The 914,366-nt window shown below is 63.8% G+C and carries 871 protein-coding genes, 5 tRNA genes, 7 pseudogenes and 1 riboswitch (2 of these 884 only partly in view); of the genes and pseudogenes, 419 read left to right on the top strand and 464 right to left on the bottom strand.

Features of this window, described 5'->3' with window-relative positions; genetic code table 11:
- The 6 genes from dapF to EB231_RS05170 all read left to right on the top strand — a co-directional run.
- Positions 1-536, top strand: partial view of a diaminopimelate epimerase gene (gene dapF / locus EB231_RS05195; RefSeq protein ID WP_172352815.1) — the 3' portion only. 349 nt of this gene lie to the left of the window's left edge; only the last 536 of its 885 coding nucleotides appear in the window; the start codon falls outside the window, past its left edge; the stop codon is at positions 534-536.
- The gene (mtaB, locus tag EB231_RS05190; protein WP_172347889.1) at positions 536-1,876 is read left to right on the top strand and encodes a tRNA (N(6)-L-threonylcarbamoyladenosine(37)-C(2))-methylthiotransferase MtaB; all 1,341 of its coding nucleotides are present in this window, start codon (positions 536-538) and stop codon (positions 1,874-1,876) included. The genes dapF and mtaB overlap by 1 nt, the downstream gene beginning before the upstream one ends.
- 895 nt (positions 1,877-2,771) lie before the next feature.
- Entirely contained in the window at positions 2,772-3,782 is a 1,011-nt protein-coding gene (ftsY, locus tag EB231_RS05185; RefSeq protein WP_445299298.1) for a signal recognition particle-docking protein FtsY, read from the top strand.
- A 44-nt stretch (positions 3,783-3,826) separates the two neighbouring features.
- Positions 3,827-4,501, top strand: coding sequence for a septation protein A (locus EB231_RS05180; RefSeq protein ID WP_140776098.1), 675 nt, complete (start codon positions 3,827-3,829; stop codon positions 4,499-4,501).
- 81 nt (positions 4,502-4,582) lie between these two features.
- Positions 4,583-5,203, top strand: coding sequence for a pyridoxamine 5'-phosphate oxidase family protein (locus EB231_RS05175; protein ID WP_172347888.1), 621 nt, complete (start codon positions 4,583-4,585; stop codon positions 5,201-5,203).
- A gap of 37 nt (positions 5,204-5,240) precedes the next feature.
- Positions 5,241-5,774: an NADPH-dependent FMN reductase gene (locus tag EB231_RS05170; RefSeq protein WP_172347887.1), complete on the top strand. Its 534-nt coding sequence runs from the start codon at positions 5,241-5,243 to the stop codon at positions 5,772-5,774.
- A gap of 112 nt (positions 5,775-5,886) precedes the next feature.
- Here EB231_RS05170 and EB231_RS05165 read toward each other — a convergent pair whose 3' ends face one another.
- Together EB231_RS05165 and EB231_RS05160 are read right to left on the bottom strand one after the other, a co-directional pair.
- Positions 5,887-6,093 (bottom strand): tautomerase family protein, encoded by a 207-nt coding sequence (locus tag EB231_RS05165; RefSeq protein ID WP_013892236.1) that lies wholly within the window; start codon positions 6,091-6,093, stop codon positions 5,887-5,889.
- A gap of 159 nt (positions 6,094-6,252) precedes the next feature.
- Entirely contained in the window at positions 6,253-7,173 is a 921-nt protein-coding gene (locus EB231_RS05160; protein WP_172347886.1) for an SMP-30/gluconolactonase/LRE family protein, read from the bottom strand.
- 295 nt (positions 7,174-7,468) lie between these two features.
- Here EB231_RS05160 and EB231_RS05155 point away from each other — a divergent pair, with 295 nt between their 5' ends.
- Complete coding sequence (locus tag EB231_RS05155; protein WP_081850415.1) at positions 7,469-7,633, top strand: hypothetical protein; 165 nt, start codon at positions 7,469-7,471, stop codon at positions 7,631-7,633.
- A 183-nt stretch (positions 7,634-7,816) separates the two neighbouring features.
- On the opposite strand, the gene EB231_RS05150 is transcribed toward EB231_RS05155, so the two are convergent.
- From EB231_RS05150 to ccmA, 4 genes and pseudogenes are all read right to left on the bottom strand, one after another.
- Positions 7,817-8,392, bottom strand: a complete 576-nt coding sequence (locus EB231_RS05150) for a DsbE family thiol:disulfide interchange protein (protein WP_172347885.1) — start codon at positions 8,390-8,392, stop codon at positions 7,817-7,819.
- Positions 8,389-8,562 carry a heme exporter protein CcmD gene (ccmD, locus tag EB231_RS05145; RefSeq protein WP_172347884.1) on the bottom strand — a complete coding sequence of 58 codons (174 nt, stop codon included), beginning with the start codon at positions 8,560-8,562 and terminating at the stop codon, positions 8,389-8,391. Before ccmD ends, EB231_RS05150 begins: the two co-directional genes overlap by 4 nt.
- 161 nt (positions 8,563-8,723) lie before the next feature.
- On the bottom strand, positions 8,724-9,389 hold the full coding sequence (gene ccmB, locus EB231_RS05140; RefSeq protein ID WP_172347883.1) for a heme exporter protein CcmB: 666 nt from the start codon (positions 9,387-9,389) through the stop codon (positions 8,724-8,726).
- Between the two features lie 116 nt (positions 9,390-9,505).
- Positions 9,506-10,108: pseudogene (ccmA, locus tag EB231_RS05135) on the bottom strand (heme ABC exporter ATP-binding protein CcmA); the annotation flags it as partial.
- Between the two features lie 285 nt (positions 10,109-10,393).
- Between ccmA and acnA the strand changes: the two are divergent.
- Positions 10,394-13,084, top strand: coding sequence for an aconitate hydratase AcnA (acnA, locus tag EB231_RS05130; RefSeq protein WP_172347882.1), 2,691 nt, complete (start codon positions 10,394-10,396; stop codon positions 13,082-13,084).
- A 136-nt stretch (positions 13,085-13,220) separates the two neighbouring features.
- On the opposite strand, the gene EB231_RS05125 is transcribed toward acnA, so the two are convergent.
- Positions 13,221-13,904, bottom strand: a complete 684-nt coding sequence (locus tag EB231_RS05125; protein ID WP_172347881.1) for a ceramidase domain-containing protein — start codon at positions 13,902-13,904, stop codon at positions 13,221-13,223.
- A gap of 179 nt (positions 13,905-14,083) precedes the next feature.
- On the opposite strand from EB231_RS05125, the gene EB231_RS05120 reads away from it, so the two are divergent.
- Positions 14,084-14,869, top strand: coding sequence for a DUF1223 domain-containing protein (locus EB231_RS05120; RefSeq protein ID WP_172347880.1), 786 nt, complete (start codon positions 14,084-14,086; stop codon positions 14,867-14,869).
- A gap of 516 nt (positions 14,870-15,385) precedes the next feature.
- Positions 15,386-15,769 (top strand): DUF2794 domain-containing protein, encoded by a 384-nt coding sequence (locus EB231_RS05115; protein WP_172347879.1) that lies wholly within the window; start codon positions 15,386-15,388, stop codon positions 15,767-15,769.
- Between the two features lie 114 nt (positions 15,770-15,883).
- Here EB231_RS05115 and EB231_RS05110 read toward each other — a convergent pair whose 3' ends face one another.
- The 4 genes from EB231_RS05110 to EB231_RS05095 all read right to left on the bottom strand — a co-directional run bounded on the left by EB231_RS05110 (position 15,884) and on the right by EB231_RS05095 (position 20,859).
- Positions 15,884-16,465 (bottom strand): GNAT family N-acetyltransferase, encoded by a 582-nt coding sequence (locus EB231_RS05110; RefSeq protein ID WP_172347878.1) that lies wholly within the window; start codon positions 16,463-16,465, stop codon positions 15,884-15,886.
- Positions 16,466-16,588: 123 nt separating this feature from the next.
- Positions 16,589-17,362, bottom strand: coding sequence for a Bax inhibitor-1/YccA family protein (locus EB231_RS05105; RefSeq protein ID WP_056574542.1), 774 nt, complete (start codon positions 17,360-17,362; stop codon positions 16,589-16,591).
- Between the two features lie 252 nt (positions 17,363-17,614).
- On the bottom strand, positions 17,615-20,164 hold the full coding sequence (locus EB231_RS05100; RefSeq protein ID WP_172347877.1) for an ABC transporter permease: 2,550 nt from the start codon (positions 20,162-20,164) through the stop codon (positions 17,615-17,617).
- Positions 20,164-20,859 carry an ABC transporter ATP-binding protein gene (locus EB231_RS05095; protein ID WP_172347876.1) on the bottom strand — a complete coding sequence of 232 codons (696 nt, stop codon included), beginning with the start codon at positions 20,857-20,859 and terminating at the stop codon, positions 20,164-20,166. The genes EB231_RS05100 and EB231_RS05095 overlap by 1 nt, the downstream gene beginning before the upstream one ends.
- Before the next feature lie 87 nt (positions 20,860-20,946).
- Between EB231_RS05095 and EB231_RS05090 the strand changes: the two genes are divergently transcribed.
- Positions 20,947-21,591: an arylesterase gene (locus EB231_RS05090; protein WP_172347875.1), complete on the top strand. Its 645-nt coding sequence runs from the start codon at positions 20,947-20,949 to the stop codon at positions 21,589-21,591.
- Between the two features lie 127 nt (positions 21,592-21,718).
- Positions 21,719-22,315, top strand: coding sequence for an RNA 2',3'-cyclic phosphodiesterase (gene thpR, locus EB231_RS05085; protein WP_140776123.1), 597 nt, complete (start codon positions 21,719-21,721; stop codon positions 22,313-22,315).
- Here thpR and EB231_RS05080 read toward each other — a convergent pair.
- Positions 22,219-22,734, bottom strand: a complete 516-nt coding sequence (locus EB231_RS05080; protein WP_172347874.1) for a low molecular weight protein-tyrosine-phosphatase — start codon at positions 22,732-22,734, stop codon at positions 22,219-22,221. The two genes, thpR and EB231_RS05080, sit on opposite strands and share 97 nt — an antisense overlap.
- A gap of 105 nt (positions 22,735-22,839) precedes the next feature.
- Here EB231_RS05080 and EB231_RS05075 point away from each other — a divergent pair, with 105 nt between their 5' ends.
- The 3 genes from EB231_RS05075 to EB231_RS05065 all read left to right on the top strand — a co-directional run bounded on the left by EB231_RS05075 (position 22,840) and on the right by EB231_RS05065 (position 24,416).
- Complete coding sequence (locus tag EB231_RS05075; RefSeq protein ID WP_081295064.1) at positions 22,840-23,136, top strand: 4a-hydroxytetrahydrobiopterin dehydratase; 297 nt, start codon at positions 22,840-22,842, stop codon at positions 23,134-23,136.
- 138 nt (positions 23,137-23,274) lie between these two features.
- A complete protein-coding gene (locus EB231_RS05070; protein WP_127278702.1) occupies positions 23,275-23,637 on the top strand; it encodes a YkvA family protein in 363 nt (120 codons plus the stop codon).
- A gap of 275 nt (positions 23,638-23,912) precedes the next feature.
- Positions 23,913-24,416: an invasion associated locus B family protein gene (locus tag EB231_RS05065; RefSeq protein ID WP_172347873.1), complete on the top strand. Its 504-nt coding sequence runs from the start codon at positions 23,913-23,915 to the stop codon at positions 24,414-24,416.
- A 65-nt stretch (positions 24,417-24,481) separates the two neighbouring features.
- Here EB231_RS05065 and EB231_RS05060 read toward each other — a convergent pair whose 3' ends face one another.
- Positions 24,482-25,837, bottom strand: coding sequence for a chloride channel protein (locus EB231_RS05060; protein WP_172347872.1), 1,356 nt, complete (start codon positions 25,835-25,837; stop codon positions 24,482-24,484).
- Between the two features lie 172 nt (positions 25,838-26,009).
- On the opposite strand from EB231_RS05060, the gene rlmN reads away from it, so the two are divergent.
- From rlmN to EB231_RS05040, 4 genes are read left to right on the top strand one after another with little or no spacing between them, the layout of a single operon-like run.
- Entirely contained in the window at positions 26,010-27,242 is a 1,233-nt protein-coding gene (gene rlmN / locus EB231_RS05055; RefSeq protein ID WP_172347871.1) for a 23S rRNA (adenine(2503)-C(2))-methyltransferase RlmN, read from the top strand.
- On the top strand, positions 27,239-27,676 hold the full coding sequence (locus EB231_RS05050) for a hypothetical protein (RefSeq protein ID WP_172347870.1): 438 nt from the start codon (positions 27,239-27,241) through the stop codon (positions 27,674-27,676). The genes rlmN and EB231_RS05050 overlap by 4 nt, the downstream gene beginning before the upstream one ends.
- Positions 27,673-28,122, top strand: coding sequence for a hypothetical protein (locus EB231_RS05045; protein ID WP_172347869.1), 450 nt, complete (start codon positions 27,673-27,675; stop codon positions 28,120-28,122). Before EB231_RS05050 ends, EB231_RS05045 begins: the two co-directional genes overlap by 4 nt.
- Positions 28,119-28,601, top strand: coding sequence for a hypothetical protein (locus tag EB231_RS05040; protein ID WP_172347868.1), 483 nt, complete (start codon positions 28,119-28,121; stop codon positions 28,599-28,601). Before EB231_RS05045 ends, EB231_RS05040 begins: the two co-directional genes overlap by 4 nt.
- Here the strand turns inward: EB231_RS05040 and EB231_RS05035 are convergent.
- Complete coding sequence (locus tag EB231_RS05035; RefSeq protein WP_172347867.1) at positions 28,573-29,214, bottom strand: LysE family translocator; 642 nt, start codon at positions 29,212-29,214, stop codon at positions 28,573-28,575. The two genes, EB231_RS05040 and EB231_RS05035, sit on opposite strands and share 29 nt — an antisense overlap.
- 208 nt (positions 29,215-29,422) lie before the next feature.
- Here EB231_RS05035 and EB231_RS05030 point away from each other — a divergent pair, with 208 nt between their 5' ends.
- Complete coding sequence (locus EB231_RS05030; RefSeq protein WP_172347866.1) at positions 29,423-30,646, top strand: argininosuccinate synthase; 1,224 nt, start codon at positions 29,423-29,425, stop codon at positions 30,644-30,646.
- Between the two features lie 2 nt (positions 30,647-30,648).
- Positions 30,649-31,152, top strand: a complete 504-nt coding sequence (locus EB231_RS05025) for a hypothetical protein (protein ID WP_172347865.1) — start codon at positions 30,649-30,651, stop codon at positions 31,150-31,152.
- A 396-nt stretch (positions 31,153-31,548) separates the two neighbouring features.
- Here EB231_RS05025 and EB231_RS05020 read toward each other — a convergent pair whose 3' ends face one another.
- The gene (locus EB231_RS05020) at positions 31,549-32,346 is read right to left on the bottom strand and encodes a lytic murein transglycosylase (protein ID WP_172347864.1); all 798 of its coding nucleotides are present in this window, start codon (positions 32,344-32,346) and stop codon (positions 31,549-31,551) included.
- 145 nt (positions 32,347-32,491) lie between these two features.
- Here EB231_RS05020 and EB231_RS05015 point away from each other — a divergent pair, with 145 nt between their 5' ends.
- From EB231_RS05015 to EB231_RS04980, 8 genes are all read left to right on the top strand, one after another.
- Positions 32,492-33,739 (top strand): flavin monoamine oxidase family protein, encoded by a 1,248-nt coding sequence (locus EB231_RS05015; RefSeq protein ID WP_172347863.1) that lies wholly within the window; start codon positions 32,492-32,494, stop codon positions 33,737-33,739.
- Between the two features lie 92 nt (positions 33,740-33,831).
- Positions 33,832-34,929 carry a zinc-binding metallopeptidase family protein gene (locus tag EB231_RS05010; protein WP_172347862.1) on the top strand — a complete coding sequence of 366 codons (1,098 nt, stop codon included), beginning with the start codon at positions 33,832-33,834 and terminating at the stop codon, positions 34,927-34,929.
- A 63-nt stretch (positions 34,930-34,992) separates the two neighbouring features.
- On the top strand, positions 34,993-35,598 hold the full coding sequence (locus EB231_RS05005; RefSeq protein WP_172347861.1) for a DUF1236 domain-containing protein: 606 nt from the start codon (positions 34,993-34,995) through the stop codon (positions 35,596-35,598).
- 173 nt (positions 35,599-35,771) lie between these two features.
- Positions 35,772-36,725, top strand: a complete 954-nt coding sequence (locus tag EB231_RS05000) for a CPBP family intramembrane glutamic endopeptidase (protein WP_172347860.1) — start codon at positions 35,772-35,774, stop codon at positions 36,723-36,725.
- Positions 36,726-37,108: 383 nt separating this feature from the next.
- Positions 37,109-38,722 carry a signal recognition particle protein gene (gene ffh / locus EB231_RS04995; protein WP_172347859.1) on the top strand — a complete coding sequence of 538 codons (1,614 nt, stop codon included), beginning with the start codon at positions 37,109-37,111 and terminating at the stop codon, positions 38,720-38,722.
- A gap of 7 nt (positions 38,723-38,729) precedes the next feature.
- The gene (locus EB231_RS04990; protein ID WP_019862096.1) at positions 38,730-39,056 is read left to right on the top strand and encodes a chorismate mutase; all 327 of its coding nucleotides are present in this window, start codon (positions 38,730-38,732) and stop codon (positions 39,054-39,056) included.
- A gap of 53 nt (positions 39,057-39,109) precedes the next feature.
- A complete protein-coding gene (rpsP, locus tag EB231_RS04985; RefSeq protein ID WP_010912392.1) occupies positions 39,110-39,511 on the top strand; it encodes a 30S ribosomal protein S16 in 402 nt (133 codons plus the stop codon).
- A gap of 92 nt (positions 39,512-39,603) precedes the next feature.
- Positions 39,604-40,449: an acyl-CoA thioester hydrolase/BAAT C-terminal domain-containing protein gene (locus EB231_RS04980; protein WP_172352813.1), complete on the top strand. Its 846-nt coding sequence runs from the start codon at positions 39,604-39,606 to the stop codon at positions 40,447-40,449.
- 49 nt (positions 40,450-40,498) lie between these two features.
- On the opposite strand, the gene EB231_RS04975 is transcribed toward EB231_RS04980, so the two are convergent.
- The 4 genes from EB231_RS04975 to EB231_RS04960 all read right to left on the bottom strand — a co-directional run bounded on the left by EB231_RS04975 (position 40,499) and on the right by EB231_RS04960 (position 42,923).
- Positions 40,499-40,762 (bottom strand): YMGG-like glycine zipper-containing protein, encoded by a 264-nt coding sequence (locus EB231_RS04975; protein WP_172347858.1) that lies wholly within the window; start codon positions 40,760-40,762, stop codon positions 40,499-40,501.
- 116 nt (positions 40,763-40,878) lie between these two features.
- On the bottom strand, positions 40,879-41,406 hold the full coding sequence (locus tag EB231_RS04970) for an SRPBCC family protein (protein WP_172347857.1): 528 nt from the start codon (positions 41,404-41,406) through the stop codon (positions 40,879-40,881).
- Positions 41,407-41,475: 69 nt separating this feature from the next.
- Positions 41,476-41,886, bottom strand: a complete 411-nt coding sequence (locus tag EB231_RS04965; RefSeq protein WP_172347856.1) for a DoxX family protein — start codon at positions 41,884-41,886, stop codon at positions 41,476-41,478.
- Positions 41,887-42,017: 131 nt separating this feature from the next.
- Entirely contained in the window at positions 42,018-42,923 is a 906-nt protein-coding gene (locus EB231_RS04960; RefSeq protein WP_172347855.1) for a bestrophin family protein, read from the bottom strand.
- 182 nt (positions 42,924-43,105) lie between these two features.
- Here EB231_RS04960 and EB231_RS04955 point away from each other — a divergent pair, with 182 nt between their 5' ends.
- Positions 43,106-43,519 carry an ACT domain-containing protein gene (locus tag EB231_RS04955; protein WP_172347854.1) on the top strand — a complete coding sequence of 138 codons (414 nt, stop codon included), beginning with the start codon at positions 43,106-43,108 and terminating at the stop codon, positions 43,517-43,519.
- 4 nt (positions 43,520-43,523) lie between these two features.
- Here the strand turns inward: EB231_RS04955 and EB231_RS04950 are convergent, their stop codons facing one another.
- Together EB231_RS04950 and EB231_RS04945 are read right to left on the bottom strand one after the other, a co-directional pair.
- The gene (locus EB231_RS04950) at positions 43,524-43,976 is read right to left on the bottom strand and encodes a GNAT family N-acetyltransferase (protein WP_172347853.1); all 453 of its coding nucleotides are present in this window, start codon (positions 43,974-43,976) and stop codon (positions 43,524-43,526) included.
- 189 nt (positions 43,977-44,165) lie between these two features.
- Entirely contained in the window at positions 44,166-45,200 is a 1,035-nt protein-coding gene (locus tag EB231_RS04945; RefSeq protein ID WP_172347852.1) for an aspartate-semialdehyde dehydrogenase, read from the bottom strand.
- A 608-nt stretch (positions 45,201-45,808) separates the two neighbouring features.
- Between EB231_RS04945 and EB231_RS04940 the strand changes: the two genes are divergently transcribed.
- Together EB231_RS04940 and EB231_RS04935 are read left to right on the top strand one after the other, a co-directional pair.
- Positions 45,809-47,674 (top strand): DEAD/DEAH box helicase, encoded by a 1,866-nt coding sequence (locus EB231_RS04940; RefSeq protein ID WP_172347851.1) that lies wholly within the window; start codon positions 45,809-45,811, stop codon positions 47,672-47,674.
- A gap of 278 nt (positions 47,675-47,952) precedes the next feature.
- Positions 47,953-48,657, top strand: coding sequence for a DUF805 domain-containing protein (locus EB231_RS04935; RefSeq protein ID WP_172347850.1), 705 nt, complete (start codon positions 47,953-47,955; stop codon positions 48,655-48,657).
- Between the two features lie 217 nt (positions 48,658-48,874).
- Here EB231_RS04935 and EB231_RS04930 read toward each other — a convergent pair whose 3' ends face one another.
- From EB231_RS04930 to leuD, 7 genes are all read right to left on the bottom strand, one after another.
- Positions 48,875-49,363, bottom strand: a complete 489-nt coding sequence (locus EB231_RS04930) for a GNAT family N-acetyltransferase (protein ID WP_172347849.1) — start codon at positions 49,361-49,363, stop codon at positions 48,875-48,877.
- A gap of 4 nt (positions 49,364-49,367) precedes the next feature.
- Positions 49,368-50,471: a 3-isopropylmalate dehydrogenase gene (gene leuB, locus EB231_RS04925; protein WP_172347848.1), complete on the bottom strand. Its 1,104-nt coding sequence runs from the start codon at positions 50,469-50,471 to the stop codon at positions 49,368-49,370.
- Positions 50,472-50,557: 86 nt separating this feature from the next.
- A complete protein-coding gene (locus tag EB231_RS04920) occupies positions 50,558-50,908 on the bottom strand; it encodes a VOC family protein (RefSeq protein WP_172347847.1) in 351 nt (116 codons plus the stop codon).
- Complete coding sequence (locus EB231_RS04915; RefSeq protein WP_172347846.1) at positions 50,905-51,288, bottom strand: RidA family protein; 384 nt, start codon at positions 51,286-51,288, stop codon at positions 50,905-50,907. Before EB231_RS04915 ends, EB231_RS04920 begins: the two co-directional genes overlap by 4 nt.
- A 33-nt stretch (positions 51,289-51,321) precedes the next feature.
- Positions 51,322-51,813: an ester cyclase gene (locus tag EB231_RS04910; protein WP_172347845.1), complete on the bottom strand. Its 492-nt coding sequence runs from the start codon at positions 51,811-51,813 to the stop codon at positions 51,322-51,324.
- A gap of 51 nt (positions 51,814-51,864) precedes the next feature.
- Positions 51,865-52,803 (bottom strand): hypothetical protein, encoded by a 939-nt coding sequence (locus tag EB231_RS04905; protein ID WP_172347844.1) that lies wholly within the window; start codon positions 52,801-52,803, stop codon positions 51,865-51,867.
- 63 nt (positions 52,804-52,866) lie between these two features.
- On the bottom strand, positions 52,867-53,472 hold the full coding sequence (gene leuD, locus EB231_RS04900; protein WP_056574414.1) for a 3-isopropylmalate dehydratase small subunit: 606 nt from the start codon (positions 53,470-53,472) through the stop codon (positions 52,867-52,869).
- Between the two features lie 239 nt (positions 53,473-53,711).
- On the opposite strand from leuD, the gene EB231_RS04895 reads away from it, so the two are divergent.
- From EB231_RS04895 to EB231_RS04880, 4 genes are read left to right on the top strand one after another with little or no spacing between them, the layout of a single operon-like run.
- Positions 53,712-54,023: an ArsR/SmtB family transcription factor gene (locus EB231_RS04895; RefSeq protein WP_056576380.1), complete on the top strand. Its 312-nt coding sequence runs from the start codon at positions 53,712-53,714 to the stop codon at positions 54,021-54,023.
- Positions 54,023-54,469 carry an SRPBCC family protein gene (locus EB231_RS04890; protein WP_172347843.1) on the top strand — a complete coding sequence of 149 codons (447 nt, stop codon included), beginning with the start codon at positions 54,023-54,025 and terminating at the stop codon, positions 54,467-54,469. Before EB231_RS04895 ends, EB231_RS04890 begins: the two co-directional genes overlap by 1 nt.
- Before the next feature lie 43 nt (positions 54,470-54,512).
- Positions 54,513-55,004 (top strand): SRPBCC family protein, encoded by a 492-nt coding sequence (locus tag EB231_RS04885; protein ID WP_172347842.1) that lies wholly within the window; start codon positions 54,513-54,515, stop codon positions 55,002-55,004.
- A gap of 52 nt (positions 55,005-55,056) precedes the next feature.
- Entirely contained in the window at positions 55,057-55,803 is a 747-nt protein-coding gene (locus EB231_RS04880) for a DUF72 domain-containing protein (RefSeq protein ID WP_172347841.1), read from the top strand.
- A gap of 57 nt (positions 55,804-55,860) precedes the next feature.
- Here the strand turns inward: EB231_RS04880 and EB231_RS04875 are convergent, their stop codons facing one another.
- The 5 genes from EB231_RS04875 to EB231_RS04855 form a co-directional block, all read right to left on the bottom strand.
- Positions 55,861-57,027, bottom strand: a complete 1,167-nt coding sequence (locus EB231_RS04875; RefSeq protein WP_172347840.1) for an NAD(P)/FAD-dependent oxidoreductase — start codon at positions 57,025-57,027, stop codon at positions 55,861-55,863.
- Positions 57,028-57,094: 67 nt separating this feature from the next.
- The gene (locus EB231_RS04870; protein ID WP_172347839.1) at positions 57,095-58,693 is read right to left on the bottom strand and encodes an ATP-binding protein; all 1,599 of its coding nucleotides are present in this window, start codon (positions 58,691-58,693) and stop codon (positions 57,095-57,097) included.
- Positions 58,684-59,376, bottom strand: coding sequence for a response regulator transcription factor (locus EB231_RS04865; RefSeq protein ID WP_172347838.1), 693 nt, complete (start codon positions 59,374-59,376; stop codon positions 58,684-58,686). The genes EB231_RS04870 and EB231_RS04865 overlap by 10 nt, the downstream gene beginning before the upstream one ends.
- Positions 59,377-59,379: 3 nt before the next feature.
- Complete coding sequence (locus tag EB231_RS04860) at positions 59,380-60,927, bottom strand: DUF4153 domain-containing protein (RefSeq protein WP_172347837.1); 1,548 nt, start codon at positions 60,925-60,927, stop codon at positions 59,380-59,382.
- Positions 60,924-61,091 carry a hypothetical protein gene (locus tag EB231_RS04855; protein WP_172347836.1) on the bottom strand — a complete coding sequence of 56 codons (168 nt, stop codon included), beginning with the start codon at positions 61,089-61,091 and terminating at the stop codon, positions 60,924-60,926. Before EB231_RS04855 ends, EB231_RS04860 begins: the two co-directional genes overlap by 4 nt.
- Positions 61,092-61,258: 167 nt before the next feature.
- Here EB231_RS04855 and EB231_RS04850 point away from each other — a divergent pair, with 167 nt between their 5' ends.
- Both EB231_RS04850 and EB231_RS04845 read left to right on the top strand, forming a co-directional pair.
- Positions 61,259-62,149, top strand: a complete 891-nt coding sequence (locus tag EB231_RS04850) for an HpcH/HpaI aldolase/citrate lyase family protein (protein ID WP_172347835.1) — start codon at positions 61,259-61,261, stop codon at positions 62,147-62,149.
- A 36-nt stretch (positions 62,150-62,185) separates the two neighbouring features.
- Positions 62,186-62,392, top strand: coding sequence for a DUF1737 domain-containing protein (locus EB231_RS04845; protein ID WP_027047555.1), 207 nt, complete (start codon positions 62,186-62,188; stop codon positions 62,390-62,392).
- 19 nt (positions 62,393-62,411) lie between these two features.
- Here EB231_RS04845 and EB231_RS04840 read toward each other — a convergent pair whose 3' ends face one another.
- Positions 62,412-62,834, bottom strand: a complete 423-nt coding sequence (locus tag EB231_RS04840; RefSeq protein WP_027055474.1) for a metallopeptidase family protein — start codon at positions 62,832-62,834, stop codon at positions 62,412-62,414.
- A gap of 171 nt (positions 62,835-63,005) precedes the next feature.
- Here EB231_RS04840 and EB231_RS35065 point away from each other — a divergent pair, with 171 nt between their 5' ends.
- From EB231_RS35065 to EB231_RS04830, 3 genes are read left to right on the top strand one after another with little or no spacing between them, the layout of a single operon-like run.
- Complete coding sequence (locus EB231_RS35065; protein WP_246740881.1) at positions 63,006-64,061, top strand: ImuA family protein; 1,056 nt, start codon at positions 63,006-63,008, stop codon at positions 64,059-64,061.
- On the top strand, positions 64,003-65,478 hold the full coding sequence (locus EB231_RS04835; RefSeq protein ID WP_246740880.1) for a DNA polymerase Y family protein: 1,476 nt from the start codon (positions 64,003-64,005) through the stop codon (positions 65,476-65,478). The genes EB231_RS35065 and EB231_RS04835 overlap by 59 nt, the downstream gene beginning before the upstream one ends.
- Positions 65,475-68,810: an error-prone DNA polymerase gene (locus EB231_RS04830; RefSeq protein WP_172347833.1), complete on the top strand. Its 3,336-nt coding sequence runs from the start codon at positions 65,475-65,477 to the stop codon at positions 68,808-68,810. Before EB231_RS04835 ends, EB231_RS04830 begins: the two co-directional genes overlap by 4 nt.
- A 263-nt stretch (positions 68,811-69,073) precedes the next feature.
- Here the strand turns inward: EB231_RS04830 and EB231_RS04825 are convergent, their stop codons facing one another.
- From EB231_RS04825 to EB231_RS04810, 4 genes are all read right to left on the bottom strand, one after another.
- The gene (locus EB231_RS04825) at positions 69,074-69,316 is read right to left on the bottom strand and encodes a Trm112 family protein (protein ID WP_172347832.1); all 243 of its coding nucleotides are present in this window, start codon (positions 69,314-69,316) and stop codon (positions 69,074-69,076) included.
- Between the two features lie 93 nt (positions 69,317-69,409).
- A complete protein-coding gene (locus EB231_RS04820) occupies positions 69,410-70,081 on the bottom strand; it encodes an LON peptidase substrate-binding domain-containing protein (protein WP_172347831.1) in 672 nt (223 codons plus the stop codon).
- A gap of 122 nt (positions 70,082-70,203) precedes the next feature.
- Complete coding sequence (trxA, locus tag EB231_RS04815; RefSeq protein WP_172347830.1) at positions 70,204-71,214, bottom strand: thioredoxin; 1,011 nt, start codon at positions 71,212-71,214, stop codon at positions 70,204-70,206.
- A gap of 84 nt (positions 71,215-71,298) precedes the next feature.
- The gene (locus EB231_RS04810; protein WP_172347829.1) at positions 71,299-71,796 is read right to left on the bottom strand and encodes a prolyl-tRNA synthetase associated domain-containing protein; all 498 of its coding nucleotides are present in this window, start codon (positions 71,794-71,796) and stop codon (positions 71,299-71,301) included.
- A gap of 210 nt (positions 71,797-72,006) precedes the next feature.
- On the opposite strand from EB231_RS04810, the gene EB231_RS04805 reads away from it, so the two are divergent.
- Together EB231_RS04805 and EB231_RS04800 are read left to right on the top strand one after the other, a co-directional pair.
- Positions 72,007-72,081 (top strand) — tRNA-Gly (locus tag EB231_RS04805).
- 194 nt (positions 72,082-72,275) lie between these two features.
- Complete coding sequence (locus tag EB231_RS04800) at positions 72,276-72,839, top strand: type 1 glutamine amidotransferase domain-containing protein (RefSeq protein WP_172347828.1); 564 nt, start codon at positions 72,276-72,278, stop codon at positions 72,837-72,839.
- 102 nt (positions 72,840-72,941) lie between these two features.
- On the opposite strand, the gene EB231_RS04795 is transcribed toward EB231_RS04800, so the two are convergent.
- A complete protein-coding gene (locus EB231_RS04795) occupies positions 72,942-73,745 on the bottom strand; it encodes a SapC family protein (RefSeq protein ID WP_246740879.1) in 804 nt (267 codons plus the stop codon).
- A gap of 35 nt (positions 73,746-73,780) precedes the next feature.
- Between EB231_RS04795 and EB231_RS04790 the strand changes: the two genes are divergently transcribed.
- Positions 73,781-73,915: an invasion associated locus B family protein gene (locus EB231_RS04790; RefSeq protein ID WP_246740878.1), complete on the top strand. Its 135-nt coding sequence runs from the start codon at positions 73,781-73,783 to the stop codon at positions 73,913-73,915.
- A gap of 93 nt (positions 73,916-74,008) precedes the next feature.
- Positions 74,009-75,250 carry a M24 family metallopeptidase gene (locus tag EB231_RS04785; protein WP_172347826.1) on the top strand — a complete coding sequence of 414 codons (1,242 nt, stop codon included), beginning with the start codon at positions 74,009-74,011 and terminating at the stop codon, positions 75,248-75,250.
- A gap of 208 nt (positions 75,251-75,458) precedes the next feature.
- Here the strand turns inward: EB231_RS04785 and EB231_RS04780 are convergent, their stop codons facing one another.
- The 5 genes from EB231_RS04780 to EB231_RS04760 form a co-directional block, all read right to left on the bottom strand.
- Positions 75,459-76,895, bottom strand: coding sequence for an amidase (locus tag EB231_RS04780; protein WP_172347825.1), 1,437 nt, complete (start codon positions 76,893-76,895; stop codon positions 75,459-75,461).
- Positions 76,896-77,082: 187 nt separating this feature from the next.
- A complete protein-coding gene (locus tag EB231_RS04775; protein ID WP_172347824.1) occupies positions 77,083-78,171 on the bottom strand; it encodes a Gfo/Idh/MocA family protein in 1,089 nt (362 codons plus the stop codon).
- A gap of 75 nt (positions 78,172-78,246) precedes the next feature.
- Complete coding sequence (locus EB231_RS04770) at positions 78,247-79,410, bottom strand: ABC transporter substrate-binding protein (protein ID WP_056574356.1); 1,164 nt, start codon at positions 79,408-79,410, stop codon at positions 78,247-78,249.
- Positions 79,411-79,480: 70 nt separating this feature from the next.
- Positions 79,481-80,323, bottom strand: coding sequence for an ABC transporter permease (locus tag EB231_RS04765; protein ID WP_056574354.1), 843 nt, complete (start codon positions 80,321-80,323; stop codon positions 79,481-79,483).
- A complete protein-coding gene (locus EB231_RS04760) occupies positions 80,320-81,153 on the bottom strand; it encodes an ABC transporter ATP-binding protein (protein WP_172347823.1) in 834 nt (277 codons plus the stop codon). The genes EB231_RS04765 and EB231_RS04760 overlap by 4 nt, the downstream gene beginning before the upstream one ends.
- Positions 81,154-81,464: 311 nt before the next feature.
- Here EB231_RS04760 and EB231_RS04755 point away from each other — a divergent pair, with 311 nt between their 5' ends.
- The 6 genes from EB231_RS04755 to EB231_RS35490 all read left to right on the top strand — a co-directional run bounded on the left by EB231_RS04755 (position 81,465) and on the right by EB231_RS35490 (position 89,307).
- Complete coding sequence (locus tag EB231_RS04755) at positions 81,465-82,409, top strand: MurR/RpiR family transcriptional regulator (protein WP_172347822.1); 945 nt, start codon at positions 81,465-81,467, stop codon at positions 82,407-82,409.
- Between the two features lie 24 nt (positions 82,410-82,433).
- Positions 82,434-84,224: a flavin-containing monooxygenase gene (locus EB231_RS04750; protein ID WP_172347821.1), complete on the top strand. Its 1,791-nt coding sequence runs from the start codon at positions 82,434-82,436 to the stop codon at positions 84,222-84,224.
- Positions 84,225-84,507: 283 nt separating this feature from the next.
- Positions 84,508-84,966, top strand: a complete 459-nt coding sequence (locus EB231_RS04745) for a (2Fe-2S)-binding protein (RefSeq protein ID WP_172347820.1) — start codon at positions 84,508-84,510, stop codon at positions 84,964-84,966.
- A gap of 88 nt (positions 84,967-85,054) precedes the next feature.
- Positions 85,055-86,332, top strand: coding sequence for a c-type cytochrome (locus EB231_RS04740; protein WP_246740877.1), 1,278 nt, complete (start codon positions 85,055-85,057; stop codon positions 86,330-86,332).
- The gene (locus EB231_RS04735; RefSeq protein ID WP_172347818.1) at positions 86,325-88,625 is read left to right on the top strand and encodes a xanthine dehydrogenase family protein molybdopterin-binding subunit; all 2,301 of its coding nucleotides are present in this window, start codon (positions 86,325-86,327) and stop codon (positions 88,623-88,625) included. Before EB231_RS04740 ends, EB231_RS04735 begins: the two co-directional genes overlap by 8 nt.
- 100 nt (positions 88,626-88,725) lie before the next feature.
- Positions 88,726-89,307: a CatB-related O-acetyltransferase gene (locus tag EB231_RS35490; protein WP_172347817.1), complete on the top strand. Its 582-nt coding sequence runs from the start codon at positions 88,726-88,728 to the stop codon at positions 89,305-89,307.
- A gap of 28 nt (positions 89,308-89,335) precedes the next feature.
- Here the strand turns inward: EB231_RS35490 and EB231_RS04725 are convergent, their stop codons facing one another.
- Together EB231_RS04725 and EB231_RS04720 are read right to left on the bottom strand one after the other, a co-directional pair.
- Positions 89,336-90,571, bottom strand: coding sequence for an amidohydrolase/deacetylase family metallohydrolase (locus tag EB231_RS04725; protein WP_172347816.1), 1,236 nt, complete (start codon positions 90,569-90,571; stop codon positions 89,336-89,338).
- Positions 90,572-90,602: 31 nt separating this feature from the next.
- On the bottom strand, positions 90,603-90,968 hold the full coding sequence (locus EB231_RS04720; RefSeq protein ID WP_027047560.1) for a RidA family protein: 366 nt from the start codon (positions 90,966-90,968) through the stop codon (positions 90,603-90,605).
- A gap of 215 nt (positions 90,969-91,183) precedes the next feature.
- On the opposite strand from EB231_RS04720, the gene EB231_RS04715 reads away from it, so the two are divergent.
- Positions 91,184-91,669, top strand: a complete 486-nt coding sequence (locus EB231_RS04715; RefSeq protein WP_172347815.1) for a hypothetical protein — start codon at positions 91,184-91,186, stop codon at positions 91,667-91,669.
- A gap of 22 nt (positions 91,670-91,691) precedes the next feature.
- On the opposite strand, the gene EB231_RS04710 is transcribed toward EB231_RS04715, so the two are convergent.
- Together EB231_RS04710 and EB231_RS04705 are read right to left on the bottom strand one after the other, a co-directional pair.
- Positions 91,692-92,747: a peptidase C39 family protein gene (locus EB231_RS04710; protein ID WP_172347814.1), complete on the bottom strand. Its 1,056-nt coding sequence runs from the start codon at positions 92,745-92,747 to the stop codon at positions 91,692-91,694.
- 37 nt (positions 92,748-92,784) lie between these two features.
- On the bottom strand, positions 92,785-93,414 hold the full coding sequence (locus tag EB231_RS04705; protein WP_206681893.1) for an aminotransferase class III-fold pyridoxal phosphate-dependent enzyme: 630 nt from the start codon (positions 93,412-93,414) through the stop codon (positions 92,785-92,787).
- A gap of 254 nt (positions 93,415-93,668) precedes the next feature.
- Between EB231_RS04705 and EB231_RS04700 the strand changes: the two genes are divergently transcribed.
- The 9 genes from EB231_RS04700 (at position 93,669) to EB231_RS04660 (ending at position 103,983) form a co-directional block, all read left to right on the top strand.
- Positions 93,669-94,316, top strand: coding sequence for a TetR/AcrR family transcriptional regulator (locus tag EB231_RS04700; protein WP_172347812.1), 648 nt, complete (start codon positions 93,669-93,671; stop codon positions 94,314-94,316).
- Positions 94,313-95,236, top strand: coding sequence for a LysR substrate-binding domain-containing protein (locus EB231_RS04695; protein ID WP_172347811.1), 924 nt, complete (start codon positions 94,313-94,315; stop codon positions 95,234-95,236). The genes EB231_RS04700 and EB231_RS04695 overlap by 4 nt, the downstream gene beginning before the upstream one ends.
- 176 nt (positions 95,237-95,412) lie before the next feature.
- The gene (locus EB231_RS04690) at positions 95,413-97,545 is read left to right on the top strand and encodes an acetate--CoA ligase family protein (protein ID WP_172347810.1); all 2,133 of its coding nucleotides are present in this window, start codon (positions 95,413-95,415) and stop codon (positions 97,543-97,545) included.
- Between the two features lie 20 nt (positions 97,546-97,565).
- Positions 97,566-98,741, top strand: coding sequence for an acyl-CoA dehydrogenase family protein (locus EB231_RS04685; protein WP_172347809.1), 1,176 nt, complete (start codon positions 97,566-97,568; stop codon positions 98,739-98,741).
- Complete coding sequence (locus tag EB231_RS04680) at positions 98,738-99,619, top strand: ABC transporter permease (protein ID WP_246740876.1); 882 nt, start codon at positions 98,738-98,740, stop codon at positions 99,617-99,619. The genes EB231_RS04685 and EB231_RS04680 overlap by 4 nt, the downstream gene beginning before the upstream one ends.
- Positions 99,616-100,416 carry an ABC transporter permease gene (locus EB231_RS04675; protein ID WP_172347808.1) on the top strand — a complete coding sequence of 267 codons (801 nt, stop codon included), beginning with the start codon at positions 99,616-99,618 and terminating at the stop codon, positions 100,414-100,416. The genes EB231_RS04680 and EB231_RS04675 overlap by 4 nt, the downstream gene beginning before the upstream one ends.
- Positions 100,413-101,525: an ABC transporter ATP-binding protein gene (locus EB231_RS04670; RefSeq protein ID WP_172347807.1), complete on the top strand. Its 1,113-nt coding sequence runs from the start codon at positions 100,413-100,415 to the stop codon at positions 101,523-101,525. The genes EB231_RS04675 and EB231_RS04670 overlap by 4 nt, the downstream gene beginning before the upstream one ends.
- Positions 101,518-102,570, top strand: coding sequence for an ABC transporter substrate-binding protein (locus tag EB231_RS04665; RefSeq protein ID WP_172347806.1), 1,053 nt, complete (start codon positions 101,518-101,520; stop codon positions 102,568-102,570). The genes EB231_RS04670 and EB231_RS04665 overlap by 8 nt, the downstream gene beginning before the upstream one ends.
- Positions 102,571-102,678: 108 nt before the next feature.
- A complete protein-coding gene (locus EB231_RS04660; RefSeq protein WP_172347805.1) occupies positions 102,679-103,983 on the top strand; it encodes an NAD(P)/FAD-dependent oxidoreductase in 1,305 nt (434 codons plus the stop codon).
- A gap of 27 nt (positions 103,984-104,010) precedes the next feature.
- On the opposite strand, the gene EB231_RS04655 is transcribed toward EB231_RS04660, so the two are convergent.
- On the bottom strand, positions 104,011-104,646 hold the full coding sequence (locus tag EB231_RS04655) for a methyltransferase family protein (protein ID WP_172347804.1): 636 nt from the start codon (positions 104,644-104,646) through the stop codon (positions 104,011-104,013).
- Between the two features lie 265 nt (positions 104,647-104,911).
- On the opposite strand from EB231_RS04655, the gene EB231_RS04650 reads away from it, so the two are divergent.
- From EB231_RS04650 to EB231_RS04630, 5 genes are all read left to right on the top strand, one after another.
- Positions 104,912-105,169: a hypothetical protein gene (locus EB231_RS04650; RefSeq protein WP_172347803.1), complete on the top strand. Its 258-nt coding sequence runs from the start codon at positions 104,912-104,914 to the stop codon at positions 105,167-105,169.
- Positions 105,170-105,311: 142 nt separating this feature from the next.
- Positions 105,312-106,106, top strand: a complete 795-nt coding sequence (locus EB231_RS04645; protein WP_172347802.1) for a COG4705 family protein — start codon at positions 105,312-105,314, stop codon at positions 106,104-106,106.
- Positions 106,107-106,211: 105 nt separating this feature from the next.
- Positions 106,212-106,895, top strand: coding sequence for a winged helix-turn-helix domain-containing protein (locus EB231_RS04640; RefSeq protein ID WP_172347801.1), 684 nt, complete (start codon positions 106,212-106,214; stop codon positions 106,893-106,895).
- Positions 106,892-108,262, top strand: a complete 1,371-nt coding sequence (locus tag EB231_RS04635) for a sensor histidine kinase (RefSeq protein ID WP_172347800.1) — start codon at positions 106,892-106,894, stop codon at positions 108,260-108,262. The genes EB231_RS04640 and EB231_RS04635 overlap by 4 nt, the downstream gene beginning before the upstream one ends.
- A gap of 22 nt (positions 108,263-108,284) precedes the next feature.
- Entirely contained in the window at positions 108,285-108,398 is a 114-nt protein-coding gene (locus EB231_RS04630; protein ID WP_172347799.1) for a DUF1344 domain-containing protein, read from the top strand.
- A 51-nt stretch (positions 108,399-108,449) separates the two neighbouring features.
- Here EB231_RS04630 and EB231_RS04625 read toward each other — a convergent pair whose 3' ends face one another.
- On the bottom strand, positions 108,450-108,593 hold the full coding sequence (locus EB231_RS04625) for a hypothetical protein (RefSeq protein ID WP_172347798.1): 144 nt from the start codon (positions 108,591-108,593) through the stop codon (positions 108,450-108,452).
- A gap of 130 nt (positions 108,594-108,723) precedes the next feature.
- The gene (locus tag EB231_RS04620) at positions 108,724-109,152 is read right to left on the bottom strand and encodes an Lrp/AsnC family transcriptional regulator (RefSeq protein ID WP_172347797.1); all 429 of its coding nucleotides are present in this window, start codon (positions 109,150-109,152) and stop codon (positions 108,724-108,726) included.
- 122 nt (positions 109,153-109,274) lie between these two features.
- Here EB231_RS04620 and EB231_RS04615 point away from each other — a divergent pair, with 122 nt between their 5' ends.
- A complete protein-coding gene (locus EB231_RS04615) occupies positions 109,275-110,378 on the top strand; it encodes a saccharopine dehydrogenase family protein (protein WP_172347796.1) in 1,104 nt (367 codons plus the stop codon).
- 147 nt (positions 110,379-110,525) lie between these two features.
- Here EB231_RS04615 and lpdA read toward each other — a convergent pair whose 3' ends face one another.
- The 4 genes from lpdA to EB231_RS04595 form a co-directional block, all read right to left on the bottom strand.
- Positions 110,526-111,920: a dihydrolipoyl dehydrogenase gene (gene lpdA, locus EB231_RS04610; RefSeq protein ID WP_172347795.1), complete on the bottom strand. Its 1,395-nt coding sequence runs from the start codon at positions 111,918-111,920 to the stop codon at positions 110,526-110,528.
- 319 nt (positions 111,921-112,239) lie between these two features.
- Complete coding sequence (locus EB231_RS04605; RefSeq protein WP_172347794.1) at positions 112,240-113,571, bottom strand: dihydrolipoamide acetyltransferase family protein; 1,332 nt, start codon at positions 113,569-113,571, stop codon at positions 112,240-112,242.
- A 1-nt stretch (position 113,572) separates the two neighbouring features.
- Positions 113,573-114,586 (bottom strand): alpha-ketoacid dehydrogenase subunit beta, encoded by a 1,014-nt coding sequence (locus EB231_RS04600; RefSeq protein WP_172347793.1) that lies wholly within the window; start codon positions 114,584-114,586, stop codon positions 113,573-113,575.
- Positions 114,587-114,589: 3 nt separating this feature from the next.
- Positions 114,590-115,822 carry a 3-methyl-2-oxobutanoate dehydrogenase (2-methylpropanoyl-transferring) subunit alpha gene (locus tag EB231_RS04595; RefSeq protein ID WP_172347792.1) on the bottom strand — a complete coding sequence of 411 codons (1,233 nt, stop codon included), beginning with the start codon at positions 115,820-115,822 and terminating at the stop codon, positions 114,590-114,592.
- A gap of 539 nt (positions 115,823-116,361) precedes the next feature.
- Between EB231_RS04595 and holA the strand changes: the two genes are divergently transcribed.
- Positions 116,362-117,405, top strand: coding sequence for a DNA polymerase III subunit delta (gene holA, locus EB231_RS04590; RefSeq protein ID WP_172347791.1), 1,044 nt, complete (start codon positions 116,362-116,364; stop codon positions 117,403-117,405).
- 366 nt (positions 117,406-117,771) lie between these two features.
- On the opposite strand, the gene EB231_RS04580 is transcribed toward holA, so the two are convergent.
- The 5 genes from EB231_RS04580 to mnmE form a co-directional block, all read right to left on the bottom strand.
- The gene (locus EB231_RS04580; RefSeq protein WP_172347790.1) at positions 117,772-118,659 is read right to left on the bottom strand and encodes a ParB/RepB/Spo0J family partition protein; all 888 of its coding nucleotides are present in this window, start codon (positions 118,657-118,659) and stop codon (positions 117,772-117,774) included.
- Between the two features lie 65 nt (positions 118,660-118,724).
- Positions 118,725-119,525 carry a ParA family protein gene (locus EB231_RS04575; RefSeq protein ID WP_172352811.1) on the bottom strand — a complete coding sequence of 267 codons (801 nt, stop codon included), beginning with the start codon at positions 119,523-119,525 and terminating at the stop codon, positions 118,725-118,727.
- A 54-nt stretch (positions 119,526-119,579) separates the two neighbouring features.
- Positions 119,580-120,212, bottom strand: coding sequence for a 16S rRNA (guanine(527)-N(7))-methyltransferase RsmG (gene rsmG / locus EB231_RS04570; RefSeq protein ID WP_172347789.1), 633 nt, complete (start codon positions 120,210-120,212; stop codon positions 119,580-119,582).
- Positions 120,209-122,098 carry a tRNA uridine-5-carboxymethylaminomethyl(34) synthesis enzyme MnmG gene (gene mnmG / locus EB231_RS04565; protein ID WP_172347788.1) on the bottom strand — a complete coding sequence of 630 codons (1,890 nt, stop codon included), beginning with the start codon at positions 122,096-122,098 and terminating at the stop codon, positions 120,209-120,211. The genes rsmG and mnmG overlap by 4 nt, the downstream gene beginning before the upstream one ends.
- 259 nt (positions 122,099-122,357) lie before the next feature.
- Positions 122,358-123,689 carry a tRNA uridine-5-carboxymethylaminomethyl(34) synthesis GTPase MnmE gene (mnmE, locus tag EB231_RS04560; protein WP_172347787.1) on the bottom strand — a complete coding sequence of 444 codons (1,332 nt, stop codon included), beginning with the start codon at positions 123,687-123,689 and terminating at the stop codon, positions 122,358-122,360.
- Positions 123,690-123,755: 66 nt separating this feature from the next.
- On the opposite strand from mnmE, the gene EB231_RS04555 reads away from it, so the two are divergent.
- Positions 123,756-125,774 carry a thioredoxin domain-containing protein gene (locus tag EB231_RS04555; RefSeq protein ID WP_172347786.1) on the top strand — a complete coding sequence of 673 codons (2,019 nt, stop codon included), beginning with the start codon at positions 123,756-123,758 and terminating at the stop codon, positions 125,772-125,774.
- A gap of 71 nt (positions 125,775-125,845) precedes the next feature.
- On the opposite strand, the gene rho is transcribed toward EB231_RS04555, so the two are convergent.
- The 3 genes from rho to hemE form a co-directional block, all read right to left on the bottom strand.
- Positions 125,846-127,111 carry a transcription termination factor Rho gene (gene rho, locus EB231_RS04550; RefSeq protein WP_081294988.1) on the bottom strand — a complete coding sequence of 422 codons (1,266 nt, stop codon included), beginning with the start codon at positions 127,109-127,111 and terminating at the stop codon, positions 125,846-125,848.
- Positions 127,112-127,328: 217 nt separating this feature from the next.
- Positions 127,329-127,865, bottom strand: coding sequence for a protoporphyrinogen oxidase HemJ (gene hemJ / locus EB231_RS04545; protein ID WP_172347785.1), 537 nt, complete (start codon positions 127,863-127,865; stop codon positions 127,329-127,331).
- Entirely contained in the window at positions 127,865-128,896 is a 1,032-nt protein-coding gene (gene hemE, locus EB231_RS04540; RefSeq protein WP_172347784.1) for a uroporphyrinogen decarboxylase, read from the bottom strand. The genes hemJ and hemE overlap by 1 nt, the downstream gene beginning before the upstream one ends.
- A 404-nt stretch (positions 128,897-129,300) precedes the next feature.
- Between hemE and EB231_RS04535 the strand changes: the two genes are divergently transcribed.
- The 5 genes from EB231_RS04535 to dnaQ all read left to right on the top strand — a co-directional run bounded on the left by EB231_RS04535 (position 129,301) and on the right by dnaQ (position 133,086).
- Positions 129,301-130,122 (top strand): pyruvate, water dikinase regulatory protein, encoded by an 822-nt coding sequence (locus EB231_RS04535; RefSeq protein ID WP_140776340.1) that lies wholly within the window; start codon positions 129,301-129,303, stop codon positions 130,120-130,122.
- Positions 130,123-130,257: 135 nt separating this feature from the next.
- Complete coding sequence (locus tag EB231_RS04530) at positions 130,258-130,857, top strand: Maf-like protein (protein ID WP_172347783.1); 600 nt, start codon at positions 130,258-130,260, stop codon at positions 130,855-130,857.
- On the top strand, positions 130,850-131,692 hold the full coding sequence (locus EB231_RS04525) for a shikimate dehydrogenase (RefSeq protein ID WP_172347782.1): 843 nt from the start codon (positions 130,850-130,852) through the stop codon (positions 131,690-131,692). The genes EB231_RS04530 and EB231_RS04525 overlap by 8 nt, the downstream gene beginning before the upstream one ends.
- Entirely contained in the window at positions 131,689-132,282 is a 594-nt protein-coding gene (gene coaE / locus EB231_RS04520; protein WP_172347781.1) for a dephospho-CoA kinase, read from the top strand. Before EB231_RS04525 ends, coaE begins: the two co-directional genes overlap by 4 nt.
- Positions 132,283-132,357: 75 nt before the next feature.
- Positions 132,358-133,086 (top strand): DNA polymerase III subunit epsilon, encoded by a 729-nt coding sequence (gene dnaQ / locus EB231_RS04515; protein WP_172347780.1) that lies wholly within the window; start codon positions 132,358-132,360, stop codon positions 133,084-133,086.
- A gap of 3 nt (positions 133,087-133,089) precedes the next feature.
- Here the strand turns inward: dnaQ and EB231_RS04510 are convergent, their stop codons facing one another.
- From EB231_RS04510 to EB231_RS04500, 3 genes are all read right to left on the bottom strand, one after another.
- The gene (locus EB231_RS04510; RefSeq protein ID WP_172347779.1) at positions 133,090-134,040 is read right to left on the bottom strand and encodes an alpha/beta hydrolase; all 951 of its coding nucleotides are present in this window, start codon (positions 134,038-134,040) and stop codon (positions 133,090-133,092) included.
- A gap of 18 nt (positions 134,041-134,058) precedes the next feature.
- Positions 134,059-134,739 carry an isochorismatase family protein gene (locus EB231_RS04505; RefSeq protein ID WP_172347778.1) on the bottom strand — a complete coding sequence of 227 codons (681 nt, stop codon included), beginning with the start codon at positions 134,737-134,739 and terminating at the stop codon, positions 134,059-134,061.
- Positions 134,740-135,076: 337 nt separating this feature from the next.
- Entirely contained in the window at positions 135,077-136,381 is a 1,305-nt protein-coding gene (locus EB231_RS04500; RefSeq protein WP_172347777.1) for a M24 family metallopeptidase, read from the bottom strand.
- Positions 136,382-136,649: 268 nt separating this feature from the next.
- Between EB231_RS04500 and EB231_RS04495 the strand changes: the two genes are divergently transcribed.
- Entirely contained in the window at positions 136,650-136,889 is a 240-nt protein-coding gene (locus tag EB231_RS04495) for a hypothetical protein (RefSeq protein WP_172347776.1), read from the top strand.
- A 42-nt stretch (positions 136,890-136,931) separates the two neighbouring features.
- Positions 136,932-137,219: a hypothetical protein gene (locus EB231_RS04490; RefSeq protein ID WP_206681892.1), complete on the top strand. Its 288-nt coding sequence runs from the start codon at positions 136,932-136,934 to the stop codon at positions 137,217-137,219.
- 50 nt (positions 137,220-137,269) lie between these two features.
- Here the strand turns inward: EB231_RS04490 and EB231_RS04485 are convergent, their stop codons facing one another.
- The 5 genes from EB231_RS04485 to EB231_RS04465 all read right to left on the bottom strand — a co-directional run bounded on the left by EB231_RS04485 (position 137,270) and on the right by EB231_RS04465 (position 143,146).
- A complete protein-coding gene (locus EB231_RS04485) occupies positions 137,270-138,238 on the bottom strand; it encodes a GlxA family transcriptional regulator (RefSeq protein WP_172347774.1) in 969 nt (322 codons plus the stop codon).
- A 265-nt stretch (positions 138,239-138,503) separates the two neighbouring features.
- A complete protein-coding gene (locus EB231_RS04480) occupies positions 138,504-139,685 on the bottom strand; it encodes a trans-sulfuration enzyme family protein (protein WP_172347773.1) in 1,182 nt (393 codons plus the stop codon).
- Positions 139,682-141,121, bottom strand: a complete 1,440-nt coding sequence (locus tag EB231_RS04475; protein WP_172347772.1) for a pyridoxal-phosphate dependent enzyme — start codon at positions 141,119-141,121, stop codon at positions 139,682-139,684. Before EB231_RS04475 ends, EB231_RS04480 begins: the two co-directional genes overlap by 4 nt.
- Positions 141,122-141,300: 179 nt before the next feature.
- The gene (locus EB231_RS04470) at positions 141,301-142,644 is read right to left on the bottom strand and encodes an FAD/NAD(P)-binding protein (RefSeq protein WP_172347771.1); all 1,344 of its coding nucleotides are present in this window, start codon (positions 142,642-142,644) and stop codon (positions 141,301-141,303) included.
- A 25-nt stretch (positions 142,645-142,669) separates the two neighbouring features.
- On the bottom strand, positions 142,670-143,146 hold the full coding sequence (locus EB231_RS04465) for an RrF2 family transcriptional regulator (RefSeq protein ID WP_172347770.1): 477 nt from the start codon (positions 143,144-143,146) through the stop codon (positions 142,670-142,672).
- 389 nt (positions 143,147-143,535) lie between these two features.
- On the opposite strand from EB231_RS04465, the gene EB231_RS04460 reads away from it, so the two are divergent.
- Positions 143,536-143,673, top strand: coding sequence for a hypothetical protein (locus EB231_RS04460; protein WP_246740875.1), 138 nt, complete (start codon positions 143,536-143,538; stop codon positions 143,671-143,673).
- A gap of 143 nt (positions 143,674-143,816) precedes the next feature.
- Here the strand turns inward: EB231_RS04460 and EB231_RS04455 are convergent, their stop codons facing one another.
- Positions 143,817-143,993: a hypothetical protein gene (locus EB231_RS04455; protein WP_172347769.1), complete on the bottom strand. Its 177-nt coding sequence runs from the start codon at positions 143,991-143,993 to the stop codon at positions 143,817-143,819.
- Between the two features lie 309 nt (positions 143,994-144,302).
- Here EB231_RS04455 and EB231_RS04450 point away from each other — a divergent pair, with 309 nt between their 5' ends.
- The 4 genes from EB231_RS04450 to EB231_RS04435 all read left to right on the top strand — a co-directional run bounded on the left by EB231_RS04450 (position 144,303) and on the right by EB231_RS04435 (position 147,639).
- On the top strand, positions 144,303-144,671 hold the full coding sequence (locus tag EB231_RS04450) for a septal ring lytic transglycosylase RlpA family protein (protein ID WP_056574162.1): 369 nt from the start codon (positions 144,303-144,305) through the stop codon (positions 144,669-144,671).
- Between the two features lie 283 nt (positions 144,672-144,954).
- Positions 144,955-146,232: a polyhydroxyalkanoate depolymerase gene (locus tag EB231_RS04445; protein WP_172347768.1), complete on the top strand. Its 1,278-nt coding sequence runs from the start codon at positions 144,955-144,957 to the stop codon at positions 146,230-146,232.
- A gap of 159 nt (positions 146,233-146,391) precedes the next feature.
- Positions 146,392-147,012 (top strand): transglutaminase-like cysteine peptidase, encoded by a 621-nt coding sequence (locus EB231_RS04440; RefSeq protein WP_172347767.1) that lies wholly within the window; start codon positions 146,392-146,394, stop codon positions 147,010-147,012.
- Positions 147,013-147,393: 381 nt separating this feature from the next.
- On the top strand, positions 147,394-147,639 hold the full coding sequence (locus EB231_RS04435) for a hypothetical protein (RefSeq protein ID WP_172347766.1): 246 nt from the start codon (positions 147,394-147,396) through the stop codon (positions 147,637-147,639).
- Positions 147,640-147,730: 91 nt separating this feature from the next.
- Here EB231_RS04435 and EB231_RS04430 read toward each other — a convergent pair whose 3' ends face one another.
- The 4 genes from EB231_RS04430 to EB231_RS04415 form a co-directional block, all read right to left on the bottom strand.
- On the bottom strand, positions 147,731-148,099 hold the full coding sequence (locus EB231_RS04430) for a helix-turn-helix domain-containing protein (RefSeq protein WP_172347765.1): 369 nt from the start codon (positions 148,097-148,099) through the stop codon (positions 147,731-147,733).
- A 25-nt stretch (positions 148,100-148,124) separates the two neighbouring features.
- Entirely contained in the window at positions 148,125-148,655 is a 531-nt protein-coding gene (locus EB231_RS04425; RefSeq protein WP_172347764.1) for a Smr/MutS family protein, read from the bottom strand.
- Complete coding sequence (mltA, locus tag EB231_RS04420) at positions 148,652-149,752, bottom strand: murein transglycosylase A (RefSeq protein WP_172347763.1); 1,101 nt, start codon at positions 149,750-149,752, stop codon at positions 148,652-148,654. The genes EB231_RS04425 and mltA overlap by 4 nt, the downstream gene beginning before the upstream one ends.
- Positions 149,753-149,878: 126 nt before the next feature.
- Positions 149,879-150,586 (bottom strand): Tim44/TimA family putative adaptor protein, encoded by a 708-nt coding sequence (locus tag EB231_RS04415; RefSeq protein WP_172347762.1) that lies wholly within the window; start codon positions 150,584-150,586, stop codon positions 149,879-149,881.
- Positions 150,587-150,784: 198 nt separating this feature from the next.
- Here EB231_RS04415 and EB231_RS04410 point away from each other — a divergent pair, with 198 nt between their 5' ends.
- From EB231_RS04410 to EB231_RS04400, 3 genes are all read left to right on the top strand, one after another.
- Entirely contained in the window at positions 150,785-151,285 is a 501-nt protein-coding gene (locus tag EB231_RS04410; RefSeq protein ID WP_172352810.1) for an FxsA family protein, read from the top strand.
- Positions 151,286-151,463: 178 nt separating this feature from the next.
- Positions 151,464-151,967: a protein-export chaperone SecB gene (gene secB, locus EB231_RS04405; protein ID WP_140776400.1), complete on the top strand. Its 504-nt coding sequence runs from the start codon at positions 151,464-151,466 to the stop codon at positions 151,965-151,967.
- 291 nt (positions 151,968-152,258) lie between these two features.
- A complete protein-coding gene (locus tag EB231_RS04400) occupies positions 152,259-153,899 on the top strand; it encodes an ABC transporter substrate-binding protein (protein WP_172347761.1) in 1,641 nt (546 codons plus the stop codon).
- A 323-nt stretch (positions 153,900-154,222) separates the two neighbouring features.
- Here EB231_RS04400 and EB231_RS04395 read toward each other — a convergent pair whose 3' ends face one another.
- Both EB231_RS04395 and EB231_RS04390 read right to left on the bottom strand, forming a co-directional pair.
- Positions 154,223-154,369: a hypothetical protein gene (locus tag EB231_RS04395; RefSeq protein WP_172347760.1), complete on the bottom strand. Its 147-nt coding sequence runs from the start codon at positions 154,367-154,369 to the stop codon at positions 154,223-154,225.
- Positions 154,366-154,794 (bottom strand): hypothetical protein, encoded by a 429-nt coding sequence (locus EB231_RS04390; RefSeq protein ID WP_172347759.1) that lies wholly within the window; start codon positions 154,792-154,794, stop codon positions 154,366-154,368. Before EB231_RS04390 ends, EB231_RS04395 begins: the two co-directional genes overlap by 4 nt.
- 87 nt (positions 154,795-154,881) lie before the next feature.
- On the opposite strand from EB231_RS04390, the gene EB231_RS04385 reads away from it, so the two are divergent.
- On the top strand, positions 154,882-156,549 hold the full coding sequence (locus tag EB231_RS04385) for an ATP-dependent nuclease (protein WP_172347758.1): 1,668 nt from the start codon (positions 154,882-154,884) through the stop codon (positions 156,547-156,549).
- A gap of 41 nt (positions 156,550-156,590) precedes the next feature.
- Here the strand turns inward: EB231_RS04385 and lepA are convergent, their stop codons facing one another.
- Complete coding sequence (gene lepA, locus EB231_RS04380) at positions 156,591-158,396, bottom strand: translation elongation factor 4 (protein ID WP_172347757.1); 1,806 nt, start codon at positions 158,394-158,396, stop codon at positions 156,591-156,593.
- 206 nt (positions 158,397-158,602) lie between these two features.
- On the opposite strand from lepA, the gene EB231_RS04375 reads away from it, so the two are divergent.
- The 4 genes from EB231_RS04375 (at position 158,603) to msrA (ending at position 162,069) form a co-directional block, all read left to right on the top strand.
- Positions 158,603-159,739, top strand: coding sequence for a TadE/TadG family type IV pilus assembly protein (locus tag EB231_RS04375; RefSeq protein ID WP_172347756.1), 1,137 nt, complete (start codon positions 158,603-158,605; stop codon positions 159,737-159,739).
- A gap of 143 nt (positions 159,740-159,882) precedes the next feature.
- Positions 159,883-160,587, top strand: coding sequence for a DUF1223 domain-containing protein (locus EB231_RS04370; RefSeq protein ID WP_172347755.1), 705 nt, complete (start codon positions 159,883-159,885; stop codon positions 160,585-160,587).
- A gap of 84 nt (positions 160,588-160,671) precedes the next feature.
- Positions 160,672-160,938 (top strand): hypothetical protein, encoded by a 267-nt coding sequence (locus tag EB231_RS04365; RefSeq protein ID WP_172347754.1) that lies wholly within the window; start codon positions 160,672-160,674, stop codon positions 160,936-160,938.
- 405 nt (positions 160,939-161,343) lie between these two features.
- The gene (msrA, locus tag EB231_RS04360; RefSeq protein ID WP_172347753.1) at positions 161,344-162,069 is read left to right on the top strand and encodes a peptide-methionine (S)-S-oxide reductase MsrA; all 726 of its coding nucleotides are present in this window, start codon (positions 161,344-161,346) and stop codon (positions 162,067-162,069) included.
- A 59-nt stretch (positions 162,070-162,128) separates the two neighbouring features.
- On the opposite strand, the gene EB231_RS04355 is transcribed toward msrA, so the two are convergent.
- From EB231_RS04355 to EB231_RS04345, 3 genes are all read right to left on the bottom strand, one after another.
- The gene (locus tag EB231_RS04355; protein WP_172347752.1) at positions 162,129-162,629 is read right to left on the bottom strand and encodes a hypothetical protein; all 501 of its coding nucleotides are present in this window, start codon (positions 162,627-162,629) and stop codon (positions 162,129-162,131) included.
- A 72-nt stretch (positions 162,630-162,701) separates the two neighbouring features.
- On the bottom strand, positions 162,702-162,926 hold the full coding sequence (locus EB231_RS04350; protein WP_246740873.1) for a hypothetical protein: 225 nt from the start codon (positions 162,924-162,926) through the stop codon (positions 162,702-162,704).
- A 43-nt stretch (positions 162,927-162,969) separates the two neighbouring features.
- Entirely contained in the window at positions 162,970-163,242 is a 273-nt protein-coding gene (locus tag EB231_RS04345; protein WP_172347750.1) for a DUF4242 domain-containing protein, read from the bottom strand.
- Positions 163,243-163,488: 246 nt separating this feature from the next.
- Between EB231_RS04345 and EB231_RS04340 the strand changes: the two genes are divergently transcribed.
- Positions 163,489-166,077, top strand: a complete 2,589-nt coding sequence (locus tag EB231_RS04340; RefSeq protein ID WP_172352809.1) for an ATP-binding protein — start codon at positions 163,489-163,491, stop codon at positions 166,075-166,077.
- 37 nt (positions 166,078-166,114) lie between these two features.
- Here EB231_RS04340 and EB231_RS04335 read toward each other — a convergent pair whose 3' ends face one another.
- From EB231_RS04335 to EB231_RS04325, 3 genes are all read right to left on the bottom strand, one after another.
- Complete coding sequence (locus EB231_RS04335) at positions 166,115-167,119, bottom strand: cytochrome d ubiquinol oxidase subunit II (RefSeq protein WP_172347749.1); 1,005 nt, start codon at positions 167,117-167,119, stop codon at positions 166,115-166,117.
- Between the two features lies 1 nt (position 167,120).
- Positions 167,121-168,482, bottom strand: a complete 1,362-nt coding sequence (locus tag EB231_RS04330) for a cytochrome ubiquinol oxidase subunit I (protein ID WP_172347748.1) — start codon at positions 168,480-168,482, stop codon at positions 167,121-167,123.
- A 176-nt stretch (positions 168,483-168,658) separates the two neighbouring features.
- Positions 168,659-169,147: a MarR family winged helix-turn-helix transcriptional regulator gene (locus EB231_RS04325; protein ID WP_172347747.1), complete on the bottom strand. Its 489-nt coding sequence runs from the start codon at positions 169,145-169,147 to the stop codon at positions 168,659-168,661.
- A gap of 60 nt (positions 169,148-169,207) precedes the next feature.
- Between EB231_RS04325 and EB231_RS04320 the strand changes: the two genes are divergently transcribed.
- From EB231_RS04320 to EB231_RS04310, 3 genes are all read left to right on the top strand, one after another.
- Positions 169,208-170,185: a quinone oxidoreductase family protein gene (locus tag EB231_RS04320; RefSeq protein WP_172347746.1), complete on the top strand. Its 978-nt coding sequence runs from the start codon at positions 169,208-169,210 to the stop codon at positions 170,183-170,185.
- A gap of 149 nt (positions 170,186-170,334) precedes the next feature.
- The gene (locus tag EB231_RS04315; protein ID WP_172347745.1) at positions 170,335-171,261 is read left to right on the top strand and encodes an ABC transporter ATP-binding protein; all 927 of its coding nucleotides are present in this window, start codon (positions 170,335-170,337) and stop codon (positions 171,259-171,261) included.
- On the top strand, positions 171,258-172,037 hold the full coding sequence (locus EB231_RS04310; RefSeq protein ID WP_172347744.1) for an ABC transporter permease: 780 nt from the start codon (positions 171,258-171,260) through the stop codon (positions 172,035-172,037). The genes EB231_RS04315 and EB231_RS04310 overlap by 4 nt, the downstream gene beginning before the upstream one ends.
- 46 nt (positions 172,038-172,083) lie before the next feature.
- On the opposite strand, the gene EB231_RS04305 is transcribed toward EB231_RS04310, so the two are convergent.
- Complete coding sequence (locus EB231_RS04305) at positions 172,084-173,121, bottom strand: phosphatidylglycerol lysyltransferase domain-containing protein (RefSeq protein WP_172347743.1); 1,038 nt, start codon at positions 173,119-173,121, stop codon at positions 172,084-172,086.
- A 427-nt stretch (positions 173,122-173,548) separates the two neighbouring features.
- On the opposite strand from EB231_RS04305, the gene EB231_RS04300 reads away from it, so the two are divergent.
- The 3 genes from EB231_RS04300 to EB231_RS04290 all read left to right on the top strand — a co-directional run bounded on the left by EB231_RS04300 (position 173,549) and on the right by EB231_RS04290 (position 175,990).
- Positions 173,549-174,736: a flavin-containing monooxygenase gene (locus EB231_RS04300; RefSeq protein ID WP_172347742.1), complete on the top strand. Its 1,188-nt coding sequence runs from the start codon at positions 173,549-173,551 to the stop codon at positions 174,734-174,736.
- Between the two features lie 91 nt (positions 174,737-174,827).
- Positions 174,828-175,313 carry a MarR family winged helix-turn-helix transcriptional regulator gene (locus EB231_RS04295; protein ID WP_172347741.1) on the top strand — a complete coding sequence of 162 codons (486 nt, stop codon included), beginning with the start codon at positions 174,828-174,830 and terminating at the stop codon, positions 175,311-175,313.
- Positions 175,310-175,990: a GNAT family N-acetyltransferase gene (locus EB231_RS04290; protein WP_172347740.1), complete on the top strand. Its 681-nt coding sequence runs from the start codon at positions 175,310-175,312 to the stop codon at positions 175,988-175,990. The genes EB231_RS04295 and EB231_RS04290 overlap by 4 nt, the downstream gene beginning before the upstream one ends.
- 22 nt (positions 175,991-176,012) lie before the next feature.
- Here EB231_RS04290 and EB231_RS04285 read toward each other — a convergent pair whose 3' ends face one another.
- A complete protein-coding gene (locus EB231_RS04285) occupies positions 176,013-176,237 on the bottom strand; it encodes a hypothetical protein (protein ID WP_172347739.1) in 225 nt (74 codons plus the stop codon).
- Between the two features lie 232 nt (positions 176,238-176,469).
- Positions 176,470-178,473, bottom strand: a complete 2,004-nt coding sequence (locus EB231_RS04280; protein WP_172347738.1) for a PhoX family protein — start codon at positions 178,471-178,473, stop codon at positions 176,470-176,472.
- A gap of 272 nt (positions 178,474-178,745) precedes the next feature.
- Here EB231_RS04280 and EB231_RS04275 point away from each other — a divergent pair, with 272 nt between their 5' ends.
- Entirely contained in the window at positions 178,746-179,333 is a 588-nt protein-coding gene (locus EB231_RS04275; RefSeq protein WP_172347737.1) for a hypothetical protein, read from the top strand.
- A 99-nt stretch (positions 179,334-179,432) separates the two neighbouring features.
- On the opposite strand, the gene EB231_RS04270 is transcribed toward EB231_RS04275, so the two are convergent.
- Positions 179,433-180,095, bottom strand: a complete 663-nt coding sequence (locus EB231_RS04270; RefSeq protein ID WP_172347736.1) for a response regulator — start codon at positions 180,093-180,095, stop codon at positions 179,433-179,435.
- Positions 180,092-181,483, bottom strand: a complete 1,392-nt coding sequence (locus EB231_RS04265; protein WP_172347735.1) for a sensor histidine kinase — start codon at positions 181,481-181,483, stop codon at positions 180,092-180,094. Before EB231_RS04265 ends, EB231_RS04270 begins: the two co-directional genes overlap by 4 nt.
- A gap of 172 nt (positions 181,484-181,655) precedes the next feature.
- Here EB231_RS04265 and EB231_RS04260 point away from each other — a divergent pair, with 172 nt between their 5' ends.
- The 3 genes from EB231_RS04260 to EB231_RS04250 all read left to right on the top strand — a co-directional run bounded on the left by EB231_RS04260 (position 181,656) and on the right by EB231_RS04250 (position 183,282).
- Positions 181,656-181,994 carry a hypothetical protein gene (locus EB231_RS04260; protein WP_172347734.1) on the top strand — a complete coding sequence of 113 codons (339 nt, stop codon included), beginning with the start codon at positions 181,656-181,658 and terminating at the stop codon, positions 181,992-181,994.
- Between the two features lie 27 nt (positions 181,995-182,021).
- On the top strand, positions 182,022-182,723 hold the full coding sequence (locus EB231_RS04255; RefSeq protein ID WP_172347733.1) for a phosphatase PAP2 family protein: 702 nt from the start codon (positions 182,022-182,024) through the stop codon (positions 182,721-182,723).
- Between the two features lie 283 nt (positions 182,724-183,006).
- Entirely contained in the window at positions 183,007-183,282 is a 276-nt protein-coding gene (locus EB231_RS04250; protein ID WP_172347732.1) for a helix-turn-helix domain-containing protein, read from the top strand.
- A 111-nt stretch (positions 183,283-183,393) separates the two neighbouring features.
- On the opposite strand, the gene EB231_RS04245 is transcribed toward EB231_RS04250, so the two are convergent.
- The 3 genes from EB231_RS04245 to EB231_RS04235 form a co-directional block, all read right to left on the bottom strand.
- Complete coding sequence (locus EB231_RS04245; RefSeq protein ID WP_172347731.1) at positions 183,394-184,020, bottom strand: DNA-3-methyladenine glycosylase; 627 nt, start codon at positions 184,018-184,020, stop codon at positions 183,394-183,396.
- Entirely contained in the window at positions 183,999-184,379 is a 381-nt protein-coding gene (locus EB231_RS04240; RefSeq protein ID WP_172352808.1) for a nuclear transport factor 2 family protein, read from the bottom strand. The genes EB231_RS04245 and EB231_RS04240 overlap by 22 nt, the downstream gene beginning before the upstream one ends.
- 107 nt (positions 184,380-184,486) lie before the next feature.
- Complete coding sequence (locus EB231_RS04235) at positions 184,487-185,347, bottom strand: SMP-30/gluconolactonase/LRE family protein (protein WP_172347730.1); 861 nt, start codon at positions 185,345-185,347, stop codon at positions 184,487-184,489.
- A 114-nt stretch (positions 185,348-185,461) separates the two neighbouring features.
- Between EB231_RS04235 and EB231_RS04230 the strand changes: the two genes are divergently transcribed.
- On the top strand, positions 185,462-186,262 hold the full coding sequence (locus EB231_RS04230; RefSeq protein ID WP_172347729.1) for a helix-turn-helix domain-containing protein: 801 nt from the start codon (positions 185,462-185,464) through the stop codon (positions 186,260-186,262).
- A gap of 110 nt (positions 186,263-186,372) precedes the next feature.
- Here the strand turns inward: EB231_RS04230 and EB231_RS04225 are convergent, their stop codons facing one another.
- Genes EB231_RS04225 through EB231_RS04215 form a run of 3 tightly spaced genes read right to left on the bottom strand, consistent with a single transcriptional unit; the run spans position 186,373 to position 188,649 of the window.
- Positions 186,373-187,179: a YiiX/YebB-like N1pC/P60 family cysteine hydrolase gene (locus tag EB231_RS04225; protein ID WP_172347728.1), complete on the bottom strand. Its 807-nt coding sequence runs from the start codon at positions 187,177-187,179 to the stop codon at positions 186,373-186,375.
- 55 nt (positions 187,180-187,234) lie between these two features.
- Complete coding sequence (locus EB231_RS04220) at positions 187,235-188,179, bottom strand: CHAD domain-containing protein (protein WP_172347727.1); 945 nt, start codon at positions 188,177-188,179, stop codon at positions 187,235-187,237.
- Entirely contained in the window at positions 188,176-188,649 is a 474-nt protein-coding gene (locus EB231_RS04215; protein ID WP_172347726.1) for a CYTH domain-containing protein, read from the bottom strand. Before EB231_RS04215 ends, EB231_RS04220 begins: the two co-directional genes overlap by 4 nt.
- A gap of 90 nt (positions 188,650-188,739) precedes the next feature.
- Between EB231_RS04215 and EB231_RS04210 the strand changes: the two genes are divergently transcribed.
- The 4 genes from EB231_RS04210 to EB231_RS04195 are packed head-to-tail and all read left to right on the top strand — an operon-like array spanning position 188,740 to position 192,465.
- Positions 188,740-189,465, top strand: coding sequence for a CerR family C-terminal domain-containing protein (locus EB231_RS04210; RefSeq protein ID WP_172347725.1), 726 nt, complete (start codon positions 188,740-188,742; stop codon positions 189,463-189,465).
- Positions 189,462-190,415, top strand: coding sequence for an HlyD family secretion protein (locus EB231_RS04205; protein ID WP_172347724.1), 954 nt, complete (start codon positions 189,462-189,464; stop codon positions 190,413-190,415). Before EB231_RS04210 ends, EB231_RS04205 begins: the two co-directional genes overlap by 4 nt.
- On the top strand, positions 190,412-191,332 hold the full coding sequence (locus EB231_RS04200) for an ABC transporter ATP-binding protein (protein ID WP_172347723.1): 921 nt from the start codon (positions 190,412-190,414) through the stop codon (positions 191,330-191,332). Before EB231_RS04205 ends, EB231_RS04200 begins: the two co-directional genes overlap by 4 nt.
- Positions 191,329-192,465, top strand: a complete 1,137-nt coding sequence (locus tag EB231_RS04195) for an ABC transporter permease (RefSeq protein ID WP_172347722.1) — start codon at positions 191,329-191,331, stop codon at positions 192,463-192,465. The genes EB231_RS04200 and EB231_RS04195 overlap by 4 nt, the downstream gene beginning before the upstream one ends.
- A 294-nt stretch (positions 192,466-192,759) precedes the next feature.
- Here EB231_RS04195 and EB231_RS04190 read toward each other — a convergent pair whose 3' ends face one another.
- Positions 192,760-193,743 (bottom strand): threonine/serine dehydratase, encoded by a 984-nt coding sequence (locus EB231_RS04190; protein WP_172347721.1) that lies wholly within the window; start codon positions 193,741-193,743, stop codon positions 192,760-192,762.
- A gap of 223 nt (positions 193,744-193,966) precedes the next feature.
- Positions 193,967-194,287: a hypothetical protein gene (locus EB231_RS04185; RefSeq protein WP_056576330.1), complete on the bottom strand. Its 321-nt coding sequence runs from the start codon at positions 194,285-194,287 to the stop codon at positions 193,967-193,969.
- A 176-nt stretch (positions 194,288-194,463) separates the two neighbouring features.
- Here EB231_RS04185 and mbfA point away from each other — a divergent pair, with 176 nt between their 5' ends.
- Positions 194,464-195,447, top strand: coding sequence for an iron exporter MbfA (gene mbfA, locus EB231_RS04180; protein ID WP_172347720.1), 984 nt, complete (start codon positions 194,464-194,466; stop codon positions 195,445-195,447).
- A gap of 20 nt (positions 195,448-195,467) precedes the next feature.
- Here mbfA and EB231_RS04175 read toward each other — a convergent pair whose 3' ends face one another.
- Both EB231_RS04175 and EB231_RS04170 read right to left on the bottom strand, forming a co-directional pair.
- Positions 195,468-195,812 carry an antibiotic biosynthesis monooxygenase family protein gene (locus EB231_RS04175; RefSeq protein WP_172347719.1) on the bottom strand — a complete coding sequence of 115 codons (345 nt, stop codon included), beginning with the start codon at positions 195,810-195,812 and terminating at the stop codon, positions 195,468-195,470.
- Positions 195,809-196,141, bottom strand: a complete 333-nt coding sequence (locus EB231_RS04170; RefSeq protein ID WP_140771034.1) for an NIPSNAP family protein — start codon at positions 196,139-196,141, stop codon at positions 195,809-195,811. Before EB231_RS04170 ends, EB231_RS04175 begins: the two co-directional genes overlap by 4 nt.
- Positions 196,142-196,315: 174 nt before the next feature.
- Here EB231_RS04170 and EB231_RS04165 point away from each other — a divergent pair, with 174 nt between their 5' ends.
- Complete coding sequence (locus tag EB231_RS04165; protein WP_172347718.1) at positions 196,316-196,990, top strand: ArsR/SmtB family transcription factor; 675 nt, start codon at positions 196,316-196,318, stop codon at positions 196,988-196,990.
- Positions 196,991-197,021: 31 nt separating this feature from the next.
- On the opposite strand, the gene ligD is transcribed toward EB231_RS04165, so the two are convergent.
- Together ligD and ku are read right to left on the bottom strand one after the other, a co-directional pair.
- Positions 197,022-199,520 carry a DNA ligase D gene (gene ligD / locus EB231_RS04160; protein ID WP_172347717.1) on the bottom strand — a complete coding sequence of 833 codons (2,499 nt, stop codon included), beginning with the start codon at positions 199,518-199,520 and terminating at the stop codon, positions 197,022-197,024.
- Between the two features lie 8 nt (positions 199,521-199,528).
- Positions 199,529-200,398: a non-homologous end joining protein Ku gene (ku, locus tag EB231_RS04155; RefSeq protein WP_172352807.1), complete on the bottom strand. Its 870-nt coding sequence runs from the start codon at positions 200,396-200,398 to the stop codon at positions 199,529-199,531.
- A gap of 357 nt (positions 200,399-200,755) precedes the next feature.
- Here ku and EB231_RS04150 point away from each other — a divergent pair, with 357 nt between their 5' ends.
- From EB231_RS04150 to EB231_RS04130, 5 genes are all read left to right on the top strand, one after another.
- A complete protein-coding gene (locus EB231_RS04150; RefSeq protein WP_013892047.1) occupies positions 200,756-200,896 on the top strand; it encodes a hypothetical protein in 141 nt (46 codons plus the stop codon).
- 179 nt (positions 200,897-201,075) lie between these two features.
- Positions 201,076-201,549, top strand: coding sequence for a thiol-disulfide oxidoreductase DCC family protein (locus EB231_RS04145; RefSeq protein WP_172347716.1), 474 nt, complete (start codon positions 201,076-201,078; stop codon positions 201,547-201,549).
- A gap of 59 nt (positions 201,550-201,608) precedes the next feature.
- On the top strand, positions 201,609-201,857 hold the full coding sequence (locus EB231_RS04140; RefSeq protein WP_172347715.1) for a hypothetical protein: 249 nt from the start codon (positions 201,609-201,611) through the stop codon (positions 201,855-201,857).
- On the top strand, positions 201,845-202,213 hold the full coding sequence (locus tag EB231_RS04135) for a YciI family protein (protein ID WP_172347714.1): 369 nt from the start codon (positions 201,845-201,847) through the stop codon (positions 202,211-202,213). The genes EB231_RS04140 and EB231_RS04135 overlap by 13 nt, the downstream gene beginning before the upstream one ends.
- Positions 202,214-202,238: 25 nt before the next feature.
- Positions 202,239-203,483, top strand: a complete 1,245-nt coding sequence (locus EB231_RS04130) for an RNA polymerase sigma factor (RefSeq protein ID WP_172352806.1) — start codon at positions 202,239-202,241, stop codon at positions 203,481-203,483.
- A 104-nt stretch (positions 203,484-203,587) separates the two neighbouring features.
- Here the strand turns inward: EB231_RS04130 and EB231_RS04125 are convergent, their stop codons facing one another.
- From EB231_RS04125 to hrcA, 6 genes are all read right to left on the bottom strand, one after another.
- Positions 203,588-204,214: a glutathione S-transferase family protein gene (locus EB231_RS04125; RefSeq protein WP_172347713.1), complete on the bottom strand. Its 627-nt coding sequence runs from the start codon at positions 204,212-204,214 to the stop codon at positions 203,588-203,590.
- Between the two features lie 140 nt (positions 204,215-204,354).
- On the bottom strand, positions 204,355-205,335 hold the full coding sequence (cysK, locus tag EB231_RS04120) for a cysteine synthase A (RefSeq protein WP_172347712.1): 981 nt from the start codon (positions 205,333-205,335) through the stop codon (positions 204,355-204,357).
- A gap of 197 nt (positions 205,336-205,532) precedes the next feature.
- Complete coding sequence (locus EB231_RS04115; RefSeq protein WP_172347711.1) at positions 205,533-206,150, bottom strand: LysE family translocator; 618 nt, start codon at positions 206,148-206,150, stop codon at positions 205,533-205,535.
- Between the two features lie 135 nt (positions 206,151-206,285).
- On the bottom strand, positions 206,286-207,653 hold the full coding sequence (locus EB231_RS04110; protein ID WP_172347710.1) for a PQQ-dependent sugar dehydrogenase: 1,368 nt from the start codon (positions 207,651-207,653) through the stop codon (positions 206,286-206,288).
- A gap of 98 nt (positions 207,654-207,751) precedes the next feature.
- Positions 207,752-207,949, bottom strand: coding sequence for a hypothetical protein (locus tag EB231_RS04105; protein ID WP_013892036.1), 198 nt, complete (start codon positions 207,947-207,949; stop codon positions 207,752-207,754).
- A gap of 40 nt (positions 207,950-207,989) precedes the next feature.
- On the bottom strand, positions 207,990-209,072 hold the full coding sequence (gene hrcA / locus EB231_RS04100) for a heat-inducible transcriptional repressor HrcA (RefSeq protein WP_010912575.1): 1,083 nt from the start codon (positions 209,070-209,072) through the stop codon (positions 207,990-207,992).
- Between the two features lie 179 nt (positions 209,073-209,251).
- Between hrcA and rph the strand changes: the two genes are divergently transcribed.
- Genes rph through EB231_RS04075 form a run of 5 tightly spaced genes read left to right on the top strand, consistent with a single transcriptional unit; the run spans position 209,252 to position 212,558 of the window.
- Positions 209,252-209,968, top strand: coding sequence for a ribonuclease PH (rph, locus tag EB231_RS04095; RefSeq protein WP_172347709.1), 717 nt, complete (start codon positions 209,252-209,254; stop codon positions 209,966-209,968).
- Between the two features lie 15 nt (positions 209,969-209,983).
- Positions 209,984-210,394, top strand: a complete 411-nt coding sequence (locus tag EB231_RS04090) for a VOC family protein (protein WP_172347708.1) — start codon at positions 209,984-209,986, stop codon at positions 210,392-210,394.
- Entirely contained in the window at positions 210,394-211,056 is a 663-nt protein-coding gene (gene rdgB / locus EB231_RS04085; protein ID WP_172347707.1) for an RdgB/HAM1 family non-canonical purine NTP pyrophosphatase, read from the top strand. Before EB231_RS04090 ends, rdgB begins: the two co-directional genes overlap by 1 nt.
- 11 nt (positions 211,057-211,067) lie before the next feature.
- On the top strand, positions 211,068-212,231 hold the full coding sequence (gene hemW, locus EB231_RS04080) for a radical SAM family heme chaperone HemW (RefSeq protein ID WP_246740872.1): 1,164 nt from the start codon (positions 211,068-211,070) through the stop codon (positions 212,229-212,231).
- 3 nt (positions 212,232-212,234) lie between these two features.
- Positions 212,235-212,558, top strand: a complete 324-nt coding sequence (locus tag EB231_RS04075; protein WP_172347705.1) for a low molecular weight protein tyrosine phosphatase family protein — start codon at positions 212,235-212,237, stop codon at positions 212,556-212,558.
- On the opposite strand, the gene EB231_RS04070 is transcribed toward EB231_RS04075, so the two are convergent.
- Genes EB231_RS04070 through EB231_RS04060 form a run of 3 tightly spaced genes read right to left on the bottom strand, consistent with a single transcriptional unit; the run spans position 212,500 to position 213,564 of the window.
- Complete coding sequence (locus tag EB231_RS04070) at positions 212,500-213,126, bottom strand: hypothetical protein (protein ID WP_172347704.1); 627 nt, start codon at positions 213,124-213,126, stop codon at positions 212,500-212,502. The genes EB231_RS04075 and EB231_RS04070 overlap by 59 nt on opposite strands.
- A gap of 56 nt (positions 213,127-213,182) precedes the next feature.
- Positions 213,183-213,371 (bottom strand): hypothetical protein, encoded by a 189-nt coding sequence (locus EB231_RS04065; protein ID WP_172347703.1) that lies wholly within the window; start codon positions 213,369-213,371, stop codon positions 213,183-213,185.
- A 7-nt stretch (positions 213,372-213,378) separates the two neighbouring features.
- Positions 213,379-213,564, bottom strand: coding sequence for a hypothetical protein (locus EB231_RS04060; RefSeq protein ID WP_172347702.1), 186 nt, complete (start codon positions 213,562-213,564; stop codon positions 213,379-213,381).
- Positions 213,565-213,733: 169 nt separating this feature from the next.
- Between EB231_RS04060 and rsmI the strand changes: the two genes are divergently transcribed.
- Together rsmI and EB231_RS04050 are read left to right on the top strand one after the other, a co-directional pair.
- A complete protein-coding gene (rsmI, locus tag EB231_RS04055; protein ID WP_172347701.1) occupies positions 213,734-214,645 on the top strand; it encodes a 16S rRNA (cytidine(1402)-2'-O)-methyltransferase in 912 nt (303 codons plus the stop codon).
- Complete coding sequence (locus EB231_RS04050; RefSeq protein ID WP_172347700.1) at positions 214,638-215,015, top strand: YraN family protein; 378 nt, start codon at positions 214,638-214,640, stop codon at positions 215,013-215,015. The genes rsmI and EB231_RS04050 overlap by 8 nt, the downstream gene beginning before the upstream one ends.
- A gap of 181 nt (positions 215,016-215,196) precedes the next feature.
- On the opposite strand, the gene EB231_RS04045 is transcribed toward EB231_RS04050, so the two are convergent.
- On the bottom strand, positions 215,197-216,003 hold the full coding sequence (locus tag EB231_RS04045) for an undecaprenyl-diphosphate phosphatase (RefSeq protein WP_172347699.1): 807 nt from the start codon (positions 216,001-216,003) through the stop codon (positions 215,197-215,199).
- 160 nt (positions 216,004-216,163) lie between these two features.
- On the opposite strand from EB231_RS04045, the gene EB231_RS04040 reads away from it, so the two are divergent.
- The 12 genes from EB231_RS04040 to EB231_RS03985 all read left to right on the top strand — a co-directional run bounded on the left by EB231_RS04040 (position 216,164) and on the right by EB231_RS03985 (position 227,925).
- Positions 216,164-216,856 (top strand): glutathione S-transferase family protein, encoded by a 693-nt coding sequence (locus EB231_RS04040; RefSeq protein ID WP_010912586.1) that lies wholly within the window; start codon positions 216,164-216,166, stop codon positions 216,854-216,856.
- Entirely contained in the window at positions 216,837-217,991 is a 1,155-nt protein-coding gene (queG, locus tag EB231_RS04035) for a tRNA epoxyqueuosine(34) reductase QueG (RefSeq protein ID WP_172347698.1), read from the top strand. The genes EB231_RS04040 and queG overlap by 20 nt, the downstream gene beginning before the upstream one ends.
- Positions 217,988-218,887 (top strand): SDR family oxidoreductase, encoded by a 900-nt coding sequence (locus EB231_RS04030; protein ID WP_172347697.1) that lies wholly within the window; start codon positions 217,988-217,990, stop codon positions 218,885-218,887. Before queG ends, EB231_RS04030 begins: the two co-directional genes overlap by 4 nt.
- Positions 218,888-218,952: 65 nt before the next feature.
- Positions 218,953-220,026 (top strand): penicillin-insensitive murein endopeptidase, encoded by a 1,074-nt coding sequence (gene mepA / locus EB231_RS04025; protein ID WP_172347696.1) that lies wholly within the window; start codon positions 218,953-218,955, stop codon positions 220,024-220,026.
- A 188-nt stretch (positions 220,027-220,214) separates the two neighbouring features.
- A complete protein-coding gene (locus EB231_RS04020; protein WP_172347695.1) occupies positions 220,215-221,240 on the top strand; it encodes a glucokinase in 1,026 nt (341 codons plus the stop codon).
- Between the two features lie 138 nt (positions 221,241-221,378).
- On the top strand, positions 221,379-223,235 hold the full coding sequence (locus EB231_RS04015; RefSeq protein WP_172347694.1) for an ABC transporter ATP-binding protein: 1,857 nt from the start codon (positions 221,379-221,381) through the stop codon (positions 223,233-223,235).
- Positions 223,232-224,053 carry a 4-hydroxy-tetrahydrodipicolinate reductase gene (gene dapB, locus EB231_RS04010; RefSeq protein ID WP_172347693.1) on the top strand — a complete coding sequence of 274 codons (822 nt, stop codon included), beginning with the start codon at positions 223,232-223,234 and terminating at the stop codon, positions 224,051-224,053. The genes EB231_RS04015 and dapB overlap by 4 nt, the downstream gene beginning before the upstream one ends.
- Before the next feature lie 38 nt (positions 224,054-224,091).
- Positions 224,092-224,712, top strand: a complete 621-nt coding sequence (locus EB231_RS04005) for a 2,3-bisphosphoglycerate-dependent phosphoglycerate mutase (RefSeq protein ID WP_172221636.1) — start codon at positions 224,092-224,094, stop codon at positions 224,710-224,712.
- 138 nt (positions 224,713-224,850) lie between these two features.
- A tRNA-Leu gene (locus tag EB231_RS04000) sits at positions 224,851-224,935 on the top strand.
- Between the two features lie 152 nt (positions 224,936-225,087).
- Positions 225,088-226,782: an FAD-dependent oxidoreductase gene (locus EB231_RS03995; protein WP_172347692.1), complete on the top strand. Its 1,695-nt coding sequence runs from the start codon at positions 225,088-225,090 to the stop codon at positions 226,780-226,782.
- Between the two features lie 60 nt (positions 226,783-226,842).
- Positions 226,843-227,151 (top strand): UBP-type zinc finger domain-containing protein, encoded by a 309-nt coding sequence (locus EB231_RS03990; protein WP_023777710.1) that lies wholly within the window; start codon positions 226,843-226,845, stop codon positions 227,149-227,151.
- 234 nt (positions 227,152-227,385) lie between these two features.
- A complete protein-coding gene (locus tag EB231_RS03985; RefSeq protein WP_172347691.1) occupies positions 227,386-227,925 on the top strand; it encodes a cytochrome b in 540 nt (179 codons plus the stop codon).
- Between the two features lie 23 nt (positions 227,926-227,948).
- On the opposite strand, the gene EB231_RS03980 is transcribed toward EB231_RS03985, so the two are convergent.
- The 5 genes from EB231_RS03980 to EB231_RS03960 form a co-directional block, all read right to left on the bottom strand.
- Positions 227,949-228,242 carry a hypothetical protein gene (locus EB231_RS03980; protein ID WP_172347034.1) on the bottom strand — a complete coding sequence of 98 codons (294 nt, stop codon included), beginning with the start codon at positions 228,240-228,242 and terminating at the stop codon, positions 227,949-227,951.
- A 62-nt stretch (positions 228,243-228,304) separates the two neighbouring features.
- Entirely contained in the window at positions 228,305-228,787 is a 483-nt protein-coding gene (locus EB231_RS03975) for a DUF2127 domain-containing protein (protein WP_172347690.1), read from the bottom strand.
- Positions 228,788-228,895: 108 nt separating this feature from the next.
- A complete protein-coding gene (locus EB231_RS03970) occupies positions 228,896-229,276 on the bottom strand; it encodes a YkvA family protein (RefSeq protein WP_172347689.1) in 381 nt (126 codons plus the stop codon).
- A 78-nt stretch (positions 229,277-229,354) separates the two neighbouring features.
- On the bottom strand, positions 229,355-229,534 hold the full coding sequence (locus tag EB231_RS03965; RefSeq protein WP_172347688.1) for a hypothetical protein: 180 nt from the start codon (positions 229,532-229,534) through the stop codon (positions 229,355-229,357).
- 147 nt (positions 229,535-229,681) lie between these two features.
- Positions 229,682-231,706, bottom strand: coding sequence for a transcriptional regulator (locus EB231_RS03960; RefSeq protein WP_172347687.1), 2,025 nt, complete (start codon positions 231,704-231,706; stop codon positions 229,682-229,684).
- Between the two features lie 216 nt (positions 231,707-231,922).
- Here EB231_RS03960 and EB231_RS03955 point away from each other — a divergent pair, with 216 nt between their 5' ends.
- The 3 genes from EB231_RS03955 to EB231_RS03945 all read left to right on the top strand — a co-directional run bounded on the left by EB231_RS03955 (position 231,923) and on the right by EB231_RS03945 (position 234,937).
- Positions 231,923-233,011 (top strand): PLP-dependent cysteine synthase family protein, encoded by a 1,089-nt coding sequence (locus EB231_RS03955; RefSeq protein WP_172347686.1) that lies wholly within the window; start codon positions 231,923-231,925, stop codon positions 233,009-233,011.
- A gap of 13 nt (positions 233,012-233,024) precedes the next feature.
- Complete coding sequence (locus EB231_RS03950) at positions 233,025-234,512, top strand: pyridoxal phosphate-dependent decarboxylase family protein (protein WP_172347685.1); 1,488 nt, start codon at positions 233,025-233,027, stop codon at positions 234,510-234,512.
- 68 nt (positions 234,513-234,580) lie between these two features.
- Positions 234,581-234,937: a hypothetical protein gene (locus EB231_RS03945; RefSeq protein ID WP_172347684.1), complete on the top strand. Its 357-nt coding sequence runs from the start codon at positions 234,581-234,583 to the stop codon at positions 234,935-234,937.
- Positions 234,938-234,949: 12 nt separating this feature from the next.
- Here EB231_RS03945 and EB231_RS03940 read toward each other — a convergent pair whose 3' ends face one another.
- Positions 234,950-236,467, bottom strand: coding sequence for a winged helix-turn-helix domain-containing tetratricopeptide repeat protein (locus tag EB231_RS03940; RefSeq protein WP_172347683.1), 1,518 nt, complete (start codon positions 236,465-236,467; stop codon positions 234,950-234,952).
- Positions 236,468-236,696: 229 nt separating this feature from the next.
- Between EB231_RS03940 and EB231_RS03935 the strand changes: the two genes are divergently transcribed.
- The 5 genes from EB231_RS03935 (at position 236,697) to EB231_RS03915 (ending at position 243,070) form a co-directional block, all read left to right on the top strand.
- Positions 236,697-236,945, top strand: coding sequence for a DUF1127 domain-containing protein (locus EB231_RS03935; RefSeq protein WP_246740871.1), 249 nt, complete (start codon positions 236,697-236,699; stop codon positions 236,943-236,945).
- Between the two features lie 127 nt (positions 236,946-237,072).
- Positions 237,073-237,444, top strand: coding sequence for a hypothetical protein (locus EB231_RS03930; protein WP_172347681.1), 372 nt, complete (start codon positions 237,073-237,075; stop codon positions 237,442-237,444).
- Between the two features lie 121 nt (positions 237,445-237,565).
- Positions 237,566-238,192 carry a CDGSH iron-sulfur domain-containing protein gene (locus EB231_RS03925; RefSeq protein ID WP_172347680.1) on the top strand — a complete coding sequence of 209 codons (627 nt, stop codon included), beginning with the start codon at positions 237,566-237,568 and terminating at the stop codon, positions 238,190-238,192.
- 328 nt (positions 238,193-238,520) lie between these two features.
- Positions 238,521-240,563, top strand: coding sequence for a hydantoinase/oxoprolinase family protein (locus EB231_RS03920; protein ID WP_172347679.1), 2,043 nt, complete (start codon positions 238,521-238,523; stop codon positions 240,561-240,563).
- Between the two features lie 335 nt (positions 240,564-240,898).
- Complete coding sequence (locus EB231_RS03915) at positions 240,899-243,070, top strand: malate synthase G (protein ID WP_172347678.1); 2,172 nt, start codon at positions 240,899-240,901, stop codon at positions 243,068-243,070.
- 255 nt (positions 243,071-243,325) lie between these two features.
- Here the strand turns inward: EB231_RS03915 and EB231_RS03910 are convergent, their stop codons facing one another.
- A complete protein-coding gene (locus tag EB231_RS03910) occupies positions 243,326-243,601 on the bottom strand; it encodes a GNAT family N-acetyltransferase (protein WP_172347677.1) in 276 nt (91 codons plus the stop codon).
- Between the two features lie 212 nt (positions 243,602-243,813).
- Between EB231_RS03910 and EB231_RS03905 the strand changes: the two genes are divergently transcribed.
- Positions 243,814-244,467, top strand: coding sequence for an outer membrane protein (locus EB231_RS03905; protein WP_172347676.1), 654 nt, complete (start codon positions 243,814-243,816; stop codon positions 244,465-244,467).
- A 91-nt stretch (positions 244,468-244,558) separates the two neighbouring features.
- On the opposite strand, the gene efeO (EB231_RS03900) is transcribed toward EB231_RS03905, so the two are convergent.
- From efeO (EB231_RS03900) to EB231_RS03880, 5 genes are all read right to left on the bottom strand, one after another.
- Positions 244,559-245,374: an iron uptake system protein EfeO gene (gene efeO / locus EB231_RS03900; protein WP_172347675.1), complete on the bottom strand. Its 816-nt coding sequence runs from the start codon at positions 245,372-245,374 to the stop codon at positions 244,559-244,561.
- A gap of 38 nt (positions 245,375-245,412) precedes the next feature.
- Complete coding sequence (efeB, locus tag EB231_RS03895) at positions 245,413-246,711, bottom strand: iron uptake transporter deferrochelatase/peroxidase subunit (RefSeq protein WP_172347674.1); 1,299 nt, start codon at positions 246,709-246,711, stop codon at positions 245,413-245,415.
- Entirely contained in the window at positions 246,708-247,883 is a 1,176-nt protein-coding gene (gene efeO, locus EB231_RS03890) for an iron uptake system protein EfeO (protein WP_172347673.1), read from the bottom strand. Before efeO (EB231_RS03890) ends, efeB begins: the two co-directional genes overlap by 4 nt.
- A complete protein-coding gene (gene efeU / locus EB231_RS03885; protein WP_172347672.1) occupies positions 247,880-248,725 on the bottom strand; it encodes an iron uptake transporter permease EfeU in 846 nt (281 codons plus the stop codon). The genes efeO (EB231_RS03890) and efeU overlap by 4 nt, the downstream gene beginning before the upstream one ends.
- A gap of 236 nt (positions 248,726-248,961) precedes the next feature.
- Positions 248,962-249,534: a TetR/AcrR family transcriptional regulator gene (locus EB231_RS03880; protein WP_172347671.1), complete on the bottom strand. Its 573-nt coding sequence runs from the start codon at positions 249,532-249,534 to the stop codon at positions 248,962-248,964.
- Between the two features lie 100 nt (positions 249,535-249,634).
- On the opposite strand from EB231_RS03880, the gene EB231_RS03875 reads away from it, so the two are divergent.
- A complete protein-coding gene (locus EB231_RS03875) occupies positions 249,635-250,018 on the top strand; it encodes a DUF4267 domain-containing protein (RefSeq protein WP_172347670.1) in 384 nt (127 codons plus the stop codon).
- Positions 250,019-250,081: 63 nt separating this feature from the next.
- On the opposite strand, the gene EB231_RS03870 is transcribed toward EB231_RS03875, so the two are convergent.
- From EB231_RS03870 to EB231_RS03855, 4 genes are all read right to left on the bottom strand, one after another.
- Positions 250,082-251,614: a YifB family Mg chelatase-like AAA ATPase gene (locus tag EB231_RS03870; protein WP_172347669.1), complete on the bottom strand. Its 1,533-nt coding sequence runs from the start codon at positions 251,612-251,614 to the stop codon at positions 250,082-250,084.
- Between the two features lie 183 nt (positions 251,615-251,797).
- Entirely contained in the window at positions 251,798-252,739 is a 942-nt protein-coding gene (gshB, locus tag EB231_RS03865; RefSeq protein WP_172347668.1) for a glutathione synthase, read from the bottom strand.
- Positions 252,740-252,897: 158 nt separating this feature from the next.
- The gene (locus tag EB231_RS03860; protein WP_172347667.1) at positions 252,898-253,272 is read right to left on the bottom strand and encodes a GtrA family protein; all 375 of its coding nucleotides are present in this window, start codon (positions 253,270-253,272) and stop codon (positions 252,898-252,900) included.
- A gap of 4 nt (positions 253,273-253,276) precedes the next feature.
- Positions 253,277-254,281, bottom strand: coding sequence for a glycosyltransferase (locus tag EB231_RS03855; RefSeq protein WP_172347666.1), 1,005 nt, complete (start codon positions 254,279-254,281; stop codon positions 253,277-253,279).
- A 164-nt stretch (positions 254,282-254,445) separates the two neighbouring features.
- On the opposite strand from EB231_RS03855, the gene EB231_RS03850 reads away from it, so the two are divergent.
- The 8 genes from EB231_RS03850 (at position 254,446) to EB231_RS03815 (ending at position 263,993) form a co-directional block, all read left to right on the top strand.
- Positions 254,446-256,239, top strand: coding sequence for a GtrA family protein (locus EB231_RS03850; RefSeq protein ID WP_172347665.1), 1,794 nt, complete (start codon positions 254,446-254,448; stop codon positions 256,237-256,239).
- A 211-nt stretch (positions 256,240-256,450) separates the two neighbouring features.
- Positions 256,451-257,800 (top strand): putative bifunctional diguanylate cyclase/phosphodiesterase, encoded by a 1,350-nt coding sequence (locus EB231_RS03845; protein WP_172347664.1) that lies wholly within the window; start codon positions 256,451-256,453, stop codon positions 257,798-257,800.
- A gap of 256 nt (positions 257,801-258,056) precedes the next feature.
- Positions 258,057-258,824 carry an SDR family NAD(P)-dependent oxidoreductase gene (locus EB231_RS03840; RefSeq protein ID WP_172347663.1) on the top strand — a complete coding sequence of 256 codons (768 nt, stop codon included), beginning with the start codon at positions 258,057-258,059 and terminating at the stop codon, positions 258,822-258,824.
- On the top strand, positions 258,821-259,774 hold the full coding sequence (locus EB231_RS03835) for a 2-dehydro-3-deoxygalactonokinase (RefSeq protein ID WP_172347662.1): 954 nt from the start codon (positions 258,821-258,823) through the stop codon (positions 259,772-259,774). The genes EB231_RS03840 and EB231_RS03835 overlap by 4 nt, the downstream gene beginning before the upstream one ends.
- Complete coding sequence (locus EB231_RS03830) at positions 259,771-260,409, top strand: 2-dehydro-3-deoxy-6-phosphogalactonate aldolase (protein WP_172347661.1); 639 nt, start codon at positions 259,771-259,773, stop codon at positions 260,407-260,409. The genes EB231_RS03835 and EB231_RS03830 overlap by 4 nt, the downstream gene beginning before the upstream one ends.
- Entirely contained in the window at positions 260,409-261,290 is an 882-nt protein-coding gene (locus tag EB231_RS03825; RefSeq protein WP_172347660.1) for an SMP-30/gluconolactonase/LRE family protein, read from the top strand. The genes EB231_RS03830 and EB231_RS03825 overlap by 1 nt, the downstream gene beginning before the upstream one ends.
- A 245-nt stretch (positions 261,291-261,535) precedes the next feature.
- Positions 261,536-262,609: a D-alanine:D-lactate ligase-like protein gene (locus tag EB231_RS03820; protein WP_172347659.1), complete on the top strand. Its 1,074-nt coding sequence runs from the start codon at positions 261,536-261,538 to the stop codon at positions 262,607-262,609.
- Between the two features lie 115 nt (positions 262,610-262,724).
- Positions 262,725-263,993 carry a low temperature requirement protein A gene (locus EB231_RS03815; RefSeq protein WP_206681891.1) on the top strand — a complete coding sequence of 423 codons (1,269 nt, stop codon included), beginning with the start codon at positions 262,725-262,727 and terminating at the stop codon, positions 263,991-263,993.
- Positions 263,994-264,008: 15 nt separating this feature from the next.
- On the opposite strand, the gene EB231_RS03810 is transcribed toward EB231_RS03815, so the two are convergent.
- The 9 genes from EB231_RS03810 to dnaK all read right to left on the bottom strand — a co-directional run bounded on the left by EB231_RS03810 (position 264,009) and on the right by dnaK (position 271,483).
- Positions 264,009-264,425 carry a GFA family protein gene (locus EB231_RS03810; RefSeq protein WP_172347658.1) on the bottom strand — a complete coding sequence of 139 codons (417 nt, stop codon included), beginning with the start codon at positions 264,423-264,425 and terminating at the stop codon, positions 264,009-264,011.
- 43 nt (positions 264,426-264,468) lie between these two features.
- Positions 264,469-264,933 (bottom strand): SRPBCC family protein, encoded by a 465-nt coding sequence (locus tag EB231_RS03805; RefSeq protein WP_172347657.1) that lies wholly within the window; start codon positions 264,931-264,933, stop codon positions 264,469-264,471.
- Positions 264,930-265,250, bottom strand: a complete 321-nt coding sequence (locus EB231_RS03800; RefSeq protein WP_056573871.1) for an ArsR/SmtB family transcription factor — start codon at positions 265,248-265,250, stop codon at positions 264,930-264,932. Before EB231_RS03800 ends, EB231_RS03805 begins: the two co-directional genes overlap by 4 nt.
- 309 nt (positions 265,251-265,559) lie before the next feature.
- The gene (locus EB231_RS03795; RefSeq protein ID WP_056573865.1) at positions 265,560-265,847 is read right to left on the bottom strand and encodes a DUF1330 domain-containing protein; all 288 of its coding nucleotides are present in this window, start codon (positions 265,845-265,847) and stop codon (positions 265,560-265,562) included.
- A 179-nt stretch (positions 265,848-266,026) separates the two neighbouring features.
- On the bottom strand, positions 266,027-266,725 hold the full coding sequence (gene pyrF / locus EB231_RS03790; protein ID WP_445299312.1) for an orotidine-5'-phosphate decarboxylase: 699 nt from the start codon (positions 266,723-266,725) through the stop codon (positions 266,027-266,029).
- A 26-nt stretch (positions 266,726-266,751) separates the two neighbouring features.
- Positions 266,752-267,348 (bottom strand): NADPH-dependent FMN reductase, encoded by a 597-nt coding sequence (locus EB231_RS03785; RefSeq protein ID WP_172347656.1) that lies wholly within the window; start codon positions 267,346-267,348, stop codon positions 266,752-266,754.
- A 144-nt stretch (positions 267,349-267,492) separates the two neighbouring features.
- Positions 267,493-268,098, bottom strand: a complete 606-nt coding sequence (gene pmtA, locus EB231_RS03780; RefSeq protein ID WP_172347655.1) for a phospholipid N-methyltransferase PmtA — start codon at positions 268,096-268,098, stop codon at positions 267,493-267,495.
- 114 nt (positions 268,099-268,212) lie between these two features.
- Entirely contained in the window at positions 268,213-269,343 is a 1,131-nt protein-coding gene (gene dnaJ / locus EB231_RS03775) for a molecular chaperone DnaJ (RefSeq protein WP_172347654.1), read from the bottom strand.
- A gap of 223 nt (positions 269,344-269,566) precedes the next feature.
- Positions 269,567-271,483: a molecular chaperone DnaK gene (dnaK, locus tag EB231_RS03770; RefSeq protein WP_056573851.1), complete on the bottom strand. Its 1,917-nt coding sequence runs from the start codon at positions 271,481-271,483 to the stop codon at positions 269,567-269,569.
- A gap of 207 nt (positions 271,484-271,690) precedes the next feature.
- Here dnaK and EB231_RS03765 point away from each other — a divergent pair, with 207 nt between their 5' ends.
- From EB231_RS03765 to EB231_RS03745, 5 genes are all read left to right on the top strand, one after another.
- Complete coding sequence (locus tag EB231_RS03765) at positions 271,691-273,946, top strand: hypothetical protein (RefSeq protein WP_172347653.1); 2,256 nt, start codon at positions 271,691-271,693, stop codon at positions 273,944-273,946.
- 10 nt (positions 273,947-273,956) lie between these two features.
- The gene (locus tag EB231_RS03760) at positions 273,957-277,823 is read left to right on the top strand and encodes a DUF7929 domain-containing protein (RefSeq protein WP_172347652.1); all 3,867 of its coding nucleotides are present in this window, start codon (positions 273,957-273,959) and stop codon (positions 277,821-277,823) included.
- Between the two features lie 220 nt (positions 277,824-278,043).
- Entirely contained in the window at positions 278,044-278,721 is a 678-nt protein-coding gene (gene rpe, locus EB231_RS03755; protein WP_172347651.1) for a ribulose-phosphate 3-epimerase, read from the top strand.
- 453 nt (positions 278,722-279,174) lie between these two features.
- Entirely contained in the window at positions 279,175-279,918 is a 744-nt protein-coding gene (locus EB231_RS03750; protein ID WP_172352803.1) for a GntR family transcriptional regulator, read from the top strand.
- Positions 279,919-280,087: 169 nt separating this feature from the next.
- Complete coding sequence (locus EB231_RS03745; protein WP_172347650.1) at positions 280,088-281,602, top strand: malonate--CoA ligase; 1,515 nt, start codon at positions 280,088-280,090, stop codon at positions 281,600-281,602.
- A 19-nt stretch (positions 281,603-281,621) separates the two neighbouring features.
- Here the strand turns inward: EB231_RS03745 and EB231_RS03740 are convergent, their stop codons facing one another.
- From EB231_RS03740 to EB231_RS03720, 5 genes are all read right to left on the bottom strand, one after another.
- Positions 281,622-283,685 carry an ABC transporter ATP-binding protein/permease gene (locus EB231_RS03740; RefSeq protein ID WP_172347649.1) on the bottom strand — a complete coding sequence of 688 codons (2,064 nt, stop codon included), beginning with the start codon at positions 283,683-283,685 and terminating at the stop codon, positions 281,622-281,624.
- A 128-nt stretch (positions 283,686-283,813) separates the two neighbouring features.
- Positions 283,814-284,986, bottom strand: coding sequence for an N-acetylglucosamine-6-phosphate deacetylase (nagA, locus tag EB231_RS03735; RefSeq protein WP_172347648.1), 1,173 nt, complete (start codon positions 284,984-284,986; stop codon positions 283,814-283,816).
- Entirely contained in the window at positions 284,983-286,017 is a 1,035-nt protein-coding gene (locus tag EB231_RS03730) for an SIS domain-containing protein (protein WP_172347647.1), read from the bottom strand. Before EB231_RS03730 ends, nagA begins: the two co-directional genes overlap by 4 nt.
- Positions 286,014-286,796, bottom strand: a complete 783-nt coding sequence (locus EB231_RS03725) for a GntR family transcriptional regulator (protein ID WP_172347646.1) — start codon at positions 286,794-286,796, stop codon at positions 286,014-286,016. The genes EB231_RS03730 and EB231_RS03725 overlap by 4 nt, the downstream gene beginning before the upstream one ends.
- On the bottom strand, positions 286,793-287,674 hold the full coding sequence (locus tag EB231_RS03720; RefSeq protein ID WP_172347645.1) for an N-acetylglucosamine kinase: 882 nt from the start codon (positions 287,672-287,674) through the stop codon (positions 286,793-286,795). Before EB231_RS03720 ends, EB231_RS03725 begins: the two co-directional genes overlap by 4 nt.
- A gap of 198 nt (positions 287,675-287,872) precedes the next feature.
- Here EB231_RS03720 and EB231_RS03715 point away from each other — a divergent pair, with 198 nt between their 5' ends.
- The 6 genes from EB231_RS03715 to EB231_RS03690 all read left to right on the top strand — a co-directional run bounded on the left by EB231_RS03715 (position 287,873) and on the right by EB231_RS03690 (position 294,433).
- On the top strand, positions 287,873-288,823 hold the full coding sequence (locus EB231_RS03715; protein ID WP_172347644.1) for an N-acetylmuramic acid 6-phosphate etherase: 951 nt from the start codon (positions 287,873-287,875) through the stop codon (positions 288,821-288,823).
- A 117-nt stretch (positions 288,824-288,940) separates the two neighbouring features.
- Positions 288,941-290,200 (top strand): ABC transporter substrate-binding protein, encoded by a 1,260-nt coding sequence (locus EB231_RS03710; RefSeq protein ID WP_172347643.1) that lies wholly within the window; start codon positions 288,941-288,943, stop codon positions 290,198-290,200.
- Between the two features lie 252 nt (positions 290,201-290,452).
- Entirely contained in the window at positions 290,453-291,436 is a 984-nt protein-coding gene (locus EB231_RS03705) for a carbohydrate ABC transporter permease (protein WP_172347642.1), read from the top strand.
- A gap of 10 nt (positions 291,437-291,446) precedes the next feature.
- A complete protein-coding gene (locus EB231_RS03700; RefSeq protein ID WP_172347641.1) occupies positions 291,447-292,286 on the top strand; it encodes a carbohydrate ABC transporter permease in 840 nt (279 codons plus the stop codon).
- A gap of 70 nt (positions 292,287-292,356) precedes the next feature.
- Positions 292,357-293,418 (top strand): Gfo/Idh/MocA family protein, encoded by a 1,062-nt coding sequence (locus tag EB231_RS03695; RefSeq protein ID WP_172347640.1) that lies wholly within the window; start codon positions 292,357-292,359, stop codon positions 293,416-293,418.
- Between the two features lie 16 nt (positions 293,419-293,434).
- On the top strand, positions 293,435-294,433 hold the full coding sequence (locus EB231_RS03690; protein ID WP_172347639.1) for an ABC transporter ATP-binding protein: 999 nt from the start codon (positions 293,435-293,437) through the stop codon (positions 294,431-294,433).
- 78 nt (positions 294,434-294,511) lie between these two features.
- Here EB231_RS03690 and EB231_RS03685 read toward each other — a convergent pair whose 3' ends face one another.
- The 7 genes from EB231_RS03685 to EB231_RS03655 all read right to left on the bottom strand — a co-directional run bounded on the left by EB231_RS03685 (position 294,512) and on the right by EB231_RS03655 (position 305,683).
- Positions 294,512-295,357 (bottom strand): fumarylacetoacetate hydrolase family protein, encoded by an 846-nt coding sequence (locus EB231_RS03685; protein WP_172347638.1) that lies wholly within the window; start codon positions 295,355-295,357, stop codon positions 294,512-294,514.
- 203 nt (positions 295,358-295,560) lie between these two features.
- Complete coding sequence (locus EB231_RS03680; protein WP_140770858.1) at positions 295,561-296,292, bottom strand: SDR family oxidoreductase; 732 nt, start codon at positions 296,290-296,292, stop codon at positions 295,561-295,563.
- A gap of 189 nt (positions 296,293-296,481) precedes the next feature.
- Positions 296,482-298,854, bottom strand: coding sequence for an aldehyde dehydrogenase family protein (locus EB231_RS03675; protein ID WP_172347637.1), 2,373 nt, complete (start codon positions 298,852-298,854; stop codon positions 296,482-296,484).
- 45 nt (positions 298,855-298,899) lie between these two features.
- A complete protein-coding gene (gene deoC, locus EB231_RS03670; RefSeq protein ID WP_172347636.1) occupies positions 298,900-299,955 on the bottom strand; it encodes a deoxyribose-phosphate aldolase in 1,056 nt (351 codons plus the stop codon).
- Between the two features lie 88 nt (positions 299,956-300,043).
- Complete coding sequence (locus EB231_RS03665; RefSeq protein WP_172347635.1) at positions 300,044-303,202, bottom strand: efflux RND transporter permease subunit; 3,159 nt, start codon at positions 303,200-303,202, stop codon at positions 300,044-300,046.
- Positions 303,202-304,347, bottom strand: a complete 1,146-nt coding sequence (locus tag EB231_RS03660) for an efflux RND transporter periplasmic adaptor subunit (protein ID WP_246740870.1) — start codon at positions 304,345-304,347, stop codon at positions 303,202-303,204. The genes EB231_RS03665 and EB231_RS03660 overlap by 1 nt, the downstream gene beginning before the upstream one ends.
- Positions 304,348-304,855: 508 nt before the next feature.
- On the bottom strand, positions 304,856-305,683 hold the full coding sequence (locus EB231_RS03655) for a ferredoxin--NADP reductase (protein WP_172347633.1): 828 nt from the start codon (positions 305,681-305,683) through the stop codon (positions 304,856-304,858).
- A gap of 220 nt (positions 305,684-305,903) precedes the next feature.
- On the opposite strand from EB231_RS03655, the gene EB231_RS03650 reads away from it, so the two are divergent.
- The 4 genes from EB231_RS03650 to EB231_RS03635 all read left to right on the top strand — a co-directional run bounded on the left by EB231_RS03650 (position 305,904) and on the right by EB231_RS03635 (position 311,830).
- The gene (locus EB231_RS03650) at positions 305,904-307,988 is read left to right on the top strand and encodes a hydantoinase/oxoprolinase family protein (RefSeq protein WP_172347632.1); all 2,085 of its coding nucleotides are present in this window, start codon (positions 305,904-305,906) and stop codon (positions 307,986-307,988) included.
- Between the two features lie 16 nt (positions 307,989-308,004).
- Complete coding sequence (locus tag EB231_RS03645; RefSeq protein WP_172352802.1) at positions 308,005-309,747, top strand: hydantoinase B/oxoprolinase family protein; 1,743 nt, start codon at positions 308,005-308,007, stop codon at positions 309,745-309,747.
- 123 nt (positions 309,748-309,870) lie between these two features.
- Complete coding sequence (locus EB231_RS03640; RefSeq protein WP_172347631.1) at positions 309,871-310,647, top strand: ABC transporter substrate-binding protein; 777 nt, start codon at positions 309,871-309,873, stop codon at positions 310,645-310,647.
- Positions 310,648-310,699: 52 nt separating this feature from the next.
- Positions 310,700-311,830, top strand: a complete 1,131-nt coding sequence (locus tag EB231_RS03635; protein WP_172347630.1) for an aminomethyltransferase family protein — start codon at positions 310,700-310,702, stop codon at positions 311,828-311,830.
- 246 nt (positions 311,831-312,076) lie between these two features.
- Here the strand turns inward: EB231_RS03635 and EB231_RS03630 are convergent, their stop codons facing one another.
- The 3 genes from EB231_RS03630 to EB231_RS03620 all read right to left on the bottom strand — a co-directional run bounded on the left by EB231_RS03630 (position 312,077) and on the right by EB231_RS03620 (position 314,753).
- Complete coding sequence (locus EB231_RS03630) at positions 312,077-312,733, bottom strand: methionine ABC transporter permease (RefSeq protein ID WP_172347629.1); 657 nt, start codon at positions 312,731-312,733, stop codon at positions 312,077-312,079.
- The gene (locus tag EB231_RS03625) at positions 312,714-313,811 is read right to left on the bottom strand and encodes a methionine ABC transporter ATP-binding protein (RefSeq protein ID WP_172347628.1); all 1,098 of its coding nucleotides are present in this window, start codon (positions 313,809-313,811) and stop codon (positions 312,714-312,716) included. Before EB231_RS03625 ends, EB231_RS03630 begins: the two co-directional genes overlap by 20 nt.
- Positions 313,812-313,898: 87 nt before the next feature.
- Positions 313,899-314,753, bottom strand: a complete 855-nt coding sequence (locus EB231_RS03620) for a MetQ/NlpA family lipoprotein (protein ID WP_172347627.1) — start codon at positions 314,751-314,753, stop codon at positions 313,899-313,901.
- 441 nt (positions 314,754-315,194) lie between these two features.
- Here EB231_RS03620 and hpaR point away from each other — a divergent pair, with 441 nt between their 5' ends.
- The 8 genes from hpaR (at position 315,195) to EB231_RS03580 (ending at position 323,713) form a co-directional block, all read left to right on the top strand.
- Positions 315,195-315,590: a homoprotocatechuate degradation operon regulator HpaR gene (gene hpaR, locus EB231_RS03615; protein WP_246740999.1), complete on the top strand. Its 396-nt coding sequence runs from the start codon at positions 315,195-315,197 to the stop codon at positions 315,588-315,590.
- A gap of 183 nt (positions 315,591-315,773) precedes the next feature.
- The gene (locus EB231_RS03610) at positions 315,774-316,868 is read left to right on the top strand and encodes a transporter substrate-binding protein (protein WP_172347626.1); all 1,095 of its coding nucleotides are present in this window, start codon (positions 315,774-315,776) and stop codon (positions 316,866-316,868) included.
- Positions 316,865-317,482, top strand: a complete 618-nt coding sequence (locus EB231_RS03605; RefSeq protein ID WP_172347625.1) for an ANTAR domain-containing response regulator — start codon at positions 316,865-316,867, stop codon at positions 317,480-317,482. The genes EB231_RS03610 and EB231_RS03605 overlap by 4 nt, the downstream gene beginning before the upstream one ends.
- The gene (locus EB231_RS03600; protein ID WP_445299297.1) at positions 317,460-318,368 is read left to right on the top strand and encodes an ABC transporter permease; all 909 of its coding nucleotides are present in this window, start codon (positions 317,460-317,462) and stop codon (positions 318,366-318,368) included. The genes EB231_RS03605 and EB231_RS03600 overlap by 23 nt, the downstream gene beginning before the upstream one ends.
- On the top strand, positions 318,365-319,285 hold the full coding sequence (locus tag EB231_RS03595; RefSeq protein ID WP_172347624.1) for an ABC transporter permease: 921 nt from the start codon (positions 318,365-318,367) through the stop codon (positions 319,283-319,285). Before EB231_RS03600 ends, EB231_RS03595 begins: the two co-directional genes overlap by 4 nt.
- 51 nt (positions 319,286-319,336) lie before the next feature.
- Positions 319,337-320,980: an ABC transporter substrate-binding protein gene (locus EB231_RS03590; RefSeq protein WP_172347623.1), complete on the top strand. Its 1,644-nt coding sequence runs from the start codon at positions 319,337-319,339 to the stop codon at positions 320,978-320,980.
- Positions 320,970-321,914, top strand: coding sequence for an acetamidase/formamidase family protein (locus EB231_RS03585; RefSeq protein WP_172347622.1), 945 nt, complete (start codon positions 320,970-320,972; stop codon positions 321,912-321,914). The genes EB231_RS03590 and EB231_RS03585 overlap by 11 nt, the downstream gene beginning before the upstream one ends.
- Positions 321,911-323,713, top strand: a complete 1,803-nt coding sequence (locus EB231_RS03580) for an ABC transporter ATP-binding protein (protein ID WP_172347621.1) — start codon at positions 321,911-321,913, stop codon at positions 323,711-323,713. Before EB231_RS03585 ends, EB231_RS03580 begins: the two co-directional genes overlap by 4 nt.
- 87 nt (positions 323,714-323,800) lie before the next feature.
- On the opposite strand, the gene EB231_RS03575 is transcribed toward EB231_RS03580, so the two are convergent.
- The 3 genes from EB231_RS03575 to EB231_RS03565 are packed head-to-tail and all read right to left on the bottom strand — an operon-like array spanning position 323,801 to position 329,513.
- Positions 323,801-327,307 (bottom strand): glycoside hydrolase family 99-like domain-containing protein, encoded by a 3,507-nt coding sequence (locus EB231_RS03575; protein ID WP_172347620.1) that lies wholly within the window; start codon positions 327,305-327,307, stop codon positions 323,801-323,803.
- A gap of 36 nt (positions 327,308-327,343) precedes the next feature.
- Complete coding sequence (locus tag EB231_RS03570; RefSeq protein WP_172347619.1) at positions 327,344-328,648, bottom strand: rhamnan synthesis F family protein; 1,305 nt, start codon at positions 328,646-328,648, stop codon at positions 327,344-327,346.
- The gene (locus tag EB231_RS03565) at positions 328,638-329,513 is read right to left on the bottom strand and encodes a glycosyltransferase family 2 protein (protein WP_246740868.1); all 876 of its coding nucleotides are present in this window, start codon (positions 329,511-329,513) and stop codon (positions 328,638-328,640) included. The genes EB231_RS03570 and EB231_RS03565 overlap by 11 nt, the downstream gene beginning before the upstream one ends.
- A gap of 158 nt (positions 329,514-329,671) precedes the next feature.
- Here EB231_RS03565 and EB231_RS03560 point away from each other — a divergent pair, with 158 nt between their 5' ends.
- Genes EB231_RS03560 through EB231_RS03535 form a run of 6 tightly spaced genes read left to right on the top strand, consistent with a single transcriptional unit; the run spans position 329,672 to position 334,500 of the window.
- Positions 329,672-329,911 carry a hypothetical protein gene (locus tag EB231_RS03560; protein ID WP_172347617.1) on the top strand — a complete coding sequence of 80 codons (240 nt, stop codon included), beginning with the start codon at positions 329,672-329,674 and terminating at the stop codon, positions 329,909-329,911.
- Entirely contained in the window at positions 329,908-331,116 is a 1,209-nt protein-coding gene (locus EB231_RS03555; RefSeq protein ID WP_172347616.1) for an ABC transporter substrate-binding protein, read from the top strand. The genes EB231_RS03560 and EB231_RS03555 overlap by 4 nt, the downstream gene beginning before the upstream one ends.
- A 12-nt stretch (positions 331,117-331,128) precedes the next feature.
- Positions 331,129-331,908, top strand: coding sequence for an ABC transporter ATP-binding protein (locus tag EB231_RS03550; protein WP_172347615.1), 780 nt, complete (start codon positions 331,129-331,131; stop codon positions 331,906-331,908).
- Positions 331,901-332,611: an ABC transporter ATP-binding protein gene (locus tag EB231_RS03545; protein WP_172347614.1), complete on the top strand. Its 711-nt coding sequence runs from the start codon at positions 331,901-331,903 to the stop codon at positions 332,609-332,611. The genes EB231_RS03550 and EB231_RS03545 overlap by 8 nt, the downstream gene beginning before the upstream one ends.
- 7 nt (positions 332,612-332,618) lie before the next feature.
- Positions 332,619-333,506, top strand: a complete 888-nt coding sequence (locus tag EB231_RS03540) for a branched-chain amino acid ABC transporter permease (RefSeq protein ID WP_172347613.1) — start codon at positions 332,619-332,621, stop codon at positions 333,504-333,506.
- 22 nt (positions 333,507-333,528) lie between these two features.
- A complete protein-coding gene (locus tag EB231_RS03535; RefSeq protein WP_172352799.1) occupies positions 333,529-334,500 on the top strand; it encodes a branched-chain amino acid ABC transporter permease in 972 nt (323 codons plus the stop codon).
- Between the two features lie 83 nt (positions 334,501-334,583).
- On the opposite strand, the gene EB231_RS03530 is transcribed toward EB231_RS03535, so the two are convergent.
- The gene (locus EB231_RS03530) at positions 334,584-335,438 is read right to left on the bottom strand and encodes a DMT family transporter (protein WP_172347612.1); all 855 of its coding nucleotides are present in this window, start codon (positions 335,436-335,438) and stop codon (positions 334,584-334,586) included.
- A gap of 141 nt (positions 335,439-335,579) precedes the next feature.
- Between EB231_RS03530 and EB231_RS03525 the strand changes: the two genes are divergently transcribed.
- Positions 335,580-336,161 carry a TetR/AcrR family transcriptional regulator gene (locus tag EB231_RS03525; RefSeq protein ID WP_172347611.1) on the top strand — a complete coding sequence of 194 codons (582 nt, stop codon included), beginning with the start codon at positions 335,580-335,582 and terminating at the stop codon, positions 336,159-336,161.
- 84 nt (positions 336,162-336,245) lie between these two features.
- On the opposite strand, the gene EB231_RS03520 is transcribed toward EB231_RS03525, so the two are convergent.
- From EB231_RS03520 to EB231_RS03490, 7 genes are all read right to left on the bottom strand, one after another.
- Positions 336,246-337,226 carry a 2-dehydropantoate 2-reductase gene (locus EB231_RS03520; RefSeq protein ID WP_172347610.1) on the bottom strand — a complete coding sequence of 327 codons (981 nt, stop codon included), beginning with the start codon at positions 337,224-337,226 and terminating at the stop codon, positions 336,246-336,248.
- 2 nt (positions 337,227-337,228) lie between these two features.
- The gene (locus tag EB231_RS03515; RefSeq protein ID WP_172347609.1) at positions 337,229-338,749 is read right to left on the bottom strand and encodes an acyl--CoA ligase; all 1,521 of its coding nucleotides are present in this window, start codon (positions 338,747-338,749) and stop codon (positions 337,229-337,231) included.
- 196 nt (positions 338,750-338,945) lie between these two features.
- Positions 338,946-340,532, bottom strand: a complete 1,587-nt coding sequence (gene ggt / locus EB231_RS03510) for a gamma-glutamyltransferase (RefSeq protein ID WP_172347608.1) — start codon at positions 340,530-340,532, stop codon at positions 338,946-338,948.
- 48 nt (positions 340,533-340,580) lie between these two features.
- On the bottom strand, positions 340,581-341,381 hold the full coding sequence (locus EB231_RS03505; protein ID WP_172347607.1) for an ABC transporter permease: 801 nt from the start codon (positions 341,379-341,381) through the stop codon (positions 340,581-340,583).
- Complete coding sequence (locus tag EB231_RS03500) at positions 341,378-342,301, bottom strand: ABC transporter permease (RefSeq protein ID WP_172347606.1); 924 nt, start codon at positions 342,299-342,301, stop codon at positions 341,378-341,380. Before EB231_RS03500 ends, EB231_RS03505 begins: the two co-directional genes overlap by 4 nt.
- Positions 342,298-343,383, bottom strand: a complete 1,086-nt coding sequence (locus EB231_RS03495; RefSeq protein WP_172352798.1) for an ABC transporter ATP-binding protein — start codon at positions 343,381-343,383, stop codon at positions 342,298-342,300. Before EB231_RS03495 ends, EB231_RS03500 begins: the two co-directional genes overlap by 4 nt.
- A gap of 91 nt (positions 343,384-343,474) precedes the next feature.
- Entirely contained in the window at positions 343,475-344,515 is a 1,041-nt protein-coding gene (locus EB231_RS03490; protein ID WP_172347605.1) for an ABC transporter substrate-binding protein, read from the bottom strand.
- 232 nt (positions 344,516-344,747) lie between these two features.
- Between EB231_RS03490 and EB231_RS03485 the strand changes: the two genes are divergently transcribed.
- Positions 344,748-345,449, top strand: coding sequence for a GntR family transcriptional regulator (locus EB231_RS03485; protein ID WP_172347604.1), 702 nt, complete (start codon positions 344,748-344,750; stop codon positions 345,447-345,449).
- A 62-nt stretch (positions 345,450-345,511) separates the two neighbouring features.
- On the opposite strand, the gene EB231_RS03480 is transcribed toward EB231_RS03485, so the two are convergent.
- From EB231_RS03480 to EB231_RS03470, 3 genes are all read right to left on the bottom strand, one after another.
- Positions 345,512-345,688 carry a hypothetical protein gene (locus EB231_RS03480; protein WP_172347603.1) on the bottom strand — a complete coding sequence of 59 codons (177 nt, stop codon included), beginning with the start codon at positions 345,686-345,688 and terminating at the stop codon, positions 345,512-345,514.
- A 7-nt stretch (positions 345,689-345,695) separates the two neighbouring features.
- Positions 345,696-345,902 (bottom strand): hypothetical protein, encoded by a 207-nt coding sequence (locus tag EB231_RS03475; protein ID WP_172347602.1) that lies wholly within the window; start codon positions 345,900-345,902, stop codon positions 345,696-345,698.
- Between the two features lie 102 nt (positions 345,903-346,004).
- The gene (locus EB231_RS03470) at positions 346,005-346,763 is read right to left on the bottom strand and encodes an SDR family oxidoreductase (RefSeq protein WP_172347601.1); all 759 of its coding nucleotides are present in this window, start codon (positions 346,761-346,763) and stop codon (positions 346,005-346,007) included.
- A gap of 913 nt (positions 346,764-347,676) precedes the next feature.
- On the opposite strand from EB231_RS03470, the gene EB231_RS03465 reads away from it, so the two are divergent.
- On the top strand, positions 347,677-348,426 hold the full coding sequence (locus EB231_RS03465; RefSeq protein WP_246740867.1) for an outer membrane protein: 750 nt from the start codon (positions 347,677-347,679) through the stop codon (positions 348,424-348,426).
- A 1,176-nt stretch (positions 348,427-349,602) separates the two neighbouring features.
- On the opposite strand, the gene EB231_RS03460 is transcribed toward EB231_RS03465, so the two are convergent.
- Both EB231_RS03460 and EB231_RS03455 read right to left on the bottom strand, forming a co-directional pair.
- Positions 349,603-349,679 (bottom strand) — tRNA-Arg (locus tag EB231_RS03460).
- A 273-nt stretch (positions 349,680-349,952) separates the two neighbouring features.
- Complete coding sequence (locus tag EB231_RS03455; RefSeq protein ID WP_172347599.1) at positions 349,953-351,440, bottom strand: ATP-binding protein; 1,488 nt, start codon at positions 351,438-351,440, stop codon at positions 349,953-349,955.
- 279 nt (positions 351,441-351,719) lie between these two features.
- On the opposite strand from EB231_RS03455, the gene rpmH reads away from it, so the two are divergent.
- From rpmH to EB231_RS03435, 4 genes are all read left to right on the top strand, one after another.
- Complete coding sequence (gene rpmH / locus EB231_RS03450) at positions 351,720-351,854, top strand: 50S ribosomal protein L34 (protein ID WP_008833937.1); 135 nt, start codon at positions 351,720-351,722, stop codon at positions 351,852-351,854.
- 14 nt (positions 351,855-351,868) lie between these two features.
- Positions 351,869-352,222: a ribonuclease P protein component gene (gene rnpA, locus EB231_RS03445; RefSeq protein ID WP_056573647.1), complete on the top strand. Its 354-nt coding sequence runs from the start codon at positions 351,869-351,871 to the stop codon at positions 352,220-352,222.
- Positions 352,223-352,236: 14 nt separating this feature from the next.
- Positions 352,237-354,048: a membrane protein insertase YidC gene (yidC, locus tag EB231_RS03440; RefSeq protein ID WP_172347598.1), complete on the top strand. Its 1,812-nt coding sequence runs from the start codon at positions 352,237-352,239 to the stop codon at positions 354,046-354,048.
- A 193-nt stretch (positions 354,049-354,241) separates the two neighbouring features.
- Entirely contained in the window at positions 354,242-354,802 is a 561-nt protein-coding gene (locus tag EB231_RS03435) for a fasciclin domain-containing protein (protein WP_172347597.1), read from the top strand.
- Between the two features lie 195 nt (positions 354,803-354,997).
- On the opposite strand, the gene EB231_RS03430 is transcribed toward EB231_RS03435, so the two are convergent.
- From EB231_RS03430 to EB231_RS03420, 3 genes are read right to left on the bottom strand one after another with little or no spacing between them, the layout of a single operon-like run.
- A complete protein-coding gene (locus EB231_RS03430; protein ID WP_172347596.1) occupies positions 354,998-356,545 on the bottom strand; it encodes a DHA2 family efflux MFS transporter permease subunit in 1,548 nt (515 codons plus the stop codon).
- A complete protein-coding gene (locus tag EB231_RS03425; protein ID WP_172347595.1) occupies positions 356,542-357,843 on the bottom strand; it encodes an HlyD family secretion protein in 1,302 nt (433 codons plus the stop codon). Before EB231_RS03425 ends, EB231_RS03430 begins: the two co-directional genes overlap by 4 nt.
- Positions 357,836-358,300: a MarR family winged helix-turn-helix transcriptional regulator gene (locus EB231_RS03420; RefSeq protein ID WP_140770769.1), complete on the bottom strand. Its 465-nt coding sequence runs from the start codon at positions 358,298-358,300 to the stop codon at positions 357,836-357,838. Before EB231_RS03420 ends, EB231_RS03425 begins: the two co-directional genes overlap by 8 nt.
- A 200-nt stretch (positions 358,301-358,500) precedes the next feature.
- Between EB231_RS03420 and EB231_RS03415 the strand changes: the two genes are divergently transcribed.
- From EB231_RS03415 to yihA, 3 genes are all read left to right on the top strand, one after another.
- A complete protein-coding gene (locus tag EB231_RS03415; RefSeq protein WP_244494109.1) occupies positions 358,501-358,791 on the top strand; it encodes a hypothetical protein in 291 nt (96 codons plus the stop codon).
- A gap of 122 nt (positions 358,792-358,913) precedes the next feature.
- On the top strand, positions 358,914-359,552 hold the full coding sequence (locus EB231_RS03410; protein WP_172347594.1) for a CatB-related O-acetyltransferase: 639 nt from the start codon (positions 358,914-358,916) through the stop codon (positions 359,550-359,552).
- On the top strand, positions 359,549-360,208 hold the full coding sequence (gene yihA / locus EB231_RS03405; protein WP_056573631.1) for a ribosome biogenesis GTP-binding protein YihA/YsxC: 660 nt from the start codon (positions 359,549-359,551) through the stop codon (positions 360,206-360,208). Before EB231_RS03410 ends, yihA begins: the two co-directional genes overlap by 4 nt.
- A 40-nt stretch (positions 360,209-360,248) precedes the next feature.
- Here the strand turns inward: yihA and EB231_RS03400 are convergent, their stop codons facing one another.
- A complete protein-coding gene (locus tag EB231_RS03400) occupies positions 360,249-360,992 on the bottom strand; it encodes a TetR/AcrR family transcriptional regulator (protein ID WP_172347593.1) in 744 nt (247 codons plus the stop codon).
- 126 nt (positions 360,993-361,118) lie between these two features.
- On the opposite strand from EB231_RS03400, the gene EB231_RS03395 reads away from it, so the two are divergent.
- On the top strand, positions 361,119-362,306 hold the full coding sequence (locus EB231_RS03395) for an HlyD family secretion protein (RefSeq protein WP_172347592.1): 1,188 nt from the start codon (positions 361,119-361,121) through the stop codon (positions 362,304-362,306).
- A 72-nt stretch (positions 362,307-362,378) separates the two neighbouring features.
- Positions 362,379-363,974, top strand: coding sequence for a DHA2 family efflux MFS transporter permease subunit (locus EB231_RS03390; RefSeq protein ID WP_172347591.1), 1,596 nt, complete (start codon positions 362,379-362,381; stop codon positions 363,972-363,974).
- Between the two features lie 120 nt (positions 363,975-364,094).
- Here the strand turns inward: EB231_RS03390 and msrB are convergent, their stop codons facing one another.
- The 4 genes from msrB to EB231_RS03370 all read right to left on the bottom strand — a co-directional run bounded on the left by msrB (position 364,095) and on the right by EB231_RS03370 (position 366,864).
- Positions 364,095-364,598, bottom strand: coding sequence for a peptide-methionine (R)-S-oxide reductase MsrB (gene msrB / locus EB231_RS03385; protein WP_172347590.1), 504 nt, complete (start codon positions 364,596-364,598; stop codon positions 364,095-364,097).
- 224 nt (positions 364,599-364,822) lie between these two features.
- On the bottom strand, positions 364,823-365,380 hold the full coding sequence (locus EB231_RS03380; protein ID WP_172347589.1) for a fasciclin domain-containing protein: 558 nt from the start codon (positions 365,378-365,380) through the stop codon (positions 364,823-364,825).
- 225 nt (positions 365,381-365,605) lie between these two features.
- A complete protein-coding gene (locus EB231_RS03375) occupies positions 365,606-366,328 on the bottom strand; it encodes an anti-sigma factor (protein ID WP_172352797.1) in 723 nt (240 codons plus the stop codon).
- Positions 366,325-366,864, bottom strand: a complete 540-nt coding sequence (locus EB231_RS03370) for a sigma-70 family RNA polymerase sigma factor (protein WP_172347588.1) — start codon at positions 366,862-366,864, stop codon at positions 366,325-366,327. The genes EB231_RS03375 and EB231_RS03370 overlap by 4 nt, the downstream gene beginning before the upstream one ends.
- Before the next feature lie 138 nt (positions 366,865-367,002).
- Here EB231_RS03370 and EB231_RS03365 point away from each other — a divergent pair, with 138 nt between their 5' ends.
- Positions 367,003-368,502: an amidase gene (locus tag EB231_RS03365; protein ID WP_172347587.1), complete on the top strand. Its 1,500-nt coding sequence runs from the start codon at positions 367,003-367,005 to the stop codon at positions 368,500-368,502.
- A gap of 101 nt (positions 368,503-368,603) precedes the next feature.
- Positions 368,604-369,497 (top strand): acetylglutamate kinase, encoded by an 894-nt coding sequence (gene argB / locus EB231_RS03360; RefSeq protein WP_172347586.1) that lies wholly within the window; start codon positions 368,604-368,606, stop codon positions 369,495-369,497.
- 7 nt (positions 369,498-369,504) lie between these two features.
- On the opposite strand, the gene bchE is transcribed toward argB, so the two are convergent.
- Entirely contained in the window at positions 369,505-371,067 is a 1,563-nt protein-coding gene (bchE, locus tag EB231_RS03355; RefSeq protein ID WP_172347585.1) for a magnesium-protoporphyrin IX monomethyl ester anaerobic oxidative cyclase, read from the bottom strand.
- 117 nt (positions 371,068-371,184) lie between these two features.
- Positions 371,185-371,661: an Lrp/AsnC family transcriptional regulator gene (locus EB231_RS03350; RefSeq protein ID WP_023810775.1), complete on the bottom strand. Its 477-nt coding sequence runs from the start codon at positions 371,659-371,661 to the stop codon at positions 371,185-371,187.
- A gap of 137 nt (positions 371,662-371,798) precedes the next feature.
- On the opposite strand from EB231_RS03350, the gene phhA reads away from it, so the two are divergent.
- Complete coding sequence (gene phhA / locus EB231_RS03345) at positions 371,799-372,635, top strand: phenylalanine 4-monooxygenase (RefSeq protein WP_172347584.1); 837 nt, start codon at positions 371,799-371,801, stop codon at positions 372,633-372,635.
- 274 nt (positions 372,636-372,909) lie between these two features.
- Here the strand turns inward: phhA and EB231_RS03335 are convergent, their stop codons facing one another.
- From EB231_RS03335 to EB231_RS03325, 3 genes are all read right to left on the bottom strand, one after another.
- The gene (locus EB231_RS03335; protein ID WP_172347583.1) at positions 372,910-374,349 is read right to left on the bottom strand and encodes a GMC oxidoreductase; all 1,440 of its coding nucleotides are present in this window, start codon (positions 374,347-374,349) and stop codon (positions 372,910-372,912) included.
- The gene (locus EB231_RS03330; RefSeq protein ID WP_172347582.1) at positions 374,346-374,528 is read right to left on the bottom strand and encodes a hypothetical protein; all 183 of its coding nucleotides are present in this window, start codon (positions 374,526-374,528) and stop codon (positions 374,346-374,348) included. Before EB231_RS03330 ends, EB231_RS03335 begins: the two co-directional genes overlap by 4 nt.
- 183 nt (positions 374,529-374,711) lie before the next feature.
- The gene (locus EB231_RS03325) at positions 374,712-375,473 is read right to left on the bottom strand and encodes a GGDEF domain-containing protein (protein ID WP_140770739.1); all 762 of its coding nucleotides are present in this window, start codon (positions 375,471-375,473) and stop codon (positions 374,712-374,714) included.
- Between the two features lie 161 nt (positions 375,474-375,634).
- Here EB231_RS03325 and EB231_RS03320 point away from each other — a divergent pair, with 161 nt between their 5' ends.
- Positions 375,635-376,339, top strand: a complete 705-nt coding sequence (locus tag EB231_RS03320) for a pyrimidine 5'-nucleotidase (protein ID WP_172347581.1) — start codon at positions 375,635-375,637, stop codon at positions 376,337-376,339.
- 91 nt (positions 376,340-376,430) lie between these two features.
- Here EB231_RS03320 and EB231_RS03315 read toward each other — a convergent pair whose 3' ends face one another.
- Positions 376,431-377,276, bottom strand: a complete 846-nt coding sequence (locus EB231_RS03315) for an LOG family protein (RefSeq protein WP_172347580.1) — start codon at positions 377,274-377,276, stop codon at positions 376,431-376,433.
- A 226-nt stretch (positions 377,277-377,502) separates the two neighbouring features.
- On the opposite strand from EB231_RS03315, the gene dapD reads away from it, so the two are divergent.
- From dapD to EB231_RS03295, 4 genes are all read left to right on the top strand, one after another.
- Positions 377,503-378,357: a 2,3,4,5-tetrahydropyridine-2,6-dicarboxylate N-succinyltransferase gene (gene dapD, locus EB231_RS03310; RefSeq protein WP_172347579.1), complete on the top strand. Its 855-nt coding sequence runs from the start codon at positions 377,503-377,505 to the stop codon at positions 378,355-378,357.
- A 72-nt stretch (positions 378,358-378,429) separates the two neighbouring features.
- Positions 378,430-378,783 (top strand): DUF805 domain-containing protein, encoded by a 354-nt coding sequence (locus tag EB231_RS03305; protein WP_140770733.1) that lies wholly within the window; start codon positions 378,430-378,432, stop codon positions 378,781-378,783.
- Positions 378,776-379,153 (top strand): DUF805 domain-containing protein, encoded by a 378-nt coding sequence (locus tag EB231_RS03300; protein ID WP_172347578.1) that lies wholly within the window; start codon positions 378,776-378,778, stop codon positions 379,151-379,153. The genes EB231_RS03305 and EB231_RS03300 overlap by 8 nt, the downstream gene beginning before the upstream one ends.
- Positions 379,154-379,277: 124 nt before the next feature.
- Positions 379,278-380,051: a hypothetical protein gene (locus EB231_RS03295; protein ID WP_172347577.1), complete on the top strand. Its 774-nt coding sequence runs from the start codon at positions 379,278-379,280 to the stop codon at positions 380,049-380,051.
- Here EB231_RS03295 and EB231_RS03290 read toward each other — a convergent pair.
- Positions 379,954-381,024, bottom strand: coding sequence for a 2-dehydropantoate 2-reductase (locus EB231_RS03290; RefSeq protein ID WP_172347576.1), 1,071 nt, complete (start codon positions 381,022-381,024; stop codon positions 379,954-379,956). The two genes, EB231_RS03295 and EB231_RS03290, sit on opposite strands and share 98 nt — an antisense overlap.
- 126 nt (positions 381,025-381,150) lie before the next feature.
- On the opposite strand from EB231_RS03290, the gene dapE reads away from it, so the two are divergent.
- Positions 381,151-382,344 carry a succinyl-diaminopimelate desuccinylase gene (gene dapE, locus EB231_RS03285; RefSeq protein ID WP_172347575.1) on the top strand — a complete coding sequence of 398 codons (1,194 nt, stop codon included), beginning with the start codon at positions 381,151-381,153 and terminating at the stop codon, positions 382,342-382,344.
- Positions 382,345-382,349: 5 nt separating this feature from the next.
- On the top strand, positions 382,350-382,982 hold the full coding sequence (locus EB231_RS03280) for a transporter (RefSeq protein WP_172347574.1): 633 nt from the start codon (positions 382,350-382,352) through the stop codon (positions 382,980-382,982).
- Positions 382,983-383,019: 37 nt separating this feature from the next.
- Here the strand turns inward: EB231_RS03280 and truA are convergent, their stop codons facing one another.
- The 4 genes from truA to def are packed head-to-tail and all read right to left on the bottom strand — an operon-like array spanning position 383,020 to position 385,784.
- Positions 383,020-383,769, bottom strand: coding sequence for a tRNA pseudouridine(38-40) synthase TruA (truA, locus tag EB231_RS03275; protein WP_172347573.1), 750 nt, complete (start codon positions 383,767-383,769; stop codon positions 383,020-383,022).
- A gap of 23 nt (positions 383,770-383,792) precedes the next feature.
- A complete protein-coding gene (locus EB231_RS03270) occupies positions 383,793-384,299 on the bottom strand; it encodes a GNAT family N-acetyltransferase (RefSeq protein WP_172347572.1) in 507 nt (168 codons plus the stop codon).
- Positions 384,296-385,249: a methionyl-tRNA formyltransferase gene (gene fmt / locus EB231_RS03265; protein WP_172347571.1), complete on the bottom strand. Its 954-nt coding sequence runs from the start codon at positions 385,247-385,249 to the stop codon at positions 384,296-384,298. The genes EB231_RS03270 and fmt overlap by 4 nt, the downstream gene beginning before the upstream one ends.
- A gap of 4 nt (positions 385,250-385,253) precedes the next feature.
- On the bottom strand, positions 385,254-385,784 hold the full coding sequence (gene def / locus EB231_RS03260; protein WP_172352796.1) for a peptide deformylase: 531 nt from the start codon (positions 385,782-385,784) through the stop codon (positions 385,254-385,256).
- A 103-nt stretch (positions 385,785-385,887) separates the two neighbouring features.
- Here def and EB231_RS03255 point away from each other — a divergent pair, with 103 nt between their 5' ends.
- Complete coding sequence (locus EB231_RS03255) at positions 385,888-387,159, top strand: DNA recombination protein RmuC (RefSeq protein ID WP_172347570.1); 1,272 nt, start codon at positions 385,888-385,890, stop codon at positions 387,157-387,159.
- An 89-nt stretch (positions 387,160-387,248) separates the two neighbouring features.
- Here EB231_RS03255 and EB231_RS03250 read toward each other — a convergent pair whose 3' ends face one another.
- From EB231_RS03250 to EB231_RS03235, 4 genes are all read right to left on the bottom strand, one after another.
- Entirely contained in the window at positions 387,249-388,061 is an 813-nt protein-coding gene (locus EB231_RS03250) for a class I SAM-dependent methyltransferase (RefSeq protein ID WP_172347569.1), read from the bottom strand.
- 80 nt (positions 388,062-388,141) lie between these two features.
- Positions 388,142-388,546 carry a GFA family protein gene (locus EB231_RS03245; RefSeq protein ID WP_172347568.1) on the bottom strand — a complete coding sequence of 135 codons (405 nt, stop codon included), beginning with the start codon at positions 388,544-388,546 and terminating at the stop codon, positions 388,142-388,144.
- Positions 388,547-388,622: 76 nt separating this feature from the next.
- Positions 388,623-389,576 (bottom strand): cation diffusion facilitator family transporter, encoded by a 954-nt coding sequence (locus EB231_RS03240; RefSeq protein WP_172347567.1) that lies wholly within the window; start codon positions 389,574-389,576, stop codon positions 388,623-388,625.
- Between the two features lie 120 nt (positions 389,577-389,696).
- Positions 389,697-390,506, bottom strand: a complete 810-nt coding sequence (locus EB231_RS03235) for a transglutaminase-like domain-containing protein (RefSeq protein WP_172347566.1) — start codon at positions 390,504-390,506, stop codon at positions 389,697-389,699.
- A gap of 212 nt (positions 390,507-390,718) precedes the next feature.
- Between EB231_RS03235 and EB231_RS35485 the strand changes: the two genes are divergently transcribed.
- Both EB231_RS35485 and sugE read left to right on the top strand, forming a co-directional pair.
- The gene (locus EB231_RS35485; protein WP_081294966.1) at positions 390,719-390,844 is read left to right on the top strand and encodes a hypothetical protein; all 126 of its coding nucleotides are present in this window, start codon (positions 390,719-390,721) and stop codon (positions 390,842-390,844) included.
- A 206-nt stretch (positions 390,845-391,050) separates the two neighbouring features.
- Positions 391,051-391,365 carry a quaternary ammonium compound efflux SMR transporter SugE gene (gene sugE, locus EB231_RS03230; RefSeq protein WP_172347565.1) on the top strand — a complete coding sequence of 105 codons (315 nt, stop codon included), beginning with the start codon at positions 391,051-391,053 and terminating at the stop codon, positions 391,363-391,365.
- Positions 391,366-391,509: 144 nt separating this feature from the next.
- On the opposite strand, the gene EB231_RS03225 is transcribed toward sugE, so the two are convergent.
- A complete protein-coding gene (locus tag EB231_RS03225; RefSeq protein WP_172347564.1) occupies positions 391,510-391,938 on the bottom strand; it encodes a DUF6481 family protein in 429 nt (142 codons plus the stop codon).
- A 306-nt stretch (positions 391,939-392,244) separates the two neighbouring features.
- Between EB231_RS03225 and EB231_RS03220 the strand changes: the two genes are divergently transcribed.
- The 4 genes from EB231_RS03220 to EB231_RS03205 all read left to right on the top strand — a co-directional run bounded on the left by EB231_RS03220 (position 392,245) and on the right by EB231_RS03205 (position 396,628).
- Positions 392,245-393,306 (top strand): LLM class flavin-dependent oxidoreductase, encoded by a 1,062-nt coding sequence (locus EB231_RS03220; RefSeq protein ID WP_172347563.1) that lies wholly within the window; start codon positions 392,245-392,247, stop codon positions 393,304-393,306.
- A gap of 113 nt (positions 393,307-393,419) precedes the next feature.
- A complete protein-coding gene (locus EB231_RS03215) occupies positions 393,420-394,589 on the top strand; it encodes an AI-2E family transporter (protein ID WP_172347562.1) in 1,170 nt (389 codons plus the stop codon).
- Positions 394,590-394,655: 66 nt separating this feature from the next.
- On the top strand, positions 394,656-395,657 hold the full coding sequence (locus EB231_RS03210; RefSeq protein WP_172347561.1) for an LLM class flavin-dependent oxidoreductase: 1,002 nt from the start codon (positions 394,656-394,658) through the stop codon (positions 395,655-395,657).
- A 176-nt stretch (positions 395,658-395,833) separates the two neighbouring features.
- Positions 395,834-396,628 (top strand): inositol monophosphatase family protein, encoded by a 795-nt coding sequence (locus EB231_RS03205; protein WP_172347560.1) that lies wholly within the window; start codon positions 395,834-395,836, stop codon positions 396,626-396,628.
- A gap of 15 nt (positions 396,629-396,643) precedes the next feature.
- On the opposite strand, the gene EB231_RS03200 is transcribed toward EB231_RS03205, so the two are convergent.
- Entirely contained in the window at positions 396,644-397,663 is a 1,020-nt protein-coding gene (locus EB231_RS03200) for a LacI family DNA-binding transcriptional regulator (RefSeq protein ID WP_172352795.1), read from the bottom strand.
- A gap of 220 nt (positions 397,664-397,883) precedes the next feature.
- On the opposite strand from EB231_RS03200, the gene EB231_RS03195 reads away from it, so the two are divergent.
- From EB231_RS03195 to EB231_RS03185, 3 genes are read left to right on the top strand one after another with little or no spacing between them, the layout of a single operon-like run.
- Positions 397,884-399,470: a sugar ABC transporter ATP-binding protein gene (locus tag EB231_RS03195; protein ID WP_172347559.1), complete on the top strand. Its 1,587-nt coding sequence runs from the start codon at positions 397,884-397,886 to the stop codon at positions 399,468-399,470.
- Positions 399,467-400,786 (top strand): ABC transporter permease, encoded by a 1,320-nt coding sequence (locus EB231_RS03190; protein ID WP_172347558.1) that lies wholly within the window; start codon positions 399,467-399,469, stop codon positions 400,784-400,786. The genes EB231_RS03195 and EB231_RS03190 overlap by 4 nt, the downstream gene beginning before the upstream one ends.
- Positions 400,783-401,751, top strand: a complete 969-nt coding sequence (locus EB231_RS03185; protein WP_056568429.1) for a substrate-binding domain-containing protein — start codon at positions 400,783-400,785, stop codon at positions 401,749-401,751. The genes EB231_RS03190 and EB231_RS03185 overlap by 4 nt, the downstream gene beginning before the upstream one ends.
- 47 nt (positions 401,752-401,798) lie before the next feature.
- On the opposite strand, the gene EB231_RS03180 is transcribed toward EB231_RS03185, so the two are convergent.
- From EB231_RS03180 to EB231_RS03155, 6 genes are read right to left on the bottom strand one after another with little or no spacing between them, the layout of a single operon-like run.
- Positions 401,799-402,260 carry a MarR family winged helix-turn-helix transcriptional regulator gene (locus tag EB231_RS03180; protein WP_172347557.1) on the bottom strand — a complete coding sequence of 154 codons (462 nt, stop codon included), beginning with the start codon at positions 402,258-402,260 and terminating at the stop codon, positions 401,799-401,801.
- Positions 402,257-402,841 (bottom strand): amino acid synthesis family protein, encoded by a 585-nt coding sequence (locus tag EB231_RS03175; RefSeq protein ID WP_172347556.1) that lies wholly within the window; start codon positions 402,839-402,841, stop codon positions 402,257-402,259. Before EB231_RS03175 ends, EB231_RS03180 begins: the two co-directional genes overlap by 4 nt.
- Positions 402,834-403,718, bottom strand: a complete 885-nt coding sequence (locus EB231_RS03170; RefSeq protein WP_172347555.1) for a UPF0280 family protein — start codon at positions 403,716-403,718, stop codon at positions 402,834-402,836. The genes EB231_RS03175 and EB231_RS03170 overlap by 8 nt, the downstream gene beginning before the upstream one ends.
- Entirely contained in the window at positions 403,718-405,259 is a 1,542-nt protein-coding gene (locus EB231_RS03165) for a 6-hydroxynicotinate reductase (protein WP_172347554.1), read from the bottom strand. The genes EB231_RS03170 and EB231_RS03165 overlap by 1 nt, the downstream gene beginning before the upstream one ends.
- Positions 405,256-408,090, bottom strand: a complete 2,835-nt coding sequence (locus tag EB231_RS03160; protein ID WP_172347553.1) for a molybdopterin-dependent oxidoreductase — start codon at positions 408,088-408,090, stop codon at positions 405,256-405,258. Before EB231_RS03160 ends, EB231_RS03165 begins: the two co-directional genes overlap by 4 nt.
- Entirely contained in the window at positions 408,087-408,947 is an 861-nt protein-coding gene (locus tag EB231_RS03155) for an FAD binding domain-containing protein (protein WP_172347552.1), read from the bottom strand. Before EB231_RS03155 ends, EB231_RS03160 begins: the two co-directional genes overlap by 4 nt.
- A gap of 274 nt (positions 408,948-409,221) precedes the next feature.
- Between EB231_RS03155 and pncA the strand changes: the two genes are divergently transcribed.
- A complete protein-coding gene (gene pncA, locus EB231_RS03150; protein WP_172347551.1) occupies positions 409,222-409,836 on the top strand; it encodes a bifunctional nicotinamidase/pyrazinamidase in 615 nt (204 codons plus the stop codon).
- Positions 409,837-409,885: 49 nt separating this feature from the next.
- On the top strand, positions 409,886-411,295 hold the full coding sequence (locus EB231_RS03145) for a sodium:proton antiporter (protein ID WP_172347550.1): 1,410 nt from the start codon (positions 409,886-409,888) through the stop codon (positions 411,293-411,295).
- On the opposite strand, the gene EB231_RS03140 is transcribed toward EB231_RS03145, so the two are convergent.
- The 8 genes from EB231_RS03140 to gcvA (EB231_RS03105) form a co-directional block, all read right to left on the bottom strand.
- Positions 411,296-412,030: an ABC transporter ATP-binding protein gene (locus tag EB231_RS03140; protein WP_172347549.1), complete on the bottom strand. Its 735-nt coding sequence runs from the start codon at positions 412,028-412,030 to the stop codon at positions 411,296-411,298.
- Positions 412,027-412,752: an ABC transporter ATP-binding protein gene (locus tag EB231_RS03135; protein WP_172347548.1), complete on the bottom strand. Its 726-nt coding sequence runs from the start codon at positions 412,750-412,752 to the stop codon at positions 412,027-412,029. The genes EB231_RS03140 and EB231_RS03135 overlap by 4 nt, the downstream gene beginning before the upstream one ends.
- Positions 412,749-413,711, bottom strand: coding sequence for a branched-chain amino acid ABC transporter permease (locus tag EB231_RS03130; RefSeq protein ID WP_172347547.1), 963 nt, complete (start codon positions 413,709-413,711; stop codon positions 412,749-412,751). The genes EB231_RS03135 and EB231_RS03130 overlap by 4 nt, the downstream gene beginning before the upstream one ends.
- Positions 413,708-414,589 carry a branched-chain amino acid ABC transporter permease gene (locus EB231_RS03125; RefSeq protein WP_172347546.1) on the bottom strand — a complete coding sequence of 294 codons (882 nt, stop codon included), beginning with the start codon at positions 414,587-414,589 and terminating at the stop codon, positions 413,708-413,710. The genes EB231_RS03130 and EB231_RS03125 overlap by 4 nt, the downstream gene beginning before the upstream one ends.
- Positions 414,590-414,753: 164 nt before the next feature.
- Positions 414,754-416,055 carry an ABC transporter substrate-binding protein gene (locus EB231_RS03120; RefSeq protein ID WP_172347545.1) on the bottom strand — a complete coding sequence of 434 codons (1,302 nt, stop codon included), beginning with the start codon at positions 416,053-416,055 and terminating at the stop codon, positions 414,754-414,756.
- Positions 416,056-416,207: 152 nt separating this feature from the next.
- A complete protein-coding gene (locus tag EB231_RS03115) occupies positions 416,208-417,641 on the bottom strand; it encodes a hypothetical protein (RefSeq protein WP_172352794.1) in 1,434 nt (477 codons plus the stop codon).
- Positions 417,642-417,701: 60 nt separating this feature from the next.
- Complete coding sequence (gene pncB, locus EB231_RS03110; RefSeq protein WP_172347544.1) at positions 417,702-419,006, bottom strand: nicotinate phosphoribosyltransferase; 1,305 nt, start codon at positions 419,004-419,006, stop codon at positions 417,702-417,704.
- Between the two features lie 125 nt (positions 419,007-419,131).
- On the bottom strand, positions 419,132-420,106 hold the full coding sequence (gene gcvA, locus EB231_RS03105; RefSeq protein ID WP_172347543.1) for a transcriptional regulator GcvA: 975 nt from the start codon (positions 420,104-420,106) through the stop codon (positions 419,132-419,134).
- 211 nt (positions 420,107-420,317) lie between these two features.
- On the opposite strand from gcvA (EB231_RS03105), the gene speB reads away from it, so the two are divergent.
- The 4 genes from speB to EB231_RS03085 all read left to right on the top strand — a co-directional run bounded on the left by speB (position 420,318) and on the right by EB231_RS03085 (position 423,583).
- The gene (speB, locus tag EB231_RS03100) at positions 420,318-421,379 is read left to right on the top strand and encodes an agmatinase (protein WP_172347542.1); all 1,062 of its coding nucleotides are present in this window, start codon (positions 420,318-420,320) and stop codon (positions 421,377-421,379) included.
- Between the two features lie 87 nt (positions 421,380-421,466).
- The gene (locus EB231_RS03095) at positions 421,467-422,276 is read left to right on the top strand and encodes a transporter substrate-binding domain-containing protein (RefSeq protein ID WP_172352793.1); all 810 of its coding nucleotides are present in this window, start codon (positions 421,467-421,469) and stop codon (positions 422,274-422,276) included.
- 6 nt (positions 422,277-422,282) lie between these two features.
- Positions 422,283-422,939: an amino acid ABC transporter permease gene (locus EB231_RS03090; protein WP_172347541.1), complete on the top strand. Its 657-nt coding sequence runs from the start codon at positions 422,283-422,285 to the stop codon at positions 422,937-422,939.
- Complete coding sequence (locus EB231_RS03085) at positions 422,936-423,583, top strand: amino acid ABC transporter permease (protein ID WP_172347540.1); 648 nt, start codon at positions 422,936-422,938, stop codon at positions 423,581-423,583. The genes EB231_RS03090 and EB231_RS03085 overlap by 4 nt, the downstream gene beginning before the upstream one ends.
- Before the next feature lie 54 nt (positions 423,584-423,637).
- Here EB231_RS03085 and EB231_RS03080 read toward each other — a convergent pair whose 3' ends face one another.
- Positions 423,638-425,041: an MATE family efflux transporter gene (locus tag EB231_RS03080; RefSeq protein WP_172347539.1), complete on the bottom strand. Its 1,404-nt coding sequence runs from the start codon at positions 425,039-425,041 to the stop codon at positions 423,638-423,640.
- A gap of 252 nt (positions 425,042-425,293) precedes the next feature.
- Here EB231_RS03080 and EB231_RS03075 point away from each other — a divergent pair, with 252 nt between their 5' ends.
- From EB231_RS03075 to EB231_RS03050, 6 genes are all read left to right on the top strand, one after another.
- A complete protein-coding gene (locus EB231_RS03075; RefSeq protein ID WP_172347538.1) occupies positions 425,294-426,211 on the top strand; it encodes an AraC family transcriptional regulator in 918 nt (305 codons plus the stop codon).
- A gap of 239 nt (positions 426,212-426,450) precedes the next feature.
- Complete coding sequence (locus tag EB231_RS03070; protein ID WP_172347537.1) at positions 426,451-427,725, top strand: ABC transporter substrate-binding protein; 1,275 nt, start codon at positions 426,451-426,453, stop codon at positions 427,723-427,725.
- Between the two features lie 130 nt (positions 427,726-427,855).
- Positions 427,856-428,722, top strand: coding sequence for a carbohydrate ABC transporter permease (locus EB231_RS03065; RefSeq protein WP_172347536.1), 867 nt, complete (start codon positions 427,856-427,858; stop codon positions 428,720-428,722).
- Positions 428,719-429,531: a carbohydrate ABC transporter permease gene (locus EB231_RS03060; protein ID WP_172347535.1), complete on the top strand. Its 813-nt coding sequence runs from the start codon at positions 428,719-428,721 to the stop codon at positions 429,529-429,531. Before EB231_RS03065 ends, EB231_RS03060 begins: the two co-directional genes overlap by 4 nt.
- A gap of 15 nt (positions 429,532-429,546) precedes the next feature.
- Positions 429,547-430,593, top strand: coding sequence for an NAD(P)-dependent alcohol dehydrogenase (locus EB231_RS03055; protein ID WP_172347534.1), 1,047 nt, complete (start codon positions 429,547-429,549; stop codon positions 430,591-430,593).
- Between the two features lie 2 nt (positions 430,594-430,595).
- Positions 430,596-431,681, top strand: a complete 1,086-nt coding sequence (locus tag EB231_RS03050) for an ABC transporter ATP-binding protein (RefSeq protein ID WP_172347533.1) — start codon at positions 430,596-430,598, stop codon at positions 431,679-431,681.
- A gap of 8 nt (positions 431,682-431,689) precedes the next feature.
- Here the strand turns inward: EB231_RS03050 and EB231_RS03045 are convergent, their stop codons facing one another.
- The 9 genes from EB231_RS03045 to gcvA (EB231_RS03005) form a co-directional block, all read right to left on the bottom strand.
- A complete protein-coding gene (locus tag EB231_RS03045) occupies positions 431,690-433,276 on the bottom strand; it encodes an FGGY-family carbohydrate kinase (protein WP_172347532.1) in 1,587 nt (528 codons plus the stop codon).
- Positions 433,273-433,956 carry an HAD-IA family hydrolase gene (locus EB231_RS03040; RefSeq protein WP_172347531.1) on the bottom strand — a complete coding sequence of 228 codons (684 nt, stop codon included), beginning with the start codon at positions 433,954-433,956 and terminating at the stop codon, positions 433,273-433,275. Before EB231_RS03040 ends, EB231_RS03045 begins: the two co-directional genes overlap by 4 nt.
- Before the next feature lie 15 nt (positions 433,957-433,971).
- Positions 433,972-435,450, bottom strand: a complete 1,479-nt coding sequence (locus EB231_RS03035; RefSeq protein ID WP_172347530.1) for a mannitol dehydrogenase family protein — start codon at positions 435,448-435,450, stop codon at positions 433,972-433,974.
- 153 nt (positions 435,451-435,603) lie between these two features.
- Positions 435,604-436,374, bottom strand: coding sequence for an L-iditol 2-dehydrogenase (locus tag EB231_RS03030; protein WP_172347529.1), 771 nt, complete (start codon positions 436,372-436,374; stop codon positions 435,604-435,606).
- Positions 436,371-437,375, bottom strand: a complete 1,005-nt coding sequence (locus EB231_RS03025) for an ABC transporter ATP-binding protein (protein ID WP_172347528.1) — start codon at positions 437,373-437,375, stop codon at positions 436,371-436,373. The genes EB231_RS03030 and EB231_RS03025 overlap by 4 nt, the downstream gene beginning before the upstream one ends.
- A 70-nt stretch (positions 437,376-437,445) precedes the next feature.
- Positions 437,446-438,270 (bottom strand): carbohydrate ABC transporter permease, encoded by an 825-nt coding sequence (locus EB231_RS03020; protein WP_172347527.1) that lies wholly within the window; start codon positions 438,268-438,270, stop codon positions 437,446-437,448.
- An 11-nt stretch (positions 438,271-438,281) separates the two neighbouring features.
- Entirely contained in the window at positions 438,282-439,154 is an 873-nt protein-coding gene (locus tag EB231_RS03015; protein ID WP_056568526.1) for a carbohydrate ABC transporter permease, read from the bottom strand.
- A 123-nt stretch (positions 439,155-439,277) separates the two neighbouring features.
- A complete protein-coding gene (locus EB231_RS03010; RefSeq protein ID WP_172347526.1) occupies positions 439,278-440,588 on the bottom strand; it encodes an ABC transporter substrate-binding protein in 1,311 nt (436 codons plus the stop codon).
- 223 nt (positions 440,589-440,811) lie between these two features.
- The gene (gcvA, locus tag EB231_RS03005; protein ID WP_172347525.1) at positions 440,812-441,717 is read right to left on the bottom strand and encodes a transcriptional regulator GcvA; all 906 of its coding nucleotides are present in this window, start codon (positions 441,715-441,717) and stop codon (positions 440,812-440,814) included.
- Between the two features lie 110 nt (positions 441,718-441,827).
- Between gcvA (EB231_RS03005) and EB231_RS03000 the strand changes: the two genes are divergently transcribed.
- Positions 441,828-442,013, top strand: coding sequence for a hypothetical protein (locus EB231_RS03000; RefSeq protein ID WP_172352792.1), 186 nt, complete (start codon positions 441,828-441,830; stop codon positions 442,011-442,013).
- 67 nt (positions 442,014-442,080) lie between these two features.
- On the opposite strand, the gene EB231_RS02995 is transcribed toward EB231_RS03000, so the two are convergent.
- Complete coding sequence (locus EB231_RS02995) at positions 442,081-443,040, bottom strand: sugar-binding transcriptional regulator (RefSeq protein ID WP_172347524.1); 960 nt, start codon at positions 443,038-443,040, stop codon at positions 442,081-442,083.
- A 245-nt stretch (positions 443,041-443,285) separates the two neighbouring features.
- Between EB231_RS02995 and EB231_RS02990 the strand changes: the two genes are divergently transcribed.
- A complete protein-coding gene (locus EB231_RS02990) occupies positions 443,286-443,918 on the top strand; it encodes an HAD family hydrolase (protein WP_172347523.1) in 633 nt (210 codons plus the stop codon).
- Here EB231_RS02990 and EB231_RS02985 read toward each other — a convergent pair.
- From EB231_RS02985 to ureC, 8 genes are all read right to left on the bottom strand, one after another.
- On the bottom strand, positions 443,915-444,682 hold the full coding sequence (locus EB231_RS02985; RefSeq protein ID WP_172347522.1) for a class II aldolase and adducin N-terminal domain-containing protein: 768 nt from the start codon (positions 444,680-444,682) through the stop codon (positions 443,915-443,917). The two genes, EB231_RS02990 and EB231_RS02985, sit on opposite strands and share 4 nt — an antisense overlap.
- 87 nt (positions 444,683-444,769) lie before the next feature.
- Entirely contained in the window at positions 444,770-445,411 is a 642-nt protein-coding gene (gene ureG / locus EB231_RS02980; protein ID WP_056568543.1) for an urease accessory protein UreG, read from the bottom strand.
- On the bottom strand, positions 445,408-445,848 hold the full coding sequence (locus EB231_RS02975) for a DUF3995 domain-containing protein (protein ID WP_172347521.1): 441 nt from the start codon (positions 445,846-445,848) through the stop codon (positions 445,408-445,410). Before EB231_RS02975 ends, ureG begins: the two co-directional genes overlap by 4 nt.
- Entirely contained in the window at positions 445,845-446,516 is a 672-nt protein-coding gene (locus EB231_RS02970) for an urease accessory protein UreF (protein WP_172347520.1), read from the bottom strand. Before EB231_RS02970 ends, EB231_RS02975 begins: the two co-directional genes overlap by 4 nt.
- The gene (gene ureE, locus EB231_RS02965) at positions 446,509-447,111 is read right to left on the bottom strand and encodes an urease accessory protein UreE (RefSeq protein WP_172347519.1); all 603 of its coding nucleotides are present in this window, start codon (positions 447,109-447,111) and stop codon (positions 446,509-446,511) included. Before ureE ends, EB231_RS02970 begins: the two co-directional genes overlap by 8 nt.
- Entirely contained in the window at positions 447,108-447,713 is a 606-nt protein-coding gene (locus EB231_RS02960) for a glutathione S-transferase family protein (RefSeq protein ID WP_172347518.1), read from the bottom strand. Before EB231_RS02960 ends, ureE begins: the two co-directional genes overlap by 4 nt.
- 43 nt (positions 447,714-447,756) lie before the next feature.
- Positions 447,757-448,350 (bottom strand): hypothetical protein, encoded by a 594-nt coding sequence (locus tag EB231_RS02955; protein ID WP_172347517.1) that lies wholly within the window; start codon positions 448,348-448,350, stop codon positions 447,757-447,759.
- A 95-nt stretch (positions 448,351-448,445) separates the two neighbouring features.
- The gene (ureC, locus tag EB231_RS02950) at positions 448,446-450,158 is read right to left on the bottom strand and encodes an urease subunit alpha (RefSeq protein WP_172347516.1); all 1,713 of its coding nucleotides are present in this window, start codon (positions 450,156-450,158) and stop codon (positions 448,446-448,448) included.
- 166 nt (positions 450,159-450,324) lie between these two features.
- On the opposite strand from ureC, the gene EB231_RS02945 reads away from it, so the two are divergent.
- Entirely contained in the window at positions 450,325-450,714 is a 390-nt protein-coding gene (locus EB231_RS02945) for a hypothetical protein (RefSeq protein ID WP_172347515.1), read from the top strand.
- A 114-nt stretch (positions 450,715-450,828) separates the two neighbouring features.
- A complete protein-coding gene (locus EB231_RS02940; RefSeq protein WP_172347514.1) occupies positions 450,829-451,323 on the top strand; it encodes a hypothetical protein in 495 nt (164 codons plus the stop codon).
- Between the two features lie 98 nt (positions 451,324-451,421).
- Here EB231_RS02940 and EB231_RS02935 read toward each other — a convergent pair whose 3' ends face one another.
- The 5 genes from EB231_RS02935 to EB231_RS02915 are packed head-to-tail and all read right to left on the bottom strand — an operon-like array spanning position 451,422 to position 453,784.
- On the bottom strand, positions 451,422-451,727 hold the full coding sequence (locus EB231_RS02935) for an urease subunit beta (RefSeq protein ID WP_172347513.1): 306 nt from the start codon (positions 451,725-451,727) through the stop codon (positions 451,422-451,424).
- A gap of 6 nt (positions 451,728-451,733) precedes the next feature.
- Positions 451,734-452,321, bottom strand: coding sequence for a HupE/UreJ family protein (locus EB231_RS02930; protein WP_172347512.1), 588 nt, complete (start codon positions 452,319-452,321; stop codon positions 451,734-451,736).
- Between the two features lie 34 nt (positions 452,322-452,355).
- A complete protein-coding gene (locus EB231_RS02925; RefSeq protein ID WP_140770598.1) occupies positions 452,356-452,610 on the bottom strand; it encodes a DUF1272 domain-containing protein in 255 nt (84 codons plus the stop codon).
- Between the two features lie 15 nt (positions 452,611-452,625).
- A complete protein-coding gene (locus tag EB231_RS02920; RefSeq protein ID WP_056568583.1) occupies positions 452,626-452,928 on the bottom strand; it encodes an urease subunit gamma in 303 nt (100 codons plus the stop codon).
- A 13-nt stretch (positions 452,929-452,941) separates the two neighbouring features.
- Positions 452,942-453,784, bottom strand: coding sequence for an urease accessory protein UreD (locus EB231_RS02915; protein WP_172347511.1), 843 nt, complete (start codon positions 453,782-453,784; stop codon positions 452,942-452,944).
- Between the two features lie 202 nt (positions 453,785-453,986).
- On the opposite strand from EB231_RS02915, the gene EB231_RS02910 reads away from it, so the two are divergent.
- The 3 genes from EB231_RS02910 (at position 453,987) to EB231_RS02900 (ending at position 456,336) form a co-directional block, all read left to right on the top strand.
- Complete coding sequence (locus EB231_RS02910; protein ID WP_056568590.1) at positions 453,987-454,241, top strand: acyl carrier protein; 255 nt, start codon at positions 453,987-453,989, stop codon at positions 454,239-454,241.
- Positions 454,242-454,245: 4 nt separating this feature from the next.
- Positions 454,246-455,454, top strand: a complete 1,209-nt coding sequence (locus EB231_RS02905) for a beta-ketoacyl-[acyl-carrier-protein] synthase family protein (protein ID WP_172347510.1) — start codon at positions 454,246-454,248, stop codon at positions 455,452-455,454.
- 177 nt (positions 455,455-455,631) lie between these two features.
- Positions 455,632-456,336: a glutathione S-transferase family protein gene (locus EB231_RS02900; protein ID WP_172347509.1), complete on the top strand. Its 705-nt coding sequence runs from the start codon at positions 455,632-455,634 to the stop codon at positions 456,334-456,336.
- 49 nt (positions 456,337-456,385) lie between these two features.
- Here EB231_RS02900 and EB231_RS02895 read toward each other — a convergent pair whose 3' ends face one another.
- The 5 genes from EB231_RS02895 to EB231_RS02880 all read right to left on the bottom strand — a co-directional run bounded on the left by EB231_RS02895 (position 456,386) and on the right by EB231_RS02880 (position 460,505).
- Positions 456,386-456,703, bottom strand: coding sequence for a hypothetical protein (locus tag EB231_RS02895; protein WP_172347508.1), 318 nt, complete (start codon positions 456,701-456,703; stop codon positions 456,386-456,388).
- Positions 456,704-456,796: 93 nt separating this feature from the next.
- A complete protein-coding gene (locus tag EB231_RS02890; protein WP_172347507.1) occupies positions 456,797-457,408 on the bottom strand; it encodes a nucleoside triphosphate hydrolase in 612 nt (203 codons plus the stop codon).
- Positions 457,409-457,507: 99 nt separating this feature from the next.
- A complete protein-coding gene (locus EB231_RS02885; RefSeq protein WP_172347506.1) occupies positions 457,508-458,608 on the bottom strand; it encodes a hypothetical protein in 1,101 nt (366 codons plus the stop codon).
- 83 nt (positions 458,609-458,691) lie between these two features.
- The gene (locus EB231_RS35055) at positions 458,692-458,916 is read right to left on the bottom strand and encodes a hypothetical protein (protein WP_246740865.1); all 225 of its coding nucleotides are present in this window, start codon (positions 458,914-458,916) and stop codon (positions 458,692-458,694) included.
- Between the two features lie 161 nt (positions 458,917-459,077).
- Complete coding sequence (locus EB231_RS02880) at positions 459,078-460,505, bottom strand: methyl-accepting chemotaxis protein (protein ID WP_246740864.1); 1,428 nt, start codon at positions 460,503-460,505, stop codon at positions 459,078-459,080.
- Positions 460,506-460,710: 205 nt separating this feature from the next.
- On the opposite strand from EB231_RS02880, the gene EB231_RS02875 reads away from it, so the two are divergent.
- The 3 genes from EB231_RS02875 (at position 460,711) to EB231_RS02865 (ending at position 463,236) form a co-directional block, all read left to right on the top strand.
- Positions 460,711-461,604 carry a D-alanyl-D-alanine carboxypeptidase family protein gene (locus EB231_RS02875; protein ID WP_172347505.1) on the top strand — a complete coding sequence of 298 codons (894 nt, stop codon included), beginning with the start codon at positions 460,711-460,713 and terminating at the stop codon, positions 461,602-461,604.
- 349 nt (positions 461,605-461,953) lie between these two features.
- Entirely contained in the window at positions 461,954-462,883 is a 930-nt protein-coding gene (locus tag EB231_RS02870) for a DUF1003 domain-containing protein (RefSeq protein ID WP_172347504.1), read from the top strand.
- A 276-nt stretch (positions 462,884-463,159) separates the two neighbouring features.
- A tRNA-Arg gene (locus tag EB231_RS02865) sits at positions 463,160-463,236 on the top strand.
- Between the two features lie 743 nt (positions 463,237-463,979).
- Here EB231_RS02865 and EB231_RS02860 read toward each other — a convergent pair.
- Complete coding sequence (locus tag EB231_RS02860; protein ID WP_172347503.1) at positions 463,980-464,735, bottom strand: SDR family NAD(P)-dependent oxidoreductase; 756 nt, start codon at positions 464,733-464,735, stop codon at positions 463,980-463,982.
- A 111-nt stretch (positions 464,736-464,846) separates the two neighbouring features.
- Here EB231_RS02860 and EB231_RS02855 point away from each other — a divergent pair, with 111 nt between their 5' ends.
- Complete coding sequence (locus EB231_RS02855; RefSeq protein WP_206681930.1) at positions 464,847-465,773, top strand: LysR substrate-binding domain-containing protein; 927 nt, start codon at positions 464,847-464,849, stop codon at positions 465,771-465,773.
- A 344-nt stretch (positions 465,774-466,117) separates the two neighbouring features.
- Here EB231_RS02855 and EB231_RS02850 read toward each other — a convergent pair whose 3' ends face one another.
- From EB231_RS02850 to EB231_RS02815, 7 genes and pseudogenes are all read right to left on the bottom strand, one after another.
- Entirely contained in the window at positions 466,118-466,339 is a 222-nt protein-coding gene (locus EB231_RS02850; RefSeq protein ID WP_172347501.1) for a hypothetical protein, read from the bottom strand.
- A gap of 28 nt (positions 466,340-466,367) precedes the next feature.
- Positions 466,368-466,526: a DUF1127 domain-containing protein gene (locus tag EB231_RS35700; RefSeq protein WP_172347500.1), complete on the bottom strand. Its 159-nt coding sequence runs from the start codon at positions 466,524-466,526 to the stop codon at positions 466,368-466,370.
- 124 nt (positions 466,527-466,650) lie between these two features.
- Entirely contained in the window at positions 466,651-466,947 is a 297-nt protein-coding gene (locus EB231_RS02840; protein ID WP_056595260.1) for a nickel-binding protein, read from the bottom strand.
- A gap of 193 nt (positions 466,948-467,140) precedes the next feature.
- The gene (locus tag EB231_RS02835) at positions 467,141-468,940 is read right to left on the bottom strand and encodes a winged helix-turn-helix domain-containing protein (protein WP_172347499.1); all 1,800 of its coding nucleotides are present in this window, start codon (positions 468,938-468,940) and stop codon (positions 467,141-467,143) included.
- A 200-nt stretch (positions 468,941-469,140) separates the two neighbouring features.
- A complete protein-coding gene (locus EB231_RS02830) occupies positions 469,141-469,356 on the bottom strand; it encodes a helix-turn-helix transcriptional regulator (RefSeq protein ID WP_172347498.1) in 216 nt (71 codons plus the stop codon).
- A gap of 78 nt (positions 469,357-469,434) precedes the next feature.
- Positions 469,435-470,049: pseudogene (locus EB231_RS02825) on the bottom strand (Ti-type conjugative transfer relaxase TraA); the annotation flags it as partial.
- A 605-nt stretch (positions 470,050-470,654) separates the two neighbouring features.
- Positions 470,655-471,659 carry a LacI family DNA-binding transcriptional regulator gene (locus EB231_RS02815; protein ID WP_172347497.1) on the bottom strand — a complete coding sequence of 335 codons (1,005 nt, stop codon included), beginning with the start codon at positions 471,657-471,659 and terminating at the stop codon, positions 470,655-470,657.
- A gap of 162 nt (positions 471,660-471,821) precedes the next feature.
- Here EB231_RS02815 and EB231_RS02810 point away from each other — a divergent pair, with 162 nt between their 5' ends.
- The 7 genes from EB231_RS02810 to iolG (EB231_RS02780) all read left to right on the top strand — a co-directional run bounded on the left by EB231_RS02810 (position 471,822) and on the right by iolG (EB231_RS02780) (position 479,619).
- A complete protein-coding gene (locus EB231_RS02810) occupies positions 471,822-472,664 on the top strand; it encodes an SDR family oxidoreductase (RefSeq protein ID WP_172347496.1) in 843 nt (280 codons plus the stop codon).
- Entirely contained in the window at positions 472,636-474,165 is a 1,530-nt protein-coding gene (locus tag EB231_RS02805; RefSeq protein ID WP_172347495.1) for a sugar ABC transporter ATP-binding protein, read from the top strand. The genes EB231_RS02810 and EB231_RS02805 overlap by 29 nt, the downstream gene beginning before the upstream one ends.
- 109 nt (positions 474,166-474,274) lie before the next feature.
- Positions 474,275-475,183, top strand: a complete 909-nt coding sequence (locus EB231_RS02800) for an ABC transporter permease (protein WP_172347494.1) — start codon at positions 474,275-474,277, stop codon at positions 475,181-475,183.
- On the top strand, positions 475,180-476,151 hold the full coding sequence (locus EB231_RS02795) for an ABC transporter permease (RefSeq protein ID WP_172347493.1): 972 nt from the start codon (positions 475,180-475,182) through the stop codon (positions 476,149-476,151). The genes EB231_RS02800 and EB231_RS02795 overlap by 4 nt, the downstream gene beginning before the upstream one ends.
- Positions 476,152-476,331: 180 nt before the next feature.
- Complete coding sequence (locus tag EB231_RS02790) at positions 476,332-477,360, top strand: autoinducer 2 ABC transporter substrate-binding protein (protein ID WP_172347492.1); 1,029 nt, start codon at positions 476,332-476,334, stop codon at positions 477,358-477,360.
- A 62-nt stretch (positions 477,361-477,422) separates the two neighbouring features.
- The gene (locus EB231_RS02785) at positions 477,423-478,595 is read left to right on the top strand and encodes a Gfo/Idh/MocA family protein (protein WP_172347491.1); all 1,173 of its coding nucleotides are present in this window, start codon (positions 477,423-477,425) and stop codon (positions 478,593-478,595) included.
- Positions 478,596-478,620: 25 nt separating this feature from the next.
- Positions 478,621-479,619 carry an inositol 2-dehydrogenase gene (gene iolG / locus EB231_RS02780; protein ID WP_172347490.1) on the top strand — a complete coding sequence of 333 codons (999 nt, stop codon included), beginning with the start codon at positions 478,621-478,623 and terminating at the stop codon, positions 479,617-479,619.
- A 218-nt stretch (positions 479,620-479,837) separates the two neighbouring features.
- Here the strand turns inward: iolG (EB231_RS02780) and EB231_RS02775 are convergent, their stop codons facing one another.
- Positions 479,838-480,635, bottom strand: coding sequence for an IclR family transcriptional regulator domain-containing protein (locus EB231_RS02775; protein ID WP_172347489.1), 798 nt, complete (start codon positions 480,633-480,635; stop codon positions 479,838-479,840).
- 200 nt (positions 480,636-480,835) lie between these two features.
- Here EB231_RS02775 and iolD (EB231_RS02770) point away from each other — a divergent pair, with 200 nt between their 5' ends.
- The 13 genes from iolD (EB231_RS02770) to EB231_RS02710 all read left to right on the top strand — a co-directional run bounded on the left by iolD (EB231_RS02770) (position 480,836) and on the right by EB231_RS02710 (position 495,137).
- Positions 480,836-482,683, top strand: a complete 1,848-nt coding sequence (iolD, locus tag EB231_RS02770) for a 3D-(3,5/4)-trihydroxycyclohexane-1,2-dione acylhydrolase (decyclizing) (RefSeq protein WP_172347488.1) — start codon at positions 480,836-480,838, stop codon at positions 482,681-482,683.
- Entirely contained in the window at positions 482,683-483,519 is an 837-nt protein-coding gene (locus EB231_RS02765) for an NAD-dependent epimerase/dehydratase family protein (RefSeq protein WP_172347487.1), read from the top strand. Before iolD (EB231_RS02770) ends, EB231_RS02765 begins: the two co-directional genes overlap by 1 nt.
- A gap of 11 nt (positions 483,520-483,530) precedes the next feature.
- Positions 483,531-484,508, top strand: coding sequence for a hydroxyacid dehydrogenase (locus tag EB231_RS02760; RefSeq protein ID WP_172347486.1), 978 nt, complete (start codon positions 483,531-483,533; stop codon positions 484,506-484,508).
- Positions 484,498-485,268: an HpcH/HpaI aldolase family protein gene (locus EB231_RS02755; RefSeq protein WP_172347485.1), complete on the top strand. Its 771-nt coding sequence runs from the start codon at positions 484,498-484,500 to the stop codon at positions 485,266-485,268. Before EB231_RS02760 ends, EB231_RS02755 begins: the two co-directional genes overlap by 11 nt.
- Before the next feature lie 58 nt (positions 485,269-485,326).
- On the top strand, positions 485,327-486,463 hold the full coding sequence (locus EB231_RS02750) for a Gfo/Idh/MocA family protein (RefSeq protein ID WP_172347484.1): 1,137 nt from the start codon (positions 485,327-485,329) through the stop codon (positions 486,461-486,463).
- Positions 486,460-487,380: a TIM barrel protein gene (locus tag EB231_RS02745; RefSeq protein ID WP_172347483.1), complete on the top strand. Its 921-nt coding sequence runs from the start codon at positions 486,460-486,462 to the stop codon at positions 487,378-487,380. Before EB231_RS02750 ends, EB231_RS02745 begins: the two co-directional genes overlap by 4 nt.
- Positions 487,377-488,246 carry an SMP-30/gluconolactonase/LRE family protein gene (locus EB231_RS02740; RefSeq protein WP_172347482.1) on the top strand — a complete coding sequence of 290 codons (870 nt, stop codon included), beginning with the start codon at positions 487,377-487,379 and terminating at the stop codon, positions 488,244-488,246. The genes EB231_RS02745 and EB231_RS02740 overlap by 4 nt, the downstream gene beginning before the upstream one ends.
- A gap of 77 nt (positions 488,247-488,323) precedes the next feature.
- On the top strand, positions 488,324-489,634 hold the full coding sequence (gene hisD, locus EB231_RS02735) for a histidinol dehydrogenase (RefSeq protein ID WP_172347481.1): 1,311 nt from the start codon (positions 488,324-488,326) through the stop codon (positions 489,632-489,634).
- A 40-nt stretch (positions 489,635-489,674) separates the two neighbouring features.
- On the top strand, positions 489,675-490,439 hold the full coding sequence (locus EB231_RS02730; protein ID WP_172352790.1) for an SDR family NAD(P)-dependent oxidoreductase: 765 nt from the start codon (positions 489,675-489,677) through the stop codon (positions 490,437-490,439).
- Positions 490,440-490,613: 174 nt separating this feature from the next.
- Positions 490,614-491,609: an inositol 2-dehydrogenase gene (gene iolG / locus EB231_RS02725; RefSeq protein ID WP_172347480.1), complete on the top strand. Its 996-nt coding sequence runs from the start codon at positions 490,614-490,616 to the stop codon at positions 491,607-491,609.
- A 582-nt stretch (positions 491,610-492,191) separates the two neighbouring features.
- Positions 492,192-493,136 carry a substrate-binding domain-containing protein gene (locus EB231_RS02720; protein ID WP_172352789.1) on the top strand — a complete coding sequence of 315 codons (945 nt, stop codon included), beginning with the start codon at positions 492,192-492,194 and terminating at the stop codon, positions 493,134-493,136.
- Positions 493,137-493,226: 90 nt separating this feature from the next.
- Positions 493,227-494,300: an ABC transporter permease gene (locus EB231_RS02715; protein ID WP_172347479.1), complete on the top strand. Its 1,074-nt coding sequence runs from the start codon at positions 493,227-493,229 to the stop codon at positions 494,298-494,300.
- Positions 494,301-494,309: 9 nt separating this feature from the next.
- On the top strand, positions 494,310-495,137 hold the full coding sequence (locus tag EB231_RS02710) for an ATP-binding cassette domain-containing protein (RefSeq protein ID WP_172347478.1): 828 nt from the start codon (positions 494,310-494,312) through the stop codon (positions 495,135-495,137).
- Between the two features lie 250 nt (positions 495,138-495,387).
- Here EB231_RS02710 and EB231_RS02705 read toward each other — a convergent pair.
- The 8 genes and pseudogenes from EB231_RS02705 to EB231_RS02670 form a co-directional block, all read right to left on the bottom strand.
- A pseudogene (locus tag EB231_RS02705) lies at positions 495,388-495,991 on the bottom strand (tyrosine-type recombinase/integrase); the annotation flags it as partial.
- Between the two features lie 68 nt (positions 495,992-496,059).
- Positions 496,060-496,599, bottom strand: coding sequence for an NADH-quinone oxidoreductase subunit B family protein (locus tag EB231_RS02700; RefSeq protein WP_172347477.1), 540 nt, complete (start codon positions 496,597-496,599; stop codon positions 496,060-496,062).
- A 19-nt stretch (positions 496,600-496,618) separates the two neighbouring features.
- On the bottom strand, positions 496,619-498,136 hold the full coding sequence (locus tag EB231_RS02695) for a hydrogenase large subunit (protein WP_172347476.1): 1,518 nt from the start codon (positions 498,134-498,136) through the stop codon (positions 496,619-496,621).
- Between the two features lie 19 nt (positions 498,137-498,155).
- Entirely contained in the window at positions 498,156-499,607 is a 1,452-nt protein-coding gene (locus tag EB231_RS02690) for a hydrogenase 4 subunit F (RefSeq protein WP_172347475.1), read from the bottom strand.
- The gene (locus EB231_RS02685; protein WP_096448857.1) at positions 499,604-500,266 is read right to left on the bottom strand and encodes a hydrogenase-4 component E; all 663 of its coding nucleotides are present in this window, start codon (positions 500,264-500,266) and stop codon (positions 499,604-499,606) included. Before EB231_RS02685 ends, EB231_RS02690 begins: the two co-directional genes overlap by 4 nt.
- Positions 500,266-501,222 carry a respiratory chain complex I subunit 1 family protein gene (locus EB231_RS02680; protein WP_096448855.1) on the bottom strand — a complete coding sequence of 319 codons (957 nt, stop codon included), beginning with the start codon at positions 501,220-501,222 and terminating at the stop codon, positions 500,266-500,268. Before EB231_RS02680 ends, EB231_RS02685 begins: the two co-directional genes overlap by 1 nt.
- Positions 501,213-503,234 (bottom strand): hydrogenase 4 subunit B, encoded by a 2,022-nt coding sequence (gene hyfB, locus EB231_RS02675; RefSeq protein WP_172347474.1) that lies wholly within the window; start codon positions 503,232-503,234, stop codon positions 501,213-501,215. The genes EB231_RS02680 and hyfB overlap by 10 nt, the downstream gene beginning before the upstream one ends.
- A complete protein-coding gene (locus tag EB231_RS02670; RefSeq protein ID WP_172352788.1) occupies positions 503,231-503,545 on the bottom strand; it encodes a helix-turn-helix domain-containing protein in 315 nt (104 codons plus the stop codon). Before EB231_RS02670 ends, hyfB begins: the two co-directional genes overlap by 4 nt.
- 270 nt (positions 503,546-503,815) lie before the next feature.
- Between EB231_RS02670 and EB231_RS02665 the strand changes: the two genes are divergently transcribed.
- Positions 503,816-504,562 (top strand): fused MFS/spermidine synthase, encoded by a 747-nt coding sequence (locus EB231_RS02665; protein WP_172347473.1) that lies wholly within the window; start codon positions 503,816-503,818, stop codon positions 504,560-504,562.
- A 32-nt stretch (positions 504,563-504,594) separates the two neighbouring features.
- Here EB231_RS02665 and EB231_RS02660 read toward each other — a convergent pair.
- Together EB231_RS02660 and EB231_RS02655 are read right to left on the bottom strand one after the other, a co-directional pair.
- Positions 504,595-505,344: pseudogene (locus tag EB231_RS02660) on the bottom strand (YoaK family protein); the annotation flags it as partial.
- A gap of 132 nt (positions 505,345-505,476) precedes the next feature.
- Positions 505,477-505,749 (bottom strand): helix-turn-helix domain-containing protein, encoded by a 273-nt coding sequence (locus EB231_RS02655; protein WP_172347471.1) that lies wholly within the window; start codon positions 505,747-505,749, stop codon positions 505,477-505,479.
- A gap of 129 nt (positions 505,750-505,878) precedes the next feature.
- On the opposite strand from EB231_RS02655, the gene EB231_RS02650 reads away from it, so the two are divergent.
- Both EB231_RS02650 and EB231_RS02645 read left to right on the top strand, forming a co-directional pair.
- Positions 505,879-506,061, top strand: a complete 183-nt coding sequence (locus EB231_RS02650) for a hypothetical protein (protein WP_172347470.1) — start codon at positions 505,879-505,881, stop codon at positions 506,059-506,061.
- Positions 506,058-506,270, top strand: coding sequence for an alkylphosphonate utilization protein (locus EB231_RS02645; RefSeq protein ID WP_056568696.1), 213 nt, complete (start codon positions 506,058-506,060; stop codon positions 506,268-506,270). The genes EB231_RS02650 and EB231_RS02645 overlap by 4 nt, the downstream gene beginning before the upstream one ends.
- 243 nt (positions 506,271-506,513) lie before the next feature.
- Here the strand turns inward: EB231_RS02645 and EB231_RS02640 are convergent, their stop codons facing one another.
- A complete protein-coding gene (locus EB231_RS02640) occupies positions 506,514-506,993 on the bottom strand; it encodes a CGNR zinc finger domain-containing protein (protein ID WP_172347469.1) in 480 nt (159 codons plus the stop codon).
- Between the two features lie 66 nt (positions 506,994-507,059).
- On the opposite strand from EB231_RS02640, the gene EB231_RS02635 reads away from it, so the two are divergent.
- Entirely contained in the window at positions 507,060-507,212 is a 153-nt protein-coding gene (locus EB231_RS02635; protein WP_172347468.1) for a hypothetical protein, read from the top strand.
- A gap of 53 nt (positions 507,213-507,265) precedes the next feature.
- On the opposite strand, the gene EB231_RS02630 is transcribed toward EB231_RS02635, so the two are convergent.
- Complete coding sequence (locus tag EB231_RS02630) at positions 507,266-508,369, bottom strand: LacI family DNA-binding transcriptional regulator (RefSeq protein ID WP_172347467.1); 1,104 nt, start codon at positions 508,367-508,369, stop codon at positions 507,266-507,268.
- 604 nt (positions 508,370-508,973) lie between these two features.
- Here EB231_RS02630 and EB231_RS02625 point away from each other — a divergent pair.
- From EB231_RS02625 to EB231_RS02600, 6 genes are all read left to right on the top strand, one after another.
- Positions 508,974-509,936 (top strand): sugar-binding protein, encoded by a 963-nt coding sequence (locus EB231_RS02625; protein WP_140770502.1) that lies wholly within the window; start codon positions 508,974-508,976, stop codon positions 509,934-509,936.
- Positions 509,937-510,052: 116 nt separating this feature from the next.
- Positions 510,053-511,591, top strand: coding sequence for a sugar ABC transporter ATP-binding protein (locus EB231_RS02620; RefSeq protein ID WP_172352787.1), 1,539 nt, complete (start codon positions 510,053-510,055; stop codon positions 511,589-511,591).
- Positions 511,592-511,689: 98 nt separating this feature from the next.
- The gene (locus EB231_RS02615; RefSeq protein ID WP_172347466.1) at positions 511,690-512,685 is read left to right on the top strand and encodes an ABC transporter permease; all 996 of its coding nucleotides are present in this window, start codon (positions 511,690-511,692) and stop codon (positions 512,683-512,685) included.
- An 86-nt stretch (positions 512,686-512,771) separates the two neighbouring features.
- On the top strand, positions 512,772-513,551 hold the full coding sequence (locus EB231_RS02610; RefSeq protein ID WP_172347465.1) for an SDR family NAD(P)-dependent oxidoreductase: 780 nt from the start codon (positions 512,772-512,774) through the stop codon (positions 513,549-513,551).
- Positions 513,548-514,159 carry an SDR family oxidoreductase gene (locus EB231_RS02605; RefSeq protein WP_246740863.1) on the top strand — a complete coding sequence of 204 codons (612 nt, stop codon included), beginning with the start codon at positions 513,548-513,550 and terminating at the stop codon, positions 514,157-514,159. The genes EB231_RS02610 and EB231_RS02605 overlap by 4 nt, the downstream gene beginning before the upstream one ends.
- Positions 514,143-515,042 carry an aldose 1-epimerase gene (locus tag EB231_RS02600; RefSeq protein WP_172347464.1) on the top strand — a complete coding sequence of 300 codons (900 nt, stop codon included), beginning with the start codon at positions 514,143-514,145 and terminating at the stop codon, positions 515,040-515,042. Before EB231_RS02605 ends, EB231_RS02600 begins: the two co-directional genes overlap by 17 nt.
- Here EB231_RS02600 and EB231_RS02595 read toward each other — a convergent pair.
- The 4 genes from EB231_RS02595 to EB231_RS02580 form a co-directional block, all read right to left on the bottom strand.
- Positions 515,039-515,800, bottom strand: coding sequence for an SDR family NAD(P)-dependent oxidoreductase (locus EB231_RS02595; RefSeq protein WP_172347463.1), 762 nt, complete (start codon positions 515,798-515,800; stop codon positions 515,039-515,041). The two genes, EB231_RS02600 and EB231_RS02595, sit on opposite strands and share 4 nt — an antisense overlap.
- Positions 515,797-517,359: a sugar ABC transporter ATP-binding protein gene (locus EB231_RS02590; protein ID WP_172347462.1), complete on the bottom strand. Its 1,563-nt coding sequence runs from the start codon at positions 517,357-517,359 to the stop codon at positions 515,797-515,799. The genes EB231_RS02595 and EB231_RS02590 overlap by 4 nt, the downstream gene beginning before the upstream one ends.
- Before the next feature lie 56 nt (positions 517,360-517,415).
- Complete coding sequence (locus EB231_RS02585; RefSeq protein WP_172347461.1) at positions 517,416-518,390, bottom strand: sugar ABC transporter substrate-binding protein; 975 nt, start codon at positions 518,388-518,390, stop codon at positions 517,416-517,418.
- Positions 518,391-518,453: 63 nt separating this feature from the next.
- Positions 518,454-519,464, bottom strand: coding sequence for an ABC transporter permease (locus tag EB231_RS02580; protein ID WP_172347460.1), 1,011 nt, complete (start codon positions 519,462-519,464; stop codon positions 518,454-518,456).
- 236 nt (positions 519,465-519,700) lie between these two features.
- Between EB231_RS02580 and EB231_RS02575 the strand changes: the two genes are divergently transcribed.
- Complete coding sequence (locus EB231_RS02575) at positions 519,701-520,738, top strand: LacI family DNA-binding transcriptional regulator (protein ID WP_172347459.1); 1,038 nt, start codon at positions 519,701-519,703, stop codon at positions 520,736-520,738.
- On the opposite strand, the gene EB231_RS02570 is transcribed toward EB231_RS02575, so the two are convergent.
- From EB231_RS02570 to EB231_RS02555, 4 genes are read right to left on the bottom strand one after another with little or no spacing between them, the layout of a single operon-like run.
- The gene (locus tag EB231_RS02570; protein WP_172347458.1) at positions 520,739-521,917 is read right to left on the bottom strand and encodes a mandelate racemase/muconate lactonizing enzyme family protein; all 1,179 of its coding nucleotides are present in this window, start codon (positions 521,915-521,917) and stop codon (positions 520,739-520,741) included.
- 9 nt (positions 521,918-521,926) lie between these two features.
- The gene (locus EB231_RS02565; protein ID WP_172347457.1) at positions 521,927-522,916 is read right to left on the bottom strand and encodes a transketolase family protein; all 990 of its coding nucleotides are present in this window, start codon (positions 522,914-522,916) and stop codon (positions 521,927-521,929) included.
- On the bottom strand, positions 522,913-523,761 hold the full coding sequence (locus EB231_RS02560; RefSeq protein ID WP_172347456.1) for a transketolase: 849 nt from the start codon (positions 523,759-523,761) through the stop codon (positions 522,913-522,915). The genes EB231_RS02565 and EB231_RS02560 overlap by 4 nt, the downstream gene beginning before the upstream one ends.
- 4 nt (positions 523,762-523,765) lie before the next feature.
- Positions 523,766-524,560 carry an SDR family NAD(P)-dependent oxidoreductase gene (locus tag EB231_RS02555; RefSeq protein ID WP_172347455.1) on the bottom strand — a complete coding sequence of 265 codons (795 nt, stop codon included), beginning with the start codon at positions 524,558-524,560 and terminating at the stop codon, positions 523,766-523,768.
- A 119-nt stretch (positions 524,561-524,679) separates the two neighbouring features.
- On the opposite strand from EB231_RS02555, the gene EB231_RS02550 reads away from it, so the two are divergent.
- The 11 genes from EB231_RS02550 (at position 524,680) to EB231_RS02500 (ending at position 538,066) form a co-directional block, all read left to right on the top strand.
- Positions 524,680-525,900 carry a mandelate racemase/muconate lactonizing enzyme family protein gene (locus EB231_RS02550; protein WP_172347454.1) on the top strand — a complete coding sequence of 407 codons (1,221 nt, stop codon included), beginning with the start codon at positions 524,680-524,682 and terminating at the stop codon, positions 525,898-525,900.
- 138 nt (positions 525,901-526,038) lie between these two features.
- The gene (locus EB231_RS02545; RefSeq protein WP_246740997.1) at positions 526,039-528,432 is read left to right on the top strand and encodes a thiamine pyrophosphate-dependent enzyme; all 2,394 of its coding nucleotides are present in this window, start codon (positions 526,039-526,041) and stop codon (positions 528,430-528,432) included.
- 34 nt (positions 528,433-528,466) lie between these two features.
- A complete protein-coding gene (locus EB231_RS02540; protein WP_172347452.1) occupies positions 528,467-529,477 on the top strand; it encodes a C-terminal binding protein in 1,011 nt (336 codons plus the stop codon).
- Positions 529,474-530,202, top strand: a complete 729-nt coding sequence (locus EB231_RS02535; RefSeq protein ID WP_172347451.1) for an E3 binding domain-containing protein — start codon at positions 529,474-529,476, stop codon at positions 530,200-530,202. Before EB231_RS02540 ends, EB231_RS02535 begins: the two co-directional genes overlap by 4 nt.
- Before the next feature lie 183 nt (positions 530,203-530,385).
- Complete coding sequence (locus tag EB231_RS02530) at positions 530,386-531,156, top strand: GntR family transcriptional regulator (RefSeq protein WP_172347450.1); 771 nt, start codon at positions 530,386-530,388, stop codon at positions 531,154-531,156.
- 262 nt (positions 531,157-531,418) lie between these two features.
- Positions 531,419-532,483, top strand: a complete 1,065-nt coding sequence (locus tag EB231_RS02525) for a substrate-binding domain-containing protein (protein WP_246740862.1) — start codon at positions 531,419-531,421, stop codon at positions 532,481-532,483.
- A gap of 63 nt (positions 532,484-532,546) precedes the next feature.
- On the top strand, positions 532,547-533,614 hold the full coding sequence (locus tag EB231_RS02520) for a substrate-binding domain-containing protein (RefSeq protein WP_172347449.1): 1,068 nt from the start codon (positions 532,547-532,549) through the stop codon (positions 533,612-533,614).
- Positions 533,615-533,682: 68 nt separating this feature from the next.
- On the top strand, positions 533,683-535,185 hold the full coding sequence (locus tag EB231_RS02515) for a sugar ABC transporter ATP-binding protein (protein ID WP_246740861.1): 1,503 nt from the start codon (positions 533,683-533,685) through the stop codon (positions 535,183-535,185).
- Between the two features lie 27 nt (positions 535,186-535,212).
- Positions 535,213-536,217, top strand: coding sequence for an ABC transporter permease (locus EB231_RS02510; RefSeq protein WP_246740860.1), 1,005 nt, complete (start codon positions 535,213-535,215; stop codon positions 536,215-536,217).
- Positions 536,214-537,182 carry an ABC transporter permease gene (locus EB231_RS02505; protein ID WP_172347446.1) on the top strand — a complete coding sequence of 323 codons (969 nt, stop codon included), beginning with the start codon at positions 536,214-536,216 and terminating at the stop codon, positions 537,180-537,182. The genes EB231_RS02510 and EB231_RS02505 overlap by 4 nt, the downstream gene beginning before the upstream one ends.
- A gap of 2 nt (positions 537,183-537,184) precedes the next feature.
- Positions 537,185-538,066 carry an SMP-30/gluconolactonase/LRE family protein gene (locus EB231_RS02500; protein ID WP_172347445.1) on the top strand — a complete coding sequence of 294 codons (882 nt, stop codon included), beginning with the start codon at positions 537,185-537,187 and terminating at the stop codon, positions 538,064-538,066.
- Positions 538,067-538,075: 9 nt separating this feature from the next.
- On the opposite strand, the gene EB231_RS02495 is transcribed toward EB231_RS02500, so the two are convergent.
- The 15 genes from EB231_RS02495 to EB231_RS02425 all read right to left on the bottom strand — a co-directional run bounded on the left by EB231_RS02495 (position 538,076) and on the right by EB231_RS02425 (position 552,486).
- A complete protein-coding gene (locus EB231_RS02495; RefSeq protein ID WP_172347444.1) occupies positions 538,076-538,768 on the bottom strand; it encodes an amino acid ABC transporter permease in 693 nt (230 codons plus the stop codon).
- A gap of 3 nt (positions 538,769-538,771) precedes the next feature.
- Positions 538,772-539,437, bottom strand: coding sequence for an amino acid ABC transporter permease (locus EB231_RS02490; protein ID WP_172347443.1), 666 nt, complete (start codon positions 539,435-539,437; stop codon positions 538,772-538,774).
- 67 nt (positions 539,438-539,504) lie between these two features.
- On the bottom strand, positions 539,505-540,314 hold the full coding sequence (locus EB231_RS02485) for a transporter substrate-binding domain-containing protein (protein ID WP_172347442.1): 810 nt from the start codon (positions 540,312-540,314) through the stop codon (positions 539,505-539,507).
- Positions 540,315-540,539: 225 nt separating this feature from the next.
- The gene (locus tag EB231_RS02480; protein WP_140770451.1) at positions 540,540-541,349 is read right to left on the bottom strand and encodes a transporter substrate-binding domain-containing protein; all 810 of its coding nucleotides are present in this window, start codon (positions 541,347-541,349) and stop codon (positions 540,540-540,542) included.
- 332 nt (positions 541,350-541,681) lie between these two features.
- Positions 541,682-541,897 carry a hypothetical protein gene (locus EB231_RS02475; RefSeq protein ID WP_172347441.1) on the bottom strand — a complete coding sequence of 72 codons (216 nt, stop codon included), beginning with the start codon at positions 541,895-541,897 and terminating at the stop codon, positions 541,682-541,684.
- A complete protein-coding gene (locus EB231_RS02470) occupies positions 541,894-542,649 on the bottom strand; it encodes a COG4280 domain-containing protein (protein WP_172347440.1) in 756 nt (251 codons plus the stop codon). Before EB231_RS02470 ends, EB231_RS02475 begins: the two co-directional genes overlap by 4 nt.
- A 184-nt stretch (positions 542,650-542,833) precedes the next feature.
- Positions 542,834-543,463 carry a phosphonate metabolism protein/1,5-bisphosphokinase (PRPP-forming) PhnN gene (gene phnN, locus EB231_RS02465; RefSeq protein WP_172347439.1) on the bottom strand — a complete coding sequence of 210 codons (630 nt, stop codon included), beginning with the start codon at positions 543,461-543,463 and terminating at the stop codon, positions 542,834-542,836.
- A complete protein-coding gene (locus tag EB231_RS02460; RefSeq protein WP_172347438.1) occupies positions 543,460-544,599 on the bottom strand; it encodes an alpha-D-ribose 1-methylphosphonate 5-triphosphate diphosphatase in 1,140 nt (379 codons plus the stop codon). The genes phnN and EB231_RS02460 overlap by 4 nt, the downstream gene beginning before the upstream one ends.
- Positions 544,600-544,635: 36 nt before the next feature.
- Positions 544,636-545,343: a DUF1045 domain-containing protein gene (locus tag EB231_RS02455; RefSeq protein WP_172347437.1), complete on the bottom strand. Its 708-nt coding sequence runs from the start codon at positions 545,341-545,343 to the stop codon at positions 544,636-544,638.
- A gap of 153 nt (positions 545,344-545,496) precedes the next feature.
- Positions 545,497-546,309, bottom strand: coding sequence for a 5-deoxy-glucuronate isomerase (iolB, locus tag EB231_RS02450; RefSeq protein ID WP_172347436.1), 813 nt, complete (start codon positions 546,307-546,309; stop codon positions 545,497-545,499).
- Between the two features lie 3 nt (positions 546,310-546,312).
- The gene (locus tag EB231_RS02445; protein WP_172347435.1) at positions 546,313-546,531 is read right to left on the bottom strand and encodes a DUF3329 domain-containing protein; all 219 of its coding nucleotides are present in this window, start codon (positions 546,529-546,531) and stop codon (positions 546,313-546,315) included.
- Between the two features lie 43 nt (positions 546,532-546,574).
- Positions 546,575-547,492 carry a myo-inosose-2 dehydratase gene (iolE, locus tag EB231_RS02440; protein WP_172347434.1) on the bottom strand — a complete coding sequence of 306 codons (918 nt, stop codon included), beginning with the start codon at positions 547,490-547,492 and terminating at the stop codon, positions 546,575-546,577.
- A 106-nt stretch (positions 547,493-547,598) separates the two neighbouring features.
- Positions 547,599-549,449: a 3D-(3,5/4)-trihydroxycyclohexane-1,2-dione acylhydrolase (decyclizing) gene (gene iolD / locus EB231_RS02435; protein WP_172347433.1), complete on the bottom strand. Its 1,851-nt coding sequence runs from the start codon at positions 549,447-549,449 to the stop codon at positions 547,599-547,601.
- A gap of 32 nt (positions 549,450-549,481) precedes the next feature.
- Entirely contained in the window at positions 549,482-551,416 is a 1,935-nt protein-coding gene (locus EB231_RS02430; RefSeq protein WP_172347432.1) for a bifunctional 5-dehydro-2-deoxygluconokinase/5-dehydro-2-deoxyphosphogluconate aldolase, read from the bottom strand.
- 224 nt (positions 551,417-551,640) lie between these two features.
- A complete protein-coding gene (locus tag EB231_RS02425) occupies positions 551,641-552,486 on the bottom strand; it encodes a MurR/RpiR family transcriptional regulator (protein WP_172347431.1) in 846 nt (281 codons plus the stop codon).
- A 239-nt stretch (positions 552,487-552,725) separates the two neighbouring features.
- Here EB231_RS02425 and EB231_RS02420 point away from each other — a divergent pair, with 239 nt between their 5' ends.
- On the top strand, positions 552,726-553,835 hold the full coding sequence (locus EB231_RS02420) for a Gfo/Idh/MocA family protein (protein WP_172347430.1): 1,110 nt from the start codon (positions 552,726-552,728) through the stop codon (positions 553,833-553,835).
- Positions 553,836-553,847: 12 nt separating this feature from the next.
- Here EB231_RS02420 and EB231_RS02415 read toward each other — a convergent pair whose 3' ends face one another.
- On the bottom strand, positions 553,848-554,543 hold the full coding sequence (locus EB231_RS02415; RefSeq protein ID WP_172347429.1) for a helix-turn-helix transcriptional regulator: 696 nt from the start codon (positions 554,541-554,543) through the stop codon (positions 553,848-553,850).
- 129 nt (positions 554,544-554,672) lie between these two features.
- Between EB231_RS02415 and EB231_RS02410 the strand changes: the two genes are divergently transcribed.
- Positions 554,673-555,308: a LysE family translocator gene (locus EB231_RS02410; protein ID WP_172347428.1), complete on the top strand. Its 636-nt coding sequence runs from the start codon at positions 554,673-554,675 to the stop codon at positions 555,306-555,308.
- Positions 555,309-555,355: 47 nt separating this feature from the next.
- On the opposite strand, the gene EB231_RS02405 is transcribed toward EB231_RS02410, so the two are convergent.
- The 8 genes from EB231_RS02405 to EB231_RS02370 all read right to left on the bottom strand — a co-directional run bounded on the left by EB231_RS02405 (position 555,356) and on the right by EB231_RS02370 (position 564,055).
- Positions 555,356-556,447, bottom strand: a complete 1,092-nt coding sequence (locus EB231_RS02405; protein ID WP_172347427.1) for a 3-deoxy-7-phosphoheptulonate synthase — start codon at positions 556,445-556,447, stop codon at positions 555,356-555,358.
- Between the two features lie 474 nt (positions 556,448-556,921).
- On the bottom strand, positions 556,922-557,716 hold the full coding sequence (locus EB231_RS02400; protein ID WP_172347426.1) for an SDR family oxidoreductase: 795 nt from the start codon (positions 557,714-557,716) through the stop codon (positions 556,922-556,924).
- A gap of 37 nt (positions 557,717-557,753) precedes the next feature.
- Positions 557,754-558,749, bottom strand: coding sequence for an inositol 2-dehydrogenase (gene iolG / locus EB231_RS02395; RefSeq protein ID WP_172347425.1), 996 nt, complete (start codon positions 558,747-558,749; stop codon positions 557,754-557,756).
- A gap of 122 nt (positions 558,750-558,871) precedes the next feature.
- Positions 558,872-559,639 (bottom strand): ATP-binding cassette domain-containing protein, encoded by a 768-nt coding sequence (locus EB231_RS02390; RefSeq protein WP_027040720.1) that lies wholly within the window; start codon positions 559,637-559,639, stop codon positions 558,872-558,874.
- A gap of 2 nt (positions 559,640-559,641) precedes the next feature.
- Positions 559,642-560,718, bottom strand: a complete 1,077-nt coding sequence (locus tag EB231_RS02385; protein WP_140770395.1) for an ABC transporter permease — start codon at positions 560,716-560,718, stop codon at positions 559,642-559,644.
- 109 nt (positions 560,719-560,827) lie between these two features.
- Positions 560,828-561,769, bottom strand: coding sequence for a sugar ABC transporter substrate-binding protein (locus tag EB231_RS02380; RefSeq protein WP_172347424.1), 942 nt, complete (start codon positions 561,767-561,769; stop codon positions 560,828-560,830).
- 369 nt (positions 561,770-562,138) lie between these two features.
- Positions 562,139-562,933 carry a hypothetical protein gene (locus EB231_RS02375; RefSeq protein WP_172347423.1) on the bottom strand — a complete coding sequence of 265 codons (795 nt, stop codon included), beginning with the start codon at positions 562,931-562,933 and terminating at the stop codon, positions 562,139-562,141.
- A gap of 90 nt (positions 562,934-563,023) precedes the next feature.
- On the bottom strand, positions 563,024-564,055 hold the full coding sequence (locus EB231_RS02370; RefSeq protein WP_172347422.1) for a LacI family DNA-binding transcriptional regulator: 1,032 nt from the start codon (positions 564,053-564,055) through the stop codon (positions 563,024-563,026).
- Positions 564,056-564,222: 167 nt separating this feature from the next.
- Here EB231_RS02370 and EB231_RS02365 point away from each other — a divergent pair, with 167 nt between their 5' ends.
- From EB231_RS02365 to EB231_RS02350, 4 genes are all read left to right on the top strand, one after another.
- A complete protein-coding gene (locus tag EB231_RS02365) occupies positions 564,223-565,314 on the top strand; it encodes a fatty acid desaturase family protein (protein ID WP_172347421.1) in 1,092 nt (363 codons plus the stop codon).
- 118 nt (positions 565,315-565,432) lie between these two features.
- On the top strand, positions 565,433-565,747 hold the full coding sequence (locus EB231_RS02360) for a MocE family 2Fe-2S type ferredoxin (protein WP_140770385.1): 315 nt from the start codon (positions 565,433-565,435) through the stop codon (positions 565,745-565,747).
- Positions 565,748-565,764: 17 nt separating this feature from the next.
- Complete coding sequence (locus EB231_RS02355) at positions 565,765-566,982, top strand: NAD(P)/FAD-dependent oxidoreductase (RefSeq protein WP_172347420.1); 1,218 nt, start codon at positions 565,765-565,767, stop codon at positions 566,980-566,982.
- Between the two features lie 40 nt (positions 566,983-567,022).
- Positions 567,023-567,226 (top strand): hypothetical protein, encoded by a 204-nt coding sequence (locus EB231_RS02350; protein ID WP_172347419.1) that lies wholly within the window; start codon positions 567,023-567,025, stop codon positions 567,224-567,226.
- A gap of 25 nt (positions 567,227-567,251) precedes the next feature.
- Here EB231_RS02350 and EB231_RS02345 read toward each other — a convergent pair whose 3' ends face one another.
- The 5 genes from EB231_RS02345 to hslV form a co-directional block, all read right to left on the bottom strand.
- Positions 567,252-568,226, bottom strand: coding sequence for a DUF1402 family protein (locus EB231_RS02345; RefSeq protein ID WP_172347418.1), 975 nt, complete (start codon positions 568,224-568,226; stop codon positions 567,252-567,254).
- A 172-nt stretch (positions 568,227-568,398) separates the two neighbouring features.
- A complete protein-coding gene (hslU, locus tag EB231_RS02340; RefSeq protein WP_172347417.1) occupies positions 568,399-569,709 on the bottom strand; it encodes an ATP-dependent protease ATPase subunit HslU in 1,311 nt (436 codons plus the stop codon).
- A 4-nt stretch (positions 569,710-569,713) separates the two neighbouring features.
- Entirely contained in the window at positions 569,714-570,313 is a 600-nt protein-coding gene (locus EB231_RS02335; RefSeq protein ID WP_172347416.1) for a DUF2585 domain-containing protein, read from the bottom strand.
- 3 nt (positions 570,314-570,316) lie between these two features.
- Positions 570,317-570,886: a GNAT family N-acetyltransferase gene (locus EB231_RS02330; protein WP_172347415.1), complete on the bottom strand. Its 570-nt coding sequence runs from the start codon at positions 570,884-570,886 to the stop codon at positions 570,317-570,319.
- Positions 570,887-570,936: 50 nt separating this feature from the next.
- The gene (gene hslV / locus EB231_RS02325; protein WP_172347414.1) at positions 570,937-571,488 is read right to left on the bottom strand and encodes an ATP-dependent protease subunit HslV; all 552 of its coding nucleotides are present in this window, start codon (positions 571,486-571,488) and stop codon (positions 570,937-570,939) included.
- Positions 571,489-571,750: 262 nt separating this feature from the next.
- Between hslV and hisB the strand changes: the two genes are divergently transcribed.
- The 9 genes from hisB to coaA are packed head-to-tail and all read left to right on the top strand — an operon-like array spanning position 571,751 to position 577,493.
- Entirely contained in the window at positions 571,751-572,350 is a 600-nt protein-coding gene (gene hisB / locus EB231_RS02320; RefSeq protein WP_172347413.1) for an imidazoleglycerol-phosphate dehydratase HisB, read from the top strand.
- Positions 572,351-572,354: 4 nt separating this feature from the next.
- The gene (locus EB231_RS02315; protein ID WP_172347412.1) at positions 572,355-572,831 is read left to right on the top strand and encodes a DUF2628 domain-containing protein; all 477 of its coding nucleotides are present in this window, start codon (positions 572,355-572,357) and stop codon (positions 572,829-572,831) included.
- 1 nt (position 572,832) lies between these two features.
- Positions 572,833-573,483: an imidazole glycerol phosphate synthase subunit HisH gene (gene hisH, locus EB231_RS02310; RefSeq protein WP_172347411.1), complete on the top strand. Its 651-nt coding sequence runs from the start codon at positions 572,833-572,835 to the stop codon at positions 573,481-573,483.
- A gap of 3 nt (positions 573,484-573,486) precedes the next feature.
- Entirely contained in the window at positions 573,487-573,777 is a 291-nt protein-coding gene (locus EB231_RS02305) for a DUF1330 domain-containing protein (RefSeq protein WP_172347410.1), read from the top strand.
- A 3-nt stretch (positions 573,778-573,780) separates the two neighbouring features.
- A complete protein-coding gene (gene hisA / locus EB231_RS02300) occupies positions 573,781-574,530 on the top strand; it encodes a 1-(5-phosphoribosyl)-5-[(5-phosphoribosylamino)methylideneamino]imidazole-4-carboxamide isomerase (protein ID WP_172347409.1) in 750 nt (249 codons plus the stop codon).
- On the top strand, positions 574,527-575,363 hold the full coding sequence (locus tag EB231_RS02295; RefSeq protein WP_172347408.1) for an arginase family protein: 837 nt from the start codon (positions 574,527-574,529) through the stop codon (positions 575,361-575,363). The genes hisA and EB231_RS02295 overlap by 4 nt, the downstream gene beginning before the upstream one ends.
- Complete coding sequence (gene hisF, locus EB231_RS02290; RefSeq protein ID WP_172352784.1) at positions 575,360-576,154, top strand: imidazole glycerol phosphate synthase subunit HisF; 795 nt, start codon at positions 575,360-575,362, stop codon at positions 576,152-576,154. The genes EB231_RS02295 and hisF overlap by 4 nt, the downstream gene beginning before the upstream one ends.
- 32 nt (positions 576,155-576,186) lie before the next feature.
- Entirely contained in the window at positions 576,187-576,510 is a 324-nt protein-coding gene (locus EB231_RS02285) for a phosphoribosyl-ATP diphosphatase (protein ID WP_172347407.1), read from the top strand.
- Between the two features lie 23 nt (positions 576,511-576,533).
- Positions 576,534-577,493 (top strand): type I pantothenate kinase, encoded by a 960-nt coding sequence (gene coaA, locus EB231_RS02280; protein WP_172347406.1) that lies wholly within the window; start codon positions 576,534-576,536, stop codon positions 577,491-577,493.
- Positions 577,494-577,552: 59 nt separating this feature from the next.
- Here coaA and EB231_RS02275 read toward each other — a convergent pair whose 3' ends face one another.
- The 4 genes from EB231_RS02275 to EB231_RS02260 all read right to left on the bottom strand — a co-directional run bounded on the left by EB231_RS02275 (position 577,553) and on the right by EB231_RS02260 (position 582,187).
- Entirely contained in the window at positions 577,553-579,094 is a 1,542-nt protein-coding gene (locus tag EB231_RS02275) for a DegQ family serine endoprotease (RefSeq protein ID WP_172347405.1), read from the bottom strand.
- 254 nt (positions 579,095-579,348) lie between these two features.
- Entirely contained in the window at positions 579,349-580,068 is a 720-nt protein-coding gene (locus EB231_RS02270) for an MBL fold metallo-hydrolase (protein WP_172347404.1), read from the bottom strand.
- Positions 580,068-581,234, bottom strand: a complete 1,167-nt coding sequence (locus EB231_RS02265; RefSeq protein WP_172347403.1) for a diphosphate--fructose-6-phosphate 1-phosphotransferase — start codon at positions 581,232-581,234, stop codon at positions 580,068-580,070. Before EB231_RS02265 ends, EB231_RS02270 begins: the two co-directional genes overlap by 1 nt.
- A 185-nt stretch (positions 581,235-581,419) precedes the next feature.
- Positions 581,420-582,187 carry a L,D-transpeptidase gene (locus EB231_RS02260; protein ID WP_172347402.1) on the bottom strand — a complete coding sequence of 256 codons (768 nt, stop codon included), beginning with the start codon at positions 582,185-582,187 and terminating at the stop codon, positions 581,420-581,422.
- Between the two features lie 238 nt (positions 582,188-582,425).
- Here EB231_RS02260 and EB231_RS35480 point away from each other — a divergent pair, with 238 nt between their 5' ends.
- Complete coding sequence (locus EB231_RS35480; protein ID WP_080680899.1) at positions 582,426-582,548, top strand: hypothetical protein; 123 nt, start codon at positions 582,426-582,428, stop codon at positions 582,546-582,548.
- 157 nt (positions 582,549-582,705) lie between these two features.
- Complete coding sequence (locus EB231_RS02255) at positions 582,706-583,329, top strand: LysE family translocator (RefSeq protein ID WP_172347401.1); 624 nt, start codon at positions 582,706-582,708, stop codon at positions 583,327-583,329.
- Positions 583,330-583,360: 31 nt separating this feature from the next.
- Here the strand turns inward: EB231_RS02255 and EB231_RS02250 are convergent, their stop codons facing one another.
- Positions 583,361-586,138, bottom strand: coding sequence for an autotransporter family protein (locus tag EB231_RS02250; RefSeq protein ID WP_172347400.1), 2,778 nt, complete (start codon positions 586,136-586,138; stop codon positions 583,361-583,363).
- Between the two features lie 225 nt (positions 586,139-586,363).
- Here EB231_RS02250 and EB231_RS02245 point away from each other — a divergent pair, with 225 nt between their 5' ends.
- Both EB231_RS02245 and xylB read left to right on the top strand, forming a co-directional pair.
- Positions 586,364-587,686: a tetratricopeptide repeat protein gene (locus tag EB231_RS02245; protein ID WP_172347399.1), complete on the top strand. Its 1,323-nt coding sequence runs from the start codon at positions 586,364-586,366 to the stop codon at positions 587,684-587,686.
- Between the two features lie 81 nt (positions 587,687-587,767).
- Positions 587,768-589,222, top strand: coding sequence for a xylulokinase (xylB, locus tag EB231_RS02240; RefSeq protein WP_172352783.1), 1,455 nt, complete (start codon positions 587,768-587,770; stop codon positions 589,220-589,222).
- Positions 589,223-589,254: 32 nt separating this feature from the next.
- On the opposite strand, the gene EB231_RS02235 is transcribed toward xylB, so the two are convergent.
- Positions 589,255-589,617, bottom strand: a complete 363-nt coding sequence (locus tag EB231_RS02235) for a nuclear transport factor 2 family protein (protein WP_172347398.1) — start codon at positions 589,615-589,617, stop codon at positions 589,255-589,257.
- A gap of 107 nt (positions 589,618-589,724) precedes the next feature.
- Between EB231_RS02235 and xylA the strand changes: the two genes are divergently transcribed.
- The 3 genes from xylA (at position 589,725) to EB231_RS02220 (ending at position 592,001) form a co-directional block, all read left to right on the top strand.
- Positions 589,725-591,050, top strand: a complete 1,326-nt coding sequence (xylA, locus tag EB231_RS02230; protein ID WP_172347397.1) for a xylose isomerase — start codon at positions 589,725-589,727, stop codon at positions 591,048-591,050.
- Between the two features lie 90 nt (positions 591,051-591,140).
- A complete protein-coding gene (locus EB231_RS02225) occupies positions 591,141-591,620 on the top strand; it encodes a GNAT family N-acetyltransferase (RefSeq protein ID WP_172347396.1) in 480 nt (159 codons plus the stop codon).
- Positions 591,621-591,797: 177 nt separating this feature from the next.
- The gene (locus EB231_RS02220; RefSeq protein WP_172347395.1) at positions 591,798-592,001 is read left to right on the top strand and encodes a hypothetical protein; all 204 of its coding nucleotides are present in this window, start codon (positions 591,798-591,800) and stop codon (positions 591,999-592,001) included.
- Here the strand turns inward: EB231_RS02220 and EB231_RS02215 are convergent.
- Positions 591,998-592,978 carry a GlxA family transcriptional regulator gene (locus EB231_RS02215; protein WP_172347394.1) on the bottom strand — a complete coding sequence of 327 codons (981 nt, stop codon included), beginning with the start codon at positions 592,976-592,978 and terminating at the stop codon, positions 591,998-592,000. The genes EB231_RS02220 and EB231_RS02215 overlap by 4 nt on opposite strands.
- Before the next feature lie 79 nt (positions 592,979-593,057).
- Here EB231_RS02215 and EB231_RS02210 point away from each other — a divergent pair, with 79 nt between their 5' ends.
- The 7 genes from EB231_RS02210 to EB231_RS02180 all read left to right on the top strand — a co-directional run bounded on the left by EB231_RS02210 (position 593,058) and on the right by EB231_RS02180 (position 600,874).
- Complete coding sequence (locus EB231_RS02210) at positions 593,058-593,975, top strand: BKACE family enzyme (RefSeq protein ID WP_056570308.1); 918 nt, start codon at positions 593,058-593,060, stop codon at positions 593,973-593,975.
- A gap of 17 nt (positions 593,976-593,992) precedes the next feature.
- Complete coding sequence (locus EB231_RS02205; RefSeq protein ID WP_172347393.1) at positions 593,993-594,622, top strand: HD domain-containing protein; 630 nt, start codon at positions 593,993-593,995, stop codon at positions 594,620-594,622.
- On the top strand, positions 594,619-595,713 hold the full coding sequence (locus tag EB231_RS02200) for a carnitine 3-dehydrogenase (RefSeq protein WP_140770327.1): 1,095 nt from the start codon (positions 594,619-594,621) through the stop codon (positions 595,711-595,713). The genes EB231_RS02205 and EB231_RS02200 overlap by 4 nt, the downstream gene beginning before the upstream one ends.
- 4 nt (positions 595,714-595,717) lie before the next feature.
- Positions 595,718-596,881, top strand: coding sequence for an acyl-CoA dehydrogenase family protein (locus EB231_RS02195; protein ID WP_172347392.1), 1,164 nt, complete (start codon positions 595,718-595,720; stop codon positions 596,879-596,881).
- A gap of 85 nt (positions 596,882-596,966) precedes the next feature.
- Positions 596,967-599,045: an acetate--CoA ligase family protein gene (locus EB231_RS02190; RefSeq protein WP_172347391.1), complete on the top strand. Its 2,079-nt coding sequence runs from the start codon at positions 596,967-596,969 to the stop codon at positions 599,043-599,045.
- Positions 599,038-599,820, top strand: a complete 783-nt coding sequence (locus EB231_RS02185) for a carnitinyl-CoA dehydratase (protein ID WP_172347390.1) — start codon at positions 599,038-599,040, stop codon at positions 599,818-599,820. The genes EB231_RS02190 and EB231_RS02185 overlap by 8 nt, the downstream gene beginning before the upstream one ends.
- A gap of 124 nt (positions 599,821-599,944) precedes the next feature.
- Positions 599,945-600,874, top strand: a complete 930-nt coding sequence (locus tag EB231_RS02180; RefSeq protein ID WP_172347389.1) for an alpha/beta hydrolase — start codon at positions 599,945-599,947, stop codon at positions 600,872-600,874.
- 435 nt (positions 600,875-601,309) lie between these two features.
- Here EB231_RS02180 and dapA read toward each other — a convergent pair whose 3' ends face one another.
- The 9 genes and pseudogenes from dapA to EB231_RS02140 form a co-directional block, all read right to left on the bottom strand.
- Entirely contained in the window at positions 601,310-602,215 is a 906-nt protein-coding gene (gene dapA, locus EB231_RS02175; protein ID WP_246740995.1) for a 4-hydroxy-tetrahydrodipicolinate synthase, read from the bottom strand.
- On the bottom strand, positions 602,103-602,681 hold the full coding sequence (locus EB231_RS35050; protein WP_246740859.1) for a hypothetical protein: 579 nt from the start codon (positions 602,679-602,681) through the stop codon (positions 602,103-602,105). Before EB231_RS35050 ends, dapA begins: the two co-directional genes overlap by 113 nt.
- Positions 602,682-602,718: 37 nt before the next feature.
- A complete protein-coding gene (locus tag EB231_RS02170) occupies positions 602,719-602,940 on the bottom strand; it encodes a hypothetical protein (protein ID WP_246740858.1) in 222 nt (73 codons plus the stop codon).
- Positions 602,941-602,956: 16 nt separating this feature from the next.
- Entirely contained in the window at positions 602,957-603,148 is a 192-nt protein-coding gene (locus tag EB231_RS02165; protein ID WP_172347386.1) for a hypothetical protein, read from the bottom strand.
- Between the two features lie 201 nt (positions 603,149-603,349).
- A complete protein-coding gene (locus EB231_RS02160; RefSeq protein WP_172347385.1) occupies positions 603,350-605,008 on the bottom strand; it encodes an FAD-binding dehydrogenase in 1,659 nt (552 codons plus the stop codon).
- Positions 605,009-605,085: 77 nt separating this feature from the next.
- Entirely contained in the window at positions 605,086-606,072 is a 987-nt protein-coding gene (locus EB231_RS02155; RefSeq protein WP_172347384.1) for a Gfo/Idh/MocA family protein, read from the bottom strand.
- Positions 606,073-606,173: 101 nt separating this feature from the next.
- Positions 606,174-606,749, bottom strand: a complete 576-nt coding sequence (locus EB231_RS02150; RefSeq protein ID WP_172347383.1) for a YceI family protein — start codon at positions 606,747-606,749, stop codon at positions 606,174-606,176.
- Positions 606,750-606,819: 70 nt separating this feature from the next.
- On the bottom strand, positions 606,820-607,398 hold the full coding sequence (locus EB231_RS02145) for a cytochrome b (RefSeq protein WP_172352782.1): 579 nt from the start codon (positions 607,396-607,398) through the stop codon (positions 606,820-606,822).
- A 95-nt stretch (positions 607,399-607,493) separates the two neighbouring features.
- A pseudogene (locus EB231_RS02140) lies at positions 607,494-608,382 on the bottom strand (LysR substrate-binding domain-containing protein).
- Positions 608,383-608,478: 96 nt separating this feature from the next.
- Here EB231_RS02140 and EB231_RS02135 point away from each other — a divergent pair.
- Positions 608,479-609,474, top strand: a complete 996-nt coding sequence (locus tag EB231_RS02135; protein WP_172347382.1) for an aldo/keto reductase — start codon at positions 608,479-608,481, stop codon at positions 609,472-609,474.
- A gap of 146 nt (positions 609,475-609,620) precedes the next feature.
- Here the strand turns inward: EB231_RS02135 and EB231_RS02130 are convergent, their stop codons facing one another.
- From EB231_RS02130 to infC, 8 genes are all read right to left on the bottom strand, one after another.
- The gene (locus EB231_RS02130; protein ID WP_172347381.1) at positions 609,621-610,223 is read right to left on the bottom strand and encodes a nucleotidyltransferase family protein; all 603 of its coding nucleotides are present in this window, start codon (positions 610,221-610,223) and stop codon (positions 609,621-609,623) included.
- Positions 610,224-610,306: 83 nt separating this feature from the next.
- Positions 610,307-612,715, bottom strand: a complete 2,409-nt coding sequence (pheT, locus tag EB231_RS02125; RefSeq protein WP_172347380.1) for a phenylalanine--tRNA ligase subunit beta — start codon at positions 612,713-612,715, stop codon at positions 610,307-610,309.
- Positions 612,712-613,134 (bottom strand): GFA family protein, encoded by a 423-nt coding sequence (locus EB231_RS02120; RefSeq protein WP_172347379.1) that lies wholly within the window; start codon positions 613,132-613,134, stop codon positions 612,712-612,714. The genes pheT and EB231_RS02120 overlap by 4 nt, the downstream gene beginning before the upstream one ends.
- Positions 613,131-614,228, bottom strand: coding sequence for a phenylalanine--tRNA ligase subunit alpha (gene pheS / locus EB231_RS02115; protein WP_172347378.1), 1,098 nt, complete (start codon positions 614,226-614,228; stop codon positions 613,131-613,133). Before pheS ends, EB231_RS02120 begins: the two co-directional genes overlap by 4 nt.
- A gap of 142 nt (positions 614,229-614,370) precedes the next feature.
- A complete protein-coding gene (gene rplT, locus EB231_RS02110) occupies positions 614,371-614,772 on the bottom strand; it encodes a 50S ribosomal protein L20 (protein ID WP_006201247.1) in 402 nt (133 codons plus the stop codon).
- Between the two features lie 88 nt (positions 614,773-614,860).
- On the bottom strand, positions 614,861-615,064 hold the full coding sequence (rpmI, locus tag EB231_RS02105) for a 50S ribosomal protein L35 (protein WP_006201248.1): 204 nt from the start codon (positions 615,062-615,064) through the stop codon (positions 614,861-614,863).
- 183 nt (positions 615,065-615,247) lie between these two features.
- Positions 615,248-615,874, bottom strand: coding sequence for a methyltransferase family protein (locus tag EB231_RS02100; protein WP_056568993.1), 627 nt, complete (start codon positions 615,872-615,874; stop codon positions 615,248-615,250).
- A 224-nt stretch (positions 615,875-616,098) separates the two neighbouring features.
- Positions 616,099-616,635 carry a translation initiation factor IF-3 gene (infC, locus tag EB231_RS02095; RefSeq protein ID WP_010912915.1) on the bottom strand — a complete coding sequence of 179 codons (537 nt, stop codon included), beginning with the start codon at positions 616,633-616,635 and terminating at the stop codon, positions 616,099-616,101.
- 221 nt (positions 616,636-616,856) lie between these two features.
- On the opposite strand from infC, the gene EB231_RS02090 reads away from it, so the two are divergent.
- From EB231_RS02090 to EB231_RS02075, 4 genes are all read left to right on the top strand, one after another.
- Complete coding sequence (locus EB231_RS02090) at positions 616,857-617,627, top strand: alpha/beta hydrolase (RefSeq protein ID WP_172347377.1); 771 nt, start codon at positions 616,857-616,859, stop codon at positions 617,625-617,627.
- A gap of 2 nt (positions 617,628-617,629) precedes the next feature.
- Positions 617,630-618,772 carry a benzoate/H(+) symporter BenE family transporter gene (locus tag EB231_RS02085; RefSeq protein WP_172347376.1) on the top strand — a complete coding sequence of 381 codons (1,143 nt, stop codon included), beginning with the start codon at positions 617,630-617,632 and terminating at the stop codon, positions 618,770-618,772.
- Between the two features lie 117 nt (positions 618,773-618,889).
- A complete protein-coding gene (locus tag EB231_RS02080) occupies positions 618,890-619,372 on the top strand; it encodes a DUF2852 domain-containing protein (RefSeq protein WP_027047647.1) in 483 nt (160 codons plus the stop codon).
- Between the two features lie 200 nt (positions 619,373-619,572).
- Positions 619,573-620,331, top strand: a complete 759-nt coding sequence (locus tag EB231_RS02075) for a M48 family metallopeptidase (RefSeq protein WP_140770283.1) — start codon at positions 619,573-619,575, stop codon at positions 620,329-620,331.
- On the opposite strand, the gene EB231_RS02070 is transcribed toward EB231_RS02075, so the two are convergent.
- A complete protein-coding gene (locus EB231_RS02070) occupies positions 620,332-620,550 on the bottom strand; it encodes a hypothetical protein (protein ID WP_172347375.1) in 219 nt (72 codons plus the stop codon).
- A 132-nt stretch (positions 620,551-620,682) separates the two neighbouring features.
- Between EB231_RS02070 and EB231_RS02065 the strand changes: the two genes are divergently transcribed.
- From EB231_RS02065 to EB231_RS02045, 5 genes are all read left to right on the top strand, one after another.
- The gene (locus tag EB231_RS02065; protein ID WP_172347374.1) at positions 620,683-621,342 is read left to right on the top strand and encodes a phosphoribosylanthranilate isomerase; all 660 of its coding nucleotides are present in this window, start codon (positions 620,683-620,685) and stop codon (positions 621,340-621,342) included.
- A 33-nt stretch (positions 621,343-621,375) separates the two neighbouring features.
- Positions 621,376-622,626 carry a tryptophan synthase subunit beta gene (gene trpB / locus EB231_RS02060; protein ID WP_172347373.1) on the top strand — a complete coding sequence of 417 codons (1,251 nt, stop codon included), beginning with the start codon at positions 621,376-621,378 and terminating at the stop codon, positions 622,624-622,626.
- 62 nt (positions 622,627-622,688) lie between these two features.
- Positions 622,689-623,528: a tryptophan synthase subunit alpha gene (gene trpA, locus EB231_RS02055; protein ID WP_172347372.1), complete on the top strand. Its 840-nt coding sequence runs from the start codon at positions 622,689-622,691 to the stop codon at positions 623,526-623,528.
- 96 nt (positions 623,529-623,624) lie between these two features.
- Positions 623,625-624,551, top strand: coding sequence for an acetyl-CoA carboxylase, carboxyltransferase subunit beta (accD, locus tag EB231_RS02050; RefSeq protein WP_172347371.1), 927 nt, complete (start codon positions 623,625-623,627; stop codon positions 624,549-624,551).
- Between the two features lie 182 nt (positions 624,552-624,733).
- Complete coding sequence (locus EB231_RS02045) at positions 624,734-626,059, top strand: bifunctional folylpolyglutamate synthase/dihydrofolate synthase (protein ID WP_172347370.1); 1,326 nt, start codon at positions 624,734-624,736, stop codon at positions 626,057-626,059.
- Positions 626,060-626,089: 30 nt separating this feature from the next.
- On the opposite strand, the gene EB231_RS02040 is transcribed toward EB231_RS02045, so the two are convergent.
- The 13 genes from EB231_RS02040 to EB231_RS01980 all read right to left on the bottom strand — a co-directional run bounded on the left by EB231_RS02040 (position 626,090) and on the right by EB231_RS01980 (position 644,147).
- On the bottom strand, positions 626,090-626,371 hold the full coding sequence (locus tag EB231_RS02040; RefSeq protein ID WP_056569023.1) for a cupin domain-containing protein: 282 nt from the start codon (positions 626,369-626,371) through the stop codon (positions 626,090-626,092).
- 198 nt (positions 626,372-626,569) lie between these two features.
- The gene (gene trxA / locus EB231_RS02035; protein ID WP_115141308.1) at positions 626,570-626,896 is read right to left on the bottom strand and encodes a thioredoxin; all 327 of its coding nucleotides are present in this window, start codon (positions 626,894-626,896) and stop codon (positions 626,570-626,572) included.
- A 76-nt stretch (positions 626,897-626,972) separates the two neighbouring features.
- The gene (gene addA, locus EB231_RS02030) at positions 626,973-630,485 is read right to left on the bottom strand and encodes a double-strand break repair helicase AddA (protein ID WP_172347369.1); all 3,513 of its coding nucleotides are present in this window, start codon (positions 630,483-630,485) and stop codon (positions 626,973-626,975) included.
- On the bottom strand, positions 630,482-633,616 hold the full coding sequence (gene addB, locus EB231_RS02025; protein WP_172347368.1) for a double-strand break repair protein AddB: 3,135 nt from the start codon (positions 633,614-633,616) through the stop codon (positions 630,482-630,484). Before addB ends, addA begins: the two co-directional genes overlap by 4 nt.
- Positions 633,613-634,287, bottom strand: coding sequence for a nucleotidyltransferase family protein (locus EB231_RS02020; RefSeq protein WP_246740994.1), 675 nt, complete (start codon positions 634,285-634,287; stop codon positions 633,613-633,615). The genes addB and EB231_RS02020 overlap by 4 nt, the downstream gene beginning before the upstream one ends.
- 47 nt (positions 634,288-634,334) lie before the next feature.
- Positions 634,335-635,846 carry a tRNA (adenosine(37)-N6)-threonylcarbamoyltransferase complex ATPase subunit type 1 TsaE gene (gene tsaE / locus EB231_RS02015; protein WP_172347367.1) on the bottom strand — a complete coding sequence of 504 codons (1,512 nt, stop codon included), beginning with the start codon at positions 635,844-635,846 and terminating at the stop codon, positions 634,335-634,337.
- A gap of 8 nt (positions 635,847-635,854) precedes the next feature.
- Positions 635,855-638,410, bottom strand: coding sequence for a sensor histidine kinase (locus EB231_RS02010; protein WP_172347366.1), 2,556 nt, complete (start codon positions 638,408-638,410; stop codon positions 635,855-635,857).
- 199 nt (positions 638,411-638,609) lie between these two features.
- Entirely contained in the window at positions 638,610-640,010 is a 1,401-nt protein-coding gene (ahcY, locus tag EB231_RS02005) for an adenosylhomocysteinase (protein ID WP_172347365.1), read from the bottom strand.
- A 181-nt stretch (positions 640,011-640,191) separates the two neighbouring features.
- A complete protein-coding gene (locus EB231_RS02000) occupies positions 640,192-640,488 on the bottom strand; it encodes an HPr family phosphocarrier protein (protein ID WP_056569043.1) in 297 nt (98 codons plus the stop codon).
- Entirely contained in the window at positions 640,485-640,886 is a 402-nt protein-coding gene (locus EB231_RS01995; protein WP_010912939.1) for a PTS sugar transporter subunit IIA, read from the bottom strand. Before EB231_RS01995 ends, EB231_RS02000 begins: the two co-directional genes overlap by 4 nt.
- A gap of 164 nt (positions 640,887-641,050) precedes the next feature.
- Positions 641,051-641,497 carry an HPr kinase/phosphorylase gene (locus EB231_RS01990; protein WP_172347364.1) on the bottom strand — a complete coding sequence of 149 codons (447 nt, stop codon included), beginning with the start codon at positions 641,495-641,497 and terminating at the stop codon, positions 641,051-641,053.
- An 81-nt stretch (positions 641,498-641,578) separates the two neighbouring features.
- Positions 641,579-643,363 carry a sensor histidine kinase gene (locus EB231_RS01985; protein WP_172347363.1) on the bottom strand — a complete coding sequence of 595 codons (1,785 nt, stop codon included), beginning with the start codon at positions 643,361-643,363 and terminating at the stop codon, positions 641,579-641,581.
- 82 nt (positions 643,364-643,445) lie between these two features.
- Positions 643,446-644,147 carry a response regulator transcription factor gene (locus EB231_RS01980; RefSeq protein WP_010912942.1) on the bottom strand — a complete coding sequence of 234 codons (702 nt, stop codon included), beginning with the start codon at positions 644,145-644,147 and terminating at the stop codon, positions 643,446-643,448.
- A 343-nt stretch (positions 644,148-644,490) separates the two neighbouring features.
- Between EB231_RS01980 and EB231_RS01975 the strand changes: the two genes are divergently transcribed.
- The 4 genes from EB231_RS01975 (at position 644,491) to EB231_RS01960 (ending at position 648,018) form a co-directional block, all read left to right on the top strand.
- A complete protein-coding gene (locus tag EB231_RS01975; protein WP_172347362.1) occupies positions 644,491-646,101 on the top strand; it encodes a phosphoenolpyruvate carboxykinase in 1,611 nt (536 codons plus the stop codon).
- A gap of 81 nt (positions 646,102-646,182) precedes the next feature.
- The gene (arfB, locus tag EB231_RS01970) at positions 646,183-646,620 is read left to right on the top strand and encodes an alternative ribosome rescue aminoacyl-tRNA hydrolase ArfB (RefSeq protein ID WP_056569055.1); all 438 of its coding nucleotides are present in this window, start codon (positions 646,183-646,185) and stop codon (positions 646,618-646,620) included.
- An 89-nt stretch (positions 646,621-646,709) separates the two neighbouring features.
- The gene (lysM, locus tag EB231_RS01965) at positions 646,710-647,174 is read left to right on the top strand and encodes a peptidoglycan-binding protein LysM (protein ID WP_172347361.1); all 465 of its coding nucleotides are present in this window, start codon (positions 646,710-646,712) and stop codon (positions 647,172-647,174) included.
- Positions 647,175-647,400: 226 nt separating this feature from the next.
- Complete coding sequence (locus EB231_RS01960) at positions 647,401-648,018, top strand: alpha-ketoglutarate-dependent dioxygenase AlkB family protein (protein WP_172347360.1); 618 nt, start codon at positions 647,401-647,403, stop codon at positions 648,016-648,018.
- A gap of 134 nt (positions 648,019-648,152) precedes the next feature.
- On the opposite strand, the gene EB231_RS01955 is transcribed toward EB231_RS01960, so the two are convergent.
- The 8 genes from EB231_RS01955 to EB231_RS01920 form a co-directional block, all read right to left on the bottom strand.
- Entirely contained in the window at positions 648,153-649,682 is a 1,530-nt protein-coding gene (locus tag EB231_RS01955) for a hypothetical protein (protein ID WP_206681890.1), read from the bottom strand.
- 282 nt (positions 649,683-649,964) lie between these two features.
- Positions 649,965-651,434 (bottom strand): nucleotidyltransferase family protein, encoded by a 1,470-nt coding sequence (locus EB231_RS01950; RefSeq protein WP_172347358.1) that lies wholly within the window; start codon positions 651,432-651,434, stop codon positions 649,965-649,967.
- Positions 651,434-652,111 (bottom strand): glycosyltransferase family 2 protein, encoded by a 678-nt coding sequence (locus EB231_RS01945; RefSeq protein ID WP_172347357.1) that lies wholly within the window; start codon positions 652,109-652,111, stop codon positions 651,434-651,436. The genes EB231_RS01950 and EB231_RS01945 overlap by 1 nt, the downstream gene beginning before the upstream one ends.
- 1 nt (position 652,112) lies before the next feature.
- Entirely contained in the window at positions 652,113-652,865 is a 753-nt protein-coding gene (locus tag EB231_RS01940) for a glycosyltransferase family 2 protein (protein WP_172347356.1), read from the bottom strand.
- On the bottom strand, positions 652,862-653,911 hold the full coding sequence (locus EB231_RS01935; RefSeq protein ID WP_172347355.1) for a serine kinase: 1,050 nt from the start codon (positions 653,909-653,911) through the stop codon (positions 652,862-652,864). The genes EB231_RS01940 and EB231_RS01935 overlap by 4 nt, the downstream gene beginning before the upstream one ends.
- A 33-nt stretch (positions 653,912-653,944) precedes the next feature.
- Positions 653,945-654,376, bottom strand: coding sequence for a PqqD family protein (locus EB231_RS01930; RefSeq protein WP_172347354.1), 432 nt, complete (start codon positions 654,374-654,376; stop codon positions 653,945-653,947).
- Between the two features lie 143 nt (positions 654,377-654,519).
- Positions 654,520-655,620: a hybrid-cluster NAD(P)-dependent oxidoreductase gene (locus EB231_RS01925; RefSeq protein ID WP_172347353.1), complete on the bottom strand. Its 1,101-nt coding sequence runs from the start codon at positions 655,618-655,620 to the stop codon at positions 654,520-654,522.
- 20 nt (positions 655,621-655,640) lie between these two features.
- The gene (locus tag EB231_RS01920) at positions 655,641-656,888 is read right to left on the bottom strand and encodes an aromatic ring-hydroxylating oxygenase subunit alpha (protein WP_172347352.1); all 1,248 of its coding nucleotides are present in this window, start codon (positions 656,886-656,888) and stop codon (positions 655,641-655,643) included.
- A 116-nt stretch (positions 656,889-657,004) separates the two neighbouring features.
- Positions 657,005-657,205, bottom strand: a riboswitch (cobalamin riboswitch).
- A 494-nt stretch (positions 657,206-657,699) separates the two neighbouring features.
- Here EB231_RS01920 and EB231_RS01915 point away from each other — a divergent pair.
- The 3 genes from EB231_RS01915 to EB231_RS01905 all read left to right on the top strand — a co-directional run bounded on the left by EB231_RS01915 (position 657,700) and on the right by EB231_RS01905 (position 658,481).
- The gene (locus tag EB231_RS01915) at positions 657,700-657,900 is read left to right on the top strand and encodes a DUF680 domain-containing protein (protein WP_056569087.1); all 201 of its coding nucleotides are present in this window, start codon (positions 657,700-657,702) and stop codon (positions 657,898-657,900) included.
- Between the two features lie 72 nt (positions 657,901-657,972).
- Positions 657,973-658,176, top strand: coding sequence for a DUF680 domain-containing protein (locus tag EB231_RS01910; RefSeq protein ID WP_140770226.1), 204 nt, complete (start codon positions 657,973-657,975; stop codon positions 658,174-658,176).
- 68 nt (positions 658,177-658,244) lie between these two features.
- A complete protein-coding gene (locus EB231_RS01905) occupies positions 658,245-658,481 on the top strand; it encodes a DUF680 domain-containing protein (protein WP_172347351.1) in 237 nt (78 codons plus the stop codon).
- 73 nt (positions 658,482-658,554) lie between these two features.
- Here EB231_RS01905 and EB231_RS01900 read toward each other — a convergent pair whose 3' ends face one another.
- From EB231_RS01900 to EB231_RS01880, 5 genes are all read right to left on the bottom strand, one after another.
- Positions 658,555-659,667, bottom strand: a complete 1,113-nt coding sequence (locus EB231_RS01900; protein ID WP_172347350.1) for an ABC transporter ATP-binding protein — start codon at positions 659,665-659,667, stop codon at positions 658,555-658,557.
- A gap of 32 nt (positions 659,668-659,699) precedes the next feature.
- Positions 659,700-661,364 carry a beta-galactosidase BglA gene (gene bglA, locus EB231_RS01895; RefSeq protein ID WP_172347349.1) on the bottom strand — a complete coding sequence of 555 codons (1,665 nt, stop codon included), beginning with the start codon at positions 661,362-661,364 and terminating at the stop codon, positions 659,700-659,702.
- 4 nt (positions 661,365-661,368) lie between these two features.
- Positions 661,369-662,523 (bottom strand): carbohydrate ABC transporter permease, encoded by a 1,155-nt coding sequence (locus EB231_RS01890; RefSeq protein WP_172347348.1) that lies wholly within the window; start codon positions 662,521-662,523, stop codon positions 661,369-661,371.
- A gap of 1 nt (position 662,524) precedes the next feature.
- Positions 662,525-663,538: a carbohydrate ABC transporter permease gene (locus EB231_RS01885; RefSeq protein ID WP_172347347.1), complete on the bottom strand. Its 1,014-nt coding sequence runs from the start codon at positions 663,536-663,538 to the stop codon at positions 662,525-662,527.
- 213 nt (positions 663,539-663,751) lie between these two features.
- Positions 663,752-665,107: an ABC transporter substrate-binding protein gene (locus EB231_RS01880; protein ID WP_172347346.1), complete on the bottom strand. Its 1,356-nt coding sequence runs from the start codon at positions 665,105-665,107 to the stop codon at positions 663,752-663,754.
- A gap of 363 nt (positions 665,108-665,470) precedes the next feature.
- Here EB231_RS01880 and EB231_RS01875 point away from each other — a divergent pair, with 363 nt between their 5' ends.
- Positions 665,471-666,493: a substrate-binding domain-containing protein gene (locus EB231_RS01875; RefSeq protein ID WP_246740857.1), complete on the top strand. Its 1,023-nt coding sequence runs from the start codon at positions 665,471-665,473 to the stop codon at positions 666,491-666,493.
- Positions 666,494-666,659: 166 nt separating this feature from the next.
- Complete coding sequence (locus EB231_RS01870) at positions 666,660-668,006, top strand: NAD(P)/FAD-dependent oxidoreductase (protein ID WP_172347344.1); 1,347 nt, start codon at positions 666,660-666,662, stop codon at positions 668,004-668,006.
- Positions 668,007-668,100: 94 nt separating this feature from the next.
- On the opposite strand, the gene EB231_RS01865 is transcribed toward EB231_RS01870, so the two are convergent.
- From EB231_RS01865 to puuE, 14 genes are all read right to left on the bottom strand, one after another.
- Entirely contained in the window at positions 668,101-669,549 is a 1,449-nt protein-coding gene (locus EB231_RS01865) for a S8 family serine peptidase (protein ID WP_172347343.1), read from the bottom strand.
- Entirely contained in the window at positions 669,539-670,207 is a 669-nt protein-coding gene (locus EB231_RS01860; RefSeq protein WP_172347342.1) for an anti-sigma factor, read from the bottom strand. The genes EB231_RS01865 and EB231_RS01860 overlap by 11 nt, the downstream gene beginning before the upstream one ends.
- Positions 670,204-670,770: a sigma-70 family RNA polymerase sigma factor gene (locus EB231_RS01855; protein WP_172347341.1), complete on the bottom strand. Its 567-nt coding sequence runs from the start codon at positions 670,768-670,770 to the stop codon at positions 670,204-670,206. Before EB231_RS01855 ends, EB231_RS01860 begins: the two co-directional genes overlap by 4 nt.
- 283 nt (positions 670,771-671,053) lie before the next feature.
- Positions 671,054-671,893 carry an alkaline phosphatase family protein gene (locus EB231_RS01850; protein WP_206681889.1) on the bottom strand — a complete coding sequence of 280 codons (840 nt, stop codon included), beginning with the start codon at positions 671,891-671,893 and terminating at the stop codon, positions 671,054-671,056.
- A gap of 97 nt (positions 671,894-671,990) precedes the next feature.
- Positions 671,991-673,580 carry an ABC transporter substrate-binding protein gene (locus EB231_RS01845; RefSeq protein WP_140770201.1) on the bottom strand — a complete coding sequence of 530 codons (1,590 nt, stop codon included), beginning with the start codon at positions 673,578-673,580 and terminating at the stop codon, positions 671,991-671,993.
- A gap of 165 nt (positions 673,581-673,745) precedes the next feature.
- Positions 673,746-675,401 carry an ABC transporter ATP-binding protein gene (locus EB231_RS01840; RefSeq protein ID WP_172347339.1) on the bottom strand — a complete coding sequence of 552 codons (1,656 nt, stop codon included), beginning with the start codon at positions 675,399-675,401 and terminating at the stop codon, positions 673,746-673,748.
- Complete coding sequence (locus EB231_RS01835) at positions 675,401-676,225, bottom strand: ABC transporter permease (protein WP_056569126.1); 825 nt, start codon at positions 676,223-676,225, stop codon at positions 675,401-675,403. The genes EB231_RS01840 and EB231_RS01835 overlap by 1 nt, the downstream gene beginning before the upstream one ends.
- Positions 676,226-676,235: 10 nt before the next feature.
- Entirely contained in the window at positions 676,236-677,195 is a 960-nt protein-coding gene (locus EB231_RS01830; RefSeq protein ID WP_027055608.1) for an ABC transporter permease, read from the bottom strand.
- 16 nt (positions 677,196-677,211) lie between these two features.
- A complete protein-coding gene (locus EB231_RS01825) occupies positions 677,212-678,798 on the bottom strand; it encodes an ABC transporter substrate-binding protein (protein WP_140770197.1) in 1,587 nt (528 codons plus the stop codon).
- Positions 678,799-678,953: 155 nt separating this feature from the next.
- Entirely contained in the window at positions 678,954-680,939 is a 1,986-nt protein-coding gene (locus tag EB231_RS01820; RefSeq protein ID WP_172352780.1) for a CocE/NonD family hydrolase, read from the bottom strand.
- A gap of 95 nt (positions 680,940-681,034) precedes the next feature.
- On the bottom strand, positions 681,035-681,646 hold the full coding sequence (locus tag EB231_RS01815) for a nucleoside deaminase (RefSeq protein WP_172347338.1): 612 nt from the start codon (positions 681,644-681,646) through the stop codon (positions 681,035-681,037).
- A 46-nt stretch (positions 681,647-681,692) separates the two neighbouring features.
- Positions 681,693-682,184: an ureidoglycolate lyase gene (locus EB231_RS01810; protein WP_172347337.1), complete on the bottom strand. Its 492-nt coding sequence runs from the start codon at positions 682,182-682,184 to the stop codon at positions 681,693-681,695.
- Between the two features lie 11 nt (positions 682,185-682,195).
- Positions 682,196-683,059 carry a bifunctional allantoicase/(S)-ureidoglycine aminohydrolase gene (locus tag EB231_RS01805; RefSeq protein WP_172347336.1) on the bottom strand — a complete coding sequence of 288 codons (864 nt, stop codon included), beginning with the start codon at positions 683,057-683,059 and terminating at the stop codon, positions 682,196-682,198.
- Between the two features lie 9 nt (positions 683,060-683,068).
- Entirely contained in the window at positions 683,069-684,487 is a 1,419-nt protein-coding gene (puuE, locus tag EB231_RS01800; RefSeq protein WP_172347335.1) for an allantoinase PuuE, read from the bottom strand.
- Between the two features lie 183 nt (positions 684,488-684,670).
- Between puuE and uraH the strand changes: the two genes are divergently transcribed.
- From uraH to EB231_RS01775, 5 genes are all read left to right on the top strand, one after another.
- Complete coding sequence (gene uraH / locus EB231_RS01795; protein ID WP_172347334.1) at positions 684,671-685,045, top strand: hydroxyisourate hydrolase; 375 nt, start codon at positions 684,671-684,673, stop codon at positions 685,043-685,045.
- A 3-nt stretch (positions 685,046-685,048) separates the two neighbouring features.
- The gene (gene xdhA, locus EB231_RS01790; RefSeq protein ID WP_172347333.1) at positions 685,049-686,530 is read left to right on the top strand and encodes a xanthine dehydrogenase small subunit; all 1,482 of its coding nucleotides are present in this window, start codon (positions 685,049-685,051) and stop codon (positions 686,528-686,530) included.
- A complete protein-coding gene (gene xdhB / locus EB231_RS01785) occupies positions 686,530-688,875 on the top strand; it encodes a xanthine dehydrogenase molybdopterin binding subunit (RefSeq protein ID WP_172347332.1) in 2,346 nt (781 codons plus the stop codon). The genes xdhA and xdhB overlap by 1 nt, the downstream gene beginning before the upstream one ends.
- A gap of 62 nt (positions 688,876-688,937) precedes the next feature.
- Complete coding sequence (xdhC, locus tag EB231_RS01780) at positions 688,938-689,975, top strand: xanthine dehydrogenase accessory protein XdhC (RefSeq protein WP_172347331.1); 1,038 nt, start codon at positions 688,938-688,940, stop codon at positions 689,973-689,975.
- A gap of 92 nt (positions 689,976-690,067) precedes the next feature.
- Positions 690,068-690,904 (top strand): PhzF family phenazine biosynthesis protein, encoded by an 837-nt coding sequence (locus tag EB231_RS01775; protein ID WP_172347330.1) that lies wholly within the window; start codon positions 690,068-690,070, stop codon positions 690,902-690,904.
- A gap of 11 nt (positions 690,905-690,915) precedes the next feature.
- Here the strand turns inward: EB231_RS01775 and EB231_RS01770 are convergent, their stop codons facing one another.
- The 3 genes from EB231_RS01770 to EB231_RS01760 all read right to left on the bottom strand — a co-directional run bounded on the left by EB231_RS01770 (position 690,916) and on the right by EB231_RS01760 (position 694,212).
- Positions 690,916-692,163: an LLM class flavin-dependent oxidoreductase gene (locus EB231_RS01770; protein ID WP_172347329.1), complete on the bottom strand. Its 1,248-nt coding sequence runs from the start codon at positions 692,161-692,163 to the stop codon at positions 690,916-690,918.
- Positions 692,160-693,170, bottom strand: a complete 1,011-nt coding sequence (locus tag EB231_RS01765) for an LLM class flavin-dependent oxidoreductase (protein WP_172347328.1) — start codon at positions 693,168-693,170, stop codon at positions 692,160-692,162. The genes EB231_RS01770 and EB231_RS01765 overlap by 4 nt, the downstream gene beginning before the upstream one ends.
- Before the next feature lie 121 nt (positions 693,171-693,291).
- On the bottom strand, positions 693,292-694,212 hold the full coding sequence (locus tag EB231_RS01760; RefSeq protein ID WP_172347327.1) for a LysR family transcriptional regulator: 921 nt from the start codon (positions 694,210-694,212) through the stop codon (positions 693,292-693,294).
- A gap of 241 nt (positions 694,213-694,453) precedes the next feature.
- On the opposite strand from EB231_RS01760, the gene EB231_RS01755 reads away from it, so the two are divergent.
- The 4 genes from EB231_RS01755 to EB231_RS01740 all read left to right on the top strand — a co-directional run bounded on the left by EB231_RS01755 (position 694,454) and on the right by EB231_RS01740 (position 698,830).
- Positions 694,454-695,671, top strand: coding sequence for a urate hydroxylase PuuD (locus EB231_RS01755; RefSeq protein ID WP_056569160.1), 1,218 nt, complete (start codon positions 694,454-694,456; stop codon positions 695,669-695,671).
- A gap of 2 nt (positions 695,672-695,673) precedes the next feature.
- The gene (gene guaD / locus EB231_RS01750) at positions 695,674-696,987 is read left to right on the top strand and encodes a guanine deaminase (protein WP_172347326.1); all 1,314 of its coding nucleotides are present in this window, start codon (positions 695,674-695,676) and stop codon (positions 696,985-696,987) included.
- 77 nt (positions 696,988-697,064) lie between these two features.
- Positions 697,065-697,568: a heme-degrading domain-containing protein gene (locus tag EB231_RS01745; protein ID WP_172347325.1), complete on the top strand. Its 504-nt coding sequence runs from the start codon at positions 697,065-697,067 to the stop codon at positions 697,566-697,568.
- Positions 697,565-698,830 carry a glycerate kinase type-2 family protein gene (locus tag EB231_RS01740; RefSeq protein ID WP_172347324.1) on the top strand — a complete coding sequence of 422 codons (1,266 nt, stop codon included), beginning with the start codon at positions 697,565-697,567 and terminating at the stop codon, positions 698,828-698,830. The genes EB231_RS01745 and EB231_RS01740 overlap by 4 nt, the downstream gene beginning before the upstream one ends.
- A 9-nt stretch (positions 698,831-698,839) precedes the next feature.
- Here the strand turns inward: EB231_RS01740 and EB231_RS01735 are convergent, their stop codons facing one another.
- From EB231_RS01735 to EB231_RS01720, 4 genes are all read right to left on the bottom strand, one after another.
- Positions 698,840-700,306 (bottom strand): UdgX family uracil-DNA binding protein, encoded by a 1,467-nt coding sequence (locus EB231_RS01735; RefSeq protein WP_172347323.1) that lies wholly within the window; start codon positions 700,304-700,306, stop codon positions 698,840-698,842.
- Between the two features lie 2 nt (positions 700,307-700,308).
- Positions 700,309-701,544: a putative DNA modification/repair radical SAM protein gene (locus tag EB231_RS01730; RefSeq protein WP_172347322.1), complete on the bottom strand. Its 1,236-nt coding sequence runs from the start codon at positions 701,542-701,544 to the stop codon at positions 700,309-700,311.
- A gap of 87 nt (positions 701,545-701,631) precedes the next feature.
- Positions 701,632-703,032: a glutamine synthetase family protein gene (locus EB231_RS01725; RefSeq protein ID WP_172347321.1), complete on the bottom strand. Its 1,401-nt coding sequence runs from the start codon at positions 703,030-703,032 to the stop codon at positions 701,632-701,634.
- 11 nt (positions 703,033-703,043) lie between these two features.
- Positions 703,044-704,426 carry an aspartate aminotransferase family protein gene (locus tag EB231_RS01720; RefSeq protein WP_172347320.1) on the bottom strand — a complete coding sequence of 461 codons (1,383 nt, stop codon included), beginning with the start codon at positions 704,424-704,426 and terminating at the stop codon, positions 703,044-703,046.
- A 160-nt stretch (positions 704,427-704,586) separates the two neighbouring features.
- On the opposite strand from EB231_RS01720, the gene EB231_RS01715 reads away from it, so the two are divergent.
- Complete coding sequence (locus EB231_RS01715; RefSeq protein WP_172347319.1) at positions 704,587-705,039, top strand: hypothetical protein; 453 nt, start codon at positions 704,587-704,589, stop codon at positions 705,037-705,039.
- Positions 705,040-705,052: 13 nt separating this feature from the next.
- Here EB231_RS01715 and EB231_RS01710 read toward each other — a convergent pair whose 3' ends face one another.
- From EB231_RS01710 to EB231_RS01705, 3 genes are all read right to left on the bottom strand, one after another.
- A complete protein-coding gene (locus tag EB231_RS01710) occupies positions 705,053-706,027 on the bottom strand; it encodes a WD40 repeat domain-containing protein (protein ID WP_172347318.1) in 975 nt (324 codons plus the stop codon).
- A gap of 313 nt (positions 706,028-706,340) precedes the next feature.
- Positions 706,341-706,451: a hypothetical protein gene (locus EB231_RS35695; protein WP_445299311.1), complete on the bottom strand. Its 111-nt coding sequence runs from the start codon at positions 706,449-706,451 to the stop codon at positions 706,341-706,343.
- 85 nt (positions 706,452-706,536) lie between these two features.
- Entirely contained in the window at positions 706,537-707,595 is a 1,059-nt protein-coding gene (locus EB231_RS01705) for a CobW family GTP-binding protein (protein WP_172347317.1), read from the bottom strand.
- A gap of 435 nt (positions 707,596-708,030) precedes the next feature.
- On the opposite strand from EB231_RS01705, the gene EB231_RS01700 reads away from it, so the two are divergent.
- Entirely contained in the window at positions 708,031-708,501 is a 471-nt protein-coding gene (locus tag EB231_RS01700; RefSeq protein WP_032933964.1) for a MarR family winged helix-turn-helix transcriptional regulator, read from the top strand.
- An 8-nt stretch (positions 708,502-708,509) separates the two neighbouring features.
- On the opposite strand, the gene EB231_RS01695 is transcribed toward EB231_RS01700, so the two are convergent.
- On the bottom strand, positions 708,510-709,382 hold the full coding sequence (locus EB231_RS01695; protein WP_172347316.1) for an AraC family transcriptional regulator: 873 nt from the start codon (positions 709,380-709,382) through the stop codon (positions 708,510-708,512).
- A 53-nt stretch (positions 709,383-709,435) separates the two neighbouring features.
- Here EB231_RS01695 and EB231_RS01690 point away from each other — a divergent pair, with 53 nt between their 5' ends.
- The 5 genes from EB231_RS01690 (at position 709,436) to EB231_RS01670 (ending at position 713,494) form a co-directional block, all read left to right on the top strand.
- A complete protein-coding gene (locus EB231_RS01690) occupies positions 709,436-709,843 on the top strand; it encodes a DUF2000 family protein (RefSeq protein ID WP_172352779.1) in 408 nt (135 codons plus the stop codon).
- Between the two features lie 140 nt (positions 709,844-709,983).
- On the top strand, positions 709,984-710,925 hold the full coding sequence (locus EB231_RS01685; RefSeq protein ID WP_081295048.1) for a DMT family transporter: 942 nt from the start codon (positions 709,984-709,986) through the stop codon (positions 710,923-710,925).
- 78 nt (positions 710,926-711,003) lie between these two features.
- Positions 711,004-712,026, top strand: coding sequence for a LacI family DNA-binding transcriptional regulator (locus EB231_RS01680; RefSeq protein WP_140606744.1), 1,023 nt, complete (start codon positions 711,004-711,006; stop codon positions 712,024-712,026).
- Complete coding sequence (locus EB231_RS01675; RefSeq protein WP_172347315.1) at positions 712,023-713,006, top strand: 2-hydroxyacid dehydrogenase; 984 nt, start codon at positions 712,023-712,025, stop codon at positions 713,004-713,006. Before EB231_RS01680 ends, EB231_RS01675 begins: the two co-directional genes overlap by 4 nt.
- An 86-nt stretch (positions 713,007-713,092) precedes the next feature.
- Positions 713,093-713,494, top strand: a complete 402-nt coding sequence (locus EB231_RS01670) for a hypothetical protein (protein WP_172347314.1) — start codon at positions 713,093-713,095, stop codon at positions 713,492-713,494.
- Here the strand turns inward: EB231_RS01670 and EB231_RS01665 are convergent, their stop codons facing one another.
- Positions 713,495-714,286: a gamma-glutamyl-gamma-aminobutyrate hydrolase family protein gene (locus tag EB231_RS01665; protein ID WP_246740856.1), complete on the bottom strand. Its 792-nt coding sequence runs from the start codon at positions 714,284-714,286 to the stop codon at positions 713,495-713,497.
- 246 nt (positions 714,287-714,532) lie between these two features.
- Here EB231_RS01665 and EB231_RS01660 point away from each other — a divergent pair, with 246 nt between their 5' ends.
- Positions 714,533-715,642, top strand: a complete 1,110-nt coding sequence (locus EB231_RS01660; protein WP_172347313.1) for a TRAP transporter substrate-binding protein — start codon at positions 714,533-714,535, stop codon at positions 715,640-715,642.
- A gap of 91 nt (positions 715,643-715,733) precedes the next feature.
- Here EB231_RS01660 and EB231_RS01655 read toward each other — a convergent pair whose 3' ends face one another.
- The 4 genes from EB231_RS01655 to EB231_RS01640 form a co-directional block, all read right to left on the bottom strand.
- Positions 715,734-716,762, bottom strand: coding sequence for a zinc-dependent alcohol dehydrogenase family protein (locus tag EB231_RS01655; protein WP_172347312.1), 1,029 nt, complete (start codon positions 716,760-716,762; stop codon positions 715,734-715,736).
- A gap of 13 nt (positions 716,763-716,775) precedes the next feature.
- Positions 716,776-718,563 carry a TRAP transporter large permease gene (locus EB231_RS01650; RefSeq protein WP_172347311.1) on the bottom strand — a complete coding sequence of 596 codons (1,788 nt, stop codon included), beginning with the start codon at positions 718,561-718,563 and terminating at the stop codon, positions 716,776-716,778.
- Positions 718,563-719,147 carry a TRAP transporter small permease subunit gene (locus EB231_RS01645; RefSeq protein ID WP_172347310.1) on the bottom strand — a complete coding sequence of 195 codons (585 nt, stop codon included), beginning with the start codon at positions 719,145-719,147 and terminating at the stop codon, positions 718,563-718,565. The genes EB231_RS01650 and EB231_RS01645 overlap by 1 nt, the downstream gene beginning before the upstream one ends.
- A gap of 190 nt (positions 719,148-719,337) precedes the next feature.
- Positions 719,338-720,243, bottom strand: coding sequence for a branched-chain amino acid ABC transporter permease (locus EB231_RS01640; RefSeq protein ID WP_172347309.1), 906 nt, complete (start codon positions 720,241-720,243; stop codon positions 719,338-719,340).
- A gap of 148 nt (positions 720,244-720,391) precedes the next feature.
- On the opposite strand from EB231_RS01640, the gene EB231_RS01635 reads away from it, so the two are divergent.
- The 10 genes from EB231_RS01635 (at position 720,392) to EB231_RS01590 (ending at position 732,452) form a co-directional block, all read left to right on the top strand.
- The gene (locus tag EB231_RS01635; protein ID WP_172347308.1) at positions 720,392-721,003 is read left to right on the top strand and encodes a CGNR zinc finger domain-containing protein; all 612 of its coding nucleotides are present in this window, start codon (positions 720,392-720,394) and stop codon (positions 721,001-721,003) included.
- A complete protein-coding gene (locus EB231_RS01630; RefSeq protein WP_172347307.1) occupies positions 720,996-721,529 on the top strand; it encodes a hypothetical protein in 534 nt (177 codons plus the stop codon). The genes EB231_RS01635 and EB231_RS01630 overlap by 8 nt, the downstream gene beginning before the upstream one ends.
- Before the next feature lie 215 nt (positions 721,530-721,744).
- Positions 721,745-725,224 (top strand): indolepyruvate ferredoxin oxidoreductase family protein, encoded by a 3,480-nt coding sequence (locus EB231_RS01625; protein WP_172347306.1) that lies wholly within the window; start codon positions 721,745-721,747, stop codon positions 725,222-725,224.
- A 91-nt stretch (positions 725,225-725,315) separates the two neighbouring features.
- The gene (locus EB231_RS01620; RefSeq protein ID WP_172347305.1) at positions 725,316-727,631 is read left to right on the top strand and encodes a putative bifunctional diguanylate cyclase/phosphodiesterase; all 2,316 of its coding nucleotides are present in this window, start codon (positions 725,316-725,318) and stop codon (positions 727,629-727,631) included.
- A gap of 146 nt (positions 727,632-727,777) precedes the next feature.
- Positions 727,778-728,548: an N-acyl amino acid synthase FeeM domain-containing protein gene (locus EB231_RS01615; protein ID WP_172347304.1), complete on the top strand. Its 771-nt coding sequence runs from the start codon at positions 727,778-727,780 to the stop codon at positions 728,546-728,548.
- Positions 728,549-728,712: 164 nt separating this feature from the next.
- The gene (locus tag EB231_RS01610) at positions 728,713-728,862 is read left to right on the top strand and encodes a DUF3096 domain-containing protein (RefSeq protein WP_019862764.1); all 150 of its coding nucleotides are present in this window, start codon (positions 728,713-728,715) and stop codon (positions 728,860-728,862) included.
- Positions 728,863-729,026: 164 nt separating this feature from the next.
- Positions 729,027-729,251: an aa3-type cytochrome c oxidase subunit IV gene (locus EB231_RS01605; RefSeq protein WP_172347303.1), complete on the top strand. Its 225-nt coding sequence runs from the start codon at positions 729,027-729,029 to the stop codon at positions 729,249-729,251.
- Positions 729,252-729,347: 96 nt separating this feature from the next.
- Positions 729,348-730,628: a Re/Si-specific NAD(P)(+) transhydrogenase subunit alpha gene (locus tag EB231_RS01600; RefSeq protein WP_172347302.1), complete on the top strand. Its 1,281-nt coding sequence runs from the start codon at positions 729,348-729,350 to the stop codon at positions 730,626-730,628.
- On the top strand, positions 730,628-731,053 hold the full coding sequence (locus tag EB231_RS01595) for a proton-translocating transhydrogenase family protein (protein WP_056570342.1): 426 nt from the start codon (positions 730,628-730,630) through the stop codon (positions 731,051-731,053). Before EB231_RS01600 ends, EB231_RS01595 begins: the two co-directional genes overlap by 1 nt.
- Before the next feature lies 1 nt (position 731,054).
- Positions 731,055-732,452 (top strand): NAD(P)(+) transhydrogenase (Re/Si-specific) subunit beta, encoded by a 1,398-nt coding sequence (locus tag EB231_RS01590; protein ID WP_056569240.1) that lies wholly within the window; start codon positions 731,055-731,057, stop codon positions 732,450-732,452.
- 91 nt (positions 732,453-732,543) lie between these two features.
- Here EB231_RS01590 and EB231_RS01585 read toward each other — a convergent pair whose 3' ends face one another.
- From EB231_RS01585 to EB231_RS01570, 4 genes are all read right to left on the bottom strand, one after another.
- On the bottom strand, positions 732,544-733,461 hold the full coding sequence (locus EB231_RS01585; protein WP_172347301.1) for a hypothetical protein: 918 nt from the start codon (positions 733,459-733,461) through the stop codon (positions 732,544-732,546).
- A 300-nt stretch (positions 733,462-733,761) separates the two neighbouring features.
- A complete protein-coding gene (gyrB, locus tag EB231_RS01580) occupies positions 733,762-736,233 on the bottom strand; it encodes a DNA topoisomerase (ATP-hydrolyzing) subunit B (RefSeq protein WP_172347300.1) in 2,472 nt (823 codons plus the stop codon).
- A gap of 161 nt (positions 736,234-736,394) precedes the next feature.
- Positions 736,395-739,013, bottom strand: a complete 2,619-nt coding sequence (locus EB231_RS01575; protein WP_172347299.1) for a caspase family protein — start codon at positions 739,011-739,013, stop codon at positions 736,395-736,397.
- Between the two features lie 87 nt (positions 739,014-739,100).
- The gene (locus EB231_RS01570; RefSeq protein ID WP_172347298.1) at positions 739,101-739,670 is read right to left on the bottom strand and encodes an NADPH-dependent FMN reductase; all 570 of its coding nucleotides are present in this window, start codon (positions 739,668-739,670) and stop codon (positions 739,101-739,103) included.
- Positions 739,671-739,868: 198 nt separating this feature from the next.
- Between EB231_RS01570 and EB231_RS01565 the strand changes: the two genes are divergently transcribed.
- Positions 739,869-741,236, top strand: coding sequence for a cytochrome P450 (locus EB231_RS01565; RefSeq protein ID WP_172347297.1), 1,368 nt, complete (start codon positions 739,869-739,871; stop codon positions 741,234-741,236).
- A gap of 169 nt (positions 741,237-741,405) precedes the next feature.
- Here the strand turns inward: EB231_RS01565 and EB231_RS01560 are convergent, their stop codons facing one another.
- The 7 genes from EB231_RS01560 to EB231_RS01530 form a co-directional block, all read right to left on the bottom strand.
- Entirely contained in the window at positions 741,406-742,383 is a 978-nt protein-coding gene (locus EB231_RS01560; RefSeq protein ID WP_172347296.1) for a complex I NDUFA9 subunit family protein, read from the bottom strand.
- A 110-nt stretch (positions 742,384-742,493) separates the two neighbouring features.
- Positions 742,494-742,946 (bottom strand): DoxX family protein, encoded by a 453-nt coding sequence (locus EB231_RS01555; protein WP_172347295.1) that lies wholly within the window; start codon positions 742,944-742,946, stop codon positions 742,494-742,496.
- A gap of 342 nt (positions 742,947-743,288) precedes the next feature.
- Entirely contained in the window at positions 743,289-744,290 is a 1,002-nt protein-coding gene (locus EB231_RS01550; protein WP_172347294.1) for an Ldh family oxidoreductase, read from the bottom strand.
- Between the two features lie 151 nt (positions 744,291-744,441).
- A complete protein-coding gene (locus tag EB231_RS01545) occupies positions 744,442-745,251 on the bottom strand; it encodes an ABC transporter permease (protein WP_172347293.1) in 810 nt (269 codons plus the stop codon).
- A complete protein-coding gene (locus EB231_RS01540) occupies positions 745,251-745,916 on the bottom strand; it encodes an ABC transporter permease (protein ID WP_056569260.1) in 666 nt (221 codons plus the stop codon). Before EB231_RS01540 ends, EB231_RS01545 begins: the two co-directional genes overlap by 1 nt.
- Positions 745,917-746,121: 205 nt before the next feature.
- Positions 746,122-746,919: a transporter substrate-binding domain-containing protein gene (locus tag EB231_RS01535; RefSeq protein ID WP_056569263.1), complete on the bottom strand. Its 798-nt coding sequence runs from the start codon at positions 746,917-746,919 to the stop codon at positions 746,122-746,124.
- Positions 746,920-746,973: 54 nt separating this feature from the next.
- On the bottom strand, positions 746,974-747,789 hold the full coding sequence (locus EB231_RS01530; protein ID WP_445299296.1) for an ABC transporter ATP-binding protein: 816 nt from the start codon (positions 747,787-747,789) through the stop codon (positions 746,974-746,976).
- A 216-nt stretch (positions 747,790-748,005) separates the two neighbouring features.
- Between EB231_RS01530 and EB231_RS01525 the strand changes: the two genes are divergently transcribed.
- The 3 genes from EB231_RS01525 to EB231_RS01515 all read left to right on the top strand — a co-directional run bounded on the left by EB231_RS01525 (position 748,006) and on the right by EB231_RS01515 (position 751,399).
- Entirely contained in the window at positions 748,006-748,854 is an 849-nt protein-coding gene (locus EB231_RS01525) for a dimethylarginine dimethylaminohydrolase family protein (protein WP_172352777.1), read from the top strand.
- Positions 748,851-750,455, top strand: coding sequence for a 5-guanidino-2-oxopentanoate decarboxylase (locus EB231_RS01520; RefSeq protein WP_172347291.1), 1,605 nt, complete (start codon positions 748,851-748,853; stop codon positions 750,453-750,455). The genes EB231_RS01525 and EB231_RS01520 overlap by 4 nt, the downstream gene beginning before the upstream one ends.
- Positions 750,456-750,691: 236 nt before the next feature.
- Positions 750,692-751,399: an SDR family NAD(P)-dependent oxidoreductase gene (locus EB231_RS01515; protein WP_172347290.1), complete on the top strand. Its 708-nt coding sequence runs from the start codon at positions 750,692-750,694 to the stop codon at positions 751,397-751,399.
- A gap of 89 nt (positions 751,400-751,488) precedes the next feature.
- On the opposite strand, the gene rpsA is transcribed toward EB231_RS01515, so the two are convergent.
- From rpsA to aroA, 3 genes are all read right to left on the bottom strand, one after another.
- Positions 751,489-753,186, bottom strand: coding sequence for a 30S ribosomal protein S1 (gene rpsA / locus EB231_RS01510; RefSeq protein ID WP_056569274.1), 1,698 nt, complete (start codon positions 753,184-753,186; stop codon positions 751,489-751,491).
- A 207-nt stretch (positions 753,187-753,393) separates the two neighbouring features.
- Positions 753,394-754,044 (bottom strand): (d)CMP kinase, encoded by a 651-nt coding sequence (cmk, locus tag EB231_RS01505; RefSeq protein WP_172347289.1) that lies wholly within the window; start codon positions 754,042-754,044, stop codon positions 753,394-753,396.
- A gap of 278 nt (positions 754,045-754,322) precedes the next feature.
- On the bottom strand, positions 754,323-755,681 hold the full coding sequence (gene aroA / locus EB231_RS01500) for a 3-phosphoshikimate 1-carboxyvinyltransferase (protein ID WP_172347288.1): 1,359 nt from the start codon (positions 755,679-755,681) through the stop codon (positions 754,323-754,325).
- Between the two features lie 206 nt (positions 755,682-755,887).
- Between aroA and EB231_RS01495 the strand changes: the two genes are divergently transcribed.
- The gene (locus EB231_RS01495; protein ID WP_056569283.1) at positions 755,888-756,274 is read left to right on the top strand and encodes a TIGR02300 family protein; all 387 of its coding nucleotides are present in this window, start codon (positions 755,888-755,890) and stop codon (positions 756,272-756,274) included.
- 172 nt (positions 756,275-756,446) lie between these two features.
- Positions 756,447-756,522, top strand: a tRNA-Ala gene (locus EB231_RS01490).
- Positions 756,523-756,869: 347 nt separating this feature from the next.
- Here the strand turns inward: EB231_RS01490 and EB231_RS01485 are convergent.
- From EB231_RS01485 to EB231_RS01470, 4 genes are all read right to left on the bottom strand, one after another.
- Positions 756,870-757,616: an SDR family NAD(P)-dependent oxidoreductase gene (locus tag EB231_RS01485; RefSeq protein ID WP_172347287.1), complete on the bottom strand. Its 747-nt coding sequence runs from the start codon at positions 757,614-757,616 to the stop codon at positions 756,870-756,872.
- Positions 757,617-757,677: 61 nt separating this feature from the next.
- A complete protein-coding gene (locus tag EB231_RS01480) occupies positions 757,678-759,189 on the bottom strand; it encodes a UxaA family hydrolase (RefSeq protein WP_172347286.1) in 1,512 nt (503 codons plus the stop codon).
- 255 nt (positions 759,190-759,444) lie between these two features.
- On the bottom strand, positions 759,445-759,774 hold the full coding sequence (locus EB231_RS01475; protein ID WP_172347285.1) for an L-rhamnose mutarotase: 330 nt from the start codon (positions 759,772-759,774) through the stop codon (positions 759,445-759,447).
- 24 nt (positions 759,775-759,798) lie between these two features.
- Complete coding sequence (locus EB231_RS01470) at positions 759,799-760,473, bottom strand: GntR family transcriptional regulator (protein ID WP_172347284.1); 675 nt, start codon at positions 760,471-760,473, stop codon at positions 759,799-759,801.
- A 324-nt stretch (positions 760,474-760,797) separates the two neighbouring features.
- On the opposite strand from EB231_RS01470, the gene EB231_RS01465 reads away from it, so the two are divergent.
- The 7 genes and pseudogenes from EB231_RS01465 to EB231_RS01430 all read left to right on the top strand — a co-directional run bounded on the left by EB231_RS01465 (position 760,798) and on the right by EB231_RS01430 (position 766,920).
- Complete coding sequence (locus EB231_RS01465; RefSeq protein ID WP_172347283.1) at positions 760,798-762,303, top strand: sugar ABC transporter ATP-binding protein; 1,506 nt, start codon at positions 760,798-760,800, stop codon at positions 762,301-762,303.
- The gene (locus EB231_RS01460; protein WP_246740855.1) at positions 762,300-763,298 is read left to right on the top strand and encodes an ABC transporter permease; all 999 of its coding nucleotides are present in this window, start codon (positions 762,300-762,302) and stop codon (positions 763,296-763,298) included. Before EB231_RS01465 ends, EB231_RS01460 begins: the two co-directional genes overlap by 4 nt.
- Positions 763,298-764,293 carry an ABC transporter permease gene (locus tag EB231_RS01455; RefSeq protein WP_172347282.1) on the top strand — a complete coding sequence of 332 codons (996 nt, stop codon included), beginning with the start codon at positions 763,298-763,300 and terminating at the stop codon, positions 764,291-764,293. Before EB231_RS01460 ends, EB231_RS01455 begins: the two co-directional genes overlap by 1 nt.
- A complete protein-coding gene (locus tag EB231_RS01450) occupies positions 764,290-765,225 on the top strand; it encodes a sugar ABC transporter substrate-binding protein (RefSeq protein WP_172347281.1) in 936 nt (311 codons plus the stop codon). The genes EB231_RS01455 and EB231_RS01450 overlap by 4 nt, the downstream gene beginning before the upstream one ends.
- A gap of 384 nt (positions 765,226-765,609) precedes the next feature.
- A pseudogene (locus EB231_RS01440) lies at positions 765,610-765,693 on the top strand (acyl-CoA dehydrogenase); the annotation flags it as partial.
- 61 nt (positions 765,694-765,754) lie between these two features.
- Positions 765,755-766,315: an FMN reductase gene (msuE, locus tag EB231_RS01435; RefSeq protein WP_172347280.1), complete on the top strand. Its 561-nt coding sequence runs from the start codon at positions 765,755-765,757 to the stop codon at positions 766,313-766,315.
- Between the two features lie 119 nt (positions 766,316-766,434).
- The gene (locus tag EB231_RS01430) at positions 766,435-766,920 is read left to right on the top strand and encodes a hypothetical protein (protein WP_056569331.1); all 486 of its coding nucleotides are present in this window, start codon (positions 766,435-766,437) and stop codon (positions 766,918-766,920) included.
- A gap of 6 nt (positions 766,921-766,926) precedes the next feature.
- Here EB231_RS01430 and EB231_RS01425 read toward each other — a convergent pair whose 3' ends face one another.
- The 6 genes from EB231_RS01425 to EB231_RS01400 form a co-directional block, all read right to left on the bottom strand.
- A complete protein-coding gene (locus EB231_RS01425) occupies positions 766,927-767,469 on the bottom strand; it encodes a hypothetical protein (protein ID WP_172347279.1) in 543 nt (180 codons plus the stop codon).
- On the bottom strand, positions 767,462-770,347 hold the full coding sequence (locus EB231_RS01420) for a sarcosine oxidase subunit alpha family protein (RefSeq protein ID WP_172347278.1): 2,886 nt from the start codon (positions 770,345-770,347) through the stop codon (positions 767,462-767,464). The genes EB231_RS01425 and EB231_RS01420 overlap by 8 nt, the downstream gene beginning before the upstream one ends.
- On the bottom strand, positions 770,344-770,610 hold the full coding sequence (locus tag EB231_RS01415; protein ID WP_172347277.1) for a sarcosine oxidase subunit delta: 267 nt from the start codon (positions 770,608-770,610) through the stop codon (positions 770,344-770,346). The genes EB231_RS01420 and EB231_RS01415 overlap by 4 nt, the downstream gene beginning before the upstream one ends.
- Positions 770,611-770,630: 20 nt before the next feature.
- Positions 770,631-771,884: a sarcosine oxidase subunit beta gene (locus EB231_RS01410; RefSeq protein ID WP_172347276.1), complete on the bottom strand. Its 1,254-nt coding sequence runs from the start codon at positions 771,882-771,884 to the stop codon at positions 770,631-770,633.
- 82 nt (positions 771,885-771,966) lie between these two features.
- The gene (locus EB231_RS01405) at positions 771,967-774,378 is read right to left on the bottom strand and encodes a GcvT family protein (RefSeq protein WP_172347275.1); all 2,412 of its coding nucleotides are present in this window, start codon (positions 774,376-774,378) and stop codon (positions 771,967-771,969) included.
- Between the two features lie 163 nt (positions 774,379-774,541).
- Entirely contained in the window at positions 774,542-775,201 is a 660-nt protein-coding gene (locus EB231_RS01400) for a TetR/AcrR family transcriptional regulator (RefSeq protein ID WP_172347274.1), read from the bottom strand.
- A 275-nt stretch (positions 775,202-775,476) separates the two neighbouring features.
- On the opposite strand from EB231_RS01400, the gene EB231_RS01395 reads away from it, so the two are divergent.
- From EB231_RS01395 to EB231_RS01385, 3 genes are all read left to right on the top strand, one after another.
- Positions 775,477-776,916 carry an aldehyde dehydrogenase family protein gene (locus EB231_RS01395; RefSeq protein WP_172347273.1) on the top strand — a complete coding sequence of 480 codons (1,440 nt, stop codon included), beginning with the start codon at positions 775,477-775,479 and terminating at the stop codon, positions 776,914-776,916.
- A 55-nt stretch (positions 776,917-776,971) separates the two neighbouring features.
- Positions 776,972-777,547: a DUF1349 domain-containing protein gene (locus tag EB231_RS01390; protein ID WP_172347272.1), complete on the top strand. Its 576-nt coding sequence runs from the start codon at positions 776,972-776,974 to the stop codon at positions 777,545-777,547.
- A gap of 95 nt (positions 777,548-777,642) precedes the next feature.
- Positions 777,643-778,641, top strand: coding sequence for a hypothetical protein (locus tag EB231_RS01385; protein WP_172347271.1), 999 nt, complete (start codon positions 777,643-777,645; stop codon positions 778,639-778,641).
- Here EB231_RS01385 and EB231_RS01380 read toward each other — a convergent pair.
- The 6 genes from EB231_RS01380 to EB231_RS01355 all read right to left on the bottom strand — a co-directional run bounded on the left by EB231_RS01380 (position 778,624) and on the right by EB231_RS01355 (position 786,357).
- Positions 778,624-780,198 (bottom strand): glycosyltransferase, encoded by a 1,575-nt coding sequence (locus tag EB231_RS01380; protein WP_172347270.1) that lies wholly within the window; start codon positions 780,196-780,198, stop codon positions 778,624-778,626. The two genes, EB231_RS01385 and EB231_RS01380, sit on opposite strands and share 18 nt — an antisense overlap.
- The gene (locus EB231_RS01375; RefSeq protein WP_246740854.1) at positions 780,195-781,223 is read right to left on the bottom strand and encodes a glycosyltransferase family 4 protein; all 1,029 of its coding nucleotides are present in this window, start codon (positions 781,221-781,223) and stop codon (positions 780,195-780,197) included. The genes EB231_RS01380 and EB231_RS01375 overlap by 4 nt, the downstream gene beginning before the upstream one ends.
- 364 nt (positions 781,224-781,587) lie before the next feature.
- On the bottom strand, positions 781,588-783,117 hold the full coding sequence (locus tag EB231_RS01370; RefSeq protein WP_172347268.1) for a mercuric reductase: 1,530 nt from the start codon (positions 783,115-783,117) through the stop codon (positions 781,588-781,590).
- Positions 783,107-784,456 (bottom strand): glucoamylase family protein, encoded by a 1,350-nt coding sequence (locus EB231_RS01365; RefSeq protein WP_172347267.1) that lies wholly within the window; start codon positions 784,454-784,456, stop codon positions 783,107-783,109. The genes EB231_RS01370 and EB231_RS01365 overlap by 11 nt, the downstream gene beginning before the upstream one ends.
- Before the next feature lie 236 nt (positions 784,457-784,692).
- A complete protein-coding gene (locus tag EB231_RS01360; protein WP_172347266.1) occupies positions 784,693-785,439 on the bottom strand; it encodes an SDR family NAD(P)-dependent oxidoreductase in 747 nt (248 codons plus the stop codon).
- A gap of 108 nt (positions 785,440-785,547) precedes the next feature.
- The gene (locus EB231_RS01355) at positions 785,548-786,357 is read right to left on the bottom strand and encodes an IclR family transcriptional regulator (protein ID WP_172347265.1); all 810 of its coding nucleotides are present in this window, start codon (positions 786,355-786,357) and stop codon (positions 785,548-785,550) included.
- Between the two features lie 218 nt (positions 786,358-786,575).
- Here EB231_RS01355 and EB231_RS01350 point away from each other — a divergent pair, with 218 nt between their 5' ends.
- Genes EB231_RS01350 through EB231_RS01325 form a run of 6 tightly spaced genes read left to right on the top strand, consistent with a single transcriptional unit; the run spans position 786,576 to position 793,276 of the window.
- The gene (locus EB231_RS01350; RefSeq protein ID WP_445299310.1) at positions 786,576-787,556 is read left to right on the top strand and encodes an ABC transporter permease; all 981 of its coding nucleotides are present in this window, start codon (positions 786,576-786,578) and stop codon (positions 787,554-787,556) included.
- Entirely contained in the window at positions 787,556-788,398 is an 843-nt protein-coding gene (locus EB231_RS01345; protein WP_172347263.1) for an ABC transporter permease, read from the top strand. Before EB231_RS01350 ends, EB231_RS01345 begins: the two co-directional genes overlap by 1 nt.
- 3 nt (positions 788,399-788,401) lie before the next feature.
- Positions 788,402-789,475 (top strand): ABC transporter ATP-binding protein, encoded by a 1,074-nt coding sequence (locus tag EB231_RS01340; RefSeq protein ID WP_172347262.1) that lies wholly within the window; start codon positions 788,402-788,404, stop codon positions 789,473-789,475.
- Positions 789,472-790,509, top strand: coding sequence for an ABC transporter ATP-binding protein (locus tag EB231_RS01335; protein WP_172347261.1), 1,038 nt, complete (start codon positions 789,472-789,474; stop codon positions 790,507-790,509). Before EB231_RS01340 ends, EB231_RS01335 begins: the two co-directional genes overlap by 4 nt.
- Before the next feature lie 40 nt (positions 790,510-790,549).
- Positions 790,550-791,821 (top strand): CaiB/BaiF CoA transferase family protein, encoded by a 1,272-nt coding sequence (locus tag EB231_RS01330; protein WP_246740852.1) that lies wholly within the window; start codon positions 790,550-790,552, stop codon positions 791,819-791,821.
- Positions 791,822-791,839: 18 nt separating this feature from the next.
- Entirely contained in the window at positions 791,840-793,276 is a 1,437-nt protein-coding gene (locus EB231_RS01325; protein ID WP_172347260.1) for an NAD-dependent succinate-semialdehyde dehydrogenase, read from the top strand.
- Between the two features lie 72 nt (positions 793,277-793,348).
- Here the strand turns inward: EB231_RS01325 and EB231_RS01320 are convergent, their stop codons facing one another.
- Together EB231_RS01320 and otnK are read right to left on the bottom strand one after the other, a co-directional pair.
- Positions 793,349-793,987: a class II aldolase/adducin family protein gene (locus EB231_RS01320; protein ID WP_172347259.1), complete on the bottom strand. Its 639-nt coding sequence runs from the start codon at positions 793,985-793,987 to the stop codon at positions 793,349-793,351.
- Complete coding sequence (gene otnK / locus EB231_RS01315) at positions 793,987-795,363, bottom strand: 3-oxo-tetronate kinase (protein WP_172347258.1); 1,377 nt, start codon at positions 795,361-795,363, stop codon at positions 793,987-793,989. The genes EB231_RS01320 and otnK overlap by 1 nt, the downstream gene beginning before the upstream one ends.
- Positions 795,364-795,479: 116 nt before the next feature.
- On the opposite strand from otnK, the gene EB231_RS01310 reads away from it, so the two are divergent.
- Positions 795,480-796,217, top strand: coding sequence for a GntR family transcriptional regulator (locus EB231_RS01310; protein WP_172347257.1), 738 nt, complete (start codon positions 795,480-795,482; stop codon positions 796,215-796,217).
- Between the two features lie 34 nt (positions 796,218-796,251).
- On the opposite strand, the gene EB231_RS01305 is transcribed toward EB231_RS01310, so the two are convergent.
- From EB231_RS01305 to EB231_RS01290, 4 genes and pseudogenes are all read right to left on the bottom strand, one after another.
- Positions 796,252-797,481 carry an aminotransferase class III-fold pyridoxal phosphate-dependent enzyme gene (locus tag EB231_RS01305; protein ID WP_172347256.1) on the bottom strand — a complete coding sequence of 410 codons (1,230 nt, stop codon included), beginning with the start codon at positions 797,479-797,481 and terminating at the stop codon, positions 796,252-796,254.
- Positions 797,482-797,601: 120 nt separating this feature from the next.
- Positions 797,602-799,164, bottom strand: coding sequence for an ABC transporter substrate-binding protein (locus tag EB231_RS01300; RefSeq protein WP_172352774.1), 1,563 nt, complete (start codon positions 799,162-799,164; stop codon positions 797,602-797,604).
- A gap of 84 nt (positions 799,165-799,248) precedes the next feature.
- Positions 799,249-801,418 (bottom strand): annotated as a pseudogene (locus tag EB231_RS01295) (alpha-ketoacid dehydrogenase subunit alpha/beta).
- A 244-nt stretch (positions 801,419-801,662) separates the two neighbouring features.
- Complete coding sequence (locus EB231_RS01290; protein WP_172347255.1) at positions 801,663-802,442, bottom strand: helix-turn-helix transcriptional regulator; 780 nt, start codon at positions 802,440-802,442, stop codon at positions 801,663-801,665.
- A gap of 165 nt (positions 802,443-802,607) precedes the next feature.
- On the opposite strand from EB231_RS01290, the gene EB231_RS01285 reads away from it, so the two are divergent.
- The 5 genes from EB231_RS01285 to EB231_RS01265 all read left to right on the top strand — a co-directional run bounded on the left by EB231_RS01285 (position 802,608) and on the right by EB231_RS01265 (position 809,833).
- Entirely contained in the window at positions 802,608-804,695 is a 2,088-nt protein-coding gene (locus tag EB231_RS01285) for a hydantoinase/oxoprolinase family protein (RefSeq protein WP_246740991.1), read from the top strand.
- A 14-nt stretch (positions 804,696-804,709) separates the two neighbouring features.
- Positions 804,710-806,914 carry a hydantoinase B/oxoprolinase family protein gene (locus tag EB231_RS01280; RefSeq protein ID WP_172347253.1) on the top strand — a complete coding sequence of 735 codons (2,205 nt, stop codon included), beginning with the start codon at positions 804,710-804,712 and terminating at the stop codon, positions 806,912-806,914.
- Complete coding sequence (locus EB231_RS01275) at positions 806,911-807,396, top strand: acetone carboxylase subunit gamma (protein ID WP_056569396.1); 486 nt, start codon at positions 806,911-806,913, stop codon at positions 807,394-807,396. The genes EB231_RS01280 and EB231_RS01275 overlap by 4 nt, the downstream gene beginning before the upstream one ends.
- Positions 807,397-807,472: 76 nt before the next feature.
- The gene (locus EB231_RS01270; RefSeq protein WP_172347252.1) at positions 807,473-808,300 is read left to right on the top strand and encodes an SDR family NAD(P)-dependent oxidoreductase; all 828 of its coding nucleotides are present in this window, start codon (positions 807,473-807,475) and stop codon (positions 808,298-808,300) included.
- 222 nt (positions 808,301-808,522) lie between these two features.
- A complete protein-coding gene (locus EB231_RS01265; protein WP_172347251.1) occupies positions 808,523-809,833 on the top strand; it encodes an O-antigen ligase family protein in 1,311 nt (436 codons plus the stop codon).
- 236 nt (positions 809,834-810,069) lie between these two features.
- Here the strand turns inward: EB231_RS01265 and EB231_RS01260 are convergent, their stop codons facing one another.
- The gene (locus EB231_RS01260) at positions 810,070-811,329 is read right to left on the bottom strand and encodes a polysaccharide biosynthesis/export family protein (RefSeq protein WP_172347250.1); all 1,260 of its coding nucleotides are present in this window, start codon (positions 811,327-811,329) and stop codon (positions 810,070-810,072) included.
- An 84-nt stretch (positions 811,330-811,413) separates the two neighbouring features.
- Positions 811,414-812,091 (bottom strand): sugar transferase, encoded by a 678-nt coding sequence (locus EB231_RS01255; protein ID WP_172347249.1) that lies wholly within the window; start codon positions 812,089-812,091, stop codon positions 811,414-811,416.
- A gap of 601 nt (positions 812,092-812,692) precedes the next feature.
- Here EB231_RS01255 and EB231_RS01250 point away from each other — a divergent pair.
- On the top strand, positions 812,693-812,968 hold the full coding sequence (locus EB231_RS01250) for an exopolysaccharide production repressor exox (RefSeq protein WP_172347248.1): 276 nt from the start codon (positions 812,693-812,695) through the stop codon (positions 812,966-812,968).
- Positions 812,969-813,028: 60 nt separating this feature from the next.
- Here EB231_RS01250 and EB231_RS01245 read toward each other — a convergent pair whose 3' ends face one another.
- The 6 genes from EB231_RS01245 to EB231_RS01220 form a co-directional block, all read right to left on the bottom strand.
- Entirely contained in the window at positions 813,029-814,873 is a 1,845-nt protein-coding gene (locus EB231_RS01245; RefSeq protein ID WP_172347247.1) for an ABC transporter ATP-binding protein, read from the bottom strand.
- Between the two features lie 8 nt (positions 814,874-814,881).
- Complete coding sequence (locus EB231_RS01240) at positions 814,882-815,898, bottom strand: serine kinase (protein WP_172347246.1); 1,017 nt, start codon at positions 815,896-815,898, stop codon at positions 814,882-814,884.
- Positions 815,895-817,838, bottom strand: coding sequence for a lasso peptide isopeptide bond-forming cyclase (locus EB231_RS01235; protein ID WP_172347245.1), 1,944 nt, complete (start codon positions 817,836-817,838; stop codon positions 815,895-815,897). The genes EB231_RS01240 and EB231_RS01235 overlap by 4 nt, the downstream gene beginning before the upstream one ends.
- Positions 817,835-818,245 (bottom strand): lasso peptide biosynthesis B2 protein, encoded by a 411-nt coding sequence (locus tag EB231_RS01230; protein ID WP_246740851.1) that lies wholly within the window; start codon positions 818,243-818,245, stop codon positions 817,835-817,837. Before EB231_RS01230 ends, EB231_RS01235 begins: the two co-directional genes overlap by 4 nt.
- 91 nt (positions 818,246-818,336) lie before the next feature.
- Positions 818,337-818,636 carry a PqqD family protein gene (locus EB231_RS01225; RefSeq protein ID WP_172347243.1) on the bottom strand — a complete coding sequence of 100 codons (300 nt, stop codon included), beginning with the start codon at positions 818,634-818,636 and terminating at the stop codon, positions 818,337-818,339.
- Positions 818,637-818,766: 130 nt separating this feature from the next.
- Entirely contained in the window at positions 818,767-818,919 is a 153-nt protein-coding gene (locus tag EB231_RS01220) for a lasso peptide (protein WP_010913078.1), read from the bottom strand.
- A 516-nt stretch (positions 818,920-819,435) separates the two neighbouring features.
- Here EB231_RS01220 and EB231_RS01215 point away from each other — a divergent pair.
- The 8 genes from EB231_RS01215 (at position 819,436) to EB231_RS01180 (ending at position 827,894) form a co-directional block, all read left to right on the top strand.
- Complete coding sequence (locus EB231_RS01215; protein WP_172347242.1) at positions 819,436-820,566, top strand: nucleotidyltransferase family protein; 1,131 nt, start codon at positions 819,436-819,438, stop codon at positions 820,564-820,566.
- Between the two features lie 65 nt (positions 820,567-820,631).
- Positions 820,632-821,654: a glycosyltransferase family 2 protein gene (locus tag EB231_RS01210; RefSeq protein ID WP_172347241.1), complete on the top strand. Its 1,023-nt coding sequence runs from the start codon at positions 820,632-820,634 to the stop codon at positions 821,652-821,654.
- Between the two features lie 288 nt (positions 821,655-821,942).
- A complete protein-coding gene (locus EB231_RS01205) occupies positions 821,943-822,344 on the top strand; it encodes a hypothetical protein (protein ID WP_172347240.1) in 402 nt (133 codons plus the stop codon).
- A 150-nt stretch (positions 822,345-822,494) separates the two neighbouring features.
- Entirely contained in the window at positions 822,495-823,358 is an 864-nt protein-coding gene (locus EB231_RS01200) for a family 16 glycosylhydrolase (RefSeq protein WP_172352773.1), read from the top strand.
- 67 nt (positions 823,359-823,425) lie between these two features.
- On the top strand, positions 823,426-824,757 hold the full coding sequence (locus EB231_RS01195) for a UDP-glucose dehydrogenase family protein (protein WP_172347239.1): 1,332 nt from the start codon (positions 823,426-823,428) through the stop codon (positions 824,755-824,757).
- Positions 824,758-824,842: 85 nt separating this feature from the next.
- Positions 824,843-826,285, top strand: coding sequence for a GMC oxidoreductase (locus EB231_RS01190; RefSeq protein ID WP_172347238.1), 1,443 nt, complete (start codon positions 824,843-824,845; stop codon positions 826,283-826,285).
- Positions 826,286-826,298: 13 nt separating this feature from the next.
- The gene (locus tag EB231_RS01185; protein ID WP_172347237.1) at positions 826,299-826,748 is read left to right on the top strand and encodes a hypothetical protein; all 450 of its coding nucleotides are present in this window, start codon (positions 826,299-826,301) and stop codon (positions 826,746-826,748) included.
- Positions 826,749-826,814: 66 nt separating this feature from the next.
- Positions 826,815-827,894, top strand: coding sequence for a glycosyltransferase (locus tag EB231_RS01180; protein ID WP_172347236.1), 1,080 nt, complete (start codon positions 826,815-826,817; stop codon positions 827,892-827,894).
- Positions 827,895-827,937: 43 nt separating this feature from the next.
- On the opposite strand, the gene EB231_RS01175 is transcribed toward EB231_RS01180, so the two are convergent.
- From EB231_RS01175 to EB231_RS01160, 4 genes are all read right to left on the bottom strand, one after another.
- The gene (locus EB231_RS01175) at positions 827,938-828,960 is read right to left on the bottom strand and encodes a phosphoribosyltransferase family protein (protein WP_172347235.1); all 1,023 of its coding nucleotides are present in this window, start codon (positions 828,958-828,960) and stop codon (positions 827,938-827,940) included.
- Positions 828,961-829,013: 53 nt separating this feature from the next.
- A complete protein-coding gene (locus EB231_RS01170) occupies positions 829,014-830,510 on the bottom strand; it encodes a lipopolysaccharide biosynthesis protein (protein ID WP_172347234.1) in 1,497 nt (498 codons plus the stop codon).
- Positions 830,511-830,726: 216 nt separating this feature from the next.
- Positions 830,727-831,515 (bottom strand): family 16 glycosylhydrolase, encoded by a 789-nt coding sequence (locus tag EB231_RS01165; protein WP_172347233.1) that lies wholly within the window; start codon positions 831,513-831,515, stop codon positions 830,727-830,729.
- Positions 831,516-831,789: 274 nt separating this feature from the next.
- Positions 831,790-833,079, bottom strand: coding sequence for a glycosyltransferase family 4 protein (locus EB231_RS01160; RefSeq protein WP_172347232.1), 1,290 nt, complete (start codon positions 833,077-833,079; stop codon positions 831,790-831,792).
- 481 nt (positions 833,080-833,560) lie between these two features.
- On the opposite strand from EB231_RS01160, the gene EB231_RS01155 reads away from it, so the two are divergent.
- The 6 genes from EB231_RS01155 to EB231_RS01130 all read left to right on the top strand — a co-directional run bounded on the left by EB231_RS01155 (position 833,561) and on the right by EB231_RS01130 (position 841,257).
- Positions 833,561-834,733: a glycosyl transferase family 1 gene (locus EB231_RS01155; protein ID WP_172347231.1), complete on the top strand. Its 1,173-nt coding sequence runs from the start codon at positions 833,561-833,563 to the stop codon at positions 834,731-834,733.
- A 15-nt stretch (positions 834,734-834,748) separates the two neighbouring features.
- Positions 834,749-835,738, top strand: a complete 990-nt coding sequence (locus EB231_RS01150; RefSeq protein ID WP_172347230.1) for a glycosyltransferase family 2 protein — start codon at positions 834,749-834,751, stop codon at positions 835,736-835,738.
- On the top strand, positions 835,738-836,688 hold the full coding sequence (locus EB231_RS01145; RefSeq protein WP_172347229.1) for a glycosyltransferase: 951 nt from the start codon (positions 835,738-835,740) through the stop codon (positions 836,686-836,688). Before EB231_RS01150 ends, EB231_RS01145 begins: the two co-directional genes overlap by 1 nt.
- Positions 836,678-837,661, top strand: a complete 984-nt coding sequence (locus EB231_RS01140) for a glycosyltransferase family 2 protein (protein ID WP_172347228.1) — start codon at positions 836,678-836,680, stop codon at positions 837,659-837,661. Before EB231_RS01145 ends, EB231_RS01140 begins: the two co-directional genes overlap by 11 nt.
- Before the next feature lie 74 nt (positions 837,662-837,735).
- Positions 837,736-838,632 carry a UTP--glucose-1-phosphate uridylyltransferase gene (locus EB231_RS01135; RefSeq protein ID WP_172347227.1) on the top strand — a complete coding sequence of 299 codons (897 nt, stop codon included), beginning with the start codon at positions 837,736-837,738 and terminating at the stop codon, positions 838,630-838,632.
- A gap of 237 nt (positions 838,633-838,869) precedes the next feature.
- Positions 838,870-841,257, top strand: a complete 2,388-nt coding sequence (locus EB231_RS01130) for a polysaccharide biosynthesis tyrosine autokinase (protein WP_172347226.1) — start codon at positions 838,870-838,872, stop codon at positions 841,255-841,257.
- 348 nt (positions 841,258-841,605) lie between these two features.
- Here the strand turns inward: EB231_RS01130 and EB231_RS01125 are convergent, their stop codons facing one another.
- Positions 841,606-842,688 carry an acyltransferase family protein gene (locus EB231_RS01125; protein ID WP_172347225.1) on the bottom strand — a complete coding sequence of 361 codons (1,083 nt, stop codon included), beginning with the start codon at positions 842,686-842,688 and terminating at the stop codon, positions 841,606-841,608.
- A gap of 134 nt (positions 842,689-842,822) precedes the next feature.
- The gene (locus EB231_RS01120; protein WP_172347224.1) at positions 842,823-844,730 is read right to left on the bottom strand and encodes a propionyl-CoA synthetase; all 1,908 of its coding nucleotides are present in this window, start codon (positions 844,728-844,730) and stop codon (positions 842,823-842,825) included.
- A gap of 733 nt (positions 844,731-845,463) precedes the next feature.
- Here EB231_RS01120 and EB231_RS01115 point away from each other — a divergent pair.
- From EB231_RS01115 to EB231_RS01105, 3 genes are read left to right on the top strand one after another with little or no spacing between them, the layout of a single operon-like run.
- A complete protein-coding gene (locus EB231_RS01115; protein WP_172347223.1) occupies positions 845,464-845,748 on the top strand; it encodes a PqqD family protein in 285 nt (94 codons plus the stop codon).
- A gap of 39 nt (positions 845,749-845,787) precedes the next feature.
- On the top strand, positions 845,788-846,222 hold the full coding sequence (locus EB231_RS01110; protein WP_172347222.1) for a lasso peptide biosynthesis B2 protein: 435 nt from the start codon (positions 845,788-845,790) through the stop codon (positions 846,220-846,222).
- A complete protein-coding gene (locus EB231_RS01105) occupies positions 846,219-847,205 on the top strand; it encodes a serine kinase (protein ID WP_172347221.1) in 987 nt (328 codons plus the stop codon). Before EB231_RS01110 ends, EB231_RS01105 begins: the two co-directional genes overlap by 4 nt.
- Positions 847,206-847,213: 8 nt before the next feature.
- Here EB231_RS01105 and EB231_RS01100 read toward each other — a convergent pair whose 3' ends face one another.
- From EB231_RS01100 to EB231_RS01030, 15 genes are all read right to left on the bottom strand, one after another.
- Positions 847,214-848,236: a nucleotidyltransferase family protein gene (locus EB231_RS01100; protein WP_172352772.1), complete on the bottom strand. Its 1,023-nt coding sequence runs from the start codon at positions 848,234-848,236 to the stop codon at positions 847,214-847,216.
- Positions 848,237-848,306: 70 nt separating this feature from the next.
- Positions 848,307-849,293, bottom strand: a complete 987-nt coding sequence (gene dhaK, locus EB231_RS01095) for a dihydroxyacetone kinase subunit DhaK (protein WP_172347220.1) — start codon at positions 849,291-849,293, stop codon at positions 848,307-848,309.
- 32 nt (positions 849,294-849,325) lie between these two features.
- Entirely contained in the window at positions 849,326-849,751 is a 426-nt protein-coding gene (locus EB231_RS01090; protein ID WP_172347219.1) for a hypothetical protein, read from the bottom strand.
- 11 nt (positions 849,752-849,762) lie between these two features.
- Positions 849,763-851,337: a phosphoenolpyruvate--protein phosphotransferase gene (gene ptsP, locus EB231_RS01085; protein ID WP_172347218.1), complete on the bottom strand. Its 1,575-nt coding sequence runs from the start codon at positions 851,335-851,337 to the stop codon at positions 849,763-849,765.
- A gap of 41 nt (positions 851,338-851,378) precedes the next feature.
- Positions 851,379-851,681 (bottom strand): HPr family phosphocarrier protein, encoded by a 303-nt coding sequence (locus EB231_RS01080; RefSeq protein WP_140769963.1) that lies wholly within the window; start codon positions 851,679-851,681, stop codon positions 851,379-851,381.
- Between the two features lie 19 nt (positions 851,682-851,700).
- A complete protein-coding gene (gene dhaM / locus EB231_RS01075) occupies positions 851,701-852,090 on the bottom strand; it encodes a dihydroxyacetone kinase phosphoryl donor subunit DhaM (RefSeq protein ID WP_172347217.1) in 390 nt (129 codons plus the stop codon).
- Positions 852,087-852,689: a dihydroxyacetone kinase subunit DhaL gene (dhaL, locus tag EB231_RS01070; RefSeq protein ID WP_172347216.1), complete on the bottom strand. Its 603-nt coding sequence runs from the start codon at positions 852,687-852,689 to the stop codon at positions 852,087-852,089. The genes dhaM and dhaL overlap by 4 nt, the downstream gene beginning before the upstream one ends.
- A 72-nt stretch (positions 852,690-852,761) precedes the next feature.
- Positions 852,762-854,405 (bottom strand): dihydroxyacetone kinase subunit DhaK, encoded by a 1,644-nt coding sequence (locus tag EB231_RS01065; protein WP_172347215.1) that lies wholly within the window; start codon positions 854,403-854,405, stop codon positions 852,762-852,764.
- Between the two features lie 71 nt (positions 854,406-854,476).
- Positions 854,477-855,490, bottom strand: a complete 1,014-nt coding sequence (locus tag EB231_RS01060; protein WP_172347214.1) for an ABC transporter ATP-binding protein — start codon at positions 855,488-855,490, stop codon at positions 854,477-854,479.
- Positions 855,483-856,595 (bottom strand): ABC transporter ATP-binding protein, encoded by a 1,113-nt coding sequence (locus EB231_RS01055; protein ID WP_172347213.1) that lies wholly within the window; start codon positions 856,593-856,595, stop codon positions 855,483-855,485. The genes EB231_RS01060 and EB231_RS01055 overlap by 8 nt, the downstream gene beginning before the upstream one ends.
- 2 nt (positions 856,596-856,597) lie before the next feature.
- The gene (locus tag EB231_RS01050) at positions 856,598-856,804 is read right to left on the bottom strand and encodes a hypothetical protein (protein ID WP_172347212.1); all 207 of its coding nucleotides are present in this window, start codon (positions 856,802-856,804) and stop codon (positions 856,598-856,600) included.
- The gene (locus EB231_RS01045; RefSeq protein ID WP_096453068.1) at positions 856,801-857,751 is read right to left on the bottom strand and encodes a carbohydrate ABC transporter permease; all 951 of its coding nucleotides are present in this window, start codon (positions 857,749-857,751) and stop codon (positions 856,801-856,803) included. The genes EB231_RS01050 and EB231_RS01045 overlap by 4 nt, the downstream gene beginning before the upstream one ends.
- Entirely contained in the window at positions 857,748-858,695 is a 948-nt protein-coding gene (locus EB231_RS01040; protein WP_027040434.1) for a carbohydrate ABC transporter permease, read from the bottom strand. The genes EB231_RS01045 and EB231_RS01040 overlap by 4 nt, the downstream gene beginning before the upstream one ends.
- A 219-nt stretch (positions 858,696-858,914) precedes the next feature.
- Positions 858,915-860,246: an ABC transporter substrate-binding protein gene (locus tag EB231_RS01035; RefSeq protein WP_172347211.1), complete on the bottom strand. Its 1,332-nt coding sequence runs from the start codon at positions 860,244-860,246 to the stop codon at positions 858,915-858,917.
- A gap of 234 nt (positions 860,247-860,480) precedes the next feature.
- Complete coding sequence (locus EB231_RS01030) at positions 860,481-861,179, bottom strand: PIG-L deacetylase family protein (protein WP_172347210.1); 699 nt, start codon at positions 861,177-861,179, stop codon at positions 860,481-860,483.
- Between the two features lie 27 nt (positions 861,180-861,206).
- On the opposite strand from EB231_RS01030, the gene EB231_RS01025 reads away from it, so the two are divergent.
- The 5 genes from EB231_RS01025 (at position 861,207) to nhaA (ending at position 867,915) form a co-directional block, all read left to right on the top strand.
- The gene (locus tag EB231_RS01025) at positions 861,207-862,097 is read left to right on the top strand and encodes a DMT family transporter (RefSeq protein WP_172347209.1); all 891 of its coding nucleotides are present in this window, start codon (positions 861,207-861,209) and stop codon (positions 862,095-862,097) included.
- Between the two features lie 57 nt (positions 862,098-862,154).
- Positions 862,155-864,614 carry an ATP-dependent helicase HrpB gene (gene hrpB, locus EB231_RS01020; RefSeq protein ID WP_172347208.1) on the top strand — a complete coding sequence of 820 codons (2,460 nt, stop codon included), beginning with the start codon at positions 862,155-862,157 and terminating at the stop codon, positions 864,612-864,614.
- 118 nt (positions 864,615-864,732) lie between these two features.
- The gene (locus EB231_RS01015) at positions 864,733-866,064 is read left to right on the top strand and encodes an ActS/PrrB/RegB family redox-sensitive histidine kinase (RefSeq protein WP_172347207.1); all 1,332 of its coding nucleotides are present in this window, start codon (positions 864,733-864,735) and stop codon (positions 866,062-866,064) included.
- 64 nt (positions 866,065-866,128) lie between these two features.
- Entirely contained in the window at positions 866,129-866,692 is a 564-nt protein-coding gene (locus EB231_RS01010) for an ActR/PrrA/RegA family redox response regulator transcription factor (RefSeq protein ID WP_010913121.1), read from the top strand.
- A 29-nt stretch (positions 866,693-866,721) separates the two neighbouring features.
- On the top strand, positions 866,722-867,915 hold the full coding sequence (nhaA, locus tag EB231_RS01005) for a Na+/H+ antiporter NhaA (protein WP_172347206.1): 1,194 nt from the start codon (positions 866,722-866,724) through the stop codon (positions 867,913-867,915).
- A 29-nt stretch (positions 867,916-867,944) separates the two neighbouring features.
- On the opposite strand, the gene EB231_RS01000 is transcribed toward nhaA, so the two are convergent.
- Together EB231_RS01000 and cueR are read right to left on the bottom strand one after the other, a co-directional pair.
- On the bottom strand, positions 867,945-868,445 hold the full coding sequence (locus EB231_RS01000) for an MmcB family DNA repair protein (protein WP_172347205.1): 501 nt from the start codon (positions 868,443-868,445) through the stop codon (positions 867,945-867,947).
- A gap of 652 nt (positions 868,446-869,097) precedes the next feature.
- On the bottom strand, positions 869,098-869,511 hold the full coding sequence (cueR, locus tag EB231_RS00995; protein WP_172347204.1) for a Cu(I)-responsive transcriptional regulator: 414 nt from the start codon (positions 869,509-869,511) through the stop codon (positions 869,098-869,100).
- A gap of 227 nt (positions 869,512-869,738) precedes the next feature.
- Between cueR and EB231_RS00990 the strand changes: the two genes are divergently transcribed.
- Positions 869,739-870,356 carry a L,D-transpeptidase gene (locus EB231_RS00990; RefSeq protein WP_172347203.1) on the top strand — a complete coding sequence of 206 codons (618 nt, stop codon included), beginning with the start codon at positions 869,739-869,741 and terminating at the stop codon, positions 870,354-870,356.
- Positions 870,357-870,519: 163 nt separating this feature from the next.
- On the opposite strand, the gene EB231_RS00985 is transcribed toward EB231_RS00990, so the two are convergent.
- The 8 genes from EB231_RS00985 to EB231_RS00950 all read right to left on the bottom strand — a co-directional run bounded on the left by EB231_RS00985 (position 870,520) and on the right by EB231_RS00950 (position 880,850).
- Positions 870,520-871,089 carry a NifU family protein gene (locus tag EB231_RS00985; RefSeq protein ID WP_056570395.1) on the bottom strand — a complete coding sequence of 190 codons (570 nt, stop codon included), beginning with the start codon at positions 871,087-871,089 and terminating at the stop codon, positions 870,520-870,522.
- 276 nt (positions 871,090-871,365) lie between these two features.
- The gene (locus EB231_RS00980; protein WP_172347202.1) at positions 871,366-871,857 is read right to left on the bottom strand and encodes a universal stress protein; all 492 of its coding nucleotides are present in this window, start codon (positions 871,855-871,857) and stop codon (positions 871,366-871,368) included.
- Positions 871,858-871,961: 104 nt separating this feature from the next.
- The gene (gene trpS, locus EB231_RS00975; protein WP_140769925.1) at positions 871,962-873,029 is read right to left on the bottom strand and encodes a tryptophan--tRNA ligase; all 1,068 of its coding nucleotides are present in this window, start codon (positions 873,027-873,029) and stop codon (positions 871,962-871,964) included.
- A gap of 453 nt (positions 873,030-873,482) precedes the next feature.
- Entirely contained in the window at positions 873,483-875,081 is a 1,599-nt protein-coding gene (murJ, locus tag EB231_RS00970) for a murein biosynthesis integral membrane protein MurJ (RefSeq protein WP_172347201.1), read from the bottom strand.
- 172 nt (positions 875,082-875,253) lie between these two features.
- Positions 875,254-878,055 carry a [protein-PII] uridylyltransferase gene (locus EB231_RS00965; RefSeq protein WP_172347200.1) on the bottom strand — a complete coding sequence of 934 codons (2,802 nt, stop codon included), beginning with the start codon at positions 878,053-878,055 and terminating at the stop codon, positions 875,254-875,256.
- A gap of 164 nt (positions 878,056-878,219) precedes the next feature.
- Complete coding sequence (locus tag EB231_RS00960) at positions 878,220-879,017, bottom strand: glycosyltransferase family 25 protein (RefSeq protein ID WP_172347199.1); 798 nt, start codon at positions 879,015-879,017, stop codon at positions 878,220-878,222.
- Complete coding sequence (locus EB231_RS00955; RefSeq protein WP_172347198.1) at positions 879,014-879,820, bottom strand: glycosyltransferase family 25 protein; 807 nt, start codon at positions 879,818-879,820, stop codon at positions 879,014-879,016. Before EB231_RS00955 ends, EB231_RS00960 begins: the two co-directional genes overlap by 4 nt.
- A gap of 226 nt (positions 879,821-880,046) precedes the next feature.
- Positions 880,047-880,850, bottom strand: coding sequence for a glycosyltransferase family 25 protein (locus tag EB231_RS00950; protein WP_172347197.1), 804 nt, complete (start codon positions 880,848-880,850; stop codon positions 880,047-880,049).
- A 208-nt stretch (positions 880,851-881,058) separates the two neighbouring features.
- Here EB231_RS00950 and EB231_RS00945 point away from each other — a divergent pair, with 208 nt between their 5' ends.
- The 3 genes from EB231_RS00945 to EB231_RS00935 all read left to right on the top strand — a co-directional run bounded on the left by EB231_RS00945 (position 881,059) and on the right by EB231_RS00935 (position 884,950).
- Entirely contained in the window at positions 881,059-883,575 is a 2,517-nt protein-coding gene (locus EB231_RS00945) for a heavy metal translocating P-type ATPase (protein WP_172347196.1), read from the top strand.
- Between the two features lie 43 nt (positions 883,576-883,618).
- Positions 883,619-884,011 carry a CopM family metallochaperone gene (gene copM / locus EB231_RS00940; protein WP_172347195.1) on the top strand — a complete coding sequence of 131 codons (393 nt, stop codon included), beginning with the start codon at positions 883,619-883,621 and terminating at the stop codon, positions 884,009-884,011.
- Positions 884,012-884,104: 93 nt separating this feature from the next.
- Positions 884,105-884,950 carry an aldo/keto reductase gene (locus EB231_RS00935; protein ID WP_172347194.1) on the top strand — a complete coding sequence of 282 codons (846 nt, stop codon included), beginning with the start codon at positions 884,105-884,107 and terminating at the stop codon, positions 884,948-884,950.
- On the opposite strand, the gene mutS is transcribed toward EB231_RS00935, so the two are convergent.
- Positions 884,951-887,638 (bottom strand): DNA mismatch repair protein MutS, encoded by a 2,688-nt coding sequence (mutS, locus tag EB231_RS00930; RefSeq protein WP_246740990.1) that lies wholly within the window; start codon positions 887,636-887,638, stop codon positions 884,951-884,953. It lies immediately after the preceding gene.
- Between the two features lie 256 nt (positions 887,639-887,894).
- Here mutS and EB231_RS00925 point away from each other — a divergent pair, with 256 nt between their 5' ends.
- On the top strand, positions 887,895-890,174 hold the full coding sequence (locus EB231_RS00925; RefSeq protein ID WP_172347192.1) for an NADP-dependent malic enzyme: 2,280 nt from the start codon (positions 887,895-887,897) through the stop codon (positions 890,172-890,174).
- Positions 890,175-890,202: 28 nt separating this feature from the next.
- Here EB231_RS00925 and EB231_RS00920 read toward each other — a convergent pair whose 3' ends face one another.
- Positions 890,203-890,904 (bottom strand): antitoxin Xre/MbcA/ParS-like domain-containing protein, encoded by a 702-nt coding sequence (locus EB231_RS00920; protein WP_172347191.1) that lies wholly within the window; start codon positions 890,902-890,904, stop codon positions 890,203-890,205.
- A 342-nt stretch (positions 890,905-891,246) separates the two neighbouring features.
- Entirely contained in the window at positions 891,247-892,239 is a 993-nt protein-coding gene (locus EB231_RS00915; protein WP_172347190.1) for an adenosine kinase, read from the bottom strand.
- A gap of 228 nt (positions 892,240-892,467) precedes the next feature.
- On the opposite strand from EB231_RS00915, the gene EB231_RS00910 reads away from it, so the two are divergent.
- Both EB231_RS00910 and EB231_RS00905 read left to right on the top strand, forming a co-directional pair.
- Entirely contained in the window at positions 892,468-893,370 is a 903-nt protein-coding gene (locus EB231_RS00910; RefSeq protein ID WP_172347189.1) for an EamA family transporter, read from the top strand.
- Between the two features lie 89 nt (positions 893,371-893,459).
- Positions 893,460-894,161: a sulfate transporter family protein gene (locus EB231_RS00905; RefSeq protein WP_172347188.1), complete on the top strand. Its 702-nt coding sequence runs from the start codon at positions 893,460-893,462 to the stop codon at positions 894,159-894,161.
- A 15-nt stretch (positions 894,162-894,176) separates the two neighbouring features.
- Here the strand turns inward: EB231_RS00905 and EB231_RS00900 are convergent, their stop codons facing one another.
- The 6 genes from EB231_RS00900 to EB231_RS00875 form a co-directional block, all read right to left on the bottom strand.
- On the bottom strand, positions 894,177-895,175 hold the full coding sequence (locus EB231_RS00900; protein WP_172347187.1) for a proline racemase family protein: 999 nt from the start codon (positions 895,173-895,175) through the stop codon (positions 894,177-894,179).
- Between the two features lie 13 nt (positions 895,176-895,188).
- Positions 895,189-895,992: an isocitrate lyase/PEP mutase family protein gene (locus EB231_RS00895; protein ID WP_172347186.1), complete on the bottom strand. Its 804-nt coding sequence runs from the start codon at positions 895,990-895,992 to the stop codon at positions 895,189-895,191.
- A 74-nt stretch (positions 895,993-896,066) separates the two neighbouring features.
- Positions 896,067-896,921: a hypothetical protein gene (locus EB231_RS00890; protein WP_172347185.1), complete on the bottom strand. Its 855-nt coding sequence runs from the start codon at positions 896,919-896,921 to the stop codon at positions 896,067-896,069.
- A gap of 73 nt (positions 896,922-896,994) precedes the next feature.
- Positions 896,995-897,654: an HAD family hydrolase gene (locus EB231_RS00885; RefSeq protein ID WP_172347184.1), complete on the bottom strand. Its 660-nt coding sequence runs from the start codon at positions 897,652-897,654 to the stop codon at positions 896,995-896,997.
- Positions 897,654-898,139 carry a dUTP diphosphatase gene (gene dut, locus EB231_RS00880; protein WP_140769890.1) on the bottom strand — a complete coding sequence of 162 codons (486 nt, stop codon included), beginning with the start codon at positions 898,137-898,139 and terminating at the stop codon, positions 897,654-897,656. Before dut ends, EB231_RS00885 begins: the two co-directional genes overlap by 1 nt.
- Positions 898,140-898,235: 96 nt before the next feature.
- The gene (locus EB231_RS00875) at positions 898,236-898,706 is read right to left on the bottom strand and encodes an Lrp/AsnC family transcriptional regulator (protein WP_172347183.1); all 471 of its coding nucleotides are present in this window, start codon (positions 898,704-898,706) and stop codon (positions 898,236-898,238) included.
- Between the two features lie 111 nt (positions 898,707-898,817).
- Here EB231_RS00875 and EB231_RS00870 point away from each other — a divergent pair, with 111 nt between their 5' ends.
- The 4 genes from EB231_RS00870 to EB231_RS35040 all read left to right on the top strand — a co-directional run bounded on the left by EB231_RS00870 (position 898,818) and on the right by EB231_RS35040 (position 900,724).
- Complete coding sequence (locus EB231_RS00870) at positions 898,818-899,066, top strand: DUF6356 family protein (RefSeq protein ID WP_172352771.1); 249 nt, start codon at positions 898,818-898,820, stop codon at positions 899,064-899,066.
- Positions 899,067-899,081: 15 nt separating this feature from the next.
- On the top strand, positions 899,082-899,882 hold the full coding sequence (locus EB231_RS00865; RefSeq protein ID WP_172347182.1) for a class II glutamine amidotransferase: 801 nt from the start codon (positions 899,082-899,084) through the stop codon (positions 899,880-899,882).
- A 154-nt stretch (positions 899,883-900,036) separates the two neighbouring features.
- Complete coding sequence (locus tag EB231_RS35045) at positions 900,037-900,489, top strand: amidase family protein (protein WP_246740850.1); 453 nt, start codon at positions 900,037-900,039, stop codon at positions 900,487-900,489.
- Positions 900,490-900,511: 22 nt separating this feature from the next.
- The gene (locus tag EB231_RS35040; RefSeq protein WP_246740849.1) at positions 900,512-900,724 is read left to right on the top strand and encodes a hypothetical protein; all 213 of its coding nucleotides are present in this window, start codon (positions 900,512-900,514) and stop codon (positions 900,722-900,724) included.
- 46 nt (positions 900,725-900,770) lie between these two features.
- Here EB231_RS35040 and EB231_RS00855 read toward each other — a convergent pair whose 3' ends face one another.
- Positions 900,771-901,844, bottom strand: a complete 1,074-nt coding sequence (locus EB231_RS00855) for an NAD(P)/FAD-dependent oxidoreductase (RefSeq protein ID WP_172347181.1) — start codon at positions 901,842-901,844, stop codon at positions 900,771-900,773.
- Positions 901,845-901,970: 126 nt separating this feature from the next.
- Between EB231_RS00855 and EB231_RS00850 the strand changes: the two genes are divergently transcribed.
- The 3 genes from EB231_RS00850 (at position 901,971) to EB231_RS00840 (ending at position 905,167) form a co-directional block, all read left to right on the top strand.
- Positions 901,971-902,567 (top strand): TetR/AcrR family transcriptional regulator, encoded by a 597-nt coding sequence (locus tag EB231_RS00850; RefSeq protein ID WP_172347180.1) that lies wholly within the window; start codon positions 901,971-901,973, stop codon positions 902,565-902,567.
- A complete protein-coding gene (locus EB231_RS00845) occupies positions 902,564-903,475 on the top strand; it encodes a haloalkane dehalogenase (protein ID WP_172347179.1) in 912 nt (303 codons plus the stop codon). Before EB231_RS00850 ends, EB231_RS00845 begins: the two co-directional genes overlap by 4 nt.
- 99 nt (positions 903,476-903,574) lie before the next feature.
- Positions 903,575-905,167 carry a peptide chain release factor 3 gene (locus EB231_RS00840; RefSeq protein WP_172347178.1) on the top strand — a complete coding sequence of 531 codons (1,593 nt, stop codon included), beginning with the start codon at positions 903,575-903,577 and terminating at the stop codon, positions 905,165-905,167.
- 182 nt (positions 905,168-905,349) lie between these two features.
- Here the strand turns inward: EB231_RS00840 and EB231_RS00835 are convergent, their stop codons facing one another.
- The gene (locus tag EB231_RS00835; RefSeq protein ID WP_140769881.1) at positions 905,350-905,817 is read right to left on the bottom strand and encodes a VOC family protein; all 468 of its coding nucleotides are present in this window, start codon (positions 905,815-905,817) and stop codon (positions 905,350-905,352) included.
- 265 nt (positions 905,818-906,082) lie between these two features.
- Between EB231_RS00835 and ilvD the strand changes: the two genes are divergently transcribed.
- Positions 906,083-907,927, top strand: coding sequence for a dihydroxy-acid dehydratase (ilvD, locus tag EB231_RS00830; RefSeq protein WP_172347177.1), 1,845 nt, complete (start codon positions 906,083-906,085; stop codon positions 907,925-907,927).
- A 125-nt stretch (positions 907,928-908,052) separates the two neighbouring features.
- Here ilvD and EB231_RS00825 read toward each other — a convergent pair whose 3' ends face one another.
- Positions 908,053-909,807: an ABC transporter ATP-binding protein gene (locus tag EB231_RS00825; RefSeq protein ID WP_172352770.1), complete on the bottom strand. Its 1,755-nt coding sequence runs from the start codon at positions 909,805-909,807 to the stop codon at positions 908,053-908,055.
- Between the two features lie 205 nt (positions 909,808-910,012).
- On the opposite strand from EB231_RS00825, the gene EB231_RS00820 reads away from it, so the two are divergent.
- Both EB231_RS00820 and EB231_RS00815 read left to right on the top strand, forming a co-directional pair.
- A complete protein-coding gene (locus tag EB231_RS00820) occupies positions 910,013-911,293 on the top strand; it encodes an amidohydrolase family protein (protein WP_172347176.1) in 1,281 nt (426 codons plus the stop codon).
- Positions 911,294-911,401: 108 nt separating this feature from the next.
- Positions 911,402-912,325 carry a DMT family transporter gene (locus EB231_RS00815; protein ID WP_172347175.1) on the top strand — a complete coding sequence of 308 codons (924 nt, stop codon included), beginning with the start codon at positions 911,402-911,404 and terminating at the stop codon, positions 912,323-912,325.
- A gap of 18 nt (positions 912,326-912,343) precedes the next feature.
- Here EB231_RS00815 and EB231_RS00810 read toward each other — a convergent pair whose 3' ends face one another.
- The gene (locus tag EB231_RS00810) at positions 912,344-913,246 is read right to left on the bottom strand and encodes a phosphotransferase family protein (RefSeq protein ID WP_172347174.1); all 903 of its coding nucleotides are present in this window, start codon (positions 913,244-913,246) and stop codon (positions 912,344-912,346) included.
- A gap of 105 nt (positions 913,247-913,351) precedes the next feature.
- Between EB231_RS00810 and EB231_RS00805 the strand changes: the two genes are divergently transcribed.
- Positions 913,352-913,984 (top strand): class I SAM-dependent DNA methyltransferase, encoded by a 633-nt coding sequence (locus EB231_RS00805; RefSeq protein WP_172352769.1) that lies wholly within the window; start codon positions 913,352-913,354, stop codon positions 913,982-913,984.
- A gap of 94 nt (positions 913,985-914,078) precedes the next feature.
- On the opposite strand, the gene EB231_RS00800 is transcribed toward EB231_RS00805, so the two are convergent.
- A protein-coding gene (locus EB231_RS00800) for a GcvT family protein (RefSeq protein WP_172347173.1) crosses the window boundary here: on the bottom strand, positions 914,079-914,366 show its 3' portion. Its footprint extends 2,154 nt past the window's final position; 288 of the gene's 2,442 nt are visible here — the last part of the coding sequence; its start codon lies beyond the right edge, outside the window; it ends in the stop codon at positions 914,079-914,081.

Raw genomic sequence — 914,366 nt, 5'->3', positions numbered from 1 at the left:
TCGACATGGGCACGCCGCGTTTCGGCTGGCAGGAGATTCCGCTCGCCGAGGAGTTCCGCGACACCCGCATGATCGAATTGCAGATCGGCCCGATCGATGCGCCCGTGCTGCATTCGCCTTCGGCCGTCTCGATGGGCAATCCGCACGCCATCTTCTGGGTCGACCGCGACGTCTGGTCCTATGAGCTTGACCGCTTTGGCCCGCTGCTCGAGAACCACCCGATCTTCCCCGAGCGCGCCAACATCACCATTGCCCAGGTCACGTCTCCCGAGAGCATGATCATCCGCACCTGGGAGCGCGGCGCCGGCCTGACCAAGGCCTGCGGCTCGGCGGCCTGCGCCGCGGTGGTGGCAGCAGCGCGCACCAAGCGGACCGGACGCAGCGTCAGCCTGTTGACCCCCGGCGGCGGCACGCTGCATGTCGAATGGCGCGATGACGATCACGTCATCCTGACGGGTGCGGCCGAGTGGGAATTTTCCGGCAGCTTCGATCCTTCGACCGGCACCTGGGCCCGCGACACCGAAAGCGCGGCCTGATGTCGGTTGCTCTGCCCAGGAGCTCTCATGTCGACGGCTCCCTTTCCGAGGCCCCCAGCCGCATTGACGTGGTGACCTTCGGTTGCCGGCTGAACACCTATGAATCCGAAGTGATGCGGCGCGAGGCCGAGAGCGCCGGTCTTGGCGCGCTGGACGGTGGCGCTGTCATCTTCAACACCTGCGCCGTCACCGGCGAGGCGGTGCGCCAGGCCAAACAGGCGATCCGCAAGGCGCGCCGCGACAACCCGCAGGCGCGCATCATCGTCACCGGCTGCGCCGCGCAGACCGAGCCGGAAAAATTCGCCGCCATGGACGAGGTCGATCTCGTGCTCGGCAATGAAGAGAAGCTCAAGGCGCATTCCTACCGCGCGCTGCCCGATTTCGGCGTCAACGACACCGAGAAGGCCCGCGTCAACGACATATTCTCTGTGCGCGAGACCGCCGGCCATATGGTCGACGCCATCGAGGGCCGCGCCCGCGCCTTCGTCCAGGTGCAGAATGGCTGCGACCACCGTTGCACCTTCTGCATCATTCCTTACGGTCGCGGCAATTCGCGCTCGGTGCCGATGGGCGCCGTGGTCGAACAGGTCAAGCGGCTCGCCGGCAACGGCTATGCCGAGATCGTGCTGACCGGTGTCGACATGACCAGCTTCGGCGCTGACCTGCCGGGCTCGCCCAAGCTTGGCAGACTGGTGAAGACCATTCTCAGGCAGGTGCCCGACGTGAAGCGGCTGCGGCTATCCTCGATCGATTCGATCGAGGCCGACGAGGAATTGCTCGAAGCCATCGCCACCGAATCCAGGCTGATGCCGCATCTGCATCTGTCGCTGCAGTCGGGCGACGACATGATCCTGAAGCGCATGAAACGCAGGCATCTGCGCGACCAGTCGATCCGTTTCTGCGAGGATGTGCGCAAATTGCGCCCTGCGATCGTCTTCGGCGCCGACATCATCGCCGGCTTCCCGACCGAGACCGACGCCATGTTCGAGAACTCGATAAAAATCGTCGAGGAATGCGGCCTGACCCACCTTCACGTCTTCCCGTTCAGCCCGCGCGAAGGCACGCCCGCCGCGCGCATGCCGCAGCTGCGCCGCGAGGTGGTCAAGCAGCGCGCCGCCCGGCTGCGCGCCGCCGGCGAAGCTGCCTACCGGCGCCATTTGTCATCGCTTGCGGGAACCCGGCAATCGATCCTGATCGAGCGTGACGGCCTCGGCCGCACCGAAGGATTCACACTCGCCGCACTCGGCACCGGCGCGCCGGGCGAGATCGTCGAAGCGACAATTACTGGCCACGATGGTATCCGGCTGATCGCAGCCCCGCTTGCCGCACGCGCCGCCTGAGAAACGCAAAGCATGGCTGGTTTTTTCAAGAAGATATTTTCGTTCGGCAAGAAAGAGGTTGTCGAGGAGCGCGTCGACGAGACCGCTCCGCTGCCCCCGATCAAATGGGACCAGCTCGATGCGCTGAAACCGGCGGCCGAACAGGTCGTTCCAGAGTTCTTGAAGCGCGACGAGCCGCAGCCCGAGGCGGAGGTGGTGCCGGCACCAGCGGTCGAGCCTGTTGTAGCACTGCAGCCGGAACCGGCGCCTGTCGAACCGGCTCCGACCATCCCACCGATGCCTGAGCCGACTGTTCCGTCCAAGCCGGAACCGCTGCAGGAGCCCGCGCCGGAAGAAGAACCCGCGCCTGAAAGGCCTGTCGAGCCGCCGCCACCCGAGGAAATTCCGCTTCCCCCGCCTGCTCCGGAGCCCGCCCCCGAACCGCAGCCGCAAGAAGTCCCTGCTCCCGCTGAGCCGGAGATTGCGCCGCCGCGCCCCGAACGGCAGCCGGAACCAGCACCGATCGAAGTGCCGGCCCCACCCGCCGAGGTTCCAGCCGAACAACCCGCGCCGGTCGAAGTGCCGCCACCGGCCGTGCCTTCCACACAGCCGACTTCCGAGGTCAGCGCCGCCCCTCATCCGCCTGCCGGCACCTTCTCCCCGTATAGTGACGGGGAGAAGGAAGAATCTCACCCTCCCTCGATGGGGAGGTCGACGCAAACGTCGGGTGAAGTGACAGCGCCGACGCCAGCGCCAGTCACCCACCCCCACCCCACGCTTCGCTTGGGACCTCCCCATCGAGGAGGAGGTAAAGCGCACGCCGCCCGAAGCTGCACCCGCGCCGGTCGCGCCGCAGCCCGTTATTGCCGAGATCGCGCCCGAGCCGCAGCCCATCCCGCCACCGGCCCCACAACCCTTGCCTGAGTCGAAACCCGCTCCCGGCAAGGTGACGGTGGCGAAAAAGGTCGAGCAGAAGGCCGAGCCGGTGAAGGCGCCGGAGCCGGCGCTGCGGCGCTCCTGGTTCCAGCGCATGCGGGACGGGCTGGCCCGCTCGTCGCGCGAGCTCACCGGCAACATTGCCGGCGTCTTCACCAAGCGCAAGCTGGACGAGGAAACGCTGCAGGACCTGGAGGATGTGCTGATCCGCGCCGACCTTGGCATGGAAACCGCGCTTCGCATCACCGACGCGCTGGCCGCCAGCCGCTATGGCAAGGACGTCTCCGATACGGACGTGCGCACCGTCATGGCGGCCGAGGTGGAGAAGGTGCTGACCCCCGTCGCCCGGCCGCTGGAACTCGACCTCTCGCACAAGCCGCATGTCATCCTGGTGGTCGGCGTCAACGGCACTGGCAAGACCACCACCATCGGCAAGCTGGCGGCAAAACTGACCGATGGCGGCCTGTCGGTGATGCTCGCCGCCGGCGACACCTTTCGCGCCGCCGCGATCGAACAATTGAAAATCTGGGGCGAGCGCACGAAGTCGCCTGTCATCGCCTCCAAGATCGGCGCCGATGCCGCCGGCCTCGCCTATGACGCTTTCGAGAAGGCGAAAGAGGCGGGCTCCGACGTGCTTATCATCGACACCGCCGGCCGGCTGCAGAACAAGACCGAGCTGATGGCGGAACTGGAAAAGATCGTCCGCGTGCTCGGCAAGCTCGATCCGGAAGCGCCGCACACGGTGCTGCAGACGGTCGACGCCACCACCGGCCAGAACGCGCTCAACCAGGTCGAGATCTTCCGCAACATCGCCGGCGTCAACGGCCTGGTGATGACCAAGCTGGACGGCACGGCGCGCGGCGGTATTCTGGTGGCGATCGCGGCAAAGCACAAATTGCCTGTCTATTTCATCGGCGTCGGCGAACAGGTCGACGACCTCGAGCCTTTCTCGGCAAGCGAATTCGCCAGGGCGATCGCTGGAGTGGCGTAACGGCATGATCCCTTTGAACGGGATCGTGCGTAAGAAGGAAGATCATGAACCCACCCATTCTCGAACGCGATCCGTCCGACCCGCAGAAAGAGAAGAAGGAAGGCGTCAATCCCCTGCTCAAGCTGGTGCTGGAGCTTGGGCCGCTGCTGGTCTTCTTCTTCGCCAATGCGCGCGGCGAATGGCTGGTGCAGAAATTCCCGGTCCTGGGCGAATTCGGCGGCCCGATCTTCGTCGCCACCGGCCTGTTCATGGCCGCCACGGCCATCGCGCTGATCGCCTCATGGCTGCTGACGCGCACCTTGCCGATCATGCCGATGGTTTCGGGCGTCGTCGTCTTCATCTTCGGCGCGCTGACGCTCTATCTGCAGGACGACATCTTCATCAAGATGAAGCCGACCATCGTCAACACGCTGTTCGGCGGCGTGCTGCTCGGAGGCCTGTTCTTCGGCAGGTCGCTGCTCGGCTATGTCTTCGATTCAGCCTTCAAGCTGGATGCCGAAGGCTGGAAAAAACTCACGTTCCGCTGGGGCCTGTTCTTCCTGTTCCTGGCCGTCGTCAACGAAGTGGTGTGGCGCAATTTCTCCACCGATGCCTGGGTTACCTTCAAGGTCTGGGGCATCATGCCGATCACGCTTTTGTTCACCTTCAGCCAGATGCCGCTGATCCTGCGCCATTCCCTGGACGACAAGGCGAGCGGGGAAGAGAAGGCAGGCAAGTAGGACCTGCAAGTAGAGCAATTCCAGGAAAGGCGCGTAGCGCTCTCCCTGGGGAATTGCGTCAAAACAAAGAGGGGGAGAGCCATGGAATTCGTCACCACGCGTGAAGAGCTTCGGACGATCTACAAGACGCCGCGCCCGACCGACGGCTCGATCCGCAAGGAGCTGAAGGCGCTCGACGGCCATTGCCGTTCCTTCATCGGCAAGAGCCCCTTCGTGCTGATCGGTTCGTCCGACGGCGCCGGCAATGCCGACGTGACGCCGAAGGGCGACAAGCCAGGCTTCGCCGCCATTCTCGACGACCGCACCATCGCCATTCCCGACCGGCCAGGCAACAACCGGCTGGATACGCTGGAGAACATCCTGCGCAATCCCTCGGTCGGACTGCTCTTCCTCATCCCCGGCATGAACGAGACGCTGCGCGTCAACGGCGATGCCCGCATCACCGTCGATGCAAATCTGCGCGAGCGCCTGGCCGTCGACGGCAAGGAGCCGCAAAGCGTCATCGTCGTCGCCGTCAAGGCTGCCTACATGCATTGCGCCAAGGCCTTCATGCGCTCCGATCTGTGGAAGCCGGAGAGCTGGTACGACCGTGCCACTCTGCCGACACTCGGCCAGATCCTGCGCGATCAGCTGGCGCTCGCCGATTCGGCCGAGGCGACCGACCGCTGGCTCGACGACGATTACAAGCAGACCATGTGGTAGGTTTCCCAGCGATTCGTCCGAACTGGCCTCGCCGACTGTGCTGAACATCCTTGCCATCTCCGGCAGCCTGCGGGCGGCCTCCACCAATTCGGCCTTGCTCGCGGCATTGGCGCGCAACGCGCCGCCTGGCTGCCGTGTCACTGTCCATGATGGGCTCGGCCGCTTGCCGATCTTCAATCCGGACGATGAGGGCGAGCGCACGCCGTCCGAAGCCTCCAGGTTGATCGACGCCGTCACTGGCGCCGACGGCCTCATCGTCTCCTGTCCCGAATATGCCCATGGTGTGCCGGGCGGGCTGAAGAACGCGCTCGACTGGCTGGTCTCGCGCGACGCCGCCGTCGCCAAGCCGGCCATGCCAGTGCACGCCTCGCCCCGCTCGCTATTTGCGCGTGCCGCTTTGGCCGAGATCATGCGGACCATGTCGTTCGCGATGTATGAGGACAGGTTGGAGATTGCGTTGTTGGGGAAGAAGCCGCCGGAGGTGGCGGCTATTTTGGCTGACGAGGCGAATGTGCTGGCGATGCGCGACGCCGTGCAGGCCTTCGCGGACTTTATTCGCAGGCAAACATAGGGTCGTCATCCTAGGGTCTCCGCGACGTCGCTTCGCGACTGCTTCGCCCTAGGATGACGAAGTTGAGAGCTTCGACCAATCTCTAACGTTGAGGGTTGCCACTCTCTCCGCCCTAACCCTTCCGCAGGGTCTCGACATCGGTCTTGCCGACATACCAATCGCGGGCGTTGACCTCTTCGAAAACCACCCAGACATCGTCATTGCCGAGCCCGGTGGCATCCATGATGGCCGCCGTGACTTTCTTGGCGATATCAGCCTTCTTGCCTGCCGGATCGGCGGCGATCACTTCCTTGACGATGCGGATGTTGACGAATGGCATGACGCTCTCCCCTTGGGTTTTTCTGCTTTCCGGCAAGAAGCTGCTTTGAAAGCCTCTCCGACGGACTGAATGGTGGCCGCTTCGGCAACTTCGGCGCGGCGGGCACCCCTTTTATGCGCAGGAGCGCCATCAAAACCCGCCAAATAAGAGTGTCCAGCCTCAATAGGTCTTGGCCCCGTTCACCATCAGCCGCACCGAATAGAGCGAGGTGGTGCCCGCGATGTAGAGACAGTTCAGCTTGGCGCCGCCGAACACGCAGTTGGCGGTCACCTCGGGCACCTTGACCTTGCCGATCAGCGTCCCGTCCGGATCGTAGCAATGGATGCCGTCAAAGGCGCTGGTCCAGATGCGTCCGTCGGCGTCGAGCCGGAAGCCGTCGAACAGGCCGGCCGTGCAGTCGGCGAAGACCTTGCCGCCCGAAACCTTCTTGCCGTGCTTGCCGACGTTGAACACCCGCATATGCGCCGGATTCTCGGCGCCATGCGTGCGGCCGGTGTCGACGACATAGAGCAGGCTCTCGTCGAGCGAGAAGGCAAGCCCGTTGGGCCTGACCATGTCGGTGATGACGGCCTCGACGTCCCCGCTATCGGGATCGACCCGGTAGACGTGGCAGGCGCCGATCTCGCTCTCGGCCTTGTCGCCCTCATAGTCGGTGTCGATGCCGTAGGTCGGGTCGGTGAACCAGATCGAGCCGTCGGATTTCACCACCGCGTCGTTGGGCGAATTCAGCCGCTTGCCCTTCCACTTGGCCGCGATGGTGGTGACCGAGCCGTCATGCTCGGTGCGGCTGACGCGGCGGCCCGAATGCTCGCAAGTGACCAGCCGGCCCTGCCGGTCGACGGTGTTGCCATTGGAATTGCCCGAGGGCTGGCGGAAGACGCTGACACTGCCGTCCGTCTCGTCGTAACGTAGCATGCGGTTGTTCGGAATGTCGGACCAGACGACATAGCGGCCGGCGGCGAACCAGGCCGGCCCTTCCGCCCAGCGGCATCCGGTGAACAGCTTCTCCACCTGCGCGCTGCCATTGAACAGGCGCGCGAAGCGCGGATCGAGAACTTCATAATAATCTGCGGCCGCCATGCATTTCCTCCCGGCATCACGTGACGGCAGATCAAGCCAGCCCGCGATCGATCTGGCAAGACGGCGCCTTCGCAATTTGTATGACAAAACGGAGAGGAAGCTGCCATGCGGCTCCGCTGCCCCGCGACCGTGCGGCCAAGACGCGCCTTAGGACTCGATTAACCGGCTATGCGCTGCGTGCAATGGTGCATTGCAACATCTTCTTTTTGCAATGCACCATTACTATGTCATGTTCCGTATTGACCAAGGGAGGAAGAACCGGCCGCCAGAATGCGGCATAGAAGGAACCCTTGCTATGATCTTCGATCTCATGAACCGCGCTCGCAGCAGCATCGCCAAGCGCAAGCACTACAACCGCCTCGTCGCCGAAATCGACAGCTTCTCCAGCCGCGATCTGGCCGACATGCGCGCCGACCGCTCGGAAATGCTCTACCAGATCCACAAGCAGATCTACGGCTAATCTCAAGTCTCGTGACACGCGCCACCCAGGCGCGCTGAGATTCAGGTCAGGTCGAATCGAAAACGGTGGATTCCGAGAACCGGAGCGGAGCGTACTTTCCGGACGTGAGCTCAGTTCTACTGCGACGCAGTGGAACGGGGAAGCGCAGGAAGCCGCCGTTTGCAGGCCGGCATCACCTGAATATCAATGCGCCGCCAGCGCCTTCTCGATCTGCGGCAACAGCAGCGTCTGCGCCGACTCCGCCGTCAGCGGGCCGACATGCTTGTAGGCTATCTTGCCGTCCTTGCCGATAACGAAGGTTTCCGGCACGCCATAGACGCCCCAGTCGATCGCCGTACGGCCGGCTTCGTCGACGCCGATCGCCTGGAACGGATTGCCGAGATCGCCGAGGAACCGGCGGGCGTTTTCCGGCCGGTCCTTGTAGTTCAGCGCTGTCATTACGAAGCGCTTGTCCTGCGACAGCGCCAGAAGCACCGGGTGCTCTTCCCGGCACGGCGCGCACCATGACGCAAACACATTGACCAGCGTGACCTTGCCGGCGAACGCCTTGGAGTCGAGTCCCGGCAGGTTTGATCCCTCCAACGCCGGCAGATTGGTCTGCGGCGCCGGCATCCCGATCAGCGCCGAAGGCACTTCCGAGACATCGCGTCCCGACAAAAGCTGCGACAGGAACAGGCCGGCAAGGCCGAGAAAGACCAGGAGCGGCAATAGCACGAACAGGCGGCGCCCGCGCGTCGGGGTTTCGGTTTCGCTGCTCACGGCTTCTCAGCCTCCGCCTTGTCGGAACGTCGCCGCACGCCTGCTGCTTCCAGTTCGGCAAGATCCCGCTTGCGCCCCCTTTGGTCGAGCAGGATCCAGCCGATCAGCCCGGCCAGAACGACCGCCGTGATGCCATAGGCGGCCGTGACATAGAGTGCATGCGCACTCATGCCTGCCGCTCCATCGGCGCGCCTCTTTCCAACCTTCCGCCTCGTTCGATCATTCTTCCCCTTAACGGCCTGCCTACGGCTGTGCAACGCACCGTGGTTTCAAACATACGTGGCCACCGTGCCGCGGCCCTTGATGTCGCGCAAACCATGGCCAACCTCGCTCAATCGGTTCCATGCCGCAGTGCCAGCGCCGCCGAGGCCGGCCCCAGCACGGCAAGAAACAAGGTCAGCGCGGCAAGAATGAGGAAGGGCTGCAGGAACGGATCGGGATTTGCGGTCGCGCCATAGCTCGCCGAAACGCCGAAGATCAGCACCGGGATGGTCAGCGGCAGCACCAGCACGGAGATCAGAAGTCCACCGCGCGGCAGCGCCACCGCCACCGCCGCACCTGCCGCGCCAATGAAGGTGATGGCCGGCGTGCCGACCAGAAGCGTGAGCGCCGTGGCGCCGATGGCGAGCGGCTCCATGTTCATGAACAGGCCGAGCAGGGGCGCGGCGATGACCAGCGGCAGCACGCTGCCCGCCCAATGCGCGAGGCACTTCACCAGCACCGTCAGCGCCAGCATGTGCCGGTCGTTGCCGAGCACCAGGAGATCGAGCGAGCCGTCCTCGCGATCGGCCTGGAACAGCCGGTCGAGCCCGAGCAGGCAGGCGAGCAGAGCCCCGATCCACAGGATCGCCGGGCCGATACGGGCAAGCAGCTTCAGGTCCGGCCCGACACCGAAGGGGATGGTGGCGATGACGGCGAGGAAGAAGATGACGCCGGTCAGCGCGCCGCCGCCGGCGCGGATGTTGAGGCGGATGTCGCGGGCGAAGAGGGCTAGCACTTCACCGTCCCTTTGTGGGAGGGTCGGCGCGCAGCGCCGGGGTGGGGAGCGGCGGCCATCACAAGAGATCCCCCCCGCTCCGCTTCGCGGATCGACCCTCCCCACAAGGGGGAGGGTGAATGCCCCATCACCAATTCCTTCGCCCCCTCGATCCCCAGCGGCAGATGCGTCGCCGCTACAATCATCCCACCAGACCGGCAATGCCTTGTCATCAACCCAGCGAATCGCTCCTCCGAAGCCTTGTCCAGCCCCGCCGTCGGTTCATCGAGCAGCCACACTGGCCGGTGACTGACCAGGAGTTTCGCGATCGCCGCGCGGCGCCTTTGCCCGGTCGACAGATAGCCGAACGGCAGATGCCCGATGCCATCAAGCCCGACCGTTTCCAGCGCCTCTTCGACCCCGGCATCTCCATCGCCGTTGAAGTCGTGCCAGAAGCGCAAATTTTCCGTGACGCTCAGCGCGGTCTTCATCGCATTCTGGTGACCGAGATAATGACAGGCCGAAGCAATCGACGGAAAGTCATCGCCGCCGTCTTCGATCAGCAATCGACCTTCCGCCTTCGGCAGCAGCCCGGCGATGATCCTGAGCAAGGTTGATTTGCCAGATCCATTCGGTCCGGTGACGACCAGCGCCTGGCCATCGCCGAGGGCGAAGCCAATGCCGGAAAATACCGCCTCGCCGCCGCGTTCGCCGCCCAGATTTTCGGCGATAAGCCGCATTCCTCGCCTGCCCTGAAAACAATGTTTCGCGAGCGCTGCCGCATCGCACAAATTTGCTCTCCAACTGTCTAGAACTATTCCAGAAAATTCTCTATATGCGGTGCATCCGTGCCAGCGGTCGGCTCGGGAACAGAATTTGCGCCGAACCAGCGCACGCGCCGCCTTGAACGGCTCGGGTTGCTTGGGAGCGGACAGCGGAAATGGCCGTACCCGCACCTTTGCGCGTGATTGCATGCCATCGGCGTCCGTTCCCTTTCAGGCTGAACAGACAAGGACGGATCGCACGTGTCAAAATCCCTCGATAGTTTCAATTGCCGCCGCACACTGACCGCGGGCGGCACCGAATATGTCTATTTCGACCTTGTCGAGGCCGAGAAGAACGGCCTCACCGGCATTGCCCAGCTGCCCTATTCGATGAAAGTGCTGCTGGAAAACCTGCTTCGCAACGAGGACGGCCGCTCCGTCACCAAGGAATCGATCCAGGCGGTCGCCGGCTGGCTGACCGACAAGGGCACCGCCGGCGTCGAGATCGCCTATCGCCCGGCCCGCGTGCTGATGCAGGATTTCACCGGCGTTCCGGCCGTGGTCGACCTTGCCGCGATGCGCGACGCCATGGCTTCGCTTGGCGGCGATCCGCAGAAGATCAACCCGCTGGTCCCGGTCGACCTCGTCATCGACCACTCCGTCATCGTCGACGAGTTCGGCACGCCAATGGCCTTCGCCCGCAACGTCGAGCTCGAATACGAGCGCAACGAGGAACGCTACAAGTTCCTGAAATGGGGCCAGCAGGCATTCCGCAACTTCCGCGTCGTGCCGCCCGGCACCGGCATCTGCCACCAGGTTAACCTCGAATATCTCGGCCAGGTCGTGTGGACCAACACCGAGGACGGCGAAACCACGGCCTATCCTGACACCTGCGTCGGCACCGATTCGCACACCACGATGATCAACGGCCTTGGCGTGCTCGGCTGGGGTGTTGGCGGCATCGAAGCCGAGGCGGCCATGCTCGGCCAGCCTGTCTCCATGCTCTTGCCCGAGGTCATCGGCTTCCGCCTCACCGGCAAGCTCAAGGAAGGCGTCACCGCCACCGACCTCGTGCTCACCGTCACCCAGATGCTGCGCAAGAAGGGCGTCGTCGGCAAGTTCGTCGAATTCTTCGGCCCGGGCCTGTCCAACATGACGCTGGCCGATCGCGCCACCATCGGCAACATGGCGCCGGAATATGGCGCCACCTGCGGCTTCTTCCCGGTCGATTCGGAAACCATCCGCTACCTGACAATGTCGGGCCGCGAGGAAAGCCGCATCGCGCTGGTCGAAGCCTATGCCAAGGCGCAAGGCATGTGGCGCGAGGCGGGCTCCGCCGACCCGGTCTTCACCGACCTGCTCGAACTCGAGCTGAGCAGCGTGGTGCCGTCAATGGCCGGCCCCAAGCGTCCCGAAGGCCGTGTCGCGCTGGAAGGCATCCCGGACGGCTTCGCCAAGGCGATGGAGACCGAGTACAAGAAGGCGGCGGAAATCTCCAAGCGCTACGCCGTCGAAGGCACGGACCATGACCTCGGCCATGGCGACGTCGTCATTGCAGCCATCACCTCCTGCACCAACACCTCGAATCCAAGCGTGCTGATCGGCGCGGGCTTGCTCGCCCGCAACGCCAACCGGCTGGGCCTCAAGCAGAAGCCATGGGTGAAGACCTCGCTGGCCCCCGGCAGCCAGGTGGTCGCCGAATATCTGGAGAAGTCCGGCCTGCAGAAGGAACTCGACCAGATCGGCTTCAACCTGGTCGGCTTCGGCTGCACCACCTGCATCGGCAATTCCGGCCCGCTGCCGGCGCCGATCTCCAAGACCATCAACGATAAGGGTTTGATTGCCGCCGCGGTGCTCTCCGGCAACCGCAACTTCGAAGGCCGCGTCTCGCCCGACGTGCAGGCAAACTACCTCGCCTCGCCGCCGCTGGTCGTGGCGCACGCGCTGGCTGGAACCGTGACGAAGGACCTCACCACCGAGCCGCTCGGCGAGGACAAGAACGGCAATCCGGTCTACCTCAAGGACATCTGGCCAAGCTCGGCCGAGATCCAAGAGTTCATCGAGAAGAACGTCACCCGCGAGCTGTTCGCGCGCAAATATGCCGACGTCTTCAAGGGCGACGAGCATTGGCAGAAGGTGCAGGCGCCAGAAGGCCAGACCTACGCCTGGGACGACAACTCGACCTATGTGCAGAACCCGCCCTATTTCGCCGGCATGACCGCCGGTTTCGGCAAGATCGGCGACATCAAGGGCGCCCGCGTGCTCGGCCTGTTCGGCGACAAGATCACCACCGACCACATCTCGCCGGCGGGTTCGATCAAGGCCGCCTCGCCGGCCGGCAAGTACCTCACCGACCATGGCGTCGGCGTCGCCGACTTCAACCAGTACGGCACGCGGCGCGGCAACCATGAGGTGATGATGCGCGGCACCTTCGCCAACATCCGCATCCGCAACCACATGCTGGGCGAGAACGGTCGTGAGGGCGGCTACACCATCCACTACCCGTCGAAGGAAGAGGAATCGATCTACGACGCGGCGATGGAATACAAGAAAGAAGGCGTGCCGCTGGTCATCTTCGCCGGCGTCGAATACGGCAACGGCTCGTCGCGCGACTGGGCGGCCAAGGGCACCAACCTGCTCGGTGTCCGCGCCGTCATCGCCCAGTCCTTCGAGCGCATCCACCGCTCGAACCTGGTCGGCATGGGCGTCATCCCCTTCGTGTTCGAGGAAGGCACCTCGTGGGCATCGCTCAACCTCAAGGGCGACGAACTGGTCGAGATCGACGGCCTGAGTGCCATCAAGCCGCGCCAGACGATGACCGCCAAGATCACCTATGGCGACGGCTCGGTGAAGAACGTGCCGATCATCTGTCGCATCGATACGCTGGATGAACTCGACTACTTCAAGAACGGCGGCATTTTGCAGTACGTGCTGCGCGACTTGGCGGCATAGTCGCAAGGGAATAAGGCAGCAGGGCAGTAATGGAGCAGGGCAAGGAAGTCATCTCCCTACTGCCCTACTGCCCTACTGCCCTACTGCCCTACTGCCCTACTGCCCTACTGCCCTACTGCCCTACTGCCCTACTGCCCTACTGCCCTACTGCCCTACTGCCCTTCGGCGCGCCATAGCGCGCCGCGGCGGCCAGCAGCACGCCCAGCATCAGCCCGTTGAAGATGTGCCACAGGAAGTGCGTGCCGAGCGGAAAGCCGGTGCAGACCATCGGGTCGATCATGCGCAAGATGACGGACACCACGAAGATCGCCGACCCGGTAAGATTGTACCAGCCGGCCCGGTTGCCGCTCACCGTCACCCAGACACCGAAGAAGGCAAGCGCCAGGAACGGCGGCAGGTAGCCCGTCGTGCCGTTTGACGCCTGACGCAGCCAATCCGGCACGGCGAAACTTACCGCCCCGGCCACCGCATAGAAGACGACGAAGACCGCAATCGCCTTGCCCCATTCCATCCCCAGGAAGCGGCGCAGGTTGAACAGCGTGTAAGCCAGTGTGAAGCCGGCGATCGGCAGCACGTCAATCCAGACCGTGCCCTTGGTGGCGAAGGTATGGAAGATCGTCGAGCCGATGCCGATCGCCACGACCCACCAGGCCAGCACTTCGGCGAAGGTCCCGGTTTTCAGTCGGCGTACTTCCCGTACACCCCATAGTCCCGCGACAATGAAAGCAAGGTTAGTCAAAGCATTCGTCGGCTCGGCCCAAAGTCCAGGTCCGGTCCGCTCACAATAGAGATCGACAGGGGTCAGGAGAGTTTGCCACATGGTGATGATGCCATCCCCGAATCGAACCACGTCATGAAATGCAATGTCTCTCCTATTGCGCCCTTACCTTCGGTTGCAATGGCAAAAATTTCACCGCAACGTGACTTCCCGTTGACTTCCGCTTCTGCCACATATTTCAGCTAATCAGAACAAAGCCGGCGCCACCGGCGGGAATTGGAATGGTCATGGCCTGGCGAAGATCACTGTGGCTGGCAGCCTTTGCGCTGGCCTTCTCGGCTTTTGCCGATGCCGGCCATGCCGGCGAGTCCGAAAGAGTCCAGGCCGAAAAAGCCCAGCCCGACAAGCCGCTCGGCGTGGTCGAACTGTTCACCAGCCAGGGCTGCAGTTCCTGTCCGCCGGCCGACGCGTTTTTCGCCGAACTTGCCACCAGGGAAGACATTGTCGCGCTCTCCTACCACGTCGATTATTGGGACTATCTCGGCTGGAAGGACACGCTGAGCCGCAAGGAAAACACCGAGCGGCAGAATGACTATATGCGCGCCTTCGGCAGCCGCTCCGTCTATACGCCGCAGGCAGTCCTCAATGGCCGTGTGCATGTCAACGGCGCCAATCGTGGCGAGGTCAACGGCGCGCTCGCCCGCATGGCGAAATCCGGCGAAGGCATGCATGTGCCCGTCAAGATCAGCCGTACCAGCGACCGCGTGATCATCGATGCCGGCGACGCCGGCACCGGCCCCAACGATGCCCATGTCGTGATCGTCTATTTCGAGCCGCCCCAGACGGTCAAGATCGCCCAGGGCGAGAACTCCGGCCGCAAGATGACCTATTGGAACGCCGTCACCAGCATCCAGACCGCCGGCATGTGGCACGGCAAGGCGCAGCGCTATGAACTGCCGTTGAGCGAGATCACAAAGAAGGGCGGCTGCGCCGTCCTGCTGCAATCGGTCGGCAAGGACGGCATGCCGGGCCCCATCCTCGGCGCTGCTTTCATCCACAAGCCTTAACGAAAACAGCCGAAACGACCCTGCCTTCGTTATCTCCGGGCGAAGTTCCGTCGCGGCCCCAGGCCTAGTTCCTCGGCCACTTCGCGTCCTTCCGCCCCTGGAATGACGACGGCTTGGCGGCATCACTTTCGACCGGCGCATGAAAAAACCGACGTCAGCTTGCTTCTGACGCCGGTCATTTAGGTTTTGGGATCGTCGCACCCGATTCTTCCGGGGAAAAACCGAGGTTGGTTCGATCCGACGCAGACCCGTGGGCGGGGGGCTTGGGGTTTACGAGCCGGTGCCGGACCGAACCGTCTCAGGCAACGCCGGTAAATTCGTCGGACATTGGGGCATGAGCGCGGATAAAAAAAGGCAGAAATGTGGCGAAGCATCACCAATTCCAACATGCGTTTCGCAAACGTGACTGGACGTGACGAAAAAGGCGCGCCCCTGCAGTCGCTTCGCCGGCTCTTGCAATTGCGGCGCGAAGGGGCCAATTTTGGTTGGCAAAGATTCATTTTGAAGGATCGAGGCATGAGCGATGACAGCGGCGGGACGGGGGATGGTGACGCATCCGCAATATTGATCCCGCTGCACGAGGCGCGACGCGAGCGCCTCGAGCCGGTGCGGTTCGACCGGCGTGAACTGGACCAGATCCTCAGACTCTACGGACGCATGGTCGCCGCCAATGAATGGCGCGACTACGCCATCGATCATCTCACCGACAGGGCGGTGTTTTCCGTCTTCCGCCGCGCCAGCGAAGTGCCGCTGTTCCAGATCGTGAAGGATCCGAAACTGGCGCGCAAGCAGGGCGCCTTCGCCGTTATCGCCGCCGGCGGCCGCATCCTCAAGCGCGGGCAAGAACTCGGCCGCGTGCTCGGCGTCTTCGACAGCAAGCTGAAAGTGGTCGAGGCGTGAAGGGGCAACTGAGGAACTGAGGAACTGAGGAACTGAGGAACTGAGGAACTGAGGAGAATAGGCGCTAAACGCCTGATATTATTTTATTTTCTTTTTCTTCAGTTCCTCAGTTCCTCAGTTCTTCAGTTCCTCTTCCCCCCGAAACTTCCGCTCAGGCAGCGAGGCCGGGTCAGGCGGCAACGACGCGCCGCCATTCAGTGAGAGCTGCATGAACACCGTGTCCAGCCAGCGCCCGTGCTTGTAGCCGGAGCCTTCGAGCCGGCCTGAGTGGCGGAAGCCGAGCTTTTCATGCAGCTTGACCGAGGCGCTGCCTGGATGGCCGTCGCCGATCACCGCGACGATCTGGCGGAAGCCTGCCGCCTCGGCCGCCGCGATCAGGCTGCGCATCAGCATGAGGCCGACACCCTGGCCCTTGGCCTCGGGCGCGACATAGACCGAATCCTCGACGATGAAGCGGTAGGCCGGGCGCGGCCGGAAGGCGCCGGCATAGGCATAGCCAAGCACAGCGCCGTCCTTTTCCGCCACCAGATACGGGAAGCCGCCGGCCGTGAGCGTGGCGAATCGCGTGCCCATCTCCGCGCGGCCTGGCGGCTGCAGCTCATAGCTCGCCGTGCCATGGGTCACCGCGTCGGCATAGATTTCGGTGATGGTGTCGAGGTCGGCCGAAGTCGCCGGCCGTATCACGATAGTGCACATTCTTCATGCAAGCCTTCTGCCTGCTTCCGATAACAGCAAACGCCGGCACAAAAGGAAAGAGCGGCCCTTGGGCCGCCCTTTCCAAACCCGATGGTCCAGTCAGACCATGAAGCGGACCGTGCCTTAGCGGCGGTCGCCCATGAACTGAAGCAGGAACATGAACAGGTTGATGAAATCGAGATAGAGCCTCAGCGCGCCCATGATGGCCTTGCGGCCGGCGACATCGGAAACATCGCCCTCGAAATACATCTCCTTGATCTTCTGCGTGTCGTAGGCGGTCAGGCCGGCGAAGACCAAGACGCCGATCGCCGACACGGCAAAGGACAGCGCCGACGACTGCAGGAAGATGTTGATCACCGACGCGATGATGATGCCGAACACGCCCATGATCAGGAACGAGCCCATCGCCGTCAGATCGCGCTTGGTCGTGTAGCCGAACAGCGACAGCGCACCGAAAGCAGCGGCCGTGGCGAAGAAGGTCTGCGAAATGCTGGCCGTGGTGTAGACCAGGAAGATCGACGACAGCGACAGGCCGACGAGACCGGCATAGACCCAGAACGTGGTCTGCGCGGCGGCGACGCTCATCGACTGAATCCTGAACGACAGGAAGAACACGGCGGCCAGCGGCGCCAGCATCACCACCCAGCGCAGCGGCGACCCGAAGATCGCATAGCCGAAGGACGTCAGCATCTCGCCGCTCGGCAGCGTTGCGACAGCCGAGGCCGGATCGGTGGTGGTGGCCAGCATGATCGTGCCGACGGCGGCAAGGCCGGTGATGAGGAGGCCAAGCCCCATCAGATTGTAGACCTTGATCATATAGGCGCGCAGGCCCTGATCGATGTCGGCGCGGACGCCGGGCACCGCCGACGTCTGATAATTGCGAATGGGATCAGCCATTGGAATCCTCTATTGCTTCTGCCCCGTCCGGTGTCGGGCCTCTTGCGGACCCAGGCGCCGCTGGCGGGACTCCAGCATGCCTGTGGCGAAATATGATGGTTATTCGCGTCAAGAACAAGACCGTAACCGGATGTAACGGTTCGTGAGAGGCCGAAATGCCGATTCTCCGGGCTTCCGGGCCGGCATCCTTACCAAGATTTAATTGCAGAGGGCCCGCTCCGCCCCCCAGGGATTGGAGAGTCCGGCCAGGGACTACAGGTCGCGCAGCACCGGCGCCGCCTTGTGGCCGAGCACCCGCCAGGTACCGGCAAGACCGATGCCGACCGTGATGACCAGCGCAAAGACGATGGTCGCCACGGCCACCTCCGGCATGAAATGCGATGGCAGCGTCATGATGCGCGCGACAATGTACCAGGCCGCGATGCCGCCGGCGGCCAGCGCGAAGATCGCCGTGGCCAATCCGATCAGCATATACTCCAGGGAAAATGCCGTTATCAGCGTCCTCCTGGTCGCGCCGAGCGTCTTCAGCACCACGGCGTCGTGGATGCGCGCCCGGTTGCCGGCGGCAAGCGCGCCTGCCAGCACCAGCACCGAAGCGATCAGCGCCACACCGGCCGCGGCCCGGATCGCCGTGCCGAGCTGGCCGACCAGCCGGTTGACGACATCGAGCGCGTCCTTGACGCGCACCGTCGTCACCGCCGGGAAGGCGCGGGTAACGGCATTGAGGATGCGGGCATCGTCGGCCGTCGAGGCACTCTTTTCAGTCAGCGTCGCCATCCAGCCATGCGGCGCGCCCGCGAATGTGTTGGGCGAGAACACCATGACGAAATTGATGCCCATCGTCTCCCACTCGACCTGGCGGAAGTTCGCGATCCTGGCCGTCACGTTGCGGCCAAGCACATTGACGGTGACGGTGTCGCCGAGCTTCAGCCCGATCTCCTTGCCTTCCTGCGCCGAGAAGGAGACCAGCGGCTCGCCGGCATAATTGTCCGGCCACCATTCGCCCTCGGTCAGCGTCGCGTTTTCCGGCCGCCTGGCGTCATAGGTCAGGCCGCGATCGCCTTTCAGCACCCAGGCGCCCTCGGCCGGCACCTTGACCTTGTCGACGGCGACGCCGTTGAGCGCCATCACCCGGCCGCGCAGCATCGGCACCTTGACCAATGTCCCTTGCGGCGCCTCCTTGCCGACCAGGGCCGAGAACGCATCGACATCGCTGCTCTGGATGTCGACGAAGAAGAAATTCGGCGCCCGCTCCGGCAGGCTGCCTGAGATCTGCCGCCGCAGATTGCCGTCGATCAGCGCCAACGTCACCAGCAGCGTCAGCCCGAGCCCCAGCGACAGCACCACCGATGGCGTCAAGGCGCCTGGTCGATGGATGTTGCCGACGGCGAGGCGGAGCGCCACGGAGCGCACGCGCGGGCTCTTCCTTGCCACCCATTGCACCAACGCTCCGACCAGACGCAGCACCAGGAAGGAAAAGATGGTGGCGCCGACGAAGATCGAGGCGATGCGCTGGTCGCCGGACAAGAGGATGGCCAGAACCGCCAGCAGCAACGCGATGCCGACAGCGGAGGCAGTATAGACAAGGCGCGGAAAGCCGCGGCCTTCCAGGCCCATCTCCCGAAACAGCGCCGTCGCCGGCACGTCGCGGGCGCGTCCGAGCGGCAGCAGCGCGAAGGCCAGCGTCACCAGCAGCCCGAACAGCGCCGCCATGCCGAGCGCGCCGGGATAGAAGCCGCCTTGCGCCGGCACCGGAATGACGGATTGAAGCGCCGCACTTGCGGCAAAAGGCATCAGCGCGCCGAGCACCAGACCGGCAGCGATACCGAGTGCCGCTATGATCAGGATTTGCACGAGATAGACGGTGAAGACAAAGCCGCCGGAAGCACCGAGACTCTTGAAGGTGGCGATGACGCCGCGCTTGCCGTCGAGATAGGCGCGCACCGCATTGGCGACGCCGACACCGCCGACCACCAGCGCCGTCAGCCCGACCAGCGTCAGGAACTGCGAGAAGCGCTCGATGTTGGACGACAGAGCGGGGGCGGCGTTGCCGCGCGTGCGGATCGACCAGCCAGCTTCCGGAAAATCCCTGGCCGCCTGATCCTGTATGGCCTTGAGCCGTGCCTCGTCGGCGTCGGCGGGCAGCCGGATCTTGTAGGCGTTTTCGACCAGGCTGCCCGGCTGCACCAGCCCGGTCGCTCCCAGGCCCTCTGTCGAGATCATCAGCCTTGGCGCGAAGCCGAAACCGTCGGACACGGCATCCGGCTCGGTGACCAGCCTGGCGCGCAGTTCAAAGGTGGCGGTGCCGAGCTTCAGCCGGTCGCCGAGCTTGAGATGCAGCCGTTCGAACAGAAGATCGGGCGCCGCCGCGCCAAACACGCCGAATTCTTCGCCGAACAATTCCTGCTCTGTCAGCGCCGGCTCCGTCTCCAGCGCGCCATAGAGTGGATAGGCATCGTCGACCGCCTTGGCCTCGACCAGCGCCTGGTCGGAGCCGTCCGCCAGACGCGCCATCGAGCGCATGCTGACGGTGCGTGAGACAACGCCCAGCCCGTCGAGGAAGCCATGTTCGGCCTGGCTGGCATCGCGCTGGTTGATCTGGAAGCGAAGATCGCCGCCAAGCAGCGTCTGGCCCTGGTTGGCGACGCCGGCACTGATCGAACGGGCAACCGAATTGACACCGCCGATCGCCGCGACGCCGAGCGCGATGCAGGCGAGAAAGATCAGGAAGCCGGACAAGCCGCCGCGCATCTCACGCAACGAAAAGCGGACGGCGAGCTTCAGCGTCCGTGCCAGCGGCATCAGGCGGTGACCTTCAATGGGGTCGGCGCCTCGATACGGCCGGAGCGCATCGACACCTGGCGCGCGCAGCGCGCCGCGAGTGCGGGATCATGTGTAACCAGCACCAGCGTCATGCCGCGCTCGGCCGCCTTGGCGAACAGGAGGTCGGCGACCTGCCGCCCCGTAGCCTGGTCGAGATTGCCGGTCGGCTCGTCGGCGATGAGAATGCGCGGCGAGGGTGCCAGCGCCCGGGCGATCGCCACGCGCTGCTGTTCGCCCCCGGATAGTTCGCCGGGGTAATGGGTGACGCGGTCGCTGAGGCCCACCGCCGCCAGCTCGCGCGCCGCCACCGAAAACGGATCGGCATGACCGGCCAGCTCCAGCGGCACCGCGACATTTTCAAGCGCGGTCATGTTGGGGATGAGGTGGAAGGACTGAAAGACGATGCCAATGTTTCGGCCACGAAACGAAGCGATCTGATCCTCGCTTTTGCCATTCAGGAGTTCGCCGGCGATTCGTACCGTACCCGAATCGATCCGTTCCAACCCCGCCAGCACCATCAGCAAGGTCGACTTGCCGGACCCCGACGGACCGACGATGCCGGTCGCCTCGCCGCGCGCCACCTCGAGGCTGACGCCCTTCAGCACATGGACTGACGACGCGCCTTCGCCGAGCGTCAGGGATACGTCTTTCAGCGCGATGACGGCTTCTGTCAAAATGAAAGCGTCCTATATCAGGGATGATGGCTCTGCTCGCCGGAGGCCGTCGCCGGAAGAATTCCTTGGTCATATGGGGCCTGCCGCATGTCTTTCAAACGCCAGATAGCCGCAGGCTTGGTCCTTTTCCTCGCCATTTGCGGCGCCATTTCGTCGGCGCGTGCCGAGCCCTTCAAGATCGTCGGCTTCGGTGACAGCTTGATGGCGGGCTTCGGGCTTGGGCCCGACCAAGGCTTTACCGACAAATTGCAGGCAGCGCTGCGTGCCAAGGGCCATGACGTGACCGTCGCCAATGCCGGCGTTTCCGGCGACACCACGAGCGGCGGGCTGGCGCGGCTCGATTGGTCGGTGCCGGACGGCACGCAGCTGGTCATCCTCGAACTCGGCGCCAACGATATGCTGCGCGGCATCTCGCCCGACATCACCAGGAAGAACCTCGACGAGATGCTCGGCAAGCTCAAACAGCGCAAGATCGCTGTGTTGCTCGCCGGCATGCGCGCCGCGCCCAATCTCGGCGCCGACTACCAGAACGCCTTCGACGCCATCTTTCCGGACCTGTCTGGGAAATACGATGTCGCGCTCTATCCGTTCTTCCTCGACGGCGTCGCCGGACAGCCCGGCCTGCAGCTCGAGGACGGCATGCATCCGAACGCAAGCGGTGTCGACCGGATGGTCGAGCGCATCCTGCCGACGGTCGAGAAGACCATCGCGGCGGTGCCAGGCGGCTCATGAGGCTGGATAAACTGCTTTCCCTTGCGGAAACTTTTGGCAAAGCCTGTGGCCAATAAACCTCTTGCTCCATTCGACTATCGATGATTCGCTATGGATGACAGTTCGATTCGAGGAAGGGAGGCTCTTCATGCCGCGTCTTTTCACCGCCCTCGAAATTCCGCGTGACGCCGCTCTTTCGCTGTCCCTGCTCCGGGGCGGCCTGCCCGGGGCGCGCTGGATCGATGTCGAAAACTACCATCTGACGCTGCGCTTCATCGGCGATGTCGAGGGCCATGTCGCCGACGAGATCGCCAATGCGCTGGACCGCGTCCACCGGCCCTCTTTCTCGCTGACCCTGTCCGGTGTCGGCGCCTTTGGCCAGAAGAAGCCGCATGCGGTGTGGGCCGGCGCTTCCGCCTCGCCCGATCTGGCCGGGCTTCAGGGCGAGATCGACCGCATCTGCCAGCGGCTCGGCATTCCCGCCGATCCCCGCAAGTTCATGCCGCATGTGACGCTGGCGCGGCTGCGCAATTCGAGCCCGCTGGATGTCGCCCAGTATCTTTCGGCTCGTGGCAATTTCTCCACGCTGCCTTTTCGTATCGGCCGCTTCGTCCTGATGTCGTCGCGCGATTCGGTCGGCGGCGGCCCTTATATCGTCGAGGAGGCCTGGCCGCTGTCGGGCACCGACGCCCGCGCGGCCAGCCGTGTCGCCAGCGCCTCCGACGCCTCGCGGATCATGCGATAGACCTCGGCAAAGGCCTCCGGCCCGTCATAGTAGGGATCGGGCACGTCGCGCGCCTGTCCGTGCGCGAACTCCAGGAAGAGCTGCACCCGGTCCCGCGCGGCCGGCGCCAGCGCCCTCAGGTCGGCGACATTCGAGCGGTCCATGCCAAGGACCAGGTCGAAACGGGAGAAATCCTGCGGCGTGATCTTGCGCGCCCTCTGTCCGGAAATATCGACGCCATGACGCATCGCAACCGCGATCGATCGTGGATCGGGGGGCGAGCCGACCTCCCAGCCGCTGGTCGCCGCCGAATCGAGCCGGATATCGCGGCCCCAGCCGCGCTCGGCCCAAACGGCGCGAAAAACGCCCTCTGCCAGCGGCGACCGGCAGATATTGCCGAGGCAGACGAAAAGGATGGAATTTATGGGCGTTACGCTCATTCGATATGCGCCGTTTGTGCATTTGGAACCCCAAAACCGCAAAACACTTTTGGGCGACTTGCAGTATGGTGAGGGTCGAAATTCGAAATAGCACGGGAAATCATCATGACGAGAGAAAAACTCAGCAAGGACGCCATCACCGCTGCCCTTGCCGAACTCGGCGGCTGGTCGCTGGCCACGGACGGCGCCTCGATCAGGCGCGGCTTCGTCTTTAACAATTTTTCCGAAGCCTTCGCCTTCATGACCCGAGTCGCGCTGGCAGCCGAAAAGATGGACCATCATCCCGACTGGTCGAACGTCTACAAGACCGTGGACGTGACGCTGAACACCCATGACGCCGGTGGCGTAACCGCGCTCGACATTGAACTGGCGAAGAAAATGAACCGCTTTGCCGGTGGTTGATGCCTGGTATCGCACGGTCGCCAAGGCAGCGGAGAATCCCAAATCGGTACCGGCATCTTGCACCGGGGTTCACCTTTCACCACATTTTCCCTCGCGAGGCATGCGCCAGGACGCGCGTGAGACCGCTAGGAGTGATTGATGGCGCAACAACCCGGTTTTGATTTCTTCGGCTTTGGCGACAGGCTGGGCGGCGAGGGCGAAGTGCGCGAGAAATTCTGGCGCACGGCCAAGAAGGCCGCGCGGCAGATCCCCTTCATGGAAGACGTCGTCGCCGCGTATTACTGCGCCATGGACAAGAACACGCCATTGCGCGCCAAGGGCATATTGGTGGCGGCGCTCGGCTATTTCGTCCTGCCGGTGGACCTCATTCCCGACTTCATCTTCGGCCTCGGTTTCACCGACGACATCGCCGTGCTGACCGCCGCGATCACCGCCGTCAGCGCCCACATCACGCCGGCGCATCGCCAGGCCGCCAAGGACGCCATCGCCGACAAGGGCTGATCGTCTTCACGTGGCGCGCATCTTGTGGATGGAGGCGTTCGCGGGCCCGCTTGAAAAGTCAAACTCTTGCCGCTTTCGTGCCCTCCAAGTCGCCGAAGGGACGTCGCGCCGGCTGCTGACAAGGGCGGCGGCGCGGGAATGGCGGCGGTTTCCTGGGGTGAGCGTCCTTTTGTTGAGGGAAATTCACCGTTTGGTAACCCAGATTAAATCAAAATGAAGCGACGGCAGGACGCCAGGCGGCCCGCCTCCGCACCATTTGGAATACGGGAAAGACGATGCGCGGATTGATAGCACTAGTTTCGAGCCTGGTCCTGGCGGCCTCAGCAGCGCCGGCACTGGCGCAGCAGGCGACCAAGATCGGCCAGCACAATGCCTGGGGCACCTACAGCTATCAGGCGCAGGGCGGCAAGGTCTGCTACGTGCTGACCGTGCCGACCGACAAGCAGCCGCCGACGCTCGACCATGGCGATATGTTCTTCTTCGTCAGCCAGCGGCCCGGCCAGCAGGTGTCCTATGAGCCGCAGTTCATTGCCGGCTACAATTTCCAGGAAGGTTCCAAGGCAACCGTCACCATCGACAAGAAGTCGTTCTCGATGTTCACGCGCGGCAAGTCGGCCTGGGTCGAGAACGCCGCCGAGGAACCCGTGCTGATCGCCGCCATGAAGACCGGTTCGGACATGAAGGTGACGGCGAAATCCGGCCGCGGCAATCCCACCTCCTATGTCTTCTCGCTGAAGGGCATTTCGGCTGCGCTGTCGTCGATCGCCAAATGCAAGTAGGATGCGAGTAGGCAGAGCTTCGCTTTGACGCAAAGGCCGGGCCGTAAAGCCCGGCCTTCTGCTTTTCAGGCATGACCGGATTCCGGCGCTGCCTCCGCCCGCCGACGCCGGATCGCCTCGGCGATGAAGACACGCGACAGCGCGTGATAGAGCGGTTCGTGCGAGATCATCCGCGCCGTGCCGTAGCCCAGCATCGAGGCCAGCATCAGCGCTATGACATTATCGTGATTGCCGGTCATCTCCAGGATGATGACGAAAGCCGTCATCGGCGCCTGCACCACACCGGCGAAATAGCCGGCCATGCCGAGCAGCGCGGCGGCTCCCGCGCTGGCGCCGAACAAAAGGCCGAGCGAACTGCCGATACCGGCGCCGACCGCCAGCGAGGGCGCAAAAATGCCGCCCGGAATGCCCGAAACCATGGATAGCAGCCCGGCCAGGAATTTTTCCACGAAGAAGAGCCACGGCAGCGGCATACCCTCCACCGCGCCGCGCGCCTGCGCGTAGCCGGTGCCGAAGGTCAGCCCGCCCGACGCAATGCCGATCACCGCCACGCCGAGCCCGCAGAATGCGGCCACCAGCAGCGCGCGAGCCAGGGGCTGCTGCGTGTGCCAGCGCCGGATCCGCCGCGTGATCTTCAGCGCCAGCAGCGAGAACAGCGCGCCGAAGCCACCCCCGATGACGCCGCAGGCAAGCACCAGCGGCCACTCGGCGGCGAACGAGATCGTGTCTCTGGAGATGCCGAAATAGGTGTAGTTGCCGAGCAGGCCGAGCGATGCGAGGCCGGCCAGGATTACCGCCGTCAGCACCAGCCCGTTGGTGCGCGCTTCATAGGTGCGACCCATTTCCTCGATGGCGAAGACGATGCCGGCCAGTGGGGTGTTGAAGGCGGCCGCGATGCCGGCGGCCGACCCGGCCAGGATCAGGCCCCGCGCCTGCGCCATGCCGCCCCAGCGCGCCGCCTGCAGCATTAGAGAGGCGCCGACCTGCACGGTCGGGCCTTCGCGACCGATGGAAGCGCCGCAGAACAGGCCAACGATGGTGAGCGCGATCTTGCCGGCCGCCAGCCGCAATGAGAGCAGGTGGTTGCGATCGTCGTCGTCACGCAAATGGCGCGCGGCGATCGCCTGCGGAATGCCGCTGCCTTGCGAGCCCGGAAAGAAAGCCTGGGCCAGCCAGGCGCACAGCACGAAGCCAAGCGGCGTGACCATGAGCGGCAGATAGAAGCGCCAGCCGCCGCCATCACCGATCATGACATGGAACAGCGCCTGCGCCTTGTCGGCCAGCACCGCGAACAGCACGCTGATGACGCCGATCGAGACCGCTCCCGCCCAGAACACCAGGCGCGGCTGCCACACGCGCCGGGAGCCCCACATCGCGCGCGAGCGCCGCAGCATGGGATATTTTCGTGATGTGCCGGCCATGTCTGTCCTCGGGAGGGGAGGATCGAGCCCTAACACGGCGCCGACGCATACGGCCAGCCCGGCACGCGAGGGCTCCCCGCATGACTCTGCCCTCAACCTGTGCTATGCGCCGCGCTTCAGTTCCCGGCACGATGGATGAAATCGGCCGCAAACCGCTTATATCAGTGCGACCATGACCCTTTCCTTCGACCTCACCACTGCGGGTGCCCGTGACGCGTTGCGCGCCCGCGCCGCGCCCGAGAAGCCATCGCTGATCGGCCTGACGCGCGCAGAGCTTGGCGAGGCGCTCGTCGCGTCCGGCATCGTGCCCGAGCGCCAGGCAAAGATGCGCGCCCAGCAGCTCTGGCACTGGATGTATGTGCGCGGCGTTTCCGACTTTGCCGGCATGTTCAACATCTCCAAGGATCTGCGCGCCGAGCTCGACAAGCATTTCACCGTCGCGCGGCCCGAAATTGTCGAGGAGCAGATTTCTTCCGACGGCACCCGCAAATGGCTGTTCCGCTTTCCGCCGCGCGGCGCCGGCCGGCCGGTCGAGATCGAGACCGTCTATATTCCCGAAGAGGGCCGCGGCACGCTCTGCATCTCCTCGCAGGTCGGCTGCACGCTGACCTGCTCCTTCTGCCACACCGGCACGCAGAAGCTGGTGCGCAATCTCACCACTGAGGAAATCCTCGCCCAGTTGCTCACAGCGCGCGACCGGCTGGGCGATTTCCCCGACCGCGACACGCCGGACGGCGCCATCGTGCCGGCGGAGGGCCGCAAGGTGTCCAACATCGTCATGATGGGCATGGGTGAGCCGCTCTACAATTTCGAGGCGGTGAAGAAGGCGCTGCTGATCGCCTCCGACGGCGACGGGCTTTCCTTGTCCAAGCGGCGAATCACGCTGTCTACCTCCGGCGTCGTGCCGGAAATCTTCCGCACCGGCGAGGAGATCGGCGTCATGCTGGCGATCTCGCTGCATGCCACCAATGACGATCTGCGCGACCTGCTGGTGCCGATCAACAAGAAGTATCCGCTGAAGGAACTGATCGCCGCCTGCCGCGCCTATCCTGGCCTGTCGAACGCCAAGCGCATCACCTTCGAATATGTGATGCTGAAGGACGTCAACGATTCCATCGAGGACGCCAAGGGCCTGATCAAGCTGCTCAAGGGCATTCCGGCCAAGATCAACCTGATCCCGTTCAACCCATGGCCGGGCACCAACTACCAGTGCTCGGACTGGGAGACGATCGAGAAATTCGCCGACTACATCAACAATGCCGGCTATGCCTCGCCGATCCGCACCCCGCGCGGCCGCGACATCCTGGCCGCCTGCGGTCAGCTCAAGTCGGAATCGGAGCGCATGCGCAAGGTCGACCGGCTGGCGCTGGAAGCCATGATGATCGCGGGGCACGGCGAAGCGTGAGCTTTTCTTGGCGACTGGCGGCTGTCGCCATTTCCTATGCATCAGCCTCGCTCGTCATGCCCCTTGTGTTTCTTTTGTACGAAGACGCTTCCATCTTTTGGCGCAGCGGCCGGCTTTTCTTCGATCTGAAAGACCAGGTGGTGGCCTTGGTCGCTGGCACGATAATAGCCGCCATTTATGGCGCGCTCCCCGCGGTACCGTTGATTGTGGTATCGGAACTGACGGGGCGCCGGGGGTGGAGACTTTCGATCCTCGGCGGCGCCCTTGTGGGAACCGTTATGTTCGCGATCATGCAGATCTATCCGATGGCGCGGACGCGGCCCGCGCTCGATTTGCTGATTGCCCTGATCGTTGCGGGTAGCCTGGGCGGCGCCGTCTACCGACTGGCCATGGGACTGCTTCCGAGCGACACGCGCATCAGGACGGCCCGATGAACCGTCCCCTTGCCGGGCTCAAGCGCTTCGTCATCATAGCAGTCGGTTATGTCGCCGCTGTGCTGACATCAATCCTGGTGCCTGTGCTGCTGATCACCCTTCTGGAAGGGATCGAATACGGCAACTGGTCCCTGGTCTTCACATTCGACTGGCTGGGTTCGTTCCCGCTCGCCGTGTTGACCGTGGCGATCTGCGCGCTGCTGATCGTCGGCCCCGCGATCTTGCTTGCCGAACGGCTGTCGCTGCGAGGATGGTTCTATTTCGCGGTCACGGGTGCGATCACCTCCATCGCATTTGGCGTTTTTGTTCCCGGCTCGGCTGGAGGCTTTGTTTTCAATCCGGGCTTTCTCGGGTTCCTGGCCACCGCCGGCACCGCCGCCGGGTCGGTCTACTGGCTTCTGGCGGGGCGCAAGTCTGGCCGTCCCATACAGCGAGATGCGGGATGAACCGTCTCGTCGCCTATATCGTGCGCCTTGCCATCATCCTGTTCGGCTATGCCGTCGCGTCGCTGGCGGCGAGCGCCTTCCTCAACATCCTGTTCCTGGCCTCGCTCGGCTATGCGCCGCAGCATGCGCAGCCGGTCGCAACCGCCTCGCTGTATTTCTCGATTCCCTTCGTCGCCCTGTTCGTCGCCTATTTCGCCTTCATGCCAGCGGCGATCGTCATCCTGGTTGCCGAAATCCTCGGCCGGCGCGACTGGTTGTATTATGCGCTGGCCGGTGCGGTGGTGGCGGCCGCCTTCCTTGGCCTGGTCGATCACGCCCAAGAGTCCATCTTCGCCGTGACCGACACCAGCGCCATCATGGCCGTCATCGGCGGCGGCATGGTCGGCGGCATCTTCTACTGGCTGAGCGCCGGGCGCTGGGCCGGAAGCTGGTGGAAGGACAGGGACGCCCCTACTTCGCCTGGGCGGTCAGGATCCTGAGCGCGAAGGCCGAGAACACGCCGGAGAAGAGATAGTCGACCACCCGCGTGACGCGCGGGCTGGCCTTCATCGCCGCCGAAAACCTTTCCGCCGCCAGCACCATCGGCACTGTCACCGGGATCGACAGCACGATGAACATGACGCCGAGGAAGAACAGCTTTCCGGGCGCGTTGGGATCATGCGCGGAAACGAATTGCGGCAGGAAGGTCATGAAGAACAGGATGATCTTCGGGTTGAGCAGATTGACGCCGAGCCCTGACGCCCAGCTGCGCAATAGCGAGATCCGCGGGCCCGTCTTCTTTTCCGGCGAAAAGGCCGAGCCCTTGGCGATCGCCTGCCAGGCCAGGAAGACGAGATAACCGGCGCCGAAGATCTTCAGCACGAAGAAGGCCATCGGCGAGGCGACGATCAGCGCCGAGACGCCGACTACCACCAGCGTGGTGTGGATCAGCGTGCCGCATAGCGCGCCGGCCATCGAGGCAAAGCCGGTGACGCGCCCCTGGCTCAGCGTGCGCGAGACGAACAGCGTCATGTCGGGGCCGGGGGTGATCGCCAGGATCACGGTGGCGACGGCGAACTGGATCAGCGTGGTGGTGTCGGGAATGAAGGACATGGAAGGCCCCTGGGAATGCACAGCCTATACAAGATGCGTCGCGCCGGCGCCAGATGCGAGGCTGGCGCACCCTCCGGCAGGACGGAGAGCAGCGCTGGATCATCAGTCTGGCGCCGCGCGTGCTTGCTCGCTTTGCCGTTCCTGCTAAAAGGCGCTCCGACAATGCGTGACGCCCGTGCTTCAAGCGTCCGCCATCGACGGAGCCGAAATGTCCAAGACCAAAGACGTCAAGAAAGTCGTGCTCGCCTATTCCGGCGGCCTCGACACATCCATCATCCTGAAATGGCTGCAGACCGAACTCGGCGCCGAGGTCGTCACCTTCACCGCCGATCTCGGCCAGGGCGGCGAGCTGGAGCCGGCACGCAAGAAGGCCGAGATGATGGGCATCAAGGACATTCGCATCGTCGATGTGCGCGAGGAATTCGTCTCCGACTTCGTCTTCCCGATGTTTCGCGCCAACACCGTCTATGAAGGCACCTATCTGCTCGGCACCTCGATCGCGCGGCCGCTGATCTCCAAGCATCTCGTCGAGATCGCCAAGGAGACCGGCGCCGATGCGATCGCGCATGGCGCCACCGGCAAGGGCAACGACCAGGTGCGCTTCGAGCTGTCGGCCTATGCGCTGAACCCCGACATCAAGGTCATCGCACCGTGGCGCGACTGGTCGTTCAAGTCGCGTACCGACCTGATCAATTTCGCCGAGCAGCACCAGATCCCGGTGGCCAAGGACAAGAGGGGCGAGGCGCCGTTCTCGGTCGACGCCAACCTTCTGCATTCGTCTTCCGAGGGCAAGGTTCTCGAAGATCCGTGGAGCGAGCCGCCGGAATTCGTCCACCAGCGCACCGTTTCGCCGATGGATGCGCCCGACAAGGTCACCGAGATCGAGATCGAATTCCTGAAGGGCGACCCGATCGCGCTCAACGGCAAGAAGCTGTCGCCGGCGACAATGCTGGCGGCGCTCAACGATCTTGGCCGCGACAATGGCATCGGCCGGCTCGACCTGGTCGAGAACCGCTTCGTCGGCATGAAATCGCGCGGGGTCTACGAAACCCCAGGCGGCGCCATCCTGATCGTGGCCCATCGCGCCATGGAATCGATCACGCTCGACCGGGGTGCGGCGCACCTCAAGGACGAGTTCATGCCGCGATATGCCGAACTCATCTACAACGGCTTCTGGTTCTCGCCCGAGCGCGTGATGCTGCAGGCGATGATCGACAAGAGCCAGGAAGACGTCGAGGGCACGGTGCGCCTCAAGCTCTACAAGGGCAATGTCATGGTCACCGGCCGCAAGTCGAAAAAGACGCTCTATTCCGATGCGCTGGTCACCTTCGAGGACGACCGCGGCGCCTACGACCAGAAGGACGCCGCCGGCTTCATCCGCCTCAATGCGCTGAGGCTGCGCACGCTGGCCGCGCGCAACCGCAACAAATAGGCATGCGCCGTCTCGGCCTGGTGCCGCTGGTCCTTCTGGCGGCACCGGCCATGGCCGGGGATTTCGATCCCGCCTCTCTCGACCTCGCCGCGCTCATCGAATGCAGGGCCGGCGTGCCGACCTATAACGGTTTTGCCCTTTGGCTGACCGGCGAGCCCAGGACCGTTGAGCAACTGGGCTGGAAAGAGGTTGCATCAGGCAATCCATTCCTCGGCCAGTATCAATTGCCCGCGCCGGTCCATGTCTTCGGGCGTGAGACGGCGACAATCGTCTTCACCGCGACAGGACCGATGGCCGTGCTTGACGGCATCGCCGCGCCCGACCTCGCCCGGCAGCTCGACATCCCGGCGACGGTCTCGACACCGGACAAATTCCTCGGCGAGAAAGTCGTGGCCGAAAGCACCGAGGAGAACCTTTCCACGCGCGTCACGCTCAATGTCTCGACCGTCGATAGCCATCCCGGCAAAGTGCTGGCCGGCTGCTCCTATGTTATTGATGTGAAATAGAAATCCAGCATTGCACCGAGTTGATTGAGTCAGGTGAAATACGCCCCGGCTAAGGAATTTGACCGACGCATTGGTGAACCCGCATACCTTGGCGGTTAGCCGGGAACACCACCGCTTCGTCATCCACGGGCGGAGCAAGGAGCGTAGCGACGCGGCGCAGACCCGAGGATCCATGCCGGGACTCCAACGCTTCGCCACGGTGCAGAATCCTGCTCCGCTGCACTCCACGGCCGAGGTCACGGAATGGATCCTCGGGTCTCCGCGACGCCGCTATGCGGCTGCTCCGCCCGTGGATGACGAAGTTAGAGGTCTCGGCCAACTCCGAACATCCGCGACGCTCCCGCGCAACAAAAAGCCCGGCGCGTGGCCGGGCTTTTGCTCGAACAGAGCGTTCAATCAGTTGGCATCGATCGCGTCGGCGATGCGCGCGATGGCCTGCTGATAGACGTTTGCTGAATTCCAGCCGGCAATCGCGCCCATATTCGCGCTCGCGCTCGCGCCGGCCCGCCAGCCATGACCCTTGAGGTAGTTGGCGGTGGAAGCCAGCGCGGTGGCCTTGTCGCGCAGGTTTCCGTTGCCGACCGCATATTTCAAGACATTTCCGGGCAGGAACTGCGTGTGGCCGACCTCGCCATGCATGGCGCCGACCGACGAGGAGGTCAACGCGCCGCGATCGACCAGCTTCAGGGCCGCGATGGCATGTGGGTGGAAGTAGTCCGGGCGGCGGCAATCATAGGCAAGCGTCAAAATGGCGGAGACCGTATTCTGGTTGCCCATGGAGGCACCGAAGCCGGTCTCCATGCCCCAGATGGCGAGCAGCACGCCCGGCGACACGCCGTAGTTCCGTTCGATCTGGTTGAACAGCGCCGCGTTCGATTTCTTCAGCGACCGGCCCTTGGAAATGATCGCCGCCCCGCCACGGCGCTTCATGAAATCGTCCACCGAGCCGCTGAAAGCCTTGTGGATGGCGCGGTCAGCGGAGATCGTCCTTGTTGCGTAGGTCGCGCCGGCCAGAGCGGCCAGGCCCTTGGAGCCCACACCTTCGGCCTTGGCGTCCGCGGCAAAATCCTGCTTCCAGGCATCGAAGCCGGCGCCGGTCTTGCCGCAACTCCCCGCCGCTTGCGCGCCCGTCGCCAGCCCAAGCACCGCCACCAGTGCGGCCGCTAAAATCCTACCCTTGGCAAGTAATGCCATGTCGTTCTCCTGGTTGCCTGATTCACGTCCCGGCGGGAATTTGCCAGCGAAACGCGCCTTTGTCACCGTCCTGTGGCGAGATGCTGGCGAATGCCGGGGAATTTGCTTACGATCAAGTGATTATTGTGGCGGGGTCGAAATAGCCATGGAAGACGTTGATGTCGTGATCATCGGCGCCGGCTCGGCGGGGCTGTCCGCGGCCAGGACCTTGCAGGCAGCGGGCCTCTCCTTCAAGCTGCTCGAGGCCATGGACCGCGTAGGCGGCCGCGCCTGGACCAGCGACCGGCATTTTGGCGTGCCTTTCGACATCGGCTGCGCCTGGCTGCATGCCGCCGACCGCAATCCGTATTTTCCCGAAGCTAGGAGTGCCGGCTGGACCCTGCACCACCACGACATGAACGTCGACCACCTTTACTACCGCGAGCGCAAGGCGAGCGAAGCGGAGGAAGCCGAGATGAAGGCAGCCGATGCGAAGCTGTTCGAATTGCTGGCGAAACATGAGGTCGGGGAAGGCGACGACGACCGCCTTTCCGCATTGCTGGTAAAGGGCCATGCGCCACGCGCGGCGGCCACGTTCGCCGGGCCGATGGATTTCGGTGCCGATGAGGACGAGATCTCGATCCGCGACTTTCAGGCCGCCGCCGATCTCGACCCCAATTATTTCAGCAAGGAGGGTTTTGGCGCGCTGGTCGCGCGTTTCGGCGCCGGCTTGCCGGTCGAACTGTCGACGCCGGTGCGCCAGATCCTCTGGGACGTACCAGGCGTCGCCTGCGTCACCGACCGCGGCACCATCCGCGCCAAGGCGGTGATCGTCACCGCCTCGCCGGCGGTGCTTGCCTTCGAGGAGATCGCGTTTTCGCCTGCCCTGCCCGACACCCATTCCGGCGCCTTCTTCGACCTGCCCATGGGCATGCTGACCAAGCTGCCGGTCGAAATCTCGGGCACGAGGCTCGGCCTGCAGCCTTTCGACGACCTTTTGATCGAACGCATGGCCAGGCACGACATCTATTTCCTGTGTTTCCCATTCGACCTCGACCTGATGGTCGGTTTCGTTGGCGGCGATTTCGCCTGGGAGATGTCGGCCGCGGGCGAGGCTGCCGGCATCGACTTCGTCATCGACCGGCTCTGCGGGATTTTCGGCGGCGATACGCGCAAACATGTCGGGCGCGCCATGATGACCAATTGGGGCGGCGAACGCTTCGTGCGCGGCGCCTATGCGGCTGCCCGCCCCGGCCGCTCGCAAGCGCGGGCGGCGCTGATGCGGCCGGTCGCGGAAAAGATCTTCTTTGCCGGCGAGCATGTCGCCGGCCCGCTGATACAGACTTGCGGCGGCGCGCGGCTGTCGGGCGAGGCGGTTGCCAGGCAGGTCGTTGCCCAGCTTGCGGCGAAATAGTCTCGATGGAATGCGGAACGCCAGCCGGCGGTTCGCGTTTGGGCACGGGCCGCCATGAACACCGTGCCTCCCCCTGGTGAATCGAGACAGACATGAAACTCTTCGACTGCCCGCATTGCGGCCACCGTCTCTATTTCGAGAACGCGCAGTGCCTGAACTGCGGGAGCCTCGTGCTCTACGATCCAGAACATGCCCGCTTTGCCCTGTCGGGCGCGGACGGCACCTTTCAGTGCACCAATGCCGATGAATGCGCCTGCAACTGGATGGCCGAGCCGGGCCAGGTTTTTTGTCGTGCCTGCGGGCTGAACCAGCTGATCCCCGACCTCTCCGTCGATGGCAACCGCCGCCGCTGGATCCGGGTCGAAGCGGCGAAGAAGCGTGCCATCTATTCGCTGCTCGCCTTTGGCCTCCCGGTGGCGCCCAAGCAGGCGCCCGCGGACGAGGCTGGCCTCGCCTTCGACTTCCTCGCCGATCCGATCGGCGGCGGGCCCGGCGGCGAACGCATCCTCACCGGCCACGACAATGGTCTGATCACCCTCAATGTCGCCGAGGCCGACTCCGCCGAGCGCGAGAAGCGCCGCGTCGAGATGGGTGAGAACTATCGAACGCTGCTCGGCCATTTCCGCCACGAACTCGGCCATTATTACTGGGATCGCCTGATCCGCGACGATCCCCGGCGGCTGGATGCTTTCCGCGCCTTGTTCGGTGACGAGCGCGCCGATTACGAACAGGCGTTGAAGACTTACTACGCCAACGGCGCTGCGCCCGACTGGCAGCAAGACCACATCTCGGCCTACGCCACCTCGCATCCCTGGGAGGACTGGGCCGAAACCTGGGCTCACCACCTGCACATCACCGACACGCTGGAGATGGTCCATGCGCTGAACTTCCCGCTCGGCCGGCTGGAGACGGTGGAAGCCAACGATTTGCCGCGGGGCGACACGGGCGGCGAACCGCAGGCGGCGCCTTCGGAGCCTGCCAACACGCCCGAGCCCTTCGAGAGGATTCTTGTCCGCTGGCTGGTGCTGTCGGAAGCCTCCAATTCGATCAACCGCTGCATGGGTCTGCCCGATCTCTACCCCTTCGTCATTTCGGACGTGACGGGGCGAAAACTGGCCTTCGTTCACGACCTTTTGACCAGTCTGCCGAAAGACGCGGGAACAAATCGTGACGTGACGCGGGCGTTTTAGCCGGAACGCATGTGCCGCTGCCCCGTTTTCACCCCCGAGGGACCATGAAAACGGAGAGAAACCATGAAATCCGTATTGTTTCCCGCAATCGCCGGGATGATGACCGTGATGTCGGGTACCGCGTTTGCCGACACCGCCGTCTCCGCCGTCACCGATCTCAACGTGCGCGCCGGCCCCGGCCCCCAATATCCTGTCATCGGCGTGCTCGCCGCCGGCCAGTCGGCGACGCTCAATGGCTGCATCGAAAACAGCAAATGGTGCACCATTGCCGAAGCCGGCGGCCAGGGCTGGGTCTATTCCGACTATGTGACGGCCGATTTCAGCGGCAGCCGGGTGGTGCTGACGCAGCGTCCGCACGGCTCCAGCGTTGCTGTCGTCTCACCGCCGAAAGACATCGGCGACTATTCGACCGACTATACCGGGGCGATCGTCGCCGGCGAGCCGGTCGAGGATGCCTTTCCCCCGCCTCCGGCCGAAGTCCGGACCTATGTCGATACGCATCGCCTCGACCCCGTCTACCTCGACGGCGAGGTGGTGACCGGCGCCACCTTGCCCGACACGGTCGAGTTGCGCGAAATTCCCGACTACAACTACCGCTACGTCTATGTGAACGGTCAGCCCGCGCTGATCGATCCGCAGACGCGGCGCATCATGTACGTGGTGCGTTGAAAAAAATCAGCGGTCGCCGAGGCGGCCGCTGACGACTAGCGGGACAGTCGGTCCCGCGACGCCTGGGTGCCGCGTTGCGCTTGTTTGCGCATCGATGCCCGACGAATAGCGATTCCGATTCCCGAGGCCATCGGCTAGACCAACAGAGGATGGATTCGGGCAGAGGAACCAGCGTGACGATCGACGACACCGCATTCGAACGCTACCGCCACGCGCCGAACGCCAGGACGACCTTGCCGCGTCTCTTCCTCGGAACGCTGATCGTCGTCCTGCTCTGGGCCGTCACCACCGCGGCCGTGCTGTTCGGCGGCACCTATGCTTACTTCGCCTGGCAGGCGAATGCTTCGCCATCCGGCATGCAGGATTTCCTCGCCTCGCCGATCGGCATCCTCAGCGCCCTCGCGTCCTTCGCCGGCGTCTGGATCGGCCTGTGGATCGCCATGCGCTGGGTGCATGGCGAACCGCTCTCGGCGCTGCTTGGCGTCAGCCGGCGCGTCTCGTGGCCGGACTTCCTCAAGGGACTGCTCGCGGTGCTGATCACCTCGGCTCTGTCCGAAATCCTGCTCTACCTGCTGCAGCCGGAGATCGCGCGCGGCATGATCAGCCTGTCCTCCTGGCTGCTGTTTCTGATCCCGATCGTCGCGCTCACTCTGCTGCAAACCTCGTCGGAGGAGGTGCTGTTTCGCGGCTACCTGCTGCGTGGCCTGGCCAACCGGTTCAGGAGCCCGCTCATCTGGGCGCTGCTGCCGGGCCTGCTGTTCACCTCGCTGCATTGGAGCAGCGCTTCGTCACTCGCCATCAACGCTTGCGTGCTGGTCTCGATCGCCGCTTTCGCGCTGCTTCTGACGCTCGTGGTCTATGTCACGGGCAACCTCGGTGCGGCGCTGGGCGCCCATCTCGGCAACAATTTGACCGGCTTCCTGCTGATCTCGCACCAGGAGAGCTACAATTCCTTTGCCCTGTTCACCGCGAGGCCGCTCGAAGGCCCCGGCTGGATGATGTCGGATGCCATTCTCATCGCCCTTGTCGGCATCGCCTGCAGCCTGCTGACGATCGTGTTGCTGCTGCATCCCCGCTCCCCGCTGAAGGTCACGGCCGAGCTTCCGAGCGTCGCGAAGGCAGGCTGATTGGGGCGCGAGGAACGGCGCGACCTGGCTCTTGTCTTGACTCCGCGCCCGATTTCCTGTCTACACGCCCCGAATTCCGCGACGAGTATCCCTCCGAGCAAGCCGACCAGGACGCCGAAGCCTCTTTGAGGCCAAGTGCTGTAAACAGATCCTGGAGGCCAACACCCGGCAGCGCTGTGCGCCCCCGGGTGCTTTTTGGTTTTGGGCTTTGCTTTTGCTTGGACAGTTGGCGCGAACGCATTACCTCTCGGATCGAACCCGAACCGAGATTGAAGGACGATCGATGTTTGAATCGCTGCAGGAGTGCACAAGAGGCGTGGAGGGCCACCGGCCCGACAGGGATTACTATGACTCCAAGGCGCTCTCGAGCGGCGGGTTGACCAATGTTTGAGTCCCTACAAGAGCGCCTTGGCTCCATCCTGAACGGCCTGACCGGCCGCGGCGCGCTGTCGGAGGCGGATGTTTCGGCGGCGCTGCGCGAGGTGCGCCGTGCGCTGCTCGAGGCAGACGTGGCGCTGGAAGTGGTGCGCTCCTTCACCGACAAGGTGCGTGAGAAGGCCGTCGGCGCCGCGGTGCTGAAGTCGATCAAGCCCGGCCAGATGGTCGTCAAGATCGTCCATGACGAGCTGGTCGACATGCTGGGCGCCGAAGGGGTCGCCATCGACCTCAATGCGCCGGCGCCTGTCGTCATCATGATGGTCGGCCTGCAGGGCTCCGGCAAGACGACCACCTCGGCCAAGATCGCCAAGCGGCTGACCGAGCGGCAGAACAAGAAGCTTCTGATGGCCTCGCTCGACACGCGGCGTCCCGCCGCGCAGGAGCAGCTGCGCCAGCTCGGCGAGCAGGTCAAGGTCGCGACGCTGCCGATCATTGCTGGCCAGAACCCGGTCGATATCGCCAAGCGCGCCGTGCAGGCGGCCAAGCTCGGCGGCCACGACGTCGTCATCCTCGACACTGCCGGCCGCACCCATATCGACGAGCCGCTGATGGTCGAGATGGCCGACATCAAGAAGGTGTCGAGCCCACACGAAATCCTGCTGGTGGCGGATTCGCTGACCGGCCAGGACGCCGTCAATCTGGCGAAAAGCTTCGACGAACGCGTCGGCATCACCGGCCTTGTTCTGACCCGCATGGACGGCGACGGTCGCGGTGGTGCCGCCCTTTCGATGCGTGCGGTCACCGGCAAGCCGATCAAGCTGATCGGCACCGGTGAAAAGATGGACGGGCTGGAGGAATTCCACCCCAAGCGCATCGCCGACCGCATCCTCGGCATGGGCGACATTGTCTCGCTCGTCGAAAAGGCCGCCGAGAACATCGACGCCGAGCAGGCGGCGGCGATGGCCAAGAAGATGCAATCGGGCAAGTTCGACCTGAACGACCTCGCCCAGCAGCTTCAGCAGATGTCGAAGATGGGCGGCATGGGCGGCATCATGGGCATGATGCCCGGCATGGGCAAGATGAAGGACCAGATGGCCGCCGCCGGCCTCGACGACAAGATGTTCGGCCGCCAGCTCGCCATCATCTCCTCGATGACCAAGGCCGAGCGCGCCAATCCCGACATTCTGAAGCATTCGCGCAAGAAGCGCATCGCCGCCGGCTCCGGTACCGACGCCGCCGAGATCAACAAGCTCTTGAAGATGCATCGCGGCATGGCCGACATGATGAAGGCGATGGGCGGCAAGGGCAAAGGCGGCGGCCTCATGCGCGGCATGATGGGTGGCCTCGCCTCCAAGATGGGCCTTGGCGGCATGATGCCCGGCGGCATGGGGGGCCCAGGGGGTATGATGGGCGGCGGCATGCCCGATCTGTCGAAGATGGATCCCAAGCAGTTGGAAGCCTTGCAGAAGCAGGCGCAGGCCGCGGGCCTTGGCGGCATGAAAGGCTTGCCCGGGGGTCTTCCCGGCGGCGGCCTGCCCGGCCTGCCCGGCGGCATGAAACTTCCGGGGCTTCCCGGCCTCGGCGGTGGCGGACTGCCTGGGCTTGGCAAGAAGAAGTGAGGACGCTGTGAACGAAGAGAAAGACATGGCTGACGCCCGCACCATCCTGGCCGGCTACCGCGCCTCGATCGACAACATCGACGCCGCCCTCATCCACATGCTGGCCGAGCGCTTCCGCTGCACCAAGGCGGTCGGCGTGCTCAAGGCCGAGCATGGCCTGCCGCCAGCCGACCCGGCGCGCGAACAGCAGCAGATCGCCCGTCTTCGCCAGTTGGCCAAGGACGCGCATCTCGACCCCGATTTCGCGGAGAAGTTCCTCAACTTCGTCGTCCGCGAAGTGATCCGCCACCACGAACAGATCGCCGCAGCCAACGGCGTGACGAAAACTGGTTGAGAAATCTCAGCTAAATCCAATCAAACGAAATCAGAGCTTTTAGGAGAAAAGAAATGGCACTGAAGATCAGACTGGCCCGCGCGGGCTCGAAGAAGCGTCCTTACTACCACGTCGTCGTTGCCGACGCCCGTTCGCCGCGCGACGGCCGGTTCATCGAGTCGCTCGGCTCGTGGAACCCGCTCCTGCCGAAGGACGGCGAGCGCGTCAAGGTTGACGCCGACCGCGTCAAGCACTGGCTGTCGCACGGCGCCCAGCCGACCGACCGCGTGCTGCGCTTCCTCGACGAGGCAGGCCTTGCCAAGCGCGACGCCCGCTCCAACCCGAAGAAGGCCGAGCCCGGCAAGAAGGCCCAGGAACGCGCAGCCCTTCTGAAGAAGGCGCAGGAAGACGCCGCCGCCGCGGTTGCTGCCGCTGCCGCAGCACCCGCCGAGGCGGAAGCCGCTACGGCCGAATAAAGAGCGCGTCATCGCATCGACGAAACGGCGGGCCTATGCCCGCCGTTTTGCTATGGTCCGGCAATGCCGTGGCATTCAGGCTGATGGAGCGGATGGGCGAGCAGGCAGTCACGGAAGAAATCCTCTCAGGCGGCGTTGCCGGTGCGCTGTTGCGATGCGCTGATGCCACGACGGGTGTCGTTGTGTTGAGCGGATCGAGCGGCCGTGTCGATGCCGCTCGCGCCGGACTGTTTGCCAGGGAAGGGGCGTCCGCGCTCGCGCTCCAGTGGTTCGGCGGCGAAGGCCAGGTTCCCGGCATCTGCGAAATCCCTCTCGAGACGTTTTTCGCGGCAACAGACTGCCTTGTCGGGTTGGGTTGCCGCCGCATCGTCTATGCCGGCACCTCGAAAGGCGCCGAAGCATCCTTGCTTGCGGCGGCTCATGACACGCGCATCGATGCCGTGGCTGCGATCAGCCCGACATCGGTGGTTTGGGGAAATATCGGGCCGGGCCGCGACGGCATGAGCTGGCCCGAGCGCTCTTCGTGGACGCTGAAGGGGCTTCCACTCCCGTTCGTTCCAACCGACCCGCATTGGAACGCGAGCCACGTCGATGGCCTTGTGTCCTACAGGGGGCTTTTCGAGCACTGCCTGACAACCTTCAGGCAGGAGGCAGACAGGGCTGCCATTCCCGTCGAGGCCACTTCGGCGGAGATTGTGCTGGTCGCGGGCGGCGATGACGCGCTGTGGCCATCGCTGGATTTTGCCCGGTCGATTGTCCAGCGCCGAAACGATGCCGGAAAGGCCACGCGCCTCGTTTGCTCCCCCGACGCGGGCCACCGCATTCTGCTGCCGGGTGAAACGACGCCACGGTCTGGATCGCACGCACATGGCGGCAATGATCTTGCCGACGCGCGTCTCGGCCGTGACGCCTGGCAAGCCATCCGGGAACTGCTGTAGAAACGGCGGGCCCGTGCCCGCCGTTTCGCCGGCTACAGTCCAGTGCCGGTCAATAGCCGCGCGGGCAGCGGTCTACATAGACACGGCCGTGACGGTCGCGATAGCGGCATTGGCCGCTTTCGCTCGCATGGCCTATCAGGGCGCCCGCAACGGCGCCAACCGCGCCTCCGACGACAGCGCCTTGGACCGGATCTCCGGCCACGGCTGCGCCGATCGCAGCGCCGCCAAGACCGCCGACCGCGGCGCCTTTCTCCGTCTGCGAGCACGCACCGAGCGCCGTCGCCAATACCAGAATAGTCAGGATTTTCTTCATTTTCGTTCCTCTCACACGCGGATCGCCGTCTCGCCGCCGAGTCCTTAACTCTCAGACGGCTGATTTGATCCCGAGGAGAATGACGATCTCGCCCCCGCAGCATCGTCCCACGCCGATCATGCCTCGCTGAGGCGCTTCAAATTGGCGAGACCGACCTCGAAATCCCGGCCGATCAGCGTGTCGAAATTCATGAACAGGCCCATCAGCTTGGCGATAAAGGGGCGGCTGCCGCGCATGGCCCAGGTGACGGAGGTATCATCGCCCGAAGGCGTCAAGGTGAAGTCGACGCTGTTGTTGGCCCGGAACGGCTTCTCGAAATCGAGCTTGAGCGACACCAGCGAGGACGCCACCGAGTTGACGATCTCCATGCGCCCCTTGCCGGCCTTGCCATTGCCTTCCCAGGCATAGACGGCACCCTTGCCGCTTTGCGCGCCGGAGAGCGTGCGCTTCATGTTGGGGTCGAGCTTTTCGTAAGGCGACCATGTCGGCCAGCGGCTGAAATCATTGATCAGTGGGAAGATCACTTCCGGCGGGGCCTTGATGGTGGCGGTGCGGGTGGTGACGAAATCATTGGGCCGCGTCGCGGCATGGATGAGGACGGCCGCGATGATGACGAGCAGGATGATGAGGATGGTGCTGAACATTTTTCTCTCCCAAAGCAATTCCAGGAAAAGTGTGAAGCGGTTTTCCGTCCGGAATTGCCCCAAATGTACTTATCGGCCGAACGGGATCAGCGCGCGCACCCTGGGGTCGCGCAGATAGAGGCCGCCCCACAGGATGATGCCGAGATAGACGCCGAACAGCGTGTGCGAGAACAGCGGATTGCCGATCCGCGCATTGGTGGCGATGGCGCCGCCCATATAGGCGGTGAGCAGGATGGCGCCGAGCACCGAGCTGCGCGGTAGTGCGTAAAGCGCGGTCGCGATCAGGCCGATGACGCCGAGCATGCGCGCGACATTGGGCTGCGCCGGCCAGCCGAGCGGCACCATCGTCTGGGTGACGACATCGAGCGGCGGCAGCTTGATGGCGCCGTCGAAGATCATGAACAGGATGATGAGGCCGCTGAGCGCACGGCCGGTCCACAAGGCGCCGGACGAGACAGGCGCGGTTTCGGAAATGCTCATCAACGTTCCCTCCGGTTGGTTCTGGCCCCTTTCGCTGGGGTCGAACCAAGGACGCGGCCTGAGGCGGCAATCCTACAGGGGGTTGGGTTTTTTCGGTCCGTCCTTTGGCCGGCAGGCAAGCCGGACCGGATTTACGAGAAATAGAACTTTTCGGCCGGGAGCATTTTCGGCGGCGTTTCGCCCAGTGCCTCGAACACCGAGATCTCGCAAACGCGGCACAGGCCGTCGAGGGCGAGGTCGTTGGCCTCGGTGCCGAAAGGATCCTCGAGCTCTTCCGAAAGCGCGTCGAGGCCAAAGAATGTGTAGGCGATCAGCGCGGTGAACAGCGGCGTCGCCCAGCCCGTGGTCGAGATCAGCCCGATGGGCAGGAGCAGGCAGACGATGTAGGCCGTGCGATGCACAAGCAACGTATAAGCGAATGGCAAGGGCGTGCCGGCGATCCGCTCGCAGCCGGCCTGGATGGCCGTGATCGATGCCAGCCTCTCGTCCAGGATGCGGAAGCCGATCGGATCGACTTCGCCCGCACGGCGCTGTGTATTGGCGCGCCGGCCCATGCGCCTGACCATCTCGTCCGCCGGATTGGCAAAGGCTGCAACGGTCTCCGCTTCGGCGTCGATGAAGGCACGGGCGTCCTTGATGCTGTCGGTCTTGCGCAACTGGCCGCGCAGGAAATGGCAGAAGGCCAGCGCCTCCATCAGCAAGGCACGCTGTTCGGCCGGATCGGGAATGAGACTGGTCGTGGCGCGCGCCAGGTTGCGGATTTCGAAAACCAGCGTGCCCCAGAGCTTGCGCGCTTCCCACCAGCGGTCATAGGCGGCGTTGTTGCGGAACGACAGATAGATGGACAGCGTCACGCCCACCAGTCCGAACGGCGCGATGTTGAAGACGCCGAGATCGAGCTTGAACCACCGCGCCAGGGCAAGGATGACCGCCGAATAGATGGCGAACCCGAAGATCTGCGGCAGGATGCGCGGCACCACGGAGCCGCGCATGATGAAGAACAGCTGCAGGAAGTTGGGGCGCGGGCGAACGATCATGGGCGGCCTTTCACGGACCGGCATCGGCCCTAGCCTCTGTATTGTGCGATGCGGCAGATCCGCAAGCCCAGCCGTCAGCGACATCGCGATGTCGTGCGCCCGGTGCGTGGACTATCGGCATGTACAGGTTGCGGATATTGAGAAGCCTGCGGGTCTTGGCCCGCCCGATATAGGCGAGACGAATGGCCGGCGAAACCGATCTGAAGACCCTGTTGGCGTCGATGACGCCGGAATTGCTTGACGAGACCTATGTCTTTGTCACGCAGGCGCCCGGCGTTCCGCAGCCAGAAGGCCTCGAACCTATGATGATGTTTCGCGAGCGCGAGGGCACGACGCTGATCGTGACCGAGAACACTGCCAGCGCGATGGGACTGACCGCCTCGTTCCGCTGCCGGATGATCACGCTGAACATCCACTCGTCGCTGGAAGCGGTCGGCTTCCTCGCCGCCATCGCCACACGGCTCGCCGCCGCAGGCATGGGCGTCAATCCTGTCTCGGCATTCTATCACGATCATCTGTTCGTGCCGGCGGAGCGGGCGGAGGAGGCAATGGTCTTGTTGCTTGGACTGGCGGCGGAGAACGAAGGGGTTCAGTAAGCGGTCAGCGTCTGCGGACGTACAGAATATCCGGCAGGCCTTCCTCGTTGGTGGTGCCATCGCCGAACGCTTCCGCACGGAACCCATGCCGCTCATAGAAACGCCGGGCGCCGGTGTTGGCCTGGAAGCAATGGAGTTTCACGACCGGCAAGGCAGCGGTCGCGTCGATCAGCAACCGGCTGCCTATGCCTCGCCCTGTCCAGGCCGGGTCGAGATAGAGTTGTTCCACCCAATCGCCGCTGACGGCGATGAAGCCGACGATCTCGCTACCGGCCTCGGCGACCGTCACCTTCTGCCGTGGCAGGACGATGTCGCGGATGAAGGCAAGGTCCTTGGCTGGCGTGTGGATGACCGGCATCCAGTCAAACGAGCCAAGTGCTGCCCGCATGAGTTTTGCGATAGCAGCGGCGTCAGAACCGATGGCCGGGCGTAGCCTGACTTTGGCGGTATCGTTCATGGTCGTTTCTCAACACAGGCCGGCGCCGCCCCTCATCCCCCTGCCGGTACCTTCTCCCCGTGAACGGGGAGAGGGAGAACCCCGGCCGAAGGCCGAGCCCGCGACCGCGGGCCGCCGGTCGTCCGGCGCCCTCGCGGAGGGCCCGCCGCGGCAGCGGCGATACGGCCCGTGAGCGAAAACAAACCAGCCTCAGGCCGCCTTCTTCTTCGGCTGGATCAGGCCGCGCTCGACCAGCAGCTCGGCGATCTGCACCGCGTTGAGGGCCGCGCCCTTGCGCAGATTGTCCGACACCACCCACATCGACAGGCCGTTGTCGACGGTCGAATCCTCGCGGATGCGCGAGATGAAGGTGGCGTCCTCGCCGGCCGATTCCAGCGGCGTGATGTAGCCTCCGTCCTCGCGCTTGTCCAAGACCTGGCAGCCGGGAGCGTCACGCAGGATATCGCGCGCCTCGTCGGCGGTGATCGGCTTCTCGAACTCGATATTGACCGCTTCCGAATGGCCGATGAACACCGGCACGCGCACGCAGGTCGCCGTTAGCTTGATCTTGGGGTCGAGCATCTTCTTGGTCTCGGCGACCATCTTCCACTCTTCCTTGGTGAAGCCGTCGTCGAGGAAGACGTCGATATGCGGGATGACGTTGAAGGCGATGCGCTTGGTGAACTTCTTGACGTCGACCTGGTCGGCGACAAACACCGCGCGGGTCTGGGTGAAGAGCTCGTCCATGCCTTCCTTGCCGGCGCCCGACACCGACTGGTAGGTGGCGACGACGACGCGCTTGATGGTGGCGAAATCGTGCAGCGGCTTCAGCGCCACGACGAGCTGCGCCGTCGAGCAGTTCGGGTTGGCGATGATGTTCTTGCGCGTGAACAGCGAGATCGCGCCCGGGTTCACTTCCGGCACGATCAGCGGCACGTCCTGATCGTAGCGGAAGGCCGACGAATTATCGATGACGACGCAGCCCTGCTTGCCGATCTTGGGCGACCATTCCTTGGAGACATTGCCGCCAGCCGACATGACGCAGATGTCGGTGTCGGAAAAATCATATTGGTCGAGCGCCCTGACCTTCAGCGTACGGTCGCCGAACGACACTTCCGTGCCCTGGCTGCGCCGCGAGGCCAGCGCCACCACTTCGCTTACCGGAAAGCCGCGCTCTTCCAGTATGTTGAGCATTTCCCGGCCCACATTGCCCGTGGCGCCGACGACTGCAACCTTGAAACTCATCTGATATCTCCTGTCCCTCTCCGCTTGGTTTTTGGAGAAAACCCGCCGGCCGATGCGGGTTCCGTCCCCCGGGCCGGACCCGGGAGAGGGTGGTTAGGCCAAGGGAATCACACCGTTTTGGTGGTGGTTTTGCCAGTTTTTTCGGCCAGGAATGGGGTTTTGGTGGAACGGACGGATGCGTCCAAGCGCCCTGCCCAATGCTTTACATTGTGGCTGGGGGCGTCGAATGCAAGAAGAGCCATCAAAAGGCCGCGCATCTAAGACAATCCCGTTCGAAGCGGGCTTTTACGCGGTTTGCGACAGGAGTCAATTGGGACGAGGCCCGGCTTTCCTTCTCTCCCTGTGGGAGAAGGTGGATCGGCGCACAGCGCCGAGACGGATGAGGGGTGTTCCAGCGGAGTGAGGCGTCGGCTTTCCCTGGAGCACCCCTCATCCGTCGCCTTCGGCGACACCTTCTCCCACAAGGGGAGAAGGGAAGGCAGTGCTGCTCGCCCTGTACAAGAGCGGCGCCAAGAAGTACGAACGGCCAAGATTGTTTGGCTGGCAAGGCGCCGGCCCCGGCTCGCGTTCCATGGTGAGCGCAGGACCCCGAATTCCGAAAGAGAGAGATGTCCAATTTCGAAGGTATCGTTCCGGCGCTGGCACAGGCGCTGGAAAAACGCGGCTATGCCGAGCTGACGCCGGTGCAGAAGGCCGTGCTGGAGCTCGGGCAGGCCGACGCACTGGTGTCGGCGCAGACCGGTTCGGGCAAGACCGTGGCCTTCGGCCTTGCCATGGCCCCGACGCTGCTCGACGGCGCGGAACGCTTTGGCGCGGCCACGGCACCACTGGCATTGGCGGTGGCGCCAACGCGGGAGCTGGCGCTGCAGGTGACGCGCGAACTGGAATGGCTCTACGAGCCGACCGGCGCCACGGTGGCATCCTGCGTCGGCGGCATGGACATGCGCACCGAGCGGCGCGCGCTGGAGCGCGGCGCCCACATCGTCGTCGGCACGCCCGGCCGGCTGCGCGATCACATCACACGGCAATCGCTCGACATGTCGGCGCTCAAGGCGGTGGTGCTCGACGAGGCCGACGAGATGCTCGATCTCGGCTTTCGCGAAGACCTTGAATTCATCCTCGACGCCGCCCCGGCCGAGCGCCGCACCCTGATGTTCTCGGCCACCGTGCCGCGCTCGATCGCGACGCTGGCTCAAGGCTACCAGCGCGATGCCGTGCGCATCTCCGCCGCCGGCGAGGAGAAGCAGCATCTCGACATCGAATACCGGGCGCTGAACGTCGCCCAGGCCGACCGCGAGAACGCCATCATCAACGTGCTGCGTTTCTATGAAGCGAAGAACGCGCTGGTGTTCTGCAACACGCGCGCCGCCGTCAACCATCTCACCGCGCGCTTCAACAACCGCAATTTTTCGGTCGTGGCCCTGTCGGGCGAGCTCAGCCAGAACGAACGCAGCCACGCGCTGCAGGCCATGCGCGACGGCCGCGCCAAGGTCTGCATCGCAACGGACGTCGCCGCGCGCGGCATCGACCTGCCCAACCTCGAACTGGTGATCCATGCTGATTTGCCGACCAATCCCGAAACGCTGCTGCACCGCAGCGGTCGCACCGGGCGCGCCGGGCGCAAGGGCGTCAGCGCGCTGATCGTGCCGGGCAGCGCCCGCAGGCGCACCGAACGGCTGCTGCAGAACGCCGGCCTCAAGGCGACATGGGCGAGCCCGCCCTCGGCCGACGACGTGATCCGCCGCGACGACGAGCGCATCCTCGCCGATCCGGCCTTCGATGAGCCGGTGAAGGATGACGAGCGCACCTTCATCGACGCGCTTCTCAGCCGACATGGCGCCGAACAGGTGGCGGCCGCCTTCGTGCGCCAGTGCCGCGCCAGCCGCTCGGCGCCCGAGGATCTGATGGACGTCGCCCCGTTCACGCCTTCGCGTGAAAGAACGGTGGGCGAGAAATTCACGCCCCGCGACGAGGCGCCCAGCCGCCGCGACGATTTCGGCGCCAGCGTCTGGTTCTCGCTGTCGGTCGGGCGCCGGCAGAATGCCGAGCCGCGCTGGCTGATCCCGATGCTGTGCCGGGCCGGCAGCATCTCCAAGCGCGAGATAGGCGCCATCAAGATGCAGCCTGAGGAGACTTTCGTGCAGATCGCGGCGGACTGGGCCGAACGTTTTCTGGCCGCCATCGGACCCGACCGCAAATTGCAGGGCAACATCGTGGTGAAGCGGCTCGAGGGCACGCCGGATCTGTCGCGCGCCGGCTACCAGCCGCCAAGCCCGGACAAGAAACCGCATCGCGGCAAGGCGCCATTCGATCCGAACGCGCCGAAGCGCAAATTCGAGAAGCGCGCACCGGCCGCAGCCGACCAGCGCCCGGCAGCCGCGCATGAGGCAAAGCCCTGGACAAGGAAGCCGGGCAAGCCGAAATTCGACAATGCCGGCCCGCCGAAGCACAAGAAGGCGAAGCGGCCCTCGTAAGACCGCGCTGAAGCGGCGAGCCGTCGCGTTCAGCGTGCCTGGTGTTCCGCACGCCGCCTGGACGAGGCTGGCCTCGGAAGCCTTGCGACCTGCCCATCCCCGGTCGCGGCGCTGGCATCGGGATGCTCGGCGGTCATCGTCTGCTTTGGTGAAAACGGCTGCACGTGAAGCCTTATGCTTCATTTGCCGCTGCCGTGGTAGCCATGTCGCACGGCCTTGCCCCCGGGCTCGGCCCTGTGCCACACCTTGGCAGGGACGCGGCGACAAGGGGGTGGGTGATGCGCGGCGAAGTGCTCCACTATGACGAGGACCAGGGCTTCGGCTTCATCACCGGAGCCGACGGCAACCGCTACACTTTCACCCGCGAGAACCTTCGCCGGCAAACCGCCATGCCCAAGGGAACGGCGGTCGAGTTCCAGGCAGGCGGCGGCCAGGGCCGTGACGTCTTCTCGATCGCCGCCCAGGCCGCAAGCCCGGCAGCCGAAGCCGCCGCCGCACCAGCTCAAGCCAATCCCCCGCCGGCTGCCGTCGCATCGCAGGCGCGGCCCTTCGGCCGGTCGGCCGAGCCGGCCGAGCCCACCGATCTCTGGTCCTATTTCTGGCGAGCAATGACTGAGAACTATTTCAATTTCGCCGGCCGCGCCCGCCGCAAGGAATATTGGGGCTATTGCCTGTTCTGGACGATCGCGCTGCTGTTGGTCATCGGCGTCGGCGTTTTCACCGATGTCCAGGTCGGCAATTTCGACAGCATCGAGGTGCCGGCGGTGACGATCGGGCTGTTTGGCGCTTTCCTGCTGGCCACGTTCTTCCCCAGCCTCGGTATGATCGTGCGCCGCCTGCACGATCTCGGCCTGTCGGGTTGGCTTTGCCTACTCATCCTGATCCCGACCTTCGGCAGCCTGATCATCCTGGTCTTCGCCCTGATCCCGACACAGGGACGCGAAAACCAGTGGGGACCGGTGCCGTCGGGTGTCAGGGTCTAGAAGACCAGTCCCGAGAAACAAGAAACTTTCCCGCTCGAAGAACAAAGTCGTCGCGCTGAAAATTCGTCACCCACGCCGACGAGCCCTCGTTCGGCGACACGAAACTGCTGTTCCGGCATACGCTGAAGGCGGCACGCGGGTGACGGACAGGCTGGAAATTTCTGGCCCCTCGGCCGCCGAGGTCGGACCGGAACTTGGGCCGCAGATCACCATGCCGTCAGGCGCCAGGTTTTAACACCTTCAGCGCGTCGCTCGAAAGCCTGAGAAAAATCTTCTGGCCGTGCCGTTCGGCGCCGAGCCGCGCATAGAAGCGCAGCGCGCCCTCGTTCCAGTTCTCGGTGGTCAGGTCGATGCGGCCGATGCCGTGGCTGAGGCAATGACCGGCGAGAAAATCGATCAGCGCCCGGCCGACGCCGGCACCGCGGACCTGGTCGCGCACGAACAGATCCTTGAGGAACAACAGCCGTTCGAGATCGACGCCCGGATGCGCGATCGCCACCGACGCCAACCCGCTCACCTCATCTTCAACGAAGGCAAGCGCAAAATGCGGATAGGCCGGGCTTTCCTCGTCAAGCCATTTGCGCGCCGCGGACAAAGCCCGATCATGGTCGAGCGGTGGCTGCCGGTAATGCGCCGCCATGGCGCACAGCATGACAGCGAGTGCGGAGGCATCCGCGGCCGTCGCCCAACGGACGTCGACCGGCACGGGATCAGCCCAGGAACTTGGCGATGATCGCGTCACCCATCTCGACGGTTCCGACCTCGGTCATCCCGGCGGAGAGAATGTCCTTGGTGCGCAGGCCATCGTCGAGCACGGCGGCGATTGCCGCTTCAAGCTTGTCGGCTTCCGCGACCATGCCGAAGGAATAGCGCAGGCACATGGCGAAGGATGCGATCATGGCGATCGGGTTGGCGATGCCCTTGCCGGCGATGTCTGGCGCCGAGCCGTGCACTGGCTCGTAGAGCGCCTTGCGCTTCTTGGTCTTGACGTCGGGCGCGCCGAGCGAGGCCGACGGCAGCATGCCGATCGAGCCGGTCAGCATGGCGGCGATGTCGGACAGCATGTCGCCGAACAGATTGTCGGTGACGATGACGTCGAACTGCTTTGGCCAGCGCACCAGTTGCATGCCGCCGGCATCGGCCAGCATGTGGTCGAGCTTGACGTCGGCATAGCGTGCCTTGTGGGTCTGGGTGACGACCTCGTTCCACAGCACGCCCGATTTCATGACGTTGCGCTTTTCCATCGAGGTGACGTGGTTCTTGCGGGTCCGCGCCAGCTCGAAGGCGACACCGGAAATGCGCTCGATCTCGAACGTGTCGTAGACCTGGGTGTCGATGCCGCGCTTCTGGCCGTTGCCGAGATCGATGATCTGCTTGGGCTCGCCGAAATAGACGCCGCCGGTCAGCTCGCGAACGATCAGGATGTCGAGGCCTTCGACCACCTCCTGCTTGAGCGAGGACGACGCCGCCAGCGCCGGATAGCAGATGGCGGGGCGCAGATTGGCGAAAAGCTCCATGTCCTTGCGCAGCCGCAGCAGGCCGGCCTCGGGGCGCACCTCGTAAGGCACCGCATCCCATTTCGGACCGCCGACGGCACCGAACAGCACCGCATCCGCCGCCATCGCCTTGGCCATGTCGGCATCGGAAATGGCCGCACCATGCGCATCATAGGCGCATCCGCCGACCAGGCCCTCATCGGTGACGAAGCCGCTGCCGAGCTTTTCGTTCATGGCCGATATCAGTTTCTTGACCTCGGCCATGGCCTCGGGGCCGATGCCGTCGCCGGGGAGCAGGAAAAGATGCTTCGTTGCCATGGAGAAAACCGTCCCAGAAAGATTTGAACCGCGGCCTTGCTAAACGCCAAGCGCTTGCGGCGCAAGCCTGCGCTTGAGAAGCGCATTCACCGATGCGAGAGAATGTTGACCAGCCGGCCCAGCGGATCGCGCACATAGAAGCGCCGCACACCCCAGGGCTCGTCGGCCGGGCCGTATTCGATGGCGAAGCCGGCTTCCTTCATGGCGGCAAGCGCCTCGTCGACATCGTCGACCTCGATCGACAGGTCGGGCACCGGCGTGCCCGAGCCGCCCTGCTCGGCAAAGCTGACCTGCACACCCATGGTCTCGGACGAACCATAGGTGGTGATCCAGCCATGATCCATGAGCAGATCGAGGCCGAGCACGTCCTGATAAAATCGCTTCGCCGCCGCGATATCCGACGTGGCGATGTTGGCAATGATGCGCCGGACCTTCATGCAGTCCGCCGCAGCGCCGTGACTTCAATCTCGATCTTCATTTCCGGCTTGTTGAGCTGGCAGACGATCATCGTCGCAGCCGGCCTGATGTCGCCGAACGTCTCGCCCAGGATCGGGAAGACCGCGTCCACAAAGGCCTGGTCGGTGATGTAGTAATGCGCCCGCACCACGTCGGCCATGTCGAAGCCGCCGTCCTTCAGCGCCTTGCCGATGGTCGCCAGGCAGTTGCGCGTCTGCGCCTCGATACTGTCGGGCATCGTCATGGTGCCATAGTCGTAGCCGGTCGTCCCGGAGACGAAGCACCAGTCGCCCTGCACCACGGCCCGCGAATAGCCGGCGGTCTTTTCGAAGGGCGATCCGGTGGAGATGAGTTTGCGCATGGCGTCCTTGCAAATGTTCGGTTGTTTAGATCGTCAGGCTCTCAGCTGCGCCAGGACGCCTGCGATATCGCCCATGCCCCAATGCTCGATGATGCGATCGTCTTGCGCCCGGAAAATGTCGCATGAGGTGAAGCGCAGTGCCCGACCGGTCGGTGCGACGCCGAAATAGGCACCCTTGTGCGTGCCGCTGTAGACGAAACTCGCCGCGACATGGTCCTTGTCGGCGACCACGACTTCGATGTCGACCTTTAGATCCGGCATTGCCGCCAGCCGCGCCTTGAAGAAAGCGACAGTCGCCTGTTTCGCGCTGACATTGGCCGGCGGCGGTGCGGCGGCGCTTTGTTGATGATTCACATAGGTGTCGGCGAACAGTTCGGAGAAGCCGTCGATATCGCCCGCGCTCAATGTCGCCGCGAACCGTTCCGCCAGCGATTGCGGCGCGGTCGCGGCCCGGGCGAGGGCCGGTGTGAGCAAGCCGCCGCCAAGAAGCAGCGCGGCTGTTGTTACTTGTCGCCGATTCTGCATCGTGACCTCCGTCGGCAAACGGCAACGGGAAGACATCCCCCTGGCGACCCGTTAATTGGGCGACCCAAGCGCCTTGTCCAGTGCTTCCTTGACATCGGCCGGCCATGCCGCCGTCGGCGGCCAGGCGTCCGGCTCGGGCTTGTCCCCCCGACGGGCGAAGTAGAGCTTGTGCTTGGCCGGGTCGACCGCCATGAAGCCGTCATTGCCGCCACAGTCATGCGGCACGCAGCCGCTGGCATAGAATGCGCCTGAAGCGGTCTTTTCGGTGCCGCCGCCGACCAGCAGGCTGGTCGCCATGTCGGGCATGTCCTTGCCGAGCAGCTTTTCGGCTTCCTTGTAGACGGCCTCATTGTGGAAGGCATCGATGATGTTGTCGTATTTCGACGGGTCGATATCCTTCCAGTCGGTGCCGGGTTCGGGCATGTAGGTCAGATTGCCTGATGTCGTCAGCCCCGATGTCGGCGACCATTGCAAGGCCGGCTTCTCATCGCCCGGCAGCAGATAGGGCACGAAATAAATGGCGCTGTCGGAGATTGCCGCCGGTGGCGCGCCGCATTCGTCCTGTTCGACCGTCGTGGTCTGGATCTCGCCACCTTGCGGCTTCCACACGATCACCTTTGCCGGGCCGCATTGATTGCCGCCGTCGCCGACATCGACCAGCGCCACATTGACGTCGCCGATCTTCACGATCTTGTCGAAGAAGACATCGTAGTTGCTGGCCAACTGCTTGCCGTCATAGGCGAGCACCTTCTCGCCATCCTGCTCCGGCTGCGTGATGGTCAGTTGGCCGCCCTCGAACGGTATCGGCGCCTGGCTGTCATCGCCGGCGGGCGCCGCGTCGCTGGTGCTTGACGCTCCCGGGTCGGTCGGCTTCTGGGCTGCCGCGGGCGTCTGCTGCGCGGCGGGCGTCTGCGTCTGCGCAAAGCCGCCCATGGTGGGAAGCAGCAACAAGGCCAGCCCGCAAACGCCGGCAAGAAGCGAACGTGCCATGACTGTCCCTCCCCTCAGTCGATGCGAGCCCGGCCTGAAAGCGGCCGGATCGGGTGGTGCCGTTCAGGCCCAGGGGCGCTGCTCGGCGTTCCTCTTCTCGAACGAGGCGATGGCGCCGGCCTTCTCCATGGTCAGGCCGATGTCGTCGAGGCCGTTGAGCATGCAGTGCCGCTTGAAGTCGTCGAGGTCGAAGGTGACGACGCCGCCATCGGGGCCGCGGATTTCCTTGGCTTCGAGGTCGATCGACAGGGTTGCGTTGGAGCCGCGCGAGGCGTCATCCATCAGCTTCTCGAGATCCTCGGGGCTGACGGTGATCGGCAGCACGCCGTTCTTGAAGCAGTTGTTGTAGAAGATGTCGGCGAACGAGGTCGAGATGACGCAGCGTATGCCGAAATCGAGCAGCGCCCACGGCGCGTGCTCGCGGCTCGAACCGCAGCCGAAATTGTCGCCGGCGACCAGGATCTGCGCCTTGCGGTAGGCCGGCTTGTTGAGCACGAAATCCGGGTTTTCCGAACCGTCATCCTTGTAACGCATCTCGGCGAACAGGCCGGTGCCGAGCCCGGTGCGCTTGATCGTCTTCAGATAATCCTTCGGGATGATCATGTCGGTGTCGACATTGACGATCGGCATCGGAGCGGCGACGCCGGTGAGCTTGGTGAATTTTTCCATGGCTTTGGCCCGTGTTTTCGTTGCGGGGGATTTGCTGAAGCTCCGTTTACACAAAGCCGCGGGCAAATAAAAGCCAACTGTTCGTGCACGCCCGCGCAAGGGGTGATGCATGGCGCCCAGAAGTGGCTGCGGTTTTGCAAGGGCTGATATTTTTCCGCCGTGGCCGCATCCGGTTGCCAACGGGGCGAGATCTTGCCGCTTGACATGCAACCAAATGGTTGCATATTAAGGCCATGAGCATGGATGCAGTCTTTCGCGCGCTGGCCGACCCGACACGCCGGCAATTGCTGGACAGCCTCCACGCCAGGAACGGCCAGACGCTGAACGCGCTGTGCGCGGAGATGGACATGACGCGCCAGGCGGTGACCAAGCATCTGGCGATCCTGGAAGAAGCAAACCTCGTCACCACCATCCGCAAGGGGCGCGAGAAGGAGCATTACCTCAACCCGGTTCCGATCAACGAGATCGCCGAGCGCTGGATCGGCAAATTCGAGCGGGGGCAACTGACCGCCCTCAGCGACTTGAAAAGACGCCTCGAAAGGAAAGACTGATGAGCAACAGTTTCGTTTACGTAACTTACATCCGCACCACGGCCGAAAAGCTCTGGGAGGCCCTGACCGACCCGGAGTTCAACCGGCAGTTCTTCCTCTGCTCCTATCAGGAGAGCGAGTGGAAAGTGGGCTCCAGCTGGAAGCTGATCCTGCCTGACGGACGTGTCGCCGACAGCGGCGAGATCCTCGAGATCGACCCGCCGCGGCGCCTGGTCATCAAATGGCGCAATGAATGGATGCCCGAGGTCAGGGAAGACGGCTACACGCGCTGCACCTTCGCGATCGAGCAGGATGGCGAGCTGATGAAGCTTGCCGTGACCCATGAAGCCGACGGACCGCACAAACTGATCGGTAACGTCGCCAGGGGTTGGCCGCTGGTGCTGGCCAGCCTCAAGAGCCTGCTCGAGACCGGCAAGGGTTTTGAGCGCCCGCCATCGAAGGGATAAAAGGATCGTTTCGATACCGAACCAAATATCTTTGGAGGCATCCATGATGCATGTTCCCAGGATACAGAGCATGACCAATGGCGAGACGATCATGGCATCCGCCGAGATCGCGGCGCCGCCGGAACGCATCTTCACGGCGCTGGTCACGAGAGAAGTCGAGCGATGGTGGGGATCCGCCGATACCTACCGGATGGCCGACTGGTCGGCAGACCTTCGCGTCGGCGGCCTCTGGACGGTTGTCGTCCGGACCGCTGACGACAGGAGCCTGCCGGCCGGTGGCGAATTCCTCGAGATCGAAGCCCCGAGCCGGATCGTGCAGACGCGGGCCTATGCATGGGATCACCCGACGCTTGGCCGGCGGCAAACGACCGTCGCCTGGCTACTGCAGCCGATCGCCAGGGGCACGCGCCTCACCATCTGTCATGGCGGTTTTGCCGGGCTGACCGAAGCGGCGGTCGAACATACCGAGGGCTGGGGCCGGGTGCTGGCCTGGCTGCAGGCCTATGTCGAGGCTGGAAGACTGGCGGCGGCTTAGACGGCGGGTCGCCCCGCCTTGACCCGCACCTCATCTGGTCCACATCCCATGCATGGATAAGCAGGGATGTTTCATAGGTACGGCTGGCTGGGGCATTCCGACGCGCTACAAGGAAGACTTCCCGCAATCCGGGTCGCATCTCGAACGCTATGCCCAGCACTTTCCGATCGTCGAGATCGACACATCCTTTTACAAGCCGCATCGCCGCGAGACCTATGAACGCTGGGCAGGCTCCGTGCCGGAGCATTTCCGCTTTGCCGTCAAGACGCCGAAAGCGATGACACATGAAAATCGCCTCGTGGGCTGCGAGGCTTTTGCCGATGCCTTTCTTCAGCAGGTTGACGGTCTCGATGAAAAACTGAGCGTCCTTCTGGTGCAGCTGCCGCCGAGCTTGGCCTTCGAGCCGGACGTCGCCGACGGTTTCTTCGACATGCTGGGAAGGCGCAGTCGAGCCAGGCTGGCATGCGAGCCGCGCCACCCCAGCTGGTTTGAAGCAGAGGCGGAAGCGCTTCTGGCCGGCAGGCGGATCGCGCGTGTTGCCGCCGACCCGGCTCCGGTCCCGGCCGCGGCAGTGCCGGGTGGCTGGTCTGCCCTTGCCTATTTTCGCTGGCATGGCGTGCCGCGTGTCTACTATTCGGACTACGATGCCGAAAGCCTCGACCGCATCAGCCGGCAGGTGCAAGCAACGGCCGCATCGGGGGCGCAAGTCTGGGGAATTTTCGACAATACGGCTGCCGGACATGCTCTCGGCAACGCTCTCAGGGTTGATGCGGTGATACCCCGAACTTCGTCATTCTAGGGCGGAGCAAGGAGCGAAGCGACGCGGCGCAGGCCCTAGAATCCTTGCCCGCCTCGCTCAAATCACATTCAGTTCCCGGAAAGCCCGTCCCTCGGCCACCCGCTCATAGCCAAACGCCGAGCAATCGATCGTCCGATATCCGCCATGCACCAGGAACTCCGCAAGCGCCTTGCCCACCGCCGGCGCCTGCTGCAGGCCGTGGCCGGAAAAGCCGTTGGCGAAGAGGAAATTGCGAACCTCGGGATGCGGACCGATCACGGCGTTCTGATCCAGCGTGTTGTAGTCATAATGCCCGGCCCAGGCGCGGGTCGGCTTGATCGCCTCGAAGGCCGGAATGCGGGTCGCCAGCGCCGGCCAGATCACCTCTTCGAACAGCGGCCAGTCGACCTCGAAATCGGTGGGATCGGCCGGGCCGTCGCCCTCTTCCGGCTCGGCCCCGCCGGTGAGGTAGACCGAGCCTTCCGGGCGCACATAAATGCCGGAGGGATCGACCAGCAGCGGCATGTCGGCATATTTCTCGCGCGCCTCGAAGACGAAGACGTTGCGCTTGCGCGGCTCGACCGGCAGCGAAAGCTGGGCAAAAGCCGCGACCTTGCCGGCGTTCGGCCCGGCGGCGTTGACGACGATGCCGGCAGCAAGCGTCTGGCCATTGTCGAGGGAGACGCCGGTGACGCGGTTGCCGTCGCGCGCGACGGCGGTGACCGAAGCGCTGATGAAATCGATCTTCTTGTCACGCAGCGCCTTGCGGAACAGCATCAGCATGGCATGCGCGTCGAACCAGCCTTCGCCGGTCCGGCCATAGGCGCCGGCGGAAATACCTTCGGTCGACAGCCACGCGAAGCGCTGCGCCAGTTGCTCGGCGTCCTCGAGCACGATGTCGGCGCCCTCGGCCATCTGCGCCTCGTGATTGGCCTTGAGGATCGGCAGGCCATTCTCCCCGGCGAGGATGAGGTAGCCGCCCTCGCGAAATCCGATATCGGCGTCCGCGCCGAATTCTTCCTTCAGCCGCCGGAACAGTTTCAGCGTGAATTGCGACAGCCGGATGTTTTCCGGGATCGAGAATTGCTGGCGGATCGAGGCCAGGGACAGTGTCGTCGCGGCATGCGCGAATTGCGGATCGCGCTCGATCAGCGCGATCGAGCCGGAAAACCCTTCCTCGCGCAGGTAGTAGGCAATGGAGGACCCAACGATGGCTCCGCCGATGATGACGATGTCGTAGCGCATTTTTTCGGCTCCAGCTTCCAGAGCATGATCCCGAAAAGTGGGTACCGGTTTTCGGATAAGATCATGCTCAGCTTGATAAAGGCAGAATGATCTCGAAGCGCGTGCCGCGTTCGGAGTCAACCAGCCCGATCGAGCCATCATGCGCTTTCAGGAGGGCCAGCACGATGCCGAGGCCCATGCCGGTGCCGCCAGTATCGCGCCGCGTGGTGAAGAACGGCTCGAAGATGCGCGCCCGGTTGCTCGGCGAAATGCCGGCGCCGTCGTCGCCGACCAGCACCGTTGCCTTGCCGCCGGCACTTGCCGCCGTGATCGAAACCTGCGTCGCGCCGTGCCTGGCGGAATTGTCGATGAGATTGGCAAGCACGATTGCTCCGTTCTCGCCCGATATGCGCAGGGCCAGATCGCCGCCGGCCTCGACGCGAACCGCCAGCCTGCTGTCGACGGGCAGCAGCGCCAGCGCGGCATCGATCGAGGTGCTTTCGCCGCTGGGTGCGAGGTTTTCGGCTTTCGCCAGATCGAGGAGCCGGCGCACCAGCAGATTGAGCCGCCCGGCATCGGTGACGATATTGTCTGAGAAGCGCCGCCGCTCGGCATCGTCCATCGCGCTGCCGGAATCGCGCAGCAGTTCCGCCGCGCCCTGGATCGCCGTCAGCGGCGATTTGAGCTCGTGCGAGACATGGGTGGCGAAGGTCTGGATCGAGTCCGAGCGCGCCTGCAGCTTTTCGGCCATGTCGAGGAAGGCGGCGGAAAGCTCGGCCATCTCGTAGGTGCCGTGATGGTCGAGCGGCCGGATCGCGTCGCGCTCGCCGGCGGCGATACGCTGGGTGCGGTCGATCAGCGCATAGATCGGCCGGCTGACGGTGCGCAGGAAGACGAGGCCGATGAGCAGCGTGCCGCCGAGAATGGCAATCGCCGCCAAGGTCACCTTGCCGCGCTCGCCATAGAGATGTTTGACGATGTTGTTGGGCGTCCGCGACACGTAAACCACGCCGGCCACCTTGCCCTCGACGGCTACCGGCATGGCGACGAAGACACGCACCCTGGTGCCGCGGCTGACCGAATAGAGTGGCGGCGCCGGCTGGTCGGGGATGCGCAGCCGGAGCGCGCTGGCATAGCGGCCGGCAAGTGCTTCACGCACCTCCCGGACGTCGGCCAGCGACTGCCCGACCTCCTCGCGCCCGGCGATGACGATGCCCCTGGCGTCAAGCAGCCGGAAGCCGGCCAGCGTGGTTTTCTGCGTGGCGTCGAGAATGCCGGACAGGCGCGCACCGATCGCGGCGAAGGCGGGATCGGCGGTGGCTGGTATCGCCGCCGGCCGGGTCGGCAGCACGGTGTCGGAGGCGAGATCGAGGCGGGGCTCGATCGGCCGGTAGGGTCCGTCGGGGTTGACGCCTCGGCTTGCACTTCCGTCCGGCTGCGGGATCGGCGCGCCAAGCTTGTCCGGCGCAATGCCGGCGTCACGCACCTGCTGGGCATAGATGGCGGCGATGGCCGCCCCTTGCGCGATCAGCTCCGCCTCGGTCTGGCGGATCAGCTGGTTCTCGTAGAGGCGGAAGAAGAACAGGCCGACCAGCGGCAGCGCCATCACCAGGATCAGGATGGCGACGACGACCGTGGCGAGCCGTGGCCGCCATTTGCGGCCGATCCATTTGCTCGTCAGCCGCATCGGCCGAGCCGGAAGCCGACACCGTGCACGGTCTCGATGACCTCCTGGCAACCCGCCGCCGCCAGCTTGGCGCGGATGTTGCGGATATGGCTGTCGACTGTGCGGTCGGCGACATGGATCCTGCCGGCATAGGCATTGGCCATCACCGCATCGCGGTCGAGCACATGCGTGGGCCGCGCCAGAAACCCTCTCAGGATCGAGAACTCGATCCCCGTCAGGGCAAGCGGCTCACCGTTGAAGGCGGCCGCGTGGCTGGCCGGCGCCAGAGTGAGCTTGCCATGCGAAAACTGCCTGTCGTCGGCCGGTTCGGGCGCCGCCGGGCGGGCACGCCGCAGGATGACGTTGACACGAGCGACGAGCTCGCGCGGACTGAACGGCTTCGTCACATAGTCGTCGCCGCCCATTTCGAGACCGAGGATGCGGTCGATCTCTTCGTCTCGCGCCGACAGGAACAGCACCGGCACGTCGGATCGCTGCCTGAGCCGCCGGCAGACCTCCAGCCCGTCCATCTCGGGCATGCCGATATCGAGCACGATGAGGTCGGGCGGATGCCGTTCGACCGCCTGCAGGGCGGCGGCGCCATCGGAAACGGCTGAAGTCTTCATGCCGGCCTTTTCCAGCGCGAAGCAGATCACTTCGCGGATATGCGGATCATCGTCGGCGACGAGGATGTGATGCGGCATGGATCAGCGGCCCGTCCCGTACGGTTTGGTGGCATCAGGAACCACGAACGGCCCCCTGGTGTCGAGATATCGAAGCAGGCGCCAATCGCGAAAACTCCAGGCGCGCCAGTTTTCCTGAACGGTTCGGTACCAGCCTTCATCGACGGCACGCAGTCTCGCCAGTTCGAGTGTGGCGCCGGCTTCAGCCGTCCTGCCTTGATGATCGAAGAAGCGATCCAGCGCCGGAAACGCGCCCGGACCGAGCGAGCGCAGATACCAGGCGTCGAGGGGAATGCCCTGGCCGGTCATCTCGAAGGAATGGTCGACATTGTAGTTGGCGATCGTGGCCGCGAAGTTGATGAAGCAGCAGGCATAAAGCACCGCCGATAACGTCAGAAGATTGGCGGACAAGAGCCATTCATTGGATTTTCCAAGCGCGATGCGGGCGATGATCAGTGCAAGGCCCGCCGCCACCAGCCCCATCCAGACGAACGCGGCGATGCGCCAGTAGGTCAGCGCGTAGATGCCGACATAGAGGTCGAGCCGCAGGATCGACGAGATGACAAGCATGATGTTCTGCCCGACCCAGGCATAGACCAGCCGGCGGATGAGCGGATCCGCCGAGGTTTCGCTTCCGGGCCTGAGCGCCGCAAGGACAAAACCGGCGGCAAGCAGCGCCGTGACGATCAAGGGATAGGCGCCGCGATGGGCATAGGCGGCATAGCTCAGCCCGTCGGGAAGCGCGGCCCCGCCCCACAGATAGGTGGCGTCGAGCCCGGTCTGCAGCGCGAACAGGATGTTGAAGACGACAAGCGCGCGCAGGATGGCTGCCTTGCCGAACACGATGTCCTCGACGACATGCCTGTCCGGGACGGCCGCCGGTTGGGCATCGGCGGGGGGATGGTTCGGCCGAGGGATGCGCTGCCGGAACCGCGGCAGGCGTGGCCGCAGAAAAGCCCAGACGCCGGCGAGCACGAACAGCCAGAAGGCAATCCGCGTCAGCTGGATGAGATCGAGCAGCTTCACCAGGTCGATCAGCGACAGCCAGTAGTCGATGACCGGATTGGCGGCGCCGAACAGCGCCAGGAAGACAGCGCCCAGCGTCAGCGGCATTACCCAGACCGCGATCGCCGCCAGCCGGATGCGGCGCCCGCCGAACCGGCGCGCGGTCTTGCGCCAGCGGATGAAATCATTGGCGAACCGGAACGGTGCCGCCAGCAAAAACAGTGCGATCTGGCCGGCCATGCGGGCGATGCGGTATCGCAAGCGGCCGCTCAGCGAAAGCGCGAACACGACCAGGGCCGCAAGCGCGATCGCGGCCGACGGGGCGCTGACATTTTCAGCGAGCGGCAGCAACGCGACAAGCAAGGCGGAGGCCTTGAGCCAGACCCTGCCGTCGCTGAAGGCAGCGGGATGCACGGCCACGATCGCCGCGGCGATCAGGAGGGCGAACAGGAAAACCGTGATGCCGGCGGGCTGACCATAGAAGAGAAAATCCGCCAGCACGACCAGCAGGACGGCAATACCGAAGCGGCTGCAATAGCTCGGTGCCGCTGTGAGAAACGATGTCATGAACGGACCTTCCTGATCGCGACCGACCGCATGGCCGGCAAGCTCTTGCGGACAAAGGGAATGAGGATCGCCGCGGGATTCGCGCGCGGCGGATCGACCAGCCACCAGCCTTCGCTGCGCAGCCGGTAGGGCAGGGACCAACGGGGTTTTGCTCGCTTTTGCATGCCGCCCGTCTCGCAGGCCGGCAGGGAAACAGCAGGGCGGATCCGAGGAGCTTTTCCGCAGGCGTGTGCAGTTTTCGTGCAGGGCCTGTGCCAACTTCGACGACTGGCTCGTGTCAGGTACCGGTCGGACGCTTGCCTCGACCATCCACAGACGGCATAGATCGAGCATGACAACCGAACCCTACCGCCCGCGTCGCTCGGTGCTCTATGTCCCGGCCTCCAACGACAAGGCACTGGCCAAGATCGCGCAGCTTGCCTGTGATGCCGTCATCATCGACCTCGAGGATGCCGTCGCCCCGGCCGACAAGGTCGCCGCCCGCGAAAAGCTGGCTGGCATTTTCGACAATCGCCCGGTCGCCCTTGGCCGCCGCTGCGAGATGGTGGTGCGGGTCAATGCGCTGGCCAGCGAATGGGGCGCCGACGACCTGCTTGCCGCGGCAAAATTCGAGCCCGACGGCATCCTGTTGTCCAAGGTCGCCACACCGCGCGATATCCTTGAGGTCGGCGACGTGCTCGATGACAATTTTGCCCCCGACAGCGTGAAGCTGTGGGCGATGATCGAGACGCCCAAGGCCATGCTCAACATCGGCGCGATCGCCGAGCTTGGCCGCGATCCCGCCTCACGGCTGAATTGTTTCGTTGCCGGAACGAATGACCTTGCCAAGGACACCGGCGTGCTGGCGACGCCGGACCGGCGCTACCTCGTGCCGTGGCTGATGCAGATGGTGCTGGCCGCTCGCGCCGGCGGTCTCGACATGCTCGACGGCGTAGCCAACGATTTTCGCGATCTCGACGCCTTTGCCCGCGAGTGCGCGGAAGCGGCGGCCATGGGCTTCGACGGCAAGACCCTCATCCATCCGGCCCAGATCGACGCGGCGAACCGCGCCTTCGCGCCATCGCCGGCGGCGCTGACCGAGGCGCGCCTGGTGAAGGACGCGTTTGCCCTTGCCGAAAACAATGGCAAGGGCGTGATCGCGCTGAATGGCAGAATGGTCGAGCGGCTGCACCTGGCGCAGGCCGAAAAACTGCTGGCGAAGGCCGCCGCCATCGGCGCATGATCGCGGCCAAGTTCATTCACGACAGGACTTGAGAAAATGAAACTCTACCGCTTTCTGACCGGCCCGGACGACGCCAGCTTCTGCCACAAGGTGACGGCGGCGCTGAACAAGGGCTGGCACCTGTTCGGCTCGCCGACCTATGCCTATGACAAGAAAGCCAAGACCATGCGCTGCGGCCAGGCCGTGGTGAAGGACGTCGACGGCCAGGAATACGGGCCGGACACCAAGCTTAGTGATTGGTAGGGGCTTCCTCTCTTCGAGCTTATTCAGCCGCTTCCTCGATCCGCTCCATATCATCGTCCGACAGGCCGAAATGGTGGCCGATCTCGTGGATCAGCACATGGGTGACGATGTCGCCCAGCGTTTCCTCGTTTTCGGCCCAGTAGTCGAGCATGGCGCGTCGGTAGAGCGTGATGCGGTTCGGGCCTTCGCCGGTCTGCGGGTTCCAGCGCTCGGCGATGCCGCGTCCCTCGAACAGGCCGAGCAGGTCGAACGGCGTTTCCAGCGACAGGTCGTCCATGATTTCGTCGGTCGGGAACTCGGCGATCTGGATGACGATCTCGCCGGTCAGCTTGCGAAAGTCCTCCGGCAAATGGGCATAGGCCTCCAGCGCGAGGAACTCCAGCTCCTCCATCGAGGGCGCAAGTTCGCCATGCCAGGTGCGGGTTTTGTAGATGCGGGCCATGCTTTGTCCTTTGATCCCGGCATATAGGCTTTCGCACCGGTCGAGGCAAATAACAGGGCTGAGGCGCACGGGATGAGGAATAAATTCCTTGTGACTCTGCTTGACTCTTCAATCGCCCTCTGGAATCTATAGGAACATAACAGGAACAATTGTGAGTGGAAGCTGACCGTCATGGCGATGAGCGCCGTGGCGCGGGAGACTGTTTTTGCCCTGCGCCGCCAGATCGCGAAAATCGAGGGAACGCTGCCCGAGCGCCTGCAGGCGCCGGCCGCCGCGCCGCTTGATGCCGACGCCAGCGCCGATGTCACGTCCAGTGCCGATCTCACAATCGTTCGACGCGGCCTTGCCGCGGCCTTGCCGGATGCCTTCCTGCCCATCGGCGTCGAGCGCCTCGATGCCGCCCTGAGCGGCGGCCTGCCGAAAGCCGCCTTGAGCGAAATCCATGGCGGGCAAACCCGCGATGCCGGAGCCATCGCCGGCTTCGCTCTGTCGCTCACCAGCCTGATCCTGAAGCAGGCACACGGACTGCCGGTGCTGTGGATCGGTACATCGGAGATCTTTGGCGAGGCTGGCTTTCCCTATGCCAGGGGGCTGCATGCCTCATTCGGCATCGAGCCCCGGCAATTGCTGTTTTCCGAGGCGCCCAGGCTCGTCGATGCGCTGTGGGTCGCCGAGGAGGCCGCCCGGATGACGGCACTCGCCGCCGTCATCCTGGAAATTCGCGGCAACCCGCAGCGGCTGGACCTGACCGCGACGCGCCGGCTGCATGCAAGGGCGGCAAGCGCCGGCCGGCCGGTGTTCCTGCTGCGGCAGGCGGCCGAGCCCGAACCGACGGCGGCGCCCGTCCGCCTCATCGTCGCGTCGGCGCCGGCCGTGCCGCGCGCCACGATCGCCGGGCCGCTCGCCGGTTCGATCGGCCGCCCTGCCTTCACCATTACCATCGGCAAGAGCCGCACGGCCCTGCCAGGACAATTCACACTGGAGTGGAACCCCGATGAACGCGTATTCGACGAGAGATGGGGCGAAGAAAGACGAAGCGAGGAAAGACGGGCAGACCGGCCAAAGAATCCTGTCCCTGTGGTTTCCCTACCTCGCGGCCGAAAGGATCCTGCGGCAGCGTCTGGGGCGGTCCTGGCGTTCCCGGCCGTCGTCGGATCATCCGCCACTGGTGGTCAGCCACCGCCAGGGCAACGCGCAGCGCATCTCGGCCCTCGACGAGCGGGCTGAGGCGCTGCACCTGAAGCGCGACATGGGCATTGCCGATGCGCGCGCCATGCATCCCTCGATCGACATCGTCGAGGCCGATCCGGAAGCCGACCGCCGCCTGCTCGAAGGCCTTGCCGACTGGTGCGACCGCTACACCCCGCTGGTGGCGCTGGACGGGACGGACGGCCTGTTCCTCGACGTCACCGGCTGCACTCATCTGTTCGGTGGCGAACGCGCCATGCTGGACGACATACTGTCGCGCTTCTTCCATCAGGGGTTCGATGTCCGCGCCGGCCTTGCCCCGACGCCGGGGGCGGCCTGGGCGGCGGCACGCTTTTGCGGCGACCGCATCGTCGCCGGCGGCGAGGAGGAAGCACTGCTGGCGCCCTTGCCGCTCGCCGCATTGCGCATAGTGCCGGAAACCCGCGCCAGCCTGGAGAGCGTCGGCCTGCGCACGGCGGGCGCCGTCATGGCCGCACCGCGCGCACCGCTCGCCCGCCGCTTCGGCGCCGCCTTGCTGCTGCGCCTCGACCAGGCGCTTGGCCGCCTCGACGAGGCGGTCTCGCCGCGCCTTCCCGTCGCGCCGCTTTCGGTCGAGCGCCATCTCGCCGAGCCCGTCACGCTGACCGAGGACATCGAACGGCTGGTCGGCCTGCTGGCGACGACCTTGAAGACCGATCTCGAGCGCCGGGGCGAGGGCGCCAGGACGCTGGCGCTGCTGCTCTTCCGCGTCGACGGCGCGGTCAGCCGCATTGCGCTGGGCACCTCGCGGCCGATGCGCGATCCCCGGCTGATCCAGAAGCTGTTCCATGAAAGGCTGGCGGCACTCGAGCAAGGTATCGATGCCGGCTATGGCTTCGACCTGGTGCGGCTCTCCGTGCTGGCTGTCGCCGCTTTCGACATGGCGCAGGCCGACCTGACGGGCGAGGTGGCCGACGATGGCGCCGATATCGCGCTGTTCGCCGACCGCATCCGTGCCCGGCTCGGCGAGGGCGCGGTGCTGCAACCGGTCGCCGTGGAAAGCCATCTGCCGGAACGCGCCGTCGCCATCGTCCCTTTCACCGAGGCCCCGCGCCGGACCACGCCGCCGAAGAAGCCGGACAGGATGCAGGCGCCCAGAACCATCTTCCCACCGGAGCGGCCGATCCGGCTGTTCCGCGCGCCCGAACCCATCGAGGTGCCCGCTACCGAAATGCCGGAGGGGCCGCCGCTGCACTTCCGCTGGCGGCGCGCGCTCTACCGCGTCACCCGGGTCGAAGGTCCGGAACGCATCGCCGCCGAATGGTGGCGTGAGGCGTCAAGCGATCCGGCCACATCCACCCGTGACTATTTCCGCATCGAGGATGCCGACGGCCGCCGCTTCTGGCTCTACCGGCAAGGCCTTTATGGCAACCCGCAGGTGCCGCCGCGCTGGTTCATGCACGGGGTCTTCGCATGAATGCGCTGACCGTCATTCCCTATGCCGAGTTCGGCATCCAGTCGAATTTCTCCTTCCTGCGCGGCGCCTCCAAGCCGGAGGAACTGGTGGTCGCGGCCAAGCTCCTGGGATTCTCCGCGATCGGCCTTGCCGACCGCAACACGGTTGCCGGCGTGGTGCGCGCCTGGCAGCAGGCCAAGGTCGAAAAACTCTCCTATCACCCCGGCTGCCGGCTGGTTTTCGGCGACGGCACGCCGGACATTCTCGCCTATCCCCGGAACCGTGCGGGCTGGGGGCATCTGTGCCGCATGCTCACCCAGGCCAATCTGCGTGACGAGACCGAAAAGGGCGCCACGCTTCTCCAGCGCGGCGACCTCCTGGAATGGGGGGACCTGATGTCGCTGGCGGTCCTGCCCGATCTGGTAGCGGACGCGCAAGGCGGTCTTGCCCTGCTTCGCCAGCTCAAGGATCGCTTCGGCCAAGCCCTGCGGCTTGGCGTCTCGCCCTGTTATGCCGGCAATGACCGTTTCCGGATCGAGCAGGCGGCGGCGTTGGCAGAGAGTGCCGGCATCCCGCTGATGGCGACCAACGATGTCCTCTACCACACAGCCGAACGACGCCCGCTGCAGGACGTGCTGACCGCGATCCGCCTCAACACGGCCGTCGCCGAGGTCGGCCTTGAGCTCACCGCCAACGCCGAGCGTCACCTGAAGCCGCCGCTGGAGATGGCGCGTCTGTTCCGCAGGCACCCGCAAGCGCTGGCCGAGACGCTGCGTTTCGGGGAGGAGCTGACCTTCTCGCTCAGCGACCTCCAGTACAACTACCCCGACGAGCCGACGGAATCGGGCCTTGGCCCGCAGGCCGAGCTGGAAAGGCTGGCGCGAGAAGGCGCGGCCAAGCGCTTCCCGGGCGGTGTCCCCACCAGCGTCATAAAACGCATTCAGGAAGAGCTCGCTCTGATCGAGCGGCTGAATTACGCCCGCTATTTCCTGACCGTCTACGACATCATCAAATTCGCCCGCAGCCAGAATATCCTCTGCCAGGGCCGTGGATCTGCCGCCAATTCCATCATCTGCTTCTGTATCGGCATCACCGAGGTGGGGCCGGACAAGATCGATACGCTGTTCGAGCGTTTCATTTCCGAAGAAAGGAATGAACCGCCCGACATCGACGTCGACTTCGAGCATGAACGACGCGAAGAGGTGATGCAGTACATCTATACCAAATACAGCTCCAAGCGCACCGCGCTCGCGGCCGCCGTCATCAGCTATCGCGGCCGCTCGGCGCTGCGCGAGGTCTCCAAGGCGATGGGGCTGTCGGAGGATGTCAGGGCGTCATTATCCGGTTCGATCTGGGGCTGGTCGACCTCGGAGCTCGGCGAGAAGGAAGCTCGCGCCGGCGGCCTTGACCGAAGCGACCCCACGTCGCGGCATGTGATGGAACGCGCCAACGAGATCATGGGCTTTCCCCGTCACCTCTCCCAGCATGTCGGCGGCTTCGTCATCACCAGGGACCGCCTCGACGAGATCGTGCCCATCGTCAAGACGGCGATGGACCAGCGCAAGATGGTCGAATGGGACAAGGACGATCTCGACTCGGTGAAGATCCTCAAAGTGGATGTGCTGGCGCTCGGCATGCTGACCTGCCTGCAGCGCGCCTTCACTCTGCTTACGGAGCACTATCCAAAAGCCCGGGATCCCTACGGCCAACCCTATGTGCTGGCCACCTTGCCGCCGGAAGACAGGCGTGTCTACGACATGATCTGCCGCGCCGATACGCTCGGCGTCTTCCAGATCGAGTCTCGCGCGCAGATGTCGATGCTGCCAAGGCTCCAGCCGCGCGATTTCTATGACCTTGTCATCGAGGTGGCGATCGTTCGGCCCGGCCCTATCCAGGGCGACATGGTCCATCCCTATCTGCGCCGCCGGCAAGGTAAGGAGAAGGCCGAATATCAGAAGGCGGAATTGAAAGACATCCTCGGCAGGACGCTTGGCGTGCCGCTGTTTCAGGAACAGGCGATGAAGATCGCCATCGTCGCCGGCGGCTTCAAGCCGGGCGAAGCCGATGAACTGCGCCGCGCCATGGCCACTTTCAAGCGCACTGGCACCATCGGCAATTATCGCGACCGCATGATCAATGGCATGGTCGGCAAGGGCTACACCAAGGACTTCGCCGAGCGCTGCTTCAAGCAGATCGAAGGCTTTGGCGAATATGGCTTTCCCGAAAGCCATGCCGCCTCCTTCGCCTTGCTCGTCTATGCCTCGTGCTGGTTCAAGACCTTCTATCCCGACGTGTTCTGCGCCGCGATCCTGAATTCGCAGCCGATGGGATTCTACCAGCCGGCGCAATTGGTACGCGACGCGCGCGACCATGGCGTCGACATCCGCGAGGTCGACGTCAACTATTCCGTATGGGACTGTACCCTGGAAAAAGCGCCTTTCGATCCTGCCCGCATTCTGCCGCGTCATGCCGAGATGCGCGGTGTCATCGAGACAGATCATGCGCTGCGGCTTGGCTTCCGGCAGATCAAGGGTCTTTCAAAGGAACGCATGGAGGATTTCGCAAAGCGGCGCGGCTCAGGCTACGAAACCGTCCGGGATGTCTGGCTGCGCTCCGGCCTCGATGTCGACGAGATCGAGAGGCTGGCGCAGGCCGATGCCTTCCGTTCAATCGGCCTCGACCGCCGTGCCGCGCTGTGGGAGGTGCGCGCGCTGGGTGCCAGGAGTGCGGCCGAAAAGCTGCCGCTGTTCGACCAGCCGGCGCTGCGCCTGCGCGAACTCGAGCCCGAGACGAAGCTGCCGAAAATGCCGCTCGGCGAACACGTCATCCACGACTACCGCTCGCTCGGCCTGTCGCTGAAGGCACATCCCGTCGCCTTCCTGCGCGAACGGCTCGACCGCGCCGGCGTCACGCCCAATGCCAACCTGCCTTCCCAGCGCGACGGCAGGCGCGTCTCCGTTGCCGGCCTCGTGCTGGTGCGCCAGCGCCCCGGCAAGGGCAATGCGATCTTCCTGACGCTTGAGGACGACAAGGCCGTCGCCAACGTCATCTTCTGGGAGCGAACCTTTACCCGCTTCCGCCCCATCGTCATGGGTGCGCGGTTCGTGAAGGTCACCGGCAAATTGCAGTCGGAATCGGGTGTGGTCCATATCGTCGCCGAGAAGATCGAGGATCTGACGCCCTGGCTGACCGTGCTTCTGGAGAAGGTCAGTGGAGCCGGAGCGCCGGCCACGCGACACGCCTCCGAGGGAGGGCCGGGGCGCTCCAGCCAAACGGCGCCAGCTAGGCAGGACCTCGCAACACTGTCGGAAGAAGCGGAAAGGGTCATGCCCAAGGGACGGAATTTTCAGTAGCGTACGGCGCCGGCTTCGCCTCACCACCCACGGGCGGAGCAGGAGCGAAGCTCCGCCGCGGAGACCCGAGGACCCATGCCGCGACAGCGATCAAAGAGCGCCACGGTCCAGAATAGCGTCTCTACTCGTAGGAAGAAAGGCACCCGGCTCTGGCCCGCTTTCGCACGTCACATGCGTCGAGGCATGGATCCCAGGGTCTCCGCGACGCCGCTGCGCGGCTGCTTCGCCCCGGGATGACGAAGCGACTGGCGGCTCTGCACCTCCTACGAAGGCCCACCCAGCCGCGGCGGCGCCAGCACATCTTCCGCCGAAAGCGTCCGCGCCTCGGAGGGCAGCATGATCGGAATGCCGTCGCGCACTGGATAGGCGAGCTTGGCGACCCGCGAGACCAACTCGCCGCGCTCCGGATCCCAGGCCAGCGGCCCCTTGGTCAGCGGGCAGGCCAGGAGCTCCAGCAACTTGGGGTCGACATTGAAATTCTTTCCGTCACGCCCATCCGCCGCCACCGTGTCGCCTCCTGACCAACTATCGGAACATGCGTTGAGATTCAGGTCAGGCCGAGTCGAAAATGGCCGGCATCACCTGAATATCGGCACATCTTACTGTAGACTCGAGCCAAAATCCTCATTCTCGCGCGCCAGCGCCATTTCGGTGATGGCGATCAGCGTTTCGGCGCGCGTCTTCAAATCCGCCGCTTCGAGCAGCGCCTGCTTCTCGGCCGGACCATAGGGCGCCATCATCGACAGCGCGTTGACCAGCATGGCATTTTCGGCGCGGCTGACGCTTTCCCAGTCGGCTTCGAGGTCATTTGCCTGCAGATAGGCGCGAAATGCCTTCAGCAGCGCCGGCCGATCGATCTCGTTCGCCGCCGGATCGTCATCGAGATCGGCGAGGAACGGCGCGGGTTTAGCCTGGCGAAACGGCGTCTTGACCGTCAGCTCATGGGCGATGCGGAAGCGGCACACGCCTTGCAGCGAAATCAGGTAACGGCCGTCGCCGGTTTCGGAAAAAGCGATGATGCGGCCGGCGCAGCCGACATTGCAGAGCTCCGGCTCGCCATCGTCGCGCAGCGCGCCGTCGAGACGGGGCTGGATGACGCCGATCAGCCGCGAGCCGGCGACCGCCTCGTCCACCATTTGCAGGTAGCGCGGCTCGAAGATGTTGAGCGGCATACGGCCGCCCGGCAGCAGAAGCGCCCCCTCGAGCGGAAAGATCGGGATCGTCGACGGCAGATCCTTGGCGAGCCGGTAATGCGCGTTTCCCGCTTGCACCTCATTCCTCCGATCGACTTCTTCGGCCTCCCGCCACAGGAACATCGGCCTGCCGAAGTCAGCTACCTAATCTGGCGCGGCCACCGCCGACGCCAAGCCCATGCGACGATTGAGCCGCCGGCTCAGGAAAACAGCAGCGCCGACAATTTGCGCCGCGCCGCCAGCGTCGCCTCGTCGGTCATGCCCCAGGCCTCGAAGAATTGCAGCAATTGCGTCCTGGCGCCATCCTCGTTCCAGGCGCGGTCGGCCTTGATGATGGCGAGCAGATTGTCCGCCGCCGCCGTGCGTTCGCCCTTGGCGTTCTGGATCATGGCCAGATCGAAACGGGCCTGATGATCCCTGGGATTTTCCGCCAGGCGCCGCTCGAACTCGGCGGGATTGCCGAGCGTCGCCGCTTGCGCGGCAAGCGCCATCTTGGCACGCAGCGCGGCAAGCGCCGGCGCATCCTTCTTGGCGTCCGGCGCTGTTGCCAGCAACGCCTCGGCGCCTTCCGTGTCGCCGGCCTCGAACAGCAGGTCACCCAGCCCGGCGATCGCCTCGACCGTCTCCGGCGCCTGCGCCAGGATGGCGTCAAAAATGTCGGCGGCGGTCTGCATGTCGCCGGCGTCGCGGGCTTCCGTCGCTGCCGCCAGCGCCTCGGCCACGGCCGGGGCGCCATTGCCCTTGCCGCCGACCTTGGTGATGAATTCGGCGATCTGGCTCTCCGGGATCGCGCCCATGAAGCCGTCGACCGGCTGGCCATCCTTGAAGGCGATGACCGCCGGAATGGACTGGATGCCGAGCTGGCCGGCGATCGAGGGGTGGTCGTCGATGTTCATCTTGACCAGCTTGACCTTGCCGCCGGCGGCCCTGACCGCCTTTTCAAGCTGCGGCGTCAGCTGCTTGCAAGGCCCGCACCATGGCGCCCAGAAATCGACCAGCACGGGCTGGCGGCGCGATTCCTGGATGACGTCGGCGGCGAAGGCGGCGGTCGTCGTGTCCTTGATGACGTCGCCCGTGACAGGGGCTGCGCCCGGCGCGTCGCCAAGCGCGACCTTTGCTGGCGCGGGTGCCGTTCCGCCATATTGTACTGATGTGGCATACTGGCCGCCATTGCTGCCGAATGACCCGCCAAACGGATTGTTGTCGCTCATCTCGTCACCCTTTCGGTCGCGCCGCCGGCCCGCGGGTCGGCGCAATGTCTTCATTGGAAGTCGGTTTCGTCATCCATGTGGCGATCATGCCGAGACTTTCAAGATAGCAGCATCATGCCCGGTTGCCTCGACGAATCTGATGAGATCGGCCGCCGCGATCGATGTCGTCGCCTCATTGGTCAGCGGATGCGCATTGATGACGGCATGATCCATCAAATCCTTGTCGAGCACCAGCTTCACCTTGTTTGCCGTGTCGTTGATGACGCCAAAGACGGTGACCGCGCCCGGCGAAACGCCCAGAAGCTCCATCAGCATCTCCGGTTTGCCGAAGGAGACACGGCTGGCGGCGCCGATCAGCTGGTGGATCTGCTTCAGGTCGACGACGGCGTCCTCGCCGACGGTAACCAGGAAGAAATTGTCCTTCTTGTCCTTCAGGAACAGGTTCTTGGTGTGCCCGCCGGCGATTTCGCCGCGCAGCGCCTGCGAATCGGCCACCGTATAGAGCGGCGGATGGCGTTTCGTCGAAACGGCGATGCCCAGTTCGGCAAGAAAGGCAAAAAGCTCGGCTTCGGTCTTCGGCATTGGTTTCTTCTTTGTCCGTTTTCTGCCTCGCCGTTTACGGCCAATGAGGCGTCAGACACAAGACCATCGCGCGATGGCACAATGAAATCCGCGCATCGCGGCGGTTTGCCGGCATCACTCGAGAGGTTGTAAAAAGGCTGCGATTTCCCTGTTGCAATCGCCGCGCTCTTCAGCCATATAGGCCCGGCTTGCGGCCAAGACGCCGTGTGAGCGGGTGTAGCTCAGGGGTAGAGCACAACCTTGCCAAGGTTGGGGTCGAGCGTTCGAATCGCTTCACCCGCTCCAATTTCCTCCAGGGAAATCAAGCATCGAAAAGCCGCGGTCCGCCGCGGCTTTTTCGCATTTTGGGCCAGTGCAGGCTGGGGTGCCTTTGGCCGAAGCGCCTATCACACCCGCTCAGAAGTCACATAAGGTTACAGCGGGGAACGCTTCCCGCTCGGGCTCGTTAGCCTTCCATCAACCCAACGATGGAGGAAACCATGCAGGATATTTCCGGTAAGCGCGTCGCTATCCTGGCGACCAACGGGTTCGAACAATCTGAACTCGAAGTCCCGCTGAAAAAATTGCGAGAAGCGGGCGCTGAGGTCTATGTCGTGTCGCTTGCAGGCGGCAAGATCAAAGGCTGGGACCACAAGGATTGGGGCCGCGAGGTCCCGGTGGACAAGACTTTGGATGAGGCGCGGGCAGACGACTACGATGCGATCGTTCTGCCCGGCGGCGTTATTAACCCTGATTTGCTGCGGGTCGAGCAGAAGGCACTGGACTTCATCAAAGCATTCTGGTCCGCCAAGAAGGTCGTCGGCGCGATCTGTCATGCGCCTTGGCTCCTGGTGGAAACCGGGATTGTCAAAGGCCGCAGAGTCACATCATACAAGTCGATCAAGACCGACGTCGTCAATGCTGGCGGCCTTTGGGAAGACAGCAAGGTCGTCACCGACCAGGGGCTGGTCACCAGCCGCAATCCCGGCGATCTCGACGCTTTCTGCGACAAACTCGCCGAGGAAATCAGCGAAGGGCGGCACGACAGAAGGGCGGCAGCCTAGCCCGCCTTTGTATCCGAACCGGATTCACTGAAGGTCGTCCCGGTCGGCGCGACCTTTCGGACAAGCCGGCCCTAGCTGGGTACCCTCAGCCGTTCTTCGCCCTCACCCCGCCTTGCGCAGCGATGCCTGGTGCACCAGCGAGGTCCAGCTGTTGGTCGAGGCGAGGTGGCAGTAGAGCAGGGTGAGCGCGCCCGATTTCCTCAGGTCGAGGAAGGCCTCGTCGCTCAATTTGTTGAAGGCGTCCTCGTCGATCACCTGGAAGTCGGTAAGGTTGAGGGTTTCGCCGCCTTCCAGCGTCACCTTGCTCTGGCGCGGCGCGAACAGGCGATGCGCGTCGATCCTCTCGACCATTTCGCGGGTGGCCCTGAAGTCGATCTGGAACTGATTGCAGAAGGCCAGCGCCTCCCTCGTCGCTTCGGTCGGCTCGGCGCCGTTGAAGAAGGGGGCTATCTTGTCGTCACGAAGGGGCGACGAGAGGACCTTGTCGACGACCCGCTCGCTTGCCCTGTCCACGCACAGCGTCAGCCGGCCCGCCGTGGTCGGGTCCTCGGCCAGGATGAAGGGATAGCGGCGGACATAGGCGGGGACGTAATGCGGTGCGGTCCACCGGCCGTCTGTGTCGACGAACAGGTTCTCGCCCTGGCGCACGCCGGTGATGATCACCGGCGCCTTGGCCGGGCCGATGAAGACGATCGGATAGGAGCGCATCGCCGCCGGCATTTCCGAAGCCACCACCGGAATGGCATGCACCGCGCGCGCGAAGGAAAAGTCGCTGCGCGCGGCCAGGCCCAGCGAGCCGTGCCGCGCCGGGTTGAGCGCCTCGGGCCTGGAATAGAACAGCGGCATGGCATCGTTTCCAGCCTTCGTGTTCGCCGCCTTGTCCGCCATGGTCCATCCCTTTCTCATGCCAGCCGGCTTCTTCGCGTTGGACCCCGAAGACCTTGCCCGGGCAAGAATCCGGCGCGGCAGCAAGCTACTACAGCGTCCATTGGCATGGAATCGGTCACCCGGTCACCATCCCGGCGTCGCTGGCGGGCTTCACCGCGGCCATCGCCAAGATGGAGCCGATCAAATAACGATTTCGTCGGCATTGCCGCCCGGTCGGTATTTGCCCCTTGATCGTCGCTGCCGGCAATGCTCCGTTGCCGCTTCGGACATCGGGAGAAGACATGACCGGCTTTGTCGACCGCCAGCGCGCCGCGTATTTGATGGAACGCGCCGGTATCGGGGCGCTGGTGCTCTCCGCGCCCGAGGCCTTCCATTATGCGACCGGTGCGGGGATCGGGCCGGCCGGCCTGTTCCGGCGCGCCGGCAGCGGCTTCGTTATCATCCCGGCCCGGCAGGATCTGCCGATCGGTGTCGTCGTCGCGGACTTCAACGCCGCGCAGCTGCGGCTCGCCGCGCCTGAAGCGATTGTGCGTTCGCACCCGATCTGGATCGAAACCGCGCCACTGGAGACAGGCACTCGCGGTCTTCTGGCAGAACGCATCGAGGCCGGCCTCGCCTCGCTTGGCCGCGTGCCGGATTTCTCGCGGCCCGCCACCTTCGATCTCGCCGGCTCGGTGCACCAGCTGCAGGCCCTGCTGGACGACTTCGGGCTGGCGCGTGCGACGCTCGGCGTCGACCTTGACTTTATTCCGGCCGCCGATTTCGCGGCCATCCAGGCGCTGCTTCCGCACTGCCTGATTGTCGACGGTTCACCGGTCCTGGACAGGCTGCGGGCCGTCAAGGCGCAGCGCGAGATCGATCTGCTGCAGCAAGGCATCATCCTGTCGGAAGCCGGGCTGGAGCGTCTGCAGGTGGACGCGATGGCCGGCATGCGCCAGGCCGATCTCGTGGCGCTTTACCGGAAAGGCGTCGCCGAGGCGTCGGCAGGGCTGTCGTATCCGGTCGCCACCGCCGAATATGTGACACTGGGTGCCCGGGCCAAGGGCGCCGATGCCAGGGCCGTGGCCGGCGACCCGCTGAAATGCGACATGGTTTGCACGGTCGGCGGCTACGCCTCCGACATGTCGCGCAATTTCATCTTCGGGCCGCCTTCCACCGACCAGGCCGAACTGCATGCGATCGCCGAGCGCGCTTTCGAGGACGGCCTGGCGGCGCTGATCCCCGGAAACATGCTCGCTTATGTGCACCGCGTCACCACCGAAAGCCTGGCGCGGCAAGGCCTGCGCTCCTACCGCCGCGGCCATTTCGGCCACAGCGTCGGGCAATCGGTGTTTTCGGAGCAATGGCCGTTCATCGCGGCCGAGAGCGATGTCGTCATCGAAGCCGGCATGGTGCTGGCCTTCGAGATCCCGCTCTACATAGACGGCCTCGCCAGCTTCAATCTCGAAGACCAGTTCCTGATCACGCCGGATGGACCCAAGCCGATGAACAGGCTGCCGAGGCGGCTGGAGGGGATTGGTTAAATGGAGCAATCTTTGCTTGCGTATGTCGGCACCGAAGCTGCTGCGCGCTTTTGGACAACGCGCCATAGGATGTGTTGAGATTCAGGTCAGGCCGCGCCGAAAGCGGTGGTTCCCGAGAACCGGAGCGGAGCGTACTTAAAGTACGTGAGCACCGGAAGCGCAGGGAACCATCGCTTGCAGGCCGGCATCACCTGAATATCAGCGCATCCTAACCGCTCACCGGCGGCCGCCGATCCTTCCACGGCATCTCCTGCTCCAACTGCGCCGACGCCGCCAGCACCGTCGCCTCGTCGCCATAGCGACCGATCAGCTGCACGCCGATCGGCACGCCGCCTTTCGACCATCCGAGCGGCAGCGAGATCGCCGGTTGGCCGGAAATGTTGAAGGGGAAGGCAAACACGGAATCCGCCCATTTGGCATTGTAGCGGTCGATGTCGGTTTCCGACATGTCGTAATAGCCGAACGGACGCGGCAGCTGGGTCAGTGTCGGCGTGATGAAAAGGTCGTAGCCGTTGAGATCGCCGACGATGTCGCGGCCGACCTGCCTGAGCTGCTCGACATCGGAAATGTGCCTGACACCGCTCGTCGCGCGGCCGCGCTCGATGATAGCCCAGGTCACCGCTTCGACGTCGCCTGGGGTCACCGGCCTGCCGATCACCGTTTCGAGATAATCGAAGGTCGCCGCCGTCTGCACGCAGGTCATGTTGGTGTAGGTCGCCCAGACGGCATTGGCGTCGAGCGGCATGTCATGCGCCTCGACATCGTGTCCCAGCCGCTCGAGCGTTGCCACGGTTGCCATCACCGCCGCCTTCACCTCCGGATCGATGGCGGTGCCGTTGGGCGGCGTAACGGAGAAGCCGATGCGCAACCTCTTCGGCGCCCGCGCGGACAGGCTGAGCCAGGAGCTATCCGGCACCGGTGGCGTATAGGGATCGCCCGGCAGCGCGCCGGACACCGCGTCGAGATAGGCCGCCGTGTCGCGCACCGTGCGCGAGCAGCAGAGAAAATAGGCGCCGCCATACCAATAGTCGCCGAACGGCGCGAGGCTGACGCGGCCGCGCGACGGTTTCAGGCCGACAATGCCGCAGCAGGAGGCCGGAATGCGGATCGAGCCGGCGCCGTCGCTGGCTTCGGCGATCGGCACCATGCGCGACGCAATGGCCGCCGCCGCGCCGCCGCTCGAGCCGCCGGGCGTGATGCCTTCCTTCCACGGGTTCTTCGTCACCCCGTAGAGTTTCGGTTCCGTCGTGATCGACCAGCCGTTTTCAGGTGCGTTCGACTTGCCGACCAGCACCAGCCCCGCCGCCTTCATCCGGCGGACCACTTCGGTGTCGAAATCGGCGACGACATCTTTCAGATAGAAGGAAGAATTCGTGTTAGGCGCACCCGTCCAGGACGAGGCCAGCTCCTTGAGCAGGAACGGCACGCCGGCAAAGGGCGCCGATCTGTCGACCGTCCCGGCCTGCGCGCGCGCCATGTCATAGAGGCGATGGATGACCGCGTTCAACGCCGGGTTGAGCCGCTCGATCAGCGTGATCGCCGCCTCGACCAATTCGGCCGGCGAAACCTCGCCGCCGCGCACCAGCCTGGCCAGGTCGAGCGCATCGGACTCGGCGTAGGTTTCCAGCAGACTGTCGGTGAACATGTCTCTCTCCCAATTTCCATGTCTCGACACCGCGCCTGAACATGCGCGAGCTGTCCCTGCCAGCCAATTGCAAATGTAACCGCCGCCCCTCATCCGCCCGCCGGTACCTTCTCCCCCATAGGGACGGGGAGAAGGATGAAACTCCTGCGGCGCCGGCGCCTCCTCCAGCACCAGCGGCCGGATTGTCTCAGGCCAGCTCGACGGTCCGGCCGAGTTCGATGCTCTGTTCGGCGGCGAGCACGATGCGCAGGCTGTTGACCGCCGCGTCCATCTGCTCGGTCAGATCGAGATCCTCGCGAATGGCGCGCAGGAGGAAGGCCTGCTCGCGGTCGCACAGCTCCTGGTGGCCGGGCTCGTCCTCCATGCTGACGATCTCGTCGGGTTTCTTGAAATTCTTGTCGCCGTCGACGGCGGCATAATGGATCTTCAGCGCATCGGTCTTGGTGTGCCGGTCGATGTCGGCCGAATTGGAAACCTCGGCGTCCGAGGCGGTGCTTGCGGCTTGGCCGGCGACGATCGACACCGCACCCTTGGGGCCGACAACATCCTTCACGAAATAGGCCGTCTCGCTCATCATCGGGCCCCAGCCGGCCTCGTACCAGCCGACCGAGCCGTCATCGAAGGTGACGTGCAGATGGCCGTAATTCTGCTTGTCGGCCTCTGCCCAGAGCTTGGCGCCGATGCCGTGCACACGTACGGGCTTGGCGCCGGTCAGCTGGCACATGACGTCGACATAGTGCACGCCGCAATCGACGATCGGGATCAGCGAATCGATCAGGTTCTTGTGCCAGTGCCAGGCGCTGCCGCTGCTCTGCTGGTTGAGGTTGAGACGCATCACCAGCGGCTTGCCGAGCGTCTTGCCGACCTCGATGAACTTGATCCAAGAGGGGTGGACGCGCAGGATATAGCCGAGCACCAGCTTGCGGTTCTTGGCCCGTGCCGCCGCAACGACCTTTTCGGCATCCTCGATATTGGTGGCGAGCGGCTTTTCCATGAACACATGGCAATTGGCCGCGATCGCCTTCAGCGCATATTCGGCGTGGGTGTTCGGCCAGCTGTTGATCGAAACTGCGTCCGGCTTTGTCTCCTTCAGCGCCAGGTCGAAATCCTCGTAGAGCGGATAGCCGGCTAATTCCGCCGGGATCTTCGTGTTGCTCTTGATCGAGCGGCTCATGATGCCGACGATCTGAAAACCCTCGGAGCGGTGATAGGCACTGGCATGCGACGCACCCATATTGCCCAGGCCCACCACCAGCACTTTTACCTTGTCGGCCACATCAGCCTCCCATGTTTTCTTCAATGAAGTGCGGGCGGCAACACTGTCGCCGCCCGGTTCTGCTGTCGGCAGTCCTTACTTGACCGCTGAATCGAACAGATGCGCCTTGATCTTCTCGACATCGAGCGCGGCAAAGCCTTCCGACAGCTTGACGCCGTCGGCATCGGCCTTGACCTTGGCCTTGTCGAAGTCGTTGGCCGCCGGGATCAGGTCGTTGGTGCAGACATCCTCGGCCTTCACCGGGTTGGTGATCTGGCCGATCTTGTGGATCTCGTCGAAGAAGCCCTGCCAGCTCGCCATGTCGTGCGAGCCCCAGCCGCCGCGCTTGTCCATGTCGCCACGGAAGACGTTGATCTGCTGCAGGATCGACGTGGTGCCGAGCTCCGGCCCGAGATTCTTGGCCAGCGTCGGGAACTGCTCGAACACCGCCTCGACCGCCGCGCGCGGGTTCTGGTAGCCGAATTCGAGACCCATCGCCCAGCCGCGCAGGTACTTTTCCAGGAACGCCTTCTTGTCGGCATCCTCGAGATCGGCGCTGCGCACGACGAAGGTGTTGGCCGGCAGCTTGGAATGCTCGACGCCGAGCCAGTATTCGAAGTCGAGGCCCTTGGCGATCCATTCGGCGCGCAGCCCCTCCCATGAAAGGGCCGCGTCACCCTGGCCGCCGGCAAGTGCGGTACCCCAGGTCGGCCAGCCGGCCTCGACATATTTGACCTTCTTAATGTCGACGCCTTGCGCGGCCAGCAGCGGATCGGTGATCGACTGCCAGGCGGCGGAGCCAAGCAGGATGGTCTTGCCCTCGAGCTTCTTCAGGTCGTTCGATCCCTCGCCCTTGCGGAAGGCGATGCTGAACGTGTCGCGCGCGCCCATATGGAACACCGACTTCAGCTTCATGCCGTTCTGGATGGCGAAGGAGAACACGCCGGGCGAGGGGAAGCCCATATCGGCCTGGCCGACATCGACGAACTTCACCGTCGCCGTGCCGTCCGACGGTCCCGGCTGCATGTCGGTGTCGAGCCCGTCGAAATAGCCGGCTTTCTTCGCCGCCCAGTAGGGATAGTCGTCGAGCACCTCGAGCGTGCCGCGCGGCGAGATCCAGGTGAACTTGCCGTAGGCCTCGGCCCTGGCCTTGAGGCCGGTGGCGCCGAGCGCCGTTGCCGTCACCAGGCCGGCGCCGGTGACCTGCAGGAAATAGCGGCGGGAGATCCCCGCCTGGCGGATCGAATTGTCTTTGGTCATCGCTTTCCCCTTTTTGTTTGACGTCAGTTTCTTGCCGCCCGCCTCCCGGGCGCCGTCAGTACCCTCTGCCCTATGCCTCCCAGCTCGCCCATTTCTTGCCGATGAGGAAGAACAGCACGTAGATCAGGATGCCGAGCGTCGACAGGATCAGCACCACGGCGAAGAACTGCGGCATCTGGATCATCGACGAGTAGGTGGTCAGCCGGTTGCCGAGGCCGAAGCCGCCGCCGACCATCTCGGCGCCGACGGCGGTGAGCAGGCCGAAGATGGCGCCGATCATCAGCCCGACCAGGATCATCGGCAGCGCCATCGGCGCGCGGATCTTCCAGAAAATCTGCAAGGTGCTGGCGCCGTAGGAGCGGGCGAGCGCGATCTTGGCGCTGTCGACACGGCGGAAGCCCGTGGCGGCGTTGATCATCACCATCGGCCCGGCGGCCAGCGCCACCGCGATGATGCGCGGCGTGTAGCCGAAGCCGAAGCGCAGGATGAGCAGCGGCACCAGCGCCAGCATCGGCGTGGTGACCAGCAGCAGTATGTATGGCGCGACGATCTTTTCCGCGAAAGGGAACTGGGTGATGACGGCGGCCAGCACCAGGCCGACGACGGCGCCGATCGCAAAGCCGGACAAGAGCTCGACCAGCGTGTAGCCGAGATGCGGCGCGATCAGTGGGAACTCGTCGAACAGCGCGTAGGCGATCGAGCTTGGCGGCGGCATGATGTAGAGCGGCACGTGGAACAGCCGCAGCGCCAGTTCGATGCCACCGATGATGATCACCGCAACGGCGATGATGGCCGCCACTTCCTTGCCCGACTTGATGCCGGGCCCGCTGGCGAAGGCCGAGAGGTTGGTCAGGCTGACATCCTTGCCGTCGCCCGGCTTGGATTTCGAGAATTCGGGGATCGCGTCGCTCACGGCCTGATCCTCACGATCTCGGCGCTGGCGCGCGGCTGTTCCGGTGCCTTCGGCTTGGCGCGCTCGCCGACAATGTCCATCTTGATCCGGTTGGTGAGGTCGAAGACTTCCTTGGTCGCCATGATCTCGAGCGAGCGCGGCCGCGCGAACGGCACGCGATACTCCTTCGCGACCCGGCCCGGCCGGGCGCTGAGCACCACCACACGGTCGGAGAGGAAGATCGCTTCCTCGATGCTGTGGGTTATGAAGACGATGGTGGTCTTGGTGTCGAGCCAGATCTCCTCGACCAGCCGGTTCATCTCCTCGCGGGTAAAGCTGTCGAGGGCGCCGAACGGCTCGTCCATCAACAGCACCGACGGCTTCAGCGCCAGTGCCCGCACGATCGCCGCGCGCTGCTGCATCCCGCCCGAAAGCTCGCGCGGGAACTTGCCGCCAAAGCCGTCCAGGCCGACCCGGTTCAGGAGATGCGCGATCCAGGCGCGGTCCGGTTTCTCGCCCTTGATCTCGAAGGGGAAGCGGATGTTGGCGTCGAGATTGCGCCACGGCAGCAGGTTCGCCTCCTGGAAGACGATGCCGATATCGGGATGCGGGCCGGTGATCGCCTTGCCGTCGAGCCGGATCTCGCCGCTGGTCAGGCCGTGCAGGCCCGACATCGACCACAAAAGCGTGGTCTTGCCGCAACCGGACGGGCCGACGATCGAGACGATTTCATTGGCTCGGACGTCCAGGCTGCAGCGGTCCAGCGCCTGCAGGTCGCCGGATGCCGTGTGATAGATCTTGGTCGCTGCCTGCACGCCAAGTTTCGGCGTTGTTGTCTCGCCCGCGTTCATCCGCCCCTCGGAGATTGCGCGATGATCCAGTGGTCATCGGACTGCCAAAAATCAGTTTGTAACTATCCTACTTTGCTGTCAAGCGTTCGCGGTGATACCTGTAACACCAAAACTCCTATCCATATTCAGTGCATTGTTTTAAAACGATTTTCTTCGGCTTGAAATGCGTGTTGCTTTCCTACATACTCGGCGAAATGGATGCGAACATGCCCTTGCGGCACGCAACGGTTGCAGCGTGACCGGGCGCATGGAACGACAGCGTGCAAACATGATAAGAGGTCAGGTCGAAAAGGGCAGGGAAGACCGACTTCATGACCGAAGCTGACCACAGGGAAGACAGCGCCTTGAGCACCGATCCGGAGGAGCGCGAGCCTGTCCGGCGTATTCCCGACATCATCTCGCTGGTCAAGGATTCCTATGCCGAGTTGCGCCCGGCCGAACGCCGCGTCGCCGATGTCGTGCTTGACGATGTCAAATACGCCGTCGACGCTTCCAATGCGGCGATTGCCGAACGCGCGGGAGTGAGCGAACCGACGGTGACCCGCTTCTGCCGCGCCATCGGCTGCGAGGGCGTGCGCGATTTCAAGCTGAAGCTGGCGCAGAGCCTCGTCGTCGGCGCGCTCTACCTGGCCAAGTCTCCGACCGTCAGCAACGACAATGGCATGCCGTTCTGGAACGCCGTCTTCGGCGAGGCGCGCCGGGCGCTGCAGGAGGCCGAACGGCAGCTCGATCCGGGTGAGTTGCAAAAGGCCGCCGAGCTGATCGCCAAGGCGCGGCAGGTCACGGTCTTCGGCCTTGGCGGCAGTTCCTCCGCGCTGGCGCAGGAAACCCAGTACCGGCTGTTTCGCTACGGCATCACGGTCAGCGCCCAGTGCGACCCCTATCTGATGCGGATGACCGCCTCGACGTTGAAGCCAGGCGACCTGGTGATCGCCATTTCGGCGACCGGGCGCACGCGCGAGGTGATCGAGGCCGTCGAACTCGCCAAGCATTACCGCGCGAACGCGATCGCCGTGACAGCGCCCGACACCGATCTGGCCCGCGCCTGCGATGTCAGGCTCACGGTGGCGGTGCCCGAATATCCCGACACGCTGAAGCCGACGGCCTCGCGCTTCGCCTTCCTGGCGGCGATCGACCTGCTGGCGGTGGCCTCGGCCTACAAGCTCGACGGGTCGGCACGCGAGACGGTGCGCCGCATCAAGTACAACGCCCAGATCCACCGCACCGGCAAGGAGATGGAGCCGCTCGGGGATTAGTTCATTGCAGGAAGAGGGGAAGACATGCTCGAAATAGCACCGACGAAACAGGCAGCCGCATGGCTCGAATCCCTGGCGCAGGCGCTCGCAGCCGGCGACGTGGCAGCGGCGGCCAACCTGTTCGTCGACGATTGCTACTGGCGCGATCTTCTGACCTTCACCTGGAACGTCACGACCATGGAAGGCCGCGAGGCCATTGCCGACATGCTCGAGGCAACCCTGGCGACGACAAAACCCACCGCATGGCGGATCACCGGCGAAGCGACTTCGGACGAAGGCACGATCGAAGCCTGGTTCACATTCGAGACCGCGGTGGCTTCAGGCCAAGGTATCATGCGCCTGCGCGACGGCCGCTGCCGGACATTGTTCACGGCGATGACCGACCTCAAGGGATTCGAAGAACGCAAGGGCGCTGAGCGGCCGCTCGGCGTGCGCCACAAGGCAGACCCCGAGCGCGAGACCTGGTCGGAGGCGAGAGCGCGCGAGACGCGCGAGCTCGGCGCCTCCGAGCAACCCTATTGCCTGGTCATCGGCGGCGGCCAGGGCGGCATCATGCTGGGCGCGCGGTTGAGGCAGCTCGGCGTGCCCACCATCGTCATCGAGAAGAACGCTCGGCCCGGCGATTCCTGGCGCAATCGCTACCGCACACTCGTGCTGCACGATCCGGTCTGGTACGACCATCTGCCCTATATTCCGTTCCCGGAAAACTGGCCTGTCTTCACGCCCAAGGACAAGATGGGCGACTGGCTGGAAATGTACACGCGCGTCATGGAGCTCAATTACTGGGTCGCCACGAAATGCCTCAGCGCTTCCTATGACGAGGCCGAGAAGGAGTGGACCGTGGTCGTCGACCGTGTCGGCCGGCAGATCACGCTGAAGCCGAAACACATCGTCTTCGCCACCGGCGCCTATGGCCCGCCACGAAAGATCGACCTGGCCGGCGCCAGTGAGTTCAAGGGCGAGTTGCTGCATTCCAGCCAGTATGCCAGCGGCGACAAATTCCGCGGCAGACGTGTTGCAGTCATCGGCGCGGCAAGTTCGGCACATGACGTCTGCGTCGACCTCTGGGAAAGCGGCGCCGACGTCACGATGATCCAGCGCTCGCCGACCACAGTGGTCAAGTCGGACACGCTGATGGAGGTCGGTTTCGAGATCTTTTCGGAGAAAGCGCTGGCGCGCGGCGTCACCACCGAAAAGGCCGACATGATCGTCGCCTCGACGCCATTTGCCCTGGTGCCGAAGGGCCAGCGCGCACTCTACGATGTCATCCGGGCGCGCGACGCCGCCTTCTATGACCGCTTGCGCGCCTCGGGCTTCGCCATCGATTTCGGCGACGACGAGACCGGCCTGTTGATGAAGGCCTACCGCACCGGTTCGGGCTATTACATCGATGTCGGTGCCTCGGACCTGATCATCGACGGCAAGATCGGCATCCGCAGCGGTGTCGCCATCAAGTCGCTGACCAAAAACGGCATCCTGTTCGAGGACGGCACCGAACTCGAGGCCGACGCCATCATCGCCTGCACCGGCTACCAGTCGATGAACGAGAATGTCGCCGCGCTCGTCTCGCGCGAGGTCGCCGACAAGGTCGGGCCCTGCTGGGGCCTTGGCTCGGGCGTCAAGGGCGACCCCGGCCCTTGGCAGGGCGAGCTGCGCAACATGTGGAAGCCGACGGCGCAGGAAGCGCTGTGGTTCCACGGCGGCAACCTGGCGCTGTCGCGTTTTTACTCCAAATACGTGGCGCTGCAGATCAAGGCGCGCATGGAGGGGATCGCGACGCCGGTTTACGGGAAGCCGAGCAATTCCGGGCAGTGAAGCTGCCCGACTCCCCCTGTTGAGGGAGGAGCGATCACTGACCAAACGGGAGCGGCAGATCCGCAACGACGCTGCAAGGCGCGACGGACGACGTCAGTCTGTTGAGACCGTAGGCGACACGGGCACGCGCGGTCGCTCGCGATAATCCTTCCAGTTCGCCGATCGCTCGGGCAGCCGCCGGCGATGTCTTAAATGTGAACGGCCGCGCCCTACTCGCTGAGTCCCTGTCCCCTAGAATCTGATGGACGAATTCTGTTCATCGGTTTCAGGCAGGGATGGAGATATGCTCACGCTTACGATCAACGGGCAGTCACGCGATGTCGATGTGCCGGAGGACATGCCGCTTCTGTGGGTTCTGCGCGACCATCTCAACCTGGTCGGCACCAAATATGGCTGCGGTATCGCCCAATGCGGCGTCTGCACGGTGCATGTGGCCGGCAAGCCAGTGCGGTCCTGCCAACTGACCGTTGGCGATGTCGGCACCCGCGCCGTCGTCACCATCGAAGGGATTGGCGGCACGCCCACCGGCGCCAAGGTCCAGCAAGCCTGGATCGAAGCCGCGGTGCCGCAATGCGGCTATTGCCAGGCCGGCCAGATCATGTCGGCCACGGCGCTTCTCAACGACAATCCCCAACCCGACGACGCCGACATCGATGCGGCCATGGCAGGCAATCTCTGCCGTTGCGGGACCTATATCCGCATCCGTCGCGCCATCAAGAACGCCGCCGCAAAATCGGCCTGACCATGAAGAAGATCATCGGCATTCTCGTCGCGGTCATGTCGTCGTCGCGCTTGGTTTCACGGGCTGGCTTTATCTTGGCCGGGATCCGATGTCGTTTGCCGCCGGCTCGACAGTGGCGCTGGCCGATTACCATGGCGCCGATGTCACCGGCGTTCCGGCTGCGCTTGCCAGCGCCGATCTGGTCAAGCGCGGCGAATACCTCATCCATGCGGCCGACTGCCAGGCCTGCCATACCGCTCCGGGCGGCGCGCCCTTCGCCGGCGGCTTCGCCTTCAACATGCCGTTCGGCACGATCTATTCGACCAACATCACACCGGACAAGCAAACCGGCATCGGCAACTATACCGACGCCCAGTTCCTGGCGGCCGTGCACAAGGGCATTCGCGCGGACGGCGCGAAACTCTATCCCGCCATGCCCTACGCTTCCTACAGCCAGATGACGGATGCCGACGCGCTGGCGATCAAGGCGTATCTGTTCACGCTGGCGCCGGTGAATGCGCCGCCGAAACAGAACCACTTGTCCTGGCCGTTCAACCAGCGCGGCCTGGTGGCGGTCTGGAACATCATGTTCAATCCCGACGAACGCTTCCACCCCAACACCGGCCAGAGCCCGCAATGGAACCGGGGCGCGTATCTTGCCGAGGCGATGGGCCATTGCGGCGAGTGCCATACACCGCGCAACCTCGCCTATGGGCTCGACAATCACCGCAAATTCGCGGGCGCCCTCACAGCCGGCTGGCGCGCTTACAACATCACCGGTGACAACGTTTCCGGCCTCGGCGACTGGGGCGACGAGGATCTCACGTCTTATCTGTCCACCGGTCACGCCAATGGTCATGGCGGTGCCGCCGGCCCGATGGGTGAAGCCGCCGACGACAGTCTGAGCTATCTCGTGCCGGACGACACCCGTGCCCTGGTGACCTATCTGCGCAGCATTCCCAGCCATGCGAGCGACCTGCCGCGCACCATCACGACGGCGGCGCCCGCATCGTACAAGGAGGGCGTGGCCGCGGTCGCCAATTCGCATGGCGAAAAGATCTTCGCCGGCGCCTGCGCCTCCTGCCACGACTGGACCGGCGTCAGCCCGGTCACCGGCTTTGCCACGTTGACCGGCGTGCGCGCGGTGAACGATCCCAGCGCCACCAATGTGGCGCAGACGGTCATCAACGGCGTCAACCGCAAGACCGCTGACGGCACGATCTTCATGCCGGCCTTCGGCGAGGGCTATTCCGACGACGACATCGCGGCCGTGGCGAATTACGTCACCGCCCGGTTCGGCGCCAAAGGCGCGAACCTGACAGGCAAGGATGTGAGCGCTCTGCGACAGCAGGCGGCACAGCAATCCAGTGAGGCCCCCCATGGTTGACACCCAGTCCAACTTTGCCCAGTCCGATGCCTATCTCTCGGCGCTGATACGCGGGGTCCGCTCGGCACCACCGGCCAGCGCGCCGATGACCATGGGCCGGCGCACCTTCTTCAAATTGGCAGGCGCTGGCGCCGCGGGGCTGGTGCTGGGCTTCCATCTTGGCGGCGCGGCGTTCGCGGCCGAAACGGCGAACGTCGATACGCCTGACGGCAACGACCAGGCGATGAATGCCTTCATCCGCATCGCTCCCGACAACACGATCACCATCTATTCGAAATGCCCGGAGATCGGCCAGGGCATCAAGACGTCCTTCGGCGTGATCATCGCCGACGAGCTCGACGCCGACTGGAACCATGTCGTCATGGAGCAGGCGGATATCAATCCCAAGGTCTATGGCAGCCAAGGGGCGGGCGGTTCGACCTCCATCCCGCATGCCTGGGACCAGTTGCGCCAGGCCGGTGCCGGCGCCAGGGCGATGCTGGTCGCGGCCGCCGCGGGGCAGTGGGCGGTGGATCCCTCGCAGATCACCGCCAGGGATTCGGTCTTGACCCATGTCGCCAGCGGTCGCTCCGCAACCTATGGGTCGCTTGCCGCGGCGGCGGCGAAGATGCCGGTGCCCGATCCCAGGAGCTTGAAGCTGAAGAGCCGCGCGGACTATCGCCTGATCGGCAAGCGCTATCGCGGCGTCGACGATCCCAAGGTGGTCAGCGGCAAGCCGCTGTTCGGCATCGATGTCCAGCTTCCCGGCATGGTCTACGCCACCTACACCAAATGTCCGGCGGCGGGCGGCAAGGTCAGATCCTTCAATGTCGACGAGATCAAGGGTGAGCGCGGCGTGCTCGACGCCTTCGCCGTGGACGGTACGGGCATGATGGTCGAAGTGATGCCGGGCGTGGCCATCATCGCCAGGGATACCTGGAGCGCCTTCCAGGCCAGGAACAGGCTTCAGGTGGATTGGGACCTGACCGACGCGTCGAGCGATTCCACATCGCAATTCTCGGCCCAGGCCCGGAGGCTGGCGGCCGATTTCCCGCAAAAGTCCGATGACGATGTCGGTGACGTCGACAAGTCCTTCGCCAATGCCGCCAAGACGGTGGAAGCCTATTACGAATATCCCTTCGCCGCCCATGTGCCGCTGGAGCCGATGAACACCACGGCGCACTGGCACGACGGCATCATGGAAATGTGGGTGCCCACCCAGCAGCCCGATCGCGGCCTGCCGTTGATTGCAAAGGTGGCGGGCATTGCGCCGGATAAAGTGGTGATGCACCAGACCCGGGTCGGCGGCGGTTTCGGGCGGCGGCTGGTCAATGACTATGCCTGCGAGGCCGCGGCCATCGCCAGGAAGGTCAGTGCTCCGGTCAAGCTGCAATGGACCCGGGAAGACGACTTCGCCCACGACTTCTACCGGCCCGCCGGCTACCACCAGTTCAAGGGCGCGATCGACAATGGCGGCCGTCTCGACGCCTGGCGGGAGCATTTCATCACCTTCACCGCCGACGGCAAGAAAGAAGCTTCCGGCGCCAACCTCACCGACAATCTGAGATATTCCATCAAGGCACCCAATCTGCGCCGCGCCAAGACCATGTTGCCGTTGAGGATCCCTACCGGCGCCTGGCGCGCGCCGGGCGACAATGCCCAGGTCTTCGCCGCGCAGAGCTTCATGCATGAACTGTCGCTGGCTTCCGGCCGCGACCATGTCGAGTTCCTGATCGATGCGGTGAGCCGCGACGTGCCCGAACTGGTGGCCAAGGACAAGAGCGTCAACTTCAGCCCCAGGCGGGCGATCGACGTCATCAAGATGTGCGCCGACAAGGCAGGTTGGGGCAAGACGCTGCCGAAAGGCGGCGGCCTGGGCCTCGCCTGGTGTTATTCCCACGCCGGCCATGTCGCGCAGGCGGTCGAGCTGAGTGTCGACTCCGGCAAGCGGATCAGGATCGCGCGCATCGTGGTGGTGCTCGATGTCGGCCCCATCATCGACATGGCAGGCTCCGAAGCCCAGGCGCAGGGCGCGTCCACCGATGCGCTCTCGACCGCCATGGGCCTCAAGATCAACATCGAGAATGGCCGGATCGAGGAGCGGAACTACAATGCCTATCCGATCCTGCGCATGCCTTTCGCGCCGATGACGATCGATCCGTATTTCATCCAGTCGGACAATCCGCCGACCGGCATGGGCGAACCCGCCTTCCCGGCCCTGGCGCCAGCACTCGGCAACGCCATCTTCGCCGCCACCGGCGAGCGGGTACGCCGGCTGCCGTTGCGCGATCTGGGCTACTCGCTGGCGGCCTGATCCACGGCGCCGCTGGACCAGCCGGAGCCGAAATCGCTTGCGAGGCACTCAGAACGGAGGATCTCCGCTATAATACCTGGCAACTCGGGGGAGGAGGCTGATGGGGCTGCTGAGAGGACTTCGCATAAAATTGGGATTGAAGAAGGACCCGTTGCCGCCGCTGCCCGGCGTCGAGATCGGTCGCCATACCTACGGTCTCAGCAAGAGATCGTTCTTCGTTCCGCACGAAAACGTGCCGGTGCGAATAGGATCGTTCTGTTCGATTGGCCCGGATGTTCTCTTTATCTGCGCGGCCGAGCACCGCGTCGACACCGCGACCACCTTTCCGATCCAGTTTGTCAAAGGAAAGATCCGCAATGCGCCCGGCACAGGGGGCAAGGGGCCGATCACGGTCGGCCACGATGTCTGGATTGGTGCTCGCTCGATCATTCTTGCCGGCGTCGCCATCGGCAATGGCGCGATCATCGGCGCCGGCAGCATCGTCACCCGCGACGTCCCGCCCTATGCCGTCGCGTTCGGCAACCCGGCCCGTGTCATCCGCTACCGGTTCCAGCCCGAAATCATCGAGCGCCTGCAGGCCCTGGAGTGGTGGAACTGGAGCGATGATCTGATCGGCGAACGCGTGGAGCTTTTGACGGCGACTGATGTCGACCGGTTCCTGAGCATGGTGGAGCCCGCGTAGCCACGCCGGCGCTCAGGCTCGCACAATCTCACTCGTGCCGATGCCCGAAATGCCGGGCGGCGACCTCGACATGCGTGTGGTTGGCATGCGGCTCGAAATGCTCGGTTTCGCTGACATCGTTCGCCGCCTCGTTCGGCCACCAGGTGCCGCCGATGACGATGCCTTCCGAGACCAGCCTCTGATCGGCGACCAGCGAAGCGCCGACCGCGTCGACGAAGGTGAAGCGGCCCGGCCGCTGGCGAAGGACAGTGACGTCGCCGACGGTGCCGACCGCCAACGTGCCGAGATCCGGCCGTGCGATCGCCTGCGCCGGTCCTTGCGTCGCGGCCCGCAAGACCTCGACCAGCGGCATGCCGAGCGCCAGGAGTTTCGACATGCAGACCAGTATGTCGAAGGCCGGCCCGTCGACGCAGTAAAGGTGCACGTCGCTCGAAATGACATCGGGCGCCAGCCCCTCGGCGAGCATGGCGCGGGCGACCTCGAAGTCGAACGAACCCATGCCGTGGCCGAGATCGAAGATGACACCGCGCTCACGCGCCAGCCGCATGTCGGGCCGCACGGCGCCGGAGGCGAAGACCGGCGCGTTGGGGAACGGCCGGAAGCAATGGGTGAGGATATCGCCCCGTCGCAGGCGCGGCAGCACTTCCGAGCGGCCGGGCGGCGGCTCGTCTATATGCGCCATCAGGGGCAGGCCTGCCTTGTCGGCGGCCTCCAGGGCGAGATCGACAGGCGCGATGCCGCTGGTGCCGCCGGCATGCTTGCCGGAGCGGACTTTCACGCCGACGACCACGTCGGCGTGCTCGCGCGCGGCGGCAACCACCTCGCGCGGTTCGCAGAGCCTGAGATCGCTGCACTCGCCGACCGACACCGTCTGCGAGAAACCGAAGATGCCGGCAAAGGAAATGTTGACATAGGCCAGGATGCGCACCCTGGAGCGCTCCATGACATGGCGGCGGAAGCCGAGGAAATTGCCGGCGCCCGCACTGCCGGCATCGATGAAGGTGGTGGTGCCGCTCTTGGCCGCCAGCCGGTCGGCATCGACGCCAAGCGAGGTGCCGCCCCAATAGACGTGGCTGTGCAGGTCGACGAGGCCGGGCGTGACGATGCAGCCGGTCGCGTCGACGACCTGCGCGGCGCGATCCGCCGGGATGTCGGTGTCGATCGTGGCGACCCGGCCATTGGCGATGGCGAGATCGCACTGGGCGTCGAGCCCGGACGCCGGATCGATCAGCCGGCCACCCTTCAGCAAGAGGTCGAATTGCATGGGGAGACCCTCCGCTTCGTGGCGTCTTTTATCAGACCGGCCGGTAGGCGACCGCCTCGACTTCTATCTTGATGTCGATCATCAGCCGCGATTCCACCGTGGTGCGCGCCGGCGGATTCTTCGGGAAGTGCCTGGCATAGACCGCGTTGAAGGCGCCGAAATCGCGCGCGTCTTCCAGCCACACGGTGGTCTTCACCACGTCGTCCAGGGTGCAGCCGGCCAATGCCAGCGCTGCCTTCACATTGGCAAGCACCTGCTCGGTCTGCTCGGTAATGCCGCCCTTGACCACGATGCCGTCGCTGCCGACCGGGACCTGGCCGGAGACATAGACGAAGTCGCCGGCACGCACGGCGGGCGACAGCGGCACATGGGATGTTCCAAAAGTCTGCTTGGGCAAGGGACGACCTCCTCTGATCACACGGGCAGGGCACCAGGCCCGCTTCGGCGCAGATTTACCGCGATCGGGCCGGTCCCGATAGGGCCCTTGTTGGAAAGCAACATTCTTCGAAATCCGTGTTGCTTTATTACAAGAGCGCTTGCATCGTGCGCGCTTGCCGGACGGCCTTCACGCCGGGACGGAAAGGTGCCTATGCGAGACCGGAGAAACCGAGAATGACTTTCGACAAGAACCCGTTCCCACCAGGTGACGCCGACCGCCACGCGCTGTGGGAAATGCTGGTGCGGCGCGACATCGACGCCTTCATCGGCCAGGACTGGTCCATGGTCGAGGATGATTTCGTCGCCGAGAGCTTCTTCGGCATGCATGCCCATTTCCTTGCCAACGCCGATGCCTGGCGGCTGCAGTTCCCGAGGCTGGAAATCTATCGCGACGAGTGGCTGCGCCAGGCCAGGGAGACGGCCGCGACCAAATTCGCCGAGCCGCTGCGCGAGGCGCTGTTTCGCGTCACCAATCTGCGCGACATCGATGTCGACGGCGACCGCGCCGTGCTGCACAAGAAATTCGATGGTTCCGTTGCCAAGGCGGATGGCACCGTCGACCGGCTGAAATGGCAGACGCTGTACTTCTGCCGGAAGGTCGGCGGGACCTGGAAGATCGCCGGCTTTGTCGGTTACATGCCTTATCCGCTGGGAGCCTAGACCCGGGGCGGATAGCCGAACTCTATCGCCCAACCAGCACAGCGGCGCGGTAGGCCGGATTACCGTACCAAGCCATCCGGTCAAGCTCCGCCGCAATGACCGGAAGGTCGACAACGTCCATCTTCTGTTCGAGCCGGTCAGGCTCGATCCAAGGATCGTTGAGGAAGTAGACGCCATCGCCACGACCATGGACGAGCACCCAGTGCGGGCAGGTGTAGCCCATCATCGGCGCCTGATCGATCAGCACCAGCGCCAACAAGCCGCGATCGAGCGCCTGACCGATCTCCTCGATGGCAAAGGCGCGCGTCTCGACCGGCAATGACGCGGCTTCGACGTCGCGTTTGAAACCGGCCTGCACGAAGCGCATCAGCCCGCGCCTCTCCTCCGAGGCGGCTCGGTCGAGGAAGATCGGCTCGGCGCTGCTCATGAACACCTCGACCCGCAACCCGCGCCGGTGTGCCGCAAGCGCCAGGCCATAGGGGTCGCAGCCGCCCGGGCCGCTCGGGCCGATGATGGTGGTGGCCTCGCGCCACAGCTCGACCTCCAGCGAACGATCCGGCAGCAAGGCCGGGTCGAGGCCAGCCATGGCCATGGCGAGCGCCGACGGTCCGCAGGTGAAGCCCGCCGTCTGCGGCCAGGACGGCGGTATCCGCTCCGGCCGGCGCGTCGGCCCGACGCCGATCCAGCGTTGCAGGAACCCGTCCCGGTGCTCCCATTGGCCGCCGATGGGCGGCGCCATATCCTCGTCGGCGCGCAGGCAGAGCACATCTTGCGCAAGCGCCTCCGTCTCCAGCGCCTCCAGCAGGCACGGGCCGTCGCCCGCGATGAAGCTGGCGGCGGACCAGTACAGGGCAATGCGCATCATCGCCGCCGCCGGCCGCCGCTGGCCGACCATGATCGCCTCCGGGCCGCCTTCCCTGTATCGCGCCACGCCGGTGACACCGGCAATCTCCCGCAAGCCGGCCAGACGATCGCCGATCGCCGCCGGCACCGCCGCCGTAAGGTTCGCCCAGACGGATGCGTCTTCGGCAGTAAAGACTGTCACGCCGGCCCTGCTGGTCGGCAGCGAAGCTGGCATGGGGTCATCTCCGTTTGAAAATCGCAGCGTCATGATTCTAGCGGCAGCAGGCCATCAGGTGGCTGCCGCGCACGTCGCCGACGATCGGCGAGTCCATCAGCGGCTTCAGCGCGGCCTGGAAATAGGGGCCGACCTCGCGGACATGGGCGCAGATCTCCTCGCGCTCCATGATCTCCAGATTCTTCAGGCCGGCGGCGCCGGCGACCGGATGCGAGGAATAGGTGAAGCCGTTGGCGAAGATCCTGCCTTCGGTCGTCTCCGCGATCCGCCGGTAGAGGCGATCGGACACCATCACGGCGCCCAGCGGCACATAGCCCGACGTCAGCCCCTTGGCGCAGGTGATCATGTCGGGCACGATGCCATAGACAGGTTCCGAGGCAAAGATCGCGCCGTTGCGGCCGAAACCGGTGACGACCTCATCCGAGATGTAGAGCACGTCATGGCGCCGGCAGACCTCCAGCGTGCTGCTGTGATGCCCCACGGGCGGCACGACGCCGCCCGAGGCCAGGCTCGGCTCGGCGATGAAGCAGGCGACGTTCTCGGGGCCAAGCTCCACGATCCTGTCTTCGAGCTCCTGCACCTTCTGATCGAGGAAGGCCTCGGCCGACATGCCTTCCGGGCGCCGGTAGGGATTGGGTTGGTCGTTGGCGAGGTCCTGCGGCGGCATCGCACGGCTTCCTGTTTTCCTGGCAACCATTCCTGCGTTTCCGGTTGCGGCCGGCCGATAATCTCGTAGACTGATTGATCAGTCAATGATGATTGTGCCAGTGGACCATCGCATGAGGGGCAGCGCCAACACTCGGAAAGGGGCGATGGACCACCCGCCGCCTCCAGTGATCGCGTGCCCGCACGGCCATCCACCAAGCATTGCTTAGCCGGCCGAAAACCGGATACGAAACCACTCCAGGGAGAACGGCGCCATTGAGCAAGCCCGACAAGAAAAGCCGCGATGCCGAAAAGGTCGCGCGCCGGCGGCAAAGCCTGACCCAGGCGGCGATCACCGTTATCGCGCGAAAAGGCCTGCCGGGCGTGACACTGGCCGATGTCGCGCGAGAGGCCGGCTGCGGCTACGGCCTGGTCTCGTTCCACTTCGAGACCAAGGACCGCCTGCTTCTGGCCGCGCTCGACGCCCTGGTCGAGGAATACCGCGCTGCCTGGCATGCGCGCAGCGACGCCCATGACGATGCCGCTGCCAAGCTCGAGGCGCTGATCGATCTCGACCTCGGTTCCGATGTCACCGATGACAGGCACATCGCGGTGTGGACGGCGTTCTGGGCCGAAACCTCGCGCAACGCCGATTACCGGGCGCGGTTCAGCGAACTCAACAGGGCCTATCTGGCGCGGCTCGAGCCATTGATATCGGCCCTCGCCCAAAAGGAGCCGCCAGCCGCGGACTATCGGCTGGTCGCCGGCGGGCTGAGCGCCATTTTCGACGGGCTGTGGATCGAAAGCCAGATCGGCGACGGGCATGGCGAGGCGGACTGGGCCCGTGCCCGCGCCATCTGCCGGACTTATCTCCGCGCCTTCTTCCCGAAAAGTTTCGGTACCGAAACGAGCCAACGGCCATGACCCTGCGCAAGCTGCTGCCCTCGCCCAATGCGATCTTCATGTTCGAGGCAGCCGCGCGCCATCTCAACTTCACCAGCGCGGCGCGCGAGTTCAACGTCACCCAGTCGGCGATCAGCCGCATGATCGCGCGGCTGGAGAGCCATCTCGACGTCAAGCTGTTCGTACGCGCGCCGACCGGCATCGACCTGACCGACGACGGCCGCCTGCTCTATGGCGCCGTCGGCAGCGGCTTCCAGCAGATCGAGATCGCGCTCGACGATATCAGGGCGCGCCAGGGCGAGGCCGGCACGGTGACGCTGTCGCTGTCGTCCGCCTTCGCCATGCACTGGTTCATGCCGCGCTTCGACCGCTTCCAGGCCAGCTTTCCCGGCATCGACCTGCGTTTCCAGCTGGTGCGCGGCGAGCCGAGCGGCCCGATCGAGGATGTCGATCTCGCCATCCGCTACAACCAGCCGCCCAATGCCGAACAACAGAGCTGGGCGCTGATGGAAGAAGTCGTGCTGCCGGTCTGCAGCCCGGCCTACCTGGCCGAGCACGGCAGTCTCGACGACTGCAGCGATCTCAGCCGGCACACGCTCGCCCATCTCTCCGGCGCGCTGCGCATTCCCTGGCAGCACTACCTCGGGCAGTTCGGCTATCCACAGCCGGTGGGCAGCCGCAGCCTGACCTTCTCCGACTACACGCTGGTCGTCCAGTCGGCGATCAAGGGCCGTGGCATGGCGCTCGGCTGGTGGCATGTCGTGGCCCACGAACTGCTGCAGAAAGGCCTGGTCAAGGGCGGCAAACATGAGTTGCGCACCGGCGACCACTATTACCTGGTGGCAACGGCACGACGCCCGCTGCGCAAGCCGGCCGTGCTGGTGCGAGACTGGCTGCTCAATGAAATGGCCGTGCTGAAACGGGAAATTCTGGCCGGCTGAACCGTCGACGTCCGCACTTGCTCTTACCCCCATGACTGCAGGTCATCGCCTCGTGACTATTCGGAGCGTGCGCGATCGTTTCCCGGTTCTATAGTCGCCATCGGTCCGACAGCTCGCAAAATCAAAATCACAGCGACGGACCGAGGGCTTCGGGAACAAGCCATGGGAGCAGACATTTGGCTGGAACCATAGCCGCCCTTGGCGGCATGACGCAGGCAAGGCATCGTCTCGATCCGCTGTTGCGGCCGGCGTCGATCGCCTTCGTCGGCGCGTCCGTGCGCCCCAACACGCCGGGCAACACCATGATGCGCGCCGCGGCGATAGATGGCTATTCTGGCCGGCTCTACGCCATCAACCCGAAATACGACGTCGTGGAAGGCGTGCCGTGTTTTCCCGATCTGAGAAGCCTGCCGGAGACGGTCGACCATGTCGTGCTCGGCGTCGCCAATGACTATCTCGAGGACAATCTGCTGGCGGCCGCCCGCCATGGCGCCAGGGCGGTCACCATCTTCGCCAGCTGCGACCTGACCGGCGCGGCCAACGACCCGCTCGCCGGCCGGTTGACCGAAATAGCCCGCGAGGCCGGCATCGTCATTTGCGGCGGCAACGGCATGGGCTTCTGCAACCCCGGCATCGGCCTGCGCGTCTCCGGCTTCGCCTCCCGTCTCGCCATGAAGCCCGGCGGCGTGGCGCTGGTCACGCAATCGGGCTCGGCCTTCTCCGCGCTCGCCTACAACGACCAGCGGCTGAAATTCCAGCTCTGCGTTTCCAGCGGCCGCGAACTGACAACGACGACGGCCGACTATGTCGACTGGGCGCTCGACCAGCCCGAAACGTCGGTCATCGGCCTGTTTCTCGAAACGGCGCGCCGGCCCGACGATTTTGCCCGCTGCCTGGAAAAGGCGGACCGGCTCGGCATTCCGGTTGTTGTCCTGAAGGTCGGGCGCACGGAATTGAGCGCCGGCTTCGCCTCCAGCCACAGCGGCGCGATTGCCGGCGACAATGCCGCCTACGAGGCCCTGTTCGACAGGTGGGGCGCCTTCAGCGTCGACACGCTGGACCAGCTGGCCGCCAATCTCGCTTTGTTTTCGGCCGGCCGGCCGGCCGCCAGCGGCGGCCTTGCCAGCCTGCACGATTCCGGCGGTGAACGCGAAATGGTCGCCGACCTCGCGGCGAAGGCCGGCGTGCCGTTCGCCGCCATCTCGGAGCGGACGAAGGAGGAGTTGCGGCTGCATCTCGACAGCGGCCTGCAGCCGGCGAACCCGCTCGATGTCTGGGGCTCGGGCCTCGACTTCGAGACGCATGTCGAGGCCTGCATGGACGCCATGCTCGCCGACCCCGACACCGCCATCGGCGTGCTGTTCCAGGACATACGCGACGGCTCCTACGTCGCCGAAGGCTTTACCCGCGCCGTGATCCGTTCCCACGCCAAGACCGGCAAGCCGGTTGCCGTGGTCAGCAACTACGCCACGGTGAACCACCGCGCACTCGCCTTGTCGACCACGGAGGCCGGCGTGCCGGTCATCGACGGCACCGATGAAGGCCTGCAGGCCATCCGCAATCTGCTGGCGTTTCGCGACCGGCGCGCCGCGACCCACACCTATCCCGATGCCGTGGCGAGCGAGGTCCGCGAGCGCTGGCGCCGGCGCCTTGGCCAGGAGAAGCCGTTCGGCGAAAGCGAAGCGCTGGCGCTGCTGGCCGACTATGGCATCGCCACGCCGCGCTCGATCGCCGCCGCCACGCCGGATGACGTTGTCGCCGCCGCGCGAAGGATCGGCTTTCCCATTGCCCTGAAGACCGCCGTCCCCGGCATCCTGCACAAATCCGATGTCGGCGGCGTCCGCCTCGGCCTGGCCGATGAACCGGAGCTGGCGGTCGCCTATGCCGACATGGCGGCTCGGCTCGGCCCGCAGGTGCTGGTTGCCGAAATGGCCCCCAAAGGCGTCGAGATCGCATTCGGCCTGATCCGCGACCAACAGTTCGGACCCTATCTGGTCATTGCCTCCGGCGGCCTCTGGATCGAAGTGCTCAGGGACCGCGCGGTCGCCTTGCCGCCGCTCAGCCTCGAGCAGGCGCAAGCCCTGGTCGTCAGGCTGAAGACAAGCCCGCTGCTCGACGGCGGGCGCGGCCGGCCGGCGGCCGACAGGGCAGCACTCCATGCCGCCCTTGCCCGTTTCTCGATGCTCGCCGCTGATCTCGGCGACCTCATCGACGAGATGGACGTCAACCCGCTCTTGGTTTCCGACCATAGCTGCATGGCCGTCGACGCGCTCTTGCTCGGCCGCAACGCCGGGCGCCCGACAAGATGAATTGCTTTTAGAGGACTGCCATGAATTTCGATCTCAGCCCGCGCGAAAAGGAACTGTCGAAGAAGGGGCGCGACTTCTGCGACCAGGTGCTTCTGCCGCTGGAAGCAATCACCGACGAGCATGGCGAATTGCCGATGGAGCGCCGCTCGACTGTCCGGCAGCAGGTGCGCGACTGGGGACTGGCCGGCATCAACCACTCGAAGGAAAATGGCGGCCTCGGCCTGACCATGGTCGAGCAGACGGCGATCGAGGAACAGCTCGGCCGCGTCACCAATGGCCTGTGGAGCTGTGTCTGGCGCCCGCCGGTGAGCCTGAAATTCGGCACCGAGGCGCAGAAGCAGGATTATCTGATCCCGTCCTCGCACGGCCATCGCCGCGGCGCCTTCGCCATCACCGAACCGGAGGCCGGCTCCGACCCGCGCCGGGTCAAGACCAGCGCGGTTTTGAAAAATGGCCAGTGGCACCTGACCGGCGAGAAATGGTTCGTCACCTCCTACAACGCATCCGATTTCGTCATTGTGCATGCCCATGTCGACGACGATCCCGACAAGCCGACCTTGTTCCTGGTCGACAAGCCGGTGAACAACATGGTGCATCTGCGCTCGCCGAAATTCATGCACAATTTCGCCTTCGACCATGCCGAATTGCGCTTCGAGGGCACCACGGTCGGCGAGGACAAGATGCTCGGCAAGATCGGCCAGGGGCTCGAACTGACCAAGGACTGGTTCGTAGAGGCGCGCCTGCAGATCGCCTCGCATGCGGTGGGCGCCGCGACCCGCGCCGCCGAGATCGCCAATGACTATGCCACCTCTCGCCACCAGTTCGACCGGCCTATCCGCGATTTCCAGGGCGTGGAATTCATGCTCGCCGACATGGCGGTCGAGATCTTCGCCGCCAAGTCGATGCTGTACCGCGTCGCCTGGGAGATCGACCAGGGTCTCGACCGCAAGCGCGTGCACGCCCATGCCAGCGCGCTGAAGCTCTACTGCTCGGAAGCCGCCGGCCGCGTCATCGACAAGGCGCTGCAGGTGCTGGGCGGTCGCGGCTACATGCGCGAAAACCCGGTCGAGCGGCTCTACCGCGACATCCGCGTCGACCGCATCTGGGAAGGCACGTCGGAGATCCAGCGCGTGGTCGTCGCCGGCCAGATCCGCAAGCGCGGCATCGGCGTCTTCAGCGAGGTGGCCTGGGCGTGACGGTAACAGGTACCCTGCCGGAGATGAAGGGGCGAACCGTGACGATGTCACGGCGGCATGTCGAGACCGCATGCCTGCTCGGCCCGGCGCTGATCGTGCTGGCGTTGCTGTTCGTGGTGCCGCTGGCGCGGCTTTTCTCGCTGGCCTTCACCGACCCGGCCGGACCGTTCGCGACCTTCGCCGTGCTGACCGAAAGCGCGGTCTACCGCCAGGTGATGTGGAACACTTTTGTCGTCGCAATCATGGTGACGGCACTTTGCGTGCTGTTCGCCTGGCCGGTCGCCTATGTGCTGTCGCGCCTGGAGGGTGTTTGGTTCGGCATCGCGCTCTACGGTGTGCTGTTTCCCTTCTGGATCTCGGTGCTGGTGCGCACCTTCTCCTGGATGCTGCTTCTGGAGCGCAACGGGCCGATCAACCGCCTGTTGATGGCGAGCGGCATCATCGACGCGCCGCTGGCACTGCTGTTCAACAATGTCGGCGTGCTGGTCGGCATGATCCACATCCTCTTGCCCTACATGATCCTGCCGCTCTACGGCGCCATGGTCCGCATCGACCGCCGCCTGCTGCTGGCAAGCGATGGGCTCGGCGCCAGCCTCGCCGACACCTTCCGGCGCATCTATCTGCCGCTCTGCCTGCCCGGCCTTGCCGGCGGCGCGACCTTCGTCTTCCTGCTGTCGCTCGGCTTCTTCATTACGCCTGCCCTGCTTGGCGGCTCGAACGCCATCACGCTGTCGATGCTGATCGCCAGCTTTGTCAACGACCGCCTTGCCTGGTCGCTCGCCGCCGCCGGCTCGCTGGCACTGCTCGCCATCGTGCTGGTGCTGATGGCGTTGACCGCCCGGCTGCTGCCGATCGAGAGGGGGCTGTTCGCACGATGAACAGGTTGCCGCTCCTGCTCCGCGTATCAGCCAACGCCGGCGCCAGCCTGGTGCTCGCCTTCCTCGTGCTGCCGATCCTTGCCGTGGTGCCGGCCTCCTTCAACAAGGCGAGCTTCATCTATCTGCCGCCGCGCGCATGGTCCGGCATCTGGTATGAGCGCTTCCTCGCCGATCCGGAATGGCGCACATCGCTTCTCAACAGCGTCGAGGTCGCCACGCTGGCCACGATCATCGCGGTCGTGCTCGGCACGCTGGCGGCAATCGGCCTGCGCCGCATCGACGGCCGCCTGCGCACGCTCGTCACCGGCCTGTTCCTGGCGCCGATGATCGTGCCGGTCATCGTCACGGCGGTGGCGCTCTACCGCAGCGCGCTCGATGTCGGCCTGAGCGGCACCATCCTGGGCATGAGCCTCGGCCATGCCATACTGGCGCTGCCTTTCGTCGTCATCAATGTCGGCATCGCCTTGCGCGCCGTCGACGACAACTGGCTGCGTGCCGCCGCCGGCCTTGGCGCCGGCCCATGGCGGATCTTCCGAACCGTCACATTGCCCAACATCACGCCAGGCATCGTCGGTGGCGCCATCTTCTCCTTCATCACCTCCTTCGACGAAGTGATCATCGCCGTGTTCATGGCCGGCTATGCCTCGAAAACGCTGCCGGTGAAGATCTGGGAATCGATCCGGCTCGAATTCACGCCGGTCATCGCTGTCGCCGCGACGGTGATGATCGCGCTGGCCATCGTCCTGTTCGCGCTGGCGCAAATTTTCAGCCGCAAATCCGGGAGCCCGAGCCGATGACCGCGATCCATTCGGGACAGTCGCTGCGCCTGGCCGGCGTGTCGAAGACCTATGGCAGCTTTCGGGCGCTGGAGCCGACCGACCTCGATGTGGCATCCGGCGAATTCCTGACGCTGCTCGGACCCTCCGGCTCGGGCAAGACGACGCTGCTCAACCTCACCGCCGGCTATATCGAGCCGACGGCGGGCGAGATCCACATCGGCGAGCGCGACGTCACCCGCATGCCCGCCCGCCACCGCAACATCGGCATGGTGTTCCAGAACTATGCGCTGTTTCCACATATGAGTGTGGGCGAGAATGTCGGCTATGGCCTGAGTGTGCGCCGGCTGCCCGAGCCCGACATCACCAGGCGGGTCACCGACATACTGGCGCTGATGCGGCTCGACGGCTTTGCCGACCGGCCCGTCCAGCAACTCTCGGGCGGCCAGCAGCAGCGCGTGGCGCTGGCCCGCGCGCTGGTCATCGAGCCCGACGTACTTTTGATGGACGAGCCGCTTGGCGCGCTCGACAAGCAGCTGCGCCGCTCAGTGCAGCTCGAACTGCGCCGGCTGCACCAGAGGCTCGGCCGCACCACGATCTATGTCACCCACGACCAGGAAGAGGCGCTGGTGCTCTCCGACCGCATCGCGGTGATGGACGGCGGCCGGATCCAGCAATTGGGCACGGTGGACGACCTCTACGACCGTCCCGTCAACGCCTTCGTCGCCGGCTTCATCGGCGAATCCAACCTGCTGCCGGTGCGCGTGCTCTCGTCATCGGACGGCAAGGCCTCGGTCGATGTCGAGGCGTTCCGCAAGACCATCGCCGTCGATGCGGCGCCGGGAACGGCGCCGGGCGAGCCGGCGCGGCTGCTGATCCGGCCCGAGCATGTCGAGCTTGGCCGCGGCGGCGAAGGCGTTGCCGCCGAGATCGTCGAGGTGATCTATCTCGGCGAATTGACCCAGCTCACCTTGCGGCTGGAGAGCGGCCAGACGCTCGCCGCCCGGCAGATCACCGACCGGACATTGCAGGCCGGCGCCAGGGTCCATGTCTCGTGGAAACCTGGCCATGTCCGGGCGGTTCCTCATTTCCCACCCAAACCCACCAAAACGGAGAAAGCTGATGCATAGGCGTACTTTCCTTCTGACGGCAGCGGGCGGCCTGCTGGCCGGCGCGACGGGTCTTCCCCGGCTGGCCAGCGCGGCCGGCCGGCCCTTCACCTTCACATCCTGGGGCGGCGCCCTGTCGAATGCCGAAAAGTCGGCGTTCATCGATCCCTTCGGCCAGCTCAAGGGCATCGAGGTGATCAACACCTCGCCAACCGAAACAGCCAAGATCAAGGCCATGGTCGAGGCCAAGGCGGTCGAGTGGGATCTTGTCGACCTAGGCGGCCGCACCGTGTGGCAAGGCGGTCATGAAGGTTTTCTCGAGCCGATCGACGTCTCGAAGGTCCCCAACGCCGCGGCACTCGATAAGGGATGGGTCGCCCCCAACGGCATCGCCACCTCGACCGGCGCCACGATCATCGGCTGGTCGAAGACGGCGTTTCCCGATGCCGGCCCGCAATCCTGGGCCGACTTCTGGGACGTGAAGCGCTTCCCCGGGCCGCGCGGCCTCTACCGCTACTTCTATTACAACTACGAAGCCGCCCTGCTCGCCGCAGGCGTAAAACCCTCGGAAGTGTTTCCCTACACGACCGAGAAGGCCGACATGGCGATGGCGAAGATCAAGGAACTGAAGCCCCACGTCACGGTCTGGTGGGGCAGCGGCGCACAGCCGCCGCAGCTGCTTTCGTCGGGAGAATTGGCTATGTCCTCGGCCTGGAGCGGCCGCATGTTGGCGGCTGAGGCCGAAGGCGCGCCCGTCGGCTTCACCTACAAGGACGGCATCGCCTGGGCCAACTGGTGGGCCATCCCCAAGGGATCGCCCAATGTCGAACTGGCGCATGAAGCGATCGATTTCGCGCTCGCAGAAGCCCAGCAGGCGAAGCTGCTCGCGCTCAGGACCTATGGCCCGGTGCTGAGCAGCGCGACATCGGGCGCCGATGCCGACACGAAGAAGATCCTCGTCATGGCTCCCGACAACATCAAGGACATGCTGATCCTCAACGAGGGCGAAGCTGACAAATATTCGGTCGCCTATGAGGAAAAGTGGAACCAGCTGATGCTGCAGTGAACCGCGCCGACCGGCGTGGCTGATCCGAAACTCGCCACGCCGGAGCATCGGCCCAAGGACCGCGCCCGCGGTTGAAGCGGCGCATCGCGCGACCTCGCCGGAGAAGACATGCCTGTTGACGCACCCCAAGCCCTGCCGGCCAGCCTGTGGGCGGCGACGGCTACCCCCGCCCCGCTCTATGCCGGGGCGAAAGGCGATGCCGTGGCCGATGTCGCCATTGTCGGCGCCGGCTATACGGGCTTGAGCGCCGCCCTTCATTTGTCGCAGGCCGGCAGGAAGGTGATCGTGGTGGAGGCCAGCGAACCTGGCTGGGGCGCTTCCGGGCGCAATGGCGGGCAGATCATCGCCGGGCTGAAGCACGATCCTGACACGCTCGAAGCCAAGTTCGGCCGGAAGTTGGGCAGCGCCATCACCAGGACCTTTGGCGCCGGCGGCGATCTGGTCTTCGATCTCATCGAGAAGTACCGCATCGACTGCCACGCCGAGCGCAGCGGCTGGATCCAGGGCGCGCATGGACCCAAGCCTTTTTCGGACATCGTGACGCCCCGCTTCCGGCAATGGCGCGACAGGGGCGTCGAGGCGCGCCTGCTCGACCGCCAGCAAATGGCCGATCTCACCGGCTCGGCGCCCGAGGCCTATCATGGCGGCTGGTTCGACCCGCGCGGCGGCGTGCTGCAGCCGCTGAGCTACGCGCGCGGCCTGGCCGCCGCCGCCATCTCGCAGGGCGCCACGGTGCTTGCGCGTTCGCCGGCGCTTGGCCTCAGCCGCGATGGCGACCAGTGGGTGATCGATCTCGGACAATCCTCGATCCGTGCGCGACAGGTCGTGCTGGCCACCAACGCCTACACCGGGAACCTGTGGCCAGGGCTGCGCCAGACCGTCATCCCGGTGACCAGCTTCCAGATCGCCACGCAGCCGCTGGCGCCAGCGCTGCGCCGCACCATCCTGCCGGGCGGCCAGGGCGTCGCCGACACCAGGCGGCTCCTGCTCTATTTCCGCCTCGACCATGAAGGCCGGCTGGTGATGGGGGGCCGCTCCCCGGTCGACGACAACCCGACCATGGACGATGCGGCGCCCCTGAAGGCCGCCCTCGCCCGCATCTTCCCGCAGGCGGCCGGCGCGCCGGTCGAATTCGTCTGGAGCGGCAAGGTTGCGATCACCAAGGACACGATGCCGCATATCCACATGCTGGCGCCTGGCCTGTTCACCGCACTTGGCTGCAACGGACGCGGTGTTGCCGCCTGCACGACGACAGGCAGGCTGCTTGCCGATCTTGCTCTGGGCACCGCGCCGGCCGACCTGCCATTCCCGGTCACCGCACCCGACCGCTATGCGCTGCATGCCTTGCGCAAGGTCGGCGTCTTCGCCTTCAGCCAGTATTACAAGTTGCTCGACAGCCGAAGCGCCGCGTGACCGGAAGATTAGCCGGTTAATGGCGGGTCAGTAGAGGGTGACGAAGGCCGGGAACAGCATGCCCGTCTCCCGGAAATGCTCGATCAGCTCGATGGCCGGAAAGATGGCCAGGAAATAGAGCCCGTCATAGAAGGTGCGCTTGAGCGCGCGCGTCGAGAACTGCAGCTCGTCAATGTCGCGGTAGAGCAGTGGGTTCGGCCAGAACCTGGGCGTCGCCTTGATATAGGTCGCATAGGCCGGGCCGAACTTGCCCAGGAGATATTCGGCTTCCTTGCGCGCCGTGACGCGGAAGATGAGAAAGCTGGCAAGGCCAAGGATTGCCGCCGCCACCAGCGAGCCATAGAGCAAACCGATGCCGACCGCGCCGACCGTCGAAAAAAAATAGAGCGGGTTCTGGCTCATGGAAAACGGGCCGGTAGAAACCAGCTCCTCGTTCTTCTTGCCGCCGACATAGAGAATGCTCCAGAGCCGGCCGGCGACGCAGACCAGCACCAGGCAGAGGCCGAAGAATTCGAGGGCTTCGTGGCTTTCCGAGCCCTCGGTGAGCGCCGGCTTGGTGAGAAACAGGAGCAGCACCGCCAGCGCCGCCGCCACCCGCACGAAGATCAGCCGTTTGCGTTGGACGAACGCCTTCGAAACCGGCTTGAGGGAAGCATAGGCCATTCGGGTTTTCCTGGGGCACGGATTTCAGGTTCGGGCACTGGGGCACGCCATTGATGGCGGATACAAGGCGCTGGCTTCTATCAGCGCAGCGCGCGAGGTTCGTAAAGACCTTTTGCACGGCCCATGTCCATTCTTACGAATTTGTAAGCCGCCGGACAGGCTGGAGTGAAGTCGCTTCCCTATCGTTCGAATGCCAGCCCGCCATTTTGGGGCCGGCTTCAGTTTACGGCAGCCGGACCATTGGCATCGGACAGGGAATGGTTTCATGAGGAAATTTGCACTTGCGGTCGCATTGGGCCTCGTCGCCGCATCCGGTCCGGTTTCCCTTGTTTTCGCGGCCACCGCGCCTTGCGAGGAAACGCTGAAGGCATTGCGCGCGGCGCAGGCAGCGACCAAGCTCAACGACGCGGACAAGAACAAGGTCTCGGAACTGGAGACCAAGGGCATCGAACGCTGCAACGCGGATGACGGCAAGCGCGCCGACGACTTCTTCGCCCAGGCCATGAAGGTCATGGGCAAGTAATCCATGCCGTCCAAAGCACCCTCTGGCATCATCCGAGGGTTTGCGGGCGATTGAGAAGGACACGCGTCACAGGGGCGGATCGCATGAATCCCTCGCGATGCGCTTTCATCCCGCCACGACCATCAACCTCAGGACTTCAGCCATGCTCCCCAGCAACAATCAGCCCGCCGGGCCGGGCCAGAACAGGGTCCCGGACGTCACCCTCGATTTCTGGCTGATCAAGCTGATGGCGGTGACCATGGGCGAGACGGCGGCCGACTATCTGGCCGTCAACCTCGGGCTCGGGCTGACCGCTACATCGCTGATCATGACCGGCGTTCTGGTCGTTGCCCTTGTCCTGCAGTTCGCGCAGAAACGCTACGTGCCCTGGGCTTACTGGCTGGCGGTGGTGCTGATCAGCGTCGTCGGCACGCTGATCACCGACAACCTCGTCGACAATTTCGGCGTGCGCCTGCAGACCACCACGATTGCCTTCAGCGTGGTGCTCGCGGCGACGTTCGCGGTCTGGTACGCCAGCGAGCGGACGCTCTCGATCCACACCATCTTCACGACCAGGCGCGAGATCTTCTACTGGCTGGCGATCCTCTTCACCTTCTCGCTCGGCACCGCCGCCGGCGACCTGGTCGCGGAAAGCTTCGACATGGGCTATCTGACCACGGGCCTGCTGTTCGGCGGCGTGATCGCATTCATCGCACTTGCCTACTATCTCCTCCATCTGGACGCTATCCTGGCCTTCTGGCTTGCCTATATCCTGACGCGGCCGCTTGGCGCGTCCTTTGGCGACTTGCTGTCGCAGCCGGCCGAATATGGCGGTCTTGGTTTCGGCACCACCTTTACCAGCGTGATCTTCCTCGGCTGCATCATCGCCCTGGTTCTCTACATGACATTGAAGAGAACCGCCGACGATGCCGACGAGATCCTCCTGGAATCGGATTGAGGCTTCGGCATGCGCTGCGTGGCTTGCCATTCCTCGACCGTCCTAGGAACGGACCCATCCCGGTGATAGCCTGTCCCCGATATCGGCAATCACCCGGATAAGCCAATGCGACTTCTTCTTGTCGAGGACGACCACAGGACGGCGGACTACATCGTCAGGGGACTGACCGAGGCCGGCCATGTCTGCGACCTGGTGCGCGATGGCCATGACGCGCTTTTCGCGGCGACCAGCGGCGCCTATGACGTGATCATAGCCGATCGCATGATCCCGGGTCTCGACGGCCTGTCAATGGTCAAGGCGGTCCGCGCCGCCGGCGTGCGCACGCCGGCCATCTTTCTCACCTCCGTCGGCGGCGTTGACGACCGCGTCGAGGGGCTGGAAGCCGGCGGCGACGACTATCTGGTCAAGCCCTTCGCCTTTTCGGAGCTTCTCGCCCGCATAAACGCACTTGCCCGCCGGCCGGCGGCGTTGGAGCAGAAGACCGTTCTGCGGGTCGGCGACCTCGAAATGGACCTCATCATGCGCCGCGTTGTCAGGCAGGGCCAGCCGATCGACCTGCAGCCACGCGAGTTCAGCCTGCTGGAGGTTCTGATGCGCGGCGAAGGCCGCGTGATCACCCGCACCATGCTTCTGGAACGCGTCTGGGACTTTCATTTCGATCCCAAGACCAGTGTCGTGGAGACCCATATCAGCCGGCTGCGGGCCAAGATCGACAAGCCGTTCGAAACCCAGCTCATCCACACTGTCCGCAACACCGGTTACAGCCTGCACGCACCGCTTGCGTCATGACCGGAACCTGGGCCCGCCTGCTGCGCAGCACGCCGTTCCGGCTCGCCTTGACGTTTGCTTTCCTGTTCATGCTGGCCTTCGTGCTGGCGGGCGCCATCGTCTACCAGATGATGAGCGCCGATCTTGCCGAGCAACTCGATGACACCATCAAGGAAACCTACTCCGTCGTCGCCGCAACCTATGCCGACAATGACCTCAAGGAGCTGGTGGAGACCGTCCAAAGCCACTCCACGCGCAGCCCGAGGAAGGAACAGCTTTTTTCGCTGACCGACGCGGCCGGCAACCGTCTGGCTGGCAACTTCACCGCGGCGGGGCTTCCAGACGGCTTTTCGATGTTCGGGGCCGAAATGCCCGGCCTGCCTCCCGATACCGAATACCGCGCCTATTCCGGCTCGGTTGGCGGCAACAATCTGACCATCGCCTTCAGCCTGTCCGAGACGGAGGAACTGGAGACGATCATGCTGATGAGCTTCGGCTGGGCAACCCTGATCATCACCGGGCTGGCGATCACCGGTGGCGCCTTGCTCGCCTCGCGCGTCCAACGCCGTCTCGACGGCATTGCCGCCACCATGGTCGACGTCTCGCATGGCCGGCTCGACACCCGCATCCCGCTGACCGGCAATGGCGACGACATCGACATGGTTTCCGGCCAGGTCAATGCGGCGCTCGACCGGCTGTCGGGCCTGGTCGACGGCATGAAACAGGTCAGCACCAACATCGCGCACGATTTGAAGACGCCGCTCAACCGCCTGCAAATGATCCTGGAAGGCGCCGCCGACAAGGCCGCGCGGGATCAGGACGTCTCCGACGATCTCGCCGATGCGCGCGCGGAAGGCTATCAGATCAACGAGACCTTCGATGCGCTGTTGCGGATCGCCCAGATCGAAGCCGGCGCGCGCAAGGCCCGCTTTACCGATGTCGACCTCGATGAGATCCTGCGGACCATGGCCGAGATCTATACCGACGTTGCCGAGGACGATGGGAAGGTGCTGTCGTTCTCGCAATTGAACGGAAGCGGGGACCGTATCCATGGCGACAGGGAACTGTTGACGCAGATGTTCGCCAATCTGGTCGAGAATGCGCTGCGCCATTGCCCGCCCGGCACGACCATCAGATTGTCGGTGGCGCGCCAGGGTGAGCGTGTCCTCGCCAGCGTCGCCGACAACGGACCCGGCATTCCTCCGGACGAGCGCGAAAGGGTGTTTCAGCGGCTCTACCGGTTGGACCACAGCCGCTCGACCCCCGGCAGCGGCCTTGGCCTCAGTCTTGTCAGGGCCATCGCCGATCTGCACGGGGCATCCATCGCCCTTGACGATTGCCGGCCCGGCCTCGCCGTGATGGTGGGATTTCCGCTGGCATCTGCTTAGCCGGCGAATGGTTGTCCGCCCCGTGTCGCTCTTACCCATAGAGGTCGAGACGTTGAAGGCCGGCGAGAAGGTGATCGTCACCTATTCGACAAAACCAGGCAGACCGCTGGTGTCGAGCATCCAGCCCGCCAAGTAGGAAGCGGCGGCCGGGTCGCTCGCGGCCCAGCCTCCCATATCCCGGACAAGATCACCATATCCAGACCAGGTAGGACCGCTCGTCGACGCCCGTCGGGTGCCCGGACATGACGAGCAGAAGGCAGGCCATGGCCAGCAACGCCACGGGCATGGCGACACGGATCCAGTTGCCTGAGGAATGGCCGCGGCCCTGCATGACGAAACTCCTAACGCGACGGGCTTGCTGGCCGGGGATCCAGGCTGCGGCAGCGGGTCATGCGCGACTATGTCCGATGGAGAATACGGACGTCTTGCCGGGTTTTTACAAATCGGTAAGGGCACGACGTTCAGCGGTCGATGCGCGTCGACAGGATGATCGAAGATGAGGTCCGCTCGACGCCGTCCATGGCGCCGATCCGGTCGAGCAGCGCGTCGAGGTCGCGGATCGACGGGGCGTCGACAATGACGATCATGTCGAAATTGCCGCTGACGGAATGCAGCGTCCTGACCGGCGGCAGCGCCTGCAGAGCCCGCACCACTCTGTCGGCAAGCTTCGGCGTGACGGTGAGCAGCACATGTGCCTTGACAAGCCCTTGCTCGTAGTCCGCCGAGAGCCTGACGCCGTAGCCTGCAATGATGCCGCGCTGCTCCAGCCGCTCGATCCGGCTCTGTACCGTCGTGCGCGACACACCGAGCTGCCGCGCCAGTTCGGCCGTCGATGCGCGCGCGTTGGCGCGCAGCAGGGAAAGCAGGGCCTGTTCGGCTTCACTGAGCATTTCGACGAATCCCTTCGGCAAATTGCCTAATGTTAGGGTTCACTCTGCCAGATTCCACACTTCCTTTCGACAGGCAAGCTGCGATGATTCCGCCAAATCGAATTTGGCAGGAGTATTTGACCATGAACAACATCGTTATCGTCGGCGCCGGCAAGATCGGCTCGACCATTGCCGGGATGCTCGCCGCGACGGGCGACTACCACGTTATCCTTGTCGACCGCTCCGCGGCGCAGCTCGCCGCGGCCGAAGTGCCCGCCGGCGTCGAGACGCTCGAACTCGACATCGCGGCGGTCGGCGCGCTGGAAGCGGCGCTCGCCGGCAAGTTCGCGGTGCTCAGCGCCGCCCCCTTCCATCTCACCACGCGCATCGCCGAGGCCGCGGCCAGCGCCGGCGTGCACTATCTCGACCTCACCGAGGACGTCGTCTCGACCCGCCGCGTCAAGGAACTGGCGCGTTCTGGCAAGAGCGCCTTCATTCCGCAATGCGGGCTGGCGCCGGGCTTCATCTCGATCGTCGCCAATGATCTCGCCAGCCGCTTCGACACGCTCGAAAGCGTGCGCATGCGCGTCGGCGCCTTGCCGCAATATCCGTCCAACGCGCTGAACTACAATCTCACCTGGAGCACCGACGGCGTCATCAACGAATATTGCGAGCCCTGCGAGGCGATCGTCGAGGGCGAGCTAATCGAAGTGCCGCCGCTGGAGGAGCGCGAGGAATTCTCGCTCGACGGCGTCACCTACGAGGCGTTCAACACGTCGGGCGGGCTGGGCACGCTGGCTGAGACGCTGAAGGGCAAGGTACGCACGCTGAACTACCGCACCATCCGCTATCCCGGCCATGCCGCGATCATGAAGGCGCTGCTCCACGATCTCGGCCTGCGCCACCGCCGCGACGTGCTGAAGGACATCTTCGAAAGTGCTTTGCCGGCGACGCTGCAGGACGTGGTCATCGTCTTCGTCACCGTCTCCGGGCGCCGCAACGGCCGACTGCTGCAGGAGACCTACGCCAACAAGATCTATTCGCAGCGCGTCGGCAACCAGCTGCGCAGCGCCATCCAGATCACCACGGCGTCCGGCATCTGCGCCGTGCTCGACATGCTGGCCGACGGCAGCCTGCCGGCAACCGGGTTCGTCAAGCAGGAAGACATCGCGCTGGATGCATTTCTGGCCAACCGCTTTGGGCGCGCGTATGCGCAGCACGAGATGGTGAGCCGGCTGGCGAGCTGAGCTTTTTACGCTCCCCCTTGTGGGAAGGGTCTGCACGCAATCGGAGCGAAGCGGAAATCGCGAGACGGGTGGGGTGAGCGCCGACGGTCGGCGAGGCCCCCGCTCCGCTTCGCGGATCGACCCTCCCCACAAGGGGAGGGTAACCGCTCAAATATGCAGCGCGTGGCCCAGCGCCTTCAGCGCCGCTTCCTGGAAGCCCTCACCTTGCGTCGGATGGGCATGTATCGTGCCGGCGATATCCTCCAGCCGCGCGCCCATTTCCAGCGCCAGCCCGAAAGCCGCCGACAGTTCCGACACGCCCTGCCCGACCGCCTGGATGCCGAGCACCAGATGGTTGTCCGCGCGGGCGACGACGCGGACGAAACCATCTTCGCCCATCTTCGTCATCGCCCGTCCGTTGGCGGCGAACGGGAACAGGCCGATCTTGACCTCGCCCTGAGCCTTGGCCTCTTCGGGCGACAGGCCGGCCGTCACCAGCTCCGGATCGGTGAAGCAGACGGCGGGGATTGCCCGCTTGTCCCAGCTGCGCTTGTGGCCGGCGACGATCTCGGCCACCATTTCGCCTTGCGCCATCGCCCGGTGCGCCAGCATCGGCTCTCCGGTCACGTCGCCGATGGCGAAGATGCCGCGCATCGAGGTGCGGCACTGGTCGTCGATCTTGATGAATTTGCCGGCCATGTCGAGGTCGATCTGCTCGAGGCCCCAACCTTCCGTCACCGGCTTGCGTCCCACCGTGACCAGGATCTTGTCCGCGGCGACCTTGGCACTCTTGCCATCCGCTATTTCGACCAGCAGGGCATCGCCCTTCGTGGACAGGCCCTTGGCCTTTGCGCCTGTCATCACCTCGATCCCGAGTGTGGCGAGCCGCTTGACGACAGGCCGGGTGAGTTCGGCGTCATACTGCGCCAGCACGCGCGGCAAGGCCTCGACCACCGTGACCTTGGCGCCCATTTTAGCGAAGGCCATGCCGAGCTCCAGCCCGATATAGCCACCACCCACCACCGCGAGTTTCCTGGGAACCTCGCTCAGAGCCAGCGCGTCCGTCGACGATATGACAGGCCCGCCAAAGGGAAGAGAAGGCAGCTCGACCGGCGCCGAACCGGTGGCGATGACGATGGTTTCGGCGCGGATCATCTGGCTTCCGATCTCGGTCTCGACCTCGACGGTCTTGCCGTCGCGGAACGTCGCCCAGCCCTGCACGGTCTTTACACCAGCCTTCTTGAGCAGGCCGGCAACGCCGCTGTTGAGCCGGCTGACAATGCCGTCCTTCCAGGCGACGGTCCTGGCAAGGTCGAGCGCGGGCGCGGTGACCGAAATGCCGAGCGGGCTCTTGCCGCCAGCCATATGCGACACTTTCTCGAATTCCTCCGCCGCATGGATCAGCGCCTTCGACGGAATGCAGCCGACATTTAGGCAGGTGCCGCCCGGTTTTCCGGCCTCGACGATGACCGTATCGACGCCGAGCTGGCCGGCACGGATGGCTGAGATATAGCCGCCCGGACCGGCGCCGATGACGAGCAGCTTGCAGGAGATTTCTTTCATGGGGTCACCTCGATCGGTCGCCTTGCCTTCGTGCCGTATCGCTTACGTCTAGGATTGGCCGAGGCGCTCGCGCCTTCGTCATCCCGGGGCGGAGCAAGGAACGTAGCGACGCGCGTAGAGCCCGGGATCCATGCCGTGACGCTCGTGCGTTGCAGCGGTGCGGAATTCTGCTCCGCCGCCCCCTTCGACGTCGGTCGCGGCATGGATCCTCGGGTCAAGCCCGAGGATGACGAACGCGTGGAGGGCTGGAGCCAATCACAGGCGACACCGCTCGGCGGCCAGGAACTTGTCAGCGGCGACCGAGCCAAAGCCATTGCCCTCAATCCACGAAAATCAGCGCCGGCGTTTCCAGCAGCGCCTTGATGCGCTGGATGAACACCGCCGCATTCCAGCCGTCAATGACGCGGTGGTCGAAGCTCGACGACAGGTTCATCATCTTGCGCGGGATGAACTGCGTGCCGTCCCACACCGGCCGCACCATCATCTTGTTGACACCGATGATCGCCACTTCCGGATGGTTGATGACCGGGGTCGTCGCCACGCCGCCCATTGCGCCAAGCGAGGTGATGGTGATGGTGGAGCCGGTAAGCTCCTCGCGCGTCGCCGTGCCGGACTTTGCCGCCTCGGCCAGCCTGACGACCTCGGCGCCGCAATCCCAGATGTCGCGCGCCTCGGCATGCTTGACGACAGGAACCACCAGCCCGGACGGTGTTTGTGCTGCGATGCCGATATGGATGCCGCCATGCTGGTGGATGATGCCGGCCTCGTCGTCGAACAGCGAATTGAGCTGGGGCTGGTCCGCGATCGCCTTGACCATCGCCCGCATAAGGAACGGCAGCAGCGTCAGCTTCGGCCTCTCCACGCCACCCCTGGCAACGCGCTTTTCCTTGTTGAGCGCGGCGCGCAATTCCTCCAGCGCGGTGACGTCGATTTCCTCGACATAGGTGATGTGCGGGATGCGCGACTTGGACAGCGTCATCTTCTCGGCGATCTTGCGCCGCAGACCGACCACCTTGATGTCCTCGACCGTGTCGTTGCGAGCGAGGCCCGATGCCTTGGCCACCTGCGGCCCGCGCGCCAGGAAGGCCTCGATGTCCTCGTGGCCGATGCGGCCGGCTGGGCCGCTTCCCGCGACCTGCCTGAGATCGATGCCGGCCTCTTTCGCCCGCAGGCGCACGGCCGGCGACGCTAGCGGTTTTTCGCCCTCCGGCCGCGGGGCGCCGGAGACGGACGTCTGCCCGATGCTTTTCGAAATGACCGGAGCGGGTTTCGCCTCCGGGTCACTTTCCTTTGGCTTGGTCTTCGCGTCCGGCTCGGCGCTCTCCAGCTTCGGCGTCGGAAGCTTCACCGGAGGTTCGGCCACCGCTGCCTCGGCCTTGGCGCCACCCTTAGGCGTTACATTGCCCTCGCCCGCCACTTTCAGCCGCACGATCGGCGAGCCGATCGCCACCGTGTCGCCGATCTCGGCGCCCAGCCACAGGATCTCGCCATCGACCGGCGAAGGGATTTCGACCGTCGCCTTGTCGGTCATCACGGCGGCGAGCACCGTGTCCTCGCGCACGATATCGCCGACCTTGACGTGCCATTCGACGAGTTCGGCCTCGGCGACACCCTCGCCGACATCGGGCAGCTTGATGATGTGTTCGCCCATCTTAAGCTCCCATGGTTTCAATCAGCGCGCGGCCGACCCGGGCGGGACCGGGGAAATAGTCCCATTCCTGCGCGTGCGGATAGGGCGTGTCCCAGCCGGCGACCCGCGCCACCGGCGCCTCCAGATGATAGAAGCAGTTTTCCTGGACGAGCGCCGAAAGCTCGGCGCCGAAGCCTGAGGTCAGCGTCGCCTCATGCACCACGACGCAGCGCCCGGTCTTCTTGACCGAGGTAACAATGGTGTCGAGGTCGAGCGGCAACAGCGTCCTCAGATCGATGATCTCGGCATCGATGCCGGTTTCCTCGGCCGCGGCTTGCGCGACATAGACCATGGTGCCATAGGCGAGCACGGTGACCGCCGAGCCGGCCCTGCGGATCGCCGCCTTGCCGAGCGGCACGGTGTAGTGACCATCGGCGACCTCGCCGAGCTCGTGCTTCGACCACGGCGTCACCGGTCGGTCGTGGTGGCCATCGAAGGGGCCGTTGTAGAGCCGTTTCGGTTCGAGGAAGATGACCGGGTCGGGATCCTCGATCGCCGCGATCAGCAGCCCCTTGGCATCATGCGGGTTGGACGGCACCACCGTCTTCAGCCCGGACACATGGGTGAACAGGGCTTCAGGACTCTGGCTATGCGTCTGGCCGCCGAAGATGCCGCCGCCGGTTGGCATACGGACGACGATCGGGCAGGTGAAATCGCCATTCGAGCGGTAGCGCAGCCGTGCCGCTTCCTGGGTGAGCTGGTCGTAGGCCGGATACATGTAGTCGGCAAACTGAATCTCCACGCACGGCTTCAAGCCATAGGCGGCCATGCCGATGGCCGAGCCGACAATGCCGGATTCGTTGATCGGCGCGTCGAAACAGCGGCTCTTGCCGTATTTCGCCTGCAGGCCCTGCGTGCAGCGGAAGACGCCGCCGAAGAAACCGACATCCTCACCGAACACGACAACGCGCTCGTCACGTCCCATCGACACATCCATGGCGTCGCGGATCGCCTCGATCATGGTCCGTCTCGGCATGGCTCAGACTCCCGCCTGCTGTCGCTGGCGTCTGAGATGCGGCGGCATCTCGGCGTAGAGGCCCTCGAACATGTCGCGCGTCGACGGCTTGCCGCCGGCATGCAGCGTGCCGTGGCTTTCCGCCTCCTTCTGCGCCGCGATCACCGTATCGAGGATTTCGGCCTCCGCCTGCGCATGCCGCTCATCCGACCAGACGCCGAGCCCGATCAGATGGTTCTTCAGCCGCACGATCGGGTCGCCGAGCGGCCAGGCGTCGGATTCGGTCTTCGGCCGGTAGGCGGAAGGATCGTCCGAGCTGGAATGCGCGCCGGCGCGGTAGGTGACGTATTCGACCAGCGTCGGTCCGAGATTCTTGCGCGCGCGCTCCGCCGCCCATTTGGCCACCGCATGCACGGCGAGATAATCATTGCCGTCGACGCGCAGCGACGGGATGCCGAAGCCGAGACCGCGCGCCGCGAACGTGCCGGAGCCACCGCGTGCGATGCCTTGAAAGGTCGAGATCGCCCACTGGTTGTTGACGACGTTGAGTATCACCGGCGCCTTGTAGGTGGAGGCGAACACCAGGGCCGAATGAAAATCGGATTCCGCCGTCGAGCCGTCGCCGATCCAGGCCGCCGCGATCTTCGAATCGTTCGAGATCGCGGAAGCCATCGCCCAGCCGACCGCCTGGATATACTGAGTTGCCAGATTGCCGGAGATCGAGAAGAAGCCGTGCTCCTTCGAGGAATACATGACCGGCAGCTGCCGGCCCTTCAGCGGGTCGGCCTCGTTGGAATAGATCTGGTTCATCATGGTGACCATCGGATAGCCGTCGGCGATGAGCAGGCCGGCCTGGCGATAGGTCGGGAAATTCATGTCGCCCGGCTCGAGCGCCTTGCGGAAAGCGCAACTCACCGCCTCTTCGCCCAGATGCTGCATGTAGAAGGAGGTCTTGCCCTGGCGCTGCGCCATCTGCATGCGCGCATCGAAGGTCCGCAGCGTCATCATGTGACGCAGGCCTTCCAGCAGCTCATCATTGGAAAGCAGCCCTGCCCACGGGCCGACGGCTTCGCCATTGCGGTTCAGCACGCGGATGATCGAGAAAGCCATGTCGCGGATGGTGCGCGGATCGACATCGATATCGGGGCGCGGCACCGAGCCGGCCTTGGCGATGGTCACGTTGGAAAAGTCAGGCGTGCCGCCCGGCCGCACTTCCGGCTCCGGAACGTGGAAACGCAACATCCCAGCATCGGCCATGACCTTTGTCCTCCAATGTTGCCTGGCGCCGATATTTGCACATCCGCGCCGCCAGGCCAGAGCGAATTCGTCGGGCAAGCCTTTCGCATCGGGCCAGCGAACCGGCCGATCCAGCCTCCCGAGTACAAGATGAAGATATGTCCGCGAAATTTCTTGTCGATGTTTCATCGCGGCGCGCAATTTGGCGCAAGATTGGCCCGGGGTTTCCGCCAGATAAGGCGATTGGGCGGCAACAGCTGGGTTCCTTTTCCCTCGTGAGGACGTCCGATCGACGGAAGGTGAGAAGCGAGGGTTGGCCAGGCTTGGCTTCCTTCCTCTCCCCCGTCGACCGGGAGAGAGGTGTCGAGTGTCCGGCCGGATAGATAGGTAACAGAATGGACCGACAGCATGGGCGACAGTTTTCCTATCCCCACCGATTGGGGGGAGAGGTGGCGTCAAGCCTGCGAACCCGAGTTTCTCCCCTCCCGATCCGACACCCTCGCGAGGAACCCAGGCTGGAAGCCGTTCACCCGGCGCTCACGCTGTGCTAACCACCCTCCATGGCACAGAAGAAAGCTTTCGAGGTCGATTCCTGGCTCGCGAAGCCGGACGCGCGCATGTCGATCGTCCTGCTTTACGGCCCCGACCGCGGCCTCGTCTCCGAGCGCGCCAAGGCCTTTGCCGAAAAGACCGGCCTGCCGCTCGACGACCCGTTCTCCGTGGTGCGGCTCGAGGGCTCGGAGGTCGACCGCGACGAGGGCCGGCTGCTCGACGAGGCCCGCACCGTGCCGATGTTTTCCGACCGGCGCCTGCTTTGGGTGCGCAATGCCACCGGGCAGAAGGCGCTGGCCGAGGACGTCAAGGCGCTGACGGCGGAGCCGGCGCGCGATGCCATCATCCTGATCGAGGCCGGCGATCTCAAGAAAGGCGTCGGCCTGCGCGCCGTGGTCGAGGGCGCGGACAACGCCATGGCGCTGCCTTGCTATGCCGATGAAGCCCGCGATATCGACACCGTCATCGACGACGAGCTGCGCAAGGCCGGCATGTCGATGACCATGGAAGCCAGACAGGCGCTGCGCCGCAATCTCGGCGGCGACCGGCTGGCCTCGCGCGGCGAGATCGAAAAGCTCATTCTCTATGCCCACGGCCAGAAGGACATCGGCCTGGAAGAGGTCCGGGCCATGTCGGGCGACGTGTCCGGTGCCTCTTTCGACGACGCCGTCGACGCGCTGCTCGAAGGCAAGGTCGGCGACTTCGACACCGCCTTCACCCGCCATTGCCAGTCCGGCGGCCCGCCCTTCCTGGTGCTCTCCTCCGCCATGCGCCAGTTGCAGCAGATCCAGATCATGCGCGGCCAGATGGACTCTGGCGGCCGCAACGCCGCGTCGGTCGTTGCCGGCGCCCGCCCACCGGTCTTCTTCTCAAGGCGCAAGCTGGTGGAGAAGGCGCTCGATCGCTGGAGCAGCGAGGCGCTCAGCCGCGCGCTGACCCGGCTGCAGACCGCCGTATTGCAGACACGGCGGCGGCCGGATCTTTCGGTGGCACTGGCACGACAGGCGCTGCTGGGGATTGCGGTGGAAAGCGCGAGGCTGGGGCAGCGGTAGGAGAACGCTCTTCCCTGCTTCCATTGGTCAATTCATCATCATGGCGCCCGCCGGCTGAAAGGTTGGCAGCGTCTGTGGAAAGACGAGCACCGCCGCGCCATAAAGCAGCAGGGCGACACCCGACACCTTTGCGATCCCATCTCCTGACGGGAGAGCCTTTTCCACAAGGGTCGGTGCGGCTGGATGCGACCTCCTTGCGGCGAATCGAGGCTAGCACCAGGTCGTACCGACCTCTTCTGGCCTGCCGGCCATCTCCCCCTAAAGGGGTAAGATCAGCGCTTCGGCCTTTTGCCCAATCACCAGCGCCATAAAAGAAGGGCCGGCCTGGCAGCCAGCCCTTGAATCCAAGATAAGTTCGTCGGCTAATTACCGCTCCTGCTTCAACCTCCGGCACAGCTCATCGAGCTGCTCCAGCGAGCGATACGAAACGCGAAGTTCGCCGCCCTTGCCCTTGTGATCGATGGCCACGATCATGCCGAGCGTGTCGGTCATCAGCTTTTCCAGCGCCAGCGTGTCGGTGTCCTTTTCCGGCGCGGCTTGCGCCTGCTTCGGCTTGGAAGGCGTCGGACCCGCCGGCATCTGGGCCAGCGCCTCGGCCTGGCGCACCGAAAGGCCCTCTTCGACGATGCGCTTGGCGAGACCCGCCGGATCGTCCGCCGTCACCAGCGTGCGGGCGTGGCCGGCCGACAGCGCGCCGTCGACCAGCATGTCGCGGATCACTTCCGGCAGCTTCAGCAGCCTGAGCGTGTTGGCGACATGGCTGCGGCTCTTGCCGATGACGTTGCCGAGATCGGCCTGGGTGTAGCCGTGCTCGTCGATCAATTGCTGGTAGCCCAGCGCCTCCTCGACCGCGTTGAGGTCGGTGCGCTGGACGTTCTCGATGATCGCCAGTTCAAGTGCGGTGCGGTCGTTGACTTCGCGGATGATGACCGGGATCTCGGTCAGCCCGGCGCGCTGCGCCGCCCGCCAGCGGCGCTCGCCGGCGATGATCTCGTAGCGCCCGGCCTGCGTCGGCGACGGCCGCGCCACCACCGGCTGCACCACGCCATGTTCGCGGATCGACTGGGCAAGGTCGGTCAGTTCGGCGTCGCCAAAGTGCCGGCGCGGGTTTTTCGGGTTCGGACTGAGGAACTCGATCGGCACCTTGCCATCGGCGCTCATGCCGGGCTTTTCCGGTGCCGCCGGGCGATCGATTTCTCCGATCAGGGCGGCCAGTCCACGGCCCAGTCTTTTTCTCGAAAGGTCTTCGCTCATGTCTATTCCAAAGTCTCAAGATCGTTTCGGTATCGAATCGGCTGTTAATTATGCATCCGATCTAATCAAGCGGCGCGCAATTTGCGCTCGCGGCGGATCACTTCCGAGGCCAGTTGCAGATAGGCTTGGCTGCCCGAGCACTTCAGATCGTAAAGGATCGCCGGCTTGCCGTAGGACGGCGCCTCGGACACCCGCACATTGCGCGGAATGATGGTCTCGTAGACCTTATCGCCCATATGCTCGCGCACATCCTGGACCACCTGGTTGGCCAGATTGTTGCGGCCGTCATACATGGTCAGCACGATACCCTGGATGGTGAGGTCCGGATTGATAGACCGGCGCACCTGCTCGACAGTCTCCAGCAGCTGGCTCAGGCCTTCAAGCGCGAAGAACTCACATTGCAGTGGCACCAGCACCGAATCGGCGGCCGCCATCGAGTTGAGCGTGAGCAGATTGAGCGACGGCGGGCAGTCGATCAGCACATAACCGAAACCCGCCGAACGCGCCGAGGCCGCACGCAAGGCGTTGCGCAGCCGCAGCACCCGGTCCGGCGCCGAGGCGATCTCCATCTCGATGCCGAGCAGATCGAGCGTCGACGGCACGATGGACAGGCCAGGCACGGCTGTCGGAATGGCCGCGGCTTCCAGCTCAAGCGCGCCCGTCAGCACATCGTAGGACGACACGGTCCGGTCCTTGCGGTCGATACCGAGGCCGGTGCTGGCATTGCCTTGCGGATCGAGATCGACGATCAGCACCTTTTCGCCGATTGCGGCCAAGGCGGTGGCCAGGTTGATGGCGGTGGTGGTCTTGCCGACACCGCCCTTCTGGTTGGCTACGGTGATGATTCGGGGGCCGTTCTTCATCATGGGTTTATGCCAGAAATTCATTTTGGGTCGCCAGATAGCTCGACAAGTCGAAGATCAGACAGGTCGCAGATTTGACAGTTCAAGGATGACGCCATGCGGGTCCGTCACACTGGGATGTTCTACCAGATCGAAGGACCATCGGTTAACGCTTTCTTGCACTTCCGCGCGATAATCCCGGCCTTTGTGGAACAGCCCGCGCGCGCCTGATGTCAACCAGGGCGCCGACAGGTCGAGAAGGACCGAAAGCGAGGCCAGAGCCCGCGCCGTAACGATTTGCGGTGTCGCAACAACACCATGGCTGTCCTCGATGCGGCGCGCCACGACCCGAGCCGGCAGGTTGAACTGGCCGACGACAGTCTGCAGGAACGAAGCCTTTTTGCGGTTGCTTTCCACCAGATCGATACTGGCCCCAGGGCGCTCGGCGAGCAGGAAGGCCATGACGAGGCCTGGAAATCCGCCGCCGGAACCGATGTCGGCCCAACGCACGGCACCGGGTTCTATGCGGGCGAGCTGTGCGCTGTCCAATATATGGCGTTGCCAGACATCGCCTGAGGTCGACTGCGCCACGAGATTGATGCTGCGGTTCCATTTCTGGAACATCTGTTCGAACGCCACCAGGCGGTCGAATGTTTCACGTGAAACCGGGCCGGCGGCGGCCTCCAGTCTCTCCAGGGAAAAAGAGCTCACGCAACGTCCCTTTGTTCGCTCCGGGGCTTCTGCGCGCTCTCATGATGCCGGACATGAGCGACAATGATCGCCAGCGCCGCCGGCGTCATGCCCTCCATGCGCTGGGCATCCGCGATGGAACGAGGCCGGCGTGCCTGCATCTTCTGCTTCAACTCGTTCGACAGCCCAGGAACGCCTGCGAAATCGACCGTCTCTGGGATCAGCCGGCTCTCCTCATGGCGAATCTGTGCAACATCCGTCTTCTGGCGATCGAGGTAGACGGAATATTTCGCCTCCGTTTCGAGGCGCTCGGCGGTCTTGGCATCGATCGCGGCAAATTTCGGCTCTATCCTGGCCAGCCAGGCGACATCGACGCCGGGATAGGCCAGCAATTCATAGGCAGACCGGCGCACGCCGTCCCGATTGATCTCCAGCCCGTGCCGTGCCGCCTCATTGGGCGTCATGGCCAGGGCCTTGGCTAGATCTCGCGCGGCGTCGAGACGCTGCATGACATCGCCATAGCGTCGCCTCCGTTGCGCCGAGGCAATCCCCAGCCTCTCCGCCAGCGGCGTCAGCCGCTCATCGGCATTGTCGGCGCGCAGCGACAGCCGGAATTCGGCACGCGAGGTAAACATCCGGTAGGGTTCGCTGATGCCGCGACTGGTGAGATCATCGACCATCACACCGATATAAGCCTCGGTGCGGCTGAGCACGATCTGTTCCCCGCCCGCCGCCCGGCGCGCCGCGTTGAGCCCCGCAAGCAAGCCTTGTCCGGCGGCCTCTTCATATCCGGTCGTGCCGTTGATCTGTCCGGCCAGGAACAGTCCGGCGACCCGTCTGGTTTCCAGCGTCTGATGCAGCTCGCGCGGATCGACATGATCATATTCAATGGCATAGCCGGGCTGCAGCATCACCGCGCGCTCCAGCCCCGGAATGGTTTTGAGGATATCGAGCTGCACATCCTCGGGCAGCGAAGTCGAAATCCCGTTCGGATAGACCGTATCGTCATCGAGCCCTTCCGGCTCGAGAAAGATCTGATGGCCGTCCCGGTCGCCGAACTTGACGATCTTGTCTTCGATCGACGGGCAATAACGCGGGCCGACGCCTTCGATGGAGCCGGAATACATGGCGGAGCGGCCAAGGTTGGCGCGGATCAGCTCGTGCGTGGCGGCCGTCGTGCGCGTGATGCCGCAGTCGATCTGCGGTGTTTCGATGCGGTCGGTCATCAGTGAGAACGGCACCGGATCTTCGTCCGCCGCCTGCCGGTCCAGTGAAGCCCAGTCAATGGTCTTTCCATCCAGCCGCGGCGGCGTTCCGGTCTTCAGCCGGCCAAGCTTGAAGCCCGCACGATCCATGGTCGCCGACAGGCCGAGGCTCGCCTGCTCGTTCATGCGGCCGGCAACAATCTTCTTCTCGCCGATATGAATGAGTCCGCGCAGGAAGGTGCCAGTCGTCAGGACCACGGCGCCGCAAGCCAGCCTTCTGCCGTCTGCCAGCAGAACGGCGGCGATCTTGCCGTTGTCAATCTCGAAATCCAGAACCTCGGCCTCAACCACATCGAGATCGTTCTGCTGCCGAATCGCTTCTTGCATCGCAAGGCGATAGAGCTTCCTGTCGGCCTGCGTGCGGGGCCCGCGGACCGCCGGGCCCTTGCGCCGGTTCAGCAGACGGAACTGGATGCCGGCGGCATCCGCCACACGGCCCATCAGGCCGTCCATGGCGTCAATCTCGCGCACCAGATGGCCCTTGCCGAGGCCGCCAATCGCCGGATTGCATGACATGACACCGATGGTGTCGAAGCGCAGCGTTACCAGTGCGGTTCTGGCACCGGCGCGCGCGGCGGCGCTGGCCGCCTCGCAACCCGCATGGCCACCGCCCACCACAACCACATCATAGTGATCGCTCATTTCAAATTTCCCGGACTCAAAGATTGAGGGACACATGTCCCCGCAAGGCGGGGCTGTCAAGAAAACTTCGCAGCAAGTTTCACGTGAAACAGGATGAGAGCCAAGCTCGACAATGTTTCACGTGAGTCAGCAGTGCACCTATTGTTTCACGTGAGTCATGGCTGAGAATTGCCGAAGCGTCCCCGATTTCGTCATCCAAAGGCAAAGCAGGGTTTCCGTCAATCAGCCCCGTCTCGCCAAAACCTTTGTTTCACGTGAGTCACTTCCCAATGCAGAACTGTCCGAAAATCACATCGAGCATATCCTCGACATCGATGGCACCGACGATCCGGCCCAGGCGATCCGCCGCCAGCCGCAATTCCTCGGCGCGCAGTTCTTGGCCCGCGCTACCGTCATCCGTGGCGCGAAGCAGATGCCGATTGGCGTCCCCAAGCAGTTCGACATGGCGCAGGCGCGACGGCAGAACATCGCCGATGTCACCGGCAGCTTCCGTCGCGCGTCGGGCGATTTCAGCAAGCAGCGCTTCCACGCCAGTCCCCTTTACGGTTGAAATAACAAGGTCATAGCGACCGGCCGCTTCCCGAGCCGTCTGCCCGTCCAGCAGGTCGACCTTGGTGCCAACGCGCAGCAAAGCTGCTGCACCCGGCAACGGGCCGACATCACCGGGAGACAGAATATCCTCCAGCAGCAGCAAGAGATCGGCACGATCCGCCTTGGCCCGCGCCTTTTCTATGCCGATCGCCTCCACCTTGCCCGGCGCGTCGCGCAACCCGGCCGTATCCGTCAGCCTGACGCGCATACCGTCGAGATCAAGCAGCACCTCAAGCAGGTCCCGTGTCGTGCCCGGTTCATCCGTTACTATAGCTGCATCGCGTCGCGCCAAGGCGTTGAACAGACTCGACTTGCCGGCATTCGGCGCACCGAGGATGACCACCTCGAACCCCTCGCGGATGATCTCGGCGGTGCGAAATCCGGCGACGTGGCGATCGATTTCCGCGATCATCGCCCTCACATCGGACCAGACCGTATCCGAAACGGAACCCGGCACATCGTCTTCCTCGGCGAAGTCGATCTCCGCCTCGATCATGGCGCGCGCATGGATCAGCCGCCGGCGCCAGCCGAGATAAAGCGCGCTCTGAGCGCCCTCCGCATTCTGGATGGCAAAGCGACGCTGCGCCTCGGTTTCGGCATTGACCAGATCCGCCAGTGCCTCGGTTTCGACCAGGTCGACCTTGCCATTGAGAAAGGCTCGACGCGTGAATTCGCCTGGTTCCGCGTGCCTGACGCCGTCAAAAGCGACGATCGTCTCGAGCATTCTGGCTACAACGGCGCGTCCGCCATGGACATGGAATTCGGCCACGTCCTCTCCGGTAAAGCTGGCTGGGCCCGGAAAGAAGACGACGAGCCCGCTGTCCAGCACGGATCCATCCGGTGCCCTGAACGTGCGCAGAACCGCCGCACGGGCCTTAACCATACCGCCCGCAATCGTTTCGACAACGAATCGAGTTTGCGGACCGGAAATACGCAGCACGGCAACGCCGGCCGGAAGTCGGCCGCTGGACAGCGCTACGATCGAATCGCCTGAAATCATTTGCCCGCTCTGCTGAACCGCCCTAGCTTCCGCCACACGTTGAACCGAGTTACCCCGAGTTCCATTGTGACACTGCCCGCGCAAAACCTGCTTGCCGACGAGGCCAGCCCCTACCTGCAGCAGCACAGCGGCAACCCCGTCCATTGGCGGGCCTGGTCGCCGGCTTCGCTCGAGGAAGCGAAGGCCCTCGACAAGCCGATCCTGCTTTCCGTCGGCTATGCCGCCTGCCACTGGTGCCATGTCATGGCCCATGAAAGCTTCGAGAATGACGCGGTCGCCGCCGTCATGAACCGTCTGTTCGTCAATATCAAGGTCGACCGCGAGGAGCGCCCGGACATCGACCAGATCTATATGGCGGCCTTGTCCTCGATGGGCGAACAAGGCGGCTGGCCGCTGACCATGTTCCTGACCCCCGATGGCAAGCCGTTCTGGGGCGGCACCTATTTCCCGCGCGAGTCGCGCTATGGCCGCCCGGGATTCACCCAGGTGATGGAAGCGGTCGACAAGGCCTGGCGGGAAAAGCGCGCCAGCCTGAATCAGAGCGCCGATGGCCTGACCAGCCATGTCGAAGCGCGGCTCTCCGGCACGCACGCCAAGGAGAGCCTTGACGGCGGGACGCTGAGCGACCTCGCCGGCCGCATCGACGGCATGATCGATCGCGACCTTGGCGGCCTGCGCGGCGCCCCGAAATTCCCCAACGCGCCATTCATGCTCACGCTCTGGCTCTCCTGGCTGCGCGACGGCAACGCCACGCATCGCGACGACGTGCTCATCAGCCTCGAACAGATGCTCGGCGGCGGCATCTACGATCATATCGGAGGCGGACTCAGCCGATACTCGACCGACGCCGAATGGCTGGTGCCACATTTCGAGAAGATGCTCTACGACAATGCGGAGCTCGTCCGCTTCTGCAACTGGGCCTATGCCGCGAGCGGCAATGATTTGTTCCGGATACGAATCGAAGAGACGGTTGAGTGGCTTCTGCGCGAAATGCGCGTCGACGGCGGTGCTTTCGCCGCCAGCCTCGACGCCGACAGCGATGGTGAGGAAGGTCTTTTCTACACCTGGAGCCGAGAGGAAGTGGAAACCGTCCTCGGTGACGATTCTGCATTGTTTTTCAACTACTTCACACTCTCCAGCCCGCATGGCTGGGAAGGCAAGCCGGTTGTCCATCAAACCCGCGCTCAGCAAATCCGGGGCGTGGGCGAGCGCGAACGATTGATCCCGCTCAAGGAGCGGCTTCTCGCCGTCCGGGAAGAGCGGGTCAGGCCGGGCCTGGATGCAAAGACCCTCACCGACTGGAACGGCCAGATGATAGCTGCGCTCGCCGGGGCCGGCCGCTCGCTGAACCGGCACGACTGGATCGAGGTCGCGGCAAAAGCCTTTGCCCATATCGTCGCGGCCGGCCACGACAAGCGCTTGCCGCATTCCATGCTCGGCCGCAGAAAACTCTTCCCCGCTCTGTCGAGCGACTATGCCGCCATGGCCAACGCCGCCATCTCGCTGTTCGAAGCGTCAGGCGATTGGAATTATGTCGATCAGGCCAGCGGGTTCGTCGAACAACTCGACCGTTGGCACGCCGACGCCACGGGGACGGGTTACTATCTGACCGCTTCGGACAGCACCGACGTGCCGATCCGCATCAGGGGCGATGTGGACGAGGCCATTTCGTCAGCCACCAGCCAGATCATCGAAGCGCTGGTCCGGCTCGCCTCCGTCACTGGCGATCTCGACCTGCAGGAAAAGGCCTGGCAGGTCGCCGAGCACGCGGCCGGCCGCGCCGCGCATCAGGCCTATGGCCAGGCGGGCATCATCAATGCCTGTTCGCTTGCAATCGAGCCCCTGAAACTGGTCATCGTGGACAGGCCGGAAGATCCGAAGCTCGTTCCGGTTGCGAATCGATGCCCTGACCCACGCCGCGTCGACATCATTACGACGATTGGTTCGGAGGCGAATCGACCGCTTCTGCCCGGCGGCATCTTCCCGCCGACCAACAGACCAGGCGCCTGGCTTTGTACCGGGCAGGTCTGTCTGCCGGCGGTGACGGATGCGGAGGAACTGGAACAGTTGTTGCGGCGGAGATGAATCGCCAGCCCGGCGCTGGCCCGCTCCGCTGCGCGGATCCGACCCTCCCCACAAGGGGGAGGGTAAGCGCTTTACGTGTTCATCGAATCGAAGAAATCGGCGTTGGTCTTGGTCTGCTTCAGCTTGTCGATGAGGAATTCGATCGCGTCGGTGGTTCCCATCGGCGCCAGGATGCGGCGCAGCACGAAGATCTTCTGCAGGTCGGAGCGCGGAACCAGCAGGTCTTCCTTGCGGGTGCCAGACTTCAATATATCCATGGCCGGATAGATGCGCTTGTCGGCGACCTTGCGGTCGAGCACGATTTCCGAATTGCCGGTGCCCTTGAACTCTTCGAAGATGACTTCGTCCATGCGGCTCCCGGTGTCGATCAGCGCCGTGGCGATGATGGTCAGCGAGCCGCCTTCCTCGATGTTGCGCGCCGCACCGAAGAAGCGCTTCGGGCGCTGCAGCGCGTTGGCGTCGACACCGCCGGTCAGCACCTTGCCGGATGACGGCACCACGGTGTTGTAGGCGCGGCCCAGACGGGTGATGGAATCAAGCAGGATGACGACGTCACGGCCATGTTCGACCAGGCGCTTGGCCTTTTCGATGACCATTTCGGCGACCTGGACGTGGCGCACCGCCGGTTCGTCGAAGGTCGAGGAGACGACCTCGCCCTTCACCGAGCGCTGCATGTCGGTCACTTCTTCCGGCCGCTCGTCGATCAGAAGCACGATCAGATAGCATTCGGGGTGATTGGTGGTGATCGAGTGGGCGATGTTCTGCAGCAGCACCGTCTTGCCGGTGCGCGGCTGCGCCACGATCAGGGCGCGCTGGCCCTTGCCGAGCGGCGCTACCAGGTCGATGACGCGCGGCGAGATGTCCTTGGAGGTCGGAACCTCCATTTCCATCTTCAGCCGCGAGGTCGGATAGAGCGGCGTCAGATTGTCGAAGTGGATCTTGTGACGGATCTTTTCGGGATCGTCGAAATTGATGGTGTTGACCTTGAGCAGCGCGAAATAGCGCTCGCCCTCTTTCGGGCTGCGGATCGGCCCTTCGACCGTATCGCCGGTCTTCAGCGAAAAGCGCCGGATCTGCGACGGCGAAATATAGATGTCGTCGGGACCTGGCAGATAGTTGGCGTTGGCCGAGCGCAGGAAGCCGAAACCGTCCTGAAGCACTTCGACCACACCGTCGCCGATGATCTCGACGTCCTGGGCGGCCAGCTTCTTCAGGATCGCGAACATCAGCTCCTGCTTGCGCATGACGCTGGCATTCTCGACCTCGAGCGATTCGGCATAAGCGATCAGCTCTGGCGGTTTCTTGTTCTTGAATTCGGTAAGTTTCATTTCTTGCATAGACGGACTCTGGGTGAGCTTTGGGAAAAAATATCGGCGGGATGCGACAAATGCCGGGCGCGGCCGAAAACAATGAGGGGCGGCGCATGACGGGAAGGAAGACCCGTCTTTTATCGTCGGTCGGATGAAAGAGCAAGCCGCGTTTTGCGGGCCGAAAAAGGCCCGGAGCGCGGCATGTCGTTATCCAGAAACCGCGACCACCTTCGCGCGGCCTGCGTCAGAATGGCTTGACGACAACCAGGATCACGATCGCGATCATCAGCAATGTGGGGATCTCGTTGATCATCCGCCAGTGCTTCGCGGACTTTTCATTGCGATCTTCAGCGAATTTCCGCACCGCGCCGGAAAGATAGCCATGTACACCGGACAACAGAAGCACCAGGCCGATCTTGGCGTGCAGCCAGCCGCCCTGGAAGCCAAAGACTTTCCAGGCAAGCCACAGCCCGAACACCCAGGTGACGATCATCGCCGGATTGATGATGCCGCGCAGCAGGCGCCGCTCCATCACCTTGAAGGTCTCCGACTGCACCGAGCCTTTCTCGGCATCGACGTGGTAGACGAACAGCCGCGGCAGATAGAGCATGCCGGCCATCCAGGAGATGACGGCGAGGATATGGATCGCCTTCGCCCAGGGGTAAAAGCTGTCGGGTGCGACGAAAAACAGAAGCGCTGTCAGCACAATCAGGACGCCGATGCTGATGATCATGCGCATCATCGCCTGGGAGGTGCTGTTTGTGTGGTTCATCTCAGCCATCAGCGTACCGCGCTCCTCACCTGTTTCACCATTGCCTCGACATGCGCGATCGGTGTCTCCGGCGTGATGCCGTGGCCGAGATTGAAGATCAGCGGTCCGTCACCCAGAGCCTTCAGGATGGTATCGACGCCATCGGACAGCGCCTTGCCGCCAGCCACGAGACGCAAGGGATCGAGATTGCCCTGAACGGCACCCGAGCGCTGCAGGTCCTTCGCCGCCGCCAGCGGCACGGTCCAGTCGATCCCCAGGCCCGTTACGCCGGTCTTCTGGCGATAGGTCCGGTAGCGGGCGCCGGCGCCCTTGGGAAAACCGATGATCGGCACATCGGGATGGACCGCCCGGACCTGCCTGACGATCTCGGCCACTGGCCAGACGCAAAACTGGTCGAACGACGCATCGTCGAGCACGCCGGACCAGGAATCGAAAATCTGCACGACGTCGGCGCCGGCCTCGATCTGGCGGATCAGATAGGCCGCCGAATGGTCGGCAAGCACCTGCAGAAGATGTTGGAACGCCGCCGGCTCACGATAGGCGAACAGCCGCGCCGGCGCCTGGTCAGGCGTTCCATGGCCGGCAATCATGTAGGTCGCCACCGTCCACGGCGCGCCGCAGAAGCCGATCAGGGTGGTTTCATCAGGCAGTTTTGCCCGCAACCGGCGAACCGTCTCATAGACCGGTTCGAGATTCACGTGAAACACATCGCTTTGCAGAGCCATGATCTCGGCAACCGAGATCGGCGTCAAAAGCGGTCCTCGCCCTTCTTCAAAGCGTACGTCGCGGCCGAGCGCATGCGGAACGACAAGGATATCCGAGAACAGGATCGAGGCATCGAAGCCGAAGCGCTCGATTGGCTGCAGCGTCACTTCGACGGCGAGGTCGGGATCGTAGCAAAGGTCGAGGAACGAACCGGCGCGCCTGCGTGTTTCACGATACTCAGGCAGATAGCGCCCGGCCTGACGCATCATCCAGAGCGGAGGCGGGAACACTGCCTCGCCCTTCAGGACGTCCAGCATGATCCGGCTTTTGGACATTGAGCGCTCGCCTCTCCCAGCCTTCCTATAATCAAAGATTCTTATATCTAAGATTCTTCTGATTCTAAGAGTCTGTTGGTTGTGGTGGTTGTCACCTGTCCCGCTTCGTCAGGCAAAAAGCCAGCAAGCATATTGTCGCGCGCTTCTCTCTCCCGGCTGCGGGGTTCTGGGGATGGTCCGGAATCTGTCATTGGAGTCAAAGCCTTGGAACATCCCGCAGAAAACCGGCCCTGTGGATGGCCAGAAGGCAAAAGAGCCTGTCCCCAGATTTGTCCCCAGCCGCCCGGCGAAGCTGACAGAGGATCGAATTGTGGACAAACCGGCATCTGATACAGTCGCCCGCCACGGCCCTGTCTTTCCATTCGACCTTATCCACATCCACCCACAGCCCCAGGTGATCCCCTGTGAACAAACCCCAGAGCTTCTTTCACCTGCATCTGATTTCCGATGCCACCGGCGAAACGCTGCTCGCCGCCGGGCGGGCGGCCTCCGCGCAATACAAGGATGCGCGTGCCATCGAGCACATCTACCCGCTCATCCGCACCGAAAAGCAGGTGGCCAAGGTGTTCGAGGACATAGAGGAGGAGCCGGGCATTATCCTCTATACGGTCGTCGACCAGAAGCTGGCGCGCGGCATTGACGAGCGCTGCGCCACCATGGGCCTGCCCTGTGTCTCCGTGCTGGAGCCGGTGCTCACCGTCTTCCAGTCCTATCTCGGCACGCCGGCCGGCCGGCGCGTCGGCGCCCAGCATGTCCTCGACGCCGAATATTTCCGCCGCATCGATGCCCTCAACTTCACCATGGACCATGATGACGGCCAGCTGCCGCTCAACATGGACGATGCCGATGTCGTGCTGATCGGCATCTCGCGCACCTCGAAGACGCCGACCAGCATCTATCTCGCCAATCGCGGCATCAAGACCGCCAACATACCGATCGTGCTTGGTGTGCCGGTGCCGGAAAGCCTGGTCGCCGCCAGGACACCGCTGATCGTCGGGCTGATCGCCACCGCGGAGCGCATCTCGCATGTCCGCCAGAACCGCATCCTCGGCAACAGCAGCTCCTACGTGCCGACCGACTATGTCGACCGCGCGGCGATCAACGAGGAGCTCGCCTATGCCAGACAGATCTGTACCCGCCATGGCTGGCCGATGATCGATGTCAGCCGCCGCTCGATCGAGGAAACGGCCGCGGCAATCGTTGCCCTGAGAGGGAAGAACAGATAATTGGGGCCGCCGCGGGGCGCCAACACCCACCGCCATGTCGCTTGAAAGGCCATTACAATGGCCAACGAGTGCAGCGGTTTTCTACTTGGATGAACATCTCGACGGCAACTGGACGCGTAATCAGGCGCACAAACCATGACCGAAAAAATCATTCTCGCCTCAGGCAGCCCGTTTCGCAAGGCAATGCTCGTCAATGCCGGGCTCGACATCGAGGCGGTTCCCGCCGATGTCGACGAGCGCGCGCTCGAGGCGCCGTTGCAAAACAGCGGCGTCTCGCCCGAGGATGTCGCTTTGGTGCTGGCCGAGGCCAAGGCCACGGAAGTGAGTGAGCGCCGGCCCGGCGCGCTGGTGCTTGGCTGCGACCAGACCTTGTCGCTCGGTGATGAAGTGTTTCACAAGCCGGCCGACATGGAGGGTGCGCGCCGCCATCTCCTGGCGCTATCGGGCAGGACGCACCAGCTCAACAGCGCCGCCGTATTGGTCCGTGACGGCAAGGTGCTGTGGCGGCATGTCGGTATCGCCTCCATGACCATGCGCAAGCTCGACCCCGGCTTCATCGGCCGGCATCTTGCCCGTGTCGGCGCCAAGGCTCTGGCCAGCGTCGGCGCCTACCAGATCGAAGGTGAAGGCATCCAGCTGTTCGAGAAGGTCGAGGGCGACCATTTCACGATTGTCGGCCTGCCGCTTTTGCCGCTGCTGACGGAACTGCGCAGGCTGGGAGCCATCGATGGCTGAGGCGACCAAAAAAGCTTTTGTCACCGGGCATCCGATCAAGCATTCGCGCTCGCCGAAGATCCATGGCCACTGGCTGGCAAAACACGGCATCGACGGCAGCTACGAGGCCATCGACGTCGCGCCGCAGGATTTTGCCGAATTCATCGCGACATTGCAGGCAAACGGGTTTCGCGGCGGCAATGTCACCATCCCGCACAAGGAGGCCGCCTTTGCTCTTGTCCACCGCCGCGACCAGGCGGCTGAGGAGATCGGCGCCGTCAACACGCTGTGGTTCGAGGGCGGCGTCCTGTGGGGCGGCAACACCGATGGCCACGGCTTTGCCGCCAACCTCGATGATTACGCGCCGGGCTGGGCGAACACCGGACCCGCGGTCGTGCTCGGCGCCGGCGGTGCGTCGCGCGCCGTCATCCAGGCGCTGAAGCTGCGTGGCGTCAGCGATATCCGCATCGTCAACCGCACGCTCGCCCGGGCACAGGAATTGCGCGATCGTTTCGGCGCCGGCGTTACGGCGCACGGCACGGCGGCGACCGACGAATTGCTGGCCGACGCCGGCCTGCTGGTCAACACCACCGCGCTCGGCATGGTCGGCAATGAAGGCCTCTCCGCCGATCCCGCCTTGCTGCCGGACCATGCCGTCGTCACCGATCTCGTCTATGTGCCGCTGGAGACGCCGCTGCTTGCCGCCGCGCGCGCCAGGGGGCTGAAGACGGTCGACGGCCTCGGCATGCTGCTCAACCAGGCCGTGCCCGGCTTCGAACACTGGTTCGGCGTCAGGCCGCAGGTCACGGCCGAGCTGCGCGCGCTCATCGTCGCCGACATGGTGCCGAAACCATGATCGTGCTCGGCCTCACCGGTTCGATCGGCATGGGCAAGTCGACGACGGCAAAAATGTTCGCCGAGGCCGGCGTGCCGGTCCATGATTCCGACGAGACGGTGCATCGCCTTTATTCGGGCGTGGCGGCGCCTTTGGTCGAGGCCGCCTTTCCCGGCACCACGGTTGGCGGTATGGTCGATCGCGTAAAGCTTGGCGCGCGCGTCCTTGGCGATGCCGGCGCGCTGAAGCAGCTGGAAGCCATCATCCATCCGCTGGTTCGCGCCGATGCCGACGCCTTCCTCGCCAGGCATCGTAACGCTGGCGAATCGATCGCCGTGCTCGACATCCCGCTGCTGTTCGAAACCGGCGGCCGTGGCCGCGTCGACAAGGTCGTCGTCGTCACCGCGCCCTCCGAAGTGCAGCGCCAGCGCGTGCTGGCGCGGCCCGGCATGACGGAAGAAAAACTGGCGGCGATCCTGGCCAAGCAGGTGCCGGATGAGGAGAAGCGCAGGCTTGCGGACTTCATCATCGACACCGGCCAGGGGCTGGACGCGGCCCGTGCCGCCGTTGCCGCCATCATCGCTGAACTCCGGGGACAAAGGGGTTCCTGACGGCAGGCCGTCAGCATTGCCCATTGCCATTTTGTTCCGGTCTCGTGATTCTGCTCCTTTGGAGCGACTGATTCGATGCGCGAGATCATCTTCGACACGGAAACCACCGGCCTTGATTCGCGCGACGACCGCGTGATCGAGCTGGGCGGCGTCGAACTGGTCAACCGTTTCCCGACCGGCAGGACCTTTCACCACTACATCAACCCGCAGGGCCGGGCGATCCATGAGGAAGCGCAAGCGGTGCACGGCATCAGCGCGGCCGACCTCGCGGGCAAGCCGACCTTTGCCGAAATCGCCGAGGAATGGCTGACTTTCACCGACGGCGCCAAGCTGGTCGCCCACAACGCCACTTTCGACATCGGCTTCCTCAATGTCGAATTCGGCCGGCTCGGTCATCCCGTCGTCGATCCCGGCCGCGTCGTCGATACGCTGGCGCTGGCGCGCCGCAAGCACCCGATGGGCCCCAATTCGCTCGACGCGCTCTGCCGGCGCTACGGCATCGACAACACGAAGCGCACCAAGCATGGCGCGCTTCTCGATTCCGAATTGCTGGCCGAGGTCTATATCGAGCTGATCGGCGGCAAGCAGGCCGCCCTCATCCTCGACAGCTCGACCGCGCCGGCGCGAGGCGGTGAAAATATCCGGCACATCGAGATCATCGTCGCCCAACGCCCGGCCCCATTGCCGCCGCGCCTCACCGAGGCCGACCGCGCCGCCCATGCCGCCATGGTCGCCACGCTCGGTGAAAAGGCACTCTGGCTGAAAGCGACGTCATCCGAAGCAAAAGCCGCGACGTCGTCCTAGCCTTCAGTACGGCCATTCGCTCCGGCCCAGCGCACCAACCGCCGCGATGATGCGCGCGAATGCCTCGGCGGCCGCGGGTACCGTGGTGCGGGCGCGCAGGAAACTGTGAACCAGGCGCTTCTCCTCATGCCACCATGCCTTGCCGCCGGCGGTGAGGATGCGATCGCGATAGGTCTCGCCATCGGATGACAGCGGGTCACATTCAGCTGATATGATCACCGTCGGCGGCAGGCCTGAAAAGTCGCTATCGAGCAGCGGCGAGAAGGTCGGATCGTCAGGCGCTTGCCGCTTGGCTGACCGGACGTCGCGATAGAAGGCGATGTCGCCGACGGACAGCAGCGGCGCCTCGGCATGCTCGACATAGGAACCCTTGCTCTCGTCGCCGCCGAGGCCGGGATAGATTAGCACCTGGCCGATCGCAGCCCTGATATGCCGGCGCGTCGCTTGTGCCACCGCCGCGGCCAGATTGCCGCCGGCGCTCTCGCCACACAGCACCAGCGGCAGGTCGGTGGCGGCCGCTGCCCATGCGAAAGCGGTCATCGCATCATCGAAGGCGGCGGGATGCAGATGCTCCGGCGCCAGCCGATAGTCGACCGACAGCACGTCGAAGCCGGTGCCGGCGCAGAGCTCGGAGCAGATGTCGTCATGGCTGTCGAGCCCGCCAAGGATGAAGCCGCCGCCATGGAAATAGAGCACCACGGCGAGCGCTGGGCCGCCTGCGGGCTGGTAGTGGCGGATCGGGATGTCGTGGCTCGACAAGGCGATCAGGCCGTCGCTGGCATTGACTCCGGCGGGGCGGCCCCGGTGGAAGGCCCGGCACATGCGGTCATAGACATCGCGCTGCTTGTCGATCGGCAGGCCGGTGATCTCGGGCGGGTACCAACCGTTGACGCTGTCGATGTAGGCCCACAGCGCCGGATCGAGCCGTGTTTCGTATTTGCCGCGGCCGGTCATGTCGGTCTGCTCAATCTGTCACAGATCCGCGTAGAGGGCGGCTGCGTTGTCGAAACTGAAGCGCAGCGGCACTGAGCCCTCGACCTGCCAGGCGGAGACCGTCTCACCAGCCAGCAGCCGGCAGGCGCCGTCCGTGTCGGTGACCGCGCCGCCATAGAGCCGGTTGGCAAGGTTGAGGATGCCGGTCTGGTGCATGGCCGCGCTGCCGCTGCCGCAGGCATCCTTGACCAGCAGCACGCGAAAACCTTTCGCAACCGCATCCTTTACCGATGCGTCGATGCAGGCCTCCGTCCACACACCAGCGATGACCAGCCATTCGATACCGGAAGCCTTGAGCCGATCGGCCGCCGGCTCCGAGCGGAAGGCGCTCGCCTCGGCCTTGATCAGCAGCGCCTCGCCATCGGCAGGCGCCACCTCATGGCAGATTTCGGTCAGCGGATCGCTCTTGTCTGAGAAAGCCGACTTGCCATCGGCACCAACGGGATGAAAGGGCCGGTCCTGCTTGTCGAGGTCGACAATATAGGCCCAGTGCTGGAGCGGCACTTTGTTCTCGCGTGCCGCCGCCTGCAGGCGCTGGACGTTGGCGAGGATGCCGGCGAAGCCTTCGACCAGATAGCGCGGGTCCTGCCGGTGCTCTTCCTGCAGGTCGATGAAAACGGCGGCGACGGTGCCGCGCTTGATGGCGATGGAAGCTTTCATGCGGATGGGCCCTGGCTTCGTGCGGCTGCCGCCGTTCGTTTCAGTGAGCTGGCGCAGGCAGCGGTGATTGGGCGGCGCCTCCCCACCTTCGTCATCCACGGGCGGAGCAGGAGCGAAGCTCCGTCGCGGAGACCCGAGGATCCATGCCGTGACCTTTCTGACGGGCCCAGCGGAGCAGAATTCAGGACCGTGGCGACGCGTTGGAGTCCCGGCATGGATCCCTTGGGCTGCGGAGCAGCTCCAGGGGTCTGCGCCGCGTCGCTGCGCTCCTTGCTTCGCCCTAGGATGACGAAGCGGTAAGAGGCAGCGCTGGTTGACAGGGGTCGTGCAAAGACAATCAAACCTGCTTCTCCAGAAACTCATCCTCATAGGGGAAGCGCGACAGCAGCTCCGTCCCGGTGTCGGTGATCAGGATCTCGTCCTCCAGCTTGACGCCCTCGCGGCCGCCCTTCTCGCCAATATAGCTTTCCACGCTCACCACCATGCCCGGCACGATATGGCCATCGCGGCCATAGGTCTCGTAATCCATGGCATGAGCGATGAACGGTGTCTCGCCATGCATGCCGACACCATGCATCACCGAGGTGTAGCGCTGGTCGACGAAGCGGTCCGGGATTGTCCAGGCCTTCTCGGCGATCTCGCGAAACGCCATGCCGGGTTTGACGATCGAAATATTGTGCTGCACCTGGTCGTGCGCCATGCGGTAGAGCGACTTCTGGTAGGCCGTCGGTCTGCCCGGCCCGCAGCGAAAGGTGCGCGAGAAATCGGAATAATAGCCGTAGCAGCCGATCGTGTCGGTATCGAGCGCCAAAAGTTCGCCGGGCCGGATCTTGCGGCCGCTGGCCTCGTTGAACCACGGATTGGTGCGCTGGCCCGACGTCAGCAGCCGCGTCTCGATGAACTCGCCGCCTTGGCGGATCACCTCGCCATACATGATGGCGAAGAGGTCGTTTTCAGAGACGCCGGGCTTGATCGCCTCGCGCACCGCGTAGACGGCGGCTTCAGCGCCCGCCATCGACACCTGCAGGCATTTCACCTCCTCGGGCGTCTTCACCGCGCGCACCGCCAGGATCTCGCCCTGGCAATCCCGCACCTCGCACCCACGCTTTTCCAAGGCCAGCGCCTGCAGATGGCTGCAGCGGTCGAGCCCAAGCTTCATCGAGCCGCCGCCATGCTTCTTCAAAAGCTCGGCGATCTCGTCTGCGAAAGGCCCGGCGGTCTCGTCGTCGCGGCCGGAGACAGACGACCAGACCAGCTTGGAAGGCCGCGCCTCGTCGATCGTGTCGAGCACCATGGAGACATGGTAGCTCTGCGGATACTCGAACAGCACGATCGGCCCTTCGGTGGGGATGAAGAAATAGCGGGTCGAGTTGCGCAGGAAATAACCGAACATGTTGCGCGAGCCGGTGGCGTAGCGCTGGTTGTAGGGGTCGAACAGCACCACGCCGCCATAGCCGGCGTCGCGCATCCAGCCGCGCAATTTGGCCAGCCGGCCTTTGCGCAAGGCGTCGGCATCGATGAAGGATGGCTCGGTGTCCGACAGCCACATGCCGCCGGCCGGATCGGCCGCTGCGGGGTGGCGCATGCGGTCCTTGAAGTCGACGTCCTCGGTGCTGTCGGGGTCGAATACGACGATGCTCATGGGGGATTAGCCTTGGGTCGGTTGCAAGGTAAGAGCATGGCGCAGGAGGCGTGGAAGGATTGTGCGGAAAACCGCGTGTGTTGTGCGGGATGCCGCAACACCCTAGGCCAGAGCCCATCAACCGAACGATCGAGTTCGATCTTTAGCTGACGGCCATCACCGAGTGATAGAACGCTCTGCGGGCTGCGGTGTCTCACCCAAGGGCTAGCGAGTGAACCACTGCTAACCGCCCATTGCGGGCCATGCGTCATTCGCGGATATTGATGGCATGATTGAATTGGCCGGACGGAACTATGAAGCCACGATTGGCAGTGATGTCCAACGTGATGGCATGTATCTGGAGCTTGTCGACCAGGATAATCACATAGTCGGCGAGATTTTCCTCTCAGATGTCGATGGGAAGATGACCATTACCTTGTGTCAGGCTGAAGTGCCTGTTGAAGTAGTCGAATGGATGATTGCCCGAGCCAACGTTCGCCTGCCACCAACCGATCCCGTTATTCGCTAACAACAGATCAGGAAGAGTGCTGTGCAAACCTTCAGAGAAAGAATGGTCGGCAAATCGATCCGCTCCATTGAAAGGAGCGAGCCGGGGTTTGGGATCAGCGTTCTTTTCTCCGACGGCACTGGGCTTACCATTTATACAGAAGTGTCGCTGAGCATGAGTGACAAAGCAAGCGGATTGTATATCGAACGCGTTACATCCACCGATCAAGGGATTACCCTTCACTTAGGTGGGGATGATTTCGTCGCGATTTCGATCGACCGCCAAAAACACGACGCCGTCGAGTTGTTCGTCTACCAAGACACAGACGGCACCTTTGTCGTCGAGAACTAAACGACCCCTCTCCGCCCCGTTGGCTACAACCAGCAGGTTGAGTTCTGGCCTCAATGTCGCCGCGCCAGTTTCGGCGGATGCCCGTGCTCCTCGCGAAAGGCGCGGGCAAAACTCGACATCGAGGCAAAGCCACAGGCCAGCGCCACGTCGCGAACGGCAAGTGTCGAATGCGCCAAGAGATCGGCGGCGCGCTTCAGCCTGAGCCGCCGGTAATAGCCATTGGGCGAGATATCGAGTTCGGAGCGGAAGGAGCGTTCGAGCTTGTCGGACGAGACGCCGAGCCGGGCCGTCAGCTCGGCCATGCCGAGCCGCTCCTCCACCGCGTCCTCCATGATGGCGATGGCCGACAGCACCAGCTCGTTCTGGACGCCGGTGCGCAGGCGCAGCGGCATCAGCTTGCGGTCCACACTCGACCGCAGCGGGCTGTGCACGAACCATTCGGCGACGCCGGCTGCGAGCTCGGCGCCGTAGTCGTTGGTGATGATCTCCAGCATCATGTCGAGGCTACCGACGCCGCCGGCCGAAGTGAAGCGCTTGCGGTCGATGACGTAGAGGTCGCGGCGCAGCTCGATGTTGGGAAAGGCCTCGGTGAAGGCGGCCTGGCTGGTCCAGTGCAGCGTGCAGGCATGGCCATCGAGCAGGCCGGCCCGCGCCAGGAAGAAGGCGGCATCCGCCACCGCGCCGATATGGGCGCCATTGCGCAGGCTGCGGCGGATCCAGCTCGCGGCGGCCTCGGCGACGAGATGATCGGCATCGCCGCCCGAGCAGACGACGATGCGATCGACCTTCGGGGCATCCTCGGCATAGAACCCTGGCTGGATGACGACGCCGTTCGAGGCCTCGACCGCACCTTTCGTGCCGCCGACGATGATCCAGCGATAGCACTCCCGCTTCGCCAGTATGTTGGCGGCGCGCAGCGGCTCGATGACGGAGCTGAACGCCATCATCGGAAAGCCGGGGAAGACCAGCACCGCGAAAGTGAGGGGCTCGGTGGGTTTTTCGGGTTCGCGCGTCGTCATGGGCGCTACATCTCGGGCGAATGGTGCGCGAGGTCAACCTGGGGGTGATGCCGATCGACAACCATGAAACGTCGGCGCCGCCCCTCATTGCCCTGCCGGGCATTTCTCCCCGTAAACGGGGCGAAAGAGGCTAACCGCCGCCGGCGATTGGCGAAACCGACGATGACAGCGCCCCTCGCCCCGTTTACGGGGAGAGGATGCCGGCAGGCTGGTGAGGGGCAGCGCTGGCTTTGGAGATTGGTTGGTTCCTACGAGAGCGCCGCCGCTATCCCCCCAGCGCCTGCTCCAGATCCGCAATCAAATCATCGCCATCTTCAATCCCTGCCGACAACCTGACCAGCGAGTCCGAAATCCCGATCTCCGCCCGCTTCTCCGCCGGAATAGACCCATGCGTCATCAGCGCCGGATGCTCGATCAGGCTTTCCACGCCGCCGAGGCTTTCGGCGAGCGTGAACAATTGCGTGCGCTCGAGGAAGCGTTTCGTCCCGGCGAGGTCGCGGTCGAGCACGGCTGATATCATGCCGCCGAAGGCGTGCATCTGCTGCACGGCGATCGCGTGCTGCGGGTGGCTGGCGAGACCGGGATAGATGACCCGGCGCACATCCTTGCGCGCTTCCAGCCACTGCGCGATCTTCAGCCCGTTGTCGGAATGGCGCTCCATGCGCAGCGCCAGCGTCTTCAAGCCGCGCAGCGCCAGGAAACTGTCGAACGGCCCCGATATGGCGCCGATGGCGTTCTGCAGGAATTTCAGCTGGGCGGCGAGATCCTTGTTGTCGCCGACAACGGCTACGCCGCCGACCATGTCGGAATGGCCGTTGAGATACTTTGTCGTCGAATGCACGACGATATCGATGCCGAGTTCCAGCGGCCGCTGGATATAGGGGCTGCAAAACGTGTTATCGGCGACCGACAGGATGCCCTTGCGCTTGGCCAGCGCCGCGACGCCTTCCAGGTCGACGATGCGCAGCAGCGGGTTGGTCGGCGTCTCGACCCAAAGCAGTTTCGTCTCCGGCCGGATCGCCGCCTCGACCGCCGCAAGGTCGGTGAAGTCGACGAATGAGACCTGGAGACCCGCCGAACGCTTGCGCACCCGCTCCATCAGCCGGAACGAGCCGCCATAGATGTCGTCGGTGGCGACGATATGCGCGCCGGAATCGAGCAGTTCCAGCACCGTCGAGATCGCCGCCAGGCCCGAAGCAAAGGCGAAGGCGGCCGTGCCGCTTTCGAGATCGGCCACGGCGCGCTCGAAGGCGAAGCGCGTCGGGTTCTGGCTGCGGGCATATTCGAACCCCTTGTGCACGCCGGGCGATTGTTGGGCAAAGGTCGAGGTGGCGTAGATCGGCACCATCACGGCACCGGTCAGCGGATCGTGGCTCTGGCCGCCATGGATGGTGCGCGTCGAGAAGGCCAGGCGGTTCTTGCCGGCCGGCGGGGTGTGTTTGCTCATCGGTCGCGCCTCAGATGGTTGATCAGGTCGATGCGGGTTATCAGGCCGACGAACTCGTCGCCGTCGAAGATGATGGCGACCTCGTTGCGGTCGAACACCGGCAGCAGCGCATCCAGCGTCTGGCTGGCCTGCAGCGTGTGCAGATTGGAGGTCATCGCCGTGCGCACCGGGCCGTTGAAGCGCTCCCAGCGCCCGTCATAGGGGCCGTCCACCTTGGCCAGGATATCGCTCTCGTCGACGATCCCGACGAGCTTGCCATTGTCGAGCACCGGCAGCTGCGAAACGTCCGAGCGGCGCATGCGGCCATAGGCGTTGAGCAGGCTTTCGTCCGGGCCGACAAAAACGGTGTCGCCGGTGCGGTGCGAGCGCATGACGAGGTCGCGCAGATCGCCATGCTGCTCGTGCTCGGCCAGCCCCTGCTCGGCCAGCCAGAAATCGTCGAACACCTTGGATAGGTATTTGTTGCCGCTGTCGCAGACGAAGGTGACGACGCGCTTCGGCACCGTCTGCTCGCGGCAATAGCGCAGGGCGGCCGACAAAAGCGTGCCCGACGACGAACCGGCCAGGATGCCTTCGCGGGACAGGAGATCGCGCACCGCCAGCATGCTCTGCTTGTCCGTGATCGAATAGGCCTTCTTGACCAGTGACAGATCGGCGTTGGGCGGCACGAAATCCTCGCCGATGCCTTCCACGGTCCAGCTGCCAGCCTCTTCCATCTTGCCGGTCTTGATCAACGGCGCCAGCACCGAGCCGACCGGGTCGGCGAGCACCATTTCGGTCTTGGGCGATACTTTCGCGAAGTAGCGGCCGAGCCCGGTCAGCGTGCCGCCCGAGCCGACGCCGACGACAACCGCGTCGACATTGCCGTCAAGCTGCGAAAAGATTTCCGGGCCGGTGGTCGTCTCATGCGCCAGCGGATTGGCCGGATTGGCGAACTGGTTGGCGTAGAAGGCGCCGGGCACTTCCGCCGCGATCTTCTCGGCCATGTCCTGATAATATTCGGCATGGCCCTTGCCGACATCGGAACGGGTCATGCGCACCTCGGCGCCAAGCGCGCGCAGATGCTGGATCTTTTCACGCGACATCTTGTCGGGCACGACCAGCACGATGCGATAGCCCTTGGGAATGCCGACCTGCGCAAGGCCGAGGCCGGTATTGCCGGCCGTCGCCTCGACGATGGTACCGCCCGGCCTGAGCTTGCCTTGCTTTTCGGCGGCGGCGATCATCGACAGCGCGATGCGGTCCTTGATCGAGCCGCCGGGATTCTGGCTTTCGAGCTTGATGAACAGCCGGCATTTGCCGGTGTCGAACTTGGTCAGCTCGACCACGGGCGTCTGGCCGATGAGGTCGAGAACCGACGCATAGGGAGGGCGCAGCCGGGACAATGGACCATCCGAGGGGGTGCTGCCTGGCGCAGCTTTTCCGTGCTCGCTCATATTGAAGCTCCCTGATCAAGCGGCCGGCTCGGGGGCGGAGCGGCAGCGTAGCCTCTTTTCCAGCCGTTTGTCGCGGGAAAGAAGATAGATCGTGCCAATCAGACAGCCAGACGGGGAATGAAATTCCAGTCCGCGACCCGGGTCGGGGGGCGCTGTAGAGCGCCGACCCCAACGACAACTCAGCCCAGCAATTGCTTGCTCAGTCGCGCGCACTGGACGCGGATGTCGGGGATGGCGTCGATCTCGAAGAAAGTGCCGCGTGTCAGCGGGCCGACGGCGAGGATCTTTCGCGAGACCGTGCCGTCGCTGGCGATGATCTCGCAATTGGGCGAAACGTCGAGGCCGATGCGCATCGGGTCCGGCCGCGCGAGCCCGCGGTCGACCAGCGAGCGCACCACGCTGTTCGACGAGGTCGAAATGTCACGCACGATGCCGGAGCAATCATAGATGCGGGCGACCTCGAAAGTCTCGACAAGCTGGCTGTGTCGCGACTGCACGTCGACGGTGAAAGTCTTCCCCGGCACGATGCCGACGACGCGGCCGGCGACAAGCCGGATGCGGCCGGATTGCACGGCCTCGGTCACCTTGGCGTAGACTTCGGGCGCCATGCGATGGCGATGGATGTCCCACCAGGCCTTGGTGTGCTCGACGAAGCGGCGCTTGGCGGAAGCCGGCCAGTTCTGCCAGATCTTCTGGTTGAAGGGGCGCAGGCCGTCGACCACGTCGCGCCAGTCGATGCCGGCCTTCTGGTTCTCGCGGATCAGGTCGCGGAACCAGCCGACGAAATAGGAAAGCTGGGTGCCGAGCGGGATGTCGGCGACGTCGAGCTTGATCGGATTGCCCTTGCGGTGCGGCGACGGCAGCAGGCCGCGCCGGGAAACCGCGATGATCTTGCCGGTGTGGCCGCGCTGTTCCAGCGCCAGGAACGCGTCCACCATGCTGAGGCCGGTGCCCAGCACCATCACGGGGCTGCGCGGATCGAGCGCGGTGTCGGCTTCCGAGCCCATGCGGATCGCATGGCCCTGCGCCGGCTGTTCGTCATGGCCGGTGGCGAGTATCGCCAGGTGGGCGACGACGCTGGTGCCGTTGGCGAGCGCCACCTCGACGCCGGACGGGGTCGGCGTGATCGACAGGCTCTCCTCGTGGATCAGGCGCAGCCGCCCGGTCGGCTGCTCGCGCGCTTCGAGTTCGTCGAGCAGCTCGCCGAGATAGCGGGCATAGATGCTGCGTGGCGCGTAGAAGGGTGTCTGTGGCGTCTGCTCCTGGCTTACTAGGCCACGCGCCTGCAGCCAGCGCCAGAAATTGCCGGGGTCGTCGGCATAGGCGCTCATGCCGGCGGCACTGACATTCAGCACATGCGCCGACAGCAGCGTCGAATAGGCGATGCCCTGGCCGAAATGCGGGCGCTTTTCGACCAGCGTGACACGCAGATCCGGATTGGGCGATTTCAGCAGATGCGCGGCCAGCACGACGCCCGAGGCGCCGCCGCCGACAATGATGATCGAATTGGCACGCCCGCTCATGCGCGTTCCCGCATTATGCGAGGCGTCAGGCCTGGACCTTCACCGCGACCGGAAGATCGCCGATCTCCTTCGCGACCGTGAGGTCGTCGAGGCCGATATCGCGCATTTCGGCGAGGCTGCGCTGGTCGAGCACCTCGGCGATCGCCTGCCGGACCTCCAGCATCAGATGTCGGACTTGGCATGTCGCCTCGTTGCAGTCTTCGCAGCGCTGATATTGTGTGCGGCTGGCGCAGGGAATTGGGGCCAGCGGCCCGTCGAGGACACGCACGACATGGCCGACCTTGATTTCGTCGGCAGGCCGCGCGAGGCGGTAGCCGCCATCCTTGCCCTTGCGGCTCTGGACGAAACCGGCATTGCGCAGCTCGCCCAGGATGGCGTCAAGAAACTTTTTCGGGATGTTGTTGCCGGTCGCGATGTCGTTGACGAAAGCGAGCTGCCCGGCCGGCATCTGCGCGAGGTGTACAAGCGCCTTGAGGCCGTACTTGCCTTTTTTGGTGAGCATAAACCGAACGTTTCTCTGTCATGCGATGGCTTGAGACCATCCGTTGCGAAACGCCTGGCGTGCCTCCCCGCCGCGCCCAAGCATCCATGACACATAAATTCTAGTGACATGATATACAAGCCGAGAACTGTTGATTTTGCTTTGTTTTCAAGCCGTTTCGGCCATCTTGTCAGGCTTTTGTGCCATCAAGAGCACAAAAATGCACATCGACGGCCGCAAAGCGACAGATGGCTCCCGGCGGGAAGGCTGTGTCGGGCGTCGACTCGCGCGACGCTGACGGCCGATGCAAGCCGCGAGCGATCATGGTGGTGGGGTCCCCGCTCATCGTCGCCTCCAATTCCCTCATGTCGATAAGGATACTATACTTACCATCGAACACGCGGAACGGCTTGTCAATTTCTGTGGTGGTGATCAGTGCCGGCAAGATCGCGCTCGATCTGGACGTGCCGGTGGAAAGACCGCACCGGCGCGGTTCCGCGGAGCTCGCCCGCCTCGAAGGCACGGTCCTGGACCGGCTGTTCGGCTAGGGCCGCCGGGGGGCAGGGCATTCTGTCCGAACCGGATAGATCGGTAACAGAATGGACCGATAACGTAGGCGACTGTTTTATTGCCCGCCGGGTTGTACGTGTCTTGCGGCGGTGGCGCGATTGGGGGGTCGACCTTTCACCCCCTACCGGTTCGCCCACACCAGCCCGGCCAGGCCGACCAGCATGGTGACGATGCCGATATAAAACCATTGCGGCTGGCCGGTCATGAAGCTGCCGCCGACCATGCCGATACCTTGCAGCGACCACTGCGCACCGATGGCCAGCACAATCAAGGCCAGCAGATTTTTGGTCAGTCTCATTGACGGATCTCTCTTTTCAAGTCGATCGGTGGCCGTGTCGTGGCCGTGATGAAAGAGCCAAAGGAAGTGGCACAATCACGTCGGATTCTACTTGGAAATTAATCCGGTATCTTGTCAAAACGAACTCGGATATCGGCCCGGAGATCATCGAGAATGGATCAGATTGCGCCAGAAAATCCCTGACAGACTGTTACCTGGTGACTCCAAACGTGTGATCTCGCCACGGAACGGACAGATGCTTGCCGCATTTCCTGCCTTATTCGGCACCTAACGGCTGGGGTCTGTCAAAAACGGAGACACCCCTTAAAGATGAAGAACCTAAACCAGACCGCGCTTGTCGCGGTAACGATCGCTGCTGGCCTGATGGTCGGCGCTTCCGCCACTTCGGCAACCGCCGCCGCCGGCCAGTGCGGCCGCGCTTCGTGGTACGCGCTGCACTCGAAAACCGCATCGGGCGAGCGCATGAACCCTTCGGCGATGACCGCCGCCCACCGCACCTTGCCTTTCGGCACCAAATTGCGGGTCACCAACCAGAACAATGGCAAAAGCGTCATCGTGCGCATCAACGATCGCGGCCCGTTCATTCGCGGACGCGTGCTCGACCTGTCGAAGGGTGCCGCCGGCCAGCTCGGCTTCATCGGTTCCGGCCATACCTCGGTCTGCATGGCACGCGTTTGATGTGATTATCCCTGGACCATGATCTCCTTCGAAAACCCAAACCAGTTTTCGGGATCATGGTCGGGTGTCCGGCGGCCAGACATATTTCCTACACATTTCGGCAGCGCACACTGAGCCGGCTCCGCCATTCCGGGCGGATTTGCAAGCCTTTGGACGAAAGAACCATTGGTCACGCCACGTGACGTATTGCATCGCAGCAATTAGTTGTTAACTTCGCCGCGAGACATTTGAGGCTCGGCGCTGCTCGTCGTCCCTTCGGTCGCAGGCAGCAGCGGGGTTGTCGATGTTCTATCAGCTCTATGAATTGAACCATGCGGCGCTGCAGCCGGCCCGGCTCTATGCCGACGCGGTGCGGATGTTCTACTCCAACCCGCTCAATCCGATTGCGCACACGCCTTGGGGCCGTTCGGTCGCCGCGGGCGCCGAACTGTTCGAGCGTACCACGCGCCGCTATGGCAAGCCCGCCTTCGGCCTCGGCAGGACCGTCGTCGACTGGAAGAGCGTCGAGGTCACTGAAAAGACCGTCTGGTCGAAGCCGTTCTGCAATCTCGTCCGCTTCGAACGCGCGGTGCCCGCCGGCCGCAAGCCGGATCCGAAGCTTTTGATCGTGGCGCCGATGTCGGGCCATTACGCGACGCTGCTGCGCGGCACGGTGGAATCCATGCTGCCCTATGCCGATGTCCACATCACCGACTGGGTCGATGCCCGCATGGTGCCGCTGGCCGACGGCAGTTTCGATCTTGACGACTATATCGATTACATCGTCGACATCTTCCATGCGCTGGGGCCTGACACCCATGTGATGGCGGTGTGCCAGCCTTCCGTGCCGGTTCTGGCGGCGGTGGCGCTGATGGAGGCGAAGGGCGATCCCTTCGTGCCCTCGACCATGACGCTGATGGGCGGCCCGATCGACACCCGCCGCAACCCGACCGCGGTCAATCTCCTGGCCGAGGAAAAGGGCATCGACTGGTTCCGCGACAATGTCGTCATGCGCGCGCCCTGGCCGGTGCCGGGCTTCGGCCGCGAGGTCTATCCGGGCTTCCTGCAGCTGTCCGGCTTCATGAGCATGAACCTCGACCGCCACATCATCGCCCACAAGGATTTCTTCATGCACCTTGTGAAGCATGATGGCGACAACGCCGAGAAGCACCGCGACTTCTATGACGAATATCTGGCGGTCATGGACCTGACGGCGGAGTTCTACCTGCAGACCGTCGACACCGTCTTCGTTCGCCATGCCCTGCCCAAGGGCGAGATGACGCATCGCGGTACCCGTATCGATCCGTCAGCCATCCGCAACGTCGCCCTGTTCACGGTCGAGGGCGAGAATGACGACATATCGGGCCTCGGCCAGACCAAGGCGGCGCAGGATCTGTGCGTCAACATTCCGGCCGACAAGAAGGCCCATTACATGCAGCCGGCGGTCGGCCATTACGGCGTCTTCAACGGCTCGCGCTTCCGCTCCGAGATCGTGCCGCGCATCGTCGACTTCATCACCAGCTATGGCCGCCAGAACCGCGTCGCGGTGAAGCCGAAGCTGGTCCGCACCGCCAAGCGGTAGGCAATTCCCGGACAAAATCGGCTTCAGGGCCGATTCTGTTGCACAAGTGCCGCTGTCCCTCCCCGCGGGTAACCATGCTGCAAATCAGCCCGTCGTCGTAATTGACACGGACTGTCAATCGCCCTTAACGTTTCGTTAACAACAGGGTGAGCGGGGACAATGAATTCCTCAACAATGGCGAGAAGGCTGCGCGTGTGCGTGGCTGCGGCCGGTCTGGCAGCCACGGGAGGCTGGATGGCACCGGCTTTGGCTGCCGGAGCGATGGCGACCGGGGGCATCACCTCGCAGCCGATCGGTCACTATGATTTCTGCAAGCTGCACGCCGGCGAATGCTCGATCCGTGCGAGCAATCTGGCACCGGCCAGGATGACCGACGGGCTGATGCGCAAGCTCATCAATGTCACCGCCAGGGTCAACGCCGTCATCAAGCCGATGAGCGACATGGACATCTACGGCAAGGACGAGGTCTGGGCCTATCCCGACAAAGGCGTCGGCGATTGCGAGGACTATGTGCTGGAAAAGCGGCGCCAACTGTCACGCTCGGGCATCTCGCTCGCCGACCTCCTGATAACCGTGGTGCGCAAACCAGACGGCGAAGGCCATTCGGTGCTGACCGTGCGCACCGACAAGGGCGACTACGTGCTCGACAACCTGACCGACAAGGTCAGGGCCTGGGACCAGACCGGCTACCGCTTCCTCAAGCGGCAGGCGATCGACAACACCGGCCGCTGGGTCTCGATCCGCGGCGGCCAGCAGGTCCTGGTGGGGTCGGTGGAATAGGGGCTGGGGCTGCCCCGGTTGTGAGGCGGCGCCACCACCAGTGCTTCGTCATCCTAGGGCGGAGCAAGGAGCGTAGCGACGCGCGCAGACCCTAGGATCGATCCATGCCGTGACACCAACATAGAACACGGCGGCCCAGGAACAGGCGCGGGCCATCTTCATGTCGGCATGACTACATTCTTCACCGCTGCGGCGCTCGCAAGTCGCGGCATGGATCCTCGGGTCTGCGCGTCCGCTTCGCTCCCGCTCCGCCCGTGGATGACGAAGGCGAGGAGGCTCCGCCGCGCATCCCAAAAAAATTTCCGCATCTCCATGAACCATTTTCGTTCGCCCGGCGACACACAGCCGTGAATGACGAAAACCCAATCATGGAGACTTCAAATGACTGCTTTTCTGCGAAATACCCTTCTCGCCGTCGCTGCCGTATCGGCCCTGGGCGGATCCGCGATGGCCGGCCAGACGGTCAGCTGCTCCCACACCAACCTCAATGACCTCTGGGCCGGCCGTTGTTGTGGCACTGCCGGCGCATCGGACTGCCTGGGTGGTGGAAACGGTGGCCGTGGCGACCATGATCGCCCGGGCACCAACGGCGGCAACCCCAACGGCGGCACGGCCGGCAAGAACTGATCTCGCCACAGCTGCCCGCTGGCCAATGCCGGCGGGCACTGTCTTGCGACCAGGCGGCCGCCCGGCCGTCGCGGAATCGGGATAAGACCGGTTACTTCAGCCGGCCCAGCGCCGCGCGGATCGAGGCGGTGATGCGGCGCAGCTCCGCCTCGTCGAGCTTTTCGATGTTTTCGGCCAGAAGATTGGCCAGCTCTGTGGCGGCCGGGTTGAGACCCGACGTGTCCAGCTTTACGCGCGGATGCGAGGCTTCGGCCAGCCGCGCCAGCTCCTCGGCGTCGTCCCAGATGATGTTGAAATAGCCGATGATCTTCTGGATCAGCGTCCAGGTCGGCGCCCCCCGCCTGCCATGCTCGAGCGCCGACAGATAGGCGGCGCTGATGCCGATCGCCGCCGCCATGTCCTTCTGGGTGACGCCGCGCTCGGCGCGAAGCGCCCGCAGCCTCTCGCCGAACGGCGTCATGCGCCCGGCCCCACGGCTTCAGCCCTCATGAACGCACCCGCCGCAACCTGATGTAGAGCGCGCCGGAGCCGCCATGGTTGCGGGCGGCATGGTCGTGGCTGGAGACCAGCGGCCGGAATGCCGGCGTCGACAGCCAGGCCGGCACCGCGCGCCGCAACACGCCGTCGCCGCCGGAGGACGACCCCTTGCCGGTGATGACCAGGACATAGCGGATGCCGCCGGCATGCGCCCGGTGCAGGAACGAGAACAGCAACGAATAGGCCTCGTCCTGCGTCATCCCATGCAGGTCGACACGGCCTTCGATCGGCAGCCGGCCCTTCGACAATTTGTCCAGCGTCGGCTCGTCGAGGCGATGCGTGACATGCTGCGCCTTCGGCTTTGCCGCGCCCGGCGCATTGGTGGCGGGCTGCGCCGCCTGCGGCGATGTCGGCCTGGCGTCGGCGGCGATATCGGGAATGTCGACGGCCGCCCTGCCCTTCAGCGGCTTGGCCGTGCGCGCCACCAGGTTCCACAGCACCCGGTCGTCCTCGCTGAGCTTGTCCGGGCGCTTGCTCATCTGGCGCCCCCGGCCAGCAGGCGCGGCACCAGCGCGTAGAAATCGGCGGCGTTGCGCACCACGCCGGCGATCTCGCCGGCCGCGTCGCCGGAGCCGGCGAAGAGATCGCCCCGCGCCGGCCCGGCGATGGCCGAGCCGGTGTCCTGCGCGATCATCAGCCGCCGGAACGGTCTTTCGTCGAAGGCCGTCAGCGTCGGCGCGTCGATGTGGAAGGGCGTGCCGAATGTATGCAGCAGCCGGTCGACGGCGACGGAACGGCCCGGCGTCAGCGGCACCTTGGCGGCGGCGATCGGGCCGAGGGCCGCGTCCTCGACATCGGCTTCGCGGAAGAAGATGTAGGAGCGGTTCTGCCACAGGATCTCGTCAATGCGCCCCGGATGAGCCTTGAACCAGGCGCGGATCGACTGCATCGTCACTTGCGCCAGCGGGATTTCGCCCAGCTCGCTCAGGATCTTGCCCGGCCCGGTGAAACGCTGGCCTGACTTGGCCGCATAGGTGACGCGGCGGAGCCGGCCGTCGGCCATCGCGAGCCGTGCGGCGCCTTGCACATGGATGAAGAAGGCGTCGACCTTGTCGGCCAGCCAGGCGATTTCCAGCCCTTGGCCCTGAAGCGCCCCGCGCTCGATCGCGCCACGGTCGAAATACTCGGCCGGTCCGTCCGCCGTGCGGCGTGCGAAGGCGAGATAGGCATCCATCCCCTGCGGCCGGTTGGCGTCGTCGACATCGACGAGATCGGCCGGGCGCGACAGCAGCGGCACGGCAAACCGCTCCGTGCGCACCGGCGACGCCTCGACCTGCGGTTCGTAGAAGCCGGTGACCAGCCCGGCGCCGGTCTCGGCGCGGACCAGCATCGGCACGAAATGGCGCTCGAAGAAAGTTCGCGCCTCCAACCGGTTCACGGGCGGTGCGGTGCGCGCCGCCGCATAGGCCGCCGTGAAGGCGCCGAAATCGACGCCGAGCGCGCCGCTGCGATAGGGTTTTACCGGCGCGTGGAAGGCGGAACGGCGAAAAGCCTCGAAGGCCGGCAGGTGGTCGTCGTCGCTCCAGCCGGGCAGGTCGTCAAAGGATTTTTCGATGAAGAGAGGCGATAGCGACACCGGAGCCCCGTCGCCTTAAAGCGCGTCGTGTTCGAAGAGAGTCATGCGACGCGCGTCGTGTCCTGGCTTTGATGCAAGTCGTTGTCCCAAAACCGCTTCGCACTTTTGGGCGACATGCATCGGGACTCAGTCTTCTTCTTCGGTGGCGACGAGCTTCCAGTTCGGATCGCGTGAGCGCGTGTCGCGGGCGAAGGTCCAGACATCCTTGACCTCGGCCACGGTTTCCGGATCGCCGTCGATGACGGCGCCCGCCTTGTCGCGCGTCGCCGAAATCAGCTCGCTGATGATGCGCAGCGTCACATGCGCCTCGCCGCCCTTCATCTCGGCCGAGACGATATCGGCCTTGTCTATGCCGACGAAGGAGGACTGGATCTTTTCCGACTTGGCCTCGCGTTCGCCGATCGCGGCGACGAAACCGTCATAGACTTCGCGCGACAGAAGGTTCTTCAACGTTTTGCGGTCGCCGTCGGCATAGGCCATGACAATCATCTCGTAGGCCATCTTGGCGCCGTCGACGAAGCCTTTCGGATCGAAGGACGGATCATTGTCCTTGATCGCGCGCAGCCCCTTGTTGAGATCAGTGTCGGGCTTGGCGAAAGCGTCGATCGCCGTGTAGGCATCGGCCGGCGCCGGCTCGCCCGGCAGCCGCTTGCGCGGCAGCGAAACGACATTCTCGGGTTTCTGGGTGGCGTCCTTGTCGGTGCGCGCCGCCGTGTAGGGGTCGAAGGGCGGCCGCTCGCTACCGGTCCGACGGCCCAGCACGTTGCGCAGCTGGAAGAAGATCACCACCGCCGCGATCAGGAAGAAAATCGTGCCGAAGTCGAAGAAACCCATATCTTCCGCCAATCAATCCCTGCCTCTAGGCCGGACCATCCAGCCAACAGGCCGCGGTCGCATAGCGTTCAACATTCAAAGCATATAGAACGCAAGGTGCAATCATTCAAATCAAAGGCAGGCATACCTATCTAACAGCCTTCGTGCCAGCGGCGATTGGTCGCCAGCGGGTAAAACAATCGAATGGTCGGTAAAGACTTGCGCATTTCGCTGCTTCCCTTCTTCCTCCTCGCGCTCCCGCTGCTGGAAATCGCCGGTTTCGTCGTCGTCGGCCGTGAGATCGGCGCGCTGGCGACCGTCGGCCTGGTGCTGGCCTCGAGCATCGCCGGCGTGCTTTTGCTCCGGCACCAGGGTTTCGGCGTCATGACCCGCATCCGCACCGAGATGGATGCCGGCCATGATCCCAGCCGCCAGCTGGCCCACGGCGCCATGATCGTGGTGGCGGCGATCCTTTTGATCATCCCCGGCTTCATCACCGACATTATCGGCCTGCTGCTGTTCCTGCCGCCGGTGCGCGACTTCGCCTGGAGCCGCTTCAAGGGCCGCATCGTGGTGGCCACCGATTTTTCGGCCGGCGGGTTCCGCGGCCGGCCGCGCGACAAGGTCATCGACCTCGACGACGGCGACTATTCGCGCGAGGACGATTTCAAGCGCGGCCCGGATCACAATTCGCCGTGGCGGCGCCTGAAGGATGATTAGGTCGGCCATCCGACGCTTCGCTCCAGGGGTCTCCGCGCCGCCGCCGCGCGGCTGCTTCGCCCTGGAATGACGAGGTGACAAGCAAGGCGGCAAACCTTGTCTTGTCATGCCGGCCATGGTAGCGAACGCCCGATTTCAATTCGGTCAGCAACGCTGCCCAGGCAAAAGGAAAAGGCTCATGGCCAGCAATGATGACGCGCCGGTCGGCGCCAACGGAAACGGCAATGCGGGGCAGCAGCCTTCGCTCAACGTCCTGGCCCAGTATGTGAAGGACCTGTCCTTCGAAAGCCCCGGCGCGCCGAATTCGCTGCGCGGCCGCGACAAGGCGCCCGGCATCGCCATCAACGTCAACGTCAACGCCAACCCGCTCTCCGACAAGCAGTTCGACGTCAATCTGACGCTGAACGCCAAGGCTTCCTTCGACCAGGAAGTGCTGTTCAACGTCGAGCTGGTCTATGGCGGCGTCTTCGCCATTTCGGGCTTCCCGCAGGAGCACATGCTGCCGATCCTGTTCATCGAATGCCCGCGCCTGCTGTTCCCCTTCGCCCGCCAGATCATTGCCGAGGCGACCCGCAATGGCGGCTTCCCGCCACTGATGCTCGACCCGATCGATTTCGCGCAGATGTTCCAGCAGAAGATCGCCGAGGACCAGGCCGCGTCCTCGAAGGTCCAGGTCAGCTGAGGCTTCTCATACTCGTTTCCGAAAAGCCCGGCCTCGCGCCGGGCTTTTTTATTGGCGCCACCCCTCGACGAAGCTTGAGCGCTCTGCGGAGCATCGCACAACTCCTGCGGATTCCAGAACACTCCCCTCCATCCCCCGGCCCTATCATCCCTTGCTCAGGCAAAGGCGTCCCGGCGGTCGCAGCCGCCCCCGCGTTGGCGATTCGTCGGGACAAGCCTGCTTCCGTGCATGCCGTTGTCCCAGAACCCCTGCGCTTCTGGGCGGCATGCACCAACGACAAGGGGAACGACGATGAAATTCATGCTGACCAACCGCAAACTGCACCCGCGGGCCAAACCCCTCGCCGACGATTTCAAAACCGGCGCCATCAGCCGCCGCGAATATCTGGCGCTGATGGCCGGCCTCGGCGTCAGCGCCGCCGGCGCCTTCGCGCTGGGCGGCATCGCCGCGACCCCTGCCCGCGCCGCCGAGCCCAGGAAGGGCGGCATCCTCCGCGTCGCCATGAACGTCAAGGGTTTCAAGGACCCGCGCACCTTCGACGGCGTTGAAATGTCCAATGTCGCCCGCCACTGCAACGAATATCTGGTGCGCTGGAACACCGATTTCTCGTTCGAGCCCTGGCTCCTGGAAAAATGGGAGATGAGCGACGACGCCAGGACGCTGACGCTGCATGTGCGCAAGGGCATCACCTGGTCGAACGGCGACACCTTCAACGCCGACGATGTCGTCCACAACCTCACCCGCTGGTGCGAGGCCGGCGTCGCCGGCAATTCGGTCGCCGCGCGCATGGGCGCGCTGGTCAATGCCGACACCAAGAAGGTGATCGACGGCGGCATCGAGAAGGTCGACGACTACATGATCAAGCTGAACCTGCCGAAGCCGGACATTTCGCTGATCGCCGGCATGGCCGACTATCCCGCTTTGATCATGCACCGCTCCTATGCGGGCGACGGCGACCCCATGAAGGCGCTCGCCATCACCACCGGCCCCTGCGAGCTGGTGAAATGGGACGCCGAAACGAGCGCCGAGGTGAAGCGCAAGGACAAGCCGTGGTGGAAGGGCGAATTCTGGCTCGATGGCATCCAGTGGATCGACTACGGCTCCGACCCCAACGCCATGCTGTCGGCCTTCGAATCCGGCGAGATCGACACCGACCACGAAACCGCCTCCGACGCCGTATCGCAGACCGACAAGATGGGGCTGAAGAATTCCGAGATCGCCACCGGCTCCACCATCGTCGCCCGCTTCAATGTCGGCAACGCGCCCTATCAGGACGTCAAGCTGCGCCGCGCCGCCCAGCTCGCCGTCGACAATTCCGCCGTGCTGAAGCTCGGCATCGACGGGCGGGGAAAACCCGCCGACAACCACCATGTCGGACCCATGCATCCCGAATATGCCGATATCGGCCCGGCCAAACGCGACGTGGAGGAGGCCGGGAAATTGCTCGCCGCCTCCAGCAAGCCGGATCATGAGTACGAGCTCATCTCGGTCGACGTCGAATGGCAAAAGAGCACCGCCGACGCCATCTCGGCGCAGATGCGCGAGGCCGGCCTCAAGATCAAGCGCACCGTGCTGCCCGCCGCCACCTTCTGGAACGACTGGAGCAAATATCCCTTCTCCTGCACCGAATGGCTGGGCCGCCCGCTGGGCGTCCAGGTGCTGGCGCTGGCGTATAAATCCGGCGCCGCCTGGAACGAAAGCGCCTACGCCTCGAAGGAGTTCGACGATCTCCTCGACAAGGCGCTCGCCACCCCCGACGCCAAGGCCCGCAAGGAGATCATGGCCGGCATCGAGAAGAATTTGCGCGATTCCGGTATCATCATCCAACCCTACTGGCGCTCGGTCTACCGGACCTACCGCAAGGGCGTGGAGGGCTGCGAGCAGCACCAAGCGCTGGAGCAGCATTTTGAGAAGGTTTGGATTGAGTCTTGATAACTCGGGCGGCCCTCGGCTGAGACGTGTTAATGGTCTCCTAGCCGAGATCGGCGCCGCCCCTCATTGCCCTGCCGGGCATTTTTCCCCGCGAACGGGGAGAAAGACGCTGGCCGCAACGCCGGCGCCTTTCTGCAACGTTTGTAATTGGCGAAAGCCAAGACGACAGCACCCCTCGCCCCGTTCACGGGGAGAGGATGCCGGCAGGCAGGTGAGGGACTGCGCCAACGCTTCAGATCGAAGCACAAATCCAGCTTCAAGCACCCCAACCCAGTTCTACCGGCCAACCTTCACATGAGGCGCCAGCCTCCGGATCGCCGCCATCATGTCGCCTTCCGAACCCCCTGCAGCAGCAAATTGAGCGCATTGGCGTTGGAATATTGGATCGCTTCGGGCAGCTTGCCCGTCAGCTCGAAATTCACCAGCGTCGGTCCGCCATGGTTGCCGTGCACCAGCCGGACACTTTTCACCGTCTCCCAGGGCACCAGCACATCGCCGGCGCGCTTGTCGCGAAACCCCTGGAATCCAGCGTCACCTGAACCCCGCTGTCGAACCCGCTGCTCGCCTTGAACAGCCCCCAGCGGAGGCAGCCGATGGCAAAGGCAATGAGCAGGAACACCGGCCCGCGCGCACCATCCGAAGAAAGCCCCCTGAACGCCAGCACCCCGGCTACCGCCGCACCGATGAAGGGGGCGATGACCTGGAAGGTGTTGCTCGAGGCGCTGTTGCGGATTTCGACGGGGGCGGACATGGGCGGGTGAGTGAAGCGGAACGCGGGGGAGGTGTCGAGGGGTCGATGGCGAAGTGTCCTGCGGACCGGCTCCAAGGACAAGAACTTAAAAAAGGAGGTACCGATACGTAGGCTTTGCTGGGCGTAATCGCGCTTTTTGCTCATTCTGTCTTGCAATTGCTGTATCTATGACCGTTAATTTGCCAAGAGACTCTCTTCCAGAATCACAACTCGAATCGATTGGCGTCTACCATGCGAGTAAAGCGTGTCCATATTCAAAATTTTAAAGCGGTGGTCGACGTCAATATCGAACTGACAGACGTAACACTTCTAGTTGGATCGAATAACTCCGGAAAATCATCAACGCTTCAAGCGATACATTTTGCATGCAGAGCTTTCTTCCAAGCGAGTGAGGCGAATAAGCAATCGACGATATCCTTACGAGAGTTGGAATACGTGCCATCGGAAGACTACCGGGAGCTTGCACACAACGATGTTTGGGGCAATCGCCAAAACGCACCCGAGAGTGCTGTTTCATTTACTTTGGTGGATGATTCACAGGAAAATTCGCCGGAATACAATGCCTCACTCTCACTTAAGTCCGCTAGAAACGAAGGAATAGCAATAAATCCAGACGTCTCACCGCAATTAATCCCTATTTTCAGGTCCCGAGACAGCGTTTTTTCTTCATACATACCGGGGATAGCCGGGATACCGCTACAAGAGCAACGTCTTTCAAAGAGACAAGTCTACAGAAAAGCGGCGTCCGGAGATAGTAATGTCGTTCTAAGAAATATTCTGCTTATATTACAGGAGAAGGGAGAGCTTGGCAACGCTATAGACGCTGTTCGTGAAGTTTATGCTGACCCGACCATTTCGATAACGGCGCAATTCAATAACGATGTTGACTATAATATTAGATCAACTGTTCTGACGTCTGGGATGGGTCAGGCGAAGCCGCTAGAGTATTCTGGAACAGGAATTCTTCAAGTAGTTCAAATTTTTTCATATTTATACCTCTTCAGGCCAAAAGTTATTTTGATTGACGAGCCGGAAGCTCACCTTCATCCCACTTTGCAGACCAGATTGCTCGGTGTGTTACAAAAGCGTGTCCGGGAGTGCGGTTCGGCTGCTCTTATTACGACTCACAGCCCATTTATTGCGGCCGGATTATCCGAGGGTGCGCAGTCTGTATGGCTTGAACGCGGAAATGTCGCCGCCGCGACAGCTGGCACCCAGATACGAGACGCTCTGGGGTGGGGTGCGCTCGATAAGAAAATCATTCTTTGTGCCGAAGACAGGAATATTAAACCCTTGGAAACGCTCCTATTTCAGGACGCGGATTTGTTCCGGGATGTTTCTGTGATCCCCTTCTCTGGTGTGTCTAAGTTAGGCAGTGCTGCCGCCCTCCGAGCTTTTTTAGCGGCGCTTGGAAATCGCCATCGATTAGCAATATATCGAGACAAGGACTGTCTAACAGATTCGGAAATTGACGCTTGGTTCCAAGATTATGGAAACGCTGGGTTTGGAAAAGTTGTAAGTAGCGGTGTCGAAATAGAAAACTATTTTTGCCTTCCGGAGCATTTAAGCGCACGACTTGGGCTCACGTATGAGCAGGCTAAGGAGATAACACGCGCTGCCTTTGACGGAAACGAGCAGGAGTTCGAGACGAAGTTCCGTGCGAAGCGCCAAGAAGCAAATCTAAAATTTCACCGAGATGGGGGATCGCCAGAAACAAATGCCCTATGGGCGCAATTTGACCTCAGCGCTAAGAGCGGCGGAAAAATTCTGATTAGCAAAATAAACGCCGAATTGCAGAGACGAGGGCTACCTCAGAGAAACTTGGAAGCGAAAACCACAGATGTAGTGATCGGCTCAGATATGATTTCGCAGCTGCGTCGGTTCGTTTATCGAGATTGATGGATGTTGACTGAATTGTAGGCGATAGACGCTAGTTGCCCTCAATCGCCCATCTTCAGCGCCTGGATAAACGCCTCCTGCGGGATATCCACCTTGCCGAACTGGCGCATCCGCTTCTTGCCTTCCTTCTGCTTGTCGAGCAGCTTGCGTTTGCGCGAGACGTCGCCGCCGTAGCATTTGGCGGTCACGTCCTTGCGCAGGGCGGAGATGGTTTCGCGGGCGATGACCTTGCCGCCGATGGCGGCCTGGATCGGGATCTTGAAGAGGTGATGCGGGATCAGCTCCTTCAGCTTCTCGCACATCTGCCTGCCACGCTTTTCCGCCGCCGTGCGGTGCACCAGCATGGAGAGCGCGTCGACCGGCTCCTCATTGACCAGGATCGACATCTTCACCAGGTCGCCCTCGCGGTAATCGGTCAGGTGATAGTCGAACGAGGCGTAGCCCTTGGAGATCGACTTCAGCCGGTCATAGAAGTCGAACACCACCTCGTTGAGCGGCAGGTCGTAGGTCAGCATGGCCCGTTTGCCGACATAGGACAGGTCGGCCTGGATGCCGCGCCGGTCCTGGCAGAGCTTCAATATGCCGCCGAGATAGTCGTCGGGCGTCAGGATCGTGGCGCGGATCCACGGCTCCTCGATCGCCGAGATTTTTACAACATCCGGCATGTCGGCCGGGTTGTGCAGTTCCTTCACCGAGCCGTCGGTGAGCAGCAGCCGGTAGACGACTGATGGCGCCGTGGCGATCAGGTCGAGGTTGAACTCGCGCTCCAGCCGCTCCTGGATGATTTCCAGATGCAACAGGCCGAGGAAGCCGCAGCGATAGCCGAAGCCGAGCGCCGCACTCGTTTCCATCTCATAAGAGAAAGAAGCGTCGTTGAGGCGCAATTTGCCGACGGCGGCGCGCAGGTCCTCGAAATCGGCGGCGTCGACCGGGAACAGGCCGCAGAACACCACCGGCTGCGCCGGCTTGAAGCCGGGCAAGGCATGCGCGGTGGGGCGCTTGTCCTCGGTGATGGTGTCGCCGACGCGCGTGTCGGCCACTTCCTTGATCGAGCCGGTGAAGAAGCCGAATTCGCCGGGGCCAAGCTCGTCGACATTGATGCGGGCGGGCGTGAACACGCCGGTGCGCTCGACCAGGTATTTGGCGCCGGTGCCCATCATGCGGATGGTCTGGCCCTTCTTCAGGACGCCGTCGATGATGCGCACCAGCACGATGACGCCGAGATAGGCGTCGTACCAGCTGTCGACCAGCATCGCCTTCAAGGGCGCGGTGGCATCGCCCTCGCGCGGCGGCGGCAATTGGTGGACGATTGCCTCCAGCACATCGGGAATGCCAAGCCCGGTCTTGGCCGAGATCAGCACGGCGTTGGAAGCGTCGATGCCGATCACCTCCTCGACCTGCTCGCGGATGCGCTCTGGCTCGGCGGCCGGCAGGTCGACCTTGTTCAGCACCACGACGATCTCGTGGTTGTTGTCGATCGCCTGGTAGACATTGGCCAGCGTCTGCGCCTCGACGCCCTGCGAAGCGTCGACCACCAGCAGCGAGCCCTCGCAGGCGGCCAGCGAACGCGACACTTCATAGGCGAAGTCGACATGTCCGGGCGTGTCGATGAGGTTGAGGATATAGTCCTCGCCATTGTTGGCGTGGTACTTCAGTCGCACCGTCTGCGCCTTGATGGTGATGCCGCGCTCGCGCTCGATGTCCATCGAGTCCAGCACCTGTTCCTTCATGTCGCGCAGCTCCAGCCCGCCGGTCAGCTGGATCAGGCGGTCGGCGAGCGTGGATTTGCCATGGTCGATATGGGCGACGATGGAGAAATTGCGGATGTGGTCGAGGGGCGTGCTCATGCGCGCGCTTTAGCAGGGGCGGCCAGCGGCGGCAAGGCTTGCGGCGCAAGGGCTGCCCGGCGGTCACGAAGCGGAGAGCGGCGCCGGAAAATCGAGAATATCGGTGAAGCGGCCGCAAATGCATAAACTTTGATCGATCCCGTTAGACCTTGATTTGCCGGCTGCGTGGTATTTGCACGGCTGCTAATGTCCTTGGGGGTAAAGAAATGCAGAAAATTGCAGACAGGTTTGCCCGCTCCCGCAGCGGGTCCATGATGCCGCTGTTCTTCCTGAGCCTGGTGCCGTTGATCAGCGCCGTCGGCTTCTCGGTCGACTATACCGATGCCGTCCAGACCCGCTCCGGCATGCAGGCCGCGCTGGATGCCGCGACGCTGGCGATCACCACGCTGCCGCCGAGCATGACGCTGCCTGACCGCAAGCAGGCGCTGCAGGACAATTTCGTCGCCAACAACGGCCAGGGCACCGCGACGCTGGTGAGCTTCAACGTTGCCTCCGACGGCACCGTCGCGGCGCAGACGTCGGCCAGCTTCGCCATGCCGACCAATTTCATGACCATCGCCAGGATCAACAGCGTGCCGGTCGCGGTCAAATCGGGGGTCAACAAGGCGCCCAGCCTGGTGCAGGCGACGTTCAAGGTCGACAAGGTGTCGGGTTACTGGAACAAGACGGTGACGCTTTACGGCACGAGTTTCGGCGGGTCGGCGGCGCAAAAACTGATGACGGCCAGCTACGTCTACGCGCCCTACACCTATACATACCAGGTCGGGACCAAATCCTATTCCATGAAGGAACAGAAGGGCTACGGCACGACCACGATATCGCTTGTCAAGGGTTCGACGCCGACCGTGGTCCAGACGCAGACGTGCACCACCGTGGGCTCGACATCCAATTTCACCAACCCGCCGGCGGGCGCGATAGTGAGCCCCGAATACGACGGCAACAGCAAGAAGACGATCTATTTCCAGATCACGTGCGCCACCACCAACGTGCCTGCCGACGGCGCCGGCGCCGCCGTCGACGTCAGCCAGATGGGCCAGCTCTCCCTGCAGATGGATGTCACGACCGGCACAAAGGCGACGTTCAAATCGAACGACACCAAGACCTCCAACCACCTCTATTTGGGCACCGTACCGGGCACCACACTCACGCCCTTGGTCGAGGTTGCCGCGGGCAAGCTGATCGACATCTTTAAAGTCGTGCCGTGCGCGGAGACCAGCTACCAGGCTTGGGAAGATGGCGGTAACTCCCTTCCGGCGGATTATACCAATGCCGACTTCTTCTACAATGTCACCGGCAAGTGCGACTTCAACCAGCGGCCATCCGAGACGGCGCTGACGCAGTAAGGACCTGCTCGTCCTTCACCCCGTGTGAGGGAAAGGACGATCGCGCCTCATCACAAACCGGTGAGCGCTGTAACGAAGCGGCAGGTATCAGCGAAATGGGGAATGACCGGCGCGTCCCAGCGCCGCCCCCATGGAGCAAGCCGATGCCGAGATCACCAGCCCTGAGGTTCGCCGCACTGTCCAGCCTGGGTGCGCTCGCGCTCGCTGCCTCGCTCGGTGCCGCCGCCGCCCAGCCGCTCTCCGTGGTCGAGCTGTTCACCAGCCAGGGCTGCTCGTCCTGCCCGCCGGCCAACGCCAACCTCATCAAGGTCAAGGACCAGCCCGGCGTGCTGGCGCTGTCCTTCAATGTCACCTACTGGGACTATCTCGGCTGGAAGGACACGTTCGGAAAACAGGAATTCACCCAGCGCCAGGTCTCCTACGAACCGTCGCTCGGCCATGACGGCCCGTTCACGCCGCAAGTGGTGGTCAACGGCCATGCCGATGTCGTCGGCGCCGCGCAAGGCGAGATCGAGCATCTGATCAAGGCAACGGCCAGGACCGGCGGCCCGTCGCTGTCGCTCGAGGGCGGCAAGGTGGCGATCGGTGCCGGCGCGGCACCCGGCGGCAAGGCCGATGTCTGGCTGGTGCGCTACGCCAAGGGCGTCGTGCAGGTGCCGGTCGCGCGCGGCGAAAACACCGGCCGCACATTGCCGCATGCCAATGTCGTCCATGCACTGGAAAAGCTCGGCAACTGGACCGGCGACACCACAGCCTATGCGCTGCCCGCCGCGGCCAGTGGCTTGAGCACCGCCGTGCTGGTGCAATCGCCCGGCGGCGGGCCGATCCTGGCCGCCGCGACCAACTGATCATCCTTTTATCGCGCGGGGCCGTGGAACACGGCAACGCATCACCCGGCCCGCTTCCGAGCGCCAAAACCCAAGGAGACTCTCATGACCAAGTACCTGACCCTGCCGGCGCTCGCTTTCGGGCTTTCGGCCGCCGTCTTCGTCGCCGGCGCCCGTGCCGATGACACGACCAATGCCATGAAGCCGGCCAATGCGATGGCGATCGACGCCATGAAACCGGCCACGGATGCCATGAAGCCAGCCGATGCCATGAAGCCGGCGACCGACGCGATGAAGCCTGCCGCTGATGCGATGAAGCCCGCGGCCGACGCGATGAAGCCGGCGGCGGACGCCATGGCTCCGGCCAATTAGTTTTGCTGCGTTCCAGCCGTCCACAATGGTCGATGTTGCCGCTGCCCCTCACCTGCCTGCCGGCATCCTCTCCCCGTATAGTGACGGGGAGAGGGGCGCTCTCGCCGCCGGGTTTCGCCAATCATCGGCGTTGCAAGAAGAAACGCCGGCGTTGCGGCCAGCCACTCTCGCCCCGTTTACGGGGAGAGATGTCCGGCAGGACAGTGAGGGGCAGCGCCAACGGGAAGATTTTTGCCGTTCTGCTCGAATGGAGAGCGATGTTTTCGAAAGAAGACCATGCTCAACGCAAGCCCGGTCGCACGAATGTGAGGCTGGGCCGCAACTCGCGCATCGCGCCATCGTAGCTGATCCAATAGACTGATCCCCAGTTGCTGATCAAAGGGGCAAGCCATGAGGAGTGCAACCATGACCGACATCAAGACCCGCTCGACCGGCTTTGCCAGGAGTGCGCTCGCCGCACTCGCCCTGGCCGCCGCCGGTGCCGCCTTCTGGCTGACGCCGGCCGTCTCGGCGGAAGACGCCGTGGTGATCCCGCCGCCGGCGCTGGACGAAAAGGCGGCCTCGGGCAGCGAGAAGGCGATCTTCGCCGGCGGCTGCTTCTGGGGCGTGCAGGGCGTGTTCCAGCACGTCAAGGGCGTCAGCCAGGCTGTCTCCGGTTATACCGGCGGCGCCAAGGATGACGCCGTCTACGAGACGGTCGGCACCGGCCGCACCGGCCACGCCGAATCCGTCGAGATCACTTATGATCCCTCGAAGGTGACCTACGGCCAGTTGCTGCAGGTCTATTTCTCGGTCGCCCACAACCCGACGCAGCTCAACTACCAGGGCCCGGACTCCGGCACCCAGTACCGCTCGACGATCTTCGCCGAAAACGATACCCAGAAGAAGATCGCGCAGAGCTACATCGCCCAGCTCGACAAGGCCAAGCTGTATGGGGCGCCGATCGTCACCACGATCGAGACCGGCAAGACCTTCTACCCGGCCGAGAACTACCACCAGGACTTTCTGACGCTGAACCCGACCTATCCCTACATCGTCTACAACGACCTGCCCAAGGTGGCGAACCTGAAGCAGCTGTTCCCGGCGCTGTACAGCGAGAAGCCGGTGCTGGTGCTGTCGGCGAGCAACTGAGTTCGACGGGGCGCGTATATCCCTCGCGGGGGTAGATACGCGCCCCGGCTGTCCAGCCGTTACATGGCCTTCATCGCGTCGCACGACACATCGGGGTTCATGTCGGCGAAGGTGCCGGTCGGGTTCTTCTTCCAGGCCCAGACATGCAGCTCGTAAAAGGCGCCCAGGCCATAGCGATTGGGCGCGCTGTTGAAGTTGAACAGCTGCCCTTCCAGCGAGGCCGGGCCTTTCGAGGTTATGTATTCGACCGCCACCAGTTTAAGCCGGCCGTCCGCCATCGGCTCGTACATGACAGCCTCCGGCTTTGCGAGATCGACGGCATCGTCCTTCAGGTAGGCCGCGTTGACATAGTGGATGCCCATGGCGCCGCCGCTGATGCCGCTGGCGCAAGGGATCGGCGCATAGCCTTCGGCGGTGGCCATCGCCACATTCTCGAAACGGCCATTGGCTGCCCGTACCTTCTCATCCAGCGTGCCCGTATCACGGGCATTCGCCGCCGTGGCCGCGATCGACAGGATCGACAGGTTGATGAGATGCTTGGTCCACACATGAATGTTCATTTTCTCTCCTCGTTGTTGATGGTGCGCGGGAGCAGCCGCTCCCGCCGCCGCGAAATCGGATGGCTGCACGTGTCAGTGGTCTGACCGGGTGAAATCCCAGTACCGCGGCAGCTCCTCGAGCTCCGGCAAGCCGATGTCGCGTCTCAGATAGTCGTCCTGCGGTGGCAACCGGCGCCGACCCTTGCGCAATGGTGCGAACAGCAGCGAGGCAAGCCGCCAGGGAAGCCGGCCCAGTAACGGCCGTCGTCCGACGGGTCTCGAAGCCGCCAGCACCTCGCCGAGCGCTTCGTCAGGCATGTCGCCACCGCCGCGAAGGGCAGTTTGACGCCCATCGGAGGGATCAACGGTAAAAGTAAGGGTCAAGGACCCGCACCTCCGTGATCTTGTCGACGGGCAGCGCGTTCTTCTGGGCAGTGCTGCGGATCGCTTCCGGCGAAGGCGCGTCATAGATGCAGAAGCTCTGCTTCTTGTCGGGCGACACGAAGGATTGCACCCAGGTCACGCCCTTCTCCGCATTGCGCATGATGACGCCGCCCAGCGCGTCGGCGCCGGCGTCGTTCATCGGTACGATGAGGCCGTCAGGAAATGTGCGTTGTACCACATAGCGAGGCATATCAAGTTTCCCTTTTTCGTTGATTCACGCTCGATTTGAGCGCGGCTGGACATTGATCACGCTCGCCAAGGGCGCGCATCGGAGCCTTTCCCTATTTTTTTGTTGGAAGATTCCCTATAGTGGCGACGTTATGTGGTAGGTGGCACCGAAAATGTGGAGAGGGGCACATTTCCGGTCATCGTCCCGGACGCTCGTGGCGGACGTCCAGGGATACGCCCAGACACCATCCCTGTTGAGCGAATGACGATGCTTCTGGAACGGCAGGCACAGCTGGAGCAGCTGGATGGACTTCTCGCGGAAGCCACGCGTGGCTTCGGCCATGTCGCGGCGCTGTCCGGCGAGGCCGGCGCCGGCAAGTCGGCCCTTGTCGAGGCTTTCGTCGGCAGCGTTGGCGACGGCGTGCGCATTTTCCGCAGCGCCTGCGAGGATCTGTCGATACCGGACCCGCTCGGGCCGCTCTACGATCTCGCCCGCGAGGCGCGATGGTCGATGCCGCGGGCGATCGATGCCCGGCAGGGACAGAGGCTGCCCCTGTTTTCCGACGCGCTCGAAGTCTTCGAGGCAAGGACGCAGCCGACGCTCCTGATCATAGAGGACCTGCACTGGGCGGATGACGCGACGCTCGATTTCGTCCGCTTTCTCGGCCGCCGCATCGCCAACACCCACATCCTGCTCGTCCTGACGGCGCGCACCGACCGCAGTGAAGGACAGATGCGCGTGCGTCGTGCGCTCGGCGAAATTCCCACCGGCAATGTCGTGCGGATCGAAGTGCCGCTGCTCAGCGAGGCGGCGGTGCTCTCGCTCGCCATTGCCGCCGGCCGCGACGGCGACGCCATCTACCGGGCGACGGCCGGCAATGCCTTCTTCGTCACCGAGCTTCTATGCGCCGACAATGAGATGACGCCACCTGCCAGCGTGCGCGACGCCGTTGTCGCACGCGCCGAACGGTTGTCGGCCGGCGCCCGTTCGATGCTCGACGCGGTGTCGGTGTTTCCCAGACGCGCCGACGCCTGGGCCTTGCAGGGCCTGTGCGGCGTGGCCGCCGCCGGTCAGCTCGCGGAATGTGTGTCGCATGGGCTGCTTGACGACCTGGGCGACGGCTACGCCTTCCGGCACGAGATCGCACGCCGCGCCATCGAGATGATGCTGACGACGAGTTCCCGGAGGCTGTTCAACCAGCGTGCGCTGTCGGCGCTGCTTGAGAACAGGGATGTCGCCACCGCGCGCCTCGTCCATCATGCGGTGGAAGCGCATAATCTCGAGGCGGTGCGCGAGTTCGCGCCGATCGCGGCGCGGGAAGCCTCGCGTGTCGGCGCCCATCGCGACGCCGCCGGCTATTACGAGGTCGCCTTGCGCCAGGCCGACACCTTGCCCGAGGAAGAGCGCGCCGGCCTTTACGAGCAATATGCCTTCGAATGCCATCTCATCGCGCGCATCGAAGAGGCCATCAAGGCGCAGGAACAGGCGCGTGTCTTGCAGCAGGCGCTCGGCAACACGCTGAAGGAAGGCGACAGCCTCAGATGGCTGTCGCGCTTTTCCTATCTTGTCGGCGACCGGCAGGCCGCCGACATGTTCGGCGCCCAGGCGGTCGCGTTGCTGGAGACCGTACCGGCCAGCGCCGAGCTTGCCATGGCCTATTCGAACCTTTCGCAACTGGCGATGCTGGCCGAAAGGCTGGACGAGACCTTGTCGCTGGGTGCCAGGGCAATCGAGCTCGCCGAACGGCTGAACAGGCCCGAAGTCGTCTGCCATGCTCTCAACAATGTCGGCGCCGCCGAGCAGTGGCTGGACCTGGACTCAAGCCGGCTGCATCTTGCCCGCAGCCTCGAAATCGCGCTGCAAGAGAATTTCCAGGAACATGCGGCTCGCGCGTTCACCAATTGCGCATGTGGCGAGATGAACCAGCTGGGCTACAGCCAGGCCCAATCCTTCCTTGATCGCGGCATCGATTATTGCATCGAGAACGATCTCGCGACATGGCGCGATTACATGCGTGGCGTGCGGGCCCAGCTGCTGCTGCGTCAGGGATGCTGGAATGAGGCGGCCGCCGAGGCTCTGGATGTGATTGCCAACGACCGGGCGACGGCACTGGTGCGCTATCCGGCCCTTGTGGCGCTGTCGCGGCTGAGGGTCCGTCGCGGCGACCCCTCGGCCGAGCCGCTTCTGGCCGAGATGAAGCAGTTTCTGGAAAGGGGAGCCGAGCTGCAGCGGCTGTTGCCCTATGCGGCGGTGATTGCCGAACGGGCCTGGCTCGGCGAGGCGGACAAGGCCGAGGCGCTGCGCCTGATCGGCCTTGCCGAAGGCCTGTCGCCGACGCGGGCGGTCTTCGCGGAACTGGCCGGCTGGCGGCAGCTTCTGGCACCCGATACCGATCCGGGCGACACGTCGGGCATGGCCGCGCCCTACCGCATGCTGCTGGCCGGTGACTGGCGGGGCGCGGCCTCTGCCTGGGCGGAACTCGACGCCCCTTACGAACGCGCGCTGGCGCTCGCCCAGGGCGACGAGGCCGCGCAGCGCACGGCGCTGGAGATTCTCGAGGCGCTCGGCGCCCGGCCGGTCGCGAGCCATGTGCGCGACATCATGCGACAGAGCGGCGTCATTCACATTGCCAGGGGCCCGCGCCGCACCACCCGCGCCAACAGCGCCGGCCTGACCCAGCGCCAGATGGAAGTGCTGCAGCTGATCGAGCGCGGCCTGTCCAACAAGCGCATCGCCGAACATCTCGCTATTTCGCCCAAGACGGTCGACCACCATGTCTCTGCGGTGCTGGGCAAGCTGGACGCCGTGTCGCGCGGCGAGGCAACCGCGGCCGCGCGCGACAGCGGGTTGATCTGACTCTTCGCCATGCCTCGGCGGTTGGGAAGGCGGCGTATCAGTCGTAGGTGAGATCCGTCGCCTTGCCGCCGAATACGCGGTAGGCATAGAAGGAATAGAAGATGATGATCGGCAGCACCACCACGGTGCCGACCAGGATGATGGCCAGGCTTTCGGTCGCCGACGCCGCCTGCCAGATGGTCAGCTTGTCGGGCACCACGAACGGGTAGAACGACCAGGCAAGGCCGGCAAAGCCCAGCACGAAAATGCTGGCCAGCGTCAGGAACGGCGTCAGCGAATGGCGGTCGTCGGGCTTCGGCAGGTGGAAGGTCTGCCGCCACAGCCACAGGAACAGCAGCGCCGACAGGATAGGCAGCGGCGACAGGTACAGCATTTCCGGCCAGACGAACCATTTGTCGAAGATGCGCGGGCTGGCGAAGGGCGTCGCCAGCGACACCGCCGCCATGCCGAGCGCGGTCAGCACCAGCGCGGTGCGCAGCCAGCGCACCGCCTTCTTCTGCAACGCGCCTTCGGTCTTGTAGATCACCCAGGCGGCGCCCATCGCCGCGTAGGCCGCGGCCAGGCAGAACGCCACCAGCGCGCCGAATGCCATGCCGCCCACGCCGACATCGAGGCCGAGCACATAGACGCCCAGCATATAGCCTTGCGCGAGCGAGGCGATGACGGAGCCGAGGAAGAAGATGCGGTTCCAGCGATGCTTCTTGCCGCTCGGCACCTTTGCGCGGAAATCGAAGGCGACGCCGCGCAGGATCAGCCCGACCAAAAGCACGAACACCGGAATGTAGAGCGCGGTCAGGATGACGCCATGCGCCATCGGGAAGGCGACCAGCAGCAGGCCGACGGCCAGCACCAGCCAGGTCTCGTTGGCGTCCCAGAACGGACCGATCGCCGCGATCATCGTATCCTGCTCGGCGTCCTCGGCGACCGCGAAAAGGATGCCGATGCCGAGGTCAAAGCCGTCGAGAATGACGTAGATCAGGATGGCGAGGCCCATCAGGCCGGCGAAGATGAGGGGGAGGGCCGTTGGCCAATCGAAGCTCATGTCACTCTCCCGCCGCCGGCTGTGAAAGCGCTGCTTTCATGACACCCGGCAATGGCGAGGTGTCGCCATCCTTGGCCGCCTTCAGCGCCAAGTGCACCAGCACGCCGAGATAGGCGATCAGCAGCAGCACGTAGAGGATGAGATAGACGGCGAGCGTGAGCGCGACATGGCTGCCCGCCACCGGACCGACGGCATCCGAGGTTCTGAGCACGCCCGTCACCAGCCAGGGCTGGCGGCCGATCTCGGTCGTGTACCAGCCGGCCAGCGTCGCCAGCCAGCCCGACAGCGCCATCGGGACCATCAGCATGGCGAGCGGCTTCGGCAGGCTGTGCCGGCGCTTGAGGAAGAAGGCGGCCGACCAGGAAACGGCCAGCATCAGCAGACCGGTGCCGACCATGATGCGAAAGCCCCAGAACACCGGAAAGACCGGCGGGTGGTTGCCGGGAAAATCGTTCAGCCCCGGCACCACGCCGCTGGGGCTGTGCCGCAGCACCAGGCTGGCGCCGTCGGGAATGGCGATCTCGAATCTGTTCTCCCTCGCCGCCTCGTCGGGCAGCGCGAACAGCACCAGCGGCACGTTGGGGCCGGTGTTCCAGTTGGCTTCCATGGCAGCGATCTTCTGCGGCTGGTGTTCCAGCGTGTTCAGCCCGTGCTGGTCGCCGGCGAAGATCTGGATCGGGATCAGGACCGCCGCGGTGAAGACGCCGGTGCGCAGCGCCTTCCACATCGATTCCGAGCGGTCGCCCTGGAGATAACGCAGCGCCGACAGGCCCGATATCAGGAATGATACGGTCAGACCCGATGCAAGCAGCATATGAACGAGGCGGTAGGGCATGGACGGGTTGAAGACGACAGCCCACCAGTCGACGGCGTGTGCCACGCCGTCGCGGATTTCGAAACCGGCCGGCGTCTGCATCCAGGAATTGAGCGCGATGATCCAGAAGGCCGACAGCGTGGTGCCGCCGGCGACCAGCACCGTCGCCAGCGTGTGGACGCGGTTGGAGACGCGGCGAAAGCCGAACAGCATGATGCCGAGGAAGGCCGCCTCGAGGAAAAAGGCGGTGAGGATTTCGTAGGCCAGCAGCGGCCCGGCGATGTTGCCGACCTTTTCCATATAGCCTGGCCAGTTGGTGCCGAACTGGAAGCTCATGGTGACGCCCGAGACCACGCCCATGGCGAAGGACAGCGCGAACACTTTCACCCAGGTGAAATAGGCGCGCATCCAGGCGGAATCATTGGTGGCGTTGTAGCGCAGCTTGAAGAACAGCAGCACCCAGCCAAGTGCAATGGTGATCGTCGGAAACAGAATATGAAACGAAATATTCGCGCCGAACTGGATGCGCGACAGTATGAGCGGGTCCATGGTGGGCTCCGGCTGCTACAAGTATTGATGAAGGATAGGCCCGAAGCAGGTTCAGGTCAAAGCGGCGTCCTGCCGCGAGGCTGAACGCCACAGGACAATTTTACCGGTCCATGCCGCGTGTCTCTTTGCTCGCAATTCCGGACGGAAAACCATTTCACACTTTTCCTGGAATTGCTCTAAGTACTGGCCTCCGGCACCGCGCCAAGCGCGTCCGCGAACTTGCGCATCAGCCGCACCAGCTCGTCGATGTCGCGCGCCTCCCATGTCTCGAAAATGGCGCGGCCGATCTTCTCGCGCGCCGCGTCGACGAGGTCGGTCATCGCCTTGCCCTTCGGTGTGATCACGGCTTCGCGCACGCGCCGGTCGGCGCTGCCCGGCCGGCGCCGCACAAGGTCGAGGCTCTCCAGCTTGGCGACCTGGCGGCTGACGGTCGTGTAGTCGCGCCCGACACGGTCGGCCATCTCGACGACGCCGATCGGCCCGAAACGCTCGATGCCGACGAGCAGCGGGAACAGTGCCCGGTCGAGCGGAATGCCGGCCGCCCTGATCAGCAACTCGTCGCGTTGCGGCCGGTTCATCAGGCCGACAATATCGAGCACGGCCTCGTGAATCTGGCGCAGCCGATCCGAGATATGTGTATTTTGCACGTTTTTTGTTGACGGCATGATGGGTCTCCCTATATGTGCATTATACACATATAATGGACCCCAGAAAGGCAGACCATCATGAAAGCCGCTATTGTCCCAGGCGCCGGGCAAGCGCCTGTCTATGGCGACTTCCCCGAGCCGGTCCCGGCGGCGGGCGAAAACCGCGTCACGGTCATCGCCGCCGCCATCAGCCATGTCGTGAAGAGCCGCGCCTCTGGCTCGCATTACAGCTCTTCGGGCCGGTTCCCCTTCGTCGTCGGCATCGACGGCGTCGGCCGGATCGAGGACGGAAGCAAGGTCTATTTCGCGCTGCCCAGGGCGCCCGATGGCAGCATGGCCGAGCGGACCGTCGTGCCCGAGGCGCATTGCGTGGCACTGCCCGAAGGACTGGACGATGTCACCGCCGCTGCCATTGCCAATCCCGGCATGTCGTCATGGGCGGCCTTTACCGAGCGGGCGAAGCTCAAGCCGGGCGAAACCGTGCTGGTCAACGGCGCCACCGGCACGGCCGGCCGCCTCGCCGTTCAGATCGCGCGGCATCTCGGGGCGAAGAAGATCATCGCCACTGCCCGCAACGCAGCCGCGTTAGACTCGGTCGCGGCGCTAGGGGCGGATGTGACGATCCCGCTCATCGAGGACGGGGCGGCTCTTGAAGAAAGCTTCATCAGGCAGTTCAGAGAGGGCGTGGATGTCGTCATCGACTATCTCTGGGGCAAGAGCGCCGAACGTCTGCTCATTGCCGCGGCCAAGGCCGGAGCCGATGCCATACCGATCCGCTTCGTCCAGATCGGCGCCGTCAGCGGGTCCGATATCACCTTGCCGAGTGCCGTGCTCCGCTCATCCGCGATTGCCTTGATGGGCAGCGGCATCGGCAGCGTCCCGCTCGACCGGTTCATCGCCTGCACCGGCGATCTGCTGCGCGCCGTGGTCCCGGCCGGCCTTCAGATCGCCACCACGCCCGTGCCCCTGGCGGATGTCGAGCAGGCATGGGCCAGGGATGACAGCACGAGGCGTACAGTGTTCACCCTGGGTCAAGGCATTCCAGGAAAGGCATGAAGCGGTTTCCCGCGGGGATTGCGTCAAGGCAAGAGCTCTGGCCGCCGCAACCGCTGTCCAGAACTGTCAGCAACGCATTGACTTGCGGTTGCACACAACGACATTCGGCCTATATCAGGGGACCTCTTTCAGGCAGCCGTTTTCAGCCCATGCCCTCCATTCTGTCCATTTCCGGGGTCTCCAAGACCTACGCCACCGGCTTCACCGCGCTCAAGGAAGTCAATCTCGACATCAACCGGGGTGAGATATTCGCGCTGCTTGGCCCAAATGGCGCCGGCAAGACGACGCTGATCTCGATCGTCTGCGGCATCGTCAACCGCTCGACCGGCACCGTCACCGTCGACGGCCACGACATCGTCAAGGACTACCGCGCGGCGCGCAGCCTGATCGGCCTGGTGCCGCAGGAACTGACCATCGACGCCTTCGAGAGCGTCTGGGCGACGGTCAATTATAGCCGCGGCCTGTTCGGCAAGCCGGCCAACCCGGCCTTCGTCGAGAAGGTGCTACGCGATCTCTCGCTGTGGGACAAGAAGGACGCCAAGGCGATCACGCTCTCGGGCGGCATGAAGCGCAGGCTGATGATCGCCAAGGCGCTGTCGCATGAGCCGCGCATCCTGTTCCTCGACGAGCCGACGGCGGGCGTCGATGTCGAACTGCGTCAGGACATGTGGGAGATGGTGCGCCGGCTGCGCGAGGATGGCGTCACCATCATCCTCACCACCCACTACATCGAGGAAGCCGAAGCCATGGCCGACCGTGTCGGCGTCATCAACCGCGGCGAGATCATCCTGGTCGAGAACAAGGCCGAGCTGATGCGCAAGCTCGGCCGCAAGCGGCTGGTGCTGGAACTGCGCAATCCGCTGACGGCCATCCCGGAGGCCTTTTCGCACTACGCGCTGGAGCTGTCGCCGGATGGCGGGCAGCTGACCTACACCTATGACAACCAGGCCGAGCGGCCGGGCGTCGCCTCGCTGATCCGCGATCTCGAGGCCGGCGGCATCCAGTTCCGCGACATCGACACGCAAAACAGCTCGCTCGAGGAGATCTTTGTCAATCTGGTGAGGAGAGAGCCATGAACCTGCGCGCAGCCCCTAATTTTCGCGCAGTATGGGCGATCTACCGGGTCGAGATGGCGCGGGCCTTCCGCACCGTGCTGCAGAGCATCATCTCGCCGGTCATCTCGACATCGCTCTACTTCGTCGTCTTCGGCTCGGCCATCGGCTCGCGCATCACCGAGATAGACGGCATCGCCTACGGCGCCTTCATCGTGCCGGGGCTGATCATGCTGTCGCTGCTGACGCAGTCGATCTCCAACGCCTCCTTCGCCATCTACTTCCCGAAATTCGTCGGCTCCATCTACGAGCTGCTGTCGGCGCCGGTCTCCTATCTGGAGATCGTCATCGCCTATGTCGGCGGGGCGGCCACCAAGTCGATCATCCTCGGCGTGATCATCCTGGCCACCGCCTCCCTGTTCGTGCCGCTCAGGATCGAGCATCCGTTCTGGATGATCGCCTTCCTGGTGCTGACGGCGGTGACCTTCAGCCTGTTCGGCTTCATCATCGGCATCTGGGCGAAGAGCTTCGAGCAGCTGCAGCTGGTGCCGCTGCTCATCATCACCCCGCTGACCTTCCTCGGCGGCAGCTTTTATTCGATCCATATGCTGCCCGGCATCTGGAAGACGATCACGCTGTTCAACCCGGTCGTCTACCTGATCAGCGGCTTCCGCTGGAGCTTCTTCGGCAAGGCCGACGTCTCGGTCGGCATCAGCCTCGGCATGACGCTGGTCTTCCTGGCCGTCTGCATCGCGGTCGTCGCCTGGATCTTCAAGACCGGCTACCGGCTGCGCAACTGACGCCCCCACGAATGATAAGGCATGGCCAAGGCCGCGCGACGCGTCCCTAGATCGCCTTGACCAGCCGCAGCAGCCCCAGCATCTCGATATAGGTCCCCTTGCGGAAGGCGAGGTAGACCGGTTCCTCCAGACCATGGAAACGGCGCTTGAATGCCGCCTGGCCCTGCAGGTTGAACCTGCGGCGGTTGACCCACGGCGAGGAGTAGGCGCGCTGGAAGGCGTTGCGCCAGAAGTCGCTTTCGGCAAATCCGCTTGGGGTCACGTCGACGAGCGGCGACAGGCCAAGCGTGACCACCGATATGCCTTCCTCGCGAAACCTGTCGACCGCGAATTTGGTCAGGCCGATCTCGGCGTGCGGTGAGGCATCGATATGCTTGCGCTTGAAGGCGGTGGTGTAGCCGACGACCTTGCCGTCGCGAAAGAGCGGATCGAAATCGAGCAGGGCGACCAGCTCGCCGTCGGGACCATGCAGCACGAAACGGCGCATGTCGGTGCCGAGTTGATCGTAGAAGGGGCGGTTCAGAAAACCCATTTCCCAGCGCTTGACGATGCGGTCGCCGCGCCAATTGTCGGAAAGTCGCGTGATCTCGTCGAGGAAGACGGTCCTTTTGTCCTCGTCGAACGAAAACCCCTTCTTCAAGAGCCAGCGCTCGGAATAGCGCACGGTCTCGTTTCGCTTGCCGGAAAAATCATGCTCGGGCAAGACGAGGCTTGTGTCGATGCCCAGCCGGTTGATCTTGTAGCCGAGCCCGGCCAGCACGCGCGCGGTATCCTCGCCGATCTGCACGAACCACGGGTCGCCGGCGGTCTCGACAAAGCGCCTGATGTAGTCGGCCCGTCGCGCCGGCGCCGCCACCGGGTCGCCAAGCGCGAAATGATGCTTCATCTTGGTGCCGAAGGCGATGTAGCCGTCGGCATCGCCAAAATAGGAAAGCTTGCCCTGCACGGCAGTGGAATAGGCGAGCGAGAAGTCGCCATGGCGGCGGACAAGCGCCAGGCGTTCGACATGCGTCAACGCCATGCGCTCGACCTTGGGCGAGGCGCCCTCGAGGATTTTGTCGAAATAGATCCGCAAGGAGGGCATGGTCGAGATTCCGCGTGCCGTCTGTGGCGTGGCGTGCCTGTCGACACGCAAGACGCGCCACGGCGTCCTGATTTTGCGCGGGAAGCCGAATCGGTTTCGAATTCCTGCGCCGGTAACGAGATCCGCCAGCCCCCGGAGCTCGAATCAATCACATTGCCGCGACCTGATTATCGCCGATGCCGCCGATATGCCATATAGGGCTGGATGTATTCGGACAGAAGCGGGCATTCCGCTCCATCTTGTTGTTTTGGCCGCGTTTCCGCATCCAGTCGTTACCGTTTGGCGACGAAACGTTCTGGAGCGCGGCCGCGGCCCGGCGCAGGGTTCGGCAATGACACCCATATATGGGTCTGCGCGCGATCAAACGGTTACAGCCTGCTGCGAGCCTTGCGGGAATGCGCGGCGGCTGAATGGGACTAGAGAGTGAATGGCTGATACGACAACCAGACCGATGGTGGAGCAATTGGTGGCGGTGGAGCCGGCGATCGTCATTGGCGCCGGCGCCGCCGGACTGACCGTCGCGCATGCCCTGATCAAGGCCGGCGTGCCGACGGCGATCCTGGAAAAGGAGAGCCGGCTGGCCGAACCCTGGCACCGGCGGCACCAGCAATTGCGTCTCAACACCCACCGCGATCTCTCGGCGTTGCCCGGCCTTGCCTATCCAGGGAATACCCCCGCCTTTCCGCAGAGGGACGCCGTTATCCGCCATATGAACGATTTCCGGGAGGCGAACCGCCTGCCGGTGGAGTTCGGCGTTGCCGTCGAGGCCATCGCCTTCAGGGGCGACCACTGGGCCGTGCGCACCAGCGCCGGCTTGCGCCTGGCGCGTCATGTCGTGGTCGCCACCGGCCGCGACAGGGAGCCCTTCACGCCGCAGTGGAAGGGCATGCAGGCCTTCGCGGGCCGGATCATCCATTCCGTGGATTTTGGCGACGCCACGGCCTATGCCGGCAAGAAGGTGCTGGTCGTCGGTGCCGGCAATTCGGGCTTCGATGCCCTCAATCATCTGGCCGGCGTGGATACCGCCGCCCTTTGGCTCTCGGCCCGCAATGGGCCCGCGCTTCTGCCCAAGCGCATAGGCAAGATTGCCGTGCACCGGCTCTCGCCGCTCATGGCGCGTTTGCCGCTGCGCGTCGCCGATGCGGCGATCGCCGCGACGCAGCGCCTGGTTTTCGGCGATCTGACCAAATTCGGCATGCCGCCCGCGCCGTCGGGCGGCGTCAGTCGCCTGGCCTCGGACTACACGGCGATCGCTGCGGACGACGGTGCCGTCGACGCCATCAAATCGGGCAAGATCGTCATCGTGCCGGCGATACGGGAATTCACCCGCGACGGCGTGGTCCTGGCCAATGGCAGCCTGGTCGATCCCGATATCGTCATTGCCGCGACCGGCTACCGCACCGGGTTGGAGCGCATGGTCGGCAATCTCGGCGTGCTCGACGGCAAGGGCGTCCCGCTCTTCAACGGCGGGCAAGCCGATCCGAAACTGCCAGGCCTGTGGTTCACCGGCATGCGGCCGAGCATTCGCGGCTGCTTTGCCAATGCCGCCATATTGGGCAAGGCGATCGCCAGGCGCATCGCCGGCTCCTCCCGGCCCTCGGGCGTGTCACGCTGATTTGATCGCGGAGGCGGGCGACAAGCATGTCGCCTCGACATTTTATATGCCATGTTATATAACATGTTACAAATTATCGTGGGAAATGATGATGGAAGACGTTATCCGATCGCTTGGCTATCTCTGCCTCGGCAGCCGGCTGAAGCGCATTGGCGAACAGTTGCAGGCCGATGCGCAACAGCTGCTCGACGGCCTGGAGGTTCCGCTTCAGTCGAGCCAGTACCCCCTGCTGGCCGCTCTTGACAGGCTCGGGCCCCTGGCCATCGGCGAACTGGCGCAATCGCTCGGGCTGACACAGCCGGGCGTGACACGGAGCGTGTCGCTTCTGGCCGAGTTGGGTCTGGTCGAAGCCATTCAGTCACAGGGTGACCAGCGACGGCGGGTGGTCTCGCTGACGGGCAAGGGCCAGCGGCTGGTCGATGTGGCGAAACGGGATGTGTGGCCACGCATCGAAAACGCTGTCGCGGATCTGTGCCGGGACCTTTCAGGGCCGCTTCTCGATCAACTCGCTGCCATCGAGGATGGGCTGGCCGCGGCCCCGCTCGATCGCCGTGTCAAAACGGGCGCCGTGCAATGAAACATGTTCTCGACCGGCCCGTCTGGAGCGCGCTTGAGACGCGGCATCGCGCCTTCGCGCAAGGCGGCGATCTCGCCAGGCGCTATTCGCCGTCAATCGCCCTCTTTGCCGCCACCGCCGCGGACGATTCCGCAAGCCTGCAGGCGCTCGGCGATCTTGTTGGCCCGGATGAGAGCATCATCATGGCACAAGCCGACACCATTGCCCTTCCGCCGGGTCTCGCGGCCATCTCGACCGCCGACGCCGTCCAGATGATTGCCGAGGCACCGTCGCAGACCGTGTCGGATGAACGCATCCAGCCCCTGACGCGAGAGGACGCTGCCGAAATGCTGGCCCTGGCGTCGCTCACCAAGCCCGGCCCGTTCACATCGGGCGCCTTGAGCCTTGGCGCCTTCTGGGGCGTGAAGGTCGAGGGCAGGCTGGTGGCGATGGCCGGCGAGCGCATGAAGCAGCCCGGCTATACCGAACTCAGCGGCGTGTGCGCGCACCCCGAGTTTCGCGGCACCGGCCTTGGCCGGCTGCTGTCCGTGTTTGTGGCCAACCAGATTTTCGCACGCGGCGAAATCCCGTACCTTCACGCCTTTGCCACAAACGCCGGCGCGATAAGGCTGTACGAGTCCATTGGCTTCAGCTTGAGGACCCCGATCAATGTCGCTGTCGTTCAGCGCGCTGCATAGGGCTGGACGCGAACGCCGACATTCACGCTGATTTCGGTTCGAGCCGGCGGAAACCGACGGCTTCCATCAACATCTCCTCGTCGACCATGCCGGCATTGTGGAGCGCAAGCAGGGTGAGGGCGATTTCGCGCGCCTCCGGCGAATCGGGCTGCGCGTCGCGCCGCAGGCAGGCTTCGTCAAAGACGCGCTGCAGCCTGGCGATTTCGCCAGGCTTGAGCAGGCCACGATCATAGACTGACTTCGACATGGCGGCGGTCTCCCGGGAACGACCCAAATGCATGCCGCCCAAAAGTGACTCCGGTTTTGGGACAACGACATGCACAAGACAAAGACCTAACGCGCGTCGCACGAATCCGTTTCGACGCGCGTTGGGGCGCCACCAATAAATTGCCAATCTGTCCCGAGGCTTGAATGAGTTACGGCCAAGGAGAGCTTTCGTGAACCGAAACCCCTCCTCGGGATAGCAACCGCCGCCGGGATCAGACCGCGATCTTGCCGCCGCCTTGCCTGGTGATGGCGACGACCGCCGGCCGGACCGGCATGTCGGGCTTGAAGTCGGGCCAGCGCGTCGACGGATCCTCGTAGTAGGACGGGCGGCCAAAGCCTTCCCAATCCTCGCCGCCATCGCCCGGATGCTGGACGGCGACGAAGGCGGTCTGGTCGTCGGGCGCAAACAGCGGGCCGCACATTTCGGCGCCGATCGGCACGCGGAAGAACAGTTTCGAGGTCGCCCGCGCGGCACCTTCCGTGTCGACCGCCCACAGGCCGTCGGTGCGCCCGGTGGCTTTCGGGCCCTGGCCGTCGGTGGCGACCCACAGGCGTCCGGCCGAATCGACCGCGCAATTGTCGGGCATGCCGAACCAGCCATTGGCCGTCGTCGCCGTCGAGAAGGTGGCACCGACATCCGCGACGGAAGGATCGCCGCATTTCAGCAGCACTTCCCATTTGCCCTTGGCGGCCGTGAAATCGCCGTCGGTCTCGGTGATCTCGATGATGTGGCCGAAGGCATTCTCGGCGCGCGGGTTGGCGGCATCGACCTGGTCGGCCTTGCGCTTGGAATTGTTGGTCAGCATGACATAGACCTTGCCGTTGACACCATTGGGCTGGATGTCCTCGGGCCGGTCCATCTTGGTGGCGCCGAGCAGATCGGCGGCGCGCCGTGTCTCGATCAGCACGTCGGCCTGGCTGGCGAAGCCGTTCTCGGCCGTCAGCGGGCCTTGACCAAAGACGATCGGCAGCCAGTCCACCGTGCCATCCTCGGCGAATTTGGCGACATGCAGTGTGCCTTCGTCGAGCAGGTCCTTGTTGGCGGCATGGTCGTTGGGGTTGAAGGTGCCCTTGGTGACGAACTTGTAGACATAGTCGAAGCGCTCGTCGTCGCCGAGATAGAAGACGACGCGGCCGTCCTTGGCGACGATCGATTCGGCGCCCTCATGCTTGAAGCGGCCCATGGCGGTGCGCTTCCTCGGCGTAGAGGTCGGATCGTTGACGTCGACCTCGACGATCCAGCCGAAGCGATTGGGTTCGTTGGGCTCCTTGGCGAGGTTGAAGCGGTCGTAATGCGCGCCCCATTCATAGGCGCCTTCGGGAATGCCGAGACGCTTGTAGTTGGCGGCTTCCTTGTGGCCCTCGGGCAGTTCGCCGGAGAAATAGCCATGGATGTTCTCCTCGGCCATCACGTAGGTGCCCCATGGCGTGACGCCGCCGGCGCAATTGTTGATGGTGCCGAACACCTTGGTGCCGGACACGTCGGCATTGGTCTTGACGCGGTCATGGCCGGCGACCGGGCCCGACAACACCATTTCGGTGGTGGAGGTGATGCGGCGGTTGAGCTTGCCGTCGCGCACCACCTGCCATTTGCCGCCCTCCTTGCGGATCTCGACGATGGTGCCGCCATGCGCCGCCATTTCGACATCGACCTGCTCCTTCGAGAGCGGGGCGACCTCGGCCTTCTTCTTCCCGTCCTTCTCGACGATCGAAACGATGCCGGGGAACATCAGATGCGAGTTGGTGTATTCGTGGTTGACCACGAGCAGGCCGTGCTCGGCCGAGCCGTCGATCGGGATGTAGCCGACATAGTCGTTGTTGTAGCCGAACTGCCTGGCCTGCGCCTCAGCCGACTGCTTCGTTGGGTCGAACTCCGGCGAATCGGCAAACAGCGGATCGCCCCAGCGCAACAGCACGTCGGCGTCATAGCCCGGCGCGACATGATGCTTGTCGTCGATGCCGGCCTGGAGCTCGTCGAACTTGAAGGCCGAGCCTTCCGCGGCGCGCGCATCGTCCGCGGCGATCATGGCCAGCGGGCTGACCGTGGCGGCGATCGCCGAGACGGCGAGCGATCCCTTCAGGAACCCCCGGCGCGAGAACCGCGCGGCGATGATCTCGCCCATGGTGCGGTTGCCGGTCGGGTTGATGGCCGGTCCTTCGTTTTCCTCGAGCAGGCTGGTGCGGAATCGGGCGTCGGGAGAACGATGTTCGGTCATGGGGGCCTCTGGCTTTGGAGTGGCTGGAGCTTTTGTCGCCTTTCGACCACTACAGCCGGCTGATCACATTTTCGTGACATCATACCTGCTCTGAGGCTCCGCGCGAGGCAGTTGTCATCCATGACATCGGACTTTGGTCCAGTCTTGCGCTTCCAAAGGTCCTGGAGGACAAACGCAACGGTCGGAGGTCGCTTCCGGTCAATACATCTTTCGGCGATGTTGCTGGTTGCAACGTTGGGGTGGGCGCGCCGGCTCAATCGACGGAGATCAGGATGAACGGATCGATCACGGCCCGTTGTTGCCGGCTGGCGCTCGTCACTGCGGCTGCTTTGCCGTTGACCATTGCTCCCTATCGAATCGCGCTGCACGGCTCCGCCCCCGGAATCGATGCCGCCACCGCACAGGCCGCCAAGGGCGGCAATGGCGGTGGCAACAACGGCAACGGTAACGGTAACGGTGGCAGCAACGGCGGTGGCAACAGCGGCAACGGAAATGGAAGCGCCGGCAGCAGCGGCAACAGCGGCGGCAATAGCAGCAACGGAAATGGCAATAGCGGCAACAGCGGCGGCGATAGCGGCAACGGAAATGGAAACGGCGGCAATTCCGGAACAGATGGCGGTGATGACGGTGGCGGCGACTCGGGATCGGGCGCCGGCCAAAGCAGCAGCGGCACCAGCCATGTCAACGCCACAACCGGCGACAAGGTCAGCGTGGACGGCAGCAAGATCTCGGTCGAGCACCCTAACGGCATGACGGAAAAGATCGAGAACGGTCGTTTCAGGATGCGCGACGCGCTCGGCCGCACGATCATCGACCGTCGGGCCACGCCCGCCGATGTCAGGCGTCTCAAGGCCTTGTGAGGCCGGTCAACAGGCAACGACCAGCTTCACACGTCACCTCCGCCGCCCCCGGCGGAGGTGACCTCCTCTTGTCCGGCTGTCGCGCGGTTCCGCGATGGCCTACGCGCGGTTCCTGTCTCGGTCGCGCAACTCACGCATCATGAGGGCCGCCTCGGTGCGGTTTCGCACGTTGAGTTTCGACAGCACGCCGGTCATGTGGTGCTTGACCGTCTTCTCCTGCAGCTCCAGGCGCAAGGCAACCTCCTTGTTGCTGAGCCCCTCCGCCACCAACCGCAGGATTTCCGTCTGTCGCTCGGTCAGTTGCCGCAGCCGGTCCGCTTCGCCATTTGCAGGCTGCGGGGACTGGAGATCGGACAGCAGCCGCGCCGACAGCGTCGGCGAAAGATAGCTCTCGCCGGCCGTGACGTTGCGCAGGATGTCGGCGAGTGCGCGCGATCCGACACCCTTGAGGATATAGCCTTGCACCCCGGCATTCAGGGCCTTGGTGACATCGGCATTGGCCTCCGAAACGGTCAGCATGACGATCTTCTGGGCGGGGTGGTTGGCAAGGATGCTTGCAACCGCGGCCAGGCCGCCGCCTGGCATGGAGATGTCGAGCAGCAATATGTCGGGCTGCACCGTCGAGGCGATGCGTTCAGCGTCCTGCGCCGTCGCACCTTCGCCGACGATCTCGAAGCCTCCGATCTCCGACAGGCTGCGCGTCACGCCTTCGCGAAACAGCGGATGATCGTCGACAATAGCGATTCGAATGGCGCCAATCATGCTTGCTCCTCAACCGATAGACTGATTACCAATCGCGTGCCTTGTGCTCCGGTCAAGGTCTGGAACTGGCCACCAATACTTTCAACCCGCTCCCGCAGGCCGGCTAGCCCCAGCCCCTCGACCCGCGCCGGATCGAATCCCGGCCCGCTATCCGACACTTCAACAAAAAGCCGGCCATTCTTCATCCCGGCACGCACTGCCTGATCCTTGGCCCGCCCGTGGCGATACGCATTGTTCAGCCCTTCCTGCACAAAACGATAGATGCTGATCTTCTCGGAGGCGCCGGGTTCGGGCAAATGCTTGGGCACGGTGAGCGTCACCGAGGTTCCCGTCCGGCGCTCATGTTCGTCGACGGCCAGCCGCAATATCTCCTTGGCGGCGGCCGTCTCTATCTGTGGCAGCACAAGGCCGGTGCAGATACCGCGTATTTCGCGCATTGCATCCTCCAGCGTCTTGCGGATCATCGCGACCTCGGTCGAACGGCTCTCGGTCCAATGGCCGTCGTCCGAAAATACCGGGCTGTCCATGCGCAACGCCGCCAGCGCCACGAGTTGCGCCGGCCCGTCATGAAGGTCGGCGCCGATCCGGCGCAGATATCTTTCGTTGAGTGCGGTGGCGCGGCGGGACGCCCGCTGCACACGCTGCCGCAAGGCGCTGTTTTGCGTCACCAGGTCCTGCAGCTCCGACACCTGGTGGCGCAGCGCCCCGCGCTGATCGTCGATGGTGCGGCTGGCGCGCAGGACGATGCCCGACAGCAGCAGAAAAGCCGTCAAGGTGGTGCCGGCCACGACCAGCCAGCTCGACAGCAGCGCGGAAGCCAGCGTGGCCTTGAAATCGCTGGCGACCTCGAAGAACTCGGTGACGGCCACCACATCGCCGGACCAGGGCTCGCGCACGGGATTGTAGATCTCCAGCAAGGGCACGCCGACTGCCTGTTCCTTCGATTCGCCTTCGTCGAATGTATCGAATTGGGCGGTGACGTTGCCCTGGAAGGCGGACCGCAGATTGTCGGTCAGATTGAATCGGCGGCCGATCAAGGCCGCGTCCTTCGCATAGAGCACCGTGCCGTCGCGGCGCCAGAGCCTGAACGAAAGCAGCCGTTTGCCGAGCGCACCCTGGCCGAGCGTCTCGTCGAGCGCCTGCTTGACGGCCTCGCTGAGCTCTTCGCTCTTGCGCAGGTCCGGCAGCAGCGGCGCGATCACGCTGTCGACGTAGAGCGCCGTCGTGGCGGCCGAATTGCGCATGACGCCGTCCCGGATCTGCGTCGTTACCCAGGCGCCGATCACGAGCATGACGGCCAGGAGGCCAAAGCCACCGGCAACGAGGAATTGCAGGGCAAGCGAAAGCTCGCTCCAGCGCCGCGCCAAATTCTGCAGAATACGAATCATAAGCCCCTGACCGCCCCCTCCCCATCGACAGCTGGGCGACATTGGCACATTGAGCCTCAGTCTTGCCGTTGCCAAGACCTTAGTTGGAACGAGGTCGCTTGACGTCTCGAGGCGCTTCGGAAACAAGGTCCGCGGCGCACGCGGCGGCAGCCGCTTCGAAGGGGACGGGACGTTGGGTTTTTCGGGACTGCTGCAGCTTGGCTTTTCAACGGTGATCTTCCTTCTGGCGGCGACCGCCGCCAAGCAATGGGGCCTGGCGCCGAGCCTCGGCAAGATCCTGCTGACGCTCGCTCTCTATTCGCTGGGCAATTTGATCATGCTGCGGCTGATCCGTGAATTCGGCATGTCGGTGTCCTTCAGCCTCTCGGCCGTCATTCAACTGGTCTCGGTCAATGTCGTCGCGCTGGTGTTCTTCGGCGAGCGTGTCAACGCGCTGCAGGCCGCTGGCATCGTGCTGGCGATCGCGGCCGTGGCGCTGATCACGCTCGGGCCCTATCTGCAAGGACGATGACCAAATGAAGGCTGCGGCACCGATCGGATGAAAGACACTGTAAGCACTCTGCTCAACCGGATCGAATTCCCGGTCCTGCTGGCCGGCCTTGTAATCGCCGGTGGGCTTTGGGGCTTCGAGGAGTTGATGGAGGTGGCGCGCGCCACCACGCCACACGCCTTCGACACCGAAATCCTGCTTGCCTTCCGCCAGGCGGGCCAACCCGGTATTCCAATCGGCTCGCCATGGCTGGAGGGGGCGATGCGCGACATCACCAGCCTTGGCAGCGCCAGTGTACTGGTGCTGATCACGGCGGCAACGATCATCTATCTGCTGTTGATCCGCAGGCCTGGGATCGCGCTTCTCATCTTCGTCGCGGTGGCGGGTGGCCAGCTTCTGTCGAGCCTGCTGAAGGTCGGCGTCGACCGGCCGCGGCCCGAGCTCGTCTCGCATTTGGTCAGCGAGACGTCGCTTTCCTTCCCGAGTGGCCACGCCATGCTGTCGGCGGTGACCTATCTCACGCTCGGTTCGCTCGCGGCGCGCTTCCTGCATGGCCGCGCGACGAAGATATACGTCCTGTCCCTCGCCGTGCTGACGACGGTGCTGGTCGGCGTCAGCCGCATCTATCTCGGCGTCCATTGGCCGTCGGATGTGTTGGCGGGCTGGTGTGCGGGCTTCGCCTGGGCGATGCTATGCTGGTTGGTGGCGCGGTTCCTGCAGCGGCGCAAGGTGGTGAGCGACGATAGCTGATGGCGCCTGACCGCGCCCTTTTGGCTTGCCCTCAGATCAATCTGTTGATCAGGTGTCCACCACAGCCCGCCAGCGCCAGAACCATTGACAGCAAGCATGCCGATGTCACCAGAGCCTTGAAAATGTTCAACCGCGTTACCCCCTGCCTCAGATGAACAACATCCTAGCTTGCAATCCTCGGGAAGTATGGACAATCGGCGACGGTGCGTAAGCCTCGAGGATTCATGCTGATGCTTGAAACATCATGCGTCATTTCCGCGGACGCAGACATGGGCTCCGGCCGATGATCACTGCCGCGCAGATGCGTGCCGCAAGGGCCCTGGCCGGCATCGACCAGAAGACGCTCGCCGAGCGCGCGGGCGTTTCGCTTCCAACCATCCAGCGCATGGAAGCGAGCAATGGCGTGGTCCGTGGCGTGGTCGATACGCTGATGAAGGTCATCCAGGCGCTCGACGAGGCCGGGGTGGAGCTGATCGGCGAGAACCAGGCCAGCGAGCGCGGCGGCAGGGGCGTGCGCCTCAAGCCCGCCGCACCGCCGGCGTCAGGCGGCCGCTGGTGACCTAAGCCGCCTCGATCCGCGACGCGCCGGCGCAACTGGCGGGGAAGTGAGAGGAGCGGTTCCCATCGCGTCCAGCTTCCTTTCAACGCAGGAGGGCGGCTGGCCGGCGTCTCATCGGTTGAGCGATCTCGGCCCGCTGACGAACGGGCTACCCCTGAGATAGAATCGCAGCAGGCGGTCGGCATCCTTCGAAATGCCGATCCTGATGCCCTGCCCGATCTCGCCGGGGTCCTGGGCATCGCCTGCGAGCCATAAAGGCCCTTTCTGGCAGAGGTCGAGCCCGTCGAGCGAACGATCGATCCGCAGTGCCGAGGCAAGCCTTCCCGGCCCGCGCGCCAGGTCACGCAAGCGCTCGACGCCACGGTTCCGCCGCATGATGGCGATGCCTTCGAGCGGTTCCAGTGCCCGGATCAGGACACCGGTGCCGATCCCCTGCCCCTCGCTCGAGACGTTCAGCATCATGGAGGTGCCATAGGCGAGATAGACGTAGGCATGGCCGCGCTCGAGGAACAGCGAGCGGTTGCGCGGGGTCATTCCCCTGAAACCATGCCCGGCGGTGTCGCCGACGACATAGGCCTCGGTCTCGACGATGCGGCCGCTGACAATGCCTTCGGGCAACGCTCGCATCACCAGCTTGCCGATCAGGAAGCGGGCGAGAGCGACGGTCTCGTTCGGCAGTTCCGCACGGGCGATCGGCGGATGATTTTCCCCACGGCTCACAATATCCGCTCGGCCCATTGTGCCCGCGAGGGTCCCGGCTCGAATGGATCGCTGAAATACTGGGTCTCGCGCGCCACCTTGCCGTCCAGGAACTCCATGATGCTGACGGTATAGGATGGCTGCCCGTCATAGGTCAGGACATATTCGGTGACCCAGAGGTCATCCTTGCCGACGATCCGCCGCACGGTGAAGCGCTTGCGGTTCGGCTGCGCGGCGCGGGACGACTGGATGTTGCGCCGTCCGCGGATGCGCTCGCCCGATTGCGGATAGTCGAGCACCGCATCCTCCCGGTAGATCTGGTGTTCCGTCTCGAAGTCACCTGCGTCGGAAGCCGCCCAGTGGTGATCCAGGGCCGTCCGGATGTCCCCGTCTTCCATGGCAAAGTCTTCCATGGCAAACCTCCATCGCCGTCGATGACCCTTCCTACCACGGTCCATCGACGGCTGTTAGCGAAGGTCGCGGCTCGGCCCCGAGGCGCCGTTTCTCAGTCGAGCTTCAGCGCCGCCACCTCGCCATCGTTCATCAGCGGCACATAGAGGATCGACTTGCCGTCGGTGCCGATGTCGGCGCTGCCCGGCTTGAAATGCGCCACCGCTTCCGGCGCGCCGCCAGCCTTGTAGCGGTAAAGCGTGCCGGTCATGTAGGCGGTGGCGTAGATTGTGCCGCCAATAGCGACGACGCCGTCGAGGTCGGCGAATCTCTGCGCGCCTGGCAGCGGCGAAACCACCTTGCTGGCGAGGTCGATGGCGAGCAGCCCGCCCGGCTCCGCCGTGCTGAAGTCGGGCTTGATGCCCTTGCCCCAGGAGGCCACGATCAGCCGGCCGCCATCGGCGAAGACGCCGTTGGGCGAAGCCAGCATCGCATCCCTGACGAACAGCTCCGGCCTGTCGCCGTCGATGCGGTAGATCGTATCGGCCAGCATGTCGCTGACATAGACCCTGCCCGCTTGATCCGAGGTCATGTCGTTGAGGAAGACGGCATTCGGAACCACGATGCTGTTGATCAGCCTGCCGCTGGCGAGGTCAACGACGCGGACCTTGGTGATGTCGGCGACATAGAGCTTGCCGCCCGATATCGCCAGGCCCTTGGGCGCGTCCATGCCGTCGGTCCAGTGCTGGGTGACGATCTTGCCGTCCAGGGACAGCACTGACAAATAGCCGTTGCCGTCGGCATCGCCCGGGTTGCCGACGATGTTGGAGACGATGATGCGATTGTTGGGGGCGTCGAGCAGCGCCGATTCCGGTTGTTCGAGGCCCGTTGCGCGCCAGAGTTCACCGGCCTGGACCGCTGGTGCGGCCGCGATGCCGATGGTGGCGACCAAGGCTGAGATGATGAGGCGTTTCATGGCTGTTCTCCTGTGATGACAGGCGGTGAGCTAGGATTTTCGATACTTTTCGAAAAGCCTGATTGCCGCTAGTATCGAAAATCGATACGAAATTGCCGGCAAGAGATGCATCCCATGAACGGTCTGATCTTCGAGGCGCTGAAGCGGACATTGAAGGCGAAGGGCGTCACCTATCGCGAGCTGGCCGATCGCATGGGCGTTTCCGAGCCGACGGTGAAGCGCATCTTCCACGAGCGCAACTGCAAGCTCGACCGGCTGGTGGAGATCTGCGCCGCAGCCGGCGTCGAGCTGGAAAACGTGCTCGGCTCGATGAACCGGGGGCCGGGCCCGGTCAACCACATTGCGCCGGAGATCGAGCGCCGGCTGGCCGGCCGACCGGCGCTGCTGTTCATCTTCGTCATGCTGTCGGAAAAGTTCACGCCGGAAGGCATCATGCGCTCGCAGGGCCTGAGCGAAGCCTCGATGTTCCTCTATCTGCGCGATCTCGAGGAACTGGGACTGATCGCGCTCGGCCGGGGCCTCACGGCAAGATTGCTGGTCGAAACGCCGATCCAGTGGAACTTCGAAGGGCCGCTCAGGCCGCTGTTCGAGATGACCAACAAGAACTTCATCGGCTGGGCCATCACCCATATCGAGAAGGAGGCGACCTTCGTCAGCTTCTCCAGGCGGATGCGGCCGGAGACGGCCGAGATGGTGCGGCGCGAAGCGGAAGACCTTGCCGAGCGCGCCAAATTGCTGGCTCACCACGACCAGCATACGACGCCCGAGGACGGGCTCACCGGTTACAAATGGACGTTCGCCTTTGGGGCGACGCCGTTTCCCGCGATCATGCCGATCGGCCCGCACCCGCGCGATGCCGGGGCGCGGATGCCTGAGCCGCCCGCCGCAAAAGGACGACGCCCGCTTCCAGCTTGAAAGGACTGCTGAAGCGCGTCGCGTCGAAGCCGGTTCATGCGACGTGCTTCAGGTCTTGTTCCATGCATGTCGTCTTCCCAAACCTGGGGTCGCTTTTGGGGCGACACGCATTATTCAGCGGCTTTCGTCTCCGCGCTGGCAGCCTTGTCGTCCCAGACCATTTGCTGGTAGTCGAAACCATATTCCAGCGTCGGCTTGACGATGCGGAAGAACGGCGACAAGTCGAAGTCGCGCGGCGTGTAGAGCGAGTGGTGGCGAATGTGCAGGATTTCCTTGCGCATATAGCTCGACTGCGCCGAGGCGCGGCCCGGCGCACGGGTGATCTCGGGCAGGATCGGGTAGTGGATCCGGCCATAGGCCTCGGCGATGAGCGAGGAGCAGATGGCGCGGGTCGGGTCGCCGGAGCCGAAGGCCAGCATGCGCCGGCGCCAGCGCACCGGCACCGGAGGCGTCGGCAGGAAATAGCGCAGCATGTCGAAAATGTTCTTGAGGTCGTATTTCAGGCCAAGCTTGCCGATCATGAAGGCGACGACCCTGTCGCGGTCCTCCGGCGTCAGCCCGCTCGCCCGGCAGATGCGGGTGTTGTAGGTGCGGTAGCGCGACAAGGGTACCGCCACGCAGCCTTCGCCGAGCGTGACCTCGATCAACCGCCGCCGCTCTGTTCCGTCCTCCGGTTCGGCCAGCGCGTCGCCGACATAGAAGGCCGCATGCGACCATGTCGACTGGGTGAGGTACTTGATCGCCGCCGAGATCTTCTGGTTGCCCTCGATCAGCAGGATGTCGCCGGGTTCCAGCGTGCGGCGCAGTGTTTCAGGGTCCGACGGCGTGTAGGGTTCATAGCCGGAGGACTCTTCCTGCAACCGGCCGGCGAGCCAGCGGCCAAGGCGGTCCAGGAGCGTGTCGCCGGGCTCGGTCATGATGGAGCGTGACTAGCACACGCCGGCGGGGAAGTGCCAGCGTGCCGGCGCTTCGTCAGCCGGCGGAAGCGCTTGTCTCGTCGCGCTGCGCCGGACTGGCCAGATCGTCGCGCGCGTTGCGGGCCAGCTTCTTGGTCGAATGCTTGGGGCTGTCGCCGAACAGCTCGCCCGCCTCGGCAAGACATGACTTTCTCAAGCTCTTCTCCGAGCGCTTCATGAGCTTGCCAAGAAGTTTCGTGTCCTCGGGCGGGCCAAGCGGCTCGTCGTCCGCCTCGAGCAGCGTGCGCATGACGAACAGATCATGCAGTTCGCCGAGCCGTTCGCCCAGTTCATCGACCGCCTTGCGCCGCGCCTTGATCGGCGTCGGCCAGAGCCTGCCCAGCAGCGAGAGGTGCATGCCATGCGTCTTGGCCGCCTTGCGCAAATCGTGGAAATCATTGGCCTCGCCGCGCGCGCCGGCCCTGTCGAGCGCCTTCCTGGCACGGCGCAAGGTGACGCGGGCGCCTTCGGCGAGCACGTCGGCCGCCTGTTCCGGCTGGTCGGGCAGGGCGAGGCTTTCGATCCGCTTCATGCCGTCTTCGCAGGCGGCGGTCGCCGCGCCGATTGCCGCTTCAAGGCCGGAGCCTTCATGCAGATCGTGCTGACGGGCGATCAGCCTGTCGCGCACGGCATCGAGCCCGCCATCGGCGCTCTCCTTGGGAAAAGCAGCCGCCAGCCGGTCGATTGTCTCGATCAACGCCGTCGCCTCGCGCGGGCCGGCAAGCAGCGCCGCCACGTTGCGATAGCACTGATTCTCCGTCGTGCAGAATGTTTCGTCTCCGGAATGAACCAAGCGCAACAAGGCACGCGCGCCCTTCAGCCGCTTGCGGCATTTGTGCAGCCCCTGTTCCGGCCGGCTGCGCGCCGCATCCAGATGCTGGAGCGCCTTGCCGATTTCCTCGGCGAGGATGCGCCTGACCTCGCCGGTCAGCGGCAGGCGCGGGTCGATACGAAAGCTCATGCGGCGATCTCCGGTATCCCCCCGAGGGCGAGCGACGCGTTGTAGAATTTCTGCTCGCCGGTGACTTCACGGCCGAGCCAGTCAGGCAGCATTTCGTCCGGCACGTCTTCCGGCGTCTCGAGTTCGGCCACCACAAGTCCCGCGAGTGCACCGCCAAAGACGTCGACTTCATAGAGATAGCCGCGATGCCTAACATGGTGACGTGTCTTCTCGATGACACGTCCGATGGCGAAGTCCAGCATCTCCAAGGCATCGGCGAGCGGGATTGGATATTCGAACTCGTCGCGCTCGCGCGCGCCGCTGCCGAATTTGAGCGTCAGCTTGGCGGACGCGCCGTCGCTGATGCGAATGCGCACGGTCCGCCCAGGCGCCGCGGCAAGATAGAACTGGAGAATGCGGATATCCGCCTCGACCAGCTCCCGCCATGCGGTGCTGGAGACCAGGAACTTGCGCTCGACTTCCTTGCCCATGGCCGCGCACTAAAGCGTTTGCCGCGGGCGATGGCAAGACAAGCCAGAACACAAGTTGACTTTAATCAATCGATTGATTAAAGTCTTGCCATGATCAAAATCCCCGCCGCCAAAAGTCCCCGCCGCGAGACCTCTCCGGCGGATCTGACGCGCACCGCACTCGTGCGGGCGGCGCTGAAACTGTTCAGCCGGCAGGGTTTCGACGGGACCTCGACCCGTGAGATCGCTGCGGAGGCGCAGGCCAATATCGGGTCGATCGCCTATCATTTCGGCGGCAAGGAAGGCCTTCGCGCCGCCGCCGCCGACTATATCGTCGAAACCATCCAGACGGTTGCCGGCCAGGCGCTGGGCAGCGCCCAGGCCGCGGCGGCAAACGATCCGGAGTCCGCGCGCTTGCTGCTCTTCGGGGCGCTGGAGCGGATGGTCGGCTTCATCGTGGCGCAGCCGCAGGCCGGCGAGATCGTGCAGTTCGTCCTGCGCGAACTGTCGCATCCGACAGCAGCCCTCGACCGCATCTATGACGGCGTGTTCGAGCCGACGCATCGCCGGCTGTGTCTGATCTGGGAGCAGGCGACCGGCGAGCCGGCCGAAAGCGAGCGGACCCGGCTCACCGTGTTCACGCTGATCGGCCAGGTCATCTATTTCCGCATCGGCCGCGAGGCGGTGATGCGCCGCATGGGCTGGCACGACATCGGCGCCGCCGAGGCGGCCAAGGTGGTGTCCGCCGTTTCAGACAATCTCAGCGCCATACTGGCCGCCCGAACGGGATCAAAACCCCCAATGGGATCAAAACCCAAAATGGGGTTAAGAAAATGAGTTTTCTCTGCTCCTTGCCGCTTGCCGCCCAGCTCTTCGGTGCCTGTGCCCCCGCCGCGCCGCTCGCCGTCGGCTATGTCGAAGGCGACTATGTGCTGCTGGCGCCCATCGAGGTAGCACAGGTCGATACGGTTACCGTGAAGCGCGGCGATCGCGTCACGCCGGGCACGCCCGTGGTGACGCTGGAAAGCGCCGACGCCAGGATCGCGGTGGCGCAAGCCGAAGCCGGCCTTGCGCAGGCGCAGGCGCAACTCGCCGATCTGCAGGTCGGCAAGCGGCCGGAAGAGATCGCCGTGCTGAAGGCCGAGGTCGACATGGCGAGAGCCCAGGCGGCCGACGCCAAGCGCAAATACGACCGCGCCGCCGATCTGTTCAAGCGTGGCGCTGGCACGCAAGCCGACTACGACACCGCCTCGGCGACGCTGGAGACGGCCAACGCCCAAGTTGGCCAGGCCGAGGCCAATCTCGCCGTCGGCGGGCTGCCGGCGCGCCCCGAGACGATCAAGGCCGCCGACAACCAGGTCAAGCAGGCGCAGTCGACGCTGGAGCAAGCGCAGTGGCGATTGTCGAAACGGGTGCTTGCGGCGCCCTCGCCTGGCCGCGTCAACGACGTCATCCGCAATCCCGGCGACACCGCCGGCCCGACCGCGCCGGTCATCTCGATGCTGCCTGACGGCGCGGTGAAGCTCAGCGTCTACATACCGGAGGCCGCCTTCTCCTCGGTCAGGATCGGCAGCCTGCTCAACGTTCATTGCGACGGCTGCGGCGGTGGTGTGAAGGCGCGGGTCAGCTATGTCTCGCCCGATCCCGAATTCACCCCGCCGGTGATCTATTCGCTCGAGAACCGGCAGAAGCTGGTCTATCTGGTCGAGGCCCGCCCGGAGGGCGATGCCGGCCCGCTGCAGCCCGGCCAGATCGTCGACGTCGATCTTGCGGAACCGGCAAAATGAACGCCATCGACGTTCACGGCTTGGTCAAGCGCTTCGGCGACAAGACCGTCGTCGACCACGTGACGATGTCGGTCGCCGAGGGCGAGATCGTCGGGTTTCTCGGCCCCAACGGCTCGGGCAAGACCACCACCATCCGCATCATGTGCGGCCTGCTGACGCCGGACGAAGGCGAAGGCACGGTGCTGGGTTTCAACATCCGCACGGAATCGCTCAGGATCAAGCGTGAAGTCGGCTACATGACGCAGAAATTCTCGTTCTACGAGGATCTGACGATCGGCGAGAACCTCGAATTCGTGGCGCGGCTCTACCGGCTGAAACCGGTCGAGGAGTATGTCGCCAGGACACTGGAGGAACTCGGCCTCACCACGCGCCGCAACCAGCTGGCCGGCACGCTGTCCGGCGGCTGGAAGCAGCGGCTGGCGCTCGCCGCCTGCATCATGCACAAGCCGAAGCTGCTTTTGCTCGATGAGCCGACGGCCGGTGTCGACCCGAAGGCACGGCGCGAATTCTGGGACGAGATCCATCGTCTCGCCAGCGGCGGGCTCACCGTGCTGGTCTCCACCCACTACATGGACGAAGCCGAGCGCTGCCACCGCATCAGCTACATCTCCTACGGCAAGATGCTGGCCACCGGCACCGTCGCCGAAGTGGTCAGGAATGCCGGCCTGACGACGTTCGTGGTGCAGGGTCCGCGGCTGGCCAAGGTGGCTGAAGAGCTGCAGGGCCGCGCCGGCGTCGACCAGGTGGCACCCTTCGGCGCGACGCTGCATGTCGTCGGTTCCGACAGGAAGAAGCTCGAAGCAGCGCTTGCCGATGTCGAGAAGGAGCACGAGGGCGTAACGGTCGCGCCGGGCGAAACCAGCCTGGAGGACGTCTTCATCCAGTTCATGTCGGGGTCGAAGGACAACATGGCATGAACAGCATCTTCTCCTTCGCCAGGCTTGGCGCGCTGCTGATCAAGGAGTTCATCCAGATGCGGCGCGACCGCATCACCTTCGCCATGATGCTCGGCGTTCCGCTGCTGCAGCTGGTGCTGTTCGGCTTTGCCATCAACAACGATCCGAAGGGCTTGCCGACGGCGCTGGTGGCGATGAGCAACGACCAGTACACGCGCGCCATGGTCTCGGCGCTGCAGGTGACGGGTTACTATCGTTTCGACCATGTCACCCAGAGCGCCGAGGAGGCGGAATTCCTGATGGCGCGCGGCGACGTTTCCTTCGTCGTCACCATCCCGGCCGACTTCGCCAAGCGTGTCGAGCGCGGCGACAATCCGCAGATCCTGATCGAGGCGGACGCCACCGATCCCTCGGCGGCGAGCGGCGCCATTTCCACGCTGAGCAAGGTGGCGAGCCAGGCGTTGCTGCGCGCCCAGGGCATGCAGGCGGCCGCCGCCGAGAATGCCAGGCAGCAGCTGCAGGTGGTGGTACACCAGCGCTACAATCCCGAAGGCATTTCGCAATACAACATCGTGCCCGGCCTGCTCGGCGTCATCTTGCAGATGACCATGGTGATGATGACTGCCATGGCACTGACCCGCGAAACCGAGCGCGGCACGATGGAGAACCTGCTCGCCATGCCGTCCAGCCCGGCCGAGATCATGCTGGGCAAGGTGCTGCCCTTCCTTGTCGTCGGCGCGGTGCAGGTCGCGGTGGTGCTGGTGGCGGCGAAGCTCTTGTTCGATATCCCGTTCGTCGGCAGCCTGACGCTGCTGTTGTCGTCGGTGCTTGTCTTCGTGCTGTCGCTGGTCCTGCTCGGCTATACCATCTCGACCATGGCCCGCTCGCAGATGCAGGCCATGCAGCTGACCTTCTTCTTCTTCCTGCCGTCCCTGCTCTTGTCCGGCTTCATGTTCCCCTATCGCGGCATGCCGGGCTGGGCCCAGGCGCTGGGCGAAATCTTCCCGCTGACGCATTTCCTGCGCATCACCCGCGCGGTCATGCTGAAGGGCGCCGATTTCCACGCCATCGCCACCGAGATCGGCTGGCTGGCCGTGTTCGTGCTGGTCTTCGCGGGCACCGCGCTCTTGCGCTTCAGGCGCACGCTGGACTGACCGGCGCTCACACGAAGCCTCCGAAAAGTTTGGCGGCACCGCCGCGTAACCTGGGTTACGCGGCGGGCCGTTTACGGGCACGGATGGGAGATCGTGCACGTGACCGCGGTCACGACCGAGAGCTTCTCGCGCTTCATCAGCCGTGGCTTTTCGTAGGTCTTTTTCATCCTGTCACCTGTCCCAACGAACCATGATCGCCAATGACGACGGCTGGATCGTAAGACGGCGTCCGATCACCCGCATCTCCCGTACGGCAGATGCGCTGATAGCGGGCATGGCGCAGGGGACAAGCGGTCAGGCCGCCGCCATGATCCCGGCATAGGTGCCGAAATCGACATTGCCGCCGGACAGCACCACGGCAACACTTTTGCCGGACAGTTCGATCTCGCCCGACGACAGCGCCGCCAGCGCCACGCAGCCGCCGGGCTCGACCACCAGCTTCAGATAGGCCATGGCATCGCGCATCGCCTGTGCCGTCGCTGTGTCGGAGACGGCAATGGCGCCGGCGAGGTTCTTGCGGTTGATCTCGAACGTCATCACCCCCGGCTCGGCCGTCAGGATCGCGTCGCAGATCGAGCTGTGGCCCGCTTCGTTGGAAACCCGGGCGTCGGCGGCGAGCGAGCGGCGCGTATCGTCGAAATGCTCGGGCTCGACCGCCCAGACCGCTGTGCCGGGCGAGGCATCCTTGACCGCGACCGAAATGCCGCTCGACAGGCCGCCGCCACCGCAGGGGATCAAGACGGCGTCGAGGCTGACGCCGAGCGCCTTGGCCTGCCGCATCAGTTCAAGGCCGATCGTGCCTTGCCCGGCAATGATGGCAGGATCGTCGAAGGGCGGCACCAGCACCATGCCCTTGTCGATATAGGGGCGAACCACGGTCATGCGGTCATCGCGAAAGCGGTCGAAGGGCACCACCTCCGCCCCCATCTTGCGGACATTGCCGATCTTCATCGCCGGCGCGTCCGCCGGCATGGCGATGACCGCCTTGATGCCGAACATGGCGGCCGAAGCGGCGACCCCTTGCGCATGATTGCCCGACGAGAAGGCGACGACGCCACGGCTGCGTTCCGCCTCGCTCAGCGACGACAGCTTGTTGTAGGCGCCGCGGAACTTGAACGAACCGGTGCGCTGCAGCGTCTCCGGTTTGAAAAGGACGCGGCCGCCGAAGCGCTTGTTCAGCTCCTGCGATTCGATCAAGGGGGTTTCGACGATCAGGCCGGAAAGGCGGGCCGCGGCGGCGTGGATGTCGGCGATGCCGGGTGGGTTGGTGGCGGTCATGCGAGGTCCAGTGGAAGAGAGGGTCTTCTCATGATGCGCGCAAACAGCCGTGGCGCACCATCGAAAAAATGTGACCGTTACAATGTTGGCGGGTATCGCCGGGGACATTGTCTCAAGCGTCTCGGCAATCACCCCCTTCGGCCGGCTGGCCAGAGGGGGTGATATCCCGGCGACATCGCCATGCTCCGCGTCTCTCGGAGCCGTCCGGCCGGGGACCGGGTTTTCACCCAAGCAACGTCCGCTGCCTTTTGGTTCCGCCCAGCTTGCGCCAATTGTTGAAGCGGTGGGTGGCGGCGGCAAAGGAGATCTTCATCTGCTGGGCGACCGAATAGCGCGACTTGCCTTCGTCGAACATGCGGTAGCAGCACTCGACCCCTTCCTCGGTCAGCTTGCCGTCGGGGGCCTTGTTGTGCGGGTTGGCGGGGTCGAACTTTTCGATCTGCTGCTCGACCAGGCCCTTCAGGCGCTGCAGATCGGCCTCGATGCCGGCGATGAGATCGAGAACGGGTTTCGGGTCGAAATGCTGCGGGTGCGGCTTCGTCATGCGCATGCTCCTCATTCTTGTCTTAGGTTCAGCTATATAGGTGAATCTTTGCCAATAATAAAGAAACGGGGCCGCTCGAGCGCTTCAACAATTCTCGAACCCGTGACCTCGGCGCGATTGACCCGGAGCGTGTCAAACCCTAGTTTAGAATTATTCTAAACTAGGGTCATTTCCTCATGCTTTCCCGTGTTTTCGGCTTCGGCCGCCGCTCCTTCGAATCGCTCTCCGAACAAGAAATCCTGGCGTTGGCCATTTCATCCGAGGAAGATGATGGCCGCATCTATCGGGCCTATGCCGACGGGCTGGCGGAAAGCTTCCCGCAATCGGCAAAGGTGTTCGAGGAGATGGCCGAGGAGGAGGACGGCCATCGCGACTCCCTGATCGAACTCTTCCGCAAGCGTTTCGGCGAGCGCATTCCGCTGATCCGGCGCGAACATGTGAAAGGCTATTTCGAGCGCAAGCCCGACTGGCTGGTGAGGCCGCTCGGCATCGAGCATGTGCGCCGCCAGGCCGAGGCGATGGAGCAGCAGGCCTACTTGTTCTACGTCGAGGCGGCAAAGCGCACCACCGATGCCTCGACGCGTAAACTTCTCGACGACCTCGCTATAGCCGAACAGGGTCACGAGACACTGGCGCAGCGGCTGGAGCAGAAGCATGTGCCCGGCGACGTGAAGGATGAAGAGGCCGCCGCCGAGCAGCGCCAGTTCATCCTGACTTATGTGCAGCCGGGCCTGGCCGGCCTGATGGACGGTTCGGTGTCGACGTTGGCGCCGATCTTCGCCGCTGCCTTTGCCACGCATGACACCTGGCAGACCTTCCTGGTCGGGCTTGCCGCGTCGATCGGCGCCGGCATCTCCATGGGTTTTACTGAAGTCGCTTCCGACGACGGCAAGCTCTCGGGCCGCGGCTCGCCGATAAAACGCGGCATCACCACCGGCGTCATGACATCAGCCGGCGGTCTGGGCCACGCATTGCCCTATCTCATTCCGCATTTCTGGACGGCGACGGCCGTTGCCGCTGTGGTGGTGTTCTTCGAATTGTGGGCCATCGCCTTCGTCCAGAACCGCTACATGCAGACGCCCTTCCTGCGCGCCGCCTTCCAGGTGGTGCTGGGCGGTGCGCTGGTGTTCGCGGCGGGGGTGCTGATCGGGAATGCTTGAGCGCTGCCGCGCCAAGCCACTCACCCATTCACCGCCCGGCTGTCCGCCGGCGCCTCGTCCCTTTCGGCCAGCCCGTAATCGCGCACCACATGCGCGATGCGCAGCCGATAGCCGGCAAAGATGCCGCCGCGGCCCGCCTGTTGAGCCTGCCGGTGCTCTTCGGTGTTGCGCCAGGCCTTCACCGCGTCCTCGTCGCGCCAGAACGACAGCGACAGGATTCGGTTCGGGTCGGCGAGACTCTGAAAGCGCTCGATCGAGATGAAGCCGTCAATGCCTTCGAGCAAGGGGCGCAGCTTGGCGGCGATCCCGAGATAGGCATCGCGTTTGCCTTCCGCCGGTTCGACCTCGAAGATGACGGCGATCACGGCAGCACCAGCTTCGCATGGGGCCCGGAGACGTGTTTCAGGAACATGCGGTCCTCCTTGAGGATGAATCTTTCGCGGCGAGCGAACTCATAGTTTGCCTTGCCGGCGGGATCGGCGGCAAGCCGCGCGCGATAGGCCTCGTAGGCGGCCAGGCTTTCAATGTTGTAGGCGGCGTAGGCCGTCGTCGCCGAACCCTCATGCGGTGCGTAATAGCCGATCAGATCGGCGCCGCAGCGCGGAATGGCCTGGCCCCAGTTGCGGGCATATTCCTCGAAGGCGGCCTTGCCGAACGGGTCGATCTCATAGCGGATGAAGCAGGTGATGGTCATGGTCGGCTCCCTGGGGTCTTGCATCGACGCTTCGAGCGCGGTCGAAACGTCATACGCATCGATGTGCTAGGCAGTTTAGGGCGTCAGGAGCCATCGTCGCTTGCGTCGCCGGCTCCTTGAGCTGAGGCCAGATTAGTGGTTATCTCACAAGGATGCTTCGACAAGGATCAAACCATGCGTGAAGGACCTGATATCTCGCGCATCGCCAGCCTGGTCGGCGATCCGGCCCGCGCCAACATGCTCAGCGCGCTGATGGGCGGCACGGCGCTGACGGCGAGCGAACTGGCGCTGGAGGCCGGCGTCTCCTTGCCGACCGCCAGCTCGCATTTGTCGAAATTGATGGAGGGTGGGTTGCTGACCTTGGCCAGCCAGGGCAGGCATCGCTATTACGGCCTCGCCGGTCCGCAGGTCGCGGGCATGATCGAAGCCATCACCGGTGTGGCGGAAGCCGTTGGCCCCAAGCGCGTGCGGCCGGGTCCGCGTGACGCGGCGATGCGCGTCGCCCGCGTCTGCTATGACCACCTCGCCGGCGAGCAGGCGGTGGCGATGCTCGACCGCCTTGTCGAGAAAGACATCCTGCTGCGCGACGACAGGGGGATCAGGCTAGGTCCGTCGGCGGCATCGCATTTTTCCGCCATGGGCATCGATGTCGATCCCAGGCCGCGCCGGCCGGTCTGCCGCGCCTGCCTCGACTGGAGCGTGCGCCGCTCGCATCTCGCCGGCAAGCTGGGCGCCGCCATCCTCGACAAGATCCTTCTGGAAAAATGGGCACGCCGCGAAAAGGACAGCCGCGCGGTCATCTTCTCGCCGCCGGGCAAGCAGGCGTTTGAGAGGGCGTTTTTGAGCTGAGGGGCCTACCTCGTCCACACCTCCGTCGGGCTCACCCCCGCTTCAATATCTTCCCCTGCCTGAAAAAATCCGCCCACGGATCGGCTTGCGCCAACTGTTTCAGCGTCGTCTTGTCGCCGATCGGGAACGCGTTCGGCGCCAGCCCGGCCTCGATTTCGGTCCAGGTCACCGGCATCGACACGGTAGCTCCCTTCTTGGCCCTCGACGAATAGGGTGCGACAGTCGTCGAGCCGCGGCCGTTGCGCAGATAGTCGACGAAGATCTTCCCGGTGCGCGCCTTCTTCGACAGCGTCGCCGTGTAGCGGTCAGGAGCGCCCTGTTCGAGCGCCTTGGCGAAATCATGGGCGAAGGTTTTTACCGCATCCCAATCCGCCGAGGGCTTCAGCGGCACCAGCACGTGATAGCCCTTGCCGCCCGATGTCTTGACGAAATTCGGCAGCGACAGCTCGTCGAGCTTGCCCCTGATGTCGAGCGCCGCCTCGCGCACCGCTTTCACGTCGACGCCCTCATCGGGGTCGAGATCGAAGATGATCTGGTCCGGCTGTTCGAGCTTGTCGATCATGCATCCCCAGATGTGGATCTCGACCACGCCGTACTGGACGAGCGCCGCGACCCCGTCGAAATCCCGCACGAACAGGATTTCCTCGCCATCGGTCGGATCCTTCATCCGGGCTATCTTGTCGCTCATGCCGGCCGAGGCGTGTTTCTGGAAGAAGCGTGGCCCGCCGACGCCGTCCGGCGCCCGCACCAGGCTGACCGGACGGTTGACGACGAACTGCTCCATGCGCGGCCAGACCTCTGCGTAATGGTCGAGCAGACCTTGCTTGGAGATTTTTTCATCGGGCCACAGCAGCTTGTCGGGGTGGGAGAGCTTGACGGTGGTCGTTACCGCCCCGGCGGATTTGCCGGCGCCGCTTGACGACGACTTGGCCTTGCCTGTCGCTGCCTTGGGCTTTTCCTGCACAACGTCCTCCGCCGGCTTGTCCTCGCGCAGCCCCTGGAACGAGGCATGGCGTATTATACGGTCCGAGGTCCAGCTGCGAAACTCCACCTCGCCGACAAGCTCCGGCTTGACCCAGACCAGACCCTTGCCCTTCGGCACGGCCTTGTCGAAAGGCGAATCCTTGGCCTTCAGCGCATCGAGTTTCGTCTTCAGCTCCGTCGCACCCTTGGCGGAGAAGCCGGTGCCGACACGCCCGGCATAGTGTAGTTTGCCGCCCTCATAGTAGCCGACCAGCAGCGAGCGCAGCCCGCGCCCGGTCTTGTCCGACGGCAAATAGCCGCCAATGACGAATTCCTGCCGCGCCGTGCATTTCGACTTCACCCATGTCGGGCCGCGCCCGCTGCGATAGGGCGCATCGGCACGCTTCGAGACGACGCCTTCCAGCCCCATCCGGCAGGCATGCTCCAGCATGATCTTGCCGGGCTCGGAAAAGTGGTCGGAGAAACGCACCGCCGGGTTCTCGGACTGCGTGCCGAGCAGCTCCTGCAAGGCCTGCTTGCGCTCGACCAGCGGTTCGGCGCGCAAATCCTTGCCGTCGAGGCGCATCAGGTCGAACACATAATAAATGAAGCGATTTGTCCGCTTTGCCGACAAATCCTGCTGCAGCAAGGCGAAGGAAGAGACGCCGCTGTCGGCCAGCACGACGATCTCGCCGTCGATGATGGCATCGCTGCATTTCAGGCCGGCGAGTTCGGTGACGATTTCGCCGCCGAATTTCTCTGTCCAGTCGAGTCCGGTGCGGGTCAAGAGCCGCACATCGGTACCTGCGATCTGCGCCTGCATGCGATAGCCGTCGAATTTCACTTCGTGCAGCCAGTCCTTGCCCGGCGGCGCATCCCGTTCGAGTGTCGCCAGCTGCGGTTCGATGAAGTCGAGTTTCCGGGCGGCCGCCTTCGCGTTGCCGGTCGCCGGTTTGTTCGAATGCCAGACGTCGGGCTTTCGGCCTTTCGCCGTCTTGCCTTCGCCGATCTCCTCGATCGTCAGGCCGGACTTCACCGATTGCGGCGCCTCCTTCAGTATATCCTCGCCCGGGCGCGCCGCGGCATCGTCCGATTTGATCAGCAGCCAGTTGTCGCGCTTTTCGCCCGGACGCGGTTTCAGCCTGACCAGATGCCACAGCCCATGCAGCTTGTGGCCCTTGAGCTCGAAGTTGATATGGCCTTTCTTCATCGCCTTGGCCGGGTCGGTCTCGGGCACCCATGTCCCTTCGTCCCAGACGATGACCGAGCCGCCGCCATATTCGCCTTTGGGGATCGTGCCCTCGAACGGCGCATAGTCGATCGGGTGGTCCTCGACATGGACGGCCAGCCGCTTCTCATGCGGGTCCAGGCTTGGGCCACGTGTCACCGCCCAGCTCCACAGCACGCCGTCATGTTCCAGCCGAAGGTCGTAATGCAGCCTCGTCGCCGCATGCTTGTGGATGACGAAGATGCCGCCCTCGCTTTTCCCGGTCCGCGCGATCTTGCCGGCCGGTTCCGAGGTCTTCTTGAAATCGCGCTTGGCGTTATATCGCTCGAGGCCGGCCATTTGTTTCCTCAGGCCGATTTGCGCTTGGGCGCGGCCGCTTTCGGCTTGGCGCGCTTGGCCACCGGTTTGGCCTTCGCGGACGACGCTTTCGTGGAGCCTGAATCCGACGAAAGGCTCTTCTTCAGCGCATCGAACAGGTTGACGACGTTCGAGGGTTTGGGCGCCGCCTGGGCCTTGGGCGCTTTCTTGCCGGCCTTCTTGGCGCGGATCAGTTCGAGCAGCGCGTCCTCATATTTATCGTCGAATTTCGACGGATCGAACTTCGCTTTCTTCTTGTCGATGATCAGTTCGGCCAGATCGGTCATCTCCTGGTCGGTCTTCACCGCCTTGATCTCGCCGAACACACTGTCCGGCTGGCGCACCGTGTTGTCGTAGCGCAGCGTCGTCAGCACCATGCCCTTGCCGAGCGGCTCGATGACCACGGGGCGTTCCCGGCTATAGAGCACGATGCGCGCCAGCCCGGCCATCTTCTTGCCTGCCATGGCATCGCGGATCACGGCGAAAGCCTCCTCCGACACCTTGTCGGCCGGCGCGACATAATAGGGCGTATCGAGATAGATCTGCTGGATCGAGGCTTTGTCGACGAAACCGTCCAGGTTCATCGTGTGCGAGGATTCGATCTGCACCGCCTCGATCTCGTCCTCGTCGATATGGACGAAATCGCCATCGTCCAATTCATAGCCTTTGATCTCGTCGCCATCGGCAAGCGGCTTGCCGGTTTGCGCATCGACATAGATGCGCTTCACCGTGTTGCCGGTCTTGCGATTGAGAATCCGGAACGAGACGCGCTCCGTATGGGTGACGACATTGGTCAGTTCGACGGCACAAGTGACCAGCGAAAGCTTCAGATAGCCCTTCCAGGCTGGACGTGGTGCCATGACGAACTCCCGTGGTGACAGGTCGAGAACGAGCAAGTTCCATTCCAGTTCCAACCGCACGCTGCTGCGCAAGCCATCGCCCTGGGCTCCGCGCACGAAAATTTCCCGCGTTGGCTGGAAGTTGAAACAGAACCGCGCGCAGGCGACATTCAAACGAAACATATGTGATGCAAAAGTCACACTCGGCGGAATGGCGACAAAAGGCATGGAAACACCCCGAATCAGCCGCATTCCGGCCACGAAGCAACGGGTTTTCGACCAGAAATTAACATCACGTTCACCGACTATTCACGCCTCGATGCTATCATTCGCGCAATTCGGAAGGGACATCCGAAAATCGGGACAGGGACGGGTAAAATGAACTTCCTAACGCACCTCATCGGCTATGCCGCCGCCATCCGCGAATTCGTCGCGCCGACCTATCGGCCCGAGCGCTACTACATGCGCGGCCCGGGTCCGGCTTGCGCCCGTCGCGGCACCTCGCTGGGCGCGCACTGATCATGACGTTCGAGAGCCGCCACAACAGCCGGATCTGCCGGCCAGGTGCCAACTCCCGCGCCACCACCTATCGCGCCGAGCGTCCGGCTTTCGCCGACGAGCGGCGTGCGACAATGCCGCGTCTTTGATGCCGCCTCCGGCTGGCTTAGTGTCTCCGGACACGAGCAGCCGAGGCCAGCGTGACCGACCTTTCCCAGTCAAGTCCGTCCCCGTCCAATCGGCCCAACCCAAGCCGTCCCTCTGAACCCTTCGATACAAACCATCCGCTGATCGTCTTCGACGGCGTGTGCCTGCTGTGCTCCGGCTTCGTGCGCATGGTGGTCAGGCTCGATCGCCAGGACCGCTTCCGCTTCGCCACCGCTCAATCGCCCTTCGGCGAAGCGCTGTTCCGGCAATATGGGCTGCGCACGGACGCTTACGAAACCAATCTCGTCCTTGTCGATGGCGCGGCCTTCACGCGGCTGGACAGCTTTGTCGCCGTGATGTCGGAACTTGGCTGGCCGTGGCGGGCGGCCAAGGTGCTGTTGCTGCTGCCGAGACCGCTGCGCGACTGGCTGTATGATCGCATCGCCAAAAATCGCTACGCCCTGTTCGGCAGGAGGGACAGGTGTGACGTGCCGTCGGCCGAACTGCGCGGTCGCCTGATTGGCTGATGCATGTCGCCCAACAACGGCATGCATGAACCTCAACCGTGGCTCTGGGGGAGCAGTGCATGAAACTTCTCATCGTCGGTGGCTATGGCACGTTTGGCGGACGCATCATCCAATTGCTGGAGAGCGAGCCACGCTTTGCGGCCGCTCCGCCCTGGCATGACGAAGGTGGGAAGGCTTGTGTCGTGCCCGATCAGGGCCGAAAGTTTTTCCTGCGTCCTGTCGAAATCGACCGTCGCCGCGCGACATACGTCTGGCCCCGCAAGGACGCGGCCTTCGAAACACGGGAGAAGAACCCATGCGATACATGATTTTGATCAACAGCGACGAAGCCGCGCTGGCGAACACGCCGATCGAGAAGGCCCAGCAGATGAGCGCGGCCTATGCCGCTTATACCGAAGCGTTGAAGAAATCCGGTGCATGGCTCGCCGGCGAAAGGCTGCGCCCGAGCCAGGCGACCACCTCGGTGCGGATAACCGACGGCAAGACCAACGTGATTGACGGTCCCTATGCCGACACCAAGGAGCAGCTTGCCGGCTTCTACATGATCGAGGCGGCCGATATCGACACCGCCATCGAATGGGCGGCACGCTGTCCGGCGGCCAGCACCGGCGCGGTCGAGTTGCGGCCGATCTGGGAAATGGCCGACTACATGCCCAAGAAATGACGGCGTGTCCAGAAATGACGATATGATGGACAGTCGCCCGGAGATCGCCCGGGCGGCCGCCGAGGCCGCCGCCCGGCAGAGCTATGGCAAGCTGGTCGCCTGGCTCGCGGCGCGCACGCGCGACGTGGCCGCCGCCGAGGACGCGCTGGCCGATGCCTTTGCCGCGGCGCTCGAACGCTGGCCGAAGTCGGGCGTGCCCGAAAAGCCGGAAGCCTGGCTTCTGGCCGTGGCGCGTCGGCGTCGTGTCGATGCGGTTCGGCGGCGGCTCACCCGGGAGGCCGCCCGCGATCATCTCAAGCTGATCGCCGAGGAGATGGAGGCGCGCATGACCGACGAGGATCTGCCCGACGAACGGCTGCGGCTGATGTTTGCCTGCGCGCATCCAGCGATCGAACCGGGCGTGCGGGCGCCGCTGATCCTGCAGACCATTCTCGGCTTCGATGCCGCGACGATCGCTTCCGCCTTCCTGGTCTCGCCGGCAACGATGGGCCAACGCCTGGTGCGCGCCAAGACGCGGCTCCGCGAAACCGGCATTCCGTTCCGCGTGCCGGAGCGGGCCGAACTCGGCGAACGACTGGATGCCGTGCTGGAGGCGATCTATGCCGCTTTCGCCGAAGGCTGGTCGGATCCGGTCGGCACGGAGACTAGGGCGCGCAACCTCGCCACCGAAGGCATCTGGCTCGGCCGCCTGGTCGCCACGCTGATGCCGGAGGAGCCGGAAGCGCTTGGCCTGCTTGCGCTGATGCTGTTTGCCGAGGCGCGCCGTGCAGCCCGGCGTAGCGCCGAAGGCGACTTCGTGCCGCTGGCCGAACAGGACTTCGACCTGTGGGACCACGCCCTCATCGATGAGGCGGAAGCGCTTCTGTCCCATGCAGCGGCGAGCGGCGTCGTCGGCCGCTACCAGCTTGAGGCCGCCGTGCAGTCCGCCCACGCCGCGCGACGGCTGACCGGCCGCACCGACTGGGTGGCGATCCGTGAACTTTACGACGCCTTGCTTTCGATCGCCGGATCGCCGGTGGTGGCGATCAACCGTGCGGTGGCGCTCGCCGAGGCCGAGGGCGCCGTGGCGGGGCTGGCGGCCCTCTACGTGCTGGGTGACGACAAGCGGCTGAATGAGTATCAGCCTTACTGGGCGGCGCGGGCCGGTCTCCTGGCCAGGCTTGGCCAGGTGCCGCAGGCAACCGAAGCCTATGACAGGGCGATCGGCCTCGAACGCGATCCGGCGGTGCGCCGGTTCCTGCAGGGCAAACGCGCGGCGCTGCGAAACTGACCCTTAGAGCAATTCCAGGAAAAGTGTGAACGGTTTTCCGTCCGGAATTGCGTCAAAACAAAGAGTTAGGGTAGTTCGCCGTTTCCATGAAACGGTGAACTGCTCTAGCCCGGCCACATCTCGTGCGACGTGTTGAGCGTCTTCAGCAGTGGATGCTCGCGCAGCTTCGCCCACAAGCGTTCAATATCAGGCCATGCCGTCCGCGCGCTGTCGATGTCGGGATGCCAGGCCACGAGCATGACGAGATAGATGTCGGCCAGCGACATCGCCTCACCCACCAGCCAGTCACGGCCGCGCAAGGCGGCATCGAGAACGGCGAAGCCGCGGTCCATCTCGGCGACGGCCGCCTGCTTGACGGCTTTCGTGCCGTCGGCATCGGCCGTGTAGCGATAGGCGTAATACAGCCGCAGGATCGCGGGGTAGAGCACCGACGACATGAACGCCATCCAGCGCAGGAACTCGACGCGGGCCGGCGCGTCGATCGCCGGCGCCAGGCTGGCCTCGGGATGGCGTTCCGCAAGCAGGATGCAGATCGCCGCCGATTCGGTCATCGAGCGCCCGTCCGGCAAGGTCAGCACCGGCACCTGGTTCAGCGGGCTGATGTCGAGGAATGCCGGATCGGGCCGGTCGGACTTCGGCACGTCGATCTGCTCGAACGGCGCGTTCGCCAGCGCCAGCGCGGCCTCGACGACGAAGCCGCCGCTGCCCGGACGGGTATAGAGCTTGTACATGAATTCCTCCCCGGCCCGCGCAAAGCAGGCCGTGGGCGATATGAACCGGAAGCAGGGTGCTGCTCAAGCCGGATCGCTGGCGCCACGGAAGCCTTTTGAACGGTCCAGCGAGGAGCGGCGGTTCGTCGAAGGGGGGCGGATTACGCCCCCAGCCCTTCGAACAGGATCGTCGACAGATAGCGTTCAGCGAAGTCGGGAATGACCACGACCAGGGTCTTGCCCTTGTTCTCGGGCCGCGAGCCGACGACGATTGCCGCTTGCAGGGCAGCACCCGACGAAATGCCGACCGGCACGCCTTCGAGGCGGGCGACGAGACGCGCATTGGCCACCGAATCCTCGTTGGAAACCTTGACGATCTCATCATAGATCGTGGTGTCGAGGATCTTTGGCGCGAAGCCGGCGCCAATGCCCTGGATCTTGTGCGGGCCGGGCTGGCCGCCCGACAGCACCGGCGAGGCTTCCGGCTCGACGGCAACGACATGCACAGATGGCTTGTGCTTCTTCAACACCTGGCCGACGCCGGTGATGGTGCCGCCGGTGCCGATGCCGGCGACGAAGATGTCGACCTCACCCTGGGTGTCGTTCCAGATTTCCTGCGCTGTCGTCTTGCGGTGGATTTCCGGATTGGCGGGGTTTTCGAACTGCTGCGGAATGACGGCGTTGGGGATCGTCGCGGCCAGCTCGTCGGCCTTGGCGATGGCGCCCTTCATGCCTTTAGGACCTTCGGTCAGCACCAGTTCGGCACCGAGCAGCGCCAGCATTTTTCTGCGCTCGACCGACATCGTCTCCGGCATGGTCAGGATCAGCTTGTAGCCCTTGGCGGCGGCGGCGAAAGCGAGCGCGATGCCGGTATTGCCCGACGTCGGTTCGATCAATGTCGTCTTGCCGGGGGAAATCTTGCCTGCCGCCTCCAGTGCCTCGATCATCGCCACGCCGATGCGGTCCTTGACCGAGGCGATCGGGTTGAAGAATTCGAGCTTGGCCACGAGGTTGGCGACGATCCCCTTTTCCTTGGCGAACTTGTCGAGCCGTACCAGGGGCGTGTCGCCGATCGTGTCGGTGATGGACCTGTAGATGCGGCCGCGGCCGGGGGCGCGGGCGGAGGTGACGGGCTTGTTCATTGGTTTCGCTCCCAGAATTTCAGGCAAGTGGAGAATTTCAGGCAAGTGGCATTGTAGCGGCAAGATAGGGCTTTCAGCCGCGCAACATAAGCTGTCGGCCGAAAATATCCGAGTGGGGCCTGTGTCTAAAACGCCCTTGTCCCGGAAAAGCATTTCGCCGAAAAGCCTGACCTCGGAATGTTTTGGCTGAAAGGGTGCTACTGGCGGGCGGCGATCGCTGCCGCGGCGCCGACCATGAAGCCGGCGGCGGTGCGGTTCAGCACCTTCAGGGCGCGTGGCGATTTCAGGAACCAGCGCGCCTTGGCGGCCAGCGCCAGGTAAGGAACCAGCACGACGAACAGGACGACGACCGTCAGCGCGGCGAGAATGCCGTAGTCGGCCAGCGTGATGGTCCTCAGGTCGACGATGGTCGGCGTGATGGCGAGGTAGAAGATCATCGTCTTGGGATTGCCGAGCGTGACGGCGAGGCCGGCGACAAAGCTCGAAACCAGTCCGCCCTTGCCCTTCCTGGCCTCAACCGTTTCGGGCGTGATGCCGACGGTCCAGAAGCGCCAGCCCAGAAATGCCAGATAGGCGACGCCGGCCCATTTGATCGCCAGAAACACCATGCCGAAGGTCTGCGCGACAAAGGCGAGGCCAAGCACCACGGCGGTCAGATAGGTGAGGTCGCCGACCATCAGGCCGAAGAACATAGCCAGCGACGAGCGGAAGCCGGAGCCGAGCGCACGCGCGACAAGCGCGGTGATGCCGGGGCCGGGGATGGCGGCGGCGATGCCAAGGGCGGCGCTGTAGGTGAGGAAGCCGGTGAGGGTCATGGTTTCGGTCTCGGATCGGAGAGCCTTATCGCATGGAGCGGGCCACCGTTGAATTCCCTTGGGTTCGGAATCCATTGCACCAGACATCGCGGCCTTCGCCCTGTGCGGGGGCGCGCGCCAGCCGGGCAAGATCCCTCAGGAGCGGGCGCCACCATAGGTCACGCGCCAGATCGTGCCGTTGCCGTCCTCGGTGACGATCAGGGCACCGTCGCTCGCCACCGCCACGCCCACCGGCCGACCCCACACCTCGCCATTGGAGACCACGAAGCCGGTCATGAAATCCTCGTATTCGCCGGTCGGCTTGCCATCCTTGAACAGCAATCGGACGACCTTGTAGCCGGTCCTGTTGCCACGGTTCCACGAACCGTGCAGGGCCACAAAGGCGTCGCCCCTGTAGTCCTGGGGAAAACCGGTGCCGGCCGGAAAATCCTCGCGGTCGTAGAAGGCGATGTTGAGCGGCGCCGAATGCGCCTGCATCAGCACATCGGGAATGGTTGCCTTGCCGGAGAGATCGGGCCGCGCTCCCTTGTGGCGCGGATCCTCATTGTCGCCGATATAGTACCAGGGCCAGCCATAGAAGGCGCCGTCCTTGACGGATGTTGCGTACTCGAACGGCACATTGTCGCCGAGCGCATCGCGCTCGTTGACGACGCACCACAGCGCTCCGGTGGCCGGCTGCACGGTCATGCCCGAACAGTTGCGCAGGCCGGTGGCGACGATGCGGCCGCTCTTGCCGTCCGGGTCGAAGGCCAGCACGTCGGCGCGGCCGTCCTCGGAGCCCCATGTCGCGCCAAGCGGCTTCGACTTCACCCACGCTTCGAGGCCGCCATCCGGCGCCTTGCCCATGTCCTCGGCGATATTCGAACCCGAGCCGACCGACAGATAGAGCGTCTTGCCGTCAGGCGAAAAGGCGATATCGCGCGTCCAGTGATGGTTCGAGGGAATCTTGTCGACGATGGTTTGCGGCTCTCCGGCCGCCTTCAGTTCGCCATTGCGGTAGGCAAAGCGCACGATCCTGTCGCTGTTGGCGACATAGACCCATTGCGGGTCATTGCCCGGCGGATAGAAGGCGATGCCATAGGGCTGGTTGAGATTGCGGGCAAAGATGGCGTCTTCGGCGGGCTTGGCACTGTCCTTGGACAGGCGATAGACGCGGATCTGGTTGGCTTCGCTGTCGGCGACGAACAGGTCGCCGTTCGGCGCGACGCGCACGACGCGCGGATTGTCGATGCCCGCCGCGATCAGCTCGGCCGAGAATCCCGGCGGCAGTTGCGGCTTCGCGCCTGCCGGCATGTCGGCGAGCCCGGCGCTGTTCGAGGCGGATTTGGTGACATAGGGCTTCGGCAGGTCTTCCGGCTTGATCAGGCGGCGCACACCTGGCTTGTCGGCGCGCCAGTCGCCGAAGGCGGCCGCGCCTTTCAGCACCGGTTGGTCCGCCTGCTGTGCGAATGCCGCTGTCGCGAGAAGGAGCGCTGGAAGCGCCAGGCCGGCCAATCGGATCATCTTGTCCTCCATCTGGTCGCGAAGGAAACCAACGGCAGGTCTGTCCAGAAGTTCCGCCTCATACGATCCGTTGAGGAAGCGAAAGACCGGTTTCCGGCCTATGTCCCGGCAGCGTAGAAATCGTCGTCGAGGCGTTTTTCCAGCGCGACGAGATCCGCGGGCAGGGGCAGGCCCATGGCGCGCATCTCCCGCAGTTTTTCGCGCAGCTGTTCCTGGATTTCGTGCTGGTCTTCCGGCTGGTTGACCATCTCCTCGAGCAGCAGGCTGATCCGGGCCTTGAATTCTTCGAGCGCCATTCTTTTTCTCCTTGCTGCCCGTCTTTTGCTGTCCGGGGCGCTACCTTAACATGCGCGATATCAGCTGCGCGGTATAATCGACCATCGGCACGATGCGGGCGTAATTCAGCCGCGTCGGGCCGATGACGCCGAGCGCGCCGACGACGCGGGCATCCTTGTCGCGATAGGGCGCGACGACCAGCGACGAGCCGGACAGCGAGAACAGCTTGTTTTCCGAGCCGATGAAGATGCGCACGCCCGATCCCTGCTCGGCGAGGTCGAGCAGCTGGATCAGCCCGTCCTGCGTCTCCATGTCCTCGAACAGATGCCGCAGCAGCTCGATGTCGGCCTGGGCGGTGACGTTTTCGAGCAGGTTGGCGCGGCCGCGTACGATCAGCCGTGCCGGCAGGCCGCTTTCGGCGCCAGCCCACACCGCAAGCCCCTTCTCGACAAGGTCCTGCGACAGCGTGTCGAGAGCGGCTCGCGTCTCTTCCTTGATGCGGGCGATCTCGGTCCGCGCCTCGGCCAGCGTACGGCCGCGGATATGGGCGTTGAGGAAGTTCGAGGCCTCGTGCAGCTGCGAGACGGTGATGCCGGCCGGCAGTTCGACAACGCGGTTCTCGACGTCGCCATTCTGCGACACCAGCACGGCAAGCGCCTTGGTCGGTTCCAGCTGGATGAATTCGATATGCTTCAGCGCCACCTCGTTCTTGGCGGCCAGCACCAGGCCGGCGCCGCGCGACATGCCTGACAGCATCTGGCTGGCCTCGGTCAGCATGTGCTCCAGCGTCGCGCCCGAGCCGGAGGCCCGCACCTGTGCCTCGATGGTGCGGCGCTCCTCGTCGGAAAGGTCGCCAAGCTCCATGAAGGCATCGACGAAGAAACGCAGGCCGGCCTGCGTCGGCAGCCGGCCGGCCGAGATGTGCGGCGCGTAGATCAGCCCGAGGTGCTCGAGGTCGCTCATCACATTGCGGATGGTGGCCGGCGACAACGAGGAGGGCAGGATGCGCGACAGGCTGCGCGAGCCCACCGGCTCGCCATCCCTGAGATAGGAATCGACAATGCGCCGGAAGATGTCGCGTGAGCGCATGTCGAGTGATTGCAGTGCAAGCGGTTGCGAACCGGGATCGATTGCCTTGGTCATTCGGCCAAAAACCTCCTTGTTCAGGATATAGACTTCGGCACGGCGGGCGCAACCCGGTCTCTGTGTCGGATCATCCCGGGTGTCTGTGTCAGATCACCGGTCCGTTTTCCTTTGCGCGCTGCCCCCCATGCGTCTAAAAGCCGGCCACGATTCCGAAAAATGACTGGAAAGAAGCCCGAATGCGCCCCTCCAAACGCCAATTCGACGAAATGCGCGCCATCTCCTTCGAGCGCGGCGTCTCCAAGCACGCCGAAGGCTCGTGCCTGGTGAAGTTCGGTGACACCCATGTCCTGTGCACGGCGAGCCTCGAGGAAAAGGTGCCCGGCTGGATGCGCAATTCCGGAAAGGGCTGGGTGACGGCCGAATACGGCATGCTGCCGCGCTCGACCGGCGAGCGCATGCGCCGCGAGGCCTCCGCCGGCAAGCAGGGCGGCCGCACGCTGGAAATCCAGCGCCTCATCGGCCGTTCGCTGCGCGCCGTGGTCGATTTGCAGGCGCTGGGCGAACAGCAGATCACCGTCGACTGCGACGTCATCCAGGCCGATGGCGGCACCCGTACCGCCTCGATCACTGGCGGCTGGGTGGCGCTCCATGACTGCCTGCGCTGGATGGAAGCCCGGCAGATGGCCAGCGTCACCAAGGTGTTGAAGGACCATGTGGCGGCGATTTCCTGCGGCATCCATGACGGCCAGCCGGTCATCGATCTTGACTATCTCGAGGATTCCTCGGCCGGCACCGACGCCAATTTCGTCATGACCGGCAAGGGCGGCATTGTCGAGATCCAAGGCACCGCCGAGGGCGAGCCTTTCTCGGAAGAACAGTTCGCGGAATTGATGGGCCTGGCCAAGAAAGGCATTCAGCGCCTGGTCAGCCTGCAGCAGATGGCGGTGGCGTAAGCCATCGATTTTCTGGTGACCCCCTCCGGCATCCTTGAATCAGCCCTGTACGTCACCGATCTGGTGGCGGCGGAAGAATTCTATGTCGGCGTGCTCGGCCTCGACCTGCTCGGCAAGGTGGACGGCAGACATCTTTTCTTCCGCTGCGGGCCGGGCGTTCTGCTGGTCTTCAATGCCGAGGCGACCAAAATACCTCCGGCACCGGATGCTCGGCTGAAAGTGCCGCCGCATGGCGCGGTCGGCGAAGGTCATCTCTGCTTCGCGGCGAGCGCTACGGAAATCGCGGCTTGGAAAGCCCATCTGGAGGCAAAAAGAATTGCCATCGAAAGCGAATTCGAATGGCCGCAAGGCGGCCGTTCGCTCTATATACGCGACCCTTCGGGCAATTCGATCGAGTTCGCCGAGCCAAGAATCTGGGGCCTTTGATGCATTCTCTTGATGGAAAGAAGATCGTCGTCGCCAGCCACAATGCCGGCAAGCTGCGCGAATTCGCCGATCTGATGGGGCCATTCGGCTTCGAAGCGAAGTCGGCGAAGGACTATGGCCTGCCGGAGCCGGACGAGACCGGCACCACTTTCGAGGAGAATGCCTACATCAAGGCGCTGGCCGCCGCGCAAGCGACCGGCCTGCCGGCGTTGTCGGACGATTCGGGCCTCTGCGTCGACGCGCTCGATGGCGCGCCTGGCGTCTACACCGCCAACTGGGCCGAAACACCGGACGGATCGCGCGACTTCGCCATGGCCATGCAGCGCACCGAAGTGGCGCTGCAGGAAGTCGGCGCCGCTCTGCCGGAACAGCGCAGGGGCCGCTTTGTCGCCGTCATTTGCCTCGCCTTTCCCGATGGCGAGGCCGAATATTACCGCGGCGAGGCCGAAGGCACGCTGGTCTGGCCGCCACGCGGCGAGCTTGGCTTCGGCTATGATCCGGTGTTCTTGCCCAATGGCTTCGAGAAAACCTTCGGCGAGATGAGTGCCGAGGAAAAACACGGCTGGAAGCCGGGCCAGGCGACGGCGCTGTCGCACCGTGCCCGCGCTTTCCAGAAATTCGCCCAGGCGCGATTGAATTTGCCGCGATTGGGCTCGGCATGACTGGATCCGGCATGACCATGCCGCTCGATCGGGCGCCTGGCTTCGGCGTCTACATCCATTGGCCGTTCTGCGCGGCCAAGTGCCCTTATTGCGACTTCAACAGCCATGTCCGCCACCAGCCGGTCGACCAGGAGCGCTTTGCCGCCGCCTTCGAGGCGGAACTGGCGACGATGCGCCAGCGCACCGGGGCGCGCGAGGTGACCAGCATCTTTCTCGGCGGCGGCACGCCGTCGCTGATGAAGCCGGAAACGGTGGCGAGGGTCCTGGACGCCGTGGCGAGGAACTGGACGGTGCCTGAAGGCATCGAGGTGACGCTGGAGGCCAACCCGTCCTCGGTCGAGGCCGAGCGCTTTCGCGGCTACCGGGCGGCGGGCGTCAATCGCGTCTCGCTCGGCGTGCAGGCGCTGAACGACAAGGATCTGCGCTTCCTCGGCCGGCTGCACAATGTCGACGAAGCGCTGCACGCCATCGGCCTCGCGCGGGAAATATTCCCAAGGCTGTCCTTCGACCTGATCTACGCCCGCCCTGGCCAGACGCCGGAGGCCTGGGCATCCGAGCTCGAACAGGCGATCGGCCATGCCGCCGACCATCTGTCGCTCTACCAGCTGACCATCGAGGAAGGCACGCCCTTCCATGCGCTGCATGCGGCGAAGAAGTTCATCATTCCCGACAACGACCACGCCGCCGACCTCTATGCGCTGACGCAGGAGATAACGGCGGCGCATGGCCTGCCGGCCTACGAGATTTCCAACCACGCCAGGCCGGGCGCCGAGAGCCGGCACAACCTGACCTACTGGCGCTATGGCGAATATGTCGGTGTCGGTCCCGGCGCGCATGGCCGCTTCGTCGAGAATGGCCGCCGCACGGTGACGATAGCCGAGCGGATGCCGGAAACATGGGCCAATCTTGTCGAGGCCAAGGGCCATGGCGTTACCGGCGGCGAGATACTGACCCGCTCGGAAGAGGCCGACGAATTCCTGCTGATGGGACTGAGGCTCGCCGAAGGCATCGACCTCTCGCGCTACGAGGCGTTTTCCGGGCGCGGCCTGTCGAGCGCGCGGCTGTCCATGCTGCAGGGCGAGGGGCTGGTGGCGCCGATCGGCAATGCGCGGCTGCGCGCCACGCCGGCCGGCATGATCGTGCTCGACGCCGTGGTGGCCGACCTGGCACGCTGATCCTTGAAGAATATCCTCTTCGTCTGCAGCCAGAACCGCCTGCGCAGTCCGACCGCCGAGCAGGTGTTTTCAAAAAGTCGGGATATCGAGGTCGCGTCGGCGGGAACCAACCATGACGTGGATACGCCGCTGACGCATCAGCTTGTCGCCTGGGCCGACATCATCTTCGTCATGGAAAAGGCGCATCGCGCCAAGCTGCAGAAGAAATTCAAGATGAGCCTGAAGCAGGCTCGGGTTATCTGCCTCGACATACCGGATGATTATGAATTCATGGATCCGGAGCTGATCCGGATTCTCGAGGCCAAGGTCTCGCGATATCTGGGATGACTAGTGGCTTGCCGCGCGTGCCTGACCATGACGCGTCGGCCACCGCGCAATCCGGACCCGAGTCGACTTCAAAGAAGAAATCCTGATGGTGAAAATCGCCGCCGTCCTCCCAGGATTGTTGGGTGAGACCACAGCCTGCGTAGGAAAACACGTCGATCTTTATGGCCCGCGGCGCCTGGATCCATTGTCCGCCAACTTTATGGAACATGTAGTGTGATGTGGCTGGATCGTCTGAACGCATATGCAGGTGGATGCCCGGCATCGCGAATTGCGGATCAATGTCCAGTTGCAGGTAGGCTGCGGAGAGACCTTCGACGGTTATCCAGTCCCGACTGGAAATAGGTTGGTTGAGCGCCGGGTAGCGAATTCTCGCGAATTCCCGTTCCTCGGTTTCGCCGACCAGCACGCCTCGAAGCGAAAGTGTCTTGCCAAAGAGGCCACTGGCCGCCGTTGCCCTGAACTTGATCGTTCGTGGGCTTCGGGAGGCTGATGAAGAGCCGGCCTCCGCGTTGTTTCTTGTATCGGCTGAGGACGTGAAGGCGACAAGGCCGACCGCAAGGGCCAACATTCGCGGACCAACCAGCTTTTCAGTCCCGGTGCGCCTCAATTTTGTGAGCGATCTCGTCAGGCGTCGTGCTTGAACCGGCGCTTGCCGCGATCCTTCTCGGAATGCGCCTCTCCGTTCCGGGCCGGTTTGGCGTCAGCCTTTTCGCGGCGAACGCTGTGCTGGTCGTTCATCGGATGCGGGGGCACGCCTTCCCTGGCGCTTTTCGTTTCAAGACGGGTGATGAAGATATCGAAGCGATTGGGCATCGTTCGGTCAGTGCTCCGTCGTGCTGTCTGGTTTGTTGTCGGAAAGCCTGACATTGGTGGGCAAGGGCTTGGCGGCCCACTTGGTCAGGCTGGCGTCGTTCTCGGCAGGCAGGCGCTTGTCCCTGGGCAGGGAGGTACTGTTGCGGCCGGCATAGTAGGGCGCGAAAGCGTCCTGTATCTTCAGGCTGTCCATCCTGTCCTCCCTTGGGAATCAGGGGCTAAATCTGCCAAACCCGGTTTCGTTCCCTACTGTGGCGAAGGAATGGCGGTTACCTTACATCGGCGTGGGTTTTGCAAGCCGGCACCAGCCATGCCAAACAAGATTTGGCAGGCCAGACAGGGCTGAACGGAGACGGCATCAAGTGACCGATGAGACGGGCAGACGCAGCTATGTGATCGGGCAGACCGAAATCCCGGCCCGCCCGCTCGAGCCGGCGCTCTATCTGGTGGCGACCCCGATCGGCAACCTTGCCGACATCACGCTGCGCGCGCTGGAGACGCTGGCCGCCGCCGACATCGTCGCCTGCGAGGACACCAGGGTGTCGCGCGTGCTGCTCGACCGCTACGGCATCCGCCGCCGCACCACGGCCTATCACGAGCACAATGCCGGCGAGGCCGGACCGAAGTTGATCGCGGCCCTTCAGGCCGGCCAGAGCGTGGCGCTGATTTCCGATGCCGGCACGCCGCTCGTCTCCGATCCCGGCTACCGGCTGGTCGGCGAGGCGATCGACCACGGCATTCGTGTCGTGCCGATCCCTGGTCCGTCGGCCCCGCTTGCCGCGCTGACAGCGTCCGGCTTGCCGTCGGACGCCTTCCTGTTCGCCGGGTTTCTGCCCGTGAAATCAGGTCAGCGGCTGGCGCGGTTGGAAGCGCTGAAGGCGGTGCCGGCAACGCTGATCTTCTTTGAATCGCCGCGCCGGCTGGCCGAGTCCCTGGGCGCCATGGTCGAGGCGTTGGGCGGCGAGCGAAAGGCTGCTATCGGCAGGGAATTGACCAAGACCTTCGAGGAAATGCGTATCGGCACGCTGCGGGTGCTGGCCGACCACTATGCCGCGGCCGACACGCCGAAGGGCGAGGTCGTCGTCTGCATCGGTCCCGCCGAGGCCAAGGCGGACGAGCCGGCGGATATCGACCGCCTGCTCTTGTCGCTCGCCGCCGAAATGCCGGCTTCCAAGGCAGCGGCGGAAGCCGCCAAGATGACCGGAGGCCAGAAGCAGGCCCTCTATCGGCGGCTGTTGGAACTCAAGGACGCTTCCGGAGAGGGTAGTGGCTGAGCGCCCCAGCGCCAGCCGCCAGAAGGCCTATCGGCGCGGCCATCGCGGCGAATGGCTGGCGGCGGCCGCGCTGATGCTGAAGGGCTACCGGATTCTGGCGCGGCGCCACCGCACACGTTTCGGCGAGATCGACCTGATCGCGCGGCGCGGCGACCTGGTGCTGTTCGTCGAGGTCAAGGCGCGCCGCACGCTGATGGAAGCCATGGAGGCGATCAGCCATGAATCGGAGCGCCGCATCGAGGCGGCGGCGGACATCTGGCTGTCGCGCCAGGCGGATTATGGCAGGCTGTCGATGCGCTTCGACATGGTCGCAGTGCTGCCATGGCACTGGCCGGTGCATGTCGAGAACGCGTTTTATGGGAGGAGTTAGGGAGAGGGCTTACCTACGGGCGTTGATCGCCCTTCGCAGGCTCCCTGCCCTTCGGGCGTTCAGTCTCCTTCAAAAAAGGTCCACTGGACCTTCTGATCCGCCCGAAGGCGGACCGGGCCTTCACCGTTCGTCGCTCGGAAAGCCAAGCAATTGGCTTTCCGTCCGCTTCGCGGAACACGCCTCACCCCCAAACCATCAACGCCAGCAATCCGACAATCCCCACCGCCAGCCGCCACCAGCCGAACAGCGAGTAGCCGTTGCGCGAGACGTAATCGAGCAGGAAGCGCACCACGAAGAGCGCGGTGACGAAGGCGGCGACGAAGCCGATGGCGATGACCGGCAGGTCGGCTGAGGTCAGCACGTTGCGGTTCTTGAACAGGTCGAAGGCAAAGGCGCCGACCATGGTCGGAATGGCGAGAAAGAAGGAAAATTCCGCCGCCGCCCGCTTGTCGACGCCCAGAAGCAGCGCGCCGACGATGGTCGAGCCGGAGCGTGAGGTGCCGGGGATCAGCGACAGGCACTGGAAAAGCCCGATCTGCAGGTAAAGCCTGGTCGGGAACCGCTCGACGTCGCGATAGACCGGGTTCAGGTTCATGCGGTCCACCACCAGCAGGATGACGCCGCCGATGATCAGCATGATGCAGATCAGCCTCGGCGATTCGAACAGCACCGTCTTGATGAAGTCGTGCGCCAGCGCGCCGATGATCGCCGCCGGCAGGAAGGCGATCAGGATGCCGATCACGAAATGCCTCGTCAGCCGGTCGTGCGGCAGGTCGAGCAGCATCTGCCACAGGCGGCGGAAGTAGACGCTGAGGATCGCCAGGATCGCACCGAGCTGGATCAGGATCTCGAAGGCCTTGCCGGTCGAATGGAAGCCCAGGAAATGGCCGGCAAGCAGGATATGTCCGGTCGAGGAGACCGGTATGAATTCGGTCAGCCCCTCCAGCAGGCCGAGCAGCAGGGCTTCGACGAAGGTCTGGCTTTCCATGGCTACCTCGGCTTTTGCGCGACGGCTAACAGAACGGCTTGCTTGTCATGGCGTTGAACTGCCCCTATAGGTCGCAACACCCTGACGGCCCGCTAACCGGGCGGCCAAGACTTACCGGTGCGCCCTGCGATTCGCCAGTGCGCTTTATCATCGCGGAACCATGCTGACGCTTTTCCACCATCCCATGTTCGCAACTTGCCGCTTCGTCCGCCTCGCCTTTGGCGAGTATGGCGAGGAGCTGGCGCTGATCGAGGAAAAGCCGTGGACGCGGCGCAAGGAATTCCTGGCGCTGAACCCGGCCGGCACGCTGCCGATCCTGCTCGCTGAAGGCGACGTGCCGATCGTCGGCGCGACCGTGATCTCGGAATATCTCGACGAGACGCGCGGCGTCTTGAAGCGCGACAAGCGGCTGTTCGCCGAGGATCCGATGCAGCGCGCCGAAATCCGCCGGCTGATCGACTGGTACTTGAACAAGGCCGAAAGCGAAGTCACTCGCCATCTGGTGCGCGAGCGCGTGCTGAAGCCGATCATGCCGGAAACGGCCGGCGGCGGTTCGCCCGATTCTGGCGCCATCCGTGCGGCGCGCGCCAACATCCGCCAGCATATGAAATACACCAACTGGCTGGCCGGCACCCGCCATTGGCTGGCCGGCGGCAGGGTCACCTATGCCGATCTCGCCGCCGCCGCGACGCTGTCGGTGCTCGACTATCTCGGCGAGATCGATTGGCGCGAACACGCCGCGGCGCGCGAATGGTACACCAGGGTTAAGTCGCGGCCCTCCTTCCGGCCGCTCCTGACCGACCGTGTGCGCGGCCTGTCGCCGGTGTCGCATTATGCGGACCTCGACTTCTGACGCCGCAAAACTGCGCGCGCTGATCGACGCGGAGGCGTATCGCGCCGGCTTCGATGCCATTGCTGTCACCTCTCCCGATGCGATCCCGCTGGCTCCCGCGCGGCTGGCCGAGTTCGTCGCCGACGGCTTTCACGGCTCGATGGACTGGATCGCCGAGACGCTGGAAAGGCGCAGCGAGCCTTCCACGCTTTGGCCTGAAGTGCGCTCGATCATCGTGCTGGCGATGAATTACGGCCCCAACCATGATCCGCGCGACCTGCAGGCCCGCCACGACCGGGGCGCTATCTCCGTCTATGCGCAGAATCGCGACTATCACGATGTGATGAAGGGACGGCTGAAGGAAATCGCCGGCAAGATCGTGTCGCGCGCCGGCGGCGACGTGAAGGTCTTCGTCGACACCGCACCGGTGATGGAAAAACCGCTGGCGCAAGCCGCGGGCCTTGGCTGGCAGGGCAAGCACACCAATCTGGTCAGCCGCGAGCACGGCTCCTGGCTGTTCCTCGGCACCATCTTCACCACGGCCGAACTTGCGCCCGACCGCGCCGAGATCGACCATTGCGGCTCCTGTCGCGCCTGCCTGGACGCCTGCCCGACCGATGCCTTCCCCGCGCCCTACCGGCTCGATGCGCGGCGCTGCATCTCGTACCTCACCATCGAGAACAAAGGGCCGATCCCGCATGAATTCCGCGAAAAGATCGGCAACCGCATCTATGGCTGCGACGATTGTCTGGCCGCTTGCCCCTGGAACAAGTTCGCCCAGGTAGCCTCCGAAGCAAAGCTCGTCGCGCGCGCCGATTTGCGCGAGCCGCCGCTTGCCGAACTGCTCGAACTGGACGACGCGGCCTTCCGCGCCTTCTTCTCGGGGTCACCGATAAAGCGCATCGGCCGCGATCGTTTCATCCGCAACGTGCTGATCGCCGCTGGCAATTCCGGCGAGGCCGCCCTGGCCGGCATCGTGCGTGCGCTGCTCGGCGACGCCTCGCCGCTGGTGCGCGGCGCGGCAATATGGGCGCTGGCGCGGCTGGTGTCCGATGCCGAATATTCCGAGCGGGCCGCGAGCGGCCTGAACACCGAAAGCGATGGCGTCGTGCGCGAGGAATGGCGCCTGGCGCGGCCAGACAGGACGCATGCATGAGTGAAAAGCGGATATTCATCTTCGGCGCCGGCTATTCGGGCAGGGCCTTTGCCCGCGCCAATGCGGGGGCTGCCATGATCCTCGGCACGACGCGGTCCGAGGAAAAATTCGCGGCACTACGCCAGGCCGGCATCGCTCCGCTGCCGTTCGATGGCACGCTGACGGGCGAAATCGGCGAGGCGCTGGAGAAATCGACGCATCTGGTGATTTCAATCGCTCCCGAAGCGGCCGGCGATCCCGTGCTGAATGCCGCCCGCGACGCAATCGCGGGGATGCCAGCGCTGCAATGGATCGGCTATCTCTCCACGGTCGGTGTCTATGGCGACCATGGCGGCGCCTGGGTCGATGAAACGGCCACGTGCCGACCGGTGTCGAAACGCTCCGTCATGCGGGTCGAGGCTGAGCAGGCGTGGCTGAAGCTCGGCGAACATATCGGCCGGCCGGTGGCGATCCTGCGCCTGTCCGGCATCTATGGTCCGGGCCGCAATGCGCTGGTCAATCTGGAGAACGGCACGGCGCGGCGGCTGGTCAAGCCCGGCCAGGTGTTCAACCGCATTCATTGCGACGACATTGCCGGCGCGCTCTGGCGGCTCATCGCAGGCAACACAGGCGGCATTTTCAACGTCACCGATGATGAGCCGGCGCCGCCGCAGGATGTCGTTTCCTATGCCGCGTCGCTGATGGGCGTCGAGCCGCCGCCGGAAATTCCTTTCGACACCGCCCAACTTTCGCCCATGGCGCGGTCCTTCTATGGCGAGAACAAGCGTGTCGCCAATGCGGCGATCAAGGCGGCGGGCTATCGCTTTCGCTTTCCGGACTACCGCGTCGCCTTCGACCATATGTGGGCAAGCGGTGACTGGCGCGACGGCGAGGCACGCAGCCCGATGAAGGGCTGACGATCGAAGCGTCGTGCGTTGCGTGCTATGATTCGGGCCTGGGATTGCGGTGGGGATCCGGTTTCATGAAGACAGCGATGCGGCTCGGCAAGAAATCACTGCTGGCAGCGGTGCTCGGTTTGCTTGGTCTCGCCGTGCAGCCGGCAATGGCAGAGGAACGGGCAAAAGACCTGTTCGGCGCGGAAAAACTGCCGGCAGCGACCGCGGCGCAGTCGATCGGCTTCTATTCCAGGGGCTGTTTTGCCGGCGGCGTCGCCATTCCCATGGATGGCCCGACCTGGGAGGTGATGCGGCCGTCGCGCAACCGCCGCTGGGGCCATCCGGCGATGATCGCCGTAATCGAGAAGCTTTCACGTGACGCCGCGGCCGACGGCTGGCCAGGCTTGCTCATAGGCGACATTTCGCAGCCGCGCGGCGGTCCGATGCTGACCGGCCACGCCTCGCATCAGATCGGTCTCGACGCCGACATCTGGCTGACGCCGATGCCCAGCCGGCCGCTGTCGATCGCGCAGCGCGAATCGATGAGCGCCACCTTGATGGTCGACGAGAAGACGCATCTGGTGAAGGACGCGCTGTGGAAGCCGCAGCACGCGGCGCTTTTGAAGCGCGCCGCGAGCTACCCCGAGGTCGAGCGCATCCTGGTCAATCCGGGCATCAAGAAAAAGCTTTGCGACACCGTCAAGGGCGACCGCACCTGGCTGCGCAAGATCAGGCCGTTCTGGGGCCACGACTATCATTTCCACATGCGCATCGGCTGCCAGCCGGGCTCGCCCAACTGCAAGGCGCAGGACGCGACGCCGGACGATGACGGCTGCGGCAAGCCGCTGGCCTGGTGGTTCACGGAAGAACCGTGGCGTCCCAACAAGAACCCGGACGCGCCAAAGGCACGCGACGTGATGACGATGGCCAACCTGCCCAAGGAATGCCGCGCCGTGCTCGACGCGCCCGGTCCGGCCTCGGCCGAGGCGGCGACCTATCACGGTGGCGCCATGCCGGTCGCGGTCGCCGCGCCCGAACCGGAAGCGCCGTCGCAGCCTGCCAGCACGGCCAGTGGCGATTTGCCAAGCGCGGCAAATGCTTTCGCGGCGACGCCCAGAATGGGCGCGCCCGTTCCTCGGCCACGGCCGCCCATGAAGTGATCGCCGCTGCGCCATCGATCGGCTCAATCGGTTTAGCGGGCCGTTTTACGCGAAATAGTGGCCGTTTGGCCTCAGAACCGCACTGCGCGAGTTGCCGGGTTCGAAAACCGTTTCCCTTTTCAAACTCATACGCTAGTCAACGGAAGAACGGCGAAACGCCGTCAGAGGCGCCGGGGACGGACCAGAGCATGCCAAGCGTAAGCGATACCGACACGTCGTTGCGGTTCCCGATCCTGATCGGCGACATTGGCGGCACCAATGCGCGCTTCTCGATCGTGCTCGACGCCAATTCCGAGGCCGGCGAGCCGGCCATCGTGCAGACCGCCAACTACAACACCATCGACGAGGCGATCCAGGCGGCCGTTCTCGACCGCTCGTCGGTCCGCCCGAATTCGGCGGTCCTGGCGGTGGCTGGTCCGGTCGATGGCGACGAGATCGAGCTCACCAACTGCCCATGGGTCGTCAGGCCGAGGCAGATGTTCGCCAGTCTTGGCCTGAGCGACATCGTCGTGCTCAATGATTTCGAGGCGCAGGCGCTGGCAGTCGTGGCGCTGGGCGAAGAGCATATGGAGAAGATCGGCGGTGGCGCGCCGGAGCCCAATGCCGGTCGCGTCGTGCTCGGCCCGGGAACCGGGCTCGGCGTCGCTGGGCTGGTCTACGCGCTGCGCCACTGGATACCGGTGCCCGGCGAAGGCGGCCACATGGACATCGGCCCGCGCACGCCGCGCGATTTCGAGGTTTTTCCGCATATAGAGAAGCTCGAGGGCCGCATTTCCGGCGAGCAGATCCTGTGCGGGCGCGGCCTGGTCAACGTCTACAGGGCGGTGGCCACGGCGGACGGCAAACCGTCGCCCTTTACCACGCCGGCGGAGATCACCGGTGCCGCACTGGCCAAGACCGATCCGGTGGCGCAGGAAGCGCTGGAGACCTTCGTCACCTGCCTCGGGCGCACGGCGGGTGATCTTGCCTTGGTGTTCATGAGCCGTGGCGGCGTGTTTTTGACCGGCGGCATCGCGCAAAAGATCGTGCCGGCGCTGAAGGAAGGCAATTTCCGCGCCGCCTTCGAGGACAAGGCGCCGCACAGCGCGCTGATGCGCACCATGCCCGTCTATGTCATCACCCATCCGCTGGCGGCACTTCTGGGCCTTGCCGCCTATGCCCGAAACCCCTCCCTGTTCGGCGTCCAGACGGCGGGCCGCCGCTGGCAGGCCTGAAAGCCAGCGCGAAGCGCTCGGACCCCGCGACGAAGTTAATCAGCCGCGGGCATAGGCAAGCCGGCCTCATGACGTTAAGAGGGATGCCGAATTCGCAGCCCGATCCTACGAGGCGGAAAACCACAAAGCGCTCCTGATTTGACACTTCAAGCTCCCAAACAAAAAGTCCGGCCCGGCGAGGTCACGGCGGTGCTCCGCCGCATCCTCGCTGAAAACGGCAACGAGTATCGTTGGACCTATGTCGTTGCCGTCAGCTGCTTGCTGATTGTTTCCGGCACCACTGCCTTCACGGCGTGGATCATGGCCCCGATGATCAACCAGATCTTCTACGAACGGCGCGGCGATATGCTCGTCTGGATCTGCGCCGGTTTCATGGGAGCCTCCCTGCTGCGCGGCTTCGCCGGTTACGGCCAGGCAGTCGCGTTGGCCAAGATCGGCAACAATCTGGTCGCGCGCTACCAGAAGCGCGCCTTCGACCATCTGATGAAGCTTGGCGTCAACTTCTTCAACGATACGCGTTCCGGTCGGCTGGCGGCACAGGTCAGCGAGAATGTCGGCGGCGTTCGCGACCTGCTGTCGCTGACACTGACCTCCATCAGCCGCGACGCGGTCACGCTGGTCGCTCTCGTCGGCGTCATGATCTACCAGGATCCGGTGTTGTCGCTCAGCTCGCTGCTGATCGGGCCTCCGCTGATCTGGGCCGTCGTCTACATCACCCGCCGACTGCGGCGTATCAACCGGGAATCCGTGTTGATCAATTCTAGGCTGAACGGGTCCGTGCAGGAGGCCACGCAAGGCATCGCCATCGTCAAGGCCTTCACCTTGGAGGCCGAGCTGGCGCGCCGCATAGGCATCATGGCCGACACGGCCGAGCAGCGTAACAACAAGATTGCCCGCGTCTCGGAGCGGCTGTCGCCAATTTCCGAGATTCTGGGCGGTCTCGCCATTACCTCCGTGCTTGCCTATTCCGGCTACCGGGCGTTGGTGCTTGGGCAACCGCCGGGTGCGGTGTTTTCCTTTATCACCGCTCTGATCATGGCCTACGACCCGGCAAGACGCCTGGCGCGCACGCAGGTCGGGATGGAGCGGGCGCTGGTCAATGCGCGCATGATCTACGAGTTGCTCGACCTGGAGCCGAAACAGGGCGATGCGCCCGACGCTGTCGAGGCCAGGATCACCACCGGCGAAGTGCGCTTCGACAATGTGACGTTCGGCTACAACGCCGACATGCCGGTGCTGAGGGACCTGAGCTTTACCGCCGCGGCCGGCAAGGTCACGGCCATCGTCGGTGCGTCGGGCTCCGGCAAGTCGACGCTGGTGGCGCTCTTGCAGCGCTTCTACGACGTCGACCAGGGCAGCATCGAGGTCGATGGCCAGGACATCTCGAAGGTGACCAAGCATTCGCTGCGGCAGTCGATCGCCTATGTGGCGCAGGCGCCCTATCTGTTCGAGGGCACGATCCGCGACAACATCCGCTATGGCCGCCTGTCGGCCACGGACGCCGAGATCGAGCAGGCGGCGAAACAGGCGGCAGCCGACGAGTTCATCCGCCAGCAGCCGCAAGGTTACGATACGCCGGTCGGCGAAGGCGGCTCGACCCTTTCAGGCGGCCAGCGCCAGCGCGTCTCGATCGCCCGCGCCATCGTGCGCCAGGCACCGATCCTGCTGCTCGACGAGGCGACATCGGCACTCGACAACGAGGCGGAGGCGCGCGTCCAGGAAGCGCTGACCCATGTCATGGAAGGCCGCACGACCATCGTCATAGCGCATCGGCTGTCGACGGTGGTCAATGCTGACCACATCATCGTGCTGGAAGAGGGACGGTTGGTCGAGGAAGGCACCCATGCGACGCTGATGGCCGACCCGGACAGCATCTATTCCCGCTTCCACCGCATCCAGGGCAAGAAGGGGCTGGGGCTTGTCGATGACAGCAAGCCGATCCAAACTCCGGTCCGAGCCACGCGTGCGAAGAAGACTGCTGTGAGGAGCACATGAGCGAAGCAGGCGATATGGGCCTGGTGGTGGTGGGCGCAGCCGGCCGCATGGGCCAGACGCTGATCCGCGCCATCCATACCATTCCGGGCGCTCGCGTCATCGGCGCTGTCGAGCGCGCGGATTCGCCCTACCTGGGCAAGGATGCCGGCGAACTGGCGGGCATCGGCATTATCAATGTACCGATCAGCGACGATCCGCTGCCGGTCTTCGCCAAGGCCGACGGCGTGCTCGATTTCACCACGCCAGCCTCATCAGTCGAATTCGCCGGCTACGCGGCGCAGGCGCGCATCGTCCATGTCATCGGCACGACCGGCTGCTCGGCCGACGACAATGCCAGGATCGCAGCGGCAGCGCGCCATGGCACGATCGTCAAGTCGGGCAATATGAGCCTCGGCGTCAATCTGCTGGCGGTGCTGGTCGAACAGGCGGCGCGCGCGCTCGACGCCGACGATTTCGACATCGAGATCCTCGAAATGCACCACAAGCACAAGGTCGACGCGCCGTCGGGCACAGCATTGCTGCTCGGCGAGGCCGCTGCCACCGGGCGCGGCATCGCGCTTGCCGGCAACGACGTGCGTTCACGCGACGGCCATACGGGTGTGCGAAAGGAAGGCTCGATCGGCTTCGCCACGCTACGCGGCGGTTCGGTGGTCGGCGACCACAGTGTGATCCTGGCCGGCACCGGCGAGCGCATCACGCTGTCCCATCATGCCGAGGACCGCGCCATCTTCGCCCGCGGCGCGGTCAAGGCGGCGCTGTGGGCACGGGACAAGAAGCCGGGACTGTATTCGATGCGGGACGTGCTCGGCCTGAGCTGAGGCGGACCATCCACCTTGTAGGGATTGTAGGAGCAAATATGTCGAGAACCCTCGTGCTCGTGCGCCATGGCCAGAGCGAATGGAATCTGAAGAACCTGTTCACCGGCTGGCGCGACGTCGACCTGACCGAGCAGGGCCATGCCGAGGCCAAGGCCGCCGGGCAAAAACTCAAGGCGCGCGGGCTGAAGTTCGACATCGCCTTCACCTCGGCGCTGACGCGGGCGCAAAAGACCTGCCAGCACATTCTCGACGCGGTCGGCCAGAGCGATCTGAAGACCATCCGCGACCAGGCGCTCAACGAGCGCGACTATGGCGATCTCTCCGGCCTCAACAAGGATGATGCCCGCAAGAAATGGGGCGAGGAGCAGGTGCATGTCTGGCGCCGCTCCTACGACGTGCCGCCGCCCGGCGGCGAAAGCCTGAAGGACACCGGCGCCCGCGTCTGGCCCTACTATTTGCATGACATGCAGTCGCACGTGCTGCGCGGCGGCACCGTGCTGGTCGCCGCCCACGGCAACTCGCTGCGCGCGCTGATCATGGCGCTGGACGGCAAGTCGGGCGAGGAGATCGTCAAGCTGGAACTCGGCACCGGCGTGCCGGTCATCTACCAGCTCAATGCCGATTCGACCGTTGCGTCGAAGGAAGTGCTGGAGAGCTGAGGGTTCATGAGCCGGCAAGCGGAGGCTGAAGCTTTGCTTGGGGGTGAACTTTTGCGGAAGCCGAATCCACCTTTAGGGATCATGGTCCAAAAAGCGCGTTGACAGCCATCGCTTGCCCGCTTACATGAGCCCGCACCAGCCCAGATGGCGGAATTGGTAGACGCGCACGGTTCAGGTCCGTGTTCCGCAAGGAGTGGAGGTTCGAGTCCTCTTCTGGGCACCAAATTCCAGTTTCGAACCGTTCGATGGTTCAGAGACGCAGACAAAGAAAGCCCGGTTCGTCCGGGCTTTTTCTTTTTGGAATGGCCTCCCCTCGCGGCTAGGCACCAAACAAACCGCTTCAAACCGAGCCACGGCTTCGCTACGCTCGCATCCATGTCTCAATCCTCCACCGCAATCTTCGGCGCCCGTCGCGACCAGGCGTTTCCCACGCTGACCGAGGCTGATATCGACCACATGCGCCGGTTCGGCGAGGCCAGCTTCTATGCCGCCGGCGAGCACATCATCAAGGCCGGCGATGTCGCGCCCGGCCTGATCGTCGTGCTGTCCGGCAAGGTCGACATCACCCAGGATGGCCTCGGCCGGCGTGAAACGATCGTCACCCATGGTCCGGGCAGTTTTGTCGGAGAACTGGCGCAGCTTTCGGCGCGCCCGTCGCTGGTCAATGCCGAGGCCGCCGAACCGGTCGAGGCCTTCGTCATCCCCTCTCGGCGCGTGCGCGACCTGATGGTGCAGGAAGCCAATCTCGGCGAGCGCATCATGCGGGCGCTGATCCTGCGCCGCGTCGGGCTCCTGGAAAGCGCGACCAGCGGGCCGATCATCATTGGACCATCAGGCAATGCCGATGTCTTGCGGCTGCAAGGGTTCCTCGCCCGTAGCGGCCAGCCGCACCGCGTGCTCGATTCCGCCAGCGACCCCTGCGCGAAAACCCTGGTCGAGCGCTTCGATGTCGATCCTCACCATCTGCCGGTCGTGCTGTGCCCGAACGGCAGGCTGCTGATGAATCCCGGTGAGAAGGACCTCGCCCGCTGCATCGGCCTGCTCAGGCCGATCGATGCCGACACGCTGTATGACGTCGCCATTGTCGGCGCGGGCCCGGCGGGGCTGGCGGCGGCCGTCTATGCGGCGTCGGAAGGGCTGTCGACCATCGTGCTCGATTGCCGGGCTTTCGGCGGGCAGGCCGGCGCCTCCTCGCGCATCGAGAACTACCTCGGTTTCCCCACGGGCATCACCGGCATGGCGCTGATGGCGCGCGCCTACAACCAGGCGCAGAAATTCGGCGTCGAAATGGTGATCCCGGACGAAGCCAAGCTGCTGAGTGCCGCGGCCGATAATTCGGGCGCCCGCTACCTGCTCGATGTCGGCGACGGCGAGACCGTGCGCACGCGCACGGTGGTGATCGCCAGCGGCGCGCGCTACCGGCGCCTCGATGTCGCCAACCTGTCGCGGTTCGAGGGCACGTCGGTGCATTATTGGGCCTCGCCCATCGAAGGGCGGCTTTGCGCCGGCCAGGAGGTGGCGCTGGTCGGCGCCGGCAATTCGGCCGGGCAGGCGGCGGTCTACCTCGCCAGCCATGCGCGCAAGGTGGCGCTGCTGGCGCGCGGCGGCAGCCTCGATGCCTCGATGTCGCGCTACCTGGTCGAGCGCATCAAGGCGCAGCCGAACATCGAGGTGCTGACCGAGACCGAGATCGAGGCGCTGGAGGGCGAGGACGGCAATCTTGCCACGGTGCGCTGGCGCAACCGCGTCAGCGGGCAGCAGACGACACGCCCGATCCGCCATCTCTTCCTGTTCATCGGCGCCGATCCGAACACCGACTGGCTGGCGCAATGCAAGGTGGCGCTGGACGCCAAGGGTTTCATCCGCACCGGATCCGAGCTCGGACCGGAACGTGGTCAGATGGAGACCAGCCGCAGCGGGGTGTTTGCCATCGGCGACGTGCGTTGCGGTTCGGTCAAACGCGTCGCGGCGGCTGTCGGCGAGGGTGCCCAGGTGGTCGCGGCGCTTCATGCCTATCTCGCGCAGGACGGTAGCCACGCCGCGGAGAGCAATTTCAGGAAAAGTGTGTAACGGTTTTCCCGGGAAAAGCGCAAAAGGAATAGTTGAGCCTCAACTGGCCAGGAGAATGTGATGGCGGACGAATGCAAGCATGCGGCTGGGATCAAGGACGTCACGCCGAGCGCGCTCGGTTGCGAGGAATGCCTGAAGAGCGGCTCGTGGTGGGTGCATCTGCGACTCTGCCGCACCTGCGGCCATGTCGGCTGTTGCGACGACTCGCCCAACCGCCACGCGACGAAACATTTTCACGCCACCAGCCATCCTATCATCGAGGGCTATGATCCGCCGGAAGGCTGGGGCTGGTGCTATGTCGACGAGGTTTTTCTCGACCTCGGCGACCGCACCACGCCGCAGAACGGTCCGATCCCGCGCTTCTATTGAGGGGCGCCGAGAAATCCGAAGAAAAGCCCGGTTCATCCGGGCTTTCTTTGGATGCCGCATCGTGCATCGGATGCCCTGTTGTCAGCGAACTGACAGGTTGCCTGTTCCAGTGTCCACCGAATCACGATCATCACGGCCGGCCCGTGGACGTTCTCTTCAAGAAGGGGTTCGTCCCCGAACAAAGCTTTGAGATGATCGCGGCTAGGTTAGAAACGTTGAAAACTGGAAGCTCGCATGCACCCCACCTACACAAGCTCGCAGAAAGCCATTCACTGGGCAGTGTTCCTGCTGGTCATCGGCCTTTATGGCTTGACCTACGTCGAGGAGGTTTTTCCGCGCGGCGATCCGGGGCGGGCGCTCGTCTGGTGGCTGCATATTTCGTTCGGCTTGCTGCTTTTCGCGCTTGTCGTCATCCGTGTCGGCCTGCGGCTGACGCTGGGGACGCCCGGTCTGCCGCAGGAAATGTCACCGCTTGAACGAAGTGCGGCCAAAGTCGCGCACCTCCTGCTTTACGCTCTCCTGGTGGCGATTCCGGTGCTCGGCATCGTGCTGACCTGGTACAGGGGCGATGCCCTGAGTTTCTTCGGTCTCTTCACCATCCCGGCCCCGGTCTCGCCGGATCGTGACACGGCCCGGTTTATCAGGGAGATGCACAGCCTCTGTGCCAATTCGATCCTCATACTTGCCGGAGTGCATGCGGCGGCGGCGCTGTGGCACCATTTCATCCGCAAGGATGACGTGCTCAAGCGAATGCTGCCGGAAAGTGCGCCCTGACAGGCGCACGCCATCTTTTTCGATCAGTCCCGCTTTGGCGTCACCGGCGCTGGTGTCGGATTGTCGACGCTGTTCTCATTCACCTGGAAGGCTTTGCCCTCGACCTTCTTTTTCCTGAGGTCGTCGCTGGTCTCAGGCTGAGGCGGGCGCTTCGGATTTTCTTCTGTGTTGTCGTTGATATCGAAAGCTCTGGTCATCATGTCCTCCAGGGGGCTGTCCTGGAACACAATGTCCGACAGTGCGTGGGGTTCCGCCGGCAAGGCAAGGCGCTCCTTGCGATCAGGCGTTTGTAGCCGGATCGCAACCGCGTCTGCCATCGATCCGTCGGCCCATTTGTGCCGACGTTCAGGAAACAGGGACAAGGCCGGCAACTCAACCATCATGCCGGCTTATGGTGTCGCACGATCCTCCATTCATGCCAGATCAACACCATGACCACCGCATCGAAGACGGTCAGGACCAGCAGGCCGAATGATTGGGTGTATGAGTAGCGGTAGACTTGATAGACCATGAACAAGCCCAAAGCCGCGAGCGAGGCAGGGTAAGACCAGAACTTGCCTCTCAGAAGCCCGACCACCAAGGCAAGCTTTATCAGGCCGTGGCTAAGCAGGTAGACGGCATAAAACTCCTTGCTGGCGACCGAAAAATGGCTTGCCATCCGCGACAGATGGCCAGCTATGAAATCGTTGGGATCTTCGATCAATTCCTCCGCGGTGAGGGCGTTGACCCAGGAGGCAATGGTATCGGTGGTAACGACATAGAGCAGAATCCCGCCGATGCATTCGATCAGGGCATGCGCGCCCTTCAGCCACAGGCTGACTTCGAAGATCTGGTGGATGCGGTGTTCATCGACAAGCTTCAAGAATCCACCTCACACCAACCACGGAATCCGATGCGAACGGATGTTGCTCTAAAGACGCATTCGAGGGCGTAATCGCGCTGTTCCACGTTACAGGACGCGGCTTCAAGATCAGCCGGCGAAGTATCGATACGCCAGCCATCCCGCCAGCGCGACCGAGGCGGCCCAGATACAGGCGATGACCACCGCCGCGCTGCGGCTCACGGGCCTGTCAACGGCAAGGACGGCGGCCTCCCTGTGTTCTGCCATGACCTCGGGCGGTATCATCTTGACCACGGCAAGGATTCCCAAGGGAACCAGGATCGCATCATCAAGGTAACCAACCAAGGGGATGAAATCGGGAATCAGGTCGATTGGAGACAAGGCGTAGCCCGCGACACACACGGCAAGCGCCTTGGCGTACCACGGCGTTCGGGGATCGCGCGCGGCAAGGTAGAGCGCATGCACGTCGCGCTTGATCGCTCGGGCCCATTCGCGCAGTGCTGTAGCCATTGGATGACAGTAGCGCCAAAGGATGACGCGCCCAATAGCGCACACCCGGCGGGCTTTCGCGGCCGGCTGTTGTGCCGTCTATCGCACCGACCCGGTTACGGTGCGGTCGATATCGGGAACGGATTTGCGTTCGTTGCCGGCAAGTGCCGCTATGATCAGCAGGCTGGCGACAATCGGAACGAACAGGACGGCGACGCGGGCCTGTACATGAAGAATGGCGCGCCATTCGTTGCTGCGCTTGTCGGGGCTGTCGCTCATCATACTCACTTTGCCATGGACCCCCCGGGGAGGTCACATAGAGGTGAACGGTTAAACAACTCCTTCCGACTTCGTTAACGCGCGGATTAAAGCCCGGAGCAATTCCAGGAAAAGTGTGAACGGTTTTCCGTCCGGAACTGCTCTAAATCAGCTGAGCCCGATGCGCCTTGCGCCTTGCCGGAACAGCGCCTCGGCATCGGGGTCGAAGCGAAAGGTGCCGATGAAATCGTCGGCGCGATAATCAGGCAATGTCTTGCGGATGGCAGCGGCAAAGCCGCGCGCCTCGTCGAGTCGGCCGGCCAGCGCCAGGCAGTGCGCGGCAATCGCCAGGATGATGGTATGCGCATTGGGCCGTGCCGCCGCCTTCAGCGCCCAGTCGGCCGCCTCTTCGAACTGGCCGAGCCGGACATGCGACATGGCGCGTGACCCCAGCATGCCGAACAGCAGCGGGTCGAAGGGGCTGAGATGACGCGAATGGTCGGAGGAACTTATCGCCGCCCGCGGGTCGCCCGACTGCGAGTGGACGAAGGACAGCGCGTAATGGCCGAGCGCGAAATTCGGGCTGAGATCCACCGCCCGCCCCAGTTCGGACAGCGATCCATCCTGCTCGCCGCGCAGCCACAGCGCCCGGCCCATAGCCCAGTGCGCGGCCGGATTGTGGTCGTCGACCAGCAGGCTGTGCCCGGCGCTCTCATAGGCCAGAGCGCTTTCGCGGTCGCGGTCGCCCCAGCGCTGGAACGCATTCTGCCAGTGGGTGAACGACAGGCCGGCATAGGCGCGGGCAAAGGTTGGGTCCAGCTGCAAGGCCTTGTCAAAGAAATGCCGCGCCTGCTCGTTCTCGGCCTGGGTGAAGCGGTACATGTGCCAGAGGCCGCGATGGTAGGCCTCCCAGGCGTTGAGCGAATTGGGTGCCTTCAGCATGGCCCGGTTGCGCTCGACCGTTTCGATCTCGGCCGAGATCGACGACACGATGCTGTCGCCGATATCGTCGAGCACGGCAAAAATGTCGTCGGGCCGGCGCTCGAAAATCTCGGCCCAGACGATCCTGGCCGTGCGCACCTCGATGAGCTCGACGCTGACGATCAGCCGGCCGGCCGTGTTGCGCACCGTGCCGGTGGCGACATAGTCGACGCCAAGTTTTCTGCCGGCTTCTTCCGGCGCGATGGTCTTTTCGGCCAGCGCAAACACCGATCCGCGCGCGATGACGAAGAAATCGCGAAGTTTGGCGAGGCGGGTGATGATGTCATGGGTGAAGCCGTCGGCAAGCCCGCCGCGTGTGCCCTCGCCGGCTTCCTCGACAAACGGCATCACCGCCAGCGAGGCTTGGCTTGGCTCGACCGTGCCGGCATCCGATGGGACCGCCAATTGCGATGGCGTGGACAGGCAGGCTGGTTGCGCCTTGAGCGAGCTGCCGGACTGTTGGTCACGGATTGCCTGCCAAGCCGCGCGAAGCGGAGCGAAATCCAGCTCTTCCGATTGGAACAGGCGAGCCGCCGAAGCCAGATGCTCCTCGGCCGCGCCGATGGCGCCGCGCTCCGCCAGAGCGGACAGCAAGGCCAGATGCGCGCGCGTGTCGAACGGCGCCAGTTCGACCCATTTGTCGAGATGCATGGACATTTCGGGCGAGCCCGCCGGATGGTTTACGGCAAGCTGTTCGAGCACGGCGGCGTGGTACGCTTGGAAACGCCGGCGCTGGGCGATCAGCCAGTTATCGAAAAGCGGGCTGCGCTCGAGCTCCAGCCCGTCGAGCAAATCGCCGGCGAAGAGTTCTGACAGCGCCCGCAGCCGCTCCCTATCGAGTGTGCCGATCCCTTGCGCGGCGGCGCGGGTGACGTCCAGCGCATCGACAAGGCAGCCATCGAGATCAAGCGCCACCGTGTCGCCCCGTGTCTCGACCCGGCGCCGGTCCGGCGTGTCGAGGGCCGCGCGCAGCTTGCTCAGGTACCAGCGCAACTCGCCCCGTGGATCGTTGGGTACGTCCCATAAGAGCTCGCACAGGCGGCTGCGCCCAACCGGATGCGGCGCCAGCGCGAGATAGGCGAGCAGCGCGCGCAGCTTGCGCGATGCCGGTAGCGCTATCGGCGTCCCATCACGCAAGATTTCCAGCGGTCCGAGCAGGCGCACGGACAGGCGGGGCCTATCGCCGTCCAGCCTCGATGGTGCGGATTCCACGTCCGTTTCCACGCCTGCTCCCACGCCGGCTCGCCGGCCTTTACTGTATCACCAAACACGACACAGCGCATCCGGCGGCGAATTTCCACGCCGGGAATGGTTATTGCCGCATCGTCGGCACGTCAGTCCTAACGCGGCCATGTCTCGAAACCTCGCCGCCCAAGCCGCTGGTTTGTAACCGGCCTGTGAAGATGAACACGATCGAGGAGATCAACGATGTTGAATAAGCAGAAAATCAGGACCACGACCGGACGCGGCCGCCTGTTCGACAGCATTCTCGACACTGTCGGCGATACGCCGGTGGTGCGCATCAACAATCTCGGACCGGCCCATGCGACGATCTATGTCAAGGCCGAGTTCTTCAACCCAGGCGCCTCGGTGAAGGACAGGCTGGCGCTCAACATCATCGAGGAGGGCGAGCGCAGCGGCGCGCTGAAGCCTGGCCAGACCGTGGTCGAGGCGACCAGCGGCAACACCGGCATCGGGCTCGCCATGGTCTGTGCGCAAAAGGGCTATCCGCTGGTCGTCACCATGGCCGACAGCTTTTCCGTTGAACGCCGCAAGCTGATGCGCATGCTGGGCGCCAAGGTGGTGCTGACGCCGCGCGCCGAAAAGGGCTTCGGCATGTACAAGAAGGCGGTTGAACTGGCTGAGGCCAATGGCTGGTTCCTCGCCCGCCAGTTCGAGACGGCGGCCAATGCGGCCATCCACGAGGCGACCACGGCGCGCGAGATCGTCAATGATTTCGCCGGGTCGCGGCTCGATTGCTTCGTCACCGGCTATGGCACTGGCGGTACCGTCGTCGGCGTGGCGCGCGTGCTGCGCCGCGAGCGGCCGGACACCCGCATCGTGCTCTGCGAACCGGCCAACGCCCAACTGGTCGGCAGCGGCAAGGCGCAGCAGCGCGGCGCCCATGGCGCCCCCGCGGCCAGCCATCCGGCCTTCGAGCCGCATCCCGTCCAGGGCTGGACGCCGGACTTCATCCCCAATGTGCTGCAGGAAGCGATCGACGCCAGCCTCTATGACGAAGTGATGCCGATCGCCGGGCCCGAGGGCATCAAATGGGCCAAGGCCCTGGCGCAGAAGGAAGGCATCTTCACCGGCATTTCCGGCGGCGCTACCTTCGCCGTGGCACGGCAGGTCGCGGAGAAGGCGCCGCCCGGATCGGTGATCCTGTGCATGCTGCCCGACACCGGCGAGCGCTACATGTCGACGCCGCTGTTCGACGGCATCGAGGCAGAGATGGATGCCGACGAGATGGCGCTGTCGCGCTCGACGCCCGGCTGCCAGTTCCCGGCGGCTTGACGGGAGACTGGTCATGGATATCGCGCAGGAGACCCTCGGCATCGTGGCCGAGGAAACGCTTGACCCCGCCGACTGGGCCTCTGTCCAGGCCCTGTCGCATCAGGTCATCGACGATGCCGTCGACTATCTGCGTGATGTCAGGGACCGGCCGGCCTGGCGGGAAATGCCGGCGGATGTGAGAGAAGCCTTCGCGGCATCCCTGCCGCGATCGCCGGCGCCGCTGGCCGCTGTCTACGGCGAGGTCTCGCGCACCGTGATGTCCTACCCGATGGGCAACGTCCATCCGCGTTTCTGGGCCTGGTATATGGGGTCGAGCAACTTCACCGGTGCGCTCGGCGACTTCCTGGCGGCAATCCAGGGCTCCAACCTCGGCGGCGGCAACCACGCCGCCGGGCTGATGGACGGCCAGGTGGTCAACTGGTGCAAAGAGATGCTGGGCTTTCCCGCTTCCGCCTCCGGCACGCTGGTCAGCGGCGGCTCGATGGCCAACATCATCGGGCTGACGGTGGCGCGCAACATCAAGGCCGGCATCGACGTGCGCGAGCACGGTGTCGCGGCAATCGAAAAGCCGCTGCGCTTCTATGGCTCGGACCAGATCCACTCTTGCCATCGCAAGGCGATGGAAGCGCTTGGCCTCGGCAACCGGGCGCTGCGCCGGATCCCGACCGATGCTGGGTTGCGCATCGATATATCGGCCTTGCGAGCAGCCATATCGGAGGATCGCGCGGCGGGTTTCAAGCCGGCCTGCGTCATCGGCAATGCCGGCACGGTCAACACCGGCGCGATCGACGATCTGCGGGCGCTGGCCAAACTCGCTCATGAGGAAGACCTGTGGTTTCATGTCGACGGCTGCATCGGTGCGCTGATTGCGATTGCCCCTGAGAACGCGCATCGCGTTGCCGGCATCGAATGGGCCGATTCGGTCGCGCTCGATCCGCACAAATGGCTGCACGCGCCATTCGAGGTCGGCTGCGCCCTGGTCAGGGATGCCGTCGCGCATCGCCGGACCTTCGCGGTGACGCCGGAATATCTGGAATCGACGCCGCGCGGCCTTGCCTCCGGCGAATGGCTGCATGACTACGGCCTGCAGACGTCGCGCGGCTTTCGCGCGCTCAAGGTATGGATGGCGCTGAAGGAGCATGGCGTCGACAAATTCGGCCGCCTGATCGACCAGAACATCGCGCAGGCGCTCTATCTCGCCGAACGCATCGAAGCCGAGCCGCTGCTGGAGCTGGCGATACAGCCAACCGTCAACATCGTCTGCTTCCGCTACCAGCCTGGCGTCACGGGTGAGGCGCTGAAGGCGCTCAACACCGAGATCATGCTGCGGCTGCAGGAACAGGGCATTGCCACCCTCTCCGACACCACCGTGCATGGCGAGCACTGGCTGCGCGTGGCGATCGCCAACCATCGCACAAGGCGCGACGACCTCGACCTCCTGGTCGGTGAGACGCTGCGGCTGGGTCGGGAGATCACGGCGCAGGGGGCTTCCGGGAAATAGTCAGAAAACGCGAGCGACAGGCACGGGCGGCCATGCGATTCTGCGGCGATGATTCGGGAGGCCAGACCGTGACGCTCTTTCGTATGGCCGTGCTCGCGGCGCTGGTCTGCACCAATTCGGCCGAGGCCGCCGACATGGCCTTCTTCGTCAAGAACCTGCACAGCCGCGCGGTTGCGGTCGAGCTGTTCAGCCGCGACCGCGAGACGGTCTGGCCGGGCAACGACAAGGTGTTCCTGATCGATCCGGGCTCGCAGAAATCGGTGCCGCTGTCCTGCAATCAGGGCGAGCGCATCTGCTATGGCGCCTGGGTCGACGGCAACGACCAGATCTCGGCCGGCGTCGGGCCGGACAACGATCAGCCTTGCGACAACTGCTGCTTCATCTGCGTGGAACACTCGACCGAGACGATCGATCTGGTACCGTGATCGACCGGCACGTCAGTCCGGCAGTCCGGCTTTGCGGAAGCCGTCCACGAAATGCTCGAGCATCGCGGTGTCGCGGAATGGCTCCGTCCAGACCCAGTGGCGGGTGGTGAAATGCGGGTTGCCGACGAGGAACAGCTCGACCTCGGCGCGCGCCTCGTCGAGCCGGCCGAGTTGAGCCAGGCTTGCCGCCAGGAAACGGCGTGAGCTCGTCCGGTAGGTCTCGTCCCGGCGCAGCGTCTCGACGGCGGCCTCGTAGTCGCGCGCCGCATATTGCGCCTGGCCGAGGGTGAGATAGTACCAGCTTGCCGGAAACGGATTCAGCCGGAACGCCTTGCGGATCTGCTCGAGGCCTTCCTCGACCCGCCCGGCCAATGTCGTGATGTCCGACAGCGTCGCCCAGGCGTCCGCCTCGTTCGGGTCGAGCTCGAACGCCCTGGCGAATTCGGCGTCGGCCTCTTCGAAGTCGCGCTCATAGGCAAGCAGATTGCCGAGCACCCAGTGGCAGCCGGCATCGTTGGGGTCGATCGCCACGGCCTTGCGAGCCAGTTCCAGGGCAACGCGGCGGTTGGGTTCGACCGGCTCGCCCCAGTGCACCCATCCCATCCAGTGGTTCATGGCAAGCCAGCGATAGGCCTCGGCGTAGGCCGGATCGAGGGAGACCGCGCGCGTCAGCATCAGATGCGCTTCCCGTGCCGACCGCGGCGAATCGTCGATCAGCTTGCGCGCCCGCACGCACAGATCGTAGGCCTCCAGGTTGGTGGGCCGATTGCGCGCCGGCGGCGCGCGCAGCCGGCCGAGCAGCGCCTCCACGATCTTGGCCGTGGCCTCGTCCTGGACGGCAAAGATATCGTCCAGGCCGCGATCGAAGCGTTCCGCCCACAGATGCTCGCCGCTCAACGCGTCGACCAGCTGTGCGTTGATGCGCACGCGCCCCGCCGCGCGCCTCGCACTCCCTTCCAGGAGGTAGCGCACGCCAAGCTCCTCGGCGATCGTGCGCACGTCCATCGCCTTGCCCTTGTAGGCAAAGGTCGAGTTGCGCGCGATGACGAACAGGCCAGGGGCCCTGGACAGGTCGGTGATCAAATCTTCGGTCAACCCGTCGGCGAAGGCCTCCTGCTCGGGGTCGTTGCTGAGGTTGACGAAAGGCAGCACCGCAATCGATGGTTTGTCGGGCAGCGGCAAGGGTTTTCGCTTCGCGCGGTCGAGCTGCTCGATGGCGCCCGTGAAACGGTAGCCGACGCGCGGAACCGTCGATATCCATTCGCCGCCGTCGGCGGGAGGGCCGAGCAGTTTGCGCAACTGTGCGATCTGGACGGTGAGGTTGCCTTCCTCGACCGCCGTGCCCGGCCACGCCGCGTCCATCAATTCGGCCTTCTCCAGGATTTCGCCTGGCCGTTCGACGAGCGCCGCAAGCAGCTTCAGCCCGCGATAGCCGACGGCAACGGGATCGTCGTTCCGAAGCAGCGTTCCCGCACCCGGATCAAGCACGAACGGACCAAAGGCAAAGCGCGATCCCTGCATAGGGCGCATCTATAGAGCAATTCCGCGAAAAGCGTGAGGCGGTTTATCGGAAAACCGCAGGGCGCTTTCCCCGGGGAATGGCGTCAAAACAATGAGTTAGAGCCCATTTGGAACTTTTGAGAACTATTTGGCGGGCTTTAATTACGGCGCCGTCGGTATCCTGCAGAATCCAGCCTCTTTCAGTTCGAGGGTTGCCCATTCTCAAACCGTTTGGGCCCCAAACCACATGGAGGTTGCCATGACCAATGGCTTTGCATCGGTACCGCATCGGGCCGTACGGCGGCGAACCCCCGTCGGGCAGGCGTCGCGTCGTCGCTATAGCCTTGCGACCCTGCGAAACACCATCGCGGCCTGGCGCGGACGGACGCGCTATCGCTGGGACCTCAAGCGGATCTCGGAGGTCAATCCGCATCTGATCGATGATATCGGCCTGACCAGACGACAGGTCGAGGATGAGATCGCCAAGCTGCCGTTCTGGCAGCGATAGGCGAAGTCTTGAGATCCGGTGTCGGATTAAGTCAGGGATTGTCGCCATCATCCCTTTAGCGCCCGCCCGCGCCATGGCATGATCCCCTCCATCGGCCGTGGGTGCCGATTCTTCATCGGGGGTTTTCATGTCTTTCACGTCCGCGCGCCGGCTAGCCGCCGCGTTTTCGCTTGCCGTCCTGTTTGCGCCTGCCGCCCATGCCGGCGACGTCACCTTTACAGTCAAGAACAGCCATCCCAACGCCATGCGCCTTGAGCTCTACAGCCAGGACCGCGACTATGTCTGGCCGGGCGAAGGCAAGGATTTCTACCTCGACGACGGCGAAACCAAGTCGCTGCCGATCTCCTGCAACGAGGGCGAATCGATCTGCTACGGCGCCTGGGTCGATGGCGATGACGGCACCTATTGGGGCGTCGGCCCCGGCAACAAGGAAAAATGTGACGACTGCTGCTACACCTGCAGCGGCGGCGAGACCGAGGAGATCGATCTCGTCCCCTGACCGGTTTGCCAGCTTGACGGTTTTCCTGTTCGAGCCATAGCCTGCGCCGAGACGATCACCCCGAGCACGCCGCGCGGCTTCCTTTGAAACGCGGCGTGCTCCAGGCAACAGGAGCCCCGCGATGGCCGGCATGGTCGAAAGCGATAAAATCGACGTCGGATTTTCCGGCAAGCGCTGCATCCATTCGCGCAATTGCGTGCTCGGCGACCCGCATGTCTTCGTGCCCAATGCGCCGGGGCAGTGGATCCACCCCGAGGCGGCCAGCGCCGAAAAGATCGTCGCCATCGCCGAAAGCTGCCCGTCCGGCGCCATCACCTATGTCAGGAAGGATGGCGGGCCGCAGGAGCAGCCGCCGGTGGTCAACACTGTGCGGTTGCGCGAAAACGGCCCGCTCGCCGTCCACGCCGAGATCGTGCTCGACGGCGAGATCTTTTATCGCGCCACGCTGTGCCGCTGCGGCGCATCGGAAAACAAGCCCTTCTGCGACGGCAGCCACAGCAAGGCCGGCTTCACCGCCACCGGCGAACCGGCACTGAAGGACACGCCGGCGCTCGAAGCACGCAATGGCCCGCTGAATGTGACGCCGACCACCAACGGCCCGCTCAAGCTCGAGGGCAATGTCGAAATCGTCACCGGCACCGGCCATACGATCGATCGCACGCAACGCACCTTCCTCTGCCGTTGCGGCCACTCGGCCAACAAGCCGTTTTGCGACGGGTCGCATAAGCGGGTTGGGTTTGTAGGGTAGGTTGACGCCGCGGCCGACGCAGCCAATCTCCCCTCTCGTGGGGGAGATGGCCGGCAGGACAGAGGAGGGCGCCGTAGGGCACCAACTTCAATAGCCATCGAGCCTCGCAATGCCCCATACGCCATTGCCTCCAAGACATCGCGCAAACGCCAGGCGCGATGCGCAAGGAGCGGTAAGGTCGGCGGGAAAGCGCTCCCTTTGGCCTGCCGGCCATCTCCCCCACGAGGGGGGAGATCCTCCCTTGGCCTATCGCTCGCGGCTTTATCGGCCCGCCCGTATCGGCTAAGGGCTGGGCCAGAGAAATTTGCTCTTCCGGATCTGCTAAAAAATGACCGCCAAGACCAAGCCAAAACCCCTGTTCCTCGGCATCGACACCGGCGGCACCTATACCGATGCCGTGCTGTGGTCTGAAACCGAAGGTCCGCAGCAGGGGCCGAACAAGGGCAAGGTGCTGGCCAAGGCCAAGTCACTGACCACCAGGCACGATCTGGCCGTCGGCATTTCCGGCGCCGTCGACGCGGTGCTCGAAAAGGCCGGCACCGATCCGGCTGACATCAAGCTGGTCTCGATGTCGACGACGCTCGCCACCAATGCGCTGGTCGAAGGCCAGGGCGGCCGCGTCGCGCTGGTCATGATCGGCTTTTCCGAAGCCGACCTCGCCCGCGACGGGCTGAAGACGGCGCTCGGCACCGATCCGGTGGTGTTTTGCCCAGGCGGCCATGATGTCCACGGCAATGCCGCCAAGCTCGACCTGTCCGGGCTTGAGGCCGCCTTGCCGGAGCTCGGGGCCTCGGTCTCCGGTTTTGCCGTCTGCGCCTATTTCGCCACCCGCAATCCGGCGCACGAGATTGCCGCCCGCGAACTGATCCGCGAGAAAACCGGCCTGCCGGTCACGGCAAGCCACGAACTGTCGGCCAAGCTCGGCGGCCCGCGCCGGGCGCTGACGACCCTGCTCAACGCCAGGCTGATCTCGATGATCGACCGCTTGGTGGCGGCGACCGAAGGCTTTCTCACAGAACGCAACATCGCCGCCCCGCTGATGGTGGTGCGCGGCGACGGCGCGCTGGTCTCGGCGGCGTTCGCCCGCCAGCGGCCGATCGAGACCATTCTCTCCGGCCCCGCCGCCAGCCTGGTCGGTGCCCGCCATATGACCGGGCTCGACAATGCCATGGTGTCCGACATTGGCGGCACCACCACCGACGTCGCCGTGCTCGACAACGGCCGGCCGCGGCTCGATCCGGAAGGCGCCACCGTCGGCGGCTTCCGCACCATGGTCGAGGCCGTCGCCATGCGCACTTTTGGTCTGGGCGGTGATTCAGAAGTGGCGCTGGAGGATGGCGCGCTCAACCCGAAAATCCTGCTTGGGCCCCGTCGCCTGGTGCCTTTGGCGCTGGCTGGCATGGCGCATGGCGAGGCGGTGACGTCAGAACTCGAGCGTCAGCTGCGCGCGCCCAACACCGGCCGCATGGACGGCCGCTTCGCGGTTCGCACCGGCGTGCCGGACAGGCTCGCCGCCGGGCTGACCGCCCCGGAAGCGCGGCTCTACGAGGCGATCGGCGCGACGCCGCTCGCCCTCGACAGGCTGCTGACGTCGAATGCCCAGAATGCCACCTTGAACCGGCTGGTCTCGCGCGGGCTGGTGCATATTTGCGGCTTCACCCCGTCGGACGCGGCGCATGTGCTTGGCAAGCAGGCCAATTGGGATGCCGCCACCGCCCGTCTTGGCGCCGACCTGTTCGCCCGCAAGCGCGATGGCCGTGGCCAGCCCATCGCGGCTTCCCCGGAAGCGATTTCGGAGCGGGTGTTGGTGACGCTGACACGCTGGTCGGCCGAATACATCCTTGAAACCGCTTTCGCCGAGGACGGGCTGGATGGCGCCGCGACCGTGGCGCACGCGCTGGTGCAGCGCGCCGTCGACGCCCATCCCGGTATCGCCCGGCTGAGCGTCGCGCTCGACCGCCCCGTCATCGGTCTCGGTGCCTCGGCGCCTCTGCACTATGCCGGCCTGGCGCCCCTGGTTGGCAATGATTGCGTGGTGCCGGAAGACACCGATGTCGCCAACGCGCTCGGCGCCGTCGTCGGCCAGGTCAGGGTGTCGGCCGAGGCGCGGGTCAGCCAGCCAAAGGAAGGGTTGTTCCGGCTTGCCTCGGGTGAGACGGTGCGCGATTTCCTCGACGAGGCGGCGGCGATCGCGGCGGCCGAGGCCGATGTGCGGGCGATTGTCGCCGAACGCGCCCGGGACGCCGGCACCGACAACGCCGAGATCGACGTCGCGACCGAATTCAGGGTTTCCACGGTCGAAGCCCAGCGCATGTTCATCGAGGCGCATGTGGTGGCGGTGGCCTCGGGACGGCCAAGGATCGCGGTGTAGATTCAGGTGAGGCCGACCGGCAAATGGCGGCGTCCTGCGCTTCCGGTGCTCACGTACCCAAAAGTACGCTCCGCTCCGGTTCTCGGACGCCACCATTTTCGGCTCGGCCTGACCTGAATCCCGCGCCTTCGTCATCCTAGGGCAGAGCAGGAGCGAAGCGACGTCGCGGAGACCCTAGGATCCATGCCGTGACGTTGGACGTAGAATGCACGGTTCAGAGTAACGATCGGTACTTCGAACGGGGCCAAAATGCCCCACCTTCACCCTAAGCTGAATTGACCCGGCAAACTCAACATGCCAAACGCCCCGCAAAGCCTTTCATCTGGAGTAGCCTGATGACCGATCGCGTCGAGATCGCCGGATTGCGGATTGCCCCCGAGCTGCATGATTTTGTGGCCGGCGAGGCCTTGCCCGGCACCGGCATCGCCGCCGATGCGTTCTGGAACGGGTTTTCGGCCATCGTCCACGATCTCGCTCCGAAGAACCGGTCGCTTCTGGCAAAACGCGACGCCATGCAGGAAAAGCTCGACGGCTGGTACCGCGACAATGGCGCGCCCGTTGACATGGACGTCTACAGGACCTTCCTGAAGGAGATCGGCTATCTCCTCCCCGAAGGGCCGGCCTTTAGCGTGTCGACGGAGAATGTCGACCCGGAAATCGCAGTCGTCGCCGGGCCGCAGCTGGTCGTGCCGGTGATGAATGCGCGCTATGCGCTCAATGCCGCCAATGCGCGCTGGGGCTCGCTCTACGACGCGCTCTACGGCACCGATGCCATTCCCGAGACGGGCGGCGCGGAAAAAGGCAAGGGCTTCAACCCGGTGCGCGGCGCCAAGGTCATCGCCTGGGCCAAGGATTTTCTCGACCAGTCGGTACCGCTCACCTCAGGCAAATGGGCAGGCGTCAACGGGCTGTCCGTGGCCAATGGCGCGCTGAAGCTCGGCGCCGGCGCCGGCGGCACCACACTGGCCGATCCCAAGCAATTCGTCGGCTATCGCGGCGATGCCGCCAATCCCGATGCCGTGCTGCTTGTGAAAAACGGGCTGCACATCGAGATCGTGATCGACCGCGCCAACCAGATCGGCCGCACCGATCCGGCGGGCATCGCCGACGTCATCCTGGAATCGGCGCTGACCACCATCCAGGACTGCGAGGATTCGGTCGCGGCGGTGGATGCCGAGGACAAGGTCGTCGTCTACCGCAACTGGCTCGGCCTGATGAAGGGTGATCTCGCCGAGGAGATCACCAAGGCTGGCCGGAGTTTTGTCCGCAAGCTCAATCCCGACCGCGCCTATACCGCGCCCGCCGGCGGTCAGCTCACCGTGCCCGGCCGCTCGCTGATGCTGGTCAGGAATGTCGGCCACCTGATGACCAATCCGGCGATCCTGGACCGCGACGGCAACGAGGTGCCGGAAGGCATCATGGACGCGGCGCTGACGGCGCTGATCGCGCTGCACGACGTCGGACCAAACGGCCGCCGCGCCAACTCCCGCGCCGGCTCGATGTATGTGGTGAAGCCGAAGATGCACGGGCCGGAAGAGGTCGCCTTCGCCGTCGAGATATTCGACCGCGTCGAAGCGCTGCTCGGCATGGCGAAAAACACCATCAAGATGGGCATCATGGACGAGGAGCGGCGCACCACCGTCAACCTCAAGGAAGCGATCCGCGCGGCGAAAGAACGCGTCGTGTTCATCAACACCGGCTTCCTCGACCGCACCGGCGACGAAATCCACACCTCGATGGAAGCCGGCCCGATGATCCGCAAGGGCGACATGAAGCAGGCCGCCTGGATTTCCGCCTATGAAGCCTGGAATGTCGATACCGGGCTCGAATGTGGGCTGGCCGGCCATGCCCAGATAGGCAAGGGCATGTGGGCGATGCCGGATCTGATGGCGGCCATGCTGGAACAGAAGATCGCCCATCCCAGGGCCGGCGCCAATACAGCGTGGGTGCCGTCGCCGACGGCGGCGACACTGCATGCCACGCACTACCACAAGGTCGATGTGCATGCCGTACAGGCGGCGCTGAAGAGCCGCCCGAAGGCGAAACTCGACGACATCCTTTCCGTGCCGGTGGCGGTGCGGCCGAACTGGACCCCCGACGAGATCCAGCGCGAACTCGACAACAACGCGCAAGGCATTCTGGGCTATGTCGTGCGCTGGATCGACCAGGGCGTCGGCTGCTCGAAAGTGCCCGACATCAACGATGTCGGCCTGATGGAAGACCGCGCCACGCTGCGCATCTCATCGCAACACATCGCCAACTGGCTGCGCCACAAGGTGTGTTCGGAAATCCAGGTGCGTGATTCCCTGCAGCGCATGGCGGCCATCGTCGACCGCCAGAATGTCGGCGATCCGCTCTACCGGCCGATGGCGCCGGATTTCGACACCTCGATCGCCTTCCAGGCCGCCTGCGACCTGGTGTTCAAGGGCACGAGCCAGCCGAATGGCTACACAGAGCCGGTGCTGCATGCGCGGCGGCTGGAGCTGAAGGCGAAAGCGACGGCCTGAACACAAGGTCCAGAAGAGATTACGCACCGGCTGAGGGGCGGAAGCGCCGGCGCTCCTCTTCCCCTTATAAGGACCGGATCGCGGGCGACATGAAGATGTCGGTATGGCTGACATGCTCAGGGGGTTCGCGAAAGGGCGGGCAGGACCTGAAGCCGAACAAGTCGTAAACGCCGATCGCACTTGTCATTTAGAACGCCGCATGGGCGAGCACCGTCCGGCTCCGGCCCTCCCCGATCTCCGCCAGCGCGGCCCCCATCAGGGCACGGCCAACCCCCTTCCGCGAAACGATTCATCGACGAAGAACTTATGAACCTCCGCCCTCTCGTCGTCGAACCGATCGAAGGCGAGGCAACCCGCCGGCTGGTTCTCCGATCGTGCGATGAAAGCCATGGCATCCGGCGCCGAACTTCGCGCCAATCCGCCGCCGCTCGTTTCGGGATGGAAAATCGCCATCACGTCTTCTGTCGAGACACCGTAGGGCCGCACGGCTTCGGCATCCCATCGCGCCAGCTTGCGGCAAAGCCCGGCCATTGTCTCGAAGCGCCGGCGAAATCGAAACCATCTCAACCCCCCGGTGAGTGCATCACCCGTGAGACTACGCGACCCGTCAGGCGGGCCTCACGACGTGCAGCGTATCGGCAATCACTAATTTAGTCAGTGGCCATTTTGATACAGCTTTCCCGGGAATTTCGGCGTATATCTACCATGATAATGGTGACGACAACTCGGCTTGGGGGTGATCCATGCGACTTGTTTTAGGTTTCCTGCTTGCAGGCATGACCATCACTGGGGCCAAAGCGGCAGACATTGTTCAACCGGTGGCTGCCATGGATATTCCATATTCGTGGACCGGCTTCTATGTCGGCGCAAACGCTGGCGGAGCCTTCGGCAAAGTCGACGGAGATTACACCGGGATTCTCGGCTCGGCTGACATCGGGAATTTCACCGGTGGCGGTTTGGTCGGCGTCAACTATCAATACGGTCAGTGGGTTCTCGGTGTTGAAGGCGACATCAACTACCTGGGATTCAAGAAAGAATTTTCGCCTGGCGTCGACGGTGGCGGTCTCGGCGCTGAAGCGAGCGTGGATGCCTTCGGAACGATCCGAGGCCGCGTCGGCTACGCCTTTGATCGCTGGCTTCCTTATGTCACAGCCGGCGTTGCGATGGGCAATGTGAAAATTGATGAGCATGTCTTCGGGGCGGCCGAGACCAAGTTCCAGACCGGATATGCGGTCGGCGGCGGTGCTGAATATGCCTTCAACAACAATTGGACCGTCCGTGCGGAATATCTTTACGTCGACCTTGGCAAGAAGGATTTCGGGTTTGATCCGTTCGCGTCCTATGACGTGAAGACGAATTTCAGCGTCGTTCGCGCTGCCGTTGCCTATAAATTCTGACTTTCGGCCACGCAAAGCCGGTGCTTGATGTCCGCATGACCGGACGGTCCGGGCCGCGATCGATTTCGATCCGCGGCCCACGCGCGAACCGTCAGTTCAATCCCAGCGTCCCCCGCAGCTTGGACAAATCCTCGGCCAGCGCCGTCACCGGGCCGGCCAGCGCCTTGCGGTCGGCATCCGACAGCTTGTCGTAGGTCTCGAAACCGTCTGATGTCTTGTACTTTGCCAGGATGGCGTCCACGGTGGCGAAATTGTCGTCGACGGTCTTGATCAAAGTGGGGTTCTCCTTCTCGACCAGCGGATGCACCAAAGCGACGATCTTCTGGGCGCCGTCGATATTGGCCTGGAAATCCCACAGATCGGTGTGGCTGTAGCGGTCTTCCTCGCCTGAAATCTTGCTGGACGCCACCTCCTCGAGCAGCCCAGCCGCTCCGTCGATGGCTTTTTCAGGCGGCACGGTCAGGCCGGCGACGCGCTTCTGCAGGTCGAACACATCGGCGTCGAGCTTTTCGGCCAGCGGACCGAGGCCATCCGTGGTGTTCTGGCTGAACAGGCCGTATTCGATGCGGTGGAAGCCGTAGAAGTCCGCCGACTTTTCCTTCTGCTCATGGTCGTCGGCGCGCGAATCGATGGCGCCATCAAGGTCGGAGAACAGTTCGGCAATCGGCTCGATGGTCTCGTAGTTGACGCGGGCCGGCGCATAAAGCGCCTTGGCCTTGGCGAGGTCGCCTGCCTTGACCGCATCGGTAAACGCCTTGGTGCTCGTCACCAGCGTCTCGATCTTGCCCTGAACGTAGAGCTTGTAGTCGGCGATCGGCTGGACGAGATCGAGCGGCGAGACGGCGGCGTGCGCCGGCGCGAGGCCGGTCAGCAGCGCGATTGCGGAGGCGGCAAGCAGGGTTCTCATCGGATATATCCTCTCATGGTGTGAAGTGGGTTCGGGGTTCAGGCATGCGTCGAAGCGGCCATTTCGAGCAGTGACCGGCCGAGATAATCCTGATCGTCCTTCACGCCCGGCAGGACGAAGAAATAGCCGCCGCCAAAGGGTTTGATGTATTCCTCGAGCGCCTCGCCGTTGAGGCGGGTCTGCACGGCGACAAAACCCTGTTCGAGGTCGGCCTGGTAGCAGATGAACAGCAGGCCCATGTCCATCTGGTTGGATTTGCTGACGCCATTCGAATAGTTGAACGGTCGGCGCAGGATCAGGTGCTTTTGCGCTTCGGCGTCGCGCGGATTGGCAAGCCGGATATGCGCGTCGAGCGGTGTGGCCTTGCCCTGGGGGTCGCTGGCGAAGTGAGGAACATCGGCCTCGCTCGTGCCGCCTTCCAGCGGCGCGCCGCTGGCCTTCTGGCGGCCGATGATCGTCTGCTGCTCCCGCAGTGGCGTGCGGTCCCAGCGCTCGACGAAATTTCTGATAAGGCGCACCACCTGGTAGGAACCGCCTGATGTCCAGGCCGGCTCGCCGCCGCCCGGCTGTACCCAGACGATCCGCTTCATCAGCTCGGCATCGGTGGAATCCGGATTGGCCGAACCATCGCGAAAACCAAGGAAGTTGCGAGCGCTTTGCTTGGGTTTTCCAGGATTGGCCGGCCGCACCGGCACCGAACCTTCCTGCTTCCAGCGCAGGAGCAGTGTGTCAGGCGTGTTCTTCACGATATCGCGCAGCGCGTGGATGTTGGTGTCGGGCGTGTTCGAGGAGAATTGCAGCAACAGATCGCCATGGCAGAACTCTTCCTGCAGGGCGTCGTTGGAAAACGACGCCATCCGGGTGAGATGTTTCGGCTTCAAAGCCTGCAGGCCAAAGCGTTCGTCGAACATCGACACGCCGAGCGATGTGGTTATCGTCAGATTGTTCGGCGTCACCACCGGGCCGAGAATGCCGGAATCAGGGGCGGGAAACCTCGGGTCGAGCGCGGGCGGCGTCCCGCCCGCCATCAGGAAGGCCGTGCGTTCCGTCAGCGTGTGCAGCAGCCTCTGCAGCCCGGCGCGGTTCTGGGCAAGCACGTCGAAGGAGGCGACCAGGCCGGCGGCCGGCCGCGGCGTGACGATGCCCGGCTGGTGCTCGCCATGGAAAGGCTGCACCTGGTCGAGCGTGTCACTCTCCGGCGCATTGGTGACGCTGCCGGCGCCGGCCGCCACGGCGACTTGCGGGGCAAGTGCCCCGGCGACAGCGCCGATCAGCACCGAGCGGCGCGAGGGTGAGAAGGCCGCGTTCGCGTCGACAGGTTTTTCCCTGGTTGTCATTGGCTGAGGTCCATGCTTTCACGCAATCGGGAGAGATCGCCGGCGAGCACGGTTGCTGCCTTGCCAAGCTCGGCCTTGGCGGGATCGGAGAGCGCGTCGGAGGCTTCCGCACGGCGCATCGCGATCATGTCCCCCAGCACGGCGAAATCCTTGTCGAGCGACGCCATGATGTCAGGCGCGGTCTTGACTGCCACTGGACGCAAAAGATCGAACACCTTGCGGACGCCCGTCACCGCCGCCTCGAAGGAGGTAAGGTCGCCATGCGCGTAGGGGCTGTCGCCGAAATCCGGGCCTGGCGCGGTGAGCCGCTCCAGGATTGCAACCGATCCGCTGACCATGCTCTCCGGCATGATGCGCAGATCGTGGATGCGCGTCTTGAGCGATGCTGCGTCGCTCACCAGCCTGTCGGCGACCGGCGCGAGGCTGTCGGCGCTGCCCTGGTGGAACAGCCCGTATTCGAGGCGGTGCAGGCCACCGAAAGCCAGATCGGCCTCTCGCTGGCCGAACGCGTCGGCGCGCCCGTCGATCGCCGCATCGAGGTCGGAAAACAGCGGCGACACCGGGGTCAGATGCGCGTAGGCGGTCTCGGCCGGCGGATAGAGCGTCTTTGCCGCCGCCAGATCGCCCGATTTGACCGCGTCGGCGAAGGTGCCGGCCGCCTGGACGAAGGCATCGGTCTCGGTCGCCAGGAAAACCTTGTATTCGGCAAGCGCGCCGATATAGGCAGCGAGATCGGGTTTTTGCACCGCGCCGGCATTGGCAGCCGGCAGCACATGCAGTCTGCCGCGTGGGTTCGAGAGCAGGCCGCAGGTGATGGCGTAATCACCGGGCTCGAGCCGCGTCGCCAAGGTCTGGGTGAAGCCCGGCGCGATGTTCTCGCGCTCTTCCAGCACCATCACGCCGTCGAGGATTTCCCACTCCACGGCGCGGTCGGAGCGGTTTTCGATCTGGAACACATGACGACCAGCGGTGACGCTCAGCTCGTTGGGCTCGCAGGATTTTCCGGTGATCGCCACCGAGGTCGCCGATGCCGCGAGATGGCGTCCTTTCTGCGCGACCCGTGTCGCATGGGTGAAGGCGGCGGCAGCCGCGACCAGCAGCACGAGGGAAAGCGCCAGGCCGATGCGGACCGCCGTGCGCGGCAATACGGGGGATTGCGGCGTCACGGTCATGTCGCCGGCCGCCCTTGTTTGGAGGCCGTTGCCGATTGCAGACCCGGCCGGTCGGCCAGGAAGAGCCACAGCGACGGCAAGAGGAAGCCGAGATAGATGGCGATCTCGCTGACCGTTGGCGCGTCGATATAGCCGAAAATGCCTGAAAGCACCGAGCCCAGCGGGCTGTCCATCGGCAGCACGCCGCTGATGTCGAAGACGATCCGCTGCCCATGGTTCCACACGCCGGCCTCATGCAGCGCGTTGACCGAATTGGCGAGAAGGCCGGCGGCGACGATCAGGATGAAGGCGCCGGTCCAGCGGAAGAAGCGTCTGAGGTTGAGCCGCACGCTGCCGGCATAGATGCCGTAGCCGACAGCCGCGGCCAGCAGCACGCCGGCAAGTGCCGCCAGCGGCGCAAGACTGTTTTCCTGTTGGAAGGCGGCGAGCAGGAAGAACACAGACTCGACACCTTCGCGCGCCACGGCCAGGAAGACCATGGCGATCAAGCCAAAGCCTTTGCGCGATGGCGTCTCGAAGGCCGCGTCGATGGAATTGTGCAGCTCCGCCTTGATCGAACGGGCCGCCTTGCGCATCCAGAACACCATCGATGTCAGCACGCAGACGGCGACCAGCCCGATGATGGCTTCGAACAGTTCCTGCGCCTTCTGCGGAAACTCGACGCTGGCGAATTGCAGGACGGCACCGACGCCGAGCGAGAAGGCGAGCGCCAGAAAAATGCCGATCCACACCACCGGCATCCAGGCGCCACGGCCGGTGCGGTCGAGGTAGCTGGCGATGATGCCGACGATCAGCGCGGCCTCGACGCCCTCGCGGAACATGATCAGAAACGGTACCAGCATTGTCTGTCCAGCCGCGCCGACGAGGAGGCCTTTTGTGGAGGCTGCACCTGCTGAAGTTGGCGGCCCTCAAGAGCGAGGCTGAAAACTTGTGCAGAGCAGTCAGCTTTTATTCTCGACGGCTCGCGCTACACAAGGGCGGCGCGATCACATCCGTGAGATGTGAATGTGATCGCGGTGGATGGCGGCGTCATGAACTCGACTCGGCCTCTCACCGGCTAAAGCGCGTCAACACGGTCTCATTGAACGGTGCTGAACTTCTGGACGAGAATTTTCAATCGATCCTCGGCGCCGAAAGCGGGGATACGTTCTGATTGCTCGAGCACGACCATTCCATGCAATGCGCTCCACAGCACTTCGGCCAAGAACACCGAGTCTTGCCGATCGGGGCCGAGTGCGTTGACAAGGGCGGCGAAGGCGGCACGCAGCGCCGGCGGCGTTTCCTCGCTGGCGAATTTGATCTTTGTCGGCAGGACGAACATTGCCTCATAGACAACTGGCCGCGAACGGGCAAAATCAAGATAAGCGGCACAGACATTGCGCAAAACGTCCGGAGCGCCGGCACCGCTCGCCGCTTCCTTTGTCAATCGCGTCGCAAGGTCCTCGAATCCTCTGGTGGCCACTGCGGCCATGATGTCGGCCTTGCCTTTGAAGTGGCTGTAGAGAACCGGCTGGCTGTAGTTGATCAGGTCCGCGAGACGTCGGGTGGTGACGGCGTCCCAGCCCTCGGCTTCGGCGAGTTCGCGGGCCGCGGACAGGATGAGTTCATAGCGCTCCGCGCGCTGGCGCTCTTTGCGTTCGGCGATCGACATCCAGAAATCCTACCAATGCACCTTTTTCTGTCAACGCTAGATTTCTGTTGACGCAAAATTCTAGCAGCGCTAGTTGTTCTGCAACTGATAGGAGTTTGCCATGCTACAAACTGGATATGTGCTTTCCGGCCTGATCGCGGCCGCAATTATGTTCCTCGGTGCACGCTTTTGGTGGGCTCCTCACGCCGCTTCGGCGGACTTCGGCATTGCCGGTTCACCCCCGTCATCGACAGGATTTGCCGCGTGGCTGTCCGTGAAGGGCACGCGCGATATCGCGTCGGGCCTTTTTGTCATCCTGCTCATGGCCAATGGCTCGCCGCGCCTGCTCGGCGAATTCATGCTCATCGCAAGCCTCATCGCGTTTGGCGACATGGTGACAGTCCTCCGTTCGCGGGGAAACCGCGCCCTCGCCTTCGGCATGCATGGCCTTACAGGGCTGGTCATCGTCGCAACTGGCGCGTGCCTCATCCTGGGCGCCAAGTAAAAACGCTCTGAACACTGCAACTTAAAGGCTAGAAGGACGAAAGTGGCTCGATGGCAGTGGCATTTACGCCGCCTGCGCCACCCGCTCCGAGCTCATGCGATAGGAAATCGCCTCGGCCAGATGGATGCGGCCGACGGTTTCGCTGGCGTCGAGATCGGCCAGCGTTCTCGCGACCTTCAGCACGCGGTGATAGGCCCGCGCCGAGAAGGCGAGTTTCTCGCTGGCGTCCCTGAGCAGCGACAGGCCGGCGGCGTCGGGCATGGCGATGTCTTCGATGACGGCCGGCGCGCAATGCGCGTTGGTGGTGGCGCTGGTCACGCCGAGCCGTTCGAAACGCTCGCGTTGCAAGGTGCGGGCGCGTGCCACGCGCAGCGCCGCCGCTGCACTCTTCTCCGCCCGGTCCGGCCTTATCAGGTCGCTGGCCGAGACCGCGGGAACTTCGATCCTGAGATCAATGCGGTCGAGCAGCGGACCGGAAATGCGCGCCTGGTAGTCGGTGCGGCAGCGCTCGCCGCGCAGGCAGCGATAGCCCGGCTCGCCGGCCATGCCGCAGCGGCACGGGTTCATCGCCGCCACCAGTTGGATGCGCGCCGGATAGGTGACGCGGTGGTTGGCGCGCGCGATCATGCAGTCGCCGGTCTCCAGCGGCTGGCGCAGCGCATCGAGGGTCTGCGGTGTGAATTCGGGGAACTCGTCGAGGAACAGCACGCCGTGATGCGCCAGCGACACCTCGCCCGGCCGTGCGCGTATGCCGCCGCCGACCATCGCCGCCATCGAGGCCGAGTGGTGCGGGGCGCGAAACGGCCGCCGGTCGGTCAGCTTGCCTTCGCCAAGCTCGCCCGCCACCGAGGCGATCATCGAGACTTCCAGCAATTCCTTCGGCGCCAGCGGCGGCAGGATCGACGGCAGCCGCTGCGCCAGCATCGATTTGCCCGATCCGGGCGGGCCGACCATCAAGAGATTGTGGCCGCCCGCCGCCGCCACTTCCAGCGCCCGCTTGGCCGTCTCCTGGCCCTTGATGTCGGCAAGGTCGGGCAGGTCGCGCGCCGAGGCGTGGATGCCGGCCTCCGGCCGCGACAGCACCTGCGTGCCACGGAAATGGTTGGCGATGGCGATCAGGCTGCGCGGTGCCAAAATGTCGAAGTCCTTGCCGGCCCACGCCGCTTCCGGCCCGCAGGCGAACGGGCAGATCAGCCCCTTGCCTTCGGCATTGGCGCCGATCGCCGCCGGCAAGGCGCCGGCGACAGCGGCGATCGTGCCGTCGAGCGAGAGTTCGCCAAGCACGACATAGCCGGCCAGCATGTCGCCCGGAATGGCGCCAAGGGCTGCCATCAGCCCGAGCGCGATCGGCAAATCGTAGTGGCTGCCTTCCTTGGGCAGGTCAGCCGGCGCCAGATTGACCGTCACCTTCTTCGACGGCATCGACAGGCCCGACGCATGAAGCGCGGCCTGCACGCGCTCGCGGCTTTCGGCCACCGCCTTGTCGGGCAGGCCGACGATCTGCATGCCGACCTTGCCGGGCGCGATCATCACCTGCACGTCGACCGGCACGGCCTCGATGCCCTGGAAAGCGACCGTGCGAACCCGCGCCACCATTTTCCCACCCCGGATACGGGCTGGCCCCAGCCCTTGCGATCAGGCCAGGAACGGCCCTTTGGCGAGACAATCACAGTTTCCCGGCCAAATCAAGAACATTACGGGAACAGGCAATCGCTGGGGTTGCAGCCGAACTGCGTCCGGTTGCAAAAGCGGAACATGGTTAAGACAAAATGAAAACGCTTACTTCCGCTTGTCCTCGACCGCGTCCCAGAACAGGCTGGCAATGTCGGCGCCGCCGAAACGCTGTACCTCGCGCACGCCGGTCGGCGACGTCACATTGATCTCGGTCATGTAGTCGCCGATGACGTCGATGCCGACCAGGATGAAGCCGCGTTCCCGGAGCGATGGTCCGATGCGGGCGCATATCTCGCGCTCGCGTTCCGTCAGCTCGGTTTTCTCGGCGCGTCCGCCGACATGCATGTTGGAGCGGGAATCGTGTTCGGCCGGTACCCGGTTGATGGCGCCGACCGGCTCGCCGTCGATCAGGATGATGCGCTTGTCGCCCTTGCGAACTTCCTTCAGGTAGCGCTGCACGATATAGGGCTCGCGGAAAAGCTGGCCGAACATTTCGAGCAGCGAGGCGAGGTTGCGGTCGGCCTCCAGCAGATGGAAGATGCCGGCGCCGCCATTGCCGTAGAGCGGCTTGATGATGATGTCGCCGAACTCCTTGCGGAAGGCGGCCACCTCCAGCGGGTCCTTGGTGATCAGCGTTTCCGGCATCAGGTCGGAAAATTCGGTGACGAAGATTTTTTCCGGGCTGTTGCGCACCCAGGCCGGGTCGTTGACGACCAGCGTCTTCGGATGGATGCGCTCCAGTATATGTGTGGTGGTGATGTAGTTCATGTCGAAGGGCGGATCCTGGCGCAGCAGGATGACGTCTATTTCGGAGAGATCGGTGCGCACCTTGTCGCCCAACGAGTAGTGATTGCCCTTCTCATCGCGCAGCTGCATCTCCTCGATGCGGGCAAATACCTTGCCGTCGCGCAGCGACAGCCGGTCGGGCGTATAGTGGAACAATTGGTGACCGCGCCGCTGTGCCTCCAGCGACAGTGCGAAAGACGTGTCGCCGGCGATCGACACGGCGGAGATATGGTCCATCTGGACGGCGATTTTCAACTTCATGGCAGGTCCCCAGCGCAGTCGACGAGAGCGATATAAGGGTCGCGGCGCCTTCTGCCAATCGGGCCAGCGATCTAAAGCGCATCCTTGCGACGCGCTTTAGATCTCGGTTTCATGCATGTCGTTGTCCGAAAACCGGAGCCACTTTTGGGCGACCTGCTTCAACGGTCGAAGACCAGTCTGGAATAGCCGAGGAAGGACAGCGCCATGGCGGCCAGCGAGGCGATGGCGAGGGCGGCAAGCGGCGGCGCTCCCGGCAGCGCGAGCAGGATCGCGGAATAGACGAGGTAGTTGACGATGCTGGTGGCGACGCCGACGCCGCCATAGCGGGCGCCTTCTCGTGCCATGCCGCGGCGCGAGGGCGCGAAGGTCAGGTGCCGGTTGATCTGCCAGGTGACGCAGAGCGCAAAGCCTATCGACAGCACGCGGGCGGCGAAGGGCCCGAGCGGCGTGAAACTGAGCAGCAGCCAGAGTGCCGCCGCGTCGGCGACGAAACCGGTTCCGCCGGCAAAAACGAAGCGGACGAGGCGGTTCACCGCCTCAGGCTGCCCGGGGTGTCTTGCCCGGCGCGACCTTTGCCGCGGCGGGCGCGATCGCGCTGGTGCGCCGCTCGGCACGGCCCGAAGGCATGGAGAGATAGAAGATGCGCTTCTGTTCGGCCCGCCCGCGCGACACCGAATCAAGGATCAGCCCGGTCACCGCCGCAAGCATGGACAGGAGCAGCAAACCGACCGACAGCACCCAGGTCGGGATGCGCGGGACAAGGCCGGTTTCAGCGAACTCGACCAGCACCGGCGCCATCAGGAAGAGGCTCGAGGCCAGGAAGAACAGCGAAAAGGCGCCGAAGAAGCGCAGCGGCTGCGTCTCCTTCATCAGCATGGCGAACATCCACAGGATCCTGGCGCCGTCGCCAAAGGTCGACAGTTTCGACGACGACCCGACCGGCCGGCGGCCATAGTCGAGCGCGATTTCGCTGACCGGCAATTTGAGCTGCGAGGCGTGTACCGACATTTCGGTCTCGATCTCGAAGCCGCCGGAGACGGCTGGAAAGCTCTTGACGAAGCGCCTGGTGAAGACGCGGTAGCCGGAGAAGATGTCGGTGAAATCGCTGCCGAACAGCCATTTGTAGAGTCCGTTGAAGACACGGTTGCCGAAAGCATGGCCGGCCCGTCCGGCATCGTCGGCGACGCCGCGCCTGGTGCCCACCACCATGTCGGAACGTTCGGTCAGCAGTGTGTTGATCAGCTGTGGCGCGTCCTCGGGCGCATAGGTGCCGTCGCCATCGGCCATCAGATAGATGTCGGCATCGATGTCGGCGAACATGCGACGCACCACATTGCCCTTGCCCTGGCGCGGCTCGCGCACGACGATGGCACCGGCGGCTCGGGCGCGCAGGGCCGTCAGGTCCTTCGAATTGTTGTCATAGACATAGACGGTGGCGGCCGGCAGCGCTTCGCGGAACCGCCGCACCACCTCGGCAATGGTCGGCTCCTCATTGTAGCAAGGCAGGAGCACGGCGATGACAGGTTCGTGGTCTTGCGGCATTTTCGTCTCCGAATGCCTTGTCGACCACACGGCCGCACGCCGGAAACCGGCCTCATCCAGGCGGTTTTACTATTTATTGAAGCCGTTAAGGCTAGGTTTAAGACCGACTTCATGAGTGTCGATTGGCCTGGAAAGGCCCGGCATTCCCGCCAAGGGCGATCGGGATGGGCACAGCAAGGGGAACTTCCGCAGGGAAGTCCGATATCGCGTTCGCGCTGCTCGCCGCCTTGCTGCTGCTGGTCCTCAATGCCTGTGCCGGGTTCTCGCAACTGGCCAATCCGGCGGGCGACAATGACAGCCTGCTGCAACTGGTCGAGGTCCGCGATCTGCTGGCCGGCCAGGGCTGGTTCGACCTGCACCAGTACAGGATGGGGCTGGAAGGCGGCTTCGTCATGCACTGGTCGCGGCTGCTCGACGCGCCGCTGGCGCTTGCGATCCTCGCCGTTTCGGTCTTGACGGGCAGCACCTCCCTGGCCGAACAGATCGTGCAAATAGTCTGGCCTACCCTGCAATTCTTTCTCGCGATGTTCTTCATCATCCGCGCGGCGCGCGCCTTCGCCGGGGCACACGCGGTGCTGCCCGCCGCCGTCGTTGGTGGCGCGGCCCTGTACTACATCGGCATTTTTTCGCCCGGCGCGCTCGATCATCACAATGTCCAGCTGATGCTGACCCTGGCGAGCCTCGCCCTGCTGCTTGAGGCACCCACGCGCCGATCGGCCGCGTTTGTCGCGGGCATCTGCGCGACGCTGACACTGGCCATCGGCATGGAAAGCGCTCCCTATGCCGGAGCCCTCGGCGCGGTCGTCGCGCTGCTGTTTCTCGCCGCGGGTGATGCCGAAAGGCTGATCGCCAGGGATTTCGGCCTCGGCGTCGCCGGCGTCTCGGCCCTTGTCTTCGTCACCACCATCCCTGTTTCATCCTGGGGCCAGGCCCAGTGCGACACATTCTCGGTCGTGCAATTCGCGGTCACCGGGCTTGCCGGAGCTGGTTTGGCTGTCATCGCCTCCCTGAGGGCCGCCAACGCAACGGCTGCCCGGCGCCTGACCTCGCTTGGCCTGCTTGCCGTCACGCTCGCTCTGGTCGTGGTTCTGCTGTTCCCGCAATGCCTGGCGGCGCCCTATGCCCATCTCGACCCGCGCCTGCAGCAGATGTGGCTCGGCCATATCGAGGAGGCGCAGTCGATCGTCCAGCTCGTCTCCGATGACCCGGCCAGGGTGGTGGCGCGTTTTGCCACGCCGCTGGTGGCGATTGTGCTGATGGCGCTTCGCTTCAGCCATGGCGGCTGGCGGCGGCAGGACAGCCTCGTCGGCGCGCTGCTGATCGTTGCGGTCCTGGTCAGCGCCTGGGAAGTACGCGGCTCGACCTTCTCCATTGCCTTCGCGGTGATCCCGCTTTCGGCCTGGATCGCCAAATGGCGGCAGCAGGCCGAGACCAGCCCGTCCAGCGGCTCGATGCTCAGGATGGCCGCGGCCTGGTTGATCTCGGTCAATGCGATCTGGTCGGGCGCCGCTCAAGCCGCATCGAACGCCTTCGAGACCGGTGCACCCGCCAGCGATGCCAGCACCGATGCGCCCTGCAACAGCAAGGCTTCGTTCGCGGCACTCGGCACGATGCCCCCCACCACGGTCCTTGCCATCTCCAATCTTGGCTCGCCGATCCTCGCCTTCACCGGTCATCGCGTTTTCGCCGGTCCCTACCATCGCAACGTCGCTGGAAACCTGCTCGTGTTCGATGCCTTGCTGGGCTCGGCCGCCGACGCGAAAGCCATCGTCGAAAGCCACCATGTCGGCCTTGTCGCGCTCTGCCGCGGCAACGCGGAAAGCCGGCTGTTCGCGGCCAAGGCGCCGGACGGCTTCCTGGCCGGGCTGATGCGCGGCAGCGTCCCGGACTGGCTGGAGCCGGTGGCGGGAACCCGTGGCACGCCACTTGAACTCTACCGCGTCAAATCAAGCAGCTGAAAATCCGCGTGAAAACAATGGCCTGATGCTCCTTGTGGTCGGCCTCCCGAAGGCATCCGGCTGTCTGTCTGGGCAAGATCGCCGGTGAAACCCGGATCCATTTTCCGGGATCATGCGCCGGCCGCGAAAAATTGGTTTTCAGGATACGTTTCCTAAAGGGTTTGCTGCCAGTCTCGGAAATAAATTCCGACGTCAAAAAACAGGGACACCGATGCAAACTCCGTTTGGCACCGGTCAGGCAAGCAGGGAGAGCACGGATCTGGCCTTCACCGATCCGTTGACCGGGCTTGGCAACCATCGCCGCTTCTTTGACAAGGTCGATCGCCTGATCAGCGACCGCGCCGACGATCCCGCGCCGTTTACCGTCGGCATTCTCGACCTTGACGGCTTCAAGCCGATCAACGACCTGTTCGGCCACAAGGCCGGCGACGACATCCTGATCCAGGTCGCCATGCGGCTGCGCGCCTCGATGGACGGCCACTCGACAGTCTGCCGCATCGGCGCCGACGAATTCGCCTTCCTCTATCCGCTGGTGTTCTCGGAGGAGGCGGCGGCGGAAAAATCCCGCATGCTGATCGAGATCCTGTCGGCGCCCTATGATGTCGGCGAACGAACCGCCAGGCTGTCGGCCTCGGTCGGCTGCTCGCTGTTCTATTCCGGCGACGAGACCACCGAGATCCTCATCAACAAGGCCGAAACGGCGCTCTACCACGCCAAGCGCTCTGGCCGGGGCCGGGTCGTCGTCTACACGCGTGAGATGGAAGAGGCGGCCAAGCGCGTCACCCGCATCGAGCAGGCGCTTCGCCGTGCCGTCTCGGCCGGCGAGGTTGAGCCGCATTTCCAGCCGATCGTCGATCTCACTACGCGTCGCACAATCGGCTTCGAGACGCTGGCGCGCTGGACCGATCGCGACCTCGGCGCGGTGCCGCCGACGGTCTTCATCCCCATCGCCGAGGAACGCGGCATCATCGGCCCGTTGTCGCAGCTGGTGCTGCGCAAGGCGACCGAGGCGGCCAGGAGCTGGCCGAATGACCTGTTCCTGTCCTTCAACCTTTCGCCCTCGCAGCTCGTCGACCAGAACACCGGCCTGCACATACTGGCGATCCTCGACCGCACCGGCTTCGACCCGCGCCGCCTCGAGATCGAGATCACCGAGACCGGCCTGATGAACGATCCGGCCTCGGCGGCACAGATCGTCGAGGATCTGCGCCGCGTCGGCATCCGAGTCTCGCTCGACGATTTCGGCACCGGCCAGTCCTCGCTCGGCCGCCTGCGCGAATTCCATTTCGACAAGCTCAAGATCGACCGCGCCTTCGTCTCCTCCATTCTCGATGACCGGCCGTCCGAACACATCATCCGCGCCATTCTGGCCATGTGCGAGGGGCTCGGCATGGACGTGGTCGCCGAAGGCATCGAAGAAGAAGCGCAGGCCGACCGCCTGGTCCAGTTCGGCTGCGCCGGCGGGCAGGGCTATCTGTTCGGCAGGCCGGTCGATGCCGACGCCACGCTCGGCTATCTCCGCGATTCCTTCCGGGGCGCCTTGCGCGCCAAGGCGATCTGACCGGGATCTCTGTTCGGCCGACCATCGCGACATCGCGCCGAATGCGGCGCATTGTCGTTTTGTCTGACATAAGCCCCCAAATCCAGCTTTTCGCCCTTGCCCGCGCGACTTGCGTGGCTAGGATGCGCGCCGGTTAGGCTGCAGCGCCACGCGTCCTTCAGCACGCGTAAAGGACGCTGCAGCAGTTTTGGTTTGCACATGAGCCCTTCCGAAAATCGATCCGATTTTCGGGGTCATGCGCGAGGAGAGAAAAGACATGATGCCATCGGCGGATTTTGCCGACCTCAGGGGAGCCTCGGTGCTGATCACCGGCGGCGGGTCCGGGATCGGCGCGGCCCTGACCGAGGGGTTTATGCGCCAGGGCGCCAACGTCGCCTTCATCGACATCGCCGACGGCCCGAGCACGCTGCTTGCCGACCGCATCGAGAAGGAGTTCGGCCGGCGGCCGCTCTACCTCAAGGCCGATCTGCGCGACATCGAGGCGCTGCGGGCCTCGGCGGCCAAGGCGGCCGAGGCGCATGGCGATGTCACGGTGCTCATCAACAATGCCGCCTGGGACGAGCGACATGCCATCGAGGACGTGACGGTGGAGTTCTGGGACAACAACCAGGCGATTAACCTCAGGCCGCATTTCTTCACCGCGCAGGCGGTGGCGCCGGGCATGAAGCGGGCCGGCGGCGGCTCGATCATCAATTTCACCTCGACATCCTACCTCATCAACCACCCCGACATGCCGGCCTACACCGCCGCCAAGGCGGGCATCCTCGGTTTGACAAAGGGCCTGGCCGGCAAGCTCGGACCCGACCGTATCCGCGTCAACGCCGTCGCGCCCGGCTGGGTGATCACTGAACGGCAGCAGGAACGCTGGGTGACCGAAGGGGCGCTTGCCGCCCATGTCGCCAAGCAGTGCATCAAGGACGTCATGCGTCCGGACGACATGGTCGGCACGGTGCTGTTCCTGGCCTCGGACGCGTCGCGCATGCTGACGGCGCAAATGCTGATCGTCGACGGAGGCTTCCTGTGAGCCCAGCCAGCAAGGCTCCCGCGGTCGCGGCGCTCGATTGGGGCACGACCCGGCTTCGGGCATGGCTCATTGACGGCAGCGGCAAGGTGCTGGCGGAGCGTCGCGGCGATGATGGCTTGATCACGGCGCGCGAAAAAGGGTTCTCCAACGTCCTCGAGGGTCACCTTGGCGCCATGGGAGCACCGGAAAAATTGCCCGTCATCATCTGCGGCATGGCTGGTTCCCGCCAGGGTTGGATCGAGGCGCCCTATGTGTCCGTGCCGGCGCCGATCGGCGCCATCCTGCGCGGTGCGGTCCGCATCGAGGACGGGCGCCGCGACATCCGCATCGTGCCGGGCCTCGCCCAGCGTCTGGCTGACGCGCCGGATGTCATGCGCGGTGAGGAAACACAGCTTGCCGGCGCTGGTTTGCCGGCAAAGGGGCGGCATCTCGCCTGCATGCCGGGCACGCACTCGAAATGGGTCGTGGTCGAGGACGGCGCGGTCGCCGGCTTCGGCACCTGGCCGACGGGCGAATTGTTCTCGGTACTATCGGCGCATTCCATCCTCAAGCATTCGCTGGGCGAGCATCCGGCTCCGGTGACGGTCGACAACCCATTCTTCCGGCAATGGTGCGAACGGGCGCTTGGGGAGGGCGGCGATGTCACCTCGAAGCTGTTTGCCATCCGTGCCGCCGGGCTCCTTCAGGACCTGCGGTCGCAGGATGCGTCGGCCTGCCTGTCAGGGCTTCTGATCGGCGGCGAGATCGCCTCGGCGAAGCGCCGCTATGGCGCCGGCCATGCGCCGATCGTGCTGATCGCGTCCGGCGTGCTCGCTTCGCTCTATTCGGCAGCGCTCGACCTTGCAGGACTTGCCTTCCGCACGGTCGATGCGGATGAAGCGGTGCGCGCCGGCCTGATCGAGGCCGCGCGCGAGAACGGCATGATCGCCACAACCGGAGCCTTGGCATGACCGAGACCGCAGCCTTTCCGAAACTCAAGCGCGGACTGGTCGCCATCCTGCGCGGCCTGAAGCCCACTGAGGCGATTGCCATGGGGCAGGCGCTGTTCGATGCCGGCATCGAGGCGATCGAGGTGCCGCTGAACTCGCCCGAGCCTTTCTCATCGATCGCCAGGATTGTCGAAATGCTGCCGAAGTCGGCCCTGGTCGGCGCCGGCACGGTTCTGACGGCGGCCGATGTCGACGGCCTGCACCAGGCCGGCGGGCGGCTCCTGGTCAGCCCCAACATCGATGCCGAGGTGATGGCGCGTGCCATGCACTACGGCATGGTGACGATGCCCGGCGTGTTCACGCCCACCGAGGCTTTCCAGGCGATCCGGTTGGGCGCTTCGGCCCTGAAATTCTTCCCGGCGAGCGTGCTCGGGGCGGGCGGTATTTCGGCGATCCGGGCCGTGCTGCCGGCACAGACCCTGGTTGGCGCGGTCGGCGGCGTTTCGGAAAAGGATTTTGCCGGCTACAAGGCGGTCGGGGTCACGGTCTTCGGCCTCGGCTCCAGCCTGTTCAAGCCCGGCATGAGCGTCGACGATGTGGCAGTGCGTGCGCACGCCGCCGTCACGGCCTGGGATGCGGTGTTCGGAGACGCATGATGATTGAGGCGATCGTTTCTGTTTTTTCCGACCATGTATGCCAACTCGGCGAAGGACCAAGCTACGATCCCGCCACCGATGCGCTGTTCTGGTTCGACATCGTCAACGGCCAGCTTCTGGAGAAGCAGCTGTCCGGCGGCGCAACCAAGGTCCATGAACTCGGCCAGATGGCGAGCGCCATTGCCATCATCGACGACAAGCGGCAGTTGATCGCCACCGAGACCGGACTTCATGTCCGCGATGTCACGAGCGGCAAGATGACGCTGCACACGCCGATCGAAGCCGACAATCCGGTCACCCGCTCCAACGATTCGCGCGTCCATCCCTGCGGTGCGCTGTGGACCGGCACGATGGGCAAGGGCGAGGAAAAGGGCGCCGGCTCGATCTACTGGTTCTTCAAGGGCGAACTGCGCCGCCTGTTTTCGGATATCACCGTCTCCAATTCGATCTGCTTTTCCGCCGACGGCGCGCTTGCCTATTATACCGACACATCGACCGGATTGCTGATGCGTGTCGCCTGCGACCCGGCGACCGGCCTGCCGGCGGGCGAGCCGAAGATTTTCGTCGATCACCGTTCTGCCAAGGGCTATATCGACGGTTCGGTGCTCGACCGCGACGGCATCCTGTGGAATGCCGTCTGGGGCGGGAGTGTCATCGAGGCCTATGGACCCGACGGCAAGCTCGTCCGCACGGTCGCCATGCCGGTGACACAGCCATCCTGTCCGGCCTTCGTCGGCAAGAACGCCGATCGCCTGGCGGTCACGTCGGCCTGGTCGGGCAAGAGTGAGAAGCAGCGCCTGCTCGACCTGCAAGGCGGCATGACTTTCCTGCTCGACATTCCCGTCAATGGCCGGTTCGAGCCGCGCGTGCTGATAGCCTGAACCGACTGGACGATCGGCGCTGCTGCCGGCGGTGTTGTCGCGCAGGCGTCCGGCGTGGGTCGGTTTCGCGAAAGCCGTTTGCATTGGCCGTGCGATGGTAGGCGATCGCACCGCCAGAGCCGGGTGATTTCAGGTCGAATCGGCCTGAAATCCGAATCCGGCTATAGATCAAAGAGATAGAGCGTGACGTCGTCCGAAAACCGCTCCACGCTTTTCGGCATCATGCTCCAGGAACCGTTCATCTGATGTCGAGCCACAAGCCAAAGCTGATCCTTGTCTACGAGCCGGAAAAGGCCTGCTTCGACCGATTGATCGCCGACGGCCACCCACCGCAGCGTGCCGCTGAAATCTCGTCCTACCTGGCGCAGTCGACTGATCTTGCCCCCGAATTCGGTGCGCTTGCCGCCGCCTGCGAGGCGCGCGGTCTCGCCTTTAGTCCGGTGGCACTCGACGATGCTGTCCAAGCGCTTGACGGCGGGGATGCGGAGAACACGCTGGTCTGGACGCTGTCGGACGGCGTCGCCTATTTCCGTGGCGGCGCCGCACCCGCGCTGGCCAGGCTCAAGGGATTGAGGACCATCGGCGCCGACGATTCGTTGTTCGCACTCTGCCAGGACAAGTTCCGTTCCGGTGCCGTGCTCGGCGCGCTCGGCCTGCCAGTGCCGCAGGCCGGTCTTGCCCGGGATGGCAAATGGCTGGTCGAGCCGCCGGCATCCGCCGCCGGCTGGTTCGTCAAGCCAAACCGGCTGGGAGCCAAGATCGGCATCTGGCCGGATTCGCGTGCGGCTGATCTCAGTCACGCGCTGGAGCTTAGCCGGCGCGTCTTCGCCGCCTATCGTGACGACGTCGTCGTCCAGCCCTATGTTGCCGGCCGCAACGTGCGCGCCAGCTTCCTCGGCCTGACGCCGGAAACCGGCACCGAAGCGCTCGGCATTGCCTTTGTCGATTCGGGCGGCGATTTCCAGACCATGGCGGACAGTCTGGCGCTCTACGGTGAAACCGGCGAGGCCGCGAAGGCGGCAGGACTCTATGCCGAACCGGAACTGGTTGCCGTCGCCGACCTTCAACCCGTCGCCGACGCCAGGATTCGTGCGATCGCCGGGCGGCTGATCAGCGGGCTTGGTCTGCGCGACGTGTTTTCCGTCGACCTGCGCGTCGAGGCGGACGACACGGTGCATCTGATCGAATTCGAGGTCTGCCCCGGCCTGCCCTGCTTCGATTTCCGCGCCTACTGCCGCCAGCAGTGGGGTCTGGAGCTTGCCGACGCCATGGCCGAAACCGCGGCGAGCCGGCTGATCGGCCAGAAGCGCCTGATTTAGACCGCACCGCCGAAACCGCCGAACTTGACGGCGTGTGGCGCGGGCTGCACGCCTTGACGCGTCCCGCTCTGCCCTTAGTGTCGGCTTGACAACTTACTCTTGCCAAGGTCGCGCGATGAACACCACGCTTGTCATCCCTGAAACCCTGCACCATCACATCAGGCGCATGACCGGCCGCGATCCGCATGAAGGGCATCGTGTCGCCACCCCGCTCGAACTTCTGTTCGATCTGACCTTCGTGACGGCGTTCAGCTTTGCCTCCTCGCAGCTAGCCCACGCACTGGCCGAAGGCCATTACACCTCGGCCTTGCTCGGCTTTGCTTTCGCCAGCTTCGCCATCTGCTGGGCCTGGATCAATTTCTCCTGGTTCTCCTCGGCCTATGACACCGACGACTGGGTTTTCCGCCTCGTCACCATGGTGCAGATGATCGGCGTGCTGGTGCTGGCCGTCGGCCTGCCGCGCATGTTCGCTTCCATCGAGCACGGCGAGCATCTCGACAATTCGGTGATGGTGCTGGGCTATGTGATCATGCGGGTGGCCATGATCTTCCAGTGGTTGCGTGCCGCGAGACAGGATCCCGCCCGGCGCCGCGCCTGCGTTACCTATGCCAAGGCAATCGCGGTTGCCCAGATCGGCTGGGTGGTACAGATCGTTGTCGATTTCCCGGTCGGCACCAGCATCATACTGGCCGTCATCCTCGGCCTCATCGAACTGGCGGGGCCGGTGATTGCCGAACGCAGGGATGGCGGCACGCCGTGGCATGCGCACCACATGGCCGAACGTTACAGCCTGTTCGCCATCATCGCGCTGGGGGAAGGGGTTGTCGGCACGCTCGCGAGCCTGTCGGCCGTGGTTGAGGAACAGGGCTGGTCCCTGGATGCGGCCCTGGTCTGCATCGCCGGCACCGGGCTCACCTTCGGCATGTGGTGGGTCTATTACATGCTGCCCTCCGCGCCGATATTGCACGCCCACCGCAACCGCGCTTTCGTCTGGGGCTATGGCCAGATGCTGATCGTCACCGCCATCGTCGCGACCGGCGCCGGCCTGCATGTCGCGGCCTATTTCATCGAGCACAAGGCGCATGTCGGTCCGCTTGCGACGCTGCTTGCCACCGCTATTCCCGTCAGTGTCTTCCTGGCGGCGATCTATGCGCTCTACACCTATCTCGTCAGGCGCTTCGACCCGTTCCACATCTGGCTGCTGGTCGCAACAGCGGCGGTCGTGGCGCTCGCCATCCTCGCCGCGCTTGCCGGTGTCGATATGGCGGTCTGCCTCGTGATCCTGATGCTGGCGCCGGCCGTCACCGTCGTCGGCTACGAAACGCTCGGGCATCGCCACCAGGCGGAAGCGCTGGCCAGCGACGGGCATTCGACGGTGACTTAGCCGGACTGCACCGGGCTATCCCGTAGGCATTCGCTCGAATGCCTGCAAGGAAGGATCGACGGTATCCCAGCCATGGCCGCGGATCGTGTAGGTGATGGCCTGCGGCTTGAAATCGCCGGGGTCGTCGAGGCTGGCCGCGGGAACGGCGATCAGCTCCGGCATGGCGACGAATGTCAGGTAGACCGGTGTTCCGCAGGTCGGGCAGAAGGCGTGGACCTTTTCGTTGCCGCTGTCAGCGGCCACCCGCCAGGTGCTCGCGTCGCCGGTAATCGCCATATCGGCGCGCCGGCCGAAGGTCAGATAGGACCCGTGGCCCGTGCCCGCGCGCCTCTGGCAATCGCGGCATTGGCAATGGTTCTGGAAGATCGGCTCGCCGCTGGTCTCATAGCGGATGGCGCCGCACGCGCAGCCGCCTCTATAGCGCTTGGTCATTGTCGTTCTCCGTTGGCCTGGTTCCGCGCGATATCGCGGCACGTCAGGCCGATTTCGGCTTGGCGAAAAGGTCGATGCCGCTGCCGGTTTCGAGGAAGGATTTCATGCTGGACAGCACGGCCGGCCAGCCCTGGCTGATGCCTTTCGCCATGCCGCTGCCGGCTTCGAGTTCGTCATGGGTGACGGTCAGCCGCACCATGGTGTCGTATTCCTCGATGCCGAACGTCACCCGGCTGTATTTCGACGGGTCGTCGGCCTGCGAGGCGTTCGCCCAGGTCATCACCAGACGGGTCGGAGGCTCGATTTCGACGACCTTGCCGACCAGTTCGACGGTGCGCTCGTCATTGGCGCGGATATGTTCCCATTTCGATCCCGCCTTCCAGTCGGAGACGTTCTCGTGACCCCAGTAGCGCCGTGCGATGTCGGGCTTGGTTATGGCCTCGAACACTTTTTGCGGCGTCGAGCGGATGTAGGTCACGTAGACAAAACTGGTCGTCTCTCGGGTCATTGGCCCTCTCCTTCAAGTTCTTGCTTCAGGTCGTGCAGCAGGCTGAGCCGCTGCCGTTCGAATTTTCGCACCCAGCGCTCGTAGACTTCGTGCAGCGGCACCGGGTTGATGAAGTGCAGCTTCTCGCGGCCGCGCTTGACCGTGCTCACCAGATTGGCCGCCTCCAGGAGGTCGATGTGCTGGGTGGCGGATTGCCTTGCCATGTCCAGATGTTCGCAAAGCTGGCCGAGCGTCTGCCCGTTCTTCTCGCAGAGAAGGTCAAGCAACCGTCTGCGTGTCGGGTCGCCCAGCGCTTTGAAAACCTTGTCGGCGTCCATCGGTCTCAATCTGTTGTGGGTCACAATATGCAGGTAAATACCTGCATGTCAATCGTCAACCATTCCGCCTCGCCTTGCTCGACGAGGCTATTCGGACGCTGATGTCGATTGCCGGATGGCTAGCGCGCCGTCCTCATTGCCGCCCAACGGCTCCGGCGGGTCGTCGGCCAAGCCGCATGGCTGGCTGACAACGTCAAGGACTACACGTAGGGACACGGAGTGGGTGCTCCGCCCTTGGGCCAAGCACGGGGCTCGCCTTCATGACTTCGCCCGGATCATTCCCGGTTCCCGTTCTGACGGGATGGGGCCTCAGATGCCTTCGACCAGCACGATCTCGCCGTCGGCGACCTTCTGGCGAATGGCGACCGCGCGCTGGTATTCGGGTGAGTGGTAGCAGTCATGCGCGACCGCGAGCGATTCGAATTCGATGATCACGTTGCGTCCGCGCCCTGGCCCTTCGGCCTTTTCATGCGCGCCGCCGCGCGCCAGGAATTTCGCTCCGAACCGGTCGAAGGCCAGCTTTGAAGCGGCGACATAGTCCTTGTAGCCTTCGGCATCGCGCACATCGACGCGGGCGATCCAATATCCCTTGGGCATGCTTTTTCTCCGAGTTTCTGTCCGTCAAGCGAGGACCGGTCTTAAGAATCGCTCCGAGACGGCTCGTGGTATTCTTGGGTCACCGTAGGGTGACAAGCGCAGCGTACCCAAAGCGGGTGAGCATCGGAAGCGCGGAAAACGCCGCCAGAGCGCCGTGGGAGCAGAGTTGGAACTGGTCCTCAGGCCGAGCGCATTTCTTCCAGAATGGCTTCGGCCGCCTCGCGTCGGTTGGCCGCCGCGACGATAGGCCGAGCCACAACAAGATGGCTGGCGCCGTTGCGGATCGCCTGCGCCGGCGTCACCACGCGTTTCTGGTCGCCATGGTCGCTGCCCGCCGGCCGGATGCCGGGCGTCACCACCGCCATGTCGGGTCCGACGATGCGGCGCACGGCTTCGGCTTCGGCGGCCGAGCAGACGATGCCGCCCATGCCGGCGTGCAGCGCCTGTTCAGAGCGCCTGAGCACCAGCGTGTGCGGATCATATTCATAGCCGACATCGATCATGTCCTGCTCGTCCATCGAGGTCAGCACGCTGACGGCGAGCAGGCAAAGGTCGCTGCCGCGTGCCGCCTCCACCGCCGCGCGCATTGCCTTCGGATAGGCGTGGATGGTCAGCATGGTCATGCCCATCTTGACGATGTTCTCGACGCCCTTGGCCACCGTGTGGTCGATGTCGAGCAGCTTCATGTCGAGGAAGATCCTGGTGCCGCCGCTGGCCAGTTCCCTGGCGAAGTCCAATCCGCCGGCGAAGGCCAGCTGATAGCCGATCTTGTAGAAGGAGACGACACCGTCGAGTTCGCGCACCACCTGCTCGGCTTCCCTCACGGTCGGCACGTCGAGACCGACGATCAGTCTTTCCTGCATGGATTTGGCCTGCATGGGTTGGGTCTGCATGGTTGCGGCGATCACGCCTCGATCCGCGTGGACAGCATGCGCGAGGTTTCGATCAGCGTGCGGCATAGATGCTCCATCGATTTGTGCAGTCTCTCGTCACGAAAATTGCCGCCGTCGGCGAAGGCGTCGCCGCCGTCGGGCACCGAGCATTCCGGCGTCACCACCTCCATCTGGCAGCGCACCAGCACGGCGCGCAGATGGTTGATGCAGCGGATGCCAGCGAAGTGTCCGTTGGAGGAGGAGCAGAGGGCCGCCACCTTGCCGGCAAGCGGCCTGACCGGCCGGCCACCATCGCGGCGCACGCGGCTCACCCAATCGATCGTGTTCTTGAGCAGCGGCGGGATCGAGCCGTTATATTCCGGCGTGGCGATCAGCAACCCGTCATGCGCGGCGATCAGACGGCCGAGCTTGACGGCGTTTTCCGGAACGCCCTTTTCCTTCTCAAGGTCCTCGTCGAGGATCGGCAGGGGATAATCGGCGAGCGAAATGCGGGTCACCTCGGCGCCTTGCACCGCAAGTTCCTTCTGTGCCACGTCGGCGGTCCTGCCGCTATAGGCGCCCGTCCGGTTCGAGCCGGCGAAGACGAGGATTCTCGGGATCACTGCCATTGGCCATCCTTGTTCCCGGACAGGTACAGCCAGAGGCCGCCCAAATCAACGGCTGGACGGGGAATAGGGGAGTAAGGGAATAGGCCGGTAGGGAACAGTCCGGAAATTGAATCGTCATTTCCTATTCCCTTACTGCCCTCTCTCTCAATGCGCTTCCCTGCGATAGATCCACAGCTGCGTCGGCGGGATGTTGCGGATGATGAAATCGAAATGCTTGACCGTATAGTCGCCACGGCCGGCCGGGATCGGCGACATCGGGCCATAGGTCAGCTGCACGATGGGACGCCCGGCGGGGATACGGTCAAGCAGGCTCTCTATATAGGCGATGCGCTGGGCGACCGGGAAGTTGAGCAGTGGCACGCCGGAAACGACGGAATCGAAGATCATCCCGCTCCGCTCGCCAAGCGTGGCGTTGAGGTTGAAGGCATCGCCCTCGATGACGTTGACACCGGGATAGAGGCTGCGCAGGTGGCGCACGAAATCCGTGTTGTATTCGACCGCGTAGAGGTTTTCGGGCCGCACGCCCTGGGCGAGGATGGCGCGGGTGATGACACCGGTTCCGGGGCCGACCTCGAGCACCGGCAGGCCGGACCTGGGATTGACGATCGAGGCCATCTTGCGCGCGGTGATCGAGCTGGTTGGAACGATCGAGCCGACCGTCTTCGGTTTGTCGATCCAGCCCTTGAAGAATTTGAGTTCGTCGTCGAACTTCTCGGCAAGCGCCTTCCGCAGTCCGTGACCACGTGTCATGCAAGCTCTCCTCAACGCTCCCCGCAAGCTACTTAACACCTGGTTGACGCAAGGCAAGGCGTCGCGCTTCGGGATTCGGCGCGTTTCATCCGACCACGCGCCATTCCTGCTCTGTCAACGCTCGCCGAAGGATTCGAAGAAATCCTTCATGCGGGCGAAAAACCCGCTCGATTGGGGCGAATTATCCTGCGAGGAGAGCTGTTCGAACTCCTCCAGCAACTCGCGCTGGCGGCGGGTAAGGTTCTGCGGCGTCTCGACCGCGGTCTGGATATAGAGATCCCCGACATTGGGCTGGCGCAGCACCGGCATGCCCTTGCCCTTGAGCCGGAACTGGCGTCCGTTCTGGGTGCCTTCGGGCACTTTCACCTTGGTCTGGCTGCCGTCCAGCGTCGTCACCTCGAAGGAGCCGCCAAGCGCTGCCGTCGTCATCGAGATCGGCACCTTGCAGTAGAGATCGGCGCCATCGCGCTGGAAGAATTCATGCGGCTTCACCGCCAGGAAAATATAGAGGTCGCCCGAAGGCCCGCCGCGCAGGCCGGCCTCGCCCTCATTGGCCAGGCGGATGCGGGTGCCGTCCTCGATGCCGGCCGGAATATTGACCGACAGTGAGCGTTCCTCGGTGACGCGGCCCTGCCCGGCGCATTTCGGGCACGGATCCTTGATGGTCTGGCCGCGGCCCTGGCATTGCGGGCAGGTGCGCTCGATCGAGAAAAAGCCTTGCGTGGCGCGCACCTTGCCGTGGCCGTTGCACATCGAGCAGGTCACCGGCTGGGTGCCCGGCTTGGCGCCGCTGCCTGAGCATTCGGAGCAGGAGATCGAGGCCGGCACGCGAATCTGCGCGGTCTTTCCCGCGAAGGCCTCTTCCAGCGAAATTTCCATGTTGTAGCGCAGGTCGGCGCCGCGCTCGCGGCCACCCGACGAGCGGCGCTGACGCCCGCCCATCATGTCGCCGAAAATATCCTCGAAGATGTCGGCGAAGCCGCCGGCGCCAAAGCCTTGCGCGCCGCCATTCATGCCGCCCTGCTCGAAGGCGGCGTGACCGAAGCGGTCATAGGCCGCGCGCTTCTGCGGGTCCTTCAGCGTCTCGTAGGCTTCGTTGATTTCCTTGAACTTGTGCTCGCAGGAATGGTCGCCGGGATTGCGGTCGGGATGGAACTGCATGGCGAGCTTGCGGAAAGCGCTCTTGAGCTCCTTCTCGTCGGCGCCCTTTTGCACGCCCAGCGTTTCGTAGAAATCAGCTTTCATTTTTTCCCGCTGTCCGGATGCTCAACGTCTTGATGCATTGTTGCGTCGTTTGCCGGCACGTCGTCTCGATTTAGGATCGGTGCCGCCCGGATGCCAGTGCTGGCGTGCGCCTGTCCGGGCTTTTCTGTCGTTTTTTCGGCAAGGCCCCGCACTTTTTCGGCGAGGGTTGCAAAAAAGCCCGGCTTTACGCCGGGCTTTCCGCTTTATTTTGCCGTCGGGCGGCTCAGGCCGACTTCTTCTTGTCGTCGTCCTCGTCGATTTCCTCGAAATCGGCATCGACCACGTCGGAGTCCTTGGCGGCATCCGCCTTGGCGTCGGCTTCCGCCGCTTCCTTCTGCGAGGCCTCGTACATGGCCTGACCAAGCTTCATCGAAGCTTCGGCAAGTGCCTGGCTCTTGGCCTCGATGTCGGCCGCGTCGTCGCCCTCGGCTGCGGTCTTCAGCGCCGCGATCGCATCCGATATCGCCGTGCGTTCGGCTTCCGAGACCTTGTCGCCATATTCCTTCAGCGACTTCTCGGAAGAATGCACCAGCGCCTCGGCCTGGTTGCGGGCCTCGACCACGGCGCGACGCTTCTTGTCCGTCTCGGCATTGGCCTCGGCGTCCTTGACCATCTTCTCGATGTCGGCGTCCGAAAGACCGCCAGAAGCCTGGATGCGGATCTGGTGCTCCTTGCCGGTGCCCTTGTCCTTGGCCGAAACATTGACGATGCCGTTGGCGTCGATGTCGAAGGTGACCTCGATCTGCGGCACGCCGCGCGGCGCCGGCGGAATGCCGACCAGGTCGAACTGGCCAAGCGCCTTGTTGTCGGCCGCCATTTCACGCTCGCCCTGGAAGACCCGGATGGTCACCGCCGACTGCGAATCCTCGGCGGTGGAGAACACCTGGCTCTTCTTGGTCGGGATCGTCGTGTTGCGCTCGATCAGCCGTGTGAACACGCCACCCAGCGTCTCGATGCCCAGCGACAGCGGCGTCACGTCGAGCAGCAGCACGTCCTTGACGTCGCCCTGCAGCACGCCGGCCTGGATGGCGGCGCCGAGTGCGACGACCTCATCCGGGTTGACGCCCTTGTGCGGCTCCTTGCCGAAGAACTGCTTCACGATCTCCTGGATCTTGGGCATGCGGGTCATGCCGCCGACCAGGACCACTTCGTCGATCTCGCCTGCCTTCAGGCCGGCATCCTTGAGCGCCGCCTTGCAGGGTTCGATGGTGCGCTGGACGAGATCCTCGACCAGGCTTTCGAACTTGGCGCGCGTCAGCTTCAGTGTCAGGTGCTTCGGCCCGGTCGCGTCGGCGGTGATGAAGGGCAGGTTGATTTCGGTCTGCGTCGTCGAAGACAGCTCGATCTTGGCCTTTTCAGCCGCCTCCTTGAGGCGCTGGAGGGCCAGCTTGTCGTTCTTCAGGTCGATGCCTTGTTCCTTCTTGAACTCGGCCGCCAGGTACTCGACCAGGCGCATGTCGAAATCCTCGCCGCCGAGGAAGGTGTCGCCATTGGTCGACTTCACCTCGAACACGCCGTCGCCGATTTCGAGCACCGAAATGTCGAACGTGCCGCCGCCAAGGTCATAGACGGCAATGGTCTTGCCGTCCTTCTTGTCGAGGCCGTAGGCGAGCGCTGCCGCCGTCGGCTCGTTGATGATGCGCAGCACCTCGAGGCCGGCGATCTTGCCGGCATCCTTGGTCGCCTGGCGCTGGGCGTCGTTGAAGTAGGCCGGAACGGTGATGACCGCCTTCTCGACCTTTTCGCCGAGATAGGCTTCCGCCGTTTCCTTCATCTTCTGCAGGATCATGGCCGAGATCTGCGAGGGCGACTGCTTCTTGCCGCCGGCCTCGACCCAGGCATCGCCATTGTCGCCCTTGACGATCTTGTAGGGGACAAGCTTCTTGTCCTTCTCCGTCACCGGATCGTCGTAGCGGCGGCCGATCAGGCGCTTGACCGCGAAGATGGTGTTTTCAGGATTGGTGACCGCCTGGCGCTTGGCCGGCTGGCCGACGAGACGTTCGCCGTCGCCCGAGATGGCGACGATGGAAGGCGTCGTGCGCGCGCCTTCCGCATTCTCGATCACCTTCGGCTCCTTGCCATCCATGATGGCTATGCAGGAGTTGGTGGTGCCGAGATCGATACCGATTACTTTTGCCATTTTTTCTCTCCTCTAAGCAGGCTTTCAGGACCCATGAAGGCGTTCCGACGAAAGCCCCTGTTCATAAGAAATCCCGTTCGGCACCGGTGTTCCGCCGCCGCACGGCTTGGCGCGTATATAAGAACAGGCAGCATCGGGCGCAAGCATTCTGCGCAAGGCTTCCATGAACCTTTCCACCTCCGTGCGCGACTGACGTCCAGGTGCCGCATGGTGCGGCCCGGAAAGGAAGTCCCCATGACCAGCAACCCAGAGGCTCCGCGGTCTCCGGGAACAACAGGAGCTCGGCGCGACCACCGCCTTCGGGACGGGGTCGACGCGCTGGGCTTTCCGCTGATTCCGTTGACCCTAGGTAAGAGCAGGCGTATCGTAATGAAGAGGAAAGCAGACAATTCGATCAGGGAAGAACGTGCCGGACCGCCGCGCCCTGCTCTGATTTGCGCGGCACAGCCGGAGATTCCTCCCGTAGACTTCGGGGGGAGTTCTATGTCTTGCGATCACGGCCTGTCAGTGTCTTCTCGCGCCAGCCGTTTGCGCCGCCTGATCAAGACAACCGGCGGCGTTCTTGCATTCGCCCTGACCGCCGGCCTTTGGCTCGGCGGTGCCGCCCGAGCGCAGGACACCCAGATCATCTATCCAGGCTCGATGGCGGTCACCGGCTTTCCCGGCACCGTCATCCCCAATTTCGATGAGGGCTTGCCGCCTGGGGTCGATCCGGTCGACGAAACCTTCATCGACACCACGCGCGCCACCTTGCGTGTGTTCGACGTTTCGCATCTCGGCGGGCCGGCCTCGGGCCAGCTCGTCTTCACGCCGCCGCCTTTCGAGGTGACATCAGGCCAGATCGGCGAGGTGTTCGGCCTCACCTATGATGACGGCGTGCGCGATGGTGTCCCGTCGGGCATTCCCAACCTTTATGCCGCAGCGACGTCGCTGCATGGCATCGAGATCGTCACGCCGGACGCCGACAAGGATGGCAGGCCGGAGCGGCAGCGCCGCGGCACGGCAGGCGCGACCTTCATGGATGGCCAGTTCGGCACCGAAAATGGTGGCGGGCCGGGCACCATCTGGAAGATCGACGGTATCACCGGCCAGGTTGCTAAATTCGCCGACATCGACACCAACAGTGGTCCCGGCATCGGCAATATCACTTTCGATCCCAACCACCGCCAGTTCTTCGCCTCCGACCTCGACACCGGCCTGATCCATCGCATCGATGCCAACGGCGCACTGATCGACACCTTCGATCATGGTGTCGCCGGGCGACCGGCGCATGGCCTGGCTCCCGTCGCCGACGACGGCGCGGTGATGGACATACAGGGCGCGGCCTTCGACACCGAGGACCCCGAGACCTGGGGCTACACCCAGGACGAGCGCCGCGTCTGGGCCGTCTCCTATCATGGCGGCCGTCTCTATTACTCGGTCGGCGAAAAGTCGGAGATCTGGTCGGTCGGCATCGCGCGAGACGGCAGCTTTGCCGGCGACCCGCGCTGGGAGCTGACGGTCAAGGCCGACAAGGACTACGCCGTCACCGACATTGCCTTCGACAACAGCGGCTTCATGTACCTCGCCCAGCGCGGCCCGATCGAGAACCGCTACGACTACAGCCGGTTCGCCGATTCCGGCAAGGGCGAGGTCATCCGCTACTTCAGAGAAAATCCCGACGATCCGGCATCGGAATCGGTCTGGGTGGACGCGCCGCAGGAATACGCGGTCGGCTTCCCGCAGGGCAACCGGCAGTCGGCCGGCGGCCTCGACCTGCAATATGGCTATGACGCCGACGGCAATCTCGACACCTCGGTCTGCACCCAGACTTTGGTCAACACCGGCGACAAATTGCGCGACAATCCAACCCTTGCCGAGCAACTCGCCGCCGGCGGGCCGCTTGCCGTGCATGGCGTGCAGATCACGCCCAAGGATCTGGTCAAGCCGGCCAACGTGCCGCCCTTCGGCTCCTGGTTCGTCGATTTCGACGGCTATTTCGAGGATCCCGAGGTGGAAGGCCATGTCGGCGACGTCGCTGTCTGGCACCCATGCGAGGGCCGCGCCGGCTATTATGAAGAAATCCCGGGCGGCTATCTGCCACCCTTCTACCCGCCGGACTTCCCACCGCCCGGCAACCTGCCTCCCTGTCTCGATGTTGAAGATATCAGGTATTACTGCACGCCTTCGGGCCTCGAGGCCGATCTCTATCTCCATGACCATGCCGGCTTTGGCGGCGATTCGATCAAGGCCCAGCCTTCGAATGAGACAAAGTCCAGGTCGCCCGGCGTCGGGGTGACCACACCCATGTCGCATGTGCCGGGCAAGCCCTACACGATCAACATCACCGGCCATTATCCAGGCGACAGAGTGGATGTTGGACTTTGCTTCTACAGGAAGTCCGACAGGGACAAGGGTGGCTACTACCCTTGCTGCAAGATGACCTTGCCGCTCCGCACCCCAGCCGTCAGCTGCGAACGTTGAGGAGGGGAAGATGAACAATCTCGCAATCTCCCCGCTCGCGCGAAACAACTCAGCCGACAAGCAGTCAACTGTCGTGGAGACGATCATGAAACCCCTGTCATACGCCAGGCGCGGCGCGCGCTGGCTGATGGCGGCCGGTATCGCGGTCGCCGTGCTCACCCCTCTCGCAAGCCACGCGGAAGACGCCGCTCCGATCACACCGGAATTGAGGCTCGACCTCGACAATTCGCGCGTCGTCAATCCGAGGCCGGAACGGGTCGTGCCGTTCTTCACCAAGAAAGGCACCCAGCGAGGCTGCGACTATGTTGTCTACTCCCTGAGCTTCGGCCTGCGCGGTGACCCGCGGGGCTTTGCCGATCCGGGCCTTGTGGACTTGCTGAAGAAACTCAAGGTCGAGTTCAAGGACCAGCTTCCGCACGGCCTTTCGATCGTCAACGTCAACCTGTCCGGCGACGGCACGGATGCCTCCGGCGGGCCACTGCCGGCCGCGACGATCGGCAATACGGCGGGTCCCAATGATACGGCAACGGTGTCCGATTTCCGGCTCTCCGCCGCCGATCTCGACGGCGCCGGGGCCGCCAATGAACGCGTCATCAATTTCCAGATCACGGCCAGGATCGACCATGCGGCGTTTCCCTCGCCGACGATCATCGACAATCAGGGCCTGATCAAGGTGAGCAACGGAGCCGGCACCGGGACCATCATCCCGTCGCAGGATCCGAGCAAGCCTGACGATGGCGACTACAAGACCGGCGCGAAGACCTCGATCAAGATCGATGTCAGCAAGTGCAACCCGCCGCCACCACCTCCCGGCAAGGAATGCTTCAAGGTGGAACGCGGCACGGTCGACTGCGTGCCCGGCGGCGGCGCCTTCATCTACCACATGCCGGTCGGCCCGGAGATGGGCGGCAAGTGGGTGCAGGTGTCGACCACCACGCCCGGCATCACCATCATCCCCGATACCCAGCTGGTGCCGGTGGGCGGCGGCGTGCTCAACTGGAAGATCGTCGGCGCATCGCCCGGCGACGTCATCCACCTCATCGTCACCGGCATCGAGACCTATGCCGGCCCGAAGGAGGGCTGGGGCCTGTGCTGCACGCAGACCATCGACATCGTCATCCCGCGCGACCAGCGGTGCCCGCCCAGGGACAAGGAGCCGGACCTCAAGGTCGAGAAACGTGCCGATGTCGCGCGCTGCACCATGGCCGGCGGCTGCGACTTCACCATCAGGGTCACCAATGTCGGCACCGCGCCCTACAACGGCAAGATCGTGCTCGACGAGGTGACGCTGCCGGTCGGCTCGACGTTGAGTTCAGGGCCCAATCCGCCCTGGGTCTGCGTGCCCGGCACTACCCCGATGACGTGCACCTATCCGGTGACCACGCTCAATCCGGGGGCCTTTGTCGACCTCAAGCTCGGCTTCAAGCCGGCCGGCGGCTGGCAAGGCAGTGCGCTGCGCAACTGCGCCGCCTACAACTATGCCGCCAGCGGCAAGCCGTTGTTCGGCAGCCAGTCGAACGACCGTGGCTGCGCCTCGATCCCGATCTGCCGCCGTGGCGATCGTGACCGCGACTGCCAGCCGCCGGTCGAGAAGAAGGTCGACCTGATCCTGAAGAAGCGTGCCCGCACCGAAATCTGCACGGCCGACGGCGTCTGTTTCTTCGTGATCGACATCATCAACAACGGCACATCGACCTATAACGGGCCGTTGACGGTGATCGACAACTATCCCGGCGGCGCGCCGGTCTCCTCGACTTTCGGGCCGAGCCCGCCCTGGACATGTGGCCCGAATGGCCCCGGCCAGTTCCGCTGCGACAATCCCGGCATCGCGCTGCCCGCGGGCGCCTCGACGCCGATCGTCGTCAAGGCGGTCATGCCGGCCGACTACCGGTCGGACACGGTCGAGAACTGCGCCGAGGTGAAGGCCATTCCCGGTGAGGTCGACCTCACCAACAACAAGGCCTGCGCCAAGGAACGCATCCGTCGTCCCAATGGTGGCCAGCCCGGCCTGCGCATCACCAAGGTGTGCAGCGGTTCGCTGGCCGGTGCCGCGGCCGTCTCTTGCCGCATCACCGTCTCCAACGCCGGCACGGCGGCCCCCGCCGGTCCGGTGCGGGTCAACGATGCCGCCACGCTGGTGTCGGGCGGCGCGCCCGTCCAGATCCAGACCGTCACTCCAGACGGCGCGGAATGGACGTGCGGACCGGTTCCGGCCAACACGCTGTCGTGCCAGATTCCCGGTGCCGTCATGACGCCCGGGATCAGCCGCCACTTCGACGTGACGGTCTCGGCCAATGGCGAGTTCGAGAACTGCGCGCGCGGCTCCTATGGGCCGGCGCAAGGCGACGATGTCGTCTACCCGATTGGCCAGGCCTGCGCCAAGGGCGGTGGCTCCTCGACCATCCGTGTCGAGAAGACCGGCGATCGCGAATGCCGGCTCGGCCAGCCCTGCTCGTTCGACATCACCATATCCAATGACGGGACGAGCCCGTTCTCCGGCCCGGTTCGCATCGGCGATGCGATCGGCGTGGAAGGGCTCGGCCGGCTGGACGGCGTTGCGATCACCTCGATCGACCCGCCCTTCGGCTGCTCGCCCGAACCGGCAAGCCTGCCTCTGTCCTGCATAGCCAACCTGACGCTTGGTGCCGGCGAAAGCCAGTCGCATCATGTCACCGTGGTCATTCCCGACGACGGGCGCCTTGCCAATCTGCAGGGCAACGTCAATGGCCAGAACTGCGTTGGTGTCCTGTCTCCCGACACGCGGGTCCAGGGCGGCGACGTGCTGTCCAAGGATGCGACCAATGTGCAGGGCGATCGCGGCAAGGCCTATGCCTGCCACCCCTTCACCATCACGCATGAGGTGAAGAACCAGTGCTCGCCGGGCTTCGTCATGAACGACGCCGGCCGCTGCGTCTGCCCGGAAGGCACCACCTTCCGCAACGGCCAGTGCACCGGCGGCGGCACCAACATTCTGCCGACACCACCGCCGCCACCGAAGCGCTGCGTGCTGCTCGAAGGCCAGATCCGCACCGAGGACGGGCGCTGCGTCTGCCCGCGCGGCACGGCGCTGGAAAACGGCGCCTGCGTCAGGACCGACAGGCCCGAGCAGTGCACCATTCGTGGCCAGGTCCACGATGCCGATGGCGACTGCGTCTGCCCGCAAGGTACCGAAGTGCGCAACGGCGCCTGCCGCCCGATCCGGCCGAAGCCCGAGCAGTGCACCATCCGTGGCCAGATCCACGATGCCAATGGCGATTGCGTCTGTCCGCAAGGCACGGAGGTGCGCAACGGCGCCTGCCGTCCGGTCCGGCCGAAGCCTCAGCAGTGCCGCATCCCCGGCCAGATCCGCAATGCCGATGGCGATTGCGTCTGTCCGCAAGGCACGGAGGTGCGCAACGGCGCTTGCCGTCCGGTCCGGCCGAAGCCCGACCAGTGCACCATCCGGGGTCAGGTGCACGATGCCAACGGCGATTGCGTCTGCCCGCGGGGTACCGAGGTGCAAGGCAATGCCTGCCGGCGCAAACAGCCGCAGGTGGAGCAGTGCGACATACGCGGCCAGGTCCACAACAAGCGCGGCGAGTGCGTCTGTCCGCGGGGGACCGAGGTGATCGACGGCGCATGCCGCAAATCCAGGCAACAGACGGAATGCGCACCGGGCTCGCAGATGATCAATGGCCAGTGCCAACCGATCTTCAAGAGGCGCTGTCCGGAAGGCACGGTTGGACGCTATCCCAACTGCCGACCGATGCGCGGGCAGCCGTCACTGGAGCTCAACCCGGGCCTGCTGTTGCAGCAGGTCCTGCCACGGCGCCTGCCGCAGGCTGAACAGCAGCAGGATCCGGCACCAAACAGGATCCTGAAGCTCCAGCAGCAGTAGCCGTCCGCTCGACGCCAGACCTGGGACCCGCCGGAGCAATCCGGCGGGTTCTTCGTCATGTCCCGGCAAGCGGAATTTGGCTGGGCGGGATCGGAGACGCCGCAACGCCGTCCAAGCCTGTGGAGCCCACGCGCCTGCACCCTCGACAAGTCACCCGCCGGGCATTAGGCAGTCGATCCAGGGTGAACGGTATGAAAAGGACGCCCGGAAAGGCCGCGAGATGAGCAAGAAGACCTTGATCGCACCATCGGTGCTGGCTTCGGACTTTTCGAAGCTTGGCGACGAGGTCGAAGCCGTCGCGGCTGCTGGTGCCGACTGGATCCATCTCGATGTCATGGATGGCCATTTCGTCCCCAACATCACCTTCGGTCCGCCGGTGATCAAGGCGATCCGCAACCGCACCAAGGCTTTTTTCGACTGCCATCTGATGATCGCGCCGGCCGATCCCTATCTCGCCGCCTTCGCCGAGGCCGGCTGTGACGGCATGACGGTGCATGCGGAGGCCGGGCCGCATCTCGACCGCTCGTTGCAGACCATCAGGAACCTCGGCAAGAAGGCCGGCGTATCGCTCAATCCGGCGACGCCGGAAACGATGATCGAATATGTGCTCGACCGACTCGACCTGATCCTGATCATGACCGTCAATCCGGGGTTCGGCGGCCAGGCCTTCATCCCGGGGATCGTCGAGAAGGTGAGAAGGGTCAAGGCGCTGATCGGCGACCGGCCGATCCGCATCGAGATCGATGGCGGCGTTTCGCCCGAAACGGCCCCTTTGGTCACATCAGCCGGGGCCGATGTGCTGGTGGCCGGTGCGGCGATCTTCAAGGGCGGCAGCGTCGAGGCGTACCGTGCCAACATCGAGGCGATCAGGACAGCGGCCGACAACGCCGCCGGCTAGGGCGGTTGGCCGTTTCGAGGAAACGGTGAACCGCTCTGAATTGCTCGAACGCACCGCGATCATCCCGCTTCGAATCCAACAGGCTGGCTGTCTGACAGCCGTTGAGCGGATACGGTTCTCCAGGAGCCCGCTTCCGTCCGAATCAGATCGGCACAGGAGGTATGAGCCGGCCGAGCCGTGCGTTATTTTGCGCGCGACAGAAAAGATGCTCGCACGGGCACACAAGAAACAGATGATTCTGCGTGCATACAAAACATGTTAAGTTTCCATTGGTTGTAGAGGCGCGCGAATTCCCCCGATCAGGCGGCGGATAACGTCATATTCCTTCGTGCTTAAGTACAAGGATGGCATCTCGTGCTTGAGCCTCTTGACGAAGGCACTGTAGGGTACATGTACGAAGGATTCTTTTCGGACTCGAATTGCCCAGAGAGAAATGGGGACAAGGAGTCGAATTTGACATACGGCGCTGCCAACCTGAACGACGACGGCACAGGATCCAAGAGTACGCTTGCCAGTACGGTCTATCATCAATTGCGGGATGATCTTCTTGGCGGCGCTCTGGAAGCCGAAAGCAAGCTGCGGGTCGAGTGGGTTGTTTCCAAGTATGGCGCCGGTGCCTCCCCTGTCCGTGAAGCCCTTAATCGCCTTGCCTCCGAGGGACTCCTTGGCCGTCACGATCAGCGTGGCTTTTTCATCATGCCGGTCAGTGCGACGGAGCTCGAGGAGCTGACGCGCACCCGCTGCTGGCTCGAGGAACGCGCGCTTCGCGAATCCATTGCGCACCGCACCACCGAGTGGGAAGAACAACTGGTGCTGGCGCTGCATCGCCTGGACCGCGCCTCGCGACGTTCGCCGCAACATCTCTCGTCGCTCGATCCGGACTGGGAGAAATTGCACCGCACCTTCCACCGTGTGCTGATCTCGGCCTGCCGGTCGCACTGGCTGGTGGGTTTCTGCGATCAGCTTTCCGATCACGCCTATCGCTATCGGCAAATGGCCAATGACGGCGAGAACATCCAGCGCGACGATTTCGGGGAACACCGGCGGATTGCCGAATACGCGCTGGACGGCAATGCCGACGGCGCCGTCCAGGCATTGATCGATCATTACCAGCTGACCGCTTCCATATGCATGGAGCGCTTCAAGCAAGGCGAAGTCTCAAAAGCCGCCGCTTCGGCCGAACGCGCTCGGCGGTAACGATCATTTCCTTTTGCCAGAGCTTGTTGCCATCGTTCGCGGCTTTTTCGGCCGATGTGACGCGCCGGACCGCCGTTTGCGGTCTTGACGACATGGTCCGGAAACGCGAACTCTGCGCGCCCCAAGGGCATTGCCGGCGCCGCCATTGCCATCACAGCAGGAAAATTTCATGAGCAATCATCTGTTCGACGCGTTCCGGTCCCGGATGCCGGCGCCCGGGCGCCTGTTGATGGAAACCGATGATGGGCGCTCGCTCAGCTATGGCGACATGCTGGCGCGGTCGGCGCAGCTCGCGCACGCGCTCCTGCAATTGCATGTCGAGCCCGGCGACCGGATCGCCGTCCAGGTCGAAAAGAGCCCGGAGGCGGTGCTGCTCTATCTCGCCTGCGTGCGCGCTGGTGCCGTCTTCCTGCCCCTCAACACGGCCTACACGCCGACCGAGCTTGGATATTTCTTCGAGGATGCAACGCCTCGGGTCATTGTCTGCGATCCGGCGAAATCGGCGGATATCGAGCGGATGGTCGCACCATCCGGTGCCGTCGTGGTCACGCTCGACCGCAATGGCCGGGGATCGCTGACGGACCAGGCATCGCGGCAATCCTCCGATTTCCATGATGTCGAGCGCGGCGAGGATGATCTCGCGGCAATCCTCTACACGTCGGGAACGACCGGCCGCTCGAAAGGCGCCATGCTCAGCCATGGGAACCTGGCATCGAATGCGCGCGTGCTGGTCGACCAATGGCGCTTCACATCAGGCGATGTGCTGATCCATGCGCTGCCGATCTTCCATACTCATGGCCTGTTCGTCGCCACCAACGTCATCCTGATGGCCGGCGCCTCGATGCTGTTCGAGCAGAAATTCGATCCGGCCCGCATCATCTCGCTGCTGCCGCGCGCCACGGCGCTGATGGGCGTGCCGACCTTCTATACCAGGCTGCTGCAGCAGGACGGGCTGGACCGCGAGGCGGCGAGGAACATCCGCCTGTTCGTGTCCGGCTCGGCGCCGCTGCTGGCCGAGACGCACAAGGCCTGGCGCGAGCGCACCGGCCACGCCATCCTCGAGCGCTACGGCATGACCGAGACCAACATGAACACGTCCAACCCCTATGAGGGCGAGCGCCGCGCCGGCACGGTCGGCTTCCCGCTGCCTGGCGTGTCGCTTCGCATCACCGATCCCGATAGCGGCAAGCCGCTGGCCCAGGGCGAGATCGGCATGATCGAGGTCAAGGGTCCGAACGTTTTTGGCGGCTACTGGCGCATGCCGGAAAAGACCAAGGCGGAATTCCGCGCCGACGGCTTCTTCATCACGGGCGATCTCGGCATGGTCGACGCCGACGGTTATGTCCATATCGTCGGCCGCGGCAAGGACCTGATCATCTCGGGCGGCTACAACATCTATCCGAAGGAGCTCGAAAGCGAGATCGACGCGCTTGATGGAGTGAACGAAAGCGCCGTCATCGGCGTCGCCCATCCGGATTTCGGCGAAGGTGTCACGGCGGTCGTCGTGCGGGCGCCGGCATCGCGGATCACCGGTGCCGAAATTCTCAGTGCCATCGCCGGGCGCCTGGCCAGGTACAAGCACCCGAAACAGGTGATCTTCGTCGACGAATTGCCGCGCAACACCATGGGCAAAGTGCAGAAGAACCTGCTGCGCGAGACATACAAGGATCTCTATGCGTCCTAGGTGGCGGGGGGGCGCACCGTTACTTCGTCTTGCGCGGCTTTTCGGTCGTCGTGCCCGAGCCCCACAAGGCGCGCGTGAGCAGGCCGCGTTTGCGGTTGCGCGGCACGAGGTCGATATCCCTGACAAGTTTCGCGCCGCCCTTGTGCCGCTCGAGCGTGATCTTGCGGGTGTGAAAGGCTTCCAGTTCGGTGCGGTGCGCAACGCTGACGATGGTGACCTCGGGCAATTCGCGGATCACCGTTTCCATCATCTGGTCCTGGCTCTTTTCGTCCAGCGCCGAGGTCGCCTCGTCCAGCACGACGATGTCCGGGCGGTGCAGCAATAGGCGCGCGAAGGCGACCCGCTGCTTTTCTCCGCCCGACAAGGTCTGGTCCCAGGGCGCTTCATCCTTGATCCGGCCGGCGAGGTGGCTGAGGCCGACCTTGTCGAGGGCGGCCTTGATCTGGTCGAGCTTCCAGTTGTTGGCCGCCGCGGGATAGGCGACCACCCGGCGCAACGTGCCAGAAGGGATGTAGGGCCGCTGCGGCAGCATGAACAATTGCTTGTCGGGATGGAAATTGACGCCGCCGCTTCCCCATGGCCAGAGGCCGGCGATCGCCCGAACCAGCGTCGACTTGCCCGAGCCGGATTCGCCGGACACAAGCACCCGCTCGCCCGATTCGACCACGACCTCCGTTTCCTTGACCACGGACGTGCCGTCGTCGAGCGTCACGGACAGATCGTCGAGCGAAAGCATCGCGTCGCCCTTGGTCTCGCCATGCTGGATGCGGCCGAGCTCGTCGCTCTGCTCGGCGCGCTCCAGCCCGTCGAGCGACATCATCAGCGAAGCGATACGCCGTGCGGAGGCGTTCCAGTCGGCCAGGCGCGGATAATTGTCGACCAGCCATCCGAAGGCGCCCTGCACGATGGCGAAGGCGGAGGCGGCCTGCATGACCTGGCCGAGCGACATCGACCCTTCGAGAAACTTTGGCGCACACAGCAGTACCGGCACGACAGGCGCGAACAGGCTGGAGCCCTGCGAAACCACCGCCGTGCGCATGTGCTGGCCGGTCAGTTGCGCCCAACGCTTCAGCACGCCGGCAAAGGTCTTGTCGATACCGCTGCGTTCCTCATCCTCACCGCCCAGCAAGGCGATGCTTTCGCCGTTTTCGCGCACGCGCGTCAGCACGTAGCGGAATTCGGCTTCCGCCTGGTTCTTCTCCTCCGACAGCCGCACGAAATCGCGGCCGATCAGGAACATCGATGTGGAGGTGATCGCGGCATAGATTACCGCGGTAATGACGAGGAATCCGGGCACGGTGATGGTCGAGCCCCCCAGAGTGACGCTCAAGGCCCCGCCGATCGTCCACAGCACCACAATGAAGGTCGAGGCTGACAAAAAAGCGGAAATGACCCCGGCGACGAAATCGACGGGGGACTCCGTGGCGACACGCAAATCTTCCGAGAGGCGGGCCTCGGGGTTCTGGTGGTCGCCCTTGACCAGATTCAGCTGGTAATAGCGGCCATTGGCGAGCCAGCGCGCTATCACCGAGGTGGTCAGCCAGGAGCGCCATCGGCGTTGCATGGTCATGCGCAGGTAGACCTGTGCGACGACGAGGCTCATGCTGCCGATCACGAGCGGCACGAACACGGCGCTGAGGAAATACACTGTGTGGGCGTCGCGCTTCTCGATGGCGTCGAATATGGCGCGGTTCCAGACATTGATTCCGTACTGGAAGCCGACATTGATCCCGATCAGGATCAACAGCCCGATCGTCAACGGCCAGCCGAGCTTGTCGCCGTGCCGTCCCCAATAGCCGCGCCCGCTGATCCAGAACCGCTTCAGCAGGTACTTCTTGCGCGCCTCTTCGGCTTGCTTGGGCGTCAGCTCCGGATCGGGTTCGACGGCCTCCGGCGGTGGTGTTTCGTCGACGATCTCGGACGCTGCGGCTTCGACGGTCGACGTGTTCTTCTCGCGTGGCTTCTTTTTGCGTGGAGCCTCGTCGTGCGACCCCTCGTCACGCGGTTTTTGTCGTGGCGGCTTTCCTCGACGCGGCTTCGGGGTGCCGTCGGGCGGTGTTGATTTGGGTTTCGCCTCGGACATGCGCTCCGACAACGACCTCGAAATCAAAAAGTTTCATGACATCAGCCTCAGCGGACGAATTCCCGATGGCAAGCCCGACGACGCCTGCTCTGGCGACGACACAATCGATTGTCTGCATGGCTTCGCTCTCAGCGTGGAGCGCCCGCCTCGAACACCTTGTCGCCGCCGATCCAGACGCGTTCTATGCCAAGATCGTCCGACAGCGCAACGACATCCGCCGCCGTGCCGTTGGCAAGTCGGCCAAGCCGATGCGACTGGCCGATCGCCTGTGCCGGGTAGAGCGAGGCCATGCGCAAGGCTTCCGTGAGTTCGACGCCGACGACGCCGTGCATGAACCGGATCGCCGAGATCATGTCGAGGTCGGCGCCCGCCAGCGTCCCGTCGGCAAGTCGGAGACTCCCGTCCTTGCGGTAGATGGTGCGGCCGTTGAGTGTGAACGAGGTCATGTCGGTGCCGATCGTCGCCATGGCGTCGGTGACCAGCACGATCTTGCCCGGTCCCTGCTTGGCATCGAGCGCGATCCGGATTGTCGCGGGATGAACGTGGATACCGTCGGCGATGAGCCCGGCGGACAAGGTACCGACATCGATCGCCGTGCCCGCCAGTCCAGGCTCGCGGTTGCCGATCTGGCTCATGGCGTTGAACAGGTGGGTGACCACGCTGGCGCCCGCTTCGGCGAAGGTTTTTGCCTTGAGATAGCTGGTATCCGAATGGCCGAGGCTGACGACGACGCCGGCCTTCGCCAATGCGGCGACCCGCGCCGGTTCGACGGATTCTGGCGCGATCGTGGTGAGCAGCACCGGTAGCTTTTGCCGCGCCGCGATCAGCATCGCCTGGTCGGCGTCCGTCATCGGTCGGATCAGCGCCGGATCATGCGCGCCCTTGCGCGCGATCGACAGATGCGGGCCCTCGAGATGCAGGCCGAGGAAACCGGGTACTTTCTGCAGCGCTGCTGCTTCGCCGGCAGCGATGGCGGCAGCGGTAATCGCGGGCGTGTCGGTGATCAGCGTCGCCAGCAGCGCCGTCGTGCCGAACGGCGCGTGCGCCCGGCAGATGGTTTCGATCGAGACGACATCGGGGTGGTCGTTGAGCATGACGCCGCCGCCGCCATTGACCTGGATGTCGACAAAGCCCGGCACCAGCATGCCGCCGCCGGCGTCGACGACACGGACGCCTGGGGGCAGGGCACCTTGGCGCACTATGGCCTCGACAAGACCGTCGCGCACGACGAGCGCCGAGCCTTCGTGCCAGTTGTCGCCGTCGAAAATGCGGGCGCCGGTCAGGGCAAAACGGTCGCTCATACGGTCTCCGTCACCTTGCGAAGGTTGCGCGGCGTGTCGGGATCGAGGCCGCGGTGGCGCGCGAAAGCCTCGACGAACACGTAGAACGAGACGATCAGCGTCAGCGGATCAGTCAGCGGGTGTCCGGTGGCGACATGCGGCAGGCGCGTGGCGCGGTTGGCAAGCGCTGATGTGACGAACACCGGTGCCCCCTTGGCCGCCAGGCCGTCGGCCGCCTCAGCGATGGAGGGTTCTGACGCATCGCGCGCGGCCAGCGCCAGCACCGGAAAGTCGGGGCCGATCAGCGCCAGCGGGCCGTGCATGACTTCGGCCGCACTATAGGCCTCGGCATGCATGCCGCAGGTCTCCTTGAATTTCAGCGCCGCCTCGTTGGCCATCGCCGCCGACGGTCCTCGGCCGAGGATGAACAGCGACTTCTGCTTCTCGATGGTCTCGGCCAGCACGCTCATCCAGTCGCAGGCGATCGCCTTGCCGAAATGCTCGGGCAAGCCGGCAAGTGCCTTGAGAAGCGCCTCGTCGCCGGTGGAATGCGCCATCAAGGCGAGACCTGCGACAGCGGAATTGACGAAGGTCTTGGTTGCCGCGACGCTGCGTTCTGGGCCGGCCAGGATGTCGATTGCATAGTCCGAGGCCCGCGCCAGCGGCGACTCGGCGGTGTTGGTGACGGCGATGGTCAGCGCGCCGCCGGCGCGTGCGGTTTCGGCCATGGCGACGATGTCGGGGCTCATGCCTGACTGCGAGATCGCCAGGCAGGCCGAGCCGCCGAGCCGCAGCTTGCGGCCGTAGATGGAGGCGATGGACGGCCCAACCGAGGCGACGGCAAGGCCTGCGGTCAGTTCGACGGCATATTTCATGAAGGTTGCGGCATGGTCGGACGAACCGCGCGCCACGGTGACGACAAAATGCGGGTCGCGTTCCCGGATGCCGCGCCCGGCCTCGGCGAGCATGGCGCCGGAGCCATCGAGCAGGCGGGCGACGGCCTGCGGGATCTCCTCGATCTCGCGCTGCATATGTGTGGTGTTGGAGATCATGGTCGGCCCTCTTCGCTCGGCCCTGTCAGCCGCAGTTCGGCGACGAAATCATAGGCGTCGCCCCTGTAGATGGAGCGGGTGAACTCGATCACCTTGCCGCTCGCCAGATAGGAAATGCGTTCGATATGCAGGCCGGCGACACCCGGCGGCACTTCCAGCAGGCGCGCATCGCCGTCGCCGAGATTGGCGGCCGAGATGCGTTGCACCGCCCGAACCGGGCGATTGCCGGTCAGTTGCAGCGCCGCGTAGAGCGAGGAGCCGATGCCCGCCGGATCGGGCAGCACGCTGGCCGACAACGAGGCGCGTTCGATCGCCAGTGGCGTGTCGTTGGCGATGCGCAGGCGCGCCACGCGCGCCACCAGTTCGCTCGACGACAGGCCGAGCACCATCATCTCGTCGGGCGAGGGCGCATAGAGGCCGCGGTCGAGCCAGGCCGAGCGCACCGCCATGCCGCGCCGCGCCATGTCCTCCGTGAAGGAGGTCAGCCGCGACAGCGATTGCTCGACACGCTCCATGCGTGGCGCCACGAAAGTGCCGGAGCCATGGCGTTGCACCAGGATGCCGCCCTTGACCAGATCCTGCACCGCCTTGCGCACGGTGACGCGCGAGATGTCGGCCTTGGTGGCGATGTCGCGCTCGGAGGGCAGCGCGTCGCCGGGTCCGATCAGGCCACGGTTGACCGCGTCCTCGATGCTTTTCCTGAGCTGCAGATAGAGCGGCGCGCCGCTTTGCGACGATTGTTTCAGCGTGGCGAAAATCTGGTCGGCGGCATCGCTCATCGGGCCGCCTCCGCGTGTCCGGCGAACAGACGCACCGCCATCTGCACCGCGCCACCCAGCGCATCGTCGAGCGGTGGCTTGAGCAATGCCCGATAACGTGGCGACAGCCGTGGCGCGTAGAGCGGCGCCAGCCCGCCGAGCAGGCAAAGCGGGGCGTCATCGGAGAGGCCGAGCGCGCCGAGCGAAGCCTCGACATCGCCGACCGCCTTGTCGACGATCCAGTTGGCAACGGCATCGCCCTTCTCGGCGTGCTCGAACACTTTGGGCGCGAAGCCGCCGAAATCGCCGGGCTTGGCATTGGTGGTGAATTCCACCACGTCCTCGGGATTGTTGCGGAAGATGGCCATCATCGCGTCGGTCAGTGGCGAGCGCGCGCGCACGCCGTCATGGGCAAGCAGCGTCTGTTCGAGCAGATCGCGGCCGATGCGGGCACCGCTGCCCTGGTCGCCGACCTGGAATCCCCAGCCGCCGATCGCCCGTGACTTGCCGCCCTTGCGGGCCATATAGGCGGTGCCGGTGCCGAGGATAGCCATGGCGCCGTCGCCCGAGCCCACCGCCCCTTCAAGCGCGATTTCGGCGTCGGTCTCGACGCGGCTGGTGCTGAACGGCAGGATCGCTTCGAGCTGCTGCCGGTAGGTGCCGACATTGGCGCCGGCAAGGCCGAGAATGGCCGGTGTTTGAGGGATCAGCTCGGGATCCTGCCCGGCGGCGATGAAAGCCTGCCGCGCGGCGTCGACGATGTTCGACCGCGCCCCGGTGAGGTCGGTGCGAATATTGGCGGCACCACTTTTGGCGCGGCCGACGACCGTACCGTCCGCTGTTGCAAGGGCGGCCCTGCAGCTGGTGCCGCCGCCATCGATACCGAGCACGAAATTCACGCGATTTCTCCTCCGAACCGATAATACCAATAAAATACCAATAGCCAAGACTTAATTTCCGTTTCAAAAAGATTAAGCTGTATTTTATTGAAAAATCTGCACATTTCGTCGGCTCAGCGATTTCGTGTCCGCGAATTCGTTAATGCGTGTGGACAAGTGGTATTTTTTTGGTATTGTTCTGGTATTGGAGGAACACGGATGGCTGAAACGCGCACCGAAGCGCTTCACAGGAATGCCGAGGGGCTGGATATCCAGGCTCCGGAAGTCATCCTTGTTTCGCTGGCCGATGCGCAGATCGAAGCCGCGAAAGCCGTCCGCAACGCCATTCCCGCCATAGCCAAGGCAGCCGAGATCATTGCAGGCCGATTGAGTGGCGGCGGCAAGCTTGCCTATGCCGCGGCCGGCAGTTCCGGCCTGATGGCGCTGGCCGATGCGTTGGAACTGCCGGGCACTTTCGGCATCCCGCGCGACCGCATCGCCATCCTGGTCGCCGGTGGCGACGAAGCTTTCAGGACGCTGGCGGGCGGCCCCGAGGATGATGTCGAGGAGGCCGCGGCGGCTGTCGCCAATGCCGGCATCGGCGCGGGCGATTGCCTGATCGCGCTTTCCGCCAGCGGCACCACACCCTATGCGGTGCGCGCCATCGAAGAAGCCGCCCGTCGTGGCGCGGCCACCATCGGCATCGCCAACAACCGGGACTCGGCCCTGCTTCGCCAAGCCGAAACCGCAATCCTGCTCGAGACGCCGCCGGAAGTGATCGCCGGCTCGACGCGTATGGGCGCCGGTACCGCCCAGAAGATCGCGCTCAACATGCTGTCGACCCTGACCGCCGTCCATCTTGGCCATGTCCATGACGGCTACATGGTCAATCTGATGGCTGACAACATCAAGCTGCGCGACCGCGCCGCGCGCATCGTCGCCGCCATCAGCGGGCGCGGCAAGGACGAAGCGGCCGGGCTGCTCGAGAAAAGCGGCGGCGCGGTCAAGATCGCAATTCTGCTCGCCGCCGGCGCCGACAGCGCCGCCGCGGCGCGGAAGATACTGGAAGAGGCTGGCCAGAAACTGCGGCCGGCCCTTTCCGCGCTGGGGCATGATCCCGAAAAGTGGAAACCGCTTTCCGGAAAAGATCACGCTCGAACAGAGAAATAGAGCCTGTTTGATCCCGATTTCCATCGGGGTGAAACGGGCTTGCGAGGGGAGCAAGGGGTCAAAAGCCCCTGTTCTCATCAAAACCGAACCTGAAAAAGGTCAACAGGGAGACTGAGCATGACAACGAAATTACTGACGGCACTGCTTCTGGGCACCAGCATTCTCGGCTCCGCCGGGTTGGCTCACGCCGAGGACGTAACGCTCAACATCGAAAGCTGGCGCGGCGATGACTTGTCCATCTGGAAGGACAAGCTGATCCCCGCCTTCGAAGCCAAGAACCCCGGCATCAAGGTGGTGTTCGCACCATCGGCTCCGACCGAATATGACGCGGCGCTCGGCGCCAAGCTCGCCGCCGGATCGGCCGGCGACCTGATCACCTGCCGCCCGTTCGACAAGTCGCTCGAACTGTTCAAGAAGGGCAACCTCGCCGACCTCAGCGCGCTGCCCGGCATGGAAAACTTCTCGCCGGTGGCCAAGTCCGCCTGGCAGACCGACGACGGCAAGGCGAGCTTCTGCGTGCCGATGGCCTCGGTCATCCATGGCTTCATCTACAACAAGGATGCCTTCGACAAGCTCGGCATCAAGGTGCCGCAGACCCGCGACGAGTTCTTCGCGGCGCTTGACAAGATCAAGGCCGACGGCACCTACATCCCGATGGCGATGGGCACCAAGGATCTCTGGGAAGCCGCGACCATGGGCTACCAGAACATCGGCCCCAATTACTGGAAGGGCGAGGACGGCCGCGCGGCGCTGATCAAGGGCACGCAGAAGCTGACCGACAAGGATTGGGTCGCACCCTTCGAGGAACTGGCCAAGTGGAAGCCCTATCTGGGCGACGGCTTCGAGGCGCAGACCTATCCGGACAGCCAGAACCTGTTCACGCTCGGCCGCGCCGCCATCTACCCGGCCGGCTCGTGGGAGATCGGCCTGTTCAACACCCAGGCCCAGTTCAAGATGGGCGCCTTCCCGCCGCCGGTCGAGAAGGCCGGTGACACCTGCTACATCTCCGACCATACCGATATCGGCATGGGCCTGAATGCGGCTTCCAAGCATGCGGACGCGGCCAAGACCTTCCTGTCCTGGGTGGCCTCGCCGGATTTCGCCACCATCTACGCCAACGCGCTGCCGGGCTTCTTCAGCCTGAACTCCTCGCCGGTGAAGATGGAAGACCCGCTGGCGCAGGAATTCGTTTCCTGGCGCGGCAAGTGCAAGTCGACGATCCGCTCGACCTACCAGATCCTGTCGCGCGGCACGCCGAACCTCGAGAACGAGACCTGGGTTGAATCGGCCAACGTCATCAACGGCACCGACACCCCTGAAGCCGCGGCCAAGAAGCTGCAGACCGGTCTCGACAGCTGGTACAAGCCAGCAAAGTAAGAGCTCAGGCAACGGAGCCGGCCGGGCGCATGCCTGGCCGGTTCCGAATACCCGGTTTTCACAAGTGCATCCGTCAGATAGCGATTGTCGGCACCGCCTCGCGGCCTTACCCTTGCTGGTCTTGGGGAAGGCTAGCTGATCAGTCGCAGGCCTTTGTTCTTGCCGTACCGGGCAAGGATTTCTGGGCCGTGCATCGAGGCATCATCTAGCATCAACATCGTCTGGAACCGAGAGACGGCGGGGACCGAACTCATGGCCGCAGAAATACGACCGAAAAGACCGTTTCGCTGGCACATCGCCGTCTTCCTGGCGCCGGCCGTGCTCGTCTACACGGCGATAATGATCCTGCCGCTCGCCGGCACGCTGCAGCTGTCGCTGTTCCGCAACATCGAGCAGCACCAGATCTTCGTCGGGCTGGACAATTTCCGCACCTTGTTCGGCGACCCCAACTGGTCGGTGAATTTCTGGAATGCGCTGCGCAACAACGTCTGGTTCTTCATCATCCACATGCTGGTGCAGAATCCGATCGGCGTCATGCTGGCAGCACTTTTGTCCAGCCCGAAGCTCAGGTTCTCGGCCTTCTACCGCACGGCCATCTTCGTTCCGACCATCCTGTCCTTCGTCATCGTCGGCTTCGCCTGGAAGCTGATCCTGTCGCAAATTTGGGGTGTCATACCCAGCTTGATCGGCATTTTTAATTGTCAGATTCCGCGTCTGATCGGCGCCTACATTTTTACGTTCGGCCAGACTTGTGCGCCGATCAAGATGTTGCCTCTCCTTGGGAAAGAGGAATACGCGCTAACCACACTTAGCCTGATCTCGGTCTGGCAGTTCGTCGGCATCCCGATGATGCTGATCTACGCCGCCTTGCTGTCGATTCCCGACGAGGTCATAGAGGCGGCCGAATGCGACGGCATCACCGGCCTGTCGCAGTTCTGGAAGATCAAGCTGCCGTTGATCCTGCCGTCGATCGGCATCATCTCGATCCTCACCTTCGTCGGCAATTTCAACGCCTTCGACCTGATCTACACCGCGCAAGGGGCGCTCGCCGGGCCGAACTATTCGACCGATATTCTCGGCACCTTCCTCTACCGCGCCTTCTTCGGCTTCCAGTTGCAGGTCGGCGACCCCAATATGGGCGCGGCGATCGCCACGATGATGTTCCTGATCATCCTCGGCGGCGTCTGCGTCTACCTCTTCCTCGTCCAGACGCGCCTGCGTCGCTACCAGTTCTGAGGGCCAGGAGATGAGCACCGCCACCCGTTCGCTGCCCCGCACCATCGGCGCCCACGCGATCCTTTTGACCTACACGGCGATCGCGCTGTTTCCTGTGATCCTGGTGATCATGAATTCGTTCAAGTCCCGCGCCGGCATCTTCGGCGCGCCGCTGACGCCGCCGACGCCGAAAACCTTCGACCTGGTCGGCTACACCACCGTCATCGGTCAGGGCGACTTCATCCACTATTTCCAGAACAGCCTCGTCGTCACCGTCGCCTCGCTGTTCTTCGTGCTTCTATTCGGCGCCATGGCAGCCTTCGCCCTGTCGGAATACCGCTTCCGCGGCAATTCGCTGATGGGGCTCTATCTCGCTCTCGGCATCATGATCCCGATCCGGCTCGGCACCGTCGCCATCCTGCAATTGATGGTGGCGAGCGGGCTGGTCAATACGCTGACCGCGCTGATCCTGGTCTACACCGCGCAAGGCCTGCCACTCGCTGTCTTCATCCTGTCGGAATTCATGAAGCAGGTCTCCGACGACCTCAAGAATGCCGGCCGTATCGACGGCCTGTCCGAATACACCATCTTCTTCCGCCTGGTGCTGCCGCTGGTACGGCCGTCCATGGCGACCGTCGCCGTCTTCACCATGATCCCGATCTGGAACGATCTGTGGTTCCCGCTGATCCTGGCGCCGTCGGAGGAGACCAAGACGGTGACGCTCGGCGCGCAGCTCTTCCTCGGCCAGTTCGTCACCAACTGGAACGCCATCCTGGCCGCGCTCTCGCTGGCGATCATGCCGGTGCTGATCCTCTACGTCATCTTCTCGCGTCAGCTGATCCGCGGCATCACGTCGGGAGCCGTCAAGTGAGCGGAGCTCTGCAAGTCTCTGCTGGGGGGACACCCTTTCAAGAAGAAACTGGAATATCTGGAGTACCTAGGTGAGTTCCAAATCGCCCCTTCGTGTCGTCGTCGCCGGGCTCGGCAATATGGGCCGCAGCCATGCGCTGGCCTATCACACCAATCCGGGCTTCGAGATCGCCGCCCTGATCAACCGCTCCGACGTGCCGCTGCCGGACGGGCTGTCGGGCTATGGCATCAGGCGTTCCTTCGACGAGGCGCTGCGTGACGAGAAGCCTGATGTCGCCTGCATCGCCACCTATTCCGACAGCCATGCCGACTATGCGGTGAGGGCTTTCGAGGCCGGCTGCCACGTCTTCGTCGAAAAGCCGCTGGCAACGACGGTGGCCGACGCCAAACGCGTCGTCGCGGCCGCCAAGGCCAATGGCAGGAAACTGGTGATCGGCTATATCCTGCGCCATCACCCGTCCTGGATCAGGCTGATCGCCGAGGCGCGCAAGCTTGGCGGCCCCTACGTGTTCCGTATGAACCTCAACCAGCAGTCTTCGGGCCATACCTGGGAGACGCACAAGCAGCTGATGCAGACGACGTCACCGATCGTCGACTGCGGCGTCCACTATCTCGACGTCATGCTGCAGATCACCGACGCCAGGCCGGTCGAGGTGCGCGGCATGGGTGTGCGGCTGACCGAGGAGGTGGCACCGTCCATGTACAATTACGGCCATCTGCAGGTGCTGTTCGATGATGGCTCGGTCGGCTGGTACGAAGCCGGCTGGGGTCCGATGATTTCGGAGACCGCCTTCTTCGTGAAGGATGTCATTTCGCCGAAGGGCTGTGTGTCGATCGTCATGAAGGAAGGTGTGAAGTCGGACGACATCGACACCCACACCAAGACCTCGACCATCCGCCTGCATAGCGCCGCGACAGGCGCGGACGGCAAGTTCGCCAAAGCCGACGAGATGCTGTCGATGGAAGGCGAACCCGGCCACCAGGACCTCTGCGATCTCGAACAGGCCTTCGTGCTGAAGGCGATCCTCGAGGATCTGGATCTCACCAAACACATGGACGACGCGGTGAAGTCGCTCGCCGTCTGCCTTGCCGCCGACGAGAGCGTGCGCAGCGGCATAGCCGTCAAACTCTAACGACAGGAACGAAGCCGTGGGCTCGCTGAAGATCGAGAATGTGAAGAAGGCCTTCGGGCCGGTCGAGGTGCTGAAGGGCATCGACCTCGAAGTGACCGATGGCGAATTCGTCGTCTTTGTCGGCCCCTCGGGCTGCGGCAAGTCGACCTTGCTTCGGGTCATCGCCGGGCTGGAGGATTCGACTTCCGGCCGGGTGTTGATCGACGGCGAGGATGTATCGGTCACGCCGCCGGCCAAGCGCGGCATCGCCATGGTGTTCCAGACCTATGCGCTCTACCCGCATCTGACGGTGAAGAACAATATGGGCCTTGGCCTCAAGCAGGCCGGCACCCCCGCGGCCGAGATCGACCGCCGCATCGGCATCGCCTCATCGATGCTGTCGCTGGAGCCCTATCTGGAGCGGCGGCCGGCCGAGCTCTCCGGCGGCCAGCGCCAGCGCGTCGCCATCGGTCGCGCCGTGGTGCGCGAGCCCAAGCTGTTCCTCTTCGACGAGCCGCTGTCGAACCTCGATGCCGCCCTGCGCGTCAACACCCGGCTGGAGATCGCGCAGCTTCACCGTCGGCTGAAGGCGACGATGATCTACGTCACCCACGACCAGGTCGAGGCGATGACGTTGGCCGATAAGATCGTGGTGTTGAACGCTGGCAGGATCGAGCAGATCGGTGGCCCGATGGAGCTCTACAATGCGCCGGCAAATGAGTTCGTCGCCGGCTTCATCGGCTCGCCGAAGATGAATTTCATCGACGGCGCCCGCCTCGGCGAAACGGCCAAGACCATCGGTGTTCGGCCGGAGCATCTGACCGTCGATCCGAAATCGGGCGCCTGGAAGGGCACGGTGGTGCATGCCGAGCATCTCGGCGCCGACACCAATCTCTATCTCGATTGCGAGAAGGCCGGGCTGATCACGGTGCGCATTTTCGGCGTCTACGACGCCGAGCCGGGCGCGACGCTCTATGCGACGCCGGATCCTGCGAAGACCTATCGGTTTGGCGTGGATGGGAAGGTGCTGAAGTAGGCAAGGTTGGCGCCGCTCCTCATCCGCCTGCCGGCACCTTCTCCCCGTATGGTGACGGGGAGAAGGAAGAGCTGACCGCTACAAATCGGCCTTGAACGTCTGCTTCTGCTGGCCCAGGCCCTCGATGCCCAGTTCCACCACATCGCCCGCCTTCAGGAACACCGGCGGCTTCATGCCGAGGCCGACGCCGGGCGGCGTGCCTGTCGAAATGATGTCGCCGGGATGCAGCGACATGAACTGGCTGAGGTAGGACACCAGATATTTGACACCATAGACCATGGTCTTGGTGGAGCCGTTCTGCATGGTCTTGCCGTTGACGGTCAGCCACATTTTGAGGTTCTGCGGATCGGCGACTTCGTCCTTGGTTACCAGCCACGGGCCGGTCGGGCCGAACGTGTCGCAGCTCTTGCCCTTGGTCCACTGGCCCTGACGCTCGGCCTGGAAGGCGCGTTCGGAGACGTCGTGGGCGACGCAATAGCCGGCGACATAGTCGAGTGCATCGGCTTCGCTGACATATTTTGCCGTTTTGCCGATGACCACGGCGAGTTCGACTTCCCAGTCGGTCTTCACCGAACCGCGCGGGATCAGCACGTCGTCGTCAGGGCCGACAATGGCAGAGCTTGCCTTCATGAAGATGATCGGTTCCGGCGGTACCGTGGCACCGGTCTCGGCGGCGTGGTCGGAATAGTTGAGGCCGATGCAGATGAACTTGCCGGTGCCGGCGACGCAGGCGCCGAGCCGCGGCTTGCCGGAAACCGCCGGCAGCGACTTCGGATCGAGCTTGCCCAGCATCTCCAGCGAGGCCGGATGCAGCACCGTGCCGGCAATGTCGGCGACATGGGCGGAGAGATCGCGGATCGTCCCATCCGCATCGAGCAGGCCGGGACGTTCGCTCCCTACCTCGCCATAGCGCAGCAGTTTCATCTAAATCCTTCTCCTGGTTGCGGCCTCGCGGCCTTTTGCAAATTCGGGCGGACCCTACCCATCGACCTGATCGCGGGCAAGCGCGGACATTTGTTGAGCAGGTCCGCGAGCCGGATTTTCAGACTTCCCGATCTTCGATAAGCGCCGCGATCTTCCTGTTGGTCCGAGATCCCCCCAGCTTGCCGGCGGTCTCCTTGATTGCGTTAGATCGACCAGCCGCCGTCGATATTGTAGGCCTGCCCGGACGTATAGGTGGCACCGGCCAGGTAGACGGCGAGGTCGGCGATTTCCTCCGGAGTGCCGAGCCGGCCCATCGGCTGGCGGGCGATGAAGGCGGCGCGGGCGGCCTCATAGTCGCCCTGCGCATGCATGCGGTCCTGCAGCGACGGGCTTTCGACAGTGCCGGGGCAGATGGCGTTGCAGCGTATGCCCTTGCCGACATAGTCGGCGGCGACCGCCTTGGTCAGGCCGATCACCGCAGCCTTGCTCAGGCCGTAGACGAACCGGTTCGGCACGCCCTTGGTCGAGCTCGCCAGCGAGGCCATGTTGATGATGGCACCATCGCCGCGCTCCAGCATGCCGGGCAGCACGGCGCGGATGGTGCGAACCATGGCGCGGACATTGAGGTTCAGCGCGAAATCGAGGTCGCCATCCTTCATCTCGAGGATCGATCCGGAATGAACGAAGCCGGCGCAGTTGAACAGCACGTCGACGCGGCCGATCTCGGCAAAGGCCGTATTGACGGCCTCGTCGTTCAGCACATCCAGCTTGCGGGTCTTGATCCCGGACGTCTTGGCGAGTTCGGCGAGCAGCACCTCGTTGATGTCGGTGGCATGGACGGTGGCTCCAGCCTTGGCGAAGGCCAATGCGCTCGCCTTGCCGATGCCTTGCGCCGCCGCCGTGATGACAACGACCTTGCCTGCCAGATCCGCCATGCTTTTCTCCTCGCTCCTCTGGATCATCCGGATTTAACGGCATCCTGCCACGGCGTCGTGTGCCAGTACGGCATCACCATGCAGCCTGGGCCGCCGTCAGTTTACAGATAAAGATGTTTTTTCTCGTTAAAGAACATGTGTCCGGGCGTCAAGCCCGAACACGATCACCATTGCGACAGCCTGGCAATGTCAGTCACCGTAAGGCACCCAGACATTCTTGACCTCGACGGCGCGGCGCAGGAAGGCATCGCCGGCCGCTTCGTCGGATGCCCAGTCGAGGCTGCGGCCATTGCCGCTCCAGACGCGCTTGAGGTTGCCGATGGATTCGGCTTCCGCCTTGGCGCAGGTCTCGGCATCGGCGAATATCCACAGCCCGTCGACATCGTCATGCTTGGCCAGCACGCCGGCAAGCTCCGCCGTGCGGCCAGTGACGATGTTGATGGCGCCGGCCGGAACATCGGAATATTCGATCACCTGATAGAGGTCGGTGGCGAGCAGCGGATAGCGTTCGGACGGCACGGCGACCACGGTGTTGCCCATCGCGAGCGCCGGGGCGATGAGCGAGATCAGGCCAAGCAGCGGCGAGGCATCGGGTGCGACGATGCCGACGACACCGACCGGCTCATGCAGCGCCAGCGTCACGGCACGGGCCGGCGGCTGGTGAACGCGACCCTCGAACTTGTCGGCAAGGCCGGCATAGAGGAACAGCCGTTCGATCGATTGGTCTACCTCTTCCCGCGCGGCCTTGGGCGTTGCGCCGGTCAGTTCGGTCAGGCGGGCGGCAAACTCACCGGCGCGGCCGGAAAGGTTCTCGGCCAGATAGTAAAGCACCTGGGAGCGGTTGTAGGCGGTCGCCTCCGGCCAGCTTTTGCAGCCTCGGGCGGCCGAAACAGCATCACGGATATCCTTGCGGCTGCCGAGCCCGACTTCACCCGCCAGCTTGCCCTTGGCGGTGGCGACCGCCAGCGAATAATTACCGTCCGGGCGCACCTGCTTGCCGCCGATGAACAGTTTTGCCGTGCGATCGATGGCCGAGCCATCGACCTGTTCGACGGGCTGCGCCGAGAGCGTCGCCGGCTTGATGACCGGGCCGAGCGGCAGTTTTGCCGTGAGATATTCGAACATGCCTTCGCGCCCGCCCTCGCGGCCGAAGCCGCTCTCGCGGTAGCCGCCAAAGCCGCATGCGGCGTCAAACATGTTGGTGCCGTTGACCCAGACAACGCCGGCCTTCAACTGCGGCGCGACATGGAGGGCGAGGTTGACGTTCTCACTCCAAACCGAAGCCGCTAGTCCATAGCGCGTATTGTTGGCGAGTTCGATCGCTTCCTCGGTGTTGCGGAAGGTCATGGTCGCCAGAACCGGTCCGAACACCTCTTCTTGCGCAAGGATATTAGCCGGCGAAACACCGGTGGCCAGCGTCGGCAGATGGTAATAGCCGGAGGACGGCAGCGCCGCATCCGGCTGCCAGCAGACGGCGCCCTGTTTCGCGCCTTCGGCCACCAGTCCCTTGACGCGGTGGAGCTGTGTGATGTCGACCAGCGGGCCGATATCGGTGTTCTTGTCGAGCGGACTGCCGACGCGCAACCTGCTCATCCGCGTCTTGACCTTGGCGATCAGGGCTTCGGCAATGCCTTCCTGCACCAGGAGCCGCGAACCGGCGCAGCAGACCTGGCCCTGGTTGAACCAGATGCCGTCGACCAGACCTTCAACGGCGCTGTCGAGATCGGCGTCCTCGAAGACGATGAAGGCCGACTTGCCGCCGAGCTCCAGAGACAGCTTCTTCCCTGACCCGGCGGTGGCTTTCCTGATGATCTTGCCGACCTCCGAGGAGCCGGTGAAGGCGATCTTCTGGATGCCGGGGTGATTGACGATGGCAGCGCCCGCTTCGGGTCCGCCTTGGACGATATTGACGACACCTTTCGGCACGCCGGCGCGTTCGCAGATTTCGGCGAACAGAATGGCGGTGAGCGGCGTGAATTCGGCCGGCTTCAGCACCACGGTGCAGCCGGCGGCAAGCGCCGGCGCGATCTTCCAGGCCAGCATCAGCAGCGGGAAATTCCACGGGATGATCTGGCCGACGACACCGACGCCCCTATGGCCCGGAAAATCCTTGTCCAGCGCCTGCGCCCAACCGGCATGATGGATGAAATGGCGGATCGCCAGCGGCACGTCTATGTCGCGGCTTTCGCGGATCGGCTTGCCATTGTCGATTGTCTCCAGCACCGCGAACAGACGCTGGTGGCGCTGCATGGCGCGGCCGATGGCATAGAGCGCTTTTGCCCTGACATAGCCTGAACTGGCGCTCCATTTGGGCAATGCCTTGGTGGCTGCCGCGACCGCCGCGTCGATATCGGCCACACTTGCGTCCGAAACCTTGGCCAGCAGCTTGCCTGAAGACGGCTCGGTGGTCTCGAAAGTCTTGCCGCCGGATGCGGCCTTCCAGGCACCGTCGATGAACAGCGCCTTGCCGAAATCGCGCGCGGCAAGCCACGCATCGGCCTCGTTTCGGGCTTCCGGCGCCGGGCCGTAGTCCATGGCGTGATAGCGGTCGAGAATGTTCATCGTGTGCCTCGTTCACCGATCGGCAAAGCCGATCAGGGTAGGTGCTCAAGCCATCGCGTGGCGGTGATTGGCCGAATAATGCCCGGTCAAATGATGCTCGAGCTGGCGCTCGATGTCGGTCAGCAGGCTCGACGCGCCGAAGCGGAAGAGCTCGGGTTCGAGCCACGGCCGGCCGAGTTCTTCCTTCATCAGCACCAGCCAGTCGAGCGAGGCTTTCGCGGTGGAGATGCCGCCGGCCGGCTTGAAGCCGATGAGGTAGCCGGTCTCCTCGAAATAGGCCCTGATGGCGCGCACCATGGCCAGCCCGACAGGCAGCGTCGCATTGACGCTTTCCTTGCCGGTCGAGGTCTTGATGAAATCGGCGCCCGCCATCATCGCCACCATCGAGGCCAGCATGACATTGCGCAGCGTGGCGAGGTCGCCGGTGCCGAGAATGACCTTCAGATGCGCATCGCCGCAGGCGGCGCGCATGGACACGATCTCGTTGTAGAGTTCCCGCCACTTGGCGCCGAACACCAGTCCGCGCGGAATGACGACGTCGATCTCGTCGGCGCCGTCGCGCACCGAGGCCTCGATTTCCTGCAGCCGCGTCGACAGCGGCGCAAGGCCATGCGGAAAGGCTGTGGAGACGGCGGCGACATGGATGCCGGTGCCGCGCACGGCGTCGACGGCGGTGGCGACAAAGGGATGGTAGACGCAGACCGCCGCCGGCCGGATGGTTTCGCCCGAAATGCCGAGGCCTTCGACGATGTCGCGGCGCAGCGGGTTGATCGCCTTGGCGCAAAGCCGGCGCACCCGCTCCTCGGTGTCATTGGAATTCAGCGTCGTCAGATCCATGCAGGCAACGGCGCGCAGCAGCCAGGCCGCCTGGTTGTCGGCCTTGATCGAGCGCCGCTTGGTCAGGCTGGCGACACGCCGTTCGAGTGCCGAGCGGTTGACGCTGCGAACCGATTCCATGAAGCCGAGATCGAGCTTCATGCCGGGATTGCGCGCGATGCGATGATCCGACGGTATCGGGGTGTTGGCGGCGGCGCGAGCCGGCAGCGGCGTCACTTTCGACGCGCTGGTGCCGGGCTCGGCTTCGCGGATCGTGTTGCTCATTTCCTGCCCTTTCTCGTTTAGGGCGATACTTACACGATCGTTTGGACCGAGGCCACAAGCTGATGTCGGCCCGCGCGCCGACGCAAGCCTACTCGGCCGCCAGCTTGCGCGCAGCCGCGCCGATTTCAGCCTCGATGCGTTCGGGTTCGCCGTGCTCCGGCTCATGTCTGCGGAATGAGGTGAGCCAATGGGAAAGGTCGTCGAGGTAGAGATAGATCACCGGCGTGGTGAAGAGCGTCAGCGCCTGGCTGACAAGCAGCCCGCCGAACATTGTGTAACCCAACGGCTGACGGATCTCCGCCCCGGTGCCGTTCTCGAGCATCAGCGGCAGTGCGCCCAGCATCGAGACCATGGTGGTCATCATGATCGGCCGGAAGCGCAGCAGGCAGGCCTGGCGGATCGAGTCCAGGGAGCTGAGATTCTGGTCCCTTTCCGCCGCGATGGCGAAGTCCACCATCATGATGCCGTTCTTCTTGACGATGCCGATGAGCAGGATGACGCCGATCAGCCCGATCAGGTTGAACTCCATATGGAAGACGAGCAGCGTGCCCAGCGCGCCAAGCCCGGCGGAGGGCAGAGTGGAGAGAATGGTCAGCGGGTGGACATAGCTTTCATAGAGGATACCGAGAATCAGGTAGACCACCACCAGCGCGCCGAGGATGAGCACCGGCACTGAAGACAGCGACTGCTGGAAGGCCTGTGCCGTTCCCGTGTAGTTGGTCTGGATGGTCGCCGGCAGCCGCATCTCGGCGGCGGCCCTGTCGATCGCGGCAGTGGCCTGGCCGAGCGCGACGTTGGGCGCCAGGTTGAAGCTGATCGTCACCGACGGGAACTGGCCCTCGTGATTGATCACCAGCGGCTGCACCGGTTTCGTCGTCCATTTGGCGATAGCCGAGAGCGGCACCTGCGAACCGCTCGATGTCGTCAGATAGATCTGGTCGAGCGCCTTGAGGTCGCCGCGCACCGACGGCAGCACCTCGAGGATCACGTCATAGGTCGAAAGCTGCGTGAAGTACTGGGCGATCTGGCGCTGTCCGAAGGCGTCGTTGAGCGTGTTGTCGACATCGTTCGCCGTCAAGCCGTAGCGGGCCGCCTGGTCGCGATCGACCTGCAGCGTCAGCGTCGTGCCGGAACTCATCTGGTCGGTCGAGACGTCGCGCAGTTCGGGCAGGCGCTGCAAGGCCGTCAACAGTTTGGGCGCCCAGTCGTCCAGCGTGTCGAGGTCGCTGCTTTCCAGGACATACTGGTATTGCGAGGCCGACAGCTTGCCGCCGACCCGCACGTCCTGCGAGGCCTGCATGAACAGGCGCGCCCCCTGGACGGCCGACAGCTTCGGCTGCAGCCGCCGGATGATCTGGTCGGCCGAAACGTCGCGCTCGTCGCGCGGCTTCAGCTGGATGAACATGCGGCCGGTGTTTTGCGTGTTGCCATTGCCGCCCGTCGATGCCGCGAAATGCGCCACCGCCGGATCCTTGGAGACGATCCCGGCAAATTGCGCCATGTAGGATTGCATCTGGCCGGCGGAGACGTCCTGGCCTGCGATCACCTGGCCGAAAATCAGGCCAGTGTCCTGCTGCGGGAAGAAGCCGCTCGGAACCAGCGTGAAGAAATAGCCGGTAAGGCCCACGCAGGTCAGGAACACCAGCAGCGTGATGAAACGATGCCCGAGCGCCCGGTCGAGGCCGCGCTCATAGGCGCGCAGCATGCCGTCGAAGACGCTTTCGCTCCACCGGTAGAGCCTGCCGTGATGTTCCTCGTTAGCGGGCTTGATGAAACGCGAAGCCAGCATCGGCGTCAGCGTCAGCGAAACGCAGGCCGAGACCAGAATGGTCATGGCCAGCGTCACCGCGAACTCCTTGAACAGGCGGCCGATGATGCCGCTCATCAGGAGCAGCGGGATCAGCACCGCCACCAGCGAAATCGAGATCGACATGATGGTGAAGCCGATCTCGCTGGCGCCGCGGATCGCGGCATCCATCGGTTTCTCGCCATGCTCGATGTAGCGGACGATGTTCTCCAGCATGACGATGGCGTCGTCGACGACAAAGCCGATCGAGATCGTCAACGCCATCAGCGACAGATTGTCGATGCTGTAGCCGGCGGCCCACATCAGGCCGCATGCGCCAAGCAGCGCCAGCGGCACGGTGAAGGCCGGAATGGCCGTCGCCCATATATTGCGCAGGAACAGGAAGATCACCATCACCACCAGCCCGATGGTGAGCATCAGCGTGAACTGCACGTCCGCCACCGAGGCGCGGATGGTCTGGGTGCGGTCGGAAAGCACCTGCAGCTTCAGCGAAGCCGGCATCGAGGCGGTCAGCATCGGCAGCTCCGCCTTGATCTTGTCGACCGTGTCGATGATATTGGCGCCGGGTTCCTTGAAGATGACGAGCACGACGCCGCGTGTCGTGTCGGTCCAGCCCGCCTGGGTGTAGTCCTGCGCGTCGAGCACGGCCCGGCCGACATCCTTGACCCGCACCGGCGCCCCGTCGCGATAGGCGATGATGGCGTTGTTCCAGTCATCGGCAGCGGTCATCTGGTCGTTGGAGAAGATGGTGAAGGAGCGCACTTCGCCCTGGATGTTGCCCTTGGGCAGGTCCACCGTGCCGATCGACAGCGGCGTGCGCACCGCTTCCAGCGACAGGCCCCTTGCCGCGAGCTTGGCGGGATCGAGCTGGACACGGATCGAAGGTGTCTGCTGGCCGCCGACCAGCACCTGGCCGACGCCGTCGACATGGCTGATCACCTGCGCCAGCTTGGTGTAGACGTCATCGCTCAACGTCGTCAGCGGCAAGTCGGTCGAGCTCGCCCCAATCAGCATGATCGGCGAGTCGGTAGGATTGACTTCCCTGTAGGTGGGCGGATTGGGGAGGTTCTTCGGCAGCTGTCCGCCGGCGGCATTGATGGCCGACTGCACCAGCCCGGCGGCCGATGCGATATCGACGTCGAGAGCGAATTGCAGGGTGACCTGGCTGGAACCGGACAGGCTGCTCGATGTCATTTCGGCAATGCCCGGGATCTGCGCGAACTGCGTCTCGAGCGGCTGGGTCACCGACGATGCGATCGTGATCGGGTCGGCGCCCGGCAGGCTGGTAGACACCTGGATCGTCGGGAAGTCGACGTTCGGCATCGCCGCGACCGGCAGGTTGAGATAGGCGACCACGCCGACGAACAGCACGCCGATCATCAACAGCGACGTGGCGACGGGATAGCGGATGAAAGGCGTGGAAACACCGATCTGTGCCATCAGCTTGCACCTCCGGCAGCGCCGTTCTGCGCTTGTCCGGCGCCTGGAGCCGGCGTTGGATCGACGCTTGCACCATCAACCACCCGGTATTGGCCGGCAACCACGACACGCTGTCCGGCAGCAAGGCCGTCGGTGACGACCGTTTCGCCGCCGTCCGAAGGACCCGTCTTCACGGTCTGCCGATGGACCTTGCCGTCGTCGCCGACGACATAGGCGAAGAGCCCGTCAGGGCCATGCTGGACGGCTTCGTCCGGCACCACGATCGCACCCGCCATCGCGCCTATGCGTATGCGCGTGTTGACGGACAGGCCCGGCCACAGCGCATTGTCCTGGTTCGTGAATGTCGCCTTGAGCGAAATCGTGCCGGAAGCCTGGTCGACCGCGTTCTGGATCGCCTCCAGCCTGCCGCTCGCCAGCACGGTCTTCATATCCGCGCCAAGCGTGTCGATCGAAACCGGGCCAGAAGCGAAAACCTTGTTGATGGTCGAAACCTCGTCCTGCGGCTGCGTGAACGACACGTAGATGGGCTGAAGCTGCACGACCGTGAAAAGCCCGGGGCTCTGGCCGGCCTGCACGATGTTTCCCGGATCGATGGTGCGGAAGCTTGTCTTGCCGGTCAGCGGCGCCGTGATCCGGGTGAAATCGAGGTTGAGCTGCGCCGCCTCGATCGCGGCCTTGTCGCCTTCGATCGTGGCGGCGGCAGTCGTGACCACCGCCTGCTGGTTGTCGACATCCTGCTGGGTTTCGAACGTCTTTTTCAGGAGCGTGGACAGGCGATCGAGGACGACCTGGGCATTCTTGAGCGTCGCTTCGTCCTCCGCCTCCTTGGCCTTCGCCTGGTCGAGCACCGCCTGATAGGGGCGAGGGTCGATCTCGGCGAGCAGGTCGCCCTGCTTGACCATCTGTCCCTGCTCGACCGGAACCTGGTTGACGACACCGGCGACGCGGCTCGAGATGCTGACGCTGTTCAGCGGTGTCACCGTGCCGAGCCCGTAGAGGTAAAGCGGGAAATCGGTCTTTTGCACGGTGGCCACGGTGACCGGGACCTTGGGTGCGGGCTGCGCCGTTTGGGTGGCTGCTTTTGCCACGCCGTCGGCGTGGTTGCGCCATAGGTCGTAGCCGCCGAGCAGGAGGAGTGTGGTCAACAGGACGATGCTCCGGGAGCGCTTCGGCCGTTTTCGACTGGTTTGCTGTGTTGATGAAATGCTCATGGTGCCGTCCACCTGGCTGGCAAGAATATCAAGCCTTTTCAGGATGGTTAGGTGGTTAGGGCCGACTGCGTCGATCACCGGGACAGTAGTCCCGATGGCCCGCCCCTGTCAGGTTACAAGTCGGTCATGTTGCGCTGCGGCATTCAAGGATGCGTGAGGCCGCCTTGAATGCTGCATCGCAATAAAGTGACTTCTATGGTCCGTCCGCGTCAGGGTTCGAGGAGCATCTCAACCGCCCACGGCCATACCCGCCCGGCAGACGTTGTCGGCGCCGTTCCAGGCACAACCGTGCCTGGCATGAAATCAGATATGCCGGTATGCGCTGACAGGCGCGCTTGCAGTGCTTCCGGTCGGAATGGAGCGGCCCGACCCATTCCAGCAGGCTGTCCGATATCAGGCGTTCGCCTGGAGGGCAGCATGTCCACAGGGTGGGTAGCAGGCCTCAGCCGACGAAGGCGCGCTCGACGACGAAAGTCGCGGGATGGCTGAGTGAACCTTCCTGGAAGCCGAGGCTTTCGGCAAGTTCCTTGACGTCCTTTAGCATATGCATCGAGCCGCAGATCATGATGCGGTCAGTCTCGGGATTGAGCTTCTCGATGCCGAGGTCGGCGTAGAATTTGCCGGAGCCGATCAGCGCGGTGATGCGGCCCATGCAGGCCGACTCTTCGCGGGTCGTCGAATTGTAGAGCGTCACGCGCCCGCCGGTCAGTTCGCCGATCAGCGGGTCGCTTTCCAGCGCCGCCACCAATTCCTGGCCGTAGGTGAGTTCGGCATTGTCGCGGCAGGTGTGGGTCAGGATCAGCTGGTCGAATTTCTCATAGGTGTCGGGATCGCGCAGCAGGCTGGCGAACGGTGCGATGCCGGTGCCGGTCGAGATCATGAATAGCCGCTTGGCCGGTGTCAGCGCATCGATCACCAGCGTGCCGGTCGATTTCTGGCGCATGATGACGGTGTCGCCGACCTGGATCTTCTGCAGTTCCGAGGTCAGCGGGCCGTCCGGCACCTTGATCGAGAAGAATTCCAGCTCTTCGTCCCAGGCCGGGCTTGCCACGGAATAGGCGCGGAACACCGGCTTCTCGGCATTGGGCAGGCCGATCATGACGAACTCGCCGGAGCGGAAGCGCAGCGATTGCGGACGGGTGATGCGGAACGAGAACAGCCGGTCGGTATAGTGTTTCACCGAGACGACGGTTTCAGCATAGACATTGGCCGGAATCGGAAACTGCAGCGGGCGGGCGCCGGCGGTGTTGAAGGCGGATGTGGTGTTCATCAAATCCAACTTTCTGGCCCAACCGGGGACGCGGGCGCCAAACCTTTTCCTGCACGCCCGAACCGTTCAGGTTCCGGCGTGCTGCTCGCACACTCCAAGGCGGTAAGCTCTTGTGTCCGGAATTTATTAGTATACAAACGATATTTGCGTCAAGATACCGTCGCGAAACACCTTTCCAAACTGTGCCGTATCCGTAGTCCCAGCATTTCGGGTTTCGACAATGAAAGAGAATTTTTCGGTGCAGCCGCCGGATTCCCTGGGCAGCGTCGTGGCCGGCATCGATGTCGGCGGAACCTTCACCGACCTGCTTCTGATCGACGGCAAGCACGGCGGCAAGGTGCACATCGCCAAGACCCCGACGACGGTCGACAACCAGGCGTTCGGCGTGGTTTCGGCACTCGGCGCCACCGGATTTCCGATCGACGGCATCGACCTCATCGTGCATGGCACCACCACCACGACCAATGCGGTGCTCGAGCGCCGGCTGGCCAGGACCGGCATGATCACCACACGCGGTTTTCGCGACGTGATCGAGCTTGGCCGGCGCACACGGCCGCAACCCTACGGCATGACCGGCACCTTCGTTCCCGTCATCCCGCGCAATCTCAGGCTCGAAGTGTCGGAGCGCGTCGAGGCTTCAGGTGCGGTGCGCACGCCGCTCGATGAAGCCGGGATGCGTGAAGCGGTGAAGACGCTGATCGCGGCCGGCTGCGAATCCCTCGTCATCCATTTCCTGCACTCCTACGCCAACCCTTCGCACGAGCGGCGCGCCGCCGAGATCGCCGCCGAGCTCTGGCCGAACGGCTACATCACCACGGGCCATGCGCTGCTGTCGGAAGCGCGCGAATTCGAACGCGGCGTCACCGCTTCGGTCAACGCTTCGGTGCAGCCGATCCTCGAGCGCTATGTCGAGCGGCTGCGCAAGGAGTTGGCCGCGGAAGGCTATGCCCGCGACTTCCTGATCATGAACGGCAATGGCGGCATGATCTCGGCCCGCTTCGTCACACGTGAATCTGCCAAGACCGTCATGTCAGGTCCGGCCTCCGGGGTGATTGCCGCCGCCTATACGGGCAAGCGCGCCGGCTTCGAAAACCTCGTCACTTACGACATGGGCGGCACCTCGACCGACGTGGCGCTGATCCGTAACGCCGAGCCGGCGGTCTCGAACGAGATCGAGATCGAATATGCCATGCCGATCCATGTGCCGATGGTGGCGGTGCACACGGTCGGCGCCGGCGGGGGCTCGATCGCCCGCGTCGACGCGGCCGGTCTGATCCAGATCGGTCCGGAAAGTGCCGGCGCCAATCCCGGCCCGATCTGCTATGGCCGCGGCGGCCTGGAGCCGACCATCACCGACGCCAATCTCGTGCTTGGCCGGCTGGCGCCGAAGAAGCTGCTGGCCGTCGAAAACCCGGTCACCGTGGAGCGCGTCACCGGCATCTTCGAAGACAGGATCGGCAAGGCGACCGGCCTGTCCGGCGTCGAGGCGGCGGGCGCGGTGCTCAGGCTCGGCAACATGAAGATGGCCGGCGCCATCCGCATGGTGTCGGTGTCGCGCGGCCATGACCCGCGCGATTTCGCGCTGTTCGCTTTCGGCGGCGCCGGACCGCTGCATGCCACCGCGCTGGCGCGCGAACTCGGCCTGCCCAAGGTGCTGGTGCCGGCGCGCCCCGGCATCACCAACGCGCTCGGCTGCGTCGTCGCTGACCTGCGCCACGACTTCGTCAACACCGTCAACCAGCCGGTCGCCATACTCGATGAAACCCAGCTTCACCAAATATTGGAACGGCACCGAAACGAAGGCGAGGAGCTGATCGGCAAGGAGGCGGTGAAGCCGGAGACGATCCGCGTCACCCACTCCGCCGACATGCAGTTCGTCGGCCAGACCCACATCATCAACGTGCCGCTGCCGTCCTCGGCAGTGAGCCGCAACGAGCTGCAGGACCTGTTCGAAAAAGCCTATTTCGCCCGCTTCAAGGTCGAGTTGCCGGAGATCCGCGCCAACCTCGTCAATCTCAACACCTCGGTGACAGGCGTGCGGCAGGCGATCGACCTGTCGCGGCTTATCGATCCGGCGGGGCGCGCGAAAACGCTGGACGAGGCGCGGCGTGAGATCCGCCCGGTCTGGTATGCCGGGCGCTGGCACGACACGCCGGTCTATATCAGGGAAAAACTGCCGCTCGATGCGGTCATCCAGGGCCCGGCGATCCTCGAACAGATGGACGCCACGACCGTGCTCGAACCCGGCGACCGCGCCCGTTCGGATGCCGACGGCAACATCATCATCGACATTGGCGAGGCCTGAGATGCCTGACATTGATATGGCAAAGCTCGACGCCATCACGCTCTCGGTTCTCCAGGCAGCCTTGCAGCAGGTCTGCGACGAGATGGACCTGACTTTTTCCCGCGCCGCCTTCTCGCCGGTCATCGCCGAGGCCAATGACCGCTCCGACGGCATCTATTCGGCCGTAGACGGTTCGCTGATCGCACAAGGCAGCCAGGGCCTGCCGGTGTTCGTCGGCGTCATGCAGTATTCGACCAAAACGGTGATCGAGATGATCGCCAATGGCCGCTGCCTGGCTCCGGAGCCAGGCGACATCTACATCGTCAACGATCCCTATCTCGGCGGCACGCATCTGATGGATGTGCGCTTCGTCATGCCGGTCTACCGAGGCGGGAAAATCTTCTGCTGGCTGTCCAACACCGGCCACTGGCCCGATATTGGCGGCTCGGTGCCGGGCGGCTTCTCGGCTTCTGCCACCGCGGTCGAGCAGGAAGGCCTGCGGCTGCCGCCGGTAAAACTGTTCAAGAAGGGCGTGCTCGATCCCGAAATCTACGCCATCATCTGCTCCAACATCCGTGTCGCCGACCAGCGCATTGGCGACATCAGGGCCCAAGCCGCGGCGCTGCTGATCGGCCAGGACAGGCTCAATGGAATCCTGGATCGTTACGGTGACGAAACCGTTGTCGAGGCCATCGCCGAACTGCGCCGCCGCGCCGGCGAGCAGATGCGCGCCAACATCGCGGCCATCCCCGACGGCACCTACCGCTCGGAAGCCTTCGTCGATTCCGACGGGGTGGTCAACGAACCGCTGACCATCGCGCTCGCCGTCGAAAAGCAGGGCGATACGCTGACCTTCGATTTTAGCGGTTCGTCGAAACCCTGCGCCGGACCGATGAACAGCGTACTGGCGACGACCCTGTCCTCGGTCTATCTCGCCATGCGCCACATCTTCCCGGATGTGCCGATCAGCGCCGGGGCCTTCGAACCCTTGATCGTCAAGCGGCCGGAAGGCACGTTCCTTGATGCCAAATATCCGCGCCCTGTCTCTGGCTGTGCGGCGGAAGTCTCACAGCGGATCGCCGAGGCGGTGTTCGCGGCCATGGTGCAGGCGCTGCCGGACAAGGTGACGGCGGCCCCCGCCGGCTCCAGCGGCAATTTCGCGCTCGGCGGCAACGATCCCGTGCGTGGCCGCGATTACGTCATGTACCAGATCTCCGGCGGCGGCTATGGCGGCAATGCGGGCCATGACGGCCTGACCAATGGCTGTTCGACCATCGGCATTTCCAAATCGCCGCCGGTCGAGATCATGGAGCAGGCCTTTCCCGTGCTCTATCGCCACTATGCCTTGCGTGAAGGCTCGGGCGGCGCCGGCAAGCATCGCGGCGGTTTCGGCCTCGCCTATGAGGTCGAGATCCTGCGCGGCGATGCCCGCGCCTCCTTCGTCATGGATCACGGCCGTTTCGGCCCGCAAGGCGCGCTCGGCGGCAGCGATGGCGCCGTCAACACGGTGACCGTCTTCCGCAATGGCGAAGAACATGTGCCGCCGCATCTCTCCAAGGAGCAGGACATCCCGCTCAAGGCCGGTGACCGCGTGCGCGTCGGCACCCCGGGCGGCGGCGGTTATGGCGATCCGCGCGAGCGTGACGCCGATCAGGTACAGCGCGACGTGGCGCTGGGGTACTACACGTCTGAGGAAGCTGCCCAAAAATTCGGCGTGGTCCTGGCGGCGGACGGTCTCACGATTGACCGCAAGGCGACGGACAGGCAGCGCGCCGGCTAAACACCGCCACGCGCCATGGCGGAGACCGGTCACAGCGCCGTGATCGCCGCAGCACATGTCGTTTCCGTCACCGCCGGTGGCACGAAAGCCCGTAGACTTCTGCGGTCAACGGAGATCTGGAACATGCGTCTTTTCGGTCGTTTCGTGCTTGCCGCTTCCGTCGCCCTTACCCTTGCCGCTGGTGCTGCGTCCGCCCAGGACAAGAAGCTCAGGATCGGCACCGAGGGTGCTTATCCGCCCTTCAACTACGCCAGCGCCGACGGCACGCTGGGCGGCTTCGACATCGATCTCGGCAAGGCGCTGTGCGCCGAGATGAAGGCCGAATGCGAATTCATCGTGCAGGATTTCGACGGCTCGATCCCGGCGCTGCAGGCCGGCAAGTTCGATGCCATCATCAACATCACCATCACGCCGGAGCGGGCCGAGAAGGTCGAGTTCACCCACAAATACTACCAGACGCCGCCGGCCATCGCCGTACCGAAGGATTCGACCATCGTGGGCACCTCGCCGGACGATTTGAAAGGCAAGGCGCTTGGCGTGCAGACCGCCACCATCCACCAGAAATTCGCCGAGCAGAAATATGCGGGCTCGACCGTCAAGGCCTATCCCACGGGCGACGACGCCCGCACCGACATGGCCAATGGCCGTCTCGACGCGATGATGGATGGCTCGATCATCCTCACCGAATGGCTGAAGAAGCCCGACGGCGCCTGCTGCAAGCTGCTCGGCACGCTGACCGCCGATCCGGCCATTCACGGCCCCGGCGTCGGCATCGCGCTGCAGAAAGGCAACAAGGAGCTGACCGACAAGTTCAATGCCGCCATCGATGCCCTGCGCGCCAACGGCAAGTACAAGGAAATCAACGACAAGTACTTTGCCTTCGACGTCTACGGCAGCTGAGACCGACGACAACGCCTTACGGCAGCGCCGATCGGCGCTGCCGTTTTCATGAATGATGGAGACCTTCTTGGCTGAGCGGCGTTCCCCCTTCTACAGCAGCATCGTCGGACTGGGCGCGACCATGGGTCGGGTTGGCGGCGATTTCATCTCGGCCAAATACTATTCCGGCATCGCCGACGAGCACCTGAACACCCGCGCAAATGTCGGCGTGCAGGATCTTAGCACCATGGGCAAGATGGACATCAAGGGCCCGGACGCCGAGGCGCTGGTCAATCATGTCATCGTCAACGACGCGGCTGCGATGAAGCCGGGCCAGGTCCGTTATTCCACCATCTGCCGCGAGGATGGCGGCATCATGGACGACCTCACCGTGTTCCGGCTGGCGCCGGAGCATTTCATGCTGGTGACAGGCTCGGTCAACCGCCTGAAGATGCTGCCCTGGCTGCAGCACCATGCCCAGGGCCGCAAGGTCTACGTCACCGACATCACCGCGGCAATTGCTTTTCCGACCATCCAGGGCCCGCGCTCACGCGAATTGTTGAAGGCCATGATCGGCGATGCCGATCTCGACGGGTTGAAGCGCTGGGCGTTCACTTCGGGCCATGTCAACGGCACGCGCGTCCTGATCTCGCGCACCGGCGTCACCGGCGAACTCGGCTTCGAACTGTTCGTGCCGGCCGACGAGGCAGCCTCCGTCTGGGACGTCCTGATGCGTGCAGGGGCGGACTTCGGCCTGAAACCCTATGGCGTGCTGGCGATGTTCACACTCGGCCTGGAAAAGGCTTATCCGGCGCATGGCATCGACATGGATGAGAGCCGCACGCCGTTCCATGTCGGCCTCGACCGCTGGATCAAGTTCGACAAGGGCGATTTCATCGGCCGCGAAGCGCTGCTCAAGATCCGCGACAAGGGCCTCGGCGAGCGCTGGACCGGCCTGGTCCTTGACGGCGACAAACCAGCGGCTACGGATGCGAGGGTTGTGGCGGATGGCGAAGATGCCGGCATCGTCACCTACAGCGACCACGGCTATTCCCTCGGCAAAGTGCTGGCGACCGCGCATCTGCGGCTGCCATTTACGGCTGTCGGCACCGAACTCAGCATCGCTATCGATGGCAAGCCGACGCGTGCGGTCGTGGCTGCGATGCCGTTCTTTGATCCGGAAGGGGTAAGGTTGCGAGGTTAGCCGGAACGCCCGTCGCTTCGTCATCCACGGGCGGAGCAAGGAGCGTAGCGACGCAGCGCAGACCCGAGGATCCATGCCGGGACTCCAATGCGTCACCAACGGTGCCGAATTCCGCCCCGCTGCACCCTGCGTCTCCGGTCGCGGCATGGATCCTCGGGTCTCCGCGACGCCGCTTCGCGGCTGCTCCGCCCGTGGATGACGAAGTCGGGAAGCCTCTGCCCATTCCGCGCGAGCCTACCGGGCTCATCACCCCCGCCGGTCCAGCCGCGCCACCAGCCGGTCACCCGCCCACTGAATCCCACAGACCAGAATGATCAGCACGATCACCACAGCCACCATCACCGAGGTCTCGAAGCGCTGATAGCCGTAGCGGATGGCGAGATCACCCAAACCACCGGCGCCGATAGCACCGGCCATGGCCGAGGCGCCGATCAGCGTCACCAGCGTCACCGTGAAGCCGGCGACGATGCCGGGCAGCGCCTCGGGCACCAGCACCTCGCGGATGATCGTCCAGCGGTTGCCGCCCATGGCGCGGGCCGCTTCGATCAGGCCATGGTCGACCTCGCGCAGCGACACTTCGGCGATGCGCGCGTAGTAGGGCGTGGCGGCGATCGACAGCGGCACGATGGCCGCCCAGGTGCCGATCGAGGTGCCCACGATCAGCCGCGTCAGCGGGATCAGCGCCACCAGAAGGATGATGAACGGCACCGAGCGGAAGCCGTTGATGACGGCGCCGAGCACGCGGTTGACCCACAGGTTTTCGGCAATGCCGCCGCGTTCGGTTGATATCAAGGCCAAACCAAGCGGCAGGCCGAAGACCAGCGAGATCAGACCGGAGGCGGCCGTCATCAGCACCGTCTCCCAGATCGACCGCAGCAGAAGCTCAAACAGGATTGGCGACATGGCCAAGCACCTCCACCCGCGCCTGGCGGGCCTTCAGGAATGTAATCACTTCGGCGAGATGGCTTGCATCGTTGCCGGGAACGGAGAGAAACAGCGTGCCGACAGGCTGCTGCTGGATATGGTCGATGCCGCCATGGACGAGGCGGAAGGAGCCCGGAACAGAAGTGGCAAGGTCGGACAGCAATGGTCCACGCGCGACCTCGCCAGCCACATCGACACGCAGGATCGTCTCGGCGCCGGCCGCGGGCAGCAGGCGCGCCGACAACTCGGCCGGCAATTGCGGCCGGATGGCGCCAAGCAGGCTGCCTGTGACATTGGACTGCGGCTCGGCGAACACCGACCACACCGGCCCGTCCTCGACGATGCGCCCGGCATCGATCACCGCCACGCGGTCGGCGATGGAGCGGATCACCTCCATCTCGTGGGTGATCAACAAGATGGTCAGGCCAAGCTTCCGGTTGATGTCTTTCAACAGCGCGAGAATGGAGCGCGTCGTCTCCGGGTCGAGGGCCGAGGTCGCTTCATCCGACAACAACAGCGCCGGCCGCGCCGCCAGCGCCCGGGCAATGCCGACGCGCTGCTTCTGGCCGCCCGACAGCGACGCTGGATGGGCCTTGGCCTTATCCAACAGGCCGACGAGTTCAAGCAACTCCGCCGCCCGTGCCAGACGCTCGGCCTTCGGCCGGCCCTCGATCTTCAGCGGCAGCGCGACATTGTCCTCCACTGTCTTGGCCGACAGCAGGTTGAAATGCTGGAAGATCATGCCGATGCGCCGCCGCAGCGGCTGCAGGTCGCGCTCGCCGAGCCGGCTGATCTCGCGGCCCTCGATGAACACCTCGCCGGAATCCGGCCGCTCCAGCCCGTTCAGGCAGCGGATCAGCGTCGATTTGCCGGCGCCGCTGCGGCCGATAATGCCTAGGATTTCGCCCTTGCGCACCGTCAGCGAGATGCCGTCGAGCGCCGCGGTCGCGCCAAAGCGGCGCTTCAAATCGACAAGGCGCACCACGTCCTGTGGTGCGTCGGGTCGAGCGTGGGTCGGACCGGCGATCTCCCCGGATGCCGTGATATGCTGGTTCATGCGGTTCCCTATTCTCGCCATCGCAAAACGCAATTGCGGCCCGCGCTCGAGCGCGGACCGCTTTTGCTCCCGAACGAGGTCCGGCGATCAATAGGCGCTGAGGCCGGTGCCCTTGTAGACCTTGTCGAATTCGGCCTTGACCGCGTCGTTCTGGTAGGAAGCCACCAGTGTCTTCACCCAGGCTTCGTTTTCATTGCCGACCTTGACCGCGATGAAGTTGCGGTACGGATTGTCGGATATCGGCTCCTGGGCGATGCGGTTCTCTGACGTCAGGCCGCTTTTCAGCGCCCAGTCGGTGTTGACCACGGCGGCATCGAGATCCTCGACCGAGCGGCCGACGATGCCGGCGTCAAGCTCCTTGATCTCGACCTTCTTGGGGTTTTCCGCGATGTCGGCGGTGGTGGCCAGGATGCCGGTGCCGTCCTTCAGCTTGATCACACCTTCATTCTGCAGCACGCGTAGCGCCCGGCCTTCATTTGACGGGTCGTTGGGCACGCCGATGACCGCGCCCTCGGGCAGGTCGGCGACTTTCGTGTATTTCTTCGAATAGAGGCCGATCGGCCAGACGCCGGTATAGCCGACACGCACGATATGATAGCCTTGCGTCTTGATCTGGTTGTCGAGATAGGGCTGGTGCTGGAAGGCGTTGGCGTCGATTTCGCCGCGCTCCAGCGCTTCGTTGGGCTGGGTGTAGTCGTTGAACACCACGGTCTCGACGGTCAAGCCCTTTTCGGCGGCCTGGGCGACCACGACGCGCCAGACATCCTCATCCTCGCCGCTGATGATGCCGACCTTGATCGACTTCTTGTCCTCGGCGAAGGACGCATGCGGCGCCATCAGGCTGCCGACCGCGACGGCCGATGCGAACAGCAGAGCCAGGCCGCCACGCCGGTTGATGATTGACCAAAGGGAAGATGGCAAAGTGTTGTTGACGTCGGACATGATTGATCTCTGCGGTTATGAAGTCATCGTGCCAAGGCGGACTGCCTAGGCTTGGTGACATCGTCAGAGATTCTATCGATTTTATAAAAGGACGTGTTTCGCTGTTCTCGGCAAAGCCGGGAATATTCTCTCAAAGATTCCAGGGAAGGGAGCACAGGACACCACTGGACCGACCGCGGCGGCACTGCGCTGCGATCCGGCAGGCATAGGTGTTGATGTAAACGACGCCGGCGCAAGGAACAGAGCTTCACTTGCTGCAATTAACGCATCAAGTGCGAATAATGTCGCCGAAGTCAGGCCTTGCATCCCGCCAGAGGCGACGATACGGGATGACGGTGACGGGCTTTGAGAACCAGCCTGCTGGCAAAGCCTGCCGCTGGTCGCATTCAGCACTGGAGAAAACGTCACTTGCTGCCGGAAAACTCCCGTCGTTCCCTGCCTATGGCGCTTCTGCACGCCCGCGAAGCGGTGATGGCGCGGTTTCGTCCAATGCTTACGGCGCATGACGTGACCGAACAGCAGTGGCGCGTGCTGTGCGTGCTGAGCGAGGCCGGCCCGGTGGAGGCGACGGAGCTTGCCGATCGCGCGTCGGTGCTGCCGCCCAGCCTGACCCGCATCATCAAGACGCTCGAAGGCCGAAAATTCATTACCCGCAACAAGGCTGAGGGCGATGGCCGCCGCGTGGTGCTGACCATCGCCCCGGCCGGTTCCGCCCTGATCCGCGCTCTGTCGCCCGAGCGCCGCGTCATCTACGACGACATCGAGCGCCGCTTCGGCCACGAGCGTCTGGAGCAGTTGCTTGATCTGCTGGAGAGCCTCATCGAGGGTGAGATCTGACCGCTCCTCCACGCGGGTTGGCGCCGCAAGCGTTGCAGGAGGACAACTTTCCCGCTTGACTGACCAGCCGGACCGAATACCCTAGGCCAAAATACCGGCTCTGATCGCCGGGCGGCAAGAATGCCTCGTATGCCTCGCCCTTGTGGCGCTGGCTGCGGGGCATTGTCATTTCTGGGGTCCTGTTTGAAACGGCGCATCGAGATCGGTATCCTCTATTCCCGCTCGGGGAGCTATCAGCTCGTCTCCGACGCGTGCCGCATGGGCGCCATGCGCGCCATCGCCGACATCAATGCCGACCGTGGCTCAGGCATCGAGCTGGTGCCGGTCGAGCGCGATCCGCAAAGCAATGCCGACCGCTACGCGACGCTTTGCGAGGACATCTTCAAGACCAGCAGCGCACGCCATGTCGTCGGCTGCGTCACATCCTGGAGCCGCAAGGAGACGATCCCGGTGCTGGAGAAGGCCGGCGGCATGCTCTGGTACGCCTGCCCCTATGAAGGCTTCGAGGCCAACGAGCATGTCGTCTACATGCACGCCTGCCCCAACCAGCACCTGGTGCCGCTGATGGCCCATGTCGTGCCGCGCTTCGGCGCCAACGGCTTTCTGCTCGGCTCGAACTATATCTGGGGCTGGGAGATGAACCGTGTCGCGCGCGACCTGATCGCGGACGCCGGCGGCAAGGTGCTGGGCGAACGCTATCTGCGCATCGGCGAGACCGACGTGTCGCGCCTGATCGCCGAGATCCGGGCGACGCGGCCGAACTTCATCCTCAACAACCTGATCGGCACCTCGTCCTACGCCTTCCTGGCCGCCTATCGCGATTTGGGCGATGAGGATCCTGCCTTCAGCCCGGAAACCTGCCCGGTCATCTCCTGCAACCTCACCGAGGGTGAGCTGCCGGCGATCGGCGAAACGGGCAAGGGACATCTATCGGTCGGACCTTATTTCGCACCACGGCCTGCGGCTTTCGCCTCGTCCTTCGAGGCCTCCGCCTATGCCTCGGTTCAGGTGATGGCCGATGTGTTGTCGCGCGATCCCGACGCCGGTCCGGCGGAATTCTCGAAAGCCTTCGCCGCAACGCGCTTCTCCACCCGGCTGGGGCCGATCGCCATCGACGCCCACACCCAGCACGCGACGCTGCCGGTCATCATCGGCCGGATCGCCGACGGCCATTTCGAGGTCGTCAGCCGGCAGCACGAGGTCGCGCCGGATCCCTATCTGTCGCGCTACGACCCCGCCAAGACGTTCGGCCGTCCGCGCCTGAGGGTGGTGTCGTGACCCGAACCCCGCGCATCCCCAATCTCGGCGGCGCCAGGGCCTTCATCCTGCATCGCCCGCATCCGACGGTGCAGGCCATCACAAGACAATTGTCGGCCATCGGCCTCGTCACGCTCGACTGCTGGCCGGAACTGCCGCCAGAGGCGCTCGCCGCCGATTTCGTCTTCTTCGACACCGATCTCGGTTTCGACGAGCAATTCCCCTGGAAGCCGGGCGAGGCGCCGATGCCGCTGGTGGCGTTGATCGGTTCGGAGGCGCCAGGCCGCATCGAATGGGCATTGTCGCACAAGGCCGACGCCCAGCTTTTGAAGCCGGTCGGCACCGCCGGCGTCTACAGCGCGCTGCTGATCGCACGGCAGAGTTTCGAGGCTCGCAAGAACTTAGCCGGCGAAATTTCCTCGCTGCGCCAGCGCGTCGCCGAGCGCCAGACGATCGTGCGCGCGGTGGCGGCACTGTCGAAAGGCACCGATGACGAGCGCGCCTATGCGCAACTGCGCTCGCTGGCGATGAGCTGGCAGATCAGCGTCGAGGATGCCGCACGCCGAATCGTGGCCATGACGTGCGAGGAAGTAACGAACGAGGAAGGCGGCGATGACCAGTCCCATCGCGCCTGACCTCATCGCGCCGACGCGCATGCCGGCCAGGCCGCGCGCCGGCGTCTGGCGCCGGCTGGTCAAGCGCCGTCTGGCGATGCTCGGCTTGGTCATCGTCGCCATCGTGGTCGCTGGCGCCGTGCTGGCGCCATGGCTGACCGGCTATGATCCCAACGAACAGATGTTCGACGGCCTGACCATCGAGGGCTCGCCCTTGCCGCCGGATGCCAAATTCTGGCTGGGGACCGACCTGCTTGGCCGCGACCTGCTGACCCGCATTCTCTACGGCGCCCGCACCTCGCTGATCATCGGCATCGTTGCCAATGGCGTGGCGCTGTTCATCGGCACGCTGGTCGGCGTCACCGCCGGCTATTTCCGCGGCTGGATCGGCAGCGCGCTGATGCGCTTCACCGATCTGATGATGGCGTTCCCGGCGCTGCTGCTCGCCATTTGCCTGGCGGCGGTGTTCGAGCCCAGCCTGTGGATCGTCGCCATGGTGATCGCACTGGTCAACTGGGTGCAGACCGCCCGTGTCATCTACACTGAAACCTCCTCGCTCGCCGAACGCGAGTTCATCGACGCCGAACGCACCATCGGCGCCGGCGCGCCGCGCATCCTGTTTCGCCACATCCTGCCGCATCTCCTGCCGACCATCATAGTCTGGGGCACGCTCGGCATTTCGACCACGGTGCTGCTGGAGGCGACACTCTCCTTCCTCGGCATCGGCGTGCAGCCGCCGACCGCATCCTGGGGCAACATCATCTTCGAGAACCAGACCTATTTCCAGGCGGCACCCTGGCTGGTGTTCTTCCCCGGCGCTGCGATCCTGGCGCTGGCGCTGGCCTTCAACCTGATCGGCGACGCGCTGCGCGACATCCTCGATCCGACGCAAAGGGGTCGGGCATGATCGCCTATCTCGGCCGCCGGCTGATCCAGTCGCTGCTCATCCTGCTCGGCGTCTCGCTGATCACCTTCGCGCTGCTCTATCTGTTGCCGGCTGATCCGGTACGCCAGATCGCCGGGCGCAGCGCCACGCCACAGACGGTCGAGAACATCCGCCAGCAGCTCGGCCTCGACCAGCCCTTCGTCGTCCAGTACTGGCACTATCTGGCCAGGCTCGTCAGCGGCGATCTCGGCCGCTCCTACATCCAGCGCTCCGAGGTTACCGAGCTGATCGTCTCGCGGTTGCCGGCGAGCCTGCTATTGATGGTCGGCGCCATCCTGTGCGAGCTGCTGATCGGCCTTTCCATGGGCCTGATCGCCGCCGTCAAACGCGGCACCGCGACCGACCAGACATTGATGGTCGCGTCCTTCGTCGGCGTCTCGGCGCCGCAATTCGTCGTCGGTCTCTTGCTGCTCTACGTCTTTGCCGTGCGGCTGAGCTGGTTTCCGATCGGCGGCTACGGCACCTGGCGCCATCTCGTGCTGCCGTCGCTCACCATGGGCATCCTCGGCGCCGGCTGGTATGCGCGCATGATGCGCTCGTCGATGATCGACGTGCTGCGCCAGGATTACGTCCGCACCGCGCGTGCGAAAGGCCTGGCGCGCGGTGCCATCATCTTCCGCCATGCACTGCCCAACGCCATCCTGCCGGTCATCGCCATGATCGGCATCGACATCGGCATCTTCATGGGCGGCATCGTCGTCGTCGAAAGCGTGTTCGGCTGGCCCGGCATTGGCCAGCTGGCATGGCAGGCCATCCAGCGCGTCGACATCCCGATCATCATGGGCGTCACGCTGGTCTCGGCCTTCGCCATCGTGCTCGGCAATCTGCTTGCCGACATCATCGCGCCCTTCATCGACCCCCGTATCAAACTCAGATGAGCATCAAACTCAGATGAAACCAAGAAAACAAACAGAGAAAGGGAACACGAAATGAAAAAATTCCTCGCCTCCACAGTCGCGGCATCGGCGCTGGCTCTGATGCTCGGCATGACGAGTGCTCGCGCCGAAGACACAATCGATCCCAACGCCAAGCAGGGCGGAGAAATCATCGCCACCTACAAGGACGACGTCACCACGCTCGACCCTGCCATCGGCTATGACTGGCAGAACTGGTCGATGATCAAGAGCCTGTTCGACGGGTTGATGGATTACGAGCCGGGCACGACCAAGCTGAAGCCCGACCTTGCCGAAAGCTACGAGATTTCGCCCGACGGCAAGACCTTCACCTTCAAGCTGCGCCACGGCGTCAAATTCCACAATGGCCGCGAGATGACCGCGGACGACGTGAAATATTCGCTCGACCGCGTCACCAACCCGAAGACGCAGAGCCCGGGTGCCGGCTTCTTCGGTTCGATCAAGGGCTATGACGATGTCGCGGCCGGCAAGGCGGACAGCCTCGCGGGTGTCACCGTCGTCGACCCCTACACCGTCAAGTTCGAACTAAGCCGGCCCGACGCCACCTTCCTGCATGTCATGGCCATCAATTTCTCGCATGTCGTGCCGAAGGAAGAGGTGGAGAAGTATGGCGCCGATTTCGGCAAGCACCCCGTCGGCACCGGCGCCTTCAAGCTCGCCGAATGGACGCTCGGCCAGCGCATCGTCTTCGTGCGCAATCCGGACTATTGGCACAAGGGCCTGCCGCATCTCGACAAGATCACCTTCGAGGTCGGCCAGGAGCCGATCGTGGCGCTGCTGCGCCTGCAGAAGGGCGAAATCGACCTGCCCCTCGACGGCATTCCGCCAGCAAAATTCCAGGAGGTGATGTCCGATCCCGAACAAAAGGCGCGCGTCGTCGAGGGCGGCCAACTGCACACCGGCTACATCACCATGAACACCACCATGGCGCCTTTCGACAATGTGAAGGTGCGCCAGGCCGTCAACATGGCGATCAACAAGGCGCGCATTATCCAGATCATCAATGGCCGTGCCGTGCCGGCCAACCAGCCGCTGCCGCCGTCGATGCCGGCCTACGACAAGGAATACAAGGGCTATCCCTATGACGTTGCCAAGGCCAAGGCGCTGCTTGCCGAGGCCGGCCATCCCGATGGCTTCGACACGCAATTGTTCGCCATGAACACCGATCCCAACCCGCGCATTGCCCAGGCGATCCAGCAGGACCTGGCGGCGATCGGTATCAAGGCCAGCATTCAGGCGCTCGCACAGGCCAACGTCATCGCCGCCGGCGGCGACAAGGCCGGCGCACCGATGATCTGGTCCGGCGGCATGGGCTGGATCGCGGATTTCCCCGATCCCTCGAACTTCTACGGTCCGATCCTTGGCTGCGCTGGCGCGGTGCCGGGCGGCTGGAACTGGTCGTGGTATTGCAACAAGGATCTCGATGCCAAGGCCGCCGAAGCCGACTCGATCGTTGATCCGGCGAAGTCGGATGAGCGCTACAAAATGTGGAGCGACATCTACGCCAAGATCATGGCGGACGCGCCCTGGGCGCCGGTCTTCAACGAGCAGCGCTTCACCATGAAATCCGCGCGCATGGGCGGCGCCGACAACCTCTATGTCGACCCGGTCCACGTTCCGATCAACTATGACAATGTGTACGTAAAAGATGTGCAATAACTGCGACTACACCATCCATGGCCGCCATCACCATTTCGGCTGGGACAATTCCTTTGCCCCGGCCGAACGTGTGGCGCCCGGCTCGACCATCGAGTTCCAGTGCCTCGATTCCTCCGGCGGTCAGCTGAAACCCGATAGCACGGTCGGCGATATCGCCAAGCTCGACTTTGCTACGATCAACCCGGTGACCGGGCCGATCTTCGTCGAGGGCGCCGAACCGGGTGACGCGCTGAAGGTGACGATCGAGATGTTCAAACCGTCCGGCTTCGGCTGGACGGCGAACATTCCGGGCTTTGGGCTGCTCGCCGACGATTTCATGGAGCCGGCGCTGAACATCTGGAAATATGACGCAGCCTCGCTCGAGCCGGCGCTGTTCGGCAAAAATGCGCGTGTGCCGCTGAAACCTTTCGCCGGCACCATTGGCAACGCCCCGGCTGAGATGGGCCATCACTCGGTGGTTCCGCCCAGGCGCGTCGGCGGCAATCTCGACATCCGCGATCTCGCCGCCGGCACCACGCTCTATCTGCCGGTGGAGGTGGCTGGTGCGTTGTTCTCGGTCGGCGATACCCATGCCGCGCAAGGCGACGGCGAGGTCTGCGGCACGGCGATCGAAAGCCCGATGGACGTCGTGCTCAAGCTCGACCTGGTCAAGGACGCCAGGCTGAAGACGCCGCGCTTCACCACGCCGGGGCCGGTGACGCGCCATCTTGACGCCAAGGGCTATGAGGTGACGACCGGCATCGGGCCGGACCTGATGACGGGCGCGAAGGAGGCCGTTGCGCAGATGGTCGACCTGCTCGCCGGGCGCTACAAGCTCGATCCGGTCGAGGCTTACATGCTGGCCTCGGTGTGCGGCGACCTGCGCATCAGCGAGATCGTCGACATGCCGAACTGGGTGGTCTCGTTCTACTTTCCGCGCTGCGTCTTCGAATGAACGCTGGCGTGGGCAAAAAGCGGACCGGGGTTGCCGCTCCGGTGACGGCGGGGCCGGTGCTCGATATCGCCGGCCTGTCGGTCAGCGTGCGCGGCGAGGATGGCGAGCGCGAGGTTGTTTCCGACCTGTCGCTCACGCTTGCACGCGGCGAAACGCTCTGCATCGCCGGCGAGTCCGGCTCCGGAAAATCGATGACGGCGCTGGCGATCATGCAATTGCTGCCGCAGCCCGCAGCCCGCATATCCTCAGGCACCATCCGTCTCGGTGATTCTGAGCTGACTGATCTCGACGAGCGCCAGATGCGGCGCATTCGCGGCGACCGCATCGCCATGATCTTCCAGGAGCCGATGACCTCGCTGAACCCTGTGCTGTCGATCGGTCGCCAACTCACCGAATCCATCGAGGCGCATACCAGCCTGTCGCAAGCCGAGGCCCGCCAGCGAGCCATCGAGGCGCTGAAGGCGGTGCGCATTTCGGAAGCCGAAAGCCGGCTAAAGCAGTTTCCGCACGAACTCTCCGGCGGTATGCGCCAGCGGGTGATGATCGCCATGGCGCTGGCGCTCAAGCCCGACGTGCTGATCGCCGACGAGCCGACGACGGCGCTCGACGTCACCGTGCAGGGGGAGGTGCTGGAACTGCTGCGCGACCTGCAGCGCCAGCATGGCACCAGCGTCATCCTCATTACCCACGACATGGGCGTGGTCGCGGAGATGGCCGATCGCGTCATCATCATGCGGCATGGCCGCATGGTCGAGGAGGGCAAGGCATCGGACATTTTTGCCCGGCCGCGGGCCGACTACACCCGCGAACTGCTGGCCGCCGTGCCGCGCATCGGCAGCGGCGTCGTGCGGCAAAAATCCAGGGACGCACAGACGCTAACGCCGGCCAATGTCGCCGAGGTCAAAGAGCTGCATGTCCGCTTCGACCTGCGCGGCGGCGTCTTCGGCAGGGTCAACCGCCGCGTTCACGCCGTCGAAGGTGTCAGCTTCTCGATCGCGCCCAACGAGACGCTGGCGCTGGTCGGCGAGTCCGGCTGCGGCAAGTCGACCACCGCCAAGGCGCTGGCCGGGCTGGTGCCGTACAGCGGCGACATCGTTGTCGGTGGGCGCAATCTGTCGGGCCTGGGCCGCGACGAACGCAAGGCGGTGCGTCGCGACGTGCAGATGATTTTCCAGGATCCCTTCGCCTCGCTCGACCCGCGCATGCGCGTCGGTGACCTCGTTGCCGAGCCGCTGGTGATCCACGGCATTGCCTCGAAGGATGAGCGGCGGGAGCGTGTGGCGGCATTGTTCGACCGTGTCGGCCTGTCGGCCGACCAGATGGAGCTCTATCCGCACGAATTCTCCGGCGGCCAGCGCCAGCGTGTCTGCATTGCGCGCGCGCTGGCGCTGCGGCCAAAACTGATCATCGCGGATGAAAGCGTGTCGGCGCTTGACGTCTCGGTGCAGGCGCGCGTCCTCGACCTGTTGAAGGAACTGCAGCGCGAATTCGGCGTCGCCTACCTCTTCATCTCGCACGACATGGCGGTGGTCGAGAACATTTCCGACCGCGTCGCCGTCATGTATCTCGGCCAGATCGTCGAGATGGGCACGCGCGACCAGGTCTTTTCCAACCCGCGTCATCCCTACACGAAACGGCTGATCGAGGCCGTGCCGGTGCCTGATCCGGCCAGGCGCAGAAGCCGCTTTGCCCGGTTCGATCAGGAGATCCCGAGCGCGACCCGCAAGATCGGCGAGGCGCCGCTAAAGCTGGCCTTGCAAGATGTCGGCAACGGCCATCTCGTCGCTGCCGGTAACTAGAGCAATTCCAGGAAAAGTGTGTAGCGGGTTCCCGTGCGGAATTGCGTCAAAACAGAGTTGGAGCAGGTCACCGTTTCCGTGAAACGGCTACGGCTCGAGAGCAATCTCTGGGATCCGCGGGCTTCGCGCAGGGAATTCGCCCAATTTGGTTAGCGAATACAGGCTTTCCATCTCGCCGGCCGGGCGCCCGGGAAAGAGCTGGTTCCAGAGTTGCAGGACATGTTCGGCCATTTTCGGCTTGATGGCCAAATCCGTTGGGTATGTCCGCAGCACATGCTGATGGATCATCTGCCGCGTGCGCAGCAGTGCCTCTGAATGGGAAGCCGTGATGATGCTGGTCACGCTGTCGTCGTGCCGGCGGTGATGGTTGAGCAATGCAGCCTCATAGGCGACGGAGCCATTGCGTATTGCCTCGAGGATAAAGTACCAGTCGCCGCTCGTCGGCAGGGACAGGACATGCCCGACGAAGTCGGGCGTGATGTCGAATTTCCGGAAAACCGCAGCGCTGATGTTGATGACCGTGTTCTTGACACCCAGCCCTTCGTTGACTTCCTGCGCCGCCGAAACCTGGTAGCTGCGCCTCCATTTGAAATTGGAGAGATCGGTGAGGTACGGGCTGGACAGATAGTCGCCGACCGTCTCGCTTCGATCATTGATGATCTTCGATGCGCAAAAGGCAAACTTCACGCCTGGATCGCGGAACAAGGGCACCAGTGTTTCGAGGAAACTCGGGTCTGATACGTCATCGGCTTCGGCGATCCAGATCAAGTCGGCCCTTGCAAGCGCCATGCCCTTGAACCACTGGGGGTAAGGCGCCCCGGAATTCCTGTCATTGACGATGACACGGGTGCCATGGACACCGGCGTAATAATTCAGGATCGATTGGCTGCCGTCTGTCGAGGCATCGTCCAGGATGATGAGCTCAAAATCCTGGAACGACTGCCCCAGAATACTATCCATACGCTCCCGCAGATAGCGGGCGTAATTGTAGTTCGGCACGATGATCGATACCGCCGGCGGCTTGTCCGCGACCTTTCGCATGGCCGACAGCAGGCGCGGAAAGACCCGATCGGTGGAAAAATGTAGCCTTGCCTTGGCGCTCGCCTGCCTGCCAAGCTGCATCCGCAAGGACTTGTCCCGGATCAGGTTCAGCGTCGCATCGGCCATAGCTACGGGATCAGCCCATCCGACGATGATGCCGGCATCGTCTTCGACGAAATCCGGAGCCCCACCGCTCTCGGCGAAGCAGATCACCGGTAATTCGGCGTGCGCCGCCTCCAGGATAACGCGGCCAAACGGCTCTTCGCGTGAGGTCAGAAGGAACAGATCAGCACCCCGCAGATGGCGGCGCACATCGTCGACATTGCCCAGAAATGTGATCGTTTCGTCCAACCCATCCGCCCGCATCGCATCGAGTTGCTGCGACCAGGTACCGAGAGTCACGTCCCGCTCCCTCAACGGAAATGCGCCAAGCCAATAGAAATGAAAGTCTTCAGCCCCGCGGCTTCGAAGGATTCGGGCCACCTCGATAAATAGATCGGCTCCCTTGCGGAATGGCACTCCGACGCCGGCTCCCACGACGATGGTCTTGTCCATCGGCCAGCCGGCCACTCGGCGGCTTTCGGCGCGTTGAATTTCCGTACGGATGCGATCGGCGCCGGGCTGCGGAACCGCACTTGGAATGACGTCTATGGCATTTTTTTGAATGCTAAACTCGGCCACTAGATAGTCCCGAACACTTCGAGAACACGCTACGTATCTCTGCGTGTTGGAAACGACATCCTTCATGTCGTCTTTGGCGTGGCGGGCGACGCTCGTTGCCAATTCCCTGGCATGCGTCAGGATGGGTACACCCAGTTCACCAAGCAGAGCGTGCACGCGGCCGGTTGCTAGGCTGTTGCAATAGATGAGGTCTGGCCTGCCGCCGCACCAGTCCGTGATACGGGTCAGCTTTGCTGCGGTGGTCTCGTCCTTCGAAATCAGCTCGTCCAGAAGGACCGTATCGGCGATACGTCGAAATTGTTCGAGCCGCTGACCGCCGCCCAAGCACAGCACCTTGATCTCCAGGTTCGTGTGCACCTGGAACCACTGCATCATGTCGATCAACGATGATTGCGCTCCACCGACAGCCGCATCGTGCGATACGAACAAAACGCGCCAGGACGGATCCCTGGGCAATTTACCGGCCGCTGGGGCCGACAGCGCGTCCCGTGTCTCCTGCAGATAGGCAAAGCCATAGCGGGCATCAGGTTCGAGATAGGCTCCCTCCGCCCACTCGTTCCAGGCATTGACGAAGATCAACCGACTGTCGAAATCGGCAAAACGGTCGCATGTATCGACGATCGCATTGGCGAGCCATTCTCCGTAGCGGGCCGGCGACGCGTTCACCAGAACGCTGGCTGCTTCCGCTCTCCGTGCCGTATTGTCCCAGGAAGGGCAAAGTCCGCGAAACAGCGTGTAGGGGACCTCAGGGTAGGCGCGACTGCGACCGGCAAGCTCCGTCCAGTCGTAGACCTTTCCCGTGAAGCTGCCCTTGAGCGTTGGAATGGAGGCGTTGATCTCAGGACTTGTTCCGAGATCTGGCGGAAACTCGACAGCGGCATCAAATCCGAATTCGGCGGGATCGCCCATGTCGGACGATTGCGGACAGGCAAGAAAAATCTCGCCGATGCCGGCTTCCCGGCAGTAGGCTCTCCAGCGCTGTGCCGTTTCCCTCGCGGACGGAAACAATCCGGGCCGGTAAATCATGAGGAATGGCTTGCCGCCGACGCGGATGTATCGCCGGTCGCGGAAATAGCCGGCTACATATTCGATGAACGCCAGGTCGTCCTCGGGGGAGTGCGATTGCAGGATCAGCATCTCCTGACGGCGCCCATCCCAGCGGCGGCTCCAGTGTTCGTTTACCCAATTGATGCAGAAGCCCAATTCGTGTGCGTCGTTTTCGACGAATTGGGTGATAGGCATCTCCAGCGGGCGTCTGCCGTTGAACCAGTAGAAATGAAAACAGAATGCCGAAATGCCATATTGCATGGCGATCGCGATCTGCTGCTTCTGGATGTCTTTCACCCGCAAGTCGTAGAAGCCAAGATCCGCCGGCAGCCGGGGCTGGTAGTGACCGTCGAACTGTGGTGTCGCGCGTGTCACATCCGCCCATTCCGTGAAGCCCTTTCCCCAGAAGGCATCATTTTCGGGAATAGGATGAAACTGCGGCAGGTAGAATGCAATGAGGCGCGCCCTCAAAGCGGCAGGTCGACCCTCGCTGGATCGCGGCATATTTGTTGCCGGAACGCGCCGGGTATCGCGGTTTTCGTTCTTGCCAACGAGAATGAAGTGATCCAATGGATTGATTGCCGCGAGAGCGACGTCGGGATATCTGGCTAGATAAAACTCGGTGTCGAAATCCCGATTTGGGTTTCGGTGTTCAGCTGCGCCATGATCGATATAGTGCAGGATCGGGTCGGTCCCGCTCGCGGCTACATCCAGATTTTGAGCCAGATACCATGGTTCGTCGAACAGTCCGCTGGCGCGAATTCGTTGCCAAATCCGAAATCTCTTCCACCGCCTTCTGCTGGTGCTCGACCTTATGAAGGCCATCAAGTCGGATCTATTCAATCGGGTCTGCCTCGCGGATCAGGCTGTATTTTCATCGTCCCAGGCAGTTCCGGAGATCTTCGTGCAGATCATTCCGAGTATCCGCTCGAGCGCGTGGTGTAATGTGCCGTCTTGTTGGCCTGTCTCGTCGGGAAATGATGCCAGCGACAGATCAAGCTGCTTGAGGGGCCGCAGTGCGCTGCGGCGAACCCAGAACATCGTTCCGGCAAAGAAGTCGAGGGGAGAGTCAGGCGCCATCCCCATCGTTTCCAGCAGGTTGAGGATCATCGCTCTGTTGTTTTCGCCCCAAGCAGCCTTCTCCCCCTTCCATTCGTTGGGCAACCGAAAGCGTCTGGATCCGATCATCTGAGTGTCGGGCGAACGCTCGAACTCGGCGATGATGCGATCAACCACATCGCGAGATCCGATCAGGTCGAAGGCACTCGCCCGGCGCCAAACCTCACCGAGGATCTTCCGCGGGCCACTCAGATCCGACTTCTTGCCATGCAGTTTGCAAATGAGATCGAAAGGATCGAACTTTCCTTCGCGGAGCAATTGGACGAAGGGGCCGACGTCGCGACCGCGATTGTCATAGACAATGATCTCGGCGTTCCGAAATCGTGCTTGGACGCGTTGCGCGAGTGCCACATCGGGTCGGGTCAGCGTGAGGATGAGATGGAACGGACGGCCGATCGCCTCCAGCAACACCTCGAATTCGGGCCAAAGTTCGGGATAGTGCAGATGCAGCGCAACGGCGATCTTCGGCTCGGCGATGGGCGCCCGATCTGGAGGTCGGATGGAGGGGCCGTCAAAGTGCCGCGACAGGGTCCCCTGCAGATTGGCACTTGCCACCCCAAAGCCCCAAGCGGCGAGGCTTTTGAGCGAATGGGTCAAATCGCGCCCTTCCGATCCCGCAATATGCAGGAGAGGACGCAGGACAATGCCTTGGCCCAGGAACAGTTCAAAATGCTTTTGGCGGCGGCGACACCGCAACACGGTATTAAGATCGTTGATCCTCAGGCGTCGGATGGTTGAGGCAACGACGTCTCTTTTTTCAAACTGCAGCACCACGCCGCGTTCGGTGCTTTTAAGCAGATAGGACGTCTGTCCGGTAACCGGCACATAGACGACCCTGTCCGGATGTCCCGGGCGGCGAACATTGAGCCGGAGAAACGGCATCCGCCTCTCTGTTGGCGAAAGCTCGACGATGTAGCGTCCCGGCGTGTGAATGTGGATTTCGCTCAGCGCACCGCTTCGGCCGACGCCATATGCGTCGCCTTTTCGCGGTTCGCAGGGCAGGACATCAGGCGGAACAAGTCTCGTGTCGATAGCGTCAGGCGACATAGCCGCTGTTCCGATTCGCGTGCGATCGGTCAAGGATGCTGTCAAATATGCCGATCAGCCGGCCCAGGGAATTGATCAGTCTATTTCGATTAAGCGTAAGACAGTAGAAGCCTATCTTCGTCAGATAGCGGAGTATGTCCACAAATGGGCTATAGGCTATGCCGTATTTTCTGCGCAAATGGATCTCCGATCGCATCTTGGACCGATACCGGAAGATCCGTGACCGGGTTGATTGTGCAACCGAAGTGCCAACGTCGTGGACAGCATGCGCGCTACTGACAAGGATCATGGGTTCGTCACGCTGCAGCAGTCGATAAGAGAGATCGTCATCCTCGAAATACAGGAAGATATCCTCGTCGAAGCCTCCTGTATCGAGGAACAGTGTTCTTCTGATCATGAACACGCCGCCATTGACGAAGCGCACGCAACAGTCCCCCCAGACCTGCCGGATACGTGTGGGCAGCGACACGCCGGAAAGGCGATCGATTTCGCTCTGCTCGCGAAACCACAGGCGCCCATCCACCGTGTTTGTGCGCGGCACGAAGACGCCGCAATTCGGGTAGCGTTCAGCCGCCTGCATGAGCGCGTCGACGGCGTCCGCGCCAAGGCGCACATCGGGGTTGACGAACAGCAAATACTCTCCCGATGCCGCCGCCGCCCCGATGTTGCAGGCACGCCCAAAGCCGAGGTTTTCAGGATTATCGATGCGATGAACGGCAAAACCGGATAGCGCGGCGGAAAGATCGTCGGTGCTTGCATTGTCGACGCACACGATCTCGATGCCCGGGGGCAGGCAAGCGAGCGCGCCGCGCACGGTATGCGCGCTGTTGTGCGTCACGGTAACGGCGGTTATCGATCTATTCATTACCAAAGCCATCCTGATATCTCAGTTGGCTTCCCCCTGGAGCCTAGCGATCCATACCGCAATCTAAGCGTTACGGCTCTGGCGGTCGAGTCCATTCCCCTGACTAAGAATGGGATGATGTGTGCGCTGATTCCGCCATGCCGCCGGTCACGCCTCACATGGCCGTGCCGCTTCCCGAGCTTCCGGCTGACATGATCTGGCCGATCGGCCTTGCTGCCACCCCGGCGGCGGCGGCAGGCTCGGAAAGCCGTCCGGCGAGCAAGAGCCTGCCAGGCTTCGAACGTGAAATCCGCAAGCCGCCCCTTGCCGTTCCTCCTCATCTTGCACATGTTCAATACCGCTTGCTGGTGATCGTTTGGGGGGACGGTCGGATTCATGATGGGAGGAAGTACATATGAAGGCATGCTGTTTCGTTTCGGCCGCGCTCCTCGCCGCGACCGCGATCCCCGCCTCGGCCGCCGAAATTTCCGATGGGAAAGTCAAGATCGGCATCCTCAATGACCAATCCGGCGTCTATGCCGATTTCGGCGGCAAATGGTCGGTCGAGGCGGCCAAGATGGCGGTCGAGGATTTCGGCGGCAAGGTGCAGGGCGCGCCGATCGAGATCATCAGCGCTGACCACCAGAACAAGCCCGACATCGCCTCCAACATCGCACGGCAGTGGTACGACACCGAACAGGTCGACGCCATCATGGAACTGACGACCTCATCGGTCGCGCTCGCCGTCCAGGGGATTTCCAAGGAAAAGAAGAAGATAGACATCGTTACGGGTGCCGCGACCACCGACCTTACCGGCAAGCAGTGCTCGCCCTACGGCTTCCACTGGGCCTATGACACCCATTCGCAGGCGGTGGGAACCGGCGGCTCCCTCGTGCAGCAGGGCGGCGACAGCTGGTTCTTCGTCACCGTCGACTATGCGTTCGGCTATTCGCTCAAGGAGCAGACCGCCAAATTCGTCGAGAGCCATGGCGGCAAGGTGCTGGGCGAGGTGCGTTATCCCCTCGGGTCGACCGATTACTCATCCTTCCTGCTGCAGGCGCAGTCTTCGGGCGCCAAGGTCATCGGGCTGGCGAATGCCGGCCTCGACACGTCCAATTCCATCAAGCAGGCGGCCGAATTCGGCATCGTCCAGGGCGGCCAGCGTCTCGCGGCGCTTCTGTTCACACTGGCCGAGGTGCATGGGCTCGGTCTCCAGGCGGCGCAAGGCGTCGTGCTGACCGAGGGCTATTACTGGGATCGCGACGACAAGAGCCGCGAATTCGGACAGCGCTTTTTCAAGCGCACCAACCGCATGCCGAACATGATCCAGGCCGCGACCTATTCGGCGGTGACGCAGTATCTGAAAGCGATCGACAAGGCCGGCACCGACGAGACTGAGGCCGTCGCCAAGCAATTGCATTCGCTGCCGGTGGACGACGCCGTGATTACCAACGGCAAGGTGCAGGCGGACGGCAACATGGTCCACGACATGTATCTCTACCAGGTCAAGGCGCCCAGCGAGAGCACCAAGGATTGGGACTACTACAAATATCTCGCCACCATCCCCGGCAAGGAGGCTTTCCTGAGCGAGAAGGAGAGCGGCTGCCCAACGGCGGCCCAGTGATCGGCGCGGCCGATGGCGCCGCCTGACCTCGACGGGAGCGAACCGCTTGTGGTGCTGTCCGCCCGCGGGCTGCGGCGCGACTTCGCCGGCTTCGTCGCCGTCAGGAATGTCGACCTCGATGTCCGCCATCGCAACATCCATGCCCTGATCGGGCCCAACGGCGCCGGCAAGACGACCGTTTTCAACCTGCTCACCAAGTTCCTGGCGCCGACCAGCGGCAGGATCGAACTGCTCGGCCACGACATCACCCGCACCTCGCCGGCGAAGGTGGCGCGGATGGGGCTGGTGCGCTCGTTCCAGATATCGGCGATCTTTCCGCACCTCAGCGTGCTCGACAATGTGCGCGTCGCGCTGCAGCGGCCGGCTGGCCTCGGCGTCCAGTTCTGGCGTTCGCTCACGGCACTCGATCGGTTGACGCCGCGCGCCGTGGAGTTGCTGCGCTCCGTCGGCCTCGACGATGCCAGGAACAGGCTGGCCGGCGATCTTTCCTATGGCAGGAAACGCGTGCTCGAGATCGCCACCACATTGGCGCTCGATCCGAAAGTGCTGCTGCTGGACGAGCCGATGGCCGGCATGGGGCATGAGGACGTGGCCACGGTTTCGGCCATCATTCGCTCGGTGGCCAGCGACCGCGCAGTTTTGATGGTCGAGCACAATCTGACGGTTGTCGCAGATCTCTGCGACTGGATCACGGTCATGCAGCGCGGCGAGGTGCTTGCGGCCGGCGACTACGCCACAGTCAGCCGCGACGAACGCGTCAAGGTCGCCTATATGGGCACCGCCGATGACTGATGCCGCGCCCCTGCTGGTGGTCCGCGGTCTCAACGCCTGGTATGGCGAGGGCCATGCGCTGCACGGCGTCGACCTGGAAGTACTTCGCGGCGAAACGGTCACGCTGCTCGGCCGCAACGGCGTCGGCAAGACGACGACGCTGCGGGCCATCATGGGGCTGATCCGCAAGCGAACGGGCGAGGTCGTTTTCGACGGCACGGACCTGATGCGTCTGCCGCTGCACCGCACCGCGCACCAAGGCATCGGCTTCGTGCCTGAGGAGCGCGGCATCTTCGCGACGCTGACCGTCGAAGAGAACCTGGTCCTGCCGCCGGTCGTCGCCGAAGGCGGCATGAGCGTCGCGGAAATATTCGATCTCTTCCCCAATCTGAAGGAGCGGCGCAACAGCCCTGGCACAAGGCTGTCGGGCGGCGAACAGCAGATGCTGGCGATCGCGCGCATGCTCAGGACCGGTGTGAAGATGCTGCTTCTCGACGAGCCGACCGAGGGCCTCGCTCCCGTCATCGTGCAACGCATCGGCGAGTTGCTGGTGACGTTGAAGAAGCGCGGTATGACGATCCTGCTGGTCGAGCAGAATTTCCGCTTCGCCAGCCGTGTCGCCGACCGTTTCTATCTGATGGAGCACGGCAAGGTCGTCGCCGGATTTCCGACCGGCGAACTGGCGGACCGCATGACGCAGCTCCACGAAATTCTGGGTGTATGATGACGCCATGACGATGATCTTCGGCATCCCCGTCCAGGCCTTCCTCGGCCAGTTGCTGGTCGGCCTGATCAACGGCTCTTTCTACGCCATGCTGAGCCTGGGCCTGGCCGTCATCTTCGGCCTGCTGCGTGTCATCAATTTCGCCCATGGCGCCCAGTATATGCTCGGCGCCTTCACAGGTTATCTCCTGCTCACCTATCTCGGCATCGGCTATTGGCCGGCTCTGATCCTTGCGCCGCTGATCGTCGGCCTCTTCGGCATCGTGGTCGAGCGCCTGGCGCTGTCACGGCTTTACGACACCGATCCACTCTACGGCCTGCTCTTCACCTTCGGCCTCGCGCTCGTGCTCGAAGGCATATTCCGCTACTCTTACGGTGTGTCGGGAAATCCCTACGCCGTGCCGCCGCTGCTTTCGGGCGGCACCAATCTCGGCTTCATGTTCCTGCCCAATTATCGCGGCTGGGTCGTGGTCGCCTCGCTGATCGTCTGTTTCGGAACCTGGGCATTGATCGAGAAGACCAGGCTCGGTTCCTATCTGCGCGCGGCAACCGAGAATCCCCGTCTCGTCCAGGCCTTCGGCGTCAATGTGCCGTTGCTGCTGACGCTGACCTACGGCCTCGGCTCCGCCCTTGCCGGGCTGGCCGGAATTCTGGCGGCACCCGTCTATCAGGTGAGCCCGCTGATGGGATCGGATCTCATCATCGTCGTCTTCGCGGTCGTCGTGGTCGGCGGCATGGGATCGATCCTCGGCGCGATCGTCACTGGCTACATGCTTGGCCTCGCCGAGGGCCTGACCAAGGTCTTCTACCCCGAGGCCTCCAACCTCGTGGTCTTCGTCATCATGGCGATCGTGCTTCTGGTCCGGCCGGCCGGCCTGTTCGGAAGGGACGCCTGACATGGCGCAAGGGACACCCGACATGGCCGAGCTGACGCTTCGCGAGACATCAGCCAGAACCCCGGCATGGCTCGAATGGACGCTGGTCGGGCTCGGCATATTGGCGCTGCTGGTGGCGCCCTTCCTGGTCTATCCGATCTTCCTGATGAAGATGTTGTGTTTCGCGCTGTTCGCCTGCGCGTTCAATCTCCTGCTCGGCTATACCGGCCTGCTGTCGTTCGGCCACGCCACCTTCTTTGGCGGCGCCGCCTACTTCACCGCGCACGCCGTCAAGGTCTGGGGCTGGCCGCCGGAAGCCGGCATCCTGCTCGGCATGGCGGGGGCCGCCCTGCTCGGCCTTGTCATGGGCTTCTTCGCCATTCGCCGGCAGGGCATCTATTTCGCCATGATCACGCTGGCGCTGTCGCAAATGTTTTTCTTCTTCTGCGTCCAGGCGCCCTTCACCGAGGGCGAGGACGGCATTCAGGGCGTGCCGCGCGGCATGCTGCTTGGCGTCCTCGACCTGAACGTCTCGCTGAACATGTATTATTTCGTGCTTGGCGTGTTCCTGGTCGGCGTCTTCGCCATCTGGCGCATCGTCAATTCGCCCTTCGGCATGATCCTGCGCTCGATCCGCGAAAACGAGAACCGCGCCATTTCGCTGGGCTATTCCGTCGCCAACTACAAGCTCGGCGCCTTCGTCATGTCGGCGGCGCTGGCCGGGCTGGCAGGCTCCCTCAAGGCGATCGTCTTCCAGTTCGCCACGCTCACCGACGTCACCTGGCAGATGTCGGGGGAGGTGATCCTGATGACGCTGCTCGGCGGCATCGGCACGATGGTCGGGCCGATCGTCGGCGCCAGCCTCGTCGTCGGGCTGGAAAACACGCTCGCCACCTCCGGTTTCCCGGTGACCATCGCCACCGGGCTCATCTTCATGGTGTGCGTGCTGGTCTTCCGCCGCGGCATCGTCGGCGAGCTTTACGCGCGGGTGCTCGGGCGGGTGGGCGGAGGCTGATCCGCTCCGGATTGATTCGACGCGATGAGCGGATCCGCCTGTCGGGTAATCCCCGTCACCAGATTCTTATGATCTTTGGAATTTCAGGATGAAGCGGTCCCAAAGCGCGGCAGTGTGAGGTAGCCCACCACGGCCAGCAGCACTAGCGCACCGCCGATCAGGGCTGGAATCCCTGGCGTCTCTGCAAAGACAAGCCACACCCAAAGAGGGCCCAGCACCACGTCGAGCAAGGCAATCAGTCCCGCCTCCGATGAGGGCACATGGCGGCTACCCAGTAGGAAGAAGAGGTAGCTGAGGCTCTGCGTGGCTAGGCTAAAGAGGAAGAGGATGCCGAATTGCCGCACGGTCGGCACCGGCAGGGCTGGCAGCGTGGCAAGGACTACGGCGAAGCAGGCCAGCGCACACAGGCCACTCGCTAGCCCCGTCACCAGCACTGCGTCGTAGCTGGTCCAGCGTCGGGCGACGACGACGGAGGCGGCGAAGCCTATTGTCATCAACAGCGCGAAGCCGTTGCCCGCAAGGTCCGCCGTTGCGGTGACCGAGCCGGCCATGATCATCACCCCGATAAAGGCCACACTGGCGGCGCAGAGCGCGCGCAGGCCGGGCCGTTCACGTAGCAGTAGGAAGGCCAGGGCGGCGGCCAGGAAGGGCACAGTTGCATAGACGACCATGACATTGGCCACGCTGGTCAACTTCAACGCCGCGACGTAGCTGAACATGGCTATCGCCATTATGGGTATCGCTACCAGTCCGCCCAGCCCGACACTCTGCCACAGCCGGAAGAGCGCCCGCCCGCGCAGCATGAAAGCCAGTGGCAGCAGTAAGAGGCAGGCGAAAAGCGAGCGCCAGGCCGTCATGGTCCAGAGATCCAGGTCAAGCGTGCGGACGAAAAAGCCGGCGCTGCTCCACATCAGGGTCGACGCCATGACCAGCAGCACCCGTACAGCCGTTGCTCCTTGTGCCTTTTAGAAACCACGCCTGTGTCGATCAGGCCTTCTTGCACGCTGCTGACCATGCCGCTCTCCAGCCGGTCGCGCTGGGTCTTGACTGTACTAGACGACCGGTCTACTTGTAGCTCTATGGCAGAAAGTGCGACACGTAAAGAGCTGATCAGGGTGGGGTTGAAGGCCTTGCTGACGAATGGCTACGACGGTGTCGGAGTCGGCCCGATTCTGGCCGAGGCCGGCGTGCCCAAGGGTTCCTTCTATCACTTCTTTCCCAGCAAAGAGGTCTTCGCCTGCGCCGTACTGGAAGCCTATGGTGAGCACTACCGTCAGAATCTGGCCGTGCTGCTGACCGATCCGACGCAGAGCCCGCAGCAGCGCTTGGAGACCTACTTCGCCGCGCTGGAGCAAGAATTGCGCGGCGAGCAGCCGCTCGGTGGCTGCCTCTACGGCGTCGTGGCACAGACCCTGGCCACCCGCAGCCCGGCGCTCCGCAAAACACTGCAGCAGTGCTTCGCCCTCTGGGAGTTCAACCTGCGCGATGCCCTGCGGGAGGCGGATGCCGCTGGTGCCCTAGCCCCCGGCGTCGCCGCCGACGCGGCCGCCGCTTTTCTGATCGAAGCCTACGAAGGCGCCCTGGTCCGTATGAAGGCAGAGGACAGCTTTGCGCCATATGAGAGGTTCAAAGAGTATGGTCTGCGGCGACTGTTCCGGTAAGTAGTGGTGCTCGGCGATGCCGTGGAGGCCGGGCCGACGATATGTTGGGCAGGGTACGAGCAGGTCAAGGCTCAGCCTTCCCCCTCACCCGTAACACCCGCGCTCCACCGCCAGCCGCCGCACCAGCGCCGACACCGCGTCAATTGCCGGCGTCGGCTTGTCCGTTAGCCGGCCAAGTTCCTGTACCGCTGTTACCAGCGCGTCGATCTCCATCGGGCGACCGCGCTCCAAATCCTGCAGCATCGAGGTCTTGTGCTCGCCGACATCGCCGGCGCCCTTGATGCGGCGGTCGACCCCGATCGGAAAACGCACGCCCAGGCTTTCGCCGATCGCTTGCGCCTCCAGCATCATGGTGCGGGCCAGCGTGCGGGTGCCTTCGTCGGCGACGATTCCCGCCAGCGTGGAGCCGGTCAGAGCCGAGATCGGGTTGAAGGACAGGTTGCCCCACAGCTTCACCCAGATTTCGCTGCGGATATCCTCACGCACCGGCGCCTGCAGGCCGGCCTTGACCATTTCCTCGGCCAGACGCGTGACCCGTTCGCTGCGCTCGCCCGAGGGTTCCCCGAGCGAGAAGCGCTTGCCCTCGACATGGCGGATAAGGCCGGGTGCGCCGACCTCGACGGCGGGATAGACGACCGAGCCGATGACGCGCTCCGGCCCTATCCGCTGCCAGATCGCGCCGCCGGGATCGACCGCGTTCAGCCTGGTGCCTTCGAGCGGCCCGCCCACGCCATGGAAATACCACCACGGCACGCCGTTCTGCATGGTGACGACCGATGTGTGGTCTCCAAACAGCGGCGCGATCTGGTCCAGCGCGGGGTTGAGCGAATGGGCCTTTAGCGCCAGCACGACAGTGTCCTGCACGCCGAGGTCCTCGGCGCTGGCGGCGGCCCGGACGGGAGCGACCGATTCCTGGCCGTCCTCGATCAGGCGCAGTCCATTTGCCCTGATCGCTTCGAGGTGGGCGCCGCGCGCGACGATCGACAGATCCGTGCGGCCGGCGATCGCCAGCTTGGCGGCGAGATAGCCGCCGATCGCGCCGGCGCCGAAAATGGTGATCTTCATCGTCAAAGTCCGAGTTTGGCGGCAAGCCCGATGCGCTGCAGCTTGCCCGTCGCGCCCTTGGGGATTTCGTCCAGGATCAGCACCTTGCGCGGCACCTTGAAGTCGGCGAGCCGCGTCGCGGCGTGAGCGCGTATATCGCTTTCGGTGGCGCTCATGCCTTCGCGCAGCACCACGGCCGCCGCCACCTCTTCGCCGAGCTTGTCATGCGGCATGGCGAAGGTGACCACCTGCGCCACCGCCGGATGGTCCATCAGCACGTCGTCGACCTCGAGCGGCGAGATCTTTTCGCCGCCGCGGTTGATGATCTCCTTGAGCCGGCCGGTGACCCTGAGATAACCGTCCTCGTCGAGCACGCCCTGGTCGCCGGTGTGGAACCAGCCATGCGCGAAGGCCGCGGCGTTGGCGTCCGGGTTCTTCTCATAGCCCGCCGTGACATTGGGGCCGCGAATGACGATCTCGCCGGTCTCGCCGGCTGTCAGCAGCCGCCCGTCGGGCGCCATCACCGACACCTCGGGGCCGGCGGAAGCCCCTACGCTGCCCGGCTTGCGCAGGCCCGGCGGCAGCCGGTTCGAAGCCATCTGGTGCGCCGCCTCGGTCATCCCGTAGGATTCGATCACCGGACAGCCGAAGGTCGCCTCGAGCTCGGCCATCACTTGCGCCGGCAGCGACGCCGAGGACGAGCGGATGAAGCGCAGACGCGCTGCCGCCAGCACCTCTGGATTGCGGGCTGCCCGGGACAGGATGGCTTGATGCATGGTCGGTACCGCCGTGTACCAGCTCGGTTGTGCCTCGCTCAGCCATTGGAAGAAGCGCAAGGCGTTGAAGCCCGGCGTACAGTAGATGCTGCCGCCGGCTGCCAGCGACGACAGCACCGCCGCGATCAGGCCATGGATGTGGAACAGCGGCATGATGTTGAGGCAGCGGTCGTCGGCGGTCAGGCCGAGCGTCGCGCCGATATGGCGAGCGGAGGCGGCGATGTTGGCATGGCTGAGCGGCACCAGTTTTGGACGCGATGTCGTACCCGACGTGTGCAGCAAAAGCGCGATGTCGCCATCCCCTGCCATGTCGGGCGCTGCTCGCGGACCGACCGCCGCGCCCTCGATGGTGAAGCTGCCGGCAGGTGCATCGGGCTGCACGATGAGCCTCAACACGCCGATGCCGAGGCGTTCGGCCACCGTCACCGCCGGCCCGGTCTCGTTCTCCGCGACAAGGATCGCCTTGGCGCCGATGTCGGTGAGGTAGAAATCGAGCTCGTCGGCCCGGTAGGCCGGATTGAGCGGCGCCGTCGACGCGGCCGCCGCTACCGTCACGAAGGCGGTGGCCATCTCGGGCCCGTTCGGCAGCACGATCGCCACCCGGTCGCCGCGACCGATGCCGAGCTTGTGCAGCTGCTCGGCCGTGGCCTGGATCAGGCTCCGCAGCCCGCCATGGGTGAGTGTGGCTCTCTCGGGTGCCAGGATTGCCGGAGCGTCGTCGGCGCCGGCGGCGAGACGATGGGAAAGGTTTTCTGAATTCGTGCTCATGGTCACCGACTATGTTTCAAACGACTGCTTCTAGAAAGCCCTGGGGATAAGCACCGCCTCCTTCTCTCCGTTTGTGGGGAGTTGAGGAGTGGACCGCGCAGCAGATGAAAAGCCAATTGCTTGGCTTTTCGAACGACGAACGCCCGAAGGGCGGATGAAGGGGCGATGCCACCGTCCGGAAATTCCTCCAACCGCCTCAATACCCCAGCGCCATCCCGTCCTTGCGCGGATCGGAGGCACCGGTGAGCGTGCCTTTCTCCCAGTCGATCAGCACCGCCTGCCCGCCGCCGAGCGGATGCTGCGGTTCGGCGACGCGATGGGCGCGCTTGCGCAGGCCTTCGAGCGCCTCGGCGGGAACGCTGCGCTCGGCCTCCACAACGCCGTCATTGTAGAACACGCGCGGCGCGTCCAGCGCCTGCTGCGGGTCCATGCCGAAGTCGATCATGTTGGTCAAAAGGTGGACATGGCCGAAAGGCTGGTAGCCGCCGCCCATGACGCCGAACGGCATCACCGCGCGGCCGTTCTTCGTCGCCATGCCGGGCATGATGGTGTGCATAGGCCGCTTGCCGGGCGCGATCGCGTTCGGGTGCGCCGGGTCGAGGCGGAAGCTCGAGCCGCGGTTCTGCAGCACGACGCCGGTCTTCGGACCGACGACACCGCTGCCGAACGAATAATAGGTCGAGTTGATGAAAGAGACCGCGTTGCGGTCGCGGTCGACGATCGAGATGTAGACCGTGTCGCTGCCGGGCAGGTCCAGGCGCGGCAGATGCGTCATGGCGCGGTCGCGATGAATCTCGGCGCGCAGCCGGTCGGCATAGGCGCTGGACAGAAGCTCTCTCACCGGCACCGAGACATGGTCCTGGTCGCCGAGGTATCGGTCGCGGTCCTGGTAGGCGAGGCGTCCGGCCTCGATTTCGAGATGCAGGCGCTCGGCGCCGTTGGGGTCGAGCCCGCCGAGTTTGAAGCCCGACAGCACGTTCAGCATCAACAGCGCCGTCAGCCCCTGGTTGTTCGGCGGCATCTGGTGGATGTCATGGCCGCCATAAGAGGTGCTGACCGGCGCCACATAGTCGCCCTTGGTCGCTGCGAAATCATCGTGCGAATGCAGCCCGCCGAGTTCATTGAGCCGGCGCACCATGTCGTCGGCGACAGCACCTTCGTAAAACCCTGCGCGGCCCTGCTTTGCGACTATCCGCAAGGTGGCGGCGAGTTCCGGCTGGCGGTGGATGTCGCCGGCCTTCGGCGCCTGGCCGCCCGGCAGGAAGATGCGCGCGGCATGCTCGTCGGCCGACAGGTCGGTCTCCGGCTCGGCCCAGTCGAAGGCGACGCGGTCATGCACGACATAGCCGTTCTCGGCGTAGTGGATGGCCGGAACCAGCACCTCGGCCAGGCTCTTGCGGCCATGATCTTCCAGCAGCCGGCACCAGGCATCGATGGCGCCTGGCACGGTCACCGCGTGCGGCCCCTGTTTGGGAAGCTCGCTGAAACCCTTGTCGAGGTACCAGTCGACGGTGGCGCCCGCGGGCGCTCGGCCAGAACCGTTGAAGGCCAGCACGTCGCCTTGTCCCTTCGGACAGTAAAGGACAAAGCAATCGCCACCAATGCCGGTCGATTGCGGCTCGACGACGCCTTGCACGGCGGCGGCGCAGACTGCGGCGTCCATCGCGTTGCCGCCGGCGCGCAGCATGTCGATCGCGGCAAGGGTGGCGAGCGGATGCGATGTCGCGGCAACCGCTTCCGTGGCACGAACCGGCGAGCGGCCGGGAAACTGGAAATCACGCATTCTGTCTGGATATCCCATGGTCACTTCAGCGAATTGGTCTGGTGGAAATCAATGCCGCCGCCCGAAGATCTGCGCCACCGACAGGAGCAGAACGGAAAGCACGATCAGGCAGGTCGAGATGGCGGCGATGGTCGGATCGATCTGGTCGCGCAGCGCGTTGAACATGCGGCGCGTCAGTGTCGTCGTCTCTCCGCCCGAGATGAACAGCGAAACCACCACCTCGTCGAAGGAAGTGATGAAGGCGAACAGCGCGCCCGAGACGATCGAGAAGCGGATCTGCGGCATCGTCACTTGCCAGAAGGCGGCGACGCGGCCGGCACCTAGGCTGCGCGCCACGCGCTCCTGGTTCATGTCGTAGGAGCGCAGGCCCGACAGCACGGTCAGCACCACCAGGGGCAGCGCCTGCACCGTATGGGCGATGACCAGGCCGGTCAGCGTGTTGTTGAGGCCGATACGGGCATAGAGGAAGAAGGTGCCGATGCCGATCAGGATCACCGGGATGATCAGCGAAGCCGTCAACAGCGCGTTGATGGTGCCGTTGAAGCGCAACGTACCCCGGTTGATCGCATAGGCGGCGGCGGTGCCGAGCGGCGTCGCCACCAGTACGGTCATGACAGCCACCTTGACCGATACGATGGTCGCATCGCGCCATTCCAGCGACTGGAAGTAGCTCTGGTACCAGCGCAGCGACCATTGCTGTGGTGGGAACTGCAGCAGCGTCGAATCCGAAAACGACATGATGACGATGATGACCGATGGCGCGATCAGGAACAACAGCACCAGGCCGCCCAGCGCGTAGAGCCACAGACGTTGCCGGTGCGAGATCGGCAGGCCGACGTCCCCGCTCATCGCGAACTCCACACACCGGTGGCGCGCGCGCCGAGCAGCCATTGGAAGAGACCGAGAAGCGCCAGCGTGACCAACAGCAGCACCACGCCAAGCGCCGCGCCCGCACCCCAGTTGGAATAGAGGCTGGTGGTCTGCTCCATGCGCATCGCCCACATGATCACCTTGCCGCCGCCCATCAGCGCAGGCGTGACGAAGAAGCCGAGGCAGAGCACGAAGACGATGACCACGCCCGAGGCGAGGCCGGGCAGCGACAGTGGAAAGAAGATCTGCCGGAAGGTGGCGACCGGACCGGCGCCAAGGTTCATGCCGGCGCGCAGGCAGTCGGTGTCGATGGTCTTCATCGAGGCGTAGAGCGGCAGCACCAGGAAGGGCAGCAATATATGCGTCATGCCGATGACGACGCCGGACAGATTGTTGGCGAGCGACAGCGGCTGGCTGATCACGCCAAGGTCGATCAGCCAGCTGTTGATCAGGCCCTTGCGCTGCAGGATCACCAGCCAGGCATAGGTGCGCACCAGCACCGATGTCCAGAACGGCAGGATGACGAAGATCAGGCAGATCGACGCCGCCCGGCGCGGCAGCTGCGACAGCATGTAGGCCAGGGGATAGCCGAGCAGCACGCAGGCGCCGGTGACGATGAAGGCTACCTTGAAGGTGGTGATGAAGGTCTTGATGTAGGAGGCCTGCTCGAAGAAGCGCGCATAGTTGGACGCGCTGAAGGCGCCGGCCTCGTCGAACAGAGAAAGCCAGAACAGCCAGCCGATCGGCACGATGATGATGGCGAAGACGAGGAACAGGCTGGGCGATAAGAGCGCCAGTAGCCTGAGCTGCTCGCGCCGGGCATCGGCGCGCAGCGCCCGCGCGTTGAGGTCCCGACCCGCGCTGGCTGCCTCTTGGAGGAGGGCGGATGGCGCGCTCATCCCTCTGCCTCCACGAGGATCGTGTCCTGCGCATCGAGGCCAAGCCTGACCGGCTGGCCGGGGGCCGGCAGCCTGGACAGCACGTCGCTGCGGCAATAGTCGCGCAACGTCAGCTGGCGGCCGTCGCGCAGCGAGGCGTAACAGACGAAGCTGTCGCCCTGGTAGATGATGTCACTGAGCGTGGCGTCGAGCACGTTGATGCCGTTCGACGGCTCGGCCGCCGTGACCAGCCGCAACTTCTCCGGCCGCACCACCATCAGATGCCGGCCGGCGGCCGGCGGCGCCCCTGCCGTCTGGATCCGCCTGTCCTCATACCAGACTGACCCGTTGCGGCATTCGACCGGAATGAAATTCGATTCGCCGATGAAGCCGGCCACGAATTGCGTCCTGGGCGCGGCGTAGAGCGTTTCCGGCTTGTCGAGTTGCTCGATGCGCCCGGCATTCATCACCGCGATGCGGTCCGACATGGTGATGGCTTCGCGCTGGTCGTGGGTGACATAGACCGTCGTCATGCCAAGCCGCCGGTGCAGGGCGCGCAGCTCGATCTGCATGTGTTCGCGCAGGCCCTTGTCGAGCGCCGACAGCGGTTCGTCCATCAGCACGATACGCGGCTCGAAGACGATGGCGCGCGCCAGGGCCACGCGCTGGCGCTGGCCCCCGGAAAGCTGGTCGACCCGGCGCTCGCCCAACCCCTTGAGCTTCACCAGCTCCAGCGCCTTTTCGACACGCGCCGCCGTTTCCGTGGCCGGCACGCCGCGTTGCTTCAGCGGGAAGGCGATGTTGTGAAAGACGTTCATATGTGGAAACAGCGCGTAGTTCTGGAACACCATGCCGATGTTGCGCTTGTGCGGCGGCGTGGTGATGATCTCGTCACCGCCGACCCTGATCGAGCCGCCATTGGCCCTGACGAAACCGGCCAGGATCATCAGCAGCGTCGTCTTTCCGGAGCCGGAGGGCCCGAGCAGCGTCAGGAACTCGCCGGCCTCGACATCGAGGTTCAGGTCGCGCAGCACTGACACGCTGCCAAATCGTTTCTCGATCCGGCGCATGCTGATCGGCAGCGCGGATGGCGCAATGGACAAGATCATCGTCTCCTGGTGAAGGGGCGGCGGGAGCAGGGCGGGTTCCGTTCCAGCGTGCGCCGCCCTGCCGTGGTTTGGGTCCGGCCGCGGCCTATTGCTGGATCAGATTGTTGAACTTCTCCGTCGCCTCCACCAGATTGTCACGCCAGAACTCGGCGTCCTGCAGCACCTGTTTCTTGACGTTTTCGGGCGACGAGTTGATGTCCTTGATCCGCTCCGGTGGGATCTTGCCGGTCTCGAAAGCCTTCTCGTTCACCGGCCCGTTGTCGACATAGAGCGGCAGATTGGCCTGCAATTGCGGGCTGACGAACATCGCCAGCGCCTTCATGGCGGCTTCCTTGTTCTTGGCGCCCTTGGGAATGACCATGCAGTCGGCGGTGAGCACGCCCTGGTCGAAGGAGAAGCTGACCGGCGCCCCTTCCTTCTTCAGCGTGCCGGCGCGGCCGTTCCAGATGCTCGCCATGTCGACTTCGCCGTCCTTGACCAGCTGCATCGCCTGCGCGCCTGATGTCCACCAGGCATCGACATGGCCACGGATCTTGTCGACGGATTTCAGCGCGCTGTCGATGTCGACCGGATAGACCTTGTCGATAGGCAGGCCCGAGGCGAGTGCGGCGACGCTCAGCGTCTCGGTCGACTGGCTGCCGCTCAGCGCTCGCCGCCCCGGAAATTTCTCCACGTTCCAGAAGTCGGCCCAGGTCTTCGGACCCTTGTCGCCGAAGACGTCGGTCCGGTAGATGAGGACGACGGAGGTGTAGGAAATGCCGACCCAGTCGTCATGCACCAGCTTCGGGTTGATGCCGCTCTTGTCGATGATGCCGTAGTCGAGCTTCTCGAACAGGCCTTCCTTCGAGCCGCGCGCGCATTCGTCGGCGCCGAGTTCGGTTATATCCCATTTCACCGCATTGCCGGTCACCTGCAGGCGCACATCGTCGAGGCCATTGGTGGTGTCCTGCTTGATGGTGATGCCGAGCGCGTCGGCGGTCGGATTGAAGAAGGCCTTGGTCTGCGCCTCCTGATAGGTGCCGCCCCATGAGGCGACGGTGATGGTATCGCCCGCCAGGGCGGGGGCCGCGACGGCCGCCATGAGGGCGGCAACCGCAACAACGCTAACGCTTCTGATCCTGTTCATTTTTCGGCTCTCCAACCGGTGTTCCCATTATTTTTGATTTCGCATGCTATTTTGTATACAATTTTGAGTGTAGCTTGGGGATCGGCGATGTCAACAGCGCGCGGCATTGCCAGGAGCCTTGATGGGTCGTGGGAGGACGCGGTGCCAGGGCGTGGCAAATCGAGCCGACTTTGAATACAGCTATGAGAACACATCGGCTTCCGGCCGAAAGACCGGAGAACTGGAAACGGACTTGGCCAAGGAAACCAAAAACACGCTGCGCGACTCTGTCTATTCCTCGCTCAAGGCGATGATCGTGACCGGTCAGATTCCACCGGGCTCGCGCGTGACCGAGAACGATATCGCGGTCAGGCTCAATGTCAGCCGCACGCCGGTGCGCGAGGCCTTCAACCGCCTCGAACGCGACGGCCTCGTCACCGGCCGACCGCGCCAGGGCTATGTCGTCACCGAGTTCGACATCAACATGTTCCGCGAGGCCTTCGACATCCGCGAACTCCTCGACGGCCATGCGACCGAGCTGGCGGCTGCCGCCGCGACCGAGAAGGACAAGGCCCGGCTCCGCGCCATGCTGGCTGAATGCGAGCGGCTGGCCGCCATTCCCGACCGCACCACCAGGGAAAAATTCCAGGAACTCGAAGTCGGCATCGACCTGCACCGCGTCATTGCCGAGATCAGCGGCAACGCCATGCTGCACGGCATGCTGTGCGGCATCCTCGACAAGTGCCAGCACTATGTCTGGACCGAATTGTTGTGGCTCGACGAATGGAAGATCGCCCGCGAGGAGCATGCCGAGATTGTCGAGGCGATCTGCGCAGGCGACACCGCTCGGGCCGGTGCCCTGGCCCGAGCCCATGTGCGGGGATCACGCGAGAATGTGCTTCGCCTGCTGCAGGCCAAGTCGGATTACCAGAGTTTCCTAGCCAAGGCGTCCTGAGGGCGACTTGGATTGCAAGCGAGCTTTTCGCATCCCTCTGGGAACAGCCAGCGGTGGCGATGCTACTGATGCGCGCCGCGCGCCGGAGCGGTCGCTTCAGCCAACACCGCCAGCGCCTGTTCGACACTCTGCGCCTGGGCATCGGTGCGCTCGATATGCTTCACCATCAGTTTCCGCAGCATGGCGAGCTTTGCGGCGCGATATACGGCGCTCTTTTCGGGAGAGGGCATCATGGTCATGGCATAATCAGTGTGTGGTCGGATCGATTTGGCGGAGGCGAGAGCGCGCTTCAGCCACACGTTTCTGCTCGGATCTGATCCGGCAGCAAAGGGCAAGGCTGATGCCGACGCCACGCTCCTCGTCCAGCATTGCATTCGCTCGCGTGAGAAAGGATTCCGCACGCTTGACGCGCTGCCTGGCTCTCGCCAGTTCCAGTTCCAGATGGTCGTACATTGTTCCGCACCCTTGAGGTCTGCGGTCCCTTCGAGGGGAAAACCGCCGCCGGGCGGTTTGGTTCCCACCGCCTGGCGCAAGGGCACCAGGGCCGGCAGACCTTCAGCCCTTGTGTTCCTGGAGGCTGTTGCCGCCATCGACCACCAAAAGAGCGCCGTTGACATAGCTGGCGCCTTCGGAAGCCAGGAACACGACCGCCGCCGCCACTTCATCCGGCCGGCCCGCCCGCGCCGGCGGCGTATGCAAGGCCGCCATCCGTTCCATCTCGCTCGACGCGCCCGTCTCGATCCAGCCGGGAGCCACGGCATTGACCGTCACGCCGCTCCTGGCCACTTCGAGTGCCAGCGTGCGCGTCAGGCCGACCATGCCGGCCTTGGCGGCCGAATAGGCTGAGGTACCCTCGAAAGACACCAGCGGTCCGGTGACCGACGCCACATTGACGATGCGCCCATAGCCCGCTTCGATCATCGCCGGCAGGAACGCATGGGTGACGAGGAACGCCGTCTTCAGGCTGACGTCGATGCCTCGATCCCAGTCGGCCTCGCTCATGGCGAGAAACGCCTTGTCGGCCGAGGGTGATGCCAGCGAACCCATGCCGGCATTGTTGACCAGTATGTCGATGGCGCCGGCATCTCCCCGCAGCCGCGCGACATCGGCGGCCTTGGTGAGATCGGCGACCATGGCCCCGGCATCGATGCCCTCGGCACGAAGTTCGGTGGCGCGGTCAAGCACGCGCGCGCTGGCGCCAGTGAGGAACACGGCGTGGCCGGTGTGACCAAGCTGGCGGGCAACGGCGAAGCCGATGCCGTCGACGGCACCGGCACCGGTGACCAAGGCGCGTTTGATGCTCGGAAGGGTCATGGTCGGTCTACTCCAAAGGCTGTGCCCGCCGCACGCAAACGGACAGTGTCGGCTGCATCAGCAGAACCACACAATCCATCGCACGGCGGGATCCTGTAGAAATCCACTTCCGTATCGACGATCTCGTCAAGGCTTGGTCCGGGATAATGTGCCTTGATTTTTGCCAGGACGTCTTGCGCCTGCCTGGTTTCGCCGAGTTCGGAATGGCAGATGACAAGACGAACGAGTGACCATGGCGGTACGGCTGCCATTTTCGCGTAGCAGGCCGTTGCCTCGCGGTATCGTCCAGCCGTGGTCAGCAGAACGCCGCGAAAGTCGCGATACTATCTCACGGCGTAGGGGTCGCGGCGCTGGGGATGCCGTCGTTGCCTTTGCTTCGATCCAATGATGCGGCCTGCCGTTGGCTGGGAGGAGCTCGAAGGCGTTTCCTGCGCCGGCTGGGGATATCTGGCTGGGCTACTATAAGGCCGTGTCCAAATACCGCTGGACCATATGGCGCCGGCGTCTGGACCATGCCTCCCATGATCCGCCATTCACCAAGGGCAAGGTCCACGCAAACGAGGAAGAGGCCGGGCGGCGCTAATGGAAATCCGTCGCGCCCTGCACCATGGCCAGTATCACCACAAGATACTCTTCCCTGAAATTGGGATTGAGAAACTGCCCGAATTTCGAGCTTCCTGATGGATCCTGTCACCGGGCGATGGTTCTGCCCACACAACCTCAGCAGCATGAGGCCGGCCGGCAGCTATACTATAGTTAGTCCAATGCAAGTGTTGCTCATGTATAGGGTCTGGAACCGGCAGAACGCGGGCCGGCATCGACTTGTATGTGGTTGTGGCAAAAAGGTCACACACTTTTAACAACTTCCCCGCTATTAACTTGCGCGAGGGATTATTTGGGTTGGGAGAAATACGTGAATAAGTTCTTTGCAGTTCTGGCCGTTGCCGCCCTCTCGGCAAGCAGTGCCTCGGCAGCCGACATGGTGGCGCCTATCGCCGGTTCGACCTATGACTGGAGCGGTTTCTACGTCGGCGGCCATGTCGGCTTTGCCAATGGCGACATCACGGCAACGGACGTAACGGATCCGAACGGTGGGTTTTTCACCGACGACGTTCCGGCTGGCACCGAGGGCTTCGATTTCAACAAGGGCGCCGTGGCTGGCGGTATTCATGCCGGCGCGCAGTGGCAGTGGGGCCAATGGGTTCTGGGCGGCGAGGCTACCTGGACGGCGACGGGCATAAAGAAGACCATCACCAGCCCCTACTTCCCGGACACCGACACCGAGACCGCCAAAATCTCGAACTACGCCACGGTCGTCGGCCGGGTCGGTTACGCCTTCGATCGCGTGCTGATCTACGCCAAGGCAGGTTACGCCGGCGGCAAGGTGGATTTCCGCGCCCGAGACAACGACGCCCTCGTGACCTACGAGAAGAATGAGTGGCAGAACGGCTATGCGCTCGGCGCCGGCATCGACTATGCCCTCACCAACAACCTCTCGCTGGGCGTGGACTACACCCACGTTGACCTCGGCCATAAGACGAGCACGGGCAGCAACGTGTTCGATAACGGAAACCTCGGTTCTAATCCCGAGACCTACCGCACCAAGGCAAAGGTCGACGCCGTCATGGCCCGGCTGACCTACAAGTTCGGCATGGGTCAGTAGCTACAGGCTCCAGCAGATCAAAGTTAGGCGCCACAGGGGAGCTCTAGCTCCCCTGTTTGCGTGAGGAAAAACCTTCTCGCAGCTCTGTGGCCGAGTTCTTTCACAACGAGGCGGCTTTCCGCGCCGACACCCGGGCATTGCGCCTATGGAACACAGCAAGCGATTGCGGGGTGACCATTTTGTGAAGCTAAGCCGACGCAAGGCCGACCTGCTCGCCGAGAAATACCCCGACTTCCCGGCCGCCTGTGAGGAGATGAAGCGCCAATGAGCAATACTGATCCTGACCGGAAGTCGAAGGAGACCCCAGCAAGATTCTCCTAGTGTAATCGGCGTGATGAAGGTGCTGCTCTATATCCACTATTCGAAGACCTGTCCCATGCACCAGAGCGGCTACGAAGCCTGCCTGGAGGCATCCTCGCACGGGTTCGGCAAGACTGAATAGTCGGCCTTGAGACCCACCCCTGCCTATCGGAGAGGCTGAAGGCCAGATACCGCGAAGTCACCATCGAGCTCGAAGCCTGTGACCGCAAACAGCCGTGACATCATCACACAACCTAACGGACAGGGGGCTGGGCTTATTGCTGGGCGGCGTGGTCTTCCGGCACTCACTCTCAGAACTTGTAGATAAGTCCCAGTCTGACGGCGTTTTCCTTAATGTCGACGCTCGTCTGGCCTTGGGTAACGGCCGGCGTGTTGAATGGCGAGCTTCCGAAATCTGAATAGCGATAGTCAAAATTAGCAACCAGTTTGTCGGTAATGGCGTAACCGAGGCGCTCAAACTTCAGGATGCGCTTCCAGAGGTTTCAGCCCTGTCCCTAGCTGACATCTTGGCCAAGTTGGAAGTGATTGTCGGAGCGGACCGGGATATCGGCGATCCGACCGATTTCCCTTGGCCACACATCGCTTCCGTATTTCGCGATCTGAAAGCTATCCCGGTGATTTGCCGCCATATGAGTCTGACCGCTCCACGACCCGCGCTGATGTAGCGAGGCACCTGAAGCAGGCAACACAGTTCATAGAGGCTTTGGACACGGAAGAGGCTGCGGAGCATATACGCCAAACTGCGAAATCGTTCGCGGAAACATCCGTTTTTCCAAAACCGGCTGAATTTTAGAGATCAAGCCGGTGCCGTCCCGCTTGAAGCGCCAAAAAGCTTATAAAATCAATTGGATGGAATGGCGCGCCCGAAGAGATTCGAACTCCTGACCCCCAGATTCGTAGTCTGGTGCTCTATCCAGCTGAGCTACGGGCGCGCATCAGGCCATGTTTTCAACGGCCCCGCGATCCGATCCCAGGGACCGGCCGCGAATGTGTGCAGTTCCCTAGCGACTGAATTTGGGAAAAGCAAGCCGATCCGGCAAAAGTTTTGTCGTGAGTGTGTCATCTGGCCATGAGAGCCCGCCCCGGAGGCTTGAAGCGGCCGACGAGCCGGTCTGATTTCAAGCTGGGCGGGAAAGTCGCGGGGAAGGCCATCAAAAGCGTCAGGCCCGAAAGGCGAGAGCCTTGGGAAAGCACCACCGAGGCCGTCACGCCGGACGGCGCAGGCTGCCGCGCGCCTGGTCGAGCCGCACCGGTTGGTCGGGGATAGTGACCGCGAAAGTGGTGCGCCCGCCAATCGATTCGACCAGTTCCACCGTGCCGCCATGCGCACGGATCAGTTCGTGCGCGATCGCCAGGCCAAGACCGGTGCCGCCGCTGCGCGCCGAGCCGCGGAACGCCGCGAACAGGTTCTCGCGCGCCTTCGGTGGCAGGCCGGGACCGGTATCGGTGACGGCGATGCGGCTGACACTGCCCATGCGCTCGGCCGAGACCGCGAGCCGCCGCACCACCGCGCTCTCGGTGTCCGCCGCCATCGCCTGCACCGAGTTGCGGCACAGATTGGTGAGCACCCGGAACAGCTGATCGGAATCGGCATCCACCTCGAAAGCAGCCTCGACCGCGTTGATGAACTCGATGCCCTCCTCGATGTCGAGCAGCCCGTGCACGTCCTCGACCAACTGGCGCAGCCGCACCCTGCGGCGCGAAGGCGGCGGCTCCTGCGTGCGGCCGTAGTGAAGCACGCCTTCCGAATAGGAGACGGCCCGGTCGAGCGCGCGCAAAAGCTTCGGCGCGAAGGCTTGCACGGTTGGATCCCTGACCTGGCGCAGACGGTCCGACATCAGCTGTGCGGAGGCCAGGATGTTGCGCATGTCGTGGTTGATCTTCGAGACCGCCAGGCCGAGGTCGGCAAGGTGCTTCTGCTCGGAGAGCATCTTTTGCAGCCGCTCCTGCATCTGCGACAATTCGCGTTCGGCAACGCCGATCTCGTCGGCGCGGGCGGCGGGATGGATGATGCGCCCGGGATCGTCCGGGGCCTCGGAGAAGGACAGCATCGAGCGCGTCATGGTACGGATCGGCCCGATCATGATCAGATCGATCGCGGCATAGACCAGCATGGCGGTGAACAGCGAGATCAGCAGCGAGACGAAGGCGACGTTGCGCGAATAGATGAGCATCGCCTTGCGCAGGGAGTAGTCCGGCATGATCAGCTCGAATTCCTTGTCGCTGTCGCCGACCGGTCCGAAAACGCGCAGCATCCGGTCGCCGCCGAAGAACAGCGTGTCGAGCGCGCCGGTCATGCCCTTGATCATGCCGACGCTGGCGAGGTCGATGTGCTCGTCGACCTGTGGCGGCATGTCCGCCACCACCAGAAGCCGCGAGACGCCGCCGTCGCGCACCGCGATCGCCTTGGCGCCGATCGCCATCAGCACGTCGTTCTGGGCCGTGCGCGACAATGAGGTGGACTCGCCCTGCACCAGCACGATCGAAACGGCGGCGGCCGTGCTCAGCCGCTCCTTGAGCCAGCTCAGCCGGTAACTGGCGATCCAGGGCAGGAAGATGAGCACTTCAGCCAAAAGCACGAAAACGATGGTCAACAGCAGCAGTTTTGTCGACAGGCCGCGTGACAAGGGTACCGTGCGGACGGCGGCTGGCGCCGTGCCGATCCCTTCCCCTGCTTGGTTGGCTTCGCTCATGCGACTCTGTCTTCACAATCACTTGATCGGCCAAGATTAGGCGATTACGCCTTTTTTGCCAATTTCATCCTTTGGTCCGAACATTAAATTACCGTCATAAACCTGCGTCCACGTCGCGAAGACGCCGGATTGACTTCCAAAACCCTTCTTTCTATAAGCCCGCTCACGCTCGGGCCATTCGTCCCGGCGCGGTTTCGATCGCGCCAAAACAGGCCCGGCAAAGCTCCTGTTACAAAGTGACAGAATCAAGAAGGGCCGCACCCCGCGGTATTAAAACAAATGAAGCGTACCTACCAACCGTCCAAACTCGTCCGCAAACGCCGGCATGGTTTCCGTGCCCGCATGGCCACCAAGGGTGGTCGTGGCGTCGTCGCAGCTCGCCGCAACCGCGGCCGCAAGCGGCTCAGCGCCTAAGCGAGACGAGATCGTTGCCCGCAACCGGCAAGCCAGTGGGGCAAAATCCCAAGCGGCTTCTGAAACGCGCGGAATTCCTGGCCGTCCGTCGTGGTGAGAAGCGACGCGGGCGGTTTTTCCTCGTCGAGGTCCTTGACCGCGGCGATGGCGGCGTGCCGCGTGTCGGCTACACCGTTACCAAGAAGGTCGGCAACGCTGTTGTGCGCAACCGCGTCAGGCGGCGGCTGAGAGAAGCCGTCCGCACCCATGCCGCAGATGACATGGCGCCCGGCAATGATTATGTCATCGTCGGGCGCGATGATGCGCTGCGCGCCCCCTTCGGCCAGTTGAAGGCCGAACTCTCCCGCCGACTTCGCGGAACACGATAGGCCAAGGGCTCTCGATGGAAAACAACCGGAACTTCTTCATCACCATCGCGCTGTCGGTGCTGATCCTGACTTTGTGGCAGGTTTTCTACATGAACCCGCGTGTCGAGGCGCAGCGCGAGGCCGCGCGCGTCGAGCAACAGCGTGTGGAAGAGCAGAAGAAGGCGGCCGAGGCCGCCAATCCGGGTGCTGGAACACCGGCGCCGGCGCCGGGCGCCATTCCCAACGCGCCGGGCGGCGATACCGTCACCGCCGCCGGCCGTGATCAGGCGCTTGCCGCTTCGAAGCGCGTCAAGATCGACACGCCGAGCCTCGAGGGCTCGATCAACCTGACCGGCGCGCGCCTCGACGACCTCAAGCTCAAGCACTACACCGAGACCGTCGACAAGAATTCGCCCGAGATCGAACTGCTCAACCCGTCGACGCTGCCCACCGGCTATTTCGCCGAGATCGGCTTCGTCGGCAATGACAAGACCGGCACGGTACCGGGTGCGGACACGGTGTGGAGCATTGAAGGCAACCCGACGCTGACCCCGTCGACGCCGGTAACGCTGACCTACACCAACGACAAGGGGCTGACCTTCAAGCGCACCTTCTCTGTCGACGGCGACTACATGTTCACGGTCTCGGACACGGTGCAGAATGCCGGTTCCAGCGCGGTTTCGCTGTCGAACTACGGCCGTGTCACCCGCTACGACAAGCCGGCTGTCGCCAGCACCTACGTGCTGCATGAGGGCCTGATCGGTTTCACCGGAGCGGAAGGCCTGCAGGAACACAAATACGCGTCCATCGAGAAGGACAAGGAAGTCAAGCCGGGCAAGTCGACCGACGGCTGGCTTGGCATCACCGACAAATACTGGGCGGTGACGGTGGTTCCGAGCGAGAAGCAGCCGTTCCAGCCGCGCTTCGGCTATTTCGTGGACGGCCGCCACCGCTATCAGTCCGACTTCCTGACCGATCCGATCAATGTCGATGCCGGCCAGTCGGCGACCGTGGAGACCGAGGTCTTCGCCGGCGCCAAGGAAGTCGCCAAGATCAACGCCTATGCCGAAGACCGCCACATCAAGCGGTTCGACCTTCTGATCGACTGGGGCTGGTTCCACTTTATCACCAAGCCGATGTTCTGGCTGATCGACACGCTCTACAAGTTCCTCGGCAATTTCGGCCTGGCGATCCTCGCCACCACCGTCATCGTCAAGGCCATCTTCTTCCCGCTCGCCAACAAGTCCTACGCGTCGATGGCGAACATGAAGAAGGTGCAGCCCAAGATGCTGGAGATCCGCGAGAAATACGCGGACGACAAGATGAAGCAGCAGCAGGCGATGATGGAGTTGTACAAGACCGAGAAAATCAATCCGCTTGCCGGCTGCTGGCCGGTGGCGCTGCAGATTCCGGTCTTCTTCTCGCTCTACAAGGTGCTCTACATCACCATCGAGATGCGCCACGCGCCGTTCTTCGGCTGGATCCAGGATCTGGCGGCGCCCGACCCGACGTCGCTGTTCAACCTGTTCGGCCTGATCCCGGTCACGCTGCCGCATATGCTGATGATTGGTGTCTGGCCGCTGATCATGGGCGTCACCATGTTCCTGCAGATGCGCATGAACCCGACGCCGCCGGATCCGACGCAGGCCGCGATCTTCACCTGGATGCCGATCATCTTCACCTTCATGATGGCGGGTTTCCCGGCCGGCCTCGTCATCTACTGGGCCTGGAACAACACGCTCTCGATCCTCCAGCAGGGCGTGATCATGAAGCGCCAGGGCGCCAAGATCGAACTGTGGGACAATCTGGTCGCGCTGTTTCGAAAGAAACCGTCGCCGGCGGAGTAGCCGCCCTTCTTCTGCAAAAAGCGGAATAGAAGCTCTCTTCTGAAAAAGCCCGGTTTGTCCGGGCTTTTTCTTTGGCAAAACGTCCGTTCACGTTCCCGTGATCGATGAAACTGCAAGCGGTCGCCGGACGTGACTGCGTGTGCGTTTCCAAAGGCTATCAATTCCGATCAGCCCTCACCCGGAGGAAGACCACATGTGCTTGCCATCATTCAGGACCATCGCCATTTCGGCCCTTGTCGCCAGCGTGGCGATTGCCGCTCCTGCCTATGCCAAGAACCCGAATGTCGGCGGCGCGCCGATGTACACCACCAAGAACATCGTCGAGAACGCCGTCAATTCGAAGGACCACACGACGCTGGTCGCCGCCGTCAAGGCGGCCGGCCTGGTCGATACCTTGCAGGGCGCCGGACCGTTCACCGTCTTTGCGCCCACCAACGAAGCCTTCGCGGCATTGCCGAAGGGCACCGTCGATACACTGCTGAAGCCTGAAAACAAGGACCAGCTCACCAAGGTTCTGACCGCGCATGTGGTGGCCGGCAAGATTTCGGGCGCCGAGATGATGAAGAAGGCCAAGGCGATGGGCGGCAAATATGAGATGAAGGCCGTCTCCGGCGACACGCTCACCGCCGAGGTCAAGAAGGGCAAGCTCTACATCATGGACGAATCCGGGGGCGAGGCGAAGGTGACCATCGCCGACGTCAACCAGTCGAACGGCGTCATCCATGTCGTCAACAAGGTGCTCTTGCCGAAGTAGCGGCTTCCGGCGAAAGGGGCAGCGGCAGGCCGTTGGGGCTTTCTCGGCCTGCCGTCCCCGCCTCATGTCGAGGTGCCAGGTTTCTTGGGAAGCCGTGTCGGCGAGGCCGGGGTCCTGTCGTCCCTCACAGGACCCCGGTTTCTCTTTGTGATATGTGCGTGGCTGGCCCCGGGCGCGATCAGCCGGGCCCCGGCCTCACTCCATGACGGCGCTATGGTCGACCTTGGCCGGCGTGCCCGGCTTGCGCAGCAAGAGCACCAGGGGGATGGCCGCCAGCGACAGGATCATCATCAGCTTGAAGTCGTTCATGTAGCTAATGATCGTCGCCTGCAGCGTCACCACGCCGTCCAGCGCGGCCCGGCCGGCGGCGGTGTAGGGGTTCATCGCCTGCGCGATCGCCGGGTTGCTGAACGCCTGGTTGAAGGGCGTCACATAGGTGGCGATGTTGGCATGGTTGATCTGCACGTTCTGCGTCAAGAGCGCGGTGACCACCGATATGCCGACGCTCGAGCCGATGTTTCGCGACAGGTTGTAAAGCCCGGTGCCTTCCGCGCGCCGCTCCGGCGCCAGCGTGGCGAAGGTGATGGTGGTCAACGGCACGAACAGGAAGCCCAGGCCAGCGCCCTGGACGAAGCCGGTGCTGATGATCGTCCATTGCGAGACGTCGGGCGTCCAACCGGTCATGTCGTACATCGCCCAGGCGGTGACCAGTAGGCCGGTCAGCAGCAGCCATCGCGTATCCACCTTGCCGATCAGCCTGCCGACCAGGAACATGCATGCCATCGTGCCGAGGCCGCGCGGGCCCATGACGATGCCAGCCGTCACCACCGGATAGCCCATGAGCGTCTGCAGATAGGGCGTCATCAGCGCCAGCGAGGCGAGATAGGTGATGCCGATGATGAAGATGAAGACCATGCCGACGGCGAAATTCCTGTCCAGGAAGAGCCTCGGATTCACGAAGGTGTTCTTGGCGGTGAAGGTATGGACGAGGAAGATGTAGAAGGCCGACGCGCAGATCAGCGCCTCGACGATGATCTCGGACGAGGAGAACCAGTTGAGCTGCTCGCCGCGATCGAGAAACATCTGCAAAGCCGCGATGGTGATGCTGAGCATGCCGAAACCCAGCCAGTCCAGCCTTGCCTTGATGTCCAGCTTGGTTTCCAGGACGAACAGGGACACGCCCGCGAAAGCCAGCGCGCCGATCGGCACGTTGATGTAGAACACCCAGCGCCAGGAGACATTCTCGGTCAGCCAGCCGCCGATGACCGGGCCCAGCACCGGCCCGACCATCACCGAAACGCCGAACAGCGCCATCGCCGAGCCGCGCTCCTCGACGCTGTAAATGTCAAGCAGGATGCTCTGCGACAGCGGCACCAGGGCCGCGCCGAACAGGCCCTGCAGCAGGCGGAAGCCGACGATCTGCGGCAGCGACTGCGCGAAGCCGCACAGGACCGAGGCGACCACGAAGCCGGTGATCGAGGTCAGAAGGATGCGCTTGCGGCCGAAGCGGTTGGCGAGGTAGCCCGAAGGCGGTGTCATCACCGCCGCCGCGACGATGTAGGAGGTCAGCACCCAATTGATCTGGTCGGCACTGGCCGACACGCTGCCCTGGATGTAGGGCAGTGCTACATTGGCGATGGTCGTGTCCAGCGCCTGCATGATGACGGCCAGGATCACGCAAGCTGTGATGGCGCCGCGATTGGCGACCACCGGTGTGGCACCTGCCGCGGACGCGTTGCTCATGATTTCTGTCCGAACCGGTTCAGGAGGTTGGTGACGAAGTCCGGCAGGCCGCGCGCATGGCCGGTCTCGACGTCGACCACGGCGCTCATGCCGCCGCGCAACGGGGGCTTGCCCTCGGGATCGTCAACCGTCACGCGCATCGGGATGCGCTGCACGACCTTGACCCAGTTGCCGGTGGTGTTCTGGGCCGGCAGCAGCGAGAAGCTCGACGACGAGGCGGGGCTGATCGAGGCGACCGTGCCGTGCCAGACGGCGCCCGGATAGGTGTCGACGCTGATCGTCGCCGTCTGTCCCGGCCGCACATAGGTCAGCTCGGTTTCCTTCGGCTCCGCCTCGATCCACAGATCGGTCGACGAAACCAGGCTGAAGGCCGGCTGTGAAGCCGGCAGATACTTGCCGACCTGAAGCGCGTCGACATTGGTGACGATGCCGTCGAACGGCGCCTTGACCACCGAATCGCCGAGGTTGCGCTGCGCGTCATCGACGCCCGACTGGGCCTGCAGGTAGAAGGGGTTCTTTTCCACCGGCTGGCTGGCATCGCCGCCCAGCTGGGCAAGCATGGCCTGCGCCTGCGCCTTGGCGACGGACACTTTCTGGCGCGCTGCGACGAGGTCGTGCTGGGCGCTGTCGAAAGACGCCTTGGAGGCGGTCGAGGTCTTGAGCAGATCCTGCTGCCGCTGGAAGGCGGCCTCGTAATAGGGAATGTCGGCCTCGGCCTGCTCGATCTGCGACAGCGATTGCTGGTAGCTGGCCTGCAGGGTTAGAACCTGGTTGCGCACGGTCCCGAGCTGGGCCTGGGCGGCTGCAAGAGCGGTTTCGAAAGAGGCCGGCCGCAGGCGGAAGAGTACGTCGCCCTTCTTTACAGCCTGGTTCTCGTGCACGTCGATCTCCTGCACGGTGCCGGAGACGTCGGTGGACACGCCGAGCGACTGCGCCTGGATATAGGCATTGTCGGTCGTCATCACCTGGCCCCCGGTGACGTAATAATAGCCGCCGACGGCCAGCGCGACGGGAAGCAGGGCAAAAAGCACCGGCCGCGTCAGGCCGCGCTTCGGCTTGGCCGGGGCAGGAGCAGGAGGGGCAAGGGCGGCAGGGGCCTGCTGAGGCTGCGGCTCCTTGGCCGGAGCCTCGAGTGCCGCGGGCTCCAGCGCAACCGGAGCTTCCAGCTCGTCATTGTCGATGACGACATTGGCGCGCCTCTGTTCGCGCTCACTGTCCAGCCGGATGATCTGGTCGCCGGCGCGACCCTTTGAAGAGTCATCCTCGGCAGGCTTCTTTGGGGATGTTGATTCAACCATGTACGTTCTCCCGGTCGACGGCTGGCTGGGTGCAAGCCGCGAGCAGATTGGATTTGATCAAGCTTAGGGTTTGCAGCAGATGCTGCTGTGTTTCAGACGAAAGGCCGGCGAAGGCCTCGTCTCTTGTTTTCTGGCCGTTGCCGCGCATGGTCTCGAGCAGCGGATGGGCCCGCGGGGTCAGGTAAAGCAGCCAGGCCCTGCGGTCGGTGGGGTCGGGCCGGCGCTCGATGAAGCCGCGCGCCTCCATCTTGTCGAGCAGCCGCGCAAGCGTGATCGGCATGATCTCTATGAGGTCGGCGAGCTTGTTCTGGTGAATGCCTTCATGCAGCGAAAGATAGGCCAGCACCTGCCATTGGGCGCGGGTCAGTCCCGATGTCCGTGAACGCTGCTCGAACCGCTTCCGAAGCAAGCGCGCAACGTCGTGCAGCACGAAGCTGATATTTGGCGAGGGAGACATGGGAGGAGGTCAGGATCTATGGACAACTTTTCGTGAGCATGCTTATTATCATCATGCACATAATCCTGCTGGACGGCGCGCGCAAGACGCACTAAGCCGCGCGGAAGAAAAATTTCATGGGCCACGGTGCGGAGAAGGCGCCTCGCGGCGCGAATTTTCCGGCAAGGATTTCGACGATGAATTGGATCAGGATCGCAGCCGTGACGGCGCTTGTCGGATGCCCGGGCGCGGCGGTTGCGAAGGATGCGGTCAGTTGCGGTGGCGCCGCGATGCTGGGCGGCGCGCAACTGAACTGCAGCCACGTGGAACCCAAGGCACCGCCGCAATTCTGCACGTTTAGCTGGGCTCTTCACATGGCATCAGGCGATCAGAAAGTCGTCGAAGGCACCTTCCTGCTGCCGCCCGGAGCCTCGAATGTCACTGTCTATCAGGGCAGCGGTTTCGACAGCGCGCTGTCCAATCCGATCGTGATCTGCCGCGGCAACAAATGAGCTTGCTCGCCACGGGAGACTGGCTCCCCGGCCGATTGGTGCTATAGGGCGGATCACGTTATTTTGACCAGGCGCCTCCGGCTGCGGATGCGCCTGCCTGCCAATTCCCGGACGAACCCGACATGGACGGACCCAACCCCGACATCAAGCATCCGATCCCGATGCACACGCGTGTCGGCTTCCTGAAGCCGCTGGTGACGGAGCCGAACATCGAGATCGGCGACTTCACCTACTATGACGACCCGGACGGGCCTGACAAATTCGCGCGGAAATGCGTGCTGCACCACTATCCCTTCATCGGTGACAAGCTCATCATCGGCAAGTTCTGCGCCATCGCCGAAGGCACGCGCTTCATCATGAACGGCGCCAACCACGCAATGTCCGGCTTTTCGACCTATCCGTTCAACATTTTCGGTCATGGCTGGGAAAAGGGCTTTGACCCGGCGACATGGTCGAGGGAGGTGCGCGGCGACACGGTGGTCGGCAGCGATGTCTGGATCGGCATGGAAGCGGTGATCCTGCCCGGCGTGAAAATCGGCCATGGCGCCATCATCGCCGCCAAATCCGTGGTGACGCATGATGTGGCGCCCTATGCGATTGTTGCCGGCAACGCGGCCAAGATGGTGAAGATGCGTTTCGACGACAGGACGATCAGGCGGCTGCTGGCATTGGCATGGTGGGATTGGCCGGTGGACAAGATCGGCCGCAACCTCGATGCCATCAGGGGCGCCGATATCTCTCTTCTGGAGGCAGCAGCTTGAACGCTCAAAACAGCACCGTGATCGGCACCGACCTGTTCACGCGCGGGTGGATTTTCATCCGCGGCGTGCCGGCCATGAAATTCCTACCGCCGGAAGGGCCGCCGGAAATCGCCTTCGCCGGCCGCTCGAATGTCGGTAAATCCTCGCTGATCAACGCTCTGGTCAACCAGAAGGGGCTGGCGCGCACCTCCAACACCCCGGGGCGCACGCAGGAACTCAACTATTTCGTGCCGGACGGATTTTCGGGCGAAGGCGCTGACCTGCCGCCGATGGCGCTGGTCGACATGCCGGGCTACGGCTACGCCACCGCGCCCAAGGAGAAGGTCGACGAATGGACCAAACTGGTCTTCGACTATCTCAAGGGCCGCGTCACGCTGAAGCGGGTCTATGTGCTGATCGATGCCCGCCACGGCATCAAGGCCAAGGACGACGAAGTGCTGTCGCTGCTCGACAAGGCGGCGGTGTCCTACCAGATCGTGCTGACCAAGACCGACAAGATCAAGGTCGCCGGCGTGCCGCGGCTGATCGAGGAGACGCTGCAGAAGATCAAGAAGCGTCCTGCGGCGTTTCCGTTCGTCCTGGCGACGTCATCGGAAAAGGGCGAAGGCCTGGAGGAATTGCAGGCCGCGATCGTGCTTGCCGCCAATGGCGGCTAGGGCAGGGAGATAGGGCCGGTCCCGATGAACCCGGCTGGCCTTAGGCCTTTGCCTCCAGGGCAATCATCTGGTGGCTTTCCTCCTCGGCGAGCCTTTCGGTGCCGTAGGCCTTCAGGAACATGTTTACTCCCGACCGGACGATGTGGTCGATCTCATCCTGGTTCGGCGCCTTGGTCCGGTAGGCGAAGATGCACTGCCGGAAAAGGCCGGCCAGGCAAAGTTCGGTGAATTGGTAGGCGGCGAGATCGACATCGTCGATCTCGAGCAGGCCGCGTTCGATGGCGGCATTGAGGAACTCCACCACCTTGTCATGGCCGCGTTTGGGGCCGCGTTCGTAAAAGCGCGCGCCCATGTCGGGGATCCTGTCGGAGGCGCCGATCACCGTGCGTTGCGCCTGGATGACCTTGGCCGAGGTGATCTTCATGGACAGCACCTTGCCAAACTTCACCAGCGTCTGGCGCAGGTCGTCGGCGCGGTCGAGCATGTCGTACATGTTCTTGAAGATGGTGCCGCGCTCTTCCTCGATCAGCGCCTCGAACAGCTCTTCCTTGTTGGCGAAATAGACATAGATGGTGCCTTTCGACACGCCGGCTTCGCGCGTGATGTCATTCATCGAGGCGGCTTCGAAGCCCTTGTCTATGAAGACACGGCGGGCGCCATCGATGATCTGGCTGCGCTTGACCGGATCCTGTCCGGCCGCCGGACGTCCGCGGCGCAGGCTGTCCAGCAGGTCGCACTCTTCCTTTTCAATACTGGCTGAGGTTTCGGCTTTGGTTTCGGCCATGGGGTGACACCTCGAAATAATTCGAACCGACCGGTTCGATTGCCTCTTGATATGGTCTTCTTTTCACGCTATGTCAACGGCCAGATCGAACCGAACGGTTCAGTATTATTACTTTAGAGAGATGTGATGTCCTCGAACGCACCCACCACCGCCGAAGTCCGCCCTTTCCCCAACGCCAAGGTCGCTCCGGCGACGGAAGCACCGGAGATTCCGGTCCAGCCGGTCGCACCGCCGCCGGCGGCTGAAGCTCCGGCCAGGAAGAAGCGCTCGGTGCGCTCCTTCCTGCTGCCGATCATCGGCCTTGCCCTGCTGAGCGGCGGCGCCTGGTACGGCTACGACTACTGGACCACGGGCCGTTTCATGATCTCGACCGACGACGCTTATGTCCAGGCCGACATGGCGTTCGTCTCGCCGAAGATTTCCGGCTATGTCGACCAGGTCAAGGTGAGCGAGAACCAGCTGGTCAAGGCTGGAGATCCGCTGCTGACCATCGACGATGGCGACTACAAGATCGCTGTCGCCCAGGCCGAGGCGCAGATCGCCACGCTGTCGAAGACGCTCGACCGCATCGACGCCCAGACCAAGGCCGCGCAGGCCTCCCTGCAGCAGGCGCAGGCGCAGAAGGTCGCCGATCAGGCCGCGGCCGACAACGCCGCCCGTGCCCAGCAGCGCGCCGCGCAGCTGGTCAAGACGCATGTCGGCACGCAGGCACAGTTGGATGACGCCCAGACCGCGCTCGACCAGGCCAATGCCGCTCTTGTCGGTGCCGACGCCCAGATCGCCGCCGCACAGGCCAATATCGGGGTGCTCGAGGCGCAGCGCGCCGAGTCGGCGAGCACGCTCGCCTCCCTGCAGCTCAACCGCGACAAGGCCGCGCGCGACCTGTCCTTCACCGTGCTCAAGGCGCCTTATGACGGCGTCGTCGGCAACCGCTCGGTCGAGCAGGGCGATCTCGTCAGCCCCGGCCAGAAACTCGCCGTCGTCGTGCCGATGGACAAGCTCTACATCGTCGCCAACTTCAAGGAGACCCAGCTTGCCCGGCTGGTTCCCGGCGAAAAGGTCAACATCTCGGTCGACGCCATCGACGGCCAGCCCATCCAGGGAACCGTTTCGTCACTGGCTCCGGCTTCGGGAGCGGTCTTCTCGCTGCTGCCGCCGGAAAACGCCACCGGCAACTTCACCAAGGTCGTGCAGCGCGTCCCGGTGCGCATTGACGTCCCGGCCGATGCCCTGAAGACCGGCAAGCTGCGCGCTGGCTTGAGCGTTGTCGTCAACGTTGACAGCCGCACCGCACCTGCCGCCACGACCAACTAAGCGCTTTCGGAGGGCGGCTCGGTGGCTGATTGAGCACTGAGCCGCCCGGCCTGCCTCAAGGAGGCTCACGCAATGGCAACCGCAACAATCACCGCAGGAGCGCCGCCGGCACGGCCGGCGGTCCCCGACACCATTTCCACACGCCGCATCATCGCCTTCCTGGCGATGGTGTTCGGCATGTTCATGGCGATCCTGGACATCCAGATCGTCTCGGCTTCGCTGTCCGAGATCCAGGCGGGCCTCAGCGCCAGCTCCGACGAAATCCCGTGGGTTCAGACGGCCTATCTGATCGCCGAGGTGGTCATGATCCCGCTGTCGGGCTTCCTCAGCCGCATGCTGTCGACGCGCGTGCTGTTCACCATCGCCGCCGCCGGCTTCACCGCCGCCAGCGCCCTTGCCGCGACCGCCACCAACATCGACCAGATGATCGTCTACCGCGCCGTGCAAGGCTTCATCGGCGGCGGCATGATCCCGAGCGTCTTTGCCGCGGCCTTCACCATCTTCCCGCCCTCGCGTCGCGCCATCGTCTCGCCGATGATCGGCCTGGTGGCGACGCTGGCGCCGACCATCGGTCCGACCGTTGGCGGCTATATCAGTCACGCCTTTTCATGGCACTGGCTGTTCCTGGTCAATGTCGTGCCCGGCATCCTGGTGGCGACCGCCGCCTGGTCGTTGATCGATTTCGACAAGCCCAATCTCAAGCTGTTCAACAAGTTCGACTGGTGGGGCCTCGCCGGCATGGCGGCCTTCCTGGGTTGCATGGAATATGTGCTTGAGGAAGGCCCGAACAATGATTGGCTGCAGGACCAAGGGGTGTTCATCTGCGCCATCGTCATGACTGTCGGCGCGGTGATCTTCTTCTGGCGGGTCTTCACCGCCGAGGAACCCATCGTCGACCTCAAGGCGTTCAGCAACATCAACTTCGCCTTCGGCTCGCTGTTCTCCTTCGTCATCGGCATCGGCCTCTACGGCCTGACCTATCTCTATCCGGTCTTCCTTGGCCGTATCCGGGGTTACGATTCGATGATGATCGGTGAAGCGCTGTTCGTCAGCGGCCTGGCGATGTTCGTCACCGCGCCGATCTCCGGCATCCTGTCGAGCAAGATGGATTTGCGGCTGATGATGATGATCGGCTTCTTCGGCTTCGCCACCGGAACCTGGTGGATGACGCATCTGACCGCCGACTGGGATTTCTACGAGCTGCTCATCCCGCAGATCCTGCGCGGTTGTTCGATGATGCTGTGCATGGTGCCAATCAACAACATCGCGCTCGGCACCTTGCCGCCGGACCGGCTGAAGAATGCGTCCGGCCTGTTCAACCTCACCCGCAATCTGGGCGGTGCCGTTGGCCTCGCCCTCATCAACACCGTGCTGATCGATCGCAACGCCTTCCACTATGCGAGGCTCTCCGAGCATGTGCAGTGGGGCAGTGCGGCCGCGCAGACCAAGCTGCAGAACATGACGCTCAATTTCGAGCAGACCACCGGCCTCGATGCGGCCAGCGCGGCGATCTCCAAGCTGTCTGGCATGGTCCAGCAGCAGGCGGCGCTGCTGTCCTTCATGGACGTGTTCTACATGCTGACCGTGCTGTTTGCGACGCTCGGCCTGTTCACCATGCTGATCAAGAAGCCGGCTGCGCCCGGTGGCGGTGGCGGCGGCGGGCATTGAATAAGAGATCATCCGCCGGCAGCGGTTTCGGGAAGCTCCTCCAGTCCACGCCCGAAGCCCTGACAGCGCAAAAAAACTCCGGGCCGCAAGACCCGGAGTTTTTTGCATTCATAGCCCTGTTCAGGCCGTGGCGGGCTTGAAGGTCAGCGCCACGCCGTTGATGCAATGGCGCAGGCCGGTCGGCGCCGGGCCATCGTCGAAGACATGGCCGAGATGGCCACCGCAGCGCCGGCAATGCACCTCGGTGCGGGTCATGCCGAGCGACCGGTCCTCGGTCTTGCCGATGCCGTTGGCGATCTCCTGCCAGAAGCTCGGCCAGCCGGTGCCGGAATCGAATTTCGTTTCCGAGGGATAGACCGGCAGGTCGCAGCCGGCGCAGGCGAAAATGCCCTTGCGGTGTTCGTTGAGCAGCGGGCTGGTGCCGGGATATTCGGTGCCTTGCTTGCGCAGCACGTCGAAGGCGGCCGGCGACAGGATGGCTTTCCACTCATCGTCGGTCTTGGTGACCTCGAATTTCTCGGCGGCCTGCGCGGCTTGCGGGCTGCTCATGCGCAGCAGGGTTGCCGCGGCACCAACGACGCCCAGGACGGCGGCACCGCTCAAAAGAAGATCGCGACGGTTCATGACCAGTTCCTCCGGTTGTTCTTTTGCCAAACTATACCGCCACGCGAAAATCAAAAGCCGGTGACGGTTGCCCTCAACGAAACTCCGCGCCGGTCCACGGTTGACCGTGGGCGGCGCGGAGCACGCGTGTCGTTTGCAGGTCACGGGAGTGAGACTATGCAGTCGACGGAGGGCTCTTGCTGCAGGTTCGTCGCGGCAAGCCCTTTGTTACATTTTCGGGCCGATCACATCTTCGGGAGCAAAACCTTGTCGATGACGTGGATGACGCCATTGGACTGCTCGACATCGGCGATCGTCACATTGGCGACATTGCCATTCTCGTCGGTGACGGTGACCTTGCCGCCATCGGCCTTGAGCGACAGTTCGCAACCGCCGACCGTCTTGACCTTGTGCGTACCGCCGTCAGCCTTGGCCATCGACGCCACGTCCGCCGCCATCGCCTTGGCGCCGATGACATGGCAGGTCAGGATCTTGACGAGCTTGTCCTTGTTCTCGGGCTTGAGCAGCGTGTCGACCGTGCCTGCCGGCAGCGCGGCGAAGGCCTCGTTGGTCGGCGCGAACACGGTGAACGGACCGGCGCCCTGCAGGGTCTCGACCAGGCCGGCTGCCTTGACGGCGGCGACCAGCGTCGTGTGATCCTTCGAATTGACGGCATTCTCGACGATGGTCTTGTTGGCATACATGGCGGCGCCGCCGACCATCGGGTTTTCGGCATGGGCAGCGGTGGCAAGCGCGGAGACAGCGATCATACCGGCGAGCAAAAGGGTGGCGAATCTACGCATGATGTTAAAACTCCTCGGGTTTCTCTTCCCATTCTTGGGGACGCGAGGAGATACGGAACACAAACGCGGGAGTTTCAGAATATTTTTGAATTTCTAATTTATTCGTCCGGGCGAAGAGATTTGTTCCGCGCAACAGTTTGCCGGCACACATGCCTATTTAAGCACGTGGGACATGAGATGAATTTGGAATAGTCTGGCGACGGCTTCGCTACGAGGAGAAGCCGGTCAGATGCTCTTCAAGTCGCCCGCGGCAACCACCGGGCCGGTGGGCTGCCCGGTCGGCGAGCCGCCGGCCGGCTCAAGGCTGACAGCCAGCACCGCGCCTTGCGCCAGTTTCTGCTGCGTGGCGGGCGAGACCCCGATATGCGCTGTCGCACCGGCCGGGATGACGCCCATCGAGACCGGGGCGTTCTTGCCCTCGATCATCCAAAGCTCGAAGTCCTTGCCGGAAGCGAGCGTGCCGGAAACATGCGAAAGGCTGACCTCATGCCGCTCGGAATCATAGACCGCGAGATATTTTACGTCGCTGCCATCGGCGGCCAGCGAGGCGACAAGCCGCGCCTGCGGCTGTTCAGCCGGGCGATTGACGTAGGGCACGGCCACATAGAGGGCCAGGGCGGCAACCGCCGCCACGGCAAGGCCGCGCCAGAAGGCAAGGCTGGACCACAGGCCGGCGCCTGCCTCGGGTTGTATTGCAGCCGTCGACGCAAAAAGCCGGCGGTCGATCGCCGGCTTCATCGAAGCCGGCGGCTCAACCTCCGGATACGCTGCGCTCAGCGGCGAGAGATGAACCTCCCAGCCATCGACGAGCCGTGCGAATTCGGCTTCGGTATCGATGCGCCTGATCGCGATCTGCCGCTCTTCCGCCGGCAGAACGCCAAGAACGTATTCGGCGGCGAACAGGTCGTCGCCTCCACGTTCCGGTCCATTGTCCTCTGCCAGCGTCATCTTTCCAGACATTCTCTGAGTTTCATCAGGCTGCGGCGCAGCCAGGTACGCATCGTGTTCAGCGGCACGCCGTGGCGTTCCGCCAGTTCGGCATAGCTTTCACCCTTGAGATAAGCACCCCGGACAGCCGCCGCCCGGTCCTTTTCCAGCTCATCGAGACAATGATGGATGCGTCCGGATTCATCGCCCGCCACCACCATCGCTTCAGGTCCCGGTGCCGGATCGGCCACGTCGAGCGCGGCATCGATATCGGCGGCAGGCCTGCGCCGCGCCCTGATGCGATCGATCGCGTGGTTGCGTGCGATTGCCACCAGCCAGGAGATCGGGCTCAGGTCGGAGACAGCAAAACGATCCGCCTTCGTCCATATCTTGACGAAGACTTCCTGCAACGCTTCTTCCGCATCTCCCCGATCGTTCAATACACGAAGGCAGACGCCGAAAAGTTTCGCACTGGTCTGCCGGTAGAGCAGATCGAACGCAGCCCGATCCTTCATCGAAGTCCGGACGATCAGCTTCGAGATATCCTGCGGCGTCATGCGAGCCAAATTAGGTGATTGCGTTGTATTTGCAACGCCGGAAATATTCTGTGCACCCTGAAGCTCCGGCGTTCGGTAGCGGCTTCGATTGCCAAGGGAATCGCCGCTGGCTAGCTTGGCCAAAATTGGGGAGCGCTGATGTCGGTCGAACGGACCCTGTGGGAAGAAGACGCAACCGGCCTCGCCGGTCTGGTGCGCAAGGGCGAGCTGTCCGCGATCGAGCTGACCGAAGCGGCGATCGCGCGCGCCGAGGCCACGCGGCCTGAAATCAATGCCACGGCCGAACCGCTCTACGAGGCCGCGCGGGCGCGGGCCAGGACCATCGACCGCTCGCTGCCGCTGGCCGGCGTGCCCTTTGCCATCAAGGACCTCGGCATCGCCATCAAGGGCGTGCCGTCGCATGGCGGCAGTCGCATTCCGGCCTCGGTGCCCGATATCAATTCGGTGATGACCGAGCGCTACCTCGCCGCCGGGCTGATCCCGATCGTCACCTCGACATCGCCGGAGCACGGCCTGCGGCTGATGACCGAATCAAAAGCCTTCGGCATCACCCGCAATCCCTGGAACACCGGCCATACCAGCGGCGGCTCGTCGGGTGGTGCGGCAGCCCTCGTCGCCGCCGGCGTGGTGCCGGTGGCGCATGCCTCCGATGGCGGCGGCTCGATCCGGGTGCCTTCCGCCTGCACGGGCCTGGTCGGCCTCAAGACCTCGCGCGGCCGTATCCCGCTGACGCCGCTGGTGAGCGAAAGCTGGTACGGCATGGTGGTCGACCACGCCGTCACCCGCTCGGTGCGCGACACCGCACTGCTGCTCGACCTCACCCATGGTCCGGACTCCTTGTCGCCCTATGCCGCGCTGCCGCCGAAGGGTACGTTCGCCGCAGCCGCCGCGCGCGATCCGGGCCAGCTGAGGCTGGCCGTCTATCGCAAGTCGCCGCTTGGCCTGCCGATCTCGGCTGAAACAATGAAAGCGCTCGACATGGCGGTGGCGCTTGCGGGCGAGGGCGGCCACACAGTCGAGGACATCGACCTGCCCTTCATCGGTCGCGATTTCATGGCCGACTTCTGCAGGACGGTTGCTTCCGCAGTCGCCGGCATGCTGCGGGCGGAAGCGCTGCGCGTCGGCCGTTCCGTTACCGGCGACATCGAGCGTGCCACGCGGGTGCTGGGCCGGTTGGGCGAAATGGTCTCGGGCGGCGAGATCTATGCCAGCCTGCAGCGGCTGCATGCCGCCTCGCGGCGGATGATCGAGGAAACCGCGCAGTATGATGCCGTGCTGATGCCCATCATCGCCCACCCGCCGCTCGCCTGCGGCGCCATGGATCCGCAGGGCGCCGATGAGCTGATCGAGAACCTGCTCGACAAACTTCACCTGACGCCCTTGCTGAAGCTGAAACCACTTTTCGGCCAGTTGATGGACAAGAGCCTTCTGTTCACCCATTGGCCGGCGATCCACAATGTCAGCGGCCAGCCGTCGATCGCGCTGCCGGTCCATGTCACCGAGGCCGGCCTGCCGCTCGGCATCCAGGCCGCCGGCCGCCCGGGCGACGAAGAGACGCTTTTGTCCTTCGCCGCGCAGATGGAGAAAATCTCGGGTTGGCTGGGCCGCAGGGCGCCGTTGATGGTCCCTTCGCGATGACGACGTCGTGAGACGTCGAATATGACAGCAATGCCATTTGCCCCCTGCGCCAATTCCCGCTAAGACGCCGCCGTCCTTACCCATATCCAGGAACCATGCCGATGACGGAGATAACCGCCACCGCCGAAATGCAGGCCGCCCTGCTGTCACGGGCGCTGCCCTATATGCAGCGCTACGAACACAAGACAGTCGTGGTGAAATATGGCGGCCACGCGATGGGCGATATCGAACTCGGCAAGGCTTTCGCCCGCGACATCGCGCTGCTCAAGCAATCCGGCGTCAACCCGATCGTCGTCCATGGCGGCGGGCCGCAGATCGGCGCCATGCTGACCAAGATGGGCATTGAATCCAAATTCGAGGGTGGGCTGCGCGTCACCGACCAGAAGACGGTCGAGATCGTCGAGATGGTGCTGGCCGGCTCGATCAACAAGGAGATCGTCGCGCTGATCAACGCCGAGGGCGAATGGGCGATCGGCCTGTGCGGCAAGGACGGCAACATGGTCTTCGCCGAAAAGGCGCGCAAGACCATGATCGACCCCGATTCCAACATCGAGCGCGTGCTCGATCTCGGCTTTGTCGGCGAGCCGGTCGAGGTCGACCGCACGCTGCTCGACCTCCTGGCGCGCTCCGAGATGATCCCGGTGCTGGCGCCGGTGGCGCCCGGCCGCGACGGCCACACCTACAACATCAACGCCGACACCTTTGCTGGCGCCATTGCGGGGGCCTGCCAGGCGACACGGCTGCTGTTCCTCACCGACGTGCCGGGTGTGCTCGACAAGAACAAGAAGCTGATCGACGAGCTGACCGTCGCCGAGGCCAAGGCACTGATCAAGGACGGTACGGTCTCGGGCGGCATGATCCCCAAGGTCGAGACCTGCATCGAGGCGATCGAGCGCGGCGTCGAAGGCGTCGTCATCCTCAACGGCAAGACGCCGCATGCGGTGCTGCTCGAGCTGTTCACCGAACACGGCGCCGGCACGCTGATTGTACCCTAGCAAAATATCAGCCGGCTAATCTTTTCTCCGGCAGTTCGAGATCTGCGGTGGAAAGCGCCGGTTTCGGCGCCGCGCGCCGAACGGTCATCGATTCTTCCTGGGCGTCCTGCGGCGCGCCCCAGAATTCGGCAAGCGTCGGGCCGTCCTTCACCCTGCCGTCGCGGGCGAGAAAGCCCCAGACCTCGCGGAACCAGACGCGGCGGCCCATCTTCGTGTACCAGCGCATCGAATGCCGTTGCTCGGGGTCGGGGTGGAACAGGATGCGCGCCAGCGCCTTCGGCCTGGACTGCACGGCAAGTTCGATCAGCTTGACGCTGAAGAACAGCATCCATGGCTTCAGCCGGGTCATGTGCAGCACCTGGTGCTTGTAGTCCCACAGCCGGGCATCTTTTTGGATGACCTTGCGATTGCGTGCGATGCGGAAGAACGGCGTCCAGCGATGCGGCGTCACATAGAGCGCCTGGATCTGGTCGGGGTCATAGGCGATGAGCTGGCGAAAGCCGCGCCACAGGTCGCGAAACCCCTCATCCTCGAAGCCGGCCACCCAGGTCGCCATCGACAGGATGCCGTGCTGGCGCAGCAGCCTGATCGCCTCGCGGTCGGATGAGGTGCTGCCGCCCTTGCGGATCAATTGAAGCGTCTGCTCGTCGGTGTTTTCCATGCCGAGCAGCCAGCGGATGACACCGGCCTTGCGGTAGAGATGCAGTATGTCGGCGTCGCGCACGATGTCGTCGGCGCGCGTCGAGCCGACGATCAGAACCGGCACGTTCTCGGCGATCAGCGCATCCAGGAACGCGCGCCAGGCCTTCTTGGAAACCGTCGGGTTCTCGTCGGCGAGATTGACCAGCTCGACGCCGTGTTCGCGATGCAGCCAGGCGATCTCCCGCGCGAATTTCTTGGGGTCGCGATGCCGCCAGCGGGTCCAGAAGCCGCGCTGGCCGCAATAGTTGCACAGATGCGGGCAGCCGCGCGAAAACTGCATCACCACCGCGCGCTTGCCGCCCCAATAGCTGTACCTGTCATGGTCGATCAGCTCCCAGCCGACACGGTAGGCGTCGAGCTCGGCAATGGTCATCGCCGCCTGCGTGGCGAAGGGCCGGCGCAGATCGTCACGAAAGGCTATGCCGGCGACGCTCGCCGGCGGCTGGTGCATCTCCAGTGCCTCGACCAGCGCCACCACGGTCGCCTCGCCTTCGCCGCGCACGATGAAATCGAAGAGATCCGTCGCAGCCAGTATGTCGTGCCAGTGATAGGTCGGGAAGACGCCGCCATAGATGATGATGGTCGCCGGCTCGCGCTGCTTGATCATCTTGGCGATCAGCAAGGCGGTCGGATGCGCCGAGGTCGAGCCGGAATGGCCGATCAGGACGAAGTCCGGGAAGTCATGCAGAGCGTCGCCCACCACCTTCTCGAGGGGCATCGGCCCGAATTCGGCATCGACAAGCCGCACGTCGTGACCGGCATCGATCAGCGGGCCGCCGATCGCCAGCAGGCCGAGCGGCGGCAGATGGTCGTCGGGTACGCGGCTGCCGATGGCGGTGTGCGGCGGATTGATCAGGACGATTTTCATGGCGGACCTCATGGAGAGATGGTCCGCGTATGCTGATCCGGGATGTGGACCCCGGATTGGCCTGTTTCAGCAGTTTGCGTGCAGCTTTTCCCCAGGGAACGAGGAAGGCTGGCGCCGTCATCGCCTGAGATGCGCGAGCGGCACGTGGCCTGGCCCCTTGATGTTCTGCAGCACCAGTTGGGTATGGACGTCGCGCACGCCGTCGAGCCGCATCAGCCGGTGCATGACGAAGGCGTTGAGCTCGTCGACCGACGGCACCATGACATGCAGCAGGAAATCGTGGTCGCCGGTCATCGTCCAGCACGAGGACACCTCGTCCATGCGCTGTACGGCGGCAATGAAGCTCTCGGGCGAGCCGTCGCTGTGGCTGACAAGGCGCACCTGGATGAAAACCTCGACCATAAGACCGACCGCGCGGCGGCTGATCACCGCGGCGAAACCCTTGATGATGCCGGCGTCCTGCAGCGCCTCGAAGCGCCGCGCGCATGGCGTCGTCGACAGGCCGATCTCTTGCGCCAGCTCGGAGACCGGCTTGCGGCCATCACGTTGCAGGACATCGAGCATCTTGATCTCAAAATCATCGAATTGAGGCATATTCACTCCTCCAATGCGCATTGTGAGTGAATGTTATCTCGAATATCGCCGACGAACCATCATCAAAACCAAATTGCCTCGGCAAGTCGGGCTAGTCTTTGGTCAGGTCAGCGTTGATGATTTGCGAGGAGAAAACCATGACGACCTTGAGCGTTGCCGAATATGCCCGCGACTGTGCGGCGCAGGGGTTGCGCGGTGACTATTCGGTCTGCCGTTCCGATTTCACCGTGGCGCAGGGGTATGACTACAGCGCCGAGGAGCAGGCGGTGTGGCGCACGCTGTGCGACCGCCAGACCAAGCTGACGCGCAAGCTCGCCCACCACTCCTATCTCGACGGTGTCGAAAAACTCGGCCTGCTCGACCGCATTCCCGATTTCGAGGATGTCAGCGCCAAGCTGCGCAAGCTGACCGGCTGGGAGATCGTCGCCGTGCCGGGTCTCATTCCCGCCGCCCCCTTCTTCGATCATCTGGCCAACCGCCGCTTCCCGGTCACCAACTGGCTGCGCACCAGGCAGGAGCTCGACTACATCGTCGAACCCGACATGTTCCACGACTTCTTCGGCCACGTGCCGGTGCTGTCGCAGCCGGTATTCGCCGATTTCATGCAGATGTATGGCAAGAAGGCCGGCGACATCATCGCGCTCGGCGGTGATGAGATGATCACAAGGCTCTACTGGTACACGGCCGAATATGGCCTCATGCAGGAGGCTGGCCAGCCGTTGAAAGCCTTTGGCGCCGGCCTGATGTCGTCCTTCACCGAACTGCAGTTCGCCGTCGAGAGCAAGGACGCTCATCACGTGCCCTTCGACCTTGAAACGGTGATGCGCACCGGCTACGAGATCGACAAGTTCCAGCGCGCCTATTTCGTGCTGCCGTCCTTCGATGCCTTGCGCGATGCCTTCCAGGCCGCCGATTTCGAGGCGATCGTCGCCCGCCGCAAGGGCCAGCCGGCGCTCGACCCGGCCACGGTCTAGTGGATCTCGCCCAAAGACCTGAAGCCATGTTCACGGGAAGCAACCGGCGCTCCAAGGCCGAACTGGAACGGCACGCGGATGCCTCGGTGGAGGCGTTTCTTGTCACCTATGGGGTCAAGCCGAAATAGTCTCGGTCCCTGCCGACATTTGCGGTGACGCCGCGAACACAACGGCGCTCCGCCTCGCGATCTACGGCCTTTGAGAGCCATGCCGGGCTCCCGCCGGTGCCGTTATCGGCGCCGGCAGCGGGGCGAATGGGCTCGCGGCGCAACCGTCAGACCGCGACCACCTTGCTCAGATGGTCCCCCAGCCGACAGGCCAGCGCGGTGATCGTCGTCGTCGGGTTGGCTTGACCCGAGGTGCAGAACACCGAGGAGCCGCCGACATAGAGATTGTCCATGCCGTGCACCTTGCAGTTGGCGTCCACCACGCTCCTGGTGATGTCGGTGCCCATGCGCGTGCCGCCCATGTGATGGTGTCCCGCGGTCTCCTCGTTGGTCGGGTAGTCCTCGGCGTTGGCAATCCAGTCCATTAAGCGAACACGGCCGAGATCCTTCTCGATGAGCGTCGTGCCGAACAGTTTCAGGCCTTCGACAAGCGTGCGGCGTTCCAGCTCGGATTTCTTCCAGTGCAACTCGATGCGCGGCACGCCGGCATGGTCGACATCGGTCTTCGACAGTTCGACCTGGTTGGAGGCCAGCGGTGCTTGTTCCCAGGCGACGTAGAGCTGGGCAGCGCAGCGCAGGTTCTGGCTGAGCTGATAGGCGACCCATTCGGCCATGTCGGGTGCCGTGCAGGCGAGGTCGGCAATCACATGCTTGATGCCGGCATAGGGCGTCTCGATCAGCCTGATGCCGAAATTCAAGATCCGCAGGCGTTCCATCGCGGCGAGCGTCGGCGAGAAGAAGGCTTCGTTGACGGCATCGACCTCGAACTCGCTGTAGTCGGCCAGGATGGCATTGCCGCCCTCGAAGGTCGGATGTTCCATCCAGTAGCGGCCGAGCGCCGTGGCGTTTGGGACCACGCCGCCGTTGGAACGTTGGTTCGACCACAGAAGCAGCCGCGAATTCTCCAGTCCGCCGGTGCAGACGATGAAATAGTCGGCGCTGAATGTGCCGGCATCCTGGCCGTTGGACCACAGTTTGGCGCCGGTCACCCGTTTGCCGTCGCCGGCAAGTTCGGTGGCGTAGGTGTTGAGCACGACGGCGATGTTGGGGCTCTTGTCGAGTTCGTCGGCGAATTTCTCGCCGAAGCGCACCGCCGGGCTCTTGATCAGCTGCACCCAGCGTATGTCGTCCGAGATCGGCACGTCAGGCCGGAAATCGGGAAGTTCGAGGATATCGTGCACCTCGGGCAAATAGGGCTCGATGTCGGCGCGGCGGATTGGCCAGCCGGTGTCGGGTGCCCAGGCCTTCGGCTCGAAATCCTGCTTGTCGAGCACGCGGCACCAGCCGGCCCAGTGGTTGGAGCTGCCGCCCATATACCGCAGCCGGGTGATGTCGAGATCGAAATAGAAGTCGCCGACCGTGGTGCCGCGGTAGAAATCCTGCGACTCGTCGCTGAACTCGCGCGCGCCGGCCTCCAGCACGACGACCTGGATGCCGGCGGCACCCAGCTTGCGGGCGATGGTGGTGCCGGCCGGACCGGAACCGAGAATGCAGACCTTGGGCTTGAAGGTGGCGGCGCGGTACGCCTCGTAGCTGTCGAAGATCATGCCAGGTCGCTCCGCTTCAGGATCCAGCCATTGACCTCGACGATCTCGTTCGGGTCGGCCTGGGCTCGACTGGCATGGGTGGCGCCGGCCTCGGGCAGCTTGCGGAACAAGGACAGGGCAGGCAGTGCGATCATCGCCCGCACGAGTGTGCGGCGTGACATTTTTTTGAAGAAACTCATGACAGGTCTCTCGCATGGGGGCTTCGATGCGCATGACATTCCCCGAACGGCACACGCATCGTCACAGAAGCCAGTATCGTGCCAAGTCAGGCCGCAAGGCAGCGAAAAGGCGGGCAAACGGCACAACCGAATGCAAACAGAGTTAGAAATTTCTTAACAGGCGGGTGTACTGGGCCGACCGCCTCAGGCGGCCGCGGAAATATCGGTATCGAGGATCGACAGATTGCGGCCGGCATGCTTGGCCTGATAGAGCCGCTGGTCGGCGGCACGCATCAGCTCCGAGACGTTTGCCTCTTCTCCGCAGACGGTGCCGCCGATGCTGACGGTCAGCGGAATGGTCCGCTCGTCGACGGGCCGGAAGCGGATCAACTCGACCTCGCGGCGAATGCGCTCGGCAACACGCTTGGCTTCTTTTTCCGTGGCTCCGACCAGAAACGCGCCGAACTCCTCGCCGCCAATGCGCCCGAGCACGTCGCCGCTGCGCACGCCGCGCTCGATGGCGCTGGCGATCAACAGCAACGCGTCGTCGCCGGTCAGGTGGCCGAAACTGTCATTGATCTTCTTGAAATGATCGGCGTCGATGATCAGCAGTGCACCGCGGTCGGACTTGCGCCGGGAGCCGTCCAGCGCGGCGAAGAAACTTTCCCGGTTGAGCATGCCGGTCATGTCGTCGCGGCTCGCCTTTTCCGACAGGCGGCGGTGCGCCGCGGCGAGCTGGGCGTGCGCCCGGGCCAGTTCGCGGTGCGCGTTTTTCAGCCTGTCGCTCTGCCAGAAGGTGCTGATGCAGGCGACCCATGCAAGGACCAGCGGGCAGAGCGTCGAGGTCAGCCAGATCGTCCGGTTGATCGGAAATCCCATGGCCGGAACGATGATCAGCGTGAGAAGAAGGGAGGCGGCGACGGAGGCAAAAGCGATAGCGGCGGATTTCAGAATGATGCTGTTCATCGCGGGCTCCCACAGGACTGTCTCTGTGCCAGCAAGCCCTGAAGGCCACCTTTCCCGGTTGCTTAAAATTTGAATCGTGAGGTCATTTCCGCCACTAAAAGCGCGTGGAAGTTGTGGATAAAGTCCCTTTCAGAATCCCCGTTTCATGCCATAAGGAGCGCATGACCACGCTGCCTGATCCCGCCCGCTTCGCCCATGTCACCGACTGGGTGTTCGACCTCGACAACACGCTCTATCCGCATCATTCGAATCTGTTCTCGCAGATCGACGTCAAGATGACGGCCTATGTCGGGGAGCTGCTGGCGTTGCCACGCGACGAGGCGCGCAAGCTGCAGAAGGAGCTTTATCTCGAATACGGCACGACGCTGAACGGGCTGATGACGCGCCACGGCATCGATCCCGACGATTTCCTCGAGAAGGTGCATGACATCGACTATTCATGGCTGGTGCCCGACCCAGTTCTCGGCACCGCCATCCGCCAGCTTCCCGGCCGCAAGTTCATTTTCACCAATGGCGACCGCAAGCACGCCGAGCGCACCGCGCGCCAGCTTGGCATCCTCGATCATTTCGACGACATCTTCGATATCGTCGCCGCCGGCCTCAATCCCAAGCCCGCGCGCCAGACCTATGAGAAGTTCGCCGAACTGCACGCGGTCACCGGCCACAATGCGGTGATGTTCGAGGATCTCGCCCGCAACCTGGAGGTGCCCAAGGCGCTGGGCATGACCACCGTACTGGTGGTGCCACGCAATTTTGAGCCGACCTTTGCCGAGATCTGGGAACGCGACCCCGCGCAGGAGGACGACGTCGATTTCGTCACCGACGATCTGGCGGGGTTCCTGACTGCGATTGTGGAGAGGGAGTAGGTGAAGGGGAATTGGAGAACTGAGGAATTGAAGAACTGGAGAACGATCCGGCCCTTTTTTCCTCAATTCCTCAATTCTCCAGCTCCCAGCCCTACTCCCCTAATTTGTAGAACCGGCTGATAATGCCCCAGGCCTCGTCGGCGGTGTCGACGAAATCGATGATGTCCTGGTCGCCGGGGCTGATCGTGCCCTGTTCGGCGAGGAAGTCGAGGTCGATAGCCCTTTTCCAGAAGGATTTGCCGAACAGGATCACCGGCACGCGCTCCATGCGTCCGGTCTGGATCAAGGTCAGCGTCTCGAAGAACTCGTCCATCGTGCCGAAGCCGCCGGGAAACACTGCCACCGCCTTGGCGCGCATGACGAAATGCATCTTGCGGATGGCGAAATAGTGGAAGTTGAAACAGAGCTCCGGCGTCACATAGGCGTTCGGCGCCTGCTCGTGCGGCAGCACGATGTTGAGTCCGATCGACGGCGCCCCAACGTCATCGGCGCCGCGATTGCCAGCTTCCATCACGCCAGGGCCGCCGCCGGTCACCACCACATATTCGCGGTAGTATGACGCCGCCGACTGCTGCGAGCACAGACGGGCGAATTTGCGCGCCTCCTCGTAATATTTGCTGTTTTCCTCGAGGTTCTTCTTCTGCGTCTCGTTCTTGGCCGCCCAGGCTTCGCCGCCTGGTTCCGGCAGGCGCGCGCCGCCAAACAGGATCACCGTCGAACGGATGCCGCGCTCGGCCAGGATCATTTCCGGTTTCAGAAGCTCGAGCTGCAGCCTGACCGCCCGCAATTCGCGCCGTGTCATGAAGTCGGGGTCGTTCCAGGCAAGCCGGTAGGTCTCGGCCCGCGTCTGCGGCGTGTCCGGCACGCCTTTCGACCGCTCCAGATCCTCGTCCGAATGCGGCAGCGGCGTCCATCCCGCCTTTTCCATGGGAGTCATCGAATCCACCCGTCCAATTCCTTTACTTGCGTCGTCCCGTGACGCAGCCACGATTGACCCCCATTGAGGCTTAACATAAGCAGGTTCCGCAAAGTGTCCGGCGGTTTTGCGACAAGAACCTGCTACATGCAAAGACCCAAGCATGCAAAGCATGCCTGGGGGGCCGCGCGACTCTCAAAACAGGTTAAGGCGCAGGCCCTTAACAGCTTGGTAATGGAGCAAATTCATGTCGAAGCCCGATCTGGCGAGCCTCGAAAAGACCATCGAGAAGGCCTTCGAGGAGCGCGACTCCATTTCGACCGCGACACGCGGCGAGACGCGCGACGCCATCCAGTCGGCGCTGGACCTGCTCGATCGCGGTAGCGCCCGCGTCGCCGAGCGGCAGGCCGACGGCAAGTGGCACGTCAACCAGTGGCTTAAGAAGGCCGTTCTGCTCTCTTTCCGGCTCAACCCGATGGAGATCATCAAGGGTGGTCCGGGTCAGGCCGTCTGGTGGGACAAGGTACCGTCCAAGTTCGATGGCTGGAGCGCCGTCGATTTCGAGAAGGCGGGTTTTCGCGCGGTGCCGTCGTCGATCGTGCGCCGCTCGGCCTATGTCGCGCCGGGCGCCGTGCTGATGCCGTCCTTCGTCAATGTCGGCGCCTTTGTCGATAGCGGCACCATGGTCGACACCTGGGCCTCGGTCGGCTCCTGCGCCCAGATCGGCAAGAACGTCCACCTGTCGGGCGGCGTTGGCATTGGCGGCGTGCTGGAGCCGATGCAGGCCGGTCCCACCATCATCGAGGACAATTGCTTCATCGGCGCGCGTTCGGAAGTCGTCGAGGGCTGCATCGTGCGCGAGGGCTCGGTGCTCGGCATGGGCGTCTTCATCGGCCAGTCGACCAAGATCGTCGACCGCGCCACCGGCGAGATCTTCTACGGCGAGGTGCCGCCAAATTCCGTCGTCGTCGCCGGCTCGCTGCCCGGCAAGCCTTTTCCAAACAACGAGCCCGGCCCCAGCCTTTACTGTGCCGTCATCGTCAAGCGCGTCGACGCCAAGACCCGCTCCAAGACTTCGATCAACGAATTGCTGCGCGATTGATCTTTCCACCGGGCTGGCGCACCTTCCGCCGGCGCGACAATCGGTCGCGCTGGTTCAACATGGAGGGGTGACATGGACTGGAAGTATCTGCTGACCAGCTATGAGGGTCGCATCAACCGCGCAAAGTTCTGGGCTTGCGTGGGCGTGATTTTCGTTGGCGCGGTGATCGCCATGATTCTGGACAACATACTGGGTACGACATTCAACCACATGCCGTACGGCTTTATCTATTTGCTCTATGCGTTGGCCATGCTCTATTCGGTCTTCGCCGTCTATGCCAAGCGCTGGCATGACCGAGGCAAGTCCGGCTGGTGGAGCCTGATCATCCTGGTGCCTTTCATCGGCGCGATCTGGTTTCTGGTGGAATGCGGCATTCTCGAAGGCGCCAAGGGTGCCAATCAATACGGATCGGACCCGCTTGCCTGACAGTTCAAATCTCACCTGGCTTTTCTTCAAGACATCGGGCCGCGTCAGTCGCGCGGTCTATTTTCTTGGTGGCTTGCTGGTCGCCATCATCCAGGCGTTCCCGCTCTATCGCTTCACGCTGGTGCCGGAAGGCTCGGCCGAGAGCAATATGTGGTCGTTCATCTTCTTCATCGCCTTCATTGCCTCGCTATGGTCGAACATCGCGCTGGCGGTGAAGCGGCTGCACGACCTCGACAAGCCGGGCATAGCCGCGCTGATCCTGTTCGTGCCGGTCGTCTCGATCGTCGCCTTTCTTGTACTGTGCTTGTTTCCAGGCCAGCCTGGACCTAACCGCTATGGCCGACGCACCAACGAGCCGGCACAACCCTAGAGCCGGATGATCTCAGGTCGAATCGACCTGAAATCATCCGGCTCTAAATCAAAGAGATAGAGCATGATGTCCTCCGAAAACCGCTTCACACTTTTCGGCATCATGCTCTGAGGACCGATCGGACATGCGCTACCGTACGCTTGATCCGAAACTGATCATCGAGACCGCCGAACGGCTTGAGGGTCGCGTTGCAGAACGTTTTCCCAAGGCCGGACTGCGTGGCGTCGCTGCCGAACTGGTATCGCTGTCGCGCGATCTGGCCAAGGCGGCGAAAGGGCTCGAGGAGCCGATCTGGTGGCTGCGCGGCCTCATCGTCGCGACCTTCATCACCGGGGTGCTGATCTTCCTGTTCGTCGGCACCATCCTGCCGCTCGACCGCATTTCCGGAACCGACGATGCCGTGCAATCGGTGCAAGGCATCGAGGCTTCGATCAACACCGTCATCCTCGCCGTGCTTGGCTTTCTGGCACTGATCCGCACCGAGGAGCGCATCAAGCGCAAGAGGGTCTTTCGCCAGCTTCATGGCCTGCGCTCGCTGATCCATGTCATCGACATGCATCAGCTGACCAAGGATCCGGCGACGCTTTCGGCCAGTTTCAAGCCGACGGCGCAGTCGCCTGCCCGCATCACCAATGCCGCCGACCTGGCGCGCTATCTCGACTATTGCTCCGAAATGCTGTCGATCACCGGCAAGATCGCCGCTCTGTTCGCCCAGTCGGTCAATGACGACGTGGTCATCGACGGCGTCAACGACATCGAGAATCTGAGTTCCAACCTGTCGCGCAAGATCTGGCAAAAGATCACCCTGATCGAGAGCCACCCGGCGGCATTACCTGTTCCGGCGCCAGGCCCGGCGAGCCAAGCCGCGCCGCTTCCGCCGCGCGCACCAAAGCGGTAACGTTTTTCAAGAGCGGCGCCGGCGTGCCCGTTCTTTCAGCGAGGCTGAGCACCGCCCCTTGCAGCTCGCCGATCTCCGTCGGCCGGCCGCGCTGCAGATCGTCCCACATCGAAGAGCGTGCCTCGGGATCGATCGCCAGCATGCGCCGCGCCAGCCGTTTGAACAGCCAGTCCGGCAACCGAAGCACCCTCGGCAGCAATGCCGGCCGCAGGCCGGCGATCCGCGCCGGCGCGATGCCGGAGGCCTTCATCGCCCGCAGCGCCTCGTCGATCTGTCCGGCCAGGATCAGCCGCCAGCGCCGATCGGCGAGTTCGCTCGCCAGCGGCAGGCCCGACAGCGCCACCAGGGCGTTGTTCAGGTTCATCAACAGCTTGCCCCACAGCACGGCCTTCATGTCGCCATTCGTCTCGACCGCCAGCCCCCCGACATTAAGAAGACCGGCGACATCAAGAAGACTGGCGACATCGAGAAGGCCGGCGAGGCCGCCATCTCCGATCATCACCTTGCCCTCGCTGGCGCGGTGGACGCGCAGAGGCAGCTCGCCCTCAGGTGATTGCACCACGTTGAACGGCACCATGCCGGCCAGCACGGTTCGCTGGCCTAGCCCGGCGCGCAGCCTGTCGGCATTGTCGACGCCGTTCTGCAGGCTCACCACCACGGCATCGGGGCGGGCATGGGTATTGATGAGCGCCGCCATCTCCTGCGTCGCGCCGCTCTTGACGGTGACCAGGATCACATCCGCCCCGGGCAAGGCAGCGGCCGGATCCACGGTGATCCCGAGCGCGTCGTTCTTGATCAGGCGATCGCGGCCTTCAAGGTCGCTGATGCGCAGTCCGCCCTGCCGCATGGCTGCCTCTATGCGTGGCCGGGCCAGCAGAATCACCTGCCTGCCGGCGAGCGCCAGGCAGCCGCCGACATAGCAGCCGATGCTGCCCGCGCCGGCTATGACGATCCTTTTTTGCCCGTTTGCCATACTGCCGTTCCGCACCGGCCCGACTATACGACATGAAAACCATAATGTCGGCGGCATCGTCTGCCATTGGGCTGGCCTCCATGTCTGGCCGTGACAGGCCCTCAGCTTTCGATTATCGCTTTTGCCATGACGCTGCCGACCGACCCCGCCGCAAATCTCGCCGCCCTTATCCGTTGCGCCTCGGTGACGCCAGCCGAAGGCGGCGCGCTGAGCGCGCTGGAAACGATGCTGAAACCGCTCGGCTTCCTGGTCGATCGGCCGGTGTTCTCGGAGGACGGCACGCCCGACATCGAGAACCTCTATGCAAGGCGGTCCGGCAACGGCCCGCATCTGATGTTCGCCGGCCATACCGATGTCGTGCCGGTCGGCGACGAGGCCGCCTGGACGCATCCGCCCTTCGCCGCCGAGATCGCCAATGGCGAGATGTACGGCCGTGGCGCGGTCGACATGAAGGGCGGCATCGCCTGCTTCATCGCCGCCGTGGCACGCCATGTCGAGGCGAATGGCGGTCCCAAGGGCTCGGTCTCTCTGCTGATCACCGGCGACGAGGAAGGCCCGGCCATCAACGGCACGGTCAAGCTGCTCGAATGGGCCGCTTCCAGGGGCGAGAAATGGGATGCCTCGATCGTCGGCGAGCCGACCAATCCCGATGCGCTCGGCGACATGATCAAGATCGGCCGCCGCGGCTCGATGTCCGGTTCGGTCACCGTCAATGGCCGCCAGGGCCATGCCGCCTATCCGCAGCTTGCCGATAATCCGGTGCGCGGCCTGATGAGCCTGGTCGACGCCTTGCTGCATCCCGTCTTCGACAAGGGCACGAAGGATTTCCAGCCGACCAATCTGGAGGTGACCTCCATCGATGTCGGCAACCCGGCCACCAATGTCATTCCGGCCAAGGCCACCGCGACCTTCAACATCCGCTTCAACGACACCTGGACGGCCGAGACCGTTCAGGCCGAAATCCACAACCGGCTCGACCAGGCGGCCAAGCGCAAGAAGTACCGGCCAGGTAAAAAAATGCCGGTAGACTACGACCTCGTCTGGCGCGACCGGCCGAGCCATGTCTTCCTGACCCGTGACGACAAGCTCATCGACACGCTTGCCGGCTCGATCAAGGCGGCGGTCGGCAAGGAACCGACGCTGTCCACCTCGGGCGGCACATCGGATGCGCGCTTCATCAAGGACTACTGCCCGGTGGTCGAGTTCGGCCTGGTCGGCAAGACCATGCATATGGTCGACGAGCGCGTCGCAGTCGCCGATCTCGAAACGCTGACGCGGATCTACCAGCGCTTCATCGAAGACTGGTTCGGACAGGGCTGAGCAGCATGCTTACGGCGGACGAAACTCAAGCTTCGCTGACCGGCGCCTGGCGGCTGATGCTCGGCAAGGTCGATGGCCTGCGCCTGCTCGACCTGTCGGCCGACGGTTTCTGGAATTCTTTCTTCGCCATCATCGTTGCCGCGCCGCCGCTGATCGTCGGCTGGGTCGGCATCGCCAACGAGATCGGTGATCCCGATGCTTTCGTGGGCCGCTTCAGCATGCTGTTGCGCCTGGCCACGGTCGACATCGGCTCCTGGGTGCTGCCGCTGATCGCGCTCGCCCTGGTCGCGCCGCGCGCCGGCATTGGCGGCCGCTTCGTCCACTACGTCGTCGCCAGCAACTGGGCCTCGGCCATCACCGCCTGGCTGATGCTGCCCTCGGCGCTGGTCAGGCTTTTCCTGTCGTCGGCAAGCCAGGTCTCGAGCCTTCTGTCGCTGTTGTTGTTTGCCCTGTCGATGGTGCTGACTTGGCGCATGACCACTGCGACGATCGGCAAGGGCGCGGCGGTTGGAACCGCCGTTTTCGTCGGCATGTTCATCGCTTCGCTGCTGGTGTTGTTCGCGCTGCAGATGCTGCTTGGCATCACCGTGCCGGACGATATCGGGGCTCAGAGCCTTTCCGGGCTCTCTCCCGGGTAAGGGCCTGCCGGGCCCTATTCGGGAAGAGCCTGCAGGCTCATCCGGGATAATCGACGCCAATGAGAAAAAGTCCGTCGGGCGGTGCCACCTGGCCACAGGCGGCGCGGTCGCGCGCTTCGAGCGCCGCCTTGAGGTCGGCCTCGGTCCAGCCGCCGTCGCCGACGCGTTTCAGCGAGCCGACCATCGAGCGTACCTGGTTGTGCAGGAAGGAACGCGCCGAGGCTCTTACCTCGATCATGTCACCCGTCCGGCTGACATCGAGCCGCTCCAACGTCCGGATCGGGCTGTTGGCCTGGCACTGCGTCGAGCGGAAGGTGGTGAAGTCGTGCCGGCCGAGCAGGACTTTCGCCGCCTCGTGCATGGCGACGGCGTCGAGTCGCTTCGGCACCCACCACACCTTGCCCTTTTCCAGCGCCGAAGGCGCACGGCGGTTGAGGATGCGGTAGAGATAGTGACGGCCGGTGGCCGAGAAGCGCGCGTCGAAATCGTCAGGGACAACCATCGCCTTCAGGATGGCCACATGTGCGCCGGCCGCCTGCAGATGGGCGTTGATGGCATCGCGTACCTTGTCTTCGGGCCATGCCTTGGCGAGGTCGACATGCGCCACCTGGGCCGTTGCATGCACGCCGGCATCGGTGCGGCCGGCGGCACGCAGCCGCACCGCCTCGCCGCTGAACTTCTCGATCGCCTGCTCGATCGCCTGCTGCACCGAAGGCTGGTCGGCCTGGTGCTGCCAGCCGGCGAAAAGGCTGCCGTCATATTCGATGTCGAGGCGAAAACGCGGCATGCCGGGCGGCTATACGCTCTTGCCTAAGCGGCGAGAGCGGTGAAGGCCGAAGCGTAGACCAGCCTGCCGGCCTCCGGAGCGTCGCCCCAGGCCAGCGCCTGCAGCGCCTCGCCCTGGTATTCGCTCTCGAATTTTCCGGCCCTAGCGTGGCTATAGCCGAAACGGCCGTAGTAGGCCGGGTCGCCCAGCACAACGGCAAGCCGCTCGCCGGCATCCCTGAGACGGATATGCGCCTCGCGGATCAGCGCGCCGCCAATGCCGCTGCCATGGAACGAAGGTTCTACCGCCAGCGGCGCCAGCGCCACGGCCGCAAAGCTCTTGCCCCCATTCTGGACGAACAGCCGCGAAAACAGGATATGGCCGAGCACCTGGCCGTCTTCTTCCGCCACCAGTTCGACCACGGCGTCGCCGCCTGTGACCAGTGCGTCGACCAGCCCGGCCTCCGCCTGCTGGCCGAAAGCGTGTTCCTCGACGAGGCGGATGGCCTCGCGATCCCGCGGCGTCGCCGCGCGTATCGACATCATACTCATGAGAACTTCATTCCTTTTACGATCTTGGCTCCGCGCAGGAATTCCGACGCGGCGGCGGGCTTTCCGCCCGCACGTTGAACTTCGACCAGCCTGATCGCGCCTGCCCCGCAGGCGACCGTCAGCCGGTCATCGAGAATTCCTCCCGACTCACCCAGATCTTCCGAAACCGACAGGCCTTCGGACAGCGTCGAGCGAAGCAGTTTCAGCCGTTCCATGCGGCCGCCAATGTCAATTTCGGACCAGGCGCCGGGAAAGGGCGACAGGCCACGAAGGTGGTTGTGGACCTCGGCCGCAGGCCGCGTCCAGTCCACACGCGTCTCGGATTTATCGATTTTTCTGGCGTAAGTCACCCCTTCCGCCGCTTGCGCGGTAAATGTCAGGGTGTTCTCTTCCAGCCGCGCCAGCGCTTCCACCATCAGGGCCGCGCCGACACTCATCAACCGATCATGCAGATCGCCGGCTGTCATATCGGGCTCGATGGCGCATTTTTCAAGCAATCCCACCGGGCCGGTGTCCAAACCCTCTTCCATGCGCATCACCATCATGCCGCTTTCCAGGTCTCCCGCCATGATGGCGCGCTGGATGGGAGCAGCACCGCGCCAGCGCGGCAAGAGCGATGCATGGCCGTTGATGCAGCCAAGTCGGGGGGCGTCGAGAACAGCCTTTGGCAGCAGCAATCCATAGGCGACGACCACGGCGATATCCGCCCGCAAGTCACGGAAAGCGGTCTGTTCGGCCTCGGCCTTGAGGGAGGTCGGCGTACGCACCTCGATGCCAAGCCGCTCCGCCTCGCGCTGCACCGGCGACGGCGTCAGCTCCAGCCCGCGCCGGCCGGCGGCGCGCGGCGGCTGCGTGTAGACGGCGGAAATCTCGTGTCCGGCCTCGGCGATCGCGCGCAACGTCGGCACCGAAAATTCCGGCGTGCCCATGAAGATGACGCGAAGGGGCATTCCCCTATCCCACCAGTTTGCCCGGCGCCTTGTCCTTGGCGAGCTTCTTGAATTTCTTCACCACCATGTCGCGCTTCAGCTTCGAGATGTGGTCGATGAACAGCACGCCGTTGAGATGGTCGATCTCGTGCTGCAGGCAGGTCGCCATCAGCCCTTCGGCCGCCATCTCCTGCAGCTTGCCGTCGCGGTCGAGATATTTCACCCGAACGGAAGCCGGGCGTTCGACCTCGGCGTAATAGTCGGGGATGGACAGGCAGCCTTCCTCGTAGACGGAGCGCTGATCGGCGCTTTCGAGGATCTCCGGATTGATGAAGACATGCGGCGCCGGCGTTTCATCTTCCTTGGCGAGGTCGATCACCAGCATGCGCAACGGCTCGCCGATCTGGATTGCCGCCAGCCCGATGCCGGGTGCGTCATACATGGTCGCAAGCATGTCGTCGGCCAGTTTGCGCAAGGGCGCGTCGACGCGCTCCACCGGCTTGGAAAGCTGGCGCAGGATGGGATCGGGAAGGATGATGAGCGGCTTGATCGGCATGGCGTCCCACGTAAGACGTCCAGCGAAAAGCGTCAACCGGGGCATCCAAGCCGTGTTCTTGTTTTGATCTGTGCGATCAGGCCGAATCGGCTATGCTGTCCACATGAATGATCTGAGTAGCATCCTTTCGCAGCCCATCGCACGGCTTGGCGCGTCGACAATCACGCTCGGCCACGCGCTGGCCTTCGGCGTCTTGCTGTTTCTCGGTCTGTTCGTGGCGCTGGTCGTCGCGCTGTGGCGGTCGGCCAAGGCGCGCGCGGTCGCTGCCGCGGAAGCCGCCGACCATGCCCGCGACGCCGAGGCACGGATGGCCGGCATACTGCAGAGCCAGGCCGAGATGCAGGGCCGCATGGGCGCCATCGCCGAAGTGTTCGGCGCGCGCCAGGCGGAGCTGACGCAGTCGATCGGCCAGCGGCTCGACGCCATGACCGGCCGCCTCGGCCAGACCATGACCGAGCAGACCAAATCCACGCATGAGAGCCTGGCCAAACTGCAGGAGCGGCTGGCGGTCATCGATACTGCGCAAGGCAACATCCAGTCGCTTGCCGGCCAGGTGGTGCAGTTGCAGGCCATCCTCTCCAACAAGCAGACCCGCGGCGCCTTCGGCCAGTCGCGCATGGAGGCGATCGTTGCCGACGGCCTGCCGATGGGCGCGTATGAATTCCAGGCGACGCTGTCGAACGGCAGCCGGCCCGATTGCCTGGTCAAGATGCCGAACGGCGCGCCATCGCTGGCCATCGATGCCAAGTTTCCCCTGGAGGCGTGGAATGCCATCCGCGCCGCCGATGGCGCCGACCTGCAGAAGGTCGCGTCGCAGGCCTTCCGCCGCGACATCGAGATCCACGTCCGCGATATCTCCGAGAAGTATCTGATCCAGGGCGAGACGCAGGACACCGCCTTCATGTTCGTGCCGTCGGAATCGGTGTTCGCCGAGATTCACGAGAATTTCGAGGCGATCGTCCACAAGGCGCACCGCGCCCGCGTCGTCATCGTCTCGCCGTCGCTGCTGATGCTGTCGATCCAGGTCATCCAGGCGATCCTCAAGGATGCCCGCATGCGCGAACAGGCGCATCTGATCCAGGGCGAGGTGATCCGGCTGATGGAAGATGTCGCGCGTGTCGACGAGCGCGTGCGCAAGCTGCAGGTACATTTCGGCCAGTCGGCCAAGGACATCGACGATATCCTCGTCTCGACATCGAAGGTGACCAAGCGTGGCCAGAAGATCGAGGCGCTGGAGTTCGGCGTGCAGCCCGATGGCGATGCCGCCCTGGAGGCGCCGTCCCGGGCACCGGCCGCGAAACTCGACCCCGGCCCGCGCGTTGCCGATTCAAAGACCGGGCAGCTCAGGCTGCGGGTCGTCGAAGGCGACGACTGAGCGATACTCTTTGATTTTGACGCAATTCCGATGGGAAAGCGCTACGCGCTTTTCCCAAGAAAACCGCCCACACTTTTCCTGGAATTGCGTTAGGCCACGGCGACGATGACGTGTGCCTGGATCTTGGCGGCAACCGCGTCGCTGCCATGCCTGGCCGCAATCGCGGCTGCGGCATAATCCGTTGCAGCATCGAGTTTGCCCGGATCCCGGGCCTCGATTTCGGTGCGAAGGACGGTTCCCTGGCAATAGGCAACGGCCGGAATGCGCGGTGAGGGGGCACGGCTCTGTTCGGCTCTTGTTTCGACCGCCACACCGGAGAAACCGGCCTCTGCCAACTCGCTGCGGATCAGTGCCGTATCGTGGTAGCCATGCGGCGTGCGGGCCAGAAAGCGTGGCGGGTCGTTCGGAAAAATCCTGGCCAGGGCATTCGTCACATCATCGGCAAACACATTCTCTTCGATGCGATCCCATACGTTGAACAGAAAATGGCCGCCGGGCTTCAGCACTCGCCTTGCTTCGCGGTAGGCGGAAGGGCGGCTCGGAAAGAACATCGCACCGAACTGGCAGCAAACGAGATCGAAGGCCGCATCTTCAAACGGCAGCGCCAGGGCATCGGCCTGGCGCCATTGGATACGATTGTCGGGCGCTTGACGCGAAGCGGCATAGTCGAGCATGGGCTGGTTGAGGTCGGTCACGACATAGCTCGCGCCAGGCGAAAGTCTTGGCGCCAAGGCGCGGGTGACGACCCCAGTTCCCGCGGCGACTTCCAGGACGGCGCTGGGCGAGAAGGACGCGGCCCGCCGTGCAAGGTCCGCGGCGAACGGCTCGAAAATCAGCGGCACCATATAGCGGTCGTAATTTTCCGGGATCGAGCCGGCAAACAACTTGTCCGTTTCCAACATGACTATCACCCGCCCGTTTGATGGCGAGCCAGGCTAGCACAGAATTGTTGTCTTGGGCGGCTTCGGCCGAGGGGCAGGTGCTACTGCTCTTCCACGATGCTTATGCCATCGAATTCCGGAAGCCAGTGCAGGGCCGATCGATGCCATTTCTGTTGTGTCGGGACCAGATCCTCGCGTTGCCGCGCGGTCCCCGCCCGGATCCCATAGACCTTCGGGCCGTCGCCGACAGACGTCGCATAAAGATGCGAACCGCAATCGCCGCAAAATGCCTGGGCGCGCTTGGCGCCGCTCGATCCGGTCTTGATATAGATCCTTGGCGCACCCTTGGTGATCCGGTAGTGATCCTCGGGCGCGGGAACGGTGACGCGAAAGGCCGTCCCAGTCAGCTGCTGGCAGTCCGTGCAATGGCAAATCGAGGTCTTTGCCGGGTCGACCTCCGCTTCATAGGTGATGGCACCGCAATGGCACCCGCCGTCGATCTTCATGGTCGTTCCTCCGAAATCCGTCGCCAGATCTTAACAAGGCAATGCGACGGGGCAACGGTGCAGTGCTGGTCCACGACTAGTTCGATGCGGGCTCGATCAGCTTGCGTCGCTGCTCCCACGTGCCCGTGGTCTGCGGCTTGACGAACAGCCGCGTGATCTCCGGCATCTCCTTCTTCAGCCGGGTCTCGATGCGCTGGACACAGGCTTCGATTTCCGGCGCAGTAAGATGATCCTCGAATTCGATGCTCAACCCCGCGACGATCTCTTGCGGTCCCATGTGAACGGTCAGGACGCCGTTCGCCTGCTGCACCGCCGGATCCTGCTGGGCGATTGCCAGCACTTTTCTTTGCACATCGAGGGATGCCGGCTCGCCGATGAGCAGGCCCTTGCTTTCGCGTGCGAGGAAAATCGCCGTCGCGCCGAGGATGAGCGCGATGCCGATCGAGGCGGCGCCGTCGAGCTCCGGCATCTCCAGCAACTCCGCTGCCAATATGCCGGCAAAGGCGACGATCAGGCCAAGAAGCGCCGCACTATCCTCGAACAGCACCGTATAGACGCTCGGATCCTTGCTCGATTGCACGGCTTGCAGCCAGCCCTGCTTGCCCTTCTCTCGGCGAAATTCCTTCAGCGCCACCAGCCAGGAGCTGCCTTCGAACAGGAAGGAGAGGCCCAGAACGACATAGTTCACCTTGACATTGGCGACAGGCTCCGGGGCCATGATATGGACAATGCCCTCGTAGAACGACACGCCGGCGCCCAGCGCGAAAACCAGAAGCGCGACGATGAAGCTCCAGAAATAGAGCTCGCGGGCGTGGCCGAGCGGATGCGCGCGATCGGCCGGGCGCGCGGCCCGGTGCATGCCGTAGATCAGCAGCCCGCCATTTCCGGTATCGACCAGCGAATGGACGCCTTCCGACAGCATCGCGGAGCTGCCGGTGAAGAAGGCGGCGGCGAATTTGGTCAGCGCGATAGCCAGATTGCCGGCGAGCGCCGCATAGATGACCGTTTTGGAGCCGCCATGCCCGGCCATGCAGTTTGGTCCTCGTTTAACGCACCCAGCCTAACGGCCGGACGGCCGAAGCTCCACCACAACGCGCCAACTGCCGGGTCGTTCAAGACGCGATTTGCCTCTGACCGGCGGGGACGGTGACTATTCGACGATTTCGTCGGTCCACACCTTGAAGCCGGCCAGTGTCCCCGGTCCGAAAATATGGGTCAGCGGCACATCCGCCGCGTCGCGTCCGGAGGCGATCAGGATGCGTCCGATGCGCGGCGCGTTGTTGCGCGGATCGAAGACGTGCCAGCGGCCGCCGAGATAGACTTCCATCCAGGCGGCGAAATCCATGCTCGACCACGGTTTCGGCATGCCGATATCGCTGATGTAGCCGGTGCAGTAGCGCGTCGGGATGTTGAGCGCCCGGCAGAAGGTGACGGCGAGGTGTGCGAAGTCGCGGCACACGCCGCTCTGCTCGCGATAGGCTTCCGCCGCGGTGCGCGTCGGCCGCGCGTTGCCGTAGTTGAAGACGATGTGGTTGTGGACGAAATCACACACCGCCTGAACGCGCGGGATGCCGAGCGGCGTATGGCCGAACAGCCGCCATGCCTCGCTGGCCAAAAGGTCGCTCTCGCAAAACCGGCTGGGCAGCAGGAACAGCAGAGTTTCCGCCGGCAGGTCGCGCACCTCGTGCTGCCAGGCCATCAGTTCCCTCATCTCGAATGTGCCGGGCGCGCGGATGACGGCATCGGTGCCGAATGTGAACCGTCCGGGCGGAGCCACGAAGCGGTTGCACCAATTGCCGAAACTGTCGCGATAGCTCTCGATCGGCACCGGCGGGTTCGATGTCAAGAAATCCGGGCGCTCGAGATCGGAAGCGCGGGAATAGTGGACATTGAGCATCGCGATAAGCGGCGTTTCCTGCGGGAAGTCGAAACTCATCTCGCAGCCGATATGGATCCGCATTGTCGTCCTGACCGGCCTGCCTGACGATCACCCGGCGAATGCGCGGGTCGATGCTGCAGTGCGAAGATGAGAATGGCACGGACCGCCGTGGTTTACGAGTAAATTAGAAACCGGTTGAAAGCAGTCGGCCGACGGTCGCGACAGGCGCTGCCCCCTTGCAGCGAAGCGTTTCTCTTGTTTCACTTCACCCCCCGCAATTGGAGGAACGAATCATGGCTAAAGGTGCGATGAAGGCAGGCAAGGAAGCCCGCAAGCCGAAGAAGGACGCCAAGAAGCCGGCAGCCGCTCCCGTCCTGAAGGCGCCGCCGGTCAAGGCGATGCGCATCAAGGAGAAGTAGGCCTCGACAAATCCGGCGAGGTGGGATCTCACCGGCGGCGTCAGACAATGCCGCCGGCGGGTGTTGATAGGCTTTTGGACAACCCTATATCCCCGGCGCGGGGACGACCCCGCGCTTCTCCGAAAAACCAGGTCGGGACGACCCGCCCATTGTTGATCTGAGGATCGGATTCTATTTCCGATCCGATGCTGGATGGAGCGTTCCCGATGTCTTGGATTTTTCTGTTTTTCGCCGGCCTGTTCGAAATCGGCTGGGCAATCGGCCTCAAATACACTGATGGGTTCACCAGGCTCGTTCCGACCGTGCTCACGGTCGCGTCGATGATCATCAGTCTCACCTTGCTCGGAATGGCGCTGAAGGCGCTTCCCGTCGGCACCGCTTATGCGGTGTGGACCGGCATCGGCACAGTCGGCACGGCGCTGCTTGGCATCTGGCTGCTCGGCGAACCCGCCACGGCGATCCGGCTTGCCTGCATCGCGCTGATTGTCTGCGGCATTATGGGGCTGAAGTTCGCGGCTTGAACGCACGTCGCCCAAAGGCGCAAAGCGGCTTTGGGACAACGATACGCATCCCCGAAGGTCAAAGCGCTACTTTCGCACAAACACAATCAGGGCCGCTGCAAGGCGACCCTGATTCAATACTCAAACTTGGCTGCGCCGAAGCTGCTAGCGGGCGGAGAAGCCGGGAGGCGCTCTGCCGGTACGCGCCTTGCGGGCCGCATAGCGTGCGTCGCGCTTGGCCTTGCGCTCGGCCTCGTCGGCGAGCAGACGGGCAATGCGCTCGGTCTCTTCGGCTTCCCGAATTTTGGCTTCGGCCTGGGCTGCCTCCTCGGCGGCAATGCGTGCCGCCTCGGCTGCTGCCTCGCGCTCAGCCTTCTCAGCTGCTTCGCGTGCCAGCTTTTCCTGCTTCAGCCTGGCCTTTTCAGCCTCGCGTATCGCGCGAGCCTCGAGGATTGCCTTGCGTTCGGCCTGCCGCGCCAGCACCGCAGGATCATCTGCCGCCGGCTTTGACTTGAAACGCTCCAGAAGCGCCTTCTTTGCCTCGTTCGCGGCGTTGCGCCGCTCGAAAATGTCTTTTTCCCTGTAGATAGCCAAGTCCACTTCCCTGAAGTCAATTCGCGAGGCTTACATACGCGCGAATGCCGAGAGTTCAAGCGCCAAAACGGTATGCCAGCCATGAAATTCCGCGATGTTGCAGCCGGGAGACGCCTTTTCCCACCCAAACCGACATGCACTGTTCACCGTCAGCCTCTCTGGCGGCGAGGCGATACGATCGCTACGTCAGCGGTTCACCTTTCGGTGAACCGCTCTTTCTCTTTGACGCAATTCCGGACGGAAAACCGTTTCATACTTTTCCTGGAATTGCTTTATCGACAAAACCCAACACCAGGATGACATCGCATGGAACTCGGTCTCTACACTTTCGCCGACGTCAGCCCACAGCCTGGCCCAGGTGCAATCGGGCCGCATGAGCGGCTGCGCAACCTGATCGAGGAGGTCGAATTGGCCGACCAAGTCGGCCTCGACGTCTTTGGCCTGGGCGAACATCACCGGCCCGATTATGCCGCCTCCGCGCCGGTAGTGGCCCTGGCCGCCGCGGCCGAGCACTCGAAGCGCATCAAGCTGACCAGCGCGGTTACCGTACTCTCCTCGGACGATCCGGTGCGTGTCTTCCAGCAGTTCGCCACGCTCGATCTTCTGTCGGGCGGCCGCGCGGAGATCATGGCCGGGCGCGGCTCGTTCATCGAATCCTTTCCGCTGTTCGGCTACAATCTCGAGGATTATGACGAGCTCTTCGCCGAAAAGCTCGATCTGCTGCTTGCCATCCGCGATCAGGTGAAGGTCACCTGGTCCGGCAATCTGCGCGCGGCGATCAACGATCGCGGCGTATACCCCCGTCCGTTCCAGGACAGGCTTCCGATCTGGATTGCGATTGGCGGGACACCACAGTCCGCCGCCCGCGCCGGCGCGCTCGGCCTGCCGCTGGCGCTTGCCATCATCGGCGGCGAGCCGGCGCGCTTCGCACCGCTGTTCGACCTCTACCGCGAGGCCGCCAAGCGGGCCGGCAGTGACCCAGCCGGTCTCGCCACCAGCATCAACGTGCATGGCTTCATCGCCGACACGACCGAGCAGGCGGCCAACGATTTCTACGGCCCGCAGGCCGAGGTGATGAACCGCATCGGCCGCGAGCGCGGCTGGGGTCCGACATCGCGGGCGCATTTCGACCAGGCGCGCGGCACCAATGGCGCCCTGTTCGTCGGCAGCCCCGAGCAGGTGGCCGAAAAGATCGTCGCCCAGCACAGGATATTCAACAATGACCGCTTCCTGCTGCAGATGGCGATCGGCACCATGCCGCATGCCAAGATCATGAAGGCGATCGAGCTCTACGGCACCAAGGTGGCGCCGATCGTGCGCAAGGAGACGGTGAAATCCGCGCCGGCTGTGGCAGCTCCGGTGGCGTAAGCTGACGGCAGGGTCGGCTTCTCAGGCTCTGCCGGCTAACGGAACCTTGAAGCCGCGCTAGCGTTTTCGGTCGATGGACTGCACCAATTGCGGTGCACCGCTGAGGGACCGAGATGAAAGCCGAACCCGACGCGCTGGGCGCGGGCGTTGCCGAAGCGGCCGAAGCGCGCGCCGTGGCGCGTGCCGATACGCATCTGATGCGCACGCTGCTGGTCGGCATCTTCATTTTCATGACCGTCTATGCGCTCTACTTCGGCCGTGCCTTCTTCATGCCGGTCATCCTGGCGTTCCTGCTGGCGCTGACACTGACACCGATCGTCCGGCTGCTGCGCAAGCGCGGCATTCCCGAAGTGGTTTCGGCGACCCTTCTGGTGCTGCTGTCGATCTGCGTTTTCGCCAGCGCCGGCTACCTGCTCAGCGGCCCGGTCATCGACCTCCTCAACAACACCTCGTCGATCGGCCAGCAGCTTACCGACCGGCTGGCGCAATTGCGGCGTCCACTGGAAAGGATCATGCAGGTCTCGCATCAGATCGAACAACTGACCCAGACCTCACAGGAGCCGGGCATTCAGAAAGTCGCGGTCGCCCAGTCGGGCATCCTGTCATCCGCCGCCAGCAACATCCTGGCGGCGGGAACCAGCCTCACCATCATCTTCGTGCTGTCGCTGTTCCTGCTCGCCTCGGGCACGATGTTCTACGAGAAGATCATCCAGTCCTTCGCCAGCCTCACGGAAAAGAAGCGGGCGCTGCGTGTCGTCTATGACGTCGAGCGCGAGATCTCGCACTATTTGCTCACCGTCACCATCATCAATGCCGGTCTCGGCACGGTCATCGGCCTTGGCCTTTGGGCGCTCGGCATGCCCAACCCGCTGGTCTGGGGCGTGGCCGCCGCGCTGCTCAACTTCCTGCCCTATGTCGGCGCGCTGCTGACCATCGTGCTGGTCGCGGTAATGGCGCTGATCAGCTTCGACACAATTTCATACGCGCTTCTGGCACCGGCCTTCGTGCTGCTCTGCGATGTCGTCGAAGGCCAGTTCGTGACGCCGATGGTGGTCGGCAGGCGCCTGGAGATCAACGCCGTGGCGATCTTCATCGCCATTGCCTTCTGGTCGTGGCTGTGGGGTTTCGTCGGCGCCTTGATGGCGGTGCCGCTGCTGGTCGTTATCAAGGTGTTCTGCGACCATTTCGAGGGGCTCGGCCATGTCGGCAATTTTCTCGCCGCGCAGCAGACCGGCATGGTGGGGGACGATGATGCCGCCAACACCGAGCCCGCGAAGGGCTGAATATTTTTGAATTTGCGGCGTCGCCACGCGCATCCTACATGCGGTTTCTACACAGGATCCCAACGCATGACCGAACTGTCCGTTCTCGACCTGTCGCCGATCGTCGAAGGCAGCAATGCCTCGCAGTCGCTGGCCAACTCGCTCGATCTTGCCCGCCATGCCGAGCGGCTGGGCTACAAGCGCTACTGGCTGGCCGAGCATCACAACATGCCGGGTATCGCCAGCGCCGCCACATCGGTGGTCATCGCCCATGTCGCCGGCGGTACCAAAACCATTCGCGTCGGGGCCGGCGGCATTATGTTGCCCAACCATGCGCCGCTGGTGATTGCCGAGCAGTTCGGCACGCTGGCAGCCCTGTTTCCCGGCCGCATCGATCTGGGGCTCGGCCGAGCCCCCGGCACCGACATGAACACCGCGCGCGCTTTGCGCCGCAACCTGGAGGCCGGCGTCGACAATTTTCCGCAGGATGTCGTCGAGCTGATGGGCTATTTCCTCCCCGCGGAGGAAGGCCAGCGCCTGCGCGCCGTGCCGGGCGAAGGCCAGACCGTGCCGATCTGGATTCTCGGCTCAAGCCTCTATGGCGCGCAGCTCGCCGCCATGCTCGGTCTGCCCTACGCCTTTGCTTCGCATTTCGCGCCGGCGGAGCTCGATCATGCGCTGGACATCTACCGCTCTCGCTTCCAGCCGTCGGAGCAACTCGACAAGCCGCATGTCATGCTCGGCCTCAATGTCTTTGCGGCACCTACCGATGCCGAGGCGCGTCTGCTGTTCACCTCGCTGCAGCAGGCCTTCGTCAACCTGCGCACCGGCAAGCCGGGAAGATTGCCGCCGCCCGTCGAGAACTATGACCGCGATCTCGACCCGATGGCCAAGACCATGCTCGGCCAGGCGCTGTCCTGCGCCGTCGTCGGCTCTCCCGAAACGGTCCGGCAAGGCATCGATGCCTTCGTGCGCCGCACCGGTGCCGACGAGCTGATGGTCACCGCGCAGATATTTGATCATGCGGCGCGGGTGCGCTCCTTCGAGATTTTGGCTGAGGCTCACAAGTCGCTTTTGCAGGCGGCGTGATCTTCTAGGCAGACTCCGCCGGCTTCGCCAACGCGTCGTCTGCTTAAGTTTCTTTGTTTGCCGCAGGTTCTTGCCGCAAACCGCGGGACACTTTTACGGAACCTGCTTGGCAGGCACTGTTGCGGGCACCGCCGTTTTGCTATGGGCGGGTTTCTTCCACGGATCGGAAACTTCCCTTGAAAAACGACCATGAAACGCGCGAGCGGTTTGCCATCGATCTGGCGCGGCGCGCCGGTGACCTCGGGCTCGGATATTTCCGCGATCTGGAGAGCCTGACCATCGAGAGCAAGGGCCATCAGGACCTGGTCTCGCAAGCCGACCGCGAGGTCGAGCTGTTCATCCGCGCTGCAATCGCCGCCGACTATCCGCAAGACGGCATCGTCGGCGAGGAACATGCCTCCGTTGCCGGCTCGACAGGCCATGTCTGGGTCATCGATCCCATCGACGGCACCGCCAATTTCGTGCGCGGCATTCCGGCCTGGTGCGTTGTGATCGCTTGCGCCCGGGACGGGGAGACGGTCGTCGGCGTCATCCACGAGCCGTCGACCGGCGAGACGTTTCACGGCAGGCTCGATGGCGGCGCCTTCGTCAACGGCCGGCCGATCAAGGCAAGCGCGGCGACCAGCCTGGAAGAAGGGTCGGTGGGGACCGGATTCTCGAACCGGGCCGAGGCCGAGAACATCGCCGTGCTGATCAAGAAGATCCTCGCCGAAGGCGGTGTCTTCTTCCGCAACGCGTCTGGCGCCCTGATGCTGGCCTATGTGGCCTCGGGCCGGCTGCTTGGTTATGTGGAAGAGCACATGAACGCCTGGGACTGCCTGGCCGGCATGCTGTTGATCGAGGAGGCCGGCGGTACCGTTCTGAAGGCGGATCGCAAGACTGTGCTGCAAAGCGGGACACAGGTCATATCAGGCGGCAAGGGCGTCTTTTCGAAACTGCAGGCGCTTTGTTCGGGAGTGTTCAAGCCCTGATCCAACACGCGTCGTTCAGGCGCTCACGCTCTGCGCGATTGCTCCGAGCGGCCGGCACGAATTGCGGATCATCAGCCGGCCCTTGAGCACCAGCTTGCGCGGTGGCGCGTCCCGGTTGCCGGCAAGGCGGTCGAGCAACAGATTGGCCGCCTGTTCGCCGATCGCCTGCACCGGTTGCGCCACCGTGGTCAGTTGCGGCTGGAACACGTCGGACCACGGAAAATCGTCGAAACAGGCGACCGAAATATCCTCCGGGCAGGACAGGCCGATGTCGCGTATCGCCTTCATGGTGCCGATCACCATCGGGTTGTTGGCCGAGAAGATCGCGCTTGGCCGATTGTGCAGCGACAGCAGCTGCATGGTCGCGTTGTAGCCGTCGATCTCATGGAAATTGCCGGAGCGAACCAGTTCCTCGACCACCGGCAGGCCGGCCGCCCTAAGCGCCTCGCGGTATCCGGTCATACGGTCGTGCATGGGCGAAATATCGGACGTGCCGGTGATGTAGCCGATGCGCCGGTGGCCGAGATTGATCAGGTAGGTGATGGCGTCGAACACGGCGCGCTGGTTGTCGAGCACCACCGCATCGGTATCGACGCCCTCGCAGATGCGGTCCAGCAGCACGACGGGCACATTGGCGTCGTCGACGATCCCCTTGAGGATCGCGCCGTCGCCGACACGCGCCACGATCAGCCCGTCGACCATGCGGTCGAGCAAGAGCCTGATCTGGTCGTCCTGGGTGTTCAGATCCTCGTCCGTGCAGCAAAGCATGACGGCATAGCCGGCGCGGTCGAAGGCCTGCTGGATGACCGAGACGACATCGGTGAAGAACGGATTGGTGATGTGTGGCACGGTCAGGCCGATGGTGCGCGTCGTGCCCATTTTCAGGCTGCGGGCGATCGCATTGCGCTTGTAGCCGATATCGCGGATCGCCTGCTCGATGCGCTGGCTGAGTTCAGGGCTGACGGTCGCCGTGCCGTTGATCAGCGCCGACACGGTGGCGACCGAGACACGCGCCGCTTCCGCCACATGCAGCATGGTCGGCGCCGTCGATTTTCGCTGTCTCGTCCGCTTGGATGCTGCCATTTTCGAAACGTTTCGCCGGTGTCTATTCGCTATACCTACGGAATATCAAGGTTTTTCGCAAGAATTGAAAAGGGTCAATCCTGCGTTATCAGATAGCGGCTTGACAGTATCGAAACGTTTAGAATAGCGTTTGGATGAGATTGACGAGGACGGAAGGGAGGCCGCCATTGTCATGGAGCACAGAGGTTCCATCGCCCATGGGCATGCCGCGGCGGCGGACCATTCCAATGTCGTCCTGAGCGCCGAGCGCATTTCCAAGAGCTTCGGCGGCATCGCCGCCCTGGTCGATGTCGGCTTCGAATTGCGGCGTGGCGAGGTCCATGCCCTGATGGGCGAGAACGGCGCCGGCAAGTCGACGCTGATGAAGATCCTCTCCGGCGTCTATACCGGCTACGAAGGCACGGTCAGCGTCGATGGAAGGCCGGTCAGCTTCGCCGGCGTGCGCGACGCCGAGGATGCCGGCATCGCCATCATCCACCAGGAGCTTAACCTGGTGCCGGAACTCAGTGTCGCCGACAACATCTTCCTCGGCCGCGAAAAACTGATCGCCGGGCTGATCGTCGACCGCAAGGCGAGCAGCCGTGCGGCGGCCGCCCTCCTGCAGCGGCTTGGCATCGAACTCGACCCGGAAGCGCGCGTCGGCGCCCTGCGCGTCGGCGAACAACAACTGGTCGAAATCGCCAAGGCGCTGTCGATGTCGGCGCGCATCCTGATCATGGACGAGCCGACCTCGGCGCTTTCGCCCGCCGAATGCCAGCGGCTGTTCCGCATCATCCGCCAGCTTGCCGAAGGCGGCGTCGCCATCGTCTACATCTCGCACCGCATCGACGAGGTGATGCATCTGGCCGGCCGCGTCACGGTATTCCGTGACGGGCGCCATGTGCTGACGCGGCCGATGGCCGAGCTTGACGAGAATGCCATCATTTCGGCGATGGTCGGACGGAACCTGCTCGCATCCTCCCAAGAAGAGCGGAATCCCGGCGGCCGAACCGTGCTTTCGGTCGGCAATCTGTCGCTGTCGAAGCCCGACCGCCAGGGCTGGCGCCAGGTGATCGACGGCGTCAGCTTCGATCTGGCCGCCGGCGAAATCCTCGGCATAGGCGGCCTTCTAGGCTCGGGCCGCACCGAGATCATGGAAGCGATCTTCGGCTCGGGCGATGGCCGTGCCGGCGGCGAGATTCAACTCGACGGCCGGTCCGTGAACATCCGCTCGCCGCGCGACGCCAGGCGGCTGGGCATCGCGCTGGTCACCGAGGACCGCAAGACGCAAGGCCTGCACCTGCAGGCCTCGATCACGGACAATGTCGCGCTGCCGCTGGTCGGGTCGCTGGCACGCTTCGGCATCCGCTCGCTGGCCGGCGAGCAGGGGCTGGCGCGGCAGGCGGTCAAGGCACTCGGCATACGCTGCCAGGACATCGATCAGCCCGCCGGCACGCTGTCGGGCGGCAACCAGCAGAAGGTCGTCATCGGCAAGTGGCTGGCGACCAGGCCGCGCGTGCTTTTGCTGGACGAGCCGACGCGCGGCATCGATGTCGGCGCCAAGCGCGAGATCTACGACCTCATCTTCCAGTTGGCGCGCGATGGCCTGGCCATCGCGGTCATCAGTTCCGAATTGCCGGAATTGCTGCATCTCTCGGATCGTATCCTGGTGATGGCCGACGGCCGCCAGACCGGCATTCTTTCCCGCGACGCGGCAAGCGAAGAGGCCATCATGCGCCTCGCCGCACCCCGCCGGACCCTATCGAGACCAGCCGCATGACTGCCCTGAAACTCCTGTCCCGCACCAAGCTCTATTGGGGCCTGATCGCCATATTCCTGATCGGCGTGCTCGGCTCGCCGGTGAGTTCCAAGGGCAACAACATCTTCCTGTCCTACGGCAATCTGCTCGACGTGCTGCGCCAGGTGTCGACCACCGGACTGATCGCCACCGGCATGACGGCGGTGATCATCACCGGCGGTATCGATCTTTCCGTCGGCTCGCTGATGGCCATCTGCTCGGTGGTCTGCGCCATGCTGCTGACGGTACCGGGTGTTACGCCGGGTGTCGTGCTGGGCGTGCCGACCGTCGCGCTGGTGGCGCTTTGCCTTGGCTTCGTCGTCACTCGCTTCATTTTCCTCAACGTGGAAAAATCCCGTGCCGGTCCGGATGCCGCCGCGCGGGATGTGAGGCTGGACAGCGTTCGCGGCCTGGTCACGCCGGCAATTGTCGGCGTGGTCCTGTGCTGCCTGTCGCTATGGTACCTGCTGCCGCAGATCGAGCCCAAATTCGGCGTGCTCGGTGTGCTTTTGGTGGCGCCCTGCGTCGGCCTGCTGTTCGGCGCCATCAACGGCTTCATCATCGTTGCCGGGCGGCTGCAGCCCTTCATCGTCACGCTGGCGATGATGGTCACGGCGCTCGGTATCGCCCGGCTCACCGCCGGCCAGAACAATGCCGTGCTGCCGGTCTATACCGGCTCGAACGCCACCGCCGATTTCGAGATGCTGCGCTCGCTGGTGTTCGGCGTCATCCCGATGCCCGGCCTGTTCTTCCTCGGCGCCATCCTGATCTATGGCGCCGTGCTGCGCTTCACGCCGTTCGGCCGCTATGTCTATGCCATCGGCGGCAATGAGGAGGCGGCACGGCTTTCCGGCATCGCCGCCGGCCGCGTCAAGATCGCGACCTATGCCGTCTCCGGCCTGCTCGCCGGCATCGCCGCGGTGCTCTATGTCGCGCAGTACCGGCAAGGCAAGCCCGATGCCGGCGCCGGGCTGGAGCTCGACGCAATCGCCGCCGTGGTCATCGGCGGCACCAGCCTGATGGGCGGACGCGGCAGCCTGATCGGCACGTTCTGCGGCGTGCTGATCTTCGGGCTGCTCTCCAACATACTGCAGCTCCACAACATCAATTCGAATCTACAGCTGGTGCTGAAGGGGATGATCATCATCGGCACCGTGCTCGTGCAGGAGCGCAATGCCGGCGATCTCCTGGCCTATCTGCGCCTGCCCGGCGGGCAACCGGCGCGCAAGGAAACGGCCGCAGCCAAGCGGCCGCCACAAGAGACCCCGTCTCTCAATCTCGGAGGAAACAAGAAATGAAACGACGTGACATGCTGAAGCTTGCCGCACTCGGCGCGGCATTGCTGACCACCACCGCGCTGCTTTCGACCGGCAATGCCTTCGCCCAGGACAAGAAGTGGAAGATCGGCTTCTCGCAGGTGACGACCATCGAGCCCTGGCGCGCCCAGTTCAACAAGGACATCATTGCCGAAGCCGCCAAGCATCCCGAGGTCGAGCTGATCATCACCGATGGCGAGGACAAGACCGAGAAGCAGGTCGCCGACGTCGAGAACCTGATCCGTCAGGAGGTCGACGCGCTGTTGGTGTCGCCGAAGGAATCCGCGGGCCTGACCGGCGTCGTGCAGCAGGCCATCGACGCCAAGATTCCGGTCTTCGTGCTCGACCGCAACGTCGATACCAAGGACTACACGCAGTTCGTCGGTGGCGATAACAAGCTGATCGGGCGCGCGGCAGGCGAGTATGCGGTCGAACTGCTCGGCGGCAAGGGCAAGGCGGCCGGCAATGTCGTCGAGATCTGGGGTGGCATGGGCACCCAGCCGGCGCATGACCGCCATGACGGCTTCCATGAATTCACCGACAAGGAGCCGGGCATCAAGTATCTGCTCGACCAGCAGTCGGGCGACTGGAAGCAGGACCAGGCCTACAATCTGATGGCCAACGCGCTGAAAACCAACGAGAAGATCGATCTCGTTTACGGCCACAACGATCCGATGGCCTACGGCGCCTATCTCGCCGCCAAGGATGTCGGCCGCGAGAAGGACATCAAGTTCATCGGCATTGACGGCCTGCCCAATGAAGGCGTGCAAATGGTGAACAAGGGCGAGCTGACGGCGACTTTCACCTACGTTACCCCCGGTGCCGAAGGCCTGCGCCAGGCGATCAAGTTCCTCAACGGCGAGAAGGTCGAAAAGACCATCACGCTGCCAACCGAGAAGATCACCAAGGAAAACGCCGCTCAGGTGCTGAAGGACAACGGACTCTGAGGCGATACGCTTCTGCCGGGCGCTGATTGGCGTCCGGCAGGACCAGCCTACGCCAGCTTCGCCAGCAGCTTTGTGAACGTGGCGATCTCCTTGGCCGAGAGCGGCGCCAGTGTTTCCCTGGTGATCTCGCGGGCGAGCGGGATCAGCCGTTCGATCGCATCGCGACCCTCGGCGGTCAGATTGACCAGCAACCGCCTTTTGTCGACCTCATGCCTGGAGAGTTCCACCAGGCCGCGCGCCTTCAGGCGGTCGATCACGCCCTTCACGGTCGCCGCGTCCATCGCGATCAGCGTGCCGAGCTGGTTCTGCGAGGTCTCGCCGACATCGCGCAGCTTGGCCAGTGCCGCGAATTGTGGCGGCGTCAGGTCGCCTATATGCGCGGCGAAGATAGACACATGACGCTGGTGCGCCTTGCGCAGGATGAAGCCGACCTGTTCCTGGAGGAGGTAGTCATGTTCCCCAGGCTCTTCGGCCTCGACCAGCTTGAGCAGATTGTCCTCGCCGTTCACCGCAACCCGTCCCAGGCCTTGATGTCGTCGGCCGCAAGGCCACCCATGCGGTTATGGACGCGCGGGCCGCAGGTCATGGCGAGGCAGAACAGGATCTCGTCGGGACGCGGGCCGTCGCTGATGCCGACTTCCATGGCGTCGAAATGGCTGCGCACATAGGCGGCGTTGATGTGGCCGAGCGGTACGTCGAGCTTCGAGCCGAAGGCGCCGACTTTCTTCGCTGATGGCACGATCGCCTTGGCGTCGCCGAGCCGCTCGCGCATCGCGTAGCCGCCGGGCACATGCCAGAGCGCGCCGTGTTCCAGTTCGCCCGCCGTGCCGACGATGGCGCCCTTGCCGTAGCCGTCGATCTGCTTGATGTCGCCGCCGAGCGCCGCGATCAGCCGGTCGCAGAGCAGCAGGCCGAGTGGCTTCAGATCGTCCATGGCACTCTGCAGATCCTCGACATAGCGCCCGGCGAACGGGTTCTTGACCACGGCCATGGCCGCCGCTCGCCGGCGCGGTACGTCCGCGACCGGTCCGCCCTCGTGAAAAATCTCTTCGCTCAGCACCGCGACCTTGCGGATCGGAAACTCAGGCATGGGCAACTTCCTCCCTCGGATTTTTATTGGGCGCGGAAAGTGCAACCGAGCCACTGATGCGGGCCTCACCGCCAAGAAACAGCGCCGATGCGGCAATCAGCCCGCGCCGGCGAAAATCTTCGGCAACGGCAAGGCCATTGTCCAGCGCTTGCGCCACTTCGCCAAATGCCAGCGTGCCGACGGCTTGTGTCACCAGCCGCGCGCCGAGATCGCTGTCGGGCGACAGCTCCTGTGCCGGAATGCGCTTGATGGCGGGATTGCCGGGCAGATCGACCGCGTTGGCGATGAGCGTCGCCGCCGCATCGGCCTCGGCGCCGGTGCGCGCCAGCACGGTGACGGCGTCGGCAATGCCAAGCGAGAACGAGCGGCCGCGCCAGCCGCTGGTGGCAACGCCGCGAACGCCATCTTCCGCGCGGATCGTGATCCGGTCGGCCATGCCGTTGCCGGTGCCGGCGACCGCCAGACCGATCGACCGGCCCGTGCCGATGTAAAGAGCGCTGTCGCCGCCATTGTTGACATAGGCGCGATCGAGCCTGCGGCCGGCAAGCAACGCGGCGAGCATTTCGTCGGCTACCGATCCCGCAACGGCCGCCATCGGTGTTATGAAGCATTCCGCCAAGGGCATGACGGCGGCTTCCATGCGGCGCGCCGTCGCGCCGTCAAAGGCGCGCGGCCGCAGGAAAAATGCCGGGAGTCGCAATTCGGGAAGCTCCCTGACCAACTCGATCAGGATTGTCTGGAAGCGCGCGACAGCCTGGGCGTAGGCGGCACGGCATTCGTCCGCCTCGCCAAAGGCTTCGACGATCAGGTCGATCGGCCCGTGGTTGAGGTGCAGCCGCTTGCCGTCCTGCAGCCAGTGGACTTGCGGGCCGTCCATCATCCGGCTCCGTTCGAGGCGGCACGCCGCAATTGCGCGAGCGGCGGCCATGGATTGTCGGACGGCGCGCCGGTTCCGCGACGCGGGTTGAGGTACTCGCCGCCCTTGGCGACGATGTCCTCGACGCTGCGGATTTCGGCCTCGTAGCCGCCGAGCCTGATATAGTCGTCGCGGCGCAGCGTGAATTCGATCGGCGCCACCAGCGCTGGTGTCGGCACATAGCCGAAAGCGCCTTCCGGCACCCGCGTCACGTCGACCATCAGCGTGATGCCGCCGCCCGGCCAGACATAGACCGGCGCGCCGCCGACCGTCACATAGGTCTTCAGGCCTTGCACCGACCGGGTGAGATTGACCGGGTTTTCGGTGACGCCGGCACGCAGCGAACCGCCGGCGCCGCCGATGAACAGAACGGTGCACAGCGCCGGCTCGCAATTGTCCTCTATCAGATTGACGGACTTCCGCAGCCGTTCGGGAAACGGTTTTTCGACAGGTTTCAATTCGTCGTCGAGTTCGTAGTAGGCGAATTGTTCGCCTGTGGTCGAAACCATCAGCAACGACAGGCCTGGCCGCGCGCCCTTCTTGGCGTTCCAGTCGCCAAGGATCGACAGCGGGTCGGAAATCGAGGTGCCGCCCCAGCCGAGGCCAGGCTCGGAGACCTTGAAATAGCGGCCTGGCGTCGAGCGGCGGCCGATGATCTTGATCCCCGTATCTTGCCAGCCCAGCACCTTGCCGGCCTGATGCTCGGAAACGACGCCGGTGATGTGGTCGTCGACCACCACCACCTCGTCGACCAGCCCGCGCCATTGCGTGGCGAACATGCCGATCGTCGCCGAGCCGCAGCCGACGCGCATGCGGTGCTCCTGCTTGCCGTCGATGACGGGTGGTTTGCCGGCTTCGACGATGATGGTGGCGCCGCCATCGATGGTCAGTTCCACCGGCTTGCGGTTGCACAGATTGAGCAGCGCATCGCAGGTGGCGCGGCCTTCGGCCTTGGAGCCGCCGGTGAGGTGATGCACGCCGCCCAGCGACAGCATCTGCGAGCCATATTCGCCTGTCGTGACATGGCCGATCGCCTCGCCCTCGGCCCGAACAACAGCCGTTTCCGGTCCGATATGACGGTCGGTATCGATCTTCACCTTGACGCCGCAATACGAAAAGATGCCTTCGGTGACGACCGTGACGAGATCGACGCCCTCGACCTCCTGGCTGACGATGAACGGCGCCGGCTTGTAGTCGGGATAGGTGGTGCCGGCGCCTATTGCCGTGACGAAGCGGCGCCCGGCGTTGACCAGTTCGCCGTCCCAGGCCTCGCCGTCGGCGACGAAAGGTACGATCGCCGCGCCGGTCTCGGCCGCGTGGTCGAGGATGGCCAGCGGGTCCATGCGTACGATCCGGCCGCCGGTATTGCCGTAGCGGTCGCAGGCGCCGGTGCGGCCATCGGCGATGTAGCACATGACCGGACAGGCATCGCAGCGGATCTTCTCCGCCACCAGCTTCTCGCCGGGATCATGTGTTTCGAAGCGCTCGGCAAGCTCGCTCATGGGCGTGCTTCCTTTTCGCGGACGCCATCTTTTTCACGAATGCCAGCGCGCAGACGCGTCGGCGTCGCCGGAATCTTGGTGACCAGAACGCCGGTGGCATGGCGGATGGCGTTGAGGATCGCGGGTGCGGTCGGGATCAGCACATGCTCGCCCAGGCCCTTGGCGCCGAACGGGCCCTCCGGATCGGGAACCTCGATCAGGATGGTCTCGATCGGCGGCACGTCGCCTATGGTCGGGATGAGATAGTCGTGCAAATTCTCCGTGCGACCGGGGATATATTCTTCCATCAGCGCCATGCCGATGCCTTGCGCGATGCCGCCCTCGATCTGGCCTTCGACCAGCAGTGGGTTGATCGCCTTGCCGACATCGTGCGCGGCGGTGATTTTCAGCAGCTTCACCGTGCCGAGCTTGAGATCGACCTCGAGTTCGGCGATCTGCGCACCGAAGCCGTACACAGCGTAGGGCTTGCCCTGGCCCTTGGCATCGAGCAGGAGTGTCGGTGGGTCGTAGGTCTCCTCGGCGCGGAAGACGAAGCCATCGGCATCGACGTCGAGCGAGGCGAGATCGATGCGGCGTGTGGCCTCGCCCTCGCGGATTACGATTGCCACACCATCCAACTGGAGGGATGCCTTTTCCGAGACATTGGCAAAGCGCAGGATCTTCTCGCGCAACGCGCGGCCGGCCTTCTCGGCCGCCTTGCCGGTCACGAAAGTCTGGCGCGAGGCGGAAGTCTTGCCGGCATCGGGGCTGATCGCCGTGTCGGCGCTCTTCAGCCGGAATTTCTCCAGCGGCAGGCCGAGCGCGTCGGCGCAGATCTGGCTGATGACGGTGTTGGAGCCCTGGCCGATATCGACGGCGCCCTGGTGCAGGATGACCGTGCCGTCAGCTGCTATGCCGACCCGGATGGTCGATGGATTGGGCAGCGAGGTGTTACCGCAGCCATACCAGCAGGATGCCACGCCGACACCGCGCTTTTTGTCCGCGTGGGCATGGTTGAACGCGTCCGCGTCGGCTGTCGCGCGCGCCCAATGCGGCCGCAGCGCCTCAAGGCACTCGGCAATGCCGACGCCGGACTCCAGACGTTGGCCGGTAACCGTTTCGGAGCCGTTCCGAAGGCAGTTTTTCAGGCGAAAGTCGAGGCGGTCGATACCAAGCTTGCCGGCCAGCTCGTCATAGAGCGTCTCCTGCATGATCGTCGCCTGGGGCACGCCGAAGCCGCGGAAGGCGCCGGAAATCGGACCATGCGTATGGATGGCGCGGCCCTCGGCGCGATAGTTGGGCGTCGCATAGGGTCCGGAAGCATGCACCGGCACTCGGTTGGCAACGGTCGGGCCCCAGCTTGCATAGGCGCCGGTGTTGAAATCGCCGGCAAAGGTCATGCCGGTGACATGGCCTTCAGCGTCCACGCCGATGGTCGCCCTCATCTCAGCCGGATGGCGCTTGGTGGTCGATGTCATCGATTCGTTGCGGGTGTAGGCCAGCGCCGCCGGTCGGCCGGTTTTCAGCGCCACGAGGCCGATCAGCGGCTGCAGTGAAACGTCGAGTTTCGAGCCGAAACCGCCGCCGGTCGCGGTCGGCACGATGCGCACCTTGTCGACGGCAAGGCCAAGCACCTTCGCCGTCTCGTCGCGGTCCATGTAGGGCGCCTGCGTGCAGGCGACGACAACTAGCGTGTCGCCATCCAGATAGGCATAGCCGGCTTCCGGTTCGATGTAGGCGTGCTCGACATAGGATGTTTCGATGGCGCCGCTTACGGTGACGGCGGCATTGGCGAGCGCCGCCTCAGGATCGCCGCGCTCGACAAGGCCCTTGGTCAGAAGGTTGGCCGGGCGGTTGTCATGGACCCGTGCCGCGCCTTCGGCCTGCGCTTCGCAAGGTTGCAGGAAATGCGGCAATTCGGTCCAGCGGACCGGGAAATCCGACAGGTCGAGATCGAGGATCGCCTCGCGCTCGCCAGCGACCAGCGCCACCGCCTCGCCGCGCAGCCGCGCAAATCCTTCGGCCAGTGCCGGCTGATCGGCGAACGGGCCGATCGCACCGAAGCAGTTCTTTCCCGGAATGTCGGCCGCCGTGAAGACACCGGCGATGCCGGGGTGTCTCTTAGCCCAGTCATCGAGATCGTCGAAGGCAAAGCCGGCGTGATAATGCGGCGAGCGGACCACCAGCACGGCGAGCGCATCGGCCGGGAAGGAATCGCCGCCGAATTTCTCAGCCCCGGTCACCTTTGGCACGCCATCGAGCCTGACAGGGGACGCGCCGATGGCATGCCCGGACCGAGGCAGACGGAAATCCAGGCTCGCTGTCTGAAGGGACGCCTCCATCACCGCCGCGATGATCTTCCGGTAGCCGGTGCAACGACACAGAATCCCGCCCAGTGCATCCTGCACCTCGGTCTCGGTCGGCCTGGGTGTCGTGTCCAGGAGCGCTGTCGCCGCGACCAGCAGTGCCGGCGTGCAGATGCCGCATTGCGCAGCGCCATGGGCGAGAAACGAGGCCTGCAGTGCCGAGAGCCGGCCATTGGCAAGTCCCTCGACTGTTGTCACTGCCGCCCCTGCTACGGAAGCCGCCGGCATCAGGCAGGCGCAGACGGGAGCGCCGTCGACCAGCACCGTGCAGGCGCCGCAATCGCCGGCATCGCAGCCGACCTTGGTGCCGGTTAGCCGCAATTCGTCGCGCAGCACCTGGGACAGCCGGCGCAGCGGCGGCACATTGACCAGGACGGCGTCGCCATTGACCGCGAAGGCTATGTCGGCGCGTTCAGGGCCGAGGCCGGGCGTGCCTCCGCCCAGATCGGGCAGGGCTTCAGTCACTTCAGGCAGAAGCTGGTTCATGCCGCCACCATGTGGTCGTTCGTTGGACCGGCGGCCGTCAGCACGGCGCGGGCGACAATCTCGCGCACAGCATCGAGCCGGTATTCCGCGCTGCCGCGCACGTCGGCGATCGGCAACAGTTCCGTGATCGATGCGGACTGGACCGCATCAGCGAGCCGGTGATCCACAGGCAATCCGAGCAGCGCCGCCTCGACGCCGGCAAGGCGCCTGGCGACGGCCGAGCACGACCCGACGGCGATGGCCGCTTCGGTCACTGTGCCGTTCTCGACGATCAGACGCGCCGCCACCATGGCGATGGAAATGACGAGATAGCGCCGCGCGCCGAGCTTGACGAAAGCCGACGTGCCCGTTGCAGCGGGCTTCGGCACGCGGATGGCGCTGACCATCTCCCCCGCTCGCAAGGCCGTTTGGCGGTTGCCGAGAATGAAATCCGGCAGGGGCAGGTAGCGCGTCACTGTAGCTGAACGCAGTTCGACTTCGGCATCAAGCACGAGCAGGCCCGGCACGCCATCGGCGGCCGGCGAGGCGTTGCAGAGATTGCCCGCGACCGAGGCGACGTTCTGGATTTGCGGCGAGCCGACCTCGCGCGCGGCCTGTTTCAGCGCATCGAAGGCGGGCGGCAAGGGATGGCGGATGATGTCGGTCCATGTCGTGCGTGCACCGATGACAAAGTGGTCATCCGTCTCGGCGATGCCGCTCAGCGCAGTGAGGCCATTGATGTCGAGGACATTGTCGCGGAACGGCTTCGTGCCTTGTGCCGGATAGAAATCCGTACCGCCGGCGAGGATGCGCCAGGCGCCCTCGCCAAGCAGCGCGAGCGCCTCATCGACCGTGGTGGGTTTCGCGTAACGGATCACGCTTTGCCTTCCCAGAGAGTGGGCCTTCCCCGAATTTGGCCCTCCCAAGGATTTTCCCCTGGGATCATGTTGCCGGTTTCGAACCGGAAATTCATTCGTATGCAAATGATATCAAGCCGGTGGAAATTGTCAAAGCCAGAGTTTGAGGTGTCGCACCTGACGGGCCGCATGCAACGAGATTGTTACGCCTTCGGAGGTTGACGTGCGCGGCCATCTGGTCAAGTTTCTGCCTCCGGTCGCAACAGCGGCATCGAGACAGAGGGAAGGAAGCCGCATGGCCGACGAAGCGCTTGTTGTCATCGACCTGCAGAACGACTTTTGCCCGGGCGGCGCGTTGGCCGTGACCGGGGGTGACGAGATCGTGCCGCTGGTCAACGATATGATCCGGCGGACCGACCATGTCGTGTTGACGCAGGACTGGCACCCCGCCGGCCATTCGAGCTTTGCCTCCAGCCATCCGGGCGCGCAGCCTTTCACCATGATCGAGATGCCCTATGGCCAGCAGACGCTGTGGCCGGACCATTGCATCCAGGGCAGCCTCGGCTCGGATTTCCATTCCGGCCTTGCCTGGACCAAGGCCGAGCTCGTCATCCGCAAGGGGTTTCGCCCAGCGATCGACAGCTATTCGGCGTTCTTCGAGAACGACCACACGACGCCGACGGGTCTCGCCGGCTATCTCAGGGAGCGCGGCATCGACAGTCTGACCCTGGTCGGCCTGGCGACCGATTTCTGCGTCGGCTTTTCAGCGCTGGACGCTGTCAGCCAGGGGTTCAACACCACCGTCCGGCTCGACGCCTGCCGCGGCATCGACCTCAACGGCTCGCTCAATGCCATGCTGCGTCGCATGCGCGATGCCGGCGTGACGCTTGAAGACCATTTGTCGGACTGAACGGACGGTGGGGCATCAGGGGGACCTTTCGCGGATCACCGCAGGCGCAATGACGGGTGCCGCCATCGCCGTCGCGATGCTGTTCCCGGAAGCGGCTTTAGCGGCCGAGGAACACGCGTTGCCCGGCGCCTCGATGTCGCTGTGGTGGGCACTTCCCTTTGCCGGCCTGCTGCTGTCGATTGCCACCGGCCCGCTGCTGTTCCACCATGTTTGGGAGCACCACTACGGCAAGATCGCGGCGCTTTGGGCCGCATTTGTGGTGGTGCCTTTGGCTCTTGCCTTCGGTCTGCCTTCGGCGACCGAGGCGGTGCTGCATGCGCTGCTTACCGAATACATGTCCTTCATCATCCTGCTGTTTGCGCTGTTCACCATTTCGGGCGGCATTCTGGTCGCCGGCAACATCCACGGCACGCCGCTGGTCAATGCCGGGCTGCTGCTGGTCGGCGCGCTGCTCGCCTCGGTCATAGGCACGACGGGCGCCTCGATGATCCTGATCCGGCCGATCATCCGCGCCAACGACAACAGGCCGTTCAATGCCCATGTCGTCGTCTTCTTCATCTTCCTGGTGTCCAATATCGGCGGCTCGCTGACGCCGCTCGGCGATCCGCCGCTGTTCGTTGGCTTCCTGCGTGGCATCGACTTCTTCTGGACGACCACGAACCTCTATCGGGAAACGCTGTTCGTCGGCGGCCTGGTGCTGGCGGCGTTCCTGGCGATCGACATCATCCTGCACCGGCGCGAGGCAGGCGCGCCGAAGATCAAGGACCCGACACCGGATTCGAAGATACGCATTCGAGGCCTGCCAAACATTCCGCTGCTGGCCGGGGTCATCGGCGCCATCCTGCTGTCGGCGACATGGAAGCCTGAGATCAGCGTCTCCATTCAAGGCGTGACGCTGGAACTGCAGAACCTGGTGCGCGACGGCGTCATCCTGGCGCTCGCCTTCGTCTCGCTGGCGGTTTCGCGCAAGGAATACCGCGAGGCGAACGGCTTCAACTGGGGACCGATCGCGGAAGTGGCAAAACTGTTTGCCGGCATCTTCATCTGCATCGTGCCGGTCATTGCCATTTTGAGAGCCGGCCATGAGGGCGCGCTGGCGCCGCTGGTCGCGCTCGTCACCTCGGCGCAAGGCACGCCCAACGACCTCGCCTATTTCTGGCTGACCGGAGCGCTGTCGTCCTTCCTCGACAATGCGCCGACCTACCTGGTGTTCTTCGAGCTTGCCGGCGGCGATCCACGCCATCTGATGACCGAATTCGCCTCGACGCTTGCGGCGATCTCGGCGGGTGCGGTGTTCATGGGCGCCAACACCTATATCGGCAATGCGCCCAACTTCATGGTCTATGCCATCGCCAGGCAGCGCGGCGTCGGGATGCCGGGCTTCTTCGGCTACATGCTGTGGTCCGGGCTGGTGCTGATCCCGACTTTCTTGATCGCGGGCTTTGTGTTTTTCGGCTGATCAACCAACGCCGACATAGCGCCTGACCGCCGATGGATCGGCACGCAGTTCCTCGACATCGACCGTCTCGCGGTTGCGGCCATTCTCGATGAACGAGACGCGGTCGGCGACCGACAGCACCGCGTCGACCCGCTGCTCGACCAGGATGGTCGAGACACCCATGTCGCGCAGCGTCGAAACCGTCTCGCGGATCTTGGCGATCATCGACGGCATCAGACCTTCGGTCGGCTCGTCGAGCAAGAGCACCTGCGGCTCGAGGCAGAGCGCGCGCGCCATCGCCAGCATCTGCTGCTCACCGCCCGACAAGGTGCCCGACCGTTGCCGCAACCGCTGGCGCAGCAGCGGGAAGAGGTCGAGCACGTTTTCGCGCACGGCTTTGCCCTTGCTGCGTGCCATCAGGCCGATCTCGATGTTTTCCGCCACCGTCATCTCGGCGAACAGCCGCCGGCCCTGCGGCACATAGGCGACGCCGGCCTTCGGCACCTCATGCGCCGGCAGGCCGGTCAATTCCCGGCCGTCGAGCCTGATCGAGCCGGCGCTTGACGGAACCAGTCCCATGATCGCCTTCAGCGTCGTCGTCTTGCCGGCGCCGTTGCGGCCGAACAGGCACAGCACCTCGCCCTTGTTCAGCACGAGGTCGAGACCGTAGAGCACCTGGACCTCCCCATAGAAGCAGTCCAGTCCCGAGATCACCAGCGCTTCAGACTTTGTCTCCGCCTTGTTCGTTTCGGTCATGGGGCGGTCCCCAGATAGGCCTCCTGCACCGCTGCGTTCTCGCGGATCGCTTCCGGCGTGCCTTCGGCCAGGATCTTGCCGGCGTTGAAGACGGTGATGCGGCCGGCCAGATGCATGACCACAGGCATGTTATGTTCGATCAGCAGCACGGTGGCGTTTTTGGCGATCTCGCGCACCAGGGTGATGAAATTGTCGATCTCGCCGTCGGCCAGCCCTTGCGTCGGCTCGTCGAGGATCAGCAGGCGCGGCTTCAGTGCAAGGCCCATCGCCACTTCCAGCAGGCGCTGATGGCCATAGGATAATTGTCCGGCCGGCATGGCGGCTTGGTCGGCAAGGCCGGTGCGTTCGAGCGCCGCCATGACGGCGGCCTGTATCGCGCTCTTGGAAGGGCCATGCCGCAGTGTCAGTTGCGCGGGCAGCGCGACGTTGGCGTAAACGGACAGGTTGGCATAGACGCTGGTGATCTGGAACGTGTAGGCGATGCCTTGGCGGACCCGGACGTAGGCCGGCTGGCTGGTGATGTCGACGCCGTCGAAGACGATCATGCCGGAAGAGGGCTGGATACGGCCGCTGACCAGGCTGACGAAGGTGGTCTTGCCGGCGCCGTTGGGGCCGATGACGGCGCGGATCTCGCCCGGCATCAAGGTGAAATCGACATTGTCGACGGCGCGCAGGCCGCCGAAATTGCGCGACAGGCCCTTGGTGATCAAAAGTGGTGTCATGGCAGCCACCCGAGCCAGCGCTGACGGATGCTGCCGAGAATGCCCTTGGGGAAAAACAGCACCAGCAGGATCAGTGCGATGCCGACGATCAGCAGATAGGCGGAGGTGTAGCCGCTGGTGATGTCGATGACATAGTACATGAAGACCGTGCCGATCAGCGGCCCGAGCGTGGTGGCGCCGCCGCCGAGCAGCACCCACAGCAACGGCAGGATCGAGTATTGCACCGAGGCGAAGCTCGATCCGACATAGCCGAACAGCAGCGCGTAGGCAGCGCCCGAGGCGGCGCAGATAGTGCCGGAGACGACGACTGCCGCGAGCTTGTTGGAGAAGGTGTCGTAGCCGAGCATCTTCGTGCGTTCCTCGTTCTCGCGGATGGCGACCAACACCCGGCCATAGCGGGAGCGGACGATGGCCAGCGTGATCAGCAGCACGAGCGAGAACAGCGCCAGCGCCGTCATATAGCGCACGGTCGGGTTGGTGAGGTCAAGCGCGGTCGCGCCGAAAGTGAGGACACGCGCCGGCTGCGGCACGACCATGCCCTGGTCGCCACCGGTCCACGCCGCGAAGTAGAGGATGAGGAGGTAAAAGACCTGCGCGAACATCATGGTGACGATCATGAAGGCGACGCCCGTGGTGCGCAGTGCAAGAAGGCCGATCATCAGCGCCAGCACCGCGCCGCAGGCAATCCCGCTGAGGAAGGCCAGTGGCACGTCCCAGCCGAGCTGGATGACGGCAAGGCCGGCGCCGTAAAGCCCGGCGCCGAAGAACATGGCATGGCCGAGGCTGAGCAGGCCGACATAGCCGAACAGCATGTTGTAGCCCATGGCGAACACCGCCAGCACCATGATGCGGGCGAGAAGGCCGTGATAGTACTCAGGCAGCACGAAGCTCAGCACGAAGAGCAGGATGATGACGCCGAGATGCAGCGCATAGGCCTTTGCCGGCGAAGCTTCGCTCATCGCGATGCCGTTCCGAACAGGCCTTGCGGCCGGAACACCAGCACCATGGCGACCAGCAGCGTGGCGATGATCTTGGCCAGGGTCGGCGAGAAGAACATCGAGATGATGCCATCGGACAGGCCGATCAGCACGGCGGCGACGACGGTGCCGCGCAGCGAGCCGAGGCCGCCGATGATGACGACGATGAAGGAAAGCAGCAGCGGGTCCTGTCCCATCAGATAATGCGCCTGGCTGATCGGCACGATCAGCACCGCGGCGATCGCCGCCAGCATGGCGCCGAGCGCGAAGACGCCACCGTAGACACGGTCGACCGGGATGCCGAACGCTTGCGCCGTCTCGCTGTCATACTGCGTGGCGCGCATGATGAGGCCGATTTTGGTGCGTGTCAGCACCAGCCATGTGGCGATCAAGAGAAGAGCGGAAGCTGCGATGATGGACAGTTTGTAGCCGGAGTAGCCGAACCACGGCAAAAGGATGCGGTAGCTGAACGGCGGCTCCACCGGCCGCGCCTCCGGACCATAGAAGGTCAGCGCCAGCTGCTGGATGATGTAGAGCATGCCGATGGTGGCGACGATGGTGGCTTCCGGATTGTAGTTGAGCCGGCGCAGCACCAGCTGTTCGGCGATCAGGGCAATGGTGCCGACGATCAGCGGCGCAATCACCAGTGCCGCCAGGAAGCCGAGCGCCGGGTGGCCGCCGATCGCCGTGGAGATCGCCCAGGCGAGCACCGCGCCCAGCATGAAGAACTCGCCATGCGCGACATTGACCACCCGCATCACGCCGAACACCAGCGACAGCCCAAGCGCCGTCAGCGCCAGCACGGCGGAGGTGACGAGGCCTTCGAGGGCGGCAAGGAGGAGATGGGGTCCGAAGTGCATTCAGGGCGCCCTTAACCCTCCCCCTTGTGGGGAGGGTGACCGCCAAGCGGTCGGGTGGGGGGGTGGGGCTTGGGCCGTCGCGACCCCAACCCCGTCTCATAGGCTTCGCAAGAACGCGAACCCTATTCGCCGACCCTCCCCACAAGGGGGGAGGGTAAGGCGCCTCAAAGCGCCTGCGTCGTATAATCCCCTTCGGCCTCGTAGAGCCCGTCCTCGATCTTGGTCTTGTGCACGACCTTCAGCTTGCCGCCTTCGACCTTGGAGATGTTCTGGATCCCAAAACACTGGTGGATCTTGCCATTGAAGGTCTTCGGCCCCTGCGGATGCTCCGGGCCTTCGGCGAAGGCGGTCAGCGCCTCGGTTGCCTCGACCAGCTTGGCGCGGTCTTCCGGCCCTTTGTAGCCGGCATCCTCCATCGCCTTCTTGACGACGTAGAGCGTTTCCCAGCAGCCGAACATGTGCGCGGCGGTGGAGACATCCTTGGGGTCGCCGACGGCGGCGCCATTGTCGTCGATGCCGACGGCGGCGCGATAGGCTTTCTGCGCCTCTGTATCATCGGCCTGGGCATAGCGCGGCGAGCCTTCCCAGAAATGGCTGCCGTCGAGGAATTCCAGCCCCGGGCTGTTGATGTCTACGGCTTCGAGCGAATCGATGAAGCCGAACAGCTGCGGCCGGTTGGAGCCGTAGAACTCGCCGAGTTCCTTGACGAAGGTGAGCACCGCCGGACCGACCATCACGTGGTAGATCACCTCGGTCTCGGCCGGGATCTGCGGGAAATACTTGGTGAAGGACGATTCCGTCGGCGGGATGGCGATCTGCGCAATGACATCGGCGCCCTGCGCCTTCAGCGCCGGCGGCAGATAGTCGCGATGATCGTAGCCGAAAGCGAAATCGGGGAAGATCTGCGTCACCTTCTTGCCGGCATTGGCCGCGATCCACGGCGCCATCGACTGGATCTGGCTCTTCACATCGGTGATGCCGGGCTGGAAGACGTAGCGGTTGAGCTTGGTCGAAGCGACGTGGTGGCCTTCGCTGACGACGAAATAGGGCATCTTGTTTTCGCCGGCGGCGGGCGCCGAGCCGATGACGACATGCGAAAACAGCGTGCCGAAGACGATGTCGGTCTTGTGCTGCGTGGCGAACTTGCCGACTACCTCGGCGCCACGGCCGGGATCGGTGCCGTCATCCTCGATGATGACCTCGACCTGACGGCCATTGATGCCTCCGGCGGCGTTGATCGCCTTCACCGCGGCGGCGGTGGTCTTCTCATACCAGCGGCCATAGGCGGCACCGATGCCGGTCCGGTGCGACTGGAAGCCGATCTTGATTGGCGCCGAACTCTGCGCCTGGGAATAGCGGACGAAGCCGGGCGCCATGGCGAGGCCCGCGCCCGCTGCCAGGCCCTTCAGCGCCGTGCGGCGGGTGAGACCGGTTTTCGGGAGGTTGAAGGTCTTGCTCTTGTCCATATGCCGTTCCCCTTGTTCAGCGTTAGGAGCGCAAAGTCCGCTCATGTCCGGAAGTCGAAAAATTGCATGTGTACAAACTAAATCACCAAAGTCCGGACACGGCAATGCTGGTTCCCTAAGGGAATCCCGGTTTATTTTCCAGCGCAAATGCCTCAGCCGACCGTCGGGGTGGCGAGCAGCCAGAGACCGAAGACCGTGTAGGCGATCATCAGCAGGGTGAGCGGAAACTGGCTGAGCGCGGCGCGGGCGGGCTGCGGATGCAGGCGCCAGGCGAAGCCGTGGGCGACGAGGACGGCGAGCACATGGCCAAGGATGATGGCACCGGCCTGGATGTTCCACAGCCACCAGGCGGACGCCGCGCCGGCGACGATGCCGGCCTCGACCTGCATGTCGGCGGTGCCGAACAGGTTCCAGCCCAGCGCGAACGGGTCGGACAGGGCGGCTAGCGCATACTGGCCGTCGACCAGCAGCGCCGTCATATAGTGCGCGACATGATAGGCGAGCGCGATCGGCACGATCGACCAGACCAGCAGCCCGGCTGCCTGGGCGAGCGGCGGTCCGCTGCCGGCAAGACGTTGGCCGAGCACAACGGCCAAAAGGAACACCGCCGCCAGCAGGACGAATGTCAGAACGAGCCCGAGACTGCCGCTGCCGATCACCGCCGTGCGGCCTGGGAATTCGAGCGGATTGATGCCGAAGAGGCCAAGCCAGAAGAAGGTCTTCGACAGGCCGTCGAAGGAGACCGAGGACAAGGTCAGCAGCAGGAAGGCGATGCCGCTGGGCGGTAACGGATCCGCCGCCAGCAGCTTGGCGCCTGGCCAGCACAGCGCAAGCCGGCCTCTCTCGTCGCGCTCGACAGGCGCGAAACGCGCCACCATGGAGAAGAAGATGGTCAGGAACTCACCGCTGCGGCTCCAGCCGCGATAGCCGAACATCAGCATGGCAAGGAAGGTGAGCAGCCAGTAGAAGCCGGCGGCAAGGGCAAGCCGTGCCGGGTCGTCAGGCGCCGGATCGATGAGCTCGAACCAGGCAAAGGCGAAGAACAGTATGACGGCCGGCCAGCAGCCGATCCATCGGGGAAGGCGCCACAGCCCCTCATCGCTTGCGCCGCGCAGGCGTGAGGCGAGGCGCCACGGTCCATACCAAGGGTTGAGCCATGACCAGATGTCGCCGAGAGCGCCTTGCAGCAGCGTGAGGCCGGCCCACAACAGCGTCCAGATCACAAGCGGCAGTGGATTGGAGAGCGGGTCGCGGCTGCCGAAAAGGCCGGCGGCGATGAGAGTTGCAAAGCCGGCAAAGGATATCAGGCTGAGGGAAGTGCGGGCGGTATCGCCGAAGGTGAAAAGCGGCAGCCGCTGGCGCCAGAAACGATCGATGGAAGCCGCCGGCAGCAGCGCCAGCACGAGAAAGCTGACGGCCACGGCGAATGCGCCGCCGACAAGGTAGTAGCCGGTCGGGAGAAGCAGGACGTGGCCTCGGTCGGAGGCATGGGCGAAGGCGGGAGTGGGGAGGGCTAGAAGAGCGATGGCGCAGGCCAATCCGTGATGACGGCACTCTACGGCGCCCCCCTCTGTCCTGTCGGACAACTCCCCCACGACAGAGGGGGGCGTGAAGGAGCTCGAACTATCCATGAGTCCGATCTCGACTCACACCTTGACCAGTTGCTCCACGCGGTCCTTCTCGCCGAAAATCCGCAAATACCGCTGGATCTCCTTCTCGTCGCCGGTCGCCTTGGCTGGATTGTCGGAAAGCTTCACCGCCGGCCGGCCATTGGCCTCGGTGACCTTGCAGACCAGCGATATGGCGTCCAGGCTGTTGGTCTCCGTCGGCGCGCAGCCCTCGAAATCATTGGTGAGGTTGGTGCCCCAGCCGAAGGACATGCGCACCTTGCCCTCGAAGTGGCGGTAGGTTTCCTCGATCGTTTCCACCTCCAGGCCGTCGGAGAAGATCAGCAGTTTCTGCTTGGGATCCTTGCCCTTCTCGCGCCACCAGGACAGGATTTTTTCGCCGCCCTCGATTGGCGGGGCGCTGTCGGGGCGAAAACCGGTCCAGTCGGCCACCCAGTCCGGCGCGTCGCGCAGGAAGGAGGCGGTGCCGAAAGCGTCGGGCAGCACGATCAGCAGATTGCCGCCATAGTAGCGCTGCCAGTCCTGCAGCACCTTGTAGGGGGCCTGTTTCAGCTCCTTCTCCGAATTGGCAAGTGCCGCGAACACCATCGGCAATTCGTGTGCGTTGGTGCCGAGCGCTTCGAGGTCGTTGTCCATCGCAAGCAGCACGTTGGAGGTGCCGGTGAAGGCCTCGCCGATACCTTCCTTGAGCGCCTCGACACACCAGCGCTGCCAAAGGAAGGAATGCCGCCGGCGCGTGCCGAAGTCGGAAATGCGGATGCCGGGCAGTGCCTTCAGTCGTTCGGTCTTGGCCCACATCTTGGCCTTGGCGCGGGCATAGAGCACATCGAGCGCGAAGGGCCCGAAGGCCCGCATCGCCGCGCGGGATCGCAGCTCGTTGATGATGGCGAGCCCCGGGATTTCCCACAGCGTGGTATACATCCACGGCCCGCTGAAGGAGAGCTCATACTGCCCGTCGCGCCTGGACAGTTCGTAGTCGGGCAGCCGGAAACCTTCCAGCCAGGCCAGGAATTCCGGCTCGAATATCTGCTTGCGGCCATAGAAATTGTTGCCGCCGAGCCAGATCATCTCCTTCTTGGAGAAGCGCAAGGTGCGGGCATGGTCGAGTTGTTCGCGCAGCTCGCCTTCATCGATATCGTCGGCCAGCCGCACCGAAGTGGTGCGGTTGATCAGCGAGAAGGTGGCCTCGACCTTGGGGTACATGCCCCAGATCATCTGCAGCATCAGAAGCTTGTAGAAATCCGTGTCGAGCAGACTGCGCACGATCGGATCGAGCTTCCAGGTGTGGTTGTAGACGCGCCGCGCAATATCGGTCTTAGCCATGTTTCAACGCCGCCTTCGCTGCCTGCAATCCACAACCGCGAGAGGCCTCATAGCATCGAATTGACCAAAACGCTGCCCGCTTTCAGGCTGGCCCGACAAAAAGAACTGCCTGCGTCTGGCCATGCTCAGCCGGCGGTCTTTGCGCCGATGACCTTAAGCTGCGGACGCTTGCGGCGGCTGATGATGCGGCCCGCGACCGGAGCGTCGGCACGGCCGTCATCCCCGGCCTTCTCGGCGAACAGCCAGTCGATGAACACCTGCACGATCGGCGCCGTGCGCATTTCGTTGCGGCAGACGATGTAGAATTCATCGACCGCTGGCACCGACAGGCTGAACGGCGCGATCAGCATGCCCCTGGCCAGCAGCGCGCTTGCCGTCACGGAATCGCCCAGCGCCACGCCATGGCCGTGCACCGCGGCCTCGGTCGCCATGCGGGCATCGCCAAGATGATGGCGGCGGCCGCGCTCGAGGTCCAGCGCATCGGCGGCCGCCAGCCAGGTATGCCATTCGCGGCCGTCGTCGCCATGCAGGAACACATGGTCGGCGAGATCCCTGACGCTGCGGATCGGGCGGTTGTTGATCAAGGTCGGGCTCACCACGGGAAACAGTTCCAGCCCCGACCATTTGCGCATCCAGCAATCGGCCCAGCTGCCGTTGCCATAGTGGACGCAGACATCGATATGCGGCGCCCTTATATCCCTGGGGTCGTTGGAGGGAATGAGCGTCAGCTGGATGTCGGGATATTGCGCGGTGAAGCTGCCGAGCCTCGGTGTCATCCACAAAAGCAGCAATGCCGGCACGCAGGACACCGAAAGCGCGCCGCTGCTGGCTGGGCGCGTCAGCCGCTGCGTGGCGGCGGCGATGCCGTCGAACGCGGTCGATACAGCCGGCAAAAGTTCGGCGCCATGCGGCGTCAACTTGACCCGCTGGCCGACACGCTCGAACAGCTTGACCCCGAGCGACTGCTCCAGCGCCTTGATCTGGTGGCTGATGGCGCCATGCGTGACGTTCAGCTCACTTGCCGCCTTGGTGAGCGAGCCATGGCGCGCCGTCGCCTCGAAGGCACGCAGTGGGTTCAAGGGCGGCAGGCGTTTGGCCATCAGGGACTCGACAGTTTGTGAGATTTTCTCACAGAAAACACCCTAACAATATCAATTGATTTTTCAATGCGGCTGCCGGACACTTCGGCCCTGAACAACTTCAAGACGAGAAATCTGCAGGCAGCCAGCGGGACAAGCGACCCGGCCGGACGGCGGTCAATTCGCCTGAGGTCACCACTGGTCAAGCTGCACCAATCGAGGAGGAACCGATATGGGCTACGATCGCGGCAAGCTTGACGCGCTGCGTCGCAAATATGGCGAGAGCCATGGCGGCGAAATGTTCGACCCCAAGTTCCGCAAGGTCGCCGACAAGATCTTCTCCAAGAGCGGCACCAGGCTGGCGCCCTATTCCGGCATCCCGACCTTCCTCGCCGCGCCCTACCGCGAAATCGCCGCGGAGAACCCGGATTTCGGCGACCTGCAGGTGGCCATGATCGGCGTGCCGATGGACCTCGGCGTCACCAACCGGCCGGGCTCGCGCTTCGGGCCGAGGGCGCTGCGCGCCATCGAGCGCATCGGCCCCTACAACCACGTGCTGGAATGCGCCCCCACGCATGAGTTGAGGGTGGCCGACATCGGCGACACGCCATTCCGCAGCCGCTACCGTCTGGAGATCAGCCATGAGGATATCGAGCGCCGCACCAACCAGATCGTCGATGCCGGCGTCATTCCGCTGTCTGTCGGCGGCGACCACTCGATCAGCCATCCGATCCTCAAGGCCGTCGGCAAGAAGGCGCCGGTCGGCCTGATCCACATCGACGCTCATTGCGACACCAGTGGCCTGTTCGACATGACCAAGTTCCACCACGGCGGGCCGTTCCGCAACGCGGTGCTCGACGGCGTGCTGGATCCGACGCGCACCATCCAGATCGGCATCCGCGGCTCGGCCGAATATCTGTGGGAGTTCACCTATGAGTCCGGCATGACCGTGGTCCACGCCGAGGAGGTGACCGGGCTCGGTATCCCCGCGATCATCGAAAAGGCCCGCAAGATCGTCGGCGACGGCCCGACCTATGTTTCCTTCGACATCGATAGCGTCGATCCGGCCTTCGCGCCGGGCACCGGCACGCCGGAAGTCGGCGGGCTGACGACGCGCGAGGTGCTTGAACTGCTGCGCGGCCTCAAAGGCCTCAACATCGTCGGCGGCGACGTCGTCGAGGTGGCGCCGCAATATGACGCCACCACCAACACGGCGCATGCCGGCGCCCAGGTGCTGTTCGAGATACTGAGCCTGATGGTGTTCAGCCCGGCCATCACGGGCAAGGGGGCCTGACGGACTTCACGAAAAGGCGGCCGCCGCGCTGGAGCCGGCGGCTGACCCAACAATCAAAAAGCTTCCAGAAGGGGAATGACAATGACAATGACAATCCACTCGACACTGAAATCATCCATCGCCGCCGCGCTGATGCTGGGTGCTGCCGGTCTCGGCATTGCCACGCAGGCGGCCAACGCCGACGCGCTGGCTGACATCACCAAGGCCGGCACCATCAATGTCGGCGTCTTCGCGGACTTCCCGCCCTTCTCCTCGGCCAGCGCCGATATGAGCCTCAAGGGCTATGACATGGATGTGGCTCAATACATCGCCGACACGCTCAAGGTGAAGCTCAATCCGGTCGCTGTCACCGGCCAGAACCGCATCCCCTATCTGAACGACCATCGCGTCGACATCCTGATGAGCGTCGGCTACTCGAAGGAGCGTGAGCAGGTCATCGATTTCGCCGCCGCCTACGCGCCCTATTACATCGCGGTGATCGGTCCGGCTGCGATGACGGTCAAGGGCAAGGAAGACCTTGCCGACAAGTCGATCGCCGTCAATCGCGGCACGCTCGAGGACACTTCGCTCACCGAGGCCGCGCCCGCCTCGGCCGACATCAAGCGCTTCGACAACTACAATTCGGTGATCCAGGCCTTCATCTCGGGCCAGACACAGCTGATGGTCGTCGGCAACGATGTCGGCGCGCAGGTGCTGGCCAAGCAGGATGCGCTGAAGCCGGAGCAGAAGTTCCAGCTTCTGACCTCGCCATCGCATATCGGCCTCAACAAGAACGAGGACGGGTTGAAGAAGGCGGTCAACGACGCCATCGCCAAGATGCTGGCCGACGGCAAGCTGGACGAAAGCTCGAAGGCCTGGCTGAAGACGCCGCTCAACCCCGACAAACTCAAGGATTGAGTTCCCGTGGCCTTCGGCTGGCTTCCAGGTGCCGTGGGCGACATCGCGCACGGCGCGGCCACGACGATCCTGCTGATCGTGGTGACCACGCTGGCGGGAACGCTGCTCAGCATCCTGGGTGCCGCGGGACGGCGAAACGGCCCCGCGCTGCTTCGCCGGGCCATCGCCTGGTACGTGGAAGTGATGCGCAACACGCCGTTCCTGGTGCAGCTGTTCTTCATCTTCTTCGGGCTGCCGAGTCTCGGGATCCGGCTCGACCCGATCCTGGCCGCCATGCTGGCGATGACGCTCAACATGGCGGCCTACACGATCGAGATCGTCGGCGCCGGGCTTGACGCCGTGCCGCTCGGGCAGACGGAAGCAGCGCTGGCCCTGGGGCTCAGGCCCCGTCAGGTGTTCATCAAGATCGTGCTGCCACAGGCGCTCAAGGTGATCTATCCGGCACTCACCAGCCAGATCGTCATCATGATGCTGGAGTCGGCCGTGGTGTCGCAGATCGCGGTGCGCGAGCTGACCTATGAAGCCGACATGCTGCAGGCGCGAACCTTCCGGTCCTTCGAGACCTATTTCGTCGTGACATTGGTCTATCTCGCTTTGTCCATGGCCTTGCGCCGGCTCCTGGTCACCGGCGGGCGCCGCGCTCTCGGAGCTGGCGTGTCATGATCGAGTTCACCTTCTGGGACATCGTGCGCAATCTTCTGCTGGCCGCACGCTGGACGGTGCTGCTGTCGCTGGCCGCCTTCGTGGGCGGCGCGCTGGTCGGAATGGTCGTGCTGTTCTTCAGGATATCCAAGAATACATGGAGCCGGCGCCTCGCCTCCGGCTACATCGCCCTTTTCCAGGGAACGCCGCTCCTGATGCAGCTGTTCCTGATGTTCTTCGGCCTGCCGATGCTCGGCCTGCGCATCGAGCCATGGACCGCAGCGGTGCTCGGCCTCACCTTCTTCGCCAGCGCATATCTGGCCGAGATCTGGCGCTCCGGGGTGGACGCGCTGCCATTGGGCCAATGGGATGCCGGCGCCAGCCTCGGCCTGCACTATCTGCAGCAACTCAGGCTGATCATTCTGCCGCAAGCCTTCTCGATCACCCGCGCGCCGACGGTCGGCTTCCTGGTGCAGCTGATCAAGTCGACGGCACTGACCTCGATCATCGGCTTCGAGGAACTGGTGCGGACCTCCAACGCCATCAACAACGCGACTTTCGAACCGTTCAAGGTCTATGGCCTGGTGGCGCTGATCTTCTTCGTCATGTGCTTTCCGCTGACGCAATATGCCCGGTCGCTCGAAAGGCGGGCGGCGGGACACTGAGCCAGCGAAGCGATACATGCAAAAACGCCGCCGGGCAGCCGGCAACCGTCCCGTTCAATGCCCGAAGGCAAGCGGCGGCGCGATCCGATCGCGGCGCAGCCAGCGCGCCAGGAGCAGCGCCGCCACCACGGCCAACCCTGTCGAGAGACCGATCCAGATGCCGACGCCGTGCAAACCGAAATGGAAGGCGAGCAGCACGCCGAGCGGCAGGCCGACGCCCCAATAGCCGATCGCGGCATAGATCATCGGCACCTTGGTGTCGTGCAGGCCGCGCAGCATGCCGGCGGCAACCGCCTGCGCACCATCGAAAACCTGGAACAGTGCGGCAAACACCAGGAAGGACACGGCGAGCGCGATCACCCTGGCATTGGCCGGGTTGGCGAGATCGATGAAGGCGCTAATCAAGAGATGCGGCCAAAGGACCATCACCAGCCCCATCAGTGCCATGAACGAGACGCCGATGACAAAGGCCGTCCAGCCAGCGCGCGACACGCCTTCCGGATTGCCGGCGCCATGCGCAAGCCCGACGCGGACCGTCACCGCCTGGTTGAGGCCGAGCGGCACCATGAAGGAGATCGAGGCGATCTGGATGGCGATGGCGTGCGCGGCGAGCGAATCCGCATCGATCAGGCCCATCAGCAAGGCGGCCGCGTTGAAGATGGTCACCTCGAAAGCCAGGATGCCGGCGATCGGCAGGCCAAGCCGCAGCAGCCCCTTGAAGCGCGGCCAGTCGGATCGCCAGAAGCGGCCGAAGAGATGATAGCGCCGGAACTTCTTCTCCAGCATCACCACGACAGACATGCCGACGAACATCAGCGTGCTGGAAAGCGAGGTCGCAAGGCCCGAGCCGGAGATGCCCATGGCCGGTACGCCGAGATTGCCGAACATGAACACCCAGTTGAAGAACACGTTGCAGGCAACGGCGACGAAGACGATGACCAGCGCCCAGCCCGGCCGTTCCAGCGCCGAGATGAACGAGCGCAGCACGATATAGCCGTAGAAAGGCAGCACCGCCCATTCAAGCCAGCGCAGATAGATGCCGGCCTGATGCGCCAGCGCCGGCTCCTGGCCCATCGCCAGCAGAATGGCCTCACCGTGCCAAAGCACGAGCCATATCGGGATCGAGATCAGGATTGCCAGCCACAGGCCCTGGCGCACGGTGCGGCGCAGGTCGCGCACCGAATGGCGGCGGCGGCCAAGCTCGGTCGCGATCATCGGCGAGGTCGCCAGCATCAGGCCAAGGCCGAAGATCAGCGGCATGAAATAGAGGTTGGCGCCAAGCGCGCCGCTGGCCAGCGTATCCGCTCCAAGACGTCCCATCATCATGACGTCGGTGGCCGTCATCGCCGTTTGGCCGAGATTGGTCAGCACCATCGGCCAGGCCAGCGCCAGCGTCGCCTTGATTTCCTGACGCCAAAGATTTTCCGGCGCGCGAGCGCCGGCTTCGATCGCAGACATTGTTCCGCTCTTTCCAGGCGCGGCACGTCGGCAAAAGAAGCCGGAAGCCGCATGTCAAACGGCAAAACCAACGGTTTCGCGGCGTTTGCGCCGTCTATTGAACGAAATGCGACATGAAGGCAAGGGAGGAGGAGCGGGTACCGATTGAGCCAGCGCCATTCCCCGGGTGCGGTTGCGTCGTTCCCTTGCTGGCTGCGGGCTGTTACGGATTGCCTCGGAGATCGGCAGCCAGCGAACCGCCTGGGAGGAACGATGGCGTTCAGACAGCGAAAAAACCCTGTTGCCACGCTTCGGACTGCGCCGGCCTTCGAACATATCGTCACCGAGGCGAGCGACAGTTTCCTGTGGAGGCTCGACGACTACCCCTGGGAGCGCAATGTCTGGAACTTTCATCCGGAATACGAAATCCATCTGCTCAGGAAATCCTCCGGCGTGGTCTTGGTTGGCGATCACATTGGCGAGTTCGGGCCTGGCTACCTCACCATCGTCGGCGGCGGCCTGCCGCATGACTGGGTGACGGCGGTGCAGCCGGGCGAGCTGATCGAAGGCCGCGACATCGTCCTGCAATTCGATGCGCAGAGGCTGCGCGGCTCGGCGGGCCTGTTGCCCGAACTGCGCGAACTGGAGCCGTTCCTCGAACGGTCGCTGCGCGGCATGGTCTTTCACGGTCGCACGGCGCTGGAGGGCGCCGAACTGATGGAGCGGATGGGAACGGTGCATGGGCTCGCCCGCCTCTGCCTGTTCCTCGAACTGGTCGACCTCCTGGCCAGGACCGACGAGTACGAACTCTTGTCTTCGCCGGATTTCTCGCCGGTTCTCGATGCCGCGTCGCTCGACATCATCCAGCGCACGCTGACCTATCTGTTCCAGCATTTCGCCGAGGATCTGAAGTTGCCCGACGTGGCCGAACTCGGGGGAATGACGGAGAGCACATTTTCACGCTTCTTCCAGAAGAACACCGGCAACTCCTTCAGCGACCACCTTGCCAAGCTCAGGCTCTGGCAGGCCTGCAAGCTGCTGGCGGATACCGATGTTGCCATCACCGACATCTGTTTCCAGGTCGGCTACATGAACATCTCGAACTTCAACCGCGCCTTCCTGCGCAAGCACAAGATGACGCCGTCGTCCTACCGCAAGCTGTCGCGGCAACGGCTGACGATGCGCGCATAAGCACGACTTAAATCAACGGCTTGGACGCGATCGATACTCGTGTGACGGACTTTGTTCCGAGGTGCCGTTTTTTGCGCTGCACAATGCATAAAAGTACATGTTTGCTGCAACGGGGCTTCTAGCTTGGTCCGGTTGAACTCCTCATTTTGGCGACGGGTCGCTTGTCGCTCGGGCGATGGTGAGGATCGCAGACCCCGAGGATGTCCGCTTCCCGCGAGTGTTCCTGGAGGAGAAAATCAATGAAACCAATTCGGCTCGCTGCGGGCTTGGGCGCAGCTTTCATGCTTTCCGCTACCGTATCAACCATCGCGCTGGCGCAGGCGCCGGTCTGCTCGGCGCCGGTCAAGGTGCTGGCGCAGCCAAGAGACGGCCTGACGCTTCTGGAGGATTCCAAGGCCGAGTTCGAGAAGCTTGCCGGCGCCGGCTTCCAGATCGACTATCTGAACGAGAACGACCGCCGCGCGAAATCGCGCGCCGATGCGTCCACCGTCGGCAACTACAACGTCTACTATGTCGACGAAGCCAATGTCGCTCTGTTCGCCTCATCGAAATGGATCGTGCCGCTGACCGATTATTATCCGGCTGACTACGATTATGCCGACTTCGATCCCGGCCGCCAGAAGGTCGCGACCTATGACGGCAAGGTCTGGTTCGCGCCGCTGACCGGCGGCGGCGACCTGATGGTCTACCGCAAGGACGTGCTCGAGGCCGCCGGCATCAAGCCGCCGAAGACACTCGACGAACTGATCGCCGATGTGCCGAAGCTCACCAATCCGGACAAGGGCATGTATGGCATCGCGCTGCGCGGCGCACGCGGTTCGGGCGCCAATGTCTGGCGCTGGATGCCCTTCTTCAAGGCCTATGGCGGTCAGTGGTTTGATGGCGACAAGCCGGTCTTCAATTCGGACGCCGCCGTCAAGGCGACCGAAACCTATCTGAAACTCTTCAAGGATTCGGCCCCCGGCACGCAGACCGGCAGCTGGGATGAATCGACCGGCGCCTTCCTCTCCGGCCAGGTCGCCATCCTCGTCGAATCGACGCCGCTGTCGGGCATGGCGGTAGATCCGAAGACCTCGCAGGTGGTCGGCAAGATCGGCTTCCTGCCGCCGCCCTCGCCACTGCCCGGCGGCGGTTACGGCCATGGCCTTGCCATCGCGGCGAAGGCCAATGCCGATGATGCCTCGAAGAAATGCGCCGGCCTGTTCATCGCCTGGGCGACGTCGAAGGAAAACGAGAAGCGCAGGCTCGATGCCCACCAGTTCGGCGAGCTGAACCGCACCAGCATCCTGTCCAGCAAGGAATTCGCCGATATCTATGGCGCCGATCTCGGTCAGGCGCTGGCCGAGACCGGCAAGGTCACGGCGGTGAACTTCTGGCAGGATCCGCGCTGGCCGGATCTCGGCGACCGTTGGGGCATCATCCTCGAGGAGCTGGTCACCGGCACCCGCACCGACATCAAGGGCGGCCTCAACGAGCTCGAGGCCTATGCCAACGATCTGGCGAAGAAGAAATAGAGCCATCCTCCCGCCCGTGGCGCGCGGTCCGCGACATTGTCCGCAATGCCGGGACCCGCGCGCCGCGGGAACTTTGCCCAACGAGTAAGTCATGCCGACACGATCGAGACGCAAGCGAGGATAGATGCCAATGGCCCGACGCACGTCGCTCCCTGTCACCTTCGTCGTTCCGACCATCGCCATCCTTCTGGTGCTGTCGATGGTGCCGACGCTCTACGCCATCGTCATCGCCTTGCAGAATCGCGAGTTGAGCACGCCCGATTATTCCTGGGTCTGGCTTTCGAACTTTTATGACCTGTTCTTCGACCGCCGCTTTCTCAACGCCGTCTGGGTGTCGGTGAAATGGGAGATCGTCACCGTTGTCGCGACGATGGTGGTGGCGATCGGGCTCGGCGTGCTGATGTTCGAGGTCGCCAGCCCACGGCTGCGCAATGTCTACTGCCTGCTGTTCATCGTCCCGGTGCTGTTGCCGCGCGTCTCTGCCGCCTTCGTCTGGAAGTTCGCCTACCATCCGCTCTACGGCATCGCCACCTACCCCTACAGGCTCATCACCGGCGGGCTGATCTTCGACCCGCTGTCGAAGCCGGCGACGGCGTTGTTCGCCGTTGCGTCGGTCGATGTCTGGCAATGGGGCCTGTTCTTCGCCGTCATCGTGCTGAAGCTGCTCGAAACCCTGCCGCCGCAGCCGATCGAGGCTGCACGGCTCGACCATGCCAGGCGCTGGCAGATCCACGCCTATGTGACCTTGCCGATGCTGAAGGCACCATTGATCAGCCTGATGTTCGTCAAGATGATCGAATCGCTGCGCTCCTTCGACCTGATCTATGTGATGACCCGCGGCGGGCCCGGCGTGGCCACCGAAACGCTCGACATGTACGCCTTTTCGCAAGGCTTCATCGAGTCCGGCAAGGTCTCCTACGCCTCGGCCATGGCCGTGCTGATGATGATCGCCACCGTCATCACCTTCACCATGCTGTGGAAGCGGGTGCAGGCATGAAGCCCGGCAGGCTGATCGGCAAGGCGATATTGGTCCTGGCTGGATTCCTGGCCGTGTTTCCGCTGCTGTGGACGGCGCTCAACGCGCTCAAGAACAATGTCGACATCATCACCCGCGTGCCGCGCCTGGTGTTCACGCCGACATGGGCCAACATCAGCTACATCCTTGGCCGCGACAGCGTGCTCACAGGGCTCTACAACTCGGTCGTCGCCTGCGGCTCGGCCGTGCTGATCGGCGTCGTGCTCGGCCTGCCGGCGGCCTATGCGGTGGCGCGCTATCCCAACCGATGGGCCGGCGATATCCAGTTCTTCGTGCTGTCGCTGCGCTTCCTGCCGCCGGTCGCGGTGGCCATCCCGCTGATGGTGATCTGGCTGCAGGTCGGCCTCTACGATACTTTGCCGGCGCTGATCATCACCTATTGCCTGCTCACCATCTCGGTGATCATGTGGCTCGCCATCCCCGCCTTCCAAGGCGTGCCGAAGGAGATCGAGGAAGCAGCGTTCGTCGACGGCTACGGTGCCTATTCGGTGTTCTGGCGCATCGCGCTGCCCGTCGCCGCCCGCTCCCTGGCAGGGGCGGTCGCCTTCAGCTTCGTGCTGGTCTGGAACGAATTCCTGATCGCGCTGATGCTGTCGAGTTCCAACGCCAAGACCTTGCCGATCGTCGCTTCGGAACTCTCCCAGCAGGGCATGAATGTGCCGTGGGGCATTCTGAACGCCTCGGTCGTGCTCTTGTCGCTGCCGCCGCTGCTGTTCCTCGGCGTGCTCAGCGGCTTCCTGAATTCCGTTTTCCGGCAAAAAAAGACTTGATGTGAGGATTTCCCGATGCGGGCACTGGTGCTTGAGAAAAAAGGCGAATTGTCGCTGCGCGAGATCGCGTTGCCGCTCGATGTCGGGCCGGACGACGTCAGGATAGCCATCCACACGGTCGGCGTCTGCGGCAGCGACGTGCACTATTACACGCATGGCGCCATCGGCAGCTATGTGGTGCGCGCGCCGATGGTGCTCGGCCACGAAGCCGCGGGGACGATTGTCGAGATCGGCGCCAATGTCGAGACGTTCAAGGTAGGCGACCGCGTCTGCATGGAACCGGGCGTGCCGAACCTGTCGTCACGCGCGACCAAGCTCGGCATCTACAATGTCGATCCGGACGTACGCTTCTGGGCGACGCCGCCGGTGCATGGCGTGCTCGCGCCCTACGCCGTGCACCCGGCCGCCTTCACCTACAAACTGCCCGACAATGTCTCTTTCGCCGAGGGTGCGATGGTCGAACCCTTCGCCATCGGCATGCAGGCGGCAAGCCGTGCCCGGATCGTTCCGGGCGATGTTGCCGTCGTCGTCGGCTGCGGCCCGATCGGCATCATGATCGCGCTTGCCGCTCTTGCCGGCGGCTGTTCGAAGGTGCTGATCTCCGACTTCTCCGCGCCCAAGCTGGCGATTGCCGCGCAATATGCCGGCATCGTGCCGGTCAATATCGGCGAGCAGTCGCTGGCCGATGCCGTTGCCGCCGCGACCGGCAATTGGGGTGCCGACATCGTCTTCGAGGCCAGCGGCAGCCCGAAGGCCTTCGCGGGCCTGTTCGATATCGTGCGGCCGGGCGGTGCGGTGGTGCTGGTCGGCCTGCCGGTGGAGCCGGTCGCCCTCAACGTGCCGGCTGCGATCTCCAAGGAGGTGCGCATCGAGACGGTGTTCCGCTATGCCAACATCTTCGACCGCGCCTTGCAACTGATCGCTTCCGGCAAGGTCGACCTCAAGCCGCTGATCACCGGCACCTATGATTTCTCCGACAGCATCAAGGCATTCGAGCGGGCTGCCGAAGGCAACCCGCAGGACGTCAAGCTGCAGATCCTGCTCAGCGGCGAGAAGGGCTGACCATGTCCGCGATCGTTTGCTCCCATGTCGACAAGGCCTATGGCGCCACCACGGTGATCCGCGACCTCAATCTCAGCATTGAAGAGCACGAATTCGTTGTGTTTCTCGGCCCGTCCGGCTGCGGCAAGTCGACCTTGCTGCGCATGCTGGCGGGGCTGGAGGACATCAGCGGCGGCGAGGTCTCGATCGGCGGCAAGGTGGTCAACGATCTCGATCCGGGCGACCGCGGCATCGCCATGGTGTTCCAGAACTACGCGCTCTATCCGCACATGACGATCTTCGACAACATCGCCTTCGGGTTGCGGCGCCAGAAGGTGCCGGCGGCCGATATTCGCAAGCGGGTCGAAGCGGTCTCGAGGACGCTTGGGCTCGAACCCTATCTCGGCCGCAAGCCGGCTGAGCTTTCCGGCGGCCAGCAGCAGCGCGTGGCGATTGCGCGGGCCATGATCAAGACACCAAAAGTGTTCCTGTTCGACGAGCCGCTTTCCAATCTCGACGCCAAGCTGCGCAACCATATGCGCGTCGAGATCGCGCGCCTGCACCAGTCGTTGAAGACCACCACCGTCTACGTCACCCATGACCAGCTGGAGGCGATGACGCTGGCCGACCGCATCGTGCTGCTCAAGGACGGCGTCATCGAGCAGATCGGTTCTCCGGCGGAAATCTATCGGCGGCCCGGCAACATGTTCGTCGCCGGGTTCATCGGCACGCCGAACATGAATTTCATCGAGGTAACGGTCGGCCGCTCAGGCAATGGCTGGATATTGACCGGTGCCGGAACGGTTCTTTCGGTCGAGGGCCGGGGGTTTCATCTGCGGCATGGCGACCGCGCCGTGCTGGGCATCCGGCCTCCGGACCTGAAGACGGCCGGTGCCGGTGACGCCGGCATATTGCAAGGCACGGCCGATCTCATCGAATTCCACGGCAATGACGCGCTAGTGACATTCGGTTCCGGTGGCAAGGAGATCAGCGCGCTGGTTCCGGCACGTGAATGCCCGGTGCTGAACGCCCCTGTGCGCTACACATTCGAGGAAGAAAGCATCCATCTGTTCGACGCGGCGTCGGGCGCCTCGCTGCGCAAGCAGTAGTGCAAAGCCTACCGTATCGCGTCGAGCGCCTGCCGCTGCCGGTGCATTTCCAGGAATATCCGGTAGTCGCGATCGAAGCGGGCGCCGGCGACCGGGTTGGCGGCACGCCTCTTGCCGCCCTGCTGCATGGCAAGGCAGGCGGCGTTGAGGTCGGGAAACAGCCCGGCGGCGGTGGCGGCGACCATGCCGGTGCCGAGCAGTACCGCCTCGTCGGCCAGCGGTTCGACCACCGTGCAACCGGTGGCATCGGCGTAGAGCTCCATCAGCAGCGGGTTCTTGGTGTGACCGCCGGTGACATGCAGCGTGTCGATCAGATAGCCGTTCTCGTTCAGCGCCTCCAGCACATGACGCACGCCGAGCGCGATGCCGACGGCGGTGCGCCAGTAAAGCTTGCACAGGCTATCGAAGGAGGAATCCAGCGTCAGCCCGCTGACGACGCCGACGGCATGCGGATCGGCCAGCGGCGAGCGGTTGCCGTGGAAGTCCGGCAGCACATGCAGCCGCGCGGCGAGGTTCTCCCCTTCGGCGGCGCGCAGTTCGGTGACACGCCTGGCAATTTTGGCGTGCATCGCGGCGTCGGGCTCGCCGCCGGCGCCGTGCCAGCGGATGATGTGGTCAAGCAGGGCGCCGGTGGCCGACTGGCCGCCTTCCGACAGCCACAGCTTCGGCAGCGCCGCGCCGTAATAGGGACCCCAGACACCGGCGAAAGGCTGCGGATCGGGCGACATCGCCATGACGCAGCTCGACGTGCCGGCGATCAGCGCCAGGTGACGGCCGATATCCTGTTCATCGCCGGCAAAGCCGCCAAGCACGCCAAGCGCGCCGGCATAGGCGTCGATGACCCCGGCGCCGACCCGGCAGCTTTCCGTCAGGCCGAGCTCCGCCGCCGCTTGCGCCGTCAGCGGACCAATGTCGGCGCCGACCGGACTGGCGCGCTCCGGCAGATTGCCGTGCTCGAAAAGGTCATCCAGGCCGACGATTTCGAAGAAATCGCGCTGCCATGCGCGTTCCTCATGCGCCAGATAGGTCCACTTCGCCGTCAGCGTGCATTGCGAGCGGGCCAGCGAGCCGGTCGCCTGCCAGGTCAGGAAGTCGGCCAGGTCGAATAGATAGCCGGCTTCATTCCAGGTCCTTGGCAGGTTGCGCTTCAGCCACATCAGCTTCGGCGTTGCCATTTCCGGCGACATCACGCCGCCAATATAGTTGAGCACCTCGTGGCTGCTCGCCGTGCATTCGTCGGCCTCGGCAATGGCGCGGTGGTCGAGCCAGACGATGGTGTCCCAACGCTTGTCGCCGGTGGTCGAAACGCTGAGCTGATCGCCCTGCCGGTCGCGCACCACAAGAGAACAGGTGGCATCGAAGGAGATGCCGACAATTTCTTGCGCCGCGACACCGGCTTTTTCGCGGGCGGCACGCACGGCGGCGCAGACGGCCGACCAGATATCGCGCGAATCATGCTCGGCATGATCGGGTTTTGGCTGGTTCATGGCGATCGGCCGATCGGCACGGCCGAGCAAGGTACCACTGGCGTCGAGAATGCCCGCGCGAGCGCTCCCGGTGCCGACATCGACCGCGCAAACAAACTGTTTCGTCAAGATGCTCTAACTCTCGCTCCCATGCCTGCAATCAGATCGGGCAATTGCAGCATGTCAGCGAATATAAAGTCCGGTTCACTCGACGCAAGCCGCGCTTTCAAGGCGGGGTTGCCGGCATGCGAGCCGCCGGTGAAGGCGAAGACGCGCATGCCGGCCGCGCGCGCCGCCGCGACGCCGGCCGGACTGTCCTCGATGACGAGGCATTTGCGCGGATGGGCCCGCATGCTGGCCGCGGCATGCAGGAAAAGATCGGGCGCCGGTTTTCCCTTGGCGACCATGGTGGCGCTGAACAGATGCGGCTCCATCAGCCCGAGCAGGCCGGTCACGTCGAGCGCGTATCGAATGCGTTCCAGCGTGCCGGAAGAGGCGACGCAGAACGGCAGGCCAAGCCTGGGCAACATCTCCTTGATGCCTAGGATCGGCTGCAGTTCCTCACGGAACTTTCGCATCAGGTCGACGCGCATGGCGGTAAGGTGCTGGTCGGTGATCTCCAGGCCGAAATCGCGGCCAAGCATTTCGCGCACGCTTTTCATGCTCTTGCCGAGGAAGTGTTCGTAGGCGGCATCCACGCCGATATTGCCGCCGGCGAGTTCGATCATGCCAAGCAGAGCCGAGACGGAGAGCGCTTCGCTGTCGACCAGCACGCCATCGCAGTCGAAGATGACCAGTTCAGGCGTCATGATATCGAATGGCTTTCAGAGATTGCCGGCGAGATAGCGCGTCAGCGTGGCGCGGGCGCCATTGGCCCACAGGACGCCGAGCGCGTGACCGAAGGCCTCGACGAATGCCGTGGCGCGGCCGACATCGCCATAGATGTCCTCCATCGCCAGCCAGGCGGCGGGCGCATCCTTTGCCGCCTTTGCCGTCGCCTGCAGCCGGTCCCAGCTCGGGTCGTTGGGTTCGATGATGGCGCCGCTGTCGGTCGTGCCGAAGCAGTAGCGGCACCAGAGGGCTGATTCCAGCGCCAGCCCGGCAACGCCTTTGCCGGCCTTGAGTCGGTCGGCAATGGTCGGGATGATGAATTTCGGCTGACGATTGGAGCCGTCGAGGCAGAGCCGGCGCACCGTGTCGCCGATCTTGGGATTGGAGAAGCGCTTCTCGATGAGTTGGTAATAGTCCTCCAGCACCGTGTCCGGCACCGGCGGCACCGTCGGAATGATCTCGTCATGCTCGAGCTTGTCGAGAAAGCCGCGCACCAGCGGCTCCTGCATCGCCTCATGGACGAAATGGATGTCCATCAGCCCGGCGGGATAGGCAATGGTGGCATGGCCGCCGTTGAGGATACGGATCTTCATCAGTTCGTAAGGCGACACATCCTTGACGAACTGGACACCGACCTTCTCCAGGGCCGGCCGGCCGGCCGTGAAGTGATCCTCCAACACCCATTGCTTGAAGGGCTCGCAGAACACCGGCCAATTGTCTTCCAGGCCGAAATCGTCGGCCAGAATCTTGCGCTCGCGGTCGGTGGTCGCCGGCGTGATTCGGTCAACCATGGCGTTTGGGAAAGCGACCTTGTCGCCCACCCATCCGGCAAGCTCTTCGTCGATCAGGCGGGCTAGCCCAATGACGCCGTCCGAGGTGACGTGGCCGTTATGGGGAATGTTGTCGCAGGACATGACGGTGAACGGCACGATGCCGTCAGCGCGCCGCCGCACCAGTCCGGCAAGGATGATGCCGAACACGGTTTTCGGGGTCGCGCCCGGTTGGGCGTCGGCGACGATGTCCGGATGAGCCGGGTTGAACTTGCCGGAGGCCGGATCGATGAAGTAGCCACCTTCGGTGATGGTCAGCGACACGATCTTGATCGCCGGATCGGCCAGCCTGTCTATGATGCCGGCGGCATCGCCCGGCGTCAGGAAGTCAACCATGGCGCCGGTGACGCGGGCGCTCATATGGCCGTCATCCTGCTCGACGACCGTGGTCAGCCAGTCCTGCTCCTGGAGCTTGCCGCGACCGATCTTCTCGCCCTCGAACACACCGGCGCCGACCAGGGCCCAGTCATGGCCGACACCTGAATTGAACAGATCGTCGAGATAGACGGCCTGGTGCGAGCGGTGAAAATTGCCGACACCGAAATGGACGATGCCGGCCTTCAGCTTGGCACGGTCGTATTTCGGACCCGCAACCTTGGCGGGAAGGTTCGCGAGATTGGCGGAAGAGAGTTTCACGGTCATCTGTTTTACCCTTTGGCCGGCTCCGGCCTCGTTACTCCGCCTCTCCCCGTCCAGCCGGGAGAGGATAAGGGGCGGCATGCCCGCGAGGGCCGATGCAACCTCCGATGTTGGCCTCTGCGCCTCGCGGAGGACGAGAAACAGAGGCCGCTCCCCTCAACTCATCCACTGGCCGCCATCGACATTGTAGGTCTGGGCGACGATGTATTCGGCATCGGCGCTGGCGAGGAAGACCGCCATCCCGGTAAGGTCCTGGGCCGTGCCCATGCGACCGTATGGCACCGCCTCGCCGACCAGTTTCTTCTTCTCGCCCCTAGGGCGGTTCTCGTATTTGGCGAACAGCGAATCGACATGATCCCAGTGCTCGCCATCGACCACGCCGGGCGCGATGGCGTTGACGTTGATGCGATGCTTGATCAGGTCGAGCCCCGCCGACTGGGTCAGCGAGATGACGGCGGCCTTGGTGGCGCAGTAGACGCCGACCAGTGCCTCGCCGCGCCGTCCGGCCTGGCTTGCCATGTTGATGATCCTGCCGCCCTTGCCCTGCGCGATCATCGAGCGCGCAGCCGCCTGCAGCATGAACAAAGTGCCGGCGACATTGACGGAGAACAGTTTCTCGTAGCTCGCCCTGGAGATGTCGACGATCGGCGCAAGGTCGAACAAGGCGGCGTTGTTGATCAATATGTCGAGGCCGCCGGTCCGGCTCTCCACCGCCTTCACCGCGGCGTCGATCGATGCCTGATCCGTGACATCGAGCTTGACCGCATAGGCCTTGTCGCCGATCTCGGCGGCGGATTTCTGCGCCGCTTCGAAGTTGATGTCGGCAATCGCCACCGTGGCGCCCTCGCGCGCATAGGCTTCGGCGAAGGCCCTGCCGATGCCCCGCGCCGATCCGGTGACCAGCGCCGATTTGTCCTTCAGCCTCACTTCGCCATCGCCTTGCCGTCAGGGCCGAAGCGATGCAGCTTGGCCTTGTCGGGGGTGAGATAAATCGTGTCGCCGTGATGGACGGCCAGCTCGCCGTCGGCGCGCACCGTCAGCGGACCAACGCCCTCGGCCTGGACATGCAGGAAAGTGTCGGAGCCCAGATGCTCGGCAACGCCGACGGTGGCCTTCCATTCGCCCGCCGTGGTCGAGATCTGCATGTGCTCGGGCCTGATGCCTATGGTCTTGGCGCCATATTTGGCCGCCGGCGCGCCCTCTATGAGGTTCATCTTCGGTGAGCCGATGAAGCCGGCGACGAACAAATTGTTCGGGGTCTTGTAGAGCTCCATCGGTGAGCCGACCTGCTCGATATTGCCTGCGTTCAGCACGACGATCTTGTCGGCCATGGTCATGGCTTCGACCTGGTCGTGGGTGACATAGATCATGGTGGTCTTCAACTGATGGTGCAGTTCGCTGATCTCCAGGCGCATGGTGCCGCGCAACGCGGCATCGAGGTTGGAGAGCGGCTCGTCGAACAGGAAGGCCGAAGGCTGGCGCACGATGGCGCGGCCGATGGCGACGCGCTGGCGCTGGCCGCCTGAGAGCTGGCCCGGCCGGCGTTCGAGGTAGTTGGTGAGGTTGAGGACGCGTGCCGCGTCCTTCACCTTCTTGTCGATGGTGGCCTGGTCCTCGCCCGCCATCTTTAGCGGGAAAGCGATGTTCTTGGCCACCGTCATATGCGGATAGAGCGCGTAGGACTGGAACACCATGGCCAGCTTGCGCTTGGCCGGCGCCTCGCCGGTGACGTCACGGCCGTCGATGTTGATGGTGCCGCCGCTGGTATCCTCCAGCCCGGCGATCAGCCGCAGCAGCGTTGACTTGCCGCAACCCGACGGGCCGACGAAGACGACGAACTCGCCATTCTCGATCACCAGGTCGAGGCCGGGGATGATTGACGTCGCCCCGAAGGACTTGGAGACGTTCTTGAGCGTGATGTTTCCCATGGTTTCCTCCCCGAGGGGTTATTGTCCGTCGTCTGTTGCGTGCGGCGGTATTATTTCTCGGCGCCGCCCGCTATTTGACCGCGCCAAAGGTCAAGCCGCGCACCAGCTGCTTCTGGCTGAACCAGCCCATGATCAGGATCGGCGCGATCGCCAATGTCGAGGCGGCCGAAAGCTTGGCCCAGAACAGGCCTTGCGGGCTGGAGAAGGAACTGATGAAGGCGGTCAGCGGAGCAGCATCCGTGGTGGTCAGGCGGATCGTCCAGAACGCCTCGTTCCAGGCCAGGATGATGTTCAGGAGCATGGTCGAGGCAATGCCGGGCACCGCCATTGGGGTCAGCACATAGACGATCTCGTTCCACAGCGATGCGCCGTCCATGCGGGCCGCTTCCAGGATTTCGCCCGGGATCTCGCGGAAGTAGGTGTAGAGCATCCACACCACGATCGGCAGGTTGATCAGCATCAGCATGACCGTCAGGCCGATGCGGCTGTCGAGCAGTCCGAGGTTGCGGAAAATCAGGTAGATCGGGAACAGCACGGCGACCGCGGGCATCATCTTGGTGGACAGCATCCACATCAGGATGTCCTTGGTCCGCTTGGTTGGCGAGAAAGCCATCGACCATGCCGCCGGAATGGCGACCAGCAGGGCCAGGATGGTCGAGCCGACCGAGAGCAGCACCGAATTGAAGAAGAACTTGAAGTAGCCGCTTTGCGCCTGAACCTCGGTATAGCTCTCGAACGTTCCCGACGGGATCAGGTTGAAGCCCTGGATCGCCTCCTGTTCCGACTTGAACGAGGTGATGATCGTGTAGAGGATCGGGAAGAAGATCAGCAGGGCCACGATCCAGGCGGCAACGGTCGCGATCGTCTTGTGCTGGGTGGTGACTGCACGGGCCATCTTGTCCTCCCTTACTTGTCGAGGTTCTTGCCGACCGCGCGCATGGCGAAGAAGGCGACGATGTTAGCGAGAATGACGGCAATCACGCCGCCCGCGGATGCCTGGCCGATTTTGAACTCCAGCAACGCCTTCTGGTAGACGAGGAAGGGCAGGTTGGTGGAGGCGTAGCCGGGACCGCCGTTGGTGGTGACGAGGATCTCGGCATAGACCGAGAGCAGGAAGATCGTCTGGATCAGGATGACCACGGTGATGGCGCGCGACATATGCGGCAGCGTCAGGTAGATGAAGCGGCTGATGAAGCCGGCGCCGTCCATTTCGGCGGCTTCCTTCTGCTCGCCGTCGAGAGACTGCAGCGCGGTCAACAGGATCAGTGTCGCGAAAGGCAGCCACTGCCAGGCGACGATGATGATGATCGCCGTCAGCGGGTGCTGCCCGAACCAGTCGATCGGTTGCATCCCGAAGAAGCGCGCTATGTCGGCGAACACCCCATATTGCGGGTGCATGATCATGTTCTTCCAGACCAGTGCGGCCACCGGCGGCATGACGAAGAACGGCGAAATGACGAGGATGCGCACGATCCCCTGTCCCCACATCGGCTGGTCGATCAATAGCGCCAGCAGGATGCCGCCGATCACCGTGATCAACAGAACACTGACCACCAGGATCAGGGTGTTGAGGATCGACTGCAGGAAGGCGGGGTTGGAATAGAACAGCGCGTAGTTGGAGAAACCGACGAATCCGTCGCGGATCGGGTTGAGCGGATTGTACTGCTGGAAGGAGAACCACAGCGTGAGTGCCAGCGGCACGATCATCCAGACGAACAGCAGCACAACGGATGGCGCCATCATGAAACGGGCAAGCGAACGGGTCTGCTGAGTAGCCATGACGGTCACCCTTCAATGGTCAGACTGAATTTTCACAGGCGTTGAAGGCGGCCGCCCGAGCTGGGAACTCGGGCGGCCGTTGCCGGTCGAGGAGGCAACCGGCATTCGGCACCGGGAGGAGCCTTACTTGATATACCCGCCCTCGGTCATCGCCGCGGTGGCGGCGTCCTGGGCCTGCTTCAGCGCATCGTCGACGCTCGACTGGCCGGCAAGAGCCGCCGAGAAGAGCTGGCCTACAGTGGTGCCAAGGCCCTGGAATTCAGGGATGGCGACGAACTGGACGCCGACATAGGGCACCGGCTTGACGGTCGGATGCGTCGGGTCGGCGGCGTTGATGGAGTCCAGCGTCATCTTGGCGAACGGAGCCGCCTTCTGGTACTCGGCATTGGCATAGAGCGAGGAGCGCGTGCCCGGAGGAACGTTGGCCCAGCCTTCCTTCGAAGCGACCAGTTCGGCATAGTGCTTGCTGGTCGCCCAGGACACGAATTTCTCGGCGGCATCGGCCTTCTTGGTGCCGGCGGGGATGGCCAGCGACCATGCCCACAGCCAGTTGCCGCGCTTGCCGAGGCCATTGTCGGGCGCCAGCGCATAACCGACCTTGTCGGCGACGGTCGAGTTCTTCGGATCGGAGACGAAGGACGCCGCGACGGTGGCATCGATCCACATGCCGCACTTGCCCTGCTGGAAGAGCGCCAGGTTTTCGTTGAAGCCGTTGGAGGACGCGCCCTCGGGGCCATCGGCCTTCATCAGGTCGACATAGAACTGCAGTGTGTTCTTCCATTCGGGCTGGTCGAATTGCGGCTTCCAGTTCTCGTCGAACCAGCGGGCGCCGAAGGAGTTCGACATGGCGGTCAGGAAGGCCATGTTCTCGCCCCAGCCGGCCTTGCCGCGCAGGCACACGCCGTTCACGCCATTGGCGCGGTCGGTCATCTTGTCCGCGGCCTGCTTGATGAAGTCCCAGGTCGGTGCGTCGGGCATCTTCAGCCCGGCCTTCTCCATCAGGTCCTTGCGGTACATGACGAAGGAGCTTTCGCCGTAGAAGGGCGCGGCATAGAGCTTGCCGTCGACCGAAAGACCGCCGGCGATGGCCGGAATGATGTCCTTGGCGTCATAGTCGTCGCCGAGCTTGTCGAGCGGCAGCAGCCAGCTCTGCTTGGCCCAGATCGGAACCTCGTAGGTGCCGATGGTCATCACGTCATACTGGCCGCCCTTGGTGGCGATGTCGGTGGTGACGCGCTCGCGCAGCACGTTTTCTTCAAGCGTGACCCAGTTGAGCTGGATATCGGGGTTAGCCTTGGTGAAGTCGTCGGTCAGCTTCTGCATGCGGACCATATCGCCATTGTTGACGGTGGCGATGGTGATGGATTCGGCGTGTGCGGCGAAGGCGAGGGCGCTGGCCGACAACAAGCCCAGGGTGAGCGTGCGAAGTTTCATCAAATTCCTCCCATGAACCAAGATGAGCATTTGCCTTGGCTGTGAGCAATTACTCACTAAGTCTTAATTATGTCAAGCCGGATTCGATGCTGCGGCGCAGCACTCGACAGGTCGGATTCATAAGGGACTCATGGAAATTGGGGCGACGAACCGCGCCCTGTGCCGGGATATCAGGCGACGGGACAGGAAGGTCTGGAGGCTCGGGGCGGGTGCGAAGCGCCTGTCAGCAGGCGATCTCGGCAAGCAGCCAGTCGCGAAAGGCGCGGATCTTCGGCACGTTGCGGCGGGCCTCGGGATAGACCAGCCAGTAGGCGTGGCCATCGTCGCCGACCAGGTCGAAGGGCTGGATCAGGCGGCCGTCGGCAAGTTCGGCCTTGAACAGCGCCCGGGTCAGGATCGCCACACCATGGCCGGCGATGGCCGCGTTGGCCTCATATGCCTGCGCGCCCATGCTGCTGCCGGGCCGCTTGGCAAGGTCGTGCGAGTGCACGCCCGCGGTCTCGAACCACTGTGTCCACCAGATGTCGCCGGGATCGAGGATCGGCAGCCGCAGCAGGTCCGCCGGCTCCTTGACGCCGCCGATGCTCGCCGCGAGTTTCGGGCTTAGCATCGGCGTGAAATCGGCATCGAGCAGCTTGTGGGCCTCCAGGCCCGGCCATTTGCCGCCGCCCGAACGGATGGCGAGGTCGACATCCTCGCGGGCGAAATCCGTCAGCCGGCTCGATGTTTCGAGCCGCACGGCAAGGGCTGGATGGGCCATCTGGAACGAACCCAGATGGTGCGCCAACCAGCTCGAGGCAAAGGTCAGCACGGTGGTGACGCACAGCAAGCCATCCGCGCCGCCACGTGCCGCCGCATAGGCCTGGCCAAGGATAGCGAAGGCCTCGCTGACGGCCGGCGCCAGGCGCTGGCCGGCTTCGGTCAGCTCGATCTGTCGCGGTCGGCGCAGGAACAGCGGTGCACCGACGCGCTCTTCCAGCACCTTGATCTGATAGCTGACGGCAGCTTGCGTCATGGCGAGTTCCCCGGCTGCCTTGGTGAAGGAAAGATGCCGCGCCACCGCTTCGAACACCCGGATCGCCTGTAGCGGCGGGAGTTGCGAAATCTGTCGCGAGCCAAGGTCCGGCATAAAGCCTCCTTATGGGTTCTTATCGACGTTCGATTGGCAAAGGCGGCCGGCAAGACCGACATTCAGCGTCAACCGGTCATTCGGGATCAGGATAGCGAAGGTTGACGATCATGACCATGGCGCAACAAAAATGCACTCCCGCTTCAGATCATCGCTGGATTTCGTGGCTCACGGACGGATTCGGCTGGTTCGCGGTCAGAAAGAAGGCGCATCTCGACATCAGGGACCTGTCGCCGCATCTGCAGCGTGACCTCGGGTTCCTCGATGGAAACGACCCTTTCGGGCGGCACAGATAGCCTTGTTGGCTTTATCGCAAAGCGGTCGCCCTGGCCGCACCCGGCAAGCGGCAGCGTGCCCCCGAGGTCAGATACCGGCCAGCAGGGCGGTCGCCGTCCGCTCGTCGGTGATGAGCCCATTGACCAGCCGGCGGTTCACGGCCGCCAGGATACCCGGCAGTTTCCGCTCGCCCATGGCCAGCGCGATGACCAGCGATTTTTCGCGTGACGGCAGCGAGGCCGACGACACCCGGTCGTTGGTAATGCCCTCGATCATGCGGCCTTCCCTGTCGAACACCCAGCCGACGATCTCGGCGATGCCGCCAGCCTTCTGCAGGGCCTTCAACTCGCTTTCGGAAATGAAGCCGTCCTCGTAAAGCGGCGCCTTGGGGCCGAGGTCGCCAATACCGATGAAGGTGACGTCGGCTTCCGCCGCAAGCGCCAGTGTCGGCTGGATCATCGGCTGGTTAAGCAGCATCTCGCGCTCCTGCGGCGAGGAGGCGATGACCGGCAGCGGCATCGGGAAGGAGCGCGCCTTGACCCTGTCGGCCATGGTGAAGATGACGTTGTAGAAGGCTGCCGAGCCGTCAGGCGAGATGTTGCCGGTCAAGGACACCACCTTGTGCTGCGGGCATTCCATGGGCGGCAATTGCTCGATCGCCGCCTTCAGCGTGCGTCCGGTGCCGATCCCCATGACGATCGGTGTCGGTGACCGCAGCCGCCGCTCGATCTCGGCGGCCGCCGCCTCGGCGATGCCGATGGTTGTGGAGGACGAATTGGGATCGCTCGGCACCACCTCGACCAGATCGAGCGCGAAGCGGGATCTCAGCCGTGCGGCGAGGTCCAGGCAGTTGGCGATCGGATGATCGACGCGAACCTTGATCAAGCCTTCCGACACCGCCAGCGACACCAGCCGCTGCGCCGTCTGCCGCGAAATGCCGAGCGTGGCGGCAATCTGGTCCTGTGTGTTGCCGGCGACATAATAGAGCCAACCGGCGCGCGCCGCGTCGTCCAGCCTGTTGCTGCCACCATCCTGCCGGCTATTCACGTCCTGCCTCCCGAAACCGCTGCTCACAGGAGCGGTCCGCTCCCAGTTTCGCAGGGAACGGCTTCCTGCGCAATTGTCAATCGCAAGGGCAATTGCCTGCCCTTGCGCGACAGGGATTTTCCCGTCGGCGATGTTGCGATGCGGAAAGCAGGGTGGCGTCGGGTCCGGTCGCGGCCAGCTTCTGTGATCCCGAAGGTTTATCTCTCGGCGCAAACCCTTTAAGGGGATCGCAAAAGGAGCTCTGCATGACACCGAAGGCGGTTTTCTGGGACATGGATGGCACGCTGGTCGACAGCGAGCCGCTGCACGAGGCAGCCCTTGTGGCGGCAATGCGCAATGTCGGCCTCACGCCGCCATCCGACCTGCATGAGCGTGTCCTCGGCGTTGCCGCCTGGCCGGTCTATGAAATGATGCGCGACGAGTTCGGCCTGGACTTGGCCTTCGACGACTGGATCGTGCGTAAATACGACCATTACCTGCCGCTGGTCGAGGGCTTGCGGCCGCGCCCCGGCGCGATCGAAGTCTTCAATGAATTGCGGGCGCTTGGCGTTCAGCAAGCGGTGGTCTCCAATTCCGACAGGCTGATCGTCGATGCCAACCTGCGCGCCGTCGGCCTCTTCTATCCCGGCATGAAGACGATCAGCCGCAACGACGTGCGCGAAGGCAAGCCGCATGCCGAACCCTTCCTGCGCGCGGCCTATCTGGCCGATGTCGATCCCGCTCACGCGGTCGCGGTCGACGACAGCTGGCCGGGCACCATGGCGGGGCTGGCGGCGGGCATGAAGACGATCTTCTGGCCGGAAAAGCCGATGGAAGGACCGCCCGGCGCCATCGTCATCAATAGCGCCGAGGAATTGCGGGCTCAGCTCGGGCTCTAATTCCGGTAAACCGGCTCTTCCTCGTCGAGGATCGCCTTCAACTCGCTGAGATGGCGCTCGGCCTGGCCGGGATAATCATCCATCTCGCTGGCCGCCTTCTCGGCGATGGCGTCGGACAGCGTGCGCAGCGGGCGGCCGGTCCACAGCGCCTTGATATAGGTCTCGGCGGCGCGTTCGAAATAGAACATGCGGTTGAAGGCGTCGGCGACCGTGTCACCGATCACCAGCACGCCGTGATTGCCCATCACCATCACCTTGACCTTGGGATCGGTGAGAAGCTGCGAGCAGCGCTCGCCCTCTTCCTCGAAGGCCAAGCCGCCATAATGCGCATCGACGACATGGCGGTTGAAGAACATCGCCGAATTCTGGTCGATCGGCGGCAATGTCGAATCGGCCAGCGAGGCCAGCACCGTGGCATGGATCGAATGGACATGCATGACGCAGCGCGCATGCGGCACGTTGCGGTGGATGGCGCCGTGCAGGCCCCAGGCCGTCGGATCCGGTGCATTGGGGCCTGACAACGTGTTCGGATCGTTGGCGTCGATCATCAACAGGTCGCTCGCCTTGATGCGCGAGAAATGCACCTGGTTGGGGTTCATCAGGAACTGCGTGCCGTTCTCGTTGACCGCCAGCGAGAAATGATTGGCCACCGCCTCATGCATGTTGAGCCGCGCCGTCCAGCGAAAGGCACAGGCGAGATCCACGCGCTCCTCATAGAAGGGCAGGTTGGTCAGCGTTTCCTTCTGCAGGCGGGCGATGCTCATCGAAAATCCTCCGGTTTTGGCCAGAATGCCGTGATCGACGGCTGCTCGCAACGGGTTTTGGTTGGTGCAGGGAGAGGCGGATAGCTGTCAGGCCGCTGTGCTGGCGGCGGTGCCGGTCCTCAGCCCGCCATGCTCGACGATGAAATCGATGACCTCCTGCAACCCCTTGCCGCGTGACAGGTCGGTGAAGCCGAACGGACGCTTGCCGCGCATGCGGCCGGCGTCGCTCTCCATGACGTCGAGGTTGACGTTCACATAGGGCGCCAGATCGCTCTTGTTGATGATCAGGAAGTCCGAGCGGGTGATCGCCGGTCCGCCCTTGCGCGGAATTTCCTCGCCCTGGCAGACCGAGATGACATAGAGCGTCAGGTCCGCGAGGTCCGGCGAGAAGGTGGCGGCAAGGTTGTCGCCGCCGGATTCGATGAAGATGATGTCGAGATCTGGGAATTTGCGGTTGAGCTCGGCGATGGCCTGCAAATTGATCGATGCGTCCTCGCGAATGGCGGTATGCGGGCAGCCGCCGGTCTCGACGCCGACGATGCGCTCCTCGGGCAGCGCCTGCAGCCGGGCCAGCATCATGGCATCTTCCCTGGTGTAGATGTCATTGGTGACCACGGCGATGGAGAATTCGTCGCGCAGCGCCTTGCAGAGTTTTTCGGTGAGCGTCGTCTTGCCGGAGCCGACGGGGCCGCCAATGCCGATGCGAAGAGGACCGTTGGCTTGAGTCATGTCGGGAACTCCATGATGGCAAGGATGGCGAAGCCAAGCCCGATCAACAGGCAAAGCGGCGAATAGTACTGGACATCGAGCCGGGCGAAAGGCTGCTCGGGCGCCAGCCGCCGCCACCACGGCGTGAAGCCGGCAATGCCGCGACCCAGGAACACCAGGCCGATGAGCAGCGAAGTGGCGGCGAGGCCCTCTTTCGGGAAGGGCGAGGCAAAGAAGCCGATCAGCGCCAGCGGCCAGAGCGTCGCCAGGCCGAGACAGGCGGCAACGGCGAAACTGGCGAAGGGCGTGGGCATTTCGTCGACACCGCGAAAGCCAACGACGGCGCGGGCGCAGGAGGCTGCGTCTCTGCCCGGCCAGACGCCGCCAATGCCCCAATAGACATGCAGCGCCGTGATCAGCAGCAGGACGAAGGACAGCGCGAAGGCAAGCACGATCATGAGCGGAACAGCCGCGAATACTGGGTTTCGTGCTTCATCGCCATGACGTCGGAGACGAAGGCGCAGCCGCCGAGATCATCCAATGTCGAGCGCGACGCGCGGCCGGCGGTCGCGAGCGCCAGCGGCTCGAAGCCGGCCAACAGCGTGGTGGCCTCGCTCTGGCCGACGACACCGAGCCTGATCGCCGCCTGGACAAGATTGGAGAAGAAGGCCTGCAGGAAGGCGGACAGCGCATCCTGCAGCGCAATGCCATTGCCGCCGGCAATGGCGCCGACTGCGACACAGTAGGCGCATTCGGCCGGCAAGCGCCCCAGCACCGGATTGGGCCATGCGGCGGCGGCCTTGAGGAAGGCGGCACCCTGCAGCATGGTCTCGGTGTGGCGTTCCCGCGAGCCGGCGAGCGCCTCGGCCAGTGCAGCCACTTCGCCGAAATCGCCTGCCTTGCGGGCGCGGCGCCAGCTCTCGGAAAACAGCACGGCATCGTTCCAGCCCGAGCCCATCTCGATCAGTGTTTCCAGGCAGCCGGCAAGGCCGGCGGCATCGGCAACCAGGCCATCATGCACCGCGCGCTCGAGACCATGGCTGTAGGCAAAGCCGCCAACCGGAAAGGCCGGCGACAGCCACGCCATCAGCCGCAGCAAGGCGATGTTCGAAGGTTGGTCAGTCATGGTCGTGGTGATGACCGTCGTGGGAATGGCCGTGCGAATGGGAATGCGTGTCGCCATGTGAATGGGAATGCGCTTCCGCATGGCTGTGGGCATGTGCATGGCCGTGATCGTGACTGTGCACGCCGCCATGGCCCGAATAGGCGCCGCGAACCGGCTTGAACGGCTCGGAAACCTCGCGCACCGTGGCGCCAAGCCCTTCAAGCATCGCCTTGATGACATGGTCGCGCAGGATGACGATGCGATCCGCCTCGATGCCCGCCGCGAGATGGCGGTTGCCGATGTGCCAGGCAAGCTCGGTCAGATGCACACCGTCGCGGGCGCGGATGTCATAGACCTCTTCCGGTGCGGCAACGATCTCGACATGGCGGCCATCCTCGAGCACCAGCCGGTCGCCATCGTTCAGGGCAACCGGCTCGGGCAGGTCGACCAGCACCTTGCTACCATCGGACAGTTCGATGGCGCGGCGGCGCAGATGCCGTTCGTCATGGGCAAGAACCGTACGGCCGGACGGCGCTGTGGTCCCGGCCTCACCGGCGCGCACCACCGAGACGGCACGCGGGAATTTGGTGAAATCGGTGTTGAGGTTGAGCTTCATTTCATGGCTCCGCCATTGGCTTGCGCCCGCGCGCGGGCAGGGCGCGAAAGCACCCGGTTGAAATAGGCGTTGACGCGCTCGGACTCGATCGGGAATTTTCCAGCCCGGGCCCAGCCGCCCATATCACCGAGCAGCACGTCGACGGCGGAAAATCGGTCGCCGAGCGCAAACGTTTTGTCGCCAAGCCGGCGGTCCAGCGCCTTGGCTTCCGAGGCGAAATCATAGGCCGCGGCGGGGCCGACATCGACCCGTACTTCCCTGGGCAGCAGGAAGCGGTGGCGCAATTTGTTCCACAGCGGCGCCTCGAACTCGCTCTGGGCAAAATGCATCCAGGAATCCATCTCGGCACGGCCGGCGACACCTGGATTGGCGCCCATGCCCTTGTCGGCGTGCTTGTCGGCCAGGTAGACGCAGATCGCCGCCGAATCCGTCACTGTCAGCTCGCCGTCGATGAGGACCGGCACCTTGCCCGACGGGTTGAGCGCATAGGCTTCCGGCGAGCGCAATTTGACCTCGACGAATTCATAGGGCTGCCCGAGTTCCTCGAGCATCCAGAGGACGCGGCTGACCCGGGATCCGCGCGATCCGACGGCCTTGTACATGAGAAACCTGCCTTTCCCAGCAAGCCTAGAGCATTCGCAGTCGTCATACGATCGTGTCGAAGAGCCGCAGGATGAACGATATCTGATAGATCAGCGCCGCCGCGACAAAGGCGGTGTGAAAGCGACGGTCGCGCAGCAGGATCGCGGCAATGCAAAGTGCGACGAAGATCGGCGTGCGGAACAGATATTCATTGCCGAAATGGGCGAAATGCTCCGGCCCTTTCAGCAACGTGTCGATCACGTCCAGCAGATAGGTCGCGGCCAGCAGGCCGAAGAACCAGGCGCGGCGCGAATAGAAGAAATCCTCGTAGCTTGTGTAGTCCAGCATCGAATCCGGAAACAGCAGCGCGCAGAGCAGGAACAGCGTGATCGCGTAGAAGATGATGAAAAGGTATTTGCCGAAGGTCCATGCCTCGATGGCGTAGAGGCCGAACTCCCACCACCAGAAATGCACCAGCATCAGAAGCACCGAGGCGACCCAAGCCAGATGCACGGGATAGAGCCGGTACTGGCCGGGGTGCTGGATAATACGGGCCACCCCCGACAGCAGGCGGGTGACACCAAGTCCGATCACCATGCCCATGACGATGCGGATGTGCGGGAAGATGTCGTGGGCGGAGGCTATTTCGGTGGCCATGGCAAGTCATGCGGTTTCATTGAGCCGCATATTGCGGTGTCACGGCACGTGCCGCAATGGGTTTCCCGCCAGTCGGCCCGGTCGCCGATCTAGCATCAGAACAGGAAATACCGTTGCGCCATCGGCAGCACCGTTGCCGGCTCGCAAGTGAGCAATTCGCCGTCGGCGCGGACCTCGTAGGTTTCGGGGTCGACCTCGACGTGCGGCGTGGCGTCGTTGAGCACCATCGAGTGCTTGCCGATGCCGCCGCGGGTGTTTTCCACGGCGACGAACTGCTTGTCGACGCCAAGCCTGCCATGCAGGCCGGACTCGAGTGCGGCTTTCGAAACGAAGGTCACGGACGAGTTGGTCCTGGCCTTGCCATAGGCGCCGAACATCGGCCGGTAGTGCATCGGTTGCGGTGTCGGGATCGAGGCGTTGGGGTCGCCCATCGGGGCTGCGGCGATCATGCCGCCGATCAGCACCATGTCCGGCTTGACGCCGAAGAAGGCTGGGTTCCACAGCACAAGGTCGGCGCGTTTGCCGACGGCGATCGAGCCGATCTCTTTCGACAGCCCATGCGCGATGGCCGGGTTGATCGTGTATTTGGCGATGTAGCGGCGGACGCGGAAATTGTCGTTGTTGCCGGTCTCTTGCGGCAGCGAACCGCGCTGCCTCTTCATCTTGTCGGCGGTCTGCCAGGTGCGGATCGCCACTTCGCCGACGCGGCCCATGGCCTGGCTGTCGGACGAGATGATCGAGAAGGCGCCGATATCGTGCAGGATGTCCTCGGCCGCGATCGTCTCCTTGCGGATGCGGCTTTCGGCAAAGGCGATGTCCTCGGGGATCGACGGCGACAGATGATGGCAGACCATCAGCATGTCGAGATGCTCGGCCAGCGTGTTGACGGTGTAAGGCCTGGTCGGGTTGGTCGAGGACGGGATCACGTTGGGCAGGCCGCAGACCTTGATGATGTCGGGTGCATGGCCGCCGCCGGCACCCTCGGTGTGGAAGGCGTGGATGGTGCGGCCCTTGATCGCCGCGACCGTGTTCTCGACGAAGCCGGATTCGTTGAGCGTGTCGGTGTGGATCATCACCTGCACGTCGTGCTCGTCGGCGACCGACAGGCAACAGTCGATCGCCGCCGGCGTCGTGCCCCAGTCTTCATGCAGCTTCAGCGAGCAGGCGCCGCCCAGCACCATTTCCTCCAATGCCGCCGGCAACGACGCGTTGCCCTTGCCAGACAGGCCGATATTCATCGGGAATGCATCGAAAGACTGGATCATGCGCGCCATGTGCCACGGCCCCGGCGTGCAGGTGGTGGCCAGCGTGCCATGCGCCGGGCCGGTGCCGCCGCCGAGCATGGTGGTGATGCCGCTCATCAGCGCTTCCTCGATCTGCTGCGGACAGATGAAGTGGATATGCGCGTCGAAGCCGCCCGGTGTCAGGATCTTGCCCTCGCCGGCGATGATTTCCGTGCCCGGGCCGATGATGATGGTGACGCCATCCTGCGTGTCCGGATTGCCGGCCTTGCCGATCGCGGCGATGCGGCCGTCTTTCAGGCCGATATCGGCCTTGAGGATGCCGGCGCTGGCATCGACCACCAAGGCGTTGGTGATGACGGTGTCGACCGCGCCCTGCGCCCGCGACACCTGGCTCTGGCCCATGCCGTCGCGAATGACCTTGCCGCCGCCGAATTTTACTTCTTCACCGTGAATGGTGAGGTCCTTTTCAACCTCGATGAAGAGTTCGGTGTCGGCCAGCCTGACCCTGTCGCCGACGGTCGGGCCATACATCTGGGCATAGGTGGAACGCGAGATTCTAGCCATCAGAGATTGCTCCCGAAATGCGGAATGGTTGGGGCCGGGTGCACATTGACGCCGTCCAATGGTCACGCAATGACCCGCTGGGCGACACCTTCTGATCCCATTTGGCGGTTGAGGTGAGCGGGTCACCCCAAAACGACCGTTTGCCAAATCGATGGAAGGAAAATCCATGCGCAAAACGATAGTTCTTGCAGCCGCCGCCAGCCTGATGCTGGCCGGTGCCGCCAGTGCCCAGCAGCAACCCGCGCAACAGCCCGCTCCAGCCACGCCTGCCCCCAAGGCGACCACTCCCGCCCCCGGCGGTCAGCAGGCCGCGCCGGCGATCCAGAGCGTCAACATCGTCGACATTACCGAACTGCCGAAGGACGCCCAGACGCAGGTCAATCAGGTGATCGCCCAGCGCGGCGATGCCGGCCTGCAGAAACTGCGCAGCTCGATCGACGCCACACCCAAGGTGAAGTCCGCCCTCCAAGCAAAGGGAATGACCTCGGCGCAGGTGGTCGCGGCCAGCATGGAGCCCAACGGCGCGCTGACCCTGATTACCAAGAAGGCCAGCTGACGGCCTGGCTCGGCGGGCCGACATTCGGTCCGCCGGCCGCATCATGAGGGGAACCCTGGCAGGGCTGGAGTCGTTTCGTTTCCTGAGTGCTGGAACAAACTGCGAAAGCGAACGATGACCGTCACCACCTTGCCCGATGGCCGATGGCTGTATGCCGTAGCGGCGACTGCGTTTCTGGCAGCGAGCTTTCCTCAGTCCGCGCTGAACGCGCAGGGTCTCGAAAGCCCGGAGACCGTCGATCGGATCGTCGGCTCGCAAGTCAGCGCGGAAGAGGCCAACACCACCGCTGAAATCGGCAAAGTCACCTCGGCGATCGACCGCACGCGTGAAAACATCAGCACGGTGCGCAAGACCTCCAAGCTCGACAAGGTCGATATCGTGTTCCTGACCGACGCGGCACGCAGCGAAGGCGGCCCGCCGGCGGTTATCGAGAACAAGGTCCGGCAGCATCGAGACGATGTCGCGGAACTGCGCAAGGAGATCGAGGCCAACGCTTTGCTCTACAACGCCATCGATTCGCGGCGCGTGCTCACGCAGGACATTCTGGCCGTCGAGTTCGACAATCCAGGAAAGATCGTCATCTATGCGGCTGCCAAGCCGTCGGACTAGAGCAATTCCAGGAAAAGTGTGAAGCGGTTTTCCCGGGAAAAGCGCATGGCGCTTCCCCTTGGGACTCTGTGCGCGCCGCGCGTGAGACGCCACAAAACTCACAGCTTGCCCATCACCTTCTGCTGGAATCCATAGACCTCGCGTTTGCCGCCAAGCGGCACCAGCGTGACGTCACGCTCCTGGCCTGGCTCGAAGCGCATGGCGGTGCCGGCGGCAATGTCGAGACGCATGCCGCGCGCCTGTTCGCGGTCGAATTTCAGCCCTTCATTGGTTTCGAAGAAATGATAGTGGCTGCCGACCTGGATCGGCCGGTCGCCAGCGTTGGCGACTTTCAAGGTGACGGTCGGCAGACCCTTGTTGAGCTCGATGTCGCCTTGGGCGGGGATGATTTCGCCAGGGATCATTGGACTTCACACGACGCCGAAGGCGAGGCCGACGCCGATCGCCGCGCAGGCAGCGCCCGCGACGCGGGCCAGACCGCGGAACCTCAGGCCAAGGCTCAGACCGGCGGCGATGCCGACGGCATGGAGCATCACGGTGGCGATGGCAAAGCCGGCCATGTACTCGAGCCCGCCGGCATTTTCAGGCACTTCCGTGCCATGAGCGTGGCCGTGGAACAGCGCGAACAGGCCGATAATGGCGACGCCCGCCGAGACGGGCAGATCGACCGCCAGCGCCACCAGCAGTCCGAGCGCCACGACGGAGGCCAGTATGCCCGGCTCGACGAAGGGCATCGGCACATGCGCCATGCCAAGGGCGGCGCCGCTCAGCATGACGCCGACAAAGGCGGCCGGCCACGCCCAGATCGCTCTGCCGCCCTTGAGTGCCGCCCACAGGCCAACGGCGATCATCACGGTCATGTGGTCGAGGCCGGACAAGGGATGCCCGAAGCCTGCCGTGAAGGACGACGTCGTACCGACGCCGACATGGGCGTAGGCGGGCATTGCCGCCGCCAGAAACAGGATCGCCGAGAGGGACAGTCGTTTTGCAGGGATCATTTCGATTTGCCTTCCGTTTCCAGGGTCGAGGTGTTCACGCCGCCTTGCGAGGACCGCAGCCCTCGGCCTTGAGGACGCGTTTGGCGGAAGCCGGGTATTTCTTCAGCATCGCCGTCGGGCGGATCGGCCGCGCCGAAAAATTGCCGCTGCAATTGGGGCAGACGCCACCCAGCACGGTTTCCACGCAATCGGCACAGAAGGTGCATTCGAAGGTGCAGATCAGCGCATCCTCGGCTTCGGGCGGCAGGTCCTTGTCGCAGCACTCGCAGTTTGGGCGCAGTTCAAGCATCCCGGTTTCCTCTCCTCACCTGATGGGCTCGTGCACGGTCACCAGCTTGGTGCCGTCGGGAAAGGTCGCTTCCACCTGCACGTCGTGGATCATCTCGGCGATGCCCTCCATCACCTGCGCGCGGGTGACGATATGGGCGCCGGCCTCCATCAATTCGGCGACCGGGCGGCCGTCGCGGGCGCCTTCGACGACGAAGTCGGTGATCAGCGCGATCGCTTCCGGGTGGTTCAGCTTCACGCCGCGCTCCAGCCGCTTGCGTGCCACGATCGCTGCCATGGCGATCAGCAGCTTGTCCTTTTCCCTCGGCGTCAGGTTCATGCAGGTTTCCGAATCACAGTGACCATAATTTGGGCAGCCCCGCCCGTCCGTTGAGCAATCCGACAAGCGGAACCAGCCGCTGGCGCAGTTGGTAGCCGTCCCCGGCGTAAAGCCTCGCAAGAAGCTTGCCAGATGCCTTTACGCTCCAGACACTGGCGCCGCCCTGGTCTCCGACGATCTCGCGGACCGGGTCGAGCAAAGCCTCCGCGCGTGGCGACACCAGCAGCAGCGTTGCCACGGCGATCGCGCCACCTGCAGCCGCCGGACGGGCGAGCGTGGCCGCGATGTCAGGCCCGACGCGGAAATCCTCGCCATGGATGAGAAAGCCATCCTGGCGAACACGCCAGCGGTCACGAAAAATACCCTGCGCGGCGCGTTCGTCCATGGCCAGGCGACCGAAGACGGTGGCCTCCAGCAGCAGCGCCTCCGCCCCGGCGGCAAGCTCGACATCCAACGTGCGGGCGAAGGCTGCCCGGTCGAAGACGATGGTTTCCTGCGGCAGCCAGGCGATGCGGCCGTTTTCGCCGACCGTCAGCTTGACCCGTACCTCTGCATGGTCGGATGCGGCGCGATAGACCTTCTCGCAGGCCTGGGTCGTTATCGACGCCGAGGCAGCCGCGCCGACATCCACATCCCAGCCGATGCGGTCGCCGCCGGTCAGTCCGCCGGCGGTGTTGATCAGCACCGCCTCCAGCGGATCGGCCGAAACGGCCGGCAGCCTTATCTTGGCGGAGCCGTCCTGATAGAGGCGCCGCAGCCGCGTGCGGCCATCGGCGCTGGCGCAGCCCAGTTGTGCCAGGCCGGCGGCGCGCTGGGCCAAAAGGGGCGAAAACTTCGTATATTCGATCGTATCCACGCCGTCAGGTTAAGCACTGCGGCGGTTTTGTCGATATATAGCTTGTTGCTTGATGGCGTTTCCGTTTCTATAGAGGGAGCCACCTCGGTACGGTCAAGCGATGCTTGGCGGGGGTATAAGGCGACGATCGCGGCCTGATATCGAGGACAAGAAGGCGCTGTTCAGTTGGCGTCGGGAAACGACAAAGTGGGGAAGAAACCGAATGGCTGACCAACTGGCAACGGATATCATCGAAAAGATCAAGGCCCATGCCGAGCCTGGCGGCGAGGAAATCACCACCAACACCGAATTGACGGCGCTCGGCATCCATTCGCTGGAGCTGACCGAGATCATCTTCGACCTTGAGGAGGAATATGGCATCGAGATCGAGATGAACACGGTCGATGCCTGGAGCAATCTGAAGAATGTTGGCGACATGGTCGAGGCCGTTCGCGCGCTGATCGCGAAAAAAGCCTAACCGAATGCTGAGACGCGTCGTCATCACCGGCCTTGGCGGGATATGCGGGCTCGGCACCGATGTGCCGGCGATCTGGGGCGAGATGCGCGCCGGCCGCTCGGCGATAGGTCCGATCGACAATCCCTTCCTGCACGACCTGAAGGTGAAAACCGGCTGTGAGATCAAGGCGCTGCCCGATCACGGCATCGAGCGCAAGCAGCTGGTGTCGATGGACCGCTTCAGCCTGCTGGCGGTGCTGGCCGCCCGCGAAGCCCTGAAACAGTCGGGATTGGCTACGCATGCCGACAACACCTATCGCATGGGAACCATTGTCGGTGTCGGCGTCTGCGGCTTCGAGACGGTTGAGGAAAACTATCGCGCCATCCTGATCGAGGGCAAGAATCGCGCCGGCATCTTCACCGTGCCCAGGGTCATGCCGGGCGCGGCCGCGGGCCAGGTCAGCATGCACCTTGGCCTGCGCGGGCCGGTCTTCGGCGTCACTTCGGCCTGTTCGTCGGCCAATCACGCCATCGCCTCGGCGGTCGACCAGATCAGGCTCGGTCGCGCCGACGTCATGGTGGCCGGCGGCACTGATGCGCCGCTGGTCTGGGGCGTGCTCAAGGGCTGGGAGGCATTGCGCGTGCTGTCGCCCGATACCTGCCGGCCGTTTTCGGCCGATCGCCAGGGCTTGGTGCTCGGTGAGGGCGCCGGCATGGCGGTTCTGGAAAGCTACGATCACGCCATGGCGCGCGGCGCGACCATCCTCGCTGAAATCGCGGGCGCCGGTCTGTCCGCCGATGCCTCGGACATCGTTGCTCCAACCATTGAGGGACCGGAAGCGGCAATGCGTTTCTGCCTGGCCGATGCCGGGCTCAATCCCGAGGACATCGACTATCTCAACGCGCACGGCACCGGCACCAAGGCCAACGACCAGATCGAGACCAACGCGATCAAGCGCGTCTTTGGCGAGCATGCGCGCTCGCTGTCGGTCTCATCGACCAAGTCGATGCATGCCCATTGCCTGGGCGCATCGGGCGGACTGGAAATGATCGCCTGCGTCATGGCTATCCGCGAGGGCGTGGTGCCGCCGACCGCGAATTACCGCGAACCCGATCCCGATTGCGATCTCGACGTGACGCCCAATGTCGCGCGCGAGCGCAAGGTGCGCGTCGCGATCAGCAACGGCTTTGCTTTCGGCGGCACCAACGCGGTGCTGGCGTTCAAGGCCATCTGATCCCGGGCGGGTCAGTGCCTGCCCAGGGGGGTGCGCCTTGGCGGCCGATTCGGTTGACTGTCCGTGCATGGCGAAACTGTCTCCGCCATATTGATCCCGCCTGGCCGTGCGCCTAATTCTTGGCCACCCGCCAACGCCGTGCGCCTTTGGCGCAAATCCCCGCTCAGGAGTTTCTCGATGGCCGACCTGTCCGCCTTTCCGATCGCAACCCGTTGGCCGGCCAAGCATCCGGACCGGATCCAGCTTTATTCGGCGACAACGCCGAACGGGGTGAAGGTCTCGATCGCCCTGGAAGAGATCGGCCTGCCCTACGAGCCGCATCTGATCAACATCGGCAAGAACGAAAGCTGGACGCCGGAATTCCTGTCGCTCAATCCCAATGGCAAGATCCCGGCGATCATCGATCCCGACGGTCCGGACGGCAAGCCGATCGGCCTGTTCGAATCCGGCGCCATCCTGCTCTATCTCGCCGAGAAGACCGGCCTGCTCATACCGGCGGACGCAGCGCGACGCTACGAGACGATCCAGTGGGTCTTCTTCCAGATGGCCTCGGTCGGACCGATGTTCGGCCAGGTCGGCTTCTTCCACAAATTCGCCGGCCGCGAGATCGCCGACAAGCGCCCGCTGGAGCGCTACCGCGACGAATCGCGGCGGCTGATCGGTGTGCTCGACGGCCGGCTCAAGGGCCGCAAATGGATCATGGGCAACGACTACACGATCGCCGACATCTCGCTGCTCGGCTGGGTTCGCAACCTGATAGGCTTCTATGACGCGCGCGAACTCGTCGGTTTTGACGATTTCGCCAATGTGGCGGCCTGGCTGGAGCGCGGCCTTGCCCGGCCGGCGGTGCAGAAGGGCCTGACCATTCCCGCAAAGGACTGAAACTGGCCTACAGGGCGATCGCCTTGGCCGCCCGGCGACGCAGTATCTGCTACTTCGCCTTGGCCTTCGAACCGCCCTTGCCGATCACGGAGGCTGCCAGCGAGACGGCACCGCGTGCGGTGGCCACCACCGCACCGGCCGCCACGCTCGCCACGGTCCGGACGGCACTTTGTTTGCCCTTCGCCGCTTTGCGCGGGCTTGGCGTCTTGGTCGCGGCAGGCACGACCTTCCTCGGTGCGGCCTTGCCGAAGGAGGGTTTCGCGTCTTTCGAGCGCTCGGCGATCGCCGCGCCGGCACCGGTTTTCGCTGGGCCGTCCTTTGCCGTCCTGGTCTTGGCGGCTGCGGGTTTTCTTGCCTTGGTTGCCATCGGAAAATCCCTTACGCCCGACAAATGGGTTCCCGGACATAACGGCGCGCAACCCTTAAGGTTCCCGTCCAGAAATACCGAAAATTAAGCGTGTTAACCAATAACCAGATCGGCGGCCCGGCGCCGGGCCAACACGCGTTCGATGTTGGGCATGTCGTTGGAGGCGATCCAGGCGCGCGCATCCTCGTCGGAGCGGCCATGGCCGTGCCAGCGCTCCACCAGGCGCCGCTCGAGTTCATTGCGCGGCACCTCGACGAAGATCGAGAAATCGAACAGCGGCGCCAGCCGTGACCACGGCTCTTCGTCGAGCAGAAGATAGTTGCCTTCGACCAGGATGAATTTCGTCTCGGTACCGACGATCGCCGCCGCGGCGCGCGACAATTCCATGTTGCGGTCGAAGACGGGAATCGCGATGTCGGGTTCGCCGGCCCGGATACGCTTCAGCAGGGCTTCGAAGCCGGAAAAGTCGAATGTTTCCGGCGCCCCCTTTCGCGCACGCAGGCCGCGCGCATTGAGCACGATGTCGTCATAATGGAAGCCATCCATCGGGACGACTTCCACCGCCCCCTCCGGCAACAGGTCATGCAGGCCGGCCGACAATGTGGACTTGCCAGCCCCGGGCGGCCCGGCGATGGCGACGATGAAGCGCTTTGCCTTGCCGGCGCGCTTGAAGATGGTGGCGGCGAGGTGCGCGATTTCGGACATGGGAAGCCTCACTTGCCTGGATGATCGGCACGATGTTTTCCGCCGCATCTTGGCGGCAGTTCACGGAAATTTCAAATCCCGTGATCGCGCGATCCCTGCTCAGGCAGGGACGGGCCGGCCGATGCGCAGGAAATCGCTGTCGAAGGGCACGTTCCAGCTCGATCCGCCCGCGGCAAGCCGCATGCGACCCTCGGCGGCGGTGATCTCCCCTGGCGGGGTGCCGCTGGACAGGGGCATGGCGCCGATGACATGGCGGAACGAAAAGCTTCGACCCTCGCCGAGCGCAAAGGCGGTCGCCACGCCCTCGCGCTTCAGCCAATTGTCGCCAATCGAGGCGGCGTGGCCGACGGCCGTGCGGCCGTCCTCGATGCCGAGCACGCCCAGATGGCGCCCGCTCCAGGGCGCGTAGTCGCGCCCGCCATTGCTGAGCCACAGCATGGTGACCGGCAGTTCGGCCGGGTTCTTCAGCACCAGCACGAGGTCGCCCTCGGCCTGGCGCGCCAGCGCCGTCCAGCCCGGCCCGCCATGATCGGCTTCGACCAGGGTGACGAAATCCTCGCGCCGGTCATCCATGCGGTATTCCGTCAGGTCGAGCGTACCGCCGCCGGCGGCGGGAAACCGGCCGAGCTCGGCCGACCGCGCCGGATAGGCCAGCATGTAGCGGCCGCGCGCGGGATCGGGCTCCAGCGGATCGGCTAATGTCGCGGCAAAGCGCTTCGGCGAAAAGGCCAGCCGTCCGCCGCCTTTCATCACCGTCATCGGGTGATGGGCGACGGAAATCGCGCCGGAGCCGCCGGAAAACACATGTTCCTGGTAGAGGAAGGGATGGCCGTCGATGAGTGTAAAAATCTTGTCGACGCTGGCGCCCATGACCTTGTGCCGCAGCCGGAAGACGGCGCGCCAGCCGTCCTGCGTGGCGTTGCTGTCCACGACATCCCAGGCGCTGTTGGCCGGCCAGCCATGCAGTGGCGCCTCTTCGACATCGCTGCGCGAAAACGGCGCGCAGAGGAAGTCGCCGGACAGGCGAACCGTGCCTTGCGGCAGGTCCTTGGGCAGCGCCTCGCCCGCGTCGACCCAAGGGGCGCGGTGCAGTGGCCGAAGCTGCCTTCCGGCGCTCTCGACGATCATGTCGGCGATGTGGCCGACAGTCAGATCGAGCGAAACCGAAATACCTTTGGCCTTGATCGTGCTGATGGTCATTGCGCTCTCACCGAATCCGAAGCCGCGAACAGAACCCTTTCGGCGCGCGTTGCGCAAGCACTGCGGTCGGCATTTCGCATCAGCTACTGCCGCTTGTACTCCCGCACCGGCGATTTCGTCCCGTCGGTATAGGTCACCTGCACCGACATCGACTTCACACTGTCGGCAACCTTGAAATAGCTCTTGGCGTCGTAGGGGATGGCGTAGGGATCCTTCTTGTCGCAAGGCGGTATCTCGAGCGACTTGTCGAGCGCGGCGCCGTTGAGGCTGTAATGCACCTCCTTGATGGCGCAGCGGTAGGACAGCATCTGGGTGAAATAGACCAGGCCGTGATTGCCGCCGGAGTCGAAGGCGATCCACGACGTCCAGAACTGGTCGAGGATCTGCTTGTCACCTTGCTGCAGTGCCGTGTCCGGGTCGAAGCGGATGTCGAACGGGCCGGTCTCGCGGCCCCTGATGTCGAGATATCTTATCGCGATCGTGGTCGCCGCGGTGCTGTCGGGCAGTTCGAAGCTCGGATTGGCCCCGGCTTGCCGGTGGTCTGGTCGTTCATTGCCAGGAAGCCGGTGTCGGTGAAGGGACCGCTGGTGCCGAGCCGCCAGGAAATCGCGGTCGCCGGCTCGGGCAGCGAAATGGTCATCGACCAGCCCTGATTCGAGCGCATCGGCGTCAGCGAAGGCGCAAAGCGCGTGGGGTCGAGCACGTCGCCTAGTGCCGCCAGCCGGCTGCGGCCGCGGTCCAGCCAGTCGGCCAACTGGGTCTGGTCGACGAAATATTTGAGCAGTCCGCCATCCCTTTCGTAGGAGACGAATTTGGTCAGCGCCTGGGCTTCGCTGCGTTTGTCGGCCAGCGTCTGGCTGCCGAGGCGGTCTTCCGAAAACTCCTGCGCCTTGAGGAAATAGGCCGGCGCGTAGTCGGGATTGGCCGCGATGAAGGCGTTGAGCTTATCGAGGCGCTGGGCATCGTCGAACTGCAATATATGCACCAGCTTGATCGACAGCGCCTTGCCCTTGTCGGCAAGCTGCCCGAACACCTCGCGGGCACCCGCCTTGCCGTCTTGCACCCGAAGCAGCGTGGCAAAGCGCGTATAGGGGTCGATGGCGTCGACGTCGTAGCCGGCAAAGGCGAGGTAGGAGCGCCGGGCATTGAGCATGTCGCCGGACAATTCGTAGACGCGGGCATTGTGGTAGAATTCATCCGGCCGCTTCGGCTCGGCGATCGCCCCGCCTTGCGCCGCCAACTGGGCAAACCCCTTGGCGATGGTGTCGATCGAAGCGGCGATCTGCTCGGTCGTCGCCTGCAGCTTTTCCGCCTGGGCCTGTTGCTGTTGCTGGCCGGCGGCGAGCGCCTCGGTGGTCTGTTTGACCGCTTCGACGGTCTTTTGCGTCTCGGCGCCCTGCTGGGTCTGCTGCTGCTGGGCGGACGCGATCTGGTTGGTCCTCTGTGCAACCGTGTCGGTCGATTTCTTGACCTCTTCGACGGTCTTTTGCGTCTGCGTGACCGTCTGCTCGATCTTCGCCACCTTTTCGGAGACGATGCCCATCGACTGCTGCAGCCGCGAGATCGCCGGCACCAGGCCGGCGATGACGCCGTTCTGCGAATTGGTCTGCTGCTGCACGGCATAGACGCCGCCGGCTACCGCCGCCGCACTGGTGGCGAACACCAGCGCCGGCAGCGCCCTGGCCGCCAGCACCAGCCTGAGCACAATGGCGATGGCGATGATGACCGCCGCGATCGAGGCGACCAGCGCGATATAGGCTGCGAACGGCGCCAGCGGATTGAGGATGTCGGAAACCGCGCCGCCGACAAAGGCGATGCTTCCGGCCCATTTGCCGGTGCGGCTGAGCGATGCCTTGATAAGCGAGGGCGCCGCGCCCCCGGCCCCGATGTTCGTCATGCCACCCCCCAAGCCAGCCGATGCCCACGCCCCTTCCCACGGGAAGCGCGGCGTTGGCAAGGAGAGACAGGAAACGGGCGATTTCGGGGCGGCAGGCCGAACTCGACAATCCTGGGACTATCAGCCATTAACCAAATGGACGCACCAATCGCGTTACGTTAGCTTCGCCTCATCTCAGCAACAGCATCGCCAGAACGTCTTGCCCTTGTCCAAACTGCGTCCCTTTCCGCTCCTCCAGAGACTCTTCGTCGCCCTTGGCCTGTTGCTGATGGTCGCCGGCTGCTCGACCACGACGCCGCCGGATTCCGTGCTGGCCGTGCCCGCGCCGCCGCAGAAATATGCCGCGATCGTCGTCGACGCAAAGACCGGCAAGCAGATGTTCGAGGTCAACTCGACGGCGCAGCGCTATCCGGCTTCGCTGACCAAGATGATGACGCTCTACCTCCTGTTCGAGGCAATGGAATCCGGCCGCGTCACCAAGGAGACGCAGATCCCGGTTTCCGATCATGCCGCCTCGCAGCCGCCGACCAAGATGCGCTTCCGGCGCGGCGAGAGCATCGATGTCGATTCCGCCATCCGCGCCATCGTCGTCAAATCCGCCAATGACGTGGCGGTGGCGGTCGGCGAATATCTTGGCGGCTCGGAGGACCAGTTCGCCGCCATGATGACCTCCAAGGCGCGTTCGCTCGGCATGTCCAGCACCACCTTCCGCAACGCGTCGGGCCTGCCCGACGACGGCCAGATGACGACGGCGCGCGACATGGCGGTGCTGGGCATGGCGCTGCGCCAGCGCTTCCCCCAGCATTTCCACTATTTCTCCGAAAGCGATTTCATGTTCCGCGGCAAGCTCGTGCGCGGCCACAACGACATGCTCGGCCGGGTGCGCGGCGTCGATGGCATCAAGACTGGCTATATCAGGGCTTCCGGCTTCAACATCGTCACCTCCTACAATGCCGACGGCCGCCAGCTGATCGTGGTGGTGATGGGCGCCGACTCAGCTCGCCAGCGCAACGACCATGTCGAGGCGCTTATCCAGCGCAGCCTGTCGCCAACGATGGATTCCACCAAGACCAGGCTGATGTTCGCCGAGCAGCAGTAGGCTAGGAGTGGTCTGGGCGGCGGACGAAAGGCCAATTGCCTGGCTTTTCGAAGGACGAACGCCCGAGCCCGCGAAGTTCCGTCCGCCCCCCGACTTCGTCATCCTCGGGTCTTCGCGACGCCACTCCGCGGCTTCGCCCGTGAATGACGAAGTCGTGAAGCGCCTCGGCCCAGCGAAGGGGCGGCGGCCGCCGCGAAGAACAGCCGCCAAAAACCCGCAGCCGGCTATTGTTGTCACACTGTCATGCAATCGTCTGGAAGCCATGGCATAGGCAGCGCAATCCGACAGTGGATATGCCCCGCCACCTCGGCGTATCTTCCCCATCAGCGCCACAGCAGGAGCCAGCACCATGAGCACCGTTCCCAAGGCATCCGAGCAGAAGGCGCCGGACAATGAGAACGACAGCGGCGGCGAATATTTCGAGGCGCCGATCACGACGGGGGATCTGCACGAGGTTTCGGACGATCATTTCGACACGCCCGAAGTGCCGGACTCCGAACCCGCCGGCCCCGGCTCCTCACGCATAAAGCCGAAGCGGAAGCCGTCGGCGATCTCGGGCCGCAAATTCCGCAAGCGCGACCTGGTGCGCATCGACGATCTGCGCCCGAGCTTGGCCGACCGCATCCGTTCCGACCACCCGGACCTGCCCAAGGGGGCCCGCATCAGCCGCGAGGAGCTCGGCCGCTACCGCATGCGCTACATGGAGGAACTGCTGCAGCAGGAGCACGGCGAATTCTCCGAGCTCGACCGCCAGGTGGTGGAATCGATCGCCAGGCAGGACACGATTTCCGAAAACTCGGAGGAGGAGTTCGAGGAGCATCGCTCTTTTGCCGATCGCGTTTCCGACAACATGGCGGCCTTCGGCGGCAGCTGGTGGTTCCTGATCTCCTTCGCCAGCGTGCTCTTGATCTGGATCGGCATTAACCTGTTCGAGGGCGCCGTCGGCGCCTTCGACCCTTATCCCTTCATCCTGCTCAACCTTCTGCTCTCCTGCATCGCCGCCATCCAGGCGCCCATCATCATGATGAGCCAGAAGCGACAGGAGACCAAGGATCGGCTGCGCTCCTTCAACGACTACCGCGTCAACCTCAAGGCCGAGCTCGAAGTGCGCCACCTGCACGAAAAACTCGACTACCTCATCTCGCGCCAATGGACGCGGCTCGCCGAAATGCAGCAGATGCAGCTCGACGCCATGCACGAACTGACCGGCGCCAAGAAGGCGAAACGGGCCGTGCGCGGGGTGAGACGGCGGACGGCGAAGGGTGAGGCGGGACAGTAGCATTGTCCCGCAGCGGGCGAAAAGCCTTCGCCTCTTCGACTGACCAACGATGGACTCGGATCTAAAGCCCAGTGGACATTTTGAAGGCGATGAACGCCCAAAGGGCAGCGAGCCTGCGAATGACCTGACAGTGCGCGAGCCTGGTCGGCATGTCCAACGCTCGATCTTCGGCGTACCGCCCAATTGGCAATTGCCCGTTGAAGCTCGCGCCGGCTTCCGCTAAGAAGCCGTGACTTGCCGGTTCACCGGTTGGTTCGTTTTCCGGATCACCGGGAAGCACCCGTAGCTCAGCTGGATAGAGCGCTGCCCTCCGAAGGCAGAGGTCACAGGTTCGAATCCTGTCGGGTGCGCCACTTTTATACTGCAAAAACATGTAGTTAGCAAGACCATTTCTCGACAGGAAGAGGTCGGGAAAAACGTCGCGGAAGCACAACGGAAGCAGTCGGCAGGATATTCAGATTAGCTATAGGCCAGACGCTGTCCAGTCAGGCGCCCGTTTCCCGTCAAACAAACTACCGATTGCGGCAATAGCTACTTATGGCCGTGACGATGCTTGGACAACGGCCAGTTTCTATGGGGTTCGAGTCGGGAGAGCGCTACCGCCTTTCCCCCCACTCGGAGAGCATGCGATATCTTCCACAGTGTCGGGCGTGATGGGCGTGTCTCGGTGCTGCACAGACCGACAGGGAATGGGAGAGTCTGGCCCGAAAAGCTATCACGACGCGAACGGCCGCTATGCGCCTCATTTCGGAGGTTCAAGGGCCGAACCCTCATCTCCCAAAAGCTGCCATAGCACTAAGCGAAGTCAATGGCCGAGATTGGTGGGAAATTGACCGTCTGCTTTTGTCAGCACGCCTTGAGAAGCAGACATTTACTCGGGACTGCGAAACGCCTTGCTGGCATTCCGTCTGACAACTGCCGTAGTTGGAGGTTGCAGCCTACCTGGGCTGGTCGCTTTTTGTCATGATATCGCCTGCCCAATGCCTTGGCGTCACGACTACTGTTTGCATGTGGGAGCCTGAGAATGCAATCGACCCGAAGCGACATTGAGGGCAAGCGTCGCTCCGGGCCTGACAAGGGCGCTTGCCCCGTTCTGTCAAACTTGCGCCTGACCACCGTCGACGAAGAACTCGACGCCGTTCACGAAGCTTGCCTCATCCGAAGCGAGGAAAAGAACGGACCTTGCAATCTCCTCGGGTTCACCGACACGCCCGAGCGGGATTCGCGAGCCCAGGAAATTAAGAAGCTCCGTTTGCTTCTCAGCATCGTCACCGGCGAGACCGACGAGACCGGGCGTGCGCGTCGCGCCGGGGCTGACGACGTTGACGCGAATGCGGCGCTCCTTGAGGTCGAGGATCCAGTTGCGGGCAAAGTTGCGCACCGCCGCCTTGCTGGCAGAATAGACACTGAAGGCTGGCGTTCCTTCACTGCCGGCAGTCGAGCCTGTCAGCACGATGGCGCCGCCGTCTTTCAGCAGCGGCAAGGCCTTCTGGACAGTAAAGAGCGTGCCCTTCACGTTCGTGTCGAAGGTGGAGTCGAACTGCTCTTCGGTGATCGCGCCCAGCGGGGCAAACTCGCCGCCACCTGCATTGGCGAAGACGACATCGATCTGCGCGTGGTGCTGCTGCACGGTGTCGTAGAGTCGATCGATGTCCGCAAAGTTTGCCATATCGCCCCGTACACCTGTCGCCTGACCGCCGATCGCCTTGACCGCCGCGTCCAGCGCGTCCTCACGGCGCCCGGTGATGAAGACCGATGCACCCTCTTGCGAGAAGGCCTTGGCAGCCGCGAGACCGATGCCGCTCGTCGCGCCCGTTACCACTACGACTTTGTTCTGGAACCTGTTCGTCATCTTCGTTCTCCATCTCTCGGCGACCTGCTCGCCATTGCCTGGAGAGATAATTCGACAACGATGATGCTTATAGACGGCGGATGTGGCACGTAGCGTTCCATTGGAGGAACGATAATGCGCCACGACCTCAACGACTACGTCTACTTCGCAGAAGTGGTTGCCCATGGCGGGTTCGCAGCTGCTGGCCGGGCGTTACGCGAGCCTAAGTCGAAACTCAGCCGGAGGATCTCAGCGTTGGAGGTCCGCCTCGGCGTGCGCCTGATCGAGCGGTCCAGCCGACGCTTCCGGGTCACCGAAGTGGGGCAAACCTTCTACGAGCGCTGCCGTGTCATGATGCTGGAGGCAGCGCGGGCAGAAGCGCTCGTCGCGGAGGCAAAAGCCGAGCCGCACGGGCGCATCCGCATGAGCTGTCCGCTCAATCTGGTAGAGAAAGTATCCGCCATTGCCAGCGACTTCCTTGCCCAGTTCCCGAAGGTCCAACTACAACTGGTCGTGACGGACAGAGCCATCGACCTTATCGAAGAGCGTGTAGACTTGGCATTGCGCGTCCGCCGCGAACTGACAAGCGACGCTTCCCTCACCATGCGCTCACTCGGCCGCTCACGCTGGATCCTCGTCGCCAGCCCGCAGATGGCGAGCCAGCTCGGTACTGACATCGCCGATCTTGCCTCCATCGCAACGCTCGGCACGAGTGATGCTGAAGGGGAGATCACATGGACGCTCGAGCGTGACGACGGGGCAACTCATGTGCTGCGCCACGAGCCACGCATGACCTGCGCTGACTACGCCGTTGTCTGCGACGCAGCCGCGAGCGGACTGGGAGTCGCTTTTCTGCCGGACCACGCCTGCGCGGCGCAGGTTGCCGCAGGCAAGCTGGTTCGCGTCTTTCGGGACTGGCGGAGCGAGGACGGTATTGTCCATCTCGTCTTCACAACTCGTCGCGGCCTGCCTCCAGCCGTGCGCGCTCTCATAGACCATATGGCGAGAAAGTTTCCCGATCTGCAGGCGCGGGAGGTACCGCAGGCGCTGGGGCGATGAATGTCCGCTTTCAGGATTGGTAAATGATAGTGCGAACGACCGAAATGGGGTCGCATGGAGAACGGCAGCTTATCTCGAATGCCTGCCGAAACCCGACCATCCGGTATCGGCCCCAGAGCTGCCGGGCCACAACGCGCCTGATGTCGGCCGCCGTCTATTATCTTGCCCTTCCTTAAAGCTGACACCTACTTGACAGCATCCGCAACTCAAGCCGATTCCGGCATCGAGTAGCGCGGCATCGGCAGGGATGATCACGGTGCTTTTTGATCTCGTGGCAGCAGGTCTGTAGCACTTAGCGCAAAGCGGCATGAGACCCGACATTCAGTATGTCTGCAAACCTGGCTTCATCTACGGCGAGACTTCACAATGCGGCCGATCTGGACCAGATTCAGAATCACAAAGAAAACGTTCCAGCCGACGACGTTCATGAGTGGCGCCGGCTGGCCATAGAAATACACGGCGAGGCAGGTTGCAGCCGCTGTGGTGAGAATCCTCAGCCGCAAGATGTCCAGCGTGAAGTAGGCGATCACATACATGACGTTCGCCACGTTTATCAGAAGTTCCATTTCCCTGGTTTCCAATTGGTCTGGGCACTCAGACGAGACGGTCCTTGAAGTGTTCCCGAACAGCATGTGCGATCGCACCGCGGCGAATGCCTATGTCCTTCAGGATGTGGTCAGGCAGTTCGTGCAAAGCCCTCTCGGCCCTGCGTGCTCTCAGACCGATCGAAACGCGCTTCAGGTAGTGAAACATTGGTTTTCTCCATTCGGAATCGCGGCACCGGAATGGGGCATGCCGTCCAAGCGCCGTCTGTTCATTGTTTGCTGATTGGATGACGCTGCCCCGCTTTGATCGGGCGAGGCAGCGACTGGCGGTCTCAGGCGGCCGCTGTCATCGGATCATTGCGAATGATGACCGTGTCGGCGACCGGGTAAAATTCCTCACCGGGCATGCCAACGCGCTTGGCGTGATCGCGGATGGCCTCGCCGTCTTTGGCCTCGTAGATGCAGAAGGTGCCGATGCGGCCATCGGGTTCGTGCACGACATAGCTGCGGATCCAGCTGACCGTACCCGACATCTGTTCCTTGGCGACCTTTGCCGATTTGGCGCCGGCGGCTTCGAGTTCCTGCAGTGATGCCCAAGCGCTGGGGCGGCGGATAACAAACAGGTTCATGATCTTTCCCTTTCGATTTCGCGCCAACCCTTCGCGGCGCTGCCTATTGCCAGGCGTGTCTGCTTGGCTGGGGAAAGATTACCTTCAGGGAGGACTGATCATCCTTATCGGGACCTGATCTCTGGCTGATCTTTCGCCAGCACCGCCGATAAGCTCGATCGGCGGCTCGTCCTAAAAAGGAGGGCGGATTGGATCAGCGGGTGAGTTCTTGCATGGAACGATCGCCAACCGGCTGGCTTTCGCGCGAAAAATCATGGCGAAGCGTTGCGGCTTCCTGTTCCAGGCGCCGTGATCCCAAATGGCGGGCCGATCTCTCCGCCGCAGTGATTTCCACTTTCGCTCCGCTGATGTCGCCCGAACGCAACAGGGCACTGGCGAGTTGCAGCCGAACCCTTGCCGCGTGATAATCGACGCCTGCACTGGTCCAGAGCTGCCGGGCCAATAGCAGAAGCCGATTTCCGTTTGGGTCGCCTGGCTCGCAAAGTGCTGCCTTGGTTTCGGCTATCAATGCCTGCGTTGCCGGTTGCCGCCAGCGTTCTGGCTGCGCATCGATTTCTTTGAGATAGATTGACGCCTGGTCAGAGCGCCCGCCGCGTGCTGCAATGCAGGCCGCGTTCACCAACAGGTTTCCGCGTCGCTGCAGATGGAACCACGACGTCCCCTGCAGAGCCCGGTCGATTGCGGCAAGCGCCCCGTCCAGATCGCCGGTTTCGAATAGAAGCACAGCATTGCCCGGCTCCGCATCCCAGCCGAGCGCATAAGCCTGATCGTAGTCGGCGCGCGCTGATCTAAGGTCGCCGATCATGGCGAAGATATCGCCGCGGACACGGAAGCCTTCGCCGAGCGACCAGGATTCCTCCAAGGAGAGCTTGGGCAGCGCTTCGTTTATGCAAGTCAGGGCTTCCGGCAATACCTGCTGCGCCGCGACCACTTCAGCACGATGAAGGTCACACGCACCCGAGGTCTGCGCAAAACTTACGGTGCACCAACTTTCAAAGCCTTCGCTCCACTGGCGGGCACGAGGCCAATCGGCATATGTCCTGCAGCTCCAGAGGATATTGCAATAAACAAGGCTACCGGTGATCGGGTCAACCTGGCTCGACAAGGCGATCGCCGCCGCATGATTCTGCTGCTCGCTGCCCTCCGCGATCTTGCCGAGGGCGAGATTGAAAAATCCCTTATACGTCAAAGTCAGAGCCCGCAGGCCGGGATCGTCGCAATTCTCGGCTATCGCGTGAGCGGCTGATGCCAGTCTCAGCGCTTCCTCAGGCCGGCCGCCGGAAGATGCCAGGCGTGACCTCATCCACAGCAGATATGCCTGCGTGCTATCGTCTTTTGACTGGGAAAGGAGCGACGCTGCACGTTCCAGCCATCCCTCGGCTACGGCACCTGATCCGCGCTCGGCCTGGATCTTTGCGAGTGTGATAGCGGACCTGGCGGCGCGGGCGAAGTCGCCAGCCTCGACATGAGCTGTCACCGCGCGGTTCAGCACGGGGATCGCCTCGGTTGGCCGCCCGCCACATTCGACGACCAGCGCCCAGAGATCGACGTCAGCAGGAGAGAGACCTTCATCGTCCGCCAAATTCGCAAAAAGTCTTGCAGCCGCGCCCCAATCGCGCAAGGCTGCCAGCTTGCGCGCCTTGGCAAGCGTGTCGTCCCCTCGCAGAGAGGCAGGCCGCGCGTAGCCCAGTCCCGGATCGTCGATGGCGAAGCGGTAGCCGTGGCGAACGTAGCTGTGAATCGCGTCCTGCAGGCCGCCTGCCGCAAGCGCCTTGCGGGCGAGGCTGACCACGCGCTGAAGCGATGCTTCAGTCACGATGACATCCGGCCAGAGAGCGTCCATCAACTCGTCCTTGGGTACGACCCTGCCGGCGTTGCGCACCAAGTACACCAGCAAATCATAGACAAGCGGCTGGATTTTCTGCCCAACGCCGCTTAGCGACAGCTTGCGGGCAGCTTCATCAAGTTCGAATTGTCCGAATGCGTGATGCATCGACCCTTTCCAATGCAACAATGTACCTTATCAGTTTTGACTATGGGAGAGGCCTGGGCCGAAAGGTGGCAAGGCTTAAGCTGGGTCGGTAGCCAACGCAACTTTAGCCATAGCCCACCGAAAACTGGACAGTCCGCTCCCGGCCCCTAATCGGTCATTGAACCTATCCGATGCCGGCGATGCCTGACGACCGATTGCGGCTAGTCGCTATTGTTTTGCCGCGTCCTGACGCACCACATAACTGGATCGTCAACCCACCGATTAACTTCTGATTCCCGCCAGCCGGCCCCGTTGACACTGATCTTGACCTGAGCCGGGAACGTGCCTTCGGCGATCTTGCGATAGATGGTTGAGCGAGACAGCCCGGTCCGGGCAAGGACGGTTTTGAGGCGAACGATACGATCCGGCTCGGACATAGCTTGCCTGCACCTCACTGGTTGTTGCTGATTGCTGCTGGGACAGACAGGACGAACCCATGCCGGAGGCAATCAGGTTTGTCGTCTCAGCCACGCGCTCGCGGAACGTGATACCGCGCCGCTCGGCATAGCTCTGCGCCGGGTCGATTTGCTCGTAATCCGACGCCATGTCCTTGGCGCGGGCCCGTGACAGCGTTCGGACCAGCCGCTCCCGCGCACTGAAGTCGTCGCCGCCATAATGCAGGTCCATCCTGTCTCGATGCCGCGACAGGGCGACGTAGCTGCCATGCGCATCCATGCCGGCGTGGCGAGCACATGGGTCCGGTCAGCGGTCATGCCCTGGGCCTTGTGAATGGTCGCGGCATAGCCGTGGTCGATGTGGGCATAGTCTTTCAGGTCAAAGCGCACGGAACGGCCGTCGTCGGTTTGAACCGTCATGCTTCGTGTGGGGACTTCCTCCACGATGCCGAGCGTGCCGTTCTTGACGCCAAGCCCGCGCTCGTTGCGCAGGAACATGACTCGGTCGCCGCTGGCGAAGGCCCTTGCGCCGCGTTCGACATTCACCTGAACCTCGTCGCCGAGATCGCCGGCAACGCGCATGCGCTCGCGTGCTGCCTAGTTCAGGGCGCTCACCTCGTCGTTTGTGTGGGTGAGGATGATCCGGCTTGCCTCTGGATGCGCCTGCCTCGGTCGGACGACGCTCAAGATTTGCGTCCCGATTGCCCGCGAGCGTGAACGCCGCGAAGCGCCCAAAACCGCCGCGTATAGGAACAGTGGCGCCACTGTGAATCCGAATTTGGCGGCCTCAGCGAAAAAGCGCTGCTGCCGGTGCTGATGGCAGTTGCAGAGTCCGGCGATCCCACTGAAACAACCGTTGCGATGATCGAGCCGTCTCAACGATGGGGTCTATAACCTCGTATCGTCGCTCGACACACAGCTGTGCCTATGGCTACCTAGGAAGCCTCGCGCGGTGCTTCTGTAGGCTTCGGAACCATCGACATGACCGCTCTTCCGCAACTTAGCCGCAGTTCGTTCGGCGCACGCTCATCCCGGCGAGAATTCGAACGGTCCGTTGGAGGTATTCGATCGAACCCGCTGTGTCGGCAAGCGCACAGCAACCGACCAACGTATCTATGATCGCCAGTTGCGCGATGCGGCTGCTCATTGCCTCAGGCCGATATCGGGTCACTTGGCGATCGCGCGCTTCCGAAATTCTGGGTACCCTTAGGCATTTTCTTTTAAGCGCGACGGTGAAAGCCTTTTGGGCCAGCGCCTTGGCGACTGCATGGCCTCTCAGATCAGGCTTTTCTTCGGGTTGAACCGCGCGGCACCAGTGTGCCTTCGAACTGGGTTGATTGGTCCGTCCCTGTCTCCCGTCCCATCAACAGTGCAATCAGGGCGTCGGCCATGGCCTCCAGAGGCTGCAGGACGGTGGTCAGGTCGTACTGGGCCGTCCGTGCCATCCAGATGTCGTCGACGCCGATCACCCCAAGGTCTTCCGGTACGGACAGACCGAGAAATCTAGCGGCGTCGATCACGCCAACAGCGACCTGGTCATTGACGCAGAAGACCGAGTCCGGCCGGGTGGGTCCCTCAAGCAGGGCTTTGCCGGCTGCAAGTCCCCGGTCGTAGGTATTGTCGCCTGCGTATTCGACCGCGACCACGCGAAGCCCCTCTTCCGCAAGGTGATCGCGGAAGCCTGCGTGCCGGTCCAGCGATACCGAAACACCGGGAAACCCGCCTATGAAGGCCGGAGCGCGATACCCTTGTTCCAGAAGGTGCCGTGCCGCCATCCGTCCGGCGTGGAATTCGTCAAGGGAGACGCTGAGCGTGTTTTCGATCCTTCTGTCGCTGCGTGCAAAAGCGACAACTGGAATGTTCATCTGCGCGCACTCGTATTCGATCTTCAGAGGCATGTCGGACGAGACGATCAGACCGTCTATCCGGTACTGCATAACGAGCTCCATGGCCTCGGAAAGGCTATGATCCTTCGAGGCGTTGACCGTTATGGCGTGCAGGCCATGTTCCTGGAGCTTTGCGGTGATGAGTTCGAGAATCCGCAGGAAAATCGGATTCGTGAACTCCTCCAGGAGAATGCCCACCAGGTTCGAGCGGGTCGTTCGCAGGCTCCGGGCCATGGCATTGGGACGGTATCCCAATTGCCGGGCGGCCTCGATGATGCGCTGCTTCTTAAGGGCATTGATGCTGCTGTCTTCGGTAAAGGCGCGCGAGACCGTCGACTTTGATACCCCGGCCAGTCTCGCCACATCGACGGCGTTGGGCCTCCGGTTTGGTTGTTTCATCTGATCCCCTAGGTCTGCAGCTCGAAAGCTCTAGCATCATGCTGCGGAATTGTCGCGCCCTTGACGGATCGAAAGGAAATTGGTATCGATCCCAAAAATAACGACATCCCACTGTGATTTATAATATAAATCGATTGGGAATAATCTCAAGAGTGAGGAAGCATGCAGTCGTTCCGCGGCAAGGCCGTCGTCATTACCGGAGGCACCCAGGGCGTCGGGCTGGCCACCGCCCGTCTGCTGGTCCAACGGGGGGCCTCGTCCGTAACGATCTGTGGACGCAACACGGTCAATGGCAAGGCGGCAGAAGAGGAACTGCGTGGGCTTGGCGCCAGCGCCCTGTTCGTCCAAGCGGATCTTTCCCGGCCAGACGATTGCTTCAAGGTAATCGATCAGTCCGAAGCGGCATTCGGCCGGCTTGACACGCTCATCAACTGTTGCGGCGCCACGACCCGGGGCACGCTGGAGTCGACCACGCCCGATCTATGGGACTATCTGTTTGCGGTGAACGTGAGAGCCCCGTTCCTGCTCATACAGCGCAGCGTTCCGATAATGCGTCGCGGCGGCAGGGGCGGCGCCATCGCCAACATTGGCTCGATCGCGGCCTATGGCGGTCAGCCATACATAACAGCATACTGCGCAGCCAAGGCCGCGCTGCTCATCTTGACCAAGAACCTCGCCAATTCGCTGCGGTGGGACCGTATCCGGGTCAACGCTCTCAACATCGGCTGGACCGCAACGCCCACCGAACATGAGCTACAGGCAAATTTCCATGGACTTGGGGAGGATTGGCTGGAGCGTGTCTCGGCAGCGCAGCCATTTGGCCGGCTGCTTTCACCGGAGGATGTCGCGAAGGCTCTTGCGTTCCTGGCCTCCGACGAGTCCGGCCTGATGACCGGATCCATAGTCGACTTCGATCAGAGGGTGATCGGGGCTACAGACGACAACCCTATCGGTGCGGACCGTCCGGAGCACGGCAATGATGTCGCCAGCGCACACGTCGCATAGCCCGGCCTACGCCCTGAGGGGCATGGGCAAAAGCTTCGGCGGAATATTCGCCTGTCGCGGCGTCGATATCGAGGTGAACCCAAGTGAGGTGATCGCGATCGCCGGAGAGAATGGCGCGGGCAAGAGCACGACGGTCAAGTGTCTCTATGGTCTCTACGCGCCGGATGAAGGTTTTGTCGAGATTGCGGGGCAGCGGGTGCGGATGAGCAGCCCCCGTGAGGGAGAGGCTCACGGCATCTCGATGATACCGCAGGAACTCGACCTTTTCCCCGAACTGTCGATCGTCGAAAATCTCTTCGTCGGTCGTGATCGCCCGCGCACGTTCTGGGGCGGCTTTGACTGGGCCGCCATGCGAAGGCGTGCCAGCGAAATCCTAGCCAGCCTGGGGGTCAGTTTCGATGTGACCCTTCCGGTCAGGGCGCTTTCGGCTGCCAACGGCAAACTGGTGGAGGTCGCCCGGGCGCTCAACCGCGAGGCACGGCTCATCATCATGGACGAGCCGACCGCCGCACTCACGGAGCGCGAGGCCGATCGGCTGTTTTCCGTGGTCAGGGGACTGACGGCAAAAGGTGTCTCCGTCATCTACATCACGCACCGGCTCGACGAGATATTCCAGATCAGCGACCGGATCGTCGTGCTGCGCGATGGTGGAATGGTCACCAGCGGTCCGACCCGGGACTTCACCGTCGCCAGCCTGGTCCAGGCCATGGTCGGCCGATCGCTCGACCAGCTCTATGCGCGCCGGTACCACGTCATCGGTGCCGATATCCTCTCGGTCGAGGGACTTTCTCGGACTGGCAGCTTTCGCGATATATCATTCACCCTGCGCGGCGGCGAAATCCTTGGTATTTCCGGCCTTATCGGTGCGGGACGCAGCGAATTGGCCCGCGCGATCTATGGATTTGACCCGGCGGATTCGGGAACGATCCTCGTTGACGGCAAGCCGGTGAGGATCCGCTCGGTCAAAGGGGCGCTTGCACAGGGGATCGCCTATCTGCCTGAGGAGCGGCGATCGCAGGGATTGATCCTGCCGATGTCGATCGCGGGGAATATCAGCTTCGCAATCCTCGGTCGTCTTTCGAGACTGGGCTTTGTCGCCAGACGCCGGGAGCGCGCATTCGCCCTGGAATCGTCACGGCGCTTCCGAATTGTCGGCGCTGAACTGGAGGCGCCGGTCGAGGTTCTCTCGGGGGGCAACCAGCAGAAGGTCCTGCTGGCCAAGACCCTGGCATCCGATCCGCGGATCATCATCCTCGACGAGCCGGCGCGCGGCGTCGACATCGGTGCAAAGGCCGAGATCTATGCGTTGATCGAAGGGTTGGCCCAGGCCGGAAAGGGCGTGGTGCTGATCTCATCGGAGATGAACGAGGTGCTCTCGCTTTCCGATCGCATCCTGGTGATGCACGAAGGATCCATCACCGGTGCATTCGATCGCGACCAATTCTCCGCCGAAGCCATCGGGGCCGCAGCCGCGGGTCAGGAATATTCCCATGTCGCGTAGCGCCGTGTCATACGCTGCGGATAGCAGCACACGTATCCGCCATGTCCTGGCTGACGCATGGCAGTCCGTCTCGCGGAGGCCCGAGGCGCCATCAGCCGCCTTTCTTCTGGTGCTGGTCGTGGTGCTTTCGATCGCGACGCCCGGCTTTCTTTCGGCTGCCAACCTGCGCGGCATCGTCGAACAGGTAGCGGTTGTTTCCATCGTCGCACTCGCCGTCAACCAGGTCATCCTGGCCGGGGAGATCGATGTTTCGACCGGCTCGGTCGTCGCCGTCTGTGCGTTCGTGTACGGTAATATCGCGGAGATGTCCGGCGGATCGCTGGTTCCATTCCTGGGCGCGCTGGCCACAGGTCTTCTCCTGGGTCTCATCAACGGCGTTGTCTCCACCTACGGACGAGTACCGTCGATCATCACCACGCTGGGCGCCCTCTTCGTCTATCGTGGGCTGGTGCTGCTTCTTGCGGGCGCCCAGGTTCTCAACCTCGCCGCAGACTCCCGCGGTTTTGGCCAGGGCAGCCTGCTCGCAATCCCGGTCGCAATCCCGGTCGCGATCGTGGTCCTGATCGGCCTTTGCCTGGCAATGGATATTCTTGCCCGCCATACAACGCTCGGCAGGAACGTGTACGCGGTCGGGGGCAATCCGCGTGCCGCACGCATGATCGGCCTGCCGGTCAGTCTCGTGCGCACGGCCACCTTCGCGCTGACCGGACTCTGCTGCGGCCTGGCGGCATCCGTCATGATCGGCCAGATCGGCCAGTTGCAGGCGACCGCGGCGACGGGCCTCGAACTGAAGGTCGTGGCTGCGGTGGTTCTTGGCGGAACCAGCATCGCGGGTGGCAAGGGCTCGACATTCGCCCCCGTGATCGGAGCCCTTCTGGTTGGCGTCATCCTCAACGCGATGACCCTCAATCGTGTGCCCGGCACATTTGAACTGCTGGTGCTTGGAGCCCTCATCCTGCTTGCCGTCAGCGTAGAAGGCATTCGTTCGCGCTTGCGCGAGAGGAGGCCGACCGAATGACGACTGTCTCTCCGGCGAACCCTGCACGCGTGAAACGGTGGCAGATCAACCGTGTGGCAGGCCTATTCCTCTTCTTTGTCGCCCAGATTGCCATAACCAGTGCGCTTTCCCCCGGATATTTCAGCATCGACGGCATGCTGGATGTGACGCGCCAGTTCAGTGAATCCGGCATCGTCGCGCTTGGCCTGACGCTTGTGATCATCACCGGCGGCATCGACATTTCCGTCGGCGCCCTGCTTTCGCTGGTCTCGGTCACCATTGGCTTCAGCTATCAGGCGGGCTTTCCGCTCTGGGCCGCGATCGCGTCTGGCATTGCCGTTGGCACGCTCGGCGGGCTGTTCAACGGGGTGCTGGTTACAGCGTTGCGCCTGCATCCCCTCGTCGTCACGCTTGGCACCTTCGCGCTCTTTCGCGGCATTGCGTTTGCGGTCTCGGATGCCCGTGCCGTGTCGAGCTTCCCGTCCTGGTTCGCCATGTTCGGGCAAAGCTGGATCGCCGGTATCGTGCCTGTCCAGCTGATCGTGTTCATCGTGCTGATCTGTGCGGTCGGGATCGTTCTGGCTCGCAGCACCTTTGGCCGTTACGTCTATGCCGTGGGCAACAACGAGCTTGCTGCCCGGTTTTCGGGTGTGAATGTCAGCGCCGTCAAGATCGCCGTCTATACCCTGACCGGGTTCCTGGTCGGGATTGCCGGCCTCATCCAGACATCAAGGCTTTCGACGGCACGCGGCAACGCCGGATACGGACTGGAATTGATCGTCATTGCCATGGTCGTTCTCGGCGGCACCAGGATCACTGGCGGCTCCGGCACCATCGCCGGCACGGTCATGGGTGTCCTTATCCTGTCCTATCTGCAGGACGGCCTGGTTTTCGCAGGCATCCGAGGCGATGCCGGTCTGATCGTCATCGGCCTGTGTCTGGTGACAGGCGTATTCCTCAACGAGTTCTTCAGAAAAGACCGCGTCTGAGCGAAGGGCTCACGTCAACAAGGGAGGAGGCGCCGGAACAGAAACAGGAAAACCTGAGGGAGGGAGGCAGGCCGGTCGTTCCGGCATTCTGATCAACGTTGCGGCCGGCATACCGTGTGAAAGCCTGCCAGCCGCGCCACGTCGTATGCATAGCCTATCAACGCAATGGGAGGTTTAACCGTGAATCGTTCTTCAATTCAAACAGTTTCGCTCGCGCGCCGCAAAGTGCTTCTCGGCCTGGCTGCCTGCACTGCCATGATGTTTTCGTTGGCCGGCACGGGATCCGCATCGGCGAACGACACTGTCATCGCCATGATGCCGAAGTTCACCAGCGATCCCTACTTCGTGGCCGCCAACAAGGGGGCGCAGGAAGCCGCCGCCGAGTTGGGCATCAAGGTGGAGTTCAATGGTCCGGTCGATGCCAATGTCGCCGCCCAGTCCGACCTCATCGACAGCTGGGTCCGGCGCAAGGTCTCTGCAATTGCCGTCTCGGCCAATGACCCCGATGCACTTGTCCCGGCGATGAAACGTGCCCAGGACGCCGGCATCAAGACGATGACCTGGGATGCCGACGTCGGCGCAGCGGGCCGCAGCGTCTTTCTCAACCAGGCGACATTCCCCGATATGGGCCGCACCATGGTCGAAATGATGGTCCGGGATGCGGGGACGTCCGAAGGTGATTTTCTGATCATCACGGCGGTGCTGACGTCGCCGAACCAGAACCGCTGGATCGAGGAGATGAAGAAGTACGCGGCGGAAAAATACCCCGGCATGAAGTTCGCCGCGGTTCTTCCCGGCGACGAGGATCTGGAAAAAAGCAAGAACGTCGCGCTCAACTACCTGCAGGCCAATCCCGGCACGAAGGGCGTGTTCTGCGTTACCGGCATCGCCACACCGGGTGTGCTGGAAGCGGTCAAGCAGCTTGGTCTTGTCGGCAAGGTCACCGTGACCGGCCTCGGCGTTCCGAGCCTCATCAAGCCGTATCTGAAGGACGGCTCGCTGAAGGAAGCGGCGCTCTGGAATCCCATCGATATCGGCTATGGCGCCATCTACATCACCAAGGCGCTGCTGGATGGGACGCTGGACCCCGCCTCGGGGGTGGTCGAGGCCGGCCGGCTGGGCAAGCTGAAGTTCATCTCAAAGGACACGGTGCTGCTCGGCGACCCTTACATTTTCACCAAGGACAACGTCGACAAGTTCGACTTCTGAGGTGCGGCGGCGGCCTCCCGCGCAAGCGGGAGGCCTCTTCCCTGGCAAAGGATTTTCGATCGATGGTTGAGCTCCTCGAGCAATTTGGTCGCCGGCTCCGCATAGGTCTGGTGGGCGGTGGCGTGGACTCGGTCATCGGCCGGACGCATCTCGTAGCCATGCGCGTCGATGGATTTTATGATCTGGTCGCGGGAGCGATGTCGGTCGATCCCGCGATCGCCCGCAGATCGGGTGCTGCCGTTCTTCTGGATGCCGACCGTGTCTACACCGATTACCGGCAAATGGCCGAGGCGGAATCGCAAATTCCCGATGGCATCGACGTCGTGGCGATCGCCACACCGCCCCAGCTTCATTTCGATGTGGCGAAGACATTCCTCGAAAAAGGCATCGACGTCATCTGCGAGAAGCCGGTGACGGCGAGCCTGGCGCAGGCCATGGACCTGGCTGCCGTCGTGCGTAAGCATGACCGGCTTTTTTGCCTGACCCACTGCTACACCGGCTATCCCATGGTCAGGCAGGCGCGCGCAATGGTTGCCGCGGGCGAGCTCGGTCGGCTACGCCTCGTCGAGGCGGAGCTCTGCGCCGGCGATCCAGACGTCAGCGTCGAGCCTCTTGACCCCTCGCAGAGACATTGGCGGTTCCGGGCGGCCTCGATGGGAAAAGGGGCGATCCTGGGAGAGGTCGCCTCACACGCCCACAATATAGCGACGTTTGTCACGGGTCTCGAAATTACAGAAGTGTCCGCCGAGTTGTCGACCTTCGTCGAACGCCGGGAAGTCTTTGACAATTCATATGTCACTGCCCGTTTCGACAATGGCGCGCGCGGCCGCATCTGGGGCAGCTATGTCGCCGCTGGCAATGATCATGGACTGTCCTTCCGTGTCTTCGGCGAGAAGGGAGGGCTGACATGGGTGCAGGAAGATCCCGAGGTGCTGTGGTTCAAGCCCATAGGGAAGCCGGCGATCAGGCTCGCGCGTGGATATGACGGCCTCTCCCCGGAGGCTGGAGAGGCAACGCGATTCCGGCCGGGCCATCCCGAGGGATATGCCCTGGCCTTTGCCAACCTCTATTCCGATTTTGCCCGCGCGATCATGGCAAGGCGTCTCGGCCATCCGCATCAGCACTATTCTTCGACCCTGCCGGGCATCGACGATGGAATTGCAGTCATGGCGCTGATCGAGGCGGCCATGGCTTCCCAGCAGGACGGCGGAGCCTGGAAGCCAGTCGCCCGTTGAAAAAAATAATCAGCACGAGGAAAACATGAAATTCTCTGTCTTTGGCGCCGGCCGCATGGGCGAACGCCACATAGTAAATCTTGCGGCCAGCAACAGGGCCGAGTTGGCTTACGTCGTCGATCCCGATCTCGATCGCGCCACCGCGCTTGCAACAAAGTTCGGCGCCAAGGCCTCAACCCGCCCTGACGGCCCGCTCAGCGATCCGGCTGTTGATGCCGTCATTATCTCGTCGGCGACGAATACGCATGTCGATCTGATCATCGCCTCGGCCAAGGCCGGCAAGGCAGTCCTGTGCGAGAAGCCTATCGACCTCGACATGGCACGTGTGGATCACTGCGCCAAGGCGATCAAGGGGTGCGACGTGCCGATCATGATCGGCTTCCAGCGTCGTTTCGATCCGACCCATCGCGCCGTCCATGCGGCTGTTGCGGGCGGTGAGGTTGGTAAGGTCGAGGTGATCTCGATCGTCAGCAGGGATCCGGGACCGCCGCCCTATTCCTATATCGCCGTCTCGGGCGGGCAGTTTCATGACCAGATGATCCATGACTTCGATCTTGCGCTCTGGCTCTCCGGCGCGTCCGGTCAGACGGAGGTCTTCGCCATGGGCTCCACTCTGGTCGATACGGAAATTGGCCGCCACGGCGATACCGACACGGCGCAGGTCCTGATGCGGTTCGAAAACGGTGCCTTCTGCAAGATCGACTGCTCCCGAAGAGCCGTCTATGGCTACGATCAGCGGGTCGAGGTGTTCGGGTCGCTCGGATTGGTCTCGTCGGGGAACCTGCACCGCACCGCGATCGAGCGGACCACGGCTGCAGGTGTGACCGCGAAGGACCTGCTGGCACCGGATTTCCTGGCCCGCTATCTGCCGACCTATGCATTGGAGCTCGACGCATTCATCGATGCTGTCGAGAAGGGGACGCAACCCCAGCCGGACTTTGCGGCCGGACGCAGGGCGCTCGCGCTTGCCGATGCGGCGCGTCAATCCCATCGGGAAGGTCGCGCCGTTACGGCCTCGATCTGACCTTTCCAGGCGTAGGCGAGGGCGGCTCATATCACGCACAACCGCGGAACCGTTCCCGGCGTTGATATTTTGGCTTCGAACCGACCTCCGGCCTTGGGCATTCGAGAAGTTCGCATTGAGCAGCCAAGAGCCGATAGCATTTCGGTCGGTGTGATTAGCGAGACGAAGGCCCGAGGAAGATCAAGGCAGGGTTAGGAAGCTTCGATAAGAAATGAGGTTCATAGGGTTGCCCATCCTCTTTCTTGGAAGTCGCGAAAGATACCTTCGACGTCCCGAGCAGCTTCACGAAGCCGGGGAAGAACATTGTTCGTCAGATCCTCGGGTGACTGTCTGTCTCTGTGTGATGCGACGCTCATGGCGGCGACGACGCGACCGCTCCTTTCGCGCAGAGGTACGGCGATCGAGATCGTGCCGTTCTCCATTTCGTCGATCGCCCTTGCAAAGTCCGCCTGCCGGGTTTCGTCCAGCCTGGTCTTCAGGTCACCGATATCCGTCACTGACGCCGGGCCCTGCTTTGCCAGCACGATCCCGTCAAGGCGCCTGTCGAGCTCCGCGACAGGAAGGGACGCAAGGAGCATCTTGCCGCTGGCAGAACAATAGGCGGGCAACCGGTCGCCGACACCAAGGCGCGACGTGTAGATACGTCGGGTCGAGTCCCGGCTGACAAACATGATGTCCAGTCCTTCGAGAACCGAGATCGAGCACGGCTCATTGACCTGGTCCGCCAGCGTCACCACAATGGACGCTGCGGCATTCCAGACGCTCGTTCGTCCCAGGACGCCGCGTCCGAGAGAGAGCACCTTCGGCGTACCTCCATAAACCCCGCGCTCCTCCCTGACGTAGCCGAGACTCTCAAGGGTAAGCAGTATTCTCCGGGCCGCGGCGCGGCTGACGTCCATTGCATGCGCAACCTGGGTGCACGTCAACGGGGTGTCGGCCTCGGCAAGGCGTTCGAGGCAGGCAAGCCCCCGCGCAAGGGTCTGGGCAAAGTCGCGCTTCTGAATTTCGGCATCCATGAGGGCGATAAATCTCACAAAAGGCCCGACTCGTCAATGTGCGTTTATCGCGCATCTGCGCGACATGTTGACAGCGCTAGGGGAATATGGGAAATGGATCTCGCCAGACGGCAAACACGAGCGACATGCGCACGCGATCGATTTACGAACGCAACGCCGCCGTCGCGAGCGGTTGTCCAGGAGGATCCGCGGAGGAAATGATGAGTGTGGTTCGGCTGACGCTTGCGCAGGCCATCGTGCGGTTTCTGATCGCGCAGAAGATTGAGGACGAAGGTGCGGTTCTGCCGCTTTTCTCAGGCGTGCACGCGATCTTCGGTCACGGCAACGTCACCTGCCTGGGTTCGGCTCTGGAAGAGGTCCAGGACCAGCTTCCGACCTATCGCGGGCAGAACGAACAGTCGATGGCGCTTGCCGCGGTCGCCTATGCCCGCGCCCGGCGCCGCAAACAGATCCACGTCTGCTCGGCCTCGGTCGGCCCGGGCTCGTCGAACATGGTCACGGCCGCCGGCGTGGCGATGTCCGACCGCCTTCCCGTGCTCTTCCTGTGCGGCGACAACTTCGCTTCTCGCCTTCCCGACCCTGTCCTGCAGCAGGTCGAGCATTTCCACGACATGTCGCTGACAGCGAACGATGCCTTTCGAGCCGTGTCATCGTTTTTCGATCGCATCACCCGGCCGGAGCAGATCCTCACCTCGCTGCCGCAGGCCGTGGCGCTGATGCTCGATCCGGCGGCTTGTGGTCCCGCGACCATCTCGCTGGCGCAGGACGTACAAGGTGAAGCATTCGACTACCCGGAAGCCTTCTTCGTCGAGCGTGTTCACCGGATACCCCGATATCCCGCCGACGAAGATCAGATCGCGATGGCGATCCGCATGATCCGCTCGGCGAAGCGGCCGCTCATAATCGCCGGCGGGGGCGTCCACTACTCGGGTGCCACGGGCGAGCTGGCTGAGTTCAGCGACCGCTTCGGGATCCCGGTCGCCGAAACCATTATGGGACGTTCGGCGCTGTTGCACGAACACCGGCTCAACCTCGCTTCGATTGGGGTCATGGGCGGCTCCGCGGCCAACGCCATCGCTGGCAAGGCCGACCTGGTAATTTCGATCGGCACGCGGATGGCCGACATGATCACTGGCTCATGGAGCGTTTTTCGCGATCCGGATGTGAGATTCCTCGCGCTCAACGCCAACCGCTTCGACGCCAACAAGCACATGGCACAGCCGGTGATCGGCGACGCGAAGCTCTCGCTCGCTGCCATCGCGGCGCGGCTGGGCGACTGGTCCGCCCCGGCCAGCTGGGCCGACGAGGCGATCCGGGAGAAAGCTGTCTGGGACGAGGTCATCGAGAAACGGACGAGGCCGACAGACCAGGAGGTGCCGAGCTACCCGCAGGTTATCGGCGCGCTGCAGCGGAACGCCAGGGTCGACGATGTCATAGTTACCGCAGGAGGCGGCCTGCCCGGCGAGCTCTACTGCACCTGGAAGTCGATCGGGATCGGGAGCTTCGAGTCAGAATACGGTTTCTCCTGCATGGGTTACGAAATTGCCGGCGCGTACGGCCAGAAGATTGCCAACCCGGGCCGGGAAATCTTCGCCCTGCTGGGCGATGGCTCCTACATGATGCTGAACTCGGACATCTATTCCTCCGTGCTCACCGGGAACAAGATCATCTGCATCGTCTGCGACAATGGAGGGTTCGCGGTCATCAACCGGCTGCAGGTTGGCAAGGGAGGCGCCGAGTTCAACAACCTGTTCGCCTCCTCGAAGCGCAGCGGAGAGGTTCCCCGCATCGACTTCGCGATGCATGCCCGCTCGATGGGTGCCGGGTCCGAAACGGTTGCTACAATCGAGGAGCTCGAGGCCGCGATAGGCCGTGCGCGTGCCAGCGACCGGACCTACGTCATCGCCATGCGCACTCATCCCTACGAGTGGATGGACGGTGGTTCGTGGTGGGACGTGGGTATGCCCGAAGTAACTGAACGTGCAACGATCGCAACTGCGCGGGACGCGCAGGAGGATCAGCGCAGGTTTCAGCGCATGGGCGTGTGATGGACGCTCTCCTCCCGCGCTGGCGCGTCCTCCTGACGGGCGCCACCGGCAACCTCGGCCAAAAGGCAGCGGCGGCGCTTCAGGCGGTCAATGGCCTGGAATTGACCCGCATCGGTCGCAACGGCGCCAGCGACCCGGCGGTCGTGACCGCCGACCTGGAAACCTATGACGACGGTTGGGCGAGGCATTTCGAAGGTATCGACACCGTGCTCCATCTCGCCGCGGATCCCCGCGCGGCCGGCGGCTGGGATACGGTCTCACGCCTCAACATTGACCTCGCGCTCAATGTCATCCGGGCGGCCCGGCACGGCGGCGTAAAGCGCTTCGTGTTCGCCAGTTCCAACTGGGTTCTCGGAGGGTATCGCTTCGGAGGCGAGACGCTGACGCAGGCCCTGCCACCGTGGCCGGTCAACCCTTACGGGGCGTCGAAGCTCTTTGTCGAGCGGTACGGACGACTGGTCAGCGACGATACCGGGATGGCGTTCCTCTCGCTGCGGATAGGCTACTGCCAGCCGGGCGAGAACATACCTGGACCTCACATGGCATTCGGCCTTTGGGGCCAGCAGATGTGGCTCGGCAACGAAGACTGGGCCCAGGCCGTTGCGAAATCCGCGACCGCAGAGTTTTCCGGCTTCCATGCAATCAACGTGGTCTCGGCAAACGACGGCATGCGGTGGAGTCTGGCCGAGGGGCGGGACGCCATCGCTTACGCGCCCGTGCAGAGGCATCAGCCGACCATGACGCTGCCGGTCCGGTTCAGTGACGCGGCCGCGCGCTTCCGCGAAAGCTTCTTTCCGTCCGGCGCCGCGACGCCGGTATTCGGCAGCCGCTGGTGAGATCGAAAGCCATGATGAAAATCCTTGTCATCCAGCCGCTGCGCGCCGAAGCACTCGCGCTCTTCGAGGAGCGTAGCGACGTCTCCTACGAGGTCGTGACAGATTTCTCGAAGGAGAACCTGGTCGCCCGCGTTGCGGAGGCGGTAGCTATAACCGTCCGAGACGCGCCGTTGCCCATAGAGGTTCTCGCCGCGGCCCCGAACCTTCGGATCGTGTCGCGCCACGGTGTCGGTTACGACAACATCCCGGTAGACTACTGCACCGGACGGGGCGTGCCGGTTACGGTCGTGGGCGACGTCAACGCAATCTCTGTCGCCGAACAGACGATGTTCCTGATGCTGGCCGCCGCGCGGGGCGGCATCCGGCTGGACGCGGCCATCCGGGCCGGAGACTTCGGCGCCCGGTCGCGGCTTATCGGTGTCGAGCTCCGGGGCCGCACGCTGCTCATCGTTGGCTTCGGCCGGATCGGTCGCGAAGTCGCCAGGCGAGCGACTGCCTTCGGGATGCATATCCTGGTGCATGACCCGTTCGCCTCGCGAGCCGATCCCGCCGGCGCGCGCTTTGTCGAGCGGCTTGAGGATGGCCTCGCCACCGCAGATATTCTGACCCTTCATGTCCCCCTGTCGAAAGCCACCCGCCACCTAATCAGCGCCGCGGCCCTGAAGGCGCTGAGACCCGGCGCGATCGTCATCAATGCCGCGCGTGGCGGCATCATCGACGAGGCGGCCCTGGTCGAGGCGCTGGAAACTGGCCATGTCCGTTCGGCAGGACTGGACACGTTTGAGGTCGAGCCCCTCCCTGCTACTCACCCGCTGGTCGCTGACCGGCGGGTCGTCCTCAGCCCGCATTCCGCGGCCCTCACGGAAGAATCTCTCCTGGCGATGGGAATTATGACCGCCCGTAATGCGCTGGCAGGCATTGACGGTGTTCTCGATCCGACCCTCGTCGTCAACCCCTCCGTCCTGAAGGTCGCGACCGATGCGCAGTAACAACATCCGCGACGCATGGGCCAGCGGCGGCGCGGCAGTCTGCGCGTGGCTATCGATCGGCAACAGCTACACGGCGGAGATCGCCGGATGGGCTGGCTATGACTGCGTCCTGGTGGATCTCCAGCACGGGATGACGGGGGTAGAGACCATGATCTCTATGCTACAGGCGATTTCAGCGACCCCGGCCACCCCGATCGTGCGTGTCCCCTCCTGCGAGCCCGCCTTGATCATGAAGGCGCTCGACGCCGGTGCGTTCGGCATCATCTGCCCGATGATCGACAGTGCCCGTGATGCCCGGACCTTCGTGGCGGCAACGCGTTATCCGCCGCTTGGGAACCGAAGCTTCGGCCCTGCACGCGGTCTGCTCTACGGCGGCGCGTCCTACCCTACTTATGCCGACGCCTCGATCGTGCGGCTTGGCATGATTGAGACCCTAAAGGGGCTGGAGGCCCTCGACGAGATCTGCGCGGTAGAAGGTCTGGACGGGATTTTCGTGGGTCCCAACGACCTTGGGCTCGCGATGGGCAAGGGCACCTTGGGGGACCCGACGGACGAGGCGGTAAGGGCAGCTATCCTGCTTTGCCTCTCCTCGGCCAAGGCACACGGCAAGCATGCAGGAATCTTCTGCCCGTCCAGCGCGGTTGCTGCTCGGCGCAGCGGTGAGGGGTTCGATTTCGTCGTTCCCAACAGTGAAGCAAACCTTCTGAAGTCGTCGCTGGCCGCGGAAGCACGCGCGGCACGGGAAACTGTCCGCAATTAACAACGGGAAAACCCATGGTGCGCATCGCACCATGTGGCTCCCTCCTGGAGAAGCCAAAGTGACTGTAATCAAAGTAGGCCTTATCGGCGCAGGCTGGATGGGACGGGCCCATGCGGCCGCCTTCGAAGGTGTGCCCCGGATTTTCGGCACCGGGCCCGCGACGCTGAAGATCGTGGCGGTGGCCGACGTAAGCGAAGAGGCGGCGAAGGATTTCGCGCAGCGCTTCGGCGTCGGGTCCTTCACTACCAACTGGCGCGACATCATCAACGATCCCGACATCGACGTGGTCGACATCACGACGCCCAATGACGTCCACCCCGAGATTGCGCTCGCAGCGATAGCCGCCGGCAAGCATGTCTACTGCGAAAAGCCGATGGCCAACACGGCGCGCGAAGCGCGGGCAATGCACGAGGCCGCGCGAGATGCCGGTGTCGTGACACTGGTGGGCTTCAACTACCTGTGCAGTCCGATCCAGGCATATGCCCGGCAGCTCATCGAGACCGGTGAACTCGGCGAGATCTTCCACTTCCGCGGAACCTTCGACAACGACTACATGGTTGAGGAGAGTTTCCCGTTCACCTGGCGAACCGATGCGCAGGCCGCTGGCAGGGCAGGCGCGCTCGGCGACATGGCGAGCCACGTGCTCAGCCTCGCGCACTATCTGGTCGGCGAGGTCACCGAAGTCTGCGGCACGCGGCAGATCCTGCATGCCAGGCGCAGGGACGCGAAGGGAAACGAGCGGACCGTCGAGAATGACGACCTTGCCCATTTCCTGTGCCGTTTCAGAAACGGGGCATCGGGATACCTCGAGGCGAGCCGCATCGGCACCGGACGCAAGCTCTATCTGTCTTACGAAATACAGGGCACCAAAGGCGCCCTGCTGTTCGATCAGGAGCGGATGAACGAGCTCAATCTCTACCGGGTATCCGACAAACCGGCCGAGCGTGGCTACAAACGCATTCTCGCTGCGCCACAGCACCCGGACTATGCGGCCTTCTTCGGGCTTCAGGGCAATCCGCTTGGCTACAACGACCTGAAGATCATCGAGGCACGCCGGCTGATCGAGGCCGTCGCCTCGGGCAAACCCTGGGTCGCGGACTTCGAGTTTGGCTACGTGGTGGACCGCGTTGTCGAGGCGGTTCTGGTGTCCGCAGAGGAACACCGTTGGGTCAAGACTGAGGAGATTGCCCGATGACGGCTTCTTATCGACTGGCAAATGCCCCCTGCTCCTGGGGCGTCGATTTCGCCGACCGGCCGGAGAACCCTGCCTGGATGCGGGTTCTCGACGAGGCGGCAGCCGCGGGCTTCGCGGCGATCGACCTCGGGCCAGTGGGCTTCTTCCCGACCGATAGCGCGCGCCTCGCCGACGAACTGGCGAGCCGAAACCTGACCCTGTCCGCGGGCGGGCTCTTCGACCCGCTGACGGATCCAGGCGCCTTCGCCAATGTAGTCGACAAAACCCGGCGCACCTGCACCATACTCAGGGAACTGGCGGCGCCGCGGCTCGTCATCATCGACTGCGTGTCCGACGGGCGTGGCATGTTCGCCGGTCGTCCGGAGCAGGCGCCGCGCCTTGGCGCCGGGGACTGGAAGGCGATGATGAGCCGCATCGTCGAACTGGCGAAGATCGCGCGCGACGATTACGGCGTTACATCCTACCTGCACGCGCATGCCGGCTGCTACATCGAATACGGGGACGAGCTGGACCGCGCCATGGCCGACCTGCCTGATGATCTGGTCGGGCTCTGTGTCGACACAGGCCACTCGGCCTACGCGGGCATCGACCCGATCAGCCTGATCAGGCGCTATGAGGGCCGGGTAGGCCACATGCACCTGAAGAACATCGACAAAGGGGTGCACGCAGCCTGTGTCGCCGAAGGCATCGGCTTCTTCGACGCGATCGCCAGGGGCATTTTCTGCCCGCTGGGCAAGGGCGTCGTTGATTTCGTCGCAGTCCGCGACGCGCTCACGGACATAGGGTACAGCGGCGTGGCTGTGGTCGAGCAGGACGTGGACCCGACGGGCGATGCCTCGCCGCTCGACAACGCGCGGGAAAGCTTCACCTATCTCGCCTCGATCGGGATGGCTGCGCCGGTAGGGGCAGGGGCGTGACCGCGACCTGCGTTGTCGACTGCAGAAACACCCTCGGCGAAGGCTGCGTCTGGGACCCCCGGGATGGCCGGCTGTACTGGACCGACATCGCCGAGAGCCGGATCTACCGTCTGGATGCTGACGGCGCCGTGACCGTGTTTCCCCTGCCCGAACGCGCGGGTTTCATTCTGCCGCGCAGTCGACCGGGCTTCGTCATGGGCCTGGCGAGCCGCATCGCGATTTGCGACCCAGCTTTCCAGGTCTTCGAAACGGTCGCCCTGATCGAGGAGGACCTGCCGCAGACACGGGTCAACGACGCTGCCGTCGATCCCTTCGGCGGGGTCGTCTTCGGGACTTTCGACGAGCGCGGTCGCAAGCCCGTGGCGGCGCTTTACCGCTGCTCGCCCGAAGGCGCCATCAGCCAGCTGCTGTCCGGCGTCACGATCAGCAACGCCATCGCCTTCTCGCCGGGCGGAGATATGATGTACTTCGCCGACACGCCTGAGGGAACGATCCGGCGGTTTCACATCGGATCCCTGTCATGGGAAAACCTGACCGAGGTGGCCCCGCTGGCGGGTCCGGAGGTCGCCGCCGGGCGGCCGGACGGTGCGGTTGTCGACGCCGAAGGTGGTTACTGGAACGCCCGGGTCTGGGGAGGCTGCCTCGTTCGCATTGCCCCGGACGGAACCGTCGCCGAAACCATTGGGCTTCCCACCAAGGGACCAACCTGCGTGACGCTCGGCGGCAGAGATGGCCGGACGCTCTACGCCACAACATTGCGGGTCATGCATACTGACGACGAGCTGCGGGCAGCGCCCTTCGCGGGGGGACTCTTCGCCGCCCGGGTAAAGGTGCCGGGAGTACCCCAGCGCCTCGCCACGCTCTGATCGAGAAGCAAGGTGAGGCCAACGCATATTCAGGTGCGAGTGAGCCAGTCTTAACGACCACAGGAGAAACCCGATCCATGACCATCCGCCATCTCAAGACCGGGAAGCCTGCTGCCGACCGGGCAGAAGACGACGCCAGGGTGCGCGCCGTCGTCGAGGCTACCCTGAAGGACATCGAGGCTCGGGGCGACGCCGCGGTGCGCGAGCTGTCCGAGAGGTTCGACAGGTTCTCGCCACCGTCCTTTCTCCTGTCGCAGTCGGAAATCGAGGCCGCACTCGCGAAAGTGTCGGCGCGTGACATGGCCGACATCGAATTCGCACAGACGCAGATCCGCACTTTCGCCCAGATCCAGCGCGCGTCGATGAGGGATGTCGAGGTCGAGACCTACCCCGGTGTCATCCTCGGCCATCGCAACATTCCGGTGCAGTCGGTCGGCTGCTATGTGCCAGGAGGCAAGTTCCCCATGGTGGCTTCCGCACACATGTCGGTGCTGACCGCCTCGGTGGCCGGCGTCCCGCGTATCGTCGCAGCCGCGCCGGCGCAGAAGGGCGAGCCGCACCCGGCCATCGTTGCCGCGATGCACAAGGGCGGTGCGCATGAGATCTATGTCCTTGGCGGCATGCAGGCGATCGGCGCGATGGCGCTCGGAACCGAGACGATCAGGCCCGTCGACATGCTGGTGGGCCCGGGAAACGCCTTCGTCGCCGAAGCGAAGCGGCAGCTTTACGGACGGGTTGGCATCGACCTGTTCGCCGGCCCGACGGAAACGATGGTGGTTGCCGACGATACCGTCGATTCCGAACTCGTAGCCACCGACCTGCTGGGGCAGGCGGAGCACGGTTACAACTCGCCTGCCATCCTTGTCACGAACTCGGAGATGCTCGCCCGCGACACCCTCGCTAAGGTCGCCCGCCTGCTGAAGATATTGCCGACGGCGGAAACCGCGAGCGCTTCGTGGCGCGACTACGGGGAGGTCATCGTCTGCGACAGTTATGAGGAAATGCTCGAGGTCGCCAACGAGATCGCCTCGGAGCACGTCCAGATCATGACCGACCGCGACGACTGGTTTCTGGAGAAAATGCACTCCTATGGCGCCCTGTTCCTCGGGCCACGTACCAATGTTGCAAACGGCGACAAGGTCATTGGCACGAATCATACGCTGCCGACGAAGAAGGCCGGCCGCTACACTGGCGGCCTATGGGTGGGCAAGTTCCTTAAAACGCATTCCTACCAGAAGATCGTCACGGACCAGGCGGCCGCGGAGATCGGAGAATACTGCTCGCGCCTGTGCATGCTCGAAGGTTTCGTCGGCCACGCGGAACAGGCAAACGTTCGCGTGCGGCGCTACGGCGGCCGCAACATCGCCTATGGGACTGCGGCCGAATGAAGGTGACCGACCAGACGGTCGCAAGGAGGTCAGTTTGAGCATGTCGCTTCCCAGGACTCCGTCGTTCCGGCTGGATGGGCGAAAGGCCCTCGTGGTCGGTGCGTCCTCCGGGATCGGGCTCGCCGCGGCCATGGCCCTTGCCGAAGCCGGCGCTGCCGTTTCGCTGGCGGCGCGTCCTTCGGCGCGGCTGGACGAGGCGGCGAAGGCTATTGCCGCCGAAGGGCTGGTCGCTCAGGCCCTCGGCCTCGACGTGCAGGACGTCGAGGGGATGAGGGTGACCGTCGCAGAGAGCGGTCCCTTCGACGTTCTGGTCAATAGCGCAGGCATCGCCCGCCACGGGCGCGCTCTCGACACGACCGCCGATGATTTCGACGCCGCATTTGCCGTCAACGTCAAGGGTGCATTCTTCGTGGCACAGGCTGTCGCCAGGGGCCTGATCGCGGCCGCCAGGCCGGGCTCGATCATCACAATCTCGTCGCAGATGGCGCATGTCGGTGGAATTGATCGTGCCGTCTATTGTGCGACGAAACATGCGGTGGAGGGGTTCACCAGGTCCATGGCAATCGAGTGGGGAAGTTCCGGCATCAGGGTCAACACAATCTGCCCCACTTTCATTCGCACCGGTCTGACCGAGAAGACGTTCGCGAGCCCGGAGCGGATGAAATGGATCACGGAAAAAATCAAACTAGGCCGTATCGGCAAGGTCGAAGATATTATGGCTGCAGTGACCTACCTTGCGTCGGACGCTGCTGCCTTGGTGACAGGGTCGTCCCTTATGGTTGACGGTGGTTGGACTGCCGATTGAACGGGCGATTTAGGCATCGCACTCAGTACAGAGCGGAAGCTCTCATGTCCGACTCCTGTCGTAATCGAAATAATGATTGAAAGACGGGAGTATTGTTCTCGACCTTAAGTCGCGGAATCCGCCAGACCGTCGGTCCAGTGCGGGGTGGCGATTAGACCCAGAAGGTGCATTAACATGACGATAGGCTTCGGGATTGTAGGCGCTGGGCGCATGGGCCAAGTGCACACCGGCAATGTGCGGATGCGCACCGATGCGACTGTGCGTGCGGTTTTCGATGAATGGCGGGAGGCTGCGGAGCGGCTCTCGGGCGATGCGGCAGTGATGCGGTCCGTAGAGGAACTCGTCAGCCGCAGGGACGTCGACGTCGTTGTCGTTGCGACACCGGCGGAAACGCACGCGGCTGTCGTCGACATGGCAATCGAGGCCGGCAAGGCAATCCTCTGCGAGAAACCGTTCGAGCGTGATCTCGTCGCTGCTCGACAAAGCGCGGAACGTGTCCGGAAAAAGTCAATTGCCTGCATGCTTGCGTTTAACAGGCGGTTCGATGCGAGCTTCTCGGCCCTCCACAGGCAGCTGCAACAGGGTGAGATCGGAGCACCGGAGCTTGTCTTTCTGACCAGCCGCGATCCCGGAGTTCCGCCGCTCGACTATGTTGCCCGGTCGGGCGGGCTGTTTCGCGACATGATGGTGCATGATTTCGATGTGGCCAGATGGCTCATCGGCGAGGAGTTTGAGGAGGTCTATGCTACGGGTGCCTGCTATGCCGAGCCGGAAATCGCGGCGCTTGGCTTCGTTGATACAGCACTCGTCGTCCTGAAGTCGGTTTCGGGCGTGACCGTGACCGTCAACAATGCGATGCGAGCAACCTACGGATACGACCAGCGCGTCGAGGTGCACGGCGCCGCTGGCAAACTGGAACTGGGAAATCGATTCGATACCTCGGTTTCCAGGGCAGATGGCGACGGGATCCGCCGTGAGCCGCCCCAGGGCTTCTTCATTGAGCGCTATCGCGAAGCCTATGTCGCCGAACTCGCCTATTTCATCCAGTGCCTTGTGAAGGGAGAGCTGCCTGCTCCTGGTGCCGACGACGGGGTTCAGGCCTTGCGGTTGGGAGAGGCTGCGCAGGAGTCGTACGAAACGGGTCTGCCGGTGAAGGTTTCCCGCATCTGAGGCGGAGCTGAATGAGCAGCACCTCGCTGGGTGCCGCTGGTGCGGTTCGGCCTGCGCGTTTCCAGATTGATACAATGACAGTTGGGAGCGATCCTCCGTCGGGCGGGCAGTGTGGGGCTACAACGCGGCCAGGCGTGTTGTGACCAGTGTCTGGACGGCATCGGCTTCATTGTCACGGCTGATTGCTGCCGCCGCGCGATAGCTCTGTCTGGCGGCGGCAGCACCGGGTGGCCCGCGCCGTGCTGGCGACCGGTCACGCCGCCTAGGCTTCGCATGTCGCACGGTCAGAGGTCCAAGGGGCGCCGATTTTGTCGCGGCTGGAAGTCGACGGCGTCGATCACGGCAATTCGAGGCCCAATGCTTTCGTCGCCAGTGCCGGTGTCCGGGGTATCTTGGAGGTGTGCGATTATCGCACATAAGTGCGGTATGTTGACAGGTGTGGCGATTCCGGATAGAGACGGACTTGGGAGGGAACCAGCTTGCGGGCGCATCAAACATGCATCCCGCACGCGAAGGATCGCCATCAGTCGTGCCTTGACTGAACGTGGATGCGCCCCTGGAGGGCGTTTGGAGGAGAACAAAATGAGAAAGCTTCTGGCATCGGCCGCACTCATCATCTCGATGGCAAGTGCGGCATCTGCCGAGACCATCGCCGTATCGATGGCGCGGTTTGACGACAACTTCGGGACAGTCATCAGGAACGCAATGGTGGCCTATGCAAAGTCCATTAACGGCGTGACAATTCAGGTTGAAGACGCGCAGGGCGATGTCGCCAAGCAGCTGGACCAGATCAAGAACTTCGCTGCCAACAAGGTCGACGCAATCATCGTCCAGCCGCAGGATACGTCGGCCACCCAGGCGATGACGGATGCTGCTGCTGCGGCCGGCGTTCCGCTGGTCTATCTCAACCGCGAGCCGATCAACATCGATACCCTTCCCGCCAACCAGGCCTTGGTCGCCTCCAACGAACGCGATTCCGGCACCCTCGAGACAAAGGAAGTCTGCCGGCTCTTCAAGAAGGCCGGCAAGACCGAGGCAAGCGTTTACGTCATCATGGGCGAGCTCTCGAACCAGGCCGCTGTCCAGCGAACCCAGGATATTCTCGACGTGATCGGCGGCCCCGACTGCGGCGTCAAGATCAACATCATCGACAGGCAGACCTCGAACTGGCAGCGGGAGCAGGCGCAGAACCTGATGACCAACTGGCTCTCGACCGGCACCCCGTTCGACGGCGTGATTGCGAATAATGATGAAAGCGCCATCGGCGCGATCCAGGGGATCCGGGCGTCTGGAGCCGATGTAAAGCCCTATCTCATCGCCGGCATCGACGCCAGCCAGGATGGTATGCAGGCGATGCAGGCAGGCGATCTGGACGTGACCGTCTTCCAGGACGCCGCCGGACAGGGAAAGGGCGCTGTAGACGCGGCACTGGCCCTGGCTCACGGGAAGAAAGTCGACCGAAGGGTCTTCGTCCCGTTCCAACTGGTGACACCCGACAACATCGGCGACTACCTGAAGAAGAACTGAGCCGTCGCAACCCGGGCCTCCGCGAAAACAGTGGCCCGGATCCCGCAGTGTGAGGTGCGGGACCAATTGGACGCGGCACAGGGAATCACTATGGCGAAAAACATCCAAGGGGTCGGCAGGCTCAACTCCGATGCGTCAAAGCGGCAACGCCCGCCAGAATTCAACATCTTCATTGCCCTTGTCCTGATAGTATTTGTGTTCGAGGCGCTAGGCTGGCTCATCTATCACGACTCATTCTTGTTCAATACTCGGCCGAACGCCGCCTCAATTTTTAACACCGCCCGCCTGAGTGTCATCATCCTGCAAGTCTCGATCGTCGGCATCATCGCCATCGGCGTGACCCAGGTCATCCTCGTCGGCGGCATCGACCTCAGCTCGGGCTCGGTCGTTGGGGCAACCTCAATGATCGCCGTAAGCTTTGCGCAAGTCTTGACGGTCAACGGCCAGCTGAATCCGAAGTTGTATCTGCCGGTCGGCTGGCAGGAACTTCCGGTAATCGTGCCCATTGTCGTGGGTCTATCGTGTGGCTTGATCGCCGGACTGATCAACGGCGCGCTGGTCGCCTACACCAAGATCCCACCATTCATCGCCACCCTTGGCATGATGGTGACGGCTCGCGGCGTCGCGAAGTGGTGGTCCAGGGGCGAGCCGATCAGTTTCCCGACCGAGAGCTACGCAGCAATCGGCAAGGGTATGATGCCGGTTTTCGTTTACGTCGCTTTGGCAATTCTGTTCCACCTCGTACTGCGATACACCCTCTACGGCAAACACATATATGCCATCGGCTCCAACGAGGCGGCGGCTCGAATGTCAGGGGTCAAAGTCGACCGCCACAAAGTGGTTGTCTACACGCTCGCCGCCATCCTCGCCTCAGTTGCGGCGATCGTGGTCTCATCCAAAAATCTGACTGCCCAAGCCAGTATGGGCCTCGGGTATGAACTCGACGCCATAGCAATGGCCGTTATCGGCGGCGTCAGCTTGTCGGGCGGTCGCGGATCGATCCTCGGAACCGTGCTTGGCTCGTTGATCTTTGGCGTGATCATCTCAGGCTTCACATTCTTGAAGCTCGACGCTTACTACCAGGAGATGGTCAAGGGCGGGATCATCGTCGGGGCCGTCGTTCTCGATCAGTGGCGCCAGCGCCGCGCCTCTGCCCGTCTGTAGGAGGATTTGATGAGCGACATTCAGGCAACACTTTCCGGCAAGGACGCTCCACATTCAAAGGCGCCGTTCAGCGAGGTAATCCTTAGGACCGAGGGGCTGACCAAGCACTATGGCGGTGTTCACGCGCTGATCGATTGCAACTTTGAGATCCGCAAGGGCGAGCACGTCGCGATCATGGGCGATAATGGCGCCGGGAAATCCACCTTTGTTCGTCAGATCACAGCGGTCGAGCAGCGAACCTCCGGCAAGGTCTGGTTCTGCGGTAAGGAGGTGGATTTCCAAGGTCCGCTTGAGGCGCGCGAGGCAGGCATCGAAACGGTCTTTCAAAGTCTCGCCCTTGCTGACCATTTGGATGTTCCCGACAACATTTTTCTCGGCCGTGAAATGATCCGCTTCAATCTCGGACTGTTCTCGATCCTCGACTACAAGGCGATGCGGGAGGCGACCGTTGCTGCCTTGAAAAAGACTGGCGTGAAGATTCCGAACATCGCGAACACGATCCAGAATATGTCCGGCGGCCAGCGTCAGTGTGTGGCGATCGCGCGGACCGCCACCTTCCATTCCAAGCTTACAATCATGGACGAACCCACAGCCGCCCTCGGCGTACAGGAGACCATGCAGGTCGAGAATATTGTCCGCGCGCTCAAGGAGGCGGGTGAGCCCCTGATCCTGATCAGCCACAATATGCGCCAAGTGATGGACCTATGCGATCGCATCGTCGTCTGGCGGCGCGGCCGCATATGCGCCAACTTGAAAAAGGAGGAAACTGACGGCCAGGACGTTGTCGCCTATATCACCGGCGCCAAGACCCATCCCGAATACGCGAGCGCTGCGTGATCTTCGTCGTCCGCGACTCCGTACGGCGCTGGCCCAACCAGTCAGACAGAGAGGATTTGCTTGCACCTCTATTAGGCCTCTGCGAAGCCTTTACCGATCGCGATGCCGATAGCATGAATTATCAGTTCCCGTTACCAGGAAATCCGAGTGCCTGATAGCAGATGCCGTCCCAATCCGGATTGACTTTAGCTGAGTAGCCGGACGACTTTCGACGGACACGTCATGGGACCATCCGCTCGGTAGACTCCACAGCCGCCGTCAAGAATTTCCGCATTGCATCCTTACGCGCTGTGATCCAGCGCATAATTTGCGCGCTCGAACTTCACTCCATCAAGCAAGGCCTGAATGTAGCTAGCGACTGTATCGCCTGCCATTACGAGCGCGGTGTCTACTGTGTGAATGTAGCGACTCGTGATCGTTCCACGAGAATGTCCCACCAAGGCAGCTATCGTCGACTCGGTAAACCCGAGATCGTTTGCAACGCTCGCGAAGCTGTGACGAAGCACGTGCGGTGTAACGCTCTCAAGTGGTGTGTCTTTGACGAGCTTTTCCCACTGCGGCTCGTCAGCGGCGTCTGCGAGAATCTTGCCCAACACCCGATACTCACGCTCGGTCAGACGACGGTCTCGAACGCGATCCTTTGGTTTGCGAAAGCCATGAACCGGATTCTTTTCGATGATCCCGTCCCGTATGGCGTACGTGAAGATTCCGCCGAGAAGACCTACACCGCGCGAGCCTGTGCCAATACCTCCGCGCACGATCGCTCGCCCTCGCTTTTTCGTTTTGACGTCGGCTCGGGTCTTGCCGTTGGCAACGTCGCGCAGAAACTTGGCAACATCTGCCGACGTGATCTCGGTCGGGATGCCATTTCAGGTCTGGAGCTTTTGCTGCCTGGTGGCGGAAGAGCCCTCCACATCGATAGTCAACTTCGGGCAACGGCGGCCTTTGAATTCACGCCCTCAAGCAAGGCGAGCAGGCCCTTCAGAATTTCGATGGGCGGTGGCGGGCAGCCTGGAATGTGCAGATCGACAGGCAACGCCTCCGACACTCCGCCCACCACGGCGTAGCTGCCGGCGAAACAGCCGCCGTTCTGGGCACAATCGCCGAGCGCGACCACCCATTTGGGGTTGGGAGTTGCGTCATAGGTCCGCTGCAATGCCTCGCGCATGTTCTTGGTCACCGGCCCGGTGACAAGCAGGACATCGGCATGGCGCGGCGATGCGACGAACCGGATTCCAAAACGCTCGATATCGTAGAAAGCGTTGTTGAGCGCGTGCATCTCGAGTTCGCAGCCGTTGCAGGAACCGGCATCGACTGCCCGGATCGACAGGCTTCGCCCCAATCTTCGATGAGCAACCCCGTTGAGGGCGCGTGCGAGTTCGTCAACCGCCGCGTCGCTCACTCGCGGCGGACGCTCGGTCAGCGGCGGGCGTATCAGGCTTTCGAAGAGGAGCTTGCGCATGATGGCTTGCCTTGGACCCTTAGAGGTCGTGTCCCGAATACGAGCAGTTGAACGATTTGTTGCATAGCGGGAAGTCGGCGACGATGTTGCCTTCGATGGCCGCTTCCAGCAGCGGCCATTGAAACCATGACGGATCGCGCAGGTGACAGCGCTCGACCAGGCCGCTTTCACCAATGCGCAGCCAGGCCAGAATGTCGCCCCGGAAACCCTCGACGAGCGCCATGCCTTCATGCGGGCCGCCTGTCCGTGCAAAGTCGACACGGATCGGTCCGCCCGGCAGCTGGCGCAGGATTTGCTCGACCAGGGACAAGCTCTGTTCGACCTCGTGAATGCGAATCCAGACACGGGCGTTCACGTCGCCTTCCTGGAGGAGAGGCACATTGAAGTTGAGCGCGTCATAGGGAGGATAGGCCAGACTGCGTCGCGCATCGAATTCTTGGCCGGAGGCCCGGCCGACATACCCTCCGGCGCGGTATTGTCGAGCGAGCTCCACCTTCAGCCGCCCAGTTGCGACCGTCCGATCCTGCAGCGACGCGGTGTTGTCGTAGAGTTCCACAAGCGCCGGAAACCGCTGCCTGATCTCCGCGATCAGGGACCAGATCGCTGTCGTCCCCTCGTCGTTCAGGTAGGTCGACGCTCCTCCGGGCACGACGCGGTCGCGCATCAAACGATGGCCGAAGGCGGCATCGCTTGCCCGCAATACGCGCTCGCGCAGCACGCCGCAGTGGGCATGCATGAGTGCGAAGGCGGCGTCGTTGCAGATGGCGCCGATGTCGCCCAGATGGTTGGCCACACGCTCCAGCTCGGCCATGAGCGCTCGCAGCCAGACCGCGCGCGGAGGAACCTCGATACCCAGGGCCGCTTCGACCGCGCGGGAAAAAGCAAGGGCGTATGCCACGGTACTGTCGCCAGAGGTTCTGCCCGCCAGCTTGGCGGCATGGTCGATGTCGGACCCCGCCATCAAGCCCTCTATGCCCTTGTGCGTGTACCCCAGGCGTTCCTCCAGCCGGACGACCGTTTCGCCGCTCGCTGTAAATCGAAAATGCCCTGGCTCGATGATGCCGGCATGCACGGGCCCGACCGGGATCTGATGCAGGCTTTCCCCCTCGGCAGGCAGGAATTGGTAGGGGGGCGCCGCCGCAACAGAAGTCCGGACGCGGGCACTCAACGGAAAGCTGATGCCCCAGTGGCCATGGTCAAGCCACCGTCGTGTATCGGGCGCGCCCTGTGGCAAGAGCCCGAATAGGTCCGCCGCCGCACGTTCAAGGCGCAATGCGGGCGGGTGCAGCAGGCCGACCGACGGGTAGCGGCCATCCGGACACAGCAGGCTGACAACGCCGATGTCCCCGGCGGTCTCGTCGAACAGTGCCATGTGGACGGTGCCTGGCTCGCCCCAAAAACCGAGCAGGCTCCAGTGGCCCTCGGCCAGTTGCCCGACGGCAAAGCTCCATTCTTTCGAAGTCACCACCGCGCGCGACCAGGGGAAATGGTTGTCGACACCCTTGCCGGCAAGGATGAGGTCGCTCAGTGCGGGCATGTCTTTTCTCCCGTCCGCTTCATCCCAGAAGGTTGGCGACATGCTGGAACCATATGACCAGCGGTGGTGGCAGATAGATGCCGGCGGCAAACACAAGCGCCAGGTGGGAATACATCGGAACGTAGGACGCCTCGGCGGGCGCGGTGCTGCCTCGCGGTTCGCCGAAAGCAACGCCGGTCAACCGAAGCAGCAGGGCGCCGAAAGCGAGCAGAATCCCGAACACCAGAGGAATCGCCAGAAGGGGGTGCCTTGCGAATGTCGAACTCACGACCAGGAATTCGCTCATGAAGATGCCGAGCGGAGGCAGGCCTGCAATGGCAACGACGCCGATGACGAGCGCCCAGCCAAGCCCCGGATGCGTTTCCGTCAGCCCCCGGATCTCGGCAATGTTCTGTGTTCCCTTGATCTGGGCGATGTGGCCGACCGTGAAAAAGATCGCCGACTTGGTCAGGCTGTGCATGACCATGTGCAGCAGTCCGGCAAAATTGGCGAGCGGGCCACCCATGCCGAAAGCGAACACGATGATGCCCATGTGCTCGATGGAGGAGTATGCGAACAGACGTTTGATGTCGCGGCGGCGGTAGAGCATGAAGGCCGCGAAGATGAGGGAGGTGAGCCCCATCGTGATCATCAGTGGCCCAGGCGCGATCGCGTCCGGGCTGGCCGCGAGCAGCAGCTTGAAGCGAAGCACCGCATAGAGCGCGACGTTGAGGAGCAGTCCCGACAACACCGCTGAAATCGGCGTCGGGCCTTCCGCGTGCGCATCGGGCAGCCAGGCATGCAAAGGCGCAAGACCAACCTTCGTCCCATAGCCGAGCAGCAGGAAGACGAAGGCGACGTTGAGCAACGCCGGGTCGAAGCGCGCCGCGTGCTCGATAAGCACTGTCCAGACCATGGCATTCGTGCCTTCGCCGACAATCGGCTGCGCGGCCATGTAGACGAGGATGGTGCCGAAGAGGGCAAGCGCTATGCCGACACTGCCGAGTATGAAATACTTCCAGGCCGCCTCCAGCGCCTCGTGCGTGCGGTAGATGCCGACCATGAGCACGGTGGTCAGCGTGGCAAGTTCCACCGCCACCCACATCAAGCCGATATTGTTCGACACGAACGCCAGATTCATGCCGAACATCATGATCTGGTACATTGCGTGATAAAATCGCAAATTCGTCGCCGTCAGCCGTCCCGTATCCAGTTCGTGCGCAATGTAGGAGGCGCTGAACACACTGGTCGTGAAGCCGACGAACGTGTTGAGCACGATGAAAACGATATTGAGATCGTCGATGAGCAGGTATTGACCGGGCGGTGGCCGAACCGTGACGAAAAGCGATATTGCGGCGAGCAAGGTCAGCAAGCTCGCGGCGACATTGAGGCCAGCCGCCAGCCGATAATTCGGCAGCGCCGCCAGAAGCGCGGCCGCGACGACTGGTATCAGCAAAATGGCGGCCACCGCATCGAGGGAAAACGCGGTCAACGATGTTCTCCCCTGTAGTCGTCGAGCGCGCCGACATCGACCGAGTCGAACCTCTCGCGGATGCGGAACAGGAAGACACCGATGACGATGAAGGCGATGAGGATCGAGAAGGCGACACTGATCTCGACGACCAGCGGCATGCCCTTGGCCCCCGTGGCGGCAAGGACCAGGCCGTTCTCGAGCGACATGAATCCCACCACCTGGCTGACGGCATTCCGCCGGGTGACCATCACCAGGAGTCCCAGCAGTATTATGGACAGCGCGAAGGCCAGGTCCTCGCGGGCGAGGGGGGCGGCGTAGGGGGTGACCCTCAGCATCAGGACCATGGACAGGGTCACCAGCCCTATTCCCGCGAGCATGGTCGAACCGATCCCGACCGCCGTTTCTATATCGCGATGGATGCCGAGCCGCTGAATGATGCGATGAAGCCCGACGGGAATGATGATCGCCTTGAAAATGAGGGCAATCGCCGCCGTGACGTAGAGATGATGCGCGTCCTGTATGTAGGCCTGCCAAGCCACCGACAGGGCGAGGACGATGGCATGAACCGCAAAAACGTTGATCAGTGCAAAGAGGCGATCCTGGTACAGCATCATGAAACTGACCAGCACCAGGCCACCGGCCAGCAGATGAGCGATGTCGAAGGTGAGGCCGTTCATCAGAGGCTCCTCGAGACGAACCGCAGGAGCGTGGCAAGCAGGGCCAGCATGAGCGCTGCCCCGAGGAAATCCGGGACGCGGAAGACACGCATCTTGGCGATGGCAGTCTCGAACAAGGCGAGGAGAACGCCGCTCGCGGCAAGCTTGCAGATGTAGAAAATGACGCCCAGAACATAGGCCCAGGGCCCGGCCCCGGTGGTCACGAGCCCCCAGGGAACGAAGACACAGGAAATCAGCGAGACGTAGAGCAGAAGCTTCAGGAAGGCCGCGAAATCGATCATCGCCAGATGGCGACCGGAATATTCCAGGACCATCGCCTCGTGGATCATGGTCAGCTCCAGATGCGTCGCCGGGTTGTCCACCGGTACACGGGCATTTTCCGCGATTGCCACCATGACGAGAGCGATCAGTGACATTCCGAGCGATACCCGCAGGCCAACCTGCGGCGAGCCCATGAAAGCCGCCACCGTGGACAGTTGCGTCGCTCCGGCAACGAGTGCCAGGCTGAACACGATCAGGAGCATGGCGGGCTCGGCCAGGGACGCGATCATCACCTCGCGGCTGGCGCCGATGCCGCCAAAGCTCGTGCCGACGTCCATCGCCGCCAGCGCAAGGAAGAACCGTGCGCTTCCAAGCAGCGCCACGATCGCTATGAGATCGGCGGTCCAACTGAACTCGAGACCGGTGGCGAATGTCGGTATGAGCGCGGCGGCGACCCAGGTGAAGGCGAAGATCAGGTAGGGTATGACGCGAAACAGCCAGGATGCATTGTCGGCCAGAACGACCTCCTTGCGCATGAGCCGCAAGAGATCGCGATAGGGCTGGATGAGAGGAGGGCCCTGGCGCCGCAACAGCCTTGCCTTCACCTTGCGGACGAAGCCGGTCAGGAGCGGTGCCAGCAAAAGCACCAGCAACATCTGCGCGCCCTGAACGGCCAACTCAAGGATCAGGGCCATAGTGCGAGCACCAAAAGCAGGACAATGAGAAAGAGAAATACAAGGGTCAGGTAGCGCCTGATCGTCAGGAACTGCAGATGGTTCAGGTGGTCGGTCGCAAAGTCGAGGGCCTTGCCTATGGGCAGATACAGCGTCTCCCAGATCACGTCATGGATTTCCAGATTGAAGCGGGCCGGACCGGTATCGCCGGGTGTCGGCATTTCGACCCTTTCAGTCGCGCGGAACACGAATGTGCCGAAGACCCGGCGGATAGGCTGTGCGAAGCTGACGCTCGTGTACTGCGAGCCCGGGACGGCATCGGCGAAGCCACAACCCCAGGCGGGACCGCGACGGAGTGCGTGCGAGGCGAAGCGATGGATGACATAGACCGCGGCGGATGCGGAAATGGCGATGAATACAAACACCAGCAGGCCGTTGTAGGAACTGCGGCTCTCGGCGATTGGCGCGATCGAAAACCAAGGTTGCGCCATCTGCACCGGCATGCGGCTGCCGATGAGCGAAAGCGTCACGGGGGAAAGGCCATCTATGACAAAGCCCGGCAGAATGCCGGCAAGCAGACAGAGCGCGGCAAGGATGAACATTGCCGCCAACGAGTAGCGGTCGGCTTCGTGCGCTTGTTCCACCGCCGAGGTCCGTGGTCGGCCCAGAAACGTAATTCCGAAGGCCTTTACGAAGCAGGCCGCGGCCAGCGCCGCCGACAGCGCCAGCAGGCCGCCGACCGCGGGCACCATCACCTTCAGGGCCCATTGCGGCAGATCCGGGCTTTGCAAGACAGCCTGGAAAGCCAGCCATTCGGAGACGAAGCCGTTGAAGGGCGGAAGCGAGGAGATCGCCACGCAGCCAACGAGAAAGACGAAGCTGGTCTGCGGCATCTTATGGATAAGGCCGCCCAGCTTCTCCATGTCCCGTTCGCCGGTTGCGGTGAGCACGGCGCCGGCGCCGAAGAAAAGCAGGCTTTTGAAGAATGAATGGTTGAGAGCGTGGAACAGCGCGGCGGTAAGCGCCAGCGCGGCGGCTGATGGCATGGCGTTCGCCTTGAAGGCGAGCGCGAGACCAAGGCTTACGAAGATGACGCCGATGTTTTCGATGGTGCTGTAGGCAAGCAGCCGCTTGAGGTCCTTTTCCATCAACGCGTAAAGGATTCCCAAGACAGCGGTGAGTCCTCCGAAGAAAAGGACGATGATGCTCGACCACCATGTCGGTTCACCGAGCAGGTCGAAGATAACGCGGATGAAGCCATACACGGCGACCTTGGTCATGACGCCGCTCATGAGTGCTGAGACATGGCTTGGCGCGGCCGGATGAGCGAGTGGAAGCCAAACGTGTAGCGGAACGAGACCAGCCTTGGAGCCGGCGCCGAGCAACATGAGAGCTAGGACGAAAGTGGCGACGAGCGGGGTGGCCCCCGCGGCACGCATCGCTTCGAACGTGTAGTTTCCGCCCGGCCCGGACAACAAGCCGAACGCAAGCAGCAGCGCGAGCGTGCCGAAACTCGCCATCACGAGATAAATGTAACCGGCCCGTGCATTTTCCCGTTCGCGATGGTGGACGATGACCAGCGCCCAGGAAGAGAGCGACATGAATTCCCAGGAGAACAGGAAGATGAAGGCGTCGTCCGCGAGCACGACCAGATTCATTCCGGCGAGGAAGGCGGGGAAGAACGGCAGCACCCTGTGCGGCGAGGGCTCGTGGCTGCCATGGCCGAGACCGTAAAGGCTGGCCATGGCGCCGCCGAAATTGATGACGACGAGGAAGAAAGTCGAGAGCGCATCCAGGCGGAAATGAGCCCCAATCCAGGGCAGCCCGAGCGGCAATACGGCAGTCGACGGCGTGAGGGGGTCTTCGAGAATGCGGCCAGCGAGGACCAAGAGCGCGGCGACCGAAACACAGAGCGTCAAGCCGTAGACAAGGCGTGTTCCCGAGCCCGGTGTGCGGCTCAACGCAATCGCAAGCACCGCTGTCCCCAGGAGCGATGCAACGCCCCATAGGAGGACCGCGGCGTCCGAAGTCACGCCACGCTCCTCGCAGTGAATTTGGTGCCTGCATCGACACCGCCCAGCACTTTGGCGGGGTCGAAATCCGCTTTAAGCCGCACGCCACGTCCACCGATCTGGCTGGAGGCGCCCTCGGCGATTAGCTCGACGCCCGCAAGGTCAAGGGCCCCAATCAACTTCATCAGGGAATCGACGTTGCCCCGGATAATCGACTCGCTGGCTTCCATGCGCTGAATGGTCGGCACCGACAGGCCGGACAATTCGGCCAGCCTGCGCTGGTCAACGCCGAGGAGCGCCCTCGCGGCACGCAACTGTGGAGCAGTTATCACGGGTTGCATCTCTCATTGTTAGCTTTGAGATATTGTCCCTGCGGGTTGCAGCATATATTAAAATGCGGTGCATTCAATAAATGATGCGTGACACATCTATCTCTGCGCCATGGGAAACCGCGCGACAGGAGCCGGGATTGGGCGCTCCCCGGTGCCCGGCAAATGCAAAACGGGCCTGCCATGACGGAGGCCGCGAAACGCCTTGGCGAAAGGCCGTTCGAGAGACGAGTTGAGCGGCGGACTTAGGAGTTTGGCTGTGGTGACCAGGTCATGATCCGGGTTGCGAAATATCATACCGATTTCGGCAACATCGAGGTTCTGCGGGCCAAGGACTCCGGTTCGTTCATCTATCGCCAAGGTGGCTGCTATCAAAGCGAGTGCGATCCGAATGGCGTCAGCGTCGTGCCCTATATACACGCCATCTTTGGTCTCCTCGCACAGGCGCGGGTGTCCGATGTCCTGATGATCGGTTGTGGCGGTGGCAGCCTGGGCACGATGCTGGATAGGGCTGGTGTGCGTGTTACGGTCGTCGACATCAATCCAAAGGCTTTCCAGATCGCCCGGAAATACTTTGGGTTACCTTATGGGGTTCACTGCTGCATCTCCGACGGGCGGGATTTTTTGCGCGCCGGCCGTCACCGCTACGATGCTATCGTTCTGGACGCATATTCCGGGCGGCGCATCCCGGATCACCTGTGCGCCGAGACATTCTTCGGCTTAGCGCAGACGCGTCTCAAGAATTCTTCCGGTATTCTGATCGGCAACGTTCATGCCCGTCACGACCTCGACATCATGCCGGATCGCGTTGCCGTAAAGTTCGCCAATATCTGGGCGGATGTCAGACTGCTCGATATCCGCGGCGCTCAGGATCGCAACGCACTCGTCATGGCAGGCAAGGTACGGGATCTCGTCCAACCGGTGATGCTGATGCCGCCGTCGGTCGGAGCCGAGGAGATCGAACGGGAGCTTGGCCTCCTGGCGTTCAGGCCTTGGCATGTGCCACGACGAACCGCCTAGAGCGTCAAAGCCCTGTCGAGCTACTGCCAGAGCCGCTTCATGCGGATGGACACATCTTCCAGGACTGGCATGGAGGCCAGCACAAGGAGAATGGCGGCGAGAAACAATGTCGCCGCAAAGCCGATGTGTTTGAAACCCACAGCGCCGATGACGCCGCCGATAAAGAACAATGCCACGAGCGAAGCAAGCAGTCTCAGCTTTCTCCGGTCTGCTTTCACGAACAGTCTGTCCGAGTCATTGCCTGAGATGTTCCAGTAAAGCAGCTTGCCGAGTTCGATGCCCATATCCGTCACCAGGCCCGTGACATGCGTCGTCCGGATTCTGGCTTCCGATAGCTTGGTGATGATGGCGTTCTGCAACCCCATGATGAAACAAAGCAGCATCACCGTCATTGGCACGAACAGCGCTTCATGACGCGCAAGATGGCCGCCGAGCAGACCGAAACAGATCAGCAGGATAGCTTCCAGGACAAGCGGGAATGCGTATTCGCCCTGTAGGCCCTGCCGCCTTCCCCAGTTGACCAGGATAGCCGAACAGGCGGCGCCTGTGACAAACGACAACAAGGCCCCCAACCCGGAAAGCGCCAGTCCGACATCGCCGAGTGCCAGATGGTCCGCCATCGACGAAACGATGCCGGACATGTGGGACGTGTACTGCTGAACCGCCAGGAAGCCGCCAGCGTTGGCGGCTCCCGCGATGAACGTCAGGAAACGGGCGAGATGCCGATCGGATCTTTCGCTTCGTTCCTTTCCGGTCAGCCGACGCAGATACAGGATCATGATCGAACCTTGTCTTTCCATGCGGAAAAGCAGGACCGCAAGCTGATGTGGCGGGAAAGGCTCATTGAATGTTTCTGGAGAAGGAAAGACAAAGGGGCGGTGAATGCGTGGCGTCGACGCTGTGCTTTGTAGGGCCTAGTTTGGCTTGCCCGGCGGTATGTCCGGATGGCGGAACCTGACACCACGGCCGCCATCGTCGCTACGCACATGTTCGCTGAGAAGCTCGACGCCAGCGCGGTTGAGCGCGTTGATCACCTTCATCAAGCTATCGACAACGCCTCGCACATTGCCTTGGCTGGCTTCCATTCGTTGGATCGTCGGCAGCGAGACGCTCGCCATTTCCGCCAGGGTTTTCTGGTCGATGTTGAGAAGGGCGCGGGCAGCACGAAGCTGGGAAGCCGTGATCATGGGGGCATCAGCGTCTGAATATGAGAAATGATATCCATAATGGTATCATTGACGTATTAAACATCAATACAAAGCGAAAAATATTAATCGGCCCTTGGCACGACGGGGCTCGGCAATTATCGTATCCGCATGACTCAGCGCTACGAACCTTTTCAGGAGCCGACCGGCACCTGGACCGTCAACGATGCTTGGACCGGACGGCCCGCCGAGATGGGCAGCCGAACCATCGTTGGAATGAACCAGCACGATGCCGAGGAACTCGCCGATCTCCTCAACGGATTGAATGCACAAAGGCAGGAAGCGAAATCATGAAGGTCAAGGACAGCAACGGCACTCCGCTGAGCGAAGGAGATTCCGTCACGCTCATCAAGGATCTCAAGGTCAAGGGAACGTCCGTCACCCTGAAACGGGGAACGCTGATCAAGAACATCCATCTCACGGGCAACGAGGATGAGGTCGAGTGTCGGGCCGAGAAGGTCAAGAACCTGGTTCTGCGGACAGAGTTCCTGAAAAAGGCGTAGGGAGCGGAGACGCATTCGTACGTTGCAGGGTTGCCGATGCAGGTCTGGAGTGAGGTCCATCCTAAAGTCCTGCTGATTACCGGCCGCTATCCCGCATTCGATGCATTCGGCATTCGGCTTGGCTGAACCTTGGCTCCGTTTCGTGGGTGCGTATGCGCCACAGGGAACGCGCGCGTGATGACAAGGTTTCGAAAACCACGCGCTGCGCTTTGACGACCGGCACCGCGTCCGTTTTCCAAGGAGCTAGAAGGGCGTCGAATTTTGTGCCTTGGCACGAAAATTGGCGACATGGGCGCGGTTGCCGCAGGTCTTGACGTCGCAATAGACCTTCGAGGCATTCCGTGTCGTGTCGACAAAGACGTTGCCGCAGGTCTCGGCCTTGCAGGTCTTCAGCCGTCCAGCTTCGCCATGGATGATCAGCGACATGATCGACATGGCGGTGTTGGATCGGATGCGCTCATCGAAGGAGAAATCGTCGTAGTAGTGGATGTGCCACCCAGACCCGCCATGGTTCATGATGCGTGGCGAAAATCGTGTCTTCTCGAGCACGGCGTTGGAGAAGTTGGCGAGCTCGTCTTGCGGCATCGAGAAGATGACGCGGAATTCCTTGGCGATCTCATGCAGCCTGTCCCGGTCGCGCTCGGTGATGTCGCGCTCGGTGATGGCGCGCGGATAAGTCATCCCGTAGCGATCGATCAAATCGTTGATCCAGGAGACGCTCACCTTCCGGCGTCTCGCCGGCGAAACAGCGACATATTCATTGAAGAGATTGCGTCTCGGGTTGATCGAATGACGGTGCAGGAAATTCGCTTCGCGCTTGGTGAAGCAAAAACCAATCTGCGCATTCTTGCCGAAATCGTGAGTTTGCTACGGTATCCCGTGCCAAAGGCCGATGCCGATTTCAATGAAGAAATGGCGTCTCGGATACGCTCGCGCATGTAGCATTGGCCTTCCGCTTTGCCCCGTCGGCCCAAGCGAAACGTTCGCGCATATCGCTAACTCCCCGCCACCGCCCGCACGCTCTCCCGCTCCACCAGCGGGCACTCCAGCTTGGTGATGGGATAGCGCCCCTGCCCGGGGGGCAAGGGTGCTTCCAGCTGTTCGATCGCCCACTGGCCCATCGCCATGTGCGGCAGGATCGATGTGGTCAGCGGCGGGAAAAGGTGCCGGGCGATTTCCTCGTCGTCGTAGCCGACCACGGAAATATCCCCGGGAATGTGCAGGCCAGCTTCCTTCAGCGCCTCGTAGCAGCCGATCGCGGTGCGGTCGTTCTGGCAGAAGATGGCAGTCGGGCGGTCCTTCAGCGCCAAAAGTTTCACCGTTGCGGCATAACCGGCGCTTGCCGACCAGTCGCCCTCGACCACCAGCTCCGGGTCGAACGGGATGTCGGCGGTGGCGAGCGCGCGGCGGTAGCCCTTCAGCCGGTCCTGTGCGGCCTGCATCCACGGCTCACCGGTGATGGTGGCGATGCGGCGGTGGCCATGGCTGATCAGATGCCGGGTCGAGCTCTGGCCGCCGGCGATCTCGGAAGGCACCACGGCGGGGAAGGCATAGTCCGACGTGTAGCAGTTGAGCAGGATCACCGGGATATCGAGGCTGTAGAGGTAGTCGGGCGCGGTGATCTCACGGGTGAAGATGGTCATGTAAATCAGCGCCGAAATGCCCCGCCTGGTCAGCGCCTGTATGGCGCGCGGTTCCATCACGGCGTCGCCCATGGTCTGTGCCACCAGCAGCACGTTGCCGGCATTCCACGAGGCCTGGCGCGCGCCCTCGATGGCGACCACCGCCTCCGGGCTGGTGGCGAGCTGGTCGACGGCAAAGCCGATCACCCCGTCAAGCCCGTCGAAGGCGGCAACAGGCTTGCGCAGTGCCGAAAAAGCGGGGGCGCTGTAGCCCAGCGCCCGGGCGGCCTCGATCACCCGCTCGCGGGTTTGCTGCGACAGCCTGATACCGGGTGAATTATTGAGCACGAAGGAAACGGTCGCCTGCGAACAGCCGGCGGCCCTGGCAATGTCGGTCATGGTGACCCGCCCCTTGGGCTTTGCCGGCGCCTTGCGGCGTCTCGCCGTCTCGCTGACCGGATCCGTCGTCTCGCTCATTGGTGTCCCCAATCCCCAGTCCTGTCTAGCGGCAGCCTGCCTGGCCGACAAGACGGCGCTGCAGTGTCGATTTATAGAAATCGTCACGATGGTTATATCTATTAGTAGCCGCGTGGTCCATCGGTCATCAGGTTCCGGCTATCCGGGGAAAGCTAGGGTTGTAAGGCTTATGCCGCCATGTCGCCCAGGGTGTAGGCTCGCGGCACGTCGTCTGGAATGTCGATGAGGCGTACCGAATGTTAGCTCAAAACTAATAGTATTTACTAATACAAAAATGCGCTGTAACGTCAATCCGTCGCGTCCGGCCCCGTTGGGTTCCGGCGCGGCGGAAAAGCGTGCGTGACTGGCCCGATGGCGAGCGGACATTGCCTCCGCAACCCCTGTCTCGGACATGTGATATGTCAGACAAATCGGACTATTTACGAATGATGGATGAGTCTCTAAAGTCCGTTGTCGTGGCTGGAACGACGCCATTCTCGTGAGTGCCGGGAACCCCTGAGGAGGAGGGGCGTCCAAGCCGCAAACGGCAAATTCAGGTGAGCAATGCAATTCTAGTGAGCAAGACCGGTCAGCCGAATGGCTGGACCAAAACGGGAGGTTGAACATGAAATCCTTGATACGCAATGCATCCGTGGCCGCCGCGGCCCTGGTTGTCGGCCTGACGGCGACAGCCATCGCGCGCGCCGACGACAAGCCGACGCTGGCCTTCGTCGTCAACGGCGCTTCCGATTTCTGGAAAGCGGCCGAAGCCGGCGTCAAGAAGGCGCAAGGCGAACTGCCCGACTACACGCTTGAGCTGAAATATCCCGAGCAGTCCTCGGTCGCCATCCAGCAGCGCCTGATGGACGATCTGGTGACGGCCGGCGTCAAGGGCATCATGGTTTCGGCGGTTGACCCCAAGACCTCGACCGATGGCTTGAACAAGATCGCCTCGCAAACAGCGCTGTTCACCACCGACAGCGACGCTCCGCAGACCAAGCGTGTCGCCTATATCGGCTCGTCCAACGTCGACGCCGGCAAGCAGGCCGCCGATATCGCCAAGAAGGCGATGCCCAATGGCGGCAAGTGCCTCGGCTTCGTCGGCCTGCTCGGTGCCGACAATGCCAAGGAACGCATCCAGGGCTTCAAGGATGGGCTGGCCGGCACCAAGATCACGCTTGACGACGTGCGTGGCGACGATATCGACCAGGCCCGCGCCAAGAAGAATGTCGAGGACGCGCTGGTCGCCAGCCCCGACGTGACCTGCATGGTCGGGTTCTATTCCTACAACACGCCGCGCATCTATGAAGCGCTGCGCGACGCCGGCAAGCTCGGCCAGATCACGGTCGTCGGTTTCGATGACGATCCGATCACGCTGGGCGGCGTCAAGGAAGGCACCATTGCCGCCACCGTCGTGCAGCAGCCTTTCGAATGGGCCTATCAGGGCATGAAGCTGATGGCGGCCTATCTCAAGGGCGACAAGTCGGGCATCCCGGCCAATGCGCTGATCATCATCCCGACCAAGATCATCGGCAAGGATGATGTCGACGCCTATGCCGCCAACCTGAAGGCGATGGCTGGAAACTAAGGCCAGGAAGCAGTTCGGCCGGCTCAGCTTCGCTTGAGCCGGCCGCCCGCATTGACGAACCCGGCCGGGATCGTCAGTCTGCTGAGAGGTCGGCCCGCCAATCGCTGTCAGGCATGATGAATTATTCCGACACATCCATCGCGGCAATCACCCCGTTCCTCAGTCTCGAGAACGTGCGCAAGACCTATCCGGGCGTCGTCGCGCTCGATGGCTTCTCGATGGAGGTCAGGCCGGGCGAGGTTATCGGCCTCGTCGGCGAGAACGGCGCCGGCAAGTCGACCTTGATGAAGATCCTCGGTGGCGTCACCACGCCCGACACCGGCACCATCACGGTCGATGGCACCGCCCACAAGGGACTGACGGTTGAAGGCAGCCTGGGCTCCGGCATCGCCTTCGTCCACCAGGAACTCAACCTGTTCGAAAACCTCGATGTCGCCGCCAACATCTTCTTTGGCCGTGAACCGCTGCGCGCCGGACCGCTCAAGCTCGTCGACCGCGCCAGATTGCGCGCCATGGTGGCGCCGCTGCTCAAGCGCGTCGGCGCCAATTTTTCCGCCGACACGCAGGTCGCCGACCTGTCGCTTGCGCAACAGCAGATGGTCGAGATCGCCAAGGCGCTGTCGATCAAGGCAAGGCTGGTCATCCTCGACGAGCCGACATCGAGCCTGCCGATCGCCGAAACCGACAAACTGCTCGACGTCATCAAGGCGCTGAAGGCCGATGGCATCAGCGTCATCTTCATTTCGCACCGCCTGCACGAGGTCGAGCGCGTCGCCGACCGCGTCGTCGTGCTGCGCGACGGCATGTTGGCCGGCACGCTGGGCAAGCGCGACATCAACCACGACCAGATGGTCAAGCTGATGATCGGCCGCATGCTGAAGGAGCGCGAGAAGGCATCCGAGGCCGCGCGTGCGCCCGGCGCCGTCGCCCTCGCTGCCAAGGCCGTCCGCACTCCCACCTACCCCGGCCGCCCGGTCGACCTCGATGTCAGGCGCGGCGAGATCCTCGGCCTTGCCGGCCTGGTCGGCTCCGGCCGTACCGAGCTGGCACGCGTGTTCTTCGGTATTGACGGCAGCCTTGGCGGCGCGTTGGAGCTCGACGGAAAGCCGCTTGTGCTCGGCTCCGCGGCCGACGCCGTCGCGCACGGCATTTTCCTGGTGCCGGAAGACCGCAAGCTGACCGGCATCCTGCTCGACCTGTCGATCGCGCAGAACATTTCGCTACCCAATCTGCCGGCGCATGCCAGGCGCTCGCTGGTGTCGGCCAGTGCGGAGAACGCTACCGCCGAGAAGCAGAAGAAGGATCTCGGCATCAAGGCGCCATCGGTGCAGACACGCACCGGCACGCTGTCGGGCGGCAACCAGCAGAAGGTCGTGCTCGGCAAGTGGCTGGCCATGAACCCGAAGGTGATGATCCTCGATGAACCGACGCGTGGCATCGACATCGGCGCCAAGGCGGAAATCTACGGGCTGATGCGGGCGCTCGCCGATGCCGGCGTCGCCGTGCTGATGATCTCCAGCGACATGGAAGAGGTGATCGGCGTGTCCGACCGCATCGCCGTCATGCATGAGGGCCAGATCTCGGGCATTCTCGACAAGGACCAGTTCAGTCAGGAAAACGTGCTGCTGCTGGCTGTGGGCAAGCCGGCAAACTAATGCTGTCGCGCAGAAGTGACCTCGGGTTCGCGACAACGACATGCATACACCAAGGAGCCGGAGCGCGCGACGCGCTTAGGCCGTAAGCGGAGACGACGATGAGCAAGAAAGATCTCGGCCTGCTGATCCTGATCCTGGTGGTCGGGGCGATCGTCGCCATCATCAATCCGCGCTTTCTGTTGCCGATCAACCTTGCCAACACCTCGAACCTGATCGGCCTGTTCGGTATCCTCTCGATCGGCCAGGCCTTCGTCATCATCACCGGCGGCATCGAACTGTCGGTCGGCTCGCTGGTCGCGCTGCTGGGCACGCTGTTCATCGACTTCATCGCCGTGCGCGGCATGGGATGGCCTGTTGCCTTCATGCTCATCCTTGTGCTTGGCGCGATCATCGGGCTGGCGCATGGCTGGCTGATCACGCGGCTGAAATTGCAACCCTTTGTCGTGACGCTGTGCGGCTTGCTGATCTATCGCGGCGTCGCGCGCTTCTACACCGCCGACGGCACGGCCGGCTTCGCCTTCGGCCAGAATTTTCCTGACCTCGAATTTCTCACCGCTGGCCGCTCCTGGGGCGTGCCGAACTCCTTCTTCGCCCTGATCATCATCGCCATCGTCATGTGGGTGGTGCTGCACCGCTCGGTGTTCGGCCGCTATCTCTATGCCATCGGCAAGAACGAGGAGGCGGCGAAATATTCGGGCATCCGCACCGGCCGGATCGTCATGGCCGCCTATGTCATCTGCGGCGTGCTGACCGCCTTGTCTGCGATCTACTTCGCCATGTACACGCGCTCGATTTCACCCGCCAGCCATGGCCAGTTCTACGAACTCTACGCCATTGCCGCTGCTGTGCTTGGCGGTTTCTCGCTGCGTGGCGGCGAGGGCTCGCTGATCGGCGTCGTGCTTGGCACCGTGCTGCTGCAGGAGCTGCAGAACCTTGTCAATCTGCTCGGCATCCCGTCTTCCCTCAACTTCGCGGTGATGGGAGGGGTCATCCTCATCGGCGTGCTGGTCGACCAGCAATGGGGCGTGTTCCGCGCACGGCGGCTGATGGTGGATGCCGCTCGCAAGAATGTCGCTGGTGCGCCCGCGGAATAAGCACTTGCCCATGACTCAACCGCTTGTCCGCGCTTTGCGAATATTATAATAGCATAACCCGATATTGCTCGGGGGGTGGACGGGACATGCGCTGCGATTTGCGAGGCAAGGTAGCGTTGGTCACCGGGGCCGCGGGCGCTATCGGCAGTTCCATCGCCGAACGCCTGTCCGACAATGGTGCTGCCGTCGTCGTCGCCGACATCAACGGCGAGGGCGCGAGCCAGGTCGCGGCCGGTCTGAGCAACGCCATGGCCTGCGCCACCGACATCCGTGATGCCGCCTCGGTCGACAGTGCGATCGCCGCGATCATGCAGCGCTACGGCCGCCTCGACATCCTCATCAACAATGCCGGCGTCAACACGCTGGCGCACCGCGTCACCCTGGACGAATTCCCGCCCGAGGAATGGGACCGCATCACCGGCATCGACCTTGACGGCCTCTATATCATGAGCCGGGCGGCGCTCGGACCCATGCTCGCCGCCGGCAACGGCGGGCGTATCGTCAATATCGCCTCGGTTGTCGGGCTTGCCGCCATGCGCCTGCAGAGCCCGTTCGTCGCCGCCAAGGCCGGCATCGTCCATCTGACACGTTCGATGGCGATCGAACTTGGCGCCAGGGGCATCCTGACCAACGCCGTCGCCCCGGGGTCGGTGATGACGGCGCTGACGGCCAAGCTGTTTTACGGCGACGACGGCAAGTTCGCCGGCCGCACGCAGGAGTTCCTCGCCCATGTCCCGCTCGGCCGCCCGGCTGAACCGCAAGAGATCGCCGAGGCGGTGCTGTTCCTGGCCTCGCCCGCCGCCAGCTACGTCAACGGCCAGGTCCTGGCCGTCGATGGCGGCTGGACGGCGGGATACATGATGTGAGTGACGCGATGGAAATCGATCTCGTCGGCGCGACGATAGCGCTGGAAGGCCCAGGCAATCCGCTTGTCGAAGCGGCACTTGCCGCCTTGCGTGCCAATGGCGGCCGCATTGTCGAGGGGGTGCGGGCACGGCCCGCTGGCATGCTGCCCCCCGACATCTTGCTTGTATCCTGCCCGTTGCGTCCGGGAACGACGGCCGAAGATTCCCCCACCTTGTATGCCGATGCCCGCAAGGCCGCCGTGGCCATGACCGAGCGCGGCCGCGGGCGCATTGTCTTCCTGATCTCGGCCACCGCCGGCATGCCGATGCGTCGCCATCCGCGCTTCTCCATGGAGAATGCCTCGATCCTGGCCGGCATGCGTACGCTGGCCATGGAGTTCGGGCCGAAGGTGCTGGTCAATGCCGTCGGCTTCGGCGCGGTCGAGGGTGAAACCATGGTTTCGGGCGACAAGGCGATGCTTAGCCACACACCGGTCGGCCGCGCCGGCCGCATCGAGGAAGCGGTCGCGGCGGTGTTGTTCTTCTGCGATCCGCTCAACACCTACACGACGGGCCAGATGCTGGGCGTCGACGGTGGGTGGACGGCGGGCTATGGGCGTAATTTCTGAATTGCTGAGCATCGGATCGGGAGCTCTCCAAGTCGCGTTGGTGCCGCGGATCGGCGGCTCCGTCAGTTCGCTGCGCTGGCGGGGCATCGACCTCATGCGCCGGCTTTCGGATGCGGATCTTGACGCCGGCAATGTGCTTGGCGTCGCCATGTTTCCGATGACGCCCTTTGCCAACCGCATCGCCGGAAACGCCTTCGAGTTCGCGGCACGGCGCTGGCGGGTCCAGCCCAACAATCCGCCCGAAAAATTCAACGTCCATGGCAGCGGCTGGCAACATGCCTGGACGGTCACCGAAATGGGAGTGACCAGCGCAACGCTGTCATTGGATATTGCTTGCGGAGACGAACCCTATTCCTATCACGCGACGCAAACCTTCGTGGTTTCCGACGAAAGGCTGTCGGTGACGATGACGCTGGCCAACACCGGCCCGGCTGCCTTGCCGTTCGGTTTTGGCCTGCATCCCTGGTTTGATCGCGACCCCGACGTGACGGTGCAGTTCAAGGCTAGGCGCTTCTACCTCGAAGAGCCCGATGGCGTGTCGGGCGATTCCATCACCTTGCCGCCCGAACTCGACTTTGCTGGGGGCCGGCCCTTGCCGGGCGGCTGGCGCAACAATGACTATGGCGGCTGGGACGGCGAAGCGACGATCCGCTTTCCGGCACGCGGCGCGGGATTGCGGATCACTGCCGACCCTGTCTTCAAGCATCTGATGCTCTATGCCGACCCCTCAAAGCCGTATTTCTGCGTCGAACCGCAGACCAACGCCTCGGGCGCCTTCAACAGGGGCCGATGGGATGATCCGGGAGAGGGCGTGATCGTGCTCGCCGCAGGTGAAAGTGCTGCTGGCACGGTTTCGTTCACGCCCTTCGCGCTTGAGACCTAAAGCAGCCGGGCCAGGAGCCCGCCATCGACTTGCATGGCGCTGCCGGTGACGAAGGATGCGGCATCCGAGATCAGGAAGCCGATTGCCGTGGCGATTTCCGAGGGGTTGGCGATGCGCGCGACCCGGTTGGGCTCGAACGACAGGCCGAGCGCCTCGGCGCCGCCGGCCGCTTCCAGCCCGTCCAGCGTCATCCGGGTGGCGACCGAGCCGACCAGCACTGCGTTGACGCGGATGCGGTCGACGGCATAGTCGAGCGCCATCTGTCGCGACAGGCCGACAACCGCTGCCTTGGTCGCGGCGTAGGCGGGCACGCCGGGAACCGTGGCGTCGGCGTGCACGGAGGCGATGTTGACGATCGAGCCGCCGCCGGCCGCACGCAGCAGCGGCAAGGTCGCCCGGCAGACGCGGAAGATGGCCGTCAGATTGACGGCGACGGTCCTGTCCCAGTCCTCGTCGGAAACCTCTTCAAGCCGCTTGCCGGTCGGATAGATACCGGCACAGTTGACGACTGCGTCGAGCCCACTGAAACGCTCGACCGCTGCGGCCACGGCTGCCTGGACGTCCGCTTCGCGGGTGAGGTCACTTTCGCGGAAGATCAACTGGCTTTCCGTGTGACGGTTGGCCAACGCCCTTCCTTCTTCGCCATCCAGCCCGGCGCCGAAGACCTTGGCGCCCTCCGCGACAAGGTATTCCGCTGTCGCCCGGCCGATGCCTGTCGCGGCTCCCGTGATAAAAATACGTTTGCCGGCGAACATCATGACGAAACCCGCCCAGCCATTGCGTGGCGTTCCGCTTGCGCTGATGTCACCGAGCGCAGCACGCGATCCTCGCCGCCTTCGCCGCGGTTGAATTCGTCGACGATGCGGCCGTCGGCGACGACGAGGCAACGGTCGCAAAGGCCGATCAGTTCCTCGAGTTCCGATGCGACGATCAGCAAGCCCACGCCTTTCTCGGCCAGTTCGACGACAAGCCGGTAGATTTCGTGGCGGGTCGCCGCGTCGACGCCCTTGGTCGGCTCGTCGAGCAGAAGCACTTTCGGTGCCCGCATCAGCACGCGGGCAAACAGCAGTTTCTGCTGGTTGCCGCCCGACAAATGGGTGACCGCCGCCCGCGGTGACGATGCCTTGACGTTGAGCGCACGCATGGCGGCGAGGATCGAGTTGCGCTCCAGCCGCCCGCGCACCATGCCGTGCCGCGACAAGGGCGCCAGATTGCCGATGGTGATGTTGGCCCCGACCGGCAGGTTGAACAGCAGGCCGTCGCGCTTGCGGTCCTCGGTCAGCAAAGCGATGCCGGCCGCGCGGGCCTCGGCTGGCGATCTGACCGCTACAGGCTGGCCCATGACACGGATTTCGCCTTCGGCAGCGACGCGACCATAGATGCCGTGCAGGATCTCGCTGCGGCCGGAACCAAGCAAACCCGCCAGCCCGACAATCTCGCCAGCGGTCACGGAGAGGCTGATGTCCCTTGCGCCATGAACAGCGCCGCTGTGGCCAGCGACCGTGAGATGGCGAACCTCCAACGCGGTCGGCGCATCAACAGGTGCGGCGTGCTCCGGAAACAGCCGCTGCAGCCTTTGGCCGGACATGGAGAAGATGAAGGTCTCGGCATCAAAATCCTCGCGCGCGATCCGCACCGCCACCTTGCCGTCACGCAGCACGGTGGCGCGGTCGCAGATGGCGAGCACTTCGGGCAGGCGGTGCGTGATGTAGATCATGGCCACGCCTTGCGCCTTCAGGCGGCGCAGCACGCTGAACAGGGCATCGACTTCGGTTCCGGAAAGCGAGGCGGTTGGCTCGTCCAGCATCAGCACGCGCGGCTTCATGACGATGGCACGCGCGATCATAACAAGATGGCGCTGTGCCGAGGTCAGTGACGCGACATAGGCCCTGGGATTGATGTCGATGCCGAGGTCGGCGAAGATCTCGCCGGCGCGCTGCTCGAGTTTCCGCTGATGCACCAGCATGCCGGCGCCGAGCCCTGTGCGGCCGGCAAAGACATTCTCGGCCACCGAAAGCTGTTCCAGCACCTCGATTTCCTGCGGCACATAGCCGACGCCGCTCGAGCGCGCACCGGCGGGCGAGGTGAAATTGACGGGCCGGCCGTCGAGTTGGATCGTGCCGCTGTAGGAGCCGGCCGGATGCACGCCGTTGAGGATCTTGACCAGCGTCGACTTGCCGGCGCCGTTCTGGCCAAGCAGAGCGTGGATCTCGCCCGGGATCACATCGAAGTCGACACCGCGCAGCGCCTGCACGCCGCCAAAATTCTTGGCGATTGCAGTGGCTGAAAACAGGGGCTTTTGATTGATGTCGGACACGATGATCCCTTGGAAAGGAGCCGGATCCGCGAGATGCGGACCCGGCAGTGCGGTCGTTACTGTCCGGCGCCGTCCAGCATCTTGTAGTACGGGGCGAGATCGGCTGCTGTGATCACCTTGGCCGGCAACGGATTGCTGTAGGGCACGGTCTTGCCCTGGGCGAGATCGCCCAGCAGTTCGGCCACCTTGGCGCTCTCTTCATAGAGCGGTTGCGCGACGATGCCGTAGGCGGCGCCCGACTTCACCAGATCAAGGTTCTGCCTGATGTAGTCCATGCCGATGATGACGACATCGCGTCCGGCCTTGCGGGCCGCGCCAGACCAGGTCTGGATCGAGTTGCCCGTGGTGCCGAAGGCTGCGGTCACGTCAGGATTGCCCTGCAGGATCGCCACCGCCTTGGCTTCCGCCGCCGATGGCTCGAAGCCCTCCATCTGTGTGTCGAGCACCTTGATGTTGGGGTACTTCGCCGCGATGGTCTTGCGGAAGGCATCCGACATGGCGTTCTCGGTGTCGTTGGAAGCGCCTTGCGTTAGCGCCACGGTGCCCTTGCCGCCCAGCTTGTCGCCGATGGCGATGGCCGCATTGGCGCCGACCTCGGCGATGTTTTCGCCCGTCGCTGCCTTCAAGCCTTTGACGGTGCCTTCCGGCGGCAGGACATGCCAGGTGACGATCGGAAAGCCTTCCTTGGCCAGCTTGGTGATGTAGGAAAAGATCGCCGGATCGACGCCATAGACGCCGATGGCATCATATTTGGTGCGGGCAAGGGCGGCTTCGGCCAGCGGCAGCGTCGCCGGAATGTCCCAGTTGGTTGCACTCGGGTCGCCGACGACCTCGCAGGTGTAGCCGAGCTCCTTGCATTTATTGAGGAAGCCGGCCTGCATCAGCCGGTGCACGGGGTGGTCTTTCATCGCCTGCACCCAGAGCAGATGGACGTCGGCTGCTTTGGCAAGACTGGCCGAGCCCAGCGATGTGGCAATCACCGCCGCCGAAAACGCGGCGCGGACCAGCCGCTTCGTCAAATGAATTTTCATGCTTTACCTCCCTTGGTTCGCCGGCCTTTTGCCGGCGCAATATCGCTGTCTCTGGCTGGCTTTTCAGGCGCCGGCGATGAAATAGCGGCGGCGCACGATGTCGAGGCCGACGGCCATCACCATGATCACGCCGACCGCGATCTGCTGCCAGTTGGAGTTGACGCCGATGACGACGAGGCCGCTCTGCACGATTTTCAGCAAAAGGATGCCGACAACGCCGCCAGCCACCGTGCCGGCGCCGCCGAACAGGCTGACGCCGCCGACCACGACACCGGCGATGACAGTCAGTTCCCAGCCGCTGCCGATCGAGGTGCCGCCGCTGCCGAGGTCGGCCATGACGAACATGCCGGCGATCGCCGACAGCGCGCCGACGGTGATGAAGGCGCCGATCTTGTAGGCATTGGTGTTGATGCCGACGAGGTGCGCCACCTCCTTGTTGCCGCCGGTGGCATACATGTTGCGCCCGAGCACGGTTCGCCGCAGCACGAAGTCGGCAATGATGGCGGCGATGATGAAGAAGGCAAAGCTCCAACCGAGACCGAAGACGAGATCGGTGCCGCCAATATCATTGATCGCATCCGGCAGCGGATACACGGGGTAACCACCCGTCACCACCTGGATCAGCCCCTGGCCGATGAACAGCATGCCGAGTGTCTGGATGAAGGCAGGAATGCCCAGCCTGACGACGATCAGCCCATTGAGGAGACCAATCAGGGCGCCGACGCCGATGCCGCCGAGAATGGCTGCTGTCACCGGCAAGGCCGCCGCCGTCATCAGCTTGCCGGCGACCACGGCGGACAGGCCGGCAACCGAGCCGACCGACAGGTCGAACTCGCCGGCGACCAGCAGGATGGTCTGGCCGATGGCGATGATGCCGACAAAGGACACGACGTTGAGAATGGCGCGGATGTTGCGCTCCGACAGGAAGGCCGGTTCGAGCAGCCAGAAGAAGGCGATCAGTAGCGCCATGGCCGCCAACACGCCGACTTCGCCGACAGCAATGAAGCCGATCAATCGCCGCCGGAACGATTGCGCGTCCCGGGGCGGCGAGTTCACCTCGGCCGCGCTGTTCATCCTGACCTCCCTGACGGCGCCTGTTGCCGGCTCTTGCTGCCGGCCCATTCGCCAGCGCCGATGTCGGCGCACTCCTCGTCATTATTAAGATTATAATATTATAACTTGTCAACGCGAAATTTCCTGACGTTGCGTAGCCGGGCCGATCGCTGGAAAGCATTCGCCGCAACCGCTAAGAATGAGCGGTTACTGCGTGATCCCCTTGGCGGATTCCGCCTGCTTTGGAGCCATTCGAGATGACCGATAGGCCAGGGGACGGCCCGGGCGGAAGAAAACCGCAACGCCTTGGCGTCCGCGAGATCGCCAAGCGTGTCGGCGTCGCGCCGATGACGGTGTCGCGCGCGCTGTCCAATCCCGACATGGTGTCGCCGGAGACACGCATCAGAGTGCTCGAAGCGATCGAGCAGGCCGGCTTCGTGCCCAACCGGCTGGCCTCAAGCATGCGCGGCAATGGCCGCATGATCGGCACGGTGGTGCCGCCGCTGATCAATTCGGGTATCGCCGAACAGGTGCAAGGCATGTCCGACGAATGCCACGAGAGCGGCTATTCGATGCTTCTGGTGCAGGGTGAATTCACGCAGGAAGCGGAGGAAAAATCGATCCGCAATCTGCTCGGCTGGCGACCGGTCGGCATGATCCTGCAGAGCTTCGTGCAAAGCGAGGCGGCACGCGCGCTTCTGAAGAGCAGCGGCGCACCGGTGGTCGAAATATCCGAGATCAAGGGCCGCAAGCCGATAGACATGGTGGTCGGAGTCTCCAATTTCGAGACCGCCTATGCCATGACCATGCATCTGGCGGCCAAGGGCTACAAGCGCATCGGCTTCGTCTCGACGCCGATCCATGGCAATGATCGTTTGCAGCAGCGCCGCACCGGCTATCATGCCGCACTCACCGAACTTGGTTTCAAGAACCATGCCGACATGGAGGTCGAAGTGCCGATCACCGCGCAGGGCGGTGCCGAGGCATTGGTGACGCTGACCTCCAGGCACAGGGATATCGATGCCATCTTCTTTTCCAGCGACACGCTGGCTGTCGGCGCCGTCCAGGAATGCCACCGCCGCCGCTGGGCGGTGCCCGGCAGGATCGCGATCGCCGGCTATGGCGACATGGATCTGGCCGCGCAGCTTTATCCGCCCCTGACCACGGTGAAGGTCAACCGCTACGAGATGGGCCGCCGCGCGGTGCGGCAATTGCTGGCGAGGCTCGGCGGCGACACCAAGGTGCCGACCATCATCAGCCTCGGCTTCGAGATCGTCGACCGCGAAAGCGCGTGATCAGGATTTCCTTGCGGGTTGCTCGCGCCGCCCGAGGCGCTTTTCCCAGCCTTCGGCATGGACGTTGAGATAGGCGTTGGGATCGTAGGGGTGATCCTTGATCGCCTCGATGTCGAGATCGATGCCGAGCCCCGGCGCGTCCGGCAGCGACAGGTGGCCGTTGTCCGGATTGACCGTCGGATGCCAGGTCACCAGCTCGCGCGTCCACGGGTCGTTGAAGGCGTCGAAATGCTCCTGGATGAGGAAATTCGGCACCGCCGCCGCCAGTTGCAGGCACACCGCCGTCGCCACCGGTCCGCCGCTCTGGTGCGGCGCGATGTGGCTGCCATGCGCGAAAGCCAGATTGGCCACCTGCATCGATGGCGCAATGCCGCCGAGCGACATTGGTTCGGGCTGGAAGATGTTGACACCACCGCCAGCGGCCAGCGTGTAGAACTGCCCGACCGTGTCGTACATCTCGCCGGTCGCAACCGGGATCGGCGAGCGATGCGCCACTTCGTGCACGGTCTCCTGCCGGTCGCGCGAGGTCGGCTCCTCCCACCAGTAGATGTCCAGGTCAGCGAACTTCCGCGCCGCCTGCAGTGCCGCGATCTCGGTGAAGCGTGCATGCACGTCGATCAGAATTCCCGTGTCCTTGGGCAGGCGATCACGCAGCGTTCGGCAAATGGCGTAAGAGAGGTCCAGTTCCTCGCGCGAGATAAAGCCCTGCGCGGTGCCGAACGGGTCGAGCTTGAACGCCTTGAAGCCCTTGGCCAGCACCGCCTTGGCGGCTTCCAGAAAGGCCTCCGGCGTACGCTCGGTGCGGTACCAGCCATTGGCGTAGCCGAGCACGCTGTCGCGCACCTGGCCGCCGAGCAACTGGTGGATCGGCACGCCGAGGCTCTTGCCCAGAATGTCCCAGCAGGCGACCTCGACCGCCGCGATCACCGTGCGGTGGATATGGCCGCCGTCTAGCGAGACGCTATCCAGCATGCGCTTGGCCAGCGCGTTGATGCGGCGCGGATCCTGGCCGATGGCGAGGTGCTTGAGTTCGTGCACACCGGCTTCGGTGGTCTTGATGAAGCCGTTCAGCGTGCCTTCGCCGATGCCATGGATGCCCTTGTCCGTGTGCACCTTGACGAAGAGCCAGTTCTTCCAGCCGGCGCCGACGGCAAAGGTCTCGATGTCGGTGATCTTCATGCGGCAGTCCTAGTTCAACGCGGCAATTGTTGCGACGATGGCGTCGGTCGTCAGCCCGTATTTCGCCTGCAAGGTCGGCACCGCGCCGCATTCGATATAGCGGTCGGGCAGGCCGATGCGCGTCACTCTCCTAGCAATGCCGGCCTCGAACAAGGTCTCCACCACAAGGCTCGCCAGCCCGCCGACCACGACATGGTTTTCCGCCGTGACGATATGGTTGAAGCCAGCGGCAAATTCGGCCACCGCCCCGGCGTCGAACGGCTTTATCGTCGGCATATGCAGCACGCCGGCCGAGATGCCTTGTTTGCCCAACGCATCCGCCGCATCCAGCGCCCGCTCGGTCATGAAGCCGGTCGAGATGATGCCGACATCGGAACCTTGGCGAAGGCGGCGCGCCTTGCCGATCTCGAAGATGTAGCCGGGCTCGAACACTACCGGCACGCTGCCACGCAACAGCCGCATGTAACACGGACCCCTATGCTCCGCGAGCGCTTCGGTGGCTGCTTCGATCTCGGTCGCGTCGCAAGGGTCGATGATGGTCAGGCCGGGGATCATGCGCATCAAGGCCAGGTCCTCGATCGCCTGATGCGTGCCGCCATAGCCGGTGGTCAGTCCCGGCAGGCCGGCGACGATCTTGACGTCGAGGTTGGAGTGGGCGAGCGCGATGGCGACGAAATCATACGCGCGCCGCGTCGCGAACACGCCATAGGTGGTGGCGAACGGCACCTTGCCCGTGCGCGCCAGCCCGGCGGCCACCGCGACCAGGTTCTGCTCGGCCATGCCGACATTGAAGAAGCGGTCCGGGAAGGCGTCGCGGAACGGCAAGATATCGGTGTATTTGCCGAGATCGGCGGTCAGTCCGACAATGTCTGGACGGCTCTGGCCAAGCCGCGCCAAAGCCTTGCCGAAAGGCGCCTCCACGCTCCGCCGCCCGCCGCCAACCGCTTCGTCCTGGCCCATGGCCAGCGTACGCCCGGCCTCCATTGCCGCGCCGCTCATTGGGCTGCCTCCACGGTCTTTTCGAACTCGGCGATGATGCCGTCCCATTGCGCCACGTCGATGCGGAAGAAGTGCGATTTCTCGGAGGTTTCGATGCGCGGCACGCCCTTGCCCGGAAGCGTGCGCAGCACGATCGCCTTCGGCTTGCCGTTGCGGTTCCTCGCATCCGCCAGCGCATCGACTATCATCCTCATGTCGTTGCCGTCGATCTCCGATGTCTGCCAGCCGAAGGCGCGCCATTTGTCGGCCACCGGCTCCATGTCGAGCACCACCGGGCCATCGGCCTGGATACCGTTGCAGTCGACCAGCGCCACCAGCCCCTCGAGCCTGAAATGGCTGGCCGACATCGCCGCTTCCCAGGTCGAGCCTTCCTGCATCTCGCCGTCGGAAAGCTCGACGAAGACGCGTGCGTCGGAGCGGCCCACGCGCAGGCCCAGCGCCTGGCCGACGCCTTGTCCCAGGCCATGGCCGAGCGAGCCGCCGATCACTTCGACACCGGGCGTGGTGTCGAGCGTCGACATCTCCAGCCGGCTGTTGTCGGCGCCATAGGTGATCAATTCGTCGACGGGAATGATGCCGGCCTCGGCCAGTGCGGCCCACAGGGCGATGGAATAATGCCCGGTCGAGAGCAGGAAGCGGTCGCGATCGGGCCATGCCGGATTGTGCGGATCGTAGCGCAGTTCGTGGAAATACAGCGCGGCCAGCATATCGGCGATGCCGAGGCCCTGGCCGATATAGCCCTGGCCCTGGCCGCGCGCCATGGTCAGCATGTGCTGGCGCAGCCGTATCGCCTTGCGTTCGAGCGCGCCGATGTCGGCGCTGCTGGGAGGGGAGTTTCGCAGCATGTGATCAGTCCTTGTCGAGCCCGCCCGACATGTTGAGCCGCTCGGCGGTCATGTATCTGGGCGAATCGAGGCAGAGCCAGACGACGGCCTCGGCGACCTCGGAAATCTCGGCGCGGCGGCCAAGCGGGATGCGGCGCGTGCGTTCGTCGAGAAAGGCCTCCAGGTCGTTACGGCCATTGGCGCGAGCGAGGTCGATTTCGGTCGAGCGCTGCATCTCGGTGTCCATCATGCCGGGCGCCAGGCTGTTGACCAGCACGCCGTAGGGCGCGAGCGCAACCGCGGCGGCCCGCGTGACGGAATCGACGCCGGCCTTGCTTGCCGTGTAGGCGGTGTAGTCGGGCAGCGCCATGCGCGAACCCGGCGAGGTGATGTTGATGATGCGTCCTGAACGCTGCTCGCGCATCACCCGGCCCGCCGCCTTGCACGCCATGGCGAGTGCCGTGACGTTGAGCGCCAGCGTACGCGTCCAGGCCCTGTAGGTGGCGTCGAGAAACGGTTCGATCACGCCGTAGCCGGCATTGTTGACGAGGATATCGATGCCGCCCCAGCGCGCGACCACTTTTTCGACCGCTGCTTCCGGCGCGCCTTCCCCGGTGAAATCGCTGACGATGCTTTCGGCGTCCGCGCCGGCCTCGCCGATCAGCCTGGAGGTCTCGGCAAGCCCTTCGCCATTGATGTCGGTAACCCCAACGACACAGCCGCGCCGAGCCAACTGGATCGCCACCTCGCGGCCGAGGCCGCCCGCGGCACCGGTGACCAGGGCTCTGCTGGACGTCGTGTTCTGATTTTCGGCAGGCAAGCGAGCACCCTCCCCGGTGACCATCTTGACGCATCTGATACCGGTACCATAAATGGCTGTCAACGAGGATATGCTACTGTCCTGTCAGCCGCTCGGTCCGTTGGAAGGGGGAGACAAAGATGAAAATCGTCGCGCTCGAAACGCTGCAGCTGGCCGAGTTTCCATTCCTGTTCTGGCTGCGCGTCCACACCGATGCCGGTCTCATCGGCACCGGCGAGACCTTCTGGGCGCCGGGGCCGGTCGCGGCCTACATCCACGACAATGTCGCCGCCTATCTCCTGGGCAAGGATCCGCGCGACATCGAGCTGCATGACCGCATGCTTGGCAGCGTCTATGTCGGCGCGCGGGATTCCGGCGCCGAGGTGCGCGGCAATTCCGCCGTCAACATCGCGCTCTGGGATATCTATGGCCAAGCGCTCGGCGAACCGGTCTGGCGGCTGCTTGGCGGCCGCACCCACAAGACCGTGCCGATCTACAACACTTGCGCCGGCTACAAACATGTCCGCGCCACCAGGAAGAACGCTCTGTTCGAGCGCGGCGAGGACTGGTCTCTGAAGGCGGGCGATTCGAACGAGGGCCCGTACGAAGACCTGCTCGCCTGGCGCTACAATGCCGGCGATCTCGCCAGGAGCCTGAAATCCGAAGGCATTGGCGCGATGAAGATATGGCCGTTCGACATCGCCGCGGAGGTATCGAACGGCACCCGCATTTCGCTCCCCGATCTCGACAAGGCGCTGGAGCCGTTCCAGAAGATCCGCGACGCTGTCGGCCGCGACATGGAAATCATGGTCGAGCTGCACGGGCTGTGGACCTTGCCGCCCGTGCTGCGCATCGCGGAGGCGCTGAAAGCGTATGACGTCGCCTGGCTGGAGGAACCGATCCGCTACAATGAGCTCGACGCCATGGCCGAGCTGGCCCGTCACACCTCCATCCCGATCGCCGCCAGCGAGCGGCTGGCCTCGCGGCAGATGTTCAGGCAGGTGATCGACAAGCGCGCGGCCAGCGTCATCATGATCGACCTCGCCTGGTGCGGCGGGCTCTCCGAAGCACGCAAGATCGCCAACATGGCCGAGGCCAGTGAACTGCCTGTCACCTTGCACGATTGCACCGGGCCGATCGTCTATGCCGCCAGCTGCGCGCTGTCGGCCACCTTGCCGAACATCAACTACCAGGAAGCGGTGCGCGCCTATTTCACCGGCTGGTACACCGAAATCGTCGCCGACATTCCGCCGGTCAAGGACGGCCATGTCGCGCCGCTCGATGGGCCCGGGCTCGGTCTCAGCCTGCGTCCGGAACTGTTCCAGCGCCCGGATGCCACGGTGCGCATGACGAGAATCTAGCTCTTCATGCGGCTTTGCCTGGAGCCAGTAGACATTATGCTATTATAATCTATGATGCGCCGAAGCGGGCGGCAAACAAGCCCGCTGCCGGCGCTCTGCCGCCCGGCGTCAGATGGATTCAGGGAGGCTTTGGTGGCAATGTCTGCGGCGCGCGCACGCGAGGAGTCGAGGGGTGCGCCAAACCTCCCCGACCGGAAGATCCTGCTCGATCTGTTCGAACGCATGGTGCTGTTGCGCCGTTTCGAAAGCATCGCCCAGATCGCTTGCCGCAAGGGCGAAACGCCGGGCTTCCTGCATCTCTATATCGGCGAGGAGGCGACCGGCGTCGGCGTCTGCGCCCACCTCAGGCCAACCGACTGGGTCACATCGACTCATCGCGGCCATGGTCATGCTCTGGCCAAGGGCGCCGATCCCGGCCGCGTCATGGCCGAACTGTTCGGCAAGGTCGATGGCATTTGCGGCGGCCGCGGCGGCACCATGCATCTTTACGACCGCTCGGTCGGCCTGTTCGGCACCAACGGCATCGTCGCCGCCGGCATTGGCCATGCCGTCGGCATCGGCATGAGCGCGCGCAAGCAGGGCCGTGACGATATCGGCGTCGCCTTCTTCGGCGACGGCGCCGCCAACCATGGCGGCTTCCACGAGGCGCTCAATTTCGCCGCCGTGCAGCGGGCGCCGGCTGTCTTCATCTGCGAGAACAATCTCTACGCCACGGCGACGCCGCTCAACTCCATCACGCTCAATCCTGAGATCGCCACCAAGGCCGCTTCCTATGGCATGCCCGGCGTGGCTGTCGACGGCAATGATGTCTTCGCCGTCTGGCTGGCGATGAAGGAGGCCACCGATCGCGCCCGTTCGGGCAAGGGCCCGACGCTGATCGAGGCCAAGACCTACCGCACCGTCGGCCATCACGAAGGCGATCCGGTCATCGGCACTTACCGGACGCAAGAGGAACTCGACGCCTGGATCAAGCGCGATCCGATCGACATGTTCCGCAGGAAACTGGTCGAGGAGTACGGCATCGCCGATGCCGAGGCGCTGGCCGCCATCGAGGCGCGGATCGAGAAGGTGGTCGAAGAAGCGCTGAACTTCGCCCGCAACTCGCCCGAGCCCGATCCGGCTACGGTGCGCCTGCATGTCTTTGCCGATCCGATCAACCCGCCCGCCGCCCTGCAGCCGCGCGCCCTTGGCGAGACCCGCACGCAAGGCTGGCTTGAGGCCGTGCGCGACGGCATCGCCGAGGAGATGCGCGCCGATCCGGCGATCCTCTATTTCGGCGAAGGCACCGGCGAGCGTGGCGGCAGTTTTGCCCACACCAAAAACCTCTGGCAGGAATTCGGCGCCGATCGCATGGTCGACACGCCGATCTCTGAACAGGGTTTCACCGCTGCCGCCGTCGGCGCCTCCGCCACCGGCGCCCGCACAGTCTCCGACCTGATGTTCGCCGACTTCGCTTTCGAGACCGCCGGCCAGATCTTTTTGCAGGCGGCGAAGTTGCGCTACATGACCAGCGGCTTGATGAGCGCGCCGATGGTGGTGCGCGTCGGCGCCGGCGCGCTGCGCAGTTCAGGCCCGCATCACAGCGGCATCTATCATCCGGTCTTTGCCCATATGCCGGGCCTCATCGTCTGCGTGCCCTCGACACCGGCCGACGCCAAGGGTCTGATGAAGACGGCGCTCAGAGCCGGCGACCCGGTCATCATGCTGGAACCCAAGGCGCTGTTCGCCTCAAAGGGCGAGGTGCCGGTCGGCGAGCATTTTGTCCCGTTCGGCGTCGCGCGCATCGCCCGGGCCGGCACCGACATCACCATCGTTGCCGCCGGCCAGATGGTGCAGCGCGCGCTCGAGGCAGCGGAAGCGCTGGCCGCCGAAGGCATGGAGGTCGAGGTGATCGACCCGCGCACCATCATGCCACTCGATATCGACACCATTGTCGCCAGTATTAGGAAAACCCATCGCCTGCTCATCGTCGATGAGGCCTGGGCGATGTGCGGCCTTGGCGGCGAGATCGCTCAGGCCATCAACGAGCTCGCCTTCGACGAACTCGACGCACCGCCCGGCAGGCTGCACACGGCGCCGACCTCGCATCCCTTCGCGCCGGTTCTGGAGCGCGCCATGCTGGTCGACACCGCCCGGATTGTCCAGGGCGCTCGCGATGTCATTGCCGGCAAGCCGCCGGTGCCGGATCACTGGTACACGGTCGGTCTGAAAAGCGCTGCGCCGGCTAAGTCGGTACCTGCCCCGGTGAAGCCGCAGCCCGCCGCGCCGGCAGTTGCGGCAACGGCTGCTCCCGGCGACGACGAACCGATAACGATGCCGTTCGGCGACCTCACCGTCAGCGAAGGCACGGTCGTCAAATGGCTGAAGGCGGTTGGCGAAACGGTCAAGGAGGGCGAACTGATCGCCGAGATCGAGACCGACAAGGCCGTGGTCGAGATCGAGGCACCGATCAGCGGAACGCTTGCCGCAATCGATCAGCCGGTCGGCGCCGTGGTGCCGATGGGCGGCCGCATCGGCGGCATCAAGAAATAGACCTCTACCCAGACATGAAATCCGAAGGGCAAGCATGAAGATCCTGTGCGCCAACTGGCAAGCCGCCGACGAAGCCGAACTCGAGCGCGAGCATTATCCCGACATCGAGTTCATCCTCGCCCGCTCGACCAACGACAAGGCGGCCACGCTGGACCCGGCCGTCTGCCAGACGGTCGACGCCGTCATCAACTATTCGCCGACCCACAATGTCGCCGCCGCGCCATCGGCCTTTCCCAAGGCACGCATCGCGGTGCGCTCCGGCGTCGGCTTCGACAACATCGACACGGTGGGTTGGGGGACGCGCAAGATCCCCGCCTGCAATGTGCCGGACTATGGCACGACCGAAGTCGCCGATCACGCCATTGGCCTGATGCTGGCGCTGACGCGCGGCACCTCTGCCTATGGCGCCGAGCTTGCCGGCAATGGCGCCGAAGGCTGGCATTTCTCCAAGGCGCCGCTGGTGCGCCGGCACAAGGGTGCCACCTTCGGCATCGTCGGTCTCGGCCGCATCGGGCTCGCCACCGCGCGCCGCGCTGCGGCTTTCGACATGAAGGTGGTGTTTTACGACCCGCATCTCCTGTCCGGCGTCGACCTGTCAACCGGTTACGAGCGTGTCCATTCGCTGGGCGAATTGATGGCGCGCGCGGATGTGGTGAGCGTCCACGCGCCGCTGAGCGAGGAAACCCGCAAGCTTCTCGGCGCGGCCGCCTTCGCCGCCGCCAAGCCCGGTCTTGTCCTGGTCAACACGGCGCGCGGCCCGATCGTCGATCTCGACGCGCTTGAAGCCGCCATGCGCAGGGGCACGGTCGCCGGCGCGGGACTGGACGTCTTGCCGAACGAACCCGGCGATCTCGACCATCCGCTGCTGGTGGCCTGGTGTCGCCGCGAAGCGTGGATCGCCAATCGCCTCATCGTCACTCCGCATGCCGCCTTCTACAGTCCGGCATCGATGCGCGACCTCCGGCTGAAATCGATCGAGGTGGTGCACGCCTATCTCGCCGAGGGACGGCTGACCAACTGCGTGAATTCAGAGTATCTGAAATGAACATCGCGGTGGCGCAATCCGGACGTCTGGCTGCTTCGCCCTATGCCCGCCGGCTGGCGCGCGAACGAAGCCTGTCGCTGGAAACGCTCCGCGGCAGCGGTCCGGGCGGACGCATCCTGGCCGCCGATGTGTTGGGCTTCGTTTCGGCTGGCGCGCCGGCCGCTTCGCCCGGGGCCGCCCTGCCTGTGGCAGCGCCCCAAATCGCCGTGCCCCGTGTCGCCGCTTTCGCAACCTCCATTGCGCTCGGCACCCTGCAAGATCTGTTGGCGGCGCTGAAGAATTCGGGACGTACATTCGATGTCGACGACGTGCTGTTGCGCGCGGCCGGTCGAGCATTTCTCGAAATACCGGACGCCTGCGGCGTCGGCGATGCGGCCGTGGCGCTGGAACTGGCTGGCGGACAGGCGGTATTCGCCGTGGTCCCCGAGATGCCGCTGACATCGCTGCGCGCCATGCGGCTCGCCGCCTTGGCCGACAGCCGTGACGAAGCGGACAAACCGGCGGCTCTGTCTCTGCGGCTGCTCCCGGAGAGCGACGTCAGGCCGGTGATGATACCGCTCGTGGCCGGCCGTGCCATGCGCCTCACTGTCTCGGTCAATACGTCAGGCGATCATGCCGAATGCCTGCTGACGGTGGATGCGGCAAGCGTTGATGAGGCCACCGCTGCCACGTGGCTCGCGATCCTGAAATCGGCGATCGAACAGCCGCTTCGGCTCTTTGTCTGAGACGGCTGATCGTCAACAGCCTTGCCTAGCCTCCGGGTGAGGAAGCTATTATAAAAGCTTCGACATTAGAGCAATTCCAGGAAAAGTGCGAAGCGGTTTTCCGTCCGGAATTGCGTCAAACAAGAGATAGAGCGTTTCGCCGTTTCCGTGAAACGGTGAAACGCTCTAGGCGCGACGAGGCTCATGGATCATTCCGCTCCCACCATCGACAGTCTTCCCAGGCGGACACTCGGCCGCGCCAATGGGCCGCTTTACCGCCAGCTTGCCGACATATTGCGCGAACCGATCGGCAACGGCACCTTCCCGGTCGGCGGCGAACTGCCGAAGGAAGCGACCATTGCCGAGCATTTCGGCGTCAGCCTGATCACGGTTCGCCAGGCGCTGCGCGATCTTGAGGCCGACGGGCTGATCCGGAAACGCTCAGCCAAGCCGGCGGTGGTCGCGGCCCGCAATCCGTCGGTCAATCTGAGCTGGAAGTTCAAGAACTTTGCCGACATGGCGGCCTTCACCAAGGATGCGAAACTGACGGTGAAATCCTATCGCAAGGAGGTTTCGCCCGTGCTCCAGCGCCATTTCGGCATGGGCAAGGACGAGGCGGGCTACTGCTTGCGCAGCGTGCTGTCGATCGGCGAACAGCGCAAGGCGCAGATCACCACCTATTTCCCGCCCGACATCGGCGCGCGCCTGAAGCGGGAAGACTTTTCCGACGTGCTGATCTTCCGTTCGGTGCAGAAACATCTCGGCCTGCGGCTCGACGTGGCGCATGTCACGGTGCGCGCCGAGATCGCCGACGAGGTGGTTGCCGCCGACCTCGGCATCACGCTCGGCAGCCCGGTGCTGACGGTGGAGATGCTCTACCAGTCGGCGGATCAGCGCAGCATCGAATTCTCCGTTGCCCGCCATCCCGCGGACATTTTCAGCATCACCTACGACGCACCCAACGATCTGTCCTGAAGCGCGCCGGAGGCCGTATTTTCTGCCGGGATCGCATAGACAGGCTCGTAAAATTATAATAGCATGATAGCTAGGCTGAAGTGCCGGCCACGAGAGAAGTCGCAAGGGAGGAAATCTGGCGAATTCGGCTCGCGGACGCAGCCTCGGGGAAGTCTGGTCAAATTGACATTCGCAATTGGTACCGGTATCAATTTTTCATCTTCATCCGATCAAGATGGCGCAGTCCATCACCGGCTGGACAGGAAACACTGGGAGGAAGACCATGAAATTGAGGAGCTTGAGCGCCTGCTTCGCGGCGCTGGCCGGGTTCGCAGTCTCGATGGGCGCTATGCCCGGCCATACCGCAACCCAAAAGCCTTACGTCATCTATCTCTCGAACAATTTCGTTGGCAATGACTGGCGCCAGCAGATGGAGCGCGTCGCCAATGTCGCCGTCAACAAGGGGCCGTTGAAGGGCCGGGTCGACCTCAAGATCGAAAACGCCGAGAACACCGTTCAGGCGCAGATCAATTCGCTGAACAACATTATCCGCCAGAAACCAGCCGCCATCCTCATCGATGCGTCCTCAGCCGAGGCGCTCAATCCCACCATCAAGAAGGCCTGCGACGCGGGCATCATTGTCGTCAGCTTCGACCAGACCGTTTCGGCCGAATGCGCCTACAAGCTGCATTCCGATTTCGATATCATGGCCAACAACCAGGCCGAATGGATGGCCTCCATCCTGGGCGGCAAGGGCAAGGTTCTCATGGATCGCGGCCTCGCCGGCGCGCCGATCTCGGAACAGTTCGAGAAGAATTTTGGTACCGTGCTGAAGAAGTATCCCGGCATCGAGATCGTCGGTTACTTCAACGGCAATTATGCCGCGGGGCCCGAACAGGAGGGCGTCGCCAGCCTGCTCGCCGCCCATCCGAAAGTCGACGGTATCTTTTCGCAGGGCTACGGCACCGGCGCGATCAAGGCGCTGCAGAATGCCGACCGGCCGATGGTGCCCGTCGTCGCCGCCGCCTTCAACGGTACCGGCGTGACGTGCGCCGAGACCAAGGGCGCCAAATGCTGGCTGGGCGCCAATCCGCCCTCGCTATCGGCCGAGGCAATCAAGCTCGCGGTCGACATTCTCGACACCGGCAAGAAGCCGGCCGACACCACCGTACTATTCAACTCACCCGGCCTGACCACGGATATGGTCGATGCCAAATACGCCCCGAATTCCTCGGCGGTGAAGATCGAGCTCGGCAAGACCGTGTTTCCGGATCTGGCGCCGGGACTGTCCTTGCCGGTGTCGCCGAGCTGGGTCGAGATCACGCCCAAGGAGGCTTCGGGAACCTGACGTGGATGCAAGGCGCCACTTTAGGCGTCGCGATTTCGCAACGAAAAATGGGAGGAGAAAATCATGAAATCACCAAGCCGTAACATCGGCCTTGCAGCGCTTGCCGTCACCATGATGGCCGCGGGCACACAGGCCGGCCACGCCGAGGACAAGAAGCCCTACACCATCTATCTCTCGAACAATTTCGTCGGCAATGATTGGCGCCAGCAGATGGAGCGTGTCGCCACCGTGTCGGTCAACAAGGGGCCGCTCAAGGGCCGCGTCGACCTCAAGATCGAGAATGTCGAGAACACCGTCCAGGCGCAGATCAATTCGCTGAACAACATCATCCGCCAGAAGCCGGATGCCATCCTCGTCGACGCCGGCTCGGACTCGGCCTTGAACCCGACCATCAAGAAGGCCTGCGATGCCGGCATCGTCGTCATCTCCTTCGACCAGGTGGTGACCGAGCCCTGCGCGCTCGCCGTCGCTTCCGACTGGGATCGCATCCCCTCTGTCATGGCCGAATGGATGGCCGCGCAGCTTGGCGGTAAGGGCAACATCATCCTCGACCGCGGCCTCGCCGGTGCGCCTATCTCGGCGCAGCTGCAGCAAGGCTATGAGAAGGTTCTGGCCAAATATCCCGACATCAAGGTCGTCGGCTATTACAACGGCAATTATGCGCTTGGACCGGAACAGTCCGGCGTCGCGGCCCTGCTTGCCGCCAATCCGAAGATCGACGGCATCATGACGCAAGGCTATGGCTCCGGCGCCATCCAGGCGTTGAAGGATGCCGGCCGGCCGATCGTCCCGGTCGTCGGCTTCTCCTACAATGTCGCCGCCGTCACCTGCGCGCAGACGCAAGGCGCCAAGTGCATCCTGGGCTCCAACCCGGCCTATCTGTCCTCCGAAGCGATCAAGCTCGCGGTCGATATTCTCGACACCGGCAAGAAGCCGGCCGAGCGTTCCGTCTCGGTCAAGGGTGACTTCGTCACCACCGACCCCTTCGAGTCCAAGCTTTATCCCGGCACCAAGATGATCAAGATCGCGATTGGCGAAAATGCGTTCCCCGACCAGGCGCCCGGCCTGACGTTGCCGATCACGCCCGACTGGGTCGAGATCACCGCCGCGGAAGCTGCCGGTACCAAGTAACATCCCGTGACCACGACCCTGTCTCCCGGCATCGCAAGATGTCGGGAGAGCTTTTCGAAGGCGCATTCATGGACCTCGTCACCGTCAACGGCCTGTCCAAACGCTATGGCGGCATCGTCGCGCTGAGCGAGGCGACATTCAGCGCCCGCGCCGGCGAGGTGCACGCGCTGCTCGGTGAGAACGGCGCGGGCAAAAGCACCTTCATCCAGATCCTGTCGGGCGCCGTACGGCACGATGGCGGCTCGATCCTGGTCGATGGCCAGGATTATCGTCCCGCTGATCCGGATGCCGCACGGGCACTCGGCATTGCCGCCGTCTTCCAGGAATTGTCGCTGATCCCCGATCTCAGCGTGGAACAGAACATCTGGTTCCGCCACGAGCCAAGAACGCTGCTGCGCACGGTCAACCGCGCGGAGATGCGCCGCAAGACGTTGGCGCTGCTGGAAAAATACAATTTCCCAACACTCCGCCCCGACCAGGAGTTGCGGCGGCTGACGCTGGCCGAACGACAGATCGTCGAGATCGCCAAGGGCCTGGCCAAGGCCCCGCGCATCCTGATCCTCGACGAGGCGACCTCGGCTTTGCCGGCGCGTGAAGCCGAATGGCTGCTGAAGCTCACCCGGCAACTGGCCGCCGAAGGCCGGCTGGTCATCTTCATCTCGCATCGCATGGCCGAGGTACGCGCCATCGCCGACCGGCTGACCATCTTCCGCAATGGCAGCACAGTGGCCGCGCATGAAGCCAATGCCGTCTCCGACAACGAGATCGTCACCCAGATGATCGGTCGGCATCTCGACCGGCTCTATCCCGAGCGCATTGCCACCGCCACCGACCGTATTGCGCTGAAGGTCAGGAATTTCTCCAGTGGCGGGCGGCTTTCCGGAGTCGATTTCGCATTGCGTGAGGGCGAAGTTCTCGGCGTCGGTGGCTTGCAGGGCCACGGCCAGCGCGAGCTGTTCCAGGCACTGTTCGGAGCCACAAGAGCGAGCGGCACGGTCGAGCTTTGGGGCAAGCGCGCCTCGATCGGCAATCCACGCCAGGCGCTGACCGGCAAGGACGGCATCGCGCTGGTGCCGGAGGATCGGCGCGGGCAGGGCCTGCTCCTGACCAAGAGCGTGCGCGAAAATTTGACACTGTCGGTGATCAAGCGCTTTACCGAGAACGGCTTGCTCAGCCGGCAAAAGGAAGCCGCCCTGGTCAAGGAAATGGTCGATTTCCTGCGCATCAAGGCCGGCACGCCGGAGCAACTCGCCGGCACCTTGTCCGGTGGCAACCAGCAGAAGGTGATCTTCGGCAAGATGCTGCTCACACAGGCGCGCGTGCTGTTGCTCTACGATCCGACGCGCGGCGTCGATGTCGGCACCAAGGGCGAGATTTTTCAGCTGATGCGCGACCTCGCGGCCAAGGGCTACGCGATCCTGTTCCATTCCAGCGACATGCCGGAACTCGTCCATGTCGCCGACCGCGTGCTGGTCATGCGCAATGGCCGCATTGCCGCGACGCTGGAGGGGGACCAGATCTCGGAGGAGCAGATTTTGCGCGCCGCCATGCTTGAAACAAGGGCGGCCTGAGGCATGGTGATGTCCGCGGAGCACCCTATGGAGATGGCGCAAAGGCCGGCCGAAATCAAACCTGCCAAGCCCGGCATCGACTGGCGCGGCCGGTTGCTCGACCGCGCGCCGTTCCTGGTCGCCTGCCTGATGCTGGCCTTGATCATCGGTATCTACGGCAGCCTGCAGTCCGGCGTCTTTTCGCTCGATGAGCTCAACCTCGACACGGCGGCGGCAATGACGCTGATGCTGGCGGCCACCGGCCAGACCATCGTGCTGGTGCGTGGTGGCATCGATCTGTCGATCGGCGGCATGATCAGCCTTGGCACGGTGATCGCGGCAACGCGCTTCACCGACGATCCGTCGACCACGGCACTTTGGACACTGATCATCCTGGCGCTCGGCTTCGTCATCGGCGCGCTCAACGGCCTGCTGATCTCGCTGCTCAGGCTGCAGCCGTTCCTGGTGACGCTCGCCACCTGGTCGATCCTCAACGGCGTTGCCATGATCATCCTGCCGACCGATGGCGGCAGCATTCCCTCGTGGTGGGTCGGCTTCGCGTCCGCACAGCTCATCGGCCTGACCAGCCCTGTCTGGATGCTGCTGGCGTTGCTCGTCTTCTGGTGGTGGTTTCGCGCGACGCGGGTCGGCATCGCCATCCAGGCGACCGGCTCCAACGAGAAATCGGCCTTCCTGTCCGGCGTCTCGATCACAAGGGTCAACCTCGTCACCTACGGCCTGTCGGGCCTGTTCGCGGCCGGCGCGGCGCTGTTCCTGGTGACGCAGACCGGCGCCGGTTCGCCGACCATCGGCAAGGACTATATCCTGCCTTCGGTGGCGGCGGCGGTCATCGGCGGCGTCAGCCTGTTTGGCGGTCGTGGCCATCTTGCCGGCACGCTGATCGGCGCCTTTGTGCTGACCCTGATCGGCAATCTGGTCTTCGTCCTGCATGTGTCGAGCTACTGGCAGCCGGTCGCGTCGGGCGTCATCCTGCTGCTCTCGGTGCTCGCCAGTTCCGTCGCCGAAAAAGCTGCGAGGAGCCGCATCCAATGAGCGCCTTCCTTGCCCGCAACCGGCTGATCGTGCTCGCCTATGCCGGCATGGTCGTGCTGCTTCTGGTCACGGCCCTGTTTTCGCCGGGCTTCCTGTCGATTTCCAACATACGCTCGACTGTCGTGCTCGCCGCCTTCGTCGGCATCGTCGCGCTCGGCCAGACCTTCGTCATCATCGGCGGCGGCATCGACCTGTCGGTACCCTGGGTGCTCAATTCGGCCGCCATCCTCATGGCGCTGCTATGCGGCGGCCAGGACCTGCCGCTGGTCTGGGTGATGCCGCTGCTGCTTGGCGGCGGCGCGTTCATCGGCTTGATAAACGGCCTCGGCGTCGCCCAGTTCGGCGTGCCGCCGATCATCATGACGCTGGCCACCAATGTCATTTTGCAAGGCTTGATCCTGGTGTTGACCGGCGGCTCGCCGACGCCCTCGGCGCCGGCCCTGATCCAGTTCCTCTCGGTCGGCCGCATCGGCGGCTTTCCGGTCATTGCGCTGATCTGGCTGGCATTGACGCTGGTTGCGACGCTGCTGCTCTCCAAGGCGGCGTTCGGCCGCCATCTCTATGCCTTGGGCACCAGCGCCACTGTGGCGGAATTCTCTGGCGTGCCGACAGCGCGCACCACCATCCTCACCTATGTCATATCAGGCCTCACCGCCGCCTTCGCCGGCATGCTTTTGACCGGTTATTCCGGCCAGGCCTATCTCGGCATGGGTGACGCCTATCTGTTCACGTCCATAGCCGCGGTCGCCATCGGCGGCGCCTCGATCCTCGGGGGCAGCGGCCACTATCTCGGCACTGTCGCCGGTGCCATGGTGCTCACCATCCTCACCGGGCTGCTGCCGGCGCTGAACCTGTCGAGCGGAGCGCTGCTTATCGTATATGGCGCGGTGATCCTGCTCACCGTGTCGATCGGCAGCGAAACCTTCGCTGGGCTTGGCGGCAAGCTGCGCAGAAAAGAGGGCTGACCGTGGTCGAAATTTCTTGTGTCGTCGACGCCAGGGCCGAGCTCGGCGAAGGGACGCTCTGGGACCCCCAGGCCGGCGTGCTGTGGTGGATCGACATCTGGAAGAAGCTGATCCACCGCTACGATCCGTCGAGCGGCAAGGACGAGACCTTCGAGACACCGGAATATCTCGGCTGCCTCGGCCTGCGCGAGAAAGGCGGCCTGGTGCTGACCATGACCAACGGTTTTCATTTCTTCGACCCAGTGGCCGGCGGGTTCGAGGCGATCGTCGATCCGGAAGCGCATATGCCGAAGACCCGCTTCAACGACGGCAAGCCGGACCGCCAGGGCCGCTTCTGGTCTGGCTCGATGTTCGAGGTGCCGGGCCAGCCGATCGAATTCATAGGTGCACTCTACAGGCTCGATCCCGATCTCTCGGTGCACAAGATGATCGACCGCATCGGCTGCTCCAACGGGCTCGCCTGGAGCCCGGATTCAAAGACCATGTACTTCTCCGACAGCCATGCCGGCGCGGTCTGGGCCTATGATTTCGATCCCGCCACCGGCGATATCGAGAACCGTCGCACCTTCATCGACATGACGGTGACTGGCGGCGTTGCCGACGGCGCCACGGTTGACGCCGAAGGCTGCTACTGGGTGACCATTCCGGTGACCAGCAAGATCTGCCGCTACGACCCCGACGGCCGGCTGATGCAGACGGTGCTGCTGCCGACCGATCTGCCGACCTGCTGCGAATTCGGCGGCAAGGACCTCGACATCCTCTATGTCACCTCGGCCGTGCTGAAGCGTCCCAACAGCCACTTCATCGGCCAGAAGAACCCTGGCGGATTGTTCGCGCTCGATGTCGGCGTCAAGGGCCTGACCTTGCCGGCCTTCAAGGGCTGACGTCCACACTCAAGCCGCCGACATCACCAGCGGTGTCTCGGCCTTCTTTGTCATTCCGGTAGCGAAACGACGCTCGAGATAGCTGGCATAGAGCGATAGCGGCCAGCACAGCGCGAAGTAGATGATCGACACCGTGCCGAACACCAATACCGGCTGGAAAGTCACGGTGTTGACCTGCGTGGCGGCGCGGGCGAGCTCGGTCAGCCCGATCAGCGAGGCGATCGACGTCGTCTTGACGATCTGCACCATGAAGCCGACCGTCGGCGGCAGCATCAGCCGTACCGCCTGGGGAATGATCACCAGCCGCAGCGTCCTGACAAAACGGAAGCCGAGCGCTGTCGCAGCCTCCCATTGTCCCTTGGGGATAGCCTCGATGGCGCCGCGGAAGATCTCGCCGAAGAAGGCGCCGCCATTGAGCGAGAAGGTCACCGCGGCAGCCGCCCACGGGTCTGGCCTGTAGCCCAGGAAGGATGATCCGTAATAGGCCATGAACAGCTGGATCAGGATCGGCGTGCCCATGAAGAACTGAATGTAGCCGGCAGCCAGCCAGCGCAGCGGCCGCGCCGGCGCCACCCGGATGGCCGCCACCACGAGGCCGATCAGGCCGCCGCCGGCAAAGGCGATCAGCGCCAGAAGGATCGTCCAGCGTGTCGCCAAGAGCAGGAACATCAGTTCGTTGGGGCCGAAATCGCGCAGGCTCATGGCTCAGACCCTCCAGCGGAACACGAGCTTGCCGATGCCGGCGAAAAGCAGGCTGGCGGCCTGCACCAGCACGAAATAGATGATGGCGATGATGATGTAGACCTCGAAGCTCCTGAAGGTCTGCATGACAAGGTTGTTGGCGACCGCCGTCAGTTCTTCCGCCGCGATCGCGCCGACGATCGAGGTGCCCATGATCTGCAGGATGAACTGCGCCGAAAGCGACGGGTAGACCGCGCGCGCCGCTGGCACAAGCACGACATGGCGGATGATGCGGTAGCGGCTGAGGCCGAGCGACTTGGCCGCCTCGATCTGCCCCTCCGGGATGGCTTCGATGCCGGCGCGCAATATTTCGGTCGCATAGGCGCCGAGATGGATCGACAGCGCGACGACGGCGGCCGTGTTGCTCGACAGCTTGAAGCCGAACAGCGGCAGCGAGAAGAAGACGAAATAGAGCTGGATCAGAAGCGGCGTGTTGCGGATCAGTTCGACATAGGCAGCGATGAGCCACGACACAAAGCGCGGCCCGAAGCCGCGGCCGACGGAACCGAGCACGCCGATGGCGGTGCCGAACAGGATCGACAGTGCCGCCAGCTGGACGGTCTTTTCCAGGCCGCGCAGCAGCAAGTCGAGATGGACAAGGATCGGGCCGAATTGCAGGGCGGTTTGCATGGCATCCCGTCACGAGGTCAAGGAAGCGGGGACCGATCCAATGCCGGTCCCGCGCGGGAGCGAAGGATCAGAAGACCGGCAGCACCGGCAGTGGCTGGTTGCGGTATTTCATGGATAGCGCGTCGAGCGTGCCATCCGCCTTCAAGGTGAACAGCCAGGTGTTGATCCATTGCCGCAGATTGTCGTTGCCCTTGGCGACGCCGATGCCGAAGTAGAAGGTCTTCAGCACGTATTTCTGCTCGAAGGCGTCGCCGTCTTGCGCTTTCTTCAGATAGATTTCGCCATAGTCGCCGCCGCCCATGGCGTCGATCTGGCCGGAAATCATGGCCTGCATCAGCGCCGGCTGGTCGTCGAAACGCAGGATTTCGATGCCCGGATTGGCCGCTGCCGCGGCGGTCAGCAATCCGTCCGGCGCGGTGCCGCGGGTCAGCCCCACCTTCTTGCCGACCAGATCGGCACTGCCTTTGATCGCCATGCGCTTCGGCGCGATGACCACCGCCGATTGCCCGGCATAAGGGATCGAGAAGTCGATCTGGATGGCGCGTTCCGGTGTTATCGAGAAGATCGAGATTACGGCATCGACCTGCTTGGTCAGCAGCGCCGGGATGCGGCCGGGCGAGGTGACGGTAACGAATTCGACCGGCACGCCGAGCGCCTCGCCCATCTTGTTGGCGACGTCGATATCGAATCCGGCCGGCTTCAGATTGGCATCCAGAAAGGCATAGGGCGGCGTGGTCGTATCGATGGCGACGACCAGCTTGCCGCGCGCGATGATCTCGTCGACCGATTGCGCCAAAGCGGTCGACGGCAACAGCGCCGACAGCGCCAGAACCAGGCCGGCCAGCAAGGCGCCAACCCCCTTCAAGACATTCCGCATGTTTTCCTCCCAGGCATTTTGTGTACGCACCTCCCATCAGCTTCGTCGGCGGCGAGGCGCAAACAGCCCGACGATGCACGGCAAGACCTCATGTCTTGCCTGTTGGGCTCCTCCCAATATAATTATAATATTATAATCTTTGGTGATTGTCTATGCGCTGAAGCATGGGCGAGCCAATTGGTCGTGGCGGGACCCAACGAGGCCCCCACCATCTGGAGGTGTCGATCAGAAAACCGGCAGTACCGGCAGCGGCTGGTTGCGGTACTTCATCGACAGCGCATCCAGCGTTCCGTCGGTCTTCATGGTGAACAGCCAGGTGTTGATCCACTGCCGCAGATTGTCGTTGCCCTTGGCGACGCCGATGCCGAAATAGAAGGTCTTCAGCACGTATTTCTGCTCGAAGGCGTCACCATTCTGCGCCTTCTTCAGATAGATCTCGCCATAGTCGCCGCCGCCCATGGCATCGATCTGGCCCGACACCATCGCTTGCAGCAGCGAGGAATAGTCGTCGAAGCGCAGGATCTCGATGCCCGGATTGGCTTCGGCGGCCTTGGTCAGCAACCCGTCCTCGCCGGTGCCGCGCGTCAGGCCAACCTTCTTGCCGACCAGGTCGGCGACACCCTTGATGCCGGTGCTTTTCGGGGCGATCACCACCGCCGACTGGCCGGCATAGGGGATCGAATAGTCGATCTGGATGGCGCGCGCCGGGGTGATCGAGAAGATCGAGATCACCGCGTCGACCTGCTTGGTCAGCAAGGCCGGGATGCGGCCGGGCGAAGTGACGGTGACGAATTCGACCGGCACGCCGAGCGCTTCGCCCATCTTGTTGGCGACCTCGACGTCGAAGCCGGTTGGCTTCAGATTGGCGTCGAGAAAGCCGTAGGGCGGCGTCGTGGTGTCGATGGCGACGACCAGTTTGCCGCGCGCGATAATATCCTCGACCGACTGTGCCGAAGCGATCGATGGCAACAGCGCCGCAATCGCCAGCACGATGCCGGCCAGCAAGGCACCGGCCCCTCTCAGGAAAGTCCGCATGTTTTCCTCCCATGCATTTTTCTGGCGCCTTGCGTCGATATCGTTCGAGCGGGGCGCACTCGCCGCCCGAGGATTTGAAACAGATCGATCTCGCTGCCGACATCCCTTGCAAACCGGGGACGCAGCGTTCCTCCGCGAGTTATAATGGTATGCTATTATAATGTTATTCGCCTGTCCATGAGTGTTCAGGCAGCCTTTTTCATCGCCTTAATAACCGTAAGTGCTGGCAGAAACGTGCCTCTCTCGGCGCGCCTCTTGGGCACGGCTACCGATCATCTGAATCATGAGCGCTGTTGATGCCTGCAAGGCATCGAGCCGCATGGTCGCCGCCGTTATCGACCGGTCTGGCGGGCCGCGCGGCGAACGCTTTGCAGCAGGATGGCGAGGCAGCCGACCAGCAGCAGCGCGCCGCCGATGAGCGGCGGCAATGCCAGCAGCTTCACCGCCGCCACGATGGCGGCCACCAGCACCAGCGCCAGCAGCGCCAGATTGCCGTCATCGACGAACATGCCGAAGAATTCCCTGGCGACAAGACGAATGGCATTCATCGGGCGAGCCCTCCAGCGGCCGCGGGGTAGGTGCTGCGCAGCCAGCGCACCATGGCAAAGGACGCCAGCGCGACGATGGCGAAGATGGCGAGCAGGGCGATATCTGCGCCCGGCCAGTCGGCACCGATGCCCTCGCCGGTCCAGAAGATGCCGAAGCTGGTCAGCATCAGCCCGACCACGAATTTCAGCGCATTCTCCGGCACACGCGCCAGCGGCCTGTGGACCGCCAGGCCGACGAGCATGACCAGGACGAAGGCCGCCAGCGCGCCCAGGCTGGCGTAAAGCGTTTGCCCGTGAGCCGCGCCGACGGCAATGACGATGAACACCACCTCGACGCCCTCGAGCAGCACCGCCTTGAACGAGGCCAGTCCGGCGAGGTAGTCGGCACGACGGTCGTTGGCCTGCTGGTGCAGCGCGGCGGTCTCCTTGGAGAAGGCCGCCGCCTCGTCATGCAGGGCGATGACGCCGACGCTGCGCAGGATGGCCTTTCTTAGCCAGCGCATGCCGAACAGGATGAGCAGGACGCCGACAACGAACTGCAATGTGGTGATCGGCACCAGTGCGAGCAGCGGTCCGAACGCCAGCACCAGGGCCGCCAGCACCGCCAGCGCCAGGGCGGCGCCGGTCAATGCCGGGCGCCAGCTGCGCGTCACGCCGACCGCAAGCACGATGGTGAAGGCTTCGACGACCTCGACGAAGGAGGCGAGAAATGCCGCCGTGACTGTCGAGAGTATGGGTGTCAGCGTCTGCATCAGGGCTTCCTGTCCTGTCTCGTCCGGCCCGAAGCTTCCGGGCGGAATCCCGGGAAGGGAGGCCCGAAATCACATATATGGTCCGCACCACATAGCGCTCCGGGAGCCGCGGGAAAGCAAGTGAGCGCCACTGGGCGGCGCTTCGAGACAATCGAGCCGCACACCGCGGCTGCAGGATGCGCGCTTAGATCATGCCTGACATGTCGGAGAAGGCCATTGCCTTGCGCAGCAGCTCGGCGAAACGTTCGCCGGCAATCTCGCGTTGGCCGCTGTTGTCGATCGAGGTGACGCCGGGGCCGGACAGGGTGACGTTGGCGCTGCGCGCCAGGCGTGCCAGCACTTCGCCGCGCGACTCACGGCCACGCATCGCCAGCCGCTCGGCCAGCACATCAGGCGAGGCGGTGATCTCGACAACGGCCAGATTGGCATAGCGCTCGCGCAAGGTGGGGATGATCGCGCGTGACACATTGGCGACGGCGACATGGCCATTGGCGACCGACCAGTCGACATCGGCAGGCAGACCATAGCGCAAGCCGTGCGCTTCCCACGAGATGGCGAAGGCGCCGTCGGCCTCGGCCTCGACAAAGGCCGCGTCGGCCAGCGTGTCGTGATCCTCGCTCGCGGCATCGCTCGGCCTGGTGATGACGCGGCGGACGAACTCCAGCCGGCTCTCTTCGGCGAAGAGCGCGCGGGCGTAGCCGATCACCGTGTCCTTGCCGGCGCCACTAGGCCCCACGACAGCGACAAAGACGCCGTGGCGGATCGGAAACGTCTCGGCGGACAGCTCACGCTCGATCAAGGCCGACACCATCATGCGACCCGGCGTCCCTGCCGCCAGACGGTGCGCACGACCGGAACATGGTCGTCGACACGCACGCGCACCAGGTCGGCGCGGCGGCCCTGTTCGATGATGCCGCGGTCGGTGAGGCCAACGGCTTCCGCCGGGTTCTTCGAAACCATGGCGACCGCCTGCGGCAGCGAAATGCCTTCGACCATATCGCCGAGGAAGAAGGCCGACTGGATCAGGCTGAACGGAATATAGTCGGATGACAGGATGTCGAGCAGGCCGTCGCTGGCCAGCGTGCGCGCAGAGACATTGCCCGAATGCGAAGCGCCGCGCATGACGTTGGGCGCGCCCATCAGCACGCCGAGCCCCGCGGCCTTCGAAGCGCGCGCCGCTTCCTCGGTGGTTGGGAACTCGGCGACGCGCACACCTTGCTCGATCGCCTCGTCGACATGGCCCGACGTGGCGTCGTCATGGCTGGCGAGCACGATCCCGCGCTCCTGGCAGGCAGCGGCGATCACCGCGCGGTTCGGCGCCGAATAGCGCGCCGATTCCGCCATCCGCTTCTCGCAGAACAATTTGAAATCGCGGTCGGTCAGCTTCAGCTTGCGCTGGTAGTAGTAGGCATAGGTTTCGAGATTGACGAACTGACGCTGGCCGGGCGCATGGTCCATCAGCGAGGCCAACTTGACCCGGTCGTCCTGATCGAAATTGGCGAATGCCTGCAGGCAGTCCGGCGCCGAAACCTCGCAACGCAGATGCAGGAAATGATCGGCGCGCAGACGGTCCTGCGCGACGCTGTCCTCGATTGCGTCGGCCAGCTTGCGGATATCGGCCAAGGTGAGATCGGCGTCCTCGTCCATGCCGACGCGCAAGGCGTCGAGCACGGTGGTGATGCCGGCCGTCGCCACCTGCGCATCATGGGCAAGCACCGCGGCGATCGGGTTCCAGCGTACCTTCGGCCGTGGTGCGTAATGCCCCTCGAGATGGTCGGTGTGCAGTTCGACCAGCCCTGGAATGACATAGTCGCCGCCCATGTCCTCGCCGGTGCGGGCAGCACCGGCATCGATGCCGGCGATGAAGCCGTCGCGCAGCACCAGCGACCCCTCGACGATCTCGTCGGCAAGCACGATACGGGCGTTGGAAAGAACGGTCTCGGCGGTCATTTTGGGCAGTCCTTGATCATCTGGGGCCGGAATTGTTCAGGCGATTTTTCTGGCCGGTCGGCGTCCCAGTGCGTGCTGGGAAAGCACCATGAACGGCGCCCCGGGTTCGGTTTCGACAAACAGCGTCAGCGCGTCCACCAGCACAGGTTGTTGCAGCACTTCGGCGAACAGGCTGTCGATTGCTAGGCGAAGACGGGGGCTTTCCTGTGGCCCGACCCGACCCGACAGCGTCATGTGGAAGCGAAAGGTCTCGAAGACATAGGGGTAGCCCCACTGGCAGAGATTGCGGAACTCGGTCGGCTTCAGCGAATCGGGGCTGCGCCGCTCGATCTCGGCCTCGGTCAGTGGCGCGCGAAAGCGGTCGAAGTCGCGCACGACCTCGTCGGCGAAGCGGTTGAGCGAAGGCAACGGTCCCTCAGGAACCAGCGCGAAGAAGCTGTCGATCTGACTGACGACGAGCCGCGGTATCGTCACCACCGGCGTCGCCTCGGCAAAATGGTCGAGCCCCGCGCGCAGCGAGGTCTCGCTCTCGTTGGCCGCAAGGCGGAAGGGCGCTTTCAGCGTCGCGTGGAAGCCATAGCGGCGGGCCGAAGCGGTGTGGAAGGCAACTTCCGCCGCCGCCAGATCAGCCACGGCCTCAACCGGCCTTGTCGCCGCGCCGAACGGGTCGCGGCCCAGCCAATTGGCGGCAATCCGCGCCAGCGGTTCGTCCTGCCGGGGAGTGAAATAGATGGCATAACGCATGGGAAGTCCTCGTCAGATCCGTTGCCATAGGTGATTTCCATGACGGATTGACGAAGCTTTGAAGGGTTTTCGAAGGCAAATCGAGCCAGGCGGTCCTTAGCCGACGATTTTTTCAAGCTGGACCAACAACTTCAGCCGGCGCCACCGCAACGATCAGGTCTTCATCAACCATTCGTGCTCCGGGGCATTGTGGAATTTCCACGTCCGCTTCGGCCCGGCCATGACGTTGAGATAGTAGAGATCGTAGCCATGGCAGGCGGCGCAGGGGTGATAACCCTTGGGCACCAGCACGACATCGCCATCCTCGATCGCCATGGCTTCGTCCAGCGCGCGATGGCCGTTCTTGTCGGCGTCGGTGTAGACGCGCTGGAAGGCAAAGCCCTGTGGCGGGTTGAGGCGGTGATAGTAGGTTTCCTCGAGATAGGATTCATCAGGCAGATTGTCCTGGTCGTGCTTGTGCGGCGGGTAGCTCGACGTATGGCCGCCGGGCGTGATGACCTCGACCACCAGCAGCGAGTCCGCCGGCTTGCCTTCCGGCAGGATGTTGGTGACGTAACGCGTGTTGGTGCCCTTGCCGCGCACCTCCTGGCCGAGATCGTCCGGCCCGATCACCCGAACCGGCAGGCCGCCACCAAGGCCGGGCGCCGAGCACACCGCGAGTTCCAATTCGGTATCGGCCGTTACCGACCAGTCCGATCCCTCGGGAATATAGACCGACCACGGCTTGCCTTCGAAGGGTGACATGCGTTCCCCGAGCAGGCCAAGATCCTTGCCGCCGGCTTTCGCGGCACCCTTGCCGGTGACGAACACCAGGCAGACCTCGCGATCGTCCGTCTTTCCCGAGGCGCTTTTGCCTGGTTTCATCCGATGCAGGTCGAAGCCGACATAGGTCCAGCCAGCGCTTTTCGGCGTCACATGGGCGATGCGGCCATGGCCCTTGTCCGCCTTCACGAGCAGCTTCGACATGCCTTACTCCTTCGGTTCGGGCTCGGCCGTCGCCTTGTTCTCCTCGGCCGGCTTGTACAGATAAAAAAACTGCCAGACGCCATAGCCGGCGAAGCCGAGCGCGAGGACGCCCCAGAACGGCGTGCCGGTGGCGAACTCGATGATCGACCAGATGACGCAGACCGCGACGACGGCAACACGCCGCCACAAGGGCCGGAAGAAGGGGTGCTCGGAATCTTTCATCGGGCCAATCTACAGCAACCTGGCTCGCCGTGAACCCATCGCGTCAGGCATTCGGAAAACCCTGGGTCTCCACCGTGTAGCCGGCGGCCGTCATCACCCGCATCAGCTCCTTGTGGCCGACCTGCGCCATCTTGAGCGGCGGGTTCTTCTTCGGGTCCTGCTCGGCCTCGACCACGAACCAGCCCTCATAGCCATGGTCGGCGAAGCGCTGCACGATGGCGCCGAAATCGAGCGAGCCATCGCCCGGCACGGTGAAGGCGCCGAGCGCCACGGCGTCTAGGAAGGACTGTTTCGTGCGGTCGAGCTTGTCGATCACGTCCATGCGCACATCCTTCACATGGACATGGCTGATGCGCTTGTGGTGGTTGTCGATGGCGCGCAGCACGTCGCCGCCGGCAAAGGCCAGATGTCCCGCATCCAGCAACAGCGGAATGCCTTCGCCGGAATGGCGCATGAAGGCATCGAGTTCCGGCTCGGTCTCGACCACCGCCGCCATGTGGTGGTGATAGGAAAGCGGCATGCCTTGCTCGGCGCACCATTCGCCGAATTCGGTCAGGCGCCTTCCATAGGCCTTCATTTCGTCACTGGTGAGTTTCGGCTTGGTGGCGAGCGGCTTCGAACGGTCGCCCTGGATCGAGCGGCCGACCTCGCCATAGACGATGCAAGGCGCATTGACCGCCTTGAACAGGTCGATCATCGGCTGGATGCGGTCCTTGTTCTTGCCCATCTCCTCATCGACCAGCGTTCCGGAAAACCAGCCGCCGCACAGCGTCACGTCGGCTGCCTTCAGGATCGGCAGCATGACGGCGGGGTCGTTGGGAAAACGCCGGCCCATTTCCATGCCGGTGAAGCCGGCCGAACGCGACTGGCGCAGGCACTCCTCCAGCGACACGTCATCACTCAGTTCCGCAAGATCGTCGTTCCACCACGCGATGGGGGACATGCCCAGTTTGGCTTTCAAGTCGTCACTCCAGATTGGAACAGTTCATTCTTTGGCCGCTGGCGCCGCCCCTCATCCGCCTGCCGGCACCTTCTCCCGTATAGGGACGGGGAGAAGGGAGCTCGCATCAATCGCCGACGCTCTGCATCCGGCGCTTCTCGTCATAGGCCTTGCGCGCCGCGTTGACCTGCGGCCGCGCCGAGACTTCCGGCACCGCCACGTCCCACCAATGGCCGCCGGCATCGGTGGAAACCAGCGGATCGGTGTCGATGACCACAACGGTGGTGCGGTCGTTCCTCTTGGCCTTCTGCAGCGCGTTTTCGAGCCCGGCGATCGAGGGCACTTTCTCCGATATCGCGCCCAGGCTCGCCGCATGGGCGGCGAAGTCGACATCGGGTAGGATCTCGTGGCGCGCGTCCTTCAGGAGATTGTTGAAGTTGGCGCCGCCGGTCGCCATCTGCAACCGGTTGATGCAGCCATAGCCACGGTTGTCGAGCAGCACGATGGTCAGCTTCAAACCAAGCATCACCGAGGTTGCGATCTCGGAATTCATCATCAGGTAGGAGCCGTCGCCGATCATGACGACGACCTCCTGGTCGGGCTTGGCCATCTTGGCGCCGAGCCCGCCGGCGATCTCGTAACCCATGGTGGAGAACCCGTATTCGCCATGGTACGAGCCGGGCGCGCCCGCCTGCCAGAGCTTATGCAGTTCGCCCGGCAGGCCGCCCGATGCATTCAGCAGCGTCACGCCGGAGCCCATGGCCCGCTGCACGGCACCGATCACCTGTGCGTCGGACGGGAAAGCGGCATTGGTCGACGCTGTCACCTTGGCCGCCTCGGCCTGCCAGGCCTTCTTGCCGGTGGCCGCATTGTCGGTCCAGGCGGCAGGCGCCTTCCACCCCTTCAGCGCGGCACCGAGTTCAGCGAGCCCCTCGGCCGCATCGGCGACCAGCGGCAGCGCCCGGTGCTTGCCGGCATCGAAAGGCTGGACGTTCAGCCCAATGATGGTCTTGCCGGAATTCTTGAACAGCGCCCACGAGCCGGTGGTGAAATCCTGCAGGCGCGTGCCGATGGCGAGCACCACATCGGCTTCTTCCGCCAGCCGGTTGGCCGCCGAAGTGCCGGTGACGCCGACCGCCGCCATGTTGAGCGGATGATCGTCCGGCAGCGAGGATTTGCCGCCTTGCGTCTCGCAGACCGGAATGCCGGCGCCTTCGATGAATTTCGCTAGCTCGTCCGAAGCCTGCGAATACAGCACGCCGCCGCCGGCGATGATCAGCGGTTTCTTCGCACCCTTGAGCGCTGCCGCAGCAGCGGCAAGCTCGTGGCGATCCGGGCGCGGCCGGCGCTGGTGCCAGACCCGTTCGGCAAAGAAGCTCTCGGGATAATCATAGGCCTCGGCCTGCACATCCTGGCAAAGCGACAGCGTCACCGGCCCGCAATCGGCCGGATCGGTCAGCACCTGCATGGTACGGCTAAGTGCCGGGATGATCTGCTCAGGCCGGGTGATGCGGTCGAAATAGCGTGACACCGGGCGGAAGCAGTCATTGACCGTTGCCGTGCCGTCGGAAAAATCCTCGGCCTGCTGCAGAACCGGGTCGGGGATGCGGTTGGCAAAGACGTCGCCGGGCAAAAACAGGACAGGCAACCGGTTTACATGGGCGAGGGCTGCCGCCGTCACCATGTTGAGCGCGCCGGGTCCGATCGAAGAGGTTGCGGCCATGAAGCGGCGGCGGAAATTGGCTTTGGCATAGGCGATCGCCGCATGCGCCATCGCCTGTTCGTTGTGGGCGCGGAAGGTCGGCAATTCGTCGCGCACCTGGTAGAGCGCCTCGCCGATGCCGGCGACATTGCCATGGCCGAAGATCGCCCAGACACCACCGAAGATCGGCACCTTTTTTCCGTCGATCTCGGTCATCTGGCGGGACAGGAAGCGGGTCAGCGCCTGCGCCATCGTCAGACGGATTGTCTTGCTCATTGTGTTTCCTCCGCAGTCCTTGTGCCGCCTTCTTATGCCGCCTTGCGTCCGCGCGCGGCAAGCCACGCCTCGGTCAGCTGTTCGAAGCGCGACGCCATGTCGGCGACAGCCTCGTCATCCGACATCCTGCCGGCGAGCCACTCCTCGGCCGCGTGGACGAATATGGTGCGGCCGACGGCAAAGCCCTTGACGATGGGCGCCTTGGCGGTGGCGGCGAAAGCCGCTTCCAGCTCGTCCTGCGGCGCTTCCAGGCCAAGCAGCACGATGCCGCGGCACCACGGATCATGCTTCAGGATCACCGCTTCGATCCTCGCCCAGGCGCCGCTCGATGCCTGCGGCTCCAGCTTCCACCAGTCGGGCTTGATGCCAAGCGCATAGAGTTCCTCCAGCGCGCGCGGAATGGTCGTGTCGTCGAGCTTGCCGTGCTTGCCGGCGATGATCTCGATGAGAAGTTCCCGGCCGACTTTCCGTGCCGCCTCGAACAGCGCGCGCAGTTTCTGCTGCTGTTCTTCCTTGAGTGCCGCCGGATCGTCGGGATGATAGAAGCACAGGCATTTGATGCAGTGATCGACCGGCCATTCCACCAGTTGCGAGCCGATGTCCTGCGAGAACTCGAAGCGCAGCGGCCTTGAGCCCGGCAACTCGACGGGACGGCCAAGCCAGGCGAAGGGGTGCCTGGCGAATTCAAACATCGCCTCGCGGCCATGTTTCTCGTCGATCAGCATGCCGTAGCCGTCACGGCCTGCGGCGACCTTGGCCGCCGCCTTGACCGCCAGAACCTTGAAATCGCGGATGCGCGCGAGATCGGCGCCGGCCTTGGCCGCCACGTCCTCGAGCTGCACACGGTGGTCGCAGGCGAGCGCCATCAGCGAGGGGATGTCGCGCCGGCGGGTCGTTGCCCAATGGATGTGGTTGATCGCCTCGTCCTTGCGCAAGGCCCGGTGTTTGCTGCCGTTCTTGAGAAAGAACTGCAGCTCCTCGAAGGTCGGATATTCCGGCGCGCACAGCAGCCGCGACACCGCGAACGCGCCGCAGGCATTGGCCCAGGTCGCCGCTGTCGCATGGTCTTCCCCACCCAGCCAGCCGCGCAGGAAGCCGGACATGAAGGCGTCGCCTGCACCCAGCACATTGTAGATCTCGATCGGGAAACCCTTGCCGACGATGCCATCTTCCAGATCGTCGCTGATCGGTCCGTCATAGACGATGCAGCCCATGGCGCCGCGCTTGAGCACGATGGTGGCCGAGGACAGCGCGCGGATCGTCTTCAGCGCGCTCAGGCAGTCGTCTGCGCCCGAGGCGATCATGATCTCTTCCTCGGTGCCGACGATGAGGTCGCAATCGGGCAGCACCGTTTTCAGCTGGGCCGAGACGCGGTCCGACTTGACATAGCGCTCGAAGCCTTCGGCATGGCCGGCAAGGCCCCACAAATTGGGCCGATAGTCGATATCGAAGACAACCTTGCCGCCCTTGGCCTTCATGACGCGGATCGCCTTGCGCTGGGCGGCGTCGCTGTTGGGGCGGGAAAAATGCGTGCCGGTGACGACGATCGAACGCGCCGAAGAGATAAACGCTTCGTCTATATCCTCTGGCGCCAGCGCCATGTCGGCGCAGTCGCTGCGATAAAAGATCATCGGCGAGACGCCTTCGCTCTCGACCGAGAGCAGCACCAGAGCCGTCAGGCGCTCCTTGTCCGTCTTCAGGCCGTCGGTGCTGACGCCTTCGCGCTTGAGCTGTTCGCGGATGAAGCGGCCCATCTGCTCGTCGCCGACGCGCGTCAGCAGCGCTGAGCGCAGGCCGAGCCTGGCCGTGCCGACCGAGATGTTGGCCGGGCAGCCGCCGACCGACTTGGCAAAGGAGGTGATGTCCTCCAGCCGCGAGCCGATCTGCTGGCCATAGAGGTCGACGGAAGCGCGACCGATGGTGATGACGTCGAGCGGCGCCTGTTTTAAATCCACGGCTTCGCTCATTGGAACCTCCCGTCGGTCTTGTTGTCAGGAACAACATTTGTTTGGGTAACACGCGCGAGCGGCAGCGTGGTGCCAGGAATATGAAATAATAATTCCAATCCATAGTCAATATGGAATGAGCATTCCCGGACCGAAAAGTACGGAATCATGATCCCCGGTGGAGGCATGGGAAGCAAGAGCCAGCGCCCGATCTTGAGACTGGCCCGAGTCCAGCGAAGACAGGCTCAGGCCTTGCGCTTGCGGCTTGCGTCGCGCCGTTTCTCACCAACGCCGACGGTCAGCGCCATGGCCAGCGCCATCGTCGCCGACAGCGAACGGAAGCCGGCGAAGTCCGCCTCGGCAACCTCGAACCAGACCTTGGCGAACTGGGCAAGCGGTGAGAACGAGCTGTCGGTGATGGCAACGATCGGCACGCCCTGTTCGGAGATGGTGCGTGCTTCCTCGATGGTGGCCGGCGCATAGGGCGAGAAGGAGATGGCGATGACGGCGTCCGCCGGCGTCGCGAAGCCGACCATTTCGGCATTCAGGCCGGCGGCCGATTCGATCAGCTGGTTGCGGATCTTCAGCTTGCCCAGCGCATAGGCGATGTAGGTCGCCACCGGGTAGGAGCGGCGCTTGGCCAGCACGTAGATGGTCTGCGCTTTTGCCAGCAGCGAAATCGCGTCTTCCAGATGCGCGTCATCCAGCGTGCGGGAAATGTCGTTGAGCGAGGTGCTGGCGGCGGCGACGAATCCGTCGAAGATCGCGCGGTGGCCGGCGCCGCCCTCGGCCTTGGCGCGCAAGGCCTGCAACCGTTCATCGTAGGACGAGTTGCGCTCACGCAGCCGCTCGCGGAACACCTGCTGCAGGCTGGTGAAGCCGTCGAAGCCAAGCTGCTGCGCGAACCGGATCAGGGTCGATGGCTGCACACCGGCCGAAGCGGCGATGCTGGCGGCGGTGCCGAAGGCGATATCGTCGGGATTGTCGAGCGCATAAGCGGCGATCTGCGCGATGCGTTTCGGCAGGGTTTCGCGACGATCGAGGATCGTGTCGCGCAGCGTCTCGAAGTCGCGAGGTACCCGTTCGTCCATCGTCGGCCCGTCCAAGCTTGTCCAAGGCGCGTCAACGCGCGTTAGACCGTTTGATTCCATACATGTCGGTGTCCCAAAACCGCTGCGCACTTTTGGGCGACATGCATTGGAAGTGTCCTCTCTGCCCCATCATAGCGAGCCTGCGCAAGAACGCCATAAAAAATGAGGCAGACATTCCATTCCAAGAAAAAATGGATTAATTCATCCACGCAGTGCTTCAGGCAGCGGAGAAACGGAAAATGGTTGGCGTCGGTCTCATCGGCACGGGCTTCATGGGCAAATGCCATGCCATCGCATGGAGTGCCGTCGGCGCCGTCTTTCCGGACGTGGCCAAGCCCAGGCTTGTCCATCTTGGTGAGGTCAATGAGGAGTTGGCCCAGCGCAAGGCCAGGGAGTTCGGCTTTAACAAGGCCTCAGGCGACTGGCGCGCCGTCGTCAACGACCCGGAGGTCGACATCGTCTCGCTGACCACGCCCAACCAGTTCCATCCGGAAATGGCTATCGCCATTCTCCAAGCCGGCAAGCATTTGTGGTGCGAAAAACCAATGGCGCCAAGCTTTGCCGAGGCAGAGGCGATGGCGGCCGCGGCGAAGACATCAGGCAAGATCGCGGCCCTAGGCTACAATTACATCCAGAGCCCGGCCATCCGTCACATCGGCGCGCTGCTCGACGAGAAGATCATCGGCGAGGTCAACCATCTGCGCATCGAGATGGACGAGGATTTCATGGCCGATCCCGAAGCGCTCTTCTTCTGGAAGCACGAGGCCGCCTCAGGTTATGGCGCGCTCGACGATTTCGCTGTGCATCCGCTGTCGCTCGTCTCGGCCTTGTTCGGCCGCGTCTCCAGCGTCATCTGCGACATGGCCAAGCCCTATGCCGACCGCAAGCTGGCAACAGGCGGACGCCGCGCGGTCGAGACCTATGATATCGCCAGCGTCTTGATGCATTTGGAAAACGGCATCGCCGGCACGCTTCAGGTCAACCGCTCGGCCTGGGGCCGCAAGGGCCGCATCGCCATCCAGATTTTCGGCTCCAAGGGGTCGATCCTGTTCGACCAGGAGCGGATGAACGAAATCCAGCTCTATGTCACGTCAGATCGCCCGACCGAACAGGGCTACCGCACCATCCTGATGGCGCCGCACCACAAGCCCTACGACGCCTTCCTGCCGGCACCCGGGCACGGTCTCGGTTTCAACGACCTCAAGATCATCGAGTGTCACGAATTGCTGACGCGGCTAGCCGGCAGACCGGCGCGGCTCGTCGAGTTCGCCGAAGGTCTGGAAATCGAGCGCACCGTGCACGCCATGGCGCGCTCCTTCCAGGAAAAGCGCTGGGTGGATGTGCGGTAATGCAAGCGCGCCTCAGCCGCCGACGGCCGGGGTTTCCCAGCCGTCGACCCAGATCTGCCGCAAGCGGTCGCCTTCGCCCTTGAAGCGCAGCCCGGTCGGCTGGCAATCCTCGATCCGGTCGCTGCGGAAATTGCGGATCGCCTGACGCAACTCGCACCAGGCGACGATGTTGGCGGTCTCGGCATAATAGATGAGCGCGATCGGGCGGACGAGGCGCTCGGAGGCGCGGCCCATTTCGTCGCGATAGGAGAGATCAAGCTTCTCCTCGTCGCGGATGGCGCGGCGCACCAGCGCCAGGTCGATCGTGCCGGCCGACGGCGCGGCGAAACCCCAGGCATGCAGCGCATTGGCGTCGAAGGTCTGGCGCAGCGGCGGCGGCACCGCGCCGGCGATCTTGGCGCTGACACGTTTGGCCGCCTGTTTGAGCTCGTCGTCCCCCGTGCGCTCCAGCAGGGCCAGCGACAGGACGATCGCCTCCATCTCCTCGATCGAAAACATCAGCGGCGGCAGGTCGAAACCGGGGCGCAGGATATAACCGATGCCGCGCCCGCCCTCGATCGGCACGCGCATCCCCTGCAGGGCCGCGATGTCGCGATAGATCGAACGTACAGTCACTTCCAACTGCTCGGCAATCATTGCCGCCGTCACCGGCTGCCTTGCCAGCCGCAGGATCTGGATGATCTCGAACAGGCGTGACGCCTTGCGCATTTTCCTCACCCGGCTTCGATTCCAACTGACACACCATTGTCAGTTGGGTCGACCTATAGGACTGCCTATCGAATTGAAAATCAACAGGTTCCGCTGCGGCTTGGCGGAACGAGGCGGCAGGCAACTGACATGGGTTACGCGGAAAATCTCTGGCTTTTCTTTATTCTCCTGTTCGGCATCATCATCGTTCCGGGCATGGACATGCTGTTCGTGCTGGCCAATGCGTTGACCGGCGGCCGCGACAGGGGTTTGGCCGCGACCGGCGGCATCATGGTCGGCGGCATGGTGCACACGCTGAACGGCGCGATCGGCGTCGGGCTGCTGATGCATTTCGTGCCGGTCCTGTTCAAGCCGCTGCTGATCGCTGGCGCCGCCTACATGGCCTTCATAGGCATCTCGTTGATGCGCAGCTCCATCACCGTCGGTCAGGACGGGCCTGCCGGCAGCCGCTCTGCATGGAAGGCGTTTCGGCAGGGGCTGGTGACCTGCCTTGTCAATCCGAAGGCGTATCTGTTCGTGCTTGCCGTCTACCCGCAGTTCCTGAAGCCGGACTACGGCCCGATCTGGATACAGGCAACGGTGATGGGGCTGATGACGGTGCTGACCCAGGCCGCGATCTATGGCGGGCTCGCGATCACGGCTGGCCGCAGCCGCAACCTTCTGATCGCCAATCCACGGGCGACCACTCTTGCGGGCCGGGCGGCCGGCCTGTTGCTCTTCGCGGTCTCGGTCTTCACCGCTTGGGAAGGGCTGAGGGCGGCGTGATCCCCGGCTGAAACGGGAACCGCCGCCCTGCCTTGTCTCTGGCCAGATCAGGCGGCTCCCTGACGGTTCTCCAGCATGGCACGGCGAGCCGAGCGGCGCCATTCGACGGCACCGGCCAGGCCGTGCAGCACGGTCTCGGTGGTCGCCCAGTCGATACAGCCATCGGTGATGCTCTGGCCGTAGACGAGAGGCTTGCCAGGCACGACGTCCTGCCGTCCGGCGACGAGATTGCTCTCGATCATCAAGCCGATGATGCGCTCGTCGCCCGCCGCGACCTGGCCTGCCACGTCGGCCGCCACCTTGGGCTGGTTCTCCGGTTTTTTGCTCGAGTTGGCGTGGCTGACATCGATCATCAGCCTTGGCGCGACGCCGATGCGGGCGAGTTCGACCGAGGCCGCCTCGACGCTCGCCGCGTCATAATTGGGCTGGACGCCGCCGCGCAGGATGACATGGCAGTCCTCATTGCCGGTGGTGGTCGCGATGCCGCTGCGTCCGCCCTTGGTGACCGCCATGAAATGGTGCGGCTGGGCAGCGGATTTCACCGCCTCGCCGGCGATCCTGAGATTGCCGTCGGTGCCGTTCTTGAACCCGACCGGGCAGGACAGGCCCGACGCCAGCTCACGATGGATCTGGCTCTCGGTCGTGCGCGCGCCGATCGCGCCCCAGGCGACGAGGTCGGCAATGTATTGCGGGGTGGTCATGTCGAGGAATTCGGTCGCCGCGGGCAGGCCGAGATTGTTGACGGCCGAGAGCACATTGCGCGCCATCCGCAGCCCCTTGTCGATGTTGAAGCTGCCGTCGAGGTCGGGATCGTTGATCAGCCCTTTCCAGCCGACCGTGGTACGCGGCTTCTCGAAGTAGACCCGCATGACGATCTCGAGCCGGTCGGCCAGGGTCTCGCGCAGCGCCGCCAGACGGCTGGCATAGTCAACGGCCGCGACCGGATCGTGGATCGAACAGGGGCCGACGACGACAAGCAACCGGTCGTCGGACCCGTTCAAGATGGCGTGGATCGCATTGCGTGATGCGCTGACGGTGCGCGTCGCCGTCAGCGTGCGCGGGATCTCCCGCATCACCTGGTCCGGCGTGCTCAGTTCTCGGATTTCCTTGACCCGAAGGTCGTCTGTGGTGGTCAACACGGCTTTCTGCTCCTGTTAGGAGACCTGCCGGCTGAAACAAAAAAGCCGCCAGGTCTGGCGGCTGTTCGGATGTTGTTGCTGCAATCTTCAGATCGAGCGCAATCCTCCCGCCGCCAGCGAGCTCCTAAAGTACCAATACGTGGCGGACAGGTTGATCATGCGGCTCATATAGTCGATGCGGAGGCGTTTGTCACGTGCCTGATGGCTGTCAATTCCGGTAGGCCGAACCCTCGCGATTTCGCCATCCCTGGGCGAAGCAGGAGCGAAGCTCCGTCGCGGAGACCCTGGGATCCATTCCGCGACCTCAGTCGAAGGGTGCAGCGGAGCAGAATTCTGCACCGCGGCGGCGCTCAGGAGTCCCGGCATGGATCCCTTGGGCTGCGGAGCAGCTCCAGGGGTCTGCGCCGTGTCGCTGCGCTCCTTGCTCCGCCCGTGGATGACGAAGTGATCGGCGTTTCCGCCGGACCGTCGGCCCTACTCCGGTGACGACCCCGCAACGCTCTGGTCGTAGTCGACCAGCGATCCGGTCATGACCCCCGATTGCGGGCTGACCATGTAGCTGATCAGCCGGGCGAGCTGGTCCGGCTTCACCAACTGGCCCATCGGCTGCGCGGCTTCGGCCTTCGCCAGCCAGTCGTCCGGGGCGTCATGCCATTTCTTCTGCACGATATCCTCGCCCTCGGTGTCCATCCAGCCCGGCAGCACCGCGTTGCAGCGGATGCGGTTGAAACGATAGGCGTTGGCGACGTTCTTGGTCAGCGTCATCAGCGCGCCCTTGCTGGTCGAATAGGGCGTCAGGAAGGACTGGCCGGTATGTGCCGACATCGAGAGCACGTTGACGATCGAACCGGGAGCCTTCTTCTCCAGGAGATGCGCCACCACGCCCTGCATCAGGAAGAACGGACCGCGCACATTGGTGTCGAAGATCGTGTCGAACAGCTCTTGCGATGTTTCGACGAGCGAGCCGCGCGCCGACGTCGCAGCGGCATTGACCAGCGCGTTGATGGTGCCGAAATGCGAGAGCGCGGTCGCCACCGCGCGCTTGCAGTCGGCCACCTTGGAAACGTCGGCGCTGATGAAGATGGCGTCGACGCCCGACTTCTTGAGGGTGGCGACGGCCTTGTCGCCCTTCTCCTGAGAGCGGCCGATAAGCGCCAGTGCCCGGCAGCCCTCGTCGGCGAGTGCCTCGGCGACGGCGAAGCCGATGCCTTGCGCGCCGCCGGTGACGATGGCGCGTGTTTTCGAATTGCGATCGGCGGATGTGCTCATCGCCCTGCTCCTGTAGTTGGGATCCGAATTCCGGTACTTACTTGTCGAGGCGGACGGTCTTGCCCGTCGTCGCCGATTTCAGCGCCGCGTCCGCCAGCTTCAGCGCCACCAGGCCATCGGCGCCGCTTGGCGCTGCCTTCTTGCCCTTCGTCGCGGCCGTGATGAAGGCGGCTATCTCGTTGGCATAGGCGTCGAGATAGCGGGTCATGAAGAAGTCGTGCAAAGGCGGGCGGGTATAGCCCTTCTCGTTGGCCAGTTCGATCGACACCGGGCGCTGGTTCTCGGCCGCTATCATGCCTTTCGAGCCATGCACCTCGATGCGCTGGTCGTAGCCATAGGTGGCGCGGCGCGAGTTCGAAATGATTGCCTGCTTGCCGGACGCGGTCTCCAGGATGACGCTGACGCTATCGAAATCGCCGGCCTCGCCAATTTTCTTGTCGACGAGCACCGAGGCGTGCGCGCTGACCGCCACCGGCTCCTCGCCGAGCAGGAAGCGCGCCATGTCGAAATCATGAATGGTCATGTCGCGGAAAATGCCGCCCGAACGCTTGATGTAGTCGACTGGCGGCGGGCCGGGATCGCGCGACGTGATGGTGACCATCTCGACCGTGCCGATGGCGCCGTCGTCGATGGCCTTGCGCACGGCGGCGAAATGCGGATCGAAGCGCCTGTTGAAACCGACCATCAGCGTCGCCTTGGCCTTCTCGACCACGGCCAGGCACTTCTCCACCCGCTTGACGTTCAGGTCGATCGGCTTCTCGCAGAAGATCGCCTTGCCGGCCTTGGCGAAACGCTCGATCAGATCGGCATGGGTGTCGGTCGGCGTGCAGATCACGACGGCGTCGATGTCTTTGGATGTCTCGATCGCATCGATGGTGCGCACCTCGGCGCCATAGGCGCTCGCCAGCTCTTTAGCCGCCTTCTCGAAGGCATCGGCCACGGCCACCAGTTTGGCCTGCGGGTTGGAGCCGACGGCACGGGCATGGACCTTGCCGATGCGGCCGGCACCGAGGAGGGCGAAGCGAACAGTCATGGATATTTCCTCTAGGGGTGGGTTCGAGAGAGTTGTGTCCCGACCTTTCTTGTCGGGAAAGGTGGCAAGGCTATTTTCCTGGCGCGGCGGATCGTCCCGGAACCGGGAGACCACGCCCGGCCTCAAGCCGCGAGTTCCGCCTCTCCGGTCTTGGCGCCGGTGATGTAGGAGACGATGTCCTGGCCGTCGGTGTTCTCCTTGCGCAGATTGGCGACGATGCGGCCGCGCCGGAAGACGACGATGCGGTCGCACAGGTCGAACACCTGGCGCATATTGTGGCTGATCAGGATCAGCGGCTCGCCATTGTCCTTCAGCGTACGGATGATGTTTTCGACCTGCGCCGTCTCCTGCACGCCGAGAGCCGCCGTCGGTTCGTCCATGATGATCAGCTTGGAGGCGAAGGTCGCCGTCCTGGCGATCGCCACGCACTGGCGCTGGCCGCCCGACATGTGGCGGATGGTGTTGGAGAGATTGGGGATCTTCACCGCGGTGCGGATCAGTGCAGCCTCGGTTGCCTTGCGCATGTATTTGCGGTCGAGGATCGAGAACGGCCCGAGATTGAACAGCACCTTTTCGCGGCCAAGGAACAGGTTCGACGGCACGTCGAGATCATCGGCCAATGCCAGGTTCTGGAACACGGTCTCGATGCCCGCCGTGCGCGCTTCGATCGGCCCGGCAAAATTCACTTCCTTGCCATCGAACCAGATCTGGCCGCTGGTGCGCTGCTCGACCGCGGTGATCTGGCGCACGAAGGTCGATTTGCCGGCGCCATTGTCACCCATGATGGCGACATGCTCGCCCTTGCGCAGCTCGAAGTTGGCGCCCTCGAGCGCATGCACGCCGCCATAGCGTTTGGTGAGGTTTTCGGTCTTCAGGACGATGTCTGACATGGTCAAGCCCTCAATGCCCGCAGGCGTTGGCGCCACTGGTCGAGAACGACCGCGCCGACGATGATCACGCCCTTGACCATCTCCTGGTAGTAGGCGTCGAGGCGCAGGAAGGTGAAGCCGGAGATGATGACGCCGAAGATCAGCGAACCGATCACCGTGCCGATGATCGAGCCGCGGCCGCCCGACAGGGAGACGCCGCCGATGACCGCCATGGCGATGGCGTCGAGTTCGTACATCACGCCCATGCCGGCCTGGGCGGTGAGGTTCTTGGAGGAGAGCACCACGGCGGCGAGCGAGGCGAGAATGCCGGCGATGACGTAGACCAGGATCTTGTGGTTGGCGATCTTGATGCCGGACATGCGCGCGGCGTCCTCATTGGAGCCGATCGCATAGCAGTGCTTGCCGTAGCGGGTGTAGGTCAGGATCAGTTGGAACAGCACCGCCAGCGACAGGAAGATGATGACAGGCATCAGACCCTTGCCGATCGCGGCGAAGCTGTCGGTGGGAAACGAGATCGGTTGGCCCTTGGACCACCATTTGGCGATGCCGCGCGCGGTCACCATCATGCCGAGCGTGGCGATGAAGGGCGGAATGCGCGTGTAGGCGATCAAGGCGCCGTTGACGAGGCCGGCCAGCAGGCCGCAGCCGATCGCGACCAGCAGCGGCACGATCACAGGCAGGTCGGTCCAGCCTTGCGCCAGGAACATCGCCTTGGGATTTGGGTTGCCGTTGACGGTTGCCACCTGGGCGAAACTCATGGCGATCATGGCGGTGGCGCCGACAATCGAACCCGAGGACAGGTCGATACCTCCGGTGATGATCACCTGCGTCACGCCGATGGCGATGATGCCGACGATCGACACCTGCAGGATGATGATCTGCAGGCGCGCCTCGTTGAAGATGCCGCCGACGTCGCTGCGGGTGTTGAACAGGAAACTGTCGCCGAGAAAGACCCGGCCGATCACTTCAAAGGCGACGACGAGGATGACAAGCGCCAGGAAAACATTGAGCTCGGCCGGCCATGCGCGCTTCTTCGCATCGTAGGTGAGCCCTCCGACGCCATGGGATGTCTGTGACAATCTTCTATCCTCCGTCAGCCGCGGTCGTTCCTCGATCGCCTTCAGGCGCTGAGGGAAAGAGGAGCGGCGCCTTCTTTGGCGCGAAAGCGCCGCTCCGTATGCCCGTGGCTCAGTTCTTCTTCAGGAACTTGTCGATGTTGGCTGGGGTGACGAGCTGGAACGGCACGTAGACCTTGTGCTCGACCTTTTCACCTTTGGACAGCTTGAGCGCCGCATCCAGCGCGCCGGCACCCTGGCCGGCCGCGTCCTGGAACACGGTTGCGTCAAGGTCGCCCGCCTGCATCGCCGCCAGCGCGTCCTGGGTGGCGTCGACGCCGCCGACGACAACCGACTTCATGTCGATGTTGGCGGCCTTCATCGCCTGGATGGCGCCGATGGCGCTTTCGTCATTGTTGGCGATGACGCCATCGAACGGCTTGCCGGTCGACAGCCAGTTGGTCATCAGGTTCTGTGCCTCGTCGCGGTTCCAGTTCGAGGTCTGCTTGTCGATGATCTTGATGAAGCTGCAGTCCGGCGTGGCGATCACCTCTTCGATGTCCTTGGTGCGCTGCACGGCGGCCTGGTTGGAAAGCTCGCCCATGATCACATAGACATTGGCTTCCTTCTTGCCGGCCTCCTTGAACAGGCGGCAGACTTCCTTGGTCTCGAGCGTGCCGGAATCGGCTTCGTTCGAGGCGACGAAGGCCTGGTTGTCCGGCAGCGAGTTCACATTGACCGGCTCGCGGTTGACGTAGACCAGCGGGATCTTGGCGGCTGCGGCGGCGTCCGACATCGCCTGCGTGGCCGAGGTGTCGACAGGGTTGACAATGATGGCGTCGACGCCCGAAGCGGCGAAGTTCTTGATCTGGTCGAGCTGCTTGGCGACGTCGTTCTGTGCGTCCTCGACCTGCAGCTCGACGCCGCTCATGCCCTTGGCCTGCGCGATCATGCCGTTGCGCAGCACGGTGAGGAAGTTGTCGTCGAACTTGGCCATCGATACGCCGATCTTGGCGGCCATGGCCGATGAACTCATCAGCGCCGCGAAGGCGACGCCCAAAAGCAGTTTCTTCATTGTATCTCTCCTCCACTTTTGGTGTCCGGTTGCACCGATCTATCCGGAATCCCCGATCTCCCCGGGGAATCTCTCCCTGATATCGTTTCGTTCCGCGCTGCATTCCCCGCATCGGCTGGAACGCCAAACTCTCCGTTTGAAACAGACGTTCCGGAACGAAAGAACCAAAATATACAGTTGGTGAAATATTTATTCCATTTTGCCACAAGGCGTCAAGGGCGATTCCAGAACCGGATGCGCGATTTTGGCCGATGCGGGAAAGCGGCGTCGATGCGGGCTGGGCGAGCGTGCTCGATGCGAGGGCTGACCCAAGCCGGGGCAAGTCCGGGGGTATAAGTGAGGGGCCCGTGATGGGCTGCGGCGATTGGCCTAGAAGTGCCAGATGTCCCGCAGCATCAACAAGTCGAGCGGAGCCCGCCACACCCGGTATCTTCCCGCGGACTCTATCTGTTGACTTACGGTAAGATGATTGGCGCGCTCGAAAAAGGCTTCAATGCGCTGCCTGGCAAATAGCTTTCGACCTCTGGTGTTATAGTTCCGCAGGGGCAGCCAGTGTCCGCTTATGGAGCGACCGTGCTGCGATAACGCCACACCAATGCAGAACTGTTCGGACGTGTGTGCTCTGACCACGCCGATCATTTGCTCGATGGCCTGGTAAGCTTCAGCCAGCGCCGGAAGATTGGAATTGTGGACACCTACGACGCCGCTATTCCACATCGGCTCGCGTCCGGACAGCCGCTGGTCCCCAAGCAAAAATCCCTTATCCGCGATTGCCTGATAGGCGGCGGCCTTTGGCGTCCCTTCGCATTTTCTCATGATCGAGTGCGAGGCGGAGATTTTTCCGAAGCATCTCGATACATTGCCAACGGGGTAGAGGTCGGTATCCATGAAAAACAGGCGATCGCAACGCCGCAATAGCTCAATGATGCCGGCAGCCTTGATGCCAAATTTGTACCGATTGCCAAAAGACATTTCGGTCATTTTCTCGGCCGTAAGCTCTATCGCTTCGATGGGATATCCGTCGAAAACAGCGGGCCTGTCGGTCAGGACCGTGATCTTTGCGTCCGGGCAGTGGTGCAACAGCCGAAGGGCGCTGAAGAGTGCCCCGCGCGCATAGAGCTCGTCCTTGCCAAACGCGATGTACCCAAACCCGTCCATGCCCATTAGCGGATCATAATATGTTGGCGGTCGAATTTTCAACTCCGCTTCGCGCTTCGGCTACGGCCGGTAGCGCTCAAAGGAGAAAGAATGTTGCTAGATATTCTCGGGCAGGTAGATCTCGAACGGCAGAAAAGTCTGTCCCGGCGCATTCGCGGCGCCCGTCTCGATGGCATGCGCCATCAGGTCCAGCAGCTCGCGGCAAAGTGCCGGCAGCGGCGTCGAGATCACCATCGTCAGGATGCCGTCGGCCAGGGCCGAACGCGAGACCGCCGTGATCTCGTTGCAGACGACCGCCGGCATCTCCGCCGGCCTCGCCTGCCTCAGCGCCGCGACCGCGCCTTCCATGCCGCCGCCGGCGACATAGCAGCCGACCAGATCGGGATGGCGGGCGAGAACATCGAGCAGCGTATCCTGCGTGATCTGGTTGGCCTCGAGATTGACCAGCGTTTCAAGCAAGGTGAAGTCCGGCGCCTGTTCGCGGAAGAAGGAGCGGAAGCCGATCTCGCGCAACTCATGCCCGTGGAAGCGGTGGCTGCCGACGAACAGCGCGACCTTGCCAGGCCGTTTCGCCGCTTTCGAGATCATCCAGGCCGCGGTGCGGCCGACCTTGCGGTTGTCGAGGCCGACATAGCCTTCGCGAATGCCGGCCGCGAAGTCGGACAGCAACGAAAACACCGGCAACCCCTTGGCCTTCATCTCCTCGACGACGACCGTCAGCGTCGGGTGATCCGGCCCGACCAGCGCGACGGCCCTGCATCTGGCCGCCAGCTTGCGCGTGCGCTCGACGATTTCGTCCGGCGTCAGCGAACTGGCGAAATCGATGATCGCGACGCCGCGGAAGCGCTGTGATTGCGAGACCGCGAGCTCGAGCTGCCGCGCGAACTCCGAATAGAACACGTCATTGCCTCGCAACAGCAGGAAGCCGAGCCCGTACTCCGGCAGCTCATGGCGCATCCGCTGCTTGATCAGGCCGGCGGCGTGATAGCCGATCTCGGTCGCGGTCTCGTAGACGCGGCGGGCGGTTTCCTCGCGCACTGGCAGGCGGTTGTTGAGCACCCGGTCCACCGTGGCAACGCTGACGCCGGAAATGCGTGCCAGATCGGTGATGGTCGGCCGTTTCGCCATGATCGCCCTCGTTCGAGTCCCCAAGCATGGATACATCATTCTGATAGGAAATGATAGAAACTATCTTTATGATATTGAGTCTATCATGGCTCGGCGATATTTTCAGGCTCGAAGCCAATGGATAAGCGGCATTCGCCTGGGCGGGTGCCTTGCCGAGGGAGGCAATCATGACGACAGCGCCGTCCCGGCGTGACTACAGCCTGATCGGGCGCGACGCCAAGCTCGCCGTGGAAAACGGCCTGTCGGCGGCCGAGTGGTATCACACGGACATTCCGCGCAAGCAGATGAAGGAGCTGATGCAACGCTCCGACGGGCCGGCGATCCGCGACACCGCGATCTGGCTCGCCGCCCTCATTGTCAGCGGTGCGGGTGGCGCCTGGTTCTGGGGCACCTGGTGGTGTGTACCGTTCTTCTTCGTCTATGGCGTCCTCTACGGTTCATCCACCGATTCACGCTGGCACGAATGCGGCCACGGCACGGCTTTCCGGACGCAGTGGATGAATGATGTGATCTATCAGATCGCCTGCTTCATGATCATGCGCAACCCGGTGACCTGGCGCTGGAGCCATACGCGCCACCACACCGACACCATCATCGTCGGCCGCGACCCGGAAATCTCGGTCATGCGGCCGCCGGACCTGGTGCGCGCCATCCTCGGCTTTGTCGGCGTGCTCGATGCCTGGCGTGCGATGTCGGACATGCTGCGCAACGCGGCCGGCAACATCAGCGCGGCCGAAAAGACCTTCATTCCCGAGCAGGAGCAGGGCAAGGCGATCCGCATTGCCCGTATCTGGACCGCGATCTATGCCGCAACCATCGTGCTGGCGCTCCACACCGGATCGTTCCTGCCCTTGATGCTGGTCGGCCTGCCCAGGCTCTATGGCGCCTGGCATCACGTCATGGTCGGCCTGCTGCAGCATGGCGGCCTCGCCGACAATGTCATCGACCACCGGCTCAACAGCCGTACCGTCTACATGAACCCGATCAGCCGCTTCATCTACTGGAACATGAACTATCATGTGGAGCATCACATGTTCCCGATGGTGCCTTACCATGCCCTGCCCAAGCTGCATGCGCTGATCAAGCATGATCTGCCGGCGCCGACGCCATCGATCCTGGCCGGCTACCGCGAGATGATCCCGGTCTTCCTGCGCCAGCTGCGCAACGAGGATTATTTCCTCAAGCGCGAACTGCCGCCGACCGCCAAGCCGTACCGCGAGGAATTCCATGGCGATGTCATCGCCGCCGCGGCGGAATGATCGTGGCATCCGATCTACACTCTTTGTTTCAACGCAATTCCCTGGGGAAAGCGCCAAGCGCTTTTCCCGGGAAAACCGCTACGCATTTTTTCCGGGAATTGCTTTTGCGGAGGACTGAATGAGCGACTGGGTCGAGGCCTGTGCTGCCGATGACATTGATGAAGAGGATGTGATGCGCTTCGATCATGGCGGGCGCACCTTCGCCATCTATCGCAGCCCGGACGATGAATACTTCGCCACGGACGGGCTCTGCACACATGAAAAGGTGCATCTTGCCGACGGTCTGGTGATGGACGACATCATCGAATGCCCCAAGCACAATGGTCGCTTCAACTACAAGACCGGCGCGGCCAGGGGCGCGCCGGTCTGCGTCAACCTCAGGACCTATCCGGTCAGGGTCGACGCCGGCAAAGTCCTCGTGCAGATCGGGTAACGGAGATGGCGCGCGGAATGGTCATCATCGGGGCCGGCGAATGCGGGGGGCGCACAGCGCTCACGCTGCGCGATCTCGGCTATGACGGGCCGGTGACGCTGGTCGGCGACGAGCCGCACCTGCCGTACGAACGGCCGCCTTTGTCCAAGGACGCGATGGCCGGCGACGCGCCGGAAATCAAGGCGATCGCCAGCGACGCGATCCTGGCCGAGAAATCGATCCGGCATATCCGTTCCGTCCGGGCCGTCGCGATCGATCGCGCGGCGCATACGGTGCGCCTGTCGGACGGTTCGGTCCTGCCCTACGACAAGTTGCTGCTGGCCACCGGCTCGACCCCGCGCAAACTGCAGATGCCTGGCCTCGGCAAGCGCTGCGTTTATCTCAGGACATTCGGCGATGCGCTGGCCATTCGCGCCCACCTCCGTGCGGGCAACCGCATCGCCGTCATCGGCGGCGGCTTCATCGGCCTCGAACTCGCCGCCGCGGCCCGCAAGCTCGGCGCTGCGGTCACTGTCGTGGAGGCACAACCGCGCATCCTGATGCGCGGCGTACCGGCCGAGATCGCCGAAATCATTCATGCCGCGCATGTCGCCGAAGGCGTCGACATCCTGTGCGGTGAAGGCCTTGCGTCCATCGCCGACGACGGCGAGCATGTGCGTATCGCGCTCGGCGGCGGACGCGAAATCACAGCCGACCTCGCTATCATCGGCATCGGCGCCGTGCCGGTGACCGGGCTCGCGGCCGAGGCCGGCCTGGCCATCGACAATGGCATCGCGGTCGATGCCGAGCTGCGCAGCAGCGATCCCGATGTCTTTGCCGCCGGCGACTGCTGTTCGTTCCCGCTTGCCGTCTATGGCGGCCGCCGCGTGCGGCTCGAAGCCTGGCGCAATGCGCAGGAACAGGGCGCGCTGGCGGCGAAAAATATGCTCGGAGCCGGCGAAGCGCATGCGGCGGTGCCGTGGTTCTGGTCGGATCAGTATGGGCTCACCCTGCAGATATCCGGCCTTGCCGACGAAGGGCGCGGCACCGTGCGACGCGATCTCGATGATGGCGCCTTCATCATCTTCCACCTGGCCGAGGACGGCAGGCTGGTGGCGGCCAACGGCATCGGTCCCGGCAACGCTGTCGCCCGTGACATCAGGCTGGCCGAAGTGCTGATCGGCAAGCAGGCCAGGCCGGCGCCGGAGGCGCTGGGATCACAGGCCGTAAAGCTGAAATCGTTGCTGGCCGCTTGAGCCGTGCTAGCCTGCGCAGGTTGCTCTAGGTTACCGGCTCATGCCCTATTCGATCCTCTACGGCATTTCGGTCGCGCAGATCAGGGACGATTTTGCCGCTGCGAAAGAGGCTGTAGCGCGTCTCGAAGCACTGCGGCGCGCCAAGGCCGTGGGTATCATCATTCTGGACAAGAACGGCGCGGAGATCAGCGAAGCGCAGCTGAATGCACTTGCCAAGATCGAAGACGGCGACAGGCAGACGTAGGGTTCTGCGGGTTCCCTGAAGCGATCTAGAAAAGCGCCTTGAGTTCCGGCAGCTTGTCGTTGACCAGCCAGCCGTAATAATTCTCTTCCGGCAGCTTCACCTGTTCACCGGCGGCGCGACGCTTGTCGTTCTCCGCCTTCAGCGCATAGGCACGCTGCTCCGGATTGCCGACATTGTAGAGCGTGGCGGTCAGTCCCGGATTTCCCGAAATGTCGAAGCCGGCGATGCTCTTGTAGGCATCGATCGATTTCCTGATCGTAGCGGCGACATAGGGCAGCGTCAGGTCGGGATCCATGATGGTCTTGTAGACCGAATTGGGGTCCCCGACGTCGAGCCTCGGCAGGCCGGAGACCTTGTGCACGAGATCGCTCATCTGCAGCGCCGTCAAAGGGTTGAGCTGGCCAAGGCCGAAGGTCTGGCCGGCATAGTAGGGCTGGAAGAAAGTGGCGCCGAAGCGGTCATCGGGAAAGCTTGTCCCTCCGACCGATTTGCCGCGAAACGAATGGTTCCAGACCTGCTCGCGGCATTCCCAAAGGTCGTAGCTGTCCGACATCGCGGCGCATTTCTTGAATTCCGGCCGCTGCACGAAATCGGTGATGTCCTCGCCGTCATAGGCGAAGGACAGCTTGCTGGAGAGATAGGAGATCGCCTTGACGTAGTATGTCTGCAGCCGGTCATAGGCGTCGACATTGTAGGTGTGCTCGCCGACGATGGCGCCGACGATGTGCAGGGGATCAATGCCGTATGCGGAAGCGGCCTTCTTGATCTTGGCGCGCAGATCGGCGTCGTTCTGCAGCAGGGCATAGACCTTCCGGTATTTCGCCTGGAAGGTGGTGTTGGTCGCCTGCGTGCGCCGGCTCGAGGCGCCGGGAATGTCGGGCTGCTCGGCATTGCGGTTTCCCGGCGGCACCAATGTCGCCGCATCAGCGACGAACAGCGTCGCCGCCAGCGTTAAGCCCAGAATGATTGGCCTGAGAATGATTGGGATGAGTTTTTTCATGCGCCGCCGCCCTGAGGTATTGCCGCGCAAACTAGGGTAATGCTCTGGGTTGAGTCGAGAGCGCCCTTTCCGCCGGCAAGACGAAAGGTGGCCAGATGGTACCGTCTGGCCACACATGACTTCCGCCGGAGGTGTTGCCTGTTCCGGCGCCGGAACCTTCCAGAGCTGTCGGTTAGAGAATGAATCGCGACAAATCTGTGTTTCTGGAGAGATCGCCGACATGCTTTTCCACATAGGCGGCGTCGATGGTGACGCTCGTGCCGTTGCGGTCGGGCGCGTCGTAGGAGATCTCGTCCAGCACCCGTTCCATCACCGTCTGCAGCCGCCTGGCGCCGATATTCTCGACGCTGGCGTTGAGATCGACAGCGATGCCGGCGAGCGAATCGATGGCGTCGTCGGTGAAGGTCAGGTCGACGCCCTCGGTCTTCATCAGCGCGATATACTGCTTGATCAGGCTCGCTTCCGTCTCGGTCAGGATGCGGACGAAATCCTCCTTCTCGAGCGCGCGCAGCTCGACCCGGATCGGCAGGCGGCCCTGCAATTCCGGCAACAGGTCGGACGGCTTCGAGACGTGGAAGGCGCCCGATGCGATGAACAGGATGTGGTCCGTCTTCAGCGGGCCGTATTTGGTCGCCACCGTGGTGCCTTCGACCAGCGGCAGCAGGTCGCGCTGCACGCCTTCGCGCGAAGGCCCGCCCGAAATGTCCGATCTGGCCGCGATCTTGTCGATCTCGTCGAGGAAGACGATACCGTCATTTTCCGCGGCATCCAGCGCCCGGCGCACCACCTCGTCCTGGTCGAGCAGCTTATCGGACTCGTCACCGACCAGCAGATCGTAGGATTCCTTCACCGTCGTCTTGCGCAGCTTGGTCTTCTTGCCGCCCATCGCCTTGGACAGCATGTCGTTGATGTTGAGCACGCCGATATTGGCACCCGGCATGCCGGGGATCTCGAAACCGGGCATGCCGCCATTGCCGGTATCGGCCACTTCGATCTCGATCTCCTTGTCGTCGAGTTCGCCGTCGCGCAGCTTCTTGCGGAAGCTGTCGCGCGTCGCCGGGCTCGCCGTCTTGCCGACCAGCGCTTCCAGAACGCGTTCCTCGGCATTGATGTGGGCGCGCGCCTTGACGTCCTCGCGCATCTTCTCGCGCACCAGGCCGATGGCGATCTCGACGAGATCGCGGATGATCTGCTCGACGTCACGGCCGACATAGCCGACTTCGGTGAACTTGGTTGCCTCGACCTTGACGAAAGGCGCACCGGCCAGACGCGCCAGGCGGCGCGAGATCTCGGTCTTGCCGACGCCGGTCGGCCCGATCATCAGGATGTTCTTCGGCATCACCTCTTCGCGCATCTGGCCTTCCAGCTGCTGGCGGCGCCAGCGGTTGCGCAAGGCGATGGCCACGGCGCGCTTGGCGTCCTTCTGGCCGATGATGAAGCGGTCGAGTTCCGAAACGATTTCGCGGGGAGAAAATGTGCTCATATCACTAGATTCCACTTTGCCACTGCTTGATGGCCTCGAACGGATGCAGCAGCATGATCACGTTGAGTGTCAGATTGTCCCGGATGAGGTAGCCGGTACCCAGTTCGAAAAGGATGGCGAGGCTGACGATCACCCATATAGGTAGCCTTCGCGCCATCACAAATCCCAGCACCATGGCCAGTGTGTCGGACACCGAATTGATGATGCTGTCGCCGTAATAGTCGAGCGAGATGGTGCCGGCACGGTAGCGGTCGATGATGAACGGGCTGTTCTCGAGCAATTCCCAGCCGCCTTCGATGAGAACGGCGAACGCCAGCCTCAGGCCGATCGGCGAGCGTGGGAACAGGAACCGTGCCAGCGCGTAGAACAGGAAGCCGTGGATGATGTGCGAGAAGGTGTACCAGTCCGAAATGTGCTGGGAATTCTCGGAACTGTTCACCACGCCATGCCAGAGTTTGACGTAGCCGCATGTACAGATCGGCGTCCGGCCCATCAGATAGAGCGTGACGGCCTGGACGATGACAAGCCCGGCAACGATCAGCAACCCCATCCGCCAGCTGTTTTCGTAGGCCGAGAGGTTCTTCTCCTCGCCGGATGCATTCATGCCCTATAGCCCCTCTTCCCCGTCGCCTTCTTCGGCATCGCCTTCTTCAGCGTCGCCCTCTTCAGCGTCGCCCTCTTCAGCATCGATAGCCATCAGCACCACGTTGCCATAGACCGATTGCCTGCGATCAATGGTCCGGAATCCGGCTTTTTCATAGGCACGGATGGCCCTGATATTGACCGGGTCCGGATCGATGATGACGCGCGGTACGCCTTCCCTGAACAGCTCTTCGACGAATTGGCGCACGATCGCGGAGCCATGGCCGATGCCAATCAGTTCAGGCCGGCCGATCGACAGGTCGATGCCGAGCGTGCCGAACGGCTGGTCGGCATAGGGATGGTCGTCTTCCAAATGCGGATCGTAGCTCTGCAGATAGGCGATCGGCTTGCCGCCGAGTTCAACGATCAGCGGCTCGACCGAAATCGAGTCGATATGATCGCGGATCTCGGCGATTTCCGCCTCCGGATCGTTCCACCACTGAGCGACTTCAGGCTCGGCGAGCCAGCCGGCGATCATCGGCAGGTCCTCTTCAGTCACCGGCCGAAAATCATAGCTACCTTCTTGTTTGGCCATGATCTTTTCCGAAAACCGGTTCCCACTTTTCGGGATCAAGGCCCACCTTCTCAGGCGGCATCGAGCTTTTCGATGACGAAATTGTTGTTGGTGTAGACGCAGATATCGGAGGCGATCTGCATCGCCTTGCGGGCGATCTCCTCGGCATCCTTGTCGGTGTCCATCAGCGCACGTGCCGCCGCCAGTGCGTAATTGCCGCCCGACCCGATGGCCATGACGCCAAATTCGGGTTCGAGCACGTCGCCGGTGCCGGTCAGCGCCAGCGAGACCGACTTGTCGGCCACCAGCATCATCGCCTCGAGCCGGCGCAGATAGCGGTCGGTGCGCCAGTCCTTGGCGAGTTCGACGCAGGCGCGCGTCAGCTGGTCGGGATACTGCTCGAGCTTGGCTTCCAGCCGCTCAAGCAGCGTGAAGGCATCGGCGGTGGCGCCGGCGAAACCGGCAATCACATTGCCGCCCTTGCCGATGCGGCGCACTTTACGGGCATTGCCCTTCATGATGGTCTGGCCAAGGCTGACCTGGCCGTCGCCAGCGATCACCACCTTGTTGCCCTTGCGCACCGTCACGATGGTCGTGGCGTGCATGGTCAGATTATCAGACATTTCCTGGCTCCGATTCGCGCGATCCCAAAAGGCGATTGGCGCGGTACGAGTGATTTTTATCGGCCATATGTATGCACGGGACCAATGATTGCAAATCGCCTCTCCGGCAAGGCCCGATACCTCTGTCCGAGGCAACTGGCAATCGCCGGATCATGCTGATAGAAGGCATTCGTTTTCAAGCCCGCGAGCGCTTGGAGCCTGTGAACCGGTTTACCATGTGAACCCGGTTTACCACGTGAACCGCTGGGACAAGGATAGAGTGATGGCGCCCCGTTCCGCCGAAGCCAGCCGCAAGACCAAGGAGACCGACATCTTGGTGTCGGTCCATGTCGACGGCTCGGGTAAATCCGATATCGCCACGGGCGTCGGCTTCTTCGACCACATGCTGGACCAGCTCTCGCGCCATTCCCTGATCGACATGACGGTCAGGGCGACGGGCGACCTCCATATTGACGACCATCACACGGTCGAGGACACGGGCATCGCGCTCGGCCAGGCGCTGACCAAGGCGCTGGGTGAACGGCGCGGCATCATGCGCTATGCCTCGATCGACCTTGCCATGGACGAGACGCTGACGCGTGCGGCGATCGACGTGTCGGGCCGGCCGTTCCTGGTCTGGAACGTGTCCTTCTCGTCACCCAAGATCGGCACGTTCGACACCGAACTGGTGAGGGAATTCTTCCAGGCGCTGGCGCAGAATGCCGGCATCACGCTGCATGTCACCAACCATTATGGCGCCAACAACCACCACATCGCCGAGACCTGCTTCAAGGCGGTGGCGCGCGCGCTGCGCACGGCACTCGAGCCGGACCCGCGCCAGCCGGATGCGGTTCCCTCCACCAAGGGATCTTTGAAGGGATAGCGCCATGGCCGCCTATGTCGTGATGGAACCGCCCGGCCGCAGCGAGAAGGTCGACACCACGGCCTTTGTCCGCGACGGCTTCACCTGGCTCGGCCTCTTGGTGCCGCCGTTATGGCTCGCCTGGCATCGGCTGTGGATCGAAGCCGGGCTTGCCTTCGTCGTCATGGGCCTGCTTTCGATGGCTGGGCAAAATCTTGGCCTTGGATTGGCAAGTTCGCTGCTGTCGCTGCTCGTCTCGTTCTATGTCGGCCTGGAGGGGCAGGGGTTGCGCATCGCGGCCCTTCGCCGGCGCGGCTGGCATGAATGGGGCGTGGTTCACGCCGGCCGGCTCGACGACGCCGACATCCGCTATGCGCTTGAGGCCGAAGGGCACGCGGAGGAAACCATTCCCGCGCCACGCATGGTTCCGGATGCCGCCCTGGCCCGCCCGGCGCAGCCCGGCATGGCGCTGGGCCTGACCCACATCCCGGGACGGCCCTGACATGCGGGTAGCAATCATCGACTATGGGTCGGGCAATCTGCGCTCGGCCACCAAGGCCTTCGAGCGCGCCGCGCGCGAAGCCGGCATATCGGCCGAGATCGAGCTGACGGCCGATGCCGACCGGGTGCGTAGCGCCGACCGCATCGTCCTGCCCGGCGTCGGCGCCTATGCCGACTGCGCGGCGGGCCTGCGTGCCGTCGAGGGCATGTGGGAAGCGGTCGAGGACGTCGCGATCGCCAAGGGTCGGCCTTTCCTCGGCATCTGCGTCGGCATGCAGCTGATGTCCGAGCGCGGCTTGGAAAAAACCGTCACCAAAGGCTTTGGCTGGATATCAGGCGACGTCAAGGAGATCACGCCGGCCGATCCAACGCTGAAGATCCCGCAGATCGGCTGGAACACGATCGAGCTTCGGCGCCAACATCCGCTGTTTGCCGGCATTCCAACCGGAACCGCGGGACTGCACGCCTATTTCGTCCACTCCTATCATCTCGACGCGCGCAAGGCGGACGAGGTTCTGGCGGTCGCCGACTATGGCGGCCCGGTGACGGCCACCGTCGCCCGCGACAATCTCGTCGGCACGCAGTTCCATCCGGAGAAGAGCCAGGCGCTGGGGCTGGCGCTGATCACCAATTTCCTGAAGTGGAGGCCCTGAAACATGAGCAGGAAGGGCTATTGGATGGCGATGATCGATGTTCGCGATCCCGAGGTCTACAAGCACTATATCGAGGCGAATGCTGTTGCCTTTGACAAGTACGGCGCCAAATTCATCGTGCGGGCGGGCCGCCACGAGAACCCGGAACAGCCGACAGGCAATCGCCATGTCGTGATCGAGTTCGAATCCTACGACAAGGCAGTGGAATGCTATCATTCGCCCGAATATCAGCATGCCTCGAAATTCAGGCTGGCCGCATCGACGGGCCATTTCGTCATCGTTGAAGGCGCCTGAATCGTGATCCTGTTTCCTGCCATCGACCTCAAGGACGGCCAATGCGTGCGGCTGAAGCACGGCGACATGGCGACCGCCACCATCTACAACGATGATCCCGCCGCGCAGGCAAAAGCCTTCGAGGACCAGGGCTTCGAATGGCTGCATGTCGTCGACCTCAACGGCGCCTTCAAGGGCCAGAGCGTCAACAGCGCGGCGGTCGGCGCCATCCTCAAGGCGACGAAGAACCCGGTGCAGCTCGGCGGCGGCATCCGCACGATTGCGCAGATCGAGGACTGGCTCGCTCGCGGTCTCGCTCGCGTCATTCTCGGCACGGTGGCGGTGCGCGATCCCGATCTGGTCCGGCAGGCCTGCAAGGCTTTCCCTGGCAAGGTCGCGGTCGGCATCGATGCCAAGGGCGGCAAGGTCGCCGTCGAGGGCTGGGCCGAAGCGTCGAGCCTTGGCGTCATCGAACTGGCGAAGAAGTTCGAAGGCGCCGGCGTTGCCGCCATCATCTACACCGACATCGATCGCGACGGCGTGCTGACCGGCATCAACTGGGATGCCACCATCGACCTCGCCGACGCCGTATCGATCCCGGTCATCGCTTCGGGGGGGCTGGCCTCGATCGCCGACATCGTGCGCATGACCATGCCGGACGCACAAAAGCTCGAAGGTGCCATCTCGGGCCGCGCGCTCTATGACGGCCGCATCGATCCGGCCGAGGCGCTGGCGATCCTGCAGGGCCGGCCGGTGGCGGAGGCGAAATCGTGAAGATCACCATCATCCTCGCCTCCTATGACAGCGGCCACTACCATGGCGGCATGGGCCAGGGGCCGGACGCGCTGATTGCGGGCGGTCTCGTCGATGCCCTGACCATGGCTGGCCACGACGTCGCGGTCGAGGATATCGGCAGGGTCGGCGGCGACCAGGAGCGGGAGATCGCCACCGGCTTTGCCGTCTGCAACGCCGTCTCGGGTGAGGTCCGCATTGCCATCGACAGGGGACGGTTTCCTATCGTGCTCGCCGGAAACTGCCTGACCAGTGCTGGCGCGGTCGCCGGCGAAGGCGCCGATGCGATCATCTGGGCCGACCAGCATGGCGACCTCAACACGCCCGAGACCTCCGTATACGGCTTCCTTGACGGCATGGCGCTGGCGACCGTGCTCGGTCTGTGCTGGCGCCCGATGGCATCAGCCATTCCCGGCTTCCAGCCGATCGATCCCTCGCGCTGCGTGCTCGTCAACGCCCGCGATCTCGATCCGGCCGAGCAGCAACTCCTCAAGACTTTGCCGGTGATCCGCACTGAATGCCCCGGCGTGGCGCAAGCGACCGAAAGGCTGAAAGCCGCCGGCGCCAAAAGCGTGCACATGCATCTCGATCTCGACGTGCACGACCCGAAGGAACTGCAGGCCAACCGCTATGTCACACCTGGCGGGCCGAGCCCCGAACAGTTGCGCGACGCGGCCTGCGCCATGGCGCTTGCTGTACCGGTCGTCGGCATCACCGTTTCCGCCTACGATCCGGCCTTCGATGCCCAGGCTGACGTGCCGCCGCTGGTCGGCCAGTTGCTCAATGACCTTATCGCCACGATAGAGAGCCGCTGATGCTGAAAGCCCGCGTCATCCCGTGTCTCGACGTCAAGGACGGTCGTGTCGTCAAGGGCGTCAATTTCGTCGATCTCATCGACGCCGGCGACCCGGTCGAGGCAGCCAAGGCCTATGACGCCGCCGGCGCCGACGAACTGTGTTTTCTCGACATCACCGCTTCGTCCGACAACCGGGAAACCATCTTCGATGTCATTGCCCGCACCGCCGAACAGTGCTTCATGCCGCTGACCGTCGGCGGCGGCGTGCGCCAGGTCGCCGACATCAGGAAGCTGCTTTTGGCCGGCGCCGACAAGGTGTCGATCAACACGGCTGCTGTGAAGAACCCGGATTTCGTCGCCGAAGCAGCCGACAAGTTCGGCAATCAGTGCATCGTCGTCGCCATCGACGCCAAGAAGGTTTCCGGCGCCGGCGAGGTCGATCGTTGGGAGATATTCACCCATGGCGGACGCGAGAAGACCGGCATCGACGCGGTCGAATTCGCCCGGAAAATGGTCGATCGTGGCGCTGGCGAGATCCTGTTGACCTCGATGGACCGCGACGGCACCAAGGCCGGCTACGACATCGCGCTGACGCGTGCGATTGCTGATGCGGTGCGCGCGCCAGTCATCGCATCGGGCGGGGTCGGCACGCTGGACCATCTGGTCGAAGGCATTCGCGATGGCCATGCCGGCGCGGTTCTGGCGGCCTCGATTTTCCATTTCGGCACCTACACCATAGCGCAGGCCAAGGCGCATATGGCCGAGGCCGGGCTGCCGATGCGGCTGGACTCCTCGGTCTATCGGTCCTAGAGGCTTTCCGGCTAAGAAAGGCTCTCGGCGCCATGGCTGAATTTTCGCTGTCCGATCTGGAAAAAATCGTCCATGAGCGCGCCCATTCCGGCGATGCGGACTCGTGGACGGCCAAGCTGTTTTCGCGCGGCATCGACAAGGCGGCGCAGAAGCTTGGCGAAGAGGCGGTCGAGACCGTGATTGCCGCCGTCAAGGGCGACAGACAAGGCCTCGTTTCCGAAAGTGCCGATCTTATATATCATTGGCTCGTCGTTCTCGGCATTTCGGGTGTTCCGTTGCGCGACGTGCTCCAGGAGCTCGAAAGCCGCACCGCGCGTTCGGGCATCGCCGAGAAGGCGTCGCGGCCCAAGGGCTGAGCACGAGGAGGGCAGGTATCTCGATGGATCAGCTCGCGCCAACCGAGAAATATTCCCCGTTTCGTTTCTTCTCCGCCGAGCAATGGTCGCAATTCCGAGCCGACACGCCACTGACACTGAGCGAGGACGAGTTCCGCCGGCTGCGTTCGCTCAACGACCCGGTCGACCTCGAAGAGGTCAAGCGCATCTATCTGTCGCTGTCGCGGCTTCTATCCGCGCATGTCGAGGCCAGCCAATTGCTGTTCAGGCAGCGCCAGGCCTTCTTCAACGCCGTCGATATCGTCAAGACGCCGTTCATCATCGGCATCGCCGGCTCGGTAGCGGTCGGCAAATCGACCACGGCCCGCGTGCTGAAGGAATTGCTGGCGCGCTGGCCGTCGAGCCCCAAGGTCGATCTCATCACCACCGACGGCTTCCTGCTGCCCAACGAGGTCCTGCGTCGCGAAAACCTGATGGAACGCAAGGGCTTTCCCGACAGCTACGATGTCGGCGCGCTGCTGCGTTTCCTCTCGGGCATCAAGTCGGCGCTGCCCAATGTGCGCGCGCCGGTCTATTCGCATCTCACCTACGACGTCATTCCCGGCGAATTCGTCACCATCGACCGGCCGGACATCCTGATCTTCGAAGGCATCAATGTGCTGCAGCCGGGCAAGCTGCCGCAGGACGGCAAGATCGTGCCTTTCCTGTCGGACTTTTTCGATTTCGCCATCTATATCGATGCCGACGAGAACCTGATCCACCAGTGGTACATTTCCCGTTTCATGCGTCTGCGCGAGACCGCATTCCGCAATCCGGATTCCTTCTTCCACCGCTATTCGCAGCTCTCGGAGGATTCGGCGCGCGCCATCGCCGAAGGCCTGTGGACCAACATCAATCTGAAGAATTTGCGCGAAAACATCCTGCCGACGCGCGCCCGCGCCGACCTCATCCTGCGCAAGGGCGCCGACCATCTGGTCGAGGAAGTGGCGCTGCGCAAACTCTAGATGGCGAGGGCGGGCTCGTCGCGACGAGCCCGCCCTCGGGTCAAATCCGGCCCCGCGCCTCAGCCATTGGCGAATGGCACGGCAACATAAATCTGGCCGCCGTCGCGTTCGACCAGCAGCAGCACCGACTTGCGGCCCGACTTGCTGGCCTGGGCGATCGCCTGCGTAACCTGCCGGGCGCTCTTCACCGGCGCCTGGTTGACGGCGACGATGATATCGCCCGGCTGGATGCCGGCAGCAGCGGCCGCCTTGTCGGGGCTGACGCGCGCAACCACCGCGCCATGCTCGTTATCGGCGAGGTTCATTTCCTGGCGAATGTCGGGCGTGATATCCATCAGTCCGAGGCCGATCGCCGGCGCGCGTGAGCCTTGTTCGGCGCTCGGCATGCCGGAATCGTCAGTCGACGCTGTCTTCACGTCGTCGCTGTTTTGCCCGACATTGACGGAAATCTGCATGGCCTTGCCCTTGCGCCAGACATCGAGCGATTCCTTGGCGCCAGGGGCGACATCGGCGACGGCGCGTGACAGATCCTTGGGGTCCTTGACGTCCTGTCCGGCGAAGCCGGTGATGACGTCGCCGGTCTCGACGCCGGCGCTGGCGGCAGGCGAGCTGTCATTGACCTTGGAGACCAGCGCGCCGCCGGGATGATCGAGCCCGATGGCGCTTGCCACGTCAGGCGTCACCGGTTGGATCTCGACGCCGAGATAGCCATACTGGATCGAGCCGTCCTTCATCAGCTTGGCCACGACCTTCTGCGCCTGGTCGGACGGGATGGCGAAGCCGACGCCGACACTGCCGCCATTGGGCGAATAGATCGCCGTGTTGATGCCCATGACATTGCCGTTCACATCCACCAGCGGGCCGCCGGAATTGCCATGGTTGATCGGCGCGTCGATCTGGATGAAATCGTCGAACGGCCCACTGTGCAGGTCGCGGCCGCGTGCCGAAACGATACCTGCCGTCACCGTCGTGCCGATGCCGAACGGATTGCCGATCGCCAGCACCTGGTCGCCGGTCATCAGCCTGTCGGAATCGCCCCATTTGACCGTCGGCAAGGGCTTGTCGGCTTTGACCTTGAGCACGGCCAGGTCGTTCTTGGCGTCGCGGCCGACAAGCTTGGCGGGAAGTTCGGTGCCGTCGTCGAGCGTCACCTTGATCGAGGAAGCGCCGTCGACGACGTGATTGTTGGTGACGATCGTGCCGTCGGCGGAGACGATGAAGCCGGAGCCGAGCGCTTCGGCGCGCTGCGCCTGTTGCGGCGGTGTCCGCGGAGCGGGCATGCCCTGGTCGCCGAAGAACTGGCGAAAATACTGATCGAACGGCGAGTTGCCGAGAGGCATCCCGTCGTCGTCATTTGCAGGCTGCGCTTTCATTACGGTTGTGACCGTCACCACCGCGGGCTTGTCGGCCGCCACGATCGGCGCAAAGGAGCCATTGGGGGCGGTGATACCGGCGACAGGGGTCTGGGTCGTCGCGACAACGTTGCTCACGCCTGCGTTGCCGGCACTTTGAGCAAATGAAACGACGAAGGGGGAGATGATGAGGGCGGCGCCCAGCAATGCGGCGACGCGATGTCTGCGAAGAATGTTGTGGGATGACATGGTCGTTGTCCGTGCGAGACATTGGATTCGGCGCCGTGGCCTGTATGGGAGCGGCCCATTCGGCGTACCGGCCGTCGCGGCCGCCTGTCTCGCTTCATGCGGCGGCCGTTCAGGTCGATGAAACCGGAATCTAGGGCGCGGATGCGGGTGAATTAGGTTTTTTCGGTTATATTACAAAGATTTAATTCTTTGCGGCCTGATCGGCGTGCCGCGCTCGCATCACCGCTCCTGGCGATGTGAAGGCTTTGCGAGGCTCAGATTTCGCCGGTTTGCTCGATGTAAGCCTTTGCAATCTCACGCATACGCTTGCGGTCGAAGCTCGGTCCGTGGCCGCCATGGCCGATGCGGATCGGCAGGTCGAGCAGCCGTTGCATGGTGCGGACATAGGCGGCCCTGTCGGAATCCGGCAGGCTGTCGATCAGCGTATCGTCGTAGATGGCGTCGCCGCTGAAGAACAGCCCGTCGGCCTCGTCGAACAGCGCGATCGAATCCGGCGAATGCCCGGGAAGATGCAGGACGCGGAATTGCCGGTCGCCGAGGTCGACCACATCGCCCTCGTCGAGGGTCCGCGTCAGCGGCGCCGCTGGGATCTTGTAATCGGCCGCCTTCCAGCCCGGCCCCGGCAGTTTCGAAACGGCGCCTTCGAGATCGTGGAACATGTAGGCGTAGGTCGCCGCCTCATCCATGCTCTCGAACTGCGCGGCACTCATCTTCGGTCCGGCCCGCCATGGAAATTCGTGCAGCGAGCCGACATGGTCGAGATGGATGTGCGTGGCGACGACCAGCAGCGGCTTGTCCCGCGGCGTCTCGATCTGCGGCGCCAGCGGACAGATGCCCATGCCGGTATCGACCAAAAGGTCGGCGTCGCGACCGCGCAGATGCCAGATGTTGGCGCGCACATAGTTATGCACGAACGGCTCGGTCAGCATCGTCGTCCTGTCGTCGACGATGCTCTTGCTGAACCAGCCTGACATTAGACGAACGGCTTCCCGACCTTGTACTTTTCCGGCACCAGCCGCTTGAGATAGGCCATGCCGGCGTCGGACAGCTGGCTGACATCGGGCTTCATGAAATTGTCCGGCATGTGGCGGGTCTTGCCGGCGACATTCTTCAGCGGCACCTTCTTCAGCACGGTCCTTGCGCCATCATATTGCAGCGCCACCGAGCCGCCACCCTGTTCGGCGACAGAGACCGCGAAGGCGCCGGCATCGAATGCCTCCCGCGCGTCGACGGCGCTGATGGCGCCGACATAGCCGCGCGGCATGTAGCCGAGTGCGTCGACGCGGGCCCGCTTGCCCGGGAGCCCATCGGCCAATGCCCGTTCCAGTGCGGCCGGCAGGTCGCTGCCCGACAATTTGACGTTGCCATGCTGGTCGCGTTCCAGTTTCTCCGGTGGCACCAGGCTCTCGACCAGTGCCTTGCCGTCGGCAGTGCTGACCCCTTCCGACACGGCGACGATACAGCGCTTGTGGCGATCGAGCGTCGCACGCACGTCGTCGATGAAACCGGCCGCGGAGAACGGCCGCTCGGGCACGTAGACGAGATGCGGGCCGCTGTCGGGATCAAGCTGCCAGGCCGCGGCGGCGGCAGTCAGGAAGCCGGCGTGCCGGCCCATGACGATGCCGACATAGATGCCGGGCAAAGCGCGAAAATCGAGGTCGACGGACAGAAAGGCGCCGGCGACGAACTCCGCCGCCGAAATGAAGCCCGGCGTATGGTCGTTCTCCTCGAGATCATTGTCGATCGTCTTGGGCGCATGGACGAAAGCAATGGAACCGCCGGCGGCGTCGGTCAGGATCTGCTGTGTGCCCGAGGTGTCGTTGCCGCCTATATAGATGAAGGCGTCGGCCCCGGCCTTCTGCAAGCCCTTGAGGATGACGTCGCAGTAGGCCGCGTCCGGTTTGTCGCGCGTCGAGCCAAGCGCCGCGCTCGGTGTCCCGGCAATCAGCCGCAGCCGGTCCTCGGGGATGGCCGAAAGGTCGACATAATTGCCGTCACGAATGCCGCGCACGCCATGGAGGGAGCCCAGCACCTTGGCGCCGGGATGCCTCTTGCGGATCTCCAGCGTGGCGCCGACAACCGTCTGGTTGATGACGGCGGTCGGGCCGCCGCCTTGCGCGATAACAAAAGTTCCGGCCATTCCTGACGTCTCCCGAGGCGATGGGTTTCAAGACACCTTCGCCTGTCTCGCGGCATCGCGCAACGGGGAGTCACGGCACGATCCCGAAAAATGGAAACCGGTTTTCTCGGACAGACGGTTTTCCGTTTGTTCAGAAATCATGCTCGGACAAGACGATAAAGCGGCCGCGTTGGCCGCTCGAAAGATCACATGACGACGACCGGGTTCTTCTTCGAAACGCGGCTGTAGAGGTCGATGATGTCTTGGTTGATCAAGCGCACGCAGCCCGACGACATCGCCTGGCCGATGCTCCACCATTCGGGCGAGCCATGGATGCGGTAGCCGGTATCCTTGCCGTCCTGGTATATATAGAGCGCGCGCGCCCCGAGCGGGTTGGTGAGGCCGCCGGGCTGGCCGCCCTGCCACTTAACCAGTTCGGGCTTGCGCTGGATCATCTCCGGCGGCGGCGTCCAGGTAGGCCATTCCCGGCCATACTGGATGTTGGCGCGGCCGGACCAGCGGAAGCCGTCCTTGCCGATGCCGACACCGTAGCGGATCGCGTCGCCACCCGGCTGGACGAGATAGAGCATGCGCTCCTTGAGATGGACGACGATGGTGCCGGGCGCTTCGCCGGTCGTGTCCACGACGATCTGGCGGCGGAATTCCGGCTTGACCTTCAGATACGGCACCTCCGGCACGTTAAAACCGTTGTCCGTCAACGCGGCATACATCAGGTCGGGGCTGGTGATGTTCTTGTCGACGCTGATCGACGGCCGCATCGGCGGTACGGAACCGGTGACCGTATTGTCGAGTTCAAGCGCCGGCATGCCGCCGCCGGAAGTCGAGCAGCCGGCGGCGCTGAGCAGCGCCAGCGCACCTGCCCCCGACAGGACGGCGCGGCGGGAAAGACGATGATCGGTTTCGATTGCGTCGCCGTTTCGTGGCGGCGTCAGACCTTGCGGCAACTCGCGCATATACCCAAACCTTACGCTGTCGGCGGGAAGCACGGTCCGGCCGGATAGCAGGCATTTTCATCATTCATGGTTGATAAAGCGTGAATGCCTTGCATCGCCTGCATTTGCGCGTTGCCTGGCCGGGTTCGGCCCTCCCGGGTGGCCGCCCACCGAGGGGGTCTGCACAAAAAGACCCAGCTCATGTCATAATCCCGGCGTCGGCGGCTCCTACGCAGCAAGCGATCAGCGAGGGGCCTCCATGTGCAAGACGTTAAAGACCGACATCAAGCTTTTTGCCGCTGCCATTGTCGCGGCCGCATTGGTCCTCGGTGCCAATGTCAGCCTGGCCGATATCGTGAGCACGCTGGGCGGCGCGAACTGACGCCAACCTGCCGTTCGCGCAATTGATGGCGCGGCAATTTCAGGAAAAATGCGCGGTGGTCTTGCGTCCGCAATCGCGCAAGAAACAAAGATCCTGCCCCTTTACATTCTCCCGGGACTGAGGATTTATCCTTTTCCTTAACCCAAGGGAGACAGACATGTCCTTCGAAAACTGGGCCGCTTTCGCCGCCGCGTCGACGATCCTTCTCATCATCCCGGGGCCGACCATTCTGCTGGTCGTGTCTTATGCGCTGGGCCAGGGCTGGCGCACCGCCCTGCCGATGGCCGTCGGCGTGGCGCTCGGTGACTTCACCGCCATGACCTTGTCGATGCTGGGCATCGGCGCGCTGCTCGCCGCTTCGGCTGGTGTCTTCACCATCCTGAAACTGATCGGCGCCGGCTATCTGATCTATCTCGGCGTGAAACTGTTCCGCGCCGGCGGCGCGCTGAAGGCCGAACCCCGGACCGATGCCGTATCGTCGGCAAAAATGATGGCGCATGCCTGGCTGGTCACCGCGCTCAATCCGAAAAGCATCACCTTCTTCGTTGCCTTCCTGCCGCAGTTCCTCGACCGGCACGCCGACTTCTGGACGCAGATGCTGATCTTCGAGGCCACCTTCCTGGCGCTCGCCTTTGCCAATGCCTTTGGCTATGCGCTGATCGCGGCACGCGCGCGAAACGTCGTGCGCAATCCCAAGGCGATCCGCATCTTCAACCGCACCGGTGGCACATTGCTGGTTGGTGCCGGCATCGCCACGGTGGCGATGCGTTCGGGCAATTGATGTCCTGACACGGGGTGAGGCCTGGAAGGCCTCACCATTTGACGCTGATTCCCAGATTGCCCTCGAGGATGCGCCGCTTGTCGCCGCCGAGATTGGTGGTGTAGTCGCCAGTGGCGAAGATGCTGACTTTGTCCGTCACCTTGGCCACGACGCCCCCGCCGAACTCGAACGAGGTCGACCTGCCCTCGGTCGTAATGTCGGTGGTGTCGAAGCTGACACGGTCGGTACCGCCGAAATCGTGCCAGATGTTGGCCTTGAGATAAGGCTGCAGCGCCATGCCGTTGATGACGGTCTCGCCCTGCAGCCGCGCACCCAGCCGGCCGCTGGCGCTATCGTCGGTGCCGAAGGAAAGGTCGTTGGTATCGTCGAGCGACATATGCTGCCAGACCAGTTGCGCCTGCGGTTCGAGCATCCAGCCCTGCGCCAGCGCAATGGGATAGCCACCTTCAAGTGAAGCGGTGACGCCTGTTCCGCCGACATCGATGCCGATGTCGCGCGACGATGTCGCGTCGCCGCCGAAGAAGGTGGCCATGAGGACACCATCGAGGTACCAGCCGCCCTGGCCGATGCGGGTCCAGTAGCCGCCGACGCTGGTGCCGTTGACGTCGAGGCTGCCGACGGACAGGTCGTTCCACCCCAGCGCCTGGCCGCGCACATCGCCCTTCATGCTGGCATAGGCGATGAACAGGCCGGCGCGATCGATTCCGCCCGAGGCGGTGTCGCGGCCGAACACGTCGAAGCCCGCCTGCAGGCCGAACAGGGTGCCGTCGAAGGATGGCGACACCGTCCCGGACCAGCCCATCTTGGCGTCCTGGCCATAGATGCGGCCCCAGACCGGCGACAGCTCCGGGTTCGACAACAGGCTTTGCTCGCCGCGCCGTTCATGGAAGGTGCCGAGCGTGGTCATCGCCAGGTGCTCGGCCACAGGCGGCAAGGCCGAATAGACCGGCACCTCGATGCGGTAGAGCACGATTTCCTGACCGGCCGCCGGTACCGGCAGGTCGGGCACGGCAGTCGGCACCACCGGTGGCGGCGGTGGCGGATCCGCCGGAGGCGCCGGTGGCGGTGGCGGCGGTGGTTCGGGTTGCGGGTCGCTGGTTTGCACCGGCGGCGTCGGGTCGACCGGCGGATTGTTGATGTCGCCCTCGCTCGGCGGCGGCGTCGGCGGCAGTTCGGAGGGCGGCGGAGGCGGTGGCTCGGCCGCCGGGGGCACCGGTTCCACCGGTGGCGAGGGCTCGAGCGTCGGTGGCGCCGCGGCCGGCGACGTCGGTGTTATCAGCGTCGAGCGCAGATACCAGTTCTCGTCGCTGCCGGCGCTGACGCCGCCCTTGAAAAGATAGTATTCGAAGGCGCCGGCGGCGACCGGCCCGTCGAGCGCGAAGGTCGAGGCGCCCGAGCTGGCGCCGTTGATGGCCTGGATGACCATGATGCCATCCTGCGTGGTCGCCGCGCCCGCGCCGCCGACATTGACCACGGAAATGCCGGTCGAGCCGGAAGCCGTCCCGCCTGACAGGACCAACTGGTCGGATGCGGAAGAGTCGTCGCCGAGTTCGGTCTGGACAAGCAGCACGCCGCCGGCGCCGACATAATTGCCCGAAATCGTCAGCCGGTCGGTCGCTCCGGTGGTGCCGTTGGTCAGGTCGATGCGCCCGGCATTGGTCACCTGCGCCAGCTGGCCCGCCGCGAAGGCCTGGATCGTCGAGTTGAAGCCGCCGCCATAGAGCGTGCTCGAAGCATCGACGCTGAGCGAGCCTGTGCCGGTGCCGCTGTCGCCGAGCACGAGATTGCCGTCGAGCATCAATTGCGTGTCGTTGGTGGCGTCGATGCTCTCCCAGTTCTGGACCCGGGCGATCCCGTCCAGCTTGACGTTGTCGAAGGTCAGCGCGTCGGTGCCAAGGCCGCCATTTATGGCATCCGTGCCGCCGAGATTGGCGTTGGTGAGGTTGCTCAGCCTGGCGGTATCGTTGTCGGCGCCGAGATCGACCGCGCCATAGATGATGCCGCCACCATTCCAGACGAAATTGTCGGAGCCGAAGCTCATCAGCACATCGCCACCGACCGTGCCGCCTGATATCGTCACACTGTCATTGCCGCCGCTGACGCTGATGTTGCCGCCGATCGTGCCGCCCGAGAGGATGATGGTGTCCTGGTCGAAGCCGGTGACGAGGTTGCGGTCGATGGTGCCGCCGGACATGTTGAAATAGTTCTTGTCGAGCTTCATGTTGACGCGGCCGATGCGGCCGCCGGTCATCACCGCGCGATCCCCATCGTCGAAGAAATCGACGATGCGCCCGCCCGTCATGGTGAAGGTGTCGAGCCCGTCGCCCTGGTTGAGCGACCCGATCTGGCCACCGCTCATGTTGAAGTCGTCGATGCCGGCGCCCTGCTGGACGTTGCCTGCGACGGTGCCGCCGCCAATGGTGAAGAAATCCGTGCCGTCGCCCTGATCGACCGTGCCGGTGATGGTGCCGGACTGCATGTTGATGCGGTCCGTGCCGGAGCCGAAAGTGACGTTGCCGCTCACCTGGCCGGTGCCGCCGGCGGGAAAGGTGAGCGTGTTGTCGCCGCTGGTGTCGGTGAGGCTGCCGCCTGAATCGCCGCTATCGCAGGTGAAGGTGGTATTTCCCGCCGATGGAATCAGCACGCAGGCCGCGAAAGTCGCGGAACCGGGCAGCAATACAAACGCTGTAGTTGCAAGTAAGCTAATAAACCATGGTCGAATTTGCGCCGGCCTTCGCCGCGACAAAGAAATCAGCCTATCATCGCTCCCAGAACGGCTGTTCGGAAGCTGTATTTCAAAATGCCGCATCGCGTCCCCTCTCAGATCGCGATTACAAGCCCTTTGCCGCGCCGCAATGAAGCCACAATCCGTTCAATTTTACAAAGCCTAATCTGCTCGCCATGGTTGATGAATTGCGAAATCTACTGGAATCAGTGTGCGCGGCGCATGGTTGGCGCGTCCGTGACCCATGCTTTAAGATCGCGTTGGACCGAGGAGCATCGTGCCCGCAACACGCCGGTCAGGGGATTTTGCATGGCGATCAGGGATCCATTCGACCTGGCACTTTCGGGTGCGACGCAAGCGGGATTCGTGCCCTATAGCCAAGCGGTGCGCCAATTGCAGTGCTTCATCGGCGATCCGGTGGCTTCCGTCGATCGCGCCATCGCGCAGGACCCCGGTTTTGTCATGGCGCATGTCTTCAAGGGCTATCTCTTCGGGCTTGCCACCGAACGTGAGGCGACGGCCGTGGCCAGGGCCTGCCACGAGGCGGCGTTGCCGCTTGCGGCGACAGCGCGCGAAGAGGCGCATGTCTCAGCTCTCGGTCACCTCGCCAACGGGCGCTGGCATGACGCCGCCAGGATCCTTGAGGACATCGCCATCGAGACCCCACTCGACGCCGTGGCGCTGCAGGTCGGGCACCAGATCGACTTCTTCACCGGCAATGCCCGCATGCTGCGCGACCGCATCGCGCGCGCCTTGCCATCCTGGCAGAGCGGCATGCCCGGTTACCATGCCATGCTTGGCATGCAGGCCTTCGGGCTGGAGGAGATGGGTGACTATATCAGGGCCGAGAAACTCGGCCGCATGGCGGTCGAGATCGAGCCGCGCGACGGCTGGGCGCAACACGCCGTCGCCCATGTGATGGAAATGCAAAGCCGGCAAAGAGACGGCATTGCCTGGATGCGCGCCAACCCCGAAGCGTGGACGAAGGAAAGCTTCCTGCAGGTGCACAATTGGTGGCATCTGGCGCTGTTTCACTACGATCTCGGCGAGACCGACCAGATGTTGGCGCTCTACGACGGGCCGATCTACGGCACACCATCAACGATGGCGCTCAATATGGTCGATGCGTCGGCACTCCTGTGGCGACTCCATCTCGGCGGCGTCGATATCGGCGATCGCTGGGCAGCGCTGGCCGCCAATTGGCCGGGGGCCGGCGCCGGCGACTATGCCTTCAACGACGCCCATGCGATGATGGCGTTTGTGGGCGCCGGGCTGGATGCCCCGGCCCGGACCTTGCTAGAGGCACAGCGCGAGGCCATGCGTGGCGGCGACGACAACGCCGCCTTTACCCGGGATGTCGGCTATCCCCTGACGCTGGCGATCAAGGCGTTCGGCGAACGCAACTACGCCGAGGCCATACGCCTGATCCGGCCGATCCGCGCGATCGCCCACCGGTTCGGGGGAAGCCATGCGCAGCGCGACGTCATCGACCTGACGCTGATCGAAGCCGCGCTGCGAGCTGGGGACGGCGTGCTCGCCAGGGCGCTCGCGGCCGAGCGGTCGATGGCGCGGCCGGACAGCCCGCTGTCGGTCCTGTTTTCACGACGCGCCGCCGATTTGTCAGAGAATTGACCCGGAGCGGATCTTGCCTTAAAAACTGGCTCGGCCAGATTTTTTCGAGATCCGAAAAAAATAATGGCGTGGGAGGAAAACATGTATCTCGGCCTCGACCTGGGCACGTCGGGCGTCAAGGCGCTGCTGATCGATGCCGGACAGAATGTCGTCGGCTCCGGCCATGGCGCGCTTGACGTTTCGCGGCCGCATCCCGGCTGGTCCGAACAGGATCCGTCGCACTGGATACGCGCCTGCGAAGACGCGATCGCCGAATTGAAGGCTTCCTATCCCAAGCAGTTCGCGGCGGTGAAAGGCATCGGCCTGTCGGGCCAGATGCATGGCGCCACCTTGCTCGATGCGGCCGATCACGTGCTGCGGCCCTGCATCCTGTGGAACGACACGCGCAGCCATGTCGAGGCGGCCGCACTCGACGCCGATCCGCGCTTCCGCGCGCTCACCGGCAACATCGTCTTTCCTGGCTTCACCGCGCCCAAGCTCGCCTGGGTGAAGAACAACGAGCCCGCGGTCTTCGCCAAGGTTGCCAAGGTGCTGCTGCCGAAGGATTTCCTGCGACTTTGGCTCTCCGGCGAGCACATTTCGGAGATGTCGGATTCGGCCGGCACGTCCTGGCTCGATGTCGGCAAGCGCCGCTGGTCGCCTGAACTGCTCGCCGCCACCGCCCTTGACGAGAAGCAGATGCCGTCCCTGGTCGAGGGCACGCAGAAGGCTGGCGGGTTGCGTGCCGAACTCGCGTCGAAATGGGGCGTCGAGGCCGGCATCCCGGTTGCCGGTGGCGCCGGCGACAATGCGGCTTCCGCCTGCGGCATGGGCACGGTCGGCGCCGGCCATGCCTTTGTCTCGCTCGGCACGTCGGGCGTGCTGTTTGCCGCCAACGCGTCCTATCTGCCCAACCCGGCAAGCGCGGTCCATACCTTCTGCCACGCGCTGCCCAACACCTGGCATCAGATGGGCGTCATCCTGTCGGCGACCGATTCGCTCAACTGGCTGTCCGAGATCACGGGCAAGGGCGCTGGCGAACTGACCGCCGAACTGGGGGATACACTGATGGCGCCGAGCGGCGTGTCCTTCCTGCCCTATCTTTCCGGCGAGCGTACGCCGCATAATGATTCCGCCATTCGCGGTTCCTTCACCGGCCTGGCGCATGAATCGAGCCGCGCGGCGCTGACGCAGGCGGTTCTGGAGGGCGTCGCCTTCGCCTTCCGCGACAGCCTCGAGGCCCTGAAGAAAGCCGGCACCACACTGACGCGCGTCACCGCGATCGGCGGCGGCTCGCGCTCGCGCTACTGGCTGAAATCGATCGCCACCGCGCTGCAAGTGCCGGTGGATATTCCAGCCGACGGCGATTTCGGCGCCGCCTTTGGCGCCGCCAGGCTTGGCCTGATCGCGGCGACCGGCGCCGATCCGCTGGCCGTCTGCTCCGCGCCCAGGACGGATGCCACGATCGAACCGGATGCCGGGCTCGGCGGCGCCTATGCGGACGCCTATCACCGCTACCGGGCGCTGTATCCGGCTATCAGGGGCGCCACGGCGTGAGCGGTTTCTCGCACACGCCGCGGCTCGGCAACTCACTGCGCCGGCACCTTGTCGAGGAACCCGGTGATGCTCTTCAGGCGGCCGTTCTCGATGACACCGATGTCGGTGCCTTCGATGATGGAAGGTGTGCCTTCCGGGCCGAGATTCCAGGAGAAGCGGATCTTGTCGGCGAACCCGTCCGGCGTGCCCTTCAGCGAGAACCGGAAGCCGGCAAAGCGCTGGTGCACGCCGTCGATCAGCGCCGCGACGCCATCATGGCCGTCGCCCTGCATCAGCGGGTCGCGATAGCTGACGTCTTCGGTGAAGGTCGCCTTGAGCAATTCGGCGCGGCGGCTGGCATCGCTTTCGTTCCAGGCGGTGATGTAGCCCTCGGCGATTGCGTTGAGGTCGGTCATGGTCCGTCTCCTTTGTTTGTTGACATCAGCCTTTTCGACCGGTGCAGGACCGAAACCAATTACGCCTGAGGTAATCAGGGCGAACTATTCGAGAGAGGACAGAAATCATGAGCAGCGGATTTTTCGGCGACATCCAGAAGATCAAATATGAGGGGCCGGATTCGACCAATCCGCTGGCCTACCGGTTCTATAACCCAGACGAGGTCGTGGCCGGCAAGCGGTTGGAAGACCATCTGCGCTTCGCTGTCGCCTACTGGCATTCCTTCGCCTGGCCGGGCGGCGATCCGTTCGGTGGCCAGACTTTCGACCGTCCCTGGTTCCCCAAGGCCGGCGGCGTCGACACGATGGAATTGGCGAAACTCAAGGCCGATGTCGCCTTCGAGATGTTCTCGCTGCTCGGCGCACCATATTTCTGCTTCCACGACGCCGATGTCCGGCCCGAGGGCAAGGATTTTTCCGAGAGTGCCGCCCGCCTCGATGAGATCGCGGACTACTTTGCCGGCAAGATGAAGCAGACCGGCGTAAAGCTGCTCTGGGGCACGGCGAACCTATTTTCGCATCGCCGCTTCATGTCGGGTGCCGCCACCAATCCGGATCCGGATGTCTTCGCCTATGCGGCGGCGACCGTTAAAAGCTGCATCGACGTCACCAAGCGCCTGAAGGGCGAGAACTACGTGCTGTGGGGCGGGCGCGAAGGCTATGAGACGCTGCTAAACACCGACCTCGCCCGCGAGCAGGAACAGGCCGGACGCTTCCTCAGCCTCGTCGTCGACTACAAGCACAAGACCGGCTTCAAGGGCACCATCCTGATCGAGCCGAAGCCGCAGGAGCCGACCAAGCACCAGTACGATTACGACGTCGCCACCGTCTACGGCTTCCTCAAGCGCTTCGGCCTGGAGAAGGAGGTCAAGCTCAACATCGAGCAGGGCCATGCCATCCTGGCCGGCCATTCCTTCGAGCACGAGCTGGCGCTGGCCAACGCGCTCGGTGTCTTCGGCTCCATCGACATGAACCGCAACGACTACCAGTCGGGCTGGGACACCGATCAGTTCCCCAACAACGTGCCGGAGATGGCGCTGGCCTATTATCAGGTCCTGCAGGCCGGCGGCTTCAAGACCGGCGGCACCAATTTCGACGCCAAGCTGCGCCGGCAGTCGCTCGATCCTCAGGATCTGCTGATCGGTCACATCGGCGGCATGGATTCCTGCGCGCGCGGCCTCAAGGCAGCCGCCCGCATGGTCGAGGACAAGGCGTTGTCCGCGCCGCTGGCAGAGCGCTACGCCGGCTGGAACACCGCCGAGGCCAAGGCAATGCTGTCGGGCAAGCGCACGCTGGAGGAGATCGCCGAACGCGTGGTGAAGAAGAAGATCGAGCCGCAGCCGCGCTCCGGCCGTCAGGAGCTGTTGGAGAACATTGTCAACCGTTACGTCTGACGCCTGACTTCTGGACCGATATCTGCCCGATGTGGCTGAAAGCCGCCGTGATCGCCTTTTGCTAGTCCGCTCCCCAGAAGGGAGATGACAATGGCAAACGGGCGGATCACGGTACGCAAGGCGCGGCTGAGCGATCTTGTGGCTCTCAAAAAGGTGCTGCGGGAGACGTTCGAGGGCACCTGGCTGCCGCACATCTCCCAGGCATCGGCACAGCGCTATGTCGAGACCGATCTTGGCGGGCACTACGTCGAGGAGAGCTGGCCGGAATTCACCATTGCCGAGATCGATGGCGAGATTGCCGGCCTGATCCATTGGCGCGGCGATTTCATCGAGGCTTTGCATGTCAGGGCCAGCCATCAGGGCCAGGGGGTCGGTGGCAGGCTGCTGGCGCACGCCGAACAGGCTATCCGCGCTGCCGGATTCCGCCAGGCTCGGCTTGAGACCGATACGTTCAATGAGCGCGCCCAGAGTGTCTACAAGGCGGTCGGCTATGTCGAGAAAGATCGCTATCCCGACGATGAATGGGACAGCGGTTTCACCACCGTGCTGTTCGAGAAGCGGCTAGGCTGAACGTCACCTGATTCGAATTTTGGCGTGCGGAACGGCTTTGCGCCAAAGCGCTCATTTGGCGACATGGTTTTGCCCCTGGCCGCCCCTCAATGACCTCGCTCTTGCCTTCAAACTGCCGTCACGTATCTCGTATAAGAGTGACGTTGTGGCGGGTGAAAAGGAAGGAGGCGAACCGATATGCAGCACGAACGCGAAATCGACGCCCTGCTCTCATCCGGTGAGACCGGATCGATCATCGACCGGCTGATGGCGCTGCCGCGGCCGACCGACGACGTGAAAAACGAATGGGATCGCGCCGTCAGCAGCCGTTTTGAAGTCCGTCTTGTGAGGCAGATGCGCTCGCAGATCGACGCTGGCACCGATCGTCGGAACGCGGCTTAACCCCGACGAAGCCTGACCGGGGCTTCGCCAAATGCTCTTGAAAACGCTCTGGAAAATGCCGCGGCGGAGGAGAATCCCGTCCGCCCGGCAATATCCGCCATCGCCACCCTGGTGTCGACCACCAGCCGGCGCGCCGCGCCCAGGCGCAGCCTCAGATAATAGGCGCCAGGCGTCTCGCCGATCGACTTGCGAAAGATGCTTTCCAGGGTCCGCGCCGTCACGCCGGCGCGCTTTGCTATGGCTTCTATGGTGAGCGGCTGGTCGACATGCGCTTCCATCAGCCGGATGGCCTGCGCCAGGCGTGGATCGTAGCCGTCGAGCCGGCCAAGCGAGACCAGCGGCTGCGCGTCGGTAGCCACCCGCGCCTGATCGTAGATGAACGCGCTTGCCACATCCAGCGCCACGGCCATGCCGAGACGGGTGCGGATCAGGTGCAGCATCAGGTCCAGCGTCGGCGAGGCGCCGCCGGTGGTGAAGACCGGCCCATCGATGATGTATCGATCAGGGCGCACGTCGACGCCTGGAAAGGCCGACGAAAAATCCTCCATGTCCTCCCAATGGGTGGTGGCGCTGCGCCCCTCCAGCAGGCCGGCGCGCGCCACCAGCCATGTACCCGCCTCGACGCCGCCACAGGCGCGAGCCGAGCGCGCCGCGCGGCGCAGGCCGGCGAGCAAGGCCGACGTGGCATAGTTCTGCGTGCCGAAGCCCGCGACCACGACCAGGACATCGGTTGGCTCCGTCGCATCGAACCGGCCGCTGACCGCCACGGGCAGGCCGCATGTCGTGACCGGTGCCTCCCCGGTCACCGAAACCAGCTTGAAGTCGAACAGGGTTTCGCCGGCAATACGGTTGGCGGCACGCAGCGGATCGACGGCGCATGCCACGCACATGATGGACGCCCCGGAGAACACCAGCAGCGTCACCCTGAGCGGCGACTGCTCGGCACGAAAGATTGTCGCTTTTTCGTTTTTTATCATGTCATCTTCGTAAAGCGCAAAGCAGTCCCCTGCAAGTCGCGCAATGTTATGCCTCTGTTCGAATTGGGAGGAGAATTCCATGCCGCTCGCGATGAACCGTGAGGTCTTCATTACCTGTGCCGTGACCGGATCCGGCGGCTCCCAGGATCGCAGCCCGCATGTGCCGCGCTCGCCCAAGCAGATCGCCGATTCGGCCATTGACGCGGCCAAGGCCGGTGCCGCGATCGTCCACTGCCATGTGCGCGACCCCGAGACCGGCAAGCCCCGGCGCGACGTCCACCTCTATCGCGAAGTGACCGAGCGCATCCGCGCGGCAGACGTCGACGTCATCCTGAACCTCACCGCCGGCATGGGCGGCGACATGGTGTTCGGCTCGCCAGAAGCACCGCTGCCGCTCAACGAAAAAGGCACCGACATGGGCGGCGCCACCAACCGCATGGAACATGTGCGCCAGTGCCTGCCGGAAATCTGCACGCTCGACTGCGGCACCATGAACTTCGCCGAAGCGGACTATGTGATGACCAACACGCCCGGCATGCTGCGCGCCATGGGCGGCATGATGACGGCGCTCGGCGTCAAGCCCGAGATCGAGGCTTTCGACACTGGCCATCTCTGGTTCGCCAAGCAGCTGGTCGAGGAAAAGGTGCTCAACCCCGACGCGCTGGTGCAGCTCTGCATGGGCGTGCCATGGGGCGCGCCGGACGATCTCAACACCTTCATGGCCATGGTCAACAACGTGCCGTCGACCTGGAACTGGTCGGCCTTTTCCATCGGCCGCAACCAGATGGCCTATGCCGCGGCCGCGGTGCTCGCCGGCGGCAATGTCCGCGTCGGGCTGGAAGACAACCTCTGGCTGGACAAGGGCGTACTGGCCACCAATGCGCAGCTGGTCGAGCGTGCCGCCAGCATCGTCACCAATCTCGGCGCTCGGATCCTGGGGCCGGAGGAAGTGCGCAAGAAGCTCAACCTGACCAAGCGGGCGCCGATCGCGGCATAGTTTGGAGGGCGTCCAGAATGACAACCGTCAAATTCACCGCGATGAAGGATGGCGACAAGGACGACTACGAGTTCCTGACCGCCCATGAAATCGACTATGCCGCCAAGACCGGCGATCGGCTGCTCGATGCGCTGGTGCAGCTCGATGAGGGCCTGTCGGGCTACAAGATCACCCGGCTTGGCCATTCGCTGCAGGCGGCGACGCGCGCCTGGCGCGACGGCGCCGACACCGACTGGATCGCCTGCGCGCTGCTGCACGATATCGGCGACATCTATGCCCCTTACAACCACGACGAATATGCCGCTTCGATCCTGAAACCCTTCGTGCGCGAGCAATGCACCTGGGTGGTGGAGAAGCACGGCGATTTCCAGCGGCTCTATTACGCCCACCATCTCGGCGGCAACCGTCATGCGCGCGACCGCTTCGCCGGCCATGCCTATTTCGACGACTGCGACCAGTTCTGCGAACGCTGGGACCAGTCGAGTTTTGATCCCGATTACGAGACGCTGCCGATCGAATTCTTTCGGCCCTTCGTGCTCGAAGTCTTCGCCCGCAAGGCCTACGACCCCGCGGTGATCCGCGCCGGCGAGCGCGTGCCTCTCGTCGATCCCGAAACAGCCAGGACAAGAACCGGAGCTTCCGCATGAGCATCATCAACAAGGCAGCCGCCATTGGCGGTGGTGTCATCGGCGCCGGCTGGGTGGCGCGGCTGCTGCTCAACGGCATCGACGTGTCGATCTTTGATCCGGACCCGGAAGCCTCGCGCAAGGTATCGGAAGTGATGAAGGGCGCGCGCCGCGCCTACAAGCAGATGGTGCCCGGCGGCTTGCCGAAAGAGGGCAAGCTGACCTTCGCCAAGACCATAGCCGAGGCGGTGGCCGATGCCGACTTCATCCAGGAAAGCGTGCCGGAACGGCTTGACCTCAAGCACAAGGTGCTGGCCGAGATCGACGCCCATGCGCCGGCCAACGCCATTGTCGGCTCTTCGACCTCCGGCATCAAGCCGACCGACATGCAGGTGGCGATGAAGAAGCACCCGGAGCGGCTGGTCGTCGGCCATCCGTTCAATCCGGTCTACCTCCTGCCGTTGGTCGAAATCGTCGGCGGCGATCAGACCTTCCCCGAGGCCATCGAGGTCGCCAAGGAGATCTATGCCTCGATCGGTATGAAGCCGGTCGTCATCCGCAAGGAGATCGAAGCCTTCGTCGGCGATCGCCTGCTCGAAGCGGCCTGGCGCGAGGCGCTGTGGCTGATCAAGGACGGCATCTGCACGGTCGAGGAACTCGACGACATCATGCGCTACGGCTTCGGCCTGCGCTGGGCGCAGATGGGCATGTTCCAGGTCTATCGCGTTGCAGGCGGCGAGGCCGGCATGCGCCACTTCATGGCGCAGTTCGGGCCGTGCCTGAAATGGCCGTGGACCAAGCTCATGGACGTGCCCGAATTCAACGATGAGCTGGTCGACCTGATCGCCACCCAGTCGGACGACCAGGCGCACGGCCTGTCGATCCGCGAACTGGAAAAGATCCGCGACGACAATCTGGTCGCGATCATGGATGCGCTGTCGAAGCAGAACAAGGGCAAGGGCTGGGGCGCGGGCGCCTTGCACAAGGACTATACCAAGCAGTTGGCCAAGCTGGCGGCGAAGAAGCCGGCGGCCTCAAAGGCTGCAGAAAAGGCCAAGGCCTCCAAGCCGGTGAAGAAGGCGGAAAAGCCGAAGAAAAAGAAGAAAGGCTGAGACCATGGATTTCGGGCTGTCGGAGGAACAGAAGCTCATTGTCGAGACGACGCGTGCCTTCGTCGAGAACGAGCTTTACCCGCATGAGCGCGAGGTAGAGCGCACTGGCGTGCTTAGCCGCGACCTGATCGAGGAGATAAAGGCCAAGGCGATCGAGGCCGGCCTCTACGCCGCCAACATGCCGGCGGACGTTGGCGGTGCGGGCCTCGATACGGTGACCTGGCTGCTCTACGAAAAGGAACTCGGCCGCGCCAATTACGCGCTGCATTGGACTTGCGTTGCGCGTCCCTCCAACATCTTGCTCGCCGGCACGCCGGAGCAGCGCGAAAAATATCTGTTCCCGTGCATTCGCGGCGAGAAGTGGGATTGCCTGGCGATGACCGAGCCGGGCGCCGGCTCGGATCTGCGCGGCATGAAGGCGACCGCGGTGCAGGATGGCGACGACTGGGTGCTGAACGGCACCAAGCACTTTATCTCCCACGCCGATCTCGCGGATTTCGCGATTTGCTTCATGGCCTCGGGAGAGGAAGAAACCGCGCGTGGAAAACGCAAGAAGATCACCGCCTTCTTCGTCGACAAGGGCACCAAGGGATTCACGGTGCGCGACGGCTACCGCAATGTCTCGCATCGCGGCTACACCAACGCCATCCTCGAATTCGACGATTGCCGGCTGCCGGCAAGCCAGGTGCTTGGCGAAGTACACAAGGGTTTCGAGGTCGCCAATTCCTGGCTGGGCGCCACCCGCCTGCAGGTTGGCGCCACCTGTCTCGGCCGAGCCGAGCGGGCGCTCGGCCACGCCATCGAGTATTCCGCGCAGCGCCAGCAGTTCGGCCAGCAGATCGGCAAGTTCCAGGGTGTGTCGTTCAAGCTCGCCGACATGGCCACGGAACTGAAAGCCGCCGACCTGATGGTGTTCGAAGCCGGCTGGAAATACGATCAGGGCACGGTCACCGACCAGGACATGGCCATGGCCAAGCTGAAGGCCACCGAAATGCTGGCCTACGTCGCCGACGAAGCGATCCAGATCCATGGGGGCATGGGGCTGATGGACGACCTGCCGCTGGAGCGTATCTGGCGGGACGCCCGCGTCGAGCGCATCTGGGAAGGCACGTCGGAGATTCAGCGACATATTATTTCGCGGGCGCTGCTGCGTCCGTTCGGAGCTTAGAGCATGATCGCCCAAGCCGGGATACGGTCTTGTCGGGCAAACGAGATCGTTTGTCCTGAGATCGCGCTCAAACGAAAAGATGACCATGCATAAACTCGAACGTCTCCTGCGCCCGAAATCCATCGCCGTCTTCGGCGGCGTGCAGGCCGCCGCCGTCGTCGCGCAATCGATCAAGATGGGCTTTGCCGGCGAAATCTGGCCGGTGCATCCGACCAAGGACGAGGTTGCCGGCCGCAAGGCCTATCGGTCCGTCGCGGATCTGCCCGGCGCGCCGGATGCCGCCTTTGTCGGCGTCAACCGCCATCTGACCATCGAGGTCATCAAGGCGCTGGCCGAGCGCGGCGCCGGTGGCGCCGTCTGCTTTGCCGCCGGCTTCCTCGAAACCGAGGCCTATGACGATGACGGCGAACGGCTGCAGGCCGAGCTGGTCGCGGCCGCCGGCCAGATGCCGATCATCGGCCCGAACTGCTACGGCCTGATCAACTATGCCGACGGCGCGCTTCTGTGGCCCGACCAGCATGGCGGCATCAGGCTGGAGGAAGGCGGCAAGGGCGTAGCCATCATCACCCAGTCCTCCAACATCGCCATCAACATGACGATGCAGAAGCGTGGCTTGCCGATCGCCTTCCTGATGACCGCCGGCAACCAGGCGCAGACCGGCCTGTCCGAAATGGCGCTCGGCCTGATCGAGGATGAGCGTGTGACATCGCTGGGCCTGCACATCGAGGCTTTTGACTCCGTAGCCGGCTTCGAACGCTTGGCCGCCAGGGCGCGCGAGCTAAAAAAGCCGATCATCGCCATGAAGGTTGGCCGCTCCGAACAGGCGCGGCAGGCGACCGTCTCGCACACCGCCTCGCTCGCCGGCTCGGATGCGGCCTCGGGCGCCTTTCTGAGGCGGCTTGGAATTGCCCGCGTCGATTCCATCCCGGCCTTCATCGAGGCGCTGAAGCTGCTGCACATCACCGGTCCGCTGCCGGGGTACAAACTATCGTCGATGAGCTGTTCCGGCGGCGAAGCCTCCGTCATGGCCGACAGCGCCGAAGGGCGCTGGGTCAACTTCCCGGTTCTGACGGAACAGCACCGCGCCCATGTCAAATCAACGCTTGGGCCGCTGGTCGCGGTCGCCAACCCGTTGGACTATCACACCTTCATCTGGAACAACGAGCCGGCGATGACCGCCACCTTCACCGCCATGGTGTCGGGCGGCTTCGACCTCAACATGCTGGTGCTCGATTTCCCGCGTCCGGATCGCTGCTCGGTCACCGACTGGTGGGCGACGCTGCGCGCCTTCGAATCGGCTCTGAAGACGAACAAGGCGCATGGCGCCATCGTCTCCTCGCTGCCGGAGAACCTGCCCGAGGAATACACCGCCGAACTGATGGCGCGCGGCATGGTGCCGTTGTTCGGCATTTCCGAGGCCATGGATGCCGCTGGCGCGGCGGCCTTCATCGGCTGGGCGTGGGCTGAACCGCAGGCGCAGCCGGTCGACACGTCAGCTGCCGGTGCCGCCGGCGGCGAGCATGTCACGCCTGACGAGGCCGAAGCCAAGGGGCGGCTCATCAAGGCCGGGCTTCCCGTGCCGAAGGGCGAGCGTGCCGGCAATGCGGTCGAGGCAGTGATTTCCTCGATGGCGCTCGGCTTTCCCGTCGCCCTGAAGGCGCTGGGCGTCACCCACAAATCCGAGGTCGGCGCCGTCAAGCTCAACCTCAAGGACGCGGAATCCGTCAGCACGGCGGCGCATGATCTGCTGCCGCTCGGCACCGGCCTCTATGTCGAACGCATGGTGCGCGACGGCGTTGCCGAACTGATTGTCGGCTTCACCCGCGATCCGATGTTCGGCGCGGTCATGACGCTCGGCACCGGCGGCGTTCTGGTCGAATTGCTGCGCGACAGCGTCACCTTGATGCTCCCGGCGACCCGCGACGACATCGAGGCGGCATTGCGCGGCCTGAAGCTGTTCCCGCTGCTCGAAGGCTATCGCGGCCGGCCGAAGGCCGACGTCGCGGCCGCCATCGACGCCATCGCGGGCATTGCCGGCTTCGTGCAGAAGAATGCCGGCGAGATCGAGGAACTCGACATCAACCCGCTGATCGTCTGCGTCGAAGGCAAGGGCGCCTGGATCGCCGACGCGCTGCTGGTGCTGGGAGAAAACAAGAATGTCTGACGTCATTTCGACCCGCCGGGAAGGCTCGATCCTCGAGGTCACCCTGGACCGGCCCAAGGCCAATGCCATCGACCTGAAGACGTCGCGGCTGATGGGCGAAACCTTCAAGGCGTTCCGCGACGATCCGGAACTGCGCGTCGCCATCGTCAAGACCGCTGGCGACAAGTTCTTCTGCGCCGGCTGGGACCTGAAAGCCGCCGCCGGCGGCGATGCGGTCGACGGCGATTATGGCGTAGGCGGCTTTGCCGGGCTGCAGGAACTGCGCGACCTGAACAAGCCGGTCATCGCTTGCGTGAACGGCATGGCGGTGGGCGGCGGCTTCGAACTGGCGCTGTCCTGCGACCTCATCTACGCCTCCGACCACTCTTCCTTCGCACTGCCGGAAATCCGCGCCGGCACGCTGGCCGATGCGGCGACGATCAAGCTGCCCAAGCGCATCCCCTATCATGTCGCCATGGATCTCCTGCTCACCGGCCGCTGGATGGATGTCGCCGAGGCGCATCGCTGGGGCCTGGTCAACGAGGTGCTGCCCAAGGAAAAGCTCGAGGACCGCGTCTGGGAGATCGCCCGCCTGCTGGCCAGTGGTCCGCCGCTGGTGTTCGCGGCGATCAAGGAGACTGCACGGGTGGCCGAAGCGCTGACCTTCCAGGACGCCATGAACAAGGTGACGCGCCGCCAGTTGGCGACGGTTGATGTCCTCTACGGCTCCGAAGACAATATGGAAGGTTTCCGCGCCTTCGCCGAAAAGCGCGATCCGGTGTGGAAGGGGAAGTGAGCCACCTTACCCTCCCCTTGATGGGAGGGTCGGACCGAAGGTCCGGGGTTGGGTGAAGCGCCGTCACCCGCACCCGCCGCACCGCGGCGACCTCCTCCATCAACGGGGGAGGTAAAGGAGTTCCATGACCGACTACACAAAACTCATTGACGCCGAGACCTGGGCCTTCATCGAACGGACCAATTCCTATTATCCGCCCGATACGATCGACTACACGATCGCACAGCAGCGCGAAATCTATGACCGCATGTGCCGAGAATTCTTTGCCGGCTATCCTGAGGGCGTAGCTGTCGAAACCTCAGCCATTGCAACGCCCACGCACGGCATTCCGATCCGCATCTACCGAAGCGCCCCGCAACCGGCGGCGACAGTGCTCTACATCCATGGCGGCGGCTTCATCCTTGGCGGGCTGGACAGCCATGACGATGTCTGCGCCGAGCTCTGCGCCCGCACCGGCCATGAGGTTGTCTCGGTCGATTACCGGCTGGCGCCGGAGCATCTGCATCCGGCGGCCTTCGACGACGCGATGAGCGCCTTCGCATGGGTTGCATCCACCCGCGATAGACCCATCCTGCTCTGTGGCGACAGTGCGGGCGGCAATCTCTGCGCCGCCGTTGCGCACGCCACACGCGGCCGCGCGAAACAGCCGGTGGGCCAGGTGCTGATCTATCCCGGCCTTGGCGGCGACCGCTTGAAGGGTTCCTATGTCACGCATGCCGAAGCGCCGATGCTGACCATGCGCGATCTCGAATTCTACAAGCATATCCGCACCGGTGGCGCGGACCGGGCCGGCGACATAACACTCTCGCCGCTGGCGGACACCGACTTCGCCAACCTGCCGCCGACGGTGCTGATCACCGCCGAGTGCGACCCGCTGTCTTCAGACGGCGAGACTTATCGCGACCGGATCGTCGCGGCGGGCGGGCAGGCCACCTGGTTCGAGGAACTGGGGCTGGTGCATGGCTACCTCAGGGCTCGGCACACGGTCGGTCGCGCCCGCGAAAGTTTCACGCGAATCGTCGACGCGATCGCCGCGCTCGGACGGGGCGCCTGACGCTGGTGGGTGGCTTTCGTCACGAACTGCCAGGACATATGCGGCGTATATAATTCAGGCCAAAACCCCCTCTCGAATTCCTATGCCGCCAGCGATTATGTAGTTGCGGGCCGCTGCCTGACTGAGGCCCGATCAACAAACTGGCTTCAGACGACCATGAAATCACATTCAGCCTGGCTGACCTCCGGGACCAGCCAAAGGGTGCCGACGGAGTATTTCGTCCTGGCAAACCTCAGGGAGAAGGGAACAATCATCGGGCGGCTCGCGGATCATCCTATCGCCGATATCGTCGTCGATGCGAGTGGACTACAATACCGTTTTGTCGGCGTTGCACCTCGCGACCGCAGCGGGCGCTTCGATGTCGAAGCGCTCCGCACCGGGGAATGGATCGTCCAGCCGGGGCTGGTTTATGCCGTTGACAGCAAGGCGCCTTCGTCAAGGCCGCCACGGCACGGGCAAGGCCGGCACCGGTCTTGATTGCACGGCGCCGGCCATGCTCCCGTTCAGGACCAGCATGGCTTCGCGTATCGCGGTCTCGGTTTCAGGACGAACCGGAGTCAGCGGCAAACGGACATCCCTGCTCATGCCCAGCGCCAGGCTCATTGCATATTTGACCGGCACCGGATTGCTCTCAAGCTCCAATGCCGCGATCAGCGGTCGCAAGCGATGATGGATGGCCCGGGCGGTATGGTGGTCGCCCTGCCTGCACGCATCGTGCATCTCGACGCACAGTCGCGGCGCGACATTGGAGATCACCGAGATCGTTCCGCGCCCGCCCATCGTGTTGAAGCCGAACGATGTCGCGTCATGGCCGGACAGAAAGATGAAGCGGCGCCTGAGCACGGCAGGAAGCGAGGATAGCCGGCTCACATCGCCGGTGGCGTCCTTGATGCCGACGATGGTCGGGATCTGCGCCAGGCGCTCGATCGTGTCCTCGGACAGGTCAACGCCGGTTCGCGCCGGAACGTTGTAGACGATGATCGGTATCTTGACCTTTCTGGCGACCGCCTCGAAATGGCGAAAAATCCCTTCCTGGCTCGGCCTGTTGTAGTAGGGCGTCACGATGAGGGCGGCATCGGCGCCAAAGGCTTCGGCGGCTGTCGAAAAGGCGATCGTCGTCTCGGTGCTGTTCGTTCCGGTGCCGGCGATGACCGGGATCCGGCCGCCGGCGACCTTTACGCAGAGCGCGAGGATATCGAGGCGCTCCTCCCATGACAGGGTCGGGGCCTCACCTGTGGTGCCGCATGGGACCAGCCCGTTGATCCCTTGTTCGATCTGCCAGCGCAACAGCGCGGTCAGTTGCTTCAGATCGACCTCGCCGTCGGTGAACGGCGTTACCAGCGCGGTCATCGCTCCGGTCAGGCGCATTCGGGCTTGTTCGGGTGTCATGGGATTCTCCTGGATGAATTTTTGGATACACCGTCTTTTCGAGGTGCGAGGAAAGCAGGGCCGACAGCAGCGCGGCAGCCAGATCGGTGTGGTCCGCTTCTGCCCTGCCGGCCTTGGTCGGTGGCCCTGCGGATGTGATTTCAATGGAGCAAAACCAGCGCTCGCCGATCTTGCTGATGGCCGATACCGAACGCTCCGGCTTCGACGACGCGACCAGCAGGAGGACGGCGTCTAGGAAGGCGCCGGCCTCCATCAGACCGGCGAATCGCCGGCCTTGCCGGGACGATCTGTCGAGCGACAGGGCGCGTGCCGCCTCCCAAAGCTGGTGTTCGAGCAGCCGGCCGACAAGCGGCAGGCGATCGAGCAATCCGGCGAGATCGGCGCTGTTGGGGCCAGCAATGGTGTTGGAATTGTCCATGGCCAGATCGTTCCGATCAGCTCGGAACGGGCGCGGCTCAGTTGAACAGGGAAAGCCGCACACTCGCCGGTGCGAAGCGTATCGCGCCGGCCCGATGGCCGCTTTCCATGGTGGCGAAACGGACAGCGGAATTCTTGTCGGCAAAAACGCCGCCGGTCTGGCCTTCTTCGTCACGCGCGATCCAGTGGCCTTCGCCATCGCGCCCGACGATGAAGCGGTGAAGGGCGTTTCTGTCGGGGGGAATAGGGGAGTTTTGCATGGTCATCTCCTGCCTTTCAGGAAAGCTGGGCAGCGATCGCGGCGGCGGCCAGCAAGGCGCCGACGACCAGGAGCCACCATGTCGGTGTGAACGGCGCGATCAGGCTGACCGGCCGGCGATTGGTGTTCGCCACACGCCTGATCTGTTCGACCTGCGACGCCGGCATAGGGCGATGGGTGGGCAGATACAGCCCGTCTGAGAGGAACATCGAAGACTTCCTTCTTTCTGGTACCGCCGCCACGAGGTGGCGGCTGCCTGCAGCGGCTCAGCACCGGCTGCACTCGGAAAGATAAAAGCATCGGCATTTGTATTCGAGGCGGGCGAAATCTGAAAAATATAAAAAAGTCATATGTTTATCGCCCGGGCATATGGAGGCGCAGGCGATGGATCAGGCAGCGGTACCGTCGTTTCACGCCACCGAACGTGCCGCTGCCCGGCCGGCGCTGCGGCCTGAAAAGATGCAGCCGCCGAGGAATGTGCCTTCCAGCGCCGCATAGCCATGCACGCCGCCGCCCCCGAAACCGGCGGCTTCGCCGACGGCATAGAGCCCGCTGACCGGCTGGCCATCGGCACCCAGCACGCGGCTGTCGAGATCGGTCTGCAGGCCGCCCAGCGTCTTGCGGGTCAGGATGTTGAGGCGCACCGCGATCAGCGGGCCATTCGCCGGGTCGAGCATCTTGTGCGGCTTGGCCGTGCGGATGAGCTTGTCGCCGAGATAGGCGCGGGTGCCGCGCAGTGCGGTGATCTGCATGTCCTTGGAGAACGGATTGTCGAGTTGCCTGTCGCGGGCGCGGATCTCGCGCTCGACCTGGGCAAGCTCGAGCAGCGGCTCGCCGCCGGCCAGCGCGTTCATGCGCGCGACCAGCTTCGAAAGGTCGGCCTCGACGATGAAGTCTTCGCCCTTCTCCATGAAGGCTTTCACCGGACCCGGAATGCCCGATGTCGCGCGGCCGAGCACCTGACGCCAGCTCTTGCCGGTCAGGTCCGGGTTCTGCTCGGAGCCCGACAGCGCGAACTCCTTCTGGATGATTTTCCTGGTCAGGATGAACCAGGAATAGTCGAAGCCGGTGCTCATGATATGGCTGAGCGTGCCCAGCGTATCGAACCCGGGATAGAGCGGCACCGGCAGGCGTTTTCCCTTGGCATCGAGCCATAGCGACGACGGGCCGGGAAGGATGCGGATCGCATGCTCGGTCCAGATCGGCGCCCAGTTCCTGATGCCCTCGACATAGTGCCACATGCGGTCGCGGTTGATGATCGAACCGCCGGCCGCCTCGGTGATCGCCAGCATGCGGCCGTCGACATGGTCCGGCACCCCGGTGATCATGCGCTTTGGCGCGGCGCCCAACCGCTTGGGCCAGTTTTCCCGCACCAGCTGATGGTTGCCGCCGATGCCGCCGGAAGCGACGATCACCGCTTGCGCATGCAGCTCGAATTCGCCTGATACCTCGCGCGAGCTCTTGTGGCCGCGCTCGACCGTGCTCGGCTCAAGGATATCGCCGCGCACACCGGTCACGGCGCCGCCCGTCCGCGTCAGTTCATTGACGCGGTGGCGGAACCTGAAGCTGACCAATCCGCGCTTTTGCGCCTCGCGCACGCGCAGCACAAAAGGTTCGAGCACGCCGGGGCCGGTTCCCCAGGTGATGTGGAAGCGCGGCACCGAATTGCCGTGGCCGATGGCGTTGCCGCCGCCGCGCTCGGCCCAGCCGACGACAGGAAAGAACTTCAGGCCGCGCTCGATCAGCCAGGAACGTTTCTCGCCGGCGGCGAAACCGACATAGGCCTCCGCCCATTTGCGCGGCCAGAAATCCTCCGGCCGGTCGAAGGCGGCGGTGCCCATCCAGTCATCGAGCGCCAGATCATGCGAATCGCGGATGCGCATGCGCCGTTGCTCGGGTGAATCGACGAGGAAAAGGCCACCGAACGACCAGAACGCCTGGCCGCCGAGCGACTGCTCCGGCTCCTGGTCGACGATGATGATCTTCTTGCCGGCCTCGGCAAGCTCGGCGGCGGCAACCAGCCCGGCAAGGCCGGCGCCAACAATGATCACGTCCGCCTCGTCAGCCATCTCTCCTCCAAGAATTAGCCGGTTAACGCAATTCCGGGTGCAAGCGGTTTTCCGTCCGGAATTGCGTCAAGCAAGAGTTAGACGGCCTCCCAGCCGTCCTTGCCGCCAGCGCGGAAGATGGCATCGATGACCTTCTGGTTGAGCACGGACTCCTCCAGAGTGAAAACACGTTCCTTGCCGCCCTGTGCCGCCCGCGCGAAAGTTTCGACCTCCAGCCGGTACTGCTGCGTGCCGGGGAAACGAAACACTTGCGCTTCGGTGTGGTTCTGGTTGTGCAATTCGACGCGGTGATGGTCATAGAGCCCGGCATTGAACGGGGAGAAGACCTCGATGAAACCCTTTTCGCCGTGGAACACCATCACCTGGCGCGCCGCCATCTGCGTCGACAGATAGAAGGACAGTTCGAAATCGCCGAAATCGGCGCGGATCGAGGAGTAGATGTCGGTGCCGAATTTCTTGTCGCGCTCGATCGTCGCCTGGACACGGCTAGGCTCCTTGCCGGTCGAAAAGCGCGTCGACACGGTCGGGTAGACGCCGATGTCGGGCAGCGCGCCGCCGCCGAGATCGAGCTGGTTGCGCATATTGTTGGGGTCGACATTGTAGTAGGAGAACGCACCCTGGACATGGCGCAGCCGGCCGATGGCGCCGCTGGCGATGAGATCGCGCACTTTGATCCATTGCGGATGATAGATGACCATGAAGGCTTCGCAGACCAGCACTTTCTTGGCGTCGCGCAGCTTGATCAGGGGGAGAATGTCCTTGGCGTCGAGCGCCAGCGGCTTCTCGACCAGCACATGCTTTCCCGCCTCGATCGCCTTTGCCGTCCATTCGACATGCTGTGAGGTCGGCAGCGGGATGTAGACGCCGTCAATATCCTTGGAAGCCAGCAATTCCTCATAGGAGCCGAAGGCGTGGCGGGCGCCGAAACGGTCTGCCAGCGCCTTGGCCTTCGACAGGTCGCGGCTGGCGATCGCCGACAGCACGCCGTTCTCCGCCTCGACGATTGCCGGCAACAACTGTTCGCGGCCGATCTTGGCCGTCGACAACACACCCCATCGGAACATCACGCGTCTCCATGTCGATTATATCAGACGAGGTTTGCCCGAAATCGATGGAAAAGCCAATGACCGAAGGCTGATCGTAGATCAGCCCCCGCTTCCCCGGGTTAGCTCCGCTTACCCGTCAGTGTCATGTCGAAATCAACGATGTTCGAATAGATCGGCGTGCCGACATCCATGCCGTAGCGCGATCTGAGCACCTTGCCAGTGACATGGAATTTGATCGTGCCGCCCTTCAAGCCGTCGAGCTCGGCGGTGAACTTTTCCGGAAACGTCTTCCCGCGCGCCGTCAACCTGCCGGTGACAAGGGCTGTCGTGTCGCCGGTGCGGGTCACGCTGGTCGAGCGGAACTGGATCTCCGGGCTGTTGGCCGCATCGAACACCGCGTCGGAGCGGAGGAACGCATCGATGCGGCCCTGGCCGGTGCCGACACTTTCGGGAAAAATGGTGAAATCGACCTCGGAGTGCCCGACATCGCTGTTGTCGATGCGGATCGAGCCCTTGAAGCGGGCGAAGGCGCCGTTCAGGCCACCACCGCCAACCTTGCCGATCGAAAAACGGATGCTCGATGTGGCCGGGCTGAACGAGTAACTTCCGGCGGCGTCGCCGAGCGCGACAGCCGCTGAAACAGGCATGGCAAGGCAAGCGGCGACCGCCGCAAATCCGAGGATGCGCGCATACATGGGGATATTCCTTGTTGGAGGCAGCGCATTTTCCTGCGCCCTCAACCCATGAACGACTGAACCTGCCGCTCTATTCCAAGTCGCGATCTGACGAAGGCGTGATCATGCGCGTGAGCACGGTGTCCCTGAGTTGGAAGTGATGACGCAGCGCCGCCGCGATATGCAGCGCAACCAGGGCGATGCCGGCATAGGCTAGGTACCAATGCGCCGCCGCCCAGAAACTTTCCGCCGCATCCGATTCGGCGAGCGGCAGATTAGGCATGACGAAAAGGTTGAACGGCAAGCTGGGGATCTCCAGCGTAGACACCGACACCAGCGCCCAGCCGGACAAAGGCAATGCAAGCTGAAACGCATAGAGCGCGAAATGTGCAAGCGGTGCGGTGCGGCGCTCGAGCGTTCCGACCGAGCGCGGCAGTGCAGGCGCAGCATTGCCGAGCCGCCAGGCGATGCGCAGGATGATGAGGCCAAGCAGCAGAAAGCCCAGCGATTTGTGCAGCTGGATCAGCTCGAAGGCCGTGCGCTGGCTGGCGATGCGCACCATCATGAAGCCGAGGGCGAACTGGCCGATGAAGATGATGCCGATCAGCCAGTGAAGGAGGATCATCGCCCAGCCGTAGCGGGTTGGCGTGTTGGTGATGGCAGATTGCATGATTGGCAAACGCCGCCGATCGACGCTTCTTCCCGCCGACGTCAGCTGAATGAGTTCAAGCCGAAGCGACTGCCTCTTTCGTTCCCGCCCGCCCGTTACCCACTCACCTTGAAGAAATCCACGAAAGCTGAGTGCCGGCCGCATCTGCCGTCGGCTCGGGTAATAGACGAAGAATCCATCGAAGGAGGGACACCAGTCCTCCAGCACTCGGATAAGCCTGCCGTCGGCGAGCGGCGCGCGGACATAGGGCTCGAAGACGAAGGCCAGACCGGCGCCGTCGACCGCCGTCTGCGCGATCAGATGGTCCTCATCGAGGATCAGCGGCCCTTGCGCTGATATCTCGATCTCCTCACCATCCTTCTCGAATTCCCAGCGGTAGAGGATGCCGCTGGAGAAGCGGAAGCGGATGCAGCGATGGTCGGCAAGATCGCGCGGGTGGTGCGGCTTGGGATTCGCTTCGAAATAGGATGGCGCGCCGACCACCGCGCCGCGAAGGTCCGGCCCGATGCGCACCGCGATCATGTCGCGCTGCAGGCTCTCGCCGAGCCGCACGCCGGCATCGAAACCACCTTCCACCACATCGGTGAAGCGGTCCTCGATGACGATCTCCAGCACGATGTCGGGATAAGCTCGGGCAAAGGCCCCAAGCCGCGGCGTCAGCACCAGATGCGCTGCCGTGCGCGGCACGCTGAGCCGCAGGTTCCCGGCCGGCCGGTCGCGCGCCTCGACCGCCGTCTCCAGCGCCAGGTCGATCTCGGAAAGCGCCGGCCGCAATCGCTCCAGCAACTGCGCGCCTTCCTCGGTCGGCGCAACGCTGCGCGTGCTGCGTGCCAGCAGTCGCACGCCAAGCCGCGCCTCCAGGCTGGATACAGCATGGCTGACCGCCGACGGTGCGATGGCCAATTCCCTGGCCGCGCCGCGAAAGCTGCCGCACTGGGCAACGGTTGCCAGCACCGCCAGCTGCGAAAGATGTGCTCGATTCATTGCTCTATTTCTTAGAACGGCCCGTACACAGATGAACCAATTATCGAACATAAGGCAAGACGCTATCTCCTAGCCATCACAACAAGGAGACGCGTGATGCAAACCCGCAAGCTAGGAACTGAACTGAACGTCTATCCCGTCGGCCTCGGCTGCATGGGCATGAGCTTCGCCTATGGCGGCCAGCCGGAGGCAGAGGCAATCGCCACGCTGCATCGCGCCGTCGAGATCGGCGTCAACTTCTTCGACACGGCGGAAGTCTATGGCCCTTACGAGAACGAGATCCTGCTCGGCAGGGCGCTGAAGTCGGTGCGGAACAAAGTGACGATCGCCACCAAATTCGGCTTCAAGATTCAGGAGGAAGGCACGGGCCTCGACCGCATGGCCGGCGTCGACAGCCGCCCCGAGCACGTCAAGGCGGTGGCCGAAGCCTCGCTGAAGCGGTTGGGCACCGATGTCATCGACCTCTACTACCAGCACCGGGTCGATCCCAACGTGCCGATCGAGGATACGGTCGGCGCCATGGCCGAACTGGTGCGCGAGGGCAAGGTGCGCGCGCTCGGCCTCTCGGAGGCAAGTGCCGCGACCATCCGCCGGGCGCATGCCGTGCATCCGATCGCCGCTGTGCAGAGCGAATATTCGCTGTGGAGCCGCGATCCGGAAGTGGAGGTGCTTGCCGTGTGCCGCGAACTCGGCATCGGCTTCGTTCCGTACAGCCCGCTCGGCCGTGGCCTTTTGACGGGTACCATCGCCAGGCCCGAAACGCTTGACGACGGCGACTGGCGCCGCACCCTGCCGCGCTTCCAGGCCGAGGCCATGGAAGCCAATGCCAAGGTTATCGCGACGCTGGAAAAGCTGGCGACTGAAAAAGGCGTGACCTCTGCGCAACTTGCGCTCGCCTGGGTGCTGCACCAGGGCGATTTCATCGTGCCGATCCCCGGCGCGCGAAAAATCCGCCATCTCGAGCAGAACACGGCGGCGGCCGGGATTGAACTGAGTGCGGCCGAGGTCGCGGCGATTGGTGACGCGCTTTCGCCCGATAAGGTGATGGGCAAGCGCTATACCGAGGAGTTGCTGGCGTTGGTGAATGGCTAGGCCGTCACCCTCCCTTTTGTGGGGAGGTCGGCTCGCTGTCGCAGCGAAGCGGAGGCAGCGAGACGGAGTGGGGGGGAGCGCCCTACGAGTACCCCCACCCCGATCCACTACGCGGATCGACCCTCCCCACAAGGGGGAGGGTGAGGTCACCAAGGCAAGACACTAATCTCCGGCCAGCACTCCCTCGCCCGCGCCCCCTTCGCCTCATGCGTCCGCTGGTTGTCCATCACCCGGTTCGGCGTGATGCGGAACGAAAAGACATCGTCGAGCCCGAACGGCGCCACCAGTTCAAGCTGCCCGCCGGCATCGTAGCGCACCCCGACCGCATGCGTCATCGAGGCAAAATGGCTGATGGGTTCGCTCGCGCTCGTATAGCGCGGGCAGGGCTGGCCGAATTTCTGCGGATACCACAGATGCACCCGGGCCTGGTTGCGCACTTCGACCGGTAGCGCCAGCCCCTCGAAATGCCGCGCCGCCCGGCGGATGACGGCGTCCTCGGCCTCGTAGGACAGGTCGCCATCATCGAAGTAGAAGAGATCAATGTCCTTAATGCCATAGCCCGACGGCTTGCCGGTCAGATGGTTCCAGACGCTGTTGTAGAGTGCGCCGGAAACCACCAACCAGTCCGGCAGAGCCAGCATGCGGGCACGCGCCAGGGCTTCGTGAATCAGCGGATCCCCCGATACGATGTCGAGAAACGCCTCGCGTTGTGCTTCGAACGGCAGTCCGGAATAGCGCAGATGGTCCATCGCCCTTTGGAGGGCGATTCGCTATCTGCTCGCAATCCGTAATTCCGGTGGGAAAACCGCTAGGCACTTTCCCCGGGATCGCCTCAGCCGCGCAGAACGCCGCCCGTCTGCTTGCCGACATTCTCGACGATGCGCTTGGCCAGCGCTTCGAAATCCTCGTCGGTCAGCGTCTTCTCGACCGGCTGGATCGACACTTCGATAGCGATCGATTTTTTTCCCTCGCCGAGCGAGGCGCCCTCGAAGATGTCGAACACCGAAACGCCTGTGATCAGCTTCTTGTCGGAGGCCAGCGCCGCGCGGACCAGTGTGCCGGCTTCCACCGTCTTGTCGACGACGAAGGCGAAGTCGCGCTTCACCGCCTGGAAGGCGGAGAGCTCCAGCTTCGGCTTGGTCTTCGTCGGCTTGGCCTTCGGCTCGGGCACGGCGTCGACGAACACTTCGAAACCACAGAGCGGTCCGGAAACGTCCAGTCCTTCCATGGTCTTCGGATGGAATTCGCCGAACGTACCGAGCACGGTCTTCGGCCCGAGCTTGATCGTGCCGGAGCGGCCGGGATGGTACCAGGACGGCCCGCCTGCCTCGATCTGCAGCCGCTCGACCGGCGCGCCGCAGGCTTCGAGTGCCGCGATCGCATCGGCCTTGGCGTCGAACACGCCGACCGGGCCTGAATTGCCGGCCCAGTTGCGGCCGGAGCCGTCGAGCTTGGCGGTGCCGCGGCGCACGCCGGCGGCCACGCGCCGCTGCTGGTCGGCGCCGTCGCCCTCATAAGTGCCCGACACCTCGAACAGCGCGACATCGCCAATGCCCTTGTCGGCATTGCGCTGCGCGGCGGCGATCAGCCCCGGCAGCAGAGACGGCCGCATGTCGGACATGTCGGCGGCGATCGGGTTGGCAAGCTTCAGCGCCGTCTGGCCGCCGCCGAACAGTTCGGCATGTTTGGCCGGGATGAACGACCAGGTGACGGCCTCCATCATGCCGCGCACGGCAAGCGCGCGCTTGGCGGTGCGGGTGCGGACCTGCAGCGTGGTCAGGATCTTCGAATTGACTGCGTCATGCGTGCCGAGCGGCTGCGGCGCGATGTTGTCGACGCCGTGAATGCGCATCACCTCTTCGACCAGGTCCGCCTTGCCGTCGACATCGGGACGCCAGGATGGCACCACCACATCGACGACATCGCCCGAACCCTGCGGCTTGAAGCCGAGGCGCGACAGGATGTCGAGGCCTTCCGCCTTCGGCACCTCGATGCCGGTCAGCCGCGTCACTTCCGACAGTGGGAAGGAGACGATCTTGGGCTTGTGGCCGGCATAGCCGACGACCTCGGTCTCGGCCGGCTCTCCGCCGCAGAAATCGAGCACAAGCCTGGTCGCCAGCTCGACGCCGGGCACCATGAATTCAGGATCGACACCGCGCTCGAAACGGTAGCGCGCATCCGTGATGATGCCGAGCGTGCGGCCGGTACGTGCGGTGGTGATCGGATCCCAGAGCGCCGATTCGATGAGCACGTCGGTCGTGCTCTCGTCGCAGCCTGAATGTTCGCCGCCCATCACGCCGGCGATCGATTCGACGCCGTTGTCGTCCGCGATGGCGCACATGTCTGATGTCAGCGTGTATTCGCGGCCATCGAGCGCCATCACCTTCTCGCCGTCGCGCGCGCGGCGCACGACAAGATTGCCGGCAACCTTCCTGGCATCGAACACATGCAGCGGCCGGCCGCGATCGAAGGTGACGTAATTGGTGATGTCGACCAGCGCGCTGATCGGCCTCAGCCCAATGGCGATCAGCCTTTGCTGCAGCCATTTCGGCGACGGGCCATTCTTGACACCGCGCACGAGGCGCAAGGCGAACCCGGGGCAAAGTTCCGGCGCCTCGATCACCACCTTGACCGGCGTCTCGCCCTTGCCGGAGATCGCTTCGACTGAACCACTTTTCAGCGTGCCGAGCCCGCTCGCCGCCAGGTCCCTGGCAATACCGTAGACGCTGGTGGCATCGGGCCGGTTCGGCGTGAGATTGATCTCGATCACCGGATCGTCGAGATGCGCATAGGACGCAAAGCTGGTGCCGACAGGCGCATCTTCGGGCAGGTCGATGATGCCGTTGTGCTCGTCCGACAGTTCCAGTTCGCGCTCGGAACACATCATGCCATGGCTTTCGACGCCACGGATCTTGCCGACCGTAAGCGTCACGTCGATGCCGGGCACATAGGTGCCGGGCGCGGCGAAGGCGCCGATCAACCCGGCGCGGGCATTCGGCGCGCCGCAGACGACCTGCACGGGGGGCTTGCCGTCGCCGGTATCGACGGTCAGCACGCGCAGCCGGTCGGCATCGGGGTGCTGCACCGCCGTCAGCACCTTGGCGATGACGAAGGGTTTCAGGCTCGACTTATCGTCGACATGCTCGACTTCGAGGCCGATCGACGTCAGCCGCTCGACGATCTCGTTGAGCGAGGCATCGGTCTCGAGGTGGTCCTTGAGCCAGGAGAGGGTGAATTTCATTGGATTGTTCCGTCTGGTCTTTTGACGCTTGATTTCAGGTGTCTCGGCAAGTCGTCGGACATATGCAGGAAGGGCAACTGCTCGCCGACATAGGCATGCATCGTCGGCTCGAAATCGGCCGGCGCGTCCATGGCGCCGAGCATGAAATAGATGTCGTCTTCCAGCCGCTCATCGACATAGGCGATGGGCGAGCCGCAGACGCCGCAGAAGGAGCGCGTCACCGGGCCGTTCTCGTACATCTTCAGCGCCTTGCCGGTGAACGCCACCTGGTCGACCAGGAAGCCGACAAAGGCCGAAACCGGCGCGCCGCTTGCCCGCCGGCAATCGCCGCAATGGCAATAGCTGACGTGGTGCGGCTCGGCCGAAGCTTCGAACCGCACCGCGCCGCAGCGGCAACCGCCGATGTGGGGCGCTGTCATGCGCTCAATCCGCCGAACAGCGTCGGCATGTCGAGCGGCCGGAAACCGTAATGCGACAGCCAGCGCACGTCCGCGTCGAAGAAGGCGCGCAGGTCCGGCATGCCGTATTTCAGCATGGCGATGCGGTCGATGCCCATCCCCCAGGCAAAGCCCTGGTACTCGTCGGGATCGAGCCCACCGGCGCGCAGCACATTGGGGTGCACCATGCCGCAGCCGAGGATCTCCATCCAGTCGGAGCCTTCGCCGAACCGCACTTCGCCGGGCCGCGAGCGGTCGCACTGAATGTCGACTTCAAGGCTGGGCTCGGTGAACGGGAAGAAGGACGGCCGGAAGCGCATCTTGACCGACGGCACCTCGAAGAACGCCTTGCAGAATTCTTCCAGCACCCACTTCATGTTGGCGACGTTAGCTGTCCTGTCGATCACCAGCCCCTCGACCTGATGGAACATCGGTGAATGGGTGGCGTCGGAATCCTGCCGGTAGGTCTTGCCCGGAATGACGATGCGGATCGGCGGCTTCTTAGTCTCCATTGTGCGGATCTGCACCGGCGAGGTGTGGGTGCGCAGAAGCTTGCGCTCACCCTTCTCGTCCGGCTGGAAGAAGAAAGTGTCGTGCATCTCGCGCGCCGGATGGCCGTCCGGAAAATTCAGCGCGGTGAAATTGTAATAGTCGCTCTCGATATCGGGCCCTTCCGCGATCGAGAAGCCGAGGTCGCCGAAGATCGCCGCGATCTCGTCTATGACCTGGCTGATCGGATGGATGCGGCCGCGCTCGGCCGGCGACTGTCGCACCGGCAGCGTCACATCGACCTTTTCCGCGGCCAGGCGCGCGGCGATGGCGACGTCCTTCAATTCGGCCTTACGCGCCGTCAGCGCCTCGGTGACGCGGTTCTTGAGGCCGTTGATGACAGGGCCCTTGAGCTGGCGCTCCTCGGCGGTCATGGCGCCAAGCGTCTTCAGCATTTCGGATATGGTGCCCTTCTTGCCGAAGGCAGCGATGCGCACGGCCTCGATGGCCGGCTCGTCGGCGGCTGATGCGATATCGGCCAGAAGTGAGCTTTCAAGCGTATCCAGGCCGGTGGTTGCGTCGTTCACGGTCAAACTCGCTACGTTGGAAATCTGCGCTAACGTGAAAGTCACGTTCAAGTTGGGTGTTCAGGCATAAGAAAAACCCGCGCCAGCCGTGCCAGCGCGGGTTCCCCAAATCAGAATTGCGAATGCTTGGGAAGCGCTGGTCTTAGGCGACAGCGCTTTCAAAAGCGTTCGGCGTGGTGTTCTTCAGATATTCGAGCGCCACCTTGGCCTTTGCGACCAGGGCTGCGAAGGCCTGCGGCTCGTGGATGGCCATGTCGGACAGGATCTTGCGATCGATCTCGATGCCGGCCTTGTTGAGGCCGTCGATGAAGCGGCCATAGGTCAGGCCGTGCTCATGGGTCGCGGCGTTGATGCGCTGGATCCACAGCGCGCGGAACGAGCGCTTGCGGTTCTTGCGGTCGCGGTAAGCGTACTGCAGCGACTTTTCCACCGCCTGCTTGGCGATGCGGATGGTGTTCTTGCGACGGCCGTAGAAGCCCTTGGCGGCTTTCAGGACCTTCTTGTGCTTGGCGTGCGAGGTGACGCCTCTCTTTACGCGTGCCATGTCATGATCTCCTTAAAAGCAATTCCAGGTGCCTGGCGGCTTTCCGTTCCGAATTGCGTAAAACTAATGCGTGTCCGGACCGAATGCCTCAGAGGCCGTTCGGCAGAAAATTCTTGATGACCTTCTTGCCATCCGGTTCAGCCAGAACCATCGTGCCGCGGGCATTTCGAATGAACTTGTTGGAACGCTTGATCATGCCGTGACGCTTGCCGGCCGCAGCCGACAGGACTTTACCCGTACCTGTGATCTTGAACCGCTTTTTGGCGGCGGATTTGGTCTTCATCTTGGGCATTTTGCTACTCCGTATTGTTGGCGCACTATCGCGCTTCTTGTTCGCTCCGGGCCGACCAAAGCCCGAAAAGCAAATGAAACCGCCACGGCATGCCCTGCCGGGCGGTTCTCTTGAACGGCGGTCCTATACGTCAAAGACGCCTTGTGCGCAACACCTGAGACCGTGCGACGCTGTGTCTCCCGGTCAGGGGAGCGTGAACCACACCGGCAGCATGCCCGACTGCTGGGCGCCGTCGATCAGTTCGAAGGCCGGCAGCGCGATCAGGAACACCAGGCCATCGAGCAGCGTGGTCAACAGCAGGCGCGGCTTGAAGCTGCCCGTATCGCCCTCCTGGTACAGGGAAAGCTTCGGGAAGAAGCGCGGCACCCGCGCAAGATAGGCCGCATACGGCGCGCCGAGCGCTTCCTTGAGGAACTTCTCCTCGCGCAGGATGACGATGTGGAAGGCCCCGGCGCAGAGCAGCGCAAAGAGAATAATGCCGGAGAACGAGCCGATCTGCGCTCCGACACCAGCCGCGGCCACGGTCGAGAATACGTAGAGCGGATTGCGGGTGATCGAATAAGGCCCTCCCGTCACGACTTCGGACGACTTGCGCCCGCCTATGTAGAGCGTCGCCCAGAGGCGTCCGACGATGCCGAGGAAAATCAAGAGCACGCCGAACATCTCGATCGTCTCATGCACCGGCGTGTCGGGCGGGAAGGTCGACTGGCCGAACAGCAGCGCCAGAAACAGCACCACCACAAGCACGGCAAGCACCAGTCGGCGCATCTGCTGGTAGTTGCCCAGCCCGTATTTCACTTCATTGTCCAAGGGGATATCCGATCGTCGAGGAGCCTACCGCACATCGTCCAAAAGTGGCCTCGGTCTTGGGAGGACGACATGCATAAAAACAAAGCCGGCGATCGCAGCTTTCGCCAAGAAACAGGCGTCCCGCCGATCGTCGGGACGCCCTGTAACACAATTCAGGCGGATTTAGAGCGTGATGACGGCGCCTAACCTTATCGTGATCCAGGCAGGTTCCGCAAAATATCCGCCTAGCGCGGCGCCAGCACCATCATCATCTGGCGGCCTTCGAGTTTCGGTTCCGCCTCGACCTTGGCGATGGTGGCCACTTCCTCGCGGACCTTGTTCAGAAGCTGCATGCCGAGCTCCATATGCGCCATTTCGCGGCCACGGAAGCGCAGCGTCAGCTTGACCTTGTCGCCTTCCTCGAAGAAGCGGCGAACCGCCTTCATCTTGGTCTCGTAGTCATGGCTGTCGATGTTGGGGCGCATCTTGATCTCCTTGATCTCGATGACCTTCTGGTTCTTGCGCGCCTCGGCCGCCTTCTTCTGGTTGGCGTATTTCAACTTGCCGAGATCGAGAATTTTTACGACGGGCGGCACCGCATTGGGCGATATCTCGACGAGATCGAGCCCAGCCTCTTCGGCGAGCAGCAATGCGTCGTTTATGGAAACATCGCCGCGGTTCTGGCCTTCGGCGTCGATAAGCTGGACCCGGGGAACCCGGATATCACGGTTGGAGCGCGGCCCATCCTTGGTCGGCGCCGCTGCTTTGAAAGGTCTGCGAATGGTCGTGGTCTCCTTGGCCGTTTCGTTCAGGATTTGTCAGTCTGATGCGTGGACGCGCCAATGTGGTGAGCGCGCGGGCGGAGTCAATAGCACAGCATTGACAGAAAATCACCCTGATCGCTGGCCTGCACCAAACAAAGAAACGGCGAGAGCACTTTTCGCCACGCCTGTGGCTGTGCCACAAGAACGCCGTGCCAAAAGAGGGGCCTGAGGAAAAAGCCATGACCGTCACGCCCCCGACCTTTCTCGATGTCGATGGATCGCGCATCGCGGTGCGCCATATGGCGGGTTCGACGCCCGGCATTGTCTGGCTGGGCGGCTACAAGTCGGACATGCTCGGCACGAAGGCGCAGACGCTGTCGGACTGGGCGGCAAGCGAAGGCCGCGCCTTCCTGCGCCATGACTATTCAGGCCACGGCGAATCCGACGGCGCTTTTGCCGACGGCACGATTTCGAAATGGCTTTCGCAAAGCCTCGCCGTGTTCCGGCACTTCGCCAGCGGCAGCCAGGTCCTGGTCGGCTCGTCCATGGGCGCCTGGATCGCGCTGCGCATGGTGCAGGAATTGCGCAAGGCGGGTGACGCAAACGTCGTCGGCCTGGTGCTGCTGGCGCCGGCGCCGGATTTTACCGCCGAGCTGGTCGAGCCGGCGCTGACCGCGGCACAGAAGCACGACCTCGCCGAAAAGGGCTTCTTCGCCGAGCCCTCCGACTATTCCACGGAGCCCTATACCTACACGCGCGCATTGATCGAGGATGGGCGCAACAACCTGGTGATGACGGGGCCCATCGACACCCATTGCCCGGTTCACATCCTGCAGGGCCTGGCCGATGCGGACGTGCCGTCGAGCCATGCGCTGAAGCTGGTCAGCCTGCTGCCGGCCGATGATGTCACGCTGTCGCTCATTCCCGACGGCGATCATCGCCTGTCGCGGCCGCAGGATCTCGACATGCTGGTGCGGGCGGTCGGTGACATGGCCGGCGGGGGCAAGTGAGAATGCGCCTTTCCATCCCGATCTCGGCCTTTGTCGCCGCCATCGTCGGCTTCGGCGGCACGCTGGCCATCGTCATTGCCGCCGCCCACGCGGTCGGCGCGACGCAAATCCAGACGGCGAGCTGGGTGACGACCGTTTGCCTGGCCATGGCGATCGAAAGCCTGTGGTTGTCATGGCGCACGAAGATGCCCGTTATCACCGCCTGGTCGACGCCGGGCCTGGCGCTGATGGCTGCCTCGACCGGCTTTTCGATAGGCGAGGCCGTCGCCGCCTTCATCGTCACCGCCATCCTGTTGATCGCCACCGGCCTGTTTCGGCCATTGACGCAATTGATCTCCAGGATACCGCCCTCGGTCGCCTCAGGCATGCTGGCAGGCATCGTCGTCACCTTCGCCATCAATGCGGTCAAGACCGTTCCCGTCGACCCCTGGCTGATCCTGCCCCTGATCGCGGCGTTCTTCATCATCCGCCTGTTCAACCCGGCGCTGTCGGTGCTGGCGGTGCTGATCGGCGGCGGTTTCGCCGCGTTTCTCACCGGTCGTGTCGGCGGCCTGCCGACACCCGAGCTGTCGACACTGACGCTGATTGCACCTGACTTCACCGCCAAGGCGATGATCGGCCTGGCGCTGCCGCTCTATCTCGTCACCATGGCCTCTCAGAACCTGTCTGGCCTCGCCGTGTTGCGCGCCGCCGGCTACCATCCGGAGCCCGGCCCGCTGATCGGCGTCACCGGCCTGTTTTCGCTGCTGTCGGCGCCGTTCGGCGGCTCGACCACCAATCTGGCGGCGATTTCGGCGGCAATCTGCACCGGGCCGGACGTTCATCCCGACCCCGCCGAGCGCTGGAAGACCGGGCCGTTCTATGCGCTCGCCTATCTCGTCTTCGCAATCTTCGGCGCCTCGCTGGTGGCGATCTTCGCCGTCCTGCCGCAGAGCCTGATCGTGCTGGTGGCTGGGCTTGCGTTGATGGCCTCGCTCGCCAACGCGCTGGCGATCGCGCTCAAGGACGAGGCCGACCGGATGGCTGCCACCGTCACTTTTGTCGTCACCGCCTCGGGGCTGACACTGTTCGGCGTCGGCGCCGCGTTCTGGGGGTTGATTGCCGGGCTGGGCGTGCTTTTCCTCGACATGCTCAAAAAGCGATAATCATTTCATAAGCTTGTCCGGTTTTGGCGGACATTGTCTTGAATCGCCGTTTTTGCCTTCCCATTTCGATTCCACGCAGCCGGTCCTGGCTGTCTCCAACCGAAGGAATGGGAGAAAATGAACACATCTGCATTGATCCGCCCGGCCTGGACGCCGGCAACCATCGCGTTGATGGTGATCGGCTTCATGGTGTTCTGGCCGCTCGGCTTCGCCATGCTCGCCTACATCATCTGGGGCGACCGGCTCGACGGCTTCAAGCGTGACGTCAACCGCGCGACCGACGGCATCTTCGCCGGCTGCCGCCGTGGTTCCGACAAGGCCGCGCGCTGGGGCAACGGCTCCGCCCGCACCGGCAACGTCGCTTTCGACGACTGGCGCGAAAAGGAGCTTGAGCGCCTCGCCGAGGAACGCCGCAAGCTCGACGACATGCTGACCGAGTTCGACGACTATGCCCGCGAACTGCGTCGCGCCAAGGATCAGGACGAGTTCGACCGCTTCATGGCGAAGCGCAACAAGTCGACCGCTCCGGCGAAGACCGATCCGAGCACTGGCACGACCCCGACCAAGCGTGGCAAGGGCTCGAACCTGCTTGACGACTGAGGCCGAGCGCATGACCCCGAAAACCGAAACCGGTTTTCGGAAAAGGTCATGCGCCAACTTAAAGTGCTACAGCGTCCTTTGCGCGTCCCAGAGGACGCGCGGCGCTGTTGGACAAGCCCGATCGTAAAAACGGCGTCGCGCGAGCGGCGCCGTTTCTTTTTTGTTCTAGTCGTTTTTCTCGAATCGCGTATCGTCCGGCCATGACTATCGGATTCTTTCGCAATCTGACGAAGCCCAAGCCCACGCCTGTCGTGGAGCGCGAATATTGCGTTGCCGGCCGCACGCTGCCGCTCAAGATCGTCGAGAGCGCCAGGGCGCGGCGGCTGACGCTGCGCATCGATTCCGGCGGCCAGGGCCTGCGCATCACCGTGCCGCCGGGCCTGCGCCGCGGCGAGGTGGACAGGTTCCTCGAGCGTCACCAGGACTGGCTGGAGCAGCGGCTCGCAAAAGTGCCGACGCGGCCACAGGTGCGGCCGGGTATCAGGATCCCAATCCGGGGCGTGCCGCACCGTATCGTCCATGAGCCGTCAAAGCGCGGCACCGTCACGGTATCGCGCGACGAGCGCGGGCCGCTGCTTATCGTGCATGGCGACCGGATACATCTGCCGCGCCGCATCGCCGATTTCCTCAAGCGCGAGGCGAAGAAGGAGATCGAGAAGCTGGTGGCCAGGCACACCGAGGCGCTCGGCAAGCGCGCCAAGGCGATCCGTTACAAGGACACGTCCAGCCGCTGGGGCTCCTGCACCTCGGAAGGCAATCTCTCCTTCTCCTGGCGCATCATGATGGCGCCGCAACCGGTCATAAACTACCTTGTGGCGCATGAGGTGGCGCATCTCAAGGAGATGAATCACGGACCGAAATTCTGGAAACTGTGCGAGAAACTCTGCCCCGACACCGACCGCTGCAAGGACTGGCTGAAGCGCAATGGCGGCGCGCTGCAGGCGATCGTGTTCGAGTAGTCAATCGTCGTTAGCCGCATTGAGTTCATCCGGCCGCAACCCCTCATCGCCATGATGCGGCCAGGGCAGGAAATTCCGGTCGAACGTATCGCCACCGAAATAGTCCAGCGCCCGATGCGCTTCGGCGCCGTTGAAGGCGGCCTTGTCCATCAGGTGCGCGATGACCGCCCGCGCCTGCGCGATCTTCTGCTTCAGTTCGGCAATGGTTATGTCGGCCATGATCTTTCTCCCGCCCGGCATGCTGTCAATCCAATCCACATGCTGTCCATCAATAGGTAGCGCCTTTGGCGCTGCTGGCAAACAGCATGCTTTTTCTCGACTCTGTCGCGATTTCATGCCAATTCCCGCGCCATGGCGCTCGACATCAAGATCTGCGGCTTGAAGACCGACCAGGCAATGGCCGCGGCCCTGGCCGGCGGCGCCAGCCATGTCGGCTTTATTTTTTTCGCCAAGAGCCCTCGCTATATCGAGCCGGCGCAAGCCGGGCGTCTGCGCGAAGCGGCGCGCGGCAAGGCCTTGGCGGTCGCCGTCACGGTCGACGCCACCGACGCCTTCCTGGACGGGATCGTCGAAAACATGCAGCCCGACATACTGCAGCTGCACGGTTCGGAAACCCCTGAGCGGGTGGCCGAACTGAAAGTCCGCTACGGCCTGCCGGTGATGAAGGCGCTGCCGCTCAGCGAGGTCGCCGACCTTGACCGGATCAAGCCGTTCATCGGCGTTGCCGACCGGTTCCTCTTCGATGCCAAGCCGCCAAGGGGCTCCGTGCTGCCGGGCGGCAATGGCGTGGCCTTCGACTGGCGCATCCTTGCCGGCCTTGACGCCGGCGTCGATTACATGCTTTCCGGTGGGCTCAACGCCGCCAACATCGGCGATGCCCTTCGGCTTGCCAACCCGCCCGGAATAGACATTTCCTCGGGCGTGGAAAGCGCGCCGGGCGTCAAGGATCCGGCGCTGATCGAACAGTTTTTCCGGGCCGTCAGGGCAGCACGCGACGATCGCGCCGCCTGAACGTGCTTCTAATCAAGATTTAGGAGATCGGCGATGGACCAGCCGGCGACACCCAATTCCTTCCGCACCGGACCCGACGAACAGGGCATGTTCGGCATTTTCGGCGGTCGTTTCGTCGCCGAAACGCTGATGCCGCTGATCCTCGATCTCGAGCGGCACTGGAACGAGGTCAAGAACGATCCGGACTTCAGGGCCGAGCTGACCGACCTGTCGACCCATTATGCCGGGCGGCCGTCGAAGCTTTATTTCGCCGAAGGCCTGACCAGGCATCTTCGTGAGGTTTCCTCGGCGAAGGGCCTGGGCGGCGGCGCAAAGGTCTATTTCAAGCGCGAGGACCTCAACCACACCGGTTCCCACAAGATCAACAATTGCCTCGGCCAGATCCTGCTGGCCAAGCGCATGGGCAAGAAGCGCATCATCGCCGAGACCGGCGCCGGCCAGCATGGCGTGGCGTCCGCCACCGTCGCCGCTCGCTTCGGCTTCCCTTGCGTCGTCTACATGGGCGCCACCGACGTTGCCCGCCAAAGCCCTAATGTCTTCCGCATGAAGCTGCTTGGCGCTGAAGTCCGGCCTGTCACCGCCGGGCACGGCACGCTGAAGGACGCCATGAACGAAGCTCTTCGCGATTGGGTCACCAATGTCGAGGACACCTATTACCTGATCGGCACCGCCGCCGGCCCGCACCCCTATCCGGAACTGGTGCGCGATTTCCAGTCGGTCATCGGCACCGAGGCGCGCGCGCAGATCCTGGAACAGGAAGGCCGGCTGCCCGACACCATCATCGCCGCTGTCGGCGGTGGTTCGAACGCCATCGGCCTGTTCCATCCCTTCCTTGATGACAAGGAGGTCAAGATCATCGGCATCGAAGCCGGTGGGCGTGGTCTCGACGGCATCGAGCATTGCGCCTCGATGAACGCCGGCAGGCCGGGCGTGCTGCACGGCAACCGCACCTATCTCTTGCAGAACGCCGACGGCCAGATCATGGACGGCCATTCGATTTCGGCTGGTCTCGACTATCCCGGCGTCGGCCCGGAGCATTCCTGGCTGCGCGATTCCGGCCGCGTCGAGTACGTGCCGATCCTCGACGACGAGGCACTCGAAGCCTTCAAGCTGACGACGCGCGTCGAGGGCATCATCCCGGCGCTGGAATCCGCGCACGCCATTGCGCATGCGGTCAAGATCGTGCCTGCCATGGACAAGGACCAGATCGTCATCGTCAACCTGTCCGGCCGTGGCGACAAGGATGTCCACACGGTGGCCTCGATGCTGGGCATGGAGATCTAGGCCCTTTGGACAGTTTCGACTTGGGAGTTGATTATGAGCAAAATTCGTCCAAAGGGCCAGACATGACAACCCGCATCGACCGCCGCATGGCGAAGCTGAAGACCGAGGGCCGCCCGGCGCTCGTCACCTATTTCATGGGCGGCGACCCCGACTATGACACCTCGCTGTCGATCATGAAGGCGCTGCCGACGGCCGGCGCCGACATCATCGAACTAGGCATGCCGTTTTCCGACCCGATGGCTGATGGCCCGGCGATCCAGGCCGCCGGCCTGCGCGCGCTGAAAGGCGGCCAGACGCTGGTCAAAACTCTGAAGATGGCCGCCGAATTCCGGACCAGTGATGATGAGACGCCGATCGTGCTGATGGGCTACTACAACCCGATCTATATCTACGGCGTCGATCGCTTCCTGAAGGATGCCATTGTCAGTGGCATCGATGGCCTGATCGTCGTCGACTTGCCGCCGGAAATGGACGAGGAACTTTGTATTCCGGCCTTGAAGGCTGGCATCAACTTCATCCGCCTGGCGACGCCGACCACCGACGACAAGCGCCTGCCCAAGGTGCTGCAGAACACGTCCGGCTTCGTCTATTACGTCTCCATGACTGGTATCACCGGCTCGGCGCTGGCTGACACCGGCAAGGTGGCGGCGGCGGTCAAGCGCATCAAGGGCCATACCAACCTGCCGGTCTGCGTCGGCTTCGGTGTCAAGACCGCCGAACAGGCGCGTGTCATTGGCGCCAATGCCGATGGCGTCGTCGTCGGCACAGCGATCGTCAATGCGGTCGCCAATGTGCTGGGGCCGAAGGGCGAAAAGACCGCCGACCCCGCCGAGGCCGTCGCCACGCTGGTCAGCGGCCTTGCGCAAGGCGTGCGCTCTGCCCGCCTTGCTGCTGCCGAATAGTTCTCCTACCTCAAGTTTGTGCATGTCGCCCAAAACAGGTTCCCACTTTTGGGCGACATGCATTAGCAACTCTTCGTCAGGACAGGAGCCGAAGCGATGAACTGGATCACCAATTACGTTCGCCCGAAGATCAATTCGATGCTCGGCCGGCGCACCGACATGCCCGAGAATCTCTGGATCAAGGATCCCGAAACCGGCGAGATGGTGTTCCACAAGGATCTGGAATCCAACCAGTTCGTCATCCCCTCTTCCGGCCATCACATGAAGATCTCGGCCAAGGAGCGGCTGAAGTACTTCCTCGACGACGGCAAATACGAACAGCTCGAAAACCCGAAGGTGGTGCAGGATCCGCTGAAGTTCCGCGATGAGAAGCGCTACACCGACCGGTTGAAGGACGCCAAGGCCAAGACCGGGCTGGAAGACGCGATCGTCAACGCGCTGGGCACCATCGAAGGCCTGCCGGTGGTGGTGACGGTGCAGGATTTCGCCTTCATGGGCGGTTCGCTCGGCATGGCGGCCGGCGACGCCATCGTACATGGATTTGAGGTCGCCCTGCAGCGCAAGCGGCCGCTGATCCTGTTCGCCGCGTCCGGCGGCGCGCGTATGCAGGAAGGCATTTTGTCCCTCATGCAGCTGCCGCGCACAACGGTCGGCGTCGACCGGCTGAAGGAGGCCGGCCTGCCCTACATCGTCGTGCTGACCAACCCGACCACTGGCGGGGTCACCGCCTCCTATGCCATGCTGGGCGACGTGCACATTGCCGAGCCGGGCGCGCTGATCGGCTTTGCCGGACCGCGTGTCATCGAGCAGACCATCCGCGAGAAGCTGCCCGATGGCTTCCAGCGCTCCGAATATCTGATGGAGCACGGCATGGTCGACATGGTGGTGTCGCGGCTCGAGCTGCGCCAGACAATCGCGCGGCTGTTGAAGATGCTGCTCAAGATGCCGGAGGAGCAAAAGCCGCTGGAGCCGGAAATCCTGCCGCCGGCGGTGGTTGCGACCGAAGCCCGGCCGCAAGCCTGAGAATGCGACACTGTGCATGTCGCCCAAAAGTGACCTCGGTTTTGGGAAGACGACATGCACAAAACACGACTTGACCGCCGCGAACCGCGATTGCGCCATGTCCATGGCGCGCTGTAGCCTTTTGACTGCCATGGCCATTCCGGATTGATTCTGGTGCTCGGGCCATGCGCCGGGATTTTGTCATGACAACGCTTGCCGCCGACCGCGAAATCGAAGCCCTGATGGCGCTTCACCCGAAAGGTTTCGACCTTTCGCTCGACCGCATCACGCGGCTTCTGGAGCGGCTTGGCAATCCGCAGGACTTGCTGCCGCCGGTCATCCACATCGCCGGCACCAACGGCAAGGGCTCCTGCGCCGCCTTTTCGCGTGCGCTGCTTGAAGCTGCTGGCCGTCTCGTGCATGTCCACACCTCGCCGCATCTGGTGAACTGGGCCGAGCGCTACAGGCTCGCCGCCGAGGGGGGTGGCAGACTCGTCGACGATGAGACCTTCGCCGAGGCCATTGCCCGCGTCGCCAAGGCCAATGACGGCCAGAAGATCACCGTCTTCGAGATACTCACCGCCGTTACCTTCATCCTGTTTTCGGAACATCCGGCCGATGCCGCCATCATCGAGGTCGGCCTCGGCGGCCGCTTCGACGCCACCAATGTGGTCACAAGGCCCGCCGTGTCGGTGATCATGCCAGTGTCGATGGATCATGAGGCCTATCTCGGCGACCGGGTCGAACTGATCGCGGCTGAAAAGGCCGGCATCATGAAGCGCGGCTGCCCCGTGGTGATCGGCGCTCAGGAAAGCGAGACGGCGCTGCAGGTGCTGATCGAGACCGCCGAGCGGCTGGAGTGCCCGACCTTCGTCTACGGCCAGGATTTCCTGGCCTTCGAGGAAAACGGCCGCATGGTCTACCAGGACGAGGATGGCCTGATGGACCTGCCGATGCCGCGGCTGCCCGGGCGCCACCAGTTCGCCAATGCGGCGGCGGCGATCGCCGCGGTCAAGGCGGCGGGCTTCGAGGTCAGCCACCGCGCGGTCGAAAAGGCGATGACCAATGTCGCCTGGCCCGGCCGCATGCAGAAGCTGGTGCAGGGCCGGCTGGCGGAGCTGGCGCCGAAGGGTGCCGATATCTGGCTCGACGGTGGCCACAATCCGGGCGCCGGCGTGGTCGTCGCCGAAGCGCTGGCCGAGCAGGAAGAAAAGAACCCGCGCCCGCTGTTCCTCATTTCGGGCATGATCAACACCAAGGACCAGAGTGGCTATTTCCGCGCCTTCAAGGGCCTGGCCCGGCATGTCTATACCGTGCCGGTCAGCATGAGCGATGCCGGCGTGCCCAACGACGAACTGGCGGTCCGCGCCACGGAAGCCGGCCTGTCCGCCGAGCCGGTCAGTTCCGTCGCCAGCGCGCTGATGCTGCTGCGCGACACCTGGGTCGGCCCGCCGCCGCGTATCCTGATCGGCGGATCGCTCTATCTGGCCGGCGCGGTGCTGGCCGAGAACGGCACGCCGCCGACCTGAGGCCGTTCATCGCTTAGTCAATGCGGCCGCTTACTTCAACTCGATCTCGATGAAAGCGTATTCGCCCTCATTGGCGCTGATGACGTCGTGTTCGACGCCCTCCTTGCGGAAATAAGGCACGCCTTTCTTCATCTCGGCGAAGGTTTCGCCGTCCTTGGTTTCCAGCTTGAGTTTGCCGTCCATCAGCGGCACCACGACATAATCGTGGCCGTGGCGATGCCAGCCGGTGTTGTCGCCCGGCTGGAAGCGGTATTCGGTGACGATGACACGCTCATTGTCGATGAAGACGGTGGCCTTGGCGGATCCGGTCATGTCGCTCTCCCTGTTTCTGCTTCCCAGCAGAGGACATGGCGTGCCCTGATGTGAGGGCCAGAGCGGGCCAGCGCATGACCCAGAAAGGATCATGCGCCAAAGCGTCCTTGCGCGTCCAAGGACGCGCGGCGCTGTAGGTGACGCAAACAAAAAGCCCGGCACGATGGCCGGGCTTTGGATGTCAGGAATTCAGTTGGATCAGGCGAGGCTGCCATTGATCCAGTGCGACAGGGCGGTCTTGGGCGCGGCACCGACCTTCATGTCGGCCACTTCGCCGCCCTTGAAGATCATCAACGTCGGGATCGAGCGCACGCCGAACTGCGCGGCAAGCTCTGGATTCTCGTCGATGTTGAGCTTGGCGATCTTGACCTTGGCGCCGAGTTCCGAGGCGATCTCTTCCAGAGACGGGCCGATCATCTTGCACGGTCCGCACCATTCCGCCCAGAAATCGACCACAACCGGCACGTTGGCGTTGAGCACGTCGGCCTGGAAATTATTCTTGTCAACCTTGACGGTGGCACCCATCCGGAAAATCCTTTCGAGAGTTCTTTGTCGCACCAAATGTGGTGGTTGTCTGGCCCTTCTTCAAGCAGGTCTTGTGTCACGCTCCTGTGAGTCGGGCAAGGGCGTCATCCATGGCCTGGGCCGGCAATTCGATCAGCCTTGGCGCTTCGGTGAACAAGAGGGCCGCCTTCACCTCGCGTCCGGGATAAAGCGGCTGTAGCAGCGCGCGATAAAGCGCGAGCTGCAGCAGATAGGCCGGCGGGACTTCAGCCAGCGAGACAGGCGCCGGCCGGTTGGTCTTGTAGTCGACGATCGAAATCGTGTCGGCGGTCACCGCCAACCGGTCGATCTTGCCGGAAATGGAACGCCTTTTCCCCCTCACGTCCAGATTGCCCATGATCGCCACCTCGGCGCGCGACGAGGGCGCGAACAACTGCCCGAGGCGTGGGTCGTCGAGGATGGCGATGACCGATGCAAGGGCCCTGTCCCGTTCTGACGGCGGCCACGCGGCACCCGTTCGCGCGAGATAACGTTCGGCCGCGCCCTGGCGCGAGTTCTCGGCAATGCCGGGCAACATCTGCAGCAACTTGTGCAAAGCGAGCCCGCGCAGCACGGCAAAGCCCGGCTCGGCATCGGCGTCCAGCACCGGCGAAGCCCTGTCGACCACCGCTTCCTTGCCTTCGTCGATCAGCGCCGAGGCGCCGGATGGCGACAGCGGCCGCGGCAGGTCCTCAAAAGGTGGCAAGGGTCGGAACAGGGTCGCCGGCAACGGGTTAAAAGCACCGGCCTGCCGCGCCTGTTCACTGGCGCCCGGCGCGACGGGCGGCAGGTTGGTCACGTGAAAACGATGCACCGGGTCGCCGCCGGCGGGATGTGGACGCTGTTCGCTCTCGGGCGCACCGATCAAGGCGCGACTCACGATCGAATGCCAGGTGCCGGCATTCGGCGCCCGCTTGCCATGGTAGCCGCAGACGATCAGCCGATCCTCGGCACGGGTCATGCCGACATAGAGCAAGCGACGGTATTCGTCGTCGGCGAGTTCCCGTGCCCGCATCGCCGCGGCCTTGGAAAAGCCGTTGGCGACATCGCTGGCCGAGCGCCAGAGATAGCCCTTGCCGTCCCAGTATGTGCCCGAGCCCTTGAAAGGCATCAGGCGCGGCAGATGCTGGTCGCTGAACGGGGCGGAGCCGCCATCGACCAGGAACACGACCGGCGCCTCCAAACCCTTGGCCGCGTGCACGGTCATGACGCGGACCTCGTCACGGGTCTGGTCCATCTCGCGCTTGATCTCGGGACCGGCATTTTCCAGCGTCGACAGGAAGGCCTCCAGCCCAGGCAGGCCGGTCCGCTCCTCGGCAAGGCAGAAGCTCAGGAACTCGTCGAGAATATCGCCGGCCTCCGGCCCGAGCCGCGCGATCATTCTTTTACGCACGTGGTCGCGCGCCAGCAGGCCGGCATAGAATTCGAACACCGGCTTGAAGGCGGCCTCGTCGGCCCAGACGTCGAGTTGCGCGACAATCTTCGCCAGGCGCCCGTTTTCTTCGGCATGCTGGCGCAGCGATGTGGCCAGCGACAGGCCGGGCGCCCTCTGCGCGGCGAGTGTGAACAGCGTCTCCTCCGGCAGGTCGAAGATCGGGCTGCGCAGCACGGCGGCGAGCGACAGGTCGTCCTGCGGCTGGATCAGCAGATGGCCGAGCGCGATCAGGTCCTTGACCGCGATATGGCCGGGCAGGCTCAGCCGATCGGCGCCGGCAACCGGAATGTCTCGGCGTTTCAAGGCGCGGGTCAGCGCATGGACGAAGCTGTCGCGCTTGCGCACCAGCACCAGCACGTCGCCAGGCCGCAGCCGCTTGCCGCGGCCCTCGATGATTTCGCCCCTGCCGATCCAGCCGGCAATGGTGGCCGCCACATTCTCGGCAACACGCACCGCGGGTGCGTGGGCGTGGTCGATCGCCTGCGTCCAGTCGTCGGGCTCGTCGACGGCTTCAGTGCCGAGCGACGGCCAGACCTCGACATAGCCCGGCGCATCGGTGCGGATCGCCTTGTGGCTCAGCGGATCGGGATCGTGGCTGATGCCGCGCCGCACGACAGGATCGGCAAAGACGCGGTCGACGGCGACCAGTACGTCGTCGGTCGAGCGGAACGACCAGGTCAGCTTGAGGTCGGCGAACGACGCCTCGGCATCGCGCACCCTGCCGGCAAACAACAGCCGGCTGTCGGCGAAGGAGTCGGGTGCCGCGCCCTGGAAGGAATAGATCGACTGCTTTTCGTCGCCAACGGCAAAGACCGTACGGTGGACCTTGTCGCGCGCACCGAGCCCGGCGAAAAACTCCTCCGCCAGCCGCTTCACCACCTCCCATTGATCAGGGCTGGTGTCCTGCGCTTCGTCGAGCAGAATGTGGTCGATGCCCTGGTCGAGCTTGTATTGCACCCATGGGCCGGCATCGGGCCGTGCCAGCAGGTTGACCGTGCGGGTGATCAAATCGTTGAAGTCGAGAAAGCCGCGACTGCGCTTCAGCACCTCGTAGCGGGCGATCAGCCAGTCGGCGATGGTTAGCGCCGCGGCCGTGCCTTCCAGCATCCGGAACAGCGCCAGCCGGTCGACGGTTTCGATGATGGCGTTCGCGGCCGAGAGATAGCGTTCGGCCAGATCCGGCAGGCTGTCGGTCAGAGCCTTCTTGAACGCCTTTGCCGGATCATAGGGATCGCCATCGGTCTTGAGGAATGCTCTTGCGAGCAATTGCAGGCGGTGAATGGAATCGCTCTCCGCGAAGGCCTGACGCGCATAGGGCAGGATGTTGTTCAGCACCGACCTTGCGTCGGTGGATTCGGCGGCCTGGGCAAAGCCGGCGAAATAGTCGGGCAGGAAGCCGGGCAGGGGCCAGGCCGATGCCGCCAGGCCCTCGGCGGTCTGGCCGGGGCGGAAATGGAATTCATCGAACAAGGGTTGGAAACCGTCATGCCCAACGGCATCGAGAAAATGCCGCAACCCGTCCCGCTTGCGCACGATCTCGCCGAGCAATGCGTCGAGACCGGCCTCGCCGCCGCGCTCCAGCACAGTGGCGAAGGCGTCGGCCAGATCTGGATTGCCGGCAGTCGTGCCGGAGATCATCTCGCGACGCGCGGCGGCGAACAGCGATGCCTCCATTTGGCCGTCGAGCATCTCGAAATGGGCCGGGATGTTGGCTTCCAGGGGAAATTGATGGAGCACGGATTCGCAGAAGGCGTGGATGGTCTGGATCTTCAGCCCGCCCGGCGTTTCCAGCGCCTCGGCGAACAGGCGCCGCGCCCGGCGCATGGTGTCGCGATCGGGCCGGCGCCCTTCCAGTGTTTCGATCTTCACGGCCAGCTCGGCATCACCGAGCACGGTCCAGTCCGACAGCGTGGAAAAGACCCGGTTCGACATGTTGGCGGCGGCGGCGCGTGTATAGGTCAGGCACAGGATCTTCGACGGGTCGGTGCCGTTGAGCAGCAGCCGGATGACACGCTGGGCCAGCACATGGGTCTTGCCGGAGCCGGCATTGGCAGACACCCAGGCGGAATTCATGGGATCGGCGGCGCGGGCCTGGCTGGTCGCGGTGTCGCTCGGGATGGGATAGGCCTTCTTCATGCCTCCCCTCCCTCGTCACCGGCATCGCCGCCGGCCGACCATTCGAGCACGCGGGCGAGGTGGTCGTAGTCGCCGTCGGTCTCGCCTTCGCGAAACGGCAGCGCGCGCGACAGATATCCGGTTTGCGGATCGGTGTAGTGGACCAGCAGCTTTTCCAGCCGTGCCCAGGCTTCCTCGGCAAGATCGGCCGCGGTTCGCGGCTGGCGGTTGTGTTCGAGGATGGACTCCTCGAACACCTCGCCATTCGGCTTCAGCCTGACAAAGGCCAGTTGCGACGGCTCACGCGCGCCCAGATCCTTGAAGGCGCCGCGCCTCAGCAGAGCGCCCTCCAGCGCCAGTTGCGGCGCCAGCAGCGTGTGCGCCTGCGCCTTGGAGGGCGAGGAGCCTGTCTTGTAGTCCAGAATATCGGCCATTCCGCCGGCCAGCAGGTCGACGCGGTCGGCGTAGCCGGACAGCGTGACGCCGGACTGTCCGACAGTGGTCTTCCCCGCCCTCTCCTCGGCATGCCGTTCGACTACCGCATCGGCGCGTGTGCGCTCCCATTCGATGATGTTGGCGGCGAGCTTCTCGAAGCGCGGCCACCACACCGCCTCGACATCGGCCGGAAGGGCAGCCTCGGCAAAGCAGGCGCGGCCGGCGGCAATGAGGCCGGCAAGCGCCTCGGGCGCGCGCGGATCGGCCACCTCGGACGAGAACAGATGCAGGATGGCATGGAACAGCGTGCCGCGCTCGGCCGCGCCGGGGTCTCGAATCACAGGATCGAGCGGCATCAGGCCGAGGATCCGTCTCGCGTAGACGGCGTAGGGATCACGGCGCAAGGTCTCGATCTCGGTGACCGAGAAATGCGTCGGGCGCACTGACAATGGCGGCTTCGGTTGCGGTCGCGGCGCGAAATCCTGCTTCGGTCCGGTATCGAGCGCACGGGCCCAGGCGAGCAGCTCGTCGCCGCGCCCGCGCAGGGTTGCCGCCTGCTCGTTGCCGATGAAGGTGAGCAGCCGCTGCAGCCAGCGCGATGGCACGGCGGGTGCGTCGCCGGAACGCGCGGAGCGGGCCAGCAAAACCTTCTTGGCACCCATGGCCATCTGGAAATCATGCGCGGCAAGGCCAATGCGCCGTTCCGGCGGTTCGAGATCGATGCCGGTCTTCATCAGCCGCGACATGAAGCGGTCGCTCTCCGGCTTGCGCGGCCACACACCTTCGTTGAGCCCGCCAATGACCAGCGTGTCGACATCCTGCAGCCGCGCTTCCAGCGCGCCCCAGATGGCGATGTTCCGGTCGGTGCCTTGCGCCGGCTTGACCGTTTCGGGCGCGATCAGCGCGTCCATCACATCGGGCCATTCGCTCGCCGCGAACGACAGCGTGGCCGAAGCGGCGACCAGCCCGCGCAGCAGTTCGGCAAGCTTTTCGCCGGCGTCATCGGCATAGAGGTCGGCAAGGCCGCCATCGGCGGCGCGGCCGAGATTTTCCAGGGCCACAACGCTGGCTTTGACCAAGGCGGCAAGATCGGCATCCCCCTGGCCGCGAAAGGCCATCAGCGGAGCCAGGGCTTGCTTCAGGCCTTCGAGCAAATTCCGCGCGCTTTCGATGGCGCGCACGGTCAGCCGGGAGAACCAGAAGGGCGGCCGGCTGTCATCATCCAGGCCGGTGAGGCGGGCCTCGAACAGTTCCGGCAGCGACGCGATGTCTGGGCGGCCGGTGCCGCCGCGCAGCGCCACCAGTTCGACCAGCTCCGCAGCATGGCGCGCATCGGCGCGTTCGAGACCGAGGCCTAGCAGCGGATGCTTGAGCAACGACAGCAGGCCGACCGGATCGCCAGGCCGGAACACTGCTTCGAGGGTCAACCGGAGCAGGCTGGCCGCGGGCGTGTTGGCGAGCGGCGTGCCGCCGGAATCGTCGGCGACGACGCCGAAGCGCTTGAGTTCGACCGAGACACGCCGCGCCAGCGCGCGATCGCCGGTGACGAGGGCAGCTCTTTGGCCCGGCTCCTCTACCGCCTGCTTCAGGGCGACGGCGATGGCGACGGCTTCGTCGCGTTCGCTGGCTGCTTCAAGCAGGGTCACGCCGGCGAAGGCGCCTGCAATATCGGGCGCCGAAAATCCATTGCGCGTTTCGGCCCATAATTCGGTGGTCTCGGCTGGCCGCAGTGCTTCGCCGACAAGCGCGGCGCGAAGCGCAAGGTGCGGTTCGGCCGCGCTGACTTCCTCGACATCCGAGCGCAGCACGCCGATCTTGCCGATCAGCCTGGCGAGACCATATTGCGGGTGGCCAAGCACCGCAGGCCGTGCTCCGGGAGCGATGAGTGCCTGGAAGGATGCTTCGTCCAGCGCGCGGTCGAGCCCAGGCAGCACGATGGCGCCGCCGGGCAAGCGGGCGATCGCGGCAAGCAGCTCCGCCGTGGCCGGTATCGAGCCGGTGGAGCCGGCGGCGATGACCGGTCCGGCCGGCGGATTGCGCCGCAGCCGCGCCGCCTCGGAGCGGATCAGCGCGCTGCGATGCGCGGCCGGATTGGAGCGGTCGCTTTCACTGAGGAATTTCGGCCAGGCATCGGTGACGATGCCGAGGAATTCGAGCGTTACTTGCCACCAGCCGGCGAGGTTGCCTGTCACCAGATCGGCGAGCTTGGTCCAGTCGGTACCTTCCGTCTCGATCTCGTCCATCAGCGCCGCGAGATCGCGCGCCAGCCAGATCGCGTCTGCGGTGGACGCGGGGATGACGATCTCCTCCGCGAAAAGCTTCGCCACATGCTCCGGCAGCCGGCGTTTCCAGGCGCGTACCAGCGGCGTCAGCAGCAGCAGGCGTTCGGTTGCCGAGATCGGCGGCGCGAGATCGATCGCCGCCGATGGCTCGGCATCGAACGCCGCTTCGTCCTCGTCGAACTCGCCGAGCGGACGGATGACCGGCAGGATCGCCGAACCGCCGCCGCCGCGCGCCGCGAGACTGTCGACGAAGACACCGCGCAAGGCGCGCGCGGCACGACGTGTCGGCACATAGATGGTGACATCGGCCAGAGCGAGCGGATCGCCGTCGAAGCGAAATCCGGGAACCAGTCGGCCGGCAAGCAGCGCCTCGGCCAGCGTCGGCAGAAACGGCGCTCCGGGGGGGATAGAGAAAACGCGGCCTGTGCCGCTCATTGCGACTCGGTCAGCGCGCCGGCGACTGCAGCTTCAGCGAGCGGAATGGCTTCGGGCGTGCCGACAGTGATCCAGTGGCCGTGCAGCGGCATGCCGAACAGGCGGCCGGTGGCGATGGCTTTGTCGAAATAGGCGTTGAGCGAATGCGGTTCGGCGGATGCGTCCGCGAACAGGCGCGGATGGATGATCGCCGCGCCGGCATAGATCAGGCCTGCCGGATCCCCTTTTGAACGCCGCAGGGCGCCGTCCGGCGCTACCAGGAAGTCGGTTGAGCCGCAGTGTCCGGTCGCCTGATGGAGATCCGCCAGCATCAGCAGAATATCCATTTTCGCGGCGTCCCATGCAAGGGCGAGGCGGCCGAGATTGAGCGGGCCGTGATCGATCCAGAACGTGTCGGCGTTGAGGATGTAGAAGGGTTGTTCGCCCAGTTCCGGTAGCGCCTTGACGATGCCGCCGGCCGAATCGAGCAGCCGGTCGCTCTCATCGGAAATGACGATGCGGGGCTCATGGCGCGCCGCGACATGGGCAACGATCTGTTCGGGAAGATAGTGGACGTTGACGACGGCCTTGGCGACCCCGGCGGCGGCGAGGCTGTCGAGGCCCCAGTCGAGCAAGGTCTTGCCGGCGATCCTGACCAGCGGCTTGGGGATGGTGTCGGTGATCGGCCGCATGCGCTTGCCAAGCCCGGCGGCGAGCACGATGGCGGTATCCGGTCTTGTCACAGCGTTCGTTCCTCAAGCAGGCCGTGCGTGTCGTAGAAATCCTTCAAGCTGGCGAGCGCCGGATGGGACAGTGCCCGGCGCAGATAGTCGCGGATGCGCGGCAGGTGCCTGAGATAATAGGGTTTGCCGTCGCGTTTTTCGAGGCGCACGAAAATGCCGAGGATCTTCGAATTGCGCTGCGCGGCCATGATCGCATAGGCTTCCAGGAAGCTCGCTTCGTTGAACCCCCCTGCTGCATGTCGCGCCGCGACATAGGCATCGAGCGTCTGCTTTTCGATCTCGGGCGACAGGGTGACACGGGCATCCATGGCCAGCGAGGCGACGTCATAGGCCGACGGGCCGATAAGCGCGTCCTGGAAGTCCACGATGCCCAACCGGTCATGCCCGGAGCGGTCGCCGCGCCAGATGATGTTGGGCGAATGGAAGTCGCGCAGCATCAGCGTGTATTCGCTTCCCTGCAGCCGGTCGAAAAGCGCGTTCCATTGCCTGGCGTAGCCCGTGCGCAGATCCTCGCTGGCCGCGCCACTCGATATGGCCGGCACGTACCAGTCGACCAAAAGATCGGCTTCGATCATCATCGCGTCGCGGTCGAAAGGCGGCACCTCGTGGAAGCTGCCCGGTCGGGCCTCCAGGCGTTGCGGCCAGGTCTTGCGGTGCATCATGGCCAGCAGCTCGGCGGCCGCCGCATAACGCTCGGCCACCGGCTCGCCGTCCTTGCCGAGAAATCCTTCGGAACCGAGATGCTCGAGCAGCAGAAAACCCTGGTCCTGGTCCTCGGCATGGATTTGCGGAACACTGACGCCGCCGGTCTTCAAGGCACGGTCGATGGCGACGAAGGCGGAGACAGACTGGGCGGTGTGCGCGATCACGGCGTAGGGCTTGCCGTCGCGCACCGGCGGGCCGAGCACCAGCCGCGGCGAGTTCATCAGCACGCGCGGCTCCTGGCCGGCAAGCGTCACGATCTCATAGGAACGGGCCGAGGCATCGCCGATGAAATGGCGGCGCCGCGCTGTCCCCCAGCCGGCGCTGTCGAGAAAATCGCGCATGGCCAGGGACCGCGCCGCCCGCTCGAAGGCCGCCCCTTGCCCCGACAGCCGCGCCAGCCGCCCTTCGCCATGCTGGACGAGTTCGATCGACAGCGCTGTCTTCGGCAGATAGCCCTCCGCCCGTTCGGGCCATTCGACCAGGGCTGCCCCTTGCGCCAGCGCTTCATCGAAGCCGAGTTCGTCGAGCTCACTCGCAGACGCCAGGCGGTAGAGGTCGAAATGATGCACCGGAATGCGCGTGTCGTAGCTCTGCACCAAAGTGAAGGTCGGGCTCGGCACGTCGAGGCCGGCATCGTCCGCAAGCGTCCGGATCAGCGCCCGCGCGAGTGTCGACTTGCCGGCGCCGAGATCGCCTTTGAGCGCCAGCACATCGCCGGCGCGCAGCGCCAGCGCCAGATCCTCGCCCAGCCGCGCGGTCTGTGTCTCATCAGGGAGCAAACGCTCAAGCACAAGCGCCGTCATCGAGCGCGTTACTCGGCCGCGGCGCGGATGCCGGGCATGTCGGGGAAGGTGCAGATGACGGTCGTGCCCTTGTCCTTGCCGGTTTCGATGCGAACGCCGCCGCCATGCAGTTCAACGAAGCTCTTGACGATCGACAGGCCTAGGCCGGCGCCGCGCCTGCGGCCGCCATTGGTACGCGGTTCGAAGCGGCGGAACACCGAATCCAGCACGTCCGGCGGCATGCCGGGGCCGTCGTCATGAACCGAGAATTCCACCCCGTCCGCCAACTGGCGGCAGGCGAGCCGGATGCTGCTGGCTTCCGGCGCGTAGTTGGCGGCGTTGCTGAGCAGATTGTAGAGGATCTGGCGGATGCGGGTTTCATCGCCGTGGAACGTCTTCGGCGCGGCAGCGGCATCGACCTCGAGTCGGATCGAATGCTCCTGCAGCCGATCGGCAACCAGTTCCGCCGCCGCCGCGATGGTGCGGTCGACATGAACCTCTGAAATGTCGAGCTGCATGATGCCCGCGTCGACGGTCGCAAGGTCCAGTATGTCGTTGACGATGGTCAGCAGGACCGAGGAGGACGAGCTGACATGCTCGACATATTCGCGCTGCTTTTGATTCAGCGGGCCCGTCGTGGGCACTGAAAGCAGTTCGGTGAAGCCGATGATGTTGGTCAGCGGCGAGCGCAGTTCGTAGGACACGTGCTGGACGAAGTCGTTCTTGAGCTGATCTGACTTTTCCAGCGCCTCGTTCTTGTCCTTCAGCGCGCGTTCGACGTGGACGCTGTCGGTGACGTCGACGAAGGTCATCATCACTTGCCCGTTGGGCAGTGGAATCACGGCGTAACGCAGCACGGTGCCGTTGTTGAGCTCGCTCTGCCCGTGACGGTCGCGGCGCTCATCGTCGAACCCGGTGATGGCGGCGACGAAGCCAGGCCAGGGACTGTCGACCGCCTGCCGGTCGCAAAGATCACGGATCGTCGACACGTGCACGTTGGGCTTGGCCGCGTCCGCGCTCAGCCCCCACAGCGTGGCAAAGGCCGGGTTCGACAGCCGCAACCGGCCATCGGGACCGAATACCGCCACGCCCTCGGCGAGATTGTCGAGCGTTTCGCCCTGGACCCGCACCGCGGTCCGGTAGCGGCTTTCCAGGTCCATCTTCTCGGTCAGGTTCTCGAACACCCAGGTGACGCCGCCCTTGGGCTGCGGGTTGGCAACGACGCGAATGGTCTTGCCATCCGGCAGATGCCACCAATGTTCCTGCGATTCGACCGCGCGGTAGGCGCCGAGCAGTCCTTCCTTCCAGCGGCGCCATTCGGGTTGTTCGGCGATCTTGCCTTCGCTGCGCAGCCGGTCGAGCAAAAGCGCATTGTCTGGAGCGCTGTGCAGGAAGCCGCTGTCGAGCCCCCACAGCTTCTGGAACGCCTGGTTGAAGAAGCGCAGCTTCTCGTCGGTGTCGAAGATGGCGACCGCGGTGTTGAGCTGGTCGAGCGTATCGGCGTGGCTGCGCACCGTCCGCTCATATTCGCCGCGGATGGTCTCGATCGCGCTGGTGTCGCAGGCAAGGCCCGCCGAACCGTCGCCGCCGGCGAAGTCCGTCACCGCGAACACGCGGCGGTCGCCTTCGATCACAGTGGAAAGCGACTGTTCGAAGACCGGATGCGATTTGTGTTGGGCGGCAATGGCCTCGCGCGCCTGGCCGCCAAGAAATTCCTTGGCGTCGCGGACGGCGGCTTCCGCGCTTTCGGCTTCGACCGCGTCGGCATAGGCCCGGTTGACCCATTTCAGGCGTCCGTGCTCGTCGCGCAGCCACGCCGGCATCTTCAGCGCCTCGAGCAGGCCGATCATCGTGTCATGGTCGGCGGCCAGACGCTGGTTCTCGATCTTCAGGCGGGCCTGGCTGCGCTGCGTCTCGGAAAGCGAGACAAACCGCACCAATATATGCGCGGCACTCTTGCGGCCATGCACTTCGAGCGGTGCGCCAGCCTGCGATTCGATGACCAGGTCGAAAGGCCTCGCCTTTTCGCGCAAGCCCGCGATCGCATGTTCGAGTGCCGCCGCCGAGCGCGGCATCAGCCAGCGGCCGAAGGCGAGGAAAGCCGCTCGCTCTTCCGGGGCGCCGCTTTCTACCGGCAATGTGCCGACGAGCTCGGGTTTCTTGTTCTCCGAGGCCCAGACGACCACGCGCTGGTCGCGCAGATTAAGCAACGCTTCCGACCGGCGCAGTGCCGCGTTGACGTCGGCGACGCGGCTTCTCAGTTCGACATTCTCCGCCGAGGTGCGGGCCCGTTCGCGGATGAGAACGATGGCCGACAGCAGCGCCGCGCCCGTCACGCCGACGAACACCGCAAGCTGCATGACTTCGACCGTGCTGATCGACAGGCCGGCGGTCGCCACGGCGGCGGTCTCGGCATGCGCCACGGCACCGGCCAAAGGCCAGGCCAGTGCTGAACCGGCCAGCAACAGTCCCGCGCGGGCACGCCATGAAAGGCGTCCGCCCTGGATGGCCGAGCCTAAGGTCCCCGAATCGTCATGGCCGCCGGAAACGGCCGATCCCGCTCCGTGCGGGTTTTGCCCCGGCATGTCTTGGTCCTCTCCGCCGCCTGAATGCAAGACCGCCCTGAAACGCGCCTCTCTGATCCCCTCTCGGGCCGGAAGCGTCGCGAATCACCTGACAATAAACCCTCGCCGAATCGCCGTGAAGGCTGATCCCGCGCAAAAATAAAGCCGGGCGAAAAGTCAATCGCCCGGCGTCAATATATGGTAGTAAATTTAGCTTTGGTTAATAGCGGTAGTGTTCCGGCTTGAACGGACCCTGCGGCGTGACGCCGATATAGGCGGCCTGCTCACCCGACAGTTCGGTCAGGCGGGCGCCGAGCTTGTCGAGATGCAGGCGCGCGACCTTCTCGTCGAGATGCTTGGGCAGGACATAGACCTGGTTCTGGTACTGCTCGCCCTTGGTGAAGAGCTCGATCTGGGCCAGAACCTGGTTGGTGAAGGAGGCCGACATGACGAAACTCGGATGGCCGGTGGCATTGCCGAGATTGAGCAGGCGGCCTTCCGACAAGAGGATCATCCGCTTGCCGTCCGGGAAGGTGATCATGTCGACCTGCGGCTTGACATTGGTCCATTTCAGATTGCGCAGCGACGCCACCTGGATCTCGTTGTCGAAGTGGCCGATATTGCCGACGATCACCATGTCCTTCATCGACCGCATGTGGTCGAGGGTGACGACGTCCTTGTTGCCGGTGGTGGTGATGATGATGTCGGCGGTCGGAGCCGCGTCTTCCAGCGTGACGACTTCAAAGCCGTCCATCGCCGCCTGCAGGGCGCAGATCGGATCGACCTCGGTGACCTTGACGCGGGCGCCGGCGCCCTTGAGCGAGGCGGACGAGCCCTTGCCGACGTCGCCATAACCGCAGACGACCGCGACCTTGCCGGCCATCATCGTGTCGGTGCCGCGCCGGATGCCGTCGACCAGCGATTCCTTGCAGCCGTATTTGTTGTCGAACTTCGACTTGGTGACCGAGTCGTTGACGTTGATGGCCGGGAAGGGCAGCAGGCCCTTCTTCTGCAGCTGGTAAAGCCGGTTGACGCCGGTGGTCGTCTCTTCGGTGACGCCGCGGATCGCCGCCTTCTGTTTGGTGAAGAAGCCGGGCGAAGCCTTCAGGCGCTTCTTGACCTGGGCGTAGAAATATTCCTCTTCCTCGCTCTGCGGGTTGGACAGCACGTCCTCGCCGGCCTCGGCGCGGGCGCCGATCAGGATGTACATGGTGGCATCGCCACCGTCGTCGAGGATCATGTTGGAGAGGCCGCCGTCAGGCCACTGGAAGATCCGGTCGGTGTAGTCCCAGTACTGTTCGAGGCTCTCGCCCTTGACGGCGAAGACAGGAATGCCAGCCTCGGCGATCGCCGCGGCGGCATGGTCCTGGGTCGAGAAGATGTTGCAGGACGCCCAGCGGATATCGGCGCCGAGCACCTTCAGCGTTTCGATCAGCACCGCGGTCTGGATGGTCATGTGCAGCGAGCCGGTGATGCGCGCGCCCTTCAGCGGTTTCTTGGCGCCGAACTCCTCGCGGCAGGCCATCAGGCCCGGCATTTCGGTTTCGGCGATATCGAGTTCCTTGCGGCCCCAGCCGGCAAGCGAGATGTCGGCGACCACATAATCCTTGCTACCCGTCATGGCAGTGCTCCGATGCGAATTGTTATGCTGCGAATTGGTTGCGGATGCGCCCGCGCCGGTTGGCGCGTCGAAGGGCGCGAATTGCCGGTCTGACTAGCAGATCGATGTCGAAACGACAATGGGATATAAAGAAATCTTTATCCCTGCATGTCTCGCAAGCATGCCTTGGCGATGCAGGGGATCAGCATTCCTCGCCGAAGCGGGAGGCGACAAGCTGCTCCAGCGCGTCCATGACCTCGAGCGCCTCGGGTCCGCTGGCGGTGACACGGATCGAGTATCCCGGGCTGGCGGCCAGCATCATCAGGCCCATGATCGACGTGCCGCCGACCTTGACGCCGTCCTTCTCGACATGGACCGCGGCATTGAAGCCGCTGGCGAGCTGGACGAATTTCGCCGAGGCGCGTGCATGCAGGCCGCGCTGGTTGACGATCGGAAACTCCCGGACGATCTGGTCTTTTTCCGAGGAAAGCGCGTTCATTTGCTGCTCAGAAGCTGGCTGGCGACATTGATGTATTTGCGGCCGGCAGCCTGCGCCTCATCGAGCGCGGCCGCCATGTTGTCGCCCTTGCGGATCGACGACAGCTTGATCAGCATCGGCAGGTTCATGCCGGCGATCACCTCGGTGCGGCCGGACTCCATCACCGAGATGGCAAGATTCGACGGCGTGCCGCCGAACATGTCGGTCAGCACGATGACGCCGGCTCCGGTATCGACACGGGCGACGGCGTCGACGATGTCGCGGCGACGCTGTTCCATATCGTCGTCGGCACCGATCGCCACGGTTTCGAAATTGTCTTGTGGCCCGACGACATGTTCGACGGCATGTCGGAACTCGGTGGCCAGTTGACCGTGCGTTACAAGCACGAGTCCGATCATTCTTTGGTGGCTCCCGTCATCGCCGCTTCACAGGCGCATTTTATGCTCGCCAGCCATTCCAGGCGGCGGGAGCGCTATCTTGTCGACGCGCGGCCCGTTGACAAGCCCAAAATTGCGCCTGCCCATGCCATTTTGACGCATTGCAGCAAAAAATTCCGGGCGGATCATAGAAAAGGCATGATGGACAGCCGCGCCATCACCGCGGGCAGGGCAGCCTGGACATTGCGTTCGGCCAGATCGATCCGCGGCACCGCGCACCCGGCGATCTCGTCACTGGCGTCCTCCTGGAAGCGCGCGATTTCGCCGGCCGGCAGCAGGCGTATATGCAGGTCGACGACGCAGGCGGGTTCGAACGGCAGCGGCCGGGGTCCAAGTCCCGGCACTTCGGCGAGGCCGGCGATGGTGGCGGGTGCGCGGCATACCAGCCGCCCCGCATGCACCTCGATGAAAAGCTGGTCGTCGCCGACCAGCCGTGAGGATAATCCGCGCTGACGGCAATGGTCGATGAGCGTCAGGGCCAATGTCGTCTTGCCTGAACCGGACGCGCCGCTGACCAGAACGCCACGTTCGCCGATCAGGACCGCCGTCGCGTGAATGTTTTCAGGCCGCACGGATCATGTCTTTTTGCAGCAGGCATGATCCCATCCGAAAACCGGTTCCCGCTTCTTGCTGCGCTGACCTTTGGTTCGGGATCATGCTTCGGCCGGCAGCGTCACGACGAAGCGCGCGCCCTTGATCTCGCCGGGCTTGGTGCCGGGAATGTTCTCTGCGGTCAGCGTGCCGCCATGGGCCTCGACGATCTGCCTGGAGATCGACAGGCCAAGGCCCGAATTCTGGCCGAACGCCTCGCCGGCCGGCCGGTCGGTGTAGAAACGCTCGAAGATGCGGTCGATGCTGTCGGCGCGGATGCCGGGACCGTTGTCGTCGACGGTGAGGATGTTGAATTTGCCGGCGCGCGCCAGCGACAGGCTGATGTGGCCATGGTCCTCGGGAACGAAGGAACGCGCATTCTCGATCAGGTTGGTGATGACCTGGCCGATACGCAGATCGTGGCCGACGACGAAGTAGCCTTTGACGCCCTGCGGCAACTTGGCGACCTTGAGTTCGATCTCGACCGCTTTCTTGTTGCGGGTGGTCTCGCGCGACACGGCGACCAGATCGGTGACGAATTTCTTCAGGTCCACGGTTCCCGCGTCTTCGCGCGCGAGTTCGGCGTCGAGACGGGAGGCGTCGGAAATATCGGTGATGAGCCGGTCCAGCCGCCGGACATCATGCTGGATGATCTCCATCAGCCGGCTGCGCGAATTGTCGTTCTTGGCCAGCGGCAGGGTTTCCACCGCGCTGCGCAGCGACGTCAGCGGGTTCTTCAATTCATGGGAAACGTCGGCGGCGAAGCTTTCGATCGCCTCGATGCGGGCATAGAGCGCGTTGGTCATGTCGCGCACCGCGACCGACAGATTGCCGATCTCGTCCTGCCGGTCGGAAAAGTCCGGGATCTCCTCGCGGCTCTTGACGCCGCGCCTGACCCGCACCGCCGCCGCCGACAGCCGGCGCAGCGGGTTGGCGATGGTCGAGGCCAAAAGCATCGACAGGATGGCGGTGACGAGTGCCGCGATACCGAAGACGCGCAGGATCGCCTTGCGCTCGGCGGCGACGATCTTGTCGATGTCGCCGCCCTCGGTCGACAGCATCAGCACGCCGAGAACGGCGCGGAAGCGCTGGATCGGCACCGCCACCGAAACGATCTGCTCGCCCTGTTCCGAGACGCGCACGATGGTCGACGGGCTCCCGGTCAGTGCCTTGACCACTTCCGGGAAGGCCGCGCCATTGCCGCCCGGCTGTTCGTGATAGACCGGCAGGTCGGTGTTGCGGAAGAAGTCGAAGATGAACTTCTGGATGCGCTCGACAAGGTCGGGCTCTTCCTCGTCGACCGGCGGCAGGTCGTAGCGCAGGATCTGGCCGCGCGAATAGAGATGGCGCGAATCGAGCAGCAGATTGGCGTCGCGGTCATAGATGCGTGCCCGCGTCCGGGTCGGCGAGATCAACCGCCGCAGCACCGGCGCCACACGTTCGGGATTGATCGGAAAATCCAGATTGTCGAGCTGGTCGGAGCCCGGCCCCAGGCTTTCGCCGGCCTGCAGTTCGAGCAGCTTTTCCGGGTCGATGCTGATCGAATCGGTCTCGACCGTCGCCGATGCCGCGATCGCGCCGGCGATGATCTCGCCCTGCGTCATCAGGCTTTCGACGCGGGCATCGATCAGCCCGTCGCGGAAGGTGTTGAGATAGAGGATACCGGTGACCAGGACAGCCAGGCCGGCAAGGTTGAGGAACAGGATGCGCCGCGTCAGGCTGGAAAAGATGTGATGGCCGAGGAAGCGGCGCATCGGAACGGTGATCTTCGACACGAAGGACGGCATGATGCGCGACGGCCGCCTGGCAGCGCCCGCCGGTCTTGTTCGCTGTGCTTCCACTGCCATCGAATAGCAGGCCCTGCTTAGTCTTCGGTTCGATGCATGTCGCTACCCCAGACGGGATCACTTTTGGGCGACATGCATCAGCTTAAGCTTCGCGGAACCGGTACCCGACTCCGTAAAGGGTTTCGATCATTTCGAAGTCGTCGTCGACAGCCTTGAACTTCTTGCGCAGCCGCTTGATGTGACTGTCGATCGTGCGGTCATCGACATAGACCTGCTCATCATAAGCCGAATCCATCAGCGCATCACGACTTTTTACGACACCGGGGCGCTGCGCCAGCGAATGCAGGATCAGGAATTCGGTGACGGTGAGCGTCACCGGTTCGCCTTTCCAGGTGCAGGTGTGGCGTTCCTGGTCCATGACGAGCTGGCCGCGTTCAAGCGAGCGGGCCTGCTGGCTGGGCGCCTTTGCCGCAGCCTCGCGGGCGCTGGCACGGCGCAGCACGGCGCGTACCCGCTCGACAAGCAGACGCTGCGAGAACGGTTTGCGGATGAAATCGTCGGCGCCCATCTTGAGGCCGAACAACTCATCGATCTCATCGTCCTTGGAGGTCAGGAAGATCACCGGCAGGTCGGACTTCTGGCGCATCCGGCGCAAAAGCTCCATCCCGTCCATGCGCGGCATCTTGATGTCGAGGATGGCGAGATTCGGCGGCCGCGCCGCCAGGCCCTCCAGCGCGGACGCACCATCCGTATAGGTCTCGACACGATATCCCTCGGACTCGAGGGCGATCGACACCGACGTCAGAATGTTGCGGTCGTCATCGACAAGCGCGATTGTTGCCATTTCAAGCGGCTCCCTCATGAGCTGTCCCTTCTTTCGTAGAGAAGGGGCTTTTGCAGGACAAATTAGGTACAAAATGTGGCATAGGCCTTGTCCGCTGTCACGCGCGGGGCGCCGCAGGCCACAATCCTACCTCGACATGGATTGGACGAGCGAACGCGGCCAATCCTTTGGGCAACCGTGAAACTTTTTGCATATATAAACGATTTAAACAACTTTCAAAATATTTAAATCGATTAATGATTTGATATCATTTGGCTTTTCTGGTTCTGACCATCTCAGCCCGTACAGCGGGCGTGCCGGAAATACGCCGGCAAAGATGCAGCAAATGGAAGAAGGGACACCAATGTCGGAAGTCGGCAAACGCAATCCTGCTTGCGCGATCGATCGTATCGGCCTGAAAACCACCGGCGTGGTGCGCTACAATTTTGGGGCGGCCGCCCTTTATGAGGACTCGATCCGGCGCGGCGAGGCCCGGCTGACCGCGCATGGCGCGCTGGTCGCCGAGACCGGCCAGCACACAGGCCGTTCGCCCAAGGACAAATTCGTCGTCCGCGACGCCGCCACCGAGCCCCATGTCTGGTGGGACAACAACAAGGCGATCTCTCCCGCCCAGTTCGAGACGCTGCTTGCCGATTTCCAGGCCCACGCCGCGGACAGGGATCTTTACGTGCAGGACCTGGTTGGCGGCGCCGACGCGGAGCTGAAGCTCACCACCAGGGTGATCACCGAATTTGCCTGGCACTCGCTGTTCATCCGCAATCTGCTTATCCGTCCGGATAGCGCCGAACTCGAGCGGTTCGTGCCCGAGATGACGATCATCGACCTGCCGTCCTTCCGCGCCGATCCCGCCCGCCACGGCAGCCGCACCGAGACGGTGATCGCCGTCGACCTCAGCCGCAAGATCGTGCTGATCGGCGGCACCTCCTATGCCGGCGAGATGAAGAAGTCGGTGTTCACCATGCTCAACTATCTCCTGCCGCAGAAGGGCGTGATGCCGATGCACTGCTCGGCCAATGAGGGGCCGGCCGGCGACGCCGCCATATTCTTCGGGCTCTCCGGAACCGGCAAGACGACGCTCTCGGCCGATCCGTCGCGCACGCTGATCGGCGACGACGAGCATGGCTGGGGACCGCATGGCATCTTCAACTTCGAGGGCGGCTGCTACGCCAAGACCATCAAGCTGTCGGCGGAAGCCGAACCGGAGATCTTCGCCACCACGCAGCGCTTCGGCACCGTGCTGGAAAATGTCGTGCTCGACGCCGACGGCGCGCCCGACTTCAATGACGGCCGCCTCACCGAAAACACCCGCTGTGCCTACCCGCTCGACTTCATCCCCAACGCCTCGAAGACCGGACGCGCCAATCATCCCAGGAACATCATCATGCTGACCGCCGATGCCTTCGGCGTGATGCCGCCGATCGCGCGGCTGACCCCGGCGCAGGCGATGTATCATTTCCTCTCCGGTTACACGGCCAAGGTGGCCGGAACCGAAAAGGGCGTCACCGAACCCGAGGCGACGTTCTCGACCTGTTTCGGCGCGCCGTTCATGCCGCGCCATCCGTCGGAATACGGCAACCTGCTGCGCGCGCTCATCGCCAGCCATGGTGCCGATTGCTGGCTGGTCAACACCGGCTGGACCGGCGGCGCCTATGGCACCGGCAAGCGCATGCCGATCAAGGCGACGCGCGCTCTGCTTGCCGCCGCGCTCGACGGCTCGCTGAAGACCGGCGCATTCCGCACCGACGCCAATTTCGGCTTCGAGGTGCCGGTGGCCGTGCCTGGCGTTGACAGCTCAATTCTCGATCCGCGCTCGACCTGGGCCGACAAGGCTGCCTATGACCGGCAGGCGGCAAGACTGGTCGGGATGTTCGCGGTCAACTTCGAGAAATTCGAGCCGCATGTCGATGCGACCGTCATGGGTGCGGCGCCTCGCATGCAGGAAGCGGCGGAGTAGTCGTCACGCCGCTCAGCACCACTGAAGGCCCGGTTTCGATCGGGCCTTTTCTTTTTCGGTCCGCCGCGCCATGACTGCGGCATGCCGATCGATGACAACATCATCATATCAGACGAAGCCGTGATCCATCCGGGCGACCTGCACGAGGATTTCATCCGCTCGTCCGGTCCCGGCGGCCAGAACGTCAACAAGGTGGCGACGGCCGTGCAACTGCGCTTTGACGCGGCCAACGCGGCCGGCCTCTCGGAGCGCGTGCGCGCGCGCACGATCAAGCTTGCCGGTCAGCGCGCCACCAAGGACGGCGTCATCGTCATCGAGGCCGGGCGCTTCCGTACCCAGGAGCAGAATCGCGCCGATGCAAGGGCGAGGCTGACGGCGCTGGTGGCCAAGGCCGCGGAGCCGCCACCGCCGCCGCGCAAGAAGACGCGCCCCTCGAAAGGCGCGGTGGAACGGCGGCTGAAAAGCAAGGCCGGGCGCGGCACGATCAAGAAGCTGCGCGGTCGGGTGGAGAACGATTAAGCACCACACCCGGCGCGTGCATAAAATGGCTTTCCATTTGACGCCTCAGATGCAAGGTTTCGCCGTTGCCACAGCAAGGGAGACCAAAGATGGGCATGTTCGATTTCGTCAAGAGCGTCGGCAAGAAACTGGGCATCGGCGGCGACGAGGAAGCCGCACCCACTGCCGACACGCTCAAGAAGGAGCTCGATTCGCACAAGCTCGGCACCGATGGCGTGCAAGTCGTCGTCCAAGGTGACACGGCGGTGCTGAAGGGCGTGGTCAAGGACCAGTCGATCTTCGAAAAGGCGGTGATTGCCGTCGGCAACACTCTGGGTGTCTCCAAGGTGCAGGCTGACGAATTGCAGGTCGCGCCGGATGCCGGCAAGGCAGCTGCGCCGGCCAAGGAACCGACCTTCTACACCGTTCAGAAGGGTGACAACCTCTGGAAGATCGCCGAGAAAAGCTATGGCAAGGGTCAGGGCGTCAAGAATACGGCCATCTTCGAGGCCAACAAGCCGATGCTGACCCACCCCGACAAGATCTATCCAGGCCAGGTGCTGCGCATCCCCTGACTTGGCGGCCAGGTCGCGCCGTTTCGATACGGCGAAGTCAAGCGCCGCGCATCCGAAAGGACGCGCGGCGTTTCGATTTTGCCCGTTGCGCTCCGCGGAGACACCTTCGCGAATTCACCCATCCCACATCAACAGCCACGATGAGATCGGCGGCGGCTTTCGGGTCGCCGTTTCTCCTTGATGGTGGCATCTTGCCGACCTGAACCATCTCAAGGTGCGCAAATCCATGCTCGTTCTGCCCAAGGGAGTCCGCCACATGCCGGCCTATCTGCCGCGCACTGTTCAGGAGGCGCTTGTCGAGGCGGTGAGAAGCATCGTCCAGCAGGCCCCACTGTACGTGCCGGCCATGCCGCGCACCGGCAAGGAGATGAGCGTGCGCATGACCAATTGCGGCACGCTCGGCTGGGTCACCGACAAGGAGCGCGGCTATCGCTACCAGCCGACGCATCCATTGACCGGAGAACCATGGCCGCCGATCCCGGAGGGCCTGCTCGACCTTTGGCGGCAGGTGTCGGGCTATCCAAATCCGCCGGAGGCCTGCCTGATCAATTTCTACACGGCGGACGCGAAGATGGGCCTGCACCAGGACCGCGACGAGGCCGATTTCTCGGCACCCGTCGTTTCCGTCTCACTGGGCGATGATTGCCTGTTCAGGGTCGGTCAGACGACGCGCGAGGGCGCCACCAAGTCATTCAGGCTGAAAAGCGGTGACGTCGTCGTGCTCGGCGGCGAGGGGCGCCTCTGCTTCCACGGCGTCGACCGCATCTATCCCTCGACCTCGGCGTTGCTGAAGAACGGCGGCAGGATCAATCTGACGCTGCGGCGGGTGACGAAAGCCGAGTGAGCGAGCGATGAGCAACAATTCCAGGAAAAGTGTGAAACGGTTTCCCCGGGAAAAGCGCATAGCGCTTTTCCTTGAGAATCGCGTCAAAACAAAGAGTTAAGCAGATCGCCGTTTCCGTAAAACGGTGAACTGCTCTAACGGGCATCCGAGCGCCGTGCATAGACTTCAATGTAGTCGCCACTCGCGATTTCTTCGTAGTCGTTCATCAGGGTTTGGAAATCCGCATTCTGGCGCATCCACACAATCCAGATTGGCGGAAAGTCTGCTGTGAGCGACCATGCTGACTTTTTCTTGTTCATCCGATCCATCAGGATGATATCGGGCTTGTTGTCGCGGATCAGGGAATTGAGGTAGCGGGTGTAATCTTCAAGGTCCTGCCGCGCGATGCGCTCGTCTTCGCCCTGATATGTCCCCCGCATCAGGCCCCAGAGCGCATAGGTGCCGACCCAATCATGAGCATAGGCCGACAGCCAGCGGCCATTGGTCATTCTTGTCAGCGGATTGCCGACGGAAAGGTCGGAACTGACCTGAACGATCGATGGCGAGGCGTAACGGCTCTTGATGGCATCGACCAGGTTTTTCTCGGGCAGTTGGTAGAACTGGTGGTGCGTCACCGAAAGCGCGGCGACCACGGCCAGCGCGGCTGCGGCATGGAGCTTGACGCTGGCGACCTCGGAGGCGGCCTCTGCGTTTGCGAGGCCAAGCGCCATTCGCCACCGGGATGCCACCGCCAGCAGCATCGCAAACACCATCGTGGTCTGGTAGGGATACTGGTGGTTGGGCCAGTATTTCCCAAGGTAAAGCATGGAGACAAAGAAGCCGGCGGCACTCGCCACCGCGAGCGCGACGTCGTCTCGCCAGACGGATTTACGCATCTGGAAAACCGTGAAAACGACAAAGACGATAAAGGTCGGCAATGCGGCTAACATGTTTATGTTGGCTCGCAGGCTGACATAGTAGCGCATCAGCAGTTGCAGGAAGGCGCCGAGGAAATCGGGAAACCACAGATACACGCCGACGAGATAGGCAGCGCAGACCATGAAGATCACGACGTTTTCAGCAGTCAGGCACGCCATCAGCGAGCGTTTGCGCCAAGCGATGAAGAGGTAAGGCAGGACGATGCCGGTTGCCCAATGTGGCTTGACCAGAAGCAGCACGCTTCCAGCCAGGCCAACCGCCACGGCAAGGCCAAGAGGAACCGGCGCGTCCGGGCGGCGTTCAATCCGCCACATCATCAGGAACAGCATCGGCATGAACAACATCGTACCGATATGCTCGCGCTGGCCGAAAACATTCCCAGGCATGATGAGAAGCAAAACCGCCAGCGCTGGATAGATCCACTGCGTCTTCAGATCGGCGAAGATTCCGCTTCGCTCGATGACCACGGCCGACAGCCCGATTGAAACGAAGAAGACCAGATAGATGAAGCACTCGACTGCCGATTCAGGCGAGATGCCGAGCCTGTGGGACAGCCATACCGGCCCGATATAGAGGGCGACGGAGAAGGGCGGATTGGTTTCCAGAATGTCGACATAGAGCTTCTGGCCATCAAGGACTTTTTCGCAGATGACGATGAGCCAGCTGACGTCGGTATTGTCGCCTGCCGTCCACGGCATGAAAAAGGAGAACACCACCACGGCCGCGACAAGCCAGATCGGGGACAAGCTTCCAATCGAAGACGCAAAGCCGGTCGCGGTACTGATGTTTCTGACACTTCCCATGCTCATCGGACCGCTCCAACAAAGATCATTTCTACGCAGTCCGACGAAATCACGGGCGGATGCACGGATGCACCTGTCTGACGCCGCAAGCTAGCCGGGATTGCCTAAAGTGCAGTTAATCGCGCCGTTACAGGCTGCAATGTTCGTTGGCACCGCGCCGAGATCTGGATTGTTCGTCCAAGACTCTTGCAACAGGCCGATCGATGCTTGGCGAGTGCTTCCATTTCAGGCAATTGGCGAGAACGTCGCCGAGATCAGGTGGAAGGGCAGTGCGCCATAAGCGGCGACGGTCGCCTCGTCGTCCCATTGGCGGAATTGCCGCGATGGCCGCGCTTCCAACGTCAGCGCATGCCTTTCGCCATCAAGCGTCACCTTGCCGCGAAAATGCAGTACCCGTTCCCCACCCGACCGGCTGATGGCCATGGCGCGCAGGCGCGCGACATGGTGGTCATCGGCATTGATCTCCAATTCGATGCGGCGGCGGACCGGTGGAACGCTTATCCTGACCGTGATGTCCAGCATCATCTCGCCCATTGTTCGCGGGCAAGGTATGGCCTGTGAGAAGACCGACGGCGGCGCCGTTTCCGACGGCTCGTTGCGGGCTGGCTTGCCGCGCCAGGCCTTGGCTGGCGGCTCTTGGCGCAGCCGGCCGCTCTTGCGCCTCAGCCGCAACTGCTTGGCGAGGCCGCGCGACAGCCAGACCAGTCTGCCGAAATCGGTCCGCGGCTTGGCCTGCAGCACGGCCGACCAGCGCGAGAGGCCGGAGCGGTCGGCCATGTCAAGCACGCGCGCCAGCACCCGATCCGGCGTCGTCACGCCTATTTCAAGCGTCAGGTAGGAGAGCGCCACCGCCGCGGCAACGGCAAGGCCGCGCCTGGCGACAACATCGAGGAACACGTCCCAGTCGACGTCGCCGCCGCGAATGGCCACGGCGCAATCGACCAGCCAGTCGCTGTGGGTGTGGGCGTCGAGGCCGCCATGCGCGATGGCAAGCGCGATGCGGTCGGCCGGCGACGGCACCAGCACACCGACGCCGCTGAATTCGGCGCTATCGGCCCGTTGCCAGATGGCCAGGTCGTCTTCCTCGCTCCGCTGCGAACCGTCATAAGCGAGCTGGTGCAGGTCGATGTCGCCAAGATTGCCCTTGAAGAAATTCATCGAGCGCAGCGACGCCAGTCTTGTCCGCAGATATTGCGGGCTGACGCCGGTGGCGATCTGCCAGTCACCATCGCGCAGTACGTCGAAGGCTGTCTGCATGTCCCGCGGCCGCACCAATATGTCGATGTCGTGCGCCACCCTGCCGCGCTGTGCCGACGCGTTCAAGGCAATGCGGCTGGCACCCTTGATCAGCATTACCTGGCATCCCGCATCCGCCATTGACTTCAGCGCCGGCTCGGCCTCGCGCATGGCCATGCGCGATTTGGTCCACAGCATCTTCTGCAGGCCGACGAGGCGCGGATAAGCGGAATGGCCGGCGAGCTTCCTGCCGAACCTGTCGGAGATCGCGGCCAGCAGCCGGTGCTCGCGGAACGAGACGAGATCGATATCGTTCTCGTCCAGCCAGCGTGCGGCGCAGGCGGCAGCGGCGTCCTCGTCGGGAAGGAGCGCTGCCTTGAGCAATTGATCGAGTCCACCCGTCGGCCATGACCAGCCATAGTCCGGGAAGCGTCGGTCGATACGGCGAATATCAGCCATCAGCCCGAGCCGGCCTTGTTCCGCGCCCGCCGCAGCATGGCGAGCCGCGCGACCTGGAGATAGCCGCGGTCACGTGCCGGATCGCGCCCGTAGGACAGGCTGCCAGGCCGGATGCGGCGCCGCGCCAGCACCTCGTCCAGCATGTCGAGGGCAAGGCCCGCTTCGCGCACCCGGGCGATCCAGTCGATCATTTCGCCACGACCGCCCGGCGGATCGACGATTGGCCCAACCGTCTCGGCGACCTCACGGCGGATCATCATGGTGGTGCGCGACCAGCCGGGCACAGCCTCGGCCTCGGGTGCGTCGGGCCGGTCGTTGCGGAAATTCCGCCAGTGACAGAAAACCCCCGATGTCGTGGGAAATCTCTCCAGATGCGCGAGCTGCCTCTCGATCTTGTCCGGCAGCCAGAGGTCGTCCGCATCGAGCGTCGCGATGAGCGGCGTCGACAGCGCCGCGATGCCCCTGGTCGTGGCGCTGCCAGGCCCGGCATTTGCCTGGCGCAACAGCCGCATCGGCAACTCCGTTCCGCTGATCGCCGAAGCGAGATCGTCGGTCGAACCATCGTCGACGATCACCACCAGTTCAGGCCGCACCGTCTGCGCCGCGACCGAAAGCAGGGTCTCGGCAATCGTGCCGCTTGCGTTGAAGGCCGGTATGACGACGCCGTAGTTCCGCATGCTACATGAACCGCCAATTGGCGAGTTCCTTGACATCGAAGATGCCTTCGACGCCGTGCAAGGAGGGGTCGGCCTTGCGCCGTCGCATCGATTTGTGGATGGCTCGCATGAATTCCCGAAGGGATGTGTCGGCCTGCTTCGTCATGTTGCCGGGGTGACGCCTGTAATAAAGCGCCACGGTATCCGGCGTGACGAATCTGGGTCCACTTTCAAAGGTGCGCAGCAGATAGTCGGTGTCCTCCGCCTGGTGGAAGGCTTCGTCGAAGCCGCCGATCCGATCGACGAGCTTGCGCGAGAAAATGCCCGATGACAGATGAATTCCCCTCACGGTCATGAAATGGCTGCCGGGCTCGGGTTCCAGCCTGTCGTCGTCGATGCCGTCGACCAACATCATGAGGGAATAGGTGAGCTCAAGATCGGGGTCGGCCTGAAAGAACGCAATATCAGCCTTGAATCGTCCGACCGGCGAGACATCGTCCGAATCGAGGAACGACACGAGTTCCGTTTCCGGTTTGAGCAGCTTGAGGCCGGCGTTGCGGGTCCTGGTCACGCCCATGTTCTCCTGCCGAAACAGGCGGATGCAGGGGTTCTCCCCCATCATCGAGCGCACGGCCTCCGCCGAACCGTCGGTCGAGCCATCATCGATGACGATGATGTCGAGATCGGCGGCGTCGCGCTGACGCACCAGCGAGCGCAATGCCGAAACGACATAGCGTTCGCGGTTGTAGACAGGCATGATCACGCTCAACTTCATGAAGCAACCCGCGTTAGAAAATCCGCAATGGTGCCGGCGATCTCCTCGGGATGTGTTCCCAAGGACAGGCGGTAGCTTGGCAGCAGGCGGGTAAGATCGCCGAAGAAACGAAAGCCGCTTTCGCGTTCCCCCGGCATCTGCATGATGCCCGACGGCGCCAGCGCTATCATGGCGTCTCGCCGCGACACCGGCACGATCGAACTCGCCTCGCCACCGCCGATATGTGGCACCACCAGCGCAACGATGTCTAGCGCCGGGGGTACCGGCCGCGGCGCTATGTCGACAATGTGAAAAGTGTGCTTGCCCTGCCAGTTCAAGGGGTTCTCGACCCCCAGCCGCTGCTTCAGGCCCAGCCGCGCGAAACCGCGCGCATCCTGCTTCAGCGTTGAAAACAGAGGCCGCGCGGTTACGCCACCGACGAGATCGATCAGCACATAGTCATCGCCGACGCTGTCGAGCCCGTTGAGCAGACCGGCGGCGACGGTGCCGGATTTGCCGGCGCCACCCGCACCGGCAAGCAGCACGCCCTTGCCATTGGCACCGAGCGTGCCGGCATGGGTCAGCCGCATGCCGCGCGCCGCATATTCCCAATGCAGGAAGGCCCGCAGTGGCGCTGTTGGCTCCCAGGGCGGGAAGGCATCGGCCGACGCCATCAGTTGCACGCCAATGCGGCGTTGCGGATCGTAGACCTGCCAGAAATCCAGATCGTGAAAATAGTGGCCACGCAGCCCGTCCCCGGCGAGCCGTTCGGCAAAGCCGTATTCGGTGAAATGCGCGTCGCCCCACCTCGCCGGCTCAGGGATGCCGCCGATGCCAGGATGAGCGATGAAGATACGGCATGCCGACGGTGCCGTCAGGCCATCATGGGCCTCTACAAAGGCGTGGCCCAGCGCATCCGCGAGCACACCGGGACGGACATGCGCGGTCAGCTCCAGTCGAGGCAGGCGGACCGTCAGCGGGGCCGGATAATTTGCAGCGGCTTCTTCCGCGGCGGTGATGAGATACCGTGCGTAATCCGGCAAGGTTTCGAGCGTGACGCGCGGCATCCAGCGCCCTCTATCTCGGACGCAGCCGGCTCGTCAGGATGCCTGCTTGACCGCCGGCCAGCCGAGGGGTTCCTCGACCTCGTGGATGGGATCCACGATGATCAGGTCGGCGAGGTCGTCGTGAATGCTCACATTGAGCGGTTCGTTCGTGGCGGCAAGCTCGGCGGATAGCTCGTCCGGCAGCGCTTGCGCAACCTGATCTGAACGCACCAGCAACCCCATTTCGAGCAGTTGCGAGATGAAGTGTTCGAGTTCCGCCGCGCCCAGTGTCGAGCCACCGGCGGTCAGCCCGATCAGGGCTTGGGTGTTGACCCCGGACGAGAGCGCCTGCCAAACCCTGCTGCCGGAATCGGAGAAGCCGAAATACTTGCCATTCGCAAGGTTGAGCACGACTGCCTCGCCATCGAAGGATTCGAAGACGATGTCCCTGCTCGCAACCGCATAGGTGTCGCAATCATGCGTCATTGTTGCCCCCGCTTCACAATTCCCGCCCGCCAGCGGGATCGCTTCCACTGACAACGCCTGTAAACGCTCGGTTCTTTCTTGGCAAGGCAACCGGCGCCGGCAGGGTGCCGGCACTTTTGGCGATCAGTTGGAGCGCAAGCCGATCACGCTTCGATTTCGAGAGCCGATAGCGGCTTCGAGCAGCAGGCGAGGATGAAGCCGTCGTCGATCTCGTGATCGAGGATGCCGCCATTGTGGCTCATCTCGACGGCACCGGAGACTTTCTTCACCTTGCAGGTTCCGCACAGGCCGAATTCGCAGGCCGCGGGTATCCGCACGCCAGAGGCACGCGCCGTCTGCAGCACGGTCTGGCCGGCGACGCATTCGGCGTCGACGTCCGAAAGCGCGAAGCGGATCTGCGTTGCGGCCTCGGCGGGAACGGCCACGCCATCCTGCGCCGGCGTTGCGAACGGCGCCGGGATCTCCTCCACCGCGGGTGCGGCAAAGCTCTCCTGGTGGTATTTCGTCATGTCGAAGCCGGCGGCTTCCAGCATGCCGCGCACGGCGCGCATGAAAGGGTCCGGACCACAGCAGAAGATTTCGCGTTCACGGAAATCGGGCGCCAGCAATGGCAGCCGGATGGCGTCGATACGGCCCATATGGCCATACCAGCCCTCGCGGCTTGACCGCTCCTCGATCATGAAGCCCAGCGACAGGCCTGGCATATGACCGCCGAGCAGCTCAAGCTCCTTGCGGAAAATGATCTCTTCGGCGCGACGCGCGCAATTGACGAAGCCGACATCGGTCCATGGCGCGCAGTCGTTCAGCCAGCGCAGCATCGACATCATCGGCGTCACGCCGGACCCGGCCGAGATGAACAGGTATTTGGCCGCCGGATGGCTGTGCAGCGAAAAGTCGCCGCTCGGCCCATAGGCCTTGACGTGCGAACCGGGTGTCAGGTGATCGAACATCCATCGCGTGCCGATGCTGCCGGCCTGCGCCTTCACCGTGACCGCGATAGAGAAGGGCCGCGACGGAGAGGAGGACAGCGTATAGGTGCGCATCAGCGGCCCGTCCGGTACAGGTAGCTCCAGCGTCACGAACTGGCCCGGCTTGTAGCGGAACCAGGTCTGGTTGTCGGATCGGAACGTGAAGGTCTTGACGTCAGGCGCCTCGTCGCTGACGCCGATCACTTCCAGCACCTGCAGCCTGTCGTTCCAGGGCGCCATCTGATCGAGATGGCGATAGAGGCCAAGGTCGGTCATCGCATTCATCCCTCAACCTCTCAGGCGACGCTGCGCAGCGCCGGCCGGCCGCCTTCGGCGAGGCGCGGGCCGATGAAGCGGGCGTACCAGTCGACGAACTGGATCACGCCGCCCTCATGCAGCTCCGAATAGGGGCCGGGCTCATAGGCCGGCGACAGGATGCCGAGGGCGTTTTCCTCGACGATGCGGCGGTCCTGATCGTTGGTCTCGGTCCACACATGGGTGAGCTCGGCAAGATCGTAGTCGACGCCCTCGACCGCATCCTTGTGCACCAGCCACTTGGTCGTCACGGCGGTTTCGGTGGCGCTGATCGGCAGCACGCGGAAGGTGACGGCATGGTCGATGAGGATATGGTTCCAGGTCGTCGGGTAGTGATAGTGCATCAATGTGCCGATACGGTCGGCCGAGACGCTGTCGGAGAGGTTCTTCCTCACCGCCCGCTTGCCGTTCATCGTGTAGCTGACCGCATCGCGCAGCAGCGGCGCCCGCGTGGCTCGGTATTGCCCCGCCGGGTCGATGCGGAACTTGCTCGGCAGGCCGACCGCTTCGCATTTGGCCCAGTGCGCCAGCATCTCCGGATCGCTGTCGGCGCCTTGCACGCCGGTCACGGTCGGTGCTTCCGGGAAGGTTTTGCACAGCTCCGGATGATTGCCCGCGCAGTGATAGCACTCTCGGTTGTTTTCCCAGACGAGCTTCCAATTGCCCTTTTCGACGATGGTGCTCTCGAAGGCGATCTTTGCCTCGCTGAGCCGGTGCGGCTTGAGATAGGGTTCGATCATCGCCCGCATCGGCGCGAAGTCGGCTGGCTCCTTCGCCAGGCAGATGAAGATGTAGCCGGCAACGCTTTCGCAGGCGACCGGCTTCAGCCCGAACTGGCTCTTGTCGAAACCGTCGGCCATCTGGCGGGCAAACAGCAGGCGACCGTCGAGCTCATAGGTCCACTGGTGATAGGGACAGACAAGTTTGGCGGCCGTGCCCTTGTCCGTGTTGCAGACCCGGCTTCCGCGATGGCGGCAGGAATTGTGGAAGGCGTTGATCTTGCCCTGCTGATCGCGCACCAGCACGACCGGGTAGTCGCCGACCTGTACGGTGATGAAGCTGCCGGGCTTGGGCAATTCGCAATCATGGCCGATGAAAAGCCAGTCGCGGTACCAGATCAGCTCCATGTCGAGCTTGAAATAGTCCGGGTCGGTGTAGAAGGGCTGCTCGAGCGAGAAACCCTCTCTGCGGCTGTCCAGGAGCCTCAGCATATCGTTGCGCACATCCATGTCCTGTCCTCGTGTTTAAGGACTGACTATGGTGGTGATGGAGGAAGGATCGGATGCAGTCCCGGCGAAGCGCCGGTCATGCACTATCCACCTCTTGACCGCCCACCGCGATCAGTCGAGTTCAAAAATCTCGGGCTGGTTTCCGGGCTCTGGAGTGTCCTTTCGGACGGTCGCTACACCTTCCCAGGCTTTCGCCCAGTGGTCTCCCGTTGCGACTTGAACTCCACCACCGTTGCGGGGGCAGCGCCGGACTTTGACCGGCTTCCCAATTCTCCGCCCCGTCGTCACGAAGCGGCACCCGAGATGGCCATGATCTAATCACGACAGCGCATGCCACATCGGCATGAAAGCGACATCGCATCCATGTGCCGCGACACGCTTGCGCAGCGAGCGGGCCGGGAACAACGGCCACGAAACGCGTCTCGGTGACGACGGTGCCGGCTATCGAAATCGCCCCGGAATCGAAGCAAGAAAGGTTAACGGTTTCGAAAAGTGACTATTAGCAGATTCTAAAATCGAACCGAACGGTTCGTTTCTGTTGACGGTGCGTACAGCAGGGTGTGAACGCTGAGCCTCCGATACCTCAGGTGATCGCGTTGCCGATTTTATCTAATCGATTGATATCAAAAAGAAAAATGTTTGATCCGGAAGGCTTTGGTACAATTTCAAGTGGTGGACTCTTGGTCCACACGGAACAACTTCGTGATTGGAAACGGCCGCCTGGCTTTCCCACATCGGGGCTGTCCGAACGACGCGATTTTAATCCCAAGACACGCCGCTAGACGGACGGAAAAATACTGGAGTACCAAAAATGAAAAAGATTGTTCTCACTGCCGCCGCCCTTCTGGCCATTTCCGGCAGCGCCTTCGCTGGTAGCGATCACTATGGTTCGAATGCACCTGCAGCCACTGCTGCCGTCGACGGTTCGTATACCGCTTCGACCAAGAAGTCGGAGCCGGCTGCTCAGGCGCCTGTCACGGGTGCCGATCGCAACCTCTTCGGCAACAACTAACAGTCGATTTCCAGCAGGCGGTGGGCTCGGCTCGCCGCCTTGGCGGAACTCGAAGAATTCAGGAGACTTGAAATGAAGAAGATCATCCTTGCTGCCGCCGCCGTCCTGGCTATCTCCGGCAGCGCCTTCGCCGGCAGCGACAACTATGGCTCCAATGGCGCCAACCAGCCCGCTGTTACTTCGACCGACAGCTCTTACACCGCTTCGATCAAGAAGTCGGAACCGGCTGCCCAGACACCCGTCCAGGGTGCCGACCGCAATCTCTTCGGCCACTAACAGCCGATTCTCCGGGGTGGCGGGCCCGCCTGCCGCCCCGTTGAAACTTGAAATTCAGGAGACTTGAAATGAACAAGATCATCATTGCTGCCGCCGCCGTTCTGGCTCTCTCCGGCAGCGCTTTCGCCGGCAGCGACAACTACGGCTCCAATGGCGCCAACCAGCCTGCCGCGACTTCGGTCGACAACTCACGTACGGCTTCGATCCGCAACGGCGATTCGCCCGTCTATAAGCTGCTCAATTCGTCGGGCGACGCGCAGAAGTCGGCACCCCAGGGCGCTGACCGGAATCTCTTCGGCCACTAACAGCCAAAGTCGATCCTAAAAAAGAGTGGCGGGCCTTGCCCGCCGCTCTTTTTTTGCTGTCCAGACAGGCCTCTTAAGCCGCCTTTGCTTCCGCTTCATGCAGCGCGAAGGACCGCCCGTCCGTGTCGAAGATATGCAAGTCCTCGGCATTGGCTGTCAGCCGCAGCGTCGAGCCGCGCTTGACCTCGACATTGCCCGGCAGCTTGGTCACCAGAGGCAGGTCGGCGCGGCCGATGTCGACATAGACCAGTTGAACCTCGCCGAGCTGCTCGACGTAATCGACCGTTCCCTCGAACAGATAATCCGCGCCGGTGGCGATGATCAGGTCCTCCGGCCGCACGCCGAAGCTTACAGCCGTACCCTTCGCCGAGGCCGGCGTCGTGATCGGCACCGTAGCCTTGCGCCCGCCGACATGGCTGACGACGGTCGGGCTGCCTGATTTGTCGATCGTCGCCGGCAGGATGTTCATGGCCGGCGAGCCGATGAACTGGGCGACGAACAGATTGCCGGGCTTCTTGTAGAGATCCATCGGCGTGCCGACCTGTTCGATGTGCCCGTCCTTGAGCACGACGATGCGATCGGCCAGCGTCATCGCCTCGACCTGGTCGTGGGTGACGTAGATCATGGTCGTGTTGGGCATCGATTCCTTGAGCTTGGCGATCTCGATGCGCGTGGCGACGCGCAGTGCGGCGTCAAGGTTGGAGAGCGGCTCGTCGAACAGGAACACTTTCGGATTGCGCACAATGGCGCGGCCGATGGCGACGCGCTGGCGCTGCCCACCCGACATCGCCTTGGGCAGCCGGTCGAGATACTTGGTCAGTTGCAGGATTTCCGCCGCCTGACGCACGCGGCGGTCGATCTCGGCCTTGTTCTCCTTGCCGATCTTCATCGAGAACGCCATGTTGTCGTAGACGGTCATGTGCGGATAGAGCGCATAGGACTGGAACACCATGGCGATGCCGCGCTTCGACGGCGGCACGTCGTTGACCACCTCGCCGTCGATCTTGAGCTCACCCGAAGTGATTTCCTCGAGCCCGGCGATCGAACGCAGCAAGGTCGACTTGCCGCAGCCCGATGGACCGACGAAGACGATGAACTCGCCCGATTTGATATCGAGGTCGATGCCGTGGAGAATGTTGAGATTGCCGTAGGACTTCTTCACTTGTCTCAAATTGACATCGGCCATTGGTTTCCTCCCAGTGATCGCTCAAAAAAGATTCAGTCGATGCGCCCGAACCAGGCGCCATAACCGCCCAGTTCGATCGAACCGGTGCTCGCCTGTCCGGAAAACCCGTGTCCCGGCAAAGGTTGCAGTGATGGGCCGCCAAGGTCAACCTTGGCCGGTTTGGCGCCGAGGTTGAAGACGCAGACGACTTGCTCATTGCCCGCCCGACGCGTGAACGCGACGGTGTCGCCTTCGCTTTCGATGAAGGTGATATCGCCCTTGGCCAGCGCCGGATGGGCACGGCGGAAGGTGAGGAAGCGCCGGTAGTGTTCGAGCAGCGAAGCCTGGTCGCCCTGCTGCACATTGACCGCCTGCGCCAGATGTTTTGCCGGCACCGGCAGCCACGGCTTTGCCTGGGAAAAACCGCCATTCTTGGCGCTGCCATCCCACACCATGGGCGTGCGGCAGCCGTCGCGGCCCTTGAATTCCGGCCAGAAGCGGATGCCATAGGGGTCTTGCAAATCCTCGAAGCGCAATTCGGCCTCGCCGAGCCCGAGCTCCTCACCCTGATAGATGCAGACCGAGCCGCGCAGCGACATCAGCAATGCCGAGATGACCTTGAGATAGGCGGTCGGGTCGGCCTCATCGGCAGCCCAACGCGAGGCCGGGCGCATCACGTCATGGTTGGAAAACGCCCAGCACGACCAGCCGTCGCTGGCGACCTTGCCGAAGGCTTCCAGCACCGAGCGGACCTTGGCCGCGCTGATCTTTTCCGGCGCCAGGAAGTCGAAGGAATAGCACATGTGCACGCGCTTGCCGCCGGCGGTATAGGCGGCCACGACTTCCAGACCGCGCTGCGAATCGCCGACTTCACCGACCGCGGCGGTCGCCGGATATTCATCGAGCAAGGCGCGGAAGCGTTCGAGGAAGCCTAGGTTTTCCGGACGGCTCTTGTCGTAAAGATGGTCCTGGTAGTTGTAGGGATTGACCGCTGGTGCTGTCTGGTCGTTGCGCTGTTCAGGCGGCAGCGGCGGATTGTTTTCCAGGCCCTGGCTGTGGAAGTAGAAATTGATCGTGTCGAGGCGGAAGCCGTCGACGCCGCGTTCCAGCCAGAAGCGGGTGACGTCGAGCAGCGCGTCCTGGACTTCGCGGTTGTGGAAGTTGAGGTCGGGCTGTTCGGCAAGGAAATTGTGCAGGTAATATTGCTGGCGGCTGGTGTCCCACTGCCACGCCGATCCGCCGAAGATCGACAGCCAGTTGTTGGGCGGTGTGCCGTCCGGCCTGGCGTCCGCCCAGACATACCAGTCCGCCTTCGGATTGGTGCGGCTCGACCGGCTTTCCTTGAACCAGGGATGGCTGTCGGCGGTATGCGACAGCACTTCGTCGATCATCACCTTGAGGCCCAGCCGATGCGCTTCCGCTGTGAGTGCATCGAAATCGGCCAGCGTGCCGAACATCGGGTCGACGTCGCAATAGTCCGAGACGTCGTAGCCGAAATCCTTCATCGGCGATTTGAAGAAGGGCGAGATCCAGATGGCGTCAGCGCCGAGAGCGGCGATATAGGGCAGCCGCCCGATAATGCCCCTGAGGTCGCCGATCCCGTCGCCGTTCGAATCCTGGTAGCTGCGCGGATAGATCTGGTAGATCACAGCCCCTCGCCACCAGTCGCGATCGACGGCAAGGTCAGGCTTCGAGCTGGCCTTCAAAGCGGATTGCATGGTTTCAGCCTCCTTTCACAGAGCCGGCAAGCAGCCCGCGGACGAAATAGCGCTGCAACGAGAAGAAGACGATCAGCGGCACGATGATGGTGATGAAAGCCGATGTCGTCAGAATCTCCCAGTTGCCGCCGCGAGAGCCGAGCAGCGCATTGAGCTTGGCTGTCAATACGATCTGGTCGGGTGCCGTACCGAGGAAAACCATCGCCACCAGCAGATCGTTCCATACCCACAGGAATTGGAAGATGGCGAAGGAGGCCAGCACCGGGAAGGACAGCGGCAGCACGATCTTGACGAAGATCTCGAAATCGCTGGCACCGTCGATGCGGGCCGATTCCATGATCTCGCGCGGCAGGCCGGCAATATAGCTGCGCAGCAGATATATGGCGAAGGGCAGGCCGAAGCCGGTATGCGCCAGCCAGATGCCGAGATAGGTCTTCGACGGCACGCCGAAGAAAGTGCCGACGCCGTTGTAGAGTTTCAACAGCGGGATCAGGGACATCTGCAGCGGCACCACCAGGAGGCCGATGATGACCGCTATCAGCAGCGCACGGCCAGGAAAACGCATCCAGGCCAGCGCGTAGGCGGCAAAGGCGGCGATCAGGATCGGAATGACGGTCGCCGGGATGGTGACGGTCAGCGAATTCATGAACGAGCGGCCGATGCCTTCCGAAAACAGCACGGTCTGGTAGTTGTCGGTGGTGAATTTCGGCGGTGCCGAAGAGGCATAGTAGACGCGCTGGCCACGATCGCCTTCGAACGCCTCGGGCGAGGCCATGACGAAGCTGCCGTCGGCATTGACCTGCAAGGTCACGCCGTCACCCAAGTCTGCCGATGTGCCGACCGGATACTGTGTCGGTGCCGCCGCCTTGACGCCGAAGGCGCTGATGCTGCGCCTGGCGCCGTCGCCGAAAATGTTGCCCTCGAGGACGAACTTGCCGTCCTTCTGGGCCTGCGCCGAGGCGGGCGGCAGGCGCCCGGCCTCGGTCTGGCTGGAACTGGCGAATGAATTCCACCAGCCGGAGGCAACGATCTGGTCCTTGTCGCGCAGCGACGAGACCAGGATGCCGAGTGTCGGAATGGTCCAGATCGCCACGAAGACCAGCACCGCTATATGGACGCCGAAACGGCTGGCGAAGGAATTTCCGGTCGCGACGGCCATTTCAGTGCCCTCCCGTCTCTTTGTTCGCCTGGCGGATGTTCCAGACCATGATCGGGATGACCGCGATCATGATGATAATGGCTATTGTCGCGCCACGGCCGAAATCGCCGCCGCCGCGGAACATCCAGTCGAACATCAGATTGGCCAGGACCTGGCTGTTCCACTGGCCGTTGGTCATGGTCAGCACGATGTCGAACACCTTGAGCACCAGGATGGTGATGGTGGTCCAGACAACCGCGATCGTGCCCCAGATCTGCGGCACCATGATCTTCCAGAAGATCTGGAACGGGTTGGCACCGTCGATGACGGCGGCCTCCAGCGTCTCCTCCGGAATGCCGCGCAGCGCCGAGGACAGGATGACCATGGCAAAACCGGTCTGGATCCAGATCAGGATGATCATCAGGAAGAAATTGTTCCAGAACGGCAGCGATATCCACACCTGCGGCTGGCCGCCGAAATGCTGGATGATGGCGTTGAGCAGGCCGATCTGCACCTGGCCCTCGCCGCGATATTCGTAAATGAACTTCCAGATCACGCTGGCGCCGACGAAGGAGATGGCCAGCGGCAGGAAGATCAGGCTCTTGGCAATCGTGCCCCACCAGATCTTGTCGGTGAGCACGGCAATGATCAGCCCGAGGAAAGTGCAGGCGGCGGGCACCACGGCCAGCCACAGGATGTTGTTCAGGATCGAGTTTCGCAGATCCTGATCGCGAAGCGCCCACTCGTAGTTGGCGAAGCCGACGAAGTTCTCGCCGCCGCGGTCGAGGAAGGAGAGCCACAGTGTCGCGATCACGGGGTAGATCAGGTAGATGGTGAGAATGATCAGCGCCGGGCCGACGAACAGCCATGGCCGTATCAGGCCCTGCCGGCGCAGATTGTTGACGGCGGCCGTGCCGGAAACCCCGCGCGAGGGGAAGGTCAGGTCGAGCAGTTTGTTGGCGCCCCAGAAATAAGCGACACAGCCGCCGACGCCGATGATGATGACAAATATGGCCGAGAAAATCTGAGCCGCCATGGTCCCTCTCCCTGCGCATGATCGGCCAGGCAGTGCTGGCGATTGGATGCACCGATTTCGTTATTCGGAACAATCGAACGCGAAAGGCTTCCGGCATGTGCTGCCGGTGAATCCGGGCCGGAGGCCCGGATTCGGTATGAGGATCAGGAAAGTCTGGATTGCACCCGAAGCCGGGCTGGTCACCTGCCCGGGCTGGTCACTTGCCCGGGCTGGTCACTTGATCGCGTCCCAGCTCTTCTGGATGTCGGCGGCCACGTCCTGGGCGGATTTGCCACCGACCAGATCGATCATGCCGGTCCAGAATGAGCCGGCGCCGATCTTGCCGGGCATCAGGTCGGAACCATCGAAGCGAACCGTCGTCGCTCCGACCAGGATCTCGCCCTGCTTTTTCAGCGCATCGCTGCCATAGGCGTCCTTGTTGGCACCCTTGAAGGGCGTGACGAAGCTCTTCTGCGCCATCCACAATTCATGCGCGAGCGGCATTTCGAGGAACTTGATGAACTCGCGCGATGCCTTGGAATCCTTGGTGATCATGACCAATGTTCCGGCCACTTCCAGCGGCGTGCCGAGTTCCGGCTTGGAGGCGTAAGGCGGATAGTTGAAGAAATCCGCATCCTGGCCGAGCTTCACGCCCTCAGGGAAGAAGGAGGGGATGAACGACGCCTGATGGTGCATGTAGCACTTCGGCGGCACGATAAAGAGGCCCTTCGGGCTGTCGCGGAAGTCGGTCGCGGCCACTGCCTTGGCGCCGCCATCCACCATCTTGTCGTCGGTGGCGATCTTGCCGAAGATGTCGATGGCGTTGACCACCGCCGGATCGGTGAACGGGATCTCGTTCTTGACCCACTTGTCGTAGACTTCCGGCGGCTGCGTCCTAAGCATGATGTCCTCGACCCAGTCGGTCGCCGGCCATCCGGTCGCACCGCCCGAGCCAAGCCCGATGCACCAGGGCTTGCCGCCGTCGGCGATAATCTTCTTTTCGAGCTCGGCCAGTTCCTCCTGCGTCTTCGGTACCTTGTAGCCGGCTTCGTCGAAATTGTCGGGCGAGTACCAGACCAGCCCCTTCACGTCGATCTTGTAGGGAAAGGCATAGAAGCCCGGCTTGCCGTCCTTGCCATTATAGGTGCCGAGCTTTGCCCAGGAGTCGCCTGCGGCGTAGTTCTCCTTGATCCATGCGGCGACGTCGTCGCCCAGCGGGGTCAGGACACCCTTGGAAGCAAGGTCCTGGATCAGGCCCGGCTGTGGCAGGATGGCGATGTTTGGCGGACTGCCGGCCTGCGTGTCGATGACGATCTGCTGCTCATAGTTCTCGGAAGAGGAGTACTTCACCTCGGCGCCGGTCGCTTCGGCAAAATAATCGAGCACCGAACGGGCAAGCGCCTCGTCCTCGCCGCGCCACGGCCCGAAGATGGTCAGGGTCTCGCCCTTGAGATCGACTTTCTTCAGGTCTTCGTAATTTGCCCAGTTGAAACGCTTGTCCTCGCCCGGCTTGAACTTCAGTTCGGCATGCGCGGGCGCGTTCAGGGCGAGCGTGGCAAACGCAGCACCCAGCAAAAGCATTTTCTTCATCGGTATTCCCTCCCAGTGGGTCACACACACCGGACGGAACCTCCATTCCGCCCGCCGACGCCGCAGGACTGTGACTCAGTCGCAAGGGAACCGCAACCTTTCGAAGAGTCTTCCAAAGCGCTTTGGCTTTCCTGATCTCGCCACTGAATCGATCGGAAGTCAAGAGGTTTGGTTAGCTAATCGATTTAATCTCGCCGATTCTGGCGTCAAAAAGTGCACCGCAGCATGCTTTTTGGCAGCGCAGCAGCAATTTTCTGTTTCAAACCGGTCCCGACCCCGCTTATGGTTGTGTCGATGCCCTCGCGGCCCTGTGGCGCTTGGGTCGATTCAATTTAAAAGCGCTTTGAGGGAATGGAGGCCGTTGTGAACCTCAAGCAGCTCGCGCATATGCTGGCGCTTTCGCAGACCACGGTAAGCCGAGCGCTGAATGGCTACCCGGAGGTCAACGAGGAAACGCGCCGGCGCGTGATGGACGCCGCCAAGCGCCATGGCTACCGCCCCAACCCGAGCGCGCGCCGGCTGGCGACCGGCAAGTCCGGCATGATCGGTTATGTCCTGCCGACGGGTGCGGCCGTCGACATCGATCCGCATTTCGTCGAGTTCCTGTCCGGCCTCGGCGACTATGCCCGCTCGCATGAGCTTGATCTTGTGCTGTCGCCGGCCGATGCCGACGACCAGGAGACCACTTACCGGCGCATCGTCGCCAACCGGCAGGTCGATGCCGTCTATATCTCGTCGCCCAGGCCACAGGACAACCGGGTGGCGCTGGTCAGCACGCTCGGCATCCCCTACCTGGTCCACGGCCGCAGCGAGGGCCTCGATTTCGACTATCCCTATCTCGACATCGATAATGAGGGCGCCTTCCACGAGGCGGCGCGGTTGCTGGTCCAGCTCGGCCATCGGCGGCTGGCGCTGATCAATGGCGACGACCGCGAGACCTTTGCCATCCATCGCGAGCGTGGCGTGCGCCGGGCGCTCGCCGCGAGCGGGCTGACCCTCGGCGAGCGCCACGTCTGCTCGGTGGCCATGACCGAAGAAAACGGCTATCGCGCCACCAGGCGATTGCTTGAGGCGAGCGATGCGCCGACGGCGATCGCTTGCTCAAGCCTGATCATGGCGCTGGGCGTCGTGCGCGCGGTGCGCGACCTCGGCCTCACCATTCCCGGCGATGTCTCGCTGATCGCCCATGACGATGTCTTCCCCTGGCTGAAGCCGGAAAATTTTTCCGTACCGTTGTCGACGACGCGCTCATCCATCCGTCTCGCCGGCGAGCGCGTCGCCGAGCGCCTGGCGGCCCGGATATCGGGCCTGGAAGAGGGCGCCCGCGGCGAGGTCTGGCCGGTCGATCTGGTGGTGCGGGGCTCGGTCGCCGGTGCGCCGGCGTAGGAGATAGCCCCAATCGTCCCGTGAGGCCGGCCCTTGCGGACGGCGCCGGACGATCGATTGCCGTGTCGTGGGATAATGGTCTGCCTGCGTCTGCTCTTGATTTGGCTTTGGGAGGGTGGCAACCAGTAAACCAGAGCCATCGATCATTCCTCCCAGGATGCGCCACTTGCCCATATTCCCGTTCTCCGAAGCGGATCCAATCCGACATGCTGGTCCGCCGCCGAAGACATCGGATGTGGTCATTGTTGGCGGCGGTATCATTGGCGTAACGACCGCTCTTTTCCTTGCGCAGCGCAACATTCCGGTGACGCTGCTGGAAAAAGGACGCGTTGCGGCCGAGCAGTCCTCCCGAAATTGGGGCTGGATTCGAAAGCAGGGGCGAGACGCGGGTGAACTGCCGATTGTTATCGAGGCGTCTCGCCTATGGCGGCAGCTGGCTGAGGAATGCGGCGAAGACATCGGTCTGAACCAGACAGGTGTGACCTACCTGGCAAGCTCGGACAAGAAAATGGCCGGCTTCGAAGAATTCATGAAGATCGCCGCGATCCATGAACTCGACACACGCCTCCTCGACGCGGACGAAACCGCAAAACTCATCAAGGGCATGTCGCGCAGGTTCAAGGGTGCGATGACGACGCCCTCCGACATGCGCGCGGAACCTTGGTTGGCGGTGCCCGCGCTTGCTCGGCTTGCCGCCCGAAAAGGCGCCAGGATCGTAGAGAATTGCGCAGTGCGGACCCTCGAAATCTCGGCGGGCAGGATCAAGGGAGTGTGGACCGAGGCGGGGTACATTGAGACCTCCAGCGTGCTGGTCGCGGGCGGCGCCTGGTCATCCCTGCTCCTGGCAAGACACGGCGTGTCCGTCCCTCAGCTCAGCGTCAGGGTAACCGTGGCCGCAACGGAACCCCTGCCCGAAATCTATTCCGGGGCGGCGGCGGACGACCACATCGCGTTCAGGCGCAGACAGGATGGCGGATACACGCTCGCCCCGGGAGGCAGTAATTTGCTTTACGTTGGGCCCGACGCGTTCCGGCACGCCACCAAGTATCTTCCGGCCCTCATGGCCAATCCGTTCGGAACGCGTTACTTTCCGTTCGCTCCGTCAGGCTACCCCGACAGCTGGTCGACGCCGCGCGACTGGGCACCGGATTCCCGCAGCCCCTTCGAAAGCATGCGGGTGCTCAACCCAGCCGCCGAACGCTCCGGTCTCCGTTCGGTAGAACGCAATTTCAAACACCTCTTTCCACAGTTCGAAACGCTTCGGCTAAAGGCGGGCTGGGGAGGCATGATCGACGCCATGCCCGATGTCGTCCCTGTCGTCGATCGCGTGGAGGCGGTCGGCGGTCTTTTCGTCGCGACCGGCATGAGTGGTCACGGGTTCGGTATCGGGCCAGGAATCGGTCGCGTCGTTTCCGACATGATACAGGGAAACGAGACTGGGCATGATCTCAGCCGCTTCCGGCTGTCGCGCTTCTATGATGGAAGCGCCGTTCGATTGGGGCCGGCTCTATAGGGGCGCGCGCCAAGCATGGTCCATCGCCATGCAGGTCGGCGACTGCAATCCACCCATCTTGGCCGTTGCAGATAGCCGGTGTAGGTGCCCAGGCTCACTCCTTCGCCGCTTCGGCCGCCTTGATGTCCAGCAGTCCGTAGCCGAAGTCGTTGTCGCGCCCCTTGGGGCCGAGATCTTTCGCTGTCGCCGCCAGTGCTTTCTCGATGTCGTCGGCCGAGCGCCCGGGCGCGGCATGGAGGAGATTGGCGATGGCGCCACTCACGATCGCCGCCGCGAACGAGGTGCCAGTGACGACATCGGAGCCGGCGCCGCTTGGCGCCACCATCTCGACGCCGGGCGCCGAAATGAAGACATAGGCGCCACGGTTGGCCTGCGGCATCAGAGCGTCCTTGGCGTCGGTCGCGGTCACCGCGATGACGCCGTCGAAGGCGGCCGGATAGCCATAGGGTGCCTTCGGCCCGTTATTGCCGGCGGCGGCGACCAGCACCATGCCGAGTGCCCGTGCATTGCGGCAGGCGGCGCCGAGCAGGCCGTTCTTCGGCCCGACGAAGCTCATATTGATGATGCTGACATTCTGCTCGGCCGCCCAGTCGAGTGCCGACAGGATGACGTCCATGGTCGACTTGCCGCCTTCGAAGGCACGGGCGTGGTAGATCCTGGCGCCCGGCGCCATGCCTCCAAGCGCGCCGACGCCGGCGATCAGGCCGTCGATCGAAGTACCATGGTCGCGCTTTTCGATCGGCACGTCGGGCATTGCGTCGAACTGACCGGCGATGACGCCGGCCAGTGCCGGATTGGTGTCGTCGATGCCGGTATCGATAACGGCAACACGAACGTTTTCGCCGCTGGCTTGCTTGGCGTCGAGCGCGATGCGATCGAAGGCATAGTTGACGATGCCGGCGGCCTGCTGCAGCGAGTAGATGTGGTTGGGCTCGCGGCGCTGCGTGCGGCCGTCGGCGGCAAGCTGTGCCAGCACGACGCCGACAGGGCGGCCGTCGGGAATGCCGAAACGCACCAGCGTGGTGCCGAGCAGCCGCGATTGGCGCTGCGAACGAACCTGAAGGCCGAAGGAGGCGGCGATCTGCTGCACGGCGCCGGCATCGCCGTCGACGGTCACCAGCACCTCGTCGGGTACGAAATCGCCCACCACCGCGCGCTGCGGCTGAACGGCGATGAGATCGGTGGGCGAAACGATCGGCCCACCGGCCGAGGTTCCCGGTTGCGTATCGGCGGGGGCGGCCGGCGGCGTACCCGGATCCTGGCGCGGTGCGGGTGTCGGCACGGGCACCGGAGTTTCGGCGGGATTGGGAAAGAGGTCGACGATCAGGGCCGGAAGAAAGACGGCGCCGGGCCGCGCCGCCCCCGCACCGTCCTTTTCGTTGTCCTTGGCGCAGTCGGCTCCTGCCGCATTGGTACCGTTGCGGCAGTCGATCTTTGTCTGGTCGCCAGTGGTGTCGTTGGTCTGTGCCGATGCAGGCACTGCGGCGATTGTCATCGCCGCCGCAAGGATCACCGCAAATCGAATGACCGCCTCAGCCGCCATCAGCCGGTTTCCTTCCCTCGATCACAGTCTCGGTGAACGGCTGGGCAGCAATAAGGCCGAGCTGCTTGGTGTAGTCGGCTGCGTTGGCCGCGGGAATGCCGAGCCGGAACACGCCATCGGCGGTCGGCCCGCCAATGATCTTCAACCCGCTGCTGCCGAGGAAGCCCGAAATATCGGATATCTTCGCATCCGGCTTGAACTTGACCAGCGCGAACGGCATTTTCGCCAGGTCGTCTTGGGCGCCGGCAATCTCGAAGTCCTTGCCCTTGCCGCCGGGCTGCACCAGGGACTGCACCGCGATCAGGGCCAGCAAAACCGCGGCCGTGGCCCAGGCGACACCGACCGGCACCGCCATGAACCGCCCCCAGGCCTGCGCCAGCCAGGAGGAGCCTGCCGGTGCCCGTGCCGGTCCCGCTTCGGCGTCGAGTGCCCTGGCGAAGCGGCTGAGCGCATCGGCCGGTGGACGGATCGCCTCATTGGCGGCAGATACGCCGGAGAATTCGGCCTCCGCCTCGCCAAGGGCTGCCATTGCGGCTGGATCTGTCGCCAGCCATTCTTCGACGGCTTCCAGCTCCGAGCCTTCCAGCGAGCCGTTCAGGTAGAACGGCAGCAGCGTTTCCATTTCGTCGCGGCGCGACATTTTTTCAGCGGCGCTCATGGCCACCCCCTGTCGTAACCGGCGGCCTTGAGGGCCTCTCCGAGTTTCTTGCGGGCGTAGAACATCCGGGTCTTGACGGTCGCGACCGGGATGCCGAGCACCTCGCCGATCTCGGTCACCGACTGTCCGTGATAATAGGCAAGGTCGATCACCGTGCGGTGCTCTTCGGGCAAGGCATCGACAAAGCGGCGCAAGGCGGCGGCCTTGTCCTCTTTCATCGTGACGACCTCCGGCGTGTCGGCGCTGTCGGGCACCGCGGCAGCGGCCTCATCGTCGATCCAGTCTTCCTTCTTCTTGCGCAGCAGGGACAGCGCCTTGAACCGGGCGATGCCGAGCAGCCATGTCGAGACTTCGGAGCGTCCCTCGAAGCCTGGCGCCTGTCGCCACAATTCGAGGAAGACTTCGTTCGCGATATCGTCAGCCATCATTTCCGATCCCGTCTGGCGCGTCACGAAGCGGTATACGCGCGCGTGGTGACGCATGAACAGGAGCCGCACGGCGGCACGGTCGCCCTTCGCGACCCGGTCGACAAGCGCGCGATCGGTATCCGTCGCTGCCGTCATGACCGGTCGAGCCGCCTGGCTCCTGTCTGCTCTGTCGCTGATCGGTCCAAAAAGGTTCATCCTCCGCCAAGGAATTCGCGGAGGCTAACTGAAGAAAGGGGAGGTTGCCAGTAGGGGCGCCTCTTCCTTCCCCCCTTGTGGGGGAAGGTGGATCGGCGCGCAGCGCCGAGACGGATGAGGGGTGGGGTGACGGAGTGCCGTCGTCGCCAAGCTGGAGCACCCCTCATCCGACCTCGCTTCGCGAGGCCACCTTCTCCCACAAGGGGAGAAGGGAAAGTCGCGCTCACCCCAAGAACGTCTTCGCCTTCATCGTCGCCGGCACCGGCACGCCGAGCCGGCTCAACACGGTCGGCGCCAGCTGCAACTGGTCGAGCAGCGTATCGCCCTCGGGGCCTTTCGCCGAACCGAAATAATACAGCGCGAAATCCTGCATTTCGTCGTCATGGCCGCCATGGTGGCCACGGTCGGTCTGGCCGTGGTCGGCCGTGACCATGACCTCGTAGCCGGCTTCGATCCAGCCCGGCAGGAAGGCTGCCAGCATGCCGTCCATCGCATAGACGGCATGGTCCATCTCGTGGCAGTCGTGGCCGAAGCGATGGCCCATCGAGTCCAGCGTGCATGTGTGCAGGATGCCGTAGTCGATGCCGTGGCGTTTCGTCAGCATGGTCAGCGTTGCGAACAGGTCGACGTCGCTCGGCGTCATCTGGTTACGGGCATTGTAGCCGGTCATGGTGTGGAACCGGCCATGCGTGATCGGACCACCGGGCTCGTCATATTCCATGTCCTCCACCAGGTCGAACGGATAGGACCGGAAGAATTCCGACCAGTAGGAGTGCGTCACAGCGCCGGTCTTGCCGCCCGCCTTGCTGACTTCCGAGAAAATGTCGGGCTGCGCGACCCGGAAGCGGTTCTCGTTGGAAAGAATTCCATGCACCTGCGGCGACACGCCGGTGTGGATGGAAGCATAGCAGCAGGCTGAGGTCGATGGCAGCACCGAGCGCATCTTCCAGACCCGTGCCTCGCCCGATTGCACCCAGCCCTCGAGATTGCCCATCAGCCGGCGCCAGTTCCTGTAGGGAACACCATCGAGGATGATTAGCAGAAGTTTGGATTTGAGCGCCACGGGCAGCTCCATGATGTCCAGCAGTTGAAACGGGAACGCCGCGTGCCGTTTCGGGCACACGGCGTTCTTACACGTGAATCAGGCAGGCAGGGTTCGACTAAGCGTTGAGCCAGCACTCGCCAAGCGCGTAGCCGTCCATCATTTCGCCGATAGGGCTCTTGGCAAACCCGCTGATCTTGTTGGTGGCGGCGGCATCGATGAACTGGTTGAAGAACGGCACGATCAGGCCGCCTTCGTCGCGCATCAGCACCGCCATGTCGTGGTAGATCGCCTTGCGCTTGGCCTGGTCGAGTTCGCCGCGCGCCGCAAACAGCATCTTGTCGAATTCCGGCCGCTTGAAGCGCGTGTCGTTCCAGTCGGCGGTCGAAACGTAACCGGTGGAATACATCTGGTCCTGCGTGGCGCGCCCACCCCAGTAGGAGAGCGAGAAGGGCTGCTTGTTCCAGACCTCCGACCAATAGCCGTCGCCCGGCTCGCGCTTGATCTCGATCTTGATGCCGGCCTTCGCGGCGCTCTGCTGGTAAAGCTGGGCCGCGTCAACGGCGCCGGGGAAGGCGACGTCGGAGGTGCGCAGCAGGATGGAGCCGCTGTGGCCCGACTTCTTGTAGAGCGCCGCCGCCTTTTCCGGATCGAACTTGCGCTGCTCGATGTCAGTGGAAAACAGCGGGTAGGCTTCGTTGATCGGGAAGTCATTGCCGACCGAACCGTAGCCGCGCAGGATCTTTTCCAGCAATTCGTCGCGGTCCATGGCGAGCTTGAGCGCCATGCGAAGGTCATTGTTGTCGAACGGCGCCGTGTCGCAGAACATGTTGAACGGATAGTAGCCCTTGCCCGACACGTTCTCGATGGTGACGCCCGGGATGCGCTTGACCAGGTCGACGACCTTTGGCTCGACGCGGTTGATCATGTGCACCTGGCCGCCCTGCAGCGCGGCCAGCCGCGCCGTCGCGTCATTGATGACGACGATCTCGATCTGGTCGGCATGGCCCAGCTTGTCGCCTTGCCAGTAGTTGGCGAAGCGCTCGCCGCCATGGCGCACGCCGGGCTGGTTGACAGTGACCTTGTAAGGGCCGGCGCTGATGCCGGCATTCGGATTGTCCTTGCCGCCATTCGGCTGGATGACGAGATGGTAGTCGGCCATGAGGTAGGGGAAGTCGGCGTCCGCATCGCCGAGCGTGACGATGACTTCCTTGCCGCTCGCCTTGACGCCCTTGATGTTCTTGAGGATGCCGAGCGCGCCGGATTTGGACTTCTCGTCGGCATGGCGCTCGATCGTGGCTGCGATGTCTTCCGCTGCCACCGTCTTGCCATTGTGGAACTCGATGCCGTCACGCACCTTGATCGTCCAGGTCTTGGCGTCCTTGGAAGCGCCGATCTCCTGCGCGATCATGTTGGTCAGGCTGTTGTCCGGCATCAGCCGGACCAGATATTCGCCCCACTGCTTGCCGAAACTGTAGGTGACCTGGCTGAGGTTCAGCGCCGGATCGAGGCTGTTGGTCGATTCGCCACCCTGCAGGCCGGCCTTGAGGATGCCGCCCTTGACCGGCGTCTGTGCGAAGGCTTTCCCGGCCAGCGTCGTTGCCAGCGCCGCCGACACACCCAGCGCCGCGGTGCGGCCAAGGAAGTCGCGACGTGATATCCGGCCCTGGCCGGCGAGCTCAGCGAGATGGTCGAGTTCAGTCTTCATGTCCTACCCCTTGTTGAAAATAACGTCACACCGGCGCCGCCCGTCCGGAAGGACCTGTGGCGCCCTAGTGTTGCATGCTGATGACGATGGTCGCTCCCCGGCCAGCCGCTTCAGTCCATCCCTTTGTTTTAGCTGAGCGGAAACCCGCTCGCCTTCCGGAATTGCTCAGTTCCCCGCGCTGGCCATGCGCCGCCCCTTGATGGCCTTTTCCAGCCAGCCGATCTCCATTTCCGGAACCGACGACAAGAGAAGGTCCGTATAGGCATCGAAGGGCGGTGTGAGAACCTTGCTCTTCGAGCCGTAGCGCACCACTTCGCCGCGATACATCACCGCGATCGAATCGGCGATCGACTTCACCGTCGCCAGGTCGTGGGTGATGAAGAGATAGGCGACCTTTTCGTGCTGCTGCAGGTTCAGCAGCAGCTTCAGGATGCCATTGGCCACCAGCGGGTCGAGCGCCGAGGTGACCTCGTCGCAGATGATCAGCTTCGGCTTGGCGGCAAGCGAGCGCGCGATGCAGACGCGCTGCTTCTGGCCGCCCGAAAGCTCGGCCGGATAGCGGTCAAGGAAACCCTTGCCCATCTCGATCTCGTCGAGCAGTTCGGCAACGCGCTTGTCGCGTTCTCGGCCGCGCATGCCGAAATAGAATTCGAGCGGGCGGCCGATAATGGTGCCGACGGTCTGGCGCGGGTTCATCGCCACGTCGGCCATCTGGTAGATCATCTGCAACTGGCGCAGATCCTCCTTCGGCCGGTCGGCAAGCCGGTTGGCCAGCGGGCGTCCATCGAAGGTGACATTGCCCTGCTCGGGCGGCAGAAGTCCGGTGATGGCGCGCGCCAGCGTCGACTTGCCGGAGCCGGACTCGCCGACCACGGCCAGCGTCTGGCCGGGATAGATATCGACCGAAACGTTCTTCAGCACCTTGACCTGGCCGCCGCCATAGGCGGCGGTGACATTTTTCACCGACAGGAACGGCGTCCCGCCCGGCTTCTGTTCGGCATGTTCGATCTCATGCACCGAGACCAGCGCGTTGGTGTATTCCTGGCGCGGCTCCTTGATGATCTGCCTTGTGCCGCCCCATTCGACCAGCCGGCCGTGGCGCAGCACCATGATCTCGTCGGAGACCTGGGCGACCACGGCAAGGTCGTGCGTGATGTAGAGCGCCGCCACATGGGTGTCGCGGATGGCATCCTTGATCGCCGCCAGAACGTCGATCTGTGTCGTCACGTCGAGCGCCGTCGTCGGCTCGTCGAAGACGATCAGGTCCGGTTCCGAGCACAGCGCCATTGCCGTCATCACGCGCTGCAGCTGGCCGCCCGAGACCTGGTGCGGAAAGCGTTCGCCGATGGTTTCGGGGTTTGGCAGGCTGAGCTTCTTGAACAACGCGACCGCTCGCTTCTCGGCCTCGGCGCGTGTCGCCGTGCCGTGCAGCAGCGTGGCTTCCACCACCTGGTCCATGAGCCGGTGCGCCGGATTGAAGGCGGCGGCCGCCGATTGCGCGACATAGCAGACCTCGCGGCCGCGCAGCTTGCGGAAGCCTTCCTTGCCGCCCTTCAGGATGTCACGGCCATTGAGGATCACCTCGCCGCCGGTGATGCGCACGCCGCCGCGGCCATAGCCCATGGAAGACAGGCCGATGGTCGACTTGCCGGCGCCGGACTCGCCGATCAGGCCCAGCACCTTGCCCTTTTCCAGCGTCAGCGAGACATCGTGCACCAGCACGATGTTCTTTGGCGCCTCGCCGGGCGGGTACACCGTGGCCTCGATTCGCAGGTTGCGGATATCGAGCAGCACGCCGGGTTTCGCTTTGCTGTCGGCCATCACCCGCGTCCTCCCTTCAGGCTTGTCGTGCGGTTGAGGATCCAGTCGGCGACAAGGTTGACCGAGATGGCGAGCGCCGCGATCGCTCCCGCCGGAATGAGCGCGGCGGCAATGCCGAAGACGATGCCGTCCTTGTTCTCCTTGACCATGCCGCCCCAGTCGGCGTCCGGCGGCTGCACGCCAAGGCCGAGGAAGGACAGCGTCGACAGGAACAGCACCGCATAGATGAAGCGCAGGCCGAGTTCCGAAACCAGTGGCGACAGCGCATTGGGCAGGATCTCGCGGAAGATGATCCAGGCACTGCCTTCGCCGCGCAGTTTTGCCGCCTCGACATAGTCCATGACGTTGATGTCGACGGCGACCGCGCGTGACAGGCGGTAGACGCGTGTCGAGTCGAGGATGCCCATGACCAGGATCAGCGTCACCAGGTTCGTCGGCAGCACGGAGAGCACGACCAGACCCATGATCAGCGTCGGGATCGACATCAGCAGGTCGACGAGACGCGACAGGATCGTGTCGAACCAGCCTCCGAACACCGCCGCCGAGAAACCGAGTATGGCGCCGAGCGAGAAGGACAGCGCGGTGGCCAGCACGGCGATGAACAGGGTGATGCGGGCGCCGTAGATCATGCGCGACAAGAGATCACGGCCCAGATTGTCGGTGCCCAGCCAATGCGTTGCCGACATCGGCTCCCAGACGTCGCCGACGATCTCGGCATTGCCGTGCGGGGCGATCAACGGTGCGAAGACCGCCGCCAGCACGAACAGGGCGGTCAGCACCAGGCCGATCAGCGCGGGGATGGGGATGCGTTTTATATCGAGCATGCCCGCCCCCTCACTTTGGATGTCTGAGACGCGGATTGGCGACGATCGCCGCTATGTCCGCGATGATGTTGAGGCTGATGTAGACGGCGGCGAAGATCAGGCCGACGGCCTGCACCACCGGCACGTCGCGCTTGGTGACGTGGTCGACCAGATACTGGCCCATGCCGGGATAGACGAAGATCACCTCGACCACGACCACGCCGACGATGAGATAGGCGAGATTGAGCATGACGACGTTGATGATCGGCGCGATCGCGTTCGGGAAGGCGTGCTTGCGGATGACCGCGAAGGCCGAAAGGCCCTTGAGCTCCGCCGTCTCGACATAGGCCGACTGCATGACGTTGAGGATCGCCGCGCGGGTCATGCGCATCATATGGGCGAGCACCACCAGGGTGAGCGCCGTCGCCGGAAGCGCGATGGCCTGCATCCGCTCGCCGAACGGCATGCCGTCATAGACGGTCGAGATGGCGGGGAAGATCTGCCATTTCACGGCGAAGAAATAGACCAGGAGATAACCGATGAAGAATTCGGGGAAGGAGGTGGAGGCGAGCGCCAGCCCGGAGATCAGCTTGTCGACCCAGCCATTGCGGTAGCGCACGGCGATCAGGCCGAGGATGATCGCCAGCGGCACCGCCACGATCGCCGCCCAGAAGGCAAGGAACAGCGTATTCCACAGCCGGCCTTTGATCGAGGTGGCGATATCCTGGCCGCTCGACATGGCCGTGCCGAGGTCGCCGGTCAGCACACCGCCGAGCCAATGGAAATACCTGACATAGGCCGGATCGTTCAGCCCGAGCTGCTCGCGCAGATTGGCGAGCGACTCCGGTGTCGCCGATTGTCCCAGAATGGCTTGTGCGACGTCGCCGGGCAGGATCTGGGTGCCGGCGAAGATCAGGACCGATATGGCCAACAGAAGGAGGATGCCCAGCGCAATGCGCTGGGCGATTAGTTTCAGGATGGGTGAAGACATCTCTGCAAAGCCGGACTCAGGCCTGCAGCCAGCACTTCGCCAGGGCGTAGCCGTTCATCAGTTCCTGGTGCGGATCGTCCACCCAGCCATCGACCTTGGCGCCGGTGGCGTCGATGAACTGGTTGAACATCGGCAGGATCAGGCCGCCTTCGTCGCGCACCAGCACAGCCATGTCGTGGTACATCTGCTTGCGCTTGGCCTCGTCGAGTTCCGCGCGCGCCGCCAGCACCATCTTGTCGAAGTCCGGACGCATGAAGCGCGTGTCGTTCCAGTCGGCGGTCGACAGATAGGCGGTCGAGTACATCTGGTCCTGCGTCGAACGCCCGCCCCAGTAGGAAGCGCAGAAGGGCTGCTTGTTCCAGACCTCGTTCCAGTAGCCGTCGCCAGGTTCGCGCTTGAGCTCGATCTTGATGCCGGCCTTGGCCGCGCTCTGCTGGAAGAGCTGGGAGGCATCGACCGCTCCGGGGAAGGCAACGTCCGAGGTCCGCAGCAGCACGGTGCCGTCATGGCCCGATTTCTTGTAGTGGAACTTGGCCTTGTCGGGATCGTACTTGCGCTGCTCGATCTCGGTGAACAGCGGATAGGCGGCGTTGATCGGGAAGTCGTTGCCGAGCGAGCCATAACCGCGCAGCACCTTGGTCAGCATCTCCTCGCGATCGATAGCGAGCTTCAGCGCCATTCTGAGGTCGTTGTTGTCGAACGGCGCCGTGTTGCAATGCATGATGAAGACATAGTGGCCCGGACCCGCATGGTTGCGGATGGTCACGCCCGGCACGCGCTTGATCAGGTCGACGATCTTCGGCTCAACGCGGTTGATCATGTTGACCTGGCCGCCCTGCAGGGCCGCCGTGCGCGCCGTCGCGTCATTGATGACGATGACTTCGATCTGGTCGGCATGGCCCATCTTGTCGCCCTGCCAGTAGTTGGCGAAACGCTCGCCGCCATGGCGCACGCCGGGCTCATTGGTCTTGACCACGTACGGGCCGGCCGAGATGCCGGCATCAGGCTTGTCCTTGCCGCCATTGGGCTGGACGATCAGGTGATAGTCGCTGAGCAGGTAGGGCAGGTCGGCGTTGGCCTCTTTCAGGGTCAGCACCACTTCCTTGCCGCTGGCCTTGATGGTCTCGATGCCCTTCATGTAGCCGAGCGCGCCGGATTTCGACTTCTCGTCCGAATGGCGCTCGAGCGTGGCGGCCACGTCCTCGGCGGTCACGGTCTTGCCGTTGTGGAACTCGACGCCGTCGCGGATCTTCAGCGTCCAGACCTTGGCGTCCTTGGATGAGCCGATGTCTTCGGCGATGCGATTCTCGAGCTTGCCGTCGGGGGACAGCTCGACGATCATTTCACCCCAGCACTTGCCGAAGGCGAACGGCACCTGCGTCATCATCAGTGCCGGATCGAGGCTGTTGGTGGATTCACCGCCGACCAGGCCGGCTTTCAGCGTGCCGCCCTTGACCGGGCCTGCCGCGCGCGCCGCACTTGAAAGAAGCGAGTTGGCGAAAGGTGCGGCGATGCCGAGTGCCGCCGCCCTGCCGAGAAAGTCACGACGGCTCAGCTTGCCCGCTGCAACACGCCGGCTAAGGAATTCCAGTTCGTTTGACATAATTGAGTTCCTCACTCTGTTGGTTCGACTCTACGGTCGATTTTTGTTTTTAATTCTCCCTGAATAATGACGGTAAGCCAATGCCGTAAGCAAGACCGAATGCGACATGCCGTGGCGTAAATCGTACGTCGCATTTGGACCAACGTCTTGGGATCTCAAACGAGCGCGCGTGGAATCTTTTCCTCGAAATTGCGCTCGAAGACGATTTTTTCACCCTCATAGGCTTCGATTCTGGCGCTGACGATGAAGTTTTCCGCGTCCGACCGCATCTCTGCCCATGTCTCGGTGCGGACCGACCATTCATTCCGCGACAGGGTCTGGGTCCAATGGGTTTTTCCCGAGGCGGACAGCGGATCGTCGGGATGGATCGCCCAGGTCTCGCGGGCGATGCTGCCGTTGACCAGGCCATGATCGAGATCGCGCACCTCGCCAAAATCATCAGATATGGAAAGCGTGACGATCCCCGTCTTTTCGTCGCGATCGACATGGCGTTCGGAATTGGCGGGCCGGACCGTTTCCGTGGCCCAGGGCGCAGCACCTTCCGGCTCGGCGAACGTCGTTTCGTCGCCTGTCGCCGGCGGGCGCAGCGGCAGGGCCAGCGTCGCTGCCGACAAGGCGAGTTGCACCGGCTGCGGTGAGGGCCAGATGACAGGCCAGTAGGCGTTCGATACCGCGATGCGCAGCCGGTGGCCCGCCGGCACGCGATAGGCGCATTGATCGAGCACGACGCGCGCCGACACGGCTTGGCCCGGCACCAGCGCCTGCGGGAATTCGTGCGACGCACGGTGCGTCAGGTTGAGCACGCCGTAGGAGATCAGCTCCGAAGCGCCGTCGGGATGCACGTCGCACAGCCGGATCGCGATGTTGGCCTGTGGGCGGTCGGAAGAGAACGTGACCTCAACTTCCGGCGCGCCGACGATGTCGATCGCCTCGGTGAGCAGCGGCTGATCAAAAAAGACCGACAGCGCATCGTCGGGGCGCTGGTCGCCCGGCAATTCCGGTCCGAAGGTGAATGGAAAATATTCGCCGCCGGCGAGGCCGCAATTCTGCGGCGAGGCGACGATGGCAGGTTGGCTCCCCTTGGGGAGCAGATCGATCGTCTGGATCTTGATGGTGGGCGAGGGCCATTCTGTCTCGGCCACCCAGCGGCCTGGCCGCTCCGGGTGCCAACGTGCCGGGCGCACGCTGTCCATCACATAGGCGCGGTAGGCCGGATCGTTCTCGACGCCGGTTTCGGCGCCCTTCAGCCAATGGTCCCACCAGCGCAGGGCCTCCTGCAGAAAGCCGATGGCCGGCTGGGGGCCGGCATAATGCGGATACTTGTGGATCCACGGACCGACGATGCCCTTTACCGGCGCCTCGATGTTGGTCACGAGGTGCGAGATCGTGTTGCGGTAGCCGTCATGCCAGCCGCCGATCGACAGCACGGCGGCATGAATGGCGGAAAAATCCTCGCAGATCGAACCGCGTTTCCAGTAGGCGTCGCGGTGCTGGTGCTTCAGCCACAGCGGTGCAAGGAACGACTGGTTCTCCAGCCGGGTCAGCCACAGGTCCCGCCATCTGTTGTCGCCGGCAATCAGCGGATCCGGCGGCCGCGACGAATAGGACAACATCGTCGAGGCCCAGCCGAAATTCTCGATCAGCAGGCAACCACCCTTGTAGTGGATGTCGTCGGCATAGCGGTCGACGGTCGAACACAGGCTGATCACCGCCTTCAGCGCAGGCGGCTGCTTGGCCGCCACCTGCAGGCAGTTGAAGCCGCCCCAGGAGATGCCCATCATGCCGACATTGCCGTTGCACCAGGGCTGGGCCGCCGCCCAGGCGATGACGTCGCAGGCGTCCTGCAATTCCTGCTCGGAATACTCGTCGTCCATCAGCCCTTCGGAATCGCCATTGCCGCGCATGTCGACGCGGATCGAAGCGTAGCCGTGGCCGGCAAAATAGGGATGCGTCAGCTGATCGCGAAAGATGGTGCCGTCGCGCTTGCGGTAGGGCAGATGCTCGAGGATGACAGGCACCGGATCGTCGCCGGCATCTTCCGGCATCCACACCCGCGCGGACAGCCGGCACCCATCCGGCATGACAATGCCCATATCAGGAAATTCGACGACTTTGCGGGGGAATTCGGTGATGGTTTTCATGGTGCGCATAACGCCCTGCGGCACGGCAACTTTCAATCGCCATTCGCGACTGGAGCAGCGAAATATGCGACCTGTGCTGCTACCGCTTCATTCTCTCAATTTAGCGGAATGTCGTTCTCGGTCTTGCTCGCTTGGTACACTTCGGACAGCTCGTCATAGCGTGCCGAGATCGCGCCGATGCGCGTCTCCAGCCGTTGGCGTTCGGCCTCAGGCAGCGCCCTCACCATCCTGCGGATGGAGAAGCTCTTCCAGTAGGCGTTCTCGGCATTGTAGCCGCCGGGGTCGAGGGTGAAGACCTCTTTCAAGATCTTCAGATCATGCGGGATGGCGAAACTGTCGCGCGAATCCTCGTGGCTGAAGAGGTAGTAGAAATTGTCGAAGCCGGTCCAGGTGATCGCCGACAGGCAGAGCGAGCAGGGTTCATGCGTGGCGATGAACAGCGCGTCCTTGGGGTCGACACGCTCAGCCCTGGGCATTTCGTAAAAACGCTTCAGGCAATGCACCTCGCCATGCCAGAGCGGGTTTTCGATCTCGTTGTTGGTCTCCGCCAGCACCAGCGAACGGTCGTCCTTGCGCAGGATCGCCGCACCGAACAGCTTGTTGCCGTGGGCGACACCTTCCGCCGTCTTCGGCACGATGTCGTGCTCGATGACGTCGAGCAGGCGGTCGATCAGTGAAATGTCGGTCATGACGGTCTCCTGCTGCATGCCGGCCAAAGTGCCCCCGGTTTTGGGGTGGCGACATGCGCAAAAATCAAGGGAGATGGATCTCGTAGGCGTGCGAGAAATGGAATTCTTCGAGGTTGGAGCCGTCGCCGCCACGGTCGACGATCAGGAAATCCTGAGCTTCGCCGAGTGGCGTCAGCACGCCGTGCCAGAGGTTGCGGGAATAATTGATGCCTTGTCCCGGCGCGGTGATGAAGGCATGCGGTTCGCCCGGCCCCTCCTTGCCGTCATGGCAGACGACGACCAGGAACGGGCGCGGCGACAGCGGAATGAAGGCCTGGCTGCCGAAAGGGTGACGCTCGACCATGGTGAGCTTCAGCGGCATCTCGTAAGGCGTGCCGCGCACCATGGAGATCAGCACGCGCGCGTTCGGTCCCGCCGCCTCGGCGGTCGCCAGGTCATGGTAGCGCTCGGCCTTGCCGCCATTGATCGGGTAGTGGTTGTCCCCGCCCATGTCGATCACATCGCCGAAGGGGGCAAAGGCCTCACGGGTCAGCGGCCGCGCGACGATATGAGCCAAGATGGGCCGGGTCACCGCGAGCGACCGCCGATGCCAGCCCCGCCGAGCTTGGCGTGCCGGTTGACGTCCTTGTAGAGCAGATAGCGGAATTTGCCGGGGCCGCCGGCATAGCAGGCCTGCGGGCAGAAGGCGCGCAGCCACATATAGTCGCCGGCCTCGACCTCGACCCAGTCCTGGTTGAGGCGATAGACCGCCTTGCCTTCCAGCACATAGAGCCCGTGCTCCATCACATGCGTTTCGGCGAAAGGAATGACGGCGCCGGGCTCGAGCGTGACGATGGTCATGTGCATGTCGTGGCGCAAATCGGCCGGATCGACGAAGCGTGTCGTGGCCCAGCGGCCTTCGGTGCCAGGCATCGGCGAAGGCGCGATATCCTGCTCGTTGGTGAAGAAGGCTTCAGGCGTATCGAGACCGTCGACCGCTTCGTAAGCCTTGCGAATCCAGTGGAATCGGACAGCAGCCGTGCTTTCGTTGCGCACTGTCCAGCCGCTGGACGGCGGCAGGAAGGCAAAGCCGCCCGGTCGCAAGACATGCTTCTTGCCAGCAAGCATGACCGTCAATTCGCCTTCGACCACGAACAGGGCGCCCTCGGCGCCGGCATCGGGCTCCGGCCGCTCGCTGCCGCCGCCGGGCGCGACCTCGACGATGTATTGCGAAAACGTCTCGGCGAAGCCGGACAGCGGTCGCGACAGGATCCAGACGCGGGTCTTGTCCCAGAACGGCAAGGCGCTGGTGACGATATCCTGCATCACGCCCCTGGGGATGACGGCATAGGCCTCGGTGAAGACGGCTCGGCCGGTCAGCAACTCGGTTTGGCCGGAATGGCCGCCATGCGGCGCATAATAGGTTCGCTCGGGCATCCTGATCGTATCCATGGTTCAAACCTATTGCGGTAGCATGTCTTTGAGGCGGAGCAGCGCGATGCGCTCGACTTGTTTGCAGGCGGTTTCGAATTCGACGCCGCGGCTGTTGCCGATGCGCGCCTCGAATTCCGCCAGGATTTCCTCCTTGGTCTTGCCCTTCACCGCGATGATGAAGGGGAAGCCGAAGGTGGTGACGTAGGCGGCATTGAGCTTGGAGAACAGCTCGCGTTCCTTGTCCGTCAGTGCGTCGAGGCCGGCCGAGGCTTGTTCCCGGGTCGATTCCGCCGTCAGCCGCTTGGCCTTGGCCAGCTTGCCGGCAAGGTCTGGGTGGGCGTTGAGCACACCGAGCCGCTCGGTTTCGCTGGCGGCACGGAAGACGCGGCAAAGCGCATTGTGCAGACCCCCTGCCGTGTCGTGCGCCGGACCCAGTTCCAGTTCATAGGCACGTTCGGCAATCCACGGCGAATGCTCGAACACGCCGCCGAACGTGTGGACGAATGTCTCGAATTCCATCTTCGACGGTCTGAGCGCCGCCGGCTTGTAGGGATGGTTCTCTTGCCAGTGGCGGGCGATGTCGATGCGCCGTGCCAGCCAGACCTTGTCGTGCGACTTCACATAGTCGACGAAGCGCTTCAGCGCCGCCACCCGGCCAGGACGCCCGACGAGCCGGCAATGCAGGCCGATATTCATCATGCGCGGCCGTCCTGCCTTGCCTTCGGCATAGAGCGTGTCGAAACTGTCCTTGAGATAGGCGAAGAACTGGTCGCCCGAATTGAAGCCCTGCGGCGTGGCGAAGCGCATGTCGTTGGCGTCGAGCGTATAGGGGATGATGAGCTGCGTGCCGCCTGCATGCTCGAACCAGTAAGGCAGTTCGTCATCATAGGTGTCGGAAACATAATCGAAGCCGCCCTCCTCGGCGACCAGCCGCACCGTGTTGACCGAGGTGCGGCCCGTATACCAGCCGGTCGGGCGCTGGCCCGTCACCTCGTAATGCAGCTTGATCGCCGCTTCGAGATCGCCGCGCTCGTCCGCGGCGCTGTGGTCGCGGTAATCGATCCATCTCAGCCCGTGCGAAGCAATCTCCCAGCCGGCGTCCTGCATGGCCGTGACCTGGTCGGGCGAGCGTGCCAGCGCGGTGGCGACGCCGTAGCAGGTTACAGGCACTTGCTCATCGCTGAACAGGCGAAGCAGCCGCCAGAAGCCGGCCCGCGCGCCATATTCGTAGATCGATTCCATGTTCCAGTGGCGTTGGCCCACCCAGGGTGCGGCGCCGACGATTTCCGACAGGAAAGCTTCCGACGCCTTGTCTCCGTGCAGAACGCAGTTCTCGCCGCCCTCTTCGTAATTGACCACGAACTGTACTGCGACATGCGCACCGCCAGGCCATTTCGGATCCGGCGGATTGGCTCCATAGCCGCGCATGTCTCTTTCGTAACGCATCGTCCCTCCCGCCGGGCATTGCCCGCAGTGTGATCAGGATATCGAAAGGGTGCTTCTCGCATTCCCCCGAAAATTTTTGAAAGTGTTTTTGTCGCACTCCGCTCGACCGGGACTTATGCATCGCCTTTAATTGGCGCACAATTCATCACTGTTGTTCTGATGTACCTGGATGGGAGGCGGCCAATGGCTGAAACGTCGAAAGCCGATGGCGGGCGCCTGACGACCCATGTACTGGACACGGCCACCGGCAAGCCGGCGGCCGGACTGTCGATCGCACTCTATCGTCTCGACGGTTCGGACAGGACACATCTGAAGACTGTCGCAACCAATGCCGATGGCCGTTGCGACGCGCCGCTGCTGGTAGGCCCTGAGTTCCGCACCGGCGAATACGAACTGGTGTTCGCGGCTGGCGACTATCTGCGCGGCCAGGGCACAAAGCTGCCCGAGCCCGCTTTCCTGGACAGCGTGCCGATCCGCTTCGGCATGGCGGAGGCGGTGCACTATCATGTACCCTTGCTGATCTCGCCCTATGGCTATTCGACCTACAGAGGAAGCTGAGGCATGGCCAAGGTCACCGTTCGAAACGAAATCCGCTTCATCCTGAACGGCACGGATGTCGTGCTGTCGTCGGTTGCACCCGACGCGACCCTGCTCGATTGGTTGCGGCTCGACCGCTCGCTGCGCGGCACCAAGGAAGGCTGTGCCGAGGGCGATTGTGGCGCCTGCACGGTGCTTGTCGGCAAGCTCTCCGCCGGCGGGCTGGTTTATGAAAGCGTCAATGCCTGCATCCGCTTCCTCGGCTCGCTCGACGGCACTCATGTCGTGACGGTCGAGCATCTGCGTGGCGAGCCCGGTAAGCTGCATCCCGTCCAGCAGGCGATGGTCGATCTCCATGGCTCGCAATGCGGCTTTTGCACGCCGGGCTTCGTCATGTCGCTCTATGGCCTGTGGATGAAGTCTCCAGACCCATCGAACGCGGCCATCGAAAAGGCCCTGCAAGGCAATCTTTGCCGCTGCACCGGCTATGAGGCGATCATGCGCGCGGCGCACGCCGTCTCCAGCTACGGCAAGTCGGCAAAAGATCCGCTGGCGGTGGAGCGCAAGGCGATCACGGCGAGGCTGGAAGCCATGCATGACGGCGCCCGTGTCGAGATCGGCTCGGGCACGAAGCGTCTCATCGTGCCGGCCAATGTCGATGACTTCGCCGCCGTGCTGGACAAGGAACCCGGCGCCACGGTCGTTGCCGGCTCCACCGATGTCGGCCTGTGGGTGACCAAGCACATGCGCGACATCTCGCCGGTGATCTTCATCGGCAATCTCGACGGGCTGCGCACCCTCTCCGAGGACAAGGGCGTCATATCGATCGGCGCCGGCGTCACCTACACTGAAGCCTTCTCGGCCCTGGCCAAACGCATCCCGGCGCTCGGGCCGCTGTTCGACCGCATAGGTGGCGAACAGGTGCGCAACATGGGCACCATCGGCGGCAACATCGCCAACGGCTCGCCGATCGGCGATACGCCACCGCCCTTGATCGCGCTTGGCGCGCGGCTGACGCTGCGCAAGGGCAAGAAGCGGCGCACGATCCCGCTGGAAACCTTCTTCATTGCCTATGGCAAGCAGGACCGGCAGCCGGGCGAATTCGTCGAGGCCGTACATGTCCCTGTTCCGGCCAAGGGCACGAACTTTGCCGTCTACAAGATCACCAAGCGCCGCGACGAGGACATCACGGCTGCCCTTGGCGCCTTTTTCCTGACGCTGGCCAAGGACGGTACGGTCGCCGACGTGCGCATCGCCTATGGCGGCATGGCGGCGACGCCAAAACGGGCGTCGTTCGTTGAACAGGCTCTGCTCGGCAAGCCCTGGACCGAAGAGACGGTCGAGACGGCGATGGCCGAATACGCCAGGGATTTCACCCCGCTCACCGACATGCGGGCGTCAGCCGAATACCGGGCTTTGGCCGCGAAAAACCTGTTGTTGCGCTTCTTCGTCGAAACCACCGGCACCAGGGCACCATTCCAGGTGTCACGCAACGAGGCTGCCTGATGAACAAGCATGCCACGTCAAATCTCAAGGCCGAGAAGATCGCTGGCGGCGTTGCCACCGATCAGCGGCATGATTCCGCCCACAAGCATGTCAGCGGCACCGCCGTCTATATCGACGACATGCCGGAACCGGCAGGTACGCTGCATGGCTGCCTCGGGCTCTCGGCCGCCGCGCATGCCACCATCACCCGCATGGACCTTTCGGCGGTGCGCGCCGCTTCCGGAGTCATCGATGTGCTGACGGCAAAGGATGTGCCGGGCGAGAATGACATTTCGCCGACCGGCCGGCACGATGAGCCGGTGCTCGCCGACGGCAAGGTCGAATTCTTCGGCCAGCCGATCTTCTGCGTTATCGCCGAAACCCGCGAACAGGCACGCCGCGCCACCAGGCTGGCCAAGGTCGAGTACAAGGAATTGCCCTTCGTCACCGACATTGGCGAGCTCGATCCGAGGAAGGACAAGCTGGTCACGCCGCCGCTTACCTTGAAGCGCGGCGATGCCGCCGCTGCGATCAAGGCGGCGCCACGCCGGCTGAAGGGAAAGATGCGCGTCGGCGGCCAGGAGCATTTCTACCTTGAAGGCCATATCGCCATGGCCGTTCCCGGCGAGGATCAGGACGTCACCATCTATTCCTCCACCCAGCATCCCAGCGAAGTCCAGCATATGGTGAGCCATGCGCTGGGCGTACCCAGCAATGCCATCACGGTGGAGATCCGCCGCATGGGCGGCGGTTTCGGCGGCAAGGAAACGCAAGGCAACCAGTTTGCCGCGCTCGCGGCCATCGCCGCCAAGAAACACCATCGCGCCGTCAAGATCCGGCCCGACCGCGACGACGACATGATCGCCACCGGCAAGCGTCACGATTTCCTCGTCGACTACGAAGTCGGCTTCGACGGCGAGGGCAACATTCTCGGTGTCGATTTCATGTTCGCCGCGCGTTGCGGCTTCTCGTCGGATCTGTCAGGCCCGGTGACGGATCGCGCGCTGTTCCATTGCGACAACACCTATTTCTGGCCGGCCGTGCACGCGCAATCGGCGCCGCTTTACACCAACACCGTGTCGAACACGGCCTTCCGGGGCTTCGGCGGCCCGCAAGGCATGGTCGGCGCCGAACGTGTCATCGACGAGGTTGCGTTCGCAGTCGGCAAGGATCCGCTCGAGATCCGCAAGAAGAATTTCTATGGCACCAGCGACCGCAACATCACGCCCTACCACCAGACGGTCGAGGACAACATCATCCAGCGCATCGTCGCCGAACTCGAGGAGAGCGCCAGCTATGTACGGCGGCGGCGCGAAATATCGGCCTTCAACGCCAACAGCCGTTTCATCAAGCGTGGCCTGGCGCTCACGCCGGTCAAGTTCGGCATTTCCTTCACCGCCACGCACTACAACCAGGCCGGCGCGCTGGTGCATGTCTATACCGATGGTTCGGTGCATCTGAACCATGGCGGCACCGAGATGGGGCAGGGGCTCTATCTCAAGGTGGCGCAGGTGGTGGCGGAAGAATTCCAGATCGATCTCGACCAGGTGAAGATCACCGCGACCACCACCGGCAAGGTCCCCAACACCTCGGCCACCGCGGCATCGTCCGGTTCCGACCTCAATGGCATGGCGGCACAGAATGGCGCCCGCCAGATCAAGGACCGGCTGACCGATTTCGCCGCCGAGAAATACCAGGTATCGCGCGATCAGGTGCTGTTCCTGCCCAACCGGGTGCGCATCGGCAACCAGGAGATCGCCTTCGCCGATCTCGTCAAGCAGGCCTATATGGCGCGCATCCAGCTCTCGGCGGCGGGCTTCTACAAGACGCCGAAAATCCACTGGAACCGCGACAAGGGCGAGGGCCGCCCCTTCTACTATTTCGCCTACGGCGCCTCCTGCTCGGAAGTCTCGGTCGACACGCTGACCGGCGAATATGTGGTCGAGCGCACCGATATCCTGCACGAGACCGGCCGTTCGCTGAACCGCGCCATCGATCTCGGCCAGATCGAGGGCGGCTTCATCCAGGGCATGGGCTGGCTGACGACCGAGGAACTGTGGTGGGACGACAAGGGCCGGCTGCGCACCCATGCGCCATCGACTTACAAGATCCCGCTCGCCTCCGACCGGCCGAAGATCTTCAACGTCACCTTGTCCGACTGGCCGGAAGCGAGTGAGCCGACGATCCACCGCTCCAAGGCGGTCGGCGAGCCGCCCTTTCCGCTCGGCATGTCGGTGCTGCACGCGCTGTCGGATGCGGTGGCCAGCGTCGCTGACCACAGGATCTGTCCGCGTCTCGATGCCCCGGCAACGCCGGAGCGCGTGCTGATGACGATCGAGCGGCTGAAAGGCGAGGCGAAGGCCTGAATCCGGCAAAACGTGCAATTCAGGCCGAAAAACCCTATGTTTCCCGCACGGGAATGCGAACGATGAATTTGAAAGTGCAAAGCCTGAAAGCCTTTCTCGCCAGCGCCGGCCGGGTCGCGTTGGTCGAGGTGGCCGGCACCAAAGGCTCGACGCCGCGCGAGAAGGGCGCCTTCATGCTCGTCTCGCAAACGGCGATCTTCGGCACGATCGGCGGGGGCCAGCTCGAATACATGGCCATCGACAAGGCCCGGCAGATGCTCTTCTCTCCCCTTGAGGGGGGAGAGGAGCAGTCGGCCGAAGGCCGAGAAAAAGCCAACGATTTGGCTTTTTCAGCGACGAGCGTCCGGAGCCATGGCGAAGGGCAATCCGCGAAGCGGCCAGAGAGGGGCCTCCCAGAAGGCACCGCAAGGACGTCGAGCACTGCCGCGCGGACTCCACCCGGCGGCTTCGCCGCCACCCTCGACGTTCCGCTCGGACCGGAGATTGGCCAGTGCTGCGGGGGCCGCGTCGAGGTGCTGATCCGCCTGATCGACAGGGCAATCGAACAGAGGTTGATTGCCGAAGCTGAAGCCGAGGAAGCGCATCTGCCGCACGTCTACATCTTCGGCGGTGGCCATGTCGGCCAGGCGCTGGCGTCGACGATCGCGCTCCTTCCCGTGCACGGCGTCGTCATCGAGACACGGGCCGAGGCGCTGGAAGACATGCCGGAAACCGTCGAGACGCGGCTAACGCCGATGCCCGAGGCCGAGGTGCGAAACGCCCCCGCCGGCACGGCCTTCGCGATCCTCACCCACGACCACGCACTGGATTTCCTGATCGTCGCCGAGGCGCTGAAACGGAACGACGCTGCCTATGTCGGCATGATCGGCTCGAAGACCAAGAAAGCGACGTTCAAGAACTGGTTCCTGAAGTCGGCTGAAGGCAGCGAAGCCGAATTCTCCCGCCTCGTCTCGCCGATCGGTGGCGATGCCGTCAAGGACAAGCGTCCGCCAGTCATCGCAGCACTTGCCGCCGCCGAGATCATGACGGCGCTGGTGGTGCACAACGCGCCCTCAAATGCCAACCGTCAGGCCCAGCAGGACAAGGTCATGGCCGGTTAGCCAAAGGCTGCTCGTTGGCCTGCCTTGTTTTCAATCGCAGGAAAAGTGCATTTGCGGTATCCACCCGGCGTTCCTGCATGAGGTGAGGATAGATGGACGTCCTGAAAATCGCGGCCTTCTCGGATGGCAACACCGGCGGCAATCCTGCCGGGGTCCTGATAGGCGACGTCTTGCCCGATGCGGGGGAGATGCAGCGTCTGGCAGCGGAGGTCGGGTTCTCGGAAACCGCCTTTGCCGCGCCGGATGGGGACAAGTGGCGGGTTCGCTATTTCTCGCCGGAAACCGAGGTTCCCTTCTGCGGTCACGCCACTATCGCCTTGGGGGCCGCCCTTGTCCGGCGTTTCGGCGATGGGATTTTCCCGCTGATCCTCAACCAGGCCAGCATCACCGTCGAGGGTTTTCGCGATGGTGCGACGATCGCCGCCGCGTTGCAGTCGCCGCCGACACGCAGCAAGCCGGCGCCGCCGAAGCTCATCGCCGGGGCGCTGGCGCTGTTCGGCTATGCCGCGACCGATCTCGATCCGGCGATTCCGCCGGCGCTGATCCATGGCGGCGCGAACCACCTTGTGCTGGCCCTCAACTCGCGCGAGGCACTGGCCGCCATGCGCTACGATCTGAAAACCGGCCAGGCCTTGATGCGGGGCGAAGGGCTGGTGACGATCCTGCTTGCCTATGCCGAAACGCCACGGCTTTTCCACACGCGCAATCCCTTTGCCTCCGGCGGGGTCTACGAGGACCCGGCGACGGGAGCCTCGACGGCGGCCTTCGCCGGCTATCTGCGCGACATCGGCTGGCCGCATGGCGGCGCGATCGATGTCGTGCAAGGCGAGGACATGGGCATGCGCTCGCGCCTGCACGCCGATATCTCGCGCGAGACAGGCAGCTCGATCAGGGTTTCGGGCACGGCCCGCATGATGGATGAAGCATAGAAGCTGCCGGCTCAGGCCGGCCGTTTCAAACCCAGATGCTCGCGCAGCGTCAGGCCTTCATAGTCCCGGCGGAACAGACCGCGCCGCTGCAGTTCCGGCACGACCAGCGTGGCAAAGGCATCGAGCTCGCCCGGGAAATAAGACGGCATCACGTTGAAGCCGTCGGCGGCACCACCCTCGAACCGTGCCTGCAACTCGTCGGCGACCTGCGCCGCCGTGCCGACAATGCGCCAATGGCCGCGCGCGCCGGCGAAATGGCGGGCAAGCTGGCGGATGGAAAGGCCATCGCGGCGCGATTGTTCGACGACAAGCGCCTGCCGGCTTTTCATGCCCTCGCTCTCCGGCAGTTCGGGCAGCGGCCCGTCGATCGGGTAACGCCACAGATCGGAGATGCTGAGATAGCTGGAGAGCAGCGCCACGCCGACATCGTCGGGAATGAGCTCCTGCAATTCCTCGTGTTTCTCTCGGGCTTCGGCCTCGGTTTCCGCCACCACGGGCGAGACGCCGGGCATGATCTTGATGTCGTCAGGCTCACGTCCATAGGCAGCCATGCGTGCCTTGAGATCGTCGTGGAAGGCCTTGGCCTCCTCGAAGGTCTGCGCCGCCGTGAACACCACGTCGGCGGTGCGGGCGGCAAGATCGCGGCCGACATCCGAGGCGCCGGCCTGGACCATGACCGGCGCGCCCTGCGGCGAGCGCGGCAGGTCGAGCGGGTCGCGCACCGAAAAGCTCTGGCCGGCATGGCCGGAAGCCTTGCCGTGCCAAAGGCTGGTGACGACCTCGGCGAATTCGCGCGCTCGTTCATAGCGATCGGCATGGGGCTTGAGACCCGTCGCGCCGAAATTGGCGGCTTCGATGGGACTTGCCGAAGTGACGAGGTTCCAGCCGGCGCGGCCGCCGCTGAGATGGTCGAGCGACAGAAACGTCCGCGCCAGGCCGTAGGGTTCGTTGTAGCTCGTCGAGGCGGTGGAAACGAGGCCGATGCGGCTGGTCTGGACGGCGAGCGCCGACAGCAGGCTGATCGGCTCGAAGCCGATCGAGCGCGACGTCTGGCTGCCGATGCCGATATTGGCCTCGCGCAGACCGGCGGCGTCCTCGCAGAAGATCATGTCGAACTTCGCTGCTTCCGCCGTGCGCGCCAGCTGGATGTAGTGGTCGATGTCGATGCCGGCGGTGACATGGGACTTCGGATGGCGCCATGCGGCGATGTGGTGGCCTGTTGCCCACAGGAAGACGCCGAGCTTCATCTGCGCGGTCATTGCTCACCTCCGCCGGCCAATCCGAGATGCGAGCGTAACGTTGTCCCGCGATAGGTCTCTCGAAACAGGCCGCGGCGCCGCAACTCCGGCGCGACACGCTTGAAGAAATCGTCGAATACCGAAAGCTGTGACAAATGGATGCTGAATCCGTCGCAGCTTTTGGCGCGAAATTGGGTTTCCAGCCTATCGGCTAAGGTGGCCGAGCTGTCATCGGGGGCGAGCGAGATATTCGTCAGCACCTTCACAGCGTCCGGATCGCGCCCAGCCGCCGTGGCGCGACGCTTCAGATCATCATAGCGTACTTTCGCGCTCTCGACCGACCCGCTCTCCAGCAAGATGACATCGGCGGTGCGGGCCGCAATATCCAGATCGGGCTCGGACAGGCCTGACAGCACCAGCACCGGCGTATCCTGCGGCGAACGCGCGACGTTCAGCGGCCCGCGCACGAAGAAGAACTCGCCCTTGTGGTCGAGCAGGTGCATTTTCTCGGGATCATGGAAGCGTCCGCCGCTTTTGTCGAACAACAGCGCATCCGCATCCCAGCCCTGCCACAGGCCTTGAACGATGCCGATATATTCCTCGCTGCGGCGGCGAAAGTCGGTGTCGGAAAATCCTTCCGGCCGGCTGAAATTCGTGGCCTCGCGAGGGCTCCGCGCCATCGTCGCGTTCCAGCCGGCGCGGCCATGGCTGATGATGTCGAGCGAAGCGAAACGGCGCGCCAGATTGTAGGGCTGGTGGGTGACTGTCGAGGCTGCCGCGACCAGTCCGATCCGGCTCGTCACCGTTGCCAGCGCGGCGAGTAAAGTCGTTGCTTCGAAGGGCATCGGATTGTTCACTGTACCGCTGTCGGAAGCCGGGGCGGAATCGGCAAGCAGCACCATGTCCAGCGCCGCCGCTTCGGCTTGCTGCACAAACCTGACAAGGCGGGGGAATTCCGGTTCACCCGTTAGGTCGGAAGTCCCCGGCAACAGCGAAACGGCAAGATGCATTGTGGCGCCGTTGTCCATCGATGGTTCCTGCGAGACGAAATGGAGCCGGGACTATGTTCGCCGCTCGCAGCGATGGCAACCGCTGACGCTGGGCCAACTGCCGCTCACTTGCCGGCCAGCAATTGGTTCCAGTCAGCCATCATTTGCCGGCAAGAATGTCGTTGATCAGCCGTTGGCAGCGCTCGGCCATGAAATCCAGCAGCAGCCGCACTTTCGGATCCTGCAGCTTCTTGTGCGGATAGACGGCGGCGAACTGTACCGGCGTCGGTGGCGTGTTGGCCAGGATCACCTTCAGCCGCCGGTCGCGGATGAACGGTTCGACCTCGAAGCGCGGTTTGTTGATGATGCCGCGCCCGGACAGCGCCCAGCCGGTCAGCACGTCGCCATCGTCGGTGTCGTAGGGCCCGTGCACTTCGAATTTCTGGGGCCCGGTTGGCGTTTGTAAGGTCCAGACATATTCGCGCGCGCCGGAATAGCGCAGCATCAGGCAGTCATGCTTCTTGCCGATCAGCTCCTGCGGCTCCACAGGTTCGCCGCGCGCCTCGAGATATTTCGGCGCCGCCACCAGCACACGCTCGCATTCCATGATGCCGCGCATCCGGAGGCTGGAATCCTCGATGATGCCAAGCCGGAAGGCGACATCGATGCCTTCCTTCATGATGTCGACATTGTGGTCCGACAGCCTTAGCCGCACCTCGATATCGGGATATTTATCGTGGAAATCGGGAATGCCCGAGGCGACGAGCCGCCGGCCGAGGCCAAGTGGCGCGGTCACGCGGATGGTGCCGCGCGGCTGGCCAGAAAGGGCCGAGACGGCAGCCTCCGCCTCGGTGATAGCCTCCAGCACCTGTTTGGCGCCGGCGTAGAAAACCGTGCCATGCTCGGTCGGCATCAATTGCCGCGTGGTGCGGTTGAACAGCCGCACGCCAAGATGCTTCTCCAACTCCTTGATGCGGTTGGAGGCGACCGCCGGCGAAATGCGCATGTCGCGGCCCGCCGCCGACAGATTGCCGAGTTCGACGACGCGGACGAAGACGGCGATGTTGTCGAGATAGGCCATGCGGTTTCGTGGCTCTCATGCGGCTGCGTATAACCAGCCTAGTGCATGATCCCGAAAATCGGAATCGATTTTCGGGAAGGATCATGCACCAGCTAAAAAGTTCTACAGCGTCCTTTGCGCGTCCAAGAGGACGCGCGGCGCTGTAGTATTTTCCATTTTTTTTTGAAAGTCATCGTACACCTCGCCTCTTTCCGTTTGCGCGCCACACCGTAAAGTCACCCAATCGGCAGGGACGACTTCAATGATGGATTTCGCGATTTTCTGGGACTGGCTGAGCTTCGCCGTGCGGTGGCTGCATGTCATCACCGGCATCGCATGGATCGGCTCGTCTTTCTATTTCGTCGCGCTTGATCTCGGCCTGCGCCAGCGTCCCGGCATGCCTGTCGGCGCCTTCGGCGAGGAATGGCAGGTGCATGGCGGTGGCTTCTACCACATCCAGAAATATCTGGTTGCACCGGCCGAGATGCCCGAGCATCTGACCTGGTTCAAATGGGAATCCTACGCCACCTGGCTGTCCGGTTTCGCCATGCTGTGCGTGGTCTACTATGCCGGGGCCGACCTGTTCCTGATCGATCCCAATGTGCTGCCGATGTCGGTGCCGGTCGGCATCCTTTTGTCCATGGCCACGATCGGCGTCGGCTGGGTGGTCTACGATCTGCTCTGCCGTTCGCCGCTTGGAAAAAGCGATACCGGCCTGATGCTGGTGCTCTACTGCGTGCTGGTGTTCATCGCCTGGGGGCTCACCCACCTGTTCACCGGGCGCGCCGCCTTCCTGCATCTGGGCGCAATCACCGCCACCATCATGTCAGCCAACGTCTTCATGGTCATCATTCCCAACCAGAAGATCGTCGTTGCCGACCTCATCGCCGGCCGCAAGCCCGATCCGAAATACGGCAAGATCGCCAAGCAACGCTCGCTTCACAACAATTATCTGACGCTGCCCGTCCTGTTCCTGATGCTGTCGAACCACTACCCGCTGGCATTCGGCACGCAGTTCAACTGGGTCATCGCCTCGCTGGTGTTCATCATCGGCGTGCTCATCCGGCATTATTTCAACACCGTGCACAAGCGTGCCGGCAATCCGCACTGGACCTGGCTGGGCGCCCTTGTCCTGTTCATCATCATCATCTGGCTGTCGACCGTGCCTAAGGTGTTGACCGGCGAACCGAAGGCATCCGCTTCGGCGGAAGTCTATATCGCCTCGGCGCACTTCCCGGCCGTGCGCGACACCGTGCTCGGCCGCTGCTCGATGTGCCATGCTCAGGAACCGGTCTATGAAGGCATCTATCACGCGCCCAAGGGCGTGATGCTTGATACCGACGCCAACATAGCCAACCATGCCCGCGAGATCTATCTGCAGGCCGGCCGCAGCCACGCCATGCCGCCCGCCAATGTCTCGCAGATATCAGACAAGGAACGGGCGTTGCTGGTGGCCTGGTTCGAAGGCGCAGGGAAATAGGCATGACCTCGACACTTCTGCGCGGCCGCACGCTGTCCTTCGTGCGCTGGCCGCAGACCATCGATGACCATTCGGCCTGGCGTTACGACGAAGATGGCGGCCTTTTGATCCGTGACGGCAGGATCGTCGCATCAGGCACCTATGCGCAAGTCGAGAAGCAGGCCGGCGAAGGTACGAGGAAGATCGACCACCGGCCGCACCTTTTGTTGCCGGGCTTCATCGACACGCATGTGCATTTCCCGCAGATGCAGATCATCGCGTCCTATGGCGCTGAACTGCTCGACTGGCTGAACACTTACACATTCCCGGAAGAGACGAAATTCGCCAACGCGCAGCACGGCCGCCGCATAGCGCGCCTGTTCCTCGACGAAATGGTCCGCCACGGCACGACGACAGTGGTCGCCTATTGTTCGGTGCACAAGGCCTCGGCGGAAGCCTTCTTCGCCGAGTCGCATGACCGCAACATGCTCAACATCGCCGGCAAGGTGATGATGGACCGCAATGCACCCGACGGCGTGCTCGACACGCCGCGATCCGGCTATGACGACACCAAGGCGCTGATCGCGGAATGGCACGGAAAGGGGCGCCAGCATTATGCCATCACGCCGCGCTTCGCGATCACCTCTTCGCCGGAGCAGATGGAGATGGCCGGAGCGCTCTGCCGCGAGCATCCCGACCTGCATATGCAGACGCATCTGTCGGAAAACCACGCCGAGATCGCCTTCACCCAGGAACTCTACCCCTGGTCGCGCGACTACACCGATGTCTACGAGCATTACGGGCTGCTGGGCAAGAAAAGCCTGTTCGGCCACTGCATCCATCTGTCGGAGCGTGAGGCGGACGCGCTTTCGGACAGCGGCTCCGTGGCGGTGTTCTGCCCGACCTCGAACTTGTTCCTCGGTTCCGGCCTGTTCGATTATCAGCGCTACCGCACGCGCGACAGAGCCCTCCGGATCGCCGCCGCGACCGATGTCGGCGGCGGTACCAATTACTCCATGCTGCGCACCATGGACGAAGGCTACAAGGTGATCGCCCTGAACGGCGAGAAGCTCAACCCGTTCCAGTCCTTCTGGCAGATCACGCGCGGCAATGCCGAGGCACTGTCGGTGGCCGACAGGATCGGCACGCTGGACGAAGGCACCGATGCCGACATCGTCGTGCTCGACGCCCGGGCGACGCCGGCGATGCGGCTCAGGATGGAAACGGCGCAGACGCTGGCGCAGGAACTGTTTCTGCTGCAGACGCTGGGCGACGACCGCGCCGTGCGCGAGGTCTATGTTGCAGGGCGGGCTGCCAAGAGCGACATGACGAGTTAGAACGTCAGGTGCGGTCCTTGCTTGACCCGGCGGCAGCCATAGGTCAAAGCGTGCGGCGAAGTTGACAGGGGAACGACATGGCCGTTGCTGACGACATCGCACTGATCAGGAGACAGGAAGAAACCCTTGTCTTTTCCGCCTTCGACGAGGCGGTTGCCTTCAAGATCGGTTCCGCCATCCGCGATCGTGCGATCACCGAAAACCTTCCCATCATCGTCGACATCAGGCTGTGGGACCGGCCCCTGTTTTACGCCGCGATGCCTGGTTCGAACGCTTCCAATCCCGACTGGGCGCGGCGCAAGATCAATGTCGTCAGGCGCTTCCTCAGAAGCACCTATCGCATGGTGCTGGAGCAGCAGCGCCCCGACCGCACCTTCAAGGTCGGCGAAGGCCTCGACATCTCGGACTATGTGCTCGCTGGCGGCGGCTTTCCGGTCACCGTCAAGGGCGCCGGCGTCATTGGCGTGATTGCTGTGTCCGGTCTGCCGGAGCGCGAGGATCACGGCGTTGTGGTTGATGCGCTGTGCGGCCATCTCGGTATCGACAGGCGTGGGCTGGCATTACCTTCGGAATCTGAATGACCGTGCTCGATCCCCAGGCCTTTCTCACCTCCATCTTCGAAGCCGCCGTTGCTGCCGCCGATCCGGAGCGGACCATCCGGGACCATCTGCCGGCGAAGCCTAAAGGCCGCGTCATCGTCATCGGCGCTGGCAAAGGCTCGGCGCAGATGGCGGCGGCCTTTGAGAAAGTCTGGGATGGCCCGATCGAAGGGCTGGTCGTTACCCGCTACGGCTATGGCGCCAAATGCAAGCGCATCGAGATCATCGAGGCGGCGCATCCGGTGCCGGACGCCGCCGGCCTCGAGGCCTCACGGCGGCTGCTTGCAAAGGTCCAGGGGCTGACCGCGGACGATCTGGTCGTGGCGCTGATTTCCGGCGGTGGCTCGGCGCTGCTGCCGTCACCGGCCGGCGGCCTGACGCTGGCCGACGAGATCGCCGTCAACGAGGCGCTGCTCGCCTCCGGAGCGCCGATCGCGGCGATGAACACCATCCGCAAGCATGTCTCGACCATCAAGGGCGGCCGGTTGGCCGCCGCCGCATGGCCGGCCAAGGTGGTGTCGCTGGTTGTCTCCGACATTCCCGGGGACAATCCGGCCCTTGTCGCCTCCGGTCCGACCGTGCCGGATACCGGCGGCCGTCAAGACGCGCTGGCCTCGATATCGGCCTATGGCATGAACCTGCCGGCCTCGGTGATGGCGCATATCAATTCGCCGGCGGCCGATGCGCCGGATCCCGGCGATCTGCGCTTTTCGCGCAATGAGGTTCACTTGATCGCCTCGGCTGGCGTGTCGCTGGAAGCAGCAGCAGTGGAAGCGAAGCGACAAGGCGTCGAAGCCGTCATCCTCTCCGATGCTATCGAGGGCGAAGCGCGTGAGGTTGGTGGGGTTCATGCCGCGATCGCGCGCGAAGTCGCGACGCGCGACCGGCCTTTCCACAAGCCGGTGCTGATCCTGTCCGGCGGCGAAACCACGGTGACACTGCGCGCCAGGGGAAAGGGCGGCCGCAATTCCGAATTCCTGCTCGCCTTCGCCATCGGCATCAACGGCGTGGAGGGCATTCACGCCCTGGCAGCCGACACCGACGGTATCGACGGCTCTGAAAACAATGCCGGGGCCTTCGCCGACGGCTCGACCGTGGCGCGCATGCGAGCGGCCGGCGTCGACGCCAAGGCGATGCTGGCCGGTAACAACGCCTGGACCGCGTTCAATGCGGTTGGCGACCTCTTCGTGCCTGGCCCGACCGGGACGAATGTCAACGATTTGAGGGCAATTCTCGTCCGTTAGGCAAACGATTCAGGCCATCAGCCGCTTCACCTGCTTCATGTCGTGTAGGAACCGTTCGCGCTCCGCTTCCTTCTCCGCCGGCTCATGGATGCGCAGGATGAAGGACGGGTGGATGGTGATGAAGACCCGCAAGCCGTCCTCGCGTTCGATGACCTGGCCGCGCATTTTTGTCACCGGGATCGCCTTGCCGAGCAATGACAGTGCAGCCGTTGCGCCGAGCGCCACGGCAAGCTCCGGCTTGATCAGCGCGAATTCCCTGTCGATCCACCAGCGGCAAGCCTGCACCTCACCGGCATTCGGCTTGGAATGGATGCGGCGCTTGCCGCGCGGCTCGAATTTGAAGTGTTTCACCGCGTTGGTGACGTAGACTTTCTGGCGATCGACGCCTGCATCGTCCAGTATCGAATCGAACACCTTGCCAGCCGGCCCGACAAAAGGTTTGCCGGCGAGGTCCTCCTGGTCGCCGGGCTGTTCGCCGACGAAGATGACCTTGGCGTTATCAGGCCCTTCGCCGAACACCGTCTGCGTCGCGTCGCGCCAGAGCGGGCAGCGGCGGCAGCCTTTCGCGGCCTCGCGCAACCCTGAAATGCTTCTGGCGTCGTCATCTTCAGGCGTCTGCGTTGGTTCACGCTTCGGCCAATGCTTTGCCTGCACCTTGGCGTGGTGCAGCGCCGGTGTCGTCGGCATCTTCGTAATCATATCCTTGGCGGCCTTGTCCGCTCCTGCGATCAGGTCTGGAATGAGCGAGGCCTCGGGAAGGTTCCGCCAATATTTCTTCGGCATCTCCTTCTGCATGGCTTTCACCTTCAGCCGTGCCGGATTGAAGATGTTCTCGAAATAGGTGCGCCACAGCGCCTCGGTGTCGTCTTGAGCCGGGGCATCGGCCTTGGCGGCGCCCGGCCCGATGGCCAGCCTGTCGCCGTCCCAGTCGGCGGAGGCGTAAGGGGTCAGGATCGTCCAGCGCATGCCGGTGAAGCGCCTGACGAAGAAATCCGCATTGCGTTCGACGATGAAATGATCGGGCTCGAACCAGGCGACATAGCGCTCCTCGTCGCCGTCGCCGATCTTTCGGAAGCGAACGAAGGCATGCATCTTGTGGCTGTCGCGCCGCACCGCCTTTTCCATGGCTTCAAGCCGCCTGGCATCGGGATCCGATGCGATCGACAGCAGCTCCGGCTCCGTGCGCAATCGCCAAAGCATCCGGTAAAGAAAGGCGAACCGGCCGGGGTCGGAATGGCAGAAGGCGGTTTCGGCACGCGCGATGAAGTCGCGTGGCACGACGAGCTGCGCACCCGCAGGAATGGCTGGCAAGTCCGTCTGGCCCTGGTCCGAGTTGGATACGACATGCCAGCTGATGTCTTCTGGCCGGACCTCGTTCAACGCCATCCGCCGTGCCGCGTCGCGCCAGCCGGCAAAATCGGTCTCGCTGTCGAGCCGCACACTATACCGTGCCAGGTTGAGCTCGGCCGGCCGCATGGTCAAAACAGCGCCAGTTGTTCGCAAGATTGCACGATCTTGCCGCGCAAGCCCAGCTTGTCGGTGAGCGCTCCCGGTGACCAGCCCTCGGCGATGATGAACGGCCTGAGCTTGGCGATCGACTGGCAAATCCGTCCCACATCTTCGAGCCGCATGCGCCGATGGCGGCGGGTTTCCAGGATTTTCGCCACCACCTTGGTGCCGAGACCGGGGACTCGCAGCAGCGCTTCGCGGTCGGCACGGTTGATGTCGACTGGGAACCGCCCCCGGTTGCGCAGTGCCCAGGCGAGCTTTGGATCGATGGTAAGATCGAGCATGCCGTCGCTGCTGCCGGCCAGGATTTCCGGCTGTGAGAAGCCGTAGAAGCGCATCAGCCAGTCGGCCTGGTAAAGGCGATGCTCTCGCATCAATGGAGGCTTCTGCAAGGGCAGGGACGACGATGAATCCGGGATCGGACTGAAGGCCGAGTAATAAACGCGCCGCAGATGATAACTGCCATAGAGCCGGGCGCTGGTATGCAATATACCGTCGTCGGATGTCTTGTCGGCGCCGACGATCATCTGCGTCGACTGGCCACCGGGAGCAAAGCGTTCGCGCTTTTTGGTCCGGAGTGTCGGCTCGGCTTTCTCCTCCATCTTCTGGCGCAACTTCGCCATGGAAAGGCGGATCGTCTCCGGCTTCTTTTCCGGCGCCAGCCTCTTCACGCCCTCGTCCGTCGGCAGCTCCACATTGATCGACAGCCGGTCGGCATAGAGGCCGGCCTTCTCGACCAGTTCCGCCGAGCTCTCCGGAATGGTTTTCAGATGGATATAGCCTGAAAATTTCTCTTCCAGCCGCAGCCGCCGCGCCACCTCGACCATCTCCCCCATGGTCTCGTCAGGCGAGCGGATGACGCCTGACGACAGGAACAGGCCCTCGATGTAGTTGCGCCGGTAGAAATCCATGGTGAGCTTCACCACTTCGTCGATGCTGAAGCGGGCGCGCCGCACATTCGAGGACGAACGGTTGATGCAATAGCTGCAATCATAGATGCAGAAATTGGTGAGCAGGATTTTCAAGAGTGAAATGCAGCGCCCGTCCGGCGCATAGGAATGGCAGATACCCATCCCTTCCGTGGAGCCGATGCCGCCGGATGTCAGCGAATCCTTTTTCGCCGAGCCAGAAGAGGCGCAGGAAGCGTCATATTTGGCGGCGTCGGACAGGATCGCAAGTTTTTCACGAACAGTGAGTGCGCTCATATGTTCATGATATGTTCTAGAGAGGCAGTATGCCACCTCATTTGATGCAGGCGGCGAAAAAGTGATCGCCGCCGGGTCACTCAGCCATCAGACCTCATGCAGGTAGAGATGATAATCCAGTTCGCTGACCGTGCGTGCCACGCGCAGATATTCGGATTGTTTGATTGCCACGAAGGTGCGGTGCAGGTCCTCGCCGAGCGCGCCCTTCAAGAAGCTGGAGGCTTTGGCCGCTTCGATCGCCGCGCGCCAATCGGCCGGCATCGTCGTACGCGTGACGGCCGCTTCATAGCCATTTCCAGTCGTTTCGGGACCGGGATCGAGCCCCTCGTCGAGCCCTTTGATGATGCCGGCGAGTACGGTTGCGGCGATCAGGTAAGGATTGGCGTCGACGCCGGACGGCCGGTGCTCGATGCGCCGGTTCCTGGCGTCGCCAGCCGGCACGCGCAGCGCCACCGAGCGGTTGTTGACACCCCAGGTCGGCGCCACCGGCGCATAGGATTGCGAAACGAAACGCCGCCAGGAATTGGCATGCGGCGCAAACACCAGCATCGATTCCGCCATCGTCTGGATCAGGCCGCCGAGCCCTTGCAGCAAGGGCAGTGACCAGCTCTCGCCGCCGGCCTCGGCAAACACGTTTCGGCCGGCCTTGTCCTGCAGCGAGACATGGAAATGCATGCCCGAGCCGGCATATTTCTCGATCGGCTTGGCCATGAAACAGGCGGTGACACCATGGCGGCGCGCCTGCGCCCGCACCAGTCGTTTCAGCATGACCAGATCGTCGGCCGCCCGCATCACGTCCTTGCGGTAGTTCAGCGTCAACTCGTATTGGCCCGGCGCATATTCGGAAATAACCGTCTCGGCCGGAATGCCTTGCGCCTTGGCCGCGGCGTAGATGTCCGAGAACAGCGGCTCCATGCCGTGCAGATGGTCGACGGAATAGACTTCGGTCTTGCCCGAGACACGACCGTCAAGCACCGCGCGCGCCGGCTGCACCTTGCCCTCGGCATCGCGCTCATTGGCCAGCAGGAAGAATTCCAGTTCGAAAGCACCGGCCGGATAAAGGCCCTTGGCCGCGAGGATATCGACCTGCCGTGCCAGCGCCAGCCGCGGATCCGAAGACATGGGTTGGCCATCGAGATGGTACATCGCCATCAGCACCTGGCCGCGCGGCGGGCTGGTTCCATAAAGCGGCACCAGCGTCCCGGGGATCGGCCATGCCCTGAGATCGCCGTCGCCGGTGGTCCAGATCAGCCCGGTCTCGTGCACATCCTCGCCAGTGATGTCGAGGCCGAGGATCGAGATCGGCATGTGCCGGCCGCCCTCGAAAATACTTTTAAGCTCATGGCGGCGCACGATCTTGCCGCGGCCGACGCCATTGGCGTCGGTCAGCACGATATCGAAGGCTTCGATCTCGGGATGGGCGTCGAGAAAGGCTTGCGCCTCGGTGGGCGAGGAGCCCGAAGGCGAGGTCACGATGGCATTGTCCATGGCCGCTTGTCTCATGCCGCAAGCTTTGCCGCAACCGCGCCGAAGGCGGTGATCAGCCGGTTCACCTGGGTGCCTGTGGTCGCCGGTGAGATCAGCATCATGTTGTGGAAGGGCGCGATCAGCACGCCGCGATTGACCAGCGCGACATGGATGGCGGCTTCCAGTTCCGGCGCGTGTGCGCCTTCCGCCTCCGCACCGTTGCGCAACGGGCCGGGTGCGCAGATGAACTCGACGCGGGCGCCGACACGGGCGACATGCCAGGGCAGGCGGTAGCGGTCGATCACCCCGGTCAGTCCGGCATCCAGACGCCGGGCGAGATGATCCATGCGGTCATAATTCTCCGGCGTCATCACCTCCTCGAGTGTGGCGCGCATGGTGGCGAATTGCAGCGGGTTGGCCGATAGCGTCGTGCCCATGCCGGAATAGCCGGGCTCCTTCGTCCGGTTGTAGTCGGCGTAGCGGGAAGCGACCTTCTCGCTCATGCCCCACACGCTTGCCGGCACACCGCCGGCGATCGGCTTGCCCAGCACGAAGAAGTCGGGGTCGAGCCCGTATTTCCTGGTATAGCCGCCGGGGCCGGTCGAGATGGTGTGCGTCTCATCGATCAACAGCAGCGTGCCGGTTTCGCGCGTCAGCCTGCGCAGCGCGTCATGGAAGCCGGGATCGGCCAGCACCATGCAGGAATTGGTCAGCACCGGCTCGGCTATGACGCATGCCACGTCTCTGTCCTTGAGCGCTGCCTCCAGCGCGGCGACATCGTTGAACTCGATGACCTTGGCCGTGCGGGTCAGGTCGCGGAACTCGCCCGCCAGCCCGGGCCGGTTGACGGGCTTGCCGTCGATCAGCCGCACCATCGTCTCGTCGACCGAGCCGTGATAGCAGCCGTTGAAGACCAGGATCTTTTCCCGGCCAGTCACAGCGCGGGCAACGCGCAGCGCGAAGCGGTTGGCGTCGGTCGCGGTGGTCGCGATCTGCCAGAACGGCAGGCCGAAGCGCTGCTGCAGCAGCGGCCCGATGGCAAGCACGTCTTGCGAAGGCAGCATGTAGGTCAGGCCGCGTCCGGCCTGGCGGCGGATGGCGCGCGCCACCGGTGGCGGCGAGTGGCCGAACATCGAACCGGTGTCGCCAAGGCAGAAATCGTCCAACCTGTTGCCGTCTATGTCGGTAATCGCAGCGCCTTTGGCACTGTCGACCAGGATCGGAAACGGTGTCGGCCAGTCGTTCATCCAGTGCATCGGCACGCCGCCGAAGAAGCCGGGCAACCCATTGCCGACCTTGGCTTGCGATTTCGGCCGCGCCGCGCGGAAGGCCGCCCCCTCGGTCTCGCGCATTTGCGCGATGCGATCCCGGCTGATGCCGCCGATGGACGTCGTTGAACTGTCGCTGCTGTGCATGGAAACCCCTTTGGCTGGTCCCTCTTAGCCAATCCACATCCGCAACCGCAATTGGCCGCGCGTCTGTTCTGCATTGGCTCAGCGTCTGGCAGCGCCGCTTGACCGTGCTGTCGAAGTCAGTGCCAATATGAGCGGGAATTGGTGTGGGGAGAGACCAAGGATGCGGACGATCATCTGTGTGACAATGCTTCTATCGTCGGCAGTCCCGGCCTTCGCCTCCGGCGGCATCTGGTGCAACGTCGATGATACGGCGGTGACATTCGACGTCGGCGCCGGCGTCACCAGGGGCATGGGCGGCCCGACCTTCAACTTTCGTGGAGATCTCGAAATCAAGGCGAGGCCGGCTGGCGATGGATTGCGCAAGACGGCGTTCGAGGATTCCAACCTGACCCAGTACTGGCTGGACGGCAAGGAGCTACGGCTGAACATCTACCACGAGCACGAGGTGGCAGACACCTTCGATTCAGTCGAACTGACGATCCTGACCAAGGCCAGCGACGAAGGCGTCTATGACGGCCAGTACACGCTTGCCGTCTATGACAGCACCGCCGACAAGGACAAGGATGGCAAGACCGCGGAGTTGACCGGCAAGGTTTCCTGCGGCGCCGAGTAATCGCCTATGTGAACTATGCCGTGATGTCGATGACGCCGCAGTCGCCCGCGGCACTGCCGAAGGCGATGCGCCGTTCTTCCTTGTCCCACATCATCGATGTGATGGGGCCCTTGCCTTGCCGGCGCAACAACACTTCCTTGGCATCGGCGAAACGGGCGGCGATCACCATGCCGTCGTCATAACCGATCGCCACGACATCCTGGCTTGGATGGCAGGCGACGCAGGTCACCATCGTATTGCCGCGCGTGCCGAGTTCCAGCGGCGCCTTGCCCATCGGCCCGTCCTTGCCGGAAAACGGCCAGACGATCGCCGCCGGGGCTCCGGAACTCGCCAGCCATTTGCCTTTGACGCTCCATGACAGGCTTTTGACCTTGCCGGGATAGCCGGTCATGCGCATGTGCTTGCCGTCGGCCAGCTTCCAGCCATGCAGGGCATTCTCCTGCATCGTTGTGACGAGGAAGGCGCCATCGGGCGAGAAGGTGATGCCGGTGTGGGCGCCGGCCCATTCGAGCTCAACCGGCTTGCCCTCGGCGGCCGGGAAATGCAGCGTCGCGCCATTGTAACGGGCGACACCGAAGCGCATGCCCTTGGGCGAAAACGCCAGACCCTCGACCGAACGCGGATGGGCGAATTCCCTGGTCCTGCCATCGGCGAAGCGCACGAAGGCCGTCTTGCCCGTGGCATAGGCGATGGCGCCCTGCGGCCCGGCGGCGACGCTGGTGATCCACTTTTTTCCGGCGCTGGCCAATTCCCCGACATTGCCGCCCGCGGTAACGGCAAACACCTTGCCGTCCTCGCCGCCGGTGATCAGCCGATCGTTCGCCGCATCGTGGAAGGTGGCGAGCAACCCGTCATTTGCCTGCATCGTCTTGTGGCCGTTGTCGAGCCGATGGATGGCGCCATCGGCCAGCGCGAAATGCGGCACGTCGCCGAGGAAGACGGCGGCAACGCAATGGCCTTCGAGGTCTAGGGGGGCGACAGTTGGCATGATTATCTTTGTTCAATGAAAGTGCAGAGGGCGGCTTACTCGACGTTTGCACGTCCGGCAACCATGAGGTCGCGAAGTCGGAACAAATAGCCTGTCTGTAACTGCTAATGATGGCGCTGCCCCTCATTGTCCTTCCGGACACTTCTCCCCGTATAGTGACGGGAAGAAACACGCTGTCGCGGATGGTTTCGCCAATGCCCAAGGCCAAAGAAAAGGCGTCGGCATTGCGGCCAGACCTCTTCTCCCCGTCACTATACGGGGAGAAGGTGCCGGCAGGCGGATGAGGGGCGGCGCCGGTCGTTGGAAATTGTCGCTACAAAGTGCTTGGCAACGCTGCGATCGCCCTAAGCAGCTTCGCATTTGGCTTTGGAGGGTGCTCCACCAAATCCAAGATAAGCGTGAAATCCGAAGCGGATACTCTCACCAATTCGGGCGTACTGATCGCGACCTGAGGCTCACGTCCGGTCTTGCTATCCACGGATTTTGGTACCCTGTCCTCTGCCAAACAATCAAGCCGCCTGGCAGGCGTCAAAACTCTTCTTCAGCCGCTCGGCGTCCAGTTCGCGGCCGATAAAGACCAACCGGCTCTCATGCTTCTCGCCGTCCTTCCAGGCGCGCTGGTGGTCGCCTTCGATGATCATGTGCACGCCCTGGATGACGTAGCGCTCGTCATCGCCCTTGAGCGCGATGATGCCCTTCAGCCGCAGGATGTTCGGACCTTCCATTTGGGTGATCTTCTCGATCCACGGGAAGAACTTCTTCGGATCCATCTCGCCGCCGCGCAACGACACGGACTGCACCGTTACGTCATGGATGTCGGAAGGGTGCGCGTGGTCATGGTGATGATGGTCGTGCCCGTCATGATCATGGTCATGATGATCGTGATCGTGGTCATGATGATGGTGGTCGTCATGCGCCTCGAGGAAATGCGGATCGTTTTCCAGTGCCCGGGACAGGTCGAAAGCGCCGCGGTCGAGCACTTCCGACAGGGCGACGCCGGCGCGCGTGGTGCGGTGGATCCTGGCCGCCGGGTTGATGGCGCGGATCGTCGCCTCGACCTTGGCGAGTTCTTCCGGAGTGACAAGGTCGGTCTTGTTGAGCACGACGACGTCAGCAAAGGCGATCTGGTCCTCGGCCTCCTTGGAATCCTTGAGCCTGAGCGGCAGATGCTTGGCGTCGACCAGCGCCACCACGGCGTCGAGCTTGGTCTTGGAGCGCACGTCGTCGTCCATGAAGAAGGTCTGTGCCACCGGCACCGGATCGGCGAGACCGGTGGTCTCGACCACGATGGCGTCGAAGCGGCCGGGGCGGCGCATCAGGCCTTCAACGACGCGGATCAGGTCGCCACGCACCGTGCAGCAGACACAGCCATTGTTCATCTCGTAGATTTCCTCGTCGGATTCCACGATCAGGTCGTTGTCGATGCCGATTTCGCCGAATTCATTGACGATGACGGCGTAGCGCCTGCCATGGTTCTCCGACAGGATGCGGTTGAGGAGCGTCGTCTTGCCGGCACCGAGATAGCCGGTAAGAACGGTTACGGGGATCTGCGTCTGTGCGTCGCTCATGACTTGCCTCGAAATGACCGGGCCTTGAAAATCCAGGCCGTGAAAAAAGGGATTGTCAGTCCCATATAGGGTGTGTTCCGGGCTTTTGCACGGGCCAAACCAATGGGCCAAAGCGGCCGGCCGGCGTTATCCCTGTGGTTACTTGTCGGGGGAAAGATCCGTAGTCGGCGATGCTGAAAGGCGGGAACGACAAAGGAGGCGTCTTGGCAGGGGTTGTCAATGTCACGTCGCGTCTGGGACGTGGTCGCTGTGAATCCGGTATTTCGGAAACTCGTTTGTCATCTAACTGAAATAAACATCTGGCATCACCACGGCGGACACCGCAATGCTTGCCGGCAAAGCTGTTTGGAGAGCCGGAATCTTTTCTATCGTCGATTGCCAACCGGCCGGCTGCGTCTATGCTCCACGCACCGGCACGGCCGAAGAGGGATGACCATGGCCAAGGCGGACAAGACTGCAACAATGAGCCGGCTGCATTCGGCGGCCAGGCTGGCAAGAACCGCGTTGGCTGCCCGGCTTCTGGCGCACGGCTTCTATGCCGGCCAGGACCAGATCATGCTGGCGCTCGACCGCGAGGACGGCCAGACGCCGGGTAATCTTGCCGGTCGCCTTGGCGTGCGCCCGCCGACCATTACCAAGACCATCAACCGGCTGCAGGCGCAGGGTTTTCTGGAAAAGCGCGCATCGGAAGCCGATGCCCGCCAGGCGCACATCTTTCTCACCGACAGCGGCCGAGAAACCATCCGCGCCATCGAGAAGTCGGTGAAGAAGACCGAAAAGCAGGCGCTGAAAGGTCTCGACAAGAAGGATCAGAAGGCGCTTTTCAAGCTGCTTGCCCGCATCGAGGCCAACCTCTCCAACGAGGAATTGGTGCTGATCGACGACGACGCCGAGTCGGACGACTGAGCGCAACGTCAGGCTGCCGCCGGGGCAGCGTCCCGGATCAGCGAGGACCAGCGTCCCGGTGTCATGCCGAACGCCTTCTTGAATTGCCTGTTGAAGTGGCTCTGGTCGGTGAAGCCGGCCTCGACGGCGGTCTGCGCCAAGGGTTCGCCGGCGATGATCATCCGCCGCGCGCGCTGAAGCCGGCGCATCACCAGGAAACGATGCGGGCTGGTCGAGAAAGCGGCGCGGAAATGCCGCGACAAGGCGTAGCGGTCGAGTCCGGTGATGGCTTCCAGTTCGCCGGAACGCACGGGGCGCGTGACGTTCTCCGTGAGATAGTCCCGCGCCAGGGCGGCGGCCCGCCAGGCCGTCCTGGCCATCGGCTTCGCCGGCTGGCCGGCATGCCGCGCCAGGCTCTGCATCAATTGCGTCAGGAAGTCGTCGACAAACAGCTCGTCGAGCTCCTGTTGCAGCGGCCCCAGTGCCGAGAGCAGCGTTGCGCAGAAGGTGTCGTCGCTCACGACGGCATCCCCGACGAAGGGCAGGGAAGCGCCGCCAAGGCAGTCCAGCATCAGCGACGGTTCGAGATAGAGCATCCTGTAGCGCAACCCGTCCTCGGTACCGGCGCCGCCATCATGCAATTCGTCGGGATGCAGCACGATGATCTGGCCGGGCAGGCTTAGCCGCGTCGCGCCCCGATAGCGAAAGGTCTGCACGCCCTGCAGCGTCACCCCGATCGCATAGGTGTCATGGCGATGCAGATCGAAGGCACTGCCGTGGAACCGCGCCTCGATCCGCTCCATCCCAGCGGGGTCGGGAGCGGAAATGATGCAGTTCTCAGCCGCATCGGCGCACAAACGTCCAAGACCCTCGAAGGCCTGGCGGTCTAGTTCCAACGCCATCGTCTCCCTCAGCCTCGAAAATCGGGGCGCAAGCTTGAATGGTCCATTTTCTCATGTTCGATACGAAATTTGCAATCGTGCTGCGGGAAGATCTGCCCGTCTGGCAGAAACTCAACGTCACCGCCTTCCTGACCAGCGGCATCGTCGCGCAGTTTCCCGAAATCATCGGCGAACCCTATCGCGACCGATCAGGCAATCTCTATAACCCGCTGTCGATCCAGCCGGTCATCGTGCTGTCGGCCGACCAGGTGACGCTGAGCGCGATCCACCGGCGCGCGCTGGAGCGTGGCGTGACGAGTTCGCTCTATGTCGAGGAGATGTTCTCGACCGGCTTCGACGCCGCCAACCGCGCCGTCTTCGCCGAATTCGCGCCGGAAGACGCCAAGGTGGTCGGCATCGCGCTGCGCGCCGACAAGAAGCTCGTCGACAAGATCACCAAGGGCGCCCGCATGCACGCATAGCAGGCAAGCCTGGACTAAGCCTGCCGGCTTCTGTTGTTGTGCCAGCCGGCCTTGGCACAGCAGCGGGCGACAATTGGCTTGCCGGGAAGTCACAATTCCAGCAAAGGTGGGTTCCAGCCCAGCTTTTCCCCGGCCTGCAAGTGAGTGCTTCCCAGAGATATGTCGAAAGCGCGACGCCGCCGGTGGCGATCCTGTGCATGCTTGCCACCTATGTCTTCTTCACTTTCCTCGACACCTCAAGCAAATATCTCGTCCTGGCCGGCGTTTCCGCGCTGATCGTCGCCTGGGTGCGCTTTGCCGTGCATGTCGTGCTGGTCGGCGCATTGCTGCGCGGCTGGCGGCAACCCATGCGGTTTCGCCCGGTCAACCTGCCGGCGCATGTGTTGCGCGGTGTGTTCCTGTTCGGCTCGACCATGTGCAACATCCTGGCGCTCCGCTCCCTGCAACTGGCCGAGACGACGTCGATCTATTTCTTCGGGCCGATGGTGATCACCGCACTTGCCGGCCCGCTGCTTGGCGAATGGGCAGGCTGGCGGCGCTGGCTGGCCATCCTCGCCGCCTTCGCCGGAGTTCTGATCATCACAAGGCCAGGTGTCGGCGTTTTCGGTATCGGGCATCTCTTCGCGCTCGGCTCGATGCTGTCGAACAGCTTCTATGTCATCATGACGCGCCGCATGTCGGCGACCGAGACGTCGGAAAGCCTGATCCTGTTCTCGGCGCTGGCGCCGGCGGTGCTGCTTTTGCCCATGCTGCCGTTCTCATTCTCGCTGCCGCATGATGGCTGGCACTGGTTCGTCCTGCTCATGCTTGGCGTGTTCGGCGGTGTCGGGCACTGGCTGCTGGTGCAGGCCTATCGGCTGGCGACGACCACGGCACTGGCCCCCTATCCCTACTCGCAGATGGTGTGGATGATCATTTCCGGCTGGATTGTCTTCAAGCAGTTTCCCGACCGCTGGACACTGGTCGGCGCGGCCATCATCGTTGCCAGCGGCCTCTACATCGTCCATCGCGAGCACCGGCTCCGGCTGCGGAGCCGCGCGGCCTCCGATGTCGAGGCGGAAGCTCTGGCAAAAAAACTTTGATTTGCTCCCGATCGGTGGCATAACGCCGCCTTTAAACAGTTTAGGTCGAAATTCAGGTCGTTCGGGGAGCGCAAGGCGCTGGCACAAAAAATCAAGCTTTCGACGATCGCCGATGCACTCGGCGTGTCCACGGCCACCGTGTCGCTGGCGCTGCGCGACAGCCCGCTGGTGGCCGGCTCGACGCGTGATCGCATCAAGGAACATGCGCGCGCCATCGGCTATATCTACAACCGCCGCGCCGCCAGTCTGCGCACTTCACGCTCGGGCATTGTCGGCGTCGTCGTGCACGATATCATGAACCCGTTCTTCGCCGAAATACTGCGCTCGATCGAGAGCGAGCTCGACCGCAGCCGGCAGACCTTCATTCTGTCCAATCATTACGACCAGCTCGAAAAGCAGCGCACTTTCATCGACACGCTGCTGCAGCTTGGCGCCGACGGCGTCATCATGTCGCCGGCCATCGGCACGCCGGCTTCCGATATCCTGATGGCCGAGGAAAACGGCCTGCCGGCGGTGCTGATCGCCCGCACCGTCGAGGGCGCCGACGTGCCGGTGTTTCGCGGCGACGACGCCTATGGCACCGGGCTTGCCACCAACCATCTGATCTCGCTCGGCCACAAGCGCATCGCCATGATCGGCGGCACCGACCAGACCTCGACCGGCCGCGACCGCTACCAGGGCTATGTCAACGCCATGGAGGCGGCTGGGCTCGAAGTCAGGCCGTCCTGGCGCATCGCCGGCCCGCGCACCAAGCAGGCCGGCTTCGAGGCTGCCGGGCAGTTCCTGGCGCTGAAGGACAAGCCGACCGCCGCCTGCTGCTGGAACGACCTCGTCGCCATCGGCCTGATGAACGGCATTGCCCGTGCCGGCTTGGTGCCGGGCATCGACATCTCCGTCACCGGCTATGACGATCTCGAGGAGGCGGCGATCGCCACGCCGGCACTGACCACCGTCTGGAACGGCCAGCGCGAGGTCGGCCGCCGCGCCGCCAGCGCGCTGCTCGACAAGCTCAACGGGCAGACGGTGCGGCCCTCGCAGGAATTGATCAAGCCGGAACTGCATGTGCGCCAGTCGACCGGCAAGCCGGTGGAGCGTGCATGACCAAGGCCGAACAGCTGCAAGCCGTCGCCATTCTGGTGCCGGCGGACTTCAGCGACCATGCCGTCGGGCGCATCGATCGTACCTTCAACCGGGTCGGGATCGAGCGCGCCGATCCGGCGCTGGTCACCGACGAGATGCGCCGCACGGTGCGTGGCATAGCCTCCTTTGCCGGCATCAGCGCGGCAATGATGGATGCCTTGCCCAATCTCGAACTCATCGCTTCCTTTGGGGTTGGGTATGACTCGGTTGATGTCGGCCATGCCGCGGCAAAGAACATCATGGTCACCAACACGCCCGACGTCCTCACAGACGAGGTAGCCGACACCGCGATCGGGCTGCTGATCAACACGGTCCGTGACCTGCCGCGCGCGGAAAACTGGCTGCGTGACGGCAGCTGGGTGCGCAAGGGCAACTATCCGCTGAGCCGGCTGACCTTGCGCGCGCGCCGCGTCGGCATTTTCGGCATGGGCCGCATCGGGCAAGCCATTGCCCGGCGGCTCGAGGCGTTCGGCCTGCCGGTCGCCTATCACAACCGGCGCCGTGTCGAAGGTCTTTCCTATCGGTATCACCCGACGCTGAAGGGCCTGGCCGAAGCGGTCGACACGCTGATTTCGGTGGCGCCTGGCGGGGCCTCGACGCAGAAGGCGGTCAATGCCGAGATCCTGTCGGCGCTCGGCGCCAACGGCGTCTTCGTCAACATCGGCCGCGGCAGCACGGTCGACGAGGCAGCACTGGCGGCTGCCCTAGCAGACGGCACCATCGCCGCAGCCGGGCTCGATGTCTTCGCCGACGAACCGAACGTGCCCAAGGCGCTGCTCGACGCCCCCAACACCTCTCTTTTGCCGCATGTCGGCTCGGCCTCGGAGCACACGCGCCGCGCCATGGCCGATCTGTGCGTCGACAATCTGGTTTCCTGGTTCACCGAACGCCGGGCTCTGACACCGGTTCCGGAGACGGCGCATGTCAAGGATCGCGGCTGAGTGGCAGTTTGCCACACTTATTAACGCCAGCTTAACCCTTTGAAATCATTATTCATCCTGCCTGTCATCCGTGGATGAAGACCAGAATGAAAACGCTTCCCGTCTTTATCGCTGCCGTCGCCGTGTTCGGCGGCGTTCAGGTCTTTCACGGCGGCAGCGGGGAAAGCGCCGCCGAAGAGGCCACGCCAACGGATAATACCTACAGACTGGTCGCCAATGGTGACGAGGGGGCTTGCATGGTCAAGCGTGGCGCCTCGATTTCACAGGGGCTGTCGTTGCTGACGGTGGCTCCGACCTGCCGCCGGCTCTTGCCAGGCATCGAGCAGGCAAAATTCTGGCGCGAAGAAGAGGATGGCACGGTCGCCTTCAGCGCCGACGGCATCGATCCGATCGTCACCTTCGCCGTGGCTGATGGCGACGGGTACGAATCCTATGCACCAGCCACGCCATTGCTTTCACTGGCGGGCGACCGGAAGACTGACGACTGATTATTCCGCGGCAGCGCGCGAGCCAGCCTTTGCCGCTGCATGCAGGCGCACCGCATCGCCGAAGGCGCGGAAGATCTTGGCCGAGTTGCTGTCCGATTTGACCCAGTATTCCGGATGCCACTGGACGCCAACGGCAAAAGCCCGGGCATCCCTGACCGAAACCGCTTCGACCGTCCCGTCGGTTGCGACGGCCTCGATTTGCAGTTTCGAGCCGAGCCGGTCGACGGCTTGGCGATGCACGGAATTGACCATGATGTCGCCCTCGCCGAAGACGCCGGCCAGACAACTGCCGGGCCTGATGGTCACCTTCTGGCGGATGCCGAAGCGCTCGTCCTGATTGTCACTCACTGGCGCGCGGTGGTCGAGCGAGCCCTCGCGTTCCTGGATCTCGGTGCCCAGCGTGCCGCCGAGAGCGACATTCAGCTCCTGGATGCCGCGGCAGATGGCGAGCAGCGGCACGCCGCGCTCGATCGCCCGGCGGATCAGCGGCAGCGTGGTGGCGTCGCGCGCCGGATCATAAGGGCCGTTGGCTTCGCTGGCATCGCCGCCGTAAAGCGAGGGGTGCACGTTGGATTTCGAGCCGGTGACCATGACACCGTCGACCGAGGACAAAAGTTCGTCGAAGTCGAGCCTGTCGCCGAACGACGGCACCAGCAGCGGGAACACGCCCGCACCGGTGATTGCGGCTTCCAGATATTGCTGAGGGGCGGCATGCCAGGTGTAGTTGTCGAACTGACGGACGTCGGTCGATATGGCGACGAGCGGCTGCTGCATTTTGGCTCTGGTTTCCATCTGGCAAGGTCTATCCTGCCTTCAAAATAGGCGATCCGCTATGGTTTTTCCATGGCAAGTTTCGGCGTGTCGCATGGGCCACCAAATCCCCCGTTAGACTATAGTTGCAGGGCCGCATGGCTCGGTTACCAAATCACGCCGCCGTGCTGGACTAGACGTCTTGCCCGTGTATTGTTTCGGCCAACCGATACGGGGAGCCGAGGATTTCCCGAATGTCGGTCTGTTGATCCAAAAGGGAGGAACTGCATGGATCGTCGTTCGTTCATTCGCAAGGCCGGCGTGACCGGTGTCGGCGCCGCGGCGGCGGCGGCAACGCTTGCCGCTCCGGCGATCGCCCAATCCAATCCCAAGGTGACATGGCGGCTGGCGTCGTCCTTCCCGAAATCGCTCGACACCATCTATGGCGGCGCCGAGGTGTTCTCCAAGATGTTGTCGGAAGCCACGGACGGCAATTTCCAGATCCAGGTCTTTGCCGCCGGCGAACTCGTGCCCGGCCTGCAGGCCGCCGACGCCACCACGGCCGGCACGGTAGAGGCCTGCCACACGGTGGCATATTATTACTGGGGCAAGGACCCGACATGGGCGCTCGGTGCGGCGGTTCCCTTTTCGCTCAACGCGCGCGGCATGAACGCCTGGCACTACCATGGCGGCGGCATTGACCTGTTCAACGAGTTTCTCGCCACGCAAGGTCTTTTCGGGCTGCCGGGCGGCAACACCGGCGTGCAGATGGGCGGCTGGTTCCGCAAGGAGATCAACACGGTCGCCGATCTCTCCGGCCTTAAGATGCGCATTGGCGGCTTTGCCGGCAAGGTGGTGCAGAAACTCGGCGTCGTGCCGCAGCAGATCGCCGGCGGCGACATCTACCCGGCGCTGGAAAAGGGCACCATCGACGCCGCCGAATGGGTCGGCCCCTATGACGACGAGAAGCTCGGCTTCTACAAGGTCGCGCCCTACTACTACTATCCCGGCTGGTGGGAAGGTGGTCCGACCGTCCACCTGATGTTCAACAAGGCGAAATACGAAGAGCTTTCGCCAGCTTACAAATCGCTGTTGCACACCGCCGCGCAAGCCGCGGATGCCGACATGCTGCAGAAATACGACTATGTTAACCCCGCAGCGGTGAAGCGGTTGGTGGCCGGCGGCGCGAAACTGCGTCCGTTCAGCCAGGAGATCATGGCCGCCTGCTTCCAAAAGGCCAACGAGGTCTATGCCGAGATGGAGGCCTCGAACGCGCCGTTCAAGAAGATCTGGGAATCGATCAAGGGCTTCCGCAAGGAGCACTACCTCTGGGCACAGGTGGCCGAGTACAATTACGACACCTTCATGATGGTCCAGCAGCGCAACGGCAAGCTGTAAGAGGCGAACATCGACTCAAGAAGACCCGGGAAGCTCGGCTTACCCGGGTCTTTTCATTTGGCCGCGTGGTGATCCCGGAAGGGCCCGCCGCCTAGTTTCGACCCGGCACCACCAGCACCTTGACCTCGCCCGGCGCCGGCGGATTGGCGATCACATCAGCCGCCTCTTCGAGCGGCACCTGCCTGGAGATCAGCCGGTTGATCTCGATCGCGCCCGACGCGATTAGCTCGGCGGCGCGGTGATGCGTGTAGGGATTGAGGAAGGAGCCAACCACCTTCAATTCCCGGAACAGCAGATCGAAGGGCTCGAACTCGGCCTTCATGCCTTGTGGCGTCACGCCGACGATGACGACCGTGCCGCCGGCCCTTGCCAGCCGCATCGATTGCTCGACGGTCTCGCGCACGCCCGCGCATTCGAACACCACGTCGGCGCCGCCAATCATCAGCCCCGCCGGTCCGCGAATGGCATCAATGACATCGGCGGCGGTGGGGTCGACCGTTGCCGTCGCACCGAGCTCCTCGGCAAGCGCGCGCCGCGAGGCCTGTCTGGTCGACAGGATGATGGTCGTGGCACCGGCCAGCCTTGCCAATTGCACGGTGAGCAGGCCGATGACGCCGCCGCCCAGCACGATCACCGAACTGCCGGGCTTGATCGCGGCAAGATCGATGCCATGCAGGCAGCAGCCGAGCGGCTCGCAGAATGCGCCATGCGTTGGAGGCAGATCGGCGGGCAGGATGAAGGCCTGCTCCCGCGGCAGCACGACATACTCGGCAAAGCCGCCATCGCGATGGATGCCGATGGCATTGAGATTGCGGCAGAGATTGACCCGGCCGGCATGGCAATGCGGACATCGCCCGCAGGCGATGTTGGGATCGCCGGTGACGCGGTCGCCGATGGCGAAGCCGGAGACCGTGTCGCCGACCGCCTCGATGATGCCCGAAAATTCATGTCCGGGCGTCACCGGTGGCCGGCAGGGGAATTCGCCATGGAAGAGGTGGCGGTCGGTGCCGCAGACACCGCAGGCTTCGATCCGCACCAGAAGCTCGTCCGGGCCGGGGACAGGTTTGACGACCTCGCGCAGCGCGATGCTGCCCACGGCCTCCAGCCGCACCGCTTTCATGGCGTCGTCCCTCTCAATTGAAGCTCGGCGGTTGCGAGAGGTCCGGCGCCGGTGTCGCCGGCTTGGCCGGCGGCGCATCGCCGAAGCTCGGCGGCTGCGATAGATCTGGCGTGCCGGGCGCGGCCGGCGCGCTGCCGCCATTGGCGGGCGCGCCACCATCCTGCGGAGCGCCGAGCGGCGACAGGCCGGGCACTTCCGGCACCTTGTAGTCGATCGTGCCCGGATCGATCGCCGTCCCCTTGTAGCGCATCACCATTTGCGGGAAGGCGATGGTCAGTCCGATCATCACCACCTGGATCAGGACGAAGGGCACCGCGCCCCAATAGATCTGACCGGTGGTGACCGGCGCGATCTGCCTGCCGGTGATGCGGTCGAGATAGGGCACGCGCGCGGCGACCGAGCGCAGGTAGAACAGCGCGAAGCCGAAGGGCGGGTGCATGAAGCTGGTCTGCATGTTGACCCCGAGCAGCACGCCGAACCAGATCAGGTCGATGCCGAGCTTGTCGGCCGCCGGCGCCAAGAGCGGCACGATGATGAAGGCCAGCTCGAAGAAGTCGAGGAAGAAGGCCAGGAAGAAGACGAGGATGTTGACGCCGATCAGGAAGCCGACTTCGCCGCCCGGCAGCGAGGTCAGAAGGTGCTCGACCCAGATCTGGCCGTTGACGCCGTAGAAGGTCAGCGAGAAGACGCGCGCGCCGATCAGGATGAACAGCACGAAAGACGACAGCCGCGTCGTCGAGGCCAGTGCCTGCTTGATCACATCCAGCGACAGCCGGCCCTTTGCCGCGGCCATCGCCAAAGCGCCGACCGCGCCCATGGCGCCGCCTTCGGTCGGCGTGGCGATGCCGAGGAAGATGGTGCCCAGCACCAGGAAGATCAGCGCCAGCGGCGGGATCAGCACGATGACGACCTGCTGCGCCAGCCGCGACATCATGTTGATGTTCAACCTTCTGTCGGCGATCGCGACGACATAGATCAGGATCACGCCGACGCAGGCGCCAAGAATGTCGGCACCGTCGCCATGGGTCGGCGCCAGATAGCTGTACGCCGCATAGGAGATGGCCACCGCCGCCGCCAATGCCACCAGCAGCGAAATCACGCCATGGCCGAGTGTGCGCGCTTCGAGCGGCAGCGCCGGCATCATCTTCGGCCGGAAGATCGACACGATGAGAATGTAGAGTGCGTAGAGACCGGTGAGCACGAGGCCCGGGATCAGCGCACCCGCATACATGTCACCGACCGAACGGCCGAGTTGGTCGGCCAGAACGATCAGCACCAGTGAGGGCGGGATGATCTGGGCGAGCGTACCGGAGGCGGCGATGACACCGGACGCCAGACGGCGGTCGTAGCCATAGCGCAGCATGATGGGCAGCGAGATCAGCCCCATGGCGATGACCGATGCCGCCACCACGCCGGTGGTCGCCGCCAGCAACGCGCCGACGAAGATCACCGCATAGGCGAGGCCGCCGCGGATCGGGCCGAACAGCTGGCCGATCGTGTCGAGCAGGTCCTCGGCCATGCCCGATCGTTCGAGCACGATGCCCATGAAGGTGAAGAACGGAATGGCCAGCAGCGTGTCGTTCGACATCACCCGGCTGCCGTAGAAATTGTCCGGCAACGCATAGAGCAGCGGCCAGGCGAGGTTGATCGCCCCGCCCGAATAGGGCGTCAAAAGCACGCCGATGAAGAAGAACATCAGGCCGTTGGCGGCCAGCGAGAAGGCGACGGGATAGCCGATCAGCATGAACAGGATCAGCGAGGTGAACATGATCGGCGCCATGTTCTGGGCGATGAACTCCATCACGAGCGCACCTCGTCGGCCAGCGCCTTGGCTTCGAGTTCAGCCTGTTCGTGCACGGAAATGAAGGGGTTGGGATCGTCCATGACGCCGCGCATGATGGCGATCTTCTTGATGATCTCGGAAATGCCCTGGAGCGCGAGCAGGAAAAAGCCGACCAGCAGGATGGCCTTGGCCGGCCAGACGATCAGGCCGCCGGCATTGGTCGACATTTCACCGCTGTGGAACGACAGCGACACGTAGGGCACGAAATAGACGACCATCAGTGTCACGAACGGCATCAGGAAGAGGATATGGCCGAGAAGGTCAATCCAGTGTTGCACGCGGCGTGAAAACAGGCCGTAGACGATATCGATGCGGATATGCTCGTTCTGCTTCAGCGTATAGGCGGCCGCCAGCATGAAGGCGGCGCCGAACAGGTACCATTGCAGTTCCAGCCACGCATTCGACGAGGTGTCGAATATCTTGCGGATGACGGCGTTGGCCGCGCTCACCAGGATCGCCAGCAGGATCAGCCAGGATACCGATTTGCCGATGAATTCGTTGAGGCGGTCGATGCCCCGCGACAGAGCGAGCGGCCCTTCCATGCAGTCCTCCCTTGTATCCGAGGCGTGCCGGCTCCCCCTTTTTTAGCCGTCACGCCGCGTGGCCCAACGGTATGCCGCGCGTGGCCGGACGGGTCAACACGGATGGCGGCTGCAAAACGGTAGCGGATGAAGGGTGGCGCGGGACAAGGGCGGTCTGCCCCCCGCGTCATGCAACCAAAGTCTGATGGGCTCAGACGACCTTGCCGGTATCGCGGCCGGCGCCGATCAGGATCAGCATGGCCACCAGGAACAGGTACATCCACGCATCGCGCCATTCGACCGGGAAATAGCCGGCCCACAGTGATTCGGCCATGCCGAAGGCGGCCGCGCCCAGTGCTGCCCGCGGCGGCGAAAGGTAGCCGCCGACCGCTGTCACGAACAGGATCTTCAGCCCGTAGACCAGGCCGGAACCGAAGCTGACATTGCCGTAGTAGAGGCTGGCCATCACGCCGGCCAGCGCGGCGCAGAAGCCGCCGAACAGCACGGCACGCTGGAACACGCCGCGCACGTCGACACCGCACAGGGCGGCGGCTCGTGGATCGTCCGAGACAGCACGCCAGCACCGGCCGAAGTTGGAGTGGGCAAACGCAAAGGTGGCGAGTGCGACCGCCGCCAGGACCACCGCGCAGTCGAGCACCTGGATCAGCGTCAGCGTCGCCTTGAAACCGGAGCCTTCGGCGAAGACGATCGGCTGAGCCAACATTGGCGGCAGCCACAGATCATGCGTGTCGGCCGCGATTCGGCTTGCTTCCGACAGCACGAGCAGGATGCCGAGCGTGGTCACCACGATGGCATTGGGCGAGCGGTCGGCCAGCGGCTCGAAGATGCTGCGCGACAGGACATGGCTTATCAGCGCCGCAAAGAGGAACGCCGCGATGACACCGAACAGCACCGAAGCCAACAGTGTCAGCCACAGAACCTGGTAGCCGAAGGCGACGCTCAGGATCATCGCCTGGCCACAGAACGCAAACAGCGCGCCATAGGCGAGGTTGGTGCGGTGCAGGATGCCGTTGGTCAGCACGTAGCCGAAGGCGAGCAGCGCATAGAGCGCGCCCGAATGCAGCCCGTTCAGCACCTGTTGGAAGAAATAGAGCATGCTCAACACCAGAAGCATCTCGCCCCGAATGCGCGGTGGTCCGGGACGACGAAAATGCTCAAGACAAAGCGACGATACCGTGCGCATCAGAGGTTTGCATCGTCGAATCTAACTTGTCAAATGCGCTTTATCGGTTAGATTTTGCGATATGACAGTTGCCTGGACCCCGCACCGCTTCACTGGCGGCCTGCTTGCGCTCGACACGGCGAACACCGTCGTGCTGCGCGGCGATCCGCAACGCACATTCGACCGCTTCGACGATCCGGTCGAAATCGCCCGCTTTGCCGATGCGGCCAGCGGCTTCCGCGCCGCCGAGCTTGGCGACAGGCGGCTGGCGGTATCCTCACCGGCGGCAATCGCGCCTGTCGTGCTGTCGATCCGCGAGACGACCGACCGGCTGTTTCGCGGCGCGGTTTCGAAGGGAGCGCTCGCCACCGCTGACCTGCCGGATTTCCTGCGGGCCTGTGCCGAGGGCCTGGCCGGCAGCCGCACCGAGATCGGTGTGCCGGGAAGGCCGTTCGGGAATCCCTCGACACCGATCGCTTTCGAGGCGGCACTGGCGGTTTCGGCACTGTCGCTGCTGCGTGACGACACGGTCGCGAGGCTCAGGATCTGTCCCAACTGCACCTGGCTGTTTGTCGACAGAAGCCGCAATTCCAGCCGTCTTTGGTGCGACATGTCGGTCTGCGGCAACCGGCAGAAGGCAAGTCGTCACTATCGTCGCCGCCGCTTGGCGGCCCATGAGGTCAAGGATGCCTAGGGGATTTTCACGCGCTCTCGTTGCCGGCGCCATCTTGATCGCCGCCGCCGCGCTCGGCGCCTGCCGCGATACCGGCGGCGAGGGCAAGCTGTTCGAGGTTTCCGGCAAGATATTCGTCTTCAACTACCGTCTCGCCAGGGCGACCTACGTGGTGACGCTGCGGCCGTTGCGGCCGATGGGTGAGGGCCAGGTGGCGGTTGCCAGCTTCCAGAATCCTGCCGGCGGTGCGCCTTTGGTGGTCGAACAGAAGGTCTGGCCGAAGCTCGACAAGGTGAGCCTGGAGAGCCCGGCGCTGACCTGCATTGTCAAGAACAAGCCCTATGCCATCGCTATCAGCATCAAGGGCGCCGACGGTGCCGTCCTGCAGACGATCGACACCACGCTGATGTCGACGGAGGACCAGTCGATTCTGCCCGACCGGCCGCTGGTCATCGACCAGCTCTATACGGCCAATCCCGACCTAGCGGGCCATCCCGACGGCAAGCTGCCGGGCGAGCCAAAGCCGGACTGCTCGAAAGCCGGCTGACGCCTTCCGACCGCGCCGGTGTCGGCCGGAATTTTCGTACGCGTTGGCGCCGTCGATGCACGGTTTCATGCGTGCCCCGGCGCCCGCCGGACTGTTTGTTGCGCGTGGCCTGGCCCCTTCGATTTTGTTTGACCTGCCTTGCAAGGGGAGAAAGGATGCGTCATCCGATCCCGACGTTGGCTGCTGCCCCGCGGCCTTCGCAGAGGAAATGCCCGATGACGCTGCATGATGTCGCGCTCGACGACAAGTTCGACCTCGGAAAGGAGCGCATCTTCCTGTCCGGCGCGCAGGCGGTCATCCGCATGCTCCTGATGCAGCGCGAGCGCGACCGCCGCGCTGGCCTGAACACGGCCGGTTTCGTCTCCGGCTATCGCGGCTCGCCGCTCGGCGGCCTCGACATGCAGCTGTGGAAGGCGAAGAAGCAGCTCGCCGGGGCCGACATCGTCTTCCAGCCCGGCCTCAACGAGGAGCTTGCCGCCACCGCCTGCTGGGGATCACAGCAGACGGAGTTGCTGGGCGAGGGCACCCATGACGGGGTCTTTTCGGTCTGGTACGGAAAGGGGCCGGGCGTCGATCGTTCAGGCGACGTCTTCCGTCACGCCAATCTTGCCGGCTCGTCGAAGCACGGTGGTGTGCTCGCTCTCATGGGCGACGACCACATGGCCGAATCCTCGACCAACGCGCACGCCACCGAATTCCTCTTCGTGGATACAATGGTGCCGATCCTCAACCCGGCCGGCGTCCAGGAGATCATCGACTACGGCCTGTATGGCTTTGCCATGTCGCGTTTCGCCGGCACCTGGGCGGCGATCAAATGCGTCAAGGACAACATCGAATCGACGGCCTCGGTCGACGCCTCGCTCGAACGGCTCAACATCGTCCTGCCGGAATTCGACATGCCGCCGGGCGGCCTCAACATCCGCCACGAGATCGACATGCTCGGCCAGGAAGAGCGGCTGCACGAGTACAAGCGTGCCGCGGCCTCCGCCTTCATCCACGCCAACGGGCTGAATCACATCGTCTATTCGGGCGGCCGCAACCCGAAGCTCGGCATCATCACGCTGGGCAAGAGCTATCTCGATGTCCGCCAGGCGCTGGAGGATATCGGCATCGACGAGGCAGCCGCCAACCGCATCGGCGTGCGGCTGTTCAAGGTCGGTTGCCCCTGGCCGCTCGACCTGCAGCACATCGAGGACTTTGCCCGTGGCCTCGACGCCATCGTCGTGGTCGAGGAGAAGCGCTCGCTGATCGAGGTGCAACTGCGCGAGAACCTCTACGGTAACGCCATGCAGCCGGTCATCGTCGGCAAGAAGGATGAGCGCGGCGACTGGCTGTTTCCCGCCAAGGGCGCGCTCGACCCCAACGAGATCGCCATAGCCCTCGGCGAGCGGATCGTGAAAACCATCGGTCCGTCGGAGGAAATCTCCGCGCGGGTGGCGAAGCTCCGCCAGTTCCAGGCAATGCTGGCGGATGCCACCGACATCGGTTCGCGCACGCCCTTCTTCTGTTCGGGCTGTCCGCACAACTCCTCGACCAAGGTGCCGGACGGCTCGATCGCCGCCGCCGGCATAGGCTGCCATTTCATGGCGCTCTGGATGGACCGCAATACGCTGGGCTTCACGGCCATGGGCGGCGAAGGCGCGCAATGGGTCGGCCAGGCGCCTTTCTCCAAGCGCGATCATATCTTCCAGAACCTCGGCGATGGCACCTACAACCATTCCGGCACGCTGGCGATCCGCTTCGCGCTGTCGAGCGGGGCCAACATCACCTACAAGATACTTTACAACGATGCCGTGGCCATGACCGGCGGCCAGCCGCACGAGGGCGGCCTGACGGTGGACATGATCGCCAAGCAGGTGCGGGCAGAGGGCGTCGACCGCATCGCCATCGTCACCGACGAACCCGACAAATATGCCGGCAAGGCCGAATTCCCCGCCGGCGCCACCATCCACCACCGCGACGACCTCGATCTCGTCCAGCGCGAGTTGCGCGACGTCAAGGGCGTTTCGATCCTGCTCTACGACCAGACCTGTGCGGCCGAGAAGCGCCGGCGCCGCAAGCGCGGCACCTTTCCCGATCCCGACAAGCGCGTCTTCATCAACGAACTGGTCTGCGAAGGCTGCGGCGATTGCGGCGTGCAGTCGAACTGCGTCTCGATCCAGCCGGTCGAGACCGAATTCGGCCGCAAGCGCCGGATCGACCAGTCTAGCTGCAACAAGGACTTCTCCTGCGTCAACGGCTTCTGCCCGTCCTTTGTCACCGTGCACGGCGCCAAGATCAGGAAAGCCGAGGGCCTGGCCGGCAAGACTGATCCGCTCGACGGTGTGCCGGCACCGGCCGAATTTCCTCTGGGCGCCGAGGGATGGGCGGCGATCATCGACGGCGTCGGCGGCACCGGCGTCGTCACCGTCGGCGCCGTGCTCGGCATGGCGGCTCATCTCGAGGGCAAGGGGTGCGGCATGATCGACATGGCCGGTCTCGCCCAGAAGGGCGGCTCGGTGTTCACCCATGTCCGCATCGCCCGCACGCCGGACGATATCCATGCCATCCGCGTTTCGGCGGGGAAGGCCGACCTCGTGCTTGGCTGCGACCTCGTCGTGTCGGGCGCCAAGAAGGTGCTGACGGCGGTACGCGAGGGCCATACCATCTTCCTCGCCAACACCGCCGAGATCATGCCCGGCGAGTTTGCCCGCTCGGCGGATTTCTCGCTGCCCATCGAACGCCTGAAGAAAGCGATCCGCACCGCCGCCGGCGAGGACAAGGCGCATTTCTTCGACGCCACCCGTACCGCCACATCGCTGTTCGGCAATTCGCTGGGCGCCAACATGTTCATGCTCGGCTTTGCCTTCCAGCATGGTGGCCTGCCGCTGTCGGCCAAGGCCGTCGAAAAGGCCATCGAGCTCAATGGCGAAGCGGTGGCGATGAACATCGCCGCCTTCCGCTGGGGCCGCCGCGCGGCACACCAGCCGGATTTCGTGCGCGGCCTTGTCGCCCAGCCGGGCAAGGCGGGACAAGCCGCCCCGGTCGCGCAGACGCTGGACGAGATCATTGCCCGCCGTGTCGCCTTCCTGACCTCCTATCAGAACGCCGCCTATGGCAGGCGTTATGCCGACAGGCTGGCGCTGCTGCGCGCCGCCGAGGCCAAGGCCGTGCCCGGCTCGACCGCCGTGACCGAGGCGGCGGCGAGGAACCTGTTCAAGCTGATGGCGATCAAGGACGAATACGAGGTGGCGCGGCTCTACACCGACGGCTCCTTTGCCGCCGAGCTTGGAAAGCAGTTCCAGAGCTACGAGAAGCTCGAATTCCATCTCGCGCCGCCGCTCATGGGACGTCGCGGCAATGACGGAAGCCCTCGGAAATCGAGCTTCGGCCCCTGGATGATGAAGGGTTTTCGCCTGCTGGCGGCGCTGAAGGGCTTGCGCGGCACCGCTTTCGACCTGTTCGGCTATACCGCCGAACGGCGTGCGGAACGGCAGCTTTTGGCACAGTATGAGGGTGATCTGCAGCTCGTCGCCAAGTCGCTGGCGCCGGGCAAGGCCGATGCGGCGGTCGCTCTCGTTTCGGTTCCCGCGCTCATCCGCGGTTATGGCCATGTCCGGCAGGCCAGTGCCGAAAAGGCCCTGGGCGAGCGCCAAAGGCTGCTAGATCGCTTGGCAAAAGCACCGGCAAGGCCGAAACTTCAGGCCGCCGAATGATCCAAAAAGCGCCTAAAACCAGGCGTTTCAGCCCAGGCTAAAGGTTTTTTAATGGGACTATGCCAAGGCTGGGGCTCATTGGGCGCCAGTAATGGGCAAAACAAAGACCGATAACATCCCAGTGGATGTTTATATCCAGTTTGTGCGCTCGTTGTTCGACAACGCGCATATGCTGGTCATCGGCGCGCTTTGCCACGCCACGATCAGCCTCATGGTCTACTGGCGTCAAGGCCAGCCTATTTTCCTGGCTCTCGCCGGCGCGCTGCTCGGCATCGGCGTCTGGCGTTACTTCAGCCTGCGGCGGTTCCACCGCTCGGGCGGCGAGATTCGCGACGCCGCCGACGCAACGAAGTGGGAGCGCGAATACATCCTGAAGGGTAGCCTTCAAGGGTCGTTGCTGGGGTTCTTCTGCTTCATTTCCATCTATGTCTACTCGGACTCCTATGCCGAGATCGGGGCGCTGTCGGTGACGATGGCCTCCCTGGTGACCGTCGTAGGCCGAAATTACGGCTCGCCGCGCATGGTCATGATCTTCGCGGTCACCTTCGTCGGGCCGATCGCCGCGGCGCTCATCCTCCGGTTCGACTTGCCCTATGTCGTGCTGGGCCTGCTGATCATCCCCTTCATGTTCATCATCAAGGGCAGCGCCGACCACGTCCGCAATGTGCTGTTTTCGGCCGTTGTCGGACACAAGCAGGCGAGACAGATCGCGCAGCGCTTCAACCGCGCCCTCAACACCATGTCGCATGGCCTGGTCATGCTCGGCCCGGACGGCAAGGTGGTTGTCGGCAACGCCGAGGCCGCCCGTCTGATGTCGCTGAAATCCCCCGACCAGTTGCTCGGGCGCTCGATCCATTCATTGCTGCTGCGCGGCGTTGCCGGCGGCATGCTGGCACCGAAGGACTGCCGCTATGTCGAGGCGCAGCTGACGCGCGCCTTGCGCGAGGGGCGCGACCGCAAGGTGCTGGTTTCCTTCTCCAATGGCCAGCACTTTGAATTCTCCGCCCGCGAGGGCAACCAGGAACTGGGCGTCATCACCTTTGAAGACGTGACCGCGCGTGTCGAGACGGAGGAAAAAATCCGTTTCATGGCACGCTACGACAACCTCACCGGCCTGCCGAACCGCGCCTATTTCCACGAACTGGTCGGCGAACTGATGGCCTCCGGCGAGCGCGACCGCCTGTGCGGCCTGGCGGTGGTCGACCTCGACGATTTCAAGAGCGTCAACGACACGCTCGGCCATCCTGTCGGCGATGGCCTGATCTATGCCGTCGCGGAACGGCTCGCGGCGATCGCCGGGCAAGGCATTACCGTCAGCCGCTTCGGCGGCGACGAATTCATGATGTTCTTCGACCGCATCGAGGACGAAAGTCATCTCGCCAGCCTGCTCGACCAGATTTTCGCCGACCTGCAGGGCGAGGTCGACGTCGCCGGCCACGGCTTGCGGATCCAGGCCAGCGCCGGCGCGGTGCTGTCCAAGGTCGAGGGAACCGACGTCGACGCCATGATCGTCAAGGCGGACCTGGCGCTCTACAAGGCCAAGGAGCTCGGCAAGAACGGCTGGCGGCTGTTCGAGGCGGCGATGGATGCCGCGTTCCGCAACCGTCAGCTGATGAAGGCGGATCTGCGCACCGCCGTGGAAAGCAAGAACCTGCGGGTTGTCTATCAGCCGATCGTGGCCATGAAGACCATGCGCATCGCCAGCTGCGAGGCGCTGTGCCGCTGGGACCATCCCGATCTCGGGCCGATTTCGCCCGGCGTATTCATCCCGCTGGCCGAGGAGATGGGCATCATCTCCGAGATCAGCACTTTCGTGCTCCAGGCGGCCTGCGCCGAATGCGCCAAATGGCCTGACCAGACCAGCGTCTCGGTCAACCTTTCCGCCAGGGATTTCCGCAACGGCGATGTCATCCACAAGGTCCGCGATGCGTTGGCCAGTTCAGGCCTCGCCGCCGGCCGGCTGGAGATCGAAGTCACCGAAACCGCGTTGCTCGACGACAAGTCGCAGACGCGCCAATATATCGAGGAACTGAAGCGGCTTGGCGTGCGCATCGCCCTCGATGATTTCGGCACCGGCTATTCCAGCCTGAGCTATCTCCACAAGCTGCCTCTCGACAAGATCAAGATCGACCGCTCTTTCGTGATGGATGTCACTCAGAATCCGCGCTCGCTCGAGCTGTTGAAGGGCGTCGTCGACCTGGCCCGTATCCTGGGTCTCACCGTGACCATCGAAGGCGTCGAGACATTCGAGCAGCTCAAGATCCTGCTGCATTCGGTGAAACCGGATCTTGTCCAGGGCTTCCTGTTCGGCGCCGCACTCAGCGCGTCGGGCATCGAAACCATGTCCAATGTGACCTGGCCTTTCGCCGCCGAATTGCGGCCGATCGCCAAGCGCGCCGCCCCCTGAAATCCAGTCGTCAGGACCCAGATCTTCCAATGGCCGCAATTTACCATTTGTTAACGTTAATTTAGGGTAAACGCAAAAGCTCGGAATTTTGCTTCTGGTTCTTTCTGTGCTTCGCTATTGTCGTTATGCGGCGGTACGAGGACAGAATGGAAAACAAGTTGTTGGGTACGCCCGTGGCGGCGACTGCGGGCAAGGGCAAGAATAGCCCATCAGTGTTTTCAGATCACGTCATGGATGTTCTGGAGCATGTGGAGTATCGCCTTTGCGATGGCGCCGAGGATCTGGAGGCGATCTATAGGCTTCGCTACAATTCCTATCTTCACGCCGGCATGGTGAAGCCAGATGCCTCCCGCATGGTGAAGGACGACTTCGACGACCTGCCCAATTCATACCGCTTCGGCGTCTTTTTCGACGGCGCGCTCGTCAGCACCATCAGAATCCACTACGTCAGCGCGAGATATCCCGTGTCGCCCAGCACCGATGTTTTCGGCGACGTGCTGGCGCGGCGACTGGCGACTGGCGAGACTTTCGTCGATCCAAGCCGGTTCGCAGCCGACCTTGAATGGTCGAGCAGCTTGCGCGTGCTGCCGTATGTCACTCTCAGGCTGGCGGTGGTTGCTTGCAGCCATTTCAAGCCGACCTATTGCCTGACGGCGATCAAGGAAGAGCACTCCGCCTTCTATCATCGCATCTTCCGATCGGAGCAGGCGGTGCCTCCGCGAAATTATCCCGGCCTTACCGTCCCCGTGCATCTCTTCCAGTCGAAGTGCTCCGAGAACATGCAGGCAACGCTGGATCGCTTTCCGTTCTTCAACTCGACGGCATTCGAGCAACGCATGCTCTTCCAACGCCCCAACAGGGGCGAGTTGGCACCGCTGACCATCTTGCCCACCGCCAAGTACTTCGAAGCAGCCTGAGTCCACGCAAGTCTTTTGGCCGCTTCCTCGGGCATCTCCTCGCTTTGAACCGGACTCGGCTTTTGGCCAACGTGCATCACGATGGAGCTTTCCTGGCGTGACGGCGTTGTGTATGGCGGCATCGCCGTAAGTTGGTGGGCATCGCTTCTGGAAAGGACCCCGACATGCATATTTCCCAGCTCGCGCTCACGCCGCTTATCTCGCTGATCGCCGGCGTGCTGATCCTCATAATGCCACGGCTGCTGAACTACATCGTCGCGCTCTATCTGATCGTCGTCGGATTGCTCGGTCTTTTCCCGCACCTCGCCGGCTGAGGCCGCCGATCAAGCCTCGCGCGAAGGCTGTCCCTCGCCGGGATAGGCCTGCAGTTTCAATTTTCCCTTGAGGCAGTTGTCGGCCGCGATGCGGCAATAGCGCCATTGCTCTCGGCCCGGCTTTTCGCTATGTGCCTGAAAGATGTCTTCGAAGGGGTATTCCTATGGCTGATCACTCGCCGACCGGTCCTGTCGAACTGGGCGCGAAGATGGACTATGCCGAGCATGACCGCACCTATGCGGGCTTTCTCATGCTGGCTAAATACGGGTCGCTTTTCTGCGGCGCGCTTCTTCTGGCGATGGCTTTCGGCTTCTTCGCGGGCGGCTTCTTCTCGGCGCTAATCCTGTTCGTCCTGATTATGGCCGCTGGCGCCTTCATTCTGCGATAGATGCGATAGACCTTCCAAAACCCCGTTGCCATTGACGTCGCCGGATGTTCCGGCCGACACTTTGCGCAAACAGGTTCCAGCCGAAAGGATCATGCGGTGGGACAGACGGTTTTCATCCCTCGTGAGCTTGACGCGAACGAGCCGCGTGTCGCGGCCTCGCCCGATACGGTCAAGCGACTGGCGGGGCTTGGCTTCGATGTGATTGTCGAAACCGGCGCCGGCACAAGGTCGCGCATCCCCGACGAGGAGTTTGCCAAGGCAGGTGCCACCATCGGCAAGGCGTCTGATGTCGCCAAGGCCGATGTCGTGCTGAAGGTTCGCCGACCTGATGAAGCCGAACTGAAGAACTACAAATCCGGCGCCGCCGTGATCGCCATCATGGATCCTTACGGCAATGACGCCGCCGTGGCGGCCTTGGCCAAGGCCGGCGTCACCGCCTTCTCGATGGAATTCATGCCGCGCATCACCCGCGCCCAATCGATGGACGTGTTGTCCTCGCAGGCCAACCTTGCCGGTTACCAGGCGGTGATCGACGGCGCTTCGGAATATGACCGGGCGCTGCCGATGATGATGACGGCGGCGGGCACCGTGCCGGCGGCCAAGGTCTTCATCATGGGTGTCGGCGTCGCCGGCCTGCAGGCGATCGCCACGGCGCGCCGCCTCGGCGCGGTCGTCACCGCCACCGACGTGCGCCCCGCCGCCAAGGAACAGGTCGCTTCGCTCGGCGCGAAATTTCTGGCTGTCGAGGATGACGAGTTCAAGGCCGCGGAAACCGCGGGCGGCTACGCCAAGGAGATGTCGAAGGAATACCAGGCCAAGCAGGCGGCGCTCACCGCCGAGCACATCGCCAAGCAGGACATCGTCATCACCACGGCGCTGATCCCCGGCCGCCCGGCGCCGAAACTGGTCTCGGCGGCCATGGTCGCCTCGATGAAGCCGGGCTCTGTGCTCGTCGATCTGGCGGTCGAGCGCGGCGGTAACGTCGAGGGCGCGGAAGCCGGCAAGGTCGTCACCACGGCCAACAATGTGAAGATCGTCGGCCACCTCAATGTGCCGGGCCGCGTCGCCGCATCCGCCTCGCTGCTCTATGCAAAGAACCTGTTCGCCTTCCTCGAGACGCTGGTCGACAAGACCACCAAGACGCTTGCCATCAACCGAGATGACGATCTGGTCAAGGCGACGATGCTGACCTACGGCGGCAAGGTTGTTCATCCGGCCTTCGCCAAGGCCGACCAGCAGCCCCATGTCGAGCCGGCCGCGATCCCGGCCACGACCATGGTCGCCGATGCTTCCAAGCCCGCCGCGCCGAAAAAGGCCGCGCCCAGGAAAACCGCCGCATCCAAGTCGCCCTCGCCCAAGTCGAAAGGGACCGCGTGATGGATCAGACCTTGCAGAAAGCCCTCGACCAGCTCGATCAGGCAAGTGCTGCCGTCCGGCTGGCGGTGCAGAACCTGGCAAATGCTCCAGGCGGTGCCGAAGCGGCGGGTGATGCCGCGCACGCGCTTTCGGGCGGCGCCATCGATCCCTTCGTCTTCCGTTTCGCCATCTTCGTGCTGGCGATCTTCGTCGGCTACTACGTGGTCTGGTCGGTGACCCCCGCTTTGCACACGCCGCTGATGGCCGTCACCAACGCCATCTCGTCGGTCATCGTCGTCGGCGCGCTGCTGGCTGTCGGCATTGCTGCCTCCGGCGTCGCCGCCGGTTTCGGCTTCGTCGCCCTGATGCTGGTTTCGGTCAACATCTTCGGTGGCTTCCTCGTCACCCAGCGCATGCTGGCCATGTACAAGAAGAAGGAAAAGTGACGTGACCGTCAATCTCGCTTCCTTCCTCTACCTGGTCTCCGGCATCCTGTTCATCCTGGCGCTGCGCGGCCTGTCGCATCCGACCACCAGCCGCCAGGGCAATCTCTACGGCATGATCGGCATGGGCATCGCCATCGCCACCACGCTGGCGCTGGCAACACCGTCTGCCGGCCGCTTCGGCCTGATCGTGCTCGGCCTCGCCATTGGCGGTGGTGTCGGCGCCGTCACCGCGCGCCGCATCGCCATGACCTCGATGCCGCAGCTGGTTGCGGCCTTCCACTCGCTGGTCGGCCTTGCCGCCGTCATGGTGGCGGCCGCGGCGATCTATGCGCCGGAAAGTTTCGGCATCGGCACGGCGGGCGACATCCATGCCCAGGCCCTGGTCGAAATGAGCCTTGGCGTCGCCATCGGTGCCATCACATTCACCGGCTCGGTCATCGCCTTTTTGAAGCTCGACGGCCGCATGTCGGGCAAGCCGATCATGATCGGCGGCCGCCATTTCATCAACGCCGCCCTTGGCATCGCGCTGGTCGTGCTGATCGTGCTGCTGGTCACGACCGAATCGAAACTGGTCTTCTGGCTGATCGTCGCCGCTTCGCTGGTGCTCGGCATCCTCTTGATCATCCCGATCGGCGGCGCCGACATGCCGGTCGTGGTCTCGATGCTGAATTCCTACTCGGGCTGGGCCGCCGCGGCACTCGGCTTCACGCTTGGCAATCTGGCGCTGATCATCACCGGCGCGCTGGTCGGCTCCTCCGGCGCCATCCTGTCCTACATCATGTGCAAGGGCATGAACCGAAGCTTCATCTCGGTCATCCTCGGCGGCTTCGGCGGCGAGACGGCCGCTGCGGCGGACGACGGCATCGAGCGCACTGTCAAGCAGGGCTCGGCCGATGACGCAGCCTATCTGATGATGAACGCACAGAAGGTCATCATCGTGCCGGGTTACGGCATGGCCGTCGCCCAGGCCCAGCACGCGCTGCGCGAAATGGCCGACAAGCTGAAGGCCAACGGCGTCGACGTCAAATACGCCATCCATCCCGTCGCCGGCCGCATGCCTGGTCACATGAACGTGCTCTTGGCCGAAGCCAACGTGCCTTACGACGAAGTCTTCGAACTGGAGGACATCAACTCCGAGTTCGCGCAGGCCGACGTCGCCTATGTCATCGGCGCCAATGACGTCACCAATCCCTCGGCCCGTGACGACAAGTCGTCGCCGATCTACGGCATGCCGATCCTCGACGTCGACAAGGCGCGCACCTGCCTCTTCGTCAAGCGCTCGCTCGGCTCCGGCTATGCCGGCATCGACAACACGCTGTTCTACAAGGACGGCACCATGATGCTGCTCGGCGACGCCAAGAAGATGACCGAGGAAATCGTTAAGGCCATGGATCACTGATCCGGCCAATCGCGCAAACGCCGCTTATCCGAATAGCAAAGAGCCCGGCTTCGAAACCGGGCTCTTTCATTTTCCGGGAGTGTGCCTGGGTTCAGCGGCTGGTCAGGAAAATCGCTTCCTCTTCGTCGCGCTGCCTGCCGCCGAGGGCCGCGGCGGCGCTGGCGATGAAGGCGCCGATGACCAGCGACAAGGCGCCGAGCAAGGCAAAGGTCGCGCTGCCCTTCCGGGCGGTGTCGGCCGCCTGCTTTGCCTTGACCTTGGCGTCCTCCACCTTGGCCACCAGTGCATCGACACGCGCCTTGGCGTCGGCCTCGGAAAGGCCGGTGCGGGCGGCAACCAGTTGCGATAGGTAGGTCTTGTCCTCAGCCGAAATCTCGCCCGCTGCCGCACTGGCGATAAGGATGCGTGAGGCCTGCCCGACCGCGGCGGCATCGCTGTCCGGGTTCGCGGCCGCAAGCTTGGCTGGATCGGCCGGTCTGAACAGTGAATCCACCAGATAGGAGGTCGCATTATCGGCCGATGCGCTGCCCGCATTGGCGGAAGCGCCGGCCGATGCACCCATGGCGGCACCCGACGCTACGGTTGATACCGCCTGCACGCCTGAGCTGAGTGCTGCCGAAAGCGCCGACCCAAGCACGCCGACGACGAGCAAGGTGGCCAGTGCCCAGGCGAGGAAGCCGTGAGCGGTGTCACGGAAATAGACCTCGTCGGTGTGGATCCCGACCCATTTGGTACGCAGGCGTCCGGCAAGATAGCCGCCGACGCCGGAGGACAGCCACTGCACGATGATCAGCCAGATCGCGGTCGACACAGCGAAGGTGGTGATCGAGGCGCCGGACCCTGACCATGGCGAAACCATGCTGAGGCCCAGACCGGAGCCAAGCAGCATGAGGGTGAAAGTCAGCGTCGAGGCCGCGAAGGCGCCGGCGATGATCGGCCCCCAGCTGACAGCCGTAGCTGAGGATTCTTCTGAAGCGGTTAGGTCGATAGCCGATACGGTGGGCTGCATCAACGCCCCCTACCGTACGAACAGCATGATGAGAATGATGATCGGAATCGGAATACCGAGCAACCAGAGCAAAATGCCACGTCCCATGAAGGCCTCCTGTGAGCAATTGTGATCGATGTGTCACAATGTCCCGAGAGGACTTCCGTTCCGGCGGGCTATAAAATGATTTTGTTTGCCGGCGATGGAACACGTTGGCGCGTCATGGGCCGTTTCACGAGAACGTTGAACTGCTCTATCTCTTTCCTTGAAGCTATTCCCCAGGGATAGCGCTATGCTTGGGCGCGCCAATATTGCGGTCGATCAAATATCCAGATTGGCGACCGACAGCGCATTGTCCTGGATGAATTCGCGCCGAGGCTCCACCTCGTCGCCCATCAGACGCGAGAACAGGCTGTCGGCATCGGTCGCATCATTGACCTTGACCTGCAGCAGCGAACGCACATTTGGGTCGAGCGTGGTCTCCCAGAGCTGCTCGGCATTCATCTCGCCGAGACCCTTGTAGCGCTGCATGGTCAGGCCCTTGCGGCCGGTCGCAAAGACGGCGTTGAGCAGCGCCAGCGGCCCCGAAACGGTTTCGGCCACATCCTTGCGCCGCAGCACCGGCGGCGTCCCGTAGACCTCACTGAGGCGCTGTGCGTAGCGGTCAAGCTGGCGGGCGTCGGCCGAATTGATCAGCCCCATGTCGAGATGGGCGTATTCCTTGACGCTGCGCACGGTGCGCTCGAAGACATAGCCGCCGCTGCCGTCATTCGAGGTCGACATGCGGCCGGTCCAGCCGCGCTCGGTGTCCTCGGCGATGATGTCGAGCCGTTGTGCAATCCGCTCCGCCATGGCGTTGGCGCGGCCAAGATCTCCGAAGACCTCGGGGTTGAGCCCGCCGGCGATCGCGGCTTGTTCGACCACGCCTCTGTTGTAGCGCGTGTGCAGGCCGTTGATCAGCTGGCGGACAGCGAGCGCGTCGTCAACGGCACCGCGCAGATCCTGCCCGGTCCGCACTTCGCCTGAACCCAGCGTGAGCGAAGCTTCCTCCAACCCGGACTCGATCAGGAACTCCTCGAAGGCGCTTTCATTCTTGATGTATTGCGAGCTCTTGCCACGCGTTACTTTGTAGAGCGGCGGCTGGGCGATGTAGAGATGGCCGCGCTCGATCAGCTCCGGCATCTGCCGGAAGAAGAAGGTGAGCAGCAGGGTTCTGATATGGGCACCGTCGACGTCGGCGTCGGTCATCAGGATGATCTTGTGGTAGCGCAGCTTGTCGGCGTTGAACTCGTCCTTGCCGATCGAGGTGCCGAGCGCGGTGATCAGCGTGCCGATCATGTCGGAGCCGAGCATGCGGTCGAAGCGGGCACGCTCGACATTGAGGATCTTGCCGCGCAGCGGCAGGATGGCCTGGTTCTGGCGCGAGCGGCCGCCCTTGGCCGAGCCACCGGCCGAGTCACCCTCGACGATGAAGATTTCCGATTTTGCCGGGTCGCGCTCCTGGCAGTCGGCCAGCTTGCCCGGCAACGAAGTGACGCCGAGCGAGGTCTTGCGGGTGATGTCGCGCGCCTTGCGCGCGGCTTCGCGCGCCGCCGCGGCCTGGATCACCTTCTCGATGACCACCTTGCCTTCCGTCGGATGCTCTTCCAGCCAGGTGCCGAGCGCCTCGTTGACCAGTCCCTCGACCACCGGCCGCACTTCCGACGAGACCAGCTTGTCCTTGGTCTGCGAGGAGAACTTCGGGTCGGGAACCTTCACCGACAGCACCGCCGTCAGGCCCTCGCGGCAATCGTCGCCGATCAGCGAGACCTTTTCCTTCTTGGTCTGACCCGAGGATTCGCCATAGCCGGTGATCTGGCGCGTCAGCGCGCCACGGAAGCCGGCCAGATGGGTACCGCCATCACGCTGCGGGATGTTGTTGGTGAAGGCCAGCACGTTCTCGTGGTAGCTGTCGTTCCACCACATCGCCACTTCGACGGTGATGCCGTCGCGCTCGGCCTTGATGGCGATCGGCTTCTCGATCAGCGGTTTCTTGACCCGGTCGAGATATTTGACGAACTCTTCGAGGCCTCCATCATAGTGCAGTTCATGCCGTACGATGTCAGCGTGACGGGCATCGGTCAGAACGATGCGCACGCCGGAATTGAGGAAGGCGAGCTCGCGCAGCCGGTGCTCCAGCGTGCCGAAGTCGAACTCGACCATGGTGAAGGTCTCGGCCGACGGAAAGAAGGTGATCGAGCTGCCGCTGCGACCCTCATAGGTGCCTGGCTGCTTGTCCTGTTGGTAGCTACCCGTCGCCTTCAGCGGCGCATCGGCATTGCCGTGGGTGAAGCTCATCTCATAAATCTGGCCGTTGCGGCGGATCTTGAGCTTCAGCCATGCCGAAAGGGCGTTGACCACCGAGACACCGACGCCATGCAGGCCGCCCGACACCTTGTAGGAGTTCTGGTCGAACTTGCCGCCGGCATGCAGCTGCGTCATGATCACTTCGGCGGCCGAAATGCCTTCGCCGGTGTGGATATCGGTCGGAATGCCACGGCCATTGTCGATTACCGTCACCGAACCATCGGGGTTGAGCGTCACGGTGACGAGATCGGCGTGACCGGCCAGCGCCTCGTCGATGGCGTTGTCGACCACCTCATAGACCATGTGATGCAGGCCGGAACCGTCGTCGGTGTCGCCGATATACATGCCAGGGCGTTTGCGGACAGCATCCAACCCCTTCAAAACCTTGATGGAATCGGCGCCGTATTCGGCTTCGGCGCCGTTGGTGTTCTCGGTCTGGTCGCTCATGAAAACCTATTGTCTAGATGCCGCTTGTACAGCGCGAAAAATCGGCCCCGAATCGCGCGTCTGATATGCGCTAGATATAGGCGCTAAAGGCGGTTTTTCCAAGGTTTGCGGGCATTTCCCCAGGGATGGGCCGGCTGTCCATGGCTGGCTCCCGCCGGGCGCTATTTCGCCTTGGCCACGCGCTCCCTGAGAAACTTGATCATGAACCTGTAACGCGGCGCCAGCCGCCCGGTCCGGTCGAGTTCCAGCGTCATGTCGAGCGCCTGGGAAAGCACCGCCTTGGGGTTCTTGGCGACCTGGGCGTAGTCGACCATGGCGACCACCAGGTCGCGCTGCCATGTCGCGTTGTCAGGGTCGGACCGGGCAAGCTGCTGGCGGATGTCGAGGCTGTCCTGAAAGGCCTGCCGTGCACCCTTGACGTCGCGCTGCCTGACCTTGAGCATGCCGATCTCGGACAGCGTGATCGACAGGTCGCGTTGCCAGTCGGCATTCGCCGGATCGAGCTTCGCCAGCCTGTCGGCGATGGCGAAACTGTCCATATAGGCTTTCAGCGCCCCGTTCTGGTCGCCCTGAATGGCGAGAACCCCGGCGACCTTTTCAATAGATACCGAAAGGTCGCGCTGCCAGTCGGTGTTGTTTGGATCGCTGGCTGCCAGCACGCGGGATATTCGGAGCGCTTCCTGATAGGCGGCCAGTGCGTCCGGCCATTTCTCCTGGTCGCTCAGCGCATTGCCGATCTTGGCGTTGCCGACCGACAGGTCGCGTTTCAACTCGCTGTTGTCGGGATCGCGGCTGACCAGTTGTTCGACGATCGCCTGGCTCGCCTGGTAGGCCGCGAGCGCACCGGCGGCATCGCCGCGTTCGCGCTTGAGATCGCCGATCGTGTCATGGCTGACGGAGACGTCGCGCTGGCGCTCGGCATCCTGCGGCTTCTTACCGGCCAGCGTCAACCGGATCTTCAGGCTCTCCTCATAGGCCGCCTCGGCATTGTCGAACTGACCGGCGCTGTGCGCCAGATGGCCGATCTCGTCATAGGTGATGGTCAGGTCGCGTTGCAGGTCGGCGCGTTCGGGTTCGTTGGCGGCGAGCTGTTTCTTGATCGACAGGCTTTCCTGATAGACCTGCGAGGCCCCCGCCAGATCGCCTTGCGTCACCAGCACGTTGCCGATCTTGTCGTCGACCATGGCGAAATCGCCGAACCATGGCAGGCGGCCGGGCTCGGCCGCGGTCAAATCCAGGAGCATGGTTCTGGCCGTCTGGTAATTCTCCAGGGCGGCCGGCAGGTCGCCTTGCGCCATCCTGATATTGCCGAGCTTGATATGGCTGACGGCAAAGTCGCGCTTGACGCTCGGATCGGTTTCCCGGGCGGAGCGCAATTCGAGATTGGATACCAGCGCCGAAAAGGCGCGGCCCGCGGCGTCGGTGTTGCCGACAAGGGTGTAGAGCTTGCCGAGTTCGTCCAGGGTGCGGATCTGGCGGTCGGCATCCTCCAGCGCCAATGAGGACTGCCCGGCCTCGCCATAGAGCGACAACACCGTTTCATAGTCCTTGATGGCGGTGGCGTAGTCGAGGTCGGCGCGCGCCGCACCGCCGGACAGATAAAGCGTCGCGGCCTCGGAAAGGGTGCGGCTGACGAAATTGACCTTCAGCGCCTGGCGCGAAACATTGTCGATGTCGGCTGCCTTGGCGAGAAGGGCGCGGGCGCCATCGAAGGCGCCGAGCGAAAGCTGTTCCTCGGCCTGCCGGCGCAACTCCGCCACCCGCGGATCGTCGGAGGCGAGTGTCTTCATTTCGCTGCGCACCTTGACGAACGCGTCGGCAGCTTCGCGCAGCCGGGCGTTCAGGCTGTCGGCGGAGAGATGGCCGGCGTCGGCGCTGATCAGTGCGCCATAGAGCGGGGCCAGCGGCATGTCGGCGTCGCTGGCGATCTGCTCGACCTCGCCGCGCATCTCCGGTGTCACATCGGCCATGGCAAGCAGCAGGCGTTCGCGCTCCGGCAGCTGTTCCTTGGCCGCAGTGGCAAAGAACAATTTCGGCAGGCCGCTTTCGACATAAGGCAGCTGTTTGCCGCGTGTGAGGTCATACACCTCCTGCTGCACCAAGGTCAGCACCGAGCGGATCTCGAGCCCGTCCGTGCCGAGATATTTGGTCAGCGCCGTCGTGAAGGGTGAGTTTTGCCCGGTGCCGTCGGCGGCCGTCTCGCCGGGTGCGGCCGAGAAAGCGAACAGGATGTTTTCCGCTCGCCCGACGCGGCCGAGGCCTGGCTTGACCTTGTCGGCGACATCCTTCGCTAGCGAGGTCGCGCCGCGACCGTCGCCGCTGCTCCCCGAGAACGGATCACTGCGGCAGGCGTCGAGTACGATCAGCCCGACCTTCGCGGTGGCGGCCACGGCGTCGCGCACCTCTTCCAGCGGCAGGCTGGTCTTGTCCAGTTGATCGAGCGAGGAGGCGTCGGCATCGACCGGCAGCAGCCGGTTGTCGCCGGAGATTTCGACGCCATGGCCGGAGAAATAGACCAAGGCCACATCGGCGCCCTTGGCATCCTCGCGAAAATCGTCGAGAGCGCGCCGCATACGCCTGAGGTCGCGATTGGTTTCGAGCACGACCTCGAAGCCGAGTTTCTTCAGCGCGGCTTGCATGGCCTCGCCATCATGCAGGGGATTGGCAAGCGGCCGGACCAGCCGGTAGTCATCCTCGGCGATGACCAGCGCCACGCGCCGTTCCGCGGCCGCGGTGACGGTGGTCGCAAGCATCAGCAGCAAGGCAAACAGCAAACGCAAGTCGAACCGCCCCCGGCTCAGTCCCTTGCCGACCATTCCACCTCTTTATGGCGCGGGCAAGCCGGGCATTCGGCCAAACCGGCTCTTTCAGGCAGCGCGCATCGGTTTCAACGCCTCGCTCCAGCGCAACAGCTCGTCCAGCATGGTCCTCGCGCCGCCGGTCACCTGGTCGCTGGCGCTGAAGGCACCGTTCTCGTCGAGCAGCTTCTGGTACATCGGCAGCGCGACGCCCTCGGGGATCGGCATGATCCCCACGGCGGCCAACAGAGGCTTCAGCGCCTGCGCAGCGCGCAGGCCGCCGGAGACGCCGCCATAGCTGAAAATGGCGGCGGGCTTGTACTTCCATTCGCGCGCGAGGTAGTCGATCGCGTTGATGATCGCGGGCGCGGCGAAATAATTGTACTCCGGCGCCACGAAGACAAAGGCGTCGGCGGCGTCGATCGCCTTCGACCATGCCTTGGTGTGGTCGTTCTGATAGTTGCCCAGCCTCGGATGATGCGGCTCGTCGAGCACCGGCAGGTGGAATGCGGCGATGTCGGTCAGCACCGGTTCGAATTTCCCGTGCTCGCGCGCGAACGTCTCCAGCCATTCCGCGAAAACAGGACCGGCGCGGCCTGGCCGCGTGCTGCCGATGATGATGTTCAACTGGTGCTTCAAGACAGGCTCCTTTGTCGGCGGTATCTGTTGGTGACTGTCACTACGGCAGAGCGTCCTGTCGGACAAGGTTGAACGCCAGGCGGAGCGGTCACGATCGGATGAACAGACTGTCTGCTTCGTACCGCGAATTGCCTGCCGTTCGGTCACATGGACGTCCGGGGTGCCAGCCACTACATTGAAGCAGCAGCGGAGCACTTCATGGACATTCAGCCCGCCCCCTTCGTTCCCCCCGCACCGAAGCCGCGAACATCGCCGCCTTCGACGCTGGAGATGATCCGCATCGTCTACCGCAATCCGCTCGAACTCTGGGGTGAGCCGACCTACAACGAACCCTGGATTTCGGCCAAGGGTGCGGGCGGACCGTTGGTCATCGCCAACGATCCTGGCCTCATCCGCCATGTTCTGGTCGACAACGCCAAGAACTACAAGATGGCGACGGTGCGCCAGAAGATCTTGCGCCCGATCCTGCGCGATGGCCTGCTGACCGCCGAGGGCGAGGTCTGGAAGCGGTCGCGCAAGGCAATGGCGCCGGTGTTCACGCCGCGCCACATCTTCGGCTTTGCCCAGCCGATGCTGAAACGCACTAGGGAGTTTGTCACCCGCTACGAGCAGGGCGGCACATCCGACATCGCCCATGACATGACGCTGCTCACCTACGACATCCTGGCCGAGACGCTGTTCTCCGGCGAGATCGCGGGCGAGCCGGGCAGTTTTGCCAACGAGATCGACCGTTTGTTCGAGACCATGGGCCGTGTCGATCCGCTCGACCTGTTGCGCGCCCCCGACTGGCTGCCGCGGCTCACCCGCATCCGCGGCCGCAAGACCATGGCCTATTTCCGCAAGATCGTGACCGATACCGTCAAGATGCGCGAAGAGAAATTCAGGCGTGATCCCGATGCCGTACCACAGGATTTCCTGACGCTGTTGCTCAAGGCCGAAGGCCCGGAGGGGCTGACGCGCTCGGAGGTCGAGGACAACATCATCACCTTCATCGGCGCCGGCCATGAGACGACGGCGCGTGCGCTTGGCTGGACGCTTTATTGCCTGGCCGAATCGCCATGGGAGCGCAACCGGGTCGAGCAGGAAATCGACCAGGTTCTGGCGCGCGAGCCCGATCCGACAAAATGGCTCGACGCCATGCCATTGACCCGCGCCGCCTTCGACGAGGCGCTCCGGCTCTATCCGCCGGCGCCGTCGATCAACCGCGAGCCGATCGTGCCCGAGATGTGGAAGGATCTCTATATCCCCAAGCACGCGGCCGTGCTGGTGATGCCGTGGGTCGTCCATCGTCACAGGAAGCTGTGGGACCGGCCAGATGCCTTCCTGCCCGAGCGTTTCCACCCGGGGAACCGTGAAAAGATCGACCGTTTCCAGTATCTGCCGTTCGGAGCAGGCCCGCGCGTCTGCATCGGCGCCAGTTTCGCCATGCAGGAGGCGATCATCGCACTCGCCATCCTTTTGTCGCGCTTCCGCTTCGACACCACGGCCGAAACAAAACCCTGGCCGGTGCAGAAATTGACGACCCAGCCGCAAGGCGGGCTGCCGATGCAGGTCACGCCTCGCTAGAGCAATTCCAGGAAAAGTGTATAACGGTTTTCCGTCCGGAATTGCGTAAAAACAAATAGTTAGAGCGGTTCTGCGATTCGGTGAAACGCTCTAGCTAGGCATGCCGACATTCAGGTGATCCCGCCTGCGAACGATGGCGGCCTGACGTGAATCTCAACGCACCTTGGGCTTATGCCGCGGGCTTGCGCTGCTGGAACTGGCCGGCGGCGCGGAAGCGCCAGAGGTAGCTCGGCAGGATCGTTGCGATCGACTGTGGCTGGATGCCAAGCCCGGCAAGTGTCCGGTTGGCCTTGGCAGCGGCGTCCGAAACGATGTTATGCTCGCGCAACTGCATCACCTGGTCCTTGGTCAGCAGCGGATTGGGCAACAGGCCGAGGATCGACGCCTGGATGTTGGCCACCCACCACGGCACCGGGACCAGCAGGCGCTTGCGCTCGATCACCGTCAGCAACTCTTCCATGCACTCCTTGAAGGTGAGCACATTGGGGCCGCCAAGCTCGTAGATCTGGCCGCGATTGACCTTGCCGTCGACCGAGCGCGCCACCGCCTCGGCAACGTCCCCGACATAGACCGGCTGGAACTTGGTCTGGCCGCCGCCGATCAGCGGCAGCACCGGCGAATAGCGCGCCATGTTGGCAAAGCGGTTGAAGAAGCTGTCCTCGGGTCCGAAGGTGATCGACGGCCGGAAGATGACGGCGTCGGGAATCGTCTCCAGCACGGCCTTCTCGCCTAGCGCCTTGGTGCGCGCGTAACCCGATTCGGAGCCCGCATCGGCGCCAAGCGCCGAAACATGCGTCAGCCCGGCGCCAACGGAACGCGCGGCCTCGGCGACGGCGCGGGCGCCGAATTCATGCACGGCGGAGAATTTCTGCCGGCCGCTCTCATGCAGGACGGCAACGAGATTGACGACATGGTCGGCCCCTTGCACGGCGCGGTCGACCGACCAGCGCACCCGCACATTGGCCTGTACCGGCTGGATCTGGCCTACGTTGCCGAGCGGCTGCAAATGGCCGGCAAGGTCGGGCCGCCGGCAGGCGACCCGGATGCGATAGCCGCGCTTGGCCAGCGCGCGCACGACATGGCGGCCGACAAAGCCTGACCCGCCAAAGACGACGACGAGCTTTGGGGTCTGCAGGATTTCGGTCATGGTGGGCTCCGGCGCACTTTCCAGATGGCTTGGCTGAAGCCGTTTCATAGTCCGTTTTGCGCTAAAGGCAAAGGGTGACGCGTCGTCGCGTCACCGCTCTCGAAAGCTTGTCAGAATGCCTTGCCGATGCGGGCGTCGACCGAGTGCCGGTTGCCGCCGCGAATGACGAAGAAGAGCAGGATCGCGGCCCACAAAAGCGACTTCTCGGCACCCGAATAGCCCTGGCCCATGGTCACCCAGTGGAACCAGACGGTGACCAGCAGCACGAACAGGCCGGCAAAAGCGGCCGGCCGTGTCAAAAACCCGATGGCGATGAAAATGCCGCCGAAAAATTCGGTGCAGGCCAGAAGCAGCGACCAGAAGGCGCCGGGATAGAAGCCGAGGCCTTCGACCATTTCGGCCGCACCGAAAGGATTGGTGATCTTCTGCGAGCCATGGATGGTAAGAAACCCGCCGGCGATGACGCGAAGAAGGGTTTCGGCCCCGTCATGCAGCGACGAATACAGGCGGCCAAGCGCCGGAATGATCAGCTTGCCGTGGGAAGCGTCGGTGGTTGCGGACATCGTGGCTCCTGTTGTTGTGATGATCCCCTCGCAAACGCCCGATGGTCCCCGTCAAGTCAAGTTAACAAAAGTTAACTTTCACAATCATGTTTATGTGCGCAGGATGAAACGCAGAAAACCCCGCCGAAGCGGGGTTTTCCGGGTGAAGTTCATGTCGAAACCAGGGTCCAACGAGGCGGCCTGACCTGAGACGGTATCAGCTTGGCGTGAAGCAAGCACGCCCGCCCCAGCCCTGGACGCATCCGACAGAAGACACCGACCGGGCAACCCCAACCCGGACAGTCATGGGTCGTCGCAATGCGCGCAAAGGTTCACGAAGGCGCGGAAAAAAAGTCGATTTCTTCAAGCCGAATAGCGCTCGGCGAATTCGGAAATGCGCTGCACCACCGCCTTGGGCGCGGTGATGCCGCGCGCCTGCGCCTTCTCGACCGCCTCGGCCCGGGCACGGCCCGGCACATGCACGCCAAAGCGGCGGCGCAGACGGTCAAGCTGGTCCTTCATGCGCTGCTCGAAATCCGGGTCGAGCAGCTTGGGCTCGATGGCCAGCACGAACAGGCCGGTTCCGGGGCTGTCCGGCCCACCGGTGAACCATGGCGCGTCGAGCGACCAGTTGGCCCCGGAAATGCCCGCCGCCAGCACTTCGACCATCAGCGCGATGTTGGCCCCGCGCTGGCCGCCAAAGGCAAGCATAGCGCCTTTCATGGCCGCTGCCGGATCGGTGGTCGGGTTGCCGCTGGCGTCCAGCGCCCAGCCTTCGGGAATTTTCTTGCCGTCCTCGGCCGCCTTGCGGATGTTGACGAAGGCCGTGGCGCTCGAGGACTGATCGATGACAAGCGGCGCGCCGTCGGCGGCCGGTGCGGCAAACGACATCGGGTTGGTGCAATAGACCGGCTTGACAGAGCCCGAGCCGGCGAGAACGGCCGGGCCATTGGTGGCGGCGAACGATACCAGTCCCTGTGCCGCCAGCCTTCCGGTGAAATAGCCAAGAGCGCCGCATGTATAGGCGTTCTTCTGCGAGAAGATGGCAACGCCGAACAGTCTTGCCGCCTTGGCGAGGTCGTCGATCGTCCGGTCGAAGCCGGTATGCGCCAGCCCGCCGCGTGCGTCGGAGAGATAGACGGCCAGCGCCGGCCTGGTGATCACCGGATCGGCATTGCCGTCGATGCGGCCGGCCTCGAGGGCCTCGAGATAGTCGATGAAATGCGAAAGCCCGACGGCCGAAAGCCCTTCCGCCTCGGCTGCGATGATCGAGGCCGTGAGCGATTGCGCGGCCTCCTCATTGGCGCCGGCGCCGAGTGCCGCCATCCGGCACAGTCCTCTTGCCTGGTCGAGACTGAGTTGCATTATGGCCGTCCTGGGGTCGCGAGAACTGGTTGAGTTGGTCGGGTCCGTGCGTGCGTAGCAGCAGATGAGCCGGCGTTTGTGTTGAAAATCGTCCGCAACTGCAAGAAAAGCGGCGGATATCTCCATCGTGCCGTGCGCGATCGGTGCGCCTCTAGCCGACCTTGACGGGTATCCGCGCTTCGATCCGGCTGAAGGCCAGGACGAGAATGCCGGTGATCGCCATATAGATCAACGCCAGCAGCAGCAAGGGCTCGTAGGTGAGGTAGGTATCCTGTCGCACCTTGGACGAGACGGCGAAGATATCGATGACGCTGATCGTCGCCACCAGGGGCGTCGACTTCAACTGCAGCACGGTTTCACCGGTCAGCGTCGGCAGTGCCCGATAGAAGGCTTGCGGCAGCCATATGCGCTGGAAGATCTTCCAGCGGCTCATGCCGAAGGCGCGGGCGGCTTCCAGCTGTCCCTTGGGCACGCCGGCAAAGGCGCCGCGCATCACCTCGCCCTCGTAACCGGCGAAGGACAGGGTCAGCGCCAGCACGCCATACGGCCAGGCCTGTCTGAGATAGGGCCACATCCAGGATTCGCGGATCCATGGATATTGCGGGAACAGCGAACCCAGCCCGTAATAGAGCAGCCACAGTTGCAAAAGCAGCGGTGTGCCGCGGATGATGGTGCAGAAAACCTTCGCCGGCGCCGCAACCCAGATTGAACCGGCGGCTTGCGCCAGCCCGACCGGCACGGCGATCAGAAAGCCGAGCACGCAGGTGACGGCCAGGATCCACAGGGAGCGCCAGATGCCCATCAGGCCCAGTGCCCAATATTGCGGCAGCCAGTCCCAGCGCATGAAAAAGGCGGCTGACAGCACCAACCCCAGAGCCATCACGATGAGGACGATGCGATGCGGCTGCAGCCATAGCGAGGCGCGCGCCGCCGTGTTGATGATGGCAGCTTCGCCCACCATCAGCGTGCGTCCTTGATCGAAGGCATGCCGCGCCGCGCCCATTTCTCGGCGCGGCCAAGCAGGAGGTTGGAAAACAGCGTCACCGCGAGATAGAGCACGCCCGCGGCGAGATAGAATATCAGATAGGCCTTGGTGACTCCTGCCGCCTGCCGTGTCGCAAGCGTCAGTTCGAAGAAGCCGACGACGGCCAGCAGCGCGGTGTCCTTGGTCGCGATCAGCCACAGATTGGCGAGACCCGGAATGGCGAAGGGCAGCATCGCCGGCAGGGTGATGCGCCGCAGGAGAAGGCCGGGCGACATGCCGTAGGCACGGGCGGCTTCGATCTGGCCCTGCGGGATGGCAAGGATCGCGCCGCGCATGACTTCTGTCGAGTAGGCGCCCTGGACGAAGCCAAGCACGGCTATGCCGGCCACCAGCCCGTTGATATCGACACGCTGGTAGCCGATCGCGGTGAGCACCTGGTTTATCAGGTCGGTGCCGGCGTAGTAGAGCAACAGGATCAGCACCAGTTCGGGCACGGCGCGCACCACGGTGGTGTAGACCGCAAGCAGGTCGCGCACGACAGGCCCGCCATAGAGCTTGCCATAGGCACCGCAGGTTCCGATGAACAGGCCGACGATCGTGGCGCCGACGGCGATCTCGATCGAATGCAGCAGCCCGAGCATGAGTGTCCCGCCCCAGCCGACCGGCGCGGGCGAGAGGAGTTCGATGATACCGGCCGCCGAGGCCGGAAGAAACGCGTCGATCAGCTTCGCCCCCGGTTTGCTGGCGCTATTCGCCGACGTCAGTGGCCGACGGCAAGCATGCGTGGGAAGGGTCGGCCGGAGAGCGTGACCTTGGCGTCATGCCCTCCGGCCTGTGGGAGGGGGGTCAGTTCGACTGCGTCGAGCCGCCGTAAATGTCGAAATCGAAATATTTCTTCGAGATTTCGTCATACTTGCCGTTGGCGCGGATCGCCTTGATGCCGGCGTTGATCTTTTCCTTCAGGGCGGTGTCTTCCTTGCGCACGCCGGCGCCGACGCCCGGTCCGAGCACTTCGTCGTCAGGAGCCACCATGCCCTTCAAGTCGCAGCAGGCCTTGCCCTGGTCGGACTTGAGGAATTCGCCAAGGGCGATGGAGTCTGCCTGCACCGCATCGAGGCGGCCGGCGGCGAGATCCTGGTTGGCTTCGTCCTGGGTCTGGTATTCCTTGATTTCGGAAGCGGTGGCGCCGAAGTGCTTCTTGGCGTAGACGGCGTGCACGGTCGACACCTGGACGCCGACGACCTTGCCCTTGAGGTCATCCGGCGTCGAGCCGAACTTCTGGTCCTTCGGTCCGATGATCGCCGTCGGCGTGTTGTAATACTTGTCCGAGAAGTCGATCGTCTTCTTGCGTTCGTCGGTGATCGACATCGACGAGACGATGAGATCGATCTTCTTGGTGGTCAGCGCCGGAATGATGCCGTCCCAGGCAACGGGCGTGATGACGCAGTCGAGTTTTTCCTCGGCGCAGACGGCGTCGATGAAGTCGATCTCCCAGCCGACCCATTTGCCCGAAGCATCCGGCGAGGTGAAGGGCGGATAGGGCTCGGCGGCGACACCGATCTTGACCGGATCGGCCTTGGCCACGCCCATGGCTGCGACGCCGAGCAGCAGTGCCGCAGCAAATGTCTTCAGAACAGTCTTCATTTCAAACTCCCAGTTTGTTGTTGGTTCCCGGTTTTCTTCCGTCTCGGCCTGTCCCTAGCCGATGTTGCGGATGAACTGCTTCAGCCTTTCGGATTTCGGTGCGCCGAAGATCTGCTCCGGCGGCCCTTCTTCCTCGACCAGCCCGTTGTAGAGATAGACGACGTGGGTCGCGACCTCGCGGGCGAACTTCATTTCATGGGTGACCAGCACCATGGTGCGGCCCTCGCGCGCCAGGTCGCCGATCACCTTCAGCACCTCGCCGACCAGTTCGGGGTCGAGCGCCGAGGTCGGCTCGTCGAACAGCATGACGCGCGGATTGATGGCGAGCGCGCGCGCGATAGCGGCGCGCTGCTGCTGGCCGCCCGACAGATAGGCGGGATAGACGTCGCGCTTTTCGGCAAGCCCGACGCGCGCCAGCAGCTTTTCGGCCTGGGCGATCGCCTCGTCGCGCTTGACGCCAAGCACATGCACCGGAACCTCGATGACGTTTTCGATCAGCGTCATGTGGCTCCACAGATTGAAATTCTGGAACACCATGCCGAGCTTGGAGCGGATGCGCTCGATCTGCTTGCGGTCTGCCGGAACGGTGTGGCCGTGGCTGTCCGCCTTCAGCTTGATCTCCTCGCCATTGACGCGGATGATGCCGCTGGTCGGATTTTCGAGGCAGTTGATGCAGCGCAGCAGCGTCGATTTGCCCGAGCCTGAGCCACCGATGATGGCGATCACCTCACCGTCGCGCGCCGACAGCGACACGCCCTTCAGCACATGCAGTTCGCCGAATTTCTTGTGCAGGTTTTCGACATGGATGGCTTCGGCGGCGCCGTCCTGCGCCGTTTGTGTGAGGACGGATGCGGCGCCCTGCGCCATCATCCCTTCGACGCTCCGCGGAGCGGTCGAGCCCATCGCTGCTGGATTGTTTTACCCATTACCCATCACTGGACAGAGTTCCCATTCTCAAGATGGACCGTTCCGCTTGCCTCCGTCAACCATGGTTTTTGGACCATTGATCACGGCTTGCTGTAGTGGTTAGTGGCGGCAGGGATGTTTCGGGAGAATTTAGTGGGCAAAACATACGGTTCGCAGTCCATGGCAGGACCGCTCAAACGCGTGCTGATGCGATCCGCGTCGAGTGCCATGCGCCACGCCAGGGCGCGGGAATGGCACTATGGCCCAGGCTTTGACCCGCAAAAAGCCGCCGCCCAGCATGAGCGGCTGACGCGGCTGGTCGCGGCTTCAGGTGCCGAGATCGAATGGCTGACGGACGCCGATGACGGGCTGGCCGATTCCGTCTTCACCCACGACCCTTCGCTGATGACCGATCACGGCGCCATCATCCTGTCCATGGGCAAGGCACTGCGCCGGCCGGAGCCCGGCCTGCACGAAGCCGCCTACACCAGCATGGGCATTCCGATCCTCGGCCGCATCGAGCATCCCGGTCAGGTGGAAGGTGGTGACTGCGTCTGGGTCGATGCCGGCACGCTGGCCATCGGCCGCGGCGTACGCACCAACCAGGACGGCATCCAGCAGCTCGCCAACCTGCTTTCGCCCAAGGGCATACAGGTCTTTGGTTTCGATCTGCCGCTGTGGCACGGCGAAGAGGCCTGCCTGCATCTGATGTCGGTGATCAGCCCGCTCGCCGACGATCTGGCATTGGTCTATTCGCCGCTCCTGCCGGCGCCTTTCTACCAGATGCTGCGGGCACGCGGCATCAAGCTGGTCGAGGGCGATGCCGATGAGTTCATGGCCTCCAACGGGCTCAGCCTCAACGTCCTGCCGACCGCACCACACCAGGTGATCGCCGTCGCCGGTTTTCCCAAGACGGCGGCGGCCATGGCGGCGGCCGGCTGCACGGTCTCCACCTTCGAGGCGGATGCGCTGTGTATCGCTTGCGAGGGTGGTCCGACCTGCCTGACACGTCCGGTGCTGCGCCAATGACGACAGCTGGGACGACCACGGGGCCGACCATCGGCGAGGCCCTCATCACGCTGCTCGAAGCCCACGGCGTCGACACCGTCTTCGGCATTCCCGGCGTCCACACGGTCGAGCTCTACCGTGGCCTGGCGCGCTCGAAAATCCGCCATGTCACGCCGCGCCACGAACAGGGCGCCGGCTTCATGGCCGACGGCTATGCCCGCGCCAGCGGCAGGCCGGGTGTCGCCTTCGTCATCACCGGACCGGGGCTGACCAACACCATCACCGCCATGGGCCAGGCGCGCGCCGATTCGGTGCCGATGCTGGTCATCTCGGGTGTCAACGCCACGCCGACACTGGGCAAGGGGCTTGGCTTCCTGCATGAGCTGCCGGATCAGCGCGGCATGATGGAAAAGGTGGCGCTGTTATCGCAGCGTGTCACCGAGGCCAGCGAGTTGCCCGGGGCATTGGCACGGGCCTTCGCCCTGTTTTCGTCCTCGCGGCCGGGCCCGGTGCATATCGAGATCCCGACCGATGTCATGGTCAAGCCGGCTGACGATATCGCGGCACTGCTGAGCAATGCGGCACCGCCGGCGCCGGACGGCGCGGCAATTGCCCGTGCAGCCAAACTCATCGCGGCCGCGCGCCGCCCGCTGATCTTGGCCGGCGGCGGCGCCAAGTGTGCCGAAGCGCCATTGCGGCGCCTGGCCGAGAAACTCGGTGCGCCGGTCATCGAGACCACCAATGCGCGGGGTCTGCTGCACCGCCACCCGCTCTGCGTGCCGGCAAGCCCCAGCCTGAAGGCGGTCCGCGCGCTGATGGCCGAGGCCGATCTGGTGATTGCCGCCGGCACCGAATTCGGTCCGACCGATTATGACGGCTACGGCGATGGCGGCTTCGTTCTGCCTTCCAACCTGATCCGCATCGACATCGGCGCCGACCAGCTCGCGCGCCGCCCGGTGACGATCGGTATCCAGGCCGACTGCGCCGAGGCGATCGAGGCCTTGCTCGCCGCGACCGGCTCCGCTCATCCTGCGGCGCCAGACGGCGAGGCACGCGCCGCCGCGGCGCGGAGGGCGGCGTTCGCCGAGCTCAGCCCGGCCTATGTGGCGCAGGTGCACGCGGTGGAAATGATCCGTGACGCACTGCCGGGCGCCATTGTCGTCGGCGATTCGACGCAGCCGGTCTATGCCGCCAACCTCTACTACGACCACGACCGGCCGGGCGGCTGGTTCAACGCCGCCACCGGCTTTGGCGCGCTTGGTTACGGCCCGCCGGCGGCGATCGGGGCGGCACTTGCCGTGCCCGATGCACCGGTCGTCTGCCTGACTGGAGACGGTGGTTTCCAGTTCACGCTGCCCGAACTCGGCGCGGCACTCGATGCCCAGGCCCCGGTCATCTTCGTGATCTGGAACAACAGGGGCTATCGCGAGATCGAGACCTCGATGCTCGATGTCGGTGTGGAACCTGTCGGGGTCTCGCCGGCGCCGCCGGATTTCTGCAAGCTGGCCGAAGCCTATGGCATCGGTGCCGAGCGGCTGGCCGATATCGGCGCCTTGCCGCAGGCGTTGAGGCAGGCGCGGGCGACCGGGTTGCCGCGTGTCATCGAAATCACGGTCGATTGAGCGCCAAGGCCGGCGTTGATTTTTCAACCTGTATCGGCCATTCGCCGGCTTGCCTGTTGCACGGCTGGAGCCGCAGGGCCGGCAAATCGCGGTGGCCAGCGAGCTGACGCATGCAAAGACGCAACAACTGCCATGTCGAGATATCAGTTGAGTGATTGGCCGAAAGGCGCGACGCTTCGCGTCGGCGCGGCGCAACAAGCGAAATAATCATAAGAATACGACAGGAGCGATCCAGGATGACGGAAACACTTCAAGGCAGGCATATCGTCGTGACCGGTGGAACCGGTGCGCTCGGCGGCGCGGTGGTTGGCAGACTGCTGGAGCAGGGCGCGATCTGCCATGTGCCGAACGCACATGCCGCGGCACCCCAGCATTTTCCATTCGCCGCGCATGAGAATGTCAAGCTGGCGCACAATGTCGACCTGTCGGATTCCGCCAAGGTTGAAGGCTTCTACACCCAGGTTCCCGCCTTGTGGGGATCGATCCATCTCGCCGGCGGTTTCGCCATGGCGCCGGTGGAAAAGATCGAATCGGCGTCCTTTGCCGAGATGATGGACACCAATGCCCGCACCACCTTCCTGTGCAGCCGCGCGGCTATTCGTTCGATGCTGGCTTCGGGCACCGCTGGGCGCATCGTCAATGTGACCGCGCGGGCCGGGCTCGACCCCAGGCGCGGCGCCGGCATGGTCGCCTACACGGCCAGCAAGGCGGCGGTCGCGGCCATGACGGTGGCGATGGCCGAAGAGCTCAAGGCCAAGGGCATCCTGGTCAATGCCGTGGCCCCCTCGACGCTCGACACGCCGGCAAACCGCGCCGACATGCCGGATGCCGATTTCACCAAATGGGTCAGCCTCGAAGCGGCTGCCGAAGCCATCGCCTATCTCGCCTCGCCGGCCAACCAGGCGATGAGCGGAACGCTGGTGCCGCTCTACGGCCGGGCGTAGCTCCGCAATCGAACGACCTGGCTTTCGCCAAAGAAAAACCCCGCCGGATCGCTCCGGCGGGGTTTTGTTTTGGGGGTGGAAGAAGAGGCTTAGTTGCCCTGCTTCTTCAGCGCGGCACCCAGGATATCGCCCAGCGAAGCGCCGGAGTCGGTCGAGCCGTACTGGGCGACCGCTTCCTTCTCTTCGGCGATTTCCAGCGCCTTGATCGAGACCTGCAGCTTGCGGGTCTTCTTGTCGAAGGCGATGACGCGGGCATCGACCTTCTGGCCGACGGTGAAGCGCTCGGGGCGCTGCTCGTCGCGGTCGCGGCTCAGGTCCGAGCGCTTGATGAAGGTCTCGATGCCGCTGTCGACCAGCCGCACTTCCAGACCGCCATCCTTGACGCCGATGACCTCACAGGTGACGACGGCGTTCTTGCGCAGTTCGCCCGAAGTCGCCGCTTCGCCGACCGTGTCGCGGGCCAGCTGCTTGATGCCGAGCGAGATGCGCTCCTTCTCGATGTCGACGTCGAGCACCTGCGCCTTGACGATGTCGCCGCGATTGTACTCTTCGATGACCTGCTCGCCCGGACGGGTCCAGTCGAGGTCGGAGAGGTGCACCATGCCGTCCACGTCGCCTTCCAGGCCGATGAACAGGCCGAACTCGGTCTTGTTCTTGACCTCGCCCTCGACCTGGCTGCCGACCGGATGGTTGCGCGCGAAGGCTTCCCACGGATTCTCGAGCGTCTGCTTGAGGCCGAGCGAGATGCGGCGCTTGGCCGGATCGACCTCGAGCACCACGACGTCGACTTCCTGCGTCGTCGACAGGATCTTGCCGGGATGCACGTTCTTCTTCGTCCACGACATTTCCGAAACGTGGATGAGGCCTTCGATGCCCGGCTCCAGCTCGACGAACGCGCCGTAGTCGGTGATGTTGGTGACGGTGCCCTTGATCTTCTTGCCGATCGGGAACTTGGTGCCGATCTCGGACCACGGATCGCTCTCGAGCTGCTTCATGCCGAGCGAGATGCGGTGGGTTTCCTGATTGATGCGGATGATCTGCACCTTGACCGTCTGACCGATGTTGAGGATTTCAGTCGGATGGTTGACGCGGCGCCATGCCATGTCGGTGACATGCAGCAGGCCGTCGATGCCGCCGAGGTCGACGAACGCACCGTAGTCGGTGATGTTCTTGACGACGCCTTCGACAACCTGGCCTTCTTCGAGGTTCTGCACGATTTCCGAACGCTGTTCGGCGCGGCTTTCCTCGAGCACGGTGCGGCGCGACACCACGATGTTGCCGCGGCGGCGATCCATCTTGAGGATCTCGAAGGGCTGCGGGTTGTGCATCAGCGGGGAGACGTCGCGGATCGGGCGGATATCGACCTGGCTGCGCGGCAGGAAGGCCACGGCGCCGTCGAGGTCGACGGTGAAGCCGCCCTTGACCTGGTTGAAGATGACGCCTTCGACGCGCTCACCCTTGGTGAACTTCTCTTCGAGGCGGACCCAGCTCTCTTCGCGGCGGGCCTTCTCACGCGAAAGCATCGCTTCGCCAAGCGCGTTCTCGATGCGCTCGACATAGACTTCGACGGTGTCACCGACCTTGAGGGTCGTGTCCTTGCCCTTGACGCCGAATTCCTTCAGCGGCACGCGGCCTTCGACCTTGAGGCCGACGTCGATGATGGCCATGTCCTTTTCGATCGCGGTGATCGTGCCCTTGACGACCTGACCTTCGCCGGAATGGCCGGTGGTGAATGATTCTTCGAGCAGGCTCGCGAAATCGTCGCGAGTGGGATTTGCAGCTGACATTGTTTCTCCTGGAGTGCCCCGCATCTCTGAGCGGGACGGGCGCCGTGGGTTAGCGTTGCGTTGGCCTGCCGGCGTTCCGGGCTTTAAAAAGCCCTGGGCCGCTTTGAAGCGGCAATTCCGGCGCATGAAGAATGCTGGCAGGCTGGTTCGTGCCCGATATGGGTATTTTCTTCGCTTCCGGCAACGGAAACAGCATGAAAACCCGGATCAGGCCTTGTTTCTCCTGGCCAGCACGTCGTCAACGATCGCCATGGCCGCGAGAAACGCGGCTTCTATAGCCATTTCGCTGGTATCAAGCAAGTGCGCGTCGGCGGCCGGCTTCAAGGGCGAGTCGGCACGGCCCATGTCGCGCTCGTCGCGGCGCACGATGTCGGCGAGGATTTCGGCGAAATTGGCGGTGCCGCCGATGCTTTCGATCTCGGCCAGCCGGCGTCGTGCCCGCACTTCGGCACTCGCCGTCACATAGAGTTTGATGTCGGCGTCGGGGCACACGACAGTGCCGATGTCGCGCCCGTCCAGCACCGCGCCCGGCGGCGTCTTGGCGAACGCGCGCTGCTTCTCGACGAGAATGCGCCGCACGGTCGGGAACACCGCGACCTTCGAGGCCGCCTCGCCAACGGCATGCGCCGACAAGACCGCGCGATCGAGCTTCGCCAGGTCGACCTGACGGGCGGCGGTTTCGGCGGCCGAGACGTTGTCGAGCGGCAGCGCGTGCTGGATGAGCGCATAAGCGACCGCCCGGTAGGTGAGGCCGGTGTCGAGCAGGTTCAGCCGGTAGTGGTCGGCCAGACGCCGGGCGAGGGTGCCCTTGCCTGCGCCGGCGGGGCCGTCGATGGCGATGGTGAAGGTTGAGGTCATTGGCAGCCCAGCGCTTCGCAAGGCTTGGCGTCCAGCCCACGCGCCTTCGTCATCCCAGGGCGGAGCAGGAGCGCAGCTGCGTCGCGGAGACCCTGGGATCCATGCCGTGACATCAGTCGAAGAATGCTGCGGTCCATAACTCTGCATCGTCGAGACGCTTTGGCGTCACGGCATGGATCCTCGGGTCTACGCGTCCGTTTCGCTCCCGCTCCGCCCGTGGATGGCGAAGGGAGGGATGTCGGCCCCCATTCTCCAGGGTTTGTAATTGCCATCACCCGTCACTCAATCTCCGCGCCCAACCCCGTCATCAGCCCCATGAACTCCGGAAAGCTCGTCGCGATCATCGCCTGATCGTCGATGGTGACAGGCTTTTCCGTTGCCAGTCCCATGACCAGAAAGCTCATGGCGATGCGGTGGTCGAGATGGGTTTGCACCGTCGTGTCCAGGCCGTTGGGGTGGCCGCCCAGGCCCTTGCCGCCCGGCTTGCCGCGCACGGCAAGCGAAGCCTCGCCCTCGGTGCAGTCGACGCCGTTGAGCTTCAGCCCGTTGGCGACGGCCGACAGACGGTCGGATTCCTTCACCCGCAGCTCTTCCAGCCCCTGCATCAGCGTCTCGCCCTCGGCGAAGCTCGCGGCAACGGCCAGCACCGGGTACTCGTCGATCATCGACGGTGCCCGCTCCGGGGGCACGGCGACGCCCTTGAGCTCGGAATAGCGCACGCGCAGGTCGGCGACATCCTCGCCGCCGGCATTGCGCGGGTTGAGGATGTCGATCTTGCCGCCCATTTCCTGCAACGTCAGCAAAAGCCCGGTGCGGGTCGGGTTCATCAGCACGTTTTCGATCACGATGTCCGAACCCGGCACGATCAGCGCCGCGACCAGCGGGAAGCTGGCTGAGGACGGGTCGCCCGGTACCGCGATCGTCTGGCCTGTCAGCTTGCCCTGGCCCTCGATGAAGATGTGGCGCACGCCGCGTTCGTCGGTCTCGACCGACAGGTTGGCGCCAAAGCCCTTGAGCATCTTTTCGGTGTGGTCGCGCGTCATCACCGGTTCGATCACCGTGGTAATGCCGGGCGTGTTGAGGCCGGCGAGCAGCACGGCTGACTTCACCTGCGCCGAGGCCATCGGCACGCGGTAGGTGATCGGGGCGGCGTGCTTGGGGCCATGCAGCGTGATCGGCATGCGGTCGCCGGGTGTGGCCTTCAGCACCTGCACGCCCATCTGGCGCAGCGGCTCGAGCACGCGGCCCATCGGCCGGCCGGACAGCGAGGCGTCGCCGATGAAGGTGGTTTCCATGTCGTAGGTGCCGACGAGGCCCATGGTCAGCCGTGAGCCGGTGCCGGCATTGCCGAAGTCGAGCGGGCCTTCCGGCTGCAACAGTGCGCCGTTGCCGGTGCCGCGGATCACCCACTCGGCGCCGCGCTTCTCGATATGCGCGCCCATCGCCTTCATGGCCGCGCCCGTGCGCATCACGTCCTCCCCCTCCAGCAGGCCGGTGATGCGGGTTTCGCCGGAGGCGAGACCGCCGAACATGAAGGAGCGGTGCGAGATCGACTTGTCGCCCGGCACGCGTGCCGTGCCGGAAAGGGCTTGAGATTTGCGGGCGGTGGCCGGCTTGGCAGCGGCGGCGTGAGACATGGAATTTCCCTGGACGGAATGCCGGCGGGCCGGCGCTTTTCATTTGTTGCGGCGGTCTCGTATCACGGCGGGGCGAAATGGTCATCCCCATGGTCGTCACTTGCCGCGAGGCCTTTCAGGACTTGGTTTTGTGACGCCGGCTTTTGGCTTTGACAGCGCCGCAAACAGTGGTTAAGGGGACCACTCTTTTATTCACGAGGCTTGCCGTGGCAAAAACCGAACTTGGCACAAAGCGTATCGACCCCGAAACGGGTCGAAAATTCTACGACCTGAACAAGGACCCGATCGTCTCGCCCTACACCGGCAAGACCTATCCGCGTTCCTATTTCGAGGAAGGCAAGATCGCCGCCCTCGAGGAGGAAGAGGAAGTGGCCGAGAAGGAAGTGGACGCCGAGGACGAAGAGGGCGTTGAAGTCGTCTCGCTCGAAGAGGCCGACGAGGACGTCAAGGGTGACGACCTGCCGGATCTCGGCGACGACGAGGACGTTGATCTCGGCGACGACGAGGACGATACCTTCCTTGCCGACGAAGAGGAAGAAGACGACGACGTTGCCGACATGATCGGCGTCGGCGACGACGACGACGAGGTCTGATCGACCCGAGAGACAAGCGTTTGCAGGCTTTCTTGGCCTGTGAACAAAAAGCCGGCATTGAAGGCTTGATATCTGGGAAAGGCGGGGTTAGAAGCCGCCTGCACTAACGGCGCGGTGTTCCAACCCGTGCTGATCTCTTCGCCGGAAACGGCGCCGGTTGACTGCCGGAAGTGGGGCCATAGCTCAGTTGGGAGAGCGCTTGAATGGCATTCAAGAGGTCGTCGGTTCGATTCCGATTGGCTCCACCAAACAGTCTCTCAGCCAACCGCAACCGGTGAATGGGCCGTACGGCCCTGGTACGCTCGCCTCGAGCAGCTCCGCTCACTAGAGGGTTGCGCCGACAATCCAGCCTCACCGCCTAACCGCCGCGCGACCTTTCCCAAGCAGGGCTCGCCGTCTGTTGCCCATTTCGGCGACGAGATCGATGACGACGCCCCCGCTGGGCTCTCCGCGGCCTGCTTCTCGGCTCCGGTCACATTCTAGGCATCGCGGCCGCCATGCCCGACGGCGCGCCCGAGATCGTGCCGGGGCGGACACGTGCCATCCCGGCCGTCGGCTGACGCCGGAGGCCAGTGCTGCGGAAGCTTGATCTCGATCAGTAGGTCGTGCGTCCACCCGACAGATCGAAGGTCGAGGCCGTGGTGAAGCTGTTTTCCTTCGAGACGAGCCAGGCGACCATGGCGGCGGCCTCGTCGACCTCCAGCAGGCGGCCGCGCGGAATGCGCGAACGCATGTATTCGATGTGCTCGGCCGTCAGCTGCTCGAGGATGCGCGTCTGCGCCGTCGCCGGCGAGATGCAGTTGACCGCGATGTCGTACTGCGCCAGTTCCTTGCCAAGCGACTTGGTCATGCCGATGACTGCGGCTTTCGAGGCCGAATAGGCGGCGGCATTGGGATTGCCTTCCTTGCCGGCGACCGAGGCGATGTTGACGATGCGCCCGTAATTGCGCTCCTTCATCCCGGGAACCACGGCGCGGTTGACGTAGAAGGTACCGTTGACGTTGATGTCGATGACCTTCTTCCAGACATCGATGTCGTAGCTATCGAGCGGCGCGGCCGGACCGGCGATGCCCGCCGAGTTGACCAGGATGGAGATCTTGTTGGCGATCTCCTCCGTTCTGGCGCGGGCGGCGTCCACCGCTTCCCAACTGGCTATGTCCACGGCCAGCGTCGTGGCGGCCTTGCCGAGCTCCTGCTTGGCCGCATCGAGACGGGCTTCGTCGATGTCCCACAAGGTGACCGTCGCGCCGGAGGCGACAAAACGCTTGGCCATCGCAAAGCCGAGGCCTTGCGCGCCGCCGGTGACCACGGCGTGCTGGCCGTCAAGATCGATCCTGTTCATGTCGAGCGGTTCTTTCCGTTTGAGATGCTGGAGGGCTGCCCGATGAAAGCGGGCGGGATTGCTACATCGTCGCGCCGAGACTCCAGGGCACGAACTCGTTGTCGCCATAACCGAGCGATTCCGACTTGGTGCGCCCGCCCGATGCCACGCGCAGGATCTCGGTGAAGATCTCCTCGCCCTTCTCGGCCAGCGTCACGCCGTCCAGTATGTCGCCGCAGTTTATGTCCATGTCCTCGCGCATCTGCTCGAAGATGAAGGAGTTCGAGGCGAGCTTGATCGAGGGCGTCGGCTTGCAGCCGAAGGCCGAGCCGCGTCCCGTGGTGAAGCACAATATGTTGGCGCCGCCGGCAACCTGTCCGGTGGCCGAGACCGGGTCGTAACCCGGCGTATCCATGAAGACGAGGCCGCGCTCGTTGATCGGCTCGGCATATTCCAGCACGGCGCGCAGATTGGTCGTGCCGCCCTTGGCGGAGGCGCCGAGTGATTTCTCCAGTATGGTCGTCAGCCCGCCCAGCTTGTTGCCGGGAGACGGGTTGTTGTTCATCTCCATGTCGTGCCTGGCGGTATAGTCCTCCCACCAGCGGATGCGCTCGATCAGCTTCTCTCCCACTTCGCGGGTCTCGGCGCGCAAGGTGAGAAGATGCTCCGCGCCATAGATCTCGGGCGTCTCCGAGAGAACGGCCGTCCCGCCCTGCGCGACCAGCAGGTCCACCGCCGCACCGAGCGCCGGGTTGGCGCTGATGCCGGAGTAACCGTCCGACCCGCCGCATTGCAGCGCCAGCACCAGTTCGGAAGCCGGCTGCGGCGTTCTTTCCGCCGCATTCACGGTCGGCAGCATGTCGAGGATCGCCTTGACACCGGCCTCGACGGTCTTGCGGGTGCCGCCGGTCTCCTGGATCGTCATCGTGCGGAAGATGGTGCTCTCCTCGATGTTGTAGGACTGCATCCAGCGCGGGATCTGGAACGCTTCGCAGCCGAGCCCGACCATCAGCACGCCGCCGACATTGGGGTTGGTGGCAAACCCCCATTGCGTGCGTTTCAGGAGATCGTAGGCGGGCCCCTTGGTGTCGATGCCGCAGCCTGTGCCGTGGACGAGCGAAATGACGCCGTCGACATTGGGATAGTCGCGCAGGATGCCCGACCGGTTGACCTCTTCCACGATGAAGCGGGCGACGCTGGCCGAGCAGTTCACCGAAGTCAGGACGGCGATGAAATTGCGCGTACCGACCTTGCCGCTCGGCCTGCGGTAACCCAGGAAGGTGGCGCGTTCGGCCTCTGGAAGAACAGGCGTGTGCCTGGCGTTTGTGCCGAAGAGGTAGTCGCGCTCGAAATTGCGCAGATACACATTGTGCTCGTGCACCCAGTCGCCGGCGACGATTGGTTCGCGTGCAAAGCCGATGGTCTGGCCGTATTTCACGATCGGTTCGTCCGAAGCGATGTCGCGCATGGCCATCTTGTGGCCGCGCGGGATCCGTGCCCTGGCCGCGACGTCACCGGCCCTGTCGCCGACCTTCAAAGGGTCGACCGCAAGAAGAATGTTGTCGGCGTGCGAAAGCTGGATGAACCGCGTCATTACACAAACTCTGAAGGAAGCTCTCCCCCGACGAAGTCAGGGATGAACGATGAGAAATACTAATATAATAGAATGTCAATGGTCAAGCGGCGGCAGTGACAGCCGCCTCAGCGGCACTGACAGCCGCCTCAGCGGCACTGAGGAACCGTCTTGGCGTAGAGGGGAGTGAATTCCACCCGTCCGCCGCGCTCGGATCAATCCCGACTGAAACCGGGCATCTGGCCGGGCAGGCGACCACGCACGATTGGTTCGCGGTCAGTCGAGATGGAAGACTTCTTCCATGGCTGCCCACCATTCTCCGTCGGCGCGGGTCGGCAATGGTTTTTGCATGGGATCGCACAGCTCCCACCATTTGCGCATGGCGGAGGATTCGCCCATTCGTGCGGCATCTTGGGCGAAATCGCTGCCATGATACTCCCAATAGGCGAAAAGCAGGTTCTCGGGCTCACGCAGGAAGATGGAGTAGTTGCGGATGTTGGCACGGCTGATGACTTCGAGCACGCTTGGCCAGACGGCGGCGTGGACGCGCTTGTATTCGGCGATCGCATCGGCCTTCAGGCCGATGCAAAGTCCCATTCTCCGCATGTGCGGGTCGTCTCCGGTGCGGGTTCAGCCGAGAAGGTCGGCGGCGACTTCGAGCGTGTTGCGGAACGACGTCTCGAGATGGTGCTCCATTGCCTTCGCGGCGCCTTCGGCATCGTGTCGCTTCAGCGCGTCAAGGATGGCCTCGTGCTGCTCGATCGTCTGTTCGCCATAGCCGGGCTTGGGAATAGCGAGATAACGGCCACGATCCATCTGCGCCTTGGAAATGTCGACGGCCCGCCAGATCATTGGCAGGCCACAGATCTCGGCAATGGTACGATGGAAGACGTCGTCGAGCTGGATCGCGGTTGCGTACCTGCCGCGCGATATGGCCAGCCGGTGCGCCGCCATGTTGTCCTCAAGCAGTTCGGCGGCTGCCGGCGTCAGCTTCACGGCCGCACGCCTGGCGCTCTCCATCTCGAGCGCCCGGCGGATCACATAGGCCTCTTCCAGGTCGGCCCGGCTGATCGGCGCGACATAGGTGCCGGTCTGCGCCAGTATCTTGACCAGGCCCTCGTCACTGATGCGCTTGACCGCTTCCCGAACCGGCGTCCGTGAAACACCGAGTGCCTCCGCGATGGCCACCTCGTTGATAACTTCCCCCGGCTTCATCTGTCCGACGACGATCAGATTACGGATCTTCTGATAGATCTGATCGCGAAGCGGCAGAGCCCGATTGAGGGTCGAAGGGTCCAGGTCCATGGCAAATCCGTAGCTTCGTTCACCAGAAATGATCAGATTATATTAGAATGTAAATTGGAATGCACCCAATGCGCGTGGCGATCTCTGCCGGCAATGGAGCGGTTCCAGTTCATCGGAATCCAGCTTGTCAGAACTGTTATATTAGTGCAATAGTCGGCATCCGCAGTGAGGAATTCGATCCGCAGACGAAGGCCTGAACCAATTCGCACGCCGGGAGGTGAGCATTCAGGTCGGAGGAGGTTCGCGTTTTAATAGGCTATTATACTAAAATAATGCAACATCCGAAGCCAACGGGATAGGCCGCCAGGGAGGAACCTGCCAGACATGAGTGCCGTCGCCGCCGACTTCGCCTTAGACATGAAAGGCATCAGCAAGATTTTTCCGGGCGTGAAGGCTCTGTCCAGCGTCAATTTCGCTGTCAGGTTCGGCACCGTCCATGCTGTTGTGGGCGAAAACGGCGCCGGCAAGTCGACGCTGATGAAGGTGCTCAACGGCTCCTACGCACCCACCAGCGGCACCATCAAGGTCGGCGGTGCCGAGGTGCGCATGCGCCGGCCGGCCGACGCCCAGGCGCTTGGCATCCGCATGGTGCATCAGGAGATCAATCTGGTTCCGGATCTGACGGTCGCGGAAAACGTCTATCTGGGCCGAATGCCCGGCAAATGGAGTTTTCTGCGCAAGGGCGAGATGGTCAGGAAGGCCGCCGCCGTCCTCGACGAGCTGGGAGCGGCCATCAACCCGCGCGAACGGCTCGGCAATTTGTCGATCAGCCAGCAGCAGCTCGTCGAAATCGCCAAGGCCTACGCGGCCCAGCCCCGGATCATCGTCCTGGACGAGCCGACATCGAGCCTCAGCGAGCATGAGACGGCGGCACTGTTCCGGATCCTGCGCAAGATGCGCGACGACGGCATCGCCATCATCTACATCAGTCACAGGCTGAAGGAGGTGCTCGAGATCGCCGACGAGGTGACCGTGCTGCGCGACGGCTCGATGATCGAGACCCGTCCGATCCAAGGCATAAACGCCGCCCAGATGATCAGGCTGATGGTCGGCCGCGAGGTCAGCAACGTCTTCCCCAAAAGCCCGGCCGAGATTGGCAGGTCCGTGCTGCGCGTCGAGCGCATCAGCGACGGCAAGCACTTCCGCGATATCAGCTTCGATGTGCGAGCCGGTGAGATACTGGGCCTGACCGGCCTGGTCGGCGCCGGTCGCACCGAGGTGGCGCGCGCCATCTTCGGCCTGTCGCGGCTGGTCGAAGGCACGGTCAGCGTCAACGGCCGCAAGGTTGCGATCAATTCCCCGTCCCAGGCAGTCAGGGCCGGGATTGCCTATGTTCCGGAAGACCGCAAGGGCGACGGCATCGTGCCGGGCATGTCGATCCGGGAAAATATCAGCCTGCCCATACTGCGTCGCCTCAGCCGTTTCGGGCGCATCAGGCGCGGTGCCGATCGCGCGCTGGCGGCGGACTATGTGAAGCAGTTTTCCATTTCGCCGCCCGACGGCGAACGCCGCATCAATCTCCTGTCAGGCGGCAACCAGCAGAAGGCGGTGATCGCCAAATGGCTTGCCGCCAGGCCGTCGGCGCTGATCCTCGACGAGCCGACGCGCGGCGTCGATGTTGGCGCCAAGGCCGAGATCCATCACATCATCGGCCAACTCGTTGCCGGCGGCATGGCGGTGGTCATGATCTCCTCGGAACTGCCCGAGATCCTCGGCGTCTGCGACCGCGTCGTGGTGATGCGCGACGGGCACGCTTCCGAACCGCTGATGCGGGCCGACCTCAGCGAGGAACGCATCATGGCGCTGGCGACCGGGGAGGAAATGGCGTGACCGACGCGACCATGGAGGTCAGCGGCGTGACCCGCAACGACCGTTTTACGCGCGGCGGCAGGCTTGTCGACGCCCTGTCGAAGGCAGGGCTCGCCTTCGCCATCCTCGCCGTTCTGCTCTACGGCTCCTTTGTCAGCCCTGCCTTTTTCACCACAGGCAATCTGCTCAATGTCCTGACCTCGATGTCCATCGTCGGCATCGTCGTCGTCGGCATGACCTTTGTGCTGGTGGTCGGCGGCCTGGCCGATCTGTCGGTGCCGGCAACGATCGCCTGCGGCGCCATCCTGTCGCTCGGGCTGCAGCCGCTGATCGGGCCGCTGCCCGCCTTCGTTCTGGCGGTCGGCCTCGCCGGCCTGATCGGCCTGCTCAACGGCGTGCTGGTCGGCTATGTCGGCATCAATCCCATCATCGCCACGCTCGGCATCGGCACCATTGGCCTGGGCATCGTCCAGGCCGCGGTCGGCGGGGTCATCGTCTACGGCAGCAACCCGGCCTCGGCCGAATTCGCCAAGGGCCGCCTGTTCGGCATTCCGGTCGTGGTGCTGATCTTCCTGGCCATCGCCCTCATCGGCCATTTCGTCCTGTCGCGTTCCGTCTGGGGCCGGTGGACGCTCGCCACCGGCGGCAATTACAAAGCCGCAGAGGCAAGCGCCGTTCCCGTGCAAGCAGTGAAGGCCGGCGCCTTCGTCATCACGGCGCTCGCCTCCGGCATCAGCGGTGGCCTGCTCGGGCTGACGTTGCAAAGCGCGCGGCCGCTCATCGGGGCTGGCTACGAATTCAGCGCCATCACCGCGGTGGTGGTCGGCGGTGTGTCGATCATCGGCGGTTTCGGCTCCGTGCCGCGGGCGATCGCCGGCCTCATCTTCGTACAGCTTCTGACCAACGTCATGGTTCTCGACGGCGTGCGCACGCCGATCCAGGGCTTTGTGCTCGGCATCCTGATCGTCGGCGCCGTCGGCATGGATGCCGCGTTGCGCAAGCGAGGGGTGGCATGATGCGGCTGCTGACGCTTGCCTCGCGGCATAGGGTCGTGATCATCCTCGGCCTGACGCTCGTCATCTCGGCGCTGGTGGTTCCCGGTTACTTCTCCGCCTCGACCCTTGGCTTAGGCCTCGACCGCGCGGCGACGATCGGCCTGATCGCCATCGGCCTGACGGTGCTGTTGATATCGGGCCAAATCGATCTCTCCGGCGGCGCCGTGTTCGCACTGGCCGGCATCGTATCGGTCATCCTCCAACGCGAGATCGGCATCCTCCCAGCCGTGATCGCCGGCATCCTGGTTGGCACGCTGGCCGGCGCCATCAACGGCGCGCTGGTCGTCGGCCTGAAGGTGAATTCGCTTGTCCTGACGCTGGCGACGATGCTGATCTTCCGTTCGCTCGCGCACTGGATCACCAACAGCCAGCCGGTGACAGGCACCGACATCATGCTCTCGCTGGCGCTGGCCAAGATCTATCTCGATGTCTTCACCATTCGCAGCGCCCTGTTCATCATCCTGATCGTGCTGCTGCATTTCTGGCTGACGCGCACCATTCCGGGCCGCAATGTCTTTGCCGTCGGCTCCAATCCGGCGGCCGCCAAGGAAAGCGGCATTGCTTCGGACCGCGTCGTCTTTCTCGGCTTCGTCTTCGCCGGCACGCTCGCCGGCCTGGCCGGGGTTCTGCAGAGCCTCGTCACCAACACCGGTTCGCCCGTCTTCGGCTCGGAACTGACGGTTGCCGTCATCGCCGCCGTCGTCGTCGGCGGAACCCGCCTCGAAGGCGGCAGGGGATCCGCGCTCGGCACGCTCGGCGGCGTGCTGACCATCGGCTCGCTGACCATCGCGATGGAGTTCCAATCCGTTCCCGCATACGTCCAGCAGGTCGTATCGGGGCTCATCCTGATCCTGCTCGTCGTGCTCGATCGGGCCGTTACCACCAAGGGGAGGGCTCCGGGCACGCGCCCCGCGCTCATTCGCGACAATCCAATCACTCAAGGAGGAAAAACATGATCGGCAAGACAAGCATGCTCCAGATCGCCGCCATCGCGGTGCTAGCATCGACAGGCTGGGCCAGTGCCAAGACGGTTTGCTATGTGACGGCGGCGGATTCGCATGCCTATGCCACGCCAGCCAACAAGGCGCTTGAAGCCCGTGCCAAGGAGCTCGACATCGAGATCCTGAGCCTTAGCCAGGATTTCGACGTCCAGAAGGGCACCGAGCAGCTAAACACCTGCGTGGCGCGCAAGGTCGACGGCATCATCCTGTGGCCGCTCGATCCGCAGGCCTACATACCGGGCCTCGCCCGCGCACAGCAGGCCAACATTCCGGCGATCCTCATCAATTCGCCGATGAGCGACGATGCCAAGCCGTTCATCAAGTCCTTCACCGGGCCTGACGTCTACGAGGAAGGCAAGCTCGCCGCGGATTCGCTCAGCAAGGCGCTGGGGGGCAAGGGCTCCGTCGTCATCATCGCCGGCCAGGCCGGCAACGGTACCACGATCGGCCGCGTGACCGGCTTCACCGACCGCCTCAAGGAAACCAACGCCGATATCAAGGTGCTCGACACGGTCAACGCCGACTTCGACCAGCAGAAGGCGCTGGTGGTGAGCCGCGACCTGATCACCCGCTTCGGCGACCAGATCAGTGGCGTCTACGCCAATGACGACACCATGGCGCGCGGCTTCATCGACGCCTGGAAGGAGGCCAACCCCTCCAAGGCGGCACCGCCGATCGTCGGCATCAACGGCCAGAAGGACGCATTCGAGTCGATCCGCACCAATGAGATGTATTCGACCATCGTCCAGTCGCCGGTCGAGGACGGCCGCCTGGCCATCAACACGATGGCGCAGATCATCGACGGCAAGGAGGTCAAGGACCGGCTGCCGATCCCGCTCACCGTCGTCACCAAGGATAATGTCAATTCGGTCGAACCGGCATTCTGATCATCGAAGCCGGCCCGGTTCAGCCGGGCCGGCCCTCGGCCGACTCCGCCCTTATGGTCTGAAGAGAAAAAAACTAATCGTGGGCAACGATTTGGAATAAACTAACTCTACAGAATTTATAGAATAAGCAATCTGCATCGGCGATCTGTTTTCTGGACAGGACCACGCCATGCCAGCCCTTCTGCGCCCGCTTTCAACGCCGTCAGGTATAGCCCGCCGCTGGATCGCGGGAGGCCGGCCATGACCACGGACGTTTCCGATCGCATCAAGGTTCTCCGCTTCCCGCCGACACTTGGCGACAGCCATTTTCCCATCACGACTGAAGGCGGCAGGACCGTCGACCTCCCCTGTCTGATACAGGTGGCGAAAGCCGCCGACATGCGGCACGATCCGGTGCGATGGAAGTACTCGATCCTCGGAAAATATATCCCCAATGGCGAAATTCCGCCGCTGCACGCCTGGAGCTGATTTCCACCGGCGGGCGGGCGGCCCGCACAGCAAAACTTCGACCATCAAGAGGCCCACTGCCATGTCAAACCCAACAGTCGTCGGCTTTTCCGGCAACATCACCCGGCCGTCAAAGACGCGCGCCTTCGTCGATCTGGTCACCAGGGACATCGCCGCGCGCCATGGCCTGTCGGCGAGCACCTATGACATCGAGGATGTCGGCCCATCGCTGGGTACGGCAAGGTGGGCGCGCGACCTCGACGGCCAGGCTCAACCGATCCTGGCCCAGATCCTCGCGGCTGATGTGCTCGTGGTCGGTTCGCCGACCTACAAGGGCAGCTACACCGGCCTGTTCAAGCACTTCTTCGACCTGATCGATCCGACAGCGCTCCGGGGCAAGCCCATCGTGTTGACCGCGACCGGCGGTGGCGAGCGTCATGCCCTGATCGTCGAGCATCAGCTGCGGCCGCTGTTCGGCTTCTTCGAGGCCTTTGCCCTGCCGACCGCCGTCTATGCCACCGACAAGGATTTCACCGACGGCGTGCTGCGCTCAGAGGCCATCCTGAAGCGCGCGGCGCAGGCGGTCGACGAGGTCGGCTTCGTGCTCGCCAACCGCTCGGCCGGCAGGATCGCCGCCGAATAGCCAGCCGCGAAGAGGATTGCGCCAAGGTCGAAATCCGCACGGGCGGCACCGCCGCTTACGTGCAATTTACGACCGCCCGCTACAAAGTTCCTGTCTGATTCGCCCGGGACAGGAACACCATGAGCAAAGCCCTCACGACCTTCGCACTCGTCGCGGTGCTGACCGCCTTGCTGATGGCGTTGAGCCTGGCGGTGGCACGGCACGGCTATCCCTATGGCGCGATCGGCGTCAGGCGCCTCGACGGCATCGCCGATGCCGGGACGTTCATTCCGCTGGCTGCCGTCTACTTCTTCAGCGCGCTGTTGATGATGATCCTGCCGATCCGCGCCGCCAGCATCGTTCTCACCCATGCCGCCGACGCGATCTTCTGGACGGTGATCGTGCTGTTTGCCACCATCGTAGGCGGCCTTCTCGCCAGATGGGCTTTCGGTCAGGGCAGCGCCTTGTGGGCGCTGCTGAACTGGCGGTTCCTGTTTGCCGTGGCGGTTGTCGGCTGCCACTTCGTCATGAACGAGCTGCGCCGCAACGTGCTGTTGCGCAGCCTGTTCTTCGTGGTCTTCGCCGCCGCGACGCTGGCCTGCCTGTTCTGGTCGTTCACGCTCTGAGCGTGATCATGGACGGCTGGTTTTCGCCGCGATGTGGCCGGTAGCCTGCTCCATCCACGTCCAGAGATAGGCCGCGAGACCGCGGTCGACATGGATGCGCAGCTTGCTTTCATGGCGATAGACGATGGCGCTGATGCCGGCAAAGGACAGTGCCGCACTGGCGCTTGGTTGTCCGGGATCGAGCGCCGTTCCACGGGCGATGAAAGCATCAAGCGCCGCGCCCTCTGCCTCGAACGCCTGTAGCCCGGCGCTGATCTCCGTCACCGCGAACCCCTGGCTGCACCACCCCGTGGCCATGCCGATGGGCGTGGCCGACACGGCAAGCAATCGGTCGCGTGCCAGACGAACCGAATAGCGTGCGCCCTCGGCCAGGCCGAACGCACCGACGGCCGTTCCATCGAAGCCGGATGCCTCGGCCCATGCTGCAAGGTCGCCGCTGACCAGACGTTGGTGCAGCCCGGCAACCGCGCCTATCCTGAGCCCCGGCACCTCGATCGTGGCGTTCTGCCAGTCAGGTGCGACCGACCATTTTTCCGCGAGATCACGCATGGAGCCGCTCTCCCGCCGGGTCGAAGGCGCAAGGCGCGGCAATCGTTGCCGTCCGAACCTTGCCGAGATGCTGGATTTCGATCGCCTCGCCGTGGCGGACCGCGCCGCGCTCGATCAGGCCAAGCGCGATGGGACGGCCAAGCGTCGGGCTCTGGTAGCTCGAGGTGACGAAGCCCTGGCTGTACAGTCTGCCGTCGCTCCGCTTGATGCCGTGGGCGCCAGTTGGTAGCGGCGCCTCGCCAGACGGCACCGCCAGGCCGACAAGCTGCAGGCGGTTGTTTCGCGACGCCTCCTCGGTGAACAGCGAGCGGCGGCCGACATATTCGGTCTGGCGTTTGGTGCGGGGCGCTTCGCTGCCGAGGTCGTGGGGCAGCGTCGTGCCGTCGGTGTCCTTGCCGATGACGATAAAGCCTTTCTCGGCGCGCAGGATCATCAGCGCTTCGAGGCCGATGACGACAGCGTCGAACACCTGGCCGGCCTGACGCAGATGCGCCCATAGAGGCTCGGCACGATCTGCGCGGATGGAGACCTCGTAGCTCCTGTCGCCGGTGAAGCTGACGCGGGCGACGCGGACCTCGTCGCCGCCATGGCTGCCGTGAGCGATCGCCATATGCGGCAGGTCGGCCTCGTCGAGCGAGAGGCCGAGCTCCAGTTTTTCGAGCAGCTTGCGGGCGTTTGGCCCCGAAACGGTCAGCGTCGCCATGTCCGATGTGGCGTTGTGGATATAGACCGCGTCGCGGCCAAATCGGTCCTGGCGCCACTCTTCCAGCCGCGCATGCACGGCAGCGACATGCGAGGATGAACACGAGACGACGAAGCGATGCTCATCCAACCGAACCAACACGCCATCATCGAAGACCACGCCGTTCTCCGACAGCATGAAGCCATAGCGGCAGCGGCCCGGCTTCAGCGTCGACATGGTATTATAGTAGAGGAAATCGACGAACGCGGCCGCCTTGGGGCCGATCACCTCGATCTTGCCCAGCGTCGAACCGTCGAACAGCGCGACCGATTGGCGCGCGCGCAACGCCTCGTCCTGGATGGCGCGATCCGCGTCAGCGCCGCGGCCGCCATAATGGGCCGGCCGCAGCCAGCCGCCATATTCCTGGAAGACGGCGCCGCCGGCGCGATGCATGGTCTCCAGCGGCAGCCTGCGCACCGGTGCCATCAGTTCGCCGACGCGCGCGCCGGCAAAGCTTGCCAGCGGCACCGGCGTGAAGGGCGGACGGTAGGTGGTGGTGCCGACCTCCGGCACGGTGCGGCCGGTGATGCCGGCCATCAGCGCCAGGCCGGGCATGTTGGAGGTCTTGCCCTGGTCGGTCGCCATGCCGAGCGTGGTGTAGCGTTTCAGATGCTCGACCGAGACGAAGTTCTCGCGCGCCGCCAGTTCGACGTCCTTTACCGTCACGTCGTTCTGGTAGTCGATCCAGATGCGCCCTTTCGAACCGGGCACCGGCCAGGCGGCCGCTACGCCACCCGTCGCTTCCGGTCCCGTGCTGCGCGGCACGGCTGCTTTCGTCCGGCCGAGCAAGCCAACAGCTTTCTCCGAACCGGCGAACACCTCCGACAAGGAGACCGCGCCAGCCGCGGCGCCGACGACTGAAATGCCGTCGACCGGATCGCCCGGCAGGAAGGCAGCGCGGGCGTCGCTCCAGGCCAGCCTGCCCTTGGCTTGGCCGAAGAGATGAATGGTCGGCGTCCAGCCGCCCGAGACCAGCACGCAATCGGCATCGAGCCTGGTGCCGTCATCCAGCGTCACGCCCTCGACCCGCAGTCTGCCCCTGGCGGAAGCAAGCGCGCTCCCTTTGACCAGCCGCACCTTGGCCGGTGCGTCGGGCATGCCGTCACGCCTGATGTCGACGAGTGTGACTTCGGCGCCGGCGTCGGCCAGCGCTGCCGCGACCTCGTAAGCGCTGTCATTGTTGGTGGCGGCGGCGATGCGCCGCCCAACCAGCACCGCATGGCGCCTGAGATAGGCAAGTGCCGCGTCCGCCGACAGGATGCCCGGAAGGTCATTGTTGGCAAAGGGCAGCGGCCGTTCGATGGCGCCGGTCGCCAGCACGATCTGGCGCGGCCGAACCCGCCACAGCGTGTCGCGCCGGCCATCGAAATGACGCTGGTTCAGCCCGACCAGATTGTGGTCGTAAATGCCGAAGGCGGTGGTCGCTGTTAGGATCAGGTGACCGCCCGTTCTAAGTTCCGCAACCGTCTCGTCGATCCACACGGAAGCCGGCTTGCCGTCGATCTCGCCGGCGCGGTGGCCAAGTGATCCTCCCGGCGTCTGCTGGTCGTCGACCAGCGTGACGGAGAGGCCAGCGCCTGACGCCAGCCTTGCCGCCGCCAATCCGGCCGGTCCCGCGCCGACCACCAGCACGTCGCAATGGTGGTTGATCTGGTCAGCCGTGCCCGGCGACGCCCAGTCGGTGTCGACCTTGCCCAGTCCGGCCATGGCGCGGATACGCGGCTCGAACATGTGCCAGTCCGGCCACATGAAGGTCTTGTAGTAAAACGCCGCCGGAATGAAGCGCGAGAAGCGGTCGAGAAAGGCGTTGCGGTCGGCCAGCGCGCTGGGCGTCGCGTTGACGCTTTTCGCCACCAGCCCGTCGCGTGCCGGCTCGGTCGTGGCGCGCGTGTTCGGCGTCGCCTGTGGGCCGCCGATGTCAACCAGCGCGTTTGGCTCCTCGACGCCGGCGCCCCAGATGCCGCGCGGCCGGTGATATTTGAAGCTGCGGCCCACGACCGCGACATCGCCGGCCAGCAGCGCCGAGGCGATGGTGTCGCCGGCAAAGCCGTCCACGGTTGCGCCATCGAAGCTGAATCGGATCGGGCGCGAGCGGTCGATGGCGCTGCCGCCGGCGGCGAGGCGCGAGGCGGTCACGCCGCGAGCTCCCCGCCAAGGGCGGTCGAGGACACCACCTTGTGCGTGACCGTGTCACGTTCCATGACGAAGAACTCGCCGCAATTCATGTGCACCCAGATTTCGCGTGCCGCGCCCTTCGGGTTGCCGCGCAGATAGAGGTAATTTGCCCAGCGCTCGATCGGCACGTCGGCGCCATCCGGCCTGGCATTGCCGGCATCACCGCCATAGTGGAATTCGGTCTCGTCGCGCGGGCCGCAGAACGGGCAAGGGAAGAGCTGCATGATTGCCTCTGGTCTTTGTCTCAGTGCGCGATGCCGGAGCCGGCCGCTTCGTCGATCAGCCGCCCGCTGGCGAAACGATCGAGATCGAAGGGACGGCTGATATCATTGTGCTTGCCCGTGGCCAGCAGGTTTGCCAGCAGCGTGCCGCCGGCGGGAATGGCCTTGAAGCCGCCAGTGCCCCAGCCGCAATTGAGGAACAAATTGGGCAGCGGCGAGGGACCGATGATCGGCGAGGAATCCGGCACGACGTCGACAATGCCGGCCCATTGCCGCATCAGCTTCAACTGGCCGAAGATCGGGAACATCTCCAGCAGTCCGGCAATGACGGTTTCCAGCGTCGGCAAATTGCCGCGCTGCGCATAGGAGGGGATGCGGTCGAGCCCGCCGCCAATGACGATCTCGCCCTTGTCCGATTGGCTGACATAGACGCCGCAGCCGGGCGACAGCACCACCGTGTCGAGGATCGGCTTCACCGGTTCGGAAACGCAGGCCTGCAGGGCGTAGGAATTGATCGGCAGCCGGAAACCGGCCTTGGCCGCCAGCACCGAGGAATGGCCGGCCACAGCCATGCCGACGCGCTCGGTGCGGATCGCGCCGCGCGTCGTCTGGACGCCGCGGCAGCGGCCGCCCTCGACGATGAAATCGGTGATCTCGCAATTCTGGATGATATCGACGCCGAGCCGGTTCGCCGCCCGGGCATAGCCCCAGGCGACGGCGTCGTGGCGGGCGGTGCCTGCGCGGCCCTGCCAGATGCCGCCGAACACGGGAAAGCGCGCATCCGGAGAAAAATTGTAGATCGGCGCCACGCGCCGCACATCCTCCGGTGAAAACAGCTCCGCATCGATGCCGTTGATCTGCATGGCGTTGACGGTGCGGGCGCCGATCTCCATTTCGGCGGTCGAATGGCAGAGATTGACCATGCCGCGCTGCGACAGCATGACGTTGTAGTTCAGGTCCTTTGACAGGCCTTCATAGAGCCGGTGCGCCAGCCCGTAGAGCTCGACGCTTTCCGGATAATAGTAATTGGAGCGTACCACCGTGGTGTTGCGGCCGGTGTTGCCACCGCCGATCCAGCCTTTCTCCAACACGGCCACCCGGGCGATGCCGTGATTCTTGGCAAGGTAATAGGCCGTCGCCAGCCCATGGCCACCGCCGCCGATGACGACCGCGTCATAGGATGGTTTCGGCTCGGGTGAGCGCCAGGCCTGCCTCCAGCCGGTCTGGCCGACCAGGCCTTCCTTGAACAGCGACAGAGCGGAATAGCGTCTGGTCATGGCGTGCCGGACAGGCCTGATTTCAGGGAGCGAGCGTGGATCATGGCATGGTCTTCAGCATGGATGGCACCGGTTCGATCGGTCATGCCCGCATCGCTTTGCCCAGTGGATCGTAAGGCGACGAAGCGATGACGCGCGCACCTCTTTCGACGCCGACGATATGGGTTGTCAACTCAGTATCGACATCGGTGGCATCGCCATCGACAAGCGCCATGGCGAGGCTCTTGCCGACCGTATGGCCATAGCCGCCGGAAGTGACGAAGCCGGCAAGCTTGCCTCCGCTCCAGACCGGTTCGTAGCCGCTGGCGTCCGCATCCGCGGCATCCATCTCGAGCGTCACCAGCGTGCGCCTGGCGCCGGCCTTCTGCTCTTTCAGCGCCGCTTCGCGGCCGATGAAATCGCCCTTGTCGAAAGCGATCCAGCGGTCCATGCCGGTCTCGGCCGGTGTGTAATCCTGCGTGAACTCACGCGACCAGATGCCAAAACTCTTTTCAAGCCGCAGCGAATTGACCGCGCCGAAGCCGTATTCGGTTATGCCGAGGTCGCTGCCTGCCGCAAGCAGCGCCCGGCGCAGCCCCGCATGCTCATTGGCCTGGCAATGGATTTCGTAGCCGAGTTCGCCGATGACCGAGAGCCGCCCGACCTTGGCACGAACCAGGCCGACATCCAGCGTCTTGCAGGTGAGGAAACCGAAGGCCTGGTGCGAGACATCCTGGTGCGTCAGCCGTTCGAGCAGACGGCGCGCATTGGGGCCGGCGAGCGAAAAGCCGACGACCGCGTCCGAAATGTCGCGTACGGCAACGCCCTCGCCGAGATGCTGTTCGAACCAGCGCATGTGCCATTGGCGCAGATAGTAGGACCCCATGATCCACCAGCTGCCGTCACCCCAGTTGAAAACGGTGAGGTCGCCCTTGAGCTTGCCGTTTTCGCCCAGCATCGTCGCGAGTTTCGCGCGGCCAGGCTTGGGAAGGGCGCAGGCAAGCAACCGGTCGAGCCAGGCTTCCGCTTGCGGTCCGGTGACCTCGTAGCGCGAGAAGGCGGTGATATCGAGCAGGCCGACGCCTTCGCGTACCTTGCGGCATTCCCGGGCGACGATGTCGAAGGCATTGGAGCGCTTCAGCGTCGGTGTTTCAACGAAACCTTGCGGCGCGAAGTAGAGCGGCACTTCCATGCCCCAGGAATTGCCCCAGCGCGCGCCGGCCGCATCCATGGCGTCATGCGCGCCTGCTGTCTTCAACGGCCGCCCCGCGGGCAATTGCTCATTGGGATAGCTCATGACGAAGCGGCGCGAATAGAACTGCCCGGTCGTCTGCTTGATGTATTCGCGGTTGGAGGCGAAATCGCCGTAGCGGGCGATGTCCATGCCGTAGACGTCGGCTTCCGGTTCGCCATGGATCATCCACTCGGCCAGCGACTTGCCGACACCGCCGCCTTGCAGGAAGCCGGCCATGACACCGCAGGCCACCCAGTAGTTGGGAACACCGCGCACCGGGCCGACCAGCGGATTACCGTCCGGCGAGAAGGTGAAGGCGCCGTTCACCCAGCGCTTGATGCCGGCTGTCTCCAGGCAGGGATAGCGGCTGAAGCCGAGCGCCAGTTCGTTGGCGATGCGGTCGGTGTCCTCCTGGATCAGCTCGATGCCGTAATCCCAGGGTGCCCCGTCCATGTTCCAGTGCTTGTGGTTGATCTCGTAGATGCCGAGCAGCAGCCCCTTCTGCTCCTGGCGCATATAGGTGAAGCCCTCGAGGTCGACGATCAGCGGCAATTCCCGGCCGAGCGCCTGGATCTCGGGCAGCGCTTCGGTGACGAGATAGTGATGCTCCATTGGCGAAACCGGCAGATCGATGCCGGCCATCCGGCCGACCTGCTTGGCCCACAATCCGCCGGCGTTGACGACGTGCTCGGCAATGAGAGTGCCTTTCTCGGTAACCACGTCCCAGCTGCCATCGGCGCGACGATTGAGCTCCAGAACGCGGTTGTGCTCGATGATGTCGGCACCGCGCTTCCTCGCTGCCTTGGCATAGGCGTGGACGACTCCCGAGGGGTCGATATGGCCTTCGCGTGCCGCATAAAGGCCGCCCAGCATGCCGTCGGTATTGAGGATCGGGCAGCGTTGCTTGATCTCGTCGACGCCGACCAGATGGACATCGTTTATGCCCATGGTCTGGAAGATGCGGTAGGAAGCCTTCAGCCATTCCCAGCGTTCCGGCGCCGAGGCAACCGAGATGCCGCCGGTCATGTGCATGCCGATGCTCTGGCCCGATTCTTTTTCGACCTCCGACAGCAGGTCGATCGTATAGGCCTGCAGCGCGGCGATGTTGGGGTCGGCGTTCAGCGCGTGGAAGCCGCCGGCCGCGTGCCAGCTCGACCCGGCTGTCAGCACCTCGCGTTCGATCAGTGCGACATCACTCCAGCCGAACTTAGCCAGGTGATAGAGCACCGAGGCTCCAACCACGCCGCCGCCAATAACGATCGCCCTGTATTGGGATTTCATCCTGCTGCACTCCACCTGGTATGGCGGCGCACCCTACCGGCATTGTACATATGTGTCTAGTGCATTGCGGCCTTTAGCCCAGAGGGGGCGTGCTGTCATGGGGTGGGCGCCAGGTGCGTGTCGTCAAGAAGGCTTCAGGGCCGCGCGGCCGATGGTTGCGCGCCTACCGTTTGCCGGAAAGCGTCTTCTCGACATAGCGCGCGAAGTCCTCGACATCTTCCGCCGGAGGCTCCTGGCCGGTGAAGCTGCGCAGATAGGAAGCGACGTGGGTGAGGCGGGTGCTCATCGGTTCGTTGAGTTCGAGCGAGTAATAGCCGATCTGCATGAAATAGAGGACGCGGGCCCGCACGAATGCGTCTTCTTCCTCGTAGCCATGGCGCTTGAACATGTCGCGTATGGCATTGACACGCTCTTCGTCGGCCTCGTCGAGCGCGCGCCGGATTGCGGGCGAGCGGCGGGCCCAGGCCCTGATCGCGAAGTCCAGCCGGGGGTCGAACAGCTTTTCATCCACCCAGCATTCGAAAATGCTCATTACCCCACGAATGACGGTCGCCGAGGGCCGCGAGGCGCGTTCGACGATGAACCTGGTGTTGGTCTGCCGCCAGTAGCCCAGCAATTGATCGAGCAGATCCTGCCGGCTCTTGAAATACCAGTAGAAGCTGGAGCGCGAGACGTCGAGCTGCTGGCCAAGCGTCAGCACGCGGACGCGTTCGACACCGTCCGAGATCAGTGTTTCAAGCGCCAGCTTCAGCCAGTCTTCACGAGTGGCCTTGATGTTGCCGGTGGCGCCGGCGCGCTGGATCGTCGTTTCGATTGCTGCCATCAGCACGACGCATGACATGCCGGATCAGGCAAATCAAGCACGTGGACACTTATGTACAGGGCAATTCGTTTGAGCCGCGATGACATCTGGCCGATGTCAGCCGGATTGCAGGTTCATGGGTGCCGGCCCCTGCCGTCCCATCAAGGCCAGGGATAGGCCCGGGGTTTTTGTCGCGGCGGCTCGGCCAGTGCGTGCTTTCCCGCAACGCAATTGTCTGGCAAATACCAGTTCGGACAGATGCCGCCGCGCGGCCAACCAGCAGGAAAGACCAGGACATGGCTCAGTTTCGAAAAAACCTCATCGATGGCGAATGGGTCGGCGACGCCGGGTCCCGCAACATCAACCCCTCGGATACCGGCGACGTCGTCGGCGAATATGCCTCGGCGGGCGTTGAACAGGCTAGCCAAGCGATCGCCGCGGCCAAGGCGGCGTTCCCGGCATGGTCCCGTTCCGGTCCGCTGGCGCGCCACGCGGTGCTGAAGAAGGCGTCGGACGAGATCATGGCGCGCAAGGACGAGATCGGCCGCAACCTGGCGCGCGAGGAAGGCAAGACGCTGGCCGAAGGCATTGGCGAAACCATCCGCGCCGCCCAGATCTTCGATTTCTTTGCCGGCGAAACATTGCGGCTGACCGGAGAGATGGTTCCGAGCGTGCGGCCGGGCGTCGGTGTCGAGATCACGCGCGAAGCGGTCGGCGTCGTCGGCATCATCACGCCATGGAATTTCCCCATCGCCATTCCAGCCTGGAAGATCGCGCCGGCGCTGGCCCATGGCAACACCATCGTCTTCAAGCCGGCGGAACTCGTTCCCGAGAGCGCCTGGTCGATCGTCGACATCCTGCATCGTGCCGGCCTGCCCAAGGGCGTGCTCAACCTCGTCATGGGCAAGGGTTCGGTGGTCGGCCAGGCCATGCTCGACAGCCCCGACGTCAATGCCATCACCTTCACGGGCTCGGTCGGCACCGGAAAACGCGTCGCCGCCGCAAGCGTGGAACACATGCGCAAGTTCCAGCTCGAAATGGGTGGCAAGAACCCGCTGGTCGTGCTTGACGATGCCGATCTTGCGGTCGCCGTCGATTGCGCGCTCAACGGCGCCTTCTTCTCGACCGGCCAGCGCTGCACGGCCTCGTCGAGGCTGATCGTGACCGAAGGTATCCACGACCATTTCGTCGACGCGCTGAAGGAGCGGATGGGCAAGCTGGTGATCGGCGATGCGCTCGATGCGCAGACCCAGATCGGCCCGGTCGTCGACGCCACGCAGCTGAAGCAGGATGAGGACTATATCGCCATCGGTGTCAGGGAAGGCGCCACGCTCGCCTTCGGCGGCGAGCGGCTCGACCGCAAGACGCCGGGCTTCTATCTCAGCCCCGCGCTGCTGACCGAGGCCACCAATGCCATGCGCAGTTCGCGCGAAGAGATCTTTGGCCCGGTCGCCAGCGTCATCCGCGTCAAGGACTATGACGAGGCGCTTGCCGTCGCCAATGACACGCCCTTCGGGCTGACCTCGGGCATCTGCACCACGAGCCTCAAGCACGCGACCCACTTCAAGCGCAATTCGGAAGCGGGCATGGTGATGGTCAACCTGCCGACGGCGGGTGTCGATTTCCATGTCCCCTTCGGCGGCCGCAAGGGCTCGAGCTACGGCCCGCGCGAACAGGGCCGCTATGCCATGGAGTTCTACACCACGGTGAAGACCGCCTATACACTCGCGGGCTGATGAGGCGCCGGCCTGTCGGGCCGGCGAGCCTTCACCACGGAATCGGCACGAGGCAATGGCATTGCAGGACCTGACCTGGCTCAACCCGCCGCCGCATCACGCCATTGACGGCGATGCGGTGCGCGTGCGCACCGGCAAGGAGACCGATTTCTGGCGCGAGACCTTCTACGGCTTCTGGCGCGACAACGGCCACTTCCTGCATCGGCAGGTCGAGGGCGATTTCACCGCCGAAGTCACCGTCAAGGGCGACTACAAGGTGCTCTATGACCAGGCCGGGCTGATGGTCCGGCTGGGCGAAACGAACTGGATCAAAGCCGGCGTCGAATACACCGACGGCCTCGCCTATTTCTCCGTCGTGGTCACCAACGACACATCGGACTGGTCGCTGGTGGCCATTCATGCCGGTCCCAATGGCGTCAGCATCCGCCTGACCCGCCATGGCCAGGCGATCCGCGTCCAGTATCTCGATGCTTCGGACGGTCACTGGAAGCCGGTGCGGCTCGCCTATTTCCCGATCTCGAAGACGGTCGATGTCGGCATGATGTGCTGCTCGCCACAGCGCGAGGGTTTCGAAGTCACATTCTCCGGATTTTCGGTCGGACCGCCGATTTCGAGGGAATTGCACGCCTGACGATTGGTGTATCCAGGGTTGAATCGCGGGCTCTCGCATGGGTATGGAACGGCAGGACATTGCAGCCGCTACCGCGTCTGGGCTAAGCGTTGCCGATGGGCATGAAGCGTTGGTGGGCAAAACGCAAAAAAGCTGTGTATTCCAAGGCGCTGCGATTCTTCAGCGTTCCTCCCGTGCTGTGGTCGCAAGGGATCGCGCATTTCTGCGACTTTGCCGGGCCCGACTGGTATCGCCGCGCACCGACCGAATCGACCCAGGGCGAGGCCTTTTTCCGCGACCACTATAGCGGCGCGCACGGCATCGTCTGGGTTCGGCTGAGCAGCTTGGCCAGGGTCTCGCGAACCTGCGATCTCGACACGTTCTCCCGGGTAGCCCTGCCCACCATCAGGGCGCCCTTCATCCTGCTGACGACCGACGGCGATGCCTCGGTGCCATCGGACCTGGCAAGAGATACCGTCGAGCGGCTTCTCGCCAACCCCTATCTGGTGTCCTGGTACAGCCAGAACTGCGACAGCGATCATCCCAGGATCAAGCCGTTCCCGATCGGGCTGGACCTCCATACGCCACGGTCCCTTGCCACGCCCACCGGCATGGTACGGCAGTTGCAAGCCCTGCGCCGCCGGCAGGGGGATGCGGATCGCCGTCCACCCAGGGTGTTCTGCGATTTCAGCATCAGCAGGGGCTCCAGCCAGCGTCGAGAAGTGCTTGATGCCCTGGACGGATGCCCACATGTCGATTTCCTCGGGAAACGTGTGTCGCAGCGCGCGATCTGGGAGCTGTATGCGCAATACCCGCTCGTGCTCTCGACCACGGGAAACGGCCTGGACTGCCACCGGACATGGGAACTGCTTTATCTCGGCTGCATCGTGGTGACCAAGACATCGCCGATAGACCCTCTCTACGAAGGCCTGCCTGTCATCATTGTCGAGGATTGGCACGAGGTCAGGGATCCCGAAGCGCCGCAACGCTGGATCGACAAGGTCGCCCATCTGACGGACCCGAACTATGTCTGGGAGCGCTTGCGCCCGCAAACCTGTCTGGAGCCGCTCAGGCTGGCGCTTCGGCAGGCCGCCGCTTCACCAGGGGACGTGTAGGATCTCCAGCTTCGGCAGGCCGACCGGCCTGATGCCGAGATCGTTGGCGAGCACGCCAAAAGCTTCGGTCTCGATCAGGTCGCGGTAGGGAATTTCGGGGAAGCGAAGGCCGCCGCGATGCAAGGAGGCATCGACCAGCAGCATCGTTCCGCCGACCGCGTCCAGGCCGATGATGTCGAGATGCCTGACATCACTGAGATGGTATCGACTTGGCGTCTGCGCCGAAGGTTGGTGAAGGCCGCCGCGTATCTCGCGGTAGTAGCGATAATCCTTGGTCTGCCGCCTGATGATGAAGCTGTTCAGGTCGAAGCTGCCGCCATTGGCGACCTTCACGCAGTTGGGCACCGCGATGCGATGTCCCGTGGCGATCAACTGCTTCAGCGCATCGCCGGGAAAGCGCCAGACGTCGATATCGATCCACAACGCCCAGTCGTCGTCTTCCTGCAGCCCGTGATCGATCAGGTAATTCCGCACCTTGGCGATCGCGCCCCGCCTGACGCGTTGCATCCGAGGCTTTGCCCGCTTTGCCCTATCGAGCTTGGTGCCGACCTGTCGCTGCAGAAGCACGATGTCGCGATATTTGCCGGCCAGTCCCGCTGTCGCGGCCTGTAGCCGCTCCCAACTCCCGTCCAGGCTGTCGCCTTCGCAGAAGACCAGCTTGATCCTGTCTTTGGGGTAGTCGAGCCCGTCCAGCGCATCGAGAAAAGGTTGGATAAGGTCGGCGGCATCGCGAAGCGGCACCAGAACGGCAATATTGCCGCCCGGGGGCGGCGGTGCCGAGAGGACAGCCTTGTCGACGCTGGCTTTTGCCACGGCCTCATCCAGATACGCACCGCGTGTCAGGTGGTACCGAAGCCGATAGGCCCGGTTGCGAAGCTTGGTCGTCCATTTCGGCGGCGGCTCCGGGGTCCACCATGTGCCGGCCCAGTGATGGATCGAAAGCGGCGCCGCATCGTCGCCGGCCTCGAGCTCCGTGCTCCCGACAGACGTCACCGGCGCGAACAGACCGGAGGGATGGATGGCGAAGGCCGCCTGATCGCTGTAGCCGCGCTGGGCGGAGGTCAAAAGGCAAGGACCGGTCGCGTCGAGCACGTCCTTGGCGCCGGCGAGCCCGGGCATCATCGACAGCAGATGCATCCAGAATGGATGACGGGGCGGGCTCGCCATCGTCCCGTTGAACAGGAGGTAGGGCAGGTCCCGGAAATCCGCCTGGACGGCCGCATGCGAGGCCGGCTCCTTGCACAGCACGACACGGCTCTCGTCCATGATCGGATCGAAGGCCGCGACGCATTCGCAGTCGATGTCGGCATAGACCCCGCCAAAATGATGCAGCAGCATGTAGCGGGCCGCATCCGAGCGCTGCACGCCGTTCGTGTAGCTGCAGAACATTGGCAGGAAATCAGGATAGTGCCCGGCCACGAATTCGAGCAGCATGCGGTCGCTCCAGAACATCACCGTCCAGTGTGGATTGTGCCGCTTCCAGCTCTCGGCATACGCCTGGAAGCGTGCGGGAACGCTGTCGGTCTTCCATGTCTGGTGCAGGATCGGCGGGATCATATGGTCGCACCGTTCAGTCCAAGTCCGTCTCGAACGGCATTGCCTATCGCTTGCGGGCTGAACCTTGCCCATACCGCCTGATACGCGCGAAGGCGTTGCCGCGCCCTGCGCTCGGGGTCGAGGCAGAGTTCGATGGCCGTCTCGGCAAGCTTTTCGTCGGAGTGAGACAGCAGCACCTCGTCATTTTCGACCAGGTCCAGGCCTTCGGCCGCGATCGGCGTGGCGACCACCGGCACGCCCGCGGCCATTGCTTCCAGGATCTTGATGCGTGTGCCGCCGCCCGCCGTCAGCGGGACGATGGTGAGATGCGCGCTGGACAAGAGTGGCGCGACATCCGCGGGATCTCCGATGACCTCCACACCAGGCAATCCGGCCAATGCCTGCACCTCCGGTCTTGGGGTGCGTCCAGCCAGGACGAGCCTGGCATCCGGCAGGGCGTTTCGGATACGGGGCAATATGACACTGGCCAATCGCTGCGCGGCATCGACGTTTGGCGGATAGGCGAGATGGCCGATGTACACGATCACAGGAAAGCCGTTGCCGGTTGACGGCTCGGCAGGCAGGCGCCCGGGACCACTGCCGGCTTTCGGAATTCCGTTCGGAACGACGTCGATCGGGATCTTGTGCCGGGAAAGCGTCATCAGCTTCTGGCGATCCAGGTTCGAGCAGACCCATACCCTGTCGACAAGGGATAGTGCCTTCCTCTCGAGGAACCTGACGCTGAATGCAGCCGCGGTTCGCTTGGTGCTGAGATGCCTGATCTGTCCGGCCAGGTCGGATTCGACATTGTGCATGTCGAGAATGAGCTGCTTAGCTAGAGGCCGCAGAGGCCGCAGCAGCTTGAACAGGCTGACGCTCTCGACAATGATGGTGTCCGGGCGGAATTCCCCGATCAGGGCCTCAAGCCGTGTCAGGGCGGAACACGGTATGCGATTCTCCGCCCTTGACCGCCACCAACCGATCGACGCTGTGCGGGGCTCTCCCTCGACCGACAGAGCCTCTACGCGGATCAATGGATCAGGCACGGTCCCTTCTGTCTTTGGTCGCACCGAAACCAGGCAGACCGGGCCGAACCTGGCGGCCGCTTCAGCGTTGCGATAGTTTCTCAGATCCGAACCTGAAGCCGGCGGAAAGCCCGGGTCGTGCGACACGATCAGCGTACGCCTCCGGGCCGTCCGCTCGAGCGAGCCGACAGCCGGTCGCGCGCCTGGGCCGTTCAAAGCGGACGCCTGTGGCGTTGTTCCAGGCAGAGGCCCCAATTCAGATGGCATTCAGAACGATTCCGTGACCACAAGCATCGGCGCCACCTTGTTTAGCTGAACAAGGCTTTCGTCAAGCACTGTATATTTCTGACCACTTCCGCCCCGAGCTCTCTGCGGGCCGGCGAAGTTATCGCCTGGACCATGCCAGCCAGCGCGCCGCCAGACGCCTGCGCAAGGAGGTGAACCGGGTTCGCCTGTAGGCGTCGCCCGCCATCTTGATGCCTTGTGCCTGCGTCGGGAAAGGATGGATGACGTCGGCCAGGGCATGCAGTCCCATGCCCGACCGGATGGCGAGCGTCACCGCATTGATCATCTCGCCGCCATGGCTGGCGACGACCGTCGCTCCCAGGATACGGTCGGACCCCTCCCTGACATGGATCTTGACGAATCCTTCCTCCTCGCCGTCCATCACGGCACGGGCGACATCATGCATCAGCACCGTATAGGTCTTGACCGGAATGCCGTTCCGTCGCGCCTCGATCGGATAGAGACCGACATGGGCGATTTCCGGATCGGTATAGGTGCACCAGGGAACGACGAGTTCGCTGAGCCTTTCGCGCCCGCGAAACAGCGCATTGCGCACGACAATGCGCGCTGTCGCCTCGGCGGTATGGGTGAACTTGTATTCAAGGCACACATCGCCCGCCGCGTAGATGTGCGGATTCGTGGTTCTCAGGTGATCGTTCACCTTGATGCCGCTGGCGTCATACGCCACCCCGGCGTCTGCCAGGCCGAGGCCTTCGACATTGGGCGAGCGGCCGACGCCGGTGATGATCTCGTCGACGGAAATCGTCGTCGTGTCGCCATCCCGCATCAGATCGGCGAGCTTCTTGCCGCCCTCTGTCCGCACCGCCACCACTTCTGTGTTGAGGCGCACCTCGATCCCCTCGCGCGCCAGCGCGTCCGAAAGGATCTGCGCGGCGTCTCGTTCCTCGCCGGGCAGGAACATCGGATCGCTCTGCGCCAGGATCACGTTCGCGCCGAGCAGGCAGAAGGTCTGCGCCGTCTCGCAGCCAAGCGGCCCGCCGCCGATGACCAGGAGCCGCTCGGGACGTTGCGTGAGGTTGAACATGCTCTCATTGTCGAGATAGCCGGCCTCGGCGAGCCCTGGAATCGCCGGCACGCTCGGATGCGCGCCTGTCGCGACCAATGCCTTCTTGAAATGCAGCGTCTTGTCCGCGACCACCACCGTGTCCGGTCCGGCGAAGCGGGCTTCGCCGAAATAGAGATCGATGCCCTCGGCCGCGATGGCCACGGCCGAATCGGCGCCGCTGATCCGCTGGCGGATCTGCCGCATCCGCGTCATGGCCCGCTCGAAGTCGACCTGAAGACGCTCCGGCGTGTCGCCCCCGAAATTCTCGGCATCACGCATGTCGGCATAGAGCCTGGCCGTGCGGATGATCGACTTTGACGGGATGCCGCCGACATTGACGCACGCACCGCCGATCAGCCCGCGCTCGATCAGCGCGACTTTCGCGCCGAGGCTTGCCGCATCACGCGCCGCGGTCAGCCCCGCCGGCCCGGCGCCGATGACGACGAGATTGTAGGGACCGCCGGGGAGAGGGTTCTTCCAATGCGGCGGATGCGCGCCCCGGATCAGTTCGACGTCGTTGCGGTCGACTGGGAAGCTGGCGGCCTTTGTCCGTTCACGCGGCATCGCGCCCCTCCGCGGACGGCCCCGCCGGCTGCGACAGCCAGCCGCCGGTGAAGCCTGCTTTTCCCAAACCGCGGCGAATGTACGGATTGGACCGCATCAGCTCCCAGATCAGGCGCGAGCGGTGGTTCTCGATCATCATCACCACGATGCCCTGGTCCAGCCCGTAATGGCCTTCCGATACCCAGCCGTTGCGGCCGAATTTTCGCCGGTTGGCCAAGGTCGGATTGAATCCGCTCGGCAGCCGGAAGTTCTCGATCACCTCGGGATAGTGCTCACCGAGATGGCGCATCGCTGCCATGCAGATGTCCGGCGCGAAGGGCAGCGATGCCGGATAGGACCAGGGCGCGATCGTGCCATCATCCGGCCCGAAGGGAGCGCCGCGCGCCGCATAGCCGGAAAACCGGTGCCTCCGTCGCTCGACGCTGGCGCGAAAACCGCCGGGCCCGTCTCCGGCCGAGAGGCCCCAAAGGTTCTCGCCGTAGCCGTCGAAACCATAGGGGTTGTGGCGGGCATAGTCGCGGTGGAGGTAGGTCGCGCGGCGGCTGTTTTCGAAATAGTCGGAGTTCTTCTCGCGCATGAAGGCGTCGCGGATGCCGGCGAAATCGATCCAGGCGTGCGAGAACTGGTGCATGAACAACGGTCCGCCATAGAGCACGTCATGGCCGTAGATGTTCTCCCACTGGTAGGTCGCCGTCCAGGCCTCGTAGCTGTCGTCGGAGGTTGGGTTGTCCGGCGAGGCCATCGACAGCACATAGAGGATGGTCGCCTCGTTATAGCCCTCCCAGCCATAATGCAGAAAGCCGCTCTTCGGCTTCCAGCCCTGCCGCAAGGTCGGACTGCTGCCTTGCGCCCAGCGCCAGTCGACGCGCCGGTAGAGCGTTTCGGCCAGGTGCCGGATTTCGGCTTCCTGTTCATTCTCGCCGGAGAAATAGGCGCCGGCCACCAGGATACCGGCCATCAGCAGAGCGGTGTCCACCATCGACAGTTCGCAGCGCCAGACGCGCAGCCCGGTCCGCATATCGAGAAAATGGTAGTAGAAACCCTTGTGGCCGGTGACGTCGTCACCGCCGCCTTGCGGGCTGACCGAGAAGAAACGCAGCGCCGCAAGCGTCAGCTCCACAGCCGCCATGCGCGACATCCAGCCGCGCTCGACGCCGATCGGATAACAGGACAGGGCGAAACCGACGACGGCGATGCTGGCCGGCGAGTTCGGCCGCGACGTATCGGCGACCAGACCGTTGTCGGAATTCACATTCTCAAGGAAATAGCCGAAGGCGGCGCGCTGGTAGCGGTCCAGAAGCTCGTCATCGGACAACGCGGCAGGATTTGCGTCAGGCAAACGATGCAAGCTCCAGCCTGGTCGTCGATGCTTCCGTCGATCGCATGGTGCCGGTATGGCGGCAATGGCTAATCGCCCTTGCCGGGCTGTCTCGTCGTGTCATGGCTTCCCGCAAACCCTGTTGTGTCACCGCCCCGTCCAGTCCTCAGCTACTATACGCCTGTCCGGTTCCGATCGTTGCCTCGTCACGCGGAATTGTAGTCGCAACGGCCAGGGCCGGGATGTTTCGATCAGGCTCAATAGGTGGCGCGGCCGCCGGAAACGTCAAACACGGCGGCCGTCGTGAACGAGCACTCCTCCGAGGCGATCCAGCAGATCAGTGCCGCCACCTCCTCGACCTCGCCGAAGCGCGCCATCGGTATCTTCGACAGCATGAAGTCGATATGCTCCTGGCTCATCTGCTTGAAGATCGCGGTGCGCACGGCCGCCGGCGTCACGCAATTCACCGTCACCTTGGTCTTGGCCAGTTCCTTGCCGAGCGACTTGGTCAGGCCGATCACCGCCGCCTTTGAAGTGCTGTAGGCGGAGGCATTGGGATTGCCTTCCTTGCCGGCGATCGAGGCTATGTTGACGATGCGGCCATAATTGCGCTCGAGCATGTGCGGCACCAGCGCCTTGTTGCAGTAGAAGACGCCATTGATGTTGATGTCGATGACCCTCTGCCAATCCTCGGCCGAATAGGCCCAGGTCGTCATGTTCGGCCCGGTGATGGCCGCGCTGGTGACCAGGATGTCGACGCCGCCAAGGGCCTCGATGGTCCGTGCGGCGGCGCTTTCAACGCCGGTGGCATCGGCGACGTCAACGGTAACACCATGCAGGCCAGGGATGATGGTCCTTGCCTGTTCGATCTGGGCCGGATCGCGGTCCCAGACGCTGGCGCGTCCACCTTCCGCGACGATCCTTTGCGCGACCGCCAGGCCGATGCCCGAGGCACCGCCGGTGATGACAGCCGTGCGACCGTTGAAGCGTCCCGCGAAGTTCATTTGCTTCTCCCTTGTCCGCAACTGGCTTGATCGGCCGCGGCGACCGTGATGTCACGGCCAGGCAAGTTCAAGCCGGCATGGAGCCCCCATTCTCTGGGCCAATGCGGATCAGGCTGAAGTTCCCTCAAGCTCTCGGCGCAGCGCTTCCACCATCGCCACCAGCGCCGGTCCGATTTCGGCATGTGCGCGTTGCTCGGTGATGATCTCGCCGATACCTCCGCAAGTGATGGCGACCAGCGGCGAACCGTCTCGCGGACGGAACGGCACGCCGACCGCGTGGATGTAGCTGTGCCAGGCGCCGAACGAGGTCACGTAGCCAAGCTGAGCGTACTGGGCGATCGCCTCCTCGATTGCCGTGGCGATCATCGCTGCCTTGTCGGGCTCGGCCTCTTGCAGCGCCCGTACCAGGCTGGTCCGCTCCTCGGGCAGAAGTCCCGCCGCATAGGCCAGCCCCATCGAGGTCTTCCAGATCGGCAAATAGGAGCCCGGATTGAGCCGCAGCGTGACCAGGCTCTCCGACCGGCAATTGGCGAGATAGACCATGTTGAGGCTGTCGCGCGTGCCGATCGCCACCGCCGCACCGGTCAAGTCGGCCAGCGGCTGCATCAGCGGCCTTGCGATGTGGACGACGGCGCTGGAGCTCAGCGCCGAATAGCCGAGCGCCACGGTCGCTGGTCCCAGGCTGTAACGGCCGAGCTCCTTGTCATAGAGCAGGTAGCCGAGTGCGCTGAGCGTGTAGGTGATGCGCGAAACCGTGGCCTTGGGCAGCCCGGTGCGCGCGATGATGTCCTGGTTGCCAAGCGAGGCGTCGCCTGGCCGGAAGGCGCGCAGGATGCCGAGCCCGCGAACCAGCGACGTCGAAAGCTGCGCGCCTTCGCCGTCAACATCCGTCTCGTCCCGGGTCGCTCGCTTGCGCACGCTGGCGGTCTTTCTGGCGGAGTGCCCACCTGTCGGGCCGGTCTCGCCGGCTAGTGTAGTCAAAAATGAAATTAAATTCCATTTATATTGACAGCGGCTTTTGCAGCCTGTCAATATGCCCCCTCGATGGCATCTTCCAGCGCCTTGTGCCATCTTACGAAGCCCGTCCTTGTGAAGGTAGCCACGTGTCCCGCTATATTTTGCGCCGGCTTATCGCGATGCCGTTCCTGGTGCTTGGCATCGTCACCATCGCTTTTCTGATCACCACGGTGACGAAGGGCGATCCGCTGACCGCAATCGTCGCCGAACAGCAGATGAGCAATCCCGAAGTGGTCGCCGCCGCCAAGGCGCGCTGGGGTTTGGATCGTCCTCTGCCTGAGCGCTATATGATATATCTCGGCAATTTGATGAGCGGCGACCTCGGCACATCCTTCATCACCAAGCGCAATGTCGGCACTGATATTCTCTACCGCCTGCCGGCAACACTGGAACTGGTCTTCGCCGCCATGATCTTCGGCACCACGCTCGGCATCGTGCTTGGCGTGCTGGCCGCCTATTTCCGTAACAGCCTGATCGACCATGGCGCGCGGCTGTTCGCTCTGTTCGGCTCGTCGCTGCCGGTGTTCTGGTCGGGCCTTGGCCTGCTGTTCATCTTCTCGGTCATGCTCAACTGGCTGCCGGGGCCTGGCCGGCTCGATGCTCGGCTGCCGCTGCCGCCTGGCATCACCGGATTCCTGACCATCGATTCGCTGCTGGCCGGAGACCTCACCGTCTTCAAGGACGCTGTGTGGCATCTGCTGTTGCCCGCTTTCGTGCTGGGCTGGACGGTGTCTGGGACCATCTCGCGGCTGGTGCGCGCCAACATGCTCGATGTGATGAGTCGCGAATTTGTGCTCACCGCACGCGCCAAGGGCGCGAGCGAATTCCGTGTCGTCATCGTGCATGCGCTGCGCAACACCATGGTGCCGACCTTGACCGTCATCGGCTATTCCTTCGCCTATCTGATCACCGGCGCGGTGCTGACCGAGACCATCTTTTCCTGGCCCGGCATGGGCTCCTATGCCGTGGAGGCGGCGCGTGCGCTGGATTTTCCGGCGATCATCGGCGTCACCATTGTCGGCGGCCTCGCCTTCCTGGTCACCAACCTCATCACCGACATCCTCTATGTCGTGGCCAATCCGCGGGTGAGGTTGAGCTGATGTCGGCCGTCGTCACCAAATCACGCTCCGCCGGCATTCCCGAATGGCTGACCGCGCCGCTGGTCATCGGCACGGTCGTCATCCTGTTCTGGCTGTTCATGACCGTGTTCGCCAATCTGGTGGTGCGGTTCGATCCACTCGAAATGGTCGCGCGCCGCCTGCAGCCGCCGAGCTGGGCGCACTGGCTGGGCACCGATGCGCTTGGCCGCGACGTGCTGGCCCGCACCTTGCACGGGGCGGCGCATTCGCTGCCGATCGCGGTTCTGGTCGTCGTCTCCGCCGTGGTCATCGGCTCGCTGCTGGGCGCCATTTCCGGCTTCGTCGGCGGCCTGACGGGCGCGGCGATCATGCGGCTGGTCGACGTCACTCTGTCCTTCCCGCCGATGCTGCTCGCCATGGCCGTCGCGGCCTCGCTCGGACCGGGCCTCGGCAATGCGGCCATCGCCATGGTGCTGGTCTGGTGGCCGGTCTACGCCCGCCTGATGCGTGCGCAGGTGCTGGAAGTGAAGGAGCGCGAGCATGTCGAGGCGGCGATCGCCGCAGGTGCCAGGCCAAGCCGCGTCCTGTTCAAGCACATATTGCCGCTCTGCTGGACGCCGGTGCTGATCAGCGCGACCATGGACCTCGGCCAGGTCGTGCTGCTTGCCGCATCGCTCAGCTTCATCGGCCTCGGCGCCACTCCACCGACGCCCGAATGGGGCTCGATGATCTCCGACGGCGCCGTCCATTTCTACCAGTGGTGGATCGCCTTCGGCCCCGGGGCCGCCATCCTCACCATCGTGCTCGGCTTCAACTTCATCGGCGACGGCCTGCGCGACATTCTCGATCCAAGGTCGGACTAGACGATGAGCGCACAGCTATCTTCAGCGCGTTCCGGCGCGGCCGGCAAGGGTGAGCGCGAGCCGCTGCTGTCCATTCGCGGCCTGCGCGTCGGGTTCCGCAAGGCGGGCAACCAGTTCGAGGCCGTGCGCGGCATCGACCTCGACGTCGCCAAGGGCGAGGTGGTCGGCATTGTCGGCGAGTCCGGCTCGGGCAAATCGGTCGGCATGCTTGCCGCTCTCGGCCTGACCTCGAAGAACGCGGTCGTGACCGGCTCTGTCCGTTTCAAGGGAGAAGAACTGGTCGGCAAGCCGGCGCGCGAAATGCGCAAGATCAGGGGCGCGCGCATCGCCATGATCTTCCAGGATCCGCTTTCGTCGCTCAATCCGGTTATGACGGTTGGCGCCCAGATCGCCGAGGCGGTCAGGCTGCATCAGCGCCTGACCCGCAAGCAGGCCATGGCGCGCGCGGTCGAATTGCTTAATCTTGTAGCGATCCCGCAGCCGGAGCGCCGGGTCAACCAGTATCCGCATGAATTCTCCGGCGGCATGCGCCAGCGCGCGGTCATCGCCATGGCCGTGGCCAACGATCCTGATCTGTTGATCGCCGACGAGCCGACCACGGCGCTCGACGTGACCGTTCAGGCGCAGATCCTAACGGTACTGCGTTCGCTGCAGGAGCGGCTCGGCCTTGGCCTGGTGCTGATCACTCATGATCTTGGCGTCGTCGCCGGCCATGCCGACCGGGTCGCGGTGGTCTATTCCGGCCGTGTCGTCGAGCAGGCTGATGTGTCGGACCTGTTCGCCGATCCGCGCCACCCCTACACGCGCGGCCTCATCGCCTCGATCCCCAATCTGGAGGAAAGCCGCGAGCGGCTGTTTTCGATCGATGGCTCACCGCCGGCGCTCGGCCGTCTGCCGGGCGGCTGCGCCTTCCATCCGCGATGCATCCATGCCGAGGCGCGCTGCCGGATCGAGGATCCGCCGCTGCACGATATTGGCGGCCGCTTCTCGGCCTGCCATTTCGCGACGACCTTGCCGCCCTTCCACGGCGTCTCGTCGGCGGCGGCAGGCCTGGAGACTGGAAGCGTGACCCCATGAGCGCAGTGGCCGAACACAAGACCGACGCGGCATTGCACACAGCGCCTGCGCTGTCGGTTCGCCATCTGGTCAAGGACTTCCCGGTTCGCGGCGGCCTCGTCTTCGACCGCGCAATTGCCCATGTGCGGGCGGTCGCCGATGTCTCCTTCGACGTAGCCCCCGGCGAAACGCTGGGCCTCGTCGGCGAATCCGGTTGCGGCAAGTCGACGCTCGGGCGCTGCCTGATGCGGCTGATCGAGCCGACCAGCGGCGAAAGCTGGTTCCGCGGCCAGAACCTTCTGGCGCTGAACCATGAGGACATGCGCCTGATGCGGCGCTACATCCAACTCGTCTTCCAGGATCCGTACGGTTCACTGCATCCGCGCATGCGCATCGCCGACAACATCGCCGAGCCGCTGCGCATGAGCGACATGTCGAAGGCCGACCGTCGCGCGCGCGTCGCCGAACTGCTCGAACTGGTGCGGCTCAATCCCGAGCACGGCCGGCGCTATCCGCATGAGCTCTCCGGCGGCCAGCGCCAGCGTGTCGTCATCGCCCGCGCGCTCGCGCTCAACCCGCAGGTTGTGATCCTTGACGAGCCTGTCTCGGCGCTCGATGTTTCGGTGCAGGCCGGCGTGCTCAATTTGCTGAAGGACATCCAGCAATCCTTCGGCACCTCCTATCTGTTCATCGCCCACGATCTTTCGGTCGTGCGCCATATCTCGCATCATGTCGCCGTGATGTATCTCGGCAAGATCGTCGAGATCGCGCCGGCGGCCGAGCTCTATTCAAGAGCATTGCATCCCTACACACAGGCACTTCTGTCGGCCGTGCCGCTCGCCAATCCCGAGAAGGAGCGCAAGCGCGAGCGGATCGTGCTGTCGGGCGACGTGCCGAGCCCGCTCAATCCGCCGTCGGGATGCCGCTTCCGCACACGCTGCTTCAAGGCGCAGGCGATTTGCGCGTCCGTCGAACCGCCGCTCGGACCATCAGGCGAAAAGCACCGCGTCGCCTGCCATTTTCCGGAACCCGTCAACGCCTTCAAGGCTGTCTGACGGGCCGCAAGGCCAGCCGCCGCCGCAAAGGATTTTGATCGTGACTGAAGACCACTTCAAGGATGCCGGCCAGGCAAGCCGTCCGCGCCTGCCGCTCGAAGGCATCAAGGTGCTCGACCTCTCGCGCGTGCTTGCCGGTCCATGGGCAACGATGAGCCTTGCCGATCTCGGCGCCGAGGTCTGGAAGATCGAGAACATCGATGGCGGCGACGACACTCGCGCCTGGTCGGTGCCGAGCTACAAGGGCGTCTCGACCTACTATCTCTGCGCCAATCGCGGCAAACAGAGCATCGCGCTCGACATGAAAAGCCCTGAAGGGCTGGCGATCGTACGCGAACTGGCGGCCAAGGCCGACATCGTCGTAGAGAATTTCCGCTCCGGTACGGCGGACCGTCTTGGCGTCGGCTTCCAGGAACTCAGCGCTTCCAATCCGCGCCTGATCTACTGCTCGATCTCCGGCTATGGCCAGACCGGGCCCGACGCCGGCCGGCCCGGCTATGATTTCGTCATGCAGGCCGAAAGCGGCCTGATGGCCATCACCGGCGACAGCGACGGCGAGCCGATGCGCGTCGGCGTCGCCATCACCGACGTCGTCTGCGGCATGGTCGCGACGCAGTCGATCCTGGCCGCCCTTTACGAACGCACCACCACGGGCACGGGTCAGTTCCTCGACCTGTCGCTGATCGACTGTGCGCTCAGCCTGCTCATCAATGTCGGCAGCGGCTACCTCAACACCGGCCGCGAGGTCGCCCGCTACGGCAACGCGCATCCGACTGTTGTGCCTTACCAGATATTCGACGCCTCCGATGGCGGCTTTGCGTTGGCGGTCGGCAATGACAAGCAATTCGCCGCACTGTGCGAGAAGGTCGTCGGCTTGCCACACCTGGCAAAGGACCAGCGCTTCATCAAGGCGGGGGCGCGTGCCACCAATCGCGAAGCGCTGATCCCCGAATTGGCGAGGGTCTTCAGGACCAAGCCGCGCGACCATTGGATGGCGGCCTGTGCCGCGGCCAGTGTGCCGGCCGGCACGGTGAAGTCGATACCAGAGGTTTTCGACAGCCCCAATGTCCGCGAGCGCGGCCTCGTCCACACCTTGCCGCATCCGCATCTGGGTTCCGTCGCCATGGTGCGCCCGGCGCAGGGGCTGGCTGCCCAACTGACCGCCGACTTCACGGCACCGCCGATGCTCGGCCAGAACACAGCCACTGTGCTGACCGATATCCTCGGCTACAGCCCCGAGACCATCGACCGACTGGCCGGCTCCGGTGCCATCGGCATCTACACGCCCGCCGCCGAACCTGTTCCCGCCTGACCTTTCACGGAGCCTGCCATGTATCCTGACATCCATCTCCACATAGACGGCTCGTGGCGCCCGGCTCGCGACGGTCGCACAATGCCCGTGATCAATCCGGCGACGGAGGCCGAGCTTGGTTCGCTCGCCCATGCAGGCATCGACGATCTGGATGAAGCGCTCGCCGCCGCCGCGAAGGGGTTCGACGCCTGGCGGCGCGTCTCGCCCTTCGACCGCTCCAAGCTGATGCGCAAGGCCGCCAACATCCTGCGTGAGCGCAACGAACACGTCGCCACGCTGATGACGCTGGAGCAGGGCAAGCCGCTTGCCGAATCGCGCATGGAAGCGTTCGCTGCCGCCGACATCATCGACTGGTTCGCCGAGGAAGCGCGCCGCGCCTATGGCCGCATCGTGCCGGCACGCCTAGAGGGCGTCAGCCAGTCGGTGGTCAAGGAGCCGGTCGGCCCGGTGGCCGCTTTCACGCCGTGGAATTTCCCGCTCAACCAGGCGGTGCGCAAACTGTCCGCCGCTCTTGCCGCCGGTTGCTCGATCGTCATCAAGGGACCGGAAGAAACGCCGGCTTCGCCCGCCGAACTGGTGCGCGCCTTTGTCGATGCCGGCCTGCCCGATGGTGTCTTGAACCTCGTCTACGGCACGCCGTCGGAAATCTCCGCCTATCTCATCCCTCATCCGGTGATCCGCAAGATCTCCTTCACCGGTTCGACGCCTGTCGGCAAGCAACTGGCGTCGCTCGCCGGCCTGCATATGAAACGCGCGACGATGGAATTGGGCGGCCACGCGCCGGTCATCGTCTTGCCCGACGCTGATCTCGACCGCGCCGCCCGCGCGATGGTGGCGTCGAAATTCCGCAATGCCGGCCAGATCTGCGTCGCGCCGACACGCTTCCTCGTCGATCACGCCGTCTATGATGATTTCGTCGGCCGCTTCGCCGAGGCGACAAGCCGGATCAAGGTCGGCGACGGCTTCGCCGAAGGCACGACCATGGGCCCGCTCGCCAATCCTCGCCGCGTCCAGGCGATGGAAGAGCTGGTCCACGACGCCGTGCAGAAAGGCGCCGAGCTCGTCACGGGCGGCAAGCGCATCGGCAATTCCGGCTATTTCTTCGAGCCGACCATCCTGTCTGGCGTCGGCACCGACGCCCGCGCCATGAACGAGGAACCGTTCGGCCCGCTGGCGCTGATGACGCCGGTGAGCGGGCTGGACGAGGCTCTGGCCGAAGCCAACCGGCTGAATTATGGGCTCGCCGCCTATGGCTTCACCCGCTCGGCGGCGAGTGCCGCGAAGATGTCGTCGGGCATTGCCAGCGGCATGGTGTCGATCAACCATTATGGCCTGGCGCTGCCTGAGGTGCCGTTCGGCGGCATCAACGATTCCGGCAACGGCACCGAAGGCGGTGCCGACGCGCTGGAGAGCTATCTCAACAGCAAATTCGTCTCGCACCTGCAGGTCGACTGAGCAATTCCAGGAAAAGTGTGAAACGGTTTTCCGTCCGGAATTGCGTTGAGCCGAAGAGACTGACCAGACCGATTACTTCTGCTGGCCGTAGGTCTTGTAGCGCCCACGAATGGCAGCAAGCTCGCCGCCCTCGATCAGCACGGGCGCGCCGGCGCTTCGCGCCAGAAGATATTGCCGCGCCAGGGTTTCGAGCTTGATGGTGCGGATCAGCGCCGTGTCGAGATCGCCGGCGAAGGCGATCATGCCGTGATTGGCGAGCAGGCAGGCATTGCGGTCCTTGAGTGCAACAACAGCCACCTTGGCCAGTTCGCTTGACGCAAACAGCGCATAGTCCGAACAGCGCACATCGTCGCCGCCGAAACCCGCCACCATGTAGTGGAACAGCGGCAGTCCTTCGCGCAGGCAGGACAGCGCCACGCAATGGTCGGGATGGGCGTGCACCACGGCGCCGGCCTCCGGGAAAGCCTTGTAGATCTCGGCATGCATCTCCCATTCGCTCGACGGCTTGAAGGCGCCATCCCAGGATCCATCGAGCCGCATCGCCACCATCTGCTCCGGCCGCAGCGCGCTCGTGGCAATTCCCGTCGGCGTGATCAGCATGCCGCCTGCCGTGCGCACGCTGATATTGCCCGTGGTGCCGACATTCATCCCGCTGGCGTCCAGCGTCTCGGTCGCGGCGATCAGTTTGGCGCGTGCGGTTTCGGTATTCATCACGAAGTCTTTCCAGTCCTTGGCTCGATGGTTGGCTTTGCCGGTGGCCATGTGTCGATCGCGGGCGCGATGGTGGTGGCCCGCGTCATGTCCTGCAACACATCGGCGAAAATGTCGGGGCCGCCAAGCTTTCCGGATTTCAGCATCAGCGCCAGCGGATCGTCGGGCATGCCGGGCAGGTGGGCGATGGCGCGCGACAGGCCGGGGCCCTCATAGGCACCCATGGCGATCCGGCTGATGCCGAGCGCCTTGACCACCGAGCCGGCTGTCTCGCCGCCGGCAACGACCAGGCGCCGCACGCCGAAATCGCGAACCAGGATTTGCGCAATCCCGGCCAGTATCTCTTCCGCCCGCGCCGCCACCACGTCACGGCCATGTGCCTGCTGCAACGTCTCGACCGTCGCTTGCGGTGCGGTTGTGGCAATCGCGATCATCGCGCCGGGCAGATACCGCCCCGCAAAGGCGTGCGCTTCCGCGACAACGTCCTTGCCGCCAAAGGCCTCGGCGAGATCGATCGTCAACACCGGATTGTTTTGCGCGAAGCGTTCGAGCTGTTCGATGGTGCGATCGGCGACACTGCCGGCCAGTACCGCTGCCGGGCCATCGACTGCCGGCAGGCTGGCCGCAACGAGATCGTCTCGGTTCAGCAGCCCGTGTGCCATCCAGGCCGGTGGCAGATGCGCCACGACCGAGGAATTGCCGGTCATCAGCGGCAGGTCGAAGGCGGCTTGCGCGATCGCCGCCAGGTCGCGCTCGCGGAGCGTGTCGGTGACCAGCAGCGTCTCGCCGCGCGCGCGTTTCTCCCGCACGGCGTCGCGGATGGCTTCCGGGCCGGCATCGATGGTGAGCCAGGGCACCAGCCCTGCCTTGCCCTTGCTTTGCGCCTGCAGCACACGGACCAGGTTGGAATCGGTCATCGGCGTCAGCGGATCGAAGCGCTTGGGCGATTCGGCCAGCAATTGCGCACCGCCGAACATATGCCCCTGGTAGACCGTGCGGCCGGTTTCACACAACGCCGGCGTGAACAGCGTCGCGCCGCCGCCCAGCCGTTCGAGCAGCGCTTCCGCGCAGGGGCCGATATTGCCGGCGGGCGTGGAATCGAAGGTGGCGCAATATTTGAAGAAGATCTGCCGCGCGCCCGCTTCGGCCAGCCGGTCGGCGGCCTCGAGCACCTGGCTCACCGCGTCGCCGGCGGCGATGACGCGCGTTTTCAGCAGGATCACATGGGCAAGATTCCCCGACGGGATCGCCGCTTCGAGCCCGACCGTACAGCCGGTCGGAATGCCCCTGGCCACCAGCATCGACGCCAGTTCGGTGCCGCCGGTCAGATCGTCGGCAATGGCGCCGAACAACAGGGAAGGCATCAACGCGGTCATGCGCTTCGTCTCATTTTTGCGTGTCCGACGTCGATGGTCAGGCGACTTGTGATATCATATACACGGCCCGCTCGACTCAGGCGACGCCTGCGCCCCTGCAAGGACGGAGACTGGATGTGACTGCTTCCATCGCGCCGATCGCGCGCGACAATCTGACGACACGCGTCTACGAAGAGCTGCGCCGCGCCATGATGGAAGGCCGTTTCTGGCCCGGCCATCGCTTCAAGATCCGCGACCTCGCCGCCAGTCTTCAGGTTTCCGAAACGCCGGTGCGCGAGGCGTTGATGCAACTGGTCCGTGAAAAGGGCCTGGAGATGGAGGCGGGCCGGTCGATCACCGTCGCCCAGCTGTCGCTCGCCCAATATCTGGAACTGCGCAGCATTCGCCTGCATCTTGAAGGCATGGCCGGTGCCGCGGCGACGATGCGCATCGAACCGCGCGAGATCGACCGTCTGACGGCGGTGCATGAGAGGCTGATCGACGACGAGGACAATGGCCGCTGGTTCGAGGCCGTCCGCGACAACTGGGAATTCCACCACTCGATCTACCAGGCGGCGGGCATGCCGGAGCTGCTCGCCATCATCGAGGGCATCTGGCTGCGCAACGGCCCGCTGGTCAATTACCAGTACCCGAACGCCAGGCCGACCTATGACGGCCGCCATCGTCATCTCGACATACTCGACGCGCTGCGCGCGCGCGACGAGAACGGTGTGCGCAAGGGCATCCAGCAAGACATGATCGAAGGCGGCCGGCTGCTGGTCAAGGTTCTGGAAAGGCTGAACGACGGTTCGGTCACGCCGGAGGAACTGCGCCGCGCCGCGCAGAACGGCCGCCTGGTCTCGGCGGCCGGCTGAGCGATCCTTTCTCCCCAAACGCATCGGCGCCGGCTCACGCCACCTGCGCAGCCGCGGCCATGCCGGCATCGGCGGCCTGAAGCGCAAGGTCGACGTCCCCGGCGGTGTGCGCGGCGCTCAGGAACATGTTGTGCCGGGGATGGAAATAGGCGCCTTCGCGCAAGGCGGCCGAACAGAAGGCATCGGCCTTCCTGAATTCGGCATCGCCGTCGAACAGCACCATCGGCATCGACACTGGCCCGGTCTGGCGAAGCGAAAGGCCATGCTTCCTGGCGGCCGCGTCGAGGCCGGAGCGCAACCTCTCGCCGGCGGCATTCATGCTGGCGATCGCATTGGTGTCGCGTAGCGTCTTGATGGTGGCGATCGCGGCGGCCATGGCGACCGCGCCATACCAGAACGAGCCCGTCACATAGACTTTCGTCGCGGCCTCGCGGAACCGGTCCGTGCCGGTGATGGCGGCCAGCGGATAGCCATTGGCGATAGCCTTCGAGAAGGCGGAAAGGTCCGGCCGCACGCCGAGGGGCTCCCAGCTGCCGGCGAGATCGATGCGGAACCCGGCCCTGACATCATCGACGATCAGCGCCGCGTCGGCGGCAGAGGTGAGTTCGCGTGCGCGCTTGGCAAAGGCGGCGGTCGGCAGTTCCTGGTCGCGGGCGATGTCGTGCCGGAAGGCGGTGACGACGACGGCGGCTAGATCATTGCCGGCCTGCTCGACGGCGGCTTCCAGGCTGGCAACGTCATTGTAGTCGAAATGGATCAGATGGGCGCGATCCTCGGCGGTGACGCCGGCGAGCGAGGGCGTGCACCATGGCACCGCGCCGTGATAGGAGCCGCGCGCCACCAGTACCTTGCGCCGGCCGGTGCCCGCTCGCGCTATGGTCACGCAGGCCGTGGTGGCGTCGGTGCCGTTCTTCTGCAGCATCGCCCAGTCGGCATGCGCCACAGTCTTGACCAGCAGTTCGGCGAGTTCGACCAGCACTTCGCCCGGGCCGTTCATGGCGTCACCCAGGCTGCGCTGCCGCGCCGCCGCTTCCTTGACCGCGCGATGGTGATGGCCGAGGATGTTGGGACCCCAGCTGCACATCAGGTCGATGTATTGGCGCCCGTCGACATCCCAGACCCTGCAGCCGTCGGCGCGCTCGAAGAATTGCGGATAGGCGGAGCCGAGATAGCGCGTGGACATGTGCCCCCACATGCCGCCCGGAATGACCGACGCCGCGCGCTCGCGCAGCATCTGGTCCTTGGAGTTGATCAGGGAAGGCATGGTTTGTCTCCGCTCATTGATATATCATATATTAATTCTATGTGCTGGAAGAACAGGATTTCCGATCTTCCAGAGGGAGAAACGGGGAGGCGGCCTTGCGCCTCCCCGTCATCTTTTCGTTCAGTGGCTGAGTTCGGCCAGCGGCAGGTTGCAGCAGGCGCTGTAGCGCACGCCCTTGACGTCGGACTTGTAGGCCAGGATCAGGTTCGGGCTGACCAGCGGCAGGATGACCCTGTCCTTGATCATCTCCTCGCCGGCTTGATGCCAGAGCTTGGCGGCCTCGTCGCCGCTCGCGGCGAGCGCCGCCTTGTAGAGCTCGGACTCCTTCGGGTTGAGCACCGAAGGCTCGCGTTCCGCGCCGGCGCGCCGCGCCCACGGGCTACCCTTGGTCATGGCGAAATACTCGATGTACTGCGAGGTGCCGTAATAGTCCGGCGCGTAGAACACCGCGGTCATCGGGATGCCGTCGCCATTGATGCGTTCGCGCCAGTTGGCGAAGGGGATCGGCTGCAGATCGAGCTTGATGTTGACCTTGGCCAGGTCCTGCTGGATCTTTTGCATCAGGAGCGACAGGTCGACGCCATAGACGTTCATGCCCGGGAACGCCGCTTCCATCTCGAAGCCGTCGGCATGGCCGGCCTTGGCCAGCAGTTCCTTTGCCTTGTCCAGATCATAGGGCTGTGCCTCGAAGCCCGAACCGCCGGGGAAGCCGAGCGGGATCGGTGCACTGATCAGCTGACCTTCGGAGCCGATGGTGAAGTCGAGGATGCTCGGGCGGTCAAGCGCAAGCGAGATCGCCTCGCGCACCTCGGGCGTCAACGGCACCTTGTTGGCCTTGGCGCCGGGCGACAGCGCGACATAGATGAAGTTGTAGGACGGCACGGTCTCGATCTTGACGTCGCTGCCCGTCATCGTCTTGGCGGTATCCGGGTCGATCTGCATGGCGATGTCGGCGGTGCCGCTCTGCAGCATCTGCGCCTGCGCCACCGCGTCCTTGGTCTGGCGGATGACGACTTCGCTCAGCGCCGGCGCCTTGCGCCAGTACTTGTCGTTGCGCACCAGGCGCACTTCCGAGTTCGGCTCATAGGATTTCAGCACGAACGGCGCGCTGCCGGCCGAATGCGCCAGGAACCAGGCCTCGGCATTGTCCGTGGTCGAGGCGTCCGCACCGGCCTTGGCGCCGGCCTCGGTAGCAACCTTGCTGTTGACGACAGCCGTATAGGGCGCCGCCGCGATATTGAGGAATTCCGAGCTCGGCGCGACCATCTTGACGACGACCGTATGTGCGTCCGGTGTCTCGATCGAGGCGACATTGTCCATCAGGAACGAAGCGCTGCCCTTGAGGTTCTTCAGCCGCTCCCACGACCATTTCACGTCCTTGGCTTCGACCGGCGAACCGTCCGAGAATTTGGCGGCCGGGTCGAGCGTGAAGGTGAAGCTGGTCTGGTCGGCATTGCCTTCCCACTTGGAAGCCAAGAGTGGGACCAGCTTGTTGTCCTTGTCCAGCGTCAGCAGGGATTCATAGACGCTGGAATTGTAGATCTGGCAGGTGTCGCAGAAGGCGCGGTGCGGATCGAGCGAGTTGAGGTCGATGTTGCGCGCGATGACCAGCGGCTTCTCGTCCTGAGCGAAGGTCGACGGCGCCCAGAAGGCGCTGGTGGCCATAAGCACGGCCGCCAGCATCGTCGCCCTGGTCTTGGTTCTCGGTAGGGTGTTCATGTCAGTTCTCCCATTTTCTTGTCGGATCTTTGTGGCAATGCATCAGCTCTACCCGCTCACGCCGGTGAGGGATCGAAGAGCGGCCTTGAGCTTGTCAGCGCCGCCCAGTGCGGCCCGGTTGAGCGGGGCCGATACGACGGGAGCCGAAAGGCTGCCCGTCACATGCAGCACCTCGTGGTCGAGATAGTCGAACACGCGGTCCTGAATCTCCTGTGTCAGCCGTCCGCCGAGCGACAGCCCGCGCTGTACCTGCTCGACGACGGCGACGCGGTTGGTCTTGCGGATGGAGGCTTCCACCAGTTGCCAGTCGAGCCCGGTCGGGTCGAGGCTGCGCAGGTCGATGATCTCGGCATCGACGCCGGTCTCCTCGGCCACCTGCCTTGCAACGGACACCATGCTGGCCGAGGTGAGCAAGGTGCAGGCACTGCCTGGCCTGACGACTTTCGCCTTGCCGAGATGCACGCAATAGTCTCGGTCATCGGTTGGAACGGGCCCCTCGCTCGGGAACAGTTCGACATGCTCGATGACGACGACCGGGTCGTCGCATTTCAGCGCCGAATTCATCAGGCCGACATAGTCGAAGGGCGTCGTCGGCGATGCGCCAACCGGGATAGAGGGCGAACAGGCCGGACGGATCGCCCGAATGCTGCGAGCCGTAGCCGGTGTGCGGCGAGACGCGCACCCTGACCACGATCGGCACCGGGAAGCCGCCGCCGAACATGTGCCGCACCTTGCTGACCGCATTGAAAAGCTGGTCGGCGGCGACCAGGCAGAAGTCGCCGAACATGATCTCGACGATCGGCCGCAGGCCGCACAGGGCCGCGCCCAGCGCCACGCCGACGAAACCGTTCTCGGCGATCGGCATCGCCAGCACGCGCTCCGGCCAGCGCTCCAGCGCGCCCTTGGTGGCGCCCGAGACGCCGCCGCGCAGCCGGTGCACATCCTCACCCATGATGATGATGCGCGGGTCCTGCTCCATGGCGCGCGCGATCACTTCCGATGCGGCAACCATGAACTTGACCGGCCTGGTCCCGGCCGGCGGCACGTCCTCCATCTCCAGGAAGCGTTCGTTCCTGAGTTCCGAAAGGTCGCCGCGGATCTGGTTGTCGACTTCATCAGGGCTTGGCCACAGATGGTCGGGAATGCGCAACGCATTGCCGCTCATTTCGGTCAGCGAGTCGGCGGCGGTGTTGACCACCTCCATGACGCGCTGGTCGAGTGTAGCGAGGTCGGAGGCATCGAGGATGCCCATCGTCTTCAGCCGCGCGGCCATCGTGGTGAGCGGGTCGCGCGCCTTCCAGACGTCCTCCTCGGCGCGTGTGCGATAGCCGAACTCGCTGCCCGGCCGTGCACCGCTCTGGTGCAGGAAGCGGTAGCAGAGCGCCTCGACCAGCACCGGCCCGCCGTCTTCCTCGATCGCCCGGCGCGCCTCGCGCATGGCGTGATGGACCGCCACCACATCCATGCCGTCGCATTCGATGCCGCGAAAGCCCAGCATCGGACCACGTGACGCCAGCCGCGTCTCGCGCGTCTGTTCGTTGACATGGGTGGAGACGGCATAAAAGTTGTTCTCGGCGAAGAAGATCACCGGCAGCCGGTAGAGCGCGGCGATGTTCATCGCCTCATAGGCCGGTCCGGCCATCATCGTTCCGTCGCCGAAGAAGGCGACCGAAATGTTGCCGGTGCCAAGCAGCTTGTCGGCCAGCGCATAGCCCGCCGCGTGTGGCAGGTTGCCGCCGATGATGGCGCTGGTGCCGGGAATGCCGGAAGCATCGTCGCGCATATGCATCGAGCCGCCGCGGCCGCCGCAGTAACCTGCGTTGAGCCCCATGATCTCCGCCATCAGGCCCAGCACGGACCCCTGCATGTCCGCACTGAAAGCGTCATGCAGCGGGTTGAACCCAGCCGGTGTCTGCGCGTTGACGAGCTTGGCCAGCACCTGATGGTGCGCGCGATGCGTACCGTTGATGCGGTCGCCGGTGCCAAGCATCGACATGGCGCCGACGGCCGTCGCCTCCTGTCCTATGCTGGCGTGCGCGGGCCCATGCACCAGCCCGGCATTGGCAAGGTCGAGCACCTTTTCCTCGAAACGGCGGATGAGCAGCATCTGGTGATACCAGCGCACCAGGTTCGGCACCTCGGCGGCGTTCCAGTCGGACTCGTCGACGTCGAGCCGCAACCAGGGCGCCGATGGCTGGATCGCTGTCTGCTGAACCATTTAGGCTAGTCCCGTTTCGGTAGATGATATATCAAATATTGTCTCAGTCGATTGTGTCAGGCGATTTTCTCGCCAAGACACTGGCTTGCGGGGTTCGGCAGGTAAATGGAATTAAATTTCATTTTCTGCGCAAAGCCGAGACTAAGCCGGGACGGCGCGGTTCCGCAAGTGGAATTTTCAAGGCGCGTGATCGGATCGTTTCGGCGGCACTGAAAGGCCACGTGGCGCAGACATTAGAGGCCAGTTACCGGTCGGCCCGGTGCTGGAAAAACTGCAGGAACAATTCCCGCTCGGTGGTGATGTCGAGCTTTTCATAGATGCGCCGGCGGTGGTTCTTGACGGTGCCGACGGTGATGCCGAGGCGCTCGGCGATGTTGGCCGTCGGATGGCCGGCGAGGATGAGCTGCACCAGCTCGCGTTCGCGCAGCGACAGTTCCGGCCACAGCCTCGTCGGGATGGTCGGCTCCTGCCGGGGTGAGGCGCCCGGACCGGTTGGCGCCGACGTGCGAAGAAACTCTCGTCCGCGCGCCTTGATGTCGAGCGCGTGCAGCGCCTCGAACACCGGCAGCCGCTCATCCAGAAGGGCGATCTCGCTCTCCTTGAACGCGCTGGTCGACCGGTCGAGGAAGATGCCGAGGCACCAGTCGCCGCCATCGGCGAGCATGATGCCGACCTCGTCGCAGATCTCCGACTGCGTCAGGAAGCCGGCTATGTACTGGCCGCGCTTGGCTTCGTCGTCGGCAAGCCGCTTCAACGGCATGATGCCCAACCGGCGCTCGCGCCGCCAGGAGGCATAGAATGGGTCGAAGACGTAGTAGCTGGCGAGATAGCGTTGGACCATCTCGTCGGAGAAGCGCCGGTGCTTGACGAATTCCGGTGTCTGGGTCGTCGAGTAGCGCGTCACCGTGACAAGGTCGTGATCGATGTCGGCGCCGATCAGATCGATCAGGCAGTCGACATGCTTGTCCGTGCCGGTGGCGGCGATCGCCTTTGCGAGCGGCGCCCAGATATTGCCCATGCGCATGCCTCTTTGTCGGTGACGAGTCCCCCGCTCGTCATTGTGCCTTTAGGCATATGGCGCGATCCGCGCGATCGAATCTAGCCTGCGGTCATTCTCGAAGAGGGAAGGCGACCCGTGGACCAGATCACTACCAACCCCATCGTCATCGGCATCGACGCCGGCGGCACCATGACCGACACCATCCTTGTCGATCAGGACGGCCACTTCAAGATCGGCAAGTCGGCGACCACGCCGAAGAACGAGGCCGAGGGTTTCCTCGCCTCGGCGGAGGATGCGGCCGACGCCTGGGGCATCTCGCTGGAACAGCTGTTTTCAGGCGTGAACGTGGTGCTCTATTCCGGCACCGGCATGCTCAACACGCTGTTGTCGCGCACCGGCCGCCGGCTTGGCCTGATCACCACCAAGGGCCTCGAGGACATGATCCTGATGGGCCGCGGCCTGCAGGCCTGGGCCGACTATTCCTATGCCGACCGCCTCCATGCGGTGACGCACCAGCACCCCGATCCGCTTGTGCCGCGCCGCCGCACCCATGGGGTCACCGAGCGCATCGACCAGTTCGGCGACATCATCCTGCCGCTCTACGAACATGAGGTCGTTGCCGCCGCCAGGAAGCTCATCGCCGACAAGGTCGAGGGCATCTGCATCATGACGATCTTCTCGCACGTCAATCCGGTGCACGAGAAGCGCATCGCCGAGATTTGCCGCGAGGAGGTCGCTGCCGCCGGTGCCGATATCCGCGTCTACACCAGCCATGAGGTGCGCCCGGTCATCCGCGAGCAGTCGCGGCTGAACTCGGTGCTGATCGAAGCCTATGCCACCTCGCGCGGGCGCAAGCAACTCAAGGGCATCGAGGACGTCGCGAAGAAATACGGCTTCAAATACGGCGTGCAGACGCTGCTCTCCTTCGGCGGTCTGACCTCCATCAACCACCCGCGCCTGCACGAGACCATGATCTCCGGCCCGATCGGCGGCATCCTCGGCGCTGCCTATGTCGGCAAGCTGATCGGCAACGATTCGCTGATCTGCTCGGATATGGGCGGCACCTCCTTCGACATGGGCGTCATCACCCGCGGCCAGACCCGGATCGAGAACGAGCCGCTGATGGACCGCTTCAAGCTCAACGTCCCGACGCTGCATCTCGATACGATCGGCGCCGGTGCCGGCATGATCCTGAAGGTCGACCCGCTGACCAAGAAAGTCTCGCTCGGGCCGGAAAGCGCCGGCTCTGATCCCGGCCCGATCTGCTTCGCCAAGGGTGGCACGGAGCCGACCATCGCCGATTGCGACGCCATACTCGGCCGCCTCAACCCGCACTATTTCCTCGGCGGCAAGGTCGTGCTGCAGGTCGAGAAGGCCAGGGCGGCCTTCGAGGAAAAGTGCTCACGCCTGCTTGGCGTCGGTGTAGAGGAGGCTGCCGAAGGCATGATCGACATGCTGGAGGCCGACGCCAACAATGCGTTGCGCCGCGTCATCTCCGGCCAAGGCATCCATCCCTCGGAATTCACGCTGCTGTCCTATGGCGGCTCAGGTCCGCTGCATCTGGCCGGCTGCTCCAGGGGCATCGGCTTCAAGGACATCATCACCTTCCAGTTTGCCGCCGCCTTCTCGGCCTTTGGCTGCACCACCGCCGATTTCATGCGTCGACATTCCGTGTCGACGCAGCACGACATCGGCGCACGCGCCAGCGATGACGAACTGCTCGCCTTCGGCAAGAAGGTCACCAATGTCTGGGACGACCTCACCAAGGCGGCGGTCGACGAGATGATCGAGGACGGCCATGCGCGCGACAAGATCAGGACCGTGCCGTTCCTGATGATGCGCTACACCGGCCAGCTCGAGGACGTCGAGGTGATGGCGCCGCTGTCGGCCATCCAATCGGCCGACGACATGCGCAGGGTCATCGACGAGTTCGAGGCGGTCTACGCCAAGGTCAACCATCGCGTCTCGCGCTATGGCGAAGCCGGTTTCTCCATCACCGAGCTCGGCCTCATCGCCACCGCCGACAAGGTCAAGCCGGTGCTGCTCAAGCGCCCGCTAGGCAAGTCGGATCCGGCGTCCGCCCGCAAGGGCGTTCGCGATGCCTATATTGGCGGACGTTGGCACAAGGCCAATCTCTACGAGATGGACCTTCTGCGGCCCGGCCACGAGGTCATCGGCCCGGCCATCATCGAACACCCGGCGACAACGCTGGTCGTTCACCCGCAAGACCGTGTCCATGTCGATGAATGGACGCTGCTGCACTACACCCACGCTTGAGAAGGGCGAACGCCATGCTGGACAAACCCGCCTCCGCGCTCCGCATCCGCGAAAGGCTGATCGAATCCGAACGACTCATGGAAGAGACCGGCTGCTATGACGGCATCACCGAGCTCGAACTGCGCAACCAGGACCCGCTGAAGTTCGAAACATTGCACACCAAGCTGCGCGCCTACTGCGTCTCGGCACGCGAGATGGCCCGTCGCATCTCCGCCTCGCCCGGCGTGCGTGAAGTCGGTGAAATGGTCGTCGCCATCTACACGCCGGAAGGCGATGCGATCGCGCTCTCCAACGGCATCATGGTGCATGTGCACACGATGAGCCGCTTCATCAAATGGATGATCCGCAACGGCTACGAAGAGAACCCTTGCATCCGCGACGGTGATATCTTCGCCAACAACGATGCCTTCATCGGCACGGTGCAGGTGCCCGACGTGATGGACGTTGTGCCGATCTTCCATTCGGGCAAGCTGGTTGGCTGGGCCGGCGCGGTCTGCCACGAACTCGAGGCTGGCGGCATCACGCCCGGCGGCGACGTGGCACTGGCGCAGGAGCGCTTCACCGAGGGTCTTTTCGTCTGCGCCGAAAAGGTCGGCGAGAACGACGAGATCCGCCGCGACTATGTCATCCGTTGCGAGCGCAATTTGCGCATGCCGATCTACTGGGTGCTCGACGAGAAGGCCAAGGTCGCCTCTTGCATCGACATGCGCGAAAGCGTCAAGGCGCTGATCGACGAGATCGGCCTCGACTACTGGATGCAGGTGTCGAAGGAGTTCATCGAGGAAGGCCGCCGCGCGCAGCTCGCCCGCACGCGCCAGCTGACAGTGCCCGGCATCTATCGCGGCCACACCTTCTACGGCCACGTCACCAAGGGCAAGCCGGGCTACCAGCCGCTCGGCGATCCCGACTGGCTCTACAACATACCGATCGAGATGGAGATCACCACCGACGGCAAGATCATCATGGACTTCGAAGGCACGCAGCCCTGGGGTTACCATTCGATGAACTGCACGCCGGCCGGAATGGATGGCGGCATGTTCGTGACGCTCACCCAGCACATGAATTTCGAAGGCCTGGTCAATGACGGCGCCTGGATGGCGACCGAACTGAAACTGCCGCACGGCACCTGGACCAACCCCGACAACGAGATGGTTGCGACCGCCACCTCATGGGCCCTGCTGCTTCCTGCCTATGGCGTGTTCCAGCGGCTTTTGTCGCGCTCCTTCATCGGCCGCGGTTTTGTCGAGGAGGCCTTCGTCGGCCAGGTCAACAGCCCGATGATCGAGATGGGCGGCACCAGCCAGTACGGCAAGCTGTTCGGCATGGCGCATTTCGAATGTGCTGCCGCCGGTTCCGGCGCGCTGGCGATCAAGGATGGGCTGGACACGGCCTATGTCGGCTGGAACCCTGAATCCGACATGGGAAACATCGAGATTTGGGAACAGAGCATGCCGATGGTCTATATAGGCCGCTCGATCGTTCCCAATTCCGGCGGCGCCGGCAAATATCGCGGCGGCTGCTCTTTCCTGTCGACATGGCTGGTCAGCAAGACCGACCATCTCAGGCTGGTCACATCGGAGCATTCCTCCCGTGTGTTCGACAATGGCGGCATGTGTGGCGGCTATCCGGCGCCGACCTGCCAGAAGCATCGCGCGGTACGCGATTCAAACATCTTCGAACTCGCCGAAAAACGGGCGCCGTTGGCGCACCACACCGGCACCAACCCGCATCGCTCCGAACTCGAAGTCCGGCTGCAGGGCGAGCACGTGACGATGGAGGGGCCCTATATCACCGCCCCGCACAAGACCGGCGACGTCTTCACCCATTCCTACAATGGTGGCGGCGGTTATGGCGACGTGCTGGAGCGCGACCCGATCAAGACGGCGATGGATGTCGAGAACGGCTATCTGACCAAGGAAGCGGCCGAGGGCATCTTCGGCATCATGCTGGATGAGGATGAGGACGGCTATCCCGTCGCCAATCTCGAGGCCACCAAGCGTCATCGCGCCGAGATGCGCGCCAGGCGGCTGGCGCAGGCAAGGCCGGTCTCGGAGTGGATCGCGACCGAACGCGGCCGTGTCGAAAAGGCCGACTTCGCACCGGAGGTGAAGAAAATGTATGCCAGCGCGATCAAGCTGTCGTCGCGCTTCACCAGGGAATTCAGCGATTTCTGGAACGTCGACGCCAAATCGATCTTCATGCCGGGAGCAAAGCCATGACCTCGTACAGCAAGGAAGTCATCGCCGATCTGGTCGCGGGCACGCTGCCCTGGCCGCAGACGCGCCGCGTCATGAGCGCCTACAAGGACGACGACCGCTTCTTCAAATATGTCGCGGTGCTGCAGGACCGCGTCGGCTGGAAGGATCCGATCCTGTTGCCGGTCTCGGATCATCTCTTCATCTGCCAGAGCGGCGACGAGAGGGTGACACGCTGCGAATGCGGCCATTCCTTCGGCGACTATCGCAAGAACTGGAAGCTGAAGGCTTCGATCATCGTGCGCAACACCGAGGAATCGCTGCGCGAAATCTACCCCAACAGCGATATCCCCGATCCGCAATGGATGGAGATTCGCGAATTCATCTGCCCTGAGTGCGGCACCATGCACGAGGTCGAAGCGGCGGCACCCGGCTATCCCATCGTGCACGATTTCGAACCGGATCTTGAAGGCTTCTATCGCGAATGGCTGGGCAAGCCTCTTTGAGGGGGTGAAGCCGCGAACCGCGTCGACAAATACTCCCGGACCTGATTGCCTGCCCAAACCAACGGAGAACCACGCGATGACAGACCTTTCCGGCCGCGGCGCGATCGTCACCGGCGGGTTTTCGGGCATGGGTTTCGCCATTGCGACGGCCTTGGCGCAAGCCGGCGCCAATGTTGCCGTCGGCTCCTATATCGCGCCTGCGGACACCGACAGATCCGATGCCGCCTATTATCCGGGCGCCGACGAAATTGAGCGCGTGCGATCGGCCCTGTCAGCCCATGGCACCAGGGTTCGGGCCGCTCATCTCGATGTCCGCGACAGTGAGATCACCAACCGTTTCGTGGCCGAAGCCGAAGCCGCCATCGGCCCTGCCGACATACTGGTCAACGCCGCCGGCACCACCACCGAGCAGCCGGTCTGCGGCCATTCCGATGCGCTGTGGGACAAGATCGTCGACACCAACCTGACCGGCGCCTTCCGCGCTACCCGCGCCGTGCTTCCCGGCATGATCGAGCGCGGCTGGGGGCGCATCGTCAACATCGGCTCGACCGCCGCTTCCGTCGGCTGGAAGGATAACCCCGCCTATTGCGCTTCCAAGGCCGGACTTCTCGGCCTCACCCGCTGCGTGGCCCTGGAAGGGGCCGCGCACGGCGTCACCTGCGTTATGATCAGCCCGACATGGGTCGAGACCGAACTGATGCGACGCAATGTGGCGCAAGTCGTCGAGCGCGAGGGCAAGGGGCGGAGGGCCGAAGAAGCAATGGCCGAGATTGCTAGGGGCAACCCGCAGCAGCGCATGCTGCAGCCGCAGGAGATAGCCGCTCTGGCGGTATTCCTGTGCTCGGATCTCGCCAGAGGCATCACCATGGAAAACATACAGGTCACCGGCGGAGCCCTGTGGTAGCGTTCTCCTCGCCTGATCGGCGCGAGCGTGCTGTGTGCCGGCTGACCTCTCCCCGTTCGCGCCGATGTAAGACAAGGTGACCGGATTTGCCATTGAGCATGCGGTGCGATAGTTTATATTGCACTGCACAATGGAGATGCGGTTTATTGCACGCCCCTGTTCGCGGATATGCCGGCCGGCTTGCGGCCTGCCGGGCTTGGGGCGCGTCGACGGGACTCTGAGATGAAGATTCCAAAGTCCCTGCTGGTCGATCCCGAGAAGAACTCGGTCTATGGCGCGTTTGCCGTTGCCGTCTCGATCTGGGCGTTCTCCTATTCCGTCATTTTCGGCCAGGTGCTGGTCCTTGCCTATTACGCCGTCTGGCTTCCGCTCATTCTGGTCGACTACCGGCGCTTCCTGCGGCAGCTGTCCAGCGCCTGGCTGCCGCTGCTGTTCGCGGCCTATGTCTGCTTCTCCGTCTTCTGGTCGCAGGCACCCGGCATCACCGCCAGGACGGCGATCCAGTACCTTTCCCACATCGCCTGTGCCTATGTCGCTGCGCGCACCGTCAGCGTGCGGACCCTGACGCTGGGCGCGCTGATCGGGATATTCTTCGTCCTCCTCTATTCGCTCAAGGTCGGCGGCTATTCCGAGGACGTGCTTGATGGCACCTACAATTTTGTCGGCGCTTTTGCCTCCAAGAACCAGATCGGCTTTGTCGGCTCCCTTGGCATCTATTTCTCCGTGGTATTCCTTGCTTTCCTGCGGCGTGGCCGGCAGAGCTTCATCCTGACCGTGCCCGTCGTGCTGTTGTCGGCCTATGTGCTGGTTGTCTCGCATTCCGCCACCTCGATGGCCTCGATACCGGCGGTCCTGGCGCTGATCGCGCTTCTTGCCATGACCAAGCTTTTGTCACGGCGCTATCGCCGGGTGATCTTCCTGGTCGGCGCCGGCCTGATCGTCGTGGTGGCCTTCGTTGCACTCAATCTCGGGCTCATGGACTTCGTGCTTGGCCTTTTCGGCAAGGATTCGACCCTCACCGGGCGGACCTATCTGTGGGAGCAGGGCTGGAACGCCGCGCAGCGCTCGCCGATCCTCGGCGTCGGTTATGCCGCCTATTGGGTGCAGGGTTTTGCCGAGGCCGAGCGGCTGTGGAACGAATTCTACATCACCACCCGCACCGGCTTCCATTTCCACAACACCTATGTCGAGGCGCTTGTCGAGCTCGGCTTCACCGGAGCGGCGATGGTATCGCTGATCATGCTGCGCACGCTTTACGGCCATGTCTCGACGGTGATCTTCAAGGCATGGCAGTCGGAATCGGTGGTTCTCTTCGGCGTGATGGTGCTGCTGCTTATCCGCTCCTTCGTCGAGGTCGAGATCCTCAATCCCTACATCATGGGCTCCTTCCTGATGTATTTCAGCTACTTCAAGCTGGCCCGGCTGCCTGTCACCCGCACGCGGTGGTCGCCGGCTTTCGAGCCGGCGGATGCGGCACGGGGCGAGCCAGCCTGGCCCCGCCATGTCGGTCGTCCGGCCGCCGACGCATCGTGAACTGGAGCAATTCCAGAAAAAGTATGAGCGGTTTGCCCGGGAAAAGCGCGTAGCGTTTTCTCTTGGGAGTTGCGTTAAAATAAGGAGATAGAGCGGTTCGCCATTTCCGCGAAACGCTCCAATCGTTTGGCGGCCCGAAAATCGCGTCAATAAAAACCTCCACCAGGCGGGCCTGGCGGAGGTGGGGATTCCCTGAATACGGATCGAAGCGCTTGATGGCGCCGAAGTCCCGAGGCTTACTGGCTGGCCAGCGGCGCCAGCTTGACCTTGATCACATCGCCGGGCAGCACCAGCGTGTCTTCCTTGGCGGCGATTTCGCTGGTCTTGCCGTCGACATTGCGCACCAGCGAATAGAGCAGGGTAGGCTGCTGGTCGTTGGTGATGGTGGCCGTCGTCGCGGGATCGCTGGCCTGGGCTATCAGGCCTCTCTGCATATTCACCTTCAACGCGGCCTCGTTCAGGTCGGCTTCGGTCTGCTGCCGGTCGGCGGCGAGGCTCGAGCTCAACGTGTTCTGGGCATCGATGGCGTCCTGCGTCGCCTTGCTGATCGCCTGCTTGGCGGTAAGGATGGCCGTCTCGTAGTCGAGGATCTTGCCCTGCAGGTCGGTAACGGACTGCTGCGAATCCAGAAGCCGCGCATTGGCGACCAGGCCCTTCTGCGCCAGCGGACCGATGCTGGCGAGCTGCTGCTGCGCCAGGTCGACCTGCTTCTGCTGGTTGGCGATCTTCTTCTGGAGCGATTCGATTTCGGCCTGCAGGACACCCTTGAGATCGTCGAGCGCCTCAAGCTTCAGCTTCAGCGCCTTCTGGTCGGCGGTCAGGATCGTCATCTCGTCATTGACGATGGTCGGCAGCCTTGGGTCGCCCTCGACCTCCTTCGGCGCTTCGAAGCTCGTCTTGCCGGCCAGATCGGCATCGATGCGGGCGCGCCTGACGAGCAGCCGCACGCGCTGGTCGTCGGAAATATCGAAATTGCCCTTGGCGGTGACCAGGTCCTTGCCGAGCTGGGGACCGTAGTCGGTATTGCGCCTGATGCCGCCGGCGACGCTAAGCGCTTTCAGCACCGTCAGATCGGGCACATAGGGGAATTGGCCGGGATTCTGCACTTCACCCGAAATGTAGAATGGCCGGAATTGCGCCATTTCGACCGAGGCTTCGGGCTTGTCCGACAGGGCGAGCTTGTGCTGCAGCGCCTCGCCGATTGCCGCAGCGACTTCCGCCGTGGTCTTGCCGGCCGCCGGCAACTCGCCGACAAAAGGCACCGACAGCGTTCCGCCCGGGCCGACCGTGTATTCGCCGTTCACCGCCGACCAGTCGCGGAACGTGCCTTCCACGGTCTGCCATTCGGCGATGCGGATGGTGAGCTTGTCCTGCGAGCCGAGATGGTATTCCTCGGCCGCGGCGATCCGGGGAAGAAAAGCGAGCGACGCCGCAAGGCAGCTGGCCACGAGCCGAGAGCGGCCGGAAAAGCGGCCGCTGCTAAAGGCTTCGAACATGTCTGTTTTCAACTGAACGTTCCGATCCGTTTTAGCCCCATCGCCCGATGAGCTTGCCGCCGGATGCCTGGTGCCTGCGGCCGGTCAGTAAGAGCCGCGTGACATCCAGACGGCCGGCACGGTCTTGATGATGATGCGCACGTCGCCGAACAGCGACCAGTTCTCGACATAGTGGCGGTCGAAGGCGACTCGGCTGTCGTACGAGACGTCGTTGCGGCCGCTGACCTGCCACAGGCCGGTCAGGCCGGGCCGGGATTTCAGATAGTACACCGCGGCACTGCCGTAGATTTCCAACTCGTCACGAACCACGGGGCGAGGCCCTACAAGACTCATGTCGCCCTGCAGGATGTTGATGATCTGCGGCAGTTCATCAAGGCTGAGCTTCCGCAACACCGCTCCGACGCGGGTGACACGCGGGTCGTTCTTCAGCTTGCGGGTCGCTATCCACTCCGCATTGGCATCCGGATTGGTGGCAAGATACGCGGTCAGCACCTTGTCGCCGTCCGGGACCATGGTGCGGAATTTCAGGCACGGAAAAATCCGTCCGCCGCGCCCGATTCGACGGTGGCCATAGAAAATCGATCCACCGTCGGAAAACTTGACGAGCAGGGCAATCATCACGAACAGCGGGCTGAGAGCGATCAGACCGACCAGCGAACCGGCGATATCGAAGCAGCGCTTGATGAGGCCGCCGATCGGCGGCGGAAAATCGGTGTCAGCCTGCGAAAAGCCCGCCGTGGCCGACTTGGCAATATCCCTCATGCGGAAACTCCATGCGTTGAACGAATGGTTCACCACACGATATCAAAAAAATGTTGCAGCGCAACACACAATTTCCCGGCCCATTGAAATAGTCACGTCATGAATTGACTAAATAATAAGCTAGCAATGCACATTTTTCGGAATATTTAGCAAATTTGTGACAATAAATGGGCAAATGGAAAAAAATACGGACCTTTTTGGGGCGATTTTTGGGCAGGGCGTACTCGTTCGCCTGGGACGCCACATATTAGTGCTTTAGAAAGGTACGAGCCTCACGACTATTAACATAAAATACTACTTAATATTACGGATTGTACTGAAAAAGGCCGTCGGCTGCATGTTGAGTGAAATGCCGTCGTGTGCGTTGCAGCATGACAGAGTCGATCGCGTAAGCTCAATCAAAAATATGTGCGGTTGCCCTTGCCGCCTCCTGCTCGCCTTAATAGAATTGCAAATTATACCTGTCACAGTGGCGACAGGGTGAAAGGCCGGAAGCAACCGGCCGAGAGCGGGTGATTTAACAAGCCCGCATGACAAGGGACGGCGCTCGGGTGGGGCAATTGTTGGATATGACCCGAGCCGGTTTATGGGCTGTTGGGTAATGTCGCTTCCAAAATTCATCGTTGGGATGCTTTTCGCTCTTGCGATCGTCGTCGCCTGGTCCTGGCTTGGCGGCGCCTCGCTGGGCACGACGCTGCTGCGCCTCATCATCTGCGCGGCGGTTATCCAGGCCGGCTATTTCATCCTCGTCTATGCCATGATCGCCAGGAGCGCGCCGACGCCTGCGGACAGGCTACGCGAAGCCGAAAGAAAGCTGAGCTCGCCCGACGCGCCCGAAGGCGAGAAGCTGGGCAGCGCCCGGCGCAGCCTGCATTAGGGCGTTCAGATATTCAGGTGATGCCGGCCTAGCCTGAATTCTCGACCCCCCGATCCAGCCTCAGGCCACATTGGCGGGTTCGGTTTCCGACTGTTCTCCCGACAGCATCCTGGATAGCCGGCTCGCCGGCTTCGCCTTCAGCCGCTGATACTGTCCGACCTCCACCACACGGCCGTCTTCCATCGCCACCACCCAGTCGGCGAAGGCGATCATCGAAGGCCGGTGCGCTATGGTCAGGATGGTCATTGCGCCGCGCAATCCATCGATCGACCTGGCGATCAGTGCCTGGTTCTGCCAATCGAGCGCGCTGGTCGCCTCGTCGAGGATGAGCAGCGACGGCTTGCGCAGCAGCGCGCGCGCCAGTGCAATGCGCTGGCGCTCGCCACCTGAGAGGCGCGCGCCACGGTCGCCGACCACGGTCTCGAGCCGCTGGCCGAGCTGCTCGACGAATTCGCTAGCATGTGCGGCGCGCAGCGCGGTCCATAGCGCGTCGTCGCTGGCCTGTGGCGCTGCAAGCCGCAGGTTCGCCGCGATCGTGTCATGCAGCAGGAACACGTCCTGGGGCACATAGGCCACCTGATCGCGCCAGCGACGGCGATTGCTGGCGTCGATCTCGACACCGTCGACCAGGATCTTGCCGGTGGTCGGCTCGAGCAGGCCAAGCAGCATGTCGGCGATCGTGCTCTTGCCTGACCCCGAAGGCCCGATCAGGGCGGTGACCTTGCCAGCCGGAAGCCCGAAGGTGATGTCGCTCACCACCGCCTTGCCGGCGCCTTCGTCGTAGCCGAAGGAGACGCCGCGAATGTTCAGCCCGGTATCGAGCGACAGCTTTTCGGCATCGTCGAATTCGGCATGGCCCGGCTCGCGCTCGGCATCGAAGCGTGCCTGCAGGCTGCGCATGGCCATATAGGCGGGCAGGTTGATCAGCACCTGCTGGGCCTGCGTCTGCATGTCCATGAAGCGCGGCGCGATACGCATGAAAACCAGGAGCAGCACGACAATCTCGGCCAGCGACAAGTTGAAGCGGACCAGCGCCACGTAGATGAACAGGCTGAGGCCCACGACACTCGTCACCTGGAATACGGCGGTACCGATCGAGCTGTTGCGCACATAGTCGATGTTGTCGGCCTTCATCCTTTCCAGGGTTGCCTGCAACTGCGCGAAATAACTGGCCTCGACATTCAGGCTCTTGGCCACCTTGATGCCGCCGAGGAATTCCGAGACTGTCCGGTATTGATCCTGGCGGTTGCTGGTCAGGACACGCCCGAAGGCTGTGGCGCGCGAGCGAAACGGCTGCAGCGCTATGAACATCACGATGCCGATGACGATCGCAAACGCCGTCATGACCGGCGAGATGAACATGGAGATCACGAGATAGCCCACCAAAAGCACCGCGATCTGCACCAGCATCAGCAGCGAGAAGGCGGCGCCCTGGACGCGATCGATGTCGCCGGTCAGGGCATGGTCGAGGTCTGAGCTGCGCATGCGCGAGAATACCCCCCATCGCGCCTTGCCGATGCTCTCGAACAGGTTCATGCGCAAGCGGTTGATGAAATCAAACAGAAGCCTGGCCATGTAGACCGACTTGAAGCGGTTGAATGCTGCCTGCACGGCAACGAGCCCGACCAGCGCGCACAGCACCGTCGTCAGTTGCAGCGTTCCGTCCGGAACCAGCCAGCGCACGAAATCATTGTTCGGCAACCGCACCGCGAAATCCTGGTCGGCGCGCCCGACCAGGTGCAGCAGCGGCACAAGCAGCAGGATCGAGATGCCTTCCGTTAGGCTGCCGAGGATGAGGAACAGCAGCGCCGTCCAGGTCCGTCGCCCGCCGATCTGGGCAATGACGGCGCCGAACGCGGCGACATCATGAAACAGCGACAGGCGAAGGATCGAGAACTTCGACATGATTGCCCTCACCGCTGCCGACGGCCAGCCACCGGCTCCCCGGCGGCTAAACTGCCAACCGCAAGGTCGGCTTCGATCAGCTCCACCGCCTCGCCAATCCTGTCGAGGCCGGTCGGAACTTCCAGCCGGAACACGCCGACATGGTTAGCGATTGCTGAACATTGGCGAAAATGCAGCGTCGCGAAATCGCCGGACAGCGCCGCGCGGCCGAACCGCGTCACATAGGAGAATTTGATGATGGCCGGCAGGGCGGCGATACCGGGCAAGGGCGTGATCCCGGCCTTTTGGCCGCGCTCGAGGACATAGATCCTGGTCGCCGGCACCGTGCCTCCGGAGAAGGCGCCGTGCAGGCGATGTTGCATCTTCTCGATCGCCGGATGCACTTGCGGCCGCACCTCCGCCTGGCCAAGCGAAATCGCGGCCGCGGCATCTGCGGCTAGCTTGATCTGGGGAAAGCCCGGAACGATCATCGGCGTGGCCGGGTTGGCCAGGTCCAGCGCCACGACATCATCGGTAAGCAAATCATGTCCGGCTCGGATCAGCGCGCTTGCCGTCGTCGACTTGCCGGCGCCCTTGTCGCCCATGAAGATGGCGCCCCTCCCGGCCGCCGCGATGGCGCTGGCATGCAGGACGAGCAGGCCACGCTGGTGCAGCAACAATGCCATCACCGGCCCGAGCAGCGGGAAGGCCAGCAGCGCGTCGTCGACGCCGGGCGCCGGCTCGATATCGATGCGGCTGAAATCACTGATCAGGAAGGCACCGACGGCATGCCATGCCAGATATTGCCGGTCCGGCTCGAAGCGGAAGATCGTCGCGGTTTCGGGCGAAGGCTTCGGCATGTCGATCATGCCGATGGCGATCAGGATATCCGGCGTCGCCGGTTCCGCCGGCTGCAGTTCTGGCAACGCCACGTCGGATGCGACGGTCAGGCCGTAGGCCCGGTAGTAACGTCGCTCCCTCGTCATCCCGTCATGGGGAGGATGATCACCAAGGCAGGTGGCGAACGGCTGGTCGCGAGGCATCATGCTGGGCTCCCGCTATGCTGGACCTGCCGCAGCCAGAGTGACAGCGAGGCCGAACGCCAGACATACTGGACATCGAGAGGGGTTGCCTGATCGGGCTGGCGCAGCAGCCGGCCATATGCGGCGCTCACCTGCGGCAGGTTGACATAGGGCTCGATGCGACCGGCATCCGAGACCAGCAATTGCTCCAGCAGGTCGCGGTGGTTGCGCACCATGCCATTGACCAGATTGGCGGTGAAATCGATCTTGTCGCGCCGCCACTGGACCGCCGCCGGAAGGACGCCCTCCATCGCCCGGCGCAACACATAGCGGCCAAAGCCGTGGCTGAGTTTCTCCTCGCCCGGCAGCGCCAGGCAGAATTCGACCAGCGGCTTGTCCCAGAAGGGATACCGTGGCTCGACGCCGAAATTGGCGGCCGCCTTGTCGAGCACCTCGAAAGAGTGCGGCACATAGCCGTTCAAGAGAATCCAGCGATGGCTCAAGGCGTCGCTGGCCTGGACGCCCGGCGGCATGTATCCGGCCCGGTGGAAACGGTCGATGATCTCGGTGCGCCTGGCCAGGTCCGGATTGATCAGGTCGCGCCAGCTGCGGCCGCGCTGTATCCGAGTGGGTTTGCGTATCCGGTTCAGCGCCCAGTTCGCCAGCTGTCTCAGCCTGGCGATCCGCCATGCCGGCCCATAGAGGGTCAGGAACTGGAAATAGAGGGCGAGCGTGCTGTCGCCATAGGTGTTGGAGGCGCTGCGGACCTCACGCCAAAGGTCCAGCCACCTGCCGCCATTGGCAAGCTCGTGCAGATGGCCATGGCCCTGTGAAACGACCTCGTCGCCGCCATGGCCGTCGAGCAGCACCTTGACGCCCTTGGCGCCCGCGGTCCTGTAGATGCCGCGGGTCAGCGTCAGGCCCGGCGCAAGGAAGGTGCCTTCCTGCTCCTCCAGCACCCGTTCGAACTCGGCGAAGGGTGCATAATTGCCGACAGGGATCAGCGTCGGATCGGTTTTTTGCTGGTCAAGCACGGCATCGATGAACGCCCGCTCATCCATCGATGAGCCCTTTTCGAAAATCAGCGAGAAGGTCGGCAGCTTGGGTTTCCGCTCGGCGGCGTTCTGCAGGCCGGCGACACAGGCGATCGAGGAGGAGTCGAGGCCGCCACTCAGCATCGCGCCGATCGACTGACTGCCGCGCATCCGGTTGCGCACCGATTGAGCGAACAGATGGCTAAATTCCTCCGCCGCATCCGATCGCAGCGGCCGCGTCGATGGCTCGATCTGCCAGTATCGGCGCAGCACCACCTGTTGGGCGGTGACGGTGAGGCTGTGACGCGCCGGCAGGCTGAAGATATCGCCGTAGGGCGTGGATTGCGGGTCGTCGGGAAGTCCGGCCAGGAATCCCGAAATGCGGTGCTCGCTGATGCGCGCATCGACCCCGTCGAGGCCAAGGATCGGCCCGATCTCGGAGGCAAAGGCAAAACGCCGGTCCGCGGCGTGGTAGTAGAATGGCTTGACCCCGAAATGGTCGCGCACGCAAAACAACAGCTGCCGCTCGGCATCCCAGATGGCAAAGGCGAAATCGCCCTGCAGGTGGACGGGGCAGGATTCGCCCCAGCGCAGATAGGCCCGCATCAGCAACACTGCGTCAGCGACCGATCTGTCGCGGACACCCAGCCTCGCCATCAGCTCGTCGCGATTGTCCAGCCGGCAATCGGCGGTGATGGCGAGCTTGCCGCCGGCCATGGTGAGCGGGCCGGGGCCGGCCTCATCCGTGGTGTTGAGCCAGGCGTGGCCAAGCGCGATGCCGCTGTCCAGCCACCACGAATTTCCGTCGGGACCACGGTGGCGCATGCGTGCCAGCATCTGCTGGATGTCGGTCGCCGCGTCCGCCGGCGCAGATCCCCGAACCGCGATCGCGTGTCCCTGTCGCAACAGGATTCCGGCCACGCCGCTCATTTGCTGCCGTGGTCGACCAGATGCGCGAAGCCGTCGACGGAGCCTCCAAGCACGACATGGTTGTCGCTGACCAGCCAGGCATGCGCCTTCAATTGCTCGCCCGTGCCGCGTTCGATGCCGATACGGATGTTGGAGGCATTGCCCTGGCGTGCCAGAATGTATTGACCCGAAAGTGCCTGGGTAAGGCAAGTGGCACGTGGCACGAACCGTGCAGCCGCGGCGACGCCCCAGGCGACGAGCCGCAGCTCGCCCATGCTGGCGCACTGGCGCGCGTTGAGCTGGGTCACCATGCCACGAACACGGTTGTAGGAGAACAATGTCAGCCCCAGCCGGACGGCCGCGACCACCAGCAGGCAGTGGCAGAGGAAAAGGGCTTCAGAGCCGCTCAGCGACAGAACCCTGGCCAAACTTCGCCGACCGGGCCGGCGGGTTGTTGGCCTGGGTCTTTGTTCCATCACAGGTCTTTGCCGCGGGATCATGACCTTTTGCGGAGCCTGCCTAGACGAGTGCCTCATGCTGCAGCCTCGCAAGTCCGTTTTCGGCCAGGCCTTGCAGCAATGCGTCAACGTCGGCCTTGCAGCGCTCGGCGTCGACATTGTAGCGCGCAAGCACGGCGCCGCGGATATCGGCGATCGATTTCGGCTCCTGGATCAGCTCCCAGATGAAAGCGCCGACGCCGTTGAGACTGTAATAGATATTGGATTTGAGATTGAGAAGCGCGAGGCCCTCACCAAATTCGCAAGCCACGGCATCCCCGGTGGCACTTACGCAATCGTGCTCGGATGGGTTCCAGTTCATGCCAAAACCTCGTTGCAACGGTCTACGCGTCGTCAGTTCAAAAGGGAAAGTCGGGGATTTTCATCCCCGGCTCCATTTATGGTCGTGGATCCCGGAGGCCCAACGTCACTCCTCCGGAACCAGGTTAGTCTCAGGAGAACGTCAGGTCGCCGATTGGGGTGTGCGCGGGAAACGACGCGTCGATTGCCGTGCTGCCACCACCGCCCTGGGTGATGGTCTCAATGGAACCATGTACCGTCAGGCTTGGCGTTTCGTACTCGTGCTTTTCAACATTCTGTTCCATTTTACTCTCCAATGAGGACTGGAAACGGCCTGTCGAGTGCCGTCAGCACTTTCATGCTGCGGTGCAATAGCTGCATGGCAGCATTTATGAGTCAAGCCTGATTTACCTCTGGTTAATCAATTGCGGGTTGCGGGCGTTACCATGCGTGTGCGGGTTGCTCAAAATTCCGCCTCTTTTGGATTGAAGCATCAAGGGATGCCTTCGGCGAGGGTGATTCTTTAAACGATTGATTTTACTTGCATAAAAAGTTGGTAATGCTGATGATTTTTTAGGCGCGCCTAAAAAAGATGGATTCTTGTTAGCCGACCCATGGTGATGATCGGCCGAAACGCCTCGACGTCGGTTGCAATTCCAATCGTATATTTCGCGGTCTCGGGAGGCTTGGCAACCGCTCTGGTTGCAAAATTTCGCACTGCGAAAGGAAAGACTTTACGCCGCCGAGGTTTTTGAGGATGCTTTGCTTCGCACCTGCAGCATACGCGTCGCGCAAACCGCGTTTTGGAGACCATGCGCTCAATGGCCTTGCCGGAAAGTTCCTATGAACGACTGCGCGCCGCCGACTGCGCCGACGAGATTGCCTATGTGCAGGCCTGCCTGCGGCTGTATTTCTCGGGCGCGGCGGCCTCGGCCGCCGATCTGTCGCGGCCGGGCCTTTCCGATGCTGCCGTCGCCGACATCGCCAGGCTCAACAAAGTCGCCACCTTCGTTCTGAAGGCGCTGTTGCGCGCGCCGGCGGGCGACAGGCCGGCTGAGCTTTTCCGATGGCTCGATACCTATCGCCGGCAGACGGTCTCGATGAACGCCGCCTGCCTCATGGATTCGATGGCAATCCATCAGGCGCTGCGCGACAGGCAGATCGATTTCGTCTTTCTGAAAGGCCCGTTTCAGCAGCATCTGCTCTACGACGACCATTTCATGAAGCCTTCGGGCGATGTCGATATCCTGGTTTCGCCTGCAGGTTTCTCGACGGCGCGCGACGCGCTGCGTTCGATCGGCTACGAGGTATCAGGCAAGTCGCGCTCGGTCTGGTGGGTTCGCTTCCTTGGCGAACAGCACATGATTCGCGGAAGCGGGCCGAAATCCTCCACGGTCGACCTTCACTATCGGCTCCAGCAGCCCGGCTCGCCCAGCCCACGCGATGCCGACGGGTTCCTGCGACGCAAACGGCTGGTCGAGATCACCGGCACTGGAGTGCCGTTCACGTCGGTCGCCGACACGCTGATGCTGTCCTGCATCAGTGTCGCCAAGGCCCTGTTCAACCGCGAGCCCTGCGCTGGCTATGTCTGCGACATCAGGGCCAGCGCCAACCGTCTCGACGAGGCCGATCAGCGCCGTGTTCTCGATGCGGCGATGAGCCAGGGGCTGGACGATACGCTGCTGCTCGGCCTGCGTGCCGCCGACGTGCTGCTGGGCGGCACCGATACGCTTTTGTCGGAGCGGGCCAAGCCGATCCTTTCGCGCATCGGCAATGAGGATCTGCTCAACATGGTCATCGCGCCATGGCTGTCGTCACTGCGATGGCCGCAGCGGCGAACCGTGTTGTGGGAATTGTGCGGCCGGGCTCCCGTCCGCTATCTGGCAGAAGCCGGCTGGGCGGCATCGGCGGACATCAGCCGCCGTATCTTCGAACGGCCGGCCAGTCCGTGATGGCGATGGGCATCGAATACGTACAGGGCGAGGGCAGATCGAAACCTGTGCAAGAGGCAAAACCCATGTCGATGACGAAATCCGAGGTCTGCGTGATCATCGCGGCCAAAAACGCGGCACGTACGATCGCGGTAGCCATCGCATCCGCGTTGCGCGAACCGGAAGTGACGGAGGTCGTCGTCGTCGACGACGGCTCCACCGACAACACCGCCGAGGTCGCCCGCTCCGCCGACGACGGTAGCGGCCGGCTTGCGGTGATGCGTCTCGACGTCAATCGCGGCCCGTCCTTCGCCCGCAATGCCGCGATAGCCGGCTCGAAGGCGCCGTTCATCAGCATTCTGGATGCCGACGACTTCTTCCTCGAAGGCCGGTTCCGCAACCTGTTTGCCGGCGCCGATTGGGATTTCGCGGCCGACAACATCATGTTGATCAGGGATGACGCGACAGGCGACGCGACGAAAATCGTTGCCCCGGATTTTGCCGCCGAGCCGGAATTCCTCGACTTGGAGCGCTTCGTCGAAGGCAACATCTCCAGGCGCCGCGTGCAAAGAGGCGAGCTTGGCTTCCTGAAGCCCGTGATCAGGCGCGCCTTCCTCGATCGGCACCGATTGCGCTACGATGAGAGCCTGCGGTTGGGCGAGGATTACGAACTCTACGCCCGCGCGGTCGCCCACGGGGCGCGGTTCAAGGTCATCCGCTCCTGCGGCTACGGCGCCATCGTGCGCGCCGATTCGCTCAGCGGCCGCCACAAGACGCAGGACCTGAAGCGATTGGCCGACGCGGATCTGGCGCTGTTGGCGATCGACAGCTTGCCGGAAGGTTCCAAAGCAGTGCTGCGGCGGCACGAGCGGCACGTGCGCGACAAATACCGGCTGCGCAACTTCCTTGACGTGAAGGCCGAGCGCGGGCTGGCTTCGGCCGCGGCCTATGCCTTCGCCAGTCAATCCAACCTGGTCCCCATCGTCCAGGGCGTGGCGTCCGACAAGCTCGAGGCGCTGTTTCGTCGCGTTGGCCTTGCCTCCGGGCAAAGGCATGTGCCGCCGTTGCGTTTCCTGATGGCCGGGACCAGTGCGGGCAAGGAACGGTAAGCCGCTGGGAATGCTCGCTTTGCCCCCGCCGGCAGCACGTCACCGCGCAAACCATTTCCACCGGATTTATGAGTTTACGAATTGGGTGGTTGCCTCACGGCTCCGACGATGGCAGTCTATGTTGCGGTGCAGCAAATTAAACGACTAGCCGAACTGGCCCCCGATCGGATTGGTCTGAAGTCTCTCCCGTCAGTGGAGTCGGACAATGCGGTACGAGTTTTTCAGCCCCGGTTGCGGGGATTGGCCAGTAGCCCGGCACGCAAGCCGGCGATGACAGGAATTTAAGCCATGGCCTCGATATTCGGCTTCAGATCAAGGGATCCTGCCCGCGACCGGCAGGCCGACGTCTCGCGCCTCGACCGGCTGGCGAAGCTCTTCGAGCAGATTGCAGCCGAGATCGAAGCCGAGAGAACCGGCCTGGAGAGCCGTTACCGCAAGACAGCCACCAACGCGGCCTTTCTTGTCGAAGCCATGGAAAACGGCTCTGCCTCGCGCAGACGCTCATCCGAAGTCACCGCGCTGACGGAGTCGATCCTGAATTGCGAGCGTCGCATCGCGGCATTGTCGCGCCAGAACGGCATGATGAAGGAACTCCGTCATTCGCTGCATACGGTCTTCGACGAGGGTGGGACGTCCGATTCGGCCGCCGCGGTCGATTTCGCCAGGCCCGCTGGCACCGGCCGAGCGTGACCGTGAAGGCGCGGGGCTGCCGCAAGGATGCGATGCAAGACTGGAGAGGGATTTCGGGAGGGTCAAGGAGGAGGTCAAGGTTGGCCCGTTTGGAAGCGGTTCAAACGTCGACTTTGGGTTGGGGACACACAGCACAAAGGTGAGTTTGGTATGAATTCGGGTTCGAAATCCACATCCACGACTGCAATTGATGCATCGCCCATCGCGCACCGGGCCCGGCGGACCGGGCTGTGGCTGCTGGGTCTGGCCGGGGCGCTGCTGTTGGCCGCTCTCGCCGGTTTCCCGGCAGTTCCCGCCTATGCACAGAATATCGAGACGGCCCCCTCTTTCGTCGACGATTTCACCAGTTTCAATCGTGAACGCTGGTACGTTTCCGACGGCTGGACGAACGGCAGTCACCAGAATTGCACCTGGTCGAAGGGGCAGATCAGCCTGTCCGACAGTGTATTGTCACTAGGGTTCGAGAAGCAGAAGACGAAGGATCGCGAGTTCGCCTGCGGCGAGATCCAGACCAAGCAGCGCTTCGGCTACGGCACTTATGAGGCGCGGATGAAGACCGACACCGGTCCCGGCCTGAACGCGGCTTTCTTTTCCTATATCGGCCCGTCCGACAAGCAGCCTTGGGACGAGATCGACTTCGAGATCCTGACCAAGGACACATCCAAGGTGCAGGTCAACGCCTATATCGACGGCAAGGGCAAGAACGAGAAGCTGGTCGAGGTGCCGGGCGGCACCGACAAGGCCTTCAACGACTACGCCTTCGTTTGGGAGAAGGATAGTTTGCGCTGGTACGTCAACGGCCAGCTGGTGAACACCATCACCGATCCGGCGAAGCTGCCCAGCCATGCGCAGAAGATTTTCTTCAGCTTTTGGGGCAGCGACACGATGAAAGGCTGGATGGGCGCGTTCGCGGATCCGGGCCGCAAGCTTTCGTTGCAGATCGAACGCGTCGCCTTCACCGCGCTCGGCGAACCCTGTCAATTTCCTGAATCGCTCGCATGCACTATAAAATAGTTGGGAACGTCGAATTGAACCGGCCGGACCGAAAGTGGTTCGCGACCCTGGACAGGAACGAAATCGAATGAACTTGACGGTGTTTGGAATTGGCTATGTCGGCCTCGTGCAGGCGGCGGTGCTTGCCGAGGTCGGCCACCAGGTTGTTTGCGTCGACATCGACGCGAACAAGGTGGAACGGCTCAACCAGGGCTTCGTCCCGATCTTCGAGCCGGGCCTCGAAAGCCTCGTCAGGGAGAATCACGCCGCCGGCCGCATCAAATTCACCACCGATGCCGCCGCCGCGGTCAGGCATGGGGAAATCCAGATGATCGCGGTCGGCACGCCGCCCGGCGAGGACGGTTCGGCCGATCTGAAATATGTGCTGGCGGTCGCCGAGACCATCGGTCGCGAGATGGACAACGCCAAGATCATCGTCGGCAAGTCGACCGTGCCGGTCGGCACCTGCGAAAAGGTAAAGGCCAGGATCGCCGAAACGCTGAAGACAAGAGGGCGAGAGGACCTGAGCTTCGACGTCGCCTCCAATCCCGAATTCCTCAAGGAAGGCTCGGCCGTTTCCGACTGCATGAAGCCCGACCGCATCATCGTCGGCACGTCCAGCGAGGACACCGAGGCGGTGATGCGCGAGCTCTACGCGCCCTTCAACCGCAACCACGAAAAGATGATCGTGATGGACGTGCGCAGCGCCGAATTCACGAAATACGCCGCCAACTGCATGCTGGCGACCAAGATCAGCTTCATGAACGAGATGGCCAATCTGGCCGAGCAACTCGGCGCCGATATCGAGGAGGTGCGCAAGGGCATCGGCAGCGACCCGCGCATCGGCTATCACTTCATCTATCCGGGCCTCGGCTATGGCGGCTCGTGCTTCCCCAAGGACGTCCGCGCCCTGATCAAGACCGCCGAAGGCGTCAAATTCGACGCCAAGCTGCTGCGTGCCGTCGAGGAACGCAACAACGACCAGAAATCCGTCCTGTTCGACAAGGTCAACCGCTACTTCAAGGGCAATCTTGCGGGCAAGACCTTCGCGCTGTGGGGCCTGGCCTTCAAACCCAACACCGACGACATGCGCGAGGCGCCGGCGCGCGTCCTGATGGAGGCGCTTTGGAAGGCCGGCGCGACCGTGCAGGCCTATGATCCCGAGGCGATGCAGGAATGCCAGGCCATCTACGGGCTGCGCGACGACCTGATGCTGTGCGGCACCAAGGAAGCGGCACTGCGCGGTGCCGACGCACTGCTCATCGCCACCGAATGGAAGAGCTTCCGCGCGCCGTCCTTCGACGCGCTCAAGGACGCGCTGAGCACACCGGTCATCTTCGATGGGCGCAACCTCTATGATCCCAAGGTCGTGGCGCGCCATGGCATCGAATATCACTCGATCGGCAGAATGGCGGCATGAGGCTGGAGTGGTGAGACTGGTCTCGGACATGAAGAACGGTCGCGAGGCCCCGATGGGTGTGTATTTCTGTGCGGAGTTGTAGCTGATGGTGCTGGATGTAAAGCCCGAGCAAATCACCAGGGATCATTTCGATCTTGTCGCGATCGGTTCCGGCTTCGGTTCGGCCTTCTTCCTGCACGAGTTCGCCAAGCGGCGTAAGGCGCGCATCCTGGTGCTGGAGTGGGGCCGACACAATACGCATGAATGGCAGCTCGACCAGAACGCCAACACCGACATCGACGACGAGACGACCTACAAGACCAATTCCGACAAGCCGTGGAATTATACGATCGGGCTGGGCGGCGGGACCAACTGCTGGTTCGCGCAGACGCCACGGTTCCATCCCAATGATTTCAGGCTGAAAAGCACCTACGGCATCGGCAATGACTGGCCGATCAGCTATGACGATGTCGAGCCGTTCTACTGCGATGCCGAAGAGATCATGTCGATCTCGGGCGACCCTGACATGGCGGCGATGCTGCCGCGTTCAAAACCGTTTCCGCAACCGCCGCATCGCATGTCGACGCCGGACAAGATGATGAAGGCGGCCCAACCCGACCAGCACTTCGTCATGCCGACCGCCCGTGCCCGGGTCCCGACCTCGCAACGCACCTCGTGCTGTGCCAATCTGCGCTGCTGGCTGTGCCCGGTCGACGCGAAATTCACCGCCAACAACGGCCTGATGCACGTCTTCGAGCATCCCGACGTTTCGGTCTGCCTCGGTGCGGAAGTGCGGCGGCTCGACCATGTCGGCGGTACGGTCCGTTCGGTCACCTTCGTCCATGACGGCAAGCAATATCAGGTCAGCGGCGACCTCTTCATTCTCGGCGCCAATGCCATCCAGAGCGCCGCGATCATGCTGCGCTCCGGCCTGGGCGATGAATTCGTCGGGCGCGGCCTGCACGAGTCCTATGGCTGGAATTTCGAGGTCTATCTCGACGGCGTCGACAATTTCGACGGCAGCACAATTACCACCGGGCTGAATTTCGGCCTCTATGACGGCCCGCACCGGTCCGAGCACGCGGCGGCCCTGGTCTATTTCGAGAACCGCTGGCAGCACGGGATGCGCGCCGAGAAGGGGCGTCTGCGCCAGACGCTGCCGCTGGTCGTGGTCACGGAGAACCTGCTCGATGAGGAGAACTTCGTCACCCTCGACGAGGACGACAATGCCTTTGTCTCCTTCAAGGCGCCGTCGGACTACGCGGTGAAGGGCATGGCCCGGGCGCTGGATAAATTGCCCGGGCTGCTCGCCCCGCTGCCGGTCGAAAGACTTTTCGATCGCGGCATCCGGCCAACCGAATCGCATGTGCAGGGAACGCTCAGGATGGGCACCGGCCCGGCCGATTCGGTCATCGACAGCGACATGATCCATCACCGGTTGAGAAACCTGATTGTCGTCGGCACCAGCACCTACCCGAGCTGCTCCTGCGCCAACCCGAGCCTGACCGCGGCGGCGTTGTCGCTGCGGGCGGCGAGCCGGATCGCGTGAGAGGAGCGGGCCGATGATTGAAGTCACACGGCGCTCGGTACTGGCCATCCTGGCGGGTGGAGTTGCCTCGACGGGCGCTGCCTACGCGGCCGTCTCCTCGTTTTCGGACGAGGATCTGGTTCGGGTCACGCTGGAAAAATATCTTGGCAGGCTGAACATGCGCATCGAGCATCTGCAGCAGTTCGTGCTGGAGTTCCGTAACCGGAATCCCTGGATATTCCCAAGCGAGAAGCTGGGCGATGCCGTTACCTTGCTTGAAAAGACGAAGCTCGGCCAGGCGCGTGGGTTGCTGCCGCAGCGCAAGCGGCGCGATCTCAGGCATTTCGATCGCTGGCTCGTTGCCGAATTCCATATGCTGACGGACTACGCCGGGCGCAGTTCGCCCGACGATCCGATCCGCTTCACCGGATGGCACTCATGCACAAACCCGTTCGCGACGCTTGATCCGCCTCCGAGCGCATGAGGCGCCTTCGACGAGGCTGTTAACCGGCCGCATCGAATGAAACGCGAAAAGACAGGAGTCACGACCATGAAAGTTCTTTTTGCAGGCGGCAACGGCTACCCGCCGGAATTCAGCGGCGGCGTCCAGTCGAGCACGCATCATCTGGCCGAACAACTGATCGAGCATGGGCATGAGGCCGCGGTGCTTGCCGCCCTGTTCGGCGACGGCGTCTTCGGCCTCAAGGCGCGCGCCAAGATGAAGCTTTTGCGCCAGCCCGCGGTCGTCGACAGTTTCCCCGGCTACCCGGTGATCCGGGCGTGGTTCCCCTGGGAGGCGGCGGGCTTTGCCGTCAACCGCGCGAAGCCGGATGTGGCGGTGGTCCAGTGCCACAAGTCGGTTCCGCTCGGCAAGGCGCTGCAGGCCGAGGGCGTGCCGCTAGTCGTCTATCTCAGAAATGTCGAGTTTCATGAACTGGCCGGCGACCTGCGCGATTTGCGCTCCGCCCTCTACATCGCCAATTCCGAATTCACCGCGCGCACCTACAGCAGGGAGTTCGGCATCGAGGCGACAGTGATCCCGCCGACCATCAACCCGACGCAGTACAGCACGCCGACCACGGGCCAGTTTGTCACGCTGATCAATCCCTATCAGGAAAAGGGTTTCGAGTTGGCGGTGCGCATCGCCGGTGCCTGCCCCGAGATCCCGTTCCTGTTCGTTGAAAGCTGGAAGCTGGAGGAGGACCATCGCGCGCGCATCGAAGAGACGATCGCACCGCTTGGCAATGTCACGCTGGAAAGCCGCACCAACGACATGAAGACGGTCTATGGCCGCACCAGGATCCTGCTTGCGCCCAGCAAATGGGAAGAAGCCTGGGGACGCGTCGCGTCGGAGGCCCATTGCAGCGGAATCCCCGTCGTCGGCTCGCGGCGCGGCGGCCTGCCCGAAGCGATCGGCCCGGGCGGCGCGGTGCTGGATTACGACGCTCCGCTCACCGACTGGGTCGCGGCCGTCAGGCGGTTGTGGAACGACAACAAGGAATATGATCGCGTCTCGGGCCTCGCGCGCGGTTTCGCGGCGCGCCCGGAACTCGACCCGGACCGCCAGTTCGTCACCTTCTTCTCCATTCTGGACAGGGCGGTGCGGCAGCGCGCCCGCCAGGCGGCGTAGCCATGGCGGGCGCGCTGCTCGATGACAGCTGTCACGGTGTTGATCAGGCCGGGCGCTTGACCCGGCTTTTCAGCGTCTCGTAGCCGCGGGCGCCAAGCAGGGCGCGGGCGAGGGCCTTGGCGGCGCCCTTGCGGCCCTCCTGCGAGTTGATCTGCCGCAGCCTCGCTGGCAGGTTGCGCGCTGCCTGGCCGAGCGCCGGCAGCGACAGCGCGTCGGGAACGCTGACCATGTGCGTTTCGACGCAAAGCACTGGCTTGCCCGACAGTTCGGTGATCTTCAACGCCTGCGCATGCTCGCTTTCGATGAACAGGATGGCGTCGGATTTGCGGTAGAAATCAGCCTTGAAACTGCCATGCGCGCCAAGCCGCTGGCGCTCCGCCTTGCTCGGCAGGTCGAGCATGATCAGTTGGTCGTACTGGATACCGTTCCTTGCGAGCCATGCCTCGGTCAGCGCGCGGTATTTCTCGAGCCGGCTGGTGACCAGCCAGCCGATCCTGTGGGTCGGGGCATGAAGAGGGCGCGCTTCGCTGAGGAATTTTTCATAGGCGGGGCCGTCGTCGTTTTCCGCTTCGGTCGGGTCGAGGCACAGCACCCCGTCTATGTCGACGCAGCATTGCGCCAGGAATTTGTGATGCATGAAATTCCACTGGAACATGCGCGGATGAGGCACGACCTCGAAGACGACGTCGGTTTCGGGATGCCGGGGTTGCAGGCCGAACACGGCGGCAAAGGTGAAGTCCGCTTCTATACCGGCAGCCTGGATGCGGACGCGGGCGTCGCGCATGGCATTGCCGCCCGCCACACTGTCGTCGATCACCAGCACCTTGCGCATCTCGGAGACCTTGCGGTCGAGTGCGGCGCGGCGCTTGGTGATGCCTGACGTGTAGACACGGCCTTCCAGGAAGCTATCCAGGTCGGTCATCGGAATGTTTGCGGCAAGGCTCACCAGCGTCGCCGCCAGCACGCCGCTTCTGGGAACGCCGACCACGAGGTCGATGTCGCGCGGCAGCCGGTGAAGGTTGCTGACGATGGCGTCGTTCATGTCGGAGATCGATCGGTAGTGCATGGATCGGACCTGATGCTCGTGTGGATGTTGGGTAGCCGGCAAAGGCGTCGAAATTATTGCGCCTCGCGCGGCGTTGCCGCTGGCTGCCTTGCCGGCAGCATTTTCAGGGCCTCGCGCAAGGCCTCGCGGCCGGATGCGAAGGCGAGCGCGACGACGATGGTGATGAGGTAGGCAAGAATGGCGCCGCTGGCCAAGGCGATGACATGTTGCTGCGGCAGCATCGGCTTGATCAGCCAGACCGCCGCCAGCGCCAGATGCGCGCCGAGCACGAACGGGGTCGCGGCGCGCAGCACATGGCTGGCCCGCAGCGGTCCGCTCTTGCCGACATAGAGCCACAGGAACGGCGTGCGCAGATATTCGCTGACCGCATAGGCGATGGCCACGCCGAGCGCGCCATAGGGCAGGCCGATCGCGAAAGCGAGCACCGACGTCACCGCCGTGATGATGCCCCAGCGCATGAAGTCACCGGAGCGGCCCTGGCTGACGAAAAGCCAGCCCGCCGGGTTGTTGAGCGGCTGCAGCAGCCCGGCAAAGCCGAGCGCCAGGAAGATCGAAGCGCTTGCGCGCCATTGCTCGCCGAGCACGAAGGGGATCAGCACATCCGACATGGCGGTAGCGAAGGCGACGCCGGGCAAGGCCACCAAAAGGATCAGCGGCATGACGCGCAGATAGGCGCTGCGATAGCGGTCCGGTTCGTCCTTCAGCCTGGACAGCGCCGGCACCATGACCTTCGACAGCGGATTGGTGATCTGGCTGAGCGGGAACAGAAGCAGCTTGTAGGCGCGGTCGTAAAGGCCGAGTTGCTGCTCGCCCCAGTATTTACCGATCAGCACATTGTCGAGGTTGCGGGCGAAGAAATTGGCGAAGTTGAAGCCGGTGATGCCGGCGCCGAAATTGATCAGTTCGCCGATGCCAGCGACCTTGCGCGGCATGCCGGGCCGCCACCGCGAGCTTGCCCAGTAACACAGCGTCGGCAGCACCGCGCCGGTCAGCGTGCCGGCGAACAGCGCCCAGTAGGAACGGTCGATGAAGGTCCAGGCGATCGATACCACCAGCCCGGCGATGGCGCTGGCGACATCGATGATCGCCAGGCGCCCGAACTGCATGCGCCGGGTCAAAAGCGCCAGATGCTGGGCGCCGAGCCCATAGGCCATGATCTGCAGGCCGAACGCGGCCACCAGCCCGGCCACGCGCGGCTCGCTGTAGAAGGCCGCGACCAGCGGTGCCGCGCCCGCGAGCACGCAGGCCAGGATCGCGCTGACCGCGACGTTGATCCAGAAGAGGTAGTTCACCTCCTCATGCCGGATGCCCGATTTCTGGATCGTTGCCTGGGTCAGGCCGAAATCCTGGAACAGCGCGATGAATGCCAGAACCGGCGCGCACATCGCCACGACGCCGAAATCCTGCGGTGACAGCAGCCGCGACAGCACGATGACGGATATGATCTGTGTCGCGACCCGCACCGATTGCGACAGGGCGGTCACCACCGCGCCGCGCCCGACCGATTTGCGCAACGAGCCTTCTGGCGGGTCGAATGGATTGGCTTCCAAATTCAGGATTCCTGATCTTTGCGCGGATTCCGGAAATCCGAAATCCACAACCGCCACCCACCCCAAACTACGGCAATAATTTTGCAGTGCAACAGAAAACGTGGATTTTTGCTACACTGCACCAAAAATGCTGCAATGCAGCATATCCGGATCGGCTCCTGCGCCCTTCCTCGAGGCTATCCACGACAGCATCTCGTGCAAGAAGTTACCTCATGGCTAAATGTCGGTCCGCCTGTATCCGTGAACGGTCATGACCAGTCTTTCCGACGGAGCCATCGGCTCCCATTTGCCGGCCCAGCGCGGGTCCATGATGGCACCTGCTGCTACCCAAAGGTCGAAATACGGCTGCATGGGCTTGTTCGGAAAGGCGCCGCCGGTGGTGTCGGCCGGCGTGACGACCGCGGCTTCCTGGCCATCGATGGAAAAGATAACTCGTTTCCCGGCCTCATATTGCAGGCCGAGACGATATCGTTTGCCCGAAAGGTCGCCAACCCGAATCCATTTTACCCAGACTGCCTTGTGCTGGTTATCGACGTTCGCCCAGACGGTGAGTTGTAACCCCCTGGTGCCTACGATCTCGAAATCGACCTCCTCATGGGCCTTGTCGTTAAAGATCCAGAGTGGCGCCGCGATCAGCCCTGGTTTCATCGTCGGCAGCGTTACGTCCACCTCCCATTTCGCCGATGCGGATGCGGAATTGCTGCCCGAGATCACCTCCGCCGAGGCTTTCTCGCTGACGGTAAGCTGAAGTGCGCCATCGACGATTTTGACGTTGGCGGCCTTCCAGTCATAGCCTCCGAGCTTGGGCTCGCTCCACTGCGACGGTGCGAAGGGATTGGAGTATTTCCAAAGCTGGAGTTTCACATCGGCCCAGTCGGGAAGTTTGTCGAGGACGACGTCCCCGCTTCCCGCCACGACGCTCTCGGCCAGTGCCTGGCTGGCGACCGATTGGACCGCCGTGGAGGCGGCCAGAAGCGCCAGGAGTTTTCTGCGTGTGTAATTCATCGGTAGCCTCCATTGGCCGCCTTGCCCTTGTCGGCGGCGACGTACTCGATGCGGCCTTGGCGCCGTGGCGCTGGGCATGCGCCATCCCGAAGAGTCTTGCACCCCGGTGAGGCGGTTTTTTGCCACGCCGCATCAAAATGTTGCGATGCAACAAAAAGTTTCCTTGCGGGTGTGGGCGCGATCCGGGCAGCGAGAACAGGCGGAGTGGTCCCTCTCGATCGGTGGGCCAACGCCCAGGCAAAAAGAGCCTCTGTTGCAATGCTCGCAGTGGTGCTCAGGCCGCGGAGGCTGTCGGAATGCGGTGAACTTGCCCCATTGCAACCTGCGGGTCAGGGGCCAACGGCAATGACACGGGCTCAAGGGGTTCAAGCGGCAGGGACTGGGGAGACGAAACGTCGAGGGCGGGATCGATTTGTGCCGGCTGGCGGGCCTTTTCCGCTGCGACACGATCGTAGAGCGCATCAAAGAACGCGCCGGCTGGCTCTGCCGCGAACATGACCTCCGCGGTCCTGCGGGCTTCGCGTCGCAGCGGCGCCATCAAGGCCGGTTGCCCGATATACGGCTTCAGCCGTTCGATGGCCAAGCTGGCGAGCCGTTCGACCTCATCGCGGAAATATCGTGCGTATTTCGCCTCCCCGCGCGCGTCGTATCCCGGGCTGGACCAGTCGCCGGTATCGTCGAGCTCCACAGGCAATGAGATCCCGTTGACGCCATCCTCCAGGAATTCCGGCAAGGCGCAGACCTTCGTTCCAAGAACCGGCGTGTGCTCGGACATCGATTCCAGCGCCGAGTAACCGAAAGTGTCTCCAAAGGTGGCGAGGACGCCGAAATGCGAGTTGCGCAGCAATTGTCGTACCTCCTGGTTTGGCAACACACCGTGATGCCGGACGTTCGGCAGTTCGAGCAGCTTGATGTAGGGGTCGAAGAAGCCCGGGCTCGTCGGATCCGTCCATATATGGCCGCCAACCTGCAGACTGGACACGATGTTCACTCGAATGGGCAGATCTTGCTCGGCTGCCTTTTCCGCGATCTTGACCGCCACGCATCCGCCCTTGCGGCCAAAGTGGGCGCCGATAAATGTCAGCACCAACTCCTCGGCAACGTCTTGCGCCATCGCGTCTTTCGTTGCCGGCACCACGATGTTCGGGTGGCGGACCAGCAGTTTTTTCGTCAGCAGGTCCAGTTCTGGATGGTCGGAGTGCTGGGCAAGCAGACTTCTGCGGGCAAAATGCGACAAGGCGATGATGCGGCGGCAACTGGGGTTGGTGATCCGCGACATCAGGTAGCGCGCCACCAGCCCACGTTTGCGAAGAGCGAATTGCCGGGGCAAATGGGATTCGAACGACATGATGTATTTGGAGGAATTGACCGGTATCCGGTTGAACGCATGCACCATGTCGACAGACAGGGCTGGTTCGATCAGCGTCACGCCTTCCAGCTTCGACGAGACCAGGTTCAGCGGCAGAAATCGCTGTCGCAAGATCGTATGCCTGGATGTTCGCGGTGTAACGAAGCTGGTCGGATACTTGTCGTCATAGACGGCAATACGAAGAGCCTTGCTCATACAGCACCACCCGTATCGACACAGTGGCATCAGGGGGTATTCGCAGGCTATTCCAAAGCTGCAGCAGCGCTGCAATCATATACCGCGCTGCAACACAATGCAGGCGCGGATCCCCCTAGCCAACTTCCAAAACCCAACTTCCCTGGCAAGAATTCAACATCATTTTTTGTTGCACTGCAATACATTATTTAGGAATTGATTAACCACCATCTCTGTCGCTGGGGCTTCGCGACTCGTCCGGTGAGATCGCCTTGTTGCCGCAAGATGGGTGAAACTGCCCGAAATTGCTTGCGCAGCGGGCCATATTGCTTTTGCGCGGCGCAACTGCGGGGTCATTCTCAAGAGTTTGTGGACCGCAGGCGATATGTTTGTGCGGCGCGGTAGAGGTGACTAATTTTGCTACACTGCACCAAAAATGTTGCGATGCAGCAAGAGCTGTACTAGGCTCCCCCTGGGTGGGTCAAACAGCGGTCGAGTTTTCATGCTGCATGTCTTGTACCTGGTGCACGATGTCTCCGATCCGGCGGTTCGCCGGCGGATCACAATGCTCAGGACAGGTGGCGCCCAGGTCACCCTGGCGGGCTTCCGCCGCACCGCCACCCCAATTGCCGATATCGAAGGATTGCTGCCGATCGACCTTGGCGCGACGCGCGACGGCCGATTCGCCCAACGCCTTGCGGCGGTGGCAAAAGCGACGGTTTCGCTTCGGGCGAAGCTGAGCGGCACGCCGCGGCCCGATCTCATCATAGCGCGCAATCTGGAAATGCTGGCGCTTGCCCGTCGCGCCGGGTCGGCCTTCGGCGCAAAGGTGCCGATTGTCTATGAATGCCTCGATATCCACCGTCTGGTGCTCCGCGACGATGTCCTCGGCAAGGCGTTGCGCGCCACCGAACGCCATCTGGCGCGCGACGTGAAGCTCCTGGTGACCAGTTCGCCCGCCTTCATCGCCAACTATTTCAAACCTTTCCGACAGGTCGCCGCCCCCGTCGAACTGGTCGAGAACAAGTATTTCGAAGCGGCGGCGATCCTGCCGGGCACAGGCGAGGCGGTGGAGGGGCCTGTCGCTCCGCCATGGCGGATCGGCTGGTTCGGGGCGCTGCGCTGTCGCCGCTCGCTCAGGCTGCTGGCCGATTTCACGCGCCGCATGGATGGACGTTTCGAGGTCGTGCTGCGCGGCCGCCCGGCGCTCTCGGAATTCCCGGATTTCCATGACTTCGTCGATGCCGAGCCTTATCTGTCGTTTCGCGGACCCTACCGCAACCCTGAGGACATGGCGGCGATCTACCAGGACGTCCATTTCGCCTGGGCGATCGATTTCTTCGAAGAGGGCCAGAATTCGGAATGGCTGCTGCCCAACCGCCTCTATGAGGGCTGTCGCTTCGGGGCGGTGCCGATCTCGATGGGCCATACGGAAACGGGACGGTTCCTCAGCCAGCAGGATATCGGCATTCTCCTGCCCCAGCCGACTTTCCAGGCGCTCGAGGCCGCGCTTGGCAAGATGGAAGAGCACCGCTTCGGCAGGCTGAAGGCGCGCGTGCTTGCCCATAATCCCAGGACGTGGAGCTACGATCGCAGCGACTGCAGGGCGCTGGTCGAAAAATTGCGCCGCCTGACCACCGTGCGCGAGCCCCTCGCGGCCGAAGCCATGGCATAGAATGGACATCGCCTGATGACGCAAGCGCTTCCCTCCAGCCTGATCGTGATCCCCTGCCTGAACGAGGCAACCCATATCGGCACGCTGCTTGATCAATTGCGGCCCGCGGCTCAAAGGCTGGGCGCCAGGATCATCATCGCCGATGGCGGCAGCACCGATGGCACGCTGGCCATTGTCGAGCAGATCGCCGCGAAGGATTCGCGCGTCATCCTGCTTCACAACAAGCGCCGCATCCAGAGCGCGGCGATCAATCTCGCCATTGGCACTTTCGGTGAGGGCGCGGACTATCTGATCCGCATCGACGCGCATGGCGGCTATCCCGACGATTATTGTGACCGGCTGCTTGAGGAAGCGCTGGCCACGGGTGCGGATTCGGTCGTGGTTTCGATGCTGACCAGCGGCAGCGGCGCGGTACAGAAATCGGTTGCGGCGGCGCAGAATTCGAAACTCGGCACCGGTGGCTCCAAGCATCGTCACCTCTCCGCCGGAGAGTGGGTCGACCATGGCCATCACGCGCTGATGCGGATTTCGGCCTTCGGCGCTGTCGGCGGCTATGACGAGACGTTCAGCCACAATGAGGATGCCGAACTCGACTATCGGCTGCGGCAAGCCGGCTACAAGATCTGGATGAGCGGCAAGACGCATATGGTCTATTACCCGCGCGGGTCGCTCAAAGGTCTCTATTTCCAGTATCTCGGTTATGGGCGTGGCCGCGCCAAGAATGTGCTGAAGCACCGCGTCATTCCGAAGGTCCGGCAGATGGTGCCGCTGGCGGTCTTTCCGGTGGTTCTCCTGGCTGCCTTCTCCTTCGTGCATTGGATCGCGGCTGTGCCCTTGCTGGTCTGGGCGGCGGTTTGCCTGGGCTACGGTCTGGTGACGGCCATCCGCCAGCGCAATGCCGACATCGCGCTCGCCGGCGTCTCGGCGATGGTCATGCATTTCGGCTGGTCCGTCGGCTTCTGGCTGCAGCTTCTCGGCCTTGGCGCGCGACGCGGGGTGGCGTGATGGCGGTTCAGGCCAAGAACCGCGTCATCGACATCGGCGTGTGCACGTTCCGGCGGCCGGAGCTGGCCGATACGCTGCGCTCGCTCGCCGCCATGGAAATGCCGGCAGGGTTTGATGTCAGCGTCATCGTTGCCGACAATGACGAGACGCCAAGCGCGCAGGCCCTGGTGACGGCGCTGGCGCGGGATTTGAAATTGCCGATCCGCTACCGGCACGCTCCGGCGCGCAACATCTCGGTCGCCCGCAATGCTTGCCTGGATGCCAGCGAGGCGGATTTCCTCGCCTTCATCGACGATGACGAGACTGCTTCGCCCCGTTGGCTGGCCGAACTGGTCGCGACGGCTGAGGACAGCGGCGCAACAGCCGTGCTCGGCCCGGTGCGCGCGCTCTACCGTCCGGATGCGCCCGAATGGATGCGGCGTGGCGATTTCCATTCGACCTTGCCCGTCTGGGTGCGCGGCGAAATCCGCACCGGCTACACCTGCAATGTCCTGCTGCGTATGGGATCGGACAGCTTGCGCGGCCGCCGCTTCAGCCTGGCGCGCGGCCAGACCGGCGGCGAGGACACCGAGTTCTTCGATCAGATGGTCACGGCAGGCGGCCGCATCGCCTTCTCTCAAGACGCCTGGGTGGACGAGGTGGTGCCGCGTGCCAGGGCCGCGTTCGACTGGCTTGGCCGGCGCCGTTTTCGCGTCGGTCAGACGCATGGTCACCTCCTGGGCGGCAATGCGCGCGGCATCGGGCTGATCAAGCATGTCGGCCTGGCCGCGGCAAAGGCGGCCTATTGTTTCGCTGCGGCACTTCCCGTCGTCGCCAGCCCGGTACGCAGGAACCGTAGCGTGTTGCGCGGCATCATGCATGTCGGTGTCGTCAGCGGTCTTGTCGGCGTCCGCGAAATCCGCCTCTATGGCCAACCCTCGCCGGGGGAAGGGGGCAAGCGTGCAGCCTGACGTTTCCCCGCCCCCCGATGTCTCAGCCCCCGATGTCTCCGTTGTGATCGCGGCCTACAATGCCGAGGCGACGCTCGACAGGGCGATCGCCAGCGCCATCGCGCAGAAGGATGTCAGGGTCGAGATCATCGTTGTCGACGACCAGTCGCGCGATGCCACGCTCGATGTGGCGCGGGCCTATCCCGGGGACATCGTGCGCGTCGTTGCGCTCGCCAGGAATCGCGGCCCCGGCGGCGCCAGGAATGCCGGCCTCGACGTCGCCCGCGGCAGGTGGATCGCGGTTCTCGATTCCGACGACGCCGTCTTTCCCGGCCGTCTCGCCGCCATGATCAACCGCGCCGAAAAAGCCGATGCCCAGATCGCCGTCGACAATCTCCAGGTCATCCGCGAGGACGGTGTGGTCGAGGATGCGATGTTCCCGCGGCAGTATCTGGAAGGTTTGCGCGAGATTTCGCTGGCCACCTACATCGCCGGCAACATCGTCTTCGAATCGAAGTTCAACCTCGGCTACCTTAAGCCGATCTTCCAGCGCCGGTTCCTGGACGAGAACCGGCTTCGCTATGACGAGAAACTGAGGATCGGCGAGGACTATATCCTGTTTGCCGAAGCCCTGGCCAAGGGCGGCAGATGCGTGGTCGAGCCCGATATCGGCTACGCCTATCACATTCGCAGCGGCTCCATCTCGCGTGTGCTCGAACTTCATCATGTTGAAGCGATGCGCAAGGCGGACGCCGTATTCGCTCAAACTCATCGGATGGATGAGGCAGCTCAGGCGGCCTTTGCCCGGCGCGGCCGCAGCCTGCGCAAGGCGGCCTCCTTCCTGGCGATGGTCCAGCATATCAAGGCGCGGTCCCCGCTCAAGGCGATCCGGACGGCGCTCAGCGACCCAGCGGCGGTCAGGCATATGGGCATGCCGATCGCCGTGCGGTTGCGACGAGTAGCGGCACAGTTTGCCGTGGGGGCGGGGAGGTGAAGATGCAGGCACATGGAGGGATTTTTCGTGGCCTGTGAATGGACTGCAGTCGATCTCCTCAGAAGGAATTTGCGATGAAGAAAATCAGGAAGGCCGTGATACCGGTGGCGGGGCTTGGAACACGGTTCCTGCCGGCGACCAAGTCGATGCCGAAGGAAATGCTTCCCGTGGTCGACAGGCCTGTCGTGCAATATGCGGTGGACGAGGCCTTCGAAGCCGGCATCGAGCACATCGTGTTCGTGACCGGCCGCAACAAGGCCGTCATCGAGGACTATTTCGACCTGCATCCGGAATTGATCGGCACCCTGGAGCAGACCGGCAAGAAGACCCAGCTGGAGGCGCTCGAAAGCATGCTGCCTGTGGCTGGCGCCACGTCCTTCATCCGCCAGCAGTCGCCGCAAGGCCTCGGCCACGCCGTCTGGTGCGCCCGCGAAGTCATCGGCAACGAGCCTTTCGCCCTGCTTCTGCCCGACATGGTCTCCTTCGGCGGGCGCGGCTGCCTGGCCGAGATCACCGATCTCTACGCCGAGACGGGCGGCAATGTGATCGCCGTCGAGCGCTGCGATCCGAGCGAAACCAACAAATACGGCATTGTCGGCCGCGGCGCCGATATCGGCGGCGGTTTCGAGGTCACGGCCATGGTCGAGAAGCCGGCCCCGGCCAACGCGCCGTCGAACTTCTACATCAACGGCCGCTACATCCTGCAGCCCGAGATCTTCGCGCTGCTGGGCGATCAGCAACGTGGTGCCGGCAACGAGATCCAGCTGACCGACGCCATGGTCCGCCTGTCGAAGAACCAGCCGTTCTTTGCCCAGCCTTTCCTGGGGCGCATGTTCGACTGCGGGTCCAAGGAAGGGTTCATCCAGGCCAACATCGCCTTCGCGCTGGCGCGCAACGACATGAAGGGTCCGGTTTTCGAGATGCTTCAGGAGTTCGTCCGGTCGCATGAACGCCAGGAAGAAGCCGCATAATGCCCATTTTTCGGGAGCATTGTCACATGACTGTTGGCGAGGGGCCGGCAGGTTCCTCGCTGGTTGGCATGAGGCTTGCGTTGCCCACGGCAATGCTCCCGGCCGTCGAGGCAACTGCAAGCCAAGGCACGATCCCGGAAAGTCAGTCCCGGTTTTCGGAAAAGATTGCGCCCAAACAAAGAGATAGAGCCTCAGCCCGATGATCGGGACGCAACAGGCTCTGGGATTGGACCGACGATGAACTATGCCAACTTTCCTCTCGACAAGAGGATGCCATTGCCGAATTCGGATGCAGGAGACGGCGAAGACTTCATCGATATCGAGCGTCTGCTTGGCATGGCTGCGCGGCAGGCCAAGGTGGTTGCCGTGTGCGCCGCCATCGGTCTTTTCCTGGGCATGCTCTATCTGCAGACCACGCCGCCCAAATTTGTGTCGGTTTCAAGCGTGCTGATCGATGAGGGCCTGAACAAGATCGTCGACGACATTTCGGCGGCGTCGACCACCATGCAGACCGATTCCGCCATTTTGAGCCAGATCGAGATACTGACCTCGACGCGGCTTGCCGCGGTGGTCGTCGACAAGCTCAAGCTCGACCAGAACGATGCCTTCATGAACCCGCCGCAGTCGGCGCTTGCCCAGGGCGTCGGCCTGATCCGCGGCCTGATCCAGTATGTCCGCCCCAGCCCGGCCATGCCGGGCCTTGGTGACATCGGCAAACTCGACCCGGCTGCCCGCGATGCGCTGATTGCCACGTCGCGCCGTGACTACGCGATCCTCAAGCTGCAGAACGAAATCCGGGCGGAGCGTGTCGGGCGAAGCTATGTCATCGCGCTTGGCTATCAGGCGACGGATCCGGGACTGGCGACCGCGATCACCAAGGCCTATGCCGACGCCTACCTCGCCGATCAGCTCGACGCCAGCTTCGACGCCACCGAGCGCGCGGCGGTCTGGCTGCAGGGCCGGCTGACGGAACTGCGCGAGAGCTCGCAGCAGGCATCGCTCGCGGTCGAGAAATTCAGGGCCGAGCACGGCCTGTCCGCCAACAGCGATGGCCAGCTGATGAGCGACAAGCAGCTTGCCGATCTCAACGCCCAGCTGATCGTGGCGCAGGCCGACACGGCTCGCGCCAGCGCCCGCTACCAGCAGTACAAGTCGATTGTCGATAGTGGCTCCGACAACGCCTTCAAGGACGCGGCCATATCGGCCGACCAGCCGAGCAGCTCGGTCATTTCGGCGCTCAAGACCCGCTACCTCACCGTCGCCAAGCGGCAGCAGGACGTCGAGGCGAATTTCGGTGCCGAACATCCGCAGGCCGTCGCGCTTGCGAAGGAAAAGGCCGACATATCGGCGCAGATTTTCGGCGAACTGAAGCAGCTCACTGAAAGCTATCGCAACGAATATGAGGTGGCGCTGGCGCGCGAGACCGCGCTCAGGGCCAATGTCGCCGCCGCACAGGGCAAGAGCTCCATCGACAACCAGTCGCAGGTCCAGTTGCGCGACCTCGACCAGAAGGCGACTGCGCTCACGACCCTCTACCAGACGTTCCTCGGCCGCTACGAGGAAGCCGCGCAGCAGCAATCCTTCCCGGTCGGCAAGATCCGCATCATCTCGGACGCCTCGACGCCGCTCTCCGCCTCGAGCCCGCGTACCATTGTCGTGCTCGGGCTCTCGCTCGTGCTCGGTGTGCTGATGGGGGCCGGCTTCGGCGCCCTCAACGAATTCAACGAGCGGTTTTTCCGGACCGGTGACGAGGTGCGCGACCGCGTCGGTCTCAAATTCCTCGGCTACCTGCCGACCATCGGCAGCAAACCCGCCAAGGACGACAAGCCGGCCGAGGCTCAGCCGGATGCCAAGGCAGCCAGATCGCCGGCCGCCATTGAAAGGCGGGCGCGAATGAGGGTGAGCATCGACGCTCCGGCATCGATGTTTGCCGAAACGCTGCGCAGCGCCAAGATCGCCTTCGATGTCGTGATGGAGGGACAAGGCAGCCGCGTCATCGGCGTCATCTCCGTGCTTCCCGGCGAAGGCAAGTCGACGGTGGCGGCCAATCTCGCCGGGCTGCTTGCCGCCAACGGCGCCAGGACGCTGCTCATCGACGGCGACTTGCGCAATCCCGGTCTAAGCCGCAGCCTTGGCATGGAGGCCGAGCAAGGCCTGATGGAGGCGGTGGTGAGCGGCCAGACATGGCAATCCGTCGGCAAGATCGACAGGCAGACCAAGCTCGCCATCATCCCGGCCGTGTTGCGCGGGCACTTCTCGCACACCAGCGAGCTGCTTTCCTCGGCCGGAATGCGGCGCTTCATCGAGAATGCCAAGGAGACGTTCGAATACATCGTCGTCGATCTGCCGCCGCTTGGGCCGGTGGTCGACGCCAAGGCCTTCGCGCCGCTCGTCGACGGCTTCGTGCTCGTCACCGAATGGGGCCGCACGCCGCGCGCCATGGTGCGGTCGATGCTGGAATCCGAACCCTATGTCGCCAACAAGATCGTCGGGGTGGTGCTGAACAAGGTCGATCTGAAGAAGCTCGCCAAATATGGATCGTTCGGGGCGTCGGAGAAATTCTTCGACAAATATTCGACCTACTATCTCGACAAGTCGGAAGTCCGCAGCAAGGCACCGGTCTAGGGCATCTCGCCGTTTCACGAAAACGGCGAGCCGCCCTAACTCTTTGTTTTGACGCAATTTCCAAGGGAAAGCGCTACACGCTTTTCCCGGGAAGACCGTTCACACTTTTCCTGGAATTGCCAGAGCGGACGACATCATGCTCTATCTCTTTGATTCAGAGCCGCCGCGTCTGATCAGGAGAAGATCAGCCGGCCCTGCTTGTCGGCGATCCTGACCCCGTCAGGCGGCCGCTCTGGAAGGCGGCGGTGTCGATGCCCAGCCTGATGCCGACGGTGCAATTCCAGGACAGGGGCGAGGCGGTTTTCCGCCCCGAGCTGCGCCAGAACAAAGAGATAGATCGGCTGGCGTCTAGGCAGCCTTGAGCCGGTAGCGGAAAACGGTGTGGTCGAGCAGCAGCCGGATACGCGGCTCGGCCTCGGTCGCCACCAGCCAGCTTGCCGCGATCATGGTCGCGCCGACGATCGCCATCGACGGGAGATAAGGCGCACCGGAACGGACCATCGCCCCAAGCATTGCCGCGCCGACGACATCGTGGATCAGGTAGAGCGGATAGGTCATCAGGCCGATCCGGCGCCAGCCGCTCCAGCCGAGGTTGAGCCGCAACGACCATGCCATCAAGGCGATAGCGACGAGAAAGATCAGGATTGGCGGCGCATAGGGCATCACGGCATTGACCTTGATGCTGTGGACGTCGACCGAACTGGCGATCTGCAGCACGCCGCCGCCGAGGAACAACAGGCAGAAGCCAAGGCGGGAAGGCGTTAGCGCCTTGAACCGCATCAGCCAGAGCAACACGCCGACCGCGAAGAAGCAGCCATGGTGCACCAGGGTAAGCTGCAGCCAGCGTGTCTCGGCGAAGTCGGACCAGTCAAGGAGATAATAGAGGCACCAGAACAGCGTACTGATCAGGCCGATGGCGATGGCGACCATTTCCATGAGATGGAAGCGGCCGAGCCGCAGCAGGATCCAGACGACGGCGTAGAAGGCGATCTCGATGCCGAGCGTCCAGTAGACACTGTCCACCCAGGGGCCATAGGGCGCGAAGAGGCCGGTGCGGACGAGCCTGACCACCGCATCGGTCGGCCAGCTCAGGCCGATGAGCAGCAAAAGCACGGCGGTGATCGGCGCGCAGATCCAGACCGCCGGCGCCAGCCTTTTGAACCTTGCCTCGAAAAACCGCAGCGGCGTCGATTTCTCGGCGCTGAAAGCGATGACAAAGCCGCTGATGACGAAAAAGATCTCAACGCCGACCCAGCCGGACCCGACCCAGGCGCCTATCGTTGGCTGCGCCGGCACGCCACCCGTGGCCTGCGCCGAAATGCCATCAGGATAGGCCCACACCCAGAAGCCATAGTGGTAGATCATGACCAGCACGGCGGCGAGAAACCGCAGGATGTCGACGCTGCCGAACGTAATTTTCTGTTGAGCCATACCGCACCGCTGGATGGCCCCCCACCCGTCACTGTAGGGTGGCTTGCTGCATTGCACAATAAAAGTATTGCTTGCCGGTCAAGACAGGTCGACCGGCAAGGAAGGGCGGCGCGAAACCGCTCGTCGTGTCGGCCTCAAACCCCGATCCCGCGCGCCTTCAGGGCAGCGGTGATCTCGTCCAGGATGGCAGGGTCGTCGATGGTCGCCGGCATCGCCCACTCTTCCTTGTCGGCGATCTTCTGCATGGTGCCGCGCAGGATCTTTCCCGACCGGGTCTTGGGCAGGCGCTTGATTGTCACCACGGTCTTGAAGGCGGCGACCGGGCCGATGCGCTCGCGCACCAGGGCGACGACCTCCTTTTCGATGGCGCCGCCGTCGCGCGCGACACCGGCGTTCAGCACCACGAAGCCGAGCGGAATTTGGCCCTTCATCGCATCGGCGATGCCGACGACAGCGCATTCGGCGACATCGGGGTGGGCGGCCAGCACCTCTTCCATCGCGCCGGTCGACAGCCGGTGGCCGGCGACATTGATGATGTCGTCGGTGCGGGCCATCACGTAGAGGTAACCGTCCTCGTCGATCATGCCGGCATCGGCTGTCTTGTAGAAACCGGGGAACTCATCGAGATAGGCCTGGCGGAAGCGGGCATCCGCGTTCCACAGTGTCGGCAGGCAGCCGGCGGGCAGCGGCAGCTTGACCACGACATTGCCGAGCGTCCCGCGCGGCACCTCGTGGCCGGCATCGTCAAGCACGCGGATGTCGTAGCCGGGCATAGGCACGCCAGGTGAGCCGTATTTCACCGGCAACAGGCCAAGTCCGGCGGGGTTGATCGTCATCGGCGAGCCGGTCTCCGTCTGCCACCAATGGTCGACCACCGGCACATTCAGCTTCTGCTCCGCCCATTTGATGGTTTCGGGGTCGGCGCGCTCGCCGGCGAGGAACAGCGTGCGGAATTTCGACAGGTCGTATTTGGGAACGAACTCGCCTTTGGGGTCCTGCCCCTTGATGGCGCGGAAGGCCGTCGGCGCGGTGAACAGCGCGACGACGCCATGATCCGAGATGACCCGCCAGTAGGTGCCGGCATCCGGCGTGCCGATCGGCTTGCCTTCGAACAGGATGCTGGTGCAGCCATGCAGCAGCGGTGCGTAGACGATGTAGGAATGGCCGACCACCCAGCCGACATCCGACGCCGCCCAGAACACTTCGCCCGGCTTGACGCCGAACTCGTTCTCCATCGTCCATTTCAGCGCGACCATGTGGCCGCCATTGTCGCGCACGATGCCCTTCGGCTGTCCGGTCGTGCCCGACGTGTAGATGATGTAGAGCGGATCGGTGGCGAGCACCGGCACGCAGTCGACATTGGCGCCTGCGGCCCGCTCGCGCGCGACGGCATCGGCATAGTCGATGTCGAAATGGTCCTTCAAATCGCAGCGCAGCTGGTCGCGCTGCAGGATCAGGCAAGCGTCCGGCTTGTGGCGGGACATCTCGATCGCTCTGTCGAGCAGAGGCTTGTAGGCAACGATGCGGCCTGGCTCCAGGCCGCAGGAGGCCGAGATGATCAGCTTTGGCCTGGCGTCGTCGATGCGGGTGGCAAGCTCATGCGAGGCAAAGCCGCCGAAGACCACCGAATGCACGGCCCCGATACGGGCGCAGGCGAGCATGGCGATGGCCGCCTCCGCCACCATCGGCATGTAGATGATGACGCGGTCGCCCTTGCCGACGCCCCGGTTCTTCAGCACCGAGGTCAGCGCCACCACTTCACGTTTCAGCTCGGCATAGGTGAATTTTTTGACCGTTCCGGTAATGGCGCTGTCGTAGATCAGCGCGATCTGGTCGGCGCGTCCGCCGGCGACATGCCGGTCGATGGCATTGTAGCAGGTGTTGCAGGTCGCGCCGGTAAACCAGCGGCCATAGACGCCGGCGGTGGCATCGAACACCTTGTCCCAGGGCGAATACCAGTCGATGGCGCCGGCCGCGTCCGCCCAGAATTCCTCCGGCTCGCGTTTCCAGCCGTCATAGACCTCATGATAGCGTGAAGCCATCCGTAACCTCCCCAGGAACCATTTGCCGTCTTTGCAAACAGCCTATGCTGTTTTTTCCGGCGCTGTCTTCCCTGATTTTCGTCTGAGCCGGTCTCGTCTTGACCCCTGGTGCGCTGTGTCGTGAAGTGGAGCCTTCGCGGGGGAGGATCCGAACGATGCGCCATCCATTGCCGATCATGGCAAAACCGGTATCGCGCTGATGACCGGCGTGCTGGTGCAGCGCTTCAGCCAGGGCCTCGAAGGACGCGACCGCCGTTTCGTTGCCGTGACGGGGCAGGCACGCTGAGGAGCCGGTCCGATAGCCGTCTAACGAACGGTATTCATTGGACAAATTTCGATTGTACTAGATCGGCAGGGCCACAAGCATGAGGCCTACGCCGCCGAAGATCAAAATCGCCGCCGCAAGGGCTTTTCGATGACGTTCGAAAGTCGTCGGAGCCCGCTCCCAGTTGTAACGCATACGCTATCTCCCCAAAACCCGTGAAGTCTTTACCTTACTTAAGGGAAGAAAAGCAACGGTCCCATCGGTCAACGCACTTGCCTGTGGCGTCACGGCGACGACTATTTCTGGGACGATTTTCGGTTGGGAACGGGTGATGGCGCTTCTGCGATCGGCAGGAATCCGTCGCACCGCAAAGCCGCATCGGCTATCTCTCCCGGCCGGCCGATAGACAGCGCCGCACCGCCGCGCTATCTCATTTTCGGGTTCTGGCAGGGCTTGTTGGGGTTGGTGATGGAAATTGTCTCTGGAACGGTTTTGCGGCTGGCGGACGACGCCTCGGTCCAGCATGTCGGCGACGGTGCCGTCGTGCTTCTGGCGCGCAGCGGCCAGCTCTATACCTGCAACGGCACGACCGAAGCCTTTCTCGACAAGGTGGATGGCGCGCGCAGCCTCGATCAGATCGTCGGCCTGCTTTGCGAGGAGTTCGAGGTCGACAAGGATACGCTCGATGAGGACATGGCGGCATTGGCCAACGATCTGGTCTCGGAAGGTATCCTCGCCGCCCCAAATGCTTGATGGCCAAAGGTGCCGCTTGATGGCTAGAGGTACCGCCTGATGGCTGACAGTCCGCTCCTGCGTGCCCTGTTTCGCTGCCATCTCTGGACAAGCGCGCGACTGATGCCGTCGCTCATTGCCGGGCGCAGCTTCGAGGACGTGCTGAAATGGGCCCCGCTCGCCTCCTCGACCCCCTATCGCGGCCTGCCAGCGGCCTACATCGTCGCTCGCGTCAATCGCACTGTCCGCCATCCCTGGCTGATGCGCGACCGCAGATGCCTGCGGGAAGGCCTGCTCGGCCATCGCTTCCTGCGCCTCGCCGGCTTCGATCCGGAGCTGCGTTTCGGCGTCGATCCGAAGTCGCTGCAGACGCCGCGCGTCTCTGCGCATTGCTGGGTCTGCCTCGACGGCAGGTCGGTGGTCAGTGACAGCCTTCCCGGCATGGTGGAGATCTATCGCCACCATGCCGATGCCTCAAAGGTGCGCCCCGCTTGACCAGGCCTTCAGCATGCTACGACCTCAACGGCCAGGTCTTCGGCATATCGGCCGAACGCCCCGAGCTTTGGCAGGATTTCGACAGGATGCTGGGCATCCTGCGAATCACCGGTGATACCGCGCCGGGCTTTCGTCTCGATATCACCGAGGCGGACGTTCTCGACGAGGAGCCCGGCGGATCGCTCGTCTTCGATGGTGAGATACCGGAGGACGGCTACTGCCGGATGGTCGCTGAGGGCGGCACCATCCATCTCATCTTTCCCGGGCGCCAGGCCGTTGCCATCAATGACGAGGAAGGGTGGGCGAAACTTCGGGTTCGCCCTGGTGCGAAAGCAGCCTGGACGCCATCGATGCTGGTGTTGGACGCGGCACTCGACGCCGGCGGCCAGCATATGCTGCACACGGCCGGCCTGACACTGCCGGGCCGCGACACCATCGTGCTGATCCATGCCCCAAGCGGCACCGGCAAGACCACGACGTCGCTGGCGCTGGCAATGCAAGGCTTTGGTCTCTGCTCCGACGACGCCATGATCCTGGATCTGGCTTTGGAGAAGCCCTTGGCCTGGGGTCTGCCGCGCCACGTCAAGATCCACCAGAAGACCGCCGAGATGATCCCGCAGGTTGCGCCTTGCCTTGGTCCGTCGTGGGACCGCAACGGCGAACAGGCCGTCTCGCTGCAGCGGTTGAGCGAGATCGTACGGATCGAAAGCCCGATTGCCCGGCCGGTGGCGGCCCTGCTGCACCTGGCGCGCTCCGCCGACCGTGAGACCCGGCTCGTGCCCATGGCCCGGACCGACGCGATGGTGGCGTTGGCGATGGACAATGTCCGCACCGGCATGACTGGCCTGCTGCCGTCGCAGAAGCGCCGGCTGGCGACGATCGGCAAGTTGGTTTCGTCGGTGCCGACATTCACCCTGGAAGTGGGCGCACGCCCGGCCGACGCGGCGGCGCTGATAAGCGCCACTTTGACATCACCGGGTTGACGGCAAGTTCAAGCGGCGTATGGCCTGGCCTTGGCCAGCCGCTGGATCCAGCGGAAGGCATCGCGCCGCAAACGCGAGCCGATTTTCTCCCGGGAATTGACCCTGAGCAGCGTGTTCGTCGTGATCAGCCGCTTGGCCAGCCTTATCGACAGATCGGGCTTGATCCGACCGGCGAGCTCAAGCGCGCGACCCTCGCCGAACAACTTGCCGGTGACATTGAGCACGATGGCCAGTTCGAGCTCGATGCCGGTCATCCGGGCCGCATCGAGCAGGCGTCTTTCCGATTCCGCTGATTGCAGGGCCCGCACCCCTTGCAGCACGTCGACGCAAAGCTGCAGCCGGTGGAATTTGTGGCCGCCGGCGGCGTGCACGATGGCGATGGTCAAAAGCGCGGCCGGCGTGTCCCTCACATCTCCGTCGATGACGCCCAGTTCGCGAAACCCCAGCGACAGGCGCCGCCGCATGCCGGTGTCATGCACCAGGTCGCCATGCAGTTCGACCAGCAGGCTGGAATTCTCCTTTTCCAGCCATTTGAACTCCTGCAGCTGGTAGGATTCGGCCTCATTGCTGCCGAGTTCGAAGCCGCATGCCGCGATCACCTGGTTTGCCCGCGCAAGGTTGACGGGTTCGACGAGGATGTCGATGTCGGTGAACGGCCTGTCCGACACGTTGCGATAAAGCCTTCGCGCGAAGACCGGTCCCTTGACGATCCGCGCCGGAATGCCCTGTGCCGCCATCTCCTTCATGATGCGGTCGCCATGATATTGCAGCAGCATCGACTGGCCGGTGGCGATCGTCGCCTTGTCGCGCAAATCGTCGAGTTTGTCCCGCAAGCCGGTATCCGGCGGCAGGCGTGCATCGCCGCGCTCCCTGAGCTTGCGCAGCATGATCGGCAGGATGCCGTGGAATTCGGCATTGTCGAGCAGCGCGGACAGAGCCTTTGCCGACAAATTGTCCTCGACTGCCGCCGCCTCCGGATCGGCGAAGCGCAGCAGCAGTCTTTCTTCGGCGGAGGTCAGGGATGGCAGCATCAAGCCAGACAAATCTTATCGCCAGGGGGATGTCCAGGACGGTTGCAGAAAAGCGCTGTGGAAGCCAGTCCTACATGCCCCAGCGCAATGCTGCCGTGTGGACAGGCGCGTCCCACCAGCCGGTCATCTCTTCATCGAGCATGGTCAGCGTGATCGAGCATCCGGCCATGTCGAGCGAGGTGACATAGGTACCGACCAGCGAGCGGGTTACCGTCACGCCGCGCTTCTCGAAAATCCGGCGGGCGCTGTTATACATCAGATAGAGCTCCATCAGCGGCGTGCCGCCGAAGCCGTTGATGAACAGCAGCGCCGGGCCTTTCGCCCTGTCGCCCAGATCGCCTGATATCGCGGTGCAGATTTCCTCGGCGATCGCATCGGCGCCTTTCAATCTGTCGCGGCGACGGCCGGGTTCGCCATGGATGCCGACGCCGAATTCCATTTCGCCGTCGCCGATGTCGAATGTCGGTTTGCCCGCGGCCGGCACGGTGCCGCTGGTCAGAGCCACACCCATCGAGCGGGTGGCTGCGTTGACGCGCTCGCCCAGCGTCTTCAGCACGGGCAGGGCCAGGCCATGCTCTGCCGCCGCGCCGACGATCTTTTCCACTACCAGCGTGCCGGCGACGCCACGCCGGCCGGTCGTATAGGATGAATTCTCGACGGCGACGTCGTCATTGGTAACCACCTGCAGGACGCCTTCCGACATTTCGGCGGCCATGTCGAAGTTCATCACATCGCCCTCGTAGTTCTTGACGATGAACAGGCAGCCGGCGCCGGTGTCGACGGCCTGCGCCGCCGCCAGCATCTGGTCCGGCGTCGGCGAGGTGAACACCTGGCCGGGGCAGGCGGCGTCCAGCATGCCATGGCCGACAAAGCCGCCATGCAGCGGCTCGTGGCCCGAGCCGCCGCCGGAGATCAGCGCCACCTTGCCCGGCCGCAAGGTCCTGCGGCGGACGAATTTGTGCTCCTCGCCAAGCACCAGTATATCGGCATGGGCGGCCACGAAACCGTCGAGGCTCTCGGTCAGCACCGTGTCCACCGCGTTTATAAATTTCTTCATGGCATCCTCCCAAACAGCCCGGCAAGAAATGGTCAGCCGCCACCCTTGCCGGCGATGCTGGTGATCTTCTGGATGAATTCGTTGATGGCCCGGTCGAGCGCCGCATTCTGCTTGTCGTCACCGAAATCGGGAACGACGAGCGAAACGTGCCGGGTTTTGCGCATGCCTGCCGCGATAGACATTTTTCCCGGATGCGCCTGATGGTAGGCGGCGAGGAACTGATCCCGCTCGGCCGGGCTGAAATGGCAGACGGAAAAAATAGCCGGCAAATGCTTCGACGGAATCGGAACCGTATAGGCCGGGCTGGAAATCTGCGTCACGAAACTGCGGTGCTTGCCGAGCGCGTCGGCGAGGCGCTGGCGCATGCCGGACGGCCGTTGGTCGATGACCTGCGACAGGATCGTCTTGTAGGCGCGGATCGCCTCTTCAGAACCGGGTTCGGGTTTGATGTCGACCATGCCAGCCGCGCCTACACCGAAACATCTGAAATGGCCGCCTTGGCCATGGCGAGTTGCGCCGGCGCGACGGAAAGATCGCGCAAGCCTGCTTCGAGCAGCGACGGGATCGCGTCCGGATCGCCGCCGGCATCGCCGCACAGGCTGACGGGAATGCCGCTCTCCCGTCCAAAGGCAGTGACCGAGCCGATCAGCCGCAGCACCGCGGGATGGCGAACTGAATTGAGGTGGGCAACAGTAGAGTTGTCCCGCGCTGCCGCCATCACATATTGCGTCAGGTCGTTGGAGCCGATCGAGAAGAAGGCGACGCCGGCGAATGCTTCCGGCGCGATGGCGACTGAAGGCACTTCGACCATGATGCCGAGCGGCGGCATCTTGTGCGCGACACCACGCCCGGCAAGGGCTGCCTGTTCCTCGGCGAACAGGGCGGCTGCGCGCTCATACTCATCGGCGATGGCGATCATCGGAAACATGACCCTGAGATTGCCGTGTGGCGCGGCGCGCAGCAATGCCCTGATCTGTACGCGAAAAATGTCAAGCCGCGCCAGCGACAGCCTGATCCCGCGCAGCCCGAGGAATGGATTGCCTTCCTCGACGGTGAAGCCCGGCACCGGCTTGTCGCCGCCGGCATCGACAGTACGGATCGTCACGGGCTTGTCGCCAGCCCACTCAAGCACCTTGCGGTAGGCACGATACTGCGTCTCCTCATCCGGCAATATCCTGCCGAACAGGAATTCGGTGCGCATCAGCCCGACACCGTCGCAGGTCGTGACATCTATGGCGTCGACATCGGACGGGGCGGCGATGTTGACCTGCACCCGCACCGCCGTGCCGGCTCTTGTCGCTGCCGGCCGCGTCAGAAAAGTCCTCGCCTTGCCTTGTCGGGCCGCGAAGGAAGAGGACGACCGCCGGAACGATCCGATCTCCGCCGTCGACGGCGCCAGAACGATATTGCCGTGTTCGGCGTCAAGCAGCGCCATGCCGGCAAGACCGGCAAGCGGTTCGCGCAGCCCCACCACCATCGGCACGCCACGCGAGCGCGCCAACATGGCGACATGGCTGGCGGTGCTGCCCGCCTTCAGCGCGATGCCGCCGCCATGGCTCCAGTCGGTTTCGAGAAAACGTGTCGGCGCGATGTCCTCGCCGCACAGGATGGCACCGGTAGGCGCAGTAGCGCCACCGTCCTCGGTCAGCGCGCGCAGCACCTGGTCCCTGATATCGCGCAGGTCCGTGGCGCGGGCGCGGAAATAATCCTGGTCGGAGGCCTCGTAGCCAGCGATTTCGGCGTCGAGCGCCTCCCGCCATGCCGCGTCGGCGGTCCGTCCGGACGCGATCGAAGCGAAGGCGGGTCCGCTCAGTGCATCGTCCTCCAGCATGGCGATGTGGAATTCGAGTATGCCGGCGGCGTCGCTGTCGGCGGTTTCGACTATTATCGCAAGCCGGCTTACCGCCTTGCCGATCGCGACTTCCAGCGACGTCTTCTCTTCGGCTGATGTGGCTTTGCCTGCATAGATGGCCGGCGGCCGGTCGAGGTCGAACAACGGCCCTTCGGCATAGCCGGCCGAGGCCGGAACCCCCTCAATCCGCATGGCCCGCATTCCTTGCAGGCCGGCGAAGGCGCGCGCCGGCGTCAGGCCGACCGGACATGACCGGCGTCCTCGTCGAAATCGCGCTGCACCAGTTCGATCAGCGCGCGCACGGCATCATCGGCGCCGCTGCCGCTGGCCCTGATGTGCAACACCGTGCCCTTCGGCGCCTTGGCCGCCATCACCTTGACGATGCTCTTGGCGTCGAACCATGGGCCGTTGGCGGCAAGCGCGATTTCCACGTCGGCGGCAAACGTCTTGGCCAGCTTGGTGAACTTCACCGAGGGACGCGCATGCAGGCCCACATCGTGGGTAATCAGGACGGTCGCTTCGGCGGCTGCGGACATTTTCAGAGATCCCGTTCACTCACGACGGCGACAATTCGTGCGCCGTCGCCACCACTTCCTTCAGCGAGGCGCCGCCGGAGGATTCGGTCGCCGCCATCACCGCGCCCTCGACGATCGGCGCGTTACAGACGGCGATCTTCTGCGCACGCGGCTCGCCGATCATCTCCACCGCCATTTCCGAATTGGTCTCGGCTCCGCCGAGATCGACCAGGATGGCGACACCGGCCTCCGACCAGGCCTTGTCGATGGCACCCATGATCGCCTCGACACTGGTGCCAAGCCCGCCATGGCCGTTTCCGCCGCACCATGCAAGCGGCACTTCGTCGCCCACCATCTGGCGTACCATGTCGGCCGTGCCCTCCGCGACCAGCGGCGAATGCGACACGATCACGATCCCGACATTGCTCATGCGCTTTCCCCGATCGCTTGCCCCAACATGCGCACCAGCAGCGCGGTCGAGCGCGCGCCAGCATCCATATGGCCGATCGAGCGATCGCCAAGGAACGAGGCGCGGCCGCGTAGCGCCTTCATCGGCACGGTCGCTTCGGCGGCGGCGTCGGCGACGTCGGCGATTTGCGCCGCCGTCTTGCCTCCCGCCAAGGCGTCATGCACCGGCTGCAGTACATCGAGCATCGTCTTCTGGCCGACTTGCGACTTGCCACGCGCGGCCACCGCTTCGATCGCCTTGCCGAAGGCAGCCGTCAAATTGGCACGATCGGGCTCCGCCGCAATCTCCTTGCCCAGCGCCATGAACAGTGTGCCGAACAGCGGGCCGGAGGCACCGCCAACCGTCATCACCAGCTTGGTTCCGATCGCCTTCAGGGCCTCGGGCAAGGGCTTCGCGGCGAACACGTCAGCCTCGGCCCGCACGGCCTCGAAGCCGCGCTTCATGTTCAGCCCATGGTCGCCGTCGCCGATTGCCTGGTCGAGCGCCGTCAATTCCTCGGCGTGCGCGGCAATCGTATCCGCGGCGGCCGCGATCAGCCTGGCAAGGTTCAACGCCGTCATGTTGTCCAAAGTCCCGGTTTTCACCTTGCCGGCAGTAGCGAAAGAACGGTCATTCGACAACTGGTGCATGTGTCAGGCCGTGACGAGCAGCGCGGCGACGGCTGCGAAAACCTCGGCCACAGCATAGGCGCCGGGGTCGACCACGCCCTGCAATTTGGTGCCGACATAGGCGGAGCGTCCAGCTTTTGCCTTCTCCATGGCGGCCGTCGCCTCGGCTCCGCGCCGGGCCGCGATCGCTGCTTCGCCAGGGCCGTTGCTGTCGAGCGCCTTGAGCGCCGGCTCCAGCGCATCGACCATGGTACGGTCGCCCGGTTTGGCGCCGCCATAGAAGGTCATTCGCTCAAGTCCGGCGAGCAGCGCCTTGGGCAGGCTGGCGCCGCCGTCCAGCGCCTGCGCCGCCGCCGTGAAGAAGATCGACAGCAGCACCCCGCTGGAGCCGCCCATCGATGCGCTCAGCGTGTCGCCGACGGCGCCAAGGGTCGCCGCGGGGTTGGCCAGCGGCAGCGCATCGAGCCGTTCGAGGATGCTGCGCGCGCCGGTCGCCACCGTCGAGCCGGTGTCGCCGTCGCCTGCCTTGGCGTCGAGCCCGTTCAACGTCGCTTCGAGCGAAATCAGTCTGTCGCAGACCGTGACGATCAGGCGCCTGGTGCCCGCATTCTGGCTGGCCTTGTGGGCCGTACTTTGTCGGACTGCCTTCGCCATGGGCACAATGGCAGGTGCTGCGACCAGCTTTGCTGGCATCCAGGCGTATGGGCCGACCGGCGCCAGCAGCGCTTCTTCTCGCGCGGCATCGAGCCGGATCAGCGACAGCGAGAAGCCGTTCATGTTGAGCGCCGTCATCAGCGGGCCAGGACCGATCGCCAGCTTGACGGTCTTGGCCAACGGCGAGGCCAGAACCGCATTGGCAACCAGCGACATTTCGAGCGGCGGCACCGCGCCGAGATTGTTGATCAGCAAGGCATGGCTTGCCTTCGGATCGGGCCGAGCCGCCAGGCGCTCGGCCATGATCGCCACCAGCCGGTCCGCGCTTTGCACCGCGATGCGCTCGACGCCGGGCTCGCCATGGATGCCAAGGCCAAGCTCGCCATCATTTTCGCCGAACCTGTCCTCGTGCGGTTGGCCGGGAATCGAGCAAGACGACAACGACATGCCGAGCGAAACGATGTCCTTCGCAGCGGCCCGCGCCGCTGCCGCGATCTCTGCCAGATCACGGCCGGTCTCCGACAAATGTCCCGCGATCTTGTGCACGAACAAGGTGCCGGCGACACCGCGCGGCTGGGCGATGTCGGGCAAAGCGATGTCGTCGGCAACGATCACCATCTCGACGGCAAAACCTTCGGCGCGCGCCTTCTCGGCCGCCAGGCCGAAATTGAGGCGGTCGCCGGTGTAGTTCTTGACGATCAGCAGGCAGCCGGCCGGGCCGGTGACGGCGCGGATGGCCGCCAGCACCGCTTCGACGCTTGGCGAGGCAAAGATCTCGCCCGAAACCGCCGCCGTCAGCATGCCCTTGCCGACGAACCCGGCATGCGAGGGCTCGTGCCCGGCGCCGCCACCGGAAACGACGCTGACCTTCGCCTTGTCCCAGTCGGCGCGCAGCACGACCTTGATCTCGGGATAGCCGTCGAGGCGCGCGAGATCGCCTGAGCCAATGGTCCGCAACAGGCCGTCCAGCGCCTCGGTGACGATCGTTTCCCGGCGGTTGAAAAAGTGCTTCATCGAATTCGTCCCGTATTCGCAATCGTCAATCAGAGGCGGCGTGAACCCTCAATGGGAGCGCCGGACTCCTTTCACATCAACCGTTGTCCGTCGGCGCCGAAATAGAGCGGCGAGCGATAGCGGATCATAACCTTGTCGCCTTGCGCCAGATCGGTGTCCGGATCGGTCAGCGTCACCAGTTTCTTTGGCCCCACCGTCACATGCAGATGGTTCTGGTCGCCGAGATGCTCGACCCAGTCGACGACGCCGTCGGCATGGCCATTCATGGCCTTTTCGATCGTCAGATGTTCGGTGCGCGCGCCGATCGTCTTGGTGCCCGCCGGAGCGCCGCCATCGGGCAGCAAGCCGGTCGGCAGAAGATTGATCGCCGGCTGGCCGAGCCTTGCCGCGACATGCAGGTTCGCGGGCTCCGAATAGATCGTCCTTGGCGTGCCGATCTGCACCAGAACGCCGTCGGCGAGGATGCCGATGCGGTCGGCCATGGTCATCGCCTCGATCTGATCGTGCGTGACATAGAGCATGGTGGCGCCGAGCTCGGACTGGATGCGCTTCAGCTCGAGCCGCAGATCCGCCCGCAGCTTGGCGTCGAGCGACGACAGCGGTTCGTCCATCAGATAGATGGCCGGCTTGCGCACCAGCGCGCGGCCTATGGCGACGCGCTGCATTTCGCCGCCCGACAGCTTGGTTGAGCGGTTGGCGAGCTTGTGATGGATGCGCACCATCTTCGCCACTTCCTCGACCCGCCGGCGGATCTGGTCTTCCGGTATCTTTCGCGCCGGCGAGCGCAGCGGGAAGGCGAGATTGTCGTAGACCGACAGATGCGGATAGAGCGAGTATTGTTGGAACACAAAGGCCGTGTCGCGCTCTGCCGGCGACAGTGTCGTCGCATTGTGGCCGCCGATCTCGATCGTGCCGCTGTCCGGCCGCTCCAACCCGGCGATCAGCCGCAGCGTCGTCGTCTTGCCGGCTCCGGTCGGTCCGAGCAGCACGACGAATTCGCCATCGGCGATGTGCAGGTCGAGACCGTCGACGGCGACATGTTCGCCGAAGCTCTTGGTCACGTTCTTGATATGCACGTCAGCCATGCTGCGCTCTCCCCTGAGAGGCGGTATCGTGGATCGCGGTTCTCACCGCCCGGCCGGAGTCCTTGTCGAACAGCGACAGCCGCGCGCTGTTCAAGGCCAGGCCGACATGATCGCCGGCGTTGAGCCGGATTTCGGCTGGCACGCGCGCCTTGATGATGCCGTCCGCCGTTTCCACCGCGACGATCTGGGTGGTGCCGAGATATTCAGTGCCGTAGATGGCGCCGCGCAGTTTCGAGGCATCGTCGAAGCGGATGTGTTCAGGCCGGATGCCGAGCGCCATGTCGGCTGGCGCAATGTCCTCGCGCACTTCCGGTACCGTGACCTTCGCACCCTGGACGACGATTTCCTTGGTGCCCTTGGCGAGCCCGCCGCCGAAGCCCAGAAAGTTCATCGGCGGCGAGCCGATGAAGTCGGCGACGAACATGGTTGCCGGTCGGTCGTAGATTTCGCGCGGACTGCCGAACTGCTCGATGACGCCGTGGTTCATGACAGCGATCTTGTCGGCCATCGACATCGCCTCCATCTGGTCATGCGTGACATACACCGTGGTGGCGTGGATGCGGTTGTGCAGTTCGCGCAATTCATGGACCATCAGGTCGCGGAATTCCGTGTCGAGCGTGCCGAGCGGCTCGTCCATCAGGAAGCACTTCGGCCGCCGCACGATGGCGCGGCCGAGCGCCACGCGCTGGCGGTCGCCGCCGGCAAGGCCGGAAACGGATTTGTTGAGCAGATGGTCGATGCGCAGGAGCTTTGCCGTCTCCTCGACGCGGCTGCGAATTTCGGCCGACGGCATGCCTTGTGCCAGCAGCGGAAAGCCGATGTTCTTGCGCACATTCATGTGCGGATAGAGCGCGAACAGCTGGAAGACGAAGGCGATGTCGCGCTCGCGTGCCCGCAGCATGGTGACGTCGTCGCCGCCGAGGAGGATCTGGCCGCCAGTCGGCAGTTCCAACCCTGCAATCATGCGCAAGGTCGTCGTTTTGCCGCAGCCCGACGGCCCAAGCATGACGAAGAACTCGCCATCCTCGACGACGAAGTTGGAATCCTGCACGGCGACGAAATCGCCGAAGGCCTTTCTCAGGTGCTGGACGCGAATTTCGGCCATGGTTATTCCGGAAACTTCGAGACGATGATGAACATCACGGTGCCGGCTAGCATGGTGATGAAGGAGTAGGTGTAGAGCGACAGCACGAAGGGCTGGAACAACATCAGGAAGCCGATGGCGATCAGTGCCGTCGCGATGTTTTCCATCACGCCGCGCCGGGCCCAGGCCGGCCAGCGCGATTTGCGTTTGGCTGGTTTGGTCATGCTCATTTGCGCACCGCGCCGAAGGTGATGCCGCGCAGCAATTGCTTGCGAAGCAGGATGGTGAAAACCAGGATAGGCACCAGGAAGATGGTCGTGCCGGCCGCCACCGCCGGCCAGTCCTGGCCGCCTTCGCCGATGATGGTCGGGATGAAGGGCGGCGCGGTCTGCGCCGTGCCCGATGTCAGCAGTGCGGCGAAGGCATATTCGTTCCAGGCGAAGATCAGGCAGAAGATGGCGGTCGCGGCAATGCCGGTCGTCGCCTGCGGCAGCACGGTGCGCCAGAATGCCTGCAGCCGCGTGTAGCCGTCGATCATCGCCGCCTCTTCATATTCGCGCGGGATCTCGTCGATGAAGCCTTTCAACAGCCATACCGCCAGCGACACGTTGACCGCCGTGTAGAGCAGGATCATGCCAAGCGCCGTGTCCGACAGGCCAAGCTCGCGGTACATCAGGTAGATGGGAATCGCGACCGCGATCGGCGGCATGAAGCGCGTCGACAGGATGAAGAACAGGAGGTCGTCGGCGAGCGGCACCTTGAAGCGCGAGAAGCCATAGGCCGACAGCGTGCCGAGAAAGACCGCACAGAAGGTCGAGCCGAAGGCGATGATCAACGAATTGACGAAGCGGGGCAGGAAGTTGGATGGGCCGGCGATCACCATGTTGCGCTTGCGCGTGGTCTCGTCGCAGAAGCCGGTCGCCGGGCCCAGCGAGTTGATGTATTCCGGCGTCTGCCGCGTCCGCGTCGTGAACAGATTGCAGTAGCCTTCGAGGCTCGGCTGGAACAGCAGCTTCGGCGGATAGGCGATCGAATCCGGCGGCGTCTTGAAGCTGGTGGCGAAGATCCACAACAGCGGCACGATCGAGATCAGCGCATAGGCGATGATGATCGCGCCGGCGATGCGCTTCGAGTTGGCCGAGGGGGCGACGACCGAATGGGCTGTGGTCAGGCTCATCTCTGCTTCACCTTGTTGAGCGCCTTGACGTAGATGTTGGCGAGGCCGAACACCGCCACGAACAGGATGATGGCGAAAGCCGAGGAATAGCCGGTACGCCAGCTCTCGAAAGCCTGCCGCTTCAGCGTGATCGAGGCGACCTCGGTGGTCGACCCCGGCCCGCCGCCGGTCAAGAGATTGACCATGTCGAACATCTTGAAGTTCTCGATGCCGCGAAACAGCACCGCCAGCATGATGAAGGGCAGCGCCATCGGCAGCGTGATCGACCAGAACTGCCGCCAGTTGGAGGCGCGGTCGACCTCGGCCGCCTCGTAGATGTATTCAGGGATGGAGCGCAGGCCGGCGAGGCAGATCAGCATCACGTAGGGCGTCCACATCCAGGTGTCGACGATGATGATCGACCACGGCGCCAGCGAGACATTGGAGAGCATCTGTATGCTTGTCGGTGGAATACCGCTGACGAAGGAGATGACATAAGAGAACAGGCCGATCTGCGGCTCGTAGAGGAAGCGCCAGAAATTGCCGACCACCGCCGGCGACAGCATCATCGGCACCAGGATCAGCGTCGTCCAGAAGGCGTGGCCACGGAACTTCCGGTCGATCAGCCAGGCCAGCGTGAAGCCGATCAGCGTCTGCAACAGGATGGTCCAGAACACGAAATGCGCCGTCGTCTGCATGGCGATCCAGATGTCCTGGTCGCCGAGAATGCGCTGGTAGTTGGCAAAGCCGAGGTTCTTCACCACCTCGTTCGGCCGGTTGGCCCGGTAATTGGTGAACGACAGATAGATCGCCCAGAACAGCGGGAAGATGTTGATGGCCAGCAGCAACAGGATCGTCGGCGAGATGAACAGCCAGGCGAGGCCCTTGTCGCTGATGCCACGGACCTTGCGGGCCAACGGTTCCGGGGTCGCCCGGGCAACGTTCTCCGCGGTCCGATTGAGCATGGTCAGTCCTGCTTCGGTCACTTGGGTCGTCTCTGTCATGGAATTTATCTGAACTGCGTCCCGTGCCAAGGGCGGCACGGGACCAGGGGCATGATGCCGAAAAGTGTGAAGCGGTTTTCGGACGACATCATGCTCTCTCTCTTTGGTCCGGAGCGGATGATTTCAGGTCTGTTCGACCCGAAATCATCCGGCTCTGGGTCCTAGCTCGGGAGGAGCCGGTTACATTTTGCCATCGTCCTGGAAGACCTGGGTCCAGTCCTTGACCAGGCCGTCGAGCGCATCCTTGGCGGAGCCCTGGCCGGCAACGACATAGTCATGGAAGCGCTTCTGCGAGGCCTGCAGCAGCGGCGCGTAGCTTGGCTCGGCCCAGAAATCCTTCACGATGGCCATCGAGTCGAGGAAGGTCTGCGCATAGGGCTGGCTGGCCGGGAACTTCGGATCCTTCACCACGGCGTTCAAGCAGGAATAGCCGCCGAGGGACCACCACTTGGCCTGCACATCCTTGTTGGCGAACCACTTGATGTACTTCAGCGCCGATTCCTGCTTGTCGGAATAGGACACCACCGAAATGCCCTGGCCGCCAAGCTGCGCGAACTGGGCGCCGCCGGGACCCTTGGGATTGACGAAATAGCCGATCTTGTCGCCGCCGACATTCTCGTCCTTCTGCAGGCCTGGCCAGGTGAAGGCGAAGTTCATGTGCATCGCCACCTGACCGGATTTGAAGGCATCGACGCCTTCACCCATGTAGCTGTTCGATGCGCCCGGAGGGGTGCAGCAGTCGTAAAGCGACTTGTAGAATTCCAGTCCTTTGACCGAGTCGGCCGAATTGACGAAGCCTTCCATCTCGTAGGGCTTCTTCGGGTTCTCATACTGGAAGCCGTAGCTGTAGAGCACGTCCATGGCGCCCATGGTGATGCCTTCCGAACCACGCTCGGTGTAGATCGAGGCGCCATAGACGGTCTTGCCGTCGATCTGCCGCTTCTGGAAGAATTCGGCGATCTGCTTCAACTGGTCGAAGGTGGTGGGTGGGCCGAGATCCCAGCCATACTTTTCCTTGAATTCCTTCTGCAGCTCGGGCTTGGAGAACCAGTCCTTGCGATAGGTCCAGCCGACGACGTCGCCCATGGCCGGCAGCGCCCAGTAGTTCGGCGTGTTCTTCGGCCATTCGGAGTAACCGACGACCGTTGCCGGCACGAAGTCGTCCATGCTGATCTTCTCCTTGTCGAAGAAGTCGTTCAGCTTGACGTAGTGGCCGTTCTCGGCCGCGCCGCCGATCCACTGGCTGTCGCCGATGATCAGGTCGCACAATTTGCCGTGCGAGTTCAGCTCGTTGAGGAAGCGGTCGGCATAGTTGGTCCACGGCACGAATTCGAATTTCATGCCGATGCCGGTTTCCTTGGTGAAATCCTTGGACAGTTCGACAAGCGCGTTTGCCGGGTCCCATGCGGCCCAGCACAACGTCAGGTCTTCAGCGTGCGCGACGTTCGAGACAGCTGTCGACGCAACCACCGCCGAGGCCAGTCCCAACGCCATTTTCAAGCTCGATTTCATGTCTTCCTCCCATTTGCGAAACGCGCCCGGATGACGGTTTCAAGAGCCCTCAAACCTCTCTCCTCAGAGGCCCAAACATGGCGGCGTCTCGGCACCGCGTATGTTTAGTAATTTGTTTAGTGATGCAATTTTTACTAAACAAGGCAAGCGAATTCGTTGCTGCGCCGCAGCATGACGAAACGGGTGATTGAAATCGTTGGGAAATGACCGCCGGATGGTTTTTCCGGCAGCCGCTCAGTTGGCCTCGCCGATGACGTAGGGCTGTGGCGTCACCGGCCGGACCGGCGGCGCGGGCGGCAGCAAGGCGCGTATGTCGGCGAAGGGAAATGTCGGCTCGAAACGAAAGGCCTCGGCCAGTGAACCGGGGAGGCCGTTGCACTGGCCGGCGCGGAATTCATTCTGGATGCGCGCCCGGTCGACATATTGCTCCGGCCGTTGCGAGCGGTGCGCGCGGATCGCTTGCGTCTTGACATCCCGATGGGCGGAAACATCGACATAGTGCGTCGGCGAGAATCCGGTGCCGCCCATCGTGTCGGCATGCAGCACAGGAACCGCGAACGAGGCAGCGATGCGCACGCCGTCCGACAGCGCGCGATGGTCGGCGTGATAGTCGTTGGGCGCGTGCGTGAAGACCAGGTCCGGCCCGGTCTCGCGTACAAGCGCCTTCAGCGCACCGATCAGCGCCGCATCGGCCACCAGTTCGCCATCGGGAAAGTCGAGGAAGCGCGGTGCCGCGCCAAGCAGCGCCGCCGCCGCCGTTGCTTCCCCACGGCGGACACGCGCGAGGACCGCGGCATCGCTCTTGCCGCCCCTGGCACCATCCGTGGCCACGGCAAAAGTGAGTTCTGCGCCTTGCGCCGCATAGGCGGCCATCGTACCGAACATGAAGATCTCGATGTCGTCCGGATGCGCACCGAGCGCCAGTATTCTCACGCTACTCTCTCCCGGAAATGGAAAAACGTGCCGAACGGAATCCTGCTCGCCCTGATCGCCTATGCAAGCTATTCGGGCAGCGATGCCGTGATCAAGAGCCTGGGCGGACAGTTCACCGTCTTCGAGATCGGCTTCTTCTCCACCTTGTTCGCCGGCTGTTTCCTGTTCTTCAGCCGCCCCGCGGGTGAACGCTGGCGCGATTTCTGGCGCATGAAGCGGCCATGGGCCGTGCAGGCGCGGGCCCTGGCCGGCATCGCGTCGGGCGTGCTCAGCGTCTATGCCTTCACTCACATTCCCCTTGCCGAAGTCTACGCGCTGATCTTCCTGGCGCCTTTGCTGGTCACCATCCTGTCCACCGTCATCCTGAAGGAAAAGGTTGGTCCCTGGCGATGGCTGGCGGTTGTCGCCGGCTTTGCCGGGGTGATGCTGGTGGTGCGACCGGGTTTCCGCGAATTGAACCTCGGCCATCTGGCCGCCTTCGTGAACGCCTTTCTCGCCGCGGCCAGTGTTATCCTGCTGCGCTCGCTCGCCCAGCAGGAGAAGCGCACATCGATGCTCGGCGTGCTTGTCGGCTATGGCCTGCTGTTCAACGGAGCTGGCGCCGCCGTCAGCTCCTTCACATTGCCGAACGCCATGCAGCTTGTCTGGCTGGCGATGGCCGGCGCCTTCACCGCCGGCGGGCAGCTCATGCAGCTCCTGGCGGCCAAATACGCGCCCGCCAACCGGATCGCGCCGACGCATTATTCGCAGATCGTGTGGGCGGTCATCCTCGGCGCGTTGTTCTTCCAGGAATATCCCGATTGGCTATCGCTGGTCGGCCTCGCGGTTGTCGGCGCCTCCGGCCTGCTGACGATGGTGCGCGAGGAGGTGAGGCTCGGCACGGTGCGCTGGAACCCGTTTTCGCGCACCCGCCTTTGACCAGGCGTTAGCGCGATAAAGTTGCACGGCGGCCGGGACCGCTGATATGCGGGCGCGATGAAGACGAAACCGTTGCCGGAGCTTCCGGTCACAGCTGTGTTGCCGGCGCTCGGCGAAGCGCTTGGCAATGGCAACAGCGCCGTGCTGGTGGCGCCGCCCGGCGCCGGCAAGACGACGCTGGTGCCCTTGGCGCTGCTGGACGCGTCCTGGCTGGGAACCGGCCGGATCGTTCTGCTCGAACCGCGCCGGCTCGCCGCCCGCGCTGCCGCGCGGCGCATGGCCGAATTGCTGAGCGAGGAGCCCGGCGGCACGGTCGGCTATGCCATGCGGATGGAGAACCGCACCTCGGCCCGGACCAGGATCCTGGTCGTCACCGAGGGCGTGCTGGCACGCATGATCCTCGACGATCCCGAACTGCCCGGTGTCTCGGCGGTCATTTTCGACGAATTCCACGAGCGTTCGCTCGACGGTGATTTCGGCCTTGCCCTGGCACTCGATGTGCAAGGTGCGCTGCGGCCGGATCTGCGCCTGGTTGTTATGTCGGCGACGCTCGACGGCGCCCGCGTCGGCAAGCTTCTGTCGCGCGCGCCGGTGATCGAAAGCGAGGGCCGCGCCTTCCCCGTCGATATCCGCTACGACGAACGGCCGGCCGGTATCCCGATCGAGGATGCCATGGCCAAGGCGATCCGCTCGGCGCTCACCGGCGAAAGCGGCAGCGTGCTTGCTTTCCTGCCCGGCCAGCGCGAGATCGAGCGCACCGCCGAGCGGCTGGCCGGCAAGGTCGGCGCCGACACCGACATCGTCCCGCTCCATGGCCAGCTCGACGGCAAGGCGCAGGACGCCGCGATCAAGCCAGCGCCGCCCGGTCGCCGCAAGGTGGTGCTGGCAACTTCCATCGCCGAAACCTCGATCACCATCGACGGCGTGCGCGTCGTCATCGATTCCGGCCTGTCGCGGCTGCCGCGTTACGAGCCGGCGAGCGGCCTGACGCGGCTGGAGACCGTGCGCGTCAGCAAGGCTTCCGCAGATCAGCGCGCCGGCCGCGCCGGGCGCACGCAAGCCGGCGTCGCCATCCGGCTGTGGCGCGCCGAACAGACGGCGGCGCTTCCCGCTTTCACGCCGCCGGAAATCCTCGAGGCGGATCTGTCGGGCCTGCTGCTCGACTGCGCCGCCTTCGGTGTCGCCGATCCGACGGCGCTCGCCTTCCTCGATCCGCCGCCCGCGCCGGCGCTCAACGAGGCGAGGGTGCTGCTGCGCGCGCTGGACGCCATCGATGAGGCAGGCCGCCTCACGGAAGCGGGCATGGCCATGCGCAAGCTCGCTCTGCCGGTGCGGCTGGCGCATATGGTCGCCGAGGCGGCGAAGGGCGGCCATGCCGGCGAGGCGGCTATATTGGCCGTGCTGCTGACCGAACGCGGCCTTGGTGGCGACGGCGCCGACCTCGAACGGCGGCTGATGCGCTTTCGCGCTGAACGATCGCCGCGCGCCGTCGCCGCGCGGCAGCTAGCGGAGCGGTTGGCAAGACAGGCGAGCGGCGCGAAGGACAGCGCGGCTGTTCCTGCTGGTCCCCTGCTCATCCACGCCTGGCCGGATCGCGTCGCCAAGGCGCGCGGCGAGCGCGGACGCTTCGTGCTGGCCAATGGTTCCGGCGCCATGCTCGATGCCGCCGACCCTCTGGCGGGCGAGCCGTTCCTGGTCGTCGCCGACCTGCAGGGCAAGGCGCAGAACGCGCGCATCGCCGCGGCGGCCGCAATCGGCGAGGACGACATCCGCGCCACGCTGGCCGACCGGATCGAAACGCGCCGGCAAACGAGCTTCGATCGCGACCGGCGCGCCGTGCGGGTGCGCGAGACCGTTCGCCTGGGCGCCATCACGCTCGCGGAGCGCATGCTGCCCGCTCCTTCAGGCGCCGACGCCGACCATGCCATTCTCGACGCCTTGCGCGAGCATGGGCTGTCGCTACTAACCTGGAGCAAGGCGGCCGAGACGCTGCGCCAACGGCTGTCCTGGTTGCATCGCGGCCTCGGAGCGCCCTGGCCCGATATGTCGGATGACGCGCTGATCGAGCGCCTTGACGACTGGCTGCTGCCGTTCCTGTCGGGCGCCGCGTCCCTGGCCGCCGTCGATTCCGGGGTTGTTTCGGCCGGCCTTGCCTCGCTCGTGCCGCACGACCTCCAGCGCAAGGTCGATACCCTGGCGCCAACGCATTTCGACGCGCCGTCGGGCAGCCATGTGCCGATCCGCTATGACGGCGAATGGCCGGTGCTGGCGGTTCGCGTGCAGGAGCTGTTCGGCCTCGACCGCCATCCCTCGATCGCCAACGGCACGGTGCCGCTGACGCTCGAACTGTTGTCGCCGGCGCACCGGCCGATCCAGACGACACGCGACCTGCCCGGCTTCTGGCGCGGCTCCTGGACCGATGTACGCGCCGACATGCGCGGCCGCTATCCCAAGCATGTCTGGCCGGAGAATCCGCTGCTCGCCGCCGCTACCGCCCGCGCTAAACCGCGAGCATGATCCCAAAAAGTGGGAACCGGTTTTTGGAAAAGATCATGCTCAAACCAGAAGTAGAGCTGCAATCCGACTCCATCGGATTGGAGCGGACCTAGCCTTGGGCGCTCTGCGGCTGTAATCCATGGCCATGATCAATGTTTTGCGTGCGCCCGATTTCCAGCAAAGCCAGAGGCTGCGTCTCAATACGCTGATCCGGCTGCGCTGGCTTGCCATTGTCGGCCAGAGCGTAACGGTGCTCGTCGTCGCCTATGGCCTGAAATTCCCGCTGCCGGTCAGCCTGTGCTTCGCGCTGATCGCCTGTTCGGCCTGGATGAACCTGTTCCTGGCGTTCCGCTTTCCGGCCGCGCACCGGCTCACCCCGTTTGCCGCTTTCGGCATCCTGATCTTCGATAGCCTGCAGCTTGCCGGCCTGCTCTACATGACCGGCGGCCTGACCAATCCGTTCTCGCTGCTGATGACGGTGCCCGTCGTCATTTCGGCGACGTCGCTGCCCTTGCGCCTGACCGCCATTCTCGGCGGGCTGGTGATGATAGCGGCGACCTTGCTGGTTTTCATCCATCTGCCGCTGCCCTGGTATGAAGGCGCGCCGCTGGTGATGCCCTTCATCTATGTCGCAGGCATGTGGATGGCGGTGCTGTCCTCGATCGCCTTCACGGCCATGTATGCCTTCCGGGTGGCAGCCGAAGCCCGGCTTCTGGCCAATGCGCTTGCCGCCACCGAACTGGTGCTGCAGCGCGAGCAGCACCTTTCGGCACTCGACGGCTTGGCGGCGGCCGCCGCGCATGAGCTTGGCACGCCGCTCGCCACCATCACGCTTGTCGCCAAGGAGATGGAAAGAGCGCTCGGCAGCGACCCGAAATACGGGGAAGACGTGAAGCTGCTGCGCTCGCAGAGCGAGCGCTGCCGCGAAATCCTCAAGCGTCTGACCAGCCTGTCGTCCGAGGGTGAGGCGCATCTTTCCCGCTTGCCGCTGACCTCGCTGGTCGAGGAGGTCACCGCGCCGCATCGCGACTTCGGCATCTCGATCAAGCTTCGCCCCGGCGAGCGCACCGGGCCCGAGCCGGTCGGGCGCCGCAATCCGGGCGTCATCTATGGTCTTGGCAATCTGGTCGAGAACGCCGTCGATTTCGCCCGCAAGAGCGTCACCGTGCGCTGGAGCTGGGACGAGGCGACCGTCACCTTTTCGATCATCGACGACGGACCTGGTTTTCCACCAGAGATCATCGATCGCATCGGCGAGCCCTATATGTCGACGCGCCAGGGCACCGAGGCCGGCGGAGGCCTTGGGCTTGGCCTGTTCATTGCCAAGACACTGCTTGAACGCTCGGGTGCCGCGCTGGATTTCCGCAATTCAAGCGGCCTCGGCGAGGGGGCGGTGGTGCAGATTTCGTGGCCGAGAACAGTCTTCCTGAACCCGGAAACGGCCCCTGCCACCATGTTTGACATTGCATAAGTTGGACAATAGCGGCGCAAAACTATATCTGCGTAAAATTAAGGCAGCAGGAATTTTCAAGACAATGACAGGCGATGAAAATATTGGCGCAATGGTTGAAGGCGAAGACACCTCGCTTTTGATCGTCGATGACGACAAGCCGTTCCTCACCCGTCTGGCCCGCGCCATGGAAACCAGGGGCTTCGTGGTCGAGACCGCCGAGAGCGTCGAGGAGGCCGTGGGCAAGGCCCGGGCCAATCCGCCGGCTTACGCCGTGGTCGACATGCGGCTCGGCGACGGCAACGGCCTCGACGTGGTCGCCGCCATCCGCGAGAAGCGCGAGGACTCCCGCACCATCATCCTGACCGGCTACGGCAACATCGCCACCGCGGTGACCGCCGTGAAGCTCGGTGCCGTCGACTATCTGTCGAAGCCGGCCGACGCCGACGACATCTTTGCCGCCCTCACCCGCACCTCGGGCGAGCGCGCCGCGCCCCCGGAGAACCCGATGTCGGCCGACCGCGTTCGCTGGGAGCACATCCAGCGCGTCTACGAAATGTGCGAGCGCAACGTCTCCGAGACCGCGCGCCGGCTCAACATGCATCGCCGCACGCTGCAGCGGATACTCGCCAAGCGCGCACCGCGCTAATCGGCAGGTCGGGTGACATCGGAGGCGACATGCAGGATTTGAAGCAGCGGCCGGTTTCCGTCTTCCGCGAATTTCTCGATAGCGAAGCGGCCGGCGGCATCATCCTGATGGCGGCGGCGGCCCTTGCCCTGATCGTCGCCAATTCGCCGCTGTCGGGAACCTATTTCTCCGTGCTCCACGCCTATCTCGGCCCGCTCAGCGTCTCGCACTGGATCAATGACGGGCTGATGGCGGTGTTCTTCCTGCTCGTCGGGCTGGAGATCAAGCGCGAGATGCTGGACGGCCAGCTTTCCAGCTGGCCGCGCCGCGTCCTGCCTGGCATCGCTGCGGCGGGCGGCATGCTGGTTCCGGCACTGGTCTATGTCGCCATCAACCGCAACAATTCAGCCGCACTGCCCGGTTGGGCGATCCCGACCGCCACCGACATCGCTTTCGCGCTCGGCGTGCTGTCGCTGCTCGGCAGCCGTGTGCCGGCCTCGCTGAAGGTTTTTCTCACCGCGCTCGCCATCATCGACGACCTCGGCGCCGTCATCATCATCGCCATCTTCTACACCAGCGGCCTGTCGCTGGCCTATCTCGGCGCCGCCTTCGCCGTCATTGCCGTGCTCGTCGTGCTCAACCGCATGCGGGTGATGACGCTGGTGCCCTATCTCGTGCTCGGCGCCATCCTGTGGGTGCTGGTGCTGAAATCGGGTGTCCACGCCACGCTTGCCGGCGTCGCCTTGGCGCTGACCATCCCGCTCGAACGCTCGGCCGGGATCGGCCACGACCTCGACCATTCGCCGCTGCACCGGCTTGAGCATGGCCTGCACAGCATCGTGCCCTTCGTCATCATCCCCATTTTCGGTTTTGCCAATGCCGGCGTTTCGCTCGCCGTCCTTAGCCTTGGCGCGCTGATCGAGCCGTTGACGCTGGGTGTCGCCGCCGGCCTGGTGGTCGGCAAGCTCGTCGGTGTGCTCGGCTCGTCCGCGCTTGCCATAAGGCTTGGCCTGGCCGACCTGCCGGCCCATGCCGGCTGGTCACACATGCTCGGCATCTCGCTGCTCTGCGGCATCGGGTTCACCATGAGCCTGTTCATCGGCCTGCTTGCCTTCGCCGGGGACGTGGCCCTGCAGGACGCGGTCAAGGTCGGCATTCTCGCCGGCTCCTTCATCGCCGCCGTCCTCGGCGCCGCCGTACTGCTGATGGCGCCTGCTGCTGGAGCGGAGGGCGGTGAAGAGTAGCGGCGGCAGATGCCGCGCAGGCCCGCGAACTACTCGCTCTCCCCCTCCAGCACCGGCACCGAGACGCCGGCCAGTTCCGCCGCCAACAGCCGCGAGGCACCGGCGCGCGCAATCCGCAGCATCAGCGCCTTGCGCGTCGCCGCCGCCATGCGGTGCTCCGGCGCATCGCGCATGATTTCGGCGCCGTAGCCGTCGGACAGGATGAAGCCGCACTCGTCCGGAAATATCTCGGCCGGCACGCCGGGATGGGTGGCGAAGAAGAAGCGGTCGGAATGCAGCCGGTAGTCCGGCCATTTGCGGTCGACCCTGAAATCCTCGATCGAGGATTTGATCTCGATGATCCAGATATCGCCCTGGCGGGTCAGTGCCACGAGGTCGGCGCGGCGGCCGGTGGCCAGCGACAGTTCAGGCAGCACATGCGCGCCCATTTCCATGAGCAGCCGCTGCACGCCACGCCGCACCAGCATGGCGTGTTCCGACTGGCGACCGTCGATGAGAGGGTTGATTGCGATGGGAGAGATGATTGGCATGACAAGCACCATGCCAGATTCTGTTCACGGTTTGAACCCGTTTGTGCCGGGCGATTGTATATTTGACAGACCCGTTGGACCATGAGCGACCTTCCGCGATCGCGCCATAAGCCGGTCAAGTGCAGTCTGGTATTGACCTGCTGCGAGACGGCCCTATGTCGCCTCGATCAACTTCCGATCCTAACCATAGGACGGCAGGACTAAAGTCTTGCGCCAGAAAAGCAAAGGTCTGACGTTACCGTTTTGGTTCCGTCAATGTCCATTGGACGTTCCATTACTTTAGTTATTCAGCATATAAGGACTGACGTAAGGGAAGATGGCTGGCGGAATGGCCGGCGCAGTCTGGCTTTGGGTTTATAGGGGGCTGCGCCGGCCATTGCGGTTTGGCGTTGGGTATGATTATCCCCGCGTGGATTAACCTACATATATTAGTAAGCGCAAATAGCGTTGAAGTCCCTGGTTCGACCGATCCGTGGCGAGCAGATTGCGTACGATGGCATCCAATGGGGTGGCCGATGGAAAGCCGGACCACGTGAAGGCGACTATAGCCGCCATGAATATAGATCAGGGCGTCGGGCGTTGCGAGCACGCCGAGACGAAGCCCCGCGGCATAGTTCAGCGTTTGCGCGTGGTGCCGGAACTCTTCGAAGGGTCAGCCGAACGCCTGGTCGGCTCCCGCCGCCGTCCCCGCCATGTCATCCAGGATCGGGCAGTCCGGCCTGTCATCGCCATGGCAGGCATGGATCAGCTTCTGCAGCGTCGAGCGCATGGATTGCAGTTCGCGCACCTTCTCCTCGATTGCCCTGACATGGGCGGACGCGATCTCGCGCACATCGGCGCTGGCGCGGCCGCGATCCCGGTAGAGTGCCATCAACTGACGGCAATCGTCGATGGAAAAGCCGAGGTTGCGCGCGCGGCGCAGGAAAGCCAGCCGGTGCACGTCGTCGCCGGAATAATCACGGTAGCCGTTGGCGGCACGCGCGGGCGCGATCAGGCCGATCTCCTCATAGTAGCGGATGGTCTTGGCCGGCAGTCCTGAACGGTGGGCGGCGTCGCCGACATTCATGGCGGAGATCCTCGATCTTATGGCCCGCGCGGTTCAGGCCCATTGAATTTACTTCACAATCTGGTGAAGGCTGTTGCCGAAATGCCATACTGATACGCTTACCAGCAGGTAAGGCCACGGATATAGGCATCGTGTGCTTGGCAAGCAAAGCAAATGCCAGCATGAATGATGGTGAGAAAGCGGCCGACTCGTGCCGCTGGCGTTTGGGCAGGGCACCGGATCATCACATGCGCATGAAGTCGCTTGCAATTATTGCCGCATTGGCGCTGTCCACTGCTATCGCCGGTTGCAGCACCATCGGCGGGCAGATTTTCTCAAACGACTACGGCGCGGTGACCGACGCTGGCTACCAGCTGCCGCGCATCCCGATCGAAAAAGTGCCGAGGCAGTATCACCGACAGGAAGTGAACTACGACACCAAGGAAAAGCCAGGCACAATCATCGTCGATACGCAGAACAAGTTCCTCTATTTCGTCGAGGGCGATGGCCGCGCGATCCGTTACGGCATCGGCGTTGGCCGCGAGGGCTTCGAGTGGCATGGCACCGCTCATATCGCGCTGAAGCGCGAATGGCCGACCTGGACGCCGCCCCGTGAAATGATCAAGCGCCAGCCGGAACTGGCCAAGTTCGCCAACGGCATGGAACCGGGCCTCAAGAACCCGCTCGGCGCGCGCGCCATGTATCTCTTCAACAAGGGCGGCGACATGGGTTACCGCCTGCACGGCAGCCCGGAATGGAATTCGATCGGCAAGGCGATGTCGTCTGGCTGTATCCGGCTGATGAACCAGGACATTATCGATCTCTATGACCGCGCCTCGGTCGGCGCCAAGGTCATCGTGATGTAGGCATCCTGATCTCCGGATCAGGTCAAACCTTTCGTGCGCGGACCGTCTAGGCAACAACGGACGTCCCAAACAGAAAACCGGGCAATTCGGCCCGGTTTTTTGTTATTCACGAACAGGATGTTCCAAGTCGCGCTCGCAGGCCGAAGCGGCGGCGCGGGAAGTATCAGGCGACCTGCTCGACCTGCTGCACTTCGGGCACAAAATGGCGAAGCAGATTCTGGATGCCGTGCTTCAGCGTCGCCGTCGATGACGGGCAACCGGCGCAGGCGCCCTTCATATGCAGGAACACTGTGCCGTTCTCGAAGCCGCGGAAGGTGATGTCGCCACCGTCCTGGGCCACTGCCGGGCGTACTCGTGTGTCGAGCAGTTCCTTGATGGTGATGACGAGTTCCTCGTCCGCCTTGTCATAGAATTCGCCGGTCTGGCTGGTCTCCGCGGCCGGGCCGGTCTTGGCCATGACAGGCGCACCGGACATGAAATGCTCCATGATGGCGCCGAGGATCGCCGGCTTCAGATGCTGCCAGTCGGGGCCGTCCTTGGTCACGGTGATGAAGTCGTAGCCGAAGAAGACGCCGGTGACGCCGGGGATTTCGAACAGCCGGCCGGCCAGCGGCGAGGCCGTGGCTGCGCTATCGGCATCGCGAAAATCGGCGGTACCTTCCAGGAGCACTTCCTTGCCGGGCAGGAATTTCAGCGTCGCAGGATTGGGCGTCGATTCGGTCTGGATGAACATGGCCGTCTCCGTGCCCATTTCGGGCATCTAGTTTGGAATAGTTCTAAATAGGCTCTATTGGCTGGATATTCAAGCGAAACGCGTCGCCCGAACGGCTGGCTGGCGGAATGTTTTTGCTCACCGTGCACTCACGGGAGATGTGTTGAGATTCAGGTCAGGCCGAGTCGAGAATGGTGGTTTCCGAGAACCGGAGCGGAGCGTACTTGAAGTACGTGAGCACCGGAAGCGCAGGAAGCTGCCATTCGCAGGCCGGCATCACCTGAATATCAATACATCTCAAGCGAGGCTGTCGATCTCCTCGTCCGAAAGGTTTTGTGGCACGACCGTGACCGGAATAGGGAAGGCCGCACCCTTGCCGGCAACGGCACCGACCAGCGGTCCCGGCCCTTCCTTGCCGGCGCCGGCCGCCAGCACCAGGATGGCGATATCCTGGTCTTCCTCGATCAGCTTGTGGATCTCTTCCGTCGGCTTGCCTTCGCGCACCACCATTTCCGGCTCGATGCCGAGCTTCTGGCGCACCTTGTTGGCATAGCCGTCGAGGGCCGCGCGCGCCGTTGCGGTCGCCTCCTCGCGCATGATCTTCTCGACGCCCAGCCAGTGCTGGAAATCGTCCGGTACGATGACATAGAGCAGCACCAGCGTGCCGTTGGTGCTCAGCGCCCGCTTCGAGGCGTAGGCGACGGCGCGTTCGCACTCGGGCGTGTCGTCGATGATCGTCAGGAATTTCCTGCGATGACCGGCTTCGCGGCTAAGGCGTTTGGAGACCATGTCTATCTACTCGATGTGTTTTCGACCGCAATCTGCCACCCGCTTCGACCGGCCGCAAGCGGCCGGCCTTGTGCCAGTGTTGATGCCGTGCACCGACGCCGGGATCAGCCCTGCAGCAGGCCTATAATGTCGCGCACCGTCTTCATGGTCGTTTCGGCGAGCACGCCGGCGCGTTCGCCGCCATCCCTGAGCACCGCGTCGACATAGGCGCGGTCACCCTGGATGCGGCGCATCTCGCCGGCGATCGGCGCCAGCTTCTCCACCGCGAGGTCGGCCAGCGCCGGCTTGAACACCGAAAACTGCTGGCCGCCGAATTCCTTGAGCACGTCGGCCTTCGAAATCTCGGCCAGGCCGGCATAGATGCCGACCAGGTTTTCCGCTTCCGGCCGGCTTTCCAGCCCGTCGACCTCGCTCGGCAAGGCTTCCGGATCAGTCTTGGCCTTCCGGATCTTCTTCGAGATGGTGTCGGCATCGTCCGTCAGATTGATACGCGACAGGTCCGACGGGTCTGACTTCGACATCTTCTTCGACCCATCGCGCAGGCTCATGATGCGTGCCGCCGGGCCGCCGATGACCGGTTCGGTGATCGGGAAGAAGCCGTTCACCGTCTCCTCGCCAACCTGCATCTCGACGCCGACGCCAAGGCTGGCGATGCGGCTCGAAAAGTCATTGTTGAATTTCTGGGCGATGTCGCGGGTCAGTTCAAGATGCTGCTTCTGGTCCTCTCCCACCGGCACATGCGTGGCGCGGTAGAGCAGGATGTCGGCAGCCATCAGGGACGGGTAGGCAAGCAGGCCCAGCGAGGCATTCTCGCGGTCCTTGCCGGCCTTGTCCTTGAACTGCGTCATCTTGTTCATCCAGCCGATGCGCGCGACGCAATTGAAGATCCAGGCAAGCTCGGCGTGCTGCATCACCCGCGACTGGTTGAAGACGATGTGCTTCTTGGGGTCGATGCCGGAGGCAAGGAAGGCGGCGGTGATCGACCGCGTCTGGTCGGCAAGGTCGTCATGCACGAGTTGCGCGGTCAGCGAATGCAGGTCGACGACGCAGTAGATGCAGTCGGACGTGTCCTGCAGGGCGACGAATTTCTTGATGGCGCCGAGATAGTTGCCGAGATGCAGATTGCCGGTCGGCTGGACACCGGAGAAGACGAGAGGCTTGAAGGCGGACATGGGTTTCCTCATGGCTTGTGGAGGGCCGTTTCGCGCGCGGCGAAAGTCTTTCGACGGCGCGCTTATGAACGAGAGTGTGGAGACGATCAAGAGGCAGGAGAACCCGCACGGCCATTGCCTCAGCTGAATTGTTTGTTCGATGTTGTCGGGCGCCGCGCTTGTTGCGCCTTTCCCCGTCTGACAGGTCCGTGCCGACATCGACGTGTATGATATGGTGGCACGTGTATTTCATACGATCCTGGTGAGAAATAGGATGCCCGTGACCGTTGACGACGAGGAAGCGCTCAAGCGCCGACGCGACCGCGAGACACCGCGGGAGACGGCGGCGCGGCTTCGGTCAGAATTCGGGATCGAGCTAAGCAAACAGGCACGCGAGCCACTGCCGCGCCAAATCTACGACGAATTGTGTCTGGAGAAGACTGATGCTTGCCGGCGACATCGCCACCGTCCGGCTTACTGGTCTGGAGACTGTTCCTTAGGCGCCGGTGGTCCCTTGCGTTTGACATTGCGCCGGATCATGCCGAAATCGGCGCCGCCTGTGGCAAAGGCGGTGACGAAATAGAGCAGCGCGCCGCCGGCCACCAACGTCAGCAGCGTCGTTGCCTTGACGACCAGCGGCGAACCGGGGCCGAGCCTGACGGCCAGCCAATGCTCGGCGAAATACAGCGCCACCGCCATTACCGCCGCCGACAGAACCAGGCGGGGAATGCGCTTCAGGAGCGGCACGTCGCGGCCCCAGTGGCCGCGCCGGATCAGCACCGCAAGCAGCATCAGCGCGTTGACCCAGCCGGCCACGGCCGAGGCGACCGCAATGCCGGGTGCGCCCATCCTTGGGAACAGCGTCAGCGCGGTGGCGACGTTCACCGCCACCGAGATCGCGGCGAAGATCATCGGCGTGCGCGTGTCCTCGCGGGCGAAATAGCCCGGGGTGAAGGCCTTGATCAGCACGAAGGCCGGCAGGCCCAAGCCGAAGATCGCCAGGATCGCCGCCACCGTGGGCGTCGAATGGTTGGCGGCAAAGGCGCCGCGCTCATAGACCAGCCGCACGATCGGCTCCGACATCACCCAGAGTGCGGCGGCCGCCGGCAAGGTCATGAACAAGGTGAACTCGACGGAGCGGTTCTGCAGGTTGGCGGCCTCGATGAGATTGCCTGATTTCAGCGCCCGCGACAGTTCCGGCAGAAGCACGATTGCCACCGCGACGCCGACGACACCGAGCGGCAGCTGATAGACGCGGTCGGCATAGGCGAGCGAGGAGACGGCACTGTCCTGCGCCGAGGCGATCGCGGTGCCGATCAACTGGTTGATCTGGGTGATGCCGCCGGTTATCGCCGCCGGCAGCGCCAGGATCAGAAGGCGTTTCACGTTCGGCGTCATCTTCGGCCGGCGGAAGCCGATCGAGATGCCGGCGTTGCGCACCGCCACCCAGACAATGGCGAGTTGCACGATGCCCGCCGCCAGAACGCCCCACGACAGGCTGAACCCGACAGCATGTGCGTCCAGCCCATGATACCAGGCGTAGCCAAGCACGCTGATCAGGATGATGTTGAGGAAAGCGGGCGCGACCGCCGCGGCGAAATAGCGGCGCAGGGAATTCAGCATGCCCGCCATCATGGCCGCGAGCGACATGCAGATCAGGTAGGGGAACATGATCGTCGCGAGCCGGACGGTCGTCTCGAACTTGCCCGGCGTGTCGGCGAAGCCTGGGGCCACCAGGTAGCGTACGATCAGTGGCATCGCCAGTTCCATGGCGATGGTCAGCACCAGCAGCGCCGAGAACAGAACGCCGAACACTTCCTCGGAGAAACGCTTGGCGCCGTCCGTGCCATGCGTCTCGATCTCCTTGGCGAACAGCGGCACGAAGGCGGCGTTGAAGGCGCCTTCGGCGAACAGCCGGCGAAAGGTGTTGGGAAACTGGAAAGCGGCGTTGAAGGCGTCGGCGACTGGACCGGTGCCGAGTGCCGCCGCCATCAGCATCTCGCGGCCAAAACCGAGCGCGCGGCTCATCAGCGTGCCGGAAGCGACGGTAGCGAATTTCTTGACGAGGCTCATGCGTTTGAAGACTGCCTTGGAGCAATTCCGGGAAAAGTGTGAGCGGTTTTCCCGGGCAAAGCGCATGGCGCTTTGCCCTTGGGAATTGTGTTAAAACAAAGAGTTAGAGCGTTTCGTCGTTTCCGTGAAACGGTGAACAGCCCTAGGGATTGGGACAAGGTGGGGATGGCAGTCACTCGGCGGCCGCCTTGGCCTTGCCGCCGCGTTCGGGCGCGATGCCTTCAAGTGTCGCCATCAGCCGGTTGCGGATCGTGGCGATGCGGGCCGGGCTGTCGATCTTCTGGCCGGTGAGGTCGGTGACATAGAAGGTGTCGATGACCTTCTCGCCGAAGGTTGTGATGTGCGCCGATGCGATATCGAGCGACAGGTCGGACAGCGTGCCGGTGATCTCCGACAGCAGGCCCGGGCGGTCGAGCCCCTCGACCTCGACGACGGAAAAGCGGTTCGACAGCGCGTTGCGGATCTCGGCGCGCGGCGGAATCTTGAACACCTTGGACCCGCGCCTTGGCTTGGTGCGCTTCTCGATCATCTCCGGCAGCCAGCTCTTGCCCGACAGCACGTCCTCGATCAGCCGTCCGACGCGCTCGGCGCGCCGCCGCTCATCCTCGTCGCGGTCGAATTCCCGCGAGATCAGGATCGTGTCCAGGGCGCGGCCGTCCGAGGTGGTGAAGATCTGCGCGTCGACAATGTTGCCGCCGGCGCCGGCGCACGCCCCGGCAATGACCGAGAGAAGACGGGGATGGTCCTGCGCCAGCACGGTGATTTCGGTCACCGCCTCGAACTGGTGCGTCTTGACCATGGTGGCGAGCTTGTTGCCGGCCGCGTCCGCCTCGCGGATGAATTCGGCGTGGCGAAGCTGGTCCTGCAGATCCACGGTCAGCAGGTAGTTTTCATAATGCAGCCCGACATAGCGCTTGCGGGCCTTGTCGGGCCAGTCGGCGAGCGCCTCGGCCAGGCGTTCGCGCGCCGCCGCGGTGCGCTGTGCCCGCGACACTTCCGAAAAGCCGCCGGTCAGGAGCAATTCGGTCTCGTAGTAGAGCGTGCGCAGCAACTGGCCCTTCCAGCCGTTCCACACACCCGGGCCGACGCCCCTAATGTCGCAGACGGTGAGGATCAAAAGCAGTTTCAGCCGCTCGACCGATTGCACGATCGAGGCAAAATCCTCGATGGTCTTGCGATCGTTGAGATCGCGGGTCTGCGCCGTCATCGACATCACGAGGTGGTTCTCGACCAGCCAGGCGACCGTTTCCGTATCCGCCGCCGACAGTCCCATATGCGGACAGATGCGCCGCGCTATCCGCGCGCCGGCCTCGGAATGATCTTCCGGCCTGCCCTTGGCGATGTCGTGCAGCAGCACGGCGACATAGAGCGCCTCGCGGCTCTTCTTCAGGCCCGGCATCAGCGAATGCGACAGCGGATGGATCTTCTCGCCGTCGCCGCGCTCGATCTCGGCCAGCACGCCGATGCAGCGGATCAGGTGCTCGTCCACCGTGTAGTGGTGGTACATCGAGAACTGCATCATGGCGACGATCTTGCCGAAATCGGGGATGAGCCGGCCCAGCAGCCCGGCCTCGTTCATGCGCCGCAGGTTGAGCTCGGCGTTGCGGTCCGAGGTCAATATGTCGAGGAACAGCCGGTTGGCTTCCTCGTCGCGCCGCAGCGACTTGTTGACCAGGCCGAGCGAGCGGGTGAGCAGCTTCAGCGCATCGGGGTGAAACTCCAGCCCGTGCTTGTCGGCGAACCAGAACAGCCTCAGCAGATTGACCGGATCGCGTTCGAACACCTGATCGTCGGCGATGTTGATGCGGTGGTTGTCGACGATGAAGTCCGACGTGCCGGCGAGCTTGCGCTTGCGGCGCTGGAAGGTCAGGAAGATGCGGTTGAACCCCGGCACATGCTTGGCCTGCTCCTCCTCCAGCGCGGCGCAGAAGATGCGCGTCAGGTCGCCGACATCCTTGGCCACCAGGAAGTAGTGCTTCATGAAGCGTTCGACCGCCGACAGGCCGGGATGGGTGGTGTAGCCCAGCCGCTCGGCGATCTCGCGCTGGATGTCGAAATGCAGCCGCTCCTCGGCCTTGCCGGTGAGGAAATGCATATGGCAGCGCACCGCCCACAGAAAGTCCTCGGCCTTCTGGAACTCCCGGTACTCGGCCCCGGTGAAAACGCCCTTTTCGACCAGTTCCTCGCCGGTGCGCACCCGGTAGAAGTACTTGCCGATCCAGAACAGCGTCTGCAGGTCGCGCAGGCCGCCCTTGCCGTCCTTCACATTGGGCTCGACCAGGTAGCGGCTTTCGCCGGCCTTGGCGTGGCGCTCGTCGCGTTCGGCGAGCTTGGCCTGCACATATTCCGGACCGGTCGTTCGCACCACCTCGTGGTCGAAGCGCAGCATCAGCTCGTCATAGAGCTTGCGTTCGCCCCACAGAAAGCGCGCTTCCAGGATCGAGGTACGGATGGTGATGTCGGTGCGCGACAGCCTGAGGCACTCGTCGATGTTGCGGGTGGCGTGGCCGACCTTCAAGCCCAGATCCCACAGCATGTAGAGCATGTATTCGACGGTCTGTTCGCCCCACGGCGTCTGCTTGTAGGGCAGCAGGAACAGGAGGTCGATGTCGGATCCTGGCGCCAGCGTGCCGCGGCCATAGCCGCCGACGGCGACGACGGCCATGCGTTCGGCCACGGAGCGGTTCTTCACCCGGTATACATGCGTCGCCGCGAAATCGTAGAGCGCACGGATCAGCTCATCCATCAGATGCGACAGCCGCTCGGCGCAGGCGTTGCCGCCGCCATCTTGCCTCAGCATGGCCTCGGCGATCTTTCGGCCTTCGGCGAGCCGGGCCTTGAGAAGCTGGAGCACACCGGCGCGGGCGGCCTGCCCGGAACCGTCGCCGGCCGTGGCGGCCGTCAGCGCGGTCATCTCGCGGCGCAAGGCTTCGCCATCGATCAGTTCATCGAGCTTCAGGGAGATTTTCGCCATAGGTACCGGTCGGCCTTGCCTTTTGGGCGGCGTCTATAGCGCGTTTTCGCGGCGCTGGGTATGGGGCCGGCTTGCAGCCCGGTGCGAGGGCTGAAGCAACTCCAGGAAAGTGTGAAACGGTTCCTCTCGGGAAAAGCACCTAGCTTCCGTGAAACGATGAACCGCTAGTCCGTTGCCTCGATCGGATCGAGGGGTACGACAATGTGTCGTCGGAATCTGCAGAAGTCGGCGATCCACCGTATGGTCCGTCCGGCCTCTCTCTTGATTCTCACCGCTGTCGGCTTTCTGTGCCTTGTCATAAGCCCACTCGCGGTCCGCGCGGCATCCCGCTCCTGATCAAGCAGGCTTGGCAGCCTGTCGGCAACGAACTGGTCCTGCGCGCACAAGGCGGGAACAAGTTGGTAGACAGTCTTGCCGGCTGACATGATGGGGTCGAAGATGAGATCATCGACAGCTATGTTGATATGCGCCGTCGCCTCCAGAAAGTCGCGTGCCGTTTGCCGCGAGAGGAGATAACCCCCGGCCCCCGGGTGGCCCTTGCGGAGCCGGACCACGGAAAAACCGTTTCCAGCGGCGATCCTTCTCCTCTGGACCACGGTTCTGGAGAAGAACGTCTCGAGCTTCACGACATCCGCGTCCGCCGGCACCCAACCGATATCGCCCAGCAAAGCCCCCGCCTTGCCGGAGAAGACCATATCGTCTTCGAACACGGCGCCGTACGGGGCATCGTCTTGGGCAATGATCGTCCAGCAGGCACGATGGCTGTGCAGGCAGGCGATCTCGCTGCCGGAAAGCGGCCGGATGGCGTGTATCGCGTGCTGAGGCTGCAGCACCAGGTCGGGATGCTGCTTTGCATCGATCCCCGCGACCCGCTCGAACCCGATGTTGATGCGGGCAAACTCCGCTGTCATGTGGGCAAGCCGCTCGGGAGACCGATCGAGATTGATGACCAGGCGCTTCATTGGTCGCTTGCCTCGATCGGGCCGAGGGGGACGACAATCTGTCGCCGGAACCTGCAGAAGTCGGCAATCCACCGCGCGGTCCGCCGGACCTCTCTCCTGACTCGCGCCGTGACCGGCTTCCTGCGCTTGTTCGCAAGCCCGGCGGCGACCCACTCGGCGTCCCGTTCCGGCGCAAGCAGACTGGGCAACTTGGCGCCAACGAACTGTTCCTGCGCGCACAGGGCTGGAACGAGCTGGTATATCGTCTTGCCGGTCGATGTTGCGAACGCGGGATCAAAAATGAGATTGTCCACTGCCACGTTGACCTCCTCGGTTGCCAGGAGAAGGTCGCGGGCGGCTTGCTTGGAGAGCAGGTAACCTCCGGCTCCTATGTGGTTCTTGCGCAGTCTGAACATGGAAAAGCCGTGGCCCACGGAAAACCGTTCTCTCTGGATCACGGTCGTGTGGAAGAATGTCTCGAGCTTGACGATATCGGTATCGGCCGGAACCCAATTCGCATCGGCAAGCAGCGCACCGGCCTTCGCCGAAAACACCATGTCGTCCTCGAACACGGCGCCGTAGGGCGCGTCGTCCTGCGCGATGATGGCCCAGCAGGCGCGATGGCTGTGCAGGCAAGCAATCTCGCTGCCGGAAAGGCGTTGCACGGCGTGCAGTGCATGCTGTGGTTGCAGCCCCAGATACGGATGCTGCCTGCCGTCAATTGCCACCACCCGCTCGAAGGCGATCCCGATGCGAGCAAATTCGGCGGTCATATGGGCAAGCCGGTCGGGAGAGCGATCGAGATTGATGACCAGGCACTTCATGTTCTACCAGCGATTTTTGTACGAAACCCTTGCTTTCACGGAACCGGCACGGCCGTCCAGCAGGAGCCCTCTAGCACAGGTGACGTTATGATTTGTTGATCTTTTCTGGGGATATTTTACGCCAGATCAGAAAACCAAGATTTAAACCCGGCCCATATTCCCAGGATTACTGGCGGAGTACATGCGACGGGAAGTGGGGAAAATTTTCTATTCCAGGTCAACAAGTCTATCGGTCTGCTTCAGGCGGATCGAAAGGAACGACCGTGTATCGCCGCATTCGGCAGTAGTCAATGATCCATTCGACGACGCGTCTGGTCTCTGTCCTTATTTTCTCGGCGACCGGCCTTCTGCGTTTGATGGTCAGCCCGCTTGCGTCCCATGCCGCATCGCGTTCCTCGACAAGCAGGCTCGGCAGCCTGTCGCCGACGAACTGGTCCTGTGCGCAAAGCGCGGGAACAAGCTGGTAGATCGTCTTTTTGCTCGACGTCGGGAACGCCGGATTGAAGACGAGATCATCGGCTGCTGCGCTGGCTTGTGCGGTAGCGTCGAGGAGGTCGCGCGCCATTTGCCTCGACAGGATGTATCCGGCGGTTCCGACGTGGTTCCTGCGGAGTCTGACCAAGGAAAAGCCGTGACCGACGGCGGTTCTTTTCCTCTGGGTCATGGTTTTAATGAAGAATGTCTCGAGCTTGACGGCATCGGCATCGGCCGGAATCCAGCTCACGTCGGCAAGCAGGGCGCCGGCTTTCGCGGAAAACACGATGTCGTCCTCGAAGACGGCGCCATAAGGGGCGTCGTCCTGCGCGATGATGGCCCAGCAGACGCGATGGCTGTGCATGCAGGCGATCTCGCTGTGGGACAGGCGCCGGATGGAATACATCGCATGCTGCGGCTGCAGCATCAGGTCGGGATGGTCACGCGCGTCGATCGCGACGATTCGCTCGAAGGCGATGCCGATGCGGGCAAACTCCGCCGTAATATGGGCAAGGCGGTCAGGAGACCGATCAAGATTGATGACCAAACACTTCATGTTTTAACGGGATCGGCATCGTGTTGGAGGGATCTGCTTATATAACCGGCATATATATTAGCAGGCCGCGCTCCGGAATGAGGGTTTTTTCGGGGGCGAACAGCCCGGGGCTGGATCTGGAAACACGAAAAATCAAAACAGCCCTTGACCTTCCAGTTACTGGAAGCACTACCTCCTTAAACCGGCAGAGGAGAGAGGCATTCCTGGAATGACGCATTCAGACCATGACCATCGCGGCGATCACCATTCACATGGCGCGCACGGCAGCTGTTGCGCGCCGAAGGGTGCCGATACGGCCGTTCTGCGCGATCCGGTCTGCGGCATGACCGTGGATCCGGACGCCGGCAAGCCGACATCGGAGCACGGCGGCCGCCTCTATCATTTCTGCAGTGAAGGTTGCCGCACGAAATTCCAGGCCGAGCCGGAAAGATACATGACAGCCACCGACCCGGTCTGCGGCATGAGCGTCGACCGCTCGACGGCGAAGCATTTCGTGCGCCATGAAGGCCAGGGCTTCTATTTCTGTTCCGCCGGCTGCAAGGCGAAGTTCGAGGCGGCACCGCAAACCTATCTCAGCGACAAGCCGGCGCCGGTGCAGGCACCCAAGGGCACGCAATACACGTGCCCGATGCATCCGGAAATCGTCCGCGACAAGCCCGGCTCCTGCCCGATCTGCGGCATGGCGCTGGAGCCGATGGGCGTACCATCCGGCGATGAAGGGCCAAATCCCGAGCTGGTCGATTTCACCAGGCGGCTCTGGGTCAGCGCGGTCCTGTCGATCCCGCTTCTGATCATCGCCATGGCGCCGATGGTCGGCCTGTCGCTGGAAGGCCTGGTCGACGATCGCACGAAGATCTGGATCGAGCTGGTCCTGGCAAGCCCGGTGGTGCTCTGGGCAGCCTTTCCTTTCTTCCATCGCGGCTGGGAGTCGGTCGTCAACCGCAGCCCCAACATGTGGACGCTGATTTCGCTCGGCGTCGGTGCAGCCTATCTCTACAGCGTCGTCGCCACGCTCTTCCCCGACATCTTTCCCCATCAGTTTCGTGGTCATGGCGGCGCGGTGCCGGTCTATTTCGAGGCCGCCGCGGTTATCGTCGCGCTGGTCTTCCTCGGCCAGGTGCTGGAATTGCGCGCCCGCGAAATGACCGGATCGGCGATCCGTGCCTTGCTCGATCTGGCGCCGAAGACCGCGCGGCGCATCGGGGAAGACGGTTCCGAGACCGACGTGCCGCTGGACAGCGTCAAGGCCGGCGATCGCCTGCGCATCCGGCCCGGCGATGCCGTGCCGGTCGACGGCACCGTGCTCGAAGGCCGCTCTTCCATCGACGAATCCATGATCACGGGCGAACCGTTGCCGGTCGAAAAGGCCGAAGGCGACGCCCTTACCGGCGGCACGCTCAATAAGAACGGTTCGCTGATCATGCGTGCCGAGCGCATTGGCGCCGAGACCACGCTTGCTCGCATCGTCGAACTCGTCGCCAAGGCACAGCGTTCGCGCGCGCCCATTCAGGGCCTGGCCGATCGCGTTTCCTTCTACTTTGTCCCGGCGGTCGTCCTTGTGGCCATCGTGGCATTCATGGCCTGGGCGGTCTTCGGCCCCGAGCCCAGTCTGATCTTCGCCGTCGTCTCGGCGGTCTCGGTGCTGATCATCGCCTGTCCCTGCGCGCTCGGCCTCGCCACGCCAATGTCGATCATGACCGCCACCGGGCGCGGGGCGCATGCCGGCGTGCTGATCAAGGAAGCCGCCGCCCTTGAACGCTTCGCCTCCGTCGACACGCTGATCGTCGACAAGACGGGCACGCTGACCGAAGGCCGGCCGAAACTGACCGATGTCGTCGCTGCCGGGGGCATGGTTGAGAATGAACTGCTGGCGCTTGCCGCCGCGCTGGAAAAAGGCTCGGAGCATCCGCTTGCCGAGGCAATCGTCGAGGGCGCCGGCTCCCGTGACCTGAAGATCGCGGAGGCCAGCGATTTCGAGGCGGTCACCGGCAAGGGCGTTCTTGGCACCGTGTCGGGACAGAAAGTCGCGCTCGGCAATGCGGCGATGATGGCCGATCTCGGTATTGACATCGCCTCCATCTCCAGCAGGATGGAGGCGCTGCAGGCTGAAGGCAAGACGGTGATGTTTGTCGCTGCCGGCAAGACGCTGGCCGGCATCGTCGCCGTCGCCGATCCCATCAAGGCCACCACCGCCGAGGCGATCCGGGCGCTGCATGACAGCGGCTTGAGGATCATCATGGCAACCGGCGACAATGAGCGCACCGCCAAGGCGATCGCCAAAAGCCTCGGCATCGATGAGGTTCGTGCCGGTTTGCTGCCGGAACAGAAGGCAGCCCTGGTCGAGGAATTGCGCGGCAGGGGCGCCGGTGTTGCCATGGCCGGCGACGGCGTCAACGACGCACCGGCCTTGGCCAGCGCCGATGTCGGCATCGCCATGGGCACCGGCGCCGATGTCGCGGTCGAAAGCGCCGGCATCACTTTGGTCAAGGGCGACCTCAACGGCATCGTCCGGGCCCGTAAACTCGCCCAGGCGACGATCGGTAACATCCGCCAGAACCTGTTCTTCGCCTTCCTCTACAACGTGCTGGGCGTGCCGGTCGCCGCCGGCGTGCTCTATCCGCTCACCGGCATGCTGTTGTCGCCGATGCTGGCGGCGGCGGCGATGAGCCTGTCCTCCGTTTCCGTCATCGCCAACGCATTGCGTCTGCGGACGTTGAAACTCTGATCCAAACCCCCAAATACGAAACCGAAGTAACAGGAGACCATGAATGACTTTGGCCAAGAAACTCGTGCTTTTGCTGATGGCGGCTGGAATGCTGCTCGCCGTCTTCCTCGAAACCGTTCCGGCGCAGAGCGAAGAGATGAAACACGACATGGCCGGCATGTCGACGGACGCGACCAGCCCTTCGACCGAAGGCTACAAGGCAGCGATGGACAAGATGCATGCCGACATGATGGCATCGCAATATACCGGCAATGCCGACGTCGATTTCGTTCGCGGCATGATCCCGCATCATCAGGGCGCCATCGACATGGCCAAGGTCGAGCTCGCCAACGGCAAGGATCCGGAGATCCGCAAGCTGGCCAAAGGCGTGATCGCCGCCCAGGAAGCCGAGATCAAGCAGATGCAGGACTGGCTTGCCGCCCATCCGGTGAAATAGAGCTTTCGAGGCATCGCAAGGTAGGCTGCGGCGAGAACGCTCTGGATTTCTCGTCCTGCCTGTGATGCGATCGGGCCTCAACTGGAGCCTGCCATGCCGTCGAGCGTCAGAACCATCGCGTTGCCGTCTGGCGAGGCAATACCCGTTCTCGGCCAGGGCACATGGAAGATGGGCGAGGATCCACGCCGTCGCTCCACGGAAGTCGATGCTCTCAAGCTTGGCCTCGATCTCGGCATCACGCTGATCGACACCGCCGAAATGTATGCCAGCGGTGGCGCCGAGGAAGTCGTCGCCGGGGCCATTGCCGGGCGCCGCGACGAGACTTTTCTGGTCTCGAAAGTTCTACCATCGAACGCTTCGCGCGCGGGTGTGCAGCGCGCCTGTGAGAACAGCCTGAAGCGCCTGCGCACCGACCGCATCGATCTCTATCTGTTGCATTGGCCAGGCAGCGTGCCGTTGGCGGAGACGGTCGAGGCGTTCGAGGCGCTTAAGAAGGCCGGCAAGATCCGTCACTGGGGCGTCAGCAATTTCGACACCGAGGAAATGGAAGACTTAGTCAGCGTTGCCAATGGCGGCAACGTCCAGACCAACCAGGTGCTTTACAATCTGGTCCGTCGCGGCCTCGAGTTCGATCTGGCGCCCTGGAGCCGGCAGCGCGGCATTCCGCTGATGGCCTATTCGCCGGTCGAGCAGGGCGCATTGGCGCGCAATGCCAGGCTCGATGCGGTCGCCGCCCGCCACAATGCGACCGCCGCGCAAATAGCCCTGGCATGGGTGATGCATCAGGACGGCGTCATCGCCATCCCGAAGGCCAGCAGCCAGGAGCACGTCCGCCAGAACGTCGCCGCGCTCGACATCGCGCTCACGGGCGAAGACCTCGCCGATCTCGACCGCGCCTTCCCCCCGCCGACCCGCAAGCGCGGGCTGGAGATGATCTGACTACTTGCCGGCCAATCCCTTCAGCCGGTACAGCGCTTCCAGCGCTTCCCGTGGCGTCATCTCGTCGGGATTGATCTCGCCGAGCGCAGTGCCAAGCGCATCGCTTTTCAGCGGCTTCGGCGCCTCCCGCTTCATCGCCACGGAAAACAGCGGCAGGTCATCGACCAGCCGGTTGGTCTTGCCGGAAACCTCGCCTTCTTCCAGCTGGTGCAGGACTTCCTTGGCCCGATCCACCACCGCTTCCGGCAGGCCGGCCAGCCGTGCCACCTGCACGCCGTAGGAACGGTCGGCCGCACCCTTGCCGACCTCGTGCAGGAAGACGACGTCGCCCTCCCATTCCTTGACCCGCATGGTGACGTTGTGCAGCCGCGCCAGCTTGCCGGCCAGCGACGTCATCTCGTGGAAATGGGTAGCGAAGATCGCCCGGCAGCGGTTCTTCTCATGCAGATACTCCACCGCCGCCCAGGCGATCGACAAGCCGTCGAAAGTGGCGGTGCCGCGGCCGATCTCATCGAGGATCACCAGCGCCCGCTCGCCGGCCTGGTTTAGGATGGCCGCCGTCTCGACCATCTCGACCATGAAGGTCGAACGGCCGCGTGCCAGGTCGTCCGAAGCGCCGACGCGCGAGAACAGCCGGTCGACGACACCGATATGAGCCGATGCCGCCGGCACGAAGGAGCCCGTCTGGGCCAGGATCGCGATCAGCGCGTTCTGCCGCAGGAAAGTCGATTTACCGCCCATGTTCGGGCCGGTCAGCAGCCAGATCGCGCCGTTCTTGGCGCTCCCCTCTGGCGAGAGATCGCAATCATTGGCGACGAACGGTCCCTCGCCCGAACGGCGCAGCGCCTGTTCGACGACCGGATGCCGACCACCGGAAATATCGAAGGCGAGGCTCGAATCCACCAATGGACGGCACCAGGCTTCGCTTTCAGAAAGCAGCGCGAGTGCCGCCGACACGTCGAGAGCGGCAAGCGCGTCGGCGCCGGCACGGATCTTTTCCGCCTCGCCGACGGCTTCCGCCGTCAGCGCATCGAAGGCGGCCAGTTCGATGCTCAGCGCCCGGTCGGCGGCATTGGCGATCTTGGTCTCGAGTTCGGCAAGCTCGGTCGTGGTGAAGCGCATGGCATTGGCCATGGTCTGGCGGTGAATGAAGCGCGCCTTGGCGCCATCGCTGCCGGTCATGACCGCGTGGTGGTTGGCGGTCACCTCGATATAGTAACCCAGCACGTTGTTGTGCCGGATCTTCAGCGAACGGATGCCGGTCTCCTCGATCAGCGAGCGTTCCAACGCGGCGATCACCTTTCGCGACTCGTCGCGCAGCGCCCGCATCTCGTCGAGTTCCGGGTGGTAGCCCCCGCGAACGAAGCCGCCATCGCGCTTGAGCAGCGGCAGTTCGTCGCCAAGCGCTTGCGTCAGGTGCTGCGCAAGCGGCTTGGGCAAGGCATGAATGGCGGCAAGTGCGGCCGCCAATTCCTGGGGCAGGGCGATCGCGGCAAAGGTCTCGGCGATGGCGCCCGCCGCCTCGAAGCCGGCGCGCAACGCGCCGAGATCGCGCGGGCCGCCGCGGTTAAGCGCCAGCCTGGACAAAGCGCGCGGCATGTCGGCGACGCTTTTCAGGCTCGCCCGCACCGCCTGGCAAAGCCGCGTTTCGGAGCGGAAGAACGACACCGAGTCCAGTCGTGCGCCGATCGCCGTCGGGTCGGTCAGCGGCGCCATCAGCCGGTCGGCGAGCAGCCTTGCGCCGCCGCCGGTTACCGTGCGGTCGATCGCCTTGAACAGCGAGCCTTCGCGGTTGCCGGACAGCGTGCGCAGCAACTCGAGATTGCCGCGTGTCGCCGGATCGATGAACAGGGTCGAGCCCTGCTCTTCGCGCTCAGGGCGCGACAGCGGCGGGCGTTCGGCCTTCTGCGTCTTCTCGACATAGGCGATGGCGCCAGAGATCGCCGACAGTTCCGCCCGCGAAAACGTGCCGAAACTGTCCGGTGTCGCCACCTCGAAGAAACGGGCGATGCGCCCGGTGGCAGAGGCCGAATCGAACAACGACGGCGGTTGCGGGTTGGCGACGCGGCCGAGCACGTCGAACACAGGCTTCAGCTCCGGATCATAAAACACCGGTTCGGCGACGATCAGCTCGCGCGGATCGACACGGAAGATGTCGGCGAGCAGCCGGTCGGCGGTGGTCTCGGCGACGCGGAAGGCGCCTGTCGAGATGTCGATCCAGGCCAGCGCAAACGAATGGTCCGCCCCGCCCTTCACCCGCCCCAGCGCCATCAGGAAGCTTGATTCCGACGGCGCCAGCAATTTGTCCTCGGTGATCGTGCCCGGCGTCACCAGCCGCACCACGTCGCGGCGCACCACCGATTTGGAGCCGCGCTTCTTGGCCTCGGCCGGATCCTCGATCTGTTCGCAGACGGCGACGCGGAACCCCTGGCCGATCAGCTTCTGCAGATAATCGTCGGCCGCATGCACCGGTACGCCGCACATCGGGATATCGTGGCCCTGGTGCTTGCCGCGCTTGGTCAGGACGATGCCCAGCGCGCGGCTCGCCTTTTCGGCATCGTCGAAGAACAGCTCGTAGAAATCGCCCATGCGGTAGAACAGCAGCGAATCCGGGTTCGCCGCCTTGATCTCGATGAACTGCTCCATCATCGGCGTCACTGCGGCCGTGCCGGGCTGTGGCGGGGTCATCACCTCGGGGGCGTCAGGCTCGTTGGGGCTGTGCATGTTCATGGCCCGGCACGCTAGCAGATGTAATGGCCGGGTTTAATGCCGGGTCATCGAAAAGCAGGGGAAGACCGAGGCGGGAAGTGCCGGCAATTTCCCACATGATCCGCGATTCAGGCGTGGTGGCGGTTTACACGCGGCGGTGTGTGGTCTTAATTCGGACCGAAACAAAGCACCCGCTTCAAGGAGGTGCTGCACCGGCGAGGAAATCAAAAGCATCATGGCCAGGAAAACCGAGAACAGCGGTCCGTCCGTCAGCGCGCAGGAAGCGCTCGAATTCCACGCCATGGGCCGGCCTGGCAAGCTGGAGATCGTCGCCACCAAGCCGATGACGACGCAGCGCGATCTGAGCCTCGCCTATTCGCCAGGCGTCGCCGTGCCGGTGCGCGCCATCGCCGAGGACCCCAGCCGGGCCTTCGATTACACGACGCGCGGCAACATGGTCGCCGTCATCTCCAACGGCACCGCTATCCTTGGCCTCGGCAATCTCGGCGCCCTGGCCTCCAAGCCGGTGATGGAAGGCAAGGCGGTGCTGTTCAAGCGCTTCGCCGATGTCGATTCCATCGACCTCGAGGTCGACACCGAGGATGCCGACGAGTTCATCAATTGCGTGCGCTTCCTCGGTCCTTCCTTCGGCGGCATCAACCTCGAGGACATCAAGGCACCGGAATGCTTCATCATTGAGCAGCGGCTGCGCGAGCTGATGGACATCCCCGTCTTCCATGACGACCAGCACGGCACCGCCATCATCTCGGCCGCCGGCCTGATCAACGCGCTGGAAGTCACCGGCCGCGACATGAAGACCACGAAGCTGGTCTGCAACGGCGCGGGTGCCGCCGGCATCGCCTGCATCGAGCTGATGAAGGCGATGGGCTTCGCGCCGGAAAACATCGTCCTGTGCGACACCAAGGGCGTGGTCTTCCAGGGCCGCACCGAAGGCATGAATCAGTGGAAGTCGGCACATGCGGTCAAGACCGACGCGCGCAGCCTCGCCGAGGCGCTCGACGGCGCCGACGTCTTCCTCGGCCTCTCGGCCAAGGGCGCGCTGACCACCGCCATGGTGCAGTCGATGGCCAAGAACCCGATCATCTTCGCCATGGCCAATCCCGATCCGGAAATAACGCCGGAGGAAGTGGCCGAGATCCGCACCGACGCCATCATGGCGACCGGGCGTTCGGACTATCCGAACCAGGTCAACAACGTGCTCGGTTTCCCTTACATCTTCCGCGGCGCGCTGGACGTGCGAGCCACCACCATCAATGACGACATGAAGATCGCCGCGGCCAGGGCGCTCGCCGAACTGGCGCGCCAGGACGTGCCCGACGACGTCGCCGCCGCCTATCAAGGCAACCGGCCGAAATTCGGCCCCAACTACATCATTCCGGTGCCGTTCGATCCGCGCCTGATCTCGGCCATTCCGCTGGCCGTCGCCAAAGCGGCGATGGACTCCGGCGTCGCCCGCAAGCCAATCCTCGACCTCGACCGCTACGCGCAGGAACTGTCGGCTCGCCGCGACCCGATCGCTTCGACCCTGCAGCGCATCTACGACCGCGTGCGCCGCCAGCCCAAGCGCATCGTCTTCGCCGAAGGCGAGGAGGAGCAGGTGATGCGCGCCGCCGTCTCCTATGTGAACCAGCGGCTCGGCACCGCCATCCTGCTTGGCCGCGACGATGTCATCAAGGAGAACGCCAAGCACGCCGGCATCGACCTCAACAAGCAAGGCATCGAGATCATCAATGCGCGGCTGTCGCGCCGCAACGGCATCTACACCGACTATCTCTATGAGCGCATGCAGCGGAAGGGGTTCCTGTTCCGCGACTGCCAGCGCCTGATCAACAACGACCGCAACCACTTCGCCGCCTGCATGGTGGCGCTGGGCGACGCCGACGGCATCGTCACCGGTGTCACCCGCAACTATTCGACCGCGCTCGACGATATCAGGCGCGTCATCGACGCCAAACCCGGCCACCGCGTCATCGGCGTGTCTATCGTGTTGGCGCGGGGCAAGACCGTGCTGGTCGCGGACACCGCCGTGCACGACATGCCGAACGCTGAGCAGATCGCCGACATCGCCGAGGAGGCGGCTGGCTTTGCCCGCCGCATGGGCTACGAGCCGAGGCTTGCCATGCTCGCTTATTCCACCTTCGGCCATCCGCAGGGCGAACGCTCCGAACGCGTCCAGGAAGCGGTGCGCATCCTCGACAAGCGCCGCGTCGATTTCGAATATGACGGCGAAATGGCCGCCGACGTCGCGCTCAACGCCCGCGCCATGGCGCAGTACCCGTTCATCCGCCTCACCGGCCCGGCCAATGTGCTGGTCATGCCGGCCTTCCACTCGGCCTCGATCTCGACCAAGATGCTGCAGGAACTCGGCGGCTCGACGGTCATCGGCCCGCTGCTGGTCGGCTTGAACAAGCCGGTCCAGATCGTCTCGTTGAACGCCAAGGATAACGACATCGTCAACATGGCGGTGATCGCGGCATACACGGCGGGGACTTGAGGAGCGGTCCGCGCAGCGGATGAGAGCTTCAGCCCGGCGCGAACGCCCGCGCCGCCTCGACCACGTCCGAGACCTCGTCAGCACGCAACAGGTCGATTGGAATGCGCCCGTCGAGTTGCGCCGACGGCCGTGTCAGCCATAGCCACGCCAGCCTCGGATTGCCGATCCGCTTGAGCACGTCGCTTATGCCTGCCACCGGCCTGCCGTCGACGAACTGCGCCAGCGGGAAGACGTGTTTGCGGCCGCCCTTGCGCAAGGCGATGACGTCGCCGCGCCTTTGCCAGCGATGCAGGGTCGAGCGGGCGATGCCCAGATTTTCTTCGAGGTAGGTCGAACCGGCGACACGGCCGGCCCAGTCCTCGATCAGCATCGATTCGAGGTCGTCGGACCGTGGCGGGGGAGGAAGCGGCTCATCGGCCAGCAAAGCCGTCGAAGGGCTCGTGGCCCCGGCAGTGCCGGCTTCGCTGCGGCGCTCGGCTTCCGCTGCCAGCGCGCGCACGAATTTCGACGCAAGGCCGGGAAGGTCGGCATGGATGGCGTCGATGGCCCTCTGGTGTTTCGGCGACAGCAAGGTGACGGCGGATGCTATGCTGCCGGCGATCTTGCCGACCGAGACCACGGTGGATTGGTTGATGGCCTCGTCATAATGGGCAAGCGCGCGCTCGACGTCCTCCGCGACCATATCCGCGAAGTCGTCCTGTCCGAGACCGGTAATCTGAAATCTGCTCATGCATCTGTCTTCCGGCCGCGCGCGCTCTCCCCTCAGCCGCGGCCGATTGCTGAATTTCTAGTGCGGAAAACGGAAATCATGGCGGCAACGAAACGCACCGCCCGACAGCTTGCTGTCTTGCATCTTTCAACACCCCATCTAACTGCGGGCGCCCCGAAATGTCAGTCACGGGAGGCTCTCAATTTCGTGTAGGAGCGATCTGTGACAGTCACGCGACGGTGAGAGGCGGTCCGCGCAGCGAACGAAAAGCCAATTGCTTGGCTTTTCGAGCTTCGAACGCACTGAGCCTGCGAAGGGCTGCGGCGCGGCCGGCTGTTTACAACAGAAGCGCCGAGCTTGCGGTTACAGCAACCCGGCCAGTTCCGCCTCGCGGCGCAGATTTTGCCTTGGCCTCGGGCCGATCTGCTGGATCACCAGGCCGGCGGCCAGGGAGCCAAGGTCGCCGCAGGTCTTGAGGTCGCGGCCCTGCGTGTAGCCATGCAGGAAACCGGCGGCGTAGAGATCGCCGGCGCCCGTCGTGTCGACCAGTTCCCGAATCGCCGTCGCCTGGATGACCACGGTCTCGTCGCCGCGCAGGATGACCGAGCCTTTTTCAGAACGGGTCACCGCGGCTATTCTGCAGTCCTTGCGGATCTTGGCCAGCGCCTCGTCGAAGGACGATGTCTGGTAGAGCGACTTGATCTCATGGCTGTTGGCGAAGACGATATCGACCGTGCCCGAGCGCATCAGCTCGAGGAACTCGTCGCGGTAGCGGTCGACGCAGAACGAATCCGAAAGCGTCATCGACACTTCGCGGCCCGCCGCGTGCGCCAGCTTGGCCGTCTGCCGGATCGCCTCCTTGGCGCGCGGCGGGTCCCACAGATAGCCCTCGAAATAGGTGACCTTGGCGCCCGATGCCTTTTCGGCCTCGACATCCTCGGGGCCGAGTTCGACGCAGGCGCCGAGATAGGTGTTCATCGAGCGTTCGCCGTCGGGAGTGACGAAGATCATCGAGCGTGCCGTCGGCGGCTCGCCCTTGAGCGGCTTGGTGTCGAAGGCGACGCCCTGCGCATGGATGTCGTGCGCGTAGATTTCGCCCAGCGCATCGTTGGAGACCTTGCCGAAGAAGGCGGCGCGTCCGCCGAAGGAGGCGACGCCGGCCGCCGTGTTGCCTGCGCTGCCGCCGGAGGCCTCGATCGCCGGGCCCATGCGGCTGTAGAGCAGTTCGGCGCGCCGCGTATCGATGAAGTTCATCGCGCCCTTGATGATGCCGTTGGTTTCGAGGAATTCCTCCTCGCACTGGGCGATGATGTCGACAATGGCATTGCCGATGCAAAGCACGTCATAATCCGGCATCAATATCTCCGCCAAAACCCGAGCCGGCTTCTTGCCACGCTGGCCGGGCGCGGGTTTAGCGATTAACGACAGCTTTGCCTAGAGCATGACACTCAACTTTGACGGGATCGCCCCTGAACAGGGCGCCAACAGCCAGGCGCTACGACAATTCGACCGTGGACGAAGCGTTTCATCGCCGCATTGCCTACAAATCGGGCCGGATCGACCGCACCGGAAGACGGCAAGCCCATGTCCGCGAAGAACGACAAGACCATCGACCTGGCGTTGCTTGCCGTATTGGCGGTGCTGTGGGGCGCCTCCTACACTTTCATCAAGATCGGCGTCGAGACGATCCCGCCGGTCACCTTCATCGCCGCCCGCACCTTGATCGCCGGCGGCATCCTGTTCGCCATTATCCGCTGGCGCGGGCTGGCCATGCCGGGCGATGCGGCAAGCTGGCGCCGCTTCGCCTTCCAGGCATGCCTCAACAGCGTCATACCATTCACGCTGATCGCCGCCGCCGAGCGCTCGGTCGATGCCGGCCTGGCCACGATCCTCAACGCGACCTCGCCGATCTTCACCTTCGTCTTCACCGCGCTCATCACCCGCCATGAGTCGGTGACGGCGCGCAAGCTGATCGGTGTCGGCGCCGGCATGGCGGGCATCTGCTTCATTGTCGGCACGCAGGCGCTGGGTGGTCTCGGTCACGAACTGTGGGCACAGGTCGCCATCGTCGTGGCAACGATCTGCTATGCGGGTGCGGCGATCTTCGGCCGCGGCTTCAAGGGCCTCGATCCGATGCTGCCGGCCGCCGGTTCGATGCTGTGCGGCGCGGTCATGCTGGTGCCGCTCAGCCTGTTGGTCGACCAGCCATGGACGCTGACACCCTCGATGGCCTCGATGCTGGCCCTGCTTGGCCTGTCGGTGTTTTCAACCGCGCTGGCCTTCGTCATCTATTTTCGCCTGATCCACACGCTGGGTTCGGTCGGCACGACGTCGCAGGCCTATCTGCGCGTACCGATCGGCGTCGGCATCGGTGCTGTCTTCCTCGGCGAAAGCCTGGGGCCAACGGCATGGTTGGGCATGGCCTTTGTCGTGATCGGCGTTGCGGCCATGACGATCCCGGTCAGGAAGCCGGCGTTTGCCCGATAGCGATACGCGCTTGTGCTCACGAGCCGCGCTGCCTATCTCGTGAACGTCCCGCCTTTACGGCGCTGTCGCTGATTTGGGGTTGAAGCACGGTGATTTTCGACGCTGCCCGCACTGCGGCCCTCGAGCTGCTCTCGCCGCCGTTTCGTGCCGTGTTCCTCAAGACGCTTGGCCTGACCGTGCTGGCCCTGGTCGCCTTGTGGTTCGGCCTGACCAGCCTGGTCGAATGGCTGGCGCTCCCTTGGCTGCAGGCCTTGTTGCCCGGCATGCCGTCCTGGGCCGGCTGGCTGGGCGGCATCATCGCGGCAATAGCGCTTGCCTTCGGCACGGCGCTGCTCGTCGCGCCGGTGACGGCTGTGATCGCCGGCCTGTTCCTCGACGATGTCGCCGAAGTGGTCGAGCGCACCGACTATCCCGGCGACCCGACTGGGCGCGCCATGCCGGCGCTGCGCTCGCTGGTGCTGGCGATAAAATTCTTCGGTGTCGTCATCCTCGGCAACATCGTCGCCTTGCTGCTCCTGTTGGTGCCGGGCATCAACATTGCCGCCTTCTTCGTCGTCAACGGCTATTTGCTTGGCCGCGAATTCTTCGAATTTGCCGCCATGCGCTTTCGCGGCGAAGACGAAGCCAGGGCCTTGCGCCGGCAGTACGCCGGCACGGTCTTTCTCGCCGGGCTGGTCATCGCGGCCTTCCTCGCCGTGCCGTTGCTCAATTTGGTGACGCCGCTCTTCGCCGCCGCCATGATGGTGCATCTGCACAAGACGATTTCCGCACGGGAAGCGGCACGTCGATAGCTGAGCCAGCTCGGTTCAACGGAGCAGGAAACCTCGTCCCAGCTCGTCATCGGGCTCGACGATGAATTCCGCCCGTCCGGAATAGTAGGCGCGGCCGCCGACGCGGGCGATGATCGCATCATGCGGGCCGGCCTGTGCCGTCCGAGCCACCGCGCCCGAAAAGCGCGAGCCGGCGATGCTCTCGAAGGTCCGCGTCTGCCCGATGGCAATCTCGCCCTTGGCAAGCATGGCGGCGAGACGGGCGGTGACGCCGGAGCCGGTCGGCGAGCGGTCGACCTCGGCCTCGGCGAAGACGCAGATGTTTTTCGTCACCTCGCCGGAAAACGCGTCGCGTCCGTCGGTCAGGATGGTGCCGTAGAGAAAGGCGAGGTCGGCGTGGTCGGGATGCGAAAGCGGAAATTCTGACTTGAGCCTGTCCGTCAGCGTCGTTGCGGCATCGACAAAATCGCGCACGCGATCACGGCCGAATTCCAGCCCGAACTGATGGCAGTCCGCCAGCGCGTAGAAAGCGCCGCCATAAGCGATGTCGAAGCCTATCTTGCCATATCTTGTCAGCTCGATCTGCTGGTCACCGGCAAACAGGAAGGCCGGCACGCTCTCGAACGACACGGCGCCGGCCTTGCCGTCCAGAACCTCGACCGAAGCGACGACCAGGCCGCACGGCGCCTCGATGTTGACGGTCGTGATCGGCTCCTGTTTCGTCACCAGCCCTTCATCGATGGCGTAGCGACCGAGCGCGACGATGGCGTGGCCGCACATCGTCGAATAGCCCTCATTGTGCATGAACAGCACCGCGAGATCGGCGCCCGGCAAGTCGGGCTCGACCAGCAGGGCGCCGTACATATCGTAATGGCCGCGCGGCTCGAACATCAGGATTTTTCTGAGATGATCGAGACGGTCGCGCACATAGGCGCGCTTTTCCAGGATGGTGCCCTTCGGGATGCGGGGATAGCCGCCGGTGACGATCCTCAGCGGCTCGCCGCCCGTATGCATGTCGACAACGGTCAGCGTCATGCGCCCAGCCCGTTCATGATGATGGCTTGCTGTATAGCGCCTGCAGCTTGCCGAAAGGCATGGCGGCGCGGGTGAAGCCGAACGTGCCGTCCTGCTGGATCTCGCGTGCCGCCGTCTCCAGCATGCCGTAGGCGAAATTGGTCAGCCATGGCCCGAGTGAAATGCGCTTCACGCCGGCCATGGCAAGATCGGCGATGGTAAAGCCCGGCTTTGCCATGACATTGACCGGCTTGCCGACCGCCGAGCAGATCGTACGCACCATCTCGATGTCACCGATCCCTGGCGCATAGAGTACGTCGGCGCCAGCTTTCTCGAAGGCCTGCAACCGCTTGATCGTGTCGTCGAGATCGGTTCTGCCCCAGAGGAAATTTTCGGCGCGCGCGGTGAACACGAAATCGCGCTTCAGCGCCCGCGCCGCTTCCACCGCCGCGGCGACGCGCTCCACCGCATGCGAGAAATCATAGATCGGCTTGTCGGGATCGCCGGTGTGATCCTCGATCGAGCAGCCGGCAAGGCCGGCCGCTTCCGCCGCGAAGATGGTTTCGGCGGCCCGCTCGGCGCTGTCGCCCTTGCCCCTCTCGAGATCTGCCGAGACCGGCAGGTCGGTCGCCGCCGTCACCTCGCGGCAGTGATGGATCATCTGCTCGAAGGTCACCGAGCCGTCCGGCAGGCCTCGCGAAAAGGCGAAGCCGGCACTGGTTGTCGCCAGTGCCTTGAAACCGAAGGAGCCGAGCAGCTTGGTCGTGCCCGGATCCCAGGGATTGGGCATGACGAAGGTCGAGGCATGCAGGTCGCGAAAAATCTTGCCCTTGTCCATGAATGCTCCCCATCACGAGTCTTGGGGCGGATGCTACCGCGCTGTCTCAAGTCGGGCAAACGAATGCGTTTGGCTCAGAAGCGTTTCGCGTTCTCTGCTGACAATTTCTCGAACGCGTCGGAATCCTTGACGTAGTGTGAGGTCTTCTTGTCCCAATGGTAGGTGACGGAAATGTCGTGCGACGCCGCCTTGGGCGCAGCCTCATCGCAACTTTCACCACTCGGCACCGTGGCGTCGGTCGCCGTCACCTTGATCGCTGCATAAGGCTTTCCGTCGTCCAGCGTCAGGAAGGCCAGATCCTGGGTGCGTTTGTAGGCGCAGACGTTTTCGTCGAACGTGTTGATCGTGTCGACCAATTGAAGGCGGTCCCCGCGAGGCAGGATCAGCAGCGTACTCACATAGCCCTGGTTCGAATTGAAATGCGTGCTCATGGAGATGAGCACGTCGTCGCCGTCGCCGATCGAAAGCTTGTTCGGCTCGCGGAAATAGGTGCCGCGGTCGACCGCGACATTGGCCGCATCGAGCAGTTTCGGCTTGGCCGTGACGTCGAAGAGCGCCAGCACCGCATAGCCTTCGGCGCTGTCGGGAGAATCGCCGAGATCGAACAGCATCGCCAGCCGATCCTTGCCGCCGGCCTTGATGGGAAGCACTGCCGCATTGGACAGGCTCGTCGTCTCCGGTGGCGAGCCGCCCTCATCGCCACCGGCAATATGGCGCATGTCGATCGGCAATCCACCCTTGTAGAAACCGTCCTTGTCGGCGGCGAGGTCCGGGATGACCATTTTGGCCAGGTCGAGATAGCTGACATCGCTGCGGCCGGGCAGTGGGCTGTTGAGTTCGGGAAAACTCACGGTTTGCGCTCCGGCCGCCGTCCACAAGAACGGCAGCAGCATCAAGGCGAGCATGAAGCGGAGCAGGTTCGTCGGCATGAGTGTCCCCCCGGAGATCAGGCCAGTCACGCTAGCACGGGTTCCAGCATCGTGCAGCCGTGTCGGAACAGGATCAGTGGATCGGCACCAGGCCGGCCAGCTCGCGCATGTCGTCGAACAGGATGCCGCCGGCCTGGATCAGGCCGTCGCGGTCGGAATAGGGATCGCCATGATAGGAAAACACCCGCATGCCGGCGGCAATGCCGGCCTGCGTGCCCGCGACGCTGTCCTCGATGACGATGCAGTCGGCGGGCGCGAAGTCCATGGTCTTGGCCGCATGCAGGAACAGGTCGGGGAACGGCTTGCCGCGCCCGACCATGGTGGCACTGAACATCGCATGTTCGAAGAGCGGCAGCAGCCCGGTCTGGCCAAGCGTGATATGCATCTTCGACACCCTTGCCGAAGTGGCGACACAATAGTCGATACCGGCCGCGCGGACCGCCTCGATGAACTCGCGGACATAGGGGATCGCCTCGACCCCATGCGCGAACAGGTCCGGCAGGCCGGCATTCCAGCGATCGACGAAATCGGTGCCGAGGCGAACATCGGTCTGCTCTTCGATCTCCTTCTGCACCGAGGCCATGCTGCGGCCGGAGAAATTCTTGCGGCAATATTCGAAGCTCGTCGGATAGCCAGCCGCGCTCAGCCACTCGGCAAGGCGCCGGTTGGCGAGGTTCTCCGTGTCGACCAGGATCCCGTCGCAGTCGAAGATAACAAGTTTCGGGATGGGCATCAGGCGGTGCCGGTCGATCCGAACCCGCCCGAGCCACGCGCCGTACCGCCGGCCAGCGAACGTTCTTCGACGGCCACCTGCGTCACGGCAGCGAAAACGATCTGGGCGATGCGCATGCCGCGCGTCACGGCAAAATCCTCATCGCCGAGATTGACCAGCAGCACCTTCACCTCGCCGCGATAGTCGCTGTCGACCGTGCCTGGCGAATTGAGCACGGTGAGGCCATGCTTGAAAGCAAGGCCGGAGCGCGGCCGCACCTGGCCTTCCATGCCTTCGGGGATTTCCAGGATCAGCCCTGTCGGCACCAGAGCGCGTTTTCCCGGCAGGATCAGCAGCGGCCGGTCGTCGGGCACTGCCGCGCGCAGATCCATGCCGGCGGCGCCGGCGCTTTCATAGGCAGGGAGGGGTAGTCCTTCAGCATGCGGCAACCTGACGAAGCCGACGGTCGGACCGATGACGGAAGAGTTTTGGAGGGCTGCGCGCATAAAATCGATCCTATCGGCGCGATTGCCGATTCGGTCAATTCGCCCGCAAGGGTATCAACGGCTTTCTTTCGGGCATCACTATGGCCTGAGCGCGCTTCAGCGCACTTCCATCGGAACTACTGTCGTTTCCTTGATCTCCTCCATCACGAAGGAGGCCGACACGTCGGACAGCGCCACCTTGGCGATCAGCCGCTGGTAGAGCCGGTCATAGGCCTTCACGTCGGCGACGCGGGCGCGCAGGACATAGTCGAGGTCGCCGGACATGCGGTAGACGCCGGTGATCTCGGGGAAGCCGGTCACCGCGGCGCGGAATTTCTGCAGCCAGTCCGGGTCATGGTTCGACGTCCGGACCAGGATGAACACAGACAAGCCAAGCCCGAGCTTGTCGGCATCGACCAGCGCCACGCGCCCGGTGATGACGCCTCCCTCTTCCAGCCGCTTGACGCGCCGCCAGCAGGCATTGCGCGACAAGGCCACCCGTTCCGATAGCTGGTCGACCGACAGCGTGCCGTCGCGTTGCAATTCGGCAAGCAGTTTTCGGTCTATTTCATCGATATCCAGCGCCATATTGGGATGTTTGTCCCATGGAATAGCAAAATACAAGGACATTTTGAGACCGATGAACCGGCGAAGCGTGCCAGGATACTCATATCGGAACTCACGCTGAAGGGGGCCAGCATGTCGGTCGCAAGCATCTTCACCTCTCATCCGGCCAAGGTTGGCGAAACCTATTTCGGCCATATGGCCTTTGCCGCCTGGTTTTCGTCGCGTTTGTTGATGGCGGCGGGTGCCGCGCTCGTTCACGCTTTCTTGCCATTTCTCTTCGAGACTACCGCCAGCCGAATCGTCCGTGAGCTTTACGAGCGGACGCACAACAGAGGCACACACGCGACCAACGAGCCCGCGGCTCTTCCGGATCGCGCCTAGAGGACGACAGAAGCGATGTGCCGTTGGGCGGCCTATCTCGGTGAAGCGGTCTTTCTCGAAGACATCCTCACGGCGCCCTGCCACTCGCTGATCGCCCAGAGCCATTGCGCCCAGGAGGCGAAGTCACCGACCAATGGCGACGGCTTTGGCCTTGCCTGGTACGGCGACCGTCAGGAGCCCGGCCTCTACCGCGACATCCTGCCGGCCTGGTCCGATCCCAATCTGAAGAGCCTGTGCCGGCAGATCAAATCCGGCCTGTTCCTCGCCCATGTGCGGGCCTCGACCGGCGGCGCCACCAGCCGCATGAACTGCCATCCCTTCATCTCCGGCCGCTGGTCGTTCATGCATAACGGCCAGATAGGGGGCTTCGAGAAAATCCGTCGCGCGCTGGAGAATTCATTGTCCGACGCCGTCTTCGACCAGCGCGAAGGCACCACCGATTCCGAACTCTTTTTTCTGCTTATGATCGACGAAGGATTGGCCGGCGACCCGCAGGGTGCGGTGTCGCGCGCCACCAGCCGGGTTCTCGAAGCCTCGCGCCGAGCCGGCCTCGAACCGGCACTGAAACTCACCGCCGCATTCTCGGATGGGCAGGCGCTGCACGCGGTTCGATATGCCACCGATGCGCATGCGCCAACACTCTACACCTCTATCCTGCGCAAGGGCGGCGGCCGTTGCATCGTCTCCGAACCCTTCGATCGCGAAGGCGGCGACTGGCAGGCGATCCCGCCGTCGAGCTTCGTCACCATGACTGGGGACGGGATCAGCATTCGGCCATTTGCGCCAACGGCGGCGAAGCTTGCGCTGGTAGGGTAGTCTAAGTCGGAAACGCCGCCGTAGAGCGCCGATCTCAACAGACGACCGGCACAATTCCGATCAAACGGAGCTAAGCTCCGAATGCTCAACTCCTCTTGAAGTCGTGCCGCTGTCCGCCATTTTCCAGGCAAGCGGTCAAGCCGGAGCATTTGCCATGGACATCGCTTTCTCCTCGATAACCAACCTCGCCGCAGCCATCGCCCAGCGTAAAATCTCCGCCATCGAGGCACTCGATGCCCATCTGGCGCAGACCGACCGGCACAATGAAGGTGTCAACGCCGTCATCTTGCTCGACCGGGAGAGCGCATACAGCCAAGCAAAAAAGGCCGACGCCGCACTCGGGCGCGGCGCCGCGCCCGGGTCGCTGCACGGCGTTCCCTTCACGCTAAAGGACACGCACGACACCGCGGGCATGAAAACCACGGTCGGCTTCCCGGCCTTCGCCGACTATGTCGCCAGCGACGACAGCCCGGTGGTTGCGAGGCTAAAGGCCGCCGGCGGCGTGCTGATGGCCAAGACCAATGTCGCGACCATGTTGTCGGACTGGCAGTCGAACAATCCACTGTTCGGCCGCACTCGCCTGGGACAATTTTTTCGACCGCCATGATGCGCTGCTCTGCCCGGTTGCCATGACCACGGCCTTTCCGCATTGCGAGCCGGGCACGCCGATCAACGCCGGTGGCGAGGAGCAGAGCTACTGGATGCTGCCGGCCGATGGCGCCGTCTTCAATTACAGCGGCCACCCAGCACTTTCGATGCTGTACGGACAGGAGGTGACGGCCTGCCGATCGGCCTGCAACTGGTCGGCAAACGCTGGTCGGAATCGCGGCTGCTTGGCATAGCCAGCGCAATGGCGGGGTTGTCCGGCGGCTTCCGCCGTCCGCCGGGTTACTGAGCAAAGCGCGACAGCCCATAGGGCGCCAGCAGCGGATCGCGCTCGCCATCAAGAATCTCTCGCGTGGCGAACAGGCCGACGGCCGGCGCCAGCGTGATGCCGGAATGCAGGACTGCGACGTAGACGCCGTCCATGCCCTCGGCCCGGCCGATGATCGGAAAGCCATCGATCGGATTGGGGCGGTAGCCAATGGTGTGGAAATCGAGTTCCAGCCCCTCGGCGCCGCGCAACGCTGCCTTCACCACCGCGAACAGGTCGCGCGCCGTGGCGGCGGGGTCATCGCCTGGATCGCCGCCGGCGAAATCCGAGCCGGCGATGATGCGGCCTTCGGCGGTCTGGCGCATATGCAGCCTGTCGGCGTGCACCAGACCGTTGAGCAGTTTCTTGTAGGGCCGCGAATGGACGATCAGCCCAGGCGGCGTCTCGATCGGCAGGCTGATCCCCGCCGTCGCGGCAATGTCCGGAGCGCCGACGCCGGCGGCGATCACCACCTCGTCGGCGGCAATCAGCCCATGCGATGTGTCCACGCCCGTGATCCTGCCATCGGTCTGGACAAGAGCCGTCACCGTACTGGACAGGACGCGCGCCCCTTGTCGCTCCGCGTCCGCCAGCAGCGCTTTCGCGGCGGCCACGGGCTCTGCGACACCTTCCTCCGCGACGTGCAGGGCAAAACCGGGAAACTCGACGAGGTTGGGTTCGATGCGTGCCACTTGCTCCCGGTCAACCCGTTCGATGCCGTAGCCCCATGAAGAGTGCTCGGCCGCATAGGCTTCGAGCCTGTCCGCCGGCAGGTCCCAGTTCAGGCCGCCGCACCAGGCCAGCGGCAGGCCCGGCAAATCATTCGCGAGCCGCTTCCACTCGGCCATGGCGCGGATGCGGAGCCGGAAATAGGGCTCCGGATTGCCCCAGCTGGCGTTGATCCAGGCAAACGAGTTCGGCGTCGCCACACCGCCGGGTGCGCTGTCCGCGATGACCGTCACCTGCGCACCTGCCTCGGTCAGGTGCCAGGCGATGGAGGCGCCGATAATGCCGGCGCCGATGACTATGATTTGTTTCGACGCGGTCATATCAACTCCTCTGCCTCTTGTCCTTGAGGGCACCCCTCCAAGTGCCACCCCGTTCGTCGCTTGCCAACATCGGGCATGGGAAAATATGCATCTTGACGTCAATACGTACGTACGTATTATACGACCATGGCTAGACAATCACTCCGCGAAAAACTCCTCGATGCCGGTTTCAAGACCCTCTGGAACTCGGGCTATGCCGCCGCCGGCGTGCGCGACATCGTGGCCGCCGCCGATGCGCGGCCGGGCTCTTTCACCAACCATTTCGCCTCCAAGGAGGCGTTCGCCGGCGAGGTACTGGACCGCTATTTCGCCTATGTCAGCGGGCTGGTTGAAGCAGCGCTGGCGCAAGACGGCACGCCGCCGATCGGCAGGCTGCGCCGCTACCTCGACGTCATCACCTCGAAGCTCGAGGCGCATGACTGGGCGCGTGGCTGCATGATCGGCAATCTCAGCCTGGAGACCGCGGTGCACAGCGAGCCGCTGCGTTTGCAACTCGTCGCTATCTTCGAGCGCTGGCGCCAGCCTTTCGCCGCCTGTATCGCCGAAGGCCAGGCGACCGGGGACATCCCTAAAACCTTCGAGGCCGACGACCTCGCCGACTTCCTGCTGTCATCCTGGCAGGGCGCCATGCTGCGCATGAAGGTCGAACGCAGCCCCGCGCCGCTCGAACGGTTCAAGGAAATCATCTTCAGCACTGTTTTCGCCAGGGAGACACCCCAATGAACTCGAAAGCCGACAACGCCTTGCGGCGTTCTCAGATTGCCGTACTCGATTCGACCATGTCCTATGTCGAGGCCGGAACGTCCGGTCAAACCGTGCTGTTCCTGCACGGCAACCCGACCTCGTCCCATATCTGGCGCAACATCATCCCGCATGTCGCGCCGTTTGGCCGCTGCATCGCGCCGGACCTGATCGGCTACGGCCAGTCCGGCAAACCCGATGTCGACTATCGTTTCTTCGACCATGTCCGCTATCTCGACGCCTTCCTCGATGCGCTCGACATCAAGGAAATGGTGCTGGTCGCGCAGGATTGGGGCACGGCGCTGGCCTTCCATCTCGCGGCGCGGCGGCCGCAGCGCATTCTCGGTCTCGCCTTCATGGAATTCATCCGGCCCTTCGAGCGCTGGGAGGATTTTCACCAGCGCCCGCAGGCCCGCGAAATGTTCAAGGCGCTGCGCACGCCCGGTGTCGGCGAAAAGCTGGTCCTGGAAGACAATGTCTTTGTCGAAAAGGTGCTGCCGGCCTCGGTGCTGCGAACGATGAGCGAGGAAGAGATGGCTGCCTACCGGGCGCCTTTCCCGACACCGCAATCGCGCAAGCCGGTTCTGCGCCTGCCCCGTGAATTGCCCATCGAAGGCCAGCCCGCCGACGTTGCAGCCATCAGCGAGCATGATCATCGCGCGCTGCGGCTGTCCACCTATCCGAAACTGCTGTTCGCCGGCGATCCCGGCGCGTTGATCGGGCCGGAGGCGGCACGTGAATTCGCGGCCGGGCTGAAAAACTGTCGGTTCATCAATCTCGGACCCGGCGCGCACTATCTGCAGGAGGACCACGCTGACGCGATAGGCGGCGCCATTGCCGGCTGGCTTCCGCAGGTCCTCCAGGTGAGCCATATGAGCGAACTGGCCTGAGCGGCCAATGGCATCCGGCGGCGTCAGCGCCGCCGGACCGGTCGACAGCCCGGCACTGCGCTGCTAGAAGCCCGGCCTGTCACACGGAAATCCCAGAGAATGCCCGAAACAATACCAGAGGAAGTGGCGCGCCGCCGCACCTTCGCGATCATCGCCCACCCCGACGCCGGCAAGACGACGCTCACCGAAAAGCTGCTGCTGTTCGGCGGCGCCATCCAGCTTGCCGGCGAGGTCAAGGCCAAGAAGGACCGCATCCAGACCCGGTCCGACTGGATGAAGATAGAGCGCGAGCGCGGCATTTCGGTCGTCACCTCGGTGATGACGTTCGAATATGAGGACAATGTCTTCAACCTCTTGGACACGCCCGGCCACGAGGATTTCGCCGACGACACCTATCGCACGCTGTCGGCGGTCGACTCGGCCGTCATGGTCATCGACGCCGCCAAGGGCATCGAGCCGCGCACGCTGAAACTGTTCGAGGTCTGCCGGCTGCGCGACATCCCGATCATCACTTTCGTCAACAAGATGGACCGCGAAAGTCGCGATCCGTTCGAAATCCTGGACGAGATCGAGCAGAAGCTGGCGCTGGACACTGCCCCCATCACCTGGCCGATCGGCCGCGGCAAGACGTTCTCCGGCACCTATCACCTGGCGCTGAACGCGGTGCGCAAGGGCGACGACGAGAAGGAACGCACGCCGGTCAATGGTCCCGATTCCAACCGCGTCGCCGGCCTGCTGCCGGAAAACGAGCGCGAGGCCTTCATCGAGGAGCTGGAGCTCGCGCGAGAAGCCTGCCGGCCGCTCGACATCGACGCTTTTCGCGAAGGCCACCTGACGCCGGTCTATTTCGGCTCGGCGCTGCGCAATTATGGCGTGCGCGACCTGATCGAGGCGCTCGGCGCCTTCGGCCCGCCGCCGCGCGCGCAGGAGGCCGACACCCGCAAGGTCGAGGCGACCGAGGACAAGATGACCTCCTTCGTCTTCAAGATCCAGGCCAATATGGACCCCAATCACCGCGACCGCATCGCTTTCGTCCGAGTCTGCTCGGGCAAGCTAGAGCGCGGCATGAAGGCCAAGCTGGTGCGCACGGGAAAGCCGATGTCCCTGTCCGCGCCGCAATTCTTCTTTGCCCGCACTCGCGTCACGGCGGACGAAGCCTTTGCCGGCGACGTCGTCGGCATCCCCAATCACGGCACGCTGCGCATTGGCGATACGCTGACCGAGGGCGAGGAGATACTGTTCCGCGGCGTGCCGAATTTCGCACCGGAGATCCTGCGCCGCGTCCGCCTCGGCGACGCGATGAAGGCGAAGAAACTCAAGGAAGCGCTGCACCAGATGGCCGAGGAAGGCGTCGTGCAGCTGTTCTCGCCCGAGGACGGCTCACCCGCCATCGTCGGCGTTGTCGGCGCGTTGCAGCTCGACGTGTTGAAGGAGCGGCTGAATTTCGAATACACGCTGCCCGTCGAATTCGAGATGTCGCGCTTTTCCGTCTGCCGCTGGATATCGGCCGACGACAAGGCGGAAGTCTTGCGCTTCATCGAGGCGCATCGCGGTGACATCGCCCGCGACCTCGACAACGATCCGGTGTTCCTCGCCCAGCACGCCTTCTCGCTGAACTACGAAGCGGAGCGCTGGAAGGCAATCCGCTTCGCCACGATCAAGGACTACCAGGTCCGCGACAGGGCGGCGTGAGCTGCGGTTTCTTCCTTCTCCCCTTGTGGGAGAAGGTGGATCGGCGCGATAGCGCCGAGACGGATGAGGGGTGCTCCAGGGAACGCAAACGCCTCACTCCGCTGGAACACCCCTCATCCGTCTTGCCGCTTCGCGGCAATCCACCTTCCCCCACAAGGGGGGAAGGGAAGATCGCGCAGTGCTCACCCCTTCGCCGCCGCTTCGATCTTGGCGATGTCGATCTTGCCCATCTGCATCATCGCCGACATCACCCGGCCGGCCTTGGCCCTGTCCGGATCGAGAAGCAGCCTCGGCAATTGCTCCGGCACGACCTGCCAGGAGACGCCGAACTTGTCTTTCAGCCAGCTGCAGACACCGGGCTCGCCACCTTCCGTGAGCTTTTCCCAGAAATAATCCACCTCTTCCTGCGTCTTGCAGTCGATCGACTGTGACATCGCCTCGTTGAACTTGAAGTTCGGGCCGCCATTGAGGGCCTGGAACGGCACGCCGTCGAGCTCGAACGTGGTCATCAGCACTTTCCCCTCACTGGCGTGTCCCTTGGGCCAGCGCAGAACGCTCAGCACCTTCGAATTCTTGAAGATGGAGACATAGTGGTTCATCGCCTCTTCGGCCTGGCCGTCGAACCACAGGCAGGTGGTGATCTTTTGCATGTCGCGCTCCTCGCTTGCTCTTGCTGCTACAGTGAAACGGCTGACCCCGGGAATAGTGCCATTTCCGTGCCGTCTGCCCAAGGACGGCCGTGCGCTGCGCAATCCGACAGCGGCATGCGATTTTTCGTGGGTTCTCGTTTTTCGGCGGAATCTGGCGCATCGCAAAAATGTGGCCAGACCAAGCTGTGGCGTCTATAACGCCTGCGATCGAAATTCAGCTCCGCCGCGCCATGCTTTGGCCGCGGCCAGCCACCAAGGAAAAAACATGCCTGCCTATCGCTCCCGCACCACCACCCATGGCCGCAACATGGCCGGCGCCCGCGGCCTGTGGCGCGCCACCGGCATGAAGGACTCGGATTTCGGCAAGCCGATCATCGCGGTGGTCAATTCCTTCACCCAATTCGTGCCGGGCCATGTCCATCTGAAGGACCTCGGCCAACTGGTCGCGCGCGAGATCGAGAAGGCCGGCGGCGTCGCCAAGGAGTTCAACACCATCGCCGTCGATGATGGCATCGCCATGGGCCATGACGGCATGCTCTATTCGCTGCCGTCGCGCGAATTGATCGCCGATTCCGTCGAATACATGGTCAACGCCCACTGCGCCGACGCCATGGTCTGCATCTCCAATTGCGACAAGATCACCCCCGGCATGCTGATGGCCTCGCTGCGCCTCAACATCCCGACCGTGTTCGTCTCCGGCGGACCGATGGAAGCCGGCAAGGTGGTGCTGGCTGGCAAGACGCAGGCGCTCGACCTGGTCGACGCCATGGTCGCGGCCGCCGACGACAAGATCTCCGACGAGGACGTCAAGGTCATCGAGCGCTCGGCCTGCCCGACCTGCGGTTCCTGCTCGGGCATGTTCACCGCCAATTCGATGAATTGCCTGACCGAGGCGCTCGGCCTGTCGCTGCCGGGCAACGGCTCGACGCTGGCGACGCATGCCGACCGCAAGCGCCTGTTCGTCGAGGCCGGCCATCTCGTCGTCGATCTCGCCCAGCGCTATTACGAACAGGACGACGAGACGGCACTGCCACGCAGCATCGCCTCGAAGGGCGCCTTCGAGAACGCCATGACGCTCGACATCGCCATGGGCGGTTCGACCAACACGGTGCTGCACATCCTGGCCGCCGCGCATGAGGGCGAGGTCGACTTCACCATGGAGGATATCGACCGGCTGTCGCGGCGGGTTCCTGTGCTCTGCAAGGTGGCCCCGGCAAAGTCCGACGTGCATATGGAAGACGTCCACCGCGCCGGCGGCATCATGGCGATCCTTGGCCAGCTCGACGAAGCAGGGCTGATCAACCGCGACCTGCCGACGGTGCATACATCAAGCCTCGGCGAGGCGCTCGATCATTGGGATATTTCGCGCACCTCCAGCCAGAATGTCCGCGACTTCTTCCTCGCCGCGCCCGGCGGCGTGCCGACGCAGGTCGCCTTCAGCCAGGACCGGCGCTGGGACGATCTCGACACCAACCGTGAGACGGGTGTCATCCGTTCCGCAAAGACGCCGTTTTCGAAGGATGGCGGTCTTGCCGTGCTGAAAGGCAATCTGGCGCTCGACGGTTGCATCGTGAAAACGGCGGGCGTCGACGAGTCGATCCTGAAATTCACCGGCCCGGCGCGGGTGTTCGAAAGCCAGGACGCTTCGGTCAAGGCAATCTTGTCCAACGAGATCAAGGCTGGCGATGTCGTCGTCATTCGCTATGAGGGACCGCGTGGCGGCCCCGGCATGCAGGAAATGCTCTATCCGACCAGCTATCTGAAGTCGAAAGGCCTGGGCAAGGCCTGCGCGCTGGTCACTGACGGCCGCTTCTCCGGCGGCACGTCGGGCCTGTCGATCGGTCATGCATCGCCGGAAGCCGCCGAAGGCGGCGCGATCGGTCTTGTCCAGGAGGGCGACACGATCGAGATCGACATCCCCAACCGCACCATCCGCCTCGCCGTCAGCGATGCCGAGCTTGAGGCACGCCGGGCGGCGATGGAAGCCAAGGGTGCCCTGGCCTGGAAGCCGGAGGAAAAGCGCAAGCGCAAGGTGACGACCGCGCTGCGCGCCTACGCCGCCTTCGCCACCAGCGCCGACAAGGGCGCGGTGCGGCACGTGCCGGAGTAGAGTTAGCCTGCGCCTTTCGACCTCCCCTTGTGGGGAGGTCGAACCGAAGGTCCGGCTGAGCGGTGCGGCGCCGACCCCGCTGCTGCGCAGCGACCCTCCCACATGGGGAGGTAAGGAAACGGCGTTCACGGCATCAGCTGATACTCATACAGCTTCTGGTAAAGCCCGCCCTGGTTGAGCAGCGCCTTGTGAGAGCCGCTCTCCACCACCTTGCCGCCCTCCAGCACCACGATCGTGTCGGCCTGGTGCACGGTCGACAGGCGGTGGGCGATGACGATCGTGGTGCGACCTTCGGTCAGCTGCTGCAGCGCGTCGCGGAACAGCGCTTCGGATTCGGCGTCGAGCGCGCTGGTCGCCTCGTCGAGCAGCAGGATTTCGGCATTGCGCAGCATGGCGCGCGCGATCGAGATGCGCTGGCGCTGGCCGCCCGACAAGAGGCCGCCATTCTCGCCGACATCCGTCTCATAGCCTTTCGCCTGCGCCATGATGAAGTCATGCGCGTTGGCGGCCTTGGCGGCGGCAATCACCTCCTGGTCGGTCGCGCCCTCGCGACCAAGCCGGATGTTGTGCATGATCGTGCCGGCGAACAGGAACGTCTCCTGGCTGACATAGGCGATCTTTTCCCTGAGCGAGGCGAGCGTCGCATGGGAAATGTCCTGGCCGTCGAGCAGCACCTTGCCGCTCTTCGGGTCATACATGCGCATGATCAGGTTGAGGATCGTCGACTTGCCGCCGCCGGAAGGCCCGACCAGCGCCGTCATCTTGCCGGGCGCAAGGGTCAAGTCGAAGTCTTCGAGCACCGGCGGACCGTTCTGATAGGCGAAGTTGACGGCGTCGAACCGGATCTCGCCTGGTCCGGCCCGAAGCGGCCGCGCGCCCGGTTTCTCGGCCAGGGTCAGCGGCTCGTCGGCGAGTTGGAACATCATGCGCACGCCGACAATGCCGCTTTCCAACGAGATGCGCACGCGCGCAAGCCGCTTTGCCGGCTCATAAGCAAGCAGCAGCGCTGCGATGAAGGCCATGATGTTGCCAGGCATCTGGCCGCCCTGCAGGACCAGGAAGCCGCTGACCATGACGGCGCCGGCGATCGCCAGCCCTGCCAGCGTCTCCATCACCGGGCTGGTCACCGCTTCCAGCGCGGCGATGTTGTTGGCCCGATCCTCGACGTCCGCCACCGCCTTGTACATGCGCTTGCGCATCAAGCTTTCGAGGTTGAAGGATTTGACCACGCGCACGCCGATCGCGGTTTCCTGCATCACCTGAATGATCTGGCCGACCGAGCGGAACTCCATGGCGGCGAACTTGCGCACACGCTTCAGGATGCGATTGACGCCGTAGATGGCCAGCGGACCAACGACGAAGCAGATCAGCGACAGCATCGGTTGCTGCCAGACCATGACGCCAATCAAGGCGAGCAGGGTCACCAGATCGCGGACATAGGAAGTAACGATCAGGTCGAGCACGTTGCGTGCCGCCTGGGCATTGTTGGTCATGCGGGTGATCAGGTCGGATGACGAGGTCGAATGGTAGAATTCGATGCCTTGCGCCAGGATGCGGTCGTAGATCTTGCGCTGCCGGTCGGCAATGATGGCATTGCCGACCCGGCTCATGAAGTAGGCCTGGACGAAATTGGCGAGGCCCTTGAGGATGAAAATCCCGGCGACCGCGCCGGCAATCATGTTGACACGGTCGACCCGCTTGTCGATCACGAATTCATTGGTGATTTCGCGCAGGATCCAGGCGCTGGCAGCCGTCATGCCGGCCACTACCAGCATCGACAGGATGGCGGCGCCGTATCCGAACTTATGCTGCCCGAAGGACTCTTTTACCAACCGCCCGATAAGGCGCTGGTTCTCCACCGAGCGTTCGTCGCGTTTCAGGAACGGCAAGTTCAGGTTCACACGGGACTTCCATGGTTTGCGACTGTGGCCTTGAGTCCGAAGCCGATCGCCGCGTGGACGAAAGGCGGCTTATAGAGGGAGTTGTCGCTGGAGGAAACCTTTCGCGGTCGGCGAAAGAAACGGCTGCGGCAAGCTGTCTTTTGCGCCACCATGGCTGGGTGATTCTGGAATGGGATGACGACAGATGGATTTCGACCTTATCGTTCGTGGCGGCACGCTGCCGGATGGCAGGATTGCCGACATCGGCATCAGCGGCGAGACGATCGCGGCGATCGACCCTAAACTGCAGGGTTCCGCCCGGACCGAGGTCGATGCAAGCGGTAATCTGGTCTCGCCGCCCTTTGTCGATCCGCATTTCCATATGGATGCAACGCTGTCCTATGGCATTCCGCGCATCAACGCCTCGGGCACGCTGCTCGAAGGCATTGCGTTATGGGGTGAACTGAAGCCGCTTTTGACGCATGAGGCGGTGCGCGACCGGGCGCTTGCCTATTGCGACTGGGCGGTGTCGATGGGCCTGCTCGCCATCCGCACCCATGTCGATGTCTGCGATGACCGTTTGCTGGCGGTCGAGGCCCTGCTCGACGTCAAGAAAACGATCGCGCCCTATATCGACCTGCAACTGGTCGCCTTCCCGCAGGACGGCTTCTACCGCTCGCCGAAGGCGCGCGAAAACACCATTCGTGCGCTGGACATGGGCGTCGATATCGTCGGCGGCATCCCGCATTTCGAGCGTAGCATGGCCGATGGCACGCGTTCGGTGACCGAGCTTTGCGAGATCGCGGCAAAACGCGGCCTGATGGTCGACCTGCATTGCGACGAGACCGACGACCCGCTGTCTCGCCACATCGAGCAGCTGGCCTATGAAACGCAGCGCCTGGGCCTGCAGGGCAGGGTGGCAGGCTCGCATCTCACCTCGATGCATTCGATGGACAACTACTATGTCTCGAAACTTCTGCCGCTGATCGCCGAGGCCGGCGTTTCCGCCATCCCCAACCCGCTGATCAACATCATGCTGCAAGGCCGTCACGACACCTTCCCCAAGCGCCGTGGCCTGACCCGGGTCAAGGAAATGCAGGCGCTGGGCATCCGCGTCGGCTGGGGCCAGGATTGCGTGCTCGATCCCTGGTATTCGCTGGGCACCGCCGACATGCTCGATGTCGCCTTCATGGGGCTGCACGTCGCCCAGATGTCGAGCCCGGCCGACATGGCGCGCTGCTTCGACATGGTCACCAACGTCAACGCCGCCATCATGGGGTTGGATCATCTGGGCCTGGCGGTCGGCAAGCGCGCCAGTCTTGTCATTCTCGACGCCGGCAATCCGATCGAGGCCCTGCGCCTGCGCGCCGAGCGCATTTGCGTCATCGCCAAGGGCAAGGTTGTGGCGGAACGGACAAGGCAGGATACCAGGCTTTCCCTGCCTGGCAGGCCGGCGCGGGTGAACCGCAGGCACAGAACTACCTAGATACAGCCGATTCCCCATGCTGGTCTTACCGATTTCCTGATTTCGCCTCGTCAAAGCAGCGGCTTCGGTCTACGACGCGGCCTACGCGAGGGAGGAATCGGGATCGGCATGACGCAGCCCGTGGCGCAGAATTCCACAATCAGGAACGTTCTTCTGGCCGGCATTCTGCTGATGCTGGCCGGCGATTTCATGTTTGCGCTGAACGATGCGATGGGCAAATGGCTGGTCGCGAGCTTCTCTGTCGGTCAGGTGGTGCTGATCCGCTCTGTCGGCGCCTTCATCGTGCTCGGTCCGATGATCGCCAACCAGGGCGCCGCAAAGCTTTTCCGCTTGGAGCGGCCCATCCTCCAACTCCTGCGCGTGGTGGCGACCACGGCCGATACCGGGCTGTTCTATGCCGCGGTCGTCTATCTGCCGCTCGCCGATGTGATGAGCTTCTACATGGCCGGACCGATCTACGTCGCGGCGTTGTCGCACCTGCTGCTGGGCGAAAAGGTCGGCTGGCGGCGCTGGCTGGCGATCCTGGTCGGCTTCTGCGGCGTGCTGATCATCCTGAAGCCGTCCTCGGAGGCGTTTTCGCTATCCTCGGCCTTCGCCCTCGTCGGCAGCATCGCCTTTGCCTTCGCCATCATCCTTAACCGGCGTTTGCGTGGCACCAGCGATACCAACCTTGTGACATGGCAGACGATCGGCACGTTGCTGGTCGGCGGCGCGCTGACCATCGGCGCGTGGCGGATACCCTCCGCGCTCGATTTCGGCGCCATGCTCCTGCTTGGCATCGTCTCCTGTGCCGCCCATCTGATGATAACCAGGGCATTGAAGCTGGCGCCGGCCTCGACGCTGGCACCGCTGCACTACACGCTGCTGCTATGGGCCGTGGTGTTTGGGTTGGTGTTCTTCGGTGACGTTCCCGGCCCGCGCATCCTGATCGGCTCCGGCATCGTCGTCCTGGCCGGCATCTTCATTTTCCACCGCCAAAAGGTGGTCGACACCACGGTGCCGCCTGAAAACGTGCCGAAGGGCGTGAATTGACGCCTGTCGCCCAAAGGGCTAACCCCGGCGTATTGCCGCCAGATGCCGCGAAAACTCCGGCGTCTCCATCAACGCCTTGCAGCGCGCGAAGCGGCCGTCGGCATAGGCGCGGAAATCGTCGACGGGATTGTCGTTGGCAAGCTGTATCAGCCCCCACAGCGTCCACAGCAGGTCGCACATCGCCTTGTAGATGACGATACGGCCGCGCTCCGCCGGCTTTGCTTCGCCGCCAAAATAGGCGCGCATCATCTCCTCGTCCTGCGCAGCGTCGAACTTGCCTTCGACACTGAGGTCGCCGAGATCCCAGAGAGGGTCGTTCATCCCCGAATATTCCCAGTCGACGATCCACATCCGCTCGCCCGTATCGAGGAAGTTTTCGCACAGCGGATCGCAATGGCAGGCGACGAGCGGCAAGGGATGGGTGGCCAGCGCCGAGCGCACGCTCCCGGCCTCGCGCACCACGCCATGGTAGCCGGCGGGCAGGGCGACGTCCTTGGTCGACAGGACCTTGAGATAGTCGTCGATCATCGCGAACAGTTCGAAGCGGAAAGGAAACGCCGCACCGGACGCGTGCAGCTTGCGGAACGCTTCGCCGGCGCGGGCGGGGCTGCCCGGCCGTTCCCTGAATTTCTCCGGTGACATCGTCTGTGCACCGGCGATGAAGCGCGTCACCATCACGCCGGTGCCGGCGTCGGCATGCAGCACTTCAGGGCTGACGCCCGCCTTTGCCGCTTCACGCGCGGCCACCGCTTCGTTGGCGCGGTTGATGTATTCCTCGGTGCCCTTGCCCGGAATGCGCAGGCAGAAGTCGCCGGCCTTGAAGACCAGATTGGTGAGGCCGCCAAGCCGGTCCAGCGGTCCGGCATAGCCGGCCAGCACCGGAATGGTGGCAAGTTCTGCCCGCGCCTCGTCTGTCCTCATGCCTGCGCCCCCACGCGATTATTTCTCATCGCAACGGTTCCACAATTTTCGCCGTTTGGCTATCATCAGATCGTGGTGAGCAAGAGAGCGGCTGGCGGAACGGCGATGGTGGACGGCAAACATCATGGGGCGCTCGGCGCCGCCTATGCGGCGAAGCGGCCGGAGGAAGTCGCCGCCCTCTATGACCGTTGGTCGCAGACGTATGACGCCGACATGTCAGCCGCCGGTTATCGCCATCCGACGATCTGCCTTGCCTTGCTCGCCCGCCATCTGCCGCGTGGCTTGGCGCCGCTGCTCGATGCCGGCGCGGGCACCGGGCTCATCGGTGAATGGTTGAACATTGCGGGCTATCCCGAAGTCGAGGCGCTGGACATCTCGCAAGGCATGCTGGATCAGGCCGCCCGCAAGGGCGTCTATTCCGCACTGCATTGCCTGGCGATGGGCGGGCCATTGCCCTTTGCCGACGATGCCTATGCCGGGATCATCTCGGCCGGCGTCTTCACCTCGGGCCATGTCGGCGTCGAAGGGCTGGACGACCTGATCCGCATCTGCCGTCCCGGCGGGGTGATCGTGCTGACGGTCAAGAACACGCTGTGGGATCAGGGTTTTGCAGCACGGATCGCCGAACTCGAGGCGCAAGGCATCGTCACCCGCGCCGAGGAGACGCGGCCTTACGTCTCCATGCCGGGCGAGGCCGACACCGTGCCCAGCCGAGGCCTCGTCCTGCGGGTAAACTGAAGTAATTACAGGAAGAGTGTGTCGCTGTTTTCTCTTGGGGATTGCGTCAACACAAAGAGGCGGTTCGGCGTTTCGGCGAAACGATGAACCGTATCTAGGCCTTTACCCTCTCCGCTGTTGGATCGTACATCGGCTCGAGATGGATCTTGGCTGGCGTCCGCTCCATCGCGACCACCAGTTCATAATCGCCCGAGGCGAGGAAATCGTCGCTCACCCCGTCGCCATTGCGCACATAGCCATAGCCGATATTCCTGCCGATCGTGTAGCCATAGCCGCCGCTGGTCAGGTAACCGACAGGCTCGCCATCGCGCAGGATGGTCTCCCGGCCGAGCAGCACGATCTGCGGATTGTCGACCGTGAAGCCGGCAAAGCGCTTCTTCAA

Origin of the sequence: Mesorhizobium sp. NZP2298 (assembly GCF_013170825.1) — a bacterium.
Taxonomy (GTDB): Bacteria; Pseudomonadota; Alphaproteobacteria; order Rhizobiales; family Rhizobiaceae; genus Mesorhizobium.
Note: the sequence above shows the minus strand (reverse complement) of the source record. Positions and strands in the feature narration are given on the sequence as shown.

Coding starts and splice junctions, on each gene's coding strand:
- mtaB (WP_172347889.1), top strand. CDS start 536: ATGTCGGTTGCTCTGCCCAGGAGCTCTCATGTCGACGGCTCCCTTTCC.
- EB231_RS05180 (WP_140776098.1), top strand. CDS start 3,827: ATGAACCCACCCATTCTCGAACGCGATCCGTCCGACCCGCAGAAAGAG.
- EB231_RS05175 (WP_172347888.1), top strand. CDS start 4,583: ATGGAATTCGTCACCACGCGTGAAGAGCTTCGGACGATCTACAAGACG.
- EB231_RS05165 (WP_013892236.1), bottom strand. CDS start 6,093: ATGCCATTCGTCAACATCCGCATCGTCAAGGAAGTGATCGCCGCCGAT.
- EB231_RS05160 (WP_172347886.1), bottom strand. CDS start 7,173: ATGGCGGCCGCAGATTATTATGAAGTTCTCGATCCGCGCTTCGCGCGC.
- EB231_RS05155 (WP_081850415.1), top strand. CDS start 7,469: ATGATCTTCGATCTCATGAACCGCGCTCGCAGCAGCATCGCCAAGCGC.
- ccmD (WP_172347884.1), bottom strand. CDS start 8,562: ATGAGTGCGCATGCACTCTATGTCACGGCCGCCTATGGCATCACGGCG.
- EB231_RS05125 (WP_172347881.1), bottom strand. CDS start 13,904: ATGTGGCAAACTCTCCTGACCCCTGTCGATCTCTATTGTGAGCGGACC.
- EB231_RS05120 (WP_172347880.1), top strand. CDS start 14,084: ATGGTCATGGCCTGGCGAAGATCACTGTGGCTGGCAGCCTTTGCGCTG.
- EB231_RS05115 (WP_172347879.1), top strand. CDS start 15,386: ATGAGCGATGACAGCGGCGGGACGGGGGATGGTGACGCATCCGCAATA.
- EB231_RS05110 (WP_172347878.1), bottom strand. CDS start 16,465: ATGTGCACTATCGTGATACGGCCGGCGACTTCGGCCGACCTCGACACC.
- EB231_RS05105 (WP_056574542.1), bottom strand. CDS start 17,362: ATGGCTGATCCCATTCGCAATTATCAGACGTCGGCGGTGCCCGGCGTC.
- EB231_RS05100 (WP_172347877.1), bottom strand. CDS start 20,164: ATGCCGCTGGCACGGACGCTGAAGCTCGCCGTCCGCTTTTCGTTGCGT.
- EB231_RS05090 (WP_172347875.1), top strand. CDS start 20,947: ATGTCTTTCAAACGCCAGATAGCCGCAGGCTTGGTCCTTTTCCTCGCC.
- thpR (WP_140776123.1), top strand. CDS start 21,719: ATGCCGCGTCTTTTCACCGCCCTCGAAATTCCGCGTGACGCCGCTCTT.
- EB231_RS05080 (WP_172347874.1), bottom strand. CDS start 22,734: ATGAGCGTAACGCCCATAAATTCCATCCTTTTCGTCTGCCTCGGCAAT.
- EB231_RS05075 (WP_081295064.1), top strand. CDS start 22,840: ATGACGAGAGAAAAACTCAGCAAGGACGCCATCACCGCTGCCCTTGCC.
- EB231_RS05070 (WP_127278702.1), top strand. CDS start 23,275: ATGGCGCAACAACCCGGTTTTGATTTCTTCGGCTTTGGCGACAGGCTG.
- EB231_RS05065 (WP_172347873.1), top strand. CDS start 23,913: ATGCGCGGATTGATAGCACTAGTTTCGAGCCTGGTCCTGGCGGCCTCA.
- EB231_RS05060 (WP_172347872.1), bottom strand. CDS start 25,837: ATGGCCGGCACATCACGAAAATATCCCATGCTGCGGCGCTCGCGCGCG.
- rlmN (WP_172347871.1), top strand. CDS start 26,010: ATGACCCTTTCCTTCGACCTCACCACTGCGGGTGCCCGTGACGCGTTG.
- EB231_RS05045 (WP_172347869.1), top strand. CDS start 27,673: ATGAACCGTCCCCTTGCCGGGCTCAAGCGCTTCGTCATCATAGCAGTC.
- EB231_RS05040 (WP_172347868.1), top strand. CDS start 28,119: ATGAACCGTCTCGTCGCCTATATCGTGCGCCTTGCCATCATCCTGTTC.
- EB231_RS05035 (WP_172347867.1), bottom strand. CDS start 29,214: ATGTCCTTCATTCCCGACACCACCACGCTGATCCAGTTCGCCGTCGCC.
- EB231_RS05030 (WP_172347866.1), top strand. CDS start 29,423: ATGTCCAAGACCAAAGACGTCAAGAAAGTCGTGCTCGCCTATTCCGGC.
- EB231_RS05025 (WP_172347865.1), top strand. CDS start 30,649: ATGCGCCGTCTCGGCCTGGTGCCGCTGGTCCTTCTGGCGGCACCGGCC.
- EB231_RS05020 (WP_172347864.1), bottom strand. CDS start 32,346: ATGGCATTACTTGCCAAGGGTAGGATTTTAGCGGCCGCACTGGTGGCG.
- EB231_RS05015 (WP_172347863.1), top strand. CDS start 32,492: ATGGAAGACGTTGATGTCGTGATCATCGGCGCCGGCTCGGCGGGGCTG.
- EB231_RS05010 (WP_172347862.1), top strand. CDS start 33,832: ATGAAACTCTTCGACTGCCCGCATTGCGGCCACCGTCTCTATTTCGAG.
- EB231_RS05005 (WP_172347861.1), top strand. CDS start 34,993: ATGAAATCCGTATTGTTTCCCGCAATCGCCGGGATGATGACCGTGATG.
- ffh (WP_172347859.1), top strand. CDS start 37,109: ATGTTTGAGTCCCTACAAGAGCGCCTTGGCTCCATCCTGAACGGCCTG.
- rpsP (WP_010912392.1), top strand. CDS start 39,110: ATGGCACTGAAGATCAGACTGGCCCGCGCGGGCTCGAAGAAGCGTCCT.
- EB231_RS04980 (WP_172352813.1), top strand. CDS start 39,604: ATGGGCGAGCAGGCAGTCACGGAAGAAATCCTCTCAGGCGGCGTTGCC.
- EB231_RS04975 (WP_172347858.1), bottom strand. CDS start 40,762: ATGAAGAAAATCCTGACTATTCTGGTATTGGCGACGGCGCTCGGTGCG.
- EB231_RS04970 (WP_172347857.1), bottom strand. CDS start 41,406: ATGTTCAGCACCATCCTCATCATCCTGCTCGTCATCATCGCGGCCGTC.
- EB231_RS04965 (WP_172347856.1), bottom strand. CDS start 41,886: ATGAGCATTTCCGAAACCGCGCCTGTCTCGTCCGGCGCCTTGTGGACC.
- EB231_RS04960 (WP_172347855.1), bottom strand. CDS start 42,923: ATGATCGTTCGCCCGCGCCCCAACTTCCTGCAGCTGTTCTTCATCATG.
- EB231_RS04955 (WP_172347854.1), top strand. CDS start 43,106: ATGGCCGGCGAAACCGATCTGAAGACCCTGTTGGCGTCGATGACGCCG.
- EB231_RS04950 (WP_172347853.1), bottom strand. CDS start 43,976: ATGAACGATACCGCCAAAGTCAGGCTACGCCCGGCCATCGGTTCTGAC.
- EB231_RS04945 (WP_172347852.1), bottom strand. CDS start 45,200: ATGAGTTTCAAGGTTGCAGTCGTCGGCGCCACGGGCAATGTGGGCCGG.
- EB231_RS04940 (WP_172347851.1), top strand. CDS start 45,809: ATGTCCAATTTCGAAGGTATCGTTCCGGCGCTGGCACAGGCGCTGGAA.
- EB231_RS04935 (WP_172347850.1), top strand. CDS start 47,953: ATGCGCGGCGAAGTGCTCCACTATGACGAGGACCAGGGCTTCGGCTTC.
- leuB (WP_172347848.1), bottom strand. CDS start 50,471: ATGGCAACGAAGCATCTTTTCCTGCTCCCCGGCGACGGCATCGGCCCC.
- EB231_RS04920 (WP_172347847.1), bottom strand. CDS start 50,908: ATGAAGGTCCGGCGCATCATTGCCAACATCGCCACGTCGGATATCGCG.
- EB231_RS04915 (WP_172347846.1), bottom strand. CDS start 51,288: ATGCGCAAACTCATCTCCACCGGATCGCCCTTCGAAAAGACCGCCGGC.
- EB231_RS04910 (WP_172347845.1), bottom strand. CDS start 51,813: ATGCAGAATCGGCGACAAGTAACAACAGCCGCGCTGCTTCTTGGCGGC.
- EB231_RS04905 (WP_172347844.1), bottom strand. CDS start 52,803: ATGGCACGTTCGCTTCTTGCCGGCGTTTGCGGGCTGGCCTTGTTGCTG.
- leuD (WP_056574414.1), bottom strand. CDS start 53,472: ATGGAAAAATTCACCAAGCTCACCGGCGTCGCCGCTCCGATGCCGATC.
- EB231_RS04895 (WP_056576380.1), top strand. CDS start 53,712: ATGGATGCAGTCTTTCGCGCGCTGGCCGACCCGACACGCCGGCAATTG.
- EB231_RS04890 (WP_172347843.1), top strand. CDS start 54,023: ATGAGCAACAGTTTCGTTTACGTAACTTACATCCGCACCACGGCCGAA.
- EB231_RS04885 (WP_172347842.1), top strand. CDS start 54,513: ATGATGCATGTTCCCAGGATACAGAGCATGACCAATGGCGAGACGATC.
- EB231_RS04880 (WP_172347841.1), top strand. CDS start 55,057: ATGGATAAGCAGGGATGTTTCATAGGTACGGCTGGCTGGGGCATTCCG.
- EB231_RS04875 (WP_172347840.1), bottom strand. CDS start 57,027: ATGCGCTACGACATCGTCATCATCGGCGGAGCCATCGTTGGGTCCTCC.
- EB231_RS04870 (WP_172347839.1), bottom strand. CDS start 58,693: ATGCGGCTGACGAGCAAATGGATCGGCCGCAAATGGCGGCCACGGCTC.
- EB231_RS04865 (WP_172347838.1), bottom strand. CDS start 59,376: ATGCCGCATCACATCCTCGTCGCCGACGATGATCCGCATATCCGCGAA.
- EB231_RS04860 (WP_172347837.1), bottom strand. CDS start 60,927: ATGACATCGTTTCTCACAGCGGCACCGAGCTATTGCAGCCGCTTCGGT.
- EB231_RS04855 (WP_172347836.1), bottom strand. CDS start 61,091: ATGCAAAAGCGAGCAAAACCCCGTTGGTCCCTGCCCTACCGGCTGCGC.
- EB231_RS04850 (WP_172347835.1), top strand. CDS start 61,259: ATGACAACCGAACCCTACCGCCCGCGTCGCTCGGTGCTCTATGTCCCG.
- EB231_RS04845 (WP_027047555.1), top strand. CDS start 62,186: ATGAAACTCTACCGCTTTCTGACCGGCCCGGACGACGCCAGCTTCTGC.
- EB231_RS04840 (WP_027055474.1), bottom strand. CDS start 62,834: ATGGCCCGCATCTACAAAACCCGCACCTGGCATGGCGAACTTGCGCCC.
- EB231_RS35065 (WP_246740881.1), top strand. CDS start 63,006: ATGGCGATGAGCGCCGTGGCGCGGGAGACTGTTTTTGCCCTGCGCCGC.
- EB231_RS04830 (WP_172347833.1), top strand. CDS start 65,475: ATGAATGCGCTGACCGTCATTCCCTATGCCGAGTTCGGCATCCAGTCG.
- trxA (WP_172347830.1), bottom strand. CDS start 71,214: ATGAGCGACAACAATCCGTTTGGCGGGTCATTCGGCAGCAATGGCGGC.
- EB231_RS04810 (WP_172347829.1), bottom strand. CDS start 71,796: ATGCCGAAGACCGAAGCCGAGCTTTTTGCCTTTCTTGCCGAACTGGGC.
- EB231_RS04800 (WP_172347828.1), top strand. CDS start 72,276: ATGCAGGATATTTCCGGTAAGCGCGTCGCTATCCTGGCGACCAACGGG.
- EB231_RS04795 (WP_246740879.1), bottom strand. CDS start 73,745: ATGAGAAAGGGATGGACCATGGCGGACAAGGCGGCGAACACGAAGGCT.
- EB231_RS04785 (WP_172347826.1), top strand. CDS start 74,009: ATGACCGGCTTTGTCGACCGCCAGCGCGCCGCGTATTTGATGGAACGC.
- EB231_RS04780 (WP_172347825.1), bottom strand. CDS start 76,895: ATGTTCACCGACAGTCTGCTGGAAACCTACGCCGAGTCCGATGCGCTC.
- EB231_RS04770 (WP_056574356.1), bottom strand. CDS start 79,410: ATGACCAAAGACAATTCGATCCGCCAGGCGGGGATCTCCCGCCGCTAT.
- EB231_RS04760 (WP_172347823.1), bottom strand. CDS start 81,153: ATGAACGCGGGCGAGACAACAACGCCGAAACTTGGCGTGCAGGCAGCG.
- EB231_RS04755 (WP_172347822.1), top strand. CDS start 81,465: ATGACCGAAGCTGACCACAGGGAAGACAGCGCCTTGAGCACCGATCCG.
- EB231_RS04750 (WP_172347821.1), top strand. CDS start 82,434: ATGCTCGAAATAGCACCGACGAAACAGGCAGCCGCATGGCTCGAATCC.
- EB231_RS04745 (WP_172347820.1), top strand. CDS start 84,508: ATGCTCACGCTTACGATCAACGGGCAGTCACGCGATGTCGATGTGCCG.
- EB231_RS04740 (WP_246740877.1), top strand. CDS start 85,055: ATGTCGTTTGCCGCCGGCTCGACAGTGGCGCTGGCCGATTACCATGGC.
- EB231_RS04735 (WP_172347818.1), top strand. CDS start 86,325: ATGGTTGACACCCAGTCCAACTTTGCCCAGTCCGATGCCTATCTCTCG.
- EB231_RS35490 (WP_172347817.1), top strand. CDS start 88,726: ATGGGGCTGCTGAGAGGACTTCGCATAAAATTGGGATTGAAGAAGGAC.
- EB231_RS04725 (WP_172347816.1), bottom strand. CDS start 90,571: ATGCAATTCGACCTCTTGCTGAAGGGTGGCCGGCTGATCGATCCGGCG.
- EB231_RS04715 (WP_172347815.1), top strand. CDS start 91,184: ATGACTTTCGACAAGAACCCGTTCCCACCAGGTGACGCCGACCGCCAC.
- EB231_RS04710 (WP_172347814.1), bottom strand. CDS start 92,747: ATGCCAGCTTCGCTGCCGACCAGCAGGGCCGGCGTGACAGTCTTTACT.
- EB231_RS04705 (WP_206681893.1), bottom strand. CDS start 93,414: ATGCCGCCGCAGGACCTCGCCAACGACCAACCCAATCCCTACCGGCGC.
- EB231_RS04695 (WP_172347811.1), top strand. CDS start 94,313: ATGACCCTGCGCAAGCTGCTGCCCTCGCCCAATGCGATCTTCATGTTC.
- EB231_RS04685 (WP_172347809.1), top strand. CDS start 97,566: ATGAATTTCGATCTCAGCCCGCGCGAAAAGGAACTGTCGAAGAAGGGG.
- EB231_RS04675 (WP_172347808.1), top strand. CDS start 99,616: ATGAACAGGTTGCCGCTCCTGCTCCGCGTATCAGCCAACGCCGGCGCC.
- EB231_RS04670 (WP_172347807.1), top strand. CDS start 100,413: ATGACCGCGATCCATTCGGGACAGTCGCTGCGCCTGGCCGGCGTGTCG.
- EB231_RS04665 (WP_172347806.1), top strand. CDS start 101,518: ATGCATAGGCGTACTTTCCTTCTGACGGCAGCGGGCGGCCTGCTGGCC.
- EB231_RS04660 (WP_172347805.1), top strand. CDS start 102,679: ATGCCTGTTGACGCACCCCAAGCCCTGCCGGCCAGCCTGTGGGCGGCG.
- EB231_RS04655 (WP_172347804.1), bottom strand. CDS start 104,646: ATGGCCTATGCTTCCCTCAAGCCGGTTTCGAAGGCGTTCGTCCAACGC.
- EB231_RS04650 (WP_172347803.1), top strand. CDS start 104,912: ATGAGGAAATTTGCACTTGCGGTCGCATTGGGCCTCGTCGCCGCATCC.
- EB231_RS04645 (WP_172347802.1), top strand. CDS start 105,312: ATGCTCCCCAGCAACAATCAGCCCGCCGGGCCGGGCCAGAACAGGGTC.
- EB231_RS04640 (WP_172347801.1), top strand. CDS start 106,212: ATGCGACTTCTTCTTGTCGAGGACGACCACAGGACGGCGGACTACATC.
- EB231_RS04635 (WP_172347800.1), top strand. CDS start 106,892: ATGACCGGAACCTGGGCCCGCCTGCTGCGCAGCACGCCGTTCCGGCTC.
- EB231_RS04625 (WP_172347798.1), bottom strand. CDS start 108,593: ATGCAGGGCCGCGGCCATTCCTCAGGCAACTGGATCCGTGTCGCCATG.
- EB231_RS04620 (WP_172347797.1), bottom strand. CDS start 109,152: ATGCTCAGTGAAGCCGAACAGGCCCTGCTTTCCCTGCTGCGCGCCAAC.
- EB231_RS04615 (WP_172347796.1), top strand. CDS start 109,275: ATGAACAACATCGTTATCGTCGGCGCCGGCAAGATCGGCTCGACCATT.
- lpdA (WP_172347795.1), bottom strand. CDS start 111,920: ATGAAAGAAATCTCCTGCAAGCTGCTCGTCATCGGCGCCGGTCCGGGC.
- EB231_RS04605 (WP_172347794.1), bottom strand. CDS start 113,571: ATGGGCGAACACATCATCAAGCTGCCCGATGTCGGCGAGGGTGTCGCC.
- EB231_RS04600 (WP_172347793.1), bottom strand. CDS start 114,586: ATGCCGAGACGGACCATGATCGAGGCGATCCGCGACGCCATGGATGTG.
- EB231_RS04595 (WP_172347792.1), bottom strand. CDS start 115,822: ATGGCCGATGCTGGGATGTTGCGTTTCCACGTTCCGGAGCCGGAAGTG.
- holA (WP_172347791.1), top strand. CDS start 116,362: ATGGCACAGAAGAAAGCTTTCGAGGTCGATTCCTGGCTCGCGAAGCCG.
- EB231_RS04580 (WP_172347790.1), bottom strand. CDS start 118,659: ATGAGCGAAGACCTTTCGAGAAAAAGACTGGGCCGTGGACTGGCCGCC.
- EB231_RS04575 (WP_172352811.1), bottom strand. CDS start 119,525: ATGATGAAGAACGGCCCCCGAATCATCACCGTAGCCAACCAGAAGGGC.
- mnmG (WP_172347788.1), bottom strand. CDS start 122,098: ATGAGCGATCACTATGATGTGGTTGTGGTGGGCGGTGGCCATGCGGGT.
- mnmE (WP_172347787.1), bottom strand. CDS start 123,689: ATGATTTCAGGCGATTCGATCGTAGCGCTGTCCAGCGGCCGACTTCCG.
- rho (WP_081294988.1), bottom strand. CDS start 127,111: ATGCAAGAAATGAAACTTACCGAATTCAAGAACAAGAAACCGCCAGAG.
- hemJ (WP_172347785.1), bottom strand. CDS start 127,865: ATGGCTGAGATGAACCACACAAACAGCACCTCCCAGGCGATGATGCGC.
- hemE (WP_172347784.1), bottom strand. CDS start 128,896: ATGTCCAAAAGCCGGATCATGCTGGACGTCCTGAAGGGCGAGGCAGTG.
- EB231_RS04530 (WP_172347783.1), top strand. CDS start 130,258: ATGACCGAAAAAATCATTCTCGCCTCAGGCAGCCCGTTTCGCAAGGCA.
- EB231_RS04525 (WP_172347782.1), top strand. CDS start 130,850: ATGGCTGAGGCGACCAAAAAAGCTTTTGTCACCGGGCATCCGATCAAG.
- coaE (WP_172347781.1), top strand. CDS start 131,689: ATGATCGTGCTCGGCCTCACCGGTTCGATCGGCATGGGCAAGTCGACG.
- dnaQ (WP_172347780.1), top strand. CDS start 132,358: ATGCGCGAGATCATCTTCGACACGGAAACCACCGGCCTTGATTCGCGC.
- EB231_RS04510 (WP_172347779.1), bottom strand. CDS start 134,040: ATGACCGGCCGCGGCAAATACGAAACACGGCTCGATCCGGCGCTGTGG.
- EB231_RS04505 (WP_172347778.1), bottom strand. CDS start 134,739: ATGAAAGCTTCCATCGCCATCAAGCGCGGCACCGTCGCCGCCGTTTTC.
- EB231_RS04500 (WP_172347777.1), bottom strand. CDS start 136,381: ATGAGCATCGTCGTATTCGACCCCGACAGCACCGAGGACGTCGACTTC.
- EB231_RS04495 (WP_172347776.1), top strand. CDS start 136,650: ATGATTGAATTGGCCGGACGGAACTATGAAGCCACGATTGGCAGTGAT.
- EB231_RS04490 (WP_206681892.1), top strand. CDS start 136,932: ATGGTCGGCAAATCGATCCGCTCCATTGAAAGGAGCGAGCCGGGGTTT.
- EB231_RS04485 (WP_172347774.1), bottom strand. CDS start 138,238: ATGACGACGCGCGAACCCGAAAAACCCACCGAGCCCCTCACTTTCGCG.
- EB231_RS04480 (WP_172347773.1), bottom strand. CDS start 139,685: ATGAGCAAACACACCCCGCCGGCCGGCAAGAACCGCCTGGCCTTCTCG.
- EB231_RS04475 (WP_172347772.1), bottom strand. CDS start 141,121: ATGAGCGAGCACGGAAAAGCTGCGCCAGGCAGCACCCCCTCGGATGGT.
- EB231_RS04470 (WP_172347771.1), bottom strand. CDS start 142,644: ATGAGCGGGCGTGCCAATTCGATCATCATTGTCGGCGGCGGCGCCTCG.
- EB231_RS04465 (WP_172347770.1), bottom strand. CDS start 143,146: ATGCTCACCAAAAAAGGCAAGTACGGCCTCAAGGCGCTTGTACACCTC.
- EB231_RS04455 (WP_172347769.1), bottom strand. CDS start 143,993: ATGAGACTGACCAAAAATCTGCTGGCCTTGATTGTGCTGGCCATCGGT.
- EB231_RS04450 (WP_056574162.1), top strand. CDS start 144,303: ATGAAGAACCTAAACCAGACCGCGCTTGTCGCGGTAACGATCGCTGCT.
- EB231_RS04445 (WP_172347768.1), top strand. CDS start 144,955: ATGTTCTATCAGCTCTATGAATTGAACCATGCGGCGCTGCAGCCGGCC.
- EB231_RS04440 (WP_172347767.1), top strand. CDS start 146,392: ATGAATTCCTCAACAATGGCGAGAAGGCTGCGCGTGTGCGTGGCTGCG.
- EB231_RS04435 (WP_172347766.1), top strand. CDS start 147,394: ATGACTGCTTTTCTGCGAAATACCCTTCTCGCCGTCGCTGCCGTATCG.
- EB231_RS04430 (WP_172347765.1), bottom strand. CDS start 148,099: ATGACGCCGTTCGGCGAGAGGCTGCGGGCGCTTCGCGCCGAGCGCGGC.
- EB231_RS04425 (WP_172347764.1), bottom strand. CDS start 148,655: ATGAGCAAGCGCCCGGACAAGCTCAGCGAGGACGACCGGGTGCTGTGG.
- EB231_RS04415 (WP_172347762.1), bottom strand. CDS start 150,586: ATGGGTTTCTTCGACTTCGGCACGATTTTCTTCCTGATCGCGGCGGTG.
- secB (WP_140776400.1), top strand. CDS start 151,464: ATGGCCAGCAATGATGACGCGCCGGTCGGCGCCAACGGAAACGGCAAT.
- EB231_RS04400 (WP_172347761.1), top strand. CDS start 152,259: ATGAAATTCATGCTGACCAACCGCAAACTGCACCCGCGGGCCAAACCC.
- EB231_RS04390 (WP_172347759.1), bottom strand. CDS start 154,794: ATGAGCAAAAAGCGCGATTACGCCCAGCAAAGCCTACGTATCGGTACC.
- EB231_RS04385 (WP_172347758.1), top strand. CDS start 154,882: ATGCGAGTAAAGCGTGTCCATATTCAAAATTTTAAAGCGGTGGTCGAC.
- lepA (WP_172347757.1), bottom strand. CDS start 158,396: ATGAGCACGCCCCTCGACCACATCCGCAATTTCTCCATCGTCGCCCAT.
- EB231_RS04375 (WP_172347756.1), top strand. CDS start 158,603: ATGCAGAAAATTGCAGACAGGTTTGCCCGCTCCCGCAGCGGGTCCATG.
- EB231_RS04370 (WP_172347755.1), top strand. CDS start 159,883: ATGCCGAGATCACCAGCCCTGAGGTTCGCCGCACTGTCCAGCCTGGGT.
- EB231_RS04365 (WP_172347754.1), top strand. CDS start 160,672: ATGACCAAGTACCTGACCCTGCCGGCGCTCGCTTTCGGGCTTTCGGCC.
- msrA (WP_172347753.1), top strand. CDS start 161,344: ATGACCGACATCAAGACCCGCTCGACCGGCTTTGCCAGGAGTGCGCTC.
- EB231_RS04355 (WP_172347752.1), bottom strand. CDS start 162,629: ATGAACATTCATGTGTGGACCAAGCATCTCATCAACCTGTCGATCCTG.
- EB231_RS04350 (WP_246740873.1), bottom strand. CDS start 162,926: ATGCCTGACGAAGCGCTCGGCGAGGTGCTGGCGGCTTCGAGACCCGTC.
- EB231_RS04345 (WP_172347750.1), bottom strand. CDS start 163,242: ATGCCTCGCTATGTGGTACAACGCACATTTCCTGACGGCCTCATCGTA.
- EB231_RS04340 (WP_172352809.1), top strand. CDS start 163,489: ATGCTTCTGGAACGGCAGGCACAGCTGGAGCAGCTGGATGGACTTCTC.
- EB231_RS04335 (WP_172347749.1), bottom strand. CDS start 167,119: ATGAGCTTCGATTGGCCAACGGCCCTCCCCCTCATCTTCGCCGGCCTG.
- EB231_RS04330 (WP_172347748.1), bottom strand. CDS start 168,482: ATGGACCCGCTCATACTGTCGCGCATCCAGTTCGGCGCGAATATTTCG.
- EB231_RS04325 (WP_172347747.1), bottom strand. CDS start 169,147: ATGCCGTCAACAAAAAACGTGCAAAATACACATATCTCGGATCGGCTG.
- EB231_RS04320 (WP_172347746.1), top strand. CDS start 169,208: ATGAAAGCCGCTATTGTCCCAGGCGCCGGGCAAGCGCCTGTCTATGGC.
- EB231_RS04315 (WP_172347745.1), top strand. CDS start 170,335: ATGCCCTCCATTCTGTCCATTTCCGGGGTCTCCAAGACCTACGCCACC.
- EB231_RS04310 (WP_172347744.1), top strand. CDS start 171,258: ATGAACCTGCGCGCAGCCCCTAATTTTCGCGCAGTATGGGCGATCTAC.
- EB231_RS04305 (WP_172347743.1), bottom strand. CDS start 173,121: ATGCCCTCCTTGCGGATCTATTTCGACAAAATCCTCGAGGGCGCCTCG.
- EB231_RS04300 (WP_172347742.1), top strand. CDS start 173,549: ATGGCTGATACGACAACCAGACCGATGGTGGAGCAATTGGTGGCGGTG.
- EB231_RS04295 (WP_172347741.1), top strand. CDS start 174,828: ATGGAAGACGTTATCCGATCGCTTGGCTATCTCTGCCTCGGCAGCCGG.
- EB231_RS04290 (WP_172347740.1), top strand. CDS start 175,310: ATGAAACATGTTCTCGACCGGCCCGTCTGGAGCGCGCTTGAGACGCGG.
- EB231_RS04285 (WP_172347739.1), bottom strand. CDS start 176,237: ATGTCGAAGTCAGTCTATGATCGTGGCCTGCTCAAGCCTGGCGAAATC.
- EB231_RS04280 (WP_172347738.1), bottom strand. CDS start 178,473: ATGACCGAACATCGTTCTCCCGACGCCCGATTCCGCACCAGCCTGCTC.
- EB231_RS04275 (WP_172347737.1), top strand. CDS start 178,746: ATGAACGGATCGATCACGGCCCGTTGTTGCCGGCTGGCGCTCGTCACT.
- EB231_RS04270 (WP_172347736.1), bottom strand. CDS start 180,095: ATGATTGGCGCCATTCGAATCGCTATTGTCGACGATCATCCGCTGTTT.
- EB231_RS04265 (WP_172347735.1), bottom strand. CDS start 181,483: ATGATTCGTATTCTGCAGAATTTGGCGCGGCGCTGGAGCGAGCTTTCG.
- EB231_RS04255 (WP_172347733.1), top strand. CDS start 182,022: ATGAAAGACACTGTAAGCACTCTGCTCAACCGGATCGAATTCCCGGTC.
- EB231_RS04250 (WP_172347732.1), top strand. CDS start 183,007: ATGATCACTGCCGCGCAGATGCGTGCCGCAAGGGCCCTGGCCGGCATC.
- EB231_RS04245 (WP_172347731.1), bottom strand. CDS start 184,020: ATGGGCCGAGCGGATATTGTGAGCCGTGGGGAAAATCATCCGCCGATC.
- EB231_RS04240 (WP_172352808.1), bottom strand. CDS start 184,379: ATGGAAGACGGGGACATCCGGACGGCCCTGGATCACCACTGGGCGGCT.
- EB231_RS04235 (WP_172347730.1), bottom strand. CDS start 185,347: ATGAAACGCCTCATCATCTCAGCCTTGGTCGCCACCATCGGCATCGCG.
- EB231_RS04230 (WP_172347729.1), top strand. CDS start 185,462: ATGAACGGTCTGATCTTCGAGGCGCTGAAGCGGACATTGAAGGCGAAG.
- EB231_RS04225 (WP_172347728.1), bottom strand. CDS start 187,179: ATGACCGAGCCCGGCGACACGCTCCTGGACCGCCTTGGCCGCTGGCTC.
- EB231_RS04220 (WP_172347727.1), bottom strand. CDS start 188,179: ATGAGCTTTCGTATCGACCCGCGCCTGCCGCTGACCGGCGAGGTCAGG.
- EB231_RS04215 (WP_172347726.1), bottom strand. CDS start 188,649: ATGGGCAAGGAAGTCGAGCGCAAGTTCCTGGTCTCCAGCACCGCATGG.
- EB231_RS04210 (WP_172347725.1), top strand. CDS start 188,740: ATGATCAAAATCCCCGCCGCCAAAAGTCCCCGCCGCGAGACCTCTCCG.
- EB231_RS04205 (WP_172347724.1), top strand. CDS start 189,462: ATGAGTTTTCTCTGCTCCTTGCCGCTTGCCGCCCAGCTCTTCGGTGCC.
- EB231_RS04200 (WP_172347723.1), top strand. CDS start 190,412: ATGAACGCCATCGACGTTCACGGCTTGGTCAAGCGCTTCGGCGACAAG.
- EB231_RS04195 (WP_172347722.1), top strand. CDS start 191,329: ATGAACAGCATCTTCTCCTTCGCCAGGCTTGGCGCGCTGCTGATCAAG.
- EB231_RS04190 (WP_172347721.1), bottom strand. CDS start 193,743: ATGACCGCCACCAACCCACCCGGCATCGCCGACATCCACGCCGCCGCG.
- EB231_RS04185 (WP_056576330.1), bottom strand. CDS start 194,287: ATGACGAAGCCGCACCCGCAGCATTTCGACCCGAAACCCGTTCTCGAT.
- mbfA (WP_172347720.1), top strand. CDS start 194,464: ATGCTTTCCCGTGTTTTCGGCTTCGGCCGCCGCTCCTTCGAATCGCTC.
- EB231_RS04170 (WP_140771034.1), bottom strand. CDS start 196,141: ATGACCATCACCTGCTTCATCCGCTATGAGATCGACCCGTTCGGCAAG.
- EB231_RS04165 (WP_172347718.1), top strand. CDS start 196,316: ATGCGTGAAGGACCTGATATCTCGCGCATCGCCAGCCTGGTCGGCGAT.
- ligD (WP_172347717.1), bottom strand. CDS start 199,520: ATGGCCGGCCTCGAGCGATATAACGCCAAGCGCGATTTCAAGAAGACC.
- ku (WP_172352807.1), bottom strand. CDS start 200,398: ATGGCACCACGTCCAGCCTGGAAGGGCTATCTGAAGCTTTCGCTGGTC.
- EB231_RS04150 (WP_013892047.1), top strand. CDS start 200,756: ATGAACTTCCTAACGCACCTCATCGGCTATGCCGCCGCCATCCGCGAA.
- EB231_RS04140 (WP_172347715.1), top strand. CDS start 201,609: ATGAAACTTCTCATCGTCGGTGGCTATGGCACGTTTGGCGGACGCATC.
- EB231_RS04135 (WP_172347714.1), top strand. CDS start 201,845: ATGCGATACATGATTTTGATCAACAGCGACGAAGCCGCGCTGGCGAAC.
- EB231_RS04130 (WP_172352806.1), top strand. CDS start 202,239: ATGGACAGTCGCCCGGAGATCGCCCGGGCGGCCGCCGAGGCCGCCGCC.
- EB231_RS04125 (WP_172347713.1), bottom strand. CDS start 204,214: ATGTACAAGCTCTATACCCGTCCGGGCAGCGGCGGCTTCGTCGTCGAG.
- cysK (WP_172347712.1), bottom strand. CDS start 205,335: ATGAACAAGCCCGTCACCTCCGCCCGCGCCCCCGGCCGCGGCCGCATC.
- EB231_RS04115 (WP_172347711.1), bottom strand. CDS start 206,150: ATGACCCTCACCGGCTTCCTCACCTACAGCGCCGCCCTTGGCATCGCC.
- EB231_RS04110 (WP_172347710.1), bottom strand. CDS start 207,653: ATGATCCGATTGGCCGGCCTGGCGCTTCCAGCGCTCCTTCTCGCGACA.
- EB231_RS04105 (WP_013892036.1), bottom strand. CDS start 207,949: ATGGCGCTCGAAGAATTCAAGGCCCGGATCAGCCTGCTGCTCGAGGAG.
- hrcA (WP_010912575.1), bottom strand. CDS start 209,072: ATGACCAAGGCAATCGATCCCGGTTCGCAACCGCTTGCACTGCAATCA.
- rph (WP_172347709.1), top strand. CDS start 209,252: ATGCGCCCCTCCAAACGCCAATTCGACGAAATGCGCGCCATCTCCTTC.
- rdgB (WP_172347707.1), top strand. CDS start 210,394: ATGCATTCTCTTGATGGAAAGAAGATCGTCGTCGCCAGCCACAATGCC.
- hemW (WP_246740872.1), top strand. CDS start 211,068: ATGACCATGCCGCTCGATCGGGCGCCTGGCTTCGGCGTCTACATCCAT.
- EB231_RS04070 (WP_172347704.1), bottom strand. CDS start 213,126: ATGTTGGCCCTTGCGGTCGGCCTTGTCGCCTTCACGTCCTCAGCCGAT.
- EB231_RS04065 (WP_172347703.1), bottom strand. CDS start 213,371: ATGCCCAATCGCTTCGATATCTTCATCACCCGTCTTGAAACGAAAAGC.
- EB231_RS04060 (WP_172347702.1), bottom strand. CDS start 213,564: ATGGACAGCCTGAAGATACAGGACGCTTTCGCGCCCTACTATGCCGGC.
- EB231_RS04045 (WP_172347699.1), bottom strand. CDS start 216,003: ATGGAAAGCCAGACCTTCGTCGAAGCCCTGCTGCTCGGCCTGCTGGAG.
- EB231_RS04040 (WP_010912586.1), top strand. CDS start 216,164: ATGCTGACGCTTTTCCACCATCCCATGTTCGCAACTTGCCGCTTCGTC.
- queG (WP_172347698.1), top strand. CDS start 216,837: ATGCGGACCTCGACTTCTGACGCCGCAAAACTGCGCGCGCTGATCGAC.
- EB231_RS04030 (WP_172347697.1), top strand. CDS start 217,988: ATGAGTGAAAAGCGGATATTCATCTTCGGCGCCGGCTATTCGGGCAGG.
- mepA (WP_172347696.1), top strand. CDS start 218,953: ATGAAGACAGCGATGCGGCTCGGCAAGAAATCACTGCTGGCAGCGGTG.
- EB231_RS04020 (WP_172347695.1), top strand. CDS start 220,215: ATGCCAAGCGTAAGCGATACCGACACGTCGTTGCGGTTCCCGATCCTG.
- dapB (WP_172347693.1), top strand. CDS start 223,232: ATGAGCGAAGCAGGCGATATGGGCCTGGTGGTGGTGGGCGCAGCCGGC.
- EB231_RS04005 (WP_172221636.1), top strand. CDS start 224,092: ATGTCGAGAACCCTCGTGCTCGTGCGCCATGGCCAGAGCGAATGGAAT.
- EB231_RS03995 (WP_172347692.1), top strand. CDS start 225,088: ATGTCTCAATCCTCCACCGCAATCTTCGGCGCCCGTCGCGACCAGGCG.
- EB231_RS03990 (WP_023777710.1), top strand. CDS start 226,843: ATGGCGGACGAATGCAAGCATGCGGCTGGGATCAAGGACGTCACGCCG.
- EB231_RS03985 (WP_172347691.1), top strand. CDS start 227,386: ATGCACCCCACCTACACAAGCTCGCAGAAAGCCATTCACTGGGCAGTG.
- EB231_RS03980 (WP_172347034.1), bottom strand. CDS start 228,242: ATGGCAGACGCGGTTGCGATCCGGCTACAAACGCCTGATCGCAAGGAG.
- EB231_RS03970 (WP_172347689.1), bottom strand. CDS start 229,276: ATGGCTACAGCACTGCGCGAATGGGCCCGAGCGATCAAGCGCGACGTG.
- EB231_RS03965 (WP_172347688.1), bottom strand. CDS start 229,534: ATGAGCGACAGCCCCGACAAGCGCAGCAACGAATGGCGCGCCATTCTT.
- EB231_RS03955 (WP_172347686.1), top strand. CDS start 231,923: ATGTTGAATAAGCAGAAAATCAGGACCACGACCGGACGCGGCCGCCTG.
- EB231_RS03950 (WP_172347685.1), top strand. CDS start 233,025: ATGGATATCGCGCAGGAGACCCTCGGCATCGTGGCCGAGGAAACGCTT.
- EB231_RS03940 (WP_172347683.1), bottom strand. CDS start 236,467: ATGCGCCCTATGCAGGGATCGCGCTTTGCCTTTGGTCCGTTCGTGCTT.
- EB231_RS03935 (WP_246740871.1), top strand. CDS start 236,697: ATGACCAATGGCTTTGCATCGGTACCGCATCGGGCCGTACGGCGGCGA.
- EB231_RS03930 (WP_172347681.1), top strand. CDS start 237,073: ATGTCTTTCACGTCCGCGCGCCGGCTAGCCGCCGCGTTTTCGCTTGCC.
- EB231_RS03925 (WP_172347680.1), top strand. CDS start 237,566: ATGGCCGGCATGGTCGAAAGCGATAAAATCGACGTCGGATTTTCCGGC.
- EB231_RS03920 (WP_172347679.1), top strand. CDS start 238,521: ATGACCGCCAAGACCAAGCCAAAACCCCTGTTCCTCGGCATCGACACC.
- EB231_RS03915 (WP_172347678.1), top strand. CDS start 240,899: ATGACCGATCGCGTCGAGATCGCCGGATTGCGGATTGCCCCCGAGCTG.
- EB231_RS03910 (WP_172347677.1), bottom strand. CDS start 243,601: ATGGCCGGGCTTTGCCGCAAGCTGGCGCGATGGGATGCCGAAGCCGTG.
- EB231_RS03905 (WP_172347676.1), top strand. CDS start 243,814: ATGCGACTTGTTTTAGGTTTCCTGCTTGCAGGCATGACCATCACTGGG.
- efeO (WP_172347675.1), bottom strand. CDS start 245,374: ATGAGAACCCTGCTTGCCGCCTCCGCAATCGCGCTGCTGACCGGCCTC.
- efeB (WP_172347674.1), bottom strand. CDS start 246,711: ATGACAACCAGGGAAAAACCTGTCGACGCGAACGCGGCCTTCTCACCC.
- efeO (WP_172347673.1), bottom strand. CDS start 247,883: ATGACCGTGACGCCGCAATCCCCCGTATTGCCGCGCACGGCGGTCCGC.
- efeU (WP_172347672.1), bottom strand. CDS start 248,725: ATGCTGGTACCGTTTCTGATCATGTTCCGCGAGGGCGTCGAGGCCGCG.
- EB231_RS03880 (WP_172347671.1), bottom strand. CDS start 249,534: ATGTCGATCGCCGAACGCAAAGAGCGCCAGCGCGCGGAGCGCTATGAA.
- EB231_RS03875 (WP_172347670.1), top strand. CDS start 249,635: ATGCTACAAACTGGATATGTGCTTTCCGGCCTGATCGCGGCCGCAATT.
- EB231_RS03870 (WP_172347669.1), bottom strand. CDS start 251,614: ATGGTGGCGCGGGTTCGCACGGTCGCTTTCCAGGGCATCGAGGCCGTG.
- gshB (WP_172347668.1), bottom strand. CDS start 252,739: ATGAAGTTGAAAATCGCCGTCCAGATGGACCATATCTCCGCCGTGTCG.
- EB231_RS03855 (WP_172347666.1), bottom strand. CDS start 254,281: ATGCCGCAAGACCACGAACCTGTCATCGCCGTGCTCCTGCCTTGCTAC.
- EB231_RS03850 (WP_172347665.1), top strand. CDS start 254,446: ATGGGCACAGCAAGGGGAACTTCCGCAGGGAAGTCCGATATCGCGTTC.
- EB231_RS03845 (WP_172347664.1), top strand. CDS start 256,451: ATGCAAACTCCGTTTGGCACCGGTCAGGCAAGCAGGGAGAGCACGGAT.
- EB231_RS03840 (WP_172347663.1), top strand. CDS start 258,057: ATGATGCCATCGGCGGATTTTGCCGACCTCAGGGGAGCCTCGGTGCTG.
- EB231_RS03830 (WP_172347661.1), top strand. CDS start 259,771: ATGACCGAGACCGCAGCCTTTCCGAAACTCAAGCGCGGACTGGTCGCC.
- EB231_RS03825 (WP_172347660.1), top strand. CDS start 260,409: ATGATTGAGGCGATCGTTTCTGTTTTTTCCGACCATGTATGCCAACTC.
- EB231_RS03820 (WP_172347659.1), top strand. CDS start 261,536: ATGTCGAGCCACAAGCCAAAGCTGATCCTTGTCTACGAGCCGGAAAAG.
- EB231_RS03815 (WP_206681891.1), top strand. CDS start 262,725: ATGAACACCACGCTTGTCATCCCTGAAACCCTGCACCATCACATCAGG.
- EB231_RS03810 (WP_172347658.1), bottom strand. CDS start 264,425: ATGACCAAGCGCTATAGAGGCGGCTGCGCGTGCGGCGCCATCCGCTAT.
- EB231_RS03805 (WP_172347657.1), bottom strand. CDS start 264,933: ATGACCCGAGAGACGACCAGTTTTGTCTACGTGACCTACATCCGCTCG.
- EB231_RS03800 (WP_056573871.1), bottom strand. CDS start 265,250: ATGGACGCCGACAAGGTTTTCAAAGCGCTGGGCGACCCGACACGCAGA.
- EB231_RS03795 (WP_056573865.1), bottom strand. CDS start 265,847: ATGCCCAAGGGATATTGGATCGCCCGCGTCGATGTGCGCGATGCCGAA.
- pyrF (WP_445299312.1), bottom strand. CDS start 266,725: ATGCAGGCCAAATCCATGCAGGAAAGACTGATCGTCGGTCTCGACGTG.
- EB231_RS03785 (WP_172347656.1), bottom strand. CDS start 267,348: ATGGCAGTGATCCCGAGAATCCTCGTCTTCGCCGGCTCGAACCGGACG.
- pmtA (WP_172347655.1), bottom strand. CDS start 268,098: ATGACACGTGGTCACGGACTGCGGAAGGCGCTTGCCGAGAAGTTCGAC.
- dnaJ (WP_172347654.1), bottom strand. CDS start 269,343: ATGAAAGCTGATTTCTACGAAACGCTGGGCGTGCAAAAGGGCGCCGAC.
- dnaK (WP_056573851.1), bottom strand. CDS start 271,483: ATGGCAAAAGTAATCGGTATCGATCTCGGCACCACCAACTCCTGCATA.
- EB231_RS03765 (WP_172347653.1), top strand. CDS start 271,691: ATGGTGCGGCCCGGAAAGGAAGTCCCCATGACCAGCAACCCAGAGGCT.
- EB231_RS03760 (WP_172347652.1), top strand. CDS start 273,957: ATGAACAATCTCGCAATCTCCCCGCTCGCGCGAAACAACTCAGCCGAC.
- rpe (WP_172347651.1), top strand. CDS start 278,044: ATGAGCAAGAAGACCTTGATCGCACCATCGGTGCTGGCTTCGGACTTT.
- EB231_RS03745 (WP_172347650.1), top strand. CDS start 280,088: ATGAGCAATCATCTGTTCGACGCGTTCCGGTCCCGGATGCCGGCGCCC.
- EB231_RS03740 (WP_172347649.1), bottom strand. CDS start 283,685: ATGTCCGAGGCGAAACCCAAATCAACACCGCCCGACGGCACCCCGAAG.
- nagA (WP_172347648.1), bottom strand. CDS start 284,986: ATGAGCGACCGTTTTGCCCTGACCGGCGCCCGCATTTTCGACGGCGAC.
- EB231_RS03730 (WP_172347647.1), bottom strand. CDS start 286,017: ATGATCTCCAACACCACACATATGCAGCGCGAGATCGAGGAGATCCCG.
- EB231_RS03725 (WP_172347646.1), bottom strand. CDS start 286,796: ATGAGCGATGCCGCCGACCAGATTTTCGCCACGCTGAAACAATCGTCG.
- EB231_RS03715 (WP_172347644.1), top strand. CDS start 287,873: ATGGCTGAAACGCGCACCGAAGCGCTTCACAGGAATGCCGAGGGGCTG.
- EB231_RS03710 (WP_172347643.1), top strand. CDS start 288,941: ATGACAACGAAATTACTGACGGCACTGCTTCTGGGCACCAGCATTCTC.
- EB231_RS03705 (WP_172347642.1), top strand. CDS start 290,453: ATGGCCGCAGAAATACGACCGAAAAGACCGTTTCGCTGGCACATCGCC.
- EB231_RS03700 (WP_172347641.1), top strand. CDS start 291,447: ATGAGCACCGCCACCCGTTCGCTGCCCCGCACCATCGGCGCCCACGCG.
- EB231_RS03685 (WP_172347638.1), bottom strand. CDS start 295,357: ATGAAACTGCTGCGCTATGGCGAGGTAGGGAGCGAACGTCCCGGCCTG.
- EB231_RS03680 (WP_140770858.1), bottom strand. CDS start 296,292: ATGGCGGATCTGGCAGGCAAGGTCGTTGTCATCACGGCGGCGGCGCAA.
- EB231_RS03675 (WP_172347637.1), bottom strand. CDS start 298,854: ATGAACATTCTCGACCGCTATCACGCCATGGACTACGGCCCGGCGCCG.
- deoC (WP_172347636.1), bottom strand. CDS start 299,955: ATGAGCAACACGATCCGCGAAGCCGAGCCCGGCACCAGCGCGTCGAAA.
- EB231_RS03665 (WP_172347635.1), bottom strand. CDS start 303,202: ATGGCACAGATCGGTGTTTCCACGCCTTTCATCCGCTATCCCGTCGCC.
- EB231_RS03655 (WP_172347633.1), bottom strand. CDS start 305,683: ATGAACACCACATCCGCCTTCAACACCGCCGGCGCCCGCCCGCTGCAG.
- EB231_RS03650 (WP_172347632.1), top strand. CDS start 305,904: ATGAAAGAGAATTTTTCGGTGCAGCCGCCGGATTCCCTGGGCAGCGTC.
- EB231_RS03645 (WP_172352802.1), top strand. CDS start 308,005: ATGGCAAAGCTCGACGCCATCACGCTCTCGGTTCTCCAGGCAGCCTTG.
- EB231_RS03640 (WP_172347631.1), top strand. CDS start 309,871: ATGCGTCTTTTCGGTCGTTTCGTGCTTGCCGCTTCCGTCGCCCTTACC.
- EB231_RS03635 (WP_172347630.1), top strand. CDS start 310,700: ATGATGGAGACCTTCTTGGCTGAGCGGCGTTCCCCCTTCTACAGCAGC.
- EB231_RS03630 (WP_172347629.1), bottom strand. CDS start 312,733: ATGTCGCCAATCCTGTTTGAGCTTCTGCTGCGGTCGATCTGGGAGACG.
- EB231_RS03625 (WP_172347628.1), bottom strand. CDS start 313,811: ATGAACCAGCATATCACGGCATCCGGGGAGATCGCCGGTCCGACCCAC.
- EB231_RS03620 (WP_172347627.1), bottom strand. CDS start 314,753: ATGTCCGACGTCAACAACACTTTGCCATCTTCCCTTTGGTCAATCATC.
- hpaR (WP_246740999.1), top strand. CDS start 315,195: ATGGCGCTTCTGCACGCCCGCGAAGCGGTGATGGCGCGGTTTCGTCCA.
- EB231_RS03600 (WP_445299297.1), top strand. CDS start 317,460: ATGACCAGTCCCATCGCGCCTGACCTCATCGCGCCGACGCGCATGCCG.
- EB231_RS03595 (WP_172347624.1), top strand. CDS start 318,365: ATGATCGCCTATCTCGGCCGCCGGCTGATCCAGTCGCTGCTCATCCTG.
- EB231_RS03590 (WP_172347623.1), top strand. CDS start 319,337: ATGAAAAAATTCCTCGCCTCCACAGTCGCGGCATCGGCGCTGGCTCTG.
- EB231_RS03585 (WP_172347622.1), top strand. CDS start 320,970: ATGTGCAATAACTGCGACTACACCATCCATGGCCGCCATCACCATTTC.
- EB231_RS03580 (WP_172347621.1), top strand. CDS start 321,911: ATGAACGCTGGCGTGGGCAAAAAGCGGACCGGGGTTGCCGCTCCGGTG.
- EB231_RS03575 (WP_172347620.1), bottom strand. CDS start 327,307: ATGGCCTTCATAAGGTCGAGCACCAGCAGAAGGCGGTGGAAGAGATTT.
- EB231_RS03570 (WP_172347619.1), bottom strand. CDS start 328,648: ATGTCGCCTGACGCTATCGACACGAGACTTGTTCCGCCTGATGTCCTG.
- EB231_RS03565 (WP_246740868.1), bottom strand. CDS start 329,513: ATGAATAGATCGATAACCGCCGTTACCGTGACGCACAACAGCGCGCAT.
- EB231_RS03560 (WP_172347617.1), top strand. CDS start 329,672: ATGGCCGTGCCGCTTCCCGAGCTTCCGGCTGACATGATCTGGCCGATC.
- EB231_RS03555 (WP_172347616.1), top strand. CDS start 329,908: ATGAAGGCATGCTGTTTCGTTTCGGCCGCGCTCCTCGCCGCGACCGCG.
- EB231_RS03550 (WP_172347615.1), top strand. CDS start 331,129: ATGGCGCCGCCTGACCTCGACGGGAGCGAACCGCTTGTGGTGCTGTCC.
- EB231_RS03545 (WP_172347614.1), top strand. CDS start 331,901: ATGACTGATGCCGCGCCCCTGCTGGTGGTCCGCGGTCTCAACGCCTGG.
- EB231_RS03540 (WP_172347613.1), top strand. CDS start 332,619: ATGACGATGATCTTCGGCATCCCCGTCCAGGCCTTCCTCGGCCAGTTG.
- EB231_RS03535 (WP_172352799.1), top strand. CDS start 333,529: ATGGCCGAGCTGACGCTTCGCGAGACATCAGCCAGAACCCCGGCATGG.
- EB231_RS03525 (WP_172347611.1), top strand. CDS start 335,580: ATGGCAGAAAGTGCGACACGTAAAGAGCTGATCAGGGTGGGGTTGAAG.
- EB231_RS03520 (WP_172347610.1), bottom strand. CDS start 337,226: ATGAAGATCACCATTTTCGGCGCCGGCGCGATCGGCGGCTATCTCGCC.
- EB231_RS03515 (WP_172347609.1), bottom strand. CDS start 338,749: ATGAGCACGAATTCAGAAAACCTTTCCCATCGTCTCGCCGCCGGCGCC.
- ggt (WP_172347608.1), bottom strand. CDS start 340,532: ATGCGTGATTTCCAGTTTCCCGGCCGCTCGCCGGTTCGTGCCACGGAA.
- EB231_RS03505 (WP_172347607.1), bottom strand. CDS start 341,381: ATGAGCGGGGACGTCGGCCTGCCGATCTCGCACCGGCAACGTCTGTGG.
- EB231_RS03500 (WP_172347606.1), bottom strand. CDS start 342,301: ATGAGCGCGCCATCCGCCCTCCTCCAAGAGGCAGCCAGCGCGGGTCGG.
- EB231_RS03490 (WP_172347605.1), bottom strand. CDS start 344,515: ATGAACAGGATCAGAAGCGTTAGCGTTGTTGCGGTTGCCGCCCTCATG.
- EB231_RS03480 (WP_172347603.1), bottom strand. CDS start 345,688: ATGACCATGATGCCCTCTCCCGAAAAGAGCGCCGTATATCGCGCCGCA.
- EB231_RS03475 (WP_172347602.1), bottom strand. CDS start 345,902: ATGTACGACCATCTGGAACTGGAACTGGCGAGAGCCAGGCAGCGCGTC.
- EB231_RS03470 (WP_172347601.1), bottom strand. CDS start 346,763: ATGACCCTTCCGAGCATCAAACGCGCCTTGGTCACCGGTGCCGGTGCC.
- EB231_RS03455 (WP_172347599.1), bottom strand. CDS start 351,440: ATGAGCGAAGCCAACCAAGCAGGGGAAGGGATCGGCACGGCGCCAGCC.
- rpmH (WP_008833937.1), top strand. CDS start 351,720: ATGAAGCGTACCTACCAACCGTCCAAACTCGTCCGCAAACGCCGGCAT.
- yidC (WP_172347598.1), top strand. CDS start 352,237: ATGGAAAACAACCGGAACTTCTTCATCACCATCGCGCTGTCGGTGCTG.
- EB231_RS03435 (WP_172347597.1), top strand. CDS start 354,242: ATGTGCTTGCCATCATTCAGGACCATCGCCATTTCGGCCCTTGTCGCC.
- EB231_RS03430 (WP_172347596.1), bottom strand. CDS start 356,545: ATGAGCAACGCGTCCGCGGCAGGTGCCACACCGGTGGTCGCCAATCGC.
- EB231_RS03425 (WP_172347595.1), bottom strand. CDS start 357,843: ATGGTTGAATCAACATCCCCAAAGAAGCCTGCCGAGGATGACTCTTCA.
- EB231_RS03420 (WP_140770769.1), bottom strand. CDS start 358,300: ATGTCTCCCTCGCCAAATATCAGCTTCGTGCTGCACGACGTTGCGCGC.
- EB231_RS03410 (WP_172347594.1), top strand. CDS start 358,914: ATGGACGGACCCAACCCCGACATCAAGCATCCGATCCCGATGCACACG.
- EB231_RS03400 (WP_172347593.1), bottom strand. CDS start 360,992: ATGGCCGAAACCAAAGCCGAAACCTCAGCCAGTATTGAAAAGGAAGAG.
- EB231_RS03395 (WP_172347592.1), top strand. CDS start 361,119: ATGTCCTCGAACGCACCCACCACCGCCGAAGTCCGCCCTTTCCCCAAC.
- EB231_RS03390 (WP_172347591.1), top strand. CDS start 362,379: ATGGCAACCGCAACAATCACCGCAGGAGCGCCGCCGGCACGGCCGGCG.
- msrB (WP_172347590.1), bottom strand. CDS start 364,598: ATGAACCGTCGCGATCTTCTTTTGAGCGGTGCCGCCGTCCTGGGCGTC.
- EB231_RS03380 (WP_172347589.1), bottom strand. CDS start 365,380: ATGCGTAGATTCGCCACCCTTTTGCTCGCCGGTATGATCGCTGTCTCC.
- EB231_RS03375 (WP_172352797.1), bottom strand. CDS start 366,328: ATGACGCTGGCAGAGGACAATGGACCGGAACGTGGAGGCGACGACCTG.
- EB231_RS03370 (WP_172347588.1), bottom strand. CDS start 366,864: ATGACGCCGCAGGATATCTCGAAGCTGATCGTCCGGACTTCGATGAAG.
- EB231_RS03365 (WP_172347587.1), top strand. CDS start 367,003: ATGTCGGTCGAACGGACCCTGTGGGAAGAAGACGCAACCGGCCTCGCC.
- argB (WP_172347586.1), top strand. CDS start 368,604: ATGACGGAGATAACCGCCACCGCCGAAATGCAGGCCGCCCTGCTGTCA.
- bchE (WP_172347585.1), bottom strand. CDS start 371,067: ATGAAAATCGTCCTGATCAATCCGCCGCACACCGCCATCGGCAGCCGC.
- EB231_RS03350 (WP_023810775.1), bottom strand. CDS start 371,661: ATGCCTCAATTCGATGATTTTGAGATCAAGATGCTCGATGTCCTGCAA.
- phhA (WP_172347584.1), top strand. CDS start 371,799: ATGACGACCTTGAGCGTTGCCGAATATGCCCGCGACTGTGCGGCGCAG.
- EB231_RS03335 (WP_172347583.1), bottom strand. CDS start 374,349: ATGATCTTCGACAGCTACGAGGCGTACCGCGCCGCCACCTTCAAGCCC.
- EB231_RS03330 (WP_172347582.1), bottom strand. CDS start 374,528: ATGAGTTTCTTCAAAAAAATGTCACGCCGCACACTCGTGCGGGCGATG.
- EB231_RS03325 (WP_140770739.1), bottom strand. CDS start 375,473: ATGAACAGCATCATTCTGAAATCCGCCGCTATCGCTTTTGCCTCCGTC.
- EB231_RS03320 (WP_172347581.1), top strand. CDS start 375,635: ATGACCACGCTGCCTGATCCCGCCCGCTTCGCCCATGTCACCGACTGG.
- EB231_RS03315 (WP_172347580.1), bottom strand. CDS start 377,276: ATGACTCCCATGGAAAAGGCGGGATGGACGCCGCTGCCGCATTCGGAC.
- dapD (WP_172347579.1), top strand. CDS start 377,503: ATGTCGAAGCCCGATCTGGCGAGCCTCGAAAAGACCATCGAGAAGGCC.
- EB231_RS03305 (WP_140770733.1), top strand. CDS start 378,430: ATGGACTGGAAGTATCTGCTGACCAGCTATGAGGGTCGCATCAACCGC.
- EB231_RS03295 (WP_172347577.1), top strand. CDS start 379,278: ATGCGCTACCGTACGCTTGATCCGAAACTGATCATCGAGACCGCCGAA.
- EB231_RS03290 (WP_172347576.1), bottom strand. CDS start 381,024: ATGGCAAACGGGCAAAAAAGGATCGTCATAGCCGGCGCGGGCAGCATC.
- dapE (WP_172347575.1), top strand. CDS start 381,151: ATGACGCTGCCGACCGACCCCGCCGCAAATCTCGCCGCCCTTATCCGT.
- EB231_RS03280 (WP_172347574.1), top strand. CDS start 382,350: ATGCTTACGGCGGACGAAACTCAAGCTTCGCTGACCGGCGCCTGGCGG.
- truA (WP_172347573.1), bottom strand. CDS start 383,769: ATGCCGCGTTTTCGCCTCGACATCGAATATGACGGCAGCCTTTTCGCC.
- EB231_RS03270 (WP_172347572.1), bottom strand. CDS start 384,299: ATGAGTATGATGTCGATACGCGCGGCGACGCCGCGGGATCGCGAGGCC.
- fmt (WP_172347571.1), bottom strand. CDS start 385,249: ATGCCCCTTCGCGTCATCTTCATGGGCACGCCGGAATTTTCGGTGCCG.
- def (WP_172352796.1), bottom strand. CDS start 385,784: ATGCCGATCAAGCCGCTCATCATCCTTCCCGATCCCATCCTGCGCCAG.
- EB231_RS03255 (WP_172347570.1), top strand. CDS start 385,888: ATGAATGATCTGAGTAGCATCCTTTCGCAGCCCATCGCACGGCTTGGC.
- EB231_RS03250 (WP_172347569.1), bottom strand. CDS start 388,061: ATGTTGGAAACGGACAAGTTGTTTGCCGGCTCGATCCCGGAAAATTAC.
- EB231_RS03245 (WP_172347568.1), bottom strand. CDS start 388,546: ATGAAGATCGACGGCGGGTGCCATTGCGGTGCCATCACCTATGAAGCG.
- EB231_RS03240 (WP_172347567.1), bottom strand. CDS start 389,576: ATGGCCGGGCATGGCGGCTCCAAAACGGTCATCTATGCGGCGCTCGCC.
- EB231_RS03235 (WP_172347566.1), bottom strand. CDS start 390,506: ATGCGGATCCATATCGGCTGCGAGATGAGTTTCGACTTCCCGCAGGAA.
- EB231_RS35485 (WP_081294966.1), top strand. CDS start 390,719: ATGGCTAAAGGTGCGATGAAGGCAGGCAAGGAAGCCCGCAAGCCGAAG.
- sugE (WP_172347565.1), top strand. CDS start 391,051: ATGTCTTGGATTTTTCTGTTTTTCGCCGGCCTGTTCGAAATCGGCTGG.
- EB231_RS03220 (WP_172347563.1), top strand. CDS start 392,245: ATGGAACTCGGTCTCTACACTTTCGCCGACGTCAGCCCACAGCCTGGC.
- EB231_RS03215 (WP_172347562.1), top strand. CDS start 393,420: ATGAAAGCCGAACCCGACGCGCTGGGCGCGGGCGTTGCCGAAGCGGCC.
- EB231_RS03210 (WP_172347561.1), top strand. CDS start 394,656: ATGACCGAACTGTCCGTTCTCGACCTGTCGCCGATCGTCGAAGGCAGC.
- EB231_RS03200 (WP_172352795.1), bottom strand. CDS start 397,663: ATGCTGCATGTGGCGGAAGCGGCGCGTGTCTCGGTCGCCACCGTGTCG.
- EB231_RS03195 (WP_172347559.1), top strand. CDS start 397,884: ATGGAGCACAGAGGTTCCATCGCCCATGGGCATGCCGCGGCGGCGGAC.
- EB231_RS03190 (WP_172347558.1), top strand. CDS start 399,467: ATGACTGCCCTGAAACTCCTGTCCCGCACCAAGCTCTATTGGGGCCTG.
- EB231_RS03185 (WP_056568429.1), top strand. CDS start 400,783: ATGAAACGACGTGACATGCTGAAGCTTGCCGCACTCGGCGCGGCATTG.
- EB231_RS03175 (WP_172347556.1), bottom strand. CDS start 402,841: ATGCCTGAGTTTCCGATCCGCAAGGTCGCGGTGCTGAGCGAAGAGATT.
- EB231_RS03170 (WP_172347555.1), bottom strand. CDS start 403,718: ATGGACGGCCCGCAAGTCCACTGGCTGCAGGACGGCAAGCGGCTGCAC.
- EB231_RS03165 (WP_172347554.1), bottom strand. CDS start 405,259: ATGAGCGAGCTTGCCGAGCGCTTCGAAACACATGATCCCGGCGAGAAG.
- EB231_RS03160 (WP_172347553.1), bottom strand. CDS start 408,090: ATGAACCAGCTTCTGCCTGAAGTGACTGAAGCCCTGCCCGATCTGGGC.
- pncA (WP_172347551.1), top strand. CDS start 409,222: ATGGCCGACGAAGCGCTTGTTGTCATCGACCTGCAGAACGACTTTTGC.
- EB231_RS03145 (WP_172347550.1), top strand. CDS start 409,886: ATGACGGGTGCCGCCATCGCCGTCGCGATGCTGTTCCCGGAAGCGGCT.
- EB231_RS03140 (WP_172347549.1), bottom strand. CDS start 412,030: ATGACCGAAACGAACAAGGCGGAGACAAAGTCTGAAGCGCTGGTGATC.
- EB231_RS03135 (WP_172347548.1), bottom strand. CDS start 412,752: ATGACACCACTTTTGATCACCAAGGGCCTGTCGCGCAATTTCGGCGGC.
- EB231_RS03130 (WP_172347547.1), bottom strand. CDS start 413,711: ATGAGCGAAGCTTCGCCGGCAAAGGCCTATGCGCTGCATCTCGGCGTC.
- EB231_RS03125 (WP_172347546.1), bottom strand. CDS start 414,589: ATGCACTTCGGACCCCATCTCCTCCTTGCCGCCCTCGAAGGCCTCGTC.
- EB231_RS03120 (WP_172347545.1), bottom strand. CDS start 416,055: ATGGACAAGAGCAAGACCTTCAACCTCCCGAAAACCGGTCTCACCCGC.
- pncB (WP_172347544.1), bottom strand. CDS start 419,006: ATGGCTAAGACCGATATTGCGCGGCGCGTCTACAACCACACCTGGAAG.
- gcvA (WP_172347543.1), bottom strand. CDS start 420,106: ATGGCCAAACGCCTGCCGCCCTTGAACCCACTGCGTGCCTTCGAGGCG.
- speB (WP_172347542.1), top strand. CDS start 420,318: ATGGGCTACGATCGCGGCAAGCTTGACGCGCTGCGTCGCAAATATGGC.
- EB231_RS03095 (WP_172352793.1), top strand. CDS start 421,467: ATGACAATCCACTCGACACTGAAATCATCCATCGCCGCCGCGCTGATG.
- EB231_RS03085 (WP_172347540.1), top strand. CDS start 422,936: ATGATCGAGTTCACCTTCTGGGACATCGTGCGCAATCTTCTGCTGGCC.
- EB231_RS03080 (WP_172347539.1), bottom strand. CDS start 425,041: ATGTCTGCGATCGAAGCCGGCGCTCGCGCGCCGGAAAATCTTTGGCGT.
- EB231_RS03075 (WP_172347538.1), top strand. CDS start 425,294: ATGGCGTTCAGACAGCGAAAAAACCCTGTTGCCACGCTTCGGACTGCG.
- EB231_RS03070 (WP_172347537.1), top strand. CDS start 426,451: ATGAAACCAATTCGGCTCGCTGCGGGCTTGGGCGCAGCTTTCATGCTT.
- EB231_RS03065 (WP_172347536.1), top strand. CDS start 427,856: ATGGCCCGACGCACGTCGCTCCCTGTCACCTTCGTCGTTCCGACCATC.
- EB231_RS03060 (WP_172347535.1), top strand. CDS start 428,719: ATGAAGCCCGGCAGGCTGATCGGCAAGGCGATATTGGTCCTGGCTGGA.
- EB231_RS03055 (WP_172347534.1), top strand. CDS start 429,547: ATGCGGGCACTGGTGCTTGAGAAAAAAGGCGAATTGTCGCTGCGCGAG.
- EB231_RS03050 (WP_172347533.1), top strand. CDS start 430,596: ATGTCCGCGATCGTTTGCTCCCATGTCGACAAGGCCTATGGCGCCACC.
- EB231_RS03040 (WP_172347531.1), bottom strand. CDS start 433,956: ATGACGCCTGAACTGGTCATCTTCGACTGCGATGGCGTGCTGGTCGAC.
- EB231_RS03035 (WP_172347530.1), bottom strand. CDS start 435,450: ATGACCGTGAAACTCTCTTCCGCCAATCTCGCGAACCTTCCCGCCAAG.
- EB231_RS03025 (WP_172347528.1), bottom strand. CDS start 437,375: ATGGGAAACATCACGCTCAAGAACGTCTCCAAGTCCTTCGGGGCGACG.
- EB231_RS03020 (WP_172347527.1), bottom strand. CDS start 438,270: ATGGCCCGTGCAGTCACCACCCAGCACAAGACGATCGCGACCGTTGCC.
- EB231_RS03015 (WP_056568526.1), bottom strand. CDS start 439,154: ATGGCTACTCAGCAGACCCGTTCGCTTGCCCGTTTCATGATGGCGCCA.
- EB231_RS03010 (WP_172347526.1), bottom strand. CDS start 440,588: ATGAAACTTCGCACGCTCACCCTGGGCTTGTTGTCGGCCAGCGCCCTC.
- gcvA (WP_172347525.1), bottom strand. CDS start 441,717: ATGCCGGACCTTGGCTCGCGACAGATTTCGCAACTCCCGCCGCTACAG.
- EB231_RS03000 (WP_172352792.1), top strand. CDS start 441,828: ATGACCATGGCGCAACAAAAATGCACTCCCGCTTCAGATCATCGCTGG.
- EB231_RS02990 (WP_172347523.1), top strand. CDS start 443,286: ATGACACCGAAGGCGGTTTTCTGGGACATGGATGGCACGCTGGTCGAC.
- EB231_RS02985 (WP_172347522.1), bottom strand. CDS start 444,682: ATGAGCATCGCCCGCCTGCAGAAGGAAACGCTGACCAACCTGCCCTTC.
- ureG (WP_056568543.1), bottom strand. CDS start 445,411: ATGACTCAAGCCAACGGTCCTCTTCGCATCGGCATTGGCGGCCCCGTC.
- EB231_RS02975 (WP_172347521.1), bottom strand. CDS start 445,848: ATGATCGTGCTTGCCTTCGCGCTGTCCTTCGTCCTGCTGCTGATCACG.
- EB231_RS02970 (WP_172347520.1), bottom strand. CDS start 446,516: ATGACTGACCAACCTTCGAACATCGCCTTGCTGCGGCTGATGGCGTGG.
- ureE (WP_172347519.1), bottom strand. CDS start 447,111: ATGAAGCTCAACCTCAACACCGATTTCACCAAATTCCCGCGTGCCGTC.
- EB231_RS02960 (WP_172347518.1), bottom strand. CDS start 447,713: ATGTACAAGGCCGTCGGATCGCGCGGATCCCGGGTCAGCCGCGTCCTC.
- EB231_RS02955 (WP_172347517.1), bottom strand. CDS start 448,350: ATGGCCACCGAAATAGCCTCCGCCCACGACATCTTCCCGCACATCCGC.
- ureC (WP_172347516.1), bottom strand. CDS start 450,158: ATGGCTAGAATCTCGCGTTCCACCTATGCCCAGATGTATGGCCCGACC.
- EB231_RS02945 (WP_172347515.1), top strand. CDS start 450,325: ATGCGCAAAACGATAGTTCTTGCAGCCGCCGCCAGCCTGATGCTGGCC.
- EB231_RS02940 (WP_172347514.1), top strand. CDS start 450,829: ATGACCGTCACCACCTTGCCCGATGGCCGATGGCTGTATGCCGTAGCG.
- EB231_RS02935 (WP_172347513.1), bottom strand. CDS start 451,727: ATGATCCCTGGCGAAATCATCCCCGCCCAAGGCGACATCGAGCTCAAC.
- EB231_RS02930 (WP_172347512.1), bottom strand. CDS start 452,321: ATGATCCCTGCAAAACGACTGTCCCTCTCGGCGATCCTGTTTCTGGCG.
- EB231_RS02925 (WP_140770598.1), bottom strand. CDS start 452,610: ATGCTTGAACTGCGCCCAAACTGCGAGTGCTGCGACAAGGACCTGCCG.
- EB231_RS02920 (WP_056568583.1), bottom strand. CDS start 452,928: ATGAACCTGACGCCGAGGGAAAAGGACAAGCTGCTGATCGCCATGGCA.
- EB231_RS02910 (WP_056568590.1), top strand. CDS start 453,987: ATGGCTGACCAACTGGCAACGGATATCATCGAAAAGATCAAGGCCCAT.
- EB231_RS02905 (WP_172347510.1), top strand. CDS start 454,246: ATGCTGAGACGCGTCGTCATCACCGGCCTTGGCGGGATATGCGGGCTC.
- EB231_RS02900 (WP_172347509.1), top strand. CDS start 455,632: ATGGCCGACCTGTCCGCCTTTCCGATCGCAACCCGTTGGCCGGCCAAG.
- EB231_RS02895 (WP_172347508.1), bottom strand. CDS start 456,703: ATGGCAACCAAGGCAAGAAAACCCGCAGCCGCCAAGACCAGGACGGCA.
- EB231_RS02890 (WP_172347507.1), bottom strand. CDS start 457,408: ATGTCCGAAATCGCGCACCTCGCCGCCACCATCTTCAAGCGCGCCGGC.
- EB231_RS02885 (WP_172347506.1), bottom strand. CDS start 458,608: ATGACCATCAGCACGATCAAGGCCAAAGGTATTTCGGTTTCGCTCGAT.
- EB231_RS35055 (WP_246740865.1), bottom strand. CDS start 458,916: ATGCTGTCCTACCGCTGCGCCATCAAGGAGGTGCATTACAGCCTCAAC.
- EB231_RS02880 (WP_246740864.1), bottom strand. CDS start 460,505: ATGACGAACATCGGGGCCGGGGGCGCGGCGCCCTCGCTTATCAAGGCA.
- EB231_RS02870 (WP_172347504.1), top strand. CDS start 461,954: ATGAGCACCGTTCCCAAGGCATCCGAGCAGAAGGCGCCGGACAATGAG.
- EB231_RS02860 (WP_172347503.1), bottom strand. CDS start 464,735: ATGACGAACAGGTTCCAGAACAAAGTCGTAGTGGTAACGGGCGCGACG.
- EB231_RS02850 (WP_172347501.1), bottom strand. CDS start 466,339: ATGGAACTTCTGATAAACGTGGCGAACGTCATGTATGTGATCGCCTAC.
- EB231_RS35700 (WP_172347500.1), bottom strand. CDS start 466,526: ATGTTTCACTACCTGAAGCGCGTTTCGATCGGTCTGAGAGCACGCAGG.
- EB231_RS02840 (WP_056595260.1), bottom strand. CDS start 466,947: ATGAACCTGTTTGTTATCCGCCGCCCCAGCGCTTGGGCATCACTGCAG.
- EB231_RS02835 (WP_172347499.1), bottom strand. CDS start 468,940: ATGCATCACGCATTCGGACAATTCGAACTTGATGAAGCTGCCCGCAAG.
- EB231_RS02830 (WP_172347498.1), bottom strand. CDS start 469,356: ATGTCCGAGCCGGATCGTATCGTTCGCCTCAAAACCGTCCTTGCCCGG.
- EB231_RS02815 (WP_172347497.1), bottom strand. CDS start 471,659: ATGAAACAACCAAACCGGAGGCCCAACGCCGTCGATGTGGCGAGACTG.
- EB231_RS02810 (WP_172347496.1), top strand. CDS start 471,822: ATGCAGTCGTTCCGCGGCAAGGCCGTCGTCATTACCGGAGGCACCCAG.
- EB231_RS02805 (WP_172347495.1), top strand. CDS start 472,636: ATGATGTCGCCAGCGCACACGTCGCATAGCCCGGCCTACGCCCTGAGG.
- EB231_RS02795 (WP_172347493.1), top strand. CDS start 475,180: ATGACGACTGTCTCTCCGGCGAACCCTGCACGCGTGAAACGGTGGCAG.
- EB231_RS02785 (WP_172347491.1), top strand. CDS start 477,423: ATGGTTGAGCTCCTCGAGCAATTTGGTCGCCGGCTCCGCATAGGTCTG.
- iolG (WP_172347490.1), top strand. CDS start 478,621: ATGAAATTCTCTGTCTTTGGCGCCGGCCGCATGGGCGAACGCCACATA.
- EB231_RS02775 (WP_172347489.1), bottom strand. CDS start 480,635: ATGGATGCCGAAATTCAGAAGCGCGACTTTGCCCAGACCCTTGCGCGG.
- iolD (WP_172347488.1), top strand. CDS start 480,836: ATGAGTGTGGTTCGGCTGACGCTTGCGCAGGCCATCGTGCGGTTTCTG.
- EB231_RS02765 (WP_172347487.1), top strand. CDS start 482,683: ATGGACGCTCTCCTCCCGCGCTGGCGCGTCCTCCTGACGGGCGCCACC.
- EB231_RS02760 (WP_172347486.1), top strand. CDS start 483,531: ATGATGAAAATCCTTGTCATCCAGCCGCTGCGCGCCGAAGCACTCGCG.
- EB231_RS02755 (WP_172347485.1), top strand. CDS start 484,498: ATGCGCAGTAACAACATCCGCGACGCATGGGCCAGCGGCGGCGCGGCA.
- EB231_RS02745 (WP_172347483.1), top strand. CDS start 486,460: ATGACGGCTTCTTATCGACTGGCAAATGCCCCCTGCTCCTGGGGCGTC.
- hisD (WP_172347481.1), top strand. CDS start 488,324: ATGACCATCCGCCATCTCAAGACCGGGAAGCCTGCTGCCGACCGGGCA.
- EB231_RS02730 (WP_172352790.1), top strand. CDS start 489,675: ATGTCGCTTCCCAGGACTCCGTCGTTCCGGCTGGATGGGCGAAAGGCC.
- iolG (WP_172347480.1), top strand. CDS start 490,614: ATGACGATAGGCTTCGGGATTGTAGGCGCTGGGCGCATGGGCCAAGTG.
- EB231_RS02720 (WP_172352789.1), top strand. CDS start 492,192: ATGAGAAAGCTTCTGGCATCGGCCGCACTCATCATCTCGATGGCAAGT.
- EB231_RS02715 (WP_172347479.1), top strand. CDS start 493,227: ATGGCGAAAAACATCCAAGGGGTCGGCAGGCTCAACTCCGATGCGTCA.
- EB231_RS02710 (WP_172347478.1), top strand. CDS start 494,310: ATGAGCGACATTCAGGCAACACTTTCCGGCAAGGACGCTCCACATTCA.
- EB231_RS02700 (WP_172347477.1), bottom strand. CDS start 496,599: ATGCGCAAGCTCCTCTTCGAAAGCCTGATACGCCCGCCGCTGACCGAG.
- EB231_RS02695 (WP_172347476.1), bottom strand. CDS start 498,136: ATGCCCGCACTGAGCGACCTCATCCTTGCCGGCAAGGGTGTCGACAAC.
- EB231_RS02685 (WP_096448857.1), bottom strand. CDS start 500,266: ATGAACGGCCTCACCTTCGACATCGCTCATCTGCTGGCCGGTGGCCTG.
- EB231_RS02680 (WP_096448855.1), bottom strand. CDS start 501,222: ATGGCCCTGATCCTTGAGTTGGCCGTTCAGGGCGCGCAGATGTTGCTG.
- EB231_RS02665 (WP_172347473.1), top strand. CDS start 503,816: ATGATCCGGGTTGCGAAATATCATACCGATTTCGGCAACATCGAGGTT.
- EB231_RS02655 (WP_172347471.1), bottom strand. CDS start 505,749: ATGATCACGGCTTCCCAGCTTCGTGCTGCCCGCGCCCTTCTCAACATC.
- EB231_RS02650 (WP_172347470.1), top strand. CDS start 505,879: ATGACTCAGCGCTACGAACCTTTTCAGGAGCCGACCGGCACCTGGACC.
- EB231_RS02645 (WP_056568696.1), top strand. CDS start 506,058: ATGAAGGTCAAGGACAGCAACGGCACTCCGCTGAGCGAAGGAGATTCC.
- EB231_RS02635 (WP_172347468.1), top strand. CDS start 507,060: ATGACGGTGCAGGAAATTCGCTTCGCGCTTGGTGAAGCAAAAACCAAT.
- EB231_RS02630 (WP_172347467.1), bottom strand. CDS start 508,369: ATGAGCGAGACGACGGATCCGGTCAGCGAGACGGCGAGACGCCGCAAG.
- EB231_RS02625 (WP_140770502.1), top strand. CDS start 508,974: ATGAAATCCTTGATACGCAATGCATCCGTGGCCGCCGCGGCCCTGGTT.
- EB231_RS02620 (WP_172352787.1), top strand. CDS start 510,053: ATGAATTATTCCGACACATCCATCGCGGCAATCACCCCGTTCCTCAGT.
- EB231_RS02615 (WP_172347466.1), top strand. CDS start 511,690: ATGAGCAAGAAAGATCTCGGCCTGCTGATCCTGATCCTGGTGGTCGGG.
- EB231_RS02610 (WP_172347465.1), top strand. CDS start 512,772: ATGCGCTGCGATTTGCGAGGCAAGGTAGCGTTGGTCACCGGGGCCGCG.
- EB231_RS02600 (WP_172347464.1), top strand. CDS start 514,143: ATGGGCGTAATTTCTGAATTGCTGAGCATCGGATCGGGAGCTCTCCAA.
- EB231_RS02595 (WP_172347463.1), bottom strand. CDS start 515,800: ATGATGTTCGCCGGCAAACGTATTTTTATCACGGGAGCCGCGACAGGC.
- EB231_RS02585 (WP_172347461.1), bottom strand. CDS start 518,390: ATGAAAATTCATTTGACGAAGCGGCTGGTCCGCGCCGCGTTTTCGGCG.
- EB231_RS02580 (WP_172347460.1), bottom strand. CDS start 519,464: ATGAACAGCGCGGCCGAGGTGAACTCGCCGCCCCGGGACGCGCAATCG.
- EB231_RS02575 (WP_172347459.1), top strand. CDS start 519,701: ATGACCGATAGGCCAGGGGACGGCCCGGGCGGAAGAAAACCGCAACGC.
- EB231_RS02570 (WP_172347458.1), bottom strand. CDS start 521,917: ATGAAGATCACCGACATCGAGACCTTTGCCGTCGGCGCCGGCTGGAAG.
- EB231_RS02565 (WP_172347457.1), bottom strand. CDS start 522,916: ATGAGCGGCGCGGCAATGGAGGCCGGGCGTACGCTGGCCATGGGCCAG.
- EB231_RS02560 (WP_172347456.1), bottom strand. CDS start 523,761: ATGCTGCGAAACTCCCCTCCCAGCAGCGCCGACATCGGCGCGCTCGAA.
- EB231_RS02550 (WP_172347454.1), top strand. CDS start 524,680: ATGAAAATCGTCGCGCTCGAAACGCTGCAGCTGGCCGAGTTTCCATTC.
- EB231_RS02545 (WP_246740997.1), top strand. CDS start 526,039: ATGTCTGCGGCGCGCGCACGCGAGGAGTCGAGGGGTGCGCCAAACCTC.
- EB231_RS02540 (WP_172347452.1), top strand. CDS start 528,467: ATGAAGATCCTGTGCGCCAACTGGCAAGCCGCCGACGAAGCCGAACTC.
- EB231_RS02535 (WP_172347451.1), top strand. CDS start 529,474: ATGAACATCGCGGTGGCGCAATCCGGACGTCTGGCTGCTTCGCCCTAT.
- EB231_RS02530 (WP_172347450.1), top strand. CDS start 530,386: ATGGATCATTCCGCTCCCACCATCGACAGTCTTCCCAGGCGGACACTC.
- EB231_RS02525 (WP_246740862.1), top strand. CDS start 531,419: ATGAAATTGAGGAGCTTGAGCGCCTGCTTCGCGGCGCTGGCCGGGTTC.
- EB231_RS02520 (WP_172347449.1), top strand. CDS start 532,547: ATGAAATCACCAAGCCGTAACATCGGCCTTGCAGCGCTTGCCGTCACC.
- EB231_RS02515 (WP_246740861.1), top strand. CDS start 533,683: ATGGACCTCGTCACCGTCAACGGCCTGTCCAAACGCTATGGCGGCATC.
- EB231_RS02510 (WP_246740860.1), top strand. CDS start 535,213: ATGGAGATGGCGCAAAGGCCGGCCGAAATCAAACCTGCCAAGCCCGGC.
- EB231_RS02505 (WP_172347446.1), top strand. CDS start 536,214: ATGAGCGCCTTCCTTGCCCGCAACCGGCTGATCGTGCTCGCCTATGCC.
- EB231_RS02495 (WP_172347444.1), bottom strand. CDS start 538,768: ATGAGCCTGCGCGATTTCGGCCCCAACGAACTGATGTTCCTGCTCTTG.
- EB231_RS02490 (WP_172347443.1), bottom strand. CDS start 539,437: ATGCAAACCGCCCTGCAATTCGGCCCGATCCTTGTCCATCTCGACTTG.
- EB231_RS02485 (WP_172347442.1), bottom strand. CDS start 540,314: ATGCGGAATGTCTTGAAGGGGGTTGGCGCCTTGCTGGCCGGCCTGGTT.
- EB231_RS02480 (WP_140770451.1), bottom strand. CDS start 541,349: ATGCGGACTTTCCTGAGAGGGGCCGGTGCCTTGCTGGCCGGCATCGTG.
- EB231_RS02475 (WP_172347441.1), bottom strand. CDS start 541,897: ATGAATGCCATTCGTCTTGTCGCCAGGGAATTCTTCGGCATGTTCGTC.
- EB231_RS02470 (WP_172347440.1), bottom strand. CDS start 542,649: ATGCAGACGCTGACACCCATACTCTCGACAGTCACGGCGGCATTTCTC.
- phnN (WP_172347439.1), bottom strand. CDS start 543,463: ATGATGGTGTCGGCCTTGATCGAGCGTGAGCTGTCCGCCGAGACGTTT.
- EB231_RS02460 (WP_172347438.1), bottom strand. CDS start 544,599: ATGACCGCCGAGACCGTTCTTTCCAACGCCCGTATCGTGCTTGCCGAC.
- EB231_RS02455 (WP_172347437.1), bottom strand. CDS start 545,343: ATGCGTTATGCCATCTATTTCACTCCCCGGCAGGACGAACCGCTGGCG.
- iolB (WP_172347436.1), bottom strand. CDS start 546,309: ATGTCGAAGCTGCTCGTGAAGGCGGACAAGGGCCATGGCCGCATCGCC.
- EB231_RS02445 (WP_172347435.1), bottom strand. CDS start 546,531: ATGAAAGATTCCGAGCACCCCTTCTTCCGGCCCTTGTGGCGGCGTGTT.
- iolD (WP_172347433.1), bottom strand. CDS start 549,449: ATGAGCAAGACAATCCGTCTGACGATGGCGCAGGCGCTGACCCGCTTC.
- EB231_RS02430 (WP_172347432.1), bottom strand. CDS start 551,416: ATGAGCGAAGCCGTGGATTTAAAACAGGCGCCGCTCGACGTCATCACC.
- EB231_RS02425 (WP_172347431.1), bottom strand. CDS start 552,486: ATGGACGAACGGGTACCTCGCGACTTCGAGACGCTGCGCGACACGATC.
- EB231_RS02420 (WP_172347430.1), top strand. CDS start 552,726: ATGGTTGGCGTCGGTCTCATCGGCACGGGCTTCATGGGCAAATGCCAT.
- EB231_RS02415 (WP_172347429.1), bottom strand. CDS start 554,543: ATGCGCAAGGCGTCACGCCTGTTCGAGATCATCCAGATCCTGCGGCTG.
- EB231_RS02410 (WP_172347428.1), top strand. CDS start 554,673: ATGGGTTACGCGGAAAATCTCTGGCTTTTCTTTATTCTCCTGTTCGGC.
- EB231_RS02400 (WP_172347426.1), bottom strand. CDS start 557,716: ATGAGCACATCCGCCGATCGCAATTCGAAAACACGCGCCATCGTCACC.
- iolG (WP_172347425.1), bottom strand. CDS start 558,749: ATGACTGTTCGCTTCGCCCTCCTCGGTGCCGGCCGCATCGGCAAGGTC.
- EB231_RS02390 (WP_027040720.1), bottom strand. CDS start 559,639: ATGTCAGACATCGTCCTGAAGACCGAAAACCTCACCAAACGCTATGGC.
- EB231_RS02380 (WP_172347424.1), bottom strand. CDS start 561,769: ATGAAGAAACTGCTTTTGGGCGTCGCCTTCGCGGCGCTGATGAGTTCA.
- EB231_RS02375 (WP_172347423.1), bottom strand. CDS start 562,933: ATGGGCATGGACGGGTTTGGGTACATCGCGTTTGGCAAGGACGAGCTC.
- EB231_RS02370 (WP_172347422.1), bottom strand. CDS start 564,055: ATGGCGAAACGGCCGACCATCACCGATCTGGCACGCATTTCCGGCGTC.
- EB231_RS02365 (WP_172347421.1), top strand. CDS start 564,223: ATGACGACAGCGCCGTCCCGGCGTGACTACAGCCTGATCGGGCGCGAC.
- EB231_RS02360 (WP_140770385.1), top strand. CDS start 565,433: ATGAGCGACTGGGTCGAGGCCTGTGCTGCCGATGACATTGATGAAGAG.
- EB231_RS02355 (WP_172347420.1), top strand. CDS start 565,765: ATGGTCATCATCGGGGCCGGCGAATGCGGGGGGCGCACAGCGCTCACG.
- EB231_RS02350 (WP_172347419.1), top strand. CDS start 567,023: ATGCCCTATTCGATCCTCTACGGCATTTCGGTCGCGCAGATCAGGGAC.
- EB231_RS02345 (WP_172347418.1), bottom strand. CDS start 568,226: ATGAAAAAACTCATCCCAATCATTCTCAGGCCAATCATTCTGGGCTTA.
- hslU (WP_172347417.1), bottom strand. CDS start 569,709: ATGAGCACATTTTCTCCCCGCGAAATCGTTTCGGAACTCGACCGCTTC.
- EB231_RS02335 (WP_172347416.1), bottom strand. CDS start 570,313: ATGAATGCATCCGGCGAGGAGAAGAACCTCTCGGCCTACGAAAACAGC.
- EB231_RS02330 (WP_172347415.1), bottom strand. CDS start 570,886: ATGGCCAAACAAGAAGGTAGCTATGATTTTCGGCCGGTGACTGAAGAG.
- hslV (WP_172347414.1), bottom strand. CDS start 571,488: ATGTCTGATAATCTGACCATGCACGCCACGACCATCGTGACGGTGCGC.
- hisB (WP_172347413.1), top strand. CDS start 571,751: ATGGCGCCCCGTTCCGCCGAAGCCAGCCGCAAGACCAAGGAGACCGAC.
- EB231_RS02315 (WP_172347412.1), top strand. CDS start 572,355: ATGGCCGCCTATGTCGTGATGGAACCGCCCGGCCGCAGCGAGAAGGTC.
- hisH (WP_172347411.1), top strand. CDS start 572,833: ATGCGGGTAGCAATCATCGACTATGGGTCGGGCAATCTGCGCTCGGCC.
- EB231_RS02305 (WP_172347410.1), top strand. CDS start 573,487: ATGAGCAGGAAGGGCTATTGGATGGCGATGATCGATGTTCGCGATCCC.
- EB231_RS02285 (WP_172347407.1), top strand. CDS start 576,187: ATGGCTGAATTTTCGCTGTCCGATCTGGAAAAAATCGTCCATGAGCGC.
- coaA (WP_172347406.1), top strand. CDS start 576,534: ATGGATCAGCTCGCGCCAACCGAGAAATATTCCCCGTTTCGTTTCTTC.
- EB231_RS02275 (WP_172347405.1), bottom strand. CDS start 579,094: ATGTCATCCCACAACATTCTTCGCAGACATCGCGTCGCCGCATTGCTG.
- EB231_RS02270 (WP_172347404.1), bottom strand. CDS start 580,068: ATGTCAGGCTGGTTCAGCAAGAGCATCGTCGACGACAGGACGACGATG.
- EB231_RS02265 (WP_172347403.1), bottom strand. CDS start 581,234: ATGGCCGGAACTTTTGTTATCGCGCAAGGCGGCGGCCCGACCGCCGTC.
- EB231_RS02260 (WP_172347402.1), bottom strand. CDS start 582,187: ATGCGCGAGTTGCCGCAAGGTCTGACGCCGCCACGAAACGGCGACGCA.
- EB231_RS35480 (WP_080680899.1), top strand. CDS start 582,426: ATGTGCAAGACGTTAAAGACCGACATCAAGCTTTTTGCCGCTGCCATT.
- EB231_RS02255 (WP_172347401.1), top strand. CDS start 582,706: ATGTCCTTCGAAAACTGGGCCGCTTTCGCCGCCGCGTCGACGATCCTT.
- EB231_RS02250 (WP_172347400.1), bottom strand. CDS start 586,138: ATGCGGCATTTTGAAATACAGCTTCCGAACAGCCGTTCTGGGAGCGAT.
- EB231_RS02245 (WP_172347399.1), top strand. CDS start 586,364: ATGGCGATCAGGGATCCATTCGACCTGGCACTTTCGGGTGCGACGCAA.
- xylB (WP_172352783.1), top strand. CDS start 587,768: ATGTATCTCGGCCTCGACCTGGGCACGTCGGGCGTCAAGGCGCTGCTG.
- EB231_RS02235 (WP_172347398.1), bottom strand. CDS start 589,617: ATGACCGACCTCAACGCAATCGCCGAGGGCTACATCACCGCCTGGAAC.
- xylA (WP_172347397.1), top strand. CDS start 589,725: ATGAGCAGCGGATTTTTCGGCGACATCCAGAAGATCAAATATGAGGGG.
- EB231_RS02225 (WP_172347396.1), top strand. CDS start 591,141: ATGGCAAACGGGCGGATCACGGTACGCAAGGCGCGGCTGAGCGATCTT.
- EB231_RS02220 (WP_172347395.1), top strand. CDS start 591,798: ATGCAGCACGAACGCGAAATCGACGCCCTGCTCTCATCCGGTGAGACC.
- EB231_RS02215 (WP_172347394.1), bottom strand. CDS start 592,978: ATGATAAAAAACGAAAAAGCGACAATCTTTCGTGCCGAGCAGTCGCCG.
- EB231_RS02210 (WP_056570308.1), top strand. CDS start 593,058: ATGCCGCTCGCGATGAACCGTGAGGTCTTCATTACCTGTGCCGTGACC.
- EB231_RS02205 (WP_172347393.1), top strand. CDS start 593,993: ATGACAACCGTCAAATTCACCGCGATGAAGGATGGCGACAAGGACGAC.
- EB231_RS02200 (WP_140770327.1), top strand. CDS start 594,619: ATGAGCATCATCAACAAGGCAGCCGCCATTGGCGGTGGTGTCATCGGC.
- EB231_RS02195 (WP_172347392.1), top strand. CDS start 595,718: ATGGATTTCGGGCTGTCGGAGGAACAGAAGCTCATTGTCGAGACGACG.
- EB231_RS02190 (WP_172347391.1), top strand. CDS start 596,967: ATGCATAAACTCGAACGTCTCCTGCGCCCGAAATCCATCGCCGTCTTC.
- EB231_RS02185 (WP_172347390.1), top strand. CDS start 599,038: ATGTCTGACGTCATTTCGACCCGCCGGGAAGGCTCGATCCTCGAGGTC.
- EB231_RS02180 (WP_172347389.1), top strand. CDS start 599,945: ATGACCGACTACACAAAACTCATTGACGCCGAGACCTGGGCCTTCATC.
- EB231_RS35050 (WP_246740859.1), bottom strand. CDS start 602,681: ATGGACAATTCCAACACCATTGCTGGCCCCAACAGCGCCGATCTCGCC.
- EB231_RS02170 (WP_246740858.1), bottom strand. CDS start 602,940: ATGCAAAACTCCCCTATTCCCCCCGACAGAAACGCCCTTCACCGCTTC.
- EB231_RS02165 (WP_172347386.1), bottom strand. CDS start 603,148: ATGTTCCTCTCAGACGGGCTGTATCTGCCCACCCATCGCCCTATGCCG.
- EB231_RS02160 (WP_172347385.1), bottom strand. CDS start 605,008: ATGGCTGACGAGGCGGACGTGATCATTGTTGGCGCCGGCCTTGCCGGG.
- EB231_RS02155 (WP_172347384.1), bottom strand. CDS start 606,072: ATGTTCCGATGGGGTGTGTTGTCGACGGCCAAGATCGGCCGCGAACAG.
- EB231_RS02150 (WP_172347383.1), bottom strand. CDS start 606,749: ATGTATGCGCGCATCCTCGGATTTGCGGCGGTCGCCGCTTGCCTTGCC.
- EB231_RS02145 (WP_172352782.1), bottom strand. CDS start 607,398: ATGCAATCTGCCATCACCAACACGCCAACCCGCTACGGCTGGGCGATG.
- EB231_RS02135 (WP_172347382.1), top strand. CDS start 608,479: ATGCAAACCCGCAAGCTAGGAACTGAACTGAACGTCTATCCCGTCGGC.
- EB231_RS02130 (WP_172347381.1), bottom strand. CDS start 610,223: ATGGACCATCTGCGCTATTCCGGACTGCCGTTCGAAGCACAACGCGAG.
- pheT (WP_172347380.1), bottom strand. CDS start 612,715: ATGAAATTCACCCTCTCCTGGCTCAAGGACCACCTCGAGACCGATGCC.
- EB231_RS02120 (WP_172347379.1), bottom strand. CDS start 613,134: ATGACAGCGCCCCACATCGGCGGTTGCCGCTGCGGCGCGGTGCGGTTC.
- rplT (WP_006201247.1), bottom strand. CDS start 614,772: ATGGCACGCGTAAAGAGAGGCGTCACCTCGCACGCCAAGCACAAGAAG.
- rpmI (WP_006201248.1), bottom strand. CDS start 615,064: ATGCCCAAGATGAAGACCAAATCCGCCGCCAAAAAGCGGTTCAAGATC.
- EB231_RS02090 (WP_172347377.1), top strand. CDS start 616,857: ATGACCGTCACGCCCCCGACCTTTCTCGATGTCGATGGATCGCGCATC.
- EB231_RS02085 (WP_172347376.1), top strand. CDS start 617,630: ATGCGCCTTTCCATCCCGATCTCGGCCTTTGTCGCCGCCATCGTCGGC.
- EB231_RS02080 (WP_027047647.1), top strand. CDS start 618,890: ATGAACACATCTGCATTGATCCGCCCGGCCTGGACGCCGGCAACCATC.
- EB231_RS02075 (WP_140770283.1), top strand. CDS start 619,573: ATGACTATCGGATTCTTTCGCAATCTGACGAAGCCCAAGCCCACGCCT.
- EB231_RS02070 (WP_172347375.1), bottom strand. CDS start 620,550: ATGGCCGACATAACCATTGCCGAACTGAAGCAGAAGATCGCGCAGGCG.
- EB231_RS02065 (WP_172347374.1), top strand. CDS start 620,683: ATGGCGCTCGACATCAAGATCTGCGGCTTGAAGACCGACCAGGCAATG.
- trpB (WP_172347373.1), top strand. CDS start 621,376: ATGGACCAGCCGGCGACACCCAATTCCTTCCGCACCGGACCCGACGAA.
- trpA (WP_172347372.1), top strand. CDS start 622,689: ATGACAACCCGCATCGACCGCCGCATGGCGAAGCTGAAGACCGAGGGC.
- accD (WP_172347371.1), top strand. CDS start 623,625: ATGAACTGGATCACCAATTACGTTCGCCCGAAGATCAATTCGATGCTC.
- EB231_RS02045 (WP_172347370.1), top strand. CDS start 624,734: ATGACAACGCTTGCCGCCGACCGCGAAATCGAAGCCCTGATGGCGCTT.
- EB231_RS02040 (WP_056569023.1), bottom strand. CDS start 626,371: ATGACCGGATCCGCCAAGGCCACCGTCTTCATCGACAATGAGCGTGTC.
- trxA (WP_115141308.1), bottom strand. CDS start 626,896: ATGGGTGCCACCGTCAAGGTTGACAAGAATAATTTCCAGGCCGACGTG.
- addA (WP_172347369.1), bottom strand. CDS start 630,485: ATGAAGAAGGCCTATCCCATCCCGAGCGACACCGCGACCAGCCAGGCC.
- addB (WP_172347368.1), bottom strand. CDS start 633,616: ATGAGCGGCACAGGCCGCGTTTTCTCTATCCCCCCCGGAGCGCCGTTT.
- EB231_RS02020 (WP_246740994.1), bottom strand. CDS start 634,287: ATGCGGCCGATCACCGACACCATCCCCAAGCCGCTGGTCAGGATCGCC.
- tsaE (WP_172347367.1), bottom strand. CDS start 635,846: ATGACGGCGCTTGTGCTTGAGCGTTTGCTCCCTGATGAGACACAGACC.
- EB231_RS02010 (WP_172347366.1), bottom strand. CDS start 638,410: ATGCCGGGGCAAAACCCGCACGGAGCGGGATCGGCCGTTTCCGGCGGC.
- ahcY (WP_172347365.1), bottom strand. CDS start 640,010: ATGACGGGTAGCAAGGATTATGTGGTCGCCGACATCTCGCTTGCCGGC.
- EB231_RS02000 (WP_056569043.1), bottom strand. CDS start 640,488: ATGAACGCGCTTTCCTCGGAAAAAGACCAGATCGTCCGGGAGTTTCCG.
- EB231_RS01995 (WP_010912939.1), bottom strand. CDS start 640,886: ATGATCGGACTCGTGCTTGTAACGCACGGTCAACTGGCCACCGAGTTC.
- EB231_RS01985 (WP_172347363.1), bottom strand. CDS start 643,363: ATGGCAGTGGAAGCACAGCGAACAAGACCGGCGGGCGCTGCCAGGCGG.
- EB231_RS01980 (WP_010912942.1), bottom strand. CDS start 644,147: ATGGCAACAATCGCGCTTGTCGATGACGACCGCAACATTCTGACGTCG.
- EB231_RS01975 (WP_172347362.1), top strand. CDS start 644,491: ATGTCGGAAGTCGGCAAACGCAATCCTGCTTGCGCGATCGATCGTATC.
- arfB (WP_056569055.1), top strand. CDS start 646,183: ATGCCGATCGATGACAACATCATCATATCAGACGAAGCCGTGATCCAT.
- lysM (WP_172347361.1), top strand. CDS start 646,710: ATGGGCATGTTCGATTTCGTCAAGAGCGTCGGCAAGAAACTGGGCATC.
- EB231_RS01960 (WP_172347360.1), top strand. CDS start 647,401: ATGCTCGTTCTGCCCAAGGGAGTCCGCCACATGCCGGCCTATCTGCCG.
- EB231_RS01950 (WP_172347358.1), bottom strand. CDS start 651,434: ATGGCTGATATTCGCCGTATCGACCGACGCTTCCCGGACTATGGCTGG.
- EB231_RS01945 (WP_172347357.1), bottom strand. CDS start 652,111: ATGCGGAACTACGGCGTCGTCATACCGGCCTTCAACGCAAGCGGCACG.
- EB231_RS01940 (WP_172347356.1), bottom strand. CDS start 652,865: ATGAAGTTGAGCGTGATCATGCCTGTCTACAACCGCGAACGCTATGTC.
- EB231_RS01935 (WP_172347355.1), bottom strand. CDS start 653,911: ATGCCGCGCGTCACGCTCGAAACCTTGCCGGATTACGCACGGTATCTC.
- EB231_RS01930 (WP_172347354.1), bottom strand. CDS start 654,376: ATGACGCATGATTGCGACACCTATGCGGTTGCGAGCAGGGACATCGTC.
- EB231_RS01925 (WP_172347353.1), bottom strand. CDS start 655,620: ATGACCGACCTTGGCCTCTATCGCCATCTCGATCAGATGGCGCCCTGG.
- EB231_RS01920 (WP_172347352.1), bottom strand. CDS start 656,888: ATGGATGTGCGCAACGATATGCTGAGGCTCCTGGACAGCCGCAGAGAG.
- EB231_RS01915 (WP_056569087.1), top strand. CDS start 657,700: ATGAAAAAGATTGTTCTCACTGCCGCCGCCCTTCTGGCCATTTCCGGC.
- EB231_RS01910 (WP_140770226.1), top strand. CDS start 657,973: ATGAAGAAGATCATCCTTGCTGCCGCCGCCGTCCTGGCTATCTCCGGC.
- EB231_RS01905 (WP_172347351.1), top strand. CDS start 658,245: ATGAACAAGATCATCATTGCTGCCGCCGCCGTTCTGGCTCTCTCCGGC.
- EB231_RS01900 (WP_172347350.1), bottom strand. CDS start 659,667: ATGGCCGATGTCAATTTGAGACAAGTGAAGAAGTCCTACGGCAATCTC.
- bglA (WP_172347349.1), bottom strand. CDS start 661,364: ATGCAATCCGCTTTGAAGGCCAGCTCGAAGCCTGACCTTGCCGTCGAT.
- EB231_RS01890 (WP_172347348.1), bottom strand. CDS start 662,523: ATGGCCGTCGCGACCGGAAATTCCTTCGCCAGCCGTTTCGGCGTCCAT.
- EB231_RS01885 (WP_172347347.1), bottom strand. CDS start 663,538: ATGGCGGCTCAGATTTTCTCGGCCATATTTGTCATCATCATCGGCGTC.
- EB231_RS01880 (WP_172347346.1), bottom strand. CDS start 665,107: ATGAAGAAAATGCTTTTGCTGGGTGCTGCGTTTGCCACGCTCGCCCTG.
- EB231_RS01865 (WP_172347343.1), bottom strand. CDS start 669,549: ATGGCGGCTGAGGCGGTCATTCGATTTGCGGTGATCCTTGCGGCGGCG.
- EB231_RS01860 (WP_172347342.1), bottom strand. CDS start 670,207: ATGAGCGCCGCTGAAAAAATGTCGCGCCGCGACGAAATGGAAACGCTG.
- EB231_RS01855 (WP_172347341.1), bottom strand. CDS start 670,770: ATGACGGCAGCGACGGATACCGATCGCGCGCTTGTCGACCGGGTCGCG.
- EB231_RS01845 (WP_140770201.1), bottom strand. CDS start 673,580: ATGAAGACTGAACTCGACCATCTCGCTGAGCTCGCCGGCCAGGGCCGG.
- EB231_RS01840 (WP_172347339.1), bottom strand. CDS start 675,401: ATGGCCGACAGCAAAGCGAAACCCGGCGTGCTGCTCGATATCCGCAAC.
- EB231_RS01835 (WP_056569126.1), bottom strand. CDS start 676,225: ATGCTCGATATAAAACGCATCCCCATCCCCGCGCTGATCGGCCTGGTG.
- EB231_RS01830 (WP_027055608.1), bottom strand. CDS start 677,195: ATGTCTTCACCCATCCTGAAACTAATCGCCCAGCGCATTGCGCTGGGC.
- EB231_RS01825 (WP_140770197.1), bottom strand. CDS start 678,798: ATGTCAAACGAACTGGAATTCCTTAGCCGGCGTGTTGCAGCGGGCAAG.
- EB231_RS01820 (WP_172352780.1), bottom strand. CDS start 680,939: ATGAAAACCATCACCGAATTCCCCCGCAAAGTCGTCGAATTTCCTGAT.
- EB231_RS01815 (WP_172347338.1), bottom strand. CDS start 681,646: ATGCAGCAGGAGACCGTCATGACCGACATTTCACTGATCGACCGCCTG.
- EB231_RS01805 (WP_172347336.1), bottom strand. CDS start 683,059: ATGGATACGATCAGGATGCCCGAGCGAACCTATTATGCGCCGCATGGC.
- puuE (WP_172347335.1), bottom strand. CDS start 684,487: ATGCGTTACGAAAGAGACATGCGCGGCTATGGAGCCAATCCGCCGGAT.
- uraH (WP_172347334.1), top strand. CDS start 684,671: ATGGCTGAAACGTCGAAAGCCGATGGCGGGCGCCTGACGACCCATGTA.
- xdhA (WP_172347333.1), top strand. CDS start 685,049: ATGGCCAAGGTCACCGTTCGAAACGAAATCCGCTTCATCCTGAACGGC.
- xdhB (WP_172347332.1), top strand. CDS start 686,530: ATGAACAAGCATGCCACGTCAAATCTCAAGGCCGAGAAGATCGCTGGC.
- xdhC (WP_172347331.1), top strand. CDS start 688,938: ATGAATTTGAAAGTGCAAAGCCTGAAAGCCTTTCTCGCCAGCGCCGGC.
- EB231_RS01775 (WP_172347330.1), top strand. CDS start 690,068: ATGGACGTCCTGAAAATCGCGGCCTTCTCGGATGGCAACACCGGCGGC.
- EB231_RS01770 (WP_172347329.1), bottom strand. CDS start 692,163: ATGACCGCGCAGATGAAGCTCGGCGTCTTCCTGTGGGCAACAGGCCAC.
- EB231_RS01765 (WP_172347328.1), bottom strand. CDS start 693,170: ATGGACAACGGCGCCACAATGCATCTTGCCGTTTCGCTGTTGCCGGGG.
- EB231_RS01760 (WP_172347327.1), bottom strand. CDS start 694,212: ATGGCCTATCTCGACAACATCGCCGTCTTCGTCCGCGTCGTCGAACTC.
- EB231_RS01755 (WP_056569160.1), top strand. CDS start 694,454: ATGATGGATTTCGCGATTTTCTGGGACTGGCTGAGCTTCGCCGTGCGG.
- guaD (WP_172347326.1), top strand. CDS start 695,674: ATGACCTCGACACTTCTGCGCGGCCGCACGCTGTCCTTCGTGCGCTGG.
- EB231_RS01745 (WP_172347325.1), top strand. CDS start 697,065: ATGGCCGTTGCTGACGACATCGCACTGATCAGGAGACAGGAAGAAACC.
- EB231_RS01740 (WP_172347324.1), top strand. CDS start 697,565: ATGACCGTGCTCGATCCCCAGGCCTTTCTCACCTCCATCTTCGAAGCC.
- EB231_RS01735 (WP_172347323.1), bottom strand. CDS start 700,306: ATGCGGCCGGCCGAGCTCAACCTGGCACGGTATAGTGTGCGGCTCGAC.
- EB231_RS01730 (WP_172347322.1), bottom strand. CDS start 701,544: ATGAGCGCACTCACTGTTCGTGAAAAACTTGCGATCCTGTCCGACGCC.
- EB231_RS01725 (WP_172347321.1), bottom strand. CDS start 703,032: ATGGACAATGCCATCGTGACCTCGCCTTCGGGCTCCTCGCCCACCGAG.
- EB231_RS01720 (WP_172347320.1), bottom strand. CDS start 704,426: ATGCACAGCAGCGACAGTTCAACGACGTCCATCGGCGGCATCAGCCGG.
- EB231_RS01715 (WP_172347319.1), top strand. CDS start 704,587: ATGCGGACGATCATCTGTGTGACAATGCTTCTATCGTCGGCAGTCCCG.
- EB231_RS01710 (WP_172347318.1), bottom strand. CDS start 706,027: ATGCCAACTGTCGCCCCCCTAGACCTCGAAGGCCATTGCGTTGCCGCC.
- EB231_RS01705 (WP_172347317.1), bottom strand. CDS start 707,595: ATGAGCGACGCACAGACGCAGATCCCCGTAACCGTTCTTACCGGCTAT.
- EB231_RS01700 (WP_032933964.1), top strand. CDS start 708,031: ATGGCCAAGGCGGACAAGACTGCAACAATGAGCCGGCTGCATTCGGCG.
- EB231_RS01695 (WP_172347316.1), bottom strand. CDS start 709,382: ATGGCGTTGGAACTAGACCGCCAGGCCTTCGAGGGTCTTGGACGTTTG.
- EB231_RS01690 (WP_172352779.1), top strand. CDS start 709,436: ATGTTCGATACGAAATTTGCAATCGTGCTGCGGGAAGATCTGCCCGTC.
- EB231_RS01675 (WP_172347315.1), top strand. CDS start 712,023: ATGACCAAGGCCGAACAGCTGCAAGCCGTCGCCATTCTGGTGCCGGCG.
- EB231_RS01670 (WP_172347314.1), top strand. CDS start 713,093: ATGAAAACGCTTCCCGTCTTTATCGCTGCCGTCGCCGTGTTCGGCGGC.
- EB231_RS01665 (WP_246740856.1), bottom strand. CDS start 714,286: ATGGAAACCAGAGCCAAAATGCAGCAGCCGCTCGTCGCCATATCGACC.
- EB231_RS01660 (WP_172347313.1), top strand. CDS start 714,533: ATGGATCGTCGTTCGTTCATTCGCAAGGCCGGCGTGACCGGTGTCGGC.
- EB231_RS01655 (WP_172347312.1), bottom strand. CDS start 716,762: ATGAAAGCGGTGCGGCTGGAGGCCGTGGGCAGCATCGCGCTGCGCGAG.
- EB231_RS01650 (WP_172347311.1), bottom strand. CDS start 718,563: ATGGAGTTCATCGCCCAGAACATGGCGCCGATCATGTTCACCTCGCTG.
- EB231_RS01645 (WP_172347310.1), bottom strand. CDS start 719,147: ATGGAAGGGCCGCTCGCTCTGTCGCGGGGCATCGACCGCCTCAACGAA.
- EB231_RS01640 (WP_172347309.1), bottom strand. CDS start 720,243: ATGCTCTATTTCTTCCAACAGGTGCTGAACGGGCTGCATTCGGGCGCG.
- EB231_RS01635 (WP_172347308.1), top strand. CDS start 720,392: ATGACAGTTGCCTGGACCCCGCACCGCTTCACTGGCGGCCTGCTTGCG.
- EB231_RS01630 (WP_172347307.1), top strand. CDS start 720,996: ATGCCTAGGGGATTTTCACGCGCTCTCGTTGCCGGCGCCATCTTGATC.
- EB231_RS01625 (WP_172347306.1), top strand. CDS start 721,745: ATGACGCTGCATGATGTCGCGCTCGACGACAAGTTCGACCTCGGAAAG.
- EB231_RS01620 (WP_172347305.1), top strand. CDS start 725,316: ATGGGCAAAACAAAGACCGATAACATCCCAGTGGATGTTTATATCCAG.
- EB231_RS01615 (WP_172347304.1), top strand. CDS start 727,778: ATGGAAAACAAGTTGTTGGGTACGCCCGTGGCGGCGACTGCGGGCAAG.
- EB231_RS01610 (WP_019862764.1), top strand. CDS start 728,713: ATGCATATTTCCCAGCTCGCGCTCACGCCGCTTATCTCGCTGATCGCC.
- EB231_RS01605 (WP_172347303.1), top strand. CDS start 729,027: ATGGCTGATCACTCGCCGACCGGTCCTGTCGAACTGGGCGCGAAGATG.
- EB231_RS01595 (WP_056570342.1), top strand. CDS start 730,628: ATGGATCAGACCTTGCAGAAAGCCCTCGACCAGCTCGATCAGGCAAGT.
- EB231_RS01585 (WP_172347301.1), bottom strand. CDS start 733,461: ATGCAGCCCACCGTATCGGCTATCGACCTAACCGCTTCAGAAGAATCC.
- gyrB (WP_172347300.1), bottom strand. CDS start 736,233: ATGAGCGACCAGACCGAGAACACCAACGGCGCCGAAGCCGAATACGGC.
- EB231_RS01565 (WP_172347297.1), top strand. CDS start 739,869: ATGGACATTCAGCCCGCCCCCTTCGTTCCCCCCGCACCGAAGCCGCGA.
- EB231_RS01560 (WP_172347296.1), bottom strand. CDS start 742,383: ATGACCGAAATCCTGCAGACCCCAAAGCTCGTCGTCGTCTTTGGCGGG.
- EB231_RS01555 (WP_172347295.1), bottom strand. CDS start 742,946: ATGTCCGCAACCACCGACGCTTCCCACGGCAAGCTGATCATTCCGGCG.
- EB231_RS01550 (WP_172347294.1), bottom strand. CDS start 744,290: ATGCAACTCAGTCTCGACCAGGCAAGAGGACTGTGCCGGATGGCGGCA.
- EB231_RS01545 (WP_172347293.1), bottom strand. CDS start 745,251: ATGGTGGGCGAAGCTGCCATCATCAACACGGCGGCGCGCGCCTCGCTA.
- EB231_RS01540 (WP_056569260.1), bottom strand. CDS start 745,916: ATGCTCGGGCTGCTGCATTCGATCGAGATCGCCGTCGGCGCCACGATC.
- EB231_RS01535 (WP_056569263.1), bottom strand. CDS start 746,919: ATGAAGACTGTTCTGAAGACATTTGCTGCGGCACTGCTGCTCGGCGTC.
- EB231_RS01530 (WP_445299296.1), bottom strand. CDS start 747,789: ATGATGGCGCAGGGCGCCGCATCCGTCCTCACACAAACGGCGCAGGAC.
- EB231_RS01525 (WP_172352777.1), top strand. CDS start 748,006: ATGGCAGGACCGCTCAAACGCGTGCTGATGCGATCCGCGTCGAGTGCC.
- EB231_RS01520 (WP_172347291.1), top strand. CDS start 748,851: ATGACGACAGCTGGGACGACCACGGGGCCGACCATCGGCGAGGCCCTC.
- EB231_RS01515 (WP_172347290.1), top strand. CDS start 750,692: ATGACGGAAACACTTCAAGGCAGGCATATCGTCGTGACCGGTGGAACC.
- rpsA (WP_056569274.1), bottom strand. CDS start 753,186: ATGTCAGCTGCAAATCCCACTCGCGACGATTTCGCGAGCCTGCTCGAA.
- cmk (WP_172347289.1), bottom strand. CDS start 754,044: ATGACCTCAACCTTCACCATCGCCATCGACGGCCCCGCCGGCGCAGGC.
- aroA (WP_172347288.1), bottom strand. CDS start 755,681: ATGTCTCACGCCGCCGCTGCCAAGCCGGCCACCGCCCGCAAATCTCAA.
- EB231_RS01485 (WP_172347287.1), bottom strand. CDS start 757,616: ATGAACAGGATCGATCTTGACGGCCAGCACGCCGTGGTCACCGGCGGC.
- EB231_RS01480 (WP_172347286.1), bottom strand. CDS start 759,189: ATGACGCGGTTCATCCAGCTTTCGCACGCCGACAACATTCTTCTTGCG.
- EB231_RS01475 (WP_172347285.1), bottom strand. CDS start 759,774: ATGCGGAGAATGGGACTTTGCATCGGCCTGAAGGCCGATGCGATCGCC.
- EB231_RS01470 (WP_172347284.1), bottom strand. CDS start 760,473: ATGGACCTGGACCCTTCGACCCTCAATCGGGCTCTGCCGCTTCGCGAT.
- EB231_RS01465 (WP_172347283.1), top strand. CDS start 760,798: ATGAGTGCCGTCGCCGCCGACTTCGCCTTAGACATGAAAGGCATCAGC.
- EB231_RS01455 (WP_172347282.1), top strand. CDS start 763,298: ATGCGGCTGCTGACGCTTGCCTCGCGGCATAGGGTCGTGATCATCCTC.
- EB231_RS01450 (WP_172347281.1), top strand. CDS start 764,290: ATGATCGGCAAGACAAGCATGCTCCAGATCGCCGCCATCGCGGTGCTA.
- msuE (WP_172347280.1), top strand. CDS start 765,755: ATGTCAAACCCAACAGTCGTCGGCTTTTCCGGCAACATCACCCGGCCG.
- EB231_RS01430 (WP_056569331.1), top strand. CDS start 766,435: ATGAGCAAAGCCCTCACGACCTTCGCACTCGTCGCGGTGCTGACCGCC.
- EB231_RS01425 (WP_172347279.1), bottom strand. CDS start 767,469: ATGCGTGATCTCGCGGAAAAATGGTCGGTCGCACCTGACTGGCAGAAC.
- EB231_RS01415 (WP_172347277.1), bottom strand. CDS start 770,610: ATGCAGCTCTTCCCTTGCCCGTTCTGCGGCCCGCGCGACGAGACCGAA.
- EB231_RS01410 (WP_172347276.1), bottom strand. CDS start 771,884: ATGACCAGACGCTATTCCGCTCTGTCGCTGTTCAAGGAAGGCCTGGTC.
- EB231_RS01405 (WP_172347275.1), bottom strand. CDS start 774,378: ATGAAATCCCAATACAGGGCGATCGTTATTGGCGGCGGCGTGGTTGGA.
- EB231_RS01400 (WP_172347274.1), bottom strand. CDS start 775,201: ATGGCAGCAATCGAAACGACGATCCAGCGCGCCGGCGCCACCGGCAAC.
- EB231_RS01395 (WP_172347273.1), top strand. CDS start 775,477: ATGGCTCAGTTTCGAAAAAACCTCATCGATGGCGAATGGGTCGGCGAC.
- EB231_RS01390 (WP_172347272.1), top strand. CDS start 776,972: ATGGCATTGCAGGACCTGACCTGGCTCAACCCGCCGCCGCATCACGCC.
- EB231_RS01385 (WP_172347271.1), top strand. CDS start 777,643: ATGGGCATGAAGCGTTGGTGGGCAAAACGCAAAAAAGCTGTGTATTCC.
- EB231_RS01380 (WP_172347270.1), bottom strand. CDS start 780,198: ATGATCCCGCCGATCCTGCACCAGACATGGAAGACCGACAGCGTTCCC.
- EB231_RS01370 (WP_172347268.1), bottom strand. CDS start 783,117: ATGCCGCGTGAACGGACAAAGGCCGCCAGCTTCCCAGTCGACCGCAAC.
- EB231_RS01360 (WP_172347266.1), bottom strand. CDS start 785,439: ATGAACTTCGCGGGACGCTTCAACGGTCGCACGGCTGTCATCACCGGC.
- EB231_RS01350 (WP_445299310.1), top strand. CDS start 786,576: ATGCCGTTCCTGGTGCTTGGCATCGTCACCATCGCTTTTCTGATCACC.
- EB231_RS01345 (WP_172347263.1), top strand. CDS start 787,556: ATGTCGGCCGTCGTCACCAAATCACGCTCCGCCGGCATTCCCGAATGG.
- EB231_RS01340 (WP_172347262.1), top strand. CDS start 788,402: ATGAGCGCACAGCTATCTTCAGCGCGTTCCGGCGCGGCCGGCAAGGGT.
- EB231_RS01335 (WP_172347261.1), top strand. CDS start 789,472: ATGAGCGCAGTGGCCGAACACAAGACCGACGCGGCATTGCACACAGCG.
- EB231_RS01325 (WP_172347260.1), top strand. CDS start 791,840: ATGTATCCTGACATCCATCTCCACATAGACGGCTCGTGGCGCCCGGCT.
- EB231_RS01320 (WP_172347259.1), bottom strand. CDS start 793,987: ATGAATACCGAAACCGCACGCGCCAAACTGATCGCCGCGACCGAGACG.
- otnK (WP_172347258.1), bottom strand. CDS start 795,363: ATGACCGCGTTGATGCCTTCCCTGTTGTTCGGCGCCATTGCCGACGAT.
- EB231_RS01305 (WP_172347256.1), bottom strand. CDS start 797,481: ATGCCTTCCCTGATCAACTCCAAGGACCAGATGCTGCGCGAGCGCGCG.
- EB231_RS01300 (WP_172352774.1), bottom strand. CDS start 799,164: ATGCTGGCGGCCGTGCTTATGGCCACCAGCGCCTTCTGGGCGCCGTCG.
- EB231_RS01290 (WP_172347255.1), bottom strand. CDS start 802,442: ATGCGCATGGGCAATATCTGGGCGCCGCTCGCAAAGGCGATCGCCGCC.
- EB231_RS01285 (WP_246740991.1), top strand. CDS start 802,608: ATGACCGACACCATCCTTGTCGATCAGGACGGCCACTTCAAGATCGGC.
- EB231_RS01280 (WP_172347253.1), top strand. CDS start 804,710: ATGCTGGACAAACCCGCCTCCGCGCTCCGCATCCGCGAAAGGCTGATC.
- EB231_RS01275 (WP_056569396.1), top strand. CDS start 806,911: ATGACCTCGTACAGCAAGGAAGTCATCGCCGATCTGGTCGCGGGCACG.
- EB231_RS01270 (WP_172347252.1), top strand. CDS start 807,473: ATGACAGACCTTTCCGGCCGCGGCGCGATCGTCACCGGCGGGTTTTCG.
- EB231_RS01265 (WP_172347251.1), top strand. CDS start 808,523: ATGAAGATTCCAAAGTCCCTGCTGGTCGATCCCGAGAAGAACTCGGTC.
- EB231_RS01260 (WP_172347250.1), bottom strand. CDS start 811,329: ATGTTCGAAGCCTTTAGCAGCGGCCGCTTTTCCGGCCGCTCTCGGCTC.
- EB231_RS01255 (WP_172347249.1), bottom strand. CDS start 812,091: ATGAGGGATATTGCCAAGTCGGCCACGGCGGGCTTTTCGCAGGCTGAC.
- EB231_RS01250 (WP_172347248.1), top strand. CDS start 812,693: ATGTCGCTTCCAAAATTCATCGTTGGGATGCTTTTCGCTCTTGCGATC.
- EB231_RS01245 (WP_172347247.1), bottom strand. CDS start 814,873: ATGTCGAAGTTCTCGATCCTTCGCCTGTCGCTGTTTCATGATGTCGCC.
- EB231_RS01240 (WP_172347246.1), bottom strand. CDS start 815,898: ATGATGCCTCGCGACCAGCCGTTCGCCACCTGCCTTGGTGATCATCCT.
- EB231_RS01235 (WP_172347245.1), bottom strand. CDS start 817,838: ATGAGCGGCGTGGCCGGAATCCTGTTGCGACAGGGACACGCGATCGCG.
- EB231_RS01225 (WP_172347243.1), bottom strand. CDS start 818,636: ATGAACTGGAACCCATCCGAGCACGATTGCGTAAGTGCCACCGGGGAT.
- EB231_RS01220 (WP_010913078.1), bottom strand. CDS start 818,919: ATGGAACAGAATGTTGAAAAGCACGAGTACGAAACGCCAAGCCTGACG.
- EB231_RS01215 (WP_172347242.1), top strand. CDS start 819,436: ATGGCCTTGCCGGAAAGTTCCTATGAACGACTGCGCGCCGCCGACTGC.
- EB231_RS01210 (WP_172347241.1), top strand. CDS start 820,632: ATGTCGATGACGAAATCCGAGGTCTGCGTGATCATCGCGGCCAAAAAC.
- EB231_RS01205 (WP_172347240.1), top strand. CDS start 821,943: ATGGCCTCGATATTCGGCTTCAGATCAAGGGATCCTGCCCGCGACCGG.
- EB231_RS01200 (WP_172352773.1), top strand. CDS start 822,495: ATGAATTCGGGTTCGAAATCCACATCCACGACTGCAATTGATGCATCG.
- EB231_RS01195 (WP_172347239.1), top strand. CDS start 823,426: ATGAACTTGACGGTGTTTGGAATTGGCTATGTCGGCCTCGTGCAGGCG.
- EB231_RS01190 (WP_172347238.1), top strand. CDS start 824,843: ATGGTGCTGGATGTAAAGCCCGAGCAAATCACCAGGGATCATTTCGAT.
- EB231_RS01185 (WP_172347237.1), top strand. CDS start 826,299: ATGATTGAAGTCACACGGCGCTCGGTACTGGCCATCCTGGCGGGTGGA.
- EB231_RS01180 (WP_172347236.1), top strand. CDS start 826,815: ATGAAAGTTCTTTTTGCAGGCGGCAACGGCTACCCGCCGGAATTCAGC.
- EB231_RS01175 (WP_172347235.1), bottom strand. CDS start 828,960: ATGCACTACCGATCGATCTCCGACATGAACGACGCCATCGTCAGCAAC.
- EB231_RS01165 (WP_172347233.1), bottom strand. CDS start 831,515: ATGAATTACACACGCAGAAAACTCCTGGCGCTTCTGGCCGCCTCCACG.
- EB231_RS01160 (WP_172347232.1), bottom strand. CDS start 833,079: ATGAGCAAGGCTCTTCGTATTGCCGTCTATGACGACAAGTATCCGACC.
- EB231_RS01155 (WP_172347231.1), top strand. CDS start 833,561: ATGCTGCATGTCTTGTACCTGGTGCACGATGTCTCCGATCCGGCGGTT.
- EB231_RS01150 (WP_172347230.1), top strand. CDS start 834,749: ATGACGCAAGCGCTTCCCTCCAGCCTGATCGTGATCCCCTGCCTGAAC.
- EB231_RS01145 (WP_172347229.1), top strand. CDS start 835,738: ATGGCGGTTCAGGCCAAGAACCGCGTCATCGACATCGGCGTGTGCACG.
- EB231_RS01135 (WP_172347227.1), top strand. CDS start 837,736: ATGAAGAAAATCAGGAAGGCCGTGATACCGGTGGCGGGGCTTGGAACA.
- EB231_RS01130 (WP_172347226.1), top strand. CDS start 838,870: ATGAACTATGCCAACTTTCCTCTCGACAAGAGGATGCCATTGCCGAAT.
- EB231_RS01125 (WP_172347225.1), bottom strand. CDS start 842,688: ATGGCTCAACAGAAAATTACGTTCGGCAGCGTCGACATCCTGCGGTTT.
- EB231_RS01120 (WP_172347224.1), bottom strand. CDS start 844,730: ATGGCTTCACGCTATCATGAGGTCTATGACGGCTGGAAACGCGAGCCG.
- EB231_RS01115 (WP_172347223.1), top strand. CDS start 845,464: ATGGAAATTGTCTCTGGAACGGTTTTGCGGCTGGCGGACGACGCCTCG.
- EB231_RS01110 (WP_172347222.1), top strand. CDS start 845,788: ATGGCTGACAGTCCGCTCCTGCGTGCCCTGTTTCGCTGCCATCTCTGG.
- EB231_RS01100 (WP_172352772.1), bottom strand. CDS start 848,236: ATGCTGCCATCCCTGACCTCCGCCGAAGAAAGACTGCTGCTGCGCTTC.
- dhaK (WP_172347220.1), bottom strand. CDS start 849,293: ATGAAGAAATTTATAAACGCGGTGGACACGGTGCTGACCGAGAGCCTC.
- EB231_RS01090 (WP_172347219.1), bottom strand. CDS start 849,751: ATGGTCGACATCAAACCCGAACCCGGTTCTGAAGAGGCGATCCGCGCC.
- ptsP (WP_172347218.1), bottom strand. CDS start 851,337: ATGCGGATTGAGGGGGTTCCGGCCTCGGCCGGCTATGCCGAAGGGCCG.
- EB231_RS01080 (WP_140769963.1), bottom strand. CDS start 851,681: ATGTCCGCAGCCGCCGAAGCGACCGTCCTGATTACCCACGATGTGGGC.
- dhaM (WP_172347217.1), bottom strand. CDS start 852,090: ATGAGCAATGTCGGGATCGTGATCGTGTCGCATTCGCCGCTGGTCGCG.
- dhaL (WP_172347216.1), bottom strand. CDS start 852,689: ATGACGGCGTTGAACCTTGCCAGGCTGATCGCGGCCGCCGCGGATACG.
- EB231_RS01065 (WP_172347215.1), bottom strand. CDS start 854,405: ATGAAGCACTTTTTCAACCGCCGGGAAACGATCGTCACCGAGGCGCTG.
- EB231_RS01060 (WP_172347214.1), bottom strand. CDS start 855,490: ATGGCTGACGTGCATATCAAGAACGTGACCAAGAGCTTCGGCGAACAT.
- EB231_RS01055 (WP_172347213.1), bottom strand. CDS start 856,595: ATGGCCGAAATTCGCGTCCAGCACCTGAGAAAGGCCTTCGGCGATTTC.
- EB231_RS01050 (WP_172347212.1), bottom strand. CDS start 856,804: ATGAGCATGACCAAACCAGCCAAACGCAAATCGCGCTGGCCGGCCTGG.
- EB231_RS01045 (WP_096453068.1), bottom strand. CDS start 857,751: ATGAGCCTGACCACAGCCCATTCGGTCGTCGCCCCCTCGGCCAACTCG.
- EB231_RS01040 (WP_027040434.1), bottom strand. CDS start 858,695: ATGCTCAATCGGACCGCGGAGAACGTTGCCCGGGCGACCCCGGAACCG.
- EB231_RS01035 (WP_172347211.1), bottom strand. CDS start 860,246: ATGAAATCGAGCTTGAAAATGGCGTTGGGACTGGCCTCGGCGGTGGTT.
- hrpB (WP_172347208.1), top strand. CDS start 862,155: ATGAAGACGAAACCGTTGCCGGAGCTTCCGGTCACAGCTGTGTTGCCG.
- EB231_RS01015 (WP_172347207.1), top strand. CDS start 864,733: ATGGCCATGATCAATGTTTTGCGTGCGCCCGATTTCCAGCAAAGCCAG.
- EB231_RS01010 (WP_010913121.1), top strand. CDS start 866,129: ATGACAGGCGATGAAAATATTGGCGCAATGGTTGAAGGCGAAGACACC.
- nhaA (WP_172347206.1), top strand. CDS start 866,722: ATGCAGGATTTGAAGCAGCGGCCGGTTTCCGTCTTCCGCGAATTTCTC.
- EB231_RS01000 (WP_172347205.1), bottom strand. CDS start 868,445: ATGCCAATCATCTCTCCCATCGCAATCAACCCTCTCATCGACGGTCGC.
- cueR (WP_172347204.1), bottom strand. CDS start 869,511: ATGAATGTCGGCGACGCCGCCCACCGTTCAGGACTGCCGGCCAAGACC.
- EB231_RS00990 (WP_172347203.1), top strand. CDS start 869,739: ATGCGCATGAAGTCGCTTGCAATTATTGCCGCATTGGCGCTGTCCACT.
- EB231_RS00985 (WP_056570395.1), bottom strand. CDS start 871,089: ATGTTCATCCAGACCGAATCGACGCCCAATCCTGCGACGCTGAAATTC.
- EB231_RS00980 (WP_172347202.1), bottom strand. CDS start 871,857: ATGGTCTCCAAACGCCTTAGCCGCGAAGCCGGTCATCGCAGGAAATTC.
- trpS (WP_140769925.1), bottom strand. CDS start 873,029: ATGTCCGCCTTCAAGCCTCTCGTCTTCTCCGGTGTCCAGCCGACCGGC.
- murJ (WP_172347201.1), bottom strand. CDS start 875,081: ATGAGCCTCGTCAAGAAATTCGCTACCGTCGCTTCCGGCACGCTGATG.
- EB231_RS00965 (WP_172347200.1), bottom strand. CDS start 878,055: ATGGCGAAAATCTCCCTGAAGCTCGATGAACTGATCGATGGCGAAGCC.
- EB231_RS00960 (WP_172347199.1), bottom strand. CDS start 879,017: ATGAAGCGCCTGGTCATCAATCTCGATCGGTCTCCCGAGCGGCTTGCC.
- EB231_RS00955 (WP_172347198.1), bottom strand. CDS start 879,820: ATGAAGTGCCTGGTCATCAATCTCGATCGCTCTCCCGACCGGCTTGCC.
- EB231_RS00950 (WP_172347197.1), bottom strand. CDS start 880,850: ATGAAGTGTTTGGTCATCAATCTTGATCGGTCTCCTGACCGCCTTGCC.
- EB231_RS00945 (WP_172347196.1), top strand. CDS start 881,059: ATGACGCATTCAGACCATGACCATCGCGGCGATCACCATTCACATGGC.
- copM (WP_172347195.1), top strand. CDS start 883,619: ATGACTTTGGCCAAGAAACTCGTGCTTTTGCTGATGGCGGCTGGAATG.
- EB231_RS00935 (WP_172347194.1), top strand. CDS start 884,105: ATGCCGTCGAGCGTCAGAACCATCGCGTTGCCGTCTGGCGAGGCAATA.
- mutS (WP_246740990.1), bottom strand. CDS start 887,638: ATGACCCCGCCACAGCCCGGCACGGCCGCAGTGACGCCGATGATGGAG.
- EB231_RS00925 (WP_172347192.1), top strand. CDS start 887,895: ATGGCCAGGAAAACCGAGAACAGCGGTCCGTCCGTCAGCGCGCAGGAA.
- EB231_RS00920 (WP_172347191.1), bottom strand. CDS start 890,904: ATGAGCAGATTTCAGATTACCGGTCTCGGACAGGACGACTTCGCGGAT.
- EB231_RS00915 (WP_172347190.1), bottom strand. CDS start 892,239: ATGCCGGATTATGACGTGCTTTGCATCGGCAATGCCATTGTCGACATC.
- EB231_RS00910 (WP_172347189.1), top strand. CDS start 892,468: ATGTCCGCGAAGAACGACAAGACCATCGACCTGGCGTTGCTTGCCGTA.
- EB231_RS00900 (WP_172347187.1), bottom strand. CDS start 895,175: ATGACGCTGACCGTTGTCGACATGCATACGGGCGGCGAGCCGCTGAGG.
- EB231_RS00895 (WP_172347186.1), bottom strand. CDS start 895,992: ATGGACAAGGGCAAGATTTTTCGCGACCTGCATGCCTCGACCTTCGTC.
- EB231_RS00890 (WP_172347185.1), bottom strand. CDS start 896,921: ATGCCGACGAACCTGCTCCGCTTCATGCTCGCCTTGATGCTGCTGCCG.
- EB231_RS00885 (WP_172347184.1), bottom strand. CDS start 897,654: ATGCCCATCCCGAAACTTGTTATCTTCGACTGCGACGGGATCCTGGTC.
- dut (WP_140769890.1), bottom strand. CDS start 898,139: ATGCGCGCAGCCCTCCAAAACTCTTCCGTCATCGGTCCGACCGTCGGC.
- EB231_RS00875 (WP_172347183.1), bottom strand. CDS start 898,706: ATGGCGCTGGATATCGATGAAATAGACCGAAAACTGCTTGCCGAATTG.
- EB231_RS00870 (WP_172352771.1), top strand. CDS start 898,818: ATGTCGGTCGCAAGCATCTTCACCTCTCATCCGGCCAAGGTTGGCGAA.
- EB231_RS00865 (WP_172347182.1), top strand. CDS start 899,082: ATGTGCCGTTGGGCGGCCTATCTCGGTGAAGCGGTCTTTCTCGAAGAC.
- EB231_RS35045 (WP_246740850.1), top strand. CDS start 900,037: ATGGACATCGCTTTCTCCTCGATAACCAACCTCGCCGCAGCCATCGCC.
- EB231_RS35040 (WP_246740849.1), top strand. CDS start 900,512: ATGACCACGGCCTTTCCGCATTGCGAGCCGGGCACGCCGATCAACGCC.
- EB231_RS00855 (WP_172347181.1), bottom strand. CDS start 901,844: ATGACCGCGTCGAAACAAATCATAGTCATCGGCGCCGGCATTATCGGC.
- EB231_RS00850 (WP_172347180.1), top strand. CDS start 901,971: ATGGCTAGACAATCACTCCGCGAAAAACTCCTCGATGCCGGTTTCAAG.
- EB231_RS00845 (WP_172347179.1), top strand. CDS start 902,564: ATGAACTCGAAAGCCGACAACGCCTTGCGGCGTTCTCAGATTGCCGTA.
- EB231_RS00840 (WP_172347178.1), top strand. CDS start 903,575: ATGCCCGAAACAATACCAGAGGAAGTGGCGCGCCGCCGCACCTTCGCG.
- EB231_RS00835 (WP_140769881.1), bottom strand. CDS start 905,817: ATGCAAAAGATCACCACCTGCCTGTGGTTCGACGGCCAGGCCGAAGAG.
- ilvD (WP_172347177.1), top strand. CDS start 906,083: ATGCCTGCCTATCGCTCCCGCACCACCACCCATGGCCGCAACATGGCC.
- EB231_RS00820 (WP_172347176.1), top strand. CDS start 910,013: ATGGATTTCGACCTTATCGTTCGTGGCGGCACGCTGCCGGATGGCAGG.
- EB231_RS00815 (WP_172347175.1), top strand. CDS start 911,402: ATGACGCAGCCCGTGGCGCAGAATTCCACAATCAGGAACGTTCTTCTG.
- EB231_RS00810 (WP_172347174.1), bottom strand. CDS start 913,246: ATGAGGACAGACGAGGCGCGGGCAGAACTTGCCACCATTCCGGTGCTG.
- EB231_RS00805 (WP_172352769.1), top strand. CDS start 913,352: ATGGTGGACGGCAAACATCATGGGGCGCTCGGCGCCGCCTATGCGGCG.